This window comes from Moraxella bovoculi (assembly GCF_000988745.2).
Lineage (GTDB): Bacteria > Pseudomonadota > Gammaproteobacteria > Pseudomonadales > Moraxellaceae > Moraxella > Moraxella bovoculi.
Window position 1 is genome coordinate 1,038,086 of record NZ_CP011381.2, and the last position, 922,746, is coordinate 1,960,831.

General features: G+C 45.2%; 863 protein-coding genes, 24 tRNA genes, 3 rRNA genes, 2 other RNA genes and 20 pseudogenes (2 of these 912 only partly in view). 360 read left to right on the plus strand and 552 right to left on the minus strand.

Annotation, left to right across the window (positions count from 1 at the left end; genetic code table 11):
* Positions 1-1,758 carry the 5' portion of a protein translocase subunit SecD gene (gene secD / locus AAX10_RS04650; RefSeq protein WP_046699979.1) on the minus strand. It extends 120 nt beyond the left edge of the window, so only the first 1,758 of its 1,878 coding nucleotides appear in the window; its start codon is at positions 1,756-1,758; the stop codon falls past the left edge of the window.
* A 93-nt stretch (positions 1,759-1,851) separates the two neighbouring features.
* Positions 1,852-2,178 (minus strand): preprotein translocase subunit YajC, encoded by a 327-nt coding sequence (gene yajC, locus AAX10_RS04655; RefSeq protein WP_036363174.1) that lies wholly within the window; start codon positions 2,176-2,178, stop codon positions 1,852-1,854.
* Between the two features lie 365 nt (positions 2,179-2,543).
* Here yajC and AAX10_RS04660 point away from each other — a divergent pair, with 365 nt between their 5' ends.
* From AAX10_RS04660 to AAX10_RS04670, 3 genes are all read left to right on the plus strand, one after another.
* Complete coding sequence (locus tag AAX10_RS04660; protein ID WP_226997823.1) at positions 2,544-3,647, plus strand: CNNM domain-containing protein; 1,104 nt, start codon at positions 2,544-2,546, stop codon at positions 3,645-3,647.
* A gap of 148 nt (positions 3,648-3,795) precedes the next feature.
* Positions 3,796-4,356, plus strand: coding sequence for a hypothetical protein (locus AAX10_RS04665; protein WP_226997824.1), 561 nt, complete (start codon positions 3,796-3,798; stop codon positions 4,354-4,356).
* Positions 4,357-4,701: 345 nt separating this feature from the next.
* Positions 4,702-7,473 carry a LysM peptidoglycan-binding domain-containing protein gene (locus tag AAX10_RS04670; RefSeq protein ID WP_046699980.1) on the plus strand — a complete coding sequence of 924 codons (2,772 nt, stop codon included), beginning with the start codon at positions 4,702-4,704 and terminating at the stop codon, positions 7,471-7,473.
* Between the two features lie 96 nt (positions 7,474-7,569).
* On the opposite strand, the gene AAX10_RS04675 is transcribed toward AAX10_RS04670, so the two are convergent.
* Positions 7,570-8,331 (minus strand): Nif3-like dinuclear metal center hexameric protein, encoded by a 762-nt coding sequence (locus tag AAX10_RS04675; protein WP_046699981.1) that lies wholly within the window; start codon positions 8,329-8,331, stop codon positions 7,570-7,572.
* 215 nt (positions 8,332-8,546) lie between these two features.
* Between AAX10_RS04675 and AAX10_RS04680 the strand changes: the two genes are divergently transcribed.
* The gene (locus AAX10_RS04680; protein ID WP_046699982.1) at positions 8,547-9,725 is read left to right on the plus strand and encodes a S1C family serine protease; all 1,179 of its coding nucleotides are present in this window, start codon (positions 8,547-8,549) and stop codon (positions 9,723-9,725) included.
* Between the two features lie 50 nt (positions 9,726-9,775).
* On the opposite strand, the pseudogene AAX10_RS04685 reads toward AAX10_RS04680, so the two are convergent.
* Positions 9,776-11,030: pseudogene (locus tag AAX10_RS04685) on the minus strand (NRAMP family divalent metal transporter).
* Positions 11,031-11,479: 449 nt separating this feature from the next.
* On the opposite strand from AAX10_RS04685, the gene AAX10_RS04690 reads away from it, so the two are divergent.
* Positions 11,480-12,235, plus strand: a complete 756-nt coding sequence (locus AAX10_RS04690; protein ID WP_046698166.1) for a MipA/OmpV family protein — start codon at positions 11,480-11,482, stop codon at positions 12,233-12,235.
* Between the two features lie 40 nt (positions 12,236-12,275).
* Here the strand turns inward: AAX10_RS04690 and yghU are convergent, their stop codons facing one another.
* From yghU to AAX10_RS04730, 8 genes are all read right to left on the minus strand, one after another.
* A complete protein-coding gene (yghU, locus tag AAX10_RS04695) occupies positions 12,276-13,076 on the minus strand; it encodes a glutathione-dependent disulfide-bond oxidoreductase (protein WP_036362624.1) in 801 nt (266 codons plus the stop codon).
* Positions 13,077-13,157: 81 nt separating this feature from the next.
* Positions 13,158-13,634, minus strand: a complete 477-nt coding sequence (locus AAX10_RS04700) for a hypothetical protein (protein WP_036362628.1) — start codon at positions 13,632-13,634, stop codon at positions 13,158-13,160.
* A gap of 43 nt (positions 13,635-13,677) precedes the next feature.
* A complete protein-coding gene (locus tag AAX10_RS04705) occupies positions 13,678-14,214 on the minus strand; it encodes a hypothetical protein (protein ID WP_046699983.1) in 537 nt (178 codons plus the stop codon).
* 104 nt (positions 14,215-14,318) lie between these two features.
* Positions 14,319-15,962 (minus strand): dihydrolipoyllysine-residue acetyltransferase, encoded by a 1,644-nt coding sequence (locus AAX10_RS04710; RefSeq protein ID WP_046699984.1) that lies wholly within the window; start codon positions 15,960-15,962, stop codon positions 14,319-14,321.
* 11 nt (positions 15,963-15,973) lie between these two features.
* Positions 15,974-18,799: a pyruvate dehydrogenase (acetyl-transferring), homodimeric type gene (gene aceE / locus AAX10_RS04715; RefSeq protein WP_046699985.1), complete on the minus strand. Its 2,826-nt coding sequence runs from the start codon at positions 18,797-18,799 to the stop codon at positions 15,974-15,976.
* A gap of 354 nt (positions 18,800-19,153) precedes the next feature.
* The gene (bfr, locus tag AAX10_RS04720; protein WP_046699986.1) at positions 19,154-19,627 is read right to left on the minus strand and encodes a bacterioferritin; all 474 of its coding nucleotides are present in this window, start codon (positions 19,625-19,627) and stop codon (positions 19,154-19,156) included.
* A gap of 42 nt (positions 19,628-19,669) precedes the next feature.
* Positions 19,670-20,164, minus strand: a complete 495-nt coding sequence (bfr, locus tag AAX10_RS04725; protein ID WP_046699987.1) for a bacterioferritin — start codon at positions 20,162-20,164, stop codon at positions 19,670-19,672.
* Between the two features lie 412 nt (positions 20,165-20,576).
* A complete protein-coding gene (locus AAX10_RS04730; RefSeq protein WP_046699988.1) occupies positions 20,577-20,771 on the minus strand; it encodes a (2Fe-2S)-binding protein in 195 nt (64 codons plus the stop codon).
* Between the two features lie 305 nt (positions 20,772-21,076).
* Between AAX10_RS04730 and AAX10_RS04735 the strand changes: the two genes are divergently transcribed.
* On the plus strand, positions 21,077-22,489 hold the full coding sequence (locus tag AAX10_RS04735; RefSeq protein ID WP_046699989.1) for an L-serine ammonia-lyase: 1,413 nt from the start codon (positions 21,077-21,079) through the stop codon (positions 22,487-22,489).
* A gap of 77 nt (positions 22,490-22,566) precedes the next feature.
* On the opposite strand, the gene AAX10_RS04740 is transcribed toward AAX10_RS04735, so the two are convergent.
* The 5 genes and pseudogenes from AAX10_RS04740 to xthA all read right to left on the minus strand — a co-directional run bounded on the left by AAX10_RS04740 (position 22,567) and on the right by xthA (position 26,855).
* Entirely contained in the window at positions 22,567-22,968 is a 402-nt protein-coding gene (locus AAX10_RS04740; protein ID WP_046698171.1) for a DUF4377 domain-containing protein, read from the minus strand.
* 186 nt (positions 22,969-23,154) lie between these two features.
* Positions 23,155-24,065: pseudogene (locus AAX10_RS04745) on the minus strand (malate:quinone oxidoreductase); the annotation flags it as partial.
* A gap of 236 nt (positions 24,066-24,301) precedes the next feature.
* Positions 24,302-24,484 (minus strand): NF038104 family lipoprotein, encoded by a 183-nt coding sequence (locus AAX10_RS04750; RefSeq protein ID WP_046699990.1) that lies wholly within the window; start codon positions 24,482-24,484, stop codon positions 24,302-24,304.
* 151 nt (positions 24,485-24,635) lie between these two features.
* Positions 24,636-25,850, minus strand: a complete 1,215-nt coding sequence (gene argJ / locus AAX10_RS04755) for a bifunctional glutamate N-acetyltransferase/amino-acid acetyltransferase ArgJ (RefSeq protein ID WP_046699991.1) — start codon at positions 25,848-25,850, stop codon at positions 24,636-24,638.
* Between the two features lie 189 nt (positions 25,851-26,039).
* Positions 26,040-26,855 (minus strand): exodeoxyribonuclease III, encoded by an 816-nt coding sequence (xthA, locus tag AAX10_RS04760; protein WP_046699992.1) that lies wholly within the window; start codon positions 26,853-26,855, stop codon positions 26,040-26,042.
* 118 nt (positions 26,856-26,973) lie between these two features.
* On the opposite strand from xthA, the gene AAX10_RS04765 reads away from it, so the two are divergent.
* The 3 genes from AAX10_RS04765 to AAX10_RS04775 all read left to right on the plus strand — a co-directional run bounded on the left by AAX10_RS04765 (position 26,974) and on the right by AAX10_RS04775 (position 28,983).
* Positions 26,974-27,417 (plus strand): hotdog domain-containing protein, encoded by a 444-nt coding sequence (locus AAX10_RS04765; protein WP_046699993.1) that lies wholly within the window; start codon positions 26,974-26,976, stop codon positions 27,415-27,417.
* Positions 27,418-27,485: 68 nt separating this feature from the next.
* Complete coding sequence (locus AAX10_RS04770) at positions 27,486-28,094, plus strand: ABC transporter ATP-binding protein (RefSeq protein ID WP_158580316.1); 609 nt, start codon at positions 27,486-27,488, stop codon at positions 28,092-28,094.
* 100 nt (positions 28,095-28,194) lie between these two features.
* Complete coding sequence (locus AAX10_RS04775; RefSeq protein WP_046699995.1) at positions 28,195-28,983, plus strand: ABC transporter permease; 789 nt, start codon at positions 28,195-28,197, stop codon at positions 28,981-28,983.
* Positions 28,984-29,009: 26 nt separating this feature from the next.
* Here the strand turns inward: AAX10_RS04775 and AAX10_RS04780 are convergent, their stop codons facing one another.
* From AAX10_RS04780 to AAX10_RS04790, 3 genes are all read right to left on the minus strand, one after another.
* Positions 29,010-29,876 carry an SDR family oxidoreductase gene (locus AAX10_RS04780; RefSeq protein WP_046699996.1) on the minus strand — a complete coding sequence of 289 codons (867 nt, stop codon included), beginning with the start codon at positions 29,874-29,876 and terminating at the stop codon, positions 29,010-29,012.
* Between the two features lie 118 nt (positions 29,877-29,994).
* A complete protein-coding gene (sohB, locus tag AAX10_RS04785) occupies positions 29,995-30,960 on the minus strand; it encodes a protease SohB (protein ID WP_046699997.1) in 966 nt (321 codons plus the stop codon).
* Between the two features lie 119 nt (positions 30,961-31,079).
* Positions 31,080-32,933 carry a potassium/proton antiporter gene (locus AAX10_RS04790; RefSeq protein ID WP_046699998.1) on the minus strand — a complete coding sequence of 618 codons (1,854 nt, stop codon included), beginning with the start codon at positions 32,931-32,933 and terminating at the stop codon, positions 31,080-31,082.
* Between the two features lie 413 nt (positions 32,934-33,346).
* On the opposite strand from AAX10_RS04790, the gene aspS reads away from it, so the two are divergent.
* Genes aspS through AAX10_RS04805 form a run of 3 tightly spaced genes read left to right on the plus strand, consistent with a single transcriptional unit; the run spans position 33,347 to position 36,812 of the window.
* The gene (gene aspS, locus AAX10_RS04795; RefSeq protein ID WP_046698180.1) at positions 33,347-35,143 is read left to right on the plus strand and encodes an aspartate--tRNA ligase; all 1,797 of its coding nucleotides are present in this window, start codon (positions 33,347-33,349) and stop codon (positions 35,141-35,143) included.
* A gap of 14 nt (positions 35,144-35,157) precedes the next feature.
* Positions 35,158-36,069, plus strand: coding sequence for a lysophospholipid acyltransferase family protein (locus tag AAX10_RS04800; RefSeq protein WP_046699999.1), 912 nt, complete (start codon positions 35,158-35,160; stop codon positions 36,067-36,069).
* Positions 36,066-36,812, plus strand: a complete 747-nt coding sequence (locus AAX10_RS04805; protein ID WP_046698182.1) for a hypothetical protein — start codon at positions 36,066-36,068, stop codon at positions 36,810-36,812. Before AAX10_RS04800 ends, AAX10_RS04805 begins: the two co-directional genes overlap by 4 nt.
* 69 nt (positions 36,813-36,881) lie before the next feature.
* Here AAX10_RS04805 and AAX10_RS10165 read toward each other — a convergent pair whose 3' ends face one another.
* Together AAX10_RS10165 and AAX10_RS04810 are read right to left on the minus strand one after the other, a co-directional pair.
* Positions 36,882-37,049 carry a hypothetical protein gene (locus tag AAX10_RS10165; protein WP_162888273.1) on the minus strand — a complete coding sequence of 56 codons (168 nt, stop codon included), beginning with the start codon at positions 37,047-37,049 and terminating at the stop codon, positions 36,882-36,884.
* 187 nt (positions 37,050-37,236) lie between these two features.
* Positions 37,237-38,733 (minus strand): DUF3360 family protein, encoded by a 1,497-nt coding sequence (locus tag AAX10_RS04810; RefSeq protein ID WP_046700617.1) that lies wholly within the window; start codon positions 38,731-38,733, stop codon positions 37,237-37,239.
* Between the two features lie 406 nt (positions 38,734-39,139).
* Between AAX10_RS04810 and AAX10_RS04815 the strand changes: the two genes are divergently transcribed.
* The 4 genes from AAX10_RS04815 to AAX10_RS04830 all read left to right on the plus strand — a co-directional run bounded on the left by AAX10_RS04815 (position 39,140) and on the right by AAX10_RS04830 (position 43,873).
* Positions 39,140-39,340, plus strand: a complete 201-nt coding sequence (locus AAX10_RS04815) for a DNA gyrase inhibitor YacG (protein ID WP_036362720.1) — start codon at positions 39,140-39,142, stop codon at positions 39,338-39,340.
* Positions 39,341-39,370: 30 nt separating this feature from the next.
* Positions 39,371-40,534 carry an aspartate aminotransferase family protein gene (locus AAX10_RS04820; protein WP_046700000.1) on the plus strand — a complete coding sequence of 388 codons (1,164 nt, stop codon included), beginning with the start codon at positions 39,371-39,373 and terminating at the stop codon, positions 40,532-40,534.
* A 168-nt stretch (positions 40,535-40,702) separates the two neighbouring features.
* Positions 40,703-42,349, plus strand: a complete 1,647-nt coding sequence (locus AAX10_RS04825) for a phospholipase D family protein (protein ID WP_046700001.1) — start codon at positions 40,703-40,705, stop codon at positions 42,347-42,349.
* Positions 42,350-42,496: 147 nt separating this feature from the next.
* The gene (locus tag AAX10_RS04830; RefSeq protein WP_158580318.1) at positions 42,497-43,873 is read left to right on the plus strand and encodes an MFS transporter; all 1,377 of its coding nucleotides are present in this window, start codon (positions 42,497-42,499) and stop codon (positions 43,871-43,873) included.
* A gap of 2 nt (positions 43,874-43,875) precedes the next feature.
* Here AAX10_RS04830 and AAX10_RS04835 read toward each other — a convergent pair whose 3' ends face one another.
* The 9 genes from AAX10_RS04835 to AAX10_RS04875 form a co-directional block, all read right to left on the minus strand.
* Positions 43,876-44,169 (minus strand): DUF1345 domain-containing protein, encoded by a 294-nt coding sequence (locus AAX10_RS04835; RefSeq protein WP_046700003.1) that lies wholly within the window; start codon positions 44,167-44,169, stop codon positions 43,876-43,878.
* Positions 44,111-44,575, minus strand: coding sequence for a hypothetical protein (locus AAX10_RS04840; RefSeq protein ID WP_149038855.1), 465 nt, complete (start codon positions 44,573-44,575; stop codon positions 44,111-44,113). The genes AAX10_RS04835 and AAX10_RS04840 overlap by 59 nt, the downstream gene beginning before the upstream one ends.
* Before the next feature lie 96 nt (positions 44,576-44,671).
* Positions 44,672-45,337 (minus strand): ribose-5-phosphate isomerase RpiA, encoded by a 666-nt coding sequence (rpiA, locus tag AAX10_RS04845; protein ID WP_036362742.1) that lies wholly within the window; start codon positions 45,335-45,337, stop codon positions 44,672-44,674.
* Positions 45,338-45,462: 125 nt separating this feature from the next.
* An RNA gene (gene ffs / locus AAX10_RS04850) (signal recognition particle sRNA small type) lies at positions 45,463-45,559 on the minus strand.
* A gap of 63 nt (positions 45,560-45,622) precedes the next feature.
* On the minus strand, positions 45,623-46,126 hold the full coding sequence (locus tag AAX10_RS04855) for a phosphoglycerate mutase family protein (RefSeq protein WP_036362745.1): 504 nt from the start codon (positions 46,124-46,126) through the stop codon (positions 45,623-45,625).
* Positions 46,123-47,448: an NAD(P)H-dependent glycerol-3-phosphate dehydrogenase gene (locus AAX10_RS04860; RefSeq protein ID WP_036362749.1), complete on the minus strand. Its 1,326-nt coding sequence runs from the start codon at positions 47,446-47,448 to the stop codon at positions 46,123-46,125. The genes AAX10_RS04855 and AAX10_RS04860 overlap by 4 nt, the downstream gene beginning before the upstream one ends.
* Positions 47,449-47,497: 49 nt before the next feature.
* Positions 47,498-48,076: a nitroreductase family protein gene (locus tag AAX10_RS04865; RefSeq protein WP_226997740.1), complete on the minus strand. Its 579-nt coding sequence runs from the start codon at positions 48,074-48,076 to the stop codon at positions 47,498-47,500.
* A gap of 11 nt (positions 48,077-48,087) precedes the next feature.
* Complete coding sequence (zapE, locus tag AAX10_RS04870) at positions 48,088-49,191, minus strand: cell division protein ZapE (protein ID WP_046700006.1); 1,104 nt, start codon at positions 49,189-49,191, stop codon at positions 48,088-48,090.
* A gap of 8 nt (positions 49,192-49,199) precedes the next feature.
* Positions 49,200-49,847: an alpha/beta hydrolase gene (locus AAX10_RS04875; RefSeq protein ID WP_046700007.1), complete on the minus strand. Its 648-nt coding sequence runs from the start codon at positions 49,845-49,847 to the stop codon at positions 49,200-49,202.
* Positions 49,848-50,061: 214 nt separating this feature from the next.
* Here AAX10_RS04875 and AAX10_RS04880 point away from each other — a divergent pair, with 214 nt between their 5' ends.
* Positions 50,062-50,415 carry a hypothetical protein gene (locus AAX10_RS04880; protein WP_046700008.1) on the plus strand — a complete coding sequence of 118 codons (354 nt, stop codon included), beginning with the start codon at positions 50,062-50,064 and terminating at the stop codon, positions 50,413-50,415.
* Positions 50,416-50,581: 166 nt separating this feature from the next.
* Here the strand turns inward: AAX10_RS04880 and AAX10_RS04885 are convergent, their stop codons facing one another.
* Entirely contained in the window at positions 50,582-50,953 is a 372-nt protein-coding gene (locus tag AAX10_RS04885) for a winged helix-turn-helix transcriptional regulator (protein WP_046700009.1), read from the minus strand.
* A 684-nt stretch (positions 50,954-51,637) separates the two neighbouring features.
* Positions 51,638-51,907: a DUF4238 domain-containing protein gene (locus AAX10_RS04890; RefSeq protein ID WP_046700010.1), complete on the minus strand. Its 270-nt coding sequence runs from the start codon at positions 51,905-51,907 to the stop codon at positions 51,638-51,640.
* A 212-nt stretch (positions 51,908-52,119) separates the two neighbouring features.
* Here AAX10_RS04890 and AAX10_RS10285 point away from each other — a divergent pair, with 212 nt between their 5' ends.
* The 4 genes and pseudogenes from AAX10_RS10285 (at position 52,120) to AAX10_RS04910 (ending at position 56,636) form a co-directional block, all read left to right on the plus strand.
* Positions 52,120-52,545 carry an MFS transporter gene (locus AAX10_RS10285; protein ID WP_046700011.1) on the plus strand — a complete coding sequence of 142 codons (426 nt, stop codon included), beginning with the start codon at positions 52,120-52,122 and terminating at the stop codon, positions 52,543-52,545.
* Positions 52,546-52,942: 397 nt separating this feature from the next.
* Positions 52,943-54,937 (plus strand): BCCT family transporter, encoded by a 1,995-nt coding sequence (locus tag AAX10_RS04900; protein ID WP_046700012.1) that lies wholly within the window; start codon positions 52,943-52,945, stop codon positions 54,935-54,937.
* A gap of 460 nt (positions 54,938-55,397) precedes the next feature.
* Positions 55,398-55,688: pseudogene (locus AAX10_RS04905) on the plus strand (nuclear transport factor 2 family protein); the annotation flags it as partial.
* Between the two features lie 165 nt (positions 55,689-55,853).
* Positions 55,854-56,636 carry a hypothetical protein gene (locus AAX10_RS04910; RefSeq protein ID WP_149038856.1) on the plus strand — a complete coding sequence of 261 codons (783 nt, stop codon included), beginning with the start codon at positions 55,854-55,856 and terminating at the stop codon, positions 56,634-56,636.
* Between the two features lie 52 nt (positions 56,637-56,688).
* Here the strand turns inward: AAX10_RS04910 and AAX10_RS04915 are convergent, their stop codons facing one another.
* The 5 genes from AAX10_RS04915 to AAX10_RS04935 all read right to left on the minus strand — a co-directional run bounded on the left by AAX10_RS04915 (position 56,689) and on the right by AAX10_RS04935 (position 64,605).
* Positions 56,689-58,449: an amino acid ABC transporter ATP-binding/permease protein gene (locus AAX10_RS04915; protein WP_080947047.1), complete on the minus strand. Its 1,761-nt coding sequence runs from the start codon at positions 58,447-58,449 to the stop codon at positions 56,689-56,691.
* Positions 58,446-60,275 carry a thiol reductant ABC exporter subunit CydD gene (gene cydD / locus AAX10_RS04920; protein WP_080947048.1) on the minus strand — a complete coding sequence of 610 codons (1,830 nt, stop codon included), beginning with the start codon at positions 60,273-60,275 and terminating at the stop codon, positions 58,446-58,448. Before cydD ends, AAX10_RS04915 begins: the two co-directional genes overlap by 4 nt.
* Positions 60,276-60,379: 104 nt before the next feature.
* Positions 60,380-61,129, minus strand: a complete 750-nt coding sequence (locus tag AAX10_RS04925) for a PP2C family protein-serine/threonine phosphatase (RefSeq protein WP_046700013.1) — start codon at positions 61,127-61,129, stop codon at positions 60,380-60,382.
* A 54-nt stretch (positions 61,130-61,183) separates the two neighbouring features.
* On the minus strand, positions 61,184-63,259 hold the full coding sequence (locus AAX10_RS04930; protein WP_046700014.1) for a DUF262 domain-containing protein: 2,076 nt from the start codon (positions 63,257-63,259) through the stop codon (positions 61,184-61,186).
* Between the two features lie 11 nt (positions 63,260-63,270).
* Complete coding sequence (locus AAX10_RS04935; protein ID WP_080947050.1) at positions 63,271-64,605, minus strand: DUF262 domain-containing protein; 1,335 nt, start codon at positions 64,603-64,605, stop codon at positions 63,271-63,273.
* A 539-nt stretch (positions 64,606-65,144) separates the two neighbouring features.
* Here AAX10_RS04935 and AAX10_RS04940 point away from each other — a divergent pair.
* A pseudogene (locus AAX10_RS04940) lies at positions 65,145-65,432 on the plus strand (transposase); the annotation flags it as partial.
* Between the two features lie 70 nt (positions 65,433-65,502).
* Here the strand turns inward: AAX10_RS04940 and betA are convergent.
* A complete protein-coding gene (gene betA, locus AAX10_RS04945) occupies positions 65,503-67,215 on the minus strand; it encodes a choline dehydrogenase (RefSeq protein WP_046700015.1) in 1,713 nt (570 codons plus the stop codon).
* A 38-nt stretch (positions 67,216-67,253) separates the two neighbouring features.
* Entirely contained in the window at positions 67,254-68,771 is a 1,518-nt protein-coding gene (betB, locus tag AAX10_RS04950; protein WP_046700016.1) for a betaine-aldehyde dehydrogenase, read from the minus strand.
* A 320-nt stretch (positions 68,772-69,091) separates the two neighbouring features.
* Here betB and betT point away from each other — a divergent pair, with 320 nt between their 5' ends.
* The 3 genes and pseudogenes from betT to AAX10_RS10290 form a co-directional block, all read left to right on the plus strand.
* A complete protein-coding gene (gene betT, locus AAX10_RS04955; RefSeq protein ID WP_046700017.1) occupies positions 69,092-71,119 on the plus strand; it encodes a choline BCCT transporter BetT in 2,028 nt (675 codons plus the stop codon).
* Between the two features lie 115 nt (positions 71,120-71,234).
* Positions 71,235-71,519: a helix-turn-helix domain-containing protein gene (locus AAX10_RS10595; RefSeq protein WP_226997835.1), complete on the plus strand. Its 285-nt coding sequence runs from the start codon at positions 71,235-71,237 to the stop codon at positions 71,517-71,519.
* 194 nt (positions 71,520-71,713) lie between these two features.
* Positions 71,714-71,854: pseudogene (locus AAX10_RS10290) on the plus strand (IS3 family transposase); the annotation flags it as partial.
* An 84-nt stretch (positions 71,855-71,938) separates the two neighbouring features.
* Here the strand turns inward: AAX10_RS10290 and fumC are convergent.
* Positions 71,939-73,330 carry a class II fumarate hydratase gene (fumC, locus tag AAX10_RS04970; RefSeq protein WP_046700018.1) on the minus strand — a complete coding sequence of 464 codons (1,392 nt, stop codon included), beginning with the start codon at positions 73,328-73,330 and terminating at the stop codon, positions 71,939-71,941.
* 132 nt (positions 73,331-73,462) lie between these two features.
* On the opposite strand from fumC, the gene AAX10_RS04975 reads away from it, so the two are divergent.
* Entirely contained in the window at positions 73,463-74,026 is a 564-nt protein-coding gene (locus AAX10_RS04975; protein ID WP_046700019.1) for a 5-formyltetrahydrofolate cyclo-ligase, read from the plus strand.
* 4 nt (positions 74,027-74,030) lie between these two features.
* Here AAX10_RS04975 and pdxA read toward each other — a convergent pair whose 3' ends face one another.
* A complete protein-coding gene (gene pdxA / locus AAX10_RS04980; protein WP_046700020.1) occupies positions 74,031-75,098 on the minus strand; it encodes a 4-hydroxythreonine-4-phosphate dehydrogenase PdxA in 1,068 nt (355 codons plus the stop codon).
* Positions 75,099-75,218: 120 nt separating this feature from the next.
* Between pdxA and dnaB the strand changes: the two genes are divergently transcribed.
* The 10 genes from dnaB to AAX10_RS05030 all read left to right on the plus strand — a co-directional run bounded on the left by dnaB (position 75,219) and on the right by AAX10_RS05030 (position 89,683).
* Positions 75,219-76,709 (plus strand): replicative DNA helicase, encoded by a 1,491-nt coding sequence (gene dnaB, locus AAX10_RS04985; RefSeq protein ID WP_080947052.1) that lies wholly within the window; start codon positions 75,219-75,221, stop codon positions 76,707-76,709.
* Between the two features lie 26 nt (positions 76,710-76,735).
* The gene (gene alr / locus AAX10_RS04990) at positions 76,736-77,893 is read left to right on the plus strand and encodes an alanine racemase (RefSeq protein WP_046700021.1); all 1,158 of its coding nucleotides are present in this window, start codon (positions 76,736-76,738) and stop codon (positions 77,891-77,893) included.
* A 99-nt stretch (positions 77,894-77,992) separates the two neighbouring features.
* Positions 77,993-78,913, plus strand: coding sequence for an ornithine carbamoyltransferase (argF, locus tag AAX10_RS04995; protein WP_036362813.1), 921 nt, complete (start codon positions 77,993-77,995; stop codon positions 78,911-78,913).
* 159 nt (positions 78,914-79,072) lie between these two features.
* A complete protein-coding gene (locus AAX10_RS05000; protein ID WP_046700022.1) occupies positions 79,073-79,786 on the plus strand; it encodes an SIMPL domain-containing protein in 714 nt (237 codons plus the stop codon).
* Between the two features lie 79 nt (positions 79,787-79,865).
* The gene (locus AAX10_RS05005) at positions 79,866-80,933 is read left to right on the plus strand and encodes a L,D-transpeptidase family protein (RefSeq protein ID WP_046700023.1); all 1,068 of its coding nucleotides are present in this window, start codon (positions 79,866-79,868) and stop codon (positions 80,931-80,933) included.
* A gap of 202 nt (positions 80,934-81,135) precedes the next feature.
* Positions 81,136-84,723, plus strand: coding sequence for a bifunctional proline dehydrogenase/L-glutamate gamma-semialdehyde dehydrogenase PutA (gene putA / locus AAX10_RS05010; RefSeq protein WP_046700024.1), 3,588 nt, complete (start codon positions 81,136-81,138; stop codon positions 84,721-84,723).
* 390 nt (positions 84,724-85,113) lie between these two features.
* Positions 85,114-87,390: a class 1a ribonucleoside-diphosphate reductase subunit alpha gene (gene nrdA, locus AAX10_RS05015; protein ID WP_036362823.1), complete on the plus strand. Its 2,277-nt coding sequence runs from the start codon at positions 85,114-85,116 to the stop codon at positions 87,388-87,390.
* 122 nt (positions 87,391-87,512) lie between these two features.
* Positions 87,513-87,845 carry a YbaB/EbfC family nucleoid-associated protein gene (locus AAX10_RS05020; RefSeq protein WP_036362828.1) on the plus strand — a complete coding sequence of 111 codons (333 nt, stop codon included), beginning with the start codon at positions 87,513-87,515 and terminating at the stop codon, positions 87,843-87,845.
* 1 nt (position 87,846) lies between these two features.
* The gene (recR, locus tag AAX10_RS05025; RefSeq protein ID WP_046700025.1) at positions 87,847-88,440 is read left to right on the plus strand and encodes a recombination mediator RecR; all 594 of its coding nucleotides are present in this window, start codon (positions 87,847-87,849) and stop codon (positions 88,438-88,440) included.
* Positions 88,441-88,447: 7 nt separating this feature from the next.
* Positions 88,448-89,683, plus strand: coding sequence for a ribonuclease D (locus tag AAX10_RS05030; RefSeq protein ID WP_080947054.1), 1,236 nt, complete (start codon positions 88,448-88,450; stop codon positions 89,681-89,683).
* Positions 89,684-89,759: 76 nt separating this feature from the next.
* Here AAX10_RS05030 and AAX10_RS05035 read toward each other — a convergent pair whose 3' ends face one another.
* Entirely contained in the window at positions 89,760-94,151 is a 4,392-nt protein-coding gene (locus tag AAX10_RS05035) for an NAD-glutamate dehydrogenase (protein WP_080947055.1), read from the minus strand.
* 262 nt (positions 94,152-94,413) lie between these two features.
* Between AAX10_RS05035 and xseA the strand changes: the two genes are divergently transcribed.
* A complete protein-coding gene (gene xseA, locus AAX10_RS05040) occupies positions 94,414-95,931 on the plus strand; it encodes an exodeoxyribonuclease VII large subunit (RefSeq protein ID WP_080947056.1) in 1,518 nt (505 codons plus the stop codon).
* A gap of 18 nt (positions 95,932-95,949) precedes the next feature.
* Positions 95,950-96,603, plus strand: coding sequence for an oxygen-insensitive NAD(P)H nitroreductase (nfsB, locus tag AAX10_RS05045; RefSeq protein WP_036362835.1), 654 nt, complete (start codon positions 95,950-95,952; stop codon positions 96,601-96,603).
* A gap of 45 nt (positions 96,604-96,648) precedes the next feature.
* Here nfsB and AAX10_RS05050 read toward each other — a convergent pair whose 3' ends face one another.
* Both AAX10_RS05050 and gpmI read right to left on the minus strand, forming a co-directional pair.
* Positions 96,649-97,974, minus strand: coding sequence for a S41 family peptidase (locus AAX10_RS05050; protein WP_226997741.1), 1,326 nt, complete (start codon positions 97,972-97,974; stop codon positions 96,649-96,651).
* Between the two features lie 17 nt (positions 97,975-97,991).
* The gene (gene gpmI, locus AAX10_RS05055; protein ID WP_149038858.1) at positions 97,992-99,563 is read right to left on the minus strand and encodes a 2,3-bisphosphoglycerate-independent phosphoglycerate mutase; all 1,572 of its coding nucleotides are present in this window, start codon (positions 99,561-99,563) and stop codon (positions 97,992-97,994) included.
* Positions 99,564-99,886: 323 nt separating this feature from the next.
* On the opposite strand from gpmI, the gene AAX10_RS10295 reads away from it, so the two are divergent.
* The 3 genes from AAX10_RS10295 to AAX10_RS05065 are packed head-to-tail and all read left to right on the plus strand — an operon-like array spanning position 99,887 to position 100,854.
* Entirely contained in the window at positions 99,887-100,279 is a 393-nt protein-coding gene (locus tag AAX10_RS10295; protein WP_226997742.1) for an AzlC family ABC transporter permease, read from the plus strand.
* Positions 100,280-100,320: 41 nt separating this feature from the next.
* Positions 100,321-100,515: a hypothetical protein gene (locus tag AAX10_RS10300; RefSeq protein WP_205625727.1), complete on the plus strand. Its 195-nt coding sequence runs from the start codon at positions 100,321-100,323 to the stop codon at positions 100,513-100,515.
* 9 nt (positions 100,516-100,524) lie between these two features.
* Positions 100,525-100,854, plus strand: coding sequence for a branched-chain amino acid transporter permease (locus tag AAX10_RS05065; RefSeq protein WP_046700027.1), 330 nt, complete (start codon positions 100,525-100,527; stop codon positions 100,852-100,854).
* Here the strand turns inward: AAX10_RS05065 and AAX10_RS05070 are convergent.
* The 3 genes from AAX10_RS05070 to uvrB all read right to left on the minus strand — a co-directional run bounded on the left by AAX10_RS05070 (position 100,831) and on the right by uvrB (position 104,412).
* Entirely contained in the window at positions 100,831-101,424 is a 594-nt protein-coding gene (locus AAX10_RS05070; RefSeq protein ID WP_046700028.1) for a uracil-DNA glycosylase family protein, read from the minus strand. The genes AAX10_RS05065 and AAX10_RS05070 overlap by 24 nt on opposite strands.
* A gap of 97 nt (positions 101,425-101,521) precedes the next feature.
* Entirely contained in the window at positions 101,522-102,106 is a 585-nt protein-coding gene (locus tag AAX10_RS05075) for an OmpW/AlkL family protein (RefSeq protein ID WP_046700029.1), read from the minus strand.
* Positions 102,107-102,282: 176 nt separating this feature from the next.
* On the minus strand, positions 102,283-104,412 hold the full coding sequence (uvrB, locus tag AAX10_RS05080; protein WP_046700030.1) for an excinuclease ABC subunit UvrB: 2,130 nt from the start codon (positions 104,410-104,412) through the stop codon (positions 102,283-102,285).
* Between the two features lie 228 nt (positions 104,413-104,640).
* On the opposite strand from uvrB, the gene AAX10_RS05085 reads away from it, so the two are divergent.
* The 6 genes from AAX10_RS05085 (at position 104,641) to ppk2 (ending at position 110,561) form a co-directional block, all read left to right on the plus strand.
* The gene (locus AAX10_RS05085) at positions 104,641-104,805 is read left to right on the plus strand and encodes a rubredoxin (protein WP_036362848.1); all 165 of its coding nucleotides are present in this window, start codon (positions 104,641-104,643) and stop codon (positions 104,803-104,805) included.
* Positions 104,805-105,806: an alpha/beta fold hydrolase gene (locus AAX10_RS05090; RefSeq protein ID WP_046700031.1), complete on the plus strand. Its 1,002-nt coding sequence runs from the start codon at positions 104,805-104,807 to the stop codon at positions 105,804-105,806. Before AAX10_RS05085 ends, AAX10_RS05090 begins: the two co-directional genes overlap by 1 nt.
* Positions 105,807-105,860: 54 nt before the next feature.
* On the plus strand, positions 105,861-106,463 hold the full coding sequence (locus AAX10_RS05095; protein ID WP_046700032.1) for a fumarylacetoacetate hydrolase family protein: 603 nt from the start codon (positions 105,861-105,863) through the stop codon (positions 106,461-106,463).
* Between the two features lie 79 nt (positions 106,464-106,542).
* The gene (purD, locus tag AAX10_RS05100) at positions 106,543-107,820 is read left to right on the plus strand and encodes a phosphoribosylamine--glycine ligase (protein ID WP_046700033.1); all 1,278 of its coding nucleotides are present in this window, start codon (positions 106,543-106,545) and stop codon (positions 107,818-107,820) included.
* A 143-nt stretch (positions 107,821-107,963) separates the two neighbouring features.
* A complete protein-coding gene (locus AAX10_RS05105; RefSeq protein ID WP_046700034.1) occupies positions 107,964-109,316 on the plus strand; it encodes an ABC1 kinase family protein in 1,353 nt (450 codons plus the stop codon).
* A gap of 144 nt (positions 109,317-109,460) precedes the next feature.
* The gene (ppk2, locus tag AAX10_RS05110; RefSeq protein WP_046700035.1) at positions 109,461-110,561 is read left to right on the plus strand and encodes a polyphosphate kinase 2; all 1,101 of its coding nucleotides are present in this window, start codon (positions 109,461-109,463) and stop codon (positions 110,559-110,561) included.
* Positions 110,562-110,583: 22 nt separating this feature from the next.
* Here the strand turns inward: ppk2 and AAX10_RS05115 are convergent, their stop codons facing one another.
* From AAX10_RS05115 to AAX10_RS05160, 10 genes are all read right to left on the minus strand, one after another.
* Positions 110,584-110,916, minus strand: coding sequence for a hypothetical protein (locus AAX10_RS05115; RefSeq protein ID WP_149038859.1), 333 nt, complete (start codon positions 110,914-110,916; stop codon positions 110,584-110,586).
* Positions 110,913-111,131 carry a hypothetical protein gene (locus AAX10_RS05120; RefSeq protein ID WP_046700037.1) on the minus strand — a complete coding sequence of 73 codons (219 nt, stop codon included), beginning with the start codon at positions 111,129-111,131 and terminating at the stop codon, positions 110,913-110,915. The genes AAX10_RS05115 and AAX10_RS05120 overlap by 4 nt, the downstream gene beginning before the upstream one ends.
* A gap of 5 nt (positions 111,132-111,136) precedes the next feature.
* Positions 111,137-111,322 carry a hypothetical protein gene (locus AAX10_RS05125; RefSeq protein WP_046700038.1) on the minus strand — a complete coding sequence of 62 codons (186 nt, stop codon included), beginning with the start codon at positions 111,320-111,322 and terminating at the stop codon, positions 111,137-111,139.
* 37 nt (positions 111,323-111,359) lie between these two features.
* Entirely contained in the window at positions 111,360-111,692 is a 333-nt protein-coding gene (locus AAX10_RS05130; protein ID WP_046700039.1) for a 2Fe-2S iron-sulfur cluster-binding protein, read from the minus strand.
* Positions 111,693-111,796: 104 nt separating this feature from the next.
* Positions 111,797-112,927, minus strand: a complete 1,131-nt coding sequence (gene nrdB / locus AAX10_RS05135; protein WP_046700629.1) for a class Ia ribonucleoside-diphosphate reductase subunit beta — start codon at positions 112,925-112,927, stop codon at positions 111,797-111,799.
* Between the two features lie 157 nt (positions 112,928-113,084).
* Positions 113,085-113,357, minus strand: coding sequence for an EamA family transporter (locus tag AAX10_RS05140; protein WP_080947057.1), 273 nt, complete (start codon positions 113,355-113,357; stop codon positions 113,085-113,087).
* Between the two features lie 89 nt (positions 113,358-113,446).
* Complete coding sequence (locus AAX10_RS05145; RefSeq protein WP_149038860.1) at positions 113,447-113,791, minus strand: EamA family transporter; 345 nt, start codon at positions 113,789-113,791, stop codon at positions 113,447-113,449.
* Between the two features lie 189 nt (positions 113,792-113,980).
* Positions 113,981-114,874 carry an SEL1-like repeat protein gene (locus AAX10_RS05150; protein ID WP_080947059.1) on the minus strand — a complete coding sequence of 298 codons (894 nt, stop codon included), beginning with the start codon at positions 114,872-114,874 and terminating at the stop codon, positions 113,981-113,983.
* A 107-nt stretch (positions 114,875-114,981) separates the two neighbouring features.
* Entirely contained in the window at positions 114,982-116,223 is a 1,242-nt protein-coding gene (locus AAX10_RS05155) for an O-succinylhomoserine sulfhydrylase (protein ID WP_036362873.1), read from the minus strand.
* 149 nt (positions 116,224-116,372) lie between these two features.
* Positions 116,373-117,305, minus strand: coding sequence for a branched-chain amino acid transaminase (locus tag AAX10_RS05160; RefSeq protein WP_046700040.1), 933 nt, complete (start codon positions 117,303-117,305; stop codon positions 116,373-116,375).
* Between the two features lie 169 nt (positions 117,306-117,474).
* Between AAX10_RS05160 and AAX10_RS05165 the strand changes: the two genes are divergently transcribed.
* Both AAX10_RS05165 and AAX10_RS05170 read left to right on the plus strand, forming a co-directional pair.
* On the plus strand, positions 117,475-118,311 hold the full coding sequence (locus AAX10_RS05165) for a threonine/serine exporter family protein (RefSeq protein ID WP_046698225.1): 837 nt from the start codon (positions 117,475-117,477) through the stop codon (positions 118,309-118,311).
* Between the two features lies 1 nt (position 118,312).
* Positions 118,313-118,765, plus strand: coding sequence for a threonine/serine exporter family protein (locus AAX10_RS05170; RefSeq protein WP_046700041.1), 453 nt, complete (start codon positions 118,313-118,315; stop codon positions 118,763-118,765).
* Positions 118,766-118,828: 63 nt separating this feature from the next.
* On the opposite strand, the gene AAX10_RS05175 is transcribed toward AAX10_RS05170, so the two are convergent.
* From AAX10_RS05175 to AAX10_RS05185, 3 genes are read right to left on the minus strand one after another with little or no spacing between them, the layout of a single operon-like run.
* The gene (locus tag AAX10_RS05175) at positions 118,829-120,445 is read right to left on the minus strand and encodes an efflux transporter outer membrane subunit (protein ID WP_080947060.1); all 1,617 of its coding nucleotides are present in this window, start codon (positions 120,443-120,445) and stop codon (positions 118,829-118,831) included.
* 9 nt (positions 120,446-120,454) lie between these two features.
* Positions 120,455-123,604, minus strand: a complete 3,150-nt coding sequence (locus tag AAX10_RS05180) for an efflux RND transporter permease subunit (RefSeq protein WP_046700042.1) — start codon at positions 123,602-123,604, stop codon at positions 120,455-120,457.
* A gap of 8 nt (positions 123,605-123,612) precedes the next feature.
* On the minus strand, positions 123,613-125,019 hold the full coding sequence (locus AAX10_RS05185) for an efflux RND transporter periplasmic adaptor subunit (RefSeq protein WP_046700043.1): 1,407 nt from the start codon (positions 125,017-125,019) through the stop codon (positions 123,613-123,615).
* Between the two features lie 482 nt (positions 125,020-125,501).
* Here AAX10_RS05185 and AAX10_RS05190 point away from each other — a divergent pair.
* Together AAX10_RS05190 and AAX10_RS05195 are read left to right on the plus strand one after the other, a co-directional pair.
* Positions 125,502-125,575: transfer RNA gene (locus AAX10_RS05190), tRNA-Cys, on the plus strand.
* 27 nt (positions 125,576-125,602) lie between these two features.
* Positions 125,603-125,689: transfer RNA gene (locus tag AAX10_RS05195), tRNA-Leu, on the plus strand.
* 198 nt (positions 125,690-125,887) lie between these two features.
* Here the strand turns inward: AAX10_RS05195 and AAX10_RS05200 are convergent.
* Together AAX10_RS05200 and AAX10_RS05205 are read right to left on the minus strand one after the other, a co-directional pair.
* A complete protein-coding gene (locus tag AAX10_RS05200) occupies positions 125,888-126,670 on the minus strand; it encodes a hypothetical protein (RefSeq protein ID WP_036362889.1) in 783 nt (260 codons plus the stop codon).
* A complete protein-coding gene (locus tag AAX10_RS05205) occupies positions 126,661-127,515 on the minus strand; it encodes a D-Ala-D-Ala carboxypeptidase family metallohydrolase (protein WP_226997743.1) in 855 nt (284 codons plus the stop codon). Before AAX10_RS05205 ends, AAX10_RS05200 begins: the two co-directional genes overlap by 10 nt.
* Positions 127,516-128,168: 653 nt before the next feature.
* Between AAX10_RS05205 and AAX10_RS05210 the strand changes: the two genes are divergently transcribed.
* Positions 128,169-128,753, plus strand: a complete 585-nt coding sequence (locus AAX10_RS05210; protein WP_036362892.1) for a septal ring lytic transglycosylase RlpA family protein — start codon at positions 128,169-128,171, stop codon at positions 128,751-128,753.
* A gap of 76 nt (positions 128,754-128,829) precedes the next feature.
* Here the strand turns inward: AAX10_RS05210 and radA are convergent, their stop codons facing one another.
* The 12 genes from radA to ffh all read right to left on the minus strand — a co-directional run bounded on the left by radA (position 128,830) and on the right by ffh (position 139,301).
* Positions 128,830-130,245 carry a DNA repair protein RadA gene (gene radA, locus AAX10_RS05215; protein WP_046700045.1) on the minus strand — a complete coding sequence of 472 codons (1,416 nt, stop codon included), beginning with the start codon at positions 130,243-130,245 and terminating at the stop codon, positions 128,830-128,832.
* A 23-nt stretch (positions 130,246-130,268) separates the two neighbouring features.
* Complete coding sequence (lptB, locus tag AAX10_RS05220) at positions 130,269-131,000, minus strand: LPS export ABC transporter ATP-binding protein (protein ID WP_080947061.1); 732 nt, start codon at positions 130,998-131,000, stop codon at positions 130,269-130,271.
* Between the two features lie 96 nt (positions 131,001-131,096).
* Positions 131,097-131,627, minus strand: a complete 531-nt coding sequence (gene lptA / locus AAX10_RS05225; RefSeq protein WP_046700047.1) for a lipopolysaccharide transport periplasmic protein LptA — start codon at positions 131,625-131,627, stop codon at positions 131,097-131,099.
* Between the two features lie 27 nt (positions 131,628-131,654).
* On the minus strand, positions 131,655-132,230 hold the full coding sequence (gene lptC / locus AAX10_RS05230) for an LPS export ABC transporter periplasmic protein LptC (protein ID WP_046700048.1): 576 nt from the start codon (positions 132,228-132,230) through the stop codon (positions 131,655-131,657).
* 23 nt (positions 132,231-132,253) lie between these two features.
* A complete protein-coding gene (locus tag AAX10_RS05235) occupies positions 132,254-132,781 on the minus strand; it encodes a KdsC family phosphatase (RefSeq protein WP_046700049.1) in 528 nt (175 codons plus the stop codon).
* Between the two features lie 15 nt (positions 132,782-132,796).
* The gene (locus AAX10_RS05240; protein WP_046700633.1) at positions 132,797-133,768 is read right to left on the minus strand and encodes a KpsF/GutQ family sugar-phosphate isomerase; all 972 of its coding nucleotides are present in this window, start codon (positions 133,766-133,768) and stop codon (positions 132,797-132,799) included.
* Positions 133,769-133,993: 225 nt separating this feature from the next.
* A complete protein-coding gene (gene ubiA, locus AAX10_RS05245; RefSeq protein WP_046700050.1) occupies positions 133,994-134,875 on the minus strand; it encodes a 4-hydroxybenzoate octaprenyltransferase in 882 nt (293 codons plus the stop codon).
* Positions 134,865-135,140, minus strand: coding sequence for a hypothetical protein (locus AAX10_RS05250; protein WP_036362909.1), 276 nt, complete (start codon positions 135,138-135,140; stop codon positions 134,865-134,867). The genes ubiA and AAX10_RS05250 overlap by 11 nt, the downstream gene beginning before the upstream one ends.
* A gap of 12 nt (positions 135,141-135,152) precedes the next feature.
* Positions 135,153-135,968, minus strand: a complete 816-nt coding sequence (locus AAX10_RS05255) for a class I SAM-dependent methyltransferase (protein ID WP_046700051.1) — start codon at positions 135,966-135,968, stop codon at positions 135,153-135,155.
* An 83-nt stretch (positions 135,969-136,051) separates the two neighbouring features.
* Positions 136,052-136,894, minus strand: a complete 843-nt coding sequence (locus AAX10_RS05260; RefSeq protein ID WP_046700052.1) for an undecaprenyl-diphosphate phosphatase — start codon at positions 136,892-136,894, stop codon at positions 136,052-136,054.
* Between the two features lie 124 nt (positions 136,895-137,018).
* Complete coding sequence (gene tsaB / locus AAX10_RS05265; protein WP_046700053.1) at positions 137,019-137,675, minus strand: tRNA (adenosine(37)-N6)-threonylcarbamoyltransferase complex dimerization subunit type 1 TsaB; 657 nt, start codon at positions 137,673-137,675, stop codon at positions 137,019-137,021.
* A 78-nt stretch (positions 137,676-137,753) separates the two neighbouring features.
* The gene (gene ffh, locus AAX10_RS05270) at positions 137,754-139,301 is read right to left on the minus strand and encodes a signal recognition particle protein (RefSeq protein ID WP_046698236.1); all 1,548 of its coding nucleotides are present in this window, start codon (positions 139,299-139,301) and stop codon (positions 137,754-137,756) included.
* Between the two features lie 151 nt (positions 139,302-139,452).
* Between ffh and AAX10_RS05275 the strand changes: the two genes are divergently transcribed.
* Positions 139,453-140,244 (plus strand): cytochrome C assembly family protein, encoded by a 792-nt coding sequence (locus AAX10_RS05275; protein ID WP_046700054.1) that lies wholly within the window; start codon positions 139,453-139,455, stop codon positions 140,242-140,244.
* Positions 140,245-140,345: 101 nt separating this feature from the next.
* On the opposite strand, the gene folD is transcribed toward AAX10_RS05275, so the two are convergent.
* The 7 genes from folD to argC all read right to left on the minus strand — a co-directional run bounded on the left by folD (position 140,346) and on the right by argC (position 148,676).
* Entirely contained in the window at positions 140,346-141,197 is an 852-nt protein-coding gene (folD, locus tag AAX10_RS05280) for a bifunctional methylenetetrahydrofolate dehydrogenase/methenyltetrahydrofolate cyclohydrolase FolD (protein WP_036362927.1), read from the minus strand.
* A gap of 65 nt (positions 141,198-141,262) precedes the next feature.
* The gene (gene clpA, locus AAX10_RS05285; protein ID WP_046700055.1) at positions 141,263-143,569 is read right to left on the minus strand and encodes an ATP-dependent Clp protease ATP-binding subunit ClpA; all 2,307 of its coding nucleotides are present in this window, start codon (positions 143,567-143,569) and stop codon (positions 141,263-141,265) included.
* 45 nt (positions 143,570-143,614) lie between these two features.
* A complete protein-coding gene (locus tag AAX10_RS05290; RefSeq protein ID WP_046698237.1) occupies positions 143,615-143,953 on the minus strand; it encodes an ATP-dependent Clp protease adaptor ClpS in 339 nt (112 codons plus the stop codon).
* 67 nt (positions 143,954-144,020) lie between these two features.
* Positions 144,021-144,788 (minus strand): hypothetical protein, encoded by a 768-nt coding sequence (locus tag AAX10_RS05295; RefSeq protein WP_046698238.1) that lies wholly within the window; start codon positions 144,786-144,788, stop codon positions 144,021-144,023.
* 136 nt (positions 144,789-144,924) lie between these two features.
* Positions 144,925-147,150: a heavy metal translocating P-type ATPase gene (locus AAX10_RS05300; RefSeq protein ID WP_046700056.1), complete on the minus strand. Its 2,226-nt coding sequence runs from the start codon at positions 147,148-147,150 to the stop codon at positions 144,925-144,927.
* 151 nt (positions 147,151-147,301) lie between these two features.
* A complete protein-coding gene (locus tag AAX10_RS05305; RefSeq protein WP_046698240.1) occupies positions 147,302-147,514 on the minus strand; it encodes a heavy-metal-associated domain-containing protein in 213 nt (70 codons plus the stop codon).
* A gap of 103 nt (positions 147,515-147,617) precedes the next feature.
* Entirely contained in the window at positions 147,618-148,676 is a 1,059-nt protein-coding gene (gene argC / locus AAX10_RS05310; protein WP_046698241.1) for an N-acetyl-gamma-glutamyl-phosphate reductase, read from the minus strand.
* 256 nt (positions 148,677-148,932) lie between these two features.
* Between argC and folE the strand changes: the two genes are divergently transcribed.
* From folE to ybeY, 5 genes are all read left to right on the plus strand, one after another.
* Positions 148,933-149,538 carry a GTP cyclohydrolase I FolE gene (gene folE / locus AAX10_RS05315; RefSeq protein ID WP_036362943.1) on the plus strand — a complete coding sequence of 202 codons (606 nt, stop codon included), beginning with the start codon at positions 148,933-148,935 and terminating at the stop codon, positions 149,536-149,538.
* 160 nt (positions 149,539-149,698) lie between these two features.
* A non-coding RNA gene (gene ssrS, locus AAX10_RS05320) (6S RNA) lies at positions 149,699-149,891 on the plus strand.
* Positions 149,892-150,030: 139 nt separating this feature from the next.
* Positions 150,031-150,106, plus strand: a tRNA-Asn gene (locus tag AAX10_RS05325).
* A gap of 134 nt (positions 150,107-150,240) precedes the next feature.
* Positions 150,241-151,320 carry a PhoH family protein gene (locus AAX10_RS05330; RefSeq protein WP_046700057.1) on the plus strand — a complete coding sequence of 360 codons (1,080 nt, stop codon included), beginning with the start codon at positions 150,241-150,243 and terminating at the stop codon, positions 151,318-151,320.
* Complete coding sequence (gene ybeY, locus AAX10_RS05335; protein WP_046700058.1) at positions 151,310-151,837, plus strand: rRNA maturation RNase YbeY; 528 nt, start codon at positions 151,310-151,312, stop codon at positions 151,835-151,837. The genes AAX10_RS05330 and ybeY overlap by 11 nt, the downstream gene beginning before the upstream one ends.
* Positions 151,838-151,885: 48 nt before the next feature.
* On the opposite strand, the gene pyrF is transcribed toward ybeY, so the two are convergent.
* The 11 genes from pyrF to ppsA form a co-directional block, all read right to left on the minus strand.
* Entirely contained in the window at positions 151,886-152,584 is a 699-nt protein-coding gene (pyrF, locus tag AAX10_RS05340) for an orotidine-5'-phosphate decarboxylase (protein WP_036362952.1), read from the minus strand.
* Positions 152,584-152,952: a LapA family protein gene (locus AAX10_RS05345; protein WP_036362955.1), complete on the minus strand. Its 369-nt coding sequence runs from the start codon at positions 152,950-152,952 to the stop codon at positions 152,584-152,586. Before AAX10_RS05345 ends, pyrF begins: the two co-directional genes overlap by 1 nt.
* A 35-nt stretch (positions 152,953-152,987) precedes the next feature.
* A complete protein-coding gene (locus AAX10_RS05350) occupies positions 152,988-153,296 on the minus strand; it encodes an HU family DNA-binding protein (protein ID WP_080702153.1) in 309 nt (102 codons plus the stop codon).
* 266 nt (positions 153,297-153,562) lie between these two features.
* Positions 153,563-155,236, minus strand: a complete 1,674-nt coding sequence (gene rpsA, locus AAX10_RS05355; protein WP_036362958.1) for a 30S ribosomal protein S1 — start codon at positions 155,234-155,236, stop codon at positions 153,563-153,565.
* 332 nt (positions 155,237-155,568) lie between these two features.
* Complete coding sequence (locus tag AAX10_RS05360; RefSeq protein WP_046700060.1) at positions 155,569-155,859, minus strand: hypothetical protein; 291 nt, start codon at positions 155,857-155,859, stop codon at positions 155,569-155,571.
* Positions 155,856-156,560: a (d)CMP kinase gene (gene cmk, locus AAX10_RS05365; protein ID WP_046700061.1), complete on the minus strand. Its 705-nt coding sequence runs from the start codon at positions 156,558-156,560 to the stop codon at positions 155,856-155,858. The genes AAX10_RS05360 and cmk overlap by 4 nt, the downstream gene beginning before the upstream one ends.
* 359 nt (positions 156,561-156,919) lie before the next feature.
* Positions 156,920-157,402 carry a tRNA adenosine(34) deaminase TadA gene (gene tadA / locus AAX10_RS05370; protein WP_226997744.1) on the minus strand — a complete coding sequence of 161 codons (483 nt, stop codon included), beginning with the start codon at positions 157,400-157,402 and terminating at the stop codon, positions 156,920-156,922.
* Between the two features lie 196 nt (positions 157,403-157,598).
* On the minus strand, positions 157,599-158,321 hold the full coding sequence (ung, locus tag AAX10_RS05375) for a uracil-DNA glycosylase (RefSeq protein ID WP_046700062.1): 723 nt from the start codon (positions 158,319-158,321) through the stop codon (positions 157,599-157,601).
* A gap of 62 nt (positions 158,322-158,383) precedes the next feature.
* Entirely contained in the window at positions 158,384-159,304 is a 921-nt protein-coding gene (locus AAX10_RS05380) for an RDD family protein (protein ID WP_046700063.1), read from the minus strand.
* A 334-nt stretch (positions 159,305-159,638) separates the two neighbouring features.
* Positions 159,639-160,838 (minus strand): MFS transporter, encoded by a 1,200-nt coding sequence (locus tag AAX10_RS05385; protein ID WP_046700064.1) that lies wholly within the window; start codon positions 160,836-160,838, stop codon positions 159,639-159,641.
* A gap of 298 nt (positions 160,839-161,136) precedes the next feature.
* A complete protein-coding gene (gene ppsA / locus AAX10_RS05390) occupies positions 161,137-163,500 on the minus strand; it encodes a phosphoenolpyruvate synthase (RefSeq protein WP_046700065.1) in 2,364 nt (787 codons plus the stop codon).
* Between the two features lie 244 nt (positions 163,501-163,744).
* On the opposite strand from ppsA, the gene ppsR reads away from it, so the two are divergent.
* The 3 genes from ppsR (at position 163,745) to sthA (ending at position 166,635) form a co-directional block, all read left to right on the plus strand.
* Entirely contained in the window at positions 163,745-164,617 is an 873-nt protein-coding gene (gene ppsR, locus AAX10_RS05395; protein ID WP_046700066.1) for a posphoenolpyruvate synthetase regulatory kinase/phosphorylase PpsR, read from the plus strand.
* Positions 164,618-164,645: 28 nt separating this feature from the next.
* Entirely contained in the window at positions 164,646-164,993 is a 348-nt protein-coding gene (locus tag AAX10_RS05400; RefSeq protein ID WP_046700067.1) for a DUF4377 domain-containing protein, read from the plus strand.
* Positions 164,994-165,123: 130 nt separating this feature from the next.
* Entirely contained in the window at positions 165,124-166,635 is a 1,512-nt protein-coding gene (gene sthA / locus AAX10_RS05405) for a Si-specific NAD(P)(+) transhydrogenase (RefSeq protein WP_226997837.1), read from the plus strand.
* A gap of 57 nt (positions 166,636-166,692) precedes the next feature.
* On the opposite strand, the gene AAX10_RS05410 is transcribed toward sthA, so the two are convergent.
* The 4 genes from AAX10_RS05410 to AAX10_RS05425 form a co-directional block, all read right to left on the minus strand.
* A complete protein-coding gene (locus AAX10_RS05410) occupies positions 166,693-167,712 on the minus strand; it encodes a mechanosensitive ion channel family protein (protein WP_080947063.1) in 1,020 nt (339 codons plus the stop codon).
* A gap of 140 nt (positions 167,713-167,852) precedes the next feature.
* Positions 167,853-169,205 (minus strand): siroheme synthase CysG, encoded by a 1,353-nt coding sequence (gene cysG, locus AAX10_RS05415; RefSeq protein ID WP_046700068.1) that lies wholly within the window; start codon positions 169,203-169,205, stop codon positions 167,853-167,855.
* A 109-nt stretch (positions 169,206-169,314) separates the two neighbouring features.
* Positions 169,315-169,833 (minus strand): DUF934 domain-containing protein, encoded by a 519-nt coding sequence (locus AAX10_RS05420; protein ID WP_080947064.1) that lies wholly within the window; start codon positions 169,831-169,833, stop codon positions 169,315-169,317.
* Positions 169,834-169,854: 21 nt separating this feature from the next.
* The gene (locus tag AAX10_RS05425; protein WP_046700069.1) at positions 169,855-171,531 is read right to left on the minus strand and encodes a nitrite/sulfite reductase; all 1,677 of its coding nucleotides are present in this window, start codon (positions 171,529-171,531) and stop codon (positions 169,855-169,857) included.
* 540 nt (positions 171,532-172,071) lie between these two features.
* Here AAX10_RS05425 and AAX10_RS05430 point away from each other — a divergent pair.
* Positions 172,072-173,334 (plus strand): NRAMP family divalent metal transporter, encoded by a 1,263-nt coding sequence (locus tag AAX10_RS05430; protein ID WP_046700070.1) that lies wholly within the window; start codon positions 172,072-172,074, stop codon positions 173,332-173,334.
* A 61-nt stretch (positions 173,335-173,395) separates the two neighbouring features.
* Here AAX10_RS05430 and AAX10_RS05435 read toward each other — a convergent pair whose 3' ends face one another.
* Positions 173,396-174,967: an aminotransferase class I/II-fold pyridoxal phosphate-dependent enzyme gene (locus AAX10_RS05435; RefSeq protein ID WP_046700636.1), complete on the minus strand. Its 1,572-nt coding sequence runs from the start codon at positions 174,965-174,967 to the stop codon at positions 173,396-173,398.
* Between the two features lie 227 nt (positions 174,968-175,194).
* Between AAX10_RS05435 and msrB the strand changes: the two genes are divergently transcribed.
* The 8 genes from msrB (at position 175,195) to trpC (ending at position 180,877) form a co-directional block, all read left to right on the plus strand.
* On the plus strand, positions 175,195-175,620 hold the full coding sequence (gene msrB, locus AAX10_RS05440; RefSeq protein WP_046698256.1) for a peptide-methionine (R)-S-oxide reductase MsrB: 426 nt from the start codon (positions 175,195-175,197) through the stop codon (positions 175,618-175,620).
* Between the two features lie 33 nt (positions 175,621-175,653).
* Positions 175,654-176,133 (plus strand): glutathione peroxidase, encoded by a 480-nt coding sequence (locus AAX10_RS05445; protein WP_046700071.1) that lies wholly within the window; start codon positions 175,654-175,656, stop codon positions 176,131-176,133.
* A gap of 159 nt (positions 176,134-176,292) precedes the next feature.
* Positions 176,293-176,368: transfer RNA gene (locus tag AAX10_RS05450), tRNA-Val, on the plus strand.
* 5 nt (positions 176,369-176,373) lie between these two features.
* Positions 176,374-176,450: transfer RNA gene (locus AAX10_RS05455), tRNA-Asp, on the plus strand.
* A gap of 247 nt (positions 176,451-176,697) precedes the next feature.
* Positions 176,698-178,098, plus strand: a complete 1,401-nt coding sequence (gene rimO, locus AAX10_RS05460) for a 30S ribosomal protein S12 methylthiotransferase RimO (protein ID WP_046700637.1) — start codon at positions 176,698-176,700, stop codon at positions 178,096-178,098.
* Between the two features lie 174 nt (positions 178,099-178,272).
* Positions 178,273-178,896 (plus strand): anthranilate synthase component II, encoded by a 624-nt coding sequence (locus AAX10_RS05465; RefSeq protein WP_036362998.1) that lies wholly within the window; start codon positions 178,273-178,275, stop codon positions 178,894-178,896.
* A 32-nt stretch (positions 178,897-178,928) separates the two neighbouring features.
* The gene (trpD, locus tag AAX10_RS05470) at positions 178,929-180,011 is read left to right on the plus strand and encodes an anthranilate phosphoribosyltransferase (protein WP_046700072.1); all 1,083 of its coding nucleotides are present in this window, start codon (positions 178,929-178,931) and stop codon (positions 180,009-180,011) included.
* Positions 180,012-180,040: 29 nt separating this feature from the next.
* Positions 180,041-180,877, plus strand: coding sequence for an indole-3-glycerol phosphate synthase TrpC (gene trpC, locus AAX10_RS05475; RefSeq protein WP_046700073.1), 837 nt, complete (start codon positions 180,041-180,043; stop codon positions 180,875-180,877).
* Between the two features lie 69 nt (positions 180,878-180,946).
* Here trpC and AAX10_RS05480 read toward each other — a convergent pair whose 3' ends face one another.
* Positions 180,947-181,576, minus strand: a complete 630-nt coding sequence (locus AAX10_RS05480) for a MarC family protein (protein WP_036366849.1) — start codon at positions 181,574-181,576, stop codon at positions 180,947-180,949.
* Between the two features lie 152 nt (positions 181,577-181,728).
* On the opposite strand from AAX10_RS05480, the gene queC reads away from it, so the two are divergent.
* From queC to AAX10_RS05495, 3 genes are all read left to right on the plus strand, one after another.
* Positions 181,729-182,424, plus strand: coding sequence for a 7-cyano-7-deazaguanine synthase QueC (gene queC / locus AAX10_RS05485; protein ID WP_046700074.1), 696 nt, complete (start codon positions 181,729-181,731; stop codon positions 182,422-182,424).
* 109 nt (positions 182,425-182,533) lie between these two features.
* Entirely contained in the window at positions 182,534-182,875 is a 342-nt protein-coding gene (locus AAX10_RS05490) for a DMT family transporter (protein WP_036366844.1), read from the plus strand.
* 17 nt (positions 182,876-182,892) lie between these two features.
* Positions 182,893-183,477 carry a TetR/AcrR family transcriptional regulator gene (locus AAX10_RS05495; RefSeq protein ID WP_046700075.1) on the plus strand — a complete coding sequence of 195 codons (585 nt, stop codon included), beginning with the start codon at positions 182,893-182,895 and terminating at the stop codon, positions 183,475-183,477.
* Between the two features lie 57 nt (positions 183,478-183,534).
* On the opposite strand, the gene AAX10_RS05500 is transcribed toward AAX10_RS05495, so the two are convergent.
* A complete protein-coding gene (locus tag AAX10_RS05500; RefSeq protein WP_046700076.1) occupies positions 183,535-184,848 on the minus strand; it encodes an NCS2 family permease in 1,314 nt (437 codons plus the stop codon).
* A gap of 170 nt (positions 184,849-185,018) precedes the next feature.
* Between AAX10_RS05500 and AAX10_RS05505 the strand changes: the two genes are divergently transcribed.
* The 5 genes from AAX10_RS05505 (at position 185,019) to truA (ending at position 190,194) form a co-directional block, all read left to right on the plus strand.
* Entirely contained in the window at positions 185,019-185,495 is a 477-nt protein-coding gene (locus AAX10_RS05505) for a peroxiredoxin (RefSeq protein ID WP_046700077.1), read from the plus strand.
* Positions 185,496-185,501: 6 nt separating this feature from the next.
* Positions 185,502-186,707, plus strand: a complete 1,206-nt coding sequence (locus AAX10_RS05510; protein WP_046700078.1) for a glycosyltransferase family 4 protein — start codon at positions 185,502-185,504, stop codon at positions 186,705-186,707.
* A gap of 486 nt (positions 186,708-187,193) precedes the next feature.
* Positions 187,194-188,324 (plus strand): aspartate-semialdehyde dehydrogenase, encoded by a 1,131-nt coding sequence (gene asd, locus AAX10_RS05515; protein ID WP_046700079.1) that lies wholly within the window; start codon positions 187,194-187,196, stop codon positions 188,322-188,324.
* Between the two features lie 88 nt (positions 188,325-188,412).
* Complete coding sequence (locus AAX10_RS05520) at positions 188,413-189,375, plus strand: asparaginase domain-containing protein (RefSeq protein WP_046700080.1); 963 nt, start codon at positions 188,413-188,415, stop codon at positions 189,373-189,375.
* Between the two features lie 3 nt (positions 189,376-189,378).
* Positions 189,379-190,194: a tRNA pseudouridine(38-40) synthase TruA gene (gene truA, locus AAX10_RS05525; RefSeq protein ID WP_036366830.1), complete on the plus strand. Its 816-nt coding sequence runs from the start codon at positions 189,379-189,381 to the stop codon at positions 190,192-190,194.
* A gap of 113 nt (positions 190,195-190,307) precedes the next feature.
* Here the strand turns inward: truA and AAX10_RS05530 are convergent, their stop codons facing one another.
* The 4 genes from AAX10_RS05530 to AAX10_RS05535 all read right to left on the minus strand — a co-directional run bounded on the left by AAX10_RS05530 (position 190,308) and on the right by AAX10_RS05535 (position 191,987).
* On the minus strand, positions 190,308-190,961 hold the full coding sequence (locus AAX10_RS05530; RefSeq protein ID WP_302480336.1) for a zinc-binding dehydrogenase: 654 nt from the start codon (positions 190,959-190,961) through the stop codon (positions 190,308-190,310).
* Between the two features lie 15 nt (positions 190,962-190,976).
* Entirely contained in the window at positions 190,977-191,171 is a 195-nt protein-coding gene (locus AAX10_RS10550) for an alcohol dehydrogenase catalytic domain-containing protein (RefSeq protein WP_320056790.1), read from the minus strand.
* Positions 191,172-191,189: 18 nt separating this feature from the next.
* A complete protein-coding gene (locus tag AAX10_RS10310; protein WP_205625728.1) occupies positions 191,190-191,333 on the minus strand; it encodes an alanine acetyltransferase in 144 nt (47 codons plus the stop codon).
* A gap of 201 nt (positions 191,334-191,534) precedes the next feature.
* Positions 191,535-191,987 carry a WG repeat-containing protein gene (locus AAX10_RS05535; RefSeq protein ID WP_046700081.1) on the minus strand — a complete coding sequence of 151 codons (453 nt, stop codon included), beginning with the start codon at positions 191,985-191,987 and terminating at the stop codon, positions 191,535-191,537.
* A 124-nt stretch (positions 191,988-192,111) separates the two neighbouring features.
* Between AAX10_RS05535 and infA the strand changes: the two genes are divergently transcribed.
* Both infA and AAX10_RS05545 read left to right on the plus strand, forming a co-directional pair.
* Complete coding sequence (gene infA, locus AAX10_RS05540; RefSeq protein WP_029102801.1) at positions 192,112-192,333, plus strand: translation initiation factor IF-1; 222 nt, start codon at positions 192,112-192,114, stop codon at positions 192,331-192,333.
* A 36-nt stretch (positions 192,334-192,369) separates the two neighbouring features.
* Positions 192,370-193,038: an esterase/lipase family protein gene (locus AAX10_RS05545; protein ID WP_046700082.1), complete on the plus strand. Its 669-nt coding sequence runs from the start codon at positions 192,370-192,372 to the stop codon at positions 193,036-193,038.
* A gap of 43 nt (positions 193,039-193,081) precedes the next feature.
* Here AAX10_RS05545 and AAX10_RS05550 read toward each other — a convergent pair whose 3' ends face one another.
* Positions 193,082-193,768 (minus strand): alpha/beta hydrolase, encoded by a 687-nt coding sequence (locus AAX10_RS05550; protein ID WP_046700083.1) that lies wholly within the window; start codon positions 193,766-193,768, stop codon positions 193,082-193,084.
* Positions 193,769-193,939: 171 nt separating this feature from the next.
* On the opposite strand from AAX10_RS05550, the gene ypfJ reads away from it, so the two are divergent.
* Positions 193,940-194,830: a KPN_02809 family neutral zinc metallopeptidase gene (gene ypfJ, locus AAX10_RS05555; protein WP_046698267.1), complete on the plus strand. Its 891-nt coding sequence runs from the start codon at positions 193,940-193,942 to the stop codon at positions 194,828-194,830.
* 43 nt (positions 194,831-194,873) lie between these two features.
* On the plus strand, positions 194,874-195,755 hold the full coding sequence (locus AAX10_RS05560) for an ATP-binding protein (RefSeq protein ID WP_046700084.1): 882 nt from the start codon (positions 194,874-194,876) through the stop codon (positions 195,753-195,755).
* A gap of 100 nt (positions 195,756-195,855) precedes the next feature.
* On the opposite strand, the gene AAX10_RS05565 is transcribed toward AAX10_RS05560, so the two are convergent.
* The 6 genes from AAX10_RS05565 to AAX10_RS05590 form a co-directional block, all read right to left on the minus strand.
* Positions 195,856-197,454 carry an ABC transporter ATP-binding protein gene (locus AAX10_RS05565; RefSeq protein WP_046700085.1) on the minus strand — a complete coding sequence of 533 codons (1,599 nt, stop codon included), beginning with the start codon at positions 197,452-197,454 and terminating at the stop codon, positions 195,856-195,858.
* A 9-nt stretch (positions 197,455-197,463) separates the two neighbouring features.
* Positions 197,464-198,357 carry an oligopeptide ABC transporter permease OppC gene (oppC, locus tag AAX10_RS05570; RefSeq protein ID WP_046698269.1) on the minus strand — a complete coding sequence of 298 codons (894 nt, stop codon included), beginning with the start codon at positions 198,355-198,357 and terminating at the stop codon, positions 197,464-197,466.
* A gap of 13 nt (positions 198,358-198,370) precedes the next feature.
* Complete coding sequence (oppB, locus tag AAX10_RS05575; RefSeq protein ID WP_036366815.1) at positions 198,371-199,291, minus strand: oligopeptide ABC transporter permease OppB; 921 nt, start codon at positions 199,289-199,291, stop codon at positions 198,371-198,373.
* A 371-nt stretch (positions 199,292-199,662) separates the two neighbouring features.
* The gene (locus AAX10_RS05580; RefSeq protein ID WP_046700086.1) at positions 199,663-201,330 is read right to left on the minus strand and encodes an ABC transporter substrate-binding protein; all 1,668 of its coding nucleotides are present in this window, start codon (positions 201,328-201,330) and stop codon (positions 199,663-199,665) included.
* A 231-nt stretch (positions 201,331-201,561) separates the two neighbouring features.
* Positions 201,562-202,851: an adenylosuccinate synthase gene (locus AAX10_RS05585; RefSeq protein WP_046700087.1), complete on the minus strand. Its 1,290-nt coding sequence runs from the start codon at positions 202,849-202,851 to the stop codon at positions 201,562-201,564.
* Between the two features lie 49 nt (positions 202,852-202,900).
* Positions 202,901-204,130: an ATP phosphoribosyltransferase regulatory subunit gene (locus AAX10_RS05590; protein WP_046700088.1), complete on the minus strand. Its 1,230-nt coding sequence runs from the start codon at positions 204,128-204,130 to the stop codon at positions 202,901-202,903.
* Positions 204,131-204,393: 263 nt separating this feature from the next.
* Here AAX10_RS05590 and corA point away from each other — a divergent pair, with 263 nt between their 5' ends.
* The gene (corA, locus tag AAX10_RS05595) at positions 204,394-205,731 is read left to right on the plus strand and encodes a magnesium/cobalt transporter CorA (protein WP_370446592.1); all 1,338 of its coding nucleotides are present in this window, start codon (positions 204,394-204,396) and stop codon (positions 205,729-205,731) included.
* 18 nt (positions 205,732-205,749) lie between these two features.
* On the opposite strand, the gene AAX10_RS05600 is transcribed toward corA, so the two are convergent.
* The 11 genes from AAX10_RS05600 to rsmG all read right to left on the minus strand — a co-directional run bounded on the left by AAX10_RS05600 (position 205,750) and on the right by rsmG (position 216,854).
* Entirely contained in the window at positions 205,750-206,562 is an 813-nt protein-coding gene (locus tag AAX10_RS05600; protein ID WP_158580322.1) for a TIGR03915 family putative DNA repair protein, read from the minus strand.
* Between the two features lie 21 nt (positions 206,563-206,583).
* Positions 206,584-207,840, minus strand: a complete 1,257-nt coding sequence (locus AAX10_RS05605) for a putative DNA modification/repair radical SAM protein (RefSeq protein ID WP_046700090.1) — start codon at positions 207,838-207,840, stop codon at positions 206,584-206,586.
* A 188-nt stretch (positions 207,841-208,028) separates the two neighbouring features.
* Positions 208,029-208,760, minus strand: a complete 732-nt coding sequence (truC, locus tag AAX10_RS05610) for a tRNA pseudouridine(65) synthase TruC (protein WP_046700638.1) — start codon at positions 208,758-208,760, stop codon at positions 208,029-208,031.
* Positions 208,761-208,845: 85 nt separating this feature from the next.
* Complete coding sequence (locus tag AAX10_RS05615) at positions 208,846-209,856, minus strand: DNA polymerase III subunit (protein ID WP_046700091.1); 1,011 nt, start codon at positions 209,854-209,856, stop codon at positions 208,846-208,848.
* A gap of 1 nt (position 209,857) precedes the next feature.
* On the minus strand, positions 209,858-210,637 hold the full coding sequence (kdsB, locus tag AAX10_RS05620; protein ID WP_046700092.1) for a 3-deoxy-manno-octulosonate cytidylyltransferase: 780 nt from the start codon (positions 210,635-210,637) through the stop codon (positions 209,858-209,860).
* Between the two features lie 66 nt (positions 210,638-210,703).
* Positions 210,704-211,084 carry an acyl-CoA thioesterase gene (locus AAX10_RS05625; RefSeq protein WP_320056781.1) on the minus strand — a complete coding sequence of 127 codons (381 nt, stop codon included), beginning with the start codon at positions 211,082-211,084 and terminating at the stop codon, positions 210,704-210,706.
* A gap of 193 nt (positions 211,085-211,277) precedes the next feature.
* Entirely contained in the window at positions 211,278-212,306 is a 1,029-nt protein-coding gene (gene lpxK / locus AAX10_RS05630) for a tetraacyldisaccharide 4'-kinase (RefSeq protein WP_046700093.1), read from the minus strand.
* Positions 212,303-214,093, minus strand: a complete 1,791-nt coding sequence (gene msbA, locus AAX10_RS05635; protein WP_046700094.1) for a lipid A export permease/ATP-binding protein MsbA — start codon at positions 214,091-214,093, stop codon at positions 212,303-212,305. Before msbA ends, lpxK begins: the two co-directional genes overlap by 4 nt.
* A 97-nt stretch (positions 214,094-214,190) precedes the next feature.
* Positions 214,191-215,246 carry a ParB/RepB/Spo0J family partition protein gene (locus AAX10_RS05640; protein WP_046698960.1) on the minus strand — a complete coding sequence of 352 codons (1,056 nt, stop codon included), beginning with the start codon at positions 215,244-215,246 and terminating at the stop codon, positions 214,191-214,193.
* A gap of 93 nt (positions 215,247-215,339) precedes the next feature.
* On the minus strand, positions 215,340-216,158 hold the full coding sequence (locus AAX10_RS05645) for a ParA family protein (RefSeq protein WP_046700095.1): 819 nt from the start codon (positions 216,156-216,158) through the stop codon (positions 215,340-215,342).
* A 30-nt stretch (positions 216,159-216,188) separates the two neighbouring features.
* On the minus strand, positions 216,189-216,854 hold the full coding sequence (gene rsmG / locus AAX10_RS05650) for a 16S rRNA (guanine(527)-N(7))-methyltransferase RsmG (protein ID WP_046700096.1): 666 nt from the start codon (positions 216,852-216,854) through the stop codon (positions 216,189-216,191).
* An 82-nt stretch (positions 216,855-216,936) separates the two neighbouring features.
* On the opposite strand from rsmG, the gene AAX10_RS05655 reads away from it, so the two are divergent.
* Positions 216,937-219,321 carry an ATP-binding protein gene (locus AAX10_RS05655; protein ID WP_046700097.1) on the plus strand — a complete coding sequence of 795 codons (2,385 nt, stop codon included), beginning with the start codon at positions 216,937-216,939 and terminating at the stop codon, positions 219,319-219,321.
* Positions 219,322-219,762: 441 nt separating this feature from the next.
* On the opposite strand, the gene AAX10_RS05660 is transcribed toward AAX10_RS05655, so the two are convergent.
* Positions 219,763-219,839, minus strand: a tRNA-Pro gene (locus tag AAX10_RS05660).
* A gap of 216 nt (positions 219,840-220,055) precedes the next feature.
* Here AAX10_RS05660 and AAX10_RS10490 point away from each other — a divergent pair.
* The 5 genes and pseudogenes from AAX10_RS10490 to AAX10_RS05680 form a co-directional block, all read left to right on the plus strand.
* Complete coding sequence (locus tag AAX10_RS10490) at positions 220,056-220,538, plus strand: sulfite exporter TauE/SafE family protein (RefSeq protein ID WP_080947194.1); 483 nt, start codon at positions 220,056-220,058, stop codon at positions 220,536-220,538.
* Positions 220,510-220,812, plus strand: coding sequence for a TSUP family transporter (locus AAX10_RS10495; RefSeq protein WP_052585375.1), 303 nt, complete (start codon positions 220,510-220,512; stop codon positions 220,810-220,812). The genes AAX10_RS10490 and AAX10_RS10495 overlap by 29 nt, the downstream gene beginning before the upstream one ends.
* Before the next feature lie 333 nt (positions 220,813-221,145).
* Positions 221,146-221,388, plus strand: coding sequence for a homocysteine S-methyltransferase family protein (locus AAX10_RS10500; protein ID WP_264673678.1), 243 nt, complete (start codon positions 221,146-221,148; stop codon positions 221,386-221,388).
* Positions 221,334-221,894: a homocysteine S-methyltransferase family protein gene (locus tag AAX10_RS05675; RefSeq protein WP_254596924.1), complete on the plus strand. Its 561-nt coding sequence runs from the start codon at positions 221,334-221,336 to the stop codon at positions 221,892-221,894. The genes AAX10_RS10500 and AAX10_RS05675 overlap by 55 nt, the downstream gene beginning before the upstream one ends.
* A 66-nt stretch (positions 221,895-221,960) precedes the next feature.
* Positions 221,961-223,147: pseudogene (locus AAX10_RS05680) on the plus strand (amino acid permease); the annotation flags it as partial.
* Positions 223,148-223,437: 290 nt separating this feature from the next.
* On the opposite strand, the gene AAX10_RS05685 reads toward AAX10_RS05680, so the two are convergent.
* The 3 genes from AAX10_RS05685 to AAX10_RS05695 form a co-directional block, all read right to left on the minus strand.
* A complete protein-coding gene (locus AAX10_RS05685; protein WP_226997745.1) occupies positions 223,438-224,520 on the minus strand; it encodes an oxidoreductase in 1,083 nt (360 codons plus the stop codon).
* A 202-nt stretch (positions 224,521-224,722) separates the two neighbouring features.
* Positions 224,723-225,376 (minus strand): hypothetical protein, encoded by a 654-nt coding sequence (locus tag AAX10_RS05690; RefSeq protein WP_080947067.1) that lies wholly within the window; start codon positions 225,374-225,376, stop codon positions 224,723-224,725.
* 9 nt (positions 225,377-225,385) lie between these two features.
* A complete protein-coding gene (locus tag AAX10_RS05695; RefSeq protein ID WP_149038863.1) occupies positions 225,386-225,730 on the minus strand; it encodes an ArsR/SmtB family transcription factor in 345 nt (114 codons plus the stop codon).
* A gap of 255 nt (positions 225,731-225,985) precedes the next feature.
* Between AAX10_RS05695 and AAX10_RS05700 the strand changes: the two genes are divergently transcribed.
* Positions 225,986-227,095, plus strand: coding sequence for an S-(hydroxymethyl)glutathione dehydrogenase/class III alcohol dehydrogenase (locus AAX10_RS05700; RefSeq protein ID WP_455565426.1), 1,110 nt, complete (start codon positions 225,986-225,988; stop codon positions 227,093-227,095).
* 61 nt (positions 227,096-227,156) lie between these two features.
* A complete protein-coding gene (fghA, locus tag AAX10_RS05705) occupies positions 227,157-228,002 on the plus strand; it encodes an S-formylglutathione hydrolase (protein WP_046698283.1) in 846 nt (281 codons plus the stop codon).
* 71 nt (positions 228,003-228,073) lie between these two features.
* On the opposite strand, the gene AAX10_RS05710 is transcribed toward fghA, so the two are convergent.
* The 6 genes from AAX10_RS05710 to AAX10_RS05735 all read right to left on the minus strand — a co-directional run bounded on the left by AAX10_RS05710 (position 228,074) and on the right by AAX10_RS05735 (position 234,884).
* Entirely contained in the window at positions 228,074-228,394 is a 321-nt protein-coding gene (locus tag AAX10_RS05710; RefSeq protein WP_046698284.1) for a thioredoxin family protein, read from the minus strand.
* Between the two features lie 68 nt (positions 228,395-228,462).
* Positions 228,463-228,672, minus strand: a complete 210-nt coding sequence (locus AAX10_RS10180; RefSeq protein ID WP_152545131.1) for a hypothetical protein — start codon at positions 228,670-228,672, stop codon at positions 228,463-228,465.
* A gap of 38 nt (positions 228,673-228,710) precedes the next feature.
* Positions 228,711-229,844: an NADH-dependent flavin oxidoreductase gene (locus AAX10_RS05720; RefSeq protein ID WP_046700099.1), complete on the minus strand. Its 1,134-nt coding sequence runs from the start codon at positions 229,842-229,844 to the stop codon at positions 228,711-228,713.
* A gap of 162 nt (positions 229,845-230,006) precedes the next feature.
* On the minus strand, positions 230,007-230,336 hold the full coding sequence (locus AAX10_RS05725) for a TfoX/Sxy family protein (RefSeq protein WP_046700100.1): 330 nt from the start codon (positions 230,334-230,336) through the stop codon (positions 230,007-230,009).
* A gap of 97 nt (positions 230,337-230,433) precedes the next feature.
* The gene (locus tag AAX10_RS05730) at positions 230,434-232,752 is read right to left on the minus strand and encodes a site-specific recombinase (protein ID WP_406564555.1); all 2,319 of its coding nucleotides are present in this window, start codon (positions 232,750-232,752) and stop codon (positions 230,434-230,436) included.
* 98 nt (positions 232,753-232,850) lie between these two features.
* The gene (locus AAX10_RS05735; RefSeq protein WP_046700101.1) at positions 232,851-234,884 is read right to left on the minus strand and encodes a UvrD-helicase domain-containing protein; all 2,034 of its coding nucleotides are present in this window, start codon (positions 234,882-234,884) and stop codon (positions 232,851-232,853) included.
* 105 nt (positions 234,885-234,989) lie between these two features.
* On the opposite strand from AAX10_RS05735, the gene AAX10_RS05740 reads away from it, so the two are divergent.
* The 4 genes from AAX10_RS05740 to AAX10_RS10080 are packed head-to-tail and all read left to right on the plus strand — an operon-like array spanning position 234,990 to position 235,853.
* Complete coding sequence (locus AAX10_RS05740) at positions 234,990-235,250, plus strand: hypothetical protein (RefSeq protein WP_149038864.1); 261 nt, start codon at positions 234,990-234,992, stop codon at positions 235,248-235,250.
* Positions 235,189-235,542, plus strand: coding sequence for a WG repeat-containing protein (locus tag AAX10_RS05745; RefSeq protein ID WP_046700102.1), 354 nt, complete (start codon positions 235,189-235,191; stop codon positions 235,540-235,542). Before AAX10_RS05740 ends, AAX10_RS05745 begins: the two co-directional genes overlap by 62 nt.
* Positions 235,543-235,554: 12 nt before the next feature.
* On the plus strand, positions 235,555-235,734 hold the full coding sequence (locus AAX10_RS10600) for a WG repeat-containing protein (protein WP_080947195.1): 180 nt from the start codon (positions 235,555-235,557) through the stop codon (positions 235,732-235,734).
* Positions 235,716-235,853 carry a hypothetical protein gene (locus tag AAX10_RS10080; RefSeq protein ID WP_155399877.1) on the plus strand — a complete coding sequence of 46 codons (138 nt, stop codon included), beginning with the start codon at positions 235,716-235,718 and terminating at the stop codon, positions 235,851-235,853. Before AAX10_RS10600 ends, AAX10_RS10080 begins: the two co-directional genes overlap by 19 nt.
* Positions 235,854-235,871: 18 nt before the next feature.
* On the opposite strand, the gene AAX10_RS10085 is transcribed toward AAX10_RS10080, so the two are convergent.
* The 4 genes from AAX10_RS10085 to AAX10_RS05765 all read right to left on the minus strand — a co-directional run bounded on the left by AAX10_RS10085 (position 235,872) and on the right by AAX10_RS05765 (position 238,292).
* Positions 235,872-236,015, minus strand: coding sequence for a hypothetical protein (locus tag AAX10_RS10085; RefSeq protein ID WP_155399878.1), 144 nt, complete (start codon positions 236,013-236,015; stop codon positions 235,872-235,874).
* Between the two features lie 51 nt (positions 236,016-236,066).
* The gene (locus AAX10_RS05755) at positions 236,067-236,315 is read right to left on the minus strand and encodes a putative hemolysin (RefSeq protein WP_080947070.1); all 249 of its coding nucleotides are present in this window, start codon (positions 236,313-236,315) and stop codon (positions 236,067-236,069) included.
* Positions 236,316-236,433: 118 nt separating this feature from the next.
* Positions 236,434-237,300: a hypothetical protein gene (locus tag AAX10_RS05760; RefSeq protein WP_046700103.1), complete on the minus strand. Its 867-nt coding sequence runs from the start codon at positions 237,298-237,300 to the stop codon at positions 236,434-236,436.
* Positions 237,297-238,292: a polyprenyl synthetase family protein gene (locus tag AAX10_RS05765; RefSeq protein ID WP_046700643.1), complete on the minus strand. Its 996-nt coding sequence runs from the start codon at positions 238,290-238,292 to the stop codon at positions 237,297-237,299. The genes AAX10_RS05760 and AAX10_RS05765 overlap by 4 nt, the downstream gene beginning before the upstream one ends.
* Before the next feature lie 331 nt (positions 238,293-238,623).
* Here AAX10_RS05765 and AAX10_RS05770 point away from each other — a divergent pair, with 331 nt between their 5' ends.
* The 8 genes and pseudogenes from AAX10_RS05770 to AAX10_RS05805 all read left to right on the plus strand — a co-directional run bounded on the left by AAX10_RS05770 (position 238,624) and on the right by AAX10_RS05805 (position 248,328).
* Positions 238,624-239,703 carry a 3-deoxy-7-phosphoheptulonate synthase gene (locus tag AAX10_RS05770; protein WP_046700104.1) on the plus strand — a complete coding sequence of 360 codons (1,080 nt, stop codon included), beginning with the start codon at positions 238,624-238,626 and terminating at the stop codon, positions 239,701-239,703.
* Between the two features lie 269 nt (positions 239,704-239,972).
* On the plus strand, positions 239,973-241,130 hold the full coding sequence (locus AAX10_RS05775) for an efflux RND transporter periplasmic adaptor subunit (protein ID WP_046700105.1): 1,158 nt from the start codon (positions 239,973-239,975) through the stop codon (positions 241,128-241,130).
* A gap of 1 nt (position 241,131) precedes the next feature.
* Positions 241,132-243,072 carry a MacB family efflux pump subunit gene (locus tag AAX10_RS05780; protein WP_046700106.1) on the plus strand — a complete coding sequence of 647 codons (1,941 nt, stop codon included), beginning with the start codon at positions 241,132-241,134 and terminating at the stop codon, positions 243,070-243,072.
* Between the two features lie 3 nt (positions 243,073-243,075).
* Positions 243,076-244,461, plus strand: coding sequence for a TolC family protein (locus tag AAX10_RS05785; protein WP_046700107.1), 1,386 nt, complete (start codon positions 243,076-243,078; stop codon positions 244,459-244,461).
* Between the two features lie 52 nt (positions 244,462-244,513).
* Positions 244,514-245,380, plus strand: coding sequence for a DMT family transporter (locus AAX10_RS05790; protein ID WP_046700108.1), 867 nt, complete (start codon positions 244,514-244,516; stop codon positions 245,378-245,380).
* Positions 245,381-245,665: 285 nt separating this feature from the next.
* Positions 245,666-246,508, plus strand: a complete 843-nt coding sequence (locus AAX10_RS05795) for a hypothetical protein (RefSeq protein WP_046698297.1) — start codon at positions 245,666-245,668, stop codon at positions 246,506-246,508.
* A gap of 425 nt (positions 246,509-246,933) precedes the next feature.
* A pseudogene (locus AAX10_RS05800) lies at positions 246,934-247,578 on the plus strand (VTT domain-containing protein).
* A gap of 48 nt (positions 247,579-247,626) precedes the next feature.
* Complete coding sequence (locus AAX10_RS05805) at positions 247,627-248,328, plus strand: Smr/MutS family protein (protein WP_046698298.1); 702 nt, start codon at positions 247,627-247,629, stop codon at positions 248,326-248,328.
* Between the two features lie 53 nt (positions 248,329-248,381).
* On the opposite strand, the gene AAX10_RS05810 is transcribed toward AAX10_RS05805, so the two are convergent.
* On the minus strand, positions 248,382-249,602 hold the full coding sequence (locus AAX10_RS05810; RefSeq protein WP_226997839.1) for an ammonium transporter: 1,221 nt from the start codon (positions 249,600-249,602) through the stop codon (positions 248,382-248,384).
* Between the two features lie 81 nt (positions 249,603-249,683).
* Positions 249,684-250,022 carry a P-II family nitrogen regulator gene (locus AAX10_RS05815; protein ID WP_046698300.1) on the minus strand — a complete coding sequence of 113 codons (339 nt, stop codon included), beginning with the start codon at positions 250,020-250,022 and terminating at the stop codon, positions 249,684-249,686.
* A 225-nt stretch (positions 250,023-250,247) separates the two neighbouring features.
* On the opposite strand from AAX10_RS05815, the gene lpxB reads away from it, so the two are divergent.
* Positions 250,248-251,447 (plus strand): lipid-A-disaccharide synthase, encoded by a 1,200-nt coding sequence (lpxB, locus tag AAX10_RS05820; protein ID WP_046700109.1) that lies wholly within the window; start codon positions 250,248-250,250, stop codon positions 251,445-251,447.
* Complete coding sequence (locus AAX10_RS05825; protein ID WP_046700110.1) at positions 251,444-252,172, plus strand: ribonuclease HII; 729 nt, start codon at positions 251,444-251,446, stop codon at positions 252,170-252,172. Before lpxB ends, AAX10_RS05825 begins: the two co-directional genes overlap by 4 nt.
* A 15-nt stretch (positions 252,173-252,187) precedes the next feature.
* On the opposite strand, the gene AAX10_RS10605 is transcribed toward AAX10_RS05825, so the two are convergent.
* The 19 genes from AAX10_RS10605 to ndk form a co-directional block, all read right to left on the minus strand.
* A complete protein-coding gene (locus AAX10_RS10605; RefSeq protein WP_036366339.1) occupies positions 252,188-252,376 on the minus strand; it encodes a zf-HC2 domain-containing protein in 189 nt (62 codons plus the stop codon).
* A 12-nt stretch (positions 252,377-252,388) separates the two neighbouring features.
* Complete coding sequence (locus AAX10_RS05835) at positions 252,389-252,976, minus strand: sigma-70 family RNA polymerase sigma factor (RefSeq protein WP_046700111.1); 588 nt, start codon at positions 252,974-252,976, stop codon at positions 252,389-252,391.
* Between the two features lie 287 nt (positions 252,977-253,263).
* Positions 253,264-253,902, minus strand: coding sequence for an HvfX family Cu-binding RiPP maturation protein (locus tag AAX10_RS05840; RefSeq protein ID WP_046700112.1), 639 nt, complete (start codon positions 253,900-253,902; stop codon positions 253,264-253,266).
* 17 nt (positions 253,903-253,919) lie between these two features.
* Positions 253,920-254,711: an HvfC family RiPP maturation protein gene (locus AAX10_RS05845; protein WP_046700113.1), complete on the minus strand. Its 792-nt coding sequence runs from the start codon at positions 254,709-254,711 to the stop codon at positions 253,920-253,922.
* A gap of 35 nt (positions 254,712-254,746) precedes the next feature.
* A complete protein-coding gene (locus tag AAX10_RS05850; protein WP_046700114.1) occupies positions 254,747-255,655 on the minus strand; it encodes an HvfB family MNIO-type RiPP peptide maturase in 909 nt (302 codons plus the stop codon).
* A gap of 16 nt (positions 255,656-255,671) precedes the next feature.
* Positions 255,672-255,872 (minus strand): YgaP family membrane protein, encoded by a 201-nt coding sequence (locus AAX10_RS05855; protein WP_046700115.1) that lies wholly within the window; start codon positions 255,870-255,872, stop codon positions 255,672-255,674.
* Positions 255,873-255,882: 10 nt separating this feature from the next.
* Positions 255,883-256,272 carry a rhodanese-like domain-containing protein gene (locus AAX10_RS05860; protein ID WP_046698307.1) on the minus strand — a complete coding sequence of 130 codons (390 nt, stop codon included), beginning with the start codon at positions 256,270-256,272 and terminating at the stop codon, positions 255,883-255,885.
* A 43-nt stretch (positions 256,273-256,315) separates the two neighbouring features.
* On the minus strand, positions 256,316-257,632 hold the full coding sequence (locus AAX10_RS05865) for an FAD-dependent oxidoreductase (protein WP_193550988.1): 1,317 nt from the start codon (positions 257,630-257,632) through the stop codon (positions 256,316-256,318).
* A 92-nt stretch (positions 257,633-257,724) separates the two neighbouring features.
* Complete coding sequence (locus AAX10_RS05870) at positions 257,725-258,093, minus strand: HvfA family oxazolone/thioamide-modified RiPP metallophore (protein WP_080947071.1); 369 nt, start codon at positions 258,091-258,093, stop codon at positions 257,725-257,727.
* A 605-nt stretch (positions 258,094-258,698) separates the two neighbouring features.
* Complete coding sequence (locus tag AAX10_RS05880) at positions 258,699-259,187, minus strand: DUF302 domain-containing protein (protein ID WP_080947072.1); 489 nt, start codon at positions 259,185-259,187, stop codon at positions 258,699-258,701.
* A 45-nt stretch (positions 259,188-259,232) separates the two neighbouring features.
* Entirely contained in the window at positions 259,233-260,648 is a 1,416-nt protein-coding gene (der, locus tag AAX10_RS05885; protein WP_046698310.1) for a ribosome biogenesis GTPase Der, read from the minus strand.
* A 100-nt stretch (positions 260,649-260,748) separates the two neighbouring features.
* On the minus strand, positions 260,749-261,924 hold the full coding sequence (bamB, locus tag AAX10_RS05890) for an outer membrane protein assembly factor BamB (RefSeq protein WP_046700117.1): 1,176 nt from the start codon (positions 261,922-261,924) through the stop codon (positions 260,749-260,751).
* Positions 261,925-262,018: 94 nt separating this feature from the next.
* Positions 262,019-262,855 (minus strand): YfgM family protein, encoded by an 837-nt coding sequence (locus AAX10_RS05895; protein ID WP_046700118.1) that lies wholly within the window; start codon positions 262,853-262,855, stop codon positions 262,019-262,021.
* Positions 262,856-262,918: 63 nt separating this feature from the next.
* Positions 262,919-264,184: a histidine--tRNA ligase gene (gene hisS, locus AAX10_RS05900; RefSeq protein ID WP_046700119.1), complete on the minus strand. Its 1,266-nt coding sequence runs from the start codon at positions 264,182-264,184 to the stop codon at positions 262,919-262,921.
* 55 nt (positions 264,185-264,239) lie between these two features.
* A complete protein-coding gene (locus tag AAX10_RS05905; protein WP_046700120.1) occupies positions 264,240-265,229 on the minus strand; it encodes a membrane protein in 990 nt (329 codons plus the stop codon).
* Positions 265,229-266,356 (minus strand): flavodoxin-dependent (E)-4-hydroxy-3-methylbut-2-enyl-diphosphate synthase, encoded by a 1,128-nt coding sequence (gene ispG / locus AAX10_RS05910; RefSeq protein WP_046696410.1) that lies wholly within the window; start codon positions 266,354-266,356, stop codon positions 265,229-265,231. The genes AAX10_RS05905 and ispG overlap by 1 nt, the downstream gene beginning before the upstream one ends.
* A 12-nt stretch (positions 266,357-266,368) precedes the next feature.
* On the minus strand, positions 266,369-267,031 hold the full coding sequence (locus AAX10_RS05915) for a tetratricopeptide repeat protein (protein WP_158580326.1): 663 nt from the start codon (positions 267,029-267,031) through the stop codon (positions 266,369-266,371).
* Between the two features lie 87 nt (positions 267,032-267,118).
* Positions 267,119-268,300, minus strand: a complete 1,182-nt coding sequence (gene rlmN / locus AAX10_RS05920) for a dual-specificity RNA methyltransferase RlmN (protein ID WP_046700122.1) — start codon at positions 268,298-268,300, stop codon at positions 267,119-267,121.
* A gap of 173 nt (positions 268,301-268,473) precedes the next feature.
* The gene (ndk, locus tag AAX10_RS05925; RefSeq protein WP_036366306.1) at positions 268,474-268,905 is read right to left on the minus strand and encodes a nucleoside-diphosphate kinase; all 432 of its coding nucleotides are present in this window, start codon (positions 268,903-268,905) and stop codon (positions 268,474-268,476) included.
* Between the two features lie 262 nt (positions 268,906-269,167).
* Here ndk and ychF point away from each other — a divergent pair, with 262 nt between their 5' ends.
* The 5 genes from ychF (at position 269,168) to AAX10_RS05950 (ending at position 273,475) form a co-directional block, all read left to right on the plus strand.
* Positions 269,168-270,259, plus strand: a complete 1,092-nt coding sequence (gene ychF, locus AAX10_RS05930) for a redox-regulated ATPase YchF (RefSeq protein WP_036366421.1) — start codon at positions 269,168-269,170, stop codon at positions 270,257-270,259.
* A gap of 158 nt (positions 270,260-270,417) precedes the next feature.
* Positions 270,418-270,939, plus strand: a complete 522-nt coding sequence (locus tag AAX10_RS05935; protein ID WP_217429454.1) for a hypothetical protein — start codon at positions 270,418-270,420, stop codon at positions 270,937-270,939.
* A 192-nt stretch (positions 270,940-271,131) separates the two neighbouring features.
* Positions 271,132-271,851, plus strand: a complete 720-nt coding sequence (locus AAX10_RS05940) for a TetR family transcriptional regulator (protein WP_046700124.1) — start codon at positions 271,132-271,134, stop codon at positions 271,849-271,851.
* A gap of 14 nt (positions 271,852-271,865) precedes the next feature.
* Positions 271,866-272,534 (plus strand): hypothetical protein, encoded by a 669-nt coding sequence (locus AAX10_RS05945; protein WP_046700125.1) that lies wholly within the window; start codon positions 271,866-271,868, stop codon positions 272,532-272,534.
* A 92-nt stretch (positions 272,535-272,626) separates the two neighbouring features.
* Positions 272,627-273,475 (plus strand): exodeoxyribonuclease III, encoded by an 849-nt coding sequence (locus AAX10_RS05950; RefSeq protein ID WP_046700126.1) that lies wholly within the window; start codon positions 272,627-272,629, stop codon positions 273,473-273,475.
* Positions 273,476-273,562: 87 nt separating this feature from the next.
* Here AAX10_RS05950 and thiI (AAX10_RS10320) read toward each other — a convergent pair whose 3' ends face one another.
* The 6 genes from thiI (AAX10_RS10320) to mtgA all read right to left on the minus strand — a co-directional run bounded on the left by thiI (AAX10_RS10320) (position 273,563) and on the right by mtgA (position 278,457).
* Positions 273,563-273,859, minus strand: coding sequence for a thiazole biosynthesis protein (gene thiI, locus AAX10_RS10320; protein WP_226997746.1), 297 nt, complete (start codon positions 273,857-273,859; stop codon positions 273,563-273,565).
* Positions 273,856-274,797: a tRNA uracil 4-sulfurtransferase ThiI gene (thiI, locus tag AAX10_RS05955; protein WP_226997747.1), complete on the minus strand. Its 942-nt coding sequence runs from the start codon at positions 274,795-274,797 to the stop codon at positions 273,856-273,858. The genes thiI (AAX10_RS10320) and thiI (AAX10_RS05955) overlap by 4 nt, the downstream gene beginning before the upstream one ends.
* Positions 274,778-274,945, minus strand: a complete 168-nt coding sequence (locus tag AAX10_RS10325; protein ID WP_226997748.1) for a hypothetical protein — start codon at positions 274,943-274,945, stop codon at positions 274,778-274,780. The genes thiI (AAX10_RS05955) and AAX10_RS10325 overlap by 20 nt, the downstream gene beginning before the upstream one ends.
* Positions 274,946-275,023: 78 nt before the next feature.
* Positions 275,024-275,479, minus strand: coding sequence for a YchJ family protein (locus AAX10_RS05960; RefSeq protein ID WP_046700128.1), 456 nt, complete (start codon positions 275,477-275,479; stop codon positions 275,024-275,026).
* Positions 275,479-277,557, minus strand: a complete 2,079-nt coding sequence (gene ppk1 / locus AAX10_RS05965) for a polyphosphate kinase 1 (RefSeq protein ID WP_420812469.1) — start codon at positions 277,555-277,557, stop codon at positions 275,479-275,481. Before ppk1 ends, AAX10_RS05960 begins: the two co-directional genes overlap by 1 nt.
* Before the next feature lie 225 nt (positions 277,558-277,782).
* Complete coding sequence (gene mtgA / locus AAX10_RS05970; RefSeq protein WP_046698318.1) at positions 277,783-278,457, minus strand: monofunctional biosynthetic peptidoglycan transglycosylase; 675 nt, start codon at positions 278,455-278,457, stop codon at positions 277,783-277,785.
* 68 nt (positions 278,458-278,525) lie between these two features.
* Here mtgA and AAX10_RS05975 point away from each other — a divergent pair, with 68 nt between their 5' ends.
* From AAX10_RS05975 to AAX10_RS05985, 3 genes are all read left to right on the plus strand, one after another.
* On the plus strand, positions 278,526-278,912 hold the full coding sequence (locus AAX10_RS05975; protein ID WP_158580328.1) for a thioredoxin domain-containing protein: 387 nt from the start codon (positions 278,526-278,528) through the stop codon (positions 278,910-278,912).
* Between the two features lie 245 nt (positions 278,913-279,157).
* Complete coding sequence (locus AAX10_RS05980; RefSeq protein ID WP_046700129.1) at positions 279,158-280,909, plus strand: L-lactate permease; 1,752 nt, start codon at positions 279,158-279,160, stop codon at positions 280,907-280,909.
* A 366-nt stretch (positions 280,910-281,275) separates the two neighbouring features.
* The gene (locus AAX10_RS05985; RefSeq protein ID WP_036366284.1) at positions 281,276-282,484 is read left to right on the plus strand and encodes an alpha-hydroxy acid oxidase; all 1,209 of its coding nucleotides are present in this window, start codon (positions 281,276-281,278) and stop codon (positions 282,482-282,484) included.
* A 72-nt stretch (positions 282,485-282,556) separates the two neighbouring features.
* Here AAX10_RS05985 and AAX10_RS05990 read toward each other — a convergent pair whose 3' ends face one another.
* Together AAX10_RS05990 and AAX10_RS05995 are read right to left on the minus strand one after the other, a co-directional pair.
* A complete protein-coding gene (locus tag AAX10_RS05990; protein WP_046700131.1) occupies positions 282,557-284,386 on the minus strand; it encodes a SurA N-terminal domain-containing protein in 1,830 nt (609 codons plus the stop codon).
* 172 nt (positions 284,387-284,558) lie between these two features.
* Positions 284,559-284,834: pseudogene (locus AAX10_RS05995) on the minus strand (HU family DNA-binding protein); the annotation flags it as partial.
* Between the two features lie 423 nt (positions 284,835-285,257).
* Between AAX10_RS05995 and AAX10_RS06000 the strand changes: the two are divergent.
* From AAX10_RS06000 to fdx, 8 genes are all read left to right on the plus strand, one after another.
* Positions 285,258-285,983: a hypothetical protein gene (locus tag AAX10_RS06000; RefSeq protein WP_226997749.1), complete on the plus strand. Its 726-nt coding sequence runs from the start codon at positions 285,258-285,260 to the stop codon at positions 285,981-285,983.
* Between the two features lie 254 nt (positions 285,984-286,237).
* Complete coding sequence (locus AAX10_RS06005) at positions 286,238-286,750, plus strand: Rrf2 family transcriptional regulator (RefSeq protein ID WP_036366413.1); 513 nt, start codon at positions 286,238-286,240, stop codon at positions 286,748-286,750.
* Positions 286,747-287,970, plus strand: coding sequence for an IscS subfamily cysteine desulfurase (locus AAX10_RS06010; protein ID WP_046700132.1), 1,224 nt, complete (start codon positions 286,747-286,749; stop codon positions 287,968-287,970). Before AAX10_RS06005 ends, AAX10_RS06010 begins: the two co-directional genes overlap by 4 nt.
* A 107-nt stretch (positions 287,971-288,077) precedes the next feature.
* Entirely contained in the window at positions 288,078-288,461 is a 384-nt protein-coding gene (iscU, locus tag AAX10_RS06015) for a Fe-S cluster assembly scaffold IscU (protein ID WP_046698324.1), read from the plus strand.
* A 25-nt stretch (positions 288,462-288,486) separates the two neighbouring features.
* Positions 288,487-288,807, plus strand: coding sequence for an iron-sulfur cluster assembly protein IscA (gene iscA / locus AAX10_RS06020; protein ID WP_036366266.1), 321 nt, complete (start codon positions 288,487-288,489; stop codon positions 288,805-288,807).
* A 9-nt stretch (positions 288,808-288,816) separates the two neighbouring features.
* Positions 288,817-289,338, plus strand: a complete 522-nt coding sequence (hscB, locus tag AAX10_RS06025; protein ID WP_046700133.1) for a Fe-S protein assembly co-chaperone HscB — start codon at positions 288,817-288,819, stop codon at positions 289,336-289,338.
* A gap of 113 nt (positions 289,339-289,451) precedes the next feature.
* The gene (hscA, locus tag AAX10_RS06030; RefSeq protein WP_046700134.1) at positions 289,452-291,320 is read left to right on the plus strand and encodes a Fe-S protein assembly chaperone HscA; all 1,869 of its coding nucleotides are present in this window, start codon (positions 289,452-289,454) and stop codon (positions 291,318-291,320) included.
* A 37-nt stretch (positions 291,321-291,357) separates the two neighbouring features.
* Entirely contained in the window at positions 291,358-291,696 is a 339-nt protein-coding gene (gene fdx / locus AAX10_RS06035; RefSeq protein WP_046698327.1) for an ISC system 2Fe-2S type ferredoxin, read from the plus strand.
* A 43-nt stretch (positions 291,697-291,739) separates the two neighbouring features.
* Here the strand turns inward: fdx and purN are convergent, their stop codons facing one another.
* Complete coding sequence (gene purN, locus AAX10_RS06040) at positions 291,740-292,387, minus strand: phosphoribosylglycinamide formyltransferase (protein WP_118873664.1); 648 nt, start codon at positions 292,385-292,387, stop codon at positions 291,740-291,742.
* A 69-nt stretch (positions 292,388-292,456) separates the two neighbouring features.
* A complete protein-coding gene (gene purM / locus AAX10_RS06045; RefSeq protein ID WP_046698968.1) occupies positions 292,457-293,500 on the minus strand; it encodes a phosphoribosylformylglycinamidine cyclo-ligase in 1,044 nt (347 codons plus the stop codon).
* 184 nt (positions 293,501-293,684) lie between these two features.
* Here purM and AAX10_RS06050 point away from each other — a divergent pair, with 184 nt between their 5' ends.
* The 3 genes from AAX10_RS06050 (at position 293,685) to AAX10_RS06060 (ending at position 296,417) form a co-directional block, all read left to right on the plus strand.
* The gene (locus tag AAX10_RS06050) at positions 293,685-294,782 is read left to right on the plus strand and encodes an AI-2E family transporter (protein ID WP_046698329.1); all 1,098 of its coding nucleotides are present in this window, start codon (positions 293,685-293,687) and stop codon (positions 294,780-294,782) included.
* Between the two features lie 171 nt (positions 294,783-294,953).
* On the plus strand, positions 294,954-295,715 hold the full coding sequence (locus tag AAX10_RS06055; protein ID WP_036366249.1) for a DnaA ATPase domain-containing protein: 762 nt from the start codon (positions 294,954-294,956) through the stop codon (positions 295,713-295,715).
* A gap of 48 nt (positions 295,716-295,763) precedes the next feature.
* Positions 295,764-296,417, plus strand: a complete 654-nt coding sequence (locus AAX10_RS06060; protein ID WP_046700135.1) for a DUF2057 family protein — start codon at positions 295,764-295,766, stop codon at positions 296,415-296,417.
* 125 nt (positions 296,418-296,542) lie between these two features.
* Here the strand turns inward: AAX10_RS06060 and rpmA are convergent, their stop codons facing one another.
* The 6 genes from rpmA to AAX10_RS06090 all read right to left on the minus strand — a co-directional run bounded on the left by rpmA (position 296,543) and on the right by AAX10_RS06090 (position 300,082).
* Positions 296,543-296,800 carry a 50S ribosomal protein L27 gene (rpmA, locus tag AAX10_RS06065; RefSeq protein ID WP_003659274.1) on the minus strand — a complete coding sequence of 86 codons (258 nt, stop codon included), beginning with the start codon at positions 296,798-296,800 and terminating at the stop codon, positions 296,543-296,545.
* A 55-nt stretch (positions 296,801-296,855) separates the two neighbouring features.
* Complete coding sequence (gene rplU, locus AAX10_RS06070; RefSeq protein WP_036366243.1) at positions 296,856-297,167, minus strand: 50S ribosomal protein L21; 312 nt, start codon at positions 297,165-297,167, stop codon at positions 296,856-296,858.
* 130 nt (positions 297,168-297,297) lie between these two features.
* On the minus strand, positions 297,298-297,648 hold the full coding sequence (locus AAX10_RS06075; protein WP_036366240.1) for a hypothetical protein: 351 nt from the start codon (positions 297,646-297,648) through the stop codon (positions 297,298-297,300).
* The gene (locus AAX10_RS06080; protein ID WP_036366238.1) at positions 297,648-298,163 is read right to left on the minus strand and encodes a TPM domain-containing protein; all 516 of its coding nucleotides are present in this window, start codon (positions 298,161-298,163) and stop codon (positions 297,648-297,650) included. Before AAX10_RS06080 ends, AAX10_RS06075 begins: the two co-directional genes overlap by 1 nt.
* A gap of 76 nt (positions 298,164-298,239) precedes the next feature.
* Positions 298,240-299,415, minus strand: coding sequence for a TPM domain-containing protein (locus AAX10_RS06085; RefSeq protein WP_080947075.1), 1,176 nt, complete (start codon positions 299,413-299,415; stop codon positions 298,240-298,242).
* A gap of 1 nt (position 299,416) precedes the next feature.
* On the minus strand, positions 299,417-300,082 hold the full coding sequence (locus tag AAX10_RS06090) for a LemA family protein (RefSeq protein ID WP_046700136.1): 666 nt from the start codon (positions 300,080-300,082) through the stop codon (positions 299,417-299,419).
* A gap of 422 nt (positions 300,083-300,504) precedes the next feature.
* Here AAX10_RS06090 and AAX10_RS06095 point away from each other — a divergent pair, with 422 nt between their 5' ends.
* Positions 300,505-302,013 (plus strand): alanine/glycine:cation symporter family protein, encoded by a 1,509-nt coding sequence (locus tag AAX10_RS06095; protein ID WP_046700137.1) that lies wholly within the window; start codon positions 300,505-300,507, stop codon positions 302,011-302,013.
* Positions 302,014-302,194: 181 nt separating this feature from the next.
* On the opposite strand, the gene dsbD is transcribed toward AAX10_RS06095, so the two are convergent.
* The 5 genes from dsbD to AAX10_RS06120 form a co-directional block, all read right to left on the minus strand.
* Entirely contained in the window at positions 302,195-304,252 is a 2,058-nt protein-coding gene (gene dsbD, locus AAX10_RS06100) for a protein-disulfide reductase DsbD (RefSeq protein WP_046700651.1), read from the minus strand.
* Positions 304,253-304,375: 123 nt separating this feature from the next.
* Positions 304,376-304,501 (minus strand): cytochrome bd-I oxidase subunit CydX, encoded by a 126-nt coding sequence (gene cydX, locus AAX10_RS06105; protein ID WP_036366232.1) that lies wholly within the window; start codon positions 304,499-304,501, stop codon positions 304,376-304,378.
* A gap of 15 nt (positions 304,502-304,516) precedes the next feature.
* A complete protein-coding gene (cydB, locus tag AAX10_RS06110; protein ID WP_046700138.1) occupies positions 304,517-305,656 on the minus strand; it encodes a cytochrome d ubiquinol oxidase subunit II in 1,140 nt (379 codons plus the stop codon).
* A gap of 2 nt (positions 305,657-305,658) precedes the next feature.
* On the minus strand, positions 305,659-307,263 hold the full coding sequence (locus AAX10_RS06115) for a cytochrome ubiquinol oxidase subunit I (protein ID WP_046700139.1): 1,605 nt from the start codon (positions 307,261-307,263) through the stop codon (positions 305,659-305,661).
* Positions 307,264-307,428: 165 nt separating this feature from the next.
* Positions 307,429-308,424 (minus strand): porin, encoded by a 996-nt coding sequence (locus tag AAX10_RS06120; RefSeq protein ID WP_046700140.1) that lies wholly within the window; start codon positions 308,422-308,424, stop codon positions 307,429-307,431.
* 537 nt (positions 308,425-308,961) lie between these two features.
* Between AAX10_RS06120 and AAX10_RS06125 the strand changes: the two genes are divergently transcribed.
* Together AAX10_RS06125 and AAX10_RS06130 are read left to right on the plus strand one after the other, a co-directional pair.
* Positions 308,962-309,666, plus strand: a complete 705-nt coding sequence (locus tag AAX10_RS06125; RefSeq protein ID WP_080947076.1) for a MiaE family protein — start codon at positions 308,962-308,964, stop codon at positions 309,664-309,666.
* 57 nt (positions 309,667-309,723) lie between these two features.
* A complete protein-coding gene (locus tag AAX10_RS06130) occupies positions 309,724-311,181 on the plus strand; it encodes a bifunctional ADP-dependent NAD(P)H-hydrate dehydratase/NAD(P)H-hydrate epimerase (protein ID WP_046698338.1) in 1,458 nt (485 codons plus the stop codon).
* Positions 311,182-311,233: 52 nt separating this feature from the next.
* On the opposite strand, the gene AAX10_RS06135 is transcribed toward AAX10_RS06130, so the two are convergent.
* Entirely contained in the window at positions 311,234-311,920 is a 687-nt protein-coding gene (locus tag AAX10_RS06135; protein WP_046700141.1) for a pirin family protein, read from the minus strand.
* A 165-nt stretch (positions 311,921-312,085) separates the two neighbouring features.
* Here AAX10_RS06135 and AAX10_RS06140 point away from each other — a divergent pair, with 165 nt between their 5' ends.
* Positions 312,086-312,271, plus strand: coding sequence for a WG repeat-containing protein (locus AAX10_RS06140; protein ID WP_036366210.1), 186 nt, complete (start codon positions 312,086-312,088; stop codon positions 312,269-312,271).
* A 5-nt stretch (positions 312,272-312,276) separates the two neighbouring features.
* A complete protein-coding gene (locus AAX10_RS10610) occupies positions 312,277-312,417 on the plus strand; it encodes a WG repeat-containing protein (protein ID WP_080702225.1) in 141 nt (46 codons plus the stop codon).
* Between the two features lie 92 nt (positions 312,418-312,509).
* Here AAX10_RS10610 and AAX10_RS06150 read toward each other — a convergent pair whose 3' ends face one another.
* From AAX10_RS06150 to hflX, 3 genes are all read right to left on the minus strand, one after another.
* On the minus strand, positions 312,510-313,214 hold the full coding sequence (locus AAX10_RS06150) for an LrgB family protein (protein ID WP_036366207.1): 705 nt from the start codon (positions 313,212-313,214) through the stop codon (positions 312,510-312,512).
* A 3-nt stretch (positions 313,215-313,217) separates the two neighbouring features.
* A complete protein-coding gene (locus AAX10_RS06155; RefSeq protein WP_046700142.1) occupies positions 313,218-313,643 on the minus strand; it encodes a hypothetical protein in 426 nt (141 codons plus the stop codon).
* A 627-nt stretch (positions 313,644-314,270) separates the two neighbouring features.
* On the minus strand, positions 314,271-315,662 hold the full coding sequence (gene hflX, locus AAX10_RS06160; RefSeq protein ID WP_046698342.1) for a ribosome rescue GTPase HflX: 1,392 nt from the start codon (positions 315,660-315,662) through the stop codon (positions 314,271-314,273).
* Between the two features lie 77 nt (positions 315,663-315,739).
* Between hflX and folP the strand changes: the two genes are divergently transcribed.
* The 4 genes from folP to AAX10_RS06180 all read left to right on the plus strand — a co-directional run bounded on the left by folP (position 315,740) and on the right by AAX10_RS06180 (position 318,027).
* Positions 315,740-316,606 carry a dihydropteroate synthase gene (folP, locus tag AAX10_RS06165; RefSeq protein ID WP_046700143.1) on the plus strand — a complete coding sequence of 289 codons (867 nt, stop codon included), beginning with the start codon at positions 315,740-315,742 and terminating at the stop codon, positions 316,604-316,606.
* 2 nt (positions 316,607-316,608) lie between these two features.
* Positions 316,609-317,646: a ribonuclease Z gene (locus AAX10_RS06170; protein WP_046700652.1), complete on the plus strand. Its 1,038-nt coding sequence runs from the start codon at positions 316,609-316,611 to the stop codon at positions 317,644-317,646.
* A 128-nt stretch (positions 317,647-317,774) separates the two neighbouring features.
* Positions 317,775-317,859, plus strand: a tRNA-Leu gene (locus tag AAX10_RS06175).
* 91 nt (positions 317,860-317,950) lie between these two features.
* Positions 317,951-318,027, plus strand: a tRNA-Ile gene (locus AAX10_RS06180).
* A gap of 53 nt (positions 318,028-318,080) precedes the next feature.
* Here AAX10_RS06180 and AAX10_RS06185 read toward each other — a convergent pair.
* From AAX10_RS06185 to nuoE, 23 genes are all read right to left on the minus strand, one after another.
* Positions 318,081-318,995 (minus strand): bestrophin family protein, encoded by a 915-nt coding sequence (locus AAX10_RS06185; protein ID WP_046700144.1) that lies wholly within the window; start codon positions 318,993-318,995, stop codon positions 318,081-318,083.
* Between the two features lie 3 nt (positions 318,996-318,998).
* Entirely contained in the window at positions 318,999-319,880 is an 882-nt protein-coding gene (locus tag AAX10_RS06190) for a M23 family metallopeptidase (RefSeq protein ID WP_046700145.1), read from the minus strand.
* A 205-nt stretch (positions 319,881-320,085) separates the two neighbouring features.
* Positions 320,086-321,780, minus strand: a complete 1,695-nt coding sequence (locus tag AAX10_RS06195) for a fructose-specific PTS transporter subunit EIIC (RefSeq protein ID WP_046700146.1) — start codon at positions 321,778-321,780, stop codon at positions 320,086-320,088.
* Between the two features lie 82 nt (positions 321,781-321,862).
* Complete coding sequence (pfkB, locus tag AAX10_RS06200) at positions 321,863-322,807, minus strand: 1-phosphofructokinase (protein WP_046698345.1); 945 nt, start codon at positions 322,805-322,807, stop codon at positions 321,863-321,865.
* Positions 322,807-325,662: a phosphoenolpyruvate--protein phosphotransferase gene (gene ptsP, locus AAX10_RS06205; RefSeq protein WP_046700147.1), complete on the minus strand. Its 2,856-nt coding sequence runs from the start codon at positions 325,660-325,662 to the stop codon at positions 322,807-322,809. The genes pfkB and ptsP overlap by 1 nt, the downstream gene beginning before the upstream one ends.
* A gap of 193 nt (positions 325,663-325,855) precedes the next feature.
* Complete coding sequence (locus tag AAX10_RS06210; RefSeq protein ID WP_036366185.1) at positions 325,856-326,212, minus strand: SirB2 family protein; 357 nt, start codon at positions 326,210-326,212, stop codon at positions 325,856-325,858.
* Between the two features lie 7 nt (positions 326,213-326,219).
* On the minus strand, positions 326,220-326,696 hold the full coding sequence (gene greA / locus AAX10_RS06215) for a transcription elongation factor GreA (protein ID WP_046700148.1): 477 nt from the start codon (positions 326,694-326,696) through the stop codon (positions 326,220-326,222).
* A 131-nt stretch (positions 326,697-326,827) separates the two neighbouring features.
* Positions 326,828-330,064, minus strand: coding sequence for a carbamoyl-phosphate synthase large subunit (carB, locus tag AAX10_RS06220; RefSeq protein WP_046698348.1), 3,237 nt, complete (start codon positions 330,062-330,064; stop codon positions 326,828-326,830).
* A gap of 43 nt (positions 330,065-330,107) precedes the next feature.
* A complete protein-coding gene (carA, locus tag AAX10_RS06225) occupies positions 330,108-331,307 on the minus strand; it encodes a glutamine-hydrolyzing carbamoyl-phosphate synthase small subunit (protein ID WP_046700149.1) in 1,200 nt (399 codons plus the stop codon).
* A 316-nt stretch (positions 331,308-331,623) separates the two neighbouring features.
* Positions 331,624-332,697 carry a DUF475 domain-containing protein gene (locus AAX10_RS06230; RefSeq protein ID WP_046700150.1) on the minus strand — a complete coding sequence of 358 codons (1,074 nt, stop codon included), beginning with the start codon at positions 332,695-332,697 and terminating at the stop codon, positions 331,624-331,626.
* Positions 332,698-332,771: 74 nt separating this feature from the next.
* Positions 332,772-332,856: transfer RNA gene (locus tag AAX10_RS06235), tRNA-Leu, on the minus strand.
* Positions 332,857-332,964: 108 nt separating this feature from the next.
* Positions 332,965-333,579 (minus strand): nicotinamidase, encoded by a 615-nt coding sequence (locus AAX10_RS06240; protein ID WP_046700151.1) that lies wholly within the window; start codon positions 333,577-333,579, stop codon positions 332,965-332,967.
* Between the two features lie 29 nt (positions 333,580-333,608).
* The gene (locus AAX10_RS06245; protein ID WP_046700152.1) at positions 333,609-334,421 is read right to left on the minus strand and encodes a ferredoxin--NADP reductase; all 813 of its coding nucleotides are present in this window, start codon (positions 334,419-334,421) and stop codon (positions 333,609-333,611) included.
* A 119-nt stretch (positions 334,422-334,540) separates the two neighbouring features.
* On the minus strand, positions 334,541-336,013 hold the full coding sequence (locus tag AAX10_RS06250; RefSeq protein ID WP_046700153.1) for an NADH-quinone oxidoreductase subunit N: 1,473 nt from the start codon (positions 336,011-336,013) through the stop codon (positions 334,541-334,543).
* 12 nt (positions 336,014-336,025) lie between these two features.
* Positions 336,026-337,717: an NADH-quinone oxidoreductase subunit M gene (nuoM, locus tag AAX10_RS06255; RefSeq protein WP_193550995.1), complete on the minus strand. Its 1,692-nt coding sequence runs from the start codon at positions 337,715-337,717 to the stop codon at positions 336,026-336,028.
* 4 nt (positions 337,718-337,721) lie between these two features.
* Complete coding sequence (gene nuoL, locus AAX10_RS06260; RefSeq protein WP_046700154.1) at positions 337,722-339,578, minus strand: NADH-quinone oxidoreductase subunit L; 1,857 nt, start codon at positions 339,576-339,578, stop codon at positions 337,722-337,724.
* A gap of 6 nt (positions 339,579-339,584) precedes the next feature.
* Entirely contained in the window at positions 339,585-339,935 is a 351-nt protein-coding gene (gene nuoK, locus AAX10_RS06265; protein WP_046700155.1) for an NADH-quinone oxidoreductase subunit NuoK, read from the minus strand.
* Positions 339,932-340,558 (minus strand): NADH-quinone oxidoreductase subunit J, encoded by a 627-nt coding sequence (nuoJ, locus tag AAX10_RS06270; protein WP_080947079.1) that lies wholly within the window; start codon positions 340,556-340,558, stop codon positions 339,932-339,934. The genes nuoK and nuoJ overlap by 4 nt, the downstream gene beginning before the upstream one ends.
* On the minus strand, positions 340,555-341,103 hold the full coding sequence (gene nuoI, locus AAX10_RS06275; RefSeq protein ID WP_029102048.1) for an NADH-quinone oxidoreductase subunit NuoI: 549 nt from the start codon (positions 341,101-341,103) through the stop codon (positions 340,555-340,557). Before nuoI ends, nuoJ begins: the two co-directional genes overlap by 4 nt.
* Positions 341,104-342,132: an NADH-quinone oxidoreductase subunit NuoH gene (gene nuoH, locus AAX10_RS06280; RefSeq protein ID WP_046700156.1), complete on the minus strand. Its 1,029-nt coding sequence runs from the start codon at positions 342,130-342,132 to the stop codon at positions 341,104-341,106.
* Positions 342,133-345,249, minus strand: a complete 3,117-nt coding sequence (gene nuoG / locus AAX10_RS06285; protein ID WP_046700157.1) for an NADH-quinone oxidoreductase subunit NuoG — start codon at positions 345,247-345,249, stop codon at positions 342,133-342,135.
* Position 345,250: 1 nt separating this feature from the next.
* A complete protein-coding gene (gene nuoF, locus AAX10_RS06290; protein ID WP_046700158.1) occupies positions 345,251-346,669 on the minus strand; it encodes an NADH-quinone oxidoreductase subunit NuoF in 1,419 nt (472 codons plus the stop codon).
* Entirely contained in the window at positions 346,666-347,175 is a 510-nt protein-coding gene (gene nuoE, locus AAX10_RS06295; RefSeq protein WP_036366140.1) for an NADH-quinone oxidoreductase subunit NuoE, read from the minus strand. The genes nuoF and nuoE overlap by 4 nt, the downstream gene beginning before the upstream one ends.
* A gap of 183 nt (positions 347,176-347,358) precedes the next feature.
* Between nuoE and AAX10_RS06300 the strand changes: the two genes are divergently transcribed.
* Entirely contained in the window at positions 347,359-347,949 is a 591-nt protein-coding gene (locus tag AAX10_RS06300; protein WP_080947080.1) for an AraC family transcriptional regulator, read from the plus strand.
* A 45-nt stretch (positions 347,950-347,994) separates the two neighbouring features.
* Here AAX10_RS06300 and AAX10_RS06305 read toward each other — a convergent pair whose 3' ends face one another.
* The 14 genes and pseudogenes from AAX10_RS06305 to glmM all read right to left on the minus strand — a co-directional run bounded on the left by AAX10_RS06305 (position 347,995) and on the right by glmM (position 360,221).
* The gene (locus AAX10_RS06305) at positions 347,995-349,290 is read right to left on the minus strand and encodes a S41 family peptidase (RefSeq protein ID WP_046700160.1); all 1,296 of its coding nucleotides are present in this window, start codon (positions 349,288-349,290) and stop codon (positions 347,995-347,997) included.
* Between the two features lie 751 nt (positions 349,291-350,041).
* Positions 350,042-351,790, minus strand: coding sequence for an NADH-quinone oxidoreductase subunit C/D (gene nuoC / locus AAX10_RS06310; protein WP_046700162.1), 1,749 nt, complete (start codon positions 351,788-351,790; stop codon positions 350,042-350,044).
* Between the two features lie 73 nt (positions 351,791-351,863).
* A complete protein-coding gene (locus tag AAX10_RS06315; RefSeq protein ID WP_046698366.1) occupies positions 351,864-352,784 on the minus strand; it encodes a DMT family transporter in 921 nt (306 codons plus the stop codon).
* 44 nt (positions 352,785-352,828) lie between these two features.
* A complete protein-coding gene (locus AAX10_RS06320) occupies positions 352,829-353,125 on the minus strand; it encodes a fatty acid desaturase (RefSeq protein ID WP_046698367.1) in 297 nt (98 codons plus the stop codon).
* A gap of 53 nt (positions 353,126-353,178) precedes the next feature.
* Positions 353,179-353,847: an NADH-quinone oxidoreductase subunit B gene (locus tag AAX10_RS06325; RefSeq protein ID WP_036366122.1), complete on the minus strand. Its 669-nt coding sequence runs from the start codon at positions 353,845-353,847 to the stop codon at positions 353,179-353,181.
* Between the two features lie 121 nt (positions 353,848-353,968).
* Positions 353,969-354,598, minus strand: a complete 630-nt coding sequence (gene ndhC / locus AAX10_RS06330) for an NADH-quinone oxidoreductase subunit A (protein WP_046700163.1) — start codon at positions 354,596-354,598, stop codon at positions 353,969-353,971.
* Positions 354,599-354,878: 280 nt separating this feature from the next.
* Entirely contained in the window at positions 354,879-355,469 is a 591-nt protein-coding gene (lolA, locus tag AAX10_RS06335; protein WP_227540070.1) for an outer membrane lipoprotein periplasmic chaperone LolA, read from the minus strand.
* Between the two features lie 355 nt (positions 355,470-355,824).
* Positions 355,825-356,262: an OmpA family protein gene (locus tag AAX10_RS06340; RefSeq protein ID WP_080947081.1), complete on the minus strand. Its 438-nt coding sequence runs from the start codon at positions 356,260-356,262 to the stop codon at positions 355,825-355,827.
* A gap of 66 nt (positions 356,263-356,328) precedes the next feature.
* Positions 356,329-356,676: an outer membrane protein assembly factor BamE domain-containing protein gene (bamE, locus tag AAX10_RS06345; RefSeq protein WP_158580332.1), complete on the minus strand. Its 348-nt coding sequence runs from the start codon at positions 356,674-356,676 to the stop codon at positions 356,329-356,331.
* A 90-nt stretch (positions 356,677-356,766) separates the two neighbouring features.
* On the minus strand, positions 356,767-357,549 hold the full coding sequence (locus AAX10_RS10615) for a YadA-like family protein (RefSeq protein ID WP_420812470.1): 783 nt from the start codon (positions 357,547-357,549) through the stop codon (positions 356,767-356,769).
* Positions 357,550-357,561: 12 nt separating this feature from the next.
* Positions 357,562-357,888 (minus strand): annotated as a pseudogene (locus tag AAX10_RS10620) (hypothetical protein); the annotation flags it as partial.
* Between the two features lie 156 nt (positions 357,889-358,044).
* Positions 358,045-358,209, minus strand: a complete 165-nt coding sequence (locus tag AAX10_RS10090) for a hypothetical protein (RefSeq protein ID WP_158580334.1) — start codon at positions 358,207-358,209, stop codon at positions 358,045-358,047.
* A 46-nt stretch (positions 358,210-358,255) separates the two neighbouring features.
* Positions 358,256-358,381 (minus strand): annotated as a pseudogene (locus AAX10_RS10625) (hypothetical protein); the annotation flags it as partial.
* Between the two features lie 478 nt (positions 358,382-358,859).
* Positions 358,860-360,221 (minus strand): phosphoglucosamine mutase, encoded by a 1,362-nt coding sequence (gene glmM, locus AAX10_RS06355; protein ID WP_046700165.1) that lies wholly within the window; start codon positions 360,219-360,221, stop codon positions 358,860-358,862.
* Positions 360,222-360,539: 318 nt separating this feature from the next.
* Between glmM and AAX10_RS06360 the strand changes: the two genes are divergently transcribed.
* The gene (locus AAX10_RS06360; RefSeq protein ID WP_158580336.1) at positions 360,540-361,139 is read left to right on the plus strand and encodes a CPBP family intramembrane glutamic endopeptidase; all 600 of its coding nucleotides are present in this window, start codon (positions 360,540-360,542) and stop codon (positions 361,137-361,139) included.
* Positions 361,140-361,222: 83 nt separating this feature from the next.
* On the opposite strand, the gene AAX10_RS10335 is transcribed toward AAX10_RS06360, so the two are convergent.
* The 4 genes from AAX10_RS10335 to AAX10_RS06380 form a co-directional block, all read right to left on the minus strand.
* A complete protein-coding gene (locus tag AAX10_RS10335; protein WP_226997841.1) occupies positions 361,223-361,513 on the minus strand; it encodes a YceI family protein in 291 nt (96 codons plus the stop codon).
* 392 nt (positions 361,514-361,905) lie between these two features.
* Positions 361,906-362,877 (minus strand): tRNA dihydrouridine(20/20a) synthase DusA, encoded by a 972-nt coding sequence (dusA, locus tag AAX10_RS06370; RefSeq protein ID WP_046698370.1) that lies wholly within the window; start codon positions 362,875-362,877, stop codon positions 361,906-361,908.
* Positions 362,878-362,916: 39 nt separating this feature from the next.
* Positions 362,917-363,699 carry a TatD family hydrolase gene (locus AAX10_RS06375; RefSeq protein WP_046698408.1) on the minus strand — a complete coding sequence of 261 codons (783 nt, stop codon included), beginning with the start codon at positions 363,697-363,699 and terminating at the stop codon, positions 362,917-362,919.
* Positions 363,700-363,729: 30 nt separating this feature from the next.
* Positions 363,730-365,379, minus strand: coding sequence for a mechanosensitive ion channel family protein (locus tag AAX10_RS06380; protein WP_046698409.1), 1,650 nt, complete (start codon positions 365,377-365,379; stop codon positions 363,730-363,732).
* 325 nt (positions 365,380-365,704) lie between these two features.
* Between AAX10_RS06380 and ahcY the strand changes: the two genes are divergently transcribed.
* From ahcY to dinB, 4 genes are all read left to right on the plus strand, one after another.
* The gene (ahcY, locus tag AAX10_RS06385; RefSeq protein WP_046700166.1) at positions 365,705-367,084 is read left to right on the plus strand and encodes an adenosylhomocysteinase; all 1,380 of its coding nucleotides are present in this window, start codon (positions 365,705-365,707) and stop codon (positions 367,082-367,084) included.
* A gap of 140 nt (positions 367,085-367,224) precedes the next feature.
* Positions 367,225-367,596, plus strand: coding sequence for a DUF1294 domain-containing protein (locus AAX10_RS06390; protein WP_036366103.1), 372 nt, complete (start codon positions 367,225-367,227; stop codon positions 367,594-367,596).
* Positions 367,596-368,315, plus strand: coding sequence for a 16S rRNA (uracil(1498)-N(3))-methyltransferase (locus AAX10_RS06395; RefSeq protein ID WP_046700167.1), 720 nt, complete (start codon positions 367,596-367,598; stop codon positions 368,313-368,315). The genes AAX10_RS06390 and AAX10_RS06395 overlap by 1 nt, the downstream gene beginning before the upstream one ends.
* An 8-nt stretch (positions 368,316-368,323) precedes the next feature.
* Complete coding sequence (gene dinB / locus AAX10_RS06400; protein ID WP_046700168.1) at positions 368,324-369,385, plus strand: DNA polymerase IV; 1,062 nt, start codon at positions 368,324-368,326, stop codon at positions 369,383-369,385.
* Between the two features lie 21 nt (positions 369,386-369,406).
* On the opposite strand, the gene AAX10_RS06405 is transcribed toward dinB, so the two are convergent.
* From AAX10_RS06405 to AAX10_RS06430, 5 genes are all read right to left on the minus strand, one after another.
* Positions 369,407-370,081 carry an HAD family hydrolase gene (locus AAX10_RS06405; protein WP_046700169.1) on the minus strand — a complete coding sequence of 225 codons (675 nt, stop codon included), beginning with the start codon at positions 370,079-370,081 and terminating at the stop codon, positions 369,407-369,409.
* Positions 370,082-370,441: 360 nt separating this feature from the next.
* Positions 370,442-371,131 (minus strand): YidB family protein, encoded by a 690-nt coding sequence (locus tag AAX10_RS06415; protein ID WP_046698415.1) that lies wholly within the window; start codon positions 371,129-371,131, stop codon positions 370,442-370,444.
* Positions 371,132-371,276: 145 nt separating this feature from the next.
* On the minus strand, positions 371,277-371,756 hold the full coding sequence (locus AAX10_RS06420) for a hypothetical protein (RefSeq protein ID WP_046700170.1): 480 nt from the start codon (positions 371,754-371,756) through the stop codon (positions 371,277-371,279).
* Entirely contained in the window at positions 371,746-372,012 is a 267-nt protein-coding gene (locus AAX10_RS06425) for an FAD assembly factor SdhE (RefSeq protein ID WP_036366093.1), read from the minus strand. Before AAX10_RS06425 ends, AAX10_RS06420 begins: the two co-directional genes overlap by 11 nt.
* Before the next feature lie 170 nt (positions 372,013-372,182).
* Complete coding sequence (locus tag AAX10_RS06430) at positions 372,183-373,772, minus strand: inorganic phosphate transporter (RefSeq protein WP_046700171.1); 1,590 nt, start codon at positions 373,770-373,772, stop codon at positions 372,183-372,185.
* A gap of 246 nt (positions 373,773-374,018) precedes the next feature.
* Here AAX10_RS06430 and AAX10_RS06435 point away from each other — a divergent pair, with 246 nt between their 5' ends.
* The 4 genes from AAX10_RS06435 (at position 374,019) to AAX10_RS06450 (ending at position 377,993) form a co-directional block, all read left to right on the plus strand.
* Positions 374,019-374,744: an FFLEELY motif protein gene (locus AAX10_RS06435; protein ID WP_046700172.1), complete on the plus strand. Its 726-nt coding sequence runs from the start codon at positions 374,019-374,021 to the stop codon at positions 374,742-374,744.
* A 116-nt stretch (positions 374,745-374,860) separates the two neighbouring features.
* Entirely contained in the window at positions 374,861-375,739 is an 879-nt protein-coding gene (ubiE, locus tag AAX10_RS06440) for a bifunctional demethylmenaquinone methyltransferase/2-methoxy-6-polyprenyl-1,4-benzoquinol methylase UbiE (RefSeq protein WP_046700173.1), read from the plus strand.
* Entirely contained in the window at positions 375,739-376,353 is a 615-nt protein-coding gene (locus AAX10_RS06445) for an SCP2 sterol-binding domain-containing protein (RefSeq protein ID WP_080947085.1), read from the plus strand. Before ubiE ends, AAX10_RS06445 begins: the two co-directional genes overlap by 1 nt.
* A 2-nt stretch (positions 376,354-376,355) precedes the next feature.
* A complete protein-coding gene (locus tag AAX10_RS06450; protein WP_046700175.1) occupies positions 376,356-377,993 on the plus strand; it encodes an ABC1 kinase family protein in 1,638 nt (545 codons plus the stop codon).
* Between the two features lie 92 nt (positions 377,994-378,085).
* Here the strand turns inward: AAX10_RS06450 and AAX10_RS06455 are convergent, their stop codons facing one another.
* The 3 genes from AAX10_RS06455 to AAX10_RS06465 form a co-directional block, all read right to left on the minus strand.
* Positions 378,086-378,775: a hypothetical protein gene (locus AAX10_RS06455; protein ID WP_046698421.1), complete on the minus strand. Its 690-nt coding sequence runs from the start codon at positions 378,773-378,775 to the stop codon at positions 378,086-378,088.
* 186 nt (positions 378,776-378,961) lie between these two features.
* Entirely contained in the window at positions 378,962-379,252 is a 291-nt protein-coding gene (locus AAX10_RS06460) for a YeaC family protein (protein ID WP_046698422.1), read from the minus strand.
* A 19-nt stretch (positions 379,253-379,271) separates the two neighbouring features.
* Positions 379,272-380,249 carry an NAD(+) kinase gene (locus AAX10_RS06465; RefSeq protein WP_046698982.1) on the minus strand — a complete coding sequence of 326 codons (978 nt, stop codon included), beginning with the start codon at positions 380,247-380,249 and terminating at the stop codon, positions 379,272-379,274.
* Positions 380,250-380,435: 186 nt separating this feature from the next.
* Between AAX10_RS06465 and AAX10_RS06470 the strand changes: the two genes are divergently transcribed.
* The gene (locus tag AAX10_RS06470; RefSeq protein WP_046698423.1) at positions 380,436-381,158 is read left to right on the plus strand and encodes a Bax inhibitor-1/YccA family protein; all 723 of its coding nucleotides are present in this window, start codon (positions 380,436-380,438) and stop codon (positions 381,156-381,158) included.
* Positions 381,159-381,236: 78 nt separating this feature from the next.
* On the opposite strand, the gene AAX10_RS06475 is transcribed toward AAX10_RS06470, so the two are convergent.
* Positions 381,237-383,807 carry a heavy metal translocating P-type ATPase gene (locus tag AAX10_RS06475; protein ID WP_046698424.1) on the minus strand — a complete coding sequence of 857 codons (2,571 nt, stop codon included), beginning with the start codon at positions 383,805-383,807 and terminating at the stop codon, positions 381,237-381,239.
* Positions 383,808-384,087: 280 nt separating this feature from the next.
* On the opposite strand from AAX10_RS06475, the gene mrcB reads away from it, so the two are divergent.
* The 5 genes from mrcB to AAX10_RS06500 all read left to right on the plus strand — a co-directional run bounded on the left by mrcB (position 384,088) and on the right by AAX10_RS06500 (position 390,416).
* Positions 384,088-386,490 carry a penicillin-binding protein 1B gene (mrcB, locus tag AAX10_RS06480; protein ID WP_046700176.1) on the plus strand — a complete coding sequence of 801 codons (2,403 nt, stop codon included), beginning with the start codon at positions 384,088-384,090 and terminating at the stop codon, positions 386,488-386,490.
* A gap of 98 nt (positions 386,491-386,588) precedes the next feature.
* Positions 386,589-387,512, plus strand: coding sequence for a 50S ribosomal protein L11 methyltransferase (prmA, locus tag AAX10_RS06485; RefSeq protein ID WP_046700177.1), 924 nt, complete (start codon positions 386,589-386,591; stop codon positions 387,510-387,512).
* A 366-nt stretch (positions 387,513-387,878) separates the two neighbouring features.
* Positions 387,879-388,124, plus strand: coding sequence for a helix-turn-helix domain-containing protein (locus AAX10_RS10555; protein ID WP_046698426.1), 246 nt, complete (start codon positions 387,879-387,881; stop codon positions 388,122-388,124).
* A gap of 209 nt (positions 388,125-388,333) precedes the next feature.
* The gene (gene purH / locus AAX10_RS06495; protein ID WP_046700656.1) at positions 388,334-389,932 is read left to right on the plus strand and encodes a bifunctional phosphoribosylaminoimidazolecarboxamide formyltransferase/IMP cyclohydrolase; all 1,599 of its coding nucleotides are present in this window, start codon (positions 388,334-388,336) and stop codon (positions 389,930-389,932) included.
* Positions 389,933-390,110: 178 nt separating this feature from the next.
* Positions 390,111-390,416 carry a hypothetical protein gene (locus AAX10_RS06500; protein ID WP_046700178.1) on the plus strand — a complete coding sequence of 102 codons (306 nt, stop codon included), beginning with the start codon at positions 390,111-390,113 and terminating at the stop codon, positions 390,414-390,416.
* A gap of 52 nt (positions 390,417-390,468) precedes the next feature.
* Here AAX10_RS06500 and sppA read toward each other — a convergent pair whose 3' ends face one another.
* The 10 genes from sppA to AAX10_RS06545 form a co-directional block, all read right to left on the minus strand.
* Positions 390,469-391,506, minus strand: coding sequence for a signal peptide peptidase SppA (sppA, locus tag AAX10_RS06505; protein WP_046700179.1), 1,038 nt, complete (start codon positions 391,504-391,506; stop codon positions 390,469-390,471).
* 71 nt (positions 391,507-391,577) lie between these two features.
* Positions 391,578-393,998 carry a ComEC/Rec2 family competence protein gene (locus tag AAX10_RS06510; protein ID WP_080947086.1) on the minus strand — a complete coding sequence of 807 codons (2,421 nt, stop codon included), beginning with the start codon at positions 393,996-393,998 and terminating at the stop codon, positions 391,578-391,580.
* A gap of 15 nt (positions 393,999-394,013) precedes the next feature.
* Entirely contained in the window at positions 394,014-394,745 is a 732-nt protein-coding gene (gene ispD, locus AAX10_RS06515; protein WP_046700181.1) for a 2-C-methyl-D-erythritol 4-phosphate cytidylyltransferase, read from the minus strand.
* A 69-nt stretch (positions 394,746-394,814) separates the two neighbouring features.
* Positions 394,815-395,252 carry an FtsB family cell division protein gene (locus AAX10_RS06520; protein WP_226997751.1) on the minus strand — a complete coding sequence of 146 codons (438 nt, stop codon included), beginning with the start codon at positions 395,250-395,252 and terminating at the stop codon, positions 394,815-394,817.
* An 11-nt stretch (positions 395,253-395,263) separates the two neighbouring features.
* The gene (gene eno, locus AAX10_RS06525; protein ID WP_046700182.1) at positions 395,264-396,580 is read right to left on the minus strand and encodes a phosphopyruvate hydratase; all 1,317 of its coding nucleotides are present in this window, start codon (positions 396,578-396,580) and stop codon (positions 395,264-395,266) included.
* A gap of 35 nt (positions 396,581-396,615) precedes the next feature.
* Entirely contained in the window at positions 396,616-397,479 is an 864-nt protein-coding gene (kdsA, locus tag AAX10_RS06530) for a 3-deoxy-8-phosphooctulonate synthase (protein ID WP_036366050.1), read from the minus strand.
* 94 nt (positions 397,480-397,573) lie between these two features.
* A complete protein-coding gene (locus AAX10_RS06535; protein WP_036366046.1) occupies positions 397,574-399,202 on the minus strand; it encodes a CTP synthase in 1,629 nt (542 codons plus the stop codon).
* Positions 399,203-399,303: 101 nt separating this feature from the next.
* Complete coding sequence (locus AAX10_RS06540; protein WP_226997842.1) at positions 399,304-399,852, minus strand: Lnb N-terminal periplasmic domain-containing protein; 549 nt, start codon at positions 399,850-399,852, stop codon at positions 399,304-399,306.
* A 6-nt stretch (positions 399,853-399,858) separates the two neighbouring features.
* A complete protein-coding gene (locus tag AAX10_RS10505; protein ID WP_257791624.1) occupies positions 399,859-399,987 on the minus strand; it encodes a hypothetical protein in 129 nt (42 codons plus the stop codon).
* A gap of 327 nt (positions 399,988-400,314) precedes the next feature.
* Positions 400,315-400,896: a DNA-3-methyladenine glycosylase I gene (locus AAX10_RS06545; RefSeq protein ID WP_046700183.1), complete on the minus strand. Its 582-nt coding sequence runs from the start codon at positions 400,894-400,896 to the stop codon at positions 400,315-400,317.
* 197 nt (positions 400,897-401,093) lie between these two features.
* On the opposite strand from AAX10_RS06545, the gene AAX10_RS06550 reads away from it, so the two are divergent.
* The 6 genes from AAX10_RS06550 (at position 401,094) to AAX10_RS06575 (ending at position 404,250) form a co-directional block, all read left to right on the plus strand.
* Complete coding sequence (locus tag AAX10_RS06550) at positions 401,094-401,411, plus strand: rhodanese-like domain-containing protein (RefSeq protein WP_046700184.1); 318 nt, start codon at positions 401,094-401,096, stop codon at positions 401,409-401,411.
* 172 nt (positions 401,412-401,583) lie between these two features.
* A tRNA-Pro gene (locus tag AAX10_RS06555) sits at positions 401,584-401,660 on the plus strand.
* 78 nt (positions 401,661-401,738) lie between these two features.
* Positions 401,739-401,815: transfer RNA gene (locus tag AAX10_RS06560), tRNA-Arg, on the plus strand.
* 25 nt (positions 401,816-401,840) lie between these two features.
* Positions 401,841-401,916 (plus strand) — tRNA-His (locus tag AAX10_RS06565).
* A gap of 146 nt (positions 401,917-402,062) precedes the next feature.
* Entirely contained in the window at positions 402,063-402,869 is an 807-nt protein-coding gene (locus tag AAX10_RS06570; protein ID WP_046700185.1) for a thiazole synthase, read from the plus strand.
* Between the two features lie 16 nt (positions 402,870-402,885).
* On the plus strand, positions 402,886-404,250 hold the full coding sequence (locus AAX10_RS06575) for a WS/DGAT/MGAT family O-acyltransferase (RefSeq protein WP_046700186.1): 1,365 nt from the start codon (positions 402,886-402,888) through the stop codon (positions 404,248-404,250).
* A gap of 66 nt (positions 404,251-404,316) precedes the next feature.
* Here the strand turns inward: AAX10_RS06575 and AAX10_RS06580 are convergent, their stop codons facing one another.
* The 6 genes from AAX10_RS06580 to AAX10_RS06600 all read right to left on the minus strand — a co-directional run bounded on the left by AAX10_RS06580 (position 404,317) and on the right by AAX10_RS06600 (position 409,264).
* Positions 404,317-404,916, minus strand: coding sequence for an IS3 family transposase (locus AAX10_RS06580; protein ID WP_080702168.1), 600 nt, complete (start codon positions 404,914-404,916; stop codon positions 404,317-404,319).
* Complete coding sequence (locus tag AAX10_RS06585; RefSeq protein WP_158580338.1) at positions 404,861-405,226, minus strand: IS3 family transposase; 366 nt, start codon at positions 405,224-405,226, stop codon at positions 404,861-404,863. The genes AAX10_RS06580 and AAX10_RS06585 overlap by 56 nt, the downstream gene beginning before the upstream one ends.
* A 41-nt stretch (positions 405,227-405,267) precedes the next feature.
* On the minus strand, positions 405,268-405,798 hold the full coding sequence (locus AAX10_RS06590) for a helix-turn-helix domain-containing protein (protein WP_036363380.1): 531 nt from the start codon (positions 405,796-405,798) through the stop codon (positions 405,268-405,270).
* A gap of 72 nt (positions 405,799-405,870) precedes the next feature.
* Positions 405,871-406,023, minus strand: coding sequence for a hypothetical protein (locus tag AAX10_RS10095; protein ID WP_155399883.1), 153 nt, complete (start codon positions 406,021-406,023; stop codon positions 405,871-405,873).
* Positions 406,024-406,237: 214 nt separating this feature from the next.
* Positions 406,238-407,071, minus strand: a complete 834-nt coding sequence (locus AAX10_RS06595; protein WP_036363387.1) for an inositol monophosphatase family protein — start codon at positions 407,069-407,071, stop codon at positions 406,238-406,240.
* Positions 407,072-407,161: 90 nt separating this feature from the next.
* Positions 407,162-409,264, minus strand: coding sequence for a 1-deoxy-D-xylulose-5-phosphate synthase (locus tag AAX10_RS06600; protein ID WP_046700187.1), 2,103 nt, complete (start codon positions 409,262-409,264; stop codon positions 407,162-407,164).
* A 258-nt stretch (positions 409,265-409,522) separates the two neighbouring features.
* On the opposite strand from AAX10_RS06600, the gene ribA reads away from it, so the two are divergent.
* From ribA to AAX10_RS06615, 3 genes are all read left to right on the plus strand, one after another.
* Positions 409,523-410,116 (plus strand): GTP cyclohydrolase II, encoded by a 594-nt coding sequence (ribA, locus tag AAX10_RS06605; protein WP_080702170.1) that lies wholly within the window; start codon positions 409,523-409,525, stop codon positions 410,114-410,116.
* Between the two features lie 19 nt (positions 410,117-410,135).
* Entirely contained in the window at positions 410,136-411,128 is a 993-nt protein-coding gene (hemF, locus tag AAX10_RS06610; RefSeq protein WP_046700658.1) for an oxygen-dependent coproporphyrinogen oxidase, read from the plus strand.
* Positions 411,129-411,309: 181 nt separating this feature from the next.
* Positions 411,310-411,759, plus strand: coding sequence for a c-type cytochrome (locus AAX10_RS06615; RefSeq protein ID WP_036363391.1), 450 nt, complete (start codon positions 411,310-411,312; stop codon positions 411,757-411,759).
* A 24-nt stretch (positions 411,760-411,783) separates the two neighbouring features.
* Here the strand turns inward: AAX10_RS06615 and AAX10_RS06620 are convergent, their stop codons facing one another.
* The gene (locus AAX10_RS06620) at positions 411,784-412,890 is read right to left on the minus strand and encodes an RNA-guided endonuclease InsQ/TnpB family protein (RefSeq protein ID WP_046700188.1); all 1,107 of its coding nucleotides are present in this window, start codon (positions 412,888-412,890) and stop codon (positions 411,784-411,786) included.
* A gap of 48 nt (positions 412,891-412,938) precedes the next feature.
* Here AAX10_RS06620 and tnpA point away from each other — a divergent pair, with 48 nt between their 5' ends.
* Positions 412,939-413,349, plus strand: coding sequence for an IS200/IS605 family transposase (gene tnpA, locus AAX10_RS06625; protein WP_046698362.1), 411 nt, complete (start codon positions 412,939-412,941; stop codon positions 413,347-413,349).
* A 121-nt stretch (positions 413,350-413,470) separates the two neighbouring features.
* Here the strand turns inward: tnpA and AAX10_RS06630 are convergent, their stop codons facing one another.
* The 4 genes from AAX10_RS06630 to AAX10_RS06645 form a co-directional block, all read right to left on the minus strand.
* Complete coding sequence (locus AAX10_RS06630) at positions 413,471-416,191, minus strand: lactoferrin/transferrin family TonB-dependent receptor (RefSeq protein WP_046700189.1); 2,721 nt, start codon at positions 416,189-416,191, stop codon at positions 413,471-413,473.
* A 10-nt stretch (positions 416,192-416,201) separates the two neighbouring features.
* Positions 416,202-419,399 carry a transferrin-binding protein-like solute binding protein gene (locus tag AAX10_RS06635; RefSeq protein ID WP_046700190.1) on the minus strand — a complete coding sequence of 1,066 codons (3,198 nt, stop codon included), beginning with the start codon at positions 419,397-419,399 and terminating at the stop codon, positions 416,202-416,204.
* 338 nt (positions 419,400-419,737) lie between these two features.
* Positions 419,738-421,132: a porin family protein gene (locus tag AAX10_RS06640; protein WP_046700191.1), complete on the minus strand. Its 1,395-nt coding sequence runs from the start codon at positions 421,130-421,132 to the stop codon at positions 419,738-419,740.
* Between the two features lie 124 nt (positions 421,133-421,256).
* Positions 421,257-421,667, minus strand: coding sequence for a DUF2726 domain-containing protein (locus AAX10_RS06645; protein ID WP_226997752.1), 411 nt, complete (start codon positions 421,665-421,667; stop codon positions 421,257-421,259).
* Positions 421,668-421,872: 205 nt separating this feature from the next.
* On the opposite strand from AAX10_RS06645, the pseudogene AAX10_RS10345 reads away from it, so the two are divergent.
* Positions 421,873-422,370, plus strand: a pseudogene (locus AAX10_RS10345) (IS1595 family transposase).
* 70 nt (positions 422,371-422,440) lie between these two features.
* Here the strand turns inward: AAX10_RS10345 and AAX10_RS06650 are convergent.
* The 5 genes from AAX10_RS06650 to trpA all read right to left on the minus strand — a co-directional run bounded on the left by AAX10_RS06650 (position 422,441) and on the right by trpA (position 428,248).
* Positions 422,441-423,529, minus strand: coding sequence for a YdcF family protein (locus AAX10_RS06650; protein WP_080947090.1), 1,089 nt, complete (start codon positions 423,527-423,529; stop codon positions 422,441-422,443).
* Between the two features lie 130 nt (positions 423,530-423,659).
* On the minus strand, positions 423,660-424,751 hold the full coding sequence (locus AAX10_RS06655) for an SPOR and LysM peptidoglycan-binding domain-containing protein (protein ID WP_046700192.1): 1,092 nt from the start codon (positions 424,749-424,751) through the stop codon (positions 423,660-423,662).
* 142 nt (positions 424,752-424,893) lie between these two features.
* On the minus strand, positions 424,894-426,219 hold the full coding sequence (gene folC / locus AAX10_RS06660; protein ID WP_046700193.1) for a bifunctional tetrahydrofolate synthase/dihydrofolate synthase: 1,326 nt from the start codon (positions 426,217-426,219) through the stop codon (positions 424,894-424,896).
* A 190-nt stretch (positions 426,220-426,409) separates the two neighbouring features.
* Complete coding sequence (accD, locus tag AAX10_RS06665; RefSeq protein ID WP_046700194.1) at positions 426,410-427,300, minus strand: acetyl-CoA carboxylase, carboxyltransferase subunit beta; 891 nt, start codon at positions 427,298-427,300, stop codon at positions 426,410-426,412.
* Positions 427,301-427,414: 114 nt separating this feature from the next.
* The gene (trpA, locus tag AAX10_RS06670; protein ID WP_046700661.1) at positions 427,415-428,248 is read right to left on the minus strand and encodes a tryptophan synthase subunit alpha; all 834 of its coding nucleotides are present in this window, start codon (positions 428,246-428,248) and stop codon (positions 427,415-427,417) included.
* 195 nt (positions 428,249-428,443) lie between these two features.
* Between trpA and AAX10_RS06675 the strand changes: the two genes are divergently transcribed.
* The 7 genes from AAX10_RS06675 to AAX10_RS06705 all read left to right on the plus strand — a co-directional run bounded on the left by AAX10_RS06675 (position 428,444) and on the right by AAX10_RS06705 (position 438,017).
* Entirely contained in the window at positions 428,444-429,037 is a 594-nt protein-coding gene (locus AAX10_RS06675; protein WP_046698443.1) for a restriction endonuclease subunit S domain-containing protein, read from the plus strand.
* Positions 429,034-430,212, plus strand: a complete 1,179-nt coding sequence (locus tag AAX10_RS06680; RefSeq protein ID WP_080947091.1) for a restriction endonuclease subunit S — start codon at positions 429,034-429,036, stop codon at positions 430,210-430,212. Before AAX10_RS06675 ends, AAX10_RS06680 begins: the two co-directional genes overlap by 4 nt.
* 47 nt (positions 430,213-430,259) lie before the next feature.
* Complete coding sequence (locus AAX10_RS06685; protein ID WP_046698445.1) at positions 430,260-433,532, plus strand: type I restriction endonuclease subunit R; 3,273 nt, start codon at positions 430,260-430,262, stop codon at positions 433,530-433,532.
* Positions 433,529-434,734: a restriction endonuclease subunit S gene (locus AAX10_RS06690; protein ID WP_046700195.1), complete on the plus strand. Its 1,206-nt coding sequence runs from the start codon at positions 433,529-433,531 to the stop codon at positions 434,732-434,734. Before AAX10_RS06685 ends, AAX10_RS06690 begins: the two co-directional genes overlap by 4 nt.
* A 35-nt stretch (positions 434,735-434,769) precedes the next feature.
* A complete protein-coding gene (locus AAX10_RS06695; protein ID WP_046698446.1) occupies positions 434,770-436,386 on the plus strand; it encodes a type I restriction-modification system subunit M in 1,617 nt (538 codons plus the stop codon).
* Between the two features lie 73 nt (positions 436,387-436,459).
* Positions 436,460-436,990 carry a restriction endonuclease subunit S gene (locus AAX10_RS06700; protein ID WP_046700196.1) on the plus strand — a complete coding sequence of 177 codons (531 nt, stop codon included), beginning with the start codon at positions 436,460-436,462 and terminating at the stop codon, positions 436,988-436,990.
* An 85-nt stretch (positions 436,991-437,075) separates the two neighbouring features.
* Complete coding sequence (locus AAX10_RS06705) at positions 437,076-438,017, plus strand: site-specific integrase (RefSeq protein WP_046698448.1); 942 nt, start codon at positions 437,076-437,078, stop codon at positions 438,015-438,017.
* Between the two features lie 128 nt (positions 438,018-438,145).
* Here the strand turns inward: AAX10_RS06705 and AAX10_RS06710 are convergent, their stop codons facing one another.
* From AAX10_RS06710 to AAX10_RS06735, 6 genes are all read right to left on the minus strand, one after another.
* Positions 438,146-438,676: an O-acetyl-ADP-ribose deacetylase gene (locus tag AAX10_RS06710; RefSeq protein WP_046700197.1), complete on the minus strand. Its 531-nt coding sequence runs from the start codon at positions 438,674-438,676 to the stop codon at positions 438,146-438,148.
* A 16-nt stretch (positions 438,677-438,692) separates the two neighbouring features.
* Complete coding sequence (locus tag AAX10_RS10630; protein WP_080947092.1) at positions 438,693-438,890, minus strand: HNH endonuclease; 198 nt, start codon at positions 438,888-438,890, stop codon at positions 438,693-438,695.
* Between the two features lie 93 nt (positions 438,891-438,983).
* The gene (trpB, locus tag AAX10_RS06720; RefSeq protein ID WP_046700198.1) at positions 438,984-440,192 is read right to left on the minus strand and encodes a tryptophan synthase subunit beta; all 1,209 of its coding nucleotides are present in this window, start codon (positions 440,190-440,192) and stop codon (positions 438,984-438,986) included.
* A 23-nt stretch (positions 440,193-440,215) separates the two neighbouring features.
* Complete coding sequence (locus AAX10_RS06725; protein ID WP_046700199.1) at positions 440,216-440,965, minus strand: SDR family NAD(P)-dependent oxidoreductase; 750 nt, start codon at positions 440,963-440,965, stop codon at positions 440,216-440,218.
* Between the two features lie 12 nt (positions 440,966-440,977).
* Complete coding sequence (locus tag AAX10_RS06730) at positions 440,978-441,631, minus strand: phosphoribosylanthranilate isomerase (protein WP_217429509.1); 654 nt, start codon at positions 441,629-441,631, stop codon at positions 440,978-440,980.
* Positions 441,632-441,649: 18 nt separating this feature from the next.
* Positions 441,650-442,309 carry a DUF4230 domain-containing protein gene (locus AAX10_RS06735; protein ID WP_036363413.1) on the minus strand — a complete coding sequence of 220 codons (660 nt, stop codon included), beginning with the start codon at positions 442,307-442,309 and terminating at the stop codon, positions 441,650-441,652.
* Positions 442,310-442,463: 154 nt separating this feature from the next.
* Here AAX10_RS06735 and AAX10_RS06740 point away from each other — a divergent pair, with 154 nt between their 5' ends.
* Entirely contained in the window at positions 442,464-444,191 is a 1,728-nt protein-coding gene (locus AAX10_RS06740; protein ID WP_046700201.1) for a proline--tRNA ligase, read from the plus strand.
* Positions 444,192-444,267: 76 nt separating this feature from the next.
* On the opposite strand, the gene AAX10_RS06745 is transcribed toward AAX10_RS06740, so the two are convergent.
* Positions 444,268-445,323, minus strand: coding sequence for a type I glyceraldehyde-3-phosphate dehydrogenase (locus AAX10_RS06745; RefSeq protein WP_046700202.1), 1,056 nt, complete (start codon positions 445,321-445,323; stop codon positions 444,268-444,270).
* The gene (locus AAX10_RS06750) at positions 445,316-447,181 is read right to left on the minus strand and encodes an AAA family ATPase (RefSeq protein WP_046700203.1); all 1,866 of its coding nucleotides are present in this window, start codon (positions 447,179-447,181) and stop codon (positions 445,316-445,318) included. Before AAX10_RS06750 ends, AAX10_RS06745 begins: the two co-directional genes overlap by 8 nt.
* Positions 447,182-447,457: 276 nt before the next feature.
* Between AAX10_RS06750 and exaC the strand changes: the two genes are divergently transcribed.
* Positions 447,458-448,975 carry an acetaldehyde dehydrogenase ExaC gene (exaC, locus tag AAX10_RS06755; protein WP_046700204.1) on the plus strand — a complete coding sequence of 506 codons (1,518 nt, stop codon included), beginning with the start codon at positions 447,458-447,460 and terminating at the stop codon, positions 448,973-448,975.
* A 65-nt stretch (positions 448,976-449,040) separates the two neighbouring features.
* Here exaC and tkt read toward each other — a convergent pair whose 3' ends face one another.
* Positions 449,041-451,041, minus strand: coding sequence for a transketolase (gene tkt / locus AAX10_RS06760; RefSeq protein ID WP_046700205.1), 2,001 nt, complete (start codon positions 451,039-451,041; stop codon positions 449,041-449,043).
* Between the two features lie 120 nt (positions 451,042-451,161).
* Positions 451,162-452,421, minus strand: a complete 1,260-nt coding sequence (serS, locus tag AAX10_RS06765; protein WP_046700206.1) for a serine--tRNA ligase — start codon at positions 452,419-452,421, stop codon at positions 451,162-451,164.
* A 205-nt stretch (positions 452,422-452,626) separates the two neighbouring features.
* Here serS and AAX10_RS06770 point away from each other — a divergent pair, with 205 nt between their 5' ends.
* Together AAX10_RS06770 and AAX10_RS06775 are read left to right on the plus strand one after the other, a co-directional pair.
* Positions 452,627-453,280 (plus strand): YcxB family protein, encoded by a 654-nt coding sequence (locus tag AAX10_RS06770; protein WP_046698989.1) that lies wholly within the window; start codon positions 452,627-452,629, stop codon positions 453,278-453,280.
* 268 nt (positions 453,281-453,548) lie between these two features.
* Positions 453,549-454,043 (plus strand): Dps family protein, encoded by a 495-nt coding sequence (locus AAX10_RS06775; protein ID WP_046698460.1) that lies wholly within the window; start codon positions 453,549-453,551, stop codon positions 454,041-454,043.
* A gap of 48 nt (positions 454,044-454,091) precedes the next feature.
* On the opposite strand, the gene gloA is transcribed toward AAX10_RS06775, so the two are convergent.
* The 11 genes from gloA to AAX10_RS06830 all read right to left on the minus strand — a co-directional run bounded on the left by gloA (position 454,092) and on the right by AAX10_RS06830 (position 462,893).
* Entirely contained in the window at positions 454,092-454,625 is a 534-nt protein-coding gene (gene gloA / locus AAX10_RS06780) for a lactoylglutathione lyase (RefSeq protein ID WP_406564556.1), read from the minus strand.
* 21 nt (positions 454,626-454,646) lie between these two features.
* A complete protein-coding gene (locus AAX10_RS06785) occupies positions 454,647-455,270 on the minus strand; it encodes a carbonic anhydrase (RefSeq protein WP_046698462.1) in 624 nt (207 codons plus the stop codon).
* Between the two features lie 11 nt (positions 455,271-455,281).
* Positions 455,282-456,208 carry a hypothetical protein gene (locus AAX10_RS06790; RefSeq protein WP_080947093.1) on the minus strand — a complete coding sequence of 309 codons (927 nt, stop codon included), beginning with the start codon at positions 456,206-456,208 and terminating at the stop codon, positions 455,282-455,284.
* A 51-nt stretch (positions 456,209-456,259) separates the two neighbouring features.
* Positions 456,260-457,375 (minus strand): 3-dehydroquinate synthase, encoded by a 1,116-nt coding sequence (gene aroB, locus AAX10_RS06795; RefSeq protein WP_046700208.1) that lies wholly within the window; start codon positions 457,373-457,375, stop codon positions 456,260-456,262.
* Between the two features lie 25 nt (positions 457,376-457,400).
* The gene (locus tag AAX10_RS06800) at positions 457,401-457,994 is read right to left on the minus strand and encodes a shikimate kinase (protein ID WP_046700664.1); all 594 of its coding nucleotides are present in this window, start codon (positions 457,992-457,994) and stop codon (positions 457,401-457,403) included.
* 89 nt (positions 457,995-458,083) lie between these two features.
* A complete protein-coding gene (locus AAX10_RS06805; RefSeq protein ID WP_080947094.1) occupies positions 458,084-459,412 on the minus strand; it encodes a type IV pilus secretin PilQ in 1,329 nt (442 codons plus the stop codon).
* Between the two features lie 13 nt (positions 459,413-459,425).
* The gene (locus tag AAX10_RS06810; protein ID WP_080947095.1) at positions 459,426-460,052 is read right to left on the minus strand and encodes a pilus assembly protein PilP; all 627 of its coding nucleotides are present in this window, start codon (positions 460,050-460,052) and stop codon (positions 459,426-459,428) included.
* The gene (locus AAX10_RS06815; RefSeq protein WP_046700209.1) at positions 460,045-460,701 is read right to left on the minus strand and encodes a type IV pilus inner membrane component PilO; all 657 of its coding nucleotides are present in this window, start codon (positions 460,699-460,701) and stop codon (positions 460,045-460,047) included. The genes AAX10_RS06810 and AAX10_RS06815 overlap by 8 nt, the downstream gene beginning before the upstream one ends.
* The gene (locus AAX10_RS06820; protein WP_046700210.1) at positions 460,698-461,327 is read right to left on the minus strand and encodes a PilN domain-containing protein; all 630 of its coding nucleotides are present in this window, start codon (positions 461,325-461,327) and stop codon (positions 460,698-460,700) included. The genes AAX10_RS06815 and AAX10_RS06820 overlap by 4 nt, the downstream gene beginning before the upstream one ends.
* Complete coding sequence (gene pilM / locus AAX10_RS06825) at positions 461,320-462,576, minus strand: type IV pilus biogenesis protein PilM (protein ID WP_046700211.1); 1,257 nt, start codon at positions 462,574-462,576, stop codon at positions 461,320-461,322. Before pilM ends, AAX10_RS06820 begins: the two co-directional genes overlap by 8 nt.
* 32 nt (positions 462,577-462,608) lie before the next feature.
* Positions 462,609-462,893: a hypothetical protein gene (locus AAX10_RS06830; protein WP_046698467.1), complete on the minus strand. Its 285-nt coding sequence runs from the start codon at positions 462,891-462,893 to the stop codon at positions 462,609-462,611.
* Between the two features lie 280 nt (positions 462,894-463,173).
* On the opposite strand from AAX10_RS06830, the gene AAX10_RS06835 reads away from it, so the two are divergent.
* On the plus strand, positions 463,174-464,832 hold the full coding sequence (locus tag AAX10_RS06835) for an NAD+ synthase (RefSeq protein ID WP_226997844.1): 1,659 nt from the start codon (positions 463,174-463,176) through the stop codon (positions 464,830-464,832).
* Positions 464,833-464,877: 45 nt separating this feature from the next.
* Here the strand turns inward: AAX10_RS06835 and AAX10_RS06840 are convergent, their stop codons facing one another.
* On the minus strand, positions 464,878-465,555 hold the full coding sequence (locus AAX10_RS06840; protein ID WP_046700212.1) for a YggS family pyridoxal phosphate-dependent enzyme: 678 nt from the start codon (positions 465,553-465,555) through the stop codon (positions 464,878-464,880).
* Between the two features lie 89 nt (positions 465,556-465,644).
* Here AAX10_RS06840 and AAX10_RS06845 point away from each other — a divergent pair, with 89 nt between their 5' ends.
* Positions 465,645-466,679: a type IV pilus twitching motility protein PilT gene (locus AAX10_RS06845; RefSeq protein ID WP_046700213.1), complete on the plus strand. Its 1,035-nt coding sequence runs from the start codon at positions 465,645-465,647 to the stop codon at positions 466,677-466,679.
* A 102-nt stretch (positions 466,680-466,781) separates the two neighbouring features.
* Here AAX10_RS06845 and fur read toward each other — a convergent pair whose 3' ends face one another.
* Positions 466,782-467,216 (minus strand): ferric iron uptake transcriptional regulator, encoded by a 435-nt coding sequence (gene fur, locus AAX10_RS06850; protein ID WP_036366493.1) that lies wholly within the window; start codon positions 467,214-467,216, stop codon positions 466,782-466,784.
* A 319-nt stretch (positions 467,217-467,535) separates the two neighbouring features.
* Here fur and AAX10_RS06855 point away from each other — a divergent pair, with 319 nt between their 5' ends.
* Entirely contained in the window at positions 467,536-467,895 is a 360-nt protein-coding gene (locus AAX10_RS06855; protein WP_036366490.1) for an outer membrane protein assembly factor BamE, read from the plus strand.
* Between the two features lie 58 nt (positions 467,896-467,953).
* Here the strand turns inward: AAX10_RS06855 and AAX10_RS06860 are convergent, their stop codons facing one another.
* The 5 genes from AAX10_RS06860 to AAX10_RS06880 all read right to left on the minus strand — a co-directional run bounded on the left by AAX10_RS06860 (position 467,954) and on the right by AAX10_RS06880 (position 471,328).
* The gene (locus AAX10_RS06860) at positions 467,954-468,295 is read right to left on the minus strand and encodes an RnfH family protein (RefSeq protein WP_226997754.1); all 342 of its coding nucleotides are present in this window, start codon (positions 468,293-468,295) and stop codon (positions 467,954-467,956) included.
* A complete protein-coding gene (locus AAX10_RS06865; RefSeq protein ID WP_046700214.1) occupies positions 468,292-469,386 on the minus strand; it encodes a hypothetical protein in 1,095 nt (364 codons plus the stop codon). Before AAX10_RS06865 ends, AAX10_RS06860 begins: the two co-directional genes overlap by 4 nt.
* A 108-nt stretch (positions 469,387-469,494) precedes the next feature.
* The gene (locus tag AAX10_RS06870) at positions 469,495-470,184 is read right to left on the minus strand and encodes a c-type cytochrome (RefSeq protein WP_036366487.1); all 690 of its coding nucleotides are present in this window, start codon (positions 470,182-470,184) and stop codon (positions 469,495-469,497) included.
* A gap of 295 nt (positions 470,185-470,479) precedes the next feature.
* Positions 470,480-470,776: a c-type cytochrome gene (locus AAX10_RS06875; protein WP_046700215.1), complete on the minus strand. Its 297-nt coding sequence runs from the start codon at positions 470,774-470,776 to the stop codon at positions 470,480-470,482.
* Positions 470,777-470,848: 72 nt separating this feature from the next.
* Positions 470,849-471,328 (minus strand): hypothetical protein, encoded by a 480-nt coding sequence (locus AAX10_RS06880; protein ID WP_149038871.1) that lies wholly within the window; start codon positions 471,326-471,328, stop codon positions 470,849-470,851.
* 80 nt (positions 471,329-471,408) lie between these two features.
* Here AAX10_RS06880 and yihA point away from each other — a divergent pair, with 80 nt between their 5' ends.
* The 3 genes from yihA to AAX10_RS06895 all read left to right on the plus strand — a co-directional run bounded on the left by yihA (position 471,409) and on the right by AAX10_RS06895 (position 473,509).
* Complete coding sequence (gene yihA / locus AAX10_RS06885; RefSeq protein WP_046700668.1) at positions 471,409-472,113, plus strand: ribosome biogenesis GTP-binding protein YihA/YsxC; 705 nt, start codon at positions 471,409-471,411, stop codon at positions 472,111-472,113.
* An 80-nt stretch (positions 472,114-472,193) separates the two neighbouring features.
* Positions 472,194-473,021 carry a 16S rRNA (cytidine(1402)-2'-O)-methyltransferase gene (rsmI, locus tag AAX10_RS06890; RefSeq protein WP_036366482.1) on the plus strand — a complete coding sequence of 276 codons (828 nt, stop codon included), beginning with the start codon at positions 472,194-472,196 and terminating at the stop codon, positions 473,019-473,021.
* A 41-nt stretch (positions 473,022-473,062) separates the two neighbouring features.
* A complete protein-coding gene (locus tag AAX10_RS06895; protein ID WP_036366480.1) occupies positions 473,063-473,509 on the plus strand; it encodes a GatB/YqeY domain-containing protein in 447 nt (148 codons plus the stop codon).
* 56 nt (positions 473,510-473,565) lie between these two features.
* Here the strand turns inward: AAX10_RS06895 and AAX10_RS06900 are convergent, their stop codons facing one another.
* Positions 473,566-475,062, minus strand: coding sequence for a M48 family metalloprotease (locus AAX10_RS06900; RefSeq protein ID WP_046700217.1), 1,497 nt, complete (start codon positions 475,060-475,062; stop codon positions 473,566-473,568).
* 178 nt (positions 475,063-475,240) lie between these two features.
* Between AAX10_RS06900 and AAX10_RS06905 the strand changes: the two genes are divergently transcribed.
* The 5 genes from AAX10_RS06905 (at position 475,241) to AAX10_RS06925 (ending at position 478,302) form a co-directional block, all read left to right on the plus strand.
* The gene (locus AAX10_RS06905; protein ID WP_080947097.1) at positions 475,241-475,591 is read left to right on the plus strand and encodes a sulfurtransferase TusA family protein; all 351 of its coding nucleotides are present in this window, start codon (positions 475,241-475,243) and stop codon (positions 475,589-475,591) included.
* Positions 475,592-475,928: 337 nt separating this feature from the next.
* Positions 475,929-476,783 (plus strand): RNA polymerase sigma factor RpoH, encoded by an 855-nt coding sequence (gene rpoH, locus AAX10_RS06910; RefSeq protein ID WP_197972003.1) that lies wholly within the window; start codon positions 475,929-475,931, stop codon positions 476,781-476,783.
* A 24-nt stretch (positions 476,784-476,807) separates the two neighbouring features.
* Positions 476,808-477,170 carry a DUF423 domain-containing protein gene (locus AAX10_RS06915; RefSeq protein ID WP_036366476.1) on the plus strand — a complete coding sequence of 121 codons (363 nt, stop codon included), beginning with the start codon at positions 476,808-476,810 and terminating at the stop codon, positions 477,168-477,170.
* 58 nt (positions 477,171-477,228) lie between these two features.
* Positions 477,229-477,429, plus strand: a complete 201-nt coding sequence (gene thiS / locus AAX10_RS06920) for a sulfur carrier protein ThiS (RefSeq protein ID WP_046700218.1) — start codon at positions 477,229-477,231, stop codon at positions 477,427-477,429.
* A gap of 24 nt (positions 477,430-477,453) precedes the next feature.
* A complete protein-coding gene (locus AAX10_RS06925) occupies positions 477,454-478,302 on the plus strand; it encodes a carbon-nitrogen hydrolase family protein (protein WP_046700219.1) in 849 nt (282 codons plus the stop codon).
* Positions 478,303-478,364: 62 nt separating this feature from the next.
* Here AAX10_RS06925 and AAX10_RS06930 read toward each other — a convergent pair whose 3' ends face one another.
* Positions 478,365-479,036 (minus strand): heme exporter protein CcmB, encoded by a 672-nt coding sequence (locus AAX10_RS06930; protein ID WP_046700220.1) that lies wholly within the window; start codon positions 479,034-479,036, stop codon positions 478,365-478,367.
* Complete coding sequence (gene ccmA, locus AAX10_RS06935; RefSeq protein WP_046700221.1) at positions 479,036-479,659, minus strand: heme ABC exporter ATP-binding protein CcmA; 624 nt, start codon at positions 479,657-479,659, stop codon at positions 479,036-479,038. Before ccmA ends, AAX10_RS06930 begins: the two co-directional genes overlap by 1 nt.
* A 145-nt stretch (positions 479,660-479,804) precedes the next feature.
* On the opposite strand from ccmA, the gene AAX10_RS06940 reads away from it, so the two are divergent.
* The 3 genes and pseudogenes from AAX10_RS06940 (at position 479,805) to AAX10_RS10635 (ending at position 481,325) form a co-directional block, all read left to right on the plus strand.
* Positions 479,805-480,419 carry a type III secretion system chaperone family protein gene (locus AAX10_RS06940; protein WP_149038872.1) on the plus strand — a complete coding sequence of 205 codons (615 nt, stop codon included), beginning with the start codon at positions 479,805-479,807 and terminating at the stop codon, positions 480,417-480,419.
* A gap of 3 nt (positions 480,420-480,422) precedes the next feature.
* A pseudogene (locus tag AAX10_RS06945) lies at positions 480,423-481,109 on the plus strand (histone deacetylase family protein); the annotation flags it as partial.
* Positions 481,110-481,163: 54 nt separating this feature from the next.
* Positions 481,164-481,325: a hypothetical protein gene (locus AAX10_RS10635; RefSeq protein WP_418287807.1), complete on the plus strand. Its 162-nt coding sequence runs from the start codon at positions 481,164-481,166 to the stop codon at positions 481,323-481,325.
* Here AAX10_RS10635 and AAX10_RS06950 read toward each other — a convergent pair.
* The 13 genes from AAX10_RS06950 to AAX10_RS07010 all read right to left on the minus strand — a co-directional run bounded on the left by AAX10_RS06950 (position 481,318) and on the right by AAX10_RS07010 (position 492,439).
* The gene (locus AAX10_RS06950; RefSeq protein WP_046698480.1) at positions 481,318-482,181 is read right to left on the minus strand and encodes a hypothetical protein; all 864 of its coding nucleotides are present in this window, start codon (positions 482,179-482,181) and stop codon (positions 481,318-481,320) included. The two genes, AAX10_RS10635 and AAX10_RS06950, sit on opposite strands and share 8 nt — an antisense overlap.
* Positions 482,178-482,852, minus strand: coding sequence for an OmpA/MotB family protein (locus AAX10_RS06955; RefSeq protein ID WP_046698481.1), 675 nt, complete (start codon positions 482,850-482,852; stop codon positions 482,178-482,180). Before AAX10_RS06955 ends, AAX10_RS06950 begins: the two co-directional genes overlap by 4 nt.
* 3 nt (positions 482,853-482,855) lie before the next feature.
* Positions 482,856-483,974, minus strand: a complete 1,119-nt coding sequence (locus tag AAX10_RS06960; RefSeq protein ID WP_046698482.1) for a hypothetical protein — start codon at positions 483,972-483,974, stop codon at positions 482,856-482,858.
* A gap of 422 nt (positions 483,975-484,396) precedes the next feature.
* Positions 484,397-484,699: a DNA methyltransferase gene (locus tag AAX10_RS06965; protein WP_226997845.1), complete on the minus strand. Its 303-nt coding sequence runs from the start codon at positions 484,697-484,699 to the stop codon at positions 484,397-484,399.
* Positions 484,700-484,839: 140 nt separating this feature from the next.
* The gene (locus tag AAX10_RS10640) at positions 484,840-485,013 is read right to left on the minus strand and encodes a DpnD/PcfM family protein (protein ID WP_080947201.1); all 174 of its coding nucleotides are present in this window, start codon (positions 485,011-485,013) and stop codon (positions 484,840-484,842) included.
* Positions 484,998-485,777 (minus strand): DpnI domain-containing protein, encoded by a 780-nt coding sequence (locus AAX10_RS06975; RefSeq protein ID WP_046700222.1) that lies wholly within the window; start codon positions 485,775-485,777, stop codon positions 484,998-485,000. Before AAX10_RS06975 ends, AAX10_RS10640 begins: the two co-directional genes overlap by 16 nt.
* A 161-nt stretch (positions 485,778-485,938) precedes the next feature.
* Positions 485,939-486,094, minus strand: coding sequence for a DNA adenine methylase (locus AAX10_RS06980; RefSeq protein WP_226997755.1), 156 nt, complete (start codon positions 486,092-486,094; stop codon positions 485,939-485,941).
* Positions 486,095-486,229: 135 nt separating this feature from the next.
* Positions 486,230-489,094: a valine--tRNA ligase gene (locus AAX10_RS06985; RefSeq protein ID WP_046700223.1), complete on the minus strand. Its 2,865-nt coding sequence runs from the start codon at positions 489,092-489,094 to the stop codon at positions 486,230-486,232.
* A gap of 118 nt (positions 489,095-489,212) precedes the next feature.
* Complete coding sequence (locus AAX10_RS06990; RefSeq protein WP_080947100.1) at positions 489,213-489,683, minus strand: YbjQ family protein; 471 nt, start codon at positions 489,681-489,683, stop codon at positions 489,213-489,215.
* An 8-nt stretch (positions 489,684-489,691) separates the two neighbouring features.
* The gene (locus AAX10_RS06995; protein ID WP_046700224.1) at positions 489,692-490,048 is read right to left on the minus strand and encodes a YbjQ family protein; all 357 of its coding nucleotides are present in this window, start codon (positions 490,046-490,048) and stop codon (positions 489,692-489,694) included.
* A 104-nt stretch (positions 490,049-490,152) separates the two neighbouring features.
* On the minus strand, positions 490,153-490,674 hold the full coding sequence (locus tag AAX10_RS07000) for a UPF0149 family protein (protein WP_036365541.1): 522 nt from the start codon (positions 490,672-490,674) through the stop codon (positions 490,153-490,155).
* Positions 490,675-490,768: 94 nt separating this feature from the next.
* Positions 490,769-490,987 carry a PA3496 family putative envelope integrity protein gene (locus AAX10_RS07005; RefSeq protein WP_036365538.1) on the minus strand — a complete coding sequence of 73 codons (219 nt, stop codon included), beginning with the start codon at positions 490,985-490,987 and terminating at the stop codon, positions 490,769-490,771.
* A 195-nt stretch (positions 490,988-491,182) separates the two neighbouring features.
* Positions 491,183-492,439, minus strand: coding sequence for a hypothetical protein (locus tag AAX10_RS07010; protein ID WP_046700225.1), 1,257 nt, complete (start codon positions 492,437-492,439; stop codon positions 491,183-491,185).
* Positions 492,440-492,714: 275 nt separating this feature from the next.
* On the opposite strand from AAX10_RS07010, the gene serB reads away from it, so the two are divergent.
* From serB to hemJ, 5 genes are all read left to right on the plus strand, one after another.
* Positions 492,715-493,818 carry a phosphoserine phosphatase SerB gene (serB, locus tag AAX10_RS07015; protein ID WP_046700226.1) on the plus strand — a complete coding sequence of 368 codons (1,104 nt, stop codon included), beginning with the start codon at positions 492,715-492,717 and terminating at the stop codon, positions 493,816-493,818.
* Positions 493,819-493,930: 112 nt separating this feature from the next.
* Positions 493,931-494,431 carry a hypothetical protein gene (locus AAX10_RS07020; protein WP_046700227.1) on the plus strand — a complete coding sequence of 167 codons (501 nt, stop codon included), beginning with the start codon at positions 493,931-493,933 and terminating at the stop codon, positions 494,429-494,431.
* A gap of 99 nt (positions 494,432-494,530) precedes the next feature.
* Entirely contained in the window at positions 494,531-495,586 is a 1,056-nt protein-coding gene (gene bioB / locus AAX10_RS07025; RefSeq protein WP_046698486.1) for a biotin synthase BioB, read from the plus strand.
* A 93-nt stretch (positions 495,587-495,679) separates the two neighbouring features.
* Positions 495,680-497,506 carry an autotransporter domain-containing protein gene (locus AAX10_RS07030; protein ID WP_080947101.1) on the plus strand — a complete coding sequence of 609 codons (1,827 nt, stop codon included), beginning with the start codon at positions 495,680-495,682 and terminating at the stop codon, positions 497,504-497,506.
* A 67-nt stretch (positions 497,507-497,573) separates the two neighbouring features.
* Positions 497,574-497,999, plus strand: a complete 426-nt coding sequence (gene hemJ, locus AAX10_RS07035) for a protoporphyrinogen oxidase HemJ (RefSeq protein ID WP_046700229.1) — start codon at positions 497,574-497,576, stop codon at positions 497,997-497,999.
* Between the two features lie 241 nt (positions 498,000-498,240).
* On the opposite strand, the gene AAX10_RS07040 is transcribed toward hemJ, so the two are convergent.
* From AAX10_RS07040 to AAX10_RS07075, 8 genes are all read right to left on the minus strand, one after another.
* A complete protein-coding gene (locus tag AAX10_RS07040) occupies positions 498,241-498,702 on the minus strand; it encodes a hypothetical protein (protein ID WP_046700230.1) in 462 nt (153 codons plus the stop codon).
* Positions 498,702-499,418 (minus strand): ribonuclease PH, encoded by a 717-nt coding sequence (rph, locus tag AAX10_RS07045; protein ID WP_046698488.1) that lies wholly within the window; start codon positions 499,416-499,418, stop codon positions 498,702-498,704. Before rph ends, AAX10_RS07040 begins: the two co-directional genes overlap by 1 nt.
* Before the next feature lie 112 nt (positions 499,419-499,530).
* Positions 499,531-501,243, minus strand: a complete 1,713-nt coding sequence (locus tag AAX10_RS07050) for an AMP-binding protein (RefSeq protein ID WP_046700231.1) — start codon at positions 501,241-501,243, stop codon at positions 499,531-499,533.
* A 193-nt stretch (positions 501,244-501,436) separates the two neighbouring features.
* Complete coding sequence (locus tag AAX10_RS07055) at positions 501,437-503,131, minus strand: AMP-binding protein (RefSeq protein ID WP_046700232.1); 1,695 nt, start codon at positions 503,129-503,131, stop codon at positions 501,437-501,439.
* Positions 503,132-503,185: 54 nt separating this feature from the next.
* A complete protein-coding gene (locus AAX10_RS07060; protein WP_046700233.1) occupies positions 503,186-503,962 on the minus strand; it encodes a sulfite exporter TauE/SafE family protein in 777 nt (258 codons plus the stop codon).
* 3 nt (positions 503,963-503,965) lie between these two features.
* On the minus strand, positions 503,966-505,213 hold the full coding sequence (gene coaBC / locus AAX10_RS07065; RefSeq protein ID WP_046700234.1) for a bifunctional phosphopantothenoylcysteine decarboxylase/phosphopantothenate--cysteine ligase CoaBC: 1,248 nt from the start codon (positions 505,211-505,213) through the stop codon (positions 503,966-503,968).
* 65 nt (positions 505,214-505,278) lie between these two features.
* Positions 505,279-505,803, minus strand: a complete 525-nt coding sequence (locus AAX10_RS07070) for a DUF1697 domain-containing protein (protein ID WP_046700235.1) — start codon at positions 505,801-505,803, stop codon at positions 505,279-505,281.
* 17 nt (positions 505,804-505,820) lie between these two features.
* Positions 505,821-506,570, minus strand: a complete 750-nt coding sequence (locus AAX10_RS07075) for a TSUP family transporter (RefSeq protein WP_046700236.1) — start codon at positions 506,568-506,570, stop codon at positions 505,821-505,823.
* A gap of 127 nt (positions 506,571-506,697) precedes the next feature.
* On the opposite strand from AAX10_RS07075, the gene AAX10_RS07080 reads away from it, so the two are divergent.
* Positions 506,698-507,978 carry a dicarboxylate/amino acid:cation symporter gene (locus AAX10_RS07080; RefSeq protein WP_046700237.1) on the plus strand — a complete coding sequence of 427 codons (1,281 nt, stop codon included), beginning with the start codon at positions 506,698-506,700 and terminating at the stop codon, positions 507,976-507,978.
* 69 nt (positions 507,979-508,047) lie between these two features.
* Here AAX10_RS07080 and AAX10_RS07085 read toward each other — a convergent pair whose 3' ends face one another.
* Complete coding sequence (locus AAX10_RS07085) at positions 508,048-511,170, minus strand: S8 family serine peptidase (RefSeq protein ID WP_149038873.1); 3,123 nt, start codon at positions 511,168-511,170, stop codon at positions 508,048-508,050.
* A 966-nt stretch (positions 511,171-512,136) separates the two neighbouring features.
* On the opposite strand from AAX10_RS07085, the gene nhaA reads away from it, so the two are divergent.
* Positions 512,137-513,360 (plus strand): Na+/H+ antiporter NhaA, encoded by a 1,224-nt coding sequence (gene nhaA, locus AAX10_RS07090; protein WP_036365493.1) that lies wholly within the window; start codon positions 512,137-512,139, stop codon positions 513,358-513,360.
* Between the two features lie 486 nt (positions 513,361-513,846).
* On the plus strand, positions 513,847-514,254 hold the full coding sequence (locus tag AAX10_RS07095) for an MliC family protein (protein ID WP_046700239.1): 408 nt from the start codon (positions 513,847-513,849) through the stop codon (positions 514,252-514,254).
* A 73-nt stretch (positions 514,255-514,327) separates the two neighbouring features.
* Here AAX10_RS07095 and AAX10_RS07100 read toward each other — a convergent pair whose 3' ends face one another.
* Positions 514,328-515,044 (minus strand): TetR/AcrR family transcriptional regulator, encoded by a 717-nt coding sequence (locus tag AAX10_RS07100; RefSeq protein WP_080702204.1) that lies wholly within the window; start codon positions 515,042-515,044, stop codon positions 514,328-514,330.
* 377 nt (positions 515,045-515,421) lie between these two features.
* On the opposite strand from AAX10_RS07100, the gene AAX10_RS07105 reads away from it, so the two are divergent.
* The gene (locus tag AAX10_RS07105; RefSeq protein ID WP_036365487.1) at positions 515,422-516,606 is read left to right on the plus strand and encodes an acyl-CoA desaturase; all 1,185 of its coding nucleotides are present in this window, start codon (positions 515,422-515,424) and stop codon (positions 516,604-516,606) included.
* Between the two features lie 95 nt (positions 516,607-516,701).
* The gene (locus AAX10_RS07110) at positions 516,702-518,153 is read left to right on the plus strand and encodes a protein adenylyltransferase SelO family protein (RefSeq protein WP_080947103.1); all 1,452 of its coding nucleotides are present in this window, start codon (positions 516,702-516,704) and stop codon (positions 518,151-518,153) included.
* A 39-nt stretch (positions 518,154-518,192) separates the two neighbouring features.
* Here the strand turns inward: AAX10_RS07110 and AAX10_RS07115 are convergent, their stop codons facing one another.
* Positions 518,193-518,717, minus strand: coding sequence for a hypothetical protein (locus AAX10_RS07115; RefSeq protein ID WP_046698499.1), 525 nt, complete (start codon positions 518,715-518,717; stop codon positions 518,193-518,195).
* A gap of 310 nt (positions 518,718-519,027) precedes the next feature.
* On the opposite strand from AAX10_RS07115, the gene ccoS reads away from it, so the two are divergent.
* Together ccoS and AAX10_RS07125 are read left to right on the plus strand one after the other, a co-directional pair.
* Positions 519,028-519,207 carry a cbb3-type cytochrome oxidase assembly protein CcoS gene (ccoS, locus tag AAX10_RS07120; protein WP_036365478.1) on the plus strand — a complete coding sequence of 60 codons (180 nt, stop codon included), beginning with the start codon at positions 519,028-519,030 and terminating at the stop codon, positions 519,205-519,207.
* Between the two features lie 31 nt (positions 519,208-519,238).
* On the plus strand, positions 519,239-520,099 hold the full coding sequence (locus AAX10_RS07125) for a sulfite exporter TauE/SafE family protein (RefSeq protein ID WP_046700241.1): 861 nt from the start codon (positions 519,239-519,241) through the stop codon (positions 520,097-520,099).
* Between the two features lie 57 nt (positions 520,100-520,156).
* Here the strand turns inward: AAX10_RS07125 and gdhA are convergent, their stop codons facing one another.
* The 6 genes from gdhA to AAX10_RS07155 all read right to left on the minus strand — a co-directional run bounded on the left by gdhA (position 520,157) and on the right by AAX10_RS07155 (position 527,281).
* A complete protein-coding gene (gene gdhA / locus AAX10_RS07130) occupies positions 520,157-521,497 on the minus strand; it encodes an NADP-specific glutamate dehydrogenase (protein ID WP_046700242.1) in 1,341 nt (446 codons plus the stop codon).
* Positions 521,498-521,784: 287 nt separating this feature from the next.
* The gene (locus AAX10_RS07135; RefSeq protein ID WP_046700243.1) at positions 521,785-523,233 is read right to left on the minus strand and encodes a peptidase C13 family protein; all 1,449 of its coding nucleotides are present in this window, start codon (positions 523,231-523,233) and stop codon (positions 521,785-521,787) included.
* A 211-nt stretch (positions 523,234-523,444) separates the two neighbouring features.
* Positions 523,445-524,482, minus strand: a complete 1,038-nt coding sequence (tsaD, locus tag AAX10_RS07140; protein ID WP_046700244.1) for a tRNA (adenosine(37)-N6)-threonylcarbamoyltransferase complex transferase subunit TsaD — start codon at positions 524,480-524,482, stop codon at positions 523,445-523,447.
* Positions 524,483-524,592: 110 nt separating this feature from the next.
* The gene (locus AAX10_RS07145) at positions 524,593-525,063 is read right to left on the minus strand and encodes a hypothetical protein (RefSeq protein ID WP_036365464.1); all 471 of its coding nucleotides are present in this window, start codon (positions 525,061-525,063) and stop codon (positions 524,593-524,595) included.
* A 172-nt stretch (positions 525,064-525,235) separates the two neighbouring features.
* Positions 525,236-527,011 (minus strand): sodium:solute symporter family protein, encoded by a 1,776-nt coding sequence (locus AAX10_RS07150; protein WP_046700245.1) that lies wholly within the window; start codon positions 527,009-527,011, stop codon positions 525,236-525,238.
* Between the two features lie 3 nt (positions 527,012-527,014).
* Positions 527,015-527,281, minus strand: coding sequence for a DUF4212 domain-containing protein (locus AAX10_RS07155; protein WP_036365458.1), 267 nt, complete (start codon positions 527,279-527,281; stop codon positions 527,015-527,017).
* Positions 527,282-527,640: 359 nt separating this feature from the next.
* On the opposite strand from AAX10_RS07155, the gene AAX10_RS07160 reads away from it, so the two are divergent.
* From AAX10_RS07160 to prpF, 9 genes are all read left to right on the plus strand, one after another.
* Positions 527,641-528,579 (plus strand): LysR family transcriptional regulator, encoded by a 939-nt coding sequence (locus tag AAX10_RS07160; protein WP_036365456.1) that lies wholly within the window; start codon positions 527,641-527,643, stop codon positions 528,577-528,579.
* A 230-nt stretch (positions 528,580-528,809) separates the two neighbouring features.
* Positions 528,810-529,700, plus strand: a complete 891-nt coding sequence (gene prpB / locus AAX10_RS07165; RefSeq protein ID WP_046700246.1) for a methylisocitrate lyase — start codon at positions 528,810-528,812, stop codon at positions 529,698-529,700.
* Positions 529,701-529,796: 96 nt separating this feature from the next.
* Positions 529,797-530,960 (plus strand): bifunctional 2-methylcitrate synthase/citrate synthase, encoded by a 1,164-nt coding sequence (gene prpC, locus AAX10_RS07170; protein ID WP_046700247.1) that lies wholly within the window; start codon positions 529,797-529,799, stop codon positions 530,958-530,960.
* Positions 530,961-531,035: 75 nt separating this feature from the next.
* On the plus strand, positions 531,036-531,443 hold the full coding sequence (locus tag AAX10_RS07175) for a surface-adhesin E family protein (protein ID WP_046700248.1): 408 nt from the start codon (positions 531,036-531,038) through the stop codon (positions 531,441-531,443).
* A gap of 140 nt (positions 531,444-531,583) precedes the next feature.
* Positions 531,584-534,169, plus strand: coding sequence for a Fe/S-dependent 2-methylisocitrate dehydratase AcnD (gene acnD, locus AAX10_RS07180; RefSeq protein WP_046700249.1), 2,586 nt, complete (start codon positions 531,584-531,586; stop codon positions 534,167-534,169).
* Between the two features lie 77 nt (positions 534,170-534,246).
* Positions 534,247-535,134 carry a hypothetical protein gene (locus AAX10_RS07185; protein ID WP_046700250.1) on the plus strand — a complete coding sequence of 296 codons (888 nt, stop codon included), beginning with the start codon at positions 534,247-534,249 and terminating at the stop codon, positions 535,132-535,134.
* Between the two features lie 59 nt (positions 535,135-535,193).
* Complete coding sequence (locus tag AAX10_RS07190; RefSeq protein WP_149038874.1) at positions 535,194-536,201, plus strand: helix-turn-helix domain-containing protein; 1,008 nt, start codon at positions 535,194-535,196, stop codon at positions 536,199-536,201.
* A 1-nt stretch (position 536,202) separates the two neighbouring features.
* The gene (locus tag AAX10_RS07195; protein ID WP_046700251.1) at positions 536,203-537,183 is read left to right on the plus strand and encodes a DNA-processing protein DprA; all 981 of its coding nucleotides are present in this window, start codon (positions 536,203-536,205) and stop codon (positions 537,181-537,183) included.
* Positions 537,184-537,204: 21 nt separating this feature from the next.
* On the plus strand, positions 537,205-538,371 hold the full coding sequence (prpF, locus tag AAX10_RS07200; protein WP_046700252.1) for a 2-methylaconitate cis-trans isomerase PrpF: 1,167 nt from the start codon (positions 537,205-537,207) through the stop codon (positions 538,369-538,371).
* A 62-nt stretch (positions 538,372-538,433) separates the two neighbouring features.
* Here prpF and AAX10_RS07205 read toward each other — a convergent pair whose 3' ends face one another.
* Positions 538,434-539,222: a hypothetical protein gene (locus AAX10_RS07205; RefSeq protein ID WP_149038876.1), complete on the minus strand. Its 789-nt coding sequence runs from the start codon at positions 539,220-539,222 to the stop codon at positions 538,434-538,436.
* 439 nt (positions 539,223-539,661) lie between these two features.
* Between AAX10_RS07205 and AAX10_RS07210 the strand changes: the two genes are divergently transcribed.
* Positions 539,662-542,052 (plus strand): penicillin-binding protein 1A, encoded by a 2,391-nt coding sequence (locus AAX10_RS07210; protein WP_046700253.1) that lies wholly within the window; start codon positions 539,662-539,664, stop codon positions 542,050-542,052.
* A gap of 100 nt (positions 542,053-542,152) precedes the next feature.
* Here AAX10_RS07210 and AAX10_RS07215 read toward each other — a convergent pair whose 3' ends face one another.
* Positions 542,153-542,983 (minus strand): NAD-dependent epimerase/dehydratase family protein, encoded by an 831-nt coding sequence (locus tag AAX10_RS07215; protein WP_046700254.1) that lies wholly within the window; start codon positions 542,981-542,983, stop codon positions 542,153-542,155.
* Between the two features lie 9 nt (positions 542,984-542,992).
* Entirely contained in the window at positions 542,993-544,798 is a 1,806-nt protein-coding gene (locus AAX10_RS07220; RefSeq protein ID WP_046700255.1) for an Lnb N-terminal periplasmic domain-containing protein, read from the minus strand.
* A 43-nt stretch (positions 544,799-544,841) separates the two neighbouring features.
* On the opposite strand from AAX10_RS07220, the gene ampD reads away from it, so the two are divergent.
* The 6 genes from ampD (at position 544,842) to AAX10_RS07250 (ending at position 549,185) form a co-directional block, all read left to right on the plus strand.
* Positions 544,842-545,423 carry a 1,6-anhydro-N-acetylmuramyl-L-alanine amidase AmpD gene (gene ampD / locus AAX10_RS07225; RefSeq protein WP_046700256.1) on the plus strand — a complete coding sequence of 194 codons (582 nt, stop codon included), beginning with the start codon at positions 544,842-544,844 and terminating at the stop codon, positions 545,421-545,423.
* Between the two features lie 77 nt (positions 545,424-545,500).
* On the plus strand, positions 545,501-547,051 hold the full coding sequence (gene murJ, locus AAX10_RS07230; RefSeq protein WP_046700257.1) for a murein biosynthesis integral membrane protein MurJ: 1,551 nt from the start codon (positions 545,501-545,503) through the stop codon (positions 547,049-547,051).
* A gap of 143 nt (positions 547,052-547,194) precedes the next feature.
* Positions 547,195-547,704 (plus strand): hypothetical protein, encoded by a 510-nt coding sequence (locus AAX10_RS07235; RefSeq protein WP_046700258.1) that lies wholly within the window; start codon positions 547,195-547,197, stop codon positions 547,702-547,704.
* 305 nt (positions 547,705-548,009) lie between these two features.
* Positions 548,010-548,333: a ferredoxin FdxA gene (gene fdxA / locus AAX10_RS07240; RefSeq protein ID WP_036365585.1), complete on the plus strand. Its 324-nt coding sequence runs from the start codon at positions 548,010-548,012 to the stop codon at positions 548,331-548,333.
* 129 nt (positions 548,334-548,462) lie between these two features.
* Positions 548,463-548,882, plus strand: coding sequence for an MFS transporter (locus tag AAX10_RS07245; RefSeq protein WP_226997757.1), 420 nt, complete (start codon positions 548,463-548,465; stop codon positions 548,880-548,882).
* Positions 548,883-548,948: 66 nt separating this feature from the next.
* Entirely contained in the window at positions 548,949-549,185 is a 237-nt protein-coding gene (locus AAX10_RS07250; protein WP_046700259.1) for a hypothetical protein, read from the plus strand.
* Between the two features lie 221 nt (positions 549,186-549,406).
* Here AAX10_RS07250 and AAX10_RS10645 read toward each other — a convergent pair whose 3' ends face one another.
* Positions 549,407-549,541, minus strand: coding sequence for a transposase (locus AAX10_RS10645; protein WP_226997847.1), 135 nt, complete (start codon positions 549,539-549,541; stop codon positions 549,407-549,409).
* Between the two features lie 6 nt (positions 549,542-549,547).
* A complete protein-coding gene (locus tag AAX10_RS07255) occupies positions 549,548-550,111 on the minus strand; it encodes a DDE-type integrase/transposase/recombinase (RefSeq protein WP_226997758.1) in 564 nt (187 codons plus the stop codon).
* Between the two features lie 180 nt (positions 550,112-550,291).
* Between AAX10_RS07255 and AAX10_RS10650 the strand changes: the two genes are divergently transcribed.
* On the plus strand, positions 550,292-550,480 hold the full coding sequence (locus tag AAX10_RS10650) for a cytochrome P450 (protein WP_420812471.1): 189 nt from the start codon (positions 550,292-550,294) through the stop codon (positions 550,478-550,480).
* A gap of 193 nt (positions 550,481-550,673) precedes the next feature.
* Here the strand turns inward: AAX10_RS10650 and AAX10_RS07265 are convergent, their stop codons facing one another.
* The gene (locus AAX10_RS07265; protein ID WP_036365416.1) at positions 550,674-552,176 is read right to left on the minus strand and encodes an alanine/glycine:cation symporter family protein; all 1,503 of its coding nucleotides are present in this window, start codon (positions 552,174-552,176) and stop codon (positions 550,674-550,676) included.
* A gap of 180 nt (positions 552,177-552,356) precedes the next feature.
* Positions 552,357-553,658, minus strand: coding sequence for a solute carrier family 23 protein (locus AAX10_RS07270; protein ID WP_046700260.1), 1,302 nt, complete (start codon positions 553,656-553,658; stop codon positions 552,357-552,359).
* Positions 553,659-553,812: 154 nt separating this feature from the next.
* On the opposite strand from AAX10_RS07270, the gene ileS reads away from it, so the two are divergent.
* The 5 genes from ileS to AAX10_RS07295 all read left to right on the plus strand — a co-directional run bounded on the left by ileS (position 553,813) and on the right by AAX10_RS07295 (position 560,022).
* On the plus strand, positions 553,813-556,572 hold the full coding sequence (gene ileS / locus AAX10_RS07275) for an isoleucine--tRNA ligase (protein WP_046700261.1): 2,760 nt from the start codon (positions 553,813-553,815) through the stop codon (positions 556,570-556,572).
* Positions 556,565-557,086 carry a signal peptidase II gene (gene lspA / locus AAX10_RS07280; RefSeq protein ID WP_046700262.1) on the plus strand — a complete coding sequence of 174 codons (522 nt, stop codon included), beginning with the start codon at positions 556,565-556,567 and terminating at the stop codon, positions 557,084-557,086. Before ileS ends, lspA begins: the two co-directional genes overlap by 8 nt.
* Before the next feature lie 202 nt (positions 557,087-557,288).
* Positions 557,289-558,005, plus strand: a complete 717-nt coding sequence (locus tag AAX10_RS07285) for a transferrin-binding protein-like solute binding protein (RefSeq protein WP_080947106.1) — start codon at positions 557,289-557,291, stop codon at positions 558,003-558,005.
* A 13-nt stretch (positions 558,006-558,018) separates the two neighbouring features.
* Positions 558,019-559,383, plus strand: coding sequence for a surface lipoprotein assembly modifier (locus tag AAX10_RS07290; RefSeq protein WP_046700263.1), 1,365 nt, complete (start codon positions 558,019-558,021; stop codon positions 559,381-559,383).
* Between the two features lie 153 nt (positions 559,384-559,536).
* Positions 559,537-560,022, plus strand: a complete 486-nt coding sequence (locus AAX10_RS07295) for an FKBP-type peptidyl-prolyl cis-trans isomerase (protein ID WP_036365401.1) — start codon at positions 559,537-559,539, stop codon at positions 560,020-560,022.
* Positions 560,023-560,075: 53 nt separating this feature from the next.
* Here the strand turns inward: AAX10_RS07295 and AAX10_RS07300 are convergent, their stop codons facing one another.
* From AAX10_RS07300 to AAX10_RS07310, 3 genes are all read right to left on the minus strand, one after another.
* Positions 560,076-560,849 carry a lysophospholipid acyltransferase family protein gene (locus tag AAX10_RS07300; RefSeq protein ID WP_036365398.1) on the minus strand — a complete coding sequence of 258 codons (774 nt, stop codon included), beginning with the start codon at positions 560,847-560,849 and terminating at the stop codon, positions 560,076-560,078.
* A gap of 143 nt (positions 560,850-560,992) precedes the next feature.
* On the minus strand, positions 560,993-562,894 hold the full coding sequence (gene ftsH, locus AAX10_RS07305) for an ATP-dependent zinc metalloprotease FtsH (protein WP_046700675.1): 1,902 nt from the start codon (positions 562,892-562,894) through the stop codon (positions 560,993-560,995).
* 113 nt (positions 562,895-563,007) lie between these two features.
* Complete coding sequence (locus AAX10_RS07310; RefSeq protein ID WP_036365395.1) at positions 563,008-563,640, minus strand: RlmE family RNA methyltransferase; 633 nt, start codon at positions 563,638-563,640, stop codon at positions 563,008-563,010.
* A 134-nt stretch (positions 563,641-563,774) separates the two neighbouring features.
* Here AAX10_RS07310 and AAX10_RS07315 point away from each other — a divergent pair, with 134 nt between their 5' ends.
* Positions 563,775-564,095 (plus strand): YhbY family RNA-binding protein, encoded by a 321-nt coding sequence (locus tag AAX10_RS07315; protein ID WP_046698518.1) that lies wholly within the window; start codon positions 563,775-563,777, stop codon positions 564,093-564,095.
* A 62-nt stretch (positions 564,096-564,157) separates the two neighbouring features.
* Positions 564,158-564,739: a DOMON domain-containing protein gene (locus tag AAX10_RS07320; RefSeq protein ID WP_046700264.1), complete on the plus strand. Its 582-nt coding sequence runs from the start codon at positions 564,158-564,160 to the stop codon at positions 564,737-564,739.
* A 71-nt stretch (positions 564,740-564,810) separates the two neighbouring features.
* Here the strand turns inward: AAX10_RS07320 and AAX10_RS07325 are convergent, their stop codons facing one another.
* Positions 564,811-565,527 carry a CHAP domain-containing protein gene (locus tag AAX10_RS07325; RefSeq protein ID WP_046698520.1) on the minus strand — a complete coding sequence of 239 codons (717 nt, stop codon included), beginning with the start codon at positions 565,525-565,527 and terminating at the stop codon, positions 564,811-564,813.
* Positions 565,528-565,808: 281 nt separating this feature from the next.
* Here AAX10_RS07325 and AAX10_RS07330 point away from each other — a divergent pair, with 281 nt between their 5' ends.
* Entirely contained in the window at positions 565,809-566,327 is a 519-nt protein-coding gene (locus tag AAX10_RS07330; RefSeq protein WP_046698521.1) for a DciA family protein, read from the plus strand.
* A gap of 351 nt (positions 566,328-566,678) precedes the next feature.
* Here the strand turns inward: AAX10_RS07330 and lpxC are convergent, their stop codons facing one another.
* The 13 genes from lpxC to epmB form a co-directional block, all read right to left on the minus strand.
* Entirely contained in the window at positions 566,679-567,590 is a 912-nt protein-coding gene (lpxC, locus tag AAX10_RS07335; RefSeq protein ID WP_046700265.1) for a UDP-3-O-acyl-N-acetylglucosamine deacetylase, read from the minus strand.
* Entirely contained in the window at positions 567,580-569,088 is a 1,509-nt protein-coding gene (locus AAX10_RS07340; protein WP_158580340.1) for a DUF3987 domain-containing protein, read from the minus strand. Before AAX10_RS07340 ends, lpxC begins: the two co-directional genes overlap by 11 nt.
* Entirely contained in the window at positions 569,085-569,279 is a 195-nt protein-coding gene (locus AAX10_RS07345; protein WP_046700266.1) for a hypothetical protein, read from the minus strand. Before AAX10_RS07345 ends, AAX10_RS07340 begins: the two co-directional genes overlap by 4 nt.
* Complete coding sequence (locus AAX10_RS07350; RefSeq protein WP_046700267.1) at positions 569,276-569,503, minus strand: hypothetical protein; 228 nt, start codon at positions 569,501-569,503, stop codon at positions 569,276-569,278. The genes AAX10_RS07345 and AAX10_RS07350 overlap by 4 nt, the downstream gene beginning before the upstream one ends.
* Positions 569,500-570,072, minus strand: a complete 573-nt coding sequence (locus tag AAX10_RS10185; RefSeq protein ID WP_193550990.1) for a hypothetical protein — start codon at positions 570,070-570,072, stop codon at positions 569,500-569,502. Before AAX10_RS10185 ends, AAX10_RS07350 begins: the two co-directional genes overlap by 4 nt.
* An 82-nt stretch (positions 570,073-570,154) precedes the next feature.
* Positions 570,155-570,343: a hypothetical protein gene (locus tag AAX10_RS07360; RefSeq protein WP_046700269.1), complete on the minus strand. Its 189-nt coding sequence runs from the start codon at positions 570,341-570,343 to the stop codon at positions 570,155-570,157.
* A 127-nt stretch (positions 570,344-570,470) separates the two neighbouring features.
* Complete coding sequence (locus tag AAX10_RS07365; RefSeq protein ID WP_046700270.1) at positions 570,471-570,737, minus strand: hypothetical protein; 267 nt, start codon at positions 570,735-570,737, stop codon at positions 570,471-570,473.
* Entirely contained in the window at positions 570,734-570,946 is a 213-nt protein-coding gene (locus tag AAX10_RS07370) for a helix-turn-helix transcriptional regulator (protein WP_046700271.1), read from the minus strand. The genes AAX10_RS07365 and AAX10_RS07370 overlap by 4 nt, the downstream gene beginning before the upstream one ends.
* Before the next feature lie 171 nt (positions 570,947-571,117).
* Positions 571,118-572,074 (minus strand): hypothetical protein, encoded by a 957-nt coding sequence (locus AAX10_RS07375; protein WP_080947108.1) that lies wholly within the window; start codon positions 572,072-572,074, stop codon positions 571,118-571,120.
* A 105-nt stretch (positions 572,075-572,179) separates the two neighbouring features.
* Entirely contained in the window at positions 572,180-573,226 is a 1,047-nt protein-coding gene (locus AAX10_RS07380; protein ID WP_046700272.1) for an ATP-binding protein, read from the minus strand.
* Between the two features lie 165 nt (positions 573,227-573,391).
* The gene (locus AAX10_RS07385; RefSeq protein ID WP_046700273.1) at positions 573,392-574,579 is read right to left on the minus strand and encodes a tyrosine-type recombinase/integrase; all 1,188 of its coding nucleotides are present in this window, start codon (positions 574,577-574,579) and stop codon (positions 573,392-573,394) included.
* Between the two features lie 165 nt (positions 574,580-574,744).
* Positions 574,745-574,821: transfer RNA gene (locus tag AAX10_RS07390), tRNA-Val, on the minus strand.
* Positions 574,822-574,875: 54 nt separating this feature from the next.
* On the minus strand, positions 574,876-575,904 hold the full coding sequence (gene epmB / locus AAX10_RS07395) for an EF-P beta-lysylation protein EpmB (RefSeq protein ID WP_046700274.1): 1,029 nt from the start codon (positions 575,902-575,904) through the stop codon (positions 574,876-574,878).
* A 121-nt stretch (positions 575,905-576,025) separates the two neighbouring features.
* Between epmB and efp the strand changes: the two genes are divergently transcribed.
* A complete protein-coding gene (gene efp, locus AAX10_RS07400) occupies positions 576,026-576,595 on the plus strand; it encodes an elongation factor P (protein WP_036365360.1) in 570 nt (189 codons plus the stop codon).
* A gap of 61 nt (positions 576,596-576,656) precedes the next feature.
* On the opposite strand, the gene AAX10_RS07405 is transcribed toward efp, so the two are convergent.
* From AAX10_RS07405 to AAX10_RS07470, 14 genes are all read right to left on the minus strand, one after another.
* Positions 576,657-577,424 (minus strand): tRNA threonylcarbamoyladenosine dehydratase, encoded by a 768-nt coding sequence (locus AAX10_RS07405; protein WP_046700678.1) that lies wholly within the window; start codon positions 577,422-577,424, stop codon positions 576,657-576,659.
* On the minus strand, positions 577,424-578,278 hold the full coding sequence (locus AAX10_RS07410; RefSeq protein ID WP_080947109.1) for a TatD family hydrolase: 855 nt from the start codon (positions 578,276-578,278) through the stop codon (positions 577,424-577,426). The genes AAX10_RS07405 and AAX10_RS07410 overlap by 1 nt, the downstream gene beginning before the upstream one ends.
* A gap of 81 nt (positions 578,279-578,359) precedes the next feature.
* Positions 578,360-579,388 carry a 5'-nucleotidase gene (locus AAX10_RS07415; RefSeq protein ID WP_046700275.1) on the minus strand — a complete coding sequence of 343 codons (1,029 nt, stop codon included), beginning with the start codon at positions 579,386-579,388 and terminating at the stop codon, positions 578,360-578,362.
* A gap of 12 nt (positions 579,389-579,400) precedes the next feature.
* Positions 579,401-579,934, minus strand: coding sequence for a GspH/FimT family pseudopilin (locus tag AAX10_RS07420; protein ID WP_046700276.1), 534 nt, complete (start codon positions 579,932-579,934; stop codon positions 579,401-579,403).
* A gap of 56 nt (positions 579,935-579,990) precedes the next feature.
* A 5S ribosomal RNA gene (gene rrf, locus AAX10_RS07425) occupies positions 579,991-580,104 on the minus strand.
* A gap of 117 nt (positions 580,105-580,221) precedes the next feature.
* Positions 580,222-583,080, minus strand: a 23S ribosomal RNA gene (locus AAX10_RS07430).
* Positions 583,081-583,338: 258 nt separating this feature from the next.
* Positions 583,339-583,414, minus strand: a tRNA-Ala gene (locus AAX10_RS07435).
* Positions 583,415-583,423: 9 nt separating this feature from the next.
* Positions 583,424-583,500 (minus strand) — tRNA-Ile (locus AAX10_RS07440).
* A 61-nt stretch (positions 583,501-583,561) separates the two neighbouring features.
* Positions 583,562-585,092, minus strand: a 16S ribosomal RNA gene (locus tag AAX10_RS07445).
* Together the 16S, 23S and 5S rRNA genes with 2 tRNA genes alongside form the textbook arrangement of a ribosomal RNA operon.
* A gap of 536 nt (positions 585,093-585,628) precedes the next feature.
* The gene (locus tag AAX10_RS07450) at positions 585,629-589,921 is read right to left on the minus strand and encodes an Eco57I restriction-modification methylase domain-containing protein (protein WP_046700277.1); all 4,293 of its coding nucleotides are present in this window, start codon (positions 589,919-589,921) and stop codon (positions 585,629-585,631) included.
* Entirely contained in the window at positions 589,908-590,837 is a 930-nt protein-coding gene (locus tag AAX10_RS07455; RefSeq protein WP_046700278.1) for a hypothetical protein, read from the minus strand. The genes AAX10_RS07450 and AAX10_RS07455 overlap by 14 nt, the downstream gene beginning before the upstream one ends.
* Positions 590,838-590,972: 135 nt before the next feature.
* Positions 590,973-591,176: a hypothetical protein gene (locus tag AAX10_RS07460; protein ID WP_149038878.1), complete on the minus strand. Its 204-nt coding sequence runs from the start codon at positions 591,174-591,176 to the stop codon at positions 590,973-590,975.
* Positions 591,177-591,243: 67 nt separating this feature from the next.
* A complete protein-coding gene (pssA, locus tag AAX10_RS07465) occupies positions 591,244-592,053 on the minus strand; it encodes a CDP-diacylglycerol--serine O-phosphatidyltransferase (RefSeq protein WP_046698534.1) in 810 nt (269 codons plus the stop codon).
* 3 nt (positions 592,054-592,056) lie between these two features.
* Complete coding sequence (locus AAX10_RS07470; RefSeq protein ID WP_046700279.1) at positions 592,057-592,935, minus strand: 23S rRNA (adenine(2030)-N(6))-methyltransferase RlmJ; 879 nt, start codon at positions 592,933-592,935, stop codon at positions 592,057-592,059.
* A 77-nt stretch (positions 592,936-593,012) separates the two neighbouring features.
* Here AAX10_RS07470 and AAX10_RS07475 point away from each other — a divergent pair, with 77 nt between their 5' ends.
* The 3 genes from AAX10_RS07475 to dapE are packed head-to-tail and all read left to right on the plus strand — an operon-like array spanning position 593,013 to position 595,728.
* Positions 593,013-593,612: a 2OG-Fe(II) oxygenase gene (locus AAX10_RS07475; protein WP_046700280.1), complete on the plus strand. Its 600-nt coding sequence runs from the start codon at positions 593,013-593,015 to the stop codon at positions 593,610-593,612.
* Positions 593,613-593,643: 31 nt separating this feature from the next.
* Positions 593,644-594,513 carry a DMT family transporter gene (locus AAX10_RS07480; protein ID WP_046700281.1) on the plus strand — a complete coding sequence of 290 codons (870 nt, stop codon included), beginning with the start codon at positions 593,644-593,646 and terminating at the stop codon, positions 594,511-594,513.
* 36 nt (positions 594,514-594,549) lie between these two features.
* Positions 594,550-595,728 carry a succinyl-diaminopimelate desuccinylase gene (dapE, locus tag AAX10_RS07485; protein ID WP_046700282.1) on the plus strand — a complete coding sequence of 393 codons (1,179 nt, stop codon included), beginning with the start codon at positions 594,550-594,552 and terminating at the stop codon, positions 595,726-595,728.
* A 116-nt stretch (positions 595,729-595,844) separates the two neighbouring features.
* Here dapE and AAX10_RS07490 read toward each other — a convergent pair whose 3' ends face one another.
* Positions 595,845-596,843 (minus strand): extracellular solute-binding protein, encoded by a 999-nt coding sequence (locus AAX10_RS07490; protein ID WP_046698538.1) that lies wholly within the window; start codon positions 596,841-596,843, stop codon positions 595,845-595,847.
* A gap of 208 nt (positions 596,844-597,051) precedes the next feature.
* Here AAX10_RS07490 and AAX10_RS07495 point away from each other — a divergent pair, with 208 nt between their 5' ends.
* Both AAX10_RS07495 and AAX10_RS07500 read left to right on the plus strand, forming a co-directional pair.
* Positions 597,052-598,656, plus strand: coding sequence for an ABC transporter permease (locus AAX10_RS07495; RefSeq protein WP_046700283.1), 1,605 nt, complete (start codon positions 597,052-597,054; stop codon positions 598,654-598,656).
* A 3-nt stretch (positions 598,657-598,659) separates the two neighbouring features.
* Complete coding sequence (locus AAX10_RS07500) at positions 598,660-599,682, plus strand: ABC transporter ATP-binding protein (protein WP_046700284.1); 1,023 nt, start codon at positions 598,660-598,662, stop codon at positions 599,680-599,682.
* 96 nt (positions 599,683-599,778) lie between these two features.
* Here AAX10_RS07500 and AAX10_RS07505 read toward each other — a convergent pair whose 3' ends face one another.
* A complete protein-coding gene (locus tag AAX10_RS07505) occupies positions 599,779-601,347 on the minus strand; it encodes an AbgT family transporter (RefSeq protein WP_046700285.1) in 1,569 nt (522 codons plus the stop codon).
* Between the two features lie 215 nt (positions 601,348-601,562).
* Positions 601,563-601,763 carry a Fe-S cluster assembly protein IscX gene (iscX, locus tag AAX10_RS07510; RefSeq protein WP_046698540.1) on the minus strand — a complete coding sequence of 67 codons (201 nt, stop codon included), beginning with the start codon at positions 601,761-601,763 and terminating at the stop codon, positions 601,563-601,565.
* Between the two features lie 95 nt (positions 601,764-601,858).
* On the opposite strand from iscX, the gene AAX10_RS07515 reads away from it, so the two are divergent.
* Entirely contained in the window at positions 601,859-602,605 is a 747-nt protein-coding gene (locus tag AAX10_RS07515) for an epoxyqueuosine reductase QueH (protein ID WP_173944625.1), read from the plus strand.
* Positions 602,606-603,018: 413 nt separating this feature from the next.
* On the opposite strand, the gene AAX10_RS10360 is transcribed toward AAX10_RS07515, so the two are convergent.
* Positions 603,019-603,207 carry a hypothetical protein gene (locus AAX10_RS10360; RefSeq protein ID WP_226997857.1) on the minus strand — a complete coding sequence of 63 codons (189 nt, stop codon included), beginning with the start codon at positions 603,205-603,207 and terminating at the stop codon, positions 603,019-603,021.
* Here AAX10_RS10360 and AAX10_RS07520 point away from each other — a divergent pair.
* The 5 genes and pseudogenes from AAX10_RS07520 to AAX10_RS07535 form a co-directional block, all read left to right on the plus strand.
* Positions 603,147-603,922: pseudogene (locus AAX10_RS07520) on the plus strand (peroxidase family protein); the annotation flags it as partial. The gene AAX10_RS10360 and the pseudogene AAX10_RS07520 sit on opposite strands and share 61 nt — an antisense overlap.
* 130 nt (positions 603,923-604,052) lie before the next feature.
* Positions 604,053-604,508, plus strand: a complete 456-nt coding sequence (locus AAX10_RS07525) for a hypothetical protein (RefSeq protein WP_080947111.1) — start codon at positions 604,053-604,055, stop codon at positions 604,506-604,508.
* 288 nt (positions 604,509-604,796) lie between these two features.
* Positions 604,797-606,332, plus strand: a complete 1,536-nt coding sequence (locus AAX10_RS07530; RefSeq protein WP_046700680.1) for a catalase — start codon at positions 604,797-604,799, stop codon at positions 606,330-606,332.
* 103 nt (positions 606,333-606,435) lie between these two features.
* On the plus strand, positions 606,436-606,600 hold the full coding sequence (locus AAX10_RS10100; protein WP_155399899.1) for a hypothetical protein: 165 nt from the start codon (positions 606,436-606,438) through the stop codon (positions 606,598-606,600).
* A gap of 30 nt (positions 606,601-606,630) precedes the next feature.
* The gene (locus AAX10_RS07535; protein WP_046700286.1) at positions 606,631-606,894 is read left to right on the plus strand and encodes a hypothetical protein; all 264 of its coding nucleotides are present in this window, start codon (positions 606,631-606,633) and stop codon (positions 606,892-606,894) included.
* Positions 606,895-607,194: 300 nt separating this feature from the next.
* Here AAX10_RS07535 and AAX10_RS07540 read toward each other — a convergent pair whose 3' ends face one another.
* Positions 607,195-608,244 carry an enoyl-CoA hydratase/isomerase family protein gene (locus AAX10_RS07540; RefSeq protein WP_080947112.1) on the minus strand — a complete coding sequence of 350 codons (1,050 nt, stop codon included), beginning with the start codon at positions 608,242-608,244 and terminating at the stop codon, positions 607,195-607,197.
* A gap of 174 nt (positions 608,245-608,418) precedes the next feature.
* Here AAX10_RS07540 and yaaA point away from each other — a divergent pair, with 174 nt between their 5' ends.
* On the plus strand, positions 608,419-609,201 hold the full coding sequence (gene yaaA, locus AAX10_RS07545) for a peroxide stress protein YaaA (RefSeq protein WP_046700287.1): 783 nt from the start codon (positions 608,419-608,421) through the stop codon (positions 609,199-609,201).
* 82 nt (positions 609,202-609,283) lie between these two features.
* Here yaaA and pta read toward each other — a convergent pair.
* Positions 609,284-610,321 (minus strand): annotated as a pseudogene (pta, locus tag AAX10_RS07550) (phosphate acetyltransferase); the annotation flags it as partial.
* A 519-nt stretch (positions 610,322-610,840) separates the two neighbouring features.
* A complete protein-coding gene (locus tag AAX10_RS07555) occupies positions 610,841-612,028 on the minus strand; it encodes an acetate/propionate family kinase (protein WP_046700289.1) in 1,188 nt (395 codons plus the stop codon).
* A gap of 243 nt (positions 612,029-612,271) precedes the next feature.
* Between AAX10_RS07555 and lptM the strand changes: the two genes are divergently transcribed.
* From lptM to AAX10_RS07575, 4 genes are all read left to right on the plus strand, one after another.
* Positions 612,272-612,415 (plus strand): LPS translocon maturation chaperone LptM, encoded by a 144-nt coding sequence (gene lptM / locus AAX10_RS07560; RefSeq protein ID WP_080702247.1) that lies wholly within the window; start codon positions 612,272-612,274, stop codon positions 612,413-612,415.
* 42 nt (positions 612,416-612,457) lie between these two features.
* Entirely contained in the window at positions 612,458-613,795 is a 1,338-nt protein-coding gene (lysA, locus tag AAX10_RS07565; protein WP_046700290.1) for a diaminopimelate decarboxylase, read from the plus strand.
* A 276-nt stretch (positions 613,796-614,071) separates the two neighbouring features.
* Positions 614,072-614,974, plus strand: coding sequence for a diaminopimelate epimerase (gene dapF, locus AAX10_RS07570; RefSeq protein WP_046700291.1), 903 nt, complete (start codon positions 614,072-614,074; stop codon positions 614,972-614,974).
* A gap of 40 nt (positions 614,975-615,014) precedes the next feature.
* Positions 615,015-616,037, plus strand: a complete 1,023-nt coding sequence (locus tag AAX10_RS07575; RefSeq protein WP_420812454.1) for a tyrosine recombinase XerC — start codon at positions 615,015-615,017, stop codon at positions 616,035-616,037.
* Positions 616,038-616,684: 647 nt separating this feature from the next.
* Here the strand turns inward: AAX10_RS07575 and AAX10_RS07580 are convergent.
* Both AAX10_RS07580 and AAX10_RS07585 read right to left on the minus strand, forming a co-directional pair.
* Positions 616,685-618,709 carry a TonB-dependent receptor domain-containing protein gene (locus AAX10_RS07580; protein ID WP_046700293.1) on the minus strand — a complete coding sequence of 675 codons (2,025 nt, stop codon included), beginning with the start codon at positions 618,707-618,709 and terminating at the stop codon, positions 616,685-616,687.
* Positions 618,710-618,926: 217 nt separating this feature from the next.
* Positions 618,927-619,637 (minus strand): annotated as a pseudogene (locus AAX10_RS07585) (IS5 family transposase).
* A 195-nt stretch (positions 619,638-619,832) separates the two neighbouring features.
* Between AAX10_RS07585 and AAX10_RS07590 the strand changes: the two are divergent.
* Positions 619,833-622,313 carry a TonB-dependent receptor gene (locus AAX10_RS07590; protein ID WP_046700294.1) on the plus strand — a complete coding sequence of 827 codons (2,481 nt, stop codon included), beginning with the start codon at positions 619,833-619,835 and terminating at the stop codon, positions 622,311-622,313.
* A 51-nt stretch (positions 622,314-622,364) separates the two neighbouring features.
* On the opposite strand, the gene AAX10_RS07595 is transcribed toward AAX10_RS07590, so the two are convergent.
* On the minus strand, positions 622,365-622,622 hold the full coding sequence (locus tag AAX10_RS07595; RefSeq protein WP_036366719.1) for a YfhL family 4Fe-4S dicluster ferredoxin: 258 nt from the start codon (positions 622,620-622,622) through the stop codon (positions 622,365-622,367).
* Between the two features lie 249 nt (positions 622,623-622,871).
* Here AAX10_RS07595 and AAX10_RS07600 point away from each other — a divergent pair, with 249 nt between their 5' ends.
* Complete coding sequence (locus AAX10_RS07600; protein ID WP_046698549.1) at positions 622,872-623,258, plus strand: MliC family protein; 387 nt, start codon at positions 622,872-622,874, stop codon at positions 623,256-623,258.
* Positions 623,259-623,352: 94 nt separating this feature from the next.
* Here the strand turns inward: AAX10_RS07600 and AAX10_RS07605 are convergent, their stop codons facing one another.
* Complete coding sequence (locus AAX10_RS07605) at positions 623,353-623,646, minus strand: DUF4298 domain-containing protein (RefSeq protein ID WP_046698550.1); 294 nt, start codon at positions 623,644-623,646, stop codon at positions 623,353-623,355.
* Positions 623,647-623,700: 54 nt separating this feature from the next.
* Positions 623,701-625,104, minus strand: a complete 1,404-nt coding sequence (gene trhP / locus AAX10_RS07610) for a prephenate-dependent tRNA uridine(34) hydroxylase TrhP (protein WP_046698551.1) — start codon at positions 625,102-625,104, stop codon at positions 623,701-623,703.
* Positions 625,105-625,305: 201 nt separating this feature from the next.
* Between trhP and AAX10_RS10105 the strand changes: the two genes are divergently transcribed.
* The 3 genes from AAX10_RS10105 to AAX10_RS07615 all read left to right on the plus strand — a co-directional run bounded on the left by AAX10_RS10105 (position 625,306) and on the right by AAX10_RS07615 (position 627,318).
* Entirely contained in the window at positions 625,306-625,443 is a 138-nt protein-coding gene (locus AAX10_RS10105; RefSeq protein ID WP_158580342.1) for a hypothetical protein, read from the plus strand.
* Between the two features lie 141 nt (positions 625,444-625,584).
* Positions 625,585-625,746: a hypothetical protein gene (locus tag AAX10_RS10110; protein ID WP_158580344.1), complete on the plus strand. Its 162-nt coding sequence runs from the start codon at positions 625,585-625,587 to the stop codon at positions 625,744-625,746.
* Positions 625,747-625,920: 174 nt separating this feature from the next.
* Entirely contained in the window at positions 625,921-627,318 is a 1,398-nt protein-coding gene (locus tag AAX10_RS07615) for an FAD-binding oxidoreductase (RefSeq protein ID WP_046700682.1), read from the plus strand.
* Between the two features lie 95 nt (positions 627,319-627,413).
* Here AAX10_RS07615 and groL read toward each other — a convergent pair whose 3' ends face one another.
* From groL to AAX10_RS07635, 4 genes are all read right to left on the minus strand, one after another.
* On the minus strand, positions 627,414-629,051 hold the full coding sequence (gene groL / locus AAX10_RS07620; RefSeq protein ID WP_046700296.1) for a chaperonin GroEL: 1,638 nt from the start codon (positions 629,049-629,051) through the stop codon (positions 627,414-627,416).
* Between the two features lie 50 nt (positions 629,052-629,101).
* Positions 629,102-629,386, minus strand: coding sequence for a co-chaperone GroES (locus AAX10_RS07625; RefSeq protein ID WP_036364135.1), 285 nt, complete (start codon positions 629,384-629,386; stop codon positions 629,102-629,104).
* Between the two features lie 101 nt (positions 629,387-629,487).
* Positions 629,488-629,643, minus strand: coding sequence for a hypothetical protein (locus tag AAX10_RS07630; RefSeq protein WP_080702187.1), 156 nt, complete (start codon positions 629,641-629,643; stop codon positions 629,488-629,490).
* Position 629,644: 1 nt separating this feature from the next.
* A complete protein-coding gene (locus AAX10_RS07635; RefSeq protein WP_046700297.1) occupies positions 629,645-630,262 on the minus strand; it encodes a hypothetical protein in 618 nt (205 codons plus the stop codon).
* 292 nt (positions 630,263-630,554) lie between these two features.
* Between AAX10_RS07635 and AAX10_RS07640 the strand changes: the two genes are divergently transcribed.
* The gene (locus AAX10_RS07640; RefSeq protein ID WP_046700683.1) at positions 630,555-631,196 is read left to right on the plus strand and encodes a DUF3108 domain-containing protein; all 642 of its coding nucleotides are present in this window, start codon (positions 630,555-630,557) and stop codon (positions 631,194-631,196) included.
* 70 nt (positions 631,197-631,266) lie between these two features.
* Here AAX10_RS07640 and AAX10_RS07645 read toward each other — a convergent pair whose 3' ends face one another.
* Both AAX10_RS07645 and wrbA read right to left on the minus strand, forming a co-directional pair.
* Positions 631,267-631,671: a hypothetical protein gene (locus tag AAX10_RS07645; RefSeq protein WP_046700298.1), complete on the minus strand. Its 405-nt coding sequence runs from the start codon at positions 631,669-631,671 to the stop codon at positions 631,267-631,269.
* A gap of 12 nt (positions 631,672-631,683) precedes the next feature.
* Positions 631,684-632,280, minus strand: coding sequence for an NAD(P)H:quinone oxidoreductase (gene wrbA, locus AAX10_RS07650; protein ID WP_046698556.1), 597 nt, complete (start codon positions 632,278-632,280; stop codon positions 631,684-631,686).
* Positions 632,281-632,456: 176 nt separating this feature from the next.
* On the opposite strand from wrbA, the gene AAX10_RS07655 reads away from it, so the two are divergent.
* A complete protein-coding gene (locus AAX10_RS07655; protein ID WP_036364155.1) occupies positions 632,457-633,956 on the plus strand; it encodes a YihY family inner membrane protein in 1,500 nt (499 codons plus the stop codon).
* 61 nt (positions 633,957-634,017) lie between these two features.
* Here AAX10_RS07655 and AAX10_RS07660 read toward each other — a convergent pair whose 3' ends face one another.
* From AAX10_RS07660 to AAX10_RS07670, 3 genes are all read right to left on the minus strand, one after another.
* Positions 634,018-635,172 (minus strand): dihydroorotase, encoded by a 1,155-nt coding sequence (locus AAX10_RS07660; RefSeq protein ID WP_046698558.1) that lies wholly within the window; start codon positions 635,170-635,172, stop codon positions 634,018-634,020.
* A 29-nt stretch (positions 635,173-635,201) separates the two neighbouring features.
* Entirely contained in the window at positions 635,202-635,879 is a 678-nt protein-coding gene (locus AAX10_RS07665) for a tetratricopeptide repeat protein (RefSeq protein ID WP_046700299.1), read from the minus strand.
* Between the two features lie 76 nt (positions 635,880-635,955).
* Positions 635,956-636,966: an aspartate carbamoyltransferase catalytic subunit gene (locus AAX10_RS07670; protein WP_036364170.1), complete on the minus strand. Its 1,011-nt coding sequence runs from the start codon at positions 636,964-636,966 to the stop codon at positions 635,956-635,958.
* 202 nt (positions 636,967-637,168) lie between these two features.
* Between AAX10_RS07670 and AAX10_RS07675 the strand changes: the two genes are divergently transcribed.
* The 3 genes from AAX10_RS07675 to AAX10_RS07685 all read left to right on the plus strand — a co-directional run bounded on the left by AAX10_RS07675 (position 637,169) and on the right by AAX10_RS07685 (position 639,930).
* Entirely contained in the window at positions 637,169-638,173 is a 1,005-nt protein-coding gene (locus AAX10_RS07675; RefSeq protein WP_046700300.1) for a class 1 fructose-bisphosphatase, read from the plus strand.
* 96 nt (positions 638,174-638,269) lie between these two features.
* Complete coding sequence (locus tag AAX10_RS07680; RefSeq protein ID WP_046700301.1) at positions 638,270-639,067, plus strand: TrmH family RNA methyltransferase; 798 nt, start codon at positions 638,270-638,272, stop codon at positions 639,065-639,067.
* The gene (locus AAX10_RS07685; RefSeq protein WP_080947114.1) at positions 639,064-639,930 is read left to right on the plus strand and encodes a metallophosphoesterase; all 867 of its coding nucleotides are present in this window, start codon (positions 639,064-639,066) and stop codon (positions 639,928-639,930) included. The genes AAX10_RS07680 and AAX10_RS07685 overlap by 4 nt, the downstream gene beginning before the upstream one ends.
* A 56-nt stretch (positions 639,931-639,986) precedes the next feature.
* Here AAX10_RS07685 and AAX10_RS07690 read toward each other — a convergent pair whose 3' ends face one another.
* From AAX10_RS07690 to AAX10_RS07710, 5 genes are all read right to left on the minus strand, one after another.
* Complete coding sequence (locus tag AAX10_RS07690; RefSeq protein ID WP_046700302.1) at positions 639,987-640,919, minus strand: electron transfer flavoprotein subunit alpha/FixB family protein; 933 nt, start codon at positions 640,917-640,919, stop codon at positions 639,987-639,989.
* A gap of 122 nt (positions 640,920-641,041) precedes the next feature.
* Complete coding sequence (locus AAX10_RS07695) at positions 641,042-641,791, minus strand: electron transfer flavoprotein subunit beta/FixA family protein (protein WP_046698564.1); 750 nt, start codon at positions 641,789-641,791, stop codon at positions 641,042-641,044.
* A gap of 244 nt (positions 641,792-642,035) precedes the next feature.
* Positions 642,036-642,248 carry a cold-shock protein gene (locus AAX10_RS07700; protein WP_036364195.1) on the minus strand — a complete coding sequence of 71 codons (213 nt, stop codon included), beginning with the start codon at positions 642,246-642,248 and terminating at the stop codon, positions 642,036-642,038.
* A gap of 319 nt (positions 642,249-642,567) precedes the next feature.
* The gene (locus tag AAX10_RS07705; protein WP_046700303.1) at positions 642,568-642,972 is read right to left on the minus strand and encodes a hypothetical protein; all 405 of its coding nucleotides are present in this window, start codon (positions 642,970-642,972) and stop codon (positions 642,568-642,570) included.
* Positions 642,973-643,059: 87 nt separating this feature from the next.
* The gene (locus AAX10_RS07710) at positions 643,060-643,314 is read right to left on the minus strand and encodes a helix-turn-helix domain-containing protein (RefSeq protein WP_046700304.1); all 255 of its coding nucleotides are present in this window, start codon (positions 643,312-643,314) and stop codon (positions 643,060-643,062) included.
* Between the two features lie 82 nt (positions 643,315-643,396).
* Between AAX10_RS07710 and AAX10_RS07715 the strand changes: the two genes are divergently transcribed.
* Positions 643,397-643,582, plus strand: coding sequence for a hypothetical protein (locus tag AAX10_RS07715; RefSeq protein ID WP_046700305.1), 186 nt, complete (start codon positions 643,397-643,399; stop codon positions 643,580-643,582).
* 57 nt (positions 643,583-643,639) lie between these two features.
* Positions 643,640-644,062 carry a surface-adhesin E family protein gene (locus tag AAX10_RS07720; protein ID WP_046700306.1) on the plus strand — a complete coding sequence of 141 codons (423 nt, stop codon included), beginning with the start codon at positions 643,640-643,642 and terminating at the stop codon, positions 644,060-644,062.
* 124 nt (positions 644,063-644,186) lie between these two features.
* Here the strand turns inward: AAX10_RS07720 and ilvC are convergent, their stop codons facing one another.
* The 7 genes from ilvC to AAX10_RS10365 all read right to left on the minus strand — a co-directional run bounded on the left by ilvC (position 644,187) and on the right by AAX10_RS10365 (position 649,014).
* Positions 644,187-645,209 carry a ketol-acid reductoisomerase gene (gene ilvC, locus AAX10_RS07725; protein ID WP_036364200.1) on the minus strand — a complete coding sequence of 341 codons (1,023 nt, stop codon included), beginning with the start codon at positions 645,207-645,209 and terminating at the stop codon, positions 644,187-644,189.
* Positions 645,210-645,267: 58 nt separating this feature from the next.
* Positions 645,268-645,597: a type II toxin-antitoxin system VapC family toxin gene (locus AAX10_RS07730; RefSeq protein WP_158580346.1), complete on the minus strand. Its 330-nt coding sequence runs from the start codon at positions 645,595-645,597 to the stop codon at positions 645,268-645,270.
* 53 nt (positions 645,598-645,650) lie between these two features.
* Positions 645,651-645,818, minus strand: a complete 168-nt coding sequence (locus AAX10_RS10115; protein ID WP_158580348.1) for a hypothetical protein — start codon at positions 645,816-645,818, stop codon at positions 645,651-645,653.
* 105 nt (positions 645,819-645,923) lie between these two features.
* On the minus strand, positions 645,924-646,208 hold the full coding sequence (locus tag AAX10_RS07740; protein WP_046698567.1) for a putative quinol monooxygenase: 285 nt from the start codon (positions 646,206-646,208) through the stop codon (positions 645,924-645,926).
* Entirely contained in the window at positions 646,208-646,720 is a 513-nt protein-coding gene (gene ilvN, locus AAX10_RS07745; RefSeq protein ID WP_036364209.1) for an acetolactate synthase small subunit, read from the minus strand. The genes AAX10_RS07740 and ilvN overlap by 1 nt, the downstream gene beginning before the upstream one ends.
* Complete coding sequence (locus AAX10_RS07750) at positions 646,720-648,438, minus strand: acetolactate synthase 3 large subunit (RefSeq protein WP_226997851.1); 1,719 nt, start codon at positions 648,436-648,438, stop codon at positions 646,720-646,722. Before AAX10_RS07750 ends, ilvN begins: the two co-directional genes overlap by 1 nt.
* A 414-nt stretch (positions 648,439-648,852) precedes the next feature.
* Positions 648,853-649,014: a hypothetical protein gene (locus tag AAX10_RS10365; RefSeq protein WP_226997760.1), complete on the minus strand. Its 162-nt coding sequence runs from the start codon at positions 649,012-649,014 to the stop codon at positions 648,853-648,855.
* On the opposite strand from AAX10_RS10365, the gene AAX10_RS07755 reads away from it, so the two are divergent.
* Positions 649,013-649,378 (plus strand): hypothetical protein, encoded by a 366-nt coding sequence (locus AAX10_RS07755; RefSeq protein ID WP_046700308.1) that lies wholly within the window; start codon positions 649,013-649,015, stop codon positions 649,376-649,378. The genes AAX10_RS10365 and AAX10_RS07755 overlap by 2 nt on opposite strands.
* A 66-nt stretch (positions 649,379-649,444) precedes the next feature.
* On the opposite strand, the gene lysM is transcribed toward AAX10_RS07755, so the two are convergent.
* From lysM to AAX10_RS07785, 6 genes are all read right to left on the minus strand, one after another.
* Positions 649,445-649,936, minus strand: a complete 492-nt coding sequence (gene lysM / locus AAX10_RS07760; protein WP_046700309.1) for a peptidoglycan-binding protein LysM — start codon at positions 649,934-649,936, stop codon at positions 649,445-649,447.
* 258 nt (positions 649,937-650,194) lie between these two features.
* On the minus strand, positions 650,195-650,428 hold the full coding sequence (gene acpP, locus AAX10_RS07765; RefSeq protein WP_036364227.1) for an acyl carrier protein: 234 nt from the start codon (positions 650,426-650,428) through the stop codon (positions 650,195-650,197).
* Between the two features lie 197 nt (positions 650,429-650,625).
* Positions 650,626-651,354: a 3-oxoacyl-ACP reductase FabG gene (fabG, locus tag AAX10_RS07770; RefSeq protein WP_046700310.1), complete on the minus strand. Its 729-nt coding sequence runs from the start codon at positions 651,352-651,354 to the stop codon at positions 650,626-650,628.
* Positions 651,351-652,304: an ACP S-malonyltransferase gene (gene fabD / locus AAX10_RS07775; RefSeq protein WP_046700311.1), complete on the minus strand. Its 954-nt coding sequence runs from the start codon at positions 652,302-652,304 to the stop codon at positions 651,351-651,353. The genes fabG and fabD overlap by 4 nt, the downstream gene beginning before the upstream one ends.
* 189 nt (positions 652,305-652,493) lie before the next feature.
* Positions 652,494-652,676 (minus strand): 50S ribosomal protein L32, encoded by a 183-nt coding sequence (gene rpmF / locus AAX10_RS07780; protein WP_036364236.1) that lies wholly within the window; start codon positions 652,674-652,676, stop codon positions 652,494-652,496.
* Between the two features lie 237 nt (positions 652,677-652,913).
* Positions 652,914-653,477, minus strand: coding sequence for a YceD family protein (locus AAX10_RS07785; protein ID WP_046700312.1), 564 nt, complete (start codon positions 653,475-653,477; stop codon positions 652,914-652,916).
* 147 nt (positions 653,478-653,624) lie between these two features.
* Here AAX10_RS07785 and AAX10_RS07790 point away from each other — a divergent pair, with 147 nt between their 5' ends.
* Complete coding sequence (locus tag AAX10_RS07790) at positions 653,625-654,368, plus strand: elongation factor P hydroxylase (RefSeq protein ID WP_080947116.1); 744 nt, start codon at positions 653,625-653,627, stop codon at positions 654,366-654,368.
* Positions 654,365-654,925, plus strand: coding sequence for a Sua5/YciO/YrdC/YwlC family protein (locus AAX10_RS07795; protein WP_036364245.1), 561 nt, complete (start codon positions 654,365-654,367; stop codon positions 654,923-654,925). The genes AAX10_RS07790 and AAX10_RS07795 overlap by 4 nt, the downstream gene beginning before the upstream one ends.
* 63 nt (positions 654,926-654,988) lie before the next feature.
* Here AAX10_RS07795 and rplQ read toward each other — a convergent pair whose 3' ends face one another.
* The 30 genes from rplQ to AAX10_RS07945 all read right to left on the minus strand — a co-directional run bounded on the left by rplQ (position 654,989) and on the right by AAX10_RS07945 (position 671,466).
* Positions 654,989-655,348 carry a 50S ribosomal protein L17 gene (rplQ, locus tag AAX10_RS07800; RefSeq protein WP_036364248.1) on the minus strand — a complete coding sequence of 120 codons (360 nt, stop codon included), beginning with the start codon at positions 655,346-655,348 and terminating at the stop codon, positions 654,989-654,991.
* 17 nt (positions 655,349-655,365) lie between these two features.
* Positions 655,366-656,370: a DNA-directed RNA polymerase subunit alpha gene (locus tag AAX10_RS07805; RefSeq protein ID WP_036364251.1), complete on the minus strand. Its 1,005-nt coding sequence runs from the start codon at positions 656,368-656,370 to the stop codon at positions 655,366-655,368.
* Between the two features lie 26 nt (positions 656,371-656,396).
* Complete coding sequence (gene rpsD / locus AAX10_RS07810) at positions 656,397-657,038, minus strand: 30S ribosomal protein S4 (RefSeq protein WP_036364254.1); 642 nt, start codon at positions 657,036-657,038, stop codon at positions 656,397-656,399.
* A gap of 12 nt (positions 657,039-657,050) precedes the next feature.
* Positions 657,051-657,443: a 30S ribosomal protein S11 gene (gene rpsK / locus AAX10_RS07815; RefSeq protein WP_036364258.1), complete on the minus strand. Its 393-nt coding sequence runs from the start codon at positions 657,441-657,443 to the stop codon at positions 657,051-657,053.
* Between the two features lie 20 nt (positions 657,444-657,463).
* Complete coding sequence (gene rpsM / locus AAX10_RS07820) at positions 657,464-657,820, minus strand: 30S ribosomal protein S13 (RefSeq protein WP_036364261.1); 357 nt, start codon at positions 657,818-657,820, stop codon at positions 657,464-657,466.
* A 129-nt stretch (positions 657,821-657,949) separates the two neighbouring features.
* The gene (rpmJ, locus tag AAX10_RS07825; RefSeq protein WP_036364264.1) at positions 657,950-658,066 is read right to left on the minus strand and encodes a 50S ribosomal protein L36; all 117 of its coding nucleotides are present in this window, start codon (positions 658,064-658,066) and stop codon (positions 657,950-657,952) included.
* Positions 658,067-658,088: 22 nt separating this feature from the next.
* Positions 658,089-659,351 (minus strand): preprotein translocase subunit SecY, encoded by a 1,263-nt coding sequence (secY, locus tag AAX10_RS07830; protein ID WP_476737669.1) that lies wholly within the window; start codon positions 659,349-659,351, stop codon positions 658,089-658,091.
* 88 nt (positions 659,352-659,439) lie between these two features.
* Positions 659,440-659,880 (minus strand): 50S ribosomal protein L15, encoded by a 441-nt coding sequence (gene rplO, locus AAX10_RS07835; RefSeq protein WP_036364270.1) that lies wholly within the window; start codon positions 659,878-659,880, stop codon positions 659,440-659,442.
* Positions 659,880-660,059, minus strand: coding sequence for a 50S ribosomal protein L30 (gene rpmD, locus AAX10_RS07840; protein WP_046698575.1), 180 nt, complete (start codon positions 660,057-660,059; stop codon positions 659,880-659,882). Before rpmD ends, rplO begins: the two co-directional genes overlap by 1 nt.
* A gap of 17 nt (positions 660,060-660,076) precedes the next feature.
* Entirely contained in the window at positions 660,077-660,574 is a 498-nt protein-coding gene (gene rpsE / locus AAX10_RS07845) for a 30S ribosomal protein S5 (protein WP_036364276.1), read from the minus strand.
* A gap of 2 nt (positions 660,575-660,576) precedes the next feature.
* Complete coding sequence (rplR, locus tag AAX10_RS07850; RefSeq protein ID WP_036364279.1) at positions 660,577-660,927, minus strand: 50S ribosomal protein L18; 351 nt, start codon at positions 660,925-660,927, stop codon at positions 660,577-660,579.
* 15 nt (positions 660,928-660,942) lie between these two features.
* Positions 660,943-661,476, minus strand: a complete 534-nt coding sequence (gene rplF, locus AAX10_RS07855; protein WP_046698576.1) for a 50S ribosomal protein L6 — start codon at positions 661,474-661,476, stop codon at positions 660,943-660,945.
* Positions 661,477-661,641: 165 nt separating this feature from the next.
* Positions 661,642-662,040: a 30S ribosomal protein S8 gene (gene rpsH / locus AAX10_RS07860; RefSeq protein ID WP_046698577.1), complete on the minus strand. Its 399-nt coding sequence runs from the start codon at positions 662,038-662,040 to the stop codon at positions 661,642-661,644.
* Positions 662,041-662,051: 11 nt separating this feature from the next.
* Positions 662,052-662,357: a 30S ribosomal protein S14 gene (gene rpsN, locus AAX10_RS07865; RefSeq protein ID WP_036364291.1), complete on the minus strand. Its 306-nt coding sequence runs from the start codon at positions 662,355-662,357 to the stop codon at positions 662,052-662,054.
* 10 nt (positions 662,358-662,367) lie between these two features.
* Positions 662,368-662,904, minus strand: coding sequence for a 50S ribosomal protein L5 (gene rplE / locus AAX10_RS07870; protein WP_036364294.1), 537 nt, complete (start codon positions 662,902-662,904; stop codon positions 662,368-662,370).
* Positions 662,905-662,924: 20 nt separating this feature from the next.
* On the minus strand, positions 662,925-663,242 hold the full coding sequence (gene rplX, locus AAX10_RS07875; RefSeq protein WP_036364296.1) for a 50S ribosomal protein L24: 318 nt from the start codon (positions 663,240-663,242) through the stop codon (positions 662,925-662,927).
* Positions 663,243-663,259: 17 nt separating this feature from the next.
* Entirely contained in the window at positions 663,260-663,628 is a 369-nt protein-coding gene (gene rplN, locus AAX10_RS07880; protein ID WP_029102638.1) for a 50S ribosomal protein L14, read from the minus strand.
* Positions 663,629-663,761: 133 nt separating this feature from the next.
* Positions 663,762-664,034 carry a 30S ribosomal protein S17 gene (gene rpsQ, locus AAX10_RS07885; RefSeq protein ID WP_036364304.1) on the minus strand — a complete coding sequence of 91 codons (273 nt, stop codon included), beginning with the start codon at positions 664,032-664,034 and terminating at the stop codon, positions 663,762-663,764.
* Positions 664,031-664,228 (minus strand): 50S ribosomal protein L29, encoded by a 198-nt coding sequence (gene rpmC / locus AAX10_RS07890; RefSeq protein WP_036364307.1) that lies wholly within the window; start codon positions 664,226-664,228, stop codon positions 664,031-664,033. Before rpmC ends, rpsQ begins: the two co-directional genes overlap by 4 nt.
* Positions 664,228-664,641 (minus strand): 50S ribosomal protein L16, encoded by a 414-nt coding sequence (gene rplP / locus AAX10_RS07895; RefSeq protein WP_029102635.1) that lies wholly within the window; start codon positions 664,639-664,641, stop codon positions 664,228-664,230. The genes rpmC and rplP overlap by 1 nt, the downstream gene beginning before the upstream one ends.
* Before the next feature lie 3 nt (positions 664,642-664,644).
* A complete protein-coding gene (gene rpsC, locus AAX10_RS07900) occupies positions 664,645-665,370 on the minus strand; it encodes a 30S ribosomal protein S3 (protein WP_046697085.1) in 726 nt (241 codons plus the stop codon).
* Between the two features lie 2 nt (positions 665,371-665,372).
* Complete coding sequence (gene rplV, locus AAX10_RS07905; RefSeq protein ID WP_036364312.1) at positions 665,373-665,702, minus strand: 50S ribosomal protein L22; 330 nt, start codon at positions 665,700-665,702, stop codon at positions 665,373-665,375.
* A gap of 9 nt (positions 665,703-665,711) precedes the next feature.
* The gene (gene rpsS, locus AAX10_RS07910; RefSeq protein ID WP_036364316.1) at positions 665,712-665,987 is read right to left on the minus strand and encodes a 30S ribosomal protein S19; all 276 of its coding nucleotides are present in this window, start codon (positions 665,985-665,987) and stop codon (positions 665,712-665,714) included.
* A gap of 12 nt (positions 665,988-665,999) precedes the next feature.
* The gene (gene rplB / locus AAX10_RS07915; RefSeq protein WP_036364321.1) at positions 666,000-666,827 is read right to left on the minus strand and encodes a 50S ribosomal protein L2; all 828 of its coding nucleotides are present in this window, start codon (positions 666,825-666,827) and stop codon (positions 666,000-666,002) included.
* 11 nt (positions 666,828-666,838) lie between these two features.
* Complete coding sequence (rplW, locus tag AAX10_RS07920; protein WP_036364324.1) at positions 666,839-667,168, minus strand: 50S ribosomal protein L23; 330 nt, start codon at positions 667,166-667,168, stop codon at positions 666,839-666,841.
* Positions 667,165-667,767 (minus strand): 50S ribosomal protein L4, encoded by a 603-nt coding sequence (gene rplD, locus AAX10_RS07925; RefSeq protein WP_036364327.1) that lies wholly within the window; start codon positions 667,765-667,767, stop codon positions 667,165-667,167. Before rplD ends, rplW begins: the two co-directional genes overlap by 4 nt.
* A gap of 14 nt (positions 667,768-667,781) precedes the next feature.
* Positions 667,782-668,420 (minus strand): 50S ribosomal protein L3, encoded by a 639-nt coding sequence (gene rplC, locus AAX10_RS07930; protein WP_036364330.1) that lies wholly within the window; start codon positions 668,418-668,420, stop codon positions 667,782-667,784.
* 48 nt (positions 668,421-668,468) lie between these two features.
* Complete coding sequence (gene rpsJ, locus AAX10_RS07935) at positions 668,469-668,780, minus strand: 30S ribosomal protein S10 (protein WP_003656991.1); 312 nt, start codon at positions 668,778-668,780, stop codon at positions 668,469-668,471.
* A gap of 499 nt (positions 668,781-669,279) precedes the next feature.
* On the minus strand, positions 669,280-670,782 hold the full coding sequence (locus tag AAX10_RS07940) for an Rne/Rng family ribonuclease (protein ID WP_046700313.1): 1,503 nt from the start codon (positions 670,780-670,782) through the stop codon (positions 669,280-669,282).
* A gap of 75 nt (positions 670,783-670,857) precedes the next feature.
* The gene (locus AAX10_RS07945; RefSeq protein WP_046699009.1) at positions 670,858-671,466 is read right to left on the minus strand and encodes a Maf family protein; all 609 of its coding nucleotides are present in this window, start codon (positions 671,464-671,466) and stop codon (positions 670,858-670,860) included.
* A gap of 133 nt (positions 671,467-671,599) precedes the next feature.
* Between AAX10_RS07945 and gatC the strand changes: the two genes are divergently transcribed.
* From gatC to AAX10_RS07985, 8 genes are all read left to right on the plus strand, one after another.
* Positions 671,600-671,893 (plus strand): Asp-tRNA(Asn)/Glu-tRNA(Gln) amidotransferase subunit GatC, encoded by a 294-nt coding sequence (gene gatC / locus AAX10_RS07950; RefSeq protein ID WP_036364336.1) that lies wholly within the window; start codon positions 671,600-671,602, stop codon positions 671,891-671,893.
* 75 nt (positions 671,894-671,968) lie between these two features.
* Positions 671,969-673,453 carry an Asp-tRNA(Asn)/Glu-tRNA(Gln) amidotransferase subunit GatA gene (gene gatA / locus AAX10_RS07955; protein ID WP_046700314.1) on the plus strand — a complete coding sequence of 495 codons (1,485 nt, stop codon included), beginning with the start codon at positions 671,969-671,971 and terminating at the stop codon, positions 673,451-673,453.
* Between the two features lie 3 nt (positions 673,454-673,456).
* Positions 673,457-673,969, plus strand: coding sequence for a GNAT family N-acetyltransferase (locus AAX10_RS07960; protein WP_046700315.1), 513 nt, complete (start codon positions 673,457-673,459; stop codon positions 673,967-673,969).
* Positions 673,970-674,056: 87 nt separating this feature from the next.
* Positions 674,057-675,526: an Asp-tRNA(Asn)/Glu-tRNA(Gln) amidotransferase subunit GatB gene (gene gatB / locus AAX10_RS07965; RefSeq protein WP_046700316.1), complete on the plus strand. Its 1,470-nt coding sequence runs from the start codon at positions 674,057-674,059 to the stop codon at positions 675,524-675,526.
* A gap of 186 nt (positions 675,527-675,712) precedes the next feature.
* Positions 675,713-676,108 (plus strand): hypothetical protein, encoded by a 396-nt coding sequence (locus AAX10_RS07970; protein WP_046700317.1) that lies wholly within the window; start codon positions 675,713-675,715, stop codon positions 676,106-676,108.
* Between the two features lie 52 nt (positions 676,109-676,160).
* Positions 676,161-676,706: a hypothetical protein gene (locus AAX10_RS07975; RefSeq protein WP_046700318.1), complete on the plus strand. Its 546-nt coding sequence runs from the start codon at positions 676,161-676,163 to the stop codon at positions 676,704-676,706.
* Positions 676,707-676,731: 25 nt separating this feature from the next.
* Positions 676,732-676,977 (plus strand): hypothetical protein, encoded by a 246-nt coding sequence (locus AAX10_RS07980; RefSeq protein WP_046700319.1) that lies wholly within the window; start codon positions 676,732-676,734, stop codon positions 676,975-676,977.
* Positions 676,934-677,746, plus strand: a complete 813-nt coding sequence (locus AAX10_RS07985; protein WP_046700320.1) for an SIR2 family NAD-dependent protein deacylase — start codon at positions 676,934-676,936, stop codon at positions 677,744-677,746. Before AAX10_RS07980 ends, AAX10_RS07985 begins: the two co-directional genes overlap by 44 nt.
* Positions 677,747-677,878: 132 nt before the next feature.
* Here the strand turns inward: AAX10_RS07985 and AAX10_RS07990 are convergent, their stop codons facing one another.
* Positions 677,879-678,364, minus strand: coding sequence for an FKBP-type peptidyl-prolyl cis-trans isomerase (locus tag AAX10_RS07990; RefSeq protein ID WP_036364354.1), 486 nt, complete (start codon positions 678,362-678,364; stop codon positions 677,879-677,881).
* Between the two features lie 216 nt (positions 678,365-678,580).
* On the opposite strand from AAX10_RS07990, the gene AAX10_RS07995 reads away from it, so the two are divergent.
* A complete protein-coding gene (locus AAX10_RS07995; RefSeq protein ID WP_046700321.1) occupies positions 678,581-680,341 on the plus strand; it encodes a M61 family metallopeptidase in 1,761 nt (586 codons plus the stop codon).
* A 29-nt stretch (positions 680,342-680,370) separates the two neighbouring features.
* Here AAX10_RS07995 and AAX10_RS08000 read toward each other — a convergent pair whose 3' ends face one another.
* Both AAX10_RS08000 and AAX10_RS08005 read right to left on the minus strand, forming a co-directional pair.
* Positions 680,371-681,114: a pseudouridine synthase gene (locus tag AAX10_RS08000; RefSeq protein ID WP_046700322.1), complete on the minus strand. Its 744-nt coding sequence runs from the start codon at positions 681,112-681,114 to the stop codon at positions 680,371-680,373.
* A gap of 95 nt (positions 681,115-681,209) precedes the next feature.
* A complete protein-coding gene (locus AAX10_RS08005) occupies positions 681,210-682,868 on the minus strand; it encodes an OmpA family protein (RefSeq protein WP_046700323.1) in 1,659 nt (552 codons plus the stop codon).
* A gap of 520 nt (positions 682,869-683,388) precedes the next feature.
* Between AAX10_RS08005 and AAX10_RS08010 the strand changes: the two genes are divergently transcribed.
* The 8 genes from AAX10_RS08010 to epmA all read left to right on the plus strand — a co-directional run bounded on the left by AAX10_RS08010 (position 683,389) and on the right by epmA (position 690,653).
* Positions 683,389-683,997, plus strand: coding sequence for a rhomboid family intramembrane serine protease (locus AAX10_RS08010; protein WP_046700324.1), 609 nt, complete (start codon positions 683,389-683,391; stop codon positions 683,995-683,997).
* A gap of 1 nt (position 683,998) precedes the next feature.
* Positions 683,999-684,910 (plus strand): metallophosphoesterase, encoded by a 912-nt coding sequence (locus AAX10_RS08015; protein WP_046700325.1) that lies wholly within the window; start codon positions 683,999-684,001, stop codon positions 684,908-684,910.
* 91 nt (positions 684,911-685,001) lie between these two features.
* Entirely contained in the window at positions 685,002-685,538 is a 537-nt protein-coding gene (gene purE / locus AAX10_RS08020) for a 5-(carboxyamino)imidazole ribonucleotide mutase (protein WP_046700326.1), read from the plus strand.
* 131 nt (positions 685,539-685,669) lie between these two features.
* Positions 685,670-686,764, plus strand: a complete 1,095-nt coding sequence (locus tag AAX10_RS08025) for a 5-(carboxyamino)imidazole ribonucleotide synthase (protein WP_046700686.1) — start codon at positions 685,670-685,672, stop codon at positions 686,762-686,764.
* Between the two features lie 37 nt (positions 686,765-686,801).
* Positions 686,802-687,266, plus strand: a complete 465-nt coding sequence (locus AAX10_RS08030) for a YaiI/YqxD family protein (protein WP_036364365.1) — start codon at positions 686,802-686,804, stop codon at positions 687,264-687,266.
* A 181-nt stretch (positions 687,267-687,447) separates the two neighbouring features.
* Positions 687,448-688,611 (plus strand): AI-2E family transporter, encoded by a 1,164-nt coding sequence (locus AAX10_RS08035; RefSeq protein WP_046700327.1) that lies wholly within the window; start codon positions 687,448-687,450, stop codon positions 688,609-688,611.
* Between the two features lie 2 nt (positions 688,612-688,613).
* Positions 688,614-689,684 carry a 4-phosphoerythronate dehydrogenase gene (locus AAX10_RS08040; protein ID WP_046700328.1) on the plus strand — a complete coding sequence of 357 codons (1,071 nt, stop codon included), beginning with the start codon at positions 688,614-688,616 and terminating at the stop codon, positions 689,682-689,684.
* A gap of 12 nt (positions 689,685-689,696) precedes the next feature.
* Positions 689,697-690,653, plus strand: coding sequence for an EF-P lysine aminoacylase EpmA (gene epmA, locus AAX10_RS08045; RefSeq protein WP_046700329.1), 957 nt, complete (start codon positions 689,697-689,699; stop codon positions 690,651-690,653).
* A gap of 3 nt (positions 690,654-690,656) precedes the next feature.
* Here epmA and AAX10_RS08050 read toward each other — a convergent pair whose 3' ends face one another.
* From AAX10_RS08050 to uvrA, 11 genes are all read right to left on the minus strand, one after another.
* Complete coding sequence (locus AAX10_RS08050) at positions 690,657-691,466, minus strand: HpcH/HpaI aldolase/citrate lyase family protein (RefSeq protein ID WP_046700330.1); 810 nt, start codon at positions 691,464-691,466, stop codon at positions 690,657-690,659.
* 157 nt (positions 691,467-691,623) lie between these two features.
* Positions 691,624-692,892, minus strand: coding sequence for a molybdopterin molybdotransferase MoeA (locus AAX10_RS08055; protein ID WP_046700331.1), 1,269 nt, complete (start codon positions 692,890-692,892; stop codon positions 691,624-691,626).
* A 51-nt stretch (positions 692,893-692,943) separates the two neighbouring features.
* Positions 692,944-693,840 (minus strand): peptidylprolyl isomerase, encoded by an 897-nt coding sequence (locus tag AAX10_RS08060; RefSeq protein WP_046700332.1) that lies wholly within the window; start codon positions 693,838-693,840, stop codon positions 692,944-692,946.
* Positions 693,841-693,925: 85 nt separating this feature from the next.
* Positions 693,926-694,078 carry a hypothetical protein gene (locus tag AAX10_RS10120; protein WP_158580350.1) on the minus strand — a complete coding sequence of 51 codons (153 nt, stop codon included), beginning with the start codon at positions 694,076-694,078 and terminating at the stop codon, positions 693,926-693,928.
* A 180-nt stretch (positions 694,079-694,258) separates the two neighbouring features.
* Entirely contained in the window at positions 694,259-694,963 is a 705-nt protein-coding gene (gene narI, locus AAX10_RS08065) for a respiratory nitrate reductase subunit gamma (protein ID WP_187648937.1), read from the minus strand.
* An 11-nt stretch (positions 694,964-694,974) separates the two neighbouring features.
* A complete protein-coding gene (gene narJ / locus AAX10_RS08070) occupies positions 694,975-695,772 on the minus strand; it encodes a nitrate reductase molybdenum cofactor assembly chaperone (protein WP_046700333.1) in 798 nt (265 codons plus the stop codon).
* A gap of 11 nt (positions 695,773-695,783) precedes the next feature.
* Positions 695,784-697,322, minus strand: a complete 1,539-nt coding sequence (gene narH / locus AAX10_RS08075) for a nitrate reductase subunit beta (protein WP_046700334.1) — start codon at positions 697,320-697,322, stop codon at positions 695,784-695,786.
* 331 nt (positions 697,323-697,653) lie between these two features.
* Positions 697,654-701,409, minus strand: a complete 3,756-nt coding sequence (locus AAX10_RS08080; protein ID WP_046700335.1) for a nitrate reductase subunit alpha — start codon at positions 701,407-701,409, stop codon at positions 697,654-697,656.
* A gap of 250 nt (positions 701,410-701,659) precedes the next feature.
* Positions 701,660-702,391 carry a single-stranded DNA-binding protein gene (locus AAX10_RS08085; RefSeq protein ID WP_046700336.1) on the minus strand — a complete coding sequence of 244 codons (732 nt, stop codon included), beginning with the start codon at positions 702,389-702,391 and terminating at the stop codon, positions 701,660-701,662.
* Positions 702,392-702,595: 204 nt separating this feature from the next.
* Positions 702,596-703,633: an alcohol dehydrogenase AdhP gene (gene adhP / locus AAX10_RS08090; protein WP_080947118.1), complete on the minus strand. Its 1,038-nt coding sequence runs from the start codon at positions 703,631-703,633 to the stop codon at positions 702,596-702,598.
* A 240-nt stretch (positions 703,634-703,873) separates the two neighbouring features.
* Positions 703,874-706,738, minus strand: coding sequence for an excinuclease ABC subunit UvrA (uvrA, locus tag AAX10_RS08095; protein ID WP_046700337.1), 2,865 nt, complete (start codon positions 706,736-706,738; stop codon positions 703,874-703,876).
* Positions 706,739-706,852: 114 nt separating this feature from the next.
* On the opposite strand from uvrA, the gene nadD reads away from it, so the two are divergent.
* The 4 genes from nadD to bioD all read left to right on the plus strand — a co-directional run bounded on the left by nadD (position 706,853) and on the right by bioD (position 710,016).
* The gene (gene nadD, locus AAX10_RS08100) at positions 706,853-707,521 is read left to right on the plus strand and encodes a nicotinate (nicotinamide) nucleotide adenylyltransferase (protein ID WP_046700338.1); all 669 of its coding nucleotides are present in this window, start codon (positions 706,853-706,855) and stop codon (positions 707,519-707,521) included.
* A gap of 47 nt (positions 707,522-707,568) precedes the next feature.
* Entirely contained in the window at positions 707,569-707,952 is a 384-nt protein-coding gene (rsfS, locus tag AAX10_RS08105; RefSeq protein ID WP_046700339.1) for a ribosome silencing factor, read from the plus strand.
* An 88-nt stretch (positions 707,953-708,040) separates the two neighbouring features.
* Complete coding sequence (gene bioA, locus AAX10_RS08110) at positions 708,041-709,348, plus strand: adenosylmethionine--8-amino-7-oxononanoate transaminase (protein WP_046700340.1); 1,308 nt, start codon at positions 708,041-708,043, stop codon at positions 709,346-709,348.
* Positions 709,345-710,016 carry a dethiobiotin synthase gene (gene bioD, locus AAX10_RS08115; protein WP_036364090.1) on the plus strand — a complete coding sequence of 224 codons (672 nt, stop codon included), beginning with the start codon at positions 709,345-709,347 and terminating at the stop codon, positions 710,014-710,016. The genes bioA and bioD overlap by 4 nt, the downstream gene beginning before the upstream one ends.
* Here bioD and AAX10_RS08120 read toward each other — a convergent pair.
* Positions 710,013-710,777 carry an NUDIX hydrolase gene (locus tag AAX10_RS08120; protein ID WP_080947119.1) on the minus strand — a complete coding sequence of 255 codons (765 nt, stop codon included), beginning with the start codon at positions 710,775-710,777 and terminating at the stop codon, positions 710,013-710,015. The two genes, bioD and AAX10_RS08120, sit on opposite strands and share 4 nt — an antisense overlap.
* Positions 710,778-710,825: 48 nt before the next feature.
* Between AAX10_RS08120 and AAX10_RS08125 the strand changes: the two genes are divergently transcribed.
* On the plus strand, positions 710,826-711,401 hold the full coding sequence (locus tag AAX10_RS08125; RefSeq protein ID WP_046700341.1) for an NUDIX hydrolase: 576 nt from the start codon (positions 710,826-710,828) through the stop codon (positions 711,399-711,401).
* A 36-nt stretch (positions 711,402-711,437) separates the two neighbouring features.
* Here AAX10_RS08125 and AAX10_RS08130 read toward each other — a convergent pair whose 3' ends face one another.
* The 7 genes from AAX10_RS08130 to AAX10_RS08160 form a co-directional block, all read right to left on the minus strand.
* Positions 711,438-713,588, minus strand: coding sequence for a M3 family metallopeptidase (locus AAX10_RS08130; RefSeq protein ID WP_080947120.1), 2,151 nt, complete (start codon positions 713,586-713,588; stop codon positions 711,438-711,440).
* Between the two features lie 122 nt (positions 713,589-713,710).
* Positions 713,711-715,012, minus strand: a complete 1,302-nt coding sequence (locus AAX10_RS08135; RefSeq protein WP_226997761.1) for a glycerophosphodiester phosphodiesterase family protein — start codon at positions 715,010-715,012, stop codon at positions 713,711-713,713.
* 155 nt (positions 715,013-715,167) lie between these two features.
* Positions 715,168-716,358, minus strand: coding sequence for an elongation factor Tu (gene tuf, locus AAX10_RS08140; RefSeq protein ID WP_036363988.1), 1,191 nt, complete (start codon positions 716,356-716,358; stop codon positions 715,168-715,170).
* A gap of 138 nt (positions 716,359-716,496) precedes the next feature.
* Positions 716,497-718,623 (minus strand): elongation factor G, encoded by a 2,127-nt coding sequence (gene fusA / locus AAX10_RS08145; RefSeq protein WP_036364068.1) that lies wholly within the window; start codon positions 718,621-718,623, stop codon positions 716,497-716,499.
* A gap of 167 nt (positions 718,624-718,790) precedes the next feature.
* Complete coding sequence (gene rpsG / locus AAX10_RS08150) at positions 718,791-719,264, minus strand: 30S ribosomal protein S7 (protein WP_036364066.1); 474 nt, start codon at positions 719,262-719,264, stop codon at positions 718,791-718,793.
* A 115-nt stretch (positions 719,265-719,379) separates the two neighbouring features.
* Complete coding sequence (gene rpsL / locus AAX10_RS08155) at positions 719,380-719,754, minus strand: 30S ribosomal protein S12 (RefSeq protein WP_029102685.1); 375 nt, start codon at positions 719,752-719,754, stop codon at positions 719,380-719,382.
* A gap of 183 nt (positions 719,755-719,937) precedes the next feature.
* The gene (locus AAX10_RS08160) at positions 719,938-721,380 is read right to left on the minus strand and encodes an EcsC family protein (protein WP_158580352.1); all 1,443 of its coding nucleotides are present in this window, start codon (positions 721,378-721,380) and stop codon (positions 719,938-719,940) included.
* 296 nt (positions 721,381-721,676) lie between these two features.
* Between AAX10_RS08160 and AAX10_RS08165 the strand changes: the two genes are divergently transcribed.
* Complete coding sequence (locus tag AAX10_RS08165) at positions 721,677-722,909, plus strand: beta-ketoacyl synthase N-terminal-like domain-containing protein (RefSeq protein ID WP_046700342.1); 1,233 nt, start codon at positions 721,677-721,679, stop codon at positions 722,907-722,909.
* A 71-nt stretch (positions 722,910-722,980) separates the two neighbouring features.
* On the opposite strand, the gene AAX10_RS08170 is transcribed toward AAX10_RS08165, so the two are convergent.
* Both AAX10_RS08170 and AAX10_RS08175 read right to left on the minus strand, forming a co-directional pair.
* Positions 722,981-724,264 carry a hypothetical protein gene (locus AAX10_RS08170; protein ID WP_046700343.1) on the minus strand — a complete coding sequence of 428 codons (1,284 nt, stop codon included), beginning with the start codon at positions 724,262-724,264 and terminating at the stop codon, positions 722,981-722,983.
* A 119-nt stretch (positions 724,265-724,383) separates the two neighbouring features.
* Positions 724,384-724,887 (minus strand): hypothetical protein, encoded by a 504-nt coding sequence (locus tag AAX10_RS08175; RefSeq protein ID WP_046698615.1) that lies wholly within the window; start codon positions 724,885-724,887, stop codon positions 724,384-724,386.
* A 185-nt stretch (positions 724,888-725,072) separates the two neighbouring features.
* Here AAX10_RS08175 and AAX10_RS08180 point away from each other — a divergent pair, with 185 nt between their 5' ends.
* Both AAX10_RS08180 and AAX10_RS08185 read left to right on the plus strand, forming a co-directional pair.
* Entirely contained in the window at positions 725,073-725,303 is a 231-nt protein-coding gene (locus AAX10_RS08180) for a helix-turn-helix domain-containing protein (protein ID WP_046699016.1), read from the plus strand.
* A gap of 82 nt (positions 725,304-725,385) precedes the next feature.
* Positions 725,386-726,732, plus strand: coding sequence for an anthranilate synthase component I family protein (locus AAX10_RS08185; RefSeq protein ID WP_046700344.1), 1,347 nt, complete (start codon positions 725,386-725,388; stop codon positions 726,730-726,732).
* A 42-nt stretch (positions 726,733-726,774) separates the two neighbouring features.
* On the opposite strand, the gene AAX10_RS08190 is transcribed toward AAX10_RS08185, so the two are convergent.
* The gene (locus AAX10_RS08190) at positions 726,775-728,571 is read right to left on the minus strand and encodes a M24B family metallopeptidase (protein ID WP_046700345.1); all 1,797 of its coding nucleotides are present in this window, start codon (positions 728,569-728,571) and stop codon (positions 726,775-726,777) included.
* Between the two features lie 162 nt (positions 728,572-728,733).
* Between AAX10_RS08190 and AAX10_RS08195 the strand changes: the two genes are divergently transcribed.
* Positions 728,734-729,900, plus strand: a complete 1,167-nt coding sequence (locus tag AAX10_RS08195; protein WP_046700346.1) for a sugar transporter — start codon at positions 728,734-728,736, stop codon at positions 729,898-729,900.
* Positions 729,901-729,953: 53 nt separating this feature from the next.
* On the opposite strand, the gene AAX10_RS08200 is transcribed toward AAX10_RS08195, so the two are convergent.
* The 4 genes from AAX10_RS08200 to AAX10_RS08215 form a co-directional block, all read right to left on the minus strand.
* On the minus strand, positions 729,954-730,343 hold the full coding sequence (locus AAX10_RS08200) for a hypothetical protein (RefSeq protein WP_046700347.1): 390 nt from the start codon (positions 730,341-730,343) through the stop codon (positions 729,954-729,956).
* Between the two features lie 145 nt (positions 730,344-730,488).
* Positions 730,489-732,093 (minus strand): apolipoprotein N-acyltransferase, encoded by a 1,605-nt coding sequence (gene lnt / locus AAX10_RS08205; RefSeq protein ID WP_046700348.1) that lies wholly within the window; start codon positions 732,091-732,093, stop codon positions 730,489-730,491.
* A 124-nt stretch (positions 732,094-732,217) separates the two neighbouring features.
* A complete protein-coding gene (locus tag AAX10_RS08210) occupies positions 732,218-733,084 on the minus strand; it encodes a transporter associated domain-containing protein (RefSeq protein ID WP_046700349.1) in 867 nt (288 codons plus the stop codon).
* 181 nt (positions 733,085-733,265) lie between these two features.
* On the minus strand, positions 733,266-733,745 hold the full coding sequence (locus AAX10_RS08215) for a YcgN family cysteine cluster protein (RefSeq protein WP_046700350.1): 480 nt from the start codon (positions 733,743-733,745) through the stop codon (positions 733,266-733,268).
* Positions 733,746-733,889: 144 nt separating this feature from the next.
* Here AAX10_RS08215 and AAX10_RS08220 point away from each other — a divergent pair, with 144 nt between their 5' ends.
* Positions 733,890-734,609 carry a dienelactone hydrolase family protein gene (locus AAX10_RS08220; protein WP_046700351.1) on the plus strand — a complete coding sequence of 240 codons (720 nt, stop codon included), beginning with the start codon at positions 733,890-733,892 and terminating at the stop codon, positions 734,607-734,609.
* 72 nt (positions 734,610-734,681) lie between these two features.
* Here the strand turns inward: AAX10_RS08220 and AAX10_RS08225 are convergent, their stop codons facing one another.
* Positions 734,682-736,184, minus strand: a complete 1,503-nt coding sequence (locus tag AAX10_RS08225; protein ID WP_046700352.1) for an aminoacyl-histidine dipeptidase — start codon at positions 736,182-736,184, stop codon at positions 734,682-734,684.
* A gap of 112 nt (positions 736,185-736,296) precedes the next feature.
* Here AAX10_RS08225 and AAX10_RS08230 point away from each other — a divergent pair, with 112 nt between their 5' ends.
* Positions 736,297-737,112 (plus strand): Cof-type HAD-IIB family hydrolase, encoded by an 816-nt coding sequence (locus AAX10_RS08230; protein WP_226997762.1) that lies wholly within the window; start codon positions 736,297-736,299, stop codon positions 737,110-737,112.
* A gap of 37 nt (positions 737,113-737,149) precedes the next feature.
* Here the strand turns inward: AAX10_RS08230 and AAX10_RS08235 are convergent, their stop codons facing one another.
* The 18 genes from AAX10_RS08235 to AAX10_RS08320 all read right to left on the minus strand — a co-directional run bounded on the left by AAX10_RS08235 (position 737,150) and on the right by AAX10_RS08320 (position 756,717).
* Positions 737,150-738,106, minus strand: a complete 957-nt coding sequence (locus tag AAX10_RS08235) for a WG repeat-containing protein (protein WP_046700353.1) — start codon at positions 738,104-738,106, stop codon at positions 737,150-737,152.
* Between the two features lie 63 nt (positions 738,107-738,169).
* Positions 738,170-739,531, minus strand: a complete 1,362-nt coding sequence (gene gorA / locus AAX10_RS08240) for a glutathione-disulfide reductase (protein ID WP_046700354.1) — start codon at positions 739,529-739,531, stop codon at positions 738,170-738,172.
* A 112-nt stretch (positions 739,532-739,643) separates the two neighbouring features.
* Positions 739,644-740,870 carry a phosphoglycerate dehydrogenase gene (gene serA, locus AAX10_RS08245; protein WP_036364016.1) on the minus strand — a complete coding sequence of 409 codons (1,227 nt, stop codon included), beginning with the start codon at positions 740,868-740,870 and terminating at the stop codon, positions 739,644-739,646.
* A 204-nt stretch (positions 740,871-741,074) separates the two neighbouring features.
* Positions 741,075-745,307, minus strand: coding sequence for a DNA-directed RNA polymerase subunit beta' (gene rpoC, locus AAX10_RS08250; RefSeq protein WP_046700355.1), 4,233 nt, complete (start codon positions 745,305-745,307; stop codon positions 741,075-741,077).
* Between the two features lie 82 nt (positions 745,308-745,389).
* Positions 745,390-749,499 (minus strand): DNA-directed RNA polymerase subunit beta, encoded by a 4,110-nt coding sequence (rpoB, locus tag AAX10_RS08255; protein WP_046700356.1) that lies wholly within the window; start codon positions 749,497-749,499, stop codon positions 745,390-745,392.
* A 429-nt stretch (positions 749,500-749,928) separates the two neighbouring features.
* Entirely contained in the window at positions 749,929-750,300 is a 372-nt protein-coding gene (gene rplL / locus AAX10_RS08260) for a 50S ribosomal protein L7/L12 (RefSeq protein ID WP_046698629.1), read from the minus strand.
* A gap of 69 nt (positions 750,301-750,369) precedes the next feature.
* A complete protein-coding gene (gene rplJ, locus AAX10_RS08265) occupies positions 750,370-750,873 on the minus strand; it encodes a 50S ribosomal protein L10 (RefSeq protein ID WP_036364004.1) in 504 nt (167 codons plus the stop codon).
* A 339-nt stretch (positions 750,874-751,212) separates the two neighbouring features.
* Complete coding sequence (gene rplA / locus AAX10_RS08270; RefSeq protein WP_046700357.1) at positions 751,213-751,914, minus strand: 50S ribosomal protein L1; 702 nt, start codon at positions 751,912-751,914, stop codon at positions 751,213-751,215.
* Positions 751,914-752,345: a 50S ribosomal protein L11 gene (rplK, locus tag AAX10_RS08275; protein ID WP_036364000.1), complete on the minus strand. Its 432-nt coding sequence runs from the start codon at positions 752,343-752,345 to the stop codon at positions 751,914-751,916. The genes rplA and rplK overlap by 1 nt, the downstream gene beginning before the upstream one ends.
* Positions 752,346-752,469: 124 nt before the next feature.
* Positions 752,470-753,003 carry a transcription termination/antitermination protein NusG gene (gene nusG, locus AAX10_RS08280; protein WP_036363997.1) on the minus strand — a complete coding sequence of 178 codons (534 nt, stop codon included), beginning with the start codon at positions 753,001-753,003 and terminating at the stop codon, positions 752,470-752,472.
* 13 nt (positions 753,004-753,016) lie between these two features.
* Positions 753,017-753,496 carry a preprotein translocase subunit SecE gene (gene secE / locus AAX10_RS08285; protein ID WP_046698630.1) on the minus strand — a complete coding sequence of 160 codons (480 nt, stop codon included), beginning with the start codon at positions 753,494-753,496 and terminating at the stop codon, positions 753,017-753,019.
* Positions 753,497-753,564: 68 nt separating this feature from the next.
* Positions 753,565-753,640: transfer RNA gene (locus AAX10_RS08290), tRNA-Trp, on the minus strand.
* 201 nt (positions 753,641-753,841) lie between these two features.
* A complete protein-coding gene (tuf, locus tag AAX10_RS08295) occupies positions 753,842-755,032 on the minus strand; it encodes an elongation factor Tu (protein ID WP_036363988.1) in 1,191 nt (396 codons plus the stop codon).
* Between the two features lie 601 nt (positions 755,033-755,633).
* A complete protein-coding gene (locus tag AAX10_RS08300) occupies positions 755,634-755,948 on the minus strand; it encodes a DUF411 domain-containing protein (protein WP_226997763.1) in 315 nt (104 codons plus the stop codon).
* Positions 755,949-756,285: 337 nt separating this feature from the next.
* Positions 756,286-756,360, minus strand: a tRNA-Thr gene (locus AAX10_RS08305).
* Between the two features lie 12 nt (positions 756,361-756,372).
* Positions 756,373-756,446 (minus strand) — tRNA-Gly (locus tag AAX10_RS08310).
* Positions 756,447-756,475: 29 nt separating this feature from the next.
* Positions 756,476-756,559: transfer RNA gene (locus tag AAX10_RS08315), tRNA-Tyr, on the minus strand.
* 82 nt (positions 756,560-756,641) lie between these two features.
* Positions 756,642-756,717, minus strand: a tRNA-Thr gene (locus AAX10_RS08320).
* Between the two features lie 285 nt (positions 756,718-757,002).
* On the opposite strand from AAX10_RS08320, the gene AAX10_RS10510 reads away from it, so the two are divergent.
* The 3 genes from AAX10_RS10510 (at position 757,003) to AAX10_RS10465 (ending at position 758,208) form a co-directional block, all read left to right on the plus strand.
* Positions 757,003-757,320 carry an alanine racemase gene (locus AAX10_RS10510; protein WP_267284323.1) on the plus strand — a complete coding sequence of 106 codons (318 nt, stop codon included), beginning with the start codon at positions 757,003-757,005 and terminating at the stop codon, positions 757,318-757,320.
* Positions 757,321-757,391: 71 nt separating this feature from the next.
* Positions 757,392-757,805, plus strand: coding sequence for an alanine racemase (locus tag AAX10_RS10515; protein ID WP_267284324.1), 414 nt, complete (start codon positions 757,392-757,394; stop codon positions 757,803-757,805).
* A complete protein-coding gene (locus AAX10_RS10465; protein WP_228707568.1) occupies positions 757,789-758,208 on the plus strand; it encodes an alanine racemase C-terminal domain-containing protein in 420 nt (139 codons plus the stop codon). Before AAX10_RS10515 ends, AAX10_RS10465 begins: the two co-directional genes overlap by 17 nt.
* Positions 758,209-758,270: 62 nt before the next feature.
* On the opposite strand, the gene AAX10_RS08330 is transcribed toward AAX10_RS10465, so the two are convergent.
* The 11 genes from AAX10_RS08330 to AAX10_RS08380 all read right to left on the minus strand — a co-directional run bounded on the left by AAX10_RS08330 (position 758,271) and on the right by AAX10_RS08380 (position 774,274).
* Positions 758,271-759,776: an anthranilate synthase component I family protein gene (locus AAX10_RS08330; RefSeq protein ID WP_046700359.1), complete on the minus strand. Its 1,506-nt coding sequence runs from the start codon at positions 759,774-759,776 to the stop codon at positions 758,271-758,273.
* A gap of 116 nt (positions 759,777-759,892) precedes the next feature.
* Positions 759,893-760,306, minus strand: coding sequence for an Ohr family peroxiredoxin (locus AAX10_RS08335; RefSeq protein ID WP_046700360.1), 414 nt, complete (start codon positions 760,304-760,306; stop codon positions 759,893-759,895).
* Between the two features lie 131 nt (positions 760,307-760,437).
* Positions 760,438-763,332 carry a DNA polymerase I gene (gene polA / locus AAX10_RS08340; protein WP_046700361.1) on the minus strand — a complete coding sequence of 965 codons (2,895 nt, stop codon included), beginning with the start codon at positions 763,330-763,332 and terminating at the stop codon, positions 760,438-760,440.
* Between the two features lie 112 nt (positions 763,333-763,444).
* Positions 763,445-763,744, minus strand: coding sequence for a hypothetical protein (locus AAX10_RS08345; RefSeq protein WP_036365731.1), 300 nt, complete (start codon positions 763,742-763,744; stop codon positions 763,445-763,447).
* 106 nt (positions 763,745-763,850) lie between these two features.
* On the minus strand, positions 763,851-764,666 hold the full coding sequence (locus AAX10_RS08350; RefSeq protein WP_046700362.1) for a methyltransferase domain-containing protein: 816 nt from the start codon (positions 764,664-764,666) through the stop codon (positions 763,851-763,853).
* A gap of 12 nt (positions 764,667-764,678) precedes the next feature.
* Positions 764,679-765,308 carry a DedA family protein gene (locus tag AAX10_RS08355; RefSeq protein WP_046700693.1) on the minus strand — a complete coding sequence of 210 codons (630 nt, stop codon included), beginning with the start codon at positions 765,306-765,308 and terminating at the stop codon, positions 764,679-764,681.
* A 278-nt stretch (positions 765,309-765,586) separates the two neighbouring features.
* Positions 765,587-766,153: a hypothetical protein gene (locus AAX10_RS08360; RefSeq protein WP_046698636.1), complete on the minus strand. Its 567-nt coding sequence runs from the start codon at positions 766,151-766,153 to the stop codon at positions 765,587-765,589.
* 71 nt (positions 766,154-766,224) lie between these two features.
* Complete coding sequence (locus AAX10_RS08365) at positions 766,225-767,808, minus strand: peptide chain release factor 3 (protein WP_046700363.1); 1,584 nt, start codon at positions 767,806-767,808, stop codon at positions 766,225-766,227.
* A gap of 190 nt (positions 767,809-767,998) precedes the next feature.
* Positions 767,999-770,635: a type I DNA topoisomerase gene (gene topA, locus AAX10_RS08370; RefSeq protein ID WP_046700364.1), complete on the minus strand. Its 2,637-nt coding sequence runs from the start codon at positions 770,633-770,635 to the stop codon at positions 767,999-768,001.
* A gap of 164 nt (positions 770,636-770,799) precedes the next feature.
* Positions 770,800-771,372, minus strand: coding sequence for a hypothetical protein (locus tag AAX10_RS08375; protein ID WP_046700365.1), 573 nt, complete (start codon positions 771,370-771,372; stop codon positions 770,800-770,802).
* A gap of 7 nt (positions 771,373-771,379) precedes the next feature.
* Positions 771,380-774,274, minus strand: a complete 2,895-nt coding sequence (locus AAX10_RS08380; RefSeq protein WP_046700366.1) for a DNA translocase FtsK — start codon at positions 774,272-774,274, stop codon at positions 771,380-771,382.
* 216 nt (positions 774,275-774,490) lie between these two features.
* Here AAX10_RS08380 and trxB point away from each other — a divergent pair, with 216 nt between their 5' ends.
* The 3 genes from trxB to aat all read left to right on the plus strand — a co-directional run bounded on the left by trxB (position 774,491) and on the right by aat (position 776,963).
* Positions 774,491-775,429: a thioredoxin-disulfide reductase gene (gene trxB / locus AAX10_RS08385; protein ID WP_046698638.1), complete on the plus strand. Its 939-nt coding sequence runs from the start codon at positions 774,491-774,493 to the stop codon at positions 775,427-775,429.
* A gap of 105 nt (positions 775,430-775,534) precedes the next feature.
* Complete coding sequence (locus AAX10_RS08390; RefSeq protein ID WP_080947123.1) at positions 775,535-776,068, plus strand: tetratricopeptide repeat protein; 534 nt, start codon at positions 775,535-775,537, stop codon at positions 776,066-776,068.
* A gap of 148 nt (positions 776,069-776,216) precedes the next feature.
* Positions 776,217-776,963: a leucyl/phenylalanyl-tRNA--protein transferase gene (gene aat / locus AAX10_RS08395; RefSeq protein ID WP_036365703.1), complete on the plus strand. Its 747-nt coding sequence runs from the start codon at positions 776,217-776,219 to the stop codon at positions 776,961-776,963.
* A gap of 3 nt (positions 776,964-776,966) precedes the next feature.
* On the opposite strand, the gene AAX10_RS08400 is transcribed toward aat, so the two are convergent.
* Positions 776,967-778,226, minus strand: a complete 1,260-nt coding sequence (locus AAX10_RS08400) for a BaiN/RdsA family NAD(P)/FAD-dependent oxidoreductase (protein ID WP_226997764.1) — start codon at positions 778,224-778,226, stop codon at positions 776,967-776,969.
* Positions 778,201-778,371, minus strand: coding sequence for an oxidoreductase-like domain-containing protein (locus AAX10_RS08405; protein WP_080947124.1), 171 nt, complete (start codon positions 778,369-778,371; stop codon positions 778,201-778,203). The genes AAX10_RS08400 and AAX10_RS08405 overlap by 26 nt, the downstream gene beginning before the upstream one ends.
* 124 nt (positions 778,372-778,495) lie before the next feature.
* Between AAX10_RS08405 and AAX10_RS08410 the strand changes: the two genes are divergently transcribed.
* The 5 genes from AAX10_RS08410 to AAX10_RS08430 all read left to right on the plus strand — a co-directional run bounded on the left by AAX10_RS08410 (position 778,496) and on the right by AAX10_RS08430 (position 782,359).
* Positions 778,496-779,317, plus strand: coding sequence for a M48 family metallopeptidase (locus AAX10_RS08410; protein ID WP_046700368.1), 822 nt, complete (start codon positions 778,496-778,498; stop codon positions 779,315-779,317).
* A gap of 16 nt (positions 779,318-779,333) precedes the next feature.
* Entirely contained in the window at positions 779,334-779,654 is a 321-nt protein-coding gene (locus AAX10_RS08415) for a BolA family protein (RefSeq protein ID WP_036365694.1), read from the plus strand.
* Positions 779,655-779,696: 42 nt separating this feature from the next.
* On the plus strand, positions 779,697-780,098 hold the full coding sequence (locus tag AAX10_RS08420) for a hypothetical protein (protein WP_046700369.1): 402 nt from the start codon (positions 779,697-779,699) through the stop codon (positions 780,096-780,098).
* An 86-nt stretch (positions 780,099-780,184) separates the two neighbouring features.
* A complete protein-coding gene (locus AAX10_RS08425; protein ID WP_046700370.1) occupies positions 780,185-781,897 on the plus strand; it encodes a SulP family inorganic anion transporter in 1,713 nt (570 codons plus the stop codon).
* Between the two features lie 132 nt (positions 781,898-782,029).
* Positions 782,030-782,359, plus strand: a complete 330-nt coding sequence (locus AAX10_RS08430; protein ID WP_036365687.1) for a protein tyrosine phosphatase family protein — start codon at positions 782,030-782,032, stop codon at positions 782,357-782,359.
* A 57-nt stretch (positions 782,360-782,416) separates the two neighbouring features.
* Here AAX10_RS08430 and AAX10_RS08435 read toward each other — a convergent pair whose 3' ends face one another.
* On the minus strand, positions 782,417-783,169 hold the full coding sequence (locus AAX10_RS08435) for an RluA family pseudouridine synthase (RefSeq protein ID WP_046700371.1): 753 nt from the start codon (positions 783,167-783,169) through the stop codon (positions 782,417-782,419).
* 186 nt (positions 783,170-783,355) lie between these two features.
* Here AAX10_RS08435 and trxA point away from each other — a divergent pair, with 186 nt between their 5' ends.
* The 3 genes from trxA (at position 783,356) to AAX10_RS08450 (ending at position 785,911) form a co-directional block, all read left to right on the plus strand.
* Entirely contained in the window at positions 783,356-783,676 is a 321-nt protein-coding gene (trxA, locus tag AAX10_RS08440; RefSeq protein ID WP_046698645.1) for a thioredoxin, read from the plus strand.
* Positions 783,677-783,909: 233 nt separating this feature from the next.
* A complete protein-coding gene (rho, locus tag AAX10_RS08445) occupies positions 783,910-785,178 on the plus strand; it encodes a transcription termination factor Rho (protein ID WP_036365682.1) in 1,269 nt (422 codons plus the stop codon).
* A 331-nt stretch (positions 785,179-785,509) separates the two neighbouring features.
* The gene (locus AAX10_RS08450; RefSeq protein ID WP_046698646.1) at positions 785,510-785,911 is read left to right on the plus strand and encodes a hypothetical protein; all 402 of its coding nucleotides are present in this window, start codon (positions 785,510-785,512) and stop codon (positions 785,909-785,911) included.
* Between the two features lie 99 nt (positions 785,912-786,010).
* On the opposite strand, the gene AAX10_RS08455 is transcribed toward AAX10_RS08450, so the two are convergent.
* From AAX10_RS08455 to AAX10_RS08470, 4 genes are all read right to left on the minus strand, one after another.
* Positions 786,011-786,298, minus strand: coding sequence for a hypothetical protein (locus AAX10_RS08455; protein WP_046700372.1), 288 nt, complete (start codon positions 786,296-786,298; stop codon positions 786,011-786,013).
* Positions 786,299-786,411: 113 nt separating this feature from the next.
* Complete coding sequence (secA, locus tag AAX10_RS08460; RefSeq protein ID WP_046700373.1) at positions 786,412-789,198, minus strand: preprotein translocase subunit SecA; 2,787 nt, start codon at positions 789,196-789,198, stop codon at positions 786,412-786,414.
* Positions 789,199-789,271: 73 nt separating this feature from the next.
* Complete coding sequence (gene hemL, locus AAX10_RS08465) at positions 789,272-790,558, minus strand: glutamate-1-semialdehyde 2,1-aminomutase (protein ID WP_046700374.1); 1,287 nt, start codon at positions 790,556-790,558, stop codon at positions 789,272-789,274.
* 51 nt (positions 790,559-790,609) lie between these two features.
* Complete coding sequence (locus AAX10_RS08470; protein WP_046700375.1) at positions 790,610-790,948, minus strand: zinc ribbon domain-containing protein YjdM; 339 nt, start codon at positions 790,946-790,948, stop codon at positions 790,610-790,612.
* A gap of 161 nt (positions 790,949-791,109) precedes the next feature.
* Here AAX10_RS08470 and ygfZ point away from each other — a divergent pair, with 161 nt between their 5' ends.
* Both ygfZ and AAX10_RS08480 read left to right on the plus strand, forming a co-directional pair.
* On the plus strand, positions 791,110-791,829 hold the full coding sequence (gene ygfZ, locus AAX10_RS08475; protein ID WP_046700376.1) for a CAF17-like 4Fe-4S cluster assembly/insertion protein YgfZ: 720 nt from the start codon (positions 791,110-791,112) through the stop codon (positions 791,827-791,829).
* Positions 791,822-793,141 (plus strand): D-amino acid dehydrogenase, encoded by a 1,320-nt coding sequence (locus AAX10_RS08480; protein ID WP_226997765.1) that lies wholly within the window; start codon positions 791,822-791,824, stop codon positions 793,139-793,141. Before ygfZ ends, AAX10_RS08480 begins: the two co-directional genes overlap by 8 nt.
* A 55-nt stretch (positions 793,142-793,196) precedes the next feature.
* Here the strand turns inward: AAX10_RS08480 and AAX10_RS10520 are convergent, their stop codons facing one another.
* A complete protein-coding gene (locus tag AAX10_RS10520; RefSeq protein WP_267284325.1) occupies positions 793,197-793,319 on the minus strand; it encodes a hypothetical protein in 123 nt (40 codons plus the stop codon).
* Positions 793,320-793,579: 260 nt separating this feature from the next.
* Complete coding sequence (asd, locus tag AAX10_RS08485) at positions 793,580-794,416, minus strand: archaetidylserine decarboxylase (RefSeq protein ID WP_046700378.1); 837 nt, start codon at positions 794,414-794,416, stop codon at positions 793,580-793,582.
* A 79-nt stretch (positions 794,417-794,495) separates the two neighbouring features.
* On the opposite strand from asd (AAX10_RS08485), the gene AAX10_RS10370 reads away from it, so the two are divergent.
* The 5 genes from AAX10_RS10370 to AAX10_RS08500 all read left to right on the plus strand — a co-directional run bounded on the left by AAX10_RS10370 (position 794,496) and on the right by AAX10_RS08500 (position 798,868).
* Positions 794,496-794,672 carry a PACE efflux transporter gene (locus AAX10_RS10370; RefSeq protein WP_226997766.1) on the plus strand — a complete coding sequence of 59 codons (177 nt, stop codon included), beginning with the start codon at positions 794,496-794,498 and terminating at the stop codon, positions 794,670-794,672.
* A gap of 3 nt (positions 794,673-794,675) precedes the next feature.
* Positions 794,676-794,798, plus strand: coding sequence for a PACE efflux transporter (locus tag AAX10_RS10525; protein WP_264677489.1), 123 nt, complete (start codon positions 794,676-794,678; stop codon positions 794,796-794,798).
* Positions 794,789-794,932, plus strand: coding sequence for a chlorhexidine efflux transporter (locus AAX10_RS10375; protein ID WP_228707569.1), 144 nt, complete (start codon positions 794,789-794,791; stop codon positions 794,930-794,932). The genes AAX10_RS10525 and AAX10_RS10375 overlap by 10 nt, the downstream gene beginning before the upstream one ends.
* A 169-nt stretch (positions 794,933-795,101) precedes the next feature.
* Entirely contained in the window at positions 795,102-795,539 is a 438-nt protein-coding gene (dtd, locus tag AAX10_RS08495) for a D-aminoacyl-tRNA deacylase (RefSeq protein WP_046700379.1), read from the plus strand.
* A 374-nt stretch (positions 795,540-795,913) separates the two neighbouring features.
* Positions 795,914-798,868: an insulinase family protein gene (locus AAX10_RS08500; protein WP_046700380.1), complete on the plus strand. Its 2,955-nt coding sequence runs from the start codon at positions 795,914-795,916 to the stop codon at positions 798,866-798,868.
* Positions 798,869-798,936: 68 nt separating this feature from the next.
* On the opposite strand, the gene glyS is transcribed toward AAX10_RS08500, so the two are convergent.
* The 4 genes from glyS to AAX10_RS08520 form a co-directional block, all read right to left on the minus strand.
* Positions 798,937-801,024: a glycine--tRNA ligase subunit beta gene (glyS, locus tag AAX10_RS08505; RefSeq protein ID WP_046700381.1), complete on the minus strand. Its 2,088-nt coding sequence runs from the start codon at positions 801,022-801,024 to the stop codon at positions 798,937-798,939.
* Between the two features lie 77 nt (positions 801,025-801,101).
* On the minus strand, positions 801,102-801,434 hold the full coding sequence (locus tag AAX10_RS08510) for a hypothetical protein (protein ID WP_046700382.1): 333 nt from the start codon (positions 801,432-801,434) through the stop codon (positions 801,102-801,104).
* 38 nt (positions 801,435-801,472) lie between these two features.
* Positions 801,473-802,414: a glycine--tRNA ligase subunit alpha gene (gene glyQ, locus AAX10_RS08515; protein WP_046700383.1), complete on the minus strand. Its 942-nt coding sequence runs from the start codon at positions 802,412-802,414 to the stop codon at positions 801,473-801,475.
* A 106-nt stretch (positions 802,415-802,520) separates the two neighbouring features.
* On the minus strand, positions 802,521-802,763 hold the full coding sequence (locus tag AAX10_RS08520; protein ID WP_036365649.1) for a PspC domain-containing protein: 243 nt from the start codon (positions 802,761-802,763) through the stop codon (positions 802,521-802,523).
* A 250-nt stretch (positions 802,764-803,013) separates the two neighbouring features.
* Between AAX10_RS08520 and nadR the strand changes: the two genes are divergently transcribed.
* From nadR to AAX10_RS08535, 3 genes are read left to right on the plus strand one after another with little or no spacing between them, the layout of a single operon-like run.
* The gene (gene nadR / locus AAX10_RS08525; RefSeq protein ID WP_046700384.1) at positions 803,014-804,024 is read left to right on the plus strand and encodes a multifunctional transcriptional regulator/nicotinamide-nucleotide adenylyltransferase/ribosylnicotinamide kinase NadR; all 1,011 of its coding nucleotides are present in this window, start codon (positions 803,014-803,016) and stop codon (positions 804,022-804,024) included.
* Positions 804,025-804,035: 11 nt separating this feature from the next.
* Positions 804,036-804,779 (plus strand): nicotinamide riboside transporter PnuC, encoded by a 744-nt coding sequence (gene pnuC, locus AAX10_RS08530; protein WP_046700385.1) that lies wholly within the window; start codon positions 804,036-804,038, stop codon positions 804,777-804,779.
* 34 nt (positions 804,780-804,813) lie between these two features.
* A complete protein-coding gene (locus AAX10_RS08535) occupies positions 804,814-805,242 on the plus strand; it encodes an Mpo1 family 2-hydroxy fatty acid dioxygenase (protein ID WP_046700386.1) in 429 nt (142 codons plus the stop codon).
* Between the two features lie 38 nt (positions 805,243-805,280).
* On the opposite strand, the gene pgsA is transcribed toward AAX10_RS08535, so the two are convergent.
* On the minus strand, positions 805,281-805,928 hold the full coding sequence (gene pgsA / locus AAX10_RS08540) for a CDP-diacylglycerol--glycerol-3-phosphate 3-phosphatidyltransferase (protein ID WP_036365634.1): 648 nt from the start codon (positions 805,926-805,928) through the stop codon (positions 805,281-805,283).
* Positions 805,929-806,303: 375 nt separating this feature from the next.
* Between pgsA and AAX10_RS08545 the strand changes: the two genes are divergently transcribed.
* Both AAX10_RS08545 and AAX10_RS08550 read left to right on the plus strand, forming a co-directional pair.
* Positions 806,304-806,379, plus strand: a tRNA-Gly gene (locus AAX10_RS08545).
* Positions 806,380-806,402: 23 nt separating this feature from the next.
* Positions 806,403-806,478 (plus strand) — tRNA-Gly (locus tag AAX10_RS08550).
* A gap of 226 nt (positions 806,479-806,704) precedes the next feature.
* Here AAX10_RS08550 and AAX10_RS08555 read toward each other — a convergent pair.
* A complete protein-coding gene (locus AAX10_RS08555) occupies positions 806,705-806,935 on the minus strand; it encodes a helix-turn-helix domain-containing protein (RefSeq protein ID WP_046698668.1) in 231 nt (76 codons plus the stop codon).
* Between the two features lie 171 nt (positions 806,936-807,106).
* Between AAX10_RS08555 and AAX10_RS08560 the strand changes: the two genes are divergently transcribed.
* From AAX10_RS08560 to AAX10_RS08575, 4 genes are all read left to right on the plus strand, one after another.
* The gene (locus AAX10_RS08560; RefSeq protein WP_046698669.1) at positions 807,107-807,322 is read left to right on the plus strand and encodes a hypothetical protein; all 216 of its coding nucleotides are present in this window, start codon (positions 807,107-807,109) and stop codon (positions 807,320-807,322) included.
* A 12-nt stretch (positions 807,323-807,334) separates the two neighbouring features.
* The gene (locus AAX10_RS08565) at positions 807,335-808,594 is read left to right on the plus strand and encodes an Arm DNA-binding domain-containing protein (protein ID WP_080947125.1); all 1,260 of its coding nucleotides are present in this window, start codon (positions 807,335-807,337) and stop codon (positions 808,592-808,594) included.
* The gene (locus AAX10_RS08570; RefSeq protein WP_046698670.1) at positions 808,591-808,902 is read left to right on the plus strand and encodes a hypothetical protein; all 312 of its coding nucleotides are present in this window, start codon (positions 808,591-808,593) and stop codon (positions 808,900-808,902) included. The genes AAX10_RS08565 and AAX10_RS08570 overlap by 4 nt, the downstream gene beginning before the upstream one ends.
* Before the next feature lie 72 nt (positions 808,903-808,974).
* Positions 808,975-809,286, plus strand: a complete 312-nt coding sequence (locus AAX10_RS08575; RefSeq protein ID WP_046700387.1) for a hypothetical protein — start codon at positions 808,975-808,977, stop codon at positions 809,284-809,286.
* Positions 809,287-809,527: 241 nt separating this feature from the next.
* Here the strand turns inward: AAX10_RS08575 and AAX10_RS08580 are convergent, their stop codons facing one another.
* From AAX10_RS08580 to AAX10_RS08595, 4 genes are all read right to left on the minus strand, one after another.
* Positions 809,528-810,583 (minus strand): hypothetical protein, encoded by a 1,056-nt coding sequence (locus AAX10_RS08580; RefSeq protein WP_080947126.1) that lies wholly within the window; start codon positions 810,581-810,583, stop codon positions 809,528-809,530.
* The gene (locus AAX10_RS08585) at positions 810,573-811,811 is read right to left on the minus strand and encodes a DNA cytosine methyltransferase (RefSeq protein WP_046698672.1); all 1,239 of its coding nucleotides are present in this window, start codon (positions 811,809-811,811) and stop codon (positions 810,573-810,575) included. The genes AAX10_RS08580 and AAX10_RS08585 overlap by 11 nt, the downstream gene beginning before the upstream one ends.
* Before the next feature lie 96 nt (positions 811,812-811,907).
* A complete protein-coding gene (locus AAX10_RS08590) occupies positions 811,908-813,218 on the minus strand; it encodes a Y-family DNA polymerase (RefSeq protein ID WP_205527003.1) in 1,311 nt (436 codons plus the stop codon).
* A complete protein-coding gene (locus AAX10_RS08595; RefSeq protein ID WP_046698674.1) occupies positions 813,181-813,831 on the minus strand; it encodes a LexA family protein in 651 nt (216 codons plus the stop codon). The genes AAX10_RS08590 and AAX10_RS08595 overlap by 38 nt, the downstream gene beginning before the upstream one ends.
* 1,136 nt (positions 813,832-814,967) lie before the next feature.
* Here AAX10_RS08595 and AAX10_RS08600 point away from each other — a divergent pair.
* Together AAX10_RS08600 and AAX10_RS08605 are read left to right on the plus strand one after the other, a co-directional pair.
* Positions 814,968-816,794 carry a ShlB/FhaC/HecB family hemolysin secretion/activation protein gene (locus AAX10_RS08600; protein ID WP_158580354.1) on the plus strand — a complete coding sequence of 609 codons (1,827 nt, stop codon included), beginning with the start codon at positions 814,968-814,970 and terminating at the stop codon, positions 816,792-816,794.
* A gap of 368 nt (positions 816,795-817,162) precedes the next feature.
* A pseudogene (locus AAX10_RS08605) lies at positions 817,163-817,327 on the plus strand (ParA family protein); the annotation flags it as partial.
* Positions 817,328-817,775: 448 nt separating this feature from the next.
* On the opposite strand, the gene AAX10_RS08610 reads toward AAX10_RS08605, so the two are convergent.
* Positions 817,776-817,988 carry a hypothetical protein gene (locus AAX10_RS08610; RefSeq protein WP_080947128.1) on the minus strand — a complete coding sequence of 71 codons (213 nt, stop codon included), beginning with the start codon at positions 817,986-817,988 and terminating at the stop codon, positions 817,776-817,778.
* Between the two features lie 531 nt (positions 817,989-818,519).
* On the opposite strand from AAX10_RS08610, the pseudogene AAX10_RS10530 reads away from it, so the two are divergent.
* The 4 genes and pseudogenes from AAX10_RS10530 to AAX10_RS08625 all read left to right on the plus strand — a co-directional run.
* Positions 818,520-818,654 (plus strand): annotated as a pseudogene (locus AAX10_RS10530) (ArdC-like ssDNA-binding domain-containing protein); the annotation flags it as partial.
* Complete coding sequence (locus tag AAX10_RS08620; RefSeq protein ID WP_158580356.1) at positions 818,643-819,482, plus strand: ArdC family protein; 840 nt, start codon at positions 818,643-818,645, stop codon at positions 819,480-819,482. The pseudogene AAX10_RS10530 and the gene AAX10_RS08620, both read left to right, overlap by 12 nt.
* Before the next feature lie 65 nt (positions 819,483-819,547).
* Positions 819,548-820,273 (plus strand): DUF5710 domain-containing protein, encoded by a 726-nt coding sequence (locus AAX10_RS10380; protein WP_226997767.1) that lies wholly within the window; start codon positions 819,548-819,550, stop codon positions 820,271-820,273.
* Positions 820,274-820,431: 158 nt separating this feature from the next.
* Positions 820,432-821,094: a toprim domain-containing protein gene (locus AAX10_RS08625; protein WP_226997853.1), complete on the plus strand. Its 663-nt coding sequence runs from the start codon at positions 820,432-820,434 to the stop codon at positions 821,092-821,094.
* Positions 821,095-821,225: 131 nt separating this feature from the next.
* Here the strand turns inward: AAX10_RS08625 and AAX10_RS08630 are convergent, their stop codons facing one another.
* A complete protein-coding gene (locus tag AAX10_RS08630; protein WP_046698680.1) occupies positions 821,226-821,912 on the minus strand; it encodes a hypothetical protein in 687 nt (228 codons plus the stop codon).
* Entirely contained in the window at positions 821,909-822,865 is a 957-nt protein-coding gene (locus AAX10_RS08635) for a hypothetical protein (RefSeq protein ID WP_080947131.1), read from the minus strand. Before AAX10_RS08635 ends, AAX10_RS08630 begins: the two co-directional genes overlap by 4 nt.
* 210 nt (positions 822,866-823,075) lie before the next feature.
* Between AAX10_RS08635 and AAX10_RS08640 the strand changes: the two genes are divergently transcribed.
* Positions 823,076-823,696, plus strand: coding sequence for an IS1595 family transposase (locus tag AAX10_RS08640; RefSeq protein WP_080947132.1), 621 nt, complete (start codon positions 823,076-823,078; stop codon positions 823,694-823,696).
* Between the two features lie 144 nt (positions 823,697-823,840).
* Here AAX10_RS08640 and AAX10_RS08645 read toward each other — a convergent pair whose 3' ends face one another.
* Positions 823,841-824,788 carry a polymorphic toxin-type HINT domain-containing protein gene (locus AAX10_RS08645; protein WP_080947133.1) on the minus strand — a complete coding sequence of 316 codons (948 nt, stop codon included), beginning with the start codon at positions 824,786-824,788 and terminating at the stop codon, positions 823,841-823,843.
* Positions 824,789-825,007: 219 nt separating this feature from the next.
* Here AAX10_RS08645 and AAX10_RS08650 point away from each other — a divergent pair, with 219 nt between their 5' ends.
* Both AAX10_RS08650 and AAX10_RS08655 read left to right on the plus strand, forming a co-directional pair.
* Positions 825,008-825,160, plus strand: a complete 153-nt coding sequence (locus AAX10_RS08650; RefSeq protein ID WP_080947134.1) for a transposase — start codon at positions 825,008-825,010, stop codon at positions 825,158-825,160.
* Positions 825,161-825,276: 116 nt separating this feature from the next.
* Positions 825,277-826,182 carry an IS3 family transposase gene (locus tag AAX10_RS08655; protein ID WP_118873515.1) on the plus strand — a complete coding sequence of 302 codons (906 nt, stop codon included), beginning with the start codon at positions 825,277-825,279 and terminating at the stop codon, positions 826,180-826,182.
* Here AAX10_RS08655 and AAX10_RS08660 read toward each other — a convergent pair.
* The 9 genes from AAX10_RS08660 to AAX10_RS10560 form a co-directional block, all read right to left on the minus strand.
* A complete protein-coding gene (locus AAX10_RS08660) occupies positions 826,168-826,347 on the minus strand; it encodes a hypothetical protein (RefSeq protein ID WP_046698682.1) in 180 nt (59 codons plus the stop codon). The genes AAX10_RS08655 and AAX10_RS08660 overlap by 15 nt on opposite strands.
* Positions 826,348-826,394: 47 nt before the next feature.
* Positions 826,395-826,769 carry a DUF6984 family protein gene (locus tag AAX10_RS08665; protein WP_046698683.1) on the minus strand — a complete coding sequence of 125 codons (375 nt, stop codon included), beginning with the start codon at positions 826,767-826,769 and terminating at the stop codon, positions 826,395-826,397.
* Positions 826,756-827,571, minus strand: coding sequence for a hypothetical protein (locus tag AAX10_RS08670; RefSeq protein ID WP_149038881.1), 816 nt, complete (start codon positions 827,569-827,571; stop codon positions 826,756-826,758). Before AAX10_RS08670 ends, AAX10_RS08665 begins: the two co-directional genes overlap by 14 nt.
* Before the next feature lie 55 nt (positions 827,572-827,626).
* Entirely contained in the window at positions 827,627-827,992 is a 366-nt protein-coding gene (locus tag AAX10_RS08675; protein ID WP_046700388.1) for an Imm8 family immunity protein, read from the minus strand.
* Between the two features lie 4 nt (positions 827,993-827,996).
* On the minus strand, positions 827,997-837,935 hold the full coding sequence (locus AAX10_RS08680) for a two-partner secretion domain-containing protein (RefSeq protein WP_046700389.1): 9,939 nt from the start codon (positions 837,933-837,935) through the stop codon (positions 827,997-827,999).
* A gap of 228 nt (positions 837,936-838,163) precedes the next feature.
* Entirely contained in the window at positions 838,164-841,301 is a 3,138-nt protein-coding gene (locus tag AAX10_RS08685) for a tyrosine-type recombinase/integrase (RefSeq protein ID WP_046698687.1), read from the minus strand.
* A complete protein-coding gene (locus AAX10_RS08690; RefSeq protein ID WP_046698688.1) occupies positions 841,291-843,543 on the minus strand; it encodes a hypothetical protein in 2,253 nt (750 codons plus the stop codon). Before AAX10_RS08690 ends, AAX10_RS08685 begins: the two co-directional genes overlap by 11 nt.
* Positions 843,530-843,952 (minus strand): hypothetical protein, encoded by a 423-nt coding sequence (locus AAX10_RS08695; protein ID WP_149038882.1) that lies wholly within the window; start codon positions 843,950-843,952, stop codon positions 843,530-843,532. Before AAX10_RS08695 ends, AAX10_RS08690 begins: the two co-directional genes overlap by 14 nt.
* A 593-nt stretch (positions 843,953-844,545) precedes the next feature.
* Positions 844,546-844,923 carry a helix-turn-helix domain-containing protein gene (locus tag AAX10_RS10560; RefSeq protein WP_335583250.1) on the minus strand — a complete coding sequence of 126 codons (378 nt, stop codon included), beginning with the start codon at positions 844,921-844,923 and terminating at the stop codon, positions 844,546-844,548.
* Here AAX10_RS10560 and AAX10_RS10535 point away from each other — a divergent pair.
* The 22 genes and pseudogenes from AAX10_RS10535 (at position 844,885) to AAX10_RS10130 (ending at position 861,010) form a co-directional block, all read left to right on the plus strand.
* The gene (locus tag AAX10_RS10535; protein ID WP_257791639.1) at positions 844,885-845,013 is read left to right on the plus strand and encodes a hypothetical protein; all 129 of its coding nucleotides are present in this window, start codon (positions 844,885-844,887) and stop codon (positions 845,011-845,013) included. The genes AAX10_RS10560 and AAX10_RS10535 overlap by 39 nt on opposite strands.
* Before the next feature lie 176 nt (positions 845,014-845,189).
* Positions 845,190-847,022, plus strand: coding sequence for a DUF637 domain-containing protein (locus AAX10_RS08705; RefSeq protein ID WP_080947135.1), 1,833 nt, complete (start codon positions 845,190-845,192; stop codon positions 847,020-847,022).
* Positions 847,019-847,186: a barstar family protein gene (locus tag AAX10_RS10385; protein WP_226997768.1), complete on the plus strand. Its 168-nt coding sequence runs from the start codon at positions 847,019-847,021 to the stop codon at positions 847,184-847,186. The genes AAX10_RS08705 and AAX10_RS10385 overlap by 4 nt, the downstream gene beginning before the upstream one ends.
* Positions 847,187-847,614: 428 nt before the next feature.
* Complete coding sequence (locus AAX10_RS08720) at positions 847,615-848,292, plus strand: hypothetical protein (RefSeq protein ID WP_046698690.1); 678 nt, start codon at positions 847,615-847,617, stop codon at positions 848,290-848,292.
* Between the two features lie 30 nt (positions 848,293-848,322).
* The gene (locus AAX10_RS08725; RefSeq protein ID WP_046700390.1) at positions 848,323-849,207 is read left to right on the plus strand and encodes a hypothetical protein; all 885 of its coding nucleotides are present in this window, start codon (positions 848,323-848,325) and stop codon (positions 849,205-849,207) included.
* The gene (locus AAX10_RS10125; protein WP_158580358.1) at positions 849,179-849,529 is read left to right on the plus strand and encodes a hypothetical protein; all 351 of its coding nucleotides are present in this window, start codon (positions 849,179-849,181) and stop codon (positions 849,527-849,529) included. Before AAX10_RS08725 ends, AAX10_RS10125 begins: the two co-directional genes overlap by 29 nt.
* Positions 849,432-850,727 carry a DUF637 domain-containing protein gene (locus tag AAX10_RS08730; protein WP_158580360.1) on the plus strand — a complete coding sequence of 432 codons (1,296 nt, stop codon included), beginning with the start codon at positions 849,432-849,434 and terminating at the stop codon, positions 850,725-850,727. The genes AAX10_RS10125 and AAX10_RS08730 overlap by 98 nt, the downstream gene beginning before the upstream one ends.
* A 2-nt stretch (positions 850,728-850,729) precedes the next feature.
* Entirely contained in the window at positions 850,730-851,134 is a 405-nt protein-coding gene (locus tag AAX10_RS08735; RefSeq protein ID WP_046700391.1) for a hypothetical protein, read from the plus strand.
* A 133-nt stretch (positions 851,135-851,267) separates the two neighbouring features.
* On the plus strand, positions 851,268-851,570 hold the full coding sequence (locus tag AAX10_RS10390; protein ID WP_226997769.1) for a hypothetical protein: 303 nt from the start codon (positions 851,268-851,270) through the stop codon (positions 851,568-851,570).
* A 26-nt stretch (positions 851,571-851,596) separates the two neighbouring features.
* Positions 851,597-851,836: a toxin C-terminal domain-containing protein gene (locus tag AAX10_RS10395; protein ID WP_046698693.1), complete on the plus strand. Its 240-nt coding sequence runs from the start codon at positions 851,597-851,599 to the stop codon at positions 851,834-851,836.
* A gap of 2 nt (positions 851,837-851,838) precedes the next feature.
* Positions 851,839-852,396, plus strand: a complete 558-nt coding sequence (locus AAX10_RS08745) for a hypothetical protein (protein ID WP_046698694.1) — start codon at positions 851,839-851,841, stop codon at positions 852,394-852,396.
* Positions 852,397-852,571: 175 nt separating this feature from the next.
* A complete protein-coding gene (locus AAX10_RS10565; protein ID WP_080947137.1) occupies positions 852,572-853,579 on the plus strand; it encodes a VENN motif pre-toxin domain-containing protein in 1,008 nt (335 codons plus the stop codon).
* On the plus strand, positions 853,576-854,064 hold the full coding sequence (locus AAX10_RS08755; RefSeq protein WP_046700392.1) for a hypothetical protein: 489 nt from the start codon (positions 853,576-853,578) through the stop codon (positions 854,062-854,064). Before AAX10_RS10565 ends, AAX10_RS08755 begins: the two co-directional genes overlap by 4 nt.
* Positions 854,065-854,112: 48 nt before the next feature.
* Positions 854,113-854,304 carry a GH-E family nuclease gene (locus AAX10_RS10655; protein ID WP_080947138.1) on the plus strand — a complete coding sequence of 64 codons (192 nt, stop codon included), beginning with the start codon at positions 854,113-854,115 and terminating at the stop codon, positions 854,302-854,304.
* Positions 854,304-854,843, plus strand: a complete 540-nt coding sequence (locus AAX10_RS08765) for an ankyrin repeat domain-containing protein (protein ID WP_046700700.1) — start codon at positions 854,304-854,306, stop codon at positions 854,841-854,843. The genes AAX10_RS10655 and AAX10_RS08765 overlap by 1 nt, the downstream gene beginning before the upstream one ends.
* A 443-nt stretch (positions 854,844-855,286) precedes the next feature.
* Entirely contained in the window at positions 855,287-855,571 is a 285-nt protein-coding gene (locus AAX10_RS10400) for an ankyrin repeat domain-containing protein (protein WP_046700393.1), read from the plus strand.
* 36 nt (positions 855,572-855,607) lie between these two features.
* Positions 855,608-855,710, plus strand: a pseudogene (locus AAX10_RS10700) (VENN motif pre-toxin domain-containing protein); the annotation flags it as partial.
* 597 nt (positions 855,711-856,307) lie between these two features.
* Positions 856,308-856,526 carry a CPCC family cysteine-rich protein gene (locus AAX10_RS10665; protein WP_081261264.1) on the plus strand — a complete coding sequence of 73 codons (219 nt, stop codon included), beginning with the start codon at positions 856,308-856,310 and terminating at the stop codon, positions 856,524-856,526.
* A gap of 242 nt (positions 856,527-856,768) precedes the next feature.
* Positions 856,769-857,128, plus strand: coding sequence for a hypothetical protein (locus AAX10_RS08785; RefSeq protein WP_046698696.1), 360 nt, complete (start codon positions 856,769-856,771; stop codon positions 857,126-857,128).
* 159 nt (positions 857,129-857,287) lie between these two features.
* Positions 857,288-858,121: a polymorphic toxin-type HINT domain-containing protein gene (locus tag AAX10_RS08790; protein ID WP_149038883.1), complete on the plus strand. Its 834-nt coding sequence runs from the start codon at positions 857,288-857,290 to the stop codon at positions 858,119-858,121.
* Entirely contained in the window at positions 858,114-858,293 is a 180-nt protein-coding gene (locus AAX10_RS10670; protein WP_158580362.1) for a toxin C-terminal domain-containing protein, read from the plus strand. The genes AAX10_RS08790 and AAX10_RS10670 overlap by 8 nt, the downstream gene beginning before the upstream one ends.
* 152 nt (positions 858,294-858,445) lie before the next feature.
* Positions 858,446-861,010, plus strand: a complete 2,565-nt coding sequence (locus AAX10_RS10130; protein ID WP_080947141.1) for a TonB-dependent receptor — start codon at positions 858,446-858,448, stop codon at positions 861,008-861,010.
* 25 nt (positions 861,011-861,035) lie between these two features.
* Here the strand turns inward: AAX10_RS10130 and AAX10_RS10675 are convergent, their stop codons facing one another.
* Positions 861,036-861,401, minus strand: a complete 366-nt coding sequence (locus AAX10_RS10675; protein ID WP_149038884.1) for an IS30 family transposase — start codon at positions 861,399-861,401, stop codon at positions 861,036-861,038.
* Positions 861,402-861,758: 357 nt separating this feature from the next.
* Between AAX10_RS10675 and AAX10_RS08810 the strand changes: the two genes are divergently transcribed.
* The 3 genes from AAX10_RS08810 (at position 861,759) to AAX10_RS08820 (ending at position 863,594) form a co-directional block, all read left to right on the plus strand.
* Positions 861,759-862,823: a hypothetical protein gene (locus tag AAX10_RS08810; protein ID WP_080947143.1), complete on the plus strand. Its 1,065-nt coding sequence runs from the start codon at positions 861,759-861,761 to the stop codon at positions 862,821-862,823.
* Between the two features lie 66 nt (positions 862,824-862,889).
* On the plus strand, positions 862,890-863,078 hold the full coding sequence (locus tag AAX10_RS10680) for a toxin C-terminal domain-containing protein (RefSeq protein WP_197972012.1): 189 nt from the start codon (positions 862,890-862,892) through the stop codon (positions 863,076-863,078).
* Positions 863,079-863,084: 6 nt separating this feature from the next.
* The gene (locus AAX10_RS08820) at positions 863,085-863,594 is read left to right on the plus strand and encodes a hypothetical protein (protein ID WP_046698698.1); all 510 of its coding nucleotides are present in this window, start codon (positions 863,085-863,087) and stop codon (positions 863,592-863,594) included.
* A gap of 275 nt (positions 863,595-863,869) precedes the next feature.
* On the opposite strand, the pseudogene AAX10_RS10685 reads toward AAX10_RS08820, so the two are convergent.
* The 4 genes and pseudogenes from AAX10_RS10685 to tauD form a co-directional block, all read right to left on the minus strand.
* Positions 863,870-864,127: pseudogene (locus tag AAX10_RS10685) on the minus strand (transposase family protein); the annotation flags it as partial.
* A 62-nt stretch (positions 864,128-864,189) separates the two neighbouring features.
* The gene (locus AAX10_RS08830; RefSeq protein WP_046700394.1) at positions 864,190-864,495 is read right to left on the minus strand and encodes a PepSY domain-containing protein; all 306 of its coding nucleotides are present in this window, start codon (positions 864,493-864,495) and stop codon (positions 864,190-864,192) included.
* Between the two features lie 195 nt (positions 864,496-864,690).
* On the minus strand, positions 864,691-866,124 hold the full coding sequence (locus AAX10_RS08835; protein ID WP_046700395.1) for an APC family permease: 1,434 nt from the start codon (positions 866,122-866,124) through the stop codon (positions 864,691-864,693).
* 71 nt (positions 866,125-866,195) lie between these two features.
* Positions 866,196-867,071: a taurine dioxygenase gene (tauD, locus tag AAX10_RS08840; protein WP_149038885.1), complete on the minus strand. Its 876-nt coding sequence runs from the start codon at positions 867,069-867,071 to the stop codon at positions 866,196-866,198.
* 279 nt (positions 867,072-867,350) lie between these two features.
* Here tauD and AAX10_RS08845 point away from each other — a divergent pair, with 279 nt between their 5' ends.
* Positions 867,351-867,800: a universal stress protein gene (locus tag AAX10_RS08845; RefSeq protein ID WP_036367234.1), complete on the plus strand. Its 450-nt coding sequence runs from the start codon at positions 867,351-867,353 to the stop codon at positions 867,798-867,800.
* 79 nt (positions 867,801-867,879) lie between these two features.
* Positions 867,880-868,881 (plus strand): adenosine kinase, encoded by a 1,002-nt coding sequence (locus AAX10_RS08850; protein WP_046700397.1) that lies wholly within the window; start codon positions 867,880-867,882, stop codon positions 868,879-868,881.
* 63 nt (positions 868,882-868,944) lie between these two features.
* Here AAX10_RS08850 and nfuA read toward each other — a convergent pair whose 3' ends face one another.
* Positions 868,945-869,568: a Fe-S biogenesis protein NfuA gene (gene nfuA / locus AAX10_RS08855; protein WP_036367229.1), complete on the minus strand. Its 624-nt coding sequence runs from the start codon at positions 869,566-869,568 to the stop codon at positions 868,945-868,947.
* Between the two features lie 150 nt (positions 869,569-869,718).
* Here nfuA and AAX10_RS08860 point away from each other — a divergent pair, with 150 nt between their 5' ends.
* Positions 869,719-870,711 (plus strand): bifunctional nicotinamide-nucleotide adenylyltransferase/Nudix hydroxylase, encoded by a 993-nt coding sequence (locus tag AAX10_RS08860; RefSeq protein WP_046700398.1) that lies wholly within the window; start codon positions 869,719-869,721, stop codon positions 870,709-870,711.
* A gap of 47 nt (positions 870,712-870,758) precedes the next feature.
* Here the strand turns inward: AAX10_RS08860 and AAX10_RS08865 are convergent, their stop codons facing one another.
* The 5 genes from AAX10_RS08865 to rlmD form a co-directional block, all read right to left on the minus strand.
* Entirely contained in the window at positions 870,759-871,817 is a 1,059-nt protein-coding gene (locus AAX10_RS08865) for a hypothetical protein (RefSeq protein WP_080947145.1), read from the minus strand.
* Between the two features lie 121 nt (positions 871,818-871,938).
* Positions 871,939-873,201, minus strand: coding sequence for a sodium/glutamate symporter (gene gltS, locus AAX10_RS08870; RefSeq protein WP_046700399.1), 1,263 nt, complete (start codon positions 873,199-873,201; stop codon positions 871,939-871,941).
* A 237-nt stretch (positions 873,202-873,438) separates the two neighbouring features.
* Positions 873,439-877,383, minus strand: a complete 3,945-nt coding sequence (gene purL, locus AAX10_RS08875; protein ID WP_046700400.1) for a phosphoribosylformylglycinamidine synthase — start codon at positions 877,381-877,383, stop codon at positions 873,439-873,441.
* Positions 877,384-877,628: 245 nt separating this feature from the next.
* Complete coding sequence (locus AAX10_RS08880) at positions 877,629-880,586, minus strand: hybrid sensor histidine kinase/response regulator (protein ID WP_046700401.1); 2,958 nt, start codon at positions 880,584-880,586, stop codon at positions 877,629-877,631.
* A gap of 48 nt (positions 880,587-880,634) precedes the next feature.
* A complete protein-coding gene (gene rlmD / locus AAX10_RS08885) occupies positions 880,635-882,041 on the minus strand; it encodes a 23S rRNA (uracil(1939)-C(5))-methyltransferase RlmD (RefSeq protein WP_046700402.1) in 1,407 nt (468 codons plus the stop codon).
* Positions 882,042-882,182: 141 nt separating this feature from the next.
* Here rlmD and AAX10_RS08890 point away from each other — a divergent pair, with 141 nt between their 5' ends.
* Positions 882,183-882,917 carry a sulfite exporter TauE/SafE family protein gene (locus tag AAX10_RS08890; protein ID WP_046700403.1) on the plus strand — a complete coding sequence of 245 codons (735 nt, stop codon included), beginning with the start codon at positions 882,183-882,185 and terminating at the stop codon, positions 882,915-882,917.
* A 59-nt stretch (positions 882,918-882,976) separates the two neighbouring features.
* Here AAX10_RS08890 and AAX10_RS08895 read toward each other — a convergent pair whose 3' ends face one another.
* The 8 genes from AAX10_RS08895 to AAX10_RS08930 form a co-directional block, all read right to left on the minus strand.
* Positions 882,977-883,552 (minus strand): hypothetical protein, encoded by a 576-nt coding sequence (locus AAX10_RS08895; RefSeq protein WP_149038887.1) that lies wholly within the window; start codon positions 883,550-883,552, stop codon positions 882,977-882,979.
* A 105-nt stretch (positions 883,553-883,657) separates the two neighbouring features.
* Positions 883,658-884,431 (minus strand): 3'-5' exonuclease, encoded by a 774-nt coding sequence (locus AAX10_RS08900; protein ID WP_046700405.1) that lies wholly within the window; start codon positions 884,429-884,431, stop codon positions 883,658-883,660.
* Positions 884,432-884,450: 19 nt separating this feature from the next.
* Positions 884,451-885,356: a cysteine synthase CysM gene (cysM, locus tag AAX10_RS08905; RefSeq protein ID WP_046698710.1), complete on the minus strand. Its 906-nt coding sequence runs from the start codon at positions 885,354-885,356 to the stop codon at positions 884,451-884,453.
* Positions 885,357-885,440: 84 nt separating this feature from the next.
* On the minus strand, positions 885,441-887,531 hold the full coding sequence (gene pnp, locus AAX10_RS08910; RefSeq protein ID WP_046700406.1) for a polyribonucleotide nucleotidyltransferase: 2,091 nt from the start codon (positions 887,529-887,531) through the stop codon (positions 885,441-885,443).
* 184 nt (positions 887,532-887,715) lie between these two features.
* Entirely contained in the window at positions 887,716-887,982 is a 267-nt protein-coding gene (gene rpsO / locus AAX10_RS08915) for a 30S ribosomal protein S15 (protein ID WP_036367197.1), read from the minus strand.
* A gap of 174 nt (positions 887,983-888,156) precedes the next feature.
* Entirely contained in the window at positions 888,157-888,759 is a 603-nt protein-coding gene (locus AAX10_RS08920; protein ID WP_046700407.1) for an opacity family porin, read from the minus strand.
* 180 nt (positions 888,760-888,939) lie between these two features.
* Positions 888,940-889,860 carry a tRNA pseudouridine(55) synthase TruB gene (gene truB, locus AAX10_RS08925; RefSeq protein ID WP_046700408.1) on the minus strand — a complete coding sequence of 307 codons (921 nt, stop codon included), beginning with the start codon at positions 889,858-889,860 and terminating at the stop codon, positions 888,940-888,942.
* A complete protein-coding gene (locus AAX10_RS08930) occupies positions 889,860-890,261 on the minus strand; it encodes a ribosome-binding factor A (RefSeq protein ID WP_036367185.1) in 402 nt (133 codons plus the stop codon). The genes truB and AAX10_RS08930 overlap by 1 nt, the downstream gene beginning before the upstream one ends.
* Before the next feature lie 708 nt (positions 890,262-890,969).
* Here AAX10_RS08930 and AAX10_RS08935 point away from each other — a divergent pair.
* Positions 890,970-891,821, plus strand: a complete 852-nt coding sequence (locus AAX10_RS08935) for a DUF2382 domain-containing protein (RefSeq protein ID WP_173944280.1) — start codon at positions 890,970-890,972, stop codon at positions 891,819-891,821.
* A gap of 185 nt (positions 891,822-892,006) precedes the next feature.
* Complete coding sequence (locus AAX10_RS08940; RefSeq protein WP_046700409.1) at positions 892,007-892,516, plus strand: YsnF/AvaK domain-containing protein; 510 nt, start codon at positions 892,007-892,009, stop codon at positions 892,514-892,516.
* A gap of 128 nt (positions 892,517-892,644) precedes the next feature.
* Here the strand turns inward: AAX10_RS08940 and infB are convergent.
* The 7 genes and pseudogenes from infB to tpiA form a co-directional block, all read right to left on the minus strand.
* Positions 892,645-895,200 (minus strand): annotated as a pseudogene (gene infB, locus AAX10_RS08945) (translation initiation factor IF-2); the annotation flags it as partial.
* Between the two features lie 176 nt (positions 895,201-895,376).
* Complete coding sequence (gene nusA / locus AAX10_RS08950) at positions 895,377-896,858, minus strand: transcription termination factor NusA (protein ID WP_046700410.1); 1,482 nt, start codon at positions 896,856-896,858, stop codon at positions 895,377-895,379.
* Between the two features lie 44 nt (positions 896,859-896,902).
* The gene (gene rimP, locus AAX10_RS08955; RefSeq protein WP_036367169.1) at positions 896,903-897,400 is read right to left on the minus strand and encodes a ribosome maturation factor RimP; all 498 of its coding nucleotides are present in this window, start codon (positions 897,398-897,400) and stop codon (positions 896,903-896,905) included.
* A gap of 194 nt (positions 897,401-897,594) precedes the next feature.
* A tRNA-Met gene (locus AAX10_RS08960) sits at positions 897,595-897,671 on the minus strand.
* Positions 897,672-897,781: 110 nt separating this feature from the next.
* A tRNA-Leu gene (locus AAX10_RS08965) sits at positions 897,782-897,866 on the minus strand.
* 68 nt (positions 897,867-897,934) lie between these two features.
* Entirely contained in the window at positions 897,935-898,249 is a 315-nt protein-coding gene (gene secG / locus AAX10_RS08970; protein ID WP_036367167.1) for a preprotein translocase subunit SecG, read from the minus strand.
* A 43-nt stretch (positions 898,250-898,292) separates the two neighbouring features.
* The gene (gene tpiA / locus AAX10_RS08975) at positions 898,293-899,030 is read right to left on the minus strand and encodes a triose-phosphate isomerase (protein ID WP_046700411.1); all 738 of its coding nucleotides are present in this window, start codon (positions 899,028-899,030) and stop codon (positions 898,293-898,295) included.
* Positions 899,031-899,247: 217 nt separating this feature from the next.
* On the opposite strand from tpiA, the gene pilB reads away from it, so the two are divergent.
* From pilB to coaE, 4 genes are read left to right on the plus strand one after another with little or no spacing between them, the layout of a single operon-like run.
* Positions 899,248-900,903 (plus strand): type IV-A pilus assembly ATPase PilB, encoded by a 1,656-nt coding sequence (pilB, locus tag AAX10_RS08980; RefSeq protein ID WP_046700412.1) that lies wholly within the window; start codon positions 899,248-899,250, stop codon positions 900,901-900,903.
* Positions 900,896-902,143: a type II secretion system F family protein gene (locus AAX10_RS08985; RefSeq protein WP_080947148.1), complete on the plus strand. Its 1,248-nt coding sequence runs from the start codon at positions 900,896-900,898 to the stop codon at positions 902,141-902,143. The genes pilB and AAX10_RS08985 overlap by 8 nt, the downstream gene beginning before the upstream one ends.
* Entirely contained in the window at positions 902,140-903,042 is a 903-nt protein-coding gene (locus AAX10_RS08990) for a prepilin peptidase (RefSeq protein ID WP_046700413.1), read from the plus strand. The genes AAX10_RS08985 and AAX10_RS08990 overlap by 4 nt, the downstream gene beginning before the upstream one ends.
* A 48-nt stretch (positions 903,043-903,090) precedes the next feature.
* On the plus strand, positions 903,091-903,729 hold the full coding sequence (gene coaE / locus AAX10_RS08995; RefSeq protein WP_046700414.1) for a dephospho-CoA kinase: 639 nt from the start codon (positions 903,091-903,093) through the stop codon (positions 903,727-903,729).
* On the opposite strand, the gene AAX10_RS09000 is transcribed toward coaE, so the two are convergent.
* The 5 genes from AAX10_RS09000 to recG form a co-directional block, all read right to left on the minus strand.
* Complete coding sequence (locus AAX10_RS09000; protein ID WP_046700705.1) at positions 903,726-904,262, minus strand: DUF924 family protein; 537 nt, start codon at positions 904,260-904,262, stop codon at positions 903,726-903,728. The genes coaE and AAX10_RS09000 overlap by 4 nt on opposite strands.
* Positions 904,263-904,296: 34 nt before the next feature.
* Positions 904,297-904,737 (minus strand): GNAT family N-acetyltransferase, encoded by a 441-nt coding sequence (locus AAX10_RS09005; protein WP_080947149.1) that lies wholly within the window; start codon positions 904,735-904,737, stop codon positions 904,297-904,299.
* Between the two features lie 118 nt (positions 904,738-904,855).
* Positions 904,856-907,879 (minus strand): efflux RND transporter permease subunit, encoded by a 3,024-nt coding sequence (locus AAX10_RS09010; RefSeq protein WP_046700415.1) that lies wholly within the window; start codon positions 907,877-907,879, stop codon positions 904,856-904,858.
* On the minus strand, positions 907,879-909,132 hold the full coding sequence (locus AAX10_RS09015) for an efflux RND transporter periplasmic adaptor subunit (RefSeq protein ID WP_046700416.1): 1,254 nt from the start codon (positions 909,130-909,132) through the stop codon (positions 907,879-907,881). The genes AAX10_RS09010 and AAX10_RS09015 overlap by 1 nt, the downstream gene beginning before the upstream one ends.
* A gap of 91 nt (positions 909,133-909,223) precedes the next feature.
* Positions 909,224-911,326 (minus strand): ATP-dependent DNA helicase RecG, encoded by a 2,103-nt coding sequence (recG, locus tag AAX10_RS09020; protein ID WP_046700417.1) that lies wholly within the window; start codon positions 911,324-911,326, stop codon positions 909,224-909,226.
* A gap of 99 nt (positions 911,327-911,425) precedes the next feature.
* On the opposite strand from recG, the gene AAX10_RS09025 reads away from it, so the two are divergent.
* The gene (locus AAX10_RS09025; protein ID WP_080947150.1) at positions 911,426-912,568 is read left to right on the plus strand and encodes a patatin-like phospholipase family protein; all 1,143 of its coding nucleotides are present in this window, start codon (positions 911,426-911,428) and stop codon (positions 912,566-912,568) included.
* Positions 912,569-912,635: 67 nt separating this feature from the next.
* Here the strand turns inward: AAX10_RS09025 and AAX10_RS09030 are convergent, their stop codons facing one another.
* Positions 912,636-913,205 carry a hydrolase gene (locus AAX10_RS09030; protein ID WP_046700418.1) on the minus strand — a complete coding sequence of 190 codons (570 nt, stop codon included), beginning with the start codon at positions 913,203-913,205 and terminating at the stop codon, positions 912,636-912,638.
* A gap of 164 nt (positions 913,206-913,369) precedes the next feature.
* Here AAX10_RS09030 and argA point away from each other — a divergent pair, with 164 nt between their 5' ends.
* The gene (gene argA, locus AAX10_RS09035) at positions 913,370-914,677 is read left to right on the plus strand and encodes an amino-acid N-acetyltransferase (RefSeq protein ID WP_420812472.1); all 1,308 of its coding nucleotides are present in this window, start codon (positions 913,370-913,372) and stop codon (positions 914,675-914,677) included.
* A 203-nt stretch (positions 914,678-914,880) separates the two neighbouring features.
* Entirely contained in the window at positions 914,881-916,239 is a 1,359-nt protein-coding gene (locus tag AAX10_RS09040; protein WP_046700420.1) for an MFS transporter, read from the plus strand.
* A 65-nt stretch (positions 916,240-916,304) separates the two neighbouring features.
* Here the strand turns inward: AAX10_RS09040 and AAX10_RS09045 are convergent, their stop codons facing one another.
* The gene (locus AAX10_RS09045) at positions 916,305-917,153 is read right to left on the minus strand and encodes a BamJ family beta-barrel-assembly machinery protein (RefSeq protein ID WP_046700421.1); all 849 of its coding nucleotides are present in this window, start codon (positions 917,151-917,153) and stop codon (positions 916,305-916,307) included.
* Positions 917,154-917,404: 251 nt separating this feature from the next.
* On the opposite strand from AAX10_RS09045, the gene AAX10_RS09050 reads away from it, so the two are divergent.
* On the plus strand, positions 917,405-918,652 hold the full coding sequence (locus tag AAX10_RS09050) for a mechanosensitive ion channel (protein ID WP_080947151.1): 1,248 nt from the start codon (positions 917,405-917,407) through the stop codon (positions 918,650-918,652).
* A gap of 335 nt (positions 918,653-918,987) precedes the next feature.
* Here the strand turns inward: AAX10_RS09050 and AAX10_RS09055 are convergent, their stop codons facing one another.
* Together AAX10_RS09055 and ettA are read right to left on the minus strand one after the other, a co-directional pair.
* Complete coding sequence (locus tag AAX10_RS09055) at positions 918,988-921,750, minus strand: cold shock domain-containing protein (RefSeq protein ID WP_080947152.1); 2,763 nt, start codon at positions 921,748-921,750, stop codon at positions 918,988-918,990.
* A 162-nt stretch (positions 921,751-921,912) separates the two neighbouring features.
* Positions 921,913-922,746 carry the 3' portion of an energy-dependent translational throttle protein EttA gene (ettA, locus tag AAX10_RS09060; protein WP_046700422.1) on the minus strand. It continues 828 nt past the right edge of the window, so only the last 834 of its 1,662 coding nucleotides appear in the window; the start codon falls outside the window, past its right edge — the gene reads right to left on this strand; the stop codon is at positions 921,913-921,915.

Genomic DNA, 922,746 nt, shown 5'->3' on the forward strand with positions numbered 1-922,746 from the left:
AAAGCCTTTGACAGGACCTGTACCAACCGCGAACAAGATAAACGCTACCAATAGCGTGGTCATGTTGCCATCTAAAATGGAGCTAAACGCACGGTCAAAACCTGCCACGATGGCTGATTTGGCTCTGGCGCCTGCGTCAATCTCTTCACGAATACGCTCAAAGATAAGTACGTTAGCATCGACCGCCATACCCATGGTCAATACGACACCGGCAATACCTGGCAGTGTCAAAGACGAGCCAATGATTGACATGATGGCAGCCAGCATGACAATGTTAAAGGCAAGCGCAATACTGGCAATCACACCACAAGCGCGATAGAAGACGATCATCCACAAGAAGACGAGTAGATAGCCGATTTTTGAGGCGAATAGACCCTTATCGATGTTGTCTTGACCCAATGATGGGCCGATGGTACGCTCTTCAACGAAATACATTGGTGCAGCCAGTGCGCCAGAACGAAGCAGTAGGGCAAGTTCATCAGCCTCGGCGGTAGAGTCCAGACCGGTAATCACAAAAGATGAACCTAGTACAGCATTAATCGTCGCGCGGTTAATGACACGTGTCTCAGAATATGGCGTACGAACTTCTGTCGTCTCTCCAGTCTGAGGTTCGGTCTCGTAGCTTACGCGCTGTTTGTTTTCAATGAATAGCACCGCCATTTGTTTGCCTACAGCAGGAGCTGTAGCGTTTTGCATCAGCCTACCACCTTGAGTGTCAAGGTTTATCGATACTTGTGGGCGGCCATTTTCATCCAGACCTGCTTGAGCGCCTTGAACTTTTTCACCAGTAACGATGGGCTGGCGGTTCAAAAGTATAGGCGGGCCATTTAAGTCACCAAATGGATAAGCTTCGGTGCCAGCAGGCGCAATGCCACCGGTAAAGCTATCAGTGTCATCGCTCACCATGCGAAATTCTAGGTTTGCCGTGCGACCAAGTACACGCTTAGCTTCAGCGGTGTCTTGTACACCAGGCAGCTCAACGACGATGCGGTTAGCGCCCTGTGATTGAACCAAAGCTTCAGCGACACCAAGCTCGTTGATACGGTTACGCAGGGTCGTTAAGTTCTGACCCACTGCATATTCATTAATCTCATTAAGACGAGCTTCGGTGTAGTTTAGTTGTAGTGCTGCGCCTTCGGTATCAGCCAAAGGACGCAATGTGAATTCGTTTGCCATCTGGGCTTGTAAGATGCTCTGTGCGCGATCACGAATGTCATTGCCATTGAACACAAGCATCATACCATCTTCGGTAGTACGTAGGCTTTTGATGGCGATCTTGTCGGCGCGTAGGGCGCGTCTTGCGTCTTGGCTTGCGGTTGCTAGGCGTTGCTCTAGGGCTTTTGCCATGTCCACTTCAAGCACGAAGCGCACACCACCACGCAAGTCTAGACCTAGCTTCATCGGTTTTGCGCCGATGTTACGCAGCCATTCTGGGGTGGTTTGGGCAAGGTTTAGAGCGACGACGTAGTTCTCACCCAATTCACGGCGCAGAACTTCTTGAGCTTTTAATTGATCTTCGGCGGTTGATAGACGCACCAAAGCGCTATTATTACTAAAGCTGCCGCCATGATGGCTAAGTCCTGCTTTATCGAGCAGTCCTTGAGATTCGTTTACAACATCTTCTGTTAATTGCACGCCAGCCGATGCACCAGTAATCTGTACCGCAGGCTCATCAGGGTATAAATTAGGCAGGGCATACAAGCCAGAAATGACGAGCACTACAGCGATAAGTATGTATTTCCAAGCAGGGTAATGCATAGGTTTTTCTTATGGTTAAGGCGCAATTTAGCGTTGCGCAAAATTAAAACAATGAAAAAAAACAAAACCTGCCAAAGCAAGTCTTGTTGTTGCTTAGATATTGTCTATTGTACCAGCAGGTAGAACGCTGATGACGCTTGCACGTTGAACTTTAATAGAGTTGGTCGGGTTTAAAGCGATGACCGCATAATCACCCTCGATTTTGGTGATTTTACCCATAAGACCCCCGGCAAATACCACTTCATTACCCGCTGCTAAGCTATCTACCATCGCGCGATGTTGTTTTCTTTGCTTTGATTGTGGGCGAATAATTAGGAAATAAAAAATCGCAAAAATAGCCACCATTGGCAGGATTTGCAATAGGGCGTTTGGTTGTGCTGGGGCAGCAGCTGCGTGTGCGCTGGTGATGAATAATTCCAACATATTATAACTCCTTCAATAAAAAAATGAGTGAATAAAAGGCAAAAATAACGCATATCATACCACAAAAATACCTTATAAAACCATGTAATTTCACGGATAATCTGAATGATAGCAGGTGATTTTTCTTAGAATCAAACCAAGCTTGCCAGAATGTGCGCCAAATCATTTCACGGCATTTAAATTTAAAAATAAGCAAGGTTTTGAATCTTTAAAGGATTTTTATAAAAATACCATATAACAATGCTTGCAGTTGTGGTGATTTTGGCTTAATATTACATTTCCATTTTTATTAATTTCCCTTTATGCCCCGTCACCGATCGCGCTTTATCCCTTATTTTCTTATTTTTAGTCTTTGTTTGCCTTTGGCTGCCCATGCCAATCAAAGTGCACAAGTCGGCACGACCAACATCATTTTGCTTGTGTTTTTTATTTCCTTATCTTTGGTCGCATCATTTATTTGTTCAATTTCAGAAGCCACGCTTTTGACGATGACGCCATCTTATGTTGATACTCTTCGAGAAGAAGATCCAAAAGCTGCAGCACTCTTGGAGGATGTTAAGGTCAATAATATCGAAAAATCCATCTCATCTATCCTTACATTAAATACCATCGCGCATACTTTGGGTTCGCTTGGTGCTGGTGCGCAGGCGACGATCGTCTTTGGCGATGTGTGGTTTGGTGTATTTAGTGCGGTGATGACGATTGCGATTTTGATCGGTACAGAGATTATCCCAAAGACACTAGGCACGACTTACTGGCGACGTTTTGCCATTCCGGTGGCGTATTATGTGCGCGCGATTAATTTTGTATTAATGCCGATCGTGTGGTTCGCAGAGAAAATCTCTCGGTTGGTGACGCGTGGTAATACAGAATCGACTTTTAGCCGTCATGAGTTCATCGCGCTTGCCAATCAGGGTGAGAGCTTGGGGCAAATGAGTGAGCTTGAGACGCGTATTATTAAGAACTCTTTGGCGCTTAGCATGATTAATGTCGAAGACATCGTGACGCCACGTTCTGTGATCGTGGCATTCGATGAGACGATGACGGTCGGTGATATTTTTGCCAATCATCCTAAGCTACCGTTTTCTCGTTTTCCGATTTTTAGTGAAGATTTGGACGATACTACAGGTTTTATTCTAAAGTCTGACCTGCTCATCGCCAAGGCCAACCAGGAAAATCACACGCCGATCAAGCATTTCAAGCGTGATATTAATTTTGTGTTTGCTAAAATGAAGCTGTTTGATCTGCTTGATCTTATGCTAAAAGAACGTGTTCATATCGCGTTGGCTGTGGGTGAATTTGGCGAGGTCAAAGGTCTGGTAAGCCTCGAAGATGTGCTAGAGACGCTATTGGGTCTTGAGATTGTTGATGAATTCGACCGCGTGGATGACATGCAGGCATTGGCACGTCAATTAATGGATCGCCGCATGAATCGCATCGGGGCCAAGCTTGAGGAAGTTGAATGATTGGATGATGATAAATAGGGCAGCACACATTAAGCTCTTAAAACTGCAACAAGTTGTTACAATTAGCCATGATTGATTAAAGGTAATTTGCTATCTTTACCTTATCTCGTCACACCGACGATAATAATTCATCTACATGAGGTGCAACGTGAGCATCAAGAACAATAAAAAAACTTACCTAAAAACAGGCATGAAAATCGGCGCATTCGCCACTGCGATCGCGGCGGTGACGAGACTACCCATGAATAAAGTTAGCCGTTCTATGGGACTTGGCTTGATGGCAGCATTGGGTGCAGCGACATTAATCAGTGCGCCAGCCCATGCGATCAGCGAATCATCTGTTCAAGCTTATGCTGCTGCCATGAATCAAGCAGCCAATAGCCAAAACATCGGGCAAATCTCACGCCTTATCTCTGATGAAGTCATTATCTCTTTGACTCGTAACGGCAGAACTGCCAACTTAGATAAGAATGGCTATCTACAGCTCCTCCAAAAAAGCTGGGCAAAATCAGACAATTACCGCTATAACATCAGCATCAGTGATGTGGTGATCACAGGCAACCAAGCCCGAGCTCAGGTAGTGACCACAGAGACATGGACAGAAAATGGCAAGCCTGTTAAGCTCATCACGACATCGAGAGCGACACTGTCAGAATCTGGTTCTAATGCGGTGCTAATACGTTCGGTATCGCAGGTGACGATTAACTGATTTTTGGTGCTGTGAGCTGATGATGCTATTGCTCAAAATATAGTTATTTTTCAGGTACTTTACCGTCAGTGGTGTTTTGTAAAATAAGCACGGCTGACGGTATTTTTATGGTAAATTTTTGATTTGATGGTTGATAATGCACAAAAAATCAGGCATTATTAAGCAGTTATTTTCACATTGTAAGGTTTGATGTTTGCTTGGGTTGTACTAAGCGATAATCTACCTATGTTTATAGCGCCTAAGTGCTGATTTATGTTGTGCTTGGGTGGATAAATTATTTGTAAAATATGGAATTTTATTCATTATTTTTTTATTTTATGTTTTGGTAATTAAGGCTTATCCCATATGTCACATTCATTGTCTACCAACGACCATCCAGACTGCACAAAAAACCAAAAAAATTCACGCACAGTGGGGCTGATGAAGCCATTGACGCTTGCGGTGTCGGCTTATTTTTTGGCAGCATGTAGTAGTACAGGCACCAGCACGCCAACCAACAATACTGCACGCACAACCGCAACGCCAACCACACAAAGCCAATCAAGTGGCTATAGCGGCGTGTTGGATGAAGCGATGCTTGATGAATTAGAAGATTTATTGCAAGCCACGGACATGAGCATGGTGCAAGGCGATGCTCTGACGGTTCAACGCTATGGTAACTTATGGGATCGTGTACGCCGTGGCTACAAGATGGGCGACACCTATAATGCTCGTATCGAAGCTCAAAAGTCATGGTTCTATAGCCGTCAAAGCTACCTTGATCGTCTGACTGCGCGTGCATCACGTTATCTGCACCATACAGTGACGGAAGCAGAGCGTCGTGGCATCCCAACTGAGCTTGCATTACTGCCAATCATCGAAAGTTCGTACGATCCATCTGCCACCTCTAATGCGGCGGCGGCAGGTCTGTGGCAGTTCATCCCAAGTACAGGTCGTATTTATGGTCTAAATCAAAGCTCAAGCTACGATGGTCGCCGTGATGTGATCGAGTCGACTCGTGCTGCCTATGATTTCTTGACCAGCCTTTATAATCAATTTGGCTCATGGGAGCTTGCCTTAGCGGCTTATAACGCAGGTCCTGGCAGGGTGTCTCGTGCTATTCGTGCTAACGAAGCGGCGGGCTTGCCAACTGATTATTGGTCATTGAATCTACCTACTGAGACGATGAACTATGTGCCACGCTTTATCGCGGTGTCGCAGATTGTCGCATCGCCATCTAGCTATGGCGTAAACTTGCCTGCCATCGCCAACCATTCGCATTTTAGGACTGTACCTGTGAACTATGGTATTAGCTTACAAGAGATCGCTAACATCACTGGCGTGCCTTTTGATGAATTGCGTCTACTTAACCCGGCGTTAACTAATTTTACGGTTGATAGTGCAGGCCCAAATCGTATCGTAATTCCTGATAGTCTAAATAGTGGTGTTGATGATCAGCTGTCTGCACTGACTGGCTTTGGCTATGGCGGTTCATATTCAGCCACAGCGCCTGCACAGACGACCCAGTACGTTCTACCAAATAAAGGCGCTGCTGTCAATTCAACATCACAGCAAGAGCTGATGCAGTCTAATACCTTGCCGACCACCATTGCGCAGGTGACTGCCAATAACACCATCGTTCAAGAGCCGCCATTGACTCAAGAAGAGCGTGACTTTATCGCTGCACAGATCCAAGCGACGACACCTGAAGCGGTACAAGCGGTAAACCCTAACGACGGCAATATTCAGCTAGACGCACTACAGACAGCTCAGTCTGTATTACAAGCACGTGGCCAGTCCAAGTCACTAAGCTACTCAGCACCTGCCACGACTGTCGCAGTTGCACCACAGCCACAACCTGTTGCATCTGAGCCTGTCATTGAGCCAAGTTATACACCGCCACCTGTGGCAGCTCCGCAGCAGCCACGTCCACAGACGAATGCCAATACATCTCGACCTGCAGAGCGTAAACCTGCAGCACGTCCTGAGAGTTATACCGTGCGCTCTGGTGATACATTGACAGGCATCGCTGCAGCGAATAATCTGACAGTAAATCAATTAGCAAGCTATAACAACATCAGTACGAACACCTATGTTCAACGTGGTCAGAAATTGTGGTTAGTACCAGGTAAGGTCAAACCATCACCTAAGCCTGCACAAACAGCCACCAATACAGCCACTAAGACTAATAACACTGCTAATAACACCAAGACAGCAACACACCGCGTACAGGCAGGTGAGAGCCTAACTTCTATCGCACGTAAACACGACATTAGCGTGCATCAGCTGGCTGAGCTAAACGGTCTGTCGCCAACTGATGGTCTATTGATTGGTCAGCAGATTAAGGTACCTGCCGCAAAAGTGACAAATGTCGCGCCTGCCGCCAATACAGCACCGAAGCCTGCCAGTCAGCGTGCAAGTGCTCAGACGGGTGCTTATACTGTTAAGCCAGGCGATACGCTAACAGGCATTGCTAATAGCTTGGGTGTGTCTAATGCGGACATCGCAGCGCTGAATAACTTCCAGCCAAATGCTGGCATGATTGCAGGTCAGGTCATCAAGGTGCCGGTATCAAATGCAACCGTTGCTCGTAAATTAAATAATCAACCGATCAAGTACACCGTCAAATCTGGCGATAGCCTGACATCGGTGGCATCACGTCACGGCATTACCATTAAGGAATTGGCGGATGCGAATGATCTAAATACCAATTCAAACTTACTATTAGGTACGACCATCACCATTCCTGCTGCAGGTTCTGCTAAGCCTGCTCGCAGACAAAGCGCAAACACTCAAGCGACGCCATCACAAGCTACGCCTGCAGGTAACACCGTCGCCAATACTGAAAATTACACCGTTCAATCTGGTGAGCACTTAACAGGGTTGGCGACCAGATTTGGTGTGTCTGTCAATGATTTGGCGAAGACAAATAATCTTGCCACTAATGCTCAGTTGCGCCGCGGTCAAGTTATTAAGGTGCCAAAGCTTACCACAACCTATAAGGTAAAATCGGGCGATAATCTGATCTCGCTAGCACGTCGCTACGGCATCAGCACTGAAGAGCTTGCAAAGATGAATAATCTTGCGAATAACGCAAGTCTTCGCATCGGTCAGACGCTAACTGTACCGAACAAATAAACCAAACAAAAAACCGCACATAGAGTGCGGTTTTTTTATTACCTAAATAAATGCTATATGCTAGAGTCTAAAGTCTTGTTTATTTACAGCCTAATATCATGCAGGATTGTCAATATCTACAAATACCACTTCCACGCCCATCTCCTTAGCGACGACCTCGCCAAGCGCACGAATGCCATCGCGTTCGGTGGCATGATGCCCTGCGGCAAAATAATCTATGCCTAGCTCACGCGCACTATGTGTCGTGCGCTCGGAGATCTCCCCTGAGATGAACGCATCGCAGCCCATCTTGGCGGCTTGTTCGATCATGTCCTGAGCGCCGCCTGTACATAGTGCGATTTTGACAAGGTGGGATTTACCACTTGCGATATGTAGTGGGGTGCGACCCAGTTTGGCAGTGATTTTATCAGCAAAATCAGCAGGAGTAATCGGCTCGCATGTAGCGATGTTGCCAATCGGATGCTTCTCATGGGGATATAATGCGCCAGTTACCTCAAGGTCAAGCGCCTTGGCAAGTAGGGCATTATTACCGATAATAGGATGGGCGTCCAAGGGTAAATGATATGCGATGAGCGATATCCCATGCTGCATCAATGTGCGCACACGACGACCTTTCATGCCAACCAAAGGCGCGGGTTCACCTTTCCAAAAATAACCATGATGCACCAAAATCGCTTGTGCATCTTCACGGATGGCTTCATCAATGAGTGCTTGACAGGCGGTCGTTCCAGTGATGACCTTGGTGATGGGCGTTTCGGCATCGACTTGTAGTCCGTTGGGGCAGTAGTCGTTAAATTCATCCGCGCCTAGGTATTCATCACAAAAGGCACTCAGAGCGGTAGCGGTAATGGCGGTCATAATAATTCTACAATAATAAAATAAATTATTTTAACGATTTTTTGTTTATTGTGCAAATGCTGGGTGTTTGTGGTGATTTATAAAATTGCAGCCTCGCTCAGTGATTAATCGTATAATTGAGTAATAATTTTATTTAAATTCACTTTATCTTCGCAAAATTATCCCAATATTTATCCATTATAATACCGAAGATTTAATTTGAATAAGGATACTGAATGAACCATCCGCAGCATTCACCACGTCGTGAGAAGGGCGCAAGTATTTGGCTGATTTTGCCATGGCTGATCGCATTAGTGTTGGCAGCTGTTTTATATTGGTCCTTTTTTATGCGTACGCCCCAGCAGGCGATAGCACAGCCGACACATGAGAATCAAGCTTGGACACCCGTAACGGCTGAACCTGCCCAAATCTCCAACGCAGCACCCGCCATCAGCTCATATAAAGATGCGGTAAATCGTGCCGCTAAATCAGTGGTTAATATCTATACAACTCAGACCGTTCGCCATCCTTATATGAATGATCCGGCGTTTAGGGAGTTTTTTGAGCAGTATTATGGTGCTCAGATGCAGCAAGGCGCAAGCTTGGGTTCGGGGGTGGTTGTCTCAAAGGATGGCTACATCGTCACCAATGCGCATGTCGTCAGTCAGGCTGATGACATCATCGTCGCGCTAAACGACGGACGCAAGACGCGCGCGAAAGTCATTGGCAGTGATGCAGACAGTGATCTGGCCGTGATTAAAGTAGAGCTTGATGATCTAGAACCGCTAGCATTTCGCAGTTCGCCCATCAGTGTTGGCGATGTGGCACTTGCTATTGGCAATCCTTTTGGTGTTGGTCAGACAGTCACTCAAGGCATCATCTCAGCGACAGGGCGTACAGGACTTGGTATTAGTAGCTTTGAGGATTTTATTCAGACGGATGCAGCGATTAATCCTGGTAATTCAGGCGGGGCGCTCGTTGATTCTGAAGGCGCGCTTGTTGGGATTAATACGGTTATTTATTCGCGTTCTGGTGGGTCGATGGGCATTGGTTTTGCTATTCCAACAAGCATTATTGAGCAGGTCATGAACGCGCTCATCACCAATGGCAAAGTCAGCCGTGGTTGGCTTGGTGTTGGCATTGCCCAGAATCAAGCCAATCCGATCAGCCTAGAATCAAGCCAAGGCGTCTTGGTGACGCAAGTCTGGGAAGGTGCGCCTGCTTATGCTGCAGGACTACAGGCGGGCGATATTATCGTGGAGCTAGATGGTGTTGCGATCAAGGATGCCAATACTCTATCAGGTGTGGTGTCTCGGCACACACCAAATACCACACTAACAGCAAAAATTATTCGTAATACAGAGCTAATGACGCTTCAAATCACACTTGGAGAACGCCCAAATCTAGACAGATAATCCGAATAATAAACCTGCCACATGAGCAGGTTTATTATTTGTAAAATCAATCAACCAATGATCTTAAAAGACTGCAGTAAGAACAGCAGGGTGAATGCTAACAAGAATGCGATACCTGCGATGGCGTACCATTTCATGACCGGTGTTAGTTTGTTTTCGCTTTTGATGAGTGAGTAGTTTAGGTAACCAAAGATAGGCGCGGTAACGAAAGCGCTGATCATGGCGAATTTTAATAATGCGGCCAATTGACCCATAAAGAAGGCAATCAATACATAACCTGCGATCGCGGTGAATGTCGTCCATAGTTTGACATACTTTTCAGACAATAGGGTGTCGCCTGATTTAATCAGTGATAGGCTCTCTGCGTTGGTACGTCCATAACCGTCGATACACGTGATCACCGTGCCGAACATGCACAAAAATGCAATGAAGGTAACAAGCAATCTTGACCATTCGCCGATGGTCTGCGTGTACATCTCGATCAGCTGACCAACATAGGCGCCGCCTTGCATGGCAATCTCTTCGCCTGAGCCATATTGTACGAATACGCCAAGCGCCAAGAAAAATAGCGCTAAAATCGCAGATGTCATATAGCCTACATTAAAGTCAACCATGCCTTGATAGCGGCTGGTGTGATCGGTACGGATTTTCTTGGATGTCCAAACCGATGTGATCGCTGAGAATTCTAGTGGCGCAGGCATCCAGCCCATGAGTGCGATGATAAAGCCAAGCGTTGCCAGATTCCAAGGTGACGCCTCAATAGAATCAGGCTGCATCACAGGAGGCTTGCCCACGGCAACCGCGACTGCGGCGATGGTTGCGACAGTCAGGGCCATGATGATCCACTTGGTGATGTTGTCAAGTACTTTATAGTGACCAGCCACCAACAGCACCCACGATGCAATCATAACCCCCGCCGCAAGTGGTAATGTGCCAAGCTCGAACGGCAATAAATGACCTAAAATCACAGCACACAGCAGGGCGACCGCACCCGTACTGATGATGCCCGACATGATGCACAGAATAAAGAAAATCCACAAGTAAGCACGTGATTTTTTGGCGTAGCCGACAACTAGGCTGTCGCCTGTACTGTAGGCGTATTTAAGTACCAAAGCGATAAAATGGGTACTTAAATACGTTCGCCAAAATAATCATGATGGCAAGCTGCCAACCATAAAGCGCACCAGCTTGCGTTGATGAAATCAGATGCGAACCACCGATTGCTGCTGACGCCATTAGAATGCCAGGTCCGAACGCACGCCAGTTTAGCGTTTTGCTTGTGCCTACTTGGGATAAATCTCTCATAATCCACCAAATTCCAAAAAATAAAAACAACATGCTAAAACAAAAGCGCAAGAAATACCATCAATTAAATCATGAATTATTGTAATGCCAAATCAGACTAATGGTTTTTAATGAGCAATATAAATCAAGCATGGCGAATATGGATCGTAAGATTGGCGGGTTTATTAATAAAATGAACAGTACAAACTAAGATAAAAATGATTTAATTAAAGGTCGATAAAAGCTTCTATAGCTATTTTTATTATTTAACATAATATACATTATGCGAAGTATAACTAATCGGTTCTGGTAATTTTTGGACATTCGTAATTTTAAATGAATCGCCTGTAAGATCCATTGGTTTGCACGGTTTTTAATATCAGATTTACCCATTTACCAAAAACTACACATCATTTATAGATTTGTTTTATAATAGCTTTGATTTCATTTACTTTATTTGGGAATTAATCATGAAAAAATTCGCCGCGTCAGCTTTTGTTTTGGCTTTTGTAAGCCTTACTGCCCACGCCCAAAGCCTGCCTGTCGATCCAGATGCGCGGCTTAGTCTTGGTGTGAATGTCGGCTACACCGCCAGCGCTTATAAGACTGACAAGACAGTTGGCTTTGCCCCACAAGGTTTTTATGACAATAACCGCTGGTACATTGAAGGTGGCGAATTGGGCTTTTATCCTTATAAAGACAGCAAGCATCATGCGCGCATCGGCGTTGGCTACGATGGGCGTAGCTTTGATCCAGATGATGCTGATGATGAAATTAAAGGCTTGGATGAGCGTAAAGCCTCCATCCTTGCACATGCCAGCTACATGCACATCACGCCAATTGGTGGATTCAAGGCTAAAGTTGCTACCGATGTTGGCGGTCGTCATGATGGTACGGCTGTGACCTTGTCGCACGTTAGCCGCTTTAATGTCGATAAATTCACCATTTATCCATCATTTGGCGCGACATGGCGCGACAAGAACTACAACAACTACTACTATGGCGTGACTGAGCGTGAAAGCGCACGCACTGGCGTACAGGCTTACCAAGCGGATGATGGCATCAGCCCATTCATCTCTGCGATGGTCAATTATGACATGAACGACAATATCGCCCTATTTGCCAATCAGCGCTTTGTATGGCTGTCATCAGCCCAAAAAGACAGCCCAATGACTGAAGGTAGTGTCGAGAGTACAACTCGTCTTGGCGTGAATTATAAGTTCTGATATACCACAAAAATCCGCTCAATGTTGAGCGGATTTTTGTTCAATTAATTGGCTGTAGGGTTAGTTTTTCGGCCTGTTGGACGGCATCACGAGCAGCGATGCGTTTTGCCCATTTTTGGACATTTGGATAATTGTCCACATCCAAGAAAGTCGCCGCATCATAACTGTCCGTCACGTATAATTTACCTAATACCAACCAGCCATACCAAGGATAAATCGCCATATCTGCAACGCTGTACTCGTCAGCTGCGATGTAATCATGATTCGCCAAGTGTTGATTTAGCACATCAAGCTGACGCTTGGTTTCCATTGTGTAGCGGTTGATGGCGTATTCGATCGGTTCTGGCGCATAAGCATAAAAATGCCCAAACCCACCGCCCACAAAAGGCGCAGAACTCATCTGCCACATGAGCCAAGATAATACTTCGGCATTCTTGGCGGCATCTTTTGGTAAAAACTGGTCGTATTTTTGGGCAAGGTATAACAAAATCGCCCCGCTTTCAAAAACACTTACAGAATCATCGCCAGTATGATCGACAAGCGCAGGAATCTTTGAGTTTGGATTGATTTCAACGAAGTCTGAACCAAACTGATCGCCCGTCATGATATCAATCTTATAAGCATCAAAATCAAGCAAACCTTGAGCCTTTAATTCCTCTAGAATGATATTTACCTTAACGCCATTTGGGGTGTTTAGGCTGTATAGCTGATACGGCTTATCGCCGCTTGGTAATGTCTGTTCATGTCGTGCGCCGGCGGTTGGTCGGTTCGTGCCGCCAAATTTACCGCCCATATTAATGGCATTAATACCCCAAACTTTTGGGGGTATGTAGGTTGTCATGACAACTCCTAAGATTGATATATTGATGAATTTATCGTAATTACCATATAATTATATATTAATTACTTTGTGTAGCTTGATTTATTTTAAACGCTTGCAAACACCGCCATAGCCATCTTCAAAATAAAAACGTTGCGTGTCTTTATCATCGAATGCCACATAATGCCAATCGTTTTCTTGAAAGCCCTCAACAATGTATTCTTGATATTCGGCGGTTTTGCTGTCATCTACTCTAACGAGCCCACCTGGCAAGAAGTAATACTGCTCATAATAATCCAAGCTGTTCAAGCCATCCATATGTAGCTTATCACCCTCTAGGCGCCAGTTGTAATGTGTCTCGATAAATTCTAATGTGGGGCTAGATGGGCCTTGATATATTATCTCATTATATTCATCGGCCGTGCCATCAGCATGGTAACGTATCAGACGTTTGTTCTTTTCGCCTTGATAATCGGTCTGGCATAACCAATCACCAACCACATCGGCACGTGTAAAGCTCATCGCATGACTTGGCAGTGCCAAAGCCATCAAGATGGCACTTATTAATAATACTCTCACTGATACTCCTTGTTCGTATGTGTCATCATCGTTCATGGGTGAATTAAAGTACGCGCTTGCAATAACCCTGTTCTACAGGCAAAAAATCTTCCTCTACAGATGTGTAGATATAGGTGTTCTTGTCAATAAATTTAATCTTTGATGACAGATCGTCAACCATAGATTTCTCTAATTCGGCGCGATTGATAACGGTGTTAAATATCATAAAACCATATTTTGATATGCCTGTACTTTCTTCGTCATAGTTTGGCATGTCCACTTCATAATAACTGATAACAGCATCATAAAAGCTCATGACATCACCATCGAGCGCCCACTTAGAGATGAGTTTTGTCTTGTTGATTTGATGATATTCAGACGCCTCATCATCAAAATACATCACGGAGTTTTCGCTATGTGTTCCATCCGCTCGATTCTCGATGACGGATTCGGCACGAAACTGCAATTCTGGATCATGATCATAACATTCCCATTTGCCGATTAAGTCATCCTTAGTAAAGGGAATGTCTGCAAAAGCTATATTGCTGATGCAAGTCGAAGTAATCACAGCTAACGTCAATGATTTGAAAAATAACTTCATGCACAAATCCAAGCAAAAAATTTAGTATAGCCAAACAATGCCTATTTTACAATCATCCATACACAAAAAAGGCGGTATGATACCACCTTTTTTGTTTGTTTTTATTAAAGTAAGATTTTACGCGGGTCAGCCAACAGCTTAGCAATATAGCGAGTGAACACCGCCGCATCCGCTCCGTTAATCGTACGGTGGTCGTACGATAGAGACAACGGTAGCATGAGACGTGGCTCAAACTCTTTGCCGTTCCAGCGTGGCTGATAAGTAGATTCAGAGATCCCCAAAATCGCCACTTGCGGATGGTTGACAAGTGGTGTGAAATAAGTACCGCCCATGTTGCCTTGGCTTGAAATGGTGAATGACGCACCTTGCAAGTCTTTGGCGGACAGTTTCTTATCACGGGCTTTTTTGGCAAGCTCACCAATTTCAATGGCAAGCTGGCGAATGCCTTTGGCTTGGGCATCACGAATCACAGGCACAATCAAGCCATCATCAGTCGCCACCGCAATACCCATGTTCACCGATTTACGGATAATCATTTGGGTGTTGTCGTCTGAGACATGGCTGTTGAATTTAGGGTGCTGGGTCAGAGCATACGCCACCGCCTTAACGATAAACGCCAAAATGGTCAAGCCTACGCCTTGAGCCTTGAACTCGGCTTTTAGATCGTTACGCATGGCTTCGGTATCGGTAATATCCGCCAAATCAAACTGCGTAACCTGTGGCAAAAGCGTGTTTAGGTTAAGCTGTGGGATAGAGACTTTTTGTAGGCGCGTTAGATCAACCGTCTTAATCTCACCCCAGATTTCTTTATTGCTCATGTCAGGCAGTGGTGGCAAGCTGATCGCTGAACCGCTTGCAGCAGGTGCTGCTTTTGGTGCAGCTTGCGCACCCGTCATCACCGACTTGACATAGCTGAATAGGTCTTCTTTTAGGATGCGACCGTGGGCAGCTGTACCTTTGACGGTGCTGATGTCCACGCCCAGTTCACGCGCAAGCTTACGTACCGCAGGCCCTGCGTGAGCGTCTTTGGCTCGTGCGTTAACTTCTACTTCTGGCAGTTTGGCGCTGCTTGATGATGCAGGTTTTGGCAACTCATCTTGAGCAGATGCTTTTGGCGCTTCTTGTTTTGGTGTATCTTTTGGCGCAGCTTCTGCTTTGGATGCTGGCGCCGCCCCTTCTGCCTTGATGACAATAAAGGCTTGACCATTAGATACACTATCACCAGCATTAACTAAGATCGACTCGACCACACCACTGACAGGTGCTGGCACTTCAACCGATGCTTTGTCAGATTCTACCAACAGCAGTGGCTGATTCTCTTCTACTTGATCGCCAACGCTCACCATAATCTCAGCGATCTCAGCACTATCAACACCTAGATCAGGTAGATTATGGGTCTGGCTACCACCAACAGGTGCAGACTGAGCTGATTCGGTAGGCTTAGCCTCTTCTTGAGCAAGGGCTGGTGCTTCTGATGTCTTCGCTGATTCGTCATTTGGTCTTTCAGAAGCTGCCGCACCATCCGAAGCTTCAACGCTAAGTAAGACACTGCCTTCGCTAACGCTGTCGCCAACATTGATGGCAATGCTGGTTACCTTGCCAGAGACAGGCGACGGTACTTCTACCGACGCTTTGTCTGATTCTACTAGGACAATGTTGTCATTTTCGTTGATGATGTCGCCAACTTTAACCAAAATTTCGGCGACTTCAGCACTATCTACACCCAAATCAGGGGCTTTAATTTCCATTGATCGTCTCCTTATTTAGGTTCTGCGATATTGTTGTCATTTAGAATCGGTGCATCTGCTTTATCTTCGGCACGCCCTTCGCTGCTGATGGCGTCATCAGAATCTTCCACAAAATCTGGAACTGGCGTTGGGTTTTCGTTCACGGCAGCGGCAGGCGCATCCGGGAAATAATCATAATGCGGCTGTGGTTGCCATGCAGGTGCTTGATCCACATCGATCTCAAAGCTATTGATTGCATCTTGAACCAGACGAACATCGATCTCACCTTCGTCAGCCAACTTCTTCAGTGTCGCCACGACAATGTGTTCAGCATTAACATGGAAGAAGTTGCGCAGCTGCTCACGGCTGTCAGAACGACCAAAACCATCCGTGCCCAAAGTGGTGTATGGGCGACTGTCAGGTAGCCAGCCACGGATTTGCTCTGAGTAATTGCGCATGTAGTCAGTTGCCGCGACCACGATGCCTTGATGTGAAGCAAGCTGTGAAGTTACCCATGGGGTCTTAGCTTCTTGGGTTGGGTGCAGACGATTGTAGTCGTCGCATGCCATGCCATCACGAGTCAGCTCGTTGAAGCTGGTGACACTCCACACATTTGCCTTGATGCCAAAGTCGTCATTTAGGATGCGAGCTGCTTTTTGAACTTCGCGTAGGATAACACCAGAGCCCAGAAGCTGAACTTGGCTTGAGCCATTGTCTTCTAGCAGGTACATACCGCGTTTGATGCCCTCTTCGACACCTTGTGGCATGGCTTCGTGCTCGTAGTTCTCATTCATCAGCGTGATGTAGTAGTATACGCGCTCACCTTCGCCATACATGCGTTTTAGACCGTCATGCATGATAACGGCAAGCTCATAGCCAAAGCAAGGATCGTATGTAACACAGTTAGGCACGGTGCCAAATAGAATGTGGCTGTGACCATCTTGGTGTTGTAGGCCTTCACCGTTTAGCGTGGTACGTCCTGCAGTCGCCCCGAACAAGAAGCCTTGTGCCTGCATGTCGCCAGCCGCCCAAGCTAGGTCGCCCACGCGCTGGAAACCGAACATTGAGTAGTAGATGTACATCGGAATCATCGGCAAGGCGTTGGTTGAGTAGCTGGTTGCAAGGCTAATCCAAGAACTCATCGCGCCTGCTTCGTTGATGCCCTCTTCTAGCATGTGCCCGTCTTTGGCTTCTTTATAACCCATCAATGCTTCAGCGTCTTCGGCGACGTAGTTTTGACCGACTGATGAATAGATACCAAGCTGGCGGAACATGCCTTCTAGACCGAACGTACGTGCTTCATCTGGTACGATAGGCACGACATATTTGTTCAGTGCTTTGTCTTTTAGTAGTGCTGACAATAGACGCACGAATACCATTGTGGTCGATTGTTTTTTGCCTTTTGAGCCTTGTAGTACTTGATCAAAGATAGACAGCTCTGGGATTTGTAATGGTGTGTGACCACTACGACGTGCCGGCAAGTGTCCGCCCAATGCTTGACGACGACCCATTAGGTATTTGTATTCTGCTGAATCTTCTGATGGACGATAAAATGGCAGCGTCTTAAGATCTTCATCGGTAAATGGCAGATCAAAGCGATCGCGGAAGTATTTTAGACCACTTTCGTCAAGTTTTTTGATTTGGTGGGCTTTGTTAACCGCTTGGATTTGGTTTGATAGACCATAGCCTTTGACGGTTTTTACTAGAATAACCGTTGGCTGGCCTTTGGTTTTCATGGCTTCAGCATAAGCAGCATAGACTTTTTTCGGGTCGTGACCGCCGCGGTTGAGACGCTGAATCTCATCATCAGACAGATCTTTTGCCAGTTCTTCAAGCTCTGGGTATTTACCGAAGAATTCTTTGCGGATAAATGCACCATCACGCGCTTCGTACAGCTGATAATCACCATCAACCACTTCTTCCATGCGGTGTTTTAGTACGCCCGTGGTGTCTTTGGCAAGTAGCGGATCCCAATGATCACCCCAGATCACCTTGATCACTCGCCAGCCTGCGCCGCGGAATACAGATTCTAGTTCTTGGATGATTTTGCCGTTACCGCGCACAGGACCGTCTAGACGTTGCAAGTTACAGTTGATGACCCAGATTAGGTTGTCAAGCTTCTCACGACCTGCCATTGAGATCGCACCCAAGCTTTCAGGTTCGTCCGTCTCGCCGTCGCCTAAGAATGCCCATACTTTGCGGTCTTCGTCTTTGATGAGGCTGCGGTGCGTCAGGTATTTTTGCGCGCGTGCTTGGTAGATAGACATCAATGGACCTAGGCCCATTGATACTGTTGGGAATTGCCAGTAGTCAGGCATCAAATATGGATGTGGATAGCTTGATAGACCTTTACCACCCACTTCGCGGCGGAAGTTTTTGAGTTGGTCTTCGCTCAAGCGACCTTCTAGGAATGAACGCGCATACATGCCTGGTGCGCCGTGACCTTGATAATAGATCATGTCGCCGCCAAAGTTCTCATCAGGTGCACGCCAAAAATGGTTAAAACCTGTCTCATACAGTGTCGCAGATGATGCGAAAGTCGCCAGGTGACCACCCAGCTCATCATCATTTTGGTTAGCACGCATCACCATCGCAAGCGCGTTATAACGAATCAATGCGCGCAGCTTACGCTCCATGTGAAGGTCGCCAGGATAGTTCGGCTCGTCTTCAGCAGGAATGGTATTGATATAAGCAGTGTCTAATCGGTTGAACGGCAAGCCTTCTTGTACCGCCATGTTGTATAGTGCTTTTAGTAGAAATTGAGCGCGTTCTTTATCAGCGTTTTTGATAACCGAGGCGAATGCGTCAAGCCACTCTTGGGTTTCGACATGGTCGGCATCTTTATAATAAGTGGTCATAAAGGTATCCTAATAAAAATTTAGCCAAATATTGGCGGTGAATTTAAAATGTGCAATCGTCGTCGCGTTGCCAGTCAAGTAAATTACAGTCTTTTATGGCAAAATGATGAAACTATTAATAGCACACTTTAAAAATCATTTGTATTATAAAGGCTTTTTTGAAAAAAGTTTATCGTTTTTAGAAAATGAAAAAATTATCAACATTTTTTTAAAAAATACTTATTTTAAATCAATTCATTATGGCATATTTTTATATTATAAATAAGAATTATACTTGTTTATAGTCATTTTATTGCCATTAAAAGAACCGACAAACCCATATATATGGTCTGTCGGTCATAGATCTCTCCCAAATCAATCTTCAGTGGATTGGATCTGGATGTAATTTTGAATGCCGATGTCTTCGATTTTCTCTTGTTGAGTCTCAAGCCAATCTTCGTATTCTTCGTTACCGTCTTTTAGTCTGATCAACAGCTCACGAGAAACGAAATCGCGTTTTTCGGTGCATACGCCGATGGCATCAACAAGCACGTCATGCTTACGTTTCTCTAGACGTAAATCACATGCCAAAATCTCTTCTACATTCTCGCCGATGAGCAACTTGCCAAGCTCTTGCAAGTTCGGCAGACCTTCTAATAGTAGGATGCGTTCAATAAGCTCATCAGACCATTTCATCTCTTGGATGGACTGCTTATAAAATGCGTCGTTTAGCTCTTCAACGCCCCAATTCTTCACAATGCGTGCATGCAAGAAATACTGGTTAATCGCGATGAGCGACTGACCCAATACGCTGTTAAGTGCGCGGATGACTTCTTTATCACCTTTCATGGTTACTCTCCTAACAAATACCCAAATTAAACAATCTGCAAATTAGTGTGTAGCACCAACCGTGTTCGGTTTAACAGTCTGGCTTTGTAGGTAGTTTTGAAGACCCATAAGCTCGATTAGGCGAAGCTGTTTTTCTAGCCAGTGCGCGTGATCTTGTTCGGTATCTTCTAATTGGCGCACCAACATATCACGAGTGACATAGTCGCGCTCAGCCTCACAGATGGCGATACCTTCTTTTAGGTGTTCTTGAACGGTGTATTCTAAGTTGAGATCAGACTGTAGCATGGCAGGCACGTCAGCACCAATGTTAATCTCGCCCACTTGCATGTTAGGTGTGCCGCCTAGCATGATGATGCGATTGATGATAAGGCGTGCATGCAGTGTCTCATCTTCCATCTCGTGATAGATGCGATCGTGCAGCTTGCCAAGTTCCCATTCCGCATACATTTGAGAATGGATGAAATACTGATCGCGCGCGCCTAATTCGCCAGCTAATAAAAAGTTTAGATAATCAATGACTTTTTGAGAAGATTTCATCTGTTGCTCCTGTTTATGTTAAAAATACAAGATGATGGATATAGCTACCCATCAAGTTGAGTACATATTAACATAAATACGACAAATATCACCCTAATAATTGTATAACAAATGAACTGATAACGGAATGCAATCTGCGAATGGCTCTCACATTGAGAACGTATTTAACTGAAGTTTTGACATAAATTTAAGATAAAATCATTCTCAAATATGCTTACAAGTATTTGATTTTACTAATATAAATAAAAGAATAACAGCTCACAATAGCAAGCTGTTATCATTTAAGGACAATTTTATTTTATTGATTTAATAATTATTATCGATTAGTAGGATAAATCAATAAGAATGATTGTCACATGGATGGGTCCTGCGCTACTTATAGAAATATTAGCGTAACATATTTAACTTTCAATTAACCTGCCATGGCATTAATCACAGGAAAGGCGGCTTGATGTTCGTCGAGCAGGTCTTGCACCATAGGCACACAACAGCCGCAGCAAGTACCAACTTGCAATGCATCTTGAAGACCTTGTAGGGTATTAATACCTTGGGTCATGGCAGTGTTGATTTGAGTGTCTTTTACATCGTGGCAGATACATACGTACATGATGGTCTCCTGTGATGGGCGGTGAGACTTAGCCGCCCTTCCCCATGTTGAATGATAAAAATCAAAGGCCGTGATTGATTTGATGAATACTATAACAGGAACAATTCTTGTTTTCAACAGTTTTAAGAATTTTTCTTATTTAATAAAGAAAACAAATAACAATCGCATTAATGATAAATAAAACAAAACATTCCTGACTATTTTAGTCGGAAATGGACGAATATATCAGTATGTAAACAGATTTATTTTATGGCATAATATCGCTGATAATTTGTCTATACCTAAAATCTTAAAAAGGAATTCGCATGATTAGTGTTTTTGATTTATTTAAAATTGGCATAGGCCCTTCAAGCTCGCACACGGTCGGACCTATGGTGGCGGCGAACCGATTTCTACAATTGCTTGGTGACGATGTGCATTTAGTCAATAGCATACGGTTGGATCTGTATGGTTCACTGTCCGCCACGGGCAAGGGGCATGCCACAGATACCGCAGCGATGTTAGGATTATTAGGTCATCAGCCGCGCACCATGGACACCACGAAGACGGATGATTATTTAGCGCCCATCATAAATGATGGTGTCTTGCTGCTGGGCGGTGTCAGGCAAATATCGTTTAACTATGACAGTGACATCGTCTGGTATGATGAAGTCACCCTGCCCCATCATCCTAACGGCATGAGCATTAGTGCTTTTTTGGATGATGATAAAATTATCTCGCAGACTTATTACTCTATCGGCGGCGGCTTCGTCGTGGATAAGGATGAGATCATGGCTGATGAGCCCATAGATGAAGACATCAATTTTCCTTATCCTTTTGAGATGGCGTCAGAGCTGTCCGCCATCTGCGAAGCCAAATCTCTAAACATTGCCGAGCTCATGATGCTAAATGAATCAGTAATTCGCCCAGAAGAAGAGATTAAAGACTATCTAACCGAGATATGGGAGGTCATGCAGGCATGTGTAACCCAAGGCTGTCAAAAAGATGGCATCTTACCCGGTGGGCTTAATGTCAAACGACGCGCCAAGGGTCTATATGATCAATTATCCAAAGAATATGGTCGCTCTTCTGATGGTGGCCTTTTAGCGATGGACTGGGTCGATCTGTATGCCTTGGCGGTCAATGAAGAAAACGCTGCGGGCGGTAAGGTCGTCACAGCGCCGACCAATGGTGCCGCAGGAATCATTCCTGCTGTACTGCACTACTATCGTGGTTTTATCCCGTCTTTCAGCTATCAAGGCGTGCGTGAGTTCTTGTTGGTGGCAGGTGCGATAGGCGCGCTCATTAAACAAAACGCTTCAATCTCGGGTGCAGAAGTCGGCTGTCAAGGCGAAGTTGGTTCTGCCTGTGCCATGGCGGCGGCTGGCTTGGCTCATGTGATGGGCGGGTCAGTTGCGCAGTGCTTGAACGCTGCTGAGATTGGGCTTGAGCATAACTTAGGTCTTACCTGCGACCCGATAGCAGGATTGGTGCAGGTGCCTTGCATCGAGCGCAACGCCATGGCATCGGTTAAGGCGATCAATGCGGCGCGTCTTGCACTTCGAGGCGATGGCTCGCATCATGTGTCACTAGATAAAGCCATCCTGACCATGAAGGAGACTGGTCGCGACATGATGGACAAATACAAAGAAACCGCGCGCGGTGGTCTGGCCGTCTATGCTGATAGTCGCATTCCTACTGCCAGCATTGGCATTAATGTGGGCTTTAGTCAATGCTAAAATGTCGATAATACTAATATTTCACCCAAACAAAAAGATCTCTAATTGTAGAGATCTTTTTTATGAAAGACAAGCGATTAGTTGGTAATTTCTGGTGTTTTAGAGATTAGCTTGTTCAGTGTCCATACAGGTTTTACATTATCGCCTTCGGTAACGCTTGTTTGCTTAACATCTAGCACATAACGGAAACCTTCTTCGTATTCAAAACCTTCGATTTCACCGCTTAGCACGTTAAAGTTACGATCGATGGTGCGACGATATTGTAGGCATTCGCCAGCAACTTTAGTACCAGTTGTGCTGGTTAGTTCGCACACAGCTTTACGTGGTGCGATCTCTACTTGGAAGCTTGGGATTTTAATGATTTTAACTTCCTTGGTCTGACCTTCTAAAGTCATAACACGCGTATCATTTAGGTTGTTTGATGCACAGCCTGTCAGGGCAATAGCAGCAGCGGTCAATGCGATGGCAAATTTTTTCATGATTAATCTCCTTGATTGTGATTTATTGATAAAAATTAATATCAATATAAAGTAGAAAATCTTAATCTTAACTTTGTGTTAATTTAAGCAAAATACTTGCTGATTTCATAATAGCACGCTAATATTGCTATTATGTAACAGATTAACGGTAACATTGTATAATAAATAGGTAATGCACAAATTAGCTGGGAATGCTTTTGCCAATAGATCAAGCATCATATAAGGCGAGGTAGATGCGCTAAGAGATGTGCCAAGCAATGCGGTCACAGAGGCATCTTGTGAGACGAATGGCTCGGTAACGAACTGTAGTTTGGTTTTTTCACCTGGGGCAGTTTTGATGATCTGAACACGCTGACCGCCTTGGGCTTTTGTCCAATCTTCCCATTTGGCTTCTGGGTAGTATTTTTGAAGTTCGTCAAGTTTTTGATTGTCAGACAATGGTACTTGGCTAACTAGGTATTTCACCAAGTCCAAATTCTCAAGGCCTGTAGTTGCCATCGGGATAGCGTTGTCTTTGGTGGCTAATGCCATTAGATTGGTTTGTGAGCCATTTTTTAGGAACTTATTAGAGTAAGTTGCAAATGGACCAAACAAGACATATTTTTTACCATCAATGTAGCGTGTGTCGATGTGCGGTACGCTCAGGAGGAGCCCAGCTCGGCACGGCCATAGACTTTGGCAGTATGTGCGTTCACAACTTCGGGGTTGTCGGTCATCAAGAATAGACCACCCACAGGGAAGCCTGCGTAGTATTTGCTCTCAGGTAGACCTGTCATCTGTAGTAGCTTGATGACAGCACCGCCAGCACCGATGGACACATGACGTGTCTTGGTGTGAGTAGTTGTACCGTCTTTTAGGTTCTTAACGCTGACCGTCCACGTGTTATCATCATTACGGCTAACGCCTGTAACTTCTGACTGTGTAGACAGCTTGAAGTTTTGGTTCCTGTTTAGATGGTCGACAAGCTGAGTTGTAATCGCGCCGTAGTTCACGTCAGTACCAATGTCCATGCGCGTGGCAGCTATTTTTTTGTGCTTCATCACGACCTTGGTGATCGGTGGCGCCCATTGACCGATAACTAATTTGTCTTCTTTAAATGCAATTGCCAACAAGATTGCAATCGTAATCAATATTTTTTTATAAAAAATCCAAAGGCGAAATCGCGTTATGTTGTGAAACAAAAAAAGATTTGGGTTGCATTAATTGGTCATAAACCAATTGAAGTAAGCCAAATCCATGCTAAAAATGTGCTATTCTATATGAAATAAACCAAAAAAAACTTAATTTTAAAACTTTATATCATTTTAAATTAGCAAAAAATTAACAATTAAATTTAATCATCGTCCTTTTTGCTGTCACCTGGCACGACTGCTTTGACGACTTTGGTGGTGCCTTTAACCACACCTTTGGTCGTTTTGTAGGCGACTTTTACGGGTACGGTGACAACTTTATGGACGCAGCCTTGTAGGATAAAGGCAGATAGAGCGATGGTTAGTAGGATAGAAATCTTTCTCATGATACATCTCAAATGATGGAAAATTGGCGGCATTTTAGTGGTTTGTGATGATTTTTACAAACAGTTTTTAAATTAACTTAGTGACTGCATACAGTTTGGGGCAGTTTTCACCACCCCAATGAAACAATCATGACAATAGGAACTAAAAGATTTAGCTGCGATAATCAGCATTGATACTGACATACTCATGCGACAAATCACAAGTATAAACCGTATCGGTAAAATTACCCTGCCCCAAATCAATGCTGACGGTTATCTCAGGACGACTCATGACCACTTGCCCCTGCTCTTCGGTATAACCGTCCGCCAATCCGCCACGCTGACAAATGGCAATCTCTTCTAGCGACACGCTTACACGGCTTTGGTCAAATGGCACGCCCGCGTAACCCACCGCCGCCAAAATCCGCCCCCAGTTCGGGTCGGACGCAAAAAATGCCGTCTTGACAAGGGGTGAGTGAGCCACCGCATAAGCGACTTTGGCACAGTCATTCGTGGTCTTACCGCCTGCTACCTTGACTGTGATAAATTTAGTCGCCCCTTCACCATCTCTTACGATGAGCTGGGCGATTTTTAACATCACATCTTTAATGGCTTGGTAAATGGCTTGATAATGGGCATGGTTTTCGCTGTCTATCAAGTCCCCCACCTTGCCTGTGGCGATGAGTGTACAGCAGTCATTGGTAGATGTATCGCCGTCAATGGTAATGCGGTTGAAGGATTGATTAGTCAAATCCACCAAGATTTTCTGTAACAGCTCTGGGCTGATACGAGCGTCTGTCGCCACAAACCCAAGCATGGTCGCCATGTTCGGACGTATCATCCCCGCCCCTTTGCTGACGCCTGTTACCGTGTAAGTCATGCCGTCTATCGTGGTCTGCACGCTATGTCCTTTGGGGGTGGTGTCGGTCGTCATGATACTGTGGGCAGAGTTTAGCCAGTTATCGGCTGTCAAATCCGCCAACGCCTTATCCAGCCCTGCAATAATCCGCTCGCTCGGCAAAGTCTCGCCTATCACGCCCGTAGAATACGGTAGCACTTCGCACGCATTCACGCCTGTTTTGTTCGCCAACGCCTGACAAGTCGCCAACGCCCTATCTACGCCGTCCTGTCCTGTGCCTGCATTGGCGTTGCCTGTATTGATAAGTAAATAGCGTGGCGTGTGCGTTTGGATATGTTTACGCACCACTTGCACAGGGGCTGCCACAAAGTAGTTTTGCGTGGCAACGACCGCCACGCTCGCCCCGTCCTCTATCTCAAATACCGTCAAATCACGGCGGTTTGCATAGCGGACACCTGCTTCACAAATGCCGATTTTTACACCATCAATGGGCAATAATGGCACAAGACTGACATCACCGACTGGCATGGGCTTCTCCTTAGATTTTTAAAATAAATAACGATGAATTGTACCAAAGGCTTTCGCATTTTGCGAATGGCAAATTTATGTTTTTGGAGCTATCTGATTTGTGGTCTAAATTTCACCTAGGTAAATATAGGAACATAAATAAAAAGCGACATACAGCCGCTTTTTTTGTGTGTTTGTATTGAAACGACTTTATAAACCGAACTTCGCCCAAATTGGCGCATGGTCAGACGGCTTTTCAAGTCCGCGAATGTCATAACTGATGCCAGCATCCACGCAGTCTGTGATAAGCCCGTCAGTGCACAGGATATGATCAATGCGCAGACCACGCTTTGGCATGTCTTCAAAGCCCTTTGAGCGATAATCAAACCAGCTAAATTGATCGGCATTATCTGGATTGAATTTACGATAAGTGTCGTGCAGATTGCGACTCATTAGGTCACTATACCATTCGCGCTCTTCTGGTAGGAATGAGCAGGTACCATTTCTAAGCCAGCGCTTAGCATTCGCATCGCCAATACCCACATCATTATCATGCGGAGAGATGTTCATGTCGCCCATGACGATCAGCTCGCGTCCTTGTCCTTTTAGCTCATCGATATAAGTATTCAAATCCGCATAAAAAGCGCGCTTCATCGGGAATTTCGTCTCGTGGCTGCGATTCTCACCTTGGGGAAAATAGCCATTAATTACATCAATCTCACGCCCACCAATGTCAAAGCGTGCATGAATCAGGCGTCTTTGTGCATCTGGATCGCCAAATGGGAAGCCTTTTTGGACGAAGATCGGCGCATTTTTGGATAATATCGCCACGCCATAATGTGCTTTTTGTCCAAAAAATTCCACATGATAGCCCAAGCTTTGCACATCTGCCAAGGGGAATGCTTCGTTATGCACTTTGGTCTCTTGTAGACCGATGATGTCAGCGCCCAGCATATCACGCACGGCGATCAGCTGATGAGGTCTGGCACGAAGTCCGTTAATATTAAAACTTACAAAAGTGGTCATGTTTGGCTCTTTATTGCTTCTTAAATCATGGCATATTGTAACAAATTTTAGTGAAAAAATTTTAAAAATTTATCAAAGTCAGTGTACAATAATTTCAAATTCTAGCGAGGGAACATGAATGAGCGTACCGATTTTTCATGCCAATTATAAGGTTTATATCAACCACACGGATGCAGGTGGTATTGTCTATCATGCCAATCATTTGACCTTTTTTGAAAATTGTCGCAGGGATTGGCTCACATCACTTGGCTTTGATGGCTATTTTTTTGACACAGAGGGTATGGCAACTGGGATGGATGGGCATGATGGCAAGGTGCATTTTGTGGTGAGTCGTGCTGATTTGACGTATAAATTACCGCTGTTAGTTGATGATGTGCTAGTCGTGACTATCACCGAAGTCATCAAAAAGTCTGCAAGCCTTATTCTAACTCAGCACATCTATCGCAGTGATGATGATTTTAAAAATGGCAAAATCGCAACCATTGGCGTGATTACCCTTGCCTGCGTGATGAACAGTGAGAACGGCATTCGTCCGCATCGCCTGCCTACGGCATTTCGCTGATCACAGTCTGTCTACTTAGTGTTAATCAGCTGTCCTATCATGCCGCTGATTGCACGCTGTTAGATGAGGTGACTTTTGATCTAAATTTTGGTCAAAAAGTTGCCCTAGTCGGTCGCTCTGGCTCTGGTAAATCGGTGTTATTGCAAGCCCTATCCGATTTATTACCTTTGAATAATGCCATTACCAACAGGATTATGTTAAATAAAAATGGGAAATTAACTCCCCTCAGCCAAATCTCCTCGCCCGATTACCGTTCTGCCGTTGCTCTATTTCATCAAACGCCCAGCCTATCGGATGGCACGGTGCTTGATAATCTAACCGCTCCATTTGGTTTTAAATACCACCAAAACAAGACCTTTGATAAAGATTGGCATTTACAAAAACTTACCATACTTGGCAACCATGACAATTTTATCAATCAATCAATCCATGAGCTGTCAGGGGGTGAACGCCAAATCGTGAGCTTTTTGCGGACGTTGCAATTTAATCCAACGATTGCCCTATTTGATGAGACCACGTCCGCCCTTGATGATAAAACGGCAAATTTGCTCATTAGGCTCGTGCTAGATTGGCATGATGACCATAAAGCCTTGATTTGGGTTACGCACACACCAAGCGAACAACAAGCGTTGGGGGCGAATTTATGGCGTATGGAGAATGGGGTGTTGGCGGTGTAAATTGGCAATAACAAGATTATTAAACATAGATTTGGGCGAATGTGATTCGCCCAAATCTACACACCATAAAATATTAATTTAAATCAATAACTTATTCATTATGGCAATCACACCTACCCTGACCGACATCGCCCTAGCCAGCACCCTACTGCTTATCACGATAGGCGTGTCGGCATACCTGCGACTTGGCTTAGTCGGTACGCTCATCATGGCAGGGGTACGGACGGTCGTGCAGTTGTCTATGATTGGGCTGATTTTGGCGTGGGTGTTCGCTCGGGAGAGTGAGTGGCAGGTGCTTGCGATTTTGACCGTGATGACATTCATCGTAAGCCACTCGGCAAAAGGTCAGGTCAAACGCCCCTACAAGGGCTTACTGTCTGATAGTATCACCTCGCTGTCGGTTGCCACAGGTGTGGTTACGCTGATTGCCATGACGCTCATTTTAAAGGTGTCGCCTTGGTACCACCCCCAGTACATCATACCGATTTTGGGGCTGATTTTGGGCAATTCTTTGACCGCCATATCCTTGACCACCAACGAACTTGTGAACGCCATGCACGACAAGCAAGCCCTTATCAAATCTCACCTATCGCTGTCGGCTACCCCCTTTGAAGCGGTGCATGGGCTGGTCAAATCGGCGGTGCTAAATGGCTTGACCCCAACCGTCAATTCCATGCTCGTGGTCGGACTGGTGAGCCTGCCAGGGATGATGACAGGGCAAATACTGGCAGGGGCTGAACCCACGCAGGCGGTACGCTATCAGATTGTTACCATGTTTTTTATCTGTGCAGGCAGTACGCTGTCGTGTACACTGTCGGCGGTGCTGGTGGTTCGGCGGTTTTTTGATGAACGTGGGCGGTTTGTGTTGAATACAAAAACAGCTCCATGATAGAAGCTGTTTTAATTTAAGCAAGATTACAAAAACTTCGTAATCAGTCGCAGTGGCAAATACTTCATGCCTAGCCCAATCGGTAGCCACGGCCACGCAGGGACATAGGCTTCATCGACTTTGGCTTCAATGGCTTTGACGATCACGTCCGCTCCTTCGTCTTCTTCGACTTCAAAAGGCAGGTATTTTGCCCCGATATTTAGGTCGGTACGCACATAACCAGGGTAGATGGTGGACACCGTAATCGGTAGTTTTTCGCTAATGGTGTCGGCTCGTATCCCCTCAGCAAGAGCTGCCAAACCTGCCTTAGCGGCAGCGTAAGTGGTCAAATGACGTGGCAGACCACGCACTGCAGACATGCTAGATATGACCACCAAATGACCGCTGTTTTGACGGCGGAAAATCTGCATGGCGGATTCACATTGAGCAAGGGCGGAGATAAAGTTCGTCTCGGCAGTCGCACGGTTAATGGCAAACCGCCCATGCCCAATGACACGGCTGTCGCCCACGCCTGCGTTTACGATGATTTTATCAAGTACGCCGCCACCCTTTTCGATGTCTTTGACAAATTCTTCAAACACGTTAAAAATATCATCATAGGCTGTTACATCAAGTGTGCGCACATAGACCTTGATGCCAAATTCTTTTTCAAGCTCGGCTTTTAAGGCTTCTAGTCGGTCAAGGCGTCTGGCACAAATCGCCAAATCATAACCCAAAAAGGCAAATTTACGAGCCATCATTGCCCCAAGCCCCGAGCTTGCCCCTGTAATCAGTACGGTTTTGCCTTGACCGATACCACGAATATCATTCAAATCTTTAATTTTATTAAACTTATTAGCAACCACTCGCCCGAATTTATCGGCTTTGGCAAACACTTCTTCTAATTTTTTCATAATAAATCCAAAAAAATAATGAAATAAAAATAGCGAATCAAATAAGCTCGCTATTTTAACGTATTTTTAATAAAATTCCCAATAGTTTAATGTGTACAATCAATCACATACACAGCGCTTATGGACGGTTTAGCTTACTGATTAGCTTGGCTGCTGATGCACCCGCACCATCTATCAAGGCATCAATTGATGAGCTCATTTGTTCGGTCAATCCCAACTTTTCTGCCAATGTAGGCTTACTTCGTAATTGTAATGCATATACATTGTGATTATCCATAAGATTAAGGACATAGGCATCAGAAGTACCCACTTCATCCACAAGGTTCAACGCAAGTGCATCTTCACCGAACCAAAATTCACCTGTAGCGATCTTATCGACATCAAGGCTTGGACGATGTTTTTTGACGAATGCCTTAAATAACTCGTGGATTCGGTTGATTTCCTCTTGATATTTGGCGCGATCTTCGTCAGTGTTCTCGCCGAATACTGTCACGGTACGCTTATACTCGCCTGCTGTGAACATCTCATAGCCGATATTGTGTTTTTTCATCAGTTCGTGAAAATTGGGTAGCTGGCTTACCACACCTACCGAGCCGATGATGCCAAAGTCAGAGACAATGATTTTATCTGCGACACAGGCCATCATGTAGCCACCGCTGGCTGCGATTTTATCCACGCATACTGTCAAGCTTAACCCTGCTGATTTGATGCGATCAAGCTGTGCTGCCGCCAGACCATAAGCATTGACCTGACCGCCGCCACTTTCTAGGCGCAGAACCACTTCATCGCCTGATTTGGCTGTTGTGATGATGGTGCTAATCTCTTCGCGCAGATGCGCAACTGCGCTTGCTTTGATGTCGCCATCAAAATCTATCACGTAAATGGTCTTGGCATCATCTGCGATATCAGATTGATCTGTGCCTTTTTTGCTTGATTTGGCCAATTTGCACAGCTTAGAGAAGCATGACTGCTTGTCTTTTTTGGCTTCTTGGGTTGCCTCGAATTGCTTTTGGCGTTTTTGCTTGACTTTGTTTAGGTGAATGATTTGTAATTCAACGGGTTTTTTTGATGAATGAAATAGCATAAATTTTCCTGTGATTTATAAAAAGCATAATGTGATGAAATGAGTTAAGTTTACATAGGGCTTAATGCGTCATTTTACAGCAACTTATACAAAAAAAAACAAACTAAAGCCCGTGCGGTCTAATCATTGGACAGATTCTTTAGGCCGATGCCGCGCAGTCGTCCTCGACCGTCAATATCACGAACGATCAGCGACCAAGAGCGATTTAAGCGCACCTCATCTCCTTTGACGGGTTCTGTCTTAAAGTGCGCCATCATAAACTCTTCGACAGTTTTGTCGCGTGCTTCGCTTAATTTTTCCATCAGTTCATCATCAATGCCTGACAGACCTACCGCATTGGGCGGTAAGGTGAATATGTCAAGTGCTGTCGCCACGGGTGCCATTTTGCTCAGACGATTCTGACTAAGTGCGCGCGTGGCTAGATTATAAAACGGCAGATCCATGATACGTGCATGCGGTGATAGCAGCCAATCCCCGTAGAATTCGCTGTTCTTTTGGTATAGTGTGGCGGAGTTGTTGAAGACTTTGGCGATGTTCGCAGCCCAGCCGCCTGACAGTGCATACCACACGATGTCACCGACTTTTAGAACGGTGTCTTCATCAACGTTAATCAAATGCTCTCCGCGCACCACTGCAAATACAGCAATCTCATGCGAATTGACCTTACTTGAGATGTCTTGGGGGTGACGCCCGATGGCAAAAGCACCAACTTTAACCTCAAATTCATAGAGTGTGATGTTCGCCTGATCGCCCACCCAGATTTCATGTTCCGCCTTAGGCTCGGCATCTGTCGGCACCCACACCTTAAAGACGCGCGACATGAACGGAATGGTCGCGCCTTGTGCTAGTAGCGACAGGATAACGACGCCAAAGGTAATATTAAACGCCAAACTTGCGCCCTGTACGTTGCTCATCACAGGAATGATGGCAAGTGTAATAGGCACCGCACCGCGCAAGCCAACCCATGAGATGAATGCGATTTCTCTTAATCGAAACCCAAAAGGTAAAAGACTCGTACCCACGGCAACAGGACGCGCAACAAACAACAAAAACAAGAAAATAATCAATGAATAATGCCAAACTTTCAGCATCTCAGATGGTGTGACGAGTAACCCCAATACAACAAACAGTATCGCCTGAGACAGCCAAGCGAAGCTATCCATCACGCGCAGTACATGCTCGGTGGCACGTACTTTGGTATTACCGATGATGATACCGGTCAGATACACCGCCAAAAATCCACTGCCACCCAGCAGGTTTGTAGCACCAAACACCGCAAGGCCAGCTGACAGAATCAAAATGGCATACATACCATCTGCTAGATACACCTTTGGCAGCAGCAGAGAGATTGCCCAGCCAGCCGCCAGACCTACCATCAAGCCTACGCCAATCTGTTGAATGAGCATGGTGATCACACTGCCAATGCTCTGACTTTGCGGATCTAGATTCAGCGCGATCATCACCGTTACTAATAGAATCGCTAGGGGGTCGTTCGCGCCTGACTCTAGCTCTAGCGTCGCCTGTACACGGTCATTTAACTTGACCCCGCCATTACGCAGTAGACTAAATACCGCTGCTGCATCGGTACTACCGACAATCGCCGCCATCAAAAGGCCCAATCGCCAATCAATGTCCAAAAGCCAAGTGGCAAAAAACCCAAGCGCAAGAACAGTCGCCAATACACCCCAAGTCGCCAAAGTGATGGCAGGTCTTAATCCCACACGAAATGAGTTCAATGATGTTCTAAGACCACCGTCAAGCAAGATACAAGCAAGCGCTGCCTGCCCAACAAAGTTCGCCAATGCATATTCTTGGAACTGAATGCCAAGCACGCCCTCTTCGCCTGCAAGCATCCCCACGCCCAAGAAAAAGAGCAATAAAGGAACTCCCAGACGCGCCGAGAGCGTGCTGGTCATGATGCTAATAAAAAGGAGGGCTGCCCCCACCAGATAAATGATATTTAACGCATCCATTGAGCGTGATTTCCCCCTTGTTTTTGGCGATTGGGTTGATGAATTTGCTGTTTTTAAAATAAATTATTAAACAAAAATTAAAACTTCTTAAAAACAGTCAATCGTAACACAATTTTTACCCAAAATTCCATATAAAATTCATTCGTTTAGCGTATTTTTCGATATTTTGATTTTTATATCTTGGGCATTGTTTAGAATATACGGCGTTGCAAGATAATCATAAGCCATAATGAAACACTTGCACAGACGGCAATAAATCGGCATAATGTGGCGTTTTTATTTATTTTTATTGAAAATCTTGGTTTTTAACAAATTTAGATTAACATTTTGGCGTATTTTTGCTAAAATCCTTAAATCTATCTTTGTATTTTATTTTTAGATTTTTATAGTTTCGTTTTTAAGGCAATTATTCTATGATGCGCAGTCATTATTGCGGTCTTGTGACCGAAGAACTCATTGATCAAACCATCACCATCGCAGGCTGGGTACATCGTCGTCGTGACCACGGCGGCGTGATTTTCCTAGACATGCGCGACCGTGAAGGCTTATTGCAAGTCGTGATCGATCCAGATACTCCAGAAGCATTTGCAACTGCTGATGCTGCGCGCTCTGAATACCTACTAAAAATCACAGGCCGTGTTCGCCGTCGCTATGAAGGCACCCAAAATGACAGCATGACCAGCGGTCAAGTTGAGCTATTGGGTAAAGAGATTGAGCTGCTTGCTAAGGCAGACACCCCGCCTTTCCCGCTTAATGATGACAGCGTTAACGTCTCAGAAGAGTTGCGCTTAAAATATCGCTTCTTGGACATTCGTCGCCCTGAGATGCTAGATCGCCTGCGTTTCCGTTCAAAAGTCACCAATCTGATTCGCAACTACCTAGATGAGCATGGTTTCTTGGATGTTGAGACACCTATTCTAACTCGTGCCACGCCAGAAGGTGCGCGTGACTATCTGGTACCTAGCCGTGTATCTAATGGCGAGTTCTATGCCCTGCCACAATCACCGCAGCTATTTAAGCAGCTGTTAATGGTGGGCGGTATTGATCGTTACTATCAAATCGCTAAGTGTTTCCGTGATGAAGACCTTCGCGCTGATCGCCAGCCAGAATTTACCCAAATCGACATCGAGACTTCATTCCTAGATGATAACGACATCATGGACTTGATGGAAGGCATGACCGTTAAGCTGTTTGATGAATTGCTTGGTGTGAAATTTGACAAGTTTGAACGCATGCCTTATTCAGTGGCAATGCGTGACTACGCTTCTGACAAGCCGGACCTTCGTATTCCACTTAAACTGGTGGATGTGGCTGACATCATGCAGAATGTTGAATTTAAGGTGTTCTCAACCCCTGCTCAAGACCCCAAAGGTCGTGTTGCTGCATTACGTGTGCCTAATGGCGCAGGAATCAGTCGTAAGCAGATTGATGAATACACCAAATTCGTTGGCATCTATGGCGCCAAAGGTTTGGCATACATTAAAGTAAACGACGTTAACAACATCAATAACGGCGTTGACAAAGAATCTGGCCTACAATCACCAATCATCAAGAACATGACCGATGAAGTACTTGTAGAGCTTATCAAGCGTACAGGCGCTGAATCTGGCGACATCATCTTCTTTGGCGCTGACAAAGCAAAAGTAGTCAATGATGCGATGGGTGCACTGCGCGTTAAGCTTGGTCATGACCTAAATCTATTAACTTCAGAATGGGCGCCGCTGTGGGTGGTTGACTTCCCAATGTTTGAAGAGACCGATGATGGTAAATGGACTTCTGTTCACCATCCATTCACACTACCAAAATCAAGCGTAGAAGATGTTAAAAACAACCCAGGTGAGGCACTGTCTGTCGCCTATGACATGGTACTAAATGGTACCGAAATCGGCGGTGGCTCGCTACGTATCTACACCCTTGAGATGCAAAAAGCCATCTTCGAAGCGCTTGGTATCGGTGAAGAAGAAGCCGAAGAGAAATTCAGCTTCCTGTTAAATGCCCTAAAATATGGTGCGCCACCTCATGGCGGTTTGGCATTCGGTCTTGATCGTCTGATCATGCTGATGACGGGCTCATCATCAATTCGTGATGTGATCGCCTTCCCAAAAACCAAGACCGCAGAATGCCCGTTAACTCAAGCGCCTGCTGCTGTAGATAGCAAGCAGCTTCGTGAACTTGGCATTCGCATTCGGGAAAAAGAAAAATCGGAATAAGGCATCTTTTTTTGATGTACGGTTTGATTAGATTTGTGCCACTACCGCTCATGCGCGTGGTGGCACAAATTGCCGCTTGGATCGCCAAATTGACGAATGCCAGCATTTATCGCAGTATTGATAGGAATCTGATGTTAGTCAATCCCAATATGATAGATGCAGACAGAGCTCAGTTGGCGACAGAAGCGCTCCATCATCAGATGATTAGTACTGCTGACAGCTTAAAGAGCTGGGCAATGCCTCCTGAATGGTCTATTAAGCAAATCAAAGCCGCACATAACATTGAGATACTAAAAGAAGGATTATCTCATCCTAACGGCATGCTTGCCATCGTACCCCACATTGGTACGTGGGAGATGATGAATGCATGGATTAATCAATTTGGTAAGCCTGTCATCATGTACAAGCCGGCCAAATCTGAAGCCATGGATCGATTCATCCTGCAGGGTCGCCAAAGATTGAATGCTACCTTAGTACCGACCGATGGCACGGGTGTTAAGGCGATATTTAAGACTTTAAAAGAAGGTGGCTTTAGCATTGTCCTGCCTGATCATGTCCCTGATCCTTCTGGCGGAGTTATTGTGCCATTTTTTGGGATACCGACATTAACCAGTACCTTAGCTTCAAAGCTTGCCCAAAAGACGCAATGCGCTCTTGTGGGCCTTAGTTGTATTCGCCGTGATGACAATGATGGCTTTGAGATCTTTTGCTATCGCTTAGATGATCCTGATTTATACAACAAAGACATCGAAGTTGCAACTTTGGCATTAAATAACGCCATGCAGCGTATGATCGAGCCGCATTTTAGTCATTATATGTGGGGCTATCGACGGTTTAAATTCACACCTTTTGGTGAGAATCCCTATCTACTGTCTTTTGATCATCTACATCGCCAAGTAATCACCTATAAGGATGGGCACTCATGAGTGATACCAATTATATCATTTGCATGAAATGGGGCACCAAATACGGCCCAGAGTACGTAAACCGCCTTTATAATATGGTAGCGCGCAATCTCACCCTGCCGTTCACTTTTGTCTGCCTGACGGACGACTCAAGCGGTATCCGTGATGAAGTGGTGTGCTACCCCATCCCTGAGCTAAACCTACCAAGCAACATCCCAGAGCGTGGCTGGAAAAAACTCACCACATTCAAGCCCGATCTGTATGCACTTAAAGGCACGGCATTATTTTTAGATATTGATATCGTCATTGTGGATAATATCGACTGCTTCTTTACGCATCAAGCAGAACATGATGACAGCGTGATGATTATCAGAGACTGGAAAAAGCCTTGGCGTATGGTGGGTAATAGCTCTGTCTATCGATTTAAGGTTGGTTATAATACCTACCCTAATCTTCTAAGTCATTTCGAACAGAATTTTGAAAAAATCCGCAACGAAGTAAGGCATGAACAAGCCTATCTGTCAAATTATCTGCGTGAGCACCATCATCTTGAATACTGGGATCCAACCTGGTGTGTCAGTTATAAATATCACTGCTTACAGAAGATTCCTCTGGCATACTTTAAACCACCTGTGAAGCCAAAAGACGCCAAGATTGTCATATTCCATGGTGAAATTAACCCACCTGATGCGATCAATGGCGGTGGCGGCAAATGGTATCGCCACGTTCTGCCCAGCCAATGGATTAAGGATGCATGGCAATAATTGTAATTAACTTACCCGTCTTGAAAAATAAAAAAAGCACTCAAATGAGTGCTTTTTTTATCGTCATGATTAACGCTTAAACATGTCACCTTGGCGGTTCTTTTTGACGTATTCGATCATGCAGTCGCGAAGTAGCTGGCTTGCGGTACGGTTATTGTCACGCGCTGCCTGCTTAAATTGTTCTACGAGATTTTTATCGACGCGCATGTTGAATGTGGTTTGTTCGTTGTGTGCCATGATGGACCTTATTGGATGAAACAAGAAAATAAAACAGGACGCAATTATAACAAGCTTTGTGTATTTTGCAAGGGTTTTGGGCGTGATTTTGCATAAAATTCGCACATTTTTTGCACATTTTATGTCATTACAAAATCCATGCAATGAAAAAGCCGCTCAATGATGAACGGCTTTTGTTAAGAGTTAATTAAACTCTAAATTGTGGTAAGAACGCATCGATACCAGGGAACATACCCACAGCACCCATCGCCACACACAGAATGATAAACCCAATCAAAGGAATCATCACGCGTCCAGAGAAGCCCAGATCGCGGCTACGCTGCTTGTCACCAATTAGACCTAGGTTGTCTAGCAGCATGGTCAAAGACCAACCAAACACAGGGTTAACCAGCGCTGAGGCGAATACGACAATCGCAGCTGATTGCGTGGTTTTACCTTTACGGGTCATCTCCATGCCAGCTTCTAGTAGTGGCACGAATACCGCAACGATAAGTGCTGTACTAAGCACAGGCTGCCATACCGCCAAGTCCATTGGATAGCCCCAAATCGCCGCTACAATACAGAACACTGCTGTCAAGATCGCACCCGCTGGAATAGGACGCTTAGCGATGGCTGCAGGAACAATATAAGTACCCCATGACGAACAGAAGTTCGCACCACCCAGTACTGAGCCTGTAATCTGACGAGCAGAACAGCCGACCATGGTGTCATCGATGTTCATGTAAGTACGCTCAGAGCGTGGTGGATAGCTGATTTTTTGGAATACTTGATGACCCAAGAAGTCAGGCGACCACATAGCAACTGCCAGCACCGCGAATGGGAAAGCAACGATAAATGCTTTTAAATCAGGTAGACCCAGTGTCCAACCAGTATCTTCACCCCACCAATACATTGGGCTTAGCGGCGGCAAACCAGGATCAGTTTTAAATTCAAATGGCGCACCTAAGAAGAATGCCAAAGCGCCTGCCAGTGCACAGCCAATCGGTACGGCAAGCCAACGTTTTTGGAAATGCTCAAGTAAGGCATACATCACAATGGTTGCAATGATGATGATAAAGGCAATGTGCGGTAGTCCAATCTTGTCCGCCCAAGCAATCATGTTCTTGACTTGTCCAATTGTGCCGACAAAACCCAAATAAAGCAATAAGCCCCCTGCCACGCCGTTACTTGTCAGGCGTGCCATGAGACTGCCGCCTTTAAATAAGGCGAGAATTATCCCAAACGCACCCATCAATAGACCAAAAGCAAGCGGGTGACCACCAGCGGCGACAACGATAGGAATCAAAGGAATCAAAGGACCGTGCGTACCGGGTAGGTTTGCAGTCGGCAAGAGAAAGCCTGATAGGATAAGCACAAAGAATGCTGCGATCAGCATTTCGTAACGTACGTTTTCAAGAACGAAGGCCTCAGATAGACCCAAAGGTGCCGCGAAAGCTGCAGCCATCGCACCAACCATCACGATTTTACCGATGGTGGCCGCCATTGCTGGGATGGCGTCTTCTAGCTCAAAGCGATAATCACGCAAAGGTAAATTTACACGCCAACGTTTTGGTTGCATGATCTGTAGCTCATGCTGCAAATATTCGTCACGTGTGGCAAATTCTGAACTAGGTTTGTGAAGTTCGATGTAGCTTTTGCCGCCCAAATCACTAAGAACGCCGTTACCAGCTACTGAATCATCAATTTTATCAGTCACAATACATACTCCTTACCATTGTGATGATTTGAAACACCCAAAAACCCTGTCCTTCCCATCACCTTGATGCTGGAAAAACACTTTTTGGATGCCGATTATCTTTTTAAAACGAGCATCGATAAGCAGCTGTATGATGAATTTCTAAAAATAACCAAACCTTGGATGACGTCATAATCAAACAAATTGCCATTGAAATTTGTTCATTTTTTGAAATATCTCTAAACACTATTTAAACCGTAAATACAGTGCCATCCATGTCCGCGGATGATTATAGCTTGTCTGATTCGTTATGTCATGCGTTATTTTTAAAATTTCTAAAAATTTAGCCACATATCCGTGATAAATTGCCGCTTTATGATACAATAATTTTCAAATTTTAATATCAAGACCGATCATGAATCACACACAAATGCACCCTTGCCCAACTTGCAAAACCCCAACAAAATGGCAAGACAATCCTACTAAGCCTTTTTGCTCCAAGCGTTGCCAGCTTATAGACTTGGGCGAATGGGCATCTGAGAATTATAAAATCGCAAGTAGCGATACGCCATTTAGCGATGAATTCAACGATCCACAAAGCTCAACCATTGATTAAAATTGTTAGTAAATGTAAATAGGAATTATCATGAGTTACTTAATGCCGACATACGCTCGCCAGTCTGTTAATTTCGTGCGTGGCGAGAACTCTTATTTGTTCGATGATCAGGGCGTGGCGTATTTGGATGCATTGACAGGTATTGCGGTATGTGGACTTGGTCATTGCCATCCCGCCATTAGCCAAGCGATTAAAGAACAGGCGGATACACTGATTCACACCAGTAATTTATTTGGCATTCCTTGGCAGGAAAAAGCAGGCGAAATCCTATGCCAAAAAGCAGGTATGGATGAGGTATTTTTTGGTAATTCGGGTGCCGAGGCCAATGAATGTGCGTTAAAGCTTGCCAGACTCTATGCGCACAACAAAGGCAAACAACGCCCGAAAGTAATCGTGATGGAGCATGCCTTTCATGGTCGCACCCTTCTAACTGTTACCGCTACCGCTAATCCGAAGGCTCGAGAGGGTTTTTATACATTGAATGATGACTTTATTCGTGTGCCATTTGGTGATAGCGATGCTGTGCGCGCATTAAGCGGTGATCAGGACATTTGTGCTGTCTTTGTTGAGCCAATTCAAGGCGAAGGCGGATTGCATACACCGCCTGAGGGTTATTTACAAGCGCTGTCAAAAATCTGCGATGAGAATGATTGGCTATTCATGCTTGATGAAGTGCAGACAGGAAATGGTCGCACAGGCAAACACTTTGCCTATCAGCACAGCAGCGTCAAGCCCGATGTGCTTACCACCGCCAAAGGTCTGGGTAATGGTTTTCCTGTAGGGGCGTGCATGGTGTCAGGTCGTGCTAAGGGATTGTTTGCGGCTGGCTCGCATGGCTCAACCTATGGTGGCACGCCACTGGGCTCTCGCATCGTTTGTGCTGTGTATGAAGCATTAACTGAAGAAGTTCTGGGTAACGCCGCAAATCAAGGTCAAGCCATCAAGGATGCCGTCATTGCTAAATATGGCGATAAAGGCGTTACCACGCGTGGGCTTGGTATGATGATTGGCATTGTCATGCCAGATGGTGTGGATTGCGGTCGTCTGGTGGATGTCGCCCGTGATCGCCATCAACTGATCATCAATGTCACCGGCGGTAATGTCATTCGCCTATTGCCGGCGCTAAACATCAGCGTGGACGACACAAATGCTCTTATCGAGAAGCTAACCGCCCTGCTTTATGAAGTTTTGTAAGTCATGATAGCAATGAAAAACGCCTAATTTAGGGTGTTTTTTATTGCTTGGGATTCTCGCCATTATATTTATACATTCACAATTTTACTATAATCAAGGGCTTTATATTTATCAAATATTTGCTATTATAGGGCGATTTTTTGTCTTTTGGTGATGGTGAGATCTGTCATGATTAACGCGCTTCATGCGTCTTATACTCGTTTGATTGCGATTGGGCTGTTTGCAGCATTGCTTAGTGCGTGCCAATCTTTGCCGAACGTGGCACACCTTGATAAAAGCCTTGCCATCACTCAAAAATCACAACTCGCCCATGCACAACAGATTCAGACCCAAAGAGTGCCTGTCGCAGTATCTGAGTCAGATTTGCGGCTTGGTGATGTCATTGATGAACAACGCCAAGATAACCCCCATCTATCAGGATATTATCCCATCGCCACTGGTGCTAATGCCTTTGCATCGCGCAGCATCCTATCAGACATGGCAACCAAGACCATCGATATCCAATATTACATCTGGCACAATGATGAAGCTGGACAGATGATGGTTAAAGACCTATGGGAAGCTGCAGAGCGTGGCGTGATGGTGCGCCTTTTGCTCGATGACTTTAACAGCTCGCCTAAGCTTGATGAGCTGTTGCTTGCCTTTGCTAAGCACCCCAACGTTGCGGTGCGCCTTGCCAACCCTATGGTGTATCGCAAGTTTCGCACGGTGAATTACCTAATCAGCCCTACTCGCATCAATCGCCGCATGCACAATAAGAGCATGACCTTTGATAATCAGCTTAGTATCATTGGCGGGCGTAACATTGGCGACGAATACCTAAATAACGCCAAAAATAATAACTTTACTGACATGGATGTTCTACTGATCGGACCTGTGGTGGATGAAATAACCACAAGCTTTGAGGAGTATTGGGCGGCATCATCAAGCTATGACATCGAAACCATCGTCAAACCATCAGGCAAGACCATCACGGATGTGATAGATGCCGCCATCTTACAGAATAATTATACCGCCATGGGTCAGCAAGCTCATGCCCTAAGAACGTATCGCCGTGCTGTGGAGACATCTACGATCAGCGAAGATCTGTTGAATAAGCGTGTGCCATTTCGCTGGGCGAAGATTGAATTCTTGGCAGATGATGCTAGTAAACTTACCAAGACCGCTGATCTGGATACGCATTTGGTGGGTTTATTACAAGAAAGATTGGGCCGACCTAATCAGCGGCTCAGCATCATCTCATCCTACTTTGTACCGACTAGAAATGGTGTTCGTACATTAAAACGCCTTGCCAAAAGCGGCGTAAAAATCAGCATATTAACCAATTCATTCGACGCAACCGACGTCGGCGCTGTGCACGCAGGCTATGGGCATTGGCGTCATGACCTGCTAAGCGCTGGTGTTGACCTGTACGAACTTAAATCCACCGCTGTCAATGACAAACAGGACGACAATAAATTTTGGCGCACCAAACAAATCACCACCACAAGCCTTCACGCCAAAGCGTTCGCTGTGGATCATGAGCAAGTTTTTATTGGCTCTTATAACATCGATCCACGTTCTGCCAACTTTAATACCGAGCTTGGCGTGATGATCTACGATGAGCGTCTGGCAGAGCAGTTGCACAATGCCCTGCGCAATCAACGCCTACTCAATCAAGCCTACAAGGTCGTCTTGACCAAACAAAACACCTTAGAATGGCACACGTTAGAGGATGGGGAATACGTCATCCATAAGAGTGAACCGAACATGAACCTAAAAGATCGGGCTGGTGTTGCCATCATGGGAACGATGCCGATTGATTGGTTGTTATAAAAGATTGGCAATACTATTTTGAGTCCAGTGGCATCATTTGGTGTAATTAATTGAAATTTTGGTATTATTTTTGTGAAAATTAAGATACAATTTGTATAGATGTTCGCCCAACTGTTCGCTGGGCGCATCCCAAAGATGGTCTTAATTATGCACACTCATACAACTGAACTTCTCACCTTAAAACATTATCACATCATCGGCGTTGCAAGCTTATGCGCAGGCATTGCTTTTTTTGATTTTGCCTTATTTATTTACTTGTCCGATTTATTATCCAAAGTGTTTTTTGATAAGATTTCTGAACTCTGGGTGAGTCAATTGCATCTTTTCACACTGTTCGGTGCAGGTTACCTTGCCAGACCCATTGGTGGGTTCATGCTTGGCAGATTGGGGGACACCCAAGGCAGGCGCATCGTACTAATTGCAGGACTATTGGGTGCGACCATCTCTACATTTACCATTGCGCTGCTACCCACTTATTCGTATCTTGGGATATTTGCATCGCTTGCGCTTATTACCGCCAGATTCTTTCAAGGGTTTGCGATTGGTAGTATTGTTCCTGCATCATGGGTTTTTACCACAGAACACCTACCTAGCAAGAACCTAGGGCTTGGGTGCGGCATCATTTGCGCAACCTGTATGCTGTTCTTATTAGCACTGATGGGATTGGTGAATTTTGTGGAAAACACCTTAAGCTCCGATCAGATGATGAGCTATGGTTGGCGCATTTTGTTCCTGATTGGCGGTATTATTAGCCTATCAGCGGCCTTATTAGTGCGACAGTTTGATGAGACGCCCATATTCAAGTCACTATCAACGCCTAACAAAGAGCTTGATTCGTGCATCGATGGCATCAGCCTTGAGAATGAACCCATCACGAATAATCAAGCCAGCTCTACAGCCCTTCACAAGCCCACTAAGCTTGAGACCATCAAATCCTTATTCAAATATAACAGCTTTGGGTTTGGTGCTGCGATTTTGGTCTCATGGATCATCGCTAGCTTATCTATCTTCATCCCGATGCTACTTACCCCACTTATTGTCAGTAATTTTCGTATTTCTATGGATGACATTTATTTTGGCAGTGTCATCGGATTGATCTTTATGATGTTCGGCGCGGTGTTCTTTGGGTTCTTGGTGGATAGAATAAACGCTGGGCGCGTACTTGTATTTGGCGGTATGTTTCTTATCAGCCAAGCACTGCTCTTCTTTTATCATCTGCGTGCTGGTGGTGAGTTAATATTGGCATGCTTCGCCTTACTTGGCTTTGCCAGCGGTCTGATTGGCGCTCTTCCTTCGGTGCTGACCAGATTGTTCCCAACCAAGATCCGCCTAACTGGCATTGGCCTGTCTTATAATCTGGTGTATTCCGTGGTGGGTGGTGTTTTGCCATTTGCGCTGGGTTATGCCAGTTTTTATTTTTCGTTCGCCCCTGCCGTATATCTTACGTTGATTGGACTTTTGGCGATATTTATTAGCTTCTTTGTGTATTACATTCCACGCTCGAACAGGGATCTGAGTCGTTAGCGTTAATTAGAAATGATACTGCCTGTCAGCTCCATCACCAACGCCAACACAGCGGTATTAAAAAAGAGTGACAATACACCATGAAACATCCCAATGCGGCGTAGCTTACGGCTGGTAAAACAAATATCAGACGCCTGCCCGCTGGCACCGATTCCCAATGAAAAATACATAAGATCCCAATAATCAGGGATATTCTCATACGGAAAATCTAGCGGATAATGCTCGTTATTATTCGCATCATAATAGCCATGCGCATAATAAAGCGCAAATAACGTATGAATGAATAGCCAAGCCATCGCCAGTGTGCCAAACGTCACCGCCAAATGAAACATCGAAAGCCACCCTGTCATCTACGCGGATATTCTCATCTCGTGCACGATGGCTATTAGACTCAACACCGAAGTTAAGCAGATAAGCACCAACATGATGGATTTTTTCTAATATTCTGCGTGTGCTCGCTTTTTTGATTTTTTCAAGATCGATGATCGCAAACATCCCAAAGGTCAGCAGTAGATAAGTCAATAAAAACGCATCCCAAGTCAAAAGATAAATCGTCTCCCACTGAATAGATGGAATGAAGCGACGCAAAAATCTTACATCGGAGATCAGCACATAGACCAATGCTGCTGTCATGATTGATATGATCAGATGGGTGCTATTTCTTAACAGCTGCTTTAACTTATCAAATGCACTGTCTTTCATTTGCTTTTTAAACATTGGGTGATGTGGTTATTAATAAAATATCACATATTATAAAACCCGCCAATGACGGGTTTTTGATGCATGTCTTGACTGATATTAAAACCGTACGGTATCCACGCCTTCATCGCCTGCCTTTAGCATGATGTTCGCTGACTGCGCTGCAAAGATGCCATTACAGACCACGCCAACGATATTATTTAGCGTCTTTTCAAATTCGTCAGGGTTACTGATGTCCAAATCATAAGTGTCCAAAATCACATTACCATAATCGCTAACAAATCCTTCACGATAGACCGGATCACCGCCTAACTTGACCAGCTCTCTGGCAACGTATGATCGCGCCTGTGGCAAGACTTCTACTGCAACTGGGAATTTGCCAAGCTTTTGCACGACCTTGGAATCATCAACCATGCACACAAAAGATTTGGAAGCTGCTGCGACAATTTTTTCGCGTGTAAGCGCACCGCCACCGCCTTTGATCATGTTGCCCTGCGCATCAATCTCATCTGCACCATCGATGTACAGATCAAGCTCACCCACAGTGTTTAGATCAAAAATCTCAATGCCTAAAGCGCGAAGCTTATCTTCGGTGACTTTAGATGATGATACTGCGCCTTTTAGTCGAACATCTGCCAATAACTCAATCAAGCAATTCACCGTGCTGCCCGTGCCAACACCTAAAATCATGCCATCTTCGATGTAGCTTAAGGCGGCTTTGGCAGCAGCTTGTTTTTGGGTGAGTTTTGGATCGACTGTGGTCATGATGCACCTATGGCTAATGTTTATTGAGGGAATATTATTTTACGATAATTACATCAAAAATGATAGCATTCATTAAAATAATTAATAAAATCATATACTTATATGAAATTTAGGCAAAAAAATGACTTCATCAGCACATCTTCGGCACACTTTGTATCTACTACCGTTGCTACCTTCCGGTCCTGGCGGGGTTCATAGTACAAAGTTGCGAAGTTACCGATGAAGCCAAGCCCATATTATACTTAAAAAATCATAATTTGCAAGTATATTTTTACGTTGCGCTGATCAAGGCTGTGTTGGGATGAATTGGGCAATCTGCTTAGCAAGTTCGGGGGCTATAACTTCGGTGCCAAACACACGGCATTCAGCCAGCTCAAAGCCACTAGGCGATAAACCATCTAAAATCGCTGCCATGCGTGCAACGATCGGCATATGACAAACGATGATTACCGTAAGCTCATCGGTCTCCATGCCAAACTTATGACGGATGGCGCAGTCAATATCATCAAGTCCGATGTTTGGATCATCATCCGGCGTGATGCTGCTGATGGTGATAAAGGCAGGATTCTGTTCTGCATCCACCAATGACTCAAGGATAATCGCTGCGGTCTGATTAGCGCGGTTATATGGACTGGCAATGATCGCATTAACGGGCGATTCTTTGCTGTAATTTACCAAAAAATCTGCCGTCTCATGAGCTTGCTGCTTGCCAAAATCTGTCAAATCGCGACCAGCATCATCAGCACAATATGGCCCTGCTTGACCATGCCTTACAAAGATTAGCTTCATGTTGGCTCTCCATCATTGTCATTATCAACCTTAGCGGACTTGGCGTCTTTACTTGCCTTTAGCACTTCATCGAATTCTTCACTAAGGCGCGCGTTACTCTCATCGTGCGGCATGACGAATTCAACATCACTTCTAAATCCAGCCTCCATGAGATTTAAAGCGATACCAAGCGGTGCTTTATCTTCATATAGCACAGCATGCAGCGCATGAGTGATGGGCATGTAGATGCCCAGATCTTTGGCGCGCTCATTGACTTGAAGGATGGTATTTACCCCTTCGGCTGTCTGTCCTAGTTTTTTGATGGCGTTATCAAGGCTGATGCCCTTGCCAAGCATGTTGCCAATGCGATAGTTGCGACTAAGCACGGAATTACAAGTGGCGTACAAATCCCCGACACCTGATAAACCCAAGAAGGTCAAAGGATTGGCACCTACCGCCGCACCAAACCGACTCATCTCCGCCAAGGCGCGCGTCAGTAGCATCGCCTTAGTGTTATCCCCTACATCATAAGCGGCTGCCATGCCCATGGCGATGGCATAGATGTTCTTTAAGGCGCCACCAAGCTCCACCCCTTTGACATCATCAGAGGCAAATACTCTAAAAAATGCACTGTGTAACGCTTCTTGCACTGCCATACGAAGCGCTTCAGAATCACTGGCGATCACGGTGGCAGATGGCATGTTATCCATGATCTCAAGTGCAAGGTTGGGTCCGCTCACCACACCAAAATCCACCTGTGGCAGTACATCAGTGATAATGTCACTCATCATGGCGAAGGTGTATTTCTCCATGCCTTTAGTCAGTGAGATGACTGCCTGATGCGTGATGTATGGCTTGATCTGATGTAGCATCTCTCTAAACGCCGAGCTTGGCACAGCCACAAAGATGATGTCTTTGCCCTCGACCGCTGATTTTAGGTCATGGCTGAATTTAAGATTCTCATCGAGCTTATGATTAGGCAGGTATTTTTTATTAATGCGAGTTTTTTTCATCGCTTTGACAGTGGCTTTATCGCGCACCCAAAGGGTTGCATCACAGCCATTACGCGCTGCCATGTTTGACATGGCCGTACCAAAGCTGCCACCGCCCAAGAACACCAATCTTAGCGGCGCGCCATCTTGAGTGTTTGATTCATCAATGCCAAGCTTAGAAGGGTTCATTTTTTTCTTTTTTAAGCCTGCAAATTCAGCGATGTTCGAGATGATGGGCGCGTTCTCTATGCCGGAATCTTTGATGGCATGCACCGCTTCATCAATACTACTGCTTGCAGCATCGACAATTTTTTTTACTTTTGAATTGTTAACCGCTTTGGGTAATTTCATGGCAAGCCCTTTGATGGTTGTTATGATCCATTAATATGATAAACGTGAATTAATCGCAAAAGCTCACAAAGTCATTGATGTCAATGCTCTCACGCACAGGCATCTGTACATCGCTTGAGCCAACATAAACAAACCCACAAATCGTGTCTTTATCCGCCACATCAAAATGCGCTTTTACTACTGGTTCATTACAAAGTGGCCCTGTACGCCACACCGTGTGATAGCCCAATGATTCTAGTGCAAGCAGTAGGTTCTGAATGGCGGCACCTGCACTCAATAACTGCTCAAATGGTGGGACTTTTTCGTGTTCTTTGATGTCAGTCGCCACCGTGATAATCATTGGCGCGCGCATTGGCATGTTTAGTAGCTTTTGGCGTGCGGTGTCATCAAGGGCATCAGCTGGCGCGTTTACTTCTTCTGCCTGTAATAACACTCTGCCAAACTCAATCAAAGCCTGTCCAGTAAGCACGGTAAATTTCCAAGGCTTTAGCTGCTTATGATCAGGCGCAGCAAAAGCAGCTTGAAATGCGGCAGCAAGCTCGTCATCGTTTGGTACGGGTAGAACAAGCTTACCGATGCTGCGACGCTGATATATGGTGGTTAATACAGTGTTGTTTTGGTTATCCATGGCAATCCTCATCATCCTTCTACTCGATGCTCTTCAGCAAGATAATCCTCAGACTGGATCTCAAGCAGGCGAGAACGCGTACGCTCAATCTCAAAGGCAAGCTTCTCACCTTGATACAGCTCCAATATCGACTGTTCGGCACGCACCAGCAGCTTCACACGGCGATCATAGAACTCATCGACCAAGTAAATAAAGCGGCGCACAGGATCCATCAAAGTATCGTTCAATGCAGGCACGTTATCGACCATCACTGTATCAAAATCATTGGCAATCTCAATAAAATCTGCCGCTGAACGTGGTTGCATACATAGGGCGCGAAAATCAGTAAGCAGCATGGTCTCTGTACGTTTGATGATGGCAATCTCACGACCTGCGATGGTGATTGGCGCATCTGTCACCGTCTGCCCTGCCGCCAAAGTATCAAACCGCTCTGACAGCCAGCCTTTGGTATCGTCTGACAGAGGATGAGTGTATAGCTTGGCTTGTTTTAATAAACGTAAGCGGTAATCAATACCAATATCAATGTTCATCACGGCGGTGTTTTTTTCGACCTGCTCGATGGCTGGCAAGAATCGATTACGATGAATGCCGTTCTTATACAGGCCTGCCGGCTCAATGTTCGATGTCGCAACTAGGGTAATGCCACGCCCGAACAGCATGGTAAATAGATCACCCAAGATCATCGCATCAGACACATTCGATACAAAAAACTCATCAAAACAAATAACGATCGCCTCTTCGTGGATGATGTCGGCAACTTTTTGAAGCGGATCAGATTGACCTTGAAGCTTGACCAGCTCGGACTGTACACGCTGCATAAAGTGGTGAAAATGCATGCGCATCTTACGCTTGATGGGCAGGCTCTCATAGAACATGTCCATCATCCACGTTTTGCCACGACCAACCCCGCCCCACATGTAGAGACCTTTTGGTGGTGTTGGTTTTGATTTGAACAGACTGGCAAAAAATCCTTGCTTGTTGTTCTCATCTGCACGCACAATTTCGTGGTGCAGATTGTCAAGATAAGTCATCGCCTGTAGCTGTACCTGATCTTCACTAAAATTCCCTGTTGCAAGTGCCGCGCGATAACGCTCTAACGGAGTCTGAATGGTCATAATTATCCTTAAATCTTGGTATGTGCCGCTAAGGCATTCTTTAGATCAGTAAGCTTACCATGAAAAAGATGCCCAACGTCTGGCATCACAGTGCTATCGAATCCTCGTTCGTTGGCAAATTGCTGCAGCAGACTAGGCGCAACCAACCCATCCTTATTGCCATAGATAACAAAAGTATTATTGGCTTCGATGGACAGCTGACTGGCATCGTTACGAACGATGGAAGGTGCGATCAACGCTAGATTATCAAGCTTAACATCATCAAATACTGATGATTTATGAATCAGATCCGCCATGCGACATGCCACAAAGCCACCAAAGCTAAACCCGCCCATCCACAATCGTCTGGCCCCAGTCTTCGTCAATGCCCAAGCCAACACCGTCTGCGCATCGACAAACTCGCCATCGCCATACTCTGAAACGCCAGTCGAGCGCCCCACCCCACGATAGTTAAAACGCACCACATCCATGCCCGCATCACGGCAGAACCTGTACATGGTACTTACCACTTTATTATTCATCGTACCGCCATCTAATGGGTTGGGGTGGCAAATAAGCGCAAGCATGTCAGAAGGCTGTCTGTCCCCATCCTGCCAAATCGCATCGACTTCGAGTACGCCATGGGGTGCATTTATAAGCGTGATTTCGTTTTTCATGGTAAAAATTTACTTAAATTTTGCATTATAACACAATTTTTTGATAAATGAGTTGTGTAGATTCTATGCATTTTTTGATGGATACCGCAATGATTGCTAAGGCTGGGTAATCTTATTCACAAATTTATTACAAGGTCTGCTAAGAATATTAAGTATAATCGAGCCAATCTCATGGTATTTGAGATTACTCCATTATTACCCATAAGGAAAACCCATGAAAAAATTAGCTCTTATCGCATCAGCAGCTGTATTATTAAGTGCTTGTGCCAGCACCCAAAGCGCATCGCCGGTCATCGCCCGTGGAGACGCGACTTTCGAGACGACAGGACTTGGCAAAACCAAACTCATCGCCCAAGAAAACGCCCTAAACGCCGCCAAAAAGCAATGTGGCATGCGCACCCCTGTTATCGTTAAAGACAGCACCACCTATAATGGCGTCATGGATGAGCGCACGGGCCGTGTCATCGAACAAGGCATCAACGTGGTTGGTGCGATTTTTGGTACCGCGACACCTAGGCTTAGCCGCGATGATGATTATGAGTACAACATCAGCTTTAAATGCCAATGAGCCCAAACCAATCTAAGCCAACTATAAAACAGCGTGATTAAACTCTAATGCAAATCACTGCACAAAAAAAACGCAAGCTTTTATCTTGCGTTTTTTAATTTAGTCGAGATGCATTGCGATCAAAAACTCTGTATTTGCGCAATCCAACAAATTGATGGCTTATTTGTCATGCTGTTTTTGGCGGTATTTGACTTGCCAAAATATCACTTAAATTGACTTCAAGCCACTCCACCAAGTCCGCCACTTTGTCGCTTGCTTGTTTACCCCAGTCGGTCAAGGTATATTCCACATGGGGCGGAACGGTGTCAAAGGACTTGCGAATGAGCATACCATCTGATTCTAGCTGTTTTAGAGTCTTGGACAGCATACGCTCGGGCACACCTTCTGTCTCACGGCGCATCTCGCTAAATCGTTTGGTGCCTGATTGCAATACAACCAGCACCAAAATTCCCCAACGGCTCGTTAGGTGGTTTAAAATCGCACGGCTTGGGCAATCTTTGGCAAGAACTTTGCCTCGGTCGTCATCGTGGTGTTGCATGGTTTTACCTTTTATTAAATTAAACATTCTGGTTTGAAAGCTTAAAAATCTTGTTTTTTATCATTTTTCAACCCCTCCAAAAATATTGCACAATTGTCTTTTTGGCTTTCGTGCATATATATTTCTGAAATGTTTTTATGACAAAAGTGACGACAATTGAAGAATAATATAATATTAGACTCTTCTTTATCATCCAGATTTGTAATAATTTTTCTGCTTTGAGTAATTATATAGGATTTACATGGACTGACATTAAAAATAATCGTTAGAAAACCTTTAGGTTTGCCAAAATAAACTGGAATATTTGATATTATTAGTGCGGGTTCGTTAAATTTATACTCTTTAATAAAAATTTCCCTTTCTTTATATTTTTTAATAATCTAATTTGACCAAGATTCCTGATTTTGTAAGCTAATTTTATATAAAAAAGCAAATAGATTCTTATGTTTTTTTATTTTTTCTAAATCCTCTTCGCAAAATCCAATCTCTTTGATGGCAAGTCCAACCATAGTAACTAAACTGCTTAAATATCCTTGTTCAAATTCAAAAAAATCATCCTTATCAATATCATCTTTTAATTGATTAAAAATTTCATTCTTTAAAATAATTCATCTTGATATGATTTTAGTTTCTTAATTTCTATTGGGTTTTTCAAATGCAATAATAAAATAAACTGTATAATTTTTACTTTTCATTTCTTGCAAGGCTTTTAAGTGGATAATCTCTTGCTTTATTAATTAAAGGACTAAATTGTCTATCAATAAAAGGTGTGATGAATAAGCTTTCAATTTCGCTATCAAATTTATATAAGTTATTTTGATTTGCTAAATTTTTTGGGGCAACTAAATCAAATCTATCGCCTTGCTTGCGAAAGCAACAAATTCTACCTTCTTGATTTTGCCAATTTCTTAAATGAAATTGTGGTATAAAATGATGTTTGACAGGATTTGACATAAAAATTTTCCAAGATTAAGGGTTTGGTAAAATTCCAAATCAATGGTCTAATGAAAGCTTACTAAAAATAAGTACATACCGTTTAAAACTACCTTGTCATACACAACTTACCAAATTTTTGCACTCCTTTCCCATACTCACAAATAAGTAAGTACTACCCATAAACAATCATTTATCCTATAATGCACGGTTTTACATTGACTTGGAAAATCATGTCATCGCCCAAAAATTCAGAGTTGTTTTTACTGTTATTACTTGGTGTTTTATCCACCTTTGGTCCGCTTGTGATGGATTTGTGTTTGCCAAGCCTGCCACAACTTGCCGACTTTTTTGCCACGTCCACGTCCATGACACAATTAACACTCACTACTGCCATGCTTGGGTTGGCTGTCGGTCAGCTGTTTTTGATGGGGCTGGTGTTGCCTGCCATATCGTCATTTGCAATGAATAGCGAAAGGCAAAATGCAGGGTCGGCGTCGGCCCTGCTTGGCTTTGCTCCTTTTTTCTTGGGGGGGGCGGTGGTGTCGCCCTTGGCGGGGATTGGCGATATTTTTGTGGCAACTGCGGTAGTAATGAGTGTGTGCGGTGCTGGCGTTGGGCGTGTATTGGGGATAAAAGATAGCATTGAGAATTTGTAAGAGTAAAAGCCGTTTGAATGTTCAAGCGGTTTTTCTTTTGGTTTATAAACGCACAACACATTAGAAACAATCCAAAAAACCAAAACCATCCATTCATGATATCACTTAAATTAGCATAAAATTTGGCTGTGCCATCACCTAATAACAGGCTAAATTTGCCACCAAAATTGGTGGTGTCATGCCCTGTAAAATCCGCAACAATCCAACGCGAATTTTATTTTTTGGGTCAAATATGTTACAATCCCCTAAATATTAACGATTTTATTTGCAGATGCGCATTGTGTGGCAATGCTAATTTTGCAGGATTCGTTATTTTTGGTGTCATAAAATATGGATAGTAACCTTGGCTTATTCATATTTTATCGCACTGCCATTCATTAGAATTAAAGGAGTGTCTATGAGTACGCCCGTACCCAAAAAACACAAACATGGTTTAAATCCCGCGGTGTTCTTGACATCAGCGGGATTAATTGCATTCATCAGCCTATTCGCAATCTTGATGCCAGATTTGGCGGATGCGACATTTAAGGCGGTGCAGTCCGCCATCGTTGATAATGCCAGTTGGTACTATGTGCTGACAGTGGCGTTGATATTGCTGTTTAGTGTCTATTTGGGATTATCTCGATTGGGTAATATCAAGCTAGGTCCCGACCACTCACAACCAGACTACAGCAATCTATCATGGTTCGCCATGCTGTTCTCAGCTGGTATGGGTATTGGTCTGATGTTCTTTGGTGTGGCAGAACCAGTCATGCACTTCTTGACGCCGCCACATGGTGATGGTAGTACGATCAGTGCGGCACGTCAGGCCATGCGTTTGACCTTTTTCCATTGGGGATTACATGCATGGGCGGTATATGCTGTTGTTGCTTTGATTTTGGCGTTTTTTGCTTATCGTCATAACCTACCACTTACTCTGCGCTCGGCACTGTATCCGCTGATCGGAGATAAGATCTACGGCCCCATCGGTCATACAGTTGATGTGTTCGCGGTGGTGGGGACGCTATTTGGTCTGGCGACGTCACTTGGTTATGGTGCATTGCAGGTCAATACAGGACTTAATCATCTATTCTCATTCATCCCCGTGGGGACGACAAGTCAAGTAGTGCTGATCGCCAGTATCTGTGCGTTGGCATCCATCTCTGTGATATCAGGACTGGATAAGGGTGTAAAGTTGCTCTCTGAGCTAAACCTGGGTCTGGCCGTGATACTCATGATATTCGTGCTATTGGCAGGCTCTACAGTGTTCCTATTGCAGGCCTATGTTCAGAACGTCGGTTCGTACATCTCGAGCATTGTCAGCATGACCTTTAATCTATACGCCTATGACAAGACTGATTGGTTCGGTGGTTGGACCATCTTATACTGGGGCTGGTGGTTAAGCTGGGCGCCATTCGTTGGTCTGTTTATCGCTCGTGTGTCTCGTGGTCGTACCATTCGAGAGTTTATACTTGGTGTGCTATTCGTGCCAGCTGGCTTTACCTTCCTGTGGATGACGGTGTTTGGCAACTCTGCCATTGACATGATTCTAAACCAAGGCAATACCATGCTTGGTGAAGTCATCAATCAAGACGTATCTTTATCACTATTTGCTTTCTTAGAACAGCTGCCCATGTCAGGCATATTTAGCTATGTGGCGCTGCTGATGATTGTCTTATTCTTTATCACGTCTGCTGATTCGGGTGCGCTCGTTATGGACATGCTGTGCTCACATGGCAAAGGCAGTAAAGGCGTACGTTATCGTCTTTTTTGGTCGATTGGTGCAGGCATGGTGGCCATTGCGCTACTATTAGCAGGTGGACTGGGTGCGTTGCAGACCATGGCGATCGCCAGTGGATTGCCCTTCGTTACCGTGCTGATGATTGCGATGTATGGACTGCTAAAGGCGCTGAACGTGGACGCCCAAAAGCAAGAAATTCTACAACAAAATCTAAGCGTTCCCCTACCTGCCCAAGGTAGTGGCGTGTGGCGCGAGCGACTGCATGTAATCATGAATTTCCCAAGCCGTCAGGCGGTGAGTCAATTCGTCGATACCACAGTCAAAAAAGCCTGCGAAGATGTCGCAGCAGAGCTTCGTGAGCTGGGCGTGGATGCGAGTGTTCTTAACGAAAAACGTGGCAGCGTCGTGCTAATGACCAACCACGGCGATGAGATTGATTTCGTCTATAAGGTTCGTGTATCGAGCCATGCACAGCCTGGATTCGTCAATAGCGATAATGATGAAGACTCAGCCGAAGATGCCAATGACAATCAGACCTACTACCGTGCCGAAGTACATCTAGGCGAAGGCGGTCAGGACTATGACATCATGGGCTGGAGCACCGAAGGGGTCATTAATGACATCGTCAGCCAATATCATCGCCACATGCACTTTTTGCATAGTTTGCGTTGATGGGCTAAAAACCGTTTGAGCAATCAAACGGTTTTTTTTATTTTAAAATCAAGGGGTTGTAAATCTATTAAATCGTAAGGTGCGTACCACACACGACTTACTAAGCTGATTTTATCGGTGCATATGACGCACCCAATATTGGTTTTATTTAAAAAACATTAAAAATCGATAACCTAAAAACTTTTTTAAAATTATTTTCATACTTACAAAACTGTAAGTACTTACATAAAATAAATTTACTCCCTATAATACGCTCATCAACACAAACCAACCCAATCGGAGTTAATTTATGAAAACCATTTTGTTATCAACCGTACTAGCAATCACCGTTTTGACAGGTTGCCAAGTTGCTCACAGCACTTAGCCAAACACAATCACCAAATCCATTCCAGGCAAGGTTGTTTAGACCCAAACCGAACAGAGTAAAGCCTAGCGCGATAAAGCCAACGCCCTTGCCTTTTATGAAATGGCGTTCAATCAGCACAAAGTCGCCGAAGCCACAGCTAAATATGCAGGCAAAACCTACCTGCAACACAACCCAACGGTGGCGGATGGCGGTCAGGCATTTGTGGACGCATTTGAGCCATTTTTAAAAGAACACCCACAGTCAAAAGCAACCGTTCATCGTGTGATTGCCGAAGGTGATTTGGTGGTGTTGCACGTGCATGGCCAGCTTGATGATAATGACATTGGTGAATCAGTGGTGGATATTTTCCGTTTTGATGACAACAGCAAAATCGTGGAGCATTGAGACACCATTCAAGCCGTGCCGGAGACAACCGTGAATCGTGATACACCAATCATGGATGATAATCTATGTTAATATTTAACAACACAACACTTAATTGCCCAAAAAAATTTTGCGAAAGCATGGCGAAATTTGTTACAATGGATGAAATTTTAACTTATTATTGACATGACAACGCATTCACACAACGAAGAGCCACAGGATAAGCCCCAAGGATTATTAGAGAATTTCGCCCAAATTAGCGGATTAGACAGTGATCGACTGACAGAAGATCTGTTCGTGACTTGGCAGCAGACGCTTGTCAGCATCAAGCACAGCTATGCCGCTGCAACGAGCAATTTGATTGATGAGATTGAGGTGCCCGTCATACAGTCGCAGATTAATGATGCGCTCTATACTTATGTCGTTAAGAAAGTCGACATGGTTCACGATCTGAAGCTTGAGATTCATGAGGGCTGGCTACGTTTGTCAACGACGGTGAATGTTAAGGGGATTTTCGCCAGTGTGGCGAGTAACTTTGAATTGGTGCATCTACAGCTTGATCGCCACACTCAGCGTGTCGTATTACGACAGATCAGCGATACAGACGTGTTGGAGCTGCACAGCAAATCATGGTGGCAAGCGCCTTTGGCAAAATTTGCGGTCAATACCTATCGCACGCTACTTAAAAAAGACCCCCTGCCTTTTATCTTGAATAAGATCAAGATTAAAGGCGTTCCTTTCACCGAGCATAAAGGCAACGTCATCTATCTTGAGATTGGGCGCTGGCTAAAAAACAGCGAGCAAATCATGAACATCATCAAAAAAGTGCAAATCAATCAAGGCATTCTAGCCAAAGAACAGCTTATCTTACGTGCTAAGCCTAATTTTGGTGAGATTCTAAGCTTGGGCAATCAGGATAACCCTATCATCACTGAAAAAGACAACCCAAATAAGCCATTCAAAAAATAAACCCAATAAAAATAAAAAATCCCCGATTTGGGGATTTTTAGATTTTTGATTATCAGCCGACACGAAGTATGTCAGCATTCATCCCATCCCATAGCTGATGAGTGGCGATGGCAAGTACGCCTATGTCGCCTTGTTGTTGCATGTCAGTTAGACTCTGCCATACTCTTAGGCGAGTGGCAGAGTCTAGCCCTGCAAAAGGCTCATCAAGCAATAAGATGCTTTTTGGCGACAGCAGTAGGCGAGCCAACGCCACACGGCGACCTTGACCGCCTGATATTGCCATGCCGTACTCACCCAGTGGGGTATCTAGCCCCTTAGGCTGAGATTTTGCCCAGTCAGACAGCCCTACTTTATCCAGTACCGCCCACAACTCATCATCACTCGCCGCAGGCTTACCAAGACGTAAATTATCCGCCAAACTCTGATCAAAGATATCCACACTCTGCCCTAAGAATCCCAGCGAGCGACCAAAGTCCACACTCTGATAATCAACGCCATTAATCTGTATCCGCCCACCGACTAATGGTATCTCACCTGCTAGCGTAGCCAGCAAGGTGGACTTACCCGCCCCTGATGCTCCAATGATGAGAGTGGGCGCATGATGGCTTAGCGTGGCATTGATGCCTGTCGCCACCATAACCGCTGTCGGCATTTTCACCGAGACATCAGTTAGTGTGAGGGTGGGACTACCGGTTAATGTCTGCTTAGGCTCATTGGCATTGACCATCATCAAATCGTTAATGCGCTCTTTGGCATTGACGCTTCTGCCGTATGCCAATGGCTCAGCAACCAGTGCAGAGATGATTTCCATGAGTCCGAACACCCCCAGAGTTAAGGCAAGGATGATGGCAGGATTTAGATTAGCATAGCTGTTTAACGTCTCTACACGAAATGAAACAATCGCATTCTGTTCAAAATACTGCCCTACCACTGCCAATAACGCCACCGCAGCTAAGGCGATGATCAGCTGAATGAGTGCTTGGGTGCGTCTTTTTAGGCGCAGCACATTAGCGGTATGCGTTGAATGCTTGGCATCAAGGGCGTTCATCTGCGTTACCGCATCACTCCATCTGCCCCATGTCAGTAGCGAAGTCAGTGCTGGTAGAGTGTTTAGTAGGGTATTTTTACGTTCGACAATGAGCTTATTCTCTGTCTTGGCAAGTGTAATGCCGCGGCGCAAGGTCATGATGGCAAGCACCAACGATGATGCCATACATACCACCGTCATGGCAGCCGAAGGTAAGCTTATTAGCACCAACAGCGACAACACGATGACAGCCACGCTTGCCACGATGAGCGGCGACACCACGCGCAACGAGAATTCATCCAAGACATCAATGTCTCTAACCAGACGCTGCATCGTCTCGCCACTGCTGCGCGTCATCGCATTATTGTTCATGCGTGCTGACAAAGGCAATCTCGCCCAATGCGAAAAAAATCGAACCCGAAGATCCTTTAACAGTCCAAATACCGCATGATGCGACACCATCAGATCGCCATAACGGGCAAAGGTTCGCACGATGGCGAAGCCACGAATGATGGCAGATGGCATTAGGTAGTTAAAGGCATGACTGCCTAGAGCAATAATCCCCGCCACACTTGCCATGGTGATAAACCACCCTGCCAGCATGACCAGCCCTAGCACCGAAAGCACGGTCGCAATGCCCAATACCCACGCGATGAACCACAGCACCTTTTGACTGGCGAACAGTTCAATCAGACGAAATGACTGCTTACTGACGTAGGTCTGATTGGAGTGACCAGCTTGTTTATCCAAAAATCCTTGCACGTCTTGTCTGCCTTGTCCATTCATGCTGCACCGCCTTGCTGCTCACCAAGCTCATAAACTTTTTCAAAATTATCAGCAGCCACCTGCGCCTTGTCATGCGTTACCCAGATTACGGTCTTACCGGAACTTAATCCGGCCAATAACGCCCAAATCATCGACGCTGTCTTAGGATCTAAATGCTCAGTCGGCTCGTCAAGCAGCCAGACTTTAGCATCTTGGAGCAGTAGCTGAGCAATCGCCAATCGGTGACCTTGACCACCTGATAGTCCGCCGCCACGCTCAGCAAGCACAGTGTTTATGCCATTTGGCAACTGATTGACAATATCCCACAGGGCGACATCTTTAAGAACTTGGACGAGCTCATCATCGCTGGCAGATGGCTTGGCAAGGCGTAAATTATCCGCGATCGACATCGGTAGCAGCGGCACGGTCTGAGACAGATAGCCGATATCCGCACGTAGTCTTGATGCATCAAGATCAGCATAACGCATCAATTTACCATCAGCATGGACGATAACATCGCCCTCAAAGTCACCAAAGCCAAGCAAAATATGCAGCAGTGTTGACTTACCCGCGCCGCTCTCGCCCATCACCGCGGTACGTTCACCCGCACCAAATGTCAAGCTCGTGGGCGAGAGACGCACACGTCCATCATCGCCAAATGCCGTAATGTTCTTAAGTTCAAAGGCAGGCGGGCTCTTTAACGTCATGGCAATGTCACCCAAAGCCTTGGTTTTAAAATTAAGCATTGGGGCGATCGATTTGGCAGATGCCGTTGCTTGCCCTTTAACGTGATATTCCGCCCCCAGACGACGAAGTGGCGCATAGAACTCAGGCACGAGTAGTAGGATAAATAATGCCGTGCTATAAGTTGTCAGTAGCTGCCCTTTCGCCCATGGTAAAATCCCCATCAAGCCAAAGCCAAGATACACCGCCACCAACGCTATCGATAACGCTGATAAGAACTCTAACACCGCACTATTTAAAAAGGCGATTTTTAACACATCCATCGTACGCTTGCGGTAATCTTCTGAGCTATTGGCGATGTCTGATACGGCAATGTCCACCGCTCCGAGTCGTGACAAGGTATTCACTCCGCGAATCCAGTCTAAGAATCGCCCGCCAAGCTGCGCCAAGGCATCCATCTGCTCACGGCTCTTGCGAGTGGTGGCGATGCCAATAATCGCCATAAAAATCGGCACAAGTGGCGCTGTCACCAACAAAATTACCGCCGCCATGGGGCTATAGAACGCCACACATCCCGCCAAAATCAAAGGCGTAGTCACGGCGGTCATTTTTTGAACATTAAACCGAGCATACCCAATCAGATGATCAGGCTCATCAATTACCTTTGTCGATAGCGCGCCATCTGCGCCAAAATAACGTCTCGCCTGCCCAAGCTCACCTAATTTACCCAGCAGCTTGGCACGTACTGAGCTTGCTACTTTTAGACCTGCATCACTTAATAGATAATCTTTGGCATAACCGATGCCAATACGCCCTGCCATACACCCAAACAGCAAAGCCAAATTCAACCACAAGCCACTACCGGTCACCCGATCAGACAATGGCACGCCTTGAACAAAGCTCGTCAGCCACCCATCAAAGAGCCACACGAGCACACACGCCTGTCCCACCAAAACAACCACACTAGCAATGTCAAGCAAATACGCCATCATCATGGCTTTTTTGGCCGGTTTAAAAGTCGCCTTCAAAAACGCATTCGCCATGATGTCTTCTTGGGAGCGCCTGGGTTTTTTGCGCTTTGGTTTTGAGGATTGTGGCGATATTGATTGCCCTGCGTTGGGCGGCGCCGTGGGCGATCCGGTCGGAGTGATTGGCTCGGTCATGATATTATTATTGTTAAAATTTAGCGTTACATTATCGCTAAATTCAATGATAATTTCAAGGTAAAAACAACCCTCTGCAAGTCACGCCATCAAGACCGCAACACTCATGTCATGCATCGCACCACAACCAGACTGACGTTATCAAGCTGTGCCTTTGCTCCAGATTGTTTTAGCTGTTTGATGCTGTCATTTAGCCATTCTTTTAGTGGCAGATCTTTTGTTATTGGCAAAAAATTACCCTCCAACACATCACAAAAGCCATCACTAGATAAGAGCAAACACTCGCCCGCCTCTAGCTTGATCTTTTGATGACTAGCCATCGTTACTGCTGACTCATCACCCAATTCATCAACACAAAAATATCCTGTCAGCGCTCCATAACAGCTGGCATGATCACCGTCCTCTGCCAAATCCTGTGCTTTTAGTTCATTAATAAAGCTATGATCCTTTGTCAGGCAATGCCAACCATTACGATATAAATACGCCCGACTGTCGCCCAAATGCTTAATCATCACGCTGTCATTATCAGTGTAGGCACACACCAGCGTACTGCTACTGCCATCAAAGCCCGCCTTATCCGCCAACGTGTCATTTAGCCGATGTTGCAAACCATTAAAATCCACCGCCCCTTGCTCATCATACATAGTCTGCACAAGTTGAAGCAGCGTGCGTGATGTGATGTCTGACTTGGGGCTGACTGCCACGCCATCTGCCACCGCCACACAAAAATCATCGCATTCGCTAAGCGCTGAGATAACGCCCTTATGCTGATAAATCTTGGTATTGACAAGGACAGCGTCCTGTTGATATGGCATACCGCCACGCCAAGTTAGAGCTTGGATCTGGTAAGTCATGTTCTCTCCCAATAGCCCAAAAATGGGCTATTTTATAAGACGATAAATTATTATCTATGTAGAAATTTTCTCATTTAAAAGCTGAATCATTTTTTCACCGTGTTCTTGGATGGTGTTTTTATCCCACGCCTTATAGGTAAACATCAGCAATTGCTTGATGCTGACAGACTGATGACGAGCAACATTGTCTTTATAGCCTGACTTTTTTTCATCGGGCATTCTGTTGTTTAATGATGAATTTTGGCTATGATTGATTAAGCACAGATTGCCAAAATTATTAAGAATTTTTCCATTCTCATCATCATTGTCTGATAATTTTTCACCATTGATTGGATTTTGCGGATAATAATGCTCCACCGAATTTCTGGAAGTGAATTTAAATTCTTTTAAGAATTTTGATAAATCTACGCCTGTTTTAAAATTTTCATCATTTCGCCAACACCATCTGCCTTGCTTACGCCACAAAATATAATCCAAACGATTAAATATAAAGTTCTCCACAGCCGTGCCTGTATTTAGGAAAGCACATCTTTTATCATCATGACTTAAATTTAAAACCAAAACTTCTTGATTGTAAATAATATCAAAATATTCTTTTGAAAAATCATTCTGATAAAAGCGATTAAAATAAAATTTATCACACAACTGTTCCAAAAACTTAATATACTCATTGGCAGGCAGCTTAAATGCACAGCCATCCACCTCGTGTTTTTCCAGTTTTTTTCGACTTTCATCATTTAGCCATTTTAAATAGGCAAATAGCCAATATTTATAGTTTCTGGCTGGAAATGAGTAATGAAACATGGTTTGTAGCATAATAATTTTAGCGTTTTCTTCCGCAAAAGTATTTCTAAAATCATTTTTTTTATCTTTTTTGAGCCATTGATAAGTATAGATACACCAATCATCCTTGCTTTCATGCCCATCGTGTTTAATCACATAACGGTCAAATAATAAACGAATGTTTAGCAAATGTACGGTAAATTTTCTGATTTCATTTTGATTGTCATATAAACCTGATTTTTCAAACTGCGTATTTAGATTGCCTGCGTCTAAGCGATGTATATCAGCGTTAATGCAATTTTTATCTTTTAAGAATAAATACAAAACTTGCACTAATAAGTTAGGAAAATCAATAATAGAAGTAAAACGCTCCCCATCACCTTTTTGATTGTCATCACTACTAAAAATTATTTTCTTTTTTTGTAAAATATTCTCTAAAGTAGGCATATTTTCAGTTGAAACCGTACCACTTGATTCTATACTCTCTTGATTCTCTTTCGACTTATCATCAGTTTTTTTAGAATAAACCGTTTTATATTTATCTCGCAACTTGTTAAACTTATCCAATTGATAAAATGAAAAATATTCTCCTTCATCGGATTTTTTGCCACTTTCATCTATTTTATCATTGGGGAAAAATAAAGCGTCTCGCAATTTAGGCTCAAAAGACGACACCGCATAACGACTCATGTCCGAACAAGAATTCCAAATGGCAGAGAAAATCGCTCTGTCGTTATCATCTTTTAATTCACTCATCAATTTCGCCTTGATGATTTCGTGCTGTTCTAATTGCTCGCCACGATTGTTCATGCGTTCAAAATATTGATTTAAATCAGCGTTGTTGGGCAGTTCTACTTGCATGATTTGAACATTTTTCCAAATAGTTTGCCAGTAATCATCTGCGTTTCCATCTTTTATATCAAATAGACTGTCTTTATTCTTAATCAGATAACTATAAACTTTGGCAATTTGACTATCGCTATTTAATTCGCTTTGTTGTTTGATGATATTAAGCTCATCGCTTGAATTTTGGCGATGTTCAAAAGACAGATTTGATTTAAAAGAATGATTAAGAACCGATAAAATCAAAAACAGCGTGGTCAATCTTTGTTGCCCGTCAATGACTTCAAAAGCATTATCTGCACGCTTTTTAACCGTTAAAGCCCCAAGATAATAATTGTTGCCATCATGATTTTTGATGTCGTTAATCAACTGATTGACTTCTTCTATGTCCCACGCATAATTACGCTGATAAATGGGAATGACATAGCGATTATCGCCATCAAAAAGTTTTTTGACGGATAAATATTCAATTGCATTGCTATCATTGTTAGATTGGTTGGTCATTGTATTCTCCATTAGTTGCTAGTAAACTCTTTTAAAAAGGGCATTAAATACCCATCGGCGCTTTTAAAATCGTGCTTAACTTTTGCTATTCTAAAATTTAATATCTCATCGGCTCTTTGGGTAAGGCAAATGGTATGATATAGGCTATTTAGTTCGGTTTCCTCATCATCTTTATAACCAAAATCTTTCATGGCATAATTTTCAATGGTGGCAAACGAAATCCTAGTTTGGCTCAATCTTAGACAGTATACCCATTGGGCAATTTTTCTAACCGCTTGTTCAAGTTTATAATCGCCAAATTTATCATAATATGCCATGACCATAATACGAAACAGCGTAAATAGATAAAAATCGCCTACTCGTCCAGTATTGGTTTGCAAAGTTTTAAATAAAGGTTTAGGTTCTGTCCTTTCATCATCTTTGGCTTGAATGGTCATGCAGATTTTTTCATTATTTACCTTGCCATTGTCGCCAAACAGCTCATCATACAGGCAGCGATAATAAAAGATGTATTCAAAAAATCCATCGCCATCAATAAAGGTCATCGCCATATCATTGTACTGTGCTTGACCAAATGCACGATTTGGATAGCTTTTTTGTTCGTCTTTATTTAAGCCTTGAAAGGTATTGATGTTGTCTTTAATGAACTTTTCACCGTGTTGAAACTTTTTCCAACGGCGATGACGATACAAAATATCATTCATAATCAATTTTAGCGATATTGGGTGCGTTACCGCATGCTCCCATTCTGCAACGGTTGTATTTATTTTTAGATTGGATTCCCCTTGCATATGCCTTAAATGATACGCCTTTAACAAATCATAAGCTTCCAAACTTTTGCCACGAGAGTTTTGCGAATCAAAATACTGAAAGGCTTCGTCAATGTCGGTTAAAATAACAGTTGCAAAGGTACATTTGCCAAGGATAAAGTTCTTAAAACCATCACCAAGCCCCAAATCTGCCACATAGCTTTCTAGGTATTCATAATTTTGCTTGATATGCTCAACACTTTGGCTATGGTTAAATTTATTGTTAATAGAATTAGGTTCGCCAAATGGATTTTTATTGCCATTTAATACATACAACAATAAAAACAAGCTGGTCAGTCGCTGTTGCCCGTCTACGATGTCATATTCATCTTTACCTGCATCTTTATGCAAAACAATCACGCCCAAACGGCATTCTTGGGTTTTATCCTTTATAAAATAGGAGTAAATATCATCAACAAGCTGTTTGATGTGCTTGGTTTGCCATTTATAGGGGCGTTGGTAATCGGGAATGGTCAGCTTACGGTCAAACATCTTATTGACGGTTTCGATTCCAACTTCTACATTTCTTTCGGTCATAATAACTCCCTGGGATTGTATGGTTTTGGGGTTTGGCTATGCGGTACTTACTCGATAATAGGTATTATTGCATGTTACTACGATAACCCTATAAGGCTCTCCAGCCCCAAGTTTTTGCTGTTTTTTACTTATACATGCAGGACTTGACTACATCATCTCGCTCTAAAATTACACAAAAAACCGTTCTCCCTAAGCTATGTCTGTGAGTGAAGCGGTTTTTTGTTATGGGTAGGTATAGCTCACCACGGATGAAAAACCTTTGTTGTATTTTGAGCGGATTGACTATAAATATCTAGGTAAATGTATTTCTCAGACACGCTCCGTCTTGCAAAAAGTATCTTATTGAACAATGCCAATTATATTAAAGTTCAAATTTATTCTTGTCAAACAACAACTTTGCATAAAAAAATAAGGGCAATCACTGAACCGCACCCCAAAGCTCGCCACTCACACTGACCTTTGGGGTGCTTTCTATGGCAAAATACACAACCGACTTTAAACTGTCTGTAATAGCATATTATCTAAACTGTACCGGTACAGGTTGGCATTATCAAATGTTTCATTATCAACAAACCTTAAAGAACCATGGCATTACCCAAAGTATGTCAAGAAAGGGTAATTGTCTTGATAATGCAGTGATTGAAAGTTTCTTTGGGACATTAAAAGAAGAGATCTTTTATGAGCAAAGCAAATTTACAAGCCTTAATGAACTTAAAAAATTAATTGATGAGTATATACACTACTACAATTATGATAGAATAAAGACCAAACTAAAAGGACTAAGTCCTGTCAGATACAGAAACTTAGTCCTTAGTCAAACCACTTAGCTTTATTAACCTAACCTTTAATCTTGTGTCTAAGATTTGGGTCGGTTCATCACTCGCCCTTTATAAACCCCTAAAACATCATACTCGGGTTAAACGCTCGAACAGGCTCTTGTCTTAGCACATTGGGGTCGGCTTTGTAGTAACCTGCCGTTGATTTTGGCAATTTTTGCCCACGCATGACATCGGCGATTTTTTCCGCCATCATAATGGTAGTGGCATTTAGGTTACCTGTGATGATAAGGGGCATGATAGACGCGTCAACGACACGCAAGCCTTCTAAGCCATGTACACGCCCTTGTCCGTCCACCACCGCCATATCGTCCATGCCCATTTTACAACTACAAGACGGATGATAAGCGGTCTCGGCATGATTACGCACAAATTCATCAAGATCGGCATCGGTTTGGGCTTGACGGCTTGGGCTAATCTCACGCCCACGGTACTCATCCAAAGCAGGCTGGTGCATAATCTCACGAGTGATACGAATACCGTCTCTAAACTCTTGCCAGTCTTGCTCGTGCGACATATAATTAAACAAAATGCTGGGGTGGTCGTGGGGATTTAGCGATTTTAGGCGGATACGCCCACGAGACGGCGAACGCATGGAGCCAACGTGTGCTTGAAAACCATGCTCTTCTACGGCATTTGAGCCGTTGTAGTTAATGGCAACTGGCAAAAAGTGATACTGGATATTTGGCCATTCAAATTCAGGACGAGTTCGGATAAAGCCCCCTGCCTCAAACTGATTGCTTGCCCCAATGCCCGTTCCCAAGAACAGCCACTCTGCCCCAATGGCAGGTTGATTGTACCACTTTAGGGCAGGATACAGCGATACGGGTTTTTTGCATTCGTATTGTAGATACATCTCCAAATGGTCTTGCAAGTTCTCGCCCACCCCTGGTAAGTCATGCACAACAGGGATTTTAAATTCATCAAGCAAATTTTTTGCCCCAACGCCCGAACGCTGTAAAATCTGTGGAGATGCAATCGCCCCTGCCGAAAGTATCACTTCTCGCTTGGCATGGACGGTTGTGGGATTTGTGTCATTGCCTTGTAGATACTGCACGCCAATGGCACGCTTACCTGAAAATAGGATTTTGTCGGTTACGGCATGGGTTTTTATGGTGAGATTGGGGCGTGATTTTGCCATGTCTAGATAGCCCCGAGCCGTGCTAGAACGGCGTCCTTTTGGTGTAACCGTTCTGTCCATAGGTCCAAAACCTTCTTGCTGATAGCCGTTCAAATCATCAGTGCGTGGATAGCCTGCTTGCACGCCTGCTTCTACCATGGCATTAAACAGCACGTTACTACCAATTGCCGTGCCACGCTGTGAAGTTGTTACGCTCACAGGACCTGTGCCACCGTGATAGTCGTTTTCGCCCACATCACGGGTCTCGCTCTTTTTATAATAGGGCAAACAGTCAGCATAGCTCCAATCTTCTAGCCCGTCCATTTTTGCCCAATTGTCCAAATCCATGGCATTACCACGAATATAGCACATACCATTGATGAGCGATGAACCGCCAAGCCCCTTACCACGTCCGCACTCCATACGGCGATTATTCATATAAGGCTCAGGGTCGGTCAGATACGCCCAATTGTAGCGTTTGCCTTGCAAGGGGTACGCCAGTGCCGCAGGCATTTGCGTACGAAAATCCAAGCGATAATCAGGACCACCTGCTTCCAAAAGTAGCACGCTCACATCGCTGTCTTCTGTCAGACGCGTGGCAAGCACATTACCTGCCGAACCTGCACCGATGATGATATAGTCATATTCTGCCATGAGTATTTTCCTTGTGGTTTGATAAGTTTTGATTGATATTATTTAAAAATGGATTCAAATTTACCCATCTCCACCTGAATGGCTTTGACTTGGGTGTAATAATCCAGTGTCATCATCCCGTTTTCACGCCCAACACCTGATTGCTTATAGCCACCCACAGGCATTTTAGCGTCCGACTCGCCCCATGTATTGACCCAGCAAATGCCCGCTTGCAAGGCGTGGGTAATGCGATGAGCTTTATTTAAATCAGACGTAACCACGCCCCCTGCCAAGCCAAAAATCGTGTCATTGGCACGCTCTATCGCTTCATCTTCATCATCATAAGTCAAAATACTCATGACGGGTCCAAAAATCTCATCGGTAACAATACTCATCTCATCGGTGCAATCAGTAAAGACGGTCGGTAGCACAAACGCCCCCTTGGACAGCGACTCGCCATGCTCGACAAAATCATCCGCCACCGCACGTCGTCCACCAAACAGCACCGTTGCCCCTGCTTTTTTGCCCTGCTCCATATAATCAAGCACTCGCTCCATGTGGGCAAAGCTCACCAAAGGCCCCATGTTGGTTGTCCCATCAGTTGGGTTGCCCAAGCGAACTTTGGGCAGGCGTGCCAAAATGGCTTGTTCAAAGGCGTGTTTTTTGACACTTGGCACAAAAACTCGTGTGCCATTGGTACACACTTGTCCTGTGCTATAAAAGTTTGCCATCATCGCCACGTCCGCCGCCAGCTCAATGTCGGCATCATCACAAACAATCAAAGGCGACTTACCGCCAAGCTCCATGGTTACGTCTTTTAGTGATGATGCTCCTGCAAGGCTCATCACTTTTTTGCCTGTTGCCACCGAGCCTGTAAATGAGATTTTGGCAATGTCAGGGTGTTCGGTCAGATACACCCCCACATCACCACCACCTTGCACGACATTAAACACCCCGTCAGGCACGCCAGCTTGGGTATAAATCTCGGCAAGTTTTAGTGCGGTCAAAGGCGTAACTTCACTCGGCTTAAAAATCATGGCATTACCAGATGCCAAGGCAGGGGCGGATTTCCATAGGGCGATTTGAATGGGATAATTCCACGCCCCAATCCCTGCCACCACGCCAAGCGGTTCTCTTTGAGTATAAAAAAAGCTTCCTTCTTTGCCCGTGCGAAGTGGCACTTGCACTCCTTCAACGGCGGTGGCAAGCCCTGCATAATACTCCAAGACGTCCGCCCCTGTAACGATATCCACATGAGCGGTCTCACTGATTGCCTTGCCTGTGTCCGCCGTCTCAAGGCGTGCCAGCTCGTCGTTTTGTTCACGCAAAATTGCCACCGCTTTTAGCAGTATCCGAGAACGCTCCACCGCTGTCATGCTTGCCCAGATTTTTTGTCCTTCTTTGGCACTTTGTACCGCTTTATCCACGTCCGCTTTCGAAGCACTTTGCAGTTTGGCAAGCGTGTCTGCTGTAGCAGGATTGACCGTCTCAAAAAACTCCCCGCTACTGGCGGATGCATACTTTCCGCCGATGTATAGTGATGTTTGTTCTACGTTTGGTAGTGATGGCAATGCCATAACAAGACTCCTATATTTTTAAAAATTTATCATCAAAACTTATAAATTTTATTCAAAGGTTGATGAAACCAAAGAGATAGGTTATGATAACAAAAAATCACCTATAACGCAAATAATTGATTTTTAATGACTTTTTTGTTTAATTTGTGTAAAATGATTGTATATTTCAAATTGATTTTTGTAAACGTTTTGTAAATTTATTAGGTTTTTTAAAAACCATTTAGGGTGTGTTAAACCTTGATAACATTCTCATAAAATAAGATGAAAACTTAGTACGCCCTAGCAATTTTATATCATTAACGAACTTGGAAGGTAACACTATGGAAGATACCAAATCCAAAGACGGTCACCTAAACCGAACGGTGTTTATCTGTTCGGCGGTGATTATCGTCTTTTTTAGCTTATATACCATGATGTTTAATGACAGCGCGTCCGCCATTTTGGACGGTGTGCTGGCGTGGGTAAGTACCACTTTTGGTTGGTATTACTTTTTTGCCGCATCGGTGTATATCATTTTTGTGCTGTTTATCGCCTGCTCTCGCTATGGCAACATCAAGCTAGGTCCCAAGCACTCCCAACCCAAGTACAGTCTTTTGACGTGGTCGTCCATGCTGTTTGCCGCAGGGATTGGCATTGACATCATGTTTTTTTCGGTGGCAGAGCCTATCATGCAGTACATGAATCCGCCTGTTGGGGACGGTCAGACCACACAGGCGGCTCGTGAAGCCTTGATGTGGACGATTTTTCACTATGGACTGACAGGTTGGTGTATGTATGCGTTGGTGGGCATTGCCCTTGGCTATTTTACCTACCGCTACAATCTACCCCTAACCATTCGCTCGGCATTGTACCCCATGATTGGCAAAAAGATTGATGGACCTGCCGGTCATGCTGTGGACGTGGCGGCGATTTTGGGGACGATTTTTGGTATTGCCACCACTTGCGGTATCGGGGTTGTGCAATTAAACTACGGTCTGCACGTTATTTTTGATTTGCCTGAAAACTTACTTTGGCAAATTGTGCTTATCGCCCTAGCGGTCGCCATTACTATTGTGTCGGCAACCACAGGGGCATCCAAGGGCATCAAAATCCTATCGGAGCTTAACATTTATTTTGCCTTGGGACTTACCCTGTTTGTGCTGTTTTTGGGCAATACCGAATTTTTGCTAAACGCCATTGTCATGAACGTGGGCGACTATCTTAGCCGTTTTCCAACTTTGACACTAGACACTTTTGCCTACAACCAAACGCCCGAACAAAAACAATGGATTCAAGACTGGACGCTGTTCTTTTGGGCGTGGTGGATTGCGTGGTCACCTTTTGTGGGACTGTTTTTGGCTCAAATCTCAAAGGGTCGTACCATTCGTGAATTTGTCATCGGCACCTTGTCCATTCCCTTTGTGTTTACGCTTGCTTGGCTTTCAGTCATGGGCAACAGTGCCTTAAATGAAGTCTTAGGAGGCAACCTTGCCTTTGCCGAAAAGATCATCGCACGCCCTGAGATTGGTTTTTATGAGCTGTTATCCACTTATCCGTGGTTCTCGGTAACGGCAATCATCGCCTTTGTCTCAGGACTTTTGTTTTATGTAACATCGGCAGATTCTGGGGCGATCGTGCTTAGTAATTTTAGCTTTAAAAGCCAAAAAAACACCGACACACCCCCCATTTGGATACGCCTGTTCTGGGCGGTGGCAATCGGCATGCTGACCGCTGCCATGCTGATGACGGACGGTATCACCGCCCTACAAAAGGCGACTATTGTCATGGGCTTGCCATTTAGCTTTGTCATGTTTTTTGTCATGGTGGGGCTGTTTAAGTCGTTACGCCTTGAAGATTTTAGAGAAGAGATTACCAAAATCAATGCCGTACCTGTGGCAGGGGGCGTGGACGTGAGCGACTGGCAAAATCGTCTGCACCGCATTACCGCCTATCCTGACACCCCAGAGACAAAAGCGATGATGACAAATGTCTGCCTGCCTGCCCTAACTGACGTGGCGGACGCTCTACGCCAAAAGGGACTGTCGGTGCGGGTGGAATCGGTCGCCTTGGACAATGAGCCAAGCCTTATGCAACATATGCTGACCGTGGATTATAAGGACGAGTATAACTTCGTGTATGGCATCGTCCCCGTAAAATACCCTGTGCCAGAGCGTCCAACGGTTGATGATGGGCAAGAGTTTTATTATCGCTTGGAGACGTATTTGTTTGAAGGTTTGCAAGGCAATGATTTGTCAGGCTTTAACAGCGAGCAAGTCATCAATGATGTGCTTGACAAATACGAGCGTCATCGGGCGTTTTTGCACTTAAATCGTGAAACCCCTGGCAGCCGCCCTGTGTTTCCTAAGTGATTTATCCCAAAATAAAAGCGTGTCAAAAATGAACCGCACCCCAAAGCTTGCCACTCACACTGACCTCTGGGGTGCTTTCTATGGCAAAATACACAACCGACTTTAGCTGTCTGTAATAGCATATTATCTAAACGGACACAGTTACAAGCAAACCGCTAAACAGTTTAACCTATCCACAGACAGCATTGTTGAACACTGGGTCAAACTCTATCAAAAACATGGCATTGATGGTATTCAAAGACGAAGTACCAAAGCCATCTATGACACAGACTCTAAACTTAACGCAATCAAACAAATTCAAAATGGCAAATCCCTAACTCAGCTTTCCACAGAGCTCAATCTACCACAACCTGCTTTACTGTCAAACTGGTTAAAGTCTTCAAGCCAAACCAGACAATGAAAAAAGCGTTGATGACTTACTTGCTGAACTTGCCTATCTTAGAGCAGAAAACGACTACCTAAAAAGCTAGATGTCTTAATTCGTCAAAAGGAACAATTAAAGAACAAGTCCTAATTGTTCAAGAATTAAGGCATAAACACAAACTTAACAACCTACTGGCAATTTCAAACCTGCCAAGAAGTGTACCGGTACAAACCAACTTTACATCCATCAATGAACTCAAAACAACGATTGATGGGTACATTCATTATTACAATTATGATAGAATAAAGACCAAACTAAAAGGACTAAGTCCTGTCAGATACAGAAACTTAGTCCTTGGTCAAACCACTTAGCTTTATTGACCCAACCTTTAATCTTGTGTCTAAGATTTGGGTCGGTTCATCACTCGCCCTTATTTACATACCCTTGATTTTTGATTACTTCGGTGCAACCATGTCTTCTGGTCGTACCCATTCATCAAATTCTTGCTCGGTCAATAGCCCAAGCTCCACCGCCACTTGTTTCAAAGTTTTATTTTCTTTATAAGCGGTTTTGGCAATTTTGGCAGCATTTTCATAGCCTACATGACGGTTTAGGGCAGTTACCAGCATGAGTGAGTTATGTAAAAAATAATCAATCTTTTCACGATTTGGTTCAATGCCTACCGCACAGTTGTCATTAAAGCTGTTGCAAGCGTCCGCAAGCAGGCGAATGGATTGTAGTAGATTATAGCCGATGACAGGCATGAAGACATTAAGCTCAAAATTACCGCTCGCCCCTGCCATGCTTATCGTTACATCGTTGCCCATGACCTGAGCAACCACCATGGTCATGGCTTCTGACTGCGTGGGGTTTACTTTGCCTGGCATGATAGATGATCCTGGCTCATTCTCAGGAATGGTAATCTCGCCCAGACCACAACGAGGGCCGCTAGATAGCCAGCGGATGTCATTGGCGATTTTATTTAGGCTACCTGCCAAGGTTTTTAATGCTCCAGAGGCAAACACTTCAGCATCACGGCTTGCTAGAGCTTCAAATTTATTAGGAGCAGTGACAAAGGGCAAACCTGTCAATTCGCTAATTTTTTGGGCAGATTTGACGGCATAGTCAGGGTGGCTATTTAGCCCTGTGCCCACAGCAGTACCACCAAGGGGCAACTGATACAAGCCTTGCAAAGCGTTGTCAATTCTTACCAGTGCCAAATCAAGCTGCGCCACATAACCGCTAAATTCTTGCCCCAAGGTGAGCGGTGTGGCATCTTGCAAATGGGTGCGTCCGATTTTGACGATGCCTGCAAAGTCGGCAGACTTTTTGGTAAGCGTATCACGCAACGCCTTGACGGCAGGGATAAGTGAGCGGTTAATCTCAACCGCTGCCGCCACACGAATGGCGGTGGGGAAGCTGTCGTTGGTGGATTGGGCGTGGTTTACATGGTCGTTGGGGTGGACGGGCTTATAAGTGCCTTTTGGATTGCCTGCGATTTCATTGGCTCGGTTGGCGATGACTTCATTCATGTTCATATTGGACTGCGTGCCAGAGCCTGTTTGCCATACCACGAGCGGAAACTGGTCAGCAAGCCCGCCTGCAATCACCTCATCGGTGGCTTGTACAATTAAGTCTTTTTGGCTATTTTCAATACGTCCAAGCTCGGCATTGCTAATGGCAGCAGCTTTTTTGACGGTTGCCATAGCGACAATGAGTGGACGTGGCAGGGTCTCGCCCCCGATTTTAAAATTATCACGGCTACGCTGAGTTTGAGCTCCAAAATAGGCATTGGCAGGGACTTGCACTTCGCCCATGGTGTCTTTTTCAATACGAAATTCGGTCATAAATTTTCCTTGTGTGGTGGATAAAAACTGCTAAAATGTTGATGTTACTATAACACCATCAAAAACAATTTTCAATCATAAATCATTCTCATTATTAAATGATAAAATTTATAATACCAATTGGAAAAACTCATGGATAACGCCTTATTAAGAAAAAAAATTCGCCGACAAAGAAGAGATCTTACCACCAAGCAACGACAGTTTGCCGCCCTATCAGCAAGTTTATATTTGTCCAAGCTATTACCTTATTTGCCCAAAAATGCCAAGATTGGGCTGTATTTGGACGATTTTGGCGAATTGCCCACCGCACCGATTTTGGCATTTTGTCAAAAGCATGGTTTTACGCCGTTTTTACCCATTACCATTAAGAATAAGCCTTTACGCTTTACCCCTGTGTTTTTGCCATTAGCCAAAACACCCCTAAAACGCCACAAACTTGGCATGAAAGAACCCTTTGCCAGATATGGCATAAGTGCAGATAACATGGACATGATTATTTGCCCGCTTGTGGCTGTGGATAAGTGTGGCAATCGACTTGGCATGGGAGGTGGATTTTATGACCGCACCTTTGCCCGCTTTCATGGCTTAAAAGTGGGTTGGTGCTATCATTTTCAAGTTGTTGAAAATTTAATGGTTAACGAGTGGGATAAGGGCGTAGATATGGTGATAACCGATAAAGGTGTCCTGCGATTTTGATGATTTAGCTGCACATTTGACGCGCAATGAGAATGGCCTGAATGAGACTGCTTGCGCTCGCCTTGCCTGTGCCAGCTAGATCCAGCGCCGTGCCGTGGTCAACGGACGTACGCACATAAGGCAAGCCCAGCGTAATATTAACCGTGTCGCCAAAACCGTGCGACTTTAAGGGAGCAAGTCCTTGGTCGTGATACATGGCGATGATGGCATCGGCTGATTGCAGATATTTATCAGTAAATAATGTATCAGCAGGCATGGCAAGACTAATGTCCACCCCATCATCAATGAATTCTTGTAGTACAGGGTTGATGGTCATCATCTCTTCATTGCCCAGATGGCCGCTCTCCCCCGCGTGTGGATTGAGTCCGCACACTAAGATCTTAGGGTGCTTAATGCCAAACTGCGTGCGCATGGCTTGCTCTGTAATCACGACGGTCTGACGAACTTCATCGCGTGTAACTGCATTCGCCACGTCCCTCAGGGGAATATGTGTGGTAACAAGCGCCACACGCATTTTGGCATTGGCAAGCATCATCACTACCTTATCACACCCTGCCTTATGCATAAAGTACTCGGTATGACCGCTGAACATCTCGCCGCTATCTAGGCGTACATCGGCATCGATGAGGACTGATTTTTGGATCGGGGCGGTAACGATCGCCCCGATGATGCCATCATTTGCCAAAAGATGAGCAATCCTCAACTGCTTCTCCACCATTGGGGCGTTATGAGTGCATAATTCGCCCGCATTTACTTTGTATTTGCATGATACATTAATAATAAATACATCTTGCTTTGTTGATGACGCCTGAGCCAAATCCAGCAAATCGCCACCATGTATAATGTCATCAAGCTCAATCACCCCAAAGCTTGGCGCATGGCTAATTTTACCCACTTCTTGGAGCATTGTGATACGCTCTTGCCATGCGTGTATGTCAGCCGTGATAAAAATCGGCTTTGGTAGCACATCACCATGATGACAAAGCACGTCGATCACGATATCCATGCCAATGCCGGCTGGCTCGCCAGTGGTGATAAGTAGCGGCTTTATGTGGGAGGTTTGGACATTCATGGATAACTTTTCCTTATTAAATATTCGCTTTTAATCATTAAATTTTACCGTTATTATACCGCTTTTATTTTGCTTTTATGCTAAAATTTGCACCCATCATTGTCACCATCTCGATTCATCATGACCGATTTACAAGACACCGCCAAAGCCGTGAATTCCGCCTTTGAGAATGCGATCAGCGCCTTCAAGAATAACAAAGATAAATTAGCGCCTGCCACATCAAGCGCTGGCGATGATCTGTTGAGCCTACAGCCACCGCACAACATTGAGATTGAGCGAGCTTTGCTTGCGTCATTGATGAGCATTGATGAGTCTTTTGAGAAAGTGGACAGCATCATCAGAGATGAGGATTTTTATGGGGAGCGTCATAAGCACATTTTTCGCGCCATCACACACTTATCTAGAGTGAATCAGCCTTATGACAGTCTGATGGTGCATGACTATCTAAACGCACAGAACCTGCTGAACGCTGCTGGCGGTGAAGAGTACCTGATGCAGATTAACCAAAGTCCTGCGACGCTGTTCAACCTTGTGCCTTATGCTGAGCGCGTGCGTGAGTTTTCGGTGTACCGCCAGCTGATCAAGGCGGCAAATAACATGCTAAATCTCGCCTACCATCCCAAAAAACAAACCGTCAGCGAGATTCTAGACACGGTTGAGGCGGATATTTTTCGCATTAATGAGAATTACACAAGCGGTGTGGGCAAGCAAGGCGCGCGGAACATCGTTGACATTCTACAAAACGTCGTCGTACAACTCGATGAACTCAAAAAACGTGATGGCTCGATGATCGGTCTTGCCACGCCATTTGAAGAACTTAACAACAAAACTCAAGGTCTACAAAAAGGCGATATGGTCGTCGTGGCGGCTCGTCCATCGATGGGTAAGACAACTTTTGCGATGAATTTGGCAGAATCGGTACTCATGCAAGGCTTGCCTGTGGTGGTATTTTCTATGGAGATGCCTGCTGAATCTATTGTCACGCGTATGCTTTCGTCGCTTGGGCAGATCAATCAGACCAATCTGCGCTCAGGCAACATGAGCGAGCAAGAGTGGGCTCAGTTCTCAACCGCCGTCACCATGCTTCAAGACAAGCATCTATACGTCGATGCCCGTAACAACCTACCCCCCACCGAGGTGCGCTCTACTTGTCGACGCATCGCCAAGAACCATGAAGGCGGGCTTGGCATGGTCATTATCGACTACCTGCAGCTCATGAAAGTCCCCGGCATGGAGAACAACCGCGTGGGTGAGATCGGTGAAATCAGCCGAAGCCTAAAAGCCCTGGCTCGCGAGATGAACTGCCCTGTCGTCGCCCTATCTCAGCTTAACCGAAGCCTAGAGAATCGACCGAATAAACGTCCTGTCATGTCGGATCTGCGTGAATCAGGTGCGATCGAACAGGATGCCGACCTCATCATGTTCATCTATCGCGATGAAGTCTATAACAAAGACAAGGCGGATAATAAAGGCTTTGCTGAGATCATCATCGGTAAACAGCGCAACGGGCCGATTGGCACTGTTCCCTTACGATTTGAAGGTCAGTTCACTCGATTTACCAATTTCATCGCAGGCGGTTACATGCCTGAAGATTACGAAGGCGATGAATAATAAACCATTAATACGGATACTCTTTCATGCGAAACACCGCACTGACCATCGATCAAAGCGCGCTGGCTCATAACTTATCCACCATCAAAGACACACTAAATCCCAAAGCACCCGCCAAAGTCATGGCGATGGTCAAGGCGAATGCGTATGGACATGGCGTGTCATATGCACTGGCAGGCCTAAAACAGGCCGACGCGTTTGGCGTGGCATGCATGAGTGAGGCATTAGAAGTCAAAAAAACCTGCCAGACTGTCGGCATCAATAAACCCATCGTACTCATCGAAGGGGCGTTTGGCACCGACGAATGGCTGACTGCCATCAATCAAGGGTTTGGCGCGGTACTTCATAACGAATATCAGCTCAACGATGCCTTAGAACACACCCCTGATCCTGACAGCTTCACCAACACCATCTGGCTAAAATACAACACCGGCATGAACCGCCTTGGCTTTAATAGACAGGACATCATCGCTGCCGCCAAGCTACTACACGACAAAGGGTATAAGCTTATTCTAACCAGTCATTTTGCCTGCGCAGACGAAGATGATAGCCCCATCACAGCGCGGCAGATCAGTCGTTTTAATGATCTATTGGATGAACTGCGTGATACGGTAAGCCCTGACATTCTAGGGTCATTATGCAATTCAGCAGGTATATTTAAGCATGCAGATCAGCATCATGATTGGGTGCGTGCAGGTATTGCCTTATATGGCTCAAGCCCATTTTCTCACATCGATGCACGCACGCTTAATCTTAAGCCTGCAATGATATTTAGCACGCACATTATGGCAGTTCAGTACGTCGAGACAGACGAATCGGTCAGCTACGGCGCTCTATGGCGTGCGCCGAAGCCCAGCCGGATCGGCATCGTAAGCTGCGGCTATGGCGACGGCTATCCGCGCGTGGTTCAGCAGGCATTCGTTGGCGTCATGGTTAATGACATCATCATCCACGCACCCATCGTTGGGCGAGTCGCCATGGACATCATGATGGTAGATCTGACCGACACGAATGCCGACGTCGGGGCAAAAATCATCCTATGGGGTCAAGATGGCGCACCGTCTATTGATGAGATTGCCACCTGCGCAGGGACGATTGGTTATGAGCTCATGTGCCGCACCACCGCCCGCCCGATTCGTCAAGTGCTTACCGAGTCCTTGGTGGATAATCCTTTATCAGAATAAGGTTTTTTATTGATAAGGCTAGTTATTTTAATATAGCTTTGTTATACTTGCTTTTTTACTATTTTTGCCAATGCGCCAAACACCCCACAAGGAGTTGATATGAGCAGCCCTCGCCACTTTCTTACCTTAATGGATCTAAGCCCTGAAGAATTACGCATGGTCATCCATCGCGCCTCTGAACTCAAAAAAATGCAGCATAATGGCGAGATTTATCGTCCTTTTGTTGGTCGCACGCTTGCGATGATTTTTGAGAAATCAAGCACTAGAACGCGCGTGTCTTTTGAGACAGGCATGGGTCAATTTGGTGGTCAGGCACTGTTCTTATCTTTGAATGACACTCAGTTGGGACGCGGTGAACCGATCGAGGACTCGGCGCGCGTCATCAGCAGTATGGTGGACATCGTCATGATTCGCACCTTTGCACATGAGCGCGTGCAGACTTTTGCCGACTACTCTAGCGTGCCCGTGATTAACGCACTGACCGACGATTATCATCCTTGTCAGTTATTGGCAGACATGCAGACATTCTTTGAGCATCGAGGCGACATCAAGGACAAAACTGTCGTGTGGGTTGGCGATGGCAACAACATGTGCGCCTCTTATATGATCGCTGCGCATCAGTTCGGCTTTAAGCTTCGTGTTAGCGCACCGGACGGTTATAAGCCAAAACAAGAGCTTCTTGATAAATACGCACATTGCGTGACTTTGGTCGATGACCCTCTTGAAGCCGCCAAAGGCGCTCACCTTATCGTTACCGATGCGTGGGCGAGCATGGGTCAAGAAGAAGAACAAAAACAACGCGAAAAAGACTTTGCTGATTATCAAGTCAACAAAGCCATCCTAGACGCTGCTGATGCAGATATGCTGTTCATGCACTGCCTGCCTGCGCACCGCGGTGAAGAGATTAGCGAAGATTTGCTTGATGATCCTCGTGCTGTGGTGTGGGATGAGGCGGAGAACCGTCTGCACGCCCAAAAGGCACTGATGGAATTCTTACTAAAAGACAAAATCAAGCTTTAATCCATTCATGAAGACGCACCGCCTTGGTGCGTTTTTTATTACAATTTTATAAAATAAGCCACAAACAGCACTCACAAATCTGCTTTATTTTTACCCAAAATTACCAAATATCCGAACGCTAACTCTTATAATAAATCATTTTTAGCAATGGGGATTATTATGATCAAACCGTCAAAAATCATCAACTTACTTGGCATCAGCGCACTTGCAATGAGCACCTTAGGTGTTGCCCACGCCCACAGTGGCGACAATTATAATCGCATCAGTTTTAGTGTTGAAGCGAAGACACAAGTTGACAATGACGAGATGCGTGCTACTTTAACCAAAACCACCGAAGCAAAGACCGCCAAAGAAATCGCCAAGACTTTAAACGATACCATCAATAATGCCCTTGCCATCGCCAAAAAATACCCCGATGTCATCGCCACGACAGGCCGCCACAGCACCTATCCGCGCTATGGCTCGAATGACAATATTAGCGGCTTTACAGGCAATGCATCCATCCAAATTAAAAGCCAGAACTTCGAGCAATCAAGTCAGCTCATCGCCGATCTACAGACCATGATGGCGCTAAATCATTTGTCTTTTAATGTGTCTGACAAGACCCAAGACAATCTAAAAAAACAGCTGACCTTGGATGCCGCCAAGCAATTTCAACAAGAAGCAGCAACCATCGCCCAGGTCTTTGGCGCCAAAGACTACAAAATCGTGAATGTACAGCTGGGCAATAACGATAACTACTATTCTCATGCAATACCAACTGCCATGTCGATGGCTCGAGATGAAAGCACAGACATCGAGAACTTAAACCTAGAAAGCGGAAAAGCAACACTTAGCTACAATGCCAGTGGCACAATCGAGCTGATTCGTTAAAGGCACATATTTAGCAAAACTTTTAAGCCAACCAAAACTGTGCTATGATAGGCAGGTTTAATCGTATTGGAAGATTATTATGCTACTTAAAAAAACATTTCTAGCAGCCACCCTACTGACCCTAAGTTTGGGGGCGCACGCCCAAGATCTTACCGATGGCGACATCGTTGATGGTGAGGTGGTACAGTCAGCTATTGTAGATAATTCAGCCATCCAAAGCATCGAGCAAGACGGCAAACGTTACACCACCGTCAACCTATCAGACTATGCCAAGCAAGTCAACGAATCAACGTGGTCGCCGAACATGAAGGTGAATACTGCAATGACTGTTAAGATGCAGGTACTGCTTGATTGGAACCATGCATCTCCTGGTCCAGTCGATGGTGGCTGGGGCATGAACAGTAAAAAAGCACTGGTTAACTTCCAAAAAATGCGCAATCTAGAGCCTACCGGCAGGATGGATGAAGCGACTTGGGTAGAGATGACCAAGAAAATCGATCCAAATCAGCCTGTATTGGTGTCATACACCATCACCAAAGAAGACACCAAAGGTCTATATAAGGCACTACCAAGTGATGCCGAATCACGCTCTAAGCTTAAAGCTCTTGGTTATGAGAGCATCCAAGAGATGCTCGGCGAGCGTTTTCATATGGACGTTGCTTACCTAAAGAAACTTAATCCAAATAAAAAATTCGTTGCAGGCGAGACCATTACCGTCATCAATCCAGGCAAACCTTTTGAAGGTCGCGTCACCCGCGTGGTCGCTGATCGTAATGATAAAATCCTATACGCCTATGATGGCGATACCCTAGTCGCCACCTATCCGACCACCATCGGTAGCGCTGCAACCGCCACCCCAAGTGGTAAATTTAAAGTCATTAACAAGGTTAAGATGCCGCACTACAAGGCAACAGTAAACCGCGAGAGCGAAACCAACAAAAAAACCTTCATCCTACCACCAGGCCCTAATAGCCCTGTTGGTGTCGTATGGATGGGTTTAAACAAACCAAGCTACGGCATCCACGGTTCACCAAAACCAGAAGGCATCAGCCGTCAATCGTCACTTGGCTGCATTCGCCTGACCAACTGGGATGTGCTAGAATTACACGCCAACATCCAAAATGGCGCAAGCGTCGAAATCCGCTAATTGCGCCCTCCATCCAAAAAGCCAAAAGCATGTACTTTTGGCTTTTTTGCGTTTGTCAAAATTTTATATTGATAATTTTTATCAATATAATGGTATAATAATCAGTCATAAGCTGCCTTTACATAATAATTATTCAGACCAATAATTATTTTAAAATATCCTAATAAAGCGCTTATTTTTACCACTTTATGAAGGAAAGCCCATGTTTAACTTTGCGCATGTTCAAACTCCGTTGCGTGATGCGATCACGTCTGCCTATCGTCTAGATGAACCCACTGCGGTTCAAAACTTGGCGAACACGCTTAATTTTACCCAAGAACAAAAAAATGAAATCACCGATCTGGCGCGTCGCCTAATCACGCAGGTAAGAGCTGACCGCAGTAAGTCATCAGGCGTTGATGCGTTGATGCACGAGTTTTCTTTATCTAGCGAGGAAGGCATTGCGCTCATGTGTCTCGCCGAAGCCCTGCTTCGCATTCCTGATAACGCCACGCGCGACAAACTTATCCGTGATAAATTATCTGATGGTGACTGGAAAAGTCACGTCGGCAACAGTCCATCGATGTTCGTAAATGCTGCGGCTTGGGGCCTTGTTCTGACCGGCAAACTAACCTCAGATGTCAGCGAAAAATCCCTAGGTTCGGCACTGACCCGCGTAATCCAAAAAGGCGGCGAACCATTCATCCGTGGTAGTGTTAATTACGCCATGAAGATGCTGGGCAAACAATTCGTCACAGGTCAAACCATCCAAGAAGCTCTAGATAATGGCAAAGAGCGCGAGAAATTAGGCTATCGTTTCAGCTTTGACATGCTAGGCGAAGCAGCCATGACCGAGGCAGATGCTGACCGTTATTATAATGACTATGTGACCGCCATCCACGCCATTGGCAAAGATGCCCAAGGTCGCGGCGTGTATGATGGCAATGGCATCTCAGTTAAGCTATCTGCCATTCATCCACGCTACTTCCGCGCTCAACACGACCGCGTGATGAACGAGCTGCTGCCACGCCTAAAAGCCCTATTCGTTCTGGCCAAAGAATACAACATCGGTCTAAACATTGATGCTGAAGAAGCCAACCGCTTAGAACTGTCGCTTGATCTGATGGAAAAACTGGTGTCAGACCCAGATCTGGCAGGCTTTAATGGCATCGGCTTTGTTGTACAAGCATATCAAAAACGCTGCCCTTATGTGATTGATTACCTGATTGATCTGGCGCGTCGTAACAACCAAAAACTAATGATTCGTCTGGTTAAAGGCGCATACTGGGACAGCGAAATCAAATGGGCACAATTCGATGGCATGGATGGCTATCCTGTCTATACGCGTAAGGTTCACACCGACGTGTCTTATCTTGCATGTGCACAGAAGCTACTTGCCGCTCAAGACGCCATTTTCCCACAATTCGCCACACACAACGCCCAAAGCCTTGCCACCATTTATAAGATGGGCGAAGGTAAAGATTTTGAATTTCAATGCTTGCACGGCATGGGTGAGACCCTATACGACCAAGTTATCGGCGAAAAGAACCTAGGTCGTCGCGTGCGCATTTATGCACCAGTTGGTACACATAAGACTTTGCTTGCCTACCTAGTGCGTCGCCTACTAGAAAATGGTGCCAACTCATCATTCGTTAACCGTATCGTTGATGAGAAAGTAAGTATCGATGAGCTGACTGTGTCACCACTAGATGAGATCGATGTTGATAACATTACTACCAACCCACTGACGCCTAAGCCACGCCACATCTACGGCGAGCGACTTAATTCTTATGGCATTGATTTGTCTAATGAGCATGTATTATCCGCACTTCAAGCTGACATGAATGCTGCACTTAACATTGACTTTGGCAGTGTTAAGTCTCTAACCAGCATTCCTGTGCTACACAACTCAACGCACGCCGTTCTAAATCCGGCTGATCACAGCGATATTGTCGGTCATGTATCATTCATTAAGGTTGATGCGATCTCTAATGTGATTGGTGCCGCCATCAGCGCCCAAAGCTCATGGCAAAGCACTTCACCAAAAGCGCGCGCTGATATCTTGCGACGCTTTGCCGATACGCTAGAATCACCCAAGCACATGGCACTGCTGATGATGATCGCTGTACGCGAGGCTGGTAAAACCTTATCGAACGCCATCGCAGAAGTTCGTGAAGCGGTTGATTTTTGTCGTTATTATGCCGATGAGACCGATCGTCTAAACCTAAACAGTCCAGTTGGTACTGTCGTTGCGATCAGCCCATGGAACTTCCCGCTTGCCATCTTTGTGGGTGAAGTGGTTTCAGCACTGGCCGCGGGTAACACCGTCGTTGCCAAGCCCGCCGAACAAACAAGCATCATCGCCCATCTGGCAGTGACGTGGCTACATGAAGCTGGCGTACCAAAGGACGCGCTTCAACTTGTTCTGGGCGCAGGTGACGTGGGCGCGGCATTGACAAATGACCCACGCATTGATGGTGTGATCTTTACAGGTTCGACCGATGTCGCCAAACGCATCAACACCATCCTAGCTGCACGTACTGACAATCCTGTATTGATCGCTGAGACAGGTGGTATGAACGCGATGATTGTGGACTCTACCGCACTGCCTGAGCAGGTATGTACTGACGTACTAGCCTCTGCCTTTGACTCAGCTGGTCAGCGCTGCTCTGCCCTGCGTATTCTATGCATCCAAGAAGACATCGCTGATCACATGATCGAGATGATCAAAGGCGCCATGGATGAGCTTGTGGTGAATAATCCAGCTTATCTAGCAACGGATGTTGGTCCTGTGATTGATGCAGAAGCCCAAGAGAACCTGCTTAACCACATCAATACTCTTAAGCAAACGGCACCTTATCATGAGGTGAAAGTACGCTCACACGCCCAAGGCACCTTCGTCGCGCCAGTAATATTCGAACTTAAGAACCTATCGCAGCTCAAAAAAGAAGTATTCGGCCCTGTGCTGCACATTGTTCGATTCCATGCGCATGAGCTTAATGACTTGATCGATAACATCAACAAAAAAGGCTTTGCGCTGACGCACGGCATCCACAGCCGCATCGATGGCACGATTGATAATATTACCAGTCGTATCGAGGCAGGTAACGTATACATCAACCGCAACATCGTTGGCGCGGTGGTTGGTGTGCAGCCATTTGGCGGTCATGGCATGAGTGGCACAGGCCCTAAAGCTGGCGGTCCATTCTACTTACAGCGCCTAAGCAAGCTTGACACTTGGCACGCGCCAGAGGTTGATTTCCCTGCGCGCGTGGATGAGATGGCACTTAATCAAGTGCTTAGCACTGCAAAAGCCCTAAGCCTATCAGTAGCCGAACTTCACTCATTGGAAGCCATCGCTGATCAAGCACGAAAAAACTCGCTTAACGAGGCATATACCGTGCTTCCAGGACCAACAGGCGAACGCAATACCTTATCATGGCGTGCACCGCATTCTGTGGCACTATATGGCGGTACAGTAGCTGCATCCGTAGAAGCATTGGCGGTATTAGCAGCTAACGGCATCACAGCACACATCTTGCCAAATCATATCTTAGCCGCCAGCGTTGATCTCTTCGGGGATAGCCTGGTGGTGAGTGAGCAGGCTGGCTTAGATGCGCATGACATCATCATCGCCTTAGAATCGATGTCAAGTGATGAACAAGTACGCTTAGCCGCCCTAGATGGTTCGATTCGCCGCATTATCGATGCCACTCACGGCTTAGACGTTACCCGTCTATATCATGAAATCAGCCAAAGCTACAACACCACGGCTGCTGGTGGTAACGCAAGTCTGATGGCAAGCGCGTAATCTGATTGTTAATATAGACCATAAAATACGCATCCTTTTGGGTGCGTATTTTTTTTATAAATTACCCAGCAATCAAAAGATAAACCATTAAATTTGACAAAATTTATCACAAAAAATTTTAAAAACCGCTTGACAAACCTGCATCCCTTGCCAGATTTAGCTTTCGCAAATTTTCCAAAATAGATTCATAAAATCACAAAAAAAACAAGCTAGCATTTTAAAAATTTTTAGGCTATATTGTGCTACATCAAATAGAATACACCTAGATATAGTGATTAAATTTTATGCGATGGGTTGATTAAGTTGATAAAAATCATATCATCAAGCCATCAAAAAGCACCATATCTGAAGATTTTTAACGATTTTTTGACGAAATACGCAGGATACATCATGGTACATATTGACAAAATCCAAGTCACCAAACGCGATGGCAGATCAGAACCAATTGACCTAGAGAAAATCCATAAAGTCATCACTTGGGCGGCTAAAGACCTAAAAGATGTATCCGTATCCCAAGTGGAATTAAAGTCACACATCCAGTTTTATGATGGTATTCGCACCAAGGACATTCATGAGACCATTATCAAAGCTGCTGCCGACTTAATCTCTGCATCGACACCAGATTATCAATATTTAGCAGCGCGCCTTGCCATCTTCCATCTGCGTAAAATCGCTTATGGCGATTACGAGCCACCACACCTATACGACCACGTCTCTAAATTGACCGAAGCAGGCAAGTATGACAAGCACATCTTGGCTGACTACACTTATGAAGAATTCGATGAGCTAAATAACTACATCGATCACGAACGCGACATGAATCTTGCTTATGCTGCTGTTGAGCAGATGATGGGCAAATACCTGGTTCAAGACCGCGTCACCAAGCAAGTCTATGAAAGCCCGCAGTTCCTATATGTACTGGTTGGTATGTGTTTGTTTGCCGCTTATGACAAGGCGGAGCGTTTGGATTATGTGAAGCGTTTTTATGATGCGACGTCTAACTTTTATATCTCTTTGCCAACGCCCATCATGTCGGGCGTGCGCACACCAACACGTCAGTTCAGCTCGTGCGTACTGATTGAGTGCGGTGACAACCTAGACAGCATCAACGCCACCACTTCTGCCATCGTGCGCTATGTCTCACAGCGTGCAGGCATTGGCATTAACGCAGGCGCAATACGCGCCCTAGGTTCGCCAATTCGTGGCGGTGAAGCGCAGCACACAGGCTGTATTCCATTCTTCAAAATGTTCCAGGCTGCGGTTAAATCCTGCTCACAAGGTGGTGTTCGTGGCGGTGCAGCGACTTTATTTTATCCAATGTGGCATCTAGAAGTTGAAAGCCTACTCGTCCTAAAAAACAACCGTGGCGTTGAAGACAACCGCGTGCGCCACATGGATTACGGCGTTCAAATCAACAAAACCCTATATGCACGCCTGATCCAAAACAAAGAAATCACTCTGTTCAGTCCATCAGATGTACCAGGGCTGTATGAGGCATTCTTCGCTGACCAAGCAGAATTTGAGCGCCTATACACGCAGTACGAGAACGATGAAAGCATCCGCAAACGCAAGATTCCTGCCAGAGAGCTATTTAGTCTCATGCTTCAAGAGCGTGCGAGCACAGGTCGTATCTATGTACAGAACGTCGATCACTGCAATACACACAGCCCATTCAACCCTGCAGTCGCACCGATACGCCAGTCAAACTTATGTATGGAAATCGCCCTACCGACCAAGCCTCTAGATAACATCAACGATGAGAATGGCGAGATTGCTCTGTGCACATTATCTGCGATTAACTTAGGCAAAATCAACGACCTGTCTGAGATCGAAGAACCCGCCGAACTTATCGTGCGTGCGCTTGATGCCTTGTTAGACTACCAAGACTACCCTGTCATCGCCGCCAAAAAAGGCAGCATGAATCGCCGTACGCTTGGCGTTGGTGTGATCAACTACGCTTATTATCTTGCCAAGAATGGTACGCGCTACTCAGACAACGCAGCGCTTGGCTTGACTCATCGCACCTTTGAGGCGTTGCAATATTATCTATTAAAAGCCTCTAACAAGCTTGCACAAGAGCAAGGTGCTTGCCCATGGTTTGATCAGACGACTTACAGTCAAGGCATTCTACCAATCGACACCTATAAGTCAGACCTAGATGGCATCTGCAACGAGCCACTACACCTTGATTGGGAAGGTCTTCGCGCTGACATCAAGGCACATGGACTGCGCAACTCCACACTGTCTGCGCTTATGCCATCTGAGACCAGCTCTCAGATTGCCAACGCAACCAACGGCATCGAGCCGCCTCGAGGTCTTGTTTCTATCAAGCAATCAAAAGATGGCATCTTAAAGCAAGTTGTGCCTGACATCGAATCACTGGCTGACCAGTATGAATTGCTATGGCAAATGCCTGACAACAACGGCTATCTACGCCTTGTCGGCATCATGCAAAAATTCATCGACCAAAGTATCTCTGCCAACACCAACTATGATCCTTCTAAGTTTGAAGGCAATAAAGTGCCAATGAAAGTGCTGATCCAAGACCTACTGACCGCTTATAAATTTGGTGTAAAAACCCTATACTATCACAACACGCGTGATGGCGCAGATGACAGCCAAAGCGACATCGATGATGGCTGTGCAGGCGGTGCATGTAAATTGTAATTTCACTGTATTTATCATTAAAATCCAAGTAAGACCATGGTTCTGCTTGGATTTTTTTTGTCAAAATATGCTATAATTAGTCAAATTTTTGTCCTTTTAATCATTAAAAATTAGGAATAATCATGAACATTCAAGCCCTAATGCAACAAGCTCAAGCCATGCAAAAGCAAGTTGAAAAAAATGTCGAAGCTGCCAAAGCAAGCCTTGCCACCAAAGAAGTGCATAGTGAGTCAGGCAATGGTCTGGTTAAAGTCACCATGACAGGTCGCCATGTGGTAAAACGCATCAGCATCGACCCTAGCCTAATGGATGATGAGCCTGACATGATTGAAGATTTGGTTGCAGCGGCAATCAATGATGCCGTTCGTCAAGCTGATGAGCTGTCTGAGGAAGTCATGGCGGGCGCGACCACGGGTATGGGTCTACCAAAAGGCATGCAAGGTCTGTTCGGCTAATATGCTCACCCCAAAATTTGATCAATTGGTAAAAGAGCTGCAAGTACTACCTGGCGTCGGTCAAAAATCAGCACAGCGCATGGCTTTGCAGCTACTTTCCAAAAAACGTCTACAAGGCATCAATCTCGCTGCAGCGCTTGATATTGCCATGCGTGACATCATAGAATGCCGACACTGCCATTCTTTTAGCGATGATGAAATTTGCCCCATCTGTGCCGATCCACGTCGAGATGACACCCTTCTGTGCGTGGTTGAGAGCGCTTCAGACGTGATGGCGATTGAACAAAGCGGTGCCTATCGCGGTAAGTATTTTGTGCTAGGTGGGCATTTATCACCCATTGATGGCATCGGCGCGGATGATCTGCACATTGACGAACTGATTTTTCGCCTCAAGAGCGAAATCGTCGAAGAGCTGATACTGGCTACAGGCGCGACCGTTGAAGGTCAGACCACAGCATTTTTTATTACAGATGCAGCGCGCCCTCATGTCAAAAAAATCACCCGTCTTGCCCAAGGCATTCCTATGGGCGGCGAATTGGAATATGTCGATAGCCTAACTCTCCACCAAGCCCTCCAAAATCGCGCTTTTATTTGATACACTTATGACAACCACCCTTACTGATGATGAACGTTTTGGCTTCTTTCGCGCCAATGACGTTGATTTTGATGCCTTAGATGACCTGCCTACCTTATGGGTGCGCACCGAAGATGAGCTGTATGAGCTTATCGATGAGATTGATTCTGTTGATGTCGTCGCACTTGATACCGAATTCATCAAGCGCACCACCTACTACCCAATCTTAGCCCTCGCTCAGGTCAATACTGGACGAGCCATTTACTTAGTGGATGCGCCGCGCCTAGATTTGACAGAATTTTGGCAGGCTTTGATCGAAGTGCCGACGATGGTGTGGTATGCCTGTGGTGAGGACTTGGGGATTTTTTATTTACTTGCCAAGAATGCCCCTTTGACGAATATTTTTGATGTACAAATCGGCGTGGCGTACCTGACAGGCAAGCTTCAAGCAGGCTACAGCCAGGCAGTTTCTGAGATCCTAGGCATTGAATTGGATAAAGGCGAAAGCCAATCGGATTGGCTGGTACGCCCATTAAGTCCCACCCAAGAGATGTATGCGGCGAATGACGTGCGTTATTTGTTGGCACTTTATCAAGCGGTGCAAAATAAATTAGCACAAAATCAAGTGCTCGACTATGTCATAGAAGACAGCAATCTATACGCCAAAGAGCTGCATCATACCACCAATATCAGCGATGAGGTGCTATACCTTGATTTTACTGCACCCGAATACAATCGCCTACAAATCGGCGCGCTAAAACAACTCGTGATGTGGCGAGAAGCCCTAGCACGAGCCACAAATGAGCCGCGCACTTTTATCATTAATAAGCAGGCCATGCGTGAGATCATAGAGACGCTGCCTGACAGCATCAAATTATTAGCCAGAACCACCATCAATCGTGGCTCACTACGCAAATACGGCGATGAAATCATACGCATCATACGCATGGTAAAAGCACAGTCAGTTGACAGCTTACCGCCATTGCCACTACCTGTTTATAAGAGCAAAGAAAAAACTTTCAAAAAAGCCCTAGATAAAGCAGCCCATGATCACAGTCATGCCATCAATGTACCTGAAAACCTACTGCTTCGCGGTCGTTGGATTCATGAACTGCTGTTAATGACCGCTTATGATCACCCCATTGATCAGCTACCTGATGGCTTAAAAGGTTATCGCCGAGCTTGGGTGGTGGGTGTACTTTTGCCATTATTGCATGAGTATAAAGCCCAAATCATAGCAGGATTGGAAGCGTCCAAACCATAAACAATTTAAATTTTATTAATTAAAAAATCAGGATGTCTGCACATCCTGATTTTTATTTATTACAGAGTTAGGCTGACTACTTAATGGCTGCTATCTGCGCAGGTAGTCTGGCAAATAGTGCAGCAGACGCCGCCGGCACACCTTGACCTTCAAGCTTAGATTGATAAGATTCATCCACGCCATCAGCCACACCTAGATGCTGACCCACTAATGTCGCCACATCAAGGTCGTCATTAGCATTAAGTAGTGAGATAATGACAAATTGAAGGCTGCGACGAATCTGGATCTCGATATCAAGCTGTAGCTCGGCTGAGATTTGATTATCCAGAGCTTCGATCTCATTCCAAAGCATCTGCACCCCAAAGACATCGCGAACCACCGCATAAGCGCGTGTAATATCTGCGATACAACGATCAGTCTTACGATAAATATCGAACACCGTCTCAATGCCAAGTCTATTTACCAAGCCGTTGGTTAGGTAGGTGCTGATGATTTCTCGATGCAGGCGATGTTTTACCATCTCATCAAAATACGGCCCATCCAGTGCATCTGGGAAGTATTTTTTGAGTTCATTTAAGAAATAAGGATCATTCGCTAAGTCGCTATCAAGCATCTCATCATATACCCACATCTTGCCATAGGCCAACAGAATGGCAAACTCTGGATTAGTCAGCCCTTGAGTTAAAGCTTGGCGCTCTTTGATAACTTCATCACTTGGCAGGTATTCGATGGCGCGATCTAGTCGACCTGCATTCTCAAGGAACTGCATGAATTGATGGTGTTCTGGCAGTCGGGTCGTGGCTTCACGAGCGGATAACTCGATCGCTTGTGGCTGTAGGTAGTTCTGGCGAAGCACCAATTGAGCCACTTCATCGGTCATGCTCTCAAGCAGAGTATTACGCTGTTTGATGGTCATCTCATCTTGTTCAACGACCGCGCCCAGCAGAATCTTGATATTCACTTCATGGTCAGAGCAGTTCACACCCGCTGAGTTATCGATGGCATCGGTATAGATGCGACCACCATTTTGAGCGTATTCGATGCGACCCTTTTGGGTGCAGCCTAAGTTACCGCCTTCGCCGACAACCTTGGCGCGCACCTCATTACCATTGACACGAATCGCGTCATTGGCACGATCACCCACATCGCTGTGCTCTTCGTCAGATGACTTAATGTAGGTGCCAATACCACCGTTCCAAATCAGATCTAAAGGCGCCTTTAATAGCTTATTAAGTAGCTCATTCGGGGTTAGGCTATCTTCTGCGATATCAAAAGCAGCCTTCATCTGTGGCGTGATGCTGATGGATTTATCTGTGCGGTTAAACACGCCACCACCTTCACTGATGAGCTTAGTATCATAATCTGCCCACATAGAGCGCGGCATGTTGAATAGGCGCTCACGCTCGGTAAATGAAACCTTGGCGTCTGGATTAGGATCGATAAAGATGTGCAGATGGTTAAAGGCGGCCAGTAGGCGCGTGTTTTTCGACAGCAGCATGCCATTGCCAAATACGTCGCCTGACATATCACCAATACCCACCGCGGTGAACTCATCGCGAGTCTGAATGTCTTTACCCATCAGGCGGAAATGACGCTTTACGCTCTCCCATGCGCCACGAGCAGTGATGCCCATGCCTTTATGGTCATAACCTGCCGAACCACCAGAAGCGAAGGCATCTTGTAGCCAAAAGCCATATTCGGCCGACAGCCCGTTGGCGATGTCAGAAAACGTCGCCGTGCCTTTATCAGCTGCGACCACCAGATAAGGGTCATCCTCGTCATGGCGCACGGTATTGCTTGGCGGTACGACCTTGCCATCGACCAAATTATCTGTCAGATCGAGTAGTCCGCGGATGAACGTCTTATAGCACGCCACACCTTCAGCTTGCCACGTCTCGCGATTGACCGCCTTGCTGCGATCTTTACACACAAAGCCGCCTTTTGACCCGACAGGTACGATGACGGCATTTTTGACCATTTGCGCTTTTACCAATCCTAACACTTCGGTACGATAGTCTTCCATACGATCAGACCATCTTAGACCGCCACGCGCCACTTTACCGCCGCGTAGATGTACGCCCTCGATGCGCGGAGAATATACATAAATCTCAAACATCGGCTTGGGCTTAGGTAGGTGTGGAATTTGACTTGCGGCAAATTTAAAGGAAACTCGGTCTTTGCGATTACCCTCCTCATCTACTTGATAATGACTGGTGCGTAGCAACGCCTGAATCAAATCTAAGAACCAGCGAATGATGCGATCCTCATCAAGACTGCTTACATTGGCCAGCTGAGCATCGATGGCATCTTTGGCGCTTTGAACTGCGCTGTCACGATTATCCACATCGGGTGACATCTTGGCGTGGAACAGCGTCACAATTAGGCTTGCAAGTTGTGGGTTATTCACCAAGGTAGCATTGATATATTCATTAGAAAACGGAGCTCGTGCCTGCACGATGTAGCGCGATAATGCGCGTAACAGCACCACGTCATAGGCATCTAGATTGGTGGTTAGGATTAACTCGTTCAGCTTATCTGATTCAATCTTACCCTGCCAAATCTCGCGCAAACTATCCTCAAACTGGGTGCGCACCGCATTTAGGTCCACAGTAATGCCATCGCGCAGTTTTAGCTGATATTCTTGAATCCAAGCGCCATGCGTGTTATCAAATTTGAACGAATCTGCGTTCAAGACCAGCACGCCAAAATTCTCCAAGATAGGCAAAACATGCGACAGGATAGATGGTTCGCCTTGACCATAAAGTTTCAAAGTTAGCTTGTCCGCACTTTCGCCAACGGGCTGATACAGTCGCCAAGCCATCGGTTCTTGGCTATTGATGGCCAGCAGGCGTTTGGTGTCTGCCACAGCCGTATTGGCATCATAGCGCTCCTTATAGGCAGCAGGCACAGAGTCGCCATAATTACTGATGATGCGATTCGCCTCACTCTCGCCCAGCTCCTCACTTAATGCGCGCGCATACTCGTCAGACCAGTCTTGCATGAGTGCACCAAGCTTGTCCTCTAGCAGCGCGGTATCGACAGGCTTTACCTTACCAGGAATGGTACGCACATGAATGTGTACGCGCGCGTGATGTAGCTCGTTAAATTCTGTTGTGAAGTTGGATGATTCACCGCCAAAGGCTTGGGTCAGTAAGTCTTGAATCTTAATACGAAGCTCGGTGTCGAACTTATGACGCGGGATATATACCAAGCACGACACGAAGCGTTGATAATGGTCAATTCGCGTGAACAGGCGTAGGCGATTCTTATCCTGAAGCTGACTGATCGCACTCACCATCGGGTACAGCTCATCGATACCCGCTTGGAATAAATCATCGCGCGGTAGTGTATTGATGATATGAGCCAGCTTAAGGTAGTTATGGCTGTTCTTAGCAAAGCCTGACAGCTCAAGGATTTGATTGGCTTTCTCACGAAGTAGTGGAATATTACTCACTCGCATCTGATACGCGCGCGATGTCAAAAGACCAACAAATCGATATTCACCGACCAGCTTACCCTGCTCATCGTATTTATGAATACCCAAAAAATCCATATACACAGGACGATGTACAGGTGATTCATGGCGTGATTTTGATAATAAAATCGCACGTGGCAGACTTAGCATTCCCTTTAATTCGCGTGGCAAGCGATGAAAGCTCTTAGACAGCGAATCTTCTGATAAGCCTCTTAGCACGCCCAATCCACTGCCGCCGACTGAGTACAACTCAGCATCCTCGCCAAGTCCATCGAAGCGGTATTCGCGAAAACCCATAAAGATAAAGTTCTCATCACCCACCCACTCCAAGAAGTCTAGTACCTCTTCTTTTGAATTGTATTCGGTAGGTACAGGTACGCCCGCCATCTCTTGGCGGATGCTGTTTAGTTTATCGCGCATCTGCGACCAGTCAGCGACGATGACATCCAATGTATTGATCTTGGCAAGCAGCGCATCATGAATCTCGGCAAGCTTTGCCGCATCTTGACGAGCGATTTGGCAGTGGAATAACGAATATTGCTGTGAAATATTGGCATCACTCTCATCAGCGCCGATCACATCGACGATATCGCCTGAAGTATCGCGAACCACTTTGACGATATTGGTATAAATACGATGCACCGCCACGCCTTTTTTCTCAAGGCTCATGAGCATGGTATCAGTCAAGAATGGACGGTCAAACGCCGCCATCTGAATCACGCTTTTTTTATTTGAAAAATAATGCTCATCACTCACAGGATTGATGACTGCCAGTCTTGGGCTTTGACCGTTATGATTTTTTAATAGGCTAAAATGATGCAACGCCATGCCCGCAAGATCAGCATCGCTAATGCTCTTAGCGACATCGTGATGCAGATATTGATAATAAATGTGGATAAACTTCGTCAGCAATGCCTCACTCTCACTACTCTTAGCGGTGGCTATTCGAGCAATGGCATCAATGCGTGATTGGTCAATCGTTAGGTTGTTCATATATTTTCCATGATTGTTTGAATGATAATTTTAAAAACTAAAACGCTACACCACAACAAAAGTACGGTCGTACGCTTTATAAATTACATTAACGCCCATTGAAAAGCAAATGGGAAATTATTGTTTTAATATTAATAAATATGATAAATATGGCTTTTTTATGCATTTGTACTAATAAATAATCGCACCCAAAATCCCATGATGTCAGTTTTATTCGTGGATAGACTGTGATATAGTGATGATTTTAATTATTCTAATAATCATGAATCAACAAGCCAAACGTATTGCAGACTTGGTGGAAAATCTATACGAACCCACTCAAGACGTTGATAAATTACACGCCAAAATTGCTGCTGAGCTCAGCGATTTACAGACTCAAAACGACACTCAAGCACAGCTACAAGGAGTTCATCTGGCGCTGAGTGATTATCTAGAAGCCGTTAAGATGGTGATCAGTGATACTTTTGATCACGAGGTATGGATTCGCGCCGAGATACGCTCGATGTCATCCAAAGGCGGGCATCATTATTTTGAATTGGCAGAAGAGAATGACGATAGGCAAATCATCGCCAGCTGTCGAGCGACTCTGTGGCGTTATCGGGCATCAAGCGTACTGTCCAAATTCCACCAAAGCACGGGGCACGCTCTGGAAGCAGGCGCAAGCGTCCTGATTAAGGCATCAGCCAGCTTCCATGCACAGTACGGCTTTAGCATCAACATCAGCGACATTGATCCAAATTATACCTTGGGCGAATTGGCAGCAGCTTATAACGCCATGCTAAAACACCTACACGATGAAGGTCTAACCCAATTAAACAAAGCCTTGTCCGCCCCCTTCGACATTCGCCATGTGGTCGTTATCGCGCCAGAGAATGCCGCAGGCTTGGGGGACTTTCGCGCAGAGGCGGATAGATTGGCGGCAGCGGGCGCTTGTCAGTTTCATTATCATCATGCGACTTTTCAGGGCAATCGTGCACCCAACGAGATTCGCATTGCCATCACGCACGGCATGCGTCAGTTTATCGACACTCATCAGCATCTGCCAGACCTGCTTGTGGTCATCCGCGGTGGTGGCGCAGTGGGTGATTTGGCATATCTAAATGATTATGAGCTGGCAGCACTCATCGCTGAACAACCTGTACCCGTCTGGGTGGGCATCGGTCATGAGCGTGATAAAGTGCTTATTGATGAAGTGGCGCATACGCGATTTGACACACCATCCAAGGTCATTGGTGCGATTGAACGTCAGCTCATGAGCATCACCCAAGATGCCAAAATCGCCATGCAGAAGATCCAAACATTAAGCCAAAGACAGCTCATGCACGCCAAAAATAATAGCGCCAATTCAATGCAAAGCATCCAATCATCCGCCACGAAGCTGGTATTCCTTGCCAAAAAAGACAGCCATCATGAGATGAATCGCACCAAACTCATCACCAATCATCGCCTGGACAAACAAAAAACCCGAACCAATACACTTTATCAAGCCGTACAAGTAAATGCTACCAAGCAGATCAATCACGCTAAGACTCATACCAGCGCCCTGCTTGACAGCCATCGCAATATCGAGGATAAACTAAACCACCTAAAAAACCATTGTCGCCACCTACAAAGCCTAATCATGATTCAGCACCCCGCCAGAACTCTAAATAAAGGCTACGCACTCATTCATCAAGAAGGTCGCATTGTGTCATCTTCTACCAAGATAGACACCAATCAAGACCTGCAAGTTGAATTTCATGATGGCAAGATTTCCGCCACACCGCATTCATTCAAATAACACAATAAGGCAACACTCATGAGCAACCTCTCCATCACACAATCACGCTACACTTGTAAAGCTTACGATCCGACCAAGCAAATCGACGATGCCACTTTGGATCACATCCTACAAGCGTTACGCCTTGCGCCATCTTCCATCAATATTCAGCCTTGGCAATTCTTAGTGGCCGCCAATGATGATACCAAAGCCATCACCGCAAGCAGCATGACTGGCTCAGATGCACATAATGCACCAAAAGTATTGAACGCCTCGCACACCATCATCCTATGTACTCGCACACAGCTTAATGATGATCATCTAGACAAGGTGTTAGATGCAGAATCACGTGCAGGCAGATTTAGAACGCCAGACAGCAAAACCGCACGCCAAAACTTATGCCAGAACTACCTTAGCGAATACGCCAAAACACCTGCCAAGCTATCACAATGGGCTGAACAGCAGATCTTCATCGCGCTTGGACATCTGCTGCTCGTTGCTGAATTGGCAGGCGTTCAAGCGACGCCGATTGGCGGATTTGATCAAAACCTTTTAAATGATGCTTTGAATTTAAATAGCCAAAATCTAAACGCTTCTGTGGTCGTTACCTTAGGTTATGCCAGTGATGATGATTTTAATAAGGCTCTGCCAAAGGCTCGTCTTGATTTTGATGAAGTTATTCGATTTATTTAAATCCAAAAAAACGCGCCAATGATCGGCGCGTTTTCTATTAAACCCTTAAAATCCACCAACAGGCGCAAACTCAACCCCTGTGGTAAGCTTACCCTCTTGCATGATGGTCAAAGCGCGCTCCAGCCACTCATCAATCAACTCATCTTGATGATCGACCTGAGGGAATGTAACATCGGGCTTAACACCGATTTTATCAATCTTCTCACCCGTGGCGGTTATGTAATGTGCTGTGGTTAGTTTTACCGCCTGATTATCGCCAATTGGAATAATAGACTGCACCGAACCTTTGCCATAACTGGCTTCACCCAATATCAGTGCACGACCTTGAGTCTGTAATCCACTAGCCAATACTTCGGCGGCAGAGGCAGAATATCGATTTTGCAGGATGAGTAGCGGAATCTCATCAAGTAGCGGGGAACCTGATGTATGCATGACACGCTCAATGCCATGACGCCCTTCGACCTGAGTGACGATCTCATTACGCATAAAAAGCGAAGCCACATCTACCGCCGAATCCAGCACACCGCCCGGATTATTACGCACATCGATGATCATCCCTTGTACGGGTATCCCTGCTGATGAGACACCATTTAAGATCTGCTCGCGTGTGTTGGTTTGAAATACAGGCAGCTTAACGATCACGATGCCGTCACGCACCAGAATCTCAATGTTTGACTGCGTGCTGTGGGTACGCTCAAGGGTTTTGGTTAGTTTTGACCGACCTGCTTTGGAGAATGTGACGTCCACTTTAGTATTAAGAATGCCACTTAAAAGCTGCGCAACATCGTTTTGGGTTTGGCTGCCTGTCAGACGGACATCACCGATCTGATACAGATAATCACCAATAGCAATGCCTGCTTTGGTCGCGCTAGATTCAGCCTCAACCTTAGTAACCACCCAGCGCCCTGCATCCTCCTGCCATACCGCTGTGATACCAACATCGCCAACATTACCCGTGGTGAATGACTGAAGATTATTAAACGCTTTAGCATCCAGAAACTCAGCATGACTATCCACCTTGGTCAGCATGCCGTTGATGGCATGATAAAAAAGCTCATCATCATTCTTATAGTCAGGATATTCACGGCGCACTAAATCCACCACCGACACGAAAGTCTTTAATGTATTTGGTGAGATGGCATTTAATGGTACACGCCCCTGATGTAGCCCGTCGATACCATGCAGAACATTTGGCTGACTGTCTAGCACACCCAAATCAATCTCAGAGACATCACCCCCCTGATCTTCATCAGCCTGTGAATTAGGCTCAGATGGCACAGGCGCAGAATCAGAAAACTCATCCTGCGCAACCGATGACAACGGCACAGCCATCATCATAAAGAGCAACGTTAATATTGGCAGCTTTTTCATGAGATCCTCGCGAATGCTCAGCCTTCGATTAATAGGCTCTCGCCTGTCATTTCACTAGGCTTTGGCATGCCCATCAAATGCAGGATCGTCGGTGACACGTCGCACAGTTTACCATCTTCACGTACACTAACTTTCTTATCGCCCACATAAATGAACGGAACAAGCTCGGTCGTATGCTGTGTGTGCACTTGCCCACTTTCATAGTCTTGCATCTGCTCGCAGTTGCCATGATCGGCGGTAACCAGCAAATGCCCACCCATCTTTTGTACACTATCAGCGATCACACCAATACACTCATCGACCGCCTCAACAGCTTTCACAGCTGCCTCGAATACGCCTGTATGCCCCACCATGTCGCCATTGGCGTAGTTAATGATGAGTACGTCAAATTCACCTGACTCAATGGCTGCTTTTAATTTATCAGTAACCTCATAAGCACTCATTTGAGGCTTTAGATCATAGGTCTTCACTTCAGGGCTGTTCACCAAGATGCGCTTTTCACCGTCATATAGCTCTTCACGTCCGCCACTAAAGAAGAACGTTACGTGAGCGTATTTTTCAGTTTCAGCGATGCGAAGCTGAGTTTTACCATTATTTTGTAGGTATTCGCCCAAAGTATTAGCCAGACTGGTTGGATAATAGGCGATGGTGGTTTTTGAGTTGTTTTCTAATTCATCTGAATATTTGGTCAGCATGACATAGGCGGACAGCTCTGGCGCCACTTTACGCTCAAAACCATCAAAGTCATTATTAACGAAGGCCTGGCTGATTTCACGAGCACGGTCTGCACGGAAATTCATGAAAATCACCGCATCATTATCACAGATAATGCCGTTATCATCGATGATGGTCGCCTGAATGAATTCGTCAGTCTCGTCCACTACATAAGCTTGTTTTACCGCATCGATGGCTGTGCCCGCTTCACGTACAGCATTGGCTTGGGTCAGAAGTTCGTAAGCGGCTTGAACACGATCCCAGCGCTTATCACGATCCATCGCGAAGAATCGACCGATCATGCTGGCAATCTTCGCCTCGCCATCGTATTGGCCGCTGATGTCCGCCAAGAACGCTTCAAAATCTGCCACATAAGCCTCGGCTGACTTCGGTGGCGTGTCACGTCCATCCATGAATCCATGCACAAATACTTGTAGTGCACCCTGCTCTAATGCCATGCGTACAGCCGCCTTCATGTGATCGATGTGCGCATGGACGCCACCATCTGACAACAGACCCAGAATATGAACCGCACCTTCTGCCTCATTGGCAGCTTTGACAGCACCGACTAAAGCTTCATTCTTAAAAAAATCACCTGTATTAATATCATTCATGATACGAGTTGAATCTTGGAACAAGATACGCCCTGCACCTAAGTTCATGTGACCCACTTCAGAGTTACCAAACTGACCATCGGGCAGACCCACATCCATGCCAGAGCCAGAGATCAGACCGTTAGGGCAAGTCGCGGTTAGCTTATCCAAGTTGGGCGTATTCGCCGCCAGAACTGCATTATCTCGTGGGTCGGTGCGATGTCCCACGCCATCTAGAATCATCAATACATGCGGGATTTTTTTATTGGTCGCATCGGTCATGAACATACTCCAAAATTCAATGTAAATTTCATGATATTGTAGCATAAATCAATATAAAAAAGACGTTAATTTACCAACATCGGTAACTGCAATCATGAAAGTTAATCATGCCAAATATGATCGCCAACTTGCATAAATAGTGCTCTTGACTAAGGATTTAATTTGTATTTTTATGGGCCTTTGGTTGCAGTTGAATGGTTTTAACTTATAATAGCGGTTTGCCATTTTTGGTTATTCATAACTTTTAGCTTGTAGCCGATGCAACACCTAAAACCCACCATAAAATCCGCCTTTATTCAGAGCCTGCTTTTTTATCGGGCTTTTTGTTTTTGGGAATGGCATATGGCGTCTATATGCGTTCACTTGGCTTTGGGGCGATTTACCCCATTGCGATGGCGTTTTTTATTTTTGCAGGCTCGGTTGAGTTTGTCATGGCAAGCGTGTTATTGGCAGCATTTAACCCCTTATCTGTTCTGCTGCTGATCGGCATGATTAGCGCTCGGCAAATTTTTTATGGCATTTCGATGCTGCATAAGTTTAAGGGTATTGCAGGCTTTAAAAAGTTCTATCCTGTGTCAGCCATGACCGATGAATCTTTTGCCATCAACTACTCAGCCAATATTGAAGATGGTATCGATAAAACGTGCTTTATGGTATTTATCACGATTTTTTTACACATTTATTGGGTGAGTGGTGCGGCACTTGGGCACTACTGAGTGATGTTTTACCTTTTGATTTGAAGGACTCAGAATTTGCCATGACGGCTTTATTTTTGGTGATTTTTGTGGAGCAATGGCTCAAAGAGGACAGCCACATCAGCTCAATCATCGGGCTTGGTATTAGCATCGTTTCTTTGGTAATTTTTGGCAAGGACAACTTCTTGATTCCTGCGATGGCTGGGATTTTGATCTTGCTTGGCGCTTTCCGTACGCGCTTGCGTGCCTACCATTGAGGATGATTCATGAGTATTGAACAACAAATAATCAGTATCCTTATCGCCATCATCGCCGTACAGATCTGTCGCTGGCTTGCCTTTATCGCCTTCCCAGAAAACAAACCCATCCCCAAATTCGTACAATATCTAGGCAAGGCGCTACCCTCTGCTGTATTTGGGCTTTTGGTCGTGTACTGCTATAAGAACGTCGATCTGCTCACGCCACATCATGGCGCACCAGAATTCATCGCAGGGATCGTGGTAGTCGTACTTCACATTTGGCGACGCAAAGTGTTTTTATTCATCGGTGCTGGCACCTGTCTATATATGTTTTTAATCCAAAAAATCTTCATCTAAATCAAAGATTTCATCAAATACGGCATGATAATATCCCGCTTTTTTATCCAATGCCAAAGGATAGGCACGCGAAGATGACGGCAGTCTGCGCAATGTCACTATTTTATCATTGATGGGTAATTGCACTGACTCGCCAATTTTTGGCGGATTTAAACCATGAGCTGACAGCAGAATTTCGGTCGCCTTTTCTCCCGTGGTGATAATATGTGCGCATTTTGGCATCTGAGCAAGTAGTTTGGAGACATCAGAGGGCTCGATGATGGTTAAAAACTTATCCGATGCATTGTCCTGCTCGCGTACCACCGCTTTGGCGGCATCAAAAATGGCAATGCCTTGCTCCCTCAAAAAATTCTCAATCTTATCCTGATAAAAACACTTATTCAACACATCAATAAAGCATTCTTTATCGCCAAAAAACACCAATCCCATGATGCGCCACATGTCATTATTAAAATTCGGATAATAAAAATCCATTTTCCAACGCAACTTTGGCGGCGGAAAACTACCAAGCATTAATACCTTGGCATTCTTTGGTAAAAATGGCAACAAGGGATGTTTTTCAATATTCATGGAAATCGCGACCGTCAAGATAGATTTTTAGCTGTTAATTTAAAGCAAGCATTAAAAGAGCCGACAACATGGTCGGCTTTTTTATTCCAATCAAAGATTAGAATGATTTAACGAATGATACGCCATAAACCCATGGGCTTAGGTCTAGTTCGCCTTTATTTGCACCATCAATTTTAACGTCAGTTTTAAGATCAATGTAGCGCGCGTCTAGACGAACTGCGTCACGGTCAGTTAGTTTGAAGTCAACGCCAACGTGGCCAGCTGCACCCCAGTTGTCTTTTAGTTCAAGATCTGAAACAGCTAGGCGCTCTTTGAAGAAAGTAGTGTAGTTTACACCAGCACCGATGAATGGTACAACTTTACCACCGTTGTCGAAGTGGTATTGTAGAGATAGAGTTGGTGGAAGTAGTTTAACTGAACCAACTTTCTCGCCCTTAGACTCGATGTCATGCTTGAATGGGTGTGCTGCTAGCAGTTCGATACCAACATTTTTAACTGGGAAGTATTCGAAAGTAACGCTTGGACGAACATCTTCATCAACAGATAGTTCTAGACCTGGGTTGCTCTTAGGATCAACATAAGCAGCGCCCGCGCCGATGGTCCAAGTGCCTGCAGGTGCGGCAACAGCAGCGGTAGTTGCAGTAGCAGCTACTAGCGCAAGTGCAATATTTTTTAGTTTCATGGCTATTCTCCAACATGGAAAGTGGCTAAAAAATAAAAGAGCCCGCGTATTGCAAGCCCTTTTGCGAAAGTATATCATCACTGTTTATGAATGACGGTTTAAACCTTCTCATCATTTTATAACAATTGGCAAAAAAATCAACAAATTTTTAAGACTTTTAAGACTTTTAAGACTTTCTAGTCAATTAAACGCTCTTTTAGTGCCAATACAACATCACGAACGCGCGCTGCTTCTTCGAATTTAAGTTCGGCTGAGAGTGTGCGCATTTGTTTTTCTAGGCGATTGATTTCTTTAACGATAAGCTCAGGTCGTCTTAAAATCTCTTCGTCCACGCCAGCTATCGCACTTTGGGCGATGACCGCACTGCCTAGGGCATGCATGGCTTCTTCTTCGCCTGTGTCAATCTTATCGGTGATGGCACGGCTTGCCGATTTTGGCGTGATGCCATGTTCGGTATTAAAAGCGATTTGTTTGGCTCGTCTGCGTTCGGTCTCATCTATCGCCTTTTGCATACTGGGAGTAGTGCTGTCAGCGTACAAAATCGCCTTGCCACTAATGTGCCGTGCTGCTCGCCCAATGGTCTGAATGAGCGAACGCTCCGAGCGTAAAAAACCCTCTTTATCCGCATCAAAAATCGCCACAAGCGACACCTCTGGCATATCCAAGCCCTCACGCAAAAGGTTAATCCCCACCAGTACATCATGCACGCCTGTTCTAAGTTCGTGAATGATTTTCATGCGTTCTACCGTGTCAATGTCGCTGTGTAGGTAGGCGACTTTTACGCCATATTCTTTTAAGTAACTGGTCAAATCCTCCGCCATGCGTTTGGTGAGCGTGGTAATCAGCACTCGCTCGTTTAAGGGTTTACGCAGGTTTATCTCACCAAGCACATCGTCCACTTGGGTAAGCACAGGGCGGATTTCTAAGACAGGGTCAATCAGTCCTGTGGGGCGGACGACTTGCTCCACGATGTTTTGGGCTTTTTCAAGCTCATATAGGGCAGGCGTGGCGGACACATAAATGGTGGACGGCTTGATACGCTCCCACTCTTCAAATTTCATCGGGCGGTTATCCATAGCGGACGGCAAGCGAAAGCCATAGCTAACGAGGGTCTCTTTGCGCGAGCGGTCGCCCTTATACATTGCTCCGATTTGTGGGACGGTAACATGACTTTCATCAATAAACAACAACGCATCATCAGGCACATAGTCGAACAGCGTGGGCGGAGCAAGCCCAGCAGGTCGCCCTGATAGATGACGTGAGTAGTTCTCAATGCCGTTGCAGTAGCCTAACTGTTGTATCATCTCAAGATCGTATTGGGTACGCTCTTTGATACGCTGGGCTTCGATGAGCTTGTCATTATCTCTAAAATATTCCAATCGTTCAGCAAGCTCGACTTTGATGGTGTCGCTTGCTTGTTCCAATTTTTCTCGTGGGGTAACGTAGTGCGATTTTGGATAAATGGTAATGCGTGGGACGGTGCGGACGTTTTTACCAGTCAAAGGGTCAAACCAGACGATTTTTTCGACTTCATCGTCAAACATCTCAATGCGTACGGCAAGGTTCTCACTCTCGGCAGGATAAATATCCAAAGTCTCGCCACGAATGCGATACGTCCCTCGCCCAAAATCCAGCTCGTTGCGTTCGTATTGTAGCTCAACCAAACGTTTGATAAGGGCGGTTCTATCCACGACATCGCCCACCACCACATGAAGGAGCATTTTTAGGTAGCTCTCAGGGTCGCCCAAGCCATAAATGGCGGACACAGAAGCCACGATAATCGCATCTCGGCGTTCTAGCAAAGCGCGAGTGGCGGACAGTCGCATTTGGTCAATGTGGTCGTTAATGGCAGAGTCTTTTTCTATAAAAGTGTCGGACGCAGGCACGTACGCTTCTGGCTGATAATAGTCATAATAGCTGACAAAATATTCCACCGCATTATTGGGAAAAAACGCCTTAAACTCGCCATAAAGCTGGGCGGCTAGGGTCTTGTTATGAGCCATAATTATCGCAGGTCGCCCAAGCTTGGCGATGACTTTTGCCATCGTATAAGTTTTACCCGAACCTGTCACGCCAAGCAATAGCTGCTCTGTTCTACCTGCCTTGACACCGTCCACCAAGCCAGCTATGGCGGTGGGCTGATCGCCTGCCGGCTCGTAGTCGCTGACAAGGTCAAAGGCTTGACTGCTGATCTGTGTGCCTGACACATTGACGCCTGTCAGTTCGGCGCTTTCTTGGAGTTGCTTGGCAAGCTGGTTAAGATGTCGCTCTTCTCGCGTGGTATTTTTGATGTCTGGGATTCTCATGATGGTCCGTGATGACGATTATTCAATCCTTTATCATTGGGATTTTTGGCAAAATTTAAAGACAGTGGGACATTTTCATTTAAATATTTCAACACAAATCTCAGCCAATCACATCTTTTTACAAAATTTACTTGCAAAAAATCGATACATCTGTAAACTAAGCACAGTTTTTAACACGACAATCACCCACATCGATTTGTACCAAATCGTCTAGGCATAAGGTTTATTATGAAAAAATATCAATGCATCGTCTGCGGCTGGATTTATGATGAAGAGCTTGGCTGCCCTGAAGAAGGTCTTGCGCCAGGTACCCGCTGGGAAGACATTCCAGATGATTGGACTTGCCCTGAATGTGGCGTCACCAAAGAAGATTTTGAGATGGTAGAAATCTAATGGACACCCCCTTCCATGTGCAGCCGACAGATTTGCCAGAGAGTTGGCAAAAGTTCGGACAGATAGACTGGCAACCGTCTGATCTCTGTGAACATCTGTATCAAGCCATCATCCACATCGGTGAAGGCATGTCGCTGTGCGTGGAAGCTGGGGGTGACCCTGCACATCCTGCGATGATTTTTATCACAGGGCTTGGGTCTCAAATGCTGTTCTGGTCGGATAAGCTGCTTAAACAATTCATTGATGCTGGCTATTTTGTGATTCGCTTTGATAATCGTGATACAGGCCTGTCTAGCAAAATTCGCATCGATGGCCTGCCCAAGGTGAACACCCTAAAGATGATGCTCAAGGTGCAAGCAGGTCTATCCAACCGCCAAGAGCCTGTCGCCTACACACTCACTGACATGGCAGAAGACGTCGCCAGACTCATCAAGACCATGAATCTAGATAAAGTCAATCTGGTGGGCGCATCGATGGGTGGGATGATCGCACAGATCGTCGCAGCGCGTTACCCTAAATATGTGGATAATCTGGTGCTGATGTTCACCAGTAGTAATCGTGCTTTCTTGAGGCCACCAAATCCCAAGCAATTCATGACTTTCGTGCGTCGCCCAGAGAGCCACTCCGAAAGAGACATGGTGCGTCATAGCGTGTGGTTCATGACAGCAGTCGGCTCACCAGGACATCTAGATATTAAGGGTACTCGCGCCATCGCAGAGAAACGCTATCAGCGTAATTTTCACCCGCTTGGTGTCGCCCAGCAGCTAAATGCCATCTTGGCTTCCGGCTCTATCTTGCGCTTTAGTAAGCAGATTCGCGCGAACACCCTCGTACTACACGGCAGCAAAGACGGACTGCTTACCCCCAGTCATGGTAAGTTCTTAGCCAAGATCATTCCAAATGCTCGCTTTGAGCTCATCGACGGCATGGGTCACGACATCCCGCCTTATTATTATCCTTATCTTGTGAGCATCATCGCAAGGCACTGCCAAGTCGATTGATGTTTTGTGAGTTAGGACTTATAATGCTCCTACATCCATTCACAAGGGGACATCATGCATGCCATCACATTGGGCGATGCCAGCTATCGCATCAACACCATCTACTGCATTGGACGCAGCTACGTCGAACACATTCATGAGCTTGGTAATGCCGTGCCTGATGAGCCGCTGGTATTCCTAAAGCCGAACAGCAGCATCGTCACTAGCGATATCATCACCCTGCCCGACTATTCAGATAACGTCCATCACGAGACTGAACTTGTCCTACTCATCGGTGAAGGTAAGCAAATCGTCGCGGCCACCGTTGGGCTAGACTTGACAGCCAGAGATGTACAAAGCATCTGCAAGAAAAAAGGTCTGCCATGGCTCAAGGCCAAAGGCTTTAAGAATGCCTGCTGGCTTGGCGACTTTATGCCATTTGAAGATAAGACCTATCATCTGTCGTTGTCAGTCAATGGCGAGATGCGCCAAGATGATAGCACAGATAAGATGATGTATAGCTTTGATTATTTGGTTGAATATCTTGATGAGCTATACGGGCTACAGGCAGGTGACATCATCATGACAGGCACACCCAAGGGCGTCGATAAGCTGATGAGCGGCGATAAGTTAACAATCAAATTGGATGGTTCAACCTACCAAGTTAGCGTTAAATAACCACCAAAAGCGGATTTTTTATCGAAATTTTGTTACAATAAGGCTTTTTTAAAATCCTCAATCCACAAGGAAATCCTCCATGAATATTCTTGTACTTGGTACAGGCGGGCGCGAACACGCACTGGCTTGGGCATGCGCTAAAGACACCAAAGTCAATACCGTCTATGTCGCCACAGGCAATGCAGGCACAGCAATAGAACCAAAACTACAAAACATCGACCTAGATGTCACCAACCACGATGCTGTTATCAAGTTCTGTCAAGATAATAATGTTGAGTTTGTATTAGTTGGCCCAGAAGCACCCTTAGTGGCAGGCATCGTCGATGACCTTCGCCGTGCCAAAATTAAAGCATGGGGCCCTACCCAATACTGCGCACAGCTAGAAGGCTCTAAGGCATTCGCCAAGGATTTCATGAAAAAAGTCGGCATTCCTACCGCATTTTACGAAGTATTTACCGAGATCGAACCTGCCAAAGAATTCGTCCGCACCAAAGGCGCGCCGATCGTCATCAAGGCAGATGGTCTAGCAGCTGGTAAAGGCGTCATCGTCGCGATGAGCGAAGAAGAGGCCTTTAATGCCATTGATGACATGCTGTCTGGCAATAAATTCGGTCAAGCAGGCTCTCGTGTGGTTATCGAAGAGTTCTTGGCAGGTGAAGAAGCTTCATTTATTTGCATGATTGACGGTGATAACATTCTGCCAATGGCGACCAGCCAAGACCACAAGCGCATCTTTGAAGGTGATAAAGGCGCCAACACAGGTGGCATGGGCGCGTACTCGCCTGCGCCTGTCGTGACAGCTGATGTACACGCCAAGGTCATCGAGCGCGTGATTCGCCCTGTCGTCGATGCCATGAAAGCCAATGGCACACCTTACACAGGATTCTTGTACGCAGGTCTTATGATTAACGAGGCAGGCGACCCTTATGTGATTGAGTTTAATTGCCGATTTGGCGATCCTGAGACTCAGCCGATCATGATGCGACTACAGTCATCATTGGTCGATTTGATCACAGCTGGTCTAGATGGTAAGCTTCCCGCATCTGCCGAATGGGATGAGCGTGTGGCGCTAGGCATCGTATTGGCAAGCCGTGGCTATCCCGAGACTTCATCAAAAGATGATGTCATCACAGGTCTACTGGCCATCGGTTCACACGATGACCTAAAAGTCTTCCATGCCGGCACCAAAGAAGCCAACGGACAAATTCTAACCAATGGCGGTCGTGTTCTATGCGTAACAGCTCTAGGCGCTACTGTCGCAGAAGCACAGGCGCGTGCTTTGGCAGGCTGTGGCAGCATCAGCTTTGATGGCATTCAATACCGTCGTGACATAGGCTGGCATGCGATCGAACGCTAATATTGATCATAATCAATCGAGCTCTTCTAAGCAGCGCCTTAAAAGAGCTTTTTGTTATACATCAAGCACAAACACGCCATAATGGCTTGATTTTTTGATATAATAACCCCAATTTATGAGACAAAATATCACAACAAGACATCATGACCAAACCGCTAAATACCCTAAAAACAACCCCACTACAACGCAGACTTTCCATCGCCAAGACCTCATTGAACATCGGGGCGACTTGGGCAAAAAGCGGTGTATCGGGGTTATTTTTAAGTAAAGAGGCGCGAGAGACCCAAAAGCACGCCCTACTCCAAGAACAAGCGGATTATCTGGTCAGCGAACTGGGCAAACTAAAAGGCTCTGTGGTCAAGATTGGGCAGATGCTTGCGCTGTATGGCGAGCATTTTTTGCCGCGCGAAGTCATCAATGCCCTGCACACACTTGATGCCAACACCGCCCCACTCTCATGGCACATCATCTATGACACCCTAAAGCATGAGCTTGGAGATCGCATTGATGATTTTGAGATCGAGCGCAACCCCATCGGTACTGCAAGCCTTGCCCAAGTCCATAAAGCCACACATAAATACAGCGGACGTACCGTCGTTCTCAAGGTTCAATATCCCAATGTTGCTAACGCCATCGATTCTGACCTAGCGATTTTTAGGCAGCTACTTAAGATTACAAATGCTGTCCCACAGACCAAAGCGCTGGATGATTGGTTCTTAGAGATCAAAGAGCTGCTACATACCGAGGTGGATTATCGTACTGAAGCTAAGACCACGAAGCGATTTGCTGCTTATCTGGCGGATGATGATCGCTATATCGTGCCGACCATTTATGACAATTACAGCACTGATCGCTTGATTTGTATGAGCTATGAAGCAGGCATTCCTTTGAATGACCCCGCGCTTCTGCAGCTAACCCAAAAACGTCGTAACACCCTTGGTCAAGCCGCCATCGAGATCGTCATTCGCGAACTGTTCGAATGGGGAGAGATGCAGACCGATCCTAATTTTGGTAATTATCTGGTGCGTAGCGAGAATGATACGGATCGCTTGGTTTTGCTTGATTTTGGTGCGGTGAAACGCTTTGATAGCCATCTACTAACCATCGCAAAAAACTTACTCACCGCAGGCTATCATCAAGACAGTCAGATGATGAAATCAGCCATGACAGGTTATGATTTTTTTGATAAATTGACTGGCAAGCCAAAAGACGACATGGCTAAGGTTTTTTTGATGGCGTGTGAGCCTTTTGCCAAGGCAGAACATGTTAACAATGCTTATCTTGATGACAATAATCGCTATCTGTGGGCAGGCAGTCAGCTTTATAATCGCGTGATGGCTACTGCTAAAGATGGCATGACCTCCCTTGAATTTAGCTTACCACCCAAAGAGATGATGTTCATCAGTCGTAAATTCATCGGTGCATATGCCCTACTGGTTGCGCTGGATGCTCGCACAGACAGTACAGAGCTCATCGAACCTTATCTCATCCCTTGACATATAACGCCTTGATGTTCATTATTAAGGCGTTTTATTCATGAGTATTTTGTATATATTCATCAGATAATTGACATTGCGCAACCATTCACAAGATGCTAACATAAAGGATTAACTCAACCTCAACCAGCTAAGGAGTGACTCATGCCAGTTAATGATCAAGACACCAAAAACACCAGCAGCACCCAAGCAGCACCTAAGACCACCCCAGCCAAAAAAACCACCACCAAGACCGAACCAAAAGTCATGCCAAGCACAGCCACACAGCTTGAAGAGCTGCTGATGCATGCCACACCTGATGATTTGGTTGAACTTGGTCAGGTGCTGAACGATTATCTGCCTGTAACACAGATGGTCGGTCAACTGCGCACTGACAAGTCAAAGGACACACAACTGTCAGACAACTGGCGTGAAGGCGGTTACCCCTACAAACATCGCCTTAGTCGCAAAAACTACGAAGCTCAAAAATACAAACTCCAAATCGAACTATTAAAACTACAACACCATGTCAAAGCCACAGGTCAAAGACTGGTTATCCTATTCGAAGGTCGTGATGCTGCCGGTAAAGGCGGTACCATCAAGCGCTTTATGGAGCATCTAAACCCTCGTGGCGCGCGTGTTGTCGCTCTTGAGAAACCCACCGAACAAGAAAAAGGCCAATGGTATTTCCAGCGCTATATACAGCACCTGCCTACCTCTGGCGAGATCGTACTGTTTGACCGCTCTTGGTATAACCGTGCCGTTGTTGAGCGCGTGATGGGCTTTTGTACCGAGCAAGAGTATCAAATCTTCATGCATCAAGTGCCTGAATTCGAAAAACACCTAATCGAATCGGGTATTCAATTGGTGAAATTCTGGTTTTCAGTATCGCGCGAAGAACAAAGAGCCCGTTTCGCCAGCCGTGAGAACGACCCACTAAAACAATGGAAACTCTCTCCTGTTGATAAAGCCTCTTTGAACAAATGGGATGACTACACACTAGCCAAAGAAGCGATGTTCTTTAACACCGATACCGCCGAATCGCCATGGATCGTTATCAAATCCGACTGCAAAAAACGTGCTCGACTAAACGCCATGCGCTATGTGCTAAATAAGCTCAACTACGAGAACAAAGATCCTGCCCATATCGGCAACATCGACCCTCTAATCGTGGGTCGTGCAGGTGCACTGTATGAGATGGATGAGCGTACGGATCTGGCAGTCTCATCACTAAGACCGACCAGCCCAGTCCAAAATAACTCTTAAATTACCATCAATAAAATACCGCTCAGATGAGCGGTATTTTATTGATGGTTGCTAATAATGACTCAAACTCAACTTGGCTTAGTCCTTTGGCATTAATGACATCAAGCCTATCTTCATGAACGAAACGCGCTTTTTGATAATTCACGGCTTTTTTGTCAGTCAGATGCTCATATAGCACCGGTGTACCTGCGATTGTTTTGTTCATTAATTCGTGGTACATAACGACTGGCGAATTTTTTAAAATTTTGGTCTCAATAATCTCTATGCGAGATTTATTGCCAGGATTTTCAAACAACCAATACAAGGTATCATAGCCATGCTCACCGAGTACGCCTTCATACTGCATGCCCGTCAAGAAAAACCTGATAATTCAACCTTAGTCGGTTCAAAGCTAAGCGGCTGCTTGCATCCAAATCGATAAGTTATTTTGGCATACGTGGTCTGCTTGAATTCATCCGTTAGCACAACACCTGATAGACTACCTGTGCGCTTAAGATGATTTAGCTGTTGTTTTAGTTGTTTTCGTCCATCTGCATTAATGCTGTCATCATCAATGGACAGATAACGCACCGCTTCTACTTCGACCTTGACAGGCTGACCGCCTTAGGGATGCTTAGCATCGACAGATCTACATCAGGCATCACATCAGACTTGGCTGGCTTAGCACCTAGGCGCAAGTACCACGCCCCGCCAATCACCACGAGACCGATCGCTGTTAGTTTCAGCGCCTTATTGGTAAAATTGTGTCTATCTACGATCATCGCACCCTCCAGCACTCATGAGCGAGCCACCAGTGTCTTAGGCCAACTTAAAGAAACCGACATTCGAGACGCTTTTATCTTCGAATAGACTTAGCTGCTCGCCTTCCATTCTAGACGCATAGGTCACACACATGGTGCCTGTCGCCTGACAGCAACAAGCCAAAACTTCATCCTCTTCAAGCATGGCAATTGGCTTTTTTGTCATGACAAGCTTACCAGTCTTTGCGGTCACTCGCATTTTGCACGAGCCACAATACCCCTGCTGACATTCAAAACGAATCGTCTGATGACCTGTACGTCTCATGCCCTGTAATAGCGTTTCATTTTCGTGTAAATAAAAGCGCATCTCGTCGGTAAATACCCAGCCCATTGTACACCTGCTTTCTTGCAAAATCTTAAATCAATTATTATTTTTATAAACTGTCTTTATCAGATTTTTAAACCGCCAAGCAGCTTGACGGTTTAAGTATTGATTTATAATTCAAAATCATCCAAATCCACATCATCCAGATCAGAATCAATCTGACCAACCAAATAAGTGGTAATCTCTGTCTCTTGTGGTGCTACCTGCACATTATCAGATGACAGCCACGCGTTAATCCATGGAATCGGATTCGACTTGGTCTCAAAGATCGCAGGCAAGCCAATCGCCGCCATGCGCGTGTTCGTGATGAATTCGACATATTGGCACAGGATGTCTTTGTTAAGTCCGATCATTGAACCGTCTTTAAACAGATATTCCGCCCATGCTTTTTCTTGTTCGGCAGCACTTCTAAAGATATCAATTGCTTCATCTTCACAAGATTTTGCGATCTCAAGCATCTCAGGATCGTCACGACCAGAGCGCATCAGGTTAATCATGTGCTGTGTGCCATTTAGATGCAAAGCTTCATCACGAGCGATCATCTTAATGATCTTAGCATTACCCTCCATGACTTTGCGCTCAGCGAACGCAAACGAGCAAGCAAACGACACATAGAAACGAATCGCTTCAAGGACATTCACCGCCACGATGCACAGGTACAGCTTTTTCTTAAGGTCTTTTAAGGATACCTCCACCGTCTCATCGCATACGGTATAAGTACCCTCACCGTGCAAGTCATACAACTGTGCATCGCGATGCAAATCGTCATAATATCGCGCGATGTCACTGGCACGTTCTAGAATGTGCTCATTTTCGATGATGTCATCAAAAATCTTGCTCGGATCATTCACCACATTACGGATGATGTGTGTATAACTGCGGCTGTGAATCGTTTCGCTAAACGACCAAGTCTCGATCCAAGTCTCAAGCTCAGGGATAGACACCAACGGCAATAGCACCACGTTCGGGCTACGACCTTGGATACTGTCAAGCAGCGTTTGGTATTTTAGATTTGACAAAAAAATGTGTTGCTCATGCACTGATAACTCAGCAAAGTCGATGCGATCACGCGATACATCAATCTCCTCAGGTCGCCAAAAGAACGACAGCTGTTTTTCGATTAACTGCTCAAAAATCGGGTGTTTTTGTTGGTCGTAGCGTGACACATTGACAGGCTGGCCAAAGAACATGGGTTCTTTTAGGACATCATTTTTTGTTTGGCAAAAAATAGAATAATGCATGGTAATGTTTCCCAAAGTCGTTTTTGTTGATTTATATAAAAGCTGACTTAAATCAATATATAGTATGATACTTGGAAATTTACACACGATATAGTGTAAATTTGCGGTCATTGTACCACAAATTTGGCCAGCGCGTATATTTTTTTAATAATTACTCTTATTTAGATGATGAATTGAATAAGCGAAGAGCGCCAAAGACATGCACCATCAGCGCCAACATGACAACGATCACACCCAACCAATGCCAAAAATTAAGCTTCTGTGACAGGAATACAAAACCCACCAACAGTGCAATCACGGGCACGAGTAATGCCAAAGGCGCAACCTGGCTGGCGGGATGCTTAGAAAGCAGGTAATCCCAACCTGCATACCCCAATAGGCTGGCGACATAAGCCAGATACAGCACACTCGCCCAGCCGCCCCAAGTCAGATTCTAAACCTGCGCACTCAAACCATCTATGCCATATAACCACAATGAACCGACAGCAAAAGCACCCAATGCCAAGATATTGCCCCACGCTACCAATGATAACGGATTAACCGCGCCCAGTTTTTGACGACGATATTACCCACCGCCCAACAGAATGATGCCGCCAACACCACCCACAGACCAACCAAAGGCGAGCTGCCTTGATACTGTCCACCGATTAACGCCAATCCGACAGCTGCTGCTATCATGGCGATCAGGTGGTGTCTTAGTACAGCTTCTTTGAACATGCTCGTAACCAGCAGTACTGTCATGAAAACCTGACTTTGGTGCAGTAGTGCAGACAGTCCTGTGGGCACATCCATCGATAACGCCAAGAACATAAAGGCAAATCGTCCAAAATAATGGTTAATCCATACAAAATAAGTCAGCGCCAAGGCACATCTGGGCGCTTAAAAAAAAGAAAATGGCAGGGAAAAGTAAAAAGGCAAATCAAAGCAATCCAAGCACCATGGGCGAGATGTCCATCAAGGCAAATGTCATGAACATGAAATTAATGCCCTAAGCAAACACAACACCCACAGCGATCAGCCAATCCCTAGCGTTCATATCCTTACCTTTAATAATTATTCTTGTGATGCTGTTAATTTATTGAGCAATTCTGTGGCTGGCTCGTGATCTTTTTGGGCGGCTTTTTGTAACCACAGCTTGGCTTCATCGGTTGATTTTGATACGCCTTTACCATCTAGATAGCAAAGCGCCACTTGATGCATGGCAGGCGCAAAGTCAGCATTGGCAGCTTGTAAGAAATAATCAAACCCCACTGTCAGATCCTGCGCGACGCCCTCACCACGTTGATAGTGCACAGCCAGATTGTACATGGCTTCTGGAATATCTCCTGCTGCTGCTTTTTTGAAGCATTCTATTGCCTCGGTATAATCTTGCGGAACGCCGCGCCCTACACAGTACAGATTACCCAAATTCAGATACGACAGACTCACCCCTAGATCGCCCGCTCTTTTGTGCCATTTTACCGTTTCATCTTCATCTGCTGCCACACCCACGCCATATTCATACATCAGTGCGATGTTATGACAAGACTCAGCATAATCGTGATCGGCAGCTTGCTTATACCAAGCAAATGCCTCTTTATGGCTCTGCTTGACACCAAACCCGTGGTAATACATGACGCCCAGATTATGACATGCCTTAATGTTGCCTTGCTCGGCTGATTTCTTTAGAAGTTCGTGACCTTTTTCGTAATCTTGGCGCACCCCTAAGCCCTGACAGTGCATCACACCAAGACTGCGCTGGGCATCGGCAAGACCCAGCGACGCTGATTCTAGCAGCAAAGTCGCCGCCTCTTCATGATCACCTGCTTGATAATGCTCGGTCGCCTCATCGTACAGAGCTTGCGCGCGCGCCATGTCTTGGCTAACATCATCAACAGATGGCTTTCTGTATTCAGCGATAGAATCGTTTTCGTTGGATTTTTTGAATAATTTGGTTAAAAAACTCATGGCGAACTCTGATGATAAAAGTACCTTATTATACTTGAAAACCTTGTCAATTTACCAATAAAGAACCAAATCCAAATGGACTTGGTTTTTAAAATCACACAACAACATTACAAAGCATCTAGCCCACGCTTTAGGTCGTTGATGATGTCTTTGGCATCTTCAAGTCCTACCGACAATCGAATGAGCCCATCGGTCACGCCCGCCTCCAATCGCTGCTCAGGCGTCATGCGAAAATGCGTCGTACTGGCTGGATGTGTGATGGTGGACTTAGCATCGCCTAAGTTATTGGTGATGCTGATGACTTGGGTGCTGTCGATTACCTGCCAAGCGCTGTCCTTATCATAAACCTCAAAGCCAATAATCGCCCCGAATGCGCCGCCTTGTACATCTAGATGTTGATGCTGACTCTTGGCAAGTTCATGGCTTGGGTGGTCATGAAGCGCTGAGAAGTGTACTTTGGCAACATTGGGATGATTTGATAAAAACGCAGCGACTTGATTGGCATTCTCACAATGCGCTCTCATACGCAAGTTTAACGTCTCAAGCCCCTTTAATAGCACCCACGCATTAAATGGCGACAGACTGATGCCACCGGTACGCACCACGCCGAATGCCTTCTCCATAAGTTCATCGGAGCCTACCAACGCCCCACCAATCACACGACCCTGACCATCGATGTATTTACTGGCAGAATGGATAACAACATCCGCGCCCAGCTCTAGCGGCTTTTGGATGGCTGGCGTGGCAAAGCAGTTATCCACGATCAGCAGCGCATCATTGTGATGAGCAAGATTCGCCAAAAATGACAAATCAGCAATCTGCGCCAGCGGGTTAGAGGGACTCTCACAGTATAGCACGCGAGTATTAGGCTGAATGGCATTCTCCCATGCGTCATTGTCAAAACAATCCACGTAACTGACAGAGACACCAAACGCCTTAAAATAAGTATCAAATAGCGCAACAGAGGAACCAAACAACTGCTTAGCACATAACAAATGATCACCCGCCTTAAGATAGGCTAAGCACATCGTCAAAATCGCACCCATGCCACTTGCGGTAGCGACACAGCGCTCACCACCTTCAAGCAACGCCAGACGTCTTTCAAAGGCGCGAACGGTAGGATTGGTGTGGCGGCTATAGACGTTGCCCTTCTTCGTGCCATCAAAATGATCAGCAGCATCTTTGGCAGATTTATACACATAACTGCTGGTGGTAAAAATCGCCTCACCATGCTCACCCTCGTCCGTACGATGATAGCCACCGCGCACCGCCAAGGTTTGAGTAAAAAACCCCAAAGCAGGGTCTAAGGCATCGGATTGCCAGTTATCATCTAGGATTGGTTTTATCATGATTGCGCCTTTTTATTGTTTGATAAATTTGCATTATGATACCACAAAACAACGGGTGGAGTTTTTCTAAATTAGAATTTTAATTAGGTATCAAACTTATATCTTAAAATAAAAAAGACGACATAAGCCGTCTTTTTTGATTATATGTATTAAGCATCAACAAAGGTCAGCCAATGCTTGTATTTCTCGTTGCGGCCTTGAACCACATCAAAATACAAGGTTTGTAGCTTCTCGGTGATCGGGCCGCGAGAGCCATTACCAATAACGCGATCATCATATTCACGAATCGGGGTAACTTCGGCTGCGGTACCCGTCATGAAGATCTCATCAGCCAGATAGAATTCATCACGAGTGATGCGACGCTCAATCACCTTAATACCAAGATCGTTGGCAAATTCAATGATGGTGCGGCGAGTGATGCCATCAAGTGCACCGCCTGCCAAGTCGGGCGTATGTAGCTCGCCATTTTTTACCAAAAACAAATTCTCACCCGAGCCTTGACACACATAGCCTTGCGGATCCATCAAAATCGCTTCATCATAGCCCGCCTTGGTCGCTTCTTGGTTAGCCAAGATAGACACAGGATAGTTGGCAGCGGCTTTAGCTTTACACATGGTGACGTTAGGATGGTGATGGGTATAGCTAGATGTCTTGGCGCGGATGCCGTTCTTGATGCCATCTTCACCAAGATATGCACCCCAATGCCACGCAGCCACTGCTGCATGAATGCTGTTATCCTTAGCGGCGATGCCAAGCTTCTCTGAACCCACCCAGATTAATGGACGAATGTAAGCACTTGCCAAGCCATTTTGACGGACGACATCTTTTTGGGCTTGTGCTAGCTCTGCATGGCTATAAGTCACGTTTAATTGGAAAATCTTAGCAGAATTTAATAGACGCTCGGTGTGCTCTTCTAGACGAAAGATCGCAGTGCGACCGTCTGGCGTCTCATACGCACGCACACCTTCGAACACCGCCAAACCATAATGCAAGCTGTGCGTCAATACGTGAACTTTCGCTTCAGGCTGATCAACGAGTTCGCCATCAAGCCATAATTTGCCTTGTTGGGTTGCCATATTCATAAGTTATTCCTTATATTTTGGGGTTTACAAAAAGTGAAAACTATCGCGTGATTATAGCACCGTTTAAGGCTTTTGCAATGATTTGTTGAAATTTTTGGTGCAATTGTGATGATTTTTTTGATGATTGGCTTTACAATATGTCAAAATTTATACATCTCTTATTCTACCCATGCCCAGCAGCGAAAACACCCCACGCCGATTGCCCTACATCTCTCACGAAGAGCAGCAGCGCATCACCAGGCTATGTGTACGCTGCGCCCTGCTATTTATGCAGTATGGCGGAGAATCAGCGGTAGTGGTCGATCTAACTAAGCGGCTTGGTGTGGCGCTTGGGGTTGGTGGGGTTGAATGTGCGCTGTCATTTAATGCGGTGACCCTAACCACCTTATACAATGGACGCTGCATCACCACCGCCCGCAATACCGTACATCAAGGCATTAACGTCAGCATTCTAGTTCAAATCCAGCAAATCGTGCTATATGCCGAATCCGCCACCAAAGATGACGCACTCATCGATGACATCGAATCACGTTTTGATGACATTAATCGCACCACTTATCCCAATAATCTGATGTCATTATTCGTTGGGCTATCTTGTGCCTGCTTTGCTTATTTAAGTGGTGGTAATCTCATCATCTCAGCCATTACATTGGTGGCGGGGTTCTGCGCGATGCGAATGCGCGTGTATTTGTCCGCGCATCATTTCAACCCGTTTGTGGTGGTTATTATTACGGCATTCGTGGCGACGTTACTCGGGGCAACGGCGTATTTTTTGGATTCATCGCAGATCGTGGCACTAGGTCATCATGCTGACATTGCGGTCGCTGCCAGCGTGCTTTTGCTTGTGCCGAGCTTTCCTATTATCAACGCTCTGTCCGATATTTTAAAAGGATACATCAATATGGGTGTGGGACGATGGATGTTCGCAACGATGCTGACATTATCGGCGTGCGTAGGTATTGTGATTGCGCTTATTTTGCTACAGATACCGCACTGGGGACTATAATATGTGGCTAATCTCTGACATACTATTATCATGCGTCATCACTCTAGGCTGGTGCTTAATGTTCACGCTACCAAGTCGCTATATTATCTATTGTCTTATCATGACCGCGCTTGGTTTTGGTGCTAAGAGCATGATGGTAAATATGGGCGTTCACTTGGCGGTATCGACATTTTTTGGCTCGATGTTTGCAAGTTTCTTGGGTGTACGGTTTGCCCAACGATTTCGCCTACCCCCCAAGGCGCTCATCGTCCCTAGCGTCATCTGCCTCATGCCTGGTATTCCCGCCTATAAGGCAATGGTTAGTATGGTGCAGATTGGTTACTTTGGCTTTGATATGAGTTTATTTGTCGTGATGATGAGTTATTTTTTTGAGACGATATTTGTGATTTCTGCCTTGGTATTGGGCTTATCCATCCCTGGTATTTTATTTTATCGCAGAAAGCCAATCGTCTAAGATTACCCCAGCAGCAAATAAAAAACGCTCACCATTGGATGAGCGTTTTTTATTGTCAGATCATTATTGAATACTGATAGGTGTTGAAATACCATCAGCATTAGCAGGTTCGATCACATTCAATGTCGCTGGTGCAGGCTGTACGATCTCGAAGTCAGCATCGGCCACATCCGCACTCACAGTCGTAAGCTGCTCTTTGGTCGCAAGTTCAGCCGTACGCATCGCTTCACGCTGCTTTTTCAGGCTGGCGATCTGTTCAGCAGTTAATGTTGCGCCGCCACCCAGCGCTTGATACAGCTGAATCTGACTTAGGATTTTTTGTAATTCTAAGTTTAGGATGTTTTGCTGATTGGCGAATAATGAACGCTCCGCATCCAGCACGCTTAGATAATCATCCAAACCTGAGCGGAAACGCGCATGGGCGATTTGATAGGTTTGTTGATAATTATTCTGAAGCTTATACTGAGATTCTAGCTGTCTGCCAAGCGTAGCACGGCTTGCCAACACATCACCTACTTCTTTAAAGGCGGTCTGAATGGCTTTTTCGTAGGTGACTAATGCGCTCTTTTGGGCGACTTCTGCCACTTCATAATTAGCACGTCGAACACCTGCATCAAAGATTGGCAGATTAATCGAAGGGCCAACAGACCAAGCAAAAGCGCTCGACTCTAGCAGATTACTTAGGCTGGATGAACTGAATCCTAAATTACCCGACAGGCTGATCGATGGGAAATAAGCAGCACGTGCCACATTGATGTTCGCGCCTGCTGCTTTTAATGCGTGCTCTGCTTGTACGATGTCAGGACGATAGTACAGAAGTTCGCTTGGAAGACCTGTGCTAAATAGCGTCTGGGTCGTGATGTTATCTACCGCCATGTCAGGCATCAGCTCATCAGGGACTGGTGCGCCAAGTAGCAGCTGTAGTGCGTTACGCGCTTGTAGAATGCCAGTATCAGCTTGATAAATCGCCAACTTCGCCGCTTCTAGTGACGCTTCTGCCTGCAAGCTGGGTGAGCGTGCATCAATCCCCGCTTTAAAGCGCTTATTCGTGATGTCTAGTGAATGCTCACGAGTCTTTAATGTCTCAACAGCAAGCTGACGCTGGGCCAATGCATAGCTTAGATTGACATAGCTTTGCGCGATGTTAGAAATCAAAGAAATCTGCACCGCGTCTTTGGCTGAATTGGTCGCAAGATAGTTATACAGCGCTGCGTCTTTGGCGTTCGCCACTTTACCCCAAAAATCAATCTCGTAGCTAGACATGGCAAGACCGACATTGTAGCCACTGCTGGCATTACGATCGGCAGGCGATGCTGAACGAGTCGCACCACCAGATGCGCCCAGCTTTGGAATGCCGTCAGCTTCGGTGATCTGATACTGGGCACGCGAGCTTTGGATCGCCAGAACAGCTTTTTGTAGGTCTTTGTTGTTGTTCAGACCGAGTTCGATCAATGACTTAAGTTTGGGATCGGCATAGAAATCCTGCCAGCGCATCGATGCCACGCTTGGTGCTTCTGCCACGCTGATGGTCTGTTGATCTAGCACTTGGTAAGCCTGATCCACTGCCAAATTTGGCTGAGCCACCATGGTCTGGGCTGATTTTGGAATCGTACTACACGCCGATACCCCCAGCACTAGGGCTGAGAGTGTGAACAGGCGAACTGTTTTGGTTGATTTCATAAATTCTCCTTACTCGCGTTCGCATGCAGCGACGGGTTTGGCAAGATTTGGCTTATATGGGAATACTGAACGCACCCACACATAGAACATCGGGATAAAGAACACGCCCAGGAAAGTCGCTGTGATTACCCCGCCGACCACGCTCGTACCGACTGCGTTCTGGCTACCAGATCCTGCGCCTGTGGCAATCATCAAAGGCACAACACCGATACCAAAGGCAAGAGACGTCATAATAATCGGGCGCAGACGCATTCGAGCTGCTTTCATAACCGCGTCTTTTAGACTCGCCCCCGATTCTTGAATCTCTTTGGCAAATTCAATAATCAAAATCGCATTCTTCGCGGACAGACCAATTACCGTGAGCAGGCCCACCTGTAGATAGACGTCGTTAGCAAAGCCTCGAAGCATGGTAAAGATAACCGCACCAATAACACCCAATGGAATAACCAACATCACCGAGAATGGTACCGACCAGCTCTCATATAGCGCTGCCAGACACAAGAATACAACAACCATAGAGATCGCATATAGTGTCAAAGCCTGACCGCCAGTCTTACGCTCTTCTAGTGATAGACCTGTCCACTCATAACCGATACCCTCAGGCAGCTGGGAGATCATCTGCTCCATGGCAAGCATGGCATCACCCGTACTCTTACCAGGCGCGGCTGAACCCTGAACATTCAGTGATGACAGACCGTTGTAACGGTTAAGGCCAGGGCTACCATATTGCCATTCACTGTTAGAGAACGCGCCGAAGCTGATCATCTCGCCCTGGCTATTACGCACATACCACTTATTGATGTCTTCAGGTGTGGCACGGCTATCAGGAGCACCTTGCATATATACTTTCTTGATACGGCCACGATCAATGAAGTCATTAACGTAGCTGCCGCCAAAGGCTTGAGCCAGAACGCCATTCACTGTTGCCATATTTAGGTTATAGGCAGCTGCTTGCTCTTGGTTGATGTTTACTTTAAGCTTAGGCGCATCCTCTTGACCATTAGGGCGGACACCTGCCACAGCTGGGTTTTGAGCAGACATACCAAGTAGCATATTACGAGCTTCCAACAGCTTAGCATGACCCACACCGCCGATGTCTTGGAGTTGTAAATCAAAGCCACTGGCATTACCAAAACCTTGAATTGCAGGCGGGGCAATTGGATACACAAATGTCGCTTCTGGAATCATGACATTCAATGCCATGGCGCGATCCGCAATTGCTTGAGCTAGGCTTTCATCTGAAGTACGCTCACTCCAGTCTTTTAGTTTAACAAAAGCTAAGCCGGCATTTTGACCACTGGCACCAAAGCTAAAGCCTGAGATGGTAAAGACCGACTCTACGTTATCCGCCTCTTGTTCACGAAAGTAGCCACCCACCTTTTCCATGACCGCAGCAGTTTGATCAAGCGTCGAACCTGCAGGCAGCTGAACCAATGTCATCAAGACACCTTGGTCTTCTTCTGGGACGAATGATGATGGTAAGCGCGTGAACAATAATGCCATCACAGCGATAACCACAGCATACACGATCGCAAAGATCCACTTGGCATTAAAGGTCTTACCTACGAATTTCTCATAGCCACGGCTGACCTTGAAGAAGAAACGGTTAAACCAACCGAAGAAGCCTTTTTGAGTGTGGATGTCTTTGTGCGCTTGGCGTTTTAGAATGGTTACACACAGCGCAGGTGTGAAGATAAGCGCAACTACTGCTGACAATGACATACTGGTGATCAGTGTTACCGCAAACTGACGGTAAATCACACCAGCCGAGCCACCAAAGAAAATCATCGGTACGAATACCACCGAGAGAATCAGTGCAATACCGATAACAACTTTACTAATCTCACCCATCGACTGGATGGTGGCATCTTTGACTAAGATATTTGGATTTTCTTCTAAGATACGCTCCACGTTCTCTACGACAACGATCGCATCATCGACGAGCAGACCGATGGCAAGCACCATCGCAAACATGGTTAGGATGTTAATGGTAAAACCAAATAGCGATAATACCGCAAACGTACCTAGAATGACAACAGGTACCGCAAGTGTCGGGATGATGGTCGCGCGCCAGTTCTGCAAGAACAAGAACATAACCAAGAACACCAGCACAATCGCCTCAAGAAGCGTCATAACAACTTGCTTAATAGACAGCTTAACAAATGGTGTGGTGTCGTAAGGCACAACGATTTTTAGACCTCTAGGGAAGCCTTGTGACAACTCATCAAGACGCTCCTGTACTGCTTCACGCACTTCAAGGGCATTCGCACCAGAGGCAAGCATGATGCCCATACCCGCGGCTTGTTGTCCATTATATAGAGTCTTAACGGCGTAGCTTTCTGAGCCTAGCTCAATATCTGCCACATCACGCAGATAGACTTTTGCGCCTGAAGGGTCAGATTTAATTATGATGTTGCCGAATTGCTCTGGCGTCTGCAGGAAGCTTTGCACACTCACCGTCGCGTTAATCACTTGACGATCTAGGTCTGTTGGTAGGTTAGCAAGCTGACCTGCTGATACTTGCACGTTTTGTGATTGAATCGCAGCTGAGACATCAGATGGTATCAGCGCATAAGAAGAAAGCTTGGCAGGATCTAGCCATATACGCATGGCATAAGGCGAGCCAAACACGTTCAGCGAGCCCACACCATTAACACGGCTTAGACTATCCACCACGCTCGAGTTAATATAGTCAGCGATGTCCGACTGTGTCATGCTGCCATCTTCAGAGATGAATGATACTACCATCAAGAAGCTACTGCTAGACTTATTAACCGTCACGCCTTGACGCTGTACATCAGCTGGCAGTGAACTGGTCGCTGCTTGTAGCTTGTTTTGTACTTGTACCTGCGCGGTGTCAGGATTAACGCCATTTTCAAAGGTTAGCGTGACAGATGCCAAGCCATTCGCTGATGAGCTTGATGACATGTACATCAGACCATCCAGACCTTTCATCTGTTGTTCAATGACTTGCGTTACTGTGTTTTCTACCGTCTCAGCATCAGCACCAGGATAGACAGCACTCACCGAAACTGTCGGCGGAGCAATCTGCGGATACTGCTCAATGGGCAAACTGCGAACCGCAATAATACCCACCAGCATGATCAAAATGGCGATCACCCATGCAAAGATGGGACGCTCAATAAAATACTTAGACATGACCGCTCCTACTGTGCTTTAGGCGTATCTTGAGCAGCTTGCGACTGTTCGCTTGACTCATCTTTTGGCGCTACCACGCTGTTTTGACCTGCCTGCTGTGGCACTTGAGCGTTTTGCGCTTGATTGCCTGCTGCGCCCGTTGGTGGTAATGTACGCACTTCTACTGCTTGGTCAGGCTTAACTTTAGCACCGCCCATCACGACAACTTGGTCGCCATTTTGTAATCCACTGCTGACCACCCATTGACCGTTAAAGGTACCTGAAGTTTCAACTGGGCGAACTTCGATTTTCTTGTCTTTATTTACGATATAAACTTGGGTTTCGCCTTTAGGTGTGCGTGTGAGGGCAGTCTGTGGCAGTAGAACAGCGTTGTTCATAATAGACTGCGCAAGATTGGCATTAACATACATGCCAGGGATGAGGACGCCATCAGGGTTCGGGAACACCGCTCTTAGCTTAACCGCGCCAGTCGCTTCATCGACACTCGCATCAGACAGAGCCAGACGTCCGATGATTGGGTATGTGCCACCGTCTTCTAGGACGATTTGCACTTCTGGATCGCCTTGGCTCGCTTTACCTTCAGCGATCTGCTGACGTAAGCGTAGCATCTCTGCGGATGATTGGCTGATGTCTACATAGACATAATCGGTGCGCGTGATGGTTACCAGAGCATTTGATTGATTGGCTGACACCAATGCACCATTCGTTACTGCCGAGATACCTACTTTACCGCTAATGGGTGCGCGTACGATGGTACGGCTTAGGTCTAGCTCGCTTGCGCTTAGGCTGGCTTTGGCGCTGTTGATCGCAGAATCTGCACTACCGACACTCGCTTTGGCTTGTGCGACCGTGGCTCTGGCAGCTTCGACATTCGCCTCAGCCGTACGCACAGCAGTCACCGCCTGATCATAAAACTGTCTTGATACCGCATCAACTTCAACTAAGCCTTGTAATCTGGCTAGATCAGCACGCGCCTGGGCTAAAGTTGCTTGCTGCGCGGCTAGGTTGGCTTGAGCTTGGGCTTGGGCTGCACGTGCATTTTGCGCAGAAGCTTCAGCATTGGCGATCGCTGCACGACCTGCATTAATCGCACTGGTATAGTTATCCGTGTTGATGCGGTACAAAGGCTGACCTGCACGTACAAACCCACCTTCGCGGAACAACACTTCATCAACGATCCCCGTCACCTGCGGGCGAACCTCAGATGTCTCAACTGCCGTCACGCGACCTGAGAAAGACTTCACTACAGGGATCGCGCTAAGCGTTACCGTCTGAACATCCACGACTGTTGGCGGCATTTGTTGCTGTGCTGCCGCTGCCGCTTGCTCATCTTGGGCTGATTTATTACAAGCAGCCAGCAGTGTCATGCCTGCAAATACTGCAGCAATGGTCGCTGCACGTAAATTTAATTTCATAAGCACCTTATTTTGGCTTTATCAGATAATGAAAATGGGGTTTTACGGATTTGATTTTTTAGACGGTTGCAAAACCAATCATCAAGCAAGCACCCAAGAAAGCAAAACCCTAAAACCACGCAGAATAAAAGTATCGATAAACACTCTTATTCAACCTAATAGTTTTATTGAGTTTTTTGGATTTGACAATTTCAAAACAAACCAACAGTTTTGATAAACCCATAAAACTAAATAAATTTTACTATTATACTTTAAAATTCTTGATTTTTTGAGCTTTTTTATTTACTTCACATCCAAAAAAATAGATTGATTTTTACCAAAAATTGTGAACAAGCGTCTATTTTTTATGCATAATTATCGTCACACACTCTATCATTTGACAAAAAATATAAAAAATGCAAATTTTTATAAAAAATCGCTTGCTTTTTTGTAAAAATTTGCTATCATAGCGTCCACTTAATCGATGCGATTAAGCACATAATGGCTGGGTGGCAGAGTGGTCATGCAGCGGACTGCAACTCCGTGTACGCCGGTTCGATTCCGACCTCAGCCTCCATTTTTTGATTGTTATTATTAACAACCCGCCCGGGTGGTGAAATTGGTAGACACAAGGGATTTAAAATCCCTCGCTAGCAATAGCGTGCCGGTTCGAGTCCGGCCCCGGGCACCATCTTTAAGCTCTTGAATATTCAAGAGTTTTTTTATTACCTAAATAAAGGTAAACGCCCTAAATTAATTGGTTATTCTCAGTGAAAGTTGGAAATCAACCAATCAATAATTAAAATTATCACATGCCTTTATATCATTAAAATAACAATACAATTGACAGTACAGAAACCAAGTCGGTCGCATCCTTGATTCAAGATGGTTAGGCCGTTACCGACTGCCACAGCTGCTTCTTAGCATTACTGTCTTCATGCATCACCAAAAGTTGTGGTAATGTTTGCACTTCACCAAAATAATCCACCCCATCACTTAGCTCGCTTAGGAAGGCTAATTTTACCTGATCGAATTTGGTGATGTCGCCCATCATTCGTAATCGCAGAATAAAACCATCAAGGCACTTTTGGGCCAGCGCTGGCGAATTTTCCAGATCATCGTTCATAGGATAACGAATACTCTCCACCGAGAGGAAGGCTTTGCGTTCTGCCGCCCATTTTGACAATGCCGTCTTTAGCGATGCCCATACCAGCTTCTCTTTATCACCCATCAGAGTCATATCCACCAAGAGCACCCACTCACCAACACGAACACCTTCTAGTACATATGAAATAGCAGTCGATGATAAATCAGCGGATTGGGCGGTACTCACCTCATCTATATTTAAAAGTGTACTTTGGGCAGGATTTTTAGATTGTTGTGTGTTATTGATTGACTTATTTGGTTCTTGGACGACCGATGTAATCTGCGTATTATCATCTACCACCAAAGAATTTTCAGGCGTGGTTAATGGCGGGTTAGGCTCATCTTGATCCTGACGTATGTCATCACTCTTAGAATCGAAACGCTTAGCATCCTTCATAAACCTATCAGCTAAGCTTGCCACCTGAGCGGCAGGCGTGCTTAATTGCCCCCATTGGCGAATACCGATAAGGTTTAAGATATGTCGCTGTTGTATCAATGCATCAAAGGATGATTTGGTTATTGCCATGTGAACTCACTAGGCTTAGGCGGTGTATAGCGGCACATAGAATGAGACTCGGAGAATTGCGCACCCCATTTTCGATAGCCTTGCGTATCTAGATGAATGGCGCCTGTGCCATATAATCCCAAACCAAAATTATGCGATTCACCATAAAACACCCAGTACTCGCACAGACGATTCTGCAGTTGATATAATTCATGACTGTCTGCATCATAAGTAGGCACCCAAATATCCATCGCGCCATTCGTCATGTGCTTACTGCTGGGCGCACCGCCAGCACAACGGTTTAAGTCAGGATTGCGATATACTGAACGGATGTGGGTATTGGCAGGTAAGATGCCTTTAGCGCGAAGTTCGTCATACAGCTTAATCGTTGGCAGCATCTGCGCCCATAGCTCACGCGGCGGTACTTCATAAGGCTCATAACCACACTCCTGCCATGAACGCGCCGTCGTCAGTAGCTGGTGCATCGGCGGCAGATTTTTACCGATATGATTCTTAAGAAATTGCGTATATTCTTCAACATGAGATTTTTGATGGGGATGACTGCGTAGCCACATCTCAAAATCTGCCTTCGTTCCGACATTCCTGATAATGTCATGAGCATGCCCATCATGCTCACCGTGATGATGGATGATGTTAATCTGAGGCGGTTTAGCCACTGTATTGACGGTATTCACGGGTTGCTTGGTGGACTGTTTAGGTTTTGATAACACTTTGGTTGGTTGTGGTTTTTTGGCGGGTGCAGTTTTTTGGGCGCACGATGACAAGCCAAACACCCCCATCATAATCACCGCTGTTACTTGTAATTTTTTATTTATTGTCATCATCTTATCAACCTGGCCAATCATAATTAGCACCAAAGCTATTGATTATTATAAAATATCTTAACATTAATCCGAAAAAATCTCATGCTACATTTGCAATTTTAGCAATTTTTCCACCAATCCACAAACCACTATCGCATTATCCGATACAAATAAAATCGTATCATTAAAATTATTAAGTTTGTCTTAATTATTATTAATAAAAATATCATAATTAAATACTTAAAATATCTAAATCTATTAGACACTAATTTTAATCAATAACAAGGTAACATAACCAATTTTTGAATCAAAAAACCTTGCAAACACGGACTTTATAAATGATATTTTTATTTAAGTATATGATTTTAATGGTTTTAATATGCTTGTAATTTATCTAAATGGTGTTACCATATAAAAAATCCATAAATCCGCATTGTTTTATCAGTTTATCAATTGATTTTGACAATGAAATTTATACATTTTATGACCAAAATCGTTTAGTTAAAGTGCAAGGCATTTTGATCAGACATCAAATTATTGAATGCAGTTTGTCATACAGTTTAAAATCACAGCGACTTGAATTTTGCTGCGTTCATCTCCATGTTGTTAAGATGGTTTAATAACAAATGTCTATCTAATAGACCTCGGTGAAATCGCCCGATGGAACTTCACCAAACACCAAAGAAGAGGTAGTTATGAAAAACATTAGCACCTATTTGCTAGGCACCAGCATCGCACTTGGCGCAGCCATTAGTGTATCTGCCACTGCTGCCGACAGCAAAACAGGCGCTGTCAACATCGATCAAGTGCTCGGTGAATTGACTCGTCAGCATAATGGCGCATCAAGCTTGGTCAAATCTGCTCGCCAGCCCTCTTCTTTGACCTTTAACAGCCCATTGATTACTCAATCTGGCTCATCAGTTAAACAAGATGAGCCCGTACTGGAAAAATTAACCGCTGTGGCTTCTAACACAGTCAATAAATTCAAACAAACTGGTTTGGCATCTTGGTATGGTCGTCAGTTTCACGGCAAAAAAACTGCTAGTGGCGAGACTTTTAACATGAACGCCATGACCGCAGCTCATCGTTCATTGCCTCTTAACTGCTATATTCGAGTCACTAACAAAGACAATGGCAAGTCTGTCATCGTAAAAGTCAATGATCGCGGTCCTTTTAATGGTAATCGCGTGCTTGATCTGTCTTATGGTGCAGCACAAGCCATCGGCATCACGCAACGTGGTACAGGCAATGTCATCATTGAGCGCGTTGATGGACCTTAATATTTCATCTAATAAAAAAACAGCCCTAGGAGCTGTTTTTTATTTGCGTCTTTTCACCATGTAAAGGCCATACTACCTAAATCAACTCAAATGCTCGATCAATGGCATCATCCAATCGATCTACAGCAATCACCTGAATGCCTTTAAATTGCGAACTGTCAGATTTGGGTGCATTGGCCTTAGGCACGATGGCGTGTGTGAATCCGTGCTTCATCGCTTCTTTTAATCTCTCCTGCCCATTAGGTACAGGGCGAATCTCACCTGATAGCCCCACCTCTCCGAAAACCGCCAAGCGTGGTGGCAGCGCCTTTTCTCTTAAGCTAGATGCGCAGGCTAATAGTACTGCCAAGTCAGAACCTGTCTCCATGACCTTCACGCCACCCACGACGTTTACATACACATCTTGTCCGCTTGTGTGAATGCCACCATGTCTATGCATGACCGCAAGGAGCATGGATAACCTTTGATGGTCAAGACCCAACGCCATACGCCTAGGCTGAGCGTGCGAATCATCGACCAGTGCCTGAACTTCAACAAGTAGCGGGCGAGTTCCTTCTCGGCTTACCATGACCACCGAGCCTGCAATCGGCCGTTCGTAACGACTTAAGAATATCGCCGAAGGATTGGCGACTTCTTTTAGTCCTGTATCTATCATACCGAAGATACCAAGTTCATTCACCGCACCGAAGCGATTCTTTACCGCGCGAATCATTCGAAAACGACTGTCAGATTCCCCCTCAAAATAAAGTACCGTATCAACCATATGTTCAAGCACACGCGGACCTGCTAATGCACCCTCCTTGGTAACATGACCTACCAAAAATAGCGCCGTTCCCGTCTGCTTGGCATAGCGTGTCAATATCGCTGCAGATTCACGAATCTGAGCCACGCCACCAGGCGCCGACTGTATGGCATCGGTAAATAATGTCTGGATAGAATCAATGATTGCCACGGCTGGCTGCTCGGTAGATAAAGCTAAACAAATGGTATCAACATTGGTCTCAGCAAGCACTCTTAAGCGATCTGTCGGCAGTCCTAATCGCTTGGCACGCATGGCAACCTGAGACAAACTCTCCTCACCCGTGATGTATAGCGCCGATCCCGCCAGAGAATCGCTTGCCGCCATATTGGTGGCAGTCTGTAGTAGTATCGTAGATTTACCAATGCCTGGATCGCCACCAATCAGCACAACCGATCCTGCCACCAAGCCCCCGCCAAGCACTCGATCAAATTCCCCTATCCCTGTCGGCATTCGAGTCTCTACAGTAACACCCACCTCATCAAGACTCATGACACCCGACAACGCACCTGCATAATTAGAAGTTTTGGGCGTGGATGCGATGGTCTTTTTGGTGGCTTTATGATGTGGCATACTGACATCAGGTGCTTCTACCAGCGAATTCCATTCACCGCAGTCGGCACACTGTCCTGACCATTTGCCATAATGAGCACCACAGGATTGACAGACATAAGATGTTGATTTTTTTGCCATTTATTTATAATCTTGAAGTTTGATTAAACTGAGAAATCTTTACCAAGGTATACTTTTTGCACCAATTCATTCGCCAAGATGTCATTGGGCGCGCCTTCTGCGATGATGGCACCTTCTGAGACGATGTAGGCTTTTTCACAGATGGACAAGGTCTCACGCACATTGTGATCGGTGATTAGCACGCCAATGCCGCGCATTCTTAGGGTGCTGATGACGTCTTTAATATCACTAACAGAGATCGGATCAACACCTGCAAATGGCTCATCAAGCAAAATAAACTTAGGGTTGCTTGCCAAAGCACGTGCTATCTCGCAACGACGACGCTCACCGCCAGAGACGCTCATCCCGAGAGATTGGCGCACGTGCTCCAAGCTAAACTCGGCCATTAACTTCTCAAGCTCTTGCAACTGCTGGTCCTTGTTCAGGTCTTTGCGCATTTGTAGCACAGCCAGAATGTTCTGCTCGATTGTCAATTTACGAAAAATCGATGCTTCTTGTGGCAGGTAACCAATACCTTGAGCGGCGCGTTCATGCATGCTTTTTTTGGATAAATCCAATTCGCCAAGCATTACCTGACCACGATCCATCGGCACAAGCCCGACCACCATATAAAAACTGGTTGTTTTGCCGGCACCATTTGGCCCCAAGATGCCAACAACTTGACCTTGCTCCACTTCAAATGACACGTCTTTAACAACCCAGCGCTGACCATATCGCTTGCCCAAATGACGCATGCTCAATGTCGTATTTGACATGTTTTTCCTTATAAGTTTTGACATTCAAAGCATCATCAATCACATAGATGCCCCATACCCAAAAATCAAAATAGGGCAAAACGCCCTATTCAACCATCAGCGCAGACCCTGCTGAGAGCTGCCGCCACTTGGTGGGAAAACAAGCTCCACACGCTGACCACCGCCGGCATTCGCTTCAACATCCCCAGCTTTTAGGCTGTAACGGATGGTATTGCCTGCAAAACTAGAACCTGCTTGGGTAAGCTTTGCATTGCCGGTTAGGGTTACGATGCCAGTGACTGTATTATAATCAATGCGGTTGGCTTGACCCTTAGCAACACCTTTTTCTTTGGTGATGACTTGCTGGAAGGTAGCAGGTCTGCCGGTAGCAGTCGCCGAGCTGATCTTACGATCGTTACTTAAGTTCAGCGTGATGTTATCAGCAGCGATCTTAAGGCTGCCCTGCTCAATGGTGACATTTCCCGAATAAGTCGTAACGCCAGTACGCTCCACATAAGTGGCACGGTCGGCCAGTAGGCGAATTGGTTGATTGGCGTCTGATGGCAACGCATTGGCGCTACTGATAACCAAAGGCAGTCCAAATATGCCGATTGCCAAAGCAGTTTTTAGAACATTAAAAGTTGACATAGTATTCTCAAATTTTAAAAATATAAATTAAAACAACGATTTGTCCTGTCTAGGCGCAGAATTGTAAAGCACTTCAATCTTACTAAATTCGTATTCGCCTGTTTGTAGGTTTGCACTAAAACCTTGAGCTTTAAAGCGATCTTCACCATGGACAATAGTCAGCGGCTCATCGCTTGAGAGCATGCGCGACTTGGTATTACCCGATAGTTTATTACCTGTGATGACGAGTTTGGGTTTATTATCCACCGCTTCACGCGTTAAAGTAAACCCATTAGAAAGCGCCATATCGCCTGTTGACTGCTCAAGAACAGCTCTTTTAGCTTCGATGATGTACTTCTCGCCTGCAGGTGGCTGCCAATTCATCACCGCGACCAACATCTCATCTTCGCCACTGGCATTTTGTACCAGCGAGTCGGCAGTCAACGTGTACTCAGTCTCGCCCGTCTCTTCATTCGTCTGAACGGCTTTGATCTCGGTGACTTCATAAGATACGTCAGGCTTGGCGGGTACGGTAGGTTCAATCTTTGGCTCTTCTTGGTAAAAAAACCAAGCGGCAACCATGATTACGATTACGCCAAGTACACTTAAAATTCGTACATTCATTTAATAATGCCTATCACACCAGACTACAAAAATTTTTGGATAAAGGCATTGTACCTACCTTGAGCCTGCAAAATAAGCTCACACACTTCACGTACTGCGCCATGCCCACCAGCCTTCGTGGTTACATAGTCCGCCGTCTGCTGAACGATGGGCGCTCCATTTGGTACACTCATGCCAAGCCCTGCTTCGCGTATCGCCTTTAGGTCTGGCAAATCATCGCCCATATACGCACATTCATCCAAAGACAAATTCAGATCCGCTGCAAGCTTTGATAACGCGGTAAATTTATCATCGCGACCTTGAATAACATGATGGATTCCAAGCTCTTGTGCGCGACGATCCACCATGGGAGATCTGCGACCCGTGATGATGGCAAGGATAATGCCCGCTTCTTTGAGTGCTTGTAATCCCACACCATCTTGTACATAGAACGCTTTCGTCTCCACGTGATTCGAGCTATAAATGATCTGCCCATCTGATAAGATGCCATCGACATCCATCGCCAACATTCGGATCTTGGCAGCTTTTTGGGAGATAATTTCTTGTGTCATGTCTTCTTCCGATTTTTAGCTAACGCCTGCTTGTACCACATCATGAATGGACAGAACGCCTTGTAATTTACCACCATCCAAGACCAACAATTGCCCGATACTGCACTCATTCATGATGGATAATGCATCAGCGGCGCGTGTCTCTTTGGTGGTATGTTTTGGTGTACGCGTCATGATCTCGCCAATTTTTGCTGACAGATCCGTGTGCTCAGCAAGTCTACGGCGCAAGTCACCATCGGTAAAAACGCCAACCACATCTTCTGCATCATCAATGATTACCGCAAGTCCTAGGCGACCACTGGTCATGGCAAGCAGCGTATCATGCAGGCTTGCGTCTTGATTGATGATCGGTAGATTCTGGTCGTGCATCAGGTCTTGAACACGGGTCAATAGCTTGCGACCCAATGCACCTGCTGGGTGCGACAAGGCAAAATCATTACTGGTAAATCCACGCGCATGCAGCAATGCCACCGCGAGCGCATCCCCCAGTGCAAGGGTTGCTGTCGTACTGGATGTCGGCGCCAAACCAAGTGGACAGGCTTCCTCAGACTTACCCAGGGTCAGTGCAATGTCAGCAGACCTTGGCAAAAACCCGCGCTTATCACGACTGATGCTGATGAGCGGAATGTTAAGCTGCTTAACCACAGGGATTAATGTGCGAATCTCATCAGACTCGCCTGAATTAGAGATGGCAATCAATACATCGCCTTTGACGAGCATGCCTAAATCACCATGCCCCGCCTCACCAGGATGCACAAAAAAAGACGGCGTGCCAGTCGATGCAAATGTCGCTGCCATCTTGCGTCCAATATGGCCAGACTTACCCATGCCTGTAACCACCACACGCCCATTGCAATTCAAAATCGTCTGGCAAGCCAAGATGAATCGCTCATCAAGCTCATCAATCAATAAATCAAGCGCACTCTGTTCTGTGCGAATGGATTGCACCGCATCAGCAATAAAATCAGTCTTCATCTTATCCGTCATAATAAATAATAAATACCAAGCCAAATCCTCTTGGCAAATTACCAGTCCATTCACATCATCCAGCACCATTTACAGCGCGGTTATTTTAAGGATGTATCATATCATATTTTGATCGTAAGTTATGAATTTTCCTAATGATATGAGCCCACTTTCCCCAAAAATCCATAAAAATACAACAAGTTATTTATAAATAATAACAAAGAAATACCTATAACTTTGAAGGAATTAACCACCAAAATAAAAAATACACAAAATCAACACCAATGCAAAAACATAGCGCCCCACCCATGCGTTGTGGCGAAAGGCACGAAAGCATGCCATGCGCTCACGATTCCTAATTAATAGATATTGATAAGTGAACATTACAAACAATGGCGCAACCAACAGCCACCCCGTCCAATTATCAAAATAATGCCGCAAGACTAAGCCCATCAATAGCGCAAATGCCAAATGCAGCAACATGGTGGTTGCCACATCATAGCGACCAAACAAGATTGCTGTTGATTTAACCCCGATTTTTAGGTCATCATCTCTGTCGCACATGGCATACTGCGTGTCATAGGCCACCGTCCAGCACATGTAGGCAGCGAATACCAGCCAGCCCCATCCATCCACATACCCCAACGTGGCCGCATAAGCCATCGGCACCGCCCAGCCAAACGCCGCCGCCAATACAACTTGGGGCAGATGCGTATAACGCTTCATGAATGGATAAATAAAAGCAAGTGCTACCGCCCCAAACGACCAATAAAATACCTGCAACGGCAAAAATACAAGCAGACAGGCCGACAATAAAGCCAAACCCACAAAGGTCGCCACAGCCGTCTTAGCAGACAACCTTCCATCCGCCAAAGGTCGATCTTTGGTACGCTTAACCTGACCATCTACCTTGCGATCAGCAAAATCATTGATCGCGCAGCCTGCCGCGCGCATGAATATCGCCCCAAGCATAAAAATCACCAAATGAGCGATACTTGGCAATCTTTGCAGGCCTGCATTGGCTAAGAACAGCGCCCACAGCGTCGGGTAAAGAAGCAACTCCGTGCCCACAGGCTTATCAAAGCGGGTCAACTGAAGCCAAGCGATGAGTTTGTCTTTAAAAGTCATGCTTTTGGTTCTTGGTTTTGATTGGCTGATTGTGTGCGATTTGACTCACTTCGACCGCTTGTAGCAGGTTTAGCTCACTAAATTCACGGCGCAGCTGCTTGACAGCCGCAGCTTGGTCGCGCGTCTGAGCCACGATCTCAAGATAGCGCGTTATATATTTGCTCTTATCCATCGCTTGCCACAACTGTTTAATTTTACGTCTTAGCGAAAAATTCTGCCATGTCATGATCAGCACAATGATTAGCACCAGATATTCATACTGCATAGATTTTCTCACTCATTTATTTAATTCATATCTATCGAACCGAATGGCATCATTTGCCACGCTTTGCACGGGCGTTTTATTTGCCAAATGGGGGGCGGATAAGGGGCGTTTGACTATGATTTTGCCATTATCTTTTAATTGAGTATTGGCACTATCCAAAAATAGTTTTTGATCATCATCGCTTGGCGGATTTGCCAAATCATGTAATACTTGCATGGTTTTACCCACCTTTGCCGAATAGCTATCGGAAGGAAACATAGGGTCAAGATAAATCATATCCGCCTTTGGTAAGGTCGCCAGAAAATCAGCATTCAAAAAATTACCATGATAAATCGTAATTCGGCTTAATAATTTTTGCCAATTTGGATTGGTGTTCATCATTTGATGTTCAAATAATAATAGCATTGCCACGATAGGATTTTGCTCTATCATCACCACACTTGCCCCTGTGCTTGCCAATATCAATCCGTCCTGCCCAAAGCCTGCCGTACCGTCTATCACGCTCATGTCAGGCGTTAATTTGCTTGCTTGTAATATCAGCTCGGACTTTCGCCCTGCGGTTACGATACGTTTGGTTAGGGCTTGCCAATTTAATGATGATTTTATAATGGCGTTGTTGTCAATTTTAATTAAAGTTGGCGTATTTTTTATAATAGCGATTAGGGGTGTATTAGCATTATCATTGGCAAACGATGAGATAAATTTATCACTTAGTTTTGATAAAGCATAAAAAGATAAATTCAAAGACAAATTGTGAGTTTTATTGATAACGTCTAATGTATCAAATAACAATTTGTCTTGTTCGGTGCCGATGATGTTAATAGTCAAAATATTGCCTTTTGAGTTGCAATTTAGATAATAGGACGAATATGATTCACCCCTACAAATACCGTTTAATACTTACCCTAAATTTACCCTTGAATTTGATAACCAAACACAAAATACGCCAATAACACAATTACGCCTGTGATAATCCGCAAATAGGCAAAAATCATAAAATCCCGTTTTGATACCCACACCACAAGCAAACGAATGCACAATAGAGCAACAACAAAAGACACTGCCGTTCCCACGCCCAAAATCGCCCAATCTTCCCCTGTTTGTAGCACGTCTTTTTTCTCAATAAGCTCCAAAAGTCCTGCCCCGACAATGACAGGGATGCCCAAAAAGAATGAAAATTCGGTCGCCGCCTTGCGAGACGCTCCAAACCACAGCGCCCCGATGATGGTAGAGCCAGAGCGACTTGTACCAGGGATTAAGGCAAGGCATTGGCAAAGTCCGATTTTAAGAGCGGTCTTGATGTCAATATGTTCGGCTTCTTGTGCCTTAATGGGGCGTGGGTGCTTTTCGACATAGATGATAAGTAACGCCCCAATGATAAGCATGGTCGCCACAACAAGCGGGTGAAAGAGCGTGCCTGTGATAAAGTCTTTTAGGGTAAAGCCGACAACCATGACAGCAATAGTGGCAATGATGAGCGAGATACCCAGTCCACGAGGGTTGGTCATGCCGTCCGCCTTGCCTGTCAGTAGCCCCATAAACGCCGTCCACAGCCTGCCCCAATAGTCATAAATGACCGCCAAAATCGCCCCAAGCTGAACAAAAACAATGAACAAATCTCGCTTGTCCTTGTCCCAAAAATTCATGATGTCTGCCGACAAAATCATATAACCTGTACTAGAAATCGGCAAAAACTCGGTAATACCTTCGACAATACCCATGATAACGGCTTTGATAAATAATAGAATGTCCAAAATATTACTCTTTTATTTAAATTCACCAATATTTATTGGCGGTATGGGTTGGGGGTTAAACATTGTTTGGTATTGAATAATTAGGCGAATAAATTGCCCTATATTTAATTTTAAAATTGCTTAATTATTTCTTACCTTGTTCTGTCAATGTTTTCCAAGCGTTATTTCTTAGATACACAGGTAAAGCATTTTCTGCCGTTACCGTCTCACCCTTTAAAAATAAGGGATAGGCAAGGTGTGCAATGTGGCAAGCAGTCGGATTTAGGCGTAATTTTTTGGCAGTTGTTGCCACCAAATCCACCCCATCCCCCACGATGATGTCGGTCTCTACATGCTTATCATAATCCAGCAAATATTCGCTTTGGGCAATGGGCAAGGCTTTTTGTACCACAAAATCCCCTGCATAGACTTGGTTTTGGCGAGCGTCTATCACGGCGGTTATCGTTGTGCCGTCCGCCATACTTGCCTGTTCACACGCCATAAATGCCAGGGCGTGTAAGCTGGATATGCCGATACACGGTGCGTCATTGGCGACAGATAGGGCTTGGACTAGGGCGGTGTTAATACGAATGCCACTAAACGCCCCCGGCCCACGGTTAAACGCCCACGCCTGTACGTCTTTTATGTCCACACCTGCCGTATGCAGTGCCTTATCCAGCATGGGCAAGATAATCTCCGTTTGCCCACGCCCGCCTGCCACGGTCTGGGTATAGATAACAGTGTTATTTTGCAAAATGGCGATAGAGCATTGCTCAAAAATGGTGTCAAAGGCGATTAGCATGGTTAGGAGATCTTGGTTTATACAATAAAAACAAAACACCCAAGCCCATTGTTGGGTGTTTTATGGCGAAATAGATGATTAAAAACGCTTTTTGAAATTAGGAAGTTGCCCTTCCATCGCTTTCATCTGCTTTTGCATGTCTTCCATGCTTGGCATATTGTTAGGATCTAGGCCTAGGTCTGCCATGGATTTTTTCATGTCTTCAACATTCAGGCCTGCTGGATTTTGACCAGCATTACCACCACCGAATAATGGCCCACCGCCACCACTCATGCCCTTGGTTAGCCCTTGAACAGCTTTCATCATCTTGCCGATGCCATCAGGACGGCTGATCATCTTCATCATTTTCGCCATTTGCTTGTGTTGTTTTAGCAGGCGATTGACATCTTGAATTTGCTTACCGGAACCTGCGGCGATACGACGTTTACGGCTCGGGGTAATTTTGTCAGGGTTCTGACGCTCAAATGGAGTCATTGAGTGGATCAGCGCTTCCATCTCCTTGACTTTCTCTTCAGGCTTGGCTTCTTCCATCGCTTTTTGGAGGTCGGCGCCACCCATGCCAGGCATCTTATCAAGGAATCCTGCCATACCGCCAAGGTTTTTCATTTGCTGGAATTGATTTAACAAATCTTCCAAATCAAACTCACCGCCCTTTTGGAGCTTTTTCGCCATGCGTTCGGCTTGCTCGCGGTCGATTTTATTCTCAACCTCTTCGACCAATGACAACACATCACCCATGCCAAGGATTCGCTGTGCGATACGCTCAGGATGAAACAGCTCCAAAGCCTCCAGCTTCTCGCCACGACCTAGGAATTTGATTGGCTTACCGGTGATGGCACGCACAGACAAGGCAGCGCCGCCGCGAGCATCACCATCTGTCTTAGTCAGGATGACACCTGTCAGCGGCAAGGCGTCGTTAAATGCCTTAGCAGTATTGGCAGCATCTTGACCTGTCATTGAGTCCACCACGAACAGCGTCTCGGTTGGATTCACCGCTGCAGTAAGCTCCTTAATCTCATTCATCATCTCCTCGTCGATCGCAAGGCGACCTGCGGTGTCAATGATCAGAATGTCTTGATACTGCAATTTGGCTTGTTCGATGGCGCGGCGAGCGATGTCGATTGGGTTCTCGTCTGTACTAGATGGCACAAAGCTTGCATTAACCTGACCTGCCACCTGCTCAAGCTGACGAATCGCTGCTGGACGATATACGTCGGCTGATACAAGCATGACTTTTTTCTTTTGCTTTTCTTGTAGGAATTTGGCAAGCTTACCTGCGGTCGTTGTCTTACCTGCACCCTGTAGACCTGCCAACAGATACACCACTGGCGGCTTGCCAGTCATCTCCAAAGACTGATTCGCCGAACCCATCATCTCAGTCAGCTCATCATAGACAATCTTAACGAATGCCTGACCTGGCGCAAGCTCTTTTAGAACCTCTTGTCCTAGCGCCTGCTCTTTAACCTTCGCGACAAATTCACGCGCCACAGGCAAAGCAACATCCGCCTCAAGCAGTGCCATGCGCACTTCACGCAATGTATCCTTAATGTTATCTTCGGTCAGCTGACCTGTGCCTGCAATATTACGAAGGCTGCCAGAGAGTCGTTCGGTTAACGTATCAAACATAATTTTTCCACGGTTAAATTTAAAATCAAACAGCAAGACTGCTACAAATCCCCCCTATTTTATGATAAATTATGCAATTATGCCAATTTAAATTAAAAGTACGGGGAAAAATGCGCAATTTTGGGCGTTTTTATCCTAATTAGGGGTTGTTGTGTTAATTATTTATCTGTTGACCGCTTTGATTTATGCCGCCACCGGCCTGATCTTGTATCAAAAACTCATCAAGCAACAACCCATCAACAAACTTCCAATCATCACCGCACTCATCATCGGCGCAGTAATGCACGCATTTTTGCTATGTCCAAAAATCGTCACGCTGTATGGGCTTAATTTTAACATCTTTAACACGATTAGCCTAATCAGTTTGTTCTTTTTGGTGTTTTTTGTACTATTTAGTCTATATCGCCCTATATTAAGCCTTGGTGTCCTTGCTGCGCCAGCTGCTTTGATAGGGCTTAGCGCGGGCTACTTTGGGCGCGCCGCTTACGAGCCGCTAACCGACCTTAACCCCCTGCTTCAGGCACACATCTTACTCTCATTCGCCGCTTACTGCGCCCTGCTGATGGCTGCTGTACAAGCGATCATCTTGCGCCTACAGATTCGCGAACTCAAACACAAGACCATCCACCGCTTTTGGGTGAGTAAACTGCCAAGCCTACAGAGCATGGAAGGCTTGTTGTTTGACATGATTTTGATGGGTTTTGTGATTTTAAGTGTGGCGCTTGGGCTTGGTGTGGTTGCCACTTATGACATCATGGCACAGCACATCGCGCACAAGCTATTCTTTAGCGTGCTGTCATGGACGGTATTTGGTGTGTTTATCGTTGGTCATTATCGCCAAGGCTGGCGTGGTAAACGTGCAGCGAACTTTACCATCTATGGCTTTATTCTACTTGCCATTGGTTTTGTTGGCTCAAAAGCGGTGTTGGATTTGATCATCTAAAATTATCATGGCTGCCACAAATACACACATAGGGATTTAGTAATTCCTCGCCAAAAATAAAACCACTCCGAAGAGCGGTTTTATCATTTAAGCGATACAGATTAGATGCCAGCTTCTAGCTCAGCGGCTTCTACTGTCTGGCGAATCAGTGTATTGATCGTCATCGGACCCACACCACCTGGAACTGGCGTGTACGCTGAAGCCACGTTCTCGATGCCTTTTAGCTCGATGTCACCGCATCCACCTTCTGGCGTTGGGTGGAAGCCTGCATCAACCACGATTGCGCCTTGCTTGATCCAGTCTTTTTTGATCAGCTCAGGAACACCCACAGCACCCACCACGATGTCCGCTTGACGGATGTGCTCGCTTAGGTTCTGAGTGCGTGAATGGCAGATGGTCACAGTACAGTTAGCATTTAGCAGCATCGCCGCCATTGGCTTACCCAAGATGGCGCTACGACCCACCACCACAGCATGTTTGCCAGACAATTCGACATTGTAGTGATTCAGCAGGTGCATGATGCCTTGTGGCGTGCAAGAACCATAAGCACTCTCACCCATCGCCATACGACCATAACCTAGGCACGTAACGCCATCCACGTCTTTTAATAGACTAATGCGATCAAAGCAAGCACGCTCATCGATCTGAGCAGGCACAGGGTGCTGCAGTAGGATGCCGTGCACGTCAGGATTGGCATTAAGTTCATCGATCTTTGCCAATAATTCATCGGTCGTGGTGGTCTCAGGCATCTCAACGCGAATGCTGTCCATGCCGATACGCTTACAAGCATTGCCCTTCATGCGCACGTAAGTGGCAGATGCAGGGTCATCACCCACCAAAATGGTCGCAAGAATTGGTGTGCGTCCAGTTTTTTCTTTTAATGTTGCCACGCGTGCTGACAGTTCATTTTCAATAGAACTTGCCAATGCTTTACCGTCTAAAATCTGTGCCATAAAAAATCCTTCATCGGTTCAAATTATGCTCATAACAAGCCGCCACAAGGCTTAAATCATCGCATTTAAGCGGGCGAATTTTGCAATGTGGATTGTATCACATTAAAGCTTAATTTTGCTAAGTTTTGTTGATTGTTATCTGTCTGAGATTCTTCGGTATTCATGGATTTATCAACAGAAATCTGCACCACACCACCATCAACCAACTCCCCAAAGAGAATCATCTCAGCGAGGACTTTTTTGATTTCATTTTGGATCAGCCTGCCCATTGGGCGCGCACCCATGAGCTTGTCATAACCTTTTTTGGCAAGATATGCTCTGGCCTCGTCATCGATCTCAATCACGACATTCTTATCATCAAGCTGAGCCTGTAGCTCGATGATGAATTTATCAACAACCGATGTGATGACACTCTCATCAAGCGGTGCAAAATTCACAATCGCATCCAGGCGGTTACGAAATTCCGGCGTGAACGTGCGTTTAAGTGCGTCAGCGTTGTCCGCCGAATGATCTTGGTGGGTAAAGCCCATGGATGCGCGACTGATACTCTCTGCGCCCACGTTCGTCGTCATGATTAAGATAACCTGCCTGAACGACACCGAGCGTCCGTTGTTATCAGTCAGCGTGCCATGATCCATGACTTGCAATAATAGGTTAAAGACATCAGGGTGCGCCTTTTCAATCTCATCTAGTAGCAGTACAGAATGTGGGTGTTTATGGATCTTTTCGGTCAAGAGCCCACCTTGGTCAAAGCCCACATAACCCGGCGGAGAACCGATCAAACGCGATGCGGTATGCGCCTCCATGTATTCACTCATGTCAAAACGCACGAACTCCACACCCAGCGCAAAGGCAAGCTGCTTACATACTTCAGTCTTACCCACTCCTGTCGGGCCTGCGAACATGAACGCACCAATGGGCTTATCGGTAGGCTTTAGACCCGCGCGAGCAAGCTTAATCGCATCAGACAATGTCTCAATGGCCTCATCCTGCCCAAAGATGACGTGTTTTAGATTACGCTCAAGGTTTTTTAGGGTGTCTTTATCGTCTTTTGAGACTGACTTGGGCGGAATGCGTGCAATCTTCGCCACCACCTCTTCGATCGCTGGCACATCAATCACGGTCGCAGCTTCATCGTCTTTGGCAGCTTGAACTAGCCTCGTTCGTGCACCAGCCTCATCCATTACGTCGATCGCCTTATCGGGCAATAATCTGTCTTGAATGTAGCGCGCTGACAATGCTGCCGCAGCCTCTAGCGTTTCATCTGTGTACTGCACATGATGGTGTTTCTCATAACGCTCTTTTAGTCCTTTAAGAATGCTCACTGTATCAGTCACGCTCGGCTCAACCACGTCGATTTTTTGGAATCGGCGTGACAACGCATGGTCTTTTTCAAAGATCTGACGATATTCATTAAAAGTCGTCGAACCAATACAACGAAGCTCACCATTAGACAGTGCTGGCTTAATCAGATTAGACATGTCCATTGAGCTGTTCATGGTAGAACCTGCGCCGATCATCGTATGAATTTCATCAATGAACAATACGGCATTTGGTTGTTCTTTTAAAGCTTCTAATAGTGCCTTCATGCGATTCTCAAAGTCGCCGCGAAACTTAGTACCGGCAACCAAAGAACCCACTTCAAGGCTATAAATCACCGTGTCAGCCAAAGGTTTTGGCGCTCTACCGTTGACAATCAACCAAGCCAAACCTTCTGCAATCGCCGTCTTACCTACGCCGGCTTCACCGACCAACAAAGGGTTATTTTTACGGCGGCGGCACAGAACTTGAGCCGTACGCTCAATCTCAGCATCACGCCCGATGAGTGGGTCGATGCGGCCTTTTTTGGCTCGCTCGTTTAAATTGGTAGCGAATTCTTCAAGCGGATTTTTGGATTTGGTAGGCTCTTTATTCTCACTTGGTGTCTGAGAGGATTCAACTTCGTCTTTTTTATTGTGTGATATGTAGCGAAGGACGCGCAATTTACTCACTTCACGTGCCTGCAGTAGATACAATGCCTGAGAGTCTTTTTCGCTGAATATCCCAACCAGTACATCCATGCAATCAATCGGTCGCTCAACGCCGCCAGATTGATGATGCCATATCGCACGCTGCAAGACGCGCTCGCAGCTCTTAGTGGGCTTGACACGTGCATTATCGTCGGCGGTTTTTGGTACATAATCCGACAGGTATATTTTTAGGGCATCACTTAATTCACTGACATCCACCCCAAAATCATCCAACATGTCTTTGACAGCCTGATCATTAATCAATCCTAAGAGCAGATGCTCGACCGTGATAAATTCATGGCGATTTTTTTTGGTAAAAGTTTCTATGCGTTTACGTACTATTTCAAAATCTGGACTAAACATCTCCACCCCGTTTATTTAATCATTATCTTAATAATGTTATCCATGTCATTGTTTTTCAAGCGTGGTCAAAAGCGGATATTCCATTTGCTCTGCCAATTCATTCACCTGTAGGATTTTCATCTCACCAATCTCAAATGGTAGTATCGCCACCACCGCTCGCCCTGATTCATGGATCTGATACATAAGCTCAACCGCCCGATCAATACCATGATCGAAGATCTCAACGAGCACATACACCACAAAATCCATCGTCGTGTAATTATCATTATGCATGACAACCGCATACATGGGCGCACGAACAGATTCCGACACTGTCTCAAGCGCGACGTCTGATTCTGCCTCATGTTCCTTAGTATTATAGATAGACAACTTATTCTGATTCATGATATTCATATCTTATCTGGCTCATCATAACAATAAAAAAGCCGAGCGCGCGCCCAGCTTTTGCTGATTAATTACTGCTGATGGGTCGATTATCCGCACCATCCACCTCTGACAAGGAAGCTGGTGCATCGCTGATGGTCTTACCCACCTGCCAATCGTATAGCTGCTGGATTTTTTGATCGCCTGCGACCAGCTCTAGCTTCATCTGACGAGGAGAGAAGCCTTCAGGCATCACAAAGCGACCACGAATATTCGCCACGCCATTAATGTCATAGCTAGATGGCTCAAGCGGGATCTCAACCATGCTTGTCGCGTTTAATAGAGTCAATCTTGGCACCATGCGTACCGATCTGCCCGACACATCGATCATCGCCACATCAAAGCGATATTCAAAGGTGTTTTCAGGCAAAGAACCGATCTCCGAACCGATTACCTTTAGGGCAACACCGCCTTGCTCCGCCACCGATGATTTTAATAGATCATTAACTTGGGCGAGTTGTAGATTTTTTGTTTCTAATGCTTTTTGCTCTTCGGTCAGTCTTTCAAGATTGCCCATGCTGATATCGCGCTCTTTGGTTAGTGCATCCACATCTTCTTTAAGCTTGCTATTCTCAGCCGCCAAGGTACTCACATCTGCCGAGGCCACCTGATCGGACTTTAGGTCTTTGGCAGCATAGACGCCTTGGCGATGACCAACTTGATAACCAATAAACGCCACAACGAGCGACGTAAAAATAATCGCTGCAAGAAATAGCGCTAAAATCTGTGCCGTCGCGCCCGCTTGTTGATTAAGCGAACGGCGCGATGGCACGGTTTTTGAGAGTGTTATTGACATGATACTCAAAATTCATCAAACTAAATTTGTGTATTATATCAAATATCTGAGGATATTAATGATAATTTTTTTCAAAAGCTACGAAAAAATTACACTAGCAGAACATACCGATTTTTCGGCGAACTCTTATGCTTTGTTAAATTTTCAATCGCTTTAATCGCAAGGCATTCATCAGCACTGAGATTGAGCTTAATGCCATGGCAGCTGCCGCAATGATCGGATTGAGCAACCCAAAAGCAGCAGCCACGATACCAATGCAGTTATACACGAATGCAAAAAATAAGTTTTGCTTGATGTTATTTAACGTCGCCAATGCGATATGCTGAGCATGCTGTGCGTGCGTAACAGAATCACCCACCAACTCCGCCGATGAAGTATGCTTGGCGATGCTGGATGCGTCATGTACCGAGAAGCTGACCTGCGCCTCTGCCATGGCTGGCGCATCATTTACACCATCACCGACCATGGCGACAGTTTTACCCTCTTGCTTAAGCTTACTGATTTTTTGTGCTTTGTCACGTGGTGAGAGCTTACCATAGGCGGACGTAATGCCCAGTCGCGCCGCCACATCATCAACCACACCTTGATGGTCGCCACTCATGATGATCACGTCGATACCATCTTGTTTTAATTGATCGATGGTGTCTTTGGCGTTCTTCTTAATCTCATCCATGAGCGCATAAGCTGCCACAGGCACATCATTCACCGATACCGCAACAATACTGGCAATCTGCCAAATATTATCATCATAAGCACCGACGTATCGTACGTTCCTAGCATTGGCCGGATTGATGACAGTCTCATCAAAGTGATCAAAGCCGGCAAATTGCAGCGTCCCCACCTTAACCATGCCAACACCTGCCACCTCACCCATCAGACCTTGACCGACAACGGTGGTGGGATTTTTAACATCGGTGAGATTAAGCCCTTGGGTTAAGGCGCTTTTGACCAATGCGTTCGCCAATGGATGCGATGCGTGCTGCTCTAGGCTCGCTGTGATGCCAAGCGCATCATTCTCATCCATGCCATCAGACAGATAGGTAGCACGAATACTTGGCTGACCCATGGTGAGCGTGCCTGTCTTATCAAATACCATGGTGTCAATACGTCCCGCCATCTCAAGGCTGGGCGCATCTTTAAATCGCACACCATATCGCGCCGCTGTGCCCATACCTGCCATGATGGCAGCGGGCGTCGCTAATCCAAGCGCGCACGGACAGGCAATGACAAGCACCGACACAGCTCTCATTAACGCCTCATCAAAGCTGCCCAATATCACCCAATTCCCAAAGAACACCACAAGCGCAATGCCAACCACCACAGGTACAAAGACACCGGCAACTTTATCAGCCAAGCGCGCGATGTCTGCTTTTGTGCCTTGCGCCTCATCAAGTGCACGCACCATATCGCCAAGTGCAGTCTCACCACCCGTGGCAGTCGCACGATATTCAAACCCCCCATCAACCACGGCACTGCCAGCTAGAACCCCATCTCCAGCTGTCTTGGCAAGTGCAGCACTCTCTCCTGTTAGATGCGCCTCATCAGTAAAGCCCGCCCCAATGGTGACCACACCGTCCACGCCGATGCGATCGCCCACACGAGCCAGCAGAACATCACCAACTTTGATGTCTTTGACGCTAACCGCGCTCCAGCCATCGCCTGCTTTACGCTGAACCGTATCAGGTACCAGATCCATCAGCATAGATAAGCTGTTTAGGCTTTGCTGCTTTGTGCGCGCCTCAAGATATTTACCAAGACTTACGAAAGCTATTACCATCACCGACGCTTCGAAGTACACAAGCCCGTGCCCACCATGATCGGAAGTGAGCCACATATAGGTTGAGTAAGCCCAGATCGCGCTCGTGCCCAATGCCACAAGTACATCCATGTTAGCAAGACCGCCACGAATAGATGCCCATGCACCCTTATAAAATGCCCAACCAAAATAAAACTGAACCACGCTAGCAAGCACAAACTGCATCCACACAGGTGGCATTAGCGCATGACTACCGACCATCATACCGACCATCCCCACCCAAAATGGCAATGACAACGCCCATAATACAATCAATCGCCAAGGCATGCCTGGTGCTTGTCTTGGTTTTGGTGCATCATCGATCAGCTGCCCCTCGAAGCCTGTTTTTTTGATCCAGGCTTGGATGTCCTGAGCGTCAGCATCATGATATCGGATGTTTAGGGTTTCGGTTGCAAAATTCACCTGCGCCAGATCTACCGATGGGTTTTTATTTAAGACCTTCTCTAGGCGATTGGCACACGCTTGGCATGTCATGCCTGTGATGGCATAACGCGCTTCTTGGGTCTCGGATAAAGGGGTGGTATTGTTATTTTGATTGTCACTCATGGCGGTCTCGTCGTTTTAGTTATTGGTCATTTTTATTATGCGCCCTTATCATCATTTATCAATCCCGATTTACCAAAATAATTGAATAAATCCAACAAAAAACCGAACGCATTTAGCATTCGGTTTTTTTGATGATTCACCAAGCAAAGAATTAAGTCGTACTAAATCCCGCACTCTCAACAGCATCGATGATCTGAATCTTATCAAGCACCTCATCATCATAAGTGACCACGGCTTGTTCAAGTGGGCGATTCACTTCAACATCCTGCACGCCCGCCAGTTCGCTCACCGCATTAATAACGCTCGTCTCACAGCCCCCGCAGGTCATGCCATATACTTTCAAAGTTAAGGTTTCAACACTCATGATTTTCTCCATTTGGTTAATTGTTAATCATATAAGCACTTTAGCACAGCCGTTCGCCTGCTACAAGCACCATTTACAAAAACACTACCCAGCCACCTACCAATTAAGGCACTACAGGCACGATGTCCAGCCCGACCTTCTCATCTAGGCCGAACATGATATTCATGTTCTGCACCGCTTGCCCTGCCGCGCCTTTCACCAAATTATCCTGCACCACGAGTATCGTTAATGTCTCGCCATCTTGGTGGACAGCCATTCTAAGGAAATTTGAAGCGCGGGTCTGACGCGTCTGCGGCAGCTGCCCCTTAGAAAGAACATCCACAAAATACTCATCTTGGAATCGACGCTCAAACACACTCTGCCAATCGACCGCACCACCTGCCTCAGTTAAGGTCAGATGAGTCGTGCTGAACATGCCTCGAATCATCGGCACCAGATGCGGGACAAAGCGGATTTTGTGTTTAAAATTGGAACCCAAGAGCGCATGCACACCCTGCTCAATCTCCGGCAGGTGGCGATGCCCTGCCACGCCGTACGCGCTAAAGTTATCCGCCGTCTCACTAAAAATCATCTCCATCTTCGCGCTGCGGCCTGCACCTGAGATACCTGATTTGGCATCAATGATGATGTGATCGCCGATAAGCTGAGTGTTTTGGCGGTTTTGCTCATCGATGATGGCGGACAAGCCCAAGATCGCTGTCGTCGGATAACAGCCAGGATTACCCACGACTTTGGCATCTTTGATAACATCGCGATTCACCTCAGGCAGACCGTATGCAGACTGTTTAAGGACATCAGGGCATTCATGCGCCATGCCGTACCATTTACTAAAAGCATCCAAATCCTGCAGACGAAAATCCGCCGCCAAGTCGATCACCTTAACGCCCTTTTCGGTAAGATACGGCGCTGACTTCATGGCAATCCCATGAGGCGTGGCAAAGAACACCACATCACATTCGGTTAATTTCTCATCATCAGCATCACTAAACACCACATCTGACAGACCACGAAGACTGGGGAAAATATCACTGGCTTTCTTGCCCGCTTCCGAGCGAGATGTTAGCATGATTATCTGAGCTTGCGGATGATTCACCATCAGGCGAATCAGCTCCACACCTGTGTAACCTGTGCCACCAACAATACCTACTTTGATCTTTGACATAACGCACACACCATGAGATATTTAAAAATTTCCAACAATATACCAAATTTTAACTGCCTTGCCAAAACTTTTACAAATATTCAAACATTAGAACCAAACCAATCAAAATCCACCCCGAAGCACTTTTAAGATGCGTGATGCAAAATTCATCATGATTTTGTGATTTTTTGGGTAATTTTTGCGATTTTTACTTGATAAAATTTGATTTTAAGTTAAGCTATACCGTTTATATTTTACCTTTTTATAGCTTATTGCCATGTCGAATTCTGATAACTCTAATTTCACCCCCGATTATGATAAAATTGCGAGCCATTACGCCAGCATCATTGAAGGCTGCGGCGAAGACCTAAGCCGCGAAGGACTGCTTGACACCCCAATGCGTGCCGCAAAGGCGTTTGGCTATCTGACGCGCGGCTACCATCAGTCGCTTGAAGTCGTGGCGAACGATGCGATTTTTCCCTCGGATAACCCCGAGCTGGTACTGGTGCAGAACATTGAGTTTTATTCACTGTGCGAACATCACCTTCTGCCTTTTTATGGTGTGGCACACGTGGGCTATCTGCCAGAAGGTAAGGTTTTGGGTCTATCCAAAGTAGCGCGCATCGTTGATATGTACGCGCGCCGTCTACAAATCCAAGAAAACCTCACCAAGCAAATCGCCACCGCCATCGAAGAGCTGACCGGCTGCCGCGGCGTTGCTGTCGTGATGGATGCCAGCCACATGTGTATGATGATGCGCGGCGTGGGCAAACAACAATCCACCACCAGAACCATGAGCATGCTTGGCGAACTCACCACCAATAATACAGCACGCGCTGAATTCTTAGATGCCATTCCTAGACGTACGCCTGCGTTTGGTTAATACATTGATAAAATTCTTAAGCCATCCCTACCAATGTAAAAGCTGGTAGGGATTTTGTTATCCTTTGCTTGCTAGATTTTATAAAAATATTAAAAATCAAATATTTATCACTGCAAAGACAAAGTATTACCTTGATAACTGACGAAATTTTGTTATAATAAACATACTGAAGTGTTCGCCAGTAGAGCGTATTCCTGAGCCGATAATCTTATCTTAGGGACTCATTTCTACTATTTTGTTGAGCAGGCCTGCATCTTTTAGATGTTTCAGGAAGCCATAATAAATAGTGATGAGTCCCGCCTTGAACTTCACGGTTCATGGTAACCCCTCTACAGCGGCACTTTGGTTTTTTATTGCCTAAATTTCTTGGTTGTGTTGTTTTTGGTCTTTTTTTACAGTTTTTTGAAATTTTAAAAATTTTTTTTAAAAAATGATTGACACGCGAAAAATACTTGCTATAATACGCACCATCTTAAGCGACTTGCTTAATATTCCCCAATAGCTCAGTTGGTAGAGCATCGGACTGTTAATCCGTGTGTCCCTGGTTCGAGCCCAGGTTGGGGAGCCATATTCTGCTAGAAATAGCAACTTAAAAGCCTTTTCATATCGAGAAGGCTTTTTTATTGCTAAAATCTCTTGAAAATCTTTGTATTTATCCTTATTATGAACGCGTGATTCATTCAACCACATAAGGATAACTTCTTGAGCATCACTCGCACTCTTGTTTTAGAACTTGACAGCCACGCCCTGCGCAACTTAGCAGGTGAATATAATAAACACATCAAATACCTACAAGAACGCCTAGAAATTCAAATCACTCAGCGCCAAAATAACTTTATACTAACAGGCGATTTAGACGCTGTTGAACGAGGCGAATTCATCCTAAATAAACTCTCAGAAATCGCCGATGATGACATCCCTAGCGAGGAGTTGCACCTCATCATCCAATCAAGCCTTGCCCGCAGCAATGATAGCGACATCACTCAAAATACTCAAGCCACCTCAGCCAATAAGACTAGCAACACTTATGCCGACATTAGCCTAAGAACACGCAAAGGCAAAATCACACCGCGCGGTTACAATCAACAAGAATACGTCAAAAAAATCCTAATCTCTGACGTGTCTTTTGGCGTGGGTCCTGCTGGTACAGGTAAGACCTATCTTGCGGTTGCCTGCGCCGTTGATATGCTCGAGCGCGGCGAGATTGAACGCATCTTGCTTGTACGCCCCGCGGTTGAAGCAGGTGAAAAATTGGGCTTCCTACCAGGCGACCTAACCCAAAAGATTGACCCCTATTTACGTCCTCTATACGATGCCTTGTACGAGATGCTTGGCTTTGAGAAAGTGGGTAAGCTGCTAGAGCGTCAAGTTATTGAGGTCGCACCACTTGCCTACATGCGTGGACGCACGCTAAATAACAGCTTTGTCATTCTTGATGAAGCCCAGAACACTACGCCAGAGCAGATGAAGATGTTCTTGACGCGTCTTGGCTTTGGCTCACGCGCGGTCATCACGGGCGACATGACACAGGTGGATTTACCTCGCGGTCACAAATCAGGACTGTCCCAAGCCCTGCAAATCCTATCAAAAATCGACGAGATTCACATCACGCGATTTGATAGCAAGGATGTGGTGCGCCACCATCTGGTTCAAAAGATCGTCCAAGCCTATGACGCGTTCGATGATGAACAAGAAAAAATAACCGCCAAACGAAAAGCTGCCCGTCTGGCTGAGGAATTAGCAAAAGCAAGCTTAGATAAGGCAGAATCGCATGACGATTAGTCTATACATCGATCATCATCCTGACATTGATGGTACTGTCTATGACGAAGCGGCTCTAACCAAAGTTGCTCATCATGCCATCAATGTCATGACCGATAAACTAAAAAGCGGCTTAGAATTTTCCTATTTTGACAACGTCGAAGATTATTGGCATAAAAACAAAACCTTGGACATCTATCTCACTGATACCACCGAAGGACGACAGCTTAACTTAGATGCACGCGGCAAAGACTATGCCACAAACATCTTATCCTATCCAAGTGAGCTGCCCAGCGATGTACTTGCTCTGATGGATGACATACCATTAGGCGAGCTCATCATCTGTCACGAGGTGCTTGTGCGTGAGGCAGATGAACAAGACAAGCGGTTTGAAGATCATCTGCATCATTTATTGGTGCATGGCATCTTGCATTTGCTTGGATTCGATCATGAGATCAGTGATGCTGATGCCGATGAGATGGAAGGTTTTGAAATCGAAATCCTACAAGGATTAGGAATAAGCAATCCATATCTCTAATTTTAATAGTTAAATAAAAAGCAATCTTTCAAAGATTGCTTTTTAATTTTATAGGTCATTTAAGATTAAGCGAAGCTTATTATTGGGATTATCAGCATTGGTGATGGAGCGTCCAATAACCAGATAATCCGAACCATTAGCCAGTGCGTCTTTTGGGGTGCAGATACGCTGCTGATCATCGCTACCGTCTGTCGCCAAACGAATGCCTGGTGTAACAAGCTTAAAATCACTGCCAAACGCTGATTTTAATGCGCTTGCTTCTTGTGCAGAGCATACAACACCATCAAGACCAGCATTTTTAGTTAATGCAGCAAGTCTAAGTACGTGCTCTTGAGCATTGCCGCTAATACCAAGCTCCAATAGATCGCTGTCCGCCATCGAGGTTAATACCGTTACCGCGATCAATAGCGTATTATAACCACCAGTGGACAGACGCGATTTGGCCAATGCCATCGCTTTGGACCCTGCCGATGCATGGACATTCACCATCCATACACCCATATCAGCAGCAGACAATACAGCCTGTGCTGTGGTATTTGGAATGTCATGAAACTTCAAATCCAAAAATACATCAAAGCCACGTCGATGGAATTCTTGAACAACCTGAGGACCGCAGATGGTGAAGAGCTCCTTACCAACTTTAAGGCGGCAAAGCGACGGATCTAAAGCATCTGCCAACGCAAGTGCGCCATTCAAATCATGCTTGTCCACCGCAACGATTACAGGGGTGTTTAACTTGCTCATGATTATAGGTGTGGGTCGTTAGTTGCATTTACCGGCGCTGCATTCTCAACGATCACCCTTTCGGCAGGACGAACCTCAGATTGCTGAGCCAGCTTGATGTTTGCTTCTGTTAGCTGAGACTGGGTTAGTTTCAGCTCTTTTTTTAGACGGCTGATTTCCCATTTGTTCTGGAAGACGCGGAATACCAACAGCGCAAGTAGCATCCCTAGGATGACACCAAGAACAATCGTCACCACAAGCAGCAAGCCCAAATTCATGGTAGGCACGCTCGAGAACATCAGGTTCACTGCCACTTCACTGTTGTTCATCAGCACCAAACCAATGGCATAGGCGCATACCGCCACTAATAATACGATCAAAATAATATGCATGTTTATACTCTCATTTATCAGTCATTAAGGATAAATTAGTCATTAATGGCATTTACTGCTTCTTTTAGCGCTTTGCCAGGTTTAAAGTATGGCACAGCTTTGGCTTTTACTGCCACCTTCTCACCTGTTCTTGGATTTCTGGCATGGCGTGCATCGCGATGGTGCAAACAAAAACTACCAAAACCTCGAACTTCCACCCTGCCATCATGCGACAAACTGCCTACCATTAAACCAATAATCTCACGCACCGCCTCATCAACGACCGTCTCTTCGATACCGTCACATGCCGATGCCAAATTAGTAATAAGATCAGATTTATTAATGACTTTTTGTGCTTGCTGCATATATCCCGCCTATCAATTCGCCATCATACCATAAGGACGAATCAGCTCATATTAACAAAAATGCAATCTTTGGTAAGATTTTGTTCAAGTTACAATGATAACGGAAAAATGGCAAAATGTGAATGAATTTTTTGTTAATTTTCATCACTTTGCAAATCTTTACTATTTTAACATGCTTGTTAATTTTGCAATGTAGTAAATCAGTAAATATATGTTCAATATAATAAAAAAGAGCAGCCTAAGCCGCTCTTTTTTGTTTGCTTTGATTAGCCTTTTAGCTGATCAGCAAAGATATCACCTAGAGTTTTAGGTTGGTTCTCTGCAGCTGTATTTGACAGCTCTTTGATCGCTTGACGCTCATCAGCCTCGTCTTTGGCTTTCACAGATAGTGTGATGCCACGAGATTTACGGTCAACACGAACGATCTTAGCTTCAACTTCGTCACCAACATTTAGTACTTTAGAAGCATCTTCAGTACGCTCGCGAGCGATGTCAGCAGCAGCTAGGTAGCCTTCTACTTCGTCAGCCAGTGTGATAACAGCACCTTTAGCGTCAACTTCTTTTACTGAACCTTTTACGATAGCGCCACGGTCATTTGCCAGTAGGTATTCGTTGAATGGGTCAGAGTTAAGTTGCTTGATACCTAGGCTGATACGGTTGGCTTCTGCATCAACTTGTAGAACAACAGCTTCTACAGTGTCGCCTTTAGAGTAGTTGCGGATCGCTTCTTCGCCAGACTCAGTCCAAGAGATGTCAGATAGGTGAACCAGACCATCGATGCCACCTTCTAGACCAATGAATAGACCGAAGTCAGTGATTGACTTGATGGTACCAGAGATTTTGTCGCCTTTAGCGTGGTTTTTGTCAAACTCTGCCCATGGGTTTGGCATGGTTTGCTTGATGCCCAAGCTGATACGACGACGCTCGCCATCAATTTCAAGAACCATTACATCAACTTCATCGCCCACTTGAACAACTTTAGATGGGTGGATGTTCTTGTTGGTGTGATCCATCTCAGAAACGTGTACCAAACCTTCGATGCCTTCTGCGATTTCAGCGAAGCAACCATAATCTGTTAGGTTGGTTACGCGAGCCTTAGTAATGGTACCCACTGGGTAAGTCTTCTCAACTTCGCCCCATGGATCAGAACCAAGCTGCTTAAGACCTAGGCTAACACGGTTACGCTCACGGTCGAATTTCAACACTTTAACTTTAAGGTCTTGACCAACTTCTACCGCTTCTGATGGGTGCTTGATACGCTTCCAAGCCATGTCAGTGATGTGTAGTAGACCATCGATGCCACCTAGATCAACGAATGCACCGTAGTCAGTTAGGTTCTTAACGATACCATTAACTTCCATGCCTTCTTCTAGCTTAGCAAGTAGTTCGTCACGCTCAGCACTGTTCTCAGCTTCCATTACCGCACGGCGAGATACAACGATGTTATTGCGTTGCTTGTCGATCTTGATAACTTTAAATTCTAGCTCTTTGCCTTCTAGGTGAGTGGTTTCGCGTACTGGGCGAACGTCAACCAGTGAACCAGGTAGGAAAGCACGTACAGAACCGATCTCAACAGTAAAGCCGCCTTTAACTTTAGAAGAGATAAGACCAGTAACGATTTCGTCATTTTCATGAAGCTGTTCAAGCGCACGCCAGCTTTCTTCACGTTTTGCTTTTTCACGAGAAAGAACAGTTTCGCCCATGCCGTTGTCAACTTTCTCAACAACTACGTCTACTTTATCGCCGATAGCAACTTCAAGCTCGCCAGCTTCGTTCAGGAACTCTGAACGCGCGATGAAGCCTTCTGATTTTAGGCCAGTATCAACAGTGATACGCTCGTTGTCGATGGCAACAACAGTACCAGAAATAACGGCACCGATTTCAACTTTGATTTCGTTGGCGTTGCTTTGTTCAAACAGTTCAGCAAATGATAAACTCATTAGTAATACCTTAAAATTAGCCGTAGCCTGTCCAGCACAGTACGGTTCAAGTGATGTGCGCCATTGAGAGATGCTGGTTTTGACTCAAATAGCAACACAAAAATATGATAAACCCGACAATTATATCAGATAATTATTAAAATAGATAGCGATTTATTTTAAGACAATACACCCACTGCTCGCCTTTTTGCCCCATAACGGTTCGTGCCAGTCTTATAAAACCTATCTTTTCATAAAGTCTTTGGGCGGAGACATTGGCGCGATTTACTCCAAGCAAAATCTCATCACAAAGGGCAGTGCGGCTTTGGCAGAAATTTTTTAAACGATTAACTCTAAGGCTCTTTTAGCGTAGCCCTTACCTTGAAAAGCAGGATTTCTGGACATGGAGCGAAGTAGGACAGCATGGGAATTTCGGTGTAGCGGTATTTTTGCTGTCCAATATCCACCACAAAAAACCCCACCACCTGATGTAAATCATCATCCAAAATCACCATCCTAGAAGCATCCGCACGCTCATCATCAAGCCAGTTTTTTGGCAAGACAGCAAACTGCATTTGCTCATCGCCTGACTCATAAGACAGCTCATCTTGACGTGTGCTGCTAAGTGGAGCAAGTGTTATCACAGCTTACCCTGTGTAAATGCCAAAATCTCATCAAACACCACATCTGCTGATTTGTCGGAGCTGTCAATGACAAGGGCATCCACAGCAGGGTGACTTGGGGCGACAGCACGGTTTTCATCTCGTTCGTCTCGCTCGATGATGTCCACCAAAATCGCTTCATAATCCGCCACTTTGCCTGCCGTTTGTAATTGTAGCGCCCGTCTGTCGGCACGAGCCTTGGCACTTGCGGTCAAAAATACCTTAACGGGAGCATCGGGGAAAATCACCGTCCCCATGTCTCGCCCGTCCGCCACAAGTCCTGCTCTGCCCTTTACCATATTTTTTTGTAAATCAAATAAAGCTGTTCGCACGCTTGGCAACACAGCGACACGGGACGCATATCCGCCCACGATTTCGTTGCGAATGTCGTCCATTAGGGGGGTGTTATCCACTAGGATTTCCACCGTTTTTGTCGCGGTATTGGGGCGAAAAGATAGGTTTAAAGACTTAGTTAATTTGGCAACTTCTTGCTCGTCAATGTCGGTACCGTCAAGCAAGCCGTTTTTAAATGCCATTAGCCCAACAATGCGATACAACGCACCGCTATCTAATAGTTCAAAACCAAAATGCTCGGCAAGGCGATATGCTACCGTGCCTTTACCCGCACCCGAAGGACCGTCAATGGTGATGATTTTTGGGATAATGGATTTTGGGGTTGCCATGGGGTTCTCTTTTTATAAAATAAATTAAAATTGGGTGATAATTGCGTTTTATCACAGAGCGAATGTAATTCGCCCCTATAAAAACATAATTATAAATAAATTTTTGTTAAATAAACTTTCTGCAAAACCCTAAATTAAAGAAAACCGTTCGTGATGAGCTTGGGAAACCTAACGGTTTTCCACCACCTTTCGACAGGCTCAGGGCGAACGGAAAACCAGTTTTGCAGGAAGTCCAATAATGGTTTTTAAAATATCATAGTAAATTTATGATTAAAAAAACACATCTTGGGCGAATAGATTATTTATAAAATTTTATGTTTTTCATAAATTAAAATTTCATAAAAAATAGAATTAAAAAATCAATGCCCGTCACTTAACCGGCTTTCAATTTTCGCCTTTTTCTTATCAGCTCGTCTTTGTTTAAAAAATTGGCTCAGCATCATTGAACTTTCATTTGCCAACAGTCCGCCTTGAATATTGATGACATGATTATAAAACGACTCTTTGGCGAGGGTTAGCTGGCTTGTCACCGCCCCTGCCTTTGGTTCATACGCCCCAAACACCACACGGCTGACACGGGCATGAATAAGCGAACCAAAACACATGGTACACGGCTCTAACGTAACATACAGCGTACTGCCAATCGGCAAGCGGTAATTTTGCACCCGCTCACACGCCTGACGCAAGGCGACAATCTCAGCATGGTGCGTGGGGTCGTGCGTGCTAATCGGGCAATTAAAACCTTCGCCCAAAATCTGTCCGTCATGCACCACCACCGCCCCCACAGGTATCTCGCCACGCTCCGCCCCACGTCTGGCAAGAGCTAGGGCATGGTTCATCATGGAGACATCGGTAGGCGACCAAAATGTTAAGGAGCTAAAATTTGTTGGTTTAGCTTTGTTATTTTGATAAAAATTTTGAGAGCACTTTAAACGCATTAAACAAATTTTACGCACGAATCGTTTTTAGAATTTCCCACAGTTTTCAACAGCCTAGATGTGTCGGTTCGAGTCTGATCACTGGTACCAAATCCAATGATTACTGTGGCAACGCCCAATCAATCGCCCCTTTGCCATGTCTAATGAGATAATCATTGGTCTGCGAAAACGGACGAGAACCAAAAAATCCGCCACGGTTCGCCGACAAAGGGGATGGATGATTGGCGGTTAAAATCAAATGGCGAGACGTGTCAATAAACCGCCCCTTTTTCTTGGCATAACTGCCCCACAAAATAAAAACCGTGCGGTCGGTTTGACGGTTGATAACGTCTATCACAGTGTCCGTAAATTCTTCCCAGCCTTTGCCTTGGTGCGAGCCTGCTTGTCCATTTTCTACCGTCAATGTGGCGTTAAGCAGTAGCACGCCTTGATTTGCCCAATGGGTCAAATCGCCATGAGCCGAGACAGGAATGCCCAAATCAGACGCCAGTTCCTTTAAAATATTGGCAAGGCTTGGCGGTTTGGGAATGATTCTTGGCACACTGAACGACAAACCCATTGCCTGCCCTGCCCCATGATAGGGGTCTTGCCCGAGTATCACAACCTTGACCGCTGATAAGGGCGTGGTATTTAGAGCATTGAAAATTTGTGATTTTGGCGGATAAATGGTTTTGCCTTGGGCGTATTCGTTTTGCAAAAAAGCACGTAAATTATCCATAACAGGCGATAATAATATATCCGCTAAGGCAAATTTCCAATCATCGGGTAATTGTACTTTGTTTAAGGCGGTTAATTGGTCGGGGGTGAGTTCTTGGCTGTGCATAGGCATATTGGGATATTTTCAATAGAATCAGACAGATTGATCACAACCTGTCCGAACGGTTGTCATTTTTTAGTTTTATCCAGCTGGCTTGGGTGCGCCTTAACCACAATGGTATTGGCAATTCTGTCATGCCAGCCCTGCTTTTTATCATTCGTCGACGCCATAAAATAATTCACACCCACCAGTACCAACGCCAGGTTAAATGGCATCGCAGATGCTATCCAATAAATCACCACAAGCAGAAGCGTGCGCACACCCACTAATGACGTAAAAGGCGGAATTTTTTTTGTGCTTTGACTGACCGCTCGGATGCCCATGACTAATTTACCAAATGATTGACCGCGCATCACAATCAAGATCAACTGTATCAATATGAATCCACCCACCATCATCAGCGTCATCATCGCCACTTGGCTTGGTATCTGCTCAGCGAGGGTCTGGGCATATGCCATGCGTGATTCAAAGCTGCCGGTGGTCATCTTCTGCTGATCAGGGTTTAGCTTAACCATCGCTGATAAGAATGGCAAAAATGCAATGATGAATAGCACAAGATTAATCGCCAATGCCAAGAATCGACTGCCAATCGAAGCATAAACCACTTCATTGGCATCAGTTGTCGATGACACCTTAGAAAATGCTGGTGTAGACTTAGGTGGCAGCATGGTCGATGGCTCGACAGGCTTACGACCGTAGAGCTCAGCAACGCTAACTCGCTGATCTTTTTCTGATTTAAAATCAACATTGTCGCCAAAGCCACGCTGACTTGATGGCTGGGCTGACTGATTGGCTGACTCCAAATTGGTGGTGTTTGGCTGGTAACTTAGTTGACCACCAGTAACATCGCCAATTTTTTGCCAACCATTCATTCCCGCATGCCACATCAAATCATCAAGAACCACCGCTCCTGATGAAAGCATGATATTGACCTCTTCGAGAGTGTATGGACCTGCTTGAACTTTATTTCTAGCTAAAAAAATTTTCATTTTACTGTCGTCATGATGAAATTTTTTTATTTTAAACGAAAATGTGGCAAGTTACAATCATTGAATGTGAATTTTCTCAATGAACAAATTTCGTCTGATGCTAATTTATTTTCTTAGTTTTTCATTTAATGTCATGAGTACAGGATTAATGAAACATAACAAGTTAAATTGATTGCTGATATGACTTGAATGATGTATTACACCCCTGCCCATCATGACATATTTAAACAACGTTGATGCCGTTTTATCACACATTGATTTGGTGATGACAATCCAAAAAAACAGTTGAAATGACCTTCCGTCATGACGGTGCATCACACACCTTACACCAATACTATCTTTTTATCAATAACTTTAACAAAAAAATAATCACCATATGAACAGCTGCCAATACTGCACAATATAAACAAATCTGGGCATAATCTGCTATATTTTTTGGTACAATCCATAAACTTGTAACCAATGAACCAGCAGCATCTCCTGCCAAAAAAGCAGTTTGGGTAAAACCCAAAGCCATCGCCAAAGTTGCTTTATCAAGAAATTCATATTCTAATACTTCTTCAAAAGATGAAGATAATCCAGTAAATGCACTTCTCGCCAAAGTTGCTAACACCAGCACCCAAAGAGCCAAACCATAATACAAGCCAAAAGACATTAGCAAAAAAGACAAAATATAGCCTATCATTGCAACAAAAAATCCAATAAAAGGCGTATTTTTAAATTTGTTATTATATTTCAATAATAGCATATTTACCAAAATAGACATAACGGTCGTCATCAGATAAATAAATACCGACTTAGATTCGGAAACACCATACTCCACAAACATCAAAATCAAGTAAGGCTTAAATAAACCAACATAAAAACCAACAACAAAATTAGATAAAATAAACAAAATAGTAGATAAGGTTAAAATATTTTTTATGGATATTTTTTCTTTCGACCTAATTGCTACCTTTTTCAATTTATCGAACTTAATATTCTGATAGGCAAACACACTTGACATAAAAACAAAACCGCCTGCCATTAACAATAACCAAAAATAAATAGAACCAAATACATACACCGCCAACGATACAAGACCCGTCCCAACCAACATAGCAATATTGACAATCATAGAACGCATTGCGGTTAATTTGGTGGTATTCTGGGTACTGTCTTCAGAAATTTGTAGAACCCAAGAGCGATTGGCGAGAATGGCAGTAGATGCACCAACACCTGCGATTATTGCCGTCATAACCGCAATGACTGGGTGCGTAAATACCCGCATAGATAAAGCAAGGGCGTATAACAATAAAGCAAATAACAAGGCTTTGGCAAAACCAATTTTATCTACAAACATTCCATAAACAAAAGAAAACGCCCCTGTTACCGCCATAACCGAATATGCCATTCCGTAGGCGGAGATGGCGTTTTCATTTTTAAAATAAATTGGCATAGAAGCCAGTGATATTGCCATACCCATCTGAAAAAAGAGCATAAAAAAAGCATACCGCTTTACATTTGGGTTAGCAAAAAAAATTTCTTTAACCATAAAAAACTCTTGTTTAAAACAAATGAGATGCTGCTACTAGAAAGTCCAACCAATACTAATGAGAGATCATCATTCATCAGATGAGATCAAATTAAAATTATGCTTACCCAAGCCCAATTTTTAACAAAGTCCCTTATAAAATAAAAAAGCAATAAGAATTTTGACATCATGATTAATGACAAATTCCAGTTTTTTTTAATTTTTATCGTTAAATTGATTAGTTATTGCATAAAAAAATCCTGCAAATCCTATTGAGTTAGTAGAAAATAGGATTTGCAGGAAGTTAGTAAAGCCTTAACTATTTATTCTGCCCTAAAAACAACCAAGTATCCAGCACCGTATCTGGATTTAGTGATACTGAGCTGATGCCCTGCTCCATGAGCCATTTGGCAAGGTCTGGGTGATCTGAAGGTCCTTGACCACAGATGCCCACATACTTACCCTCCTTACGACACGCTTCAATCGCCATGCTAAGCAGTTTTTTGACCGCTGCATCTCGCTCATCAAACAAGTGCGACACAATGCCACTATCACGGTCAAGCCCTAGCGTAAGCTGAGTTAGGTCGTTTGAACCGATTGAAAAACCGTCAAAATACTGTAAGAATTCATCGGCAAGCAAGGCATTAGTTGGCAATTCGCACATCATGATGATTTCAAGAGAATTCTCGCCACGTTTTAGCTCATTTTTTTCAAGTAATTCAATGACTTGGCGGGCTTCGCCTGTGGTACGCACAAATGGAATCATGATTTTTACGTTGGTTAGCCCCATGTCATCACGGACGTACTTCAACGCACGGCATTCAAGCTCAAAGCAATCACGGAAATTGTCCGAAATATAACGGCTCGCCCCACGGAAACCGAGCATGGGGTTTTCTTCGTGTGGTTCATACAGCTTACCGCCGATTAGGTTGGCGTATTCGTTAGATTTAAAATCGCTCATACGCACGATGACAGGCTTGTCTTTAAATGCCACGGCAAGCGTTGAAATGCCTTCGATGAGTTTGTTGATATAAAACTCCACAGGCGAGTTGTACCCTGCGATACGCTCAAACACTTGGACTTGGGTCTCTTGGGGCAAGGTGTCCACGTTAAGCAAGGCTTTTGGGTGTACGCCAATCATACGGTTGATGATAAATTCTAAGCGAGCCAAGCCCACGCCTTCGTTCGGGATTTGGGCAAAGTCAAAGGCACGGTCGGGGTTGCCCACGTTCATCATAACCTTAAAGCCAAGCTTGGGCATACTGGAGACAGAATTTTTTTGCACCTCAAAATCCAAAACACCTTCATAAATAAAGCCTGTATCCCCTTCGGCACACGATACCGTTACCGCTTGTCCGTCCGTCAAAAGCTCGGTGGCATTACCACAACCAACAATGGCAGGTACGCCAAGCTCACGAGCGATAATCGCCGCATGGCAGGTACGTCCACCACGGTTGGTGATAATCGCACTGGCACGCTTCATCACAGGTTCCCAATCAGGGTCGGTCATATCAGACACCAGCACATCGCCGTCTTGAACTTTACTCATCTCGTTCAAATTCGTTACGATACGCACCTTGCCTGCACCGACACGCTGACCAATAGAACGCCCTTCGCATAGCACTTTTGCCCCCTTGCTATTGATGACATAACGCTCCATGCTGGTTTTGTCTTGGCGAGATTTGACGGTCTCGGGGCGGGCTTGCACGATGAAAAGCTCATTAGTATCGCCGTCTTTTGCCCACTCAATGTCCATAGGACAGCCGTAGTGTTTTTCAATGATAAGGGCTTGTTTGGCAAGGCGAGTTAGCTCATCGGTATTTAGGGCAAACTGCTGACGGTCGGCTTTTTCTACGTCCACGATTTTGGTTGAGCGTTTGGTCGTGCCTTCATCGCCATAGACCATTTTGATGTGTTTTGAGCCAAGATTTCGGCGAACCACGGCAGGACGATTCTCTGCCAATAATTTTTTGGATAAATAAAACTCATCAGGGTTTACCGCCCCTTGCACCACCATTTCGCCCAAGCCATAGCTTGCCGTGATAAATACCACGTCATTAAATCCGCTTTCGGTGTCAAGCGTAAACATCACGCCAGACGTACCCGTCTCCGAGCGTACCATACGCTGAACGCCTGCCGACAACGCCACGCCTGCGTGTTCAAAGCCTTTGTGTACACGATAGGCAATCGCACGGTCGTTATAAAGGCTTGCAAACACTTCCTTGATGGCAATCAGCACGTTGTCAATGCCACGAATGTTAAGGAATGTCTCTTGCTGACCTGCAAAAGACGCATCGGGCAAATCCTCGGCAGTCGCTGACGAACGCACCGCCACCGCCACATCTTGACCGCCTGTAAGCGTATCAAATGCCGTGCGAATCTCGTCTTCTAAGTCTTTTGGCAATGCTTGGGCAATGACCCAACCACGCACTTTTGCCCCCACTTCGGCAAGTTTTTCGACATCATCAACGTCCAAGCCTTTTAGTTCAGCATTGATTTTGTCAAGCAAACCTGTTTCGTTCAAAAAGCGGTTAAACGCCTCTGCGGTCGTGGCAAAGCCGTTTGGCACGGACACGCCAACATTGGCAAGATTGCTAATCATCTCGCCCAAAGACGCATTTTTACCACCGACAATCTCAACATCATCTTTACCAAGTTTGTTAAAGGGGATAACTTGTGCCATAAGAACACCTTTTAATCTATAAAAATTTGTCAAATTATAACGATAAATTGCTTAATACTCAATGATATTTAATATAAAAATAAGCATATTTATTAAAATAATACTATCTAATAAAAATATAATTTTAAGAATGTTTAATCGATTTAAATTTATGGGATAACAATTTATTCAGCAGTCGCATGATGAGCGTATTTTATGATATACTGCTGTGTGATTTTATTAATTATATTCTTAAGGAGCTGACATGTACGTCCACACTCCCAATAATGACACAACCCCTCAAAATACCAAATTCGAACCCATGCGAAGCGCGTTCTTCATCTCAGATGGTACTGCGATCACTGCCGAGACTTTGGGCCGCTCTCTACTAAGTCAGTTTGGCAATGTCAAATTTGACATCAAAATCATTCCCTATGTCGATAACGCTGAACTTGCCCAAGAAGCAGTGAAGCGTATCAATGAGGCGAATCGCCTATCAGGACTCAAGCCTTTAGTGTTTGATACCATCGTCAGCGATGAGATTCGCACAATCATTAATGGCGCCGAAGCTACCAACCTAGACATCTATGAAGGCCTCATTAATCGCATCGCCAATGAGATCGGCGAGAAGCCCGACCCGCATTCAGGCATTGCACACGGCCATGTCGATAGTGACGATTATAAGGCACGTATTGATGCTGTTCACTTCGCCCTAGATAATGATGATGGCGCACGCACGACGCACTATGATGGCGCTGACATTATCCTAGTGGGATTATCACGCTCAGGCAAGACGCCAACAAGTCTTTACCTAGCTTTACAGTTCGGCATTCGCGCCGCCAACTACCCTTTGACCGAAGACGATCTAGACAGCAGCAACCTACCTAAAGTGCTGCAGCCCTACCGTCACAAGCTATTTGGTCTAACCATTGACACCGAACGCCTGGTGCGTATCCGTCAAGAACGCAAAGCGGGCTCTCGCTATGCCTCCCTTGCCCAGTGCCAAGAAGAACAGCGCGCCATCCAAGCCATCTATACCACCCAAAAAATACCAAATCTTAATGTCTCTGAGATGAGTGTAGAAGAAATCGCCACGCGCATCCTGCAGATGACTGGACTTGCGCGCCGTATTGGTTAATATAGTAATAAAAAATTCAAGATAGTTTATGAAAAAATCAATCAAGCCACTTTATCTACTAACTTTATTGTCTGGCGCCCTACTTATGAGCGCCTGCCAAAAATCAGCGCCAGCACCTGAGCCACTTTACATTCCTAGCATCGCCCTTGGTGAAGCTGCGGTATTAGATGTGCTACCCAATCGCGCACCCTGCCAATCCACCACGCCAATGCAATGCCTAATAGTAAAAAAAGTAGGCGCACCGACAAGTGAAGTGTTTGGCATCAGCTATAACGACATTCACGGATTCGAGCCGCGTCAAGGCGTCAGTTACAAGATTCGCGTACATGAAGAAATCGATGAAACACCGGCAAGCCAACAGGTGCTTGGCAGTTGAATGAAATTTTATCCCAACAAATCTCACGCTAAACATTACCAATAAATAAAGGAATAGGACATCATCCATGTCAAAAAAACCAATAGCAAATACAGAACAAAGCAGCATGAAAACCGCTGAGAATAGCGAAATGCCAATCTTAACCCCTGTGACTGATGTTGATCACGATCCAATCCATCAAAATCTCATCAGCCCGCTAGATGGTCAGCGCATTGAATTAAACAGCGAAAATAACACCAAATCAAGAAAAAAACACGGCTATGAGTATGACGCTATCGTACTAGGTGCAGGCCCTGCCGGTGAAGCTGCCGCGATGAAACTTGCCAAGTCAGGCATGAAAGTTGCCGTGATTGACCCGCGTGATCAAGTTGGTGGTAACTGTGCTCACGTCGGCACCATCCCAAGTAAGGCCTTGCGTCAGTCGGTGTTTAACATCATTGGCATGCGCCGTGATCCGATTTTTAGCTCATTTACGGATAACTTTCAGATTCCACTAAATAAAGTGCTCAGCAAGGCGCGCCGTGTCATCCTAAGTCAAGTGAACACTCACCGACTGTTCTACGAGCGCAACCGCATTGAAGTCATTCACGGCTGGGGCAGCTTTCTAGATAAACACACCTTACAAATTGAAGAACCCACAGAAGAAGGTACCAAAAAAACCTTAACCTTCAACCAAGCAGTGATTGCAGTTGGTTCTCGCCCTTATCGTCCTGATTTTCTAGATTTCGGTCATCCGCGCGTGTTCGATTCTGATAAAATCCTACAAATGGATTATGTCGCGCGCAAAATCATCATTTATGGCGCCGGCGTGATCGGCTGTGAATACGCATCCATCTTTACCGGCCTAGGCTATGTTGTTGATCTGATTAACAATAAAGATCAGCTACTTAGCTATCTGGACGATGAGATCTCCGACGCGCTATCCCACGACTTCCGTCAGTTCGGTGTACGCATTCGTAACAACGAAGAAATCGACCATCTAGAGACGCATGATGATTGTGTTGTTCTACACCTAAAAAGTGGTAAAAAAATTAAATCTGACGCCATTCTTTGGTGTAATGGCCGCTCGGGCAATACCGACAGTCTAAACCTTGAAGCGGTCGGTTTAACCGCCAACAGTCGTGGTCAGCTTGAAGTTGACAAGACTTATCGTACTGCCGCACCGCACATCTATGCCGTCGGTGATGTGATTGGTTGGCCATCACTAGCATCAGCCGCCTACGATCAAGGTAGGAATGCCGCGGGCTTTATGGTGGGTGACAAGCACGCAGAATTCATCACAAGCGTGCCAACGGGGATCTACACCATCCCTGAAATCTCAAGCATCGGCGCCACCGAAGAAGATCTAACTCGTGATCAGATTCCTTATGAAGTGGGTCAAGCCTTCTTTAAACATCTGGCTCGCGCTCAAATCATCGGTGAACGCTCTGGCGTATTGAAGATTCTATTCCACCGTGAAACCCTTGAAATCCTAGGCATTCACTGCTACGGTAACCATGCATCTGAGATTATCCACATCGGTCAAGCTGTGATGAAATGCGGGCATACCTTGGAGTATTTCGTTACTACGACATTTAACTATCCTACCATGGCTGAAGCCTACCGTGTGGCAGCCTTGAATGGATTAAACAGAATCTTTTAAGGTTCATCATAAAAAAGCCCTAATTTAAATTAGGGCTTTTTGTTAATTCTATATAAATCAGCTATTTGATGCTGCACTTTTTTGTTCTTGTAATAACTTAGACAGCCCTTCAACGCCTTGAATATGAACCGTACGGTTCGGAAATGGAATGTCCACACCGGATTCATCAAAGGCATATTTCACTTTCTCAAGCAAATCGCACTGCACATCAAACCAATCATCATTCTCTGTCCATACATATAAGGTTAAATCAACCGAGCTTTCAGAAAGTGCCGTCACGCGCACATTTGGCGCCGGATGCTTTAAAATTTTATCATGGCGCGACGCCACCGACAGCATCGCCTCGCGCGCCTTTTGGATATCGCTGTGATAGCCAATACCCACCAACACATCAACACGGCGCTTCGGCAATGAGGTGTAGTTAGTGCTTGAATTCGTCATGATGTCGCCATTTGGGATGATGATCTCATGATTGGCAGGCGTTCTGATGCGTGTATTAACCAGAGTGATGTCGATCACCGTACCCGTCTGACCTCCTACCTCTACATAATCTCCGCGTCCAAAAGGTCGAAAAATAACAATCATCACACCCGCTGCTAGGTTTGACAACTGATCCTTTAAGGACATACCAATCGCTACCGCTGCCGCACCCAGCACCGCGACGAACGAGTTGGTATTAATACCAAGCTTATTCAGTGCCGCCAATAGCACCGCAACGATCATCAGGCCATACAGAAGGTTATTAAGAAAATTCACCACCGTCTGATCAAGTCGGCTACGCTCCAGCATGCGGTTAATCACCGTCAGCACTCGCTTGCCCACCCATTTACCCACAAAGAAGATAAGCAGCGCCAACAAGATATTAATGCCAAGCTCAACCCCATCATGAATCAATGTATGTATATCAATGGGCACACCCAAGAATTCAAGGGCGTGATTGGTGGTACCCTCCAGTCCCTCAACCGTTGCAGTGGTAACTTCCTTGGCAACTTCTTTGGTGTTTTTGGTGGCTAGTTTTACCCCTTCTGCAGCCTTAATCACCGCCTCCGGTGTGACTGGTTCTTTTAGTGTTGTCATGATTAATTATTGATCCAATACAGTTATTATCAAAAGTCGTATTTTACCCCAATCCACACAAAAAATCATCTCAATCATCGCCCATCCAATAAAAAAGCCGCCTCCACTTTGGCAGCTTTGTATTAATCAGTTCCAAATAATCATGGTCTATATAATTTCACTACATTGCCCACGATAACGATGGCTGGCGCTAACAGTCCTGCCTGCTCATTTTTGATGATAATGTCATCCAGCTTCCCCGTCAGAACTTGCTGTGTTGGTAGGCTTGCATTTGAGACAATGGCAACGGGCGTATCAGCCGACAGCCCTGAGACGAGCAGACTATCTACAATCTTACCCAGCGCATGCAGACCCATATAGAACACCAAGGTTTCATCACTTTGATAGGCGCTTTTTAGACCATCAAAGGACTCACTGGTCTGATAGCACCCCGTCAAGAATCTTACCGACGTCGCCACCCCTCGATGCGTGAGCGGGATGCCTGCATAGCTGCCCACCGCCAACGCTGCCGTGATGCCACTCACCACCTGATACGGCACACCCGCTTCTTGACAAGCGATCATCTCTTCGCCTCCACGACCAAAAACAAAAGGATCGCCACCCTTTAGGCGCAGCACTCGCTTGCCTTGCTTGGCGTATTCTACGATTAGCTCATTGATTTGATCTTGAGTTTTGGCGTGGTCAGCGCGCTTCTTACCGACGAATATCTTATCACTGTCACGGCGACATAGATCCAAAATCTCATCAGACACCAATGCATCATACAGCACCACATCCGCCTGTTGCATGAGTCGTAGCGCCTTAAAGGTCAAAAGATCAGGATCGCCCGCACCTGCACCCACAATGTACACCTCACCCGCTTTGTCGTTATTTTTGACAAAATCATCCAATTCATCAGCCAGATGACCGACAATCTTATCCGCTAAGACTCTGTTAAACACCCCCTCCCAGAAATGACGACGCTCGGTAATTGTTGGTAGTTTATCCTTAACCGCCTGACGAAAATCCCCAGCAAGCTTGGCGATTCTACCGATACTAGATGGTATCTGACTTTCTATCTTAGCACGGATTAGTCTTGCCAAGACGGGTGCCTTACCATTACTAGACACGCCGATGACGATGGGATCTCTATCCACGATAGCTGGAAAAATAAAATCGCACAAATCCGGCATATCCACCACATTGATGGCGATGCCGCGCACCTTAGCATCTGCATGCACCTGCACATTCAGCGCATGATCATCAGTGGCGCAGATGATAAAGGCAGGCTTACCAATTCCATCCAAATCACTGCTCTCATAAGGCTTATGTATGATGGCATGATTATTATCCTTTAGGAATTTCAAAAACCCCTCATTAAAGCGCTTCGACAGCACCACAAGGCTCGCCCCTGCTTTATGCAAAAGACTGGCTTTTCTTTGGGCAACTTCACCGCCACCTATGATAAAAACTCTTTGATGGCTTAAATTAAAAAACAAAGGCAGTGTATTCATGACATTTCCACATTGATCATTGGATTATTGTAATTTTAGAAACAAAAATCCCCTCAAGCACGCCGATCATCATCAGCGCACCTGTCTTTATTGAAGTTTGGATTATTAATTAACGGAACATTGGCAGCGCATCAGAAGCCGTGCCTGCATGCGCGGTTTTTAGGTCGTGTAGTGTGGTTTTTAGGGTGGTTACAAGCTCTGGTCGCACCGCAAAAGCATTCGCACCTGACTTATAAAAATATGACGCCTGATCGAGCCCGAACTCGCCTGCGATGATGATCTCAGCATGTTCTCTTAGCTGTCGAAGCTGACGCACCAGGCTGAAAACTCTTCCATCCTTAAAGTCCGCCACATACACTACGAACAGGTTAATCAATGCCTCATCAAGTACAGATTCGATCTCTTTGATGGTATTATCCGCTGTAACGAGCAGTCCACGCGTATCACGAAAGTCTGTTGGCGTACTAAGCAGTGTGCTATTGCCATCACCGCGCTCATTGATCTTCCCCAGATCAAGACCTGCATAGTTTGGCTCATCCGCACTGCTTGAAATCAAGAAAAACTCAGCCGTGCTTTCATGAACATTGGCATGGCTATCTACACTGATGATCGTTGTCAAGACACTCATTTCAATCTCCTTTTGACTAAATTAAGCGTAAACTGCCGCCTTAAATGGCGCAATACCTACGCGCTCCACCACCTGAGCAAAGCTCTCTACATGTTCATCGGTGGTGATACGCTCATTTTGATACACCTTAGCAATGATGTCAATGGTATTCGCCACCTCATTTGCCGCCACCGCACGCCCAAGAATCTGACCCAGTTTGGCATCCTCTGATGAGCTACCTCCAAGGCTGATCTGATACCAGTGTTCGCCTTTTTTGTCCACGCCCAGAATGCCAATATCGCCCACATGATGGTGCGCGCAGGCGTTCATGCAGCCTGACATGTTTAGGCGAATATCCCCAAGATCGTACAGATAGTCTAGGTCTTGGAATTGCTCTTCGATGCTCTGAGCAATATTATGCGTGGTGGCATTTGCCAATGCGCAATAATCAAATCCTGGGCAGACCGTCATGTCAGTCAATGTGCCGATATTGGCGCGGGCCAGATGCAACTTGGACAGCTCTTGCCAAAGCGCATACAAATCAGCAATCTTAACATCGCCCAGCACCAGATTCTGATGGTGTGTGGCACGAATCTCACCCAAACTATAAGCATCCGCCAGATCCGCCAAAGCGAACATCTGATCATCCGTCATGTCGCCTGATGGAACGTACTTACCATTGATGATACCCGACTTTAACGAGATCACCACCGCACGGTAGCCAGCCACTTTATGAGCCACGGTATTGTGCTCATACCAATTTTTAAAATTATCATCAACCAGATATTCTTGAAGCTGATTTTGCGCTGCCAGCGGGTCAATTTTCTCATATGACGGTGCGGTAAAATAACTCTCCGCCTTGGTAAAGTGCGCATCCGTCAAGGTAAGGTCGCCATCTTTTAGGTGCTGCCATTCATCAGCGACTTTTTGGGCGAATACTTCTTTACCTAGACTCTCCACCAAGATTTTGATGCGCGCTTTATATTTATTATCGCGACGACCTTCTAAATTGTAGACTCTCAAGATCGCATCAAGATAGCTTAGCAGATGCTCGCGCGGCAAGAACTCATTAATTACCTTACCAATAATAGGTGTACGCCCAAGACCGCCGCCCACGATGACCTCAAAGCCAATTTGACCGTCTTTTTTGATGACGTGCAGACCAATGTCATGCACCTGCGTCGCAGCGCGGTCAGCCTTAGTGCCGATGACTGCAATTTTAAATTTGCGCGGCAAATAAGCAAACTCAGGGTGAAACGTACTCCACTGTCTAATGATTTCACAATACGGTCTTGGATCGACCACTTCTTCGCTGTGAATGCCAGCGTACGGATCGGTTGTGGTATTGCGGATACAGTTGCCTGATGTTTGAATGGCATGCATCTGATGACTGGCAAGCTTCGCCAGAATGTCGGGCACTTCTTCAAGCTTTACCCAATTTAACTGCAAATTGGTACGCGTGGTAAAGTGCGCATACCCTCTGTCAAAGTCACGCGCAATCTCAGCCAAAACACGCAGCTGATGGCTTGCCATCAGGCCATAAGGGATGGCGATGCGCAGCATGGGCGCATGACGCTGAATATAAAGTCCGTTTTGCAAGCGCAAGGGCAAAAACTGCTCTTCTGGCAACTCTCCTGCCAAAAAACGCTGCGTCTGATCTCGAAACTGCTCAACTCGTTCATTAACGATTTTTTGATCGGTGTAAGAATATTGATACATGATAATTTCCTTTGGCGGTCGGCTTAGGCGTCATGGCGACTTTAGGATTGTCATGTTAAGCATTTCACGCCAAAATTTAAAATTCAAAAACGGCATATAGATAGCAAATATGAGCATAATCAACCATCCTCATATCAAACTTTTCATTAAATCCAAGCATCAGCCATTCTATCACTCAACAAATAAAACCCAGAAAACAAACTTTTAAAGGAAATCAAAGAAAAAATACATACTCATTATAGTCATTGTATGTAATTTTTATATACATCTTTAGCCTGTGTGAATACCTTACCAGCTTTAAAATAATTTTAAGTAATGACTTCATTCCACCTGACAAACCAAAAGTTAAGTAAAATTTTATTAGTATTTAAAATGATGGATAAACACATTATTTGATTTGTGGTTTTGTTAGTTTGTGGTAGAATAAGCGCATTTTCTCACGCCCAAAAATATTAGGGAAAATACACGTTTTATATGGAAAAATAATCAAATTTATTTTTCCATATAAAACGTCTTTTTATCTACTTTCGATAATCTGCTATGACAACTTCACAAACCTCACAAACCTCTGATAAAGCCCAAAAACTCACTTGGAAAGCCTTCGGGCCCGGTATTCTTATGGCGTCCGCCGCCATTGGCGGGTCGCACCTTGTATCGTCCACCCAAGCTGGGGCGTTGTATGGTTGGCAACTTGCCATTATGATCGTGCTTGCCAACTTTTTTAAATACCCTTTTTACCGCTTTGGCACAGAATACGCCTACAAAACAGGCGACAGTCTCGTGGCAGGTTACGCCAAAAAATCCAAAGCCTACCTTTGGGCATTTTTTGGCTTATCTGTCGTGTCAGGCGTGATTACCACGGGGGCAGTCGCTCTGCTCTGTGCGACCATTTTGGGCTTTATTCTGCCTTTTGAGCTAAATCCACTTATCCTGTCCATCATTGTAATGACCATCTCATGGGGACTACTCATTGCAGGGCATTATAAGGTTTTGGACAATATCTCAAAGTGGATTATTCTGGCATTGACGGTTGCCACCATTTTGGCGGTTATCATCGCAGGTATGTCGCCAAAAGAAGTCGCTCCTGATTTTGTACCGATGTCGCCTTGGAACTTGGCATCTTTGGGCTTTATCATCGCTCTTATGGGTTGGATGCCTGCTCCGCTTGAATTTTCGGTCATTACATCTGTGTGGACTGCCAAGAAAATCCGCACCGACCGCACAAGCCATTTTCAAGGCGTGGTAGATTTTAACGTGGGCTATTTTACATCGGCGATTTTGGCATTATTTTTCTTGACGCTTGGCGTGTTTGTACAGTACGGCACGGGCGAAGAGATTGCCACCAAAGGCGGAGCTTACATCGGTCAGCTTGTAGAGATGTACACAGAGACCATTGGCAATTGGTCAAAAATTCTCGTGGCATTCATCGCTTTTTTGTGTATGTTTGGCACGGTCATCACGAGTGCGGACGGCTATGGGCGTACCAATGCCGAGAGTCTGTCGCTCATCAAAACAGGCACAACCGAGCTTACCGAAAAATACGTCATGCGTTGGACGACCGCTATGGTCATTGGTGGATTTATCTTAATCAATGTGTTTGCAGGACAAATGGCAAGCCTACTCAAATTTGCGATGATTAGTTCCTTTGTCTCCGCTCCGATTTTTGCCTACCTTAATTACTCGTTGGCAAAATCTGAAAACCTACTCACCCCAAAAATGAATATTTATGCCCTACTTGGCATTGCCTTTTTGGCAGGATTTGCAGGCGCGTTTTTATTGCAGTTTTTTGGGATTATTGGATAAAAACAAAAACATCAAAAAAAGGGCGACAACAATCGCCCTTTATTTTTGCAAATACCCCACTCTATTCCGTGCCAAACTCTTTACGCTTATTGGCAAAAAATCTATCCAACCTATCCATCGCATCTTCCAAATCTATCAAATTGGGCAGAAATACGACCCTAAAATGGTCTGGCTTATCCCAATTAAAGCCCGTACCCTGCACCATTAAGACTTTTTCTTGAATCAATAAATCCATCATGAATTTCATGTCATTTTGGATGGGATAGACATCAAGGTCAATCTTGGCAAAACAGTAAAACGCCCCTTGCGGCTTGGTGCAGCTAATGCCCTTAATAGCATTTAGGCGAGAGACCGCCATCTCACGCTGTTTGTACAGTCGTCCTGTCGGTGCGGTCAGAGCTTGCATGGACTGATAACCACCCATTGCCGTCTGTATGGCGTACTGAGCAGGCACGTTGGCACACAGTCGCATACTGGCGAGCATGGTCAAGCCTTCTATAAAGTCGCCAGCATGGTCTTTTTTACCCGACAACATGACCCAGCCTGAGCGATAGCCTGCAATGCGGTGCGATTTTGACAAGCCATTAAAGGTCAAAACCAGCGTCTTATCAGTAATCGTACACATGGGCGTATGCACAGCATCATCATACAAAATACGGTCATAAATCTCGTCTGCCATAATAACCAAGCCATGTTTTACCGCCAAATCAGCAATTTTTTGCAAGATTTCCTTGCTATACAATGCTCCTGTGGGGTTGTTGGGGTTGATGATGACAATGGCTTTGGTTTTGTCGGTGATTTTACTCTCAATATCCGCCAAATCAGGGTGCCAGTTGTCTTCTTCCACACAGCGATAATGCACCGCCCTGCCCCCTGCTAGGTTGGCGGACGCTGTCCACAGCGGATAATCAGGCATGGGAATAAGCACTTCATCGCCGTCATCAAGCAGGGATTGCAAGGTCATGACGATAAGCTCCGACACGCCATTGCCGATATACACATCATTGACATCAGTCGCTGACAGCAGTCCTTTGGCTTGATAATATTGCAAAATCGCCTTACGAGCCGAAAAAATCCCCTTAGAATCGGAGTATCCAGACGCATTTTGCAAGTTCATCGCCACGTCTTGCACAATCTCATCAGGGGGCAGCAGTCTAAACGGTTCAGGATTGCCAATATTGAGCTTGATGATACGCTGACCTTCGGCTTCCATGCGGTTGGCGGTTTGCAAAAGTTCGCCACGAATGTCATAGCAGACGTTGGAAAGTTTGGCAGATTTTTTTAAAGGCTTCATGAGGGATACCTTGTGAGAATGATTGTGTGAATTTGGTAAATTATCTTGTAAATCAATCTCTTGACTGGCATTATTGACGGTTGGATTCGTCGATACATTGCCTGTCAAAAGATAGTTTTCGGTCGTGCCTAGCACTTGGGCGACTGTGGGGAGCTTGCTACTTGTGATACCATTTTTGTCGCATTCCCAATTGGCAATCGCTCCACGACTGACGGAAGCACCGTGGGCGTTTAGCTTATCGGCTAGGGCTTGAGCGGATAATCCTAAAGATTTGCGGAGCTGTTTTAGGCGTTCGCCTTGCGTGGTGGGCGTATTTGGTGGATGGGTGTCTTTGGTCATCGCGGTCATTGCAAGTAAAAGTTGCAATTATCATACAAGGCTTCGAATGGTTTTGCAAGAGAATTTTAAAGGCGTGAATTTAACAAGCGCTATTCTGATTGAACTTCACCCCACCCACACAAATTTAGATAAATTAGATTTGCCTCATGCTTGTATTTGTACCAAACCCACCCCATTCAATATTAAGATTAAAAACTCAAACTCTGACCTACTTATAAGGAAAATCCATGCTCTTACCCGACCATAGCCTTAGCCCCGATGAAATTGCCCAATTAACTGAACAAGATTGGCAAAATCGCCTAACCGCTGACGAATATTATGTCTTACGCCAAAAAGGCACCGAGCGACCTTTTACAGGCTTATATACCGATGTGTTTGAAACTGGTGTGTATCGTTGTAAGGGCTGTCATGCCAAGCTCTTTGACAGCGATAGCAAATACCACTCAGGTTGTGGCTGGCCCAGCTTTGATAAGACAATTAACGACAACGTGCTGACTGAGACGCTGGATTTATCTCACGGCATGAGACGTATTGAAGTTACTTGCAGCAACTGCGGTGGGCATTTGGGACACGTTTTTCCTGATGGTCCAAGAGAGACGACAGGCATGAGATATTGCATCAACTCCATCGCCATTGATTTTGAACCCAATTAACCCCAATCACTTGCAATCAGCTTGGAGATTTTTATGTCTAGCATCTATGAATTTAGCGCCAATGATTTGACTGGTAATGTCGTACATTTTAAGGGTTTTGCAGGTAAGGTTTTGCTTATCGTCAATACTGCAAGCAAATGCGGCTTTACACCGCAATTTGCAGGCTTGCAAGAATTGCACACCAAATACCACGATAAGGGCTTAGTCGTGATCGGCTTTCCTTGCAATCAATTCGGCGCACAGGAGCCTCACGAAGGCGCAGAGATTGGCGAGTTCTGTCAAAAGAACTACGGCGTGGACTTTTTAATGATGGATAAAGTAGATGTGAACGGCGATCACGCCCATCCAATTTTTGATTTTCTAAAGCATGAGCAAGGTGGCATCTTAACCGATGCGATCAAGTGGAATTTTACCAAATTCTTGGTTGGTCGTGACGGTAAAGTGCTGGATCGTTACGCACCGACCACCAAGCCACAAGACTTAGAAAAAGACATCGAGGCAGCTTTGGCGTAGTTGTATTTTTTAAAATTATTTTAAAATCAATATTTTACATAAAATTTTAAAATTTTTTGAAAAAAGTATTTGACACCCTGTCAAAAATCTATATAATACGCACCACAACGAACGAACACGGTAACGGCAAGTTACTTAGTTCGAAAGTTAAAAGAACATGGGCGGTTAGCTCAGTTGGTAGAGCGTCTGCCTTACAAGCAGAGGGTCAGCGGTTCGAATCCGTTACCGCCCACCATGTTCGCAGCGGTAGTTCAGTTGGTTAGAATACCGGCCTGTCACGCCGGGGGTCGCGGGTTCGAGTCCCGTCCGCTGCGCCATTATTCAAGAAACTCCAAATCTTCGGATTTGGGGTTTTTTATTATTTAACGCTTCCTTTTGCTCGTTATTGAGCTTACCAATTATGCTATAATACCATTTTTTCAGCCATCTATTAAGACAGCTAACATGAGTGTTCAAACCTTTAATCCCAAAAACCCCAATCCCAATCTTAGTCCCAGCGAAGTTGGCTATCATCATAAAGCCAACCACAACCAAAACCGCACCCTAGAAGAGTCGGCAAGTCTGATGCAGATTGCCAAGCCTAGTGGCGGTTTATCCAGTGAAATTGTCAAAACGCCCAAAGTCGGGTTTGTATCCTTAGGTTGCCCCAAGGCACTGGTGGACAGTGAGCGGATTATTACCGAACTTACTCGTGAGGGCTACCAAGTCGCCAAGGATTATGACGGGGCGGATCTTGTGGTGGTAAACACCTGCGGATTTATTGAATCTGCCGTCCAAGAAAGCCTTGATGCCATTGGCGAGGCAATCGCCAAAAACGGCAAGGTCATCGTAACAGGCTGTTTGGGTAAAGATGCCGAACGCATTCGCACCATGCACCCTGCCGTATTGGCGGTAACAGGGGCTCATGCCTATGATGAAGTGGTCAAAGCGGTAACGCACCATGTGCCAAAACCTGACAAATCAAAGACTTATGACCCCAAAATAGACCTTATCAATGACGCAGGCGTGAAGCTGACCCCTGCCCATTATGCGTATGTCAAAATCAGTGAAGGCTGTAATCATCGCTGTACTTTTTGTATCATTCCGTCCTTGCGTGGCGACTTGGTGTCTCGCACCATTGACAGCGTGATGAATGAAGCTGTTGCCCTAAAAAAAGCAGGGGTCAAAGAGCTACTTATCATCAGCCAAGACACGTCCGCTTATGGCGTGGATTTAAAATATAAAATGGCATTTTGGCAAGGCGAACCGATAAAGACCAAGTTTTTTGATATGTGTCAAGCCTTAGCACGCTTAGGCATTTGGGTGCGTTTGCATTATGTGTACCCTTATCCGCACGTGGATAATGTGGTACAAATCATGGCGGACAGCATGAAAGCCAGTGGTGGTAAGGGTGGGCTTTTGCCATATCTTGACATTCCCTTTCAGCACGCAAGCACCAGTGTATTAAAGGCGATGAAACGCCCTGCCATGAGCGAAAATACCTTGGAGCGACTTGCCAAATGGCGGGAGATTTGCCCCGAGATTGTCATTCGCTCTACCTTTGTGGTGGGCTTTCCAGGGGAGACCGAAGAAGATTTTGAGTACCTACTTGACTGGTTAAAACAAGCACGCCTTGACCGTGTGGGCTGTTTTACTTATTCAGAGGTTGACGGGGCGGTGGCGAATGATTTGCCAAACCCTGTGCCAGAGTCTGTTAAGCAAGAGCGTTACGAGCGGTTTATGGCGGTCGCCCAACAAATCAGCGAAGAAAAATTGCAAGAAAAAGTCGGGCAAACGTTGGTGGTATTGGTAGATGAAATTGATACAGAAGAAAATATCGCCATTTGCCGTAGCTATGCTGATGCCCCAGAGATTGACGGTCATGTCTATGTGGATAATATTGATGGGCGTGTTAAAGTTGGCGAATTTTTAACCGTTACCATTGATGAAGCCAGTGAGTATGATTTGTTTGCCAGTTTTAAATAATAAAATAAGCCCTAAATACTATTTTAGGGCTTATTTTTATTGCTTGTATTTATCAAAATACGCAAGCAAAGACTTTGGGTGTATCAACTCAATTTAAATCAAAAATCCTGCACCACATAAATAAAAAATGGTAAAATAATTCAATTTATCGATATATTAGCAAGGAACACTCTCATGGTACTCATGATTGACAATTTTTGCAGTTTTACTTATAACATCGTACAGTATTTTGGAGAATTACAACAAGACATCAAGGTATTTCGTAACAACGAAATTACCCTGGATGAGATTCGCGCACTGTCACCCAAGGCCATTATCTTAGGCCCTGGTCCTTGTAGCCCAACCGAGGCAGGTGTGACATTGCCGATTTTGGCTGAATTTAGCGGTCAGATCCCGATCCTAGGTGTCTGCCTAGGTCATCAAGCGATCGGGCAGGCTTTTGGCGGTGATGTGGTTCGCGCAGGTGAGGTCATGCATGGCAGATTATCACCCATTCATCATCATGATCAGGGAGTGTTTAGCGATCTACCAAGCCCATTTGATGCCACGCGCTACCACTCACTTGTCATCGACAGAAACACCCTGCCCGACTGCCTAGAGATCACCGCATGGACTCAGAATCCTGATGGCTCAATGGAAGAGATCATGGGTGTTCGTCATAAGACATTAGATGTAGAAGGTGTTCAATTCCACCCAGAATCTATCCTAAGCGAGCACGGTTATCAGCTGTTTAATAATTTTTTGGTACGCTGCGGCCTTGCCAAGCTAAGCAACGACAACCTACCACAAGTCGCCTAAGCCATAGACAATGGATACAGTAAGGATGGGTAATGATTAACTTAAATAATATTAATACGCTTAGCGATGATGAGATCGGTCAATTTTTAAGCCGAACGTTAAATACATTATTACAGGGTGAAAATCTAGACAGCGACACCATGCAGGGCGTAATGCTTGCCATCATGCATGGACGTTGCCCAGATGCACTGATGGGTGCCATCTTGGTGGCGCTACGCACCAAGGGCGAGAGCATTGATGAGATTACCGCTGCCGCCTCCGTGATGAGGCAACTGGCACATAACATCACATTAGATGATCTGACAAATGTGGTCGATATCGTGGGAACAGGTGGCGATGGCGCCAATCTATTTAACGTATCAACAGCAGCCGCGTTCGTGGTATCCGCCAGTGGCGCTAAGGTCGCCAAGCACGGCAATCGCGGCGTCTCCACCAAGTCAGGCTCATCAGACCTACTACAAACGCTTGGCGTACGTCTCGACCTGACCAATGACGAGGTCATTCGCTGCATTCAAGAACAGCAATTAGGATTCTTATTCGCGCCCAACCATCATAAAGCCATGCGTCATGCCGTTGGTGTCCGCCAGCAGCTAAAAGCTCGTACGATCTTCAACGTCTTAGGCCCATTAACCAACCCTGCTGGTGTGGTTAATTCGGTCATCGGTGTATTTGATCAGTCTCTATGCGAACCGCTTGCCCACGTTCTAAAGAACCTTGGCTCAAAGCACGCAATTGTTGTGCATTCAGCCGATGGATTAGACGAATTTAGCTTGGCGGACGATAGTTTTGTGAGCGAACTAAAAGATGGCGTGGTTAGTAGCAATACCATCAGCCCTAGAGATGTTGGCATTGAACCACAAAGCCTTGACGGGCTAGGCGTATCATCTTCCAAAGACAGCCTAGAGCTCATCACCGCCGCCCTATCAGGGGCAAGCGATGATCAGCGCATCAAAAAAGCCCAAGATATCATTGCACTAAATGCAGGCGCAGCCATCTATGTCTCAGGCAAGGCAGACACCCTACAATCAGGCGTACAGATTGCCAAAGATACCATCGGCAGCGGCGCAGCATTAACCAAAATGCGTGAATTTGCCAAGCTTACCCAATCTTTATAATCTTATAAACCCATACATCAGGAATAATCATGACAAGTTCGAGTACGCCAAGCATCCTCCAAAAAATCGTTACCACCAAGCATGAAGAAATCGCCGCTGCCAAGGCTTTGGTGAGCCAAGATGAACTCATCAGTCTTATTCGCCTTAATAACGACAAGCCAAGAGGCTTTGCCAATGCCCTACGCGCTGTCAATACTACAGAAGGTAAGATTGGCGTCATCAGCGAAATCAAACAAGCCAGCCCATCAAAGGGCATCATCTGTCAGAATTTCAATGCTGTCGATGCCGCCAAAGGCTATGAACAAGCAGGTGCAACATGCCTATCTGTACTGACCGATCGACAGTATTTTAAAGGTCATGATCACTACATGATCAAAGCCAGAAATGTCACAAACTTACCCGTCCTGCGTAAAGATTTTATGGTGGATGAATACCATATCTACGAAAGCCGCGCCTTAGGCGCTGACTGCATTCTGCTGATCATGGCATGCCTAGATGACGAGACGGTTGCTCATCTACACAAGATCGCCATTGATCTGGGTATGGATGTACTGATTGAGATTCACACTCAGCAAGAGCTAGAACGCGCACTTAAATTGCCCAGATCTACCCACAACATTTATGGTATCAACAACCGCGATCTGAATACTTTTAAGGTGGATTTGGCGCATAGCATTCGTCTGTGCGAGCAGCTTTTTGCTACATTAGGTGGTGATGCTCTCGTGGTCAGCGAAAGCGGCATCAACGATGCCAATGACATTCATCTGATGCAAAAGAACAACATTCATCATTTCTTGATTGGTGAACAGTTCATGAAGACAGATGATGTTGGCGCAGCATTGGCAGAGCTACTAAAAAGCATTTAACGCATTAATGATTTAACCCGCCCAACAAAAAAAGCGAATGACTCGTCATTCGCTTTTTTGTTGGGCGGGTTAATTTAATAAATCAGGAAAGATCGTTCTAAGTCCACTCACCAAGATCTCAACCGCCACTGCCGCAAGCAGCATACCCATGATACGACTTAGAATATTCAGCCCTGTATCACCCAAGAATCGACTGATACGCCCTGCAGCCATCAAAGACAGATAACAGAACATGCTAATGCACAGCCCTGCCGCCAAGATCGTACCAACCTCAAAAGCGCCATTGACTTGGCTGCTATAAATGATCACTGTCGAAATGCCGCCAGGGCCAATCATCATGGGGATGGCCAAAGGTACGACCGCCGAGGCTGTCAGCGATGAATTCACCTCAACTTCATCCTCATTGGGTTTGACGGGATTGCCGCCGCCATTCATCATATTAATGGCAATCAAGAATACTAAGACACCGCCAGCTACTTGGAACGACCCCACCGAGATGCCTAATAACTTCAGCAAATTCTCGCCAAGCAATGTAAAAAAACAAATCGTAATCAATACGGTCAAGCAGGCGATCTGCGCAACTCGTTTGCGATCCTGTGTGGTGCAGCCATTCGTGATGCTTAAGAATAGCCCAAGCGCGCTAAATGGATTGATCAGCACCACGAATGCCAGAATAATTTTAATGAGTTCGGTGTCCATAATACCCTATTCGGTGATTATTTATGTGGCTATTTACATCATGAAAAAAAACTAGATATTGTAGCACAATCACACCCAAAATCTTACCAAAATCCGTGTTTTTGTGCTAAAATTCTGCAAAATTTTTAATCACATATTCATCATTTTGTCTTATGAACAGCGATTTCAAGAACCATCACGCCATCGTATTATTCTCAGGCGGTCTAGACTCCACCACCTGCCTATACTGGGCACGAGCTAACTTTAAAGACATCACCGCCATCAGCTTTCGTTATGGTCAGCGCCACTCCAGCGAACTGATCGCCGCCACCAAAATCACCAAACAGCTCGGCGTCTCACATCGCATCATCGACATCGATATCGCTCAACTTGGCGGATCAGCCCTGACCGATCAAAACATCGATGTGCCTAACTATGACGCTGCATCAGATGCCGTGCCTGTGACCTATGTTCCTGCGCGTAACACCATATTCTTATCATACGCATTGGCAGCCGCCGAGGTCATGCAGGCTAATTATATCGTGATCGGTGTGAGTTCTGTCGATTTCTCAGGCTATCCTGATTGCCGCCCTGACTTTATCGAAGCCTTTGAGAACCTTGCCAATCTGGCCACTGTTGCAGGGCGTGCAGGCAATCGGCTGTCTGTCGTCGCGCCGCTACAGAATCTATCCAAGGCCCAGACCTTAGAGCTTGGTCTATCTTTGGGTGTGGACTATGGCGAGACGGTGTCCTGCTATCAAGCAGACAGCGATGGGCGCGCTTGCGGTGTGTGTGATAGCTGTGCACTGCGTCGCCAGGGATTCATCGATGCAGGCGTACCTGACCCAACTCGTTATCAGAATGCATAACATCCCTTAGAATGACAAATCATCTCGATTTGTCATTTTTTATTTGCATTTTCTCATGCAGTGTAATAAAATACCGACCAGTTGGTTTTTTATTTGAGACATTTGTTATATGCAATTACCCACCGCTTACGCCCTACTTGCTCTCGCCATCATCAGCGAAGTGACGGGTTCGACTTTTTTGGCAAAATCTGATGGATTTAGCAAACTCATCCCTACCAGCATTACGCTCGTTTGTTTTGCCATCGCTTTTTATCTACTTTCTCATGTCGTCAAGGTCATCCCTCTTGGCATGACTTATGCCATCTGGTCGGGTGTGGGTATTGTGCTAACTGCTTTGATAGGTATGTTCGTATTGAACCAACCTCTAGACATCCCCGCCATGATAGGCATCGGCTTTATCATAGTCGGCGTGATTATCATGAACATCTTTTCAACCTCTGCCGCCCATTAATAAAATAAAGAAAACTCATGGAAAATCAATCACTTGAATTATTCAACGAAAGCCAAAGCAAGCCAAAACGCAAAAACAACCCCGAGCTTCTACGTCACAGTATCCTAATCGCCGCCAAAGACCTTATGCTGCAAGATGGTATCGCCAATCTGTCCATGCAAAAAGTCGCTGATGCGGCAGGCACGAGTAAAGGCGGGCTTTTTCATCACTTTAAAAACAAAGACGAGCTGATCTTATCGGTGCTCGAGCTGTTCATCGCACAGGTGAACACCGCCATAATGCAGCACATTAATGAGCTGGGCGAAGTTAAAGGCGTGTTCACGCGCGCTTATGTAAGCGTGTTTTTTGAGAATACCAAGATTGGGTTGTCAAGTGACTGGTCAGGGTTGATTCGCGCGATGAATGCCGAGAGCAAACTTACCGCGTTGTGGGATTCATGGCTTCATCATAAGGTGGGTAGCTTTAGTCACACCGACAGTGACATTCGACTGACCGCCATACGTTACGCGGTTGATGGTGCGTGGTTAAACAACATTGATATAAAGGAATTGCCCGCTATTCGCGATTATCTGATGACACTGATTGACGACATTGTGCGCTAACCAATAAAAAAACACCACCTAATCAAGCGGTGTTTTTATTGTAAATCAATGGTCTAATTAAATCGCATAACCCAGCGCATAGAACGCCACCAACGCCACAGCGATGATAACTGTACCGATGTTAAGCTTCTTAAACTCACCAGAGATCAGGCGACCTAATACCAACGCAGCAAAGCCCAACATGATGCCTGTTACGATGTTGGCAGTCAATACGATGAACACCGCACACACCAGACCACTCATCGCACCCACAAAGTCATCAAAATCAAGCTTTGAGACATTGCTTAGCATCAACAGACCCACATACATCAAGGCAGGCGCGGTCGCATAACCAGGCACTAAGAACGCCAATGGCTGGAAGAACAGCATGAGCAAGAATAACACACCCACCACGATCGCGGTCAGACCTGTCTTACCGCCAACCGCCGTGCCCGCTGCTGATTCGATATACACCGCTGCAGGCGCCGCACCGAACAGACCAGAGAACACGCTAGAGACTGAGTCAGCTGTCAATGCCTTGCCGCCGCCGATGATCTGACCGTCTTTATCGATCAGTCCAGCTTGCCCTGCTACTGCACGGATCGTACCAGTCGCATCGAACACCGCCGTCATCACCAGAGCAAATACCGCTGGCAATACCGCTGCATTTAACGCGCCCATGATGTCAAGGTTTAGGAACAGTGATTCACCTGTAACAGTTGGTAGCTTAAAGACTGAACCGCCAAATTTCACATTCGGGTCAAAAATCAGACCAACCACCGTAATGGCAATGATCACCCATAGAATACTGCCTTTTACCTGCTTACGCTCAAGGCCGATGATCGCAGCCAATCCAACCAAAGACATTACCACAGGAAAAGAAGTAAATTCGCCCATTTTTACAGGCAGACCAGCATCATTCTTGATGACCAGACCCACACCGTTGGCAGCGATCAGCAGTAGAAACAGACCAATACCGATACCTGCGCCATGCGCAATTGAAATTGGCAGGTTACGCAGAATCCACGCACGAATGCCCGTCACAGAGATAAGCGTGAACACCACACCCATCAAGAAAATCGCACCCAACGCCACAGGTACGCTGATGCCTTGACCTAATACAAGGCTAAACGCCGTAAACGCCGTCAAGCTAATCGCACAACCGATCGCCATCGGTACATTCGCCCACAGACCGATTAAGATTGAGCCTAGGCCCGCCACCAAACAAGTCGCAATAAAGACCGACTCGGCAGGAAATCCTGCGTCGCTTAACATATTCGGCACGACGATCAACGAATACACCATCGCCAAGAATGTCGTCAAGCCAGCGATGACTTCTTGACGCACAGAAGAGCCACGCTCCTCAATTTTTAGATAAGAAAGCAAAGACATAAAACGCCTATCAAGTTGCTAAGAATAATTTTAGGGTGCTAATTTTACTTCATAGACACATTTTTTACAATTTTTAACGAATAAATTTACAAAATTCTATGGTTCATTTGGTCGAAATTTTGACAAATATTGGGTAAAATGGTCGTACTTTTAGATAATTTTAAAACAATATGAAAAACACTCAAGAAACCATCGCATTACCTGACTTTGATGTGACACTCATGCAGAATGACACTCAAAGCTCTGTCAATCTTAGCACTCTCATCCAAGACAGCGGTCGCGGATTGGTGCTATACTTTTATCCCAAGGATAACACCCAAGGCTGCTCGTTGCAGGCGGTTGATTTTAGCCACTTAAAAGAACAATTTGGGAACAAAGGCTATCAAATCATTGGTGTGTCTCGCGATGGCGTCAAGTCACATCAGAGCTTCATCACCAAAAAATCCCTCGACATCCCGCTTATCAGCGACCCTGATGAGAAGCTTTGCCAGTATTTTGACGTCATCAAAGAAAAAATGATGTATGGCAAAACGCATCTTGGCGTGGTGCGCTCAACTTTCGTCTTTGATAACAGTGGACAAATGACGGCAAGCTATCGCAATGTAAAAGCCAAAGAACACGCCAAAAAGCTACTTGAGACCCTATAAAATCTCATGAAAGTTATGCACTTATCATCATCGCTAAAGCATGATGAAACCGAACGTGGCATCTATGCCATCACCCACGCTCTCATGCGCGCAGGTCATGAATCGATCGTCATCGGTGCAGCTCACGAAGAAGAAGAGCTGGTGACGCGCCTTATGCGTGATGACACTGTGTATTATCAATTGCCCATGCCAAAAAAATCTTGGTGGGCGCTAAAAAACGTCCTAAAACTTCGCCGAATCATCCAAGCGCACGAGCCTGACATCATTCATGTGCATTCGCGCACGCCTGCATGGGTGCTACATTGGGCGCTGCATCGCACCCCAAAGCAAAAACGCCCAAAAATTGTCGCGACGATGTATGGTTTTTATCCGATGAATTCTTATGCGCGCGCACTTTTTTATTCTGACGTGATCATCACCGCCTCCAGAAGCATCGACAAATACCTACGCACCAAGCTCGCCCAAAAAAAAGAAGAGCTCAACATCGAAGAACACCCCTTTGGCATCGTGTGCGTGCGACGCGGCGTGGACATTCGCACTTATCCGTATCGCCATCACGCATCCGTGTATTGGCTGCATAATATTTTTACTGAATACCCAGAGCTTGAACACAAAAAATGGTTGCTATTCCCCACGCCTGTCGGTGCAGAATACGGACAAGAATGGCTGGTTGATATCCTAGGCAACCTACAAGAAAAATTCCCTGATATTCACGCCATCATCGCAGAAGATAATGAGACCAATTTATTCGACCAAGACGTCGCACACGAAGAATTCATCCAACGACTGCACGCCTTAGGTCTTAACGACAAAGTGACATTCATCGGGCGCAGACCACCCGACATGAAAGAATGGCTATCGTCAGCGAATGTCGTGCTTGCGCTGGCTAATCGCCCAGAGAGTATTGGCATTACCGCCCTACAGGCCATTCACCTTGGTACGCCGGTCATCGGCTGGGCAAAAGGAGCATTTGCTGACATTCTAAGCGCATTGTATCCACAAGGTCTAGTTAAAGAAGAGACTGCCGTCGCACTCTGCAAAGCCGTCAAATCACACCTTCAGAACGGCTTGCGCCCCGCCATGACCCACGAATATACCATCGATCAAATGACGGCGGAGACTTTGGCAGTCTATCAGTCGCTCATGCCTGACTGCAAGCTCGTCAAGACCGATCGCCATGATAACCTTGTGTGCATTCGGGCAAATGAATAATACCGACTTAATCAAACTCGCGTCTCGATTACGCTTTAGATAGCGCAATACATAATACACAATACACACTAACTTTGATTTCATCCGCAATCAAAAACACCGCTAAATTAGCGGTGTTATTAAAAAAACACCCAGCTTGGGTAACTGGGTGTGTGGGTAAATAGCATCCATCGCCGATGACTCATCCTTTGGCAGCCATGCCTCATACCTCTATCCTAATGTGCGCATTATATTATCAAAAATTTGTCTATACCATCAGCCATTACCGCCACATCCTGTAAGCCATTTCTTACAAGGTTTAAGCCGCTTTTAATAATTTAGCCATTCAGCTATTTAATAATAAGTGCAGAAAAGCTTATTTTCTTGAGGATATTTGCCCAAAAAAGCTTGATTTTTTATTCATAACAGTGCATAGTTATACGCTTAATTTGAATGGCGCTTGTTTTGCGACATTCATCCGTTTTTATTCATTCTAAGGTGGACACAATGGCAGAAAAATTGGTCGTAGGCTTGGTTGGTTGGCGTGGCATGGTTGGCTCTGTGCTGATGGCTCGCATGGTTGAAGAAGGTGATTTTAATCACATCACGCCTGTTTTTTTCTCAACCAGCAATGCAGGTGGCAAAGCGCCTGACTTCGGCGTAGATGCAGGCACCCTAAAAGACGCATATGACATCAACGAACTTGCCAAATGTGACGCCATCATCACCTGTCAAGGCGGCGACTACACCAAAGAAGTGCACGGCAAATTGCGCACATCTGGCTGGAATGGCTACTGGATCGATGCAGCCAGCTCGCTTCGCATGGACGACAACGCCGTCATCATCCTAGATCCTGTTAACCGCAACGTCATCGACGACGCCATCGCTAATGGCAAAAAAGACTTCATCGGCGGCAACTGTACCGTTAGCCTAATGCTGATGGCGATTGGTGAACTATTTCGTCGCGGTTGGGTAGAATGGGTATCTGCCATGACTTATCAAGCCGCTTCTGGCGCGGGTGCTAACAACATGCGCGAGCTTATCTCTGGCATGGGTGTATTACGCGACAGCGTGGCAGACAAGCTTGCTGACCCTGCCTCTGCCATCCTTGAAATCGATAAAACCATCGCCAACACTCAGCGCTCTGACACCTTCCCAAAACAACACTTCGGCGCTGTATTGGCAGGCAGTCTCATTCCTTATATCGATAGCCAACTTGACAACGGTCAATCTCGTGAAGAATGGAAAGGTCAAGCTGAGACCAATAAGATCCTAGGTAACACAGATTCTGACATCATTAACATCGATGGCATCTGTGTCCGCATCGGTGCAATGCGTTGTCACAGCCAAGCATTAACCATCAAGCTAACCAAAGATATCCCTCTTGCCGAGATCGAAGAAGCACTACGCCAAAGTGACAATCCTTGGCTAGATGTGGTTGAAAATGACAAACCTGCCAGCATGGAGCGACTCACGCCTGTGGCAGTAACAGGTACGCTGAATGTGGCTGTAGGTCGTCTTCGTAAGATGAACATGGGCGGCGAATACCTGACAGCCTTCACGGTGGGCGATCAGCTACTGTGGGGTGCTGCTGAGCCGCTACGTCGCATGCTTGCCATTATCCAAGGCCGCATCTAACACTCAAGAAGCCAAAAGCCATCAAAAAGCACGCAACATGAGCGTGCTTTTTGTGTTATGATACACCAAATTTTTATATTTACCACTCATGACAGACATCACCCACATCATCTATGCAGGCGGAACATTCGGTAGTCATGGTACGCCATTATCACCCTTGCCTGCCGATGTTTTTTTACCGACATTAAAACTAACATTGTCAGAACGATTGCCAAACATCGCAACCGACATCCTCTCCAATGCACTTATTAAGGACAGCAGCACCCTAACTCCTGCTGACTTTGTGACCTTGTACGGTACGATTTTGAAGGCATATGATGCGGGCGCGAGACGTTTTGTACTTATTACAGGAACTGACAGCTTAAGCTTTTTGGCGGCATTTTTGTCGAATGCCTTTAAAGGTAGTGACATCAGCCTTGTAATTACAGGCAGTATGCAGCCATTATTCATCGCTGAAAGTCCCAGTCATACCATCAATGATGACAGCGATGCATGGGTCAATCTTCGTGATGCCATCATCGCTACGACCGAACATAAAGGCGTGGCGGTACAGTTTTATCACAAACTTATGAATGCCAAAGACACCCAAAAAATCAACAGCCAACATCATGATGCCTTCGTGGGCGAGTTAGCATCAAAACAAAATACCGACCAGACGGAATGTTTTGATGCTAAAGACGCATTGGGTAATTTACCCATCCTGACGGACAACGCCAAAAACACTCAAATCACTGCCATTTATTGCCTACCTAATGATGTGGCGAACCTTGAACATCAGCTCAGTCAGTTAAGTGTACATACTCGAGCGGTCATCTTAATTGGGTTTGGTGCAGGCAATGTACCATCATCTGACAAGCTCATCACCGAGCTTCAGAGGCTACTAGCCAAGCAAATCCCCGTTATCTGCACTACCATGTGTACTTTTGGCGGTACCAGCGCAGATTATGCGGCAGGCGCTTGGCAGTACCAGTATGGCGTATTCTCAAGCTCGCTTGGGATCGCTGGCATCTACGGGCAAACTCTTTGGCAAATCCTACAACCAAACTCATAAACCATGAACGACCTAAGCACACAAACCTACGCCATCGGTGTTGAATTTATTGGTACAAATTATCGAGGCTGGCAGCGACAGCAGGAAGTTGATAGCATTCAGGCACGCCTTGAGTCTGCGCTATCCACCATCGCTAATGAGCCCATCGAGGTGATCGCTGCAGGGCGCACTGATGCAGGGGTGCATGCGGGCAATATGATCGCGCATTTTACCACCGCTGCCAAGCGCACAGAATATAACTGGATGCGCGGCGCAAACACCCTGCTGCCAGACGACATTGCCCTGCGCTGGATTACGCCGATGCCCTCTGATTTTCATGCGCGCTTTGGGGCGATTGCACGTCGTTATCGTTATGTCACACTAAATCAGCCCTATCGCCCTGCCATTCTACGCCATCAAGTAACACATGTCTTTGAGCTACTCGATAACGATAAGATGATACGAGCAAGCTCCCTTTTGGTCGGTACACATGATTTTAGTAGCTTTCGTGCAGCGGCTTGCCAGTCTAATCAGCCTGTACGCAATGTCTCACACGCCAATCTGTTTCAGCATGGGGCGTATCTGGTGCTAGACATTCAGGCGGATGGTTTTTTGCATCACATGGTGCGTAACATCATGGGCACGCTGTTCGCCATCGGCAAAGGCGAGCTTGAGATTGATGACATCACAAGGCTTATCGAAGCCAAAGATCGCACATTAGCACCACCAACCGCGTCGGCAGACGGTCTATATTTTATTAACGCATATTATCCTGATCGGTTTCAGACTCTGCTGCCAAACGTGCCTCTAACCCCGCTTTGGCTTGGGCTGCCCGATTAAACCAGCAAAAAATCCCGACAAATGACGGGATTTTTTAGATCCATGTGATATGAAATTAATCATATTCGATGATAACTTTCATGGCTCCGGTTTGGTCAGCGTGCTTGAAGACATCATACGCTTTTTTCCGTCTCTGAGAATTTGAAATGATGGGTGGCCAGTTTATCCATCGGTAGCTTACTGCATTCGCATGATTTTAGTAGCATGCCTGTGGTATTGGCATTCACAAGACCTGTGGTGATTTTAAGGTTCTTAATCCACAGCTTCTCAAGCGCAAAGCTCACAGGCTGACCATGCACGCCGACGTTGGCGATGTTACCACCTTCTTTGACAGACTGCTGGCAGATGTCCCAAGTCGCAGGAATGCCCACCGCTTCCATCGCACAGTCCAAACCGCGACCGTCAGTAATCTCAAGGATGCGAGCCACTGCGTCTTCTTTACCTGAATTAATGGTGTGTGTCGCGCCCATTTCTTTTGCCATGCGCAGACGATTATCATCCAGATCGACCAAGATGATGGTGGCTGGCGAATAGAACTGTGCTGTTAGTAGACAGCCCATACCCACAGGGCCAGCACCAACGATTGCGATGGCGTCGCCTGGCTTGACATCGCCGTATTGTACACCGATTTCGTGCCCTGTTGGCAGTGTATCTGATAAGAACACCGCCACGCCAGTGTTCATATTATCAGGCAGATGATACAGTGAATTATCAGCAAATGGCGTACGCACGTATTCAGCCTGAGTACCGTCAATCATGTAGCCCATAATCCAGCCGCCGCCCTAACGACAGTGCGCATAAAGCTGCTTTTGGCAGTTCTCGCATGAACCGCAGCGAGATACACACGAGACGATGACTTTATCGCCTTTTGTGAAATTTTTAACCGCAGAGCCTACTTCCTCGACAATACCAACACCTTCATGACCAAGGATTCGCCCATTCCACTCGCCTGTCTTGTCGCGAGCAGCCGCCTCAATCTCAGGGTTTTTGCCCTTCTAGATGCCCAAGTTCGTACCACAAATGGTGGTCTTCATCATGCGAATGATGGCATCGGTAGGGTAGATGATGGTTGGGACGGGACGATCTTCAAAACGAATGTCGTTCTCACCGTAGTAGGTCATGGCTTTCATGGTAGTCATAAGTCACTCCTTTGTAGGTCAAAAATTAACAACTTATGTCATTGCCATAACGAAATATTAGGTCGGCGTAAAGTTAAAGTTTTACGAAAATATCAATAAAATCATTATGTTACATCATAATTAATGTGTCAATCTACAACCTTGATTATTATCCATATACTTTTAAATAAGCCTACATTAAATCAGGAGTGTCTTCGCACTTTATTTCAATACCTCAGCGTGCCACTCCATTGCGACAGTCAGCCCATTGACATCACTTAGCGAACCATATTTAGGCTGAATAATCATCTGTCCATGATGCATCATTCCATACTTGCCGTCTTTTATGATTTCATAATAAAAATCATCATGCGGCAATAGATGATCATACTCCATCGGCAAAATAACACGATATAGACGATCTATCACACCCCATTTCTCACCATTTGACACACCAAACTCATCCTTGCCCAGCCGACGGATCTTAAGATACTCTGGTGCGATCAGCACATCACCTGTGACATCTACCAAGCCATGTTTCACGCCTTGATAAGATATCGAAACACCATCTTCAATACAGCCCACCCAGTCATAATCCCCCAAGGGTGGTCTATCACAAGCCCATGTCGAGGTCACCAGCACACCAGACATCATCAAAAAAGCCAAAAATCTCATGCCATCCACCTGCCGATAACTTTATGTCATATTAATACACCCTGTCGCAAAAACAGCAAAAAACATAGCTTTTGATAAAAATATCGGCTATAATATCGCTTTCATTTTTTAACTTATTTGACTTATGGCAAAAAAAGACGACATCATTGAATTTGAAGGCGAAGTCATTGACACGCTACCAAATACCCTATTTAAAGTCCGCCTTGACAACGGACATGAAATCATCGCACACATCTCGGGCAAAATGCGCAAGCATTACATCCGTATCCTAACAGGTGATAAAGTCAAGGTTGAGATGACCCCTTATGATTTGTCAAAAGGTCGCATCACCTACCGTGGCAAATAATCATCTAAAACCCAAGTTTTTCTTGGGTTTTATTCTATGAGTAAGCCATTCACTCTGCTGATTCACGGGCTGCACATGAGCGGTCTGTATATGTATCCGTTGGCAAAAAAAATCTCTCAAGCAGGCTATCAGACTCACGCGCCTAGCTATCACAGCTTAACCAAATCCATCTCTGACCACAGTCAGATACTAAACGACTGGCTAATACAAAACCACCCAAATGATCGACCACTGAATCTGGTCGGGCACAGTCTAGGTGGCTTGGTGATGCGTCATTTTTTGGCGAATTTTGGTGAGGATTGGCAGGTTCACCGCTGCGTCACACTAGGTACACCGCATCAAGGAAGCATCTGTGCCAATTATGCCAATCGACTCTTTCCGCCTTTGGTTCAAAAAGCCTACCCCTTGGCACTCGATGGCAGCTGTGCACCACTGCCTGATGACATCGAGCTAGGTGTCATCGCTGGCAACCGCCCGATCGGGCTTGGCATGCCAATTTTATCTTATCACAACAGAAGACATCGCCTAGATGCCAATGCCAGACAGCATGACGGTACTGTCTATTTGTCTGAGACCTACCTACCATCTGCTAAGGATCATCTAATTCTACCTGTGTCGCACACAGGGCTGATCACAGACAGAGCGACCGCGAGCCAAGTGATACATTTTCTAGAATTTGGTAAATTCTTAAAAAAATCCGTTTAAAAACCACCTTTTATGAAGGTGGTTTTGATTAATGCGGTTAGGGTTAACTAAATATGCTCTTTATCCAAGCACCGATTGATTGAATCTGTGGCAGACACACCTGATGTGCCATAGGATAGCTGTTAAATGTTGGCTTTAGTCCCAATTCCTCTAATTGCGCCTTGGCATTCACACCCAGAACCTTTGGCACCACATCATCATAATCTCCGTGGTCGATTTTCACACTGATATCGAGATTAGTCGAGACCTCCTGAATGCTATCTTTGGTGGCAAAATATGTCGATAACGCCAATAGTCCACCGAGCTTATGCTTGGACGTTAGCACAGTATGATACGCCACCGCGCCACCTTGTGAGAATCCTGCGATGATGATGTTCTGACTTGGCACACCTGATACTATCTCACGCTCGATGAGCTTCTCGATGGCGCGCGCCGATGCTTCAATCTGTGTCACATCCACCTTTCTATCTAGGCTCATCTCAAGAATATCATACCACGCAGGCATGACATAGCCGCCATTGACCGTGACAGGAATTCTAGGTGCGTGCGGAAAAACAAAGCGCACCGCCAAATCTCCCAACCCAAGTTCAGGCACGATAGGCTCAAAATCATTTCCGCTCGCGCCAAGCCCATGCAACCAAATCACGGTATGATTGACCGGCAAATTCTTGGGATTATGCTCTACGATCACACAGTCAAGCAATGCATCATTATTAATCAATTCACTCATTGTTATCACCCTCAATTAAAATTGACTTATCATAACACAAACACCCAACGAGATAAATCATAAGCCACCTGCAAAATCACACACCTTTTACATTTTCTTTGCCAAAATAAGCTCAAAAACCATTATAATAAGTGCATTTTTTGACTTTAATCGAATCATAGAGAGTATATCATGCAGTGGAAAGGCCGCAGGCAAAGTAACAACATCGAGGATCGCCGTGGCGGCGGTGGCGCACGTAAAGTGGGCGGTGTTAGTATTTTTAGCTTAATCTTGGCGCTTATCGTGTGGAAAGTTTTTGGTATCAGTCCTGAGACTACCCTTGGCGTCACCGAACAAATCACCCAAAACAACCAAAGCACCCAAGAGACCGCTGATCAAGCCGAGACTCGAGAGTTTGTGGCGACAGTATTGGCAGACACCGAAGATGTCTGGACGCCAATTTTCGCGCAGCTAGGCGGTACTTATCAGGCGCCTAAGCTTGTCATGTTCAGCGGCTCGGTGCAGTCAGCCTGCGGTTCAGCGACATCAGCAAGCGGCCCCTTCTACTGCCCTGCCGATCAAAAAGTCTATCTTGACACCAGTTTCTTTAAGGCGATGCGCACACAGATGGGCATCTCTGGCGAGAAGAACAGCAGCGAGCTGACTCGCCAAGACCAAGCCGCAGACTTCGCACAGGCTTATGTGATCGCGCATGAAGTTGGTCACCATGTTCAGACTCTGCTAGGCATCTCAACAGAAGTGCGCCGCGCCCAAGCTAATGCCAGTGAAGCCACCGCCAACAATCTATCCGTTCGCCAAGAACTACAAGCGGACTGCTTTGCTGGTCTGTGGGCAAGGCATAACCACGAACGCACTCAATTCCTAGAAAAAGGCGACATCGAAGAGGCGTTAGATGCCGCTGAGAAGATCGGTGATGACTATCTACAGCACAAATCGCACGGCCATACCGTCCCTGATAGCTTCACACATGGTACAAGTGCTCAGCGTCAGCGCTGGTTCTACCGCGGTTTTGAGACTGGCGACATCAAACAATGCGACACCTTCGCCACGCGCGAATTATAATTAACAATACCCCACTTTGGGGTATTTTATTATGGCTGCTATCATGACAAACACATTCACCTTATCCGACGAATTAACCGAACTACTAACTCAATTCCTAAGACAACGCACCACCAGAGCGATACACATTGATCCTGATGTACTGGGCTATCGCTGGGTGGGCGGCGAATCTGGTCAATTAAGTCCGCTAGACGTGTCATTCCATCAAGATCTTGATGACCTGCTTGGTATCGACACCCAAAAACAAAAACTCATCGCCAACACACATCAATTCCTATCAGGACTGCCTGCCAACCACGTACTCATGACGGGCTCAAGAGGTGCGGGCAAATCATCACTCATTCGCGCCCTACTAAAGCAATACCACACCCAAGGGCTTCGCATCATCGAGGTGGCGCGTGATGACCTATTGCATCTTGATAAAATTCGCACCGCCATTAAAGCTTCACAATCACAGGGCAACACCAACCGCTATATCGTGTACTGTGATGATTTGGCATTCAACGCCCAAGATGAGAATTATCGCACCCTAAAGAGCGTACTAGATGGCGCGCTTGATAGCGAGCAAGATCGCCTGCTCGTCTATGCCACCAGCAACCGCCGCCACCTACTGCCACAAATGATGAAGGACAACGTAAACATCTATAACGGTCAGACAGATGAGGTGAATCCTTATGAGACCATCGATGAGACGGTATCATTATCAGATCGCTTTGGTCTGTGGCTGTCATTTTATCCGATGAATCAAGAGCTATACCTTGATATCGTGGCAGGCTATCTCAGTAAAGAAGACATCAACATGGACGATACAGCACGCCAAGAAGCGCTAAAATGGGCGAGCACACGCGGCGGTCGTTCTGGGCGTATCGCTCATCAGTTCAGCCGTCATTGGATCGGTCAGCTAAAGCTTAATTCAAGCACTTAGTTAAACACAAAAAATAAAGGCGATCATTGTCACCTTTATTTTTTATTTCTGACAGTGTGATTATCGACACGCTAAGCATACGCATATCGCCAGTACATCATCACGATAAGTTCGAAGCCTGTACCAGTACACGCGTATAGTCTTCTTTTGGCGCGTTAAATATCTGCTCTGCCGTACCCATCTCAACCACCTCGCCATGACTCATGACGATGACTCGGTCGGATAATGCCTTCACCACCGATAGATCATGGCTGATGAATATGTAGCTTAGTCCGTATTTACGCTGTAAGTCGTTCAATAGCTCAACAACAGTAATCTGAGTTGAACGGTCAAGCGCAGAGGTCGGCTCATCTAAGAGCACAAACCTCGGTTCAAGAATAATCGCTCGCGCAATCGCGATACGCTGACGCTGACCGCCAGAGAATTCATGCGGATAGCGATTAATCATGTTCGGTGAGAGATTTACCTCTTTTAGCATCTGCATGACACGCTGGCGACGCTCATCCTTACTCATGTGCGGATAATGCACCGTCAGACCCTCACCGATAATCTCACCCACCGTCAGACGTGGTGATAGTGAATTAAATGGGTCTTGAAACACCATTTGCATGTCTTTTTTGAGCAGCTTGCGCTCAGCATCATCCATCCGATTAATCTGTTTTCCATCAAAGCTGATTTTACCACGCGACTCGATGATTTGCATGATGGCACGACCCAGTGTTGATTTGCCCGAGCCTGACTCACCAACGATACCCAGAGTCTCGCCTACTCTTAAGTTAAGTGAGATACCTTTCACCGCGTTGAATACCTGGGTTGGCTTACCAAAGAAACTACGCTTAATTACATAATCAACCTCAACATCATCAGCTGTGATGAGATTAGGCACATCCTCGCCTGGTGATTGTTTCTGGCTTTCAGGAATCGGAGTAAGCAACTCCACAGTATAAGGATGCTGCGGATTATTAAAGACCTGTTCGGTATTACCACGTTCGATGATCACACCATGCTGCATGACGCACACGTCATCGCTGTATCGCTTAACCAAGCGTAGATCATGAGAGATGAGGATAATTGCCATGCCCATGTCTCGCTGCAGCTCACGCATCAGATCCAAGATCTCTGCCTGCGTGGTGACATCCAGCGCTGTGGTTGGCTCATCTGCAATCAGCAGATCAGGCTTATTAATAATTGCCATCGCAATCATGATGCGCTGCAGCTGACCGCCCGAGAATTCATGCGGATAGCTGTTTAATTTTTTATCTGCATTTGGGATTTTGACACGCTGTAGTGTCTCTAGTGCCATTTGGACTGCCTGAGACTTGCTGATGCTTGGATTATGAATACTAATCGCTTCAGCGACTTGCTGCCCGATTTTCATGTATGGATTTAGCGATGTCATCGGCTCTTGGAAAATCACGCCAATACGCTTACCGCGAATCGTACGCATCTGCTGATCTGAGAATGATAGAATCTCATGACCTTCAAAGACAATCGATGAATCATCGCCATATTTTACGATATTCTTTGGCAGCAGCTGCATGATCGCCATCGATGTGACCGATTTACCAGAGCCTGACTCGCCCACGATGGCAAGCGTACGCCCGCGCTCAACCGAGAACGATGATGATTTGACCGCATGCACGAGATCTTCGTCTGTTTTTAAATAAACATCCAGATTCTTAACTTCTAATAATGTCATCGTTATGTCCTATTTATCCTTTGGATCCAATGCATCGCGCAGACCATCGCCGATGAAGTTAAAACAAAACAAAGTAACCACCAAGAACACCGATGGAACCAGCAGCTGCCAAGGCGCTACCTGCATGTTTTGCGCACCTTCTTGAAGCATTGCGCCCCAGCTTGTCATCGGCTCTTGTACGCCCAAACCTAGAAAGCTTAAGAATGACTCAAACAAAATCATACCTGGCACGATCAAAGAAGCGTAGACCACAACCACGCCAAGCACGTTCGGGACGATATGACGCATGATGATTTTCCAGTTTGATACACCTGTCACGTGCGCCGCTTCGATGAATTCCTTGTTTTTTAGGCTTAGAGTTTGACCGCGCACCATACGAGCCACATCAAGCCATGACACCAATCCAATCGCCACAAAAATCAAAAAGATATTACGACCAAATAATGTCACCAAAAGAATGACAAAAAACATGAATGGGAATGCACTTAATACTTCCAAAAAACGCATCATGAGCATGTCGACCTTGCCGCCTGCATAGCCAGAGATAGCGCCATACACCGTACCGATCAGCACAGCAACAAAGGCACCCGCGATGCCCACCATCAACGAAATACGACCACCTATCGCAACACGCACAAGCAAGTCGCGACCCAATGTATCCGTGCCAAAGTAATGCCCTGTCGCCATCGATGGTGCTGACTGCATGTTCGCCCAGTCCGTATCAGCATAGCCAAATGGCATCAGCATCGGCGCAATGGTCACAAAAATAGTAATCAACACTAAGATAATAATGCTAGCAATCGCCGCCTTATTACGGCGAAAGCGTCGCCATGCGTCCTGCCATAGGCTGCGACCTTTGATGTCAGTTGGTGCAGTTTGTATTGTGTTTGTAGTTACAGACATAAAACAATCCTTATTAGTACTTGATTTTTGGGTCAATCAGGGTGTACAAGATATCCACGATCGCGTTGAACACAATCGTCAGTACACCCACCAAAATCGTCAAACTCAGCACCAAACTATAATCACGGTTCAATGCACCCTCCACAAACAACCGACCAATCCCCGGCAAGCCAAAAATCGTCTCAATCACGATCGAGCCTGTGATGATACCTACAAATGCAGGACCAAGGAATGAGATCACTGGCAACATCGCAGGACGAAGTGCATGCTTGAACACGATGTGCGATGTCGGCAATCCTTTGGCACGCGCGGTACGAATGAATGAGCTGTTCATCACCTCAATCATCGAGCCACGCGTCACACGAGCGATGCTGGACGCATACGAGAGCGCGAGTGTGCCAACAGGTAGGATGAGGTATTTTAATGCGCCATCATTCCAACCACCTGCAGGCAGCCATTTTAAGGTCACCGCAAAGATTAACACCAGTAGTGGCGCCTTCACAAAGCTTGGCATCACAACACCAGTCATCGCCACCGTCATGAGCGAATAATCAAAAAAGCTGTTCTGCTTCAAGGCAGCAATCACCCCAAGCGTCACACCAACCAACAGCGCAATAATGAACGCATATAGACCAATCTCAACAGATACCGGCAAAGAGTCAGCAAGCAGCGAATTGATGGTGTGATCCTTGTATTTAAAAGATGGACCAAAATCACCTTGAGCCAGCTGCTTTAGATAATTGAAATACTGTAGCCACATGGGGTCATTAAGATTGTATTTGGCTTCGATGTTCGCCAAAACCGCAGGAGGAAGGTTACGTTCGCCCGTAAAAGGACTGCCCGGCGCCAATCTCATCATAAAAAACGAGATCGTAATCAAAAATAGCATGGTGGGGATCGCTTCAAGCGCACGTTTAAAAATCAACTTGAACATAAAAACCTCGTGTTTTGCACATCCGCATTAGACACTTGTCATCCAGACAAGAATTCCTTGGATACACTCCTTTATGATAGATTAGGGAAATCCACCAAATCCTTAATAGTAACGCACAACAAATAAGACAGCTGTGTTACTAATTTGTAAATTTCTGGTATTATACATGATTCGAATTAGTTTGTGTTAAAATTTGTCTGTATCAATTTATCAAACAAAGCATTTATTCAAAATCTTAATAAATCCATCATAAAATCAAATATCATCAATCACTTATTATGATCTGTACCACAAATAAAAAACACATACTAATTTAGTATGTGTTTTTGGTACCAATCCTAAGCACTTAGTTTAAGATTGGTAAACTTTGATTAATGCTTCAAGATTTTTAGGTCTTTTACTTTCCACTGACCTTGCGGGTCATTGGTCGAAAATCCTGATACGTAAGGCTTAACCAGACGCGGTGCAACGTATTGATAAACAAAGATGGCCGCCGCTTCTTTATCCAGCACTTCTTCAGCTTGACGGTACAATTCAGCACGCTGCCCAGGTGTCACATCTGCGCCCAATGTCTGCGCCATGATAGCATCAAATGCAGGGCTGTTGAATTTACCATAGTTGTTAGAATCTGTCGATAGGAACGTATTTAAGAATGAAGACGCTTCGTTATAGTCAGCGCACCAGCCACCACGAGACACTTGATACTTCTGAGTTCTGCGTGTGTCTAGGTAGGTTTTCCATTCTTGGTTTGCCAGCGTCACATCCACGAATCCAAGCGCATCTTTCCAGAACGATGCTGCTGCCACCGCCAACGTCTTATGCTGCTCATTGGTGTTATACAGTAGTTCGAATTTTAGAGGATTTGATTCACTATAGCCTGCTTCGTTCAGAAGTTTCTTCGCTTCTTCGATACGCTTGTCTTTGTCCCATGATTTCCACTCTGGCGTATAATTCTTGATGCCATTGATGGCTTCAGGGGTGAATTGGTAGGCGACTTTTTGACCTTGACCTAGAATCTTATCCACGATGGTGTCACGATCTAGCACCAACGACAGTGCACGGCGGACACGCACGTCGTCGAACGGTGCTTTGGTTTGGTTAAATTCATAATAGTAGGTACATAATTTTGGTGAAACTTTTACTTCATCGCCCAGCTCGCTTTGTAGCTGCTTGAATTGTGTTGGTGGCAATGCCTCAGCCGTGATATCAACTTCACCCGCCTTATAGCGCTGTACGTCAGTCGTATTAGAACCGATCACCAATAGGGTAACTTTGTTGATGGTGGTATTGGCATCATCATAGTAGTTCGGGTTACGCTCAAGCACGATGCGCTCATTCACCTGCCACTCTTTTAGGGTGTATGGACCATTACCCACAAAGTTACCCACGCGTGTCCATTGATCGCCCAGCGCTTCGATGACTTTTTGGTTTACAGGTTTTACTGAAGTGTGGAACAGCGCGTTTGGGAAATAAGGCACAGGCTCAGCCAAGGTGATTTCTAGCGTCTTATCATCGATCGCCTTTACGCCTAGTGTGTCAGGTTTTACTTTACCATCGACGATGTCTTGGGCGTTAATGACTTTTAGACCAGCCAGATAGGTTGCGTATGGAGACGCTGTGGCAGGATCCACCACACGGCGGAAACTATAAACAAAATCGTGCGCAGTCACAGGATCGCCATTTGACCATTTAGCATCACGAAGTTTGAATACCCATACTTTATTGTCCTCAGATGACCATTCTGTCGCCATCCCTGGCACGGTGTTACCTTCTGTATCGGTGGTGATTAGACCAACCAACATCTGACGTATAATATTCGACTCTGGAACGCCGCTTACCTTGTGCGGATCTAGAGATTCAGGTTCTGCGGAATTGTTGATAACAATTTCCTGCTTCTCTGCTAGGTCGCCTGCAGCCGGTGCGGCAGCATCCTGTTTATTCGCTTCGGTGGTGGTCGCAGTCTTGTCATCACCGCCACATCCTACTAATGCAGCACCCAAAGCAAGCAGTAGCGCTGATGGCATAAATTTGGTATTCATAGAAATGTCCTTATGATGGGAAATAATTAACAGCCATTAACTTGGCAGATCGCCTAAATGACTAGACAATATATAACCGTAGAACCTGATAAAAGTCAAGAGTTTTGTTACACTTTTATGAAAATAAGTTGAGATTTTACATTTATTTAGTTGTGGTTTGATTGCCATACGTATTTTATTCATACCAATAAAAAAACACACCTTAAATAAGGTGTGTTTTTTTATTAATGATTACGCGTCGTACGGATCTCTAAGTACGATGGTCTCATCACGGTCAGGGCCGGTTGAGATGATGTCTACAGGGCAGCCCACCAATTCTTCGATGCGCTTGATGTAGATTTTGGCATTCTCTGGCAGATCTTCAAACTTAGTGATGCCAATGGTTGACTCGCTCCAACCCGCCAATGTCTCATAAGTTGGTTCTACTTTTTCATAGAATTCTGCATCGTATGCACCTGCGCACTCGCCTGCGGGTACTTTGTATTCGGTCGCAATCTTAATCTCATCAAGACCATCCAGTACATCAAGCTTGGTCAAGCAGATGCCAGACATTGAGTTTAGCACCACCGCACGACGCAGGCTAACAGCATCGAACCAGCCACAGCGACGGGCACGACCCGTGGTTGCACCAAATTCATGACCCACTTTAGCCAGATGTTCACCCACTTCACAGAACAGCTCAGTTGGGAAAGGACCTGAACCCACGCGCGTGGTATACGCCTTAGTGATGCCCAGTACATAATCAAAGTACAATGGACCCAAGCCTGTGCCTGTCGCCACGCCACCTGCGGTCGTGTTCGAGCTGGTTACGAACGGGTAGGTGCCGTGATCGATGTCAAGTAGCGTGCCTTGAGCACCTTCAAACATTAGGTTCTCACCCGCTTGACGGCGAGTCTCTAGCTCTTCAGTCACATCGACAACCAAATCTCTTAGCTCTTTTGCCCATAGCTGACATAGCTCAAGCGTCGCATCATAATCGATAGCATCAACCTTGTAGTATTGAGTCAGCGCAAAATTATGATATTCCAAAATCGCTTCTAACTTTTGTGGTAGGTCGCTACGGAATAGGTCGGCTACTTTCAGCGCACGGCGAGCCACTTTATCCTCATAGGCAGGACCAATACCACGACCTGTGGTACCGATCTTAGCATTGCCGCGTTTGATTTCACGCGCCTGATCAAGTGCAGTGTGATAAGGCATGATCAGCGGACAAGCAGCAGAGATGCGCAGACGCTCGCGTACAGGTACACCTTTATCGATTAGACCGTTCATTTCTTTTAGTAATGCATCCGGTGCCAATACCACGCCATTACCGATGAAGCAAGTCACGCCCTCGCGCAAGATGCCAGATGGAATAAGATGCAATACCGTCTTCTCACCGCCCACGACCAATGTGTGACCTGCATTATGACCACCTTGGTAACGCGCTACTGCGGTTGCTTTTTCAGTCAGTAGATCGACGATCTTACCTTTGCCTTCATCACCCCATTGGCTGCCTAAGACAACGACATTCTTACCCATGATAATTCCTCATTTAACAATTAATTTTCAAATTAGCGACAAATCAAAATCAGTCATCACTGACCAATCGAACAGCCCAACCATCAGCATCATCAAGATGCAACACGCCATCAATCTGGGCAGGTCTGTCATCAACGGATAGTGGCTTGATAACAACACACCCTTCATCTTGCAAGGTTTTGATTTGTATGGTTAGATCTTCTTTTTGGGTCTCGGTGCTATTCGTTAGATCTTCATAGTCCACCACAATGATGGTGTCTTCTTGGAGTTCAACGAATTCAAGCAAGCGGTTAATATCCATACTAAAGCCACTCGCCTGTCGTCCTACCGTCGCACAAAAACGTCCGCCACGAACCAAAGGCTGCGTCTGCGTGGTAGATGATTGATTCAGATATACATTAAATACAATACCGGTATGATAGTGATAACCAGACAGCTCAGTCACGTCAAGACTCACCGTCATGCCAAGCGCTCTTATGTGCGCACCTAGTGCCGCCAGATCCCTAGCTGCATCGATGATGATCGGATCGTTCTGAGCTTTTTTGGAGAGTTTTACCAATAGATTATTGGCGTCTGGTGTCGCATCTTGAGCCAGATTATGCTTAGCAAGTACCAAAAAATCAGCGCCATCTGGCATGTCAGCACAGAACGCTTGAAGCGCTGGCAAGTCTTTTTTGTTATACAGCGCCATCAACTGATCACAAGCTGCCTCATCCAAGCCGTGCAGCCGCGTTAAGCTCTCAAAGATCGCCACATGACCCACATCCACATGAAGATCACGGCGACTCATACCAATCTCATCTGTCAAGGCAGTGATAAGCTCCAACAAAGACAGCTCCGCACCAACATCGCCCACCCCAAAAATCTCAGCACCCAACTGTAGCGGTGTACGCAACCCGAACAATCCGTTCGGCAATGTCTTTAGTACTTGTCCGATATAGCAGTAACGCGCCACGCCTGTGCCATGCTGAGCATCAATGCGCGTGATCTGCGGTGTGATGTCCGCACGAACACCCATAGTACGTCCAGTCAGCTGATCAACAATCTTAAAGGTCTGGCGTTTTAGGTCTTCATCCGCCCCACCAAGCAGCGTCTCGGTGTATTCAATCAAAGGAGGCAACACAAGGCGATAGCCATGCGCCGTCAATACGAACAGTAACGCATCGCGCAGACTTTCTTGTTTTTGAGCATCTTTAAATAGAACATCTGCCACACCATCGGGCAGTAGCCAATTTTGAGCATGGGTTTGAAGACTGGTGGAAGCGGTGCAAGCAGGCACAAATCACCCCTAAAAGCATAAAAAATACAATAAAAATAGCAAGTCATTACTTGCCAAATTAAAATAGAGAAAAAACAAACGGTTTTATGTGGTTTTTTCGTGCTTAGTGTACCATTAAATCACGCCCACGACTAGGCTAAATTGCAAATTATTTTAAAAAACCATGAAAACCACCCAGCAAGAACACAGTCATGAATTTATAATGAAAGTTAGCTAAAATGTTGCTATAATATGGCAATTTTATCCAGCATCTAAGTTTTGGCGTGGATAAGCTTCAAACATCAAGCACACAAGGGGGCGACATGCCGAACAAGCACGATACTGACGACATCCTAGCCCCAGCTGCACCCACAACCAGACCAGAACCGCATCGACCTGACACCATCGAAAGCTATCTAAAAGTTCAAACCAGCGAACACGACATTCGCCCAACCGATGGCGAGCTGGATTTTGGTGAAGAAGATGAAGACGAAGAAGAACTGGTCTTATCGGACAATCAAGACAGCTACATCTACGGCGATGCTGACGCCACAGATGAAGACACCATCGAGACGATGACGGTGTATGACCCTGACGCTGATAGATTTGAAGACCTTGAAGATTCTGGCGACAATGAAACCATCATCTGCTATTCGTATTCTAGAAAAACAGGCGAACCCATCGAACAGCTCGCCATTGATGACGTCAGTCGCGCACTCACCAACAACAACCAATTCATCTGGCTAGGTCTCTACGATCCTAGCATTGAGACCGTTCAGGAAGTCAAGGATGCCTTCGACCTACACGAACTTGCCCTAGAAGACGCCCTTGCCGACCATCAGCGTCCAAAGGTAGAAAGCTATGGCCATGACATGATCTTCGTGGTGGTACGTACCGCAAAGCTAGAAGACAATCAAATCCGCTACGGCACAACCGCGATATTCATGGGTAAGAACTTCATCATCAGCATTCGCCGCGGTGCATCCAACTCATACACCCCTGTGCGAGAGCATTATCATCGCCGCCCTGAACGTCTTCGCTTAGGCCCGATTTTCGTACTGCACGCGATTTTGGACTTTATTGTCGATAACTATTTGCCGATCACCGACCGCTTGGGTAATTACCTGCGCGAACAAGAACGAAACATTTTTTCATCAGAATTTAGCCGTGACACGCTACGAAGCCTGTATGAATTAAAATCACAATTGGTTCACATGCGCGCAGTCATTCTGCCTGTACAAGACGTGTGTAATTTCTTTATTAACCACAAAAAAAACGAGCTGATCTCAGCCTTTCCTGCTGCTGCCCAGCCCTATTTTAGAGACGTGAACGACCACCTGTTACGCTCGCTGGATGCGGTAAACGGGCTTAACGAGATGCTGTCTGTCGCGATGAATACCTATACCACGATGGTTACCATGGGACAGAACGACGTGGTTAGAAAGCTGGCCGCATGGGCAGGTATCGCGGCTGTACCGACTGCCATGGCAGGCATCTATGGCATGAACTTTGAATTCATGCCTGAGCTGACATGGCGTTATGGTTACTTCGCTGTGATTGGGCTGATTTTGGCGATTTGTATGTTTTTATATTATAAATTTCGCAATGCAGGCTGGCTATAAGCATCAACACAAAGGGCGTCAAACGCCCTTTTTCTCGGTCAGATATTGCCAATACCGCCTTGGCAGCTGCGCGATGTGATGCTTAGGATTGATGCGCTCCTTGATGGTGACATGGCGAAAATATGCCTGCCACAGCCTTTGATATATCGGCTCGCGATCCGTGTGAATCACGGACGAATCTTCCAAGACCACTTCATCAATCTGCGCAATCTCACGCACGCCTGCCGTAGGCTCTGTATGGTCATAAAAAATCCCATAACCTCGCACCACATCGAAGATTAGCCAGCTCTGATCGGCAAAGCGCTTGGCAAAAAAATCACCTAGCAGCGGCAGCACATTAAAATCAGGATTCACCTTAGCCAGATACACCCCTTGGGTGGTATCTTCAAACCTTACGAACGCCTGCATGCGATGGCGTTCACGACCTACTTTTTTGACGGCGATTTGAACCGCTTGCACATCAGGATGTGCGAAATTGTGCATGACTTTCTTGTTGGGATTATCCAGCTGATACACCACAACACGAAACAGATGCGTATATATCTTGGCGCCTTCTGATAAAAATGCCCACACCACTTCTCGCAGCGGCAAAATTTGCTTAATCTTAATGAGAACGCGCGCCGCCTGATCTTCATTATTCTCAATCCAAATCTCATTCGCCAAGAAATTCGGCACATGATCAAAAGACGACACGATCGATAATGGCGATCTTGCCAATCGCTGCGCATACGCATAGAACACTGCTGACAGCCAGCCCTCGAAGCTACCATCAAATATCAGCACCGTCTCATCAGCAGATTCCATCAATGATGGTTGGGAATAAGGTGTCAATTGCATGGTTTGATGAGTTACTCAGAATAACGACAGCTGACCTGTGCGATGCTCGCTGAATTTGGTCTTGGTATTACCCATTAGCAGCTCACGGAAATCCTCACGCGTCAGATCATTGAGATAAGGATTAGGCACTGATAACGCCACAAAATACCGCGCTCGGTTCACTGCCGCGCCCATCTGTTTAAGATGATCCAACGTCAGTGCGGTGAATTTGCGGGATTTGACGATTTTTTTGGCGGTACGCACACCAATGCCTGGCACACGAAGCACCATCTCATAAGGCGCGGTTTGAATATTGACAGGGAAATGTTCACGATGACGAATCGCCCAAGCCAGTTTAGGATCAAATTGCAAATCCAAAAAAGGCGAATCTGCATCGACGATCTCATCAGCATGAAACCCATAAAAACGCATGAGCCAATCCGCCTGATATAGGCGATTTTCACGCACCAGTGGCACGGGCGTGCTGATGTCAGGCAGTCGTTTATCAGACAGCATGGGCACATAGCCTGAATAATAGACACGTCTTAGCTCATATTTTTGATAAAAATGACTCGATAAGCGGATGATCTGATGGTCAGTCTCACCCGTCGCGCCGATGATAAACTGGGTGGATTGCCCTGCTGGCGTGAATTTAGGAGCGTGTTTATGGACTTTTTTTGACTCTTTGAATTGCACGATTTGCTCTTGCACCGTTTGCATGGGCGCTTTCATGTCGTCATGGTTCTTCTCAGGTGCTAAGAGCGCAAGCCCTGATTTGGTCGGGATTTCCATGTTTACCGATAGGCGATCTGCATACAGTCCCGCTTCTTTCATCAGTTCATCGGACGCACCTGGAATGGTCTTTAGATGGATATAGCCTTGAAATCTGTGCTCAGTGCGCAAGGTCTTGGCAACCCGCACAAGCCGCTCCATGGTGTAATCCGCATTCTTAAAAATCCCCGAACTCAAAAACAGCCCTTCGATATAATTTCGCCGATAAAACTGCATGGTCAAATCCACCACTTCTTCAACAGTAAAAGCGGCGCGCGGCGTGTCATTACTACGTCTAGACGTACAATAAGCGCAGTCATAGATGCAGTGATTGGTAAATAGGATCTTCAACAGCGACACACAGCGACCATCTTCGGTAAAACTGTGGCAAATCCCTGACTTAGAGGCATTACCAAGACCGCCTGTGTTCTTGCGATTGCCGCCGCTAGATGAGCAGGAGACATCATATTTGGCAGCATCCGCCAAGATAGAGAGCTTCTCTTCGATACGAGTAGGATTCATTAATTTTTCTTAGTTTTTTGTCGGTTTTGATAGATACGGTTGGTATGAGTTTATATTATCACTATAATATTTGCCGAACAGGTCATTTAATATGTCCTGACTACTTCGCTGTATATTGGGATGTTGATGATATTTTAAATTAAAATTTTGTTAAAATTTGTACATTGCTTGGTTCTTAAATTTTAATGTCAAACGATAATTCCTGCACCGCTCCATCCAAAATCATGCACCACCTTACCAAAGTCATCATCAATCGGAGCCATGACCGTGATACGCTTACCGCTCATGTCATCAAATGCCAAAGTATGAGCGTGCAAAAGTAGCCTTGATACGCGCGTAAACTCTGCCACCGCACGATTTTGGGCGGTGTCGCCATGCGTGGTATCGCCGACAATAGGATGAAAAAGATGAGTCATGTGCCGTCTTAGTTGGTGCTTTCGCCCTGTAATTGGGGTAAGTTTCACAAGACTATACCGAGATGTGGGGTATCTATCCACCGATACAAAAGGCATTTCGCACGTTGCCAAATTCTCATAATCGGTTATGGCGAATTCAGGTTCTTTATTCGTTTTGGCGAATTTATCGGCGATTTTATCAAGTTTGACTTTTAACGGATAATCAATCCGCCCACTACCCAAAAGATAGCCACGCACCACCGCCAGATAGGATTTATCTACCGTATGATGTTCAAATTGCCCCGACAATGCCCGTGCCGCATCAGACGACTTGGCAAACAATAGTACCCCTGACGTTGGGCGGTCTAGCCGATGAACAGGAAAAACGTGTTGCCCAAGCATATCACGCAAAACCGTCATCACAAATACCGTCTCATGCTTGTCAAGCCATGAGCGATGAACAAGCATACCAGCAGGTTTGTTCACCGCCACCATGTCATCATCTTGATATAAAATTTGTAGCATTTTGCCATTCCCGATTGTTTCATTTATTAAATGTGTAAAATCATAAGGGCGAATATGATTCGCCCCTACAATCCAAAACCAAGCGTTACAAATCCACCAAGCGACAAAACAGCTCATCATACGCCATTTTGTCCTGCACGTTTTGCCCAACCGCCACCGCCACGCCATCAAGACTTGCTAGGAAATTTTCTACCTTGTCAAGGCTTAGATTATCCGCCCCATTTATCAACCCTGCCACATCCATGTCGGTATGAATGCTATCAAGCCCAAGCCCCACTCGCACCACGTCCATAAGCATGAGCCGTGTCAAAACAGCAAAATCACCAAAACTCATTACGCCCTGCCAGTAGTCGCTGGCACTCACCGCTGACCGCTCGCCATGCCTTAGCGTAAGCCATGTTTTTAGCCACAATACACGCTTACCAAACCACACCGCCTTTGGCAAATCCACCGCCTTTAATACCGCCCCGTCGGTGAGCGTCAGGGCAAGTCTGGCAAGACTCTCATCGCCCAGAAATCCACCTACATAAGCCAACGCCACATCATGAGCAACAGCCCCAAGCGGCAGGGCTTGCACACGGCTTTTTATCGTAGGCATGAGTTTGGCAGGGTTGTCGCTTATCAGTATCAAATGCACGCCTGCCCGTGGCTCTTCTAAGGTTTTTAGCAGGGCATTGCTCGCCCCAATCGTGAGACTGTCGGCATCATCTAGCACGATGAGCCGAACGCCATGCCCCTTGACGTGGCTATACTCTTGCAAGGCTCGCACGTCATCAATCTTAATGGACGACCGCTCACTCTCATCAGACGTAGGCAGGCTCTCGGACGGTAGCGCCATAACATCAGGGTGCGTCCCTGCCATGAGCCAATGACAGCTGTCACACGCCCCACACGCCCCCTGCTCACCCTTGTTTTGGCACAGTAGCCACGCCACAAACCGCCACACAAATTCACGCTTGCCAATGCCTGCCATGCCACACGCCAACAACCCATGCGGTAATTTACCGTCATAAAACTGACCAACCACCTGCTCCCAAGCCTGTGCTTGCCAAGGCAGTAACGGGGCAAAATAGGACAACTGTTCTTGTTCGTTCATATCAGAATTTTAAAAACTCATCAATCGGCATGGCATTTAGCCTATCCAAGTCTTCCTCGGTATCCACCCCAAGCGGTAAGGCAACTTTGGCGACATCTATGGCGATTTTTTGCCCATTTTCTAAAATGCGAAGCTGTTCTAGGCTCTCCAAACGTTCCAATACGCCCTGCTCCCATGTGCCAAATTCCTTTAATAATTTGACCCGATACGCATAAAGCCCCAAATGACGATAGGCGTTTTTTGGTCTCTCGCCAAGCTCGCCTGTCAAATGAGCATCTCTGTCGTAAGGCATGGGGCTACGGCTAAAATACAAGGCATTCTGGCGGGCGTGGACGACTTTTACCACCGAATTTTTATAAAAATCATCATAATTATCAATCACTTCACACAAAGTCGCCATGACACAGTCAGAATTTTCCACCAAAAGATTTTTGGCTTGTTCTAGCAGTACAGGCGGTACAAGCGGTTCATCGCCTTGCATATTGATGACAATGTCATCATCCGCCAAACCCAAAATCTGTGCCACCTCGCCCAGTCTGTCCGTGCCTGATGCATGCTCACCCGTCATCACCACAGGCACGCCCGCACACTCACACACCGCAAAAATCCGCTCATTGTCCGTTGCCACACACACGCTGTCGGCAAAAGTCGCTTGCAGGGCTTTTTGAGCTGTCCAGAGAATCATGGGCTTGCCATGCAAATCCAGCAAAGGCTTGGCAGGTAGGCGAGTGGATTTGTAACGGGCAGGGATAATGATGTGGGTTTTGGGGGTGGGTTTCATGATTTTTCCTTAAATTATTTTAACAAATTCAACCTTTAAAATACCATACCAAATGATAAATAAAAATCACAAAAACAAAATATTGCCATTATTTGGCTCTTTTGGAGTGATAGTGCCATTGATTAATCCAAGTGCATAATCAAGCTTAGGGTTGTTTTCTTTGGGGATGGGGCGAGATTTGCCATTTGCGTCAATAGCCACATAAGTAAATACCGCTTCGGTTACACATTCATGATTGCCAGAGCCGTCCTTAATTTGTTTTCGCCATACTTCCACTTTGACTTCCAAAGATGAATTTCCGATACGGGTGCATTGTCCATAACAGCATACCATATCGCCCACCAATACAGGGCGTAAAAACACCATTTTATCCATCGAAACCGTTACCACTCTTCCTTTACCAATTTCTTTGGCAAGGATTGCTCCGCCCAAATCCATTTGCGACATAATCTAGCCACCAAAAATATCGCCATTAGCATTGGTATCGGCAGGCATTGCCAAAGTTCGCATAACAAGACTGCCTTGCGGAGCCTGTTTGATTTCATTTGTCATGAGATTACTTCTTAATCTATAAAATATGGTTTGTGATTTTAAATGATGTACTTACAAAGATTTAATTAAGGATATTTAGCCAAACAAATCAAGCAACATTAACCAATCCTAAAAGCACCCTATCCATTTCTTCATAAACGCTCTCCGATAACAACGCTTGTACAGGCAACACCCAAACATTATCAAAAATTGTATGATTATGACGTTTGGCAAGTTCACGCAATTTAACCGCATCTTTACTGGTTGTGATGATTGGCAAATCGGTCAAATCGGTCAAATCATCAAGAGTAAAATCATGATGATCGCCAAAAGCACGCTCCACCACGCCAAAACCAAGCTCATTTAACGTTTTAAAAAAGCGAGCAGGATAGCCAATACCACTGACCGCATAGACCTTTTGGGGTGGTAAAGTTTCATCATTTACCGATTTGTCATTTCCCAAAAGTGGCATGGGATTGTTTGGGGCTAAGTGCATTAAAAGGGCATTATTATCATATTTCTCGGCTCGGCTATCATGATAAATCACGGTTGCACCATTTAGGCGATCAAGCGGTTCACGCAAAAAGCCTTGTGGGAATAACTTCTCATTGCCAAACCCACGCACCCCGTCCACGACTATCCATTCTACATCTCGGTGTAGGGCATAGTGTTGCAGTCCATCATCGCTGATGATGAGTTGTAGATTTGGGTAATTTTCAAGCAAAATCTCAATCGCCCCACCACGATTTGCCCCCACCGCCATTGGCACGCCTGTCTCGCCCACGATAAGGCACGGCTCATCGCCGACTTCCTTGGGAGTACTACCTTCACGAACCAACGCAGGGCTACTGTCCACCCGCCCATAGCCCCGACTTATCACGCCCACGTTTACGCCTTTGCCTTGTAAATATTTGACAAGGGTGATGATAAGTGGCGTCTTACCACTACCGCCCACCGTGATATTTCCAATAATCATCACAGGGATGGGAGCGTGGTATTTGGCAAGTTTATCCTTATCATACAAGAACTTACGCACACGCCCCATCACGCCATACAGAGCGGACAACGGGGCAAGTGTGGCAAGCATGAGGGATTTTTCTTGCCATGCCTTTGTGATGAGAAGTTCTAGGTTTTTCATGCCTTACCCTGCTCGCTTTGCTCATCAAAGGTGCGTTCGTACATGGTGCGATACATACCGCCTTTGGCAAACAGCTCGTCATGCGTGCCGATTTCCACGATTTGCCCTTTATCCATGACGATGATACGGTCGGCGTTTTGAATGGTAGATAAACGATGAGCGATGACAAGCGTGGTACGACCGCGCATGACGGACTCCAACGCCTTTTGGATATAATACTCGCTTTCGTTGTCAAGGGCGGATGTGGCTTCATCCAATATCAAAATCGGTGCATCTTTTAATAACGCCCGTGCGATAGACAGCCGTTGGCGTTGTCCGCCTGACAGCTGCAAACCGTCCGAACCGATAAAGCTGTCATAGCCATTTGGCAAATCCATAATAAAATCATGAGCATAAGCTGATTTGCTTGCTTGTATGATGTCATCACGGGATTTGGCGGATAATGCCCCATAACCGATGTTATGAGCGACCGTATCCAAAAACAGCGTCACCTGCTGATTCACCATGGCAATCTGTTCACGCAAAGATGACAATTTAATCTCATCAATGGGCGTGCCGTCTATCAATATCTGCCCTGATGTCGGCGTGAGCGAACGAGTAAGTAAGTTCACCAGCGTGGTCTTGCCTGAGCCTGACCGCCCAACCACCGCCACCGTCTCGCCTGCCTTGATGTCAAGGTCAAAGCCCTTTATCGCCTGCGTGCCGCTTTCATAGGTTAGACTCACATTCTCAAATCGAATATCGCCACGCAGCGCCGGGGTCAGCACGCCTATGTCACGCTCCTCTGGCATGTCAATCAGCTCAAAAATAGACACACCTGCGGCAATGCCTCTTTGTAGCTTTTGATTGACGTCAGTCAGTGCCTTAACAGGGCGAGCAAGCAAACCTGCCGCCACCAAATAAGAGGCGAACTCCCCTGCGCTGGTATCGCCAAGCACCTCTGGACGCAGCGACAGCCAAATCACAAAACACATCCCTGTCGCCATCAGCAGCTGAATGACGGGCGAGTTAATGGCGGCAAGCACGGTGATTTTTAGCCCTTTATTTAGGTTCTCTTTTGATGCCTTGTCAAATCGTTGCGATTCATAGACTTGTCCGCCATAGTTCTTCACCACTTGATAGCCCGTGATCGCCTCGTTAGTGATGTGACTGACCGCACTCATGGTGTCTTGGATGTCCATGGACAGCATGGCAAATCGCTTCGATACTTTTTTAATGATCCAAAAAATCGGCGGTACAATAAGCATCAACACCAAAGTCAATCGCCAATTGGTATAAAACAAAAACCCAAACAACGCAATGACAGTCAAGCCATCTTTCAATAATGTCGTGATGGATTCAGTGGTCGCTGCAGTCACCTGCTCCACGTCAAAGATCAGCTTCGATGAAATCGTACCAGCAGGGTTATTCAAATAAAATTCTGATGGCAGTTTTAATAGCTTATTAAACACCTCCACGCGCAGCAGATACACCAAGCTACGCGCCATCAATGCTGCATAATAACCACCCAAGAACGCACCAACACCGCGCAAAAAGAACAGTAAAATCACCAAAAACGGGAACCAAAATTTGCGCACATTGTCATTATTATTAATCGCTTCGATGATGTACTCAAGCAGCTTGGCACTCGCAACCTCGCCGCCTGCACTGATGGCAAAGCCAATCATCACCAAGATGAACGCCCACCAATAAGGCTTAAGATACGACATCAGTCGTTTAAATACGGCAAATTTATCGGCGCGTTCAAAGGCTTGCTTGCAATTAGAAGTTGCTTGAGTTGTGTGCATGATGGTCGTTTTTATGAATGCATTTGATGGATTTTGTTAATTTTAACAAAAAATAAAGGGGATTCGCCAAACTTCCTTGTTTGGCTTTTGTGATTTTTTAGTTAAGTCCGAATTGTGATAACAGCCCTTGCAGCTCGTCATCATCATGGAAGAATATCTCAACACTACCTTTGCCGTCTTTACCTTGTTTTAGCTTGACGGTAGCACCTAATAGGTCGGACAGTTTTTGATTCATGGCTTTAATCTCATGACTGTCGGAGTTGATTTTTTTGGCGGGTTCGGGATTTAGGATGGATTTTACCAGCTTTTCGGCATCACGAACGGTCATCTTGCCGTCGATAATTTTTTTGGCGATGATGGGTTGTTGCTTGTCCGATAGGGACAGTAGCGTACGCGCGTGCCCCATGTCCAATAACCCTTCGGTCATGTAGCCCTTGACAGTATCATGTAGGTTATTTAGGCGTAATAGGTTGGAGACGGTGGCGCGCGCTTTACCCACCACATCAGCGATCATCGCATGGCTCATGCCAAATTCGGTGTGGAATCTTTGGAGGGCGGCCGCCTGCTCAAGTACATTCAAATCCTCACGCTGAATGTTCTCAATCAGCGCCAACGCAATGGCGATCTCATCTGACAGAACACGCTCAATGGCAGGAATCTCGGTCAGCCCTGCGATCTTAGCAGCGCGCCAACGACGTTCACCCGCGATGATCTCGTGTGTAACGGTGTCGCTCGTCTTATCTTCATTAGACAACAGCGGACGGATGACGATCGGCTGCATCACACCATGCTGACGAATCGAATTGGCAAGCTCATTGAGCGCCTCTTCATTCATGTCGCGACGTGGTTGATATTTGCCTGACTGTAGGCGATCTGGGTGGATTTGTACGAGCGTGATTTGCTCGCCGTCATTATCATCTTGAGCGGGCTTGTCTTTTGATTTTTTATTGGGCTTTTTCTTGGTGATACCGACGGATTTGATGTTTTGCTCATCATCCAATAAGCTAAAATCCGCCTTGGCATCTACAGGCGCAGCCGTCTCTTCAGCTGCCATCAAGGCGCCAGCATCTGTGGCAATTCGCCTTTCTTTTTTTATGTTGCCCATCAGCGCATCTAAGCCACGCTTATCGCCAAGTCCACGTTTTTTCATGATGTTTCCCAAATCAAACCAAGCACCGCCCGCCATGAGCCAGTATATATAAAAGTCAAACGCCTTATTTTAGCATAATTTGCCCGATATTGTCAGTTACCAATCGAACTGCACACGCACTTTTGCCTTAAACAACTCAGGCTTCTCTGCCTGATCGATGACTTCATTCATTAAGGCATGATAAGCGATTGCACCTTTGGATGATTTTTCATAACCAAAAATCGACTGGCCAAAGCTCGGTGCTTCAGCCAGACGTACGCTGCGCGGAATGGCGGTCTTGTACAATAATTCACCAAAATACCCTTCAAGCTCCGCAGACACGTCTTGTGCTAGAGTGTTGCGTGCATCGAACATTGTACGCACCACACCGCGCACGTGCAGGTCAGGATTGATGTCTTTTAGGCGCTTGATGGTATCGATCAGATCAACCACACCCTCTAGTGCATAGTATTCGCATTGCATCGGGATGATGACATTCTTAGCGACGGCAAACGCATTCACAGTCAGCATGCTTAGGCTGGGTGCGCAGTCCATGATGACATAATCGTAGCCAAATTTTCCGCTCTTTTTGGCGGCTTTGATGGCTTTTTTTAATAAAAATGGCGCATCTTCCACATCTGCCAAAGACACGTCAATCCCTGCCAAATCTCGGTTAGCACCAACCATATCAAACCCTGCAGGCGCGTCTTTTTGAATGACTTTATGGATTTTTGTGTCATCAAGTAGCACATCGACGATGCTTTTGCCCAAATCATTCTTATCGAGTCCCGCGCCCGTTGTGGCGTTGCCTTGTGGATCTAGATCAATGAGCAGTACCTTTTTTTTGCCGATGGTGGATAAAGCCGCCGCAAGGTTCACCGCGGTCGTTGTCTTACCCACACCGCCTTTTTGGTTGGCGATTGCGATAATTTCCATAAAATACCTTTTAAATCAATATATTAACTATTATTTGGCTGTCAAATACACCACACACCGCTCGTCGCTCATTTGTGGTACAAAAATGGATTTGACTTCAATTTGCCAATCTGTCAAATTTACCACATCCTCGCTTGTTGGTGTTTTGCCTTTCATGGCATATAACACGCCGTCCGTCTTTAAATAGGGCTTGGCAAGATTGACAAAATCATCAAGGCTGGCAAATGCCCGAGACGTAATGACATCAAACCCCCCGTCAAAATCCTCAATGCGACTTGCCACAGGATTGACGTTGGCAAGCCCCAACTCGCCCACCATTTGACGGATAAATCGCACCTTTTTGCCATTGCTGTCAAGGGCGGTAACGTGCCAGTCGGGACGCATGATGGCGATAATCACAGATGGCAAACCTGCCCCTGTGCCGATATCTAGCACGCTTATGCCTGATTTATCAGCAAACGGTAAATCCGCCACGATTGCCAAACAGTCCAAAATATGCTTAATAAACGCCTCTTTTGGGGCGGTAATGGCGGTGAGATTATACGCCTTTGTCCAAAGCAAAAGATTATCCAAATAGCCAAGCAGTTGTTTTATTTGCACTTCACTAAATACTAAATTTAGCTTATCGGAGACACGCTCTAATTCACGAGCAAATTCATCAGCATTGGCGGATATTTTATGATAGGTCATTGTTATAAAGTCAAGTTAATTTTAAATCCCCTATTTTATCACGTTTTAATCTGTTAAAATATCCCTTTTTCATATTTTAATAACAACAATGACCGACCAATTCGCCCCCTACCGCCTGCCCCACACCGCCCTAAAACGCTACACCGACACCCACGCCCTACCGCCCGACAGCACGCACGCACGCCCTGCACTGCACCAATTTGGGCAACGCCGAGCCGTCAATGCCATACAGACCGCCCTTGACATCAAGGCAAACGGCTACCATGTCTTTGCCGTAGGTGAAAACGGGCTTGGTAAACGCACGCTCATCACACGTCTGCTTGCCGAGCGTGCCAAACACGAGCCGACCCCGCCCGACTTGGTCTATGTGCATAATTTTGACGCACCCCGCCACCCCATTGCACTTACCCTGCCAAGCGGTCAAGGGGCGATTTTTGCCAAGGACATGCACAAACTTTGGCACGACCTGTATAAAAAAATCATCGCCAAATTTAACAGCATCAGCTACCAAAACAGCGTTACCACCATTAAGCAATCCGCTCAAAAACAAGAAAGAAATTTGCTTGATGAAATAAACGCCACCGCCAAAAGTCATAATTTGACCTTATTGCACTCTGCCGACCAAAAAGCAGTATTTACCCCCATCGATCACAAAAAACCCATTAACAATACCGCCCTTGATAAACTACAAAAAAAACTCACCAAAATAAATATAGAATTGGACAATTTAGATGATGAAGTGAATCAAAAAATAGACGAACTTCACGAAACACTTTTGATTAAAATCATCACGCCATTATTTGCCCCAATTTTAAAAAAATATGATAATAAACATGATAAAAAAATCAGCCAATATTTAACCGACTATCAAAAAGATATTATAAAAAATATCCTATTTATCGTAGAGCATGATGAAGACTTTATGGTAAAAACGGCAAATATCCCCAATCGCTACTATGTCAATGTGGCGGTAAGCCATACGCCAGATAGCGGTTCGCCCATTGTCTTTGAAGACATGCCAACCCACCCCAATCTGTTGGGGCATATTGAATACATCACTCAGCTTGGCACGATTTTAACGGACGCCAGCATGATACGGGCAGGGGCGTTACATAAAGCCAATGGCGGATATTTATTATTAGAAGCGTCATCGTTATTAGAACACCCCTATGCGTGGCAAGGGTTAAAGCGAGCCTTACAATCAAAATCGCTAAGCATATCAAGCCTAGAACAAATGCTAACCCTAACAGGTTCAGTATCTTTATCGCCTGACAGCACGCCATTATCGGTAAAAGTGATATTATTGGGCGAGCCTGATTTATATTATGAATTATTAGAATTTGAACCTGAATTTAATAACCTATTTAAAATCCGAGCCGATTTTAATGACACCTTACCACGCAATCACGACAGCGAATTATTTATCATTGGTAAAATCGCTGACATGATAAAAAAACAAGCATTGCCCACATTTGACAATACCGCCTTTGGGGCGATATTGGACGAATTGTCCGTCTATGCCGATGATAAAGATAAATTGGATTTACACAGCGCTAGATTATTACAACTTGTGGTAGAATCGGCACGACAGTTTTATTTAAATCATTCTAATAATATTGATAATAAAAACAATGATAAAAATATTGCCAAAACTGTTAACAAAACCCACGTCCAAAATGCCTTAGATGACATTAAAGAACGTAAAGGCTATTTAAAGGAATTATATTGGCAAGAGATTCAAAACGGACAACAGCTTATCAATACCACAGGAAAAGTGGTCGGACAAATCAACGCCTTGACCGTGATTGCCTATGCCGACAGCGAATTTGGATTACCTGCTCGCTTGACCGCACTCATCGCTCCTAAGTTTGGCACGGGCGAAATCCTAGACATAGAGCGAGACGTGGAACTTGGCGGAAGTCTGCACGCCAAGGGAATGCTTATCATGACGAGCTTTTTACGCTCATTATTTAGCCAATTTGCCGAGCTTAATTTCTCAGCAAGCCTTGCCTTTGAGCAAAGTTACGCCCACATTGACGGCGACAGTGCCACGCTTGCCGAATGTGCCGTGCTACTGTCCGCCCTTGCAAATGTGACGATAAATCAATCACTTGCAATCACAGGCTCCATGAATCAGCTTGGGGACGCTCAGGCGATTGGCGGTGTGAACGAAAAAATCATTGGCTTTTTTGACGCTTGTGCTGAGCGTGGGCTTAACGGCGAGCAAGGCGTGATTATCCCAAAAACCAACATCGGACAGCTCATGCTCCCTGATAATGTCGTGGAGGCGGTAGAGCGTGGCGAGTTTCATGTTTATGCGGTAAGTAGCATTTATGAAGCGTTGTTTATTTTGACCGATATGCCGATTCATGATAAAAATAAAAAAGGCGATTATAAAAAAGATACGCTATTTGGCAAAATCGTAAGACGGCTTATGAGGTGGGAAGATGATGATAATGAAGCCAAGAAATGAATAATAAAATAAAGGAATATAAAAGCATGATATTTTGGCGAAATTTCTGTGTATAGTCCATTTATTGTTATGCCAACCGTTGTTTATTTTATTCAAAGCAGTTTTGCAGTCATGGTTATTTTGTGGCGAGACAAAAGGCGAGAATATTGATAAATTAAATCATCAATGATGACATGAAAAATACCTTCTTGTAAAAGTAACAAGTTTAGATGTTTAAAACACCAACTACATTTATCTAAGGTGATTTTTTATTTATAAGAAAAAGGTGTGATTTATGATGCGCTGATGTATGTTAAGGATGAACTCATATACCAGAAAATATACCAGTTTTTTTCATGGATAGCAATAGATTATGACGGACTACCAAAGACAAGAAAAGGGCTTAAACCCTATAAAAATCAAGGGCTGTCGTACGATGACGGACAGCCCTTGATTATTTAATGGTCGGAGTGGCGGGATTCGAACTCGCGACCCCTTGCACCCCATGCAAGTGCGCTACCAAGCTGCGCTACACCCCGAATAGGATTGTCATTTTATCAAATTTCTGAGATTTTGCAAGTGTTTTTACACGGCTTATGACGCAAACTCACTCACCTAAAGATCGATAAAAGACGCGCTTCTATCATTCAATGGTTTTATTTTTATTATTGCATGCAAAATCCTTTATAATTAGTCGTTTTCTCGCAGCAGCTTAGGCTGGCTGATGGCAGAACTTTTATATATAGGTGGGTCTTATGGATGCACAGTGGTTACTCTTTGGCGCAGCAGCATTCGCAGGACTTTTACATGGTGTGAGCGGCATGGGATTTGCACTCATCGCCATCGCCGCCATCAGTGGCACGTACAGCTTATCCGATGCGATCATCCTTGTACTGATTCCAACAGCAATCTTAAATCTATCAGCATGGCTTATCGGAGGGCGTGGCATCATCCATAACTTCTGTCATTATCTTGTTAATTATTGGCGGCTCGTTGTGCTCTGGCTTGCCGGTGGCATAGCAGGCGCTTATCTTTTGCTTTGGCTGAATCAAGCCTATCTTATGATTCTGCTCGCACTGGTCGTGCTATGGTATGCCGTCACCAGTTTGGGCGGTCACCCCATCGTCCTAAAATACCAAGACCAACATGGTTATCGTCGGCATCTTCGGCGGTCTTTTGGGCGGAGCAACCAGTGCGATGGCACCCGTTATGATGATGTATCTACTCTCCATCAGTGACAACAAAGAAACCATCATCCGCGTGGCGAATTTGTGTTTCTTCATGGGTAAGGTGGCGCAGTTCGTTGTGTTATTCGATGCATTAACAGCACTAAGCACACAGGTTTGGACTCAGATTGGCATCATCACCGCTCTTGCCTTCGTATTTATGGCACTTGGCGCACGCATTAATCGCTATCTGCCGGTGCGTGTTTTTCGCCAGATAATCTTATGGATCTTGGTGCTGCTTGGGCTGCGTTTGGGTTATTTTGGCGTAATGGGTGTGCTGGCATAATCCTTGATATCAATAGAGCATATGAAAAGCCACAATTGTCGGCTTTTTATTTTTATGGTCTCATAACAAACCCAAAATCAGTAAACATTCTCATATTAATCCTTGATAAGCTTATAAGAAAAACTTATCCACTGTGCCATAATACCGCCCTTTATTCTCCTTTTACCCTTTTATCTTTGGAATGATTACGCCCATTACCCTACTTTACGGTGGCATGAGCCGTGAGCTTATGCGACTAAACGCCCCTTTTCGCCAGCCTAAATGGTCTGCCCTGCCCTTAATTGAGACGCCACATCTAGCAGAGCAGGTGCATACAGAATTTTGCAGGCAGGGGTGGACGTTATCACGACCAACAGCTACGCCATTGTGCCGTTTCATATTGGCGATGAGCGATTTGATAAGGACGCACAACTGCTTGCCGAGCGTGCAGGGCAGCTTGCCAAAAAATGCCGTAAGCCATATGGGCGTGGCAAAGTTGCAGGGTCTATTCCGCCCCTTTTTTTGGTTCGTATCGCCCTAATTTGTTTGACAAAAATCAAGTACAAAGACTTGCCACACCGCTTATCAATCAACTAAAAAATCATGCCGACATCTGGCTACTAGAAACCCAAAGCAGCATCATCGAGCCTACCGAACTCATCGCACGCCTGCCCCACGACCGACGAATTTGGTTGTCGTTTACGCTTGATGACACAGCGACCAGCACAGGCACGCCATGCCTACGCTTAGGCAAGAGCGTGCAGTACGCCACATCTGCCATGCTTGCCCTTGACGCTCCGGTTGATGCCATTTTGTTCAACTGCTCACAACCAGAAGTGATTGACACCACCCTGCTTATCACCGCCCAAACGCTTGCCAACACCGCCAAAAAATTCGCTTTTAGGGCGTATGCCAATGCCTTCAAACCCCAAGACGAAACAGGCTCTGCCAACGAACAAATTGATGAGTTGCGTGATGATTTGCACCCATTGGGCTATTTGGCATGGGCGACAAAATGGGCGAACATGGGGGCAAGCTTGATTGGTGGGTGCTGTGGGATTGGCGTAGAACACATTCGCCAAATTGGGCAACAATTAAAATAAAAGGCACCATTATGTCAAACAAAAAAAATCGGTTTATTATCCCTAACCGCCCTTGTATTGAGCTCGATGATTGGCTCGGTGATTTTTAGCCCGCCCCAAAACATGGCACAAGTGGCAAGCGGTCAAGCCCTGCTTATCAGCTGGCTTATCACAGGTGTGGGCATTATCTTTTTAGGCTTGTCGTTTTTTTATTTCACGGCTTCGCCCTGAGTTGGACAGTGGGGTTTATACTTATGCTCGTGAAGGCTTTGGCGATTTGGCAGGCTTTATGTCGGCATGGGGCTATTGGCTGTGTGCAACCATTGGCATTGTGGGCTATTTAGTGGTTACCTTTGAAAGCGTGGGGCAGTTTACCAACTCCAACACCTTCACGCTGTTTGGACAGGGCAACACCGCCCCTACCTTTATCGGCTCGTCTGTCATCGTGTGGCTTGTGTATATTTTGATTGCCAAAGGAGTCAAAGAAGCGTCCACGGTGAACCTTGTGGCGACTTTTGTCAAGGTATTTCCGCTTGTGCTATTTATCGGGCTTGCCATTTGGTATTTTTCGCCTGCCAAATTTAGCCAAGACATGACAGGGCGCGCCCTTGGCAATAGCACCCTAGACCAAGTCAAAACACCATGCTCATCACGCTGTGGGTGTTCACAGGCGTAGAAAGTGCGTTCGTACTGTCCGCCCACGCCAAGAAAAAAAGCGATGTCGGACTTGCGACCGTCCTAGGTATCATCATCGCCCTTGCCCTATATGTCGCCATTACCGTGCTGTCCTATGGCTTGTTGCCCCGTCATGGGCAAGGTCATCATCACGGCCTGCCTTATCGTGTCGGTGCTGGCGTCCTACATCAGCTAGACAATGTACTCTGCTGAGGTGCCATATCGTGGCTTAAAAAACGGGGCATTCCCAAAAAACCCTAGACAAAGTCAATGCCAACGGCACGCCCATCAACTCGCTGTGGTTCACAGGGCTTGTAGTGCAGACGTGTCTGTTTTTGGTGCTAATGACAGGCAAAAGCTACAACGCCCTACTTCTTATCTCAACGTCCATGATTTTGGTGCCGTATTTTTTGATTGGGGCGTATCTGTTGAAGCTGTCGCTTACCGAGCGTTCGGCTTGATGTGTCAAATTAACGGGGCTACTGGCAAGTTTTTATGGGCTGTGGATTATCTATGCCGCAGGGCTTGATTATCTGCTGTTGTCGGTGCTACTGTATGTACCAAGGATTGGGCTGTTTTTGTATTCTCGTTATCAACATCATGGCGGTAAATTTAACCTAAAACCTGCCGAAAAAATGTTGATTGCCGTCATCGGTGTCTTATTTGTGTGGGCGGTGTATCATGGAATTTATAATATTGATTGGAGTGGGTAGGTAAGCGTGCAAAAGCATTTTTCCATCAAGCCACTTTTGCAATATGAATGCGTAAGGGCGAGTCACATTCGCCCAATTATCAATACATAAAAAAGGGTAAATTGCAATTTGCCCTTACACACCTACCCAAGTCATCAATTTCAAATTAAAATCAGCCCAAAACGGACTCATTTTTCCTAACTTCTCCCTGTGCTTAGTCCTGCCTTGCCATTTTCCCAAATGGTTTTAAATAGCACTTTCCACGGGGATAGTTTTAGATTAGGCGATTCGCCCTGCCCGATAAGTGCCATCTGACTCATATACCAGTCCATTTCCAGCACCGAGCCGATTTTGTTATCAAGCGGTTTAACGCCCGTTTTAATCCGCTCGGTCTGTACCGTCCTATAAGTGCCGTTTTGAATTTGATTGGGCAAATCAGGCACAAGGGCAAAGGGACGAGCCACACCCACCATTTCCAAATGTCCGCTTAACAGTGCGTCATTCATCGCCTGTTCGGAACGAAAACCGCCTGTAATGATAAGTGGCACAGAGCAGACCTTGCGAGCCTTTTTGGCATAGTCTAAGAAAAACGCTTCACGTTTTTGCGCGCTTGGTTTTGCCGTCAGCATTTGTGGGCTTTCATAATTACCGCCAGAGATTTCAATAAAATCAATGCCCAGCTCGGACAAGGCTTGCACCACGGCAATGCTCTCGCTTTCATCAAATCCGCCCTTTTGAAAATCAGCCGAATTTAACTTGACCCCCACCAAAAAATCCGTCCCCACATTCGCTCGAATGCCTTTATAGATTTTTAATAAAAAATTCATACGGTTAGCAAGACTTCCGCCCCACTCATCATCACGGCGGTTGTGGTGTGGCGACAAAAATTGGCTGATGAGATAGCCATGAGCCGAATGAATCTGCACGCCATGAAAGCCTGCCTGTTCGGCAAGTTTGGCGGTGTTAATAAATGCTTGAATTAACTCATGAATTTCAGAATTTTGCAATGCTCGTGGCGGATTGATAAAGCCGTCCATACCAACAAGCGGTACGGCACTTGGGGCGACAGGCACGGCATTGACCGCTTTGGGCGACTGCTTGCCAGCGTGGTTGATTTGCATGATGATGAGCGTGTCGTTTCGCTTGCCAGCATTTGCCCACTTTTTGAGCATGGGCAAACTGCTCTCATCGTCCGCCACCACGTCATTAACCGAGCCTTTGCCCTGCTTGTTTGCCATGACGTTGCCCATGACGAGTATACCCGCCCCGCCCTTTCCCAAGTGTCATATAGGCTGGCAAGCGTGTCGGTTAGCTTGCTGTCGTGGGCGAGCTGTTCTTCCATGGCGGATTTAAAAAAGCGGTTTTTGGCGGTTGTGCCATTGGGAAAAGTAAAGGGCTTAAAAAGCATGGTGATTGCCTTGTGTTTATATGTTTAAAAATTTAAACTTATTATAAAAACAAACACGTCCCTTGTCAAGCCCTTTAACCCCCTATCCACACCCTGTCATTTTCAATCAAATAATAAAACGCCACATCGCTCGGATTGGGGACATGATACACATCAAACGCCTGTTCTTTGACTTGATGAAACCACCGCTCGGCTTGCCTGTATTCTTGACTGTTTTTATCATCAAACATATCCAAATAATTATTTTCAACAGACCCAACGTCCACGCCTTGTTGCCAATTTAATTTTGAAAAATTATCCAAATCATGATTAAACGCTAGTTTTAATTCGTCAATACTTACATTTTTAATATTGGCAAATGTATTATCATAAAAATCCAAACACTCATCAACAGCACAAACCACCTGCGAGCGAGAAATCTTTTTTTCAAATAGCCAAATTTTTAAATAATAAGGTTTGCCCAACTCATCTAATTGCATTTTCCAAGCGTGGTAAATCTCAAATAACCCATACAGCAATTTTTCTTTAAATTCGCCATACGGCTCTGGATAAATGCTATTGCCAACATTAAGATTAGAGAACGGTTTTACCCAAAATTTGACGTAGTCTCTTTTATATTGCTCCAAATACGCCAAATTAAGCTCACAATTTAGAGCCGCCCAATCATCAATACGGCGTAAAATTTTTTGTTTGCCACGAATTTTTTTATAACGAATAATTTGTTTCATGTTTATATCTTATTTTGAATTATTCGGACAATATTTTTTCATCAATTCAACGAGTTCGCCCATTTTTTCAATCTCATCTTTCATCGCCAAACGATAAAACCGCTCTTTACCAATTTGCTCCACGCTCACCGCATTAGCGGACAGCATGATTTTTAAATGATGAGACACCGCAGGGCGAGATAGGTGCAGGTTGTCGGTGAGTTGATTGACGTTCATTTTGCCATTATCCAGTAGCAGTTTTAAAATCAAATGGCGATTTTCGTCCGCCAGCACCGTAAAAATAGGAATACAATCCTTCATGACGGACATGGCATGGTCGGGGCTTGGTATTGACTTAGTATTTGATTGGGTCATGGTTGTTGTTTTTGGTTTAAGGATTTAAACGCATTATAAAGCGGACTTGGCGATAATTCAACTTTTGATTTATAATCCAAATACACTCAAGCATACCAAAAGTTTCGTTAAAAACTGCGTAAAAACCAATAGCGCATTAGTTTTATTAAAACCCAAAATTACCTAAAACAATTATTTTTATAACTCTCGATTTGATATAATGCACATCCAATAAACTTTTTTAATTTTACGAATTAAGGTGCATTCATGAACTTCATTAAAACTCTTGCTGCGGTCGCATGGGCGCCCAACGAACCTCTAAAAATCGAAGAGCTTGACCTCATGCCACCCCAAAAAGGCGAAGTCTTAGTGCGCATCGTCGCCACAGGCGTCTGCCATACTGATGCTTACACCTTGAGCGGTCAGGACTCTGAAGGTGTATTCCCTTGCGTGCTTGGACATGAAGGCGCGGGGATTGTTGAAGCGGTTGGCGAAGGCGTGACTGAATTTGCTGTTGGTGATCACGTCATTCCTCTATACACCGCCGAATGCCGAGAATGCAAATTCTGCAAATCCAACAAAACCAATCTCTGCTCATCAGTGCGCGCCACACAGGGCAAAGGTCTTATGCCAGATGGTACGGTCAGATTCTTTAAGGATGGTCAGCCCATTTATCACTATATGGGCACATCCACCTTCTCAGAATACACAGTCGTCTCTCAATACTCGCTTGCCAAGATCCAAAAAGAAGCACCCCTAGAGGAAGTCTGCCTGCTGGGCTGCGGCGTAACGACAGGCATCGGTGCTGTTACCAAGACTGCCAAAGTCAAACAAGGCGACACCGTAGCAGTGTTTGGTCTTGGTGGTATCGGCCTAGCAGCGATCATCGGCGCGAGAATGGCAGGTGCAATTCGCATTATTGGCATTGATATTAATGTGGATAAATTTGATAAAGCTTTGGGGTTGGGCGCAACTGACTGCATCAACCCCAATGACTTTGACAAGCCGATCCAAGAAGTCATCATTGAAATGACAGACGGTGGTGTGGACTTCTCATTCGAATGCATCGGTAATGTCAATGTCATGCGCTCAGCACTAGAATGCTGCCATAAAGGCTGGGGCGAGAGCATTATTATCGGTGTCGCGCCTGCAGGTGCTGAGATCAGCACGCGACCATTCCAGCTGGTGACAGGACGTGTATGGCGTGGTTCGGCGTTCGGCGGCGTGAAGGGTCGCACTGAGCTGCCTAATATGATCGACCAATACATGAAAGGCGAGTTTAAACTGACGGACTTCATCACGCACACCATGCCACTTGATGAGATTAATACCGCATTTGATCTGATGCATGAAGGCAAGTCAATCCGTTCAGTGATACATTTCTAATTCATTCAAATACCCCACCCTTAGACACTCTAAGGGCTACCACAATATTGATAGGATAATCATGGATAAACTCACCCAAATCAACCACTACAAGATGTTCGATGGGCATCATGAGCGTTATCAGCATTTCTCTGATACCAACCAATGCACGATGACCTTTGCCATCTATCTGCCACCTATAGCCCTTCACGGCAAAAAAGTGCCGGTGCTATATTGGCTGTCTGGTCTTACCTGCACCGATGAGAATTTCGCCACGAAGGCACACGCCCAGCAGTTCGCCAGTCAGCATGGCATTGCACTGGTAATGCCTGATACATCGCCTAGGGGTGATGGCGCGGCTGATGATGATGCGTATGATTTGGGGCAAGGCGCAGGGTTTTATATCAATGCCACTCAAGAACCATGGGCCAAGCACTACCAAATGTATGACTATGTGGTGCATGAGCTACCAAAGATCATCGAAAGTCATTTTCCTGTGACTGGCGAGCGCGCCATCTTCGGGCACAGCATGGGTGGGCATGGCGCACTGCAGATTGCTCTAAAGAACTCACAAAGATACAAAAGCGTCTCTGCCTTCGCACCCATCGTCAACCCAGGCGACATCCCTTGGGGCAAAAAAGCCTTTAGTGCTTATCTAGGCAATGATGCGGCAGCATGGTCAGAATATGATAGCTTGCAGTTACTGGATAAATGCACCCGCAAAGACCTACCCATCCTGATAGATCAAGGCCTGGCGGACAGCTTCTACCCTGAGCAGCTACAACCTGAGAAATTCATCCAAAAAGCTAACGAGCTTGGCTTTAATGCGACGCTTCATCTGCGCAGCGGATATGATCATAGCTACTATTTCATCGCAAGCTTCATGCGTGAACATATTGAATTTCATGCCAAAATCCTAAAGGGATAACCCTTGCATAATATAAAGACCACCGATTTGGTGGTCTTTATATTATTGCTTCATGGTATGAACAGAAATAATCATTGTAAGCTTTGGCAGTCTTGCAGAGCTTCTTTGATCTCATGTAATTTTAGATATCTGGCGCCTCGATACACCTCTTTTCCCGATAAGAACACCAACACAGCAGGCGCGGTCAACACATGGAAACGCCCTGCGATACTTGGCACATCCGCAATGTTCGTCTGCATGAACTGCACATCATCAAAATCCGCCTCCATATCCCTCACCCACTCCAAGAACACCTTGCACACACCACAGTTCGGCGCTTGCACATACAGTAAAACGATACTATGCTGTGTGATGGTCTGCTCTATCTGACCCAAATCCTCTACAATTCTCATCACTTATTCCATTCGATTAATTCTGTATAAAATAAAAAACCGCCCATAAAGGCGGTTCGTTATCTGATTTAGATTTTACAAGCACCACCTGCGCAGTCATCCTCAGCACTGTCCGCATCAAAACCGCCTTCAACGGTTACATCAGCGAAGTCGCCAAGCATGGCATCGAAGTCTAGATTATCGATGTCTAGACTGTCAAAGGATGCGTTATTTATATCTGTTGTATTAAGATTGGGATTGCTCATGGCTTGCTCCGCGTTAGTGCTGGTTAATGTCATCTTTATGCTGTCTGTCTTGATATTTTCAAGTCCACAAATCAAATATCCAAGGGCTGCCACTGTTTGCCCTTTAAAGGCGGCAAATAGGCAAGTCCTTTTTGTTGGTATGTCCACAGCCGGCTTGGGATTTTGTAGATGTGGTTGCACTCAGGATCGATGGCAGTGTTGATCTTATCGTATTCGCCAGTTTTCATCAATGTGGCGAAATTGGGATTAATCATCACTGCCTTACCAACCGCAATGAATTCAGCCCATCCTGTCGCATAAGCACGATTCACATCATCAGCGGACAGCAGACAGCCCACCCCAATCAGTGGCAGACGTCCAGCGATGCGCTCGTGAATGAGAGACATTCTAGTAAGGTTCGTGTCTGCACCGCGGCGAGCTTTCTTATAAAAGTCCCACAGCGAGACATGCAGATATTGCAATGGTTGCTGAACCAGATAATCAATCAAATCAAAACAGTCCGCCATCGTCAGTCCCTGCTCGCCCGCCTCCTCAGGGGATAAACGATAACCGACAATAAAGTCAGGCTTGGCGTGCTTGGCTCTCACCTCATCTACCATCTGTATGACAGCATCCACGAAGCGCAGACGGTTCTCGAGGCTGCCACCCCATTCATCATCACGCTGATTCGAATGGGGTGAGAAGAACTGCTGGATAAGATAATTATTCGCGCCGTGAATCTCTACACCATCAAAGCCCGCTCGTATCGCAAGGTCAGTCGCCACGCCAAAGCCGTTAATAACAGCACGTATCTCATCCACCGTCATCGCACGAGCGATCTGCTTGCCGTTATCCATGGCAGACGGTGCAATCACCTCGCCAAATTCAGCTAAAGACTGATGACCACCATGATGAATCTGCAAGATTGCTTTCGCACCACCCTTCTTAATGATGTCTGCAATCTGAGTCAGGCTCGGCAAATACTGCTCATCATAGGCGCAAGGCTGACCAAAGAACGCCTTGCCACTTGGGTGAACTAAAGTCGCTGCTGTGATGAATAACCCAAAATCATCCGAGCGACCCACCAAAAAATCACGCTCTTCATCAGATAATGTACCATCAGGATTCGATGCATAATGCGTCATCGGAGCGACAACGAGACGGTTGGGTACTTTGACGCCGTTATTTAAGACAAATGGGGTTAATATATTATTTGTATTATTCATAAGATTCTCTATTATCGGATTTAATTGTGGCTAATTGTAGCGGTGACATTATATCAAATCGCACCCACATGCACCGTCATCGCTGTGTAATATCATCTTATCATCATCGTTCAAGCGGTAATATATCGGCTTAATAGACTTGCATTTATCATCGCATTTGGATTATCCATCCGCGCTCTTTAACGCCTTAACACCCAATTGAAACCAACGCACAAGCTCATCAAGACCATCAATCACTTCACTTGGCACGCTCATGTAATGCATGACCCGCTGCTTACCCTGAGCAACATAAGTGTATGAATGAGCGCCTGCCTGCGCAAACTCATGACGCGCCTGTCCATCCACTTTCACAAAGATCTTATCATCGGCAGTAGTGATCGCAATAATCTTATCGCCATAGAACAGACAATGCTCGCCGAACATCTTTTTGTAAGTCAATTTATAATAATCACTCAGCTCATCTTGAATGAATCTGACAAAATCATTAGACATATCCCCCTTAATTTTACACATTACGGCATATCGCCAAGCGCAGTCGTTGAAAAATTAAAAACACCACCCAGTGATGGGTAGTGTTTTGATTATAGCATTACTTAGGTAGTTTTGGTGGCTTGTCAGGCTTGGGTAGTGGCGTGGTATTTTGATCTTCTCTCACCTCTACTGTCTCAATCTCCTCATCATCGCTATGATGTTCAGCGATCGCCTCGCGAATGTCTTTATTCTCATCGCCTGACTTATCTTTTTGCTGCTCTTTGTCTTTGTCCTTAGGTTTACGACCTAGGCGACGCACGACATAGTTATCAGGCAGCACACGCGTGGTGGGTTCTTTTTCATCTGACACCTCTTCATAGATCACACGCCCTTCACTGTCAATCTGGGCATATTTCACCGACTCACTTCTAGGAAAGAAAAAGTCCCAAGGATTGATCAAGAAGTGCTTCCATATCAAGCTATTTAGCTTCTTCCACTCGAAGAATTCCACTTCTTTTGAGCGCAGTGCCACGAACAACGCCAAGGAGAAGCTCACCATCAGGTTCACCATACCGATAAGCAGCACGCCAACGAAGGACAGTAGCGCAAGCCCCCACGTCAAATCCTGTGGCGATAGGTAGAACAGCCCATGCACGAAGTTCGCTGACGCAAAAGCAATGTGGCGAATATCCAGCGGCAACCCAAGCATGTAGCCGATCGTCGCTGTACTACCTAGGAAGCAACCAAAGATAAAGTTACCCATGATTGCGCCCAGATTCGCCTCAATAAAACCACCAAGCTTATCTTGCCATTTGCTAGGCATGATGTGTGACAACAAGCGATGTCTGCGAATGCGTTCACCGATTTTATTATAGGCGGCCAGATTATCATAATAACCTGCGATCAGCCCCGATAAGAACAAGAACACGCCTGCGATCGCCGCATGCGGCAGTGACAATGAACGAATCGGATCAAGCTCATGCAGCAGATGCGCCGCCTTCGAGCCATCGATCATCGGCGCACCCGTGAAATATAGCCAAGCATAGGCAATCATCAGCGCAATCGGCATCGCAATCGAAATATTACCCATAATAGCCACGAACTGCGTACGCAAGATATCAACAATTAATTCAGAAAGCTTGGTGAGCTGCTGGTTTTTTTTGTTGCCAGCACCATGAGAGATGGTCGAGGCAATGGCGGCAGCCGTCATCGCAGGCTGCTTAGTGGCAACCGTACCGCCTGCAATGTGGATCGTCACAAAGCCTAAGCCATAGATCATACTGTTAATGAATGCCTTACCAATCGGTGCCAGCACCAATGACGAGCCTAGGGTTTTTATCGTCGCCATGAAAGCAATAAAAAAGCCACCGATCGCCGCTTTTTTGAACATCTTGTGATAGCCTGTGCGATCAGTACTGATGTAATGCTCGCCGACACGACTGGCATTCTCGGTAACCTTGCGCGACAGCAGCTTGGTATTATTCTCAATCAGATAACCAAAGCTATAACGCGTCTTGGCGGTGCGCACAATCTGAGCAGTTAGTTCCACGATAGCTTTGTCGCGTTTTTTGTCGATGTCTGACACCAGCTCAATCAATACCTGCATGCGATGCAAGCTCTGCTCTAGTCGCACAAGCATGTTCGTCAGGCGAATCGAAATGCCCGTCTTATAGATACGCTTACGCACGCTGGTGACAATCTCCTCGCACTGCTCCAACATAACAAGCAGCGGTGCAGGACTGATGTCCTCATCAGGCATGATGTCCGTCATTAGGTCAAGCTCATGCGCTTTACGGTATTGATTCACGAATAAAACCGCCTCTTGGTTCTGAGCGACGAAAGCGGCAGAGTGGTTAAGCATCTGCGGATAAGCAGACATCAAATCAGGATGCAGACCCATGCCACTTATGCGATAAGATAAGATAACGATGGCGTTTAGGATATTATTCTTAGCAGTCGCCACCAGTGCTAGATCCGATTCATCGACATGCACAAGCTCGACCAGCTTGTCCCACTTGTCTTCATCAATCATGCGCACCCAACGCAAGTCGCTGCGTTCATTAAATAGGTAACTTGCCAGCTCCACCACCGAATCCTCATCAGGCAATAGTGGCAAGAATCGATGTCCTATCAGGCGATTAACACTATAAGAAAAACTGTGATCTGAGGCGATGCCCGTATCGGTATATAGAGTGACTTGGTTGTATTTATTGGTTAGTCTTAGGATAAATGCGGCAAGCGATGCGCCATATTCAGGTTTTTGTTCTATGAATTCGATCAGCCCATCCATCTTATCATTGGCGATCTCTTCGTCGCCATCATTCACGCGCAACAGATCCACCAGCTCCTTGAGCGCCTGTGGTTCAGGCAGCTCTTTTAGAGCAGTGATGCGCTGTAAGGCATGTTCCAATTCAGAATGGTCAACACTTTGCACCAATTCTCTCCAAATTCTTTTTATAATTAGTTTTTAAGTCGCGGTCATTTTAGCACAGTTTTTACTTCAGTTATGTCTTTATATCATTGCGACTTTTGTTATTAGCCGCCGCGCTTGGCTGCAAGCATGGCTTGAATGTTCGACAGGTAGTCTTGAGCGACCAGTTTTGGGTCTTTTTTGACGCCTGATTTGCCTGGGTAATCCATGTGGTCGATTGGCAGCTCTTCTAAGAATCGTGACGGGGTCGTCTGCTTAAAATCGCGTCCTGCGCGGCGTTTTTGGGCAACTGTTAAAGTCAGCTCCAATCTGGCGCGCGTGATGCCAACATACATGAGACGACGCTCTTCTTCGATGTTCTCTTCGATGAGCGAATTACGGTGTGGCAGAATCTCTTCTTCGACGCCGATGATGTACACGTAATCGAACTCAAGCCCCTTAGCGGCGTGGAGCGTCATTAGGTTCACCTTATTGGTGTTCTCTTCTTCTTGTTGCTGCTCAAGCATGTCAAGCAGCATCATCTTACGAATCACCGCTTCGATGGTCTTATCCTCATCCTCTTCAGCGCGGTCGATGAGTGTCGCGATGCTCTGGTAGAGGGATTCGATGTTGTCAAGGCGGTTTTTTTCTTGTTGTGGGGTTTTGCTGTCTTCTTTGATGTAATCAATATAACCCGTCTCGATGATCATCTGACGTACCAATGGCATGGGGTCAGCATTATCATACAGCTCACGCGTGTAACGCTCAATAAAATCAGCAAATGCATACAAAGTATTACTCGCCTTAGCACCAACAGCCGCCTTGAGACCCGCATGAGAACACGCAGACAGCAGCGAGATGCCATATTCTTGGGCGAGCAGACCCAGCTTCTCAAGCGTCGCCGAGCCCATGCCGCGCTTCGGCGTATTAATAATCCTTAAAAACGCCGCGTCATCATCAGGATTTAGGATGATGCGCAGATAGCTCATCACATCCTTAATCTCAGTACGCGCAAAGAATGACGTACCGCCCGAGAGCTTATAAGGCACATTCAGCTGACGCAGCTCGGTCTCTAGCACACGCGCTTGGAAATTAGAGCGATACAGCACCGCATACTGATCCCATGTGTTGCCGTTACGCAGGCGATGTGCGACGATTTCTTTGGCGACGCGTTCCGCCTCATCAAAATCCGACGGGCAAGTAATCACTCGAATGCGCTCACCCTCACCCTTGTCCGACCACAGCGCCTTATCAAAAATATGCTCATTATTGGCGATGACCGTATTCGCCGCGCTTAGAATGCGGTTGGTGGAGCGGTAGTTTTGTTCGAGTTTGACGACGTGCAGATTGGGGAAGTCTTGCTTAAGCAGCGCCATGTTCTCAGGCTTAGCACCGCGCCATGTGTAGATGGATTGGTCATCATCACCGACCACCGTAAATCGCGCTGATGATCCGACCAGCAGCTTAACCAGCTCATACTGTGCGGTGTTGGTATCTTGATATTCGTCCACGAGTAGATAGCGAATGCGGCGCTGCCATTTGTCACGCACCATCTCGTTATCTTTTAGAATCTTGGCAGGCAGCACAATCAAGTCATCAAAATCCACTGCGTTGTACGCGCGCAGATTACGCTCATACAGCCCATATAGATGGGCGAACATCAGATCTTCTGGGTCGGACAGCGTTTGCGCGGCATCTTCAGGCGATACCAAGTCATTCTTCCAATCAGAGATGAATTTCATCGCCTTACCAGCCAGCTCGCGACTCTCAGCGCCGCTCATGTTGTCTCGCATCATCAGCTCCATCAGCAGCCGCTTAGAATCGTCCGAATCCATGATACTAAAGTTCGCCTTCAGCGGTGTGTGCATGAGCTCATAACGCAAAAACTGCAAACCAAACTGGTGAAAAGTAGACACTGTCAGTCCGCGAGTTTTTTCACTGGGCAAGAGCTTAGAGACGCGCGCTTTCATCTCGCGAGCCGCCTTGTTGGTGAAAGTCATCGCTGTAATACGCTCGGCAGGTGTATTACAGTTGGTGATTAGATGCGCGATTTTTTGGGTGATGACCGATGTCTTACCTGAACCTGCTCCCGCCAAGACGAGCAGCGGTCCTGACACATGGGCTAAGGCTTCTTGTTGGCGGGGGTTCAATTGACTCATAATAATAAATAAGTTGGATAAATGGGGAGTCATTATAAAGGATTTTGATAAATTGGGCAAAAGTTTGTGCTAAACTATCCTTTGATATTTTTATGGAAAATCACCATGACAACACGCCTCACCTTTCTGGGCAAACCCTTATTTACCATGATAATTTTGGTCAATTCATCTTATGCCAATACCACGCCACCACAAGACAAAACCCCAAACCAATTAGAAACTCAACGCCAAGATGAACGCAAAGCCCAAATACAGGCCAAAATAAGAGCAGAACAACGGGCATTACAACGTGCCAAAGCCCATCATGGACTTGTCTCCATACAAGACCCACACGCACAAATACGGCCATCAAGACGCACAGGGTAACGTTGTCATCAAGCTCATTTATGATGAGATTGAAAAATTTAATGGCACTGACATGATTGTTGCCACATCAGGCTTATATGGCATGATTGATAGAGACGGCAAAGCCATCATTGATATGGTTTATGATGACATAATAAGACAAGATTCGCATTATATCGTCAAAAAACAAGGGATTTATGGCGTACTTGATAAAAACGGCAACGTCGTTATTGACCTGACAAATGATGAATTACATGAGGTAAAGGTTATTAAAGCACATAGAAGTAAATCAGCTTATTTTGCTAAAAAATAAGGCAAATATGGCATATATGATGACAAAGGCGAAGTTATCTTACCTTTTGAATATGATAAACACGGCAAAATAGAGCAAGGCATTTTACCTGTCTCCAAAAATGGCAAATGGGGCATGATAAAATTCGCTACCGATCTTTATTATGACGTTGATTTTGACAAGCTTATCATATCATGGTTGATTTTGGTTTAGATTATGATTTTATTTATGGATTTACCGATAAGCTGCCTTTGGCGGTCAAAGATGACAAATGCGGCTTCATTGATGACACGGGCAAATTGGTGGTTGGGCTATATTATAATTTAGCTTGACCATTTTATGCACCCATTTTAAAAGTCAAAGACACCACAGACCCCAGCATCAATAACCAGCCCATTGCCTTTGTTGGCGAAAAGTCCGGCGATAAAATACAGCTTGGGGCGATTGATAAAACAGGCAAAGCCGTGATAGAAGGCGAAGTTAGCATTAACCATTAAGCTAATCCAATAAAAAAAACGCCAATCATCAGGTTGGCGTTATTGTTTTTAGTGGTGCTTACGATAAAATTCCCATTCCTCAACGGTTGGGCCATTAGGTAATTGACACACACCGTATTGACTGCCGTCTTTGGCGGTCTTAATGGCTGACTTACCACCACGCTCCACACAGAACACACTGGCAGGATTGGAAGCGTCAGCTTTAGGTTCTTTTTTGAGCGGATTATAATCCTTAATGGTCTGACAACCTGCCAATACCAAACACGTTGCCATTATTGATAGTGCTACTTTTTTCATCTTATGCTCCTAGGTAGGTTTAAAATTTAATTACACCACAAATCGAATGCAAATCGCCAAATATTTTTGTACAAGAAACGTTATCGATGATCGCTTGATACCATCAATACCTCATACACTATCTTAGATAGAAAAGACACCACACCGCCAGCACACCTAATAGAATACCTAGCCCGTTGATTTTTGAGATTTTTTCTCTAAATATCACCAGACCAACCACCGCACCGAGGCAGATAACGCCAATATTCATGCCAGCAAATACCAATGTCGGGTCATCTTTATAGACTTGATGCGCCTTGATATAAAATAAAATATTAGCAAAATTGAGCGCGCCCAACAGCACACCACTGGCTAGGCTTTTTGGCTGCCATTTGGTTCTGTTCATCATAAGATAAATAAAGAGCAACACAAACGCCAACACAAAGCTTACAAGCAGCGTATCAGGAAACGCACTGCCCAGCTTTGCCATCTGCTTGAACAGAATATCAATCACGCCATAACCCAGCCACACCCCGCCCAGAATGGCGGCGGCGCGCTTAAAATCGGTCGTATCGGATACTTTAACATCTGTATGATGGACTGGCTTGTAGGTCAAAGCGATGAGCGATGAGAATGCCAAAATAAGACCTGTGCCCTTCGCCAGCGTCAAATCCTCCCCAAAGATCGTAAATGATGCCAATATCGGCAAAAATAACGCCAAACGCTGCGCCACGTCTGACTTGGCGATACCGACCATCTGCACCGCTTTTGCCATGATGATGAATACGCTGGGCAGCAGCACACCCAAGGCAACAAAAATAAATGCGCCATTTGCCATGATTTGGCTAACATCAAAGCTCGGCTTTAATAGATAAATACATAAAATAATGGCGGTGATGTAGTTAATTAAGATCGCCTGAGCGACATCGATGCCACGGCTGCGCGCCATTTTTAGGAATATAGACACCAGTACGCTGGCACTGATGGCAAGAACCAGATAACTCATACCAATCTGGCGCTCGCCAATTGGGTCAGCTGATACAACGCATGGCGGTATTGGTTGTCAGGCAGTTTCATAAGAGTCGTTTGGGCAAGGCGGGTTTCATCCAACGCCCGATTTTTGCAGTATTCCAAAGCTCCTGATGATCTCACCAAGCCAATCAGCGTCTCAGCATTGTCGGTTTTGCCTGTTTGTACAGCGATTCTTAGTTTGTCATAGTCATCGCTATTGGCTTGTTTTAGGATTTCTAAGGTTTTGATAATCGGCAAGGTCGGCTTACCTTCGGCTAGGTCATCGCCCAGATTTTTGCCCATCGTTTGGCTGTCACCCATAAAGTCCAGCACGTCATCAATCATCTGAAAGGCATTGCCAAAATGTTGCCCAAAATCAGACAAATTAGCAAGTAACTCTTTGTCATCATGCTTGCCATGAAGTAGAGCCGAACCCACACACGCCATCATGAACAGGCGTGAAGTCTTGCCGTCAATGATTTGTAGGTAGTCACTTTCGGTCGTCTCAATGTTGTGTTGGTGTTGTAATTGTAGCACTTCGCCTTCAGCAATGTCGCACGTCCCGTCCGAGAACAGCTTTAATAATGTCATATCGCCAAACCCCGTCAAAAGGTTAAACGAGCGAGCGATAAGATAGTCGCCCACCAGCACAGCCGTGGCGTTGTTCCAAGTGGCGTTGGCGGTCGGTCGCCCCCGTCTCATACCAGACTGATCAATCACGTCATCATGCACGAGCGTGGCGGTATGGAGCATCTCGGTAATCGCCCCAAGTTCTAGGCTTGGCTGATACTGCTCATCCTTTATCATGCGTGAGATGAGCAGGGTCATCAAGGGTCGCATACGCTTACCGCCTGCGTTGATGACGTGGTCAGACACTTTCATGATGAGCTGAACTTTGGAATTTAGTGAGCCAAAAACTTGCTTGTCCATAACAGCAAAATCATCAGCAACAACGGATAAAATCTCAGAATAAGTGGGCGTGGTCATGTTATTTTTCTCAAAAAAATCAACAGTAAACAAAATCCATTTATCATACCACAGCCAACGCATTTACTCAAAGACAAATCAACCGCAGGGGCGAAACCTATTAGTTTATTGTTTAGATATTTTTAATTGATATTTATATTTTTTGAATTAATTCGATCACAATTAGATTTTTGATGCGATGCTCACAGATAATTTAAATTTTTTAGGAGCTTTCGCGAGTTTTTGCCCCGCTAAAGCTTGTAAAATGGGTTCATTGTGTGCATAATGGTTGCATTTTTATTTGAGTGTATTTGTGTACCGCAACAAGCACTGCCAACCATAAGGTAGCCCTATGTCATTTTTAACTCATCATACAGAAATCGACGACGTGAACATCGAGAAAATCACACCGCTCATCACCCCCGCAGAACTAAAACGCACCTACCCACTAACCAGCGAAGCCTTTAATACCGTCCTTCATGGCCGTAAAGTCATCGAAGACATCCTAGATGGCGAAGACAAGCGCATCCTGGTCGTGGTGGGTCCATGCTCTATCCATGATGTCGATGCCGCCCATGAGTATGCGGACAAGCTAAAAGCCTTAGCGGATGAATTAAAAGATGAGTTATTCATCGTCATGCGTGTGTATTTTGAAAAGCCCCGCACCACCACAGGCTGGAAAGGTCTGATTAACGACCCTGACATGAATGACAGCTTCGACATCGAAAAGGGGCTTGGCATGGCTCGTAAGCTTCTTTTGGAACTCAATGAAAAAGGTCTGCCCTGTGCCACCGAAGCCCTAGACCCCAACACCCCCCAATATATGCAGGACTTAATCAGCTGGTCAGCCATCGGAGCCAGAACCACCGAATCACAAACTCACCGTGAAATGTCAAGTGGCTTATCTTGCCCTGTTGGTTTTAAAAACGGTACGGACGGCTCCATGACCGTGGCGGTAAATGCCATGCAAGCGGTAAAATCAGGGCATAGTTTCTTAGGCTTGTCATCAGACGGGCAAGTCTCTATCATCAAATCCAAAGGCAACAAATACGCCCACGTTGTCTTGCGTGGTGGTAACGACCAGCCCAACTATGATGAGACTGCCATCGCCGCCGCCGAAAACGAGCTTGCCCTTGGCAAAACCAACGGCAAAATCATGGTAGACTCAAGCCACGCCAACTCTGGCAAAGACCCCTACTTACAGCCGATGGTTATCCAAAACATTGCAAGACAAATCCAAAAAGGCAACAAATCTATCATGGGTCTTATGATTGAAAGCCACCTAAAAGGTGGTCGTCAAAATATCCCTGCCGACCTAAGCCAATTGGAATACGGCAAATCGGTAACGGACGGCTGTTTGGATTGGGGTAGCACAGTGGACGTGTTACGTCAATTTGCCAAAGACGTCAAAGAGCATTTGCCAAATCGTTAAAACTGGCGGTTAAAACCTTAAATCCATAAATAAAGGCGGAGCGATTCGCCTTTATTTATAGGTAAACCAAATTGAATACATTAAGAAATACCCGACCTTTTACAACCATCCAACCTGTAAAGTATACCGCCTGTTTTTGCTTGAAAAATCAAACCCAGCTCAATTTATCTTTAAGCCATTACTCACAGCCAAAACATGGCAATCCCATACTTTTATTATGGTGAATTTTTTTGTATAATAACAATGATATTCATTTAACATCATACATTATGACAAACAAAAAATTCAAAAAACCCTTGATTATCATCATCATTTTGATGATTGGCGTGGCGTGTGCTACTTTCTTTTTTTACCAAAAACAACCACCAAAAGAGCAATACCTCACGCACACCGCTGGGCTTGCCAACATCGAGAGTACTGTCATCGCAGGCGGTCAAGTCTATGCCGAGGAGCTGATTGACGTGGGGGCTCAGGCAACGGGGCGTGTCGACAGACTGCACGTTAAGCTAGGACAACGGGTCAAAAAAGGCGAACCCATCGCCGATATCGATGCCACTCAGCAAAAAAATGCCCTAAAAGATGATGAGGCAAGCTACAAATCCTTGCTTGCTCAGCACGACATCAAAAAAATCCAGCTTGCTCAAATCGAGCATGAATTTAACCAACAAAAGCAAGGCTATCAAGCAGGCGTGGTAGCAAAAATAGACTACACAAAAGCAAAAAGCGCACTATCCACCGCCCAAAAAGAGCTAAGTGCAAGCATGGCTCAGCTTGAGCAAGCCAAACTCAAAATCGCCACCGCCAAAACTAACCTTGCCTACACTCGCATTACCGCCCCCGTGGATGGTGTGGTGGTGGCGGTCGTTACCAAAGAGGGTCAAAACATCAACGCCATGCAGTCATCGCCAACCATCATCAGGCTGGCTCAGATTGATACGGTGCAAATCAAAGCCAAATTCTCCGAAGCGGACATTCCCAAGCTAAAAACAGGCATGAATGCCCACTTTACTATTTTGGGCTTACCAAATCGACAGTTTGAGGCCACACTCCAAGATTTAGAATTGTTCCCCATTGATACCACTGCTCAATCAGGGGCGGTGTATTATTATGGACTGCTCAGTGTCCCAAACCCCGATCATGAACTCTTTATCGGCATGACCGCAAACGTTACTATCGTCATTGACAAAAAAGAGCAAGCACTCACCATTCCTATGACCGCACTTAGCAAACAGCTCTCTGATGACACCTTTGAGGTGCAAGTCATTGATGATGAATACAGCTCCACCCCCACCATCGAGACTCGCACCATCAAAACAGGCATCAACGACAAGCTCTCTACCGAAGTGCTATCAGGACTAACACAGGGCGAAAAAGTGGTGGTCGCCACCTCAGACGGCACGGTCGAAAGTGTCAGCATAGGGCTATGACATGGCAACACCCATTTTATCACTAAAAAACATCAAAAAAAGCTTCGCTTTTGGTGATGACTCCCTAGAAGTGTTAAAAGGCATTGACCTTGATATTTATAGAGGAGAAATGGTCGCCATCGTGGGGCAATCAGGCTCTGGCAAATCCACACTCATGAACATCATGGCGTGTCTGGACGCACCGACATCAGGCGAGTATCGGATTGACGGTCTTTGCACCCAAGAGATGGACGGCGAGCAGTTGGCAAGCCTAAGGCGAGATAAGTTTGGTTTTATTTTTCAGCGTTATCAACTGCTTAGCAGTCTCAACGCCACCGCCAACGTCGCCATGCCTGCCATCTATGCAGGGGTGAGTCAAAAAACTCGTGAGCAAAAAGCCCAAGCCCTACTTGCCAAACTAGGGCTAGAACAACGCCTCGACCATTATCCCAACCAGCTCTCAGGCGGACAACAACAGCGAGTATCCATCGCTCGTGCCTTGATGAATGGCGGACAAATCATCTTTGCGGACGAACCCACAGGGGCGTTGGACAGCCAAAGTAGCCGTGATGTCATGGCAATTTTGACCGAGTTAAATCGTGAGGGACACACGATTATCCTAGTAACCCACGACCCTAAAATCGCCCAAAGTGCCAGCCGTATCATCACCATCGCAGACGGTCAAATCATCAGCGATGACAACAACAGCAATGATACTGTAAACACCACCCAAGATTTTCAACAAAACACCCACCGCACGCTAAATTTTCAGGCCATCGGTCGTATCAAAGAGGCTTTTCACATGGCGGTTTTGACCATGCTTGCCAGCAAAATGAGAACGCTTTTGACCATGCTTGGCATCATCATTGGCATCGCCTCTGTGGTACTCATCGTGGCACTTGGCAACGGCTCAAAACAGCAAATTTTAAACCAAATCAACAGCATGGGCTCATCAACCATCAGCGTCTTTATGGGTGGTGACAACGAGGACGACACCACGCCGCCCAATGATTTGACCTTTGATGACATGTATGCACTCGAAACATTACCCTCTGTCGCCAGTACCTCGCCAGATTTGAGCATGAGTATGACCGCCCAAGTAGGCAATCACAGCAAAGGCGTGCAGGTGGACGGCGTGGGGCTAAACCATCATCGTTTGCAAAATGTGCAGTTTGTCACAGGGAGTATGTTTCGCCAAAGTGATCTGGATAATTTTAGCCAAAACGTCATCATCAGCGAAAAAACCAAACAAAATTTTTTCAAACAAAATAACGCTTTGGGGCAAATTCTCATCTTAAATGGTGTACCGACCAAAGTGGTGGGCGTATTTAAATACAATGGCATTGAGGGCAATTTTGACCGCAATCTCAAAGTATGGCTTCCCTATCGTACCTACCAAGCCCGCTTTGCAGGCGAGTCGCCACGCCTAAACAGCATTACAGTACTACTAAAACCAAACGAGTCGTCCGCCCTTGCCAGCGAAAGCATCAACCAGCTTTTAACCCAACGGCACGGCAAAAAAGACTTTACCCTATTTAACAGCGACAGCCTTGCCAAAACGGTCGAAAAAACCGCCCAATCCTTGACCTTACTCATCGGGGCGATTGCAGTTATCTCGCTACTGGTTGGTGGGATTGGCGTGATGAACATCATGCTCGTCTCCGTTACCGAACGCACAGGCGAGATTGGCGTGCGTATGGCGGTGGGGGCAACTTATGGCGACATCGTTTGGCAATTTCTCATCGAGGCGATGGTGGTGTGTGCGTTGGGCGGTGTGCTTGGGGTGCTTTTGGCGTTTGGGCTTGGTGGATTGTTACAACTCTTTGACATTAAAGTCATTTTCTCGGCAACTTCCATCGCCCTTGCGGTGGGTTGTGCTAGCCTGATTGGGCTTGTTTTTGGGCTAATGCCCGCTCATAAAGGGGCAAAACTAAATCCCATCGAAGCATTAAACAAAGGATAAATAATGAATAGTATCAAACAGCTAATCATCATCACAGGCATCATTACCCTAACCGCTTGTCAAAGCACCCCACTACCCAAACCCACCACCCCCACGCCCATCATGGTGGACAATACCGCCCATTGTTTGACGATTGATGACCCCATTTGTCATCACGATTGGTGGACGGTGTTTGGCGATGAGGTGTTAGATGATTATATGAGAAAGGTCGTCAAGCACAATCAAGAATTGTCGGTGGCAACATTAACCCTACAAAAATCCTTGCTTAACAAACAAAAATCTCAAGAGCGATTTTTGATAAATAGCCAAGCTGGCGCCAACCGCCAAACCCAAAAATCGCTATCGACAGGCGAAACCACGCATTCACGAGGCTTTGACGTTAATCTGGGTGCCAGTTGGGAGGTGGATTTGTGGGGAAAATTGCAATTACAACAAAACCTAACCGAATGGGAGACCCATGCCGTCCAAGCCGACCGCCAAGCGTTGTTTTTGAGCCTAAGCGCTAATGCCGTGCGAGAATATATCAACTTGATTGGCATTAACCAAAAACTTATGAACGCACAAAAAGCCCAAACCTTTCAACAAAAACAACAACAATATCTAAAAAAGCAAGTTGATTTAGGGCTAATTGCCAGAGCCGATTTGGTTGCCATCGAACAAACCCTAAACAATCTAAAACAAACCGCCCTAATTTTAGAGCATCAAAAAAATGACAGTTTGGCAAACCTTTCATCATTCGCTCACGTTGATATGGATAAATTACCTACCACCCTAAAAAATCAGCATCAAATCCCAAAAATTCCCCATGATTTTTATCACATCAATGCCAATGCAATATTAAACCGCCCTGATTTGCAAGCCTTGCTTTGGCGATTGGCAATCAGCCTCGAACAAAAAAATCTACTACAAAAAAATCAATATCCCACCCTTGTATTTAGTGCAGGGGCAACCGCCCAATCACCCAATTTACTCGATTTATTAAAAGTGCCTGTCTTAAATTGGGGTGTTTCGTTAAATATCCCCCAACTTAATTATAAAGAATACCAGCACAACATCAACATCGCCCAGATTGATGAGTATATCGCCACCTTAAATTATCAAGACACAACTCATAAAGCCCTAAGTGACGTACAACAAAAATTAAATGCTTGGAAAAATGGCAAAGACAATCACGATGTTTTATTAACCGCTCAAAAATTGGCAAAAGAGCAATTGACGCACCAACAAAAACGCCTTGAATTGGGGCTTATTTCCACCAAAGAATGGGCAGAACACCAAGAAACCCACCGCCAAAGCCAAACCGCCCTAACCGATAATGCCATCAATCAAGTGCTTAATTGGATAGCGGTATATCAAGCGGTGGGTGGATTGCCAAATGAATCACGCTAGGACATACCTGTCCTTTATAACGCTTTTAAATCACAACTTAAAACTAAAAACCATGTCTAATCCCACCAATCCCAATCAAGGCTCGTTTTTTGGCTCATTTTACATGGTGCTGGCAAGCCTTGCCTTTGCCTTAATGCTTGTGTTTATCAAGCTGTCTGGGCAGAAATTTGGCATGAACACCTATGAGCTGACCTTTTGGCGAGTGTCGTTCGCCTTGGTGTTATTGGGTGGATTTTCTTGGCTTAAAGGTCGAGGCTTTCGCACCAATTACCCAAAAGAGCATTTTTGGCGTTCGTTGGCGGGCTCTATCGCCCTATTGATGAATTTTTATGTAGTGCTACACCTACCCTTAGCAACCGCAAGCACCTTGCAGAACACTTCAGCGATATTCCTTGGACTACTCTCCATCATCATCCTAAGACAAAAACCATCACTCATGGCGTGGCTGTCTTTGATTTTGGGTTTCATTGGTGTGGTGATTCTACTAAAACCCACCACAGGCGGTGATACATTCGCCATGCTCATCGGACTTGCCAGTGGCGCGATCAGTGGGTATGCCTATCTACAGGTGCGTGAGCTTAGTTTGCTTGGTGAACCTGCGTGGCGGATTGTGTTTTATTTTTCATTATTATCCACGCTGACATCGGGCGTTTTGGCGTGGTATTTTGGCTTTACGCCTGTGACCCTAGCAAGTCTGCCTTATATTGCTGGCATTGGTGTTACCGCCCTAGCAGGGCAACTTTTAATGACTTATGCCTATCAAGTTGGGCAAAAATTTGTCGTGGCGGTGCTAAACTATCTGGGCGTGGTGTTTGCGATGATATTTGGGGTGATGTGGTTTGGTGAACGACTTGACGCATGGGCATTGCTAGGCATTGTCATCATCATGGTAAGTGGCATTATTAGTGCCAAGAAGTAGGACACATCAATCACATCATTGGCGAACGATTACCATATTGAAATTTTATTTTAGTCGTTCACATGTTTACACTTATTGATTTATTATGCTATAATATTCCACACTAATAATAAGGTTATGTTTTATTCATTCCAAAAACACAACCACATCGGGGCATGTATTATTATTTTGACATTTACAATAAAAAAATGATTTTATTATCAATAATTTATCTTAAATTCATCAAATAACCTCTTCAAACACGCCCCAACAACTCTTTTTATTCATCCAATTGTGAGGTAAATCATGCAAAAAATTACAACCATCGCCCTCATTGCAAGTGGGGCATTATACACATCCTTGACACACGCAAAAAACCCAGTCGAGGTCGGTTTGGGTGTTGAGCGTTATCAGGAAACCTACCGAGAATATGAAAACGGCGAACGTTTCATGCAACAACGAGGAAACTTAAACGCATTTAACGGCTCTATCAAATACCATTTTAATGAAAAAGATGCCATCAAAATAGAAGGTAGATACGCCAAGGGTAAAGTTGATTATACAGGCGGAGAGAACCCCAGTTCAGAAAACCCTGAAGGCACCCCCTACGGTTCAGTTCATCAAAAAGGTGCACCTCGTCGCTCTTATGATATTCGTTCATTATATGTTTATGAAAAATCGATTCGCCCCAATGTCAGCGTTATTGGTGAGTCTGGCTTGGGATACCGTGTTTTACAAGATTTAAGTTCTCGCATAGATTCAGAGGATTACAATAGAAAAAACAAAACCGCCTACACACAAATAGGCTTGGGTGTAAAAGTGGGGCTTGCTCATGGATTTGAATTTGCACCAAAAATAGCTTACAATCAAGGCATTTACGGTCGCCAATACTCTTATTTGAGTGATGGCACCGTCACCTTAAAACAACACAATGCTCGTGGCTTTGAAATAGAATTGCCCATCAGCAAACAATTTTCTAATCAAACCAAAATCAGTTATACTCCTTATTATCGTGGTTGGCGTGTCCCCACTTCTAGTACTTTTGAACGTATTGAAACTGATGAAAACGGCGATTCAGGTGTAGCAACCTATAGCGAGCCTAAAAACCAAACTAGCGAAGTTGGGTTTAAATTGCAATATTCATTTTAAGTGCCACTTGCGATATTGTCATCTCAATGACATTAAAACCAACAAAACTAAAAATTTCCCCATCCATCAATGATATGACACATTGTTGAGATTGGGGAATTTTGGTTTAGCCACACCGCACAAATTCAAAAGCCATATCTCCATAAACCAACTAAACAAAAAATTAATACGATTTTGTAGGAGCAAATCACAATTTTATCTATATAGTGTAATGATTTGTTTAAATCACTTTTAAAGCTCCTTTGGTATAAATGCACCCATCAACCCTAAAATTTGATACAACTCATCAAAACAATTGTTATACGCTCTATGTTGTCATAATGATTTTAATCCAGCTTTTTACATTTGTTCAGCACAAAATACCAATGCTACACCAAAATATGTTATAATTATCCGTTTTTATTCCCTTTTCATGTTCTGCCCACATGTACAGCATTTTACAACTTTTTGATTTTATTTTGCACATTGACGAACGCTTAGCCGTCTTTTTGGCGGATTATGGAATATGGATTTATGGGATTTTGTTTTTGATTATTTGTGTAGAGACAGGCTTGGTGGTCATGCCGTTTTTACCGGGGGATAGTTTGCTGTTTGCGGTGGGGGCATTGGCGGCATTTACAGGCAAGCTAAATCCTGCCCTGCTTATCGCTCTGCTTTTTGTGGCGGCGGTGCTTGGCGATACGCTTAGCTATCATATTGGCAAATACATCGGTCCAAGAGTTTTTGAAAAAAATTACCGTCTTATTAACAAAGACTACCTGTTCAAAACCCAAGCATTTTTTTGAAAAACACGGTGGCAAAACTGTGATTTTCGCCCGCTTTTTGCCTTTTGCTCGCACCTTTGCCCCCTTGTGACAGGGGCAGGGAGCATGAATTATAAGCGGCTTATCAGTTATAACGTCATTGGCGGATTTTTGTGGATTACATCCTTTGTGCTACTCGGCTATTTTTTTGGCAATCAGCCCGTCATCAAAGATAATTTTACCTATGTGATTTTTAGCATTATCGGATTTAGCGTGTTGCCGATTGCCATTAATTTTATCAAGCAAAAAATTAAACCCATGGCTTAATCACTCATCTATTTTTAATCACTCATCTGTGTAACGACAGGTATCATCATGACTACATTTAAAGACTTACTCTCCAAAGACGCCCAAACCCAGCTCAAAGAAATGGGTGGCAAATCATCCATCAAACCCGAGACTGACAGCAACGGCAAACCTACCAGTGCCAATGTCATGGGCAAAAAAGAAGTTGCCAATCAAGTCAAACGCTTTGACAACGCACTCATCGATGAAGACAAGGTGCTATTCATGCAAGCGATGAGTGGCGTCCAACCCCTAAAAAACGAAAAAACCATCGCCCAAAAACCCAAAAAAGACGATAATGCCATCTATCGCCGCGCCAATGCTGAAGGCGGTGAGGAGATGACTGGTGTTAATCTGTCCGACATGCAGGCACTACTTAACCCTGTGGCAGGCGAGGCATTTTTAAGCCATAAGAACCCAACCCTTCAAAATAAAGTCTTCGAACAGCTAAAACAAGGCAAACTACGCTGGTATGATGCGGTGGATTTACATGGCTCAAGCATTGAAGACGCCCGCAATGCCGTACTAACCCTCATCAAAAACGCAATGAGCAATGGCGAGACCGTCGTAAAAATCGTCCACGGCAAAGGCACAGATGCGATCATCAAAACCTGTGTGAACGGCTGGCTACGCCAAATCTCTGACGTCATCGCTTTCGTATCCGCCCCTGCCAACGATGGTGGCAATGGTGCAGTGTTGGTTCTGCTAAAGCGCAATCGACTTGGTGAATAAAGCAAACACATAAAAACCAGTCATTGTGACTGGTTTTTTGATGATTAAGGTTGCTAATCTGCTATTTTCTCACCATGGATGGCCAGATCAAGACCTTGATATTCCTCTTCGGCATCCACGCGCAGACCCATGGTCTTCTTAATAATGATGCCAATCATGAATGTCATCACACCGCCATACACTAAGGTAGCAATCACACCCTCAACCTGTAGCCAAAGCTGCTTTAATAACGACACATCGACAATCTGGGGATATAGCGCAGGACTCACAAACACCCCTGTCAATACCGCACCAATGATGCCACCCACACCGTGCAGCCCAAACGCATCCAGTGCATCATCCACACGCAGGCGTTTTTTGGCATAATAAATCATCACAAAACACCCCAAAGAAGTCAATACACCAATCGCCATCGCACCAGACACATCCACAAAGCCTGCTGCAGGTGTAATCCCCACCAAGCCTGCCACAGCGCCAGACGCTCCTCCTAGTGCAGACGCTTTACCGCGCTTAGCGTATTCTGCCATCAGCCAAGCTATTGCACCCACTGCCGCAGCTGCTTGAGTGGTGATGAGTGCCATCACCGCATTACCGTTAGCGCCGAGCGCAGACCCACCATTAAAGCCGAACCAGCCCACCCAAACCAGACCTGTACCGATGAGTGTTAATGCCAGATTCGCAGGCGCAAGATTGCCCTTACCATAATCACGGCGACTGCCCAACAGATAAGCCAGCACCAGACCGCCCACACCCGCATTAATATGAACCACCGTACCGCCGGCAAAGTCTAGCGCATCGCCAGTTAGCCAACCGCCACCCCACACCCAGTGGCATACAGGCACATACACCAGTAGCGTCCAAGCCGCAGCGAACACCATGAATGAGCCAAATTTGATTCGCTCAGCCAAAGAACCCGCTAAGATCGCCATGGCAATAACCGCAAATGTCAGCTGAAAAATTACGGTTAATAGCTTGGGAATGCTGCCATCCAACTCATCCAGCCCAATATTATGCAGCATCACATGATCAAGACCACCCACAAATGTATTCATGGCACCTTCTGAAAATGCCAACGAATAACCAACCGCAACCCACACAATCGAAACAACAGCCGCAGCACCCAGACTATGCATCATGGTAGATAGGATATTTTTCTTACGCACCATACCAGCATAGAACAGTGCAAGCCCCGGAATGGTCATCATTAAGACCAACGCCGTCGCTGTCAACACCCAAGCTGTATCACCAGTATCTAATACCGACTCATTCGCCATCGCCAAGGCAGGTAACAGCCCCACTCCCACCAAACCAAATCGACCTACTGAATTTCTCATTGCTTTTACCCCTTATTAGTTTTATAAAGCATTTTCACCCATTTCGCCTGTACGAATACGAACAATCTCATCTAGTGGCTGTACAAAAATCTTACCATCGCCAATCTTACCTGTATTGGCAGCGTTTGTGATGGTGTGAACCACTTCACCAGACAAATCATCGCTAACAGCCACTTCAATTTTTAGCTTGGGCAAAAAATCCACCACATACTCAGCACCACGATAAATCTCAGCATGACCCTTTTGACGACCAAAGCCCTTAACCTCTGTGATCGTCATGCCATGTATGTCTATCGATGTCAGCGACTCGCGAACATCGTCTAATTTGAACGGCTTAATGATGGCGGTGATTAATTTCATAACTAACTCCTATGACTACATAATTAAAACTTATTAATTAAGTCATAGTATGCCAAAGATTACATAAAATAAAAAATGGTTTATCTTAATAAAAAATTGGTTATTTATTAATTTAAATTATGACTATATAAAATTTAATAATATGTAAAATTTTCACGAATTTGTTTGCAAGCATTCCTAGAAATTCGTAAAATATGGCATTTATTTATAATAATTGGGTGACTTATGACAGACATGCTTACCATCGGCATCGTGGCAGGTGAAGTCTCAGGCGATGCGCTGGGTGCGGATTTTATGCATCAGATGAACGCCATTCACCCAAACATTTGCTGGGTAGGCGTAGGCGGTCAAAGCATGCAAAAATTAGGGCTGCGCTCCATCATAGACATGAAGCGGCTCTCTGTGATGGGTCTTGCCGAGGTCGTCAAGCATTTGCCTGATTTATTGCGAGCCAGACGTGAGATATTAGAAGAATTTGATCGTCAGAGCATTGATATTTTCGTTGGCATTGATGCGCCTGATTTTAATTTAAGACTGGGCAAAGTTCTTAAACCAAAAGGTGTGTTCTGCGTGCAGATGGTCAGCCCGAGCGTGTGGGCATGGCGAGAGAGTCGAATTCACACCATCAAAGCCGCCACCAACCTGGTGCTGTGCCTCTTTCCTTTTGAGCTTGATGTATATGCCAAGCATAATCACCCTGCTGTCTGCGTCGGTCATCCACTGCTAGACAAGCTACAAGCCGATGAACGAGCACTCGATGAGACTAAGGCGGAATTTATCAGTCATCATCGTGGCAGTTTTCCATCACTTAAGAAGCTTAATAACCAGACCATTCTATGCATGATGGCAGGTTCGCGCGTCTCTGAGATTCACGCCATTTTGCCACTGCTTATCGATAGCATGGATGAGCTTGCTGATGATCGCGTGGGTTTTGTGCTGCCCGTAGTGAATGCAGAACACGCGCGGCTGGTAGAGTTGATGTTATTTGAGCGTGCGCCTCATCTGCTGCCCCATGCCCACGTCGTTTATGGCGAGGATACACCGATCAGTCATGATGTGATGATGGCATCTGATGTGGTGGTGTTGGCATCGGGCACCGCCACGCTTGAGACATTGCTGCTGCACCGCCCTATGGTCGTGGTGTATAAGCTTAGCAATCTCACCTACACCATCGCCAAGCATCTGGTAAAAATTCCCTATGTATCTCTGCCAAATATCCTATCCTACGGGCAGACAGGAAAACCAATCGTACCTGAGTTAATCCAGCATGACGCAACTGCAGCTAATATCGCAAGAGAAGTCAAACTAATTTTAGGCGACCCTAACGCACAAATCATAAAATTACAACAAACAACCGCCACACTACGTAAGGACAGTCATCATAACGCCGCCGAAACCGTATTGACTCATTATCAACATTCATGAAAGCCCATACTCTAAACACGCACACTCACGCCTGCACCGTTGTCACCCACAAAAATCACGAACCTACATCACGCACCTTTGTCATCGGCATTGATGAAGTGGGGCGGGGTTCACTGTTTGGGCAGATGACCGTTGGGGCGGTGATTTTGGATAATGATTTGACGGGCGAATTTGGGCAAATTGACCTGACAAATACGCCCCTTGCTCTTATCAATGACAGCAAAAAACTGTCTGAAAAAAAGCGGAATTTGGTCTTTGACCCGATTAAACAAACCTGCCAAAGCTATGCTGTGATTGATATACCTGCTTATGTGATTGATGCCATTGACATTTATCAAGCGACTTTACTTGGCATGAGATTGGCGATTGAACACTTGATAACGTTAAATGACATTGGCAAAAACGACAACCTTATCATCATGATAGACGGCAATGCTGCGCCCACCCTATCCGATGACTTTGGCGACTTTCAGCCGTGCATTCACACGCTCATCAAGGGCGACAGCCTTCACACGTCTATCGCTTGTGCCAGTATCCTTGCCAAGGTTCATCGTGATACTGCCATGAATGACTATGCCGAAATTTATCCTGATTATGGGCTAGACAGGCACAAAGGCTATGCCAGTAAAGCCCATACCACCGCCATTTATGAGCATGGGATATTGCCCGAACATCGCAAGAGCTTTAATCCCATGCGGACAATATTATCAAATCAGCTTTTTTAATCGCTTTAAAACAAATCATCCCTTTAAATTCTTATGCTTTTTTATCATCTCTTTTAACACCCGATTATTATCATCAAACCTACGACATTCAGGACACATCAAAAGATGAAATTTCACCGTCATTTTTTGGGATAAAGTCAATGGTTCTTCTTGTGATAAGCTCATCAATTCAGTCATTTTTTGGCAATTCTTTAATCGTTTCATTGTATCCCCCCCCTAAACAAACCATTTTACCGACAAACACATTTGCAATCTTAATCTGGCTCTGTGCAATAACACATATAAATTCTGTCGAGTAATATTTAAATTCTTACAAATCTCATCACTACCCAATTCTATATATTCTTTCATCAAAAAAACTTGTGCCTGCTCTTTGGGCAGATTCTCCAAACAAAGTTCCAATACTTGACAAAATTCATCATTTTCAACTGTTTCATGCGGACTTGCCCAGCGATTATCAAAGGCATTTGGCGATGAACCGTTTTGCCAATGCCCAATATCATCAAACAGCATTGCCAAAAATTCTTCATCGCTATTTTCACTCATATCGCTCATGACTTCATAATGTTTGTTTTGGCGGATGAAGTCGGCAATTTTATTTTTTAAAATGGCAAATACCCATGTTTTAAAGGCGGACTTTCCTTGGAAACTATCGGCATATTTTAGGGCATTTAAGAGAGCATCTTGCACCACGTCTTTGGCGTGCTGTTCGTGATTTAATTGGTTATACGCAAAAGCAAACATGGACTGATAGATCTCGTCCATGCTTTTTTTATCAAATTGGCGTAATTGTGTTTGGTGCATTTTTAAGTCAAAAAAATTTGAAATAAGACAAGGAAAACGAGCGAAGCTGTACAAATAGGGCGTGTTGAACTTTTATATTTGCAATGAAAAATGAGAAAAATCGCACGTTTTTCAAGGAAAAAACTTAAGGCTGATAGTCATTCTATCAGACCAGTTTTTGACGCAGAAAAACAAGATTTAGCCATTTTTCATGCAAAAACATCATTTTATTTTCACAAGATTTCTAAATTTTAAATTGTGTTATAAAGGTTCAGCACGCCCTCACTGTGAGCGAGTTTGACACAGTACTATTTCAAAGTTGGCAGACTTTTGTTTATCCAAAAGTCCATGCTTATATAACGCCCTGCCCCATAAATAATTAGCACAAGCAACATGATAAAATAAGTCATGCCAAATTCTATGCCATTATTTAAAACCACAAAATTACCCGTTTCGGTCAGCCAATCATAATTGCCATGCGCTTGTAAGATTTCACGGGCTTTATTTAATCGCTCGCTCGCTTGTATGGAATTATCCAAACTTACCTGTCCCAATCCACCAAATAATTGGGCGATATTGGTCGCAGGGTCGGTTGGGGTAATGGCGTGCCAGCCGTTTTTTAAATGCACAAGAATCATCGCAACCGCCATTGTGATTGCCAATAACACGCCAAAAAAACGAGTCGCCACGCCGAGTAATAACGCCACACCACCAATCAATTCAGCAACAATCACCATAGCCACCCAAAAGGACGCAAATGGCAAACCAAGCCCCCAATCGGCATTACCAAACCACTGTGCCGTATCATCAAACGAACGGTATTTGGTTAGCCCTGCCATAATAAACACAGGGGCAAGATAAAGACGAATGGCGAATAATGGCAAAAAGTCCAATTTATTTAAATTTACAACAAATTTATTATAATAAGCGTTGTATTTTTTTATCATAATTTACCTTATTTTTATTAAAAATATTGGTTATAAAAAATTTGATTATCAATCATTGTATTGACCAAATCATCAAACGAAGTTTTGATATTATCAAAAATCTCATCATTTAATTCAAAGGTGCGTTGTAGCTCTGCCAATAACTCATTTGTATTTTGATAACATACCTCTTCATTTTGTTTTTCTTGCATAAAGGTTAGTATGATAAAGCTAAGCTGACTTATGGTCATAAATGCCGTTTTGAATGTACCGTCCACCACTTTACGATACACCACCAAAAAAGTCGGGTTTTTTTGACTGGGGGAAAATGCCACGCTAATATCCTGCACCGCCCATTCATAATATAAAATCTGGGCGGTATGATTGATAAAAATAGACTCATTTTGATACATTAAAATAGGCTTGGGATTATTGTTCGGTAGATTATCTACAAACAATTCCACCCATTCATAATGAGCAAACTCTGACAAATAAATGGGTAAATCAAATTTTGTCAAAACATCATCGGTCAAATAGCCGACAAATTGCTCGGTAATTTCACTAAAATACGGACTTGCCATATCGCCATGTTTTAAAAAATCTTTAATCAGATTTTGCCAAACCAATATGCCAAAATGCGTCTCAATAATACTGCGAGTAATGGGAAAGCATTGATTGACAAAGCCAGAGACATTATTATAAATCAGATTTTGATATAATTGCCCCACACGAGCAGGCACGGTATCGGTATTATCGTGTTTTTGTTTGCGGATATAATCGCCAAATTCACGCTGAAAGATGCGTAACTTGGGTGCTTTATCAATCATCATTGTTATGCCATTTTATTAAGTTATCATTAAAATAATTAGGCCAATTTAAATGTAGAATTATTTTTGGGGCGTTCTTGAATTTCCCGAATGAATTTAACTTCACGGGTAAGCTCGCTAAGTTCTGGGAAATTAAAATCACGCTCCAAACAAGTCGGAATCTTATCTGCCGTTTTACCTGTTTTGGCAAATATCAAACCATAAGCGTCATTTAATAACGCCCAAACACGCTCCACCACACTATCGCCATGCGTATCCACAATCAAGCCGTCATCATCCACATAATGCCCAGCAACGTGCAAATAACACGTCCGCTCGAGCGGCAATTCACGCAAATATTGGTGTGGGTCAAAACCAAAGTTTTGGCTATTGACAAAAATATTATTCACATCTAAATGCAATAAACAATCAGCTTCTTTTACCACCGCAGAAATAAATTCACTGTCGGACATTTGGCTTTGGGGCGGTAGATAATAATATGAGGCGTTTTCAATGCCAATTTGAGAGCCTAAAATATCTTGTACTTTTTTAATACGCTCGGCAACCCAAAATACCGCTTCTTCGGTGCAAGGAATAGGCAATAAATCATACAAATGCCCTTTGTCATCACTACACCAAGACAAATGCTCGGTAAATAAATTGATGTTATGCGACTTCATAAAATGCTTAATATTATTGACATGAGCCACGTCCAATTCTTTTGAACTGCCAATAGACAAAGAAAGTCCATGACAAATAAAAGAAAACCGCTCGCTATAAGCACGCAAGATATTTTCAAAACGTCCGCCCATAATTCCGTGGGAGTTTATCCAATTTTCAGGCGACACTTCAAAAAAATCAATCTGGCCTAATTGATGAACGGCATTGGCATCATCAAGAGACATTTGTGGCAATAACTCACGGCGAAAGCCAAGCCCTGCCCCGTGCAATGATCTTTTATTTATCATGTCATTTTCCTAATTATTAGGGTTTGTTATCAACATGGCATTTACAAGTGCTGATGCCCAAAATATGATAAATGGGGCAAAAATTCATAAAGCCTGTTAATAACAGTACAAGCCCAAGAATTCCCCACCACGAGCCAAAATAAGTACCCAAGCCAATAATAACAACACCCAAAACAATTCGTACGATTTTATCAGGTTTACCAACATTGATTTTCATAAAACACCTCTTAACGATAGCCTTGTTGTTTTAGGTCTTCATAGCCGCCGTGATTGGTAACATTGGTATAGCCCAATTTTAAGAGTTCTGTGCGAGCAACTTCGGCACGTCTGCCACTTCGGCAATATAGATTAATAGGATTGTTTTTATTAGGCTCAATGGCAGAAATCCTTGATGCAATATCGCCAACAGGGATATTGACGCTATTTGACAAATGCCCCGCCTTATATTCTTCTGGGCTACGCACATCAATCCAAACGCCTTTTGCTTTTGGTTTGATTTGTGATTGAGTTTGGGTTTGAGATTTGGCATTGTTTTGTTTTGATGAGGTATTGGCAAAACTGTTACACGCAGTTAATCCCAAGATGCTAATTGCAATGACAAGAGTGAGTTTTTTCATAAGACACCTTCTAAATTACACCAATTAAACTTATTTAAAACGATTAAAATTCGGCAAATAAATCATTTAATGATTCGCTAATGGTCGGGTGCGTAAAAATTTGCTCTTTAAAATAATCCGCTTTAACGCCATTATCCATTGCCAATTTAAATAAATTGATAATCTCATGGCTATTTTCACAAAACAACGTAACGCCCAAAATCTCGTTATTGTCTTTATCCACAATCGCTTTTAATAAGCCTTTGGTATTGCCTGTGATTTTGGCTTTGACAATGGCTTGGGCGGGCAAGGTTGCCACTTGGTAATTTTTGCCACTGTCTTTGGCTTGTTTTTCGCTCAGGCCAATTTGTGATAAAGGCGGTGTGATAAAAACACTCGTTGGGAAAGTGTGGCGGTCGGCTCTGTGGCGTGTGCCACTCCCAAACAAATCATCCGCCACAATGCGATAATCATCAAGCGAGATGTAGGTAAACTGCGGTGAACCTGCGACATCGCCCATCGCCCAAATGTGGTCGGTGGCTTTTAGTTTGTCATCGCACACCACATAGCCACGCTCGCTTAGCTGTACGCTTGTGTTTTGTAGGTTTAGACCATCTGTGTTAGGTCGTCTGCCAATGGCGACAAGCACAGCATCAGCGTCAAGGGTCATCTTATCGGTGATGACTTGGGTATGCTCTGTTAGGTGTTTAAATTCTTGGACATCTTGCCCTAAATGCACCGTAATGCCGCGCTCATTTAATAGGTCAAGCACAATCGCACGCACGTCATCATCAATCTTTGGCAAAAAGCTGTCAAATTTTTCAACAATGCTCACTTGACTGCCAAAAGCGCGATACATAAAGGCAAATTCAAGGGCGATAAAACCTGCACCCACGATAACCAGTCGCTTGGGGGCGGTCGCTTGGCTGTCGCCTAAGTTTAAAAGCCCCGTGCTGTCATAAACACGCTCGCCGTCCACGCCTGCAATCGGTGGCATAATGGGGGTCGTGCCTGTGTTGATAAAAATCCGCTCGGCACGCACCGTCTCGCCTGTGGATAGGGCAACAGTGTTGTCATCAACAAAGCTCGCTTGTGCATTGATGACGATTACATTTGGTAAATCATTGATTTTGTTAAAATTAGCTTCACGCAAGGCAGAGATGAGTTTGTCCTTGTCCTGCATGGCAACAGCAAAACTGTCTGTTTTGGCTTCATGAATCAGTTTTTTTGACGGAATACAGCCCACGTTAATACACGTTCCGCCATACATTTTGTCCGATTGCTCAACCAAAATGGTGCGCTCGCCCTGTTTGTCAAACAGCCCTGCCAGCGTTTTGCCTGCTTTACCAAAGCCGATGATTAAGTTTTTGGTTTGTATCATCTTTTTTCTCCAATTTATTTGCCAAAATCATTAGGGCATGACAAGGTTATGAAAAATTCCCAAAACCTTGTCATGCAAGCCTAAACCGCTATTTATTTGTTACCGCCACAACTGGCATTAGCGTTTTTGTCGGTGCTTGCCCCACAACTGGCAGTTGCTGATTTGTCGGCGGTAGCAGTAGCGGTGCTTGCCCCACAACCTGCATTGGCTGATTTATCGGTCATGGTGGCACTGCACGCTGCTTCGCCACATTTACCCTCACCGCATTTACCTTCGGCGGTTTTGGTAGCGGTGGCGGTAGCGGTGTTAGGCTCGGCAGTAGCAGGCTGATCTGGCTCGGCATTTTGGTAGCCTTGCTCCATGGGCTGTGCTTCTACCTTTTCTTCTTTACAAGCAGTAAGTCCTGTGGCAAGTAGGGTTGCTACGGCAAGACCTGTGATTTTACGGTTAAGATTTGACATGATAAACTCCAATTAAACATCATAAACCATTTTATGATACACCTTAGACGGACGTGGGGCAAATATCTTACAAAAAGTTTGAAAAATTTTTAAAAATTGTTGTCATACCCCCTATGTTTTAGGTGCAAACGTATTTTGGCACGCTCTTTTTTATGGCGTGTTTTGGGGTTGTCTTTATCATGAACACCACCCTTCTTCAACAAAGGATTTAGTGCAGTTTGATTGCGCGTTTTAATTACACTTGGACAAATTAGGCAGTTTGCCAATTTCTCGCCAAGCTTGATGAGTTGCTTTTGTGTTTTCATATTTTTATTCTCAAATTCACTCGATTCATGGTTTATATTGTAAATTTACAATAAAAAAGTGCAAACCCGAAAGAAGGTTTGCACCGCATTGAAGTCACGTCTAATCACATCACACAGTCATCACCCAGACAGTCAAAACGGTCGGTCTTGTAAATCTACAAGTATTGCAATACATAGACATTGTTTTACTCCCGTTATTATCTGGATGGATGAAATGCGCCAAAGCGCCCAATTGCCTCTATAATGAGTGCCAAAGATACAAATTCAAGTGAATCGAGGCGCTTTTAATCAGCTACTCTATTATTCGCTGACAGTTTTAATGATCAATCTCTCAGCACCCGCCAAAGTGTTCTCTACCTGAGCATAATTAATATTCGTCTGCTCAATCATCGCCTTAGTGTCGTTAAAGCTCACCAAGACTTCATCACCCACCTGTGTCACTAACACCTTTAATGGTAGCTGCAGCGCAAAGGTGGGTTCTTGGATCATCAATGGCGTGCCCGCTTTTGGATTGCCAAACACAATAACGGTCGCAGGCTGCATATCAAGACCCGCTTCCTTGGCGGCTTGTTGATGGTCGATGGTCGAAAATACCGCCATACCTTTGCTTTGGATGGCAGCAGTTAATCTCTCAACCGTCTGTTCAAAGCTGTATTTGCTTTTGATGGTTTGCTGCTTCATGATTTTATTCTCCGCATGAACGACAGATGTTTTTGGGGGGTTGTCAGGCAGACTAGTACACGCACCCAAAAGCATGGTGGCAACAATTAATGCAGGTAAAGTTTTCATTACAATACACTCTCAAAAATTAATTCTACTAACTAGATGGAAAATCTAGCGCTTCTTATCGCGTTTCTTAAATTCTGCAATGCGTTTACGTTCACGCATGACTTTCGCCTTATTTTTAATTTTAGGGTTTTTCTTACCTTCGTATGGGTTAGCGTTCTGCTTAAATTCAACATGCAAAGGCGTACCCTCTAGTTTGAACACATCGCGATAGATGTTCTCAAGATAACGCTGATAGCTCTTTGGTAAGGCGGAAGTCTGGTTACCATGGATGACGATCACTGGCGGATTATGCCCGCCCAAGTGTGCATATCTTAACTTGATGCGACGACCACCGACCATTGGTGGCTGGTGATTTTGCACGGCATCTTGTAGAATCTGCGTCAGACGAGACGTGGACACCTTGAACATCGATGCATCATACGCCTTATGAATTGACGGATAAAGCTCGCCCACACCATTGCCATACAGCGCTGAGATTAGATGAATCTTCACCCACGGCACGAAGTTAAAGCGACGATCAATCTCAAGCTTAACATAGTCTTTTTGGTCTTGGGACAAGCCATCCCATTTATTAATGGCAATCACTATCGCGCGACCTGCATCGAGTGCATAGCCTAACATGTGCAGATCCTGATCGACGATACCCTCTTTGGCATCAACCACAACGACAACGACATTCGCATCCTTAATGGCCTGCAAGGTCTTAACAACAGAGAACTTCTCAACCTTCTCATCAATACGGCCGCGACGACGCACACCCGCCGTATCGATCAGCGTATATTTGCGACCTTCACGCTCAAAAGGAATGTAAATACTGTCTCTGGTAGTGCCCGGCATATCAAAGACGACCACACGCTCCTCGCCCAGTAGGCGATTGACCAGTGTTGATTTACCAACATTCGGGCGTCCGATAATAGCAAGCTTTAGGCTATCATCATCATTATCATCAGCCTCATCCTCTGGCATGTCAGCCGTTAAGACTTCTAGAAGGTTAGTAACACCCTTACCGTGACTGGCAGCGGTCGGAAATGGCTCACCAAAACCCAATTCAAAAAACTCTGCCGACGAGGCTTCATGTACGCCATCCATCTTGTTCGCCACAAGATATACCGGCTTGCCCAGAGTATGCAAGAATCTGGCGATCTCGCTATCCGCACCGATCAAGCCAGAACGCGCATCAACCACAAAGACAACGATATCTGCCTCATGAATGGCGGTATAAGACTGAGTCGCCATGTAGTCGTCGATGTTGCCCGTACCATCATCCGCTTCACCGATACCGCCTGTATCCACGACGATGAATGACTTATTCCCAAAATGCGCATCGCCATATTGACGATCGCGCGTCAGACCAGCCATGTCCGCGACCAGCGCTTGACGAGACTTGGTCAGCTGATTAAATAGGGTTGATTTTCCGACATTTGGGCGGCCAATCAAGGCAACCACAGGTTTAATACTCATAATCTCTCAAAATTATTTAAAAAATAAATTTACAATCAAATAAAAACACCAAATCCTTTGCCATCATTTGACAGCAAAGGAAAAGGGTCAATTAAAAAACCTAAAACTGCCAAACGCTCACTACGCCCGACGCACTCTGAGCATATAGGCGATTACCATTGACTTGCAGGCTGGTTAATTGACCCTTAGTCTCAGCGCGACTTACGATGTTGCCATTGACATCGAACAGATGAATCACTCCATCATAGTCACCAACCGCGACATGATTACCCACAGTAACAGGATTGGTAAGCTTACGGTATTTTAGGTTTTCATTTAGCCATAACGTCTCGCCTGTCAAGCGGTTAAAGGCCTTAACATCACCATTAACCCCTGTGGCTACAAGCACCTCACCAAGAACAGTCGGCGATTTCGTGCTTGAAATCTCGCCTACGAACATCGGGCGACCTGTTGACATGTCAAAAGCCGCCAATTGACCACTAAAGCTTGTCACATATAAGTGCCGACCTACCACCAATGGCGTACCATCCACATCACTCATGCGCTCAACCGCACTGCCACCAGTCGCCATACCCACACGGCGCGTCCATAATGGCGTACCCGAAGCAGGGTTAATCGCATGGATACGACCATCCGCTGTACCAAATAGCGCTGTCTGCTCATCCAAATGTAGCGGCTTAGCGGCGCCGCGTACACTCACATCGACATTCTGCGTGCTAAACTGCCACATGGCTGTACCTGTCTGCAGGTCTAGACCATAAAGCGTTCCATTATTGCCTGACAGTAGGACACGATTGTTAGTAATGAGTGCTGGGGTTGGGCTAGATGTTGGTAGTGCCTTCTCCCACACGATCGCACCCGTCTGAGCATTGATGGCAACCACTTTACCTGAGCGCGTACCAACGATGGCAACGCTGCCTGATTGATTAGATGCTACACCGCTGGTGATGGCTTCTTTAAGATCTACCGACCAGACGGTTTGCTTACCATTTAATAAGGCAACGATGCCGCCACGACTAGCAGCAATCAGACCCTCGCCTGTTTGGGCAACTTGTAGATCAACCACGTCTTTTTTGCTGGCGCGGCTGCCTTTCATCATGCTACGACCTTGATCTAGAGATGCACTAAACACAGGTGATAGCACCGCAACAGGTGCGCTGATTTTGATTAATTTGGCAGGTTTTTTGCTTTCTGCCTTAATGCCTTTACCACAACCAACCAAAGCCACCGCACTTAATGCGCAGACCAGAGCAGTTTTTACAAAACGAGTGTGCATATTTTATCCTTATACTGTATAGCCGCCAACTGTGCGCTGCAGCAATTTTTGAGGTGATTATTCGCTCATCATTATAAAGCTGATTTAATAACGACTAATTACCCATTTGTGTGTTTTGTGTTTCTAAGTTTTGGGCAGGTGCTTCAGCTTCATCACCACCCTCTTGGGTAGCTTCAGCACTCTTAGGCTGACTGACTTGCACAGGCGTTGCGACCACAGGCGTTCTTGGGGTGATCGGTGTTACTTCAGCGCCCAACGACTGCAATTTCAGGCTTAATACAGCGCGCTGTTCTTGGCGTTCGCGTAGCGCCTCCCATGCTGCCACATAAGCTTTCTTGGCATTCTCGGTGTCATTTTTGGCGATGTGAATATCACCCAACAACTCTTGACGTGACGCCTCAAACGCTGCCGGCAACTCTTTATTTACCAATTCAAGCGCTTTATCAACTTCATTGTTGTCAAGCAGCACACGACCTAGGCGCAAATCTGTCATCGCTGCCAAGCCTTGATCATCAAGTTTTAGCGATTGTGCCTGCTCAAGCGTTGTGACAGCCTCAGTCAGCTTGCCTGCATCCGCTTGATGGCGCGCCTTCAACATCAGGCCTTGCCATGCATATGCAGTATTTGGATGCTCAGCGACTAACTTATCAATGTCAGCGAATAATGCCGCTTCGTCCTTAGCGGTACTTTCCTGAGCTGCAGCGTCTAGGTCGGGATTTTGCTTGGCAAGCTTAATCACCTCATTACGCTCATCGATGTTAGTATACATATCCGCAGCGACAGTATCAACTTTGGCGTAGTTCTTTTGATAATACTCCCACCCAAAATAACCTGCAAGCACAGCAATGATCACCCATATGATGGTACTGCCGTGTTTTTTGAGTGCGCTCATAGCCTGGTTGTCTGTCATGTTTGACGAATCTTTTGTCATGCCATTATCCTATCAGTTGGCAAATTTGCCATAAATATTAATCAATAATCGACCAGCAATCAATTAATTTAAAAACCAGTTTCTATCTTGGGTGCTCTGCTCGCCAGTCGTCATGTCTTTGACGCTAATCACACCGCGATCAATCTCATCTTGACCGAGCACGACGGTGTATTTAGCGCCTGACTTGTCTGCTTTTTTGAATTGAGATTTTAGACTTGAGCCATTTGCCATTTTTACACGAAGATCGCTTCGTTCATTGCGAAGACTCTCAGCGAATAGCAAAGCCTCTTTATACACCTCGGGCTGCGCTACCACAAACACATCGCAGTCAGCTTCTAGCATAAAAGGATTAACCGCCTCAATCAATAGTAGCAAACGCTCAAGACCCATACCAAAGCCCACCGCAGGCTCAGACTGCTCAGGCTTGCCTTTTAGCACACCGACCAATCCATCATAGCGACCACCACCACATACGGTTGCCTGAGAGCCCAATTTATCCGTCACCCATTCAAAAACCGTCTTATTGTAGTAATCAAGCCCGCGCACCAATTTATCATTGAGTTCAAAATCAATGCCAAGCGCGGTCAAATATATCTTCACCTGCTCAAAGTGCGCTCGGGTATCATCGCCCAAGAAATCATCAAGCTTTGGCGCATTTTGTAAGATGGATTGGGTTTTTTCATCTTTAGAATCCAAGATGCGCAGCGGATTGGTGGTGAGTCGGCGCTGACTGTCTTCATCAAGTTCATCTTTGCGCACCGTTAGGTAATCAACCAGCGCCGTCTTATACGCCAAGCGTTCGCTTTCCTCACCTAAGGTATTCAATTGCAATTTAACGTGCTCTGACACGCCAAGCTTTTGCCAAAAACGATAAGTCATGGCGATCAATTCCACCTCGCCATCAGGCAGATCATTGCCAAACACCTCGGCGCCAAGCTGATGGAATTGACGATAGCGGCCTTTTTGTGGGCGTTCATAACGGAACATCGGTCCAATGTACCAAAGCTTTGGCGCATCGCCACGAAGCATGTTATGCTCAATCACCGCACGCACACAGCCTGCCGTACCTTCGGGGCGCAGCGTAAATGACGCACTTTCACCTTCAGATTTGCCGCCATGAATCACGCTGAACATCTCTTTTTCGACGATGTCAGTTGCCTCACCAACACCACGGGCAAACAATTGAGTCTCCTCAACCAAAGGTAGGCGAATTTGGCTAAATCCATAACCATCAAGCACATCACCCAAGATGGCTTCTAGCTTGCGCCATTTTTGTGCATCGCTTGGTAGCACATCATTAAATCCGCGAATGGCGGTAATTTTACTCATGTTTGTTCCTTATTAATATCACCGGTTTATGTATTAAAATCAATCAAAGCTCAAATCATTCGGTCAAAAATACCTGCTGCAAGGTCGATGCTAATTCGCCATGTGACAAAATCTTATCAAATTCATTCAAAAATCTGTTGGAGTTCGATAAATCAAAATCCGTTACTGTTTTTAGAAATTGGGCAAAGTTCGGGCTTTTTCTTGCCAGCTCATCAATCACCGAATAATCCATTTTTTCTTTGAATTTGGCAGGTGATAAAATCTTAGATTGACCGATATTATTCAAATTCATCTCAATAATACCAATCCCAAAGCTTTGGCTTAATTTTTGTAAAGCTTCGATGAATTGACCATCTTGCTTGATGTCGAGCGCCACCAAATAACCTTCATTTGCCCAACTTGAATTACTCACCGCCTGAAAGAAGCTTTCTTTATAATTTGAAAAGTTCAGTTCTTTTTTAATTTCAAAAGAAAAAATTTTAACGGGCAAAATATCAAATTTTTTGATAAAACTTAATACGTTATTCTTTTGATAATTGGCGTATTCAAAATTAACTGCCACCATATCAGGATACAGCCATTTATCTTCGCCTCTTACGCCTTTTGAGCTTTCTTCATGAAAGATGGTTTTGGAATATGCTTTGAAATAGTCGTTTTCTTTTAAAAAATAACTCAATAAAGCATGCAGCTCCCTTTCATGATAAGCGGCTTTTTTTCTTGTTGCTTTAGGTGGTCTTGACATTACAGAATTAACTTCTTGAAATGTGGCATTGCTATTTTTTAAGATGTATTGCTTTGGTTTGGTATTTGGCACAGCCTCAAAAATATCACCAGCTTTGCAAATTCCAGCGCTAAATGTCGCCTCGGGTGTTTTACCCTTAAATGATTGCGTCTGAACATCGAAAGTCTTTAGTTGGTGATGCAAATCATTTTGCAATACAAATTGCCATAAATCTGATGCAGTCATGGGTTTATTAACCATTTGCATAGCTAATTTTGCCAATTCAACAAAGCCCAATCTATCGGTTTGTAAAGAATGATTCATCACCCAACCCGAATAATCTCTTTTTGCTTGGCAATGGCTCTTGCCTCAGCAAGCTCTTTGGCTTTGGCGCGCACCATTTGCTCAATTTCATCTGCAAGCGTCTTGGTATCGATCAGATGGCTTTTTTGACCACCCAGATACACGAGCGAATTTGGGCTTGCACCCACAACACCGATGTCCACTTCTTTTGCCTCGCCAGGTCCATTAACCTTGCAGCCAATGACCGAAAGATCAATAGGCTCACGGATGTCTTCCAAGCGAGATTCCAATTCATTCATGACTTTAATGACGTCAAATTCTTGGCGGCTGCAACTAGGGCAAGCGATGAAGTTCACGCCATTTGAACGGATGTTAAGGGATTTCAAAATATCAAAGCCGATTTTGATCTCTTCTTCTGGTTGGCTTGCCAGTGAGATACGCATGGTGTCGCCGATGCCCTCTAGCAATAACCCACCCAAGGCAATGGCAGATTTGACAGTACCCGTGCGATACACGCCTGCCTCAGTCACACCAAGATGCAGAGGGTTATCCACCTGCGCCGAGATAAGTCGATAAGCATCCAAAGTCAAAAATACGTTCGACGCCTTGACTGAGATTTTAAATTGATCAAAGTTATTGCGGTCTAGAATATCAATGTGGCGCAGCGCCGACTCAAGCATTGCCTCGCCTGTCGGTTCGCCGTATTTTTTCTGTAGATCCTTTTCAAGAGAACCGGCATTGACACCGATGCGCATGCTCACGCCATGATGGCGCGCTGCCGCGATGACTTCACGTACTTTTTGTTCGTTGCCGATATTGCCTGGGTTGATGCGCAAGCAATCAGCACCTGCATCTGCCACTGCCAGAGCAATTTTGTAGTCAAAATGAATATCCGCCACCAGTGGCACGCTAACACGTTTTTTGATCTCGGCGAATGCTGCCACCGACTCCATCGTCGGGGTTGAGACTCGCATAAAATCAGCACCCGCATCGACGCAGCGCTGAATCTGCGCAACCGTCGCCTCAACATCACAGGTGTTGGTATTGGTCATGCTCTGCACACTGATTGGCGCATCGCCGCCCACCGCCACAGAACCAACGTGAATCTTCTTGGTGGGACGGCGCTTGATAGGACTGTGACGTGACATGGAAACTCTCTTTTAATTTTTGGGTAAATCTGGCATCTGTAATTGAGTGCCTTTATCTGATAATGCTGACGATCGACCGAAGGCAGCTACGGCTCTTTGATATATATTTCGGGCATCATTCATATTTGACCGCATCACATATAGATCGATCAGCTGCACATAACTTCGCTCAGTAGCACTGCCTGAATCAATGACACGTTGATAAGCACTAATCGCATCATCATGCCGACCGATGCGCTGATAAGCTGTGGCCAGATTCTCCAGTGACTGTACACGACCTTCATAGCTTAGGTTGGTCGATGCAATCTTAAAATGATGAATCGCCTGATCATAATGTCCGACCTGCATCAGATACACCGCATAGTTGTTATGCGCACGCATCAGATTGTTATCAAGCTTAAGCGCTTGACAAAAATAACCATCCGCACGCGCAAGGTTCGCCTCACTGCCTTCACTCTGAAGCAGCACACCCATCATGTCATAGGCTGGCGCAAATCCTTCATCAGCTGTCAGCGCCATGTCAAGTTGGCGCTTGGCATCATCTAGCCTACCTGCCGCGATGTATTGCCCTGCCATCGCGGTACGAATCTTAGCAAGTTCGGTCTTATTCTGATGAATGTTACGATCAACGCCCTGACATGCGGTCATCACAAGAGCGATGCTAACAATCGCCATAGTACGGCAAACTTTCAACCTAAAAACCATCAGACATCCTATTCTATCAAGTCTCAAAAATTTTGCCAACTTATTCAAATATAACGATTAAGCGTGGTCTTGGCGCTTTTGGATGCTTTCTTGCCATTTTTTGGCGCGTCGGGTGCGATCAGCAACTTGCCCAACCAACTGCCCACACGCCGCATCGATGTCATCGCCGCGAGTCTGACGAATCGTACACACAAAACCTGCATTATTAAGAATATTGCTAAACGCATGGATTCGGTTATTGCTTGAGCGGTCATAAGGCGCATGTGGGAACGGGTTGAATGGAATTAGGTTCACCTTACTTGGCAAATCTTTTAATAGTGCCACAAGCTGACGCGCGTGCTCATCGCTGTCATTCACGCCTGCAAGCATCACATATTCAATGGTGACGTGTTTTTTTTGGCGTGGATTTTCTTCATAGACGTATGCTTTGGCGGCGGCGATGAGATCTGCCAGTGGGTATTTTTTGTTAATTGGTACCAGCTCATCTCGAAGCTCATCATTTGGTGCATGCAGACTGATGGCAAGTGCCACATCAATGTCCTTGGCCAGATCATACATCTTTGGCACCACGCCTGATGTTGATAAAGTCACGCGGCGTTTTGATAATCCAAACGCATGATCATCAAGCATCAAAGACATGCTGGCGACCACAGGGTCATAGTTCAACAAAGGCTCGCCCATTCCCATCATGACGACATTGGTCACGCGATTCTCTCGCTCGGTCGGAGCGATATCTTCCATATATGACTGATTCGCCACCCATAACTGCCCGATGATTTCGCTCGCGTCCAAGTCACGCTCAAAGCCCTGCTTACCCGTACTACAAAACGAACAATCCAGCGCACAGCCAACCTGAGATGAGATACACAAGGTCTTACGCCCAAACTGCTTGCCATCTTCAGCAGGGATAAGCACCGTCTCGACAAGCGAACCACCCGACACCTCAAAGACCCATTTACGCGTCCCATCTTCGCTAAACTGCTTAAATTTCACCTTCGGCGGTAGTACACAGGCGACTTCATCAAGCTTTTGTTGAAGTTTTTTTGAGATGTTTGTCATCTCAAAAAAGTCCGTCACGCCAAACTGATAAATCCACTTCATCACCTGCGTCGCTCGAAACGGCTTCTCGCCAAGTGACACAAAAAACTCACCCAAATCCACCTTGGACATACCAAGCAAATTAACCTTATTGGATGAATCAGTGGATTCTGGCGTGTGGGTTACAGGTATTTTTGTCATGACAATCGGACTGCTACAATAAACATAAAAACATCATATTATACTAAAAATTTCGTTCAAAGTCATGATTTTTTGGTATTGGCGCGCTTGTTTGATTTTGCGTAAAATAAAAAACAGCCCACTAAAAAAGCAAGCTGTTTACGATTAATCAGATGTTAATATCTGGCAATCAATTAACGAGTGCGTGGGAAGATTTCGTCTGCACCGAAGAAGTAAGCGATTTCACGCTCAGCTGAAGTGGTAGAGTCAGAACCGTGAGCTGCATTCTCGTCGATGCTTACTGCAAAGTCAGCACGGATGGTGCCAGCAGCAGCTTCAGCTGGGTTGGTTGCGCCTAGGATATCGCGGTGTGCTAGTACAGCGTTCTCGCCTTCTAGTACAGATACAACCACAGGACCTGAAGTCATGAATGCTACTAGGTCAGCGAAGAAGCCACGCTCTTTGTGCTCTGCGTAGAAACCTTCTGCTTCTGCTTGAGTTAGGTGCTTGTATTTGATAGCAACTGGCTTAAGGCCTGCTTTTTCGAAGCGAGCGATGATGTCGCCGATGTGGTTTTTGCCAACTGCGTCTGGCTTGATGATAGATAGAGTACGTTCGATAGCCATGATATTTCCTTAACAATATAAAGGGTTTAAAAGGATAAAAAATTCTACAAGATCGTGCAGAATTACCCACATTATACCAATCTTTTGGGGGATTTGTCATGTGGTTTTTATGTCAAAAATATCAAAAAATATCACCTAAGTCACGCCATCACATTTCGTTTTTTTGCCAAAAATCTCACAGCTTAATGATAATTTTTGGTATAATGGTTTGTTTATGATTTTTAATGCTTTAAGCAACTTTAATTTAACAGCGAGACAACTCATGGGCTTTAACTGTGGTATCGTAGGCTTGCCAAACGTTGGCAAATCCACCCTATTTAACGCACTCACCAAGGCAGGCATTGCCGCCGAAAACTTCCCCTTTTGTACCAAAGACCCAAACACGGGCATCGTGCCTGTGCCAGACCCACGCTTAAAGGCATTGGCAGAAATCGTCAAGCCTGAACGTGTGCTACCGACCAGCATGGAATTTGTGGACATCGCAGGGCTTGTGGCAGGGGCGAGCAAGGGCGAAGGCATGGGCAATCAATTCCTTGCCAATATCCGTGAGACGGACGCGATTGCCCATGTGGTACGCTGTTTTGATGATGACAACGTCATTCATGTGGACGGACGAGTAAACCCCCTATCCGACATTGAGACCATCAATACCGAGCTTGCCCTTGCCGACCTTGAAGCGGTAGGACGTGCGATAACTAACGCCACCAAAAAAGCAAAAGGCGGAGACAAAGACGCTCAGGCGATTTTGGCGGTATTTCAAAAAATTGAGCCATTTTTGGCGGACGGCAAACCTGCACGCATGGCAAATCTTGACAATGATGAGAAAAAACTCATCAAATCCTACGGGCTTATTACTCTAAAACCCGTCATGTACATCGCCAACGTGGCAGAAGACGGTTTTGAAAATAACCCCCACCTAGATGCGGTGCGTGAATTTGCCCAAAGCGAAAACGCCATTGTCGTGGCATTGTGCAACCAAATTGAAGCCGAAATCGCCCAGCTTGACGAAGAAGAAAAGGCGGAGTTTTTAGAAGGCATGGGCATGAGTGAAGCAGGGCTTGACCGTGTGATTCGTGCAGGGTATGATCTACTAAACCTACAAACCTACTTCACCGCAGGGGTCAAAGAAGTGCGCGCGTGGACGGTGCCTGTGGGTGCGACCGCTCCTGAGGCGGCAGGTGTTATTCACACCGACTTTGAGCGTGGCTTTATCCGTGCCGAAGTGATCGCTTATGATGATTTCATCGAACATGGCGGAGAAAAAGGCGCAGCAGCAGCAGGTAAGTCTCGCCTAGAAGGCAAAACCTATATCGTCCAAGACGGCGATGTGATGCATTTTAGATTTAATGTGTGATTGGGCATTAACCTCAAAAAGCCGATAGTTATCGGCTTTTTTGTTATCAAGTTACAAGGCTTGAGTCATGATTGTAAATTTTGTTATAATATATCTTGATAATCGCATCTAACATTTAAATATTCCACCATATTGACACATCAAATTAAGGTTTTATCATGAAAAAAATCATCCTAACTTCACTGGTTGCTACTTTGGCTTTAACCGCTTGCGATAAAAAACAAGCCGAAGCACCTGCCGAGACCACAACCACTAAGGCCGCCCCCGCTACCGAAGCAGCAAATATTTCTGAAAATACAGCCGATACACAGCATAATCACGATCATGCGCACGATCACGATCACAGCCATGAACATGATGATCATGCAGAGCACGATCACAATCATGATCACGCACACGATCATGGCGATCATGCACATCATCATGATGGTGACAAATTTCAATGCGGCGACAAGAGTATAAATATCGCCGTACACAATCACGAAGGCGAGATCGAAGCACATCTTACTGCCGATGATATCACTTACGATCTAAACCAAGACCTAAATGACAAAAAACGCTTCACCACTGATGAAGGTATTGAAGGTGATGGCAAGCCAATGACTCTTATCCTAGATGGCAACAAAGCCCAAGTACTGGGCGCGAACAATGCCACCCTTCTAGATTGCACCAAGTCTTAATCATCAAGGTGGCAAAGCCAAGCGGTTCACGCTTGGCTTTTTTTTGATATAAAAAATCATATTAACAAAAACGCAACATTTTACGAATTTGATTGAAAATTTCTAGATTTTTATTCATAATACACAGTTATTCACTCAATTTCATGCGCTTTAATGGGCGCGTTTAAGCAAAAGACCCCATCGGATTGATTCATGACAGAAACAAAAACCACCACTCGAGAACAAAAAAAACGCCAAACACGTCAAGCTTTCTTTAATGCTGTTCTAGACCTATGCATGACCGGGCAAGGATACAGCTCCATCAGTCTGCGCCAAGTCACTCGCGAGGTTGGGGTTGTGCCGACGGCCTTTTATCGTCATTTTGATGACATGGAATGCCTTGGCAAAGCGTTGGTTGAAGATGAATTGGGTGATGCACTATCCATCTTACGCGAGCACATGCAGCTGGGCAAAAAACGCAGTTTTGAACGTCAAATCGCCAAGAGCGTACAGCTATTTTTCAAGGCCGTAGATGCGCAGCCTAGATATTGGCAATTCATCGCATCGGAGCGCTTTGGCGGCTCCGAGGCGGTACGTAACGCGATCAGTCTACAGATTCACTACTTCGCCAAGATCATGGGCGAGGACTTGGCGCTACAGCCTGCCTTTGAACACATTGGCAGCGAAGACCGCTACCTATTGGCTGAGATTGGTGTTAATCTGTCATTCTCTTGGATCATCGACTGGCTAGAGCTGACTTATACACCAAACCTTGATGATGAAGATGCTGAAGACATCACCGACAAACAAGACCCTATTGATGTTGAGCACCACAAACAAGAAATGCTCCGTCGCTGCACACGTCAGATGCAGATTCTCATGTACGGTGCTTACAACTGGAAATCAAGCGAAGAGACTGTGATTGAGGAATAACCAAAGGATATTACATGAAAAACTTTATGACTTTAGTTTTACTTGGCGGAGCATTACTTACAATAACAGCCTGTCAAGAAACGCAAGGCAAAACAGAGGCTGATTCTGCTCAGCACTCAGCTAAAACGGGTAATTCTTCACAAACCAACAAGGAAGAACACAATCTAGATCCAGAAGAAAATCCAAATTCAACAGCAACATCTGTTCTTAAGTTTAAATTAAGAGAATCCACAACCCATTCTGTCAAAAAAAGTCTACTTGATTATGAGGAGCTACCCAACAGATCTTATGCAGGCGGATCAATTATCAACTCTGATGGCAAAAGTTTCGATTTAAAAGGGTTGTATGCCACCCAATTTGGTTTTGATAAAGACAATAATCTGTCTTATGTTTATATGAAAATCAAAGAAGAGAACCCTATGGAGTATGCTACATTTGATAAAGTGGTTGGATATATCAAAGATAAAGGCCATCAACTAATTAAAGAAAAAAGACCGTTTGTCGGCGATCAACTTGCCATATTCTCAACTTCAAACAACGAAACCATTACCGTTAGTTTACTTCATTTAGGTGATTTTTCAATCGAGGTTGAGTATCTGACCAACGAATTTAAAGATCAAAGAAATAAACAACGTTCGAATGATAGCGAGAATCAAAAAACCAAAGAATCACAAAATTTCTAACCATACTATCGTAATTAGGTTTTTTTGATTTTAACAGGTCAATCAAATCAATGATATGGTAAAATAGACCTTTTTACCATATCATTATTTTTATGCCTTATCTACACCGACCAAAATCACATCACACCCTAAACGCCAATGAACGCCTACTGCGCGTCATCTCCATTAATGTCAACGGACTGCGCGCCGCCGAGAAAAAGGGTTTGCTTGATTGGCTGAATGAATCTGAAGCGGATGTCGTCTGCATGCAAGAGACGCGCATCAACCATGATCAATGGACGGATAAATTTAAGCCAGAAGGTTGGCACACCCATCTATTTCCCGCTGAACGTGCAGGCTATGCAGGCACAGCGATTTATAGTCGTTTGCCGATCGTGTCGTTGAGCCGTGGTCTTGGTTTTGAGCTTGCTGACAGTCAGGGTCGATTCATCACCGCAGAGTTTGACTTAGGTCTTGATAAGCCTGTATTTATCTCATCTCTATACCTACCATCTGGCTCATCAGGCGATGAAGCCCAAGCACGCAAAGACATCTTCCTAGATGAATACAAACAAATCCTAAAACACTGGCGCGATGAAGATAAATCCGTCATCATCTGCGGCGACTACAACATCGTGCATAAGCGCGTCGATATCAAAAACTGGTCAGGCAACCAAAAAGCATCTGGCTGCCTACCTCATGAACGCGCATGGTTAGATCATATTTATGATGAATTGGGTTATGTTGATACGTTTCGCGTTGTCCGCAAGGAATCTGAGGTGTATTCTTGGTGGTCAAATCGCGGACAAGCGCGCGCCAAGAACGTGGGCTGGCGTATTGATTATCAAGCCTGCTCGCCCGACTGGAAAGAGCGTACCGTAGGCGCATGGGTTTATAAGGATAATTGGTTCTCAGATCATGCGCCCGTCGTTATTGATTATCTCATTAAGACAGACGTATAAAGACACAAAAAGGGCATCACGCTCTTTTTGTTATTTTAGCTTTAAAATCTTAATATTATCAAAACCCTTACTCTTTAATGCCATTGCCTACAAACCGCTCATCACACCGCGCTGACAATACAACAAGTGGGTTTTTGGTTGGTCAAGCTCACTAAAGTTCGTACCCAAGCGACAAAAAGGCATCTCGATCACATCCGCTTCCATATCCAGTGGTGAATCCTCGATCTCATCAGGCGTGCGAATGTCGATGACAACCTCATCTGCTGATACAGTATCAACCGACTGGACGGTTTGATTATCATGTTCTTCTTTTGCTATGTCTCGAATATCCATGCATATGGCGGTATCAATGGCGCATTGTAGAATGTCGAAATCAAAATTCACTTCAGTGTCGACAATCTTATGCTCGATGGCCTTAACCGTTGGTTTTTTGAGATAACACCACAGAACTCAGGCATGGATTTGGCAATATCGGCCGTACCAATGCTGGCCATGTCGACAATGTTTTTCTTATCATAAGTGATGAGCGGTCTTAATATGAGTGTATCGCTTGCCTTATCGATGACGCGTAAGTTGGTCAGCGTCTGACTGGCAACCTGCCCCAACGCCTCACCCGTGACAATCGCTTCAATGCGATAGTCCTTAGCAATGCTACTGCCAGCACGCACCATCATACGCTTTAGCACGACACCCATTTGACCATCATCGATCTTCTGTAGAATCTTAGCTGCCACAGGTTCAAAATCCACGGTGATAAATTTCACACGGTGCGAACTGCCGTATTTTTGCCACAGATGGTATGCCATTTGCTTGGTGCCAATCTCATGCGCACGCCTACCCAGATTAAAGAACACATAATGCACTCGGCTGCCGCGACGTGTGAACATGTGGCTTGCCACGCCAGAATCAAAATCACCCAAGATCAAAGACAACACATCTTCTTGGGTGCTGATCGGGAATCCACCAATTCTCTCGTAACGCGCCTGCACGAACATCAAGCGATCATGCTCAATCTCAATCTTGATGACGACCTCAGGGTCTTTTAGCCAAACTTTGACGCTAGGAATATGCTGATTTAGCCCACCGCCCACATAACGCATGACATCCATCGAATCAAAATCATGCTTGCTGCGACGCTTAACACGCACACAAAACCTCTTGCCCTCAATCTCGTCTTTAACTCTCGCCAAAGTCTGCTCAAAAATATCATGCATGTCCGTAAAAGGTGAATCCCCAACCTCCAGCACATGATGAATCCTTGGAATATAAGTCAATGCCGCACGAAGTTGGGCGCGCTTTGATTCATCTTGAGCGCACCTCAAGAAAATTCCAATGACGGATGACCTTAACCGCCTTATCGTGCTGCATGAGTACGTCTTGGATAGTGCCCCACAGCACCTTAATAAAGCGTTTCTTGATGGATTCGCTTTTCACGATGATCTCGGGGAAGACTTTGACAACGAATTTCATAATTTTAATGGATAAATAAAAAAGGTGCCTATTATACACCTTTTTTGATACAAACATGGACAAATCAAACAAATCACATCATAAGAACTTACCGCAACACGCTTTAAATTTATCGCCGCTACCGCATAAGCACGGCTGCTTGTTAGTGAACGCATTTGCCACAGTAGGATCTAAAAAGCACCAAACACCATCAACCTTGACAAAGCTTGAATGCTCGTCATGACAAGATTCGCCCTGCCCGTTATCATAATAAGCTCTAAAATGCACTTGGGCGTGGCGTTTGCCGATCTTGGCGACATGGCTAATCACATCAAGACGCGTCCAATTCATCTCATCCACCCATGATTGTAGCGCATTCTTATCCAATAAACCCTGCTGACTTGGCACGGTCGTCTCGACAATATAGTCGATATTTTTAAGATAAAAAGCACTAAACCGTGAACGCATGAGTGCCTCAGCCGTAGCAGCAGGCACACCTTCATGCAACAGCTGACAGCAGTCTTGGTAGGATGGGCTTCCACAAGGGCATTGCATCAGCAAATCTTCTCCAGTAGGATGCTCTGGGCATCGTGAATGTCAAGGCTATGATGCACCTGATTCCACTCGCCACGCCCATCAAGCTCCCAAGCCTGAACGTTATCTTGAAGGTAATTAATCAAGCCGTCTTCATAGATTTGCTTGAATAGTTTTTTGTCCAAGATAGGAAATGCAGTCTCAACGCGGTGCAATAAGTTACGATCCATCAAATCAGCACTTGAGCAGTACAGCTTCTCATCGCCATCATTATAAAAATAATACACGCGCGTATGTTCTAGGAATCGACCGACGATGGAGCGCACACGGATGTTCTCTGATAGGTTCTTTACTTGTGGGCGCAGACAACAGATAGAACGAACAATCAAATTAATCTGCACACCTGCCTGACTTGCCTCGTATAGCTTGTCAATGATTCGACGCTCGGTGACCGCATTACATTTCATGATGATTCGCGCTTTTTTGCCGTTTTTGGCGTGATGAATCTCATCATCAATCATCTGCATTAACCCATCATGCAAAGTAAAAGGCGCGTGCAGAATCTGATGCGATGGCATCGGACGACCCATGCCTGTTAGCTGCACGAATACGCCGTGCACATCTTCACAGATCTGCTTATCTGCGGTGAATAGACCATAGTCAGTATATGCCTTAGCGTTACCCGCGTGATAGTTACCCGTGCCTAAGTGTGCATAACGGCGAATTTTGCCTTTTTCGCGGCGGACGATGAGCATAAGCTTAGCATGAGTCTTATAACCCACCACGCCATACACCACAACCGCCCCAGCCTCTTGAAGCATGTTCGCCACCGCGATGTTGCTCGCTTCATCAAAACGCGCACGCAGCTCAATCACTGCCGTGACCTCTTTGCCATTACGAGCGGCGGCGGCTAGCGCTTGTACGATTTCAGAATTCGTACCAGATCGATAGATGGTCTGCTTGATGGCTAACACATCGGGATCATTCGCCGCTTGCCACAGTAGATTCACCACCGGTGTAAAGGCGTGGAAAGGATGATGCACAAGCACGTCTTCTTTTTTGATGACATCAAACATCGACGTGCCTTCTTTGGCGACTCGCACACTCTCCATGCCGCGAAATGCCTTAGGGATAGCATGGGTAAATGGCGCAAATTTAAGCTCTGGCTTATCAAAGCTCGTCAGCATGCGCGTCAGATTCACAGGACCATTCACGCGATACAGCTGACTCTCGTCGAGCTCAAATTCTTGCAGTAGGAACTCGTAAGTTTCTTTTGGGCAGTTTGTTGTGACCTCTAGGCGAACTTTATGACCAAAGCGGCGATTATCCAGCTCACCCTCAAGTGCCTTAGCCAGATCCTCAACATCATCGGACAGCGCAAGGTCGGCATTACGCGTTAATCTAAACTGATGGCAACCTGTGACCTTCATTCCCAAGAACAGCTCGCCCACATGCTCATGAATCACCGCAGACAGCATGATATGATGATCCTTGCCACATGTCAGCTCATCGGGCAGGCGAATTACACGCGGCAATGAACGCGGCGCAGGCACTATGGCACGATTAATGTCACGCCCAAAGGCATCCTTACCCTCTAGGCTTACGATGAAGTTTAATGACTTATTCACAAGGCGTGGAAATGGATGCGCAGGATCAATGCTAATCGGTGTCAATACAGGCAGCACCTGATTAAAAAAATACCCCCTCATCCATGCCTTTTGGGCATCTGTAAGCTCATGACGCTTGAGATAACGAATGTCAGATTTGGCAAGCTCAGGCAAAATCTCTTCGTTCAAGATGCGATACTGCTCTTCGACCGCACGATGCGCCACCTGACTGATCTCTGCAAGTAGCTCTGATGGCTTACGACCGTCTAGACTGCTGGACTTGTCGCCATTTTTCATCTTTTGGAGCAATCCTGCCACACGAATCTCAAAGAACTCATCCATGTTAGACGAAAAAATCGTCAAAAAGAACATCCGTTCAAGCAAAGGGTTGCGCGGGTTCACCGCCTGAGCAAGCACACGCAACTGAAATCTTAACGTTGATAGATCACGGTTGATGTAACACTCTGGCGTAAAGCCGCCCACCTCATTCATGATATGCTGAATCTCATGCAGATCTGCTGGTGGTGGTGCCGTGCCTAGCACGCTTTGCATGGCGACTTGCTCAATGCTTGGTAAATTGTTCGCTTCGGACAGCACGCTTGACACTTTTGAAGTGGCGCGCTTGGCTGCAGGTCTTGAATTGGTGGCTCTTTGGGTCACGGTATTCTCCTTGTATTTTGTTGATTATATTGGCTTATTGCTGGCTTTTTTAACATTCTAGCTTGGCAATACTGCGCTGTTCATGCGACGCAGTATGATTCGTTGTTTGTTTCTAAGTCGTTTGGCGTTTTTATTTTTTTGATAGTATTTTGGGTTTGGCAGCATGCTGATGAGCAGCGCGGCTTGTTCGCGATTGAGATTTTTGGCGGATTTGCCATAATAGTGGCGTGCCGCTGACTCAATACCATAAATCCCATCGCCAAACTCCACCACGTTCAAGTACACCTCTAAGATGCGCTTCTTATCCCAAATTCCTTCCATCATCAGGACGATGATCGCCTCTTCGCCCTTTCGAATGTATGAGCGATGCGAAGTCAAAAATAAATTCTTGGCAAGCTGCTGACTGATGGTTGAGCCACCTCTTGCGATCGCGCCCTCAGCTTCATTTTCCTTAATGGCGCTCTCAATGCTATCAAAGTCAAACCCGTGATGTTGAGTAAATTTGGCATCCTCGCTCACGATCGCGGCCTGCTTGACACTTTTGGCGATATTGTCATAATCCACCCACGTCTGAGTGACCGTACCGCCGCCGAATCTGTGCGCCATCATGAACGCCGACTCGGTCACTGGTGTAAATTTGCCCACGCCCAAAAGTGCCGCTACCATCAAGTTAAACCCCAAAAAGACAGCAACAACACAAAGAACAATCCAACGAAAAAATTTTTTAAGCACTATACCAGCCTTATTTTACGTTATAATGACAATCATCCTATTTTACACTATTTTAGATGTTTATCGATATGAATAATCCAATATTTATCAATCAGTTAACTGATTTATCAAAAAACCGTTTCGCGTTAGACACACTCAGCAATGAACAATTTTTTGAATTTTATCAGACATTATTATCCAATTTTAACATTAATTTGGGCAATGACTGGTATCTGATCGGCACAGACGGTTGTCACCTTTGTGATGAGGTGTATGCCCTACTCAGTCAAGTCGGACGCATCAGACCGCTGCCTTTTGTTCATCGTGTAGATGTGATGAATGCAGATGAGCTGGTGATTGAGACTTTGGGAGTTGTGATTCCGATATTGGTGACGCCAGCACGACTGCTGTGCTACCCTTTTGGTGTGATGGACATCATGACATTGACCGACCCAAAAGGCACGATGCCTGTTTAGACGGTCATAATCAAAGCGGTCATTTGATAAACGGACAAAAATTAATTGAGAGCTATTCCTTTTTGGCAAAAAAATCAGTACAATAATGATGAATTTGAGCAACTGTTTTGCAGTTGCTCTACTTTTGACATGGATTTAAACACAACACAAATCGACTCAATGAATCAAACCCAAGCTTTTATGGACTGATTTTATGAGTCGAACTGACTAATCGGCGTGCCTTTATGGTCGCATGGAGCACTGTTATGCTTACCTTTTTGGCGATATTGCCAATTCTCATTGTTTTTATATTACTCGTTGTGATGCGTCTGCCTGCCAAGACGGCGATGGCGATCGCTTATCTTGCCACAGCTTTATTGTCTTACTTTTTTTGGCATACCAGTGGCAACCAAATCGCAGCCGCCACCATTCATGGCGTGCTGACTGCTGCCAATGTACTGCTCATCGTGTTTTCTGCCATTTTGCTGCTAAACACCATCAAAACCTCTGGTGCCATTGTCGCCATTCGTCAAGGCTTCATGGGTATCTCTGCTGACCGCCGTGTACAGATGATTATCGTGGCGTGGCTTTTTGGCTCACTCATCGAAGGCTCGACAGGCTGGGGTACGCCATCGGCGGTGGGTGCTCCGCTGCTCTTGGCGTTGGGTTTTCCTGCGATGGCGTGCGTCATGGCGATTCTCATCATTCAGTCAACGCCAGTTTCTTATGGAGCGGTGGGCACACCCATTTTAATTGGTGTGAATTCTGGTCTTGAAAATAAGGATGATGTGAGTACTGCCATCGCTGAACAAGGCATTGCCTTTGGTGATTACATCGTACAAATCGGTGCCAATGTCGGCTTCATTCATGCTGTTGTTGGATTCTTGATTCCGCTGATTTTGTGCGGATTTTTGACACGATTTTTTGGCGAAAAGCGTTCGTTCGTTGAGGGTTTAAAAGCAGCACCTTTCGCCATTTTTGCAGGGCTTGCTTTTACCATTCCTTACTATCTGACCGCCAAATTCATCGGACCTGAACTGCCTTCATTGGTCGGCTCCATCGTAGGCATGACAATCGTCATTCCTGCGGCAAAATACGGCTTTTTGACCCCAAAGGACACATTCGACTTTGCCAGCCGTGACCACTGGGAAGAAGACTGGAAAGGCACGATGGCAGCAACCGACATTGACATCAACGAAAAATCTAAACACCCTATATGGCTTGCATTCATGCCTTATCTGCTGGTCATTGGCATCTTGATTGCCACACGCACCATCAAACCCCTAAAAGCATGGCTAAATGAAAATGCCGTCATCACTTTTAGCAATATCCTAGATACCACCATCACCAACAAAACACAGCTTTTATATTCACCAGCGGCGGTGCTCCTCTTGGTGTCGATTGTGTGCATATTTTTGTTTGGCATGAAGGGCAATGAGGTCAAAAAAAGCTGGGCAGCGTCTGGCAAAACGATGCTTGCCGCTGCACCTGCCCTGCTGTTCTCCATTCCGATGGTGCAGGTGTTCATCAATTCAGGCACGCCTGCCGATGTCGCCGAGCCGATAATCGCCATGCCAAGAGTACTGGCGGCAGGTGCTGCTGATGTATTTGCAAATATGTGGCCACTCGTGTCGCCTTGGATTGGGGCTTTGGGGGCATTCATTGCCGGCTCCAACACTGTCTCAAACATGATGTTTGCTCACTTTCAATGGAGCACTGCCACTCAGATTGACTTGAACGCCATCGAAGCTGCCAAAGTCGTCGCTCTACAAGCGGTGGGCGGTGCATCTGGCAACATGATCAGCGTGCATAATGTCGTCGCTGCTTGTGCGGTGGTGGGCATGGTCAACCGTGAAGGTCTCATCATTCGTAAGACCTTGGTTGCCATGATTTATTATGCCGCCCAAGCTGGTCTTGTCGGCATGGCAATCGTTGTCAACCCTTTATGGTGGGTTGGGGCGATCATCTGGCCTCTCGTATTCTTTGGCGTGATGGTAAAAACATCTGCTCGTGCTTGATAACCTTGACGGACAAAACAGCCTGCTGGCTTGTTTTGTCCTGTTTTGTTCGTCAATCTGGCGGTCTTTCAAGGTATTGATTGGTTTGGGTCAGATTGATGTGCCTAAAAGTTTTGTAATTTTTAAGACGATTAGGCAGACATTTGTTACAATAAACCATCATGACCAACCAAAGTCGGTCATTCAAGTGCATGACAGCCAACCAGCCATGCCCATGATTTAAAAATACTGGGATTGGCACTTTTATTGTTCATGTCCTAGGCCAGTTCTGTGCTTGGGGTGTGCTAACATTCGCCCAGTTCGTCATCGACGGCTCGTTACCAAAAGAACTGGCATCGATTCATTCAACCAAAATAAGGTCATCTTATGGCAGATTTAAGTAAAATTACCGAAATTGAAGATCTCAGACGCGTCGCTGAACGCAAAGTACCAAGAATGTTTTATGACTATGTGGACAGTGGCTCTTGGACACAGACCACCTATCGCAACAACGAGACCGACTTTGATCGCATCAAGCTGCGTCAGCGTGTGCTCGTGGACATGGAAGGTCGCACGCTGGCGACCAAGATGATTGGGCAAGAGGTGCATATGCCAGTGGCAATCGCCCCAACGGGCTTTACAGGCATGATGTGGGCAGACGGTGAGATTCACGCCGCCCGTGCTGCCGAGAAATTCGGCATACCTTTCTCGCTCTCAACGATGAGTATTTGCTCCATTGAAGATGTCGCGGAGAACACCACCAAGCCGTTTTGGTTTCAGTTGTATGTCATGCGTGATAAAAAATTCATGGAAAACCTGATTCGTCGTGCCAAAGAAGCCAAATGCTCTGCCCTTATCCTAACGGCCGACTTACAGGTACTAGGACAACGCCACAAAGACATCAAGAACGGTCTGTCTGCACCGCCTAAGCCTACCCTAAAAAACATCATCAATCTGATGACCAAGCCCGAATGGTGCTTTAATATGCTTGGCACCAAACGTCACACTTTTCGCAACATTGTCGGTCATGCCGAAGGGGTGGGTGATTTGTCTAGCTTATCGTCTTGGACGGCAGAGCAGTTTGACCCAAGCCTTAATTGGGACGATGTCGCTCGCATCAAAGAGCTGTGGGGCGGCCCGCTCATCATCAAAGGTATCATGGAGCCTGAGGACGCTATTTTGGCTGCCAAATCAGGGGCGGACGCCATGGTCATCTCCAACCACGGCGGTCGTCAGTTAGACGGAGCTCCAAGCTCTATCGCCAGTCTTGCCGACTGCGTACAAGCGGTACAAGCAGAAAACTCAAAATGCGAAATCTGGCTAGACAGCGGTATCCGCTCAGGTCAAGATGTGCTAAAAGCCATCGCACTAGGAGCAAAAGGCACGATGATAGGTCGTTCATTCCTATATGGTCTGGGGGCGTATGGCGAAGATGGCGTTCGCCGTGCCTTAGAGATTATCTACAAAGAGTGCGACATCACGATGGCGTTCTGCGGTCATACCAACATTAGCACCGTCAATGAAGACATCTTTGTCAAAGGCACTTACGAGAATCTCAAAGCCAGCAACCCACACGTTACGCCAATTCGTTGGTAAATAAGCAAACAAACCTTGTAAACAATAAAAAAACCACGTTAATCATCACGTGGTTTTTTTATTGTTCGGCAGTTAGCGACCTAATGCATCACGATTCACTGTCAGCTCTGTGGTGTCTTTTAGATACTGTAGATAATCGGACAACTGGTCTTGACCAATATTATCACGAATCATCATCGCAGCCTGAGCACGCTCGACAGGTGAGATCTGGGCTGTGGCTTGTTCAGCCACAGGACCGCCCACGATCACGCTTGCCCCTGCATCAGTCTCAACTGCCCAAATGTCATTAACGCCTGACTTATGCAGGAATAAACTTGAACGCTCTTGACTGCTTAATTGCGGATTTTGACGTGTGGTGATGCCAAAATTAGCATTTGACGTCATCAGTGACCGTCCACCATTGATCTTGGCATCGTCAGCGATCTGAGTTGCTGTCTGCAATGCTAGCTTGGTCGCTTTTTGTTTGGTGATGCGCGCCTTGATCTCTTCTGTCGCTTCAGCCAACGTTAAGCTTTTGGCTTCTTGATAGTTGGTTGGCTGCACCCATACCGTTTTATCTCCAAGTATTATGTTCGGGCTGACTGATTGATCTTGGATGGCAAAATCATCAAACGCCGCCGCCACAACCGCAGGCTGAGACAGCTCTGTGATGTTGTTCTCTTTTTGGTACGACTTGATCGACTTGGCAGGAAGATTCACTTCAGCAGCAATGTCTGCAATCCCCATGCCATCAACCGCCATCGTATTGATCTTAGCGATAAGATCGTTATAAGCCGCTTGGCGCTTCTCATCGATCGCAGATTGAATCAGTTCGTCACGTACATCACTGGCACTAAGATCGCCCGCCTTGGTCACCTTAAAGATCTGATAACCAAAGCTGGTCTTCACAGGCTGACTTACTTCGCCTGCTTTTAGGTTGGCAAGCTCCGCATTCACCACGCCAGCATCATTACCAAATACCGAAGGGTTGTACTTACCGATATTACCACCTTCAGCACCACTTGGATCTTCAGAATATTGCTTGGCCAATGCCTCGAATGATTCACCATTATCTAGTTTGGCTTTCACCTCGTTGGCTTTATCGACGTCTGCCACCAGAATTTGAGCCAATTCACGGCCATCACTAAGACCGTTCTTCTGCAAGTATCTGTTAAACTGCGCATTGATCTCATCTTCGGTTAGTGCTTCCACCTTGACATCTAACGGCGTCAATTCAATATATGCCAAATCCACCGTCTGCGGTCGAATCAGTGCATCTTTATTGGCATTATAGTATTCATCGATCTCTGCTTGTGATACGCTAACTGCGCCAGCATAGTCCTGCCATTTTAGGCGATGAACCCATACTTCACGGGCTTCAAGCTGTAGATCAAGCAGTCGGCTGACTTGCGCTGCTGGATAGATCGCCGTACCTAAGATACTGGCCGTCAGCTGACGCACGCTAAGCTCGGTGCGAAATCTGGCGAACAGTTCATCTTTTGTTAGATTGTTGTGCTGTAAGAAACTGGCAAACACCTCGTTAGAGAACTCTCCATTTTGATGAAAAGCTTCATCTTGAGCGATCAGACGAGTGATCTCATCATCTGAGACCGTCATGCCAAGCACATGGGCTTGATTTTGAAGTAGCGCGCGATTAATTAGACTCTCTAGTACCTCATCTGCCATCGCACCTTCATTGATCAAGCTGGCGTCATTATTCTGAAGGAGCTGGGTACGATAACGATTCAGCTCTGATTGATACACACTCAAGTCAATGGTGCTATCTCCAGCCTTAATCAGATCATTGCCGCTCATCGAGCCGCCACCAATGCCCTGCACGCCTAAGAAAGCCATCGGCACCATGATCAAACCTAAGGTAATGCGACCAGGCCAACTCTGTAAAAAATCGCGCAACTTATCCATAAAACTTCACTTCTTTTAAATCAAAACTAAAACCTTACTATAATACGCTAAATCTTAAAAATACACAAAATTTTTTACAATATTTTGGATTTTTTTGGATAAAAAAAACACCCTTCATGAACATTGCATAAAGGGTGTGGTCTAATCCAAAGTTAATACGTAAATTATAGGATTAGTTTACCGCGTCTTTTAGGCCTTTACCAGCTTTGAAGCCAGGCACTTTGCTTGCAGCGATTTCTAGTGGCTCGCCAGTTTTTGGGTTGCGACCGGTACGTGCTGCGCGTTCTTTTACGCTAAAAGTGCCAAAACCAACTAGCACAACGTCATCACCACGCTCTAGAGCGCCCTGTACGCTTGAAGTGAATGCATTTAGCGCTTTAGTAGCTTGGTCTTTTGTGAGACCTGCTTCGCTTGCGATCGCGTCTACCAATTCTGACTTATTCATGTGATGTTCCTCATGTTTTTGAGTTAATTAAAAACTTAATTAAAAGCCTAGACAAGTCTAATCACCTGTCTTTGTGTGCATTGTATGATTATCATTAAGCATTTACAAGTGGATAAATACAAAAATCTTGTAAAATTTACAAATTTTTTGTAAAAAATCGAATAAAACCTTACAAATTACAGGCAATGCACGTACCATTCCATTGTTTGTTATAACAAACTTGCTTACCATTTATAGCAAGGGTGTTGGCAATATGCAAGTAAAATTATATAATTTTATGTAACTTTAACAAAAAATTTGTATTTTTTTGAAAAAATCTGTAATTTTTAACCATGCGTTTTGTTTTTTGACTTATTTTAAGCTACAATCAACTGCATATTTTTAAGTTATTTACCTTTATTACTTTAATAAAGACTTAGGATTAACATGACGGACAACATACACACACCAAAAAATACCCCTAACGGCAACCCAAAACCGCAAAATCAGCGCAGTTATAATAAGTCGGCCCAAAACGATGCGGGCGTCATTTCTGGCAGCTTTGTGAACGTGCTTTTGGTATTTTTAGAATCTGCCATCACGCTCATGCTGCGTTTTAATCCAAAGCTGCGTCAACTGGCCTACCCACTCGCCCAAGAAGGCGTAGTGGTAAGTATTCGCACCTATCTGCCACACGTTCAGATTTTTGCAACATTCAGCCACCACGGCGTATTGCTTGATCAAGAATTACCCGCTGATAAGTCGGTTGCTGACATCAGGGTCAATGCTTACAGCTTTCAGATTATCAGCACACTAACCAATCACAGCGTCGAAGCGGTTGAGAAACTTCAGATTCGCGGCGCTGCCGAACAAGTGGCTAATTTTAAGGTATTCTTGGTCCAGTTGGGTGTGGGTGGTGTGATTGATCAATTCCTACGTAAAGTCAAAAAGACCGAAAGCAAGCCAACCCCCGAAGAACGCGCTGAGAAATTAAGCGAATTAAAGGCTAAGCTGTCCGAACAATCACTTCAAATCGATGGACTAACAACTCAAAACGCACGCCTAAACACACAGCTTGCCGAGGCTAAGACCAAACAAAAAAGTACCTTTACAGGCTTTATTATTGCTTCTTTGGTTGCGATTGCGTCCTTAGTGTCACACTTTTTTATTTAAAATTATTGAAGATTAAATGTTATTTTATATCAATAAAAGCAAGGTTTATGGGCTTTGCTTTTTTTATAAACGATTGATTTAAATAAATAAATTTTAATATTCGCGATGATGAGTTTTATCAAATTTATCTTTTAATAAAAATAACAGCAAAGTTCAATAAATAATCTTGACCTATTTACTAGGAATTATTATAATGAGCCTAAATTAATTCACCGATGTTCGAATCAGAACTAGGCATTTTTGGGTATTTTCTTATGCGCTTAACCACTCGCGGCAGATATGCAGTCACCGCCCTGCTTGATTTGGCGGTACAAGAGAATCGCCATCAAGGTGCAGTCTCACTCTCCGACATCGCAAAACGCCAATCCATCTCAATCTCTTATCTTGAGCAGCTATTTTCTAAGCTTCGTAAAAAGGGCCTTGTAAATAGCACACGCGGTGCATCAGGTGGCTACCACCTTGCCAAGCCATTAGATGAGATTGATATCATGAGCATTATTACAGCAGTCGATGAGAGTGTTAATGCCATGCAGTGCGGCGGCAAAGGCGACTGCCAAGATGGCGCGATGTGTCTGACGCATGATTTATGGCATAATTTGTCTGCACATATCGAAGCATATCTTAGCAATGTCACACTTGATGAGCTTCTTAATTCCAAAAACACACAAAGCATCGCCGAACGCCCGGAGTACAAAGCTCTAAACAATAAAGGCGATAGAAAAGATCACATTAATACCATTAACTTACTTGGGGTAAATCCAGCATGAGCCAGAGTTCCTTAATTTATCTAGATTACGCAGCCACCACACCCGTCGCGAAGGAAGTTGCCGATAAGATGGTTCAATACATGACTTTCGATGGCATCTTTGGCAACCCTGCCAGCCGCTCACATGGCTTTGGCTGGCAAGCAGAAGAAGCAGTTGAAAATGCTCGCCTTCAAATCGCCGAAACCGTTGGCGCTGATCCACGCGAGATCGTGTTTACAAGTGGTGCGACCGAATCAGACAACCTAGCCCTAAAAGGCGTGGCGCACTTTTATCACACCAAAGGCAAGCACATCATCACAAGCCAAATCGAGCACAAAGCAATTCTTGATACCTGCCGTCAGCTTGAACAAGAAGGTTTTGAGATCACTTATCTAACCCCTCAAGAAGGCACAGGCATCATCACGCCAGAGCAGGTAGCTGATGCGATTCGTGAAGACACCATTTTGGTGAGCTTGATGGCAGTAAATAACGAGCTTGGCACTGTGACAGACATTAAAGCCATCGGCGAGATCACTCGCGCCAAAGGCATTATTTTCCATGTGGATGCCGCTCAAGCGGTTGGTAAACTCAAAATCAACCTTGAAGAGCTAAAAGTTGACCTAATGAGCTTCAGCGGTCACAAGATCTACGGTCCTAAAGGCATCGGCGCGCTATACGTTGGACGTAAGCCACGCGTTCGCCTAAAAGCAGAGCAACACGGCGGCGGTCACGAACGTGGCATGCGCTCAGGCACACTGGCTACCCATCAGATCGTTGGTATGGGCGAAGCTTTTGCGCTATCAGTACAGCGTTTTGATGAGGATCATGCACACATCATTCGTCTGCGTGATAAGCTATGGAACGGCCTACAAGGCATCGAAGAGATCTACCTTAACGGCAGCTTCGAACACGGCATCCCCAACATCCTAAACGTGAGCTTCAACTTCATCGAAGGAGAAAGCTTGATGATGTCGCTAAAAGACCTAGCAGTATCTTCTGGTTCGGCTTGCACTTCAGCGACGCTTGAGCCATCTTATGTGCTGCGTGCGATTGGTCGCCCCGACGAATTGGCTCACTCATCAATTCGCTTTAGTATCGGTCGCTATACCACTGACGAAGACATCGATCGCGTTCTAGCACAGATCACTGACGCTGTTGAAAAGCTTCGCGACCTATCTCCGCTATGGGACATGTTCAAAGATGGCGTTGACTTTAGCAAAGTTGAATGGCAAGAGCATTAATTTTTTAAATCACAAAATCCTTAAAATTGAATAGGCAATCGGCTTGATAATCGAATAATCGACAGCATTAAAAGAGTATCAAGCCTAACCTAAAATAGGAAAATATCATGGCATATTCAGACAAAGTTATCGAACATTACGAAAACCCACGTAACGTAGGCAACCTAGACAAAAACTCAAAAAATGTCGGTACTGGCATGGTGGGCGCACCTGCTTGTGGTGACGTGATGCGCCTACAAATCCAAGTTGGCGATGATGGCATCATCCAAGACGCCAAATTCAAAACCTACGGCTGTGGCTCAGCGATTGCCTCCAGCTCACTGGTTACCGAATGGCTAAAAGGCAAAACGCTAGACCAAGCTGCCGCGATTAAGAACAAAGACATCGCTGAAGAGCTTGCCCTACCACCGGTAAAAGTTCACTGCTCAGTATTGGCAGAAGACGCCATCAAGGCAGCGATTGAAGATTATCAAGCCAAAGCACACGCTTAATTTTGTAGTACATAGGAGACAAGTTATGATCACGCTAACCGAACGAGCTGCCAAACACGTTAAAGACTTTCTAGATAACCGTGGTAGCGGGGAAGGGATTCGTGTGGGCGTGCGAACGGCAGGCTGTTCAGGACTTGCCTATGTGCTAGAATTTGTCGATACGCCAAATGACACTGATGAACGTTTTGAGAGCGATGGCGTGAGCGTGTTTGTCGATCCTAAGAGCTTAGTTTATCTGAACGGCTTACAGATGGATTACGTCACTGAAGGTCTTAACTCTGGCTTTAAATTCACCAATCCCAATCAGACAGGTGAATGCGGCTGCGGTGAATCCTTTACAGTGTGATGGTACGATATGACGAGTCATAATAATTTCTTCGCACTGTTTGATTTGCCTGTGGTATTTGATATTGATAAAGATGCACTAAAAAAATCTTTGTTAGCCTTACAGAAAATTCATCATCCCGATCAAGCTCACAGCGCGCCCACACAAATGGCATCGCTCATCAACCATGCCTATGACAGCTTATATCATGATGATAAACGGGCAGCTCACTTGCTTGAGCTGGCTGGTGTACAGTGCGATTTGAATGCATCGATCAATGATTGGGATTTTTTGGATGAGATGATGGAATTTCGTATGGCGCTAGACGGTCTAGATAGCCAAGACGAGCTGACCGAACTTCTTCGCGCTATTAATAACGAAAAATCAGGCTACAACACCGCTTTCAATAACAGCTATCAAGCCAAAGATTGGCAAAATGCTGAAGTTAACGCCCAAAAAATACAATTTCTAGAAAAACTCGCCATTGATGTTCAGCATAAGCTTACTGACAGCCTAAACAGCAATGGCGATGATGACGATCTTTATGTATAGATGATAACAGCTAACGATCGTCATTTATGTTTTGATTAGATTAATTAAAATTAGAAGTCAGCCATTTATTTATTTGCGTAATTTTTCGCATTAGCCAGCTTTTAAGAGATACCATGTCTTTATTGCAAATTAGCGAACCCAACCAATCCAAAAACCCCCACCAGCATCGTTTTGCGCTTGGGATCGATTTGGGCACAACCCATTCCTTGATTGGCGTGGTGCGCTCCGGGCGTGCCGATGTCTTGAATTTTGGCGATACACCACTCATGCCATCGGTCGTGTATTATGGTGGTCAGTCCGACCGCCCATTGATTGGTAAAGCCGCGCTAGCTTATGCTGATGACACTAAGAACACCATCATCTCCGCCAAGAGATTCATGGGTCGCAGTAAGGCAGACATCAAGTTTTCACACCCTTATACTTTGGTTGGCGATAAGCATACCATGCCCGCTTTCGTAACCGCTCAAGGTGACAAATCTCCCGTTGAGACTTCGGCGCACATCCTGTCACACCTGAAGCGTCATGCTGAAGCTGCATTACCGCCTGACAGTATCGCTGGTGCTGTCATTACTGTACCCGCGTATTTTGATGAAGCGCAGCGCGCCGCCACCAAAGACGCTGCTACTGCTGCAGGCTTAACGGTGCTTAGACTATTAAATGAACCGACGGCAGCTGCCATCGCTTACGGACTGGATAAGAATACTTCAGAAGGTATTTATCTTGTCTATGACTTGGGTGGTGGTACATTTGACGTGTCCATCTTGAGATTATCAGATGGCGTGTTTGAAGTTCTGGCAACAGGTGGTAATAGCGCACTTGGTGGCGATGACATTGATCGCTTAATTGCCAACTATTTTATCAAAAGCGCAAATCTAAACCCTGCCGACATTGACAATGCAGAAAAGTCACGACTTGCCAAGCTTGCCAAGCAATACAAGCAAGCCCTAAGCAGCAGCTATGCTGTGATGATTGACATCACAGTATCAGGCATGCCTGTTCACACGATGTTCAATAGCGCAACGTTAGCCGACATCATCGAGCCTGTCACCAGACGCACCCTACAAATCTGCCAACAAGTCTTACAAGATGCCAAAATTAACAAAGATGACGTTCGAGAAGTTGTGTTGGTCGGTGGCTCAACTCGTATGCCCATCATCCAGCAAGCAGTTCATCAATTTTTTGATAAAGAGCCGCTGTGCACGCTAAATCCCGATGAGGTCGTAGCTCTAGGTGCGGCACGCGCTGCCGATCAGCTCATCAATAAGCGCGATGACAATTTACTACTGTTAGATGTGACGCCATTATCGCTTGGTCTTGAAACGATGGGTGGCCTAACTGAAGTCATTATCCCAAGAAACACACCGATTCCTGTTGCACGTCGTCAGGTGTTCACCACCCATCAAGATGGTCAGACTGGCATGGTCGTTCATGTCGTGCAAGGTGAACGTGAAGCGGTAGCAGATTGTCGTACTTTGGCACGCTTTGAATTGCATGGTATTCCGCCGATGAAGGCTGGTCATGCACGCATCGAGGTGAGCTTTAATATTGATGCGAATGGCCAGCTTACCGTATCCGCCCAAGAGACCACCACTGGCGCGCGCAGTCAGATTCAAGTCAGCCCAAGCTATGGATTAAGCCCTGAACAGCAAGAGCAACTTCTTCAAGCTGGCTTCTTACATGCTAACGAAGACAAGCGTTTACGCGCACTTATCGAGACCAAAGTCGAAGCAGAACGCGAGCTCATCGCACTAGATTCAGCATTGAATGAATTTGACGATTTATTATCCCAATCTGATAAGACAGCCCTGCTTGCCGCCATGCGGGCACTAAAAGATGCGCTACAAGGCGACGACAAAAAAACCATCGATGCAGCCAATACCAAGCTTAAACCATTAAGCGATCATTTTGCCTCGATCATCATGGATCAAAATGTCAAGTCCGCGTTAAAAGGCACAAGCACTGCCGAGTGGCACACGAACTAAGTATCTTAAACCAATCAAAGAAGCAACGAGAAAGATCATGGTAACCGTAACTGTCCTACCCCATTACGAAATCTGCCCTGAAGGTGCAACAGTAGAGCTCAATGAAGGTGAAAATCTATGCGAAGGCCTGCTTGAGCGTGGCATTAAAATTGAGCATGCTTGCGACATGTCAAAAGCATGTACTACCTGCCACGTCGTCGTTCGTGAAGGTTTTGATAGTTTAGAAGAGATGGATGATATCGAAGGCGACCTTCTAGATCGCGCTTGGGGGTTAGAGCCTGATTCTAGATTGTCTTGTCAGTGTATCGTATCAAATGAGAATCTTACCATCGAGATTCCTAAATACACCCTAAACCACGCCAAAGAAAACCACTAATTTAATATTAAAACCCCAAGTAATCATTTGGGGTTTTTCTTAATCACTCAAACCACAGTCGATATGGCAAAGCCAAATTATCAGAAATTACATCTTTATCCAATGACAGAACATCTTTTGCGATCAAATCTAGCGTGAACGGCACCAGCTGATGCTCAAGCTTCTGCACGCGCAATCTTAGCGATTCTAGTGATTCATTCTGCTTAACCGTCAATACAGCCTGAGTCAATACCTGACCTGCGTCAAGCTCAGCTGTGACCACATGCACGCTGCATCCATGCAGTTTATCACCAGATTGCAACACACGCTCATGTGTATCTAGCCCTTTATAATTAGGCAGGAGCGATGGATGTAGATTAATCATGGTGCAAGGCACAGCAGAGATAAATTCCGCCGACAGCACACGCATGAACCCAGCTAAAACGACCAAATCAGGCATCCACTCATTTAAGAGTTCTAGCGTATGCCTCTCGAAGGTCTTGATGCCCATTTTCTTGCCGTTAGGCACATGCGAAAGCACCACCGTGCGAATGCCTGCATTATTAGCGCGTGTCACCGCATAGGCATCGGCGACATTACTAATCACACCAACAATCTCAATTGGCAGTCGCCCTGCCTGCATGGCATCAATCATCACTTGAAGATTAGAACCATTACCAGAAACCAACACGGCGATTTTTAATTTTTTCATAGATTTACAATCAATCAAATTATCAGTCATTTAAAAAATAAACCGCCAAAGTGACGGTTTATTAATATCTTATTGGTAAACAACCGCATCCGTATCACGCGCAGCGATACGGCCAATCACCCAAGAATCCTCGCCTTGATCTTTTAGGAAGCTTAGTGCAGCATCAGCATGCTCTTTTGGGATAACCAGAATAAAGCCAACACCACAGTTGAAGGTGCGATACATCTCCAGCGTGTCGATATTGCCGCCCTTTTGAAGCCATTTAAAGACTTTTGGTAATTGCCAGCTGCTTGTGTCGATTTGAGCTGCTAGGTTCTCAGGCAGTACACGTGGCAAGTTCTCAGTCAGGCCGCCACCTGTGATGTGTGCCATCGCATGAATATTGCTGTTACCAATCGCCTTTTGTAGAGCATTTACCGATTTGACATAAATGCGGGTAGGTTTCATCAAGGCATCGGCTAAAGATTCTTCGCCCAGTTGCTCGTTGACCATATCGGTATTGGTAACCTCAATGACTTTACGCACCAAAGAATAGCCATTAGAATGCACACCACTAGAAGCAAGTGCAATCAAAACATCACCATCTTGAACGTTCTTGCCAGTGATAACCTCTTCTTCTTCAACCACACCAACACAAAACCCTGCCAAGTCATAATCTTCGTCTTGATACATGCCCGGCATCTCGGCAGTCTCACCACCAATCAATGCACAATTTGACAATTTACAACCATCGCCAATGCCCTTGATGACAGCTTCTGCGGTATCAACATCCAATTTACCAGTAGCGTAGTAATCCAAGAAGAATAAAGGCTCAGCGCCACAGACCAACAGATCATTCACACACATCGCCACCAAATCCTGACCGATGGTGTCATGGCGATTTAGGTCTAATGCCAACTTTAATTTGGTACCGACACCGTCCGTACCCGACACCAACAAAGGTGATTTATAACCCTGTGGGATACGGCAAAGCGCACCAAAACCGCCCAGTCCGCCCAACACCTCAGGGCGAGAAGTTGCCTTGGCGACTGATTTGATACGCTGTACTAGCGCTTCGCCTGCGTCAATGTCTACGCCTGCATCTTTATAGCTTAATGAATTTTGCTGTGTCATGAAAAACCCTTGGATAATATTATTAAACATGATGTCGCCAATTATAGCAAAAAAATCATCTAAAAATCTGATAAAAATCATGATTTATGAAAAATTGTACATTTTTTTTAATTTGTCTGTATTTTTGTCGTCTTTTTCATTATGATATGCACCAACATCTTGATATTACTGATAAATGGTTCTTATGAGAGCATTTTCCATTGACCCTTTTTTTCGTCGTCTGTTCATTGTGACGGCATTATGCTTGTTCTTATACGCATTATGGCTCATGCGTGTGGTCATCGCACCTTTCGCTGCCGCTTTTATTTTGGCATATTTTTTAAACCCTTTGGTTAATATTTTTAGTAAATTCCTACCCAGAATTTTAGCAATCACCGCAGTATATCTGTCCATCAGCCTAACCATTGTGATATTGGTGATTTGGCTTGCACCCATGCTATGGACACAAATACAGCTGGCTTGGGCAGCGATGCCTGAGTTATTAAAATGGTATAACACCACCCTTAGACCCTGGCTTGGGCAATTCACTCATTACCGCATGCTTGAAATCAATCTTGATATGATTTCAAACGAGTTGGCTACTTATGTTCAAGCCAATTATCAAGTGGCCGATGCCCAAACCATCATCAAAAGGATTTTAACTTCTGGTGCAAGTGCCGCTAACAGCATTGGTCTGCTCATCATAATTCCAGTTCTAACCTTTTATTTTTTGACAAACTGGAATGAACGCTTGCAAATTTGGCAAAACGCCCTACCAAGAGATCATGCAGGAAAAATCATCGAGATTGCCCAAGACTGCGATCAAGCACTGATGAATTTTGCCAAAGGTCAATTCACCGTCATGGTGTTACTTGGTGTGATCTATGCCGTACAATTAGAACTGATCGGATTAAAATTAGGATTGATCATTGGTATTGGTGCAGGGATTGCCAGTTTTGTGCCTTACTTAGGCTTTGGGGTTGGCATCATTGCGGCATTTTTGGCAGGGTTTTTTCAGTTTGGTCTTGACTGGAAGCACTTATTACTCATTGCTGGTGCTTTTGGAGTCGGTCAGATTTTGGAAGGTTATGTCCTTCAACCCCTATTACTTGGTAATAAAATCGGACTGTCAGCACTGTGGGTTATTTTTGCCGTACTTGCTGGCGCATCATTATTTGGATTTGTTGGCATGCTCATCGCCCTGCCTGTATCTGCCGTCATCAATGTCTTGTTTCGCCATGCCTATGCCGCCTACCTTGGAAGCGATTGGTATCTGGGGTATAAGCAGCTAAAATTATGGTAGTGGCTTAAATGATTTTTTATAAATCCACAGAATCGCTTGCCAACATTTCCCAAAATGTGCTATATATAGTCAACTTTAAAATGTATAAAATGACTTGATGGATTCATCAGAATATACCAGCATAATGTTAATAATAAAAATCCATCAAGCCCATGTAGGTAATTGTAATTAATGAGTGATTTTATTCAGCCATCGCTTAATCTTGATCTAAAGCAGGATGCCAGCCTTAGTGACTTTCGTGGGGATGGATTCTTGCCCGTATTAAATGCGATACGTGAGCTAGGTCTTGGCAATCTTAGAGAGTTGTTCATCATTGGCGCCTATGGTTACGGCAAGACGCATCTGGCAGCAGCAATATATAGAAACTATACCCGAACCTACAAAAAAAGCGCAATCAGCCTATCGCTTGGCGATATGATCGATAATGACGGTGATGCCAGTGCCTTAGTTGGGCTTGAGATGTTTGATTTGATCATCATTGATGACTTGCATTTAATTCATCGCAGTCGCGAATGGCAAGAAGGCTTATTTCATCTCATCAACCGAGTGCGCGAACAGAACAAGCAGATAGTGTTTTTGGCGAATAATCCTGCGCGCGAGCTTGAGATTGGACTGTTGGACTTGGTTACACGGTTGTCTCTTGCGCCCACTTTCCGCCTACCGACTAACGAAGACATTGATGATAGAAAGGCACTACTTAATTCAATCCTAAAACGTAAAAACTGGCGACTGCCTGAACCGATTTTTGAATTTATGCTAGATAGCGGTCCACGCAATGCTGGTGACATGATTCAAGTATTAGATCAAATCTCGCCCCTGCTGACACACCTATCTCGCGTGCAAGTTCCCAAGAAAACCATCGATGAAGCCAAGAGCATCATCGAAAGAGAGGCGTTTTTACTCGAAATCTCTGAACATAAAATTGACAATTAATTCAACCAATTAAGCAATGACCCAAATTTCACCCTAAAGGAAAAGCTCATGAAAATGCTCACCAAAGCCATCATCGCCTCGCTTGCACTAAGCGCAGCATATGCTCACGCAGAAGTACGCCTACTGGTAGATGATAACATCAAAGTAACCGCCGTTAACGGTCAAGAAGTTCATCGTGGTGCGCTACAACCACTACAAAGAGAATTCAAACTAGAAGCAGGTCGTCATGTCGTCACTGCGCGTTATGATCGTATCTTTGATCTGACTCGCGGTGATCATGATTACCTAAAATCTGGTAACATCACAGTGACAGCAGACCTCCAGGACAACCAAACCTATCAACTGGTCATGCCAAACCAACCAAATAACTACAGCGCTGCCAAAGAATACGTAAAATCACCAACCCTAGCCGTTGCCCATAATGGTCAGGTCATCGCTCAAGAGAGCATCGTTGAAGACCGTACAGGCGTACTAAGTTCAATCACTCAAAGCATCGGTGGCATGTTTGGTCGTAATAATGCAGTAACTTCTAACCAAAAAACCATGGCTGCCTTGAACCGAGCACCTACCACTACAGTGACTGCACCAAGCGCACCAACCCAAGCGCCTGTCGCTCGTGATAACTTAGACGGCTTTATGCAGCTTTGGCTTAACTCTAGCGAAGAAGAGCGCGAGAAGATCCGTCAATGGATTGGTAAATAATCCTATCAAATCTTGCAAATAAGGCTCTTAATGAACCTTATTTTATATCCAAAAAAATAAACTCAATTAAAAAACCATCACAATATTTTGTGATGGTTTTTTAATTGGGATAATCTTAGCTAAGATTATTTTGCCAATACAGATACATAACGGCGGTTGAATTGACCTTTAGTCTCGAACTTCACTACGCCTTCAGTTAGAGCGAATAGTGTGTGGTCGCGACCCATGCCTACGCCTTCGCCTGCGTGGAATTCAGTGCCACGTTGACGAACAATGATGTTACCTGCAACAACGTCTTGCCCGCCAAATACTTTTACGCCAAGCATTTTTGGGTTAGAATCACGACCGTTACGAGTAGAACCTGCGGCTTTTTTATGTGCCATGAGAATGTCTCCTATGTGGATGCTTTATTAGATAAAAGCATCAAATAAGTGGTAATTAAGCGTTGATTGCTTTGATTTTTAGCTCAGTGAACCATTGACGGTGACCTTGCTCTTTGTGATAGTGCTTACGACGACGGTGCTTAACAATGCGCACTTTTTTGCCGCGACCATGTTCTACCACTTCTGCTTCAACGCTAGCGCCAGCAACAACCGGTTGACCAATTTTGATGTCGGCACCATTTACAACCATTAGCACGTCTTCAATCTTCAGCGTTTCACCTTTTTCAGCTTTTAGTAGCTCAACTTTTAGAGTCTCGCCAACGCTAACACGGTGTTGTTTACCGCCACTTTTGATTACTGCGTACATCTACGTTCTCCGTAAAAAACCTGTGTGCCGTGGCTATCCCTTGATAGCTCTTGATAACGAACACGACTAGGACATAAAATAAGGCGGTATTTTATCAAAAAAACAAAGCGCTTACAAGGATAATTTTTAGTTATTTTTTAAATTGTTGAAGCTTTGCGACTGATTCTGACAGCTCTTTGGTGCGATAGCGCTGTTTTAGGCTAAATATCATCACGTCGTCAAGTTTTCTGGTGGTATTGACCGCTCTATCATCTAGAATGATAAAAGCGTGAATGGAGCCGTCTTTTGATACAATAATACGATCTTGCCTTATGGTGTAATCAAAATAAGGCTCACGCTGAATCAGCTCAGCTTGCAATCTCTCTATCGGCGCTATGTGGCGCATTGGGTTATTTAACTTCTTAGGTAAAAAACGGGCTATAAAATACAAAACAATCCCCGCGCCAATAAGTAATATCAGCCAAGTCAACGGGTTATTCATCACTTTAAGAACACCACATCATTATTAAGCTCATTGCCCAAGACACCCCCTGGGTAGTGGATGCGCATCAGATTACCAATCTCGGTAATCAGCGTAGTCAGACCTGCGCCAAAATTGCCTTGTTTACATGCATTTAGCGCATTCTGGGTTAGCTTTAACCATTCTTCATCATCGACCAAATCATCAATGCCACGATCAGCAATAACCTCCAAATCATGTTCACAAACATTCACATAAATCAATACACCTGTATTCTCAGCAGTATCCCAAACGCGGTGCAACCCAAACAAAGCCAAGGCGCGCTCACGGCAATCCATCTCATACGCCTCACCGATGGGTAGGTGATTCTCAATGACAAGATAAATCTCACCGTGATGACCGCGCTCAGCATCTGTAATACTCTGGGTTAGTGATGACTTTAAGTCATCGGTTAGCCAGCGATTGTGAAGCATCGGAATAAAAAAGAGCTGTCGCCACAGTCGAGCAAGGCTTTTGGTTGATTGGATAGTTTGCATAATTAAATCAAGGTTAAAATCATAAAAAATGAAAGGTGCAAAATAGCAACATCGCTAGAGGTGTTACGGGGTTTAATTACCAAGAGCCGCCCGCACCGCCACCGCCAAATCCGCCGCCACCGCCGCCGAATCCGCCTGAACCAAAGCCACCACCGCCGAATCCGCCGCCACCTGTCGGTAATACAACAAAGCCGCCACCACCGCGTCCACCTCTACCACCGCGATCGCCTCCAGACCCGCCTTTGAAGAACAATAGGATCAGCCAAAGCACAATGGCAATCGGTACCACCATGAAGCCAGCACCCGCCATCATGCCCATGAAGCCAACACCGCCAGCTGCGATGGTCGCCCCAAGCACCCTACCGAATATCGATGTCAAAAAGGTACCAAAAATAAAGCCAATAATCAGCAAACCGAACAGCGATACGCTCTCTTCACCAAAATTCTCTTCCTCTTGGATTGCGGCATCAGCGCGTTGCAGCGTCTCAGGGTCAGCGCGCAGACGCTCGCTAATGCTGGCGATACCAGCAGACAAACCCTGCGCATACTGCCCGCTCTTAAAGGCAGGTGTGATGTCTTGGCGAATGATGCGCTTTAGGGCTGCATCAGGTAGCACACCTTCTAGCCCATAGCCTGTCAAGATGTATAAATCTCGATCATTAATCGCAACGACAATTAAAAGACCTTCGTCGGTGTCTTTTCTACCCAGCTGCCAGCGATCAGCAACCGCCATCGCATAGTCAAAGATCGGCATGCCCTCGGTGCTTGGGATGATAACAAGCGCTGCCTGAGCGAGGTTATCATTATATAGTGTGCGCAGCTGGTCGGAGAGATGGGCCTTTTCGCTTGCGCTCAAGATGCGCGCCGCATCCACAACAGGCTCATTTAGAATGAGCTTATCATGGGTGACGCTTGGTGCGCTTGAAGTGGTCGGTGTCTGAGCTGTAGCAACAGCGCCATCATCCGTAGCATCGTCACTCATCTCATCGGTGAAATCACGCACCGATTCAGTCAATGGCGATAACGGCTCGCCTGCCGTTCTTAGCGTGTCGTTAATCGCACCATTACGCGCGACAACGACAGCCGCAAGATCGTCTTCGCTAGCAACCTGAGCGGTGGCAGTTACTGTTGCACTACTCGCTGTGGCTGCCGATGACAGGCAGACACCTAGTAAAGCGGTTGCACTTAGACGAGCCGCTCTATCTAATAGGCTAAATTTAAATTTATCGCTGTTATTTGGCACATTCGCCATTTTATTGTCCTGACGTTGCTGTACCTGTGTTCGTGCCTGTCGCTGTGCCCGATGCGCCGGCGGCTGAACCATTATCAAAATTCACGGTCGGTGCGGTTGAGATTTGGCGCTCATTCTCAACGGTGAAGTTGGCTTTTGAATCCATGCCGAACACCATGGCCGTTAGGTTCGTTGGGAACTGGCGCACGGTAGTATTATAACCTTGGACGTCTTGGATATAACGCTGACGAGCCACTGTGATACGGTTCTCAGTGCCTTCTAGCTGAGCTTGTAGATCTTGGAACATCGCGTCGGCTTTAAGATCAGGGTAACGCTCAGAGATTGCCATCAGGCGAGATAACGCACCCGTCATTTGCGCTTGGGCTTCTTGGTATTGCTTCATCGCATTCGGGTCATTTAGTGTCTCAGGTGTGATCTGGACAGTGCCAGTGGCTGCACGCGCTGATGCTACTTGGGTGAATACTTCTCTTTCGTGCTCAGCATAGCGCTGTACGACAGCAACCAAGTTCGGCACTAGGTCAGCACGGCGCTGATACTGGTTCACCACCTCAGACCATGATGCGGTTACTTGCTCATCTTGGGCTTGCAGGGTGTTATAACCACAACCAGACAGGCTTAGCGAGCTTGCCAATAGTGCAGCAAAGGTAAGTTTTTTGAAATTTTTCATGTTTTTTCCTTATGAATAGAAATAAAGTCACTCTTGGCGTTCAACTTAAGCGGTCTTATGTTAAAAATCGCTAAACTTAGCAGTATAATGACAAGCTTAACCCAAAAATACAAGCAAAACCGTCCAAATCTTACACAAGCACAACACAATCGTTAAACTTGCAAAAACTTTATTGACAAGCCTCAATAAATCGCGCCAAAATTCTTCAAGTTCAAACCAATTAGTATAAATTTCATCCAAAAATCAAGCTTTTTTGTAAAAAAATAGCCCACAATTGAAAATTTTACTGGCAATTGTTGCGAAATTATGGCAAATTGCAACATTAAGTTCACGTCACCTCTGTTTAGTCAATGCTTTATTCTTCATTGATAGTCGTGAATGTCGCTTTTATTTTATATTTTCCAATGGGCTGAGGAATAGTGATGGAAAATTTTATTAATACGTTAAATGGTATTATCTCGAGTCCTGCACTGGTATATCTATGCTTGGGTGCAGGCTTATTTTATTCAATCATGACTCGCTTCGTGCAAATTCGCATGATCCGAGAAATGGTTAATCTGATGTTCAGCAAGACCAAATCAGCTGACGGCATCTCATCTTTTCAAGCGTTTGTGATAGCACTGGCAAACCGTGTCGGTGTGGGTAACATCGCAGGTGTGGCAGCAGCGATTGGCTTTGGTGGCCCTTCAGCGGTATTTTGGATGTGGGTTGTGGCATTCTTGGGCGCTTCTACTGCATACGCAGAAAGTACCCTGGCACAGATCTACAAAGAGCGCGACCCGATCACAGGTCAATACCGTGGTGGCCCTGCTTATTATTTTGAAAAAGGCTTGGGTCAAAAATGGTACGCCATCCTATTCGCCATCGCAGCTATCATCTCTTGCGGCATATTCTTGCCTGGCGTACAGGCGAACGGTGTTGTTAGTGCGGTTACTCGTATCACGGGCGATGGTGCGATGATGAACTTCGCTGGCATTGATGTCGGTACTAACCGTGTTATCGTGATGGCGGTAGTTGTTGCTCTATTAGCAGTGATCATCATCGGTGGTATTAAGCGTATCGCGCGCGTGGCAGAGCTGGTTGTGCCTTTCATGGCATTGGGCTACATCATTCTAGCGCTCATCATCATGGTAACGAACCTTGACAAGATCCCTGCGGTATTTGGGCTTATCATGAGTGACATCCTTAACCCAATGGCAGGCCTAGGCGCAGCGATTGGCTGGGGTGTTAAGCGTGGTGTGTATTCTAACGAAGCTGGTCAAGGTACAGGTCCCCACCACGCAGGTGCTGCAGAAGTTCAGCACCCTGCTCAGCAAGGTCTGGTACAAGCATTCTCAGTATATGTAGACACCCTACTGGTGTGTTCAGCGACTGCCTTTATGATTTTGGCCATGGGCACCTACAACATCCAAAATGAGACAACCAAAGAATTCATCGTTCAAAACGTCGATCCTAGCATCGCTGAAATCGGCACGCCTGCCTTTACTCAGATGGCGTTAGAGACTACTTTTGGTTCATTTGGCAACCACTTCATCGCCGTTGCGATTTTCTTCTTTGCCTTCACTACAATCTTGGCGTACTACTACATCGCTGAAGTGAACGTAGCCTATCTAACGCGTCGCATGAAAGCAAGCACTCAGAAGCTAGGCGTATGGATTCCAAAGATCAGCGTATTGCTGGTTGTGGCTTATGGCAGCTTGAACAGTGCAGGTTATATCTGGAACATGGGCGATATCGGTGTTGGTATGACTGCGTGGCTAAACATCGTGGGCATCCTACTAATGTTTGCATTCCTAACCAAGCCTACACTTAATGCCCTTCGCGACTATGAAGAGCAAAAGAAAGCAGGCGTTACGAACTATACCTTCGACCCTGTTAAGCTTGGCATCAAAGGCGCAACCTTCTGGGAAGATCGCCTAAAAAATAAATAATCGTTGATTGTTCATTAAGCCCTGTTCATAAAGGGCTTAATTTTTGCGCAGAGATTAAGAGATTAAGAGATTAAGAGATTAAGAGATTAAGAGATTAAGAGATTAAGAGATTAAGAGATTAAGAGATTAAGAGATTAAGAGATTAAGAAACCACCATAATTGCTATGGTGGTTTTTAATTATTAGAAATTCGCTAAGGCAGTTTCAAATTCAGCTCGCTTCGTCTGCCCCAGCATGATGTTGTGCAGATTGCCTTTTTGGTAGAATATCAACGCAGGTGGACCCATGAGCTGATAGCGATCCAGTAGCGCGCGACCATCATCAGCGACCTCCGTGATGTCAAATTTAACCACTTGAACGTCATTCAAGGTCTCTGGACGATCCGTGAATAGTTCACGCTCCATGATGCGACATTCCACACACCAGTCTGCCGTCAGATCAATCAGCACCTTATCATGGCTCGCTAGAATCGCATCAAGCTCGTCAATCGTGGTGATGTGCTTGTCAGTATGGGATACCGTTGATGCCTTCATCACAGAAAGCGGTCGCCACGCATCCTTAGCACCCATCGATGCACCTGCCATCAGACACGCAGCCCAAATAAAGCCAGAGACAGCCAACACACGCGCAGGCATCCTAGTCAATCGCCACAGCCATAACGACACGATGATAAACCATACTGCCCACAGTAACAGAACAACAGGCGAGACAAACACACGTTCAATCAATAATAGAGAAACCGCAAGCAGCAGCAGGCCACAGAACTCCTTCACGCGCGCCATCCACGCACCCGCCTTAGGCATCCATTTGCCCTGAGCTGCACCCATCAACATAAGCGGCAGCGACAGACCAATGCCAAGCATGAACAGTGCAAAGAATCCAAACAGCACACTACCACTGACTGACACCGCCGCAAGCGCACCCGCCATCGGTGCTGACACACAAGGCGATACCACCAAAGCCGACAACCCGCCTGCCAAGAAGCTACCGCCAATGCTGCCAAGCTTGTCATCAGCAGCTTGGGATTTGGCTTGTAGCTTATCTCGAATGGCACTCGGCAGGCTAATCTTTAGCATATCAAACATATACAATGCCAACAACGCGAACAATAAAGCAAAGGCGATGAGCACAACGGGATTCTGTAGATAGCCCAAGATATTCACCGTACGACCTAGCCACGCAATGAGAGCACCCAGCAGACCATAAGCAGTCGCGACGCCCACGCCATAGGCGGCAGACAGCGCGAAGGCTTTTTTGCTGTCAATGGTTTTTTGGCGGGCGACGATGTTCGCGACAATAGGAATCATCGGATACACACAAGGTGTAAATGCCAACAAAAGCCCCGCCAAGAACAATAATCCTAACGCCAATACAGGATTCTTATGAATACCAAACGGATCGCTCAGTGTTAGCGTGTGATTAAGCTCGTACTGTCCATCCTGAGGCATGGTTTGGACGACATCATTAGCTGGCGTGCTTGATTCATCTATCACATCATTCTGAACATTAGCATCAGAAGCTATCGCTTCATCGGCAGCAGCTTCATTCTGTTTATCCGCATTGATTGCTTCGTATTGTTGGTCTTGAGGTTCTTTGGCATTATTGTCAGCCACATCTTCAGATGACTTAGCATCTTCTGGCTGATTGGAGGTGATCGGTGCTGCGATGTTTGAGACAGCTTTCTGTTCTGGTTGTGCTTTAGGCTTGGTATCAGCTGCGGCTTTATCAGTCTTTGAATTTGGTATATTGTCGTTAGCAGAGCTTCCTTTAATATCTGCTTGGAATCTCACTATCTCAGGCGGATAGCACAGCCCTGCCTTAGCACAGCCCTGCCAGCGGAGTGCCAAAGACTCACTCACATCCTTAGTCGAACTTAATTTGGCACGGGCGGTCACATCTTCTTCAAATACCGCCACATTCCCGAATGTCGGGTCATCGATCATGGTGGCAGTCTTGTCAAATTGCCACTTACCAACACTGACACCATCAGGCGCTCTCACGCTGATCTTATCACGATAAACATAATGCTTGGGTGTGACTTTGAACGTCGCCACGACCTCATCACCTTCCACACGCACGGCCACATTGAACGCTTCATGTACAGGTAGGAATTTTTGGGCTTTTTGTCCAAATAAAGCAGCAACCCCGCCATCTTGGGCAGTACTGGGCGCTGATACCGTTAATGGCAACACCGCCAACGTGGCGATTATTAAGGAGTTTTTTAGATTGAATGATCGCATAAAACAGTAAAACACAGCAAAAAAACGCATTATAACACCAATATCTATACAAATCGCCAAAAATACCATTATGAAAAAATCGCGCAACAAAAGAGTTACGCGACTCTCTTAATCAATGATGAATCAATCAACATCGACATCTTTGTAGAATGCATCGTGGCGCGATTCTTCAAATTCCACCCAGACTGCACTGACTACCGCCAGTAGTACCGCAAAGCCTAAGCCTAATATCCATGCAAAATACCACATAATTCCCCCTGGTCGTTAATATAACGTATGTTCGTTTTCTTTGATGTATGCTTTGGTGACTTTGCCACGCATGATGGCGTAAGCCCAGCTCGTATATGCCACGACCACAGGCAGGATCAGCACAACCACATACACCATCACCATGAGCGTGAACTGACTAGAAGTACTGTCCCATACAGTCAAGCTAGAACGTGGATCTGACGATGATGGCATATAGAATGGGAATAACGCCACGCCTGCCGTCATGATTACACCAAGCACGGACAAGCTCGATGCGATAAAGGCCAGCAGTGTTTTATTGGCTCTCAATAACACCACCGCAACGAGCGCCATCAAGATGCCCAATACAGGGAATGTCCACAGAATAGGCTGTTCATGATAGTTATTCAACCAAGCACCTAACTCAAGCTTAACGGTCTTTGAGATCGGATCGATCAGCGCATTCTTATCAATGCTGCTCGTGATGACATAGCCATCCATATTCGCCAAAAAGAAACCTGCAATGATAAACAACGCCACCATCAGCACCGATACAATGCCAGTGTAGCGTATCGTTCTGGCTTGGATGTCGCCTACGGTGCGATGCGCCAAATACGTACCGCCCTGCATAATAAGCATCGTCGCACTGACCAATCCGCAAAGTAGCGCAAATGGATTTAACAGCTCAAAGAACGACCCCGTATAAGTCGATACCAAGCTATTATCAAAGCCAAAAGGCACGCCTAAGAACAAGTTACCAAACGCCACGCCAAAGACCAAAGCAGGGGTAAACGAACCAACAAACAACCCCCAGTCCCATGCCGTGCGCCAGCGATCATCCTTAACCAGACTGCGATATTTAAAGCCAACAGGGCGAAAGAACAACGCCCACAGCGCCGCCATAAGCGCCCAATAAAAGCCACTAAATGCCGTGGCATACACCAATGGTAATGCCGCAAATATCGCACCACCTGCGGTAATGAACCATACTTGATTACCCTCCCAGTGCGGTCCAATGGTATTGATAATCACACGACGCTCTTCATCCGTCTTACCCACGAAAGGTAAAAGACTACACACGCCCATGTCATGCCCATCCATGATGGCAAAACCAATAAGCAGCACGCCTATGAGCAGCCACCAGATGAGTTTTAGAGTTTCATAATCAAATAACATGGCTACACCTCTTTATGCTCGCTCGGATTGATGATGTTCGGACTTGTCTTCTCGCCATAATAGCGACCCGTGCCCAGACTGGCAGGACCCAGACGCACGTATTTTTGTATGAGATAAATCTCTACAATGAATAGCGCCGTATAGAACACTACGAAGCCCGTCAATGACCAAATCACATTCAACACATCGATGTTCGACACAGACAGATGAGTTGGTAAGATGCCATACACCGTCCACGGCTGACGACCATATTCCGCCACGAACCACCCTGCTTCTGCCGCGATCCAAGGCGCAGGCAACATGATGACAGCGAACTTGAGCAGCCAAGGCTTCTGCGTGAACGTGCCTTTGATCGTGTAAAATAGGCTTAATGCGAATAGCACCAAAATCAAGAAGCCAAGTCCTACCATCACACGGAACGACCAAAACATCGGCGTCACTCTAGGAATGGTATCATCTGTCGCCTGTGCGATCATCTCTGGCGTCGCCTGCGTGACATCGCTTGTGTATTTCTTAAGCAGTAACCCAAAACCCAGATCGTTCTTGTTCTTCTCAAAGCTCTCCAGCACCGCCGGATCAATCACACGTCCTGCACTCTTATCCTCGCGCATTTGATCAAGAGAGCTTACGGCGACGATGCCATTTTTGATTCGCTCTTCGTTGATTTTTTTGATGTCATGAATGCCTAGAATCTGCTTATCAAACGAACGCGTACCGATGATTCCCATGGCATATGGAATGTGTATCGCCCAGTCATTCTTACCTTCCGACTCATTAATGTCAGCAACCAGATTAAAGCTGGCAGGTGCAGGCTCGGTTTCCCACATCGCCTCCATGGTGGCAAGCTTGGTCTGCTGAGCCAATCCGATCGAATAACCCGACTCATCACCCAGCACGATCGTACTACAAATAGACGCAAAACCAAAGGCAGCTGCCACATGAAAGCTGCGCTTGGCAAATTCTACATCTCTTTTTTGTAGCAAATACAATGCCGAAATTGCCAATACAAAAACCGCACCCACCACATAACCTGCTGACACCGTATGCACGAACTTATTTTGTGCATCAGGGTTTAGCAGAATCTGCGTGAAGCTCGTCATCTCCATGCGCATCGTTTCATAATTAAACTCCGCCCCCACAGGATTTTGCATCCAGCCATTCGCCACCAGAATCCACAACGCAGACAAATTCGTCCCAAGTGCCATGAAAATTGTGGTAAACAAATGCTGCACACGACTCATTCTTTCCCAGCCGAAGAAAAACAACCCCACCATCGTCGATTCAAGAAAAAACGCCATCAAACCCTCAATGGCAAGTGGCGCACCAAAAATATCACCCACATAATGCGAATAATACGCCCAGTTGGTACCAAACTGAAACTCCATCGTGATGCCTGTCGTTACCCCAAGTGCAAAATTAATGCCGAATAACTTCCCCCAAAATTTCGTCATGTCACGCCAAACCTGCTTACCTGTGATGACATACACCGACTCCATGATGACCAGTAGCCATGTCATGCCCAGCGTCAAGGGAATGAATAGAAAATGAAACAGCGCCGTCACTGCAAACTGTAGCCGTGATATATCCACCAAATGCTCAGTAATCATATCGCACCCATTTTATTAAGACAAAGACAACATGATTATACAGTATATAATAACCATATTGAATAAATCTTAGTCAAATTTGGCAAAAAGCTCAATCATCACACACTAAAACAAAAAGCCCATCCCGTAGGATGAGCTTTTTTAGTATCTAAATTCTAAATCAGGTTAGAATTTGTATTCGATACCACCACCGATGCCGTATGCATTGGCTTTGTTACCATCTGCATCAGCTTTTAGGTTAGTACCTTCAGAACGTTGGTATGCACCGTAGATGTGACCAGTGGTTGCTTTGTTGAATACATATTTACCACCAACAACGGTACGGAATACTTCAGCGTCTTTGTTGCCTTCGTAGTTGTCAACGAAGTCTAGCTGACCATAAGTAGTCCAAGGAGTTTGAGCTACTTTGTAGTTAGCAGAAGCAGTGAATGCATTTTCGTTGTCATCAGTGCTGTAGTCAGTGTGCTGATATAGACCACCTAGAGTCAATACTGGGCTAGCAGCATAAGCACCGCTTACACGGATAGCTTGTAGGTTGTTATCTTTAGCTGCTTGACTTGCTTTGATGTAAGTAGCACCTACTTTGTAAGGAGCGTTGGTTGGCTCATACTTAACACCAACACCAAATGCGTCGCCTTTTAGGTTGTCAGTAGATTTGTTCTCATCTAGCGCATACATACCCATGAATTGTAGGCCGTTACGCTCTGGTGAGAAGTAAGCGAATGCGTTGTTTGCACGTCGTGCGCTGAATGAAGCTAGAACGCCGTCACCGCCAACTGGACGACCAGCTGTTACGTTAGCGTAGTCAACATAGTCATCAATAGTAGTTAGACGACCAGCTACTAGTGTACCGTATTGCTTGTTAGCAAGACCTAGATAAGTATCACGGCTTTCCCAGTTACGAGCAGCGTCAGAGTCGATGTCAACACGATATTCTAGTTGGTAAACTAGGTCAGTGTTTTGTGTTAGTGCTTCAGAGCCTTTAAGACCGATACGAGAAGCGTTAGAGTTTAGTTGAGTGCGTGAATCTTTAGCGGCACTGTTGCTGTTACCGTCTTGAACGTCAAGAGTAAGGAATGCTTTACCATATACAGTTGGGGCAGCTTGTGCAGCTGTGATAGATAGAGCAGCGACGGCTGATGCTAAAAGTAGTTTTTTCATGGGTTTCTCCACATTACATTTTTTAGTTTGGGTCGCTAAAGCTGCGCCCAATGCAGAACTTGATTATTTAAAATTTAAAACAAGCCTGCGAGGTTATTTTACGAAATAAAGAATCTGGTTCGTGACTTATTGAATTGTAACAACTCAGAAAAGACCTTTGCCAGATCCACATTTCATTTATAGAATACCAACTTTGTCATATTTTGCAACACCTTTAACCAAAAAATTTTTAAATTTTTCTGATGTTTTTTAATTTTTTATTATTTTTCATATAGTTATTTATTTATCAAGCCTTCAAAATTTTGTTAATATAGAGATATATTATTATTATCATTAGTAAATTAGTGTCATTATTGTGCAATATTGTACATTTTTTGAGCAATATTCACACCTTTTTCACCCAAAAAATATGTTAAAATGGTCATCACGCTGTAACATTATTAAGCTAGCTTAAGCCAATATTTACACAGAGAACACAAATGTTTACACAAATATTCATTGATAGATTGATTAATTTTTTTGAACATTGAGACGATCATGACCGACACACCAATGAACGACATCCTAAACCCAGATGCGACCATCGCCCCTGAAGACGATTTACAGAACATTACCACGCGCGCCAAAGCCACCACCGACATCAGTCACATTCATGAGTTCCTAGGTGCGCGCACATCGGATAAATGGCTGAGCGCCGCTAAGGACAACCTACCCCTACTCATGCAAGACCACGCCAACTGCGAGAAGAAGGCAGCAGGAACGGCGATGAATTTGATCTTTCGTTATGAGTTTCATCGTGAGCTACAGGAGCGACTGGCTCAGCTGGTTCGTGAAGAGATGCTACATTATGAACAAGTGCTGACATTAATGAAAGAGCGCGGCATTGAATGGTCATATTTGTCAGCAGGTCGCTACGCCAAGGGTCTACTTAAGCATAAGCGCACGTGGGAGCCTGCTGCGATGGTTGATGTGCTGATCATCGGTGCGTTCATTGAGGCGCGTTCGTGTGAGCGGTTCTCGGCGCTGGCGGATGTGATTGACGATGAGAAATTGGCACGTTATTACAAGTATTTACTAAAGTCAGAAAGTCGCCACTACGAAGACTATCTGCGCTTAGCACAGTCCATCACCGATGAGAGCATCGATGAGCGTGTTGCATTCTTCCGTGAGGTCGAGGCGGAGCTGATCGATTCGCCCGATGGCGAGCTACGCTTCCATAGTGGCGTGCCCGACTTTATATAATACGTATGACTGATTGGCTTCATGCGTAATCACACCACCCACTAAAGGATAAATACCATGAGACAGCCCATCTATACCGCAGAAGATGTGCGCCTGTGGGAACAGCGATGGTTCGATCAGGATAATTCATCCTTTGGGCTGATGTGTCAAGCCGCCCTGCTGATGGCGCACCACATCATAGACATCGCCTATGATGCAGACAGCATCTGTGTGTGGTGCGGCACGGGTAATAATGGCGGTGATGGGCTGATGATTGCTAGATATTTGCATGATTTTGGCTTTGACGTGACGGTCGTCCTGCCTAACCCGCCCACCACACCAGACGCCGATCGCGCCCTAGCACAGACGCAAATGACGAGCATTCTTATCAGCGATGATATTAACAACACCCCGCCTGCCGACATTCAGATAGATGCCATATTCGGCATTGGATTGTCTCGTGCGCTCGATGAAGATTATCAGGCACTCATTCATCGCTTCAATGACAGCCAAGGGCTAAAAATCTCTGTCGATGTACCCAGCGGACTGCATGCTAATACAGGCATCGCCCTGCCCGTCTGCGTGCGTGCTGATGTGACACTCTGCCTGATCGGTCTTAAGAGCGGTCTGTTTGGGTCTACCAGTAAGGATGCAGTAGGTAGAGTCATCACCGTGCCACTTATCCCGAATGATGGTGCGATTCGCCCCATCGCTCATCTCGTTGACACTCCGCCGATATTACCTCCGCGCAAGCATACTGCCCATAAGGGTGACTTCGGTTCTGTGATGGTCATCGGCGGTCATCCACACATGGGCGGTGCGGTCATCATGTCAGCAGAATCAGCAATGGCGACGGGCGCAGGACGTACCACCGTCTTGACACACGTTAATCATCATTCAGCGATCCTATCACGCTCGCCCAATCTCATGCTTGGTGATATTGATGATGCCGATGCTTTGGACAGCTTAGCTAAGATGGATTCGGTGTGTTTCGGGATGGGATTAGGCCGCGATGGATGGGCAAAGCAGACCTTCAAGCGTATTTTTGACCATCTACTTGCCAATATGGCAAATAAAGCCGTCATATTAGACGCAGATGCACTGTGGCATTTAGCGACCTATCCAATGCAATGCAAACTACCCCAAAAATGGGTATTAACCCCGCACAGTAGCGAAGCCGCCAGACTGCTAGACACCGCCGCGCAGGCCATCGAAGATGATCGATTCGCCGCCATTCACGCCCTGCAGCACACCTATGGCGGTCAGTGGGTGCTTAAAGGCGCGAATAGCCTAGCGCTAGACCACACAGGCACACTTGAGATCTGCACACTGGGCAACGCTGGCATGGCGACAGCAGGTATGGGCGATGTGCTAAGTGGTATGATGGCAGGCATTCTGGCGCAGTATGACACCAGCCCGATGACAGCTGTCACTCTGCACGCCCACGCAGGCGACCTACTCGCCAAAGATGGCACTCGTGGACTCTTTGCCCATCAGATGCCACACGCCATTAGGCAAGCGGTTAATCTAAAATAAAAAACCGCTTATTCTAAGCGGTTTTTTATTTTAGATTAAATACATTAGTTCATCAGCGTGGCAAATCAAATAACAAAAATTCTGCAAATTCGTCACTTTGGGCGATGATTTCACTTTCATTAATTATCGCTGCCGCATCGCCTGCTTGATACTGCTCGCCACTTATCACAACAGACCCTTTGGCGACTTGTAGCCAGTAGGCTCTACCTTTGTCAAGGCTTACGATTTGCTCGCCGTCCAACTGATACCGCCACAGTTTCACGTCTTGATACACCACAAACGACCCACTCTCCCCTGTGGGCGATAGGATTAGCGTACCGCCCATGTACTCATCAAACCTTGCCTGCTCATAGCGTGGGGTTACGCCCATGCGGTTGGGCATTATCCAGATTTGGTACAAATGTAGCTCGTCCGTGTCGCTCGGGTTGAACTCCGAATGACGCACGCCCGTCCCTGCCGACATGAGTTGAAACTCGCCTGCTGGCACGGTCTGGCTGTTGCCCATGCTGTCCTTGTGAGCGACCGCCCCCGACAGCACATAGGTCAAAATCTCCATGTCCTTGTGTGGGTGCATACCAAAGCCCATGCTCGGGGCTATCCAGTCTTCGTTGATGACTCTGAGGGCAGAAAAGCCCATAAAATTGGGGTCATAATAATCAGCAAACGAAAAACTATGGCGACTTGTCAGCCAACCATGCTCGGCAAAACCACGTTCGTGCGATAATCTGGGTATAATCATAAAAATACCTGATGTTTGTTAAAATTTATCCCATTATAAATTTTTAAAAATAAGAAATAAATAGCAGTTTTGTTGATGTATATTTTCTTAATGGGAAAAATAAAACACGCTTGTTAATCTCACCTAAATTAATTATGATAACCCCACACTTTTTAGGAAATTATCATGAATATCAAACCCCTTATTTTTACCCCATTGCTTTTGCCTTTGTCTGTTTTAGCGTGTGAAAAACCAAAGGTAACAGGGTATGATGATGTTGGTTGCCTGCACAGCGGTTTGGCAAAGGTAGAACAAAATGGGAAATACAGGTTTGTACATAAGACAGGCGAGCTGATTATTCCTGTCGAGTAGATTGGATTTGGTATTTTTTAGAAGATTTGGCGGCAGTGAGTCAAAACAACAAATACGGCTTTATTGACAAAACAGGTAAGGTTGTAATTCCTTATCAATATGATGATGTTCGGGGGTTTGAAAATGGTGTGGCAAAGTATCACTAAATGGTGAAATCATTTTTGGTGAACCCTTTTATATAGACAAAACAGGCGAACGCATTGATTAAAATAAAGCACCCAAGTGGGTGCTTTTTAAGTCACTTCAACAGCCACAGTATCGCCATCGGCAGCCAAACCGCCGTTACCAAGCCGTTGATGGCAAGCCCGAAGGCAGCATATCGCCCTGCGGTGGGGCTGATTGTCCATGCCTCGACCGTACCAATGGCGTGAGCGACCAAGCCAAGCGCCAAGCCTTTTGCTCTGTCGTCCGTGATGTTTTTGAACAAAATTCGGCAAACCCCCGCCCCCAAAATCCCCGATACGATGATGATAAGATTCGCCATGACAAGTGGCGCATCGATGATCTGAGCGACCGACAAGCCCACAGGCGTGGTCACCGAACGCGTGGCGAATGACAGAATCGTATCCATATTTAGCGCGAACAAATAGGCAAGCAGCATCGGCACGATCGCCCCAACTAAGCTTGCCATGACGACAATGATAGACAGCTTTTTGACAGGCAAGCCCTTAAAATCCATACCTGCCAAAGGCACAGCAAGCAGAACGGTGCTATACCCAAGCAAGCGATCAAAGACAGGTCTGGCGTTGGCATAGTAGGTATTATAAGGCAGCTGAATGACTGTGAGAATGAGAAGCGTCAGCACAATGGCGATGATGATCATCGGTATCCCACGAAAATAACGGTTGATATATCGCAAGACATACTTCGCCCCGATGTGAGCAATGAGCGTAACGACAAAGGCAATCAGAATGGTGGTGCTGTCAATGGTGATGTTATCCATGACTCACCCCCTGTCCTTGGCAGCGTTGTCTTGATCGTTGTTTTTGAGCCATTTTTGGGACAATTTGGCAAACGCCCACAGCGGTATCACGGTGCTAAGTACGATGACCGCCGACACGGCAAGCAAGTCCGACCCAAGCCCAAACAACAAAATCCCCGCTCCTGCCGACACGGGTAGAAAGGCGAACCCACTGTCCACCAGTAGCACGCTAGACGATGATGATAGCCAATTTGGCAAACCACCCTTAATGAACCGCACGCCCATCAGCACGACAAAGAGTGACACCAGACCAACAATATTGGTGGCGGTCGGCATGCCAAAAGCAGTGCAAACGACCAACGCAAGCTCGCGCACACCAATAACGATAATAACAGTAGCAAGCATGCCCAGCCAGAAAGTCTGCGACTTGGTCAAATATGGGGATTTCATGGTCGTCCTTGTAACGAATTAACTTTTATTAAAGCACTATCTATTCACAAGGTCAAGCCGTGATCGGTCCACTTTATAGAAATGTTCGGTATTTTCTGAGAGAATGAAATATCATTAATGGTTTAAAATGAGTGCGAAGATTTCATAATCCGTGAGAAAAGTGTAGATCTAGCAGTCGATGGTGTACTTATGGCCTAAAAATAATATTGGATTTTGTTTAAGAGCCTAATCTAAGATTTGCTTTGTGGAGCAATATCTGCCAAAATACAAATCGCTACATACACCCTTTTTAAAAGCACGATTTTTATGGCCCTTTTGTAACATACAAATTTGAGATTCAACATATTTATTATCAGACATGTTTACAAATCCAATATTTTCACATCCTCGCTCTTCCACATCACTTTTAATTAATTCATCATTAACATTCTTTTTGTTTGGTTTGTAAAAATATGACCGGCTTTGTGGTGGTGGTCGCATTGACCTAGCTAGGCAACCTGTTAAGATGCAAAGGCTTAAAACACATAAACAAAACTTTTTGATTGCTTGCTCTTTTGTTGTTTTGTTTATCTTAGCAAATCACAGAGTGCGTATTACTTACCACTTACCACTTACCAAAACCACGCCCTACAAACAAAACGGGTCTAAATCATCATTGTGATCTTTATCATCATTCGCCTTAACTTCCACCTTTTCAAACTCTTCCAATTCTGGCAAAAATTGGCTTGCCTCGTGTGGCGGCAATACGTCAAAGGCATTAAAATGATATTTACCAAGCAATTCTTTTAATTTAGCTTTAGCAAGGCGAACGGTGAGCATCTCATGCCCTGTATCGTCAAATTCGCTATGGGTGATGACCCCAAGCTCATGCAAGGTATTTTTAAATTGTCCTGCGTGATAGGGTAAGGTGAGCGTAAAGTCGGACAGTCCGCCCACCAATAGCTCTTGCACGGCTTGAGTGAGTTCGTCCATGCCTAAGTTTTCACGAGCAGACACATAGACACGGTGTGGCACGCCTTGTTCTTTGTAGTGAATGGTTGGCATCTCATCGGTGCGGTCAATTTTATTATGCACCAGTAGTACAGGAGCAGTCACACCAATCTCATCAAGCACCGCATTCACCGCATCAATCTGCTCGTGCATCTCGGGGCTACTGCTGTCAATGACATGAAGCAGTAGGTCGGCCTCTAGAGTCTCTTCTAGCGTGGCATGAAAGCTCTCCACCAGCTCATGGGGCAGATGACGCACAAAGCCCACCGTATCAGCAAGCACAACATTGCCCACGCCCGCCCATTTAACCTTACGAAGTGTCGGGTCTAGCGTGGCGAACAGTTGGTCAGCGGCGTAGATATTGTCATTGGCAAGGCGGTTAAAGAGTGTGGATTTGCCTGCGTTGGTGTAACCGACAAGCGACACGGTCGGCACGTCTGATTTTTGGCGCTTGGCGCGTCCTTGCGAGCGGGTTTGTTTGACTTTATCGAGCTTGTTTTTGAGCTGATTTACCCGAATTTGCAAAAGTCGTCTGTCCGTCTCCAGCTGCGTCTCCCCCGGCCCTCGAAGTCCGATACCGCCCTTTTGACGCTCTAGGTGCGTCCACCCACGCACAAGGCGAGTGGCAAGGTGCGACAGCTGGGCAAGCTCCACTTGCAATTTACCTTCATACGTTCTGGCACGCTGGGCAAAAATATCCAAAATCAGCCCCGTGCGGTCTAGCACACGGCACTTAATCAAGGCTTCTAGATTTCTCTCTTGGCTTGGGGTTAGGTCGTGGTTAAAGATCACGATGTCCGCTTCATGACGCGCCACCGCCTGGGCAATCTCGTCTGCCTTGCCCGTGCCGACAAAATATTTGGCGTGCGGCTTGTTCCGTCCACCTGTGATGATGTCAAGCTCATTCGCTCCTGCCGAATGCACCAGCAGGCGAAACTCTTCTAAATCATCAGGGTCAATCATCTCACGTATGTCAAGATGTACCAAAATGGCGTTCTCTCCGCCGTCATGTCGGTCAAAATATTGCAAAAGCTGTCCTTTGTGATTTCAATGTTATCTGTGGTAGATTGTGGTATGATAGCCAAATTTCAAGGTAGGATCATACGATGACTATACTGCATTTTAATCATAAAACCCTTGACCTATCCACCCCTAGAATCATGGGCGTGCTAAACGTAACGCCCGATTCATTTTCAGACGGCGGACGTTTTAACAGCATAGACACTGCCCTACGCCATGCCGATGAGATGATACGCTGGGGCGTGGACATTATTGACATTGGCGGAGAGTCCACTCGCCCCAACGCCCCAAGCGTAGCAACCGAGACCGAGCTTGATAGGGTTATCCCTGTGGTACAGGCCTTACAAGCGGAGTTTGGCAAAGATGTGTGGCTATCGCTTGACACGAGCAATCCTGTCGTCATGGAACAAGGCATTCATGCAGGGGCGGACATGGTTAATGATGTACGTGGACTTCACCGAGATGGGGCATGCGATGTGGTTGCTCGCCTTGATTGCCCTGTGGTTATCATGCACTCACGGGGCGAACCTGATACGATGACCCAAACCATGAACAGCCTTGCCAATTATGATGATGTGGTGCGTGAAGTCATCAGCGAGTTAGATAGAGACATTCAGAGAGCCCTAAACGCAGGGGTCAGACGTGAAAACATCGTGATAGATGTGGGCATGGGTTTTGCCAAAAATCACGCTCATCACATCACGCTTATGCAAAGCTTGGATACTATCATCGCTCATTTTGGCTTGCCCATGCTCTTTGGTGTATCCCGTAAGCGATTCTTAGGCGAGATTTTAAGTACATTTGCCCCCGCTCAAGACCACCTCCCAACCGACAGAGACGTGATAGGCACGGTTGCTCACCTGCTTGCCATTCAAAAGGGGGCAAGTATTGTCAGAGTGCATGATGTCGCTCACATGGCGCAGGCGATAAAGATATGGCAGATGGTCAGCTGATTATGTTTAAGTTAACTTTTTTGGGTACGTCCAGCGGCATCCCCACCAAAAGACGTAACGTCTCCGCCCTTGCCGTCGAACTACCCGCCAGTGAGCAAGAAACCACCAATCATCGTGCGCCTTGGCTACTGATCGACTGCGGCGAAGGCACACAGCATCAGCTCATGTACACCAAGCTACGCCTTAGTAACTTGCGCGCCATCTGCATCACTCATGTGCATGGCGATCATTGCTATGGCTTGGCGGGCTTATTGGCAAGCCTTGCCATGCATGGGCGCACCACTGCGCTGACCATCATCGCACCTAAGGGTGTTTTTGCGTTATTAGACGCTTATGTCGCCCATACCGAGCTTAGATTAAGTTTCGCCATCGAGCGTATCATCGTTGAACATGATCAGCCGACCACCCTGTCATTGGACAATCAAACCCTCAATATCAAGACCACCGCTCTATCACACCGCTGTCCTAGTTATGCGTTTATCATTAAACAAGCCATACATCAACATAAGCTGAACATTGACAAGCTCGTTAGCGATAACATCCCCAAGCACTTTTGGCATCAGATATTCAAGACCAATCTACCGCACCAGCCCATACGTATCAATAATGAATCCATCATCCCAAATGAATACATTGAGCAGATGGACATCAAATCCAAGATCGTCATCGCTGGCGATAATGACACACCAGAACTTTTGACTGATGTGATCCATGATGCTGATGCTCTGGTTCATGAAGCGACCTACACACAGGCGATACTGGATAAGGTGCTGTCTCGGACAGGCGAAAGCAGCTTCGACCCACAGCACAGCAGCGCCAAGATGGTGACGCAATTCGCCCAGCGTGTAAAACTTCCTAATCTTATCCTGACGCATTTTAGTGCCAGATTTGCGCCTTTTTATGAGCCAGATAACCCTGCCCCTAACATGGGTCATGTCGCACAGGAGATCAGTCAGCACTATCAAGGGTACTGTGTATGCGCCGAAGACTTCATGTCCATACTCATTAATGACAAAAACATGAAAATCATGAAAAAATAAAATAATATAAATCAATATCTTATGTTATTTTTATAAAAGTTTTATAAAAAAATACTTGTCAACTTCCAAAAAATGTATATAATACGCCCATCAAGACGACATCGACAGATGGTCTAGATAGACAACTTGGGGACGTGGCGGAATTGGTAGACGCACTGGATTTAGGTTCCAGCGCCGCGAGGTGTGAGAGTTCGAGTCTCTCCGTCCCCACCACATTTTAAGAACCGATGATGATTCATCGGTTTTTTATTTTAATAAAACACTTGAAAAATCATAAAATCTTAGTATAATAAACGCTCGTTTCGGGCCTATAGCTCAGTCGGTTAGAGCAGAGGACTCATAATCCTTTGGTCCACAGTTCGAGTCTGTGTGGGCCCACCAAATTAAACCCTTTAAAGTCGATGCTTTAAAGGGTTTTTATTTATTTGATTTAATTAGCTATAATTATAATATTGATCAGCACTGATCGCATCGGGAATGGGGTTATTCAGTAGCGCCAAGGTTTCACGCTCCATCAGTCTTACCATGGTATCTAGCGGCAGGTCATTATCCGCTGTACCAAACGGCTCTTCTAGCTGATAACTAAGCTCATCAAGCCCAAGCAAAAGATAGGATAAGAAACCCACCAAAAATGGCGTCCAAATCCCCATAACCGACTCCAGCCCAAATGGCAACATCCAACAAAAACAAAATACCGCCCGATGCAGCAGCACCGAATACGGAAAAGGCAGTGGCGTGCTGGCGATACGATCGCAGCCTGCTTGAATGCTACCCATCTCTACCACATGACGCTGAACGCTGGTATAGATGATATCTGTCATGCTGCCTGACTTGACTGCATCCATCAGACGCAGCTGCATCCGCTCAAGCACCAGCTGCGGTGCATTGATATGCTGATTAAATCGATCTATCTCATCTTGGTCGATCGGATGATAATGGGTGAACTGCTCAATACTCGACGACTGTCCGCGCAGACGATTGCGCAGCAGACCAATAAATATCAACATGTCAGTTAGCAGCTTATCTCTTTGATAAGGTTCGAGAAAATGACTGTCGCGGGTTAGATGTCGCGTATTAGCGATCATCGCGCCCCATAGCTTTCGCCCTTCCCACCATCTGTCATAGCAGGCGGTGTTACGAAACCCCAAGAATATCGACAACACCACCCCAAATACAGTAAAACCCACCGCAGGCACGCCCGTGACGGTATACACCTTATAGTGGGTGAGCATCCATGCCACCATAGACACTGCCATTAAGATGAGCACCATGGGTAGCACTTTTGGCAGTATCGTGCCACGCCAGACGAACAATAGCTTTAGGCTGTTACTTTTATCGCGTACTATCATGGATTATTTTAGGACAGAAAGCGGATCGATGTAGCTGGAATTACGAGAAATACGAAATTCAAGCAATGCCGCACCATCAGGCTGAGCACGCATGCTTGCGATCTTTTGACCTGCTTGCACGGTCTGACCTGACTTAACTTCTGCATTTTGGATGTGGAAATAGTTACTCACAAAGCCATCTGTATGAGCAATTGCGATCATTGCACCATCGATGTTACCATCAGCATGAATCACCGTTCCCGAGCGGCTCGCCAGCACTGCATCGCCGCCACGACCCGAGAACCACATGCCCTGACTGGTGACACTTTGACCATTAATGGTGGTCGTACCATAACGACGAACCACAGGGTTACTGCTGCCCACAGGATAGAGAAACTGCATCAGACCCGCACTACCCACTGATAGTGGTGCATTAGCAGCAGGTGGCGGTGTGTAGCTTGGCGCAGGTGTTGGCAGCGGTGTGGTCGCACGAGGTAGCGTACTTGCCACAGGTGTAGGCGCTCTGGTTGTGGTCGGTGCTGGTGCTCTTTGGGCAGATGGCGTTGGGGTTCTGCCAGCTGTATCGCCTTTACCCTGCCATAGGATTAAGTATTGCCCTGTATAGATGGTGTACTTAGAATCCAATCCATTCATTCGCCCAAGTTCACGCCAGTCAAGCCCATAACGCTCTGCAATCTTACTAACAGTATCGCCCTGCTTTACCATGTAGCGATTTGGTACACCGCGGCTATTGGTCACGATTTTTTGATTGCTCGCACCACCATTGTAAGTTGGCTTGCTTGCACAGCCTACAAATGTCAAAGCACCACACGCACTGATCAATAGCGCGGTAGCTTTTAGGGGTGCCATGAGTGAGTTTGTTGTTTCTTTGTGGGCGACATCCATCACAATAACCTCTTTATACAGCTTGATGATTTATTTTGGCAAAATTATAAACAAAATCCAGATAAACATAACCGCCCAATTTGGGCAAAGTTTATTGTAACACAACCATAAAAAACATGAAAACCCATCACAGGACAGGTTTTCATGTTTTTGTTAAAAAAAGATTAATTAAAACAATTGTTTACAATTTAGCAAAACCAATCATTTAACCTTGAGCGAGATTCGGCTGTTCGCTACGCTTAATGAATGCATAGATCACGCCCGTTACGACAGAGCCCACCGCAATCGCCACCAGATACATCAAGGGCTGCGACACAAAAGGAATCACGAACAATCCACCATGAGGCGCCTGCAAGGCAATGCCAAGACCCATCGAGATCGCGCCTGTGAGCGCACCACCGATGAGTGAGGCGATGATCACGCGTGCAGGGTCTGCCGCAACGAACGGAAGCGCGCCTTCAGAGATGAAGCACAGACCCAGTACAAATGAGGCCTTACCCGCATTGCGTTGGTTTTCATTGAATCTACGGCGAGCGATCCAAGTTGCGATCGCCATGCCAATCGGTGGCACCATACCAGCCGCCATCGCGGCAGCGATTGGGGTATAGACACCTGAAGCAATCATACCCACAGAGAAAGTATAAGCTGCTTTATTGATAGGACCACCCATGTCCGCACACATCATCAAGCCTAGGATGATGCCTAGAATGATGGCGTTGATCTCACCCATGGATTTTAGCCAATTGGTCAGCATCTCCATCAGTGCCGCCACAGGTGGGTTAATGGCATAAACCATCAACAACCCCACGATGAGCGAACCTAGTAAAGGCAAAATCAGAATGGGCTTGAGCGCAGAGAGGCTTGGCGGCAGCTTAATGGCGTTATTTAGGAATTTCACCGTATAGCCCGCTAAGAAACCAGCAACAATACCGCCCAAGATGCCTGCGCCGGCTGTCGTAGCCAGCATACCACCAATTAGACCCACCGCCAAACCAGGGCGATCCGCGATTGAGAATGCCACATAACCTGCAAAGATAGCAATCATCAAATGAAATGCCGCGCCGCCACCGATGTCCATCAATGCTTTTGGCAGACCAAAGGCGATCGCTTGATCCTTAAATGCTTCCACACCGAACATGAACGACATGGCGATCATCAGACCACCTGCCACCACAAGTGGTAGCATGTGCGACACACCGGTCATCAGATGCTTATAGATGCCTTTTTTGTCATCAGCATCTGCCGCCTGTGCAGCGTTCGCCGCACCGCCTTGATAGATTGTCGCTTGACTTAATGCCTTATCAAATTCCTGCGCTGTCTTCTTTAGGGCAAGCCCCGTTGAAGTGCGGTAAATTCTCTTGCCTTGGAATTTTGACAGATCAACATCGATGTCTGCCGCCACGAACACCAGATCAGCAGCAGCCACCTCATCAGCGGTGATGGCATTGCCAGCACCCACCTGCCCGCGAGTCTCAACCTTGACATTCCACCCTTGAGCCTTGGCATGCTTCTCGATCGCTTCTGCTGACATGAAAGTATGCGCCACCCCTGTCGGACAAGCTGTTACCGCCACGACATTAAACGGCTTATTAGATGGCGATACAGCACCTACAGCACTCGTAGATTCTTGAGCTGATACAGGTAGTAGTTGATTCAGATAATCATCTTGGTCAAATTGCGCTTCATCTAAGGCATCTTGATTCAGATAAATGGTCTTGCCTTCGACAGCCTGACGATCACCAATGATGATCTTGTGCGCATGTGTTGCCTTATCATCAAGACTTACCGTGGCAGGAACCGCTCTGTCTTGTAGCGCCTTTGCCAGTTTCTTGGCAAGCAGCAGCGAATATGCTGTTCCCTGCTTTGGGAAAATCACATAAGAGGTGGATAAAAATTGCATGAAATTTTCCTACATTAGGATAACAATATCAGTCTCAAGGCAGCAGTTTAACTTAAAACCACCAAGAAACCATTAAATAAATCTAATCATCAGCGACCTGACGAACTTGAACCTGTGGCAGCAGTCGGGACAATTCTTCATCATTCGCCGCGCGAAAGCCAACAATGCTCACCGCATAAGCTGATAAGGCGGTCGCACGCGCCAAAGCAGTCAAGGCATCTAAGCCTTGTAATAGCCCGGTCATCATTCCTGCCACCAAGGTATCGCCTGCACCTACCGTGCTAACAACGGTCATTTTTGGTGGTGTCGCCTGATATACCTTATCACCAGCGAACCAGTTCACGCCTTGGCTGCCCATTGATACGATGACGTTATCAATGTTCATGCGACCAATCAGCGCGCGCTGTTCTTGAAGGGTCTTTGCAGGCTTATGAAATACTTCAAACAGCTCATCATCATTAGGCTTAATAAGCCAAAGCTTATGCTTAAAGGCAACTTTTAAAGCGTCGCCACTGACATCGACCGCCACTTTATCACAGACTGCCGTTAGAGTGCTGAGTAATTTATCAAAGTCGCCAACATCAAAGCCCTGCGGTAGGCTACCTGCCACCAAGACAGCTTGGCAATCTTTGGCTAGATCACTAAGCTGCTTGAATAGCATTTGCTTGTCAGCATCATTCACCAAAAAGCCTTTGCCGTTAATGTCGGTCGTCGTACTGTTATCAGCGATCTTAATATTCGTACGGGTCTCGCCTGCCACACGCACAAAACCATCTTGAACCAACCCACCCTGCATTGCTTGGCGATCTGTAAATAACTGCTCAAATATGGCAGCATTGTCCACCCCCAAAAAGCCCGATGCAATGGTATCAATACCAAGATCAGCAAGAATCTGAGCAGCATTTAACCCTTTACCAGCAGCATCAGATTGGGAGGATAAAGCGCGATTCACCTCACCCACTCGCAGCCCATCCACCGATACCGTCATGTCGATGGCGGGATTCAATGTGATACATAATACTGACATCAGTTGCGATCCTTATAAGTTAAGGTGCGCACGTCGCTGGCAGTTTGGCATGCCAAAGCTCGCTTGGCAAGGTACTGACAATCGACCAGATTCAGTCCGCGAATCTGATCTTTAACCAAAGCAATGCTCGATACCGACATACTAAGCTCATCAACGCCAAGTCCCATTAGGATAGGCACTGCTTTTTCGTCGCCTGCAAGCTCACCACACACGCCCACCCATTTGCCATGAGCATGTGCTGCCTTGACCGTATGGTCGATGAGCGTCAAGATACTTGGGTGCAGACCGTCCGCATCTTTTGATAAAACCGGATGACCGCGGTCAATCGCCAAGGTGTACTGGGTCAAATCATTTGTGCCGATACTAAAGAAATCCACTTCCTTGGCGAACGCATTCGCCATGATCGCCGCGCTTGGCACCTCAATCATGATGCCCACTTGTAGATTATCATGCGGATATTCTGCCAGCACCTCATCTAAGATTGATCGAGCTTGCGCCCACTCTTCAAGCTGCCCCACCATCGGGAACATGATTCGAAGATCTCGACCCTTGGATGCACGAATGAGCGCAATAAGTTGATTCTTAAGAAGTTCTGGCTGCTTTAATGTTAGACGAATGCCACGCACTCCCAAAAATGGATTATCCTCGCTCGGCATCGGCAGGTATGGCAAAGGCTTATCCCCGCCAACATCTAAGGTGCGCACCACCAAAGGCTTGCCTTCTAGCGCATCAAAAACTTTCTCATAATCACAAATCTGCGTGTGAATATCTGGCACTTGTCTGTGAGCCATGAATACAAGCTCAGTACGAAGTAGTCCCACCGCCTCAGCACCACTATCCACAGCAGGCTTAGTATTATCGACATTACCGAGATTCACCGCCACTTCGACACGATGACCATCTTGTGTGATGGCAGGTTCATGTGCGTGCTGATGAGCAATGCGTTTGCGTTCTTTTAGGGCAAGCTGTTCTTTTTGACACGATTCGATCTGCGCTTCACTTGGCTCAACCACAAACCAGCCTTCACCTGCATTCATCAGAACTTTGGCGCCTTGATCGATGTTTAGAACTTCTGCACCTGCACCCACCAAAGCAGGGATTCCTAAGGCACGTGCAACGATGGCACTGTGTGAACTGGCACCGCCTACCGCTGTTAGAATGCCTGCCACTCGTGCAGGATCTAGACTTGCCACATCAGATGGCATTAGATCCTCTTTGATAAGCACATACGGAGAATTAGGTTCGCTCGGTAGCTCTTGACCTGTCAGTGCAGAAAGCACCTTTTGACCGACATCTCTTAAGTCTGCCGCGCGCTCAGCCAGCAGGTGATTGGAGACTGATGATTGTAATTTTGCCATCGTTTCAATATGCGCATGCCAAGCCGCTTCGGCAGACAGCCCATCATCGATGCCGTCTTTGGCACCAAAGGTTATCTCTTCATCTTCTAACAGCACCAAATGAGCGGTAAAAATCTTAGCAATCTCGGCGCTCTTAGCGTGGCCGATGGTCTGAGAAAGTTCTTCTTTGGCCGCCTCGATCGCACTCATGAGTCGGGCAAATTCTGCCTTTGGATCGCTTGAAGTCGCTGGGTATTCAAACCGCATCTGACGAACGACATGAGCTTCACCCACCGCTAGACCTGACGATGCTGTGGTTGCCGAGCTCTTTTCGCCCTTGACGATTGGACTGGCTTTATCACTAAAATCAAGCACGACTGGTGTTGATTCATTGGCTGCTGTAGTCGCTGCCAGAGCTTGTACGCTCTCGCCCAATCCATCAGCCACTGCCTGAGTTAATTTGTCCAGGTGCGCCACCGCATCCGTGTCAGGCTCTGCGATGAATTTTAGGGTCTGACCACGGACAGCACCAAGAGATAATAAGCGCGATAAGCTCTTGGCCGATACAAAAAACCCATCATCCACCGCAACTTTAATCTCACCATTGGCTTCTTTGGCAAGGCTTGACAGCGCAGTGGCAGGACGTGCGTGTAGCCCGTGTTCGTTTAGGATGACGGCCGTCTTAGTCGCCCAAGATTGGTTAGATTCTGCGCCTAACAGCTCTATGATCTTAGCAGTATCTACACCATCAACCGCTGTGGCGAAGTCATCGTCAAGCATGGCATCGTAAGCTTGGCTTAATTTCTTAACATCTAAACATTCATTGGCAACGACCACAGCCACGGCTTTTGGAGCGATGTTCTGTTTGGCTATGGCGATGGCAAGCGCCGACTGATTAATCTGCTCGCTCTTACCTTGAATGGTAATACATCTAATATTATTGACCAATGATGTTGATTGGCTGGACAGTGCGGATATGCCATTTACCATGCCTGATGACTTTAGTGCATTTAAGGCGGTAAAGTATAATGCGTCTGAGTCTTTGGCGCTATCGTCTTGCTTGATCAGATTCTCATGCAATAAGAATGACAATGGCGCGCCTTGAATAATGGCAAGCACATCCTCTGGTGTCTTGGCAGATTTAACTTTATCTGACACGTCATCAGACAACACCTTGGTCAGCTGTTTTAATACTTGCAGGTGCTCATCAGACTTGGCAGCGATAACCGCAGCCAGATATACCACATCACCCTCATCATTCCAAACCACCCCATCAGAAAAATACACCAAGCGCACCCCTGTCTGTATGATAGCATCGCGCGAGGCAGGTGTCCCATGCGGAATGGCAATGCCCTGACCCAGATAAGTCGCCGACTGCGCTTCACGGTCTTTTATGCCTTGTAAATATTCTGGCGTGGTCAAAGCATCTTCGACGAGTACACCACCAAGCACCGCTAACGCTTCGTCTTTGTTGGCGGCATGGGCATTCATGCGGATGTCTTTTGCCGTTAATTGCATGTCATTCCTTAGGCACAAACCTGATTGATCGCTTGGACGAGCCGAGCGATTTATGCGAAATTTATAAACTCAAAAATTAGATAATTTTACCATTTTTGGGCGTTAAAAATAATAACTTTTCTCAATATTTTTGTAAAAAAACAGCAGACCCAACTTTGGATCTGCTGTTAATGATAGATACCTACTACAGAAGTTACATGCCTGGCTTGGTATATGCCAAGATGACGATGATCAAATAAGCCATCACAGCAAGTAGCATGCCTGCACGAGCCTGCACATTGGTGCTGGTTGGACGGATGGCCTTAATGTTCGCCGATACCGCAACGAATAGCAGCACTAATTTAGCGATCGCCCAATGCTGTACGCCTGCTACTTGGGTTAATTGCCAAAATAGATACAGACCTGTACCCACTAGTAGCAGATAAATAAGGTGGCTAGCCCCCTTAAAGGCGCGCGACAATACCAGCTGCTTACCACTAAAAACAAAAATCGTCTGATACAAGAACAACCCTAGCGTGATCAGCGCCATGAGCATGTGTAGATGTTTCATGATAATCCTATTCGTAGATAACTTCTAAAATCTCAAACTCCACCAAGCCGCCTGGGGTTTGAATCTTCGCTTCATCGCCTTCAGACTTGCCAATCAATCCGCGAGCAATAGGAGAGTTCACGGAAATCTTACCTGTCTTAACGTCAGCCTCGTCATCACCCACGATCTTGTAACGACGCTCTTCACCATCATCGATGTTCTCAAGAGTCACTGTCACACCAAAGACCACGCGACCATCTTGGGGTAGCTTGGTAGGATCGATGACTTGCGAGCCGCCAAGTTTGGCTTCGATGTCACGGATTCGCGCTTCGCACAAGCCCTGTTGTTCACGCGCGGCGTGATATTCGGCGTTTTCTTTGAGATCGCCATGCTCGCGAGCCTCTGCGATGGCATTGGTGATGCGTGGACGTTCAACGGTTTTTAACTGTTTTAATTCAGCTTCTAAAGCGGCGTGCCCTTCTGGGGTCATTGGATAACGCTGCATGATTTTCTCCATGAATAAATACAAATAGTGAAAAACACCACGCCAAAAAGAGTGGTGTTTTTTATCAGTCAGAATATTGGCTAATGGTAGCAGTTTTGATTCAAAACTTCAAGCCAAATTCATCTGCCATCTTAGGCGTGCAAGTCTTGAAGCTTATACACATCAAAAGGCAGCTTAATTTCATAAGCCTTACATACCGCTTGTGCTGCTGACATTGTGGTCACATGGAACACTTTGCCCTGTAGCGCGCTGCGGCGGATAGAGAAAGAATCCTCTTGCGCTTGCTTGCCTTCGGTGGTGTTAATCACAATTGCGATTTCGCCATTTTTGATGGCATCTACGATGTGCGGACGGCCTTCGCTGACTTTATTCACACGCTCACAATCGATGTCAGCTTCTGCCAGCACCTTCTGTGTGCCGTCAGTTGCCACTAATTTAAAGCCGTAATTAATCAAGGCACGTGCCACTTCTGGGACGTATTTCTTATCACTATCACGCACTGACAAGAACACAGTCTTAGTCTCGCCCTCAGTTGGCAGACCTGGCAGGCGCTCATTCGAGCCGATGATTGACTTATAGAACGCTTCTGCGAAGGTCTTACCAACGCCCATTACCTCGCCTGTTGACTTCATCTCTGGTGATAGGATTGGGTCCACACCAGGGAATTTAGCGAATGGGAATACCGCTTCTTTCACTGAGTAGTGGCCTGGGATGACTTCTTTGGTGAAGCCCTGCTCCGCCAATGTCTTGCCTGCCATGCAGCGAGCAGCGATTTTCGCCAACGAATTGCCAATACACTTAGACACGAAAGGTACGGTACGGCTGGCACGCGGGTTCACTTCTAAGATATAGATAGTATCATCCTTAACCGCGTACTGCACGTTCATCAGGCCCACAACACCAAGCTCTTTCGCCATGGCGATGGTTTGCTCACGGATTTGGTTTTGGATTTCTTGACTTAGTGAATAAGGAGGCAATGAACACGCTGAGTCACCAGAGTGAACACCCGCTTGTTCGATGTGCTGCATGATGCCACCAATGACAACCTCTTTGCCATCAGACACACAGTCCACGTCTACTTCGATCGCATCATCTAGGAATCTGTCTAGCAGTACAGGTGCTTCGTTCGATGCTTGAACAGCCGTTTTTAGGTAATGGCGCAGTTCATCTTCGTTATACACGATCTCCATCGCACGACCACCCAATACATAAGATGGGCGAACAACCAGCGGATAGCCAACTTCTTTGGCACGTACCAGACCTTCATCAGTGCTGGTAGCAAGTGCGTTCGGTGGTTGATTTAGGCTTAGCTGATGTAGCATACGCTGGAAGCGCTCGCGGTCTTCAGCGCGGTCAATCGCATCAGGACTGGTACCAATGATAGGTACACCCGCTTCTTCTAACGCTCTTGCCAGCTTCAATGGTGTCTGACCCCCATACTGTACGATGACACCTTTCGGGTTCTCAGTACGGACGATTTCTAGTACGTCTTCTAGCGTCACCGGTTCGAAGTACAGACGATCAGACGTGTCATAGTCTGTAGATACGGTCTCTGGGTTACAGTTCACCATGATGGTCTCATAGCCATCTTCGCGCATCGCAAGTGCTGCATGTACACAGCAGTAGTCAAATTCAATACCTTGTCCGATACGGTTTGGACCGCCACCGATGACCATGATTTTGTCTTTATCAGTTGGGCGAGACTCACATTCCTCATCATAGCTAGAATACATATACGCGGTTGATGTCTCAAACTCCGCTGCACAGGTATCCACGCGCTTATACACAGGATAGACGCCCAAGCCCCAACGATGCTTGCGGAATTGCTTTTGGCTGATGCCCATCAGACTAGCAATTCGCAGATCGCTCATGCCTTTACGCTTAAACTTACGGATATTATCAGCGTCTAGGTCGCCAAAGCCTAGCGATTTAATTTCATTCTCGGTTTTTACGATGTCTTCGATTTGGATCAAGAACCAACGATCAATCTTCGTCAATTCAAACACATCATCCAAGCTAAAGCCATGACGGAACGCTTCAGCGATATAGAAAATACGTTCAGGTGTAGGAATGCTTAGACGGTTCTTAATCTCTGATTCGATGGCGTGAGTTGATTTGCCAGTCAGATCAATAATCTCATCAAAACCTGTCGCACCCGTCTCAAGGCCGCGCAATGCTTTTTGCATTGATTCTTGGAAATTACGTCCAATCGCCATCACCTCACCCACAGATTTCATCTGCGTGGTCAGCGTTGGCTCAGCTTGTGGGAATTTTTCAAAGTTAAAGCGTGGCACTTTGGTAACCACATAGTCAATCGATGGCTCGAATGATGCAGGTGTCTTACCGCCTGTGATGTCATTTTTAAGCTCATCTAGCGTATAGCCGACTGCCAGCTTGGCAGCGATCTTAGCGATCGGGAAGCCAGTTGCCTTTGATGCCAATGCAGATGAACGGCTGACACGTGGGTTCATCTCGATGACCACCATGCGACCATTATCAGGGTTAATGCCGAATTGAACGTTTGAACCGCCCGTCTCTACGCCAATCTCACGCAGTACGGCGATAGATGCATTACGCATGAGCTGATATTCTTTGTCGGTGAGGGTCTGAGCAGGTGCGACGGTGATGGAGTCACCTGTGTGCACACCCATCGGATCAAAGTTCTCGATAGAGCAGACGATGATGCAGTTATCTTTTTTGTCACGCACCACTTCCATCTCATATTCTTTCCAGCCGATTAGGCTCTCATCGATCAGAAGCTGATGCGTTGGTGATAAGTCAAAACCGCGCTCACAAATTTCAATAAATTCTTCTTTGTTATAAGCGATACCACCGCCAGAGCCACCCATGGTGAACGATGGACGGATGATTACAGGGAAGCCAAAGCGTGATTGAATCTCAAGCGCCTGCTCCATCGTCTCAGCGATGTCTGCGCGTGGGCACTCTAGGCCAATTTTCTTCATGGCTTTGTCGAACAATTCGCGGTCTTCAGCCTTTTCGATGGCTTCTTTGGTCGCGCCGATCAGTTCACAGCCATACTTAGCAAGCACGCCATACTTATCTAAGTCTAGCGCACAGTTCAGTGCTGTCTGACCACCCATTGTTGGTAGGATTGCATCTGGGCGTTCTTTTTCGATAATACGCTCAACTGTCTGCCAAGTGATCGGCTCAATGTAGGTCGCATCCGCCATCGCAGGGTCGGTCATGATGGTCGCTGGGTTTGAGTTCACTAGGATAACTCGGTAGCCTTCTTCTTTTAAGGCTTTACAGGCTTGGGCACCCGAATAGTCAAACTCACAGGCTTGACCGATGACAATGGGGCCTGCACCGATGATTAGAATGGATTGTATGTCGTTACGTTTTGGCATGGTTTTTCTCTGTCTTAGTTTATTTAATTTTTATTGGATAATTTTAAGCCTTAGCTTTTTCCATCTCACTCACAAAGCGATCAAACAACACAGCGCAATCATGCGGACCAGGGCTTGCTTCTGGGTGTCCTTGGAAACTAAAGGCTGAGTGATCGGTCAGCTCGATGCCTTGGTTTGAACCATCGAATAATGAACGATGTGTCACACGCACGTTGCTAGGCAGGCTATCTTCATCCACACAGAAACCATGGTTTTGGCTGGTGATCATCACTGTACCATCGATGATGTTTTGTACAGGATGGTTGGCGCCATGATGACCAAATTTCATCTTGATGGTTTGTGCGCCACTTGCCAAAGCCAACAACTGATGACCCAAACAAATGCCAAATACAGGAATTTCCGTATTAGTAATCACATGACGAATCGCATCGATAGCATAAGTACATGGTTCTGGATCGCCAGGACCATTAGATAGGAAGATACCATCTGGGTTATGTTTTAGAACTTCATCAATCGGTGTGGTCGCAGGCACTACCGTCACATGACAGCCGCGATCGGCGAGCATTCTAAGGATGTTCGTCTTAACACCAAAGTCATATGCCACGATATTAAAGCGCTGCTCAATATCCGTACCAATCTTGGCAAAACGACCGCCAGTCTCAGTGGTCTTGGCATTTCGACCGTCGTGCGCCAGCTCCCATGAACCCTCTGTCCACTCATAGCCGTCTTGGTCGCAGCATACTTTTGCCAGATCCAAACCCTTCATGCTTGGTGCATTTTTTGCCAGTTCGATTGCCTTTTGTTCGTCAATCTCGCCATTAGCATCAGCTGTTAGGATACAGCCGTTTTGGGCGCCGGTATTACGAAGTAGTGCGGTTAGACGACGCGTATCGATGTCACCAATCGCCACCACGCCGTGTGAGATTAGGTATTCGCTTAATGACTGATCAGCACGGAAGTTACTGTGCAGTAGTGGCAGATCACGGATGATCAGACCGCTCGCCCACACCTTATGAATGCGACCCGATTCGCTGTCTTCGCTGTTGCAGCCTGTGTTACCGATGTGCGGATAGGTCAAGGTGACCATCTGATTGGCATAGCTTGGGTCGGTTAGAATTTCTTGATAGCCTGTCATGGCGGTGTTAAAGACAACTTCACCTGTCGTCTGACCGTCTGCACCGATGCTTACACCACGAAAAATGGTTCCGTCAGCTAAGGCTAAAATGGCTTTTTTTGTTGTCATGACACGCTCCGAACATGAATGGTGTGAGATTACTTGTTATAAAAATTTGAAATGAGGTGAGTGCAAGATGGGGCAAATTTTAGACAAAATTTTTTGGCAAATACGCCACACTTTATCAAATCATACACCCACAAAAAAGCGAACAACTTAGAAAAATCAAATAACTTAACTTGCAAGATAGGCAAAATTTAAGTTATCTTTTTTCATGGTCGCTCGCTTTGGCACAGATTTGAGTTATTATACATAACTTTACAAAAAATGGCTAGCGCTTTTTGCATTTTTTGCCCTAGCCATTTTTATTTTGAAGATGATTTGCCTAAGTCGGATTTCGTCTGTTGTATTGTATGGAATTATACAACGACAGCGCGATGAATGCCACACCAATCAGACCTGTTACGATCTCAGGCACGTGGAATTTAGTTGATAACAGCATGATGATCGCCAGCGCACCGATGGCATAATGCGCACCGTGTTCTAGATAGACGAATTCACTCAGTGTGCCTTTGTCCACTAGATAAATCGTCATCGAACGCACGAACATCGCGCCAATGGCAAGGCCGATCATGATGATCACAACATCGTTAGTGATGGCAAATGCGCCAATCACCCCATCAAAACTAAAAGACGCATCCAGCACTTCTAGATACATAAAGCCTGCGATACCACCCTTTAGGATGGTTGGTGACACACCTGCGGTGTTGGCGATAGGATTGCCCTTAGCGTCATACACGATCTCGTCAGGATTGCTCTCACCTTCTAGCAGCGCTGATAGCACGCTTACGCCTAGATATACCAAGATACCCCAGATCCCTGCGACCAGAACGACACTCTCTTTGGCTTCATCCACCCAGCTCATCGAAATCATGAGTACAACCAATGCGACAAACACACTCATCGCATCCACCTTGCTAAACTTCACCAATCGTGACTCTAGCCAACTAAACCAATGAACTTCTTTATCACCGAACATGAATTTTAGGAACACTAACAACAAGAACATCCCACCAAACGCAGAAATCTCCGCATGATGCGCGTTCAGATGCTCAGAATATTTGGTAGGATTGTTAAGCGCCAAATCAATCACTTCAAGCATGCTTAGATTGGCAGTCACCGCCACGATGACGATGGGAAATACCAAGCGCATGCCAAATACCGCAATCAACATCCCAACGGTTAAGAAAATCTTTTTCCAAAAATCATTCCAGCCCTTTAGGATAGAAGCATTTACCACGGCGTTATCAAAAGACAGTGACACTTCCATAACCGCCAAAATCGCGGTCACGCCCAGCGCCACGAGCATGCCTGACATACCGCCACGCGAATAACCCCACCACGCAGCGATAAAGAAACACACAATCGTAAAAATAATATCAAATAAAAAATGTCGCATATCAGACCTTATGCCAAATTTTCGTTTAGGCATACGAAGAAAACCAATAATCGTTTGATTATTGGTTTTTAATATGGTGGGGACGGAGAGACTCGAACTCTCACACCTCGCGGCGCTGGAACCTAAATCCAGTGCGTCTACCAATTCCGCCACGTCCCCAAGTTGTCTATCTAGACCATCTGTCGATGTCGTCTTGATGGGCGTATTATATACGACTTTTAAAATTTGGCAAGTATTTTTTGCTAAAAATTTTAAAAATTTTATAAGTTATTGATTTAAAATATCTTTTGAATTAATAAATTTCACCCCAACGCCCGTCATGTCCGCCATCGCCTTATCCAGCGAGCCGTTAATATCAATCGGGGCGGTAGCGTCTGTGATGACCGTACAATCAAACCCAAACGCTACAGCATCTATCGCTGTCCACGCCACACAAAAATCAGTGGCAATGCCTACTACATACACGCTGTCTATGCCCCGCTCATTCAGATAGCCCGCCAGCCCCGTTTTGGTCGCCCTATCAGCTTCCATAAATGCCGAATAGCTGTCTATGTGGCGATGATAGCCTTTGCGAATGATGAGTTCGGCTTTATCAGCTTGTAGGTCAGCATGAAAATCAGCGTCCGATGTGCCTTGCACACAGTGAGCATTCCACAGAACCTGCGTACCATAGGGTAGCTCTATCGTGTCAAACGGGGCTTTGCCGTCATGATTTTGGTAAAATGAAATGTGGTCGGCAGGGTGATAATCTTGGGTCAAAATCACGGTATCAAAATGAGCAATCAAGCGGTTAATCGTGGGGATAATCATATGGCTGTTTGCCACCGCCAGATTGCCGCCAACAAAGCCATTTTGTACATCCACAACCAACAGAGCTTTCATAAACATTCCTTTATAACATCTCTTAAAACTTACCAATAATTCTCCACCGCAATATTACCTACCCCGCGGCGGTTCATCGTTAAGCCTTTGACTTTTAAAGCTTCCTTGGTGTCATCTACCATCTGTGGATTACCGCAGAGCATCACATGTGAAGTCTCTGGGCTTAGCGGTATGGTGGCATGATTTTCTAACTCGCCATTTGCGATCAGCGTAGGCAGTCTGTCATGCAGGCAGTCAGCCAAATCTTCACGAGTCACGATGGGAATAAAGTGAAAACGCGCCGCATTCTCTACAAGCTCACCAAAGCCTGCCTGAAGTTCTTGAATCTTATCTATATAAGCCAGTTCTGCCTGTGTTCGCGCGCTGTATGCCAATACGATGTCGTCATAATTCTGCCAAGTATCAAGATCACCAAGCATCGATAAAAAAGGCGCAAGCCCTGTGCCTGTGGCAAGTAGCCATAGATCTTTTGGGGCAGGCTCTTGATAGCGGGCAAGGGTCAAAAAACCAAAAGGCTCGGGGTTTAAGTATAGCGCATCGCCGACTTGTAGGTGTTGTAATTGACAGGTAAACGCCCCATCGGGCACGACCACAGAGAAGAATTCTAAATGCTCATCATAAGGGGATGACACCACCGAGTAAGCACGAAAAATCTTGGCACTGATGGCAGGCTTGGGCTGATTGGCATTCGCAATCAATTCATCAGGAGCTACGCCCAAACGCACAAACTGCCCAGCATCGAAACGAAATCCATCCGGGCGTGTCGTGGTGAAGCTAAATAGCGTGGGCGACCAGACGGTCTTAGAGAGTACTTTGATGGGTGTGGCGTTTTGATCGGACATTGTTATTCTCTTTATGATTGATATAGTTGTCTTAAGTTCGATTTTAATTGTAACAACTTTATATAAAAAAACAAGTGCCCAACAGGACACTTGTTTCATACATTAATCAACGACGTACCTTATTGAATGATCGCAAGCCCTGCCAAATTCATCAAACCATTTGGCAAAATACCAAAGAAAATGATAAGCGCAGTGACAACGAGCAGCATGATGCCCCCCGCTTTAATACCCCATTCGTGATGCACGTCAAATTCCAGATGCGCTTTGGGTCTTTGATACAGCTGGGTCAGTACGCGTAGATAATATGACAGACCAATCGCACTGCCTAAGATCACAAACAATGCCGCCCAGAAGCGCATGCCTTGTACTGATGAGAAGATGATCATGAACTTCGTCATGAATCCTGCGGTCAATGGAATACCCGCCAATGACAGCAACATCATGGTCAAGACAGCCGTCAAGACAGGTCTGCGCCAGAATAACCCTTGATAAAACCTTAGATCATCCGCCTCGCCCGAGATAGACGTCCGCCCACGCTCTTTATAAGGGCTCGACATCAAGGTAATCACACCAAAGGCACCGATAGAAGTCAGTGCATACACCGCCATGTACATACTAATCACGCCAGCACTGCCCGCACCAACACTGAGCAGTGCAACCAAGGCATAACCAATGTGCGCGACCGAAGAATAAGCAAGCAGTCGCTTAAGGTTCGTTTGGCGAATGGCAAGCAAGTTACCCAGCAAGATCGACGCAGCAATGATCAATATCAGCACCCCATAGAATGCATTGAGTTCTGTAATCATGGTGGTCGTCAAGAAGCGGATCGCCAATGCCATCATGGCAACCTTACTCACGCTCGCCAAGAATGCCGCCACAGGTGCAGGCGCACCCTCATAGACGTCAGACACCCACGCATGAAATGGCGCGGCTGACAGCTTAAAGGCGATTGCCGCCACCATCATGATCGCACCGAGTGCAAACCACATGCTTGCCTGACCATGCACAAGTGCCAACCCAAGCTCTTTAAAGCCCAATACACCAGTATCAGCAAAGATAAATGCCATGCCCATAAGCAGTGTGGCGGACGCTGTGGCGGACAAGACCAGATACTTAAGACCAGACTCCAACGAACGCGAACGCATGAACGCATAAGCCAGCATGCCATACATCGGCACGGATAGTAGTTCTAGCGCCATAAAGAACGATGCCAAATGCGTCGCACACGCCATCAACATTGCCCCAAGCGTGCTAATAAGCATGAGCAGATACAACTCATCTTTATTATCAGTTAGCGTCTGGAAGTAGCCATAAGCCAAAGTACAGCAAGCCAAAGATGCAATTAGAATGATCGCAATGTTAAATACAGCAAAGCCATCCACCACAAATAGCATATTCGATGCGCCACTTGGCAATACGCCAAATGCTTGCGCGATTAGGGTGATGAGTGCGGCATTTAGTCCGATTACCGTTAAGGTCGCCGACCAAAAATGCGAACGCTTGATTGCGATGGCAAGCATGACGATTACTGCCGTCAGCGCAATGATCACCATCGGCGCTAGAGACATTAAGGATTCGATTAGATGATTCATGAAATTTTCTCCTTAATTGCCATGCTTGCTGTGATGGTGTTCACCATGGCCGTGTTCATGATGCTCATGTCTATGCTGATGGTGATGTCCGTGATGGTGATGGCGTCCATGCACATGATCAGCGATGCCGTGCGGCGCGTTATGCTTGGCAGGCAGTTCATTGGCATACGCCTTAGCAATCCAGCTCATCGCAGAATCAGAGGTGTTTAGCACAGGCTGAGGATACAGGCCAAGCCAGACCAGACCAATGGCAAGTATGCTTAGTAGCGATAGCTCACGCTTACACAGATCTCTTAGGCGGCCACCGTTTTCTTTGGCTAATTTTGGTGCGGTATTCTCCCCAAAAAGTGCCTTATAAATCAAAATCAACGAATACAATCCGCCAAGCACAAGGCTAATTATCGCAAGCACCACAATCACAGGATACTGATCGAACGAACCAACCAAAATCAAAATCTCGCCGATAAAGTTGCCCGTACCAGGGATGCCAAGCAATGCCGCACAGAAGAACATCAGTAGCGGCGCAAAATAGCGAAATTGACCCCACATACCGCCCATCAGGTTCAGATCGCGCGTATGCAGACGCTCATACAGCTGACCCGCCATGATGAACAGTGCCGCACTAGATAAACCGTGAGCGAGCATTTGCACCATCAGGCCCTGTAGCGAGATGATATTGCCAGCATAAATGGCAAGCAGGACAAAGCCCATGTGTGAGATACTGGTATAGGCAAGCAGGCGCTTGATGTCAGTTTGGGCAAATGCCAAAAATGCCCCATAAAAAATCCCAATCGCCCCTAAAACTATCGCCACAGGGGCAAATTCAGCAGATGCGGTGGGAAATAACGGCAATACAAAACGCAGCAAACCAAACGCTGCCGTCTTAATCAAAATCCCCGCCAAGTCCACCGAACCTGCTGTTGGGGCTTGGGCGTGGGCATCAGGTAGCCAGCCATGTAACGGAAATACGGGCAATTTGACTGCAAAGCCGATAAAAAAGCACAGCATAATGGTATATTCCCATTTGCCCAAATCCAGTCCCAACAAATCATGATACGCAAAACTTAGCATGCCTGTTTGACTAAAATGAATGATGACCAGCATCAAGATACCGATGAGCATAATCAGCCCAGATGCTTGGGTATAGATAAAAAACTTCGTGGCGGCGTATTCTTTGGTCTTACCGCCTGTAGCATTATGTCCCCACAAGGCAATCAAAAAGTAAATCGGCAATAGCATGAGTTCCCAAAAGAAAAAGAAAAGGAACAAATCAATCGCCAAAAAGACACCGATGACACCGCCCAATGACCATAATAGGTTAAGATGGAAAAATCCCACTCGGCGGGTAATCTCGCCCCACGAACAGCCGACCGCCATAACACCCAAAAATGCCGTCAACGCAATCATGAGCAGCGACAAACCATCCATCGCCAGATGAAAGTTAATGCCCAAAGACGCAATCCAAGGCACAATAAACTCAGCCGCCCATGGTAATGGGCCGTCCTCGGCTGCATCATTTATTACGATAAGACTGCCAAAGTCTCCCTGTTGCCACAGTACCAAACTCACCCCAAATGTGGCAAGCATGGCAAATAACGCTATCCAACGTGGCAATTTGTCATTTACTTTTTCAATCAGCCAACACAAAAATCCCGCCACAAAAGGAATGGCAATCAATGTCGGCAAAAGCCAATTTTGTTCCATCATCTTATACCACCATCATTATTGCCAAAAGTAGCACAACTGCCAACCCCAAGCCGAAGCTCACCGCATGAGAGCCCAATCGCCCTGTTTGAGTTTTGGTCGTAAGCTTATTGCCCACGCTTGCCAATGCTGGCAAAATGTTCCAAAGTTTGTCCACGGGGTCGCCCTTTAGCAGCTTGCAAATCGTCAAGAACGGCTTAACAAAAACAATGTCATAAAGAGCGTCAAATCCAAGCCCATGATAGCACCAATAAGCACACGCCCCACCAAAGGCAGAATTTGTCCATTTTGTCAAAATCTTACCCTTGTCAAGCACATACAAAAAGTAAGCTGCCGCCAAGCCAAGTGCGGTTACGCCCACAGCGATAAGCTCAGCAGTGTGCTTGCCGTCTGTTAGGGTACTAACCACACTCGCTGGCAAGACATTTGCCAAAGGCGGATGAATGAGTGCCCCAAGCCCTGTGGATAGCACCAGTAGCACCGCCAAAGGCAGGGCATAGCTGATACCAGATAGCTTCTCGCCATGCGTTTTTTCTTCCCCAAAGAACACGAGATAAATCAAACGGAAGGTATAAATTGACGTTAAGAACGCCCCGAATACGCCTGCCCAAAACAGACTCATGTGTCCTGTGGCATAAGTTTCCCACAAAATCGCTTCTTTTGAATAAAAGCCAACCGTTACAAAAGGCAAGGCAACCAACGCCCCACCACCAACGACAAACGACCAAAACACAAGGGGGATTTTTTTACGCAGACCGCCCATCTTAAAGATATTTTGCTCATGGTGTGTTGAGATAATCACCGCTCCACTGGCTAGGAATAGCAAGGCTTTAAAAAATGCGTGCGTCATCAAGTGAAAAATCGCCACTTGCCACGCCCCAACGCCCAAAGCAATGAACATATAGCCAAGCTGGCTCATGGTAGAGTAAGCAAGCACACGCTTAATGTCAGTCTGTGCCAACGCACAAAATCCCGCCACGAGCATAGACAACGCCCCCACACCACCGACCACATAAAGTAGCACGTCAGGGGTCAGCATAAAGACAGGGTGCATACGAGCAATCAGATACACCCCTGCCGTTACCATGGTAGCCGCGTGAATCAGAGCCGACACAGGCGTAGGGCCCGCCATCGCATCGGCAAGCCAAGTATGCAGTGGAATTTGAGCCGATTTACCAAACGCCCCACCCACAAGCATGAGAGCGGTCAGCACCATGGTAGGATTATTGACAGTAAACAGCTCGGGAGCTTTGGCGATGATAGTATGAATGTCTAGCGTGCCAAACTGTTGGTACAACAAAAACAGCCCAATCGCCAAAAACACATCGCCAACACGGGTTACGGTGAATGCCTTGATGGCCGCCCGTCCATTGGCTCGGTTTTGATAATAAAAACCAATAAGTAGGTATGAGCAGATACCCACGCCTTCCCAACCCAGATAGAGTAGGAGTAAGTTATCCGCTTGTACAAGCAATAACATACTTGCCACAAATAGATTTAGATAACTAAAAAAACGGGCATATCCTGTCTCGCCTTTCATATACCAACTGGCAAACAGATGAATCAAAAAGCCCACGCCTGTGATGATGGCGGTCATGGTCAAGGACAAACCATCCAACGCCAAGCCAAATTTTGGGGCAAAACCGCCCACCGAAAACCACGTCCACAGTGTCGTAAATACCGTCTTATCACTGCTGTTTGCCAGATAATCTATGCCCACAACTGCCGTGGTCAAGGCGGACAAACCCATGACTCCCACGCCGATTATCGTGGCAAGTTTTTCTGAAATTCTATCTCGCCCTGTGGCTAATATCAAAAAGCCAATCAAGGGGAAAATAAAGGTCAATGCTAACAAATTCATACCGCCCTACCCCTTTAACTTACTGGCATGATTGACATCAAGGCTTCTAAACCGATGATAAAACTGCAACAGTATGGCAAGCCCTATCGCCGCTTCTGCTGCCGCCAGTGTCAAGACAAAAATAAACATAATCTGCCCGTCTACCTTGCCCCACATATTACCCCCCACCACAAAGGCAAGGGCGGCGGAGTTCATCATAATCTCAAGGCTCATAAGCATAAACAGCACATTTCGTCTTGCCATGACCCCAACCAAGCCAATGACAAAGAGTATCGCCGAGACAATCAAGGCATGATGAGCAGGCACGCCAAGACTGGCAAGCTCTGCCGTTTGGGTTGCCGTTTGTAAAGAACTCATGATTTACCCCCTTGTTGTTGGCTAAATACAGGTGCATCAGGCTGGCGGTTTGGTGCATCATTATTTGGGTCATCTTGATAATGGCTCACGTTTTCATCATCTAGGGCTTTTTTACCCAAATGATACGCCGCCACCAACGCCCCAAGCAATAAAAATCCTGCCACTTCCACAAGCAAGACATATTGGGTAAATAGGCTGATGCCCACGTCCTTTACGCCAATGGTGTTATCTTGTAACATGGTGCTGCTCCCTGCGGTTAAAAACCCAACAAGCACACCACCGATGATGAGCGTCATACAAAACGGGGTTGCCCACGCATTGGCAGTCAGCCACGTCTTTTCTTCTGTCGTATCCGTGCCTAAGTTTAACATCATAATGACAAACACAAATAAGACCAAAATCGCCCCAGCATAGACAATCATTTCAAGCACGCCTGCAAATGGGGCTCCAATGATAAAGAAAACCCCTGCCACCGCCAGTAGGCTCACTATCATGGATAAAATGGCATGGACGGGATTGGCGTGCGTAACCACCCTTAGGCTTGCCCAAATCGCCACCAGCGATAAAGCATAAAAGCCCACCGCATCGCCATTTGCCAAAAACGCCTTTAACACATCAATCATGGCAACAAACTCCGTACATTGACAGGCTCTGCTTCACGCTCGTGCGACCCTTTGGGCTTATCGTCTGTTGCCATGCCTGTTACTCGATAATAATTATATTCTGGGTATTTGCCCACGCCACTAATCAGCAAATGCTCTTTTTCATAGACAAGATTTTGGCGGTTGTATTCGCCCAATTCAAAATCAGGGGTCAGCTGAATGGCGGTAGTCGGACAGGCTTCTTCACACATACCACAAAACACACAACGGCTAAAATTGATACGAAAGAATTCAGGATACCAACGACCGTCTTCACGCTCCGCCTTTTGTAGGCTAATACAGCCCACAGGACACGCCACCGCACATAGGTTGCAGGCCACACAGCGCTCATCACCGTCAGGGTCTCTTGTTAGTACAATTCGCCCACGAAAACGGGGTGGTACAGGTACAGGCTGTTCGGGGTACAAAATCGTGTCTCGTGGACGCAAGGCATGAGAATTTACCATCCACATAGAGCGTACAATGGTAAAAATGCCCACCGCCGTATTTTTTAAAGTTGCAAACATTTAATTCACCATCAAAATCACAAAAGCAGTCGCCAATAGGTTTAGCAAGGTTACAGGCAAACACACTTTCCAACCAAAATTCATCACTTGGTCATAGCGTGGACGCATGAGCGAGCCACGAGCCAACACAAATAAGGTCATAAAAAACAAGGTCTTAATCAAAAACCAAAACACAGGCGGAACAAAGGGTAGGTCTAGGTTAAAAGGAGCAAGCCAACCCCCAAAAAACAAGCAGGTCATCAAGGCACTAATCACCACGACATTGACATATTCGCCAATAAAAAACATACCAAATTTCATGCCTGAGTATTCCACATGATACCCTTCAGCAAGCTCTTGCTCGGCTTCTGGTTGGTCAAAGGGGTGTCTGTGCGTAACCGCCACGCCTGCCACCACAAAGGTCAAAAAGCCCAAAAACTGCGGAATGACGTTCCAGACGGTTGTTTGAGCTTCTACAATCTCACGCAAATTAAACGAGCCTGCCATCGCCACCACGCCCATGAGCGACAAGCCCAAAAACACCTCATAGCTAATCGTCTGAGCCGCCGAACGCAAACCGCCTAAGAGCGAGAACTTATTGGCACTTGCCCAACCGCCAAACATAACGGCATACACAGCAAGTCCTGCCATGGCAAAAAAGAACAAAATGCCAATGTTCCAATCCGCCGCCCCAAGCGTGGGCGATAGCGGAATAATGGCAAAACTTGCCAAAGCGGTAAACATGGCAATGGCAGGGGCGAGCGTAAACAGGCGTTTGTCGGCAAAATTGGGTGTCCAGTCTTCTTTAAAAAAGATTTTTAGCATATCCGCCACCAGTTGTAGCGACCCTTGCCAGCCCACACGGTTTGGACCATAGCGGTCTTGCCACAGGGCAAGCATACGCCGTTCATAGACAATCATGAGTGCTGCCGTGATGACTAGCCCCAAAAAGATAATCAAGGTCTGGACGGTCATAAAAATAAGCGACCACCACTCAAACGACAAACCGCCAAGCCATGACGGCACATCAGGAATCACACGAATACTCATTTATGCCCCCACTTGCATTGCTAACGGTGCGTTATTAAACCCAGCTTTTGGCGTAAAGATATTTTCACGCCTGATGGTTGCCAAATTTGCCACGCTTTTTTGATACTCAGGCACATAGACAGGCGTGTCGGTCTCCGCCTTTTTGACGGTTGTCGGCACACCGACCATAAACGGCACAAGCCCGTCAGGATAGCCGATACAGCCGTCCGCCACATAGTCCGCCACGTCCACAGGCAGGGTAATCTCCACCCCATGCTGGGCAAGGGTTAGCTTATCGCCTGCCTTGATAATCCAGCGCTTGGCATCATCATCGCTGATTGTCCATGTGGCAGGCTTGATTTGACTTGCCACCACAGGGCTACGGCTTGCCATGCGTGAGCTTGCAAATAGATTATGCACAGGCACAACGACCGCACGACCGTCAAAAATGCTCGTGCTTATCATGCTGTCAAGCTCGGCTTTGTCAAATACCTTCTCAACTTTTGGCAAGCCATCAAACAGACGAATGCCGACATCTCCGCCTTTTAGCCGTCCGCCCACTTTGTCTTGGAGTTTGTTCCATGCTTGGGGCGAGTTCCAGCCTGCACTCCACGCAAATGGGATAAGGCTTGGGTCAGTCTTATCGCCCACATAGCCTTCCATGGAGAACGTCAAACCACTGTCTAAGTCCTTAGGTTGCATGGGTTCGTGGATAGAAATGGGCGAGCGTAACACCGTCCGCCCCGAATAACGGCGTGGCTCACGGGCGACTTTTAGCCCTGTAATGCGATAATCCGACTCAGGGGCAACGTCTTTGATTTGGGCAAGGTGTGGATAATCGGTGATAAGCTCATCAATGACATCATCAAGATGATACCATGTTGGCTCATCATTGCCATTTGTCAAACTGTTGCCAGATAAGGCATTAGCGACAGCGTGTAGCCAACGCCAACTGTCTTTTAGCTCGCTGTTTGGCTCATAGTATTTTTTGTCAAAACTGGCGAAAAACCGCCCTGCTCGCCCTTCGGCAGACACAAGCGTACCGTCGCTTTCTGCAAATGACGCACCAGATAGCACCATGTCAGCTTTGGTGTGCCAGTCGTAAGACTGGTGATCTAGGACGATGAGCGTTTTTTCGGTCAATTTGTCAAATTGACTTGGGGCAAGGTTGGCTAAGTCATGTTCTAGCACCACCACCGCCTCAAATTCTTTTGCCAAAATCTCCTCTATCGCCTGTCCGCCAAGCAAGTTTACGCCCACGCTGTTCGCCTCTGACATGGCAACGTACACGCCTGTTTTGTCGGCATATAGAGCATTTATTTTTAATAAACGGGATGACAGCTCTTTTTCAAACTCATTGGGGTCTCGCTCTGTGGTGTGTGCGCCGTCCGTTTTGGCATCTTTATCAGGGTCAATGAATTGACGAGCCACTTCATCACGGATTTTGGCGTTTTGCACTTCCACAAATTCACGCTCCACATGGGCGATTTTGGCACGTTTGGCGGTCAAGGTTTGGGCAATATAGCCTGTCGCTTGTACGATTGCTTTTGATGACAAGCTGGTGCCTGTGATAACAAGTGGACGGTTCGCCATAATCAAATCATAAGCGATATGATGAGCCAAAAACTCCATTGCCATGTTCTCATCTATCACAAGATTTGGCTCTTGTTCTTTGGCAAAAATGGCGTTCTCACTTTTGCCAATCTCATCTAGCGTATCGGCATAGCCCTTGATGATGTCGCCCACCATAAAGCCCAGTTTGGCGATGTCGTTTGGTGTGGCAACGGCAGACACTTTGGCGATGTCGGACAGCTTGGTATCCACCACGCTCGCCACATAAATGGGACTGTACGCCTCTTGCCCGATACGCTTGACAGGCTCAGCAAGCCAATACTCGGTTTTTAGGGCGGTTGCCATTTGGCGGGCCTTGTTTTTGGACGCTTGACGAACCGACAGGGCGACACGGCTTGCTGTTTGGGTCAAATCCTCACCCAACACAAAAACGCTATCTGCCGTCTCAATCTCTGCCAAAGACACATTATGCACATCTTTGTGGCGTAACAGCGCCACGGCCAAATCCACCACGTCTTTAACGAGTGCTCGCTCGCCTGTGCTGTAATAATCGCTTCCGACCAGTTTTTTTAGGGCAAAATTACTCTCCAAACTTGCCCGAGCCGAACCAATGCCGATGACGTTTTTGCCTTTTAATAACTCCGCCACGCTATCGACCGCAAGGCTTGCACTGGTTTTGACAAATTGACCGTTCACATTTTGCACAGGCTGGGTTGGGCGATCGCTACGATTGACATAGCCATAGCCAAAACGCCCACGGTCGCACAAAAAATAACCGTTTACGTCATGGTTATAGCGGTTTTCGATACGTCTAAGCTCGCCATAACGCTCGCCTGCCGAGATGTTACAACCGCTTGAACAGCCGTGGCAAATGCTTGGGGCGTATTGCATGTCCCATTTACGGTTATAGCGGTCAGAATGCGTTTTGTCGGTAAATACGCCAGTCGGACAAACTTCGGTCAAGTTACCACTAAATTCACTCTGTAACTGTCCGCTCTCTTCACGCCCAAAATAGACACGGTTATTTGACGCATACACCCCAAAATCCGTGCCACCTGCGTAATCCTTATAAAACCGCACACAGCGATAGCAAGCGATACAGCGATTCATCTCATGATTGATAAACGCTCCTAAGTCTTGGTTGTGGTGTGTGCGTTTGGTAAAGCGGTAACGGCGTTTTCTATGTCCGCTCATGTAGGTCATGTCTTGCAAATGACAATGACCACCCTCCTCACAAGTTGGGCAATCGTGGGGGTGGTTGGTCATCAAGTATTCCACAATGCTTTTGCGGAATGCCTTTGCCTCGGCATCGTCCACCGAAATCCAAGTATCGCTTTTTGGTGTGGGGGCAATCATACAGCTCATGACAAGCCTGCCACGTCCTGCCTGATAATCCTCCTCGCTCATGTACTGCTTGACCGCACATTGACGGCACGACCCCACCGAACCCAAGGCAGGATGATAACAAAAATACGGCACGTCAATGCCAAGCGACAGACACGCCTGCAATAGGTTGTCCGAGCCGTCCACGTCATAGGTTTTACCGTCTATATGAAGGATTGCCATGTTATGCCCCCACCTTGTTTTCTTGTGGCTCTGATTTACCCACTTTTGCCTCAAATTCATGACGGAAATAGCGTAACGCACTCATGAGTGGCTCCATCGCCCCTGGGGCATGGGCACAAAAGGTCTTGCCAAGCCATAAATCTCGTGTCAGCTCGGACAATTTGTCAATGTCGTCCGCTTGCCCTTGTCCGTTTTCCATCGCATCAAGGATTTTTACGCCCCACGGCAAGCCATCACGGCAAGGGGTACACCAACCGCACGATTCTCTTTGAAAAAACTGTTGTAAGTTTCTAGATAGGCTTACCATGTCTTGCGTTTCGTCCACCACCATCATAAGACACGTCCCAAGGCGTGAGCCTGCCTTCATAATCGGGTCAAAATCCATGACAAGGTCAAGGTGTTCATCGCTTGCCGTCAAAAAGTCGGTACTTGCTCCGCCAGGTAGCCACGCCTTTAAGGTTAAGCCGTCCTGCATACCGCCAGCAAGATCAATCAGCTCACGAGCAGTATAGCCAAATGGCACTTCCCACAGCCCTGCATCCTTGACACGACCGCTACACCCCATAATCTTAGTGCCAGGGGTAGTAGATTTGCCTTTGGCGTTTGGCAAGGATAAATACCACTCCACCCCATTTAACAAAATGGCAGGCATGTTGTTTAAGGTTTCAACGTTATTGACCACCGTTGGACGACCCCACGCCCCTGATACTTGGGGAAATGGCGGTTTGGTGCGTGGGTTGGCACGGCGACCCTCCAAACAGTTGATAAGAGCCGTCTCCTCGCCACAGATGTACCGCCCTGCCCCTGTGTGGACGTGCAATTTAAAGTTAAAATCCGTCCCCAAAATACCCTCGCCAAGCAAGTTATTGGCGATACATTCGTTAATGGCGTTTTGCAATCGTTCGGCGGCTAGGACATATTCGCCACGAATAAAGATATAGCCCACGCTCGCCCCAATGGCATAAGCGGTAATGAGCATACCCTCAATAAGCTGAAACGGAATCCGCTCCATAAGCAGACGGTCTTTAAACGTACCAGGCTCCATCTCATCGGCATTGCAAATCAAATAACGAACACCGCCATCAGGTGGGGTCATGAACGTCCATTTTAGCCCTGCGTTAAAGCCAGCCCCTCCACGCCCACGCACGTTGGCGGTTTTTATCATCTCGCCTACTTCTCTTGGGTCTTTGACTAGGGCGTTTTTTAGCCCTTTAAAGCCGTCTAAGGCTTCATAATCTGCCAATGTCAGCACTGCATCATGATGATACAGTCGCCATGTCAAAGGGTGCGTAAGCGAAGTCGGTGCTTGACCATCCGCCAGTCCCACGCCCCAGATTGGGGTTTTTTGGCGATTTAGTTGGCTTGGGGCCAGTCCGTTTTTACGAGCATTGATTTGCTCGGCGACATTTGGTTTATTCATGCGTATTGCTCCAACAATAGACCGACCTCAGACGGCAATACAGGTCCATAAGTATCCTCATCAATCAGCACACTCGCCCCCTTATCGCAGTTGCCAAGACAGCAAATGGGAAGCAGGGTAAAACGACCGTCTTTTGTGGTTTGCCCATAATCGATGCCAAGCTCACGCTTAAAAGCGTCCGCCAATGCCTCATAGCCGTTCAGATAGCAAGCGATAGAATCGCAAATCAAAATCACATGGCGACCGACTGGCATCCGATAGATGCGGTTAAAAAATGTCGCCACGCCCTCCACGTCCGCCACAGGCATGGACAGCATATGGGCTATGGCGTGGACTTGGGCGTCGTCCACCCAGCCGTTACGTTTTTGGACGAGTTTTAGGGCATCAAGCACCGCCGCCCTCGGTTGTGGGTAGTGATGAATATGATGATGAATGCCGTCAATTTCTTGGGGTGTTAAAATGGCGTGAATGTTAACTTTGGGGGTTTTGTCGGTTACTATTTTCATAAAAGACCCTTTTTATGAACAGCTTGCGAAGCTGGCTACATCTGCTAGCTAAATTCGTGTATTGTAACATAAACTTACACAGTGTTGCGTTCAAATTTTACACAAAGTTACCGTGCAAAATTTTGTGTAAGTATTTAGTAAGAATTATTCTTATTTTGCCACCGTCCACCGTGCCATATCCTTTTGCCCAAAGGGACAGTAAAACTTGCTGTAAAAAACACAACTCACATTTTAAGGGCGGGGGATATTGCCTTGTTTTGTGGGATAACCCACTGCATACAAAATGCCAATGCTGACACACATCGCTTGATTGATGCCACTTGTGCTACCCAAAGTATGTCAGGGGCATTTTTGGTCAATCAAGTTGGCAGCCAGACCGATTGCACAATGCTGTGCTTAAATTTTTATGCCGACAAACACAGTAACTTATTGGCAAATCTGCCAGATTTTTTTATTGTAACCTTAAATGAACAAACACTGCATCCGTTGGTAAAGTTAATGAGTGATGAAGCTCAAAACCCCAATCAAATTGGCAATGCGTTTTTGGTGGATAATTTAGCCCAATCAATACTGGTATGTGTGTTGCGTGCTTTGCCTAATGAAAAATTAGGTGGTGTATTAAAGGCACATCAGCACCCTAGGCTGTCAGAATTGATTACCCAAATTGCCATTGAGACAGGGTTTGGCCCACAAACCCATTTTAATCGTGCATTTAAAGCACATTATGGCGTATCTCCAAGCACTTATCGCCTAACGCCAATATCAATGCAATAACATCAAAATAACAAAAGCCATTTAAAACAAACAAATGATACGCCACTAATACGATGATAATGCCAACTGCACCGCACGCTGTATCACAGGGTCGTTTTTGGCGACATTGACATCGGTGGGGAGCGTAAAGTTTGGTGGATTTGCCACCAGTACATCAGGCTGTGTGCCACGGATAGCATTCATCGTGCCGTCTGGGGCAATCCCAAGCTGTTTGGCATAGCGGATAGCAAAATGGGTGTTGGGCAAAATCGCAATCATTGGGTCAGTGCCTACGCCATCGCCACGAGTGGGCGTCCCCACCAAAGTGGCAAACTGTGTGTATTTTGCAAAAATCGCCAAAGTTTCTGCCGAACTGTACACATCGTTGTCCACCAATAGATAAATTTTACCACCAAACCCAATGCCGTCTGGGTCCATATCCACACGCAAAGGCTGAATTTCTTGATAGGCAAATGTATCCAAAATCCGTGCCAAATCTGCCGACACAGGCAACGCCTTTGCCACCTGCGTGCGGTCAATGTCGGTCATCGTGGGGCGAGTGGCTTTGTAGGCGTCCATGTGCGTGCCTTGTTTAAAAAAGCTATACAAATCAAGCGATAAGGGGCGAGCTGTGATGGCAGGCAACAAAAACTGCGTCCAATAGCGAGTATCGCCCCCTGCATTGGTGCGAATATCTATAATCAAAGCAGGATAATGCTTGATTTTTTGCAAATAACTCATCACAGCGTGGCGTTCGTCCGTATCCAACAGGCTTACATGGGTCAGCTCACGCACCGACAAATAGCCCACCTGATTGGGCACGACATCAAAAAAATGTACATTGGCAGGTGGGGTGATTTGGGCATCAATTTTGGCAATTTTATCACGGCGTGCTTGTTCTTCTTGGGATTTGGTCATACCAATTTCGGTGGCATAGGCTTGTTGCAAGCGTTTATCACGAGTCAAATGGGTATAAATCTGCCAGCGATAATCGTCGTGCTTGCTTTGACTATAAATGCCAATGGCGTATTGCACATCGGCTTTGGTCATCATATGGGTGTGTTCGTTGTCCAATTTGGCAAGCACATCGTTTAACAAAAAGAAAAACTCAGTGGGATTTTTTGCCTGCATAATATGGGCTTTGTGCTTTTCATAATCAGCAACAAAATCATAGCCTGCGGCGTTTTTTTGTGCTTGCAATAAGGGATATTCTTGCTTGATTAAATCGAACACATAGTCAAAATCTTCTGCTTTTTGTACATCAAAGGGCTTGGGATTGGGTTTGGGGGCTGGGTCATAAAATACCCAAGCGGTGAGTGCCAATAATGTAATGATTAGGGGCAAGACAATGGCTTTTTTCATTTTTTTAACCGTTCAATATAAAATACTGGTTTATAATAAGTCACGCAGTGAACTTATTACCCCAAAACAGGCAAATGCCAATAACACCACCACCGATAGTATCATACTTATTTTGATAAAGATGCCATTGGCAATTTTGGCAAACAAATAAGCGTATAATAACAACAGGCCATAATCCAATACCACCCAAGTCAAAGTTAATATCACTGCTAAGATAAGCTCATCATAAGCGACTGCAAAAAAAACAAAATGACTTTGAATTTTTATTAGTATTAATCAATATTGATATTAATAAATCATTGAATTGATTTTTTAATTTTATTTTTGGAAATACATGATTTGTATTTTGATTTTTAATGCTTGGCAATCACAAAGATAATGGCAACGACACAAAATAAAACGATGATTAAATAATGTCACATACCACTCACTTGATACAATAAGCCACTTACCATAATACAAGCGGTAAAAATGCTGATTTTTAAACCTGTTTGGCGATTGCCTTGTAAATGGGTCTTGGTGTCATTTGGGACAGTTTTATTGGCAAGCACAGACATCAAACCAACAACACCAATAATAACAAATAAAATCAAGCCAAATACTGTTTTGCTAAGCCCTCCATTTTCATACAAATACACAATAGCAAAAAACCAAAAAGCCAATACCGCTAATCAAATTGATCAAAATCTGCCCATAAACTCCCTTAGGTTTTTAGTGGTGCATAATCATAAAAATCACACACCATTAACTATTACCTATCACAATCCGCCATCACAATATCAATACTTGCCAAATAAATAATCGCATCGGACACCAAAGAGCCGTTAATCACGGACGGCATTTGTTGCAAATGGGCAAAGGTTGGGGTACGGATACGAGTGCGGTAGCTCATCGTTGAGTTGTCGGACGTTATATAATAGCTGTTTAGCCCTTTTACGCCTTCTACCATACAGGCACTCTCCCCTTGTGGCATGACAGGCCCCCACGACACCGACACAAAGTGGTTGATGAGCGTTTCAATGTCTTGTAAGGTGCGGTCTTTTGGCGGTGGCACGGCAAGCGGGTGTTCGGCTTTATACGCTCCGCTTGGCATATTATTTAGGCATTGCTCAATGATACGCAGTGATTGGCGAATCTCTTCAATTTTTACCAAACATCTGTCATAGGCATCACCGTTATAAAACACAGGAATTTCAAAATCAAAATTCTCATAGCCTAGATACGGACGAGCCTTACGCAAATCAAAATCAATGCCCGTGGCACGAAGTCCCGCCCCTGTTACCCCCCACGCTAGGGCTTGTTTGGCGTTGTATTGGGCGACATTTTGCGTACGTCCTTTTAGCACGGTGTTGGTCATCGTTGCCTTATAGTATTCATCAAGGCGTTTTGGCATCCAATCCAAAAACTCACGCACCAGTCGCTCCCAACCATTTGGCAAATCGTGAGCCGTACCGCCAATTCTAAACCACGCAGGATGCATACGATAGCCTGTTACCGCTTCAATGACATCATACGCCTTTTGGCGGTCGGCAAACATATAAAACACAGGGGTCATACCGCCAGCGTCTTGGATAAACGTCCCCCAATAGAGCAAGTTATTGGTAATCCTAAAAAACTCACTCATCATAATGCGAATGACGTTGGCACGGTCAGGGGTGGTAATGCCAGCCAATTTCTCAACCGCCATGATATACGGCAACTCATTCATCACACCGCCCAGATAGTCAATTCGGTCGGTATAAGGAATGAACGAATGCCACGTTTGGCGTTCTGCCATTTTCTCCGCACCTCTATGATGATAGCCGATGTCAGGAATACAATCCACAATCTCCTCACCGTCAAGCTGTAACACCAAGCGAAACGCCCCGTGTGCGGACGGGTGGTTTGGACCGATGTTCAAAAACATAAAATCTTCGTCCCGCCCTGAGCGTTTCATTCCCCATTCTTCGGGGACGAATCGTAGGTTTTCTTGTTCAAATTGCTGTTTGGCGGTGTTTAGAAAATACGGCGTAAACTCGGTCGCACGGGCGTGATATTCCTTACGCAGTGGGTGTCCTTCCCAATATTTTGGCAATAAAATCCGTGTCAAATGGGGGTGTCCGTCAAACACCACGCCAAACATATCCCACACTTCACGCTCATACCAGTTGGCGTTGGGGTAAATTTGTGTGGCGGACGGAATACGCTCGCCCTCACGCAAAGCGACTTTAATGCGAATGTCCGAGTTTCGCTCCAAACTCATCAAATGGTAAAACACGGTAAAATCAGACGCAGGCTGTCCATAGCGGTGCTTACGAAGCCTTTCATCAATGGCGGACAAATCCACCAGCATCACAAAAGGCTTGGGCAGTGTTCGCAAATACAGCAATAAATCAAGCACTTGGGCTTTATCCACCCACACAGTCGGAATGCCGTCAGCGGTCTCTTGGACGGTCAGTCCCGTAAACTTAGCGTTTAATTCGGTTAAAATCTCAAAATCGTGAATGTGGTGAATGCTCATAATACCAACTTTTGTTTGTGTGTGTTAATTTGTTTAACTTAATTTAATTTGGTGCTTGCGGTTTAAAGCGAATCTATTTAGTTATTTTTGCCAATAAACTTTGGTGCATTTGGTTGATTAGAACAATGCCCATTATAATAAAAATCGCTCCAACAAAAAATTGATAGGTTGGCAATTCACTTAAAAACACCCAAGCCATAACAACTGCAAAAATAGGTTCGGATAATTCTGTAACCTGCACTTTTGCTGCTGTCAAATAATTTAAAGCCTTAGTTGTGCAATAAAATCCCAGTATGGTGGGCAATACTGCTAATGCCAATACATTCATTATAATCAAAGCATTCCAATCAATGTGGTGTATGTTATTTAAATAAGGAAAAAATAAATACATACTACCAAACATCATAAATAATCTCGTTAAATAAATTCCACCATTTAAAGAGAATTTTTTTACCAAAACCGAAAAAACACCATAGCCACTACCTGCGATAATTGCATTTAATAGCATATTTAAATTACTACCACCAGACCACGACATTGAAAATATTCCAATAATCGCCAATAACGTCCCTAAAATAGCGGAAATTGTTAATTTCTCGTTTAATAAAATCTTCCCAAATAGCAATGCCGAAACAGAGGCGCAAGCCATTAAAACAACCACAACATTTGATGCAAAGCCATATTGATAAGCGGTTGTTTCAAAGAAAGATAACACAAAAATACCCAAAAATGCACAGATGGCTATTTTAGTCAGTAGATTTAACCAATTTAAATCTGATGTTATTTCACTATTAACAATTTCTTTTTTTTGTACTGATAATGGCTTGTTAATCAAAATTAAACTCAATATCACAAAAGCACAAACCGTCTTAAAAAAAGCAATATCTTGTGGACTCAATCCATTTTGTAGCAAAACTTTACTAAATACCCCAATGGACGCATTAAGAGCAGCAGCCGATAACGCCAACAAAACTCCCAACATTACCTTAGACATACCCCCTTCTCCATAACTGTTGCCACATAGAAGGATTTTTATCGTTAGAAATAAAAATTCCCCCCAAATCTTTCATTTATGGAACAATACTCATCATCTTGCATTAAAATATGATGAGCTTTTTTTAAGCTCCAAAATGGAGTAGCAGGAAATAAATGATGAATAAGGTGGTAATTTTCTCCGTGCATTCCAGTAAAAAAATGCTCCATAAAATGACTAAAACGATTTCTTGAAATTTCTATATTACTTTTAGCATAAGCAATGGGGGCGTGCCAATTATCATGCACATAAAGAGATTTAATCTGTTTCAAAATTTCTCTATCAAACTTCTTATGTTGCATTACATGACACCTTGTCAATTCCTAGTTAATGAATTTTACTCACAAAACAAAATTCACTCCACATTATCAGGACTTCTTAAATTTTTAACCGCAATCCGCTCGCTATTTTTTCTATCCCGTTCTGGGGTCATAATCGGCTGATAGATATTTTGGTCAAGATGAATACCAAGTGGACGGCGCTCTTCTTGGATTGAGTTTTGTAGAAGCATTAACGCCTGAATGAGTGCCTCAGGGCGTGGCGGACAGCCAGGGATATAAACGTCCACAGGCAGGATTTTATCCACACCCTGCACCACCGAATAAATGTCATACATACCGCCCGAGTTGGCACACGCCCCCATAGAGATGACCCATTTGGGTTCTAGCATTTGCTCGTACAATCGCAGTATCACAGGTGCCATTTTGACAAAACACGTCCCCGCCACAATCATCACGTCCGCTTGACGGGGGGAAGCTCGGATAACCTCCGCCCCAAAGCGTGATAAATCGTGCACGCCTGTCAAGGTCGTGGCATATTCCACATAGCAACAGCTTGTGCCGAAGTTAAACGGCCACAGCGAATTTTTTCGCCCCCAGTTGGCAAGGTTGTGCGTCAAATCCGACAATTTACCCATAAAGACATTTTTGTCAATCTCAGCTTGGGTGATGTCGTCAACAACCTCACGGGTTTGATGCGGGTATTGGCTTTGGCTTTCGTTTGCCTTAGTGAGTGTATATTTCATAATGGCTACACTTTTAAGTAAATTTGGCTAATTTATAAATGAGTTAGAACAAAGAATCTGGTCATTCTAGACAAGCAGAAACACAAAAACGCCGCCATCATGGCAACGCTTTTGTATTGAATCACCTTGAATCTTTGGCATTGCCTTGATTGAAGTCTTGAGTGGTGACACGTCCTGTGGTGTTGATGTGATCGATGTTTGCCATTTGCTCGCTATCCTTATCAAGTACGGCTTGTAGTTCTTTACGTCCTGAGAAAATACGTCCTGATGACTGGGCAGGTACTTTGCCCGTAGGGTCTGAGTGTAGCTCATCAATACCATTAAAGGCGGTAATGCTCGCCAAGTCAAAGTCGGCAGGACGCTCATGAATGCGTTGTTTCTTAACACGTTTATCGGCAGGCGCCCAGTTCATCGCCCCAAGTCGCATCTCATAGACAAGACCGACAAATAAAATGGCGATAAAGACAAAAGCGGTAGCAAATCCGAGCCAACCCACTTCGCGCACGCTCACCGAATAGGCGTACAGATACAAGGCTTCTAAGTCAAAAATCACAAAGAAAATCGCCACTAAATAAAATTTGGCAGACAAACGAATACGGGCCGACCCTGCTGAGACCACCCCTGCTTCAAAATTCTCTTGTTTTTGGGAACCTGATGAGCGACCGCCAAGCAAGCGCGGCACGACAAGCATAAAGACAACTAGCCCTAATGCGGCTAATAGATAGACAATGGCTGACCATTCGGCTGGCATAATCACCCCTGCGTGATTTTTTGAATAACCAATTCAAGGATGGTCAAACCTTTTGACGCACCCAAAATGTGGGATGCATTATAGCACATTTAAAAAAAATACTCATGAAAGATGCTTATTTTTTTATCAGTTTGGCTTATAAAAGTCTCAAACAATGAAAAATCCTAAGCATCGCACGCTTAGGATTTTGTAAAAAGTTATTTCAGTCTGCCTAGAATGTCTCGATCGGCTAAACCTAACAAAGCAATCATAGCAAACTGTCAATACTTCCTATTGGTTATTATTGACTAATCACCTCAACGCCTCTTGGTGGTGTAAAGCTAAACTGACTTGCGTTAATTTTTTTGTTCAAGCTGATATTGCTGAATCGAATGTCAGTTCGCTGGCCCATGGCGTCATTTAGCACCATCAGCACAGGCTTGCCCCCATTAAAGCTAATGTACAGTTCATTAAAGCCTGCGTTACCACCCTTAGGGGTCAGCTTAAAATAGTTCTTGGCGCTGTTCGGCTGACTGACATTAAAATTATTCGCAATCTTCACAGGATCGCCTGACAGTAATAGCGCAGGCGTGTCACCCACTTGGTTACTGGTAGATTGCTTGATGGCTTGGCTTAGGTCTTTGTCATATACCCACATGGTTGAGCCATTAGCGACGATGAGCTGCTCAGCAGGAGACTTAGTTTCCCAGCGGAATTGATTTTCGCGCTGTACTGCCATCGTTCCGCTAAATTTATTGGTTTTTTTGCCAGCTTTGGTGGTTTGGCTAAAATTAGCCGTCATTGATTGGGTGTTTGACAGCAGGCGGTTTAAATTTTTTACTGCATCCTGCTGACTGGCAGGCGCTGCTTGGGCTATGGTAGGTAGCGTCATTGCACTAACACCAGCAGCAACCGTAAGACCCAGACAAGCTTTTAAGCTCAATGCCTTTAGTGTGTCTAAATTTGACATGATGTTCTCCATTTTGGTTCTTTAAAACTTGCACATTATGCGCAAAATCATTTTTAAATGCAATTCACATGACACAAGTGCCCAGTGTGCTTGCTGTTGTTGATGTGAATTTTGCCACTTTTTTATATTGCAATCTACTGGAGAATTGCAAACGAGCGGGGTGAATTGTTACTGGTCGGCTAAAAGTTAGCTATCTATTCATCAATTTTGGGAAATTGTTACGCCAAACACAAAAAAAGACGAGTCACTGACCCGTCTTTTTAGCTTAGCAATCAAATTACTGCTGTGGTGCTACGTCCGCAAAAACAGCAACATCCACTTCAACACGGCGGTTAGGCTGCAGACACTGAACCTGAATTGCCTTTGGTGCGTTAATGTCGCACCCGACGTTAGGTGGTGGCTGTGTTTTACCGGCGCCCGTTGCATTTAATTTACGCGCGGCGATACCTCTTGAGATCAAGTATTGACGAACAGTCTGCGCACGCAGCATAGACAGATTCATGTTATACATATCACTACCATAGCGGTCGGTATGACCTGTGATCATCACGCGACTGTCGCCACGCGCTTCCCACTCAAGCAGTTTGACAGCAAGCTCATCAAGCTTAGCACGACCTGCTGGCAGCATGTCTTCAAGCTTCCATTTGTCAAATTTAAACAATGCATCCGCTTCTAGGTTAATGCGTTCGTTGACGATTTGTACTGGTGCAGCCACAGGAATAACAACAGGTGCAGCAGCTACCGCTTGATCTTGTAGTTCAAAACAGCCAGGCTCGCCTTTCTAGTACATCGCTGTTGAGATTTTTTTGTCAAAATCCACACGCAATTGGCAACGTACATACTCTTTATTATGCGGCTTACGAATGTCTAGAACGTAGTTCCAAGACTTGTTAAAGATAACACCCTCGTTGAATTGTGGATGACTTAGTAGCTTGCGAATGCTGTCTTTATCCATGCCTACATTTAGACGTGCAACATAATCAACTTCATAGTGTGGCACCTGCTTTAGATAACTCTTGCTATCAAAGTCTGGGAATTCGATGTCATCAGGTGCAGGCGTGATATAGGCTGCTGATGCACCCGTTCCAATAAGCGTTGTGGCCAATGCCAAAGCTTTGATTAATTTCATAAGATTCTCTTTATTAATTAGTGATAAATGAACATTGGTTAGATCCAAGTCCAGCCAACCTTGACTGAACTTGGACAGCAACATGATATATTAATCAATCACACCGCTCACACCGATACGGAAGCCAGTATCGCCCTCGCTGGCAGTAGAGATACCACCAGAGAATGCCCAACGACCATTATCAGCAGTCTTACGCAGGGTTGCTGCAACGGCTTGCTCGCCACCATAGTGCGCTGCACCCACCGAATAGGTCCATTTACCTGGAACGAATGGCGCCTCTTCGAATGCCATTGCAGAAGCGATACCTGCTTTGGCTTCACGATCTACCTGACCGATGCGGTTATTTACGTAGTTGATATCGTTATAGATATTCTGAGCCATACCTTTTAGCTGACTTACGTTAACTGCATCTGTATCATTGACACCTGGAGCGACATTAGTGATAGCATTACCACCATTGTTCAAACCAGACGAGCTGACACTCACGGTATTTTGCGGATCGGCTTTTGTTGGCGCGGCGATAGTCACACCTTCATCGTTAACCAAGGTATTACCTGTAGTCAGTGACCCATCTTGACCCAGATTCACATCTTTCGCCAATTTCACTTCCAAAGCATCACTACCATTGGCTACTACACCGATATTGCCGTCTAAAAGCTTGGCAGTATCGGTTACGCTGCCTTTCACATTCACGGTTTGACCCAGCTTACGGTTAACGTTGTCGCCACTGTCACCAGCAAAGGTAAGCGGCTGATTCACGGCTTTGTCCAAACCACTAATCGCATCGCCAACATTATTCACCGCAGTTGTGCTGCCATCTGCAGGATTGGTCAAGGTATAGCTAGGGGCGCTTACCGTATCATCTGCACTCATCGTCGATCCGCCACCCAAATGGTTGGCAACGCTGTTGGCTGTAGCATAGAGCTGGCTGCCGTTGACCGAATCTTTGCTGCCTTCACTGATGTTACCATCTTGAACATTGGTGACTTTCTTATCGCCAGCATTGATGCCGTCTTGGTTGATGATCACATCACCGATTAAGTTGGCATTACCAATGGCAGTATTTCCATCACCTTCAACAATACTGAAATTCTGGTCTGTTATTTTAGCTATTTTACCTTCTAAGGCATCTCCAACGCGATTTGTATAAACACCACCAGTAGCACCAATAACATTAGAGCTTCTACCAAAACTCATACTCGCTGAACCCATGGCAGCAGCGCCTCTATTTTTTGCAATAGTTCCCACACCGATAGCAGCTTGGTTAACGGTTGAACCTGTAAAAGCTTTAACGCCAATAGCAGCGTTATCAAACCCTCCTGTCACTTGAGAATGGTTACCAAAAGCTGAAGTGGTATCGCCGTGAGCCTAAGCATCCACACCTACCGCGGAAGTAATCGTACCTGCTGAGACTGAATTTGCACCAATAGCCATTTGAATATTGCCGCCGCCCAATACCTTGGCATTGTAGCCAATAGCGGTAGAACCCCTACTAACATTCTTGCCAATTAATGCATCGCGACCAATAGCCATACCACCCTCTCCGGCTAGTCTAGTGGCTGACGGCTTAGCCAAAACTTTAGCATTGGGCAGATGCTATAGTAGTAACTGCTACAGAAGTGGCAACCAGAGCTGACTGCACGATAGATTTGGTTTTTGATTTGCCTTTGCCGCGTGCCATTTCTGATATAGCAGACCAAGTGCCTGAAGCAGCATTTCAGACAACTTTATAGACTTTGTTCATAAGATATTTTCACTTGAGTAAAAATGATAAAAATCATCATTTTGATAGATAAAAACCAATCGAGAAAAACACTAGGATCTTATTGGTCTTAATTGGTGGATTTGATCGCTTATCCATTCCCAATATTTGAATTGTAAAATTTGGGCTGTAAGGATTAAAACAATGAGCTTATTCTAACTTTTAAAATATATGTTACCTATCTTTTTTTGTTAAATTAAATAAACTAAGAAGATAACTTACACATAATTATAATCTGATTACTTAACTAATAAAATTTAGGTAGAATTAACAAATTATTAATAATATTTTTATTAAAAAGTACACACATCTAATAACTAGGTTTTTGGAAATACCATCATTTTAAATAGTCCCTACCGCAATAACATAAAAACCGCTTTATTTAGCATAAAGCGGCCATTCCCCTTATTTGTATTACTAATTATTTCAAAACCTGCTGCACTCTATTCGCAATATCCTGCGCCAGTGATTGACACAATGCCTCATCTTGACATTCCACCATGACACGGATGACAGGCTCTGTGCCTGATTTACGGATCAGTAGGCGTCCTTTGCCAGATAGCTTTTGCTCAGCGTCATCAAATGCCGCAACAAGATCAGGATGATCATGAGGGTCTGACATCTGCGACAGTCGCACATTAATGAGCGTCTGCGGGAATGGCGTATAACCGTCAGTCAACGTACTTAATTTCACATCGCGCTCAACCATGCACATGAGCACCTGCAATCCTGCAACGATGGCATCGCCTGTACGGCTCTTATCTAGGCATAGGATGTGACCTGACGGCTCACCGCCGATACTCCAGCCTTTGGTCTCAAGGTCTTGCATTACATAACGATCCCCAACCTTGGCACGGTGGAACCCAATGCCGCGCTCCGCCAAACTCAGCTCCAACGCCACGTTACTCATGAGCGTACCCACCACGCCGGCAGGTTGTAGATGATTTGCTAGAATATATAGCACAGCATCACCATCAACAATCGAGCCCTCCTCATCTACCATGATGATGCGATCGCCATCACCATCTAGTGCGATGCCAACATCAGCGCCATGTTCTAGTACAGCCTTTTGTAGAGTCTTTGGGTGAGTCGATCCACAGTTGTCATTGATATTCACTCCATCAGGCACATTATGAATCGCGATGACATCTGCACCAAGCTCACGAAGCACGCGAGGCGCTACGCTATAGCCTGCGCCATTGGCACAGTCCACCACGATTTTTAGTGAATTTAGGCTCAAATGATACGGGAAGCTGCCTTTGCAGTACTCGATATAACGCCCCTTAGCATCCTCAACTCGAAAGCTCTTACCGATGCCATCCGCCTTAATACCTACAAGTCTAGACAGGCGCGCATCAGTATCGCCCACTAACGCATCCAACTCTAGGTTAATGGCGTTTTGAATTTCATCAGAGATTTTCTTACCTTCACAAGAGAAGAATTTTACGCCATTATCTTGGTATGGATTATGCGATGCCGAGATGACCACACCCATGTCTGCGTGGAAGCTATTCACTAAATGCGCAATCGCAGGTGTCGGCAATGGACCCAGCATATACACATCCACGCCTGCCGCGTTAAATCCCGCCTGCAGCGCCGCCTCAATAACATAGCCAGATAGGCGCGTGTCTTTACCAATCAGTACGCTTGGGCGTTTTTTTGAATTGCCGGCACGTTCCATCAGCACTCGTCCCGCACCAAACCCTAAGCGCAACAAAAAATCAGGCGTGATCGGAAATACACCAAATTCCCCACGAATGCCATCTGTACCAAAATAACTCATATTATCCTCCAAAATATTCAATCGTACCAATAAATATATCAGCGAATTATATCACAGCAATTCCTTTAAAAATTTAAGTATTTGCTAACCATTCGTGAATGATTGGTCAAAAATAGCCACACCCAATCTTAGCCATTCATCAATCAAGCAAAAACCTTAGCAATATGGTACTCTTTAATTTTAAACCTTAATAATTAGCCATTAATCATGCCCTCACACTCCCTTACCCAACTAAAAATACGCGCAACGTGGTTATGCTTACTGCTTATTCTACTCATGTTTATAAGTCAGACAGCTTATGTTTGGGTATTTGGACGGATGTTAGATCTTAGTCTTATAGCTGGCAGTCGTCACGGCGTGGTAGTTAGTCTTAGCGTCATAGCAAGCGCTTTGACTTTAAGTGTGGTTGGTCTCATCATGGCAACATATCATGCTTGTGACAGACCGGCGAAATGGCTGGGTATCCGCCCTTTTTATTGGCGGCATTTGGCGGTATGCACCTGGTGGCTTGCGCTATTTTTGGTGGTTAGTGAATTCATCACGCATACACTAGGTCGTGCGCCGATGACTTTCATGGATGGTATGATAAGCACAGCGAATCTGCCGTTACTTGTCCTAGCGACCGTCGTGATCGCACCCATCTATGAGGAGTTGATTTTCCGAGGGGTAATGTTCGGGCTGATCAAAGACGCAATTCATCCTAACAATCACCACGCATCGCTCACAGCCAGCGTGATCACGAGCGCCCTATTTTCATTAGTTCATGTGCAGTATGGTGCGTTTGAGATGGGTGTGATTTTTGGGCTGGCAATGATTTTTTGTTATGCGCGGATACGCTGCGATTCGCTGATTGCACCGATACTACTACATGTTCTAAATAATGGCTTGGCAATGGCGGTATATTTATTTTATGTGTAATATTTAAAAATACACAAAACAAAAAAACGAAACTTTCATTCCATTTTTTATTGAACTGGCATCAGATTACTGTTTTACCGCTTCTACTTGAATGTCGATGCGAACTTTTTTGCCATGCCCATCGCCACCAGATAATCCATGCCCCATCTAGTGCGGTCAATGGTCGTGCCAAAGTCGCCACCGCACACCTCTGCTTTTGCCATTGGGCTGTCATAGCAGTTTAATTTATTGACCTTTAGACGCACAGAATGAGTCTGACCAAGTAGCGTCAGATTGCCATCAACAGATGATAATTTACGCGCCTTGCCTTTGCCAACATAGTTGAATTTGGTCGATTCAAAACGCATGTTCGGATGTGCTTCAGCATTGAACAGATCAGCAGATTTTAGGTGACCTGTGAACGCTTCAGAGCCAGTTTATAGGCTGTCAATCGGGATGGTGATGTCGATTTTGCCTTTGCGCGCTTCTTTGTCAAATTCCATCAAGCCTGTCAGACCAAAGAAATCACCAACGTTCGTACTGGTGTTAAAGTGATCAATGGCAAATCATGCGTTGGTGTGAGCTGCGTCAATCTCATAATTCGCTGCGTGAGCTGTAGCATTCAGACCAAGTAGCGCTGCGCCGAATACGTGTGATAATTTCATGACTTTCTCCTATTGAAAGCAAGCAGTGAATAAGAAACACTTTCAATATGATAATATCTTAACGCGACGCATCAGTGAAAAAAAACGCCATTTTGTTGATGCAATGTTTCTTCTCAAGAAACTTACTGACCATTTAATGCCAGTACCGTTTGCGCACTGTTTCTGATGTCGTCCACGGTGAGATTTCGCTTACCGCTCAAATCTTGTCGCCATTTTCTTGCTCCTATCAAGCCTTGAAACAGTCCTAGGTAATGCCGTGTCAAGGTCGCCAAATTCGCCCCTTGCTCGGCTCGTTTTTCAAGATAAGGGTAGAGATTTTCTAGGATTTCACGGTGCGTTGGGATAGGCTCGCCCCACAATTGATTGCACGCCCCCATGAGCATGGGATTGTGATAAAACGCCCGTCCTATCATCACGCCATCCACATGGTTTAGGTGGGTTTTGAGGTCATCGAGATTGTCCACACCGCCATTGATTTCTATACGTAACTGGGGAAATTCTGTTTTTAGGCGGTAAATATCATCGTAGCGTAGGGGCGGAATTTCTCGGTTTTCTTTGGGGGATAAGCCGTTAAGCCATGCTATCCTAGCATGAGCGATAAAGTGCGTACAGCCAGCCTCCGCCACAGTCCCCACAAAATCACGCATAAACTCATAACTGTCAAACGTATCAATGCCAATGCGGTGCTTGACGGTAACGGACTTATCGGTACTGCCTTTCATCGCACGCACCATGTCCGCCACCAGTTTTGGTTCTGCCATAAGGCACGCCCCGATTTTGTTGTGCTGAACACGGTCGGACGGACAGCCAACATTGACATTAAATTCATCATAGCCCATCTTATCGGCAATCTGTACACAGTGTGCCATCTCGCTAGGGCTAGAGCCGCCAAGCTGTAACACCACAGGATGCTCGCTGTCATCATAACGCAAAATATAATCCGTATCGCCCTTTAAAATGGCACTCGTGCTGATCATCTCCGTGTACAGATGTATGTGGCGATTAAACAGACGCGCAAAAAATCTAAAATCCGACGTCGTCCAGTCAATCATCGGGGCTAGGCTAATTCTTTTATTTTCTTTAAAATCAATCATTAAAAAATCTTTGGTAATGTAGATGGTTACTTCAAGGGCTTAGCGATATTGATTCAGTAGGTTATCAAAATTTTGACTGGTGATTTGCCCAATTTCCTCACAGCTTTTGTCATAGACTTTTGCCAAGGCTTCTGCCACATATGGCACATAGGTCGGTTCATTATCACGACCACGCTTTGGCACGGGCGCCAGATACGGGCTGTCCGTCTCGATTAGAATTCTATCCAATGGTAGCTTTGCTGCGACTTCACGAAGCTCAGCAGATTTATTAAAACTCACAATCCCAGAGAACGAGATATACATACCCAAATCAAGCGCACGCTTGGCAAAGGCATAATCTTCAGTGAAGCAGTGAATGATGCCATGCTCACATCTCTCGGCAGATAGTACGTCTAGCGTATCATGAGAAGCTGCGCGAGTATGGACGATGATGGGCTTTTTGACGCTTTGGCTGGCGTAGATGTGTGTGGCGAAGCTGTGTTTTTGGGCATCTTTTTTGCCAGCATCCCAATAATAATCAAGACCCGTCTCGCCAAAGCCCCAGACCTTATCATGATCAAGTGTCAGCAGCTTCTCCACCGTCACACCTGCCAATACATCAGCACCTTGGCAAGGGTGCAGTCCGACGCTCATGCCAATGTTGAGCTTATCATCTGATCTATCCACCCACGCTTTAATATCATCAAACTCATCATAATGACACATGATCGCCATGGCTCGGCTCACATTGGCGTCCTTCATGGCACCAAGCAGCCTTTCTGGATTGTGATCATGATTGTCTAATTTTAGATAGGTTAAATGGCAATGGCTGTCGGTAAACATAATTTTCACATCAATATTAAAAACCGCTTATTATACCGCATTTTCTGGCATTGTAGGGTCTTTATCGCGGTCGGATTTTAGGCTAATTTCTTGGCTTGGTAAGGCATGATCTACGTCATACTTAGCCACTTCGTTCAGCACATCAACCAAAAGCTCACTTTGTTTTTTCCAAAACACCGTCACATCAGCCGCATCCAGATAGCAGCGCATCTCAATAACGAATGCATCTTGGCGCAGCTCGCTTAACCTGACCAGTGTCCACTCGTCGTTAGTATAGACGTGGTTTTCTAAGAACAGTTGCAAGTCATTGATCAGCCTACCGATCTCGTCAGGATTGGCAGAGCGTTTTAGGTACAGATGATGATAAAAATAAAACATATCCCTGGCGTCATAGTTCTCGATTTGCATGGCACTAAATTCACCATTTGGCACAGTGACCACCGTTCTATTGAGCGTTCTGATACGACTAGAGCGTATCCCGATGTCAATCACCGTACCCTCCATCGTCCCAAATCGACAATAATCCCCTACGCGAATCGGGCGGTCAGCCACCACGACCACCGAACCGATAAGGTTCTCGATGGTTTTTTGGGCACCAAAGGCAAGTGCAAGACCACCCACCCCAAGTGCTGCAATACCCGTCGTCAAGTCAAAGCCCAGATTACCAAAGATAATAATCACCGCAACGGTGACCATGAACGCTTTGGCAACTTTACGAAACAGATTTAGGATGGAGACTTGTTCTAGGCGTTTGTGCTTACGACTGTTGTTCTCGGCACGCACGAACACGGCATCAATCACCCGAAGCACCAGCCAAGCGGTTGCAAGCCATGCCACTACCTCAACACCCCGGGTCACTGCCGTGCGAAGCGTGACAGGCACCCCCATCTGCACCATCATCTCAGAGAATATCGATGCTAGGATAACCACAGACAACGGCAAAAGCGCCTTCGATGGTATGGCAAATGCCTTACCGCGTATCTTAGGATACAAAAAAGCAAAGACACCCCACACGACCCACAGCCCAACCCAGATCACAGACAAGCCAACAGCAATTAAGATAGCAAGTGATATCAGATCTGAGACTTCATGCCCCAAGATCTGCTTATCCGCCCAAAAGTCAAGTCCTAATTCCTCTGCCAAGGTGGTGCGGTTTTCTTTTAGGTTGGTGGGCAGTTTATCCAGCGTGTCTTCTGAGATCTGCCAATAAACCACGCCATTGGCATCCGTCTTTCTGATAAGCAGCAGATCGATTTTTTCGATGTTGATCTCGATGGTGCCGACTTTCTCTAGGTCGCTTGGCAGCTTATCCGCCAAATCACCCTCGCTTTTATCACTGATTGACAGCACGGGCTGCAAGCGTCCGCCTTTATCCAAGGCGATTGTTAGATTGTTAATGATGGCTTCTGGATCTTCTTGTTTTTTTAGAAAGTCATCATCTAGGTATTTTTCCGTCAAAGCCATGTCCTTATCCGATAAGGCTTTGACAAAATTCTGCACAGTACTTCTAGGCGAGTCTCGTCCATAGCTGTCTTTGGGCGAATCAGCGGTCATTTGCGGTTCGGTTTTGGTTAGTGCGCTGACGGCGCTGGCATTATTTGGTAAACAAAACAGCGCGACCAGCACCAGCAACGCCGCCAAAACCCAACGTCTCAACCAACCAACATAAGACAAATTCATTCCAAACACACTCAAATAAGACAAATTTGACCGCCATGCTAACAACTTTTAAGATCAAACACAAGCTGTCTTCTATGGATAACTGAGCCACCCAAGCTTTCATCATTTAGTTCAAGCCAACATCATCAGATTAGATTTACCATTAATAATTACATGGCTTTATCTTTAACCCATTCTAAAATTTTGCTATAATAGCAAGTTACCCAAGAGATGTTGCACCCGTTCAACGGTCAGGCTTGGCGTTCTTTAATTTTTTAATTTAATAAGAGCAAAACAACGACATCTGCGTTATTTTCTCATTTTTCATCATATAGGAGTGGACGCAGTGTCTACAGTTACCGCCCAAGAATTTAAAGACTACAAAGTCGCCGATATTAGCCTTGCTGAGTTTGGTCGCAAAGAGATTAAACTTGCCGAAACCGAAATGCCTGCTCTTATGGGTATTCGCAAACGCTACGCCAGCCAAAAGCCCCTAGCAGGGGCGAAGATTGTGGGCTGTATCCACATGACCGTTCAAACGGCTGTCTTGATTGAAACGCTTGTGGCACTAGGGGCGGAGGTTCGCTGGACTTCGTGCAACATTTTTAGCACCCAAGACCACGCCGCCGCCGCCATTGCCGCCGCTGGCATTCCTGTCTTTGCATGGAAAGGCGAGACCGAAGAAGAGTACGAATGGTGCTTAGAACAACAAATCCACAAAGACGGCAAACTGTGGGATGCTAACCTTATCCTAGATGACGGTGGCGACTTGACCGCACTCATTCACAACAAATACCCCCAAATGCTAGATAGTATTCACGGCATTTCCGAAGAAACCACAACAGGCGTACACCGTTTGATTGAAATGCTTGGCAAAGGAGAGCTTAAAGTCCCTGCAATTAACGTCAATGATGCTGTCACTAAATCCAAAAACGACAACAAATACGGCTGTCGCCATTCACTCAATGACGCCATCAAGCGTGGTACGGATATGTTGTTGTCTGGTCGCCGTGCGTTGGTGATTGGTTATGGCGACGTGGGCAAAGGCTCTGCCCAAAGCCTACGCCAAGAAGGCATGATTGTGCGTGTCAGCGAGATTGACCCTATTTGTGCCATGCAAGCGTGTATGGACGGCTATGAGCTTGTTTCTCCATTTGTAGGTGGTGAGCAAAATCAAGGAGTTAATACTACACTACTCCAAGATACTGACCTTGTCGTTACCACCACAGGCAACTATCACGTGTGTAACGCCGAGATGTTAAAGGCTCTAAAATCCACCGCTGTGGTGTGCAACATCGGGCATTTTGATACTGAAATTGACACCGACTTTATGCGTAAAAACTGGAAATGGGTGGAAGTCAAGCCACAAGTTCATCAAGTCTATCGCTCAAATGATGAGTCGGATTATCTTATCGTCCTATCCGAAGGTCGCCTTGTCAACCTAGGCAACGCCACAGGACACCCATCTCGGATTATGGACGGCTCATTTGCCAACCAAGTGCTTGCCCAAATCCATCTGTACAAAGAAAAATTTGCCGACTTGCCAAGTGCTGACAAGCAAGGCAAGGTTTATGTTAAAGTTCTACCCAAAAAACTGGACGAAGAAGTCGCCGCCGCCATGGTCGCAGGCTTTAATGGTGTGATGACTAAGCTTACGCCAGAACAGGCCAACTACATCGGTGTGTCAGTAGATGGCCCATTCAAGCCAGACGAATACAAGTACTAATCTGCATCACAAAAGATGACAATGCCAGTCGTTGTCATCTTTTTATCATCTATGGATAAATTTTTCACTGAATTGATTTACTTTACTTTTAGGGTTATTGATACTTTATAATAGCTGTTAAAGGCACTGGATTTATTATCATGGTAGGACAAAAACGAGCGCCGCGCTCCATATTGGCATGTTATACCGCGACGGGCTATCTGGCAATCGTAGCGATATTGATCGTCATTGGCGTGTTGCCTTGGATGGTGGCTGCCATTCACGGCGTTACCAGCCTTGCCAGCTATGGCATGTACGCACTGGATAAACAAGCAGCCAAGAATAAAGAGCGCCGCATCGCTGAGTACAGCCTACATCTTTGGTCGCTTCTTGGTGGCTGGATCGGTGCGGCTTTTTCCCAGCATCAGCTTCGCCATAAGACCCAAAAAGAAGAATTCCAACTTACTTTTTATCTTACCATCATCGCCAACATTGCGGCGATGGTTTATTTATTTTTGATTGAGCCGTATTGATGAATCGTTTTTTTGTGGACTGTGAACTGGTTGTCGGTGATGTTTTTACCCTGCCTGATGATGTCGCGCATCATTGGGGTAAGGTGCTGCGCGCACGCGTTAGCGATAATGCCGTGCTGTTTAATGGGCAAGGCGGCGAATATGCCGTGACACTCACGCACATTGACAAAAAATCCGCCCAAGTCACCATTAATAACTACAATCCCAATAACAAAGACGCACCCTTTAAAGTGACTCTAGGGCAAGTGATGAGCCGCGGCGAACGCATGGATTACGCCATCCAAAAAGCCATCGAGATGGGTGTTCATCAGATTCAGCTACTGACCAGCGAACACTGCCAAGAGCACCTAAAATACGAACGTGATAAGAAAAAACTCACTCATTGGCAGGCCGTTGCTGTTGCTGCTTGTGAACAGTGCGGTCTAAATATCGTCCCGCAGGTTCTACCGCCCATTGACGTACGTGACTGGGTCCCTCAATGCACCTCAATTTTAAAGCTCATCATGGCGGTCAGTGATGGCGACTACCAGCCAACTAACCTATCCCAAGACATCGCCCTACTCGTCGGACCTGAGGGCGGGCTTAGTCAAGATGAAATCGATCTTGCCATCGGTCACGGCTTTCACGCTTGGACAATCGGTGAACGCGTTCTGCGCACTGAGACCGCGCCTGTGGTAGCGTTATCTGCCCTGCAGACGATTTGGGCACTGTCTCGATAGCTAAGCCCATGCGTAAAATCATCCACCTAGACATGGACGCATTCTTCGCCAGTGTCGAGCAACGTGACCATCTAGAATATCGCGGCAAGCCTCTGGTTGTCGGCGGAGATCCTAAAGGTCGTGGTGTGGTGGCAGCAGCCAGTTACGAGGCTCGAGTCTTTGGCGTGCGTTCAGCGATGAGTTGCTACGAAGCTCAAAAACGCTGCCCGCAAGCTATCTTCGTCCGCCCACGGTTTGAAGTATACCGCGCCGTCAGCAGCCAAGTCAAAACCATCATGCTAAAGCTTACTGACATGGTCGAACCCTTATCACTCGATGAAGCTTATCTAGATGTTACAGTTAAGCTTCACTGCAACGGCTCGGCGACACTGATGGCGAACTGGCTACGCGCTGAGATTTATAAACAAACGGGGCTAACCTCATCAGCCGGTGTGTCATTTAATAAGATGCTTGCCAAAATCGCCTCCGACATCAACAAGCCCAATGGCATCGCCGTCATCACGCCTGACATGGCGGATGATTTTATCAGCAAGCTACCTATTGAGCGCTTCCACGGCATTGGCAAAGCCAGCGCCAAAAGACTGCACGAGCTGGGCGTATTTACAGGTCAAGACCTAAAAAACATGCCCCTATACCGACTGGTGGAAGTGTTTGGGAATAAGCGCGGCCGGTTCTATCACAACATCGCTCACGGACACGATGAACGTGAAGTCAAGCCAGAACGCGTGCGCAAGTCCATTGGCACTGAGATTACCTTTACCGAGAACTCCGCCAATGACGAATTCATCCTTGGTAGAATCCATGAGCAGAATCTAGAAGCTTGGCAGGATCTGATCCAGCGCCAAATGCGCGCCCACACGGTCACTTTAAAACTAAAATACAGTGATTTTAGTCAGATTACGCGCAGCCACTCGGTGAAGTCACCCTTCAAGAGTCCAGATGCCGTTCTGCCTTGGCTGCATGAACTGTATCATAACACCCCAAAGCACCTGCCTGTACGCTTGGTTGGTGTTACTTTTTCAAATCTTGAGAGTATTGATGGCGTTGAACAGCTTGATTTGTTTGAATAGCATCAAACAGCTACAAACTCATTAAAGCGACCAATCCTCAATGCGCCACCCTCTCGCATGAGCCTCTCGTCTTAGGATGTCATCAGGGGTGACGCACACCGCTTCATCAGCAAAGTTGAGTAGCGGCAGGTCATTTTTTGAATCAGAATAGGCGATGGTCTTGTCAAAGGCGATATTATTGTCTTGGCAACGCTTAATAAATTCGCCTAGATGGTACAGTTTGCCTTCCTTGAAATTAGGACGGCCCGCAACCTTCCCCGTGTAGCTATTGTCCTTAATCTCAAGTGCTGTAGCCATCGTGTGCGCATCATCCACCCCGAATAGACTGGCGATTGGTTTTACCACAAAGTCATTGGTCGCGCTGATGACTACCACGGTATCCCCTTGATTCTTATGGTGTTTGATTTGTTCAAGTGCCTTTGGGCGCATATTCGGAATGATCCAAGTGTCCAGATATTCCTGGCGATATGCTTGTAGTTCATCCATGCTTTGCGTGCTCAAAAAATCCGCCACAAACTCATTATATTCCACCGCATCAAGCGTGCCATTGATGTAATCTTGGTAAAATTTATCGTTAGCATTAGCATACACGCCTGCATCCACCAAACCATGCTCCACGATGAACTGCCCCCAACTGTGGTCACTGTCCACATTCAGCATCGTCATGTCCAAATCAAATAACGCCAAATTCGCCATAGGTCACCCTTATATATACAAAAAAAATCATCATAACAAAAAACGGTTCAAAGCTGAACCGTTTTTTTTGGAGGAATTGCGCAAAGATTTGGATTAGTAATAGCCCAGTACTTTCCACCATACCAATGCCACGGCAATCCAGACCACCAAATTAACCTCACGCATCACAAAGCCAACTTTCCACCACTCTCCCATAGCAAATGAATCACAAGCTAGAACGATTATTGAGCAGTTTTTTGTCAAAGATTTATGATATAACCACAGAAAATCACCATGAATATAATGAAAATTGAGATATTAGATAAAAAATAAAGCCATCTATGATAGATGGCTTTATGAATAATGATTAAAGAATACTGATTAGAACTTACCACGAAGCTGTGATAGAATCTGATCGATCTCAGCATTTGCCTCACTCTCGTCAGCCTCGACACTGCCGTGTGGCGTAAGGTCGTTCATAATCTGTGGTAGCAATCCTGCAATGCCTTGGCGCACTTCCAGTTCGCTTGCGCCTGTCTTTTGGGCAACTTCGTTAATCTCTTGACTGCCGAACAGGCGAGCCACATCATCGGCATCGATACCGTCATTGTCTACATCAATGCTCGTCCAAGACTGAGCTTTGTTGCCTAGACCGTTGCCTTGGAATTTGGCAAGGACGCCTGACAGACCGCCATTTTTTTGGATGTAGGCAAGCACGACAGGCAATAAAGCCAGTAGCAATGTTGATTTGTTAAATCCACCTTGACGGCTTTGTGCTTGTGATTGGCTGCCTAGAACACCGCCTAGGATGTCACCAAGATCGGTTGGGCTAGCTTGACGGCTTTGTGCGCCACCACCCAATACATCCCTTAGCAGCCCACCAAGCCCAGCTTGTGAACTGCCTTGACTGCCTAGAACTTGACCTAGAACACCGCCAAGACCTGCGTTAGAGTTTTGACTGTCAGCTAGTCCACCCAATAGACCGCCTAGACCGCCTTGCTGCTGTGATCTTTGGTCGCCTTGTAAGGCATTTTGAACGGCTTGGGTTACGATAGATTGAAGTAAGCTCATGAATTATCCTTAGTGATTAAATCTTGATACATTATTGTAATGTGAAACGACAAGCACTGTTTAACTTGCCGAGAAACTCACCATCATCTTATCAAAATCAAATCATAAGAGTGTGGTTGTTGTGTAATTTTTTATGCACTTATTATTAATTTGTCATCAGCTTAGATGATAAAGTACAAAGACCCAATAGCTTACGATAATCAGCATCCGCCACATCACGTCGATGAATCATCACCTCAAAGTATCGCTTTCTAGGCTCAATCACATAGAATTTTAATACCACCGCCCCATTCATACCGATCGCTCGCTGACTGGATAGTAGATATGCCTGCCATAGCTGTCGCCTTACACCTCGCCCGATACCTCGGCCAACACTAAGCTGCCACGGGCCATCAGTATGCGTACAGCCCATCCATACGATCTTAATACGCCCTACATAAATCCACGAGAACACACTGGTAATGGCAAATAACAGTACACATTGCCACGCTAATAACGTCTGCCAAGAGATGAGCATCACTGCAATCACAAATGCCGCCCAAGGGATAAATCTTAGGCAGCTTTGATGGATTACGATGTCTAAGTTCAGGATGTTTTTGGAGAAATTGGGAGTTTTAGTTAGCATATTTTAGCTGTTTCATGCGCTCAATCAGACGCGCCACACCCTCATCATCAGGACGTTCTTGACCCAAGAAAAACAACAACAAATCAGGATCCTCATGCTCCAATAAACGCACAAATGCCGCCTGCTCATCGTCAGACGCGCTTAGATAATGCTCTTTGACATAAGGGTCAATATAATAATCAAGTTCTTTTAGACCGCGGCGCGCCTGATAGATAATACGGCGCTGCTCTAATGTCGGTTCGATATGGTCACTCATGATCACTCCGTTAGCTATCATACAAATCGATAAATTTGGCATAAGTATATCAAATTTATACAATCATGCGCAGATCATTTTTATTTTTAATTTGCTTTGGTTGATGGCTTTGTAATAAAAAACGACCTGCCATGATCATCATAACAAGTCGCTTGAAGGCTGATGTGTACTTACATCACATTAGACAGCACCACAAAGAACAGCGCACTAATACATGCCGCCGCTGGCAATGTGATGACCCAAGCAAGTCCGATCGGCTTCATGAGCTTCCAGTTGGTGTTCTTATTAACAATACCAATACCCAATACCGCACCCACCAGAATGTGCGTACTAGATACAGGAATACCCAAGCTAGATGCACCCATCACGACCGCTGCTGCTGCTAGCTCTGCAGCAAAGCCTGATGCAGGATGCATCTCGGTTAGATTCGTGCCGACAGTCTGAATGACTTCTTTACCGATGAACCACAGACCTACGATAAGCGAGACACCAAAGGTCAGCATGACAGGCGCAGGAACTGATGCCTTGGCTGCGATGGCGTTTTCTTTGATGACATCTAGGATGGCAACGAAAGGACCGACCGCGTTCGCGATGTCGTTCGAACCATGCGAGAAAGCAAAAGCACACGCGGTAAATACCTGCATCCAGCTGAACATGATGAATGTCGCCTTGCCTAGGTCTTCTTTATGCTTGCCGCGAATGGTCTTGGTATAGATGAAGGCAGTTAGCCACACCATCGCACCAATCATGCCCATCACAAGGCTTGCGTGCAGCGTTGATAGGTTTAGACCCGTGTTCTTTAGACCCTTGAATACCACCATCGCTGTCATGATGACCGCGCCAAGCGCCGCGATTAATGGCACCCAAGTTTTTAGGGCTTTAAGGGTGTCTAGATTACTGCGCTCGTTCTCAATGTCGTGTAGTGAGCGATAATATTCCGTCTCAAGCTCATCACGCTGACATTCGCCTTCGTTGAAAGCTTCTTGGTCACGCAGCAGCGCGGTGGTATAAGGCAGCTTCTCGCCATCATTTAACGCCTCAAAATGCTCTTTTTGTTCGCGTTTTAGGGCTTTTTTGCGAGCTTTTAATGACTTGACACGCACTTCTACTTTGTCGTTATACGCCAAGATATTACGCTTGATAAGACCATATAGGATATAAGACAGCAGACCGCCAAGCACAGGTGACACTACCCAAGAAATGGCGATTTCGCCGATTTTTGACCATTTAACGGTTGAGAACGCAAGCTCTGAACCACCGAAGCTAATACCAAGCACGATGGATGAACCAACGATGCCTCCAATGATGGCGTGTGTGGTCGATACTGGCAAGCCCTTTTTGGTGGCGAAAAGCAACCAAAAAGCAGCCGCCGCAAGCGCCGACAGCATCAGATAGATGAACTGATTTGGCGATACGCCCAGCTTGCCGATGTCCACGATACCACTTCGGATGGTGTCAGTTACCGCAGCACCAGCCAGTACCGCACCCGACACCTCAAAAATAGCCGCCACCGCAAGTGCTTGGGTGACGGTCAATGTGCCTGCACCGACAGACGTACCGAACGAGTTCGCCACATCATTACCGCCGATGTTAAACGCCATGAAAATACCAAAAAAGCTTGCTACCATAAATAGCAGCACTTGTTGATGCAAGGTATACTCCAACCCCCACATCACAAAATAAACGCACATCCCTGCAAGCAATACCGCAAAGAAAACATTTGCCAGCATGGGTGTGCTTTGTTTCGCTGAATTTACCATAAATCCGCCAAGACGATTTGATTGTTAGTTTAAAACTGCCCGAAAAACACGAATGCGATATTGTAAGAATCAAATATGACAGTTTTATGACAATTTTAACATATCATCGCCAATTTGGCTAAATTTTGTCATATTCGTGTCAGATGTTATCATTTTGCGTTTTTATCCGGAGTAGTATTACGATTGAATTTTGATATACCACCCCAACATAGGCTTAAAATTATAGACGCTTTTATCGGTGAGTACATGTCGCACATTCAATCTTTGGTCGATACCCTAAATGGCTATCAAGCCCTACCACACCACAGTGATGCCAATCTTAAACACATTGTAAATGAAGTTCAGACATGGCAAAAATCACGCATTCATCGAACCAATAAACCACTGTTTGATAACAATAAAACTGCGCCACTTGCTCATTATCTGATCGATCGCATCTATAGCGATAAGGATTTTGACATACTTGCCAAGCAGCTTCTCACCGCGGGCAATAACGCCCTAAATGGCTCGGGCCGCCTAGAAAAGCTCATTCCACAAAACACACTCGCCACAGGCATCCTAGGTGTAAAGGCAGCGGTTCTGGCGGTGGAGCTTGATCTTGTACTTGCCAAAGCCATCCAACGAAATGATACATATCTACAATCATTCCATCAAGACGGCATTACCGATGCGCTGATGGTTGAAGTCTATCAAGCCGTTAATGCAAAAGACGCACGCATCGCACAGATTCACGCCATCAAAGAGGTGTGCGAGCTATCATACAAGCAATTTAATTCATTTTTATTACAAAAAGCGTTTTCTTTGGCGAAATCCACCGCCTATCATCACGGCTATCAGCCTTTGTATGACTTCATTCATGATGGACTGATCGCCATCAAAAGCATAAAAAAGATTGATGATTTCACCGTATCATTTACCCAAAATGAGTTGGCCACGATTGAGCGAATTCATCAAGATGGCAAAGTTTATTAACCTGCGTGTAAAATCATCCATCTAAAATGGCAATTTATGGTATGAAAAAATCCCTATTTATAGTATTATGATAGGGATTTTTTAGTCATATTTATTCATAAAAATTGGAACAAGCCATGAGCCAAGATAACAAGTCAAACGAATTTACCAATCCTAATATTTTGCCTACTGGCACGCCACAAGGACAGTCAGCAATGCAAAGCCCTGCCAATGCGAACAATCCGATGCAGCGCGCTTATTCTGAGAACGTGGGCGAGACGACGCATTTTGGTTATCAGACCGTGGATGCCCGAGAAAAGCAAAGTAAAGTCGCCGAGGTCTTCACCTCTGTCGCCTCAAAATACGACATCATGAATGACCTCATGAGCTTTGGTATTCACAGACTATGGAAGCGTTATGCCATCAGCCTAACTGGCGTGCGTTCAGGTCAGCGCGTGCTCGACATCGCGGGCGGTACAGGCGATCTTGCCAAAGTGTTTAGCCGTGAAGTGAGTCGCTCAGGTCGCGTGGTGCTGTCTGACATCAACGAAGCGATGCTTGAGGTTGGTCGTACTCGCCTGATTAATGCAGGTTGCAATAACGTTGATTTCGTTTTGGCGAATGCTGAGACGCTAGAGCCTTTCGAGGACAATTCATTTGATTTGGTGACCATCAGCTTCGGTCTGCGTAACGTCACCGACAAACAAAAAGCCCTTGAAGCGATGCACCGCGTCCTAAAACCAGGTGGACGACTGCTTGTGCTTGAATTTAGTAAACCTGTTTTTGAGCCACTATCAAAGGCTTACGATCTTTATTCATTCACCGCCCTGCCTGTGATGGGAAAGATCGTCGCCGGCGATGCTCAAAGCTATCAATATCTGGCAGAGTCCATCCGTATGCACCCCGACCAAGCCACCTTAAAAGACATGATGGAAAAAGCAGGATTTGTAAACTGCGACTACCACAACCTAACTGGCGGCATCGTGGCGGTGCATCGTGGGTTTAAGGCACGCTGATGATTAGCGTGCTTACTCTTGGGATTGTTGAGCACATCATCAATGGCGTGCTTGGCACGGATCCCATCGCCATTTCACATCTTAATGGTCTGTCTGGCAAGACGTTTCGCGTGATCATTGCCAATCCATCGCTGTCCGTTGATGTGCTGTTTTGTGATGATCATGTGAGGTTTGAGCCTGTCAGCCAAAGCCTCTTTGAACCCCAAGACGGTATCATCACAGAACCTGACTGCACGCTACATGCTACCAGTCCAAGAGAGCTACTGGCACTCATGCAAAACCCATCGGGCAACCTCCCCATTAAGGGCGATCATAAGGTGCTCATGCAAATCAAAGCCCTAAGCGATGATTTTAGCCCCGATGCATTCGCCCAATTAGAAAACCTAATCGGCAAAAGCGGTGCAAGCTATGCCTACATGCTCACCCAAGAGATATCCCCGATTGTCTCGCCAGTGCTCGACTCTCTAAAGTCCATCATCACAGGTGCAATCACCCCAGCTCAGGACAGCGCGCTGGACGATGCCATCAGCCAAAAAAAGCAAGAACTGCTGCGCCTGCAAAGTGACATCGAACGCGAACAAGCTCGCCTAACCGCCCTACAAAACCAACCATAACCATGCTCATCTCTCATCGTAAACGCCTACTTTCGCTATATCGCATCGCTGCTAAATATCGCCTAGACACGCATCTGCCCGTCGGTGACATGCCAGAGCTTGCGCCATTGGCACGTCTGATTCGCCTGCATCCTGCAAGCCTAGGCAAATCGCATCACCCCATGGGCGTCAAGCTCGCCTTTGAAGAGATGGGTACGCTTTTCTTAAAATTAGGGCAGCTGCTCTCCACACGATCCGACCTACTGCCGCCAAACATCATCGCGCAGTTATCACTATTACAGGATAAAGTCGCACCCTTCGATGTGGACATCCTAAAATCCGAAATCCAAAACCCCAAGACAGGTCTTGGCAAGCCTGTCGATGAGCTGTTCGCTCGGTTTGATAATAAGCCACTCGCCGCCGCCAGTATCGCTCAAGTACACACCGCCAGCCTCCACGACGGTCGTGAAGTGGTCGTAAAGGTCGTTCGCCCTGACATCAAGCCTGTCATCATTCAAGACTTCGAGCTGCTGCGCGAAATGGCAAATTGGCTGTCTGCTCGATTGGAGTCTGCGCGTGCCGTGCATATCGTCAGCGTGGTAGAAGACTACCGACAGATCATGCTAAATGAGCTGGATCTCACCCTAGAATCTGCCAACGCCACTCGCATGCGTAATAACTTCACAGGCTCATCGCTAATCTATGTACCAGAAGTGTACATGGCGAATAAATCGGTCATGGTCTCGGAGCGAATTTTTGGCGTGCCAATTTCTCAGACAGAGAAATTTGATGCCCTAGGCTATGATCGCTCGTTACTTGCCAAGAATGGCTTGACGATATTCTTCACACAGGTGTTTCGCGATAACTTCTTCCACGCGGACATGCACCCTGGCAATATCTTTGTCGAAACCCTACCCAATGGTGAAGCCGTCGCCAATCCGCGCTACCTGGGGTTGGACTGTGCAATCATGGGCGAGCTGTCACGCGAGGATCAGCTGGTCGTCGCGCGCATGCTGCTGTCAGTCATGAATGGCAACTACACCGCCCTAGTAGATATCATCTCTCAAGCAGGCTGGATACCGCCTTCTGCTGACAAGCACGCACTTATCCGTGATATGGCGCGTACGGTCAGCCCCATGGTGTCCAAACCCATGAGCGAGCTTGACTTTGCTGGCATCTTATTTGAGATATTAAACATCGCGCGCCGTCATCAGATGAGCATACCACCGCAGCTGATGCTACTGCTTAAGACCTTGGTTCATGTCGAAGGGCTTGGGCGTGAGTTGTATCCTGCGCTTGACATCTGGTCTCTGGCAAAGCCAATCTTAACCGCGTGGGTAAGAGACCAATTAGACCCCGTCAAAAATCTAAACGACATCAAAGAAAAAAGCCCCGAGTTACTGCTCTGCGCCACCGAACTGCCTAAGCTCATCACGCAAGGCGTGCAGTCCATGGCGACACTGGGCGCAAGACAAGACAAAGAACTGCGTGAGATCCAAGCGCTGCGCGCTGATTTCCTGAATCAAAAACGCCATGACTGGATTGCCTTGGGTGGATTTTTAGGATTTATCGCGATTGGGCTGACCCTGCCGATTTGGTGGGTGGGGGTGATTTTTCATGTATTGGCGATTGGGTTTGTGGTGTGGCGGGTGTTGGTATGATTGGATATTGTTGGGATTGAACCCATACACCAAATATTAAAAAGCATATCAAGAATAAAAAAACCACCCTCTTAAAGGGTGGTTTTTTTATTTTAATACATCTTTTCTATCTTATCAGTTGTACCATCATCAAAAAGCACAGTAATATCCTTGAAGAACATTTTTGCGATCGCATTTCCTTGTCCAATCTTGATGGTAGCTAAAGTAGTGGGTTTAGTCCAGTGGGTTATCTCAGCATCCTCATTCTTTGCCAAAGGTTTCTCAAATTTATAAGTTCCTATATGAAAAGAATCGGATTTATCAATACCTTCCACCTCTAGCTCCACCCAACCATCAATCGCAGAGACCACTTTATCAGAATTATTAGTAAATTTGATTTTTAAATCCATGCCTTTATCTGAATACTTAGTATTTTTTTCAAAGCCTACAAGCTCCACTTTATATAGATCATTAAATGCAGTGATTTTTTCATCCATAATAGATTTATTTTCAAAGTGTTCTTTGGTTTTCTCAATTGCTTCGCCTAAGGGCACGCCAAACATGGATTTATCACCATTGAGCAACCTTAATGTTTCCGCTCTGGTAAAATATTCTTCAATCAATGCTCTTTCTTCCGCACTAATCTCAGCTTTAATCTGCTCAGCATTAGCATTAATTTCACTAATTTCGTTAATTACCAATGTGCGAATACCTGTTTCTTTAACAGGGGTTTGTGTAATTTCTTTGGCTGCTGTTTCTGCTGGATTTTTTACTGCATCTTGACTGCAGCCAATTAACATCATAGCAAGTCAAGCCATAAGAACTTTTTTCATGTTTCACTCCCTCAAAATATAAATTTTTATATTACACAAAACTTTACATTTTAGCAATAGTTCAATAGGTTGATAAAACCCCGCAACCAAAAAATAAACCCCTGCTTTCATCTTTATAAACAGGGGTTTATTTTTGGTCTTAGCAGGTAAAACCTTCTAGTTCTTAAAATTCACAGGTCGCTCAGCGTTGGGATAATGATGCTCATGCTCCACATCACACTCTTCGCCGACGGTGTTGCCTTTATCGTCTTTTGGCTTCTGGATATAGCCTGTACGCTCTTCAACCGGTAGGTGTTCATGCTCCCAAACCATCACCGCTTGCATGCAGGTCTGGCGCTGCTCATCTGTCAGACGAACGCCGTTGTCCCATTTGCCCAGCTCAATGGCGGTGCGGAACTTTGCGACGATTTCAGGATTTAGGCTATCTAGTATGTCTTCTTTATTCATCTTTGATCTCTTGGGTGTTTCATTCGGTCTTTAGGGCGAGTTCTTCTGTGTATAGGTTCCAGTTTAGCTTGGTGCGGCACGCCTCATAGAAGCTATAGCTCGGTGGATGCAGCAGCAGTAAGGTCTTATCATGCTTGGCAATGAGTAGTGTCTGATCGTTATCGAGTGGTGCTGATGCCTTACCATCTGCGCCCACCATGGGCTGTGTGCGATTATCTTTGTGAATGTTGATGGCGATTTGGCTGCTACCTGCCACCACCAGAGGACGGCTAGACAGCGTATGCGGATGCATCGGCACAATACAGATGGCATCAATGGTCGGGTGGATGATGGGCCCGCCTGCTGAGAGTGAATAAGCGGTCGATCCTGTCGGTGTCGCTACGATCAGACCATCGGCATGCTGACGATAGACGTCTGTGCCATTAATTTTTAATTGAAAATCAATGGTATGCACCGATTTGCCAGCGTGCAGAACGATGTCATTTAATGCCACATCTTCATGGATGACCATGTTGGTCGGCTTGCCATCAGCATCATTATTCACAATCTTAAATGTCAATAAAAACCGTTCCGCCAGCCAATAATCTCCGTCCAACACCTGCGTGACACGCTCTGTCAGCTCATCTGGGTTGACGTCCGCCAAGAATCCAAGTCGCCCACGGTTCACACCCAGCACAGGCACATCCGTACCCGCCAGCACACTCGCCGCCTGCAGCATCGAACCATCACCGCCAACCACGATGGCAAAATCACAATGCTCGCCAATCTTTTGGCGTGGAACGATCTTAAATTGATTACCGTCCACCTTATCAAAATCGATCTCAAGCCCCTCGATTGCAGCGGTCTCGGTATCGATGACGATGGACAAATCACGCTCATCAAGTAAAACGATGAGCTCATTTAGGGTTTCGACCACGCTTTTTTTGCCGGCGCGCCCCATCAAGCCAATGCGCTGGAACTTAGGACGCTTTGGGTGATTATTCACAAAATTTGACATAAAAATCAATGCAAAAATAAAGCGTATAATATCAAAAAACCCCACATCAACACAACCTAAGTTTTTAGATATCATCAGCGCTCATGGCTTAGTGTATGAACGATAAGCCATTGATTAATGCTTGATTTTTCTAAAATCTGCCTTATAATCAGTGAAAGATTTTTATTTTTTTATTAAGGAAAAATTATGGCAAACCCTATCGTCAGTCGCACCGAGCTTGCGGCTGGTAGTGTTCCGATGACCGTTGGCGGTGTCGTCAAAAAAAGCGCGTTCTTATTGGCTTTGGCTGCCGTCTCAGGCTTTGGTGTATTCTTCTATGCTCTGATGGGTGGTATATCGGTTAGTATGCTATATCCGCTTGCCTTGGTGGGTCTGTTTGCAGGCATGGGCTTAGGCTTGGTATCAGCATTTAAGCCACACCTTGCTAAGAGCTTAGCGGTGCCATATGCACTGTGTGAAGGTGTGCTGCTTGGGGCGTTTAGCACCATCATGTTCCTAAGATACCCTAGTGTACCGCTGTCAGCGCTGTCAGCCACTTTCATCACCGCAGCCGTGATGCTAACCCTGTACAGCACAGGCATCGTGAAAGTTACTGAGAAATTCCGCTCGATCCTAACGTCTGCGATCATCGCCATTGGTATCCTATACCTTGTACAGCTTGGCTTTAGACTGTTCGGCTCAAGCCTACCCCTATTGTTCGATGGCGGCATGGTCGCGATTGGCTTTAGTATCTTTGTGGTGATCATCGCCTCGTTTAGCTTGCTGCTTGATTTTGATAATGTGGATAAAGGCGTCCGATACGGTGTGGCTCGTGAATTTGAATGGGTGTATAGCATCGGTATTCTATCAACCCTAGTATGGATGTACATCGAATTCCTGCGCTTAATCGGCTATCTACAAGACGACTGATTAACTAATGAAACTTACCAATAAAAATATCGCACTCAATTGGTGCGATATTTTTTATACTTATAATTAACCAACCGATCAACGTTTTAGGCGCATGGCGTTCGCCACAACGAGCAAGCTTGATAAGCTCATGCCAATCGCTGCCAACCAAGGCGGTACATAGCCTAAGGCAGCAGGAATAAGCACCAAGCTATTATAGATTAGTGCCCAGCGTAAGTTTTGGCGGATGATTTTTTGGGTCTTGGTGGACAGTCTGGTCGCTTGCGCCAGTGGCATGAGTCGCCCACCCAATAGCACACTGTCAGCGGACACCTGCGCCAGATCGGCTGCGCCTGCCATCGCTGTCGAGACATTCGCCGCCGCCAGTACAGGCGCATCATTAATCCCGTCGCCCACCATGAGCACGGCATGACCTGCCGCTTGTAGGTCTTTGATGTGCTTGACTTTGCCCTCTGGCGTCAGACCAAAATAAGCCTGTTCGATGCCCAGCTGCTTAGCCACTTCTAATGCATTTGGATTTGGGTCGCCGGTTAGCATGATTGGTGTGATGTTTTGTGATTTTAATTCATCAATCATTGCGCGAGCATCTTGGCGAATCGCATCATTAAAATAAAACCGTGCCACCACCTGCCACACCCCATTAACCTGACTTGACAATAATACCGACATGTTCGCCTGATGCGCAGGTAGATTCTCATGCAGCTCATCAGCCAGTACGCCTGTTGGTAGGACAAATTTTTGATGTCCGATACGATAAGCCACACCATCTATCCAGCCTTCCACACCGCCCGCCGTGTGGTGTGTGCTGTCTTTTACCTTAGGCAGATGAAGTCCATGAGCAGCAGTGAGTAGCGCCCACGCCACAGGGTGCTTTGAGCCAATCTCAAGCGCGGCAGCGATTTCTAGGGCTTTTGTCTTATCAATCACACTCACTGTGTCTAGCAGATTAGCCTGACCCAGCGTCAGTGTACCCGTCTTATCAAAACAAGCATAAGACACTTCCGATAACGTCTGAATGGTGTGCCCGCGCGTCGCTAGGAATCCAAATCCCGCCAAGCGATTGGTCGCTACAGTAAGTGCAATCGGCGTGGCAAGGCTAAGAGCACACGGGCAAGTCGCCACCAGTACCGCTACCGTCGCCCACAGCGACTCGCTCTTATCCACAAACCACCACACCAAGAACACAAGGCATGACAGGACAAGCACGCGTGCCACGAACCAGCGCGCCATCTTATCAGCATCTTGGGCGATTTTGGGCTTTTCGCTCATGGCGCGGTTCATGAGTCGATCAATGAGCGCGATTTGACTGTTATCGATCTCCTTGGTGACGAGCATGACGAACGGCTGGCTGTCATTCTGAGCGCCACCGACCACCATATCGCCTTGATGCTTGACGATAAGATCACTCTCACCGGTCAATAGACTCTGCGACACCGTGGCGCTTTGTGATAACAAGATACCATCAGCGACGATCTGGCTGCCTGCATCGATCCGAATGATGTCGCCCACCTTGACAGACTGTGCCAGAATCTTATCCTCATCATCTACGTTCCGCTCTAGGATGTTATCTAAATGGTGGTGATTTTGCCACCATGATTGGATGATGCTTGCTTTATTATCAGCAGATAAACTTGTTACCAATGACGCATCTTGGGCGATTTTTTGTACCAAAATCGGCTCGATCACCACCAGATCTGATGCCATGTTTGATGCTTTTAGGCGGGCATTTTGTTCAATGTAGCGTCCCGCCAATAAGAAAAAGATAAACATCGACACCGAATCAAAATACGCCTCACCCGTACCTGTTAATGTCGCATAAACGCTGGCGCCAAAGGTAGTAATCAGCGCGATCGATACAGGCACATCCATGCTCACCTGACGCGCCTTGATGGCATTATAAGCCGACGTGAAGAACGGCACGCCTGCATAGAACATCACAGGAATGGTCACAAACATCGCCACATGGCGCAAGAAATCTCGATGTTCAGTCAAAATACCACTATATTCGCCAAAATACATGCCAATCGAGAACATCATCGCCTGCATCGCACCAAGCGCAGCGATGGCAAGACGGATGAGCATTTGCTTGTTTTGTCGCTTCATCATCGCCTCATGCGTATCTTGGCGATATGGCTTGGCATTATAACCCACCGAATGCACCGCCTGTAGAATCTCACCGATATCGCACTGATTTTCATCCCAGTTTACACGCATTCTTTGCTGAGTGAGGTTCACTTGGCACGCACGCACGCCATCGATTGCTCTTAGACGCGTCTCAATAAGCCACGTGCACGCCGAGCAGCGTAGGTTCGCCACAGATAATTCTGCCGTGCTGCCACCATCTTCTTGATAGACGAATTGTGCTTTGATGTCGTCATGATTATACGCATCAAAATTCATCGCATCAGGCAGGCTTGCGGTCGGACTGATCTCCCTTCGATCTAGATAATACTGCTCAAGTCCAGACTCTACGATACTTTGCGAAGCAAGCTTACAGCCTAGGCAGCACATCGGACGCGATTTATCAAAAATCACGGTATAAAATGGCTCTTTTGGCAGCACCTCCCCACAATGAAAGCATGCCCCTTCTGGCGGCAAAATGAGTGATTGCTCAATCTCATCCATCTTCGTATCGGCAGCAGTATTCATAATCAAACACTTTTTTAATTTGGCATAAACGCGTTATTATATCACTTTCATGTATCATCAGGCGCGTTGATTGAGAAATTCTCCAGTAACACGATGACAATACTCACGGTGTTTTTTCATCAATTTTCCATGAACTTATTTGTATTATTACCATAAAATTGAACCACTTATCAAAAATTCTACAAACCCGAAACCAACAAGCACATCAAATCATACAAGCCCCTTGATAATTTCATCGCAAATCGCTAGTATGTTGGTAATTTATTTGTAAGGTCAGTTTATGACGAAGTCCTTTGATCAATTTACAGGCCAACCCCCAAAACAACAACAAGGCTCAATCATTGGTTTTATCCTGCTTATCATCATTGTTGCAGCGATGATTTTGTTGGGTTTATATGCGTTTTATCTAAATAACACCATCATCAATAAATTTGAAAATCGCCGCTGGGACATCCCCGCCACTGTCTATTCACGCCCGCTAGAGCTATATCCGAACGCACCTGTCAAAGCAGGCGATCTAGAATCATGGCTAAAACTCCTTAACTACAGCCAAGGCAAAAACACCCAAGGCAGCTACCAAAAATCAGGCAGCACCTACACCATATATACGCGTGGCTTTAATTATGGTGATGGCGATGTCGAACCCAAGCAGACCATCAAGGTGCTGTTCTCCAATGGTAAAATCGCCCGCCTGCAGACCAGTCAGCCCACTCAGCGAACAGCGCTGCGCTTAGAGCCAGTGAATGTCGGCGGCATCTATCCTGAGAATAATGAAGATCGCATTCTACTCACCAAGGACAATGTGCCAAAGCATCTGATGAATGCACTCATCGCCACCGAAGATCGTAACTTTTATGAGCATCACGGCGTGTCCATGCGTGGTACCGCGCGCGCCCTACTCTCTAATGTCACAGGCGGTACGCGCCAAGGCGGCTCAACAATCACACAGCAGCTGATCAAAAATTTCTACCTAAATTCTGATCGCACCCTAAAACGTAAAGCCAATGAAGCCCTAATGGCTCTACTTCTTGAGCTGCATTATGACAAAGATGAGATCCTGCTCGCTTATCTAAACGAGATCAACCTTGGTCAAAATGGCAATCGCTCGGTGAATGGCTTTGGCATTGCATCGCAGTTTTATTTTAATAAACCCTTGGCGGAGCTTCGTCTTGATCAGTACGCGCTATTGGTCGGCATTGCCAAAGGTTCAAGCTACTACAATCCACGAAAGCACCCAGAACGTGCCAAAGACCGTCGTAACACCGTGCTGCACAACATGCTCATCACAGGCAAAATCAGCCAAGAAGAATACGACAGCGCCACCCAAAAACCACTCGACGTGGTCAAGACCCCAACCATCGCCAAGAGCCGCTTTCCTGATTTTTTTGATGCGATTCAGCGCGAATTGAAGGCTTATTATAAAGAAGAAGACCTACAAAACCGTGGTCTGAGGATCATCTCAACCCTAGATCCTCTCGCCCAACGTGCCGCCGATAACGCCATCAAAAATAACAAAAAATCCAATCTACAAGGTGCACTCATTAGTGCCAATCCTGTTACAGGCGAGGTGGTTGCCATTGTTGGTAGTAGTGCTGATTTTACAGGATTCAACCGCGCCATCGATGCCAAGCGACAAGTCGGCTCACTCCTAAAACCCATTATCTATCTCACTGCCCTGCAGTCAGGTCGTTACAATCTAGCCAGTAGCGTTGATGACAGCCCGCTGACTTATACCATCGGTAATCAGACTTGGGCACCCAAGAACTACAGCGGCGTCTCACATGGCGCAACACCACTCACCACCGCACTGGCTCACTCCTACAACCAAGCTGCGGTCAATGTTGGCATGGAGTTTGGTTTGCCGATTTTTTATCGTCAGCTGCAGATGCTGGGTGTCAGCGATCAGACTCCTAACTACCCTTCAGTGCTGCTGGGCGCGGTAGATATGTCACCCATGCAAGTTCTTAGCATTTATCAGACTTTCGCCAATAGCGGAGTCAGCGCGCCCATTCATACCATCAAAAGCGTGATTGACGATAAAGGAAAAGTCCTTCAAAACAGTGACAGCAGAGCTCAGATTCGCTTATCGCCCAAGGCAACCTATCTGACCAATTACGCCATGCAAAAAGTCTTCACTCACGGTACGGCACGCGCAGGTAACTTTAATTCAGCCCTTAATCTAGCAGGCAAGACTGGCACGACGAACGATGGGCGCGATGCTTGGTTTGCAGGTTATAGCGGTAACTATGTGTCCGTGGTCTGGATTGGACGTGATGACAATAAACCCATCGGGCTTACCGGAAGCTCAGGCGCTCTGCCCATTTGGCGAGCATTCATGCAGCCGCTTAATCACACGCCTGTTGAGCTGCCACTGCCTACAGATATCGAATGGACGTGGCTGGATAACGGCACAGGACTGCTGTCCCATCAAGGCTGCCAAAGAGCGATATGGGCACCGGTGATTCGTGAATTCATGCCACAAGAATACGGCAGCTGCGCTGCGAACATACGCTACAATGTCACCCTACAAGAGCGCATCGACGCACTGGGTGATGAGCTGGTGAGCATGGAAGAAGACTACTTAGAGGATGATTATATCATCGAAGAGCCCATGCCTTCTGATGAAGAATTCTACACGCCTAGCAACGAAGAGCCGCCCACACCTGAGCCATTTTATCAATAGTGCCTAACGATGCAGCTGTTCAATACTCAAAATTTTTTAAATGATTGACAAAATTTGTTATAATGCGTTTATTCTAATTGATAACATAAGGCTATTTTATGTCGTGGCAGCACATACATCTACAATGCCCAAAAAATAAAGTTGAATTCGCTGAGGCTTTATTCTATGAAAGCGAAGCGGTTTCCATACTTCTAGAAGACGCGGGCGATGAGCCATTATTTGAGCCATTGCCTGGCGAGGAGCCGCTATGGGACGAGGTTATCTTGACTGCCATCTACGACACCAATTCAGACGATCGATTCGATGGCACAAATTTTGAGGCGCTTGCCAATGACATCGCCGCACAAGTGAGCGCAAGCCGATTTTGGACGACGCGCCTTGATGACAAAGACTGGTCCCGCGAATGGATGGCGCATTATAAGCCTGTCAAATGCGAAGGCAATCTATGGATCATCCCTGAGTGGCTAGACGCGCCTGATCCTACCGCGACGAATCTGATTTTAGATCCAGGTCTTGCCTTTGGTACGGGCTATCACGCCACGACTCGCCTATGTCTAGACTGGCTGTCAGCGCAAAACCTAAAAGACAAAGTCGTCATTGACTATGGCTGTGGTTCAGGCGTGCTGGGCGTGGCAGCATTACTACTGGGCGCAAAAGAAGTATTGGCAGTGGATATCGACCCGCAGGCCATTCTCGCGACACGCCAAAACGCCGCCCTAAACAACGTATCCGACCTCCTAAAAGTCTTCTTGCCCGAAGAGTTTAGCGAATATCAACGCGCGCATGACCTCACAGCTGATACCATCACAGCCAACATCCTAGCCAAGCCACTCATCGAATTTGCGCCGCTATTTAGCACCCTATTAAAAGACGGTGGCTCGATCGTACTAGCAGGATTGATTGAGAACCAAACCCAAAGCGTCATCGATGCCTATGCGCCTTATTTTGAATTAGGTGCCGCTTATCACTATGATAACAAAGACGATCACCACTGGCATCGCCTGTCAGGCATCAAGAAATAATCGCCTTTTGACCATTTGATACATATCGGCTTTTGATCTTATTGATTAAAAGCCGATTTTTTATGAATTATTTGTATCGTTTTGCAAATATTCACTTTTGTTCAAAATTCATCCAACACAGTGATAAGTCATTGTCTTTCATAAGATTTATTTATTTCATCAAATTAAGTTGTATATTTTTTAATCATTACACAATTACATTTTTATTATACTGCATAACATAAAACCGTTACCAATTTCAGCAAGCTTTTGTTAATATTTGCGCAACATTTAAATACTTAGATCTGTTTTTTAATTGCACTTTGCGATTTGTGGTCGAAAATTCATTTATTCAGTTTAGATTTGATTTTATATTTCAAGATTCCCATGATTGACCAAAACATTAGTCCCATCCCACTATCGACGCACGTTGGGCAAGCGGTCGAGCAGTATCTAGCCACCGCTGAAAAGGACGCCAATGACATCTATCAAGTATTCTTGGCCGAGCTTGAACGTCCGCTATTGATCGTGACGCTCAAGCACACTCGCGGTAACCAATCAAAAACCACCAAGCTACTTGGTCTAAACCGTGGCACCCTGAGCAGCAAATTAAAAGCACACGGACTGCTGTAATTAGCCAATCTGCACAATTTCGCCTGCAATAATGGTAAAATTCCACACAAAACTCCCCTCTGCCCCTTTATAAAAAACGCCAAAACTGCTATCATAGCAACGGCTTTTGACAAGAGCGTTTTATGTCATTATGGAGTCGCTCTTTTGTACATTTGGCTTATATTTTATTTATTGTTCATACAGTCGCAGTCATGCGCATTGGGGGTATTATGAGTGTTAAGCGTTTTGCCTTATTGTCAGTTTCGGACAAGGCGGGTATTGTTGAATTTGCCAAAGGCTTGGTAGATTCAGGTTTTGGAATTTTATCAACTGGTGGTACATTTAAGCTATTAACAGAATCTGGCGTGGCAGCGACCGAAGTCTCGGCGCACACAGGCTTTAGCGAGATGATGGACGGCCGCGTCAAAACCCTACACCCAAAAATCCACGGTGGCATCCTAGGCCGTCGCGGCATCGATGATGACATCATGAACGAACACGGCATCGATCGCATTGACATCGTCGCGGTGAACCTATATCCATTCGCAGCCACCGTGGCTAAGTCTGACGTAAAAATGTCTGACGCGATCGAGAACATCGACATCGGCGGCCCTGCCATGGTGCGCTCTGCCGCTAAGAACCATGCACACGTTGGCATCATCACCAACCCAGCAGACTATGCACGCGTACTGAACGAAATCCAAACCGCAGGCGACATCAGCTATGCCACGCGTTTTGATCTGGCGGTAAAGGCCTTTGAGCATACCGCGCATTATGATGGCATGATCGCTTCATTCTTTGGCGCACGTCTAAACGATGCCGCTACAGCACCAAGCGAAGACTCCACCCGAATGACTGATTTTGCTCGCACCTTTAACGTACAGCTTGCCAAATCACAAGACCTGCGTTATGGCGAAAACCCACACCAAAAAGCCGCATTCTATGTGGAGCATGGCGCACAAGAAGCCTCGGTTGCGACCGCTTACCAATTACAAGGCAAAGAGCTGTCTTATAACAACATCGCTGACACCGATGCTGCTTTAGAATGTGTAAAATCATTCACCAAACCTGCCTGTGTGATCGTTAAACACGCCAACCCTTGCGGTGTGTCAGTTTCACTAGATGGCATCTTGGATGCATACAACCTGGCTTATGCCACCGACCCAGAATCAGCATTTGGCGGCATCATTGCCTTTAACCGCCGGCTTGATGTTGAGACAGCACGTGCCATTGTTGAGCGTCAATTCGTTGAAGTCATCATCGCACCAAGCATCGAAGATGGTGTGCTAGAAGTAACGGGCACGAAGAAGAACGTTCGCGTACTGGTCTGCGGCGATCTACCTAACCCAGAAGAGCGCGCCACGCAGCTAGACTATAAACGCGTTAATGGTGGTCTGTTGGTTCAAGACCAAGACCTAGGCATGATCACTAAGGACGATCTTCGCGTCGTGACTGAGCGCGCACCGACCGAAGCTGAGCTTGACGATCTGATCTTTGCTTGGAAAGTTGCCAAATACGTTAAATCTAACGCCATCGTATATGCCAAGAATCGCCAAACCATCGGTATCGGCGCAGGTCAGATGAGCCGTGTGAACTCTGCACGTATCGCTGCCATTAAGGCAGAACACGCAGGTCTGGTGGTTGAAGGTGCTGTCATGGCATCAGATGCCTTCTTCCCATTCCGCGATGGCATTGACAATGCCGCCGCCGCTGGTATCAAATGCATCATCCAACCTGGTGGCTCTATGCGTGACGAGGAGACCATCGCCGCTGCCAACGAACACGGCATCGCCATGGTGTTCACAGGCATGCGCCACTTCCGTCACTAATAACAAGACCTAAAATACGCACCACATCGGTGCGTATTTTTTTATGAAAATTCATAAAAATCAAAGTTATACACTTAACACAATCATAAGAATCACTTAAAGTTTTCTACAACTTTTGTTTTATTTTCCTACCACTTGTGTGTTACAATACTCTTTAAATTTTGGCAAGGTAGCAACCATGATTTCCCCAAAAATCAAAAACAAATTTTCCAATCATCCTGAAGTCATCATGCGCCCCATCCATCTGCGCTTATCTGAAGAGATTATCTCGCATCTTGAAGATACCGCTGGAGCGCATGGCTTTAATAGAATTCAAGGACTGATTCGCCTTTATATTCGTCAAGGTCTAGACCGAGATAACTGCAACTACAACCTATCTGATGACGTGCTATTCATCGAAAAGCTTCGCAAAAAAGGCGTCAGCCAAAAAATCATCGAAGAAGCCTTGGCAGATGTTAACAAAAGCTGCGATTTAGATAATTAATCCCAATAAAAAACACACCTAAGACCTAGGTGTGTTTTTTATTTGTTTGACATTATTTTAGGCTTGGTTTCACCTCGTCACTCATGGCAATCTTAACGCCCTGCCCCAGACCTTTGCCCATCTGTACGCCAAAGCGATCAAAGAACTGCTTCACAGGATCAACATAGCTATAATTGACCTGTTCTAGCTTAAGCTCTTTTTCCAATTGCGACATGCCGCCAATCTTATCAGCCAATCCCAGCTCAACAGACTCTTTTCCTGTCCAAAACAGCCCTGTAAAGATTTGATTTTGCTCGGCATTTTTTAGTTTGTCGCCGCGACCTTGCTTGACTGCATCGATGAAGTTTTGATGAGTGGTGTCAAGCAGCTTTTGGACATGCGCACGCTCAGCTTCATTCATCGGGCGCGACATGGACAGAATGTCCTTATACTCGCCTGCGGTCATGGTATGGTCTTGCACACCCATCTTGTCAAGTAGCTGCTCGATGTTGTAGCTTGACATGATGACACCAATTGAGCCTACCAAGCTTGACGGATTCACCCAAATCTCATCCGCTGCCGATGCGATGTAATACGCACCTGATGCGCCTGTGTCACCAATCACCGCATACAGTTTTTTATCGGGATACTCTTGTTTTAGATCCATCGCCATCTGCCACACCTCATCAGACTGCACGGGCGAACCACCTGGCGAGTTGATGGCAAGTGCAACCGCCTTGGCATGCGTGTTCTCGAATGCCTCTGTCAATGCGCTATTAATGTGGTGTGCGCTCGTCTCGCCATCAGCCGTAATCGCACCGCGCACATCCACCACGGCCAAATGTGGCTCATTGATGCCCAGTGGGGCACCTTTGGTTTGGGTCGGTGCACAGCCTCGACCCAGCATAAGCACAAAGAACACCACATAGGCGAACGTTAGTAATTTAAAGAAAATACTCCAACGACGTGCGCGACGCTGTTCATCAATACTCGCCATCATCGTTTTTTCGATGAGTCGCCATTCAGGCGAGTTTGGCTGTGGGGCATTTGATGTGGTGAGCTCTTGTTGAGTTGGAGTTTGATTTTTATGAGGATTTGGTGGCCACGCCATGTGATCTCCTATGTATTACTTCAAATAGACCTATTGTAACCGAAAAAAACCAAATATGATAGCCGAACCCACTATCGTGCCCGCCATAACGCCGCTTCAAAATCACCCATCACATCAGCATCATCCTTGGCAAACGCATGCGACAACCATAAAGACGCACCAGCCTCAGACCTTGGCATAATATCCATATCCGCACATAGAAGTCGCCATAGATGCCATACATCTTCATGGGTTGCCGCATTGACGATAATTTGCTTGATGTCGCTAGGCAGCAGCTCATCACTCTCAGCTTCCATTGGCTGATCGATATTAAATCCAAGCTCACCACTGATCTCAATTGCGCAATCCCAAACAGTCACATCATTAATCTGCTGCCAACCTGTCAGCATGCGAATGCTCACGCCGTCATACTGATGGATTTGGCCGGCTTGACATGGCTCATCAATGACATTGGCAAGCTTTAGAACGCCCTGTCCTGCGCGCCAATAACGCTCTATGGGTAGACGCGCATGAATCGCAGCGGTCAGCTTGGTGAGTGCCTGACCAGAATTCTGCGCAACAACACCAGTTAGATTTCTTACGCCCAGACGCTTTAATTCATCAATGAGTACATCAATTTGACCATCAGGCAATGACTTAACACCAAAGTCCGCCAGCAATAGCCACGAATGAGATTGGTGTTGAATGAGTACAACTTGCAAGGCTTGATTATCAGTTTTGATAACTTTAGCGGTGGGCTTGGCATCCTTAGGTGTATAAAAATGACCGTTCATCAACAGCATTAGTAACACTGATAAAGGTATGATGGCTGCACTCTTAGGCAGCGCCTTCGACAGCATGGGCAATATCGCTAAGACAGCAAGCACCAAGCCTAACATCCCAAATGGCACATACAGCCAAGAATCACCCACCAAACCAAATTCAAGCGCGGTATGAAGCTTTAATAATATCCAAGAACTAAGCGACCACAACCCGTCCGCAAGGCTTGGTGAAATTGCATAAATCACACCCGCCAGCAGATTTATCGGCAGGATGATTGAGCCAAACAGACCAATGGCAAATAAATTTACCAACACACCCCACAGCGACACCTTGCCAAAAAACAATATCGAAACAGGCAGCATCCCGATAAATAACCACAACTGCAAAGCAGTGGCACTCTTAGTCTTTTGCCAAATTCTTGTTGCAGTGGTCGCTTCTTGAATAGGCGTACTTTCATATCTCATGAGTAGTAACACCGCCACAAAAGACAGCCAAAATCCCGCCTGCCATAACACATAAGGATCAAGCCACGTCATGATCAGCGCAACAATAAACAACAAGGACAAATTTGACACTGGCAGAACAAAGTACCTAGCCAAAGCCACCGCCCCAAGCATATATACAGTTCGCACTGCAGGCACATCAAAGCCTGTAAAGATGGCATAAATCAAACTCGCTGCTACCATGATAATAAGGCGAACCTGCTTGCGAGAAACAGCGCCATATACTTTAGGAAATTTATCTAACAACCAAGAAGTCAGCCCCGCCAATATCAGCGCCAAAAATAACACATGCATGCCCGATATCGCCAATAAATGCGATATGCCCGCCAGTTGATACAGGTCCTTGGTTTGCCTACTGATGAGCGATCTGTCTCCCGTTAGCAGGCTTAAAGTTACCGCCCTTGCTTGTTGATTAAAAATGTCGTAATCATGCCAATCTTCATAAAAATGGGTGCGCAATCGCTGCCTTAATCCTTGCAGCCTTGTACTGATGCGATAATCATCAGCCGATTCGATCTGATCCACAGACAGCACGCGTGCAGTGGCATGAATGTCCCGAGTTCGTAGCCATACATTGCTGTCAAAGCCGCTTGCGCTCTTTTGTGTACTTATTGGCTCAATGAGCAAGGTAAGTTTCGCGGCGGTATTTGGAATAAGGTTATTTAATTGCGCCAAGGCTGGGTTATTTTGATCACGTCTTGGCGAAGCACTAAGAAGCACGTTCATGCTGTTAGGCAATTCAATGGCATCAGATGCGACTGACTCAGATATCTCGCCAAATGGATTGGCGGATATTGTCGCATTGGTAGCTTGTGGACGGTTGGTAGGTTTAATGTCTGTAATGGTTACCTTTTGCCGATAAGCAGACTCTGATACGGGATCGTAGATACTGTCACTAATCTCGCTAACGTCTGTGATGGCGGTGACGGTATGGCTTTGACTGATGGTATGCTGCTCGAACTGCACATACGCCATCATCGAGCGCAGTACAAACAACAACCCGATCACCAGACCACATGCACAGATAATCAAAGTTTTTGAAATGCATCTACATCGCTGTACCCACACAGTCACAAGCACAATGAACACCAGATCAAAAGACAACCATCCAAAAGACGATGGTGCAGACAACCAAGCTTCAAGAGTATCACCAAGCCTGATGCTTGGCATCAAAGCCAGCACGCCAAGCACTAACCCTATGACGATAACACTCATTAAACTTGGCATGGGCTGATCAATATCCTAAAGCTCATTTTTGATGAAATTCTGCAATATCAATTCCATCAAAGGCAAATCCTCAGCATAGGTAAGCTTCATGTTAAGCCTAGATCCTTGGACGATTTGCACTCCAAGCCCCAACATCTCAAAGCCACTCGCCTCATCTGTGATCATCAGATTGTCTTTGGCGATCTGTGATAGTACCCACTCAAGCTTATTTAAGCGGAAAGCTTGAGGTGTCTGGGCTTGCCACAGACCCGATCTATCGACTGTCTTGATAATACCCTGCTCATTTGTAGCTAGCTTTAGTGTGTCCACCACAGGTGTTGCTAAGATTACACCATCATGCGATGTACTTTCAAGAGTGTCCAACAACCGTACCAAATCCACCTTGGGCAGACAAGGGCGCGCCGCATCATGAATCACAACCCAATCATCATCCAGGCCGCCATGTTCTCGTATTGCTTGCACACCTGAATGCACCGACTGCCAACGTTCAGCACCACCTACCGCATGACGGATTGGGCGACTAAATTTAAAATCCAGCTCCGATGCATACTCATCACCACCTGCCAGTACCAGCGTCAGATCATCAATACCATCTACATTGAGTCTTTCGATGCTTTCTTCTAAGACAGTTCTGTCCGCCAAGCTTAGATATTGCTTAGGCACTGCCGCCCCAAAACGTGAACCCTTACCAGCTGCCACGATCAGGGCGTGAATCTTAGGATGGTAATGCGATTGATGATTTGACATTGGTGGTACTTATTATCAAGAAATTAAAAAGTTAAAAAATAAGATTGGCTTTCACCAATCTTATGTCTGTTATCGTGATGGCTCGCCACTTTCTTTGATCAACCCCTCGATAGGTTCAACAGCATCTGCCTCATTGCTCGTTGCCATTTGCCGACTATAAGTAATCGGCGCATTTGACATCTGATAGAAAGTCTCGCCCGGCTTAATTAAACCCAAATCAAGTCGCGCGTGCTCTTCGATTGCAGATGATTGCGTCTTTAGATCACGAACATCAGCACGCAGCAGATTATTGGTATAAGCCTGCTCGGTGTTAAAATCATTCTGCTTGGCGATCTGAGCATTAAGATTATTCAGATTGGCACGACCATTCTCACCATGCCAATACTGCTGCTGCAAAAGCACAAGTACGATGGCAGCAAAAGCGATCAAGCACACATAACCCATCACGCCAAGCCCTTTTGGTGGCGTGATGATTTGTGTTGATTTTTTGGTTACAGGACTTACCACGCTCGCCCCGATCAACCGCGCAGACCGATGAACTCTTCGCGACCGCGGAATGCTGCCGTTACTTGTTGTTCGATGCGTAGTAGTTGGTTGTATTTTGCCACGCGGTCAGAACGGCATAGCGAACCTGTCTTGATCTGACCAGCCGCTGTACCTACTGCTAGGTCAGCAATGGTAGAATCTTCAGTTTCACCTGAGCGATGGCTAATTACAGTCGCATAGCCGTTTTCTTTAGCCAGATAGATCGCATCTAGTGTCTCGGTCAGTGTACCGATCTGGTTGAATTTGATCAAGATGGCATTAGCAATTTTCTTATCAATGCCTTCACGCAGAATTTTTGGATTGGTGACAAACAGATCATCACCCACCAGCTGAACTTTATCACCTAACTGCTTGGTTAAATACGCCCAGCCATCCCAGTCGCTCTCATCCAGACCATCCTCAATTGAGATGATTGGGTATTGACGCACCAAAGACGCCAAATAGTCAGCAAAACCTTCGCTGGTGAATGCTTTATTGCCCTCACCCTCTAGGATGTACTGTCCATTCTTATAAAATTCTGATGATGCACAGTCAAGCGCCAAATAGATGTCCTGACCTGCCTTATAGCCTGCTTGTTCAATGGCTTGCATGATGACAGTGATCGCTTCTTCGTTTGACCGTAGGTTCGGTGCAAAACCGCCCTCATCGCCAACAGCAGTGTTAAGACCTTGTGATTTTAGGACAGATTTTAGACTGTGGAAAATTTCTGTACCTGCACGCAAGCTCTCTGAGAAGCTGTTAAAACCAACAGGCTCGATCATGAATTCTTGGATATCAACCGTATTATCTGCGTGCGCGCCACCATTTAGGATGTTCATCATTGGCACAGGCATGGTAAGAGAAGTCTGACCACGTAGGTTTGCGATGTACTGATGCAGTGGTAGGTTTTTGGCGGTTGCTGCGGCACGCGCTGCAGCCAAAGACACCGCCAAAGTAGCGTTCGCACCCAGATTACCTTTGTTCTCAGTACCATCTAGATCGATCAGGATTTTATCCAACTCGTTTTGGTTGGTAACGTCTTTGTCTAGTAATGCAGTGCGAATTTGGCTGTTTACGTTTGAAACCGCTTTTTTAACACCTTTGCCTAGGTAGCGAGATTTGTCGCCATCGCGCAGTTCTAACGCTTCACGAGAACCTGTTGAAGCGCCAGATGGCGCGGCAGCACGGCCGCACACACCATTTGCCAAGATCACATCGGCTTCGATGGTTGGGTTGCCACGTGAGTCTAGAATTTCACGGGCGATGATGTCTTTGATTTCAACAGCATTGTCAGTAGTTTCAGCGTACATAAAAGCATCCTTTTTTGATGAATAAATCTACAAAATTAATGAGTGTCCAATACAGCAAAGCCCTTAACCAGATCATCAATCTGCTTTAACTGCGTCAAGAATGGCTCAAGCTGTGACAGTCTTAGCGCGCATGGCCCATCACATTTGGCATGATCAGGGTCTGGATGCGATTCTAAGAACAGACCGGCAAGTCCCGTGGCCATACCCGCTCGGGCAAGCGTGGTAATCTGATGACGACGACCGCCCGCACTGTCAGCGCGTGCACCCGGCTCTTGCAAGGCATGAGTCACATCGAAGAACACAGGCACGTTCATGGCTTTCATCGTATCAAAGCCAAGCATGTCCACAACCAGATTATTATAGCCGAACGATGTGCCGCGCTCACACAGGATGACCTTATCATTACCAGCTTCTAGGCATTTATTGATGATGTGGCGCATCTCGTGCGGTGCTAAGAACTGTGCTTTTTTGACATTAATGACTGCACCTGTTTTTGCCATGGCGTTAACAAGATCGGTTTGACGGCTCAAAAAAGCAGGCAGCTGAATGATGTCAGCCACTTTCGCCACTGGCGCTGCCTGATAAGGCTCATGCACGTCTGTGATGATGGGCACGCCGTATTTTTCTTTGATGTCATTAAGCCAAGTTAGACCAGTTTCAAGGCTTGGGCCGCGGAATGAAAGTAAGCTTGAGCGGTTCGCCTTGTCAAAGCTGGCCTTAAACACATAGCCGATGTTCAGGCGCGTGCAGGTGTCGATGTAGCTTTCGGCGATCTCAAAAGCAAGTTCACGGCTCTCAAGTACATTCATGCCGCCAAACAGCACAAATGGCTTGTCATTACCAATCTCAATGCCCGCCACATTAATATGCGACAATGGCGCGGTTAATGATTGCGTCATAACATTATCCTTTATGAGTCTCTTTGGATATAATCCATCCAAATCAAACTTTATGAATAAAAAGCACACCAAGCGTCTTGATGTGCTTCATGAATTAGCCTTTCACATCAATCGCTGCTTTAATAAAGCTATTAAACAGCGGATGTCCGCCACGCGGCGAACTGGTAAATTCTGGGTGATATTGCACCGCCACGAACCAAGGATGATCACTGATTTCAACTGACTCAACCAGATGCTGCTTGGCAGAGTAGCCAGAGATCTTCATGCCTGCATTCTCTAGCGGTTCGATGTAGCGGTTGTTCATCTCATAGCGATGGCGGTGGCGTTCGGTGATGGTGGTCGCCCCATAGATCTTAGCAAGCTTCGTACCCGCAACAAGCCGGGCTTCTTGTGCACCCAGACGCATCGTGCCACCAAGGTCACTATCATCAGAACGAATCTGCAATTCACCCTTCTCATCGAACCACTCTGTAATAAGTCCAATGATTGGGTCGGCAGCCTTACGGTCAAACTCGGTAGAGTTCGCCTGTAGACCTAACACATTGCGCGCAAATTCAATCACGGCAAGCTGCATGCCTAGACAGATGCCTAGGTAAGGCTTCTTGTTCTCACGAGCGTATTGAATCGCCATCATCTTACCAAGAGTACCACGCTCGCCAAACCCACCAGGAACTAACACTGCGTCGCATGATTTTAGCTCGTCCATCAGATGAGCTTGGGTTTCTAATTTCTCAGCATCGATGTAGTGAATTTTTACTTTTGTTTTATTATGGATACCGGCGTGTAGCAAGGCTTCATTGACAGACTTATAAGCATCAGGCAGCTCTACATATTTACCGACCATCGCCACGACGATCTCGCCTTCTGCGGTGAATAGACCCTCAATGACCCTGTCCCAATCAGACAGATCCGCCTCCGGCACAGCAAAGCCAAAGCGTTCACAAACTAAGTCATCAAGATCTTGTTCGTAGAAGTTACGCGGAATCTCATAGATGCTGCGCGCATCTTTACATACGATGACAGCACGCTCTGGAACGTTGGTGAACAGTGCAATCTTACGTTTAGTATCGGCATCGACATCGTGCTCAGTACGACAAACCAAAATATCAGGCTGAATACCGATAGACAATAGTTCTTTGACAGAGTGTTGGGTCGGCTTTGTTTTAAGTTCGCTGGCAGATTTGATGTATGGCAGTAGCGTCAAATGCATGAGCATCGAATTGTCATGCCCAAGCTCAACTTGAAGCTGGCGAATCGCCTCCATGAATGGCAAGCTCTCAATATCACCAACCGTACCACCAATCTCAACGATGGCAATGTCAAAGCCCTCGCCCGATGCGCGAACACGGCTTTTGATTTCATCGGTGATGTGAGGGATAACTTGAACTGTACCGCCCAGATAGTCGCCGCGACGCTCTTTGGCAAGTACCGTCTGATAGACGCGACCTGAGGTGAAGTTGTTGACCTTGGTCATCTTAGAATGACGCAAGAAACGCTCATAATAACCCAAGTCAAGGTCTGTCTCCGCACCGTCTTCGGTCACAAAAACCTCACCGTGCTGGAACGGACTCATCGTGCCTGGGTCAACGTTAATATATGGATCCATCTTGGTCATGGTAACTTTTAGACCACGGGCTTCCAAGACAGCAGCAAGAGAAGCGGCAGTGATACCTTTACCCAATGAGGATACCACACCGCCAGTTACAAAGATAAATTTAGTCATAATAATTCATCATTTACTGGTAAAACCGAATTTTACTAAAATTTACATAAAAAATATAGGGGGCGAACGAAATTTTTTCTTTTTGAAGAAATGCAAAACCATCATCTTGGCAGATTTTCTCGTATCTTTTTGGAGAATTGCTTGATTGTGATGGCATTACCATCGTCATACATGGCAACTTTTGAGTTAATGTGGGCGATTTTTTTCCATTGATCAGGATCGTACTTAGGTCTGATTACACCCAATTCAATCAGATAACTTGGCAACCTGCCAGACACCAGCACCCGATAATCAAAAGGCAGTATCTTAGCATCTGCATCAATCATGAGAACCAACTGATAAATCACGGTCGTGCAGTTACTTGTGATGGTTTGGCACCATTTAGGCTGTTGGTTAAGCTCATGGCCTTTTTGCAGATAGGTCATGAGCAGCGCTCTCATTTTTTGTTTATCATAGGTTAAAGGATACAGATACACCGATTCGTGGCGCATGTTAGATCGGGTAAAGATGATGCCTTTTTCGTCGGCGGCAATCACAGAAAGCTCAAACTGCCGAAAAAACCCACCGATATTAGAAAATGACTCGTCAACTTCTTTACGAATCTCCACCGAGAATGCAAGTCGCTGCCCATCAGCAAAGCCAAAAGTCACCAAAGTTTACGCAATATTCTCATTACCCCAGATCGACAGCACCAAATCCATCGTCTCAAGCTGATTTAAATCATAGGTTCGAGTCTGCCAATCTACATCGTAATCCGTCTCGCTTCGCCAATGAAAGTTGCGCACACTACGCACGGTGATGAGATTAGGATTGGCAGGATCTTGGGTATAATCAACACTGTGCTGAACTTCAGGGTTTCATTTCCGCTCATGGCTCGGCTTCATCCCAATCCACACAAAGACCGACAACACCGAACACACCACTGCAGCAGCCAATTAACTGGGTGCAGATAATGAGGTAAATTTCGTTAAGTCGATCGTGAATACCGAACAGCCCAAAAGCCCAATCAGCGCGTATGCCCATACCTCAAACGGCAAATGAACCCAAAGCGCCAAGCATGCCAGTCCTGTAACCACCACCATCAATAAAAGCCCAAACCATCGTCCAAACTCTCATCTTTGCTTCCTTTTGTATGTGCAGTCTATCACATGATCATCGACCATGCCGCATGCCTGCATGTAAGCATAACAAATGGTTGGGCCGACGAATTTAAAGCCGTCTTTTTTTAGCCGCTTAGATAGTGCTTGACTTGCCTGCGTTTGTGTTGGTATGTCATTGATGTCTTTAGGGTGATTTATCAGTGGGGTTTGAGATTGATGATTTGCCACAATGCCCCAGACATAATCATTAAATGATTGATTTTGTTTGATTTTAAGATAAGCTTTGGCATTGCTGATGATCGCTTCGATCTTTAGCCGATGACGGATGATGCCCTCATTATCCATCAATTCATCAACTTTTCGGCTGTCGTATTGGGCAATCTTTACAGCGTCAAAACCATCAAAAGCTTCATAATGAGCCTTGCGCTTTTTTAAGATCGTAATCCAGCTAAGTCCTGCTTGCATCCCCTCTAAGCATAGCATGGCGAACAGCTTGTCATCGTCATGACAAGGCACGCCCCATTCATGATCATGATAAGCCTGATAGATTGGATCATCACCGCACCAAGCACAGCGTTTTATTATTAGATTCATATACTGATTTATCTGAAAAAGTCACATTATACGATTTTTTTGTGAATGAACCTAAGACTTTTGATAACCAAATCTGCAAATATGTAATTCATCGTCTTAATCAAGCCAGAGACACAGGTTGCCAATCATTCTTTATTTGCAAAATAGACGATAAAGCCTTAAGATAAAGAAACTTACGTTATATTTTACGATGATTCATGATTACCCAAATTGATATCAAAGACTTCACACCCTCTGCAAACAAGACCATCTATGATGTGCGCGATGAAGCCAATTATAAGGCAGGTCACATCGAATACGCCCAGAACCAACCGATCGAGACTCTAGATCAAGCGCTACTAGACAGCACGACAGGTGATGTCTATGTGCTATGCGGTGGTGGCACCAAAGCCGAACGCGCCTGCACACTACTCAACGAAATCGACCCGACGCGCAACATCATTCATATCACCGGTGGCACACGAGGTGCGCAAGCTCTCGGCATGCCAATCATCAGCGAATCAGACAAATCTTAATATAGAATCAATGTGTTAATCTTGATGATATAAAAGTTATTAAAATTCAAATAGTTATGAATTTTTTATAATTTTTTTAAAAATTTTTATTGACACATTTACGACTTGACTGTATTATACGCACCACAACGACGGCAGACACTGATGAATAATCAGTCAAACCTAAGTAATTCGGAGTGTAGCGCAGCTTGGTAGCGCATCTGGTTTGGGACCAGAGGGTCGGGGGTTCGAATCCCTCCACTCCGACCATATTTAAAGCCTTAACGGCTTTTTTTGTTAGTAGTATTTGATTTTTCTACGGAAAATTGCTAACATTAAGGCACTCGAGCGCCTGTAGCTCAGTTGGATAGAGCATCTGCCTTCTAAGCAGGTGGTCGCAGGTTCGAATCCTGCCAGGCGCGCCATTTGCCTGTTTTATTTTTAGTTATGGTGGGTATAGCTCAGTTGGTAGAGCCCCGGATTGTGATTCCGGTTGTCGTGGGTTCAAGTCCCATTACTCACCCCATATTTTAAGGCCCGCTTTTATAGCGGGTTTTTTTGTATTTATATTTTCCACACACCCAAGAGTCAAAATTTTACTAAAATTTTGTGAAAAATTTTGTTATACTAAGTTCCAATTTTTATCATACTTTAAAATAAAAGAGCAACAACATGAACGCATCAGACAACCCCTTAATTAATGACACCTTCACCATTGGTTCTCGCACTTTCTCATCACGCCTACTGGTCGGCACAGGCAAGTATAAAGACCTAACCGAGACAGGCGATGCCATCAAAGCCAGCGGCAGCGAGATAGTAACCGTCGCCATTCGTCGCACGAACATCGGTCAGAATAAAGGCGAACCCAATTTGCTAGACGTCATCTCACCAAAAGACTACACCATCTTGCCTAATACAGCAGGCTGCTTTGATGCCGATAGTGCGATTCGCACCTGCCAGCTGGCACGCGAACTGCTAGATGGTCATAATCTGGTTAAACTAGAAGTTCTGGGCGATGAAAAAACACTATACCCCAACGTCACCGAGACCCTAAAAGCGGCTCGAGTGCTGATCGATGACGGCTTTGAAGTGATGGTATATACCTCTGATGATCCCATCATCGCCAAAGAATTGGAAAACATGGGCTGTGTTGCCGTGATGCCATTAGGCAGCTTGATCGGCTCAGGATTAGGTCTATTAAACCGCCACACGCTAAGCCTAATCATCGAGAACGCCAATGTGCCTATCTTGGTAGATGCTGGCGTTGGCACTGCGTCTGATGCTGCCATCGCGATGGAGCTGGGCTGTGATGGCGTACTAATGAATTCTGCCATCGCTCATGCACAAAACCCTGTATTAATGGCACACGCCATGAAGAACGCCATCAACGCAGGTCGCCAAGCTTTCTTGGCAGGACGTATGCCTGCACGCAAAATGGCGGTTGCAAGCTCGCCCCAGACTGGCTACTTTTTCCAGTAACCTGACGGAGTGATGAGTGCGCACCTTAACTGCGGTTGATCATTTATTCTTATTGCTAGAGACACGCAAACAGCCCATGCACGTCGCTGGGCTTTGCATGTTTGAGCTGCCGCCTTCTGCCGACGATGATTTTGTTACGCAGCTGGTCGATCAGATCAAAAGTGGCAAAACCACCCCAAGCTTTCCTTTTAATCAAGTATTAAAGAACGTCGGGTTTTGGGATAAAGATGATCACTTTGACATCAATCATCATTTCCGCCATATAGCCCTACCGCGCGCCGGCGGTGATGCTGAGCTAATGGCTTATATCTCGCGTGAGCATGGGCGCATGATGGATCGCACCAAGCCACTGTGGGAATTTCACCTCATCGAAGGCATTGCGCCCATTCAAGATGGCGCACCAAAACGATTCGCCATTTATCTAAAAATTCATCACGCTATGGTCGATGGCATCGCCGCGATGCGATTGCTTGAGCGCTCATTATCCACTTTACCTGATGACAGATTTATGCTGCCGCTTTGGTCATTATCCACTAAATATCGCAGTCAGATTGATGCCACCTTACCAATACATAAGCCTGCTTGGACAATCATCAAAGAACAACTTGGCACAATAAAACCAGTCGCCCAAGAGATCCTGCGCGGCTTTAAGCATCGCCACCGCAATAATTTTATCAGCACTTTTGATGCACCAAAATCCCTACTAAATCAGCGCATCTCCAGCGCACGAACGCTTGCGATGCGATCCTTTGACAAAACAAGATTTGCCAACGTCGCACAAAAATTTGACGTCACCACAAACGACGTCATCCTAGCAGTCTGTGCCGGCGCACTTCGAGAGTATCTATTAAGCCAAAACGCTCTGCCTGATAAGCCGCTCATCGCTTTCGTACCAATCAGCCTTCGCCAAGATAACAGCAGTCTGGGCAATCAGCTGTCATTCCTACTAACCAATCTTGGCACACATGAATCAAATCCCATAGCGCGCCTAAAAACCATCAAAATGAGCATCAGTGATGGCAAAAAACGCTTCTCTCGCATGACGCAGGCGCAAGTGATCAATTACAGTGCCCTAACTTATGGATGGGCAGGCATCAATCTGGCGACGCGTGCTTACCCTGCCAAACAAGCCTTTAATTTAATCATCTCTAACGTCCCTGGGGACAATATGCCTTTGTATCTAAATGGTGCAAAACTGGCAGGCATCTTCCCCGCCTCGGTGCTGTTCGATGGGCAGGCATTAAACATCACCCTTGCCAACTATCAAGATAAGCTAGACTTTGGCATTACGGCATGCAGCAGTGCACTGCCAAACATCGACAGGCTTCCCGACCTGATCGAAAAACACATCGCTGAATATGAAAATACAACCGCCGAATAATAAAAAACCATCCGAATTTGAAACGACCCCCAAATCTTAAACACAAGATTAAAGGTTAGGTTTAAGTCAAGTGGTTTGACTAAGGACTAAGTTTCTGTACTTCACAGGACTTAGTCCTTTTAGTTTGGTCTTTATTCTATCATAATTGTAGTAGTGCATGTACTCATCAATCGTTTGTTTAAGTTCATCAACTGAGCTAAACTTTGTGTCTTCATAAAAGATTTCTTCTTTAAGTATCCCTTCGAGCCTTTCAATAGGAGCATTATCAAGGCAGTTGCCTTTTCTTGACATACTTTGGGTAATGCCACTGTCCTTTAAAGTTTGTTGATAATGAAACATCTGATAATGCCAACCTCTGTCTGAATGAATGATGGGTTTATCGTGTTTATTTGCTTGACTTAACTTATTTAAAGCATCATCAAGCATTTCTTTAACTAAGTCATAAGTAGGATGCTCTTTGATGGTATAACTGACAATTTCCCCATTAAATAAGTCTATGATGGGTGATAAATAGAGTTTTTGGTAAGTTTTGCCATTACCACCATTTGATGTACTCTCTACCTTAAACTCTGTAATGTCCGTTGCCCACTTTTGATTGGGTCTTGTGGCTTTAAAGTCTCTTTGTAGGACATTGTCTTTTATCTTGTCTTGGTGTTCCCCCTTGATAAGATGCGTAAGCTTTGTGTCTGTGTTGTCTGATTTTAGCCTTTAAGCCCATTGCTTGCATTAAGCGTTGCACTCTTTTGTGGTTGATGAGTATGTCTTGACCACCAAGTTGGTTGTTAAGCTCTAATGTAATCCTACGATAACCGTATCTGCCTTTGTGGGTGTGGTAGATGTGTTTGATTTGCTCTTTTAGGTCAAGGTCTTTGTCAGGTTCTTTGGCTTTGTTAAGGTGGTAATAAAACACACTTCTTGGCAATTTGGCAATGTCAAGTAAGGTGTTTAGGGCGTGCTTATGCCTTAATTCTTGCACGATGATTGCCTTTAATTGATTAAGGTGTTTGGCTGATGAGCTTACTTGTTTTGCTCTTTCTGACGAATTAAGGCATCGAGCTTTTTTAGGTAGTCGTTCTCTGCTTCTAAATAGGCTAGGCGTTTTAAAAGTTTGGCATAATCATCATCTTGTGGTTTGGTTTTGCTTGTGGATTTGTTTTTGCTGGTTTTGTCTTTGTTGGTGCTGTGCTTGTTTGACATTGCTTTTCTGCCTTCGGGTTTGGGTTCTAATCCCATTATACCAAGGGTTTGATAAGACTTTAACCAATTGGACAGTAAAGAAGGTGTTGGTAGGTTAAGTTCTATGGCAAGTTTGGTTAGGGATTTGCCATTTTGAAGTTGTTTGATTGCGTTTAGTTTGAAGGTGGTGTCATAGACGGCTTCGGTGTGTCGTCTTTTAATGCCATCAATACCGTGTGCTTGATAGAGTTTAACCCATAGCTCTACGGTTTTATGGGCTAAGTTAAAGTATTTGGCAGTTTGTTTGTAGCTGTATCTGTTTAGATAATATGCTATGACAGACAGTTTAAAGTCGGTTGTGTATTTTGCCATAAAAAGCACCCCAAAGGTTAGAGTGTCTAACTTTTGGGGTGCGGTTCAATTAAGGATGGTTTTTTATCACATTTAGGCGCTTAATGCCAATGGAACTCGATTGCCTTCTGCCAACTTAGCAAGCACGGCTTTGATCATCTCTGACGTCACGTGTTTCTTTTCACCTTTTGACAGGACGGTCATCTCTAGAGATGCATTGACTGGTTGTTGATTTTTGGCGCTCATGCTACACTCCTTATTCTGCTATTTATTCATCTGGCATTTGATTGATTTGCTTGACAAGCATCAATCACTTCATATCCATGAGTATAACTGAAGTTTACATTTGTACTCAATCACAACTTACCAAAATCTTCGATAAAGTGTAAACAGATGTTTCTTTTTTGACAAAATCTTGACAATAAAAAACCGCCTTGATTGGCGGTTTCTGGATCAGCAATTAATGAGATAATGCATTTTCCCATAAAGGAACGACCAGCTGCATCAAAGGTTTGAGCAGTTTAACATTACATGCAAATACAGAGCCTGTGGTCATAGAGTTATTGGCACCATGGTGATCTACAACCACCCCATGAGCCTCGGTAACGATCAGCTCGCCTGCGGCAACATCCCAAGGTTTTAATGACATTTCAAAATAGCCATCAAAACGACCAGCAGCTACATAACACAGATCAAGAGCAGCAGAGCCTGTACGACGAACTTGGCCACCATTCTCGCAGATGGCTTGTAAGCTGGCAAAGTGCTGACGAGCAAAGCTTGTACGCTGTTCACCAACCATGCGTTCATAAGGATGGCCTGTTGTGAACAGACCGCCTGCGATGGTCTTACGATCCGACACCATCATTCGACGCTGATTCAGGCGCGCGCCACGTCCACGGCTGGCAGTAAATAGCTCATCGCGCACAGGGTCATAGACCACGCCATGCTCAGTTACGCCGTTTTTTTGGACAGCAATCGACACGCAAAAATGCGGCACCCCATGAACAAAGTTCTGCGTGCCGTCCAGCGGGTCAATGATCCAGCACCAATCCGCATCCGCACCCTTGCCTTCTTGCAGACCAAATTCCTCACCCAAAAAAGAGTGATTTGGATAGCTTTCTTTTAATAAAGAAATCGTCAACTCTTCGGCATAGCGGTCAATCTTGGTCACCAGACCATCAAGACCCTTAGACTCTACCGCCAAATCCACACGATGGCGATTCTCATGTGCACGTAGAATTTCATGACCAACTTTTTGCGCCACTTGTGACGCGATGACTACCATCGGTTCCATACTTCACCTTATAAACATGTCTTAAATAGTGGTTTTGCATTCATCATACAAAAGAATCATTATAGCTTAAAACTGGCTAATTTTCACGCCTTATTTTAAAGCTTGTAATGTCGCTAAAATCCCACCCCTATCCAGCCCACATTCCGCCAACTGCTCATCATGACTGCCATGAGCGACAAACACATCATCAATGCCAATCTTCACAAGGCGACCGCCATAGCCCACACTTGCCAGATATTCGCCCACCGCAGAACCCGCTCCGCCCATACGCTGATGTTCTTCTATCGTGATAAAATGCGTAACGCCCTGCCCGATAAGCTCGTCTATCAGCTCATTATCAAGCGGCTTGACCCACCGCATATCCACCACCGTCATGGGCGTGTCTGTTGCATGAAAGAACGTTTGGCTTGCCGATAGGCTGTCGCTTAGGCGTGTACCAAAGGCAAGAACGGCGATTTTTTTGCCTGTCTCTTGTTTGTCTGATTTGTCCGTAAAATTATCCGTCCGCCATACGATTTTTGCCTTGCCGATGATAAATTTTTCATCATCTTTGATAATCTGTCGCCCCACGCCCACGCCCCTAGGATAGCGAATGGCACTTGTACCTTGATAAGCATAGCAAGCGTTTAGTAGATGATAGCATTCATGTTCATCGCTTGGCGTGGCAATCACCACATTTGGCACACAGCGTAAATACGCCAAATCAAACACGCCTGCATGAGTCGCCCCGTCTTCACCCACAAGCCCCGCTCGGTCTATGGCAAAGGTTACGTCTAAGTTTTGTAAGGCGACATCATGAATCAGCTGATCATAGCCACGCTGTAAAAAGGTAGAATAAATCGCCACCACAGGTTTTAATCCACCTGTTGCCATGCCCCCTGCTAAGGTTACGGCGTGCTGTTCGGCAATCGCCACATCAAAAAACTTAGCAGGATACGCCTTGGCGAATGCTACCATGCCCGAGCCTTCGCACATGGCAGGGGTAATGGCAACCATGTTGGGTTCAGCTCCGTTATCCATAAGCCAGTCGCCAAAAACGTCTGAATATTTTTTGGCTTTGGGAGCGTTGTCCTTTTTTAGCACATCTTTTTTGGGTAGTTTGCCAATGGCGTGATAAGTAATGGGGTCAGCCTCGGCAGGCAAAAAGCCCTTGCCTTTGACCGTGTGGACGTGAATCAGCACCGCCCCTTTTAACTGTTTGGCACGTTCAAACACTTGCAAAAGTTTTGGCAAATCATGTCCGTCAAAAGGTCCAAGATAGGTGAAACCAATCGCCTTAAATAGATTATCAGGGAAAATATGGTCATGCACTTTTTCGGCGATTTTGTCCGACAAGGGCATGGGCGGAGCGTTTTTGCCAAAAAGACCGCCGATATTTTGCACAAGATTACCGCCCAGTTTGGCAGGGATTTTTTCTAGGGTTTCTTTTGCCCCATTTGCCATATGCAGATAGTGGCGAACCCGTCTGTCATCAGGGCTAATCTCACGCTTTATCATCAAGATATTGCCGTGTTTGTCAATATCAAAGGCAAGCCCACGTTGCCATAGCCGTGCCAAATGGCGACTAAACCCACCAATGGCTTGCGAGATTGACATGTCATTGTCGTTTAGCACCACCGTCAAATCGGCATTTTGTTGCACCGCATCATTCATCGCTTCAAACGCCATGCCCCCCGTCATCGCCCCATCTCCGATGACCGCCACGACCTTGCGGTTTTCGCCCTTGATACGGCTGGCTAGGCTCATGCCAAGTCCTGCCGATATGGACGTAGAGCTATGCCCCACGCCAAAGGTGTCGTACTCGCTCTCAGTGCGTTCAGGAAATGCCGTCAGACCGCCCTTGGCACGGATACGCATAAGCTCATCACGCCGACCTGTTAGCACCTTATGGGCGTACGCCTGATGACCCACGTCCCACACGAGCTTATCATAAGGTGTATCATAACTGGCGTGCAGAGCAACCGTCAGCTCCACCACGCCCAAATTTGCTCCAAAATGCCCACCACTTTGACCGACCGAGTAGAGTAAATATTCACGCAATTCGTCCGATAATTGGCACAGCTCATCGGTGTTTAACCCCTTTAAATCTTTGGGCAAGCTGACTTTATCAAGCAATGGTGTTACAGGACGAGTGGTGGGAATCTGAGAAAATACTCTTGATGTGAATGTTTGGCTGTCAATAGAATGTGGCATGACTGGCTTTTTCCGAGTTGATAAGTGGGTCGCGCAGGTTATTTTTAGGGCGATTTCGCGCATCTTACTGTAATTATCTTTTCAATCATAAAAATAGTATGGCATAATAGCGTTTTTGGCGACATCGTGCGACTATTTTACAAGATAGGCTTTATTTTTGCCATAAGAACACCATTATTTTTAATTAAGCATTCCATTTTTCATCAAAATTTCACATAAAGATTAGCATTATTGGCATCATGCCATTTGGGGTTTATTTTGTATCAATTCATCACCAAAGCAAAACTGCCCACCGTTCATGGTGAATTTGACATTCATGTATTCGAAAACGAAATCGGACAAGAGCACATTCTTCTAAGCCATGGATTGCCCTGTGGCAATCCTACCACCATTCCTGTGGTACGCATTCACTCAGAATGCCTGACAGGTGATGCGCTCGGCTCGCTCAAATGCGACTGCGGCCCCCAGCTGAATGCTGCCATGCAAGCCGTTCAAGCACACGGCTGCGGCGCCATACTATACCTACGCCAAGAGGGTCGTGGTATCGGGCTCACCAACAAAATCCGCGCCTACGCCCTACAAGACCAAGGGCATGACACGCTAGATGCCAACCTACTGCTCGGGCTGCCTGCCGATGCTCGCACCTATGAGATGTGCAAAGAAATGCTTGAGCACGTTGGTGTCACCAAATTATCACTCATGACCAATAACCCCAATAAAGTCAATGATCTAAAGTCACTAGGGCTTGAGGTGGTAGAGCGCGTTCCGCTCATCGTCGGTGTCAATCCACACAACCAAGATTATCTCAATGTCAAAGACTCAAAAATGGGACACTTTATTAATCACCAATAAAGATACAGTAGGCAACATCATGACTAACAACAGCAACACCACAGCGGCAGATTTTGATGCCAAGCTTGGGCAAGTACGAGAATTTTTATTAAACTTACAAGAGAGAATTTGCACCACCTTAGAAAATCAAGAAAAATCAGGCGGCGTCGATGGCGGTAGTAATACTAAGTTCATCCCAGATATTTGGGAGCGTCCCGAAGGCGGTGGCGGTCGCTCGTGCGTGATGAGTGGTGGCAAGGTCATTGAAAAAGGTGGCGTGATGTTCAGCCACATCCACATCAGCAAGCTCCCCCCTTCTGCCACCGAGAGGCACCCACAGCTTGCCGGCGCAAAGGCTCAAGCAATGGGGGTTTCGCTAGTTATCCACCCCAAGAACCCACACGTCCCAACCAGCCACGCCAATGTGCGACTGTTCGTGGCACAACCACAAGATGGGGGTGAGCCTGTGTGGTGGTTCGGCGGTGGTTTTGATTTGACACCTTTTTATCCCAACATGAATGATGTCATACATTGGCATCAAGTCGCTCATGATTTATGTCAGCCATTTGGTGAACAAATCTACGAAAGATTCAAAACTTGGTGTGATGAATATTTTTATCTAAAACATCGCAAAGAATGCCGTGGTGTCGGTGGTCTATTTTATGATGATCTGAATACTGCCAGCATGGGCTGGGATTTTGATCAGTGTTTTGCTTTCATGCAGGCAGTCGGACAAGGCTATCTTGATGGGATCGTACCAATCTTCGAGAACAACAAGCACACAGCCTACACCGACTCCCAAAGAGCATTCCAGCTATACCGTCGTGGACGCTATGTGGAATATAATCTCGTCTATGACCGTGGAACAATATTTGGACTACAGTCAAATGGACGCACCGAATCGATTCTGGTATCCATGCCACCGCTAGCCAGTTGGTCGTATCGCTATGAGCCTGAAGTAGGCACGCCTGAATTTGAACTGACCGATTTTTATTTAAAGCCTAGAGATTGGCTGGCATCACAACCAACCTAACAGTTATTGGTCGTGTGATTGGACACAGCGTATTGGTCTGTTTGAACGTAAACAACATTCATGACTTTCATTGAAAATCAATGTTTTGTGTGTTATATTGAAAAATCCATCTGAATTCATCATCAAGCTGCTGGTGAAAACAGGTATTATTTTTCTATTTTAGCCACCTTGCGAGGAAGCCATGAACATATTGCCAATCAGTAAAGGTCTTACTATCGCCATTGTCGCTGCGTTAACCGTTACTGCTTGTAGCTCAAAACCTACAACACCAAACGATGTCAGTATTCGCCAAGACATCATGCAAGACTGGCGCATATCAAGCGACATTATGAAAAGCATGCTTTTTGAAGATCGCTTTGATGCAAAAGCCTTTAAGGAACAAGCCGACGCCATTCAGGCCAGCACACATGTTTGGGCACATTTTGATAATGATGCAGAAAAAGGCAAGGCACAAGATACCGTTTGGACGGATGCTGCAGGATTTAAACTTAAAGCACAGATGTTTGATGACGCTGTTGGCGAACTGGTAAGTGCTGCCGACAAAGCCCAATCTTTTGCTGATGTTGAAAAAGCATTTGGTAAGATGAACGAAAGTTGTGGTTCATGTCATAAATCTTATAAAAGTAGATGACTGGTCATTGACTTCCTCCCCTCGCTAAACCGAGGGGATTCCTACTGCTAGACGGTCAAGCCCGACCGCAAGAATGTTCTTACTAGCATTGATATCTCTATCATGCCATGTGCCACACTTCGCACAAGTCCATTCTCTTATTCGCAAACCTGCTCTACCTTTTGGACTGTTGCTGTCGATTTGACCGCAACACGAACAAGTTTGGGTAGTGTATTTTTCAGATACGGTTTCTAAGCGACAACCTGCATTCTTACATTTGTAGGTCAGTTGTCGTTTGAGTTCAAACCAGCTAGCATCGTAAACCGATTTGGCCAGTTTGCCTTTTTTGCTGTTAAATTGGGTAGTTTTAACGTCACCAACCACGATTAGAGCGTTTTCTTTGACTAATTGGGTGGTGAATTTATGTATCAGGTCTTGGCGTGTGTTTTTGATTTTGGCATGGATTGCCTTAACACGCTGTTTGTTTTTGGCACGTTGGGCTGTGGCTAACGCTTTGGCATATTTTAGGGTTTGTTTGATTTGTAGCTTATCGCCGTTTGAGGTAGTGGCACTGTCTTTTAAGCCCAAATCTATGCCAAGACTACCAGTTCCACACGATTGTTTCGGATAGTCTTTGACGGTAATGCACGCATACCAACGGTTACGGCTGTCTTGCACAATCTCAAGGGTGTTAATTTGGTATAGCGACAGGTTGTAGCTGTCCCACAGGTCAATGATTAGCTTTTGCCCTTTGGCTAAGCTTAGTTGTAGGGCGGATTTTAAGCCTTTTTTACCAGTTTGGTGGGTAGCGATGTGTTTAATGGCGGATTTTTTAAACGGTATCCAACCGAGCGATTTACGCTTAGACTTTGGGTTATTGGTACGCCATGATAGTTTGGGTTTTTTAAACTGTTTACGGCTTTTAGCGTGGGTTTCATTGATGGCTTGAATGGTTTGAGAGTGTAAGCCAAGTAATTCACCGCTACCTTTGGTGTATTCGTTTAGGTCATAGGCGCAAAAGAATTTGCCAGTACGCTGTAAATATTTAAAACTCAAGTCATTCACATAATTCCACACAAAATTGACCGAACCGCTTAGGTGGTTTAGTTGGTCTGTGTGTTTATCTCGTATGCGTAGCTTGAGTGTTTTCATAGGTTTAAGTATAATTGGATTTTTATATTTTACAGTTGGTCTAATTATATGTCAAATGATTTAAGACGTGGTAGGCATGTTGTTTACAATCTTCATGTGCATTTGGTCTTTGTTGCTAAATACCGCAGAAAAGTATTCACCAAAGAGATTTTAGATGATATGCAGGTTATGTTTGAGGAAGTTTGTTCAAAGTTTGAGGCACAATTAGTTGAGTTTGATGGTGAATGCGACCATGTGCATTTATTGGTGGTTTATCCGCCTAAAGTGGCTATTTCTAGTTTGGTAAATAGCTTAAAAGGCGTGTCTAGTCGGTTATTGCGTAAAAAAGAATATCCGTCCATCAAAGGGCAGTTATGGGGTGGTGCGTTGTGGTCACCTAGCTATTTTGCAGGTAGTTGTGGTGGTGCTCCAATTGAGATTATCCGCCAGTACATTGAACAGCAGAATACACCACACTAAACAATGTCCATGCGTAAGCATGATTGCGGAGTTGCCTTATATCCACCGCCTGAAGTCGGTGGTTTTACGGCAACGGAGGATAAAAAACGCACTGTTAAAGTGCGTTTTTTTATTGATTCTTTTAGAACTTGGTCTGTACAGACAGTACAAAATTACGACCGCTGGCAGCATATTGGCTGGGCAATCCTTGAGTATGCTGATTACCAGAGACAACCGAGGTCTGACGCAAAGACTCCCATGGGCTATATCGATAATTAAAGACATTATCAATACCAGCTCTTACAGTCAAATTATCAGTTGGTTGATAAAATGCCGACAAATCCAGCGTTCTCCAAGCCTTACTATTGACCGTAGTGGCAACTTTTTCATAAGTACCGCTCGGTGATGCGACTAATGTGGTTAATTCAGTGTCTTTTTTAGCGTCGCTAAAAATCCAAGTCGCACCCAAGCCCCACTTATCGCTATCAGCAGTATAATCAAGCGATAAAGCATAACGAGTAGGTGAGATGGTGTCTAGGAAGTAGCCAGAACCGTACTCAAAACCCTCTTTGATGTGGCTATCTTTAACTTTGGTTTTTAGATAGTTAGCAGATGCGGTCAAGCCCACAGGCAACTTATCCCAAAGCTCACCAAGATAGGCCTTAGCTTGAACACTATGACCAGCCAAACGCACATCTTGATAGTTGCGATATCCCCACTGATCGCCTTTGAGTGTCAAATCAATCAGATCACTGTATCGGTTATCAAAGTAAGTGGCCGTAATCTCACCCAAATTGCCATGAAAAGCGATACCAAACTCTTGGTTGTGAGCCTTTTCTGGTTTAACATTAGTGCGGTAATGCTGATCGTCGTTCTCCCCTTTGGTCAAGCCATCTAAACGGTAGCCGAACAGCTCTTTAAAGCTTGGCACACGATAGCCAGATGAAATGCGATACAGCAAGTCAACATGATCGGTTGGTTTTAGCACAAGACTACCATTGTAAGATAAGTTACGATATTTGCCTGTACCAGTCCAATCATCATCACTGTTAAAACGATGGGTGTCATGACGAACACCTAGGGTAATGTTCGCAAGGTCTCCGACAGAGATCGTATCTTTAAAGGTCGCATAAGCATTATGACCTGTGATTGGTCTGTCGCCACATTTGCGAGCTTCGCCCAAATACTGCTGAGATTCTTCGCAAATGTCCGTACCCTCTTGATACTGATTAGTTCGGTAGGCTTCAATAAAGTTGCCGTTTGAATCTTTGATGTCATCTACAAACTTAAAGTCTAAACGATGATATCGCTCTTTAACATCGCCAATCCATAGATTGGAACGGAATTTATCTAAGCCAAGACCTAAATTGAGACGATGATTGATGATGTCGCCTGATAGATTTTTGGAGAAATCTGCTCGCCACAGCAAATGGTCCTCACTGTATACTTTACGATTTTGGCGTTCGGCAGAATTTGGTTTGTCTGCACTGGGTGTACAGTTTCTATCAACCGTAGGATAAGGCGAACAGTATTTCTCGATTTGCAGATGATCGATGGTGACAGTTTGCTTATCAACACTTAAATTCAACTCATCAAACCAGCGAAAATCTTTAGGACTTTGGTAACGATAGTTGATACCATAACGACTTTTATCGTGTTTTTCATCAAAAAACTGTGCTTGCGTCCAAAGTCCAATTTTAGCATCTGTCGCATAGCCTTCTTGATGGCTTTGTCCGCGATAAACGAGTGGTGATTGTGCCAGATTACCTCGACCGTGATTGGCGGCCAAGTGGTAGGCCGTTTTGGTCATATCACGACTGTTATAATTTTGAGTGGTTTTTTCGGTCAAAAGCTCAACTCGTTGCGTAGACGAAGGATTAAAGCCTGTCTTAATCAATACAGATTTAGAATCATATTCCATAGGGTCAGGCAATACTCGCTTATCGCCAGTGTATTCTTTAGCACCCATGGTCTCTAATACAGGCTTGATGTCCAGCTTTGGCTTGGTACAGCCAGCCACACTGCTAGGGTCTTTGTCCACATAGGTAGGGCATTCATCGATGATGATAAATTGGCGTTTTGGATCATTTGTAGGTGCAATTGCCTGCTTATCAAAGTCCACCTGAGAGCCGCCCCAACGCCACACTTCATAATTGGTCTGATAGATGTCGCTATGCGGTTTGACAGTCTCTTTGGTACGATCGGTGTACTGCACAAAAAGATCGGCTTTTTTATGGCGTAATGCCGCACCGACAGAGTGCATTTTTTGCTTGTTCTTGCTGGCGTATGCACCTTTATAAAAAGCTGAGAAATTATCGTCTGCATCTAGCACATCGTCAATGCTTTTGGTGCGAAAGCTTACCGCACCACCTAGTGCACCACTGCCAGTCTCAGAACCACTCGCTCCTTGACTGATTTGTACACCGCTGACATTTTCAAGTTCAATCTCATTGATTGCCCCAGAGCCTTCTCTACCATCACCAAACTGGCGTTTTTGGGTCAGATAAGACTGGATTTGAGCGATGCCATCAACATTGACCGCCACTCGGTTCTTATCCATGCCACGAATGGTGTAGCCACTGCTGGCACCGCGACCCTGCTCAACAACAGCCACACCAGCAACATCTTTTACCATATCTTTGACGGAAAGTACTTGATTTTTATTCAAATCTTCCATCGTTTTGATGGTCTTGCCAAGACCAGTAACTTCTTCGGATTTGGCATTCAGGCGTTTTTTGATGGTGACACTTAGCGTCTCAAGCTCAACACTTGGATCATCCCCATCATTATTGGCAAATGCAGGCAAGCTGCTGCACAGCATCGCTGTGATGACCAGTGGCAGATATTTTGGGCGAAAATTCATCGTCTCATCCTTACTTCTGTTTCTTTTCATCTTCTGTGGTTTTTAGGTCATCTGTGGTTTTTGTGCCATAGAATACCGCACCACCAACAACCGTCTCATCTTCATGTAAAGTCTTCTCAAAACTGAACGAACCGCCCAAATGCTTGGCATTTTCACCATAAAACGCCCCAGTCAGATTGTCACTGTGAACTGTTAGGATTTGTTGGTTTTGCTGACGACCTTTATCCAAATAAATGCCATTAACACGAGTGGTGGCTGTACCACTAAAGCCATTACCATCAATGGTGGCGTTTAGATTGAAGGCAGGTTCAATGCCTGATTTTTCAGTCAATGTACCAGTCAACTGTTTGGTGCCAAAATCCACTTTAAAATTTGCCTTACCGTCGTACTCGCCATAGCCTGCTTGCGACTGCCAGTGATGACCGATTCTGCCATGCCAAGTGCCTTGATAATTAGCTTGACCTTGATTATCTATCTGACTGACTGGGGTGCGTTGACCAAGAATGTATAGACCTGTCAAAGACTCTTCAATGCCAATCAACGGAATAACCTCTGATTGTTCTGTCGTACTGTCATTTGGTGTGCTAGGCAGAGCAGGCAGATAAGCGGTTAAATTTGCCATATTTTCGCCATTATAGTTATCGCCTTTGGTTAATAACTCTACCAATTGATCATTTGCCGATTTATCGTTAGCCTTTAGCTTTTCAAACAATTCGCCAGCCTGTTCACCGATAGCGTCTTGCTTGTCTTCTGAATAAGCCGATTTAATCTGATCAATAATAAGTGTTTTTAACTCCTCTAATTCAACAGCAGAAGTAGTACCACTCAAATTTCCTAGATCATTATCTGTGCCATTTTCCACAACTTCATCATCACTTTTGGCAGTTTCATCGCTAGCAACACCGCCACTCTCTATTGCAAAATTTGCCAAGAGATCTCTTAATTCTTGTTTCTTAATATCAAGCTGATCTCTCAATTCTTTTTTAGCCTTAGCAATTTGATCTTGAGTATAATTCGGTGCTGATTGTACTAATGGGTCTTGCAATAAGAAGTTCTTTAAATTTTCCTGATTTTCAACATCATACTTATCACCTGTGTTAAAAATATTTAAAATTTCCTCAGCCGCATCTTCCCACTCATCTCTTCTAGATAAGCTTTTTAAAGGCTCTTTGATATCACTTACTGCATTTTCTTTTTTACGCTTGTCTTGATAACCTGATAAAGCTTTTTCAGTAATTTGCGATAGGATGGCTCTATCCCTACTCTTCTGATAAGCATTTATTAAACCCAATAGCTCTTCTCTTAATCCATCAACTTTTTCAGTTAATTTTTGCTTGGCATTTTCCAGCTGATCCTTGGTTGGTTCAGCCACCGTCTTAGCAATTGAGTCTTGATTACGAATCGGAGTTGATTGTGCTAAAAATTCTTTCAAGTTATTTTCATTGTCAGGCTTGTACTTGTCGCCAGTCTCGAACACAACAAAAATTTCCTCAGCAGCTTCCTCTCGCTCCTCTTGATGCCTACTGCCTAAGCGACCAAAAATATCTTTAAGATCGTTTTCTGCATTCTTTTTCTCGCTCTCATCTGCATACCCTGCCAAAACTAATTTGCTTATTTCGTTCTTTAGGGCGGATTTATTGTTACTGCCTGAGTATGAATCTACCAATGAAGTCAGTTCTACTCTTAACTGATCAACCTTTTCAGTCAATTTTTGCTTAGCTGCTTCAAGTTGTTCTTTGGTTGGTTTGGCAGGCTCGCCAACCTTATCTTCATTCGTCACTTTAACATTTTCAGCAGGTTTGCTTTTTGCCGTCGTCTCGATGGTCTTAGGAGTTTTACTTACTGAGCCCAATCTTAGAACGCCATCACTGCTACCAAAACTGGTGATGACAGCTGTTTGTCCTGTTGGCAGTTGGACGGATTGCTGAGTTGTTTTTCCCGCCTCTTGAGGTAAGAGCGTGATGGTATGATTGCCCAATTGCAGCTGATCCACATTACCAAAGTTCACCAGCGATAACACTTGTGACTTTTGTGCAGGGTTGACAGTCTTGTCTTGGGTCAGCTCGACATAGCTGCCACCAAATACCTGCTCAAGCTTCTCAACTTCGTCTGGATTGTCCTGCTTACCAGCAAATACCGCAAAGACAGAATTATCATTTGTTAGAAACTTACCTGCCAATTCCTCAGCGTTTTCACCATAAAACCCACCTTCTAGGCGGTCATCGGCATTTTTATTAAAGAAGTTAGGTTCTAGAAAGCTACTTTCGGTATTCTTAGCAATGGCAGAACCTGCAAATCGATTGCCCTTGATGGTCGCATTAATATCATAGCGGTCTACATAGGTCTCTTTACTGCTGGCAATCGCTTTTTGCTTGGTAGATAGTGTGCCAGTTAGCTTCTTGGCGTCAAAATCAGCTTCAAAGACCGCACTATGATTGCCCTGTCTTGGACTTACCTGACCAAAGACTTGCTCGGCAAAGCTGGTCGCACCGACTTCATCGCCAAAGCCAGTGTCCATATTATAGCCTGGACCACCACCGAACGCTTGGCGACCTGTCGTCTCTGTGATGGTCAACTCTCTTTCTCGCTTGACATCAGTCACGAAATCCCAATGCCCCTTATAGTTTGCCACACCTTTGGCAAGTCCCGTGGTTGGATTTTCACCATAATAGTACAGATAGCCATCGCCTTTGGTGTATTGCTTAGGCTGGTCCGTATCCTTATCAGTTTCAATCGTCTCATAAGGACGCAAACCAGTAAAAATCCAACCAGCTTTTACAAACTCATATTTATCATCGCTCTTATATATCTCTCCACCCTTATGGCGCTCTTGTAACTCTTTGGTTAAAGCTGGTACGGGGTTGGTATGAGCGGTTGTGATGTTATTTTCATCAAGTGGCACATGCTCTTCTAGATGAGTCAGTTTGTTCTTATCATAAGCCTGATTACGCTTTGGAATCGCCAAAAAACTGCCCAACACTGGCATGGTTAGGCGACTGTCTGCTTTATTCTTAGTGTCAGCATTGGCATTGTCATCAGCCTTAGCGGCTGAAGCATCCTTTGATTGGTCAGACTTCTCAATCATCCTAGACTGACCGATGGCAATGGTACTTGGGTTATTAAAACTGCCACCACCACAGGCTGATAGCATCAATGAAGTCACAGCCACCGCCAAAGGCAATAGGCTAAATTTGGTACTCTTAGACATGAACACTCCCTACTTTAAAAAGTCAGTAAAACAGCATCAAACAATCATTTTATCTTAGTGATAAAATAATGATAACAATAACAATTCTTATTATATAGTTAAAGGATTAACAATGCAAACCTTTTTTATAATTTGTGCAATGTTCTTGAAAGATAAGCAACCTGTAAATACAATTCACTTAACACCAAACATGCCACCTAGTACCTTTAGCATCAGATGATGAACGATGAATCAAAATTGGTGAAAGTCGTGTTGAGACGATGACACAAAAAAAATCAACAAACCAAGACGACATCAATCGTGCAAGACTTGCTGATTTTAAAGATGCTATAAGTTTTTTAAAATTGGCGACTCACCTCTAAGAACACACGACTCTTATCGTAGCTGTACAGTGCGATGTTGCTGTCATTTTTTTGGTATTGCCAAGTCAATTTCGGCGTTAGCCCTAAGTAGCTCAGCTTATTATGCCAAACACTGATGTTGGTAAAATACTCATCGCTGGTTTGTGTTTGATTAAAAATCGGCATCGGTCCATGATAGCGTCTTTGGGAAAAATTCAAACTGCCACGCACACCCAAATCATGCCACCGCTTGGTAATTGAACCTTGTATGCCGACACGGGTATAGGAGTCATCTTTATCGCGGGTTTTTGCCTGTCGATAATCTGCACCAACACTGACCCAACCACTTTCTCCCAGCCAGTTAGGACGCGTAGAAAAGGTCGCTTTGGCACTGACACTATGACCTGATAAATGATGTCTGATGTTATGATGATGTTTGGCAAATTCGATGTTGGTGGCAAGCTGGCTTTTTTTACCAAGCTGTCTTTGACTGCCAATACTCACACCCAGCGTGTCCGAAAAATGCTTTAATTCATTAACACCCTTTTTACCACCAGCATACCAAGAAGTCTCCACAAAAGGCGAAACGGATAAGCTACCCCCAGTATGGTTTTTGACAGTGTTGACCCCTAGGCGAAGCTGCGTTTCATTGTAATGCTTAGCATCACGAAAGAGCTTGCCACTCATCGTAACGGAAGGCTCTAGCGTCATGCCATCTTTGAATAAAATTTTCTTCTCCACGCCTGCATTGATGGCAATCCCATGTGCTTGCTCAGCAGCGTTTGCCGTCCAGCCACCACCCAAGTCGGTCTGATTGGGTGCATTGTTAATGTTTTTATCAATAATTACATTGCCAGAAAAATATGCCGATGGCTTGGTTAGATTTGTCAACGCCTTTTGGTAGGCACGCATTTCACGGACAATATAATCTGGTTGCTCTGCAAGCAGTTGTTTGGCTTCTAGATATTGACGATTGGCAAACAAACTCTGAATCAGTCTAACGGCAAAAAGAGCATTATTGGGGTATTGGTCATGCAAAGATTGGTAGATTTTGCTGGCTTGGTCATGTCTGCTTTTCGCACCTGCCAATACGGCACTGCCCCAGTCAACCATTTCAGATTCAATGATTTCACTCGGCTGTTTTTGGTAAATGGGCAATAATAACTGAGTTCCAGCCACATCATTAGCCACCAGCACCGAAAGCATCGCTCGAGACAGTAAGGTTGGGTTGGTCAGTAGCATCTGCTCATCTACCGACAGCATGGCGTTAGCAGGCTGTGGTGGTATTGGCAGTGCTGAGTCGATAGGTGGTGTTATGTCAGGTATTTTAACATCTGATTGTAGACGGCGATCATCTTGTGTATCAGCATGTGCAACATGAACAGAAAACAAGAAGACAGATAAGACTAATCGGCAAAATGGAAAACGCATGGCAACTATGGGCAGTTAAGATAGGGATAAGAAAATAAATGATACTTATTATTATTCTTTTTGTCAAGTAAGCCTCACTGCTGGACTATCCAAATTGCCTAATAACCTCCAACACATCAACACGCAACATATCAATACCGGGCATTTTCTCTGCATTAAAACGCATGATGGGAATGCCTGCACTGGACAACGCCTTATCCTTCTTAGCATCTTGTCTTTGTCGAGCTTGACTATCGTGAGTCCAATCATCCAGCTCAATGGCAACCAACACTGTTTGGCAGTCTTTATCAATTAATACAAAATCCACACTCTGGCGACAGACACGATTGAACCAAAACTGCCGATCTTGACCTACTTCATCACTTGGTTCAATGATGCGTGAAAGTTGCACTTGACTAAAAATCAGAAATTCAGGCAATGCCAACTGTAATTTTTTAAAAAACAACACTTCACTGTCCGTCATGATTGGCATTGTCTCAAACGGCCAGACGGTCATGTCATCGCCTCTAACCGTTTTTAAGTTAGGCTGTTTTAGACAATGCACCCAAACCACAATGCCTAGCATCAAGAGAAAAAATACAACCACCAACAACACGATAGATATAGACGACATAAAAACGGTACTCACTGCCAAAATAAACACATTAAAAATAAAAGGGGCAGTGGCAGATGACACAATGTAACATACTACAAATAGGAAGATAACCCATAGTAAATTGAGTAAAAAAGATTGCTTGGATTTTTGTACTTGGAGTAATTGCTCTTTTGACAGCTTTATTCTACCATAAAATCAGACTTGTGATAGAATACAATCTCAATTTTGAAGCTCAAACCTTGTTTGATGGAGGGATAGGCTTGATGAAAGTTACTTTGGTGGTGCCTGGTCTTTTAAAACGAAACGGTAAAGTTTTTTGTTGTCAAAGACATCAAAATTGACACTTTAATGCCGATTATTACAAGCAAAATCAAACCTGATGGTATTTATATACAGACTACGACAAAAGCTACAATGCTCTTGATGTGAGTGATTTTAATATCTTAGAATAAATCATTCAAAGGAATTTGCATAAAATCACAAGCACAAACAGCATTGATAAGAAACACTTTTCATCTTTTCATCAAAGAATGCAAGATTCATTTTAACTATGACGCACTGCCTAATCAACTTGAAATACCTAAGAAGACGGTGTGGGATTTAGGATAATCTGGCACGGTCCTAAGTAAAAGAGCAACATCGCACCCTGCGCCACTCACCAAGCGATGATTGTATCATTGAAAATCACTTTTTGTGAAAAGCCCTGAAACTCTGGCAACATTCACATAGGTGTACAGTGCTTCGATCTTTGCTTTTTGAGGATTTAATGGCTCGCCACCACCAACAGAATCAACGACTATCGGATAATGAACATGGTCGGCACAACTTTTTAATACAGCACTGGCTCTTGGTATGTGCCCTCGCGTCGCTACTGCCAGCACTCGTTTTCCCTGATAACGACGCATCAGAGTGATCATGCCAATGGCATTGCCTGGCGTATCCCTAGCCTGGTCATCCAATAAAATACGATTCCCATCGATGCCATGTGCCACAAGCCAATCCGCCATGACTTGAGCTTCAGAAAAAGGTGTTTTGACCGGACCGCCACTGACAATAATGATGGCATCAGAAAAGCGATCGGCCATCTTTTTTGTTAAGTACAGACGCTTCAACATACCTGCACTGGGCGTTCCATCCGGATTGGGTGATGAACCGAACACAGCGATGGTGTCTGGTACTACTTGCGATTTGGGTTCATCATCATATGATTGTTCCAGCCACGCCTCCACGAAAGCGAACATGTTGGTAAGTTTTTCAGCCAAATGAGCATCAATACTTCCAAGCCATGCCAGACGACGCTGCTCTTGATTTTTATCCCCTAACACACGACATGCAAGCACCGTCATCGCCAAAGCATGCTTATCAAATGGGTTTCTCGTTAGGATAAGATCCAGTTGAGATAATGCCTGCTGATATTCTTTATTGATGAAGTAAGCTTCGGCTTGTAGGCGATAAGTATCTAAATGATCGGGACGCTCTTGAGTTTTTTTCTGTAAAGAATCATACAATGTCTGCCATTGCCAACGGCGGAAAAGTACGACATCATCTTTTAAGTAAGGGTCATTCTCATAATCAGCACCATAACGCACGACAAGATTTTCAACAGCAACCCCACGGCCATCTGGTTTGGCACTAGGGGGTGGCAGAGGCTGAGTCAACGACACATCTCTTCGCTGGTTAGCGATTGGTAGATGGGCGTGAGTTGTACCAGTTAAGCCCAAGCAGAACAGCGCAAATGACATTACGATGGGTTTAGATAGCATGAATGCTCTTCAATATATCAACGCTAACCATCATACCATTGCTTAGTGACATTCTTATGACAAATCAAAGCTGGTGTTTCTGATAATGACTGGCGAAAGATGACTCATCAATCTAAACGATCATTGAAAATCATTTTTCCAGCTTCTTAATCCACGCCTCACTGGCATCCACTCTTGAATCCTTGGCGAGTTTTTGCCTAATGGCATTGGCTTCATCATAAGAATCTGCTGAACCAATCAAAACACGGATGCCCCGAGATGTCTGACTGGTACTAACTTGATAGCCTGCGGCACGGTATTTCTTAACCATCTCATCAACTTTTGATTTATCAGGCGAGATGGCAACTTGTACGCTATAATTGTAGGCAACTGCTGTATTATTTGCTTTGTTGTCAGACTTGGTTTTTGAGGCGGTGCTTTCGGTGGCTGGTTGTGCTGGCTTAGCACTTCTTTCGCTTTTAGCGATTGAAGATGCTGATGGAATAACAATGGTGCGACCGAGCACTAAAGCATCATGGCGATTCATGTCATTGGCCGCCACAAGTGCTGACACAGGAACGCCGTATGTGCGAGACAAGCCGATCAGCGTATCACCTTTGGCAACGGTATGCTTACCCTTTTTCATGACATCATTGCTTGTGACAGGCTGACTTTCAGTCTTGGTTTGTGTGGTGATTTTTTCTGCTTGCTTATCTTGTTTGGTCTGATTGGTTTCTTTGTTAGCAACTTCATTTGATTTTTGTTCAGCAAGTTGTCGCTCTTGGGCAGATTTTTGTTCAGCGACTCTTTTTTGTTCGGTCACTCTTGCTGCCTCTACCGCTTCTGGACGAGTTTGCACGGCAGGCATGGCGATCATCTCGCTTTTAGAAGCATTGTCTGCACTGATTTGGGATTGGGTCGTTGGGCTAGCCTCTTGCTTGGCTTTATCCAGTGCCAACATGCGAGCATGCTCTTGTTCACTAAGCAATGCATCAGCCTCTTTGGCAAGCTGCTGATTATAAAGCTCTCTTTGTTTTTGCTTTTGAGACAAAATTTTTTCTTCGGTTTCCACATCTGCCGTCAAAGGCACAGCCACAGGTTTTGCTGGCACTTGGGTTGTTGTAACAACTTGCTCTGGCACATCATCACTTTTGCTGGATTTGCCATTTTGCACCACCGCAAAAATTGTTACCGCACCACCAAACAACAATACCAAACCTAAAATTACTTGTTTTGCAATCATAAAGCACCCCACTCGTCTCTCACAGGAACTCACTAAAAATCCATCTGCTTAAAAATGACTAAAAATACAATGTTTCTGCAATATTGTCAATCCATCGCCCGTGCCGCCATGTAGCGAACAAGTTCATGACAGTACCACCATCTCATTTGAATGCCGTCAAAACCTCACCAACGGTATGAAATGAACCAAATACCAATATCATGTCTTGGTCGTTACTCATCTCAATCACTCCAACACTTGCCAGCCTTAGCTCATCATAAGTGATGATGTTTGCCGATGATAAATGGCAATCCATGAGAGTTAAAATGTCATTCAATCCCATCGCTCTTATGTGATCAATCATAGCGACATGCCAAGCGGCAATCTTAAACAAACCCTCGTCAATGTTCGCCTGCACCAAATCAAGCACCAAACCAATGTCTTTATCCCCTAACATAGAAAAGACGACATGAAGCTTGGCATCAGCATGAGTTCGTTGATGTTCATGCCAATATGGGACGAATTGTTCCAATAAAAAACTCATGCCGTGAGCGTTATGAGCGACATCAAACAGCCATTTTCTGCCACCAAAGTTGCGATGATCAAACCGCCCTGACAGAGCCACACTTTCTAAGCCTTGAGCGATTGCTGCTTGGTTAATGTCCAAAGATGATGCCAGCACTGAACTGACTGCATTTGCCGCATTCACCAAAGAAATTCTAGGCTTGGGTAATTTGAGCGTCGTACCAGCCGATGAATGATACCAAACATCTTGATACTCATCAAATTCATACCCCTTACCCAGTTGATACGGCTTGGCATGGTTGATTCGCACCACCTCTAACACACTGCTTGGCAACGCCCTTGCACCCAAGATGACAGGAATGCCATCACGAATGATGCCTGCTTTTTCAAGTCCAATTTTTTCAAGATCGTCGCCCAACCAGTCAACATGATCAATGCCAATATTGGTAATCACCGCCACATCAGGATCAATGATATTGACCACATCTAGCCGTCCGCCTAAGCCAATCTCCAACACCCACACATCGCAGTCAGCCTCCTTAAAAATCAACAAAGCTGCCAGTGTCGTCATTTCAAAAAAAGACAAACTTAGACCCATGTCAAGGCGAGCCTGCTCCACCTTTGCCAATGCACGCACCAAAGAGTTCTCATCAGTCTGCCTGCCATCAATATTCATGCGTTCGGTAAAATCAATCAAATGCGGTGATTGGTACAGGGCGGTTTTTAGCCCTGCCGCTTGACAAATGGCACTGATGGTGGCGGTAGTCGACCCCTTCCCGTTCGTACCAGCAACCGTGAATACATAAGGAGCATTGGGCATTTGTTTTTTTAATACACCCAAACGCTGAGCAACTGGTAATACGCGTTCAAGCCCCATATCAATCGCAGAGACATGAATGTTGGCAATGTATTCTAGCCAGCTTGCCAGGCTGTCATTTTCGGTCAAATGCTTGGTTTTGTTCATGGTCTTTATATCATGTTGATTGATTCATAAAGAAAACGCCTGCATTGCAAGCGTTTTGATTCAGTGATTATAACATAACAACAAACAAAACACATGGCAAATACCGTCATGCGTCTTGGCAGTCATCATCATACTCTTTTGATGCAACCAGCCTATTAGCTTATGGCAACATCAAGCAGTCGTTAAGCCGTTAGGCATTTGGCAATTTACATAGCTTGGTCAGCAGACGATGTATCGTCTCAATCAGTTGATGACGATGCACCACCATATCAACCGTACCTTTTTCTAATAAAAATTCTGCTCGTTGAAATGGTTCATCAAGCACTTCTCGTACGGTCTGCTCAATCACTCGCTTACCTGCAAATCCAATCATGGCTTTAGGTTCAGCGATGTGTATGTCGCCCAACATGGCAAGACTTGCTGTTACACCGCCATAAACAGGATTGGTCAATACTACCACATAAGGCACGCCAGCGATACGCATCCTTTCAATCACTGCCGAAGTTCGTGCCATCTGCATGAGTGACAGCAAGCCTTCTTGCATTCTGGCACCACCAGATGCAGCAAAACACACCAAAGGCTTGCGTTCCGCCAATGCCTTTTCGGCAGCCAAAACAAATCTATCCCCAACAACAGAACCCATCGATCCGCCCATGAATTTAAAATCAAAAGCGCAAGCGATCAGTTCTAGGTTTTTGATTTTGCCCTGCATGACGATTAATGCTTCAGATTCACCCGTCGATGCTTGGGCTTCTTCCATGCGCTTAGGATAAGGCTTAGAATCGACAAAATTCAATGGGTTGCCCGCCTGAAACTCTTGACCCAGCTCAGCATCCACACTATCAAAGAACCAGTTAAGGCGCTTTCTGGCAGACATCGTTAAGTGGTGATCACAATCAGGGCAAACATACTGATTAAAAACTAGCGAAGTATTGGTCGTCAAAGAATGGCAATGTGGGCATTCAGTTGACGGCTCAGTATCTACCGCAGATGGTGTGATGACTCGATCCTGCTTGATGCCGGGTACAGAGCGGTTCAACCACACAGTTGGCTCTGCGATGGTTTCGGCTTGATTTGACATAAAAAATCCTATCTGGTGTAACTGTAAAATTTGATATAGTTTACACTTGTATTATTTATTTGGCAAATGAATTTTATGGGCACGGCTTATTAAGCAACCCAAGTATTCAAATAATCAAATGCCATCAATCGCCGCACGCAGCTCATCCATCTTAACAAGCAAATTAGCACATGCTTGATCGATCGCTGCCTGATCATCTGCCGCCACACCAGCAAAATTTTTGACAAGCTCGCTACCGACAATCACGCCATCGGCAAATTTTGCCACCGCTTTGGCACTCTCGCCGTCTCGTATGCCAAAACCCACGCACACAGGCAGGTCGGTATCCGCCTTAATCGCTCCGACTTGCTTGCCCACGTCGTCTGTATCTAGGGCGTTTGAGCCTGTTACGCCTTTGACCGACACATAATAGATAAAGCCTGAGCCGTGTTCTAGCACCGCTTTTCGGCGTGCAGGCTCGGTCGTTGGGGCAAGCAAAAAGATTTGGTTAATGTCGTGCTCGGCTAAAGCTTTGGCAAAATCGCCTGTTTCGTTGTTTGCCACTTCGTTGGGCGGTAAATCCACCATGAGTAAACCGTCCACGCCATTGGCTTGGCATAACTTTAAAAATTCGCCATAGCCGATAATCTCAATGGGGTTTAGATAGCCCATCAGTAGCACAGGCGTTGTGGTGTTGGTTTTGCGAAACTCGCCCACCATGTCAATCGCTTGGCGAGTACTTGTACCACCTGCCAATGCTCGCTCGCCAGCTAAGGCAATGGTTTGACCATCCGCCATAGGGTCAGAAAACGGCAAACCAATCTCAATCACGTCCGCTCCATGAGCGACAAGGCGGTGCATCAAATCTACCGTAACGCTCGGAGTCGGGTCGCCTGCCATGATGTAGGGGATTAGGGCTTTCTTATTTTGCTGTTTTAGGGTAGCAAAGGTTTCTTGAATTCGGGTCATGTCGTGCTCGCTCGTGCATAAATACAAAGCCATATCATAGCACATAATCACAGGATAGTGAAAATCAAACTCTACCACAAAATTTTATAAATAATTAGTTTTTAAAAGGCACAAAAAATATATGCAAAAAATTATTGCATTTATAAAAACGCTTATTTATAATACGCATAAATCTTTAGTTTTTAAAAGGCACAAATGAAAAAACCAATATTATTTCGTGAAATGGTAGAACTACAAAGTGGCACCCCACAGTTTCGCATCGCTGAGAGTGTGGATGCATCTGCCCCTATATATGACTACTATACGCAGGCGGATTTGGACGTGGATTTTTGGCAGATAGATACGCCTGTTATGGGCAAGCAGGTTCGCACGCATGATCCTGTGGCACAGCTTGACAAAGGTGACATTGTATTTAGTCTTATCTCAGGCAAGGCGGTGCGAGTACAAGGTATTCATGCAGGTCGGTTGATGACTCAAAATTACATCAAACTTACCCCAAAACCCTCGCTTGACCCTGCTTATCTTATTTACCTGTTAAATGAAAATACGGACATTGCTCGTCAGTTTGGTCTGGGCATGCAAGGCTCGTTTGTGATGAAATATACCATCAAGCAACTAAAAGAGCTGACATTACCCGCCTTGCCAAGCCTAGAAATGCAAAGGCTTATCGGCGACAGCTATCTAAAATCCATACGCCTTGCCACCCTAAAAAAGCAACTGGCAGACAACGAATACCGACTTATTTTGGCACAACTTAACACAATCACCCAACACGGAGCAACACCATGACACAACCAAAATTACGATTTGCCCAATTTGATGGGGATTGGGAAATTAAAGAGTTTGATAAAATTACTGAACGTGTATCCAAAGCAAGTGTAAAGTCCGATTTACCTAGAATTGAATATGAAGATGTTATTTCGGGTAGTGGCGTGCTAAATAAAGATGTTTATCAAAAAAACAATGTCAAAAAAGGCACACAATTTGAAGCTGGTGATATATTATTTGGCAAACTTCGCCCCTATTTGCAAAATTGGCTTTTTCCAAGTTTTCAAGGCGTTGCTGTGGGTGATTGGTGGGTACTTCGCCCCAAAGGAGTGCAGGGATGCTATTTATATTATCTAATTCAGGGAGACGCATTTCAAACGGTGGCTAACTTGTCTGCAGGTTCAAAAATGCCTCGTTCAGATTGGAAAATTGTCTCAAAAACTAAATTTTATACCCCACCCACCGAGCAAGAACAAACCACCATTGGTAATTTTTTCCGTCAGATAGATGAGCTTATTACGCTTCGTCAGCGTGAGCTTGAACATACCAAAGAACTTAAAAAAGGTCTTTTGCAAAAAATGTTTCCCAAAAATGGTGAAACCGTTCCACAAATTCGCTTTCCCCAATTTACTGACGCTTGGGAACGGTGTAGGTTGGGGGAGTTATTTATTCAAACATCAAATTATGTAAATCCAAAATTAGATGATATTGAATTATGGAGCCTGACCGTTGAACAAGGATTGACACCCAAAACCGAACGGTATACTAGAGATTTTTTGGTGAAAAAAGAAAATAGTTTTAAAGCAGTTTACCCAAATGAGTTTGTTTACAATCCAATGAATATCACTTTGGGTGCCGTTGGGTATAACCATTTAGGAAAATCTGTAGCAATATCAGGATATTACATCACAATGAAAACCACTGATAAAGCTGATGATTTTTATATGGCAACTTGGCTAAAATCGCCACAAGCAATAAACCTATATAAAAATCATGCAACTGGTTCATTGATTGAAAAACAAAGAGTTCAATTTAATACTTTTTCAAAAATAAATTGCACATTACCCACCGAGCAAGAACAAACCACCATTGGTAATTTTTTCCGTCAGATAGATGAGCTTATTACGCTTCGTCAGCGTGAGCTTGAACATACCAGACAGCTGAAACGGGCGTTGTTACAGCAGATGTTTGTTTAACCAAATGATTTTGATTTTTTAACTTCAATGAGCAATAGGAGAAATCCATGACTATCCAAAAAAACACCCGAAAAGAGCCGGCTTTTGAAAAAGAGCTGGTAAATTACCTATGCTCGGGCGAACTGACCAACCCCAGTGAGCTTGATGCCTTGATAAATAACGGTGGCATAATCAAAACACGCATATGGAAGTATGAGCCAAACATCAAGACCACCGATGATTTGTGGGATAATTTTAAGGCGATTTTGGAGAAACTCAACCAAAAAACGCTAAATCAGCCTTTGAGTGTCAATGAATTTGCTCAGGTCAAAAAAATCATCAGTGATTTGTCCACGCCATTTTTGGCAGGTCAGTTTTTGTATGGCACTAATGGCGTATCACAAATTGAGATTGATTTGGACGATGGTCGGCACGTCTTTTTGACTGTGTTTGACCAAAATCAGATTGGAGCGGGCGATACAGTTTATCAGATAGTAACCCAAATTGATCGCCCTGCCAAAATCGCAGGTCTTCAAGACCGCCAGTTTGATACCACGCTACTTATCAACGGGCTACCTATTGTTCAGATTGAAGAAAAAAGAGACACCCGAGACGTGAACGAAGCTCTTAACCAAATGCACCAGTACATCAGCGAGCATCAGTATCGGGATATTTTTTCTACACTACAAATCTTGGTTGGCATAACGCCGAGCAATGTCAAATACATGGCAAATACCACTGCCGATAAATTTAACAAAGATTTTGCCTTCAATTGGCAACGCAACAGTGATAACAAAATCGTGCGTGATTGGCGAGAATTTGCCGATAGTATGCTGTCTATCCCTATGGCTCATCAAATGGCGACCAGTTTTATGATATTGGACGGTACAAAAAACCACCAAATGTTAAAAGTCATGCGTCCATATCAGGTCTATGCCACCCAAAAGGTCATGCAGGCGGTCAAACGCACAGATTTTGGTTTTGGGGTCAATAAACTGGGCTATGTTTGGCATACCACAGGTTCGGGCAAGACGATTACTAGCTTTAAGACAGCTTGGCTAGCCAGTCGCCACCCCAAGGTGGATAAAGTGGTGTTTTTGGTGGACAGAATCGCCCTAACCAACCAAACATTAGAAGACTATACAGCCTACGACCCCGACTATCAGGAAGGACTAGAAAAAAGTGGCACGGTGCAAGACACGACCAACACCACCGATTTACAAAGAAAGCTGAACCAAAAAGGGGGAGGTATTATCGTAACATCGGTGCAAAAGCTCCAAACACTCATCAAACGCCGTTCATTTACGCCACCTGACAAAAACATTCTTTTTATCGTGGACGAAGCTCATCGTTCCACAGGGGGTGAAAGTTTTGCCGACATTCAAAAGTTCTTTAAAAATTCGGCGTGGGTGGGTTATACAGGCACCCCCATGTTTGATGAGACCACGCAGGGCAGACGTACGGGCGATATTTTTGGTAAAATGCTTCACGCCTATACCATTAGGGAGGCGATTGCCGATAGAAATGTGCTGGGCTTTAAGGTAGATTTTGCCACAACCATTGACGCAGAATCCATGAAAAATGACTACCTGCCCAAGTTCTATAAAGAAAAATATCCAAAATGGAGTGATGAAAAAATCAAAAAGAAGATTGACAATCTAACTGACGAAGACATCGATGACAATGTCAATCCAAGTTTTTATGATAACAATGCCAATCATGTCAGCCTTGTGGTGGCGGATATCTTTCATCATTGGAAAAACCGTGCCGTATGGAACAACAACAAAAATCAGGCACGCTACAATGCCCTTTTGACCACTCATGTCGGTGGTGGTAAGGCAAGCAGCCCCATGGCGATGATGTATTTCCGTGAGTTTATGAAAGTCAATGCCGAGCGAGCCGAAAAAGGTGAATTTACCCTAAAAGTTGCGGTAACATACAGCCTAAATACCACCAATAATGATACAATGGTGGAGAGTAACAAAGGTCTAGGCGAGGCGATACAGGCATATAATGCCGAGTTTGGCACCAGTTTTGGGCTAGACGATGTGTCGGGCTATACCGAAGATGTGGCGAGTCGGCTCAACAAAAGTGCATCAGACGGCAAGTTTTTGGATATTGTGATAGTCATTGACCAGCTTTTGACAGGGTTTAATGCCCCTGAGCTAAATACCTTGTATGTGGATAGAATCCTAAAAAATGCTAATCTCATTCAAGCCTACTCACGCACCAACCGCATCAGCGACAACAGCACAAAAACATGGGGAAGGATTGTCAATTATCGTTGGCCTGCCCAAAATGAGAAATTGATGAATGAAGCACTTGCCATTTATGCCAACAAAGATTCTGCCAATTTGTCCGATGAAGAGCGTAAAAAGAGCAACCAAAAAGACGGTATTTTGGCAGAAGAATTTAATGATATCGTCAATGACACTCGCCAAATCATTGAAGCGTTACGCACCAAGACAGATGACTTTAATAACCTGCCACCGTCTGAGACCGAACGAGAAAATATGCTCGAACAGTTACGCCGTTATAATGCCAATATTGCCAAACTAAAACAGTATGATGCCGAACAAGACAATAGCGGGCAAAAGATTGGGTTTGACTATGACAATCCAGAAGCCCTAATTGCACATCTAGGCATGACCCCTGATGAAGAAATTGCTTTGACAGTAACGCTAGCAAGCGAGCTAAAACAGTATTTTGCCGACCAAAAGTCCGTCCCTGTGTGGCAAATAGAGCTGTCCATGACGCATATCAAGGACATCAAGGTGGATTATGACTATCTAACCATGCTGGTAAATCAGCTTTTGGAGCAAATAGCAAAAGGCGATACAGAGGGTGCGAACCAAACTCGCCAAGAGATACAAAAATTTACTGATGCCCTAGAAGACCGCAACTTGGCTAAACAGGTCGCCCAAACGGCTGATGATATTGTAAATGGGGAGTTAAGCCAAGATGAGCTTGCCAGCACCATTGACAAAAACAATGACGGCAAATTTGACGGTCTGCAAGTGGTCGCACAGGCAAACAACAAAACCATTGACAAGAGTCTGAGTTTTTTCCGCCTAAAATGGGGGATAGATGACGATATCATGGACAATCAAGGACTACTTGCGTTGTTTCGCCGTCATCATCATGGTGTTGATGATTTAAATAGCTTGGGGCAAGTAGATAAACTGCTGACCGACGCAAGTGCAGTTTATGCCACGTCTGCCCAAGATGGCGATGTGGCAAAGCTATCCAAAATCAAATACCGAAAAGAGCTACGCCAAGAGCTGTACAAACTGGCAGATGATTTGGTAAATCGTGGTCATCACATAGGAGAGAGTAAATGACGACTCAAAAAACAAACGTACCAAAACTCCGTTTCCCCCAGTTTACTGACGCTTGGGAACGGTGTAGATTGGGGGAAGTGGTGGAAATCAAAATGGGGCAATCCCCAAGCTCAAAAAACTATACCAACAATCCAAATGATTATATTTTGGTTCAAGGTAATGCTGACATAAAAAATGGCTGGGTATCGCCACGAGTTTGGACAACTGAAATAACAAAATTAGCCAACAAAAATAGTCTTATTTTAAGCGTTCGAGCACCTGTTGGCGATGTTGCAAAAACCAATTACGATGTGGTTTTGGGGCGTGGCGTTGCTTCTTTAAATGGCAATGAATTTATATATCAAACTTTAATTAAATTAAAAATTGATGGATATTGGGAGCGTTTAAGTTCTGGCTCAACATTTGAATCAATCAATTCAAATGATTTAAAAGATGCAGAAATATTTTTACCTACCAAACAAGAACAAACCACCATTGGTAATTTTTTCCGTCAGATAGATGAGCTTATTACGCTTCGTCAGCGTGAGCTTGAACATACCAAAGAACTTAAAAAAGGTCTTTTGCAAAAAATGTTTCCCAAAAATGGTGAAACCGTTCCACAAATTCGCTTTCCCCAATTTACTGACGCTTGGGAACGGTGTAGGTTGGGGGATGTAGGAGAGACATTTTCAGGATTGTCTGGAAAAACAAAAGATGATTTTGGGCATGGTAATGCAAAATATATCACTTATTTAAATGTTTGCAAAAATCATATTGCAGATTTATCGGAAGTGGGATTGATAGAGATTGACGCAAAACAAGAAGCGGTTAAATATGGCGATGTATTGTTTACTACTTCATCAGAAACACCAGAAGAAGTTGGAATGTCGTCTGTATGGCTTGGAAATATTGACAATGTGTATCTAAATAGTTTTTGTTTTGGCTACAGACCTAATATTGAATTCAATCCATATTACTTGGGTTCGGTTTTACGTTCGCCAAGTATAAGGAGAAATATTGTTTTATTGGCACAAGGAATTTCAAGATACAATATTTCAAAAAAGAAAATGATGGATATTGAAATTCCAATACCAACCCTCGAAGAACAAACCACCATTGGTAATTTTTTCCGTCAGATAGATGAGCTTATTACGCTTCGTCAGCGTGAGCTTGAACATACCAGACAGCTGAAACGGGCGTTGTTACAGCAGATGTTTGTTTAATACCAATTTAATTTAACTTAACAATCGGAGTTTTTATGAGTAATATCCAAACCACCACCGCCAAACTATGGGCAATGGCAAATGAATTGCGTGGCACGATGGACGCATCAGAATATAAAGACTATATTTTGGCGTTTATGTTTTATCGTTATTTGTCCAAGCACCAAGAACGGTATCTTGTGGATAATGACATCATCACCATGCAAGGTGGGCAAAGCATCAATGATATTTATGCCAAAGAAGCCGTAGGCGATGATTTGAATGACTATCTGGAAGAAATAGCCCAATCGCTTGGCTATGCCATTGCCCCCAAGGATACTTGGGATAGCCTAATGGCACGTATAGAAAATGCCGAAGTCATACCAAGCGACTATCAGTCTTTGTTTGATAATTTTAACAATAACGCATCTATCAATACTCGTGCCGAAACGGATTTTAGGGGGGTATTTGATGATATCAACCTAGGCAATTCACGATTGGGGTCGAGTACAAACGAGCGTGCCAAGTCTTTGAGTGGCATTGTCAAGCTGGTGGACAGTATTGACTACAAAGATGATGACGGCAAGGATATTTTGGGCGAGATTTATGAATATCTCATCGGTCAGTTTGCCGCATCAGCAGGTAAAAAAGGCGGGGAATTTTATACCCCACATCAAGTATCCAAGATTTTGGCAAAACTTGTTACCGTCAATAACCCCAAAAATCAAGATGAATTTTTTATGATTTATGACCCTACAATGGGGTCAGGTTCGCTACTTTTGACGGTGGGTAATGAATTACCGGAAAATCAAGCGATTAAATACTATGGACAAGAACTCAATACCACGACATACAACCTAGCCCGCATGAATCTGATGATGCATGGCGTGTCTTATCAGAACATGACTTTGCGTAATGCTGATACATTAGACAGTGATTGGCCCGATGGTGTTGATGGCATTAGTGGCGTGGACAAGCCTTTATGTAGCTTTGATGCGGTGGTTGCCAATCCGCCCTACTCTGCCAGCTGGGATAACAACGAACGCAAACTAAAAGACCCCCGTTTTTCACCATTTGGGGCGTTAGCTCCTGCATCTAAGGCGGATTATGCGTTCATCTTACACAGCTTATATCATCTAAGCAACGATGGCACAATGGCAATTGTGTTGCCACACGGCGTATTATTCCGTGGGGCGACAGAAGGTAAAATCAGAAAAGCCATTATCGGTGATGATAAAACAACCGCACAGGGTAATTATTTGGACGCTGTCATCGGATTGCCTGCCAATCTGTTTTATGGTACGAGCATTCCTACCACCATTTTGGTATTTAAGAAAAATCGCACCACCAAAGATGTGTTGTTTATTGATGCTTCCAATGAGTTTGAAAAAGGCAAAAACCAAAACCGCCTAACTGATGAGCATGTCAGTAAAATCATTGAAACTTACAAAAACCGCCAAAACGTGGATAAATATGCTTATGTTGCAAGTCTAAATGAGATTATCGCCAATGATTACAACCTAAACATTCCACGTTATGTAGATACGTTCGAGGAAGAAGCGGTTATAGACTTAGATGAGATTAACGCACTCATCGCCAAAGACAAAGAGGAAATCGCTAAACTAGAATCCCAAATCGCCGATCAATTACGGTTGTTGGGCGTACAGGTATAAAATACTTTGTCAGTCGCCCTGGAACAAAAAAGCAATGTCGTAAGTCATTGCTTTTTTTTATATTTTTTATTTTATACATCAATACAAAAAAAGAAATTTAAAACAAAAGAAGACTTACGCTTGGGAACGGTGTAGATTGGGGGAAGTGGTGGAAATCAAAATGGGGCAATCCCCAAGCTCAAAAAACTATACCAACAATCCAAATGATTATATTTTGGTTCAAGGTAATGCTGACATAAAAAATGGCTGGGTATCGCCACGAGTTTGGACAACTGAAATAACAAAATTAGCCAACAAAAATAGTCTTATTTTAAGCGTTCGAGCACCTGTTGGCGATGTTGCAAAAACCAATTACGATGTGGTTTTGGGGCGTGGCGTTGCTTCTTTAAATGGCAATGAATTTATATATCAAACTTTAATTAAATTAAAAATTGATGGATATTGGGAGCGTTTAAGTTCTGGCTCAACATTTGAATCAATCAATTCAAATGATTTAAAAGATGCAGAAATATTTTTACCTACCAAACAAGAACAAACCACCATTGGTAATTTTTTCCGTCAGATAGATGAGCTTATTACGCTTCGTCAGCGTACGTATTTGTAGTATTTTCTCGCCATTTTGTAAAAATTCTGCAAAAATAAACCGCTCATTATATGAGCAGTTTATTTTTGTTTATTAAGGAAAAATGATGAACCAACTTACCCATTTCGCCCCACATGAGACTGATGAGCTGTTTTATCAGTACTATGAACGCTGGATATACATCTACAAAGAAGGGGCGGTACGTAAAGTTACCCTAGCCAAATACCAAATGACGCTTTCATGGGTCAAGCGACTTGCCCCAACATTGACATTGGCACAAATGAGCCGTATCAACTATCAAAAGCTTCTCAATGATTATGCTCAAACACATGAACGCCAAACCACGATGGATTTTCATCATCAATTAAAGGGGGCGATTTTGGACGCTGTTGATGAAGGTCTCATCGCCAAAGACCCTACGAGAAAGGCTATTATCAAGGGCAAGACACCACGCCAAAAACGCCCAAAATATCTCAATCAATTTGAATTGCATAAACTTATTTGTGAGCTGGATTTGACACCACCACTTAGTTGGGATTGGCTTATTTTGTTGGTTGCTAAGACGGGCATACGCTTTTCGGAAGCTCTTGCTCTAACGCCCAATGATTTTGATTTTTCAAGGCAGTTGTTATCCATTAACAAAACTTGGAATTATAAAGACAATGACGGATTTTTACCTACCAAAAATCAATCTTCTGTTCGCAAAATCCAATTAGACTGGCAAACCATTATCCAGTTTGCAGAATTGACCAAAGGATTGCCAAAAGATGAGCCGATTTTTATTACAGGAAAGATATACAATTCCACAGTAAATGGTGTGTTAATTCGTCATTGTCAAAGAGCAGGATTGCCAGCCATTTCGATCCATGGATTAAGACATACACACGCATCACTGCTGTTATTTGCAGGGGTGTCTATAGCTAGTGTCGCAAGAAGACTTGGACATGCTAGTATGACTACCACTCAAAAGACCTATTTGCACATTATCCAAGAGCTTGAAAATAAGGATATTGATTTGGTCATGCGGTCTATTTCTAGTTTGAATTAGTCATACGGGTGGTTTGTTGGTTTAATGGCAAGCCACTTTAAATCTGATAGTTAAGATAAATTACCCACCAAAAAAGGGGTGGATATGGCAGTGATGAATAAATAGAGATTGAGTTTTTCTATCATAGATTATATTGATAAACTTAATGCCTTTTGATAAAGCTTAAAATTCTCATCATCAAAACACACAAATCTAATCTCCATCAATTCGCCAATCTCTCCACAAGCAATAAACTCCTTAACCGCATTTATGGCAACTTCACACGCCAATTCCTTGGGAAAGCGATACACGCCTGTTGAAATATTGGGAAAGGCAATGGTTTTGGCATTATGGGTAACGGCTAATTTTAGGCTTTGGGTATAGCAACTTGCCAATAGTTGCTTTTCGTGATGATTGCCACCTTGCCACACCGAGCCGACTGTGTGAATGACGTATTTGGCGGGCAAGTTCCCTGCGGTTGTGATGACCGCTTGCCCTGTGTCGCATTTGCCTTTTTTGGCGCGGATTTGGCGACATTCATCCAAAATGGCACTACCACCTTTACGATGAATGGCACCGTCCACGCCCCCACCACCAAGCAGTGATGAGTTGGCAGCATTGACGATGATATCTACGCTTTGTTCGGTAATGTCGCCTTTGACTACCGTTAAAGTTAACATTTAAACTCCTTGTGATTCATTTCCTACCACCATTAACACAAATCCCAATATATTTAAGTCTTATCTTAGCATTGGAGCAATGACGGCACGCCAACACAAAATTATGCTTGTGATTTGTACCGCCATCGCTGATTGGGATTAAGTGGTCTAAATGTCCGCTTCTTTCGGTGATTTGACAATCAAAATACGCACAGCGATGATGAAAAATTGCCAAATTTGCCGTTTATCACTGGTTACAGGACAGCCAAAAATGATTTACGACAAGCTTCACCCAATGGCATCTTTTGCTCTTGCGGGTTCATGGATATTAAATCTCAATCCCGTCAATACTCATCACGGTATGCAAATCTTTATCGCCACGCCCTGACAGATTGATAATTATAGACTTATCTTCATCCATGGTTTTGGCAAGTTTTAACGCATAAGCGACCGCGTGCGAGCTTTCTAGGGCAGGGATAATGCCTTCGGTTTTGGTCAAAATACGAAAGGCTTCTAGAGCTTCATCGTCATTGATGACAGGGTAATTGACACGCCTAGAATCCTTTAAAAAGCTATGCTCAGGGCCCACACCGGGGTAGTCAAGCCCTGCCGATATGCTGTGCGTGTGCAAAATTTGACCATCATCGTCCGCCATAAGGTAGGTGCGATTGCCGTGCAACACGCCCACACGCCCTGCATTTAGGGGGGCAGAATGCTCGCCTGTGTCAATGCCGTGTCCGCCTGCTTCCACGCCATAAATCGCCACATCATCGTCATTTAAAAACTCATAAAACAGCCCCATGGCATTAGAGCCACCACCCACGCAAGCGATCAATGCGTCAGGATTTTTACCTTCTTTTTCAAGGTGTTGCATTTTGGCTTCACGACCGATAATCGCCTGAAAATCACGGACCAGCACAGGATAAGGGTGCGGACCTGCCACCGTGCCGATGACATAATAGGTACTGTCCACGTTCGTTACCCAGTCTCGCATGGCTTCGTTCATCGCATCTTTTAGGGTGCGTGAACCTGACGTTACCGCCACGACTTTCGCCCCCAAAAGTCGCATTCTATATACGTTCATTTTTTGGCGTTCTACATCGTCCGCCCCCATGTAAACCACACATTCTAAGCCAAGCCGTGCCGCAATCGTCGCCGTTGCCACGCCATGCTGACCTGCCCCTGTCTCGGCGATGATACGCTTTTTGCCGACCATTTTGGCAAGTAGGGCTTGACCGATGGTGTTATTGACCTTGTGAGCCCCTGTGTGGTTTAGGTCTTCTCGTTTTAGGTAGATTTTGGCACCGCCAGTTTCTTCGCTTAATCGCTTGGCAAAATAAAGCGGTGTGGGGCGACCGACATAATTCACCAAATCATCATGAAACTCTGCCCAAAATTCAGGGTTGTTTTTGACCGATAGATAAATGCGCTCTAGCTCTTCTAACGCACTCATCAAGGTTTCGGATACAAAACGTCCGCCATGAATGCCAAAATGACCTGTAGTGTTGGGGTATTGTGTAAAATCAGTATTACTCATCTTCTTCTCTTTTAACGAATTGTTTAACCTTTATGGACCGTAAGACCTGCGAAAGTCTGCGCCGTTGGCATGACTTCCAAGCGATTGATGTTGATATGTTTGGGCTGATTAATCAGCCATGATACCATATTACTGATGTCTTGTGGGCGGATAAATTCCACATTCTCATAGACCTTGCTTGCGCGCTCATCATCACCGTGAAAACGCACGTTACTAAACTCTGTATCGCCGCACAGCCCAGGCTCAATGTTGGTAACTCGCACATTCTTACCAATCAAATCAGCACGAAGATTCAGGCTAAACTGCGTCACAAAGGCCTTCGTCGCGCCATAGACATTGCCACCAAAATAAGGATAATTACCCGCAATCGATGAGATATTAATAATCAGCCCGTCATTCTTTGCAACCATATTCGGCAATATCTCACGCGTGATATTGACCAGTCCAAGCGTATTGGTGTTAATCATCGTCTGCCAATCGCTCATGCTCGCCTTATCAGCAGAATCCAGCCCCAACGCAAGTCCTGCATTATTAATCAGTACATCAATATTTTGTCGTATTTCGGCTGGCAGAATTTCTAGAGCGGCTTTGGTCGCAGATATGTCACTAACATCGAAGCATAGCGGGATAAAGTTATCGCCAAGCTCGCTCTGCAACTCATCAAGCTTATGCTCTCGGCGACCCGTACCGATCACGGTAAAGCCATTTTTGATGCAGTCGATGGCAATTTGTCTGCCAAAGCCTGCCGTAACACCTGTGATTAGAATGTTCATGGATTTTCCTTATTATGATGGGTTAATTTTGGCATGGTTGATAAATTTGCTCATTTTCTCAGCACATTTTACCCCTTTTGCTTTCTCTATGCCACCGCTCACATCAAGTCCATATAGGCGATGAGCAAGCTCATCATGCGTTATGCTTGCGACATTATCAGGGGTTAGTCCACCTGCCAAGATGATGGATAGTGGTGAATTGGTCGGGATCTTATTCCAGTCAAAGGGCCGCCCCGTACCGCCAAATTTATCAGGATGATAAGCATCCAACAGAACACCGCTGGCACCATGCGCTTTTAATTCGTGGATTTGTGTAAGTAGGCTCTCAGCTGTGTCGGATTCTTGGACGCGGATTGCCTTGTACCAGCGTTTTTTGGTAAGATTGGCAAGTCTTTGGCAATCCGCTGCAGTCTCATCACCGTGAAACTGCACCACATCGAACGGCACAGTATTGCTAAGCTGTACGAACTCATCTCCTGCCATGTTAACAACGAGCGCCACCACATTCATAAAAGGCGGTAAATCTGCCACCAAACTGCGTGCAGCAACCATATCCACATATCTAGGACTTGGCGGATAGAACACCAAGCCCACCGCATCCACACCAAGCGCTACCGCCGCCTTTAGATCCTCACTTCTGGTAAATCCACAGAATTTTACTTTCATTATTATCCTTGGTTATCCCTAGCTCTTTGATGGTGCTTGACACGCGCCTGCACCTTGACTCACCACATCAACGGTCGCACCTGTCAACACAAACAGACCTTTGATTTGCTCTGCGGCATTATTCGCCGCCATCGTCATGACGTCGCCTTGACAGGCTTTTTTTAGCACTTCGTTCTTTGCTGATAGCTGGGCTTCGCTGAGAATTTTTGGATCATTATCCACCACACCAAAAAGTCCTGTCTGCCAGTCATAGACTTCAATATCATCCAAATACACAGCGAAGACTTCTGACGGTGGCACACTGACCGTCACATGCGTCACAGGATCGCCCTGTGAATCGGTGCGCTGAGCCACTTGCACCATTTCGCTAGAGATTTTAGATAGGTCCACGCCCGCCAATACACGTCCATGCGCCACGAACAGACCCTTTTGTTCATCTTGCCACAGCTTCTGCCAACTGCCCTCTTTACTGGCGGTGATGACCGTATCGACAGAGAACGCCACAGACTGCAACCTCGATAGCTTCTGGATGTCTGTAATGATGCCATCGCGAGTCACGGCATGAACATCAGCTTCGCTCTTACGATCATATAACGCCTTGACAAATAATACTGTTGAAATCAACAAAACCACCACAAGCGCCGCATGGAAGAAAGTTAACTTTGAAGTTTTCGCCATAATACCATCCAATTAATGAATTTAGTGAGAAATTTACCATAAATATAAGGATGATGTGTAATTTTTTCAAAATTTTCAAAATTTAAGTTGCATAACGGGTTAAATTTGCCGTAAGATAACCTATTTTATCAAAATTGTATCGTTAAGGGTCATCATGAAAGCCAGCCAATTTACCTTTGCCACCTTAAAAGAAACACCAAGCGATGCTGACATCATCTCAAGCCAACTCATGGTGCGAGCGGGTCTGATTCGTAAACTTGCCTCAGGTCTGTATGTCTGGATGCCGGCAGGTCTGCGCGTCCTTAAACGTGTCGAGAAAATCGTCCGCGAAGAGATGGAGCGCATCAATTCTCAAGAGCTATTGATGCCTGTAACACAGCCTGGCGAGCTTTGGCAAGAGTCTGGACGCTGGGAAGATTATGGTGCAGAGCTACTGCGCTTCAAGGACCGTCACGGTCGTGATTTCGTTCTAGGGCCAACGCACGAAGAAGTCATCACCGACATCGCGCGCAACGAACTAAAAAGCTACAAGCAGCTGCCTGTGATCTATTACCAAATTCAAACCAAATTCCGCGATGAAATCCGCCCTCGCTTTGGCGTGATGCGCGCGCGTGAATTTACCATGAAAGACGCTTATTCATTCCACATCGACAAAGACAGCCTTGCCAAGACTTACCAAGACATGTATGGCGCTTACAGTCGCATCTTTAGCCGCCTTGGTCTTAATTTCCGTGCGGTACAGGCTGATACTGGCTCGATTGGCGGCTTTGCCAGTCACGAGTTTCATGTTCTGGCTGACAGCGGTGAAGATGACATCGCATTTTCAAGTGAATCGGACTTCGCTGCTAACGTTGAATTAGCTGAGGCAATCTGCACAGATGAACGTGCTGCATCCACCGAAGAGCGTCGCGATGTCGACACGCCAAACATGCCAACCTGCGAAGAAGTCGCAGAACATCTAGGCATTCCACTTGCCAAGACAGTTAAGACGCTTATCGTCAAGGGTTCACATTCAGAAGATACACCAGACATGCCAAAATTAGTGGCACTCATCCTGCGCGGCGATCATACACTTAATGAGATCAAAGCTGAGAAAATCTCCCAAGTCGCCACACCGTTCGAGATGGCAAGCGAAGAAGAGATCAAGGCCGCCGGTCTCATCAAGGGCTACATCAGTGCAGACTTGGCAGAATTCAATATCCCTGTATTCGTTGATCGAAGTGCCGCTGCTTTATCGGACTTCGTCTCTGGCGCCAATGCGGTAGACAAGCACACCGCAGGCATGAACTGGGAGCGTGACGCTGCCATCACTGCTGTCGTGGACATCCGTAATGTCGTTGATGGCGACCCAAGCCCAGATGGTAAAGGCGTCATCTCTATCAAGCGCGGTATCGAAGTTGGCCACATCTTCCAATTGGGCGACAAATATTCAGAAGCCTTAGGCTGCAAAGTGCTTGGCAAAGAAGGCAAACCTGTCACGCTGATGATGGGCTGCTATGGTATTGGCGTAAGCCGTATCATCGCCGCTGCCATTGAGCAGAACCATGATGACAATGGCATCATCTGGGCGGACACACCAAACCTTGATGACAACATCGCGCCTTTTAGCGTTGCCATCGTGCCAATGCGCTCAAAAGACGGCTCAGCTGAAACCAAAGCCGATGAACTATACAACACCCTAAAAAATCAAGGCGTGAACGTTCTACTAGATGATCGCGATGAGCGTCCTGGCGTGAAATTCGCTGATCTTGAGCTAATTGGCATTCCGCACCGCATCGTAGTGTCTGAGCGCAATCTTGCTGAAGGCAAATACGAATACGTCAAGCGTGACAATGGCGAGAAAGTCATGCTAAGCTTAGATGAGCTGCTTGCCAAATTCTAACTACTGATAATAAAAAACAGGCTTAAATAATAAGCCTGTTTTTTTATTTAAGCCCAATCCGACAATGTCAAATCTATCAATCATCAGCCAAGATAACACACATCTCGAGCAGGCGATTGGCATATCCCCATTCGTTGTCATACCACGCGAATATCTTAATCTGCTCACCTGACTGCATGATTTGTGCTGCATCAATCACCAATGAGTGCGCATCGCCAATAAAATCACTCGACACCAAAGGCTCATCGGTATAGCCCATGATTCCTTTTAGCTTGCCATTACTGACTGATCTTAGAAATTGTGACACCGTATCAGCATCAATGGGCGCTCTAAACGTGCAATTAACATCGATCGCTGCCACGTTGATGGTTGGTACGCGGATGGAATGACCGTTAATTTTGTCTTTTAGGAATGGTAATACGCGTTCGGTTGCGTTGATGCTGCTTGACGTGGTGGGGATGATGTTATGCCCTGATGCTCGTGCACGTCTTAGATCACGGTGCGCTTGATCAAGAACATTCTGGTCCGCGGTGACCGCATGAATCTCCGTCATCATCACGCTTTGAATGCCAAACTGTTCATCCAACACCGACAGGAGTGGCACCAATGCCTGTGTGGTGCAAGAGACTCCCGAGATGATGGGCAAGTCACGATTTAGCAGATGATCATTCACACCCAGTACAATGCTGGCATCAACTTCATCAAAAGGCGCGGCACCGACAATCACCTGACTTGCGCCCGCTGCACGATGGCTCGAAGCATCCTGATATGAGCGGAATCTACCTGTACATTCTAGCACCACATCAACAGATAAGCTCTGCCAAAGTAAATCTTTTGGATTGCTTTTGTTTAATAACAAAATTCGCCATTCGTCACCACCTCTGGATAATACCAACCAAACATCCGAATTCTCATAAGTCAGACGTGCTTGAACCTCTAATGATGACAATCTGCCATGCGCACTGTCAAATTTTAATAAATGAAGCAGCGCTTCTGGATCTGCCACATCGTTGATGGCGATGATGTCGATATTGGTGAATTTGTCGGTATTTTTTAAGAAGGCGCGTAGGATATTACGTCCAATCCGCCCAAAGCCATTGATCGCTAAGCGAATTTTATTAGAATTAGTCATTCTTGCTCTCGCTTACGTCATCGCCCTTATCTTGGGCTTGCTTATCGATGAATATCAGCGCAAGACGCACGACATTATAATCATAACCTAGCATCTCGACCATAGGGCGCAGCTTCACCCCATCCACAAATTCACCCTGCGCTTCTAGCTTCTCATAGGCCAAAGCAACCGCTTGCAATTTCTCATCATCTGGCCGTATGTGATCGCAGTCTAATGCACCATCCATCTCATGCAGCTGCGCGATGTGATTGATGATGGTTGAGACAGCAAGGCTGCGCTCGGCTGAGATCTCGCCCACATCCAGCCCTGCCTCGAGTAATTTTTTCGTCTTTTGGAGTGTCTCTCCCGCTTGTTTTTTTGGCTTAGCCAGATGAGCAGCAGGGATGTCATTTTCTTTGATGTGCTCACGTCTGGCGATGGCTAATTTTTGGGCGGCGATGCGTTTTTCGTTAACCATGATGATGTCCTTACGAGTGATGCCGTCACAGGTCTCGATAAAAGTATCATGAATTTTCATGAGCGTCTCGTCATCAAGGTTTGCAAATTTCGCCTCTTGTTCGGCGGCGATTTCTTGTAATCGCTTATCCACTCGGAACACCCATTCATCAAGCAGCAGGCTTTTTTGATTAAAGCCTAGCAGCTTTAGCCCATCCAGTGAGCGCAGGCGTGACAGCGCCACATAGCCCTGCCCCATCTCAAAGGTGCGCGACAGGTTGATCTCGGCAGCATCTAAGGTCATGCCTTGTGACTTATGCACCGTAATCGCCCAAGCCAAGCATAGTGGCACTTGGGTGTAGCTTGCCAACACGTCACCTTCATTATTCTCCATCATCCATTCTTCTGGCTCGGCGATTACCTGACGTCCGTTATTTAGGCGCACCACAGGATAGGTGTCAACAGCACTCGACCCTAAAGGACTCTCATCATCAATCAATGACGTAAAGTCTATCACCTCGCCCATGGTGCCATTTGAGACGGCAAGGTTTGGGTTGTTCTTCACAAACATGACTTTCGCGCCTACTTTTAGGCTTAGCACATCGGGCGCGCGAACGCTTTTTTTAAGAGAATCCACCAAGATCTTATCGCCTGTCGTTATGGCGTGAAATTCTTGAGCACCACCCTCTATCTTACTGATTTCAGATTCATTAATCTCATCAACATTGGCATTATGCGTGTATAGACGCGTACGAGTCATGGCGATGTCGTTGCGCTCGGTTGCTCGCAGCGTACTGATGGCGGCCTTAGTGACTTCTTGGCGACGGATTTGGTTTAGGATGTCATTTAACGACAACCCAAATCGCTCGGCTTCATCTTGAGCGTTCTGGCGATGCTGCTCGGTGAGATAGCACACTTGAAAATTCGCCTCAAGCCAAGCTTTGGCCATGAAAGCAAATTTCTCTTTATTGGTTTCGCCCTTTTTCCCGACAGGAGGCAACTGGAAAAAATCCCCCGAGAAGATCACCTGGACACCACCAAAAGCCTGATTGTCTTCACGCAGCGCCTTTAGGATGTCATTGAGTAGGTCCACCTGCTTGGCGTGCAGCATGGAGATCTCATCCACAATGAGCACCTTAGCGTCCTTAATGCGCTCATAGACGACCTGACGGGATTTTAGGCGCTTAAAATCCCCCGCCTCAAAGCTGTCCTTGATGCCCATGCCAGACCACGCATGAATGGTCATGCCATTCATGTGCGTGGCTGCTATGCCTGTACTTGCCGTGATGGCGACATGAATACCACGCGCGCGCAGATAGTCAATGTATTGATTAAGAATATAGGTCTTACCTGCCCCTGCTTGACCTGTCAAAAAGACGTTTTGCCCTGTTTTTAGAATATCTAATGCGGTGGATTGTTTCATGAAATGGGTATCAAATTCAGCGATAAATTAATAAATTAAAACAGGTTAGGATAGCACAGTTTTGCTGATTTTTGGGTGAAATTGACCATCCATTTTCAAAAAAATTTACAAAAAATTCATCCTGATATTTATCGTTAATTTTTACCCAAAATAATTACAAAACTTTACAAAATAACTAGGTGCAAAATTGTTCACTATTTGCTATTGTATAGACGTGTGGCAATCACACAACAACAAAACAACGCGCTGTATTTTGGTTTTAATTAAGGACAATTTATGAAATACGACACCCCCAACACCCCCAACTCCCCCGTCCAATTCCGCAAACAATACGATAATTTCATCGGTGGCGAATGGGTCGCCCCAAACAAAGGACAATATTTTGGCAACACCAGTCCTGTAGATGGTGCGCTTATCTGCCAAGCAGCGCGCTCTGACGAGACCGACATCGAAAAAGCCCTAGATGCAGCACACGCTGCCAAGGACGCATGGGGTCAGACTAGCCCGACCGAGCGCGCCAACATCCTATTAAAGATGGCGGATAAAATCGAAGAAAACTTAGAAAAAATCGCCATCGCTGAGACTTATGATAACGGCAAGCCCGTTCGTGAGACTTTAGCGGCGGACATTCCATTGGCTGTCGATCACCTGCGTTATTTTGCAGGCTGTATTCGTGCCCAAGAAGGCGGGGTCAGCCAGATCGATAACGATACGGTAGCTTATCACTTCCACGAGCCTCTGGGCGTGGTGGGTCAGATCATTCCATGGAACTTCCCGATTCTGATGGCAATTTGGAAAATCGCCCCTGCATTGGCTGCCGGTAACTGCATTGTGTTAAAACTTGCTGAACAAACACCTGCTTCATTCTTATATCTGCTTGACACCATTGGCATCAATGACATCCTACCAAAAGGCGTGCTAAACGTCGTCAACGGCTTTGGTCTTGAGGCAGGTAAGCCGCTTGCATCTAATAAGCGCATCGCCAAAATTGCCTTTACCGGCGAGACGAACACAGGTCGCCTGATCATGGGCTACGCCAGCGAGAACCTGATTCCCGTCACCCTAGAGCTTGGCGGTAAGTCGCCCAACATCTTCTTCGAGGACATCTTGGATGAGGACGATGAATTCTTGGATAAAGCAGCAGAAGGCTTGGTGATGTTCGCACTTAACCAAGGAGAAGTATGTACCTGCCCATCGCGCGCATTGGTGCATGAGAAGATTTATGATAAATTCATGGAACGCTGTGTTGAACGCGTCAAGAAATTCAAACTTGGTAGCCCACTTGACACCGAAACCATGATTGGTGCACAGGCGAGCGAGGAGCAACTTAAGAAGATTCTGTCTTATCTTGACATCGGCAAACAAGAAGGCGCCAAGGTACTGGTTGGCGGCGAGCAAGACAAGCGCGACGAAGAAGGTTACTATGTACAGCCTACCATCTTTGAAGGTGATAATGACATGCGCATCTTCCAAGAGGAGATCTTCGGTCCTGTGCTGGCAGTTACTAAGTTTAGCAGTGACGAAGAAGCGATGCGCATCGCTAACGATACACTATATGGCTTAGGCGCAGGCATCTGGACGCGTAATGTCAATAAGGCATATCGATTCGGTCGTGGCATCCAAGCAGGTCGCGTATGGACGAACTGCTACCACGTCTATCCTGCGCACGCTGCCTTTGGCGGTTATAAGCAATCAGGCATCGGACGTGAGAACCACAAAATGATGCTTGATCATTATCAACAAACCAAATGTATGCTGGTCTCTTATAGCACCAAGCCTACAGGATTATTCTAATCGATTAAGTGAAAATCGATTAAATAAAAAAATACCCCAAATTGGGGTATTTTTTTATGCTGTTATTAGATTAATGACTTTACTGCTTCCACGACTTTATCGGTCGTAATACCAAAATGATTAAACAAGTCTTTGGCAGGGGCAGACTCACCAAAGGTCGTCATACCAATGACCTTGCCGTCAAGTCCAACAAATTTATACCAATAATCGGTAATGCCTGCTTCCACCGCCACACGAGCACGCACATCGCTAGGCAATACGCTTTCGATATAATCACGGTCTTGCTTTACAAAAATCTCAGCACATGGCATGGACACCACACGCACGCCCACGCCCTGCTCACTCAAAGCCTTATGAGATTGCATTGCCAGGTCCACTTCTGAACCTGTGGCGATGATGATGGCTTGCAAGTCGCCTTGTTCTTTGGCAAGCACATACGCCCCTTTTTCAATCAAAGCAACCTGTTCGTCCGTGCGGTCTTGATGAGCAAGGTTTTGGCGAGATAGGATAAGGGACGTTGGGGCATTGGCGGTTTGTAGAGCAACTTTCCATGCCACCGCCGTCTCCACCGTGTCGCACGGTCTCCAAGTGAAATGGTTTGGCGTTTGGCGTAGGCTTGCAATCTGCTCCACAGGTTGATGGGTCGGGCCGTCCTCACCAAGCCCAATGCTGTCATGGGTATAGACGTTGATGATACGCTGCTTCATAAGTGCCGACATACGCACGGCATTACGAGCGTACTCCATAAACATCAAAAACGTGGCAGTATAAGGGATAAATCCACCATGCAACGCCACCCCATTAGCGATGGCGGTCATACCAAACTCACGCACACCATAATGCACATAGTTGCCGTCAGCGTGCTCTTGTACACCCTTAGCACCGCTCCACAAGGTTAAGTTTGACCCTGCCAAGTCTGCCGAACCGCCCAAAACCTCGGGCAATAATGGGGCAAACGCACCAATGGTATTTTGACTTGCCTTGCGAGTGGCGATGGTATCACCTTTGGCTTGGCAGGCTTTGATAAACTCGTCCGCTTTGGCGTTAAAATCGCTTGGCAACTCGCCTGACAGTCTGCGTTGTAGTTCGTCCGCCTCACTTGGGTATTTGGCTTGATAGTCGGCAAATTGGGCGTTCCAATCGCCTTCCAACTTCTCGCCTTTATCGCACGCATTCCACGCTTGATAAATCTCATCGGCAATTTCAAATGGGTTATTGTTCGCCCAACCCAGCTCGGTACGAGTCAAGACGATTTCATCGTTGCCCAGGGGAGCTCCATGGCTATCTTCTTTACCTTGTTTGTTGGGACTGCCAAGACCAATGACGGTTTTGCAGATGATAAGCGTGGGCTTGTTGGTTTCGGCTTTGGCTTTTAAGGTTGCTTCACGGATGGCATCGGCATCATGTCCGTCCACACGCAGTACCTGCCAGTTATAGCTTTCAAAGCGTTTGGCAGTGTCGTCTGAGAACCAGCCTTCCACCTCACCATCGATAGAAATACCATTGTCATCATAATAAGCGATGAGCTTGCCAAGTCCTAACGTGCCAGCGAGCGAACAGGCTTCGTGCGACACGCCTTCCATAAGACAGCCGTCCCCCAAAAAGCAGTAGGTATAATGGTCAATGATGGCGTTGTCAGGCTTGTTAAATTGTCCTGCCAAAGTCTTTTCAGCCAAGGCAAAACCCACCGCATTGGCAATGCCCTGCCCCAAAGGTCCTGTGGTCGTCTCAATGCCGTCCGCATAGCCGTGTTCGGGGTGTCCTGCGGTTTTGGCGTGAAGTTGGCGGAAATTTTTGATGTCGTCAATGGTTAGATCATAGCCCGACAAATGTAGCAAGGCGTACAATAGCATAGAGCCATGTCCGTTTGACAATACAAAGCGGTCTCGGTTTGCCCATTTGGCGTTTTTGGGGTTGTGATTTAAAAATTCACGCCACACAACTTCGGCAATGTCCGCCATACCCATGGGAGCCCCAGGGTGTCCTGAGTTGGCTTTTTGGACAGCGTCCATGGCAAGGATACGAATGGCGTTGGCGTTGTGGCGTTGATTTAGAGGGGTTGGCATGGTGTTTTTCCAAGTTTAACCAGTAAAAATTTGCGGTATTATAGCATATTACGCCTTATTGGGCGAATTTTGGCAATAAAAACCGCTTAATCCTAAAACTAAACGGCTTTTATGAAAACATTATTTCAACACTTCAATCCCACCCATATAAGGCTGTAACACCTTAGGAATATTGACCGTGCCGTCTGCGTTTTGGTGGTTTTCTAGGATAGCCAGAAGCGTTCTGCCCACCGCAAGCCCTGAGCCGTTTAGGGTATGGACAAGCTCGGTTTGCTTGCCATCCTTGACCCTTGCTCCCATACGGCGAGCCTGAAAATCGCCACAGTTAGAACAACTGCTAATCTCACGATACGTATCCTGAGACGGTAGCCACACTTCAATGTCATAAGTCTTGACCGCCCCAAAGCCCATGTCGCCTGTGCATAGCGTGATGACACGATAGGGAAGCTCCAACGCTTGCAAAATGCTCTCAGCTTGGGCGGTCATCTCGTCTAGGGCTTGCATAGACGTATCGGCACGCACGATTTGCACCATTTCTACTTTTTCAAATTGGTGCTGACGGATAAGCCCACGAGTGTCTCGACCAGCTGACCCTGCTTCACTTCTAAAACAAGGCGTATGAGCCGTGAGCTTCATCGGCAAATCGCTCGGAGCAAGTATAGTATCACGCACGGTGTTAGTGAGTGGCACTTCGCTTGTCGGTATCATGTAATAGCTGTCTGATACCTTAAATAAGTCTTCTTCAAATTTTGGCAGTTGTCCTGTTCCCTTTAAGCTCTCAGCATTTACCATATAAGGCACATACATTTCGGTGTAACCCTTACTGATATGCGTGTCTAGCATAAACTGAATCAACGCTCGGTTCAGTCTGGCAAGTCCGCCCTTTAACGTGCTAAATCTTGCCCCCGTGAGCTTGCTCGCCAACGCAAAATCAAGCTGCCCCAAGCCCTCGCCAATGTCGGTATGGTCTTTAATCTCAAAATCAAAGGCTCGTGGCACACCCCATTTGCGTACTTCCACGTTGTCGCTCTCGTCCGCCCCCACAGGCACGCTATCATCGGGCAGGTTTGGTATGGCAAGGCTTGCATTTGTGATGACCGCCTGCAAGTCTCTTAGCTCGTTTTCGGCGGTTTTCATCTGTTCGCTGACTTTTTCCATTTGGGCAAGCAGGTCATCGGCATTTTCGCCACTGCGTTTTAATTCGCCAATCTTTTTTGCCCCTGCGTTTTTTTGGGCTTGCAATTCTTCGGTACGGACTTGTAACTCTTTGCGTTTGATTTCCACATCAGTCCAAAATGCCACGTCAAGCTCATAGCCACGGGTTGCCAGTTTTTCTTTTAAAGCGGTCAAATCACCACGAAGTAATTTAGGGTCTAACATGATTTACCTATGAATGTTCTAAAATTAAAAAATGATGCTTATCATAGCAAAAAAGGCTTGAAATTTCAGCAAGTTTGCCCATTTTTGGGCAAATTTTAGCAAATTGTGCGATTTTTAAAGTTTTTGGTTTATTTTTTGGCATAAAATCGGTAATATAGGCGCAAATTTCTATTTTATTTTTGGCAATCCCAAAAAGGAGCTGATCGTGAGCAAGGCGCTTTACCCTTACACCCTAAAACCCATCGCACTGAACATGACAGACGCGGAATTTCGTGGCGCACAGCTTGCCTTGTTCGAAAAAGGCGCGAGCAACTTTACTCTAAAATCCATTCGCACCAAAGAATGGATCGTCATGGCGGCGGTGGTGGTGGCGGCGATCGCAGGGCTTGTATTTGTTAGTGGCTATTCGACGATCATTTTTTGGATTATGTTAGCGCTTGTGGGCATCTACTTGTTGGCGCGTACTTTGGGACTAAAATGGTACATGCGTCGCGAATATGACAAGCAAGTAGCTGGCGCACAGATGCCTGAAGAGATGGCAAACGTACAATTGGGTGTGCAGTCGCATGGTCTGGTGATGAGTGTTCCTGCGCCTGCCGGCATGCTGAACAGCCCCCAGATGCGCGGTATGCAAATGCGTTCAGCGCCAATGCAATCGGCGGTCATCCCTTGGAACACCGTCAGCAGCTGGGATGAAACTGATGAGTATGTATTCATGATGTTCGAGATGAGAGGGCAAAAAGGCAGCCAAATCATTCCAAAGCGCCTCGAAGACAATGGCCTACCCATCAAAACCATCCTCAAACATCTGTCAGAAGTAAAACCTAAAGGTCTAGAATCAATGACACAGACAGTCTAATAGTCGATTAGCACCTGCAAAAATAGATACAAAACAGCAACGATTTCGTCTTTGCTGTTTTATTTTTTGGAGTAAGATAGATTTGATGATATTAAATGATGAAAATTTATACAGTTTCATCAGGTCATTTTTGAAGTTACTTTAATAAAATCAAAGTCGATGGTTGCGATAATTAATTTCCCATTATCGCAAGGTTTTGTTAGGATATATACATCGATGAGACAACACATCATCACTTCATTCATCAACTAAACAAAGGTAGAACATCATGGCTAAGAAAGCAGCAAATAAAAAAACCACCACTCAAATCGGCCTTGAGAAGGCAGAAGTTACCCCTGTCATCAAGGCATTAAACAACCTACTATCAAGCTATCACGTTTTTTATATCAACGTGCGTGGTTACCACTGGAATGTTAAGGGTGAGCATTTCTTCACTCTACACCCAAAATTTGAAGAGCTATACACCGAGCTACAACTTCAAATTGACGAAATCGCCGAGCGTATTTTGACACTAAGTGGTACACCGCTACACGCATACAGCGACTTTACCAAAGCATCAAGCATCAAAGAAGATAAAGACATCTTCGATGGTCGTGAATGTGTGAACGGCGTGGTAAAAGGCCTGCAAGCTCTGATCGAAGAGCAGCGTAACGTGGCTGAGCTTGCCGAAGAAGCCAGCGATCAAGGTTCCGTTGATCTGGTGACAGGCTATGTCCAAGAACAAGAAAAACTGGTATGGATGTACAATGCCTTCCTAGGCTAATCCGTCAACCAATAAAATATCCCCAAATTTGGGGATATTTTTTATGAATTAGTATTTTAATTCAATGATTTCAATCCAATAACCGTCAGGATCTTTGATGAAGGCGATGTCTTTCATACTACCATCTTCTGGACGCTTTTGAAATACCACGTTATTCTCATCGAACCATTTTACCGCATCTGCCAGATTCGGAACGCTAAAGCAAATGTGCCCAAAACCGCGCGGGTCGCTGTTGCCATTATGATAGCTAAATTCAGCGTCATTCTCAGTGCCATAGTTATGGGTAAGCTCTAAGATGCTGCGTTGACGAGAGACATAAGCCGTCAAGTTATCCACATTCGACAGATTATTACGCTCTTCTTCGGTCAGCTTGGCAAGAAAATACAAATCAAATTTCGCATCAGGAAATTGGCTGTGGCGAAGCAAAGTCATGCCCAGCACGCCTGTATAAAACTCTAGCGATTTCACAGGATCTTTGATGCGCAGCATGGTATGGTTATAGACGAAGCCTTCAGACTGTACAGGAATGTCTTTTACGCCATTAGCATTGAGCGCATTGGCAGGTTGTTTAATGTTGCTCATCATTCTCCCCTTGGTGTTAAGTTAATTGAAGAAATTTACACGGCCTGTTGCGACGTCATATTCTGCGCCAATGATGGTCAGACGACCTGCATTCACCATGTCTTCTAAGATACGCGAGCCATGTTTTAGCTGACTGACGGACATGCGCACATTAGCGCGTACCGCTCGGTCAATGAATTCATCCATGTCAATCTCGCCATCGCCTGCTGTTGCGATTTCATGCAAGTTATAGACGCTTGGGCGGATACGATCGACAATGGATTGTAGGTTTGGTGAATAGTATTGATCGGGATTTGCCAAAGCCTCAACACACGCAGTCACAGCACCGCAATGGCTGTGCCCCAAGACAACGACCAGCTGCGTGCCAAATTTCTCAGCGGCAAATTCAATCGAGCCAATCTGACTTGGCGCAACCACATTACCTGCGACACGAATCACGAATAAATCACCAAGTCCTTGATCGAAGATTAATTCTACCGGCACGCGCGCATCTGAGCAGCCTAGAATGATTGCGTTTGGCTTCTGCTCTGCAACCAGCGTTGGCGGCGGGATACGAAGCGGCTCCGTGCTGGCCAGATTCGCCACGTAGCGCTCGTTACCCGCCTGCAACATCTCAAGGACGGTATTGGCATCTAAATTAGTCATGATAACTCCTTTTATTCACTGCCTGGTACTTTAGATGTGTTAACCATGGGTGTTGGCACTTCTTTCTCTGGTGCTTTAGATGATGGCGAAGCAGCAACAGGTTCTTTTTCGGCTTTTGGTTTTTGCTGCGGCTGCGCTTTTGGTTCGCTTTGAGCATTTTCTTTAGGCAGCTTCACGTCTGTAACGATGGTCACAGGCTTATCGATCGATGTTTGGATTTGCTGTACCTTCTCTAGTACTTGTTCACGACTCTTGTTGGCAAGCTCCTCGTCCGCACGTGTGGCTGCCTGCACGGGGATCTCATTACGCGTGGCGCGTAGTTTTACCTGTCTTGGTTGGCGGCTTGATAGGTCTTGCACCACTTCACCGCGCTCATAATCATCGATAATATCTAGATAGCCTGACATAGACACTGCATTTGGCACGACACTGCCTGGCAAATCAAAATCCATCGCCTGATTTGCCGCACGAGCCGCCTCCATGCTGTCGAATTTTCCGTATGTTAAGATATAGCGCGGGTTTTGGTTGCTATCAAGATAGCGAAAATACGCAAACTTATTGCGATCATTCGGACGACTGTCTAGATAATTGACAATAATTTCATTTTGGCTGACATCCATCAGCTCAATGGCATAATTTTTGCTATTGAAATAGTTACGATCCTTGAATTCAGCAGGGTAAGTACGCAAATCCATGACCAATGTTGAGAAGTCAATGGGTGGCACTTCTTTATCAAGCTCGCCCAATGCATCTATGCGCGTTGGCAAATCAGCAACCACTTCTGTCGCCTGCTCATCGGTGGTGTCTTTGATGATTTTTGGCGCGCTACTGACCAACCACAAAATAAAACAAGCAGCCAACATTGCCACCGCCAAAGCAAACCAATAAAGGGCTTGGCGGCGAAAATATCTTTCTTTCATCTCGGCGCTAATTGCCATGAGTTTACCTTTTTTATGAAATTTTGTGCTATTTTAACAAAATTTTTTAAATTATGCTAAATACTCATCGATGCCTTGTAGTACATTTGTTAATTGCGCCATGTCAAAATCAGCCGTCACAAAGCCGTTGCCGATGCCATTTAATAGTACTAAACGCACTTTGCCCGCCTGCACTTTTTTGTCATGCCCCATAAGATCAAGCGCGGCATCTACCTCGATGACAGGCGGTTTGGTTGGTAGATTAAATGCCACCAACAGCCTTGCCACACGGCTCACATCCTCCCTACTGACCAATCCCATCTTATGCGACATCGCCATCGCTTGCATCATGCCGGCTGATACCGCTTCGCCATGCAACCACGCGCCATAGCCTTGATGTGTCTCGATGACATGCCCGAAGGTATGACCAAAGTTCAGTAGCGCACGAAGTCCAGACTCTCGCTCATCTGCAGCGACGACATTCGCCTTGAATTGACAGCAGCGATAGACCATCTCTGACAGCACCGCGCCATCACGCGCGTTGATCGCCTCGACATTATCCTCAAGCCAAGTCAGAAAATCGGCACCCAAGATCAGCGCGTACTTTACCACCTCAGCAAGCCCCGCCGCGAACTCTCTGGCAGGCAAGGTGTCAAAGGTTGTCATATCATTAAGCACAGCAACAGGCTGCCAGAATGCGCCGATCATGTTTTTGCCACGCGGGTGATTGATGCCGGTCTTACCACCGACTGAAGAATCCACCTGCGCAAGAAGCGTTGTTGGCACTTGGATAAAATTCACACCACGCATAAAGCTTGCTGCAGCAAAACCCACCATGTCACCAATCACGCCGCCGCCTAAGGCAACCAGTGTGCAATCGCGAGCAAAATGATGCTCAAGCAGCACATCATAGATGCGATTGATGCTGTCTTGGTTTTTGTGGTGTTCGCCATCAGGCAGTACGCAAGTCGCCACATCAAAGCTTGCTGCCTTTAATGCATTTTCAAGCGCATCTAGATAAAATGGCGCAACCACATCATTCGTCACGATCAACACCTGCTTACCTTTAATAAAAGGCATGATCTGAGATGCCAAGTCCAGCTGTCCTGCGGGATTTTTTTGGCCAGCGAGAATAAAAATCGGGTAATCGTGACTTTGGGTGTGTACAGTTAAAGTATGCATGGTCATAGTTACGGTATTGATTGATGAATAATTAGGCGTGCTCTTTGGCGTATTTTGCCATAATTTCTAATAAATCTGCCACCATCTGCTTGGGATAGGCGCGTCCTGTTGGCACGATGATGGTTGCGACTTCTTGATATAATGGATGGCGTTTTTGGTATAAAGCTTCCAAAGTTGCGCGTGGATTGCCATTCTGCAGCAGCGGGCGGTTCTTGTCTTTTTTTGTGCGGATAAGCTGTGTATCAACGCTCGCCTCAAGATAAATCACAAAGCCCTGCTGTAATAGCTTGCGATTCTCTTCGCGCCCTACCGCACCGCCGCCCGTCGCCATGACAATGTTCGGCATCGCAGTCAGCTCCTCAAGCGCGCGGGTCTCTCTATCACGAAACCCTTCTTCGCCCTCTTTGGCAAAAATCCAAGGAATGTCAGCGCCTGTCTGCGCCATGATGTAATGATCACAATCGATGAATTCTCGCCCCAAGTGCTTGGCTAAGAGCTTACCGATGGTTGTCTTGCCCGCCCCCATCGGCCCCACCAAGAAAATCGATGGCAACAACTTGGCAAGTCCTTCGCTGGTTTTTTCGACCACCACATCCTCGATGATCGGATTATCTTCGTCATACATGTCGCACTCTGGCATCAAAATCAAAATACCCTATAATACAAGGTTTGCGCCAATCTTGCCAGTATTTTATGATAGATTGGCTAATTTTATTATTGCACCAATTTTGGGGTAACAAAAATCAAAAGTTCCTCTTTGGTGTCGCTACGACTTTCTTTGCGGAATAATTTTCCGACCACGGGCAAATCACCAAAGAACGGCACTTTAATTACGCCATTATTATTGGTTTGACGATAAATACCACCCAGCACGACAGTCTGACCATCATCGACGATGACATTAGTCTCCAAAGCATCTTCTTGGATGGCAATCTCGCCTAGATTGGTGACAGGCGTGCCGTTTTTGACGTTTAATTTTAGGGTAATTTTACCATCTGGCGTGATGGTTGGCGTGGCCTCCAACACAAGCGCCGCCTCTTTAAATACTGTGTTGGTTGCGCCACTTGATGTCTCTTCTTGGTAGGCGATTTGCATGCCTGATGAGATGCGCGCTGTTTTCTTATCAGCGGTTAACACTTTTGGCGTTGAGATGACTTCACCACGACGATCAGCCTGCATGGCAGACAATTCCAAATCAAGCAATACGTCTGATATATTGATAAGACCAAATGCTATGCGGCCCGCCGGGTTCGCCACACCCAGATCAACCGCCAGATGATCAGGGCGTGTGATGTTAGTCGATCCATTATTTGACGACCTTAGGTGCCAGAGCGCGTTATGAGACCCGCCAATCTGTAAGCGATTGCTGTTTGATAACACTCCAAAGCTCACCCCAAGATCACGACTAAAGCCGTCATTAGCACTCACAATCCTCGCCTCAATCATCACCTGCTGCACCGGCACATCAAGGCGCGACACCAATGCCAATATGTCATCGATATTCGGCTGGATGTCTTTAATAATAAGTGTGTTTGTACGATTATCCATGTTTGCCACACCGCGATCTGACAGCATGGCAGCACTTGATGAAGCATCAGCCTTATGATTGATCAGTGATAAAATATCCTTGGCGTCGGCATAATTGATGCGGATATATTCGGTCTGTAGTGGCAAATGCTGCTGGGACTGAATTCGTGCTTGGGCGCGGCGTTGGGAGATTTGCGTCAGTTCATCTGGCGATGAGATGGTAATAACGCCATTATTCAAGGTTTTGATGAGGTGCTTGGTATCGACGACGATGTCAAGTGCCTGATCCCACGGGATGTTATTTAATCTTAAGGTGATATTTCCTGTCACACCATCGCTTGCCACGATATTAGCACCGCCTGCATGCGCCAGGATATCGATAACCGCACGCACAGGCATGTCTTGAAATTCGACGGAGATGCGCTCACCTTGATATTGCTGAGCTGGTACAGATGTCGCATGAGCAGCGCCCACCATTGTGATTAGCATCAGCATTAATACAGGCCATTTTTTCATATCATTACTCATATCAAGGGTGAAATCTTAGGCGATTAATTTGTTCATAATAACGGCCATCTTCTTGCATGATCGCTTCTTTTAGGATGATCTCGTGGCGGTCGATGTGAGCGATTCTGCCATGATTTTGACCCAGATAATGCCCTACTTGCACAGGATGCGCAACACCATCGGGACTCAGCACAAGCGCACTTAATTGCCCACTTTGCTCAATGCGACCACGATAGCTGAGCGAATTTAGCGCATAACTTTCCAACACTTGACGGGGTCTAAATAGGTCTACGCTGACAGATTTGCCGTATTTGATGGCAGGCTTTGAGGTTTTGGTGATATTTTCTTCGGGTTGCTCAATTGATCGACTTTTATCGTCCACACCCACTACCTTCGGTTCATCTTGAGGCATATCAGCAGATGCTGTGAAACTCGTCAAACCAACAGGAGCGACAAAAGGATCATTCGCCACATGATAATCCTCAGTCAGTGGTGCATGATTCTCATTCATCGGAACAGGCATTGGGATGGCGATTCGATGGATTTTATCAAGCTTAGCATCCACCTCATCGGTGACAGATGATTTTTGGCAACCCATCACACTCATGGCAAATAGGCCCAAGCACACGCCTTTTATGAGCTTAGTCACTCGCCACCTCCTTAGTCACATTAATGACTTTAGCGCGATAGGCTTTGGCATGTAGCGTCATTCGAAGCTTAGTCTGGTTGCTGTTTTGAAATAATTTTTCGATGTCAAAATCATGAAAGGTCAGTGCCACCGATAGCGATGAAATCTGAGAAAGCAACCGACCCATCTCGTGATAACCGCCTTCTACTGTGATGGTCAGCCCCCTTTCAAAAAATAGCTCTGATTCAACCTCAGACTGCATCTTAACATCCACAATCTTAACGCCTATGCGCATCGCTGCCGCATGCAGCTGCTCTACTATTAGGCTCATGTTCAGCGTTGTTGGCAAGACCTCAATGATGGTTGCTAGATCACGATTGAGAATCTGGGTTTGATTTTCTATGACACTTAACTGCTGTGCTTTGGCGTATTTTTGGGCGTATTGACTGATGAGTGTCTGCTCCTGCGTCATCAGTGCACTGTGCTCAAGCTTAATAGGCTTGATTAGCAGCATCCAGCCAAACACACCTATGAATAGAACGCACAATGCCAGTAATAGCACCTTTAACCATCTGGGTGCTGCACCCAGATTATCCAAAGTCAAGCTGTTAAGCTCTCGCCAAGTCTGCGCAATGCGCTCTGATGATGACGGTCTATGTTCTCTATTCATGGCGCATCCTCTTGATCATCTGCTACGCCTTGCAGTACTGCCGATGAGTCGTTTGGTGAGCTATCAGCGACCTGCTTAGAATCTAAAATCAACTTGGCGGAAATCACAAAATTAACCGCACCATTTGGCGCATCTTGCAGGCCGACCACCATCACATCATCAAGGACGCTCTGTGCATCTGCGCTGATGTTTTGGGAGAATCGACTTACATCGGCCGAGCTTTTAGATACGCCTGTCAGTGTCAGTATCTCCCCTGATAATGTCACACGCTCAAAGTATACTAAGCCTGAGCTCGTACGCGCCAGATACTCAAAAAATCGCACAAGCGCCGCTCGATTACCATGCAGATCATTGATGATGGTAACTTTATTCAGCAGCACTTTTTGCTCGTTTTCCAATTCAGCGATCTTCACAATATCCGCGTCAAGCGCACCGATGCGATTTGCGATGTCGTCATTGATGGCCTTTTGGTGATTGAGTTTACCTTTTTCATAAATGTACGCACCACCAACCAACCCAGTAGACAATACAGTCGCAAGAATCAATGCACGACGAAATTGCTCATTCTTACGAATTCGGCGCAGCTCACGCCACGGCATGAGATTAATCTTGGGGATATTATTCATCTGACACCCCATCGAATCCACGCATGGCAAGACCACAAGCCACCACCAGTCTGGACGATCTGTCTAATTCAGCTTGGCTTACACCACGACTAATGCTCATTCCTAGAAATGGGTCTGCAAGATAAACAGGAACGCCTACAACTTGTGATAATTGCGCTGCCAAATACTCATCTGATAAACCCGACAGAACAACGACATCCACCTTGGTGTGAGCGGAAGATTCATAAGACAGAAGCATTTTTTGCAGATTAGCGACTTGTTCACCAACATCATGACAGGCAGGCGCTTCACCCAATGACTCTGCCAAATCAGCACCAGCATCTACAACCCCATCAAAGCGAATCTCATAATCCGATGAATACGAATGGATATTACTGGAGTGATCGAAATCCAAAGACTTGCTTAATTGCTTGATAGGCGCATCAGCACTCTTAGTAGCATCCTGTCTGTGCTGCGCCAAAAATTCATAAAAATCCATGCCCTCTACCGAGTCATTATCATTGATTGGGGTAATCTTAGAAGCATCTAATTCCACCTTGATGGCACGAATGTCATCAGCCGAACCCAAGGCGTGATTTAAGTATTCTTGTCGATAATGAAATCCTGAAAAGATACGATGCTGATTCATATGCGCTGCATAGACATAGGTTTTGCTATCATCAATATGAATAATCGCCACTTCACCTGATAAATCCACAATCACAGGCGTAAGACCTCGTGCCAAAGCATACTCATGCACGTCCACCACATTCACATCAAGACCAACCGCCGCGACGATCTCCGCGCATCTATCTACCATAGACATGCGCACCGCCACCAATAAGACAGACATCTCACGCCCATCATCGCCCAACACCCAAAAATCAAAACTCACTTCATCTAAAGGATGTGGGATGTATTTATCAGCATCTAGGCGGATCAGTAGATCAATATCATCATCAGACAGACCGCTTGGCAAAGCTATGGTGCGACTCATCACAGGTGTGTGAGTTGTCAATGAGACACTGCCTTGACTCACGCCCAATCTCATCAAAAGACGAGTCAAAGCCAACTGCTGTACTGTCACATCTTCAGCATCTCCATCGAAAGCTTGAACGCCACACGCTTTTAGGTGCCATTGATCTTGGAAACGCTCAAGCACCACCGCCCTCACGGATGATGAACCAATCTCGATGCCGATTGTTGGGTAATGGGTGCACCAAGGCAGGCGCCAATTTTTGAATAACTTAGCAAAGGAAGAATCAGACATTATAAGCATCCGTGCTGTGTTGTATTTATTATTTAGTTGGGTCTTGCATGATCATCAGATGGCGTGCTCTTATTTTCAACACCATCAAGATATGCCAAACGATGTTCGTCATTACAGAAGAACCTCTCAGCCGATCCATTCCGCTCCAATATCCCGCGATAAGTAGCAAGCTCATGCCCGCAATGGTCGCAGGTGCGCACCGTTGTATCGTCGCCTTCTTTGGCAAAAAATTCCTTAGGCGGCTTTGGGTACATGAATTTAAAAAATATCTTCATCACAATCAAAATGATGATGACATTTAAAATAAAAGCAAACATAAGCAATCCTAAATAACCAAAACAAATCGCTACTATACCACAAAACCCTCCCAAAAACGCCAAAAACACAATTATTGTGCTATACTAAGGTGTGCCGAGTATTTTTTGCTTAAAAAGCATGCACATTGGATGGTTTTTAGGCGGGCGCAATTCATTAAATTACAACACAAACATGAAGTTTGTATCGAACACGCCAGAATGGCGATTACATGAAATCATCATGAATTTATCATTTACAGGATTATAAAAAATGTCAAAAATCAAAACAGCTGATGGCGAAATGTCGCTACAAAGCACCGATACGCTACTAGGCACGATTACTTTTGCCATCATGCAGACCAATTTTTGGGTGGGTGACATCGCAGGCAACGTCAAAAAAATGAGCGCACTGGCACTAGACGCCAAAAGTAAAGGTGCAGATATCGTGATTTTCCCAGAGCTTGCGCTCATCGGTTACCCACCAGAAGATCTGCTGCTGCGCCCCACTCTGGCTGAACGCGTTAAAATCGCCATGGACGAACTTTCCAAAATCGAAGGCATTGTCATCATCCTAGGTTATCCTCACATCGATCAGCACGGCACATTCAACTCAGCCGCCATCTTACAAGGCGGTAGTCAAAAAGGCTTTTACCACAAGCAATGCCTGCCAAATTATGGCATCTTTGATGAACATCGTTATTTTAATAAGGGTCGCAATCAAGTACTGTTCGATTACAAGGGCGCGACAATTGGATTGCTCATCTGTGAAGACATTTGGCATGATGCCCCAATTCGCACACTCAAAAAAGAAGGCGCTGACCTTGTCGTGGTGCTAAATGCTTCACCATTTGAAGTGGGCAAGCAAATCGAGCGCAAAGAACTGCTAACTCGTCAAGCTAAGACCCATGAATTACCAATCATCTACGCCAATACAGTCGGCGCACAAGATGACATCGTGTTCGATGGTGGCTCACTCATCGTACAGTCCGATGGTACAGTTGCGCATGAAGGCTCTAGATTCTTAAATCAGCTAATCATGGCGCAATTTAACCCCAATATGAAAGTATTCGATGAGCAGCTCAAGGCGCCATTGGTTCTGTCTGAAGAATCTGAAATGTACCAAGCCTTAGTAGTGGGTCTGCGTGACTATGTGAATCGCTCGGGCTTTAAGGGTGTGATTATCGGCCTATCAGGCGGTATTGATAGTGCGCTTACGCTGTGTTTGGCAGTCGATGCTCTGGGTGCAGACAAAGTCTATGCCGTCATGATGCCATATGAATACACGTCCAGCATGAGCTTAGAAGATGCCGCCGCCCAAGCTGCTAGACTTAATGTCTCATACACCGTCTGCCCAATTCACGATGCCGTCGAAGGCATGCGTGCTGCATTGGCGCCATTATTGGCGAACAGCGCGCCTGACGCCACCGAAGAGAACCTACAGGCTCGTGCTCGCGGCACCATTTTGATGGCGCTGTCCAATAAGTTTGGTCACATGGTGGTCAGCACAGGCAACAAATCTGAAAATGCGGTCGGCTATGCTACCCTATATGGTGACATGGTGGGCGGATTTGACATGCTAAAAGATGTGTACAAAACTGACGTGTACCGCCTTGCCAATTACCGCAACCGCCTAGAAGATAATCCTGTCATCCCAGAGCGCGTCATCACGCGCGCACCATCTGCCGAACTGCGTCCTGATCAGACCGACCAAGACAGCTTACCAGATTATGAGATGCTAGACGACATCCTTAAGATGTACATTGATGAAGATCTAGGCTACAAGGCAATCTGCGCAGCAGGCTATGAGCCGGCTGTGGTTGAGAAAATCCTGCGCATGGTTGATAACGCTGAACACAAACGTCGCCAAGGCGCCATCGGCACCAAAATTAGCAAAAAATCGTTCGGTCGCGAACGTCGCTACCCACTCGTGAACGGCTGGTCGATTACAGGCGCATTCTAATCCATCCAACAAAAAGCCCGTCTCTTGACGGGTTTTTTGTTGATATTACTTGGAATAATCTCTTTGACCAAATAATGCCGTACCCACACGCACGATGGTCGATCCATGCACAACAGCGTCCGCCATATCGCCACTCATACCCATGCTAAGCGTATCCCAATTCGACAGATCACGAGCACGTCCAATCTCATCGAATAGCGCTCGAGTGCGAATAAAAGCATCACTACCTTCTTTGGCAGGTATCACCATCAATCCACGCAAGACCAGCTTTGGCAAACCATGAATAACATCCACAAGTGCTAACACCTCATCAGGTTGTACGCCAGATTTGCTGTCCTCATCATCAATATTCACCTGAATCAGCACATTCAAAGGCGCAAGATCCCCGCGCTGATCATTAAGTCGCTCAGCGATGATGGCGCGCTCAATGGTGTGCACCCAATCAAAATGTGCGGCAATATCTCGCGTCTTGTTGCGCTGGATACTCCCGATATAATGCCAGGTGATGGACAGGTCATTCAGCTGTTGTTGCTTGGTGAGTGCTTCTTGTAGATAGTTTTCACCAAAATCACGCTGACCCGCCTCATATAGGGTACGGATGTCAGCAGCAGGCTTGGTCTTAGACACCGCCAGCAGCCCCGCCCCATTATCTCGATTTGCCGATAGGTTGGCGGCATTTAGCCGTGCCAGTACTTGCTCATAATTATGCTTAAGATCGTTCATTATTAATTCCGATGATTTTGCTTTTTTATTTGATAAGTTTATCATAAAATAATCATCAATTTAATCCAATTATTAAAATCTAAACACCTATGAACGCACCCACTTTGTCGACGCTGCTCGCCTACGCCATACAATCTGGCGCATCGGACCTACACCTATCCACAGGCGAGACACCCTACCTGCGTATTGATGGCAGCATGACTTCGGTGAGCATGCTGCCTTTATCGCATGACGATATCATCGCCATGCTGGGTGTGCACATGAGTGATGATCAGCTAGAGGAATTAGCAGAACACAAAGAAATTGATTTTTCTTTTGAAATCAAAGAATTATCAAGATTCCGCGCGAATATATTTTTCCAAAATCGTGGTGTGGCAGCGGTTTTTCGCATCATCCCCAGCCAGATACCAACCATGTCATCGCTGAATCTTGGCGATACCTTTAAGCAGTTATGCGCCCTACGCCAAGGCCTAATTCTCGTCACAGGCGCAACAGGGTCAGGCAAATCCACAACACTTGCTGCCATGATCGATCACATCAATGAGACACGCGCCGCACACATTTTAACCATCGAAGATCCGATTGAGTTCATCCATCATTCCAAGTGCTCGCTCATCAATCAGCGCGAAGTACATCGCGACACACACAGCTTTGATCACGCACTAAAGTCTGCCTTGCGTCAAGATCCTGACGTGATATTAATCGGAGAATTGCGTGATTTAAAGAGTATTCGACTTGCTCTACGCGCTGCCGAGACAGGTCACTTGGTGCTGTCCACCCTGCACACCAATAGCGCTACTAAGGCGATCGATCGCATTATTAATGTCTTTGATTCACATGAGAAGAACATGGTTCGCGCCATGTTGTCTGAATCCCTACAAGCCATCATCGCCCAGACGCTGATACCCAAGGTAAATGGCGGACGCATCGCTGCGCACGAAATCATGATCGCCACACCCGCCATTAGAAACCTGATACGCGAAAATAAAACTGCACAAATGCGTTCAACCATCCAAACAGGTGCAGTCGATGGCATGGTCAGCTTAGAACACAGCCTAAGACATCTCATCGAGCACGGCTTGATCAATATCGACGCCGCCAAAGCAATCACCAAAGACATCTAGCTTAGCTAATCGTCAATAAAAAAACAGCTCGATAACATCAAGCTGTTTTTATGAAATTTCAATACTTTTAGAATGAATTAAAATCGCACTAAGGGCGGTACTTTAATTCTCTAAAGTTTTTTGACATTCTTTGTCACTGCACACGCCGTGCAGCACCAAAGAATGTGCTGACAGCTGAAAGCCATGCTCTTCTGCTACGCGGAACTGCTCATCTTCGATGACCTGATTGTTAAACTCGACAATCTTACCGCACACATCACACACCAGATGGTCGTGATGATCTTCTTGAACGATTTCAAATACCGATAAGTTATTCTCAAAGTTATGACGTTCAACAATGCCCGCCTGTTCAAACTGCGTCAATACGCGATAAACGGTCGCCAAGCCTACATCCTCGCCTTGAGATGCCAAGGCACGATACACATCTTCAGCACTCATGTGATGATGCTCAGCTGTCTCAAGCAACTCAAGAATCTTAATGCGTGGAAGTGTGACTTTAAGCCCTGCTTTTCGTAGATCTTTGTTAGTAAATGCCATAATCAAACCCTTTTAATGATTGATTTTATCAAATGTCGACAACTTTGCAATTATCATATGATAATCAATTACAATTATATTTAAGCATACTTTATCATATTTTTATTAAAATTACACCCCAAAAATGTCAAATTCCCAATAAAATAACTCAACTTTCATATTAATTAAACCAAATTAATCCTGAATGCTTATTGCTTGACCAACAGAACAAAGACCGTCTTAAGCAATAAAAACTTGCATATTTGATGAGTTGCGTTTAATATGTTAAAAATTTTATACTTTTAGTGTCATTAAAAGAAAGCATTATAGAGACAACATCATGAAAAACATTCTAGCAATCCTAAGTCTATCATCGGTTTTGGCATTGTCCGGCTGTGGTATTTTTCGCGTTTATACCATTGATCTACCTCAAGGTACACCCATCACCCAAGAAAAAGCTGCACAGCTGCAAGTGGGCATGACCGCCGATCAGGTACTGTATTTAGCAGGTAGTCCTGCGGTGCGCGATACACTAAACCCAAACCGTTGGGATTATATTTATGATTACACCGCAGGTACAGACGGTAAGCGCCAAGGCAAACCAAACGTTAAAAACGCCAGCCAATACATGAGCGTTTATTTTGAGAATGGTCGCGTGGTGCGCATCGATGGGCGCGACAGCTTGCCTGCCAAAAAATAATTGTAAATTCTAAAACACAAAAAAGCACGCAAATCATTGCGTGCTTTTTTTATTACCCTTACATCTTAGGTGATTTACACTTCATGAGTGATTTTGAGCGGTTTTTGCGCCTTGACATTGGGTCATGCGACAGTGATCGATAAATCTCAATACGATCGCCTTGCTGCACGATGGCATCAAGCTTTTGTTTTTGGCTGTAGATGCCCACATACCATGCCCGATGATTGGGATCTTGCGTATGGTTATTGGCACACCAAACCTTAAAATCAGCCAGTTCAGGCAGCTCAAACCACCCGCTTCTCTCAATCGCTTGATAAATGGTTGTGCCATCAGGCACGCTAAGCTCCTCATAATACTGCTTACCATCAAGCGCCACATAAGCAATGGCAATATCAATCACGCCAAATACTCAATCAACAGACCAACAAGCGCAGAGATCAGCACGATCGGCACAAGGATGCGCACCAACACACGCCAGATATTATAGCGCGCCTCGCTGCCAAAGTTCAGCGTCTTGCGCAAATGGCTAATTTTCATCACAAATCCTGCAAACACAGCAAGAACGAACACCGCCACCAGACTAATCACCGCCAATGCAATCAACAACACGCCAGAAGGCAAAGGACTAAATAACACTGCAAGCACGAGTAAGATCAAACTACCAAATAGCAGACCAAAACGCGCCACCAGCTGAAGCCCTGCATAAGACAGCAAGAACGCAGCAATCAACAGCATACCTACGCCAGTTACTGCAAACGATAGTGGCGTCACCATCGAACTGCCCACCAGCAGTGCCAGCGATCCAAAAATCAGCTGAGTGAACCATATTGGCAAGATCAGTCCTGTTAAGGATTTTTTTGCTTGCATGACTTGGCTGGCCGTGCCTTGACTGCCAAACCAATAAAGACCTGTGCCCACACCCACAGACAGCAGCGCAAGCAACACGGCACGCCCCCACTCTCCGGGGGTCACTTCTGTTAATACAGGCACACTCACGCCACTGGTCAGCCCACCATCGAATAAAGAAATCAAAGAACCTGTAAAAATAAGCAGCAACCCGACAGGTAGAAGCTTTGCTCTTAGTAAGCTTAAAATAAGCACAACCACCATCAAGACAGCACTCATGCCCATGCTTGGCACACCAATATTCTGAGCAATATTTGGCAGCTGCGCTTCAAAGCCCATCGCCACACGCAACGTGATGTTAGCAGCAATTAAGATAGACACCAATACGGACAGGCCTGCAAACACACGCCAAACCACAGACACATCCGCCTCACGCGTCAGTTTCTGCATGCCAAGCCATGGCGCATCTGCGCTGCGCGCTGATAAGGCGAATTCTGCAAATAGGATGGGCAACCCGACAAGCGTCATGGCAATCACCCACATCAACCAAAAATCCAGTTCGCGCGCCATATTCGGTGCTAATTGCTGTGCAAACAACAGCGGCAATGCGCACGCCACAAAAAAGACGGTATATCTATGAAACATGGTTCTACCTTAAGATGGGTTTGTCTTTAACTGCTGTATTGTATCATAAACAAGAAATCAGCAGGCAGCAAAAAACCCCACTAAGGGGCTTTTTGTTATGCGATATGATTAGTGAACCGCTGACAAGAATTCAGATAGAATCTTGATGTCTTTGTCAGACAGTTTGGCTGCAACCATCTGCATCATACCTTTTTCGCCTTTTTTGGCGCTGTCATTAGTACGCACTTGCTCCGCCATAACACCTTCATCTTCACGGCCTGCGGCACGGAACATCTTCAGCTGAGTGGCTAGGTAAGTAGCGTGCTGACCTCCTAGACGTGGGAATGCAGCCCATTCGTTACCAGCACCTTTAGGATCGTGACAGCCTGCACATGGGATGATGCCACGGCTCTTATCACCACCTAGGTATAGTTTTTGAGCGGCAGCGTAGGTTGCCTTATTGCCATAACCCGGTGTCCATGGTGTTTGTGCAGCATAATAACCTGCCACATCAGCCAAATCTTGCTGAGTTAGACCCACAAGCTGTGCTTCCATGACACCGTTACGACGTGCTTTGGTCTTAAAATCAACCAGTTGCTTATATAGATATTTGATGTTCTGACCACCAAGGTTTGGCTGAGCTGGTGCAACCGAAACACCGTTAGCACCGTGACAAGCAGCACAGTTGGCATCAACGATTTTTTTGCCTGCTTCGATGTCATAGCTTGGTACAGTAACTGCGCTAGCGGTCATGCTGGCAATACCAAAGCCTGCAGCAAGAACAAGTTTGGCGAAAGTGGCTTTATTGGCAGGTTTCATAACAATTTCCTACTAACTGCTGGGAATCATCCCAAGTCTTGGGTTTTGTTCAAAATAACTCAAAAATAAAATACTAATATGGCTTCAAGAAAAATACTTTTCTAGAATGGCTGCTATTATAGCAAGACTTCACTAAATTTTCCTACAAAAATTGTGGTTTTGGTAACATTTTTTTCATTTTTTTGTTTTTTTATAAAAATGTCCGCCAAATTATCCATAAATTTTATAATTTCGATGAAATTCAGCTTATTTTACCAATCCATCGATAAAAATCTTAGCCAACCAATAGGATTAACTATTTCGCCATGTACTCGATTAATTGTTCGAAGTCGTCATTGGTGCATTTTTGGCATAAGCCCATCGCAGGCATTCTTGGCATGCCTTGTCTGGTGGATTTGACAAGTGCACTCATGCCTTTTTCGGATTTTAGCTTATTCCAAGTAGCCACATCGCCTTTTTTTGGAGCGTTTAGCGCGCCGCTATCATGGCATGTGCCACAAGTCTTATTATAAGTATCAGCGATATCGGCATGGCTTACGGTTGCAGCGGTAAGAATTAGACCGGTCAGACCAATTTTAAATAACTTTAACATAACCACTCTCAATTAGGATATCTATGGCATATTATGCGAGTTTTTTGCCAAGTTTCAAGGCGAATTTGGTAACTATTGGGATTGAGAGTTATTATCGGGCTGGGTTTTTGTGAATAATCGTTCACAAGTTCCTGTCTTATGCCAATACGTCCGAACATAAAGTTTGGCATCTGATAACATCACCAAACCAATCTCGTCTTTGCACGCATGAAATACTGCATTGCGATAAAAATCGCTCGGCATAGGCTCCCACCCTTGATTAATGGCATTTTGTGCAATGCGGTCAATCATTGCTTGGTCATAACGATGATAAATAGCTTGACGATAAACAGTACCGCCTTGACGGTTATAAATCTGTATGTCGTCAGGTTGCATCTCGCTCGCCAAAATATCCGTCATCAATATCGTATAACGTTGTTGCAACTCGTCCCAATTCTTATAAGTATAAGGTATTTTGTAGGGACTGCCTTGCCACATCTGCCACCAGAATAGGCTAGCAACAACTAGCCCAATGATGATTTGCAAGCCTTTAATTATTGGGTTTAAAGACACACCCACGCCTTTTATTATCGCTATTTTACGGCTTTCATGATACACTATTTTATTATTTTTTAACAGTTATCTTTAAAATCATGATCACCACCGACTACCAAAAAATCATTCGCCAAACCACTTTCGCCCTATCCGCTCCCACACTCGCCTTGTGCCCGCCTGATACAGGCTTTGAAGTGGCGTTTGCAGGGCGGTCAAACGCAGGTAAATCGTCCGCCATCAATACCATCACCCACCAAAAACAGCTCGCCCGCTCATCCAAAACCCCAGGTCGGACGCAGATGATTAACTTTTTTGATGTCGGCTCGCCTGATAGTCGTATCGTGGATTTGCCGGGCTATGGTTACGCCCAAGTGCCAGAAGCGATGAAAATCAAATGGCAAAAAGAGCTTGAAAATTACCTTGTTCATCGTGAAAGTCTGACGGGATTGATTCTGCTCACCGACATTCGCCACCCGTTGAAGTATTTTGATGAACAAATGCTTCATTGGGCAAAGGACGGCGACTTGCCTGTTCATGTGCTATTAACCAAAGCGGATAAATTAAAACGCGGGGCTCAAAAAACCGCTCTACTACAAACCAAAAAACAATTGCAAACGCTGGATTTACCATTTTCTATTCAGTTATTTTCGGCATTAAATAAAGAAGGGCTTGATGAATTGGCGGATGTATTGGGCAATTGGTTGCATTTGGGCGAGGATTTGAATTTGGATAATGTAGATTTAGAAAATATAAATTTAGAAAATGATAAATCGGAGAATACAGAATTAAATAATGATAATTAAAAATTTGTGAATTATTGTAGGGGAAAATCACATTCGCCCAAATAAAATTAACACTCATTATTTAAATTAAAAAGGCAAAAATGACAGGCATTTTATATATCGTTGCCACCCCCATTGGCAATCTAAACGACATGACGGCAAGGGCGATTGACACCCTAAAATCTGTGGACGTGATCGCCTGCGAAGATACTCGCACAAGTTCCAAATTATTAAGTTTTTTTAATATATCCACGCCCACCACCGCCTATCATGAGCATAATGCCGACACACAGACGGCACGGCTTGTCGAGCGATTACAAGGCGGACAGTCGGTTGCTCTTATCTCGGACGCTGGCACACCGCTTATCTCTGACCCTGGTTATCGACTGGTGAAGGCGTGCCATGATGAGAGCATCACCGTTGTGCCGATTGTCGGGGCGTGTGCGGTCATCGGGGCGTTGTCTGTGGCGGGTTTGCCGTCTGACAAGTTTAGTTTTGTGGGGTTTTTGCCTGCCAAACAACATGGGCGGATAGAGACTTTAAAGGCGCATCAAGCTCATACTGAGACGCTGATTTTTTATGAAGCACCGCACCGCATCACAGACTGCCTATCCGACATGGCGGACGTGTTTGGCGGTGAACGAGAAGCCACGTTGTGCCGTGAAATTAGCAAAACCTTTGAGACGATAAAAAAATTACCGCTGGCTGATTTATTAGAATTTGTAAAGAATGACCCCAACCAACAACGTGGCGAGATTGTGCTGGTTGTGGCAGGTAATACCCAAAAAGAACAAAAAGCGGATTATGATGAATGGCTACTTGCCATTGCCAAAGAATTACCACCAAAAAAAGCAAGTGCAATCGTGGCGGATGTATTGGGTATTAAAAAAAGCGCAGTTTATGATAGACTGCTTGAATTAAGCAAATAACTTGGGATAATCCTGTAAACTAAAGAAAACCGGAGACAAACATGACCTTAAAAGCAACCTTAACCGACAGCATCAAGACTGCTATGAAAGCCAAAAACATGGAGCAAGTCAAAGTACTGCGCAACGTCCAAGCCGTCATCAAGCAAGTCGAGATTGACGGACAGACTGAGCTTAATGATAAAGATGTATTGGCAATCTTACAAAAGCAAATCAAACAACGTCAAGAATCTCTAGGCATTTACACCGCCAATGGGCGTGATGATTTGGCGCAAAAAGAGCAGTTTGAGATTGACGTGATTTCTGCATTTCTGCCTGAGCAGTTATCTGATGACAAAATACTTGCCATCATCAATGAGACCATCAGTGAGCTTGGCGCGTCTGGCATGAAGGACATGGGGCGCGTGATGAATGCCGTCAAAGACAAGACCGCAGGACAAGCCGACCCTGCCGTGATGTCAGGACTTGTCAAAAAAGCGCTGACCGACTAATCACACCTTGTAAGATCAATCAATAAAGACTCATGATTATCATGAGTCTTTAGTTATTATTTGGGTTTAAAATCGCGTGCGGTTAATATGACCTCTTTGTCCTTATCAAGCATACCGATGAGCGCACTTAGATCCTGATGGTTTTGAGCAACCTTAATCGCCTGAGCATTCGACTGTAGCGCGCCTTGATATTTGCCAGTCCATAACTCTACCTGCGATCGCGCCTGTAGCGCATAAATGGTAGATATATCCCTATCCCTAATGCTAGCTTCAGTATCTGTACGCGCCTTTTGTTCATATGCCTGTCTGATCAATTGCCAAGCCTGCACATCATGCAGGTTTTGATGAGTTAGGCTCTGAATCAACGCAAGCGCTTCAGCGATTTGACCATCATGAATCAGATTATGCGCCAGATACAGCCTTAGATCTCGCCGCTCAGGATAGATATTATGAATCCGACTTAAGGCGGATACTGCCTTATCATAGTGATGCTGAGCGGTGTGCAAATGCGCCTGTACGATACTTGGTAATACATCGTACTCGCCAAAACCCCCTTGTTCAAACACTCTCTGCGCCGCCTGATATTCATGGTGATCTGTCAGATGCATGACAAGGGCGAGCCGTGCGCCATCGCTCTGGTTGGCGTTCGCGGTTAAGTCAGCTTTAGTTGCCTGTTTTGATAGATATTTTAAGCGCCAATAAAGCTCATCAAAGAGCTTATCTTGAACCTGCTTCTCGCTCATCGCCACACGTGGATAATTTGCTGCACGCGCGCTGGCTTCAGAGAGTCGCTCCATCGTAAATGGATGCGACTGCATAAAGCTGGGCGAGAAGGCGTTTTTTGATTGATTTAAAGATACTTGTCTATAAAGCTGATTAAAGAATCTTGGCATGGCACGCGCATCATATCCAGCTTCAGATAGAATCTGCTGCCCCACCCTATCCGCCTCTCGCTCATGCTCTCGGCTGTGCGCGGCGGCATTCTCTGCACTCGCCGTCTGGGATCCTGCCATGACAGCAAGCACAGCATCCCCTCCAGCAGCACTTGCTGCCAATGCCGCAATAAGTCCTCCCAACTGTATCGCCATGAGCTTTTTGGCATTATCTAAGCGATGTTCATAATGACGCTGACTTAGGTGCGCTACTTCATGCGCCAGCACACTCGCCACCTCGTCTAGGCCGCCTGCCGCCAGCACCGTGCCTGTATTCATGCCAATGACACCGCCCGGCACAGCGAATGCATTGATGTTATTATCATTGATGAGTGGTACAGCAATGATGGGCTGAGCCCGCACCAATGCATTCATCTGAGCAGTCATCGCATATAGTACCTGCACCGACCACGGGTCATCGATGAGCGGCATGTTCGCATTAATCTGCTGTAGCGACCATAGGGCAACTTGGCGGTTATGATACTGCTCATTAAATCCTACGCCTGCGCTTAGATTCGGTGCTCTTAGGCTCTGGGCCGATCCATTGAAGCGCACAGCATCATCCGCCATCGCCTGCGTGGATAATATTAATGCCGCTGCAATTACTGTCTTTTTTATCATATTATTACCCAACCATCATAAACACCTCTACTATAAAACTAAATCACGTTGCAATCAAGCTGATATTATTTGCTCAATACCTACCGAATTTTATGGGCATTCGTTCATTTTGGCTTGTAAAATACAATACCGACCAAATATTAAGCAGATGTTTTATAGTTTAGATGAATGAATTGACATGCCGACTCTCTGCCCCACTCTTATCAAACAATTAGACGCCCCGACACTAGAATTTATCCATGACAATATTAAAAATGCAGAAGATGCGACCATTAGCGCATTTTTTGATGCGCGCGGCATGCCCTGCCCCATGCCATTATTAAAAGCAAAAATTGCCCTGCGTTCGGTGGCAGATGGCGAAAGCCTTTATCTCGTCGCTAGCGATAAAAATTCCCAAACTGACCTTATCGCATTTTGCCAAAAAGACCGCATGGATGTTCAAACTTGGCAAAGCGGGGACGTACACAATACAGAAAACTGTTTTCACTTTATCATCACAAAAATTGGTGCAAAAAAGGCTAGCGTTTAGGCGTCTTACGCCTTACAATAGAACTAAAATTTAAACCAAAAAGACGACAATGACAAAGAACTACAACGACGGTTATCAAGACGACTATGGCGGCTTTGGTGATGATTACCAAGACGACGCCTACGATGACTATGAAGATAGTTATGAGATGGACGAAGAGGCGCTCGGTGAAGGTTTTCATGAAGTCGATGACATGGATGACATCGGGGAATTGGATGATTATGACAGCGATTTTGAGCCTGTCGCTAAGCCCAAACCTACACGCACCATCATCGATCACGATGACAATAAAGTAACACCAGAATACGAAGTTGCAACGCGTGACCTCGTGCCTGCCATGCCCACGCATCTGGCAGCCCCTGGAGTTAATTTGGGCGCTTATATCAATACCGTGCATCAGATTCCCATCTTAACTCCTGAAGAAGAAAAACAACTCGCCGAACGTTATTATCATGATGGCGATGTTGAGGCGGCTCGCCTGCTGGTCATGAGCCATTTACGATTTGTCATCCATATCGCGCGCAGTTATTCAGGTTATGGATTGTCACAAGCCGATCTAATCCAAGAAGGCAACCTAGGTCTGATGAAAGCGGTTAAGCGCTTCGACCCAAGCAAAGGCGTGCGCTTAGTGAGCTTTGCTGTGCATTGGATTAAGGCGGAAATTCACGAATTCGTCATCAAAAACTGGCGTATCGTCAAAGTCGCAACCACCAAAGCGCACCGTAAGCTATTCTTCAACCTAAGAAGCCTTAAAAAATCAAGCAATCAGCTTACTCTAGAGGAAGCAGGAGCCATCGCACGTGATCTCAATGTCACCGTCAAGCAAGTGCTAGAAATGGAGAGCCGCTTGACGAGCTACGATGCTTCCTTTGAAATGCAGGATTCTGATGAAGACGAAGGTCGTTACGCACCGCAGCTGTTCTTAGAAGATGCCGTCGACCCTGCCGACGTGGTTGAAGAGGCGGACTGGGAAGAGAACACCACCAGTGCGCTAAAAGAAGCAATGGACGAGCTGGACGAGCGTTCACGCGACATCATCACACAGCGTTGGCTCGCCGATCAAAAATCCACCCTGCATGATCTGGCTGCAGTCTATAATATCTCTGCTGAACGTGTCCGCCAGATCGAAAAGAACGCCATGGATAAGATTCGTGATGCAATGACGCTAGACAGTTCAATGCTGAACAATTGATGACTGCTCCGGGGTAAATGATTCATGACTTGGTTGAAAATTTCCGCCTTAAATCTCGCCATCGGTGTCGGTCTTGGTGCTTTCGGTGCGCATGGATTGCAAGGCTTCGCAGGCGCTTATGAGCTTGAAATTTGGGATACGGCCACGCTTTATCTATTTATTCACGCGCTTGGATTGCTTGCCATTGGCGTGCTTAATGCGGTTAGTCAATACCGCATTACGCTGCCTGCTTATCTTATTCAAGCAGGTATTGCGATCTTCAGCGGTACGCTATATGCCATGGCTCTTGGCGCACCCAAATGGCTTGGCATGATAACGCCGATTGGCGGAACGCTCATGATCTTTGGCTGGTTGGTTTTGGTCTTTGGCACGTTTGTAAAGGCGTAAACCACCACAAAACCAAAAGTCATCAAATAATCAAAAATCCATATTACAACTTAATTATATGTTAAACATCACCCTAAATGGCGACGCCATCAGCACCGATCAGAGCAATGTGCTTGCCCTGCTAGAGAGTCTTGAACTCACTCAAGGCAGATTCGCCGTAGAAATCGATGGCAGTCTAGTACCAAAATCACGCCTCGCCGACACACCCATCACCCAAGACATGAGCATTGAAGTTGTTCAAGCCGTCGGTGGTGGCTAATTCCTGATTAAGAAAAATACCACCATGAGCATAAGAATTGCAGCCATTCAGCTAAACAGCCAAACCGACATCAATGCCAATCTTGACATCATTACGCGTGCGGTCGCAGAGACCGTCTCTTTAGCTGACGTCATCGTCTTACCAGAAAATATGTGCGTCATGGGGCGACAAGGCGAACTGGCAGCGCGATTCGATGAGGTCAGTCGCCACCTGTCGGAGCTTGCCAAATCACATGGCGTGCACATCGTGGCAGGCACACTACCATGCGCCACACGCGCAGATGGCACAGCTGTCCCACAGGGCAAATACCGACAGACCAGCCTAGTGTTCAGCCCATCAGGCGAGCAAATCGCCCGCTATGATAAGATTCACCTGTTTCGCGCGACAGTCAATGACAGCACAGGCAGCTATGATGAAGGTAAGACCTTCGAGGCTGGTGATCAACTTGTGGTGACACCACTGTATATTCATGGGCAGACCATACAGCTTGGGATGATGATCTGCTTTGATGTTCGTTTCCCTGCGATGGCTCAGCGTCTAAGACAGATGGGCGCAGACATCATCACCGTACCGGCCGCCTTTACCCATAAGACAGGCGAAGCGCATTGGCAGCTTCTGCTACAAGCGCGCGCCCTAGACAGTCAATGCATGGTGATCGGCAGCACTCAAGGCGGCACGCATCGCATTGGTGGTAACACTCGTCAGACTTGGGGTCACGCACTCATAACCAACGCACACGGCAAGGTGATCGCTGATACACAGATGAGTGACATTCAAGGCGATTATTTGGCTGTCTTTGCGACATTTGATAAAGACGAGCAAACCAAAATCCGCCAAAGCATGCCCATTTTTGACTGTCATCGACTGGCTTAGATATAAACAAAAAAACCGCTCGGAAGCTGAGCGGTTTTTTTGTTTGGCATACACATAAGTGATCAGCTCGACCAAGCCATCTTTAGAATCTGCGCCACCACCCACGGCGTAACGATCACAGCGATGATGCTCATGGCGCCCAGTAGCGCCAACGTCGGTAAGCCATTAAGCCCTGTTGCGTATAGATCCACCGCCCCTGTGGCAAAGATCAGCACAGGCAGCTGCATGGGTAGTGCAATGAGCGGCACCAGCACCGCGCCATTCTTCAAAGACAGCACCAAGCTGCTTGCGATCGCAGACAGCATGAGCATGAGCGGCGAACCCACAATGATCGACAGCATGAGCATGAGCGTCTCATCAAAAGGCATGTTAAATAACGGATTGACCAAAAGTGACAAGACCGCCACAAAGCCTGCACTAAACAGCCAATGCACCAATAATCGTGCAAAAACCCATACCGACAAGGGTGAACCCGACACCACCAGCTGCGCCAATGTGCCGTTCTCCATGTCCGCCTTAAATAAATCATCCACACCCATCACCAAGGATAACAGCGCGGCGATCCACACGGCTGACGTGGCAAGGCGCAATAACAGCGCAGACTCACTGCCCACCGCCAACGGAAACAGCGTAATGATAATCAAAAAAATCATCAAAGGGAACAGCCACTGAACCGCGCCTTGACGCTTGATGCGCCATTCACGAAGCAGCATTGAGCCAAAGGCATTATTCATCATAATGCAAACTCCGCCAGATCCAGCACGCCCGTCTTTACGCCGATGGCTTGATGACTAGTCATCAGCACCGCACCGCCTTGATCCGCAAAATCACTGATACGATTCTCAATCTGTGCCACCATCTGCACATCCAGCGCCGTCAGCGGCTCATCAAGCAGCCAAAATGGCGACTCATCAGGCGACAGTACGAACAGTCGTGACAGCCCCACACGGCGCATCTGCCCTGCTGATAGCTGCACACTAGAGATGTCGTTCAGCCCATACAGTCCCACTTGCTCCAGCGCATAATCAATCACATCGCGATGCGCATCTACGCCATACAGCGACAATAAGAACGCCAAATTCTGCGCCACCGTCAGACTGCCACTAATGCCTAGCTGATGCGACACATACACAGGATGTATGTCGCCTCGATGATAAACAACCTTGCCCGACACCATCGGCAAAAGCCCTGCAATCTGAGATAACAGCGTCGTCTTGCCCAAGCCATTTTCACCAATCAAATGGTAAATATCGCCCGCATCCAAGGTTAGATTCACCCCTTGGCACAGCACAAATTCACCGCGCTGCACATCCACATCATCCAAGGTTACGATGGGCGATTTATCAAAAGCCGTCATAGCACACATCAGTTAAAAAATATGGCTAATAATACCAAAAATCCGCCCCAAGCAAAACCGAATTTTCAATAAGTTTGGTGATTTGCTTTGCATAATCTCCCCCTTTGGGCTACAATTTAACAATAAAACCAAACACCAAATCATCATGAAAATCCTAGACAAATTAAAACAATTACTCCAAAAACCTGACACCCCAACCAAGCCAGAGCCCAGCGAAGATGCACACCGTCACGCAGTCAGTATGCGCATCATGGCGTGGCTCGATAAGCAAGGCTGGAAATACGAACATCGTACACCCGAAGAAGATGCCGAGATGCGCACGCACCACATGATTTTAAGTTTCACGGACAATCAATCAGACTGGACGTGTGTGTTCCGCGTCAATGAGAATAATCAACTGGTTGCCATCTTTGGCGTGCTGACCGAGACCGTGCCGCCAAGCCACTACGCTTCCATATTAATGAAAATCGCCCGCGCCAATCTTAACATCGCCTTTGGCAGCATTGAATTAGACCCTTTTGATGGCGAGGTGCGCGTAAAGATTTCAATCGATGCCGAATTTAGCACCCTTAGTGATAAGGCGCTCGGCTGCTACCTACAAGGCGTGGCGGGGCTGACCGAGATCGCACAGCGGCTATTCGATGACGCGATGGCGGAGGGCGAACCCAGCCCCATCATTCACGACTATCTCAATGATTATAACGACCTACCCCAAGAGTCGGACAGTGGATTTTTTACGCCCACCCACACCGCCCAATAAGCCATGCTAAAAATCGCCCATTCACCTCTATTTTGCCATAGTGTGCCAGCATCCCACCGCTTTCCTATGGCAAAATACAACCTAATTCCCCAAAAACTACTCCAAGAAGGCGTTATCACGCTCGACAATCTGTTTCACCCCCAACTACTCTCCGAGCAAGAAATCCTAACCACCCACACCGCCGACTATTGGCACAAATTAAAAACAGGCACACTAACCGACAAAGAAATCCGCAAAATCGGTCTGCCCATGTCGGCAGAGCTTGTCAAACGAGAACGCTACATCACGCACGCCACCTATGAATGCGCCTTATACGCCAAAGAATACGGCATATCGCTGTCCACATCGGGCGGAACGCATCACGGATTTGCAGGGCATGGCGAGGGCTTTTGTGTGTTTAATGACGTGTGCGTGGCAAGCAATCTACTCTTGGCACGAGGGCAAGCCAAACGCATTTTGAGCGTGGATTTGGACGTACATCAGGGTAATGGCAATGCGTCTATCATGGCGGACAATCCCCATGTTTTTGTGTTTAGTATGCACGGCAAAAAGAACTACCCCTTTATCAAACCGCCGTCCGACCTAGACATCGAGCTTGATGACGGCACGGGCGATGATGAGTATTTGGGCGTGCTGGCGGGTACATTGCCCAGATTGATTGATGAGTTTTGTCCTGATTTTGTGTTTTATTAAGCAGGGGTGGATGTGCTTGGTTGTGATAGAATTGGACGGATAAATCTGACGATGACTGGACTGATGGCACGAGAACGGTATGTGGTTGAAACGATGTTTGATCGACAAATTCCAATGGCGGTAACAATGGGTGGTGGCCACGCCCCTGATATTGGTGTGATTGTACAGGGGCATGGTGTGGTGTTTGGAGTGGTTAAGCAATTGGCTAAATAAAAATCCCCTGCTCTCTTTTAATTCTCTTAACCTGCTCAATTTTTTCACGCTCTCTTGGGTTGTTGCTCATATGACTATGCATAGGCATTTTTGAATGACAGTCAGCACACAAAGCCATCAAATTAGAATATTGACACTCATTTTTTTGTCCATTGGTATGGTGCGTTTCTAATAAACTGGTGTAATTTGCCAAATTAACACCACATTTTTCGCAAGTCCAATTTTTAAATACTCGGTAATTAAGACTAATTTCATTCCAATTTTTGGGATATTGATTAACTGACGAGTTAGTACTTGAATATCCACTACTATCCACAAGCGATTTCGGATATTTTTCAAAAAATCTTGCTATCGTGAAATCTCTTACATATTTATCTCTTTTTGCTCTATCCCAACCCATAGAAAACCCATCCCAATCCAAAATATTTAAACAATTTTGACAAACATCTAACTTTTCTTCAATTTCTCTAACGTTATTCCCACTAATGATATTTAGGTAAAAAATTCCTGTTTCGTTTTGAGTGCGAACATATCGTCTTTTTCTATTATTTTCAAACATTGTCTGCAATGTTGAACATTTTGCAATATGAAATTTTGGTAAACCATAATGTCCATAATTTGCAACATCTCTAATATATAATATGATTCTTTCATTATTGTAGGTTAAAGTATGGTCTCTTGATGGCGTAATTTCATTGATGTCATCAAAATCTTGACCTTTACCATTTAATAACTCCCTAACACCTTGACTTTGACAATCTTTATAATCTCCATAGGCGTACCTATCTATCCCCATTTTTTCTTTTAGGGAATTTAGTCTATTATCTTCAAAGAAATTGGGTAGTTTTATTATCACTTAATATTCCCCAAATCATTTAAAACTTCTTGCATATATTCATCGGCATTGGTTCTCACTTTAAATTCAACACGCTGCGATCCTTGCTGATTTTCTGTACCGTCAGCATTAAATATCAATTTAGATGAGGATAATCCATTGGCGGTCAAAATCTTTTTTGCCCAATCTTTATTGCTTGTATCGGTATTAACCAAGACATGGCGTAAAACACTTAAGGTACGAGCTTGTGATAATTGCATATTTAAAAAGTATGCGTCATTACCATCCACCCCCAGACTCCACTTGCTTGAAGTATGGCCCTCTATCCGAATTTCTCCAATTTTATCTTTGTACTTGTCTTGACTAAGTATCTTAATATATCTTGGAAAAAAGTCATTTAAAATAATAGCAAATTGTGGCTTTAAAACATCTTTTCCCGTATCAAACAAAACATCAGGGGACTTAAAGCGAATGGATAAATTTTTGCTATCGCATTCAGCGTCCCATTTTGCCAAATCTTTTGCAAATTCATTACACAAATCATGCCCCAATTCATCTTTTGAAGCGGTATAACCAGAAATTGCACTACTTACTTTTAACATATATAAGACAGCAATTAACATAAACATCATCATTAACCCTGTCATTAAATCAGCAAGTGGTATCCAATGTTGTTCAGAATTTTTTGCCATATCTTATCTGCCATTTTGTTTTGTTATTTGTGATATTCCTGCTAATGCATTAGATAACGCATTATAATCTTTAGCAAATTTTTCAGTCATCGCACTAAGCTGTCCACCAAGCGTCGTCAAGGATTGAGTTAAGGCTTCTTCTATGCCTTTATTTAAGGCATTTGTTTGCTTTTCAGTATTTTCTGTCAAATTGATGACTTTTCTATTAAATTCATCACTAGAACTTTGCATTGTTGTTGCAATATTTAGTATTTGAGAACCAATTTTTGGCAAGTCATCAGAAGCCTGAACAACCAATGTGGATAATGTAGTTAATTGTGTTTGAATGGCTTGCCTTTGAGTATTTAAATTCCCTAGTGTTTCTTCTAGATTTTTAGAAACATCTGCAAAATCTTTGGAATTTTTCACAGTATCATTAAAATTATTGGTAATGATATCAGAGTGCTCAATAACTTCATTTAGTTTGTTGGTTGATTGTTCAATATTTGCAATAATTTTATTTAATGAATTTGTACTAGTATCTATATAATCAGTATATTGTTCTTGCCAAACCAATAATTTTTCAACTGCTTGATTTAATTGTTTGAAATTTTCGCCAAACTGCTCATTGATTTTTGTATTAAAATCCTTGATAACATCTTGTAAGGCTTTAACCAATTCTTCCGATGAAGACTTGGCAATTCTACTTAATGCTTCATTTTGAGATTGTATAGACTGCTCCAATAATTCTTTACTCTCCTTTCTTAACCCTCTTAATTCATCAATTAAAATTTGATGAAATTCTTCATTATCAGAAAACTCTTCATGATTTGGAGCAAAAATATCCCTAAGCTTAAAAGTTAATGCACCACCAACACCAAAAACCGAAGCCCAAAAAGCAGTTTTCATACTTTCTAATAAAGCTGGCACGCTATTGGTAATACTTGATGCATTAAATTTCAATAAACCCACAGCAATGGCAAAAAAGGTTGCAAATATTCCCAGTGTGGTTAAAAAGATTGGGGCTTTTTCAGAGATTTCTTTACCATAATAATGACGGTGATGAAAAATTATCGTGAAAAATAAAATTACCCCGATAAAAAATTTAGTTTCGTTTGGTAGGTTTGAAAATAAATATATCATATTGAGCTATGCCATTATTAAGAAATTGACAGTATATTAATAAATATACTGTCAATGATCAAGATTGTAAACTACATATTATTAATTTGCTCTACACTTGCTATTTTCTTCAACTTCTTGATCAGTAAGATGTCTGATATCAATATGTCCGCTTTCATATCCACTTTGTTGATTGTAGCTTCGAATCCATACTCATCTAGGCTCAGTTTTATTAGTGGTAGTACATTTAAGCCTAGCCTGATTTTAACACCAAAACAGCTAACACCTGCTAATGAAAAGACTCATATAAATATGTGTGCCATAACCATCATACAGCTTAGCTCCTAAATCAAAAAAACCACATTAAAGCATACTGGTAATAATAGGTGGTTATGCCCCTGATATTGGTGTGGTGTTTGGGGTGGTGAAAAATCCAAAAGTGACTAAATTACACTAATCTGCGTGCGAACTTTTTGTTTAAATTCATATTTTGATTCAAGTGTCATTGTTTGATAACGCCTTTTAGATAGCTCCAAAAATTCCAATTCTTGTTCAGTGCCGACATATTTCCTATCAAGCAATATTGACGCAATACCTGTTGTACCAGAACCTGAGAATGGATCTAAAATCAAATCGCCTTTTTGGGTAGATGATAATATAATACGAGCTAACAGCCCAAGTGGTTTTTGGGTTGGGTGCTTACCCTGTGTCTTTTCCCAGCTACCCACCGAAGGCGGTCGCCATATATCTTTTTATTGTTTGTCGCCAGTTAGTTTTTTCATCAAATCATAGTTAAAATAATGTAATATCTTAGAATGTTTTCTTGCCCAAATTATCCATTCACTTGAATAAGTAAAATAACGGCAAGAGAAATACGAAGTAATTTTTAATCAGAAACATCATTAAATTCCACCAAAACAAAATCACCCCAATCCAGTACAATATCTTCATTTTGATAGGATTCTTGTACGATACGAATGGCTTCATCAATGTTACTTGCCTGAACCTCAATAATTTTTTGATAAAGTCTCTTGAAGTTGTATTTTATAGGTTTGCATATTTTACCTTTTTATATCGACCACGGGCAACGAATTCAATCAATCCTTTATCTCTTAAAATTTGCAACTGCTGTCTAATTTTATCTTTAATAAAGTTATTGTTTGGGTATTTTATTTTTAATATCTCTTCAAAATTATAAATATCTTTTAGGTTAAAAGTATCTTTTGAAATACTATCTATAAACATCATTATGTCCAATATCCAACCTCTTGACTCTATGTTCTTAGTGCGAATAAATAAGGTATTATTAAAATGTTCTTGCACCAAATTTTGATTAATTATTTGAGAATTTTTGACCAAGAAAATTTTACCAAAATCAACAACATTGGATATATCAATATTGCATCCAACCCAGCCTGCACGCCTTGCATTGGGCGACAAAGGCTTTCTTTTGATAATAATACTTGGAGTAAAAAATTGTTTTGGTATAATCAAAAAATCATTAACTCGGCACTGTTTATCATAGGTTAAGAAGAAAAAGTTTGGGCTGTTATTAGCGTTGATACGCTCTATCATCGTTGCATAAGCACCGTCTGTTATCACATTGGGCAAACGACCATTTTTACTTTTTAACTCAAATTCTTCGAGGCAATTTTGACAGTAAAAATCAGCAACAGGTCGATTGTTTTCAAATTCAGATAATGGCAGATTTCCGCATTTGGGACAATATGAGTTATTCAACACCCAATTTTCAGTTAAAACTCTTGCAATTTGAGCCTTACTACTGTATTCATTTGCTAAGTTTTTATCAAAATATAAATTCATCGTCTTTTACATGCCCTATACTCTCTTTATCTTTTTATAGCATCTACCCATATCCAATCTAATTGAATGTCATTTAACAAACATCACAATCCACTAAATTAAAATGACAGCCAAGTAAAAATAATAAACCCAATACTTTGTTTATCTTTTAAAGATTAGAGCTAATGTGGGTAAACATTGATTAAATCGGCATTATAATCATTGATGATAAGCTGTTTTAGATGTGGCAAATCGGACAATGCCCATAAGGACACCGCCCCACCACCAACAAAAGGCTCTACCAAACAAAAATCTTGTGAGTAAACAAAATCAGGCAAGCGTTTTTAAATTTCATTAAGCAAAGAATTCTTACCGCCCGCCCATTTTATAAAAGGTTTCATCTATTTCTTCATCACTAATTGGCATATTAGGCAAATAGATTATAAAAAATAATCTATTTGCTGTTACTAGAATTACAGGCTTTGCAACTGCTCCACCTGCTTCTGAATCTCCCCAATTTGCCCGTCCAATTCCGCCAATTTCGCCTTTTCTGCTTCTACCACTTGGGCAGGGGCTTTGGCGACAAAGCCTTCATTGGATAGCTTCTTGCTGATTGCATCCGCTTGGGCTTGGAGTTTTTCACGCACCTTATTTAGACGGTTCAGCTCAGCCGTTGGATCAATCAAACCCTTCATCGGCACCAATACTTTTAATGATCCGATCAGCGCCTGTGATGATAATGGCACTTCTTCATCACTACCAACGATGGTCAAGCTCTCAACTTTTGCCAATGCCTTAAACTGACTTTCAATGCGAAGCAGACTTGCTTTTTGATCATCTGTTACGCCTTGAAGTAGCACCGGTAGGCGCACTGCATTACCCAGCTTCATCTCACCGCGGATGTTTCGCACCGCGCCGATTAGGCTTTGTAGCCATACCATGTCGCTCTCAGCTTGATCATTGATGCGCTGGGCATTCGCCACAGGGAATGATGCCAGCATGATGCTATCGCCTGCCTTGGCAAGTCCTAGCATCGGTGCGATGATCTGCCAAATCTCCTCAGTGATGAATGGCATGATTGGATGCGCCAAACGCAGCGCCGCCTCTAGCGTAGCAAGTAGCACGCGGCGAATCTCCGCCTTGCGTTCATCCGACACAGCCTCATCATTCAGCACAGGCTTAGTAAGCTCCACATACCAATCGCAGTACTCATTCCAGATGAAGTCATAAATCGCTTGTGACGCCAAGTCTAGACGATATGTCTCAAATGCTGTCTGAACTGCTTGTTCGCATTTTTGAAGGCGGCTGACGATCCATTGCTCAGGCAGCTCCCACAGGTCAGGATTAGCACTTGGTGCGATGGTCTTACCTTCGACATTCATCAATACGAAACGGCTGGCGTTCCAAATTTTATTACAAAAATTACGATAACCTTCAATACGCTTTAGGTCAAAATTAATGTCACGACCTGTGCTCGCTAGGCTTGCAAAGGTGAAACGAAGAGCATCCGTACCGTGTGCCGCGATGCCCTCAGGGAACTCTTTACGAGTTGCTTTTTCGATTTTGGCAGCATCTTTTGGGTTCATCAGCCCTGTTGTACGCTTACTCACCAGACTTTCAAGGTCAATGCCGTCAATCAGGTCAATCGGATCTAATACGTTACCTTTAGATTTTGACATTTTTTGACCTTGGGCGTCACGCACAAGCCCATGCACATAGACAGTCTTAAATGGGACTTGTGGCGTACCGTCTGCATTCTTAACAAAATGCATGGTCAGCATGATCATGCGCGCCACCCAGAAGAAGATGATGTCAAAGCCTGTCACCAATACGCTCGTTGGGTGGAAGGTTGATAATACACGACCGTCGTCATTAGGATTACCCCAATCCAACGTGCTAAACGTCCACAGCCCTGAGCTAAACCAAGTATCCAGTACATCCTCATCTTGGCGCAAGGTGATGTCTTGTGCTAGGTTATATTTGGCGCGAACTTCAGCTTCATTATGTGCCACATAGACGTTACCCGCATCATCATACCATGCAGGAATGCGATGCCCCCACCACAGCTGGCGGCTGATGCACCAGTCTTGAATGTCGCGCATCCAAGCCATGTACATATTGGTGTACTGCTCAGGGACGAATTTGATGTCGCCATTTTGCACCGCATCTATGGCTGGTTTGGCAAGCTCATCAATTTTGACATACCATTGGTCGGTCAAAAGTGGCTCAATGACCACGCCCGAGCGGTCGCCATAGGGTCGTTTTAAGTCGTGCGGTTCTACTTTTTCTAAAAAGCCGTGCGTTTGTAAATCTTCAATGATTTTGGTGCGAGCGTCAAAGCGGTCAAGCCCTTGATAAGCAGGCGGACAATTTTCATTCATCGTGCCGTCAAGGTTCATCAGGTTAATAATCTCAATGTTTTGGCGTTCGCCCACTTCATAGTCATTAAAATCGTGAGCAGGTGTAATTTTTACGCACCCCGTACCAAATTCAGGGTCAGGATAAGGGTCAGCCAACACAGGAATGGTACGGTCGGTTAAAGGCACATGAACCATTTTACCCAAAAGGTGCGTATAGCGTGTGTCATCAGGGTGTACCGCCAAACAGCCGTCTGCCAAAATGGTCTCTGGGCGAGTGGTGGCAATGTGCATATACTTGCCGTCAAGGCTTGCTCCATTGGCGTCCGTTTGCCCGTTCACAAAAGGATAGCGAACGTGATACATAAAGCCTTTTTCATCGCGATTTTCTACTTCCAAATCACTGATGGCAGTTTTTAATTTACAGTCCCAATTGACAAGGCGTTTTTTACGATAAATCAATCCTTCATCATACAGCTTAACAAACACATCCTGCACCGCACGAGACAGACCCTCATCCATCGTGAATCGTTCGCGAGACCAGTCCACTGATGAGCCTAGGCGGCGGATTTGGCGCGTGATGTTGCCACCCGATTCTTCTTTCCATTCCCAGACTTTTTCTAGGAATTTCTCACGACCTAGATCGTGGCGAGTCACCCCCTCCAAGTCAAGCTTGCGCTCAACAACCATCTGAGTTGCGATACCAGCATGGTCGGTACCAGGCTGCCAGAGGGTGTTATAGCCTTTCATGCGATGATAACGAGTCAGCGCATCCATGATGGTGTTGTTAAAGCCATGTCCCATATGGAGCGAGCCCGTGACATTCGGCGGCGGGATGGCGATAGAGAAGGATTCTGACTTATCAAAAGTCGGCTTAAAAAAACCCGCCTCCTCCCAAGTCTGATAACGCCCAGCCTCAATCTCAGCAGGGTTATAAGCTGCGGATAAATCCGCCAATGTCTTTTGGTTATGCTCGCTCATATAATACTCTTAAATCTACAAATAATAAAAACTAAAACTGCTAATTTTACCCTAAAACGGGCGTTTATTGGGGAAATTTTTGATGAATATTTCACGAATGACGATCTATTTTGTATGGTTATCGCTTGAACGCCGTACCATAGGCGATAACCTCTATGGCATCGCCTGATGGGTCATTAGCGCCAATATTACTGATCTCCAAACGCACACCCATCACCGCATCATAGCCTGCCATGTGCGCACGCGCCTTCATGCGCACGATCGCTTCACGTCGCCCACGCTCTAATAGCGTCTCATAAGTCGTTAGGTTCTTACCAAAAATACTCAAAAGCTGCGCAATCACCATCTTAAATCGGTCTTGGGCAACCACAACATTGCCCACCACCAGCTGACTGCCCTGCTGACTATTCACCCGATAAAACCGCTCACTAGAGACGATGATGTCGCGATAAGCCTGCTCATCTTTATCCAATCTGGCTAAGTGCTTTCGCTCATTTAGCCCACCAAAAGCCCAGCCCACAAAGAATAACAACACCGCCAACACGATGGCGAAGTTATTCATCAATATCGCAATGATGTCATTATCCATGACGGTTCCTATGCACCATCGGTTACACTTGGCGTGAATGGCGCATGGCTTATGGCGACCTTAACCGCGGTGCCATAGACGAACAGTTCGGATGCGCCTACTGCGATGCTCGACGTGGAGAATCTAACACCCACCACGGCATCAGCGCCGAGTGCACTTGCTCTTTTAATCATGCGATCGATCGCCTCTTCACGGGCTTCTTCTAGCAGCTCTGTATAGGCAACCAGCTCACCGCCGACGATATTTTTTAGGCCTGATAAGAAATCCTTACCAATATGCTTTGAGCGTACGGTGCTGCCATACACGACGTCTAGACGCTCGGTGATGGTGTGATTTGGCAGATATTCCAGGTTTGATAATTGCATAATTACCCTTATGATTGTCCTTGATCTTAATGGATTTTTACCCAAATAAAAAATGGGTCAATGCGACCCATTTTACTGATAAATGGACATAAATACAATCAAAATCAATCATCTGTATGGAACAACAAGAACATCTCTGTGATGTTGTCTTCTAGTGAATTGGCCATCTGCGCCAACGTCTCTTCATCGCGCATCTCATCCATCTCAGGATCGATGCCTGACAGTAGCACCATCGGCAGAGTGAGCATCGCCACATCTTCTTCGGTATTCTCATCATCGAACCAATCAACATTCTCATCTGAATACATGGCATCGACAAAGCCAATCGCCCAAGCCGCCAGATCACCCTCTTCACTAAAGTCTTCCGCCTCTTCGCTGGCATCGAATGGCAACTCGATTGGCTCTTCGGCTTTTAGGGTGTCGTACAGTTCTTGTTGCCATGCTTGTAGTGCGTCTTTTACTTCGCTTGACACTTGAGCGTCCGCACCTTCAAAAAATGCCGAGATCCAATTTGGTAGCGGCTTACCTACCACCGTCGCAGTCAAAAATCCGTGCGCTGCGATCGGATCAAGACCAAGTTGGTTGGCGTCTGATGCCAAATAATCAAACAATTCTTGCTTGTTCATAGTACTCTCTTATGGATTGGGAATTTGTTATAAATAAGGCTCATACCGACACACCGATACAAGCCCATTATTACCATCAATTCTGACAAGATAATTACAAATCGTCAAAATCATCATCGTCATCTAAATCAAACTCAGCAAAGTCATCTTCTTGTTCAAGTGCCAACTGAAGCTTCTTTAGACGCTGCTGCTCTAATAGGGCATCAATCTTTAAACGCTTTTCCAAAGGCTTGGCTTTCGTCTCGTCCACCAGCTGCGCATCGGCATCTTCTTCAAAGCTGTCATCATCAAAATCATCATCAATGTCGCTCATCATGACTCCTTATGTGCGTTTTTGGTTCATCGGGCGATCGGCTAAGCTTGGATGAAAATACTTTACCGACTACTCAATGCCTTATATCTTTTATTTTAAAAATTGTCAAGAATTTTTGCACATTTTTATGAAAAAAATATGACAAATCTTGAAACAAATCCCGCACCTCAGTCACGTTAAGCGACATACAGACGACTAATCTTCAAGCAATACTTTATCACGCACGCTGCGTAGGCGTTCAGCAGTCGCTCTTGTGACGCTTGCCAGAGCACGGCTTTCACGCTCTTGAATGGACATCGGGTTTTCTAGGCGAACAAGTTCGGCGCAGATTTTGATCTCATCTTGAGCTTTATCGTCAATTAGAATAAGCGGCGCTTCACGGCGTTTCTTGGCTAGATCCACCACCGAATCAGCACGGTGTGCGTCACTGACCGTGGTACGAATCTGCCAAGTGAATCGCTTAATCTCACGGTGCTTGTCATACACCACTTGGTTAAGCATGAGCATAAGCTTAGATAAGAACACAGCAGCGGTCGCAGTCTTAGCAGGTGATTCACCTCGGAGGGCAACTTTGGCGCCTTTGTCATCGTAGTACTTAATCACAGAAGCATCGACGCCCGTCAATAATGGCAACTCCAATAAATGTACAATCGCCTTATCAAGCAGCTGATCACACAGCGCAAAATACGCTGCCTTATTATCATGGCTTACGGTCGCAAGCAGCTGATTAGGGTCCTCAAACAGCATCTGTACGATGTAATCTCGGTCGTGCAAGCTTGCCTCAGCGCTTTGAGTAGCAGCTTGGGTGGATTGATCAGGTTTTTGTTCGGTTTTGGCTTTTTCTAGGAATGACTTGATGGGGTTTTGGCTCGAAGCAGGCTCGCTATCTTCATTGTGCTGTGGTGCTTGATATAAGATGCCTTTATCCAATAGATCCATACGAACTTTTTTGGCGATGGCTTCTTTTAGCTCTTGGGTTGGACGCGCTAAATAGCCATAAAGCAGCCACAGCATCGCATGCAATCCTAGAGCGCCAAGCAAGAACAGCCAATGCTTCGAGATGATCTCAGCGCGACTGACATCAGCCGCCTTCACCACGACGCTGCCCAGTGCATCACTGCCAGAGACCACAGATTCACGCAGCACAACTCCGCTGTCATTGTCCGAGCCGACAGGTACGAGCAGCTGATCTTTGGCGTCGTAGATTCCCACGAACGACACTTGAGATTCTTTGACGTATTTATCAGCGACTACGCTCATGCTGATGCGGTCATTCGTCGCAAGTGGCACTTTTAGCTCTTGGGCAAGCAAGACCACCGACTTTTGGGCAACAGCGCGCTGCTCTTCCTTAATCTTGCGCTCTTCGCTCACCACAAAAAACAGCGTATGAAAGCACAAACTTATCAAAATAATCGCGGCAAATAGTCCTTGCCGTGGCGCTAAAAAAGTCATAAGATCAAAAGCCTAGACCAAAAACTTGGAACAAAAAGAGAAAATTGATTAAAATGATTATTTTAACACGGTTATTGATAAATTCATGCGTTTTTGTGTTGTTTTTCACGATTTTTTCTATAAAAAATAACGTATTGGCGAGATTTTTGGTGCTTTTTTGGGTGTGTTTTATAAAATTTAATAATTAGGCTTGTATTTTTTGACAGATTTGGGCATGATAGCAGTGATTTTGTGGTATTTTATCTTGAACCATTTATTAAACACTTGGATTTCTCATGAGCATGACTTACGCCCTACCAAAAAGCAGCCAAGCATGGCAAAACGCCCTATCTTCTGTCGCACACGTCTTGCCAGAAGGCATGAGCATTGATAGCACCACATTGGATTCTCTGCCTGTCTTTGCCATCGTAATCATCGCCAAAAATCCACACGACAATGTCGATGAGCTCATGAAAGCATGGACGGACACACAGGCCAATTGGCAAGCGATCGATGTCCATGATGACGAAACCGCCAAACAAAACGCACACATCATCGAAGCTGCTGCGCCGCTTGCTGATGTATCCATTCATCGATACTTACTGGCGCCCACCAAGCGCACCGAGATGAGCGACACCAAACGCGAAGCGGCAGCGCACATCATCGACGAGCAGATCAGCGCGCATTTTCACAGTAAGCTTGGCAATGAAGCGGATGTTCATATTTTATCAATTGGGCAAATGCTGCATAAGCACCGCTTGGCATGCTTTGACATGGATTCGACACTGATCGAACAAGAGGTCATCGTTGAGCTTGCTAGATATTGCGACATTGAGGATAAAGTTCTAGACATCACCGAACAAGCGATGCGCGGCGAGATTGACTTTGCGACCAGCTTTGCGCGCCGCGTTGCTCTGTTAGAAGGTCTGGACGCCTCTGTCATCGATGAGATTATCGCCAATCACATCACTTTCTCATCGGGTGCACATGCCACCATCCGCGCCCTAAAAGCCATCGGCTATCACACAGTGTTAATCTCAGGCGGATTTGTACCATTCGCCAAATATGTTGCCGAGACGCTTGGCATGGATGAGTATCATGCCAATGCCTTGTCCATCTTAGATGGTCAGCTGACAGGTCAAGTCGATGACAACATTATCGATGGCGATAAGAAAGCTGCAATCGTCGCCAAGACCGCTAAGAAGCTAGGTCTGGGCATGCATCAAGTCGTCTGTGTTGGCGATGGTGCCAACGACCTGCCGATGATGGCGATCAGTGACGTGGGCGTCGCCTACCACGCCAAGCCTATCGTCCGAACCAAGACTGATGCCGCTGTGAACATTACGGGGCTTGAAGGCGTGCTGTACGCGCTGGGACATCGATTTGATGGACGCGGATAATTCACGCTGCCTATCACAGTAAGAATACATCAACACTGATACAAAAGCCCTACTTGATTTTTTAGGGTTTTTGTTAAACTAAGATAAATTTAGCCAGAATAGATTGGATTTTATGTTTACATTGCCTATTTTAGACGTTAAGGCGGATACGCTAGACGCCCTACTTGCCGCACTTGGCTTTCGCCTGTCGTCATTGATTAAGAATAACACCAACGAAGCGCTGACCGCGCTTGTCAAAGACAAAGACGTGTGCATTCAGTTCATCAGCCCGACCGCGGAACGTTATTATGAATTTCGTCAAGGCGGTTTTGCGCACACGCTTGGTAAGACGCAAGACCCCGATCTAACCATTGAATTTCAAGACTCCACCGCAGGTGTCAAGCTACTGACCAAAGGTGACATCGCCGCCTTCATGACCGCCATTCAAGATGGTGAAGTTAAGATCACAGGCGATTATAAACTTGTACTGTGGTTTGCAGGTGTTGCTAAGCATGCTGTCAAAATCCCTGAAGAGTATAAAGGCTATATCGATCAAGCTAAGCCATACATCGCGCAGGTCAAGCCTTATGCTGAGCAAGCCATTAGCGCCATTAAGTCCAAGCTGGGCAAATAATGAGCAATGGCTAAGGCTTGATATTGGTGTAGAATTTGTTAAAATAAGGAACATTTGTTTACTGATAAGCTTGCTTATCTGTTTTTTGATAGGAACATCATGATAAATATACACAGCCCGACCTACAAGAGCAAGGAAGAAATCGCCCGCTTGTTTGATTTGCCTTTGATGGATTTGCTGATGCAGGCACAAAACGTCCATCGCCAGCATTTCAATGCCAACGAAGTTCAAATCAGCACCCTATTATCCATTAAGACCGGCAACTGCCCTGAAGACTGTGGCTACTGCTCACAGTCGGGGCATCATCGCGACAAGACAGGTCTAGAAGCTGAAAAACGCCTCGAAATCCAAAAAGTCATCAACGCCGCCAAACGCGCCAGAGCATCAGGCTCATCTCGTTTCTGTATGGGCGCAGCATGGAAACATCCCAGCGCAAAAGACATGCCATATCTGGTTGAATTAATCAGCGAAGTTAAAAACCTAGGGCTTGAGACATGTATGACACTAGGCATGCTAAAGCCCGAACAAGCCAAGATTTTGGCAGATGCAGGACTGGATTATTATAATCACAACTTAGACACTTCGCGTAATTACTACAGTAAAGTCACCTCCACGCGCTCTTATGATGATCGGCTAGAGACGCTAGAGCACGTCAGAAATGCAGGCATCAATGTATGTAGCGGCTCGATCGTCGGCATGGGCGAGAGCCGTGAAGATCGCATTGACTGGGTGCATGAACTCACCCAAATGCCTATCCCACCACAATCCATTCCTGTTAACCTACTGGTACCCATTGAAGGCACGCCCCTTGGTGACAAGGTTCTGGCTGAAGGCAAATTATCCGTGATTGAATGGATTCGCACGATTGCAGTGACACGCATCTGCTGCCCGACCAGTTATGTGCGTCTGTCAGCAGGTCGTGAGAGCCTGACAGATGGTGAGCAAGCATTGGCATTCATGGCGGGCGCTAACTCGTTCTTTTATGGGGATAAGCTACTCACTACAGGCAACCAATCTCAAGCCAATGACGATCGCTTGATGGCAGAGCTTGGACTACACCCTGAAAAAGCCGCACCACGATTGAAAGTCATCGACGCCATGACAGGCAAAAGTGAATTAGACGACCTACCGCAAGACTGCCCATTATCAGCATAATTCTATTTGTTGATAATTAATAAAGCACCTGCACTGGATGAATCAAATTAGACTTTGCAGGTATTTTTAAAGGATTAACACAAGGAATCAATCATGCCAAAACATGCTTTAATCAAGCGCTCTGCCATTGCCGCTGCATTAGCATTTTCGTTATACGCACCAACCTCATACGCCAACTACAGTCAGTTGGTTATTTTTGGGGACAGCTTATCGGATACGGGAAATCTTGCCAGCCAAATTAACACCAATCCTATACTCTCATCTTTTACAGGAACGCCAGGCAGCTCATTTACCACCAATCCCGATACAACTTGGGCTGGCACCTTGGCAAAATCCTACGGACTAACTGCCGACCCAAATGATAACAAAACTTTAGCGGGCACGAATTATGCCGTAGGCGGAGCTAAAGCTGACAAGGATGAAACCACGGCATTTAATATGATTGCCATTCCCTCGGTTCGCCAGCAGATGGATAATTACTTTGCTAATAATCAAAAGGCTGATCCTAGTGCACTTTATGCGGTTTGGATCGGCGCTAATGACCTACTGGCAGCAAGCTCAAAACCCACCACAGAAGCATTGGCAGAAATTCAAGCCACATCCTTAAGCCAAGCTAATTCTATTAATCGCTTGCATGAAGCAGGCGCAACACAAATTCTAGTACCGAATCTGCCTGACGTCGGCATCACACCTCGAGCTGTCGCGGATCCTAGTATCGCACAGCCAGCCACACTTGCTGCGACCGTTTATAATAGCACTCTTTTTTCACAGCTCAATACCCTAGAAGCTAATGTTATCCCTGCCAACACCTTTGCCCTTCTACAAGAAGCGGTTACTAACAAGGAGAAATTCGGCTTTACCAACGTGAGCGGCGTCGCATGCCAAAATTTAAATAACTTAATTTCATCATTAGGGTGCCTTGAAGGCAATTGGCAAATCACAGAGCCTACTGCCAACGAAACCTATGCCTTTGCCGATGACATTCACCCATCAGGACGCACGCATCGCATTTTGGCCCAGTACTATCAGAACATTATTGATGCACCGGCACAGATTGCCTCCCTACCTGCCCAGCTGATCCGTACAGGCAGCGCCAAGGATCGACAGCTTAATCGCCGTATGGATACTTTGGACTCTCATACACATTCACTATGGGCAGATGTGTCAGGCAGTCAAGATGCTGATCCCATCGTAACGCTCGGCTTCGACAATGCTGGCCAGCATAGAAATACAGGCTTTTATCTCAGCCATCAGGAGCAAGATGACCATCTGGGCAGCACCATGAGCGCAACCACAAAAGCCGTCGGCGCAGGGCTGTATCATCGTCAGAAATTTGGCAATGTGCAACTTAAAGCCAACGTTGGCATTGATCGCCTTAGCATTGATACCAATCGTCATATCGTCTGGGATGGCGCGCCCCGAGCTCATACGAGCGAGACGAACGGCAGACGTACTCATGCAGGATTACAACTTGGTTATCAGCTGGGCAATTCGGTTACTTATCGCCCCTATATCGGTGTGAATGCCCAAAAATTGCGTGTCGGTGACATCATCGAGAACAACCCAAATCTATCGACCGCGATGCGCTTTAACAAACAAACCCAAAAGTCCCTACAAGGCGAGCTGGGTCTTGATCTGCAATATTCACTAAATGACAAAGCCGATCTGTATGGCGGTGTGAGTGTCAGCCGAGAGTTTAACGATGACGAGCGCATCGTTACCGCATCTCTACCCTCTATTCGAGAATATACTCGCGGATTTAACACCATCATTAAGGGCGAAAAAGATACCTATGCTCACGCTCATCTGGGCGCCAAGTATAAGTTTGGCAATGCCAATCTAAACGCAAGCATCGCCGCAGATCGCATTGATGGCGATACGGATGTTGGCGGTCTGATTGGCATGCAGATGAAGTTTTAATTTTCAATCAGGCGATAAAAATAAAAAAGTGGTATAATGCCACTTTTTTATTGGGTGGGATAGCGCCATGTTCGAATACATAAAAGCATTTCACATCATTGCGATGGTTTGCTGGTTTGCGGGGATTTTTTATTTGCCTCGACTGTTCGTCTATCATGCCATGAGCGATGACAAGATCAGCCAAGAACGCTTCACCATCATGGAGCGCAAACTATATCGCGGCATCATGAATCCATCCATGATGGCGACATGGATCCTTGGGCTGTCTATGGTCATCATGAATTGGCAAATCTATAAGACCCAAGGCTGGCTACATACCAAGATTACACTCGTCATCCTGCTCACCATCTACCACCTGATATGCGGTCGCTTTCGTCTTCGTCTCGCTGATAACCCCAAACTAAAAACCCACGTCTATTGGCGATGGTTTAACGAGATTCCTGTATTTATCCTGATTGCGGTGGTGATTTTGGTGGTGGTAAAGCCTTTTTAATATTCTAGATGCGAATATAAAAAGCATGTTATCACTGACCGCTTGTCGCCAGCGAAGATCTTGGCATCCAAGATCACAGTTAGTAAAGCCTGCGCTCACTCTAGAATTACCCTAGAAAAGCACAAACCTAAACGCGGTGTCGGGGTCGTTTCATAACAACACCGACACCGCGTTTATGTATAAACAAGCGATCAGATTAGAGATTTTACAATACTCTATGGTGATAACATCTCTTTTTAATTTATTCACCACCTTCATTCAGGGTAATGTTGGCATTGCGCCTAGCCACTTTCTGACCCATTAACACCGCCTTAGCGATGGCGATCTCGCGCTCATCTTCAAACCCCAAGAATCTATGGGTCATTCCCCTGTCAGATACCACAAGGCTGTCGCCATTGACATCAATTCGAACATCATCGCTTAACAACATTCCCATGCCGTTGATGGTCAGATGGCGATTTTTGGCAATAAGAACACCTCTGGCGTATCGCTTTTGGGTTTTGGTGGCGTGTTTTCTTTGATTAAAAAAATACATCAAAACCGCCCAAATCGCCACCGAACCGATGGCATAAGGCACAGGCATGGTAAAACAAATGACCGCCACGATGAGCGCAAAGACAAGCATGCCACTCGCCCACAAGAATAACGGATCGCTGTCCTTGCCCGTCAATGTAATCGATACACCGTCATCTAGAACTTGCATCACCAGCCCAGCGCCTTTTGTTGAGCGTCGATCAGTGAGCGGATGCCTGAATCAGCAAGTGCCAACATCGCATCCGCCTCATCACGAGTGAACGGCTTATCCTCTGCCGTTCCTTGGATCTCAATAAATCCGCCCGCCTGTGTCATGACCACATTCAAATCCGTATCGCAGGTAGAATCCTCTGAATAATCAAGGTCTAGATAAGCCTTGCCATCCTTGATGCCAACCGATACTGCCGCCACAAGCCCAAGCAATGGATCTTGGGTTAGTTTCTTATTGCGCTGCAAGCTCTCTAGCGCATCGATAAGCGCGATTGCTGCGCCTGTGATGCTGGCTGTGCGCGTGCCGCCATCAGCCTGAATCACATCGCAATCAATGTAAATGGTGTTCTCACCAAGCTTTTTTAGATCCAGCATCGCGCGCAGAGAACGCCCGATAAGACGCTGAATCTCTTGGGTTCGTCCTGATTGCTTGCCACGAGCGGCTTCACGCTGCGTGCGCGTGCCGGTGGCGCGTGGCAGCATGCCGTATTCAGCCGTGAGCCAGCCCTGACCCTGACCTTTTAGCCAGCGCGGCACGCCTGCCTCAACACTTGCCGTGCACAGTACCTTGGTATCACCAAAGCTTACCAAAACCGAACCTTCAGCATGCTTGGTATAATTACGGACGAACGACACTGGACGAAGTTCGTTTAATTGACGGCCATCATTACGCATATAAATTCCTAGATTGATGAATGATTAAAATTAGTGCCATTTTAACAAGTTATCATCAATAACACAAAACAAAAAGACCTGCTAGGCAAGTCTTTTGTTGATGGTTTCTGTACTAGGTGATATTTTTTTTCTCAAGAGCGCGCAAATCTTTACGCAGAATCTTACCGACATTCGACTTAGGCAGCTCATCAATAAATTCGATGAGTTTGGGGCGCTTATAGCCAGTTAAGTGCTCTTTGGCCCATGCTTTGACTTCTTTGTCGGTTAAAGTTTCGTCTTTTTTGACGATGAATACCTTGACCGCCTCACCACTGTGCTCATCAGACACGCCGATGACGCCACACTCCAGCACTTTAGGGTGAGCAGCGATCACTTCTTCGACTTCATTAGGATAGACATTAAAGCCTGATACCAAGATCATGTCTTTTTTGCGATCGACGATTTTGATGAAGCCTTTTTCGTCCATGACGCCGATATCGCCTGTGCGAAAATAGCCATCTTTCGTCATGACTTTCTCAGTCTCGTCATCGCGCTTCCAGTAGCCTTTCATGACCTGCGGACCTTTGGCACAAATCTCACCCGCCTCACCAAGCGCCACTTCATTATCATCATCACCAAGCAGAATAATGTCAGTATCTGGGAATGGCAGACCGATCTTACCCGTATAGCCACCTGGTGGATTCAATGTTAGCACAGGCGATGTCTCAGACAGACCATAGCCCTCGGCGATATAATTCCCCGTAAGCTTCTCCCACTCAGCCGCTGTGCTAGGCAGCACCGACATACCGCCACCAAGTGACAATCGTAGGTTCGTGTGATCAAGCGCGCGGAATCCCTCATGATGCGCCAACGCATTGAACAGCGTATTTACCGCAGGGAAGAATACAGGCTTATATTTAGCAAAGTCCTTAGTCACAGCCGCAAAATCTCTAGGGTTGGTGATCAAAAGCTGACTAAAGCCCATCTTCATACCCAAAAGGCCGCACGCCGTAAATGAGAAAATATGATAAAGTGGCAAGGCGACAGCGATGTATTTGCCAGTCAAATCCTCAGAATCTGGGAAAATCTTATTCACAAAGGTCAGGCACTGCTTGACGTTCGCGATCAAATTGGCATGGGTAAGCATCGCCCCCTTGGCCACGCCTGTCGTACCGCCCGTGTACTGCAATACCGCGATGTCGTCTAACGTGAGTGTCGGGCGCTCATAGCGGCTGGCCGATACACTGTTTAACGCGTCTTTGAAGGTGGTGTGGTTTGGAATGTTCCAAGCGGGTACCATTTTTTTGATGTGGCGCACCACCGCATTGACGATAAAGCCTTTAAATCCTAACATGTCGCCAAGCGTCGCAACGATGACGTGCTTAACTCTGCCTTTATCTCTGACTTTCTCAAAAGTATGCGCAAAATTCTCCACGATGACCAGTGCATCTGCCTCGCTGTCCTTAAGCTGATGCTCAAGCTCATGCGCGGTGTACAGCGGATTGACATTCACTAGGGTCAGACCCGCTCGGATAACACCAATCATCGCAATCGGGTATTGCAGAATGTTTGGCATCATGACTGCAACTTTATTGCCCTTGGCAAGCCCTAACGACTGTAAATATGCCGCCATCTGACGACTATAATCATCAAGCTCTTTATAGGTGATGGATGCACCCATGCACGTATAGGCAATCTTATTGCCATGCTTGGCAAAGCTCTCCTCAAACGCATCAACGAGCGAATGAATGTGACTTGTCAAATCCAAATGCAGCTCAAGCCCTTCTTCTGCATAAGTCTGGATCCAAGGGCGATCTGAAGGAATGCTAAAATTCGTTGCTGTCATGGCATTAATTTCCTTTTAACTATTTATGTATTTACTCATCAGCGCGCTGATTTATCCGTTAACAGATGGTTTATAACATACAACATTTTTACCACTTTTCCAATCAATTTTTTGATATTTTATGCAAAATCAATTCAAAAAAATAAAAGTACAGCCCTGTCGGTCATGCTTTTAAAATCAAAATCTACTTTTGTTACGATTGATCGAGCAATCTTAGCTCTTTGCGTAGGATTTTACCCACGTTAGATTTTGGTAATTCGGTGACGAATTTCACTTGTTTTGGGCGTTTATAACCTGTCAGCTGCTGCTTCGCCCACGCTTTGATGTCTTTTTCGCTAAGCGTGTCGTCTTTTTTTACCACAAAGACTTTAACCACCTCACCGCTGTGCTCATCAGACACGCCGATGACGCCACACTCAAGCACTTTAGGGTGAGCAGCGATCACTTCTTCGACTTCATTAGGATAGACATTAAATCCTGATACCAAGATCATGTCTTTTTTGCGATCGACGATTTTAAAATAACCGCGTTCATCCATGACACCGATGTCGCCTGTGCGGAAATAGCCATCTTTCGTCATGACTTTCTCGGTCTCGTCATCGCGCTTCCAGTAGCCTTTCATGACCTGCGGGCCTTTGGCACAAATCTCACCCGCCTCGCCCATCGCCACTTCATTGCCGTCATCGTCCAGCAGAATGATGTCGGTTGCAGGAAAAGGAATGCCGATTTTGCCCGTGTATTGCCCAAGCGGATTAAAGGTCAATACAGGCGACGTCTCAGACAGCCCATAACCTTCAATGATGTAATTGCCCGTCATGCGCTCCCACGCCTCAGCTGTGCTAGGCAGTACTGACATGCCGCCACCCAATGAGACCTTGAGACGAGAATGGTCAAGTTTTTGAAAGTCCTTATGGTTGGCAAGTGCATTAAACAGCGTATTCACCGCAGGGAAGAATACGGGCTTGTATTTGGCGAATTGCTTAGTCAAATCGTCCAAATCACGCGCATTAGGAATCAGCAGCATCGCCATGCCCATATTCATGCCAAGCAAGGTCACCATGAACGAAAAAATATGATAAAGCGGCAATGCCACCGCCATATAATCGCCATGCTGATAAGGCTTTTCAAATCCTTTCTCCACATAGGTCATGCACTGCTCGACGTTCGAGATGACATTACCATGAGTAAGCATCGCGCCCTTTGCCACGCCTGTCGTGCCACCGGTGTACTGCAAAATAGCCACATCATCAAGGGACAAGCTGGGTCGAACATAGCGAGATGCTGAGACTTGATTTAACGCATCGTTAAATCTGACCGCACCTTCGATATGATAGCTTGGTACCATTTTTTTGACATGGCGCACGACGGCATTGACCATGATGCCTTTTAGACCCAACATGTCGCCCACACCTGTGGTGATAACATGGCGAATCTGCCCTTTGTCTTTTACCTTCTCAAATGTCTTAGCAAAATTCTCAATAATAAACAAAACCTTAACTTCAGCGTCTTTTAGCTGATGTTCAAGCTCGTGCGCGGTGTACAGCGGATTGACATTCACCAACACAAAGCCTGCTCGCACGATTGCCATCATCGTAACCAAATACTGCGGTACGTTTGGCATCATGACAGCAACTTTATCACCCCTCTCCAGTCCTAACGACTGCAAATAGGCCGCCATCTGACGGCTATACATATCCAGGTCGTGATAGCTGATGGTCTTACCCATGAAGGTCAGAACAGGCTGCTTGGCATGACGACTAAAATTACGCTCAAAAAAATCAGGCAGACTCTGCACGCCGTCAGGCAATGAAAAATCAATATTTAGCCCATGCTCATGGTACGTTGCCTGCCAAGCACGATCTGATGGCGTGGTGAATTTATTATTCATAACAACTCTCTTTTCATTTTAATCTATAAATGACTCAATAATCACAATTCACATCTAATATTGGCCCGTCATAAGCATACCAACACCCTGCCAGCCAACTTTAATACCTAATAATAGCAAAATCACCAAAATCATCAAACGGAATTTATCCTTAGGCAGATACCCACCCAGTCGGCCGCCGATGATGATGCCAATCACAGACAGCACCGTCAATACACCAATCACACCCCACGTCTGCGCAGGAACGGTGAAAATAATGTCTTTTAGCACGACGAACTGCACGAGCTTATTGACAAAATAACACAAATTACCGACCTTGATAATCGTGTCCTTATCATCGGTCATTGAAAGTAGGTACATCAAGAGCACGGACGACATCGCATTCGTTGCACCGCCGATCACCCCCGCGATAAAGCCAATAGTGATGAGCGAACCTAAAGTATCAGGCAGGACAATTTTTTTACCCATCAGGCTTGTGATGGCATACCAAAGCACCGCCACCGATAATGCCAGCATCAGATAGGCAGAATTCATTACCAACAGCAGATAAGCTCCAAGCGCACTGCCGATGACAGACACGACGATGAGCGCCCAGTATTTCTTGAGATAATGTGTGAAGTTATACCAAGCGCTGCCTTGACCACTGATCCAAGCGATGAGATTGAGCACCGCGGTTGGCACCAACACGATGATGATCGCATCGGTCAGACCAAATGGCGAGCTAAGCGCGCCGATCGTGACAAGCGGAAAGCCCATGCCTGCAATGCCATGCAGAATACTCGCCACCAAAAATAGCGCAAAAATCCAGATCTCAAGGCTTAGCGCTCTCATCGTCTAACGACCCAACACGCCACCAATGGCATCAACGATGCGTGCTGCGATATTGTCTTTACTGTCTTTATCCAAGACCAGCTTGTCCCTGCCATACCTCTCGGCAAAAAACACCGTCATGGCGTTATTGTCCGAACCAAAGCCGATACTTTTGTCCGATACGTCATTGACCGCTATCATGTCCAAATTTTTGGCGGTAAGTTTGGTGCGAGCGTAATTTTCGGTGTCTTGGGTCTCGGCAGCAAAACCTACCATGATAGCGCTTGGAAAGGTGTGGCTCATCGTTGCCAAAATGTCGGGGTTTTTGATAAGCTCTAAGGTCAAGCCGTCTTGGTCGGACGTTTTTTTGATTTTTTGGGTGGCGATGCTCTTGACCTTATAATCCGCCACGGCAGCGGTGGCGATGAAAATGGTGTCGCTGTCGTTCGTCATCACCGACTGGCAGGCGGTGAGCATATCATTGGCATTGCCAACCGTCAGCCGTTTTGCCCCAAAAGGGGTTGGCAAATGCACTGCCCGCCCTGCCACCAGGGTAACGTCCGCCCCTGCGTTCACACACGCCCGAGCAATGGCAAAGCCCATTTTGCCAGTGGAATGGTTGGATAAAAATCGCACGGGGTCAATGGCTTCAATGGTCGCCCCTGCGGTGATGACGACTTTTTTGCCGTGTAAGGCTTGGGGCGTTTGGCGTTTGGCAAGGAGCGTCAAAATCCGCTCGCACAAATCATCAGGCTCAGGCAATCGCCCTAACCCCACATCACCACACGCCTGCTCACCGCTATCGGGGGTCAGCACGGTGTAGCCAAAACGGGTAAGTTTGGCAAGATTGTCTTGGACAATGGCGTGGGCGTACATCGCCTGATTCATGGCAGGGACGATGACAATGGGGGCGGCGGTGGCAAGAGCAACGGTAGTTACAAGGTTGTCAGCAAGTCCGTGGGCGAGCTTGCCAATCGTGTTGGCACTGGCAGGGGCGATGACAACCATGTCCGCCCATTTAGCAAGCTCAATATGCCCCATGCCACGTTCGGCTTCATCGTCCAGCAATTTGGTGTGAACCTCGTTGCCTGTCAAGGCTTGCAAGGTCAAAGGCGTGATAAACTCGCACGCCCCATCCGTCATCATCACACGCACACTGCAACCTGCTTTCATAAGTAAGCGAGCAAGGATGGCGGATTTATAGGCGGAGATACCGCCTGTTATGGCAAGTAGGATTTTGGGAGTGCTGAGAGCATTCATGAGATTTGGCATATTTTGAGATAAAGTGGTTCATTATACTAAAAAACCCAACCGATGCCAAAACTTAAACACCATCATTACAAAAAGTCAAAAATTGCATTAAAGGTTTTAGCATTTTTGATGCTTAGGTTTTTCAATAGTTTTGGTTTGATCATCTCATGCCGATAAACACCACCATTCTTAGCACTCGCCCAAAAAATAGCGGTTCTGCCAATATACAAACACCCATTCTTTAACTGCCAATCGCTCGACGAGGCAACAAAACCATCAACATCGAAGTTTGGCATAAAAAATAGCACTTCTTTTTTTAGATTATCATCATGCCAAAAAGCTGGTAAATTACGCCATTCGTCATGTAAAACATCTGACGACACCAAAACAAAATCCACACCCAAGCCATGATTTTCTGCTAAGCACTCTTGAATACAAGCATATAAATCAACCACAGCCCTATTACTATCAAAAAACACATTACCACTATTAATATAATGGCTGATATTATATAGCCCAAGCCCTGTCAGATCCTGAACGAATCGACTCATGACTGGGGTATTTTTGCCCATCATATTCACACCGCGCAGCAGCAAAGCATATCTCGTCATATCATTCGCACTTATAATTACCCCCAAACCAATTTTGCCACCATGCAAAAGCACACCACCACAATCACAGGACGGATAAATTTCGCCCCGCCCTTAACGACCATGTGCGAGCCCAGATACGCTCCGACTAGCTGCCCTGCCATCATGACAAGCCCCACAACCCACACCACTTGACCACCTAGAATAAAGAAAATCAAAGACGCAATGTTGGTCGCAAAATTTAACAGCTTGGCTCGAGCGGTGGCTTGCACCAAATCACGTCCACGAAGCACAACCTGCGACAGACTAAAAAACGTCCCCGTCCCCGGTCCAAAATAGCCGTCATACAGCCCGATGAGTGGAGCGATAGTACGTTCATATAACTTTTGACTCATTTTGGGCGTGGTCTCTAGCTTACCTAAATTGGGGCTAAACAGTGTATAAATCCCCACCGCCCCGATGACAAAGGGCAATGCCTTTTGTAAAAATTCAGGTGGCGAGAGCTGTACTAAAATTGTCCCCACCACTGAGCCAACAAAGGCAAAGAGTAAGGCAATTTTCATCATCTTAGGATGAATAAGCCCCTTTTTTATCATGGTAACACTTGCCGAGAATGACCCTGCACAGGCTTGTAATTTGTTAGTGGCAAGCACCGCCACAGGATTCATGCCTGTCAAAAGCAAGGCAGGAATGGTCAAAAGTCCACCCCCGCCTGCCATGGCATCAATAAATCCCGCCATGAGTGCCACAAAAAAGAGTATGGAAATAAGCTGAGTGGTGAGCTCCATAAATTGCCTTTATTTTAAGTTTTATCACAAAAACTTATTTTATCATAGTTTATTCCAAAAAATACTTTTTATGTTAAAATACGCAAATTTTTGTTATTTTTAGTTATCATTCACACAGGGCATTTCAATGTCAAAACTTTTTTCATGGTATTTTAAGCCAAACTTATTATTAAGAATCCTAATCGGCTTAATCCTAGGCTCAATTTGCGGTATCATTTTTCAAAATGCCCAAACCGCCATTAGCATTTTATCGCCCATTGGCGAGCTGTTCATTCGTCTGTTAAAGATGATTGTCATTCCTGTCATTGCGTCCACGCTCATCGTGGGGGCAAGCTCAATCACGCCTGCCCAGCTTGGGCGTATCGGCATAAAAACACTCATTTATTATACCATTACGTCCATTTTTGCCATTATTATCGGGCTTGGCGTGGGCAAGCTCTTTAACCCTGGTTTGGGGCTAGAACTCATCGCCGACACCGCAAGCGAAGGCAAAACCGCCGAAGCCCCAAGCATGCTTCAAATCCTGCTTGAAATCGTCCCCACGAACCCAATCGGTGTGATTAGTAGCGGTCAAGTTTTGCCCATGATTTTCTTTTGTTTGATATTTGGCATCGCCCTTGCCTTTGGGCGTGATAGCGATGATGAGAATGTCAAAAAAAGCTCGGATACCGTGTTTTATTTTGTGGACGGGGTTAGCCAAGCGATGTTTAAGATTGTCGGCTGGGTCATGCAGTACGCTCCGATTGGCGTGTTTGCGTTGATTTTTATTGTTTTTTCAAAAAATGGAGCAACCGCTTTTGGCTCTTTGGCAAGCGTTACAGCAACCGTTTATGTCGGCTTTATCATGCAAATCCTACTGGTGTACTGCGTGATTTGTGCGTTGATGAAGCTCTCCCCACTTGTCTTTTTGAAAAAAGCTCGCCCTGCCCTTATCACAGGCTTTGTAACCCGCTCATCAGGGGCAACCTTGCCTGTGTCTATCCAGTCGTCGCAAAACATGGGCGTGCCTAAGAACATTTATAGCTTTGGCTTACCTGTCGGCTCGACGATGAACATGGACGGCACGACTGTATATCTTGGCGTGTGTGCGATTTTTATCGCCAATGCGGTGGGTGTACCGCTTGACGGCTCGCAAATGCTGACCATCACGATGACTGCCGTGCTTGGGGCGATTGGGACAGCAGGTGTGCCAGGGGCAGGGGCAATTATGCTACTTATGGTGCTAGAATCCATTGGCTTGCCTGTGGAAGCTGGCTCGGCGGTGGCGATTGCCTATGGCATGATTTTGGGCGTTGATGCCTTGCTTGATATGGGACGCACCGCCCTAAACGTTGGGGGTGACATCGCAGGGGTGGTAACTGTTGCCAAACAAGAAAATACGTTGGATAAAGCAGCGTGGGATTCTTGATTGTTGATATTTGAAAATCAAGAAAAACAGCACAACCGAAATTGTGCTGTTTTTTGTTATCTTAGTCGATTAGAACTTGCTGGTGAAGCTTAGACCTACCTGAGAAGCATCTGAATCACCGCTGCCAGTATAGCTATAATTCAAACCTACTTGGCTGTTTGGCGTTACGCTATAGCTAGCACCAACTTTGGCTAGCCATTTGGTCTTGTCAGTGTTCCAAGTGCCGTAGCTTAGGTCTGTTGATGTGCCTACATATTGAGCATTTAGCTCGGTGTCACGGCTAACAGCGTGAGCCAATTGCAAACCACCGGTCAACTGTAGTGCTGGAGTCGCTTGGAACACCATATCAGCACCCACGCCTACTTGGGTTTGGTTTGCTTTGACGTCGTTAACAATGTTAAGACCGTCATTGAAGCTACCATCGTTTTTGTACTGCTGATGGTTAACAAAGGCATAAGGTTGTACACTCACGCCCGATGCAGTACCAATGTTTGTACCTGCTTGGATGCCAGCACCATATAGCTTACCATTGTACTCAACTTTGTTAGAGTTTTCACCACGGCTGGCTTCTGTATCAACTTTGGCACCTTTTACCCAACCTGATAGATAGGCATCACCCAACTTCTTAGAAGCACCAACGGTCAGACCGATGCTGTCAGTCTTAGTGCTGTTGCCAATACCATAAACAGATTCTGACAAATCAAGATTGCCCACATCAAGCTGTGCACCAACACTAATGTCGGCTGCAGTTTGAGTGCTTGCACCAACACTAATGTTGTTGCCTTTACGTGCACTTGTGGCATGCTCTAGTTCTACATCATAATCATGGTGACTGATATTACCCCAAACACCTCTTGGGGCGCTAACACGCTTACCAAATTCGGTTGCATGGTTAGCACTGTCTTCTACTGCGTTTAATGCACTGTCAGCATAGAAAGTTGGGTCAAGCTTGTATAGTTCACGGTTGGTGCTTACTGTAGAAAGTTTAGATTCTGCACCAGAATTCATGTTTTCAAAACCAGTGAATACACGGTTAGCAAATTGCTTCTCATCACTGGTCAGTGAACCTTGTGTTTCTTGTCTAGCATCCAGGTCGATAAGCACCTTATCAAGATTGTCCGCCACACGGCTACCGCTGTCTGTCAAGCTAACGCTACGAGCAACATTGCCTGCACTTAGACGTTTGGCAGTTACTTGCACGTCATTGTTCGTGCGTAAGTCACCTACCACTCTGCCATTTCTGTCTACTTCTGGCGTATATTCAACATTTGTTACTTCAAATAATGGGTTGCTTGAACGATAATTGTCAAATTGACTTTCAAGGCCACGCTTAGCACGAAGTACAGTGCTACGGCTGCCTGATTTGCTGATGATGCCATCTTCGGTCTCGCCAGTAAGATTTAGCGTACCGCCAAGTTTGGCTTTACCATCTACAGTAACCATGTTACCAAACTGAGCTTTAAAGCCTGCATCCACGCCACGCTGAGTGTTAACTTCGTAGTCGCCTTTGATGTTTAGGTTGCCTTCGTTATTCACCCAGCCGCCTGTTTGACGAACGTTGGCTACATTACCATAACCTGTTAGCTCGCCACCTTTAACGACCATGGTAGAATTAACATTGTTGCCGTTGATTTCTAGCGAACCGCCTTCGATGATAGAGTCGCCTTTATGGCTGTTGTTACCTATAAAGACAAGTTTACCCCCGCCTTTTTTGGTGAAACCTTTATCACCTTTTAGATCGTTGTAGAATACTGACAGCGGTGTGCCTTTGGTGTCAAGCTCTACATTATCCCAATAGAAACCACCATAACCCTTGGTAGCTGCCTCTGGATCTAACAGACCCCAACCATCTTGCCAAGTGATGTTCTTACCATTGTGGTTTTTGATGACACGGCGGTTTTCCCAACCAACATCGCCCGGAATGTAGTAGTTATAACCATCGTCATAATATTCGCCGTAGTAGCCAGATGGTAGTCTGCTTACTTTTCTTAGGCCCTGATAGCCATTCGGTGAATTAGCAGCGATTTCTGCAAAGTCTTTGGCAGTACCTAAGATGGTCTGAGAGATGTTTTCATTTTTCATCCATGGGTAAGCGGATTGAACCAATACAGCCGTACCTGCCACACGTGCAGTTGCAGGCGATGTGCCTTTATAGCTGCTCAATCTGCCATTGTTGGCATAGTTTTCGGTAGATGATGTTGCTGATACGCACCATTCAGCCGTACGACCACAGTCATTAGCTTGGTTAAAGTCCTCATGCGGTGACGATACAGTAATGAAGCCTTTTTTGAAATTACTGTTCATGAGCGGTGCTAGGTTTTCATCATGAGCATCGTTCAAGCCTTCGTTACCTGTTGCTTTTACGATAAGCGCATCACGATTCATGATAAGATCATGAATGACAGGCAAATTCACTTCAGCATTGGTAATACTGGTTCTGTAAGGATCTGGATCAATCTGTCCTGTAGCAGGATTGTAATTGAGGCGCTGAGCATCGTAATACCATTCGTCAGTGTTGTCATAACCCCAAGAGTTGTTAAAAATCTTGACACCATGGTCTTGATTTAGCTTACGCATCATCAAGAACTGATTACCGCCATTAGACGCGTGGTCAACACTATCACTACCATAGATCTTAGCATTGGTCATGCCATTGTTACCCGCAATCACAGCCGCCATTTGGTTGCCATGGTCGCCGCTGGCAGAAGTGGTTGCCGCTTCAATGATGCCTGAGTCGTTCTCTGGTGTGAAACAGGTTGCAAGTCCCCAAGACACACACTTGATCTGTGTATCATTGACATTAGCACCAATCATGTCTTTATTGAATCGATTGATGCCTGTGTCAATCACACCAACTTTGGCTTGACGTGTATCAATGGTGTTCTTTAGGTTGTCAAGACGCTTAGCATAACCATCTTCGGTTGTGCCATAAAGTTTAGATGTCAAATTAGAATTATTTGACGTATCCATGACACTATAACCTGTACGTGTGCCAGCACTTGGTGCAGGTTGGTTGAGTTTTAGATTGTCTTGAACGCGTCTTGTGTAATCAGGCTGTCTCACCTCTGCTGGCGATACTGGAGCAATATAGCTACCTGATATACCGCCACTAATTGGTGCCGGTGTTGGCACAGGCGTTGGAGCCGGAATCGGGCCTGGGGTCGGACGAACAAGTTCAGGAGCCGGTCTCACAGGGCTTGGCACTGGAGTTGGAATTGGTCTAAAACGTTTAAGGAAATATAAATAGTAATCGTAGAAAGAGTATTTAGAACTATTGTACTGTGAATCAACAATCATTGGAGCTGAGTTGGCATAACTTACCGTACTACTAGCACTAATTACCAGCATGCAAGCCAATGTTATAGGCTTAACACAAAATCCTTTCTTGGCAGGTTGAGTTTGTAATGACATATTACACCTTTTTGTGTTTATCATTGTCACTAAGTCTATTATTCCCACTAAAAATTTACACACTTATTGCTTAGAGTGTAGATTCTTAATGATGCGCCCGCAACAGACAATTAGCGATTACCTGTTGTTCAAATGAAGTCCCAAAGACATCACCTCCTAATAAAGTAAAATCAATTAAATAATACCATTAGGATAACTTACTTAGTAAGCTGAGATAATTCTAATTAAAAATAAGAATTAATGTCTAGTTTAAAATAGACATAATTTATTATATTTTAGAAATAATCTTGCAGAACTTTGATTTATATTGTTATTTTTTTAATGCGCAAATGTTCATTGTTAAATAAATATTAACAATAGAGTTAATGTAGAAATATTATCAAGAAATAAGAAAGAATTTTCTTATTAAAAAATTGCACATTTATTCTAGATTTTTCAGAAAATGAGTAGAATTATTGCCAATAGTTAAAGATTATTAATACAATTAAATTAATCAGGACACAAAAATCAAAATACAATTTATAAAAACTACTTTAAATAAAGTAATTAGCCCAGCACCTCCATTAATTATTTTAAAACACTTCTTGATACTAGATTAATAATTCAAACAGCCAACACTCAACTCCTTACAAAGATTTAACACAAAAATAATAAAAAACCTTTAACCCCATTAGTATTTATGATATATTTCCTAGATTGCTTTAATTTTATCAATCAAAACTCACAGCCAAAAAAGAGACAATAACCATGCCGATAAGTCGAGTAAAATCTTTTTTTGAGTTGGAAGCTGCGGGCGGTATTGTGCTTGCCTTTGCTGCTTTACTTGCAATGCTCGTCGCCAACTCACCTTTATCTGAACTATATAATGCATTTATTCATGCGCCGGTTGTCATTCAGATTGGTGATTTTGAAATCGCCAAAGACGCTCACCACTGGATTAATGACGGCTTAATGGCAGTATTTTTCTTTTTAGTTGGTCTTGAGTTAAAACGTGAAGCGCTCATCGGCGAGCTGTCGGACATCAAACAAATTATACTCCCCGCCTTGTGCGCGGTGGGCGGCATGGTGGCGCCTGCCTTGGTATATTTTGGGCTTAATCATGGCGATGCAGAAGCCATGAAAGGCTGGGCAGTCCCTACCGCCACCGACATCGCCTTTGCCATTGGTGTGCTTAGCTTATTGGGTAATAAAGTACCCAATGCGCTTAAGGTATTCTTGGTTTCCATTGCGATTTTTGACGACTTGGGCGCGATTATCATTATTGCACTATTTTATACTTCTGAATTATCACTCTTCTCTCTAGCGGTCGCCGCGGTTTGTTTGCCATTCTTATTCTTATTAAACCGTCTAAATGTCGTCCGCTTAACCCCTTACATTCTCATCGGCGTTATCCTATGGGTAGCGATGTTAAAATCAGGAGTTCATGCCACATTGGCAGGTGTGTTATTGGCGTTCTTTATCCCACTTCGCAACAATAAAGACCCTGAGCATTCACCGTTAGAGGAGCTAGAGCACGACTTACATAACACGGTTGCTTTTGGTATTTTGCCACTATTCGCCTTTGCCAACGCTGGTATCTCGTTAGCTGGTACGAACATGGGCGAACTGATGCACGGCGTACCTCTAGGGATTGCATTGGGCTTATTTATTGGTAAACAAATCGGCGTCATGCTTCCTGTGTTTATTGTGCTTAAGCTGGGGCTGGCGGCACTGCCTAGCGGCACGAACATTAAACAAATCTATGGCGTATCTATGCTGTGCGGCATTGGTTTTACCATGTCGTTATTCATCTCGGGTCTAGCATTCGGTGGCATTCCAGACGATTACGACCCACGTCTGGGTATCATCCTAGGATCACTTATCTCTGGCGTTGTGGGCTATCTCATCCTGCGTGCCAACATTAAAGACGCCGATCATCCAACGCTGGTTAAAGATGACGGCATGTACCTAGGCACAGGCGAACCAAAGTAAACAATACAACCATTAAAAAAGCGAGCCAAAAGGCTCGCTTTTTTATACCATCAAATATCATCATGCGCATGATAAACTAAAGACACGACCTGAGAACCTCGCTCACCTTTTCATAAGATATTTCCTACTTTGCCCAATTCTAACATCTTTCTTTAATTACAATTTTATGGGTAAAATTTTTCACATCACTCATACAATTTTCCCTGTACGCATTACATCATGTCTGAATTTTTTGGATAGAATAAATTAAGGTCTTAAGACTTCATTAGTATTTAGAATTAGTATTTAGAATTAATATTTAGAATTAGTATTTAGACCTAAAAGCAAAATATATTTTACTTCTTATCATTTAAGGAAACTATCATGAATAAACTACTGATCGCAAGCGGTATCGTCTCTACCATGGTTATGACAGGTTGTGCAACCAACAACACTTAAGCCGTCGATGGCCATCCACACAGAGAAATACATGACGCTCATAAAGGCATGAAAGACCATCACAAGCATGGTGACAAGCACCACAAGCATAAAGATGGCAAGCGCAAAGGTAATTTGCAAGCCTATCAATGTGAGTCAGACGCAGCCGTTATGGTGCATCAGCTGCCTAGACAAGATAAAGCATTGCTAAAAGTTAATACACCCTCTTGGAATCTAAACGACACTCGTCTTGAGATGATGGCAGCAACCACAGGTTCAGTTAAGCGTTTCGTGAACGAAACCAATCCTACTTCAAAATACGAATGGCACCAAAAAGGCGACATGGGCGTTCTATCTATTACCATCAATGATAAAATTCATTCTCTAAACTGTGAAAAAACAGAGCTTCCGCCACCGCCACATGGCAAGCATCCTAAAAAAAGACGTGCCCAAACAGACAGTTCAACCTGCCGATAAAGCATCTTAATTGGCATCAATCCCCAAATAAACAAAAGACGCAAAATCATTGCGTCTTTTGTTTATTCTAAATTTAAAACCCTACTGCGCTTTGGTCTTGCATTTCACTGGCGATTGACTGATCTTTTCCCTGTATCAAATTCCCCTTAGTATAGCCATCTGCCGCACCATCATCTCTATCAAGTTCGTCACTTAGCGGGTACAACTTTGGCAAATCAAGCAGCTGCTTGACGAACGCATATTTTAAAGTCTCACGACTACCAAGGTATCTCTGATAGAAGCTAGAATTAAGCAGTCCCGCCCCACCCTGTCCGATCGCCCAAATGCTCGCCATATAATCTCGTACGGTCATGGCACTCTGCTGTTCATTCAGATAAGTCTCTGCAATCTCAAGCATACATTTCATTCGCTCGCGTCGGATTTGGTACAATTCTGCAAAAATCTTATTCAGCCCGGATGATGTGCTGGCAAGTCGCTCCTCGATGTGATTAAACAGCATTGCACGCTGCGGCAGCCTTAATTGCTGAAGGACCATCCGCGCAACACCCGCACCCGCACCATCGGCGGTCTTGTTCATCATAAATAATTTATGCTCATGATGAATTAAGATTCTAAGCAAAAGCTCATCCTTACTGGCGAAGTGCTTATAAAGCGTCCCTTTCGCCAAATCAAGATGCTGCGCAAGACTGTCTAACGTCAAATCGCCCTCTCCTGACTCCAAAATCAGCTGTTCAGCGGTCTGTAAAATCTTAGATTCTCTTATTTCAAATAGTTCTTTACGGCTTGACATAGTTATCCTTAGAGCCTTTTAGCACTTGCCAAAAATCTCAAATTCAGGCAAACTGTGCAAATCTTCATGCAAAAATTAAGAAAAGTATAACAAACAACCCCACTGAAAACAGCATTTTTTCTTGTCAAACTAGTAAAATTTGTCGGAAAACAACCCAAAATTTACTGCAATCAACTCAAAATCTGCACAGACAAACAGGGGATAAAAATAGTTACAAAGTTTTAATGAATTTGCGTGAATAAATGTTCACTTTTGAATTTTTTTAAGCTACAATAGGCTTCATAAGAATATCAACGTTTTAACTACTTTATTATTTAAATAAGAACGCCTAGACTCATCTAGTTCATTGACTTATTTTTGACCAACAGGAAACTGACATGAGTGTCGAAAGAAACCCTCAAGCCTTTGAAAATGTGCCCATCAACTGGGTGCCTGCCATCGTGCTACTTTCTACGCCATTACTTGCCATCGTACTTGTACCTTGGTATCTGTGGACGCATGGCGTTAACCCTGCTGTCTGGACTGCCTTTGCGTTTTTTATGGCGTGGACAGGCCTATCTATCACGGCAGGCTATCACCGTCTATGGGCGCATAAGTCCTACGAAGCTCATCCGATCATCAAATACTTCTTGCTGCTCGGCGCAACGTTGGCCGTGCAGAGCTCAGCATTTGATTGGTGCTCTGGACACCGTACGCATCACCGTCATGTCGATGACGAATATGATGACCCGTACTCTGCCAAGCGTGGTTTTTGGTTTAGTCACATGGACTGGATGCTACACAAATATCCAAGCGGTCAATACGACTACAAGAACATCCCGGATCTAAAAAAAGACAAAGTGCTACAACTACAGCATAAATACTATGGCATTTGGGTCATTGTGACCAACGTCGTGGTTGTTGGTTTAGCGGGTCTTTTGACGGGTGATATGCTGGGTACGTTCCTAATTGCAGGTCTGCTGCGCATGGTACTAACGCATCATTTCACGTTCTTTATCAACTCACTGTGCCACATGTTCGGCACTCGCCCATATACTGACGAGAACACCGCACGCGACAACCCAATCCTTGCGATCTTTACTTGGGGCGAAGGCTATCACAACTACCATCACTATTTTCAATACGACTATCGCAATGGCGTTAAATGGTGGCAGTATGACCCAACCAAATGGTTCATCGGCTTACTACATAAAGTCGGTCTTGCCAGAGAACTAAAACGCGTTGATGATGTTACCATCAAGCACGCTGAAGTTACCATGCAGTTTAAACGTGCGCAAGAGCGCATTGCCAAAGGCGAAGAGATGACTTTAGATGAGCGTTTCATGGCATTCAAAGACCGCATCAGCGCAGAATACGAAGCATTCACTCAGACGGTGGAAGAATGGCACGCCCTAAAGGCTAAATCAGTCGAATTAAAGCGTACCGAGTTCGCCAATCGCCTACACGAAGCTGATGAGAAGCTAAAAGAACAATTCGCCCAAGTCGAGGCTAAGATTCTAGCGCACGGTGAACGCATCAAAAATGCTTACCTACAGCTAAAAGGTAAATCAACCCAAGGCTAAGACATAATAAGTTAAGCACTTTTCTCCACACCCTTCGCCATGTTGCGGAGGGTTTTTTTATGCTACAATCTCATCAAACCCCAAAGAAGAAACTCATGAATCATCAGCACAGTTATCTTACCGTCAATCCCAGACTTTATCATAAACAAAGCGCACTCCCATTGGACAACCCAAAGCTTGCGCATTTCAATCATGCGCTACACCAGAGCATGAGCGGCCTTCCCTTTGATGCGCTGGATTGGCAAAGAATCATTGGCGCAGATAACGATGCCTTTCCTGAAGGATTTGAACCGCTTGCCATGGTCTATGCAGGACATCAGTTCGGGCAATGGGCAGGCCAGCTTGGAGATGGTCGTGGTTTATTGCTCACCCAGATCATCGACAAACAAGGCAAATTAACCGATTTGCATTTAAAAGGCGCAGGCAAGACACCCTTCTCCCGATTCGGAGATGGTCGTGCGATGATTGCCAGTACGGTTCGTGAATATCTATGCGGTCATGCCTTGTCCAGTCTAGGCATTGCCAGCTCCAATGCGCTTGGCTTCGTGGTGTCAGACACCCTAATCGCTCGCAATCAAATGGAGCGTGCTGCTGCCCTACTGCGCACCAGCGATTGTCATGTGCGACTTGGTCATTTTGAATGGATTGCTGTGTATGCGCCCGAGCTTTTGGGCGAATTTACTTATCAGATGATGGATATTTATTATCCAGAAGTGGGTAATGACATCAATAAATTCTTGCATGCAGTCTGTCAAAACACCGCAAAACTCATCGCAAGCTGGCAGTTGATCGGGTTTAGCCATGGCGTCATGAATACGGACAATCTAAATATTACAGGCTCAACATTGGACTTTGGACCATTTGGCATGATGGAGAGATTCAATCCGACGTGGATTAACAACCATTCTGATCATCACGGGCGTTACACTTATCAGAATCAGCCCACCATCGGGCATTGGAATCTACAAAAGTGGTTGTCTTGTTTTAGCTTACTATCCGTGCAGCACGATGTGATGTTGGCATGTCTAGAAGACTATGAGGTAACCCTCCATCAGCATTATGATAAAGGCATCTGCCAAAAAATTGGTCTGGATTCATCACATGCTGGCGCGGCAGACTTGGCATATGAATTTGTTGGCTTGTTAAAGACTTATGAGCTGGACTATACCAACAGTTTTCGCGCTTTGATTGGCGTACTATCAGATGATGAGCATCGGTATGAGCAGGGTTTATTTCATCAATTAACCCAAGAGATCAGCGCACAAGGCGGAATCGAGAGATGGCAAAATTGGCAAGCGCGCTATATCACCACCATAACGAATGCTCAGCAATCCATCGATCTCATGAAAAGAACCAATCCAATCTACATCCTGCGTAACACCATGGCAGAATACGCCATTCAAGGCGCCCTAGAGGATGATTTTACAGAAGTATCCAGATTATTTGATTTGCTGGCAAATCCATTTAAATTACAGTCTATCGCTACGAATGAGGACATCACACCCACCGACAGACGTGCCATGACGCCAATTAGCTGCATGTCTTAGAATAGGTAGAATGAAAAGAATGAAGATAGCAATATCGTGCTAGTCTGACGGCACAAGGCGAATGGTGTCTTGAACTGCGATGATGTGCAGCTCATCGCCACTACGTTCAAAGGCATAGACATCGATTAAGATCCACATGATGGTATCAATGAGCTCGCTGCTGCAATCACCGCCCTGTCTGGTAGAGTTATCTATCGATAGGCGCTCATTAGAGACGTCATGTATATTTAAATCCACCAAGATACGCTCGCAGTCATCATAAAATTCGCCCTGACCACGACTAAAATCGTGCAAATCCAAAACCAATTTACTTGTCACAGGCCGATCATTGATGCTGATGACCTGCCATTTTTTTGCGATGAACTGTTCTGTGGCTCTTGTCTTGCCGATGGCGATGGCTGAGCTGGGCGATGCAGAAATGGGCTTGTTGCTTATTTTCGATTCGTCGCTACCTTTGGGCGGCTGCTCGCTGCACCCAACGAAAAATAGCACCGATACTAAAAGCACGGCGCTTTTATTTAATCTCTGAGTGGCTAGTAAATCGGTATTATATTTAAATCGCATAAAGCATCATGTAATTTTACATCCGGCTGGGCTTATACTTTGATTGTTAATCACTTTGATAAGTTTAGTATTGCGTATTTTGAGATTAAACACAATGCAAAAAGCAGGTAATTTGGTTGTATTTTTGTAGTTTAGGTATTGGCTGGCGAATTATAGTATAATAAGCACATTACTTGAACATTCTTTTCATTCACCCTTTAACATCCATTATGTTATAATGGTTCATTGCGGATTTTCCTGTATCGATCTTTCTTATGACTTATACATCAGCCAAGATAAGCAGGATTGACAATCATTCTAAGGAATACACATGCTTAGCATCTATCTACTCATTCCTTTGAGTCTCATGTTGTTTGTGGTGGCGATTTGGGCGATTTGGTACGCCGTCAAATCCAATCAATTTGAAGATCTGGACAATGCGCCAGAGCAGATCATCCTAGACGACAGACAAGAGCGTCGCAAAATCCTAAAAAAAGATTCACAAAAATAACATACCAGCTTTTGCCAGTATGGAGGTAATTATGACAGCTTCTTTATTAATCGCAGCGCTTGCCATGGGGTTTTTCGGCTCGCCGCACTGCCTAGGAATGTGTGGTGGCATCGTTGCTGCCTTTGGCATCTCAATGAAGAATCTTACGCCTGCCAAACGAAAAACGCTCATCGCCACTTATCACCTTGGCAGGCTGCTAAGCTACATGGCTCTTGGCGTACTGGCTACGATTGTTGGCAGCACGGTGATTGCGCCATTTTTAACCAATAACGCTTTGCCGCGCATTCTTTTGGGTGGAGCGCTGATTTTTGCAGCGCTGCTGATGCTTGGCGTGCCATTTCTGGCTCGTCTTGAGAAATTGGGCTTGGGTCTTTGGAATAAGCTTGCGCCCGTCCGCCAAAAAGTTCTACCAATTGATAGCATTCCTAAGGCGCTTGGCGCAGGTATATTATGGGGGCTTCTGCCATGCGGATTGGTCTATGGTGCATTGGTGATGGCTGTTAGCGTGTCAGCAGCACAGATTAGCCCACTGTCAGGGTCTGCCTTCATGCTGTTTTTTGGTCTTGGTACGCTGCCCATGCTGATCGCTACTGACACCATGATCGCATGGCTTCAAAAGACGGTTAGTAAGTTCAACTTACGTAAGTTTAGCGGCGCGCTGATGCTCATCTCTGGTCTGGCTGTTGCATTATCCCCCACCGTCATGCACATGATGCACGGACACGGCTCTCATGATTTCCATGGCCATCATGCACATGGTCATCATGCACATGGTCACATACATCATGAAGATTCTCATGATCATTCGCACATGCAGCATGACCATAGCAATCACAACCATGACCACAGCACTCATCAACATCACAACCATCAAGAACATAACCATCATTAAATTTAACAATAAAAAAATCCGCTCATCGTTGAGCGGATTTTTTAGGGTTTATAGATGTTATAGGATACCGTAAGCCACCAATGCGTTCGCTACTTGAACGAAACCTGCGACGTTAGCACCAGTCATGTAGTCCACGGCGTCTTTGGTAGTGCCGTATTTCTCAGCAGCTGCTTTTGAATTGTCGTGGATGTTTTTCATGATGTTTTGTAGTTTTTCATCAAGCTCTGCAAAAGTCTTGTATTGGCGTACTGAGTTTTGGCTCATTTCTAGGCCAGATACCGCAACACCACCAGCGTTCGCAGCTTTACCAGGTGCGTATGCTACGCCATTGTCGCGTACCACATCGATCGCTTCAGCAGTCAATGGCATGTTCGCGCCTTCTGCGACGTATTTTACGCCATGCTTAACCAAAGCTTTAGCGTTTTCAGCATCAACTTCGTTTTGGGTAGCGCAAGGTAGAGCTACTTCTGCATCGAACTGCCATGGCTTTTGACCTTCAAGCCACTCGCCGCCAAATTCTTTCACGTAGTCTGCCAATGCTTTGCCGTTGGCTTTGTGATCTTTTACCCAGTTGATTTTTTCTTGGGTGAAACCGTCGTGATCAACCAAAGTACCTTTAGAGTCAGAGAAAGTGATTACTTTACCGCCTAGGTGTAGTACTTTTTCGGCAGCGTATTGAGCCACGTTACCTGCACCTGATACTAGAACAGTCTTGCCAACTAGGTTGTCGTTGTTCACTTTTAGCATGTTGTCAAGGAAGTAAACCAAGCCATAGCCAGTCGCTTCGGTACGGATCAATGAACCACCGTGACCAACACCTTTACCAGTCAATACACCTTCAAACTCACGAGTTAAGTTCTTGTACATGGCGAACATGTAGTTCACTTCACGACCGCCAACACCGATGTCGCCTGCTGGTACATCCATGTCTTTGCCGATGTTTTTGTGTAGCTCGCGCATGAATGCGTAGCAGAAACGGCGGATTTCAGCTTCTGATTTACCTTTAGGATCGAAGTCCGAACCACCTTTAGCACCGCCCATAGGTAGGCCAGTTAGTGCGTTTTTGAAAATTTGTTCGAAGCCTAGGAATTTTAGGGTGCCTTCAGTGACAGTTGGGTGGAAGCGGATACCGCCTTTGTATGGACCGATGGCGTTGCTGAATTGAACACGCCAGCCGCGGTTGACCTCTACTTCACCTTTGTCATTTTCCCAGTTTACGCGGAAACCGATGATGCGATCAGGCTCGCACAGACGCTCAAACACGCGATACTCTTCAAACTTAGGATTGTTGGCATACACCTTATCAATGGTCAGCGCAACTTCTTTTACCGCTTGAATGAATTCTGGTTGGTGAGCGTAGTTTTTTTCTACTTTTGCGATGGCAGACTGGATGGTCATGGCAGATTCCTTAAGTTAGGTGGGTTAAAAGCGAATGGTATCAATCGATGAAATTAATCATATCAGGTGATATATTCATAAGCAAATACAATATAATAAAAAATGGTCGAAATTGCAAACATTATTCAATATTTTTTATTCATATATTATAAATTATGATATATAACACCCTATCAATCAGTTTTAACAAATATATCCTTTTATGATTTCAATCAGATGACAACCTTCACACAAAAAACACCCCTGATCGTCAGGGGTGTTTACATAAATATTCAATAAATACTCTATCACGGAGATGCACTTTCAACATGGCTAAATGTCGGCATATCAATTATGGGATTGGTTGCGTGATGGAATAGAGCCTTCTCTAACTCGGGTAAGGCGCTTTGCATCATCGCACCCACCACCATCTGCGGCTCTGATGGCTCAAACCCCATCAATGCCTCACGCTCACCAACACGGCGGCGCGCTTGGTTAAACGCGCCTGTTAGCGTGGTCTGTTCGCGCATGCTCTCAGAAAAGAACGCACGCCCAAAATAAGTCATGTCAGCATCATTACTACAGCCAAAAGACGCTCTATCGGCACGGCTTGCGGTGATGATGGCTGTGGTCGGACTTGATAAAGCCTGAATGAATGCGCCTGAATAGCAAGACGATACCACAATGACTCGCCAACGAATGCCTGATGCATCCAACGCCCCGCGCAGCCACACGGGGTCGATCGGATCGAGCGTCAATGGCGGATTGGTCATGACCAGATCGCCCAAGATACTGCCCGACTCATCCACCGCACCGTGAGAGCTGAGCGTTAAGAACAGCGCATCTTCGTCCACATCCATGCGATTGCCAACCGCCTTTAGCGTCTCAGCCAGACTCGTACGACTGGCGATCGGATATTCATCCCAAGTATGTGCGTTATTAATGAGTGATACGGAGCGATCTTTTGCACCGAATCTGGCATCGAACAGCTGCGCCGCTTGCTCGATTTCACTGGCGAATACATTTTGCTCAGCATAGCCTGCCACACCGACAAAATACCATTCATGTTTGCCTTTGACGCTCTTAGCAACACCATCCAAGCTTTGTCCCAGTAACGCTGATTGTTTATAAAACTGACGCTCAGATAGCGTTGGCGCGACATTATTTACCTTAAAAATCGGCTGGTCAGCGACGTTTCTTTGCCACACGACAAGCAGCAACACCGCACCGCCAATCATCAAAAGACGCTCCCACCACGGCCAATGCAGCTTCTTGGCGAAAATCCACAACAAAGATGCCGTCTGCCACACAAATAAAAACGTGAAAAGACCGGGCAAGATGCCATACAAAAACGACGGTAGCCACCCCTTAATGTCCAGATACTGAATGCCGCTTTGGATAAGCACCAACATGGTATCAGCAGCAAGCCATAAAATCACCGGCACAAAGAGCAGCGAATAATTCATCGTACGCTTCGCCAAGATAATGCCCGCCACCAAAATAATCACCGGCCATATCAAATAACTGATCAGCCCCTGCTCATTAAAATAGCTTCCGCCCTGCGCTGACAAATAAGCAAACAAAATATTCGCACCAAGCGCCGCCAATAAAAAAACCGCAAACTGCCCAAAGGTCGGCTTAACGGATGTAAAAGCGCGAGCATTACCGCCCAGCATTTGTAAGGCGGCTTTGATGTTTGCAATGAAATTGGCAGAGAATCTGGGCAAGGATTCGATCTTTAGGGATGATAATGGCAAAGTGAGCTCTTTTTATTGTTATGTTGTGAACAGTTATTTTCTCAAAATAGCACCCATCGCGCAAGATAAATTTATCAGCCTTTAATTCACATCAGCACTCATCAATATCAATATAAAATCTGTGATGGGGAAGTAAAGCATTTAATCGACATATTGGGTGCATAAGCTCAATATGCCGATTACGATGATATAGATGGAATTGTATTAGCCGTCACGCACTGGTGAAGTTTAAGGTCTGCATGTCCCATCTTGGTACACACGTTACAGACAAATCATCGCTCTGACCCACCTGCAATCGACAAAATCCCGCATAAGCGATCATCGCACCATTATCCGTGCACAGCTCTTTTGGGGCGTAGTGTACTTTGGCGTTTAGCTTGGCAAGCTCACGTCCCAAACTCTCTCTAAGTTCAGTATTGGCAGAGACACCGCCGGCAATGACGAGTCGCTTTAGACCTGTTTGCTTGAGCGCGCGAACGCATTTTTTGACCAAAGTATCCACAACCGCATGCTGGAAACTCGCTGCGATGTTGGCACGCACCACAGGATCTAAATCAGAGTTCGGCGTATCTTTGATAAGATTATGCACGGCCGTCTTCATGCCACTAAAAGAAAAATCAAGCCCTTTGTGCAGCATTGGGCGCGGCAGTTGATAGGCGTTCTTATCGCCACCCTCAGCCAAACGTGCAACGTTCGGCCCGCCTGGATAAGGCAGATTTAGCATCTTGGCCGCTTTATCAAAGCACTCACCCGCCGCATCATCGATGGACTCGCCTAATATTTCGTATTGTCCAACAGCATCGGCACGCACCAGCATCGTATGCCCGCCCGACACAAGCAAACACACGAAAGGAAATGCCACATCCTCGCCCAATAAAGGCGCAAGCAGATGCCCTTCCATGTGATGCACACCGATGGCAGGCACGCCAAGCCCATAAGCCAAAGCACGGCCAAACAGCGCACCCGTCATCAGCGCACCGATCAGCCCCGGCCCTTTGGTATAAGCCACCGCATCGATGTCAGATTTCTCAATGCCTGCCTCATGAAGCAACTCATTCAACAACGGAACCAGCTTGCGGATATGATCGCGGCTGGCAAGCTCGGGCACAACCCCACCATAAGTGGCGTGCAGCTCGATTTGACTGTATAGCACCTGTGCAAGCACCCCGCCACGACCGTCATTCATCTGACTGTCATAGATGGCAAGCCCTGTCTCGTCACAGGAAGTCTCTAAGCCTAATACTTTCATAAGTCTCTTTGTTTTACAATTTTGATTATTATAGCATTTTTCTGGATGATTTTTGATAACAGCGAAATAAACAAAACCACCCAAAAGGCGGCTTATTTATCAAGAAATAACTATTGGCAAACAGCGCGAACGATGTCTTCTGTCATCGGCGTCTGACCCCAATTCGGTGATTGACTAAAATCCGATTGTAATTTACTTTGACAATCTACCAAGATCGGTGCATGATGTGCCGCCATTCGCCGTTCAAAAAAATACAGGTTCGCACGCTTAACATTGCCAGCTTCGGCGTTCTCGCTAGGCTCGACTGCAACGAAGTGCAAGATTGGCGCGCGAAAATATGACCACGGCTTGTAAAATGCAGGATCGGCATGGGTTGCCACCACACTCACACCATCAGGCAGACGGCTCCTGGTATGATCGAACCAAGTATATTCGCTATAAATCTGAAAACCAAGCATTCCAAGTCCAGCCGCAGCAGGTACAATCCAACGTGGTAGCTTTTTAAATAGCAGCCTAAAAGACAGCGCAATCCCTGCCGCCATAAATCCTGCCAAAATGGTCGCAATCAATTCCCAAAACATTCAACAATCCTTTTGTTATAATCATTAAACAAAATCAGGCTAACTATATCATAAAGGCATCGCATTTTATAGTTAAATTTCGCATTTTATTCATATAAATTTCTTTTATTATCAATTACTTAAAAATAAAAAAAATGCAGACACTAGGTCTGCATTTTTGTTAGATTGACGATTAGTGATCGATTGCTGCGCCTGCACCCTTTGGATAGCGTACGCTTTCAACCAGATCTTGGATCTCTTGTGGTGGTGGCGCAGTCATGTAAGATACTGCAAACGCTACCACGAAGTTGATCAGAGCGCCGATCGGACCGAAGCCTAGCGGGCTAATACCCATGATCCAGCCTGATACGTCATCAGCAAGCATGTTCGTACCTGGGATGAAGAACCAGCCTTTGAACAAGAAGATGTACACACAAGTTACGATCAAGCCTGCAAGCATACCAGCTACCGCGCCTTTGTTGTTGATGCGTTTTGAGAAGATACCCATCATCAAGGCAGGGAACAGAGACGAACCTGCGATACCGAATGCCAAGGCGACTGTCTGTGCAGCGAAACCAGGAGGGTTCATGCCAAGCCAAGTTGCAATGGCGATCGCAACAATCATCGAAACACGAGCCGCTGTCAATTCACCTTTATCGGAAATCTCAGGTTTCAAGATTTTCTTGATCAAGTCATGCGAGATGGCTGATGAGATGGCCAGTAGCAAGCCTGCAGCGGTAGATAGTGCTGCCGCGATACCACCTGCAGCGATTAGACCAATAACCCAAGGTGGCAGGTTGGCAATCTCAGGGTTAGCCAAGACCATGATGTCATTGTTTACATCCAGTTCGTTGCCTTGTAAACCTTGCTGAGCGGCGGCAGCGTTGAACGCTTCGTCTTTTGACTTGTCATTGTAGTAGTTGATCTTACCATCACCGTTTTTGTCTTCGAATTTTAGAAGGCCAGTTTGTTCCCAGTTCTTCATCCATTCTGGACGTGCTTCATAATCAATCGGTGCAGAAGTTGTGCCATTTGGATACACAGTATCAACCAGGTTCATGCGAGACATCGTACCTACTGCAGGTGCTGCAGTGTATAGCAATGCGATGAATACCAGTGTCCAACCTGCTGATGAACGCGCATCAGATACCTTATTAACCGTGAAGAAACGGATGATAACGTGAGGCAGACCTGCAGTACCAATCATTAGCGACAAGGTTAATAAGAACATGTTTAGCTTATCAGGAACATCAGCAGTATAAGCTGCAAACCCCAGATCAGTAATCAAGCTATCAAGCTTAGATAGCATGGTTGCGCCACTTTCTAGATCAGTACCGAACAGGCCTAACTGCGGGATTGGGTTGCCAGTGATGTTCATTGAGATGAAGATTGCAGGAATGATATACGCAATCATCAATACCACATACTGAGCTACCTGAGTATAGGTAATGCCCTTCATGCCGCCTAGTACCGCATAGAACAGTACCACGACTGCTGCGATGATCAGACCTGTATTCTTATCAACTTCCAAAAAGCGAGAGAAAGCCACGCCCGCCCCTGTCATCTGTCCGATAACATAAGTGGTACATGCCAAAATCAAACACACAACAGCGATCAGACGCGCACTCTTAGAGTAGAAGCGATCGCCGATGAAGTCAGGCACGGTGAACTTACCGAACTTACGCAGATAAGGAGCTAGCAATAACGCCAGTAGTACGAAACCACCTGTCCAGCCCATTAGATAAGCAGACGCCGCATAGCCACCCATGGCGATCATACCTGCCATCGAGATGAATGACGCCGCGCTCATCCAGTCCGCACCTGTAGCCATGCCGTTGACGACAGGGTGAACACCGCCGCCTGCAACGTAGAATTCTTTGGTCGAGCCTGCACGCGCCCAAATCGCGATACCGAAGTACAGCAGGAACGATGCGCCAACAAAAATTAGGTTAATTGCAAATTGACTCATGGCTTACTCCTCCTCTACGCCGTATTCTTTATCAAGGCGATTCATGCGCCAAGCATAGAAGAAAATGAGTGCGACAAAGGTAAGAATAGCGCCTTGCTGACCAAAAAATAGTCCAAGGTCTGTACCCATGAAAGTGATGCCCATTAATGCAGGGCGAAGAAGAACGGCGAAACCGAGCGAGCAGACTGCCCACACGATCAAACAACCAATAATAATACGAACGTTGGCTTTCCAGTAGCCAGAGACGTCTTTATCTGTACCATGTGACATGGCGACCTCCTTGTAAATTGCATAAGCAATTTTAAAATACTTCCTTAATAAAATCCTTTTAAGACTTTAATGTCCTAAAAATCTACCACTCAAAATCTTATTAAGAAAGCAGACCTAGTTATTAAAATTCCATAACATCCAGCCGATACGCAAGAGATTTACTCATACAAATCAGCCAGTGAATCGCATAATAGCATAATTTTTTAGCTTTTCAAGTACTTTTGCAAAAATTTTAGAATTTTTTTTAACTTATTTGCAACAATATAGCAACCTAAATTGCAAACTTAAACCACTTGTCAAAAGACCTTTCCACTCCACCGCTTTTATGCTACTCTACACACTCATCATGGAGTTTTTAAATGGATTTGCATCAGCTAAGCGCCTTTATGCACATTGCCCAGACGGGCAATTTTAGCCAATCTGCCAAAGCCCTAAATATGTCGCAGCCGACCCTTTCTCGGCACATTGCCCAGCTTGAGCAGGCATTGGGGCAGACGCTCATTCATCGCACGCACCGTCCAATGACGCTCACGCCAGCAGGGACTTTCTTTTATCAGCACGCCCAAAAAAGCGTCAATGAATTAAACGAACTCATCACCCTTACCCAAAACTTTGGCAAATCGCCCACAGATACGCTCACGATTGGGTTTGTGGCATCTATCTTGTATGGGCTTTTGCCTGATGTGATTGGCGAATTAAAAAGCAAATTGCCAAATCTTACCATCAAACTTTTGGAAGTTGGCTCAAATGAACAGCCCACCGCTCTTAAAGCAGGACAGATTGATGTGGGCTTTGGGCGACTTATGTCGTCTGATGCATTCATTCGCCAGACTTTTTTAAGGCACGAAAAGCTGATGGTCGCTTTGCCTTGCCAGCATAAACTTGCGACCAAAAAGTCGTTGTCTTTTTCGGTATTGGCTGATGAAATGCTGATTTTGTATCATCGCACACCCTTGATTCTTGGCGAAGGAAAGACGCTAGATCCCCTACTTCGTCTATTTCACGAACGCCATCTTTATCCGACACACACCCAAAAAGCCAGCGACATTCAGATTGCCTTAGGCTTAGTATCAGCAGGCGAGGGCATTACGCTTGTGCCGATGAGCCTAAAAGGCGTGCGTCGTGAGCAGATCGCCTATGTGCCGCTAGAATCGCCTGATGCGACTTTTCCGATTTATCTAAATACGCTTAACAATACAGAACAGCTCAACCCCAACATTCACGCCTTGCTTGATGCCACTTATGCGGTGTATCAAGCCAAAAACATTGAACATCAGCCATACTCCGCCAATTTGTAACTAAATATTTCAAAAATATCGCCCATCATTGATATTTTGCATATATTTTGGCGAAATTATCCAAAAATTGACGATAAGTATTCACTTTTTGAATACTTATCTTTTTGGCAATGGTTTGACGATTTTATACAAAGATTTGACTATGGCGTTTAGTTAAAATTGCCGTTATACTAAAAATTAATCAATCAGTTTACCTTCATTCACTCACAGCCAACTTAAGGATAATAGCAATGAGTATTTCAGCAGGTCGCCGTTTTCGTGATGCCATCAATAGCGAAAAAGCAAACGGTCGCCCCCTTCAAATCGTCGGCACAATCAATGCCTATACTGCCATGATGGCAACAGAGGTAGGATACAAAGCCATTTATTTATCTGGTGGCGGTGTTGCCAATGCGTCTTTTGGTTTGCCTGATTTAGGTATGACCAGTCTAAATGATGTTTTGACTGACGCTACACGCATTACCAATGCTGTGGACACGCCACTTTTGGTGGATATTGACACAGGTTGGGGAGGTGCATTCAACATCGCTCAAACCATTAAACAAATGCAAAAAGCAGGGGTTGCTGCCGTGCATATTGAAGATCAAGTCGCTCAAAAGCGTTGTGGGCATAGACCAAATAAGGAAATTGTTAGCACTGCTGAAATGGTGGATAGAATCAAAGCCGCCCTAGATGCCAAGACTGACCCTGATTTTGTGGTGATGGCTCGCACTGATGCCTTAGCGGTAGAGGGCTTAGACGCTGCTGTCGAGCGGGCGGTCGCCTTTGCCGAAGCAGGTGCTGATATGATTTTTGCCGAAGCGCTTACCGATATTGAGCAGTATCGTAAATTTACCGATGTATTAGACATTCCTGTTTTGGCAAATATGACAGAGTTTGGACAAACTGACTTATACACCACCGAGCAGTTATTTAATGTCGGTGTCGATATGGTGCTTTATCCGCTCTCGGCATTCCGTGCAATGAATAAAGCTGCACTCAATGTGTATCAAACGCTAAAAGATGATGGCGTACAAACAGCTGTATTGGATACGATGCAAACGCGTATGGAATTGTACGATTTTCTCAATTATCACGCTTTTGAACAAAAGCTAGATGAATTGTTTAAAAAAGGCAAATAATCATCGGCTCAGTCCAAAAAATCACACGCCAGCATCAGCCTAATTTGCCAATGCCAGCACAATCAAAAAACCACTGTCAAACAAAAGGAGTTTATCATGACAGACGCTCAAACCCTACCACAAATCCCCAACTTTAAGCCCAAAAAATCAGTCGCCCTAAGCGGACAAATTGCAGGCAATACCGCCCTTTGTACGGTTGGTAAATCGGGCAATGATTTGCATTATCGTGGTTATGATATTTTGGATTTGGCGAATAACTGCGAATATGAAGAAATCGCTCATCTTTTAATTCACGGACATTTGCCAAACCGCTATGAGTTAATTGCCTATAAGCAAAAATTAAAATCAATGCGTGGTTTGCCAATTCGTGTGATTGAAGTCCTAGAAAGTCTGCCCGCCCACACGCACCCAATGGATGTGATGCGTACAGGCGTATCAATGCTTGGCTGTGTGCATCCAGAACGAGAAAGCCAGCCTGCATCAGAAGCGCGTGACATCGCTGATAAGCTCATCGCAAGCTTGGGCTCTATCCTGCTCTATTGGTATCAATACAGCCACAACGGCAAACGCATCTTAGTAGAGAGCGAAGAAGACTCCATCGGTGGGCATTTCTTGCACCTACTGCACGGCAAGCGTCCCTCCGACAGCCACATCAAAGCGATGCACATCAGCCTAATCCTGTATGCCGAGCATGAGTTTAATGCATCCACCTTTACCAGCCGTGTCATTGCTGGTACGGGCTCGGACATCTATTCGTGCATCACAGGCTCTATCGGAGCATTAAAAGGTCCTAAGCACGGCGGTGCTAACGAAGTAGCTTATGACATCCAAAAACGCTATCGCAATGCTGATGAAGCCGAAGCCGATATTAAAGAACGTATCGCCAAAAAAGAAATTATTATTGGCTTTGGACACCCTGTCTATACCATCTCTGACCCCCGTAATGTGGTGATTAAACAAGTCGCCAAAGATTTATCGGAAGAAACAGGCGATATGCGACTCTTTGATATTGCCGAGCGATTAGAATCGGTAATGTGGGACGAGAAAAAAATGTTTCCGAATTTGGATTGGTTCTCTGCGGTGTCTTATCAAAAAATGGGTGTGCCAACGGCAATGTTTACCCCGCTTTTTGTAATGGCTCGATGTGCAGGTTGGTCAGCTCATATCCTAGAACAGAGAGCGGACGGTAAAATTATCCGCCCAAGTGCCAATTATACTGGCCCTGAGAATTTGGCGTTTGTACCGATGAATGAACGGTAATTAAATAAAACAAGGGCATATTTTATAGGTAAAATGTGCCTTTGTTTTTTAAAAATTTTTTAATAGGGTATTTTTATGAACTTTCATAAAGCAATTGTCTTAATTTTATTCTTATTCCCTAATTTTGCCTTTTCTCAAAATTGGATGCAATTACCAGCAGAATATCCAGATGAAAAAGCAATTTATATTGATACAGACAATATTAAAAAGAGCAATCCAAATCAAGTAATTTATAATTTAAAAAGGGATTACAATAGCCCACAACAATTTGACGAACATCAGCAATACCATTCTCAAATTTTAACCATTAAAGTAAATTGCAAAACTAAAAAAATTGCCGTTTTGCAAGTAAACTTCTACGATAAAAATAATTTAGTCATTTACCAACATCAAACCAAAAAAGCAGTATGGCAAGACATTGGCAAAGAACCCGCCATCAATGCACGCTTTAATTTTGTTTGCAATTATGGCAAATCGTCGTAGGTTGAGTTAGCAATAGCGTAACCCAACATTTAAAATCTGTCATTTAATTTTTTAGGGCGAATTGCAATTCGCCCCCACCCAAAACCCAAAATAGCGTTTATTATTTAATTTTTCACAGCCAAAGAAAAGGAAACTTAGCAATGAAAAACTACCGTAAACCCCTACCAAACACCGAGCTACATTATTTTGATGTAGAACAAGCGATTAACGACATTCGCCCTAATGCTTATGAACGCTTGTCCTACACCGCCAAAGTGCTTGCCGAACAGCTGGTGCGAAATTGCAATGATGACCCAAAACTCTCCGAGTATTTAGCACAGCTTACCGACAACAAACAAGAACTTGATTTTCCTTGGTATCCTGCACGAGTGGTGTGCCACGACATTTTGGGACAGACCGCCCTTGTGGATTTGGCGGGACTTCGTGATGCCATCGCTATGCAAGGGGGCGACCCATCAAAGGTCAATCCTGTGGTACAAACTCAGCTCATCGTAGACCATTCTTTGGCGGTGGAACACGGGGGCGATGACCCTGACGCTTTTGCCAAAAACCGTGCCATTGAAGACCGCCGAAACGATGACCGCTTTGACTTTATCAACTGGACAAAAACCGCCTTTCTTAATGTCGATGTTATCCCTGCTGGCAACGGCATTATGCACCAAATCAACCTTGAAAAAATGTCGCCTGTGGTGCAAGTTAAAGACGGCGTCGCTTTCCCTGATACCTGTGTCGGCACGGACAGCCACACACCGCATACCGATGCGTTGGGCGTGATTTCGGTGGGCGTGGGGGGACTTGAAGCCGAATGCGTGATGCTTGGACAGCCGTCAATGATGCGTACGCCTGACATTGTGGGCGTGCATTTGACAGGCAAAAGACAGGCAGGGATTAGTGCGACTGACATTGTGCTTGCTTTGACCGAGTTTTTGCGAGGCAAGCGGGTGGTGGGGGCGTATTTGGAGTTTTTCGGGGAAGGGGCGAGCAGTTTGTCGGTGGGCGACAGAGCGACCATTGCCAACATGACCCCAGAATATGGGGCAACCGCAGGGCTGTTTTATATTGACCAAAACACGCTGGACTATCTGACCTTGACAGGGCGAGAGAGCGAGCAGGTAAAATTGGTGGAAAATTATGCCAAAACCGTTGGGCTATGGGCGGATAAAATGACGAATGTCCAATATCCACGAGTGTTAGAATTTGATTTATCAAGCGTAACTCGTAACATCGCAGGTCCATCTAACCCACACGCAAGGGTGGCAACGGCGGATTTAAAGGTAAAAGGCATTGCAGGGGTGGTAGAAAATCTTAACGATGGACTAATGCCTGACGGAGCGGTGATTATCGCAGCGATTACCAGCTGTACCAACACTTCCAACCCAAGAAATACCGTGGCGGCAGGACTGCTTGCCAAAAAAGCCAACACACTGGGGCTAACTCGTAAACCGTGGGTGAAGTCGTCCTTTGCCCCGGGGTCTAAGGTTGCTCGCCTTTATTTAGAAGAAGCAGGGCTTTTGTCCGAACTTGAAAAATTGGGCTTTGGCATTGTTGGCTTTGCCTGCACCACTTGTAATGGCATGAGCGGGGCATTGCGACCTGAGATTCAGCAAGAAATCATTGAACGAGACCTATATGTCACAGCCGTCCTGTCTGGCAATCGCAACTTTGACGGACGCATTCACCCTTATGCCAAGCAAGCCTTTTTGGCAAGTCCGCCGTTAGTGGTGGCGTATGCAATTGCAGGAACGATTCGTTTTGACATTGAAAATGAGCCACTTGGCAATGACCAAAATGGCGAGCCGATTTATCTAAAAGACATTTATCCAAGTGATGATGAAATTGATGATATTGTGGCAAGATGCGTAAAACCCGAGCAGTTTCGTGAAATTTATATCCCAATGTTTGATTTGGATAAATCGCAAAAAGCAAACAGTCCGCTTTATGAGTGGCGTGAAAAATCCACTTATATTCGCCGTCCGCCCTATTGGGAAGGAGCATTGGCAAAAGAATGTGAACTTAAAGACTTACGACCGCTTGCCATTTTGCCTGATAATATTACCACCGACCATTTGTCGCCGTCCAATGCCATTGTCAAAAATTCGGCGGCGGGCGAATATCTTGCCAAAATGGGCGTGCCAGAAGAAGATTTTAATAGCTATGCCACCCACCGAGGCGACCATTTGACCGCACAACGGGCGACTTTAGCAAATCCGAAACTCTTTAATGAAATGGTCAAAAACGCTGACGGCACAACCCGTCAAGGCTCGCTCGCTAGGATTGAACCAGACGGCACGGTTGTGCGAATGTGGGAGGCGATTGAGACTTATATGGAGCGGGGTCAGCCCTTAATCATCATCGCAGGGGCGGATTATGGGCAGGGGTCAAGTAGGGACTGGGCGGCAAAAGGCGTGCGACTGGCTGGCGTGGAAGTGATTGTGGCAGAAGGCTTTGAACGCATTCACCGCACCAACCTTGTGGGAATGGGCGTGTTGCCACTGCAATTTATAAATGGTCAAAATCGCCATACGCTTAAATTGGACGGTACGGAAATTTATGCGGTACAAGGGGAAATCTCGGCTCGTTGTGAATTGGAGCTTGTCATTGAACGCAAAAATGGCGATGTGGAAAGCGTGCCTGTGTTATGTCGCCTAGATAGCGATAGCGATGTGAGAACTTATAAGTCGGGGGGCGTGCTTAGGGAGTTTGCGAGTAAATTTTTAGGTAGCTAAAAATTTATAAATCGTATAAGGACAAGGCAATTTTGTGGTAGGATTGTCTTGTTGTTTTTATCTTACAGGAGTTTTTTATGTTTGGTTGGTTCAAGAAAAAGAAACCCAAAACAGCCTTTGATGTTTTTGTAGAGGCTATATATGGTGAAAATCCGCCAAAGCTATCAGCCAATTTTGAACAATCTGCAAAAACAGCTTATAGTGTATTACTCAATGGGAAAGCAGAGTTAAAAGTTGTTCGTGCGGAATGTGCGGAACTTTATTCATCTGGCATTCCTTATAATACTTATGATTTAGCACTTAGTACAGCCCTAAAATTCTATATGAATTTTAGGGAAGAATATAATTTGGATTTTACCGACCAATTGCAAGCAAGAATGGCGATGCTTGAATGGATACAGGAGAAAAAATGCAATCCTATTATTGCTAATACTTTTGAAGATAAGTTGTATAACATCTACAAAGAACCACTTTACAAGCCAAGCAATGAACCTAAAAAGCAGACACCAAAAGAAATTTTTGATGATATTATAAATGGAAAAAATACTACTTTTTTTAAGATAGGTAGCCGAGCATTTCCACATGCACCCAGAACACAAGATGAGTTAAATGAAGTAATCGGCTTTATTGTTAAAGACTTGTGGGGCTTAATTCCAACCTATGAGCATTTGTATCAATTTGTAATGTGTGAGATTGAGGGTGCTAGCATGTCCGACAATGAAACAGCTCAACAACTTGTTCAAATGAGTGGATTTCCTCCCAGTGAATATAAAAATGCACTTATAGGCTCAGAGTTAATGGATGAGGATGATAGCGCAACCCATTTTTTAAATGCGGAAATCTTTTTAGACTTGCTAGCACATTTCAACCGTCAAGAAGTTGTTTTTATCAGGTGCTTGATTATGATGAGTTTTATCAATGAATATAGGGAGCAAATTGATGAGGCAAGGAATATATTTAGCTAAGCGTTAAATCCCAACCTATAAAAACATCATCTTATTTTTTTATTGACCACGAAGATACAATGAAACGATTTGAAATACAACCCATTAAAAGCTGGTACATAGACAAAAATACCTCTCAGTGGCAAAAAGGGAGATTTTTATCCCGACCGGTTAAAGCATTTTTCCATAACGATTACCATGCTGGAAGCCCTCAATTTAGAACCCAATTCGGTACAGTGGAAAATATTATTACCACTCTTAAAAATCAGTTTGAAGACACCAATATTATTACTTTAGAAAGGGTTAGTAACCTTTTCATCAGCATCCTACAAACAGATTTACCAAAAATACTATCAAAAGTTGAAAAACAGCGTCTAACTGTATGTGTTGTACCAAGAGCAAAACGACAAGATTTTTATCAACCAAATCAATTACTATTTAAATCATCTGTTAAGCAAGCAGTTTCCACGCTTAATAATTTTGATGATGGTACAGATTTCATTCTAAGACATACCAATACCAGAACTACACATTTGGATAGGTCTGGATATGGTGGTGATGGAGATTTGCCTTATCCAAATATCACGAAAGACACTTGCCATATTTCAAATGCTGTTAATGGTAGAGATATTTTACTTATTGATGATTTATATACAGAGTCAGTAAATATTGATGAAGATTGCTTACAAGCACTCTTAGATAACGGTGCAAATAGTGTTTACTTTTATTCCTTGGGTAGAACAAAAGCACAAAATATTTATAATGATAATAATATGTTTAAATTATTTAATAATACATTGAAAGAAACATTTTTGCTTGCGTCGCAAGGTTATCATTTAGAACAGATGGCACAATCTCGTGGAGTTACTCAATCTACGATTGTTTTAAATATTATAGATATTTCCAATATCCTAGGTTCAGATTTTGCACTACCCTATAAGCCAAGTGATGAAATTGTATATACTGTAAAAAATTCTGTTAACAAAATTGGCTCCGATAGGCGTTTAAAGCCAATTTACGAAGATTTAAATGGTCAAGTTTCTTATGATGAAATAAGATTATCACTACTTTTTATTGATGAGATGTAATATGAAATATTCAGATAATGCTCTTAATATCATTACCTTAAAATCCTATAAGGGTATTGGTAATGCTTGGATAGTCAAAAATATTGTTGGCAAAAAAAATGTTGATGATATAGTTAATTTATTAAATTCTAAATCAAAACAGTCTTTTGTTGTTACAACTGAACATTTTGAAGCAGAAAAAAATAAAATTAAAGATAAAATTGATGCCTTAGGGAATTTTTGTGATGGTTTTATTGCTTTGGGAGATTTAAATTTCCCAAGATATCGAGGTAATGTTAAAGAAAGTGATCAACCCGTTTATTTATTTTATAAAGGTAATTTGAGTTTATTAGATGATGAAAATAAAAACATCACTGTAATTGGATTATTGAATCCAAGTACAGAAATAGAGGAAAGAGAGAAAAAATTAGTATCAGAAATCACGAAAAGAGAAATAACGATTGTAAGCGGCTTAGCCTTTGGGTGCGACAGTATAGCACATAGACAGGCTTTGATTGGTGGAAATACAGTTGCCATATTGCCTAGCCCATTAAATAACATTCTACCAGCGAAAAATAGGGAGCTGGCTTATGAAATTGTTGATAATGGCGGACTTCTTATCACAGAATATTACGAAATTCACCAATCTGCAATGGAATTAAACACCAGATACAAAGACAGAGACCGCTTACAAGCCTTATTTAGTGATGCTGTTATTTTGGTTGCAAGCTATGCAAAAAACTCTGCTACGATTTGGAATATTACCAATCAAAAACTAGATAGCGGGGCAAGATTAGCAATGGAGTTTGCGGGAAATTATCAAATTCCACGAGCCATTATGTATAATCACGATGTTGATTATCAAGACCCAATGTTTGATTTAAATAGAGAGTTGTTAGCAACAAATAGTGTATCCATATTAACTCCAAAAGTTTTGGACAACTTAGTTTCTGAAATACATCACAAAAAGACATACGTCATTCATCAAGCAAGGCTTTTTTAATATTATTAAAGGACTAAAACAATGCAAACCCCAATCCTAGCCACTTATATGCGTGGTGGCACATCAAAAGGCATATTTTTTAATTTGGCGGATTTGCCAAAGCTTTGCCAAGTGGCGGGAGCTACACGAGACGCATTTTTGCTCCGTATTGTGGGCAGTCCAGACCCCTACGGCAAGCAGATTGACGGACTGGGCAACGGCTCATCAAGCACCTCCAAAGTCGTCGTCATCTCGCCAGCAATGGACGGCACGCACGATGTCAATTATCTTTTTGGGCAGGTCGCCATTGACAAGGCGATGATTGACTGGTCGGGCAACTGTGGCAATTTGACAGGGGCGGTAGGCAGTTTTGCGATTTTTAATGGACTTGTAAGTAAGGATAAAATCCCAGAAAACGGCATTTGCACCATCAAAATTTACCAACAAAATATCGGCAAAACCATCATCGCCTATGTGCCAATCAAAGACGGGCAGGTGGTGGAAACGGGCGATTTTAAATTGGACGGCGTCGCTTTTCCAGCGAGCGAAATCAAGATTGAATTTATTGACCCTGTGGACGACACGGGCGAGATGTTCCCTACGGGTAATTTAAAAGACACTTTGTCCGTGCCTGATGTGGGCGAGTTTACCGTTACGATGATTAACGCAGGCATTCCCACGATATTTTTGCACGCAAGCGATTTGGGCTTTACAGGCACAGAAAAGCAAGCGGACATCAATTCAAACAGTGAAATCCTAGCCAAATTAGAAAAAATCCGTGCTTACGGTGCGGTCAAAATGGGCTTGATTGACGATGTGGAGCAAGCCCAAAGCCGTCAGCACACGCCCAAAATCGCTTGGGTTGCACCGCCTACCGATTATGTCGCATCTAGCAGCAAAACGGTCAAAGCCGATGACATTGACCTACTTGTGCGGGCGATGAGTATGGGACAACTACACCACGCTATGATGGGAACGGCAAGCGTGGCGATTGGCACGGCAGGCACGATAGTCGGCACGCTGGTTAATGACGTGGCAGGCGGTCAAGAGCTTACCGAAGTGTGTTTTGGACACCCGTCAGGGACGCTCACGGTGGGTGGACAGTCTGAATGTGTGGGTGGCAAATGGGTCGCCCGTAAAGCATCTATGAGTCGCAGTGCAAGACGACTGATGGTGGGGCAAGTGTTTGTGCCTGAGGATAGTTTTTAACGCCCTACTCTTTCATATCATAAATAAACCCCTGCATGATACAGGGGTTTATTTATGCTTAATTAAAATCCGCACGCTTTATCAGGTGTTGCGGTGTAGAAAATCTGGAACGCGCTGTTCGCACCTGTTGTGACTTTTTTGCCGTCGATGGTCGCTGTCGCCACAAAGTCAATACCGCCACCAGCATTCTCTCCTGATGCGAAGTTTGGTAACGTCAAAGAGCGGAGGGTGACTTTTTTATCATTGACTGCCACGTCTGGCTTGGTAAGCTTCTGACCACGATCTTTGAAAGTCTTACCTTCTGTCAATGGCGCATTAAAATCATCATAAATAATATCCAGACCCAACAATACAGCAGCATCTAGCGCCGCTTTACCCTTCACGACAGGAATGCCAATCAAAGCCTTGCTGCCGCGATGCACCATGTTGTTATCGATGATTCTGCCATCTTGTAGGGTGCGCGCTTCGGCGGCGATGGATGTAGTGCGGTTCATAACCATGATCTTATAGCCAGCAACTGCCTTATCTGCCTTGCCATCAAAAATATCCGCCACCAATTCAGGTGCATCACCCTTCGCATTTACAAGCAGGCGCGCTGATGTCTCGCGGATCGGATAGATGACATAGTCAATCTGCATCTCGCGCTCGTTGGCATACTTTGAATGTGTGCTGTCAATGCAGCTTTGAACGGCAGTAACAGGCTTGACGGCTGTGATGTCTGCTGCTTTTACATTATTGCAGCCTGTCATCACTAATGATGCGGTCATCGCTGCCGCCAAACCAGCTAACTTCATAGAGTTCTTCATGGATTCGTCCTTATGTCGAGTGCTGGTTTTGTAACGCCCTGTCATGGTACATGGTTAGATTAAGTCACGGATGTGACAATTGGTTAAGATTATATATCAAATAATAACTATTATCAAACTCAATTGTAAAAGTTCAACCCTTTTTATTGCATTCATCGCAGACAAACGCCACTGATTGTTCTTGCGATTCTGCTCACGGCGAAATTGATTAAAGATAAGATTTTAATTATTATGAAGAATCCCGACACAGCCAGCTGATTTATTTACCTTCCTAATGGCATTTTAGATTCATGTTTCGCCCAAGACATTTCAAATAAATATATAAAAATCAGTTATTTATATTAAATTTTGCTTAGTATAATTTTGGTAATATACGAACACAATACTGGCATTTTTGTGATAACGTGGTAAAATGGTAAGTTACATAAAAAGCGTGCTTATCAGTTAGGACAAGCTGTCGCACTCAAACCACATAAAGAATGCTATGACCCAAACCACCCAAAATAAGACCGTAAGCGCCTCGATACTATCTGTGATCCTGCGCTGTTTGGTTGCCATTATTGCCTTATTATTGATTTTGGTGCTCGCCTTTCCGATTGGATTTTATGGCATGGCGATGTATCTTGAGCCGACCCTACCTGACGTCAAGAACATCGATAATAACAAATTTGAGATGCCGCTGCAGATTTATACCGCAGACAATCAGCTCATCGGTCAGTACGGCAACCGCCTTGCCATTCCCGTAACTTATGATCAGATTCCCAAAAAAATGATCGGCGCATTCTTATCAGCAGAAGATTCTAGTTTTTTTGAGCATAGTGGCATCAGCGTTAAAGGCATCGGTCGTGCCATGACCGAAATCGTAACCAATGACGACACCCAAACTGGTGGCTCAACCATCACCATGCAGGTCGCCAAGAACTACTTTTTGAGCTCTGAGCGAACACTTGATCGTAAGCTTACCGAGCTGTTCGTCGCCCGCAAAATCGAAAACGAAATGACCAAGGATGAAATCTTAACACTGTACGTGAACAAGATTTATCTGGGCGAAGGTGCGTATGGTATCGCGGCGGCGGCACGTCGTTATTTTAGTAAGACGCTAGATAAGCTTACCGTGGCTGAGATGGCGATGATCGCAGGTCTACCAAAAGCCCCTTCTGCCTACAACCCTGTCGTAAATCCTGAGCGCGCCCTAACCCGACGCAACTGGATCATCGGTCGCCTACTAAAAGAAGGTCACATCAGTCAAGCTGAGCATGACGAAGCGATCAATGCACCGATCGGGCTTAATATTTACCAAGAAAAACTCGACATGAACATGCCATATCTGGCAGAGATGGCACGAAGCACCTTGGTTGATAAATACGGCGAGCAAGTCATTGACAGCGGTTGGCGCGTACAATTAACCGTCCATAGTAGAGAGCAGATCGCTGCTGAGAATGCCCTAATATCAGGTCTAAAAAGCTATACTGCGCGCCACGGCTGGCGCGGCGTGGAAGCTGAATCTGGCGACCTAAGCAAGCTCAAGAACTACGATAACATGTATCCTGCCGAAGTTACCAAGGTTAATACCAGTAGCTTTGAAGCAAAATTACAATCAGGCGACACCATCACCATTCCTTGGTCAGGCATGAGCTGGGCGCGTCGCTATTACAGCGAAGACCGCGTGGGTGGCGGGTTTAGTAACGCTCATCAGATAGTAAAAGTTGGCAACATCGTTCGCGTCTCACCACTCAACGAACAAAAAACCGCTTGGCGCATGGTGCAAGTACCCTCTGTTCAAGGTGCATTGGTGTCGGTTCATCCTGACAATGGTGCGATTCGCGCGCTTGTGGGTGGTTTTAACTTTAACCAAAGTAAATTCAACCGCGCCACTCAAGGCTATCGTCAGCCAGGCTCCATCATCAAACCACTCATCTATGCGGCTGCACTGGAGTCGGGCAAATACACCCCGAACAGCCTCGTCTCTGATGCCGCGATTCGTGTCGGAGAATGGCAGCCGAAGAACGCTGACGGCAGATACACAGGCGACATGACTGTCCGCCGTGCTCTGGCGCTGTCGCGTAACACACCTTCAATTCGCCTACTACGCTCAACAGGCATTGACAATGCGCGCCAAACTCTAGATATGTTTGGACTGGAGAAAGAACGCCTACCTGCAACACTTGCACTCGCTTTGGGCGCTGCTGATGCCACACCACTACAGATGGCGATAGGCTTTGCTGCCTTGATTAACGGCGGCCACCGCGTTCAGCCTTATTTTATTGAACGTATTTATGACTTTAATAATCAGGCAATTTTCCAAGCCAATCCTGTACAGGCGTGCGCGCTTTGTTTTAATGAAGATCTGAGCAAATTAAACGAAAATCTTGCCAAATCATACGCTGAACAAACAGACACCAAAACTAATGGATCAAAATCAAACGCTGAGCAAGACACTCCAGCTGACAGCACTCTAAATGCGACCGCAGAGCATGACCGCCTAAAACCTGCTGCGCCTGCCAGCTATGTCAGCGCCACACAGGCACCGCGTGTCATCAGCCAAAAGACCTCTCATGCGATGGCAGGCATGCTACGTGAAGTCATCACAAGCGGTACAGCTCGTAAGGCATTGGCACTTGATCGTTCGGATGTAGGCGGTAAGACGGGTACGACCAACCAAGCCAAAGATGCTTGGTTTGCAGGCGTGCATCCTACCAGTGCAACCATTGTTTGGGTGGGCTTTGATAACCCTGCACCGCTGGGTGCCAAAGAATACGGTGGCGTGGCTGCGTTGCCGATTTGGGTGGATTTCAGCCGTCATCAGCTGCGTGACACACCTGTAAGATGGGTATCTGATGAAGACCGCTCCAAAGCTGTCAAATTAAAGCGGTAAGTCATCAGCATCACCGATGACAACCAAACCCAAAAACCTGCCGCTAATTAACCCAATAAAAAAGAGATGAATCACCTCATCTCTTTTTGTTTTTAATATACTAATCTTCTAGTATCCAAGCATAGCCTGCTTTGTAATCAGGAAACGTCAGCCAATCTCTAGGCACATTGGATAAGATGCGTTTGCCCGTTGTTGAAGCGTCGATGACGGCTGGCTGAGCAATATCAAGCGCTTGGCAAATAAACGTCATCACACACAAGCTACTCACAGGCAAAAGGTCTGTCATAAGATACATGCTCTTCGGTGCGTCACATGTCATGATGCGCGCCAGTATTGTCATCAGATCGATATCCATGATTCGATTTGTGTAATGCTCGCTTGGCGCACCATTGACGTGAGCCTTTTTAGCAAGCTCAATCATGCGCCGCCTTGATTTGCCATAGATGCCACTGGGGCGTACGATGACTGATTTATCAACATAGGCGTTCTTTATTACTCGCTCAGCATCATATAACACCTGCGCGGTGGACGAAGCCGGCTTGGCTGGTGAGCACTCATCGATCCACTCTCCTGCGTTCTCACCATAGACAGACGCGGATGACACGAATAGCACCTGTTGAATGCTGGGCAGTCTATCGGCGATATTAGCAAGCGCCTGACAAATCTGAAGATAACTCTCACGATACGCCTTTAGCCTGTCGGATATCTCTCGATCAGGTGCGATGATAATGGCAATGTGCGTCACCTGATTAAGGTCATCAATCACCCGATCAATCCTACGCGCATCCATCTGTAGATGCCTGACATTATCACACAGATAAGACTTGGCAGTACGCGACATGGTGATGACTGACTCCCCCTGTCTAGCAAGCTGGTTCGCTAGCGCATAACCAATGGCGCCCTGACCGATGATTAGGAATTGATTCGCCATACCTTCATCCTAAAAATAGCGGAAAAACTCAAGGCGAGCCGAATGATCGGTTTGGCTGTGATTTTTTTGGGCGGCTGCTTTTAGTCTTAATGCATGATGACGATCAAAGTCATATTGCGCGCCTAGGCTAATCTCGGGCTGCACATATCCCGATCTTGCTGCGCTGTCTTTATGATGCCAATATGGCACACTCAGCTCGCCCATCACCCTAAGATTATCCGCCGCGTGATGGATACAACCTGCTGTTGCACGTACGCCAACGCGATAGCCTTGATTGATATGACCAAGCTGCGCGCCACCACCGCCCAGAAGATAGCACACCGTATCCGCCATGTCGCCCGTGCCAACTGCCCCGCGACCGATCGTCCATGCCTTGCCTTTTTGGGTGTGCGCATCTAGCACCAGATGAGTGCTGCTATTCGCACTAGAAGCATCTGTGATACGGTGCAGTCCTAGATATATTTGACTTGCCAGGGCTTTCTTGTCGGTGTTACCATCGGGATAAGCTTTAGCGGTATTGGCAGGATTAAGACTTGTCATCTCAAAGATGGTAAGCTCATGCAGTTTGATTTTATCGTCTTGATAACTCACATCGATAGACGGTAATGTCAGCTGATGGAATTTACGCACGCCAGCCGGATTGTCCAGCGCATCTTGGTAGGCGGTGCGCAAGCTAATGTGATAAGCCATTTCATCATCTCGAAATTCATCATAAGAGACTGCTGCACCAATGCGATGACTTGGGCTTGCCTTGGTGGGATTGTTGTTGTTAGGCTGTATATTACCCAGATCAAAATCATCGCCATTATTGATGATGGCTTGTCGCTTGGTGGAATTTGATGCTTGGTAACGCACACGCCCAACCAAACCCTCTTCGCTAAGTAGCTGCGCCACCTTAGCAGGCGTCGTCACCATGCCAAGCTTACCAAACAGCGCCTCATCAGCGCGTACCACATCAACAAGGCGCGCGATTTCGGTAGCACAGTTATCATGCATCAGATAATACGGACGCTTTAAATCTCTCACCTCCCAGATGTGGCGCATGATTTGATCAACTTCAAGATCGCTTAAATTCAGGCGGTATTCCCACAGGTCGCGTTCGTCCTTAACCAGATAATCATGGGCTTTGACTTGATACGGAAGGATCTCCATCACGCCTTGATATTTACCGATGATTGGCTTGATCGCTGCTGCTAATACACCATCTGAACTGTCACTTGCCACCGTGTAATTCATTGCTGTGGCGTGCACGCCCGCCTCATCATCAGCGCGACCATCGATGCGCATGAAAGCATGAGCAAATGCCGAAGCGATGTTATTGCCATGCTCTTCGGCGAACACCAACGATAACGCCATCGCATTAATGTCATCCACCCACGCGTGAAAATCAGCACATTTAACATCTGAAACCGATACATTAGCACCAAGCGCATCAAGCTCATCGCCCAGCCAGCGCGTGCGTGCAGGGAAGCGGCACATCGTCTCATCATCACCGCGTGCCATGGCAGACAGCATCGCGACGAGTTCATCTTTTGGGCTTGATTTGCCTGACTTGGATAAGAAAAACTCATCGTCCGTGATGAGACTGCTGTCTTTTTTTGGGTTTTTTGGCGCATCGGAGAACATGAGCAGTCTGCGCCACAGCACATGCTCTGATAACTGCACTACTTGCTCATCACTCAATCCATAAGGCAAGGCGTGTTTATTGACTTCTACCGTCTCAGCGATAGGATCAGCTTTGGCATGCACGGCGGTCGCGCCAAGCGTTGCCACAGCGATGGTTAATAAATGATGAGTAAATCGTTTTGCATTCATGATAATTTTGTTAGAATAAACCAATTTGTTTTAGTATATCATCATCATGAATAATTTCACCATAAAAAACGGCATATTAAGCGGTGCAGAATTTATCAGCTCGCCCAATTTTAACGCACGCCCCATTAAGAACGACCAGCCTGAAGTTAGCGGCATCGTCATTCATAACATCAGCCTACCACCTAGTGAATTTGGCAAAACTGACAAGAATGGCATGCATTTTGTCAAAGCTTTTTTTCAAAATCAGCTAAACCCCGATGATCACGACTATTTTAAGAGTATGCACACTCTACAAGTCTCAGCACATCTGTTCATCGAGCGCGATGGTGCGGTGACGCAATTCGTGAATTTCAATGATCGGGCATGGCATGCAGGGCAATCAAGCTACCTTGGACGAGACAACTGTAACGACTTTACCATCGGCATCGAATTAGAAGGCGATGATTTTTCACCTTTTACCGATATTCAATACGAAGTGCTTGCCAAGATCATCGCAGCGATTCATGTAGCTTACCCTGCTACTTGCAGACACCTCATGGGGCACAGTGATATTGCACCCGTTCGTAAGACCGACCCAGGTGAGTTTTTTGAATGGTCACGGCTTAGACAGATGATTGATGAATAGCCAATATCTTCACAGATTTTCCACACTAAGCACACTTAAATTCTTTATAATACGCATTTTTTATTCTGTGAATCATCATGGCAAAATCTCGTCTGTTCCGCTCTACTTTTATCGTCAGCTCCATGACCATGCTGTCGCGCATCTTAGGATTGGTGCGCGACATGGTATTGATGGGGGTGTTTGGCGCAGGCGGATTAATGGATGCGTTCTTGGTAGCGTTCAAGATTCCTAATTTCTTACGTCGTCTGTTCGCCGAAGGTGCATTCTCTCAGGCCTTTGTCCCCGTCTTATCTGAATATAAAGAAAAACGCACTCTAAATGAAGTACAGATTCTCATCAGTCGGGTCTCTGGCGTATTAAGCTTAATCTTATTGGTTCTGACGGTAGCGGTGATTGCGCTTGCGCCTTTTGTGGTGCAGATTTTTGCCCCTGGTTTTATGAATGATCCCATCAAGTTTGATGCGGCGACTGACTTACTTCGCTTAACCTTTCCTTATCTGCTGTTCATCTCAATGACGGCGTTTTTTGGTAGCATCTTACAAAGCTACGGACGATTCGCCGCACCTGCTTTTGCACCTGTGCTGTTGAATGTAAGCATGATTATAGGGGCATTATTGTTCGCACCCATGTTCGATAAGCCCATCATGGCGTTAGGCTATGCGGTTGCCATCAGTGGCATCTTGCAGCTTGTCATTCAACTGCCCGAGCTTTATCGTCAAAAACTACTGCCTGCGCCCAAAGTTGATTTTAAGCACGAAGGCGTAAAACGCATCTTAAATCTCATGTTACCTGCCATCTTTGGTGTGTCCGTCACTCAGATTAACCTACTGCTGAACACCGTGTTCGCCTCGCTGATGATTGGCGGTTCGGTCTCTTGGCTGTATGCCGCTGAGCGATTGAGTGAGCTACCTCTTGGATTGATCGGTGTGGCGATTGGAACCGTGATTCTGCCAAGTCTCTCATCAAGCCGTGCCAAGGCGGATGACGCCACCTTCAAAAAAACCCTCGACTGGGCGGCGCGTCTTATCATCCTGGTCGGACTGCCCGCATCCGTAGCGATGTTCATGTTGTCTGATGTGCTGATGAATGCGCTGTTCGTACGCGGTGAATTTAGCCAGCACGACGCCTTGATGAGCGGCATCGCCCTAAAAAGCATGGCAGGGGGTATCTTAGGATTCATGCTAATCAAGATCTTTGCGCCTGCTTTCTTTGCTGGTCAAGATACCAAGACTCCGGTCAAGATCGGTATCGTAGCTGTCTTTGCCAACATGATCTTTAGCATGATATTCATCGGGCTGTTTTATCTATTCAAATTGCCCTTACATGGCGGTCTTGCACTTGCCACAACAGCAGCGAGCTTCGTTAACGCTGGACTTTTGTATTACTTTTTGCATAAGCGCGGCATCTGGCGCTTTGGTAGTCATTGGCGCAAGATGGGTGCACAGTTTGGCATATCGAGCCTTGTCATGGCGATCGCTCTATATCTCATCCTGCCCTACTATCCATCCGACGGTGCGCAGTGGCTGCGTGTGTTGGTATTACTTGGCATCTGCGCACTTGGCGCGGCAGTCTATGGCGCGGTACTGCTCGGTACAGGCTTTCGCCCAAGACAGCTAAAACACGGCTAGATACTGATTGATTTTTGTACAAAATGTCTAAATTGTTTACAACTTCGTTACATACCTTGCCAGATAACTTGTTATAATTGAAGTCATACTAGATTTAAAAGGCATTTTTAAATCTAGTAAAACCCAACAACAAGGATACTATTATGAGCCTAACCAAACCTATCAGTCAGCCTACCGCCAAAGACTTCGACCCAACCATCAACCTAGAGAAGGTTCGCGCTGAATGCCAAGAACTTGCCAAATCTCGCGCCAAAATCTCAGCCGGCGTGGCGATTATTCCTCTGCCTTTCTTAGACGTGGCGATTGATGTGGGCATGCTATCAAAGCTACTACCAGAGATTACCAAAAAATTCGGCCTAGAAGAGCCAACCGACCCGCACAGCACCGCCAGTGAGGCAGCACGCAGACAGACCATCCAAGATCGCATCCTAGCCATCGGCGGACTGGTGGCGACTCGTGGCGTGGTTAATAAGACCATTCAAGGCTTCGGCGGTCGCATCATCGGTAAACAAGTGGCCAAATATATACCACTGGGCGGTCAGATGGTCGCTGCCACCATCGGTTACATGATTTTCAAAAAAATCGCCTTCGATCATATCGAGCAATGCTACCAAGTGGCCAAAGAAGCTCAGTTAAAAGACCATCAAGTCTAATTAACACACTGAAAAAAGACCGTCATCTGCACGGTCTTTTTGCGCATGGTGCAACTCCTTTAAGCCAAAATCAGCATGAAATTCTATAATTTTTAGAATGATTTTCGGTTATATTGTAATGAATAATAACCCTTATCATCTGCAAGCGTCTTTTGCGGATTTTAATGGTAGTTTTTCGATTTTGGCATAATAAAATATGATGTTTTATTTGAGAAAATCAGCCAAACAGGCTAAAATATATGCCACTAATTTGCAAGTGCATGATTCTTGCCCACCTACTAGCCATTTTTAGCCAAGGTAATCCCATGACTTTTGTTGTAACCGATAACTGCGTCCTATGCAAATACACAGACTGCGTGGAAGTCTGCCCTGTTGACTGCTTCTACGAAGGTCCAAATTTTCTAGTCATCAATCCTGATGAGTGTATCGACTGCGCGCTTTGTGAGCCAGAATGCCCTGCCAACGCTATTTTCTCCGAAGATGAGATTCCCGCTGGTCAAGAAGAATACCTCGCCATCAACGAAGAGTTGTCTCAAGTATGGGCGAACATTACCGAGAAAAAAGACCCATTGCCAGAACACGAAAAATGGGACGGTGTGCCAGGTAAGGTTCAATACCTAGAACGCTAATTCTGATCGTATTCACAATCAAGCTCGCTTCTGCGGGCTTTTTTGTTGGCATTTTATTCTATCAGCTCGTGGACGCCTGCCCTGCTAGAATCATTATGACTTTCCAAAGAACAAAGCCAAAAGGTCGGCATGACAATCAGTATTGGCGGTACGATAGGCTCGCTCATCTTTGGCTTTTTGATGAGTAAATTTGCCCTAAAATCCACGCTCGTGGCGTTTGTCGTGCTATCGTCCCTTGCCATTATCGGCTTTGTGTTTAGTCCCACTTTGAAGCTCGCGCTTGTCTTTGCCATTTTAGTCGGTAGCCTTGTCAATGGCTGTATCACGGGGCTATATACCATTAATCCCACGCTGTACGCCCCTGAATTTAGAAGTACAGGGGTTGGCACGGCAATCGGCGTGGGGCGGATTGGCTCTATCGTCTCGCCCATTTTGGCAGGCAAGCTCTTGGATATGGGCATTGGCAAAGATGATTTGTATCTGGGGGCGAGTGGGTTTATTTTGCTTGTGGTGGTGGCATTGTATTTTTTAAAGCCGAATGAGCGTTGATTTTTATCTTATTAAATACGAATATATTTATAATCCACTATTGATTTTACGGAGATACATAAGTTTATGAATAATGAAGAAAATGAGTATTTCAATTTTATTGTTATAGGTTTTAATGAGAATTTTGTGATTGAAAATAATGAAATATCATTATGGATATCAAGATTCTTGGAGTATACTACCGATGAAATCAAAGAGTTATTTAATGGCAACTATAAAGAAATTATAAGTTGCCTTGCATATATACTTATGAAGGCAATGACTCAAAAGTATATCTTGCTAAAATTGACAAATTTAATGTAAAAGATAGAAACTTAATATTATCTTTTAAGGACATGCAGGAGCAAGATATAAATTTTTATGATTCATTTGATAATCTGCAAAAACCTCAAGCGTTATTTACACTCTGATTAAAATAAAGCTTCAGCCATTCATAGGGTGTAAAGGTTTGTGTTTTACCTTGTTCATCTTTTTTGACTAAAGCACTGTGTGGTTTGACAGTATTGTAGAAGTTTAAGAATCTGTCAAGCTCTTGTTTTTGTGTGATTACTGTCGTTAAATTCTGTTTTATCATGCCACATTTGCATTAAGGTTCTAATCACTCGCTCAGCTTTGTCGTTGGTTTGTGGTTTACCAACTTTGGTGAACTTTTGATTGATGTTGTTTTAGTAACAGGCTTTGACAAATTCATGACCCTTTGTGCCTTGATACTCTGTGCCATTGTCTGAATACGCCACATCAATCACATAAGGATAAGGTTCGACCACATGCTCGGTTAAGAAATTAGCAGCACTAAATGCTGTCTTATCAGGCATGATGGCTGCATACAGCTCACGAGAATAATCATCAATGGCAACAAATAAATATTCTCTTAGGCCATTTGTAGTTTGTTCTTTAAGTAAAGGCAATCGCTTGGTATCAAAGTACATCATCTCGCCTGGGTAAGATTTGTTATAACGCTTTGCTTGCTTTTTGAGCTTGTATTGTATTGATCTTTCAACTTTGGCAAGCCTTTTAACACCAAATCTGGCTTGTTTAAAGCGATTGTTGGTGCTAGATTGTGGTTTTAGCAGACGATGACGAGCCAGTTTTAAGACTTTGTAAATCATAGGTCTTGAAACTTTGTACTCTTCTGCCAAAGAAACAATGGTTCGCTTATCTTTGGTATAAGCATCACAAATGGCTTGTCTTTGAAATGGCAATAATCGAGTATTTTTATGTATGTTCATGGCAGTATTATCTTATAATACTGTAAATAACGCTAGTTTGTTTTACATATTATCCTGATGTCTTGATTCATCTAAAAGCCAACCCCCAAGACATTGATAATACCGTCTTAGAAATACTGCGTTTACACGATCTGCTCATCACCAACAGACGACGCACCACCTACCCTGTCACTCTGTGGCATAGACATTCCCAAAGATGCCAAAATCACGATTAACTGGCAGTCCGCCAACCGTGACCCCGAAGCCTTTCATCAAGCGGACAGTTTTGAGTTACACCGAAGCCAAGCTAACAATCTGGTCTATGGACATGGCATTCATGTCTGCCCCGGTAGGCCATTAGCACAGCTTGAACTGGGAGACTGTTGGTAGAATGCTTGGCAAAGCAGATAAGTAAGATTCGCCCTGCGTCTGATGACTACTTTGACCATGCCATCTACCCTGCGTCAGGTTTTAGTCGCTTAGAAGTCATGCTAAGCTAAGCCGCCGCCACACCAAACAAAACACCCCAAAAGCCAAATGCTCTTGGGGTGTTTTATTAACCAGTCCTTATCATTCTTAATCATTACCAGATATCAGACTTAATTTTCGCCTTCAATTCTGGATAATCATCAAGCTTAAACTCAGGCTCAGCGACACCTGCCTTAACTTGTTTGGTGTAATCTTTGACCAGGATAAAGACATATTTTGACAGCAGAACGATGGCAATTAAGTTAATGAAAGCCATGACGCCCATCGTCAAGTCGCCCATGTCCCACACAACAGCGACCTTCGTCACCGCACCAAAGTACACAAAGCCAAGCACAATGATACGGAATAAGGTCAATACCACAGTGTTGTTTTTAAGAAACTGCATGTTCGATTCTGCATAGGCATAGTTACCGATGATGGTTGAGAATGCAAACATGAACAAAATAATCGCCAAGAAGTACTGACCCCAACTACCCACGTGCGCCTCAAGCGCGGCTTGGGTAAGCTGCACACCTGATAGGTCGGCAACGTTCTGCGGCATGGTCGCAAGCAAAATCACGAACGCTGTGCACGAACACACGATGAGTGTATCTACGAATACACCAAACATCTGGATTGTGCCCTGCTCGACAGGATGCTTAACACTGGCTGCTGCTGCTGCATTCGGTGCAGAACCTTGACCTGCTTCATTAGAATACAGACCGCGCTTGATGCCTTGCATCATGGCGATAGACACCATCGAACCGAACAGACCACCGCCCGCTGCCTCAAAGGTGAACGCCTTGGTGAAGATCAATCCGATAATGCCTGGAATCTCGGTGATATTAATCACAATGATATAAAGCGCAACTAGCAGATAAATCGCCGCCATGATCGGTACGATAATCTCAGCGATCATCGAAACACGCTTAATACCACCAAAGATGATCGGTGCTGCCAACACCACAAGAAGCGCGCCAATGCCATGCTTATAAAGCTGCCAATCACTTTGGCAAGCATCCGTCTCGCCCACACAGCCCATTGCTGACTGAATCGACAGCGTGATGGTATTTGATTGGATGGATTGATACACAAAGCCAAAGCAGACGATCAGCGCCAAAGCGAACACAAATCCAAGCCATTTTTGCCCAAGGCCTTGCTCGATGTAATAGGCAGGACCGCCACGGAAACGCCCTGTTGTCTCATCTTTGATTTTGAATAACTGAGCCAAGCTAGATTCCGCCAATGCCGAGCACATACCAATCAAAGCGATCAGCCACATCCAAAATACCGCGCCCGCACCGCCGATGCCGATGGCAAGCGCCACGCCTGCGATGTTACCCACGCCCACACGACTTGCCAAGCCTGTAACGAACGCCTGAAATGCCGAGATGCCTTGATTTTCATCATGACCTTTACGGCTGCCGAGCATGGTTTTGACGCTCTTACCGAACAATCTAAACTGCGCAAATCCCGACACCACAGTAAAGAACAAACCTGCCGCAATGAGCATCCACAAAAGCACATCCCACAAAGGCGCGCTAAACACATTTACCGCACAATGCAGCCCATCCACAAAGGTTGGCTGTGCCGTGCACGAAAATGGATTGTCATACATAATTTCACTCCATAAACTCCAACGCTTAATTGCGTATCGTCAGTCCCATCAAAAAGGCGACAAATCCAAAAGATTGTCGCCTGTCGCCATCAAATCGCTTGATCTATTAGCAATGGGTATGAATTTATTATAAACACTTTGTAATCGGCTTGCAAATTTTTTAATATGCCAGCAATACAGTTAGAACGTATCTTTTGACTCCTTTAAGCTTAAGAACCAATGCAACAAGATCGCCGCGAACGTCGCCGTACCGATACCGCCTAGATTAAAGCTGCCAATCATCAAGCCAAAATCGCCCGTGCCCAAGATGATGGTCACTGCCGCTACCATCAGGTTTTTATTGTTGGCAAAATTAACACGGTTATCAATCCAAATCTTCGCCCCGGCAATGGTAATTAAGCCAAACACCACAATGGATGCACCCGTCAAAACGGGGCTTGGGATGGTCTGAATGAGCGCACCAAATTTAGGAGACAGCCCCAAAAATACCGCAAACACACCCGCGATCACAAAGATGATCGTAGAGTAAACACGAGTCACCGCCATCACCCCGATGTTCTCGCCATAGGTCGTCATGCCAGTACCGCCCACACCTGCCGATAATGCTGTCGCCACGCCATCCGCCACGAACGCACGTCCTAGATATGGTGTTAGATTCTCGCCAGTCATCGCACCAACTGCCTTAATGTGACCCAAGTTCTCAGCAACTAGGATAAATGCTACAGGCGCAATGATGAGCATGGCATTAACATCAAACACAGGCGCAGAGAAATTCGGCACACCAAACCACGCTGCATTACCAATCACACCAAAATCAATCGGCGCACCCAGCCCAAAACCATTCGCCACGATGGCATAGATAATATAAGCAAGCACCAAGCCAAGCAGCAGCAACAGGCGCTGCATAAAGCCACGGCTAAACACCGCAATCATCCCCATGCACAGCAAGGTCACCAACGTCATCCACAGCTCGAACGGCTTGCCTGCGACATTTGACACCGTCACAGGCGCAAGGTTTAGACCGATGATCATCACCACCGCACCCGTCACCACAGGGGGCATGAGCTTCTCAATCCACTTAGTACCCGTACCCATCACGATGAACCCGATCATAGCATACAGCACACCACAGGCGATGATACCGCCTAATGCCACGCCAAGATTTGGGTTCGCCCCAGAGCCCGTCGCGTGCGCCGTCGCAGCCGCTACCACGCCGATAAAGGCAAAAGAAGAACCCAGATAGCTAGGCACTCGCCCGCCTGTCATGACAAAGAATAAAATCGTACAAATACCACTCATCATGATGGCAAGATTGGCATCAAAGCCCATCAATAAAGGCGCCAACACCGTTGCCCCGAACATCGCCAGCACATGCTGAATGCCCAGCATGATGCTCTGGGAAGTGGGCAAATACTCATTTGTCGCCACAGGCTGTGTGTTGATATCGCCTTGATAAGGCTGCCATTTTGGAAACCAGCTCATGTTAAAACCTTTTCTAAATTTTCTGAATTGTAATTTTGTGTATTATATCCACAGCGATTAAAATTACCAGCATTTTTTAGTGAACTTTTGCCAAATCTGCCCTTTTGTCTTATAATACCTTGTTATTTGATTTATTGACACAAGAGCCACCGCCATGACCGACCAAAAAGACTACAAAAACACCCTAAACCTTGCTGACACCCCTTTTCCCATGCGCGCCGATCTCGCCAAACGCGAACCAAAATGGCTGGACGAATGGGAAAATGACGAACTATATAAACAAGTTCGCCAAGCTAAGCAAGGTCTGCCCAAATACATCCTACATGATGGGCCTCCATACGCCAACGGTCAGATTCACCTAGGGCATGCGGTCAATAAGGTCCTAAAAGACATCATCACCAAATCAAAAAACCTATCTGGCTATGATGCCGTGTATGTACCTGGCTGGGATTGCCACGGTCTGCCAATCGAACAAAAAGTAGAACAACAAGTCGGTAAAGTCGGTCAAAAGGTAAACGCCACTGAATTTCGTAAGCTGTGCCGAGAATATGCCACCAGCCAAATCGAACTTCAAAAAGCAGATTTTAAACGCTTAGGTGTGCTTGGCGACTGGGATAAACCTTATCTCACCATGAATTTCAAGCAAGAAGCCAACATCGTACGAGCTTTGGGCAAGATCTACGATAACGGTCACATCGTGCGTGGCATGAAGCCTGTAAACTGGTGCCTAGACTGCGGTTCTGCACTGGCTGAAGCCGAGGTAGAATATCAAGACAAGACGTCTGATGCGATTTTTGTGGGTTTTGAATTGACCGACATCAAAGGTATTGCCCTTAATGAGCCGGCATTTGCTGTTATCTGGACCACCACGCCTTGGACACTGCCTGCCAACCAAGCCATCTCCATCAATCCGCACGAGAATTATAGCTTCATCAAGACCGCTAAGGGCGCTCTACTACTAGCCAGTGAACTTGTGGAGAATGTGCTAACAGAGCTTGAGCTTGATAACCTAGGCGAGATTGCCACCGTTAAAGGCGATGCGCTGGAGCACAGCCTTGCTCAGCACCCGCTCATCAGCAATCGTCAAGTGCCGCTCATCCTAGGCGCACACGTCACCACCGACAGCGGTACAGGTCTTGTGCATACTGCCCCCGCCCACGGTGTGGATGACTATGTCGTCGGTAGCAAATACAACTTACCAGTTGAAAATCCCGTCGGCGATACCGGCGTATATCTGGACAACGCCAAAGTATTCGTTGGCGAGCATATTTATAAAGCTCAGCCAAAAATCATTGAAACCCTAGAAAGCACCGGCAATCTGCTCAAGCATAGCAAAACCCGCCACAGCTATCCACATTGCTGGCGACACAAAACGCCAATCATCTTCCGTGCGACCCCGCAATGGTTCATCAGCATGGAAAAAGGCGGACTGCGCCAAAAAGCCCTAGAAGACATCAAGAACGTCACTTGGACACCATCATGGGGTCAAAACCGCATCGAAGCCATGGTTGAAGGTCGTCCTGACTGGTGTATCAGCCGTCAACGCACTTGGGGTGTGCCGATTGCATTCTTCACCCATAAAGAAACCGACGAACTGCATCCACAGACGTCAGAATTAATCGAGAAAGTCGCCAAAGTCATCGAGCAAGACGGCATTGAAGCATGGTTTGATGCAAATGCCAGCGACTTTCTGGGCGATGATGCCAAAGATTATAACAAAGTCACGGACACACTTGATGTCTGGTTCGACTCAGGGACGACACATTTTGCGGTGCTTGACCAAGACGGCAGCCTAACCAACCCTGCTGATATGTACCTAGAAGGCTCAGATCAGCATCGTGGCTGGTTCCAGACATCGCTACTGACCAGTGAAGCAATCTACGGTCGCGCACCATTTAAGCAGGTGCTGACACACGGTTTCGTCGTGGACGAAAAAGGTCACAAGATGAGTAAATCTCTTGGTAACATCATCGAACCACAAAAACAGATCGACAAGACAGGTGCGGACATGCTTCGCCTATGGATCGCTTCTGCCGACTATCGCTATGAGATGAGCGCAGGTCAGAAGGTATTCGCGGGCGCGGTTGATAATTATCGCCGTATTCGTAACACACTTCGCTTCTTACTTGCCAACACCAGCGATTTTAACCCTGCGACTGACAGCATTACATTAGATGAATTGGTCAGCCTTGATAAATTTATCTTACACCTAGCCAAGGACACCCAAGACACCATCGTTAAGTCTTATAACGACATGGATTTCCACCAAGTCGTCCAAGCGGTATCGATGTTCTGCTCGCAGAGCCTTGGCGGATTCTACCTTGACATCATCAAAGACAGAACCTACACCACCAAGGCAGACGGAAAGCCAAGACGCTCCGCTCAGACCGCCCTATACCACATCGCTCAAGCGGTGGTGCGTTGGATCGCTCCGATTCTGCCATTTACCGCCCAAGAAGCATGGGGCTTTATCCGCAGCGATGACACGCACAAATACGTCTTTGCTGATGAATGGTATGAACTACCAACACCTGCCATGACTGACATCACTGCCGATGACTGGAAGGCGATTTTAGATGCCAAAGATTTGGTGAATAAAGCCATCGAAGAAGCTCGCGGCGACAAAATCATCAGCTCCAACCTAACGGCCAAAGCAGCAATCACTGCAAATGATGCAACCTATAATGCCCTTGCCAAGCTAGGCGATGAAGCTCGTTTCGTATTCATCACCAGTGATGCCAACATTACCCAAGACGAAGGCTTTGGCGTTGTGATTGCGCCTGCCGATGGTCAAAAATGCACCCGATGCTGGCACATCCGCAACGATGTAGGTACTCATGCCGACCATCCAGAGCTGTGCGGCCGCTGCATTACTAACGTAGATGGCGCCGGGGAGAATCGTCAATATGCCTAATCAAGCCAATGGCAAAGGCGCAATGAAGTTTTACTTGATTGCGCTTGCTATGCTCATTCTCGACCAGCTGACCAAATATTATTTTAACAGCACATTTGAGTTACACGAGACGGTGGATGTCATACCGCCATTGTTAAACTGGACGCTTGCTTATAATTATGGAGCAGCATTTAGCTTCTTGGCGAATGCCGGCGGTTGGCAGAAATATTTCTTTGCCATTCTAGGTTTGGCCGTGTCGATATTCATCATAAGCTATCTGCGCCAAATTCCAAAAACTGCCAAAATCCTATCATGGGGCCTGGCTTTGGTACTTGGTGGCGCGATTGGTAATGTGATTGATCGCTTCTTACATGGTTATGTGATTGATTTTATTCATGTACATTATGCCAATGTGTGGCATTATCCCATCTTTAACATTGCTGATATCGGCATCTGTGTCGGTATGGCATTGGTAGTTATTGATATGCTGTTTCTGGAGAAAAAACGACAAAAAATCATTAACATCCTTAAATAATCACAATCAATGCTTTAAAAATTACTTGCTTTTGTCTTTGCTGTTTGGCTATAATCCATCTAAGCATCAAAACAAATCTGTCAACTTTAGTAAGATTATCAATAAAATGGCGAAACATTGTCAATAAAACGACAATGTTCCACCACAACGAGTAAGTCAACCAATCTCATCAAACGAGATTCCCACCCAAAAGGAGTATTGTATGCGTACCTCCCTATTACCTCTAATCGGCTTAATTGCCGTTGGCTTAACTGCTTGTAGCAGCAGCAATGGTGGCTCATCTACCCCAGCTGCACCCAGCGGCATCCCAAATACTCAGCCAAGCACTCCAACCAAACTCACACAGCCAAGTACATCAGGCATTCAAGGCACAAAAATGAACATCGCCAATAACAAGGCGGGTGCCAGCACCGCTCTTACCAATAGCCCCAGCGTGAATCAGGTGGTGGTTAACGGTCAGGCGGTAGACTTTATCCCACGCGGCTTTCAGGTGGGCACACTTAATATAAATGCAAACAACATGGCTCGCGTTGGCGGTAGCTCAAACCTTGCTTATACTCGCTACGGCTACGTCCGTGAAAACACCAAGGGTGAAGCCTTCCTATTTGCACAAGGCACACCAACCACCAACATGCCAACCACAGGCACCGCCACCTATAAGGGTAACGGCGTTCATTTTGCCAATGGCAACTCCAACAATGTCATAGCCAATTTCAATGTTGACTACGGCAATAAGAAACTGACTGGAACAGTCGGCGATACCGCCCTAACTGGTGCCATTACTGGTAACACCTTCTCAGGCACAAATAAAGGCATCAGCACCAAAGGTCAATTCTATGGCGCGAATGCAGCTGAGCTTGGTGGCACCTATCGTAATGCTGATGGCAGCATCGCAGGTGCGTACGGTGCAAAAAAATAAGTCTGAATAAGGGATGAATCGCCCATTATTTATCACAAGCTTGGTAGTATGTTTATTACCAAGCTTTGTGCTTGCCAATACACCAAAAGATGAACCGTCCTTTACCCATCGCTCATTGATACACAGCGCCAGCGCCAACGAACCTGCCACCCTTGACATGCTACAGCTGACCGAAAAAGAGCTTTTGGCGGACATCACGCTATTTAATGAAGTCATTAGCCAAGCCGTCGACAGAAATGATGTGAATGGCTTACAGATTCTACTGCCTGTTTATGCAACCGTGAGCGACAAAGATGAAATTTTGTATCTATACGCCCAAGCGGTCATACAAGAACAACAAGACATCAGGCAAGCAACTCATCATTATCAACAAATTCTACACCAAAACCCAGAGCTCACCCCCATACGGGTAAGGCTTATTTTGGCATACCTTGCCAACCACCAGATTCGTCTTGCCCAAGATGAATTTAGCATTGCTAAACAAGATGACAACCTACCTAGCAATGTATTGAACAGCTTAACTCAACAATTCAAAGAGCTAAACCAAACCAAGACACGTTTTGCCATGCGTTATTTGGATGATGACAATGTCAATAACGCTCCAAGTATCAGCCAATACCAAGACTGGCAACTGCCCAAAGCAGAATCCGCCCACGGCATAGGCTATAGCGCCAATATCTCAAAAAATCATTACCTAAAAGACAATCTGTCCTTAGAAGTGGGCGCATCTGTTCATGGTAAATATTATTGGGATAATAAAGCATATAACGATGTCACTGCCGAGATTTCACCAAGCTTATCTTATCAAAGTTTTGACGAACAATTTGGTCTTGGCATTTATCAGCAGGTGCGCCACTTTGGTAACAACCCTTATTCAATAACCCAAGGGCTAAGGTTATCCGCCCATAAACTCGTTGGGTCTAGCCATCGAGGCGGTATTGAAATCGACATCGCCAATAAAAAACACAAAACAAGGACATTTTTAGACGGCACAAGCCACATGGCAACTCTAAGCCTCAATCACCGCAGCAGTCCTTATTATTATCTTGGCATTCATTTCATCAAAGACGATGTCAATGACAGGAGCGAAAGCCATCAACAAGGCACGATATTTGCAGGTCTGGATAAATTATGGGGAAATATTGGCACAGGTCATCAAATCAGCGTGGGTAGACGCAGTTATCAAGACATAGATTTCTTTGGCATCAAAAGAGATGATTTTCGCTACCAAACCGAACACCGCATTTGGCATCAAAAACTGGCTTATAAAGGTTATTATCCAAGCCTGCATTTACGATTTGAGCGCATTGACAGCAATCACTTTGCCCACGACACAAAAAATACACAGCTTTTTTTATCAATCAATCGTAAATTTTAGCCTGCCATCATGGCAAAGGGCATTTACCCGCCCTTGTTTGGTTTTTTAAATACATCCGTCTGACAGCACTATTTTTCACCAAAACCCGGTACGCATTTTACTATAGTCGCCAGCTGTGGTAAACTTTGCGCTTATTTGTATTTGGAAAATTACATGAACATTTTACCCAATGAAGAGATTCGCATCACAGATGGCAGTACCGTCAGCCTGCATTTTGAGGTTAGTCTGCCCAACGGCACCATCATCGATTCCACTTTTGGACGAGATGAGCCTGTGACATTAACCATTGGCGATGAAAGCCTATTGGCAGGATTCGAGCAGGTACTCATCAACCTAAAAGCAGGTGACACTCGCACCGCTCATCTACCACCCGATCAGGCTTTTGGCGAATGGAATGGTGAGAACGTACAAAGTTTTCCGCGTGCCAAATTCAGCCTATCCGAGCCAAATCCTGTGGTGGGCATGATGATGGAATTTGCCGACAAAGGACAAAACACCCTAGCCGGCGTCATCAGTGAAGTGACCGAAGACGAGGTTAAAGTGGATTTTAATCATCCATTGGCAGGACAAGATGTCTTGTTTAAGGTAAAAATCTTCAAAGTCACGCCAAAAGGCGAGAGCGGACTAAAGTTCGTTTAGGTGGCGATTATAAATACAAAAAAATCGGACAACGCAGCGCTGTCCGATTTTTATTATGCCTTAAGCACTCGTTTGTGTAGATCTGCCAAGCCATCTTCCATTGCTTTTTGAAGCTCAGCGGTCAGCTCACTGCGCGTCTTATCATTTGGATGAATGGGTTTAAGTGGCAGCACATAGGCTGTGATGCCCTTACTGTCGGCGACACGGCGTAGACTGTCCGCCATCGTCCGCTTACCATAATAGGCTGCATCGTCTGACAGGCTACCGTCCTTATCGACATAAGCAACCACAACAGGACAGATCGGCAGCCCCGTATCTAATGCTGATTGTAGCAGCTTGCCGTAGATTTTTTTGATTTGTTTGCCATCTGTGGTGGTCGCCTCAGGGAAGAACACAACCGAAGACCCGCCACGCAAGAAATCAGAAATCTGATCGCTTACACCGCCGACATCGCCTGAGCCGCGCTTGATGAATAATGTCCCACCCGCTTTGGCAAGCTTACCAAAGATGAACCATTCGCCAATCTCAGCCTTAGACAAGAAGAACACCGGCGCGACCGAGCCTACGACAGGAATGTCTAGCCACGACACATGGTTAGACACCCACAGACCATGCGTCTGTGGCACAGGCTCAACCTGAACGACCTGAACGCCGAATGAGTTTACCATCTTACGGCAAAAGGTTTGAATGTATTTTGGCAAAATATCTCTAGGGGGTGCATCGAACGCCCCAATGCGCTTGGCGGTACGATAGCCTCCTGCCAAAGTTACGCCCATGCCGATGATTTTTTTACCGCGATTTAGTTGAGTCTTAATAAAACCTGCCATAATCTGTTCTGCCGTTTTTGGGGTATTCTAAAACTGACCATGCTATAAAACTTTTAGCCAAATTGCAAGTATTTAGTAAACAAATATTCACAAATTATTATTAAAAATAAAAAACACCGCCCTTAGGCGATGTTTTATCATAATTACGAAGTTGGTAACGGTGGTGGAAGCTCATCCACTGGTGGCGCTACTGGTGCGGCAGCAGCAATGGATGATACATCATGCTGATAATCCTTGGGCTCACGCGGCTCCTCGCCATTCATGATTTGTAAGAACTGCTCACGGTCGATGGTTTCCCATCTCATCAATGCATCAACCATCGCATGCATCTTGTCATGATTCTCATCAATCAGCTTGTACGCCACGTCATATTGCTGCTCTAAGATGCGACGAATCTCATCATCAACTTTTTGCTGCGTTGCCTCTGAGATGGTGCGAGTAGAGCCACCGATATAGCCGCCATGCTCTTCTGCCTCATAGACCATGATGCCCAGATTATCGCTCATGCCGTATTTCGCGACCATGGCACGCGCCATTTTGGTTGCCCGCTCAAAGTCGTTCGATGCTCCGGTTGATTGACGATTCACAAAGATCTCTTCAGCGATACGCCCACCGAATAGGATGGACAGCTCATTTAGCATCTTATCCTTATAGTTGCTTACCGCATCCTGTTCAGGCAGCTGCCATGTCACACCCAGCGCCCAACCACGTGGCATGATTGTCACTTTGTGTACAGGGTCGGTGTTCGGCAACAGCTGAGCCACGAGCGCATGGCCTGCTTCATGATAAGCAGTCGCACGGCGCTCCTCTTCACGCAGCACCATTGATTTGCGTTCAGGACCCATATACAGCTTGTCTTTGGCATCTTCAAAGTCATTCATGTCCACATGTGACTTATTGCGACGTGCTGCGAATAGCGCTGCTTCATTCACTAGGTTGGCAAGCTGAGCACCGCTAAAACCAGGTGTACCGCGAGCCAGTGCATTCACATCAACGCCGATGGTCTGTGGTAGCTTCTTAAGGTGTACATTAAGGATCTGTTCACGACCTTTGATGTCGGGCAGTCCTACCGACACCTGACGGTCAAAGCGACCAGGGCGAAGTAGCGCCTTATCCAATACATCCACACGGTTCGTCGCAGCGATGACAATGACACCGTCGTTGCCTTCAAAGCCATCCATCTCAACCAACAGCTGGTTTAATGTCTGTTCACGCTCATCGTGACCACCGCCCATGCCTGACCCACGATGACGACCGACCGCATCAATCTCATCAATAAAGATGATGCAAGGTGCGTTCTTTTTGGCTTGTTCGAACATGTCACGAACACGGCTGGCACCAACACCCACGAACATCTCAACGAAGTCAGAACCTGAGATCGAGAAAAATGGCACCTTCGCCTCGCCTGCAATCGCCTTAGCAAGCAATGTCTTACCAGTACCAGGAGGGCCAACCATCAATACGCCACGCGGGATGGTCGCACCAAGATTGGTAAATTTGGCAGGATCTCTTAGAAAATCAACAATCTCGACAACTTCCTGCTTAGATTCTTCACAGCCTGCCACATCCTCGAAGGTAACCTTTATCTGATCTTCTGAGAGCATTTTGGCTTTAGACTTGCCAAAGCTCATCGGGTTACGACCGCCCATGCCACCGCCAGAATTACCACCACTCATGCCACGCATGATTAGCCAGAACAGACCGATAATAAGCAAAATCGGGAAAGCCGCGATGAGTAGCTGAGAACCCAGGCCTTGACGTTCAGGCATGGTGCCCTGCACCTCTACATTATGCTCACGCAATAACGGCATCAACTCATCATCGCTGATGGCAGGACGCACAGTCTCAAACTCTGAGCCGTTTACTTTCGTACCCGAGATCTCTTCGCCATCGATCTTCACTTCCTTGATCTCACCTTTGGATACCGCGGTGACGAATGACGAATAATTCAGCTGATCAGCATCGGCATTGGTGCGGTCAAGATTGCTAAAAATCGCAACCACCACGCCGATAATCACCAACCATAATAAGGTGCTTTTTACCATATCGCTCACTAATTTTTCCTATCTCAAGCGCCAAGCCTATTGGGCAACGCCTTATTGTTTAATTTACCTGTTTTATATGTGGATGCTTGCTTTAAATTCAAGCCAAGCAGCAGCTATTTAATCGCCACCCAGAACATCTCTTTTGATCGTGGGCGACTTGCCGCAGGCTTGATGCTTTTGATTTTGCTGAATTTTTTTTGCATGTCAGCACGCAGTTCAGCTGAGCCCTCGCCTTGGAATACTTTCATGATCAGCGCACCGCCCTCAGGCAGCACCTTCAGCGCAAAATCCACCGCAAGCTCACACAGATACATCATGCGCGGCATGTCCACAGCAGACATCCCAGAGGTATTGGGCGCCATATCGGACAGCACCACATCAACACGTCGGCCATTCACTTCCACCATGATCTGATCAAAAACCTCTTGTTCGCGAAAATCACCCTGAATGAAAGTCACATTCTCAAGTGTATCCATTGGCAAAATATCCGACGCAATTAAAATCCCATCATCACCGACAAGCTGACCTGCCACCTGAGACCAACTGCCCGGCGCTGAACCTAAGTCCACGACGGTCATGCCTTTTTTGATAAGTCCTGTTTTTTCGTTAATTTCTAATAACTTATAAGCAGCGCGAGCTCTGTAGCCGTCTTTTTGGGCTTTTTGCACATAATAATCATCGATGTGCTCTTTCATCCAAGCACGGCTTGATTTGGAGAACTTTTTGTTGGTGATGCGAGTTGCCATAACTGATGTTAATTCTGGTCTATTTTGAAAAGTTAAACGGATAACGGCCTAGTTTACCATTTTTATGCGATAATTTGGGATAATTTCTGCTATAATGTCATTAATTTAGCAAATTTTTTATTTTGGAAATATTTATGAGTTCAAAAAAATCCAAGATGCAAGACCTAAAAGAGCTGCGCGGCATCGGTCATCGTCTAAATCCTGTCGTCATCGTTGGCGGCAGCGGTCTAACACCAACCGTCATCGAGGAAGTGGCGCGTGCCCTTGATGATCACGAATTAATCAAAATCAAAATCCCAGCAGGTTCAAGCGATGGGCGCAAAGAATGCGCCAACGCATTGGCTGAGGCCACTGATAGCGAGGTGATTCATCACATCGGACGAATGGTACTGCTACTACGCAAGAACCCAGAGCCTAATCCCAAGCTGTCGAATTTGGCACGTTTTGGATGCTAGAATCATCCTAACACCAAAACCGTTCGCTTATGAGCGGTTTTTGTTTTTTATGAGCATAGTTCATGATCATCCTAAATCATCAAAAAATATTTTGGGAAAATGCCAATCCTTCTAATATACATCTGTTTGAGCTTATCCCCACGGCCGCCAACGCCCCGAATATCTGCGTGGCGGTAAACACAAAAGGCAATGCCCTACAGCTTAGCTATCGAGTGCATTCTTGTGATTGGTTTAATACACCTAATAGCGAATGCGCCAACCCCACTCGCAAAGATTTCTTGTGGGAGGGTCATTGTCTGGAGTGTTTTTTTGAATTACAAGGTAATGATAAACGCTATTTTGAGCTGAATTACTCGATGGGAGAGTTTTATAATCTCTATCAGTTTGACGATTATCGCACGCCCAGTCACCTACCGCCCGTATGGGCGGATGGCAAGCTTGTGGTGGTACAGTCAGATTTAGACGACACTGAGATGGTCAAATATTATCATATGAGCGTTACACTAGACGATATCGCCAAAATGACGATTGGCAAAATCAATCCTACCGCCATCTTGTATCGTGATGGCACGCCGATTTTTTATGCTGTACAGCATGCCAATCCGCCTGATTTTCATGACAAGGCTTTTTGGCAGAATATTTAGCCTTGTCAATGCCATTTATAATGCACAAAAAATAAAAGCCGACTGATTGTCGGCTTTTTGATATCACAGAATTACTGACCATTAAGGGCAAGCATAGTACCAGTATTGGCACTTGCGTCAGTGTAACGCGTATCACGCCATACGGTGTAGCCGTTGTGCTGGCTGTATGGGCTGAACTTAGTTTGGCGGTAGTCAGACACCCATTGGCTGCCATCATAAATCTGAATGTGGCCGTGAGGGTTGCGAGAAGTACGGTTAAATACCACCACATCACCAACTTGTGGCTCGTAATTGTCACTGTTAATCTTGGTGAAGCCAGCACTAGCCAGAGTGCCGTGTGCGTACTGATACGCGGATGGCTTTGGTGTGAATTCATAGCCTGCTGATTGTAGCGCTTTACGAACGTATAAAGCGCAGCGGCCGACACTTCTACCGTGTGCCGCACGTGAGGCAGCTCGTGCTGCGACGCTTGGTGCGCTACTGCTGGTAAGCTGGGCGGTGATAGAAGGTGCTTGATGGGATGAACTAAAATTTGTCGCGTTAGAAAGCGGGCTTGAGGTTGATACAGTATTAGAAACGGTATTTACAGGTTGTTGAATGCTTGATACAGAAGCGTGGTTCAATGCGATTAGCTTATTGATTACATCATCAATATTCGTTGTGGTATTGGGCGTGCTACCAACATTCACAACGTTGCCTTGGGCGATTTGAATGCTGTTTGATTGAGCGGCACTTGTTTGTCCAAAGGTCAGCCCAACAGCGGACATCAGCCAAAATACTCTTTTCATAAACTTTCCTCGCACTTCCAAGATGTAAATTGGCATTGCCCCTTTGTCTTATCTTGGTTGCGTCTGTATGGGTTTTGATTAAAAGCTTGTGATCAGCGACGTACATCCTAGTGCGCCAGTAAATTATCTTGAAATCACACAACACGAACAATACACACAACAACAAAAGCTTTCACATCGCCTAAAAATCGTATGATTTGGTTGGTAATCTGATCATAAGGCATGATACACTTGCTCTGCTGGACACCATGTCCATGGCTTTTTCGTTGTTAAGGTGAGATATGTCTGATTTAAAAAATTTCGATCATGTAGATGATTTATTCTTAAAGAACAACCAACCTAACCATCTGGCAAGCCAACTTGAGAAACAAGCGGCGGCTGGAATGAAACTTCCTGCCCATCTGGTGAATCAGTTAGAGCATTTGCACTCTTGCACCGCTTTAGTACAGCAAGCGCTAAAACCGCTGCTACCCCAAGAAATGCTACAAGACTGTACCGTCGCTCACGCTGATCGACATCGCCTTACGGTGGCTCTGTCATCATCTACGGCTGCTAATCATCTGCGCTATCTTACTGCAAATTTTGTTCAGGCTTTACGCGCCTATGATGAGCAATTTTGTTATTTAGAGGAGTTTCGGGTGATTGTCACACCAAAACCCATCCAATCAGACTCTCGCCAAACCAGTTCAAAAAAAACCTTAAGCGAAAACACGAAGCGTATTATAACCCAAACTGCCTCGACTGTCATCCATGATGATCAATTAAAACAAGCCCTGCTGCGCCTAACCAAAGATAATTGAGTAAACATACGTTCATTGTAGTGTGTAGGTCAAATATTACCGCAATAGTTATTTCATTGTAAAGTTTTGTAAAACTTTGTCAGATTTTTTATAGTTAAATGAGAAAAAATGTTATTTGCAAATTAAGTCTTCCGCCCCGCCCTATCGGCTGATAAAAATTAACACCCCTGCGTAACGCTTGATAATCTCAAAGATTGACCACCGAAAATAAAACCCATCTGTTCAAAACATCAGATGGGTTTTTGATTTTAACAATTGTTAGTGACTCATTTATGAAAACTTCGCCAAACCTTGCTTAAGATTTGCCAGCGCCTTACTTGGTGAAGTACTAGAAGCTATTTATTGCTTAAATCAAACAGAAATAATCGGCTCTAAATACTCGATTGGCGCGTCCTTTCTGTTACAAAAATTTACAATTTCATAGCTACTTTCGTCAGCCAACACCGCACGAATGAGCATATTATTGACCGCGTGACCTGATTTATACGCCGAAAAGTGCGCCAAAATCGGATGTCCGATCACAAATAAATCACCCACCGCATCAAGCATCTTGTGACGGACAAATTCATTAGGGTATCTTAGACCGCCTTCGTTCATCACGGACGTGTCATCGAGCACCACAGCATTATCAAGGCTGCCACCCAATGCCAAATTACGCTCACGTAGATACTCAAGATCTTTTAGGAATCCAAAGGTGCGCGCCTGCCCAACTTCACGAGCAAAATTCGCTGTATTAAAGTCAAGTGTGGTTTTTTGGTCGGTGGATTTGATCGCTTCGTGATTAAAGTCAATTTCAAAATCCATCAAAAACCCATCATTATAAGGTGTAAACTGCGCCCATTTGTCACCATCTTCAACGCGTACAGGTTTTAGGATTTTGATGAATTGCTTGGCTTTATTTTGCTCTTTGATGCCTGCTTCATGGATGAGATATAAAAAAGGCGCTGCCGAGCCATCCATGATGGGAATCTCAGGCGCATCGACCTTGATGATTAGATTATCTAGACCACAGGCCGCCACCGCTGATAGCAGATGCTCTACCGTGCCAACACGTGCATCGCCTTGCACCAGATTCGATGACATCATCGTATCCTGCACCAAATTGGCACTCATGGGAATGCGCGCGCCGCCCAAATCCGTACGCTCAAAGACGATGCCCGTGCCAACGTCAGCAGGCACAAGCATCAAACTGACTTCTTTACCGCTGTGCAGTCCGATGCCGGTTGCTGTTATCTCGTTCGCAAGGGTGCGCTCATATACCATGTTTATTCCAAATGTTACAAATTATATTGCAAATAGTGTACCACTTAGTCGCAATTTTGTCATCTATCGCCCATGTAATTGCTTCATCATTATAAGGATTGGCGTTCATTCGCTGTGCACTACACCAATCACGACTACCGATAAATGACGGCTCACAAGACAATAAACAGCGTGCTAAAATGCCTTGCTCATTTAATAATGGGTCATTCATTGCGCTGGCAATAATAATTTGTTGTCCGCTCAAATCAAGCGTTAAACGACAATCATACGCACTGGTTTTATAATTGCCGTTCTTGGCGTTGGTCTTTCTCATGCGACTGGCTTCCCCCTCACTCCAAAGCGTGGTAAAACTTGATAATGAGTTACCCACTGTATCAGCTTTTAGGCTATAACCCCCAAAGAATTGCCCCGCTTCACTGGTTGCCCATGATTGGTTCTTTACCGTACCACTAATAAACCTATCCAAAATAATCTCTGTTGTAGCGTCTTTAATGATAGGGGCGTTATTAACTGGTTCATGATGAAAATTTAAATAATCCGCTTTCTCCTTGCCCTTTAGGTTTTCTTTGGCATTTTGCCATTCTTGCACGTCTTGGATAAACTGCTCATAAATGCGCTGGCTATGCTCATAAATGGCTTTATAGGCTAAGCGGTTAACTTGTGTTTTACCTGCGCCTGATGGGGCTTGGGTAAGCAAAAACAAGCTTGCGGGCTTATGCTCGTAACCCATAGGGGCATTAACAAAAATTTGCCCAATGGTGGATAACGCCCCTAATACGCTTTGCCCTGCCATGCTGTGCGGTGTTTGGCTATACCAAGCGATTTTCTCAACTACGCTTTGTAAATTCCCAAAGGCTTGCACTGGGTAAGGGTTGCACCGCTCAACACCCACGCTAAGCGGTTTTACTTCGCCCCATGCTTGTGTATGGCGTTGGGTGTTGGTTTCATCTGATAGCAGTTCATCAAGTGATTGGCTTTCTAGTGCTGTGCTAACGTCTGCAATGGTGCTGATGACTTCCACGCCTACAATGCTTGCCAATCTATCTATCAAGTCTGATTGGTCGTGGGTGGTCAAGGCGTATTGTGGGCGGTGGGCTTTTACCATTTGGGCAAAACAACCACCTGCAAAGCTGGGCAAGGTTAAGACTTTAACCGACTTACCGCCAAGCGTTTGCAATGATAATTTATAAGCGTTATCTATCCCAATAACCGCCAAGACAACTTCCCCGTCAAGCGATTTTTGATTGGCGGGCATTAGGCAAGCATGATTTTGATAGTCTCTTGCCATGTGTGGGCGTTGTTCGGTGCTCGGATAGCAAATAAGGTTATCTATTTCCCCCGCTGGGTTAATCATAGGGAATACCAAATCAAAACCGCCATCATGGTCATAACGCCTTACCCGCTCAAATGGCAAATGATGTAAATCGTCATGGGTAAGGCTCTCATTGCCTTTGGGTGCTGGCAAAGTGTCATAGATTAATAGATTGTGATTGCTCATTCTCGCCCCCATTCTTCCATATCCCATATCAGTTCACTCAACAAGTCATGGACTCTTATCACGCTTTCATCATTTGCAACCTCTAATGGGTATTGGGGCAATTCTTTGGCAAGCTCCTGCAATGTCTCTATGCCTACTGCTATTTCTTCGGCTGTTTGTCTAACCAATGCCAATTTGTCTTGTGTGTTCATTCTCGCCCCCCATCTATCACGCCCAAAGCGTAACCGTGCATTATTGGGCTTGTGCTGGCGTCCCATTCATCAGTAAACATTGTGTATTTAAATCGCCCAATGCTAACTTCTGGATAATCTTGTTTAAGCTGGGTAGCGAACGTGTGGGCGGTGTCAAAGTCTGTAAATTCTTTAAAAATGCCTAGTTCTTTGCATTGAACCAAATAGATAACATTGCTAATCATCTTACACCCCCAAAGCTTACTAATGCGCCCCAAATGCGCTGTAAGGCGTTTTGGTGCTTGGGCTGGGTGTTTGTGCTGTCTGATTGGCTGGCGTGCTGTTTTAGGGCTTGTATGGCGTTATAAATGGCGTTTGCACGGTCTGCATAACCCATATACGGATTATTGGCGTGCATGGCGTTATAATGCTCATATTCAGCAGTAAGGACGGCTAGGGAATGGGATAAAATGGCGTTTGCGGTCATGATTGACGCTCCTATGTGTTTAGTTAGTGATACCACCCCATTAATAGGGTGGCGGGTCTCAACTACCGCACATATACGGCTGGGGCTATTTCCTTTCGGTTTTGTATTTACCCCTATCAACCCGCCATAAACTGATGATACTGTGCAAGTATCTTGTAATGACGATAGATTTACACCTGTGGAATGTGTAGGCGTAAAAATAGCCAATGTATGGCGGTTTGGCTTTACCGATATGTGTTTAGTAGTGGCGGTATTATCAATCACGCCCGCTACTTTGGCAAGTGAAATAAATTCACGGTTTGCCAGTATTTCATTATTTAATTTCATGATATAATTTACCTGCAATATCGAATTAAAAAACGTTGGTTTTTATCGCTCCTAGTGAATGGTTAGGGGCGTTTTTTTATGCCTACTTTTTTTGGGTGCTGGCGTGGTCTGCCAGCTTTTGGATTTGGCTGGCGTGAACTTCTAGCCTGTTGGCGATTTTATCCAGCGCATTTGATACACGGCTGTTATTGCTGGCTTGGCTGATTTGTTTAAGCACGGTTTGGCTGGTGGTTAAATCATCAGATAGTTTATTTAGATAGTCTGATAACATGGTTTATTCTCCTGTTTATTGGTGTTTGGGTTGTTTTTAGCACTTGGTAAACTCCCCCGATACTGCTCGCAAAATTACCGTCATGGGGTGGTTTCTCATTGCGCCAGTTAAATGCCTTGCTTGGATTTTAAGGCGTGGCAAGATTTGCGCCCCAAACGCTTTCAATCTCGCCCGCCTTAACTTTGGCAATATAATCACGTTCCAGCCAATATGATGAAAACCGCGTACCATTTGGTAGGTTAATCAAGCAACTTTGAACGGGTATGCCATAGATTAACCGTAAGTCGCTAACGCGCTGGGGTAGGCAAAACATATTAAAAAGCTTGTAGGCTTTTTGATTGTCTAGGGTCTGCCCCGTCATCAGATAATCAAAAATGGCTTTGCGCTGGCTCATGCTTCCCCCTGTTGGTTGTTTAACCATGTATGAATATCGCTGTTACGCCATACGGTCACGGTGGGGCTTAGTTTGATTGGCTGGGGGAATTTGCCTTGTTTTACCCATGCCCAAACAGTGCTTTTACCGATTGGCAAGAATGGCAATAGCTGGGCTAATCGGCTCATGCCGTCTTTGGGTAGGCTGGCTTGTGAATTGCTTTGGTTCATGTGATACGCTCCTAAATTGCGGTGGATTTAGGACGTATTGTAGGGGGTGGATATACCGTTATGGCAATACCATAATGGGTTACGGTTCGCACCGTTACGATAGTGTTACGGTAGCTTTGGGCAATAAAAATCCCTTGCAAATCAAGGCTTGCAAGGGGTAACGGTAAAAGTTTATTTTTGGTCTTGATGGCGTATAATTTTATCAATCCATAACGCTTTGCTTGGGTCAATACTGGGATATTTTTCAACTATCCATTGTTTGATAAATTCTTGTTTTGGCGGCTGTTCGGGATTTTGCCAATAGGTATTCATCACATCAAACAAGGCGGTTAATGCGGTGTTGGTGTAAATTGGTTTTTCCACATCAGCAGGCGTGCTGTTTTGCATGGCAAGCTTTTGTTCAAGCTGTTTTTGTAACTCTGCAATCTGTTTGGCTTGTTCCGCTATGATGTCATCTTTGGCGGTTATCTTGTCATGCAAATCATCAATATAAATACAAGTATCTACACCACCCGTTCTAAATTCAATTGATTTATAATTATCGTTTGTCATCTTTGCCCGTTGCTCAAGCATAGAAATTTTATTTTCCAGGTCGGCTTTTGATGGCTGATTAAAAATAGTGTCTAATTGGGCTTTTGGAAATAATGGCTCAACACCAGCCCAACCCCTATTATTATCATCAAGCAATATAAAAGATGGACGTTCTCGGCTATCGGACGCATTGCACTCATATTCAAATAATTCATAGGGTCTGAAATAATGCCTATTATCTATGTAAAAATCATGCCGATAATTATTACCTTGATTATAAAGCGTGCTTTTGGATAGCCAATCCCCTAGCATGTCATCATCAAAAAGCAGTGTTAAACTTTCAGGATTTCTAAAAATATCTATTTTTTCTGAAAAAGGTCTTGGGTCATTCATAAAATTTTCATCATATAAATTAACCCTGCCATAATAACGAAAAACCAAATTTAATTTTCCGCTTACCACCAATTCTTTTAGAAAATTATGAAGTTTGTAACAGTTTCGGGGGTTGTTTGTATTAAAATTTCCTATGCCCTTATCCGCCAAATATTCTGCAACGTCTTCTATATCCAAAAACTCTTTAAAATCATAAATTGCCATTTCATACCTTACCATACCTTACCAAATAAAAGTGCAAGGCGTGGCGGTCTAAGGTATGAAAAATAACCGCTGTTCGGGTAATTACTCCTAGCCTTGCAAAACTGATTAACCGTGATTTAATAACCACTCTTTAAAGAATATATCGTCAATCTCATACACGCCATTACCAACCTTGAATAACAAGCCCTTTTTAGATAGCGAACGTATGGCGGATTGTATGTGCTGATTGCCAATATCCACGCCCAAATGCTCGGTTAATTTGTCTTTGGTGGTTTGGCTGTATAGCTCGCCTTGCCCTGTGGCAATGTGGGTTAATAGGTATTGCCCTATGGCGGTTAAATCGTGATAGATAACCGAATAATCTTGGCTTACCTGTATCTCGTCCAACAGCTCATCTTTGGCGGTTGTAATGTCTAGCATGGGATTTAGTGCCATGCGTTCAATCAATGCCCTAGCCATTTGTGGGCTTTTGTTCATAGCAACAAACGCACTCCATAGCCCATTATTATCCAAATCCCTTTTAGTGGTGTGATAAAACACGCCCGCCAAATGGTCGGTGAATGCCTTATCCAAATCAGGAAAAGTTAAATTTTGCCCATAATGAAAAAATGGGGCGGTGCTTGATGAAAACATAAGCCGTAACTGCTCACGGCTTGAACCTGTAAAGATGACTTTAATTTTATCCTTATTGGTATCTAAGGCGGTGCGTAAACTGGCTATGATGGGGTAATGGCTTGCCCCTGCTAATGCCTGTATCTCGTCTAGTAGCAGTAATATGGGCTTGCCCTGCCCTGCTAGGGCGTTTAGGCTGTGTAGTAGGTCATCATTGCCCAATGCCTGTAATTCGGCTTTAAAGCCTTGTATCTCCACGCTTGATAGGTGGCTTAGGCTTTTGGCTATCTTGCCCTGGCAAAAGGCGTTAAGCTCATAAATAAAGCGTTTTTCTACATTCTCGCCATTATCCAAAAAGCTAAAATAAAACACCTTGTAATCATACTCTTTGGCAAGGGGCGTAATGTCTTTTAACAAAAATTCGGTCTTGCCCTTTCGTCTTGGGGCAAAAAAGGTTAGGGCATGGGATAAACCGCTATTAAAAAGGCTTAAAACCTGCTCGGCTAGGGCGGTGCGGGGGTAATGCCAAATGTCTTTCATGGGGGGCTTAGGTAGTCTTAGATTGTCTTAGATGATAGCAAACTAATTAGTTTTTAGCAATCTAAAACCATCTAAATTGCGATAATTCAAATTTGAATAACCTATTTTGGGGATTTGCAAATGATATAAAAAAAGCTCCAAACTGGGGCTTTTTGTTTTAGTGGCTCATTGACAAGCGTGTTCTATCAGCTTTGCCCATTCTTTCATCATCTGCACGCGGTAGGGCAAGTGTTCCGCCCCATTGTATGCCATGCTGACTTTATCCGCTTTGGCGTGGGCTAATTGTAATTCTATACACTCATGATTGTATTGCAATTCATGTAATTTGGTGCTGGCAATGCCCCTAAACCCGTGTCCCGTCATTCGCCCTTGATAGCCCAAACGCTTTAACGCCTGTGTTAGAAAATTCTCACTAACGGGCTTTTTGGTTTTGGGGTTATAAAACACAAATTCATCACTTAGCCCCATTGCCTTAATTTGGTGTAAAATCTCTATGGCTTGTGGGGCAAGTGGTACGATATGGGGCTTACCCATTTTCATGCGCTCGGGCGGTATTCGCCAAAGGTAGTTATCCCAATCAATTTCCGCCCATTGCATAAAGCGCATTTCTATGGTGCGCACAAAGGTCAGGCAAATAAATTTAAAGGCAAGTTTTGTAAGCGGTTCACAAGTGGAATGATGAACATGGGAAAAGAATTGGGGTAATTCGTGAAATTCTAGGCGCGCAAAGTGTTCTTGTTTTCGTTTGGTTAGGCGTTTTTCCAGCCCGTCTGTTGGCGGTAGGCGGTCATATAGCCCCTTATCCCTAGCATGGCGGAATATTGCCCCTATTTGCCTAATGGCTCGTTTTGCCATGTCATACGCTCCACGCTTTTCAATGCGTTTGGCAATATCTAGTATCATCACAGGCGTAACAGCGTTTATGTCCAAATGGGCGATATGTGGGGCAATGTCATTATTATATTGGCTCAAATCCTTTTTGTGCGTAACTTTTGATACGGTGTATTTACCCTTATTGATTGGGTTGTTACGGTCTCTTTGGGTGTGGTATTCGTTCGCTATATCGCCAAATAGCACCGTATTAGGCTTAGCGGTCTTAGGGTCTATACCTTGTGCTAACTTCTGTTTTATCTCTAAGGCTTGTAGGCGTGCTTGTTGTAGGCTAATTGTAGGATAACGCCCTAAAGTGATATTAGTTTGTCTGCCATGATAGCGATAGGCAACCAACCAAACTTTTGTTCCTGTTGGTCTTACTATTAATTGTAAGCCGTTGCCGTCTGAATGCTTATCAGGCTTATTTGGGGTGCAATCAGTGGACGGCTTTAACCGTTTTATGGCGGTATCTGTTAGCATGATTTGCCTTGTTTGTTGGTATAAGGATTTTTATACCAACAAATATACCAACAAAAAACATAGATTTCAATAGATAGCCATAGACTACAAAAGACAACAAAAAGGCTTTAAACCTTGAAAAATAAAGGGCTATCGCACGATTGTGGATAGCCCTGGATTGTTGTTTGGTAGGCGTAAACGGACTCGAACCATCGACCCCCACCATGTCAAGGTGGTGCTCTAACCAACTGAGCTATACGCCTAAAGTGCTGCTATTTTAACAAAGTTTTGAAATTTTGCAAGTATTTTTTTTAAGTTCAATCCAAAGCATGGATATTAATCGGTGTCTTATACGGTCTATTGGGCAGCTCTTGCACCAGTTTGGGCACCAGATAACCCGACAGACTCTCGAGCATCTGCCAATAAATCTCAATCGCACGCTCAATCAGCAAATCAAAATGCGCCGCCCCCTGAACTTTATCCAACACGTGTAAATAATAAGGTAAAATCCCCGCATCAAATAACGCATGACTAAGCTCAATCAACGTCTGAGCGTGATCATTCACACCCTTTAGCAGAACCGTCTGATTTAATAAGACAACGCCGGATTCTCTGAGTTCGCGGCATTTTTGCTTAAGAGATTCATCAATCTCATTGGCATGATTAATATGCAACACCATGACGATGCTTTTTGGTGAAGATTTTAGCAGGCTTAGCAGTTCATCATCCACACGATTGGGTAGCACCACAGGCAGACGTGTATGAATGCGGATGGTCTTGACGTTTGGGATGGCGTTTATGGCATCGAACCAAGCTGTTAGGCGTCTATGATTTAAATTCAGCGGATCGCCACCACTAAAGATCATCTCATCAACATCTGGGCAGCTTGCCACATAGTCGGCAATACGAGCGATCTCTTGAATGCTTGGCATGTTCGCATGGTAGTCAAAATGCTGACGGAAACAATAACGACAATGCACCGCACACGCCCCCGTTGTGGTAATCAGCACACGGTTTTTGTATTTATGCAGCAGACCCTTGATTGGGTTTTGCTCATTCTCTTGTAGAGGATCGGCAGTATAGCCAGCGCTTGCCACAGTTTCTTTGATGTCTGGCAGAACCTGCAGCAGCAGCGGATCACTTGGATCACCTTTTGTCATCTTTTGAATAAAGGCTCGCGGCACTCTTAGCCCAAAACCCTTAGGCTGATAAGGCGCATCTGGAAACTCTATCTCAAGCAAATCACACAATTCAGCCACATCCGAAACACCGTCAGCCAATTCACTTTGCCAATCACCGTAAGCAGAATCAACATCAATGGTCAATATTTTTGAAAAATCATTCATTATCTTTTGACAATATTCAACAAAACTATATATAATGTGCTGTTTAGCGACATTTGCGAAATGCTGGGTATTATATCGCACTTTCGCCAAAATTTATTTTTCTTTTTTAAAGGTAATCATCATGGCAAGTTATTCTACCAATGATTTTAAAGCTGGCCTAAAAGTCATGCTTGACGGCAACCCATGCTCAATCATCGAGAACGAATACGTTAAACCTGGTAAAGGTCAAGCCTTTAACCGTGTTAAACTTCGCAACCTAAAGACAGGTAAAGTTTTAGAACAAACCTTCAAATCTGGCGACAGCCTAGAAGGTGCTGACGTACTAGATACCGAAATGAACTATCTATACAACGATGGTGAGTTCTGGCACTTCATGCACCCTGAGACTTTCGAGCAAATGCAAGCTGACAAGAACGCCATGGGCGATGCAGCACAATGGCTAAAAGAGAACTCAAACGCACTTTGCACCATCACTCTATTCAATGGCGCACCGCTAAGCGTTACCCCACCAAACTTCGTTGAGCTACAAATTGTAGAAACCGATCCAGGTCTGCGTGGCGACACCTCTGGTGGTGGCGGCAAACCTGCACGTCTAGAGACTGGCGCGGTGGTGCGTGTACCACTATTCGTACAACAAGACGAAATCGTAAAAGTCGATACTCGTACTGGCGAATACCTATCACGCGTGTAATATGTGATGCACACCCATAAAAAATCCCCAATGCTTCATTGGGGATTTTTTGTGCTTAATGCTATTGCTTAGCAATCAATCTTAGGCATTCTGACACCATCACCATGCCCACCACAGACGTAACTGCGACTGCTGAGCCGTAACCACCACAATTCAGACCGCTTTCACACGCTGTTGCCATTTTTAATTGTTCGGTTGAATAGACGCATTTGATACCGAATTTGCCTTTTGATTGGCTAATATTTTTTTCTTTGAGTTTGTTTCTTAATTTTGCCAATAATGGATCTTGGGTTACGTCTGTGAGATCGTCAACTTTGATTTGCGTTGGGTTAATTTTACCACCCGCCCCACCAGAGACGATGAGCTTAATTTTATTAAATCGGCAATGCAGCGCCAAAGCAAGCTTGGCATTCATGTCATCGACACAGTCTAACACGATTACATTTTTACCTTGAGCAGCCAGGGCTACTGCCTCTTCTTTATTGGGTAGAATCTGCTGAACGTTATCTACGGTCAAAAAATCATCAACCAGATTCAGCTCAAGGTTAGGATTGATTTGCCTAAGTCGTGCCGCCATTACCTCAATCTTCGACTCTCCAAGCGTACCATCTAAGGCAGGCAGCTGGCGGTTGATGTTACTCTCAACCAATACATCCAGATCGACCAACGTAATCTCCCCCACCCCTGTTCTTGCCAGACCTTCTGCTGCCCAAGAGCCCACGCCACCAACACCAACCACATAAACGTGAGCATTGATAAATTTCTCAAATCCATCGCCATAAAGCGTTCGCGTACCAGTGAATCGTCGAGCGGTTAACATGTCATTCATCATTCATATACCCAATTTTGGTGCAGCGCCTCATTGCTGTTCTGCCATAGCTGCCTAGCCAAATTCTCTTTATCCATATCAAACATCGTCGCCAACTCATCAAGCACATACACCAAATTAGCAGGTTCATTGGACGTGCCCAAGTGCTGGCAAGGCACCGGCATCATGTCGGGGCAGTCCGTCTCAATCACGAATGCCTCAGCGCCATATCGCTTAAACACACTCATCACAGAATTGCGTAATTTCTTAGCATTGGGGTTGGTGATTTGCCCCGTAATACCAAGCTTAAATCCCATCTTCACAAAAGCTAAAGCCTCTTGTTCGCCGCCACTAAAACTATGAGCGATACCACCCTGAACGCTGGCGCGGTATTTATGATCTTTTAAAATCTGCAGGACTTGAGCGTGCGCTTTGCGAATATGTAATAAAATCGGCAAATCATGGTGTTTGGCAAGATGAATTTGCTCAATAAAAAACCGCTTTTGCTTTTCAAAAATATCTGACTGCGTCAAGGTTTTTGGATAAGTATCTAGACCAATCTCAGCAATAGCGATACTGCTGTACTTCCTAATAAAATCATCAAGCAACATCAGGTCAGAATCCGACTGCTCCATGATGTACAAAGGATGAAGTCCGAACGCCAAATGAGCCTGAATGCCTTGGTGGCTGCTCTTGGCAAAATCCGCCATTTGGGATTTGACTTTTACCATCTGATGAAAATATTTCGCCAAAAAACCAATCAACACCAGATGCCTAATGCCCTGTTCATGAGCACGTTCAGTCATCAACATGCGATGTTCATCATACTCAGGCACGTCAAAATGCGTGTGCGTATCAATAAGTCTAATCGTCATGTTGCGGCTTTTTTGAGCTGCTACGTCTCGGCAGTATCAATAAAGCTGCAGCGAGGGCCAGTTTGAACAATGTTGATTTCTTCATGGTTTCTTGCGTTTTTTAATGGGCTTAAATACCTGCTCATCCAAATGCTGCGACATATCATTCAACAATGAAGTCGAATGATATGGCACCAGTGCGGACGGCACAACATTACGCGCAGCGTCGATGTGCTTAATTGAGTCATCAAAGAAGATATGCGGTGCAAAGGTTTGCAGTACCTTCGTCTTATTTAGACCACCCAAGAAAAAAGCCACATCAACACTCACACCCCATTCACGCAGCGTCTTAATCGCTCGCATGTCAGCAGGTGCATTTCTGGCAGTAACCAAGGCAATACGGATCGGATTATGCACCGCATCTTCGGTCTCATTGGGTAATTTATTTTGTAGCTTAGATAGCTTAATAAGAAAATCCGCATAAGGGCCTTTCTCCATCGGCAAGTCAGCCATCTCATTCTCATGATGGTGAAATGCCTGCAATCCTTGCTGCTTAAACACCAGCTCACCCGCCTCATCAAATAACACAGCATCCCCATCAAAGGCGATGCGAAGCTGCTCAGTGTCAAGCTCTGACGTATCGATCGAAGTCGCATCAAGAATCGCACAAGCGCAAATGTTCGCATCCGCCACTTTCTGGGCGTCTTCGCGATTGGTCGTTAAGAATAAGTCAACATCAAAATCCTTAATATAATCCGCCACCGAAGCGCCAGAAATAAAAGCAGATCGAGTGATGCCCAGCTCATGTGTGCGAATGGCATTAAGCACCTGTATGCCCATGTCTGGCGTAGATTTAGAAACGATCACCACCTCAACAAAGGGCGATTCATCATGATATTCCTTATCATCCTGATATCGATTTAAATTCAAAAGCGCCTTAATAAGCGGATAGCCCGTTCCATGATTTAAAGGTTCATTCTCGCGCAAATGCATATATTCACGGAATTTCTTGGCAGCCGTCTCTTCGTCCTTTTTTGTTAATTCAATCAGTTTGGCTTCTGCTTCGGACAAATCAAATAAGGCTGTCGCCGAAATCGCCACAATTAAAGTCTGAGAAAAATCTACCGCCATACCATCCCCTTTCTAACATTCTATACGATATAAGTGACCTTGTCTCTCAGTCACAACACCATGTGTATTGATGACAATTTGAAAATTATTGTTGTTATTCTTGGATAAGGTACAATATTTGATATTGCCATAATTCCCACGCGGCTTACCCGTATCACCCATGAATTTCATATAATTGCGTGATAATGAGGCATTCATTTTAATTATACCATGTTTTAAATACAAAGATTCGCTGCTAATTATATAATCTTTGGCGCCTAATCTATTGTCTCTATCATTATCTACGAAGACAACAAATCTTTCTTGAGCACTCCTACTGCATTCATTCTCGCTATTCATAGCACAAATGATAACATCCTTACCTCTTGAATAACTCTCTATCTTTGCCAAGCGAATTGCTTCATGAAGGTGTTTCCTTGTTGTATGTGATTCCATACGCTCAAACAGAGCGGGAATCATAGGGTAAGCAAAAAATAGTAACACAGAAACAATCAATAGGACAACGATTAATTGAATGAACGTAAATCCAGATTCTGCTTTTATCATAATATCGCCATACCTAAAACCCCCAACTTTTCAGTCAGGGGTTAGGATAAATAAAATGCTGACGATGACCTACTCTCACATGGGCGAACCACACTACCATCGGCGCTAAGACGTTTCACTTCTGAGTTCGGGAAGGGATCAGGTGGTTCCATCTTGCTATTGTCGTCAGCGTAAAAGGATTAACAACGCTGTTTATGAGTCTGTTGTTTTGTTTTTATTCAAGATTGATTCAAGCTTGTTAGGTAAAATCTTTACACTTATCTCATACTAAACCACTTGGGTGTTGTATGGTCAAGCCAAACGAGCAATTAGTATTGGTTAGCTACACATGTCACCATGCTTCCACACCCAACCTATCAACGTCGTAGTCTACAACGGCTCTTTAGGGAAATCTTATCTTGAGGTGGGCTTCCCGCTTAGATGCTTTCAGCGGTTATCCCATCCGAACGTAGCTACCCGGCGATGCTTCTGGCGAAACAACCGGAACACCAGAGGTTCGTCCACTCTGGTCCTCTCGTACTAGGAGCAGATCCTCTCAAATTTCCAACGCCCACGGTAGATAGGGACCGAACTGTCTCACGACGTTCTAAACCCAGCTCGCGTACCTCTTTAAATGGCGAACAGCCATACCCTTGGGACCTGCTTCAGCCCCAGGATGAGATGAGCCGACATCGAGGTGCCAAACACCGCCGTCGATATGAACTCTTGGGCGGTATCAGCCTGTTATCCCCAGAGTACCTTTTATCCGTTGAGCGATGGCCCTTCCATACAGAACCACCGGATCACTAAGACCTACTTTCGTACCTGCTCGACTTGTGGGTCTCGCAGTTAAGCGCGCTTTTGCCTTTATACTCTTTGAACGATTTCCGACCGTTCTGAGCGCACCTTCGTACTCCTCCGTTACTCTTTAGGAGGAGACCGCCCCAGTCAAACTACCCACCATACATTGTCCTTAGATCTGTTAATCTCAAGTTAGAACCCCAACATAACCAGGGTGGTATTTCAAGGATGGCTCCATGGCAACTGGCGTCGCCACTTCAAAGCCTCCCACCTATCCTACACAAGTTAGGTCAAAGTTCAATGTAAAGCTGTAGTAAAGGTTCACGGGGTCTTTCCGTCTAGCCGCGGGTACACAGCATCTTCACTGCGATTTCGATTTCACTGAGTCTCTGCTGGAGACAGCGCTGCCATCATTATGCCATTCGTGCAGGTCGGAACTTACCCGACAAGGAATTTCGCTACCTTAGGACCGTTATAGTTACGGCCGCCGTTTACTGGGGCTTCGATCAAGAGCTTCGCATACGCTAACCCCATCAATTAACCTTCCAGCACCGGGCAGGCATCACACCCTATACGTCCACTTTCGTGTTTGCAGAGTGCTGTGTTTTTAATAAACAGTTGCAGCAGCCTGGTATCTGCGACTGCCAACAGCTCAGGAAGCAAGTTCCATCACCATCGGCAGCGTACCTTCTCCCGAAGTTACGGTACCATTTTGCCTAGTTCCTTCAGCAGAGTTCTCTCAAGCGCCTTGGTATTCTCTACCTGACCACCTGTGTCGGTTTCGGGTACGATTTGTTTATGACTATCGCTTAGAAGCTTTTCCTGGAAGCAGGGTATTTGCCACTTCGCCAGTAAACTGGCTTGCTATCAGATCTCAGTAATAGTCTAGCGGATTTGCCTACTAAACCTACCTACATCCTTCCACCTGGACAACCAACGCCAGGCTGACATAACCTTCTCCGTCCCTCCATCGCATCATAAACAAGTATCGGAATATTAACCGATTTCCCATCGACTACGCCTTTCGGCCTCGCCTTAGGGGTCGACTCACCCAGCCCCGATTAACGTTGGACTGGAACCCTTGGTCTTCCGGCGAACGGGCTTTTCACCCGTTTTGTCGTTACTCACGTCAGCATTCGCTCTTGTGATACCTCCAGCATACCTTACGATACACCTTCACAGGCTTACACAACGCTCCCCTACCACTTAATTGAAACAATTAAATCCGCAGCTTCGGCTCCTAGTTTGAGCCCCGTTACATCTTCCGCGCAGGCCGACTCGACTAGTGAGCTATTACGCTTTCTTTAAATGATGGCTGCTTCTAAGCCAACATCCTAGCTGTCTGTGCCTTCCCACATCGTTTCCCACTTAACTAGGAATTTGGGGCCTTAGCTGGCGGTCTGGGTTGTTTCCCTCTTGACGACGGACGTTAGCACCCGCCGTCTGTCTCCCGGATATCACTCATCGGTATTCGGAGTTTGCATCGGTTTGGTAAGTCGGGATGACCCCCTAGCCGAAACAGTGCTCTACCCCCAATGGTGTTCGTCCGAGGCGCTACCTAAATAGCTTTCGGGGAGAACCAGCTATCACCGAGTTTGATTAGCCTTTCACCCCTATCCACAAGTCATCCCCTGGCTTTTCAACGACAGTGGGTTCGGTCCTCCGGTGCCTGTTACGGCACTTTCAACCTGCTCATGGATAGATCACTCGGTTTCGGGTCTATACCCTGCAACTTAATTCGCCCTATTAAGACTCGGTTTCCCTACGGCTCCCCTAAACGGTTAACCTTGCTACAGAATATAAGTCGCTGACCCATTATACAAAAGGTACGCCGTCACCCAACAAGTGGGCTCCGACTGCTTGTATGCACACGGTTTCAGGTTCTATTTCACTCCCCTAACAGGGGTTCTTTTCGCCTTTCCCTCACGGTACTGGTTCACTATCGGTCAGTCAGGAGTATTTAGCCTTGGAGGATGGTCCCCCCATCTTCAGACAAGATTTCACGTGTCTCGCCCTACTTAATATGTCGCATTTGCAGTTTCGCATACAGGACTATCACCTACTATGGTTGGCTTTCCCACGCCATTTTGCTACTACAAGTTTGATCGGCTACTCCCCGTTCGCTCGCCGCTACTTGGGGAATCTCTATTGATGTCTTTTCCTCGGGGTACTGAGATGTTTCACTTCTCCCGGTTCGCCTCCTAACCAAAGGTTAGGATAGCCAACTTATGTTGGCTGGGTTTCCCCATTCAGAAATCGCCGGGTCACAGGATATTGCCACCTCACCGACGCTTATCGCAGGCTATCACGTCTTTCATCGCCTCTGACTGCCAAGGCATCCACCATGTGCACTTCATTACTTGACCATACAACCCCAAAGGGTCTTTAATGTATGGGTAATGTGTAACGATTCACCTATGTTTACGCTTGATTCAGTTCTCTTTACTTTAGGTGATTGTATTGGGTACAATCACCATGGTTAATTATTTGTTGGAATTAAATAATTAACCCAGACTCATATATACGTTGTTAAATAGTGATATAAACTTCGTCAGTTTATAAAGTTAAAGCATAAATAAGAAATCTTATTTAAATTGCTTATGTATGCTTTTGATGTTTAATAATGGTGGAGTTAAGGAGAGTCGAACTCCTGACCTCCTGCGTGCAAGGCAGGCGCTCTACCAACTGAGCTATAACCCCATTTGTTAATGGTGGGTCTAATAAGACTTGAACTTATGACCCCCGCGTTATCAACACGGTGCTCTAACCAACTGAGCTATAGACCCGTTTTAAACATCTTACTAAAGAACAACTTGTTGTGAATTCTTGCCAATCAGATAATATCGTTAAGGAGGTGATCCAGCCGCAGGTTCCCCTACGGCTACCTTGTTACGACTTCACCCCAGTCATCGACCCCACCGTGGTGAGCGCCCTCTTGCGTTAGGCTACCCACTTCTGGTGAGATCAACTCCCATGGTGTGACGGGCGGTGTGTACAAGGCCCGGGAACGTATTCACCGCAGCATTCTGATCTGCGATTACTAGCGATTCCGACTTCATAGAGTCGAGTTGCAGACTCTAATCCGGACTACGATTGGCTTTTTGAGATTAGCATCACATCGCTGTGTAGCAACCCTTTGTACCAACCATTGTAGCACGTGTGTAGCCCTGGTCGTAAGGGCCATGATGACTTGACGTCGTCCCCGCCTTCCTCCAGTTTGTCACTGGCAGTATCCTTAGAGTTCCCGACCGAGTCGCTGGTAACTAAGGAAAAGGGTTGCGCTCGTTGCGGGACTTAACCCAACATCTCACGACACGAGCTGACGACAGCCATGCAGCACCTGTATGTAGATTCCCGAAGGCACTCCCGCATCTCTGCAGGATTCCTACTATGTCAAGACCAGGTAAGGTTCTTCGCGTTGCATCGAATTAAACCACATGCTCCACCGCTTGTGCGGGCCCCCGTCAATTCATTTGAGTTTTAACCTTGCGGCCGTACTCCCCAGGCGGTCTACTTATTGCGTTAACTGCGTCACTAAGTCTTTAAAAGACCCAACGACTGGTAGACATCGTTTACGGCGTGGACTACCAGGGTATCTAATCCTGTTTGCTACCCACGCTTTCGAACCTCAGTGTCAGTATGATGCCAGGAAGCTGCCTTCGCCATCGGTATTCCTCCAGATCTCTACGCATTTCACCGCTACACCTGGAATTCTACTTCCCTCTCACCTACTCTAGTCACCCAGTATCAGATGCAGTTCCCAGGTTAAGCCCGGGGCTTTCACATCTGACTTAAATGACCACCTACGCTCGCTTTACGCCCAGTAATTCCGATTAACGCTTGCACCCTCTGTATTACCGCGGCTGCTGGCACAGAGTTAGCCGGTGCTTATTCTGTAGGTAACGTCAGGGCTTGTGGGTATTAACCACAAGCTTTTCCTCCCCACTTAAAGTGCTTTACAACCAAAAGGCCTTCTTCACACACGCGGCATGGCTGGATCAGGCTTTCGCCCATTGTCCAATATTCCCCACTGCTGCCTCCCGTAGGAGTCTGGGCCGTGTCTCAGTCCCAGTGTGGCTGATCATCCTCTCAGACCAGCTACAGATCGTCGCCTTGGTAGGCCTTTACCCCACCAACTAGCTAATCCGACTTAGGCTCATCTATTAGCGAGAGCTAAAAGCCCCCTTTCTCTCGTAAGACGTATGCGGTATTAGCCATCCTTTCGGATGGTTATCCCCCACTAATAGGCAGATTCCTAAGCATTACTCACCCGTTCGCCACTAATCATATCTAGCAAGCTAGATAGTCATCGTTCGACTTGCATGTGTTAAGCCTGCCGCCAGCGTTCAATCTGAGCCATGATCAAACTCTTCAGTTTAATCTTTTTAAGATGCCTATTAAGTATCTTAGTAAACTAAGATAAGTTAGGACTTGGCTCATTTATTATATTACTAGCAAAATTTGATACTTAATGACTTAATTTATTAAATTAAGAAACAAGCATCTGCTCATCGTGTAAATGAATTAACTTTGAGTATTTTTGTCTTAATAACTAATAAATGAATATTTATATATTATTTATTGAATTATCTTGTATTGACAAAAATCCACACAAGTTGTTCTTTAGTTTGGATTTTAAATAGTGTATGATACATCGTCTGCATCATTATCATTAATCAAGGCTGACCATTTTATCACATTGTTTTGTGATGTCAATCTTTTTTTTGAAATATTTTAACCAACTTGCTTTGTTATTTTTTGCAACTAGGTTGCGTTGGAATGAGTGCGTATTATACAGATTTATTTTTGACTGTCAAACACTTTTTTGAAAAAATTTTAAAATTTATGATGAAATTTTTATAAGTGGTTGATTTTAAGATATTTTTATACATACGCACTCAGAAATTTATCTTGCTAGCTCATCTCCCTAACCTTAATCTCAATAAAGTCAATCTCTTCATCAGAAAGCCCATATTTGGCATAAAGCTGTTTATCAATCTCACGAATGGACTGAGACCAATCAATATCAGAATCGGCGGTAAAATCTTGTAGGGGGACTTTTGACCAAGTATTTTTTGATTGATTGTTTTGAGTAGTTTTCATAATTCCCAACATTGCTCTACCAAATTTGGATTTGATATATTTAAGTAATGCCTGTGATTCAAATTCTGTTTTAAAATTACCCAAACTAACAAATGTCTGGTTATGTCCAATGAAAGGTTTTCCTATTACAGGGGTAGATAATATTTCACCAAATGCTCCTGTACCATTTGCACCCGTAACAAATACTTTCCATCTGTCTAAATTTGGGTGATTAGCGATATATTTTCTTTTTACCCAGAAATAAATCCTTTCATTATTTAAACGACCATAAATTTGAACATAGTCCTCACGATTATTTGGTTGTTTCTCAAAGAAAATTTCAGGATAACGAGTAAAAACACTTGATGAGACAGCTTTTGCATGTGATTTGTCTGTTCTACCAATAAGATTCGGATTTTCCACAAACACATCATCTGTAAATCTATAACTATCTGGACTATAAACAAAATGACTAATAGTTTCTTTGCTAGTTTTGCGAACCTTTTTGAATATATTTCTCAACTCATCAAACGCAATAAAAGTATCTATTGAACCAAAATTTTTATTAACATCACGATAAATAACAACTACACCGCCCTTAATATCTGTATTTAAAAAAACTTCATCACTTTTTGGATTGAAATACAAAACGCTAACGTGCTCATCATTCAACATCTTGCTGTTCCAAGATTTTGGAGTTGCCCCTTGATTTGATAAAAATCTTGCTGGGGAAATGAGACAATATTTATTGCTCATTTTTTCAGATAATTCATAAAAATAATGATAAACAGGCACCGCTTGGTTATTATCCCCAATATTCTCATCTTGATAAGGCGGATTACCCACAATTACATCAAATTTCATTGCTTTTCCAAAAATTTCAGTTAATTTGTCATTAAAATTTAATTCACCTTTGGCGTATGGCGTGGTATCCAATTGCACAATATGCGAATGCTCAAAATCTAAGGTTTCATCAAATCCCAAAATAAAGTTTTTGGCGATATTATAAATAATCTCACTCGGCGCAAAGCCATAGACTTGATGGGCAAAAATATGCTTCAATCTTTCTTTTGGATTTGGGAATGTATTTTCCAATCCCATATAAAGCCGTTTGACAATCTCGGTAATATAAAGCCCTGATTTCATATACAAATCAGCAAATTTTAGATTAGGGTTACTAAAAATATCAGGATTTTCTTCTTCAAACTTATCCATCATCATTTTTACGACTTTTTTGGGCGTAAAAATCTGATTGGTGCGTTGGGGAGGAATATAATCAAAAATATCTTCCACTTGATGTTCATCAAAATAATTAGCAAGGGCAAAGCGTTTATTTAAAAACTCCTGCACCGCATTGTCAAAAACTTGCTCATCAAAAAATTGATGTTTATCTCTTAATACACGAAATTGTTCAAGCGTAATGCCTGTTACTTCTTTAAATACCGCATCCGAAATGTGCGAATCAAAATTTGCCAAAGTGGTATTTTTATCGCCATACGCCATCAAAAATGACGGAATGGTGCGACTAAATCCACGCAACCGCCCACGCACATCATCTTCCACTTTATTCTGTTTATTTTGCTCGGCTTTTTGCAAAATGGTTTCGGTGCTGTGTTGGGTAAATTCGGCGACTTTTGTACTCAATGTTTCGCTGATTTTATTTTGCAAATCTTGATTGATGACTTGCGTTTTGGCTTCATAATCATTTTGGATTTGCTGTTTTTCGTTCTCGGTTTTGGCGGTTTTTAATTCATTTTCAAATTGAGCTTTGGCAATATTTTGCTCAATTTCACTTTGTTTTTGAATTTTGTGCACTTCATACTCAAAGGTTTGAGTTTGTTCTTTAACCACTTTGTCGGCAAATTTTTCGGTCAAACCATTTTCTTTTGCCAACTCTTTAAAGGCACTTTGCGTGCTTTGTGTGATGATATTGGTTAATGTATTTGCTAAATTTTCATTATTTAACTCATTGTTTTGAATAATATCTTGAGTTTGGGTTTCAATAGTGGCATACACTTTTTCACCAAAACGAGCATGATTCGTGTTAATCACGATTTCATTATCCACTACCGCATAGCCGTCACTATCCACCTGCACGCCTTGTGTATCTATCGGTGTATTGGTTTTTTCTTTATTGATTTTGCCATTGTCATAATATTCAAATTGCTCTATGATTTCACGGACTTCGTCAGACTGAGCCGAAAAAATCCCTGAAATATTTTGGAACAATAAATTACTCATAAAGCCCCGTTTTACCACTTCGGTCGCTTTAAATACTTTTGGAATGGTCAAAACTTGATTGACATCAAGCTCCACCATTTTGCCTTCGCTATCTTCGGCAATGACGGGAAAGAAATTTAATAACTCCTTGATGTTATTTTCTCTTTCATCTGTTGTGCCATTACCATTTGAAGTTTTTAGCGATAAATTATTGGCAAATTCATCATAAATCGTTAGCGTACGCTCAGGTGCAAAATCAAAAACATAGGCATTTTTCTTTTGATAGAATTGCCCATCTTTTTCATATTGCCACGCATTTTGTGCTCTAAACGCTGTTTGCATATACAAAGCAGGCGATTTTAAATTAGAGAGCATTAAAACGGCTGTCCATTCTGGAATAGTAATGCCTGTGGTTAATTGTCCCACCGATAAAGTAATGGTTTTGTCGTTTTCTTGAATGGCTTGTTTTACGCGGTCTAGGGCTCTACCGCTAATCATATCATTGTCATCACCACGCCCATCGCCAACCGCTAAAATGATTTTGTAATTTTCGAAAACAGGGTGATTTTTTAATAATTTGGCTAAGGCCTTGGCACCATCCACACGATTTAACAGCCAAAAAGAATGTTTGATTTCATCTCGTAATTCTTTGGTAGAAAATGGATATTTTTCATTTTGACTTAAAGTATTTAGCCATTTTTCTACTTCTTTTTTATGAATGAAATTGCCTTTATCATCGGTGGCAAAAAATTCATTCAAATCAAAAGCAAAATCTATATTATCACCGCCAATATCCGCTCCTTGATTAACTTTATCGCTAATCATTCGGCTCATTTGATAGCTGAATAAATTCAAAGTCGGCAAAGTCGCATAAGGATTACTGTCTTCATCATCAGCCCAATTTAATTTGGCGGATTGCTCATCGGCATAAGTCCAATTATAAATTTCATCTTGAGAAAATTGCCCGCCTGCCAGTGCTTTAAATGGTGTGCCTGATAAATGTAATGTAAAATCACGATTGATATTATCAAAAGCGACATCAGTTTTGAGAGTATCCACACCTTCATGGGCTTCATCAATAACGAGCAAATCCCAAGTGAGCTTTTTAACCCAATCCAATTTATCAAATTGCCCACCAAAATGGATTGAGCCTTTTAAATCTTGCAAAGAAATAAAAGCAATCATACTCTTTTTGCCATTGGGCTTTGTCATTTGGTCAAGAAATTGTTCACGATTTAAAACAGGGCGTTCTTTTAAACTATCGCTGGTCGAAACAAAAGCAAAATCCGTTTGCCATGCAATAAACTTTTCAAAATCATCAAACCAAGAATTAGCAATCGCAGGACGATTAGTAACAATTAAAACTTTTTTGGCGTTTAATTTACAAGCTAAATCATAAGTGGTTAAAGTCTTGCCAAATCTGGGTTTGGCATTCCACAAAAATTCGCCATTTGGATTATCTTTAAAATAAGCCAAAGTTTTATTAACCGCATCTAATTGCTCTTGGCGTAATTCATATTCTGATGAATTATTTTCTTGTGAATAATTTGCACTCACAAAATCATAAAAATCTTGCAAGCTTTTTTGGGGCGTACCATTATAGAAGAACCATTCTGTTCTTCTATGCTCGCCTTTTTTGTTCTCAATATTTTTATGGCGTCTTAAATAGCTGTGCAATTGATGATCGGTAAAATATTCATCATTATGCAATTTTGCAATTTCGCTCCATAATAAATCATAGCTCAAATCTACTGTTCGCACCTGCTCTTTAATACGAGTATGCACACTTGATTTTTCTGTATAGCCAATCTTTACCCAACCTTGTTTATCTGTTACGGTTGGCAAGGTATAAGCATAGATTTGTGGATAAATCGCTTTTGCAGTTGTAATTTCAGTTCTGCTCATTTGATAACTCCTCATCAAAAAATACCATTTTTCGTGTTTTCCAATCTTTGATTTTGATACGCTGACCTTGATGAATCATGACGATTTTCGGTTTTACATCATCAAATAAATCAGCTTGATGATTGAAAATCGTTTCTCTTTTTTGCGTTAAAGGAATGCATTGCGTTAATCCATCCATTTGAAAAATGTTATAACTGATGATTTCAGCGATTTGCTTTAATAATTCATATTCTGGTTCGCTACCCCATTTGTCCACATAATAATCACGATAAGTTAAAAGCAGATTTTCACGAGCCAGCAATAAAGAATCACCATTCCATTCAAAGCCAAAACTGGCTTGATAAGATTTTTTGGCAAATTCTTGCCATTTTTTCTTATTATTAATTTCTTGATTGATACGGCGTAATTTTCTATCCAAAAATCCAACTCGTTCATCTAAATCAATGATTTCACCCGTAGCCATTTCATAACGATTAGCAATATAAGGCGCTTCTCCGCAAGTAATTTCTAGCCAAGTTCTTGATATATAGGTGATTAAATCGTCATTTAAAAAATTTTCATCTAAGGCGTCATTTTGCTTTTTAACAACCCAACTGGGCGTAAATACTTCCGCCTTAGATTTGGTGCGTTCTTTTTGTTGTTCTTTGGATTTTAAGGCTCGTGGTACGATTAAATTCCCCATTTTACCCGTAATCAAATTGGGCGTAATTTGGCAAGTTGCTCCATAATTTTCGCCAAGTTTTAAATAATTATTATTTGCCCAAATGATATTTCGCTTCTTTTTGGCATAAAAAGAAGTCGTTCTATCTCTTAATAAAGTATCTAGGATTTCTGATGAATATTGATATAAATCGTCTTCTGATAAATTAGCAACAGAAAAATCAATAAGGTGTTTTTGAATGGCGGTACCCATCATTTTGCACCGCCCTCTTTTGATAGATTTTGGGTAAATTTTAGGCACGAAAAAAGCCCGTGCAAAGACGGACTTTTATTTGAAAATAGGAAATTTAAACCGTTAAGGTATTGACTTTTAACGGATTTTAGGAATAATTTAGCTGAACGCTGAACGCTGAACGCTGCGCTCAGCGCTGAACGCTGAACGCTGAACGCTGAACGCTGAACGCTGAACGCTGAACGCTGAACGCTGAACGCTGAACGCTGAACGCTGAACGCTGAACGCTGAACGCTGAACGCTGAACGCTGAACGCTGAACGCTGAACGCTGAACGCTGAACGCTGAAGTAGGATACGATCATTTTAACGCTTGTCAATAGTAAAATCACCAAACAAAACACACTCATTATACCCAACCATCAAGACTTATCACGACTTCTTGGCAAAGAATGTCATCCAAAAACCCGACAGTGCATAAATAATGCCAATCGCCAATATACCCACGGGCAGATCATAAAGCGCCGCACCCATGACAAGCACCCCAATGATCAATGCCACGAACGGAACTTTCTGGCGGTCAAATTCCTTAAAGGAGTAATACTTAATATTACTCACCATGAGTAATCCGCAGATCACAACCCATGCAGCAAAAACAAATTCTGCCACACCGATATTATTGCCCACGCTTCCCAACCAATCGGCATGATCAATCGCAACCATGACACTTGATGCCAACAGAATGGCAGCCAAAGGACTTGCCAATCCGATAAAGTACTTCTTGTCAACTTCGCCAATCTGCACATTAAAACGCGCCAAACGAAACGCCGCGCAAGCTGTGAACACAAAAGCGCACGCCAAACCAAAGCGTCCTAACTCGTGCAGGGCAAATTGATAAACAAGCATTGCGGGTGCAAGTCCAAACGCGATGCAATCCGCCAAACTGTCAAACTGCTCACCAAATGGGCTTTGTGCATTTAAGATGCGTGCAGCTCTCCCATCCATGCCATCAAGCACAGCGGACAGAAAAATTGCTAAAGCCGCCTTATAGTAAGCACCTTCACTACTAGCGACGATGGAGAAAAACGCACACAACATAGATGCAGTGGTGATAAGATTAGGAACGAGATAGACGCCCTTTCTTACTTGTCGTTGCCCATCAATGGCCTCACTTTCAACAACTTCAAAAGTGATGCCGCCTGCATCATCAAAGTCATTTAGATGATTGTCTGACTTCTTCATACATCATTCTCCGACCAGCCATTTCACGACCGCCATGTCTTCAATAGTCATGTCAGGTGCATCTGCTGGTTTTAGAATTGGCGCGAGTGTCTGCAAAATTTCTTTGGCGCGCACATCAAACTGCCAAGGCGGATTAATAATGTGCAATCCTGTGCCATTCATGCCCACCGCCACATCATTAGGATATAAATTTAGCTCACATACCAGCTGACGACGGATTTCGGTACGTTTCATTTTTTTGTAGAACAGTTCTACCGCTTCTTTGTTCTTAATGGGATACCACAGCACAAATGTGCCCGTGGCAAATTTCTTATAGCTTGCCACAAGCAAATCCACCAAACGGCTAAAATCTTTATGCTCTTGCTCAAATGGCGGGTCAAGCAGGATAATACCACGCTTCTCTTTTGGGGGTAGCACGGCAGGCACGCCTTCAAAAGCGTCACGATGATGAATTCCAATAGGGAGCTGATAAAGCTGATAGTTTAGGGCGTCATACTCGTCCGCCACCGCTTCAAAGGCTTCGGCACGTAAGGGGGCGTTGTCCGAATGGTTTTGGGCATGATTGGCAATCCACCATGGCGAGCCAGGGTAGACGTGTTTATCATAGGTCTTGCGAGCGGTATCAAGATCTAACAAATACTCAGAGATGGCTTTTGGCGGTGTGCCAAGATCGGCATTCTCTAGCGCAAGAATGCCTTTATTTGCCTCACCAGTCTTAGCTGCCTCTGTGCTTTGTAGCGAGTACAAACCGCGTCCACCATAAGCATCCAATACATAATAAGGCTTGGCTTTGGCGGAGAATTGAGAAAGCAGCTGTAATAACAAAATATGCTTGGCAACGTCAGCGAAGTTACCTGCATGATAAGCGTGTTTATAGTTCATGTTGGTCTATTATGGTCTGTGTTTTTTGGATGAGTTTATGGTAACATAGTTGATTGTTTTTAGCTATTTTTATTTGTATGACAACCTTTTGTGCCGACTGGCACGCCTTGATTGATGCCAAGCTTGATGACTTTATCGCCACAGGCACGATGATGCTTGATGATGTCTTTGCTATGGACGCCTTGACTGCCTTGCAAAATGAGAGCGGATTTATAGAGTACAGGCAAGCTCATCTTACCCACGGCGAGCGAGAGAGTGCCATTCGTGGCGACAGCATTCGCTGGATTGATGAGTCTTGCCCTGTGGGGTCGGCGTATCTTGGGACGATTGATGAGCTTGGGCGGTATTTTAACGCCACGCTATACACAGGTATTCGCTCATCAGAAGCCCATTATGCCTGCTATCCGTCAGGCTTTGGCTACAAATGGCATTCAGACAACCCCAAAGGACGAGACGAGCGGGTCATCTCTGCGGTGTTTTATTTAAATGACAACTGGACAGCGGACAATGGCGGTGCGATAACGGTGGTGGATAAAACGGGCGAGACCATCCAGCTTTTACCACAACTTAACCGCCTTGTGGTGTTTGATAGCAATCTATTGCACCAAGTGGAAATTACCAATCGTACACGGTTTTCTATTGCAACGTGGCTTCGGCGTGATGAGAGGTTGATATAATCACTTTGTAATTATTTGAAAATATTTTGCCATGATTTATATAATCATCGCTTTATTAATTTGGTCAAGTTCATTTACCGCAGGCAAATATGCCTATTCCATGTTTGACCCTGCAATGGCGATTGAACTTCGATTTATCATCGCAAGTTTGATTGTCTTGCCCTTTTTTATCAAAACATATCCTTTGATAGAAAAACGCATTCGCACAAAACTGTGGGGCGTGTCTTTTTTGATGTTTCCTATTGGTATTTTTATGCAGTTTATGGGATTGTTTTACACTTCGGCAAGCAGTGCGGTAGTTGTGATTGGGACAGAGCCAATATTGGTATTATTATTGGGATTTTTATTATTTAAACAAAAAGTAGCGATTTATGATTGGCTGTTAAGTTTGATCGCTTTTATCGGCATTGGCTTCTTGGTATTGGGTTCGCAAAATGACGGAGCGGTCAATTTATTTGGACTTATATTGGTATTTTTAGCAGGGACTGGATTTGCATTAAGTTTGTATGTTGCTAAAGACATTATGAAACAACTAGATAATAAAGTCTATACTTCGGCAATATTGGTACAAGGAATGATTTTATGTTTGCCTTTATCATTATTTTTAATCAAAGATTGGCAAGTGGATTTTAATTGGCTTGGTTTATTTTCTATTATTTATCTGGGGCTGGGGTGTAGTTGGCTTGCCTATAAACTTTGGAATATTGGACTTAATAAAACGCCCGCCCACATTAGTGGCATGCTCATTAGTTTAGAACCTGTATTTGGGGTATTATTTGCTTTTTTATTTTTGGGCGAGCGAATGAGTTCAATGACCGCCTTGGGGAGCATGCTGGTGATTGGCTCAGCAATGCTCTCTACAGTGATTCCGATTTTAAAAGAAAGGAAAAACCACTCCTAAATTCATATTTTCATTTGTTAATTTTAAGGAACCCCTATGACCCCCACCTTATCCCTATCCACCGCCCTATTAAAAGAGCCGTCCATTACCCCCCACGATTTTGAATGCCAAAATATCTTAGCAGAATATTTGGGTAACTTAGGGTTTGACTGTGAATTTTTGTATTTTGGCGACCCAAATGACAACGACAAAAACGCCCAAATCAAAAACCTATACGCCAAGAAAAAAGGAAGCGACCCCACCGCTCCCCACCTATGCTTTGCAGGGCATACTGATGTCGTGCCTGTGGGCGATGAGAGTCTATGGACGTATCCGCCTTTTTCGGCAACCGTGGCTGACGGCTATCTGTGGGGGCGTGGGGCATCTGATATGAAAACCGCCATTGCCTGCTTTTGTGTGGCGTGCGATGAGGTTATCAGGGCTTGCCCCAACCACAAGGGCGATATTTCGCTACTTATCACCGCAGACGAGGAAGGCGTGGCGATTAACGGCACGCACAAGGTAGTATTGGAGCTTGCCAAACGGGGCGAGCGTATGGATTTTTGTCTGGTGGGCGAGCCATCCAGTACGGCAACCCTTGGCGATGTCATCAAAAATGGCAGACGTGGCTCACTAAACGCACGCCTGACCGTAACGGGCAAACAAGGACACATCGCCTACCCACATCTGGCGGCCAATCCCATGCACGAGCTTGCCCCTGCTCTTGCCGAGCTTGTGGCGTGTGAGTGGGACACGGGCAACGACTATTTTCCTGCCACCAGTATGCAAATCTCCAACATAAACGGCGGTACAGGGGCGACCAACGTCATACCTAATAGCGTGGACGTGCTGTTTAATTTTCGCTTTTGCACCGAGAATACCGCCGAGAGCTTACAGGCGAAAACCCATGCCATTTTGGATAAGCATTTTGCCAATTCCAAGGCGACTTATGACATTGAGTGGAGCTTATCAGGCGAGCCGTTTTTGACCCCAAAAGGCGAGTTTGTGGATGCCGTGGTGTCCGCCATCAAGGACGTTACAGGCACGGACAGCAAGCTGTCCACCTCGGGAGGGACATCGGACGGGCGGTTTATCGCTCCGATTATGAATGCCCAAGTGGTAGAGCTTGGCGTATTAAACAACACCATTCATCAGATAGATGAAAAAGTGGCGGTGGATGATTTGGAAAAGCTGACTTTAATTTATGAGCAAATTTTAGACACACTTATCAGCTAGCATGTCAACCAACATCAAAAAAGCCATGCTTAAATAGCATGGCTTTCTTTGGTAAAGATTTTTTAGCACATCACCCCAAAAGACATTCTGCTCCTAGGCATGATGAGTTCAAAAAATCAGTTATACCCTGCTTTTTTCATCAACATGATGGCTTTTTGCTGATTTTTACCCGCTACCGCAACATTGATGACATCTTGCTTGAAAGAACCCCAACTGGCCACCAGCGGAGCCGCATTGGTGCGATTGTTGGCAGGATATTCAAAGTTGCGATCAGCATACAGCTTTTGGGCCTCTGGGCTTGATAGCCATTCAATGAACTTTTGGGCTTCAACAGGGTTTTTGCTGTATTTTAGCACGCCTGCACCAGAGACATTGACATGCGTACCCTTGCCATTTTGATCAGCGAAAAATACTTTGACATTATTGGCCACTTCAGGATTCTTGTTGACCAAACGACCATAATAATAGGTGTTGGCAATGCCCACATCACAACGACCAGCATTAATGGCCTCTAACATGGAAGTGTCATTAGAAAATGGTGTGGTTGCCAAATTATTTACCCAGCCTGTTACTGTGCGGGTGGCGGCTTTTTGACCATGATTAGCAATCATGGTAGCGACCAGCGATTGGTTGTATACATTATTAGATGTACGCAAGCATAATTTACCTTTCCATTTTGGATTGGCTAGGTCGGCATAAGTAGATAATTCGCTAGGATTGACCGTCTTAGGATTATAAAAAATCGTACGCGCACGCACCGACAAGCCAAACCATTGATTATTTTTTGCTCTTAGATGTGCTGGAATGTTATTTTTTAAGGTTGGTGAGTTGATTGAGCGTAGCAAACCCATGGTTGATGCTTTCCAAAGGTTGCCACCATCAACCGTGATTAAGACATCACCTTTGGTATTTTGACCCTCTGCTTGGATTTTTGCCATCAAAGGCCCAGCTTTATCATTGACCAGCGTGATTTTTGTTCCTGTTTTTGCTTCATAGGCTTGAGCGATCGGCTTTAATAACTCGTCAGCACGAGATGAGTAAACCACCAATTCACTAGCAAATGCTGGTAGTGCCATCAATGCAGCCACCTGAGCGATTAAGATTTTTTTTAACATAAATTCATCCTTCTAAAACGCCATTTCATGGCTTAAAAAAAACATAATCTACAACACATGAAACGCTCTCTTTTTGATAAAAAAATCCTAAAAAGATTGCTATTTCCTGTTGTATTATAATACCATATCCATTTTTAAACAATGATTATTATCATTATGGTATCTATTTGATAATAATAATCACTCATAATATGACCGCAACACGCTTATGACACACTCAACACTGCTTGCACGATTATGGCTTGGACTTTGTTCTTTATTAGTCATCATTCCTTTGGGGGTAATTTTATCTTCAATAGGCGAATTTGATGCTGAAATTTGGCAATTCCTACTGGATCATGAGTTGCCCAGTTTATTAAAAAATACTCTATGGCTCGTTTTGTCGGTAGGCATTGGCGTAACAGTGCTTGGCACCAGCACTGCATGGCTGACCACCATGTATGACTTTCCGCTGAAGCGTATTTTTAGCTGGGCAATGATGCTGCCTTTGGCGGTACCTGCTTATGTTCTTGCCTTTGTACAGCTTGGCATATTTGATTACACAGGCACCATCAGTACCTATTTGCGACAGGCATGGGGCTTTGAAAATGGTCTGCCAGACATCAGGCATGGTGGAGGATTGGCCTTGGTGATGAGTCTAACTTTATATCCTTATGTCTACTTATTGTCCAAAAATGCTTTTGGAAGCATGGGCAATCGCATTTTGGAGGTTGGTGCTTCTTTGGGGTTGTCAAACTGGCAGGCGTTTATTAAGCTTGCTCTACCGATGGCAAAACCTTGGGTAGTCAGTGGCGTCATCTTGGCACTCATGGAAGTGCTGGCAGACTTTGGGGCGGTTTCGATTTTTGGCTATGATACTTTTACTACCGCCATCTATCAGGCTTGGTATGGCTTTTTTAGCCTTGATACTGCCAAACAGCTTGCCAGTCTTTTGGTTGGTTTAGTGTTCATCTTTTTAGTATTAGAACAGCTTAGTCGTGGACGCAAAAACTTTGAAAGCGTCGGTCGTGGTGGTCATCATCGACACATTGCTCTACACGGTCTAACAAAATGGCTGGCTTTTAGCTATTGTGCTGGCATTTTATTTTTGGCGTTTATCCTGCCCCTCATTCAGCTAAGCGTGTGGGTCGTTGAAACTTGGCAAGGCATTGAGTTTGGTGTCATCTTTGAACAAACCAAAAATTCTGTCATCGCCAGCCTATGTGCTGCCATATTAGTTACCATGGTTGCTTTTTTTATCAGCCTAAGCGTTCGACATGATGCCAGTAAATTCGCCTTGGGCAGTGCCAAAATCTCAACGCTTGGTTACGCCATTCCCGGCTCGGTGCTGGCGGTCGGAGTTTTCATTCCTGTGGCTTTTTTTGATAACTATCTCATTGAACATGTGGCAATATTTGCCGAGCACGGTGCCATCTTTAAGGGGACGGTGTTAGCGTTACTCATCGCCTATCTGATTCGATTTTTGGCGTTGGGTGTGCAGACCGTGGACGCAGGCATGAAGCGTATCAAATCCGCCCACATAGAAGCTTCCAAAAGTCTAGGGGCGACACCGATTCGCTCACTTTTTGAAGTATATTTACCTTTAATAAAAGGCTCACTGGGTACCACCTTGCTCATGGTGTTTGTGGACACCATGAAAGAAATGCCCATCACTTTGATGATGCGCCCTTTTGATTGGGATACGCTGGCAATACGCATTTATTCTTTTACAAGTGAAGGCATGTATGAAGCCGCCGCCTTGCCAGCATTGACCATCGTATTGACAGGACTGATTCCTGTGATTTTATTCACCAAAATAGGACAAAAGAACTGACTTATGCTGACCGTACAACACCTATCTGTTGAATTTGACAAAAAAATCATCTTAAATGATGTCAATTTTTCCTTGCAGACTGGCGAGATAGCTTGTCTGCTGGGTGCTTCTGGCTGTGGCAAAACGACAATTTTACGCTGCCTGTCTGGTTTTGAGACGCCAAAATCAGGAACGATGATGCTAGATGGGCGAACATTATTCAATGACACCACCAATGTCGCCGCCCACCAACGACACATTGGCATGGTATTTCAAGACTATGCCTTGTTTCCACACCTGACGGTGGCAAAGAATATTGGCTTTGGACTAAATGAGTTAAGTCATTCAGAGAAAAATGCTCGTATTGATGAGCTTTTAACATTGGTTGATTTAAGTGAGTATAAGGATCGTTACCCCCATGAGTTGTCAGGTGGTCAGCAGCAGCGTGTGGCATTGGTGCGTGCACTTGCACCCAAGCCAAAGCTCATACTACTTGATGAACCTTTTTCCAATCTGGATATTGAACTACGCACCACCTTATCCAAAGAAGTTCGTAAATTACTAAAATCACAAGGCGTGAGTGCCATTTTGGTTACTCATGACCAATCTGAGGCATTTGCCATGGCAGATACGGTTGGCGTACTATCAGAAGGCATGATTCAACAATGGGCAGACCCAGAGATGCTGTATCATAGTCCTGCCAATGCCCATGTTGCCAGTTTTGTTGGCGAAGGCGTCTTATATGACATTACTGACATACATGCTGACGGTATGGAGTGTGCGATTGGTTTCATTCCTCTTATGCCAAACACCAATCAAGACACGCAGATGCTCATCAGACCACATGATGTGCAGATTTGCACAGACGGTCAAGGCATGGACTTTCGCATCATGGATAAAGATTTTCGTGGCGGCAATTGGCTTTATACCCTGCAAGACGAACAAGGCAACCAGCTACTCATGCAAACTGCCATGACCAAAAATCATCACAAACAACAAATAGGTGATATCATCCACATCATGATTCACCAAGTAGCAACTTTCTAGCACACCGTCATCACCAAGCATTAAAAGCGATACACAATACCATCACTAACAAAAAAACACCCCCTAAAGTTTTTAGGGGATGTTTTATCCATTCAATCACGGGGTGTAATAAGTCGCAGCCCCTGGTCCCACAGGCAAACCTAAGGCAAATACCCAAATACAGAAGAGTACTGTCCACCCCACCAAGAACAAGAGCGAGTATGGAATCATGAGCGACATGAGTGTGCCGACCCCTGTGTCTTTTTTGTAACCAATTGCCACCGCCATGATAAGCCCAAAGTAACTCATCATCGGGGTGATGATGTTGGTACTGCTATCACCAATACGATACGCTGCCTGAATCATCTCTGGGGCATAGCCTGTCAGCATGAGCATCGGCACAAAAATCGGTGCGGTAACCGCCCACTGAGCCGATGCCGAGCCGAGCATGAGATTGACGAAAGCACAAATCAAAATAAAGCCCACGAGCAACAAAGGCCCTGTCAGTCCGATGTCATTTAGGAAATTCGCTCCCGATACCGCCATGATCTGACCGATATTAGACCAGTTAAAAAAGGCGGTAAATTGAGCAGCAAAGAACACCAGCACGATGTACATGCTAAGCGAACTCATGGCGGCACTCATGGCGTCCACCACATCATCATTGCTCTTGATGGTACCTGTAATCTTACCATACACAATCCCTGGAATGGCAAAGAATACAAAGATAAATACCACAATCCCATGCAAAAATGGCGACCCTGCCATAAGTCCTGTCTCAGGATGTCTTAAAATCCCATCGGCAGGCACAACAGTCCACGCCAGTAGCAGAGAAAAAATTAGCATGGACACGCCCGACCAAACCAGTCCTTTCTTTTCTAAGGCGGTCAATCGCTCTACCTTGCTGTCAAGCACACTTGGGTCATCGGCATCATCGGGGTTGTATTTACCCAAAGATGGCTCCACGATTTTTTCGGTGACAAAGTAGCCAATGCCACTTACCAAAAACGTACTTGCCGCCATAAAATACCAGTTGGCTTCTGCCCCCACGACATAGTCAGGGTCAATAATGCGTGCCGCTTCTTGGCTAATACCCGACAGTAGTGGGTCAACCGTACCAAGCAATAAGTTGGCACTATAACCGCCCGACACGCCTGCAAAGGCAGCGGCAAGTCCTGCCAATGGATGCCTACCCAACGAATGAAAAATCATCGCCGCCAGAGGAATCAGCACCACATAGCCAAGCTCTGATGCGGTGTTTGACATAATACCTGCAAAAACAATGACAAAAGTAACCATCTTTGGCGGGGCGTTCATGACAAGCCCTCGAAGAGCCGCCGAAATCATGCCTGACCGCTCAGCAATGCCCACCCCGAGCAGAGCGACAAGCACCGTCCCCAGTGGCACAAAGCCTGTGAAGTTGGACACAAGATTCTCCACAATCTTGGCAAGCCCATCGCCATCTAAGAGATTGACAACATAAATCATGCCGTCTTCACTACGACCCTTTGCCCCTTCTGGACGTGGGTCAACTACTGATACGCCCATCATCGACATGATTGCCGATAGTACGAGCAAAATAACTGACATCCATACAAATAAAATGGCAGGGTGTGGCAACAGATTGCCAAGCCACTCTACGCCCTTTAAAAAACGCCCCATGCGGGTAGAATTTTGTTGTTGCATATTTACTCCGTCACAACAAAATAGATAAATATAATCCAATATTTATCATAGAATTAATCGTTAAATAATAAATACTCACATTTAAAACCTGCCATTAAAACACAATCGTGTAAGAAAAACAAACTTTTTATCACATTACTCACAAGGAACGTTATTACTTTTAGCATGGCAATAAAAAAAGACAGCCCAAGCTGTCTTTTGTTTTGGATGAATGATTAATCCAATTCCTCAAGCCACGCCATCTGAATGGCTTCCAATATGGCTTCATTTGACTTGTTTGGATCATCGACGAAGCCCTCAAGCTCGCACACATAGCGATGTAAGTCAGTAAAGCGAATGTATTGCACATCTTCATCTGGGTATTTTTCAGACAGCTCAATGGCAATGTCTAGCGTGTCGTGCCAAGTTAATTTCATAATCACTCTCTTTATTTGGTCGAAGTTTGGTAAATTTTATCAAAGTTAGCCAAAAAATGGTATAATAAGCGCATTTTTAACAGTTAAAAACCATCATGACCGTACAAACACACAACCCCCAAAATCAACAATCTCAGACCAAAAAAGGCAAGCAAATCGCCAAAGCCGACCCAAGTAATCCACACCTAACGCCGATTGACCGTGAGATTTTAACCCCGCCAAACGGACACAAAAAAGTGCTATTACACTCATGCTGTGCTCCTTGTTCAGGCGAGGTCATGGAGGCGATGCTTGCCAGCGGCATTGAATTTACCATTTATTTTTATAATCCTAACATTCACCCCAAAAAAGAATACGAGATTCGCAAAAACGAGAACATCGCTTTTGCCGAAAAGCACGGCATACCGTTTATTGATGCTGATTATGACATGGATAATTGGTTCGCTCGTGCCAAAGGCATGGAGCAAGACCCCGAGCGAGGTCGCCGTTGCACCATGTGTTTTGACATGCGATTTGAACGCACCGCCCTATACGCCCATGAGCATGGTTTTCCTGTAATGACAAGCTCACTTGGGATTAGTCGCTGGAAAAACATGGCTCAAATCAACGACTGCGGACATCGTGCCGTCGCCCCCTATGAGGGTCTTGACTATTGGGATTTTAACTGGCGTAAAGGCGGTGGCAGTAGCCGTATGATTGAGATTAGCAAGCGTGAGCATTTTTATCAACAAGAATACTGTGGCTGTGCTTATTCGCTCCGTGATACCAATAATTTTCGCCGTAGCCAAGGGCGTGAACCCATTAAAATCGGCGTGAAATATTATGGCGATGATGAAGAATAATCCCCCTTTATCCAAAAGACCGCCCATGTTGGCGGTCTTTTTTATTGACAATTTTACAAGCCAATCCATGCTTGACGATTGAGATTTAATTTAAAACAAAACAAAACAAAAAAAATAAAATTATTATATTTTACCAATCAATAAAAAACCCTTTATAATCTGTTCGTAGCCAATAAAGACTCTCCAAAGGCGATTCTTTTTTCGCACAGCAAACACACCATAGGCAAGTAAGACATCGTCCTAGATGAACTTAACGACAGCAAAAAACCTCTCGCACCACAAGGTGGTTGCCCATTTCACGGCAGTAACACCAGCGATGTTCAAAGCGTGATGGCTTGGTGACTAAAAGCCCTAAACCTTCACATTTTGCACCAACACGACAGCAAAGTAAACCCAATGGGCGAAGATTTTGACTACGCCGAACAACTTAAAAAGCTGGATGTGGACGCGCTAAAAAAAAGACTTAAAAGAAGTGCTTTGCAACAGCCAAGACTGGTGGTCAGCTGACCACGGCTACTACGGTGGCTTGATGGGTCGTTTGTCATGGCACGCAGCAGGCTCTTACCGTGTGGCAGACGGTCGTGTCGGTGCCAACGGTGCAAGAATTCGCCTAGCCTCCCCCCAAAAAAAGACTGGATGGGCGACGAGCCAGAGCGTCTGGCAAAAGTATTGGCTGTTTATGAAAAACTATCAGCCGAGACCAATGTTTCAATCGCTGACCTTATTGTACTTGGTGGCACTGTCGCCGTTGAAAAAGCAATCAAAGATGCAGGCTTTAATGTTCCTTTACAATTTAACGCAGGTCGTGGCGATGCAGTGCAAGAGATGACCGATGCCAAGAGCTTTTAGTACTTAAAGCCATTTCACGACGGTTTTATAAACTTCCAAGAAGCTCACGAAGAGCCGACCCCAGAAGAGCTTTTGCTTGACCGTGCACAGCTTTTGGGCTTGAGTGCAGTTGAAATGACTGTACTTGTTGGCGGCTTGCGTGTATTGGTTACTAATTTTGAAAACAATAAGCAAGACGTGTTTGCCGACAAAGTGGGCGTGCTAAGTAACGACTTCTTCCGTAACCTTGTAGATATGAACTACACTTGGGAGCCAACAAGTCGCAACAGCTACAACATAAATGAGCGTAAATCTGGCGAAACCAAATTTACCGCCACTCGTGTGGACTTGGTGTTTGGCTCAAACTCAATCTTGCGTGCCTATGCCGAGCCATATACCCAAGACGACAGCCGTGAAAAGTTTGCAAAAGACTTTGCAAAAGCGTGGACGAAAGTGATGAAAGCTGACCGTTATGATTTACAAAGATAATCTAAACGGATAGTTTAAAACAGCAGGCTCCAAATGGGGCGTGCTGTTTTTTTATTTTTAAAATTTTGTTTTTTTGGTTTAGTATGTGCTAAAATCAAAATCAAACCAATATTCATTTTTAAGGATTTTTATGAAAAAATTGGCATGGTTTGCAACCACCCTCTTGATGTTTGGCTGTGCCAGCACAAGCATAACAAATAACCAAACCCCGTCCAAGAGCGACTACGGCAATTATTCTGGCAAAGGCGGCATGACAGCTTATGCCATTGACAGCAATGCCTATAAATATCATTATGATTATGGCTTTACAGGCGTTGATGCAATGGGCTGGGATGGTAATTTGCAATATGCATGGTCAAGAACAGCAGGAGCAAAAACCTGTGGCATGACTTTAGATAGCAAGACAATCATTTCACTTCTTGCCAAAAAGTATGGATACGATGAATTGGTTCATGAAATGAATGGTGTGGGTTTTCATTTTATCCAGCAATCTAAAATTAAAGATTTTTGCAATGAAAAACGAGTTGCTGAACTAAAACAAGTCATTCCTCAAATGATGAATGGACAGTTTGTAAAAAAGTTTTAAATGAGTAGTTTTTTGGTAACATCTCCACTTAAAGCCAAACGTTTTTTTCTCATTCGTGGTAAACTCATCAAGCCATAAAAAATCTCACCCAAGACATCCATCACAGGAAACTGGGCGGTTTTGATGTGAATTTGGGCATATTTTTAATACTCATCCAATAAGGAACCAGCCATGTCATCTATTGAAGACAAAAAGCAAGACCCTACCAATCCCGCCAAACCTGATGGCGAGATGATTGACGCACTCAACAAAGCCGCCAAAGAAGGCGCAGGCGAGCAGCCAAATGACATGCAGGACGCACACAAAATGGGCTGCCCTGTAACCCATCTTACTCGTGCCAATGGCGCACCTGTCGTAGACAACCAAAACTCACTCACCGCAGGGCCTCGTGGGCCTATCCTGTTGCAGGATTTGTGGCTGAACGAAAAACTTGCCGACTTTGCCCGTGAAGTCATTCCAGAGCGTCGTATGCACGCCAAAGGCTCTGGGGCATTTGGTACTTTTACCGTAACCGCCGACATCACTAAGTACACCCGTGCCAAGATTTTTAGCGAGGTTGGCAAAAAAACCGAAATGTTTGCACGGTTTAGCACCGTGGCAGGCGAGCGTGGGGCGGCGGACGACGAGCGAGACATTCGTGGTTTTTCCCTAAAATTCTACACCGAGGAGGGCAACTGGGACATGGTCGGCAACAACACGCCTGTGTTTTTCTTGCGTGACCCATTAAAATTTCCTGATCTAAACAAAGCGGTCAAGCGAGATCCTCGCACTAATATGCGCTCACCAACCAACAACTGGGATTTTTGGACACTGCTCCCAGAAGCACTGCACCAAGTGACCATCGTGATGAGCGACCGTGGCATTCCAAAATCTTACCGCCATATGCACGGATTTAGTAGCCATACTTACAGCTTTATCAATGCTGATAACGAACGCTTTTGGGTCAAAATGCACTTTCGTACCCAGCAAGGTATCGAAAATCTGACCGACGCAGAAGCAGAAGCAATCATCGCCAAAGACCGTGAAAGCAACCAAAAAGATTTGTACGATGCCATTGAAAAAGGCGATTTTCCAAAATGGAAAATGTATGTACAAATCATGCCAGAAGCGGATGCTGAGAAAGTGCCATACCACCCATTTGACCTGACCAAAGTATGGCCAAAAGGCGATTATCCTTTGATTGAGGTGGGCGAATTTGAATTAAACCGCAATCCTGACAACTACTTTTTGGATGTGGAGCAAGTCGCCTTTGCCCCAAGCAATCTGGTACCAGGTATTAGCGTATCGCCTGATAAAATGCTGCAAGCACGCCTTGTCAATTATACAGATGCACAGCGTTATCGCTTGGGCGTAAACCGCAACCAAATCCCTGTGAATGCCCCACGTTGCCCTGTGTACTCAAACCACAGAGACGGTCAAGGGCGAGTAGGCAACAACTACGGTAGCCGTCCGCACTATGAGCCAAACAGCTTTAATCAATGGCAAGAACAGCCACAATTTGCCGAACCGCCCTTAAAGATTGATCAGTACGCTGACCGCTTTGATTTTAGAGAGGACGACAGCGACTATTTTAGCCAGCCACGAGCCTTGTTCAATCTGATGAACGCAGAGCAAAAGCAGGCCCTGTTTGACAATACCGCAGCAGCGATGGGCGATGCGCTCGATTTCATAAAATACCGCCATATCCGCAACTGCCACGCCTGCCATTCTGATTATGGCGTGGGTGTTGCCAAGGCGTTGGGCATGACGGTAGAAGATGCCATTAAGGCGTATGAAACCGACCCTGCCAAGCATTTGGAGAGCTGTTTGCCGCCAAAGGCGTAACGCAGTCTGTTGTTTTTAAAGAAAGCCATTCTGGATAGAGTGGCTTTTTGTTTTGACTATAATAAAATATAACTGTCGATTTACCAACTTAAAAGGACGTTTGATGAAAAAATTACTCGCACTTACGCTATTGCTGTCATCTACTGCTTATGCCAATAACATTCCTGATAGTTTTGATAACCGCCCTGCTTTGCCAACGGTACAAAAATTACGCGCATTTGACTGGACGTGGCAAAATGTCGCCCAATTACCCAACGTTTCTACCTAACAAGCCGACCCTGACCACGCAGGGCGAATCATGCAAACCTTGACCATTAGCGAACAAAACCCCAACACCACCATTACCTTTTATGGCACAAAAAACTCTCCCGATGTCGCCATCATAGAAGCTTGCACTTGGGGAACAGCCAACAATCAAGATACCGCCTTTGTCAAACTTAATAAATTAAAAGGCAATACCACCCTGAGAAACAATTGCAATTTTAACAATGTATCCATCGGCGAATCAGGTAATGATGATGGATTTGAGTACGAATCCGGGGTAGAATTGGCATTTAAATAAGTCTATAAATTACCAAAATCTACCTCATCATTTGGCGGTGCTGGCAAACGCGATTTATTTATGGCAAGCTCGCAAGTGGAAACTTACGTCATCACAGACTCTTTTCAAACCCAAGCCTATACACTCTCTATGATCACACCCGATAAAGCCAAATTAGGTAAATTGATCAACATGTATGGTTGGGGTACCAACAAAAACAACAATACGGTTAAATGCAAAGTGCAGTAGTATAAACCTTAAATGGATTTGGGGAATTCACTCCACCCAGATCCATTTATAAATAGGTAATCGATAAACCCCCTACACGCAGTCTCCAAAAAACCCATCAATATATCCCACAGGCATATCGGCAAGCGTATATCGCCATTTGGGGTTTTTGTCTTTATCGATGAGTAGGGCTCGCACCCCTTCTTTAAAATCTCCACGCATGGCGCAATTTACCGCGACCTTACGCTCCATGTTGAATATCTCGGCGATGGAATATGGCTTAACCTCATGGTAAATACGCCATGTTAGTGCCTTGGTGGTGTCAGAGCCTTTGGTATAGTTTTCAATGGCAGACTTAATGAATTCACTATCACCTTGATAACCACGAAGTGCACGATCCACATCAGCCAGCGACCCTGCATTCATGAGTGCACTGATGGCATGGAAGTCTTTTAGGATTTGGCTGTCATGGTCTGGCGTTTGATAGAATTTGGCTAGGATTTGATTAAGCAGTCCATGATGGCCACCTTGCCAGTCGGCAGACGTGAGCGCCTTAATAACATCACCATAGCTGTCTGGTGCTACATAGACATCCGCAAGCCCTAGATATAGCGCATCCACTCCAGAGAAGCGCGCGCCGGTAAGCCCTAAGAATAGCCCAACCTTACCCATCATACGGTTCAAAAACCAAGAGCCGCCCGCATCAGGGAATAAGCCTATCGACACCTCAGGCATTGCCATCATGGTCTCACTCGTGACTGCCTTGTGACTACATGCCGACAACAGACCCAAGCCGCCACCCATGACCACGCCATGACCCCATGCCAAGATTGGCTTGGGATATTCATACAGCATCTGCATGAGCCCGTATTCATGTTCAAAAAATTCCTGAACATCGCTTAGACCTGTCGCCTGTGATAGTGTCTTGATGTCGCCACCGGCACACAATGCGCGCTCGCCAGCGCCACGAAGCACTATGGCAACCACACTCTCATCATCTCGCCAATCGCTAAAAATCCGCATCATCGCCTTTACCATGTCTAGGCTTTGGGCGTTGAGTGCTTTTGGGTTATTTAAAGTGATGATGCCGATGGATCGACCGTCATCGGTGGGCAATTGCTCGGATAGGATTAGATCTGTCATGGTGACTCCTTAATTCACTGAGTTATCATTCCTTGGACGGGTTAAGCATATCAAATTTATAACACCCAATCAATCCAGCAAGCCACCAAAACGTGGCGATTGGTAATTTAAATTTTATATTTTTGGTGTTTTTTCCTATAATAAGATAAATTTAACAACACAATAGGACGTACGATGTATTTTTTATTATCCCCTGCCAAAAACCTAGACGAAAAGACTGCCCTGCCACTTGAGCTAGATGATCAATACAGTGAGCCTACTCTCATCGAAGGAGCCATTGATCTCATGAAAACCCTAAAGACAAAAGACGTGCTCGACCTACAAGAACTCATGCACATCTCTGCCAAGATTGCCGAATTAAATGTCGCACGCAATCAAGCTTGGGCTTATCCTTTTGATGATAACAAAAAACCTGCCGTCTATCTGTTCGATGGTGATGTCTATACTGGACTGGATGCTTATCAATTATCCAAAGAAGAAATTTTATATCTTAATAGACACTTAGGCATCTTATCTGGTCTGTACGGACTGTTGAAGCCTTTGGATTATATGCTACCCTATCGCCTTGAGATGGGCACCAAGTTTAAGACGCCAAATGCCGATGACCTGTATCAATTCTGGGGCGACACCATCACTGATTTGATTAATGAACGCATTCAAGACAGCGGCTCTGATGTCCTAGTGAATCTTGCCTCAACCGAATATTATGGCGCAGTCAAACCAAAAAACATCAACGCCACCGTCATCACGCCAAAATTCCTTGATCAAAAAAATGGCAAATACAAAATCATCAGCTTCTACGCCAAAAAAGCCCGTGGCATGATGGTAAATTTCGCCGCCAAAAATAACATCACCGATCTTGAAGACTTAAAGAAATTCGACAGCGATGGTTATTATTTTGATGAGGCGTTAAGCACTGAAGTCGAATGGGTGTTCAAGCGCGATGAGCAAACTTAATATAAATTATTGCCATTCACATCAAAACTCACCCAATAAAAATCCCTGCCATCGAGCAGGGATTTTTATTGGGATGGACGTCTTATTGACCAACCGCCTGAATGGCAGTCAATGCAATCGTATAAACAATGTCATCCACCAAACAGCCACGAGATAGGTCGTTAACAGGTTTGTTTAGGCCTTGTAGCATCGGACCTACGCTGATCACACCTGCGGTTCGTTGTACCGCCTTATAGGTGGTGTTACCCGTGTTCAGATCAGGGAAGATAAATACATTCGCCTCGCCTGCCACTTGTGAGTTCGGTGCTTTTTGCTTACCCACAGACGGTACAGATGCCGCATCAAATTGTAGCGGGCCATCGACTTTTAGGCTTGGCGCTTTTTCGCGAACGATTTGCAGGGCTGATTTTACCATTTCTACGTCTTCGCCCGAACCTGAGTTCATGGTAGAGTAGCTAATCAGAGCAACTTTAGGATCAATGCCGAATGACTTGGCAGATTCGGCTGACTGGATGGTAATCTCAGCCAGCTGCTCAGCGGTTGGATTTGGATTCACCGCGCAGTCGCCATAGACCACCACTTGATCAGGCAGTAACATGAAGAAAACACTAGATACCAAGCTGTACTCTGGTGCGGTCTTGATCAGTTGGAACGCTGGGCGAATCGTATCAGCAGTCGTGTGTACCGCACCTGATACCAGACCATCCACGTCGCCAACTTGTAGCATCATCGTGCCAAGATACACGGTGTCTTGAAGTGCTTGTCTTGCGCCCTCTTCATCGATTTTGCCTTTGCGACGCTCTACCATTGGTGCGACATATTTTTCGATCACGGTAGCTGGTTCGATGATTTCGATGCCGTCAGGCAGAGTTACACCGCGCTCATCCGCCACTGCACGAATCTTATCAGCGTCGCCAAGCAGAACACATTGAGCGATGCCACGACTTTGGCAAATCGCTGCCGCCTCGATGGTGCGCGGTTCGTCACCTTCTGGTAGAACGATGCGTTTTTTGGCGTTCTGAGCAAGGCGAACCACTTGATTACGGAATGCATAAGGAGACAACTTTTGGGTGCGATCAGCGGTTTTATAAGCCTCAAAGGCATTGCTGTCAATCTCAGACAGATTACCACCGTTGTCAGTGCGTGCCAATACCTGAACCTTGCCTGACAGCTCAGCAGTACCAATTAGACCCCAGATGCGCTCACCTTTTAGACCACCGAACACAGATGCAAAGACAGGCAGGCGAGTATCACTATCACCCACTAAGATCACATCCGCATCAAAGCCTGTCGCAAGCTCACGGTTTACACGGTTGGCATACGGTCTGCTCTCATCAGCAAGTACACCCACAACCACGCTGATGGGTGCTGACTGCTTGGCGATGACCGTCTCTAGTAGGTCGTCAAGGTTGTTATTACCAATCGCACTGCAGAATTCTTCATGGCTTGGTGTCGCAACAATCTCTCCAACAACTAGGCTAGCGACACTTTGAGACAATGTTTCCATGTTGATCTGACTGGTGGTAGGAACTAGCAATACAGTTTTCATTTCATATCCTTTATTAAGTTTATCAATAAATATAAGCCGTAAAATCAAGCAAAAAGTCAGAGCATTGCAATCTGACTTTTATGATTTGATTTACAAGCCTAGAACTTCGCGAGTCTCACTCATGATCTGGAATTCTTCATCAGTTGGGACAACCCACAGCTCTACAGAAGAACCCTCAGCATGGAAGCTGCCTTCAGCACCACGCAACAATTCAGCATTCTTCGCTTCATCCATCTTGATGCCAAAGTGACGCAGATGAGAGACCATTTTTGCACGCATGCCAACAGCATTCTCGCCCACACCGCCTGTGAAAGCGATACCTGTAAATGTAGGCAGAGCACAGCTTAGGCTGGCTAAGTATTTTGCCACACGATACGCAAAGATCTCCAATGCCAAGACGGCATCTTCATTACCTTCGTTTGCCAACTGCTCAACCGTTCTCATGTCGTTCGATACACCTGATACACCTAATAGACCGCTCTTTTTATTTAGCAGTGTATCAACCTCTTCGATAGACAGACCCAGCGTGCGATGTAGATGAATGTGCAAGCTTGGATCAACATCACCTGAGCGCGTACCCATCATCAGACCTTCAAGCGGCGTTAGACCCATAGAAGTATCAAGACTCTTGCCATCATAGACAGCCGTCGCCGAGCAGCCATTACCTAAGTGGGCAACCAACCAGCCTTGTTTATCGCCCTTATTGGCAAGTTCACTTGCGCGATTTGAGACATAGTTATGAGACGTGCCATGGAATCCATAACGGCGAATTTGATGCTCTGTATAAAGATTTTTAGGAATGGCATAACGATAAGCGTGAGCAGGCATCGACTGATGGAATGCCGTATCAAAAATCGCTACCTGTGGAAGCTCTGGGAACAGCTCATTAATCGCATGGATGCCCGCAGCGTTAGCAGGGTTATGAAGCGGCGCTAGGCTGGCAAGCTCTTCAATGTGAGCTAGAACTTCTGGCGTGATGATGGTTGCCTTGGTGAACTTGTCGCCGCCATGCACCACACGATGACCTACCGCCACAGGCTTGTGATCAGCGATCAGCTCACCTAGGATAATTTTTAGCGCTTCGGTGTGCGCACCAGAATTTGGGATATTGATATCTATTTTAGACCCATCTAGGTTTTTGTGCTTGATACGAGCATCGGCATTGCCTAGCGCTTCAGCAAGACCCTCGATACGTTGTTCGCCATCCTCGCTGATTAGGGCGTATTTTAGCGATGATGAACCGCAGTTTAAGACTAAAGTTGGGTTGTTAAGTGCCATTATGTCTTCCTTAAATGTAGGTTGAATGGGCGGCCTTGGCCGAATAAATCTTTGGCATTATAACATAAAATTATCAAAAGTCTTTAGGGGAAATTAAAGGATTTTGGGTAAATATTTTGTTTTGATTTCAATCAATTTTTGTCCTTTAAATCATGTATTTGCACTGTATTTTTATAAAAGTCGTTGGTATTTTGGCAAAATTTAGGTAAAATAATTTTTCAATTTTAAGACGATCATACATCAATGAAAACAGTCATTTTATCCATCACACTTTGTGCATTATTAACCGCTTGCGGTCAAAAAGGCGCACTCTATCTTCCTGCCAAAACCACACCCACAGAACCCATCAACCAAATCATCAGTACCAACCCGAACGACTACCAATAACTATTACAAGCATCCATCATTCATACGGATCATTAATTTATCATGACTTTTAGCCTTGTAAGCCAAACCCAAGACGGCGCGATGTCAATCGATGCCGCCAAGCTCACCGAATACTTGCCATTCATCGAATATCAAGACAACACACTATACATCGATGGTGCAGACACGACAGAGCTTGCCAGACTATACGGCACGCCACTGTATGTGTATTCTAAGAACGCATTGCTTGCCAATTATGCCGCTTATGTTGAGAGCTTTAGCGCGCTCAACGACGTGCAAATCTGCTACGCTGTCAAAGCCAACTCCAATCTTGCCGTTCTGTCAGCACTTGCCAAGGCGGGTGCTGGTTTTGACATCGTATCGACAGGCGAACTTGCCCGCGTCATAAGAGCAGGCGGCAACCCAGCCCAAATCGTCTATTCTGGCGTCGGCAAGACCGCATCGGACATCCAAACCGCCCTAGAAGCAGGCGTCGGCTGCTTTAATGTCGAAGCCTTGAATGAGCTAGACACCATCAACATTGTCGCCGCAGAACTAGGTAAGAAAGCACCGATCGCACTACGCATCAATCCTGACGTAGACGCCAAGACCCACCCTTATATCTCAACGGGCATGAAGGATAATAAATTTGGCATTGCGCATGATGTGGCGATCTTTGCTTATGAATACGCCAACACCCTGCCGAACCTTGACATCATCGGCATCGACTGCCATATCGGCTCTCAGCTAACCGAAGTCAAGCCTTTCGTGGATGCGCTTGATAAGGTAATTGAGCTGATCGATGAATTATTCACTCGCGGCATTAAGCTGTCTCATGTGGATCTAGGCGGCGGACTTGGTGTGCGCTATATCGATGAGAACCCTGCCAGCGTCCACGAGTTCGCTGAAGCACTGCTGCCCAAATTACTTGCTCTACAAGCCAAATATAAGCTAGGCTTACACCTAGAGCCAGGGCGCAATATCGCTGCCAATGCAGGTGTGCTGCTCACGCGCGTAGATGTGCTTAAACCCACCGAGCACAAAAACTTCGCCATCGTCGATGCCTCCATGAGCGAGCTGATTCGCCCTGCTTTATATGATTCAGTCATGGCAATCATCCCTGCCAAGCTTACAGACACTCAAGATAACGAACAGCCCCAAGTGTGGGACGTGGTCGGCACAGTTTGTGAGTCGAGTGACTTTCTGGGTAAAGAGCGTGCACTGTCTTTGGAGGTTGGTACACTGCTGGCGGTGAGTGGTGCTGGTGCGTACGGCTTTACCATGGCGAGCAACTACAACAGCCGCCCTCGTCCTGCCGAGGTTATGACTGACAACGGCGCTCATCGCCTCGTGCGCGTCCGTGAAAACCTAGACGACCTATGGCGCGGCGAACAACTCTAAACTGCCGACCTGAATGCACCGATGATTCGGTGCGTTTTTTTATGCATGTGGAGCATCTTAACATTCATAAACTTTTATTTGATGGCTTTGGCGTTGCCCGATGATTTTTGGATGGCAAAATTCTTTTACAATTTAAATCACATTTACCAAAACATTTACCAAAACATTTACCAAATTCATTAGGCAAATCAGCATTCATCTGTTAAGATAGACATACGAGCACACGGACGTAACCAGATAAAAGGAATTAGAACTTAGAGCTAAAAAGGAGTGATGATGTTAATTGAATTTACCAAAATGCATGGGCTGGGCAATGATTTTATGGTAATTGACCTGGTCACCCAACGCATGAATCTCACCACTGACTTGGTGCGTCTACTTGCTAATCGTCATCTTGGCGTGGGCTTTGATCAGCTGCTTATTGTTGAGCCGCCAAGTCGTCCCGACGTAGATTTTAAATATCGAATTTTTAATGCTGATGGCACAGAGGTATCCCAATGTGGCAACGGCGCTCGTTGCTTTGCTTCTTTCGTTCAAGCGCGTAAATTATCCTTCAAGCAGCGTCTGCGCGTGGAGACGGCCAGCGGCATCATCACCCTGACCACTGATCGCTATGGATGGGTTCAGGTTGACATGGGTAAACCCAAATTTGAACCTGACGAGATTCCATTTGCACCAAAGGCGATCACCAAGGTTGGCAACTCGTACCGTCTGGTCGTGGATGGCACACCTGTTCAGCTATACATCGCCAACATGGGCAACCCTCATGCCGTCATCAAGGTGGACGATGTACTCACCGCTGATGTGGAGCGTCTGGGGCGACTGCTAGAGTCGCATGAGGCTTTCCCCGAGCGTGTGAATGTCGGGTTCATGCAGGTGGTGAATCAGCGACACATTCGCCTAAGAGTCTATGAGCGCGGTGTGGGCGAGACCCAAGCATGTGGCACGGGCGCCTGTGCTGCCGTGGCGACAGGTATTCGCGAAGGCTGGCTGGATGAAGGCGTGGACATTCGCGCTCAGCTATACGGGGGCAGCCTTGCAATCCGCTGGCAAGATGGCTACTCTGTGATGATGACAGGCCCAACATCATTCGTCTATGAAGGGGTGTTCAGTCCCGATGGGCTTGCCGCTCAAGCAGGCATCAAGCTCACCCCCGACGAATCAGCCGACTACCAGTAACCCACAAAAAAGGCGTAATTACTGCGCCTTTTGACTTATCATGCGTCTAAATAATCTACTCAACAAACTAAAATCGCCCACGCCTGCCAATGCATCAGACGCCGCCAAGCCAAAATCTTGGTTGGTGGCTCAGGCATGGCTGGATGAATTAGCCCTACAAAATTACTCCGACAACACCATCAGCGCCTATACAACGGCACTCATGCGCCTAATGCACTTCATCGATGAGGACGTACGGCTAAAGGGTGATTATTTATCATTCGATAAAAAAGACTTGGCAAGATTTTTGGGTCTGCGCCTAGAGCGGGATAACATTAAAGCCATCAGCGCCAAACAAGAACTCTCTGCCATTCGTAAATTCTACGCCCACCTCATCAAGATTGGCAAAACCAATCACAATCCCGCCACAGGCTATCGCCTAAAGCCCGAACCGCGAGCCTTGCCCAAGGTCGGCGATGTTGATATGATGATGCAGCTGCTCGATCAGCGAATGCCAGATGACGCCAAAAAAGCACGTCTATGGATTCGTGACCGCGCGATGTTCGAACTCATGTACAGCAGCGGTCTTCGGCTGTCCGAGTTGGCAGGGCTTGATATTCAAGACATCGATCTGCGTGGCGGCGTGGTCAGAGTATTAGGCAAAGGCAATAAAATAAGGCTCACCCCCATTGGCAAAAAAGCCATCGATGCCATCAACATCTACCTACCTCACCGCGATCTGTGGCAAGAAGGCACAGACGCACTGTTCATCAGCGAACGCCACGGCACGCGGCTCACACCCAGAGCGATTCAGCTGCGCCTAAAAGTGTGTGCCACCAATGCAGGCATCGCCCAAAATCTACACCCCCACTTATTGCGTCACTGCTTTGCATCGCACATGCTGTCATCAAGTGGCGACCTACGCGCTATCCAAGAGATGCTTGGGCATACTGACATCAGTACCACCCAGATCTACACCCAAGTAGATTTTGGCGCACTTACTCGCGTCTATGATAAAGCTCACCCTAGAGCAGTGGCGCATGTGTTAGACGAGCCCACCAGAAAGCTTAAGCATAACAACTAGCTCATCAATCCAATCATGACATCCCTTATCGATATTTTCCAAGATTGCTTTTGGGGGATGAACGCGTTTACCGCCGCCAGTCTAAATCATTCAAAAAAGATAAGAGAACTTTATACTTTGAACTAACGACAAGTATTTATTCTAACAAACTCAAAAGTCAGATTTATGACATCGTGGAACCTTGATAAAATTCTAATATCTTACACTGGGCATATTCACCCCACATCGCACTCAAAACCTTAATCACACCACCATTAATTCTAATAACACGCGCAATCCCTTATCATTATTAGCTTTCGATAGAGTGTGATTTTTTATCCACAAAATCTGTGGATAACTTTGTGGAAAAGCGAACAATTTACATCGAAAACCCTTATATTATGGCACTTTCACCGTACTGTAATATTTGAGAATAAGCTGTGATTAAAATATATTTTATAAATATAATCAATAACTTATAAAAATCAGTCTATTGACATATTGACTTTTTAAGCGCTGTTTGCAAACTGCGCAATTGTTCCACAAAATCATGATAATACATCGATACTATCTGTGGATAACTTCTAAGAGTATAGACATTTATTAATAAAAAAACACCCCGCCATTAGACGGAGTGCGTGGAGAAACCTTAAATCAGCATGATGTGATTAATAAGTAAAATTCACACCTAAGCGATATTCACGACCCGCAGCAGGAAGTGCCACACCTGCGCTGGAAATGTGAGAGGTGTATTTTTCGTCAGTAAGGTTATTCACTGACATGTTAACATTCACCTTATCATTACCCAAAGGCTTCCAGTTGGCGAACACATCTGTGGTGTTATAGCCAGGACGCAATTTCTTAGGATCATGATTTTTTCTTGGATCAGTGCTAACTACTTTACCTGTCCAAGCAGAATCACCGATCACATCATCAGCACGGCGATGACGCACGCCCACCTCTAAGTTTGGCTGGGCAAAACGATAGGATAAGGCAGCTGTCCAAGTACGACCCAATCGTGACGCGTATTCACGGTTGCTGAAGTTTTGGGAGCTGTAAAACTCAGGCTTACTGTCTGCCACGCCCACACGAGCGGTTAGGCCCTGCCATTTGTAGCCAGCATTCAGCTCATAACCTTTGTTTTTGGCATAACCAACATTTTTTATTTCGTCAATGTCTGTGCCGTTCTCATGCCTTGTTCCATTACTTGCACTTTTTAGCAGATTATCAATACTCTGCCAGTAATAGCTACCGTTAACAAAAGCATTGCCATGATTGAAGTTAAAGCCAACTTCAGTATTTTGGGCTCTTTCCGCTTTTAGACCGTCAGTTACTTTAACAACAGCACGATAACCATGAGCTGTTAGGGCATCATATAGGCGTGGGCTACGAGTAGCGTAGCTGTGGTTGGCACTAAAGCTTAGGCTTGGCGTTGCTTGGTAGATTAAGCCAATACTTGGGTTTAAATTATCGCCTTTAACACGACCGCCTGTCATGTCTTTAATCTCAAACATGTCGTAGCGAAGCCCTGCTGTGGCTGTCAGATTACCAATATCAGCGATCGCTTCTACATACAAGCCTGTGTCTGTTTTTTCTTGATTGACAATGCCAGCTTTGTAGCGGTTTGGTGTGATTTCTTGTTGACGATAATTGATGCCGTATTTGAGCAGTACATCATCGTTGACCTGACTGTCAAGATTGATGTTAAGACCTTTGGTATCAATGCTAGACTTACTTGCACCTGCCAGCTTACCTGCATAGCCAGCTTTGCTGTCATCAGCGGTATAGCGAGAGTTGATGATATGATAAGCATTGGCGGTTGCATCACTGACCACGCCTAGATTCTTACCGTTCCATTGCAGGTTGGTGTTTTGAGTTTTTACCTCACGATACTGAGGGTCTTGTTTATCACTATCAAAGTTGATGAACTCTTCACGGATTGGTCGAGTGCCTTTATTTTCTTGTCTTAGGTGGCTAAGTTCAAAACGATTATCACCAAACTCTGCCCCCACTTTCGCCAAATAGTTGGTCTTATCTAGGGCGGTGAAGTCAATCTTTTTCTTAGCCTTACCTGCTTTATAGTCATCTTGCTCTACTTTGTTAGCACTTAATAAAAAGTCAAAATAACCTGCCTTACCGTAGGCAGCGGCATTATAAGAATGCTCATTATTAGAGCTGTAGCCAGCACCTGCCTTAAAACCAATGCTTTGATCATCTTTTAGCAAGTCTTTAGCACTTAGAGTTTTGGCAACAATCGCACCGTTAGTACCACCAATACCAGCCGATGCAGAACCAGCGCCTTTTTGGACGCTGACAATCTTCACCATTGCTGGGTCTAACATATGGCGACCTTGATGGTATAGGATTTGGCTGTCAGTATAAGCATCATCAATCTTAACATCTACTGAATTTTGACCCATGCCACGAATGGTGATATACTGAGCAGTGCCATTACCGCCACTAAAATCAATGGAAGGCTCATTTTTTAACAAATCTCTAAGCTCTGTGGCAGTGCTCTCGTCTTTTTCTTGCAAAGTAACGACATTCGTCTTAACTTTCGTACCTTGACGATCGAAAGTTACATTCAACGTGTCTAGAGTTACTTCTGGCTTATCTTGTGCCATTGCTGCTTGAACGCTTAGTGCGCCCAGTACTGCTACCGCAAGTGGTAGGCGTTTTAGTGTGTGTTTCATACATCACCTTAGGTTGTTGAAGTGTTGGGTTAGGCTAGACTTTTGTATGCCAACTGCAAAAATCTAGAGCTTTTGTAAGAAAGTGTTAAGAATTATACCAAATAAAAAACTTTTTGCAAATAAAAATTGTTATTATTTCAATATAAGAATAATAGGGCATCCTGACAACTGACAACAGTTTAATCCATTGACAAATAAAAGCTAATGCTACTGTGCTTTAATAGTAGACCAAAAATTTATCATAGCGAGTAGCAACAGCTCTAAAGTGTTTACACTTTGCAAAAGCATTTTCTACCAAGTGTCTGGTTTTATACATATACCAATCCATAGGATGATTTTGTGATTAACTATTGGATTTCTTTGGGATATTTGCTATTACGCCTGTTTGCCCAATTTTCTTTCTTAAAGTATCGCAATCATACCCTTTATCAGCACTTAATATTTGAGTATTTGTTAGGTCGTTTCTATCAATCAAAGTTGGTGCAACTTTGACATCATGAACTTGCCCGCCTGTAATGATAAAATCTACAGCATTACCGCAAGCATCAACAACAAGATGGGTTTTTGTTGTATTACCACCGACACTCTTACCAATACCTTGCTCTTCTTTGTTGGCAATGTTGCAGGCATGTTGGTGGGCTTTAACATAGTTGCCATCAATAAACACCCATTTAAGGTCTACTTCTTTGGATAGATATTCAAATACTTTCATTAACTTGCCTTTCTTTGACCATCTTAAAAAGGCACGGTAGATACTATCAGGCTTACCAAATTAAAGTGGTAAATCTTCCCAAGGTACACCTGTACGAATACGAAATAATATACCTTCTATTGTTAATCTTAGATTATGCTTATTGTGTATACCTAATTGCAGTAAAATAATCTTTAACTTGTGCCATTGTTCATCTATGAGTAAGGTGCGAGCCATAACGATTTTGGTACCTTGGTCGAGTGAGAGCTTCCATTTTACCAAAATCGTTTTTTATTTATAATTGTCAGGATGCTCTAATTATATTTATATACACCAAACCATTAAAAGTAACAGCTTTAACTCATTATGTTATAATATTGTTATTATATAAAATATCTGGTATACTACTGTTTTTCGTTGGATGTTTTTACTATGGTCAATCTCTACTCTCGCCCTACTGTGCTTGCACTTAGCATCGCCTTGGTCAGCCTATCAGCTCATGCAGATGACACTGCTACAAAAACAGAAGTTACTCTAGACACCCTAAATGCCGTCGTCAAGGGTGGCATGCAAACCACCTCCACCCTCAAAAAACCCAGCGACATGATTATCAGACGCGACACCCTACAGCAGCGCTCGGCAACGCTGGGTAATGCCTTGGCAGGCGAGCTGGGTATTCACTCCAATCCCTTTGGCGGTGGAGCGAGTAAGCCCATCATTCGTGGACAGGATGGGGTGCGAGTGAAGATTCTACAAAATGGCACGGACGTCATTGATATGTCTGCCCTATCGCCTGACCATGTGGTCGCCGCCGATACATTGCTGGCGAGCCGTGTGGAACTGGTGCGCGGGGCAGGTACGCTACTGTATGGCACAGCGTCTCAGGCAGGCGTGGTGAATGTCATCGATGAGCGGATTCCTAGCCGTATGCCACAGGGTAACATCAAGGAGAAAATCGAAGGCGAGACGTTGTTACGCTATAACACAGGCAGTAACGAGAAGGTTGTCACTGCCAGTCTTAATATGGGCGTGGGGCAAAACGTGGCGGTGCGAGTCGAAGGGTTGACCCGCCGTGCCGATGATTATGAGGTTCCAGGATTTCAGTCTGATGTCATGCTAGACTACCTGCCTGACAGCCATAATAAATCCACCGTTGGTACGGTGGGCGCATCCTATATCGGCGATAAGGGGCATATTGGCGTGTCATACAGTCGCCGTCAGGATAAGTATGGCATACCAGGGCATAATCACGCCTATGATAACTGTATTGCACATGTACTCACTCCAGAAGCTAGCATCTCGCGCTATTATCTAAAAGCTTATCCTCATCTAATACAGAATATGGATTTTAGTTCATCTGCCCATTTTCACTGCGGTACAGATCATGCTCATGACCCAGGACAGAGCCATGAGCACCCTTTGGGCTATGAACACGATCACACGCACCCTGGGCCTTGGATTGACATGGAGTCTGAGCGTATCGATGTTAGGGCGCAGTGGGAGAAGCCATTTAAGGGGTTAGATAAAATCGCACTGTCTTTTACATCATCAGACTATTATCACGAAGAAAATGACCATGAAGTTGAAAGACTCGATAAATACACAGGCAGACTACAAACCATTAATAACAAACCAGGTTATTTTGGCAATCAAGGCAAAAATGTCCGAGTCGAATTTCATCACACACCTGTCAAAGATGTATCGGGGCTGTGGGGTATGCAGTGGCAAAAGCAAGAGAGTTTTGCTCATCTGCCCCATGAAAGAGAAGAAGGACAAAGATATCCACTCATTGCCAATACCAATAAGCAAGTCAGTATTTTTGGGTTGGAGAGATGGCAGGCTAATGACAAATGGGCATTTGAATTTGGGACGCGTTTTGAAAAACAAAGCATTCCGATTGATTATAGTGAAGACAAATTAGACCGCTATCGTCCGAAGCCAGAATGTTGGGACTGGGGATTTAGCAGTGGATGCTTGCCTGCACCAAATTATGAAGAGCCAGATTTAACGGCTTATAAAGAAAAAGCCACTTCATACAGTATTGGTACCACGTGGGATTTTAAACCCGATTACCGCCTGTCTGCCACTTATTCACACAATGAACGCCTGCCTACACCCATGGAGCTTTATTATCATGGCAAACATTTGGCAACTCATTCATTTGAATTTGGTAATATTGGATTGGACAAAGAGAAATCTGATAATTTAGATTTGGGCATTTCTTTTTCTGGCGACAAATGGAGTTATGCGGTCAATGCCTATCACAGCCGCTTTAAAAATTACATTTATAACGAAAACGTCTACCGTGAAGGCAATCTGTTCATGAGACGACATAATCAAGCCAAAGCAGATTTTTATGGGCTAGAGGGCATGGTAACTTATAACATGGATAACCATGCCATTAGCTTGTTTGGCGATTTGGTGCGTGGCAAGTTAAAAGATTTGCCTAATGCTTACGCCAAGGCTTATTATTGTGATGGCGCTTACACCACGACAAAACCTGAAGATACAGAAGAGAATATGCAAAGATGTAATTATAATTATTTTACCGATGATTTTAATTATAGCTATGAGCCAATCATTGCCCAACCAAACATGCCAACACCCAGATTGCCACCTGCTCGTTTGGGGTTGCGTTGGCAAGGGGATTTGTCAGCCAACTGGTCGGCAGATGCAGAATATATGCACGTCTTTGGGCAAAATCGCATATCTAAGCTAGAAAGTGCGACCGCCAGCTATGATATGCTCAATCTCGGCTTGGGCTATCATAACCACTGGGGCAATGTAGACTACACCCTATCTTTGCGAGCCAATAACGTGCTTGATGAGAAAGTGTATATCCATAACTCATTTTTGCCCTTTGTGCCACAAATGGGACGTAATTTTAGCCTAAGTGCGAATTTTAAATTCTAGCCTACTCATACAAAACACCCCAAGTCAGCTTGGGGTGTTTTTTTTGATCGATTATTTTTTCCAGATTCGCTTATATTTTGCCATCAGGTCGTCAGGCGTCTCGGGTCGACTGTCGTCCTTGATAATGCAATCAATTGGGCACACCTTATCACAGGTCGGCTCATCATAAAAACCCACACACTCAGTGCATAGGTCGGGATTGATGACGTAGGTTTTTTGCCCTTTCTGGTCGTAGCTGATCGCATCGTTTGGGCATTCAGGCTCGCAGATGTCGCAGTTGATGCAGTCGGTGGTGATTTTTAGTGCCATAGTAAACTAAATGTATTATAAGATTGGATCGATTGATATACCACATATACCAAAAGAGCGATTATTTAAAAAAACTATAATATATAATAACAATTTTATTATATACAAACGCATCATATTTTCATATAATGATTAAAGATGTAATAAAGTTGCATCTTGGTTGAGCTGATTTTTATAGCTTAAATCGCCAATCACCTCCTTTTTTAACTGTTTGCATCAACCTTTCCTATATTGCAATTTGGAGTTTTTATGAAAAAAGTTACATTCGGTGCAGTTGTCGCCTGCTTAGGTCTTGCCCTAACGGGTTGTAATAATATCAAACCCATGACAGCAACACACCAAGCAAAAACTACTGCACAACAACACCAAGCTTATAGCCAACGATTCTTGTGCAACACAGGACTTGCACCTGTGGTTACTTTTATCAACGATAGTCAAATCCGATTACAAGTAGCTGGTGCGACAACCACCACACTTGGCATTACTCCTAGCGGTTCTGGCTCACGCTATTCTAGCAATACAGGCTTGTTTGGTAATCGTGGCGGGCAGTGGCATCAAAAAGGCGACACGGCAGTCTTTGAATATGCCAATATTCACAGCGGTGAAAAAATCGAAGATATTTGCCGACTTCAATAACCTTAACAGCTCCATAGAAGACCAACCAGCACCTTTAAATGTACATTTAAAGGTGCTTTTATGGTTTTGAACATATTTAGAGGCAATTTATCATCTAATCAGTACTGATAAGCTTCTCCAACTCTTCGTATAACTCTCGTTCTTCAACAAAAGCATTCCATAGAGCATCTTCACTCATAATGCTATACTCGCCCTTTGTAGTTAAATCAACAGAAGCACCACCATCTATTGCATCATAAAATTTACGGTAGTCGCTTTCATAAAACACCAGCAGTTTCTTGATGATTTTTTGGCGTTGACACAGCTCGTCTAAAATACGTTCACTATTTTCGTTAAGTTTCAACCATTGGCGGTATAGTTCCTGTATTTCATTGATACGCTCTTGCACAATCTACTCTCTTTATTAATAAATTTTTAAGATAATTGTCTGTGAAAACCCATGTTAGGTATAAATTGCTTCGCTCACACTTTTCATAACAAGGGCGAATTTTAGATCATCATGAGAAATGTCGCTAAACGGATTTTTGATTTTGGCAATCCACCCCGACCCCAACGCTCCGTCTATGGCATTACCTTTTTTGTCCCACATATCGGTAAGCCGATAAGTCAAATTGCCTTGTGGTGTCATAATCTCCACATCATCGCCCACCATGAGTTTGTTTTTTATCTCTAAGGTCAAAAAGTCATCCGCCACGTCTGACACTTCCGCCACAAACTGCTGATTGTCGGTTTTTGATGAGCCGTATTCATAGTTTTGATAGTCCGAATGCACATGACGGCGTAAAAACCCTTCGGTGTAGCCACGGTTGGCAAGTCCGTCAAGGGCGGTGATAAGCCCTGTATCAAACGGCTTGCCCGCCAACGCATCATCAATGGCACGGCGATAGACCTGAGCAGTGCGAGCGACATAATAATGCGACTTGGTACGCCCTTCAATCTTCAACGAATGCACGCCCATGTTCACAAGGTCAGGCACCAGCTCCACCGCACGCAAGTCCTTAGAGTTCATGATATAAGTGCCGTGTTCGTCTTCATACATCGCCATCAGCTCGCCTTTGCGACCTTCTTCTTCAATGAGTACAACCTCATCGGACGGCTTTTCTACATAATCATCACCCATGACGACATCGCCATTTAGATTGACGTTTTTGATCTCGCCTTGACTGGGGATAAACACTTCTGGACTGGCAGGGACGATGTCGCCTGTTTCATTCTCCACCGCCTTATAAGTGTTGTACGACCAGCGACACGCATTGGTGCAAGTGCCTTGGTTGGCATCACGTTTGTTGATATAGCCTGATAGCAAGCACCGCCCCGAATACGCCATACAGAGCGCCCCATGCACAAAGACTTCAATCTCCATATCAGGCACTTCTTTGATAATCTCGTTAATTTCTTTTAAGGACAACTCACGGCTCACAATCACCCTTGTTACGCCCATTTGTTTCCAAAACTTCACTGTTGCCCAGTTCACGGCATTGGCCTGCACCGACAGATGAATGTCTTGATGCGGAAAATGCTCTCGCACCATCATAATCATGCCAGCGTCCGACATGATGAGAGCGTCAGGCTTCATCTCAATGACGGGGCGAATGTCTTCAATAAAGGTTTTTAATTTGGCGTTGTGGGCTTGGATATTGACCACCACATAAAACTTTTTGCCAAGCGAATGGGCGTAGGCAATGCCCCTGGCAAGGTTTTCTTCATCAAAATCATTATTACGCACTCGCAGAGAATAACGGGCTTGCCCTGCATACACCGCATCCGCCCCATAGGCAAAGGCGTATTGCATATTTTTAAAGGTGCCAGCAGGGCAGAGAAGTTCGGCTTTTTTTTGGCTTGTCATTGTTTGGCTCATTATCGGCTAAATTTATTAAACTCATTATTATAACAAATTTCGTCGATTAAATTCATACTAAATTTGTAAGGTATCGCCAACAGCTCCCGAATAAGCGTTACAAAACTTAATGACAACGCGACACATCACTTGAAATTTTGACGTACAATTTATTACAACTCAAAATCAACCATCCAATCGGATAAAAACATGAGACCCATCGGACTTATCACCACCCTATCAGGCGTCGCATTACTAACCGCCTGCGCAAGCACCACACCTGCCAGCCAAATTAACGAAACAACGTTCAAATCACCGGCTTTAGCAGGGCTGATGAAGCAAGCCTAAAAGACCAGCTAACCCAAGGTCTTAAACGCGAACTTGCTAAGATTAACACGCCAGTTGCGATCACTAACATCACCAGCGCTCAAGAACTCACCAGAAATGCCGATGGTAAAACCCATCAAGTGCTGATGGTTAAGACCGCTGATGGTAAGACTTATCACCCACGCCCAATCAGCACCCCCTCTAAGCGCTGAGCAAAAGGCTCGCCTATCAAAGCTAAAAGGTGCTACCTTACGCGGTGTCATCGCCATTCAAGATCGCCCGAACGAGTATTTCTTTAGTGTGGTTGAGAACCTTATTTATTAATTTTTCGGTAATTAATAAACTTAGATATCAAGAAAAATAGAATAGATGACACACTCATCTATTTTATTTTTTATTTAATGCATGAATATCTTTATGGAGAAAGGGTTATTTTTGGCATGATTTTTTGATGGGCGTGTTTTATAATGCGTGATGAATTTTAAAACAGAGCATGCCATGAACACTTCTCAATTTCTCCAAGATCTAACCACCACCCTACCCACTCTCACCATAAAAACCGACCCCGACAGCCTAGACAACTGGGGTAGAGACTGGACGAAGCATTTTGCCCCTGCACCGAGTGCGGTGGTGTTTCCTAAGACGACAGAGGAAGTGGCTAAGATTGTAAGGCTTGCTAATGAGTATCAAGTATGTTTGGTGCCTAGTGGTGGACGTACAGGATTATCAGCAGGTGCTGTTGCCAGTAATGGTGAGGTGGTGGTAAGTTTTGATAAGATGAACGCCATTGGGACGTTTTATGAAGCTGATCGTATGGTAGAAGTAGAAGCTGGCGTGGTGACTAAGGCTTTGCAAGAATTTGCTGAATCTAAGAACTTATACTACGCCGTAGACTTTGCTTCATCTGGATCAAGTCAGATTGGCGGTAATATTGGTACCAACGCAGGTGGCATTAAAGTCATTCGTTATGGCATGACAAGAAATCAAATACTAGGATTAACTGTCGTTACTGGTAAAGGTGATATCTTAGAATTAAACGGCGGTATGTTAAAGAATGCCACAGGTTATGATTTTCGTCATTTGTTTATCGGAGCAGAAGGTACTTTAGGCTTTGTAACTCGTGCGTTGATTAAGCTTGAGAAGCAGCCTGTTAATTTAACGGCAATGGTATTGGGTGTGCCTGATTTTGGGTCGGTGGTAAAACTGCTTGATAAGTTTGGTAAGGCGTTAAACTTAACTGCTTTTGAATTTTTTGACAGCGTGGCAATTGATAAGGTGCTGACCGCAGGGCACGCCAAAGCGCCGTTTGACAGCCGCACGCCTTTTTATGTCTTGTTAGAATTTGAAGCGGTGTCCGATGACGTGTTAGACACCGCCATGAATGTGTTTGAAAGCTGTGCCGAAGATGGCTTGATAGAAGATGGTGTGATGAGCCAAAGCGTGGGGCAACTGCACGAGCTCTGGAAATTGCGTGAGAGCATCTCCGAGACGATTTCGGTGTTCACCCCTTACAAAAATGACGTGTCGGTGCTGATTACACATTTGGGCGATTTTATCAATGACATTGAACAGATTGTCAAGGACAATTACCCTGATTTTGAGATTTGCTGGTTTGGGCATATTGGCGATGGCAACCTGCACCTAAATATCCTAAAACCTGACAACCTAACCAAAGACGACTTTTTTGCCAAGTGCCAAACGGTCAATAAATACGTCTTTGGAACGGTTAAAAAATACAAAGGCTCAATCTCTGCCGAGCATGGCGTGGGCATGACCAAAAAGCCATATTTGGATTATACCCGCTCGCCTGCTGAGATTGAGTATATGAAAGCCATCAAGGCGGTGTTTGACCCTAATGGGGTTATGAATCCCGGCAAAGTCTTTGACATGGATTAATCTTAACGCCATTATCATAAATTCAAATTAATAAAAAATCCTGCCATAACGACAGGATTTTTTTGTTGGGTAGTCAATAGCTGACAGCTAGGCGATTACATCATTCCGCCCATGCCACCCATACCGCCCATGCCAGCACCCATATTAGGGGCTTCTGGGGCAGGTTTGTCGGTAATCATCACTTCGGTAGTGAGCATAAGACCTGCCACGCTGGCGGCGTGTTCTAGGGCAGAGCGAGTTACCTTGGCAGGGTCAAGAATACCCATTTCTAGCATATCGCCATACTGACCTGTGGCAGCGTTGTAGCCGTAGTTGCCAGAGCCGTTTTTGACTTCATTGACAATCACAGATGCTTCATCGCCAGCGTTGGTTACGATTTGGCGAAGTGGGGCTTCCATGGCACGACGTAGGATATTAATACCTGCGTTTTGGTCGTCATTGTCGCCTTTGAGCTCGGCCAATGCAGACAACGCACGTACTAGGGCAACGCCGCCCCCTGGTACGATACCTTCTTCTACCGCCGCACGGGTGGCGTGTAGAGCATCATCAACACGGTCTTTTTTCTCTTTCATTTCGGTTTCGGTGGCAGCACCGACTTTGATGACCGCCACACCGCCAGAGAGTTTGGCAACACGTTCTTGCAGTTTTTCTTTGTCGTAATCAGACGTGGATTCTTCGATTTGACGTTTGATAGATTCAACACGGCTGTCAATTTGAACCTTGTCGCCTGCTCCGTCCACAATCACGGTGTTTTCTTTGCCAACGGTGGTTTTCTTAGCCGTGCCTAGGTGTTCGAGTGTGGCAGTTTCAAGAGACAGACCCACTTCTTCTGAAATCACGATACCACCTGTCAAAATGGCAATATCTTGGAGCATGGCTTTACGTCTGTCGCCAAAGCCAGGGGCTTTAACAGCACAGGTTTTTAGACCGCCACGCAAGTTGTTTACCACCAAAGTTGCCAACGCTTCATTTTCCACGTCTTCGGCGATGATAAGTAGCGGGCGACTGGTTTGCATGACTTGTTCTAGTAGTGGCACAATCTCACGGATATTGGCAATCTTTTTGTCCACTAGCAGGATGTAAGGATTGTCAAATTCACACGTCAAGCTGTCTTGTTTATTGGCAAAGTAGGGGCTGATATAGCCACGATCAAACTGCATACCCTCAACCACTTCCAGGGTGTCTTCAAAGCCTGAACCCTCTTCTACGGTAATCACGCCTTGCTTACCCACAGTTTTCATCGCCTCACTGATAAGCTCGCCAATCTTGGTATCGGAGTTGGCTGAAATTGAACCCACCTGAGCAATCGCTTTAAAGTCATCGGCAGGGGTGGATAAGGCGTGGATTTGCTCAACCGCAACACGGGTCGCCTTGTCAATACCACGTTTTAAATCCATAGGATTCATGCCAGCAGCGACAGTTTTCATGCCCTCGGTTAGGATAGCTTGGGCAAGTACGGTGGCAGTGGTGGTGCCATCCCCTGCCACGTCATTGGTTTTTGAAGCTACTTCACGGACAAGCTGAGCACCCATGTTTTCAAATTTGTCTTCAAGCTCAATCTCTTTTGCCACACTCACACCGTCTTTAGTGATGGTTGGCGCGCCGAATGACTTATCGATGACTACGTTACGACCTTTTGGGCCTAGGGTAACTTTAACAGCGTTCGCTAGGATGTTTACGCCATCAATCATTTTTTCGCGGGCGGTTGTGCCAAAACTTACGTCTTTTGCCATGTTTATTCTCTCTTTTAATGTGATTTAATGTAATTTAAGATGGGTTTAATTTATTCCAATACACCCAATACGTCAGCTTCTTTCATAATCAAAAGCTCTTCGCCGTCCACTTTGACGGTTTGACCTGCGTATTGACCAAATAGAACCTTGTCACCAACTTTCACATCCAGCGGACGCACGCCATTGTCAGTCACTTGACCATTGCCCACAGCGATGATTTCGCCTTGTTGTGGTTTTTCTTGGGCAGATCCTGGCAGCAGGATTCCGCCTGCCGTTTTTTGCTCTTCTTCGGTACGGCGTACCACAATACGATCATGTAGAGGACGAATTGACATAAACTTCTCCATTAACTTGTTAGGGATACTGGCAAAACCAGATTGTTTATAAAAATGGTGTTTAGGGGCAAATTTTTCAAGATAATTTTTTTAAAAATTTATCACTCACACAATATCACTTTTTTATCAAACTTGACTTTTGGGTTAAGCGAGTACGGCACCACATAGCCGTTCACGCACGCATTCATGCCCGATAAACTCACGGTATGCCCGTGATAAGGGGTGTAGATGAGCGTATCATCAAAGCGTTTTGCCATATTAACGGCATTGGCAAGCGGTGTGGCAAGGTCTTATTTTTTGGGCGACAAAGAGCAGGTTTGGCGTGTTATCCGTGATAAGGTTTTCACTTAAATCATCGGTCGCTTGCCATTGCCAATAGTAGCAAGCGTCCAGATAGTCATCAGAACGCTCTTTAATATCATCATAACGAGCCTCGTTATCGATGATTTTGGCTTGTTTGATGTAATCGTCTCGGCTAAGTTTGGGGGCGGAGTCGGTACAGTTTACAAGGGATAAAGCATCTTTACTAAACCCTTTTTCGCCAAATTCGGACAATAGTAGCTGAGTGTTAAGCTCGCCAAGCATTGTCATCATGTCCACCCCTGTGTGCTGTATGCAAGCGTCCATATAGGCTTTGGTACTCGTGTTGCCCTGCTCGTCCGTATCTTCCACGCCACCGTAGTCTATGGCAGGGGCAGACAGGGCAACGTCACGGGACATAGCCCAATACGTTAAAATTGAAGAATGCCAAGTAATGTCGCCTTGTTTGGCAGACCCACTAATGAGATACAGATAAAAGCACAGTAAAATGGCGATAAGTGCGACGATAAAAATAGTGATGTATTTTAAAAATGATTTTAATAATTTTAAAGTCATACAAAACCTACAAACTAACAAAATTTTTAAAAGTTATATGACAACATAAAATGTAACAAAATATGTATAATGATTAGTTTGCTTTATGATAATGGCAAATAAAATATGGTTTGAGAAATTTTTCTCACAAAATGCTACAAATCATCACGCCATCGCCCTTGTAGTTGTAACAAAAAATATCAATAATAAACCCATGTTTTAAATTAATTTGCAAAGCAAGAGAGTGATTATGTCTGTATTAAATAAATTTTTCAAAACTGCCACCACTGCCACTGTTGCCACAGGCATTGCCATGGGGGCAACCTTATCTGCCAATGCGACGGATTTAGCGGGCTTTTCTGCCACTTATGTGGTCAAAGCAGACGGCAGATCAGGCACAGCGACTCGCACCTTGGCTAAATCGGGCAATCACTACAACTATACCGTAAAGGCATCGGCTGCTCGCATCGCAAGTGTCGATCAGTCGTCTAAGTTTAGTCTGTCAGGCGGCAGAATTCTACCATCGAGCTCATCAATGTCTGTGCGTCTATTTGGCGTGGGTAACACACACGGCATCAAATTTAATAACTCTGCCAAGACAGCTGTTTCAACTTATAAAGGCAAATCGACCACCCTAAAAATGAGCTCTCAGGCCTATGACGATCTAAGCCTAGAAGCCCAAATCCGCCAAGAATTGATTAACGGCAGATTCTCTGGCAACTATCATTTGGTGCGCAAAACCAACATCGATACCGCCAAATTCAAACGCTCAGGCACAAGTAAGCTGACCGTCCCTGCAGGTACTTATAATGTGGTTCGTATTGACCGAGTACATGACGATCGTGACCGTGCGACGAGTTTTTGGTTAGCGCCTAGTCTAAACTACCTACCCGTCAAAGTCAGCCAGACCAACGACGGCAAGACCATCTCTATGGAGCTAACCAAGACGAACTGATCTGATAGGTCAGCTACCAATAAAAACAGCAGGGTTATCGCCCTGCTGTTTTTATTATCTCTGCCTAAGATTATTTGTGCATCGGTGGTAGGCGTTTTAGTAGAATGAACAGATAATAATTGATAAATAACAAGACAATAAACTCTACCAATCGCATCCCCCAGATGCCAGCACTCACCCCCTCGTAATAGCGAATCAGCGCAAGCACGCCTGCCACGCTCAGATATACCAACGTAACAATACTGGCAAAAATCAGCACATAAGGTGAATTGCCACGCATGATCGCAGGCGTAAATAATAACGCAGGCAACATCGCCAGAATCTGCACAACCACGCCATTCATGACATTAACATCTGTTAGCATCATGATAGACAGCGGATAAATGATGATAGCAAACACCACCCACAGCCACCAGCACAGCTTTAGGCGTTGATGAATGGGCTGGATGGGTTTTTTAACAAATGGTTTTTTCATGAGTGTGTTTTATTAATTGGCTAATTTTTTGGCGATATTGGCAAGGCGTACGCCCTGAGCGATGGCAAGTGCTCGCTCATCTGCCGTCATGGCGAATTCATGAGTCGCGCCTGCGACACTACTCACCCCATAAGGCGTACCGCCACGATTGGTGCGATTAAGTTCCGCATGCGCATAAGGCAGACCCACCATGATCATGCCATGATGCAGTAGCGGCACCATCATGGTTAATAACGTCACCTCATTACCTCCATGCATGGTACCACTGCTGGTGAACACACAGGCAGGCTTGCCCTGTAGATCACCCGCCAACCATGACGTCACCGTATTATCCCAAAAATACTTCATGCTGGCGGACATATTTCCAAAATGTGTCGGGCTACCCACCGCCAGGCCTGCACAGCTCGACAGCTCCTCAGCCGTACAATATAAATCTCCCTCATCAGGAATGACAGGTGCCATCTGCTCGGTGACGCTTGAGACCTTAGGCACGCGGCGTATCTTAACCGCTGCACCTGTATTCATCACCCCCTCTGCGATGGCATAGGCGAGTTCTTTGGTGCGGTTGTGATTGGTGTCGTATAGCACTAGGATGTATAAATCAGTCATTACTTATCTTTTTGGGTTATTAAATCTTGAACATTATAGCTTAATTTTAGCGAAATCCACGCATCAAATTTTTAAACCTGCTTAATTTATCTATTTTTTTGCCAAAAACACTTTAAAAATGCGTGATATTTGTTACACTAAGATTCATGAATTTTATTGGATGATTAGCTGAGATTATGATGAATTTTTTAAATAAACTGCCTTTTGCCCATTTTGGATGGTTCATGTATTTACGCCTTTTGGTGCGTCACTTTATTGAAGATGAATGCCAACAAAAAGCCGCCAGCCTAACCTACACCACATTACTTTCCTTAGTGCCGATCTTGACTGTAATCTTAGTGGTGTTCTCTAGCGTGCCTGCACTGTCCGACATGCGCGAACAATTACAGTCGGTCATCTACAGCAACCTCATGCCGTCATCGAGCGAGCAAATCAGCCAATATTTTGATAGCTTCGCCCAAAAATCCAGCAACCTTGGCGTAGTGGGTGTGGTGGGTTTATTCGTCACCACGATGATGACCTTGATGACCATCGAGACCGCATTTAATAAAATTTGGCGCGTCAAAGAACGTTCTGGCGGTGCTTCAAGCATCATTCGTTATTGGGCGCTGATCACGCTAGGGCCCATCGTTCTTGGCGTGGCGTTCGGTGCATCGAGCGCGATTCAGAGCGCGGATTTTTTGAATCGTCAGATTGCAGGCTATGGGATTGATTGGTCGATCTGGGCGTATGTGATTTCTGTGCTGTTTACGATTGCTGGCTTTATTGGCATGTATTGGTTCATCCCAAAAGCACAAGTTCCCTTCAAGAATGCCGCCATCGCAGGCATTGTCTCTGCCATTTTATTTGAGATTCTAAAGGCAGTATTTGGAACCGTCATGTCTAACTTCACCAGTTATGAAGCGATTTATGGTGCGTTTGCCGCCTTGCCTATTTTTCTATTATGGATCTTCTTGTCTTGGAACATCATTCTGCTGGGCGTGGAGATTAGCTACACGCTGACGATTTTTGATAACAAAGAAGTGCCTGTACGCCACCCATTATTAAGCCTGCTTGACATGCTTAACCTAACTTATAAGCGCTACCAAGAAGGCAAAACCGTCAGCGAACACGATCTTCGTCAGGTGCTAGGGCGCAAAGAGCTGCCAAAGTGGAGTCTCTACCTTGATCAGCTAATCGATGCCAAACTCATCACCCGCACCAAGGATGATGAATACCTGCTACAGACAGATCTTAGCAGCATGAGCCTATGGCAGTTCTACAAAACCCTGCCCTACCCGCTCCCAATCAAAGATGAGCTTGACGCCCTAAAAGCAGCAGACTACGACCCTTGGTTCGTTGAGATCTATAAGAACCTTACCAAGATCGAACGTACTGCCAAAGGCGAGCTTGACATGCGACTGTCTGAACTGTTTGATAGCGCGCCCGTACGCAAAAAAGAGGAAATCGTACGCATCACTGATGAAGATGCCAAAGACAAGAGCGATGCGGATGGATTCAAAAAAACCGCCCGCCGCGAAATTAATGAAAATGGCGAATCGTTCATCATCCCAGATGGCAAAGCTGCCTTTACAGAAAGCCGCCTGACTCAAGTCATTCGCCTACTCAAAAAAGCGCGCCATCTGTTTGGCAAAAGCAAGAAAGTCGCCAATGACTTCAAAAACGGCCTAAAATAAATACCCATGCACCAATAATAAAGCCCGCCTAAAAATTGGCGGGCTTTATTATTGGGTAAAATCAGTCAAAAAACACTTGCTCTACTTTACCTGTCAATACCTGCCCGAAAAATGGTGTATTTTTACCTGCCGACAGCATGGTGTCTTTACCCACCGTCCAAGACTGATTTGGGTCAATCAGCACCGCCCCGCCAATGGTTTCATAATCTGTAATCCCTGCGATTTTGGCAGGGTTGGTGCAGATTTTCTCAACCAATTGCTCTGCGGTTAAAATACCGTCCGCCACGAGTTTACAGCCCAATGACACAAAGGTATCAAAGTTACTAATCCCTGCTGTACTCTCGGCAAAGGGGGCTTGTTTGCTGCTGCTTGATAGTGGCTCATGATGCGAGCAAATCGCATCAATGGTGCCGTCTCTTAGTCCCTTGATAAGGGCTTGTTGGTCGGTATTGGAGCGAAGTGGGGGTAGGACATAGGCATGGGCGTTATAGCCTTCAATGTCGTCATCGGTCAGGTGCAACTGGTGCATGGCGACATCGCAAGTAATCGGCAAGCCCTTTTGCTTTGCCCAGCGGATGAGTTCCACAGATGTACGGCAGGTGATTTGACTAAAATGAGCAGACAGCCCCGTCTCTTCCACCATAAGAATTTGCTTGGATAAGGCAATGGTCTCGGCAAGCCACGGAATGCCCTGCAAACCATGAAAAGACGCAATGTAGCCGTCATGAGCCACGCCCCCTGCCGACAGGCTCGGCTCGTCAGGATAAAAAAACACTTTCAAATCAAAGGTAGATGCGTATTCTAGTGTACGCAGCATGACTAGGTCATTTTCAAAGCCTTTGGTGGCATTGGTTACGCCAATCGCTCCGCCTTGTTTTAGCCCTGCAAGGTTGGCAGGTTGTTTGCCGTCAAGCCCTGCGGTCAATGCCCCCAAAATGTGCAGATGAATACCACCGTCCGCCCATGCTTTTTGTTTTAAGCCCTTGAGCAATGAGCCATTTTCTAGCACAGGGTTGGTGTCGGGCGGTAAGACAACGTGCAAAATGCCGTTCATGCGAGCGGTCTTGCCTTCGCTTGATAGCGTGCCATGCGGCTGATGCCCTGGTTCACGCAAACGTCCGCACAAATCTACAATGGGTGGTATCAGCCATTTGCCGTCTGTCGGAACATTATCTAGGTTTGGCGATTGCCAAGTGGGGGGAAGTAGGGTTTTCATAAATTTCTCTTTCACTGATGTTTTTAAAATTAGTAGCCTTGACTTTCTAAAATCTCGTATTGCTCACAGGCATCTTGTTTGCTATTTTTACAGGATTTACTAAACCACTCTTTGGCTTTGATGCGGTTTTTGGCAACACCATCTTCGTTTGCATACATACTTGCCAAATTAAATTGCGCTTTTGGATTACCTTGCAGTGCTGATTTTTGATATAATTCAAAAGCCTTATTCAAATCCTTCTCAACGCTTTCACCCCTTAAATACATTCCTGCAAGATTGTATTGGGCTTTTTCAAAGTCTTGTTGAGCAGATTTAGACCACCATTCTATTGCCTTATTATCATCTTTTTCTACACCACGACCATTTCTATACATATTTCCCAAATGAAACTGAGCCAGCACAAAATTCTGGCTCGCTGATTTGGTATGCCATTCTACCGCTTTGGCATCATCTTGGTGTACACCCAAACCATTATTGTACATCACACCAAGATTAAATTGAGATGTTGCAAACCCTTGATTTGCAAGTTTTTCCGTCCAATAAAATTCATTGATATAATCCTGTTGGTTATGATAATAATCCGCCAAATTTGCCTGAACCGCCACATCGCCATTCTCTGCGTTTTGAATTAAATCCTGTACATCACTGGCAAATACCGATACAGATAATAAAAATCCTGCGGTTAATATTGAAATTTTTTTAAACATAATTTTTCTCTTATTAAATGGTTAAAATGCGGTGCGTATTACACATCCAACAATTTAACCAAATTAAGCCAATGATTTATGCCAAATTTCTCAAACTCTCCTGCCCACGCATTGCCATTGCCATGACCGCCATACGCACCGCAATGCCGTTATTGACCTGCTTTAAAATCACCGATTGACTGCCGTCCGCCACGCCAGACGCTATTTCCACACCACGGTTCATGGGGCCGGGGTGCATGACCAGAGCATTTGGTTTGGCAAGAGCAACACGAGCCTCGGTAATGCCATACATCTTGTAATACTCAGACGTGGACGGCAACAGAGGCGAGCCGATACGCTCATTTTGGATACGCAAGCCGATAATCACATCAGCGTCCGCCACGCCTTTATCAATGTTCTCAAATACCGAGACGTTATACCGCTCAATACCCTTTGGCAAAAGGGTCTTAGGGGCAATCACACGAATATCACGCGCCCCCAAAGTCGTCAATGCCGAGATATCTGAGCGAGCCACACGGCTGTGCTTGATGTCGCCAACAATCGCCACAGACAGCTCATCAAAAGGCTTGTCCGCCTCACGGTAAATCGTGAGCATATCCAGCATGGCTTGGGTGGGGTGGGCGTGCCAGCCGTCCCCTGCGTTGATGATTGCCACATTTGGGGTAACTTCGGTCGCCATAAAATGAGCCGCCCCACTTGATGAATGACGCACCACAAACATATCAGCACTCATCGCCTCCAAGTTCCACAGCGTATCACGCAAAGTCTCGCCTTTGGAAGTGGAGGATTTGGCGATGTCAAGATTTAGCACGTTCGCCCCAAGGCGTTTTTGAGCCGCCTCAAAGGTCGTGCGGGTGCGGGTGGAGTTTTCAAAGAACAGATTCATCACCGTCTTACCCGACAGCTCGTCAGTGTTAATAAGCCGTCCATTATCATCAAAATAACTCATCGCCTTATCAATAATCCCTTCAAGCTGTGGGCGTGTCAGCCCCTCAACGCCGATAAAATGGCGAATGGCGGTGTCGTCATTGGGGGTAAGCTGTGGACGGGCAAGGGTTTGGTTTAGGCGGGCGGTGATGTCAGTCATGGATTTTCCTTAGGTGCGTGGTCTTTGGCGAATTAAAAACAAATTAGGTTATTTTATCAAAATTCCATCCCAAACAGCAATGTAAATTTCACGAATCAATCTTACTTAGCATTAAAATATTGCTCATTTGCAACATGAAATTTGGGGTGTTTCATGATAGAATATTTTGCATCATATTTATCATCATTATTAAGGAAAAATCATGTCACAGACCACCCTAGCCCAATACCTAGAATCGCACACCACGCCTGCTCTTGCCAGCACCATGACGACACTTGCTACCGCCAGCGTGGCAATCAGCCATCTGCTTGACAAGGGGGCATTGGCAGGCATTCATGGCGAGGCAGGTGGTCAAAACGTACAAGGCGAAGCTCAAAAAAAGCTGGACGTCATCTCTAACGACCTACTGCTAAACGCCCTAATCCATAACCCCAACTGCGCAGGCGTCGCCTCAGAAGAGCTTGACAAGATCAGCTCTGCCAATGATGACGGCACACTACTGGTTACCTTTGATCCACTTGATGGCTCATCTAACATTGACATCAACATGACAGTGGGGACGATTTTTTCTATTTTGCCTTATCACAGTCAAGGTCAAAAAGCCACCGAAGCCGATTTCCTGCAAAAAGGTGAAAACCAGGTCGCGGCCGGCTACTTCATCTATGGCACATCCACCATGCTTGCGGTTACCTTTGGCAAGGGCGTTGCCATGTTTAGCTTTGATCCCATGACACAGACCTATATCCTGATCAATGATAACGTGCGCATCGGCGAAACCACCGCTGAATATGCCATCAACGCCTCGAATCGCCGTTACTGGCTTGAACCGATTCAGACATACATTGAAGAGCTAACCCAAGGAGACACAGGCGTACGAGCCAAAGACTACAACATGCGATGGGTGGCAGCGATGATTGCTGATGTGCATCGTATTTTGATTCGTGGCGGGGTGTTTATGTATCCGTTTGACACCAAAATCGCGGGCAAGGCGGGCAAACTTCGTCTGATGTACGAAGCCAATCCGATGAGCTTTATCATCGAGCAAGCAGGTGGTGCCAGCACAGATGGCGTACAGCGCATCATGGAGATTACCCCAAGCGAAATTCACCAACGTGTGCCTGTGGTCTTGGGCGCAAAAGAAGAAGTGACCTACGTTAAAGCTTTGCATGAAAAAGCAGGAATCCTGGCAAACGGGGATAAAACTTAATAAAAAAAAGAACAAAAACCGCAAATTTGGCGGTTTTTTTACCCTGTCATGACAAGATCAAATATCCTATTTTGTTTAAATCAAAATTGCTCGCCCATGAATCTAATCACCTCAAAAAATAACCCCACCATCAAACACGCCCATGCCCTACTAACCCACCACCGCACCCGTAAAAAAAGCGGACAGACGGTCATTGAAGGCGTGCATTTGTTTGACGCACTCTTAAAGCAAGGCTTAACCCCCTCAAAGGTCATTCTGTCAGAATCTGCCTTTAAGAATGATGAGGTCGCCCCACTGCTCGCTAACATCGCCAAAAAAGACATCATCATCACAAGCAATGCCCTGTATAAAGATATTCGCACGCTCGGGGATGGTGTGGACATCATGGCAATTATTGACACGCCCACACCCACACTTGGCGATGTGGTGGGCGACTGCCTGATTTTAGACGGCTTACAAGACGCTGGAAACATCGGTACGCTCCTACGCACCGCATCAGCAGTCGGAATCACCACCATCATCACCACGCCCGCCACCGCCCATCTGTGGTCACCTAAGTGCTTGCGTGCTGGCATGGGAGCAAACTTCGCCTTAGACATTCATGAGCACATCAGCATTGATGACATCTTAAGCCAAGTCAAAACCCCTTTATACGCCACCAGCAGTCATACTAACAAAGTCATCTACAATCACGATTTGACATCACCCATCGCTTGGGTATTGGGGCATGAGGGACAGGGGGTGTCTGATGTTTTTTTACAAAACGCCACGCCCATCGCCCTACCCCAGCCAAATGGTCAAGAAAGCCTGAATGTCGGCGTGGCAGGCTCAATATGTTTTTATGAGATGTTGCGTCAGCGTCAATTTAACCAAACATTGGACTGTCTATCATGAAACATTTGTCAGTACACAAAATCTTAATGATGCTCGCCATCTTAGCATCATTGACCGCCATCACACTCATTGCCATTGATGACAGACTCATCAATCAAGACTACACTGCCAGCCATGTCAACAGCCAACATGAAATTACCATAGCCATCATCACTGACCTACACAGTTGTTTTTATGGGGATGATCAAAAAGAAATCATCGCCCCTTTGAAGAATCGTCGTCCCGATATGATTTTGTTAGGTGGCGACATTTATGATGATGATTTACCCCCGACGCATACGGACATACTGCTTCGCCAACTTACCAGCATTACGCCGAATGTATACTATGTCAATGGCAATCACGAGCTGTATCTGCCTGCTGCTGACTATGCCAACATAGAAAATAAAATCAAAAGCTACGGCATTAAGATTTTACACGGTGAAAGTGCCATCTTATCGATTGATGGCAAACCCAGCAACATTCACATTCACGGTGTGTCCGATCCAGTTTTTGTCGATAAATTCAACCAAGACTTACGCATCGTCGGAAATCTTGCCAGCTCAGATCACATTAATATCCTACTGACTCACCGACCAGAACATATTGACGATTATTTGCAATACCCTTTTGACTTTGTCGTCAGTGGGCATGCACACGGCGGTCAATGGCGTATCCCCTACATACTCAATGGATTGTTTGCCCCAGATCAAGGACTATTTCCAAAATATGCCGGAGGAAGCTACCATTTTAATAATCAAAAGTCACACAGTCATCACACTCAATTCATCGTCAGTCGCGGACTGGCCAAGGAATCCACACGCTTGATACCCAGAATATTTAATCGTCCAGAGTTGGTATTCTTAACCATTCCCAACGGTTAGGTTAAATAAAATCCCCATTGAGTCATGGGGATTTTTATTCAGATGCTCAATGTCCATTATAGTTTTGCAGTCAGCTCTGGCAATGCCGTGAAGATGTCCGCTTCTAGGAAATAATCTGCCACTTGAGCGATTGGCGCTTCTGGGTCGTTATTAATAGCAACGATGGTCTTAGAGTCTTTCATGCCTGCCAGATGTTGAATCGCACCTGAGATACCCGCTGCGATATATAAGCTTGGCGCGACGATTTTACCAGTCTGACCAACTTGTAGATCATTTGGTACGAAGCCTGCATCCACAGCTGCACGGCTAGCACCGACCGCTGCACCCAGCTTGTCCGCCAAAGGTTCGATGTATTTGGTAAAATTCTCACCACTTGCCAATGCACGACCACCAGAGACGACGATATTAGCAGAAGTCAGCTCTGGACGGTCAGACTTAGCCAGCTCTTCTTTAACAAAGGTTGATTTGCCCGCATCGCTACCTGCGCTCACGCTCTGAACCGCTGCACTGCCGCCAGTCGCTGCCGCTGCATCAAAAGCAGTGCCACGCACGCTAAGCACAACTTTATCTTCAGAAGTCTGCACAGTTGCGATCGCATTACCTGCGTAAATCGGACGCTCAAAGGTCTTCGCATCGATCACAGCCGTGATGTCAGATACCATGCTAACATCTAATAGCGCTGCCACACGTGGCAAGAAATTCTTGCCTGTCGTAGTTGCAGGGGCGATGATGTGTGTATAGCCACCCGCCAACTCAACAACCAATGGCGCAACGTTCTCTGCCAATTGATTGGCAAAGGCAGCATTATCAGCAAGCAAAACTTTGCTCACGCCTGCCACTTGAGCTGCGCTGTCCGCGACAGCTTGGGCATTGGCGCCTGCCACCAATACATGCACATCACTATCAATCTTGGTAGCGGCAGTAATGGTTGATAAAGTAGCAGATTTTAATTCGGTATTATCATGTTCAGCATAAACTAGTACGGTCATGGTTTTATCCTTTTAGCAATTTTATAATACAATTTTATCAAAGTTGATTGCTGACTTGTGAGACTCTGACAATTAAGATGGTTAATTTATCAGAGCTTAGATGCACAAGCCATGCTTTGGCATTAGATTACTTTCGCTTCGTTACGAAGTTTATCGATCAGCTCATCAACGCTACCCACTTTTACGCCCGCACCACGCTCAGCTGGCACTTTGACTTTCAGTGTAGTTAGCTTGGACGTCATGTCCACGCCAAAATCAGCTGGCGTCTTATTGTCCAATGGCTTCTTCTTAGCTGCCATGATGTTGGGTAGTTTCGGAAAACGAGGCTCGTTCAGACGTAAGTCAGTCGTGATGATTGCAGGCAGTGCCAATTCAACCGTCTGCAAGCCACCATCAATCTCACGGGTTACTTGTACTTTATCGCCGCTCACCACAACTTCGGACGCGAACGTACCTTGTGAGGCATTCATTAGCGCCGATAGCATTTGACCTGTTTGGTTATTGTCATCATCGATGGCTTGCTTACCCAGTAGAATCAGCTGCGCACCCTCTGCTTCAGCCACGCCTTTTAGAATCTTGGCGACTTGTAGCGGATAAGGTCTCTCATCAGTCTCTACCAGAATGCCGCGATCAGCACCCAATGCCAACGCCGAACGGATCTGCTCTGCAGCTTGTGCTGTGCCGATAGATACCGCCACAACCTCGGTAGCCACACCTTTTTCTTTTAGACGAACCGCTTCTTCAATGGCGATTTCACAAAATGGGTTTACACTCATTTTGGCGTTAGTCAATTCCACACCCGACTCATCCGCTTTAACGCGAACTTTTACATTATGGTCAACAACGCGCTTTACCGCTACTAATACTTTCATGATAGCTCCGTGATTTGTTATGGATACGCCCTTCTTTATATCATTTGCAGGCAGATTTGTAAATATCAATTTGCAAATAAAGGCTTGGCACCAATTACTTTGGTGTTCTTGGTATTTTGATTATCAGAAAAATCACCCAATTGGGTCAAATCATTTTTGTGAATCGTCAGTCACTTATTTGTTTTGGCAATAAAAAACACCGCTGGATAAGCAGTGTTTTTAATCATAGGCTTAATTCTGTGAATTAAAGCGCTTCGATTTCTTCAGCTTGTGGACCTTTTTTGCCTTCGCCTAAGATGAAAGATACTTTTTGACCTTCGGCTAAGGTTTTGAAGCCAGAACCGGTGATTGCGCTGTAGTGAGCGAATACGTCTTGACCGCCGTTGTCTTGAGCGATGAAACCAAAACCTTTAGCTTCGTTGAACCACTTAACAGTGCCTTGAACTTTGTTTGACATGGGAAAATTCCTGTATGATCGAAAAAATGGCAAAATTGCCTGTTTAAAATATTTATGTTGCCAAAACGTGCAAAATAAGTCTTAATGTAAAAAGACGTCTAAATTTCAACCAATACAATAAACAACGTTCAAAGATAGTTCAAATACGCCCTAAAACCCACTTGTCCGCAAGTTTCAAAGTCGTTTTAACACTCGCCCAGAGGCGTCTTGCAAAAACTTACTACTGGTACATAAATACCATGGATGCCAGTATAACAGACTTTAGCCACAAAAGGGGGATTATTTTGGCACGTTGGAGATTTATTTGTAACCAAGGCAATTAAATGGGTAAATATGGCTTGGCAAGCACAAAGCCACACAGTAACGCAAAGACAAGAGCAAAAGAACGACAAAAATTTAGATAATTTGCAGGTAGTATGATGTCCTTTGGGTCGTCGATGTCCTTAGTAGAGATCAAACGTGCGCCATAAATCCACCCCATCAATGAATAGATCCCATAAGCCACAGGCACGCTCATCGAAAGCCCGTTAAAATCCAAGAAAAACAGCGCAAGCCCAGACACCACAAGCCATGCTGTCGTCATCAGGCTTATCCATGCAAATAGGGCTGATTGTGGCAATTTTCCAGCATTTTTTAACATCCAGCTTGCCTCTATCCATATCAGCACCGCAATCATTGCACTGGCTAGAATATAAATACGCTCAAAACTCAATTCATCAAACATACCTATCATACTTCACAATACTCGCTCACAAAATCTAACATCGCTTTTGAACCATTTTGTTATCAGGAGTGTATTTTACATGAATTCTTAAGGAAAGTTAGGGTTTTTGTCATCAGATTCCATCAATGTCATCACATTACTGGGTTGCACGCCCAACGCTTGACACCACGCCACAAATTCAAGCACATCTAATTTTCGCTCGCATCCTTCTATTTTTGCCACATAAGACTGCGGCTTTGGCAATATATTCGCAAGCGCAACTTGGGTTAGCTCTTTGGATTTTCTCAAATCTACAAGATGGCGTATGAGCGTCTGGTAAGCAGGCTGATAGATAGTTTTCATGAAAAGTCCTTTAATAAAAAGACTTGACATTATTATCCTGTTTTAGGATAATCCCATTTTAGGATATTTTAGACAACTAGTCATGTGGAAAACACTTCGTTTAAAACTCGCCAAATTCTTTACCATCATTGCTTGCATCGCATGGGCAGTGTTGCTTTTTTGTATTTCGCTCGGTCAATATGTGGGTGTTTACATCTTTTATGTATGTCTGCCTGTTGGCGTCATCGGTGGTTTATTGGCATGGTGGCTGTACCCAAAAGATGATTAAATCACGACTAAATTGCAATCGAACCGTACACAATCAAACCATAGTTAACGAGTTTCAATGAAAAAGTTATTTGTCGTGCTAGGCATTGGACTGTGCTTACAGCAAGCCCATGCCACCAACTGGGTACAGACGGTTATAACTGATGAATTTATTATTTATATTGATAACGATAGCATCAAAACCAATCGTTTTACAAATGGCGGTACTTATGTTAGTGTATGGAGTAAACTACAATATCATCATGAGCAAGAAAGCAGTTTTGGCAGAGGCAGATACACACATATGCTAAGCTTACTGAATTTTGACTGCCAAAAACAAAAACGATCAATGAGTTATATAGCAGTCTACAATCAAGACAAGCCAATCCGTAGCTTTAACACTGAAATCTCAGTCCAATCATCATCTACTTGGAATCATATCATTCCCGATACTCCTGATTACATACACCTCAATCATGTCTGCTCTTTGGCTAAAAAATGATTGATGCTAGATTTTAACACTTAAAATGGTGGATTAGACCTACTCCTCACACTACATGATTTTTAGACCAATCAAACATAAAATAACCGCCCAAATGAGCGGTTATTTTATTAGATTTAGGAGATTAGTTTTTCTCTTTGTCGATGATTTTGCTCTCGGTAATCCAAGGCATCATGGCACGTAGTTTTGCACCAGTTTTTTCGATTTCGTGCTCAGCAGTTTGACGGCGACGAGCGGTCATTGATGGATAGTTCAACTGACCTTCAGAGATGAACATTTTCGCGTATTCGCCAGATTGGATGCGTTTTAGCGCGTTACGCATGGCCGCGCGGGACTGATCATTGATCACTTCAAGACCAGTCACGTATTCGCCGTATTCAGCGTTATTCGAAATTGAATAGTTCATGTCCGCGATGCCACCTTGATACATCAAATCAACGATCAGCTTAAGCTCGTGCAAGCACTCAAAATACGCCATCTCAGGTGCATAGCCTGCTTCTACTAGGGTCTCAAAGCCCATTTTAACAAGCTCAACCGCACCACCACATAGAACGGCTTGCTCACCGAACAAGTCAGTTTCAGTTTCGTCTTTGAATGTCGTCTCGATGATGCCAGAGCGACCGCCACCCACGCCTGATGCGTAAGATAACGCTACTTGCTTAGCTTGACCTGATGCGTCTTGGTAGACAGCAATTAGATCAGGAATACCGCCGCCATTCACGAATTCAGAACGTACAGTATGGCCTGGTGCTTTTGGTGCAACCATAATCACATCAAGGTCAGCACGTGGCACAACTTGGTTGTAGTGGATGGCAAAACCATGAGCGAAGGCAAGCGTCGCGCCTTGTTTAATGTTTGGCTCGATCACTTCTGCGTATAGCTGCTTTTGGAATTCATCAGGTGTTAGGATCATTACCAGATCAGCACCTTTTACCGCATCACTAGTTTCAGCGACTTTTAGGCCCGAATTTTCAGCTTTTTTCCAAGATGCAGAGCCGGCACGCAAGCCTACAGTTACATCAACGCCTGAGTCTTTTAGGTTTAGGGCGTGGGCATGACCTTGTGAGCCGTAACCGATGATGGCAACTTTTTTGCCTTGGATGATTGATAGATCACAATCTTTGTCATAAAAAATATTTAAGCTCATACGAGTTTTCCTTAAAATAATGCCCATAGATAAATATCAGGGGCGGGGGTTGAATTATTTACCAAAGTAAATTTATATTAAACTTGGTTAATTTACTGTCTTTGCTAATCAAAGTTAAATTTTCACTCATTGCTTGAGTAACAAGCATTCTATCAAAATGGTCGACATGGCTTTCTTGAAATTGTCCTGCTAGGCGTGCGTGTTGTAATTTAATACGCATTACTTCAAACTCATTTACCTGCACCAATTTTTCAAAATCACGAATTACCAATTTTGTTTCATCCCATTTACCTTTATGGTATTTAATGCTCATCTCCCAAAGGTTAATAGGACTAACAAAAATTTGATTGTATGGACCAATAATGGTTTGTAAAGCAATTTTTGACAAACTATCTTGCTGTATCCACTACCAAACCAGCGTGTGCGCATCCAACAAATATCTCATAAACTAATGCCATATTTATCTGTTTTATCGCCATTCCACCAAGCCAATTCTTCTTCACTCATTGGCTCAAACCAAAAATCATCATCGCTATGAATGTTCAAATGAGCAAGCAAACCTGGGGTTCTTGGCTTTGATGCAAATTGATGTAAGGGCGTTAAATACACCTGTTCGCCTTGCACAACAAGCTGTACTTTTTGCTCATTTTAAATATAAGTCTGCACCGCAAGTGGTAGGCTTGCCAATTCTACAATCGTATTTTTCTCACAAAATCAATCAACAACAATCAAAGGCTCATAATATCTCTGTACCCCACAAGAAACACACCCCCAATCTGACAAACGCACACGAGCTTGATGCAAGTCGAAGGCTTCTTTATTCACAAATTCTTCATAAACCCAAAACTTATCGGCATCGCTGTTGTCTTGTGTGATTTGAAATATCAAACAACCACTTTCTTGACGTGTTAAGTCAATGTGTTTTTTAAGTTCATCTAACATAACTTGCCGATTGGTTTTAGGAATGATGATATGACCTTTTAGGACAACTTTTGCCATCACAAAGAAAGCGTCCGCTCGCCCCTTGCAATACCAATCACGCCAGAACGTACCACTTCTAGGATTTTATCTCGTCCAATGACTTCAATAAAGCCGTCTAGCTTGCCTGCATCGCCTGTAATAAGAATGGTGTAAAGGTTTGCCGACACGTCCACGATTTGGGCACGGAATATGTCCGCCGTGCGGCACACTTCTTCACGGTATGCCCCTGTCGCTCGCACTTTGATAAGCATCAGCTCACGCTCAATCTGACTACCGCCAGAGACTTCCGATAAGTTTTGGACTTTAACCACTTCAATGAGTTTATGCAGTTGTTTGGTAATCTGCTCAATCTTATCAGCCGTGGTAATCGTGGTTAGGGTAAGTCGTGACAACGTGGGGTCTTCGGTGGCGGCAACGTTTAGCGTATCAATGTTGTAGCCACGCTGACTAAACAGCCCAACCACACGAGACAGCGAGCCTGCTTCGTTTTCCATAAGTACCGAAATCAGATGTTTTTGTAACTGTGCCATTAGGTACGCTCCCCTTTTGATAACCACATATCACGCATGGACTGCCCTGCCACTTGCATGGGATAGACGTGCTCACTTCTGTCCACATATACATCAATAAATACCAAACCGTCCAGTTCTAGGGCTTCTTTTAGCTCTTGTTCCATGGTGGCAGGATTGGTGATTTTTACGCCTTTATGCCCATAGCTTTCGGCAAGTTTGACAAAATCAGGCAAAGATTTCATATAGCTTTGGGCGTGGCGACCTTCGTACAGCATGTCTTGCCATTGCTTGACCATACCGAGCTGGGCGTTATTTAAATTCAAAATCTTAACGGGCAAATTATACTGAAAGCACGTTGATAGCTCCTGGATATTCATCTGAATGGAGCCCTCACCCGTAATACAAACCACCGTTTTTTCAGGACAGGCAAGTTTTGCCGCCATGGCATAAGGCAAGCCCACGCCCATGGTGCCAAGTCCGCCAGAGTTTAGCCATTGGCGCGGCTCGTCATATTTATAATATAAAGCGGCGAACATTTGGTGCTGACCAACATCGGAGGTGATAATCGCCTTACCGTGTGTCAATTTGCACAGTGTTTCAACGACACGTTGTGGCATGATCGCATGGACGTCGGCGTCTGTGTCATCACTGTAGCGCAGACCATGACGCTTACGCCATTCGCCTATTTGCGTCCACCAATCAGCAAGAGCGTGTTCGTCTAAACGTTTATCACTCGACTTGATAAGCGCAACCATTTCGGTCAAGACAGGCTTGACATCACCTACGATAGGGATATGGGCACTGATGGTTTTTGAGATAGACGTTGGGTCAATGTCAATGTGAATAATGGTAGCGTTCGGGCAGAATTTTTTGACATTGTTGGTAACTCGATCATCAAACCTTGCCCCCACCGCTAGGATAACGTCCGCATGGTGCATGGTCATGTTGGCTTCATAAGTGCCGTGCATACCCAGCATGCCCACAAACTGCTCGCCTGTGGCAGGATATGCCCCAAGCCCCATGAGTGTATTGGTTACGGGCAGATTTAACAAATTGGCAAGCTCGCGCAGTTCATCAGACGCACCACCTTGCACCACGCCACCACCTGAGTATAGCACTGGGCGTTTGGCAGAAAGTAGTACGTCTAGAGCTTTTTTGATTTGGCCGCCATGCCCCTTGGAAGTTGGCTGATATGAGCGAATGTTAATCTCACTTGGCATGACATAGTCAAATTTATCGGCAGGGTTCGTCATGTCCTTAGGAATGTCCACCACCACAGGGCCAGGACGGCCTGAGCTTGCGATAAAGAAAGCTTTTTTGATGATTTCAGGAATGTCAGCTGGGTTGCGCACGACAAAGCTGTGCTTGACCACTGGGCGAGAGATACCGATCATGTCGCACTCTTGGAATGCATCATCACCAATCAAGGTGCTTGGCACCTGTCCTGCCAGCACCACCATAGGAATGGAATCCATGAACGCTGTGGCAATGGCGGTTACGGTATTAGTAACGCCAGGCCCTGAAGTGGCTAGTACCACACCCGTACGTCCTGTAACACGGCTATAAGCGTCCGCCATATGTCCTGCCGCCTGCTCGTGGCGAACTAGGATATGCTCAATCTTGTCTTGCTTAAATAGGGCATCATAGATATGCAGCACCGCACCGCCAGGATAGCCAAAGATATGGGTCACACCTTCATCAACTAAGGCTTGTACAAGCAGTTCTGCCCCGCTCATGGCAACAGTTTCGCCACGGGCAAGTTTTTCTTGATTTTCACGGAAATGTTTAGCGGCGTCTGCCGTCTGAGTATGGCCCGTCATGTTGGGGGCTTGGGTGGTTTGCTCTGTCATTGTCAATCCTTTTTACCAGATGGGTAAATTAAACAAACACAATAAAGTTGCTATAGACAAAAGACAGGTGCAAGTATGAACCGACAAAGACAAAAGAGTATTGACATGATGTTCGTCTTGCAGACCGATAAGTCTAAAGCAATGTCAGATCAGCATGAACAAACGGTAATTTGTTAAATTTAATCTGACAAACGCAATTTTCGATAAAAATCACGCCGACTTTAAATTCATTTATAACTAATTTTTATGATAAGTACGAATAAATACGAAATTAGTTATCAAAAATACTACGCGACTATATTAACCCAAAAGCCACCTTTTGCCAAGACCATTTTGCACATATGTTCGGATTTTTTGTAATTTATCATCTTGCCAACCTTTAACCATGAAATAACCCGTCAAATCCGAACATTCTGATCGCATCAATGCTACAATACCCCAAATCCTAATGATGACACTCATGCGAACATCCCTTCATTACATCCTATCGTCTATTGCGCTGATGATGGCATCAGCCAATGCTCAAGCTGTCACTGTCTATCAAAGTATCGGTAAATATGGCGAGCCGCGTTATAGCCAGTTACCACCTCAAGGCAGTCACACAGCTCTTAATTTTTATCAACCAAAATCAGCAGCGCCACCAATAGACGCCACAAGGCAAAAACAATGCCAAATCCTGCGAGATAATCTAGCAACGCTAAACGCAGGTGGCGACGTCCATGAAATTACCGATGATGGCTCCCAAAAAGCCTTAACCGCCGATGAAGTTAGACATCGCATTCACCAAACTCAAGATGCACTCAACCTCCACTGCCAAAATAGCTAAAACAGCAAAAAAAAGACCGCATGATGACGGTCTTTTTAACTAACTTTTTAGTCAATCTGGGTAAGATTATGCAGGGATTCGCAATACTTGACCTGGATAGATTTTGTCTGGATGTGAAAGCATAGGCTTGTTCGCATCGAAGATTTTCATGTAGTCATCGGCGTTGCCATACATTTCTTTGGCGATTTTTGATAGGTTGTCGCCTGATTTTACGGTGTAGAAACGAGACTCAGACTCTTGAGATTCTACTGTGATATTATCAACAACCGTCTCAACGTGTTGGACATTACCCACCGCCAAGCGTGCGCGCTCGCGATCTTCTTGTGTCTTGGCTGCACCCGATAGTGTTACGGTGTCCGTATCGCTGTTATAGTTTACTGACAGATTGCTGATCTGAACGTTCTGAGCTTGTACGCGAGCCAATAGCAAGTTTGCAATTTCTTGTGCAGTTGGCTCAGCTGGTGCTGCTGTGTTTGCAGCTGGTGCTGGCGCTGTATCTTTCTTGTTACGATTAAAGATTTTATCGCCGATGTCTTTGGCAAAACTAAAAATACCCATAATAGACTCCTGTTTGTTTATTGACTGCCCCACACTTAACATTTAGTGGGCAAATTATTTGGATAACTAATCATAATGAGCTTAATACAAAATCGCTCATTAATTAAGATCATCCTACCAAAAACTAACCCGCAGAATCGCTAAGTTTTGCTATGAAATTGTTATCAATTGTAGTTTAGATTGCTACTTAGTATCAATTAATGGCAATAAAAAACCACCCAAAATGGGTGGTTCTATGATCTGACCTTAGTCAATCAATTAAAGCTTAGCAGTCACGTAGTCGATTGCTTTTTGAACAGTAGTAAGTTCAGCAGAATCTTCATCAGGGATAGTGATGCCGAAGTTGCTTTCAAATGCCATTACAAGCTCAACTAGGTCTAGAGAATCTGCACCTAAATCGTCCATGAATGACGCGTCATTATTGATGTCAGCAACGTTTAGACCAAGTTGTTCAGCCACTGCGTCTTTTACTTTAGCTTCGATATCGCTCATAGATATTTCCTTTAAATCGATGGATAAATGCTACTTATCAGCACCATACTGATTTTAACTATTTATCAGAAATTTAGCGTATCATAAAACATTTTCACGGATAGTGCAAGTTTTATGAATACAGTTGTACACAATTTAAGATAAATAATAATCACAAATCAAAAATTTGTCAATTATTTTATAAAAAAAATATGTGATTACATGTACATGCCGCCATTGACAGCCAACACCTCGCCTGTGATGTAACTGGCTTCGTCGCTCGCCAAGAAAGTCACCGCCGCAGCGATCTCTTCAGGCTGCGCCATGCGTCCTAGCGGAACAGCGTCTAGCATGGAATTGATTAAACGCTCATCAAGCTCTTCGGTCATGTCGGTCTCTACAAAACCAGGTGCAACGCAGTTTACAGTCACGCCACGCGATCCGATCTCACGAGCCAATGCGCGGGTAAAGCCCTCAGCACCCGCTTTACTGGCAGCGTAGTTAGCCTGACCAGCATTACCCATCTGCCCTACCACCGACGTGATGTTAATTATACGTCCAGAGCGAGCCTTCATCATGCCTTTAATGGCGCGACGAGAGGTACGGTAAATAGAAGTTAGGTTGGTGTCAATAACATCGGACCAGTCTTCATTTTTCATGCGCATTAAAAGACCGTCTTTGGTGATGCCGGCATTATTAACAAGCACATTGACGCTACCATAAACACTGTCGATCTCTTCAAATAGGTTATCGATCGCTTCTTCATCGCAAACATCTAACACGCGGCCGATACCACCAGCTTCACTTAAATATTCTTCGATAGCTTCAGCGCCCTTTTCACTGGTCGCTGTGCCGATAACAAAATGACCTTCTGCTGCAAATTTTTGCGCGATGGCACGGCCGATACCTCGGCTAGCGCCCGTTACTAATACAATCTTTCTGCTCATGCTAAATTCTCCAATTTCTCAAGGCGCGCCAATTTATCAGTAGGCAGAGCTGTGATTGGCTCGGCCTGGCGCTTGGCAAGATTTGATAGGACATTACCAGGACCGCATTCGATGATAATATCGATATGTTTATCAGCCAGTTTTCGCATGGTTTTAGCCCATTGAACAGGCATAGACAGCTGCTCAATCAATGAAGTCTTAATGTCATTAATGTTATCATGAACGACAGCGTGGCGGTTCTGAATGACAGGGATCTCTGCTTGTTTGAATGCCGTGTCGCTCAGTAGCGCTGCCAACTTATCTGTTGCAGGATTCATCAGCTGACAATGTGATGGCACGGATACTTTTAGTGGTACGGCTTTTTTACCTAGGTTTTCAACCGATGCCAACACATGCCTAACACCCACTTCTGTGCCTGCGATCACCACTTGACCTGGGCTATTAAAGTTAGCAGGGTTCACGATGCCAGCATTCTGAGTTGCGTCCTCACACAGGCTGGCCACTTGTTCATCATCAAGACCGAGCACGGCTGCCATTTGAGTGTCAATACCTGCAACCGCTTGTGTCATGTATTTGCCACGCTCGTGAACCAATTTAACAGCATCCGCCAAGCTTAATACACCACCTGCTACCAAGGCACTGTATTCGCCCAATGAGTGACCGGCCAGACATACGGGCTTAACGCCTTGAGCCCCTAATTTATCCTTAACAATATGCCAAATCGCAACACTTGCCGCTAATAACGCAGGCTGCGTGTATTCTGTCTTATGTAGGCGTGACTCATCCTGGGTGATTTCCCAAAGGTCAAATCCAAGCGCTGAACTCACCTCATCGAAGGTTGACTTTACAATAGGAAAATGCTCTGCCAGCTCATTCATCATGCCAACCGCTTGCGAACCTTGACCAGGGAAAACTACCGCAACGCGTTTCATGGTATTATTCTCTGTCATACGATACCTATTTTGTGTTTACGACTATTTATTTTATTGGATAATGAATCCAAATTAGGTGCATTCTAACATAAAAAATAAAAATTTGTTTACTAATTTTGGCAACTCAAGCTTAGTGAACTTGACAAAATAAAAAGCCAAGCGCATTGAACAAACAACACGGCTTGGCTTATTGGTATTATCTACCGATTAGCTGTCTTGGCTTACCTTGAACAGCTGACGACCACGGTAAAAACCGTCTTTGGTCGCGTGGTGGCGAAGATGTTTTTCGCCAGTAGTAGAATCAATGCCTAGAGTGTTCACTACCATACGGTCGTGTGAACGACGCATGTCGCGGCGTGAACGGCTTTTGCGGTTTTGTTGAACTGCCATGATAGCTCCTAAAATTCGTCAGATCAAGACAATCATAATCGTCCCGATCGCCAAAATAAAGTGAAAATTGGTTTGCTTAGGATGATATTGTAAAAATACAGCCAAGACATAGCACCTTTTGCCTTGCTCATCTAACTTAAGCACAATAAACGCTGTATTATACCGAAAACTTTTTGATTTTTCAAAGCCTAAACATAAAAAATTACAAAACTTTTTCTAAACCAATCAAACATTAAGTTAATTTAATTGTCCTTTTAGTGCAGCCAATGCTGCAAATGGGTTATCGACCACCTCCTCTTCATCTTCTACCATCTCAATTGGCATATCACAGTCGTCATGGCGTGGAGATAATGGTAGCACAAGCAAAAGCTCATCCTCTAGCAGATCCTTGATAGGCAGTATTTTACGAGAGTCAGAAGGGTTTAGTTCATCAACCAACACATATTCAGCGTCCTGCACTTGATCAGCCTGAGATTCATTGAATAAAATCGCCAATCGATAATCCCCTGTGACATCCACGGTCGTCGGTTCAAGACATCGCTGACACGGGGTAATAAGCTTACCTGCAACTTCATAGTTCAGCCAAAGGGTGCCGTCTATTTTTTGCAGATTCACTTTAAGATTAAGATTCTTGACCTGTTGGTTTTGCTCTTGTAGAATTAAATTTTTTGAAAGTCGCTCGAAACTCTCTACAGCCACCTCGCCAGACCAAGAAAAACCAATATCAGCCCATCTCTCAAGCAGAATATTGGCAGGCAGCTCTTGGCTGGGATTAGATTGATTGATTAATTGCGTCATCATAGATTTCCTATTTTAATATTAGGCGTATTATTTCATAAATTAGAAATATTTTCACGGCTATTTTGTATGAGCTTATTAACCCATCATCAGATTTCTCTTACAGGGACAAATAATGCTATAATACAAAAAATTTGCAATTCAATAATCATGACTTTCATTTCATTTTACGATCTCTCACCAGACCTTGCACTTAATCAGAATAACAACAAAAATCACGTTTTCAATCTTTGGCAAAATCTATTCAAGTTACTGTCAGATCAAGATGACATCAAAAAAATCACCCAAAATTTCACCGCCAGAGACTTAGGTAATTTTCGTGACACATGGCAGAATATCGATCATAACGATGATGATGCACTGACAGATTGGCTCATGAAACTATTCAACCAAATGTTTAATCAAAAAAACATTGATATCGTGCCGACCATACTGTTGCGAGGCGAAAACGAACCCGAATATTTCCCAAGCGAAGCAGGAAGCCCTGCACGCATTGAATTTGCCCATGGATTCTTTGCCAGCGCCTTGCATGAGATCAGCCATTGGTGTATCGCAGGCAAGCATCGACGCACACTTAATGATTTTGGCTATTGGTATGAATCTGACGGCCGTGATGAGCAGACTCAAGCCATCTTTGAACAAGTAGAAATCAAACCGCAGGCGATAGAATGCCTACTCAATCAAGCCTGTGGGCGATATTTTTATGTATCGCAGGATAATCTAAACGCTGATTTTGATACAACAAAAAGTACTTTTGCCCATGATGTGTATGAGCGGGCCAATCAATATCTTAACCATCCTGACAAGCTACCAAGAGATGCTCGTCGGCTTATATGGATGTTTTTAATAATCTGTCAAAAATTTCAATTGCCCAATCAAAAAGGACAGCCATGAATACAATTTATCTACATCCAAAAAACCCTCAGCCAAGACTACTAGAGCAAATTAAACAAGCACTCCAAAACGGGCAGATCGTCGCATACCCTACCGAAATCGGCTACATGCTATTAACGCACATCTCTGCTAAAGATGCATTGGCAAAGGTTTCAAAAATACCCGCCGTTAAACAAAAAGATCAGTATGTGATTGTTTGCCGAAGTATCAGCAATGCGTCAGCCCATGCCGACATTAACGACGAACAGTTCCGCATCATCAAAAACAGCAGTCAAGGGAATCAATTCATCCTACCGTCTAGCAAACAAACACCCAAATACCTTATAAATCCAAAAAATAAAAACATCGGTATTCATATCACGGCATATGAGCCATTGCTGGCATTGCTTGAATTACTTGACGATACAGTGGTCATTCATAAACTTGATGATGAAACCATAGAAGTAAGCTCACCTTATGACATTGAGGATCTACCAGATGGTCAAATTGATGTGTTGGTTAATGTTGATGTCATTAATACAATAGATCATGAGGTATTAGATCTTTCTGACTTGTAGGTTTTAGAAAAATAAAAAACCCCGATAGGAATCGGGGTTTTATTGAGTCTAAATCACCATAAATTATGGGCGATCCACCAACTCAACATAAGCCATCGGCGCGTTATCGCCATCGCGATAGCCACACTTAATGATGCGCAGGTAGCCACCTGGGCGAGTTTGGTAACGAGGGCCAAGTTCGTTGAATAATTTACCAACGATAGCCTTGTTACGAGTGCGGTCAAACGCCAAACGGCGGTTGGCAACGCTGTCTTCTTTTGCCAAAGTGATCAAAGGCTCAGCTACACGGCGTAGCTCTTTTGCTTTAACCAAAGTGGTCTTTATTAGCTCATGTTCAAACAGAGAGTTAGTCATGTTTTGGAACATTGCCTTACGATGGCTGCTGGTGCGACCCAGCTTAACGCCACTGTTACGATGTCGCATGGTCAGTATCCTTTAAATTAACGGCTACGATAAGAAAAGCGATCATCAACTCGTAGGTCGCTTGGTGGCCAAGTTTCTAAGCGCATTCCAAGTTCAAGACCTTTAGATGCAAGAACATCTTTAATTTCAGTCAATGATTTCTTACCAAGATTTGGGGTCTTAAGCAGTTCAGTTTCAGAACGCTGTACCAAATCGCCAATATAATAAATGTTTTCAGCTTTCAAGCAGTTTGCTGAGCGAACCGTTAGTTCAAGATCATCCACTGGACGTAGCAGCACAGGATCAATCTCTTCTTTTTCTTTGACAGGCTCAACGACTTCCTCAGCTTCCAAATCAACAAAGATTGCGATTTGCTGTTGAAGAATAGTTGCTGCTTTACGAATCGCTTCTTCAGGGTCAATCGTACCGTTAGTTTCAAGCTCAATAATTAGCTTGTCAAGATCAGTACGTTGCTCAACACGAGCATTCTCAACATCATATGCCACACGTAGAATTGGGCTAAAGCTTGCATCAAGCTTTAGACGACCAATTGTTTTTGAGCTAGCATCTTCACGACGTTGATTGGCAGGCTCGTAGCCACGACCAGTTACAACACGTAGGCGCATTTTTAGATGGCCGCGCTCACTTAATGTACCAAGCACCAATTCAGGATTAGCGATTTCTACATTATGTGGCAACTCTAGGTCAGAAGCAGTAACAATACCTGCGCCCTGCTTATCCAAAGTCAAATATGCTTCATTCTGATCGTGCAAAGTGATTGCTAAACCCTTCAGGTTTAATAGCAAATCCATCACGTCTTCTTGCAGACCTTCAAGTGTTGAATACTCATGATCAACACCTTCAATCTCTGCTTCGATGACGGCAGCGCCAGACAATGAAGAAAGCAAGATGCGGCGAAGAGCATTGCCTAGCGTATGCCCAAAGCCACGTTCTAACGGCTCGAGCGTGACCTTAGCAGTCGTTTCATTAACCGCATCAACGTGAATGGCGCTAGGTGTTAGAAACTCAGTTGCATTTGTCATAGTGTCACCTCGATGATTAATTCGGATTATTTAGAATATAGCTCAACAATCAAGCTTTCGTTGATTTCAGCAGGTAATTCACTACGTTCTGGAGCAGTCTTGAAAGTACCTTGAAGTTTGCTGTGATCAACTTCTAGCCATTCTGGAATACCACGTTGTGTCGCTAGCTCAACAGCGTTTTTAATACGTAGTTGTTCCTTAGATTTCTCATGAACAGCAATTACGTCGCCATCTTGAACTTGGATTGAAGGAATGTTCACACGAACAAACTCATCACGACCTGCTTTTTTTAGCAGAATTGCACGATGGCTGACCAACTGGCGAGCTTCTGCACGAGTAGCACCAAAACCCATACGATAAACAACGTTATCCAAACGACGCTCTAGCATACCAAGCAGGTTTTCACCTGTTGCGCCACGCATACGAGCAGCTTCTTTATAGTAGTTAGAGAATTGACGCTCAAGTACACCGTACATACGTTTTACTTTTTGCTTTTCACGAAGCTGTGAAGCGTATTCAGAAGTTTTGTTTTGGCTGTTGCCATGCTGACCAGGCGCACGACTTGCTTTTTTAGTTTTCACATCATAAGGCTTAACGCCTGATTTTAGTTGCAGGTCAGTACCTTCACGACGTGACAATTTTAGTTTTGGACCAATATAACGGGCCATGTGTCTTTCTCCTTAAACGCGGCGCTTCTTAGGTGGGCGGCAGCCGTTGTGTGGAATTGGTGTTACATCGCTGATGCTGTTAATTTTATAACCCAATGCACCTAATGCACGAACCGCAGACTCACGACCTGGTCCTGGACCTTTAACCAAGACATCAACATTTTTTACACCATAGGTTTCTTGAGCTGCTTTACCAGCAACTTCAGCAGCAACCTGTGCAGCGAAAGGCGTTGATTTACGTGAACCACGGAAGCCTTGTCCACCTGAGGTGGCCCAAGCCAATGCATTACCTTGACGATCGGTAATGGTTACAATGGTGTTATTAAAAGACGCATGAATATGGGCGATACCTTCAGATACCGAACGACGTGCCACTTTTTTGCGGCTACGAGTGTCTTTTGCCATCTTTTAGCTTCCTAAATTAGTTACTTTTTAATTGCTTTGCGTGGACCTTTACGGGTACGCGCGTTAGTTTTTGTACGTTGACCATTTACAGGTAGACCACGACGGTGGCGAAGACCACGGTAGCAACCCAAATCGACCAAACGCTTGATGTTCATTGAAATTTCGCGGCGAAGGTCACCTTCGGTAGCGTAATTTGCAACTTCTGCACGGACAGCATCTAGCTGTGCATCATCTAACTGACCAATTTTGGTAGTTTCGTTGATACCAACAGCAGCAAGAATTTGCTTAGCGGTAGTACGACCGATACCAAAAATATAAGTTAGTGAAATCACTGCGTGTTTGTTGTCCGGAATGTTTACACCGGCAATACGAGCCATTGATTTCTCTCCATTAGCACAAATGCATGGCATTTGCTAAGTTTACTCTACTGTTGTAAATAACAACAGCATGGCAAGTAGCGGATAATACATTATCCGCTACTAATTTGCAAGTATTAATTTGTAAAATTAACCTTGACGTTGTTTGTGGCGTGGTTCTGAACTGCAGATTACAAGAACTTTGCCTTTGCGACGAACGATCTTACAGCTGCCGCAAATCTTTTTAACTGATGCTTGAACTTTCATGTCATGCTCCTATGATGCACCATTAGTTATTTGGTGCTTTAATTAACGTTTGATCATGATATTGATGGGTCATCAAATGTGCTTGAATTTGTGCAATAAAGTCCATCAATACAACAACCATGATCAACAAAGAGGTACCACCTAAAGGCAAGGCTTGATTACCAAACCATGACTGTACAACCATTGGCATCAAGCAGATGATCGCCATGTACATGGCACCAATGAAAGTTAGGCGATTTAAAACAAAGTCTAAGTAACGTTTTGTCTGTTGTCCAGGGCGAATGCCAGGGATGTAAGCGCCGCTACGCTTTAGGTTCTCAGCCACTTCTTTTGGGTTAAACATTAAAGCTGTATAGAAATAACAGAAGAAAATGATTAGTGCACCAAAAATTAAAAGATACAACGGCTGACCCGGCTGCAATACCAAAGTCATATTTTGAATGATGCTTTGGAAAGTCGTTGGATTCCCAGTTGGTACTGATAAATGACCAAGACTGGCTGGCAGCATAAGCAAAGAGCTGGCAAAAATAGCTGGAATAACACCTGCCATATTAATTTTTAACGGCAAGTGAGATTGCTGCTGCGCATAAACCTTACGACCCTCTTGCTGCTTTTGAGCATAGTTGACAGGCACACGACGCTGAGCTCGCTCAATGAATACAATCGCTGCAGTAACAGCAACACCCAAAAGGATAAAGATAAATGCAGTTAATAGCTCTTTACTACCGCCTGTATTGCTGGCAAACATACCACCAATCATTCCTGGTGCACTCGCTACAATACTCGCAAGTATTAGCATTGAGATGCCATTACCAATGCCACGCTCAGTAATTTGCTCACCAAGCCACATTAAGAACATGGCACCAGCGACTAAGGAAGTAACTGCAGGAATATAAAAACTTAATCCTGTAGAAAGGGTTAGGTTTTGTGAAATAAGACCTGCAGACATACCAATCGCTTGCACAAATGCAAGGGCTAAAGCACCTTGACGAGTGTACTTATTAAGCGTTCTACGCCCTGCCTCACCCTCTTTTTTGAGCGCCTCTAAGGATGGAACCACCACCGACATCATCTGCACCACAATCGATGCTGAAATATATGGCATGATACCTAAAGCCATGATCGACATACGCTCAAGTGAACCACCTGAGAACATGTTAAACATACCTAAAAAGGTATTCTCGCCAGCTTTAAAGAATTCTGCCAGACGGATCGGGTTCATCCCAGGCACAGGAATGTGCGACCCTAGACGGTAAACAATCAACGCCCCAATTAAAAAGAGCATACGATTCCATAATTCATCATATTTACGAATAAATACAAACGGATTTAATGGAATGCCTGATTTAGACGCTGATTGCTTTGACACGACACTACTCCTCGACGCTACCGCCGGCAGCTTCGATTGCTTGTTTTGCACCTTTAGTTACTTTTACGCCTTTGAAAGTAAGGGCACGAGTAATTTCACCAGATAGGATGATACGAGCACGCTTCATGTCACCACGAATGATGTTAGCTGCTTTTAGAGACTCAACACTGACAACATCGCCATCAATCTTGTTCAATTCAGAAAGACGTACTTCAGCAGTAGTAAGCGCCATCTGGCTAGTAAAACCAAATTTTGGCAAACGGCGATAGATAGGCATTTGACCGCCTTCAAAACCTGCTGGGATGCTTGAGCCTGAACGTGAAGTTTGACCTTTAACACCACGGCCACCAGTCTTACCTAGACCAGAACCGATACCACGGCCGCGACGCTGAGCTGTCTTTTTTGCACCCAATGCTGGTGCAAGTTCATTTAAACGAAGACCCATTACGCTTCCTCCACTTTAACCATGTAATTTACACGATTTACCATACCGCGAACTGAAGGAGTATCTTCAACTTCTACGGTATGACCGATACGACGTAGCCCTAGGCCTTTTAGGCAAGCTTTGTGGCTTGCTAAGCGATGGCTACTCGATTTTATTTGAGTAACTTTGATTGTTTTCATCGTAACTTACCTACTTCTTAGCCCAAAATTTCTTCTACAGATTTGCCACGTTTCGCTGCAACTTGCTCAGGAGAAACCATATCACGCAAACCTTTAAAAGTTGCTTGTACAACATTAGCTGCATTGGTTGAGCCGTAGCATTTTGCCAATACGTTTTGAACGCCAGCAACTTCAAGAACAGCACGCATTGCACCACCAGCAATTACACCAGTACCTTCTGAGGCAGGTTGCATATATACTTTTGATGCACCGTGACGAGCATTAATAGGGTGTTGTAGTGTTGTGCCAGCAAGCTCAACAGTAATCATATTACGCTTAGCAGCTTCAAGAGCTTTTTGGATAGCAGCAGGCACTTCACGTGCTTTACCACGACCAAAACCTACACGACCATTACCATCACCAACAACTGTCAATGCGGTGAAAGAGAAGATACGACCGCCTTTAACAACTTTTGCAACACGGTCGACGGCAACCAATTTTTCCACCAAACCGTCAGTTTGTTCAACTTTTGCCATGATTAGAACTCCAATCCATTTTCACGAGCAGCGTCAGCTAGTGCTTTAACACGGCCATGATATTTAAAACCACTACGGTCAAATGCAACCTTAGTGATACCCGCAGCTTTCGCACGCTCTGCAATCAACGCACCAACAGCTTTTGCTGCTTCAACGTTACCAGTAGCGCCAGAACGTAGGCTAGCATCAAGAGTTGAAGCTTGAGCAACAACAACACCGCCTGTTGGCGAGATAACTTGAGCATAGATATGACGTGGAGTGCGAGTCACGGTCAAACGGTTTACACCTAGGTGACGGATGTGTGCACGGGTTTTTTTCGCTCGGCGAAGACGAGCTGATTTTTTATCGAACATGTTTGCTCACCTTACTTATTTTTTCTTAGCTTCTTTACGAAGAACCACTTCATCGCTGTAGCGAACACCTTTACCTTTATAAGGCTCTGGTGGACGGAAACTACGAATTTTTGCAGCTGCTTGACCAAGTTTCTGCTTATCGCTTGATTTTAGAACGATTTCAGTTTGACTTGGGCTTTCTGCGGTTACACCTTCAGGTAGCGTATATTCGATTGGGTGTGAAAAACCTAGGTTTAGGTTTACTTTATTACCTGCAACTTGTGCACGATAACCAACACCGATAAGTTGTAGGCGACGCTCAAAACCGTTGCTCACACCTTGAACCATGTTATTGATCAATGCGCGAACTGTGCCGGTATGCATCCACGCTTCTTTGGTATCAGCAACAGGAGAAAGCGTAACAACACCTTCTTCTTGTTTTAGCTCGACCAAATCATGCAGGCGTAAAGACAAAGAACCATTCTTGCCTTTAACTTCAACCTGCTGACCGTTCAAAGTAACGCTAGTGCCAGCAGGCAACGTTACTGGGGCTTTAGCCACACGAGACATAGGAATTTCCTTTAATGATAATAAAAACCATCGAATTGATGGCAGTGAAACAATGATTTTCTAATCAGTATTTGATAGCTAATTAGAAAAGCACGCTATTATAACAAAAAAAATCCTTGGCGTAAACCAAGGATTTCATCTTTTTGTAACTTAACTAGTTGGATCTTAAGCAACTAGCGCAATTACTTCGCCACCGATACCAGCGGTACGAGCGGCACGGTCACTCATGATGCCTTTACTGGTAGAGATGATGGCAACACCCAAGCCTTTTTTTACGCTTGGAAGTTCATCTTTACCACGGTATTGACGTAGACCAGGACGGCTATAGCGTTTCAATTCTTCGATAACGCCTTTACCTTGGTAGTATTTCAACTCGATAGTCAAAACTTTTTTACCATTCTCAACTTCACTTACTTCTGCGCTAGTCACATAACCTTCGTCAACCAAAAGGTCAGCGATAGATTTACGTAGCTTAGAAGCAGGCATTGATACTGATGGTTTGTTTCTTGATTGTGCGTTGCGGATGCGGGTTAGCATATCGGCAACAGGATCTTGCATACTCATTGCGATACTCCTTACCAGCTTGCTTTACGAACGCCAGGTACATCACCTTGCATTACGCGCTCACGTAGTTTATTACGTGATAAACCAAATTTGCGGAAATAACCATGCGGACGACCAGTTAGGCCACAGCGGTTACGCAGGCGCACTGGAGAAGAGTTGCGTGGTAGTGATTGAAGTGCTAGCATTGCATCTAGACGATCTTCATCACTTGCATTGATGTCGCTGATTATTGCTTTTAGCTCTGCACGCTTTTCGGCGTACTTAGCAACTGTTTTTTCGCGCTTTAATTCGCGATTAATCATGCTTTTCTTAGCCATAACGTTTACCTTATCTGAATGGGAAGCCGAATGCTTTTAGCAATGCACGACCTTGATCATCGTCAGCAGCAGTGGTAGTGATGGTAATGTCCAAACCACGGATACGATCGATTTTATCAAAATCAACTTCTGGGAAAACGATCTGCTCTTTGATGCCTAGCGAATAATTGCCACGGCCATCAAATGCTTTTGCTGAAAAACCACGGAAGTCACGAATACGAGGAATCGCAATGGCAATAAGACGATCTAGGAATTCGTACATCTGTTCGCCACGTAGTGTAACTTTGCAACCGATTGGCCATTCTTCACGGATTTTGAAGCCTGCCACTGATTTGCGTGCTTTGGTTACTACTGGTTTTTGACCAGCGATTGCAGTCATATCTGCTAATGCGCCTTCAAGTAGTTTTTTATCTTGTGCCGCGCCACCAACACCCATGTTTAGAGTGATTTTGGTGATTCTTGGCACTTGCATAACATTTTCCAAGCCAAGCTCATCTTTGATTTTTTGCTTTAGCTGGTCATTGTATAAAGATTTTAATCTTGCCATTACTATATACCCTTAGTCTCTTATGCAGTCGCCACTACTTCACCAGTAGAACGATAGATACGGACTTTTTTGCCCTCTTCGTTTACTTGGTAAGCAATACGATCTGCCTTTTGGGTTGCTGCGTTATAAATCGCAACGTTTGAAATATGTAAAAATGCTTCTTGCTTAACGATGCCACCTTCTTTACCTAGCATTTGATTAGGTTTTTGGTGTTTAGTTACAATGTTAATGCCTTCAACTTTTACACGGTCTGCTTTAACCGCCAAAATTGCGCCTTGCTTGCCTTTATCTTTGCCAGCAATCACAACCACGGTATCGCCTTTGCGTAACTTTGCCATAGGATGCCTCTAAAAGGTTACAGTACTTCTGGTGCTAGTGAAACAATTTTCATGAATTGTTCACCACGTAGTTCACGGGTAACAGGTCCAAAAATACGAGTTGCAATCGGGGCTTTGTTATTGTTTAGAATAACTGCCGCGTTGTCATCAAAACGTAGTACAGAACCATCTGGACGACGTACGCCTTTTTTGGTACGTACAACGACCGCATTCATCACGTCGCCTTTTTTAACACGACCACGAGGAATGGCTTCTTTAACCGTTACCTTGATAATGTCGCCAACTGATGCGTAACGACGATGCGAGCCACCCAGTACTTTAATGCACTGTACACGTCTTGCACCACTGTTATCTGCAACTTCCAGCATTGTTTCAGTCTGAATCATCGCATTACTCCATAATAAATAAAGCAATAAAAGCCATTCGCCACTAAATATGCGCCATATTTGCACATATTTAGTGGATGAACATCTAAAAAGACGTACATTATACTAGCAAATGACTTTTAATGCAAATAACTTAAATTTTTACCGCAGTCTCAACCACGTCTACTAAAGTCCAAGTTTTGGTCTTTGAGATAGGACGAGTTTCTTTGATACGAACGATATCGCCTTCTTGACAAACATTGTTCTCGTCATGAGCTTTAAGCTTAGTAGAACGGCGAATTTGTTTGCCATACACTGGGTGGCGAATTTGGCGCTCAACCAGAACGGTGATAGACTTGTCCATCTTGTTGCTGATTACTTTACCAGTTACAACGCCAACTTCTTGAGTTTGGGTGTTCTCGCTCATGCGTCGCCTCTTTGTTTTTCGTTAATCAAAGTTAAGATTTTTGCAATCGTACGACGATTTGCTTTAACTTCGTGAGTGTTGCCTAGCTGACCCGTAGCTTTTGCCATACGCAGACGGAATGCATCAAGCTGCTTTTCGTCAAGCAATTGAGCCAACTCTTCTACTGATTTTTCGCGTAATTCGTTGGTTTTCATTACATAACCGTCCGTTTAACAATAGTCGTTTTGAAAGGTAGCTTCGCTGACGCTAGAGTTAGAGCTTCACGCGCCAATTCTTCGCTAACACCTTGGATTTCGTAAAGCATTTTGCCTGGCTTGATTTCAGCTACCCAGTATTCTACTGGACCTTTACCTTTACCCATACGAACTTCCAATGGTTTTTCGGTAATAGGTTTATCTGGGAAAACACGAATCCAGATCTTACCGCCACGCTTAATGCGACGAGTGATAGTACGACGAGCTGCTTCAATTTGACGAGCAGTCATACGACCACGACCGATAGATTTTAGACCAATTTCGCCAAATGCAACAGTGTTACCACGTTGGGCAAGGCCAGTGTTACGACCTTTGTGCATTTTACGGAATTTGGTACGTTTTGGTTGCAACATAGCTTACCCCTTGTCTGAATTACGACGGTTGTTGGTACGGCCACGGCGTTTTGGTGCACGAGCCTTCTCTTCAACCACTGGGTTGTAGGCGCTGTTCATGCCGTCTAGAATCTCACCACGGAAAATCCAAACTTTAACACCGATAGTACCGTAAGTAGTTTCTGCACGCACTTCTGCGTAATCGATGTCAGCACGAAGCGTATGTAGAGGTACACGACCTTCACGATACCACTCAGTACGAGCGATTTCAGCACCGCCTAGACGACCAGATAGCTCAACTTTAATACCTTGAGCGCCTGAACGCATGCTGTTTTGCACAGCACGTTTCATCGCACGACGGAACATCACACGACGCTCTAGCTGGTTAGCGATGCCAACAGCTACTAGACGAGCATCTAGGTCAGGTTGAGTGATCTCTTGAATGTTCACTTGTGCAGGAACACCCATGATTTTGGTAAGTTCTTTTTGAAGTGCTTCGATGTCAGCGCCTTGCTTACCAATGATCACACCAGGACGTGCTGAATGGATGGTAATTTTAGCTGCGCCAGTAGGACGCTCGATGCTGATGTTGCTTACCATTGCTTCTTTTAGCTTATTGCGCAAGAAGTCACGTACTTTAAAGTCGTTTAGCAAATACTCTGAGTATTGCTTTGGGTTTGCATACCAGTTTGCATTGTGCTTTTTGATAACGCCCAAGCGAATACCAATAGGATGAACTTTTTGACCCATGATTATGCTCCTACTTTAACAGTGATGTGACAAGTGCGCTTGCTGATACGGTCAGCACGACCCTTGGCACGGGGCATAATACGCTTCAAAGTGATGCCTTCATCAACGTAGATGGTAGATACACGCAGTGTGTCAATATCTAGACCGTTGTTGTGCTCAGCGTTAGCAATTGCTGATTGTAGGCATTTTTTGACCAATTTAGCACCTTTTTTGTTGCTGAAAGTCAAGATGTCTAAAGCGCGCTCAATTGGCTTACCACGAACTTCGTCCGCAACCAATCTTACTTTTTGTGCCGAAATAGCGGCACCACGTAATTTTGCAGTTACTTCCATGGTAGCACCTTATCTCTTAGATTTCTTATCAACGCCGTGACCACGATACGAACGGGTCGGAGCGAATTCACCAAGTTTATGGCCAACCATTTGCTCATTCACGATAACTGGCACGTGAGTACGGCCATTGTGAACTGAAATGGTTAGACCTACCATTTGTGGTAGAATCATCGAGCGACGAGACCAAGTTTTGATCGGCTTGCGGTTGTTGCTTTCTAGAGCGTCTTCAACCTTAGCAAACAAATGCGCATCGATAAATGGACCTTTTTTCAATGAACGAGGCATGAAACTTTTCCTTTATTTCTTGGCACGACGGCGACGGATGATCATACTGTCAGTACGCTTGTTAGAACGAGTCTTAAGACCCTTAGCTTTCTGACCCCAAGGACTGGTTGGATGTTTACCAAAGTTACGTCCTTCACCACCACCATGCGGGTGATCAATCGGGTTCATCGCGGTACCACGAACGGTAGGACGAACGCCACGCCAGCGCGCTGCACCTGCTTTACCAAGTGATTTTAGGTTATTTTCAGTGTTAGAAACTTCACCAATAACCGCGCGGCAGTTTGCGTGGATACGACGAGTTTCGCCAGAACGCAAACGAACGATCACATAAGCACCGTCACGACCCAACAATTGAACCGCTGCACCAGCAGAACGAGCGATTTGCGCGCCTTTGCCAATTTTTAGTTCGATGTTGTGAATAACAGTACCCACTGGGATATTTTTAAGTGGCAAGCAGTTACCTGGGCGGATTGGAGAACCCTCACCAGATTGAACCTGATCGCCTACAGCCAATTTTTTAGGTGCAATGATATAGCGACGCTCACCATCTGCGTACTTCAATAGTGCGATGTGCGCGGTACGGTTTGGATCGTATTCAATGCGTTCAACAGTTGCAATGATGCCGTCTTTATTGCGTTTAAAGTCAATCAGACGATAGTGTTGCTTGTGACCACCACCGATATGACGGGTAGTGATACGGCCGTTGTTGTTACGACCACCAGTTTTAGCTTTTGATTCAACAAGCGGTGCATAAGGACGACCTTTATAAAGGTGTGGATGCACTACTTTTTCAACAAAGCGGCGACCTGGTGACGTAGGTTTTGCTTTTACGATAGGCATGATTCTAGTCCTTATTCGTTAGTCGCTGTTTCACTAGTGACTTCTTCACCAGCACCGATTTGTACGTCTGAACCTGCTTTTAGGGTTACATACGCTTTTTTCACGTCTGAACGCTTACCAACTACGCGACCAAAACGCTTAGTTTTACCTTTAGTATTCAAAGTGTTTACTTTAACAACTTCAACACCTTCAAACATTAGTTCAACTGCTTGTTTGATCTCACGCTTAGTAGCATTGCTGTCAACTTTGAAAACTTGTACACCAAGGCTATCGCCTAGACGTTGAGATTTTTCAGAGAATACAGGTGCTTTTAGCACTTGATACAATCTTGCGTTACTCATGCTAGTGTCTCCTCAAATTGTTTGGCAGCTTCAACAGTCATGATAACTTTATCAAAAGAAACCAAGCTAACTGGATCAACTTCACGAGTACCAAGTACATTCACGTGTGGAATGTTACGTGCAGCCAAATACAAGTTTTCGTCAACTTCATGAGTTACGATAAGTGCACGTGGTGCATTTAGTTCAGCCAGTTTTGCAACTAGGCCTTTAGTTTTTGGGCTATCTACAGCAATATCATCAACCAATACTAGACGCTCTTGACGTACTAGCTCAGCTAGAATACACTGCATTGCACCGCGGTACATTTTACGGTTTACTTTTTGAGACCAGTCTTGTGGTTTTGCTGCGAATGCACGACCACCACCAACCCAAATCGGGCTACGGATAGAGCCAGCACGAGCGCGACCAGTACCTTTTTGACGCCATGGTTTTTTACCACCGCCTGATACTTCGCCACGAGTTTTTTGTGCACGAGTACCTTGACGAGCGCCAGCTAGGTAAGCAGTTACTACTTGGTGTACCAAGGCTTCATTGAACTCACGACCAAATGTGATCTCTGAAAGTTCAACCGCCGCACCTGTAACAGTTTTTAAATTCACGTTAATCCCCTTTACTAGGCTTTGACTGACGGACGTACGATAACATCGCCACCATTAGCACCTGGAAGCGCGCCTTTGATGACCAGTACACCTTTTTCAGCATCAACAGACACGATTTCAAGGCCTTGAACAGTAACACGCTTGTTACCCATTTGACCTGGCATCTTTTTGCCTTTAAATACTTTACCTGGTGTCTGGTTTTGACCAGTAGAACCAAGTACACGATGCGATACAGAGTTACCGTGAGTTGCGTCTTGAGTACGGAAGTTGTGACGCTTAACACCACCTTGGAAACCTTTACCTTTAGATTGACCAGTTACATCAACTAACTGACCAACTTCAAATAGGTCTGCCAAAATGTTTGCGCCAACTTCGCGACCTTCTAGTTCGCTCTCGTCTGCACGGAATTCCCAAACACCACGACCAGCGGCTACGCCAGCTTTTGCGAAGTGTCCTTTTTGAGCAGCAGTCACACGGCTGTCACGACGCACGCCAGTGGTTACTTGGATTGCGCTATAGCCATCGGTGTCTACTGTTTTGATTTGCGAGATGCGGTTTGCGTCAACCTCAACCACTGTTACAGGGATAGATACGCCTGCTTCAGTGAAGACTCGGGTCATGCCGCATTTTTTACCGACTAAACCAATCGCCATTTTAGACCTCTTACTTTAATAATCGTTTATATTAAACCAGTCGTTCAATTAGCCTAGGGCGATTTGAACATCAACACCGGCCGCTAGATCAAGCTTCATCAGCGCATCGACAGTTTTGTCGGTAGGCTGTACGATGTCAATCATGCGCTTGTGGGTGCGAATTTCGTACTGGTCGCGAGCGTCTTTGTTGACGTGTGGTGATGTCAATACGTTGAACCGCTCAATACGAGTCGGCAAGGGAACAGGTCCACAAACTTGTGCGCCTGTGCGCTTTGCAGTATCGACAATCTCTTGTGCCGACTGGTCAATCAGACGATGGTCAAAAGACTTTAGTCGGATACGGATTCTCTGGTTAGCCATGCCAACAAGCTCCTAAATTAAGTGCTTTATAAAACTTCCATCATCAAAAGATGACTTCAGCTATACCATTTTCATAATCTTTTGCCGAAAGCTAGGCTTTAGACAAAATAATCCAATCCCTACCCGTCATGCACAAATGGCTAGACAGCAGGGGTGTTGTTATAGTGCCAAAAACGATGCTTCGGCTGTGGCGTTGTCCTTTTTAAATTCTCTATCGTTATTGTAGAGAACCAATTTTTATCAAATTTTGTTCTTTTCAATCACGACACAGCGGATTAAAAAGCGCAACGCTAAAACATAATGAACCCATATTATACATCAAAATAGGATGAATGCAAGGCTTTTATTAAGTTTTTATGAATAAATTACAATATTTTTACAAAATATTCTTCGGCGCAATTTCGCTCAAAAAACGTACTATTTTTATGCACCGTCGTGGGATAATTTATTCATCTCTTATCAATTTATTTAAATATAATAACATTTTTTATTGATAAAATCAATCAAAAATGACCTCATACTGTTCTTGGTGGTAATGCTGACTAATTTTAAATTGTATCGTAGCATTGGTTAGTTCAATGATATCGTTTATTGTGTCTATTTGATTATCCTTTAGATAGTCCGTCATGACCTGACTAGCAATGATTGTAAAGTTATTGACTTTCGTAGTTTGGCTTGCTAGCTGCAATAATCGTCTGATGATATCAAATGCAATGGTATCTTTGCTTTTAATTATGCCTTTTCCTGCGCACACCGGGCAAGGCTCACACAGCTGCTGAGATAAGCTTTCGCGTGTGCGCTTTCGCGTCATCTCAACCAATCCAAGCTCACTGACACCTGTGATTTTAATGCGCGCAGGGTCATTCTCTAGCGCACTCTGCAGAGCTTCTAATACCGCATCTCGGTGAGATGACTTATCCATGTCGATGAAGTCTAGAATAATGATACCGCCCAGATTACGCAGACGAACCTGATGAGCAATGGACTGTGCCGCTTCTAGGTTTGTCTTATATACCGTCTCTTCTAATGATCGCTTACCTACGTAGGAGCCTGTATTGACGTCAATGGTCGTCATCGCTTCGGTCTGTTCAATGATGAGATAGCCCCCTGATAACAAATCAACACGCTTTATCAGCGCGTCATTTAAGGCACTCTCCACGCCGCGTACATGAAATAACGGCGTATTATCCGTGTAGTGATGAATCTTATCAGTGATGGCTGGCATGAATTCATCTGCAAATGCACGTAGCTCCCTATAAACTATCTCACAATCAACCACAATGCTGGCAGTATGTTCATTCGCCAAGTCACGAATGCAGCGAAGTGATAGCGATGGCTCTTGATAAACAAGCTCATGCTTGGCTTTACGAAGCTTGGCAGATGATGTACGCGCTAGTATGGTGCGCCACAGCTGAAGCAGATAATAAACATCTTCTTCTAGCTTAGCCTGTGCGATATGCTCAGCCGCGGTGCGGGCGATCAAGCCGCCTTTAAAATTAAGCGCCTGTATCAATGTAGCCAACTCACCTCTAAGGCGATTGCGCTCCTTCTGATCACTGAGACGAGTGGAGACACCGACATAGTTGTCATCATCAGGCAAGTACACCAAATAACGACTCGGCAGCGAGATATTCGTGGTTAGGCGTGCACCTTTAGTGCCCAGCTCATCTTTGATAACCTGAACCAAGATTCGCTCACCTTGATACAGTCTGCGCTCAATCAAATCATCTGGACTTGCTTTTGGTTTGGGCTGATTTGGCTTATCCATCGGTGCAGCTTTTTGCATGTCATCTATGTGCAAGAACGCCGTGCGCTCACGTCCAATCTCCACAAATGCCGCCTGCATCCCTGGCAACACTCGCACCACCGTGCCTAGATAAATATTACCAACCAAGCTCACATCTTGGCATCTTTCAATAAAAATCTCACTCACCACATCATCAATGATGAGCGCCACACGCGACTCTAGCGAGCAATGATTAATTAAAATCTCATTAGCCATAATAATTTAACAGCGCAAATCTATCATAGTAAGTTAAATTCCTTACAGATGCAAGCTTCATCATATCAAAGACAATCATTCAACATGAGCTTGCATTTCATTCATCAATGCCAGAGTCTGTGACAATGGCAAGCCCACCACATTCGTATAGCTTCCATCAATACGTTCAACCCATGCCATCGCGCCGCCTTGGATAGCATATGCACCCGCCTTATCAGCTGGTTCACCCGTCTGCCAATAGCGCTCTTTCATCTCGTCTGTCAGCGGTATAAAATGTACTTGCGTTGAACAAATAATATGCTTTTTATGTCTGATTGCGCCATCTTCAACGATGCTAACACAGACGGCTGTCCATACCTCGTGCGCCCTGCCTGACATTTTTTGCCACATGTCGAAGGCATCTGCCTTATTGATGGGCTTGGTTAGCACCTCATCATCGATGACACCAATGGTATCTGCTGTGATGATCATGGCAGGATTCTGAGTTCGATTACCGTCATCACTTAATATCGAAGCTGCGCGCACTGCCTTATTCTGCACCATTCTAATAATGTACTCTTTGGCGCTCTCACCAGTCTGCCAAGTCTCATCAATGTCCGCCGCCATCACCTCAAATTCCACGCCTGCAACCGATAACAACTCTCGACGACGCGGCGAAGTCGATGCCAAGATTACCTGTATCATGCCAAAACCCTCATTCTTTAACAAAAACACCTAACTTATCCTTGATTAGTGATTTTGTCAATTACTAAGATATGCTACAATTAACACCATTTATGATTTCAATTTTTTATTCATTGTAAGATAAGGGCAATCTATGAGCGATACATTATCCAGTAGCGACATTCTAAATGCCGCCAAGCTATCACGTCTGGCGATCGATGAAAACCTAGCATCTGACTATGCCAGCGACATCGGCAAAATTCTGGCCATGATGGACACACTATCAGCCGTTAATACTGATGACATCAAGCCCCTGGCAAATATTCATGAAGCCTGCCAAGAACTGCGTGCCGATGTTGCCAACCCCAACATCGATAGAGACGCATTCCAAGCCGTCGCGCCCAATGCACAAGACGGTCTGTACCTCGTACCACAAGTAATCGAGTGATCTTAATCTACACCAAATTAACCCCAAACCACCTAACTATAAAATAGCTAGAAAGCTTATAAAATAGAGTAACTCATGACACAACTACACGAATTAAGCGTTGACGCCATCGTCAAAGGCTTGGCAAATAAAGATTTTAGCAGTGTTGATATTACCACACACCTATTATCACGCATCGAGAAGCTAGATGGACAAATTAACAGCTTTGTTACCGCCACTCAAGAACAAGCGTTAAACGCCGCCAAAGCTGCCGACAAACTGCGCGCAGATGGCGACACCCGCCCCCTGCTTGGTGTGCCAATGGCTCACAAAGACAACCTATGCACTAAAGGCGTACTGACCACCGCAGGCTCCAAGATGCTGCATCATTTCGTCGCGCCTTATGATGCTACGGTCGTTGAGAACATCGCCAACGCTGGATTTGTCAGCCTAGGCAAGCTCAACATGGACGAATTTGCCATGGGTTCGGACAACGAAAGCTCGTATTTTGGGGCGGTACACAACCCTTGGGACGCCGCTCGCGTACCAGGTGGTTCATCAGGCGGATCTGCGGCAGCGGTCGCCAGTGGGTTCATCCCTGTGGCGACAGGCTCGGATACAGGTGGCTCTATTCGCCAACCTGCCAGCTTCTGTGGTATCACAGGCATCAAGCCCACCTATGGACGTGTGTCTCGCTATGGCATGATTGCTTATGCGTCAAGCCTTGATCAAGCAGGCACATTTGGCAAATCCGCCCTAGACTGTGCCTACCTGCTTTCCCCGATGACAGGACACGACCCCAAAGACGCAACATCCATCAACCGCCCCACCGAAGATTATGTGGCGGACATTTTGGCGACAAAAACAGACGGCAAACCCCTAGCAGGCAAAAAAATCGGCGTGGCAAAGGCGTATTTTGGGGCAGGTCTTGATAGTGAAGTAGAAAAATCCATTCGCACCGCCCTAGCCAAATATGAAGAGCTGGGGGCCCAAATCGTGGAAGTGGACATCACCGACCCTGCCGTAACGCTTGCCACTTATTATCTGCTCGCCCCTGCCGAAGCCAGCTCAAACCTGTCTCGCTATGACGGTGTGCGCTTTGGTTATCGCTGCGAAGATCCAAAAGATCTGATCGATCTATATACGCGCAGCCGCTCTGAAGGCTTTGGTACTGAAGTTCAGCGCCGTATTATCATGGGAACGTATGCACTATCGGCAGGGTATTTTGACGCTTATTATACCAAAGCCCAAAAGGTTCGCCGTCTTATCGTGGACGACTTTAAAAAGGCGTTTGAAAAATGCGACATCATCGCAAGCCCTACTGCACCGACCACCGCCTATAAGCTGGGTGAGAACTTAGACCCTGCCAGCATCTATCTTGGTGACGTATATACCATCGGCGTGAACTTGGCAGGTCTGCCCGCCCTATCGCACCCTGTGGGACAAGCGAACGGCCTACCTGTCGGCTTACAGCTGATCGGTAAGCATTGGGCAGAAAGTGAGCTACTACAGACAGCGCACGCCTATCAGTCGCATACTGATTTTCACACAGAATTATCTGGCATCGCAAAGCAAGGATAATCCATGATCCAAGTAACCATCCGAGCGACAGAAAATTACGACTTTCAAGGCTTATACGATCTATACCGCCAAGAACAAGTCGCCTGCCAAATGCTGAATCTGCCCAATCAACCCCTACACACCTGGGAGAAACGATTGGCGAACATTCCTAGCAACGTGCATTCTTTTGTGGCTCTGATGGATACCGATGACGATTATCAAATTATCGGCAATGCCGCCCTGACTGTCGCCAGTAGCCCACGCAGACAACATACAGGCGAGCTTATCATCGCAGTTAAGGAAGAATTCTGGCGCATGGGCGTCGGCAATCAACTCATGCAGCAGGTGATTGATCTTGTGGATAATTGGCTCAATCTTCAGCGCATAGAATTAACTGTCTATACCGATAACGAGCACGCCATAGAACTTTATCGCAAATTTGGCTTTGATATTGAAGGTGAAGCCAAGAAATTTGCGTTTAGAAATGGCGAATTTGTTGATGCTTATTACATGGCAAGAGTTAAGGGATCACAGTAGTGAGATGCTGAGTAACTCCGAGCATCTGATGACTTACCCGAATTGATTGGTGCAAGGTATGCACCCTATATTAAAAGAGAACACATTATGACCCAACAAGCCCCCCTAATTGACGGCTATGAAGTCGTGATTGGTATTGAAATCCATTGCCAATTAAACACCGACAGCAAAATCTTTTCAAACGCCCCCACCGCCTTTGGGCAAGAGCCAAACACCCAAGCCACCATAGTGGATTTGGGCTTTCCAGGGGCGTTGCCTGTGCTAAATGAAGGCGTGATTGAGCGTGCCTTAAAATTTGGCATGGGTGTCAATGCCGAGCTTGGCACATATAACACCTTTGACCGCAAAAACTACTTCTACCCCGACCTACCCAAAGGCTATCAAATCACGCAAATGGCAAACCCCATTGTCGGACGTGGCTATATTGACATCCTTGTAAACGCAGGGCAAAAAGACGAATACACCAAACGTATCGGTATCACACGAGCCCACCTAGAAGAAGACGCTGGCAAATCCGTCCACGATGCCGTGCCACAGATGACAGGCGTGGATTTAAACCGTGCTGGTACGCCACTCATCGAAATCGTCTCTGAACCTGATATGCGTTCGGTGGGCGAAGCGGTTGCCTATGTCAAGACCATTCATGAGCTGGTTACATGGCTTGGCATCTCGGATGCGATTATGGCAGAAGGCTCTTTCCGTGCCGACATCAACGTGTCTGTACACAAGCCAAACACGCCTCTTGGCACTCGCTGTGAGCTCAAAAACCTAAACTCGTTCCGCTTTATTGAGCGAGCCATTAAATCCGAAATTGAACGGCAAATTGACGTCATCGAAGACGGCGGAAAAGTCGTGCAAGCCACAAGGCTTTACGACCCTGAAAAAGACGAAACCCGTGCCATGCGTACCAAAGAAGAAGCCAACGATTACCGCTACTTCCCAGACCCCGACCTGTTGCCTGTCGTTATCTCTGATGAGACGCTTGCCAAAGTGCGTGCCGACATGCCAGAGCTACCGAGCGTGCGTAAAGAGCGATTTGCCAATGAATTTGGCTTGACCGCTTATGATGCTAACGTGCTAAATGGTAGCCGTGAGCTGTCGGATTATTTCTTGCAAGTGGTTGAAATCATTGGCAAAAATAATGCCAAAATCGGGGCAAACTGGGTCATGGGCGAGCTGTCAGGTTCACTCAATAAAAATGAGCTAACCATTGACAAATCACCAATCTCTGCCGAACGCCTGGCGGGGCTAATTGCTCGCATTTTGGATAACACCATTAGCGGTAAAATCGCCAAAGAAGTGTTTGGCTATCTGTGGGAGTCCGACAAATCTGCCGATGAGATTATCGATGAAAAAGGGCTAAAACAAGAGACCGATACAGGGGCGATTGAAGCCATTATTAAAGAAGTGCTTGCTAATAATCAAGCAATGGTTGATGAATATAAAGGCGGAAAAGAAAAAGCCTTTAATGGACTGGTCGGACAAGTAATGAAAGCAAGTCGTGGCAAGGCAAATCCTGCACAAGTCAATGAATTGTTGAAGAAGTTGATTGGGTAGGATAATAAGCCCCAAATATCGGTCGGTGTTTGGGGTTTTATTTATGGGAATAACGATGATTGATATTACAAATTTACTCAGAATTTTAAGAAACCAGAACTCCATCTTTCAGAAAGTTTTTTAAAAATATATCGCTCCAATGAGATAACAAATTATAACGATAGTGGCTAAATTGTCTATTGCCAAATGAATTGCTATCGTTTTGATTTAGAAACCAACATTTATCTTATTCTTAAATCTTGTGAAAAATTTTTACAATCATCACCCACTTGGTTTGATTATTATAGATTTAAGGAAGGTTATCCATTAAAATTAAGCAATTATATCAACGAAGCCATTCAAGAAATTCAAAATTCAGAAAATCAAACCAATAACCATCATTCATTACAACAAATTTTAAACGGGCAACTAGAAAAACTAAATGAAATTGATAAAATTTACACCTTTGAATTAAACCAAGAAAAATTTAGAAGTGCTATTTTAGACCAAATACAAGACCCGATTGACGAGTTATCCAAATTGATATTTTGGATAGATAAAGGCGAAAATATTCATTTTTTATGGGTGCGAGAAAGTAGGTAGTAAAACTGGTGCGTAATACATACCTTACCACCAAAAATATAAGGACAAAAAAATGAGTTATGGCGCTTTTGTACATTGTCGCTGTTTTCAAGACGATAAAATTCCAAAACCCTATTTTGCCGATTTTATAAAATATGATGAATGTGGTTTATATATTTATTTACCAAAAGAATTAGAAAATAACCAAGAAAAATCGCAAGACATTTTTATTGATTTCTATGATTGGGTAGAAATAGCGTGTACTCATAGAAATATGTACTTATCCAATCAAGATGTAGCCAATATTCCTACAATGAATAAATTTAAAAACTTTATTAAAACTTATAAAGATGATTATCCGATATTATACCAATATTTACCAACAGTAAATGAAGACATTATACCGCCAAAATTAGCAGAGCCACCATTAAAAGAATTATGCAAATTAAAGAATGTCCCAGAAAGACAGAGGGATTTTGATTGTATCTTACAATCATTAACCCAACTCGCCAAAGCGTCCATTGAAACAGGAAATCCTATTCATTGGTCGTTAATAAATGCAATCAAACCACACCCAATTATTAACCCTTACCAATACCCATTTAACCCATTTATTTAAACAAAATGGTAATGATAAATGGTTTATGGCGGAATTTCCTTATAAATTTGACCAAGTAGAAAAAGATTGGCAAATTGATGAATATCATATTAATCCCACCTTAAATTCAGCACCAACGATCTTGACAACTTGTCAAATCACTTACCAAAATTTAGCGGTGGCGGATTATCGCTTGTATTTTGATAAAAACGAGCGGTTGATTGATGAATTTTTTACCATAAAAGAGGATGAAAAATCCCACCATCAAAACCCTGCTTCAATCCGCCGATAGCCTACTCATCACCGCAGGAGCAGGCATGAGCGTGGATTCTGGCTTGCCTGATTTTCGGGGCAATACCGGTATGTGGCAAGCCTATCCCGAGCTTGGCAGACGGCAGATGGACTTTACCACCATCGCCAACCCCCAAGCCTTCGCCCAAAATCCACGCCTTGCTTGGGGATTTTATGGACACCGTTTGGCACTGTACAAAGCCACCACGCCCCACGCAGGCTTTGGTGAGTTATTGGCACTTGCTGACCGCCTTGATTTGCCTTATTTTGTCTTTACCAGCAACGTGGATGGGCAATTTATCAAGGCAGGGTTTGACGCTGACAAGGTTTATGAATGTCACGGCTCTATTCATCATCTGCAATGTGTCATACCCTGCTCTGATAAAATTTGGACGGCGGACGACTTAACGCCTGTGATTGGCAATGACAAATGCGAGTGGCTTGGGGAGCTACCCACTTGCCCTGACTGTGGCGGGTTGGCGCGTCCTAATATTTTGATGTTTGGCGACTTTGCTTGGCAATCTCATCGCACGGACGAGCAAGAAACCCGCCTGCACAAGTTTTTGACAACCCACCAAAATCCTGTTGTCATTGAGATTGGAGCAGGAACAGCAATCCCGACGGTTAGACGCTTTGGCGATGGCTTTGCCCCACGTCTGATTCGCATTAACCTGCGAGAGCCCGCCACGCCCCAAGGCGGTATTGGGCTTGGTATGGCGGGCATACATGAGGTAGATGAGATTTGGCGGGCGTTGAATGCCAATGATTGATATTGTGTAAAATGTACGTATGACTTTGACAGTTCATAAAACTGTGAAGATATAATAACCCAGATCAAATCCTTTGAATTAAATTAATAAAAAAGACCCCAATAAATCAGGGTCTTTTTTATTAATCATCAATCAGTGATGATGACCGCCTTCGCCGTGTGCGTGGCCGTGTGCGATCTCATCAGCGGTCGCTGCGCGCACTTCTACGATCTCAACATCAAAAGTCAATGCCTGACCTGCCAATGGGTGGTTACCATCAACCACAACTTCTTCGTCAGTCACTTCTTTAACAGTAACCAACATCACATGACCGTCATCAGTCTGTGATTGAAATTGCATGCCCACTTCGATATTATCCACACCTTGGAAGTTCGCGCGTGGCACAGATTGCACCGCTTCTGCGATGTATTCACCGTACGCATCTTCTGGCGCGATGGTCGCAACGAATTTATCGCCAGCAGACTTGCCTTCCATTTGAGCTTCTAGGCCTGGGATAATGTTGTGGTGACCGTGTAGATATGCAAGTGGCGTGCCACGAGATTGATCCAATGTCTCGCCTTGATCGTTGGTTAGTGTGTAGTTAAATTGAACCACAGAATCTTTTGTGATGGTTGTCATAAGAGCATTCCTATTTTTGATGAATGAATGTACGCGTTGGCACTCCAATCGCGATAACATGAGTTTCATTATAACAGAATTTTTGGCTGATGTTGCTGATGTTACAAAAAACATTCAAATCCATCATAACGGTCCAATCATCTGTTATTTGGTTAAATGATGGATTAATGATATGATAATGGCGCCGATAAATTAATAAACGTGCACAGGAAAAATATGAAATATATTGTTGATTTTACTAGATTTAATGAGCATCTTGTCGATATTCATCTTAACTTTAAGGCGCGGGTAGGCGCACCAACATTATGGCTGCCGACATGGATTGCAGGCAGCTATCTGATTCGCGAGTTTAGCAAAAACATCACACTCGTACAGTACGATCATGATGATAAACGACTTGATGCCGTTAAGCGCTCAAAGAATACTTATGAACTCACCCACATTAAGGCAGGCGATGTCGTCGATGTACATTATGAAGTGTATTGTCACGATCTGTCGGTGCGCACAGCATTCTTGGATAATACGCGCTTGTTTGGGAACTTTAGTTCGCTGCTCGTCGTTCCAACAGGACAAGAGAGCGATGGCGCAAACATCTCACTGCATGTGCCAAACGCTTTTTATGCACTCAATCCCAACGCGACACTCGCCTGCGGCCTAAAGCATACTTGCGCTGATGATGCTTTTGGCAAGACCTACCATTTAGAGCCTGTAGCCGCCTTTGATAGCTATGATTATCCATTTGAAATCAGTATTCAGGATGAATTTGCCTTTACGATCACAGACAATGACGGTAAAGACCTGCCGCATCGTTTTTTTATCGCGGGCAAGCATCATGGGCACCTGCCACGCCTACAACAAGACATTCAAAGAATTTGCCAAGCCTACCTAGACCAACTGGGCAGCGCGCCATTTGAAGATTATACCTTCATGACCATGGTGACAGGTTCAGATTATGGCGGTCTTGAGCACATCAATTCTACCGCGTTGGTTAGTCCACGTACCGACCTGCCGAGCACTCATGAAGGCATAATCCCAAGTGGTGATTATCAGCGCTATCTAGGGCTGTGCAGCCATGAGTATTTTCACGCATGGTGGGTAAAAACAGTACGCCCTGACGTGATGATGGATTCACAATTACAAACCGAAGCGCCTTCGCCATTATTATGGGTCTTTGAAGGATTTACCAGCTATATCGATGATCTGATGCTGCTGCGTTCGGGCGTGATTGATAAAGCGTCCTACCTAAAACTGCTCGCTGCACAGATTAATCGCTACTATCAGACCGCTGGTCGCGATTTACAAAGCGTCGCTGAATCCAGCTTTGATGCATGGATTAAGCTCTATCGACCCGACGAGAACTCCACCAACCAAGGCGTAAGCTACTACAATAAAGGCGCGCTCATCGCCCTGCTGCTGGATCTTACCCTACTAAAACACTCCGATGGCAAATATCGCTTATTCGATGTCGTCAGAGCCTTCTATGCCAAGGCACTCGAGCAGGACAATCGTCGCTTTGGCATGACACATGAGAATCTTGGTAAGGTGGTTGGCGATATGATCGGGTGTGATGTGTGGCAGGTGTTTTTTGATGATTATGTCATCGGTCGCCAATCATTACCCATTGAAGAGATACTGGCAGAGTTTGGCATTGAAATCACCGCCACAGCTCAACACAGAGCCTGGGGTATGACGACAGAAGAGCTGCCAAGCGGTATCAAAATCAAGCATCTCATCCGCCAAAGCCCAGCCAGTAAGGCAGGTCTGTCCGCCAATGATGTCATCGTCGCCATCGACGGCTTAAAAGCAAGTCAAAAACTCATCGAATCCACCACGAAGCGTCAAAATCATGATGACAAGCCCGTCGTCGTTCATGCATTCCGCCGAGATGAGCTCATGACATTTAATGTGCATGGTGGATCATTTGAATACCGACAGGTAAGCTTGGTTGATAACACTGATAGCATCTGGCTAAACTAATTTAAAGCTTATCATGAATAAAAAACGCCCTAAAATTTTGGGCGTTTTTTATTATTTGCTTGATGGTGGCGATTCTTTGGGTGATTAGGCTTTGTTGATTTGGGTGAGAATTCAGATGTCTTTGATGGCTTGGATTTTGATGGCTTGATTGGGTTATTTTTGCTCACGCCAAGCTTGTTAAGCTCATCATCGGATAGCTGAATACGCAATTGTTCACCCACACCGAGTTGTTGCACCTTATCACCCAACGACCACTGACCGACCTGATAGCGTATCAACCTTAGACATGGCAAGCCAACGTGTGCAACCATTCGACGAACCTGACGATTCTTACCCTCAAAAATCGTCATAGACAGCCACGATGTCGGGATAGATTTGCGTTCGCGGATGGGTGGATCACGTCGCCACAGCTCGATCGGCAGCTCATCTTCGGACAGATGCCTGACTACAGCAGGTAAAGTTTTACCATCTTTTAATGGCACACCTGCTGATAATTGATGCAGCTGCTCAGCAGTGGCTATATTCTCCACCTGTACCAGATAAGTCTTGCCATGTTCTTTGGCGTTGCCTTTATTCGGTGGCGTGGTGATGGCATGATTGAGCGCACCATCATCGGTTAATATCAACAGCCCTTCGCTGTCTTTATCAAGCCTGCCCGCCACACGCAGCGTCTTATCAGCAAAAAAATCTGCCAACGTCGCCATGTCATCATTATCTTTACGAAATTGACTGTGAACCCCATATGGCTTATTAAATAAAATCACATTTGCCATGTCGTTATTTTAGCTTATCCAATAAAAAACCAGATGATATGGTAACATCATCTGGTTTTGAATACTAACTTTGATTATCCAAAGATAGGATTTTATTATTTGCTCTCGGTAGCTGCAGGTGCTTCAGCAGGTTGTGCTGCTTCGGCTTGATTCGCTTCTACTTGAGTAGCTTTGCTGGTTGGTGCATTACCAACTGCGGCAACTTGCTCACCATCTTGAGATAGAGTGAACTCAATACGACGGTTTTGGAAGCGACCTTGTTCAGTTGCGTTAGATGCTACTGGGTGGTCATAACTTGCACCTTGAACACTTAGACGCTCAGCAGGTACACCTTTTGATACTAGGTAATCACGAACAGCGACAGCACGCTCCTCAGACAGCTGCTGGTTGTACTCGTGAGACGCTTGGTTATCGGTGTGACCGATGATTTTTAGCGTTGCTTCTGGTAGTGCGCTTAGCTTCGCTGCAGCAAGATCAAGAATTTCTTGGTTCTCAGCAGGGATTTCGCTTGAGTCAGTTGCAAAGTTGATGATTTGTAGATTTAGAGCGCGTACTAGGTCGTCAGCAGTTGTGTTATCGCCAAGATCTGAGATGGCTTGCTTAGCAGAATTGATGCTACCTGCAACAGCAGCGGCTACGTCAAGCTGTGGCTCTGCTTCTACAGTGAAGTCTGCTGGTAGGATGCCTTTAGCACCTTCGATTAGCTTAGCCACATCAGCTTCGTCACCTGCATTGAAGCGAACAGCTTTATCTGCGATGCTCACACTAGAGCTAGGTACGCCTTTCATCAGACCTAAGATTGCAGGTAGGTGGTCTGCCGCTGGCATGGTGTCAGAGTAGCCAGTCGCTGTCTCTAGTGAACACTTATCAGTGCCGAATACGCCCGCGATCGCAGTACGGATAGAACCAAGCACACTTTCAGAACCTGCTTGACCACGGCAAGAATAAACCGCATTACCAGTCTCATCTACAGCGATGTTTAGAGTGGCAGGCGTTGCGTCAGCAGCGGTCGTTGATGCTGGTGCTGTAGCTGTTTCGTCAGCATTTTGAGCAGGTGCTGCAACAGGCGCTGGCTTGTCTTGACAGCCACGTAGCAATAGCCATGCAAGACCACCTAGGATGATCAGACCGATGATTGGCAAGATGCTCTTTAAGAAACCACCTTTCTTCTCTTCTTCGCGTACCACGTGAGTGTTTGCTGCAGCTGGCTCAACGCGTGCATGCGCAGCAGGCGCAGCTTGTGTCTTAACAGCAGTAGCAGCGGCGGGCTTAGTGGCTGCAGTTGCAGCAGCGGCACCGCCTAGAAGACCAGCTGGTAGTAGCGCATATGCCCATGAAGGCAATAGCGAGCTGAATGTTGATAGGTTGTCTTTTAGGAATACAGGTAAAGAAGTTGAACCAGACAATTCTTTTAGCTTGCTAAGTACCAAAGGCGCTGACACAGCAGTCAGTGCGCTGGTAGTCGCAGTAGATAGGTTGAATTCTTTGGCAAGCTGATCATTTAGCTGAGCTGTTTGATTGATGGTATTGTTATCATTGAACGCGGCATCAAGAATGCTTTGGCCGTTATCTAAATCCAGTGGATTTAATGCAGACAGACGAGAAAAAGCACTACTATCGGTTAGACGTGAAGCAAAGATGGCATAAAACGCTGAAAGCAATTTGCTCTTAGTCGTGTTATCACCTTCATGGGTCGCTGTCGCAGCCAAAACGTGCGGGGTAACTAGCTCAGATAAAGTATTGATAAGGTTCATAAGAAAACTCCTTTGTTTGTGTGTTTGTTTTTAATAAAATCCTAAGCCTGATCACGCCCAGAACTTGATTGTGTGTTATTGTGAACCATTTTTGAGAAATAAAAAAGACCTTAACACAATAGTTAAACAAAACACCCGCCACAAAAACCATCTGGTGACATGTTTTTACAAAACCACCGTACAACTCACCCATTGGTTACCTAAATGTTGACATAATCCGCCTTTTTATTAAGCTCTGCGGTTGCCAAACACATTTAAACTGATATACTAACACCCACCAAATCACAAGTTACAGGCTGTCATCTGAAGTCTAATTTGGGTATTTTAGATCATCAGAGCTCTATTGCGCCAACTTTTGCTGCAACATAACAAAGCTTGCTATTTTTTGACATCACTTTCCATTTTATGGGTGATTTGGATAAGTTTTAACTTTTTTAATTATTAGCCAATCGATGAGCATATTAGCTTGCTCACGCGACAAATTTATTACCTCTTAGTCGTATTTATTTTATTTGACATCATGAATCACACCACCGCCATAATCATCATCACCGTCGTCATCAGCCTTATCGCTTGGCAAAATCGCACACTCATGGGACGGTTGATTTTTGACCCCATTTCCATCACGCGCTTCAAGCAGTATGATCGCTTCGTCACGCACGGCTTTATTCATGCGGACGGCATGCACCTGCTTTTTAATATGTTTACGCTGTACTTCTTTGGACGTGTGATTGAGCAGTTTTATATCAGTCGATTCGGTTCATTGGGCTTTGCGGGGTTTTATGTGCTGGCCATCGTCGCTGCCATCATCCCAACCTACCTGAAAAATAAAAACAACTCACGCTATCTGGGGCTTGGTGCATCAGGCGCTGTCTCAGCTGTATTGTTTAGCTTTATTTTATTTGCGCCGTGGGAGACCTTGTATTTCTTTGGAGTCCTGCCCATTCCTGCCATTGTCTTTGCGGTGCTTTATACAGCTTATAGTATCTATGCAGATCGCCGCGGCACAGGTAATGTCAATCATTCAGCGCATCTATATGGCGCAGCATTCGGTGTCATCGCCACCATTCTTATCGAACCAAAATTGGCGATGCATTTCGTTTCAGCATTATTAAGCCCAAGATTTTAATATGATTTATGACATCATCGGCGACATCCACGGGCAGGTGGATAAGCTGTTAGGATTATTGGATAAATTGGGCTATCGACACGATGGTAGTAGCCACATCGCACCGCCAAATCATAAGGCCATCTTCGTGGGTGATTTTATCGATCGTGGCGACGCTCAGCTTGAGACGCTGGGTATTGTCTTTGACATGATTGACAATCATCAAGCACTGGGAATCATGGGCAATCATGAATATAACGCCATCGGTTACGCCACCAAGGACGATCAAGGCAAGCGCATCTACAACCCCACACCACGCCAGCATGAGACACATCAGGTGTTCTTGGAAGCGGTTGGCGAAGGCTCGGCGCTGCACCAGCATTGGCTCAATCGATTCTTTGAATTGCCACTGTGGTTAGAACTAGATGGCTGCCTAATCATCCACGCCTGCCCCGATGCTAAGGCGATGACAAACCTTATGCCTTATCTGCATGATAATCGCCTAAGCCCAAATGATTTTAAAGATCTACCTAAGATTACCCATCAGAACATCCTAAAAATCCTAACAGGCGCACAAGCGCACCTGCCCGATGGCGTGTTCATCAAAGACGGTCTGGGGCACCTACGCCAAGACGTGCGCGTCAAATGGTGGAAAGATGATTTAAATCAGCCTATCGCAAAGCTGTCTGCCGCGAGCAACTGCGACCTATCAACACTGCCTAACGATCTGGTTTGCCCCATTGATTTTACGCTTGGTACTGATAAGCCTGTCATCATCGGACATTACTGGCTGACAGGCGACCCTGCGCCGCTGTCGGATCAGGTGATTTGTACAGACTATTCTGCAGGCAAAGACGGCTATCTGACTACCTATCAGTTTGACACAGACAATCCGAGACTATCTGCTGAGAACTTTGTGCAGTTTTATGGATGAAATTCGCTAAGTTTGTGCTGTTAGCGACAGCTTTTGTGGTGATTTTTTGTTATAATAATGCGTTTAATCACTCTATTTTTTAAGGAAAATTATGTCTAGCCAAGCCCAACCTGCCACTGCCATCTCACCAGCTGGCGCACCAAAAGTCGGCATCATCATGGGCAGCCAATCTGACTGGGCAACCATGGTTGAAGCTGCAGATGTATTAACACAATTTGGCGTGCCTTTTGAGTGCGAAGTCGTCTCTGCACATCGCACACCAGATAAGCTATTCGACTACGCCAAATCCGCCAAAGAGCGTGGCTTATCCATCATCATCGCAGGGGCAGGCGGTGCCGCTCATCTGCCTGGCATGTGCGCGTCACAAACTGATCTTCCTGTATTAGGCGTACCTGTCAAATCATCCACCCTATCAGGCTGGGACAGCCTGCTGTCAATCGTACAGATGCCGCGCGGCGTATCGGTCGGCACACTCGCGATTGGTGGTGCTGGTGCTTATAACGCTGGACTGCTGGCGGTGCAGATGCTTGCCATTCATGATAAAGCTCTGAGCAAGAAAGTCAGCGAATTTCGCGCAAAGCAAACCCAAAGCATCCTTGACAACCCAACGCCTGGCATCATCGGCTAACCACCCCAAAAACCGCCCTTCACTGGGCGATTTTTTGCGTTAATTCTTATAAAATTTGCACTAAATTTATGTCAAATGTGCGATAATAGCCGCCAAATTTTATCATTTTATTATTGATTGAAGAGACCATCATGACTACACTTGCTCCCGTTCGCACCATCGCCATCTTTGGCGGTGGTCAATTAGGTCTTATGCTTGCCAATGCTGCGCGTCCGCTTGGTATTCGTAGTGTCTTTTTGGAAGATGCGCCAAACTGCCCTGCGGCACTTGCAGGCGAAGTCATGACCAACGCTGACTATGATAAATTTGCCAATGCGTGTGACACTTTCACGCTAGAATTTGAGAATACACCGTTATCATCAGCGCAAGGCATCGAATCTCATGCCAAGCTATACCCGCCATCACAGGCATTATTCATCGCCCAAGACCGCCTAAACGAGAAAAACTTATTCAATGAACTTGGCATTACTACTGTGCCATTTTTAGCGGTGAATTCTCAAGATGAGCTGAATGCAGCCTGCGAGAAACTTGGCTTGCCGCTGGTACTAAAGACCACTCGTGGCGGCTATGACGGTAAAGGGCAATTCGTCGTTCGCACTCAAGATGACATTAAGACAGCCTGGGCAGAGCTTGGTGACGCCACCAAGAGCGCACCGTTAATCGCTGAGGGCTTTATTAATTTTAGTCGCGAAGTGTCATTAATCGCCGTGCGCGCCCAAGATGGTGACATCCGCTATTACCCACTGGTTGAGAACACTCATCACAACGGCATTCTCGCCAAGACTGTCGCCCCTGCACCAAGCGCTGAGCACCTTAATGAACAAGCCCAAAGCAGCATCAAAAAACTGCTCGAGCATCTAAATTACGTGGGCGTCATGACTTTAGAATTATTCGTGACAGACTCAGGACTGATCGCCAACGAGATCGCCCCACGCGTGCACAACTCTGGACATTGGTCTATTGAAGGCGCAGTGTGCAGCCAGTTTGAAAACCACATGCGCGCGGTGACAGGCCTACCATTAGGTAGCACTGACATCATCAAGCCATCCGTCATGCTAAATGTCATCGGCAAATACCCAAACCTACAAGACGTACTGGCGATTGACGGTGTGCATTTTCATCATTATCACAAAGATGAGCGAGACGGTCGTAAGATTGGGCATATCACGATAATGTGTGATGAGCTTGAAGAGACTGTTCTAAAAGTTGAGCAATTATTAAAATAACACCACCAAGGGCATGCTACTGCCCTTTTTTTATCTTATGAATATCTACATAGACGCCGACGCCATTCCCGCCATCGCCAAAGAGCTCATCATTAAGACCGCCAACCGCACAGATGTTATGGCAATCTTCGTGGCGAATAATTTTATCAAACTCCCGCCATCCCCACACCTGAACATGGTGGTCGTATCGCAAGGCTTTGATGTGGCGGACAATTACATCGTCGATAACACTCAAGCAGGCGATCTAGTCATCACATCTGACATTCCTCTTGCCAATGATGTGCTAGAAAAAGGTGCTAAAGTTCTGACTTCACGAGGCGAGGAATTTACCCTAAATAACATCAAACCCAAATTAAATGCTCGGGATTTTATGGAGTCGCTTCGTGGCACGAACGTGCTGGACCCTAAGCAGATGGGCGGACAAAAACCATACAGTGACAAAGACAAAATCGCCTTCGCCAATGGTCTTAATCGCCTTGTTAAAGCCAAAAGCCCGACCTAACCCAAAAACTACCCGCATCAATCACGCAACAAAAATTGTAAAAATATTTGCAAATTCCTGCATCTGTGACAAGCTATTTTTAAAAAATTAAGGCATAATAAAGGGCAAAATTTTCACCTCAAAAATCACACGCTTTTTGGCACTTTAAAATAAAAATACGAACAGGACGCTCACAACCGCCATGTTAGAAACTTGGACAAAAGAACTCGTCATCCAACGCTTGCTCGCGCTCACTTTGCTTGCCATTTTGATCATTCTGTGTTTTCAGGTGGTGCATTTTTTTATTTCGCCTGCGATTTGGGCGGCAATTTTGGCGTACATCACCTTTCCTTTGTATCGTTTTTTTCATCAAAAAGTCCATCTTAGCCCAACCATCAGCGCACTGATCATGACCGCCTGTGTGTCTTTGATGATCGGCGTGCCTTTGGTGGTGGGTGTGTTTTTCTTACAACAAGAAGTCATCAATTTCTACAGCATGGCGATTCATCGACTGCAGGCAGGCTATGTTGATCTACCTGACAGCATCAAAGATCTGCCCGTGATCGGTCAACAGGTCAAAAACCTCCTGTGGGAAATCAACAAAGACCCCGAGGCCTCTATGGCAGCGGTGCGTAACTGGGTTCAGTCGCATCTATATTATGGCAAAATTGCGTTTGATGCCGTTCTTAAGAACCTTACCAAACTGGGCATGGCACTTATGACGCTGTTTTTCTTTTATCGTGATGGCACCAGCCTCATGCGCCAAATTCGTCAAGCACTACGTAATATCATCGGCGATCGCATCGATGATTACATCAACTCTGTCGGCGCAACCACGCAAGCCGTCATCTATGGCATCGGCCTGACTGCTCTGGCTCAGGCGCTATTGGCAGGTCTTGGCTATGTCGTGGCGGGTGCGCCGAACCCGATTCTGCTGACTTTGGTTACTTTTGTGGTGGCATTAATTCCTTTTGGTACGCCTTTTGCATGGGGTGCAGTGGCACTGTGGCTACTGTCTCAGGGTCATACCACCGAAGGTATCGGTCTTGCCCTGTGGGGCATCTTGGTCATCAGCTGGGTGGATAATCTCATTCGCCCCATCGTCATCAGTGGCGCGACTAAGATTCCATTTATTATTATCTTTATCGGTGTGCTTGGTGGCTTGACCGCATTCGGCTTCGTTGGTCTGTTCATCGGTCCTGTCTTACTGGCAATCGGACTTGCGGTGTGGCGCGAATGGATCAGCCAGCACAAGGACGAGATCTTCGCTGCCAAAGACGGTCACTTTGCCGTGGCAGATGGTGAAGGTTTATTGGCTGATACAACACCGAAGCCAATTTTAAACGAAGACAAATTGGACGATTAATCATGACTCATGCCATCACCATCTTAGCCGATGAAAATATCGCCAATATCGATGATTATCTGTCGCATCATAACATCAACGTCATTAGGCTAAAAGGTCGCGACATCAATCAAGCCGCCATTGATACCCATCGCCCACACGCTCTGTTTATCCGCTCTGTCACGCCGATTCATCAAGGCAGCATTCAGGATTTTGGTGATGTGCGCTTCATTGGCTCAGCGACCATTGGCACAGATCATGTGGATACAGACTATCTGGCAGAACGTGGCATTAGCTTTACCAATGCCAAAGGGTGTAGCAAGCATTCGGTGGCTCAGTATGTCATCACTTCCATTCTCACACTTCGTCCAGATAGTGCACATCAACCGATCACACTTGGCATCATCGGCCTTGGCAATATTGGTTCAACATTGGCGCATTATGCCCATGAGCTAAATTGGCAAGTGCTGGGTCATGATCCATTTTTGGCAGCTTCAGCCATAAACAACAGCAGCCTTGATAATGCACTTAGCAGAAGCGATGTCGTTAGCATTCATACGCCGCTGACACACACCGGCGAGAACCCCACCCATGAGATGCTAAGTGCTGACAACCTATCCAAATTAAAAAACGACGCCCTACTCATCAACACCGCCCGTGGCGAGATCATCAATCAAGATGATCTATTAAACAACGTTCGCACCAAAAATCTACAAGCGGTTCTGGATGTATTCCCCCATGAGCCTCACATTGATCAAGTGTTATTAGACCATCTTGACATCGCCACACCGCACATCGCAGGCTATACCCTAGAAGGTAAGCTTCGTGGTACGGACATGATTTATCAGGCATTCTGTCAAGAATTTGGCTTATCAGTTATTCAGCAAATTAATCCATTACTGCCTGATAATCCTTATAAATGGCCTGATTTTTTGGCGGGTGTTCGAAGTCAGCCTGAGCAGACCCTAAATAACTATTATGACATTGCCAAAGATGATCGTGATCTGCGTGCAGTTGCCAATGATGGCGTGCACCCTGCTGATTTTGACCATCTTAGAAAAACCTACAACCTACGCCGTGAATGGTTATCTTAAGCAGCACATAACATGAGCTACAAACCCACCCAAACTCTCGCCCAAGCGCAAAGCCGCGCCGCCATACTCTTCGCCATTCGTCAGTTCTTCGCTGATAAAGGCGTGATGGAGGTGACCACGCCGATATTATCCAATGCTGGTAATACTGATACTTTCATAGAATCGGTTGTGGCGCATTTTCATCAATTGGGCAAACCCACCACAGGCTACCTGCACACCTCACCTGAGTTTGCGATGAAAAGACTGCTCGCAACTTGGCAAGTACCGATTTATCAGATTTGTCAGGTCTTTAGGGACAATGAGCGCGGCACGAAGCATAACATCGAATTTACCATGTTAGAATGGTATCGTCCGCATTTTAGCTTGGATGATTTGGCTGAAGAATTAAGACAGCTGATTAGCGTTGTCATGGATAAGCCCATCGCCTTTAAGAAGCTAAGCTATGCCGATAGCTTCTCATCTCTTGGGATTCATCCGTACAGAGATTCGATCGAAGCCTTTAAGGCATGTGCCATCGCTCACGACATTCACCTAGACATGGCAGATGACAGACAAGGGTGGTTGGATTTATTATTCAGCCATCTAATTGAGCCGGACTTGGGTAAAGATGTACCGACATTGGTGGTGGATTACCCGCTTGCCACCGCTGCACTTGCCAAGGCAGAGCATGACGCGGAAGGGCATTTGGTGGCGAAGCGCTTTGAATTGTATATCGATGGCATTGAAATTGCCAACGCCTATGATGAGCTGGCTGATGGCGACGAGCTATACGCCAGATTCACCTCGGATAATGCACAGCGGCAACAACTGGGCCTGCCCATCATGCCGATAGACAAGCACCTCATCGCTGCCTGTGATGAGATGCCGCCATGTAGTGGCATCGCCCTAGGCGTGGATAGACTACTCATGGTGCGCGATCGACTGCCAAGCATCAACCACGCCATCGCCATTACTACAGATAAGGCGTAATAATTAACGCTCAAGAACTCCTCTCGCCCATTCGATGACAGGCAGATCAACCATCCTGCCCTGCACAGAGAACACCGCCTCACCTGTCGCCTCGTGATGATCTAACACCGCCTTGGCAAAGCCAAGCATCGCATCATCGTGGGCGGTGGCGCGGCGAATGGGTGCGATCTGCCTAGGGTGAATGACAAGCTGACCATCAAAACCAAAATCTTTGGCGAATTTGGCGAATTTACCCACGCCGTCATCATCATTAAAATCTGCAAAGATCGTCTCAATCGGCGCATTAAGTTCATTCACCGCAGAATGCAGTAATAAATCGGCACGAATCCTATCCAATACCACCTTAGATGCTGGCGTATCAAGTGTCATACCAAGCGATTTTGCCAAATCCAGACAGCCATAAGTCATCGCCATCAATCCAGTCGCAGTGGCCATGCTGTCAATATTTAGGACGCCCTTGGCTGTCTCAATGACCGCGATGATGGGCAGATTGGTCGCTTGATGCAGCGCTGTGATTGACAGAGCAGATTCTGCCTTTGGCAATAACACGCCTACCACATGATCGAGCGTCTGAATCATGGCAACATCATGCGCATAATCAGCGGTATGGGCGGCATTGATGCGTAGCCAGTATGACTGATTGATAGCTTTATCGAATTCTTGCAATGACGATCTTATCGCATACTTATTGCAAGCCTCTACCGCATCCTCTAGATCGATAATGACATGATCGGCATCGCCATCTAGCGCCTTGGATGCTCGATCCAAACGCGTGGCAGGGACAAATAGGTAAGTCTTAAAGGCATTATTCATAGCTCTTCCATCATGAGTTGCTGGTGTCTTTAGAGCTTTACCTTATCACATTCATGACGGACTGTAAATTATGGACTGCTATGGTCGCTGTGATTTGTATCAATTGCAATAAAAACGCCGCACAATAATAATCGTGCGGCTTTTTGTTGGGTGTAATTTACCCAAAGCACCATTCAAAAGGCTCAATCATCACTGTGTCGCCTGCCCTTACACCCGTGCAATCACATGGCAGTACAAGCAAGCAATTGGCATGGCTCATCTGCTTGACTCGATGGGAGTCTTGAGCACCTAATGGCTTGACACTCAATCGACCACCATCAAAAACAAATACCGCTCTTAGGAATTCTTGGCGCGTGCCTTTTTTGGTGATGTCTGTCTGGCAGACAGCAGGCATTGCCGGGGCGTACGGCAGATCATGGCTGGCACACCCTGACAGTTGCCAAAGTGCAGGACGAACGAACTGTAGCATCCCAACTATGGTGGATAATGGATTGCCCGGTAGACCAAAATACAGCACTGGTTTATCAGCTCGATGAAACTCACCAAATACAAATGGTTTGCCCGGCTTCATGTTCACCTTATAATGATGCACCCGACCGAGCTGACCGATAACTTCAGTAAGATAATCATAATCACCCACCGACACGCCAGCACTTGAGATGATGACATCACATTCATCGATGGCGCGCTGTACTGCTGCCTTGGTCTGATCTAGGTCATCAGGAATGATGCCATAATCACGCACCTGCACCGGCAGACGAGCAAGTAGCGCCTTAATGGTTGGCGTGTTCGAGTTATAAATATTAGCAAGGCTTGGCAGACTCTCACCCACAGCAACCAGCTCATCTCCTGTCGCAATCACGCCTACAGTCAGTGGCTGACACACTAAGACACTTGCCACACCAAGACTGGCTAACAAGCTGATGTCTGCAGGGTTAAGCCGCTTACCAACATCAAGTAAAGCTTCACCCTTAGTGATCTCTTCGCCTTGTCGTCTGATGTTCGACCCCGCCGTCGCTACCTGTGTTAACGTCACAGCATAAGGGAGGTCCGCAATCGATTGATAATCGGTGTTCTCCTGCATCACCACGGTATCAGCATCACTAGGTACGACCGCCCCTGTAAAGATTCGCACCGCTTGATTGGCCTGAATCTGCCCTGCAAATGGCGAACCTGCGCAAGACTCGCCAACCACTTCAAAGGCGGTCTGATCTGATAAATCAGAACCTACACCAAGCGCAAAGCCATCCATCGCAGATAGGTTCTGTCTAGGTACATCAAAATCAGCCACTACCTGCTCTGCTAAGATACATCCCAGCGCATCATCAAGCTGGCAGGTGTGTACAGGACGTGGGTGCGCCTGCGCGTGATCATGCGCGCGCAAGCTGATGGCTTGTTTTAGGTCTTTGACAGGTATTAAGGACATGTGACTTCCTAGAATTTGATTAATGACACATTCAGATGAATTACTGAATAATTAGCCACGATACACGTTTTCTTGATTAACATCAATCTCAATGCCTACGATGTCGGCATTTTGTTTTAGGGTGTATAGATAATCAATCAGCCCATGATGGAACGCTTCTTGTGCCAAGCGGTTGCGAATCATTGGTAGCGCCTCATCGAATGACAGCTCTTTACCATCCATACAGCTCAATACCTCCACGACGTGCACCCCATAACGCGTCTCAATAGGGCTTGGAGCAAGCCCTATTGGTAGTGCGAATACTGCTTTTTCAAATTCAGGTACAGTCGCGCCCTTTTGTAGGATGCCCAATTCACCGCCTTCCGCCTTAGATGGGCAGGCAGAATGTTGCATCGCTAGTGTGATGAATTCTGCTGCTGGGTTGGTGCTGGACTTGATGGCATCAATTATCTCATAAGCGCGTTTTTTAAGTTCGATGCGCTCTTCGCTTTCTTCTGGCGGACAAGCCAACAGAATATGGCGCACGTTCATCACAGGTGGCGTACTAAATTGCGACTTATTAAATTCATAATATTGGCGGCAATTGTCTTCGGTGGGCGTGTTGGCTTTGACATTTTTGGCGATAAGTTTTGAGATTGCCAATTCATCATCTACCTCCCACTCTCCTGCAATCTCCTCATCCTCAAGCACCGCTTGACGCAATAATTCACGGATAACGAGCGCCTGCGCTGATAAGAACAGCGCCTCATCTTGGCTATTCGCTGGATGATACTGCACTTCCTCACCGATGGCTTTTTCGCTAATCTCCACGCCATTGACATAGATGCTAGGCACAGTCTGTCTGGATGATGCGATGAGATTGCTGTGATTAGATTTTTCTTCAGCCAATGCTCGTTCGATAAGCTCGGCATCCGATGATAGGCGCTTTAGGTCGTCAGAAGTTGGCATGACACGAATGCCATCATCATAAAATTCAGGCTGGTGGCTATGACTATGGGCGTGAGTGTGGTGGTGGTTATGGTCGTGGTTATGGTTATGAGTTCCGCCACAACCGCACGAACCATCTGACGGTTTGGCGTGGGCTTGGTTTGGCTCGCTGATGTGTAATAGCTCGGTACTGGTTTGGGGGGTTTGAAGTGGGTGCGGGGTTATTTTGGGCTTTGGGGTTGTAGGCTTGGACGGTCATGAGGATTTCCCCTAAGATTGGTTTTGGATTATTATTCTGCTTTCTGTGACAATTTGCTATACTCCTTTGGTTTTAGATTGATAAAAATCAATTTTGAGCACATAAAAAAACACCGCAAGCTGGCTGGAAATCTTGCGGTGAAAAGGGTGTGTCGTTTATTATTATTGTTATTCTTTTGGGTTACTGCGACGTTTTTTGACGAACGATCTGATAACGTCTGCCCAAGTACCAGATTGGCGCTGAGATGATGTGAATCAGACGTGTGAACGGCACCAGTAGGATCAGCGTTGTTCCTAGGAACATGTGTAGCTTATAGATCAGTCCGGCATCTTGTACCAAAGATGCTGCATAAACAGGTCTTAAGATCGCAAGGTTCTGCGCCCAGCCTGCCAGTGATACCATGAGCGCACCATCTTTGTGTTCAGGATAAGAAAAAATCGTACCCAGACCCATCAAAAGCTGCACAAGGATAATGACAAGCAGCATCTTATCGCTGAACGTCGAAGTATGGCTGACACGCGCATCGGTAAAGCGTCGCCAAATCAGCATCAGCAGACCGATCAGGCACATCACGCCTGCGATACCACCGACGATGACCGCTAGAAGCTGCTTCTGAGGTGCGGTAATGATACGCTCATAGACGAAATGCGGCGTCATCATACCAAAGAAATGCCCCAATAACACCACGATGATACCAACGTGGAATAAGTTGCTCGCCACACGCATATAACCATCAGACAGCATTTGGCTTGAGCCTGCACGCCATGTGTACTGCGATAGATCGAATCTCGCCCAACAGCCCAAAATACACACCGTCAAGGCGATATAAGGATAAATACCGAACAAAAAGACATGAAGCCAATTCTCGGGGGTCGTTGCTGTGATTGCTGCTGCCATCATGATAACACTCCTTCGTCAGCGTTTTTATTGGTTTTAAAATTCACCCAATGCACAGGGATTTCGCTTGTCTTTTGGGCTTGTCTTGCCAAGGTCTCGGCAATGCGAATGTCGGTTTGGCTTGACGGACAGCGTTCTTCTTGCTTTGCCGCCAAAAAGTCCACGGCTTCTTCTTCCCATTCTTTGTCAATGGCATCAAAAGTCGTATCATCCACCTTGTCTTTGCCCATCTTGGCAAGCTCGTCATCAATGACGGTCAAAGGCTTGCCTGCAATTTGCAATAACGCCTTAAACAGCCCAGCATAACTACTGCCTTTGTCCACCAGTCTCGCCCCAAGTAGAGCGATGATGTGGCTAACGTCAGCAATGTCCATGCGAATCTCAACATCATCTGCAAAGCCTGCCTTGTAGGACAAAAATTCTAGATACATGGGCAAATAGTCGGGCAATTCTTTGACATCAATGGCAAAGCCCGCCTGTTCATACTGCCCCATCAAATCCACCATCGCCTGCCCACGGTCTCGGCTCTCGCCATGCACGTGTTCAAACAGCCAAAGCGACAACGAACGCCCACGCTCAAACAGACTGTCATACACCGACTGAGCCTCAATCGAGCCTTTGCTTGATAACTCATCAACAAAGGCGTTAATCTCTTGGCGAACCTCGGGGCTGATGAGCTTTGATGTTGCCACAATGTCTTTGCACGCATCTAGCGTATCATCACAAAACAGCTCATCAGACGGATAATCCATAAGCAGGCTTATCACTTTTAATAATTTAAAATCAAGATGATTCATACTAGCCCCCATCAGTTATCCCACGTCTGCACGGTCTCAATCATCTCACGGCGATTGGACTTACGCTGACCGAACATACTGACATCATTACCGCCTGTACAGCCATCACCAAAGGTAAAGCCACAGCCGTTTTTATCGGCAAAAGCATCAGACAGTGCTTCTTCACGGTGAGCACTCGGAATGACAAAGCGGTCTTCGCAGTTGGCGATTGCCAAATAGCGGTACATCTCTTCAACTTGGTGTTTGGTCAAGCCCACGTCATCAAGCACCGCTTGGCTTTCGACCTTATCAACAAGTTGCATACGCTTATAAGAACGCATGGCAAGTAGACGTTTTAGGGCAAGTTTGACAGGCACTTCATCGCCAGCGGTCATCATATTAGCAAGGTATTTGACAGGAATACGCAGACTATCCACATCAGGGATAAGCCCGTCCATGCCCACTTTGCCCGCTTTGGCGGCGTTTTGGATGGGCGATAGCGGTGGCACATACCATACCATCGGCAAGGTGCGATATTCTGGGTGCAAAGGCAAGGCAAGTTGCCAATCCATCGCCAGTTTATACACAGGTGATTTTTGGGCGGCTTCGATGACACTCATCGGCACGCCATCTTTTAGGGCTTGCTCAATGACGGCAGGGTCATTGGGGTCTAAGAACACATCAAGCTGGGCTTTGTATAGGTCTTTTTCATTTGGCGTGCTGGCGGCTTCTTTGATTTTGTCGGCATCATACAAAAGCACGCCTAAATAACGAATACGCCCCACACACGTCTCAGAGCAGATGGTTGGCTGACCTGACTCAATGCGTGGATAGCAGAAGATACATTTTTCGGATTTCCCTGATTTCCAATTATAATAAATCTTCTTATAAGGACAGCCCGAGATACACATACGCCAGCCACGGCATTTGTCTTGGTCGATAAGCACAATACCGTCTTCTTCACGCTTATAAATGGCTCCCGATGGGCAAGACGCCACACACGTTGGGTTAAGACAATGCTCGCACAAGCGTGGCAGGTACATCATAAAGGTGTTTTCGTACTCGCCATAGATGTCGGCTTGGACTTGGTCAAAGTTCTTATCGGCACGACGTTTGGCAAATTCAGAGCCTAGGATTTCTTCCCAGTTTGGCCCCCATTCGATTTTTTGCATACGCTTGCCTGTGATGAGTGAGCGTGGGCGTGCAATCGGCTGATGGTCGCCTAATGGGGCGGTGTGCAGGTGCTGATAGTCAAAGTCAAACGGCTCATAATAGTCGTCAAGCATTGGCAAATCAGGGTTGGCAAAGATATTGGCAAGCACACGGAATTTACCGCCAATCTTTGGGTTGATGGAGCCGTTGGCATTACGAATCCAGCCCCCTTTCCATTTTTCTTGGTTTTCCCACTCTTTGGGGTAGCCGATACCCGGTTTGGACTCTACGTTGTTAAACCATGCGTATTCCATGCCTTCACGGCTTGTCCAGACGTTTTTGCAGGTAACAGAGCAGGTGTGGCAACCGATACATTTATCGAGGTTTAGCACCATGCCAACTTGTGAGCGAATTTTCATAGGTTTCCCCTTATGCCCAGTTCTTTTTAATTAATTTAAAAGAACATCGGTAGGTCAAAATTGAATAGGGCGTGTTGAACCTTTATAACACAAACTATAATTTGAAATTTTGTAAAATAAAATCACTGTTTTTGCATGAAAAAAATGGCTAAATCTTGTTTTTCATCGTCAAAATCCTTGTTGATATTTCAATATCAACTGCGGACTTTTCCTTGAAAAACGTGCGATTTTTCTCATTTTTCATTGCAAATACAAAGATTCAACACGCCCTAGTTTATCCCCTTTGCTGAAAGTTTGCTATCCTACCAAAAGGGATAAACAGGGCGGTTTATCAGTCCAAAGTAGTAGGCAGTGGACGTGGCAGACTGTCATCAGGCTTGCCCTCTAGCCAATCGATGTTCGCCATCTTACGCACCACCACGAACTCATCACGGTTACAGCCGACCGTACCATAGTAGTTAAAGCCGTACGCTTGCTGGGCATAACCGCCAATCATGTGCGTAGGTTTTAGAATTGCCCGAGTTACTGAGTTGTGGATACCACCACGGGTGCCTGAGTTTTCAGAACCAGGGATATTCACAAGCTTTTCTTGGGCGTGATACATCATCGTCATGCCTTCTTTGACACGCTGAGAGACGACCGCACGGGCGGTGATGGTACCGTTGTGGTTAAAGACTTCAATCCAGTCGTTGTCTTCGATACCTGCTTTTTTGGCATCAATCTCACTCATCCACACGATAGGTCCGCCACGGGACAGCGTTAGCATGAGTAGGTTCTCAGAGTAAGTACTGTGAATGCCCCATTTTTGGTGTGGCGTTAGGAAGTTTAGTACAATCTCTTTGTTGCCGTTTGACTTATAGCGTTTTAGCTCGTCTGTCGTTCTTGTGTCAATCGGTGGGCGATATTGTTGCATCTGCTCGCCAAACGCCTGCATCCAAGGGTGGTCTTGGTAGAACTGCTGACGACCTGTGATGGTACGCCAAGGGATGAACTCATGCACGTTGGTGTAGCCTGCATTGTAGCTCACCTTTTCGGATTCTAGCCCCGACCAAGTTGGGGATGAGATAATCTTACGGGGCTGAGCGACAATATCGCGGAAACGGATTTTTTCATGCTCGGACGATTTGGCAAGGTGCGTGTGGTCTCGTCCTGTATTGCTTGACAAGTCCGCCCATGCCTTGACCGCCACGTGTCCGTTGGTCTCAGGGGCGAGCATGAGTACCGTCTCAGCAGCGTCCACGGCGGTACTCATGCGTGGGCGACCGTGAGCCACGTTGTCTTCGGTAACGGTGTAATTTAGCTCGCCAAGTAGTTTGACTTCTTCCTTGGTGTCCCATGTGATGCCTTTGGAGCCGTTACCGAGCTTATCCATGAGCGTACCAAGCGATGTAAATTTGGCATAAGTGGATGGATAATCACGCTCCACGACTTTGATGTGTGGGCAGTTCTTACCAGGGACTGGGCGTACGCCTTGGGTTTTCCAGTCGGTTCCGCCAAAGGGCTGAGCCAGCTCCCCTTCACTGTCGTGTTGCATGGGCAAGGTTACGATATCTGTTTCTACACCAAGATGACCGACTGACAGCTCGGAGAATTTTTGGGCGATAAGCTTATAAATCTCCCAGTCCGTCTTGGACTCCCACGCAGGGTCGGTGGCAGCGGTCAATGGGTGGATAAAGGGGTGCATATCAGACGTGTTTAAGTCGTCTTTTTCGTACCATGTGGCAGTCGGCAGCACGATGTCTGAGTACAGACAGGTGGACGACATTCTAAAATCAAGTGTGGTAACAAGGTCAAGTTTGCCCGTTGCCCCATTTGGCTCAAAGTCAATCTCAGTTGGGCGGATGCCATCATGAATGGTCTCTTCGCCTAGGATACCGTGCTTGGTGCCTAGTAGGTAGTGAAGCATATATTCATGCCCCTTGCCCGATGAGCCAAGCAGGTTTGACCGCCAGATGAATAGGTTTCTTGGGAAGTTGGCAGGATTGTCAGGCGACTCGGCAGCAAAACGCACGTTGCCATTTGCCAAATTATCCACAACATAGCTTTCAATATCCTGCCCTGATGACTTGGCAAGACGACCCAGCTCCAAGGGGTTCATATTAAGCTGTGGGGCGGACGGTAGCCAGCCTGCACGTTCGGCTCGCACGTTGTAGTCGAGCATATGCTCAGGAAACTGCGATTTATCAGCGTGTGGTGATAGAATCTCATGAGCCGAGACTTTTTCGTGTCGCCATTGGCTTGAATGATTATAAAAGAAGCTCGTGCCATTCATGTGGCGTGGCGGTCTGTGCCAGTCTAAGGCAAAGGCAACAGGAGCCCAGCCTGTCTGCGGTCTTAATTTTTCTTGACCGACATAATGAGCCCAACCGCCCCCTGACTGACCGATACAGCCACACAGCATAAGCATATTGATAACGCCACGGTAGTTCATGTCCATGTGATACCAGTGGTTCATGCCTGCCCCGATGATGACCATCGATTTGCCATGAGTCTTGTCGGCATTGTCGGCAAATTCACGAGCGATTTGAATGACTTTTTCACGGCTTACGCCTGTGATTTTCTCTTGCCAAGCAGGCGTGCCTGCCACGGTTTCATCATTATAATCATCAGTTACGTGCTGACCGCCCACGCCATTGTCCACGCCAAGATTGGCAAGCATTAAATCAAAGACTGTTACCACTTTGACTGTTTTGCCATTGGCTAGTGTAAGCGTTTTGCAAGGCACATTTTTGTACTGGATATTGTCCCCTTCGGCGGCGGTAAAGTAAGGGTGTTCATCACCGCCAAAGTAGTCCATGCCAACTGTTGCCGCCTCGCCCGAGCCTTTTAGGGTCAAAGCCAAATCCACGTCTGTGTTGTTTGTACCTTCTTTACTCTCCAAGTTCCAACGACCACTCTCGCCCCAACGGTAGCCAATCGCCCCATAAGGCGACACCAACTCGCCATTATTATTGATGGCGATGGTTTTCCATTCGGGGTTGTTGTCTTGACCTAGGTTGTCAACCAAGTCAGACGCACGCAAAAACCGCCCTGCTCGTGCCGATTGCCCTTCGCCTTCGACCATGACAAGCATTGGCAAATCGGTGTAGCGTTTGGCATAATCGGTAAAGTAGGCACTTGGATTTTTTAGATAAAATTCTTTGATAATCACATGACAAAACGCCTGAGCAAGAGCGGCGTCTGTACCTTGTTTTGGGTTTAGCCATAGGTCGCACAGCTTGGCAATCTCGGCATAGTCGGGGGTGATGGCGACAGTTTTTGTGCCTTTATAACGCACTTCGGTAAAAAAGTGAGCGTCAGGGGTGCGGGTCTGCGGTACGTTTGACCCCCATGCGATGATGTAGTCAGAGTTGTACCAGTCGGCAGCTTCTGGCACGTCTGTCTGCTCACCCCACGTCATCGGAGATGCTGGTGGCAAATCGCAATACCAATCATAAAACGACAAACACACCCCACCGATAAGCGACAAATAGCGAGAGCCAGCGGCATAGCTAATCATACTCATGGCAGGAATGGGCGAGAAACCAATGATACGGTCAGGACCAAAGGTTTTGGCGGTATAGATGTTAGCAGCAGCGATGATTTCCACCACTTCATTCCATGACGAGCGGACAAAGCCCCCCATGCCACGCTTGGATTTGTACTGCTCGGTCTTGGTTGTGTCAGTTACGATACTTGCCCATGCGTCCACAGGGTTTTTGTGGACTGCCTTGGCTTCACGCCAAAGTTTTAGCAATGGCTTACGCACTTTGGGGTATTTGACACGGTTTGCAGAGTACATATACCAACTATAAGACGCCCCACGAGGACAGCCACGGGGTTCGTGGTTGGGTAGGTCTGGGCGTGTGCGTGGGTAGTCGGTTTGCTGAGTCTCCCATGTTACCAGTCCGTTTTTGACATAGATTTTCCATGAGCATGAGCCTGTACAGTTCACGCCATGAGTTGAGCGGACGATTTTGTCAAACTGCCAACGACTGCGATAGCTGTTCTCCCAATCACGATTTTCATCACGAATCTCGCCGTGTCCGTCAGCGTATTCGCCCGTTTTTTTCTTAAAAAAACGAAATTGGTCTAATAAATGACTCATAAATCCCCCTTATGGGCTGGCTAAACTTAAAAAGTTTTTGACTAAATTGATGAGCTTACTATAAAGAAAACCGCCAAATTAAGGTATTAACTTGACGGCTAGGGGGATAATACTAAGGGGGTAGGTGTAGGTATTTGCTTGATTCTAGGCTTGATATTTATCAATTCATCAGCCAAATCATAACCATAATAAACAAAAAACAGTCCACTAAGGACTGTTTTTTTGTTTGGCTTAAATTTCAAAAGCCAACTTAGAATGGGATGTCATCATCTTCAACATTTGACGCTGTAGGCTTGGCCGCAGGTGGCGCAGATTCTGCTTTTGGTGCTGCAGATGGTGCGCCAAATGAGTTATTATTCGCCATGTTGTTCTGAGTTGGTCTAGGCGACTGGGCAGGAGTTTGACCAGCAGAGCCATTTTGAATTTGCGTATTCGGGTTTTGACCGAAGTTACCACCTTGATGACCACCAAAGCCGTCTTGACCGCCCTGATTATAATCATTAAAACCTTGACCCTGCTGATAGCCTTGGTTTTGATTAAAACTGCGGTTTTGGTTATTACCCCATTGTTGGTTATTCTGGTTTTGATAACCACCAAAATTATTGCCGTAATTGCCACCTTGGTTGCCATAGCCGCCGCCCTGCTCATTATTCGAGCTTAGCATGCGCATCTCTGAAGCGCGGATCTCAGTGCTGTAGCGTTCGATGCCTTGTTGGTCGGTGTATTTGCGGGTCTGTAGGCTACCTTCAATGTATACCATGCTGCCTTTACGTAGGTATTGAGCGGCAATCTCGCCCAAGCGATTGAATAGACTGATGCGGTGCCATTCGGTCTGCTCTTTGCGGTCGCCGGTGTTCTTATCTGTCCAGCGCTCTGATGTCGCTACGGAAATGTTGGTAACGCCGCCACCGTTTTGAAATTGGCGCACTTCAGGATCATTACCCAGACGACCTACAATAATTACTTTATTTACGCTACTCATAATAAACTCATTTACTCATTCAATTAAATTTCCGTACAGACCGCTCTTGTTATCACATTAAGTCTGTGTACCTACTTTAACGAAAATTTATAAAAAATACCAGTCTTTTTTGTATTAACTTATAGATATTCGCCTTGGTGATACCCAAACAAAAAAATCGCCCAGACCTTTGCGAGCGATTTTTGTTGATTGACAAATCATCGTCTAGTGATGATGACAGCATTGCTTCATGTCAATCACCATGCGTCCTGTGATTTTGCCATCATGCATCTCTTGGAAAATCTCTTGCACTTCGTCTAAGGCTCGAAGCTGTACTTTTGGCACAACCAGACCTTCAGCACCAAATTGGAATGCTTCTTCTAAATCTTTACGAGTGCCAACCAGCGAGCCGACCACTTCGATGCCGTCTAGCACGATGCGTGGGATGGACAAATCCATACTCTCAGGCGGCAGACCAATCGCCACCACTCGTCCGCCTGCTCGCACGGCATCAACCGCTGAATTAAAGGCAGTCTTTGAGACGGCAGTTACGACCGCTGCATGAACACCGCCCACCTTATCTTGTAGGACTTTGGTAGCGTCTTCTTTGTTTGGGTTGATGGTCAGATCCGCCCCCACTTCTTTGGCGAATTGCAGTTTTTCATCATTGATGTCAATGGCAACCACATGGGCCCCAAAGACTTTTTTGGCGTACTGTACGCCCAAATTACCCAGACCGCCTGCACCATAGATGGCAATCCACTGACCTGGACGCACACCTGACACCTTGATGCCTTTATAGGTGGTAACCCCTGCACAGGTGATGCTGGACGCTTGGGCTGGGTCTAGTCCGTCTGGCACTTTGACCGCATAGTCGGCATTGACGATACAATGTGTCGCCATACCACCATCGACCGTATAGCCTGCGTTTAGTACATTGCGGCATAGCGTCTCACGCCCTGTGTTGCAGTATTCACAAGCACCACAGCTCTTCCACATCCATGCGACGCTCACACGGTCGCCAACTTTCAACACCTGCACGCCATCAGCGATTTCTTTGACGATGCCGATGCCTTCATGTCCCAGCACAACACCCTCTTTATCGCCATAATCGCCAGCAGCGACATGCAGGTCGGTATGACACACGCCACAATACTCAACCTCAACCAATGCCTCATTATATGCCAACGGGCGAATGTCTTTTTCAACCACTTCAACACAGCATTGTGCATTTGCATTGACGATGGCAGCTTTCATTTTCATTACAACCTCCTATTGTTCTTCAATGATTGACATACCAAAAGCACCTTTGCCGTTTTGTTGTACAAAAAGTGCACATCTGGTAACTCAATTATGCAAAAAAATCATCCACCATGCAAGTGCATTTCATAAAAAAATCCATAAAATTCATATAGTTATATTATAACATAATTTATAAAGAATGCCGACGAACGAAAAAACCGCCCAAGATGAGCGGTCTGTTCGATACTTTTTATCCCGATTCTACATACCAAGCATCGGCTTTAAAAACCGCCCTGTATGAGACCGCTCGTCCATCGCCACCTGTTCTGGCGTACCAACAGCGACAATCTCACCCCCACCCGAGCCACCTTCATAACCCAAATCAACAATGTGGTCGGCGGTCTTGATAACATCTAGGTTATGCTCAATGACCACCACCGTGTTGCCTTTATCACGCAGAGCATGCAAAATGTCAAGCAGTTTGGCAATGTCTTCAAAATGCAAGCCTGTGGTCGGCTCATCTAGGATATAAAGGGTTTGCCCTGTGTCTCGTTTGGCAAGCTCTTTGGCGAGCTTAACTCGCTGTGCTTCACCCCCTGACAATGTCGTGGCGGATTGCCCAAGCTGAATGTAGCCCAAGCCCACCTGCATCAGGGCTTCTAATTTGCGATGAATGGCAGGGATAGCCTCAAAAAACGCCAACGCATCTTCTACCGTCATGGCAAGCACGTCCGAGATGGATTTGCCCTTGTAGTGGACTTCTAGGGTCTCGCGGTTGTAGCGACTGCCATGACAGACATCGCACGGCACATACATATCGGGCAAAAAGTGCATTTCCACCTTTATCATGCCGTCCCCTTGACAGGCTTCACAGCGACCGCCCTTGACGTTAAAGCTGAACCGCCCTGGCTTATAGCCCCTTGCCCGAGCTTCAGGGGTTTGGGTAAACAGGTCTCTGATGAGCGTAAACACGCCCGTATAAGTGGCAGGGTTGGAGCGTGGCGTGCGACCGATTGGACTTTGGTCTATGTCCACCATTTTATCAAGGTGTTCAAGCCCTGTGATTTTGTCATAAGGCTCAGGCATGAGCGTGGTTGCGTTATTTAGGTGCGTGGCGGCCAGTGGCATGAGCGTGCGGTTGATGAGCGTGGATTTGCCAGAGCCTGATACGCCTGTGATACAGGTCATGACACCGATTGGGATGTGTAGGTTGACATTTTTTAGATTATTGCCTTTCGCGCCGTCTAGGCGGATATATAGGGGTTTGGTAATGGTTTTTTTGCCTTTTTTAATCTCGCCTGTCTTGGCACTGTGTCGGATTTTGGGAATCTCAATGCGTTTTTTGCCGGATAAATATTGCCCTGTTAATGAATCATCATTTTTGGCAATCTCGTCTGCCGTCCCTGTGGCAATCACACGTCCCCCATGCACGCCTGCCCCCACGCCAATATCAATAATATGGTCAGCGGTGCGAATGGCGTCTTCGTCATGCTCCACGACAATGACGGTATTGCCTAGGTCTCGTAGGTGCGTCAGCGTGGATAATAGACGGTCATTGTCTCGTTGGTGTAAGCCAATGGACGGTTCGTCAAGCACATACATAACCCCCATAAGCCCTGCCCCGATTTGGCTGGCTAGCCTGATACGCTGGGCTTCTCCGCCCGATAACGTCTCGGCAGAGCGGGCGAGGGTCAGGTATTCTAGCCCTACTTTGGTCAAAAAGCCCAAACGTTCACGGATTTCTTTAAAAATCTTATCCGCCACTTCGCCTTTGTGTCCACCGATGTGCAGGTTTTCATAATATTCCCACGCTTGCCCTATCGGCAGGGCAATGATGTCACCCACGCCCCGTCCGTCCACTTTGACGTTACGGGCGATGTCATTTAGGCGAACACCATGGCACACGTTACAAGTCGTATCGGACAAATATTGAGCAAGTTCATCTCGTACGATGTTACTTGTGGTGCTGTGATAACGGCGTTCTAGGTATGGTAAAATCCCTTCAAATGGCACGGTTTTAACTGTTTTACGCCCACGCTCATCGGTAAAATTAAAGGTCAGTTTTTCTTTGCCCGAACCGTTTAAAATGATAGTTTGCTCTTTTTTGGTTAAGTCTTGCCACGGCTTATCCATGTCAATGCCAAAATGCGTGCAAACGGTTGTCAATAGCCCAAAATAATACGCATGGCGTTTGTCCCAACCGTGTATCGCCCCTTGATTTAAGGATTTGGCAGGTTCGGTAACGATACGTTCGGCAGAGAAATACTGGCGTTTGCCAAGCCCATCGCAGGACGGACACGCCCCAGCGGGATTGTTAAAGCTAAACAGGCGTGGCTCTAACTCACTCACCGCCCTATCACAGGTAGGGCAAGAGTGCTTGGCGGACAGCACCGTCTCGCTCTCATCGTCCATGTTGTGCAAAATGGCAATGTCCGAGCCTAGCCGTAACGTGGTCTCCAAACTCTCCGCCACTCGGTTGCCCAAATCACCTCGCACCTTAAATCTATCCACCACCACATCTATGGTGTGTTTGTGCGTTTTGGCAAGGGTTGGCAACTCGTCCATGTCATAGACTACCCCGTCAATGCGAACTTTGGTAAAGCCCTGTGCCTGTAAGCTCTCCAATAGGGCAATATGCTCGCCCTTACGCTCACGCACGACAGGGGCAAGGAGCATGAGACGAGTGCCGTCAGGTTTGGCAAGAATGTCGTCCACCATTTCGCTCACGGTTTGGGCGACCATGGGCAAGCCGTGTTCAGGACAATGGGGCGTGCCGACACGAGCAAATAACAAACGCAAATAATCATACACTTCGGTAATCGTGCCGACGGTGGAGCGGGGGTTGTGGTTGGTTGATTTTTGTTCAATGGCAATGGCAGGGGATAAGCCTTCAATGCTATCCACGTCAGGCTTTTCCATTTGACTTAGAAACTGGCGAGCATAAGCGGACAAGCTCTCCACATAACGTCTTTGCCCTTCGGCGTAGAGCGTATCAAAAGCCAGCGATGATTTGCCCGAACCCGACAAACCTGTAATCACGACTAACTTGTCTCGTGGAATGTCCACATTGATGTCTTTTAGGTTGTGGGTTTTTGCCCCTTTAATGCTGATGTATTCGTGTGCCATGATGTGCCTTTGTTATTGTCAAAAAATATTAAATTCTTAATTATATGGGGTTAAAAAACCTTAATTTAAAGCGAATTTTAAGTATAATATCCATAAATTTTTTGACTTAAACACATGACCACAGCTCCCACCATTCGCGCCTTTCTTGGCGGCTCATTCGACCCTGTACATCTGTCACACCTACAGATGGCGACACACGTGCATCAGGCGCTTAGCCAATTCATCCAAAATGATCCACGTGGTCGATTTGCTAAGATTGATGTCAGTCTACTGCCCACGGCAGGCAACCCCTTTAAGGACAAACCCACAGCAGATACTCATCGCCTCGAGATGCTACACCTTGCTACCCAAGGCACGCCCATTGACATCGACACGCACGAGCTGGCTCAAACACCGCCCGTCTATACCATCGATACCGTCCGTCATCTGCGTCAAATTTACCCCAATGATTGGCTGATTTTTATCATGGGACAAGACAGCCTGCACGCCCTACCTACTTGGAAAGACGGCGATGAGATTTTGAATTTTGTGAATATTTGGGCGTTCATGCGCGGTGATTTTAAGCCCGTTGGTGATTTATCCGCTCAAGCATTAGAAAATTTGACGGATGATTTGGGTGAATTTTTGACCCAAAACGGCAGAATCTATCAAGACAGCACGCCCATCACCACCATGTCATCATCCATGGTTCGTAAGATGCTTGCAGATCACAACCCAGAAGCAAGGCAATCTTTGACAAAAAGGGTGCTGGATTATATTGACAAACACGCCATTTATGCCTAAATTATGCTATAATAATCAGTTATCCAACACGAAAGTCGATCAAACACATGACCAACAAACAAAACACCCAAAACCTAAGCCTAGATGAGCAAGTTAAACTTGCCACCGAAGCTCTAGACGACCTAAAAGCCAAAGAAATCACTGTAATGACGGTTGAGCATTTGACCGAAGTTGCCGAGCGCATCGTCATCGCTAACGCCACCTCAAAACGCCACGTTAAGGCACTTGCTGACAAGCTCGGCGCCGCTGCCAAAGAAGCAGGCCTGATGCCGCTGGGCCGTGAAGGTGATAAAGACAGCGACTGGACATTGGTGGACCTAGGCGCGGTTGTGGTGCACATCATGACCCCGCAGGCTCGCGAATTCTATGACCTAGAAGGTCTTTGGTCATCACCAGAAGCCCTGCAAGCTCTGGCTGTCCAAAAAGCGTAATTCACACACCCTAAACCGCCCTAACTCAATAGGGCGGTTTTTCTATTTGCCAAAAATATTTTATAATAAGTGATTTGAAATTTGGAAAATGACACGCATGGATTTGGACGACCTTATCAGCTTTGACCGCGCCCATCTTTGGCACCCTTATGCCAGTTTGCCTCCCACTTATGCCAACTATCTTATCAGTCATGCCGATGGTGTACGCCTATATATGGCAGATGGCACGGCACTCATTGATGGTATGTCGTCATGGTGGGCAAGCATTCACGGCTATAATCACCCCACCCTAAATCAGGCGGTGATGGCACAAATTGGCAAAATGAGTCATGTGATGTTTGGTGGGCTCACCCACGCACCTGCCATTGGGCTTGGCGAGCGACTTTTGGGCATCACCCCCAAAAACTTGACCAAAATATTCTATGCCGATAGCGGTAGTGTGGCGGTGGAAGTCGCCCTAAAAATGGCACTGCAATACCAACTGGCACGGGGTCTGCCCCACAAAAACACCTTTGCCAGTACACACTCGGGCTATCATGGCGACACATGGCATGCCATGAGCGTATGCGACCCTGTGAACAGTATGCACGCCATGTACGGTAAACAGCTCCCCACGCAGTATTTTTTGCCGTCTCCGCCTTTGGGTTTTGATACGCCACTAAATGATGAGACACGGCTTGACATGGATAGGTTTTTTGGGCGGTATCATGACAGATTGGCAGGGTTTATCATCGAGCCGATCGTACAGGGGGCAGGTGGTATGCGGTTTTATTCGCCTGAGTATCTTTCGCACCTGCACGCCCTTTGTCAGTATTATGACGTGCTACTGATTTGTGATGAGATAGCCACAGGCTTTGGGCGAAGTGGGGCGATGTTTGCGGTCAATCACGCAGGCATCTGCCCCGACATCATGACCCTTGGTAAGGCATTGACGGGCGGTTATATGAGCTTTGGGGCAACCATGACCACCGATAAAGTGGCAAATACCATTCATGGCAGCCCCTACCCTGCTCTCATGCATGGTCCTACATTCATGGGCAATCCCTTGGCGTGTGCGGTGGCGTGTAAGAGCATTGATATGGTACTGGCCATGGATAGCCCAACTGTCGCTCGTGGTATGCAGGACAAGCTCTTTGCCCACCTGTTGCCATTAACCACATGGCAACAAGTGGCGGACGTACGAGTGCTTGGGGCGATAGGCGTGATTGAGATGAAAGAGCCGATAACCATGCTGACTTTTCAGGCACTGTTGCCAAAATACGGCATTTGGGTGCGACCCTTTGGCAAACTTGTGTATCTAATGCCTGCGTATGTGATGAGTGATGAGGATTTGGCGTTATTGTGCGGTAAATTGATTGAGCTTTTAAAAGAATATTTTTACGGAGACACGCCATGACCACCCTCTTCATCACAGGCATCGACACTGACATCGGCAAAACTTATGTCACAGGGGTTTTGGCTCGCCACCTGCTTGATTATGGTAAATCAGTCATCACCCAAAAGCTGATACAAACAGGCGTGACAGGCAACATCGCTAATGACATCATCACGCATCGCACGCTGATGGGGATAGACTTATATGAAGTGGACAAAGATGGTACGACCTGCCCTATTACACTTACCAAGCCTGCCAGTCCGCACTTATCGGCTCGCCTAGAAAATCGCACCATCGATGTTTGCCAAATTGACCACGCCACCCGTCTTTTGGAGCGTCAATTTGATACCGTGCTGTTAGAGGGGGCAGGTGGGGTGCTTGTGCCATTGACAAACCATCTTTTGACATTAGATTACATCAGAACGCATGACTATCCTGTGATTGTGGTTACATCGGCTCGCTTAGGTAGCATCAATCACACCCTACTGACCTTAGAGGCGATACACGCTCGGGGGCTTAGACTCTTTGCGGTGGTGTTTAATCATCACTTTGATGCTGATGGCGACATCAGTGCCGACACGCTAAACTTTTTGCAAAACCATGTGACAGAAAATTACCCCGCCGCCTTGTTTTTACGACTTGATGGCGGGCAAATCATAGCATTTGATGAAGTGGCGGATAGGTTTTAGACAACCTTATAATACCACGCATATCGCACCCCAAAACCAATCTCCATAAGGCTTGCCAAAATCCGCCCCGTCAGCCCCCACACCACCTCAGGCACACCGTCATTATCGCAGTCATAGACCCACGCAGGGGTGTGGAGTTTGGCAGTTTTGTTGGGTAGCATTCTTTGAAATGCCCAATCCATAGGGACGGTTTGTAGAACTTCAAAGGGTAGCCAAAACAGCCGAGCTATCTCGTCCTCGCTGGGGACGAGCTTATCCACCACCTCCGCCCCCACGCAGGCGACCACAGGACGAACCAGTAAGCCCTTTTTGGAAATCTGCATCGGCAAATACCCCAAAATCTGAGCGTCCGCTCCAACAAGCCCCACCTCCTCGCACGCCTCACGCAAGGCAACTTCTGCCGAGCTTTTGTCCATGTCATCTCGTTTACCACCGACTAAGGACACCTCCCCTGCATGGCTATTTAGACGAGCCGACCGCCTTGTAAGAAGAAGGCGTGGGCGTGGCTCATCGGTGATGACAATCAGCACACACGCCTGTGGGGGTGGGTTGTCATTTAATAATTTTTGATAATGCTTTATCGCACCCTCACGCACCAGCCCCGTCAAAAGCTCGTTGTTATCTGTATAAGGCAAAATATCCACGCCCCGATAGCCCGCTAGGGCTTGGGCGAGCGTATAAAAGCGGTGCGTGATTGGTAAATCTACCGTTTGTTTATCTATAAATACGCTGTCTTTATCATTCATAAAATCATTTGTCATTTTACTTATTTTCATTTAAACTGACCCTATTTATCCTATCATATCATCATGTCCTTTTGCTTACAATGCGGCCGCCCCGCCGCCCACGCCATCCCCGAAGGCGACACTCGTCCACGCCTGGTCTGCACGTCCTGCGGTTATATTCATTACGAGAATCCCAAGATGATCTGTGGGGTACTTGCCCTTCATCAAGATAAAATCCTGCTGTGTCGCCGAGCCATTGAGCCACGTTATGGACTGTGGACGCTCCCTGCTGGCTTTATGGAAAATGGCGAGACGATGGCGGACGGGGCAAAGCGAGAAACGGTGGAAGAAGCCGAAGGCGTGGCGGAGAATCTGAAACTATACGCCCTATTTGACCTACCAAACTTAGGGCAGATTCACGCCATGTATCTTGCCAATTTACAAGACGGTAAATTTGGCGTTGGTAGTGAAAGCTTAGAATGCGGACTATTTTCCCCTGATGAAATAGACATGGAAAATTTGGCGTTTGAGACGGTCAAGCAGACCATTGAACATTATTTGGCAGATAAAGCAGCATTGGAAAAATTAGGCAAAGACAGTGATGACTTTAGCAATTATCCCCTGCATGAGATCTGTATTGAAACCCACCTTGTAAAATAAATAAAAACCACAGAATCACTCCTGTGGTTTTTATTTTTAGACGATGCCTCTTGATTTTAATAAGGCCGTGATATCAGGCTTTCTGCCCATGAATTTTTCAAATAGTGCCATCGGCTCATCCGACCCACCTTGGGACAAGATGGCATCCACGAAATCCTGCCCTGTCTTGCGGTTGAACAACCCTTCTCTTTCAAATCGGGTAAAGCCATCACTGGCAAGCACCTCAGACCATAGGTAGCTATAATAGCCCGCCGAATAACCACCTGAGAAAATATGATTAAAGCTATGCCCCGTACGAATCCACTCAGGGTCATTCATCACAGAGATATTCTGACGAATGTCCTCGCGAATTCTTGCAATCGCGCCGTGATCGCCCGCCTGATATTCAGAATGCAACCTAAAATCAAACAAGCCAAATTCAAGCTGACGAACGATATTGGTCGCTGATTGATAATTCTTGGCCTCAAGCATCTTATCAATGATGTCTCTTGGCAGCGATTCGCCCGTTTGGTAATGCTTAGAAATAAGCGCAAGCGTATCTACATCCCACGTCCAATTCTCAAGCATCTGACTGGGAAATTCCACCGCATCCCACGCCACGCCATTAATGCCTGACACCGCCTGCACATCAACCTTAGTCAGCATATGATGCAACCCATGCCCAAATTCATGGAACAATGTCTCCACTTCGCGATGCAACAGTAGCGCCGGCTTATCATCGCTGGCACCGCCAAAATTACATACAAGCATCGAGACTGGCAGTTGAATCTCGCCATCGCTCGTCTTATAGCGACCAATCACGCTGCTGTGCCAAGCGCCACTTCTCTTATTCTCACGCGCAAATAAATCCAAATAAAAAGACGCGACATGTTTACCACCCTTGAATAATTCAAAGAATCTTACACCCTCATGGATGACAGGCACACTTGTCTTTTCACGCACACGCACACCAAACAGACGCTCGGTCAGCTCAAACATGCCCGACAGCACCTGATCAACAGGGAAATACACTCTTAATGCCTCCCTGTCAATGCTGTAGCGTTCTTGTTTTAACTTCTCAGACAGATAAGCAAAATCCCAAGGCATCAGCGTATCAGATTCTGCCAACAGTCCATTTTGTTTGGCGTATGCCTCTAATTCTTTGACCTCTGCTTTGGATTTGTCATGTGTTTTTGCCAATAAATCATTTAAGAACTCTAACACTTGTGCTGGGTTTTCTGCCATTTTTTTGGCAAGCGAATATTCGGCGTGTGAATTAAATCCTAAAAGCTTGGCGCGCTCTAGTCTTAGTTCTGCCAGCTCATTCATGATGGGTGTATTGTCCCACTTGCCGGCATTAGGTCCTTGATCGGATGCGCGAGTGCGATACGCCTCGAACATTTGTCGTCTTAATGCTCGATCATCAGCGTAGGTGACGATGGCGGCATAGCTTGGATAGTTGAGTCCGAAACGATAACCCGCGACACCCTTCGACTCGGCTGCCTTCTTAGCACTTGCCAAGGCAATGTCACTAAGGCCTGCCAGTCTTGATTCATCATCAATGACAATCTCAAAACCCATCTCGGCATCCAGCACATTATTACCAAAATGCGTGCTAAGCTCGGAGAGTCTGGCGGAGACTTTAGCATAACGCTCAGCAGCCTCACCTTCTAACGTCACGCCCGACAACTTAAAATCAAGCAATGCATTATCAATCGCCTTTTTTTGAGCCTTGGAATAAGAGGCGTACTCTTTACCCTGTTTTAGCTTATTAAAGGCATCATAAAGCGGTCGATACATCCCAAACCACGTATCAAACTCCGTCAAACTTTGCTGAGCTTCATTGAATACAGCACGCAGCGCGTCGGAACTTTTTAGCGAATGCAGCTGGCTGACCGCTGACCATGCACGCTCAAGCTTATTCTGCGCGTCTTCTAGCGGCGCATAGAAATTCTGCCAAGTGATGACGTCTTGCGCTGTTAATGTCTTAACGGCATTGGTGTTATATTCAATCAGATAGGTGATGGCAGGCTTGATGTGTTCAGGCGTGATCCTTGGGAAATCGGGCAAATTATGAAAGTCCAGCAAAGGATTGCCCTGTAATGACTCGCTTAGCACAAGTGGTACAGAATTAGCCATACCAAACTTAGGCAAACTCATGGTAAGTGCAGTCCCCAATCCAAACTGCAAAAAACGACGGCGCTCCATATACTCTCCTTATAAACTCTAATCAGTGAATGTATCTAGTTAGCTTATACAAAATTCGCCATCAAGTCAAGCCATTAATAAAAACACCGCCCATCATAGGCGGTGCAGTATACTACAAGTTATTATATGCCGCGGCAGTTAGCATAATAAGTTACGCTGGCTGGCCAATCCGAAAAGATGCCCTTGACCCCAACCTCTCTATACAGCACATCGATCAATCGATACATGTCACCATCGTTATTTATGATGTCTTGGATGCCTGTATAGTACCAGCCACCGCCAGATGATAGCGGATATGAGCGCTCAACCGTCCACGTCACAAGTCCAAAACCGTTCGCTTTGGCTTGTCTTGCAAATTCGCTCATCCGTAATTCACCGCCTTTATTGGTCACCAGCATCCACGTGGCAGGCGCAAGGTTTTGAATGCCTTTTTGTTTCAATTGTGCCAAATCATATTTCCAAGTAACAGGATTCTGCGGATCAAAATTCTTGCCATCTTTGGCACTATTGGCATCCTCCATCAAAAACACCGCCGTCTTTGCATAATCAGGATAATGCTTAATCCAATAAGTCAAATCATCAATATTAAATGACTGCACGATGCTGTCATTCGCCTGATAGCCTGCTTTGTTTAATGCCTTAATCAGATCCGCCCGATAATCATCATAAGTATAACCTTGATGCGGAATCACGGTTGGCTGCTTAAGTTCTGGCGTGACTTTTACGCCCATTTTCTTATAAAGTAACAATGCTTCATCTAGACTCATCAGCGTGGCATTTTGAGAATATAGATCTGTACGGAAAGCAGGCGTTGCATTTACGTACTCATCTACAGTGCGTGCCTTAGGATTGGCGGCATCCTGTTTACCTTTTAAGGTCTTAAATTCTGCCAATGTGATGTCGGAAGTTAGGCATTTGGCAGAAGCTTCCTTGATGAGCTTACCTGATGCGTCAAACTGGGCAGGCGTGAAATTCTGGGTGCATTTATTAGCAAGCGGAGTTTGCAAGATGTTCGTCGTGGTATGCAAATCAGCATCAGAATGACGACAGACCAGCTGGTGATCCTTGGTAAAGGCAACATCGCATTCTTGTATGCCTGCGCCTTGTCTGTTAGCGGCGATGTAGCTTTCGGCAGTATGTTCAGAGAACTGTAATGGAGCACCACGATGCGCGATTGAAAATTCTGTGCGTTTTGGCGTTTGGGCTTGGCAGCTTTTTAATTCTTGCTTTAATTTACCCTCATCCATGTCATCCAATAGATAAAAAGGCCTAGCACCATAGCTAATGACAGGCTTGGCAAGTTCATCGCCAGCACCTTGAATTGGTGTGGATTTCGGCATCGATTGACACGCCATCATCAGCGGCAAAATGGCAAAAACACCCATACAAGAAAGCTTTTTAGAAAGCTGTTTTGAAGATTTCATAAATGACTCCATAAAAGACGTAAAGACATCTTAATAGATATTTATGACAATTTAATAACAACACTTAAAACCACAAACCCCCCACCATCTCTGGCAGGGGGTTTTGACTTTGGTAAGTCGTTTGGTTTGTTTGCTGTTAAGATAATCTTATTAGATTAGTTCTTAACGTTAGCAACAACACCAGCACCTACGGTACGGCCACCTTCACGGATTGCGAAGCGTAGACCCTTGTCCATGGCGATTGGGTGGATAAGCTCAACGCTCATCTCAACGTTGTCACCAGGCATAACCATTTCAGTACCTTCTTGTAGAGTGATGGCACCAGTTACGTCAGTAGTACGGAAGTAGAACTGTGGACGATAGCCGTTTAGGAATGGCGTGTGACGACCACCTTCTTCTTTTGACAGTACGTATACTTCTGCGTCGAAGTTAGTGTGTGGAGTGATTGAACCTGGCTTAGCAAGTACTTGGCCACGTTGAACTTCTTCACGCTTAGTACCACGTAGTAGAACACCACAGTTCTCACCAGCACGACCTTCGTCTAGAAGCTTACGGAACATCTCAACACCAGTACAGGTAGTCTTGGCAGTGTCTTTGATACCAACGATTTCAACTTCGTCACCAACTTTGATGATACCAGACTCAACACGGCCAGTTACAACAGTACCACGACCAGAGATTGAGAATACGTCTTCGATTGGCATTAGGAATGGACGATCGATGTCACGCTCTGGCTCAGGGATGTAGCTGTCTAGAGTGCTTAATAGCTCTAGGATAGCTGGCTCGCCATATTGACCTTGGTCGCCATTTAGACCTAGTAGTGCAGAACCTTTGATGATAGGAGTGTCATCACCAGGGAAGTCGTAGTCAGATAGAAGTTCACGCACTTCCATTTCTACTAGCTCTAGTAGTTCTTCGTCGTCTACTAGGTCGCACTTGTTCATGAATACCATGATGTAAGGTACGCCAACCTGACGAGATAGAAGGATGTGCTCACGAGTTTGTGGCATTGGGCCGTCAGTAGCTGCTACAACTAGGATAGCACCGTCCATCTGTGCCGCACCAGTAATCATGTTTTTAACATAGTCGGCGTGACCTGGGCAGTCTACATGCGCGTAGTGACGTGCTTCAGTGTCATACTCGATGTGAGAAGTGTTAATGGTAATACCACGTGCTTTTTCTTCTGGTGCTGAGTCGATTGCAGCGTAGTCCTTTGCTTCACCACCGTGGTGCTTAGCAGCAACAGTTGCGATAGCAGCAGTTAGGGTAGTTTTACCGTGGTCAACGTGACCGATGGTACCAACGTTTACGTGTGGTTTGTTACGTTCGAACTTGGCTTTGGCCATGATACTAATCCTTTTAGAATGATCTTAATCTGATCGATATAAGACAATTTAAAAATAAAATTTAAATCTGCTACATTGATTGCAAGACATTCAAATAATGCTTGCAATCAAGTATTGTTAGATTAACAGATGAGTAAATTACTCGTCGTCGTCTTTAGCAGTGAACTTCTTGATGATCTCATCAGCAACGTTCTTCGGAGTCTCTTGGTATTTTGCGAATTCCATAGAGTAAGTCGCACGACCTTGAGACATAGAACGCATTTGGGTAGCATAACCGAACATCTCAGCAAGCGGTACTTCAGCGCGGATGGCTTTGGTGCCGCCAGGTAGATCGTCCATACCTTGAACCATACCACGACGACGGTTCAAGTCGCCCATGATGTCGCCCATGTAGTCTTCTGGAGTCTCAACTTCTACCTTCATGATAGGCTCAAGCAATGCTGGAGAGGCTTGCATGAAGCCTTTCTTGAATGCCATAGAACCTGCCATTTTGAAAGATAGTTCGTCAGAGTCAACGTCATGGTATGAACCATCATATAGAGTTGCTTTAACGTTAACTACTGGGTAGCCTGCTAGAACGCCGTTTTTCATACGCTCTTGGATACCTTTGTCTACTGCACCGTGGTATTCTTTAGGTACAACACCGCCCACGATTTCTTCAGCAAATTCGTATTCCACTTCACCTTCTGGATCAAGCGGCTCAAGACGTAGCCAAACGTGACCGAACTTACCACGACCACCAGTTTGACGAACGAATTTACCTTCAACTTCAACAGTTTGACGGATCGTTTCACGGTATGCAACTTGAGGAGCACCGATGTTCGCTTCAACGTTAAATTCACGCTTCATGCGGTCAACGATAATGTCAAGGTGTAGCTCACCCATACCAGAGATGATGGTCTGACCTGATTCTTCATCGGTGCGTACACGGAATGAAGGGTCTTCTTTAGCAAGACGACCTAGGGCGATAGACATCTTCTCTTGGTCAGCTTTGGTTTTTGGCTCAACCGCTAGGCTGATAACTGGATCTGGGAATTCCATGCGCTCAAGGGTGATAACATTGTCATTATCACACAGTGTATCACCAGTAGTTACGTCTTTTAGACCTACGAATGCTACGATGTCACCAGCACGGGCTTCGCTCACTTCTTCTTGTGAGTTAGCGTGCATCTCAACGATACGACCGATGCGCTCACGCTTCATCTTAACAGGGTTATATACGCTGTCACCTTGCTGAGCAACACCAGAATAGATACGTACATAAGTCAAGTTACCAACGTACTTATCGTTTTGGATTTTGAATGCCAAACCAGCAAATGGTTCATCATCAGAAGACTCACGAGTACCTTCGGTTTCGTCTTTGTCATCTAGGATACCACGGATGGCTTCAACGTCATTTGGCGCAGGTAGGAATTCGATCACCGCGTCAAGCATACGCTGTACGCCTTTGTTTTTAAAGGCAGTACCACATAGCATTGGTTGGATTTCACATGCTAGTGTACGAGTACGAAGACCAGCTACGATGTCTTCGCGAGACAGATCGCCTTCTTCTAGGTACTTGTCCATCAGCTCTTCTGAACTTTCAGCTGCTGCTTCAACCATATTGTTGCGCCATTCTTTAGCAACATCAACCAGGTCAGCAGGAATTTCGCCGTATTCAAACTTCATGCCTTGAGATTCTACATCCCAGATGATAGATTTCATCTCAAGCAGGTCAACAACACCTTCAAAGTTATCTTCAGCACCGATCGGCACAACTACAGGTACAGGGTTACCACCTAGACGAGTTTTTACTTGCTCAACTACGCGGAAGAAGTTCGCACCAGTACGGTCCATTTTGTTGACGAACGCAAGACGTGGCACTTTATATTTGTTAGCTTGACGCCATACAGTTTCTGACTGAGGCTGCACACCGCCAACCGCACAGTAAACCATACACGCACCGTCTAGTACACGCATAGAACGTTCAACTTCGATGGTGAAGTCAACGTGGCCGGGGGTGTCAATTAGATTAATGCGATGCTCTGGGAATTGATCAGACATACCTGACCAAAAGCAAGTGGTTGCTGCTGATGCGATGGTAATACCACGCTCTTGCTCTTGCTCCATCCAGTCCATGGTGGCAGCGCCTTCGTGCACTTCACCTAGTTTGTGGTTCTTACCTGTGTAGAACAAAATACGCTCAGATGTGGTGGTTTTACCAGCATCGATGTGCGCAGAGATACCGATGTTACGATATCTGTTTAGGGGGGTTTTACGTGCCATAATTTTTCCTAGAAAAATTCTGATTAATTGGGTGTCTGATGGATAATTTTAATCAATATTCATGACCAAAACATGACAATCAGACTTATATGGGCTGACTTGGATGATAAGACATCATCCAACCCAATGCACCTGTTATTAAGAAATGCTTGACAGCACTTCTTAAATTAGAAGCGGAAGTGCGAGAACGCTTTGTTCGCATCAGCCATACGGTGAACGTCATCACGTTTCTTGATGGCAGCGCCTTTACCTTCTGCTGCATCGTTTAGCTCACCAGCTAGACGTAGAGCCATTGATTTTTCAGAGCGCTTAGCAGCGGCGTCAGCCAACCAACGCATGGCTAGGGCAGTACGACGGGAGGGACGTACTTCCATAGGTACTTGGTAGGTAGCACCACCAACACGGCGAGCTTTAACTTCCACCGTTGGGCGAACGCTTTCTAGCACTTCTTCAAAGAATGCAACTGGATCTTCAACGTTGCGCTTAGCAGCAACAGTCTCTAGTGCGCCGTAAACGATTTTTTCAGCGACTGATTTTTTACCATCAACCATTACGTGGTTGATGAATTTTGCGATGGTTTGGCTGCCGAATTTAGGATCTGGTAGGATTTCACGGGCAGCGACGACACGACGTCTTGGCATAATAGTTTCCTTATATCTTCAGGATAATCTGGTATAAAAGCTAGCTTAACCAGCCTTACTGCGTATGTGGGTTTGACACACCAAGCCCTAAAATACGCAAATGATGTCTTTAGGCTTATGCCTTAGGACGCTTAGCACCGTACTTAGAACGGCCTTGTTTACGATCTTTCACGCCTGCACAGTCAAGTGCGCCACGCACGGTGTGATAACGAACACCTGGAAGGTCTTTTACACGACCACCACGGATCAATACAACACTGTGCTCTTGAAGATTGTGACCTTCACCGCCGATGTAGCTAGATACTTCGTAGCCAGAAGTTAGACGTACACGGCACACTTTACGCATGGCTGAGTTAGGTTTTTTTGGAGTCGTAGTATATACACGAGTACAAACGCCGCGACGTTGTGGGCAAGCTTGTAGTGCAGGTACTTTCGACTTTTCAGTAATGGTCTTACGACCTTTACGGATAAGTTGGTTTGTAGTTGCCATTGGCAATTTCTCCCGTTATTAACAATATGGCTATTTTTTTATGCAATAGCCGACTATCCCCTTTTGGGGGCACTATATTATATAGTCAAAGTCAAAAAAATTCAAGCACAAGCAAAAAAAATAACTTAGCTCATGCTTGAATATCATCAGTGATAACCAGCTTATGACAGCTGATAACACAATTTACTCATTTTTATCAGCGGGTTTTTCATTGGCGTCTATTTCTTGTGAGTGCTGATTTTCGGTCAATAATTGCGGACGTTCTGGGCGAAAAGTAGCCATCGCTGTACCCAGCACCTCTTCGATCAGCTCGCGGTTATAATACGCGCCAACACCTACCGAAGTGACCGGCAGCAGCTTACCAAACCAGCCTAATTTTAAGTTATCGATATTGACATATTTTGAAAGGTCATCAAACTGTTTGTTGAACAATTCACCGGCACTGTATTTTAGGCCGACATTCTGCAGCTCTTGATTTAAGCTTGAACGCTCTGCATTGGCAAATACGGTATTACCTAAGGCGAGTGCTGTTAGGATGATTTGCTTTTCTTGAAGTCTGGTCAAGTTAGCGCCTGACAGCACGCCATAGGCGATTTTAATGCCTTCTTTACCGGTTAATGGCTTATCATAGATCAGCGCCAACTGATACACCGCCTTTAATGACACCATCAAAAGCCATCCAGCATCTGCGATCAGACCCTTAATACCTGCAAGACCCGCCAAACCACCCATCACCGCCAAGGCACGGTTCTGATTGGCGACATCGCGCGCAAAATCATCGCGCTCCATATCGGTCAGACTGGATAAATTGGCAAAACGAGAATCTCTGGCCAGATCTTTTTCTGCCCAATTATTCGCCCAGCTAGCTGCTTTATTAAAAATAAAATCGGTCATACTGTCACTATTAAAGCTCGGAGCGACTTTACCCACCAAAGATTGGGCAGTGGTGAATTTTGGACCAAATAACTGAGCGCTCATGCTCGATGTCTGCTTACGAAAAGCGTCTTGTTCATATTCTTTGGCGTTAAGATCGACCGCATGATAAGGCTCGCTAGTCGATTTTGAGCCATTCATCGCACTTAAGAATGCGCCAAGTTTGCCAAGTGAGCCGGCCAGACCACCTTTGGCATCGCCATCAGTCCCTTGCGCTTCAACTGTCTCTTTGATTTCTTGAATGTTTTGGGTTAACTTTTCTTTGGCATCAGTCGCACGCTCTTTGGCATCTTCAATAAGATTGCCTAGCTCGTCTTGGGCTTTTTGCTTAGTGCTTTCGACCTTGTCCCTGACGTCTTCGATAATCTCTTTGGCAGCATTTTGTAAATCATCTAGACCACCCTGCTCGCCCTTGCCAATGTTAGCAGCTTTAGACACCATTTCATCCAGTGCGTTATCAACTGTTTGTTTGATAGACGTGGATTCGTCCTGATTGGTCTCATCTTGGCTGTCTTGAACATTGCCTTTAGGCTCTTGGGCATCACGAGAATCCTTGACCACCAACACGTCTTGTACAGATTTGTTATCAATATCTACTTGCGCCACGACTTCGACGCCATCTGTGGCATCTAGTGAGTCAGCCAGATTGTCTAGGTTATCTAAATTGTCGTTGTGGGATTCTTTATTTGACATCATAATCTCCTTGGATGCTATTTCTTGGATGCTATTTTTTGAATAAATTTTACACAATGTATATCTTTAATACTATCATAAAGACCGCACCCTTGCCAAATAAAAACTTAGCGAAAATGTTATCCTGCGCACCAAATATTACTGGCAAATTAAGGAAATGAAAACTTTGGCAATTTATACAGGCAATGGCGCATGCTGCAAATTCTCCACTTCAAAAATTTCCATTTTTATCAAATAATTTGTTACAATAACCAAAATACAACTGTAAACTTTTTATATCTCACAAGGAACATTCCATGAAAAGAGTCGTCATCACAGGCATGGGCATTGTCTCAAATATCGGCAATGACCTAGCCGCCGTTACCGATAGCCTAAAAAACGGTAAATCAGGCATTGTCTTTAACCAAAGCTATGCCGATAATGGCTTTAAATCATGCGTGTCAGGCTCTATTGACCAGAGCACGCTTGATACGTCTGCCATTGACCGCAAATTAAAACGCTTTATGTCGGATGCTAGCCTATACGCCTATTTGTCCGCCTTGTCTGCCATAGATAACGCAGGTCTCACCCTTAGTGATGTGGCGGATAACGTGCGTGTGTCGGTTGTGGCAGGCTCAGGCGGAGCAAGCACGGCAGACGTGGTAGGCTCAGTGGATAACATGAAAGCCAAGGGACTGCGTGGCGTGGGAGCCATGGCAGTACCAAAAATCATGAGTAGTACGGTGTCCGCCACGCTTGCCACAGGGTTAAAGATTAAGGGCATTAGCTATTCGTTGTCGTCCGCTTGTGCCACGTCTAGCCACTGTATCGGTCATGCCATGGAGCTTATCCAGCTTGGCAAGGCGGACATGGTCATCGCAGGGGGCGGTGAGAGTGAGCATTGGACACAGTCGTGTATGTTTGATGCCATGGGGGCGATGAGTACGAGCTACAACGACACCCCCACAACTGCAAGTCGCCCTTATGATAGCACCCGAGACGGATTTGTCATCGCAGGTGGTGGCGGTATGGTGGTTGTGGAGAGCTTAGAGCACGCACAGGCTCGTGGAGCGACAATCCTGGCGGAAATCGTGGGCTATGGGGCAACATCAGACGGAGCGGAAATGGTCGCCCCAAGCGGAGAAGGGGCAACTCGCTGTATGCAAATCGCCCTATCGCAGGCAGGGCTTGACACAGTGGATTATGTCAATTCGCACGGCACATCAACACCGCTTGGCGACATCACGGAACTACACGCCATTGCAGACGTGTTTGGCGGTGCGGACAAAACTCCACCCATTAGCTCCACCAAATCCATGACAGGGCATAGCCTAGGAGCAGTGGGCGTGCAAGAGCTGATTTATTGCGTGCTGATGATGAATAACGACTTTATCGCCCCGAGTATTAATATCACCGACATGGACGAAAAAGCCAAGCCTTTTGACATCGTTGAGACCACACGCCAAACCGAGATTAACACCGTCATGAGCAATAGTTTTGGTTTTGGTGGGACAAACTCGGCGTTGGTGGTAAGAAAGTTTAAGGGTTAAAAATCAAAAGGCTATGGAAAATTACCATAGCCTTTTTTATTTTTTTATTTATGGATTAATAAATCCTGCAACTAAATGTGGATTTTACAATCTGGCATGAGTTTTTTCAGTTCTGCCATGACTTCATCATTATCATCCAGTTCATAAGCCAATGAAGTATTCCTCAAACTCAACTCGTCCATTTCTGGGTGTGCTTTGGCAAATTCCAACAACAATTCCAAATCTTCCTCTGGCATATCTTCACCAAGATTGGTATAAGATAGACTTAAACTAGTTAGGTTTTTAAGCTTAATGAGACTTTCAGGAAAATAACACAGATTGCCGTTGTCATAAAAACTTAGGCTATGTAAAGATGAAATTACAGACAAATCTTCAAATTCATACTGGAAAGATGAGTCGCAAAATTCAGATGCTTCCGTTGCTGTAATATCTAATTTGAATATATCCCCAGCAAGAACCCACCCAGCAAGCCAGCTGCTCATCAGGTCTCTATCATTGATAAATTCGCATTCCTCTTCAGCATCTTCATCTATATATAGGCACTCCTCATATAAATAAGGCATGTCAAAATCTAAACAATCCATTTGGTAGTCATGAAAAAGCAAGGCAAATTTCATGGAGCTATTCAGATTAACCCACCAGTCCCAGCCTTTGTCAGAGACCCCAAGAGCCTCTTCGATGCTATTTAAAGAAAATTTTGCTAAAGCGTCTTGAAGGTCTTTAAAACCTGCTTTTTTAACCTCCGAATTTAGGCGTTCTTGCAAATCATTATCAAGCTCGCCTTCATACTCATGCAGCGTTTCACCAAGAGCAAATGGCATGCCAAGTTCATACCAACGACGGTATTTGTAATAATCATCTACATCATCATCAGTTGACTGGGGCACCTCCTCCGACTCTACCGGCTTCTTAGACCCTATTTGATAGTCATTATTAATAAAATTAATTATTCTATGGCCAAAGTATCGAGTATCCCAACGATCTTCATAAGCGAAACCCAAAACGTTTGAAAACTTACGCAAAGCATCAAGAGTGCTTACAGGGCGAATTTCAATAGTGCCACTTTCCAACTGTTCAATGTAGTATTTAATGTCACGAATGGTGATGGTGGCTAAATTTTTTGATGAATTTGAATTTTCCCGACTGTTGTCATTAATAAGATCAATCAACTTACGACCCAAAGTTCGAGTACCCCAACCATCTTCATAAGTAAAACCCAAAACGTTTGAAAACTTACGCAAAGCATCACGGTTGCTTACGGGACGGATTTTAATAGCACCGCTCTCGAACTGTTCAATGTAGTATTTGATGTCGTGAATGGTAATTGTTGCTGATTTTTTTACCTGTTTAGTCATGGTTAAACTCCAATACATTAAATAAAAATAAAATAGACGAATCCATCTGAAAAAGATGGGCTAGAAACCTTCTTTTCTTTTAGCTACTCTCCCTTAAGTCAAAAATAATCATCTTTTGTTTAACGGAACAAAAAATAAGCCAGCGCGGCAAGCACAAGCAAGGCCAAAAGCCAAACCCAGACCGGCAGACCCTTTTTGGGCTGCTCTTGGTACTGGTAGTCAATTTTAAAACCGGTTGGGGCTTTTACCGTCTTGTCCACCCGACCAAAAATCTGATACTGTACCATGTGTTTTTGAAAAATCGCCAAACTATTAGCGGTCCACATTTTATTAAAAGCAAGTTTTTGACCATTTTTTAAGGTGAGCCATTCACCCTCTTTGGTAAATGCTGCTCCGTCCTCTACAAACCAAGTATTGCCACTAGCAATGCCTGCCTCGATTTCTTCAATAGTAAAAAATAACTGACCTACACCCGCATCTGGACAGACTGCCTGTTTGGAAAATCCATTTTTTAGCTGGTCTATAGTCACACTGGGAAACATAGCCAAATAAGCATTCATCATGCCCAGCGCTGTGCGATTTTGGCTTTTGCCATGAACATCGGCTCGGGTAATTTTTGCCATATACATTCCTTGATTTAGTCACAGAGACGGCTTTAGCACTTACACAAACCCATCTAAGTGCTAAAAGGTAATGCCATATAATTTATTTTGCAAATAAATATTTAATATATCCTAAATTAGGATATACCATAATGGGATTATCCTAATTTAGGATAATAATGTCAAGTCTTTTACAAGGACTTAACATGAAGACCATTTACAACCCTAGTTACCAAAGTCTAATCGAGTATCTAATTGAACTTAGAAAACAACAGGGTTTAACTCAAGCCAATCTGGCGCAAAAATTGGACAAACCTCAATCTTACGTCGCTAAAATTGAAGGTTGTGAACGTAAATTAGACGTTTTAGAATTCGTAGAAATTTGTCAAGCCTTGCAAGTAAAGGCTAGCCAAGTTTTGGCTAGTATCGAGCGATAAGTAGTAGCAAATCCTATTAACATCCCCTTCCCCTTTTCCCCATTTTCCTTTACAATCCCCATTTTTCTCTACCCTTTTAAAAATGCTCACACATCCCATTGCTACCCCGCACACTCCAAGCCAGCTTGTCGCACTCATCGCCACGTACTACCCTGACTGGCAGGTGTGTTTTTTGCACAACGCTCATCGCCCCGTCATTGGCATTTGCCCTGCTGTTTCGTGGACCGCTGTCTTTACAAACGGCTTATCCATTCACAAAAAAACTCGCCAAAACGACAACCGCACCTATCCTGCCACCTACACCGCTTGGCAAAACGAGCTTATCGCCTACTGCCAAGCCCACACCCCAAGCCCCACACACCACAGCGAATATACGCACGGCTTAATGGGCTTTATCGGTTATGACCTATCAGCTCATGAATTAAATCCTAACATCGCTATCAAGCCCAACCAGCCTTGTGCTTATTTTGGGCATTATGATATTTATATTAAGCCGTGCGAGCATGGATTTGACTTGATTGGCATAAATGCCAATAAAGAGATTTTTGATGAAATAAAGAATAGTTTAACTGATTTATTAAATCAACAATTACCAAAACCAATACCTGCCCAATTTATCTCATCATGGCAAAAATCGGATTATAATCACGCCTTTAACCAAACCCAAGAATATATCAAGGCAGGCGATACTTATCAAATTAACCTGACCCAAAAATGGCAAGCAGATTTGGGTAATTTGGCCAGTTATTTGCCCCATTTGCAAGATAAAATCAATGCCCCATTTGCAGGGTTTTTAAAATTAGGTGAATTTGAAATTTTATCGGTATCGCCTGAATTATTTTTTGAATTTCATAAAATAGAAAATAATATTCGTATCATCACAAAACCCATAAAAGGCACACGCCCACGCCATGATGATATTGATATAGACAATGAATTAAAAAATGAACTCAAAAACAGCGAAAAAGACATTAGCGAAAATTTAATGATTGTGGATTTACTTCGTAATGACTTAGGCAAATACGCCCATATCGGCACGGTAAAAACTCCCAAACGCTTTGCCATTGAAAGTTTTAAAAACGTACATCATATGGTTAGCACCATTACCGCCCAATTAAAGGACGTACATAGCCTAGAAGTCTTGTTTGGCAGTTTGCCCGCAGGGTCAATCACAGGCACACCAAAAAAACGGGCGTGCGAGATTATCCATGAATTAGAAATCTCCCCCCGTGGGGCGTATTGCGGAACCATGGGCTATATGAATTTTGACGGTACGGGTAATTGGAATGTACTCATTCGCACGTTGCAAAAATGGCAAAAAACAGAACTTTGGGCAGGAGGCGGTATTACCATAAAATCGGATATGGAGAGTGAATATCAAGAATGTTTGGATAAAGTGGGGAATATTATTCAAATGATGTCAAATTAAACCAAAAAAATCCGCCCAGAATGGACGGATTTTTTATTGACGTTATATTGCTTGGGTGCGCTCGATGAGCCAAGTTTTGGCGTCGCCATCAACACGATCAATCAGCGCATCGTGTACTTTTTTGTGATAATCATTGAGCCAGTTTTTTTCTTCGGTGGTCAATAATTCTGGCAATAGCAGACGAGTGTCAAATGGACACAAAGTCAAATCTTCAAACTTAGCAAATTCGCCAAACTCGGTGCTGTGCGCAGGCACGGTCGCCACCAGATTCTCAAGGCGAACGCCCCACTTGCCTTCACGGTATAGCCCCGGTTCGTTACTGGTGATCATGCCTAATTGCATGGTTCGCTCTGTCGATGTTGGCGCATTACGCGAGATGACCTGCGGACCTTCGTGGACATTTAGAAAATAACCCACACCATGCCCTGTGCCATGTCCATAATCTAGACCCAGCTGCCACAGCTGATTACGCGCCAAGACATCCAGCTGAGATGATGGAATACCCACAGGATAGACTGCGGCTGCTAATGCGATGTGCGCCTTTAGGACATAAGTGACATCGCGCTTCTCATCATCGCTGATGTCGCCAATGCCCACCATACGTGTGATGTCGGTGGTGCCATTGTAATACTGCGCCCCAGAATCGATCAGCAACAGCCCCGAACCTACAATCTGAGCGTGGTTATCTTTAATGGCCTTATAATGCACAATCGCCCCATTGCCCTTAAAGCCTGCAATGGTGTCAAAGCTTGCCGAAACGTGGTTTGGCTGCTCGCTGCGTGCATCGTTCAGCATGGTGTTAATATCCAGCTCGGTAATCGCATCGCCTGCTGCCACACGCTGCTCAAGGCGACTAAAGAAATGACACAACGCTGCACCATCTTGACGCATCGCTTCTTGCACGTGGTTTAGCTCGATGTCCGATTTTATTGCCTTTAACACCGTACTTGGGTTCATCGCGCGCACGATAGTTACACTGCCCGGCACTTGCTTGATGGTGCTGATGGCAACTTTAGCAGGGTCGATTAACAGCATGCCTGTTATGTCTGCCAAGGCTGTCGTAACAGCGGAATAATCCGCCGTGGCGATGCCTGCATTCTGTAGGGCAATCTTGGCATCGTCATTTAATTTTTGTTCATCGACAAACAGTACCGCGCTGTCTTTACCAACCAATAAATGCGACAAAAACACGGGGTTAAATGACACGTCGCTACCACGCAAATCAGTCAGCCAAGCAATATCATCAAGGCTGGAAATCAGATGAAAATCCGCGCCAAGCTCATTCATTTTGGTGCGTACTTTGGCAAGCTTGTCGGCTGATGTACCGTCCAAAAATTCACTTGGATGCGGATAGATGGCCTTAGTTGGTAGGCTTGGACGATCATCCCAAACTTCCGCCAACAAATCAAGGTGCGTGACCAGCTCAATACCCTTATCTGCAAAAGTTTGGCTTAAGCTATCAAATTCTGCCACCGACAACACAGCACCATCAATGGCAACCTTGGCACCATTTGGTAAATTGCCCACCAAAAACTTACCAAAGGTTGGACGCCCCTGTTCCATCTTTTGAAGTTCGATGCCTGTATCAGCAAGCTGCATCGGTGCCTGCACCCAATAGCGACTGTCCGTCCACACGCCTGCAAAATCTTGTGTGATCGCCAGTGTACCCACCGAACCTGAGAAACCTGACAGCCATTTTCGGCCTTGCCAGTACTTGGGCAGATACTCAGACATATGTGGATCTGCCGACGGCACAACGATGGCATCGATGCCGTTTTTTTGCATGAGTGCGCGAAGCTTTGTGATGCGTTCGCGACGAATTTGGGCTGATACTGCCATAGATACTCCTGATTACTCTCATTAGATTGAATGCTGAAATTCTATCATAATCCGTTATTTTTTACACGATTGCGATTTTAATGACCAAGCATCGTCATCGATTTATCAAAAAATCGTGGTACAATTCACCCCTTCCAAAAAAACTTATCAGCAGCCACAGTCATGCTTACCACCACCCAGATCGACCGCTTACGCACTTATCGAGTGATGCTTCTTGCCTTTGCAGCATTCATTTTTAATACGACAGAATACATTCCCATCGCCCTACTCTCAGACATCGGCACAAGCTTTAGCATGCCTGTCGATAAAGTAGGCATCATGATGACCGTCTATGCCTGGATCGTCGCACTCGTCTCACTGCCACTCATGCTTGCGACCGCCAAAATGGAGCGAAAGCGATTGCTAGTTGGCGTCTTCACACTGTTCGTGGCAAGTCATATTTTATCGGCGGTGGCGACTGGCTTTGGCGTTTTGCTCATTGCGCGTACAGGCGTGGCCTTAGCTCATGCGATCTTTTGGTCGATTACCGCAAGCCTCGTCGTGCGTCTTGCTGCCAAGGACAAACGCACCAAAGCATTAGGTCTGCTTGCCACAGGTTCGGCACTTGCTGCCGTGCTGGGCTTGCCGATCGGGCGATTGGTGGGTCAGTATCTAGGCTGGCGAGCAAGCTTTGCACTCATTGGTGTATTGGCATTGATTTGCCTTGTGATCTTGTGGAAAATCCTGCCAAATCTACCCAGTCGTAATGTCGGCAACATCAAAAGCCTGCCCGACATCCTAAAAAACACACCGCTATTATTGGTGTATCTGATGATAATACTCATCGTGACCGCGCATTTTACTGCTTATAGCTATATTGAGCCATTCATGTTAAACGTGGTGAATTTCTCGGCGAACTTTGCAACTTGGATATTGCTAATGTTTGGTCTTGCGGGCATTGTGGCAAGCATACTCTTTGGTCGTTATTATGAACGTATGGAAAGATCGTTTTTATGGCTTGCCATGATGGCGATCACCTTGGGACTTAGCACATTATTCTTGTTTTCTGACATATCGGTGCTTTGGGTTATTAATGCCTTCTTGTGGGGCATTGGTGCGACCACCATCAGTCTGGTGCTACAGATACAGGTGCTGCGCCTCGCGCCAAAAGCCACAGACGTTGCCATGAGTCTATTCTCAGGGATATTTAATATCGGCATTGGCGGTGGTGCTTTGCTTGGAGGCATTGTCATCGCACAGATGAGCTTGATTCACATTGGACACGTTGGCGCGGCAGTCGCACTTCTTGCGATGCTGGCTGCATGGGCGTACACACGACGCTTGGCATAACATCCAAAATAAAACCCTTAGCAGTTGCAAGGGTTTTATAATGACATCTGAATTTATTCAGTTTTCGCTGATTCTTTATCTTCAGCTGATTGGGGTGCAGGCGCGGCATTGGTTGTGTCGCTCGGTGCAGATGGTGCAGCAGGTGTCTCAGCAGTCGCGGTTGCTTGAGTTGGCGCTTGCGTGTTTTCTGGTGTTTGGTCTAGCTTGTCTTGAGCTTCAGCCACTGCAGCATCGCTGGCTTGCGTTGCTGGTGCTTCAGCAGAGTCTATGCTAGCTTCTGCAGCAGCTTCTTCAGCTGTTGGTGCTTTTGGCTGATGCTCGCCTGCTGGACGTAACCAAGCAAAAATACCGATCGCCGCAATCATTACAAGTAAAAGAACAATACCAACCAATGCTGTTAGCGTCTCTTTGGTTGGGTTATTATTTGATGCATCATGTGCCATAAATCACCTGTCATTAAGATGGGTTAATTGTAAATACAAAATGAGATAAATTTACCCTATTATATACCAAATTTTGCGATTTTGTACAATTCCTTTGGTCGATTAAGGAATTATTACACAAAATTTGGGTAAAATTCATCAATTTTTAATCACGAACGCCCTTGCCAGTGTAGTATTTTTGGGTTCTGCTGGTTTTTGATTTGCCGTATTTTGCCACGAAACTCAGCAAAATCAGCAGCGCGCTCAACACCAAAATCGGATAGCTGCCGAATCTTACAAATGGCGTCACGCCCGACATCGATTCAACTTGACCGCGTAATACCGTACGCTCGAACTGTGGTGCTTGATTGACGATTTGACCTTTTTGGTTAATGATGGCGGTCACACCTGTGTTCGTCGCACGCACAAAATAACGCCCCGTCTCAAGGCTTCGCATCTGAACCATCTGCAGATGCTGCCAAGGACCTGCGGAACTGCCGAACCACGCATCATTAGAGATCGTCATGAGAAAATCGGTATTCTTAGCATTATGACGGGTGGTCTCAGGATACGCCACCTCGTAGCAGATGGCAGCACCAACGTTTTGCCCTTTGATGGTAAATGGTGCTTGATTGCTTGAACCACGACTGATGCTCATCGCACCCTGCATGTTCGCCAAATCAGGCAGCAAGTTAAACAACCCTTCGAACGGCACATATTCACCAAATGGTACAAGACGCTGCTTCTTATAAAGTGCTTGTGTCTCGCCAAGCACCGCCACACTGTTATAAATTGGTGGGTAGGCGTGGCGATTCTCATCGTAATTCTTAAGGTCGCGATAGATAAGTCCTGTCACCCAAGTTGAGTCGTTGTTACGAGCGCGATTAATCATGCCTGCGATGAATGGCTCGGCTTCATCATGGAACATCGGGATCGCAGCTTCTGGCCAGATGACAACATCCCGCCCCCATTCACTCTTAGACAGATCTTCATAGATCTCAAGTGTGCGCACACGGTATTCAGTAAGCCACTTCATGTCTTGTGGGATATTACCCTGCACCAAAGAGACAGACAGCTTCTCACCCGATGGTTTCACCCACTCCACAAGGCTCAACCCAAAAGAAACAGCCAAAGTCAGCGCGCTTAGCCCGATAAAGGCAGATTTATGGCGGAACAGCTCAACCACCGATGCGGCAAACAGCACCGCCACGAAACTTATGCCAAACACCCCCAAGACTGGCGCAAGTCCGTTCATCCAAGTCTGTTCAGTGAATGCATAGCCTACAAACAACCAAGGAAATCCTGACAGTAGCCAAGTTTTTAGCCATTCTTGAATCACCCAGAACGAGGCAAATGCCAATGGCTGACGACCCAAAAAACGCACAAAGCCCCATGCAAAAAACGCATGAAAAAGCCCCATGATAATCGCCATCACACCAATCATCACATAGGCAAGCCATGAAGGTATCGCGCCATATTCATGTATTGAATTATAAAGCCAAAAAGCACCAATCACCCACGTACCAAACCCATACACCCAGCCAATCCAAAAGCCGCGTCGACCGCTATCTTCACCCACAAGTAGCGCATACAGTGCCATCACTGAGAACAGTGCCAAAGGCCACAGATAATAAGGCGCTAACGCAAAGCTAAACCCAAGACCAGCGACGAGCGCGATGATGAGCTTGATGCCTATGGGCAGACGAATGCTCTTGGCATTACTACAAGTATTGGTTGGGATGTTGGGATGATAAATAGGTTTGGTGGTCATGGCGTGATTAAATATAGCTAAATTAACCCATTATTTTAGCAGAATTTGAAAGATTTAGCGACGAATTACAACAAAGAACCAATAAGACCTAAGCCTTATTGGTATATTCACTCAATCCAATCTTTTAGATTGTACTATTTGGGTTTAGCGTCATCTCAAGCAGCCGAATGTAACGCCCTTCGACATCTACAATGACAATCTGCCAATCATTAATCCGCACCGTCTCGCCCTCTAGATGGCTTACCGAGCCCAGTGCCTGCATGACCAATCCGCCCATGGTATCGACATCTGCATCATCGAAATTCGACCCCAGAATGTCATTAAAATCACTGATCAATGTCGATGCCTGCACGAGCCAGACGCCATCTTTGGTGGGATGTGGTACGATGTTATTAATATCGCTGTCTTCATCGATGTCATCATGCTCATCAACGATGTCGCCCACGATCTCCTCTAGCAGATCCTCCATCGTGACGATGCCAGAGACCGACCCAAATTCATCGAGCACCACCGCCATGTGCACTTGCGCCTTTTGTAGTAGGCGAAGCAGTGTGTCAGAGCGTGCGGTTTCGTTAATGTATAGCGGCTTTCTGACGATGTCTTTTAAGAAAAATGGGTGATCAATGCCTTCAGCGCGACTCGCCAAAATCGGAATCAAATCTTTGGCAAGTAAAATACCCAAAATCGCATTATCATCATGACTGTCAAACACAGGATAACGAGAATGCTCAGTCTCAAGCAATACCGCCAAAATGTCTGAGATGTCAGCATCACTACTGATGGCAGCAAGCTGTGGGCGCGGCGTCATGATCTCACGCACTTGGGTGGCAGGTAGATCCAGCACACCTTCTAACATATCGACCGTATCCGGCTCTAGGAATTGGCGCGAATCTTGAACCAATTTTAACAAATCATCGCGAGTTTCAGGGGCGGCGGACAGCCAACGTTTTAAGCCGCGCGTCCAACCACCCGAATGACTGTCGTCTGACATAAGAAGACTTCAACCTCTATTGTGGGAAATTTTTGGTTAATTTAACGGATTTGACAGGATTATTCAAGCGCTATTTGGTTACTGCTGATATGCTCAAAGTGGTGGATTTTTGATTGCTACGCCTCCACGCCACCAAGAAACACAACAAACCATCAAAACATCTGAACAGGCTTATAAGTCGCTAAATCTTCACCCATCTGATGGTGCGCTCTTCTATCTCGTCATCGTCAAAATCAAGCTCAGAATAACAGCGGCCACGCACGCCGAATTTATCCATCGCCTGCTCATGTCGCGCCTGCCCTGAGATCAGATAGTGCCAATGTGGCAAGCCCTGCCCCAGATGCAGTCGCTTATAAGCGCAGTGCCTTGGCAGCCACATCATGCCAGACACCATCTCATACGTAAGGCGAATGCAATCAGGCACATAAGACTTACGATTGGCATAATCAGCACAATGCCCCGTCGAACAGTCCAAGAGACAACATGCCACGTCAGTATATTCGGTAAATCTTGGATCGTCATCGTCCAAGAACTTCACCAAACAGCACACCCCACACCCATCACAAAGCGCCTCCCACTCGCTGTCATTGAGCTCACTTAGTGGGTATTTTTCCCAGAAACGCTCTCGCAATTGGCTTGGTTGTTGTGCTGATTCTCTCATTATGTTAGCTTATTAAAATTTCGATCATTGTAACAAAAAAGCACCATAAATTTAAGCCCAAACCCCATTGTCAAAGCCCAAAAATCCTGCTAGTCTAACGATAGTGATAGTTTTTTAATGATTTTAATTAACAAGGAGTGTCCTATGACCACCCAGACCCTAACCACCATCACCGCTGATGGCACTCGCCTATTAAGCCACGTCTGTCTGCCTAACACCGCGCCTGCTCGAGGTATCATCGTCGCACCTGAATGGTGGGGCGCAGAAGATACCCATCCAACAACTGTCGCAAAAGACCTCGCCAAGGCAGGCTTTGCCGCGGTTGTCTTGGATGTTTATGGGGAAGGCAAGCTAACCACCGATGCTGCACAAGCCAATGAATGGATGAGCGCCGTTCTTAATAACCCGAGCGAACTCATGGACAGATGTCGCCGCATTTATGAAGATTTTATCGCGTTAGATGAAGTGGATGGCGCACGCATTGGCGCGGTGGGCTATTGCTTTGGGGGTAAGCTTGCCCTTGATATGGCACGCACAGGCATCCCATTAAAAGCCGTCGCCACTTTCCACGGCAACCCAACACCCATCCAGCCTGCTGATGCGTCTTTTGGGGCAAAGGTGCTGGTGGCACATGGCGGTGCTGACAGCATGATTCCCATGAGCGCCATCGATGGCTTAAAAACCGAACTTGATCGCGCCAATGTTGACTATCAGATCGATGTCTATGACGACGCCAAGCACGGCTTTACCAATCCATTGGCGGACAAGCGAGCAGCCAATAACGGCATCGATCTAGGCTATAACGAACATGCCGCCAAAGCCAGCTGGGATAAGATGCTGTCATTCATGAATGAATATGTATAACCTCTAACTAAAAAGCTTGTCGCAACGACAAGCTTTTTAGTTTATACAGCTAATCAATATCTTAGCATCCGATCACCTCCGAACTGGTGCATTTTCCAGAATCTGCGTGAGCAGCTGCCAGTATGTCGCTACGCTGTCAACATGCACCATCTCCTGGGGTGAGTGGGCATTTTTGATGGTGGGGCCGATGGATACGATGTCCATGTCTGGGTGACTTTGTTTGATCAGACCGCACTCAAGCCCTGCATGAATCACCTTGATCTGTGGTTCATGTCCAAGTATCTGCGCATAGAGCCGAGCGGTCAGCGGCGTGATGAATGACTGATCATCAGGATTCCATCCCACATAACCCCCTGTAAATTCAGCTGCTGCCCCCATAAGGCTCGCCAGATTATCCAAACTCGTGCAGACCGCCGCCTTACCCGATTCAACCAATGAGCGAATCAGCAGATTGGCAGATAGCCCTTGCTCATCAATGCTCGCCACCCCAAATGATAGTGAAGTCTCAACCGTATCCTCTGCTAAGTCAGACTGACGCACCACGCCACTCGGTAGCACATTTAACAGACGGATTGCCTTGGCGGTATCTTCATAAGTTAAAGCAGTTCCTGCATGATCTGCGTCAGCCACCTGACACATCACATCAGGTTCTGCTCGCATCACCTCGTTACGCACCACATCAAATGACGCCTGCAACGCTGCTACAAGCTCATTACGACGATCAGATGAGAATGCCAGATTGACGCTCGCCTCTCTAGGGATGGCGTTTCTTAATGTGCCACCTGTCAGCGTTTGGATGGCAAAATCACCATAAAACTTCGGCAACACTTCTGCCAAAACACGCGCCATCATCTTAATGGCATTGCCGCGATTCTTATGAATATCTAGCCCAGAATGACCGCCTTTTAGGCCTTTGATGGTAAAGCTAAGCGCATCACTAAAGCTGTGATTCGTCTGAGATAGTGGCAGATGAATATTCGACTCAATCCCGCCAGCACAGCCGATATATATCTCACCAATCTCCTCGGTGTCGGTATTTACCATCAGCTTCGACTGTAGCTCGCCTGCCTGCAGTCCGAACACACCCACCATTCCCGTCTCCTCGGTCATGGTCAAGAGCACTTCTATTTGTGGGTGTGCCAGATCGTCAGACTCTAGCGCCGCAAGGCAGCTTGCCATGCCAATGCCATTATCCGCGCCAAGCGTCGTGCCTGTCGCCATCAGCCAATCTTCATCATCAGGGTTGACTCTTAGCAGGATTGGATCAGTGCTAAAATCATGCGGCGTATCGGCATTCGCCTGAGGCACCATGTCAAGGTGTGCTTGTAGTGCGATAGATTCACGATCCTCCATGCCTTTGGTGGCAGGCTTAACGATGATGACATTACCCACATCATCACGGCGCACGGAAAGCCCTCGCGATTTCGCCCAGTCAACGATATGGTTTGCGATCGCCTCTTCATGGTAGCTTGGATGTGGGATTGCGCAGATCTTGGCGAACCATTGCCATAGCAGGCGCGGTTCTAGATTCTCAACCACAGATAGGTTCGTTTGATAGGCAGTATTATTAAGCATGGATTCTCCCATTGGGTCATAATTTAGCTAATTTTAGCACATTCTGCTGCAGTTTACACATTTCATCAATTCATCATGGTTTTATGATAGAATCTATGTAAATCCTTAAAAAATGACCGTCATGAAACCAACACCAAACACCCCAAAGATCATATTTTTTGACATTGATGACACCCTATACATCAAGTACGACAACTACATCCCAGACAGCACAAAAGCCGCGCTAAAAGCACTCAAAGACCAAGGCATCATCGTCGCCATCGCCACAGGTCGCGGCATGTGCGTGTTCCCACCTTGCATTAATGATTTGATTGATGAGGTTGGCATTGATTTATTTGTTACCATCAATGGACAATATAATGAGTTTAGGGGCGAATTATTGACCCATTTCCCATTAAATTCACGACAAATCCAAGACACCACCCATTACCTAAAAACCAATCAAATCGCCCACGGCTACATGACCAAGGATGAAGTCGTCGCCTTCGATGAGAACCAGTACATGAAGAATGCACTGCAATCATTGCACATCCCCTACCGTGTCGCTGACAACTTTGATTTTGCGACGCCCATTTATCAGATTTTGGCATTTTATGAAAATAACGAAAACGCCAGTACCCCCTTACAAGATGGGCTAAACGATGACCTAAAAACCGTTCGCTGGCACATCTGTGGGGTGGATATTCTTGACAAACACGGCTCAAAGGCGCGCGGAATACAGGCGGTGCTGGATGCATTGGGATTAGACATGGCGGATGCATGGGCATTCGGCGATGGTCTAAATGACATCGAGATGCTCTCATCGGTCGGCTTTGGCGTGGCGATGGGTAATGCTCACGATGATTTAAAGGCGGTGGCAGATTTTGTGTGTCCTAGCCATAAGGACGATGGGATATTCAGGGGCTTGCAGGCGTTGGGGGTACTCTAACATCAATGGCAAGGATTGCTCCTTGTCATTTTGTTCGTTATGGAACTCGTTTGCCTGTTTTATCAATATAAAACTGTTCGCCATCTTTTGCCACTTTGGCAAGCCCTGTATCAAAAGACTCAACATAGTCATAAATAGGCTTAATGACTTGCTGATTCTGTATGTTGACAAAACCATATTTATTGCCAATCTTAACTTCAAGCATATCCTCTGAAATATATCCAATATAATCATAAATCAAAGGCACAATTACCTTTCCTGTATTGATGTCAATCAGTCCTTTTTTGCCATTATCGGCAATCAAAAATCTCTCATAATCACTACCATCATAAACATTGCCAAATTTCTTTAACTCATGATATGTGGCAGGCGTAATGACCTGACCTGTCTTATCCATAAGACCACACCTTAATCCCACAGGCAAAGCTTCACAAAAAATCGCTCTATCATCATTAACGGCATTGATGATGGGATAATGTGTTGTTTTAATAATTGCTCCCTTGTCATCAATCATCACTCTGTTACGAGCAGTAGCAATCATCATGCCTGACTTTTTGACTTCTAAATAATCATATATGGTTGGCAATATCGTCTTTCCCTGAAAATCTAGCAGACCATATAAATCCTTTTCTTGTACCATAATGCCATTATGCACTACTTGTATCATTTCATAGCGTGGTGTCGCAATCATCTCTCCTTTATCACTAAATAAACCCATAGAATAACCATTATTTTTCTTTGATACCACAGTAATATAGGACGCAGGTTTATCAATATCATCGTTTGGTATGGCTATGCTATCATATTGAGCAGGAATGATGATATGACCATTTTTATCTTTAATACCATATTTGCCTGAACTTTCATCAAAAAATTGGACACAAATCGTCTCGTTCAACAAACATTCATTATCCACATCTAGCACAGCACAATCACTAGGACAAGCATACGCATTCATTGCCAATAAGGATGATATAAGTAATAACTTTTTCATCACAATTTCCTTAAAAATCAAAAAAAAGACAAGCCATATTACAACTTGTCTTTTATAAAAAAATCATCTCATCGTTACAAACTCTTCAGAGCCTGTTGGGTGAATGGCAACGGTGTTATCAAAATCACGTTTGGTCGCCCCCATTTTTATGGCGACAGCAAAGCCTTGAATCATCTCGTCCACGCCAAAGCCTACACCATGCAAGCCCACCACTTTTTCATCATCGCCTACGCACACCAATTTCATGCGACACGGCTCACGATGAGCGGTAATGGCAGAGTACATGGGCGTGAAGTTGGATTTATAGACCTTGACCTTGTCCGCCCCAAATTCATCAATGGCGTCTTTTTCGCTCATGCCGACCGTACCAATGGGCGGATGGCTAAACACGACCGTGGCGACACTGCTATAATCTAGGTGTTCATCGGGCTTATTGTTAAACAGGCGTTCGGACAGTCTGCGACCGCTCGCCACCGCCACAGGGGTCAGCTCAATGCCGTTTTCGATGATGTCGCCTACCGCATAAATGCCGTCCACCGTGGTGTTTTGGAATTTATCCACGATGATTTGCCCCTTTTCGTTGGTTGCCACGCCTGTTTTGTGCAAGTCAATGGCATCAGTCGCTGGCACACGCCCTGTCGCCCAAATCAGGCAGTCCACATTTAGGGTTTCGCCATTGTCAAAATACACCGTCAGACCGTCATTTTTCTCAATTTTAACAGGATTTACGCCCGTATGGAACGTAACACCGTCTTTGACCATGACATCCTGCAAAACTTCTACAATATCTTTATCAAAACTCTTTAAAATACCGCTACGCACACACAAATGCGTATCCACGCCCAAGGCATTCATCACGCCTGCAATCTCAGCGCCAATGTAGCCACCGCCAACAATCGCCACCGATTTTGGTAGTTCGGTCAAATCAAAAAAACCGTCCGAGTCAATGCCATACTCCGCCCCCTGTATGTTTGGACGGTGTGGGCGACCGCCTGTGGCAATCAAAATATGGTCGGCGGTAATGGTCTCGGTCTCGCCATTGTCATGGCTGACTTCTACCGAATTTTTATCCAAAAATTTGGCAAAGCCGTTGATGAGCGTTACGCCATTTTTTTCAAAGGTGTTTTTATAAGATTGATGAATGCGGTTAATATAAGCGGTGCGGTTTTCAACGAGTTTGGCAAAATCAAAGTTTTTGACATCAAGCTCAAAACCATAATCAGGGGCGTAGTTGTGAATGGCGGTTGCCATGTTCGCTCCGTACCACAACACTTTTTTTGGCACACAGCCCACGTTAACGCACGTTCCGCCAACGTGTTTTGCTTCAATCACGGCAACTTTTTTACCGTACATACTGGCACGGTTAGCAGAAGCGATACCACCACTGCCACCACCGATGGTAATATAATCAAAATGTCTGGTCATGGTTATTTTCCTATCTATTTAGAAATTTGATTTATTATATCACAAAAAACCAAATCGCCCATGTCTAGACGATTTGGTTTTTTTAAACACTTAGATTTGATAAATGCGCAAATTAGAATAGCACGCGCACACGGATGGTCTCAGGCACAGCGCGCAGACGCTCCATCGCTTTGGCAGAATCGTTGTCATCAACGTCCATCACCAGATAGCCCACATCGCCACGAGTCATCAAAGACTGTGCAGCGATGTTAATGCCTGCATCAGCAAATGATGCGTTGATTTGCGATAATACGCCTGGCACGTTGCGGTGAATATGTAGCAGACGGTGTGTGCCTGCGGTGAACGGGATAGACACGTTCGGGAAATTAACCGCGCTGGTGGTGTCGCCTTGGTCAGAATATTTAACGAATTTCTCAGCAACTTCCAGACCAATGTTCGCTTGAGCTTCTTGAGTTGAGCCACCAACGTGAGGCGTTAGGATGACGTTGTCAAATTCACGAAGTGGTGATACGAACTCTTCATCAGCAGATTTTGGCTCTTTTGGGAACACGTCAATCGCCGCACCCAAGATTTTACCGCTCTTAAGCGCATCTGCCAATGCATCGATGTCCACACAGCCGCCACGAGCTGCGTTGATGAAGAACGCGCCGTCTTTCATTTTGTCAAATTCAGTCTTAGTCATCATGTTGCGCGTGCTTGGTAGGTCAGGCACGTGTAGCGTTACCACATCTGCTTTAGCAAATAGTTCATCCAAGCCACCTACCTGCACTGCGTTACCTAAAGGAAGCTTGGTAACAGCGTCATGATAGATGACATTCATGCCCAAGCTCTCAGCAAGTACTGACAATTGTGAACCGATAGAGCCATAGCCAACGATACCCATGGTCTTGCCACGCACTTCATGGCTGTCTTTGGCAGACTTGTTCCAGCCGCCACGGTGCACAACAGCGTTCTTCTCTGGCACTCCGCGCATCAGCATGATGGTCTCAGCCAACACCAACTCTGCCACCGAACGGGTGTTTGAATATGGTGCGTTAAATACAGGAATGCCTAATTCAAGCGCAGCATCTAGATCAACTTGATTCGTGCCGATGCAGTAGCAGCCAATGGCGATAAGTTTTTCGGCAGCTTGTAGTACTTTGCGAGTTAATTGGGTGCGCGAACGAATGCCCACGAAATGTGCGTCTTTGATTTTTTCGATCAGTTCAGCTTCATCAAGGGCTGATTTGATGTATTCGATATTAGTATAGCCTGCAGCGTTCAATGTTTTTAGAGCGTTATCATGTACGCCTTCCAACAACAAAAAGCGAATTTTGTCTTTTTGAAGAGATAAAGTCATGGAAAAATCCTTAAAGAAGTAGCAAAGCGAAAAGGCAGTTATACACCGAATGTCCAAATTTTGCAATGCGCAATCATCAAATAACAGGAAATTTTCTGATGTCATCTTGAAAATATCCCACGTTATGCAAATACCGACTAAAACGCCATTTGCAATATTCTATGAACAAAAAAGCCCATCGTTGGATGAGCTTTTTTGCTTAAATCATTCGCTATCTTGACCGAGTTCGTCAGCAAATGCCTTAGCAAAGCTGTCTTCGGTTGGTAGATTTTCGCTGCTTGTTAGCAGCTCATCATCAAGCGCGATGTCATCAGCTGATGCATTACTTTCAAGTGCACGCTCTGCCTTACGTTGGCGGTTTTGATGATAAGCCAGACCTGTACCTGCTGGGATCAGACGACCCACAACAACGTTCTCTTTAAGACCTGTCAAGTCATCAACTTTACCCATGGTTGCAGCAGCGGTCAAGACACGGGTCGTCTCTTGGAACGATGCCGCTGAGATAAAGCTTTCGGTGGCCAGTGACGCCTTAGTAATACCTAGAAGCTGACGCTCGAATTGCACTGGGAATTTATTATTCGCCACCAGCTCTTCGTTCAACGCACGGATCTTCGTGTATTCTGCTTGGTCGCCCTTAAAGTAGCTAGAATCACCACCGTCGGTAACTTCAACTTTGCGCAGCATTTGACGTACGATAACTTCAATGTGCTTGTCGTTGATCTTAACACCTTGTAAGCGATAAACTTCCTGAACTTCGTTCACGATGTAGTTTGCCAAAGCGGTTTCGCCTTTTAGGCGTAGGATGTCATGCGGGTTCTGCGGACCGTCGGACACCACCTCACCACGCTCTACCGTCTCACCTTCAAAAACGTTGATTTGACGCCATTTTGGAATCAGCTCTTCGTGAACATTGCCTTCTTCGTCGGTGATGATGAAGCGGTTTTTGCCTTTGGTTTCTTTACCGAATGATACCACACCGCTCATCTCTGCCATGATGGCATGATCTTTTGGACGGCGCGCTTCGAACAGATCAGCAACACGTGGCAGACCACCAGTAATATCCTTGGTACCCGAGGTGGCTTGTGGCACACGACCAAGTACAGAACCTGCGGTTACTGTCTCACCTTCAGACACGCGAATCACCGTCTCAGCAGGCAGGAAGTAAACCACTTCTTTACCCTCTGTGGTATCTAGAATAATAGCTGGACGCAAGTCTTTGGCGATACTTGGACGGTCTTTACTTGCCAAGATCTCAAATGAGCTCATGCCTGTGGTTTCGTCAACTTTTACAGTAGCCGTCATACCATCAGTGATGTCGCTAAAGCGAGCCGTACCTGCGAATTCTGTGATGATCGGATGAGTATGCGGATCCCATTTAGCGATCACATCACCTGCTGACACTTCTGCACCATCACGCACCAGTACGTTCGAGCCATAAGGCACCTTATAGCGCTCACGCTCACGGCCTTGGCTATCAGCAACGCCAATCTCAGCAGAACGAGATACGGTAACCAAGTGGCCATCGACATGCTCTACGGTCTTCATATTATGGAAGCGAACCGAACCGTTACTACCTACTGATACGCTGTTATCCACTGCTGCTGCCGATGCGGCACCACCCACGTGGAAGGTACGCATGGTAAGCTGGGTACCAGGCTCACCGATCGACTGTGCCGCCATGACACCTACAGACTCACCGATATTCACCAAGTGACCACGAGCCAAATCGCGGCCGTAACACTTAGCACACACACCATGGCTTGATTCACAGGTAATCACCGAACGTACATATACCTCATCAATCGCATTAGCGTCTAGCTTCTCAACCATGCGCTCATCGATCAATGTGCCTGCTGGTGCGGTCACTTCACCATCTAAGTTTACCACGTCTTTGGCGGTAACACGACCAAGTACACGATCACCCAAGCGTTCTACGATTTCACCACCGTCAATCACCGGAGTCATGCGCTGACCTGCATCCGTACCACAGTCGTCATGCGTAATCACTAAGTCCTGAGCTACGTCAACCAAACGACGAGTCAAGTAACCTGAGTTAGCGGTTTTCAAGGCGGTATCAGCAAGACCTTTACGCGCACCGTGCGTCGAGATAAAGTACTGCAGAACTGTCAGACCTTCACGGAAGTTCGCCTTAATTGGCGTCTCAATGATCGAGCCGTCTGGCTTTGCCATCAGACCACGCATACCTGCAAGCTGACGAATCTGGGTTGCGCTACCACGAGCACCAGAGTCTGCCATCATGTAGATTGAGTTGAATGATTTTTCTTTTTCAACTTCGCCATCTGCATTAACAACTTCATCAGTTGATAAGTTTTCCATCATCGCATTAGCGATTTTGTCAGAAGTACGAGACCAGATATCAACAACTTTGTTATAGCGCTCACCTGCAGTTACAAAGCCCTGCTCGAACTGTTGTTCAATCTCGCGTACTTCTGAGTCAGCGGCATCCATGATTTCTTTTTTGGTTGGTGGGATGACCATGTCTTCCATACCAATCGAGATGCCTGATAGAGTCGCTTGAGCGAAACCTAGATACATCAAATGGTCAGCGAATAGTACAGATTCTTTTACACCCAATTTACGATAGCAGGAGTTTAACAGCTTAGAGATGTTTTTCTTTGTCATCTCAGTGTTACACTCACTAAACGCCATACCTTCTGGCATGATGTTCCAGATCAACAGACGACCTGCAACGGTGTCTTTGATTTCGGTTTTGGTGGTTTTTTCACCTGTTTTTTCGTCTAAGATGGTCTCAGTAACACGCACTTTGATTTTGGCGTTTACAGACAAATCTTCAGAACCGATTGCACGCAAGGCTTCGTTCACGGTACTAAATACCATGTTCTCGCCTTTAGCATTTACATGGCTACGGCTGATGTAGTACAGACCCAAAACAACGTCCTGTGATGGTACGATGATCGGCTCACCATTGGCAGGTGACAAGATGTTATTGGTAGACATCATCAACGCACGCGCTTCAAGCTGAGCTTCTAGGGTTAATGGCACATGTACCGCCATCTGGTCACCGTCGAAGTCGGCGTTAAATGCCGCACACACCAATGGGTGTAGCTGAATCGCCTTACCTTCAATAAGCACAGGCTCGAAAGCTTGTAAGCCCAGACGGTGAAGTGTCGGTGCACGGTTTAGTAGTACTGGATGTTCGCGGATGACGCTAGCCAGCATGTCCCAAACTGCAGGCTCTTCACGCTCTACCATTTTTTTGGCAGCTTTGATGGTCTGAGCGATGTTATTCTGAAGCAGCTTAGCGTAAGTGAATGGCTTGAACAGCTCCAACGCCATTTTCTTTGGCAAACCGCACTGATGTAGGCGCAATGTCGGACCTACCACGATGACCGAACGGCCAGAGTAGTCAACACGTTTACCCAATAGGTTCTGGCGGAAACGACCTTGCTTACCTTTGATCATGTCAGCAAGCGATTTTAGTGGGCGCTTGTTAGAGCCAGTAATCGCACGGCCACGACGACCGTTGTCAAGCAATGCATCCACCGCTTCTTGAAGCATACGCTTTTCGTTACGAACGATGATGTCAGGCGCGTTCAATTCCAAAAGGCGTTTTAGACGGTTGTTACGGTTGATCACACGACGATATAGATCGTTTAGGTCAGACGTAGCAAAACGACCACCCTCAAGCGGTACCAGCGGACGTAGATCAGGGGGCAATACTGGCAATACAGTCATCACCATCCACTCTGGCTTGTTGCCAGAATCGCGGAAAGACTCTAGCAGCTGCAGGCGCTTAGACATCTTTTTAAGTTTGGTTTCAGAATTGGTTTGCGGAATTTCTGCACGCAATTCATCTATTTCGCCATCAACATCGATGTCTTTTAGTAGATCTTGAACCGCTTCAGCACCCATCTTAGCGATGAATTCATCACCATACTGCTCAAGTGCATTGAAGTACTCTTCATCATCAAGCAGCTGATACTTATCAAGACCAGTCATGCCAGGATCAGTTACGATGTAGCTTTCAAAATAAAGTACACGCTCAATGTCACGCAAAGTAATGTCAAGCAAGAGACCAATGCGGCTTGGTAGTGATTTTAGAAACCAGATGTGTGCCACAGGGCTAGCAAGCTCAATATGACCCATACGATCACGGCGAACTTTTGCCGCGGTTACTTCAACGCCACATTTTTCACAGATGATGCCTTGGAATTTACGGCGTTTGTATTTGCCACACAGACACTCAAAATCCTTCACAGGGCCGAAGATTTTGGCGCAAAACAGTCCATCACGCTCAGGCTTAAAAGTGCGGTAGTTGATGGTTTCAGGTTTTTTAACCTCACCATGCGACCAAGATTTGATGGTGTCAGGACTTGCCAAAGAGATTTGAATGCTGTCAAACTCTTTAATGCCGTTATCGGCAGGGCCTTTCATGATGTCTAATAAATCTTTCAAAAGGTTTCTCCGTTATATTCGTCAATTCGGTGCGCCCAAGCGTTATCGGAACGCTTGGGCAAATGCTATCGTCTGGGTTGACTTATTTTTTCTTTTCTTTTAAGTCAATGTTAATGCCCAGCGATCGAATCTCTTTGGTCAATACATTAAACGACTCTGGCATACCTGGGTTCATGTACTGTTCGCCATCAACGATGTTCTTGTACATGCGGGTACGACCTTCAACGTCATCTGACTTCACAGTGAGCATCTCTTGTAGCGTGTAAGTCGCACCGTATGCTTCAAGTGCCCAAACCTCCATCTCACCGAAACGCTGACCACCGAACTGAGCTTTACCACCAAGCGGCTGCTGAGTAACAAGACTGTACGAACCCGTTGAACGAGCGTGCATCTTATCATCAACCAAGTGGTTCAATTTCAGCATGTACATGTAACCTACAGTCACAGGACGGTCGAATTTCTTACCGGTACGTCCATCATACAGAGTCTGTTGTCCTGACTTATCAAGTCCTGCAAGCTCAAGCAATTCTTTGATTTGAGTTTCTTTGGCGCCATCAAAAACTGCTGTGCCCATCGGTACGCCTGCACGTAGATTCTCGGCCATTGCCATGATGTCTTCGTCAGACAAGCTGTCTAGATCAACTTGCTCGCCACCAACTTTGTTATAAATCTTATCTAAGAATTCACGAAGTTCGCCAACAGCTGCTTGAGCGCGCATCATCTCGTTGATCTTGTCACCAAGGCCGCGAGCTGCCATACCAAGGTGAGTCTCTAGAACCTGACCGATGTTCATACGTGATGGTACGCCCAGGGGGTTAAGTACGATATCAACAGGGTTGCCTTTCTCATCATATGGCATGTCTTCAACAGGCATGATACGCGATACAACACCCTTGTTACCGTGACGACCTGCCATCTTATCACCAGGCTGGATACGACGCTTAACTGCCAGATAAACTTTAACGATCTTTTGAACGCCATGCGCAAGATCATCACCCGCTGTTAGCTTGCGTTTTTTCTCAGCGAACTTATTGTCGATGTCTTTTTGCTTGTCGCTTAGGTATTCGGCGATTTGTGTCAAACGCTCAGACACCTCTTCTTCGGCAGGCTGGATGTCAAGCAGATTTTCAAGAGATAGATTCTCAAGATCAGCTACTGACAATACCGTGCCTGCCTTAAGGCCAGAACCACCACTGATGGTCTTACCTTCTAGTAGATGTACGATACGACCGCGAGCAGCCGCTTCGAAGATGTTTAGCTCTTCTTTTAGGTCTTTACGATAGTCATCAAGCATCGCTTTTTCGATGGCTTTGGCGCGGCTGTCTTTTTCTAGACCATCACGGGTAAAGACTTGTACATCAATGACTGTACCCTTAGTTGAAGATGGTACACGTAAAGACGTGTCTTTCACATCAGCAGCTTTCTCACCGAAGATAGCACGGAGCAGTTTTTCTTCTGGAGTTAATTGGCTCTCACCTTTTGGAGTAACTTTACCCACCAAGATATCGCCAGCATCTACTTCAGCACCAATATAAACAATACCTGCTTCGTCAAGGTTTGCAAGTGCTGCCTCACCAACGTTTGGAATATCACCAGTGATCTCTTCAGGGCCAAGCTTGGTATCACGAGCGACACAAGTTAGCTCTTGGATGTGAATGGTTGTGAAGCGATCTTCTTGAACCACACGCTCAGATAATAAGATCGAGTCTTCGAAATTATAACCATTCCAAGGCATGAACGCCACACGCATGTTCTGACCAAGTGCAAGCTCACCCAGATCTGTTGAAGGGCCATCTGCCAAAATATCACCACGAGCGATTACGTCACCTTCATTGACGATGATGCGCTGGTTGATACAAGTGTTTTGGTTAGATCGGGTATATTTGATTAGATTATAAATATCAATACCTGCTTCGCCTGCGATCATTTCTTCTTCGTTGACACGCACGATAACACGGCTGGCATCAACCTCTTCGATCACACCGCCACGCTTAGCAACCACGCAGACACCGCTGTCGCGCGCTACGTGACGCTCCATGCCTGTACCTACAAGCGGCTTATCAGATCGCAAAGTCGGTACCGCCTGACGTTGCATGTTCGCACCCATCAAGGCACGGTTAGCATCGTCGTGCTCTAGGAATGGAATCAGCGAGGCCGCCACCGATACAACCTGACGTGGCGATACGTCCATGTGGGTTACTTTATCAACGCCCATACGTACCGACTCACCTTGATAGCGCACCATCACCATCTCTTCGGTCAGCTCGCCATTTTCGTTCATTGGCGAGTCGGCCTGTGCGATGACAGAACCTACTTCTTCGATGGCAGACATGTATTCGATGTCATCAGTCACTTTACCATCGATAACACGGCGGTAAGGCGTCTCTAGGAAGCCAAAGTTATTGGTCTTAGCAAATACTGCTAATGAGTTGATCAGACCAATGTTTGGACCTTCAGGTGTCTCGATCGGACATACACGGCCGTAGTGAGTGTTATGTACGTCACGCACCTCGAAACCTGCACGCTCACGGGTCAGACCGCCAGGACCAAGCGCAGAAACACGGCGCTTATGAGTAATCTCTGACAGTGGGTTGTTTTGGTCCATGAACTGAGACAGCTGTGAAGAACCAAAGAATTCTTTGATAGATGCCGCCACAGGCTTAGAATTAATCAAATCTTGTGGTGATAGGTTGTCAGATTCAGCAGTGGTTAGACGCTCTTTGACAGCACGCTCAACACGAGCCAAACCGATACGGAACTGATTCTCGGTCATCTCACCAACAGAACGAATACGACGGTTACCCAAGTGGTCAATGTCATCCACTTCGCCACGACCATTGCGAATTTCGATCAGCTCTTTTAGTACGTCGATGATGTCTTGATTTGACAATACGCCTTGATCGCGCTGAACATCAATGTCATCAGTCTCAACAAATTCACGACCCAAACGACGGTTGAACTTCATACGACCAACGTTAGACAGATCATAACGCTCTTGACTAAAGAACATTTGCTCAAATAGCTTCTCAGCAGTCTCTAACGTTGGTGGCTCGCCTGGACGCATGACTTTATAGATCTCGATCAGCGCTTCTTCACGGCTCATTACAGTGTCAGCACGTAATGTATCAGCGATATAAGCACCGTGGTCGATGTCGTTGGTAAATAGAATCTTAAAACCTTTAATGTTCTTATCGGCTAATTTAACCAAAAGCTCATGGTCAATTAACGTGTTCGAACGAGCGATTACTTCATCGTGATAAACGATGTCCTCTGCCAAAATACGCTCATATAGATATTCATCAGGCACGGCAAGTTTGGTCATACCAGAGGCAACGATTTCTTTGATGCGGCGGGCATTGATGCGCTTGCCTTGCTCAACGATCACCTTGCCATCTGGTGATACGATGTCAAACTGAGCCATCTCGCCTTGCAGACGTTCAGCCACTAGCTCAACTTCAAAAGACTCTTCACCTTTATAAACTTCAACTGTGTCAAAGAAAGTCTCTAGGATCTGCGCAGTATCCATACCAATAGCGCGCAAGATGATGGTCGCAAGTAGCTTACGGCGGCGGTCGATACGTGCGTATACTAGGTCTTTAACATCAAATTCAAAATCAAGCCATGAGCCACGGTAAGGAATGATACGTGCATTGTAAAGCACTTTACCGCTTGAGTGTGATTTACCCTTATCATGATCAAAGAACACACCTGGCGAACGGTGTAGCTGCGATACGATCACACGCTCAGTACCGTTGATAATAAAAGTACCATTATCCGTCATTAGCGGGATTTCACCCATAAACACACTTTGTTCGCGGATGTCTTTGATTGCCGCTTTAGAATCTTTGTCTTTGCTGTCTTTATCTTTGATGATTAGACGGATTTTTACGCGCAAAGGTGCAGCGAAGGTTGAGCCACGCATGATACATTCACGCTCGTCAAACTCAGGCTCACCCAAATAGTACTCGACAAACTGAAGCTCAGCGTTGCCAGAATGGCTGGTGATGGGGAAAATAGACGAGAAAGCCGCTTGTAAGCCCACATTTGCACGGGCTTTTGGCTTTTTATGCTCTTGCAAAAACTGCTCGTAAGAATCTACTTGGATTGCCAATAGATATGGCACATCCATGACGTCTGGAAGTCTAGAAAAACTTTTACGAATGCGTTTCTTTTCGGTATAAGAATAAGCCATTAAGATTCCTTACGTTAAGTTAACTTGGCGTACCGCGATTATCACAGCAACACCCTTAAATAAAAGACAATTTCAACCATCTGTAAACATCATGGACATTTTAAATTATTAGAATATCCATCACAAAAAAGTCAAAAACACCATCAGCACGCCCCTACTGCATGCCAATAAAAACCCCACACACAACAAAGCGCCAAATACCAGAGGTATTTAGCTTAAATTTGGTTATTACAAATTAGGTCGTTTTGCATAGGGTGTGTTTGTCCTTTTGCATTGTACTCACCTATAGCGCTTAAGATAAGTACAAAAGGTCAAATACTAAATTATAATAAAAAAAAGCCAATAATGCAAGTGCAAAATTGGCTTTTTGATAAATAATTAGCTGTTTTCAATATCGCTTAGGCAGCGATTGGTTGAAAGCCATCTAAATTATTTAAGTTCAACGCTCGCACCAGCTTCTTCAAGCTTCTTCTTAAGCTCTTCAGCTTCAGCTTTAGATGCGCCTTCTTTAACAGTTTGTGGAGCGCCTTCAACTAGGTCTTTAGCTTCTTTTAGACCTAGACCAGTTACTTCACGTACTACTTTAATAACAGCTACTTTCTTGTCGCCACCGCTGGTGATAACAACGTTGAAGTCGTCTTTTTCTTCAGCTGCCGCTGCTTCACCGCCAGCTGCTGGAGCTGCTGCTAGGGCTGCTGCAGATACACCAAATTTTTCTTCCATCGCAGAGATAAGCTCAACGATTTCCATTACTGATTTTTCCGCGATCGCGTCTAGGATTTGTTCGTTAGTTAGTGACATAGCAATTGTTCCTATGAAATAAAAATGTTAATTGTATAAAACGAATAATTTTAAAAGTGAAAAATAAAATTATGCCGCTTCTGCTTGCAATTTGTCGCGTAGAGCAGCTAGAGTACGGGCAAGTTTGCCTGCTGCTGCTTCTTTCATTGTGCCCATTAGACGTGCAATAGCTTCGTCGTAAGTAGGTAGAGTTGCAAGTTTATCGATTGATTTAGCGTCAATAAATTCGCCTTCAAAAGCTGCGCCTTTGATCTCGAACTTGTCGTTGCCCTTTGCAAATTCCTTGAACAGACGTGCTGCTGCACCTGGGTGTTCATTTGAGAATGCAATTAAAGTAGGACCAACGAATACATCGTTCATGCAAGCAAAGTTAGTGTCTTCTAGCGCGCGACGTAATAGAGTATTACGAACGATACGCATATCAACACCTGCTGCACGAGCCGCTTTACGAAGTTCGGTCATCTGTGCTACTGTTACGCCGCGAGAATCGGCAACAACAGCAGAGAGCGCACCTTTGGCAGCTTCATTTACTTCAGCAACAATTGCTTGTTTGTCTTGAAGATTTAGTGCCATGGGTTGTCTCCATATTTATTATCTGCAACTGCAAATAATAAGCAAATTTCACAAATCACAAAGTGATCTGCACCAAATACGGTGACTTGTCGTCTTACCGTCTGCGTAGGCTAATGATTTTATTCATCGATTATGTCATTGCTTGAGAACAATCAATGACACCTACGGTCTTAGACAGCACAACCCGCTGTGCTGAACTAATAAATTCTGTTTACCAATAAACTTAAATACGGGGAAATTCATTGATAAATACGCTATTATAAGCGAAAAATACGACAAATCAAGTAAAATCTATGTTTTCTTAGGTTTGTGTATTTCACGCTCATAAATTGGGCAGGATTATTTGTTCGCACGGTGTGGAACTGGATCAATTGCGAGACCAGGACCCATGGTGCTAGACAAAGTAATCTTCTTGATGTAGATACCTTTAGAGGTAGCTGGCTTAGCACGTTTAAGATCGTTCAACAACGCAGTAGCGTTTTGTTCGATTTGCTCGCCAGTAAAGCCTATTTGACCGATAGAAGCGTGGATGATACCAGCTTTGTCTACACGGTATTGAGCCTGACCTGCTTTGGTGTTTTTAACAGCAGTCGCTACATCAGCAGTTACTGTACCAACTTTAGGGTTTGGCATAAGACCACGTGGACCTAGGATGGTACCTAGTTGACCAACAACGCGCATCGCATCTGGAGAAGCGATTACTACGTCAAAGTCAAGGTTGCCAGCTTTGATGCTGTCAGCCAGATCTTCAAAGCCTACAACATCCGCACCAGCTTCTTTAGCAGCGTCAGCAGCAGTGCCTTGAGCGAATACAGCAACACGCTTAGTTTTGCCAGTACCTGCAGGTAGGTTGGTTGCGCCACGAACTACTTGATCAGATTTACGCGGGTCAATGCCTAGGTTGATCGCGATGTCGATAGACTCTTTGAATTTAGCCGCTGGCAAATCATTTAGAATCGCAACCGCTTCTTCGATGGTGTATAGTTTGTTGCCATCAACTTTCTCGTTGATTAGCTTTTGACGCTTAGTTAGCTTAGCCATTACACACCCTCCACATTTAGACCCATTGAGCGTGCAGTACCTGCGATGGTACGGATTGCAGCTTCAAGTTCAGCAGCGGTCAGATCTGCCTCTTTAGTTTTTACGATTTCTTCTAGTTGCGCACGAGTCACAGTACCAACTTTATCTTTGTTAGGTACACTTGAGCCTTTAGCAACACCAGCTGCTTTACGCAGTAGAACTGCCGCAGGTGGCGACTTCATTACGAAAGTGAAAGACTTATCGTTAAAAACGGTGATTACAACTGGGATTGGCAAGCCTGGTTCAAAGTTAGCAGATGCTGCGTTGAACTCTTTACAGAACGCCATGATATTAACACCTTTTTGACCCAATGCTGGACCAATTGGTGGTGATGGGTTTGCCTTACCAGCAGGCACTTGTAGCTTGATGTAGCCATCAATCTTCTTTGCCATGAAATATACTCCAATGGTGGGTAGTAACGCTAAAAATTAGCTCCCCAAGGTTATGAATTAGATTATCTAATTCGACGAAAAGCCCCGAGCAACGCTCAGAGCCAAAGAATCTATTATAGCAAGATTATACGATTTTTTCAACTTTCGTGAATTCAAGCTCAACTTCGGTTGGGCGATTGAACACACTAACAGTTAGGTGCAGCTTGGATTTGTCATAATCTACTTTCTTGACAAGTCCTTTAAAATCAGTAAATGGACCGTCAATCACAAGCACTTCCTCACCCGGCTCAAACATTGTCTTAGGACGAGGTGCATCGCTGCCTTTTTGAATACGATTCAAAATACGATCTGCTTCAACTTGAGTGATTGGCGCTGGATGCTCCGGCGTGCCACCGATAAATCCTGTGATGTTCGGGCAACTTCTTACGATGTGCCAAGTATCCTCATTCATGTCCATATTAATTAGGACATAGCCAGGGAATAATTTATGTTCAACAGTGCGTTTTTTACCTTCACGCATTTCAATGACTTCTTCGGTTGGCACCAAAACATCACCAAAAGAATCGGCAAATTCACTGCGCTTAATACGCTCGATTAGTGAGCGCTGAACTTGTTTTTCGTAACCAGAAAATGCTTGGATAATATACCAACGCATCACATCACCCCATGAATTAATTTAAAATAAAACCAATAATCTTATTAAAAATATTGTCAAGCAACCAGATGATAAAACCAATAATAATCATCGCCAGAATCACTTGCCATGTATAACGGAAAGTCTCATCTTTACCTGGCCAAGTCACACGGCGCAATTCGATGCCCGCGTCTTTTAATAACGTCTTAAAAGCGCGACCTTGATTGGTAAATACCAGACAGATAATGGCAAAAACAACCAAAGCAACTGTAATACCCAGCTGCACCCAAACATTATTACCTTGTGCCCAATATCTTGGCAGATATTCCGTCACCAAGGTAGCACTAATTAAAGAAACAATTGCCAATAGCCACAGAATATAGTCTTTGGCTGAGCGTCTTTTAGCAACCTCAACAACGTTTTCTTTAGAGATGGTGACAGACTGTTTTTGCTGAGCTGGACCATTTGACGCCACAGTTTCAGCTTGGGTATCAAAATTATCTTTATTATCGCTCATGCAGGAATTTGCCTTGGAGTGACCAATTTTTTTTATAAAATTAAAATAATGGTATGGAAAATATAAGATGGCAGGCGATGAGGGACTCGAACCCCCAACCCTCGGTTTTGGAGACCGATGCTCTACCAATTGAGCCAATCGCCTAAGGAGTTAAGGACTGCTATTATAGCAAATATTTTTTTAAATACAAGCATTTTTATCTTAAATCACAAAATTTTTATCAATCTCGTCGATGAGCATTAATTGAAAAATTCCCCAAACCACAAACCCCCCACCATCTCTGGCAGGGGGTTTTGACTTTGGTAAGTCGTTTGGTTTGTTTGCTGTTAAGATAATCTTATTAGATTAGTTCTTAACGTTAGCAACAACACCAGCACCTACGGTACGGCCACCTTCACGGATTGCGAAGCGTAGACCCTTGTCCATGGCGATTGGGTGGATAAGCTCAACGCTCATCTCAACGTTGTCACCAGGCATAACCATTTCAGTACCTTCTTGTAGAGTGATGGCACCAGTTACGTCAGTAGTACGGAAGTAGAACTGTGGACGATAGCCGTTTAGGAATGGCGTGTGACGACCACCTTCTTCTTTTGACAGTACGTATACTTCTGCGTCGAAGTTAGTGTGTGGAGTGATTGAACCTGGCTTAGCAAGTACTTGGCCACGTTGAACTTCTTCACGCTTAGTACCACGTAGTAGAACACCACAGTTCTCACCAGCACGACCTTCGTCTAGAAGCTTACGGAACATCTCAACACCAGTACAGGTAGTCTTGGCAGTGTCTTTGATACCAACGATTTCAACTTCGTCACCAACTTTGATGATACCAGACTCAACACGGCCAGTTACAACAGTACCACGACCAGAGATTGAGAATACGTCTTCGATTGGCATTAGGAATGGACGATCGATGTCACGCTCTGGCTCAGGGATGTAGCTGTCTAGAGTGCTTAATAGCTCTAGGATAGCTGGCTCGCCATATTGACCTTGGTCGCCATTTAGACCTAGTAGTGCAGAACCTTTGATGATAGGAGTGTCATCACCAGGGAAGTCGTAGTCAGATAGAAGTTCACGCACTTCCATTTCTACTAGCTCTAGTAGTTCTTCGTCGTCTACTAGGTCGCACTTGTTCATGAATACCATGATGTAAGGTACGCCAACCTGACGAGATAGAAGGATGTGCTCACGAGTTTGTGGCATTGGGCCGTCAGTAGCTGCTACAACTAGGATAGCACCGTCCATCTGTGCCGCACCAGTAATCATGTTTTTAACATAGTCGGCGTGACCTGGGCAGTCTACATGCGCGTAGTGACGTGCTTCAGTGTCATACTCGATGTGAGAAGTGTTAATGGTAATACCACGTGCTTTTTCTTCTGGTGCTGAGTCGATTGCAGCGTAGTCCTTTGCTTCACCACCGTGGTGCTTAGCAGCAACAGTTGCGATAGCAGCAGTTAGGGTAGTTTTACCGTGGTCAACGTGACCGATGGTACCAACGTTTACGTGTGGTTTGTTACGTTCGAACTTGGCTTTGGCCATAAGTATGTCCTCATGTTGTTTAAAAAATAAAATAATATCTGTCACTATTTTATCGAAGTATCTAGCAAATTATTTGCTATATCTTTCTTATTATAACACACAATCAAGTCTTTGCAACCATCAAACAAGCTTTTACATGGCATTTGTTAGCATGAAAGACCGCAAAAATCACCGCCATTAACCACTTGCCTACAACCAACCATGATACCACATCCTAAAATTATCAAATATATTGCATTTGCTATGGTAAATCTGTGTGGCAATATCTCTCATTTTCACCCCCTTATTTTGATATTATTCAGCATTGCCGCATCGCACACGATTTATCAAAAACAATCTTTTGGACATTTGATAGTTTTAATTAATGATTCGATTGTTTGGGCTGACAATGGAAATACGAATAACATCATCATTTTTTAATATATTTGAATGCCAAATATTATCAAAGTAGCACTTGCAATGATGAGCAACTATTTGGAGCATTTGAATCACCAACAATTAAAGATAAAAAAAATACACCAATGAATCTTGGTGTATTTTTTGGGGCCAATATTATCAAACAATTCGGTCAATTTAATGACGAAATCGCGTTATAAAGCATTCAATAGGCAGCAAATACTTCGTGATTGCCATCGTTATTTAATAAAAAAACCTTATAAGGGTCTTGTCTACCTTGGTAGACGGCATCGTCCATGCCTGGCGTACCAATCACCATGCCAGGAACTGATAAGCCGATTGCATCAGGTTTTTGATCCAACAAACGCTTGATGTCTTGAGCAGGGACATGACCTTCGACTGCATAACCTGCCACAATCGCTGTATGACAAGAACGATGATCATCGGGTATGCCAGCATCATGCTGGATTTTTTGATTGCCTGTGTCATGTGATTTGACAGAAAAGCCATTCCTTTGCATATAGGCCACCCATTTGGAGCAACAGCCACAATTTGGATCTTTCCAAACTTCAACAGTCATGGAGTGAGATGGTTGCACAGCAAAAAATCCCATGACGATTAAGGCTGTCAAACAAACCAATCCAACACCAACAAATGACAATTTTTGTCTGACGGTTCCAATCCGCATACAAACCTCTTCAAAACTGATAGGGCAGGCAAGAAGTCATCAACCTGTTTTGGTACAAACGCTACTTGCTTGACTTATTTTTGCCAAATAGTACAAAACTGAGAGAGGGGGTTATTTCATACAGATAAAAACAAACCCCTTGGGCTCTTAGGCTACAAGGGGTGCAATATGGAGCTCTTATCGAGAATTGAACTCGAGACCTCTCCCTTACCAAGGGAGTGCTCTACCGCTGAGCTATAAGAGCGAAACCGATATATGGAGCGGGTGGCGGGAATCGAACCCGCACCATCAGCTTGGAAGGCTGAGGTTCTACCACTAAACTACACCCGCAGGGTAGTAAAAATAAGGTAGGGAAATAATGGTGGTGGGGGAAGGATTCGAACCTTCGAAGCTTTCGCGACAGAGTTACAGTCTGTTGGGTTTGACCGCTCCCCAACCCCACCAAGTGGTACAGGTGTATCTTTTAATGGTCTTTTAAAAGACTAAGCCCGATAAAAGGGCTTAACCTGAAAGATTTCTTAGGAGTGGTGCCGGCTGCCGGAATCGAACTGGCGACCTACTGATTACAAGTCAGTTGCTCTACCAACTGAGCTAAGCCGGCGGTGTTTCCTAAGTGGTGCGTATAATAACATAGATTTCAGATTGTGCAAGTTATTTTTTTATTAATTTTTAAATTTTTATATAAGTAACTGATTTTTATTATTTTATTTTTATATATTTCATTATGCTGACCATCATCAAATTTCTAGCCTTCATCGAACACCCTGCTCTAATTTATCATATGTTATGGTTATTGGCAAAGGTAAAAAATCGTGTTATAAGTAATCGCTTTTTATAGCTAACCTAAATACTTTCATTAAGGATTCATCATGAGAAAACCCTTGCCTTGGCAGTATTGCTCGGACTAGGTCTGGCAAGCACCGCTCATTCTGCACCCATCTTACAAGTCAATGGTGACTACAGTATTACGCAGCGCAATCAAGCCAATGCATGGGTTGAAATTGATGTCAAAGCTTTTCAAGACAACATTACACGCCTTCAGCAACAGCTTGGCGACAAGAGCCAGATTTGCGCCATCATGAAAGCAGACGCCTATGGTAATGGTATTGACCTGCTTATGCCTAGCATCATCAAATTAGGTGTGCCTTGTGTTGGCATCGCCAGCAGCGAAGAGGCAAAAGTTGTCCGAGCTCATGGCTATTAAGTAAAATCGCCCGTGTACGCTTAGCCAGTATAGATGAAGTTTGATCAGGACTTGATGATAACATCGAGAAGTTGGTTGGTGACTTAACACATGCCACAGCACTTGCCAAACTAGCGCAAGAACACGGCAAAAACATTAAGGTGCCCCTTGCCTTAAATTCAGGCAGTATGGACAGAAACGGCACTGACCTAGCCCATAAGCAAGGTAAAAAAGATGCGGTGGCAATCACCAAATTAAAAGGGCTTGATGTCGTTGCCATCATGACACACCATGCTGTGGAAGACGAGGATTATGTTCGTGAGCGTTTGGTGTTGTTTAAAGAGCAAAGCTCGTGGCTTATCAAAAACGCTAAGCTAGATCGTAGCAAACTCACCCTGCACACCGCCAATTCATTCGCCACCATTGCTGTACCTGAAAGTCATCTTGACATGGTGCGTCCTGGCGGTCTTATCTACGGCGATACAATCGATGCCAACTGCTTATAAGCCCGTCATGAGCTTTAAGATCAAAGTTGCCAGCGTGCAATTTTATAAAGCCAGCACAAAAGTCGGTTATGATGATACGCACGCGCTTACCCGTGATTCTTATTTGGCGAACCTGCCCTTTGGTTGCTCGGACGGTTATCGTCTTGCCTTCACCAACAAAGGCGTGGTACTCATTGGCGGCAAACGTGCCAACGTACTAGGCAAAGTGTCAATGAACACGACCATGGTGGACGTAACCGACCACGTTAACGATGTCAAAATCGGCGATGAAGTGGTTATCTACGGCTCGCAAGGCGAGGATAGAATTAGCCAAGCTGAAATTAAGGAAATTAGTGACGCTCTACTGGTGGATCTATACACGATTTGGGGCAATTCAAATCCTAGATTTATCAAAGCTGATTGAGTTAAATAATTCAGAAAGTAAAAATCCCACCTTGTGTGGGATTTTGTTTACCAAGAATTATGTTATACAGAAAGGCCTTTGCATGCCATTTCCACCGCCTTGACGATTGCCAATGCTTTTTTGTTGGTTTCTTCCCACTCTGCCACAGGGTCGGAGTCTGCCACCACACCCGCCCCTGCTTGGATATGGACTTGTCCGTCTTTTAACACAGCAGTACGAATGGCAATGGCGGTATCCATGTTGCCCGCCCAGCCCAGATAGCCCACCGCTCCACCAAACACGCTACGGCGAACAGGCTCAACCTCATCGATGATTTGCATGGCTCGGATTTTGGGAGCTCCCGACAGCGTACCTGCTGGGAAAGTCGCACAAAACACGTCCAAAGCGTCCTTATCAGCCGATACCGCGCCTTCTACGTTGCTTGCGATGTGCATGACTTGTGAATAGCGTTCAATAAACATTTTATCGGTTACCTTGACCGTGCCGATGTCGCACACCTTGCTAATGTCATTACGCCCTAAGTCGATGAGCATCAGATGTTCAGCGATTTCTTTTTGGTCGGAGAGTAGCTCGGCTTCTAGTGCCAAATCTTCTGCCGCATCCACGCCACGACGGCGAGTCCCTGCCAATGGTCGCACGGTAACTTTACGCTCATCGCCCACCGTCTCAATGCGAGAGAGAATCTCGGGCGATGCCCCCACGATGTGAAACGGCTCGTCATTGGCAAGCTCGCCTTGGATAAGAAACAGATACGGAGACGGATTGAGATAACGCAACGCCCGATACACCGCGAGCGGGTCGCCACTGTACTCACCCGACAGACGTTGGGCAGGGACGACTTGCATTACGTCCCCCGCCTTGATGTATTCCTTAATGCGATTTACGTCCGTGCAGAATTTGTTTTGCCCTGTTTGTGAGACAAAATGTGGTAGGGGCTGTTTTTTGACGGTCAAATCAGGCTTGTGCGACAGCAAATTCTCAATAATATCAAGCTGTTTTACCGCCTTTTTGTAGCCGTCCTTGGCTTGTACGTCCGCATAGACAACGATAGATAGGGTATGTTCTAGGTTGTCAAATACCACGACAGACGATGATAGGGTCAGCCACATATCAGGCAGAGCCAAAGGATTGGGCGAGTTTGACACGCCAACAGTCGGCTCAATCACTCGTATCATGTCATAGCCAAAATAGCCCACGAGTCCACCACTAAATGCAGGCAAATCGGGCATGACATCTTGGCTTGGGGTTTTGTACTCCGCCATAAAGGTGCGGATAAAATCAAAGGGGTCGGTGTTGTGTGTGCTTATCTCGTCCTTGCGAGCATCCTTTACCACCACTTTGTCATCATGATACTGAATAGTAATTTCCGAACCTAGCCCAATCATGGAATATCTTGCCCAGCGTTCGCCCCCCACCACCGACTCAAACAAATAAGCGGACGCAAAAAATTTACGCAAATTGGCAAACACCGACACAGGGGTGGCATCGTCCATTAGGCGTTTTTTGATAAGTGGAATGTGGGTATAGCCTTGCTCAGAAAGGGTGTAAAAATCGGATAAAGATAGCATGTTTTTCCTAATTGTTATGTTAATTTTCTTATTCTACCACAAGTAATATGACATGATAATATCACCATAAAAATAAAAGCCTTGTCAAATGACAAGGCTTAGGATGACGAATAAAACTATTGGATTTCTGATGACAATGTAATATCTACATTGCCTGCCACGGCTTTTGAATATGGGCAGACGTGATGCGTTTTTTCGACAATACGAGTAAGCGTGTCAGCATCGATGTCGGTGTTTTTGGCGATGACATGGATATTGCCCGATAAAAAGAAATTATCATTGCCTTCTTTGCTCAAGTTAATAGTGACTTGTACTTCACTGTCAAAGCTTGCGCCCTCTGCTTTTTTGACCAATCCCAGTGCGCCATCAAAACACGCCCCGTAACCTACGGCAAACAGCTGTTCAGGGTTTACACCATCTTTGCCTGAGCCGGGGCTCACCAGATTAAAAGTAGTCGCGTTATCGCTTAGACTGGCGGTACCGTTTCTGGCGCCAATGGCGGTGGCAGTGGTTGAGTAGATTTGAGCCATGTCATTCTCCTTTTTGGGTGTTTTTAGGTGCTTGTTATTGATTCCATTGTAAAGATAAAATATGACAATTTCAAGAAAAACACCCGCACCTTTACACGACTACCACAAAACAGACAGCCGCCATTGATCTATCAATGAGCTTTCTCCCAATTCTCCCCCACGCCAATCTCCACAACAAGTGGCACGGCAAAATCGACGTCCCAGCCTAAGCTTTTGGCGGTATCGGTCAACACGTTTTGCATGGCGGTTTTGATAAGCTTGCCTATCTCGTCCGCCTTATCGCTATCGACTTCAAATACCAATTCATCATGCACTTGTAGCAAAAGTTTGGCATGGTCTTTGGGCAGGATTTTATCCACGGCTATCATGGCAAGTTTGATGATTTCGGCGGCAGAGCCTTGTAGTGGGGCGTTAATGCTTGCCCGCTCCGCCCCTTGTCTTATCATGGCGTTTGATGAGTTGATGTCGGGAGCGTAGAGCTTACGTCCTAAAATGGTAGTAACATAACCTGTTGATTTGGCGTAACTTTTGGTATTTTCCATGTAGTCATGTATGGCAGGATAACGGGCAAAATATCGCTTGATATAGTCCTTTGCCACGCCATTTTCTACGCCAAGCTGTTTGGCAAGCCCAAACACGCCCATGCCGTATAGTAGCCCAAAATTCACCGCCTTTGCTGAACGTCTCTCGTTTGGCGTTACGTCTGATAGCTCCTTACCCATAATCTCGGCAGCGGTGGCGGTGTGAATGTCTAGGTTGTTTTTAAAGGCATTAATTAAACTCTCATCGCCACTAAAATGAGCCATGAGCCGCAGCTCAATCTGCGAATAATCCGCCGCCATAATCACACGTCCTGTCGGTGCGATAAAGGCTTCACGAATGAGTCGCCCTGTGTCGGTGCGAATGGGGATATTTTGTAGGTTGGGGTCTGATGACGACAGTCGCCCTGTACTCGTCAAGGCTTGGTGGTAGCTGGTATGCACTCGCCCCTGTTTGTCAGCGACTTTGGCAAGAGCGTCCGTATAGGTGCTTTTGAGCTTGGATAGACTTCTGTGTTCTAGCACCACGTCCACAAGCGGGTGGTCAATCTTGGCAAGGGTCGCCTCAGACGTGGAATATTGCCCTGTTTTGGTTTTTTTACCGCCTGATATGCCTAATTTGTCAAACAAGATCTCGCCAAGCTGTTTGGGGCTTGCCACGTTAAAGCTCTCGCCCGCCAACTCAAACGCCTTTTGCTCTAATTGACTGATTTGATTGTCAAAAGCAAGCGATAATTTACCCAAAAATTCGGTCTTTATCAAAATGCCGTCATGCTCCATTTGGGCTAAGATTTGGGCAGTGGGGATTTCTAATTTGTGCAAAAGGCTATTGGCATTAGTATCTTTTTGTAAATACTCGTCAAACACACTAAACAAGCGATACGTAATGTCCGCATCTTCGCACGCATAATCGCTTGCCCTATCCATGTCCACTTTATCAAAGCTAAGCTGTTTTGCCCCTTTACCTGCCACGTCTTCAAAGGTGGTGGTATTTATGCCCAGATAGTGTCGTGCCAAATCGTCCATGTTATGCCGTGTCGCCACGCCATTGATGACATAACTGGCTAACATGGTATCCATATGCCAATTATTTAGCTCAATGCCATATTTTTTAAAAACATGACTGTCGTATTTAATGTGCTGTCCGATTTTGCCGATACTCTGATTTTCTAAAATGGGTTTTAACTCATTTAAAACAAAGTCCCTATCTAATTGATTATCAAGCAAAATATCAAAATCGCCCGTATGCCCCACAGGGATATAATAGCCTTCATAATTGGTTGTAGCGACAGATACCCCAACCAACTCTGCCTTTTGCCAATCAATACTGGTGGTCTCGGTATCAATGGCAAAATAAGGCACACTCTTTAATTTATCAATAAGCTTATAAAATTCATCAAGGCTATTTATGGTTTTATAAGTACCTTGTTTAATGGGTAAGGGTTTAACGGTTAATTCATCGCTGTTATCAGCCAAATTATCATCAAAAGGATTGTTTAATTCATTATCGGCATTGTCATTATTAAATAAATCATCAGTAACAGGCAACTCCGCCATTTTTAATAATGCTAACTGCTCTGCCATTTCTTTTTTAAATTCTAATGTCTTAAATAACTCATATAACGCTTTGGCACGTTTTATTTGTGTCTGTTTATTATTGTCTAATCTTAATTCGTCAAATGAAATGGGCAGTTCTAGATTGGTAACAATCGTGGCAAGGGTGCGATTTAGGGGGATTTCGCCTTGATGCTCGTATATTTTTTGCCCAACCATGCCTTTGATATTGGCAAGATTTGCCAAAATGCCGTCAATATCGCCATATTCGGTCAATAACTTGCTTGCCGTCTTCGCCCCAACCTTAGGAATGCCTGCAATGCCGTCCGATGAGTCGCCCATGAGCGTGAGATAATCGGCGATTTGGGTGTTGTGTACGCCAAATTTGTCAAATACGCCCTGTACGTCCGTGATTTTGTCCTTAAAACTGTCTTCCAAAATCACACAGTCATTAACCAGCTGTGCCATGTCCTTGTCGCCTGTGGAGATGACGACAGGATAGCCGTTTTGGCAAGCGGTGCGAGCAAGCGTGCCGATGATGTCGTCCGCTTCAAAACCGTCAATTTTGATGAGGGGAATGCCCAATTTTTCAATCAAATCATGAATATACGGAATCTGCACTCGCAAATCATCGTCCATCGGCGGACGGTGAGCCTTATAAGCGTCCGATAATTCGTGGCGAAAGGTGGGGGCTTTGGTATCAAAAGCGACCGCCATGTGGGTAGGCTTGTATTTTTTGATGAGCTTGCCCAAGGCATTTAGCACGCCACGAGTGGCATTGGTGGGCAAGCCGTCTTGGTTGGATAAAAGGGGCAAGCCGTGAAAACAGCGAAACAGATAATACGAGCCGTCCACGAGAATGACAGGTGGTTTGGATTTATCAATGGCGGACGTGTCAAAAGTGGCAAGGTTGGGGATGTCGGTGTAGGTCATGATTTTAATAACTTTTTTGATATAAAATTTGAACTATTATACCCAAAAAAGGAAAATTAGGGAAAATTTCCCCATAAAAAAAGCCCTGATGCTCAGGGCTTAGATTTACCGTTTAGTCATATTCGGTGCATTCCACGTCTTCATCACGGCAAAACATCTCATGGTGCTCGGCTCGGCATTGTTTGAGTACATCTAGGCGAGCCTTGCCACGACTGGTGTTTTCGGCGCGGTAAGTTTCGGTAAAGGCTTTGACTTTGCAGACATGAACACTGTCTTTATTTTCTTTGACAAGCACAGGCACGCCCACAGGTACAGGCACGACAACCGCCCCTGTATTTGGTGTGTCAATGGGTGCAACACAAGCAGATAAAAAAGGCATGGCAAGAGCAATCAGCGCAACACAAGTTTTCATAGTACTAACCTACAAATAGAACAAAAAAATAATACCCTAAAAATTGTAAGGTATTATACAAAGACAATATAACGTAAATTTTTGGAATATGTAACAAATTGTAAAATTAATCAGCCTTCAAAAGATACAAACAAAAAGACGCCACCGCCTCAAAACTTGTCTCACGCTTTAATGCTGTCTTCTTATCAAGCTTGGTTTTATAAGTGTAAGGGGTCATGTCAATCAGATCAATCAGACTTTGATTATCCAGAGCCATCGGATTGTCGATTTGCCATTCATCCACCAGTTTGAATTCTGGCGCAAGCTCATCGATGAACTTGGTCGGCTGGTGCGGATTTACCGTATCGAACAGCCTTTCGCGCATGGCATATAGGTGCTGTGGCGCAGGTGTCGCCATCAGAAGATGACCGCCAGATTTTAACACTCTTAACAGTTCTTTTTTTGGCAACGGGCTAAAAAAGCTTGTGCACACATCCACACTGTCATCTGCCACAGGCAACACCGAACCTGTACCCACCACCCAAGTGATGGTCTTATTAACATCCTGATTTTTGTAAGTTTTTGATGCAGTAATGATGGCGGTCTTAGCGATGTCTATGCCGATGACTTGTGCGCCCTGCTCTGCTAGAACGCTCGTGTAATAGCCCTCGCCGCAGCCGACATCCAACATGGTTTTTGGGGAGAGCTCGCTGACAACTTGACCGATTTTATCGCGTAATGGCGCATAGAATCCATTGGCCAAGAAACGCTTGCGAGCCTGAACCGAGACAGTCGTATCGCCCGCACTGCGGCTGTTCTTGTGCTGGACGACATGCAGATTGACGTAGCCATCTTTGGCGACATCGTAGCTATGTCGATTCTGACAGCTGTAAGTTCTACCATCTAAGATCAGATCGGTATAGCAAATGGGGCAATTTAGCATAAGTGTTTGATTTTATTTTAGTTTTCGATGGCGAATGATTTCGATGATCATCGGAACCACTGACAGCACAATGATGCCAACCATAAAGGAAGTGAAGTATTTTTTGACAAATGGCAATTGCCCAAAAAAATACCCAAGCATGGTAAACGACACCACCCACAGAATCGCCCCAATCACATTATATCTGGCGAAGTCTTTATAGGGCATACTCCCCATTCCGCCAACGAACGGCGCAAATGTACGCACGATCGGCACAAATCTTGCGATGATGATCGTGCGACCGCCGTATTTGGCGTAGTAGCTTTGGGTCTTGTGTAGGTAGGCTTGTTTGAAGATCTTAGAATCAGGATTTGAGAATAGACGTCTGCCAAAGTGCTTACCAATCTCAAAATTCACAAAATCACCAATAATCGCAGCGATGATCAGTAGCAACATCAACAGCCAAACATTCATCTCACCGACAGCTGCAATCGCCCCTGCCGCAAACAGCATCGAATCACCTGGCAAAAACGGCGTAACCACCAGCCCTGTCTCACAAAAGACAATGACAAATAAAATGGCGTAAATCCACTTTCCGTGATTATCCACCAATTCCTGCAGATGATCGCCAATATGCAAGATAAAATCAACGACGCCTAAAATAAAATCCACGATACGCTCTAGATGATAAAAAATAGTTATTTTATCACGGATTGAATATTTATAAAATAAATAGTTCAATCAAGAACCGCCCACCAAAAACCACCAAAAAAGCCACGTAAAAGGCGGCATCACTTGTGTTGATAACTGACTAAATGGATGAAAACAGGGTCATTTATAAATCTTCGTTGCACCGTAAGAGAGAAATACAAAAAATAATACATGCCAATATTTTGCCAATACTTTTGGGTTTTACTATTTGCTTTGGTGGAATTTTTAGATTAAAGCAAATCCGTCCTTACCTTTTGTGTATCATCTCTGAAGTCTTGAAAGTGGTCTATATTCACATCATAACTTGGCGGATTGATTAACACAATATTTTGACAAATCAAATCATCATAAAGCCAAAGAGACTGCTGGGCAATCTCAGCCAAAGCTTCATCAGAAAACTGAAAGTTTTGATAACTTTCATCATAAAAAGACAAATCGGCAGATAGCCCATAAGTTAATGCCAATTTTCTTAAAAAATAATATCCTTGACAATACCAATCATAAATTTGTGATAATTTATAAAAATCATCAGGATTGTTGATGAGCGATGATAAAGTTTGTTTTAATAGATTTTGATAATATACCAAAAAATCCAAATAGGGACTGATGAGTTTTTCTAATTCAATCACTGTCTTTTTATTATTAAAGTCCAAGCCGATTAGCATCAAATAATCATCAGGCGATAAATATTCCTCCAAACTTGGCTCGTGATATATCCAAGTTTCTAACGCTTTTATATCATCATTTTCTAAAATGACTTTAAAAAATGGACGTTGTAGATGAAAGGGAAGTTTCATTTAATCAAGTTCATTTATTTATCAAGTGTGAAAGAACCGCCCATAAAGCGGTTTTTACTGCCGAAGTTTTATCAATGCTCCCTAGTCGCCCGAAATTCCACTTCTGGATACCGCTCTTGCATAAGCTGTAAGTTGACACGGCTTGGGGCAAGGTAGGTCAGATAGCCACCGCCGTCCACCGAGAGTTGGTCATGGGCTTTTTTCTTAAATTTCTCAAACGCCACTTTATCATCACAATGCACCCAACGCACGGTGGCGATACTAATCGGCTCAAAGGTGCATTGCACTTTATATTCTTCTAGCAAGCGATGTGCCACCACTTCAAATTGTAGCACGCCCACCGCCCCCAAAATCAAGTCGTTATTGATTTGGGGCATAAATACTTGCGTTGCCCCTTCTTCCGATAATTGCTGTAAGCCTTTTTGTAATTGCTTGGATTTCATCGGGTCTTTTAGTACCACACGGCGAAACAGTTCGGGGGCAAAGTGCGGAATGCCTGTAAAGTTTAAGGTCTCGCCACTCGTGAAACTATCGCCAATCTGTATCGTACCGTGATTGTGCAAGCCGATGATGTCGCCAGCGTACGCTTCGTCCAATGCTTCACGGTCGCCCGCTAGGAACATGAGTGCGTCCGACACTCGCACTTCTTTGCCGATACGCACATGGTTCATTTTCATGCCACGCTCGTATTTGCCCGAACACACACGCATAAAAGCGACACGGTCTCGGTGCTTGGGGTCCATATTGGCTTGAATTTTAAAAACAAAGCCCGTAAAGGCAGGCTCGTCCGCTTTGACGGTGCGCTCTACTGCCACATGGTCTTTGGGGGGCGGGGCGTATTGGGTCAATACGTCCAAAATCATATTTACACCAAAGTTACCCAACGCCGTACCGAACAAAACAGGCGTTTGTCGCCCTGCCAAAAATTCATCCACATCCCAGTCTTCATACGCCATTTGGGCAAGTTCGATGTTATCCATAAACTCGTCCCACAAAATCTGCCCAAGTCGCTCCTTGATGTCGGCATGGTCGTAACCGTCTCGGCTCTCGATGTCCGTGATTTGTGAGCCAAAGCCTTTTTTATAAAAGTAAGTCTTGTTGTCCACAAAACTATACACGCCTACAAAATCCTGCCCCATGCCAATGGGATAGGCAAACGGCACGCATTTGATTTTTAGGACGCTTTCAATCTCATCTAAGAGGGCAAGCGGATTTTGGATTTCACGGTCAAGTTTATTAACAAATGAAATAATGGGCGTATCACGCATACGACACACTTCCATAAGCTTAATCGTCCGCTCTTCCACACCTTTGGCTCCGTCAATGACCATTAACGCACTATCAACGGCGGTGAGCGTGCGGTAAGTGTCTTCTGAAAAGTCGGCATGTCCGGGGGTATCTAGTAGATTAACCACATGATTTTTATAGGGAAATTGCATGACCGATGTCGTGATAGAGATACCACGCTCTTGCTCCATGCTCATCCAGTCGGATGTCGCGTGGCGGTCGGCTTTACGTCCACGCACTTCGCCAGCAACTTGGATTGCCTTGCCCCACAGTAGGAGCTTTTCGGTCATGGTGGTTTTACCTGCGTCAGGGTGCGAGATAATAGCAAAAGTTCTGCGTTGGTTGATTTCTTGGGATAATTGGTTCATGATGTCTGTTCGTTAATTAAAAAATAGCCTATTATATCATGTTTTACATTGGCAAATACAGCCTTGACCTCCTCCCCTTGCTAAAGCAAGGGGATTCCCAATATCACGACTGGGTGTTTCCTAATTCAACGAGATTGGCTTATGTAGAATAAATATAGCAAAACCCCAAAGCAACTCTTTGGGGTTTTGATCATTCCTCAATCCATTTACCATCTCGCCACACCAAGGCAAAACGTGTCGCCTTGCCGTCTTTTTCTGAGCCGACATATTGCTCGGCATTCTTGCGAGACCATCTTAAGATGGTAGGATTGCCCTTACCATCGACATCTGGCGCCTCGAACAGATAGGCGAATTTCGGTTCTAGCTGGTCTTTGATGGGGCGCAGCTCAGCAAGCTTAGGCGGGCGCGTTTCGCGCACTTTGGGGAATTTGGACGCTGCTAAGAACAGTCCTGCTGCCCCTTCACGCAGTACATAATGATCATCGAACTTCTGCGAGCGCAGATTTGGCATGCTGATGGGAGTCATGCGTGGCGGTGCTGCTTCACCGTTTTTTAATACCTTACGCGTGTTGTCACAGCTGCCGCAGGCGAAGTACGCACCGAAACGACCGGTTTTTAAGGTCATCTTGCCATCGCATTTATCGCAATCAATGGTGGGTGCATCTTGATTGTCCGCACCTGCTACCTCGAACACACCGCGCTCTAGCTCATGGCCATCACAGTCTGGGTTATTACCACAGATATGCAGCTTTAGACCACCATCGACGATGTAGCTCTCCATAGCTGTGTGGCATTTTAGACAGCGTTTTTTCTCCATGAGTGCATTAACTTCTGCCGAGTCATCGTCCGCATCAAAGACAAAAGCAGATGCCGGCATGAGATTCTTAGTGCCTTTGCAGCGCTCTTTTGGCGGTAGATTATAGCCAGTACAGCCCAAGAATACGCCCGTTGAGCCTGTGCGAATCTGCATCGGACGGCTGCACAGATCACAGTGGATGCCTGGTACATTCGTCGGGTCGTTCGGGCGCATACCGTCTTTGCCTTTGGCGGTTTCTAATTTGCCCTTAAAATCACCGTAGAAATTGTCCAGCACACGCTTCCAATCTTGATGACCCTCTGCCACCTCGTCAAGCTTATCTTCAAGCCCAGCGGTAAACGCATAATCCATCAGATCAGGGAAACTCTCGATCAAGCGCTCCGTCACGATGTCGCCCATCTTCTCAGCGTATAGGCGCTTATTCTCTAGACGAACGTAGCCACGTTCTTGGATGGTGGAGATGATGGATGCATAGGTTGATGGTCGTCCGATGCCACGGCTTTCAAGCTCCTTGACAAGGCTGGCTTCAGAATAGCGCGCAGGCGGCTTGGTAAAATGCTGACTCGGCTCAATGTTAATCAGTGGTAGATGCTCGCCCACTTGTACGTTCGGCAGTAGTACGTCATCGCTCTTGGCAGGTGGCTGAACCTTAGTATAGCCATCAAATACGAGCGTACGCCCTTTCGCCTTAAGTTCAACACCATTAGCATCAACAATCAGGCTCACCGAACGATAGCGCGCAGGCGTCATCTGGCAAGCCACGAACTGACGCCAAATCAGCTCATAAAGGCGCTGAGCATCACGCTCCATCGCTGTCAGCTGGGTTGATTTGATGGCAACATTAGATGGACGAATCGCTTCGTGCGCCTCTTGTGCGTTTTGTTTGTTGCCGTAGAGATTCGGCTTTTGTGGCAGGTATTGATTGCCAAAATTATCCGTAATGTAGCCACGCACCGCACCAAGCGCATCTTGGCTCAAGAAAGTCGAGTCGGTACGCATATAGGTAATGAAGCCCGCTTCATAGAGTCTTTGAGCCAGAATCATGGTTTTTTTGACTGAGAATCCCAAGCGTGTACTTGCTGCCTGTTGCAACGTCGATGTAATAAAAGGTGCAGACGCTCTAGACTGCGTAGGCTTCTCATCGATGCTAGAGACGATGAATTTGGCATCAGACAGGACATTCACGATGGCATCGGCATCGTCTTTATTACCAAGCTTTAAGGTCTTACCTTTATATTTGGTGGCTTCTAGGCGCAGATCCTCGCCAGCGGCTTGGTTGTTGGTGTGAATCTCCCAATATTCCACCGGCACGAAAGCACGAATCTCACGCTCACGCTCCACCACCAGACGCGTGGCGACACTCTGCACACGCCCTGCTGACAGACCACGAGCAACCTTCGCCCACAGTAGCGGCGACACCATAAAGCCCACCACACGATCAAGGAAGCGACGCGCCTGCTGAGCATTGACACGATCGATGTTTAGCTTGTCGGGATGCTCAAATGCTTTTTGGACAGCGGTTTTGGTGATTTCATTGAATACCACACGGCTGTACTTATCATCGCTACCACCGATTACCTCCTTTAGGTGCCAAGCGATCGCCTCCCCCTCTCTGTCCAAATCGGTCGCCAGATAAATGGTGTCAGCGTCTTTGGCTAGGGATTTTAGTTCTTTGATGACCTTGGTTTTATTTGGCAAAATCTCATACACCGCCGCCCAGTCATGCTCAGGATCCACACCCATGCGACGAACCAAGGCACGCTGTGCTTTTTCTTCGCGGGACAATCCCGTCTCATCTGCTTTGGTCTTGGTCTTATCTGTGCCAGATACAGGCAGATCACGCACATGCCCCACGCTAGAACGTACGATATAGTCATTACCCAAGTATTTATTAATCGTCTTGGCTTTGGCAGGTGACTCCACGATAACAAGCGACTTACCCTTGGCGGATGCCTTGGGTGCAGTCGTGGTGGACTTGGTAGTTTTTTTGGTGGATTTGGTCGTCGACATGAAGCTGCCTTAAAAATGATTCAAAACGGTTTAATTTACTTTATTAATTATCCAATTTGTCCAAAACTGGAATCATCCCAAGAGTTACACAAATATTTGTATTTATAAAATATCACACTACCCACACTCTGACAAGTATGTCAATATGCCATTAGGTGAGCGTGTTATATTAATATGGGGTTAATTCTTGGCTGATTTTTGCGATTCATCTCATCGCCCCATGCGGTAAGCTGAGCTTGCAGGGCGGTTAATTCCTGCTCGGCAAGGGGTTTGTCAAGTTTCTTGGTGCCTTGCCAAGATTGATAACGCCCATCATGCCAGTATATGATCACGCTGTTGGCTTTGGCTTGTAGTCCCACGACGTGATCGCTGATGTCCTTAGGTAGGTCGATCAATACGCCATCTAAAGTATGACCACCCTCAATCGTCTGCCATGTAGCATCTGCTGCCGCCAGCCTCACTAAGGGCAGACGCCATTCATCATTAATGACCGCATAGGCCGTTACCATCTGATTCTTAACCGCGTGGTTATTGGCTCGCACGCCTGTCTGAACAACAGCAGGCAGCCAGTCAGGACGGCTCACGAATTTTGGGTTAAATCCCAATTGTCTGGCCAATAATCTAAAATCTGACGTGCGTACCTCGTGCGCCTTTGGCTTGGCAGCGAACATATTACCAAGCAAAAATCCTGCCACGACAAGCACCACGATTAGCGGCAATGAGCCTTGAATATCCATACCGTCCTTACACCAGAATTTGGCGTTTGCCGCTATTATCCGCCGCGCTCACTACGCCGCGCTCTTCCATCATGTCCACGATGCGCGCTGCTCGGTTATAGCCGATGCTAAATTTACGCTGCAATGCTGAGATGGATACTTTACGCGTCTCAAGCGTGTGCGACACCGCCAAATCAAAATACTCATCATCACTGCCCGTACCGCTGTCGCCACTGCCTTCACCCTCGAAAGTAAAGCTGTCTGTCAGGTCGATATAATCAGGCACACCGCGCTCACGCCATGCGTCGGTCACACGGTTCACCTCATCATCCTTAACATAGGCGCCATGCACACGCTGGGTCTCGATCGCACCTGGCGCTAGGAACATCATGTCGCCATGACCCAGCATGTTCTCCGCGCCCGACTCCTCGATGATGATGCGGCTGTCTGTAGCAGAGTTCACGCGCAGTGCCACACGCGATGGGATGTTAGACTTAATCAAGCCTGTCACCACGTTCGCCACAGGGCGCTGGGTGGCTAAGATAAGATGGATACCTGCTGCACGTGATTTTTGGGCAAGTCGGACGATTGGCTCTTCTGCGGTCTTGCCAAGCTGCATGATCATGTCGGCAAATTCATCCGCCACGACAACGATTTTTGAGAGTGGTTTTAGTTTCGGTGCGATGCCACTCACGTGGTCAGACGCACTCCATAGCGGATCAATAATCGGCTCGCCTGATGCTTGGGCTTCTAGCACCTTTTGGTTAAAGGCAGCAAGGTTACGCACACGAAGCTTACTCATCAGTAGATAACGACGCTCCATCTCAGTCACACACCAGTTAAGCGCGGCGGTCGCCTCGGTCATGTCAGTGATGACAGGCGTTAGCAGATGCGGGATGTCAGCGTAGTTCGCCAGCTCAAGCTGTTTTGGGTCAATTAGAACCAGCTTTAATTCATCGGGTGTATATTTTAATAGCATTGACATCAAGAATGAGTTTACCAGCACCGATTTACCCGAGCCTGTTGTACCTGCCACCAGCATGTGCGGCGCCTTGGCAAGGTCAGCAATGACAGGCTTGCCACTGATGTTCGTACCGATGGCAATGCTGACGCCTGCATTCGGATCCTTATAATCAGGGGTGTCGAGCAGTTCAATTAGGCTGACAATCTGACGCTTACGATTAGGCACCTCAATACCAATATAAGGCTTACCTGCGATCACAGGAATCACGCGCAAAGACGCCATCGACATAGAGCGCGCAAGGTCTTGGGCAATCTTACTAACGCGGCTTGCCTTGATGCCTGCTGCCAGATCCACCTCGAAGCGCGTCACCACAGGGCCTACCATCGCTGAGACGACTTCTGCCTTGACGTTGAATTCTTGGAGTTTAATCTCAAGCAGTGCCGACAGCTGGTCTAGCTCTTCTTGGGTGTAGGTGATGGTCTTGGCAGGCTTAGGATCTAGGATGTCAAGCTCTGGCACCACGCTTAGACTCATGCGATATTCTAGCGTGCTCATCGCGTGCGACTTTGGTCGCTCGGTGCCTGATGACATAGATTTTGGCAGATGATCAACAGGCAGAATCTGCGCTTCATCAATCTCTTCCACCTTGGCATAGACAGCTTCATCTTGATGAGTGGCATGAGATGTATGATTGTTATCGCTTAGCACCTCTGATTGACTCTGCGTCTGCCAATCTTGGGTAGCTTGTTCGTCAGCTTGCTCTATCAGAGCATCATTTGACAATCCTGCGAAGTCCACGCCACCAAAGGCAGTATTCTCATCAGATACACGCTCGGCGCTGATGACTGGAGCGACCTGACGGGCATCAGTAGTCTTTTGACGACTGTCAAAATAATCATCCTCGTGGCGAATCTGCTCATCTATCACATACTCATCAGACTGCTGGATGGTCTCATATACAGGCTCATCGTACGCATTGACATCATAAGTCGTATTAATCTGCACGCTATCATCTTGATAAGCCTGCTCATATGCATACACAGTGCTATCATGATTGCCATCATCCGTGGCGCTACCCATGATATCATGAGGTGCATCCACCTCTTCATAGTCAGGCTGAGTATGCTCCTCATGTAGCGGCACTGCCTGCGCCTGCTGCTGAGCCAATTTCTCCGCTTCGGCATCGGCTTGTTTTTTGGCGATGAGCTCTTCACGAAGCCCAGAATTCACCAAGAAGCTCTCCAGCGTCCCTTGATGGTTATGCGCCTGATAGACGGGTGTTTTTGGGGTGGTTTGGCTGATAATCAGTTCATCATCTTCAGATGCATCCGCACCGCTCACCTCGACTTCGTCTGATGCATCTGTATAGATGTCATCTTCGGTGGTGGTTTTGCGCTTGGCGAATTTTGCCCATAGTAGCGACCAGCGCACCTCAAAGGTCAATGTCGCCACCAATAACGTCATCAATACCAAGAACACCATTGCGACAGGCACACCCAGCACGCTATTCAGACTACCTAGCAGCTCATAACCCAACATCCCACCAAAGGTCGCTGCACTGTCCGCCTGCCACCACGCGCCCAGCTGAGCGAACATCGCACTGATGCACGCCAACAAGAACGCATATGCAATCAGACGCAGCACCCACATTACAGAGCCGCGCGTCCACCACAGATGCACCAACTCATAGGCGAGTACCGCCACAAAGAACCACGCGCCCAACCCAAAAAACGCACGCAGAACGTCCGCGACCCACGCGCCCAGACGACCACCGACATTACTAATGTCGGTGCTGCTACCGACATGGGACCACGCAGGGTCCGCAGGGTTATAGGACAGCAACGAGATGAATAAAAATGCCAAAAGCCCCACACCAACCATACTAAAAAACAGACGCTTGATGATGGGTAATTTACCTAAGAATTGATTGACGGATTCGTGTTGGAGCAGTTGATTCATGGTGGATGCTTAGAGAGTGGTGCATTAACAAACCCTACATTATATAGGATAACCGCTTGACATATCAAAATTTTTATTGCAGAAAGAAAAAATTTTATGATTTTTTGATGTTTGGTTTTATTGATGGTGGTGTTTTGGTGGATTTGGCTTGCAATTTTGGCAAAATTTCCCATATACTAATCAACTTCTTATCATATTCACCCATTGGACACACTCATGAATCACCATCGCTTAATCATCCTAGGCTCAGGCCCTGCTGGCTACTCTGCCGCCGTCTATGCCGCGCGCGCCAACCTAAACCCTGTCATCATTACCGGTCTACAGGTGGGCGGACAGCTGACCACCACCACCGAGATCGACAACTGGCCAGGCGGTCGCCACGGTCTGACTGGCACCGCACTGGTCGAAGGGATGAAAGAGCATGCAGAACGCTTCGGCACTCAGCTGATCTATGACCACATTCATAGTGTGGATTTTGAGCAGCGCCCATTTACCCTAACTGGCGACAGCACCACCTACACCTGCGACGCGCTCATCATCGCCACTGGCGCCACTGCCCAATACCTAGGCCTAGAATCCGAGAGTAAATTCATGGGTCAAGGCGTATCTGCCTGCGCCACCTGCGATGGATTCTTCTATAAGAATCGCAATGTCGCCGTCATCGGTGGGGGCAACACCGCGGTCGAAGAAGCCCTATACCTATCGAACATCGCAAGCCACGTCACACTAGTGCACCGCCGCGACAGCCTACGCGCTGAGAAGATCATGCAAGATCAGTTGTTCGATAAAGTCAAAAACGGCAACATCAGCATCGAATGGAACTCAAGCGTCCAAGAAGTCGTGGGCGATGAGATGGGTGTTACTGGCGTGGTCATAAAGAACACCGACGGCGAAACCAAAACCCTAGACGTGATGGGCATGTTCGTCGCCATCGGACATAAGCCAAATACCGCCATGTTCGATGGTAAGCTTACCATGACAGACGGCTACATCGTGGTGAATAGCGGCCTTAATGGCAATGCCACCGCCACCAGCGTGCCAGGCGTATTCGCGGCAGGCGACGTCGCTGACCATATCTACCGCCAAGCCATTACCTCGGCAGGCACCGGCTGCATGGCCGCCCTAGACGCTGAAAAATACCTAGACAGCTTATAATCTGCACAAAGGGACGATCATCGTCCCTTTATTATTATCAGTCATCTTGCAAAAAAAAAGTTACGGGCATCCTACAATAGGGCAAATCCTACCCCAGGAAGACCCATGATCCTCGAACACTCTCTCATCGCCCCAAGCCCAAGCCTAAGCCTGACCAGTTCCGCCATGGCAAGCGAAGCTGAATTTGCACAAGCCTTATCATACGCCAACAATCAAAACCATGGCCAAGCTTTTGAATTGTTTAATAAATTAGCCGAGCAAGGCGATGCCGCTGCTCAGAATGAGCTGGGCTATATGTATGTCAATGGCCAAGGCGTGCGTCAAGATTATGGGCAGGCAGTATCTTGGTATCGTAAGGCGGCTGAGCAAGGGCTTGCAGATGCTCAAATAAATTTAGGCTATATGTATGACAATGGACAAGGCGTGCGCCAAGATTATAGGCAGGCGATGGCTTGGTATCAAAAAGCCCATGCCCAAGGCAATGCAAAAGCCGCCCATAATATCGGGGTACACTATGGTAATGGCTGGGGCGTACGCCAAAACAAAAGCACCGCCAAAGAATGGTATGGCAGAGCCTGTGATTTGGGCGATCAAAAAGGCTGTGATAAATATCGTGAACTTAACCAACAGGGCTATTAATCTATACTGCATCAAGCTCAAAAAGGATGTTATCCCGTCCTTTTTATGGGCTGATGGTGTTATGGCTTGGTATTTTTTGGCCGTTGTGCTAGAATTGAGACTATCAAGAATCATTCTTGATTTCTAAGTTTATCATCTTATTCATCTCATGCCATCTTTAGACCTTGCCGACTTGCATACCATCGCCGACCGTGCCGCCTTTGATTTTGGGCGGATTATCAATCTTGCTGATGATGATGGTTTTATCGGTGCGGGGGCGGACTTATCCACCGCCACGCTGCTAAATGCCTATCGCAGCGGTGTATTTCCTTGGTTCGGGGCGGATGATCCCATCTGCTGGTGGTGCCCACCTGTGCGCTGCGTGGTTCATCCTGATGACTTTCGTCCTGCCAAATCCCTCATCCGCATCGCCAAGAAGATGCCGTGGCACATCACCACGAATCGCGCCTTTGGGTCTGTCATGACAGCCTGCGCCGCCCCACGCGCCTACAGCGATGATACTTGGATTAACGATGAGATGATAGACGCCTACACTAAGCTGCACGACATGGGCGCAGCCATGAGCGTGGAAGTATGGGACAGCACAGCAGATGACGCTAGGCTCATCGGTGGACTGTATGGCGTGCAGTATGGGGCGGCATTCTCTGGCGAGAGCATGTTCCATACCCAAAAAGACGCCTCAAAGATCGCCTTCTGGGCGCTCATGCACCTCGCCACATCCGCCGGCATTCGTCTGATTGATTGCCAATTAGAAAATCCACATCTGATGAGCCTGGGTGCGACCTTAATGCCACGCGATGAGTTCCTGACCGCCCTAGCAACCCTCAACCGCGCACCGACACCGCCTTTATCTGGCAGTATGAGCACGCACGAGCTTGCGCTCATTGATGGCTGATATTTACCAATCCATGCCGATGTCTTGGGCGGCAGCATAGCCACTTGCCCACGCCCATGCAAAGTTATACCCACCCAGATGACCCGTCACGTCCAGCACTTCGCCAATAAAATACAACCGCTCGCACAGTCTGCTCTGCATGGTCTTGCCATAGATCTCATCGCACGCCACACCACCACGGGTAACTTCTGCCACGCGGTAGCCTTCGGTGCCTGATGGCTTGATTTGCCATGCGTTTAAGGTTCTGCCCAAATCGGATAACTCTTTGTCCTTGATATTGGCAAGCTCAACATCCTGATACCGAACCCAAAAATGCGCCTGCAATGCCAAGAGCAGCTTCTTGGGGAAATATGGAGTTAGCACGGTACGGATGAGCTGTTTTGGGTGGGATTTTTTAGCGGTGATTAATAGCTCTGCAGCATCTAGCTTGGGTAGTAGATTGATATTGATGCACTCGCCAAGCCGCCAATAATTTGACAGCTGTAGCATGGCAGGGCCAGACAGCCCACGATGAGTGAACAACATGGGCAGCTCAAAGCTTGCCTTCTCATTAGAGGCGATGACGTCAAGGCTCACGCCTGCCAACGACTTAGCCATCTCACCCACGTGATCGGTGAAAGTGAACGGTACAAGAGATGCCTCGGTTGGCACGATACGATGCCCAAACTGAGTCGCCACCTGATACCCAAACCCACTCGCCCCAAGCGTAGGAATAGACAGCCCACCGGTAGCGATGACCAGATGACGGCATGACAGCTCATAAGGCTTGGCGTTCTTTGGGCTGACATGAATAACAAAGCCATTCTGCTTATCGTCTTTGGTGATGCTGTCGATGGTGGTATTAAGTCGTATGGTCACGCCTGCCTGCTCACACTCGGTCAGTAGCATGTTTAGGATGTCTTTGGATGAGTCGTCACAGAACAGCTCGCCGTGTGATTTCTCGTGATAGGCGACGCCGTGTTTTTGCACCAATTTAATAAAATCATCACTGCTATAGCGACTAAGGGCCGATTTGACAAAATGCTCATTTTGTCCGATGAACTCATTGGCAGTGACGTTTAGATTGATGAAGTTACACCGCCCACCGCCAGACATGAGGATTTTTTTGCCAGCTTTGTTGGCGTGGTCGAGCACCAGCACGCGCTTGCCGTATAGCGCAGCATTGAAAGCACAGAACAACCCCGACGCCCCTGCCCCGATAATGATGACATCAACGCATTCGCGATCAGCACAAGCCTCACTCATCAGAGGCACTCGGGTCATTGATCAGGTGAGCGTACTTGGCGTCATAGTCGGCTTTTTGCATTTTATAGATTTCAAAGACGCACAAATCATCGCAGCCATTATCACAGCATTCATAATCTTCGGGCGGCTCTGGTGGGGACGGGATGTCATTGGGATGGTTCATATTGGCACACTTGTTAAAAATTTTGTGGCTTTTTGTAGCCGTCGCTTGTATTTATTGTGGCATTTATTATAATTGAAAGCATGAGAAAATACACGCATTGTGTGCATTGTTACAGGATAACATTATGAAATTACTCAAAAAATCCCTACTCGCCGCAACATTGACCGCCACCGTCGCTCTGCCGATCGCAGGCTGCTCTAGCACCACCGATGGCGGTGCCGTGGGCGCTGATCGCAGACAGCTGTTATTGGTATCTAGTAGCGAAATCATGCAGCTATCGAACCAAGCCTACCAGCAAACCATCGCACAGGCACGCGCCAAAGGCAAGCTTGACACCAATGCCGCACAGGTCGCACGCCTACGCCGCATCGCTAACGACCTGATTCCTCAGACCACCGTATATCGTCCTGACGCGACACGTTGGCAATGGCAAGTACACGCCATCAGCTCAAATGACATCAACGCTTATGTCATGCCAGGTGGCAAGATTGTGTTCTATAGCGGTATCATCGACCGCCTAAGCCTAACCGATGCCGAGATCGCCGCCATCATGGGGCATGAGATGGCGCACGCTCTGCGCGAGCACAGCCGTGAGAAGGTGAGCCGCAGCGTCGCCACATCTGGCGTTCTGTCCATCGCAACTGCTGCGCTGGGTCTGTCATCAGGTCAGCAAGAGCTAGCAGGTCTGGCCAGTCAGCTGGGTCTAAACCTACCACACTCGCGCACCCAAGAAGCCGAGGCGGATAAAATCGGTCTAGAACTGATGGCACGCGCAGGCTACAACCCAAATGCCGCCATCACCCTATGGCAAAAAATGCAGCGCGCAGGCGGCGGCTCAACCCCACAATTCCTAAGCACCCACCCAAGCAGCGCAAGCCGCATCCAAGCCATGCAGGCGCTCATGCCGACGGTGACACCGCTGTATAATTCATCGAATAAGCGTTAAGAGTTAAGGTCATCTTATGAACACTCCAACCGCTGACGCGATTATTAGTAACTTACAAAGCCTGAGCCATACACACATCACGCTTGATAACGAAAGCCACATGCATGCAGGTTATTATGAAGGCAAAGAGAGCCACTTTAAGCTTGTCATCGTCAGCGATGCCTTTGATGGCAAGCGCTTGGTGGCTCGTCATCAGCTCGTTTATGCACTGACGAATCCCTTAATGATGGCGAATGGTGGCACGATTCATGCCCTCGCCATTCATGCCTACACCCCTGACGAATGGTCAGGGCAAGCGCCTGACAGCCCCAACTGCGCAGGTCAAAATCGCGGGTAAACTCCACTCATTTTTATCTTTTATTCATTTTTAATAATTGTTATGAAAAAAATCCTATCACTAGGCGCATTGGCTGCCATCACCGCACTGACTGGCTGTGCCACCACGAGCAACATCGCGCCACAGTACGTGAACCCAAACAACTACAACAGCCATGACTGTGCTTATCTTCAAAGTGAAGTCGCTCGCGTGACCAACCTGGTCGAAAAAACCCAAAACCAACAAACACCACTATCAGCGACAGGTGTAGGCATTGGTATCGCAGGGGGTCGTGGTGGCATCTACCCGAGCATCAGCTTTGGCATAGGTTCGGGCAGCTCAACTCGTGCCGCGCGCATCAACACACTTGCCCGCCTATACGGTGAGCATGATGCCATGGTCATCGCTGCCCGTCAAAAGAACTGTGCATTTGCCCAAAACATCAAAATCTACGGCGAAAAATAATCCAAAACATCAAAAATCATAAAAATTTTTTGACAAGTTATTCAAAATCGCCCAAAATAAGCCGCATCTATTGTGGCTTATTTTTTATGATGTCTATTCTTCCCAACTGGCTTGGTACACTGCGTCAAAACCCAAAGCTCATCGGTAACGATCTGATGGCAGGGCTAATGATGGCGGTATTGGTGATTCCTCAGAGCCTAGGTTATGCAGCACTGGCAGGACTGCCACCCATCATGGGGCTATACGCATCCATCGTCCCGACTCTAGTGTATGCTTATCTTGGTGCAAGCAGCATCAATGCAGTAGGCCCTGTTGCCATCACTGCGATCATGACATCCAGCGCGCTGTCTGGCTATGCCACAGGTAGCGTACAGTATGTGACTTTATCCATCACGCTTGCCATGATGGTGGGCGGAATATTGTGTCTAGCCAGCATCCTAAGGCTAGGCTGGATCATGCAGTTCGTCAGCCGCGGCGTGTCCTCAGGCTTTATTAGCGCGGCAGCGGTACTGATCGTCATCAGCCAACTAAAAAACCTCATCGGCGCGCCCATAACAGGCGGCAGTCTCATCGACATCATCAGCAGCCTATCGAACACTTCCATCGCCATTAAGCCATATACCGCCCTATTAGGCATCGGCGCACTCATGATTTTATTGGTCAATCGCTACGTTGGTGCGCTGTGGGCATGGCTACCCAAGGCACGGGCAGACTTTGCCAAGCGGCTTGTGGTAATCATCGTCACGATACTCTCCATTATCCTTGCCACACGCCTTGGATGGGGCGCACTTGACATTCGATTGCTTGAGCCTTTGCCTACTGGATTGCCTGCGTTTAAGTTTTTGCCGTTATCACTTGGCATCCTGTTAGACCTACTACCATCGGCATTATTAATTTCGCTCATCGCCTTCATCTCAAGCTCTGCCATCGCCAGCAATTATGCACGCACCCATCAGCAGCCTTTTGATAACAACAAAGAGCTGCTAGGCCTAGGCTTTGCTAACATCGCCAGCAGTGTCACGGGGGGCTTTACGGTTGCGGGAGGTCTGTCACGCACCAGCCTGAACATCAGTCTTGGTGCCAAGACGCCCTTTGCATCGATCGTGTGCGCGCTTGGCATTCTATTTATTTTGTTGTTTTTTGGGCAGCATTTGGCAGGCCTGCCTTATGCGGTGCTGTCTGCCATCATCGTAAGCTCCGTACTGTCGATGATTGACATACAGACCCTAAAAACCGCCCTAAAACACGACAAGGCAGATGCACTATGTCTGGTGCTATGCTTTGGAGCGGCGATTATCTTTGGGCTTAATATCGGGCTTGTGGTTGGTCTGTTGGTTAGCTTTGTACTGATGATCTATCGCTCGCACCGCGTGAACATCGCCATCCTCGGACAGCTTGGTAATAGCGAGCATTTTCGCGACATCTCCCGGCATAAGGCGACCACCTTTGATAATCTACTGATGGTGCGCATCGATGAGAGCCTGTATTTTGGTAATGCACTGACCATCCATGAGACACTGCGAAAGCTCTACTATGAGCACCCAAAGGCCAGTGAGGTTATTCTTATCATGACGGCAGTGAATCACATCGATCTAACCGCCCAAGAGATGCTCTCATCCTTCAATCAAGAAATCCAAAGCCAAGGCAGACGCCTACATCTGGCAGAAGTCAAAGGCCCTGCCATGGATGTTCTAAAGGACAGCGAGCTCTTTAAGCACCTGTCTGGCGAAGTATTCTTAAGCACCAAGCTGGCTGTAGATAGATTAAAATACCAAGGCGATGATTGGTGCGGCATGTGATGGTTTATTCCTAAATTTTGAATTCTTATCAGAAATTTTAATTTTAGGAATAAGCTTATGCGCAATCAACATTGAATCAACCAAAAAATTTCGCTAAGATAATCGCATCTTTTACTAATCTGGATGATAACAATGAACACCCAAACCATCACTTTATATAAGCAAATCCACCCCTGTCAATGCCAAACCTTATCAACGCTCGGCTTTAAGAGTATCATCAATCTACGTTTTGATGATGAGTGCGATAATCAGCCTAAGGCAGCAGAATTAGGGTTAAGCGCAAGCAGTACAGGACTAGAATATCGCCACCTACCTGTGGATGTTGGGAACCTGCCCTTCGATGTCGTGCAGCGATTTGCCCAACTGATCAATGAGCTGCCCAGTCCTGTGATGGTGTTTTGTGGCACGGGCAGCCGCGCCAAGCGCATTTATCAAAGCGCAGTGGTGAGCGGCCTTATCTAGGCTGATAATTGATTAATATAGAAGACCGCACATGGCGGTCTTTATTTATAAAAAACCTTAAAAATTCACTTCACTTTCCCAGTCCATCCACACCCCATGCATAGGATGCTTTAGGCGAAGTTTATGGGCATGCAGGTTTAGACGTGGCGCGATCTGCAGCGCTGTGCCTGTGGCATAGATGGGATCGCCAATCATGACATGCCCCAGATGCACCATGTGCACTCGCAGCTGATGGCTTCTGCCTGTGATGGGCTTTAGCGCGACTCGGGTCACCGGATGTGAGACACCCTGATCATCGGTGCGCAGCTCATGATGCAGCACTTCATAATGCGTAAGCGCACTCTTATTCCAGTTCATGTCCACAATGTGACGCGGCTTAGTGCTGGGCTCGTAACGCACGGGCACATCGATGATGCCTTTTTTGCCATCTTTGGCGATCGTGCCGAAGACGACTGCTTGATATTCCTTGGTAGGAATGCGCTCGATGAACTGCTTTGAGATGTGAGTCTGCGCCGCCTCATGCTTGGCAAAGATGATCAAGCCCGATGTATCCATGTCCAGCCTATGTATGAGCTTGATGTTAGGATTTACCTTAAGCAGCCGCGACTGCAAGCTAACCTTTAACACTCGCCCATCCACACTCAGGAGCCCCGCAGGCTTATCCCCCACCCAGATGTCCTCATCTTCATAAACGGTGATGGACTGGATAAATTCCCTAAAAAATACATCTGAGCGTACCTGCTCATCAGCATTCATCTTGGCAATGGCTTCGTCATTTAGGCGGTCGTGGCGTTCTTGGGCGTGATTCATGATGGCGTTTGATGAAGTTAATCAGGATAATTGGCAAATTTAATGAAACAAAGTCTGCCTTTTTATAAAAAGTTTGCTATTATAGCACAAACAGATGCAGCGATTTGACATTCAACCATCTTGAAAAATCCCCAAGCATCTCCATATATTTACCAAATTAACCAACCAAATAAGGCAGGAACAATCATGTCAATCATCAATACCACAGACGCTAATTTTGACCAAGACGTACTTCAAGCCGATAAGCCTGTGCTTGTAGATTTTTGGGCCGCTTGGTGTGGTCCTTGTAAAGCCATCGCGCCAACCCTAGAAGAGCTTGCCGATGACTATGCCGGTCGCGCGCAGATCGTTAAAGTTAATGTCGATGACAACCCTGAAGTTGCGGCACGCTTTGGCATTCGCAGCATTCCAACGCTATTCGTCTTCAAAGGCGGCGAGAAAGTAGACACCATCGTTGGCAGCCGTCCAAAATCAGAATTCGCTGCACTGCTTGATAAGCACCTATAAGCGCATTCACACCACAAAAAAAGACTTGTTTTGCAAGTCTTTTTTTTGTTTTAGTTCTTTAATACTCTTGATTTTCGGGATAAAAACTCGTATCATTATGCGCTAGCCGTTATCCTGTAAAAAAACACCACTCCCAACGGCATTCTCAATATCAAATCATTAACAGATTTTTTCGGTCAAGCATTCGCAAGACCGCTCAACTTTTCATGATTAATTTCTCCTAAGACCTATCCATGAATCTAACCGAACTCAAAAGAAAGCCAGTCGCCGAACTGCTCGCCATCGCTGAGCAAATGGGACTTGAGAACATGGCTCGCAGCCGCAAACAAGACATTATTTTCGCCATCCTAAAAACCCACGCCCGCAACGGTGAGCCCATTTATGGTGATGGTGTGCTAGAAATTCTGCCTGATGGCTTTGGATTTTTACGTTCATCTGAAGGCTCCTATTTGGCAGGCCCTGATGACATCTATGTCAGCCCAAGCCAAATTCGCCGCTTCAACCTCCAAACCGGCGACTCAATCGCAGGGCAGATTCGCCCACCCAAAGAACAAGAGCGATATTTTGCGCTACTGAAGGTCAGCGAGATTAACTTTGATACGCCGGATCGCAGCCGTCATAAGCTGATTTTTGAGAACTTAACACCTCTGTTCCCCACCAAGCAGCTCACACTTGAGCAAGGCAACGGCACCACCGAAGACCTAACCGGTCGCGTGATTGATCTCATCGCCCCCATCGGTAAGGGTCAGCGCTCCATCATCGTAGCGCCACCCAAGGCAGGTAAGACCGTTCTGCTACAGAACATCGCCCAAGCCATCGCCAAAAACCACCCTGAATGCTATCTAATCGTCCTGCTCATCGATGAGCGCCCCGAAGAAGTCACCGAGATGCAGCGCACCGTACGCGGTGAAGTGGTAGCATCCACCTTTGATGAACCGCCACAACGTCACATTCAAGTCGCTGAGATGGTCATCGAAAAAGCCAAACGCCTGGTTGAGCACAAGCAAGATGTCGTAATTCTATTAGACTCCATCACCCGTCTGGCGCGCGCCTATAATACTGTCATTCCATCGAGCGGCAAAGTACTGACAGGTGGTGTGGACGCCAATGCACTCGAGCGTCCGAAACGCTTCTTTGGTGCGGCGCGTAATGTCGAAGAAGGTGGCAGTCTGACCATCATCTCAACCGCGCTGATCGACACAGGTTCGAAGATGGACGGGGTGATCTTTGAAGAATTTAAAGGCACGGGCAACCAAGAGATTACCCTTGAGCGTGATTTGGCGGAGCGTCGCATATTCCCTGCCATCAACATCAAAAAATCAAGCACTCGCCGTGAAGAGCGCCTATTAGATGAAGAGACTCTGCGCCGTGTCTGGGTTCTGCGCAAGCTGCTACAACCGATGGATGACTCTCAAGCGACTGAGTTTTTACTTGACCGCCTAAAAGACTCTAAGACAAATGATGAATTTTTTAGCAATATGACCAAAAAAGCGTCCTCCTAAGTCACCAAAAATCCTTGACTTGAAACGGTCATAATTCTATGCTATTATAAAATGCTGTTTTAAACGAAAAATTCTCGATTATATGGTGGATTTTTAGGCGTCTTGAATAGAAATTCGATACTTAGCAAGCAATTAGAAATATTTTGTTACATTTTTTTGATTTTGCTAAAAAATATCATTTTTTATTTATGCTGAATTACTATATAATTTGCGATGCAGTAAAGTACTTCAGGGATTTTTTTGCAACAAGGCGAGAGCAATCCTTTGTTCTCGCCTAGTGCCATTAAGAACTGTAATACAATTGCTAACTTACTATTCTATGGAGATCACCATGAAAACTAAACTATTTCTATCTGCTCTAATCGCTTCTCTAGCTCTAACTGCTTGCTCAAAGCCAGCTGAAGAAGCTTCTAAAGCTGCTGAAGAAGCACAAGCTGCTGCAAACGAAGCACAAGCTGCTGCTGACGCTGCTCCTGCCGACGCTGCTGCACAACAAGCTGCTGACACTGCACAAGCTGCTGCTGACACTGCTGCTACTGCTGCTGTAGACGCACAAGCTACTACTGGCGCTGCTGCTGAGCAAGCTGAAGCTACTGCTGAAAACGCACAAGATGCTGCTGAAGAAGCTGCTGATGCTGCAAAAGACGCTGCTGATAAAGCTGCTGTAGACGCTGCTATCGCTCCTGCTGCAGACGCTACTGCTACTGCTACCACTGAGACTAAGACTAACTAATTCGTCTTTTCTTAAAGCACATAAAAGGAGAACCTCTTTGGTTCTCTTTTTTTATCTGTTGTATTAATAATTGCATGCTATCACATATTTGTCGTGTGACTAATTAGTGGTAACTTCCTCATCCACGGATTCGATAGGTACTGCCTCAGTATCGCCCTGCTCTACTTCCGCTGATGCGTCAGATTCCAATACATCGCCTTCAACGGGTTCAGTTACTAGCGGATCTTGAATGCTCGGCTCAGTTGTGATGATCGGATCAGCAGGCTCAGCAGACATCGGAACAGTTTCTACTTCTGCAGACTCTTCTGTAGTCGCCTCTTTTTTATCACCACAGCCTGTCATCATAACCACAGATAATATAGGGGTCAGCCAAATTAGTTTTTTCATTGAAACACTCTTAAATTCATCAGATATTGTCAATGATAGTTTTTATCATTGGTAGTTGATTCACACAATATATCACAAAAAATAGACAGGTAAAGACCTGTCTATTTAAGTTTTTACGATAGCTTGCCATGGCATTGCTTGTATTTTAGTCCACTACCACAAGGACACGGCGCGTTACGATTAATGTTTTCGGGTATAACCACATCTTTTTCCGCCATACGCGCTGCTTGTTCTGCGCTCACACCAGCTGCACTTAATGTGAAGGTGATGTTTTGATTTGATGCTGCGCGATGTTCGCGTGGTTCGCTCGTCTCTTCGTTGGCTTGGTTATGCTCGAACTGCATGCGCATCTGCTCGATTTGGCGACGACGCTCTTCTTCTAGTGCAGCAAGCTCTTCAGGGGTTGGTACATGAACACGCGCCAAATCCTGAACGATGTCAGATTTAATTGCGCCAAGCATTGAGCGGAACAATTCAAAAGATTCACGTTTATATTCTTGCTCAGGGTTCTTCTGAGCGTAGCTGCGCAGATGAATGCCTTTACGAAGCTGATCCATCTGAGTAAGATGCTCCTTCCAGTGACGATCTAAACTCTGTAGCATGAAATGACGCTCAAGCTGTGCCGCACTGTCTTCGCCCATCTGCATACGTCTGTCTTCGTAGCGTGCGATTGCGGTACTGATGATCTTATCGCGCAGACCTTCTTCATCAAGGCGGCGATCTGCATCCAGCCAATCATTGATCGGCATGTAGAATCTGAACGCGTCTTCGATTTCATCTTCTAGGCCATCGATATTCCACTGATCATCCACTGAACCTGCTGGCACGAACTGATTAATCAGTGCATTATAGACCTCATGATGCATCTGTTTAATAGATTCTTGCAAGTCAGCTTGCCCTAACAAGTCATCGCGCTGCCCATAGATGACCTTACGCTGCTCATTCGCCACATCGTCATATTTGAGTAGGTTTTTACGCGCATCGAAGTCACGCGCCTCAACCTTACCCTGCGCACCTTCGATTGAACGAGAGACCATCTTATGCTCGATCGCTTCATCTTCTTTTAAACCCATCGCACGGAACATATTCATGACACGATCGCCAGCGAAGATGCGCATCAGGTCGTCTTCTAACGATAAGAAGAAACGCGATTGCCCCGGGTCGCCTTGACGACCAGCACGACCACGCAGCTGGTTATCGATACGGCGAGATTCATGACGCTCTGAGCCGATGATGTGTAGACCGCCTGCCGCTTTTACCGCTTCGTTCTTATTTTGCCAATCGGCTTGTAATTGCGCTTTTTGCTCTTCGGTCAGCTCATGCAGATTATCAATCTGAGCTTGCCAGTTACCACCTAGGATGATGTCTGTACCACGACCTGCCATGTTGGTGGCGATGGTTACTGCTTGTGGGCGACCCGCCTGAGCGATGATCTCTGCTTCGCGCTCATGCTGCTTGGCGTTTAGGACGTTATGAACGATACCTTCTTGATCCAGTAGGTACGACAGCTCCTCACTTGCCTCAATCGTTGCCGTACCGACCAGCACAGGTGCGCCCTTGGCGGTGATTGATTTGATCTCTTTGATGATACCTTGATATTTACCAAGCTTGGTTAAGAAGATCTGATCGTCCATGTCGATACGAGCAATTGGACGATGTGTTGGGATGATAACCACATCAAGATCATAAGTGGACTTAAATTCTGCCGCCTCGGTATCCGCCGTACCTGTCATGCCAGACAGCTTGTCATACAGACGAAAATAGTTCTGAAAGGTGGTGGTTGCCATCGTTTGGTTTTCGGCTTGAATCTCAACACCTTCTTTGGCTTCTACCGCTTGATGCAGACCCTCACTCCAGCGACGGCCAGGCATGGTACGACCCGTGTTCTCATCAACAATGATGACCTCGCCATCTTGGACGATGTAGTGAATGTTCTTAACAAAAATGTGGTGCGCACGGATCGCTGCCTGCACATGCGCCAGCAATGGCAAACGCGCAGGACTGTACAGACTCTCATTGGCGCCAAGCTCACCCACCTCAACCAAGAATCGCTCGATCTTCTCGTAGCCTTTTTCACTGATCTCAATGGCACGGTTCTTCTCATCAATCCAAAAATCGCCGTCTTTATTATCTTTATTCGCCTCTTCATCTTCAGAGCGAGTCAGGCGAGGCACGATGGTGTTAATCAGTGCATACAACTCGGCTGAATCTTCTGCTTGACCTGAGATGATGAGCGGTGTACGCGCCTCATCAATCAAGATACTGTCGATCTCATCGATGATACAGTAATTAAGCGGGCGCTGTTTTTTCTCGGCAAGGCTAAACACCATGTTATCACGCAGATAGTCAAAGCCGTATTCGTTATTCGTGCCGTAAGTGATGTCAGCGCGATAAGCCTCAAACTTCTCCTGTGGTGGCTGTTGGCTGTAAATCACGCCCACCGTCAACCCCAAAAAGCCAAATAACGGACGGTTTAGCTCGGCATCACGCCCTGCCAGATAGTCGTTCACCGTGACGACGTGCACACCCTTACCACTGATCGCATTTAGATAAATGGCAAGGGTCGCCATCAAGGTCTTACCCTCACCGGTCTTCATCTCGGCAATCTTGCCTTCATGCAAAGTCATACCACCGATGAGCTGCACGTCATAGTGGCGCATGCCATTAACACGAATGGACGCTTCACGACATACCGCAAAGGCTTCTGGCAGGATGCTATCTAGACTCTCACCCTGTTGATGGCGCTCTTTGAATTCAAAGGTTTTTTGGCGCAGCTCTTCATCGGACAGCGTCTGAATCGTAGGTTCATAGGCGTTGATTTTTGCGACAATTTTGCGCATGCGTTTGAGCTCGCGCTCATTTTTAGTGCCAATGACACTGCCGATAATTTTACTTAACATGAATGTTCCAACAAATTTAAATTTTTAACTATATAATGATAAACAGAACAAATACAAGAAAAAATCATTTTAATCACAACGATGCAAAGACTTCATCCGCCGCCGCCAGCGTCTTTTTAATGTCATCATCAGTGTGCGCAATCGACATGAACGCCGCCTCAAAGGCAGAAGGCGCAAGATAAATGCCACGTTCTAGCATGCCGTGGAAAAACTTATTAAAGCGTTTGGTGTCGGCGCATGCCACGTCATTAAAGTTTTTGGGTAATTCTTTGGCAAAAAACAGCCCAAACATACCGCCCACATGACAGCTTGCAAAATCTATACCGTGTTTGCCCGCCAGTGCTTGCAAGCCGTTTACCAGTTTGGCGGTTTTGGCGGTTAATTCTTCATAAAAACTCGGACGAGTTAATTCATCAAACATCGCCTTACCTGCACGCATGGCTAAGGGGTTGCCAGACAGTGTCCCTGCTTGGTAAACACCGCCCAAGGGAGCTATACATTCCATAATCTCACGCTTACCGCCAAATGCTCCCACAGGCAAGCCAGCCCCGATGATTTTGCCAAAGGTGCTAAGATCGGGGGTAATGCTAAAATGATGACTTGCTCCACGCAGTCCCACACGAAAGCCCGTCATCACTTCATCAAAAATTAAAACCGCCCCGTGCTTGGTGCAAAGCTTACGCAGGGTGTTATGAAACTCTTGGCTTGGGACAACCATGTTCATGTTACCCGCTATCGGCTCTAAAATCACGCACGCAAATTCATCGCCAAATTTATCAAAGGCGGATTGCAACGCATCAATGTCATTATAAGGCAAAGTTACAGTATGCTTGGCAAAGTCGGCAGGCACGCCCTGAGATGTCGGCTCGCCAATGTCTAGCATGCCAGAACCTGCCTTGACAAGCAGGCTATCTGAATGCCCATGATAGCACCCTTCAAATTTGACAATCTTATCTCGCCCTGTGTAGCCACGAGCCAGACGAATGGCACTCATGGTCGCCTCCGTGCCTGATGACACCATGCGAACGAGCTCAATGTGCGGGATGATGTCGGCAATCAAATCCGCCATCGTGGTCTCAAAGGGCGTGGGAGCCCCAAAGGACAAGCCGTCATCGGCAGCCTTTTTGACCGCATCAATGACTTTGGGGTGAGCATGACCTAAAATCATAGGTCCCCACGAGCCAACGTAGTCGATGTACTCACGCCCTTGGGTGTCGTACATATACGCTCCCTTGGCACGGCTTACGAACACAGGCGTACCACCCACCCCTGCAAAGGCACGCACGGGCGAGTTTACACCCCCCGGAATGTGGCGTTTGGCTTTTTCAAATAAGACTTGGTCGGCAGTAAGTGTCGTCATGGAAGTTCCTTGTTATTTGATTTTATGAATGCAGATAGAAAGAAAATAGAACTAGGCTTTTTTTACCACGCTGGATTTTAGTTTCATTGCACCAAAGCCATCGATCTTACAATCAATGTCATGATCGTCTGGTGCGTCATGAATCAGGCGGATGGATTTGACTTTTGTACCTACTTTGATTGGCGTTGATGAGCCTTTGACCTTCAAATCCTTAATCACAGTTACGCTGTCGCCATCATTTAGCACGTTGCCCACTGCATCCTTAATAATAGGCATGTCATCCGTGTCTGCATCTGCTGACCATTCATGCGCGCACATTGGGCAGATCAAGAGATCGCCATCAGCATAGGTGTAGTTTTCTTCGCATTTTGGGCAGGCAGGTAGATTCATGATACATCCTAAATAGAGCTAAAATTATGAGCGCCTAGTATAGCAGATTTTGCGAATTTTTTGTTGATACAAAATGTTAATCTTGCCTTGAAAATGCTACAATGACAACCATAGCATAACTGCTTTTTTATTTATTTCACAACAAACGATAAGACACAATCATGACAACGACAATCCCCACTTTTGAGCAAGTCACCCTAAGCGGTAAAGACGCCACCAAATTCTTACAAGGTCAATTAACCATCAATGTCGAAAAATTAACCGATGATTTTTCGCCCTGTGCCATCAGCGATTCAAAGGGTCGCGTGCAGTTTGGGCTATGGGTAAGACGCATTGACGATGAATCTTTCGCGCTCGTCACCTCAGCAGACTGCATGAGCGATCTGACCGCACACATCAAAAAATACGGCGCATTTTCTAAATTCACCCAGTCTGATGTCGTGCCCATTTATCCTGCTATAGAGCATGGTCAGCCGGCCTTTAGTGATGATGCCGATCAAGCCGATGCTCAGAATTGGGCAAGCTTAAGCATCCAAACAGGCAACTATTGGATCACCAAAGCAACCCAAGGACTGTTCCAACCCCAAGAGCTGCGCCTACACCAGCGTGGAGGCGTGGACTATGATAAAGGCTGCTATCTAGGGCAAGAGATCATCGCCCGGCTGTGGTTCAAGGCAAGCCCAAAAGCCTACCTGCACCGTATCTCGCTCACAGAACAGGCAAATGACGGCGATAAACTTGGCAAAGTACAAATCGTCAATAGCGTACCTACCGATGGTGGTTTTGACGCCCTAGTCATTGGCTCGCCTGAGAATGTAGCGGAAATCGGGGGGATTTTACCCTTGCCCGATAAGCTTATGGGTGATGTGGCGCGTGGCTAATACCAATAAGCCAACCGTTACGGTGCTCGGTGCGGGCGTTACGGGTGTCACTAGCGCTTGGTATCTGTCTCAAGCAGGCTTTGATGTAACGGTCATCGACCGCCAAAACCTGCCCGCCATGGAGACCAGCTTCGCCAATGGTGGTCAGATCTCAGTATGCCACGCTACGCCATGGGCGAATCCCAGCACCCCTCTAAAAGCCCTAAAATGGCTCAGCCAGCCCGATGCGCCTCTGCTTTATCGCATCAATGGCAACATAGAACAGATGCGGTTCATCTATAGATTCTTAAGAGAATGCACCGCCAAGCGTGCCGACGCCAATCTGGTGCAGATGGTCAATCTGGGGCTTTATTCTCGCGATGCGCTAAAGGATCTGATGGCGCAGTTGCCATTGGCATTTGAACAGCGGCTACAGGGCATCATGCACTTTTATACCAGTCATGCAGAATATCAATCCGCAATCACGCCCACGCAGAGAATGCAGACATTAGGCTGTCATCGCACGCTCATCAGCCCCGATCAAGCTCGGCACATCGAGCCTGCACTTGGCATGCTGGGTGATGCCTTAGTGGGGGCGACTTATACTGATGCCGATCTGTCTGGTAACGCTCATCTATTCACCCGCAAGCTCGCCAAGCACTGCCAAGCGCAAGGCGTCAACTTCCTACATGATACGCGCATCGATAGCATCCATCAGACCAAAGGCACCATCACCCATCTGACACTAACCCACAAAGACAACATCATCACCCATAAAAGCAACCATTATGTCGTCTGCCTGGCAAGTCATGGCAAGGCATTACTTGATGCGATTGGGGTGTTTTTACCGATTTTCCCTGCTAAGGGCTATTCAGCCACCTATCAGGTGCTTGATGGCGCTCGAGTACCACAAGTCAGCATGATCGATGATGAATATAAGCTCGTCATGAGCCGCTTTACCTCCGATCAGCGCGATGTGCTACGTGTGGCAGGTACGGCAGAATTTAACGGCTATAATACAAATCTTGATGAGACACGCTGTCATGCCTTGACGCGCCGCGTTCGATCTGTGTTCGGCGATGCGTTAAGTTATGATGAGCCAAATTACTGGACAGGACTGCGCCCCATGACACCGTCCAATGTGCCACTCATCGGACAGGCGCACTTCGGGCAGGTACGTCACGGCTCGACAGGGGAGACACTGGATAATCTATGGCTGAACACAGGTCATGGCACGCTTGGCTTTACGCATGCCTGCGGCTCCGCGAAAGCATTGACTCATCTCATGGCGGGCGACGAACCTGATCTGATGTTTGATTTTGTTGGCACATAAGCAAAATAGCACAATAAATTTACCAGTCAGATGTGCCCAGCCAATCCGTCCTAGCCTATTCGCGCGTTCTGGCAACCGCCTCCGCCAGCCCTACTTGTCCGCTATCGGTCAAACCTTGCACCACGCTGTCAAAATCGCCCTGCTCTCGGTTTTGGCTCAGTTTAAATTTACCAATCATCTCACTAACATCCACCGTCAAGCCCAAAATGCCCTGTATCTCGTCCGCCAGATAGTCGGCATGGGCGTGTCATGAATTAGAGCGTGCAATACGTCTATCAGCTCGCTTGATAAAACCAATGACAATCTAACGATTTTTCTTTATTTCAAAATGAAAACTGGCATAAATCAAGCCGTCGGTTTGATTTATGCCAAGCTGTAATGATTGGGCAAATGGTGCATAGTACGCACCCTACCATTTTGGCAAGTTTAACTGATAAATTAAGACTGTGTAACTTGTCCAATCCTCTGCCCCATTACCACCGTCTTACCATGCACAAACTCATCACCCCATTCGGTATTTGCCGATTTGGGTAGCACGATAATGGCGGTAGAACCTAGATAAAACCGCCCAAGCTCATCGCCTTTTTTGAGCGTCATGTCATGCGTGCGGTGCTGAATGTAGGGCGTGCGTTTGATTGCCCCTGTCGCCACAGACTCAATCCCCGCCACAATCATCGCCCCAACCAGCACCACGCACGCACGCCCAAAAGCGGTGTCAAATTCGCACACCAACCGCTCGTTACGGGCGAACAGGTCAGGCACGTTCTCGGCGGTGGTGTTATTGACCGAAAACAGCGTCCCTGGCACATAGCGTGTGGCAACCAACGTACCGTCAAAGGGCATATGTACACGGTGGTAGTTGGTGGGGGCAAGATAAATCGTGGCAAACGAACCGTCCACAAACGCCTTACCGAGCTCAAAATCCGCCAAAAGTTGCCCCACGTCATAATCTCGCCCTTTGGCTTGAATGAGTTGCCCATTTGTGATTGCTCCGATTTGGCTGATTTTACCGTCAGCGGGACAGGCAATGCCGTCTGCCGTCTCGTCAATTGGTCGCATACCACTCTTTAATTCACGGGTAAAAAAGTCGTTGAAACTGTCATAATCATCCAAATTGCCACGCTCATATTCTACCAAATCAATGTTATAGGCTTTGGCAAAAGTATGGACAAAGGCTTTTTTGATGTACGGATTTTGACTTTTGGCAAGGTAGCCTGCCACTTCTGATAGGGTTTGCTGTGGGGCTAAGTTTTGGGCTAGGGTAAATAGGTTCATGATTTTTCCAAAATAAAAACGGGTTTGGGCTATTTTAACCGATATTTGCTATAATAACCGTTATATTTTGCTAAATTTTATGTCAAACACCCCAACCGATCCCATGACTGCCAAAGAACGCCTATTTCATGCCGTACTGTTTAAGATTGGGGCGATTGGGCTGACGGTGGCTGTTTTTGCCCTGTTTGGCGACAACCATAGCCCGACCCACGCTACAGGTTTGGCGGTGGTAATCTCGGTGCTGGCGATGGTGTGAAACATGGTGTTTAATTTTTTGTTTGACAAAGTGGTAACGGGCGAACGTCTTTACCGCTTGCTTGGCACTCGCCTTGTTCATGTGGGCTTGTTTGAAGGTGGGCTGTTTTGGCAACCGTGCCGATAATTGCCTACGCCCTAGATGTCTTGCTGTGGATGGCGTTTGTTATGGATATTGGCGTGGTGGCGGTGATTGGGGTATATACGCTACTTTTTAATTGGGGTTATGATTGGGTGCGGTATAAGATACGGGCAGAGTAATTTTTAAAATGGTTAAAATTTGGCATTGTTCCATTAAAATAATTTTTGCAATAATAAGCGTGTAGGGGCAATTTATTCGCCCAAAATTCACACTTTACATAGAATAAATTCTACCAAAAAATAAATCACCCCAACACCCCCATTTAAACCCAACCCAAAGGAAAAACCCATGAAAGCCCTAATCCAACGAGTTAAGTCCGCCCATGTCAATGTGGATGGTCAAATCATCGGACAAATCCAATCAGGCGTGCTTGCCTATATCGGCATTGGCAAAGATGATGATTTTGATAAAGCGTGCAGACTGGTGGATAAAATCATCGCCTACCGCATTTTTGAAGACGACAACGGCAAAATGGGCAAATCAGTGTCCGATGTGGGCGGTGGCTTATTGCTCGTGTCGCAATTTACCCTAATGGCAAAAACCGACAAGGGTCGCCGTCCTGATTTTGCCCCTGCCATGCCCCCAGATGACGCAAGGGCATTGTTTGATAAGTTGGTAAATTATGCCAAACAAGCCCATCCAAGCGTTGCCACAGGCGAATTTGGGGCGAATATGGCGGTCATGGCAGTCAATGACGGCCCGATTAATTTTTTGCTTGACGTGTGATTGTTGATTTGACTTCCTCCCCTCGCTAAACCGAGGGGATTCCTACTGCTAGACGGTCAAGCCCGACCGCAAGAATGTTCTTACTAGCAATAAGTTTAATTCGCACCATGGGATTTATTGTTGATATTGCTTTTTTAAAGAGTTTGGGGCTGTACTATAGCAACATCAATGTTATACCAGTACAGCCCCTTATCTTAAACTTTCGATAAATATAAAAATCGCAAGCTAAACCACTTGCGATTTTTTATTTTGACGGCATTAAATGAGATGTGGTGATTTGTGTGATTTTAATCTCAACACCTTGAATTAATTATGCTAAACTAGCGATTTTTGATGACTTTATTCATCCATACGAACAATTATTAAGGATACTCATGACCGCCAACAATCCTGCTTTTGAACTCATATCAACAACGAAAATCGACGCACTAAACATCGACGTGGCATATTATCGCCACAAAGAAACGGGGCTCATGCATTATCATCTGGCATGTGATAATGAGGAGAATGCACTGATGATCGGTTTTGCCACGCAGCCGATGACATCGCGCGGTGAGGCGCATATCTTAGAGCATGTGGTGCTGTGTGGCTCTGAAAAATACCCTGTGCGCGATCCGTTCTTTAGTATGATTAAGCGTTCCTTGCAGACGTTTATGAATGCCATGACGGCAGCGGACTGGACGGTTTATCCGTTCGCCACTCAGAACAAGAATGATTTTTTTAATCTGCTGTCTGTGTATGTGGATGCGTGTTTTTTTCCCAATATTCATGAGCTGGATTTTGCCCAAGAGGGTATTCGCATTGAGCTGGATGAAGCGGGCAAGCCACAATATCACGGCATTGTCTTTAATGAGATGAAGGGCGCGATGAGCGGTGAGATCGATCAGCTGTATTATGCACTGACGCATCATCTGTTCCCAACGACGACCTATCATTATAATTCTGGTGGCGATCCTAAGCACATTGTTAATCTGACCCATGACGATCTGGTGAAATTCCATCAGGCACATTATCATCCATCGAACGCCATCGTGATGAGCTTTGGGGACATTCCTGCCAAAGACATTCAGGACAAATTGCAGAATGATGTGTTGGCGCGCTTTGATGACATCAGCCGTCCTAAAGTGGGCAAAAAGTTCACCTCAGCCCTAGAGACACGCCTAACCCAGCCTGTACAAGCCTTTGATACTTATACCGCTGATGATAACGGCAAACAGATGACCCACCATGTGCTGTCGTGGCTATTACCAACCATCAGCGACCCCCGTGAAAGATTGTCACTGCGTCTGATGGAGGGGGTTTTGGTTGAGCACTCAGGCTCTCCACTGCGTGCTTATCTTGAGAGTTATCCACAGTCTGTGGCGCCAAGTCCGCTGCTTGGCTTAGATGACAGTCATTATGAGATGGTGTTCTATGCTGGTGTGCGAGGCTCGGACGTCGAATATGCCGATGATGTGGAGCAAGGCATCTTAGACCTACTCTCAAAAGTCGCTGCAGAAGGTGTTGATGATGAGACCATCGAGACGGTGCTACATCAGATAGAGCTTGACCAAAGACACATCGGTGGTGACAGCATGCCTTATGGCTTGACGCTGATGCTTGAGGCGTTTAGCACGGTGGTGCACGGTGGTGATCCGCTGGATGTGTGGCAGATTGATGAGCATCTGACCTGGCTAAGACAGCAGGCGAAAGATCCTAAATTCGTGCCATCACTCATCAAAAAACACCTGATCGACAACCCACATCGCGTGCGCCTAACTGCTTCACCTGACAAAGACAAAGCCCAAAGGCTCATCGATGATGAGCAGGCGGCACTTGACCAGCTCAATGGGTTACTTAGCAACGAGGCGCGTGCCATCATCCAACAAAAAACTGCTGAACTACAGGCGCGCCAAGCGATGATTGATGATGTGAACTTACTGCCGAAAGTGGGTCTGTCAGACGTTCCAAGTGATGTCGCCTTTACACACGCCATCAAAAAACCCATCAACATCGACGGCGACACGCGCACGTTGTATGAATATCATGCGGGCACGAATGGGCTGTATTATTATCAGGTGGTCGCTGATCTGGGCGATGCTGCTGACGATATTTTAAATAACCCATTGCTGCCAATTTATCTGACGCTACTGTCAGAGGTGGGGACGCATCAGCGTGACGCGCGTGAATTCCAAGCGGTGCAAGCAGCGTGCTCATCGGGGGTGACGGCGCGCATCAGTCAGCGAACCGATGTGACGGATAAAGACAAGATGAGTAGTTATTTTGTGGTGGCGACCCGTGCGCTTAACCGCAAACTAGACGCCGTTAATCTGGTGAGTGAAGTACTGGATGAGACGATATTCACCGAGACGGATCGCATTCGTGAGCTCCTACAACAAAAACAAACCAGCTGGCAATCGCGTCTTACGGGTGCAGGTCATGCTTATGCCATGCAGACAGCCAGTCGCAATATGAGCCGCCTTGCTAAGATTGAATATGCCTTTTCAGGCTTACCTGCACTAAGTGCGTTAAAGGCGTTCTTAGCGGATGAGAATGAAGATAAATGGGAGGTCTTATGCGCGCGATTGGTAGCCTTGCACGATGCCATCACCAGCCTACCTAAGGATGTGATCTTAGTCTGTGAGTCCGACTCTGCAGTCGTGATTAGCGATAAGATTGCCAGAACTTTGAAGAATCGCAAGGCATCTGGTAAGCAATCGACGTCGCCGCTGCCTTTTGATGCTTTGACAGGCATCATCGAGGATGACGCTCAAGATGACATTGCTTGGCTCATCTCAACGAATGTCTATCATAATGCTGCCGTCTATGCTGCGACCACGTCAGATGACGATGATGCGCCTGCGCTGATGGTGCTTGCACCATTCTTGCGTAATGGCTATCTGCATGCCACCATCCGTGAGAAAGGCGGAGCGTATGGCGGCGGGGCTAGCTTTGATGCGAATGCAGCAGCATTTAAATTCTACAGCTATCGCGATCCGAACTGCGTTGCGACTTTTGATCACTTCATGGCAAGCATTGATTGGTTGCTTGATAACGATCATGATGATGAAAAGCTTGAAGAGGCGATTTTGGGCATCGTCGCAGGCATGGACAAGCCTGGATCCCCAGCGGGCGAGGCGGTTAAGTCATGCTTTGGTGAGCTGCATGGGCGTGATAAGGCATATCAGCAGGCGCTGCGTGCCAAAATCCTAGCAGTAAGTGTCGATGATCTAAAGCGTGTCGCACAAACCTACCTAAAAGATAAGCCATGCACCAAGGCAAGTCTTGCACCACTAGAGCAAGAATCTGCAATGGCAGAGCTTGGATTTAAGATCAAAAAATTGGCATGATCAAAAAAATTGGCATGATCAATAAAAAAGCCTTGCGTCTTGCAAGGCTTTTTGATGTGGCATACAGATTAGCTTTGAAGCACCCCAATATCCGCCACGCTCAAAAACAGCGTACGCACCTGCCCAAGCAAGGCTAGGCGATTGTTTTTGAGATTTTCATCATCGGCATTTACCATGACATTATCAAAAAAGTCGGTCAATGGGCTTGCCAAGGCACTCAAGGCGGTCAATACTCCTTGATAATTGGCATTGTCCTGCAAGGGTTTCACCGTCTCTTTGGCACTCAAAATCGCCTGATACAACGCCTTTTCTGCCGTCTCGGTCAATAGGCTCTCATCTACATTCTCGCCCACGTTGTCGGCTTTGGCAAGGATATTGGCAACACGTTTGTTGTTCTCTGCCAGCACCTGTGCCTGTGGCAATGCACGAAACGCCTGCACGGCACGGATACGCTCATCAAAATCAAGCGGGCTTTGTGGGTTAATCGCTTGCACCGCTTGAATGGTGTCCACATTCACGCCCTGCTCGGTGTACATGGCACGATAGCGTGAACCCACAAATTCCATGACATCATCAAAGGTGTTGGCGTTGGTTAATTTATCGCCAAAATTAGCAATCGCTTCACGCACAAGGCTCGCTAGATTTAATGGCAGTTTATTTTCAATCAAAATACGCAGAACGCCAATGCTTGTCCGTCTTAGGCTAAATGGATCTTTTGAGCCTGTCGGAGCTTCGTTAATGCCAAAAATCCCCACCAAAGTGTCTAGGCGGTCGGACAAGGCAAGGGCGATACCGATTGGGGTTTTTGGCAATTCATCGCCACTAAATTTGGGCAGGTATTGCTCGGCAATGGCGTTCGCCACGTCCGCTTTCTCGCCTGATTTGTGGGCATAATATGTCCCTGCAATGCCTTGCAATTCGGGGAATTCGCCCACCAACGTGGTCGCCAAATCCGCTTTCGCCAAAACCCCCGCTCGCACCACATCATCGGTCGGCACGTCCCAACCGTGCGGACGCAGGTTTTCGCTAATAAAGGCGGACAGTTTGGCAATACGCTCGCCCTTTTCCCAAATCGTGCCAAGTTTGTCTTGGAATACTCGGGTTTTTAGGGTTTCGGCAAAGTCGGCAAGCGGACGTTTTTGGTCTTGTAAAAAGAAAAATTCAGCGTCCGACAGGCGTGGGCGTACCACTTTTTCATTGCCCAAAATCACCGCAGATTTATCAAGGCTGTCAATGTTGCTGATAAAGATAAAATAAGGCTGTAATTTTCCGTCTTTGGTCAAGCAAAAATACTTTTGGTCAGCTTGCATCGTGCTGATTAATGCTTCTTGTGGCACGCTTAAAAATTTCTCATCAAAGCTTGCTCTCATTGCCACAGGATAATCCACAAGGGCGGTAACCTCGTCCAATAAATCAGCAGGCACAATGGCATCTGCCCCCACTTCATCGGATAGCTGACTGACTTGCTCAACAATGCTGGCTTGGCGTTTGGCAAAATCCGCCACCACAAACCGCTCAGCAAGCAGGCTTTCATAATGCTCGGCATGGTCAATCACAAAAAAATCAGGGGCGTGATAGCGATGACCACGAGACTGCTTGCCTGTGTCATGTCCTTGAATGCGCGCAGGAATGACGGTATCGTCTGCCATGAGTACCGCCCATTGCACAGGGCGGACAAACTCGTCCTTGCTCGCCCCAGAACGCATACGTTTGGCAATCGGCAAGTCGTCCAATGCCTTTTGGATAAGGCTTGGCATCAGGTTGGTAACTTTCTCGCCTTTGATGGTAAGCGTATAAGCGACATATTCGCCTTTTTTGTCGCTAATTGTGATCAAGTCGTCTTTGGTAAGGTTTAAGCCGTTTGCGTTAAGCCCCTGCAAAAAGCCCTGCCCTGCTTTTGTCAGCTCGCCTGCCTCATCAAAACTCGCCTTGATGTTTGGGCCTTTTTTGGTTTCGGTGCGGTCGGGCTGATAGTCGCCCACGCCTTTGATAAGTAGTGCCAAACGGCGTGGGGCAGAGAATGCCTTAATGTCATCAAAAGCGATGTTTTGCTCACCCAATGCCTTTTCGACGTGGTCGTATAGGGCATTTTGTAGGGCTTTTAGGGATTTTGGTGGCAACTCTTCACAGCCAAGTTCAAATAGGATTGTGCTCATTTTAACCTTTTACATTTAATTAACTATAAAACACGATATAGGTTTTTATCAATAACCGATGTGATATTTATTTGGCATTAATTTTTGTCATCATCGTCATTATCACGGTCGTTATCATCATTATCACGATCGTTATCTCTGTCGCCGTCTTGGTCGTCATTGCGATTGTCATTTCTGTCATCGTCATCACGCTCATTGCGGTCATCATCATTATCACGGCGGTCATCATTTTGATTGTCACGATTGTCATTTCTGTCATCGTCATTATCACGATATTGACGGTCGGAATATTCGGTGTGGTCGTTTTCACGCTCGTTGTTTGCACTGTCGTTATTACCGCCAAAGCCACAAGCGGTTAAAAGAGCGATAAGCGACAATACAGATAGTGATTTAATCAATTTGGTGTTCATGATGTGTCCTGATTAATAAACAGGTTGTGATGTTCAAATCAATCTTCTTCTTTGGCAAGCCATTTTTCAAGAGCTTCTGCTTTATGCTCATCATCTGCCAATGGAAAGCCTAGTTTAGCACGAGCTTGCACATAGCTGACCGCCACTTTACGAGCCAATGTCCGCACACGTAGGATAAAGCGCTGGCGTTCGGTAACACTAATCGCCCCACGCGCATCAAGTAAGTTAAAACTGTGAGACGCCTTTAACACCATTTCATAGGCAGGCAGGGGCAGATTAACACCAACCAATCTGTCCGCCTCTTTTTCATAAAAATCAAACAGTTCAAACAGTTTGTTCACATCGGCATATTCAAAATTATAGGTGGACTGCTCAACTTCGTTTTGGTGGAACACATCGCCATAGGTAACGCGCCCAAACTCGCCGTCCGTCCACACCAAATCATAGACGCTGTCCACACCCTGAATGTACATGGCAAGGCGTTCAAGCCCATAAGTAATCTCGCCCGTTACAGGGAAACACTCAATACCCCCAACCTGCTGAAAATAGGTAAACTGAGTAACTTCCATGCCGTTTAGCCACACCTCCCAGCCAAGCCCCCACGCACCCAAAGTTGGACTCTCCCAGTTGTCCTCCACAAAACGCACGTCATGGGTTAGTGTATCAATACCCAACGCCTGCAAAGAACCCAAATACAGCTCTTGGATATTGGCAGGGTTTGGCTTTAAGACGACTTGGAATTGATAATAATGTTGCAAGCGGTTGGGGTTGTCGCCATATCGTCCATCGGTTGGGCGGCGAGACGGCTGAACGTAGGCAGCGTTCCATTTTTCGGGCGTCAAAGCACGCAAAAATGTGGCAGTGTGAAACGTCCCCGCCCCCATTTCCATGTCATAAGGTTGCAAGACCACACAGCCACGCTCTGCCCAGTAGTTTTGTAGGGTTAGGATAATTTGTTGAAAGGTTAATGGCGTTTTCATGATTAGTCACTTTTATGGGTAAAAATTTATCCGTATTTTAGCATAATTTACCAATGACAAAAAACAAAAACCACCGTTTTCACGTGGTTTTTGTTAGTAAGGTAGCTTAGTAGCGGTGTTCGTGCTCGATGGCATATGAAGCAGGTGTGGCTTCAGGCATAACTAGCCACATCACCAGATAGGCGAATAATGCCATAGGCAAGGTAACGCCTGCGCTAAAGATAATGACCGCCCAAAACAACACGCGCACAGTGGTTGGCGACCAGCCCAGATATTCTGCAAAGCCGCCAAGTACGCCTGCTAATACGCGGTGTTTGGTTGAGCGGTGTAATTTTGTCATTTTGGTCATGATTATTCCTTAAAAAATTCATTGGCTTGCTATTAATTTGAGGCTTATTAGTGCGATTTTCAATTTAAAATCAGTCTAAGTTACCAAAGCACTACAAAACCCAAATGCTAAGCGTTATGCAGCGTTTTGTTGTTTTGTAATCTTTTTGGGCTTTTGTCGTGGACGGTGTGGAAATTTGTTATAATGACGAATCTTTTAGATTTTTAGTCTTTAATAAGGCGTCGTAATTTTTTGGCATACAAGGATTTTCATGAGTATAGGGCTTTTGATGGGGTGGTTTGAGCCGCTGCATTTGGGACATCTTCAGGACATTAACATCGCTGCAGGGCGATGCGACACATTGCACATCATTGTCACGCCCAGCGAGCATCAGTATCATACCAAGACCTTGCAGGATAAGGCTCGATGGGTGCAGGTGGCGTGTGAGTATTTTGATTTTATTAAGGTGCATACATCGGACAGTCTTAAGCTACCCGTAACGGGTGATTATGTACAAGGGGATCTACCCGATGAGTCGATGATTCAGCAGGTGCTAGCCAAGATGGCTACTGATTCTGCTGATGCTGATGTGATCACATTCATCAAAAAAGACACAGATCACAAATCAGCGCTAGCCACCAATGAGTATGATAAATTAGATATTGGCGGCAATCCCATTTTATACTTTGATAAATTAGCACCGTCCGCCAAGTCCGACCATGTGCAGACGGTGTGTATCGTTGGCGGTGAAAGTTCGGGCAAGACCACCTTAGTGCATAAGCTTGCTAATCACTACGGGGCGACAGTTGCGCTGGAGATGGGGCGGCTATACACGCACAGTGATCTGGGTGGCACGGAGGTCGGTCTTCAGTATGCAGATTATACAGCCATCGCAGTGAATCATGCGCGCGCCATCCTAGATGCCAAAAAACACGCCACAGCACCGGTCGTGCTGGTGGATACGGACTTTGTAACCACGCAGGCATTCTGTGAAGAATACGAGGGGCGTACCCATCCTGTGGTCTCAGCATTAGCAGATGAGATGCGCATGGATCACACCATCTATCTGGACAATAATGTCAAATGGGTGGCGGATGGCATGCGCCGCCTAGGCAGTCAAAAGCAGCGTTCTCGATTCGCCACAAGATTATTGGCGGTGCTCGAGCGACACGGGATATCGCCTTATATGATAGATAATGATGATTATCATCAAAGATATCTGCAAGCGGTTCGATATATTGATGATCATGTGCTTAGATTAACGCATGACAGCGTGCAATGAGTGAGGGTAGGATGAAGATTGCATTTTTGGATAATATCACAGGTTTTGGTGAGAAGGATTGGACGAAGCAGTGGATTTTGACTTGGTCCATATTCGGGGCGGCAGCACTGTTCACCGGATTTTGGCGTACCACAGCACATTCAGGATTGGATTGGTTCTATTTTGGCGTGTCTATCATTGGGCTTTTATGCGTGGTGGGATTGTCATTTCGTAAGAATCTGGTTGGTAATGGCTTAGGCGTGCTGGCGACGGCAGGCGAGGTTGTCGTACAAGGCACGTCTGGTGCGGTCGGGCTAATGCTTGCGCCGATGTTTAACTTTTTTACCCATGTCTATGGCATGATTAATTGGCGTGGGCACACCGATGATGATGGCAATATGATTCCCAAGACCGCCAACAAATACATCTGGGGTGTAACGGCTGTATTCGTCGCGGTCGGGCTGATGCTGTTTCCTGTGATTAATGAATGGCTCATCGCCCAGGGTTATGGCGTGATTGAAGATGATGGCAGTCGATTCTTTGGGGTGAGCTTCTTTTGGATTAACGTGGTGGCGTTCGTGCTGTCTATCACGGCTCAGGCGGCGATGATCCTGCGTTATTCGTTCAACTGGTGGCTGTGGATTGGTGTGAATTTCGTGTGGCTGATTGTCAATATCATGTCGGGCAACATCATCTTCGCCATTCAGACCATGGTGTATCAGATTAACGCCGTTGTGGGATTGTACGGTTGGCAAAGAAGCGAGCAGCAGTCATAGTTGCTGCTTGATTGATGAATAAAAAGGAGTTTGTATGTCGTTATTCGTAATTAATAAGTCGCTACAGTCGTGGCTTGATGAATACGCGGTCAGCCATCAAGACCACACCAATAAGCTCATTCATGTCATCTGCGTGCCTGTGATTTTTTTGACCATTGTGGCTTTGATCATGAATATTAGCCCAATATTGATGGCTGTGGCTGCTGTCGGTGTGCTGTGGTTCTATCTTAGATTATCCTTATCACTGTTCTTGGCGATGGCGGTATTCATTGCGCTGTGTGTTGGCTTTGTGCTTTTGGTTAATTGGCGTATTGGCGTGTGGATTGCCATCTTCGTGGTAGCGTGGATTGGGCAGTTCGTCGGGCATAAGATAGAAGGGGCTAAGCCGTCTTTCTTTGAGGATTTGCAGTTTTTACTCATCGGGCCTGCTTGGGTTGCCATGAATTTATTTAAAAGAGCTTAAACGTCAACAAAAAAACCCATCGCGATGACGGGTTTTTTCTAAGGTTTTTTTAGATAAGGCCAAGCGGCTTTTAGGTAGATCATCATCGACCACAGCGTCAGAAGCACCGCGATGATCATCAGGATGTAACCTAGAATCTCTAGACTTTGCCAGTTTAGCAGCAGTACTGAGATGGCGATCATCTGGAAGGTGGTTTTTAATTTACCGACATAAGATACCGCCACGCTGGTTCTTGCGCCCAATTCTGCCATCCATTCGCGAAGTGCAGACACCGCGATCTCACGCGAGATGATGACGATGCCACAGGTTGCCATGACGATGTTAGGATGCCACTGCACCAAAATGATGAGCGCGGCAGCGACCATCAGCTTGTCCGCCACGGGATCTAGGAATCGACCAAAGGCGGAAGTAATGTTCATCTTACGCGCCAAATATCCATCCAGCCAATCAGTAATCGCCGCCAAAATAAACAAAAAAGTCAATAAAAAATGCCTAAGCATGCTGTCACTGTATTCAAGCATCCCAAGGCGCGCAATGGCGTTATTAGGAATGGCAGGAACGCCGATACCAAGCGCAGGCGGCCAATAAGCAATGGCAATAAAAAGCGGAATCATCACGATGCGTGCGATGGTCAGATTATTGGGCAGGTTAAAGATGGTGTCCTTGGCGTGGCTTGATTGGGTCATGGTTGACTTTGCTCGTTGCTTGGCTGTTGGGTGGATAATTTTGGGCTTATGATACCTTACTTTTGATGACTTTTGCCAATTTATTTGTCATTTTTTATTGTTCGGGCGACCAATCATGGCTTTTGTCTTGATTATATGGATATCATCCCCATATCTATATCTAAGACTTGTTGATAGTTTTCCTCAGCCCGCCATGTTTTGTTTTTGGTGGGCTTTTTTAATTTTTTAAAAAGCATAACTGATTGAAATTAATGGTATTTTTAAAATTTTACTAAAATTTTTTATATTTTTATCAAAAAAATCTTGACGTATGAATAAAAATCTATATAATACGCACCCATGCAATGATTTGTTGAATTGACAATCTTGAAAATTGCGGGAATAGCTCAGTTGGTAGAGCACAACCTTGCCAAGGTTGGGGTCGCGAGTTCGAATCTCGTTTCCCGCTCCAAATTTTCAATACATCGCAACATTGCGGGAATAGCTCAGTTGGTAGAGCACAACCTTGCCAAGGTTGGGGTCGCGAGTTCGAATCTCGTTTCCCGCTCCAATTTTTAAAAAGCCTAAATCGAAAGATTTAGGCTTTTTTATTGTTTTAAATCAATGGGTTGTAAGATTGATTCAGACCTATTGAATGACCAACAACGAAAGAGTCATAAAGCACCGAAAATTATTTGTGCCTTATTTGTGCCTTATTTGTGCCTTATTTGTGCCTTGGGTTAAATTTCATGTTGTGAGAATTTGGCCCAAATGACCCCAACCTATTTTTTGACTTTTTACTCATTGCCATGCGTGGATGCTTGTTTGTTTGGCTTATATTCAAATAAATCGCCAACATTCACCTCCAAAAATTCACAAAGCTTATCAATTGTCTCAAAATCAATTCTTGAAGACTCATCATTATAAAGTTTATGCAATGTTGACTTGCTCATACCTGTGGCACGAACAACATCAGCTACGCGCAACCTTTTCTCAGCCAAAACAACAGCAAATTTATTTAAAATCATAAAAACTACCTTTTTTGTGATAAAAAGTATTTACATAGTGGTAAAAATAGGTTATAGTACGCCTAAGAGATAAAAATTACTATCTAAGAGGTAATTTAAATCTCTTTGGAGTGCATACTAATGTTTTATATATGCATGTACGTAAAAAATCATACTTAAAAGGTATTTATTATGACACAAACCTACCTCACAACTCAAGAGCTTTCCCATCGCATCAAGTATGATGAGAGAACCATTCGCAACCAATTAAAAGACAGTGTTTTGCTTGAAGGTGTGCATTACATACGTCCCTTTGGCGGTCGTAAAATCCTGTACATCTGGGAGCGAATCGAAAAAGACATGGCGGAGTATTTCAATCATTCTTCACTTTGTATGGCATTACAGTAATAGGGAGATATTATGGCTAGTATTAGAACTAGAAAGGGTAGCTCGTTCCTTTTTATCGATTTTACCTATATGAACACCCGCTGCCGAGAAAAAACCAATCTAACCGACACACCTGCCAATCGAAAGAAGCTTGCAAAGATTCTAGAGAGAATGGAGGCTGAAATATTGCTTGGTAGTTTTAGTTATGAGCAGTATTTCCCAAAAAGCGACAAGGTTGACTATTTTGAAGAGCTGGGTGAAAGACGACAAAACTTACAAAGTGGCGTACCACTGTTTGGAGAGTTTGTTTGGCAATGGTTTAATGAAAGGTGTATTGAATGGCGGACAACTTATCAAGAAAAGCTTAGAATCATCATCAATAAGTATTTAATACCTGTCTTTGATAGGCGTGCCATATCAAAAATAGATAGAGCGGATGTGTTGGCGTTTCGTAGCTCTCTGGCCAAAGTGACCCACAAAACGACCAAACACACCCTGTCAGCTACCAGAATTAACTCAATCATGGCAACTTTGTACATGATACTAAAAGAGGCGTCAAAACGCTACAACTTTAATGATCCTACTGTTGACATCAGACAGCTTAAGGTTGAAAAAAGTGACATCACACCGCTGAGTATTGATGAAGTATGGCGTTTTATTGGTGCGGTCAGAGCTGACTTTAAAAACTACTACATCGTCCGATTCTTTACAGGAATGCGAACCAGTGAAATTGATGGATTGACGTGGGAGCATGTAGACTTTGAGAAGCGTCAAATCAAAATCAGACAGGCGCTGGTCAATGGTGTGATGGGCCCTCCTAAGACCACCGAATCCTCTCGTGAGATTGACATGGCGCCATTTGTGTATGAGGCACTCTTGGCACAAAAGAAAGTGACCTTTGATAAATCTGAATTTGTGTTTTGCACCCGTGATGGTGAACCACTCAGCTATCGCAACGTAAATCGCAGGGTTTGGCATCCCACTTTAAGGTTTTTAAGACTAAAAGCAAGAAGTGCCTATCAGACGCGTCATACAGCAGCCACGCTATGGCTGGCAGCAGGAGAGGCGCCAGAGTGGATAGCCAAACAGATGGGTCATGTTAGCACCATGATGCTCTTTAAAGTCTACAGTCGCTACGTACCTAATGCCACAAGACAAGATGGCAGCGCCTTTCATGCGCTGTTAATGCAAAGCAAACATGGTAAAGATGCGTTTTACTTGGCAAATTTACCCAAGCCAGATACCAACGATTTAACATGGGATAATCACGAAGATGAGGCGGTGACGGCATGATAAATCATCTATCAAGCAATATGCTATTGACCGATGTCTTAAAAGACATGCAGGATCATCAAGAGGTGATCAGGCTTTCATTCAAGATTGCCAAGATACTAATTAAAGAGCTGCAGATTCAACGAGGATTTGGCATGGGCATGTTTTTAGAGGTGCCTAACTACTTAAACAACCATGAGGCAGTATTAACATGGGTAAAAGAACAGCTACATCAAATCAAAGACAGACAGCTTTATGATGATGACAGTCTTTATCTGGCGTTAAGAGATGAGCTTATTGCTCATCTGCCAAGCCATGAGCTTGACTGATGTGATGTAAAGCTAAACCATCCTAAATTAACATACTTTAATTTAAATAGATTTAAACCAAAGGAAATTAACATGACCATTCATTATGTATTTCAATCATATGTAGCACAAGAACAAAAAGCACTGTGCCAAGCATACTTTGAGCATGTGATCAATCCTAAAGAAGACAGCGCCAAAGCGATTGCTAAGCTGTGTAGTGATCATGAGGCAAGCCCTGAAAGCTTAAGCAGGCTATTGCTTGATGTGAGGGTCTATGACAGCGCAATACAATGCCAAGGCTGTGGTAAATACTACGAAGTAACCCCGCCTTATTATCACAGACCCAATACTGATGCTGGTTATTATTGTCGAAGCTGTGAAGCGTTTATAAATGCGCCCTTTTAGCTGTTGATTTGCTGTAGATTGATTAAAAAAGAACCCTTCTTATTTGGAGGGTTCTTTTTGTTTTTAGCTGCCTTTTAATTAGACTCGTTGTTGTAATAGCTCTTAATGGATTTGGAGATATTACATTAAAAGGGCGATGTTCGCAGGTAATTCAATTCGGCTTACCTAATAAAATTCGCATTGGTTAAGAATGTGCAAGCTTACTAAGATGGATATTTAATGAATTGATTTGAAAAAATAATTAGGAGAATATGAATTTTAATACATTAAGATATTCGTCTTTGTCTTTTCCTCCACTCTCACTCGCATACTCAGCACAAAGTCTTATCCATTGAGCAAGCCTGTCATTCTCAATTACACTCACACCCCAAAAACCCGCCAAGCACTCTGAACTAAATTCATTTAAAATTTTTTGAATCAGTTCTTTATGATCTCTCATTTTTCCGAAGACGGCAGGTAGCCTTATTTGATTGACTTCGACCATGCCTCCCGCTGAAAATGTATCCCGAATATTGTTGTTAACAACAGAATAATTAGTTACCAACCATAACGATAAGTCATGATATTTATCATTTCTATTACCTAAAATCTCTGGATATAGTGCAAATGCCATGGCAGTGTACTTGCGCTTTTCTTCTTGTGTTAGTTTTGTCCATAAACTTAGCACTGGAGGATGACCGTCTTCATCTTTATAATCAGCCCACCACAATCTTTTTCCTTTAGGTAAGCCCTGCTTTAGGTAATCTGCAACAGGCTTGATTGGATTTTCCATGTTCCTTAAATCATCATAAGAGATTTTCATTTTATCAAAAATCGTCTCTCCTGATTGTAGAGTCATATTAATTTTGTATCTAGGGTAATGAGTTACCGAAATCGTTTCCATGCAATCCTCATAAGGGCGGCTGATAAATTTAATATCTCCACCCAACTTACCAAAGGTTATAAAGATTCTTTCAACCCCTTGCACTCTGGTTGATTCCAAGATGCTTCCACCTAAAGAAACCCACTTATCTCCCGTTGTACTTTTGACTTCAATACCGTAATAACCGCAAGCAACGATATCAGGAAATTTTTTTCCGGAAACAAGCTCAATACTACTTTCAAAAGGCGTGCCTTTTGAGCAAAGTTCTAAGGATTTAAAAACATCTTGTTCCAACAATGTGTCCGATCTTCCTCTATAATATTGCTCATGAATTAATGCATCGTTGTTTAAATATTGATCAACCCTTTTCAATAATTCTTTGAATTCCGAAATATCTGCATAAGGGTTTTTTGAAATAATAATTCTACCGTCCAAAATAAATACTCCATTTGTCCTTTAAAGTCATAGCGATATGATATGCTAATAAGCAAGGTACTGCATTGCCAACAAGTTTGTAAGCCGCACTCGCTGATACTGGAACATTGACTCCAGTCTTGGGCAAAATAAACTCATAGTCATCAGGAAATGTTTGAATTCGAGCACATTCTCTAACTGTTAATCTGCGCTCTTTCATCCCTTTGTTTAATTCATCAATTTTTACACCTCCATTTTCAAGACTTAGTCGTCTGAATTCAATATTGCCGTGATGCTCTGATCGTATTGTAGGCGCTATTGAATCTAGCTTAATTTCAGACTGCCCTTGGCAATGCTTGCCCATAAATTTCGCCTTAGAATATTTTTGTTGGGCTTTGTCATCTGATAGTTCGGGTTCGCCAAGACCAATAAAAGCTTCGATGCAGGTTACGGGAGGGCAGAGTTTACTGCTCTCCACCGTATATGAATGGGTTGGCGACGGGTAAGGATTATATAATGCAGGCACTTCTTCCAAAGTTAATGCTTGCAAGGCCTCTCTAGTTAGGGCTGATTTCTTGAATCCATAGAAAATAACTCTTTCCCTGGATTGGGGAACTCCAAAGTCGGCAGCGTGAAGAACTTTGGCGGGCATAACAAGATACCCTCCTTTCGCCGCTTCCGAAAAGTCTTTCTCGATAATTTTCTGAACATCATTCAGGTTTGTCAATCCTTTTACATTCTCTGCGATGAAAATGGTAGGTTGAGTTAAACTAATAACCTCACGCATCCACATATAAAGTTGACCCCTGCTTTCTACAGACGGTGCATCAATCTCAAGCACTTTGCCGTTATGGCTCTTTGTGGAGTTAAAGCCATTTCTTTTTCCAGCTACAGAGAAATCCTGACAAGGAAAACCGCCCGTAACGACATCAATATTCTCAGGGAATATCTTCTCACCTTTTTTTGCGCGCCTAACGAGATCCACGATACTTTCAAGGTGATACACATCATCTAGATCGCAACGATGTTTTGAAAAATAATTCAACCAAGCTGACTTTGCATCAGGCTTAATATCGTTAGCAAATACTGTTTTAAAACCAGTTTTTCGTAAATTTACCCATTCGCCTAAATTTTCTTCTACCCAATCAGCATGCATATCATTATTAATTGAACGAGAAAGGCACTGAAATCCGCCCTCAAATCCAATATCCATGCCGCCACATCCTGAAAATAATGATAATACATTCATAAGAAACAACCATAATCAAATATTAGGAGCAATGTGTAGTTTATAATTAATACAAACTATTTATATTATACCACAGAATTCATACTCTATTTTTAGCTATTTAATGCCTGCTAGAAATCCTCCAACCACAAGCAACCCATCAATATCCGTTGTAAAGCAAGGACTCAAATGATCTCTTCTCATCTGCCAGTCTTTGTTTAATAATCCTGTGCCAAGGGTGATGCTGTTCTTTCCAAAGCGTGTCATCACCCCACCCCAAGCCGTCATTAATCTATCATCGTCAGATGCTTCATCAAACAGCAATGACTGCTCAAAAGGTCCTTGGCTTAATCCACCAAGCATAATGCCGCACTTTTTATAACGATATTGAGGTTTGTATATCTGCTTTAATAATTCTTGGGCTGCTTGATGAAGGCGTATCACATCATCACTGGCATGAGGCAATCCGATGGTTTTTAACCCACTGTACTGCTCATCTTGTCTAAATCTGTCTGTATGGATAAACACACTGATGGTATGAGCTTTGCTGTGCTCTTTTCTAAGTGCTTGCACACCGCTTTTAACATGATGCGTCACTGCTGATTGTAAAGCTTGTAAATCACCAACCAACTTACCAAAACTTCGACTGCGCATAATATGACGTCTGTTTTGTACTTCTTCTAATGCCAAACAGGACAAGCCTTTCATCTCTAAATGCGTCTTTGCCACAGTGATGTTAAAGTGATGTCTAATAAAGCTTTCGTCTGCTTGTACAAAATCCCAAGCTGAATGGATGTTCAATGTTGCCAATTTGGCAGCAATCTTATTGCCAATTCCCCAGATTTCACCCACAGGTTCGCTTTTTAAAGCGCGCTGCTGCACATCAAAAGACCAATCAGTCCACACCACAATCCCGCCAAAGTGCTTAGGGTGTTTTTTAGCAAGGTGATTGCAGAATTTGGCCAATGTCTTGGTGGGAGCAATACCAACACAGGTGGGTATGCCCACCCATTGCATGACACGCTGTTTGATCTGTCTGCCCAGCCCTTGTAAGTCTTTGATGCCACTTAATTGCGCAAAGCATTCATCAATCGAATAAATCTCAACAGCAGGTACCATGCCTTCAATGGTTTTCATCATGCGATTAGACATATCGCCATACAGTTCATAATTGCTGCTAAAAGCAAACAATGAGCCTTGAGACACCAGATGCTTAACCTGAAAGTATGGCACACCCATCTTAATGCCCAAAGCTTTGGCTTGTGCGGTGCGTGATACCACACAACCATCGTTATTGGATAAAACAACAACCGCTTTGTCTTTTAAGGCAGGTCTAAATACTTGCTCACAAGAACAATAAAAGCTGTTACCATCAATCAAGGCATACATTCTAGCGACCCCATGCGCCCCGTGTTTTTTTAATGACATGAGACACCACGCCCACAATGGACCATTCATTACCGTCACTGGGTATGAAGTTAGGATAATCGCCACTGTTGTTCTCAGAATGTAGCTCAAACCCATGTGCGCCTTGTACCAATCGTTTAATGGTAAACTCATTGTTCACATTTGCCAGCACAATGTCATTATGTTCTGCCATGGGTGATCGATCAACAATAAGCAGATCATCTAAATCAATCCCTGCATCTAGCATGGACAAACCACCACAGCGAATCATGATGGTTGCAGGTGGGTTGGTCACCAAAAGCTCATTTAAGTCAATCTCATTGGATAGATATCCTTCAGCAGGACTGGGGAAGCCTGCAGCAACTTTTTCCTGATATAAAGGGATGTCTAATTTACTTGGTGTGTTTGATAAATAAAGCACATCATCAGGCAATCTGCCCATGTACTTTGATGGCTTAAGGTGATAAGAGGCTCTTTTGGCAGCCAATATCTCATCGAAAATCGGCACACAAGAGATGGGGATGCGTTTGACAACCGTCTTTTCACCCAAAGTCGATTTACGCCCAGCATTGGCTCTTTTACCGCCATGACCACAGCCTTTGGTCTTGTTTAAAGGTTCTTTGATATCAGACATGACGCACAATCCAACTTGATTAAGTAACTTAATCAAGTTTGAAGGAAAATCGCGTAAAAATCAACTTAAAAACCTACCTATTCATCAAACCATTAGCTTATCAAGCTACCAATCGTTTGAATGCGTTTAGGGATGGCATGGGAAGGGTTGAAGGTTTAATTCTTAAAATTACAAGATAAGTTCTAAGGGGTTTTTGAGCTATACTGAGCATTTTGCTCAAAAAAACAACACAATCACGCCTGGTTATTTAATCTGCTTTATCTGATGATTAAGATGTGCTAATATCTGCAAATATTTCTATTTTATTGTGTCTGTAAAAAAACGAAATATGGGCTGTGACAGGGACGCTGACTTTGGTAAAGAGGAGGGATGGTACATATGGGGTTTTTGATGACATTTATGATTATGATATTAAGCCGGTTAAGGGTTTTGGTGGTACAGATATTAAAACTCTAGGTCGTAACTTTGAAACATTGACAGGTAGACCTGCTTGTAATAATAAGTCTGGTTGCACATCTTATTCTATTTCATTTAAAGGAAATATTAACCCTAAAATGATCAGGGGTTTGCAATGAACATATGTACAAATAAAAAAATATTTTATTTCTCATTATTGTTATAATAATTTTGGTTTATCGTACTTTTTTTATGGAAAGTAATAATTTTTACTTTACAGATTTCAATCTAACTAAAAATTTGATAGAGAAATCCAAACACTCAAAAACTGATAGAGTTTTACTGGATGGAGTTGTTGATACCCAATTGAAAGGAGACTATCTTTTAATACTTAATATGTTAATTATTGTGAATGATACCAATGTAGTATACACGGGCGATTATGACTATTGGGTATTGGATTATAAAAGAGGAAAGCTATTGGGACCTTTAAATCATAAAGAACTGGATAATTTTCTATATTTTAACAATCTAGGTGATTATAATCTAAAAGTTCCAAGAAAATACATATTAAACTGTTCGCTAAAATGCAAGAACCTGGAAAATTTAAAAAATTAAGATGGTGTCGCAAGCTCGTAGGCCAATTTAGCGATAGCGTAACCCAACATTCCAAACCCAACCCATTAAATTTGTTTGGTTTCATACCTAAACCACAACCAACCCCAAAAAGACCCACACCCATGACTCACACCAACCTCCCATCTTACCGTATTTTATCCTTACCAACACGATTGGCATTGGCTGTCTCTTTGACCTTGTGTTATTCAGCCCATGCTAATACCCTCTCTCAAGTCACGAGCCAACAAATAAAGCTTAATGAACAAAGACAAGAAGCACTAACTCAGTCATTGATGACAAATCCTAGCGTGCAAGTTGATGCGCCTGTCATTGAGCCAAACTCTACCCATGTTGTCAACCAAGAGCATTTGCCTTGTTTTGTGATTCATGAAATCGCCTATGCACCACTACAGGCTGATGAGAAGGTGGATTTAGGGCAATTCTCCTTTGTTCTAGCACCCTTAACACATGGCAAAGGTAGTGTTCTGGGCCAATGTCTAAACATTAATGATGTTAACAACATCGTCCGTGATGTCCAAAATCGTCTCATTGAGCGTGGCTATACCACCACAAGAGTGCTGGTCGGCAATCAAAATCTGTCGGATGGACGACTTGTTTTGACCGTTGTGGCTGGTATTGTGGGGCAAATCAAAGCTGATACCAAAAGTAGTAGTGTGCCAGTCTATACAGATAACACAGGACTTCCTGCCAACTTTAAGACTGCCTTGCCTTTTAAGACTGGCGATGTGCTAAACATCCGTCATTTAGAAACTACTCTTGAAAATCTAAAGCGAGTGCCAAGTAGCGACGCTGATTTTTCTATCACGCCAAGCGACTCTGGTGAGTTGGGTGCTAGCGATGTGAACATTAATTACACAGCATCAAGAAAGGTGCGAGGCAGTCTCAGTCTTGATGATTCAGGGTCAAAATCCACAGGCAAATACCAAGGCGGTATTACCCTAAGTTTTGACAATCCAACTTGGCATAACGATTTATTGTACTTGACCTATGGTCGTGATTTGGGCAATGACATCAACAAGGGTGAATATACCCATAAAAGTGCCAAAGGTGGCAGTGAAAATTACAGCGTAGGCTATGTCCTGCCTCTTAAAAATACCGTCTTTAATGCCAGTGCCAGTCACTACACTTATCATCAGAGCGTAGCAGGGGTTAATCAAGACTATGTTTATGGTGGTGACTCAGACAACATCAGTCTAAATGCCAGCTATTTGGCTCATCGAGATGCAAGAAGTAAAACATGGCTTAATGTGGGTGGGTTTACCAAATCGCAAAAGAATTATATTGATGATACCGAGATTGATGTGCAACGTCGCAAAATCTCAGGCTGGACAGCAGGCATTCGTCACGAGACGAGGTTTGGGCAAAAACAACTTACCACAGATGTTAGCGTGCAACGTGGCACAGGGACATTTAATGCCCTAATACCGCCTGAGAGTCTATTTAACGAGGGAACGGTACGCACCCCTATCTATAAACTCAACCTAAACTTCGCCGCACCTGTTAAACTTGGTGATAATTATCAAATGGGCTATCAGGCAAATCTTAGAGCTCAATATGCTCAAAAAGCCCTAGTGCCCAGTGAGCGGATGAGTATCGGTGGTCGATACAGCGTGCGCGGCTTTGATGGCGAGCGAACGCTGTCAGGTGACATGGGAGCCACCCTACGCCAAGATGTCAGCTTCCCCATCAAACAATCCAATCATAGCCTATATCTTGGGCTGGATGCTGGCACTGTCGCCATGTCCAATAAAGAACAAGACAATCTACTGCTAGGACATACCTTAGTCGGTGGAGCAATCGGCATCAAAGGGCAAATCAAGCCTCTAAAACTAAACTACGACCTGTTTACAGGACGCCCCATCAGACAACCACAATACTTTGGTAAAAAAGAATGGACTGGTGGGGTGAGTTTGGGGGTGGAATTTTAACCAAACGGTTTTTTTCAACCAGCGGACAGATAAATACTGCATCAAACCATCAGTTAGGCATTGGCTTGGCTGGTGGTTTTTTATTGGTTGGGTGGGCAGGGGTGAAGTGGGCAATCATGTTTAGAATGGAGTGCACAGACAGATTTCAGCATGAATTTTAAACAAAGGGAATGTGGCGGTATTAATATTTATCATTCAAGATTAAATAACCATATTTTTCAAGAAAAATGGTTATTTTTAATGAAAATCATCTATTTTTTTACGAATTTGATTAAATTTACTTGTATATCATACAAACATAATTGATTATAACAATCAAGCATTAATCATTGACTGTCCGAATTCGAACATTTTATAGGACTTAGACCATGACAAAAATTATTGCGGTAGCCAATCATAAAGGTGGCTGTGGCAAAACAGCAACGGTGGTGCATTTGGCGGCGGAAATGGCACATATTGGCTTGAATGTGCTTGTCATTGACCTTGATTCTCAAGGAAACGCCAGCACACATATTGGGACAGTACATCCATCATTATTGCCCGTCAGATGGCAGATCCTACATCGGCTATAAACCATAATCAGATAATTTTATATCATTATCACAGAATGTCTGTTCGATAAAATAATGGTAGCCAATATCTAAAAATAATTTAGATATATCATGTATCTCCCAATACATATCTCTATATTTATTTAATAAATATTTTAAGTGTTGTTGCAATAATGGAATATATTCATTAAAATTTTTATCTTTAACAAGCCAAAATAAACAACTAATTTGAAAAGGATTAATGTTTGCCAAATCTATAATAAACTTTATAGGTTGATATATTTTTTTCTTGCTTCTTCATTTTTTCCATTATCTGAATTGACAGCCCAGTAGCTAATATATAATGATAGTACATGTTTATATGTGTCATCTTTTAATTTTAGATTGTTTTGTATTAAATAATCAATACTGCCATTATATAGCAATTGGGTTATTTTTGAAAACCTTCATCAATTCCCCAAGAGGTCAAAATAAAAGATGCTCTAAATAAAATATAAATATCTTTTTCACTATCAAGCATATTTATTATAGCATTTATTCGCTCTTTAGGAACATCTTCCAATTCTAACTCTTCTACCAAATCAGTATAATCAACATGAGATGGTATATCATTTAATAAACTATAAATATCTTCAGTAATCATGATATTACTTTACCTTTTCAATATAATTACATGGCACAATACCTTTAATTAGACATTCACCGTCTCTTATAGCATTTTCCAAATCAGATTTTGCCCTTTCTAAGCTATTTCTGTTTTTCTCTGTTGGATTAGCGTCATATCTTTTTTGTGCTTGATTTAGCTTATCTTGCAACTCGGTACGCACTTGATTTGGAGTGATAATTTTAACATCTTTAACTAAGCCACTATCTATTTCGTGAAAGAAAGGACTTAGTTGACAGAGTAGTTAAAATTTCATATTGAAATCATACATATATTTATCATATTCAAAATCACTCCATAAATGACCATCTAGCTTGTCTATTCTGATACCACTTGGCAAAAATCCGTCAGTATTATCTCCTAGAAAAATTGTCTCGAAGTAATAAAACAAAGGTGTATGCCTATTGAATGTAGAATGAAATATTGGCTCTATATTCTCGCCATTATGTAGCACCTGCACAAATATAAAAGAAAAAATAGGCCTTTAACAATGCCTAAGAAGCTGGTGGTCAGGTTCGTAAAGGTGAAAAAGGTACACAAATTCATTTTTGGAAATTTCCAAGCCAAGAAGACATTGATAAAGAGAAAAAACAAGCAGCATCTGAAGGGCGAGAACCCAAGCAATTACCACCAATGCTGCGCATCTACACTGTCTTTAATGCCAAGCAAATCGATGGTCTGCCAGAGCGTCAGCTCAAAGAAACGCTTTTGTCAGAATTTGAACGCCACGAAAAAGCAGAGTCAATTTTGGAAAATTCAGGGGTCAAAATTGAACATATCCCTGAAAAAACTGGCCATTATTCTGCGTATTACACGCCATCAACTGACACCATCACTTTGCCACAGCGTGAATTATTTGTGTCAGAAGACGCCTACTACGCCACAGTGTTGCACGAGCTGGCACACGCTACAGGTCATGAAAGTCGTCTAAACCGTGATTTAAGCGGTGCATTTGGCAGTTATTCATACGCAAAGGAAGAGTTAAGGGCTGAAATGGCAAGTATGATGATCGGTCAAGAATTGCAAATCGGTCATGATCCATCAAACCACTATGCCTATCTGCAAAACTGGGCAGCAGTGATTGAAAATGACCCAAAAGAATTTTTCAAAGCCGCCAAAGATGCTGACTTAATCACCAATTATGTTTTGGATTTGGATAAAACCCAAGAAAAATTGGCAGAAGTTGAGCAGCAGCAGGAAGCTGACCACAATATCTCACATAGTATGTATAATGGACAGCAACAGTCTGATTTTGAAAAAGAATTGCAAACCATCAACCTACCTGAAGGCGTCAATTATCTTTATGAACGACTTGATAAAGATGTTGAAATTGCAAGATTGTATGTTGGCGAATGGGAGGATGGTAAACTTATCAGTGAGCAAGCATTTATTGATAAAAATGCCAAGCATATTGGATATATTGCCAATTATGGCAATGAGACAAAGTATATGATAGTTTGCAGACCGCTGTAAATATGGTTGCCAATGGACTTGCTAAAGATTATGCGACTGATATTGCTGAATATAAGCAAAGAGAGATGATTAAAAACACAGAACTATCTCAAGAACAGCAAGCCAATATTACTGCTGAAAATCGTCGCCTTTTTGTGCCTTATGAACAAAAAGATGTTGCGTCATCGCTGGGTGCAAGATGGGATAAAGAAAATAAATACTGGTATGCGCCAGCTGGGAGCGATTTGGATAAATTCAAGCCTTGGCTGACAGAACCAGTGCGTGAATTTATCAGTCCAGAGGCTGAATTTGCACGCCAACTGGAAGCTCATGGACTGCACTTAGAATCAGGACATCCGATCATGGATGGGTGTTGGCATCGCCTCAAAGTTGATGGAGACAGAACCGGTAAGTCAGGTGCTTATATCGGGCACTTGGATGGCGTGCCAAGGGGGACTGTTAAGAACTTTAAAACTGGTCAAGAAGCCAACTGGACAGCCAAAGATGCAGTGGTCAAATCAGTGCCATCATCACTAGATATTGAGCGTGCCAAGACAGCTGCCGAAGCCAAGCAAAAAGCAAGTTACAATCAAGCAGCTGATGCCGTCAAGCTAATTTTAAATCATGCATATCCAGCACAAAGTCATCCTTATCTTGATAAAAAGGCGTGGTGGCACATGGTCTATATGTCGTACCTGATAAAGAAACGGTCAATCTTGACAATACCAATCTTGCCATCGCTAATGATTGGCGTGAGGGCAAAAAAATGCGTGAGCATTTCAAAGCACATGGTATTGAAAAGCAAGTCTTGACCAAAGGTGATTTGATTGTGCCAGCAATCAATGAGCATGGCGACTTACGCACTTTTCAGACAATCAGTGGCAATAATGGTAGCTTTAAATCATTCGTTAAGGATGGTGAAAAATCAGGCTATCATGTCATTGGTGATTTAAATAATACCAAAGATGTGATGATTGCTGAAGGCTATGCCACAGCTGCCACTTTACATGAACAAACTGGCAAACCAGTTGTGGTTGCATTTGATGCTGGCAACTTAACACCAGTCGCTGAAAAAGTGCGTGCCGCTTTGCCTGACGCTCGCATCTATATCGCTGCTGATAATGACCGTAATAATGCAGTCAATACTGGCATCGAAAAAGCCAATGCAGCTGCCGAAAAAGTGGATGCCAAAGTGATCGTGCCACAGTTTGTCAAGCTCGATGGCGCAGAAAAGCTTAGTGATTGGAATGACCTTCACAAAGCCAATCGGCATGAATTTGACGCACAGCTCGCTACAAGCGACATGGGGCGACAAGATTTTGCTGATAAGCTTGTCAATTTGCCGCCTGAACGACAAGAAGTGTTTAAGGGTTGGTATGATTACATCAATGACAAGCTTGCAAGCCTACCTGATGCTCGCAATGCTAAACAAGCATCACTTGAGCAGGAAATTTTGAAAGCCGAACAAGGCAATTCAAACCTGCCAAGTGTTGCCGACTATCAGGCACAGCAAGCGGCAAAAAAGCAGTCGGAACAGGTTTTCACCCAACAACCAGCACAACAAGCAACGGTCGTTATTCAAGCACTAACGGTCAACAAAATCACTAGCAGGGATGGTGGATTTAGTCGGTAAAAACAAAAAAGCAATTACAATGTATGTCTATTGTGTATGATGGGCATACATTGTTCTTACAGAGAATCGTTTTGATAGATTAAATCAAATTATTTCCCGTAAAACAATGTAAGGATAAAATGTCACCAAATTTAGAGGGTGGCAATTCTCTGCTGAACCACCTGGGGTATAAACCCTGTTAAAACAGGCTGATCTCCAATCCCTAATAATTTATAAATCTGACCACCGATACCAGGAACAACCTCTCCGTCATCATTTCTTTGTGCATCAGTAGCAAAATAAATAAAATTAAACTTATCGGCAAGATTGTTTGGAAATTCTGATTTTAATTTAAACTCAGAATCTGTATGCATTACAGGTGATAAAATAAAAATTTTGTCTACCTGTTTTACCTGTTCAAGCACTTCGATCAAATTGGTTCTAACAACACAACTACCGGAAATAACAGACTTAACAACGATAATATTGTTTGCTAACTGAAAATCAGAATCTATATATTTATAAATAATCGGTGCGACACTAGAGCCACTGCTGAGTTGATAATGATTATTCCAAAAGACAGCGATTTTGCTATTTAAATGAGCCTTTTCAAGACTGCTAACAATACCTCGTTGCAGAAAGTCGGCATCCTCGGCAGTAGACACCACCAAAGACAAGCTATTAGACTTGATAATTGGTGCTACCACCTGACCAAGCAACTCACCCAATAGAGTCATATTATGGCGATACTGGGTAGGCTGTTCAGTGCTTTTTAATAGATTTTCTAATGCATTTTTTGCATCATCATTGGCATATTTGCTGTAATTGTGCAGACTCATAGTATTTTGTTTGTCTTACATATCAATGATTGCGCTGTAAGCTGCAACAACATTTCTATCAATTGATCAATAGACTTGACGGCAAGACATTCCTCATCTGTCAGTTTGTTTATAGCATCTAAAGGTACAATCCACGAAAACCCACCTTTATTAAATGCCACCATATTGCTTTCATATTGTACTTGATAAGAAATGATTTGTGAATAATTATCAAGTAAATTTTTAACTCGATGTTCCAAAAACCGTTCTTGTCTGATGCCCGGTATACGAATAAAAGGGTTTGGATTGGCTTCCGATTGAGCTTGTTTGAATATATCTTCCACAGCTATGCACTTACCGCCATTGGATTGAAGTATCCCAAGAACAAGATTTACGGCATAATCAACCTCCGAATCTCCAACCCCTGACCGCAACAGATTCTTAACATTATCTTTTAATGTGGTTTTGGTATACATTTCCAACAAATTTTGGCAATCTGGAATATAAATACAGCTACAAATACTCGGATCAAGTTCAGATTGCTGAATCTTTTTCAAATTAAGCGTTTGTTTATCTTGACTAGAGACAACTAAAGTGTTGCGTGAGTTTTTATAACTTAAGTGTTCTGTATCAATTGCGTACTGCATAATAAATTTATCCTGCAGCTCACCAGTCCAATCAGCCGCTGATTTTTCAGAATTTTTAAGCTGAAAGTTATGTTTTATTGAGTTTTTGAAATCGATGTGACAGACATCATCAACAAATCCGTATTCCTGTTGGGATATCTGATGGTCGGCCAAATTTTTTATATTGTGACTAGTAATGTCAAACACCTTAAATAAGACGAACTGCTGCTCATAACGATTTCCTTTAAAATTATTTGAACCACCCAAGTTTTGTCTTTCTAAGGCGGTTACACAACAATCCCCAAATCTTTCAGATATGAATTTATTAATTTCATTATGATCTTGCATAGAAATTTAGTCCAGTTAAATAAAATCTAGTTATAGCATAATTCTAAGAAAAATAACAATCTTGTAATTTTTATGAAATTATGCTATTAACACCATATATGGGTTTAAGAGCATAATTTTCACGGCTTATATTGAGCTTATCGTCTGGTTGCTACAAGCACTTATCGCAAAAAAATATAAAGCCATTTTCACATATCTAGATAATACTGGGTGGGCAGCCTGCACGGTATTGAGCATAAATGTATCAATAAAGTACACTCTAGTAGAAAGCCTAAGAATAAAAAGCAAGATCGTGTTGATAGACGTCTAAAACAGCATGAGAACCCCAAGAAGCGTGCAATCTTAGTCATGCGCGACAGCTTCCCAAAAACTGAAGATCCTAATCTCATTGGCGCTAGACGTACAATGGCATTTGTGGCTAAATCTGAGAATAGCAAAGTAATCAATGATCTGGCTAATAAGCACATTGAAAAAGGCAGTACCATTCACACAGATGAAAGCCCAGCTTATGACAATCTGATTTACTTTCATGATTTAAAGCGTGTTAACCATCAAAAAGAATATCGCTCAGATGAGGGCGTGACGAATAACCTAGCCGAGAGTTTCTTTAGTCGTTTTAAACGCATGTATTATGGTCAAGTTCATAAAATGGATAATTTGTATCTACATGAGTATGCAAACGAGATTGCTTACAGAGAAGATACCAGAAGAATGAGCAACGGTGAAATCTTTAATGATTTGGTTTCCAGATGCCTAGACAATAAGCCCTCTGATGATTGGCGTGGTTACTGGCAAGGCAATCGCAGAATAGCAGAACTCTTAGCAGCATAACCAAAATAACACATATGGAGTTAAACCATGGCCGAAACTCATGTAAATAGTGGCATTTCTTTTCTACCCAAATCTTTAATAGAATTAGCCATTTTCCACACCCCACCATTATGAGCACCTTTGCCATCACCACTTCCAACATCTCTAGATATATTTTTTTGTAACAGGATTATAATAAACCATTTCTTTATGTGCAAACTGACCAGTTGGATGAAATCCAGCCTTTTTAGCAGCTTCTGTTGCTTCTTTTGTTGTTTGATAATATATGTGACCTTTTGCTGCTCTAGCTCCATCTCTATTAGGAAAACTATCAACCGACTTAGCTCCAGTAGCTGTAGGCTGTGTTGGAGGATGTATTCGTTGATTATACCAACGACCATCCGAGCCTTGATAAGCAGTAACTTGGTTACCTTTTTTATCTTTAAAAGTATAAAGCTTACGTCCATCAGGTGTAGTTTTTCCTGTTGCTACAGCACCGTCTGGAAGACTGTTCCAACAATCATTATGCACCCACGCCCCAAACACCTGATATTTGCCATCAGGTGTACCACTAACAAAGTAGGTGTGATTTTTATCTACAGTTAGATTGTAGGCGGATAAGTTCTCTTCTGTAATTTTTACAGATTGCACTATTTGCCATGTACCATCTTCTGATAAGAGTTGATAGCCTGCTTTTAGGTTACTAGCATCTATCCATTGGGCATTTTTAATGTCGCCTTGGTAATTGTGACCTTCAGATGAAGGTGGTAATATTGTACTATCATCAACCCTAACAAAGAAAGGGTGTATCTCATTAGAGATGATGGTGTGTGTACCACCCTTACCATCTAGGATACCAACATAAATCGTACGCTTATATTGACTATTATAATGATTTAGCACTTGCTGGTAATTTACAGCTCCTGTATATTCGTTTTTGGAGAGTACCCAATCGCCTATCTTAATGCTAGAGATAGGTTTATAGCCAAACTGCGCTGATACAAGAGTGCTACCATGGAATGAGCATTTGGGCACTGGTTTTGATTGAGTTGCTTTGGCTTGTGTGGTTGTGGTTTGGTCGGCTTTTCTGCCAGCCTTCTTAGCCTCAGCCACCGCCTCATCAAGTTCTTTTCCACTCTTAAAAGAACGAATGACTTTGACACCTGCTTTACCTGCGACTTTTAATACATAGCCACCACCAGCAGTAACAACAAGAAAGGCGACTTCTTCTTTTGTGGTCGGTACCAGCTCGTAGGTTGAGTTTGTACCGGTACAATATTCCCAGACACCCCATAAGAGGCTATACTACCCCAAAACTAGGAGTAATCTCTCATGACAAAACAGCGTAAGCAGTACAGCACCGAATTTAAACTAGAAATGGTCAAACTCATAGAAGAGCAAAATCAGCGTGTTGTTGATGTTGCCAAACAATATGATGTTGGTAAATCTACTTTAGAAAACTGGCTTAAGCGTTATCGTCTTTAACTTCAAGGCAAGCCATTACCCACAGGTCATGCCCTAACACCAGAACAACGAGAGCTTGAACGACTTCGTAAAGAAAATGCCCAGCTAAGACTTGAGCGAGATATTTTAAAAAAGGCATCCGCCCTATTAGCTCAAGACAGCTTACTCTGCCGCTAATAGAGCAATTGATGGGGCAATACAGCATCAGTAAAGCAAAGCTGTGTCAGTTATTTGGTATTTGTCGTAGTACTTATTATGCCAAGCAAAGAATCAGACTACCAACACGCAAAGAGATTGAGCTACGCTTATGGGTAAAACAAGCATTTGATTGCTCCAAAGGGTCAGCAGGATCTAGAAGTATTGCTGCTATGGTCAGTCATGCTCATCAGATTAAACTGACACGCTATAAAGCGCGTCAATTAATGAGAGCACAAGGACTCATCAGTCGCCAAAGCATCAAGCATCGCTATCGCTTAGCCGATCAAGCGCATACAGTGCATGGCAACTTGCTTAAACGGCTGTTTGCACCAGCTGCACCCAATCAAATATGGGTATCGGATGTGACGTATATTCACACCAAAGCAGGATTTTGTTATTTGGCAGTGGTGATGGATTTATATGCCAGACACATCATTGGCTTTGCCATGAGTGATCGTCCAAACAGTGAGCTGACCACCAAAGCATTGACCATGGCTTATACCATACGCTTTAAGCCAACTGGTGTGTTATTTCATTCAGATCAAGGTACGCATTACACTAGCCGCACCTTTGCCGATGCTATTGCTAGATGTAAGATGACACACAGTATGAGCAGAAAAGGCAACTGCTGGGATAATGCGCCAACAGAAAGATTCTTTCGAAGTTTTAAAACCGAATGGATGCCAAAACATGGCTATGAGAACATTCATGAAGCAAAAGTAGATGTGGCAAGTTATATCCTTGGCTATTATAGTCAAATCAGACCCTACAGCTTTAATAACTACCTAAGCCCTGTCGAAAAAGAACGGCAGTTTTTTAACAAAACCCTCTTAGGGGTTGTTTGAAAATAGTTGACCAGTACAGTTATCCGTTAAGACATTGGCAGTAGTGGCAACAACTTGTACACCTGCTGCTGCGGTGATTTTACCTGTTGTTTGAAGATTCTCATCAAGCTTCTCCTGCTCTTTGTTAGCGTACTCAAAGATGGCAAAGATCAGATAAAACAGCAATAATAGCCAGTATTTTAAGACCTAAACTAAAATTTACCTTAAGCAACCTAGAACTCAAGTTTTATATTTTCTAAAATATTTAATGTACCCAACGGGCTAACCAGTGGGTTAAAATCAGATGTCCAGCTATCTAGCTGATACAAATAACCATAATTATCCAAAGACAATTCAAGCATTATCTTTCTACCATCAGTATCATAAGTCTCAGCTTGTATTAACGGTTTATCAAATTTCCTCACGCAATCGCTGTCATAAAAAAATTCCAAAGAACCCATACCCCCATCATCAGTCAAATCAAAAACCAATATTTGCTTGAGCGATGATTGAAGTTTATAAGATGCTGTACACAAGTCCAGTAATTTAGAAATTAGCAATAATTCACTTTCGCACAGAAAACGCAGTTTAATATCATCTTTTAACATGGGATCTACCTATATTGTACTGATTAATGCCAATTCTATGAATATAATACTGGACTTGCTGACCATTAATTGTAATCTCAAACCCTTTGGTTGTGCCTATAGGGATGGAATTCAAATCCCTTCTTTCAAGATCATTTTTTATAGCAGGTTCAGCAATATTTCTACCAATGACTTCTGCTTCCAAGTGTCGCCATGTGTGGTTTATTTGATTGGAATTTTGTCCAAAAGTAATAATTCTACTATTAATCTGCTCATGCCTAGCAACATTGTAATTAGAATTATTCAACCCAATATTCAGTTGTGTGGAATTGGGTCTATTTAAATTTTGATAATAAGGACTTTTTAAAAACTCCCGATATGCAACATTATGGTCAGCATAGGTCTGATTTGTACCATGTCTAATAAACATACGAAAGGCGGTATATTCAGCTGCTTCTCTTTGAGTAACCGGTCCATTTCTAATTTGTTGGATACCACCAAAGTTTGGGTAAGTTTGACGAATAGCCTCTGTTTCTCTACGAACCGTAAGAGCGTGGGGATTATTGTTTACATTCCATCTTCTTGCATTTGGGTTGTTGGTATTAATCAAAGGCGGTCTAACGCCCTGATTCCAAACCCCATCACTCTCCTTCTCCCCCTCTAACTGCCCCTTATTCTCATCTAAGAGTGCTTGGTTGTTTGTGTGGTGAGTAAGCTTATCTTCGGTGCTTAAGCCTTGCAGGGTTTGAGTGGTTGGGGTAATGCCTTGTCTATGGTTGTCAATGTCTTCTTTATTGAGACTTGTGCCGATATTATATGCCAAATTACCCAGTTTGCCCATGGTGGTGGGTGTTTTGGTAGTTTAGGGTTTTCATAAACTATCTGTTTTGATAATTATCAAACTCCCATTTTGCAAAACAATTAATTCTCTTAGCAACATCCTCCCAATTATTTTCAGCTATTGTACTCAAATAGTCTTCAATGATTTTTTTTATATTAAAAAAATCATATTCATCAACAATCAAATACCCATCTTTTGATAGAAAACGGCAATTTTTACTTACTTCAGAAATTGATGAGCTGGAGCAAACGGTTAAATAAAAAATATCACCACCATTCTCACCTTTCACACCTATGACTAATATTAGATCTATTTCAAATAAATACTTGTTTTCTGGAATATATTCATGCAAACCAACAAAAATATCTCTAGAATAAATCTCTTTCAAATCAGGAACTATCATGTATTTAATCCAATATATTTAAATGACCATTTCTAATAACTTTCTTTTTCCAAACGCCATTAACCTTAACAAGTTCCAGTGTTTCAAAATTAGCCTGTGTGCCTGTAGTTGCATATGAACTAGATTTGGAAGATGGTGGTCTATATGTTCTAAGACCATCAGCACTAACGAGAGTTCTCCCATCACTGGCAACCTTATAACCGTCACCCACCCAAGCTTTACCCATTAAATCAGACTCCGCTCTAGTTGCTTGACCTATACTAAAATTACCTTTTTGATGTGCAGCTACTCTCAACATTCCCGACAACTCAGCCGTTTTTTCCGCTTCTGCCTTGCTTTCAAATCTAATAACCTTTCCAGCTTTTGTCAATAATTTACCGCCGACCTTGATGGCAAATCCGCCAGCACCTCCTGTAGCAACAACTACAATAGCCTCTTGAGGTGAAGTTGGAACAACCATCAATGCAGCTTCCTTGAACACCTGTCCAACCAAATAACGGTTGTACTGGTCACAGTTTTCTGTAGAGACATTTGCTAAGCGACAATTTTCTTCTCGTTGTCTTCTATTTCCTGCTACAGAAGCTGTTCTAGCAGAATGATTTAGTATCTCATCCCCACCCTCCTTCTCCCCCTCCAATTGCTCCTTATTCTCATCCAAGAGTGCTTGATTTTGGGTGTGATAAGCAAGCCTGTCTTCGGTGCTTAGATTTTGCAGAGTTTGAGTCGTTGGTATAATGCCTTGTCTATGACTGTCAATACCCTCTTTGTTCAGACTGGTACCGATATTATACGCTACATTACCCAGTTTGCCCATTCTTGTGGCAGAAGTTTCGCCTTGTCCATTGTGGTGGGCGATTTCGTGGTTTAGGGTTTCTAGGGTGTTGTCTAGATGGTCTATGTCAAGGTAGGTGTGTCCTTGGGTAGGATTGGCAAGCCCTTGAACAAATTCACCTTGTGGATTGGCGGTGTTTTGGGTTAAAAAGATTTGGGTGTCTTTGGCAGTTGTATCTTGGGTTAATTGTGTGTTTAATTCATTTAAGATGTCTTGGTTTTGGGCGACATTAGTTAAATCGCCATCGGTGATGGCGTCTATGTGAGCATTAAGATTGGCTTGTGTCTTATCCACTCCTGTCAGAATGTTATTTCTGGCTTGGGTTAGGTTGTCTTTGGCTTTTTGGAGGGCAGAGTTGCCATTGATGGTGGTTTCGTTATCCATTAAGCCAGTAGCTGTTGCACCCACAGCAACGCCAAACATACCAAAGGCGGCTTTGGTGTTGTTAGGCAGTTCTGTTTGTTCTTTTTTAATCTCCTCCCTTCCCTCTTTACTAAACATCCTGGTATCTACTGCGGTATTAAAGTTAAGCCCCCCAGTCTTTTGGTCTTTGATGACTTTTTGGGTGTTTAGAGCATCGATGTTGATGTCTGTTTGGGTAAGGTCGGTGCTGGTTTGGGCTTGTCCATTGTGGGTGATGGCATCTGTGATGGTGGTACCTTGTCCGACGGTGGCAAGGGCTTTTGTTTCTTTTTGGTGTCCGTTGTTGTTGGCAGAGATGCTAATACTGGTAGGTTTATTATTGCTACTACCCAACCCTAAGCCCATACCTTTGTTTTGGCTAGATTCTGTTGCCAATAGGTCGTTTGTGGTTAAGGTGTTGGTGGTGAAGTTTAGCTCGATGTTTGTTTGATTGCCTTGTTCATCTTCACTGATGGCTGCGATGACACCGCCTGTTAGGATGGTGTGATTGGCGGTTAGGCTGTGGTTTGGTGCGTCTTTGCCTGTATTGACATAGATTATGCCTGATGGGGTGTTATTGGTGGTAACATCGCTATTACTGTTTTGCTGATTATAGCCTAGATTTAGACCGTTTGCACTAATACCAATGTTACCACCTTGGCTTTTGCTTTGCTCATGGTGAGTATTTTGACTGGTGGTGATATTGAGTGTGTTTGTACTGTAATGACCGCCTTGCGTGGTAATGGTGGCACCGTGCAAGGTGGTGGTGTTGGCATGACCGTTTAGCTCGCCTAAGTTGAGTTTTGTGTCATGGGTTGTCGTGCTTTTGCTTTGGCTGTGGCTTTGTTGTCTACCTGCACCTGCCGATACGCTGCCTGTCGTGCTGATGCTGGCATCAATGGTGCTCGTACTACTTTTACTTTGGCTTGTATTTTCGGTGGTGCCATAAGTTAGGGTTAACTTGTTTAAATGGTCAATATTCAGCCTGCCAATATCACCTTGCAGTCCTTTGGTGGTCAAGTCATCACCAAGTAATGTAACAGAAGCTGCATCAATACTGGTACCTACAAACTCCTGATTGGTTTGGTTCTGATTGCTTTTGCTGTGAGTGTGACTTGCGGAGGCTTTGGCACTAAAGCCTAAGGTTGGTGCAGTTGATGCAGCGGTGGCAGCCGTACTACCCAAAGCGATTTGAGCATTGGCGACATTGGTAGTTGCCATGGCAAGGTTTAGCTCATAATCCTTAATGGCATTCGGGTCGAGTTTGCCAGCTTCTACCATCGTTTTGGCTTGTTCTAGCTCTTTACGAGCATGGTTGGCAGCTTGAATGGCTTCTTTGACATTTTCGGCAGCAATGACAGTATCTACGGCAACATGATGAACCGTTGCACCGATTCTGGTGGTATTTGTTTCATTGCTTTGAGTGTGTGCGGTTTGATTGATAGCACCATCAAGTAAGGTGGATTTGGCACCAATGAGTAAAGTGCCTGATTTAGGGTCTAAATCAAAGTTGGTAGCTTGCGTGGTTAGACTGCCGTCATTCATATTGCCAAGCACAACCGCATTATTGCCACGAACGGTTACGCCATCATGAGTGGTGCTTTGGGTGCTTTGGGTATCTGTGCTATCGGTATGAACCACCGCACCTAATTGCAAGTGGTCTTTACCAAGTCTCATGCCTTCACCTGTGATGGTTTGGCGTGTTTGAGTGGCATTGGCGGTTTTGGTGTGTTTGGCGGTGGCAAATAAAACATCATCACCCAAGACAGCCACAAAGCCATCTTTACCAGCATCAAAGCGTGTGCCTGTCGCAGTTAAAGTTTGAGCACCCGCTTGAATATGACTACCGTGAAGTTCGCTTGCCGCCTGAATCTCTGTTTTACTGTGGTTACTATCAGATTTGGCAAGTGTAACACCATCAAAGCCCAAAGCACCTGTTACAACCCCAACACCCTTCATCACATCTTTGGCAAGACCACGATAAGACTTAGAGCTCTCTTGCCAAGTTTCATTGGTTAAATCTACCGTGCCTAGATTTAGATTGTGCATATCGCCTGAAATGACGATAGGTTTACCATTGTCATTAAGCTTTAAGGTACCATCATCATTGGTGGCAAGATGGGCATTACCCACTGTGATGGGGCCGTGAGTAGCTTGAAGGCTGATTCCATTTAAATTGGCAGAATTTCCTTGAATATCAACACTGCCAGCACGAACACCTGTTTGAGCAAGGGTTTCTTGGTAAAAGCCATCAACATTACCTGTATTTTTATAAAAGTTTTGGGTGGTTTTGGTGTTGTTTTGATAGATGCTATTGACAGCAGACTGTACAGTAACATTACCCTGTTTCGCACTAATACTTGCTTGTTCATTGGCATTGACATTGGTACCAAATAAGCTGACATCAGCATCCTGTGAGATTATGTATACATCATTGCCCAAAACAGTACTTAATACAGCTGTATCAGTGTAGGATTCATATGTTTGTTTGATGTCTTTGCTGCCGTACCATTTGTCTTGTTGGTAACTTGAGGCACTCTCTACACCCTGTGTTCGCCGACCCTCACCCATACGTACATCCCCCGTACCAATAATAGCCGTAGTACCTGTGGCAGAGTCTAGATACGAGCCTTGGATGTTGATGTCTGCGTTTTTGCCTGTGGTCGTGATGATGGTATCACCATAGCTTGTAATATTTGAACCCACATCTTGTGTTTGGTTGTACTTAAAGTAGTTGTTGTCATCTGCCACAGCACTGATGTGGTTGCTTGCGGTAACAGCACCAATGTCGATGCCGTTTTCGGCGGTCATTTGGGTATTACCGCCTGCGTTGTCTGATGTGGCACCTTGATAGATGATCTGATTGCCACGCAGACTTAGGGTGGTTAATGGTTTGCCGTTTTCATCAGTTTTGTCTTTTAAGCCTGTGCCAACACTGATGGTGGCGATTTGGCTTAGGTCAGTTCTGCTTGAACTACTTTTATCTTGTGTGTTTGTTTGGGTGGTGGTTAGGCTTTGGTTGATGATTTGGTTGCCAGCATCAAGACTCATGGCACTGTTTGCGTGTAGGGTGCCGTGGTTGGTGAGGTCGTTGTTTGTGCTTATCTTAACAAAGTCGCCTTGGACAGTGCCTATGTTATTGACATTATTTGCGGTGATGGCAGCAGTATCTTTGGCGATGAGGTTGCCATTATTGTCAAGATCGCCAGTCAGCTGCATGTTGATATTTCTTGCTGAGACGGCACTGTATCTACCATCAGGGGTAAGTGTGCCTGTGGCGATGTTGGCAGATCTGAGATACAGCTTAGGCACCAACACTTCTTCGGTTTTGGTGATGGTGTTGCCATCTTTATCTTTGGTGGCGACCGTGATGGACTGTTTCACCAACCAGACGATGTCCGTGGTCAAGTTTGCCATCTGCTCAGCAGTGAGTGCCATACCTGGCGTATAGTTAAACTGTTTGGCATGAGTAATGCCATTGTCCATTAAGGCTTGATAGGCTTCTTCTTGATTTCGATAATCCGTGTTAATGTGTCTGCCTGTTAATAGCTGATACTGATCCTTGATACGGGCTTGCTCACCATAACCGTCAGATAGGCGTTTGTGGATGTGATTTGGGTCTGATTGTATTGCCTTTAGCATATAGTCAGATGACAGCCATTGTTTGTAATTGGTAAAAGCAGGGTCAGTCTGTACCACAGGCAGATTTGGGTTATCAGCGTTGATGGTGTAGAGGCTTGAGTTTGGCAGACTGATGGTATTATCAGTGGTTGCTATCGTCACTGCTTGGCGATTGGCAATACTGTGTTTTAATTCATCAACCAAGTTTGCCAGCACAGACTCATCCACAGCCTGTCCTGATTGTTTGGCTGACAATAAATCTGACAGCTGTTTTTGAGCGGTAGCAGATAAGGCAGATTGAGTGGCTTGTAAGGTGGTAAGTATGGTGTCTATATCACTACTGATTAAAGATGAACTGTCGATAGTAGCGATATTCAAATCAACATTGTCATTATTGGCATTCTGCATTGTAACAGCGGTCCTTATACCACCTTTTTGATTTATAATTGGCAAAAGGTAAGGCGTTCCCGTTGTTTTAGCATTAATGGGCTGGAGGGTATTTCTATCTGCAAAAGCATCCGTTATTTCATAAGCTCCAAGACAACGACCTAATACTCGTTGACGACAACCCGTCCCCGGTTTATGATGCGTTCGCACAACATCTTGATAGGTGTATTTTGGTATAATTAGTGTTGATTCTGGATCAATGCTACCAGCCTTTCCAGTGAGTGTGATTTTTCCGCCAGCGATGATTTGGCTCTTATTGGTGATAAATTGATCAATATTTGCTACTAAATCACCACCTGAAACAATGCGACTTGGATCACTAACATCTGTTTCTTCCCAAGTTAAAATTTCTTTATAATTCCAGCGATCATAAGTGCGATATTCTTCATTGTTCGAATTTTTGATGATGAGAGGCAGGATGCGATTGTTATGCCCCACAGGTGTAATGCTTACTTCATCAGGTGTATAACTCCTTCCATCGGCATGGTACACAGTAATATTTTCAGAAGAAGACTGGGTTTTTGTGGCAAAATCCGCATTCTCATTCTTCAATACCGAAGTATTGATTTGCATCTCCCCACCAGATTCAATCGTTGCCCCCTTATTGATAACAGCATCTGCTTTGCCTGTGGCGTGATGATTGTCATCTAAGTTGCCACCAATATGCAGACTGCCTAGGCTTGTGATTGAGGCTTGATTGTCCAAGTTTTCGTTAAATTTTCCTGCTCTTTCTGGATTGGGATTATTATTAAGTGTTTTGACACCAATATCTAGACGCTGTCTGGCTGCAATCACAGGGGCGGTGTACTTGCTATCTGATTGTTCTGCTTTCACTGGTGTGTTGTTTAGTGTGTCGGCTTGTATGGCAAGGTGTGTGCCGTAAATACGACCACCTGACTGATTGTTGATTGTATCATTGGCTTTAACAACCGTAGTTTCGCCATTGATTAAACCTTGGTTGTTGATGCTGGTTTGACTGGTTATTTGTGTGTGATTGCCACTACTAATGGTACCTGTTTGGGTGTTATCAATATGATTTGCACCAAGCGTTAAGTATTGGTTGGCAGTTAATTGGCTTTGATTGATAATCTTGCCGTCAGTGCTAAACTGTAAGTTATTTGCAAGCAGTTTATCATTATCGGTGTGCGTATAATCCGCTTGCTGCTTAATGGCAAGCACATCAGCTTGGATAATACCGCCATTTTGTAAATCTTTGGTGTCAATACTTGTGCGATTGGCTGACAACACGCCGTCTTGGTTGTAGATGGCACTTGTATTTTTTAAGCTAAGCTTATTGTTGGCAACTGTTACTCCTTGATTATGGTGTATATCCGCTTGTGCTGATAAGCTAATATTGTCTGCACTGCTCGTGGATTGATTGAAGTTTAAGCGATTGGCAGTGGCTGTAATACTGTCAGCTGCCATCATGACACCTTGATGACTGATGGTGTTATTAGCATTTAAGACAATATTGCCAGTTGCACTGATATTGCCTGTATTGTCAATGTCTTGACTGCTAGCGATTTGTATATTACCTCTGGCACCGATAGCACCAGTGTTATTAACATTAGCTACGGTCGCCTTGAGATTATTGGTAGTGATAGAACCTTGATTCTGTAAAGTTTTAGCGGCGAGTGTTAAATTACCAGCAACATCAATACTGCCTTGCTGCTCAGCCAATTTATTATTATCAAGAGTGCTGTCAATATTTAAGAGATTGTCAGCATCTTTATCAGTGGCTTGCAGTAGACCTGCGGTATTATCCAAACCATCTGCGTTGATGGTAAAGCCAGTTGCCGAGATGACACCTTGGCTGTTATCAATGGCTTTGATGTTTAATGTTTGAGTGCCTAGACTTAATAGCTCGCCTTGGCTGTTATTTAGATTTTCTGATTTTATATTAAGCTCACCTACGCCTGCATGGTGGATGGCACCTTGTTGGTTGATAAGCTGATTGGCATCAATCTTAAGTTTATCACTGTTAGTACTAATAGTACCTAAGGTATTATCAATGTTGCGTTTGATTGCTAATGATAACGCTGTTTTACCAGCTTGACTAATGGTGCCTTGACGATTATCCAAGACATCAGTATTAACAATCACCTCGTTGGCACTTAGTATACCCTCGCTATTATCTAGTTTGTTTGGCGCTGTGATGACAAGGCTATTGCTAGCAACAGTACTAGTTTTGCGTGTACTAATAGTGTCTTGTGCTAAGAGTGTGATATTATCAGCCTGGGTTTTGCTGTCATCAAGATTGATAGTATTGGCATTTAGCGTCAGTGTGCCCGTCGCAATAGCATTGCCACTACTGCGAATACCTTCTTTTGCTTGTATGCTGATGTTGGCTGGCGTATTAGCAAGTTTACCATCACTTTGCATACCCGCACTGATGGCACCAGTACTTGCTAAGCTTTGAGTGTCAATACGGACATCCTTGGCACTGGCAATCAGACCTGCTTGTTCATTGTTAATATGATTGGCAGTAATGGCTGTGTCTTGGGCTGCGTAAATCGTACCCGTGCTATTTAATTGCTGTGTGTTAATGCTAAGCTTGCCATTACTTTGAATGCGACCATCAGTATTATCAATGGCTGTTTTGGCAGTAATCGTTGTGTTTTGAGTACCACCAATTACGCCATCATTGTTGGTCAGTATGCCATCAGCACTTAGTGTCAAGGCATGAGCACTGTGAATAATACCTTGGTTATTGGTGACTTTGCTCGCTGCGACAGATACGTCACCAGTACTTTGCACAACACCATCGCTATTATTAAACTCATTCTTGGCAACAAGCACCATATCCCCACCGCTGGTCAGACTACCTGCTGTATTGATGATGGTAGATTCACTGTCAATTGCCATGTCTTGTCTGGAGATGATATCGCCTTTGCTGTTGTCAAAGCTGGTTAATTGCCAGTGGATGTTATCTAGGGCGATTTTACTGTCAGTGTTGGCAAGGGTGTTAGTTTTTAAGGTTTGTGCGTCAATCGATGCTTGATTGGTGTTACTGGTCTGATTGGCGGTGATATGAGTGTCGCCTGTGGCAGTGATCAGTGCTTTGTCACCTGTATTGTTTAAAGACTTGGTGGTGCTGATAAAACCGTTGGCAGATGGCGTATCGGTTGATCGATTGGGTGTGTTTGCGCCATTATTTGAGTTATTTGTTGTTGTATTGTCTGCTGGCTGATGGCTTACCGTACCAGCACTTTGATCGGTACTTGGCACAGAGGGTGCTTTAAGTTGGGTTTTTTCATACAGGCTTTGACCAATTGCAGCTTTGTTGGTGTTGGTAAGTGTATGGGTACTAATAGTGAGCTTACCTGTACCTGTTTGGACAAGCTTACCAGTATTGGTGAGTTCATCAGTGCTAACTTGTAAGACACCACCATACATACTGCCTTGATTGTCAATGGCGTTTGTGGCAGTTATCTTAGTGCTTTGAGTGCTGGCAATGGTGCCTGTGTTGGTGAGCTTGGCGGTGTTGATGGCAATGTCGGATTGTTCACCAAGTAGTGTGCCAGCGTTGTGGACGTGATGACTTTGGGTGTTGATCGTCACTTTGTCTTTGGCTGATGCGATACCTGTATTAACAAGATTGCCTTGATGATCAAGAGTGAGCGTGCCTGTACCAGCTTGTACACCGTTGCCAGTTGCTGCAATCATCCCTTGGTTGTTAACACCAAAGCCTTTGTCTGTACCAATAAGACGGATTTTGCTTGCATACATACCACCTAAGGCAGCGACATCTAGGGCAATACCTGTTTGGTTTGTGCTGCTTGCACCGTCATTTTTGTGGGCAGCAGAAAGTTGGTTAAATTTACCATCTTGCAGAGTAAATGTATTCTCCCCTGTGACAATATCTAGTACGCTGCCTGCGTAAATCTCATCATTGATTTGGGCGGTTTTAGCAATCAATGCAGCATAATCAGTGTTTTGTAGGTTAAGCTTACCATTAACTTCAATGTTGCCAGTATTGACTTGATAACCGGTGATTTGTCCTTGGTCAAACTTGCCGTTTGCAGCCACAAGATGTACATTGCCTGCGTTGATAAAACCAGTGCCATTGATAACAAGACCATTAGGGTTGGCAATAATGACATCTGCTTTTTTGCCAGCCACTTCAATAAAGCCACCCAGATGACTTGGGTTGTTAGAATTGATTTGATTTAAGATGGTGGATGCCTCACCTTTTGCCATAAAGGGGTTGGCTTGTACATATCCTGCGATTTGAGTATTCACCGCTTTTCTGTTGTTATTTAAAACAGCACCAGAGTTACCCACATCAAACTGACCATAGTGATTATTGGACAATCCTTTATCATTAGGTGTGGCAATATTGACAGAAACGGTGCCACTGGCGGTGGGTAGAATGATGGGCTGTAAGGCTTTTGGGGCAGAATGATCGGCGATGATGGTAGTGGGGGTGGCGTGGGCAGCTGAGCTTAGGCTAAAGAGTAGCGATAATGAAAGAGTTTTTAAGACAAAGCCCGAACCCGATCCAAACGATGATGCTGTAGAAGGCGTGCTTCCGCCCATGCTTGGACTGTCAGATTTACCTTGTGAATGAGCTTTTTCAGAAACCACTACCAACCGACCTAAGTGCTTGTTGAAGATTGTGCGGTAGAATAGACGATTCATGACGGTTTAGCTCCTGTACATACTTTGTAATAAAGCAGAAATATTCTGCATACTAGCACATATTTATCATGAGATAAAGTAAATTTAGTGGCTAGATTTTGTTATATTGTTTTAGGTTATAAACCATGATTTTTAAATATCGCTGTCATCAAATCATCAGAGAATTTATTCTTGATGGTTATAGAGTCGGGTGAGCGAGGGGCCAACCTGCAGCATTTAAAGATCAACCTAGTTTCTTTCTTGACCAAACCCATACACAAGCAACAAATGGCACACATATTTCATGATGGCAGATGCAGGCTCATCTGGAGCGGGTTTGCCTTTGGCGTTGGGTCTGATAACACTGACAGCATAGCCATTATAATCAGCTTTGTGGGTAATTTGTCCCTCAAAGTTTTTTAGCTCTTTTAAAAGTCTTTTGGTGAGTTTTTGTGTGGTGTCATGGTTGCACTCTGGGTGCATATTTTCATTGCCTACTTGTTTAGGTGTATCTAACTGGCAGACATTGATACGCCAATATTTGCTTGGCAGAATGGCTGTGGCAATCTTCAAATAAAACAAGCAGTCATCTTTGTGTTTAAATCGAAAGCGAATCTGTGATTTATTGCTACTTACCTTGGTATAAAAAAGTCCCACAAAACGCTCCATCTCTTGAATACCTTGTTCTGTTTGGCAATGTTTTTTGATGTTGTCAAAGCACAAAGAAACCAATGCTATTTCTTGATGATAATGCAAAGGCGTTGGAGCTATCAGTGGGTGTGCAGATTTGGGTTTTCTTTGAGAACCGATGAGTTTGTTTTTAAGTTTGGGGCTGCTAGGGTTAGCTAATGCACAAGCTCTTTGATACATAAATAAAGCATCATCAAAGACAAAGTTGGCGTGACTGGCATCAATCAACTCAGCCCCTTGCTCCAAGTCATTTAACAGTTTGTCCACGTGATAATAAGGGCAGTCAAACAGTCGCTTAACTGCCATTTTTTGTTGAGGATGTGCTGGCTGACTACTTTGTACTACCTCCACGTTGTCAAGAGCTGGCAATGGATTGTTAAAATCAGTCTTTAGGGTGTGAGCTTTGAGTTTTTTGATAAGTAAAGGTCGGATTGTACCCAGATGAACCACGCCCTGGGCAAAGTCTGCTACTCCTTTGGCATAAGTATTAAAACTGCCACTTTTTTGCCCTGTGAATTTACTGACCAAGGTTATTGGCAATGTGATGTCGCTACGCTGCATCTGACCGATGGCAATCAAATCAGCGGTGTGTATATAAGACCCAAAGGTGGTTTCAAGACTGGCGTGTCCTGCAAAGCCTTTAAGACTTTGCCAATGATTGGTGCTGACGGCGTGCTGCTTGCCAAGCAGATGAATGCGAATTTGGCGTATCTCATTGGCATGATAATCGCTCCATTGACTCACCCATCCCTCATCATCAACACCCACAATCAATGCCAACATAGAGATAGCATGATGGCGAAAACTGTGAGGTGTGATGTGAGGGTGTTGCTCCTTTAAAAAGGTGTTTAAAACATAGTGAATTGCATGAGCACCCAAAGGTTCGTGGTGATGGTCTGGTGTAAACAGATAGGTGGATTTTTGGAATTTTTTATGTTGCCAAAAGGCGACAAAGGCTTTGCATTCATCGTGTTTTAATAAAGCGGACAGCACCAAGCGACGGGCTCCGTCATAGGATTTTAAATCACGATGGTGATTGGGGCGAACAATGATGGCACAGTAACGCTCATTGTTGTTTGGGCATTCTACATCATCCACTCGTATACCTAGTAGCTCGCCAATACGCATGCCTGTTCGATATAGAAGGCTTAGAATGATGGTGAGCATGGCTTTATGATAGTCGCTTAGCGACTTTTGTGATTGAATCCCAGCAATGAGTGCTTGATACAATGTCGGGCTAATCAGGCAGTCACTAACAATTAAGGCATCGGATTGATGGCGGAGCATCATCGCTGGCGCGCCATAATAACGCATCAAACAGCGATGCAAGGACTTAATCACCGTCCATGTAAAGCCGATTTTGTTTGGAGTTTTGCTAGCAACCATGTCATCATACAAATCTTCATAATCTTCTTGACTCCAGTCCATGAAGCGTGAGTCATGTGTGAGCGATAAAAACACCTGAGCAATCTCGCTAAGATATCTTTGTGCGGTTGAAGGTTTGTTTTTGTCATTTAGAAGCATCTGCATCCAAAGCACAAGCACCTTATGATTGTCTGCCAAGGGTGTGGCCATTAGGGTGGATAACGATGAGTTGATGTCAATGACCCGTTTTTGTTTTAGAAGATGACGCAGGTGATTTACCATGTCATCTTTGAATACGGGCTGTTGATTGAGGGTGGACTGCGTGGTGCTTGTTAAGAGTGTGGTTTTTAAATAAAAATCATCGTCAAGCACCGCCTTTGATAGATGTACTGGGGCAAAATATTCAAGCAAAGCGGATTCACTAACAGCAGTATATCGCTGTTTACCTGTTAAAACAACAACCATTTGTTGGTCAATTTTTGAGTTCGGTAACAATTGCCAAAATAAGTTGATGTACCGATAAAAATCGCTTCTTGCAAGCCCGTCCTTGTCTATTTTTTCTTGGATAAAATCGCCAAGTCTGCTCACGACCTGCCCAAAGCTGGGATAAGAGGAGATTTTGCCAAACTGCCTGTTAATGTAATTAAGCCACAAAAGACTGACATCATCAACCCCCACCCACCTGCTATAACACACCTTATCATCAGCTGTTCTGCGTCCATAGCGGTCATTAACAGTATCCACGCACATCACACAGACGTGATTGGGCAATTGATAGATGGGGCGACCTTTGATATAAGCATCATAAAAGGCGTAAATCACTTTGTCATCATTACATCCGCCATATGCCATGAGCGAGAAGATGAGCCAAGCCAAGGCGTCTGTCAGGCAAATGTCATGTTCGGTCTGCCAATTGTTGCGGGCGTTTTGGACAATGGTCTGTGCTTTTTTTAAATACAAAAAGCTGTCCAAATGATTAGTGTTGGCAGGGCGTTTCGGCTCGTAGGCAATGCTTGGTAGTATTATGGGTTCAAGCTGTGATTTTTTGCGGACGTCATTGATTTTTTTAAAAAACTTATACCGCTGCATCACAGCAGTTGCCATGTCGCCTGAGCTAAAACTGTTGGCGATTTTATCCAAGATGTCATCATACAGCTGTGTTATCTTTTCATCGGTAATAACACCGTCTTTATTGTCTAGTAAAAATACTTGCCAAGATTCTTGACAAATGCGTGTGGCAAGACGAGAGGCTTTGTGGTGTTTTTCTTTACGTTTGACGCTTCGTTTGTAATGACCGCAGAGTGGCTCGTTGTGGTGCGGTTTATTTGCCATGAATTTGCTCCAACTTTAATAGGCAAGCCAAGCCTTGATAATGCTCTTTTAGCCCCATGATGTCATTAACACTCATGGAGGAGTGCTTGTGCCAGCTTTCTTGTTCGCTCATCTCATGACCAAAGACAGATAATATCAAGCTTTGCTGTGCACCACTTTCATGCAAATACTTTTGACCTAGGTGTCGTGTCCAGTCTTCTTTAAAACGAAAGTGCTGATGAATGTTCTGCCTGACAACACCAGGGCTTAAAGATTTCATGGCAAAATGCTCATCCATAAGATTTAATAGGGGGCGTTGTGAATTTAGAATCTGATGAATGTTGGTTTGTAAGTCAAAAGACAGCTTGCCGTAGAGCCTTTGGCATTGTTTTAGGTATGCCAAATAGTCTTGTATCGCTTGCAATAGAAAATCACAAATAGGCACCAATCGCTGACTGTCGCTCGAATTACGACCTTCTTTGTCTGATATCCAAGCAATGTTTGCATCAAGATTGAATTGATTGAGTAGTCCAGGAGCGTCATCCACTGCACGTATGGAGGTTAATAACAAAAAGATGTGCCAAAGCCATAGGTTATATGCATTAAACTTATCGATAAAGGACTTTGCCCTGATAACCTCTTGGCGTAAGTAGTCAAGGAATTTGGTTGCAAGGGCGTAACTTGGGCAGTTTTGACTGCCGATATAATCCTGATTGGTAATGACACTGTTGTTTAGGTGAGATGTGCCAATGCCATTGGGTGTGCCTTGTGCCATTGTTTTAATCGCATCTTGATAATAGGTAAATACCTGTTCTTGACTGACTGAACAATACCACAGGTCGGCTCTTTTGTGTAAATTTCTGCCTGTGATGATACTGGCAATTTGACTGGTGCAGACATTACGAGATATAAAGCCATACAACGCTGTTTGAATTCTGCCTTTACTAAGAACAGGCATGTTAAGCTCTTGCTTTAAAAGCCTAATAACATCATCTAAATAGTCTGCCGATGACGCATCAACCGCCTTGATGAGCTGACTTGGTAAAGGCAGGTACATGACAGTACTTTGGTTGGCCAATACTTTGTGTACGCGACCGGCCTTGATGCGAGAGGGCGTGATGTCAAGACGGACAATGAGACGGCATATGGCACCACCACGGCGATATTCGACAATGCCACGGCTTTTTTGTTCAATGTCTGTTAATAGCTCAAAGATGGTGCGTCCTGTATATAGGCTAAGAAGTAGGAGTGCGACCGACCTTTGAATGTCGCAAGCATCAAGTGATAGCTTGGTTGCGCTTGGGTCTAAAAAATATTGCCACAATTTAGCAAACAACGCCTGTATGCTATAAATGGATAGGTAACGCAAACTGGTTGATAAGAACATCTCATTTTGATTGGCATGATGAAACTTTGCTTGTATTCTTTGATGCATTTGAGCAGCTGAATAGCTTTCATGAACTCGCAGCGAATCTTGCTTGATGAATATAAAATCAATAGGAGTGTTATCAAGCTTTTCGCGATTGATATCAATGTCATGAAAAGTTGTCTCATACTGTTTAATCTCCACCAAGGTGTCGCTGTCATCATCTTCTATTGTTACAGGGACTGTTCTGGGTTTGAGCGTTGATTCTTTGGTTTGTTTGCCATGAAACTTGCGGTGAATCTTTTTTTGTTGATTATGGGCAAAAGCAATCATCCGATAAGGGATGTGAAATTGGCTGATGACACTCTTGTGTGCTTTATTGGTTGTAAGATGGTTTAAATAATGGGTAAAGTTTTGGTAGGTTTCTACTAGCGTTGCTGCTTGTAGTTTTTGATGGCACACGCCCCAAAGCTCATGTTGTGCATGACCGGGATGATGCCAAAGCCTTGCCATTCTGCATATGCTCTCAATACGATTGTCATTGGTATTAATGGTGGCAAAATACACCAGAAAATGACATATCTTGGCAAGCCATTGCCACTCATAGGTAATGTTATTAACATCCAAGGGGTCAAGGTCATACAAGCTTGCAATAAATGCCCGAAATTGATAGTTTTTATCGCTCAAGCGTCCTTTGTAGCTTTCGAAAGCTTCTTGGAGATCATCGGGTAGATGAGTGTCAGATTGTTTAGCGTGGATACCCATAAAAGATGATGGCTCTAGACCAAGTAGCACCTTAAAGGCTTGCTTAATGCTGTCATCATGCTTGTCATTATCAATGTCGGGCATTAGGACGGCAATGGCATCTCGAATGACACGCTCATCATACACTCTCATTAATCACCTCCATAATCAAATCATCAAATGTTGGCATACCCCGATGATAGGGCAGTGCTGATAACTTTTTGTCTTGATAATCAAATCTGTATCGTGGCTCTTTAAGGCGTCTTAGAACATCAGCAATTTTAAGCTTGCCTTGATACTCTATGTCTTTAATAACAACATCATCAGGAAGTGCCTTGATAAATGCTCTGATGATATCAGGTTTGATTGGGCGAATGGTTTTAATAAAATCAAAAACCGCATTCCAACCAGCTTGCTTGATATTGACTTCATGACCATCGGCCAATCTGGCATAAATGACATCGCCATCTTGCAGGTTAATAAAATATTCGTAATCATCAAAAAAGTAATAGGCGTTACCTGACTTTATGACATTAACTATCTTATTGCTAAAATCAGCCATAACATTCAAATTTAACTTTGAATAAATATCACAAAACAGCTCATAGGAATCTTTGGCGAATTCATGAACCAAAAAGGTCATTTTGGATGAAAATTCTAGGGTTGTAATTTTGGGTGGTTTTGAGGATTTATGCTTAGCCATCATGATAAAAATAATTTTGGTTGGTATCAGTTTACAGTAAAATTATGGTAACCAAATAAAATTTATTTTATCTTAAAATACTTTAATTATCAAATAATTTTTGAGAAAAAATATGATATAAGTTATTGTTATATAAAGTTTTTATATATGAAGTAATTTAAGGTAATTTTGGTGTCTGACATTGCCAAGGTTGGGGTCGCGAGTTCGAATCTCGTTTCCCGCTCCAGTTTTTAAAAAGCCTAAATCGAAAGATTTAGGCTTTTTTATTGTTTTAAATTCAATGGGTTATAATAAAAATTTATTTATAAAAAATTACTCAGGGAAAGAGAGGCGATTCGTGCTTAGAGCTTTGCGTGACCAAAACGTGACCAAAACGTGACCATCGTGAAAATTTCATATTTTTTAAAAAGCCTGAATTGACACCAACCCCCATTTTTCATTTCGCCTATTTTTTATTCATTTTCATCATCCTTTTCATAGATAATGATGTCTCCTGGTGTGCAGTCTAACAATTTGCAAAGCTCATTCAGAGATTCAAAATCTATACGAGTCACTTCGTTGTTGTACATTCTATACAATGTAGATCGTCCTAATTTTGACATTCGATCTGCATCGGCTACTCGTATGCCTTTTTGGGCAAATAAAACTGGTAAATTGAGCTTAATCATCAAAAAAAATCCCATAAATGATAAAAAAATACTTTCAAATGATAATTTTATAAGATAAAATATGCTCATTAGTGATAACAAAGATATTACTAATGAAAACTTTATCTTAAATGGAGAGTCATTATGACACAAACCTACCTCACAACTCAAGAGCTTTCCCATCGCATCAAGTATGATGAGAGAACCATTCGTAACCAATTAAAAGACAGTGTTTTGCTTGAAGGTGTGCATTTGAAGCCAAAGGCGGTCTAAATGTCCAAATCCCCATATCTGAAAAGGATGCTCAAAAAAGACAGCTCAAAGATGAAATCATCACCCTTGCCAGTCAATCAGAGTATAGCTATCTAAACGAACTCATCAACCGTGATGACATCAACTGGCAACAAGTCATCTTAAGTAACGATGAATGGAACTACAAACAACAAGGCTTGACACCTGCTGGAGCAGCCATTGTGGCGATTGCAGTGGCTTATGCGACAGGTGGTCTTGGGTCAAAACTTTCGGCATCTATTGTGAGTTCAGCAACTAATGCTGGCATCGCTGCTAGCACAGCAGGTACTTTGGGGGCGATGAGCTCTGCTGCATTTGGATCACTGGTCAGCACAGCCAGTATCAGTCTTATCAACAATCAAGGAGATATTAAGGCAACATTAAAAGAGCTTGGTAGTAAACAAAACATCAAGCAACTGACCTTTGCCATTGCCAGCGCTGGGATTGGTAGCAAAATCAACCAAACACTCTCAAAAAGTCTTGGTGTGGGTGATATAGCCAACTCCCACAATTTTAGCCATAAAATCAGCAAAGGTATCGCCAACGCCACTTCAACTGCGCTGCTTGAAAGTGCCATATATGGTACCAGTCTTGAAAAGTCATTAATTAAAAATCTGCGTGGTGAAGTTGCCAATGCTGTCGCCAGTGAGATCTTTACCGATTATGTCAAACCACTGGACAAAGATACCCTAATAGATAACATTACCCATAAACTTGCCGCAGGCTTAACAGGCTGCCTCTCCGCCAAAGCGGCAGGAAATCGTTGTGAAGCGGGCAGCATCGGTGCTGTCGTTGGTGAGATGTGGGGTGATTATCAAGTAGATGACCCAAACACCCTAACCCAAGCACAAAAAGACAAACTCATCAGCCAAGCCAAACTGATTGCAGGCATCGCTGCCGCTTATGCTGGAGAAGATGTCAATGTGGCTGCTGGTGTGGCAGCGGAGGCGGTTCAAAATAATGCTTTAACCCAACGAAACTTCAACAAACTTTACAATCTCTACGAAAAAATTCAGGGACGAGGCAAAAATATTCTCGGACAATATAAAATGACTTTGGCTGAGGCTGAAGAATTAACCAATTTAGTTATTTTAGACCAAGTTGGAAATCAGTTAATAGATAAATACAGGCAAAATCCATCATCACTCAGCCATAGTGAACTGATGGCACTAGGAGACATACTAAACTACTATTATGCTGGTGGCAGTAGTTTATCACATATTCAGTCCATGCTCACAAATCATACCGGCTCCACCTTAAAGCCAAATGACTATCTGTTTAATAGGGGCACAGGTGGTGAACATGAAAAAATGTTTTGGAATGCTGCAACACAACGCAATATAAACAAGCAGGTTAGTGATGTTGCATCTTTAGGTGGTGATGCTGTATTTGCAGCTCCTGGAAAGGTAATGAATGTTGTTCGCATTGCCACAGGCAGCACTATGATAGCAAGCGGCATTCAGAGTGTTAAACAAGGAAAAACAGGACAAGGCTCTTTTCAGGTTGTGGCTGGAACTTTAATGTTTGTGCCAATTGGTAAAAAAGCAACCCCTACCAATCAACTAAGTTTATCTGGCACTGTTAGCCATGTAAATGGGTATGCTACCAGCTCTTATAGTGGCGTGAGGCTAAATTTGGATCTTAGAACTACTGAAGCAGCAAACTCTCTTATTGAGAGCTTGCGCTCAAATGGAAGGTTGCCTAGTCATTACATTACAAAAATTGAGGCGGGGAAAAATGGATGGCAAACAGGAAAGGCTTTAAATAGCACAAACCCAGGTAAGCAAATTGGAGGAGATATCTTTTGGAATACTCCCAGTGTTGTACCTAATGCACCTAGGAGAATCTGGTATGAGGCGGATGTTGGTCTTAAAAATACCATATCCAGATCAAAACAACCAGGTACAAGACTCTTGTATTCAAACGATGGTTTGTTATATATTACAACAGACCATTATCAATCTGTAACTTTTATAGGGAGATGGAAATGAATCAAATTATGATTGATGGCAATATTGTTAAAACTGAAAAAGATTTTCATAGAACCTTAGCAATTCAGTGTGATGTAACAGAGTTTTATGGGCATAATCTTAATGCTCTTTGGGATTTGCTTTCTGGGGGGGGTGGAAAGACCGGTTTGTATTATTTGGAATAATTCTGAAAATTCAAAAAAATTCATGGGCGCGTCAGTATTCTACCAAATCATTAATGTCTTACAAAGAGTTAAGGAGCAAGATGAGAGTTTTGGCCGGGCAGATCGTTTTGATTATATAATAAAATAGACTTCAGGCTAATTATAGCTCATAAGACAAACAGCGATAGTGTAACCTAGAATTATGATGTAACTCATTGAATTTATTGGGTTTTGCACCTCAACCCAACCTACCGAGCTGCTTCATTGAATGCAAAAGGTCGAATTAATAATAAATTTGTCAATCAAGCAATAAAAGAGGCAGAATCAAAAGGTTTTAAGGTATCAAAAAACCAGTACAGAACAATGGTTTTAGTCAAAGCGACGGCAATCCAATAAAATCAGAAAGTTTTATTGAAATAACCATAACGAAAAAATAAGAGGTGCTATTTATGATATATAATTATGACTTAACAGGAATCGATGATTGTTTTTTTTCACCAGACTACGGTATTATTAAGAACTACTTATCATTGAAATTATATGATAAAAAAGTTTCTATTGGTGTTGAAAATATGGAAATTTATATTTCTGACCCTGATATTTTGGATAATCATAAGATGAACTATCCAGATAGTATATTATCAAAAATAGACTGCCGAGATGATTGTTGGTGCTTTTTAAAAAATCTACTCATTGATTTTTGCGAGGTAAAAATGATATCTATAGAAATCATGATTGATGATAAAGAATATTACCATACCGTAGGTAATTTTTCTATTGGTGATAAAGCATTTTTTATGCATGGATATAGTTCTAATTATACGAAAGCAAAGTTAAGAATATTTATCGTGTATTCAAGTAAAATGGAAATATCATTTCAAGAGAATGATATTATTCCAATCACTTTGAATTTTGAAGAGTTTCTAACAAAAAAAGAAATTGAAAATATAAATGAAGAGATACGGCTTAGTATCCAATCTCAAGACATTGATTTTAGTATTATAAATAGCATTAAATCTGCTTTTTTTGATGTTGACTACTTCTTAAATTATTTTAAAGACGGTTTTGCAATAAAAGATTATTATGAAAATAAAGATATAGATAAAATTTATTCATTTTCATTATAAATCATCTCAAAAATTGATGATGCTTATGCATTGCATAAAAATTATCAGCCAAGCACCATCACAGCCAAAGATGGTATTGTCATCCAAGCCATTAGCAATCCCCAAACAGGAAACCCTTCATCACAGCCAGCATCAGACAGCAACATCTTACTGATAGGCGGCACTTATCAAGCAGGCGATGCTGGCATTACCATCCAAAGTGTTGGCAGTACCATTCTGCAAGCTGGTCAAGACAGTATCTATGATAAAGAAACCAACACTTTCAAGAAAAAAAGCTGGGGTGGTGTCAAAAAGAAAGTGACTGTCACAACGACCACGGAGCAAATCGCCGATAGCGAGGCAGTCAAGCTAAACGCCAATGCCATCTCAGTGCAGGCGAATGATAATCTATATGCCTATGCTACTGAATTTAATGCACCAGCAGGTCAAATTCAGCTTAAGGCTGGCGAAGCTTTGGGTCTTTATGCTGTACAGGAAGTGGATGTCAAAGAAGTGGAGTCTAAAACGACTTCTAGCTTTGCTGGCATCAAATACAGAAAAGTCAATACCAAAGACAGCAAGCAAATCATCAGCGAGCTGCCAACCAGCCTGATTGCTAACTATAGTCAAAGTGGGTCAGGAGGCAATACCCAGCTACAAGGCACCCGCTTTACCAATCTACAAGGGGCAAGCATCACGGCTGGTGTAGGTGATAAAGCAGTGGCTGATGCTAGGATCATCCTAGACACCATCAGCACAACCGTCAGTGTCAGTCAATCTCGCCAATTTGAAAATCTAGTCTGGCAGTCCATTTCAGAGTCGGGTTATATCAATGAAGATGCCAAGTTGCCCTCATTCATTGGTGTTACCCCCCACTCTCAATGCCACAGGCGGTCTGGCTGTACAAGTGCCCATCAACAAAGACGACCCGGATGACAAAGACCATCTGGTCAATGTCCTGACACGACTAAGCCACGACCCAGGCTTTGACTACCTAAGTGACATCATTCAGCGTGATGATGTGGACTTCACCGCCATTAGACTTGCCCAAGAAGAATGGGACTACAAAAAAGAAGGACTCTCCCCAGCAGGAGCAGCGCTACTGGCGATTGCTTTATCGATGGCAACCGGCTGGTGGCGGTGTGTCTGTGCTAAGCTCGATGGGCGTATCTGTCACAGCAGGTTCTGCGACAGCAGCGATGGCAAATGCTGCCTTCACCTCCTTAGTCACCCAAGCAGGTACTACCCTAGTCAATAACAAAGGCGATGTCAATAAAACACTCAAAGACCTAGGCAAATCACAAACTGCCAAAAACATGGCAAGAGCCGTGCTGACAGCTGGGGCAACTGCCAGTCTGGATAAATTCTTAGCTCAGACTCTGCAAGTAGATACCTCAACCACTGCCACCATTGGTGATAAATTCACTCGTGCCTTTGTACAAGGTGCAGGTCACGCTCTGACAGATAGCTTAATCTATGGCGAAAGCCTAGAAGAGTCCCTAAAAAGACATCTGACCAATCAACTGGTTGATACCGCAGCAGCTGGTATTTATACTCATGGTGTCAAACCACTGGACTTCAATGATACAGAGTTTATCACTAATGTCGCTCATAAACTTGCCGCTGGCATGACAGGCTGTCTATCTGCCAAAGCCAAAGACCAGTCTTGCGAGGCAGCGGCTGTTGGTTCTATCATAGGTGAGATGGTGGGTGATTGGATGAGCAATGCTCATGAAGTTACCCTACCTGATGGTGAAAAAATTCTTATCCTAAGTGATGAAGATAAACAAAAAATCCTAAACACCGCCAAACTCACCGCAGGCTCTGTGGCTCTACTCTATGACTTTGATGTGGATACCGCAGCGAATGAAGCTGGGGTGTCGGTGGAGAATAATGCTATCCATAAAATTAATGAAAAAGGGCATTGGATAGTTTGTTATGAAGTATTTGGGTTGACTTGCGAATTAAGAGATGGGGAGCGTTATGCTACAGATAAAGAAATTGCAGAGCATGCGTTGAATTTTGTGAATAATTTAACGCCAGCTGGTCGAAAGTCTGGCAAAATTCAATCCACTTCTAGTTCAAGCTCTACATCAAAGCCTGCCAATACTGCAACAAGTGAAAATATTGTTAGAATATCCAATATTCCAGATTTTAAATTTGAAAACAAACAACTTGGAAAAAAACTTGGTAAACATGTCAGTGATTTTGGTGGAGATCCATCAAAATCTGAAGATAGAGCTATGGTTGTTCGGATAATTAATGATATAGCTCTAAAACCAGAGATGGTTGTCTTGGGTGATTTTGCAGGTCAGGGCTCTAATGGGTCGAGGGGCAATGTTCATTTTAGAATCAAGGGCAATGATGTTGTAGTTACAAAAACAGATGGTACTTTTGTTACTATTTTAAAAAATGGCATCAATAATACATCCTTAAAAAAAGCTTTGGGTAAGTAATTATGGTAGATGTGAAACAAATTATTGGAAAAACATTGAAAAATGTAATGGCAAGTATTTACTTTGTGGATAGTTATCAACAAGAAATTTTTATGGAGGACATTGTGGATATTTGCCTCATAATTGATGATGCTGCCATAACAGTGTCCTGCAATGAAGATGGCGAGTCTTTGGATATAACAGCAGGCAATTGTTTGCAGAAAGTTGATATGGGTGATTACGGTGTGATAAAAATAAAAGATATGTTTGATTTTTTAAACTTAAAAGACTCAACATGTATTTATGACGCACGCATGATTATTGATGAAAATCTTATCAAGATAGGACTTGAGTTAAGCCTTGATACATGTAAAATAATCATTAAAAATGAAGGAGATCAGATGGTCATACGCAAGTATGATGTATGATAGTTCGTAGGCTTAGGTTAGCGACAGCATAACCCAGAATTATGTCATAACTCATTGATTTTGTTATATTTTGTGTCTCAACACAACCTACGGCTTCATCGCAAGCTCTATTGTCCTACTCTATGACTTTGATGTGGATACCACAGCAAATGAAGCTGGGGTGGCGGTGGAGAATAATAGCTTAAGAGCTGTTGTTCAGACTGTCAAAATAGCAGGAAAGCTCGTCAAAGTTGCTGTAAAGAATAGCAAGGTTACAATTAAAGACCTTAAAGATGTGTTAAGAAAAGAAGGTTTTGATCTTGTTGATGATTTAATTACTTTAGCAGATGGTCAATTGACATTTGATGATGCAAAAGCCATTATTGATTTGGTTGGGGGTACGAATTTAAACAATCGTCAAGAAAAAATTGATATGATTGTTAAAAAAGAGGTTTAAATACAAATCCTTACTCGTTTAGTGATTTGGAAAAAATTGCTTCTAAATTTGGATATGAAAGTAAAACAATTGGTGGAGTTAAGTTATTTTATAACAAAAAAGGAAACCCTAAACACCTTATACGTTCAAATACAAGCCATAGTGGGGATATTTTTAAGGGAGTAAACGATGAAAGATCAGCAATAAATATAGCATCTAGAGGCAGTAGTAAGACTGGTGAAAGATTGGGTAGTTATAATATCCATTTAGAAAGAGTAGGAGATTAGCAGTGTTTAATTTTTATAACATATCTAGATTTAAACCTGATTATAACTTCTCAGGCAAGGTTTGGAATGACATTTCTGATGTTATAAAATGCAAAAATGACGATATACTAAGTCACTATTTGTGGTTAGAAAAGCAACACGTAAAATTTATTAATATGTTTATAAATTATTTCTCAGTAGATAGATTAGGATATGCAATATTTCTTGAAGACTTGAAAAAAATCTCTAGTGACTATTTTTTCGATATGGAAGAACCTATAGAAAGAATCAATAATTTAAGTCGTTATAATTTAAAAATATTAAATACAAATGATTTGAATTTTTTATTAAAGTCTTGGGTTCGTGGTTTATGTTATTTGCATTTTTTTGATACCTTGACAGGTAGTTTTATAAGGAAGACGGATGATTTTAATTTTCTATTAATGTTACATAAAAATTATAATATTGACGAAATTTTTAAACCTACAAAAGGAGTATTTGTTTCCGTCGATATGGATATAATTAGTTATGACGCTGTTTTAATGCCAAAAAATTATGGTGAATTTTTGTTAAAAATTTAATGTTAAAACCCTTAGTCTAAGCTAATAGCAGCACAATTCAGAATTTATGGAAAAATGTTTTGAAATTTTTGGTTTTTGTAAGAATGGCTCAACCTAAAGCCTAACAAGCTGTCTATCTGCCAAAGCGGCAGGAAATCGTTGTGAAGCAGGCAGCATCGGCGCTGTCGTTGGTGAGATGTGGGGTGATTATCAAGTAGATGACCCAAACACCCTAACCCAAGCACAAAAAGACAAACTCATCAATCAAGCCAAACTGATTGCAGGCATCACCGCTGCCTTTGCTGGTGAAGATGTCAATGTGGCTGCTGGTGTGGCAGCGGAGGCGGTTCAAAATAATGCTTTTGCAGAGATGTATCCCAATGAATGGGATGAAATCGTAAATGATACTGACGGCTCTTACAGTCTTGAGTTGTATGAAGCCATCAGTCGTAACAAGCAGTACATCTTAATCGGTACTAGCTTTATTCCCATTGTCGGTGACATACAAGGCTTTGCAGAGGCTCAAACTGCTGGTGATTATGTTTTTGCAACCATAGGTCTTATACCTGGTTTGGGGGATGTAGCTCAAAAAGCTCATAAAGCAAAAAAAGCTTATGATACTGCCAAATCCGCCAATGATGTGAAGGGCATGAAAAGTGCCATTCAAGAGGGTGTGGATGTTTTAAAGGCAGAAGGAAGAGCGACAAAAATTAATGGTGCTCAGGTTACTAAAAAATTGGAGCGTGGAGAGATAACTCCTACTGGCACATTACCATCACCAAAAAAAGCAAGTGAGCGACGAAGTAGTCCAGGAAAAGCATTTTCATCAACGAGTTTGCAAGAATTAAAAATCGGAGAGAGTTTGTTTAAAGGTGGCAACTCCGCTCCCGTGCCAAAACAAGTAGCTGATAAATTATCAGGGAGAAGTTTTAGCAATTTTGATGAATTTAGAAGTACTTTTTGGAAAGAAATGGCTAATGACCCTGCAGTTGCTCAAAATTTTAACCCACAAAATCTAGCCCTTATGAGACGAGGTAATGCTCCAATTGCTCCAAAATCTCAGTATAATGGCAATAACAAAAGATATGAGTTAGACCATAACATAGAAATCAGAGATGGTGGTACAATTTACAATCTTGATAATATTATTATCAGAACTCCCAAAGATCATGCTGATAAAACAAGTAAGAGAGGTAAAAAATGAGCAATCTAAATGCAGAAAAAATCATCAAAGCAAAGTCTTTAATACAAGAATTGTTAAATGCTGAAAGTTCAGAAGACAGAGAGAATGATATTATGCTTGAATTGGATGACATATTGCCAGACCCAAAATGGGGTGACTATATCTTCTGGACTAACGACTATTGCACAAAAGAAAATGGACTAGATTATGAAAAATTTTTCCAAAAAATAGAAGAATACGAACTTTCTGATGAGTATAAGAAAAATAAATATATTATCTCGTTGGTCAATGATTTATTAAATAAAAATTTTAACAACAAATTGGAAATGGATATTGTTAATGAGCTTCGCAAGTTAATCCCAAATGAAGATTGGACTGATTGCCTATTTGTCAGCAAATCTTGTTTTTTGGAAAATGGACAGCTTGATGAAAAAGAATTTTTGAAATCCATGGGATTGATTGAGTTTGATGAATCTAACTTAGTATTCCATTTTGAGCACAATTAAGTTTGATATACTCGCAGGCTGTAGATTTTTGATAAATACAGATGATTAGTGTTAGTTGCAGAGCAAACAGGTCTGACCCAAACTCAATTTAATGACTTTATTAATTCTCGTCCTGATTATTTCAGACTTGAAAACGCATCGGATAATATGAGTCATCGCAATGAGAAACCTGGCAGCGATGATTTGGGTGAAATCATTAGACATATGAATCAATTTAAACGCAAAAGAGGTATTAGATGATGAGTTATGATATGAGCGGTGTGGAGATTTTAGATGCATTATGTTTAGGCAATATTACTCTTGCTGAAAATTTATTAAAACAACACCCCCAACACAACTTATCCACTGTCAATAGAGATAAAAAAAATTGGCTTCACAAAGTCACGGATTCTATGAATCCTGATGAGCCACCACCTGTCACCATCAGCTATCTTATCAACCAAGGTATTCCTATCAACGCCCAAGATGTTTATGGTATGACCCCATTACACTATGCCATGCGGTCAAAGAATGCTGATGCTGCTATCGCCTTGCTGGAGGCAGGGGCTGACCCTAATATTCCTAATAAAGATGGATTGAGACCTTTATCCATGGTTGGCTATACCAAAGATAGGTTGGATGTACTTGAACTGATGCTCAAAAAAGGTGGCAATGTTCATAACATTATGGGCGATGGCTCTAATAGAACCATTTTGGAAAGTTGGTTGCCAACAGAAAATGAAGAGCAATGGGTGTTTGATATCTATAATTTAATGAAAAAATATGCTCAAAATTTTTAGCAGCTGAGCAAACAGGTCTGACCCAAGCTCAATTTAATGGCTTTGTTAATTCTCGTCCTGATTATTTCAGACTTGAAAACGCATCGGATAATATGGGTCATTACAATGAGAAACCTGGCAATGGTGATTTACAAGACATCATCAATGATATCAATGAATTTAAACGCAAAAGAGGTATTAGATAATGAATTATGATAAAGATATTGAATTTCAGGGCGCTGAAATTTTATCGTTCTTGAAAAAGGGTATGATTGAAGATGCTTTAATTTTATTTGATAAATTCAAAAAAAAATCATTGTATTTTTGATATTTCAGAAAGCTCAAAATGGAACTGGCTTCATCAAATTTTACTAAGTCCTAGTTCTGATAGTTACAAGACTAGCTTATCAGTGAAATAACTCATCAACCAAGGCATTCCTATCAGCGCCCAAGATGTTTATGGTATGACCCCATTACACTATGCCATGCGGTCAAAGAATGCTGATGGTGCTATCGCCTTGCTGGAGGCAGGGGCTGACCCTAATATTCCTAATAGAGACAATGTCATACCCTTGGCAATGATAGGTATGATACCAAAGCGATTAGATGTACTTGAACTGATGCTCAAAAAAGGTGGCAATGTTCATTTTTATAATGGTCATTATGAAGTGTTACAATTATTAGAGTTGTTTTGGAGTCATGATAAAGATTATATCCCTGTTATTGAAATGGTGAAACAGTACGCTTAAAAACCTTTTAAAGCCTAATACACAAACACCCATACCCTAAATACTGTCAAACTGATTGCAGGCATCACCGCTGCCTTTGCTGGTGAAGATGTGAATGTTGCTGCTGATATGGCTGCGGAGGCGGTGAGGTGGAATGCTGCGTGGTCAAAAACTGCTGCATCTAATATCTATAAAAGACAACGAGAAGAATGTCAATCCTTAGGCATACCTTCAAATCAATGTGGTCAATATCACGGTGAAAAAAGTCTTAAAATACTTAAAGAAGTAGGTCTATTTATTGTACCAACCACCCCAGAAGAAGTTGCTATTGCGGTTGTAACAGGTGGTGCTGGCGGATATGTCATTAAAGCTGGTGGCAAAGTAATTAGCAAGGTCTTTAAAAGTAAAGATGAAGCTCAAAGGGTGTTGGGGGAGGCTAGGAGAATTGAGAATAATGTTTATAGGGACGATAGTTATGGTTATACTTGGTCGCAAGGAAAACCACGAGATTTTAATCAAAATTTAACTATTCATTGGAATAAACACAAAAGTGAATTTCCTGAATTAAGATTTCAGAATGACTATTATAGATTTGCAAGAGATTTTGTGGAAAATCCACCTGCTGGAACCTTAACAAAAACTAGATCTAATGGGGATGTTCTTTTTTATCAACCATCTACGAATACTTTTGCTATCAAAGATAAAAATGGTAATATTAAGACAATGTTTAAGCCAAAAGATAAGGAGAAATATTGGAATGCTCAATAAGATAACATTTATTAATGATGATGAATTTTTATGTCCGTGTTGTAATCAAACAAAATTTCATCAAGATGAAGAATTTGATATATGCCCAATATGTTTATGGCAATATGATAAAATTCAAATAATAGACCCAGATTACTGTGGCGGTGCTAATGGACTATCTATTGAAGAATATAGAAAAAATTATTTATTACAAAAAGGTAAAAGGTGATTGAACATGCCTACACTAAGAAAAATTTCCGGCAGTGTTTAAATAGTAAGTTTTCGATACTCTAAGGCTTTAATAGATAGTATGAATATTGTAAAATCGGATTCAACACGAAATTACTCATCCTGACCCCAATAAAGCTAAGAATGGTATGTGGTATGGAAAAACACCTTTAGGGGTTGCCGTTGAAGGGTTTCTAACTCCAAAAACCACAGTTTACCCTTTGTACAATAAATAGGTTTTATATGAACTTAAAATTTTATTATTATTTGTTTAATGATGAATTATTTCCCACAGTTGAAATTGATGATTTTGATATATTAGCAATGTATTTATTGGATCATGGTGGTTGTTTTACATCACATATGGATTTTTTTGAAGAATGTATTTACAATGCAAAAAACAATATAGAGTTTGATATGAGTAGCAACTCGTATGGAGTGATAAAAAATAATAATAATTTAGTAATATATTTTATCCATGATGAAGATAAAAGTGTATCAATAACATTAAAAAATTTTATAGCTATACTTCAGTTATGGGTTGATTTTTTAAGGAAAAATCCCTCTCTCAATTACAAAGAATGCCACACCATTAAGGGGTAATAAACAATCTTATTCGCGCAATATCTGAGCTCGTAAGCTGGGTTGAACGAATGTAAAACACAACATTCCAAACTAAGCCTTGAGTCTGTTGAGCTCGTAGGCTGGGTTGGCGATAGCATGACCCAGAATTATGTCATAACTCATTGATTTTGTTATATTTTGTGTCTCAACACAACCTACGGCTTCATCGCAAGCTCTATTGTCCTACTCTATGACTTTGATGTGGATACCGCAGCGAGTGAAGCTGGGGTGGCGGTGGAGAATAATGCTGTTTGGGCTGCCATTCCTGCAATCATCTATGTATTAGATAAGGCATACACCGCCTATCAAGTCTATCAAGATATACAAGATTTAAAGTCAGGCAAAAAGACCGTTGAACAGCTGGCTCAAGAAAAAGGTGAGTCTTATATTACTCAAGCTATTGCGGGTAATATTGGCAAGTATGGCTATAAGATTGTTAAATCAGGCAGTCGTAGAATTGTTCAGGCTGTTAAGAAAAGCTGCTCATTTCATGGCAGTACTCTAATCTCAACCATGAACGGATACAAACCAATATCATCCATCAAGATTGGGGATTATGTTTGGTCTCGTGATGAATATACGGGCAAGTACAGCTACCAGCCTGTCACCAATTGGTATCACAATCAGTATCAAGAAACTGTATATATTACCATTGTTGATTCACAAGGAAATGAACAAACCATAATATCAAATGCCATCCACCCATTCTTTGCAAAAGTACCTTATGGTACAATAACTCCACCATCATCAGAAGGTCATCGGTATGAAGGCGAGATTGAGCATGGTGTCTGGGTGGATGCCAGCAATCTACAATCAGGTTATCAATTATTATCCGAAGATGACTCATGGCAAACGGTCAAATCCGTCAGAATCGCCCAAGAAGATTTAACCGCCTACAACCTAACCATCAACAACACCCCATACCTACTTTGTCTCAGCACAAGGCAGTCAGTATGGGGTGTGGGTGCATAATGATTGTAGATATTTTGCCACAACCAGAGAAGCAACTGTCGCCGCACAAGCCTTAGGATATAGAAGAGTCAGTCAGTACCCCTTTAATAGTCATGGGCAGCCAGTCTATAAAAGAGGCAATCGATATATTACACCAGATGTTGATCGGCATGAAGGTGTATTATCTATTTAAAAACCGCTTTGGTGATGGTCAAGGCGGTTTTTTTATTGTTATAATATAAAAAAAATATGTTATAATATAAAAATTCAAGAATGACATTTTGAGATTCAAATAAAAAACAAATTGGCAATTTGCTATACAATTCAAATTTTTTAGGAAAAGTAATGACTGTTACCAAACTGCGTTTGGCACTTGTTGCCATTTTGTTGCCCCTAAGTTTGTCTGCCTTTGCTGATGACACCGATGATGAAATTCCCACCGCCCATCTTGGCACGCTAAAAGTTACCACCACCCAAGCCAAGCACCTTGCCAACCTTTTGGGCAAACGAGCCAATGTCTCCGACCAAACCGTGCGAGCCGATGAGTTAAAGAAACGAGCCACCACTTTGGGCGATGCTTTGGACGGCGAGCTTGGCATTCATTCCAACCAATTTGGCGGGGGTGCGTCCGCTCCGATTATCCGTGGGCAAGAAGGCAAACGCATTACCATTTTGCAAAACAATGCCGATGTCATTGATATGGCTCATCTTTCACCAGACCACACCGTGATGGTGGACACGGTGCTGGCAAACCGTGCCGAGGTGGTGCGTGGGGTCAGCACTTTATTATATAAATCAGGCAATTCGGCAGGGGCGGTCAATATTGTGGACAACAAAATCCCCACCAAATTGCCCGCCAAGCCGATTACAGGCGAAGCAGGGGTTCGCTTTAATACGGGTAATAATGAAAAACTTGGCACAGGGGCGATTACTTTTGGCTTGGGGCAAAATTTTGCCGTGCATTTGGAAGGCTTGCACAAATCGGCAGGCAATTATCGCACGCCTAATTATCAATACACCACTTTTGACAATGAAAATCAAATTGACCGCTATGTCAAAGCCCCCGAACGCCTAGCCAGTTTGGAAAAAGAATGGCAAGCAATCAAAAACGGCACGCCATTGTCTTGGCGGGATAAGACCTACTTTATCAGCGATGAAGCGGGCTATTTGGCACAAAAAGCGATATTAGAACAAGACTTGTCCACCATTCAGCATTATCAGTTTGATTATTTGCCCGAAAGCTGGGCGGATTCAAAAGCGGGCAGTTTGGGGTTGTCGTGGATTGGCAACAAAGGCTATGTGGGCGTGGCAATCAGCGAACGCAAGGACAAATACGGCTTGCCTGCCCACAACGCCATTTATGAAGGCTGTGGGGTGATTTCTATTTTTGATAGCCTGTGGGACAGACCGTATTTGGCGACTTATCCCCAGCTTATCAATGAAGACGATGTTAATTATATCAACCCACGCCCCGACTGTGCCGACCACGCCCACACCAATTTTAACCACTCGCACGGCGTACATAAAAAACACGACAAACACGGCACGCCCTTTGTGGATTTGACCGCTCGCCGTTATGATTTGCGTAGCGAATGGGACAACCCTGTGCCGTTTGTGGACAAAGTGCGTGCCAATGTTGGTTATGTGGATTATCGGCACGATGAAAAAGAAGGCGATGTCGTTAATACTTCTTTTATGAATAAAGGCAAAGTGGCTCGTGCGGAGCTGACCCATACGCCATTTAAAAATGCCAAAGCCTTGTGGGGCGTACAATATACAGAGCAGGACAATAGTGCCTTGTCGCCCCAAACCGAATGGCGACAACGCCAGCTTTTGACCCAAAATATGTTAAAAAACAAGGCATTATTTGCAATGGGGCAGTACAATGTCGGCAATGTGGAGTTAGAGCTTGGCACTCGCCTAGAAAAACAAAGCGTGGCAATGGATTATGACACCAAGCACATTGATTGGATAATGAGAGAGCGTAGCAATTTGCAGTCAAACCCCGAAAAATTGCAACAAGCGATAGACGATGCCATTAACGCCACCAAACCACACAAAAACACCGCCCATTCTTATGCTTTGGGCGTGCATTGGAAATTTTTGCCAGACTACACGCTCTCCTTTAACGCATCGCACCAAGAACGCTTACCCAACAGCCAAGAATTGTACACGCACGGAATGCACCTTGCCACCAATTCTTTTGAAATTGGCAATCGGCATTTGACCAAAGAAAAATCCAATAATTATGAACTTGGCTTAAAGTTTGTGGGCGATAAATTAGATTATAAAGTGGCGGGGTATTTATATGATTTTGACAATTATATTTATTTGTCCACCATTAACGAATATCTAGGGACGGCAAGGGTTAATCATCTTAAAAAATTACGCATTAACCGTTATGACCAAAGCCCTGCCAAATTTTATGGGGCAGAAGCGAGCGTTGGTTATCAATTTAATGACAATTATTATGCGTCTGTTTTTGGCGATTATATCAAAGGCAAATTGCACGATATGCCACCAATTGTCTCTGATTATACACCAGCATCGTGGGGCAGACCTGCAATCAAAACCTACACCGACCAAGAAGACCGCACCACGCCACGCCTACCGCCAATGCGACTCGGGGCAAAAGTCAAAGCCGATTTTGATGATAAATGGTCGGGCAGTATGGAATATGTTCGCACTTTTGACCAGAATAAAGTTTCCAAATTTGAAGCCCCAACCAAAGGTCATCATTTATTAAATATGGGCGTGAATTATCAAAATTATAAAGGCGGTTTGGATTACTCAATTTTCTTTAATGCAAATAATTTGTTAGACCAAAAAGTCTATGCCCACGAAACGCATTTGCCTTATATTCCACAAATGGGCAGGAATTTTAGTTTGGGGGTGAATGTTAAGTATTGATTTAATCCATTAATATCTTGAATCATCAAACTAACTGCAACACCTTTTGATAATAGACCTCATAAGGTGTTCGCCAATTTAAACATTTTCTAGGTCGCAGATTGAGTTTGGCGGCCTTTGTTTGTATGTATTGATTGTCCCAATGGTTAATATTAGACGCTTTCGGGAAATATTCTCTTAATAACCCATTGGTGTTTTCATTGCTTCCTTTTTGCCAAGGCTGTCTTGGTGGTGGAAAGTAGATGGTTGCTTTTAAGTGGTCTGTTATTTCTTGATGTTTGGCAAATTCTCCCCCCCATCTGGTGTGATTGTATGCACAGGCTGATTCACTAAGGCATTGATGATGGCTTGACTGACCAAGGTTGCTTTTTTGGCTTTGACGGTTGTGCAAATTAAAAAACGACTACATCTATCTACCAAAGTAACAAAACAAGCCTTGCCTGACCTACCAAGAACAGTATCCGACTCCTAATCACCGATTCTTGGGCGTTCATTGGCAATCTGTGGTCTGTCTATCAGATGATGGGTAATAGGTATCTTACCTCGCTATTTATCAAGTCATCTAAAGGCGGTCATGGTTTTAGAAAGTTCAAAATCGTGCGTAAGGGACAAGATATTCCCTTTAGTGTCTATCGGTTAGATGATTTTTCAAATATCAAATTATTTACTATTCCTTCAATGGCAATTTTCTTTGAAAAGGGTAAACAGATGATTTACCCAATGGATAATTACCATAATTGGGACTACCTTGCTGCTAAAAAAAACCGTATTTGATAGCCATGCTAAATGGTCGGATGTCAGTCGTATGATTGATAGCCAAGTCTTGTCAGCGGATCCTGTATCAAGCGTTGATTTACAATCATCGTGGCTCACGCTTGAAAGTCATAAGCTAACCTTATCTAAAAAAGTTTTAGATATGGATAAAGAACGATTCTATCGTGGTAGAAAAGGTATTGAACCTGCTGGGGCAAAAGGTGTTTATATACTTAAAAAACCAGTTGCCTGTAATCCTATGCAAAATGGTAAAGCGGTTATCGTTAATGATATTTCACGCCAACGCAGACAAGATATTTTGAATAAAGGTGAGCATAAAGGCGTTGTAGAAACAGACCTTATTTATCCAATGCTCGGTGGTCGTAATATTCAAAGATGGTATGTGTCTAGTAATGAGTATATTTTAGTACCGCACAGCAAAGAGCATAAATACGGCATTCCCGAAACGGAATTATTACAAACCCATCCTCTGACCTATAACTGGTTAGAATTTTATCAAAAGGAATTGTTCGATAGTCGAGTGCAAAACGGCAAATTCTTTGACCCCAATAAAAACCCTTTCTATAGATTAGACAATGTGGGTGAATATACCTACGCGCCTTATAAAGTGCTTTGGAAAGAGCAAACTGGTAGTATGTCTGCGGTTGTGGTTGGCAATGCCGAAGAAAGCCTAATTAACTATGATAATAGCGTTTTAGGTACAGATAAAATAATTATGGTTGATTCAAAGGTTTTATATCTTGCTTTAGAATCAGCCGATGAAGCCTATTTTGTATGTGGCATAATTAACAGTCCAACAATTCGTAATATCATTGATGGTTATGCCGTAGAAACTAATCGTGGCATTGATGTTTTAAAATATTTAGCGATTCCAAAATATGATAATACATCACAAACGCATAAGGATATTGCTGGAATATCGAAACAGATACATGATTTTTGCAAAATTGAGTTAAAAAGTCTTGGCAAGATTGACCAAAGTAAGTTATCTGCTTTAGAATGTGCATTAGATACCCTAGTTATAGCAATGTTTGCATGATTTAAATGCTAGAGTAAAAAGTAGGTGGTTTTCTACCTACTTTTATTAGACCTTTGTTTTGTGCAGGTGCTACATAATGGCGTAAAAACAAATCAATACCCCTTTAATAGTCATGGACAGCCAGTTTACAAAAAAGGCAATCGATACATTACACCTGATGTTGATAGTCATAATGGCGGGGTTTGGAAAATTTTTGATAATAAAGGCAAAAGATTGGGCACAGCTGATGCTAATTTAAGGATTTTTAAAAAGTAGGGCGCCATGAGAGATTTAATAAAGATTAATCCAAGTAATAAAACCGCAAAAATTCTTTTAGATGAATGTTATGAGACTTTTGAATTATTCACAAAAGATTGGGGGATAGAGCAGTATATCCAGCAATGGAAAGATGCTGTCAAGTTTTTATTTGATACTGGCAATACGGTTTGTTTGATTAAGCATTACGAATCGGCAGAAAGCCATGTAAAGCAAATGCACCTTTATACTATCTTTTCGCAAGAAAACGCCTATCCTGCTTGTGAAGAAGTTGATGATGATGTATTTTTTATGACCGAGAGCTTTGTTTTTATTACACAAAGTGAAAAAGTTCTAACTTCGGACTTTTATTTTGATAAAATATTTGATAGTTATTCGAACTATTTTCCGATTTATTATTTTAATCCCAATCATATTGAACGTTTTTACTTATATTTATCAGAAAGAATAAATGGTATTTCAGCATGGCAGGTATCCAGACAGCAACTTAGCACCATTCTTGATTTGAGGATTTGATGGGGCAAGCACGTAGGTTGGTTTGAGCTTGCGAAAACCTAACAATTGATTTAAAATCAATACGTTGGGTTACGCTATCGCTAACCCAACCTACGAGCTAGCTGTAGCACCATCATGCAAAAATGGAAACAGGTTAGCTATAAAAAGAATGCTGGTCTAAATGATGTGCAGATTCAAGATTGGGAATCAAGTGTTAATCAAATATACAAACATTATATAGGATATTGCAAAAATACCGATGCATCTTGTAATGCTATATTAGACATCCTGCAAAACTATCCAATCCACCCAAACACGAGCTTCACCCTAAGCTCAAATCTTGCCAATGATTTACGATAGGTGGTTGAGAACATTTTAAAGGCTTTAAACTTGGCAAAGATATGTTCTACCCTCCCCCGTGTTTTAGACAATAATGCGTTATAATCTTTGACTTCTTGTACCAATGGGTATTTCTTGGTTGCTTTTAGTGGCGTAAAGGCATTGGCATGTATGTGTTTTATGCCTTGATAGCCACTGTCTGCTAGGATAAACTTAGCATTTGTTAAATATTGGGTAGTTTTGCAGGATGTCTATTTATTAAAGATTGAAGGCGCTATTAATCTTCAACTTCGCTTTTTAGAACTTTACCAGTTCTGGCATCGACAGACACGTCATATTCAACGTCGCGATCAGCCAACACTTCTACATCAAAATGCGCACCAAGAAGATTGTCGTGATCAAATTCGACTTTCTTCACGCTCACGCCTTTGACATGTGCTTTGGCGATCTCGCCTGCTTTAGCTTGGCCGATGTATTGGTCTTTATTTTGCCCATAGATGCGTGCGTCATCGTCTGCCATGGCAGGCGCAGCGAATAGTGCTGCTGCGGTAGATAGCACTAGCGCAGATAAAATACGTTTCATAAGGTTCTCCTATTAGATCATGTTTGTCTTATAACTTAAAATTGGCAAATCAACTTAAAATTGACAAATCAGTTGGTTTGATAAATCGATTTTTTGTATTAAAAATATCAATCAAAAGACTTTTGGGTGACCCATTCATCATAATTTGCCAAATGAGCTTGTCTGTTTTTTAATCATATCCAAAATTTAGCAAAATCAACTGACTTTGGCAAATAGGATTTGTCTAAGTTCTGTATCAGTTTTATGCTGCAAATGATCGCGGCGCATGGCATAAAAAGCCACCCCTAAAACCACCCAAACCGCAAGGGCGTAACGCGATGGCGTGCTAAGTGCGCCCACCGAATCAGGCAGCAATAAAAGCAACAAAAAACCCACCGAAATTAGCATACCCAACAATCCAAATACCCGCTGGATTTGGCTTGGCGATTGGGTATGAATGCCGAACACCGACCCATCACGGCCCAATTTATAAGCGCAAGCACAGGTATAAAAAAACGTAATCGCAATGCCCACGCTCGTCATGTCCACAATCCACAACAGCGCCGCGCGCCCAAACCAAGGACTGATCAAGCACAATACCATGATGGCATAGAATGCTGTCGATGGCGTACCGTGCTTAGGATTTAGCCTGCCAAATACCGGCGGTAACATCTGGCTACGGCTTAGCGTCAGTACGACACGGCTCGCCGCCACATAAAAGCCGTTCAAGCCCGTCAATACGCCCATGCTCACCGCCAACACCATGAGCGCAAGTCCAGACTTGCCCATCACCAATGAGATCGCCGCACCCGTCTCCCATGAGCTGCTGCCAAATGCCGCCATGTTATCCCCAAAAGCGAATGCCGCTGCCGTAATGACCATAATGTACAAAAAGCTTGCGCTGATGATGCTTGCGATGAGCAACTTCATGATCTTACTGGCGGAGAATCGAAACTCGCCTGCCAACTGTGGAATTCCATCAAACCCCAAGTACGCCCAAGGCGCAAACGCAACGATCGCACTCACCGCCGACCAAAATCCAACCCGTGCCGGCGGAGATAATGGCAATGATGAATCTTGTGAGGCAAAATGAAAGCCTGTACCGACCAACACCGTCGCCACCGCAATTAGCATGAGCACCACCGCCAAAAACTGCACGCGACCTGAAATGGCGGTATTCTTAGCATTCAAATAAGCAAAACCAATCAAACACAACGACGATACCGCCACTTCAGGCGCATAAATCGTCCAGCCTGATATCTCATACAAAGCACCCTGCATCATGACCTCAGGGATGATTAGGCGAAGCACCAGCGTGACTGCTGAAGCATTCAGCGAGATGATGCCTGTATAACCCAACATCAGCGCCCACCCAGCGATGAATCCATGCGTCCGCCCAAACGTCGCCAGCGCAAAGGCAATCCCACCGCCCGTCACCGGCAAAGACTTGGTGGCATAGCCATAATTCACCGCGATGACGCCGATCAATAGCGTACCGATAATAAAACCTGTCACCACCGCCAGCAGTCCCGATGAAGACAGCCATTCATAGGGCAGCACAAATGCGCCCCAACCCACCGCTGAGCCCACTGCCATGGCATAGACCCAGCTGACTTTAAATCCTTGTTTTAACTGACTAGATTCGCTCATTGTTCGTCCTTAATAGATGGCTTTGATCATGATGGTCGGCAGAGTAGCTACTGACCGACCCCCAAAGTTCATCACGCAGCACTGCTTGTATAACTTTTATAATAAGGCTCATCGCCATTTACCGTCGCTCGATGCATGATGCGGTGTGCGTCGCCATAATCGAACATCGCCTTATGCTGCGTGCAACGATTGTCCCAAATTGCCACATCGCCCTCACGCCACTGCCAACGCAGATGAAACTCTTCTTTGACAGCATACTCTGTCAAAAAATCAAGCAGCGCCCTACTTTCATCCTCAGAAAATCCCTCAATATGCGAGGTAAATCCTTCACTAACGAACAAAATCGGCTTACCCGTATCAGGGTGCGTACGCACCACAGGATGCGGCACAGATGGGTTTTTACGGTAGATTTCTTCTAGACGCGCCTTTTCTTCATCGCTCACCCCGCCGAAGCGCTCTTCTGGGAATGACAGACGAATGTCATGAATGGCGGTCAAGCCTTGGATTTTTTGCTTGATGTCATCATCAAGTGCCTCGAAAGCTGCCGTACCGCTTGCCCATAGAGTATCGCCCCCTGATGATGGGATTTTGACCGCACGAAGTACACAGCCCAAGGGTGGCGTCTTACTAAAGGTTACATCGGTATGCCAAAGCTCGTTATCACGCAGGTCGGTTGCATGGCTGTCTAGCACGATGACCTCAGGGATGTTCGGCACAGTTGGGAAGACAGGATGGATATGTAGACTACCAAATGATCTGGCGAGCTTTACTTGAGCTTCAGTCTGCAAATCCTGATCACGAAAGAAAATCACTTGATGATCAAGCAGCGCCTGCTTAATCTTGGCCAATATCTCTTCTGTTAGATTGTTTAGATCCACACCAACAATGACGGCGCCGATGGTTGGTTTGATTGGAGTGATGGTTAAATTTGTCATGGCAATTTCCAATAAAATGGGTTGATTATCAACAAAAACTACAGTGCCATTATGTTAATAATAAGCCTGCCAAATTTAAAACAACAAAACCGAATTAAGTAATTAGCGATCAGCATAACGATCACCCAAAGGCAATTTAATCCATTTCAAAATACTCATTGAACGCACTCAAAATCACACCCAAACACCGCGCCAATACTGCCAAAATTTGTCAAAAATTTAGCTGACGATGGGTGGGAATTTTGTTATACTAAATCAAAAGGGCATGTCGCCCATCACAAGGAGAATGCGATGTATCAACACGTTTTATTGGTTACTGATCTACGAGATGACACAGATTTGGTCGCAGCGAAGGCAAAATGGATTTTGGATGCGTCACCTGCTGCTCAGCTGTCGGTACTACACATTGTTGAAGAGACCATGTTGGGTTTTGGTTATGAGCTGATTCCAGCTTCTGCCCTGCATGAGCAGATTGACAATGAACGCTGCCAAGAAGCGCGTACTCGACTGGCGGAAGTCTTGGCGCGCAACAGCTTACAAGCGCACAATGTCAAAATCAAAACCGCCATCTCAGGACGTAAAGGCATCGTTGATTACTGCCAAAACAATGCCATCGACCTCGTAGTCATCGGCCGGCATAAGCGCACAGGCCTATCAGCATGGCTAGCAGGTGCGACCGCAGACAGCATCCTACCTGATGTGGATGCTGACTTACTTGTGGTACAATTAGCCGTCGAATGATTTATTTTAGAATGCAGCCAAGGTTATCTTGGCTGTGTTTTTATGTTTACTGCTTTATATTTTAATTGATAGGATTTTTATGTTTGATATCATCGCCATTGGCAACGCCCTAGTGGACACCGAATTTAAGGTGAGCGACGACACATTGACCGCCACAGGTCTGACTCGTGGTAACATGACGCTGGCCGAAGAAGAAGGTCAGCGCGCGTTATTTGACACCCTAAAAGACCAAGGCGTAAACCCTGCCAAGCAAGCTGGCGGTGGTTCGGCAGCCAACAGTATGGTGGCTTTCGCGTCATTGGGTGGTCGTGCGTTCTACAACTGTCGCGTGGGCGGCGATGACATGGGCGATTTTTATTTATCAGACCTAGAAGAGTCAGGCGTCACGACCGACGCAGATGTCGCCATTGATCCAGATGGAACGACAGGCTCATGCGCCGTTCTGGTCACCCCAGATGGCGAACGTACCATGCAAACCCATCTGGGCACGAGCAGCCTAATTAATGGCAACAACATCAATTTTCATACTCTGGCAGGTGCAAAATGGCTATACCTAGAAGGTTATCTTGCCATGTCACCAACCATCGCCCAAGGCATCAGCACCCTGCACACTAAGGCAAAAGAAGAAGGTGTTAAAGTCGCGGTGAGCTTTGCTGACCCTGCGGTGGTAAAATTCGCCAAAGAAGGTCTAGATGCCATGCTATCAGGCGGCGTGGATGCGATATTCTGCAACCTCGAAGAAGCCATGCTCTATACTGGCGCTGATGACCATGAATCAGCAGTGCGCGCACTTGGTGAATTTGCGACCTTGGTCGTGGTCACCAACAGCGACAAGCCTGCGCTCATCAAGCAAGGCGACGACATCATCAGCGTACCATCAGCCGTCATCGATAATGTGCTGGACACGAATGGCGCAGGCGACAACTACGCTGGCGCATTCCTATACGCGCACACTCAAGGTCATACCCTGTCTGAATGCGGCGCACTGGCAGCGGCTGTGGCAGGTCGTATCGTAACTCAGTTCGGTCCGCGCTTAAGTGTATCAGATTATCAAGCCATTAAGGCGGATATACTGGATTAATGCACGAACATAAAAAAGACCTGATATTATTCAGGTCTTTTTTATTCTTCTATCACACATGAATTATTTATAATATGCGTTTTGAGTTTGAGAATGGTCGGTCTCATCAATCACGTGCATGAGCTCTGGAATTTGTTGCTTTAACTGCACTTCAACACCTTGACGCAGCGTCACATCGACCGCACTACAACCTTGGCAGCCGCCGCCGAATTTTAGTACCGCGGTCAGTCCTGCTTCATCTTCGACCAGATCTATAAGCTCAACCATGCCGCCATGGCTGGCAAGATTCGGGTTGATCTCAGATTGTAGGACATAATTGATGCGCTCTTCAACGCTGGCATCTGCACCCACTTGAGGCACCTTTGAATTAGGCGCGCGGAAAGTCAGCTGACCACCGAAGCGATCTTTATTATAATCAATCACCGCATCATGCAGATAAGGAATGCTCGGCGCATCGATGTGTGCGGTAAACGCTTCAAAAGGAATCTGCAAATCTGCCTCATCGATCTCATCAGGCTGGCAGTAGCTCATGCAGCATTCAGCGCGCGGCGTACCTGGGTATTCCACAAATATACGCACGCCAATACCTTCAACCTCTTGCTTGGCTAATAAGTCAGCAAGGTAGGCTTGGGCGTTGGGTGTGATGATGATGTTGCTGGTCAATGGGGCGTTATCTGTGTCACTCATGGCTGGCTCTTTTTGATTAAGTTATTATAAAATATTAGAAAGTCATAAATCTTGACTAAATTAGTCGGTTTATTTGCTCTTTATATGGTAACATAGCACCATTTTATCAAGCCGATTAACAAAACTTTTTTAATTTTTTTAAGGATAATTATGACGTACGAATTTGATTATTTGGTATTTATTGGGCGTTTTCAGCCATTTCATGACGGGCATAAATTCGTCGTCACCGAAGCACTACAACGTGCCAGAAATGTCATCATGCTCATCGGCTCGGCCAACAGCCCACGCACCATCAAGAATCCATTTAGCTTCGATGAGCGCAAGCAGATGATTGTGAGTGCATTTGATGACACCAAAGCAGCTCGCATTCATTGCCTACCCGTCGATGACACGCTTTACAACGACCATCAGTGGCTCTACAACATCCAAAGCACCCTACACCATCAGACCCAAGGACAAGGTCGCATTGGCATCATCGGACACACCAAGGACGACAGCTCTTATTATTTGTCATTGTTCCCCAATTGGTCAGCGATCGAGCTGCCAAGTTTTGAGAATCTGTCTGCCACCCCGCTGCGTAAGGCGTATTTTGAACAAGGCATCATCGATGAGCGGATGCCTAATGCTTCGCAAAATTTCCTACAATCATTCATCAGCGCGCCTGACTATATGAGGCTAAAGCAAGAATATCAACACATTCAAGCCTTTAAGGCCAAGTGGAAAGACGCGCCTTATCCACCAATATTCTGCACTGCTGATGCGCTTGTGGTACAGGCAGGTCATGTATTACTGATCGAACGTGGCGGCGAATACGGTCATGGATTGTGGGCATTGCCGGGCGGATTCTTGGATAAAGATGAAAAATGGCTAAATTGTGCTCTGCGCGAGTTACAAGAAGAGACCGGCCTGATCGTCCATCAAGACCAGATCAAATTCCAAGAGATCTTCGACGCGCCAGATCGCTCACCGCGCGGTCGCACCATCACGAACGTGTTTTATGCTGAGCTTACAGGCGATGCCCTGCCCGATGTCAAAGGAGGCGATGACGCCAGTCGTGCATTTTGGTTACCGTTGCATAAGCTTGATGGCAAGCAGATGTTTGAGGATCATTATAGCATCATCATGAAGATGTTAGGGCTGTGACATAAAAAAACGGATCGCACTTGATCCGTTTTTTGGTGTTTTCACAACTAAAAGACCATTTCCACACGCCCAAAGGCGGCAACATGATGATCACGATTCTCGGCTTTGTTGTTGTAATAACTGACATCACCCTGTAAGAATAGCCATTCGCGCCATACAGGCTGACGATAGCTGACATAAGGGCCATAGATGTTTAGATTGGCTTTTTTGTCTTCGATGTCGCCACCTGTATAGATGCCATAGCTAAACTCACGACGTCCGTGTTTACCCCTCCAATAGTGCTGCTGATAAAAGCTATTGCCCCAATTTAGATCTTCGGTGTCTTGACTGGTGTAGTTTAGTTGGGTTCGATTGATGAGCGTGCGCAAGGCAGATTGCGGCTGACTAAATTCTAGGGTAGATAGCGTATAGTGTTCGCTTTTTGAGCCATACCGATATACCTGCTCAAATCGCACGTCGACATTTTTTGGCAGCTCCCACTCTTTTTCGGCGCGCATCTTGATGAACACGTCATCAGAACGCACACCCAGATCAACATCCGTCTCAATGCCTAGTTTTTCTTGGAATTTTGACCAGCGCAGACCAAAGGATGAGTTCTGCTCACGTGCCTCGCGTCTGTCAAATCGGCGATCAGCATGTCTAACGACACGCGAGTCATTATGAATACCGCCATCACGCTCAACGTCCAAATCTTCGTCACCAAATACCAGGCTTAGACGATTTTCAAGCGCCGGCAGCTTTAATTTACCGCGCACACGGGGCTTGACCGTTGTACCATCATATTCATTCCAGTGCGTATCTACCATCACACGAAGCGATGCGCGCGCAGGCTCGTTAGGGTCGGTTGTACCGAACCACTTATCCATCTTGTGCGCGGTCTTATTCAGATAGTCCTTAGCATCATAGCGCTTCTCATCAAGCCAAGTTGTCTGGGCTGCATTGCGCTCAACAGGCGGTGCGCCCTCACTTTCCAAGCTCTCATCCATCACTTGAGCTGTGGCTATATCTGCCTGATCAGCTGCTTGACTTGGCTCGTCTTGAGCATTGGCGGCAGCGCCCATCATACAAAATCCTGCAACGATGGGCAGTTTTTTTATCATGTCCATAATTTTCCCCAAAATCTTACAATTGATATAAAATAATGTCTGTAGCATAGTCAACTTTTACACAAATAGCAAAATAATTTTAAAATAAAAAACCTCATCACTTGATGAGGTTTTTTTTGTTTTACATAAATGGCAACTTAATAAATGCTTGTAGCACAATGGCGTTAACAATATCTACGAAGAACGCACCAACCATCGGCACAATCAAAAACGCCTTATGCGATGGCAAGTAACGATCGGTAATCGCTTGCATGTTGGCAATCGCGGTTGGCGTTGCACCCATACCAAAACCGCAGTGGCCCGCTGCCAAGACAGCAGAATCATAATCGCGACCCATGATGTTAAAGGTTACAAAGTACGCGTACAAGATCATCACGATCGTCTGAATCACCAAGATAATCAGGATAGGGCCGCCAAGACCTGCCAATTCCCAAAGCTTCAATGACAGCAATGCCATGGCTAGGAACAATGACAAAGCAGCATTGCCGAACACATCAATCGCGCGGTCGAACATGTCGAAATTAAACAAACTGGTCATCACATTACGAATCACCACGCCGCCAAACAGCGCCCACACGAAGGTAGGCAGCTCATACCAAGTACCTTTGGCAACGCCAGTCATGATGTCAGCAAAAGCAAGACACGCCGCGAACAGCGCCAAAGTTTCGATGGCTGATGTGGCGGTAATCAAGCGAGTGCTGTCTGATTTTTCAAAAATCTCTTCATCGGCATAGTCTTTTAGAGCCTCATTAGGTTCGCCATCTAGCGATTTAACCTCAGATAAGCTACTCACTTGCTCCAACTCTTTAGGTTTTAGGCCTAATTTTGAGATTAGCTGTCTTGCCACAGGACCACCGATGATGCCGCCTGCCACCAGACCATAGGTCGCGCACGCAATACCCAAAGTTGTCGCTGCTGCCACGCCATAGGTCTGCTCAAGGTCAGCACCCCAGGCACCTGCTGTACCATGACCCCCTGTCAAAGAAATAGAGCCTGCCACCAAGCCCAGCATCGGATCAATACCCAGCGCCATGGCTGAACCCACACCCACGGCGTTTTGAATGATGATATACACCGATACGACCACTGATAGAATCAGCAAAGGCATACCACCCGCTCTTAAACGGCTAAAATCAGCAGACAGACCGATAGACGCGAAGAACATCAACATAAAAGCGGTTTGCAATTGTTTTTGAAAAGTAAAAGTATAGCCAAAAAAGGCATACAACGAATACACAATGGCAGCCGCAACCAAACCACCTGCCACAGGCTCAGGGATGTTAAAATCTGATAAAAACTTAATTTTTTTGACCAATACTTTGCCCAATAGCAATACTAAAGTCGCCAAAATCAGCGTATAATAGCCATTTAATACAATTTCCATAATCACTCCAAGAAATGGCGTAAAGATGCACTCAATGCATCCTCGCCTCATTCTAATAATAAAGCATCATCATGAACCGCCCTTTTAACAAATTAACAAAAGGGCAACAAAACGGTTAATTATACAAAACCCATTCTCTAAAAATCAATCAAATTTTTAAATCCAGCCATTCAACCCACCCTACCAACAAAAAAAAAACGAACATGATGACATGTTCGTTTTTTACAGCTCAACAAATTAACGCAAGAAAGCACGAGCATTACGGAACAGACGCATCCACGCACCGTCATTGGTCCACTCATCAGGCTTCCATGAGTGATTGACCGCACGCAATGTACGCTCTGGGTGTGGCATCATCAAAGTCACACGACCATCGGTGCTACACACACCCGTGATACCCTCTGGCGAGCCGTTTGGGTTGAGCGGATAATGCTCGGTCGGATTACCTTGGCTGTCCACATAGCGTAGGGCGATTTGGCCGTGGCGTGTCAGTTCATTTAATGACTGCTCGCTCATCTGCGCATAGCCTTCGCCGTGCGCCACAGCGATCGGTAGAATGCTGTCTTGCATACCTTTTAGCAGTACAGACTTGGTGCGCTCCACACGCACGTTAACGCTGCGCGCCTCAAAACGTGCCGACTTATTAAAGGTGAAACGTGGGAAATGTTCTGCACCCACCATCAGCTCTTTTAATTGACTCATCATCTGACAGCCATTACACACACCTAGGGCAAAGGTCTCAGGACGATGGAAGAATCTGGCGAACTGCATACGAAGCTCGTCATGGAACAAGACTGAATTTGCCCACCCTGAGCCTGCACCCAAGACATCACCATAACTAAAGCCACCGCACGCCACCAAACCCTCAAAGTCTCGTAGGTTAATGCGACCACTCATCAAGTCGCTCATGTGCACATCAACAGCGTCAAAGCCTGCGCGCACAAAACCTGCACCCATCTCAAGATGACCATTCACGCCCTGCTCACGCAAGATGGCAACTTTTGGTTGCGTGGTGCGGCTATTCACATAAGGCGCTTCGACGGCAAGGTCTAACTCATAGTTGGCATGAGCAATCAAGCCATGATGATTCACGTCATCAATCAAGGCAAACTCTTGATCAGCGCACTCAGGATTGTCACGCATTGAGGCGATGGCATGGCTGACTTTCGTCCATTCTTTTTGAAGTTCGGCACGGGTGAAGCTTAGATTTTTTCTGTCAGTCGCGATGGTCAATACATCCTGACCTGCGCCGCCTGCTGGCGTGGTAAAGGTCTCACCCACAGCAGTCAATAGACCATCTACGCCATGCTCTTTGGCAAGGGCTTGTAGCGCATCTACATCCGCTGGCAACACCTGAATCACCGCACCCAACTCTTCAGCGAACAGCTGACCCAATAGATTGTCATCAGTCAGGTTCAGATTCACTTTTAAGCGGCTGGCAAACTGCATCTCTGCTACAGTTGCCACCAGACCACCATCACCAATATCATGATAAGCACGGATCAGCTCTGCTTCGTTCGCAGCTTGGATAAAGCCAAAAAGATTGGCAAGATCGGTAGCATCATCCACATCAGGGCAGTCATTGCCAAGCTGGCTTAGTGTCTGAGCAAAGATAGAACCACCTAAGCGAAGCTTACCACGAGATAGATCCAAGCGAAGCAGCTTAGCATCAGCATTAACAAGCTCTGGCGTGATGGTCTTGGCGACATTCTGCACAGGCGCAAAGGCAGTGATGATCAGACTCATTGGTGAGCTGACGGTCTTGTCCGCGTCATTATCCTGCCAGTTGGCTTTCATGGACAAGCTGTCTTTACCCACAGGGATGGTGATGCCTAAGGCAGGGCAAAGCTCCTCACCAATGGCATGCACCGCATCAAATAGTGCCGCGTCTTCTTTTTCATCGCCACACGCCGCCATCCAGTTGGCAGATAACGTTACATCTGATACCTTAGCAATACAAGCTGAAGCGATGTTGGTCAATGCTTCGCCCACAGCCAAGCGCGCTGACGCCTTAGGGTTGATGAGTGCCACAGGCGTACGCTCACCCATTGCCATCGCTTCGCCAGTATCCGCCATCAGTCCTGACATCGTTACCGCGCAGTCCGCCATAGGCACTTGGTAGCGCCCAACGTACTGATCTTGGGTAACCATACCTGTGATAGAACGGTCGCCGATGCTGATTAGGAAAGACTTACTGGCGACAGTTGGATGACGAAGTACGTCTTTGATGCTCTCACGTAGATCCACACCAGCGACGTCTAGCGGATGTAGCTCATTTGGCTCACGGCTAAAGCTACGCTTCATTTTTGGTGTGCCGCCAAGCAGCACTTGCATTGGCATATCCACAGGTTGTTCTGGCAGCAGCGTGTCGTCCACTTTTAGCTCGCGGACATTGGTCGCCACACCAAGCACCGCATAAGGGCAACGCTCACGTGCGCAGATCTCATCAAAAAGCTTCTCACTTTGCGGTGAAATGGCAAGCACATAACGCTCTTGGGCTTCGTTCGACCAGATCGCCATGGGCGACATACCTTTTTCTAATGATGGTACTTTACGTAGGTTTAGGTGCGCACCAAGCTCGTGATCATCTACAAGCTCCGGCATGGCGTTTGATAGACCGCCTGCCCCCACGTCATGGATTGAGATGATGGGATTATTGTCACTGCCGTCTTGTGCCATCGCCCAGCAGGTATCGATGACTTCTTGGCAGCGGCGTTCCATCTCAGCATTATCACGCTGCACAGACGCAAAATCCAAGCCTTCATCCAGCTCACCGCTGTCCACAGAACTGGCTGCGCCGCCGCCCAAGCCGATTTGCATGGCAGGACCACCAAGTACGATCAACAGATCACCTTCTTGGATGCTGTTTTTTTGCACCAAATTACGCTTGATATTGCCGTAACCGCCTGCGATCATGATCGGTTTATGGTAGCCGCGCATTTGGCTGCCGTCTTGCTCGGCGGATGTGTCTAATTGGAAAGTGCGGAAATACCCGTTTAGATTCGGACGACCAAATTCATTGGCAAAAGCAGCACTACCCAAAGGACCATCAATCATGATGTCCAGCGCACTTGCCATACGCTCAGGCTTGCCATATTCTTTGGCAGATACTTTGCCAGAAGTTTCCCATTTTTCAGACATGTTCGGCAGGTGTAGATGCGACACGCTAAAGCCCGCCAAGCCTGCTTTTGGCTTACCACCACGACCTGTCGCACCTTCATCACGAATCTCACCACCTGCACCAGTTGCCGCACCCGCAAACGGTGCGATCGCAGTTGGGTGATTATGCGTCTCCACTTTCATTAAGATGTCAATCTGTTCATCATGAAAGCCGTACTGCGCCTTACCTGCATCATTCTTAGTAGGATAAAAACGCGCCGCCTCAAAGCCTCCCATCACCGCCGCATTGTCCTTATAAGCAGACAAGATGCCTTCTGAATTTTGTTCGTGGGTATTTTTAATCATTTTGAACAATGATTTTGGCTGTACTTCGCCGTCAATCGTCCATTCAGCATTAAAAATCTTGTGACGGCAATGCTCTGAGTTGGCTTGAGCGAACATCATCAGCTCAACATCAGTCGGGTTACGACCCAGTTTGGTGAAATTTTCAACCAAGTAATCAATATCTTCGCTTGATAAAGCAAAGCCAAATTCAGTATTGGCACGCACCAAAGCATCACGCCCCTGCCCCATGATATCCACATGCTCAAGGTGCGCAGGCTCACCATCAATGAACAGCGCCGCCACATCATCCAAGTCATACACCAAGCTTTGGGTCATGCGATCATGTAGAATCGCTTCAGCCGCAGCTGGCAGTTTGGCAGGCAGATCATCGCCCGTCAATGTGAACACCACCACGCGCTCAAGACGATTTACCTGAACGCCGCAGTTATTAAAAATATCGGTCGCCTTAGATGCCCACGGGCTAATCGTGCCAAAACGCGGCGCCACCACAACCTGAACCTGACTAGCTTGAGCGCCTTTTAGAGCAACTTCTTCGCCTTGGTTGAGTAGGTTTACTGCCTTAGTATGGTCGGTGCCATTGATGGCTTGATCAAAAACATAAACCTGCTGACTGTCAAGTGCGCTAATCTTTAGCCCTGCTTTTTGCTCTAGCTGAGCTGCCAATTTTTTGGCTTGAAAATCTGTCAAAAAACGATGCCCTGCGATGGTGCTGATCATGGCGATACCTTTACAAAAATAGAAAAATAAATGGCGTCATTATAACAGGTTTTGGCGAATAATCGGCGATGATTTTTGGTTAAAATAAGCAAAATTACCAAAATTTCTGACATTTATTTTCACTCTGATTAATCCAAAAACAAAACGCCCACCCTGCATCAGTCACAGGATGGGCGTCATCGTCTATGGGCCAAAGTGATGACTATTAACTTATAAATCTAAAGTCAACACCGAAGTCAGCTAAGCTACATCTTCCAATTCATGCGCGTCTCATCCACCGTCTGACCTGATAGATAAGCCTTAAGGTCGATCGCACCCAAGCTATCAAGTGCATCGATGAGCGCGCGATAACTGGGTCGCATGCTGACGAAATGGCTGGCATTTACCGCGTGAATGTCAGCACGGCAATTCGTCTCAAAAATCTCCGCCATCTGGCGCAATCTTGGCACACCCGTATAGCGCGATGCGCCCACCATGCGGTGCGCCAATTGCGCAAGTGCGCTGCGATTTCGCTCCGCCCATGCGCGTTCTAGTTCTTGTTTTTCGTTCTCAGCATTCTCGATGATCATTGTCAGTAGTTTTTCTGCCAAGTCCGATTTATTCGCCGCGCGATTCAAGGCGTCTTGCCAATCAATATCAGCCAGCACACCTTGAGATTTGGGTGGAATGACGGTGCTGTCTTTGATTGACTCATTAATATTGATGGTAGCTTGCATGGTCTCGGTTTCTTGGGTTAGAACTTGGGCAGCGGGCATCTCTTCATCGCCATGATGCAGCCAACGCTCTAACGTCTGAACCAGTTGCATGTGCCCGATCGGCTTACCTACATAATCATTCAGACCCGATGCGACCAATCGATCTTTCTCATCAGACAGTCCGTGTGCAGTCAACGCGATAATCGGCACAGGCATCGCTAGATGAGCCTGCTCAATCTTGCGAATCTGAATGCTCGCCTCAAGCCCTGACATTCTAGGCATCTGCACATCCATAAAAATCAGGTCAATCGGCGCACTCGTGCCTGTGACGGTTTTGGTCATGATCTCGATGGCATCAAATCCACTACCCGCCGTCACAACCTCAACACCAAGCTCACCTAAAAGTGCCTCAAGCACCAGCAGATTCGGCAGATGATCATCAACCGCCAACACGCGCGCGCCTGTGAATCTTTGTTGTCTGGTCGGCCTGTCAGTTTTATGATTTGACAATAAATCATAAAGCTGTCGTTTATCCATCGGCTCATACAGCGCGCTGGCATGATAACGCTCTAATAGTGAGCCATCCACACCCACCTGATAGCCATATGCCGCCAATCGTCCTTGATAGCGCAAGCGAATCTGCCTTAGGATCGCACCGATATCATCTTGAGCCGCATCCTGACCGAAGTTATCGACAATTACCCAACAAAAATCATGCTCGCCATCCAGCTGCTCAAGCAAATCCGCCAAACCGATCGCCTCGGTAATCTGTGCGCCTGTGCCGGCCAGACTTGCTTTTAACACCTGCAAAGCAGGTGCATGGTTAATCCACACTAAGATATTGGCTCGAATGGCAGGCGGTAATATGGCAACATCCGAATTATGCGCTTGACCTATCGGCATTTCAAACCAAAAGGTCGCCCCCGTCTGAGCGATGTTTTCGCTGTTATTATCAAAAAAGCCAATCTCGCCACCCATCATCACCGTCAGCTGCTTAGAGATCACAAGCCCAAGCCCCGTACCCCCATAGCGACGCGTTACCGACAGATCGCCTTGGCTAAAGCTCTTAAATAGCTGAGCCTTATCCGCCTCGCTTACGCCTTTGCCCGTATCCTCCACTGCGATGTGTAGATAGTCGTCACGTCTGTCCGATAGGCTAACGCGTACCACCACCCCACCTGTGTCGGTGAATTTGATCGCATTGCCCACCAGATTCGTCAATATCTGCTTAACACGCAGGCTGTCGCCCACCACATTGGTCGGCACATCGTTGTAGAACAGGACCGCCAGACGCAGATGCTTTTCAAGTCCGGCGGGTGACAGCATGTCCACCACATCGTAGATTGTCGCATACAGATCAAACTCATGGCGATCAAGCACCAATTTACCCGCCTCAATCTTTGAAAAATCAAGCACGTCATTCACCAAGGCAAGCAGGTGCGCGGATGATTTTTTAATGGTTTGGACATATAGGTTTTGTTCGCTGGTCAGGCCTTCTTTTCTGGCGAGCAGATTAATAAAGCCGTCAATGCTGTTTAATGGGGTGCGCAGCTCGTGACTGATGTTCGCCAAGAAAGCCGATTTGGCTTGGCTGGTTGAGACGGCGGCATCGCGCGCGTTACGGATGGAGATGTTTTGCATTTCCATCTCGTCAAAGGCTTGTTGTAGGTCGCGCTCGGTCTCTTCGGCGTGATTTTTTAGCTCATTAAAGCTGCCTTCAAGCCTTCTAATCGCCCTCAAAAAATCCCGCTGCAGCAGTGAAAATTCACCATCGGCACGCACCGTCACAGGCGTCGATAGATTATCCGCATCCAAGCGTTGCAGATACAATCGCATCTCATAAATGGGCGCAATCCAGCGCTTAGAATAAATATTTAAAATCAGCAATAACAATAAAATCGTGATCAGTCCCGTGATCGATAACGCCAGCACCACATGATAATAAGTAATGGTCAAAAGCTTATTGTCCATCTCGACCATGAGCCAATAACGCTCGCCGTTCACCGTCAAAGGACTGCCATATGCCGTGCCATAGCCAGTATCTAAGCGCAGTACGTGCGGCGCATTTACATCAAAATCACCCCAAGGCGCGCTTGCCTGAACCCCCATCGCATGCAGAACTGATCCGTCATTTTTAATGATGGCGAGACGCTGCACACGTTGAGTGCGCATCGAATTGAAACCCTCTAGCACACCGCTGAGCGCGCCTGCATCTTGGCGATTTTGGATGCCGTAGGTCAGCACTTTATTGGCAAGCTCAGAATCAAACAGTGCCAGCTGAGACTCTGCATCCTGACCAATTTGGCTTAATAATGGCTCGGCAGCAGTCTCATAGCGAAGCAGTGCCGCCTGCGCAAGTACGTCCTGCTCAGAAAGTACGGCACGGCGTACCTCGCTAAACACCAAATAACCACCCACCAAGGCAAGCACCACAATCGGCAAAAACACCAATAAAATCAGCTGCCCGTACGCGCTTTTTAAGCCAAAACGAAATCTATTCATGACCATCCATCATCAAAATCTCACATCATCAGCAGTTTAGCATGTTTTGTGCCATCATGACTTTTCAAATCTTACAATGCTCTCTACATGCGACGTATGGCAGAACATGTCCATCACGCCTGCATGGGTCAGGCGATAACCCTGAGCGGTGATCAGCGCTGTATCACGCGCAAGCGTGGCAGGATCGCATGAGACATATACGATGCGCTTGGCGTTAAATTTGCTAAGATATGCCATGACCTCTAACGCACCCGCACGTGGTGGATCAATGAGCAGCGCATCCACATCCTGCGCCCACGGCTCATCTGAGAAATCTTGGGTCAAATCTTGAGCGTAGAACTTAGCATGATGAATGCCATTGGTAGCAGCATTCATCTCGGCGCGCCTGACCATCTGAGTGCTACCTTCCACGCCAATGACTTGACCAGATTGACCCACCATACGCGCCAACGGCAAGCTAAAATTACCCAATCCACAGAACAGATCAAGCACGCACTCGCCTTCTTTTAGGTCGAGCAGCTCGCACGCAAGCTTAATCATCTGGCGATTCACCGACAGATTCACCTGCGTAAAATCGAGCGGCGAACACTCCATGATAAGATCAAAATCAGGCAAATGATAATACAGACCACCGACAGGCGGAACGGTCTGAGTATTCGGCAGATCCTTAGCATCAATGCGGTGCACACTATCAGCACCCTTAGGCTGTAGGTACAGCTGCCATTCAACTGATCGACAAAATTCAACGAGCGCCGCCTGATCAGCACGGTTCATCGGCTTGATGTGGCGGACAATCATGGCGACTTGGGAATGCTCATCACCCACAGCAAATTCTAGATGCGTAATGTCTGTCTTAGCGGTTAGCTGTTTTAAGATGTCTTTTAAAGCCTGCAAATGCTCATTGATACGCACATCTAGAATGGGACAATCAGCCACATCTGTCAAAAAATTACTCGAGCGCGCTCGAAATCCCACAATCAGCTCATTACCACGAGGCAGATACCGCACACCAAGACGAGCCTTGGAACGATAAGCTGCACGATCGCCAACCAAAGGCGGCAGCCACACATCGGGGGCAACTTTGGCGTGATGCATCAAGTGGTTGGCTAGCACCGACTGCTTATGAGCAATCTGAGCATCTGCCTGTAAGTGCTGCAGACTACACCCGCCACAGACTCCATAATGCTGACAAAAAGGCATTTGTCTGTCCTGACTTTCTGTCATAATGCTAACGGCATCCGCCTCATCAAATGACTTCTTAGAATGCGTAATCTTTGCCATTACTATCTCATCAGGCAGCGCAAAATTCACAAAGATTTTTTTGCCTTGTTTGTCGCCGTGCATCTCATCATAGACTGCCACGCCTCGCCCTTCATGGGTTAGCCCATTGATGGTTAAGGTGATTGGTGATGCGGTGTTGGACGATGCGGGTCTGCGCCTTTGTCGTTGTTGTCTTGCCATGATGAGTGAATGCCTGCCTGATCGGTGGGTGGATTGTGTATTATATCATGTTTTTAAAGACGTTCTTTTGTGCTGCTTACAAAGCTTATCAGATGACTCAAGCTATGATAAAATGACTTTTGTGTTTTTAAGATAATCATCATGTCTGAATTACTGCTGTCTTTTATCAACTTTCTCACCTCAACCATGACTGGCATCACAGGCCTTGGTGGCGGCATGATTTTGGCGGGGGTCATGCCGATGTTCCTACCAACCGTTGCCATCATTCCGGTGCATGGCGCGACCCAGTTTGCCAGCAATGCCAGTCGCGCGTGGTTTGGGCGCAGACACGTGGACATGACATACATCAAGCCCTGTCTGATCAGTACGTTGATTGGCGCAGTGGTATTTGGGATTGTAGTGCGCTTCATCAAGCTTGACCTGATTCCGTTGTTGATTGGCTTTTATATTTTGCTCACCCAATGGTCGCATAAATTTAATGAGCTATTAAAGAGCTTTGAGAGCTTTGGCATGATTGGGTTTTTGCAGACAGGTATCGGTCTTTTTGTTGGTGCGCCAGGTCCCATGCACATGCCACTACTCATCAAAAAATACAACAACAACCACGTCGTCGTCTCAACCGCCTCTGCCATGATCTCCATCGTGCACTTGATTAAGCTCATCATGTATGTGTCGATGGGCTTTGTGTTTATGGATTATTGGCAGGTAATCGTGATGATGATCATCGGCGCCATCATCGGCTCATGGGTAGGTACCAAGCTGCGCCACCGCATGCCCATGCCGTGGCTCAAGCGCATCCTGCCTTGGCTACTAACCATCATCGCGATTAAAATCATCGCTGACAGTGCCATAAAGTTAAATTTTGCATGGGGCTGACGTAGATAAGCCCCAAACCGCACATCATTTCTTAGATTTTTTAGTTTTTATGATAAAAATTAGTAGGGAAATTTTGGTAAAAATAACTTACCACAAAGCATTGATGAGATTCCGCCAATCATGGTAAATAGTATCATGGCAGGGTATTGTTTGATAAAATTGTCATAAAGTCTGCTTGATATATAATGAGCGGGCAATCCATTTGCCAAATCATTGATAATCAAAAATAAAATGGCAAGCATCAAAAATACCACGCAACACAAAAATCCTTTTAAAAATAGACCAACATAATCCTTTTTTTGTCTAATGTAAATTTGACTTTTGGCAATCCAAACGCCCATCATCAAAGCAGGAATAATGGCGACAACAAAAGCAATGATAAAAAATGCCACGATGAGGGCAAACCCATAATTATTCATGCTTTGCTGATTTAATAAGACAATTATCAACAAACCCAAGAAAGACAGCAAAAATCCAATCATAGGGACAACAAAAGCGTAAGCCAAAATCACTTTTACTTTTGGATAAATAAACCCGGGTTGTTTACCAGAAGTTAGGATTTCTTGTTTGGTTGTCATTTTAATTACTCTTTTATTTTTGCGGCTGGCGTATATAAACGCTAAATCCCACTTCATTTCCTTAAAGTTTTTAGCTTTTGTGATGGTGCGCCGTAGTTAAATCTAAACTCAGATTTTTTAATCCAATAAAAAGACACCCAATCATCATTGGGTGTCTTTTTATTATTGCCAAGCATCTAAGAATCGCTCGTGGCGCAGTGTGTCATCAGGATTTTTGATTTTTGAGACGAACTCATGCGTCTGCTCAATCATCATCTCGCAGCCATCAAGATCTGCCTTACCAGTCAAAATCAACCATCTAAGATAAATGAGCCAAGTATTAAGCACGTCCGATTCACAATACGTGGTCAGCTTCTGCCAGTCGCCACTTTGCATCATCGGCACAACTTGAGAACCATCAATCTCACCTTTGCCTGCAAAGCCGCACAGAGCAGCGATGGTATCGAGCTTTTGCTTGCTGTAGCCATTATACAGAGACATTTTATCCATCAAATCAACATGCATCTCACCATAGCGATACAAATAATCTGGCTTGTTCGCTGAATTAAACAAAGCAGGTGCGCTGATCTTATGATGCAGTGCGCGGTATAGCAGTACAGGGACATCAAACCCCGAGCCATTCCAACTGACCAGTACAGGCTTTTTGGCAAACGCGCGAAAGAACTTTCTTAGAATGTCTGCTTCAGTCAATCGATCCAGCGCAAGTGAGTGCAGTGAGAACTCCCCATTTTCCACCCACAAGAATGACAAACAAGCAATCTTATGCAAAGGCAAACGCATAAAGTCATTGCCCGCCTCGGCTTGACGCAAGGCGATGAGTGCGGTCAAAGCATCATCCTCTGACAAGTCTTTTAGCTCAGGATACAGACGTCTTCCCGTCTCAACATCAGGAATCGTCTCAATATCAAAAACCAGAATTGGGCTTGCGGTATTCATGCACTCTCCTATGTTTGGCTCAATCAATCACACCGAACAGACCCGTTGATAAATAACGATCACCACGGTCACAGACGATGAATGCGATGATGGCATCAGGGTTGTTCTTGGCGATCTGATGCGCCGCCCAAGCCGCGCCGCCACTTGATACGCCGCAGAACACACCTTCTTCTTTGGCAAGTTTACGCATATAGATCTCAGCGTCTTTTTGATTGACATCCATCAGAGTATCGACCAATGATGCATCAAAAATCCCCGGCAAATACTCTGTCGGCCATCTTCTGATGCCCGCAATGCTTGAATGCTCATCAGGCTGTAATCCGATGACTTGGATGTCGGGGTTTTGTTCCTTTAGGTATCTTGATACGCCCATGATGGTGCCTGTCGTACCCATCGAACTGACAAAATGCGTTATCTTGCCGTCCGTCTGCGCCCAAATCTCAGGACCTGTGGTCAGATAATGAGCCTCTTTGTTATCGTCGTTATTGAACTGATCTAGCACGATACCAAGCCCATCAGCCTGCATCTGTAACGCCAAATCACGCGCCTCCTCCATGCCCTGCTCCACCTCGATCAATGTCGCCCCATAGGCGGTCATTGCATCTTTACGCTCTTGGGTGGAATTTTTTGGCATGATAAGGGTCATCTTATAGCCTTTCATGGCTGCGACCATGGCAAGCGCAATGCCGGTGTTGCCGCTTGTCGCCTCGATCAGCGTATCGCCAGGCTTGATGTCGCCACGTTTTTCGGCTTGGTCAATCATGTTAAAAGCAGGACGATCTTTGACCGAGCCTGCTGGGTTATTACCTTCAAGCTTGGCAAGTAGCGTTGCGCTTGTGTCGTTGGCAAGCCGAGACAGCTTCACCAATGGCGTCTGTCCAACACAGTCAGCAAGAATGGTGGTTTGATTAATAAAATTCGTCATTAGCACACCCTAATATTATAATTTTGGCCAACAGTTTCTAAAAACCGCCCTATGAAGGACGGTTTTGTAAGTTCAATTCGCTTATTATTGCTCAATGCCTTTCATGGTTAGCTTGATGCGTCCACGATTGTCGATGTCTTGTACTTGAACTTTAACAGTTTGACCTTCTTTTAGGTAGTCGCTGACATTCTCTACGCGCTCATCAGAGATTTGGCTGATGTGCACCAGACCATCAGTACCTGGCAGGATGGTCACAAACGCACCGAATTCAACGATACGAGCAACCGTACCTGTGTAGATCGTGCCTACTTCAACCTCAGCGGTGATCGCCTCAATCTTAGCGATGGCGGCACGGGTAGATGCCTTAGATTCGCCAAAGATGCGAATTACACCGTTATCATCAATATCTACAGTTGCGCCAGTCTCTTCAGTTAAGGCACGGATGGTTGCACCACCTTTGCCAATCACATCACGGATCTTCTCTGGGTTAATCTCGATGGTCGCGTAGTTCGGTGCGTGTGCATTGATCTCTGTGCGAGAAGTTGCGATCACTTCGTTCATGGCATTTAGAATGTGGATACGACCTGCATGCGCTTGTTTTAGGGCTTGCTCCATGATGTCAGCAGTGATGCCTTCAATCTTGATGTCCATCTGTAGCGCAGTGATACCATTTACCGAACCTGCCACTTTAAAGTCCATGTCGCCTAGGTGATCTTCATCACCTAGAATGTCTGACAATACCGCAAATCTCTCGCCCTCTTTAACGAGACCCATCGCGATGCCTGCCACAGGTGCTTTTAGTGGTACGCCTGCATCCATCAATGATAGTGATGCACCACAGACAGATGCCATCGATGATGAGCCGTTCGATTCGGTGATGTCAGATACCACACGGATGGTGTATGGAAAGCGTTCAGCTGCTGGCAACATGGCTTGAACACCACGACGTGCTAGGCGACCATGACCGATTTCACGGCGTTTTGGACCGCCTTCACGACCGGTCTCGCCCACTGAATAGTGTGGGAAGTTGTAGTGTAGCATGAAGTGATCTTGCTTAGTGCCTGACAGGCTGTCCACCAAGTTCACGTCACGGCTGGTGCCTAGCGTGGTGGTTACCAGCGCCTGAGTCTCACCACGAGTAAATAGCGCAGAACCATGCGTATAAGGCAACACACCCACTTGAATGTCAAGCGCACGTACAGTCTCTAGATCACGTCCATCGATACGTGGCTTGCCTGATAGGATGTTGTCACGTACGGTGCGATATTTTAGAGTCTCGAACAGCTCTTTGATCTGAGCAACTTTATCCGCATAATCTTCTGCTGTCTCATCGCCTGCTAGAGCCAATGCTTCATCTTTTAGTTCGTCTAGACGTGCATAGCGATCTTGCTTAACAGTGATGGTGTACGCCTCGCTCACCTTGGCGGTGAATTGGTCTTTTAGCCGTGCGTTTAGCTCTTCATTGACCGCAGGCGCGGCAAATTCAGCCTTAGCATTACCAACCGCAGCCGCAAACGCGTTGATATTTTCAATCACAACTTGCTGCTGACCGTGACCATATAGTACCGCGCCCAGCATTTGATCTTCTGACAGCTCGTCCGCTTCAGATTCAACCATTAGCACAGCAGCCTTCGTACCAGCAACCACTAGGTCAAGCTGGCTTTCTTTCATTTGAGCATGATTTGGGTTTAGTACGTATTCGCCATTGATGAAGCCGACACGAGCTGCACCGATTGGGCCGTTGAATGGTGCAGGAGAGATGGCAAGTGCTGCAGAAGTACCAATCATCGCTGCGATGTCTGCATCTTGGGTCTTACCTGATGAGATAACGGTCGCAGTTACTTGAATTTCGTTCACATAGCCTTCTGGGAATAGCGGACGGATCGGACGGTCAATCAGACGACTGGTTAGCGTCTCAAACTCTGACGCACGACCTTCACGCTTGCCATAGCCACCAGGGATTTTACCTGATGCGTACATTTTTTCTTGGTAGTTGACAGTCAATGGGAAGAAGTTCTGACCTGCAACTGCTTCTGGACGAACAACAACCGCCACCAATACCGACACGTCACCCATGTGAACGAGTACACTATTAGCCTGACGAGCAACACGGCCCGTCTCTAGAACAACTTGTTGATTGCCATATTGGAATTCTTGGCGAATGATATTAAACATAGTATTTCCTTTAATAAACTTGGACATGGTTTAAAGCCCTAAGAGATGTTTTAACTGTAATTATATGATTTATAAAACATTTCTTAGAGTTCTAAGACCACTGTCCACAATAAACATAAAATGACAAAAACGGCACGCAAACGCACACCGTTTTTGGTAAAAATTAGCCGAGCTAATTTTAAAATTAACGGCGTAGACCCAAAGATGCGATCAAATCAGTGTAACGATTTAGATCTTTACCTTTTAGGTAGTCTAGAAGTTTACGACGTTGGTTAACCATACGGATAAGACCTCGGCGGCTGTGATGGTCAGCTTTGTGTGCCTTGAAGTGGTCTTGTAGGTCGTTGATACGAGCAGTTAGAAGTGCAACTTGTACTTCTGGGCTACCAGTGTCATTCTCAGCGCGCTTGTATTTTGCGATGATGTCGATACGATCTTGATTAGTTAGCATAACTAAATTCCTATATGAGCAATGCGACATAATTCGGGCAAGCATTGCATTGCTAAAGCCTGCCTAAGCCTATTGGCATGAATTTTCATTATATCATGGAAATTCAAAAATGTCATTTAAAATCACAAACCAACCCCCCCTGCGTGGAGAGACAGAGGGTTTTGAAGGGGTGGATTAGAAGTTATAACGAACGCCGATTTTGCCACCGTATCCTTTAACTTTAAAGTTATCCACTTTGCCTAAGTGGTTGTATTCTACGCCACCGTCAATGGTCCATTGTGGGTTGATGGCGTATGATACACCCGCCACCGCACCTAAGCCCACTTGTGTTTTTTTGGCAGTCGTTGATGAAAAGAAAGACTCTGCACCAACAGAGGCCTTATTGCTGATGTCTAAGTTGAGCTTGTTGACGCCCACTCTTGCACCCACATAGGGCGTAAATCCTGACACAGAAGTGAAGTCATAAAATGCAGACACGCCCACAGATTGTGCTTTAACATTTGTTTTGCGGTAGTCGCCTGCCACATCAAAGCCTGTTTCTTTGTGTTCTAGCTCGCCAAAATGGGTGTAATCTAGGGCGTAACGAGTAGCACCATAATCGCTACCTACCGCCACAGAAAATGCGGTGTCGCTGTCTTTTGCTTTCTTTTGGCTTCGGTCATCTTTGACATCAAGTTTAGATGTGCCTACCAAGCCTTGCACATAAAGACTGCCAACATTGGCGGTTGCGGTGATGGACACGCTGGCGATGATCAGTGCTGGGAGTAATTTTTTCATGGGTTGTACCTCAAATCTTACAAAAAGTTTGGTGTTTAATGTTATTTATAAAAACTTATTATCATTAAATCATTATTTATGATAAAAAGCAGGTGGATATTATGCCTAACTCGAATAAATTTCAAGTAGAATCATGTTAAGATGAAAATTAATAAAAAAATGTTCTTTGACTTTAAAAACTCACGCCACCAGTCTTATCGGTTGCAATCGTCCAGTTATCTCCACCTGTCCAAGCCCGATAAACTTATCATCACAATACAGACGCACTTGTAGAACATCAGCATCAAACACCAAATCACCAATACGGTCTTTGAGATTAAGCCGCTGCCCCATTTTGATGCGTGCTGTTTCGTCTGTGGTGAGTTTGATAATAGGTAAATGATTAAGCAGTACATCTATCGGTAGCAGTTTGCCAAAGCGCTCATCAAAAGATAACTCTGAAAGCTCGTCGACGCTTATCGCCCCTGCCACGTCAAATCCGCCTGTGCTGGTGCGGTGCAAAGCAGTCAAATGACCCACCGTGCCAAGCCGTTCAGCCATCGTCTCGCCAAGCACGCGCACATAAGTGCCTTTAGAACAGATGACGTCAAGGGCGATTTCGTCATCGCTTAATTTATTTAAAGCCAAATGATGAATGACAATGGGGCGTGGAGCTCGCTCTATCTCGATACCGTCTCGGGCATATTCGTAGAGCTTTTTGCCGTCTTTTTTTAGGGCGGAGTACATGGGCGGGGTTTGTAATTGCTCCCCCATTAGGCTGTTTGCAATCTCATCAAGCGCACGCCTATCAAAAGTTGGAACGGCTTTTTGGGCGATGACTTGTCCTTCTTTATCACCCGTATCAGTCTGTTCACCAAGCTTAATGATGGCGGTATAGCCCTTATCAGCATCTAACCCAAAGCTGCTAAATTTGGTCGCCTCGCCTAAGCAAATTGGCAAAAGCCCCGTCGCCATGGGGTCAAGCGTGCCGGTATGCCCTGCTTTTTTGCTGTCAAAATCTGCTGACATAAACAAGCGTTTGGCTTGGGCAAGAGCTGAATGGGAGCTGATGCCGATGGTCTTATTTAGTAATAATACACCCGAGACGATCTGTTTTGACATTAAGAATTATCCGTATCGTCAGCCTCAGATTCACCAGTTTTTTGCATGGCTTGACTGACCAGATTCATCATGTGATTGCCGTGGGCGGTCACCTCATCATAATGAAATCTTAGGCGTGGTGTGGTACGAGTATTCATGGTGTGTGACAGCTCGGTACGCAAAAAGCCTGCTGCATTTTTAAGCACATTGATGCTTTCTTGATGCGCTTCTTTATTCATGCCACCATCTTGAGATGGCTCCAAAATGGTGACATAAACATCCGCATAACCCAAATCAGGGCTTAGTTTGACGCCAGAGATGGTCACAAAACCAGTCAAACGCGGGTCATTAATCTCATCGCGAATCAGCACAGAAAGCGTACGCTGGATTTGGTCGGAGAGTCGTTGTAGTCGTTGGTTCATCATTGCCTCTTTTAATCGGTTAAAATCAGTTGGTAATTGGTGAAATGATTAAATCATTATAAATGTTCAAAGCTTAATCAAACAACAGTTCTTAATTAAACAACTGTGGCGCAGTTTTATTGAATTTGCCATTAAATGTTAATTCAATCTTAAATCACGCCAGTTGCGACATAGTATAGCTCATTTATGCCATGAAACCAAATCTATGCCAACAACGCACGCCAAAGACTAAGCCTCCCGTACATTTAAAATCCATCAATCGCTAAATTGGCTTTTAGATTTGTCATGAAATTAGCAAATTTAAGCTAAAATCCAGCTAAAAAAATTCCCGAACTGCTTCGCTGACCGATAAAAATCCGTTAAAAAAAGCACCCACAAATAACAGCCTGATTACACAACCACCCAAACCCATACAGAATTTACGCAAGTTTACATTGATTTACCTTGGGTCGTAAAATGCCAAAAAAACTGCCCTATTTTTTGACAAAAAACGCCTATTATTAAATTTTAAATCGCCTATACTAGGACACATGGAGTTGTCCTACAGTGACCTGATGGAGAATATGATTTCTTAACTTTGTTGATTACTTGGAGTCATATAAAAAAAGGCATCAAATCAACGATTAAGACCGATGCCCAAAACGCAAATCATTGATGAATTGCAACGGCAATTTACGACACTAAATTTTGAATTTGAATAAGGAGCACATTATGAGCAAGCTAGTTCGTTTACATGACATTGAAACCACCAACCGTGAAGTTTTAGGTGAAGGCTATTACAACCCTATCGGCAAGACCGCATATGGCATTGGACAAGAAAAAATTGGTAAAGTAGAAGATGCATTGGTAGAGGTTGATACTGGTAAAGTTCGCTATTTGGTTGTGGACGCTGGCGGTTGGTTCTTCTCAAAAGAAGTATTAGTACCAGCAGGTCTGTCTCGCATCGTAGGCGATGAAGTATATTTCGACAGCCTAACCAAAGATCAAGTCGAAGCGATGGAAGCTTATGACCGTGATTATGTGTACAGCTACGAAGAGCAATACAACAAAGACCGTGCATTCTATGCTGCCGACACACTACCAGCTGAAAGCCGCCTAGACCTAAACGAAGCACACTACACAGCGCCAAACACGCTAGAGCTGCTTGAAGAGCGTCTGACTGTCAATAAAGACCGCATCGTTGCTGGCATCGTAAGCCTAGGCAAACATGTCGTGACCGAAGAGCGTCGTGTAGAAGTTGACCTAGAAGAAGAGCATGCACACATCGAGCGTGTAGCGGCAGATCGCCCAACAGACCGTCGCATCGGTGATGATCTAGGCGCGGACACCATCAGCGTTGAGCTAGAAGCTGAGCGTGCTAATGTCAGCAAGCAAACTTATGTGACCGAAGAGATCACCCTAGCCAAAACCACTGACACTCGCACTGAGACCATCCTAGAGACCATCCAGCGTGAAGAGCTGAATGTCGATGACCTAGGCAATGTGGTAGACAGACACGGCAATGTCGTGAACTACGAAGGCATTACTGCTGACGAAGTACGCCGCGCTCGTGGTCTATGATTGACTGATGAGTTTGGCATCATGCCAAAGACACGAAATTAATCGAAAAGCCAGAGTTATCGCTCTGGCTTTTTTGGATGAAAACCATCGTTTAATCATCGTTTATTATTGGGTTAACTACCTACCAGCGACCAACATCAAAGTTTACCAACAGCAGATCAATTTTAAATTTAAGGAAAAATCACATGACAAAAGACATCAACGACAACACACTTACCGACCCACAAGTACTCGAACTCTTAGAAGAGCGTGCCCACATTCACAAGGACAGAGTCAGTACAGGCAAAGTGGTGCTGTCAAAGAAGACCCGCTCTCGCACGGTGAATTTGCCCATCACTTTGACCGAAGAATACCTTGTCATCACTTATAAAGAAGACAGCTCACCGCTCAATCATCATAAACCTGAGAGCGATGATTCTTTAATCGACATCATCGACAACACCGCTAACACGCACGCCCAGATCAGCATCAATGGCAAAATGCAAAGTTTGGCACTCGATGGCTCTGTTGAGATTTTGCTGTCTCGTGAGACTGCCACCGTCACCAAAAGCACACACGTCATCGAAGATGTCAGCCTTGACACTAAGACCATCAGCAAAGAACATATCTTTACCACCGAGCTGAAAAAAGAAGTACTGGATGTCAAAGGCGACGAGAAGCTCATTGCCAATGATGTACTGATTAATGGTAAGTAAGCTGAAGGATTGGTGATGCCAAATCTTAGCCCATAATTCCAGTCTCTAAATTCTAGACTTTATCAGCCGCTTACTGAATTTTTGACATAAAAAACACCCCAAATTATGGGGTGTTCTGTTGCTTTGTCTTACAGCTGGCGCTTAACTTCGTGAATCTCAAAGACCTCGATCTTATCGCCCACTGCCACTTCGTAGCCCTTGACCGCAAGACCACACTCCATCCCAGCTTTGACTTCATTGACGTCGTCTTTGTAGCGACGCAGTGATTGTAGCTGACCTGTGAAGATTACCTTGTCATCACGCAGAACGCGGATTGGCTTGTTGCGGTAGATGGTACCTTCTTGAACCATACAACCTGCTGCCGCGCCAAACTTACTAGAGCGGAACACGTCACGAACCTCAGCGGTACCCAAGATCTTCTCACGATGCTCTGGTGCCAACATACCGCTCATCGCAGCTTTCACGTCATCGATCAGACCATAGATGACGCTATAGTAACGAATATCTAAGCCTGCTTCATCAGCTTTACGCTTACCTGCCGTGTCGGCACGCACGTTAAAGCCAAGAAGTACAGCTTCACTAGATTCCGCCAAGATTACATCAGATTCTGTGATGGCGCCAACGCCTGAGCTGATAACACGCACTTTAACTTCATCAGTTGAGAGCTCATCAAGGGCGCTAAGCAGCGCTTCGAGCGAACCACGAACGTCGGTTTTTAGGATAATGTTCAAGGTCGCAATATCATTACCCATGCTCTCAAACAGCGTATCTAGGCGCATCTTATTCTGACGCTCTAGAACGCGATCACGCTCACGTGCCGCACGGAAGTCAGCAACTTCACGCGCCTTCTTCTCATCTGACACCACCAAGAACTCAGAACCAGCTGCCGGCGCATCGGGCAGACCTAGGATCTCAACAGGGATCGACGGTCCTGCGGTCTTGATGCGAGCACCATTCTCATCGGTCATCGCACGCACTTTACCATAGAATTCGCCAGCCAGAACCAGATCGCCTTGATTTAGCGTGCCTTTTTTGACAAGTAAGCTGGCTACCGCACCACGGCCTTTATCGATACGAGATTCGATAACCACGCCCTGCGCTGCACCATCTAATGGCGCTTCTAGCTCCATGATCTCTGCTTGGATGCTGATGGTTTCTAATAGCTCATCGACGCCCATGCCTGTCTTGGCAGAGACTTGCACCATTGGTACATCGCCGCCCCACGCCTCAGGCACAACTTCTTTTACTGCCAATTCGTTGATAACGCGATCTGGATCGGCGGTGTCTTTATCCATCTTGTTGATGGCGACAATCAATGGCGTACCTGCTGCGCGCGCATGGTCAATCGCCTCTTCGGTCTGTGGCATCATCCCATCATCAGCCGCGACGACAAGCACGACAATATCGGTCGCCTGCGCACCACGAGAACGCATGGCGGTAAAGGCGGCGTGACCTGGGGTATCTAGGAAGGTAATTACACCACGATCGGTTGTAACATGGTACGCACCGATGTGCTGAGTAATACCACCAGCTTCACCGCTTGCCACTTTCGCTTCGCGGATCTTATCAAGCAATGAAGTCTTACCATGGTCAACGTGACCCATAATAGTCACAACAGGTGGACGCGCTTGAACGTTGCCTGATTTCTCGTCAACAGCCTCTTGAAGGTCGTCTTCTAGCTTGGTGTCAGAGACAAGCACCAAGTTATGACCAAATTCTTCAACCACAAGACCTGCGGTGTCCTGGTCAATGGTGTCAGATTCACGAACCATCTCACCCATTTTCATGAGTGATTTGATGACCTCGCGAACCTTAACCGCCATCTTCTGAGCAAGGTCAGAAACAACGATCGATTCACCAACTTCAACATTATAGACAATCTTCTCAACAGGCATCTCAAACTTATGCTTGCCTGACTGAGATGATTTTAGTCCACGCTGCTTGGTCTTGATCTCAAGCTCTTCTCTGCCTTTTTTCTTGCCGCCTTTTGAACGGCTAGAGTTGGTGTTAGTGCCACGCTTAATCTCGCGACGCTCTTTTTCAAAAGATTCCTCAAGTGCTGCACCCACCAGACCTTTGGCAAGCGGTTCGTCTTTACGAACGATGGTGCTTGAGTTGTCTTCTTTGTCGCTATAACGGCTTGCCATCTGCTTCATCTGCTCTAGCGTGCGTTTTTGCGCTTCCTCGGCAGCTTTGCGGCGGTTTTCTGCTTCTAATTGACGCAGCTTCTCTTCTTCAGCTTCGCGAGCCTTACGGGCTGCTTTGTCTTCAGCAGTTTCTGATTTGACAGGTTTTGGGGTAGGTTTCTTGGCTTTGTTGTCAGCTTTATCAGACTTATCATCAGTAGCTTCGCCATCTTTTTTGGCTTTTTTGACGACAACAGATATTGATGATGAGGTAGTTTTTTCTTGATCATCGCTGCTTGCGCGCATGGCGGCAAGGGTGGCAGCTTGACGTTCGGCAGCTTCTTTTTTATTGCGTTCAGCAGCCTGTTTTTCTTCGGCGGCTTTTAGGCGTGCTTCTTCAGCAGCTTTGGCCTGAGCGGCGACTTCTTCAGCGATTTTGTTAGCATCTGGCTTCTCAAAAACGATCTTTTTTGTTTTGACGACATTGACCGCTTTTGCTTTACCTGATGTGCCAGTTACTTTGGCAGTAGATGTGGTTTTTGATTTAATGCTAATACGTTTATTATCTTTATTGGTATCTGTCATGTATTCACCTGATTTTGTGTTTTGGCAAGGGCGACTTGTCGTCGCCTGTTGTCTTATTACTTGCCAAATCACTCAAAAAATTAGGTGTTTTGGCAATGACTTAATTAAATGTACCCATCACAAGGCACTCACACCAGTGGCGCGCATGGTTATTCGAACCACGATTTACGAGCATTCATGATGATCTTGCCTGCAAGTTCACTGTCCAGCCCTTCAATGTCTTCGATGTCAAAAACTGCTTGTTCTGCCAAGTCGTCTAGCGTGATTATATCACGCTCAGCCAGCTTATAAGCGATCCCAGTCGTCATGTCTTCTAGCGCAAGCAGCTCAGCACTTGGCTCTTTGATGTTCTTTTGTTTTTCAAGCTCATCAGCGATAACAACTTCTTTGGCGCGTTCTTGGATGGTGGCGATCGCTTCGTCATCAAGACCTTCGATGTCATGGAAAGTCTCAACTGGCACATAGGCCACTTCTTCGATGCTGGTAAAGCCAATCTCAACCAAAGCTTCTGCCAGATCACGATCAACTTCTAGACGCTCATAGAATAGGTCGATATAGCCTTGAGATTCTGATGCTTGGCGCTCTAGATATTCAGACTCTAGCATCATGTTTAGCTTGTAGCCTGTTAAATCAGATGCCAGACGTACGTTTTGACCTTGAGAACCGATGGCGCGAGCAAGTTGGTCATTGGTTGCAAAGATAATGTCGGCAGTCTTAGCATCTTCGTCTAGCACCAGGCTAGATACGTCAGCAGGCTCAAGGGCGCTGATGATGTACTGAGCAGGATCATCGCTCCATACCACCACATCCACGCGCTCGCCATCAAGCTCTTGTTGTACTGCTTGGATGCGAGTACCACGCATGCCGATGCACGCGCCTACTGGATCGATACGATGGTCGTTTGTCTTAACAGAAATCTTAGCACGCAGACCTGGCAGACGCGCCACGTCACGAATCTCAATGATGCCTTCTGAGATTTCTGGAATTTCTTTGGTCATAAGCTCAACCAGCATGTCTTTATGTGTACGAGACAACAGAAGCTGTGAACCACGACCGTCACGATTCACTTGATGCAGAAGTGCGGTCACGCGTGATTTTGGACGTAGAATTTCACGTGGTAGCGCTTGGTCTTTAGCCAAATAACCTTCAGCGTTGTCACCTAGATCAATCACGTAACCGTCACGACTTTGTTTTTTGACTTCGCCAGTGATCAGCTCGCCCACGCGCGCTTCGAATGCATCTGCCACCAACGCACGTTCAGCTTCGCGGATTTTTTGGATGATGACTTGCTTGGCTTGAGTGGCGGCGATACGGCCAAATTCGATAGACTCAATTTGTTCCTCTTTGATGTCGCCGATCTTCCATTCATTCTCATCAAGATCACTGATGGCAAGCTGACAAGCTGGCATCTCATGATCTTCGTCAGCAACGACCGTCCAATAACGATAAGTATCATAATCGCCACTCTTACGGTCAATCGCCACGCGAATCGCCACTTCCGGCTGATCGGTATAGACTTTTTTCTTGGTAGATACGACTAAGGCTTGCTCAATCGCTTCAAAAATATCTTCAGGATTTAGCCCTTTTTCGTTACTGACCGTCTCAACAACGGTTAAAATTTCACGGCTCATCTTCGATCCTTTGGGTTAATTTTGGTTGGTTTTATGTTATTGACTCAATCTTCATAAATCAGATGAGCTTTATCCACATTATTAAATTCAATATCAAATTCTAACTTATCTTCGGTGACAACCTTCATGCTCGTCTCGCCCACCTCAAGCAGACGACCCACGACCTTGCGGCGCTTAGTGTCGCCCTGTCCGATGGCATGAATCAGGCGCAAATTAACAATCTCACCAACAAACAGCGCCACCTGCTCTGGGCTGAATAACGGACGGTCAAAACCAGGGCTTGATACCTCTAAAATGTACTCGCCTGCGATCGGGTCATGCACATCCAATACGCCTGACACCTGATGATTGACCGCAGAACAATCCTCAATGGTCACATGCTCGCCATTAGCACGCTGCTCAGCGCTGACTTCGATATAAATTCTTAGCAAAGATTTGCGACCTTGCGGCATGAACTCAATACCCCAAAGCTCAACGCCACAGGCGTTCACCGCCGGAGCGATTAACTCGGTCAATTCAGCAATTTTACTCGATGGTTTCATGTATTTTCATGTATCCTTGGTTAAATATGGCTGCTTGTATTGTAGCATCACTAAACGACAAATACAAAAAAACCCACAAAACGCGTTAGTGGGCTTTAATCATCAATCAGCCTAGCCTTATTGTCTATATAAATTTACTAGATCGTAAGACACCTTATTTTATAAGATAAAACCAAAATAAGGATTTTAAAAAGTGGTAGCGGGGGCTGGATTTGAACCAACGACCTTCGGGTTATGAGCCCGACGAGCTACCAGACTGCTCCACCCCGCATCAATTTAGAACGCTATTATAGCATGCATTTTGATGTTGTCAAGACTTTTTTGAAATTCATAAAAGCGTTCAACATTCAGTTTAATTAATGCTGCCTAACAGCTGATATTTGGTGCGATCGGAGGGACTTGAACCCTCACGCCGTGAAGCACTACCCCCTCAAGATAGCGTGTCTACCAATTCCACCACGATCGCAAAATAGGCGCTTATTTTAACGAGTATTATTTAAAATATCAAGCGAAAAAACCAAAATTATCAAAAAATCACTCGCCTGCTGGCGCACTTGGCGCCGTGGTAGCAGGAGCACTCTGAGCGGTCGGCACATCAAGACGTAGCTGATCTTCTGCTTCACGCTGCGCATACCATGCCAAGGCAAGACTGGTAATAAAAAACACGGTCGCAAGCACAGCCGTGATGCGCGTCATGAAGTTGGCCGAGCCTGCCGCACCGAATACCGTGCCTGCCGCACCTGCACCAAATGACGCGCCAGCATCTGCACCCTTACCATGCTGAAGCAAAATAAATCCAACCATGACGATCGCCACGATGATATGAACCGCTAATAATACTGTAAACATAATAAAACCACTATAAATAGACTATATAAAGACAACCCAAAGATCAGCTAAATGCCTGTGCGATGACTGTAAAGCTATCTGCCTTTAACGAAGCGCCACCCACCAAAGCACCATCAACGACATCACAAGCAGCGAAGTCTTTGGCGTTCTTATCATTCACACTGCCGCCGTATAGCACGCTGATATCTACCAAGCCTTGCTTAGTCAGCTGTGCCTTGATGTGGCGATGCGTGACTGCCACTTCATCAACGGTTGGGGTTAAACCCGTGCCAATCGCCCATACAGGCTCATACGCGATCAGTAGCTGATCGGCTGGTGCATTTAGACCATCTAGTACGGACAGCTGCTCATCAAGCACGCTTAGGGTCTGACCGCCCTCGTATTCATCTTTTGTCTCGCCCACGCACAGCACAACAACCAGACCTGATTGGATGGCTTGGGTGATTTTTTTGGCAAGCATCTCATTGGATTCTGCATGGTAGGTGCGTCGCTCCGAATGACCGATCAAGGTAAATTTGGCGCCTAAATCCGCCACTTGTGCCGCTGATACGTCGCCTGTGAATGCGCCTGTCTCACCAAAAGCACATACGTCCTGCGCGCCCACCCAAACAGATAAGTCTTTTAGGATGTCAGTGACCGCACCAAGATGCAAAAAAGTTGGCGCACAGCCCAAATGGCAGCTTGAATTGTCCGCCACGCCCTTCATGGCGTGAGCCAACACTACTGCTTCGGTTAGCGTTGCTGGGTTTAGTTTCCAATTGCCAATGACATACTTTGCCATATTGCACTCTCTTTGTTCTTTGTTGATGCGCCGAACGGTCGGCATGGTCAAAAATCATTTAAACGCATTATTATAACGCATTTTATTGTCATTACACACATAAAATTGTGTGTTTTTCGTCTCATGTCAATCTCAAAGCATAAAAATTTCAGCCAATGTGCTGTTAAATCATGGCAAATATAGTATATTACAACAATACTTATAACATTGTTAATCCATGAACCACGCCACCACAGGACTTGCTCGAATTATACTAGATAAAGCACTCATCAATCATGACGTGCTTGGGGCTGCCATTGATGACGCTAGTGCCGCGCAGATTAGCCTTGCTCGCCATCTAGTGCGACATGGTGTACTGTCCTCCGATGTGATCGCCAAGACTTTATCTGAGAGTCTGGGCATGGACTTGGTGGATTTGGATAAATTTAACATCAAAGAGCTGCCCTTGCATCTGCTTGATGATGCACTCATTGCACGCCACGAGGTGTTACCCCTTGGTCAGCGCGATGGGCAAATTTTTATCGCCACCAGTGACCCGACACGCGCGCAAGTAATGAGCGAGCTTGGCTTTGCAACCAATGCGCACATCACGCCCGTTCTGGTCGATGAGAACAAACTCGTACGCATCATGCAAAGCCTGCATCTAGGCGCGGTGCTAGAGCTTGGCGAGGACGATCATGAACTGCCTGATAATGACGGTGAGGCGATGCTTGATGCGCCGACCGTTAAATTCGTCCACAAGACATTAAGTGATGCCATCATCATGGGTGCATCAGACATTCATTTTGAGCCGTTCGATAAGCATTATCGGGTAAGATTTCGCATTGATGGCATCATGCAGAGCATCGCAAACCCTCCCAAGGCTTCAGGCAATAAAATCAGTACTCGCCTAAAAGTCATGGCACGTCTCGACATTGCCGAACGACGAAAGCCGCAAGATGGGCGCATCAAATTTCCCCTGCATGAAGGCAAATCGGTTGATTTTCGTGTCAGTACCACGCCCACACTCTTTGGCGAGAAGATCGTCTTAAGGCTACTAGATTCTGCCCAAGCCCTAATCGGCATTGATACGCTCGGCATGAATGATGCCCAAAAACAGCTGTTCCTTGATGCACTAAACCGTCCTCAAGGCATGATCGTCATCACAGGCCCGACAGGCTCTGGTAAGACAATCTCGCTATACACCGCGCTTGGCATCCTAAATCGACCCGAGATTAACATCCAAACCGTCGAAGACCCTGTGGAAATCCACCTAGATGGCATCAATCAGGTCAATATCAACCCAAAGATTGGGCTTGACTTTGCTGATGTGCTAAGAGCTTTCTTGCGTCAAGATCCCGACGTCATCATGGTGGGCGAGATTCGCGACGTACAGACCGCAGAGATTGCCATTAAGGCCGCTCAGACAGGCCACTTGGTGCTGTCCACATTACACACCAATTCTGCCATCGACACCATCATTCGCCTAAAGAACATGGGCGTGGCAACCTTTAATATCACAAGCTCCCTAAGTCTCATCATCGCCCAAAGGCTCGTCCGCCGTCTATGCGGTGACTGTAAGCAGCCCTTAGACATCCCCGCCCAAAGCCTGATTGAGCTTGGCTTTAGTCCAGATCAAATCGGCACAGCCAAGCTATATAAGCCCGTCGGTTGCCATCAATGTAAAGACGGCTACAAAGGACGCATAGGCATCTATGAGATGCTGCCCATCACCCCTAAGCTCGCCACGCTCATCATGAGCGACGCGCCGACTCAGGCACTTAGCGAATTTGCCAAAGAACACGGCATGATGACCCTTAGACAATCTGCCATGCATCAGGTCATCAGCGGCATCACAAGCCTACAAGAGATGGAGCGTCTCACAGGTGCCTAAATCCATCAAAACAGCCAAGCTGCGCCAAATAAATAAGCCCAAAGATAAAACCTTTAGCTATAAAGGCATCTCCGCACAAGGCAAAAAAGTAACGGGTGAAATCAATGCCGCTACCCTGCAGCTTGCTCGATTAAAGCTGCAAAAAGAAGGTATTACACGCCCAAGACTTCGCCAGAAAAAGCCGTTTTTACCAAATTTCACCAACAAAATAAAATCGCTAGAAATTACCCTATTTTTCCGTCAGCTTGCCACCATGCTATCGGCAGGTATCCCGCTCATCCAAGCACTTGACATCACCAACCAAAACAGCAAAAACCCTGCATTTAGCACCATAATCAACCAAATAAAAACAGACATCGAATCAGGCTCCAATTTCGCCAATGCGCTTGGTAAGCATAAAGCATTTAGCCGATTATCCATCGCCTTGGTGCAGGCAGGCGAACAGTCGGGCGCGCTAGACACCATGCTAGATCGCATCGCAAGCCACCAAGAAAGCCTTGAGATCCTAAAAAACAAACTCAAAAAAGCCTTGCAATATCCTGCGCTTGTTAGCATTGTCGCCATCGCTGTAACGGTGATTTTATTGGTAAAAGTTGTGCCTATCTTTGCCAAGACATTTGGCGAGATGGGTGAGAGCTTGCCACTGCCGACTCGATTTATCATGGCGTTATCCGATGGACTGGTGGCTAATTTTTGGTGGATTGTAATAAGCGTGCTTGCCATTAGCCTTGGTCTTATTTGGTACAACAAAAAAACAGGCAAGGTCAAACTTTGGCTTGATGACATCGCCCTGAAATTACCTTTGATTGCTTCATTAATAAAAAAAGCGGTCTTGGTGCGATTCTCAAGGACGCTTGCCACGACTTTTGAGGCGGGCATTCCACTATTAGCCGCGCTGGATTTATCCGCCAAAGCCACCAACCATCACGCATTCATCAAGGAGCTAAACGACATCAGCACCAAAGTAAATAGCGGTCAAAGACTCAGCCAAGCCATGAGACAAAGTACACTATTCCTACCGATGACCGTGCAGATGGTCGACGTGGGTGAAGAATCCGGCAAACTCACCGAGATGCTAAATAAAGTCGCCGATTATTATGACAATGAAGTCAGCGAACAGATCGACGGATTAACCAGCCTGATCGAGCCCATCATCATCGTGATACTTGGCATCATCGTGGGCGGAGTTGTGATTGCGATGTATTTGCCAATTTTTCAAATCGGGGCGAGTGTATCATGATTGATGTGTTAAACATTTTCACCCAAAACCATGCGCTATTTTTGATAATGACAGGGATATTAGGGCTCATCGTTGGTAGCTTTATCAATGTCGTGATTCATCGCATGCCTAAGACCATGCTGAGCGAATGGCGACATGAGATCAGCGAATTTATCGCAGCAGATGAAGCACTCAAGGACGCCACCAAGAACGACGTTCAAGCGCACTATCAGCCCAACCCTTCACCCAATCCATCCACCCTACGATCACGCTGCCCACATTGCACAGCCGTCATCGCTTGGCAGCACAACATTCCCGTAATTAGCTACCTACTTCTGAGTGGCCGCTGCGCATCCTGCCAAGCAAAGATATCCCTAAGCTATCCCGTCACAGAGCTCTTAACGGCGGTGTTATCAATACTCATCGTTCATCATTTTGGTGTGAGCATTCGGGCGGGGCTGGCGCTGATCTTTTTGTGGTATTTGGTTGCTTTATCAGGGATTGATTATCACACCAAGCTACTGCCCGATCGCCTACTTGTGCCGCTTGGCATGGTCGGTCTGATCGCCAACACTCAACATGTCTTTACCACGCCAAGTCTTGCCATTTGGGGGCTAGTGATGGGCTTTGTGGTGTTTTGGGGAATTAATGCGTTGTTCAAGGTCATCATGGGCAAGGATGGTATGGGACTTGGTGATGCTAAGCTGCTTGGCGTGCTTGGTGCATGGCTTGGGATGTTCTACTTGCCGATGATTGTCTTCATCGCTGCACTGCTTGGTGTAATCGCAGGCATCATTAATAAATACCGACAAGATGAAGAAGTCTTTGCCTTTGGGCCTTACTTGGCGATGGGCGGTTTGTTTTCACTATTATATGGTGAGACGACATGGTCGTGGTATGGTGTATTGGCACTGAATTAATACACAGGCTGGCTTGATTGACTTATCATATTAAACATTGGAGGATATATGAGTGGATTAATCATCGGATTGACGGGCGGAATTGGCAGCGGTAAGAGCGCAGTAAGCGACTGGTTCGCCATGCAGGGCGGAGACGTGGTCGATGCTGATGTCATCGCTCATGCCATCACCGCTAAAGGCAGTCCTGTATTAGATGAGCTGAAGGACGTTTTTGGCGACTGGGTCATAGATGGCGGTGGCAACTATAATCGCGCCGCCATGCGTGAACACATCCTAAAGCATCCTGCTGCCATCACCACCCTAAACGCCATCACGCATCCACACATTCAAGCACAAATCAAAGACGCCCTGGCAAAGAGCACGTCTGCCTATTGTATCTTATCGGTGCCGCTTTTGGTCGAAGGCATGGCAAAATCCCCAAACTTAGCCGAGCTGTGTGACAGGATTCTGGTCGTGGATGTTCCTGAGTCTATCCAAATAGATCGTGCGACCAAACGCGACCAAATCAAGCTGTCACACCATCAAGACCCCGTCGCCTACGTTAAGACCATCATCGCCAAGCAAGCCACACGCCAACAACGGCTGGCAGCAGCCGATGACGTGGTGGATAATGGTGGCACACTAGATGAACTGTATGTACAGCTTGAGCGGCTGCATGAGCGTTATTTGGCGATGGTAAAGTGCTAAAACGACGAATTAGGTTCTTTTAAGAATTCTAATTCTTCAGCCGTGCTTTTCCTCCCTAATATCTCATTACGATGCGGATAACGACCAAAGCGCTCGATGATGTCCTTATGTCGATGCTCAAAGTCAAGCGTCACAGCATCACCAATCCGCTCAAAAATATCCACCGCGCGCTCATGTATGCTTAAACTCTCTGAGTGCATGAACGGCATGGCGGCAAATATCCGAAAATCCACCGGCAACTCGCTAAAACCCACCAAAGCCACCGCCTCTTGAGCCAAAATAAGCACCACATCATCGGCGGCGAATGCCTTTGGTGTGTCGCGATAGACATTACGACTAAACTGATCTAGGATAATGATCTCCGCTAATCTGCCATAATGATCAGTACGCCAGCCCCAGAGCTCGCCTGCTCTCGCCTGATCGATCAAATCTTCGAACTGCTCAGCGATTTTATGGTCAAATTCATCAGATTTGGCGAACCAAAACGGCTTATTATCCGCATCGAACCAAAAATTTAGCACACGGTTCGCCATCTCATTCGTGGTATAAATCATCATCAATCCTTACTTATTTTCTTATCCAATATCTTCTCATGGCGCGACCATATTCAAATGGCTGATCAGGTGTGATTATGCGCTCTAGCACGCCGCCGCACTTTTCGGTGACTTTTGCGCTCGCGACATTATCATCGCTACACGTTACTAGCACATCGCTTACCCCAAGTTCATTCAAGGTCTGCACGCCAAATACCAGCATCGAAGTCGCAACACCTCGCCGCTCAAAATCAGGATGCGTGGTATAACCAATATGACCGCCATACATTCCTAAGAACTCATTAAGCTCGTGGCGCAGATTCAACATGCCCACCACGCCATCGCCATATAAGGAAAGATATATTGAACTTGGCATCTTATCATAGCCAAATCGATTGCTGCCCTTCGGTGCATAGACATAGCTTAGCCAATCATCATAAGCGTCGGCATCATTTAACACATCAAACGCTGGCACTCATCAGTACCATGAATAACGGCTGACCGTGTTCATCAAATGCGCGCACAAAATCAACCACAGTCTTCCTGTGTTCTGTCTTAGGTTGCACAAACAATAAATCCATCATCGCTCCAACTTATGACGCTGATTGGGCAGATTTTTTACGCTTAAAGAATCTACTCAAATCATCCATCAAAGTATAGACCACAGGAATCACCACAAGGCTCAAAAAAGTCGACGTGATGAGACCGCCCAATACTGCAACCGCCATCGGACGGCGGAACGTCGCATCCGCCCCGCCCCAGCCGAACACGAGCGGCAACATCCCTGCGCCCATGGCGATGGTGGTCATGATGATGGGTCTGGCACGTTTTTTACAGGCGTCTAATATCGCATCAAGTCGCTGCAGCCCTGCCTTCTCGGCAATGATGGCGTAGTCCACGAGCAAGATTGAGTTCTTGGTTGCGATGCCCATAAGCATGATAAACCCAATCAAGGATGAGATGGACAAACTCGCACCCGTCACCACAAGACCAATGAACGCGCCGCCAATCGACAACGGCAATGCCATCAAGATGGTAAAAGGCTGCAGCACCTTATGGAATAACAGCACCAACACCCCAAAGATACAGAAAATACCCACACTCATGGCAATGGCAAAACCCGTGAACAGCTCCGCCATGCTGTCTGCCTCCCCCTCGTCGATGGCACTCACTCCCTCTGGTAGGTTTTGTAGGATTGGCAGATTTTTAACCGCATCGATGACTTCACCCAGCTCTTCTTCAGATTGCACCGTAATCTTAATGCTGCGCATACGATCCAGACGGCGAATTTCAGCTTCCCCCGTGGCACGTCTTAGAGTCGCCACTTCTGATAGCTTCACAGCGCCGGCTTCACTGGTGCTGCTTGGTACATACAGACTGCTCAGTACATTCATGTCGGCACGAGATTCATCAGACAGGCGCACCACGACGGGGATCTGGCGCGTGTCTAGATTTAACTTGGACAATGCTTGCTCATAATCGCCCATCGTCGCCACGCGTAAAGTATTCGCCAGATCACTGGTCGTCACGCCTTTATCCGCCATCATGACGGTGTTTGGAATGGCGCTAAGCTCAGGCTTGGCAAGCGGTCTATTGCTGGTGACTGACGACACCATGGGCAGAGACTGAATCTGCTTGATGGTCTCATTGACCGTTTGGTTAAGCAGTTCAGGATTGTCCGACATCAACGAGAACCCATACCCCGAATCGCCTGTCGCTGACAACCCCACCACGAAGCGGGCTGATGGCACGTCTTTTACCGCTTCAGCGATGGCATTTTCGATGTCGGTTTTGCTTGGGCGTTCGCTGCGTGGGTTAAGCAGAACGTTCAAGGTTGCGGTATTTTCACTGCCTGCCGAGATAAACACAGAACTTACGCCATCCACCTGACTGACCGCACGCGCTGTCATCTGACTGATGCGCGTGGTATCATCCAAAGTCGCATCAGGCGTAAGCTCAAGCGTGACTTGGGTTTGGTTGCTGTCATTTGGCGGCAAGAACGAACCGGGCAGCATCTTGGCAAGACTCAATGAGCCAATGAACACTACAATGGTCGCAACCAACGTAATCGCACGATGGTTCAGCGTCCATCTAACAACAGACAGATAACGCTTCATCATTGCGCCAAATGTTTCTTCTTGGCGTCGTTTTGGTTTTAGGATATAAGCCGCCATCATCGGCGTGACAAGTCGCGCCACCAATAATGAGATGAACACACTGATCGCCGCCGTCCAACCAAACTGAGAGAAAAACTGCCCAACAACGCCACTCATGAACGCCGTTGGCAAAAACACCGCAATCAGTGTGAAGGTCGTCGCCACGACCGCAAGACCAATCTCATCCGCCGCCTCCATGGCTGCCTCATAAGGCGTCTTACCCATGTGCAGATGGCGCATGATGTTCTCAACTTCAACGATGGCATCATCGACAAGCACACCAATAACAAGCGACAAAGCAAGCAATGAGATGACATTCAAACTAAAGCCAAATATCCACATCATCAAAAAAGTAGGAATGATGGATAAAGGCAAAGCCGCTGCCGCCACCAATGTCGTCCGCCAGTCTCGTAAGAACAAGAGCACAACGACCACCGCAAGAATACAGCCCTCAATCAGCATCTTCATGCTGGCATAATAATCTTCGGCGACTGGCTCGGCGTTGTCATAGATTTTTTGGATTTTGATGTGTGGCATCTCTTGGGCGAGTTTGGCAAGCTCTTGATCTACATCTTCAACCATCTGCACTTCGCTAGCACCGCGTGAACGCGTGATGGATAGCGCTACGACCGTTTGGCCATCTAAGATGGCTCGGCTTTTTGGATCGGCGTGAGCGTCCTTAATGTCAGCAAGTTGTCCTAGTGCCACCCCGCCTGCAGGTGTGACCACCTCTAGGCTTGCAAGCTCTCTTACGCTCTTGGCAGAGCCTAATACACGGATGGTTTGAACGCCGCCACCAACCTTGGCCTCGCCGCCTGAGCTGTCTTTTTGGGAAGCGCTGATCTGCTGAGACAGATTTGTAATGGGCAGCTGCCAGCCGTTTAATTTATCAACATCGGGCGTGATGATGATTTGACGTTCAATACCGCCCACACGGCTGAGCGTTCCCACGCCGTTAATGTTGGCAAGGCGTTTATTCAGCGTATCATCAACGAACCATGACAGCTCGGCTTCACTCATGTTATCAGATGCTACAGAGTAACTCACCACGGGGAATCCTGCGGTTGAGACCTTGGTGATGACAGGTTCTTCGGCAGCGGCAGGTAAGTCGCTTGCGATCTCATCAAGTGCTGATCGCACGTCATTCACCGCTTCTGATAGGTCTTTTTCTAGGGTAAATTCGGTATGAATGGTCGCAACGCCCGTCTGCAGAGTAGAGCGGATGTGCTTGACGCCTTCGATGCCGGTGATTTGGTTTTCGATTTTTTGGGCGACGTCTGTCTCTAACTGGGCAGGAGACGCCCCTGTATAAGAGATGGTAACGATGACAGCAGGCACGTCAATGTCAGGGAACTGCTGGATTTTCATCGCGCGAAAACCCAAAATCCCACCCAGCGTCATGAGCGTGAATATCAAGATCGCCATTAAGGGGTTTTTGATAGAATAAGCCGAAAAGTTCATCACTGCCCCGCTGCCTGATGAGTGGACGACTGTGGCACATTGGCATTGACTGTCGCCACACGCACGATGTCACTTTCCGCTAGAAATCCTGCGCTTTTTGCGACGATGAGCGCATCTGGCGGTAAGTTGGTCGCGGCTTTATCCCCGTCATAGCCTAGGATATCCACCTTGGTGCGCACTACTTTATACAGCCCTTCGGCTTGATCAGTTGGCGTCAGCGACCACACATAATCATAACCATCGGTCGTCATGATGGCAGAAGTTGGCACGGCGGGTGCGCTGGACTGGCTTAGGACGAATTTACCCGTCTGATACATGCCAGCACTTAGCGGCGCACCTTGGGGAATGGCGACATGCACCGTCATCTCACGCCCCTGATTGGCGGTCGGTGACAGGCGGATGACTTTGCCGACAATGGGTGTATTTCCTGCCATGATGGTTGCTTCTTGACCGATGCTGATCTTGGCGGCATTGTTCGGTGCAAGTGTCGCTTGCCATTCAAGCGCACCATCTTTAATGATGGTAAATAAAGGATTGCCGCTGGTCAGCACGCCCACCTGAGCTTGGCGTTCGCTGATGATGCCTGAGACTGGCGCGGTGATTTTAGCATTATTAAGGTTGGTGGCGGTATTATTCATCTTCGCTTTGGCGGCAACCACCGTGGCATCTGCCTGCTTAGCGGCTGTGCGGTAGGCATCCACCTGCTGACGGCTGATCGCACCTATCTGCAGCAAAGGCTCGGTACGCGCAAGGTCGGCATGTGCCTTCTGGGCGCTGGCGATCGCTTGATCGAGATCTGCCTGAGCTTGGATGTGTGAGTCTTCGAATGACGATGCGTCTAATATGGCAAGCACCTGCCCTGCACGCACCTGATCGCCCACCTCGACCAGCACCTGCTCAATCGCAGCGCCCGTCACACGTCCACTGACCTGAGCGGTGTGACGCGCTGCGATGATACCACTGGCATCGATGGCATCAAAGATGGTGGCACTGCTTGGCGTGATCGCCTCAACCGACATGACTGGTGCGGTGTTGACTTCTTGGCTGTCCAATGACTTAACCGAAGCGCCGACCACATTGTCATTCGATGCTTTGTCACCATCAGACACACGCCCAATACCCAAGCCCAGCACCAGCCCAAGCGCAACCAAAGCAAGTGCGCTGATAGGTAGCCACCATGGGAATTTGGTGTATTTATCAAAAGCGCCATCTAAGCGCTTATCTAGTGATTCATTGCCATTCTTATCATCCATAAGTAACTCTATTTCATTACACTTTTTATAAATAAATCGATTGTAGCATCACGCACGCACCAAAGTCACATGCATTCCTTTATGAATTTGACTACGCGTTCACATATTCTTTGGTGTCCGGCAGCCACGTATTGACAATCTGATGCGCCAAAGCCTGCCTGTCAGGTGACTCGATGAGCTTATGAGCGATGCTTTGGGCAGCGGTTAATAGCACCTCATCACGCACGATGTCTGCTAAGTAATAACCCATATCTCCCGTCTGACGCTTACCTAATAGCTCGCCTGCCCCGCGCAATTCGAGGTCTTTTTGAGCGATGACAAAGCCATCTGTACTGTCTCTTAAGACATTTAGACGCTCGATGCCCGTAGGAGATAATGGCGTCTGATATAGCAACACACAAAAAGACTTGGCAGAACCACGACCCACCCGCCCACGCAGCTGATGCAGCTGCGACAAGCCTAGCCGTTCGGCATTCTCAATGACCATCAAGGACGCGTTAGGCACATCCACACCCACCTCGATGACCGTCGTCGCCACGAGCAGATCGATATTGCCAAGCTTAAACTCATTCATCACCGCCTGCTTATCATTCGGCTTCATCTTGCCATGTACCAAGCCGATGCGTATGTCCAGTCGATCGCACAGATCCTCATACAATAGCTCTGCTGACTGCGCATCTAGCACCGATGATTCTTCTACAAGTGGGCACACCCAATAAGCCTGCTTGCCGTCTTTGCAATTGACGCGTATCCGCTCAATCACCTCATCACGGCGATCTCGGCTGATGGTAACGGTGGTGATGGGCGTGCGGTTTGGCGGCAGTTCATCGATGACAGACACATCCATGTCGCCATACATACTCATGGCAAGCGTTCTTGGAATGGGTGTTGCCGTCATGGCAAGCTGGTGCGGCGTAGAGTTCGCCACGCCTTTATTGGCCAACCTAAGGCGCTGCTCCACACCGAATCGATGCTGCTCATCAATGATGGCCAGCCCCAATTTGGCGAACACCACCCCATCTTGGAACAGTGCATGCGTCCCAACGACAATCTGCACCTCATTATCCACGATACGCTCTAGCATGGCAGCGCGCTCTTTGGCACTTTGTTTGCCCGCCAAGAAGCCAACACCGACACCCAGCGGCTCGAACCACTTTTGAAAATTAATAAAATGCTGCTCCGCCAAAATCTCTGTCGGCGCCATAACCGCCACCTGCCAGCCACTGTCCAGCGCATAACAAGCCGTCAGCGCCGCCACCAGAGTCTTACCTGCGCCGACATCACCCTGAATGAGTCTTAGCATGGGTCTACTTGTGCTCATGTCTGCCACCGAATCGGCGATGACGCGTTTTTGAGCGCCTGTCAATCCAAAGGGTAAGCTTGCCATGAGCTGATTTGCCAGTTCGCTGTCCGTCTGACAGCGCGGTGCCTTGTGCTGGTAGATGTTATTACGTCGATATAGGAATGCCAATTGATGCGCCACGAGCTCTTCGATGATGATGCGGCGACAGGCTGGGTGCGTCCGCTCTTTTAGACCCTCAAGTAGCGCTGTCTGCTCGAAGATGTCTGCATCTTTATCAGGTAGGTGGATTTGCTTTAAGGCGCTTAGCAGATCTGCCTGCACCCCTGTTACGCCTGCCACCGACAAGTCTTGGATCGATAAGCAGTGCAACGGCTCACGCAAGACAACATTGATGGCAAGGCGCACCAATTGGCGCAGCTTATTTTGGTGCAGTCCTTTTACCGCAGGGTAGATGGGTAATAACCCACTCTCAAACGCCTTAGTGCCTGTGACATGGTATTCAGGATGCGCCATCTGCACCCCATAGCGACTGATCTTAATCTCACCAAAGGCAGTGATGTTCGCGCCAACGACCATCGTGTTTTTAAGGCCTGCGTACACCTTAAAAAACCTAAGCGCCAGCACGCCTGTCTCATCCTCTAACACCACACTCATGCCACTGCGGCTATTCTCGACATGCGTCACCACGCCAGCGACGAGCGCATTCATGCCATGCTGCACATCACGAATCGGCACAAGCCGACTTCTATCCTCATAATCTCTAGGTAGGTGCATGAGCATGTCAAAAATACGATGGATGCCTAGGTCTGCCAGCCTACCCCCCAGACTCTCGCCCACGCCAGACAGCGCGGTCATCGGCAAATTAATCATGGAAGTAGCAGCTTGTGACATGACAGACCTTAGGTTACAAATCTTTATAATGTATTGGATGAATTTAATTTACAATACGTTTGATTTTACAACCATTTTTATTAATTGAAAAGTATCGACATGAAAAAGACCCTTCTTATCGGCGCAAGTCTTAGCACTGCGCTCATCGCAGGCTGTGCCGCTCAGCACACGCAGCAGGCACAGCACACGCCGACCGTTCATGACACAGCGCCCGATGTCGCGTTGGTATTAGGCGGTGGTGGTACACGCGGCTACGCACACATCGGCGCCATCAAGGCACTCGAAGAGCACGGCATCCGCCCCGACCTCATCGTCGGCACCAGTGCAGGCGCGATGGTGGGTGCCCTGTCTGCCTCGGGTAAGTCTGCCAAGGAGCTAGAGCGCATCGCCATGGTACTAGATGAGGCAGATCTACTAGACATCGCGCTCAGCAAGCAAGGGGTGATTGAAGGCAAGGCGCTTCGCGACTTCATTAACACTCAGGTTAATAATAAGCCCATCGAATCACTGCCCACACGATTCGCCGCCATCGCCACTGATGCACATGCTAACACCACGGTAAGCTTTCGCCAAGGCGATACAGGGCTTGCTGTTCAGGCATCTTCAAGCATTCCAAAGCTATTCATCGCCCCTCGTGTCCCCAAGATAGGTGGTAAAAAATACATCGACGGTGGTCAAAGTGCGCTGTTGCCATCAGCGGCTGCCAAATCCATGGGTGCACAATTCGTCATCGCTGTAGATGTGATGTCAGCTTCCAACACACAGCCAGCTGATAAGCCCGCAAACAGCCAAGCCACCGCAGGCATCAGCCGCACTGACAGAGGAATCAAAGCGGTATGGGGCGATGAGGTTATCGAATTCCCCATTAATAGCGACCTCATCAAACAAAGCACCAAAGATCTGCCCGTCAGCATCGATGTGGAGAAACTGCTTGGCATGATTCCTAATAACACACAGATTTCACTACCCAAAGGCCTCCCAACCAGCCTACCCAAATCCAAAGATGACATCATGCAAGCGGCCAACACCATCTTTATGCAAAACCAACGTCATGCCAAGCTCGCTGACGTCAAGGCATCAGATGTGATTATCGCACCTGACTTATCCAAATATGCCGTATTCGATGGCAGCGCCAAAGAAGAGATCATCCAAGCAGGCTATGATGCCACCATCGCCAAAATCCCCCAAATCAAGCAAGCTCTGGCTGAACACCAAAAGCTGCAATCCACCACCAAGCAATAATCAAAAAACGCAAATCCAATCGGGTTTGCGTTTTTTGATTATCCTACTGATACGAGCTTAGAACTGATTATTTTACCAAGTTACTAATCGCCTTAAAATTCGGGTCTTGGCTAGAGCGCAGCAGCTCAAACAATATCGCCTCTGCGGTCGTCACCACCGCGCCTGCACGTCGCATTCTACGGATGGCGATTTTACGGTCGTATGGGTCGCGAGAGCTGGTCGCATCAGTGATGATGACAGGCTGCATGCCATTATCGAGTAGATCCAGTGCGGTCTGCTGCACACAGACGTGCGTCTCAATGCCAAATAATAACACGTGATGGCGGTTCTGCATGGCAAGATGCCGCCAAGTGTGTTCGTCATCTACCGAACTAAACGCTGATTTTTCAAACACGGGCGCATCGCCAGACACCGCTTTTAGCTCACCAATCGTATGCCCAAGCCCCTTGGGGTATTGCTCATTGATGGTCAAAGGCACGCCAAGATGTCCTAAGCCTTCTATCAAGATACGTGCTTTTTTGGTGATTTTATCCATGTCAAAAATATGCGGCACGAACTTATCCTGCACATCAATCATGAGCGCCTGAGTATCCTCGCGGCGAATGCGATAAGTGCGTGTGACGGTCGTGGTCGGCATGGCAACTCCTTGTTGATAGTGGCTGACGACTTTACTTTACTAAAATTTCCCCATCAGGTCAAGGAATATCCCTACGCCAAAAATGACAAAATTTCCACACTTTGACAAAAAACACTTGGCATTCATCAAAAAGCTAACTATCATAGGCGTGTTTTTATGATGAAATTACCATGACGCACACCACCCAAAATCCCATACAATGGTTTCGCCATTCTGCCCCTTATATCAACACCCACCGAGGCAAGACTTTCGTGGTCATGTTCGGTGGCGAGGCAGTCGCACATGAGGAATTTGATCGTCTGATTCATGACTTTGCACTTTTGCACAGTCTTGGCATTCGACTCGTTCTGGTGCACGGTGCCAATCCTCAGATCGAGACGGCGCTGCACAACGTCAACCTACCAAACACCGCCCAGAACGGCGTTCACATCACCCCCTCCGAGGCGATGCCTCACATCCTATCGGCTGTCGGTGCGATTCGCCTACAGCTAGAGGCACGGCTGTCGATGGGGCTTGCCAATTCGCCAATGTTCGGTTCGCGCATCGATGCAGTGTCTGGTAATTTCATCAGCGCACGCCCTTTTGGTGTGCGTCATGGCGTAGATCATCAGATGACAGGCGAGGTGCGCGGCGTGGACGTGGATGCCATTCATCATAATCTAATTCACAACCACATCGTTATTCTAAGTCCGATTGGTTTTTCGGCGACAGGCGAGGTCTTTAGCCTGTCTGCTGAAGACGTCGCAGAACACGCATCCATTGCTTTACAGGCTGACAAGCTGATTTTGTTGGGTGAAGCGCCTTTATATAATCAAGGCGCACTCGTTAGAGAGGTTACCACCAAACAAGCTCAAGAACTGCTAGACGATAACAGCCTTAGCGATGAGATTCGCCGATTTTTAGGCTGCGCGATTCGCGTAAGCGACGTGGTCGATCGCACACAGATTCTACCCTTCGCCAAAGATGGCGCGCTCATCGAAGAGCTGTTCACTCGGGATGGTCTTGGCACCATGATTGCACGTGCGCCATACGATCAGATTCGTCAGGCGCATCTTGGGGATGTCGTGGGATTGTTGGCACTTTTAAGACCATTAGAAGAAGCTGGCATTCTCATTCAGCGACCGCAGTATCGCCTAGAAGCAGACATCGAACACTACACCGTCATCGAGCGTGATGGGATGGTGGTCGGCTGCGCGGCACTCTACCCACTCGATGAGCATTGCGCTGAGGTTGCCAGCATCGCCATCCATCCTGACTATCGCGGTGGCAGTCGCGGCGATGAATTGCTACAGTTCATTGAATCGCACGCCAGATCAGAAGGATTTACACGATTATTCGCGCTCACCACGCACACCAGTCACTGGTTTATTGAGCATGGTTTTATTGAAACTGCTGTACCATCCCTGCCCGCCTCCCGCCAAGCACGCTATGACAATGGGCGCAACTCCAAGATATTCGTCAAAACCATCTAAATCAATCTGCACATACGCCCAATCGGGCGTTTTTTGTTGAATTTCTTTATTAAATTGAATAATAGTTCAAAAAATGGTTTACAAGTCATTATAAACAAAATACAATAACAAACATGTCATCATATTGTAATGACATAGCGGCGCACTAGGATAGGTCGCCATTAGGACTTTTGATAGATACACAAGGATCAAGGAGAGCGTGTATGAATCAACACACCCATACGGCAGGTGCCGCAGGCGGCGCACCGACCGAGCACGTCGTCAACGTGAACGACGTCATTGATAACGCCACCTTTAAACCCTTTCATTGGCAGGTGCTGCTCTGGTGCTTGCTCATTATCATCTTTGACGGCTATGATCTTGTTATCTATGGTGTGGCACTGCCGCTACTCATGGAGCAGTGGTCATTAACCCCTGTCGAGGCTGGCATGCTGGCAAGTTCGGCTCTGGTCGGCATGATGTTCGGCGCGATGATTTTTGGTACGCTGGCCGATAAATTTGGACGCAAAGAGATCATCATGGTCTGTACTGCATTCTTTAGCGGATTTACTTTCTTGGGTGCCTTTGCACCATCACCGACAGAATTTGCCATTTTAAGATTCTTGGCAGGTCTTGGTATTGGCGGCGTAATGCCGAACTTGGTCGCCCTAACCTCTGAATACGCCCCAAAAAAATCACGCGCCACGATGGTCTCCATCATGTTCAGCGGCTACGCAGTTGGTGGTATCATCTCAGCACTGCTGGGCTCATTCTTGGTCAAGGACTACGGCTGGGAAATCATGTTCTACCTAGCAGGTGTTCCATTGGTAGGCTTGCCGATCATCTGGCGCTACCTGCCTGAGTCTTTGACATATCTGGTTAAGGACAACAAACAAGGTCTGGGTCGTCACATCATCCAAAAGATCGATCCATCGCTTCATATCACAGATAATACCAAGCTTTTGCTTAATGAAGCTGCACCGACTGCGACAGGCAAGCCTCAGGACTCTTCATTCAAGGCACTATTTACCGAGGGGCGTGCCTTTGGCACACTGATGTTCTGGACGGCGTTCTTTATGTGTCTATTGATGACTTATACGCTATCTAGCTGGCTACCTAAGCTCATGCTGTCAGCAGGTTATTCACTAAAAGGCAGTATCATGTTCCTGTTCGCCTTGAACATCGGTGCGATGGTCGGTGCGATTGCAGGTGGTTATTTGGCAGATAGATTCCATCTAAAGCCTGTCATCGTTATGATGTGTGCTTTGGCAGCGATATCCATCTCAGCACTTGCCATTAACTCACCACCGATCATTCTATACTCACTGGTGGCAGTGGCTGGCGCGACGACGATCGGCACGTCGATCCTACTGTACAGCTATCTTGCGCAGTTCTACCCGCTACACATTCGTACCACAGGCATCGGCTGTGCTTCTGCGGTGAGTCGCATTGGTGCGATCGTAGGCCCGATCATCACAGGTTTCTTGTTGGCGATGAGCCTACCGCACGCGTATAACTTCCTAGCCATTGGCATTCCTGCACTGATTGCGACCATCGCCATGGCAGTATTAAAACGCTCATGATGGATTATTTTAAGCACATAAAAAAGCCCTTATCATTAAGGGCTTTTTTATTTTGGGTTATTTAATTACTTGTTCTGGGTAGCAGGCTGGGCTTGAGTGTTGCCGGCAGCTTCGGTCTTCGCCACAGCTTCTGCCATTTGTTTTTGAGCTTGCTCTAGTGCAGCTTTAGCTTGCTCTTCGCTTAATAGCTCAACGGTGAAAATTAGCACGCTGTTCGGCTCAATCATTGGGTTGCCCGCCTCACCATAGGCAAGCTCTGATGGGATGTAGAATTCGTATTTTCCGCCTTCTTTCATCAGCTGCAAACCTTCAGTCCAGCCTTTGATGACTTCATTCACCGCGAACTGTGCTGGCATGCCACGCTCATAAGATGAGTCAAACACCTTACCATCGATTAGTTTACCTTCATAATGAACGATAACGGTGTCAGTTGCTTTTGGTGATTTGCCAGTACCTTCGGTGATGACCTTATACTGTAGACCTGATGCGGTGGTTTTTACGCCTTCTTTGGTCTTATTTTCAGCTAGGAACTTATCACCTTCAGCTTTGTTTTTGGTGGCTTTATCAGCAGCTTCTTTGACTTTACGCTCTTCGTACGCCTTGCCAACGGCTTGGATTTGCTCATCAGTTAGCGCACTTTCTTTGCCATTGAAGGCATCAGCGATTGCTTTATTGAAAATTTCCAAATCCAACTCTTCGCCAGTTTGTTCGGTCATGGCTTTTAGGTTCATGCCTCGCTCATAGCCGATGATATAGCTGATTTTTTGGATTTCGGTGCTGCTGTCAGTCACCACGGTAGATTTCTCAGCAGTTTTGGTGTCTGCTGCTGCGTCGGCTGTCTCAGCTTTTTTGTTGCAGCCAGCCAATGCTAGGATTGCCATCATGCTTGCAGCAAGTAGAGTGTGTTTTTTCATAATACTCTCAATTAGAAGATTAAAAATAGGATCGATATTTATCGATTTTTAATGACGCAACATGATACCAAAAATTAAGGCGCTGCGCCATGAATTCTAAGAATAATTGATTGCTCACTGTATAGAATTTGTTAATATTGTACTAAAAAGTCAACCGCTTCCAACATAAGGCGGCTTTTAGTGTTACAATCTGTCTTGAATTTTTAGCAAGTTTAATCATTTTTAGCAAGTTTAATCAATTGGAGTGTTCCATGGACTACCAATCAAAATTTATTTTATTTAATCAAGGCCTACAAGGACCCGTTGCCTCAATCATCGCAGCCATTCTTATCGGTCTTATCGGCTGGCTATTCGCTTCTATTATTAGAGGTTTGATCGCAAAGGCATTGGCCAAAACTCGCCTAGACCAAAAACTGTCAACCAACGTAGGTGTCAAGCCAATGAGTGGCACGATCGCAGACGTCGTGTATTGGTTCGTTCTTCTGTTGGTATTGACCATGGTATTGGATCGCTTAGGCTTAAATGGTCTATTTATGCCATTGACGAACATGATCGACAAGACATTTAGCTTCATTCCAAATGCACTACTAGCAGTATTTGTGTTCTTCATTGGCTTTGTCGCTGCTCGAGCGGTGCGTGGCATCGTGACCAATTTGGTTGCAGGTTTCAACATTCAAGCCCTAGCCACCAAAGCAGGCATCAACGAAAAGAACAGCCTACCGACCATCGCAGGCTCGCTGTCATTCATGTTGGTGATCATTCCATTCACCATCGCTGCACTAGATGCATTGAAGGTTGAGGCGATCTCTCGCCCTGCCACCAATATGCTAAATAAGGTGCTAGAATCTCTACCGAACGTCTTCACCGCAGCTGCGATTTTGGTTGTTACCTATTATGTCGTGCGCATGCTGGCCGGCATTGTTAAGAACATCTTAGCCAATACCCAAATCGATGCCCTGCCTGCCAAGCTCGGCCTACAAAACGCCCTAGGCGAGAAGAAAGTATCTGACTTGGTTGGCTGTGCGATTTTGTTTTTTGCCATGTTGTTTGCAGGCATTGCGGCAGCTGACTTGTTGGGCTTTGAAGCCATCAGCGGTATCATCGCCATGTTCATCGCCTTCGGCAGCCAGATCATCCTAGGTGCTGTTATCCTAACCATCGGTTTTTGGCTTGCAGGCATCATCGCAGGTGTGGTTGAGCGTTCTGAACAAGGCTCAAAATTCCTAGCCAACATCGTACGCGTCCTAATCATGGGCTTGGTTCTTGCGATGGGTCTAAAAGCAATGGGCATCGCTGACAGCATCGTGAACCTTGCATTCGGCTTGACGCTTGGTGCGGTTGCGGTAGCATTCGCTCTGGCATTCGGCCTAGGTGGTCGTGATGCAGCTGCTCGCCTACTTAAGCGTATTCAAGATAAAGCTGAGCACGAAGCTGACAACAAAGTCTTGCTGCCAAAAGATGCACAAGAAACTTTCCGCAACGATGACAATCGTTTCTAATCCAAAGCTTCAAAACAAAAACGACATCTTAATGATGTCGTTTTTTATGCCTTTGATAATCTTGACTGGTTAATTATTTGGAGGAATTTACCAGTCATAAAACAAACCATCACGCCAATCGGTGCGATGATAAGTCACAAAAGGTTATTAATACACATAACCATTGCTACAATCATGATAGAACAAAGGAAAAATTAAAAGGGTCATATCCTGTCAATCACAGAAACTTAATCCAATATGTTTTATTCAACCACTGACAAAAGCCTACTCTTTTATCTTATGGTGTTAAATACCATCTAAGATTTAGGGTTGATTCAATGGAGGTGACTTTACTATCAAATGATTGTTAACTCAGATGAGTGCCAATATTTAACAGCCCTATACTTATCATGTTCATGCGTATAATCACAGGAGTGACTGCAAGACCGACAGTAAAAATGGGTTACTTTGGTTAATGGCTTATCATTGCTTGGTTCAGTAACCAGATAATTTAGTTTTGTTTTATCTTCAAAATCTACAATGTTAAATCCTAAACTTTGCCAATAGCAAAGATGATTTGAGAATTCTTCTCTGCTAAGGTGTCTTTTATATACCACAAACCATTTTTTATTGGAGCTATTCACTCCATGCTTACCAACCAACTTTTGATTTTGAGGCAAATCAAGATTCGCTAACCTCTCAAAGTCTTGGATAGCATCATTATACTCCTGCTGTTTTTGTTGAGTATCTTTGAATACCATAGGATTTGCGCATTGTGGACAAAGAATGCTATAACCACGATGTCCATTGGGCACATTCCAATTTGCCACAGACATTCCATTGCTTAGCCTGTATTCATTGCGCTTGTCCAGTCTTTCTTTATCACAGCAAGCAAAACATTCTCTGCAAATTACCCAACCATTATTACATTTTTGACTATTACGGCTGTCTATTGTTCCATTGCAATAACCATTAGAGCAGTGAGAAATGTAAACATTTTTATCAGGGTTCTCGCAAAAATTATTATCGCAATAGAAACTACTAACGCGATAAAAGCTATAATTACTACTTCCTTGTGGTTTCAATAAACACCCACAAGACCTACAATTCATGTGAGATAAAAATCTATTGATGTGATTTATTGTGGCATAAAGTATCTCAATTTGCTCTGAATTGTAGGGTATTTTAAGAATATTTAGTAAATCAATCAGAGAGTATTCTTGCCAATTTTCTAGATTTTTTGGTGCTCTCGTCGTTTCAAAGCAAAGCTTATTTCTACACCACATGTAGTGATATTCGCCATTTGAAAGGTTTGGCTTACCATCCGTATCAACAGACCATCGCCCATCACAAATAATGGGATTTTGCTTGTCTTGATCATGATACTCTATTCCCTCTCTAACATAAAAATACTGTTTTTCGTCAATTTGCTTGCCATCACCAAGATATTTTCCAACGCTAAATTGGGACTCAGAATTTGAAGCTCTTGAATATTCACAAGTGCGACCATGACATAAATTAAAATATCCATGTATACGTAAAGTATCATGAGCATCAATCAAAGTATCATATGATAGCGAGTTAAGTAAATTATATTTTAGGAAATTTTTATTTAATTGTTCATGATTAGATATTTTCTCCAATAAGTTAAAAATAATTTTTGTGGAGTAGTCATTAGTGTTTATCTTGATAATGTCATTTAAATCTTTCGATATGGCATGCATCGCAATCATATAAAATATCTTTTTGATGAAAAGCTGTTGATTATGAATGCTCAAACGATGGATGTTCTGTGTATATAAATCATAGTTTAGCAGTGGTTGGAGGTCATCCAACCAAAGCAGGATTTGATTATCTACGGGCAAGGTTTCGATAAAACTTTCTTTTTCTGAGTAAAATCTATAATAATCCAGTCTTTTGATAAAATCTGATTGTTTATCATACGATGCAAATAAATTAACGGAATCATGATTTAAAATTTTTTGAATGACGACATTTTTATTTTCTTCCTTAAGACTTAAAAAATCATCTTGATAAAAAAAATGTAATAATCCTTGTGGGGTTGCGCTATTAATTGCAGACATTAATTGCTGATCTAATTTATAATTATCAAGCAAGATTAATATTTTAATAAAATCATCGGTGGCTACCTCTTCCATCCGACCTTTAAATTTGCTGATAAATAGACTGTAAAAAACATGATAGTGGTAAATTTCGGCATTATTGTACTTAATAAAAGCGAACAGTTTTTCTAATTCCAATACCGTCTCAAAAGCAGACCCAAAGAAGGAAGACTCTGCAAATTTATTTAGAAAATAAGAGTTTTTATTTTGATCTAATTTTATTGCAAAATCCAATAAACAATCTTTAATATAAACTAGATTTTGATTCTTTAATATTTTAAAAATATCATTACAATCAAAACCTTCTTCGCAAGCTATATTGATAATGTTGTATAGGTTTGATTTCTCGTTAAAAGGAACTGTTTTGTTTGATTTTAGCTTATCCACCACACTAACAACAAGATCTCTATACAAATCACTATTTCTGGAGAACTTCTTGGCAGCATCAAGGATCTTATCAAGAACTAAGTCGCTTTCGCCAAATAAAAGCTTTGTACAATCATCGATTATTTCATTATACAAAATTTTATTGCAGCCAATATAATTATAGAACATTGATAGCTCATCTATTTTTTGGTCGTCTGTTACTATTTGTAATAATTCTTGATCTAAAAGATCATTAAACTGTAGATAATGATCGGTATTTCTTTTGATTGTTGAACCGACGTTTTTATATAGTTTGTTATTCTTATCTTTATTCAGCATTAAAAAGAATATTGTTAATACAAACTTCTTATCTTTTTCATCTTCCAAAAGTAAGATGTTATAGGCTTCATTTTTACTACTATCTTTGTCAGATTCTCTTATATAGAAAGTTACCGCTTGACCTTCTATAAACTTGTCTAAATTCAAACTACTTGGTTTAGAAATTTTATTCTTGTGAAAAAATACGGATTGATCATCTCCTCGCTCATTGAAGTATTCAATGAAGCCATATTTTGCACCATCCGCTGTTCCAAACCATAACACTGTACCAATGTATTTTTTCGTATTCATATTTAAATTTAATAAAAAAATGGTATTTATTATACTCTAAGCTTTTTAGATTCTATCTATAAATACTAAAACAAAAACCGCCAAATTTGAGCCGCACCCAAAAGTTAAACATCTAACCTTTGGGGTGCAATTCAAGTTGAGCGGTTTTTATAGCGATTGATATTACCCACCAATCTTCTTATACTTCATACGCTTAGGCGTGGCATCTGCCCCAAGTCGCTCTTTACGCCATTTTTCGTATTCGGTGTAGTTACCGTCAAAGAACTCTGGCGTTTCGTTTTCAAACGACAAAATGTGCGTACAAATACGGTCCAAGAACCAGCGGTCGTGCGACACCACCATGACCGTACCAGGGAACACCTGCACCGCATCTTCCAAGGCACGCAAGGTCTCCACGTCAAGGTCGTTGGACGGTTCGTCAAGCAGGATGACATTCGCCCCTTGTTTTAGGGTTTTGGCAAGTTGCAAGCGGTTACGCTCACCGCCTGACAAGCTCCCCACACGTTTTTGTTGGTCTTGACCCTTAAAGTTAAAGCGTCCGATATAGGCACGGCTTGGCGTGGTGTACTCGCCCACGGTAATCATATCAAGACCGTCTGACACTTCTTCCCACACGGTTTTGTTGTCGTCAAGCTCATCTCTGACCTGCCCCACATAGGCGACTTTTACGCTCTCGCCCACTTCTACCGTGCCTGTGTCGGGTTTGTCTTTACCAGTAATCATATTAAACAAGGTGGTTTTACCTGCACCATTCGGCCCAACAATCCCCACAATCGCCATTGGCGGCACGCTAAACGATAGGTTCTCATACAGTAGACGGTCGCCAAAGGATTTTGAGATGTTGTTAACTTCAATGACTTTATTACCCAAACGAGGTCCTGGTGGAATATAAATCTCCGCCGTCTCGTTACGCTGTTGGAACTCACGAGAGTTCATCTCTTCAAAGCGTTCTAGGCGAGATTTGGATTTGGTTTGCTGACCTTTTTGGTTTTTGCG

Bases quoted from the DNA above. Each gene is read 5' to 3' on its own strand.
- AAX10_RS04670 (WP_046699980.1), top strand. From the start codon at position 4,702: ATGTCACATTCATTGTCTACCAACGACCATCCAGACTGCACAAAAAAC.
- AAX10_RS04675 (WP_046699981.1), bottom strand. From the start codon at position 8,331: ATGACCGCCATTACCGCTACCGCTCTGAGTGCCTTTTGTGATGAATAC.
- AAX10_RS04680 (WP_046699982.1), top strand. From the start codon at position 8,547: ATGAACCATCCGCAGCATTCACCACGTCGTGAGAAGGGCGCAAGTATT.
- AAX10_RS04690 (WP_046698166.1), top strand. From the start codon at position 11,480: ATGAAAAAATTCGCCGCGTCAGCTTTTGTTTTGGCTTTTGTAAGCCTT.
- yghU (WP_036362624.1), bottom strand. From the start codon at position 13,076: ATGACAACCTACATACCCCCAAAAGTTTGGGGTATTAATGCCATTAAT.
- AAX10_RS04705 (WP_046699983.1), bottom strand. From the start codon at position 14,214: ATGAAGTTATTTTTCAAATCATTGACGTTAGCTGTGATTACTTCGACT.
- AAX10_RS04710 (WP_046699984.1), bottom strand. From the start codon at position 15,962: ATGGAAATTAAAGCCCCTGATTTGGGTGTAGATAGTGCTGAAGTCGCC.
- aceE (WP_046699985.1), bottom strand. From the start codon at position 18,799: ATGACCACTTATTATAAAGATGCCGACCATGTCGAAACCCAAGAGTGG.
- bfr (WP_046699986.1), bottom strand. From the start codon at position 19,627: ATGAAAGGTGATAAAGAAGTCATCCGCGCACTTAACAGCGTATTGGGT.
- bfr (WP_046699987.1), bottom strand. From the start codon at position 20,164: ATGAAATCTTCTCAAAAAGTCATTGATTATCTAAACTTTTTATTAGCT.
- AAX10_RS04730 (WP_046699988.1), bottom strand. From the start codon at position 20,771: ATGTACGTATGTATCTGCCACGATGTAAAAGACACTCAAATCAACACT.
- AAX10_RS04735 (WP_046699989.1), top strand. From the start codon at position 21,077: ATGATTAGTGTTTTTGATTTATTTAAAATTGGCATAGGCCCTTCAAGC.
- AAX10_RS04740 (WP_046698171.1), bottom strand. From the start codon at position 22,968: ATGAAAAAATTTGCCATCGCATTGACCGCTGCTGCTATTGCCCTGACA.
- AAX10_RS04750 (WP_046699990.1), bottom strand. From the start codon at position 24,484: ATGAGAAAGATTTCTATCCTACTAACCATCGCTCTATCTGCCTTTATC.
- argJ (WP_046699991.1), bottom strand. From the start codon at position 25,850: ATGCCAGTCGGTGATGTCAGTCTTGTGCCATTATTGCCCATTGATGGT.
- xthA (WP_046699992.1), bottom strand. From the start codon at position 26,855: ATGACCACTTTTGTAAGTTTTAATATTAACGGACTTCGTGCCAGACCT.
- AAX10_RS04765 (WP_046699993.1), top strand. From the start codon at position 26,974: ATGAGCGTACCGATTTTTCATGCCAATTATAAGGTTTATATCAACCAC.
- AAX10_RS04775 (WP_046699995.1), top strand. From the start codon at position 28,195: ATGGCAATCACACCTACCCTGACCGACATCGCCCTAGCCAGCACCCTA.
- AAX10_RS04780 (WP_046699996.1), bottom strand. From the start codon at position 29,876: ATGAAAAAATTAGAAGAAGTGTTTGCCAAAGCCGATAAATTCGGGCGA.
- sohB (WP_046699997.1), bottom strand. From the start codon at position 30,960: ATGCTATTTCATTCATCAAAAAAACCCGTTGAATTACAAATCATTCAC.
- AAX10_RS04790 (WP_046699998.1), bottom strand. From the start codon at position 32,933: ATGGATGCGTTAAATATCATTTATCTGGTGGGGGCAGCCCTCCTTTTT.
- aspS (WP_046698180.1), top strand. From the start codon at position 33,347: ATGATGCGCAGTCATTATTGCGGTCTTGTGACCGAAGAACTCATTGAT.
- AAX10_RS04800 (WP_046699999.1), top strand. From the start codon at position 35,158: ATGTACGGTTTGATTAGATTTGTGCCACTACCGCTCATGCGCGTGGTG.
- AAX10_RS04805 (WP_046698182.1), top strand. From the start codon at position 36,066: ATGAGTGATACCAATTATATCATTTGCATGAAATGGGGCACCAAATAC.
- AAX10_RS10165 (WP_162888273.1), bottom strand. From the start codon at position 37,049: ATGGCACACAACGAACAAACCACATTCAACATGCGCGTCGATAAAAAT.
- AAX10_RS04815 (WP_036362720.1), top strand. From the start codon at position 39,140: ATGAATCACACACAAATGCACCCTTGCCCAACTTGCAAAACCCCAACA.
- AAX10_RS04820 (WP_046700000.1), top strand. From the start codon at position 39,371: ATGAGTTACTTAATGCCGACATACGCTCGCCAGTCTGTTAATTTCGTG.
- AAX10_RS04825 (WP_046700001.1), top strand. From the start codon at position 40,703: ATGATTAACGCGCTTCATGCGTCTTATACTCGTTTGATTGCGATTGGG.
- AAX10_RS04830 (WP_158580318.1), top strand. From the start codon at position 42,497: ATGCACACTCATACAACTGAACTTCTCACCTTAAAACATTATCACATC.
- AAX10_RS04835 (WP_046700003.1), bottom strand. From the start codon at position 44,169: ATGGCTTGGCTATTCATTCATACGTTATTTGCGCTTTATTATGCGCAT.
- AAX10_RS04840 (WP_149038855.1), bottom strand. From the start codon at position 44,575: ATGAAAGACAGTGCATTTGATAAGTTAAAGCAGCTGTTAAGAAATAGC.
- rpiA (WP_036362742.1), bottom strand. From the start codon at position 45,337: ATGACCACAGTCGATCCAAAACTCACCCAAAAACAAGCTGCTGCCAAA.
- AAX10_RS04855 (WP_036362745.1), bottom strand. From the start codon at position 46,126: ATGAAGCTAATCTTTGTAAGGCATGGTCAAGCAGGGCCATATTGTGCT.
- AAX10_RS04860 (WP_036362749.1), bottom strand. From the start codon at position 47,448: ATGAAATTACCCAAAGCGGTTAACAATTCAAAAGTAAAAAAAATTGTC.
- AAX10_RS04865 (WP_226997740.1), bottom strand. From the start codon at position 48,076: ATGGATAACCAAAACAACACTGTATTAACCACCATATATCAGCGTCGC.
- zapE (WP_046700006.1), bottom strand. From the start codon at position 49,191: ATGACCATTCAGACTCCGTTAGAGCGTTATCGCGCGGCACTTGCAACA.
- AAX10_RS04875 (WP_046700007.1), bottom strand. From the start codon at position 49,847: ATGAAAAACGAAATCACGCTTATAAATGCACCCCATGGCGTACTCGAA.
- AAX10_RS04880 (WP_046700008.1), top strand. From the start codon at position 50,062: ATGAAAAAATTAGCTCTTATCGCATCAGCAGCTGTATTATTAAGTGCT.
- AAX10_RS04885 (WP_046700009.1), bottom strand. From the start codon at position 50,953: ATGCAACACCACGATGACGACCGAGGCAAAGTTCTTGCCAAAGATTGC.
- AAX10_RS04890 (WP_046700010.1), bottom strand. From the start codon at position 51,907: ATGTCAAATCCTGTCAAACATCATTTTATACCACAATTTCATTTAAGA.
- AAX10_RS10285 (WP_046700011.1), top strand. From the start codon at position 52,120: ATGTCATCGCCCAAAAATTCAGAGTTGTTTTTACTGTTATTACTTGGT.
- AAX10_RS04900 (WP_046700012.1), top strand. From the start codon at position 52,943: ATGAGTACGCCCGTACCCAAAAAACACAAACATGGTTTAAATCCCGCG.
- AAX10_RS04910 (WP_149038856.1), top strand. From the start codon at position 55,854: ATGACAACGCATTCACACAACGAAGAGCCACAGGATAAGCCCCAAGGA.
- AAX10_RS04915 (WP_080947047.1), bottom strand. From the start codon at position 58,449: ATGAATGGACAAGGCAGACAAGACGTGCAAGGATTTTTGGATAAACAA.
- cydD (WP_080947048.1), bottom strand. From the start codon at position 60,275: ATGACCGAGCCAATCACTCCGACCGGATCGCCCACGGCGCCGCCCAAC.
- AAX10_RS04925 (WP_046700013.1), bottom strand. From the start codon at position 61,129: ATGACTTACCAGATCCAAGCTCTAACTTGGCGTGGCGGTATGCCATAT.
- AAX10_RS04930 (WP_046700014.1), bottom strand. From the start codon at position 63,259: ATGACCAACCAATCTAACAATGATAGCAATGCAATTGAATATTTATCC.
- AAX10_RS04935 (WP_080947050.1), bottom strand. From the start codon at position 64,605: ATGACCGAAAGAAATGTAGAAGTTGGAATCGAAACCGTCAATAAGATG.
- betA (WP_046700015.1), bottom strand. From the start codon at position 67,215: ATGGCAGAATATGACTATATCATCATCGGTGCAGGTTCGGCAGGTAAT.
- betB (WP_046700016.1), bottom strand. From the start codon at position 68,771: ATGGCATTGCCATCACTACCAAACGTAGAACAAACATCACTATACATC.
- betT (WP_046700017.1), top strand. From the start codon at position 69,092: ATGGAAGATACCAAATCCAAAGACGGTCACCTAAACCGAACGGTGTTT.
- fumC (WP_046700018.1), bottom strand. From the start codon at position 73,330: ATGACCGAATTTCGTATTGAAAAAGACACCATGGGCGAAGTGCAAGTC.
- AAX10_RS04975 (WP_046700019.1), top strand. From the start codon at position 73,463: ATGGATAACGCCTTATTAAGAAAAAAAATTCGCCGACAAAGAAGAGAT.
- pdxA (WP_046700020.1), bottom strand. From the start codon at position 75,098: ATGAATGTCCAAACCTCCCACATAAAGCCGCTACTTATCACCACTGGC.
- dnaB (WP_080947052.1), top strand. From the start codon at position 75,219: ATGACCGATTTACAAGACACCGCCAAAGCCGTGAATTCCGCCTTTGAG.
- alr (WP_046700021.1), top strand. From the start codon at position 76,736: ATGCGAAACACCGCACTGACCATCGATCAAAGCGCGCTGGCTCATAAC.
- argF (WP_036362813.1), top strand. From the start codon at position 77,993: ATGAGCAGCCCTCGCCACTTTCTTACCTTAATGGATCTAAGCCCTGAA.
- AAX10_RS05000 (WP_046700022.1), top strand. From the start codon at position 79,073: ATGATCAAACCGTCAAAAATCATCAACTTACTTGGCATCAGCGCACTT.
- AAX10_RS05005 (WP_046700023.1), top strand. From the start codon at position 79,866: ATGCTACTTAAAAAAACATTTCTAGCAGCCACCCTACTGACCCTAAGT.
- putA (WP_046700024.1), top strand. From the start codon at position 81,136: ATGTTTAACTTTGCGCATGTTCAAACTCCGTTGCGTGATGCGATCACG.
- nrdA (WP_036362823.1), top strand. From the start codon at position 85,114: ATGGTACATATTGACAAAATCCAAGTCACCAAACGCGATGGCAGATCA.
- AAX10_RS05020 (WP_036362828.1), top strand. From the start codon at position 87,513: ATGAACATTCAAGCCCTAATGCAACAAGCTCAAGCCATGCAAAAGCAA.
- recR (WP_046700025.1), top strand. From the start codon at position 87,847: ATGCTCACCCCAAAATTTGATCAATTGGTAAAAGAGCTGCAAGTACTA.
- AAX10_RS05030 (WP_080947054.1), top strand. From the start codon at position 88,448: ATGACAACCACCCTTACTGATGATGAACGTTTTGGCTTCTTTCGCGCC.
- AAX10_RS05035 (WP_080947055.1), bottom strand. From the start codon at position 94,151: ATGAACAACCTAACGATTGACCAATCACGCATTGATGCCATTGCTCGA.
- xseA (WP_080947056.1), top strand. From the start codon at position 94,414: ATGAATCAACAAGCCAAACGTATTGCAGACTTGGTGGAAAATCTATAC.
- nfsB (WP_036362835.1), top strand. From the start codon at position 95,950: ATGAGCAACCTCTCCATCACACAATCACGCTACACTTGTAAAGCTTAC.
- AAX10_RS05050 (WP_226997741.1), bottom strand. From the start codon at position 97,974: ATGAAAAAGCTGCCAATATTAACGTTGCTCTTTATGATGATGGCTGTG.
- gpmI (WP_149038858.1), bottom strand. From the start codon at position 99,563: ATGACCGATGCGACCAATAAAAAAATCCCGCATGTATTGATGATTCTA.
- AAX10_RS10300 (WP_205625727.1), top strand. From the start codon at position 100,321: ATGACGGCTTTATTTTTGGTGATTTTTGTGGAGCAATGGCTCAAAGAG.
- AAX10_RS05065 (WP_046700027.1), top strand. From the start codon at position 100,525: ATGAGTATTGAACAACAAATAATCAGTATCCTTATCGCCATCATCGCC.
- AAX10_RS05070 (WP_046700028.1), bottom strand. From the start codon at position 101,424: ATGAATATTGAAAAACATCCCTTGTTGCCATTTTTACCAAAGAATGCC.
- AAX10_RS05075 (WP_046700029.1), bottom strand. From the start codon at position 102,106: ATGAAACTAAAAAATATTGCACTTGCGCTAGTAGCTGCTACTGCAACT.
- uvrB (WP_046700030.1), bottom strand. From the start codon at position 104,412: ATGAGAATCCCAGACATCAAAAATACCACGCGAGAAGAGCGACATCTT.
- AAX10_RS05085 (WP_036362848.1), top strand. From the start codon at position 104,641: ATGAAAAAATATCAATGCATCGTCTGCGGCTGGATTTATGATGAAGAG.
- AAX10_RS05090 (WP_046700031.1), top strand. From the start codon at position 104,805: ATGGACACCCCCTTCCATGTGCAGCCGACAGATTTGCCAGAGAGTTGG.
- AAX10_RS05095 (WP_046700032.1), top strand. From the start codon at position 105,861: ATGCATGCCATCACATTGGGCGATGCCAGCTATCGCATCAACACCATC.
- purD (WP_046700033.1), top strand. From the start codon at position 106,543: ATGAATATTCTTGTACTTGGTACAGGCGGGCGCGAACACGCACTGGCT.
- AAX10_RS05105 (WP_046700034.1), top strand. From the start codon at position 107,964: ATGACCAAACCGCTAAATACCCTAAAAACAACCCCACTACAACGCAGA.
- ppk2 (WP_046700035.1), top strand. From the start codon at position 109,461: ATGCCAGTTAATGATCAAGACACCAAAAACACCAGCAGCACCCAAGCA.
- AAX10_RS05125 (WP_046700038.1), bottom strand. From the start codon at position 111,322: ATGATCGTAGATAGACACAATTTTACCAATAAGGCGCTGAAACTAACA.
- AAX10_RS05130 (WP_046700039.1), bottom strand. From the start codon at position 111,692: ATGGGCTGGGTATTTACCGACGAGATGCGCTTTTATTTACACGAAAAT.
- nrdB (WP_046700629.1), bottom strand. From the start codon at position 112,927: ATGCATTATTCTATTTTTTGCCAAACAAAAAATGATGTCCTAAAAGAA.
- AAX10_RS05150 (WP_080947059.1), bottom strand. From the start codon at position 114,874: ATGAGTTTTTTAACCAAATTATTCAAAAAATCCAACGAAAACGATTCT.
- AAX10_RS05155 (WP_036362873.1), bottom strand. From the start codon at position 116,223: ATGATAAAACCAATCCTAGATGATAACTGGCAATCCGATGCCTTAGAC.
- AAX10_RS05160 (WP_046700040.1), bottom strand. From the start codon at position 117,305: ATGAATATGGCAACCCAACAAGGCAAATTATGGCTTGATGGCGAACTC.
- AAX10_RS05165 (WP_046698225.1), top strand. From the start codon at position 117,475: ATGCCCAGCAGCGAAAACACCCCACGCCGATTGCCCTACATCTCTCAC.
- AAX10_RS05170 (WP_046700041.1), top strand. From the start codon at position 118,313: ATGTGGCTAATCTCTGACATACTATTATCATGCGTCATCACTCTAGGC.
- AAX10_RS05175 (WP_080947060.1), bottom strand. From the start codon at position 120,445: ATGAAATCAACCAAAACAGTTCGCCTGTTCACACTCTCAGCCCTAGTG.
- AAX10_RS05180 (WP_046700042.1), bottom strand. From the start codon at position 123,604: ATGTCTAAGTATTTTATTGAGCGTCCCATCTTTGCATGGGTGATCGCC.
- AAX10_RS05185 (WP_046700043.1), bottom strand. From the start codon at position 125,019: ATGAAATTAAATTTACGTGCAGCGACCATTGCTGCAGTATTTGCAGGC.
- AAX10_RS05200 (WP_036362889.1), bottom strand. From the start codon at position 126,670: ATGGCAATAACCAAATCATCCTTTGATGCATTGATACAACAGCGACAT.
- AAX10_RS05205 (WP_226997743.1), bottom strand. From the start codon at position 127,515: ATGATTGGCCAGGTTGATAAGATGATGACAATAAATAAAAAATTACAA.
- AAX10_RS05210 (WP_036362892.1), top strand. From the start codon at position 128,169: ATGAAAAACATTAGCACCTATTTGCTAGGCACCAGCATCGCACTTGGC.
- radA (WP_046700045.1), bottom strand. From the start codon at position 130,245: ATGGCAAAAAAATCAACATCTTATGTCTGTCAATCCTGTGGTGCTCAT.
- lptB (WP_080947061.1), bottom strand. From the start codon at position 131,000: ATGTCAAATACGACATTGAGCATGCGTCATTTGGGCAAGCGATATGGT.
- lptA (WP_046700047.1), bottom strand. From the start codon at position 131,627: ATGTCAACTTTTAATGTTCTAAAAACTGCTTTGGCAATCGGCATATTT.
- lptC (WP_046700048.1), bottom strand. From the start codon at position 132,230: ATGAATGTACGAATTTTAAGTGTACTTGGCGTAATCGTAATCATGGTT.
- AAX10_RS05235 (WP_046700049.1), bottom strand. From the start codon at position 132,781: ATGACACAAGAAATTATCTCCCAAAAAGCTGCCAAGATCCGAATGTTG.
- AAX10_RS05240 (WP_046700633.1), bottom strand. From the start codon at position 133,768: ATGACGGATAAGATGAAGACTGATTTTATTGCTGATGCGGTGCAATCC.
- ubiA (WP_046700050.1), bottom strand. From the start codon at position 134,875: ATGACTTTTAAAGACAAACTCATCGCTTGGCTTCAGTTGACCCGCTTT.
- AAX10_RS05250 (WP_036362909.1), bottom strand. From the start codon at position 135,140: ATGCAGTATGAATATCTGGTGCTAATCATTGTGCTGATCATGACATGG.
- tsaB (WP_046700053.1), bottom strand. From the start codon at position 137,675: ATGCTAATCGCCTTTGACACCATTTTTGAGCAATGCTCTATCGCCATT.
- ffh (WP_046698236.1), bottom strand. From the start codon at position 139,301: ATGTTTGATACGTTAACCGAACGACTCTCTGGCAGCCTTCGTAATATT.
- folD (WP_036362927.1), bottom strand. From the start codon at position 141,197: ATGGCACAGATTTTAGACGGTAAAGCATTGGCAAGTTCTATTGAAAAT.
- clpA (WP_046700055.1), bottom strand. From the start codon at position 143,569: ATGTTTAGTCCAGATTTTGAAATAGTACGTAAACGCATAGAAACTTTT.
- AAX10_RS05290 (WP_046698237.1), bottom strand. From the start codon at position 143,953: ATGAATCAGAATAAGTTGTCTATCTATAATACTAAGGAACATGAGGCA.
- AAX10_RS05295 (WP_046698238.1), bottom strand. From the start codon at position 144,788: ATGTCAATAACACTCTCAAAAACCGTGCCATCGCGCCGTTCGCTTAAT.
- AAX10_RS05300 (WP_046700056.1), bottom strand. From the start codon at position 147,150: ATGAGTGACAATCAAAATAACAATACCACCCCTTTATCCGAGACCCAA.
- AAX10_RS05305 (WP_046698240.1), bottom strand. From the start codon at position 147,514: ATGAGTGTTGAAACCTTAACTTTGAAAGTATATGGCATGACCTGCGGG.
- argC (WP_046698241.1), bottom strand. From the start codon at position 148,676: ATGTCAAAGATCAAAGTAGGTATTGTTGGTGGCACAGGTTACACAGGT.
- folE (WP_036362943.1), top strand. From the start codon at position 148,933: ATGTCGAATTCTGATAACTCTAATTTCACCCCCGATTATGATAAAATT.
- ybeY (WP_046700058.1), top strand. From the start codon at position 151,310: ATGACGATTAGTCTATACATCGATCATCATCCTGACATTGATGGTACT.
- AAX10_RS05345 (WP_036362955.1), bottom strand. From the start codon at position 152,952: ATGCATATTATTTTGATCGTATTATTAGTGGCGGTATGCGCCTATGCC.
- AAX10_RS05350 (WP_080702153.1), bottom strand. From the start codon at position 153,296: ATGCAGCAAGCACAAAAAGTCATTAATAAATCTGATCTTATTACTAAT.
- rpsA (WP_036362958.1), bottom strand. From the start codon at position 155,236: ATGAGTTTATCATTTGCTGAACTGTTTGAACAAAGCAACGCCAACGAA.
- cmk (WP_046700061.1), bottom strand. From the start codon at position 156,560: ATGGCAACCCCAAAATCCATTATCCCAAAAATCATCACCATTGACGGT.
- tadA (WP_226997744.1), bottom strand. From the start codon at position 157,402: ATGATGAACCATGCCCTAGCTCTTGCCAGACGTGGGGCGGAGCGTGGC.
- ung (WP_046700062.1), bottom strand. From the start codon at position 158,321: ATGCACAGCCAAGAACTCACCCCCGACCAATTAACCGCCTTAAACAAA.
- AAX10_RS05380 (WP_046700063.1), bottom strand. From the start codon at position 159,304: ATGAAAATTTTTTTAGCTAGAAATAAAGTTCAAGCAGGTCCATACACT.
- AAX10_RS05385 (WP_046700064.1), bottom strand. From the start codon at position 160,838: ATGGTTAAAGAAATTTTTTTTGCTAACCCAAATGTAAAGCGGTATGCT.
- ppsA (WP_046700065.1), bottom strand. From the start codon at position 163,500: ATGGCACAAGTTATCCCCTTTAACAAACTTGGTAAAGATGATGTTGAG.
- ppsR (WP_046700066.1), top strand. From the start codon at position 163,745: ATGTACGTCCACACTCCCAATAATGACACAACCCCTCAAAATACCAAA.
- AAX10_RS05400 (WP_046700067.1), top strand. From the start codon at position 164,646: ATGAAAAAATCAATCAAGCCACTTTATCTACTAACTTTATTGTCTGGC.
- sthA (WP_226997837.1), top strand. From the start codon at position 165,124: ATGCCAATCTTAACCCCTGTGACTGATGTTGATCACGATCCAATCCAT.
- AAX10_RS05410 (WP_080947063.1), bottom strand. From the start codon at position 167,712: ATGACAACACTAAAAGAACCAGTCACACCGGAGGCGGTGATTAAGGCT.
- cysG (WP_046700068.1), bottom strand. From the start codon at position 169,205: ATGAATACACTGCCTTTGTTTTTTAATTTAAGCCATCAAAGAGTTTTT.
- AAX10_RS05420 (WP_080947064.1), bottom strand. From the start codon at position 169,833: ATGAGTGTCTTGACAACGATCATCAGTGTAGATAGCCATGCCAATGTT.
- AAX10_RS05425 (WP_046700069.1), bottom strand. From the start codon at position 171,531: ATGTATCAATATTCTTACACCGATCAAAAAATCGTTAATGAACGAGTT.
- AAX10_RS05430 (WP_046700070.1), top strand. From the start codon at position 172,072: ATGACAACTTCACAAACCTCACAAACCTCTGATAAAGCCCAAAAACTC.
- AAX10_RS05435 (WP_046700636.1), bottom strand. From the start codon at position 174,967: ATGACCAAAGACACCCATCCACCAAATACGCCCACCACGCAAGGCGAA.
- msrB (WP_046698256.1), top strand. From the start codon at position 175,195: ATGCTCTTACCCGACCATAGCCTTAGCCCCGATGAAATTGCCCAATTA.
- AAX10_RS05445 (WP_046700071.1), top strand. From the start codon at position 175,654: ATGTCTAGCATCTATGAATTTAGCGCCAATGATTTGACTGGTAATGTC.
- rimO (WP_046700637.1), top strand. From the start codon at position 176,698: ATGCAGATTGCCAAGCCTAGTGGCGGTTTATCCAGTGAAATTGTCAAA.
- AAX10_RS05465 (WP_036362998.1), top strand. From the start codon at position 178,273: ATGGTACTCATGATTGACAATTTTTGCAGTTTTACTTATAACATCGTA.
- trpD (WP_046700072.1), top strand. From the start codon at position 178,929: ATGATTAACTTAAATAATATTAATACGCTTAGCGATGATGAGATCGGT.
- trpC (WP_046700073.1), top strand. From the start codon at position 180,041: ATGACAAGTTCGAGTACGCCAAGCATCCTCCAAAAAATCGTTACCACC.
- AAX10_RS05480 (WP_036366849.1), bottom strand. From the start codon at position 181,576: ATGGACACCGAACTCATTAAAATTATTCTGGCATTCGTGGTGCTGATC.
- queC (WP_046700074.1), top strand. From the start codon at position 181,729: ATGAACAGCGATTTCAAGAACCATCACGCCATCGTATTATTCTCAGGC.
- AAX10_RS05490 (WP_036366844.1), top strand. From the start codon at position 182,534: ATGCAATTACCCACCGCTTACGCCCTACTTGCTCTCGCCATCATCAGC.
- AAX10_RS05495 (WP_046700075.1), top strand. From the start codon at position 182,893: ATGGAAAATCAATCACTTGAATTATTCAACGAAAGCCAAAGCAAGCCA.
- AAX10_RS05500 (WP_046700076.1), bottom strand. From the start codon at position 184,848: ATGTCTTTGCTTTCTTATCTAAAAATTGAGGAGCGTGGCTCTTCTGTG.
- AAX10_RS05505 (WP_046700077.1), top strand. From the start codon at position 185,019: ATGAAAAACACTCAAGAAACCATCGCATTACCTGACTTTGATGTGACA.
- AAX10_RS05510 (WP_046700078.1), top strand. From the start codon at position 185,502: ATGAAAGTTATGCACTTATCATCATCGCTAAAGCATGATGAAACCGAA.
- asd (WP_046700079.1), top strand. From the start codon at position 187,194: ATGGCAGAAAAATTGGTCGTAGGCTTGGTTGGTTGGCGTGGCATGGTT.
- AAX10_RS05520 (WP_046700080.1), top strand. From the start codon at position 188,413: ATGACAGACATCACCCACATCATCTATGCAGGCGGAACATTCGGTAGT.
- truA (WP_036366830.1), top strand. From the start codon at position 189,379: ATGAACGACCTAAGCACACAAACCTACGCCATCGGTGTTGAATTTATT.
- AAX10_RS05530 (WP_302480336.1), bottom strand. From the start codon at position 190,961: ATGGGCTACATGATTGACGGTACTCAGGCTGAATACGTGCGTACGCCA.
- AAX10_RS10310 (WP_205625728.1), bottom strand. From the start codon at position 191,333: ATGACTACCATGAAAGCCATGACCTACTACGGTGAGAACGACATTCGT.
- AAX10_RS05535 (WP_046700081.1), bottom strand. From the start codon at position 191,987: ATGAGATTTTTGGCTTTTTTGATGATGTCTGGTGTGCTGGTGACCTCG.
- infA (WP_029102801.1), top strand. From the start codon at position 192,112: ATGGCAAAAAAAGACGACATCATTGAATTTGAAGGCGAAGTCATTGAC.
- AAX10_RS05545 (WP_046700082.1), top strand. From the start codon at position 192,370: ATGAGTAAGCCATTCACTCTGCTGATTCACGGGCTGCACATGAGCGGT.
- AAX10_RS05550 (WP_046700083.1), bottom strand. From the start codon at position 193,768: ATGAGTGAATTGATTAATAATGATGCATTGCTTGACTGTGTGATCGTA.
- ypfJ (WP_046698267.1), top strand. From the start codon at position 193,940: ATGCAGTGGAAAGGCCGCAGGCAAAGTAACAACATCGAGGATCGCCGT.
- AAX10_RS05560 (WP_046700084.1), top strand. From the start codon at position 194,874: ATGACAAACACATTCACCTTATCCGACGAATTAACCGAACTACTAACT.
- AAX10_RS05565 (WP_046700085.1), bottom strand. From the start codon at position 197,454: ATGACATTATTAGAAGTTAAGAATCTGGATGTTTATTTAAAAACAGAC.
- oppC (WP_046698269.1), bottom strand. From the start codon at position 198,357: ATGTCTGTAACTACAAACACAATACAAACTGCACCAACTGACATCAAA.
- oppB (WP_036366815.1), bottom strand. From the start codon at position 199,291: ATGTTCAAGTTGATTTTTAAACGTGCGCTTGAAGCGATCCCCACCATG.
- AAX10_RS05580 (WP_046700086.1), bottom strand. From the start codon at position 201,330: ATGAATACCAAATTTATGCCATCAGCGCTACTGCTTGCTTTGGGTGCT.
- AAX10_RS05585 (WP_046700087.1), bottom strand. From the start codon at position 202,851: ATGGGTAAGAATGTCGTTGTCTTAGGCAGCCAATGGGGTGATGAAGGC.
- AAX10_RS05605 (WP_046700090.1), bottom strand. From the start codon at position 207,840: ATGAATCCTACTCGTATCGAAGAGAAGCTCTCTATCTTGGCGGATGCT.
- truC (WP_046700638.1), bottom strand. From the start codon at position 208,760: ATGCTACAAATTTTATATCAAGATGATGACATGGTGGCGGTGAACAAA.
- AAX10_RS05615 (WP_046700091.1), bottom strand. From the start codon at position 209,856: ATGAACGAACAAGAACAGTTGTCCTATTTTGCCCCGTTACTGCCTTGG.
- kdsB (WP_046700092.1), bottom strand. From the start codon at position 210,637: ATGAAACCCACCCCCAAAACCCACATCATTATCCCTGCCCGTTACAAA.
- AAX10_RS05625 (WP_320056781.1), bottom strand. From the start codon at position 211,084: ATGTCGCAAATGGATTTGGGCGGAGCAATCCTTGCCAAAGAAATTGGT.
- lpxK (WP_046700093.1), bottom strand. From the start codon at position 212,306: ATGAAAAACCTAGAACTTCTCATCACAAAGGCATGGCAAGAAAAATCC.
- msbA (WP_046700094.1), bottom strand. From the start codon at position 214,093: ATGCACACAACTCAAGCAACTTCTAATTGCAAGCAAGCCTTTGAACGC.
- AAX10_RS05645 (WP_046700095.1), bottom strand. From the start codon at position 216,158: ATGGAAATTATCGCAATCGCCAACCAAAAAGGCGGTGTGGGTAAGACA.
- AAX10_RS05655 (WP_046700097.1), top strand. From the start codon at position 216,937: ATGACCGACCAATTCGCCCCCTACCGCCTGCCCCACACCGCCCTAAAA.
- AAX10_RS10490 (WP_080947194.1), top strand. From the start codon at position 220,056: ATGGATGCACAGTGGTTACTCTTTGGCGCAGCAGCATTCGCAGGACTT.
- AAX10_RS10495 (WP_052585375.1), top strand. From the start codon at position 220,510: ATGATGATGTATCTACTCTCCATCAGTGACAACAAAGAAACCATCATC.
- AAX10_RS05690 (WP_080947067.1), bottom strand. From the start codon at position 225,376: ATGAAACAAATTATTCGTTATAAAAAAATTCGTGGCAAACAAAAAATT.
- AAX10_RS05695 (WP_149038863.1), bottom strand. From the start codon at position 225,730: ATGACCCAATCAAATACTAAGTCAATACCAAGCCCCGACCATGCCATG.
- fghA (WP_046698283.1), top strand. From the start codon at position 227,157: ATGGATAAACTCACCCAAATCAACCACTACAAGATGTTCGATGGGCAT.
- AAX10_RS05710 (WP_046698284.1), bottom strand. From the start codon at position 228,394: ATGAGAATTGTAGAGGATTTGGGTCAGATAGAGCAGACCATCACACAG.
- AAX10_RS10180 (WP_152545131.1), bottom strand. From the start codon at position 228,672: ATGACATTAACCAGCACTAACGCGGAGCAAGCCATGAGCAATCCCAAT.
- AAX10_RS05720 (WP_046700099.1), bottom strand. From the start codon at position 229,844: ATGAATAATACAAATAATATATTAACCCCATTTGTCTTAAATAACGGC.
- AAX10_RS05725 (WP_046700100.1), bottom strand. From the start codon at position 230,336: ATGTCTAATGATTTTGTCAGATTCATTCAAGATGAGCTGAGTGATTAT.
- AAX10_RS05735 (WP_046700101.1), bottom strand. From the start codon at position 234,884: ATGAGTCAATTGAACCCCCGCCAACAAGAAGCCTTAGCCCATGTGTCA.
- AAX10_RS05740 (WP_149038864.1), top strand. From the start codon at position 234,990: ATGACAACACGCCTCACCTTTCTGGGCAAACCCTTATTTACCATGATA.
- AAX10_RS05745 (WP_046700102.1), top strand. From the start codon at position 235,189: ATGGACTTGTCTCCATACAAGACCCACACGCACAAATACGGCCATCAA.
- AAX10_RS10080 (WP_155399877.1), top strand. From the start codon at position 235,716: ATGGTTGATTTTGGTTTAGATTATGATTTTATTTATGGATTTACCGAT.
- AAX10_RS10085 (WP_155399878.1), bottom strand. From the start codon at position 236,015: ATGGTTAATGCTAACTTCGCCTTCTATCACGGCTTTGCCTGTTTTATC.
- AAX10_RS05755 (WP_080947070.1), bottom strand. From the start codon at position 236,315: ATGAAAAAAGTAGCACTATCAATAATGGCAACGTGTTTGGTATTGGCA.
- AAX10_RS05760 (WP_046700103.1), bottom strand. From the start codon at position 237,300: ATGAGTTATCTGGTTCTTGCCATCAGTGCCAGCGTACTGGTGTCTATA.
- AAX10_RS05765 (WP_046700643.1), bottom strand. From the start codon at position 238,292: ATGACCACGCCCACTTATTCTGAGATTTTATCCGTTGTTGCTGATGAT.
- AAX10_RS05770 (WP_046700104.1), top strand. From the start codon at position 238,624: ATGTCATTTTTAACTCATCATACAGAAATCGACGACGTGAACATCGAG.
- AAX10_RS05775 (WP_046700105.1), top strand. From the start codon at position 239,973: ATGACAAACAAAAAATTCAAAAAACCCTTGATTATCATCATCATTTTG.
- AAX10_RS05780 (WP_046700106.1), top strand. From the start codon at position 241,132: ATGGCAACACCCATTTTATCACTAAAAAACATCAAAAAAAGCTTCGCT.
- AAX10_RS05785 (WP_046700107.1), top strand. From the start codon at position 243,076: ATGAATAGTATCAAACAGCTAATCATCATCACAGGCATCATTACCCTA.
- AAX10_RS05790 (WP_046700108.1), top strand. From the start codon at position 244,514: ATGTCTAATCCCACCAATCCCAATCAAGGCTCGTTTTTTGGCTCATTT.
- AAX10_RS05795 (WP_046698297.1), top strand. From the start codon at position 245,666: ATGCAAAAAATTACAACCATCGCCCTCATTGCAAGTGGGGCATTATAC.
- AAX10_RS05805 (WP_046698298.1), top strand. From the start codon at position 247,627: ATGACTACATTTAAAGACTTACTCTCCAAAGACGCCCAAACCCAGCTC.
- AAX10_RS05810 (WP_226997839.1), bottom strand. From the start codon at position 249,602: ATGGCGAATGAGTCGGTATTAGATACTGGTGATACAGCTTGGGTGTTG.
- AAX10_RS05815 (WP_046698300.1), bottom strand. From the start codon at position 250,022: ATGAAATTAATCACCGCCATCATTAAGCCGTTCAAATTAGACGATGTT.
- lpxB (WP_046700109.1), top strand. From the start codon at position 250,248: ATGACAGACATGCTTACCATCGGCATCGTGGCAGGTGAAGTCTCAGGC.
- AAX10_RS05825 (WP_046700110.1), top strand. From the start codon at position 251,444: ATGAAAGCCCATACTCTAAACACGCACACTCACGCCTGCACCGTTGTC.
- AAX10_RS10605 (WP_036366339.1), bottom strand. From the start codon at position 252,376: ATGAAACGATTAAAGAATTGCCAAAAAATGACTGAATTGATGAGCTTA.
- AAX10_RS05835 (WP_046700111.1), bottom strand. From the start codon at position 252,976: ATGCACCAAACACAATTACGCCAATTTGATAAAAAAAGCATGGACGAG.
- AAX10_RS05840 (WP_046700112.1), bottom strand. From the start codon at position 253,902: ATGATAAAAAAATACAACGCTTATTATAATAAATTTGTTGTAAATTTA.
- AAX10_RS05845 (WP_046700113.1), bottom strand. From the start codon at position 254,711: ATGATGATTGATAAAGCACCCAAGTTACGCATCTTTCAGCGTGAATTT.
- AAX10_RS05850 (WP_046700114.1), bottom strand. From the start codon at position 255,655: ATGATAAATAAAAGATCATTGCACGGGGCAGGGCTTGGCTTTCGCCGT.
- AAX10_RS05855 (WP_046700115.1), bottom strand. From the start codon at position 255,872: ATGAAAATCAATGTTGGTAAACCTGATAAAATCGTACGAATTGTTTTG.
- AAX10_RS05860 (WP_046698307.1), bottom strand. From the start codon at position 256,272: ATGAAAAAACTCACTCTTGTCATTGCAATTAGCATCTTGGGATTAACT.
- AAX10_RS05865 (WP_193550988.1), bottom strand. From the start codon at position 257,632: ATGATACAAACCAAAAACTTAATCATCGGCTTTGGTAAAGCAGGCAAA.
- AAX10_RS05870 (WP_080947071.1), bottom strand. From the start codon at position 258,093: ATGTCAAATCTTAACCGTAAAATCACAGGTCTTGCCGTAGCAACCCTA.
- AAX10_RS05880 (WP_080947072.1), bottom strand. From the start codon at position 259,187: ATGAAAACTTTACCTGCATTAATTGTTGCCACCATGCTTTTGGGTGCG.
- der (WP_046698310.1), bottom strand. From the start codon at position 260,648: ATGAGTATTAAACCTGTGGTTGCCTTGATTGGCCGCCCAAATGTCGGA.
- bamB (WP_046700117.1), bottom strand. From the start codon at position 261,924: ATGCACACTCGTTTTGTAAAAACTGCTCTGGTCTGCGCATTAAGTGCG.
- AAX10_RS05895 (WP_046700118.1), bottom strand. From the start codon at position 262,855: ATGACAAAAGATTCGTCAAACATGACAGACAACCAGGCTATGAGCGCA.
- hisS (WP_046700119.1), bottom strand. From the start codon at position 264,184: ATGAGTAAAATTACCGCCATTCGCGGATTTAATGATGTGCTACCAAGC.
- AAX10_RS05905 (WP_046700120.1), bottom strand. From the start codon at position 265,229: ATGAATCATTCTTTACAAACCGATAGATTGGGCTTTGTTGAATTGGCA.
- ispG (WP_046696410.1), bottom strand. From the start codon at position 266,356: ATGTCACGTCACAGTCCTATCAAGCGCCGTCCCACCAAGAAGATTCAC.
- AAX10_RS05915 (WP_158580326.1), bottom strand. From the start codon at position 267,031: ATGGCGATTGTTAGCATCGCTCTTGTGATGACCGCATGTCAGGGCGTT.
- rlmN (WP_046700122.1), bottom strand. From the start codon at position 268,300: ATGACAAAAATACCTGTAACCCACACGCCAGAATCCACTGATTCATCC.
- ndk (WP_036366306.1), bottom strand. From the start codon at position 268,905: ATGGCTATCGAACGTACTCTATCTATCATCAAGCCAGACGCAGTTGGC.
- ychF (WP_036366421.1), top strand. From the start codon at position 269,168: ATGGGCTTTAACTGTGGTATCGTAGGCTTGCCAAACGTTGGCAAATCC.
- AAX10_RS05935 (WP_217429454.1), top strand. From the start codon at position 270,418: ATGAAAAAAATCATCCTAACTTCACTGGTTGCTACTTTGGCTTTAACC.
- AAX10_RS05940 (WP_046700124.1), top strand. From the start codon at position 271,132: ATGACAGAAACAAAAACCACCACTCGAGAACAAAAAAAACGCCAAACA.
- AAX10_RS05945 (WP_046700125.1), top strand. From the start codon at position 271,866: ATGAAAAACTTTATGACTTTAGTTTTACTTGGCGGAGCATTACTTACA.
- AAX10_RS05950 (WP_046700126.1), top strand. From the start codon at position 272,627: ATGCCTTATCTACACCGACCAAAATCACATCACACCCTAAACGCCAAT.
- AAX10_RS10325 (WP_226997748.1), bottom strand. From the start codon at position 274,945: ATGAAATTCGTTGTCAAAGTCTTCCCCGAGATCATCGTGAAAAGCGAA.
- AAX10_RS05960 (WP_046700128.1), bottom strand. From the start codon at position 275,479: ATGCAATGCCCTTGTGGAAGCCCATCCTACCAAGACTGCTGTCAGCTG.
- ppk1 (WP_420812469.1), bottom strand. From the start codon at position 277,557: ATGAATGAGGTGGGCGGCTTTACGCCAGAGTGTTACATCAACCGTGAT.
- AAX10_RS05975 (WP_158580328.1), top strand. From the start codon at position 278,526: ATGAATAATCCAATATTTATCAATCAGTTAACTGATTTATCAAAAAAC.
- AAX10_RS05980 (WP_046700129.1), top strand. From the start codon at position 279,158: ATGCTTACCTTTTTGGCGATATTGCCAATTCTCATTGTTTTTATATTA.
- AAX10_RS05985 (WP_036366284.1), top strand. From the start codon at position 281,276: ATGGCAGATTTAAGTAAAATTACCGAAATTGAAGATCTCAGACGCGTC.
- AAX10_RS05990 (WP_046700131.1), bottom strand. From the start codon at position 284,386: ATGGATAAGTTGCGCGATTTTTTACAGAGTTGGCCTGGTCGCATTACC.
- AAX10_RS06000 (WP_226997749.1), top strand. From the start codon at position 285,258: ATGACGGACAACATACACACACCAAAAAATACCCCTAACGGCAACCCA.
- AAX10_RS06005 (WP_036366413.1), top strand. From the start codon at position 286,238: ATGCGCTTAACCACTCGCGGCAGATATGCAGTCACCGCCCTGCTTGAT.
- AAX10_RS06010 (WP_046700132.1), top strand. From the start codon at position 286,747: ATGAGCCAGAGTTCCTTAATTTATCTAGATTACGCAGCCACCACACCC.
- iscU (WP_046698324.1), top strand. From the start codon at position 288,078: ATGGCATATTCAGACAAAGTTATCGAACATTACGAAAACCCACGTAAC.
- iscA (WP_036366266.1), top strand. From the start codon at position 288,487: ATGATCACGCTAACCGAACGAGCTGCCAAACACGTTAAAGACTTTCTA.
- hscB (WP_046700133.1), top strand. From the start codon at position 288,817: ATGACGAGTCATAATAATTTCTTCGCACTGTTTGATTTGCCTGTGGTA.
- hscA (WP_046700134.1), top strand. From the start codon at position 289,452: ATGTCTTTATTGCAAATTAGCGAACCCAACCAATCCAAAAACCCCCAC.
- fdx (WP_046698327.1), top strand. From the start codon at position 291,358: ATGGTAACCGTAACTGTCCTACCCCATTACGAAATCTGCCCTGAAGGT.
- purN (WP_118873664.1), bottom strand. From the start codon at position 292,387: ATGAAAAAATTAAAAATCGCCGTGTTGGTTTCTGGTAATGGTTCTAAT.
- purM (WP_046698968.1), bottom strand. From the start codon at position 293,500: ATGACACAGCAAAATTCATTAAGCTATAAAGATGCAGGCGTAGACATT.
- AAX10_RS06050 (WP_046698329.1), top strand. From the start codon at position 293,685: ATGAGAGCATTTTCCATTGACCCTTTTTTTCGTCGTCTGTTCATTGTG.
- AAX10_RS06055 (WP_036366249.1), top strand. From the start codon at position 294,954: ATGAGTGATTTTATTCAGCCATCGCTTAATCTTGATCTAAAGCAGGAT.
- AAX10_RS06060 (WP_046700135.1), top strand. From the start codon at position 295,764: ATGAAAATGCTCACCAAAGCCATCATCGCCTCGCTTGCACTAAGCGCA.
- rpmA (WP_003659274.1), bottom strand. From the start codon at position 296,800: ATGGCACATAAAAAAGCCGCAGGTTCTACTCGTAACGGTCGTGATTCT.
- rplU (WP_036366243.1), bottom strand. From the start codon at position 297,167: ATGTACGCAGTAATCAAAAGTGGCGGTAAACAACACCGTGTTAGCGTT.
- AAX10_RS06075 (WP_036366240.1), bottom strand. From the start codon at position 297,648: ATGAATAACCCGTTGACTTGGCTGATATTACTTATTGGCGCGGGGATT.
- AAX10_RS06080 (WP_036366238.1), bottom strand. From the start codon at position 298,163: ATGCAAACTATCCAATCAACCAAAAGCCTTGCTCGACTGTGGCGACAG.
- AAX10_RS06085 (WP_080947075.1), bottom strand. From the start codon at position 299,415: ATGGCGAATGTGCCAAATAACAGCGATAAATTTAAATTTAGCCTATTA.
- AAX10_RS06090 (WP_046700136.1), bottom strand. From the start codon at position 300,082: ATGAAAAATTTCAAAAAACTTACCTTTGCTGCACTATTGGCAAGCTCG.
- AAX10_RS06095 (WP_046700137.1), top strand. From the start codon at position 300,505: ATGGAAAATTTTATTAATACGTTAAATGGTATTATCTCGAGTCCTGCA.
- dsbD (WP_046700651.1), bottom strand. From the start codon at position 304,252: ATGCGATCATTCAATCTAAAAAACTCCTTAATAATCGCCACGTTGGCG.
- cydX (WP_036366232.1), bottom strand. From the start codon at position 304,501: ATGTGGTATTTTGCATGGATATTAGGCTTAGGCTTTGCGGTACTACTG.
- cydB (WP_046700138.1), bottom strand. From the start codon at position 305,656: ATGTTATTTGATTATGAAACTCTAAAACTCATCTGGTGGCTGCTCATA.
- AAX10_RS06115 (WP_046700139.1), bottom strand. From the start codon at position 307,263: ATGATTACTGAGCATTTGGTGGATATATCACGGCTACAGTTTGCAGTG.
- AAX10_RS06120 (WP_046700140.1), bottom strand. From the start codon at position 308,424: ATGAAAAAACTACTTTTAGCATCAGCCGTCGCTGCTCTATCTATCACA.
- AAX10_RS06125 (WP_080947076.1), top strand. From the start codon at position 308,962: ATGACCGACACACCAATGAACGACATCCTAAACCCAGATGCGACCATC.
- AAX10_RS06130 (WP_046698338.1), top strand. From the start codon at position 309,724: ATGAGACAGCCCATCTATACCGCAGAAGATGTGCGCCTGTGGGAACAG.
- AAX10_RS06135 (WP_046700141.1), bottom strand. From the start codon at position 311,920: ATGATTATACCCAGATTATCGCACGAACGTGGTTTTGCCGAGCATGGT.
- AAX10_RS06140 (WP_036366210.1), top strand. From the start codon at position 312,086: ATGAATATCAAACCCCTTATTTTTACCCCATTGCTTTTGCCTTTGTCT.
- AAX10_RS06150 (WP_036366207.1), bottom strand. From the start codon at position 313,214: ATGGATAACATCACCATTGACAGCACCACCATTCTGATTGCCTTTGTC.
- AAX10_RS06155 (WP_046700142.1), bottom strand. From the start codon at position 313,643: ATGAAATCCCCATATTTGACCAAGTCGCAGACTTTCTGGCTGGGCATG.
- folP (WP_046700143.1), top strand. From the start codon at position 315,740: ATGACTATACTGCATTTTAATCATAAAACCCTTGACCTATCCACCCCT.
- AAX10_RS06170 (WP_046700652.1), top strand. From the start codon at position 316,609: ATGTTTAAGTTAACTTTTTTGGGTACGTCCAGCGGCATCCCCACCAAA.
- AAX10_RS06185 (WP_046700144.1), bottom strand. From the start codon at position 318,995: ATGATAGTACGCGATAAAAGTAACAGCCTAAAGCTATTGTTCGTCTGG.
- AAX10_RS06190 (WP_046700145.1), bottom strand. From the start codon at position 319,880: ATGGATGTCGCCCACAAAGAAACAACAAACTCACTCATGGCACCCCTA.
- AAX10_RS06195 (WP_046700146.1), bottom strand. From the start codon at position 321,780: ATGCAATTTTTATCCACCTCTTATGTGATTTTCCCAAAGCAGGGAACA.
- pfkB (WP_046698345.1), bottom strand. From the start codon at position 322,807: ATGTCAGTATTATGTATCACATTGAATCCCGCCATCGACATGACGGTA.
- ptsP (WP_046700147.1), bottom strand. From the start codon at position 325,662: ATGCAATTAACGGCAAAAGACATCCGCATGAATGCCCATGCCGCCAAC.
- AAX10_RS06210 (WP_036366185.1), bottom strand. From the start codon at position 326,212: ATGAAACATCTACACATGCTCATGGCGCTGATCACGCTAGGGTTGTTC.
- greA (WP_046700148.1), bottom strand. From the start codon at position 326,696: ATGCAGCGTTATCCAATGACCCCAGAAGGGCACGCCGCTTTAGAAGCT.
- carB (WP_046698348.1), bottom strand. From the start codon at position 330,064: ATGCCAAAACGTAACGACATACAATCCATTCTAATCATCGGTGCAGGC.
- carA (WP_046700149.1), bottom strand. From the start codon at position 331,307: ATGACAACAAAAAAAGCCATTTTAGCCTTAGCTGACGGAACCATTTTT.
- AAX10_RS06230 (WP_046700150.1), bottom strand. From the start codon at position 332,697: ATGCGACATTTTTTATTTGATATTATTTTTACGATTGTGTGTTTCTTT.
- AAX10_RS06240 (WP_046700151.1), bottom strand. From the start codon at position 333,579: ATGAAAGCTCTGTTGGTTGTGGATGTACAAAATGGCTTTGTTGGCGGC.
- AAX10_RS06245 (WP_046700152.1), bottom strand. From the start codon at position 334,421: ATGTCCGATCAAAACGCCACACCCATCAAAGTACTCTCTAAGACCGTC.
- AAX10_RS06250 (WP_046700153.1), bottom strand. From the start codon at position 336,013: ATGAATCATCTAATCGAATCCTTAATGTCTCTAGCGCCGATGGTGATC.
- nuoM (WP_193550995.1), bottom strand. From the start codon at position 337,717: ATGGAACAAAATTGGCTTTTGCCGACATTGATTGCCATTCCTTTTGTG.
- nuoL (WP_046700154.1), bottom strand. From the start codon at position 339,578: ATGAATTTGTTAGCATTGACCTTTATTTTCCCCTTGATTGGCTTTTTG.
- nuoK (WP_046700155.1), bottom strand. From the start codon at position 339,935: ATGAGTTCTTTACAAACGGCAACCCAAACGGCAGAGCTTGCCAGTCTT.
- nuoJ (WP_080947079.1), bottom strand. From the start codon at position 340,558: ATGATTGATGTGTTAAAGGCGTTTTTGGCAAATGGCGATGCGGTGGGC.
- nuoI (WP_029102048.1), bottom strand. From the start codon at position 341,103: ATGTTTGCAACTTTAAAAAATACGGCGGTGGGCATTTTTACCATTGTA.
- nuoH (WP_046700156.1), bottom strand. From the start codon at position 342,132: ATGAGTATTCGTGTGATTCCTGATGTGCCGTCATGGCTTGGCGGTTTG.
- nuoG (WP_046700157.1), bottom strand. From the start codon at position 345,249: ATGGCAATCCTTCATATAGACGGTAAAACCTATGACGTGGACGGCTCG.
- nuoF (WP_046700158.1), bottom strand. From the start codon at position 346,669: ATGAATAAACCAAATGTCGCCGAGCAAATCAATGCTCGTAAAAACGGA.
- nuoE (WP_036366140.1), bottom strand. From the start codon at position 347,175: ATGAAAATAGTAACCGACAAAACCCCCAAAGTTAACATTCACGCCATT.
- AAX10_RS06305 (WP_046700160.1), bottom strand. From the start codon at position 349,290: ATGAAAAAAGCCATTGTCTTGCCCCTAATCATTACATTATTGGCACTC.
- nuoC (WP_046700162.1), bottom strand. From the start codon at position 351,790: ATGAGCATTCACCACATTCACGATTTTGAGATTTTAACCGAATTAAAC.
- AAX10_RS06315 (WP_046698366.1), bottom strand. From the start codon at position 352,784: ATGTCTAAGGTAATGTTGGGAGTTTTGTTGGCGTTATCGGCTGCTGCT.
- AAX10_RS06320 (WP_046698367.1), bottom strand. From the start codon at position 353,125: ATGCAACATAAGAAGTTTGATAGAGAAATTTTGAAACAGATTAAATCT.
- AAX10_RS06325 (WP_036366122.1), bottom strand. From the start codon at position 353,847: ATGAAATATACACTCACTAAGGCAAACGAAAGCCAAAGCCAATACCCG.
- ndhC (WP_046700163.1), bottom strand. From the start codon at position 354,598: ATGCCAGCCGAATGGTCAGCCATTGTCTATCTATTAGCCGCATTAGGG.
- lolA (WP_227540070.1), bottom strand. From the start codon at position 355,469: ATGACGCTACCTACCATAGCCCAAGCAGCGCCTGCCAGTCAGCAGGAT.
- bamE (WP_158580332.1), bottom strand. From the start codon at position 356,676: ATGAAATTAATCAAAGCTTTGGCATTGGCCACAACGCTTATTGGAACG.
- AAX10_RS10615 (WP_420812470.1), bottom strand. From the start codon at position 357,549: ATGAGTGCAGATGATACGGTAAGCGCCCCTAGCTATACCTTGACCAAT.
- AAX10_RS10090 (WP_158580334.1), bottom strand. From the start codon at position 358,209: ATGGCTATTGGTCGCGATGCATTAATTGGCAAGAATGTTAGTAGGGGT.
- glmM (WP_046700165.1), bottom strand. From the start codon at position 360,221: ATGAGTTATTTTGGTACAGATGGCATTCGTGGGGAATTTGGTGTATTT.
- AAX10_RS06360 (WP_158580336.1), top strand. From the start codon at position 360,540: ATGTTAGATCTTAGTCTTATAGCTGGCAGTCGTCACGGCGTGGTAGTT.
- dusA (WP_046698370.1), bottom strand. From the start codon at position 362,877: ATGATTGATTTTAAAGAAAATAAAAGAATTAGCCTAGCCCCGATGATT.
- AAX10_RS06375 (WP_046698408.1), bottom strand. From the start codon at position 363,699: ATGTTTACCGACAGCCATTGCCATTTAACCTATCTAAAATTAGACAAT.
- AAX10_RS06380 (WP_046698409.1), bottom strand. From the start codon at position 365,379: ATGAATTTGTCTTATGTTGGTTGGTTGAGACGTTGGGTTTTGGCGGCG.
- AAX10_RS06390 (WP_036366103.1), top strand. From the start codon at position 367,225: ATGGTAGGACAAAAACGAGCGCCGCGCTCCATATTGGCATGTTATACC.
- AAX10_RS06395 (WP_046700167.1), top strand. From the start codon at position 367,596: ATGAATCGTTTTTTTGTGGACTGTGAACTGGTTGTCGGTGATGTTTTT.
- dinB (WP_046700168.1), top strand. From the start codon at position 368,324: ATGCGTAAAATCATCCACCTAGACATGGACGCATTCTTCGCCAGTGTC.
- AAX10_RS06405 (WP_046700169.1), bottom strand. From the start codon at position 370,081: ATGGCGAATTTGGCGTTATTTGATTTGGACATGACGATGCTGAATGTG.
- AAX10_RS06415 (WP_046698415.1), bottom strand. From the start codon at position 371,131: ATGAGCTTACTTCAATCTATCGTAACCCAAGCCGTTCAAAATGCCTTA.
- AAX10_RS06420 (WP_046700170.1), bottom strand. From the start codon at position 371,756: ATGCTAACTAAAACTCCCAATTTCTCCAAAAACATCCTGAACTTAGAC.
- AAX10_RS06425 (WP_036366093.1), bottom strand. From the start codon at position 372,012: ATGAGTGACCATATCGAACCGACATTAGAGCAGCGCCGTATTATCTAT.
- AAX10_RS06430 (WP_046700171.1), bottom strand. From the start codon at position 373,772: ATGGTAAATTCAGCGAAACAAAGCACACCCATGCTGGCAAATGTTTTC.
- AAX10_RS06435 (WP_046700172.1), top strand. From the start codon at position 374,019: ATGTCGCACATTCAATCTTTGGTCGATACCCTAAATGGCTATCAAGCC.
- ubiE (WP_046700173.1), top strand. From the start codon at position 374,861: ATGAGCCAAGATAACAAGTCAAACGAATTTACCAATCCTAATATTTTG.
- AAX10_RS06445 (WP_080947085.1), top strand. From the start codon at position 375,739: ATGATTAGCGTGCTTACTCTTGGGATTGTTGAGCACATCATCAATGGC.
- AAX10_RS06450 (WP_046700175.1), top strand. From the start codon at position 376,356: ATGCTCATCTCTCATCGTAAACGCCTACTTTCGCTATATCGCATCGCT.
- AAX10_RS06455 (WP_046698421.1), bottom strand. From the start codon at position 378,775: ATGATGTTAATTGGCTGCAGTCAAGATGCAGTAAAAAATCCAGCAGAA.
- AAX10_RS06460 (WP_046698422.1), bottom strand. From the start codon at position 379,252: ATGAATAAAGAAGACATACTAGATAGCCTAAATCCTGAAATCGTCGCA.
- AAX10_RS06465 (WP_046698982.1), bottom strand. From the start codon at position 380,249: ATGTCAAATTTTGTGAATAATCACCCAAAGCGTCCTAAGTTCCAGCGC.
- AAX10_RS06470 (WP_046698423.1), top strand. From the start codon at position 380,436: ATGGCAAACCCTATCGTCAGTCGCACCGAGCTTGCGGCTGGTAGTGTT.
- AAX10_RS06475 (WP_046698424.1), bottom strand. From the start codon at position 383,807: ATGAATACTGCTGCCGATACGAAGATGGATGAGATTGAGCAATCACTC.
- mrcB (WP_046700176.1), top strand. From the start codon at position 384,088: ATGACGAAGTCCTTTGATCAATTTACAGGCCAACCCCCAAAACAACAA.
- prmA (WP_046700177.1), top strand. From the start codon at position 386,589: ATGTCGTGGCAGCACATACATCTACAATGCCCAAAAAATAAAGTTGAA.
- AAX10_RS10555 (WP_046698426.1), top strand. From the start codon at position 387,879: ATGATTGACCAAAACATTAGTCCCATCCCACTATCGACGCACGTTGGG.
- purH (WP_046700656.1), top strand. From the start codon at position 388,334: ATGAGTGTTAAGCGTTTTGCCTTATTGTCAGTTTCGGACAAGGCGGGT.
- AAX10_RS06500 (WP_046700178.1), top strand. From the start codon at position 390,111: ATGATTTCCCCAAAAATCAAAAACAAATTTTCCAATCATCCTGAAGTC.
- sppA (WP_046700179.1), bottom strand. From the start codon at position 391,506: ATGGCGTGGCCACCAAATCCTCATAAAAATCAAACTCCAACTCAACAA.
- AAX10_RS06510 (WP_080947086.1), bottom strand. From the start codon at position 393,998: ATGCCAAGTTTAATGAGTGTTATCGTCATAGGGTTAGTGCTTGGCGTG.
- ispD (WP_046700181.1), bottom strand. From the start codon at position 394,745: ATGTCAAATCATCAATCGCATTACCATCCTAAGATTCACGCCCTGATC.
- eno (WP_046700182.1), bottom strand. From the start codon at position 396,580: ATGTACGCTGAAACTACTGACAATGCTGTTGAAATCAAAGACATCATC.
- kdsA (WP_036366050.1), bottom strand. From the start codon at position 397,479: ATGACGCAATCATTAACCGCGCCATTGTCGCATATTAATGTGGCGGGC.
- AAX10_RS06535 (WP_036366046.1), bottom strand. From the start codon at position 399,202: ATGACTAAATTTATCTTTGTAACTGGCGGTGTGGTATCCTCATTGGGT.
- AAX10_RS06545 (WP_046700183.1), bottom strand. From the start codon at position 400,896: ATGAATCTAATAATAAAACGCTGTGCTTGGTGCGGTGATGATCCAATC.
- AAX10_RS06550 (WP_046700184.1), top strand. From the start codon at position 401,094: ATGATTACCCAAATTGATATCAAAGACTTCACACCCTCTGCAAACAAG.
- AAX10_RS06570 (WP_046700185.1), top strand. From the start codon at position 402,063: ATGAACGCATCAGACAACCCCTTAATTAATGACACCTTCACCATTGGT.
- AAX10_RS06590 (WP_036363380.1), bottom strand. From the start codon at position 405,798: ATGGCAAAATACACAACCGACTTTAAACTGTCTGTCATAGCATATTAT.
- AAX10_RS10095 (WP_155399883.1), bottom strand. From the start codon at position 406,023: ATGAGCGCCAAAAATCAACAACCAGTCAATGCATCTCTAGAGATGACC.
- AAX10_RS06595 (WP_036363387.1), bottom strand. From the start codon at position 407,071: ATGGAACCGATGGTAGTCATCGCGTCACAAGTGGCGCAAAAAGTTGGT.
- AAX10_RS06600 (WP_046700187.1), bottom strand. From the start codon at position 409,264: ATGCCACATTCTATTGACAGCCAAACATTCACATCAAGAGTATTTTCT.
- hemF (WP_046700658.1), top strand. From the start codon at position 410,136: ATGACTAACAACAGCAACACCACAGCGGCAGATTTTGATGCCAAGCTT.
- AAX10_RS06615 (WP_036363391.1), top strand. From the start codon at position 411,310: ATGAACATATTGCCAATCAGTAAAGGTCTTACTATCGCCATTGTCGCT.
- AAX10_RS06620 (WP_046700188.1), bottom strand. From the start codon at position 412,890: ATGAAAACACTCAAGCTACGCATACGAGATAAACACACAGACCAACTA.
- tnpA (WP_046698362.1), top strand. From the start codon at position 412,939: ATGTCAAATGATTTAAGACGTGGTAGGCATGTTGTTTACAATCTTCAT.
- AAX10_RS06630 (WP_046700189.1), bottom strand. From the start codon at position 416,191: ATGAATTTTCGCCCAAAATATCTGCCACTGGTCATCACAGCGATGCTG.
- AAX10_RS06635 (WP_046700190.1), bottom strand. From the start codon at position 419,399: ATGTCTAAGAGTACCAAATTTAGCCTATTGCCTTTGGCGGTGGCTGTG.
- AAX10_RS06645 (WP_226997752.1), bottom strand. From the start codon at position 421,667: ATGACCGTCTGGCCGTTTGAGACAATGCCAATCATGACGGACAGTGAA.
- AAX10_RS06650 (WP_080947090.1), bottom strand. From the start codon at position 423,529: ATGCTATCTAAACCCATCGTAATGTCATTTGCGCTGTTCTGCTTGGGC.
- AAX10_RS06655 (WP_046700192.1), bottom strand. From the start codon at position 424,751: ATGATTGCAAAACAAGTAATTTTAGGTTTGGTATTGTTGTTTGGTGGT.
- folC (WP_046700193.1), bottom strand. From the start codon at position 426,219: ATGAACAAAACCAAGCATTTGACCGAAAATGACAGCCTGGCAAGCTGG.
- accD (WP_046700194.1), bottom strand. From the start codon at position 427,300: ATGTCAAATCAAGCCGAAACCATCGCAGAGCCAACTGTGTGGTTGAAC.
- trpA (WP_046700661.1), bottom strand. From the start codon at position 428,248: ATGACCCGAATTCAAGAAACCTTTGCTACCCTAAAACAGCAAAATAAG.
- AAX10_RS06675 (WP_046698443.1), top strand. From the start codon at position 428,444: ATGAAAAAACCAATATTATTTCGTGAAATGGTAGAACTACAAAGTGGC.
- AAX10_RS06680 (WP_080947091.1), top strand. From the start codon at position 429,034: ATGACACAACCAAAATTACGATTTGCCCAATTTGATGGGGATTGGGAA.
- AAX10_RS06685 (WP_046698445.1), top strand. From the start codon at position 430,260: ATGACTATCCAAAAAAACACCCGAAAAGAGCCGGCTTTTGAAAAAGAG.
- AAX10_RS06690 (WP_046700195.1), top strand. From the start codon at position 433,529: ATGACGACTCAAAAAACAAACGTACCAAAACTCCGTTTCCCCCAGTTT.
- AAX10_RS06695 (WP_046698446.1), top strand. From the start codon at position 434,770: ATGAGTAATATCCAAACCACCACCGCCAAACTATGGGCAATGGCAAAT.
- AAX10_RS06705 (WP_046698448.1), top strand. From the start codon at position 437,076: ATGAACCAACTTACCCATTTCGCCCCACATGAGACTGATGAGCTGTTT.
- AAX10_RS06710 (WP_046700197.1), bottom strand. From the start codon at position 438,676: ATGTTAACTTTAACGGTAGTCAAAGGCGACATTACCGAACAAAGCGTA.
- trpB (WP_046700198.1), bottom strand. From the start codon at position 440,192: ATGAGTAATACTGATTTTACACAATACCCCAACACTACAGGTCATTTT.
- AAX10_RS06725 (WP_046700199.1), bottom strand. From the start codon at position 440,965: ATGAACATTCTAATCACAGGTGTTACGGCAGGCTTTGGCAGACAAATT.
- AAX10_RS06730 (WP_217429509.1), bottom strand. From the start codon at position 441,631: ATGAAAGTAAAATTCTGTGGATTTACCAGAAGTGAGGATCTAAAGGCG.
- AAX10_RS06735 (WP_036363413.1), bottom strand. From the start codon at position 442,309: ATGGCGAAAACTTCAAAGTTAACTTTCTTCCATGCGGCGCTTGTGGTG.
- AAX10_RS06740 (WP_046700201.1), top strand. From the start codon at position 442,464: ATGAAAGCCAGCCAATTTACCTTTGCCACCTTAAAAGAAACACCAAGC.
- AAX10_RS06745 (WP_046700202.1), bottom strand. From the start codon at position 445,323: ATGACTAATTCTAATAAAATTCGCTTAGCGATCAATGGCTTTGGGCGG.
- AAX10_RS06750 (WP_046700203.1), bottom strand. From the start codon at position 447,181: ATGAAACAATCCACCGCATTAGATATTCTAAAAACAGGGCAAAACGTC.
- exaC (WP_046700204.1), top strand. From the start codon at position 447,458: ATGAAATACGACACCCCCAACACCCCCAACTCCCCCGTCCAATTCCGC.
- tkt (WP_046700205.1), bottom strand. From the start codon at position 451,041: ATGCCAACCCCTCTAAATCAACGCCACAACGCCAACGCCATTCGTATC.
- serS (WP_046700206.1), bottom strand. From the start codon at position 452,421: ATGTTAGACCCTAAATTACTTCGTGGTGATTTGACCGCTTTAAAAGAA.
- AAX10_RS06775 (WP_046698460.1), top strand. From the start codon at position 453,549: ATGGCTAAGAAAGCAGCAAATAAAAAAACCACCACTCAAATCGGCCTT.
- gloA (WP_406564556.1), bottom strand. From the start codon at position 454,625: ATGAGCAACATTAAACAACCTGCCAATGCGCTCAATGCTAATGGCGTA.
- AAX10_RS06785 (WP_046698462.1), bottom strand. From the start codon at position 455,270: ATGACTAATTTAGATGCCAATACCGTCCTTGAGATGTTGCAGGCGGGT.
- AAX10_RS06790 (WP_080947093.1), bottom strand. From the start codon at position 456,208: ATGGCAATTAGCGCCGAGATGAAAGAAAGATATTTTCGCCGCCAAGCC.
- aroB (WP_046700208.1), bottom strand. From the start codon at position 457,375: ATGACCATGCATACTTTAACTGTACACACCCAAAGTCACGATTACCCG.
- AAX10_RS06800 (WP_046700664.1), bottom strand. From the start codon at position 457,994: ATGTATGACGAAGATAATCCGATCATCGAGGATGTGGTGGTCGAAAAA.
- AAX10_RS06805 (WP_080947094.1), bottom strand. From the start codon at position 459,412: ATGAAAAAATGGCCTGTATTAATGCTGATGCTAATCACAATGGTGGGC.
- AAX10_RS06815 (WP_046700209.1), bottom strand. From the start codon at position 460,701: ATGAATAGAGAACATAGACCGTCATCATCAGAGCGCATTGCGCAGACT.
- AAX10_RS06820 (WP_046700210.1), bottom strand. From the start codon at position 461,327: ATGAATAATATCCCCAAGATTAATCTCATGCCGTGGCGTGAGCTGCGC.
- pilM (WP_046700211.1), bottom strand. From the start codon at position 462,576: ATGTCTGATTCTTCCTTTGCTAAGTTATTCAAAAATTGGCGCCTGCCT.
- AAX10_RS06830 (WP_046698467.1), bottom strand. From the start codon at position 462,893: ATGTTTGCTTTTATTTTAAATGTCATCATCATTTTGATTGTGATGAAG.
- AAX10_RS06835 (WP_226997844.1), top strand. From the start codon at position 463,174: ATGTCGCTACAAAGCACCGATACGCTACTAGGCACGATTACTTTTGCC.
- AAX10_RS06840 (WP_046700212.1), bottom strand. From the start codon at position 465,555: ATGAACGATCTTAAGCATAATTATGAGCAAGTACTGGCACGGCTAAAT.
- AAX10_RS06845 (WP_046700213.1), top strand. From the start codon at position 465,645: ATGAACGCACCCACTTTGTCGACGCTGCTCGCCTACGCCATACAATCT.
- fur (WP_036366493.1), bottom strand. From the start codon at position 467,216: ATGGCATTTACTAACAAAGATCTACGAAAAGCAGGGCTTAAAGTCACA.
- AAX10_RS06855 (WP_036366490.1), top strand. From the start codon at position 467,536: ATGAAAAACATTCTAGCAATCCTAAGTCTATCATCGGTTTTGGCATTG.
- AAX10_RS06865 (WP_046700214.1), bottom strand. From the start codon at position 469,386: ATGTTTCATAGATATACCGTCTTTTTTGTGGCGTGCGCATTGCCGCTG.
- AAX10_RS06870 (WP_036366487.1), bottom strand. From the start codon at position 470,184: ATGAAACCTGCCAATAAAGCCACTTTCGCCAAACTTGTTCTTGCTGCA.
- AAX10_RS06875 (WP_046700215.1), bottom strand. From the start codon at position 470,776: ATGTTAAAGTTATTTAAAATTGGTCTGACCGGTCTAATTCTTACCGCT.
- yihA (WP_046700668.1), top strand. From the start codon at position 471,409: ATGATCACCACCGACTACCAAAAAATCATTCGCCAAACCACTTTCGCC.
- rsmI (WP_036366482.1), top strand. From the start codon at position 472,194: ATGACAGGCATTTTATATATCGTTGCCACCCCCATTGGCAATCTAAAC.
- AAX10_RS06895 (WP_036366480.1), top strand. From the start codon at position 473,063: ATGACCTTAAAAGCAACCTTAACCGACAGCATCAAGACTGCTATGAAA.
- AAX10_RS06900 (WP_046700217.1), bottom strand. From the start codon at position 475,062: ATGATAAAAAAGACAGTAATTGCAGCGGCATTAATATTATCCACGCAG.
- AAX10_RS06905 (WP_080947097.1), top strand. From the start codon at position 475,241: ATGCCGACTCTCTGCCCCACTCTTATCAAACAATTAGACGCCCCGACA.
- rpoH (WP_197972003.1), top strand. From the start codon at position 475,929: ATGCCCACGCATCTGGCAGCCCCTGGAGTTAATTTGGGCGCTTATATC.
- AAX10_RS06915 (WP_036366476.1), top strand. From the start codon at position 476,808: ATGACTTGGTTGAAAATTTCCGCCTTAAATCTCGCCATCGGTGTCGGT.
- thiS (WP_046700218.1), top strand. From the start codon at position 477,229: ATGTTAAACATCACCCTAAATGGCGACGCCATCAGCACCGATCAGAGC.
- AAX10_RS06925 (WP_046700219.1), top strand. From the start codon at position 477,454: ATGAGCATAAGAATTGCAGCCATTCAGCTAAACAGCCAAACCGACATC.
- AAX10_RS06930 (WP_046700220.1), bottom strand. From the start codon at position 479,036: ATGAATAATGCCTTTGGCTCAATGCTGCTTCGTGAATGGCGCATCAAG.
- ccmA (WP_046700221.1), bottom strand. From the start codon at position 479,659: ATGACGGCTTTTGATAAATCGCCCATCGTAACCTTGGATGATGTGGAT.
- AAX10_RS06940 (WP_149038872.1), top strand. From the start codon at position 479,805: ATGAAAATCCTAGACAAATTAAAACAATTACTCCAAAAACCTGACACC.
- AAX10_RS10635 (WP_418287807.1), top strand. From the start codon at position 481,164: ATGACTGGACTGATGGCACGAGAACGGTATGTGGTTGAAACGATGTTT.
- AAX10_RS06955 (WP_046698481.1), bottom strand. From the start codon at position 482,852: ATGGCAAAAAATTCTGAACAACATTGGATACCACTTGCTGATTTAATG.
- AAX10_RS06960 (WP_046698482.1), bottom strand. From the start codon at position 483,974: ATGATATATTTATTTTCAAACCTACCAAACGAAACTAAATTTTTTATC.
- AAX10_RS06975 (WP_046700222.1), bottom strand. From the start codon at position 485,777: ATGAATTTATATTTTGATAAAAACTTAGCAAATGAATACAGTAGTAAG.
- AAX10_RS06985 (WP_046700223.1), bottom strand. From the start codon at position 489,094: ATGAGCGAGCATAACCAAAAGACATTGGCGGATTTATCCGCAGCTTAT.
- AAX10_RS06990 (WP_080947100.1), bottom strand. From the start codon at position 489,683: ATGGATAATGACATCATTGCGATATTGATGAATAACTTCGCCATCGTG.
- AAX10_RS06995 (WP_046700224.1), bottom strand. From the start codon at position 490,048: ATGCAATTATCAAACCTGGAATATCTGCCAAATCACACCATCACCGAG.
- AAX10_RS07000 (WP_036365541.1), bottom strand. From the start codon at position 490,674: ATGAACAAGCAAGAATTGTTTGATTATTTGGCATCAGACGCCAACCAA.
- AAX10_RS07005 (WP_036365538.1), bottom strand. From the start codon at position 490,987: ATGAGCGACATTGATGATGATTTTGATGATGACAGCTTTGAAGAAGAT.
- AAX10_RS07010 (WP_046700225.1), bottom strand. From the start codon at position 492,439: ATGACTTTTTTAGCGCCACGGCAAGGACTATTTGCCGCGATTATTTTG.
- serB (WP_046700226.1), top strand. From the start codon at position 492,715: ATGAGCATGACTTACGCCCTACCAAAAAGCAGCCAAGCATGGCAAAAC.
- AAX10_RS07020 (WP_046700227.1), top strand. From the start codon at position 493,931: ATGTTTACATTGCCTATTTTAGACGTTAAGGCGGATACGCTAGACGCC.
- bioB (WP_046698486.1), top strand. From the start codon at position 494,531: ATGATAAATATACACAGCCCGACCTACAAGAGCAAGGAAGAAATCGCC.
- AAX10_RS07030 (WP_080947101.1), top strand. From the start codon at position 495,680: ATGCCAAAACATGCTTTAATCAAGCGCTCTGCCATTGCCGCTGCATTA.
- hemJ (WP_046700229.1), top strand. From the start codon at position 497,574: ATGTTCGAATACATAAAAGCATTTCACATCATTGCGATGGTTTGCTGG.
- AAX10_RS07040 (WP_046700230.1), bottom strand. From the start codon at position 498,702: ATGCAAGTTCTAGATGACGGTGTATCGATTACATTGACGGGCAAGGAC.
- rph (WP_046698488.1), bottom strand. From the start codon at position 499,418: ATGCGTAATGATGGCCGTCAATTAAACGAACTTCGTCCAGTGTCGTTC.
- AAX10_RS07050 (WP_046700231.1), bottom strand. From the start codon at position 501,243: ATGACAGCAACGAATTTTAGCATTCCTTCAGATCGCCCTTGGATCCAG.
- AAX10_RS07055 (WP_046700232.1), bottom strand. From the start codon at position 503,131: ATGAATAATAAATTCACCACGCCATCAGATCGTGCTTGGCAGGCAACG.
- AAX10_RS07060 (WP_046700233.1), bottom strand. From the start codon at position 503,962: ATGAGAGCGCTAAGCCTTGAGATCTGGATTTTTGCGCTATTTTTGGTG.
- coaBC (WP_046700234.1), bottom strand. From the start codon at position 505,213: ATGCCAAATCTCATGAATGCTCTCAGCACTCCCAAAATCCTACTTGCC.
- AAX10_RS07070 (WP_046700235.1), bottom strand. From the start codon at position 505,803: ATGACGAGATATGCTTTGCTGCTGCGCGGTGTGAATATGATGGGCAAA.
- AAX10_RS07075 (WP_046700236.1), bottom strand. From the start codon at position 506,570: ATGGAGCTCACCACTCAGCTTATTTCCATACTCTTTTTTGTGGCACTC.
- AAX10_RS07080 (WP_046700237.1), top strand. From the start codon at position 506,698: ATGTCAAAACTTTTTTCATGGTATTTTAAGCCAAACTTATTATTAAGA.
- nhaA (WP_036365493.1), top strand. From the start codon at position 512,137: ATGCCGATAAGTCGAGTAAAATCTTTTTTTGAGTTGGAAGCTGCGGGC.
- AAX10_RS07095 (WP_046700239.1), top strand. From the start codon at position 513,847: ATGAAAGACCATCACAAGCATGGTGACAAGCACCACAAGCATAAAGAT.
- AAX10_RS07100 (WP_080702204.1), bottom strand. From the start codon at position 515,044: ATGTCAAGCCGTAAAGAACTATTTGAAATAAGAGAATCTAAGATTTTA.
- AAX10_RS07105 (WP_036365487.1), top strand. From the start codon at position 515,422: ATGAGTGTCGAAAGAAACCCTCAAGCCTTTGAAAATGTGCCCATCAAC.
- AAX10_RS07110 (WP_080947103.1), top strand. From the start codon at position 516,702: ATGAATCATCAGCACAGTTATCTTACCGTCAATCCCAGACTTTATCAT.
- AAX10_RS07115 (WP_046698499.1), bottom strand. From the start codon at position 518,717: ATGCGATTTAAATATAATACCGATTTACTAGCCACTCAGAGATTAAAT.
- ccoS (WP_036365478.1), top strand. From the start codon at position 519,028: ATGCTTAGCATCTATCTACTCATTCCTTTGAGTCTCATGTTGTTTGTG.
- AAX10_RS07125 (WP_046700241.1), top strand. From the start codon at position 519,239: ATGACAGCTTCTTTATTAATCGCAGCGCTTGCCATGGGGTTTTTCGGC.
- gdhA (WP_046700242.1), bottom strand. From the start codon at position 521,497: ATGACCATCCAGTCTGCCATCGCAAAAGTAGAAAAAAACTACGCTCAC.
- tsaD (WP_046700244.1), bottom strand. From the start codon at position 524,482: ATGAAAGTATTAGGCTTAGAGACTTCCTGTGACGAGACAGGGCTTGCC.
- AAX10_RS07145 (WP_036365464.1), bottom strand. From the start codon at position 525,063: ATGTTTTGGGAATTGATTGCGACCATTTTGGCAGGATTTATGGCGGCA.
- AAX10_RS07150 (WP_046700245.1), bottom strand. From the start codon at position 527,011: ATGAGTCAATTTGCAATTAACCTAATTTTTGTTGGCGCATCGTTCCTG.
- AAX10_RS07155 (WP_036365458.1), bottom strand. From the start codon at position 527,281: ATGTCACATGGTACAGATAAAGACGTCTCTGGCTACTGGAAAGCCAAC.
- AAX10_RS07160 (WP_036365456.1), top strand. From the start codon at position 527,641: ATGGATTTGCATCAGCTAAGCGCCTTTATGCACATTGCCCAGACGGGC.
- prpB (WP_046700246.1), top strand. From the start codon at position 528,810: ATGAGTATTTCAGCAGGTCGCCGTTTTCGTGATGCCATCAATAGCGAA.
- prpC (WP_046700247.1), top strand. From the start codon at position 529,797: ATGACAGACGCTCAAACCCTACCACAAATCCCCAACTTTAAGCCCAAA.
- AAX10_RS07175 (WP_046700248.1), top strand. From the start codon at position 531,036: ATGAACTTTCATAAAGCAATTGTCTTAATTTTATTCTTATTCCCTAAT.
- acnD (WP_046700249.1), top strand. From the start codon at position 531,584: ATGAAAAACTACCGTAAACCCCTACCAAACACCGAGCTACATTATTTT.
- AAX10_RS07185 (WP_046700250.1), top strand. From the start codon at position 534,247: ATGTTTGGTTGGTTCAAGAAAAAGAAACCCAAAACAGCCTTTGATGTT.
- AAX10_RS07190 (WP_149038874.1), top strand. From the start codon at position 535,194: ATGAAACGATTTGAAATACAACCCATTAAAAGCTGGTACATAGACAAA.
- AAX10_RS07195 (WP_046700251.1), top strand. From the start codon at position 536,203: ATGAAATATTCAGATAATGCTCTTAATATCATTACCTTAAAATCCTAT.
- prpF (WP_046700252.1), top strand. From the start codon at position 537,205: ATGCAAACCCCAATCCTAGCCACTTATATGCGTGGTGGCACATCAAAA.
- AAX10_RS07205 (WP_149038876.1), bottom strand. From the start codon at position 539,222: ATGACAGGGCGTTACAAAACCAGCACTCGACATAAGGACGAATCCATG.
- AAX10_RS07210 (WP_046700253.1), top strand. From the start codon at position 539,662: ATGACCCAAACCACCCAAAATAAGACCGTAAGCGCCTCGATACTATCT.
- AAX10_RS07215 (WP_046700254.1), bottom strand. From the start codon at position 542,983: ATGGCGAATCAATTCCTAATCATCGGTCAGGGCGCCATTGGTTATGCG.
- AAX10_RS07220 (WP_046700255.1), bottom strand. From the start codon at position 544,798: ATGAATGCAAAACGATTTACTCATCATTTATTAACCATCGCTGTGGCA.
- murJ (WP_046700257.1), top strand. From the start codon at position 545,501: ATGGCAAAATCTCGTCTGTTCCGCTCTACTTTTATCGTCAGCTCCATG.
- AAX10_RS07235 (WP_046700258.1), top strand. From the start codon at position 547,195: ATGAGCCTAACCAAACCTATCAGTCAGCCTACCGCCAAAGACTTCGAC.
- fdxA (WP_036365585.1), top strand. From the start codon at position 548,010: ATGACTTTTGTTGTAACCGATAACTGCGTCCTATGCAAATACACAGAC.
- AAX10_RS07245 (WP_226997757.1), top strand. From the start codon at position 548,463: ATGACAATCAGTATTGGCGGTACGATAGGCTCGCTCATCTTTGGCTTT.
- AAX10_RS07250 (WP_046700259.1), top strand. From the start codon at position 548,949: ATGAATAATGAAGAAAATGAGTATTTCAATTTTATTGTTATAGGTTTT.
- AAX10_RS07255 (WP_226997758.1), bottom strand. From the start codon at position 550,111: ATGAACATACATAAAAATACTCGATTATTGCCATTTCAAAGACAAGCC.
- AAX10_RS07265 (WP_036365416.1), bottom strand. From the start codon at position 552,176: ATGTATGACAATCCATTTTCGTGCACGGCACAGCCAACCTTTGTGGAT.
- AAX10_RS07270 (WP_046700260.1), bottom strand. From the start codon at position 553,658: ATGAGCTGGTTTCCAAAATGGCAGCCTTATCAAGGCGATATCAACACA.
- ileS (WP_046700261.1), top strand. From the start codon at position 553,813: ATGACCGACCAAAAAGACTACAAAAACACCCTAAACCTTGCTGACACC.
- lspA (WP_046700262.1), top strand. From the start codon at position 556,565: ATGCCTAATCAAGCCAATGGCAAAGGCGCAATGAAGTTTTACTTGATT.
- AAX10_RS07285 (WP_080947106.1), top strand. From the start codon at position 557,289: ATGCGTACCTCCCTATTACCTCTAATCGGCTTAATTGCCGTTGGCTTA.
- AAX10_RS07290 (WP_046700263.1), top strand. From the start codon at position 558,019: ATGAATCGCCCATTATTTATCACAAGCTTGGTAGTATGTTTATTACCA.
- AAX10_RS07295 (WP_036365401.1), top strand. From the start codon at position 559,537: ATGAACATTTTACCCAATGAAGAGATTCGCATCACAGATGGCAGTACC.
- AAX10_RS07300 (WP_036365398.1), bottom strand. From the start codon at position 560,849: ATGGCAGGTTTTATTAAGACTCAACTAAATCGCGGTAAAAAAATCATC.
- ftsH (WP_046700675.1), bottom strand. From the start codon at position 562,894: ATGGTAAAAAGCACCTTATTATGGTTGGTGATTATCGGCGTGGTGGTT.
- AAX10_RS07310 (WP_036365395.1), bottom strand. From the start codon at position 563,640: ATGGCAACTCGCATCACCAACAAAAAGTTCTCCAAATCAAGCCGTGCT.
- AAX10_RS07315 (WP_046698518.1), top strand. From the start codon at position 563,775: ATGAGTTCAAAAAAATCCAAGATGCAAGACCTAAAAGAGCTGCGCGGC.
- AAX10_RS07320 (WP_046700264.1), top strand. From the start codon at position 564,158: ATGATCATCCTAAATCATCAAAAAATATTTTGGGAAAATGCCAATCCT.
- AAX10_RS07325 (WP_046698520.1), bottom strand. From the start codon at position 565,527: ATGAAAAGAGTATTTTGGCTGATGTCCGCTGTTGGGCTGACCTTTGGA.
- AAX10_RS07330 (WP_046698521.1), top strand. From the start codon at position 565,809: ATGTCTGATTTAAAAAATTTCGATCATGTAGATGATTTATTCTTAAAG.
- lpxC (WP_046700265.1), bottom strand. From the start codon at position 567,590: ATGGTATATGAGCGCACCCTTGCGAACGAGATAACAGCAACCGGCATC.
- AAX10_RS07340 (WP_158580340.1), bottom strand. From the start codon at position 569,088: ATGAGCAATCACAATCTATTAATCTATGACACTTTGCCAGCACCCAAA.
- AAX10_RS07345 (WP_046700266.1), bottom strand. From the start codon at position 569,279: ATGAACACACAAGACAAATTGGCATTGGTTAGACAAACAGCCGAAGAA.
- AAX10_RS07350 (WP_046700267.1), bottom strand. From the start codon at position 569,503: ATGATTAGCAATGTTATCTATTTGGTTCAATGCAAAGAACTAGGCATT.
- AAX10_RS10185 (WP_193550990.1), bottom strand. From the start codon at position 570,072: ATGAAATTAAATAATGAAATACTGGCAAACCGTGAATTTATTTCACTT.
- AAX10_RS07360 (WP_046700269.1), bottom strand. From the start codon at position 570,343: ATGTTATCAGACTATCTAAATAAACTATCTGATGATTTAACCACCAGC.
- AAX10_RS07365 (WP_046700270.1), bottom strand. From the start codon at position 570,737: ATGAGCCAGCGCAAAGCCATTTTTGATTATCTGATGACGGGGCAGACC.
- AAX10_RS07370 (WP_046700271.1), bottom strand. From the start codon at position 570,946: ATGAACCAAAGCAATTCACAAGCCAGCCTACCCAAAGACGGCATGAGC.
- AAX10_RS07375 (WP_080947108.1), bottom strand. From the start codon at position 572,074: ATGGCAATTTATGATTTTAAAGAGTTTTTGGATATAGAAGACGTTGCA.
- AAX10_RS07380 (WP_046700272.1), bottom strand. From the start codon at position 573,226: ATGAAAGACATTTGGCATTACCCCCGCACCGCCCTAGCCGAGCAGGTT.
- AAX10_RS07385 (WP_046700273.1), bottom strand. From the start codon at position 574,579: ATGCTAACAGATACCGCCATAAAACGGTTAAAGCCGTCCACTGATTGC.
- epmB (WP_046700274.1), bottom strand. From the start codon at position 575,904: ATGAATGATTTTTCAAAAATATTGACCATTGATGTTGATTCTGCTTAC.
- efp (WP_036365360.1), top strand. From the start codon at position 576,026: ATGGCAAGTTATTCTACCAATGATTTTAAAGCTGGCCTAAAAGTCATG.
- AAX10_RS07405 (WP_046700678.1), bottom strand. From the start codon at position 577,424: ATGAATGACATGTTAACCGCTCGACGATTCACTGGTACGCGAACGCTT.
- AAX10_RS07410 (WP_080947109.1), bottom strand. From the start codon at position 578,278: ATGACGATTAGACTTATTGATACGCACACGCATTTTGACGTGCCTGAG.
- AAX10_RS07415 (WP_046700275.1), bottom strand. From the start codon at position 579,388: ATGGCGGTAGATTTTTCTCAGACTTTAATTGTGGCGATTTCGGCGACA.
- AAX10_RS07420 (WP_046700276.1), bottom strand. From the start codon at position 579,934: ATGATAAAAGCAGAATCTGGATTTACGTTCATTCAATTAATCGTTGTC.
- AAX10_RS07450 (WP_046700277.1), bottom strand. From the start codon at position 589,921: ATGAGCAGAACTGAAATTACAACTGCAAAAGCGATTTATCCACAAATC.
- AAX10_RS07455 (WP_046700278.1), bottom strand. From the start codon at position 590,837: ATGATGGGTACCGCCATTCAAAAACACCTTATTGATTTTTCTGTTGCT.
- AAX10_RS07460 (WP_149038878.1), bottom strand. From the start codon at position 591,176: ATGATCGTATCCTACTTCAGCGTTCAGCGTTCAGCGTTCAGCGTTCAG.
- pssA (WP_046698534.1), bottom strand. From the start codon at position 592,053: ATGAAGAAGTCAGACAATCATCTAAATGACTTTGATGATGCAGGCGGC.
- AAX10_RS07470 (WP_046700279.1), bottom strand. From the start codon at position 592,935: ATGAACTATAAACACGCTTATCATGCAGGTAACTTCGCTGACGTTGCC.
- AAX10_RS07475 (WP_046700280.1), top strand. From the start codon at position 593,013: ATGACAACCTTTTGTGCCGACTGGCACGCCTTGATTGATGCCAAGCTT.
- AAX10_RS07480 (WP_046700281.1), top strand. From the start codon at position 593,644: ATGATTTATATAATCATCGCTTTATTAATTTGGTCAAGTTCATTTACC.
- dapE (WP_046700282.1), top strand. From the start codon at position 594,550: ATGACCCCCACCTTATCCCTATCCACCGCCCTATTAAAAGAGCCGTCC.
- AAX10_RS07490 (WP_046698538.1), bottom strand. From the start codon at position 596,843: ATGTTAAAAAAAATCTTAATCGCTCAGGTGGCTGCATTGATGGCACTA.
- AAX10_RS07495 (WP_046700283.1), top strand. From the start codon at position 597,052: ATGACACACTCAACACTGCTTGCACGATTATGGCTTGGACTTTGTTCT.
- AAX10_RS07500 (WP_046700284.1), top strand. From the start codon at position 598,660: ATGCTGACCGTACAACACCTATCTGTTGAATTTGACAAAAAAATCATC.
- AAX10_RS07505 (WP_046700285.1), bottom strand. From the start codon at position 601,347: ATGCAACAACAAAATTCTACCCGCATGGGGCGTTTTTTAAAGGGCGTA.
- iscX (WP_046698540.1), bottom strand. From the start codon at position 601,763: ATGAAATTAACTTGGCACGACACGCTAGACATTGCCATTGAGCTGTCT.
- AAX10_RS07515 (WP_173944625.1), top strand. From the start codon at position 601,859: ATGACCGTACAAACACACAACCCCCAAAATCAACAATCTCAGACCAAA.
- AAX10_RS07525 (WP_080947111.1), top strand. From the start codon at position 604,053: ATGAAAAAATTGGCATGGTTTGCAACCACCCTCTTGATGTTTGGCTGT.
- AAX10_RS07530 (WP_046700680.1), top strand. From the start codon at position 604,797: ATGCAGGACGCACACAAAATGGGCTGCCCTGTAACCCATCTTACTCGT.
- AAX10_RS10100 (WP_155399899.1), top strand. From the start codon at position 606,436: ATGAAAAAATTACTCGCACTTACGCTATTGCTGTCATCTACTGCTTAT.
- AAX10_RS07535 (WP_046700286.1), top strand. From the start codon at position 606,631: ATGCAAACCTTGACCATTAGCGAACAAAACCCCAACACCACCATTACC.
- AAX10_RS07540 (WP_080947112.1), bottom strand. From the start codon at position 608,244: ATGACAGATCTAATCCTATCCGAGCAATTGCCCACCGATGACGGTCGA.
- yaaA (WP_046700287.1), top strand. From the start codon at position 608,419: ATGTATTTTTTATTATCCCCTGCCAAAAACCTAGACGAAAAGACTGCC.
- AAX10_RS07555 (WP_046700289.1), bottom strand. From the start codon at position 612,028: ATGGCACTTAACAACCCAACTTTAGTCTTAAACTGCGGTTCATCATCG.
- lptM (WP_080702247.1), top strand. From the start codon at position 612,272: ATGAAAACAGTCATTTTATCCATCACACTTTGTGCATTATTAACCGCT.
- lysA (WP_046700290.1), top strand. From the start codon at position 612,458: ATGACTTTTAGCCTTGTAAGCCAAACCCAAGACGGCGCGATGTCAATC.
- dapF (WP_046700291.1), top strand. From the start codon at position 614,072: ATGTTAATTGAATTTACCAAAATGCATGGGCTGGGCAATGATTTTATG.
- AAX10_RS07575 (WP_420812454.1), top strand. From the start codon at position 615,015: ATGCGTCTAAATAATCTACTCAACAAACTAAAATCGCCCACGCCTGCC.
- AAX10_RS07580 (WP_046700293.1), bottom strand. From the start codon at position 618,709: ATGAAACACACACTAAAACGCCTACCACTTGCGGTAGCAGTACTGGGC.
- AAX10_RS07590 (WP_046700294.1), top strand. From the start codon at position 619,833: ATGGTCAATCTCTACTCTCGCCCTACTGTGCTTGCACTTAGCATCGCC.
- AAX10_RS07595 (WP_036366719.1), bottom strand. From the start codon at position 622,622: ATGGCACTAAAAATCACCACCGACTGCATCAACTGCGACATCTGCGAG.
- AAX10_RS07600 (WP_046698549.1), top strand. From the start codon at position 622,872: ATGAAAAAAGTTACATTCGGTGCAGTTGTCGCCTGCTTAGGTCTTGCC.
- trhP (WP_046698551.1), bottom strand. From the start codon at position 625,104: ATGACAAGCCAAAAAAAAGCCGAACTTCTCTGCCCTGCTGGCACCTTT.
- AAX10_RS10105 (WP_158580342.1), top strand. From the start codon at position 625,306: ATGAGACCCATCGGACTTATCACCACCCTATCAGGCGTCGCATTACTA.
- AAX10_RS10110 (WP_158580344.1), top strand. From the start codon at position 625,585: ATGGTAAGACTTATCACCCACGCCCAATCAGCACCCCCTCTAAGCGCT.
- AAX10_RS07615 (WP_046700682.1), top strand. From the start codon at position 625,921: ATGAACACTTCTCAATTTCTCCAAGATCTAACCACCACCCTACCCACT.
- groL (WP_046700296.1), bottom strand. From the start codon at position 629,051: ATGGCAAAAGACGTAAGTTTTGGCACAACCGCCCGCGAAAAAATGATT.
- AAX10_RS07625 (WP_036364135.1), bottom strand. From the start codon at position 629,386: ATGTCAATTCGTCCTCTACATGATCGTATTGTGGTACGCCGTACCGAA.
- AAX10_RS07630 (WP_080702187.1), bottom strand. From the start codon at position 629,643: ATGGCAAAACGCTTTGATGATACGCTCATCTACACCCCTTATCACGGG.
- AAX10_RS07635 (WP_046700297.1), bottom strand. From the start codon at position 630,262: ATGACTTTAAAATTATTAAAATCATTTTTAAAATACATCACTATTTTT.
- AAX10_RS07640 (WP_046700683.1), top strand. From the start codon at position 630,555: ATGGGGGCAACCTTATCTGCCAATGCGACGGATTTAGCGGGCTTTTCT.
- AAX10_RS07645 (WP_046700298.1), bottom strand. From the start codon at position 631,671: ATGAAAAAACCATTTGTTAAAAAACCCATCCAGCCCATTCATCAACGC.
- wrbA (WP_046698556.1), bottom strand. From the start codon at position 632,280: ATGACTGATTTATACATCCTAGTGCTATACGACACCAATCACAACCGC.
- AAX10_RS07655 (WP_036364155.1), top strand. From the start codon at position 632,457: ATGATGAATTTTTTAAATAAACTGCCTTTTGCCCATTTTGGATGGTTC.
- AAX10_RS07660 (WP_046698558.1), bottom strand. From the start codon at position 635,172: ATGAAAACCCTACTTCCCCCCACTTGGCAATCGCCAAACCTAGATAAT.
- AAX10_RS07665 (WP_046700299.1), bottom strand. From the start codon at position 635,879: ATGTTTAAAAAAATTTCAATATTAACCGCAGGATTTTTATTATCTGTA.
- AAX10_RS07670 (WP_036364170.1), bottom strand. From the start codon at position 636,966: ATGACTGACATCACCGCCCGCCTAAACCAAACCCTTGCCCGTCCACAG.
- AAX10_RS07675 (WP_046700300.1), top strand. From the start codon at position 637,169: ATGTCACAGACCACCCTAGCCCAATACCTAGAATCGCACACCACGCCT.
- AAX10_RS07680 (WP_046700301.1), top strand. From the start codon at position 638,270: ATGAATCTAATCACCTCAAAAAATAACCCCACCATCAAACACGCCCAT.
- AAX10_RS07685 (WP_080947114.1), top strand. From the start codon at position 639,064: ATGAAACATTTGTCAGTACACAAAATCTTAATGATGCTCGCCATCTTA.
- AAX10_RS07690 (WP_046700302.1), bottom strand. From the start codon at position 640,919: ATGACCGTACTAGTTTATGCTGAACATGATAATACCGAATTAAAATCT.
- AAX10_RS07695 (WP_046698564.1), bottom strand. From the start codon at position 641,791: ATGAAAGTATTAGTAGCGGTAAAGCGCGTTGTTGACCATAATGTAAAA.
- AAX10_RS07700 (WP_036364195.1), bottom strand. From the start codon at position 642,248: ATGTCAAACAAAGTTCAAGGCACTGTTAAGTGGTTCAACGAAGCTAAA.
- AAX10_RS07705 (WP_046700303.1), bottom strand. From the start codon at position 642,972: ATGTTTGATGAATTGAGTTTTGAGCGTATTTATATTCTAGCCAGTGCA.
- AAX10_RS07710 (WP_046700304.1), bottom strand. From the start codon at position 643,314: ATGAAAACTATCTATCAGCCTGCTTACCAGACGCTCATACGCCATCTT.
- AAX10_RS07715 (WP_046700305.1), top strand. From the start codon at position 643,397: ATGTGGAAAACACTTCGTTTAAAACTCGCCAAATTCTTTACCATCATT.
- AAX10_RS07720 (WP_046700306.1), top strand. From the start codon at position 643,640: ATGAAAAAGTTATTTGTCGTGCTAGGCATTGGACTGTGCTTACAGCAA.
- ilvC (WP_036364200.1), bottom strand. From the start codon at position 645,209: ATGAGCTTAAATATTTTTTATGACAAAGATTGTGATCTATCAATCATC.
- AAX10_RS07740 (WP_046698567.1), bottom strand. From the start codon at position 646,208: ATGGCAAAAGTTGTCCTAAAAGGTCATATCATCATTCCTAAAACCAAT.
- ilvN (WP_036364209.1), bottom strand. From the start codon at position 646,720: ATGGCACAGTTACAAAAACATCTGATTTCGGTACTTATGGAAAACGAA.
- AAX10_RS07750 (WP_226997851.1), bottom strand. From the start codon at position 648,438: ATGAGCGGGGCAGAACTGCTTGTACAAGCCTTAGTTGATGAAGGTGTG.
- AAX10_RS07755 (WP_046700308.1), top strand. From the start codon at position 649,013: ATGCGAACATCCCTTCATTACATCCTATCGTCTATTGCGCTGATGATG.
- AAX10_RS10365 (WP_226997760.1), bottom strand. From the start codon at position 649,014: ATGAGTGTCATCATTAGGATTTGGGGTATTGTAGCATTGATGCGATCA.
- lysM (WP_046700309.1), bottom strand. From the start codon at position 649,936: ATGGGTATTTTTAGTTTTGCCAAAGACATCGGCGATAAAATCTTTAAT.
- acpP (WP_036364227.1), bottom strand. From the start codon at position 650,428: ATGAGCGATATCGAAGCTAAAGTAAAAGACGCAGTGGCTGAACAACTT.
- fabG (WP_046700310.1), bottom strand. From the start codon at position 651,354: ATGAGCAGAAAGATTGTATTAGTAACGGGCGCTAGCCGAGGTATCGGC.
- fabD (WP_046700311.1), bottom strand. From the start codon at position 652,304: ATGACAGAGAATAATACCATGAAACGCGTTGCGGTAGTTTTCCCTGGT.
- rpmF (WP_036364236.1), bottom strand. From the start codon at position 652,676: ATGGCAGTTCAACAAAACCGCAAAAGCCGTTCACGCCGCGACATGCGT.
- AAX10_RS07785 (WP_046700312.1), bottom strand. From the start codon at position 653,477: ATGATGACGCAATTAATCAATCAATCTAATCCCAGCCAAGAGCTGCCT.
- AAX10_RS07790 (WP_080947116.1), top strand. From the start codon at position 653,625: ATGACTTTCATTTCATTTTACGATCTCTCACCAGACCTTGCACTTAAT.
- AAX10_RS07795 (WP_036364245.1), top strand. From the start codon at position 654,365: ATGAATACAATTTATCTACATCCAAAAAACCCTCAGCCAAGACTACTA.
- rplQ (WP_036364248.1), bottom strand. From the start codon at position 655,348: ATGCGACATCGTAACAGTGGCGTTAAGCTGGGTCGCACCAGCAGCCAT.
- AAX10_RS07805 (WP_036364251.1), bottom strand. From the start codon at position 656,370: ATGACAAATGCAACTGAGTTTCTAACACCTAGCGCCATTCACGTTGAT.
- rpsD (WP_036364254.1), bottom strand. From the start codon at position 657,038: ATGGCCCGTTATATTGGTCCAAAACTAAAATTGTCACGTCGTGAAGGT.
- rpsK (WP_036364258.1), bottom strand. From the start codon at position 657,443: ATGGCAAAAGACACTCGTAGCCGCAAAAAAGTGGCACGTCGTTCGGTA.
- rpsM (WP_036364261.1), bottom strand. From the start codon at position 657,820: ATGGCTCGTATTGCCGGTGTAAACATTCCGGACAACAAACACGCAGTG.
- rpmJ (WP_036364264.1), bottom strand. From the start codon at position 658,066: ATGAAAGTTCAAGCATCAGTTAAAAAGATTTGCGGCAGCTGTAAGATC.
- secY (WP_476737669.1), bottom strand. From the start codon at position 659,351: ATGCTCTTTTTAATTGGGGCGTTGATTGTTTACCGTCTAGGGTCGCAC.
- rplO (WP_036364270.1), bottom strand. From the start codon at position 659,880: ATGGGTCTTCGTTTAAATGAACTTGCACCAGCATTGGGTGCAAAAAAG.
- rpmD (WP_046698575.1), bottom strand. From the start codon at position 660,059: ATGAAAACAATCAAAGTTACTCAAATAAAATCGAGTAGCCATCGCTTA.
- rpsE (WP_036364276.1), bottom strand. From the start codon at position 660,574: ATGGCAAAAGTTGAACAAACTGACGGTTTGGTGGAAAAATTGGTTGCC.
- rplR (WP_036364279.1), bottom strand. From the start codon at position 660,927: ATGTTCGATAAAAAATCAGCTCGTCTTCGCCGAGCGAAAAAAACCCGT.
- rplF (WP_046698576.1), bottom strand. From the start codon at position 661,476: ATGTCTCGTGTGGCTAAAGCCCCAGTAACGTTGCCTGCTGGCACTAGC.
- rpsH (WP_046698577.1), bottom strand. From the start codon at position 662,040: ATGAGTATGCAAGATCCTGTTGCCGATATGCTAACCCGCATCCGCAAC.
- rpsN (WP_036364291.1), bottom strand. From the start codon at position 662,357: ATGGCTAAGAAAAGCATGATTAATCGCGAATTAAAGCGCGAAAAAACA.
- rplE (WP_036364294.1), bottom strand. From the start codon at position 662,904: ATGGCAAGATTAAAATCTTTATACAATGACCAGCTAAAGCAAAAAATC.
- rplX (WP_036364296.1), bottom strand. From the start codon at position 663,242: ATGGCAAAGTTACGCAAAGGCGATACCGTGGTTGTGATTGCTGGCAAA.
- rplN (WP_029102638.1), bottom strand. From the start codon at position 663,628: ATGATTCAGACTGAAACAATGCTGGAAGTTGCAGATAACAGTGGTGCA.
- rpsQ (WP_036364304.1), bottom strand. From the start codon at position 664,034: ATGAGCGAGAACACCCAAACTCAAGAAGTTGGCGTTGTAACTGGTAAA.
- rpmC (WP_036364307.1), bottom strand. From the start codon at position 664,228: ATGAAAACCAACGAATTACGCGAAAAATCAGTAGAAGAGTTGGCTCAA.
- rplP (WP_029102635.1), bottom strand. From the start codon at position 664,641: ATGTTGCAACCAAAACGTACCAAATTCCGTAAAATGCACAAAGGTCGT.
- rpsC (WP_046697085.1), bottom strand. From the start codon at position 665,370: ATGGGTCAAAAAGTTCATCCTATTGGTATTCGCTTGGGCGTTATCAAA.
- rplV (WP_036364312.1), bottom strand. From the start codon at position 665,702: ATGGAAGTAACTGCAAAATTACGTGGTGCCGCTATTTCGGCACAAAAA.
- rpsS (WP_036364316.1), bottom strand. From the start codon at position 665,987: ATGCCTCGTTCATTGAAAAAAGGTCCATTTATCGATGCGCATTTGTTT.
- rplB (WP_036364321.1), bottom strand. From the start codon at position 666,827: ATGCCTATCGTAAAAGCAAAACCTACGTCACCAGGTCGCCGCTTTGTT.
- rplW (WP_036364324.1), bottom strand. From the start codon at position 667,168: ATGAGTAACGCAAGATTGTATCAAGTGCTAAAAGCACCTGTATTCTCT.
- rplC (WP_036364330.1), bottom strand. From the start codon at position 668,420: ATGGCGATTGGTTTAGTCGGTAAAAAATGCGGCATGACCCGAGTCTTC.
- rpsJ (WP_003656991.1), bottom strand. From the start codon at position 668,780: ATGGCTAACCAGAGAATCCGTATCCGACTAAAGTCTTTTGACCATCGT.
- AAX10_RS07940 (WP_046700313.1), bottom strand. From the start codon at position 670,782: ATGGCTAATGAGATTTTAATTAATCATTGCTCGCTAGAGTCGCGTGTG.
- AAX10_RS07945 (WP_046699009.1), bottom strand. From the start codon at position 671,466: ATGATACAGGTAATCTTGGCATCGACTTCGCCGCGTCGTCGAGAGTTG.
- gatC (WP_036364336.1), top strand. From the start codon at position 671,600: ATGAGCGATACATTATCCAGTAGCGACATTCTAAATGCCGCCAAGCTA.
- gatA (WP_046700314.1), top strand. From the start codon at position 671,969: ATGACACAACTACACGAATTAAGCGTTGACGCCATCGTCAAAGGCTTG.
- AAX10_RS07960 (WP_046700315.1), top strand. From the start codon at position 673,457: ATGATCCAAGTAACCATCCGAGCGACAGAAAATTACGACTTTCAAGGC.
- gatB (WP_046700316.1), top strand. From the start codon at position 674,057: ATGACCCAACAAGCCCCCCTAATTGACGGCTATGAAGTCGTGATTGGT.
- AAX10_RS07970 (WP_046700317.1), top strand. From the start codon at position 675,713: ATGAATTGCTATCGTTTTGATTTAGAAACCAACATTTATCTTATTCTT.
- AAX10_RS07975 (WP_046700318.1), top strand. From the start codon at position 676,161: ATGAGTTATGGCGCTTTTGTACATTGTCGCTGTTTTCAAGACGATAAA.
- AAX10_RS07980 (WP_046700319.1), top strand. From the start codon at position 676,732: ATGGCGGAATTTCCTTATAAATTTGACCAAGTAGAAAAAGATTGGCAA.
- AAX10_RS07985 (WP_046700320.1), top strand. From the start codon at position 676,934: ATGAAAAATCCCACCATCAAAACCCTGCTTCAATCCGCCGATAGCCTA.
- AAX10_RS07990 (WP_036364354.1), bottom strand. From the start codon at position 678,364: ATGACAACCATCACAAAAGATTCTGTGGTTCAATTTAACTACACACTA.
- AAX10_RS07995 (WP_046700321.1), top strand. From the start codon at position 678,581: ATGAAATATATTGTTGATTTTACTAGATTTAATGAGCATCTTGTCGAT.
- AAX10_RS08000 (WP_046700322.1), bottom strand. From the start codon at position 681,114: ATGGCAAATGTGATTTTATTTAATAAGCCATATGGGGTTCACAGTCAA.
- AAX10_RS08005 (WP_046700323.1), bottom strand. From the start codon at position 682,868: ATGAACCTTATCAATACTTTATCTGAGCTAGTTACCCCGCACGTTTTG.
- AAX10_RS08010 (WP_046700324.1), top strand. From the start codon at position 683,389: ATGAATCACACCACCGCCATAATCATCATCACCGTCGTCATCAGCCTT.
- AAX10_RS08015 (WP_046700325.1), top strand. From the start codon at position 683,999: ATGATTTATGACATCATCGGCGACATCCACGGGCAGGTGGATAAGCTG.
- purE (WP_046700326.1), top strand. From the start codon at position 685,002: ATGTCTAGCCAAGCCCAACCTGCCACTGCCATCTCACCAGCTGGCGCA.
- AAX10_RS08025 (WP_046700686.1), top strand. From the start codon at position 685,670: ATGACTACACTTGCTCCCGTTCGCACCATCGCCATCTTTGGCGGTGGT.
- AAX10_RS08030 (WP_036364365.1), top strand. From the start codon at position 686,802: ATGAATATCTACATAGACGCCGACGCCATTCCCGCCATCGCCAAAGAG.
- AAX10_RS08035 (WP_046700327.1), top strand. From the start codon at position 687,448: ATGTTAGAAACTTGGACAAAAGAACTCGTCATCCAACGCTTGCTCGCG.
- AAX10_RS08040 (WP_046700328.1), top strand. From the start codon at position 688,614: ATGACTCATGCCATCACCATCTTAGCCGATGAAAATATCGCCAATATC.
- epmA (WP_046700329.1), top strand. From the start codon at position 689,697: ATGAGCTACAAACCCACCCAAACTCTCGCCCAAGCGCAAAGCCGCGCC.
- AAX10_RS08050 (WP_046700330.1), bottom strand. From the start codon at position 691,466: ATGAATAATGCCTTTAAGACTTACCTATTTGTCCCTGCCACGCGTTTG.
- AAX10_RS08055 (WP_046700331.1), bottom strand. From the start codon at position 692,892: ATGTCCTTAATACCTGTCAAAGACCTAAAACAAGCCATCAGCTTGCGC.
- AAX10_RS08060 (WP_046700332.1), bottom strand. From the start codon at position 693,840: ATGCCAACTTCTGACGACCTAAAGCGCCTATCATCGGATGCCGAGCTT.
- AAX10_RS10120 (WP_158580350.1), bottom strand. From the start codon at position 694,078: ATGACCGTCCAAGCCTACAACCCCAAAGCCCAAAATAACCCCGCACCC.
- narJ (WP_046700333.1), bottom strand. From the start codon at position 695,772: ATGAATCATCTTGATTTTAAATTATTAAAAGTGATAAGCCTGCTTATG.
- narH (WP_046700334.1), bottom strand. From the start codon at position 697,322: ATGAAAATTCGCTCACAAGTTGGCATGGTGCTAAACCTCGATAAATGT.
- AAX10_RS08080 (WP_046700335.1), bottom strand. From the start codon at position 701,409: ATGAGTCATTTATTAGACCAATTTCGTTTTTTTAAGAAAAAAACGGGC.
- AAX10_RS08085 (WP_046700336.1), bottom strand. From the start codon at position 702,391: ATGAGTAGCGTAAATAAAGTAATTATTGTAGGTCGTCTGGGTAATGAT.
- adhP (WP_080947118.1), bottom strand. From the start codon at position 703,633: ATGAAAATGAAAGCTGCCATCGTCAATGCAAATGCACAATGCTGTGTT.
- uvrA (WP_046700337.1), bottom strand. From the start codon at position 706,738: ATGGCACACGAATACATCAGCATTAAAGGGGCAAAAACCCACAACCTA.
- nadD (WP_046700338.1), top strand. From the start codon at position 706,853: ATGACCACAGCTCCCACCATTCGCGCCTTTCTTGGCGGCTCATTCGAC.
- rsfS (WP_046700339.1), top strand. From the start codon at position 707,569: ATGACCAACAAACAAAACACCCAAAACCTAAGCCTAGATGAGCAAGTT.
- bioA (WP_046700340.1), top strand. From the start codon at position 708,041: ATGACACGCATGGATTTGGACGACCTTATCAGCTTTGACCGCGCCCAT.
- bioD (WP_036364090.1), top strand. From the start codon at position 709,345: ATGACCACCCTCTTCATCACAGGCATCGACACTGACATCGGCAAAACT.
- AAX10_RS08120 (WP_080947119.1), bottom strand. From the start codon at position 710,777: ATGACAAATGATTTTATGAATGATAAAGACAGCGTATTTATAGATAAA.
- AAX10_RS08125 (WP_046700341.1), top strand. From the start codon at position 710,826: ATGTCCTTTTGCTTACAATGCGGCCGCCCCGCCGCCCACGCCATCCCC.
- AAX10_RS08130 (WP_080947120.1), bottom strand. From the start codon at position 713,588: ATGGAGCGCCGTCGTTTTTTGCAGTTTGGATTGGGGACTGCACTTACC.
- AAX10_RS08135 (WP_226997761.1), bottom strand. From the start codon at position 715,012: ATGAAATCTTCAAAACAGCTTTCTAAAAAGCTTTCTTGTATGGGTGTT.
- tuf (WP_036363988.1), bottom strand. From the start codon at position 716,358: ATGGCCAAAGCCAAGTTCGAACGTAACAAACCACACGTAAACGTTGGT.
- fusA (WP_036364068.1), bottom strand. From the start codon at position 718,623: ATGGCACGTAAAACCCCCCTAAACAGATATCGTAACATCGGTATCTCT.
- rpsG (WP_036364066.1), bottom strand. From the start codon at position 719,264: ATGCCAAGACGTCGTGTCGTCGCTGCCCGTGAAATCCTACCAGATCCT.
- rpsL (WP_029102685.1), bottom strand. From the start codon at position 719,754: ATGGCAACTACAAACCAACTTATCCGTAAAGGTCGTAAGACCATTACT.
- AAX10_RS08160 (WP_158580352.1), bottom strand. From the start codon at position 721,380: ATGTCAAATAAAGAATCCCACAACGACAATTTAGATAACCTAGACAAT.
- AAX10_RS08165 (WP_046700342.1), top strand. From the start codon at position 721,677: ATGAAAAGAGTCGTCATCACAGGCATGGGCATTGTCTCAAATATCGGC.
- AAX10_RS08170 (WP_046700343.1), bottom strand. From the start codon at position 724,264: ATGACTAAACAGGTAAAAAAATCAGCAACAATTACCATTCACGACATC.
- AAX10_RS08175 (WP_046698615.1), bottom strand. From the start codon at position 724,887: ATGGCAAAAATTACCCGAGCCGATGTTCATGGCAAAAGCCAAAATCGC.
- AAX10_RS08180 (WP_046699016.1), top strand. From the start codon at position 725,073: ATGAAGACCATTTACAACCCTAGTTACCAAAGTCTAATCGAGTATCTA.
- AAX10_RS08185 (WP_046700344.1), top strand. From the start codon at position 725,386: ATGCTCACACATCCCATTGCTACCCCGCACACTCCAAGCCAGCTTGTC.
- AAX10_RS08190 (WP_046700345.1), bottom strand. From the start codon at position 728,571: ATGGCAGTATCAGCCCAAATTCGTCGCGAACGCATCACAAAGCTTCGC.
- AAX10_RS08195 (WP_046700346.1), top strand. From the start codon at position 728,734: ATGCTTACCACCACCCAGATCGACCGCTTACGCACTTATCGAGTGATG.
- AAX10_RS08200 (WP_046700347.1), bottom strand. From the start codon at position 730,343: ATGGCACATGATGCATCAAATAATAACCCAACCAAAGAGACGCTAACA.
- lnt (WP_046700348.1), bottom strand. From the start codon at position 732,093: ATGACCACCAAACCTATTTATCATCCCAACATCCCAACCAATACTTGT.
- AAX10_RS08210 (WP_046700349.1), bottom strand. From the start codon at position 733,084: ATGTCAGACGACAGTCATTCGGGTGGTTGGACGCGCGGCTTAAAACGT.
- AAX10_RS08215 (WP_046700350.1), bottom strand. From the start codon at position 733,745: ATGAGAGAATCAGCACAACAACCAAGCCAATTGCGAGAGCGTTTCTGG.
- AAX10_RS08220 (WP_046700351.1), top strand. From the start codon at position 733,890: ATGACCACCCAGACCCTAACCACCATCACCGCTGATGGCACTCGCCTA.
- AAX10_RS08225 (WP_046700352.1), bottom strand. From the start codon at position 736,184: ATGCTTAATAATACTGCCTATCAAACGAACCTATCTGTGGTTGAGAAT.
- AAX10_RS08230 (WP_226997762.1), top strand. From the start codon at position 736,297: ATGACCGTCATGAAACCAACACCAAACACCCCAAAGATCATATTTTTT.
- AAX10_RS08235 (WP_046700353.1), bottom strand. From the start codon at position 738,106: ATGAAAAAGTTATTACTTATATCATCCTTATTGGCAATGAATGCGTAT.
- gorA (WP_046700354.1), bottom strand. From the start codon at position 739,531: ATGACCAGACATTTTGATTATATTACCATCGGTGGTGGCAGTGGTGGT.
- serA (WP_036364016.1), bottom strand. From the start codon at position 740,870: ATGACTTTATCTCTTCAAAAAGACAAAATTCGCTTTTTGTTGTTGGAA.
- rpoB (WP_046700356.1), bottom strand. From the start codon at position 749,499: ATGGCTTATTCTTATACCGAAAAGAAACGCATTCGTAAAAGTTTTTCT.
- rplL (WP_046698629.1), bottom strand. From the start codon at position 750,300: ATGTCACTAACTAACGAACAAATCCTAGACGCGATCGCGGAAAAATCA.
- rplJ (WP_036364004.1), bottom strand. From the start codon at position 750,873: ATGGCACTAAATCTTCAAGACAAACAAGCAATTGTTGCTGAAGTAAAT.
- rplA (WP_046700357.1), bottom strand. From the start codon at position 751,914: ATGGCTAAGCTAACTAAGCGTCAAAAGCTAATCAACGAGAAAGTTGAT.
- rplK (WP_036364000.1), bottom strand. From the start codon at position 752,345: ATGGCAAAGAAGATTGATGGCTACATCAAGCTACAAGTGCCTGCTGGT.
- secE (WP_046698630.1), bottom strand. From the start codon at position 753,496: ATGAGCGATAATAAAGATAATTTTGATACCCAAGCTGAAACTGTGGCG.
- tuf (WP_036363988.1), bottom strand. From the start codon at position 755,032: ATGGCCAAAGCCAAGTTCGAACGTAACAAACCACACGTAAACGTTGGT.
- AAX10_RS08300 (WP_226997763.1), bottom strand. From the start codon at position 755,948: ATGCAAAGGAATGGCTTTTCTGTCAAATCACATGACACAGGCAATCAA.
- AAX10_RS10465 (WP_228707568.1), top strand. From the start codon at position 757,789: ATGCCAACTGCTTATAAGCCCGTCATGAGCTTTAAGATCAAAGTTGCC.
- AAX10_RS08330 (WP_046700359.1), bottom strand. From the start codon at position 759,776: ATGCTATCTTTATCCGATTTTTACACCCTTTCTGAGCAAGGCTATACC.
- AAX10_RS08335 (WP_046700360.1), bottom strand. From the start codon at position 760,306: ATGGCTCAAATCTACTCAACCACTGCCACCGCCATTGGCGCCAGAAAC.
- polA (WP_046700361.1), bottom strand. From the start codon at position 763,332: ATGACCTACACCGACATCCCCAACCTTGCCACTTTTGACACGTCCGCC.
- AAX10_RS08345 (WP_036365731.1), bottom strand. From the start codon at position 763,744: ATGAAAACTTGTGTTGCGCTGATTGCTCTTGCCATGCCTTTTTTATCT.
- AAX10_RS08350 (WP_046700362.1), bottom strand. From the start codon at position 764,666: ATGCTAAATTGCCCCATTTGCTATACCGATCTGATCTTAGATGGTAGA.
- AAX10_RS08360 (WP_046698636.1), bottom strand. From the start codon at position 766,153: ATGAAACTTCCCTTTCATCTACAACGTCCATTTTTTAAAGTCATTTTA.
- AAX10_RS08365 (WP_046700363.1), bottom strand. From the start codon at position 767,808: ATGAACCAATTATCCCAAGAAATCAACCAACGCAGAACTTTTGCTATT.
- topA (WP_046700364.1), bottom strand. From the start codon at position 770,635: ATGTCGACGACCAAATCCACCAAAAAAACTACCAAGTCCACCACGACT.
- AAX10_RS08375 (WP_046700365.1), bottom strand. From the start codon at position 771,372: ATGGATATTCAAGGCTCATTGCCGCTAATCGTGGTGCTTGTCGTGGCA.
- AAX10_RS08380 (WP_046700366.1), bottom strand. From the start codon at position 774,274: ATGAATCAACTGCTCCAACACGAATCCGTCAATCAATTCTTAGGTAAA.
- trxB (WP_046698638.1), top strand. From the start codon at position 774,491: ATGAATCACCATCGCTTAATCATCCTAGGCTCAGGCCCTGCTGGCTAC.
- AAX10_RS08390 (WP_080947123.1), top strand. From the start codon at position 775,535: ATGATCCTCGAACACTCTCTCATCGCCCCAAGCCCAAGCCTAAGCCTG.
- aat (WP_036365703.1), top strand. From the start codon at position 776,217: ATGCCATCTTTAGACCTTGCCGACTTGCATACCATCGCCGACCGTGCC.
- AAX10_RS08400 (WP_226997764.1), bottom strand. From the start codon at position 778,226: ATGACCCGAGTGCCTCTGATGAGTGAGGCTTGTGCTGATCGCGAATGC.
- AAX10_RS08405 (WP_080947124.1), bottom strand. From the start codon at position 778,371: ATGAACCATCCCAATGACATCCCGTCCCCACCAGAGCCGCCCGAAGAT.
- AAX10_RS08410 (WP_046700368.1), top strand. From the start codon at position 778,496: ATGAAATTACTCAAAAAATCCCTACTCGCCGCAACATTGACCGCCACC.
- AAX10_RS08415 (WP_036365694.1), top strand. From the start codon at position 779,334: ATGAACACTCCAACCGCTGACGCGATTATTAGTAACTTACAAAGCCTG.
- AAX10_RS08420 (WP_046700369.1), top strand. From the start codon at position 779,697: ATGAAAAAAATCCTATCACTAGGCGCATTGGCTGCCATCACCGCACTG.
- AAX10_RS08425 (WP_046700370.1), top strand. From the start codon at position 780,185: ATGATGTCTATTCTTCCCAACTGGCTTGGTACACTGCGTCAAAACCCA.
- AAX10_RS08430 (WP_036365687.1), top strand. From the start codon at position 782,030: ATGAACACCCAAACCATCACTTTATATAAGCAAATCCACCCCTGTCAA.
- AAX10_RS08435 (WP_046700371.1), bottom strand. From the start codon at position 783,169: ATGAATCACGCCCAAGAACGCCACGACCGCCTAAATGACGAAGCCATT.
- trxA (WP_046698645.1), top strand. From the start codon at position 783,356: ATGTCAATCATCAATACCACAGACGCTAATTTTGACCAAGACGTACTT.
- rho (WP_036365682.1), top strand. From the start codon at position 783,910: ATGAATCTAACCGAACTCAAAAGAAAGCCAGTCGCCGAACTGCTCGCC.
- AAX10_RS08450 (WP_046698646.1), top strand. From the start codon at position 785,510: ATGAAAACTAAACTATTTCTATCTGCTCTAATCGCTTCTCTAGCTCTA.
- AAX10_RS08455 (WP_046700372.1), bottom strand. From the start codon at position 786,298: ATGAAAAAACTAATTTGGCTGACCCCTATATTATCTGTGGTTATGATG.
- secA (WP_046700373.1), bottom strand. From the start codon at position 789,198: ATGTTAAGTAAAATTATCGGCAGTGTCATTGGCACTAAAAATGAGCGC.
- hemL (WP_046700374.1), bottom strand. From the start codon at position 790,558: ATGACGACACTTACTGCCGACCAAGTCTTATTTGAAAAAGCCAAACGC.
- AAX10_RS08470 (WP_046700375.1), bottom strand. From the start codon at position 790,948: ATGAATCTACCTGCCTGCCCAAAATGCGAAGAAAACTACACCTATGCT.
- ygfZ (WP_046700376.1), top strand. From the start codon at position 791,110: ATGACAACGACAATCCCCACTTTTGAGCAAGTCACCCTAAGCGGTAAA.
- AAX10_RS10520 (WP_267284325.1), bottom strand. From the start codon at position 793,319: ATGATTGGTAAATTTAAACTGAGCCAAAACCGAGAGCAGGGCGATTTT.
- asd (WP_046700378.1), bottom strand. From the start codon at position 794,416: ATGAACCTATTTACCCTAGCCCAAAACTTAGCCCCACAGCAAACCCTA.
- AAX10_RS10370 (WP_226997766.1), top strand. From the start codon at position 794,496: ATGTCAAACACCCCAACCGATCCCATGACTGCCAAAGAACGCCTATTT.
- AAX10_RS10525 (WP_264677489.1), top strand. From the start codon at position 794,676: ATGGTGTTTAATTTTTTGTTTGACAAAGTGGTAACGGGCGAACGTCTT.
- dtd (WP_046700379.1), top strand. From the start codon at position 795,102: ATGAAAGCCCTAATCCAACGAGTTAAGTCCGCCCATGTCAATGTGGAT.
- AAX10_RS08500 (WP_046700380.1), top strand. From the start codon at position 795,914: ATGACCGCCAACAATCCTGCTTTTGAACTCATATCAACAACGAAAATC.
- glyS (WP_046700381.1), bottom strand. From the start codon at position 801,024: ATGAGCACAATCCTATTTGAACTTGGCTGTGAAGAGTTGCCACCAAAA.
- AAX10_RS08510 (WP_046700382.1), bottom strand. From the start codon at position 801,434: ATGAACACCAAATTGATTAAATCACTATCTGTATTGTCGCTTATCGCT.
- glyQ (WP_046700383.1), bottom strand. From the start codon at position 802,414: ATGAAAACGCCATTAACCTTTCAACAAATTATCCTAACCCTACAAAAC.
- AAX10_RS08520 (WP_036365649.1), bottom strand. From the start codon at position 802,763: ATGACCAAAATGACAAAATTACACCGCTCAACCAAACACCGCGTATTA.
- nadR (WP_046700384.1), top strand. From the start codon at position 803,014: ATGAGTATAGGGCTTTTGATGGGGTGGTTTGAGCCGCTGCATTTGGGA.
- pnuC (WP_046700385.1), top strand. From the start codon at position 804,036: ATGAAGATTGCATTTTTGGATAATATCACAGGTTTTGGTGAGAAGGAT.
- AAX10_RS08535 (WP_046700386.1), top strand. From the start codon at position 804,814: ATGTCGTTATTCGTAATTAATAAGTCGCTACAGTCGTGGCTTGATGAA.
- pgsA (WP_036365634.1), bottom strand. From the start codon at position 805,928: ATGACCCAATCAAGCCACGCCAAGGACACCATCTTTAACCTGCCCAAT.
- AAX10_RS08555 (WP_046698668.1), bottom strand. From the start codon at position 806,935: ATGATTTTAAATAAATTTGCTGTTGTTTTGGCTGAGAAAAGGTTGCGC.
- AAX10_RS08560 (WP_046698669.1), top strand. From the start codon at position 807,107: ATGACACAAACCTACCTCACAACTCAAGAGCTTTCCCATCGCATCAAG.
- AAX10_RS08565 (WP_080947125.1), top strand. From the start codon at position 807,335: ATGGCTAGTATTAGAACTAGAAAGGGTAGCTCGTTCCTTTTTATCGAT.
- AAX10_RS08570 (WP_046698670.1), top strand. From the start codon at position 808,591: ATGATAAATCATCTATCAAGCAATATGCTATTGACCGATGTCTTAAAA.
- AAX10_RS08575 (WP_046700387.1), top strand. From the start codon at position 808,975: ATGACCATTCATTATGTATTTCAATCATATGTAGCACAAGAACAAAAA.
- AAX10_RS08585 (WP_046698672.1), bottom strand. From the start codon at position 811,811: ATGAATGTATTATCATTATTTTCAGGATGTGGCGGCATGGATATTGGA.
- AAX10_RS08590 (WP_205527003.1), bottom strand. From the start codon at position 813,218: ATGTCATTAAAAAAACACGGGGCGCATGGGGTCGCTAGAATGTATGCC.
- AAX10_RS08595 (WP_046698674.1), bottom strand. From the start codon at position 813,831: ATGTCTGATATCAAAGAACCTTTAAACAAGACCAAAGGCTGTGGTCAT.
- AAX10_RS08600 (WP_158580354.1), top strand. From the start codon at position 814,968: ATGACTCACACCAACCTCCCATCTTACCGTATTTTATCCTTACCAACA.
- AAX10_RS08610 (WP_080947128.1), bottom strand. From the start codon at position 817,988: ATGATTACTGAAGATATTTATAGTTTATTAAATGATATACCATCTCAT.
- AAX10_RS08620 (WP_158580356.1), top strand. From the start codon at position 818,643: ATGCTGCGCATCTACACTGTCTTTAATGCCAAGCAAATCGATGGTCTG.
- AAX10_RS10380 (WP_226997767.1), top strand. From the start codon at position 819,548: ATGATTAAAAACACAGAACTATCTCAAGAACAGCAAGCCAATATTACT.
- AAX10_RS08625 (WP_226997853.1), top strand. From the start codon at position 820,432: ATGATTGCTGAAGGCTATGCCACAGCTGCCACTTTACATGAACAAACT.
- AAX10_RS08630 (WP_046698680.1), bottom strand. From the start codon at position 821,912: ATGAGTCTGCACAATTACAGCAAATATGCCAATGATGATGCAAAAAAT.
- AAX10_RS08635 (WP_080947131.1), bottom strand. From the start codon at position 822,865: ATGCAAGATCATAATGAAATTAATAAATTCATATCTGAAAGATTTGGG.
- AAX10_RS08650 (WP_080947134.1), top strand. From the start codon at position 825,008: ATGACAAAACAGCGTAAGCAGTACAGCACCGAATTTAAACTAGAAATG.
- AAX10_RS08665 (WP_046698683.1), bottom strand. From the start codon at position 826,769: ATGTTAAAAGATGATATTAAACTGCGTTTTCTGTGCGAAAGTGAATTA.
- AAX10_RS08675 (WP_046700388.1), bottom strand. From the start codon at position 827,992: ATGATAGTTCCTGATTTGAAAGAGATTTATTCTAGAGATATTTTTGTT.
- AAX10_RS08680 (WP_046700389.1), bottom strand. From the start codon at position 837,935: ATGAATCGTCTATTCTACCGCACAATCTTCAACAAGCACTTAGGTCGG.
- AAX10_RS08685 (WP_046698687.1), bottom strand. From the start codon at position 841,301: ATGGCAAATAAACCGCACCACAACGAGCCACTCTGCGGTCATTACAAA.
- AAX10_RS08690 (WP_046698688.1), bottom strand. From the start codon at position 843,543: ATGAGAGTGTATGATGAGCGTGTCATTCGAGATGCCATTGCCGTCCTA.
- AAX10_RS08695 (WP_149038882.1), bottom strand. From the start codon at position 843,952: ATGGCTGATTTTAGCAATAAGATAGTTAATGTCATAAAGTCAGGTAAC.
- AAX10_RS10535 (WP_257791639.1), top strand. From the start codon at position 844,885: ATGACACAAACCTACCTCACAACTCAAGAGCTTTCCCATCGCATCAAG.
- AAX10_RS10560 (WP_335583250.1), bottom strand. From the start codon at position 844,923: ATGGGAAAGCTCTTGAGTTGTGAGGTAGGTTTGTGTCATAATGACTCT.
- AAX10_RS10385 (WP_226997768.1), top strand. From the start codon at position 847,019: ATGAATCAAATTATGATTGATGGCAATATTGTTAAAACTGAAAAAGAT.
- AAX10_RS08720 (WP_046698690.1), top strand. From the start codon at position 847,615: ATGATATATAATTATGACTTAACAGGAATCGATGATTGTTTTTTTTCA.
- AAX10_RS08730 (WP_158580360.1), top strand. From the start codon at position 849,432: ATGGGCGTATCTGTCACAGCAGGTTCTGCGACAGCAGCGATGGCAAAT.
- AAX10_RS08735 (WP_046700391.1), top strand. From the start codon at position 850,730: ATGGTAGATGTGAAACAAATTATTGGAAAAACATTGAAAAATGTAATG.
- AAX10_RS10565 (WP_080947137.1), top strand. From the start codon at position 852,572: ATGTGGGGTGATTATCAAGTAGATGACCCAAACACCCTAACCCAAGCA.
- AAX10_RS08755 (WP_046700392.1), top strand. From the start codon at position 853,576: ATGAGCAATCTAAATGCAGAAAAAATCATCAAAGCAAAGTCTTTAATA.
- AAX10_RS08765 (WP_046700700.1), top strand. From the start codon at position 854,304: ATGAGTTATGATATGAGCGGTGTGGAGATTTTAGATGCATTATGTTTA.
- AAX10_RS10400 (WP_046700393.1), top strand. From the start codon at position 855,287: ATGACCCCATTACACTATGCCATGCGGTCAAAGAATGCTGATGGTGCT.
- AAX10_RS10665 (WP_081261264.1), top strand. From the start codon at position 856,308: ATGCTCAATAAGATAACATTTATTAATGATGATGAATTTTTATGTCCG.
- AAX10_RS08785 (WP_046698696.1), top strand. From the start codon at position 856,769: ATGAACTTAAAATTTTATTATTATTTGTTTAATGATGAATTATTTCCC.
- AAX10_RS10130 (WP_080947141.1), top strand. From the start codon at position 858,446: ATGACTGTTACCAAACTGCGTTTGGCACTTGTTGCCATTTTGTTGCCC.
- AAX10_RS08820 (WP_046698698.1), top strand. From the start codon at position 863,085: ATGAGAGATTTAATAAAGATTAATCCAAGTAATAAAACCGCAAAAATT.
- AAX10_RS08830 (WP_046700394.1), bottom strand. From the start codon at position 864,495: ATGAAACGTATTTTATCTGCGCTAGTGCTATCTACCGCAGCAGCACTA.
- AAX10_RS08835 (WP_046700395.1), bottom strand. From the start codon at position 866,124: ATGAGCGAATCTAGTCAGTTAAAACAAGGATTTAAAGTCAGCTGGGTC.
- AAX10_RS08845 (WP_036367234.1), top strand. From the start codon at position 867,351: ATGTATCAACACGTTTTATTGGTTACTGATCTACGAGATGACACAGAT.
- AAX10_RS08850 (WP_046700397.1), top strand. From the start codon at position 867,880: ATGTTTGATATCATCGCCATTGGCAACGCCCTAGTGGACACCGAATTT.
- nfuA (WP_036367229.1), bottom strand. From the start codon at position 869,568: ATGAGTGACACAGATAACGCCCCATTGACCAGCAACATCATCATCACA.
- AAX10_RS08860 (WP_046700398.1), top strand. From the start codon at position 869,719: ATGACGTACGAATTTGATTATTTGGTATTTATTGGGCGTTTTCAGCCA.
- AAX10_RS08865 (WP_080947145.1), bottom strand. From the start codon at position 871,817: ATGGACATGATAAAAAAACTGCCCATCGTTGCAGGATTTTGTATGATG.
- gltS (WP_046700399.1), bottom strand. From the start codon at position 873,201: ATGGAAATTGTATTAAATGGCTATTATACGCTGATTTTGGCGACTTTA.
- purL (WP_046700400.1), bottom strand. From the start codon at position 877,383: ATGATCAGCACCATCGCAGGGCATCGTTTTTTGACAGATTTTCAAGCC.
- AAX10_RS08880 (WP_046700401.1), bottom strand. From the start codon at position 880,586: ATGGTCATGAATAGATTTCGTTTTGGCTTAAAAAGCGCGTACGGGCAG.
- rlmD (WP_046700402.1), bottom strand. From the start codon at position 882,041: ATGGCAAGACAACAACGACAAAGGCGCAGACCCGCATCGTCCAACACC.
- AAX10_RS08890 (WP_046700403.1), top strand. From the start codon at position 882,183: ATGTCTGAATTACTGCTGTCTTTTATCAACTTTCTCACCTCAACCATG.
- AAX10_RS08895 (WP_149038887.1), bottom strand. From the start codon at position 883,552: ATGAAGTGGGATTTAGCGTTTATATACGCCAGCCGCAAAAATAAAAGA.
- AAX10_RS08900 (WP_046700405.1), bottom strand. From the start codon at position 884,431: ATGAATACCGCAAGCCCAATTCTGGTTTTTGATATTGAGACGATTCCT.
- cysM (WP_046698710.1), bottom strand. From the start codon at position 885,356: ATGACGAATTTTATTAATCAAACCACCATTCTTGCTGACTGTGTTGGA.
- pnp (WP_046700406.1), bottom strand. From the start codon at position 887,531: ATGTTTAATATCATTCGCCAAGAATTCCAATATGGCAATCAACAAGTT.
- rpsO (WP_036367197.1), bottom strand. From the start codon at position 887,982: ATGCTAACTAATCAAGATCGTATCGACATCATCGCAAAATACAAGCGC.
- AAX10_RS08920 (WP_046700407.1), bottom strand. From the start codon at position 888,759: ATGAAAAAATTACTCCCAGCACTGATCATCGCCAGCGTGTCCATCACC.
- truB (WP_046700408.1), bottom strand. From the start codon at position 889,860: ATGTCAAAACAGATCGTCTCGGGTGTATTATTACTAAATAAGACCATC.
- AAX10_RS08930 (WP_036367185.1), bottom strand. From the start codon at position 890,261: ATGAACCAACGACTACAACGACTCTCCGACCAAATCCAGCGTACGCTT.
- AAX10_RS08940 (WP_046700409.1), top strand. From the start codon at position 892,007: ATGACAAAAGACATCAACGACAACACACTTACCGACCCACAAGTACTC.
- nusA (WP_046700410.1), bottom strand. From the start codon at position 896,858: ATGAGCCGTGAAATTTTAACCGTTGTTGAGACGGTCAGTAACGAAAAA.
- rimP (WP_036367169.1), bottom strand. From the start codon at position 897,400: ATGAAACCATCGAGTAAAATTGCTGAATTGACCGAGTTAATCGCTCCG.
- secG (WP_036367167.1), bottom strand. From the start codon at position 898,249: ATGTTTACAGTATTATTAGCGGTTCATATCATCGTGGCGATCGTCATG.
- tpiA (WP_046700411.1), bottom strand. From the start codon at position 899,030: ATGGCAAAGTATGTCATTGGCAATTGGAAACTAAACCCAGCAACGCTA.
- pilB (WP_046700412.1), top strand. From the start codon at position 899,248: ATGAACCACGCCACCACAGGACTTGCTCGAATTATACTAGATAAAGCA.
- AAX10_RS08990 (WP_046700413.1), top strand. From the start codon at position 902,140: ATGATTGATGTGTTAAACATTTTCACCCAAAACCATGCGCTATTTTTG.
- coaE (WP_046700414.1), top strand. From the start codon at position 903,091: ATGAGTGGATTAATCATCGGATTGACGGGCGGAATTGGCAGCGGTAAG.
- AAX10_RS09000 (WP_046700705.1), bottom strand. From the start codon at position 904,262: ATGGCGAACCGTGTGCTAAATTTTTGGTTCGATGCGGATAATAAGCCG.
- AAX10_RS09010 (WP_046700415.1), bottom strand. From the start codon at position 907,879: ATGAACTTTTCGGCTTATTCTATCAAAAACCCCTTAATGGCGATCTTG.
- AAX10_RS09015 (WP_046700416.1), bottom strand. From the start codon at position 909,132: ATGGATGATAAGAATGGCAATGAATCACTAGATAAGCGCTTAGATGGC.
- recG (WP_046700417.1), bottom strand. From the start codon at position 911,326: ATGTCACAAGCTGCTACTTCCATGATTAATTTGCCGATGACCGCGCTG.
- AAX10_RS09025 (WP_080947150.1), top strand. From the start codon at position 911,426: ATGAAAAAGACCCTTCTTATCGGCGCAAGTCTTAGCACTGCGCTCATC.
- AAX10_RS09030 (WP_046700418.1), bottom strand. From the start codon at position 913,205: ATGCCGACCACGACCGTCACACGCACTTATCGCATTCGCCGCGAGGAT.
- AAX10_RS09040 (WP_046700420.1), top strand. From the start codon at position 914,881: ATGAATCAACACACCCATACGGCAGGTGCCGCAGGCGGCGCACCGACC.
- AAX10_RS09045 (WP_046700421.1), bottom strand. From the start codon at position 917,153: ATGAAAAAACACACTCTACTTGCTGCAAGCATGATGGCAATCCTAGCA.
- AAX10_RS09050 (WP_080947151.1), top strand. From the start codon at position 917,405: ATGGACTACCAATCAAAATTTATTTTATTTAATCAAGGCCTACAAGGA.
- AAX10_RS09055 (WP_080947152.1), bottom strand. From the start codon at position 921,750: ATGAATACGAAAAAATACATTGGTACAGTGTTATGGTTTGGAACAGCG.